We start from the raw sequence: 847,329 nt of genomic DNA, 5'->3' as shown, positions 1-847,329 counted from the left end.
AGTTGCCAATACTAGCGATCCTAGAACCAGCATGCCATATTCGAGCACTTTTCGCTGTGGACTGTTCATCTGGATTGCGGTTCGTCTTTTTCGTGCCACATGGTTCCACTCCTGACATTATCACGTAAGCAAAATCCGCACATACACTACCATGTTTTGGTCGAAAAGAAAACCCCTATTTCATTATCCCTCTTATGTAAGATTTACGCATCCCCCAGAAACATGCACACGCAAGCCATGAGCTGGATAAGATATGGAAAGAAAAAGTTGACTGCACACAAAATAAAAAGGATAATTATAATATAGTAATTATTATAATCTAAGAGCGGGGTGGCCTGTAATGAATCATCATATTGTCAGTGTCACACAACAAGTAAAGCATCTAGGAAAAAGATTAACCATCCAAAGAAGAGCCGTACTCCTTCTTATGCTTACCACTCAGAAATACTATACAGCCAAAGACGTTTACCATGCTTTAAAAAACGAGATGCCAAACATCACACTCTCAACCGTTTACACCAGCCTGCGCTTTTTCGTGAAAATGGGTATTCTCAAGGAGCATGTTCACCACGACTCCCCCAATCAATTTGAATGTGTGGTAACCATGGACGACATTCAGTTGCCAGAAGTCATTTGATTCCTATTCCTTTTCCTCAACGCAAAAAACTCCTGATGATTTCAGGAGTTTTTTTGTATGCCGTCAGCTATTAAAAATCAAAGTTATCCGGGTCTGGACCAACTCGGTGATTTTGGTTCAGCGCATGAATCATTTCCATGTCTTCTTTCGACAGTTCGAAATCAAATACGGATGCATTCTCGACGATTCGATGCTCCTTGGTCGACTTTGGAATGGTCACAACGCCATTTTGCAAATCCCAGCGAATAATGACTTGGGCAATGGACTTCCCGTATTTTTCCGAAATTCCTTTTAGTACTGAATTGTCCAATAGCTGTCCTTGCATAAGCGGAGACCATGCTTCAAATTGAATCCCTTGCTCCTTGCAGTAGGCACGCAGTTCATCTTGGGACAGGCGCGGATGGAATTCTACTTGGTTCACCATCGGCTTAATCTCAGCGTCTTTAAGCAGTTCCTCTAAATGATGCACGTGGAAATTGCTTACCCCGATAGCTTTTACCAACCCTTTTTTGTACAGCGTCTCCAATGCTCTCCATGCTTCTTTGAACTTTCCTTCCACTGGCCAGTGAATGAGGTACAAGTCCAGGTATTCCAACCCGAGTTTTTTCAGGCTCGTCTCATATGCTTCCAACGTGGACTCATACCCTAAATCCGCATTCCATACTTTCGAGGTAACAAAAAGATCTTCTCGAGTGATGCCCGCTTCCTGCAAACCTGCACGGATTCCACGGCCAACACCTTCTTCGTTGTTATAAATAGCGGCTGTGTCGATACTGCGGTAGCCGTGCTTGATTGCTGTTTTTACAGCTAGCTCGAGCTCCTGGCCTTCCTCTACTTTAAAAACACCCAGACCCACCCAAGGCATTTTTACTCCGTTGTACAGCGTAGTCGTATCTTGCAAATGTTTTGGCATAACTTGTCTCCTCCATCCATGTTCTCTATGTTAGTATGACTGTTTCCAGCCACCTAATGTGCTTCATGTCGTTTGACAAGTGTTATTATGAGATAGACTAACGAAAAGTAAAAGTACGCACTTTTTTGTGTGATAGGCACTAATAAGTACCTATCATTCAGGAGGAAATCAACAATGAAGAAGAAGTATAACATTTCAGTGGAAGCTACACTTGAGGTCATCGGCGGTAAATGGAAATGCGTTATTTTGTGTCACCTGACTCACGGAAAAAAACGTACAAGTGAGTTGAAACGACTAATGCCGGGGATTACGCAGAAGATGCTAACCCAGCAACTTAGAGAGCTTGAAGATGATGGCATCATCAACCGGATTATTTACAATCAAGTTCCGCCAAAAGTGGAGTATGAGCTCAGCGAGTACGGCTGGACCTTGAAAAGCATTCTCGATTCACTCTGCTTATGGGGCGAAAAGCATATCATTAAGGAATACGGCGACAAGTATGCTGTATTGGAAGAAAGTATCTTAAATCGATAATAGAACGGGAGTAGGTGAAGTGGCTTGGGAGCAATCGAAACGCCTGTCTTGCGTAAATTGGGGAGCTCAGACCTGATGCTTTCTCCTCTAGGCCTCGGCTGCTGGCAGTTCAGCAATGGACACGGAATGGTGGGGAAGTTTTGGCCTGTCATTGGACCTCACGATGTTTTAAAAATTGTGCAGACGAGTTTGCTTGGGGGCATAAACTGGTTTGATACTGCGGAAGTATACGGCAAAGGTCAATCAGAACAGATGCTGGCAAAAGCCTTAAACGACACCGGTCCACTAGCGGATTCCGCCCATATTGCGACGAAATGGTGGCCTGTCCTGCGCACCGCAAAAAGCATCGGGAACACAATTGACGAGCGCATTCGTCTGCTCGATAACCGCACCATCCATTTGCATCAAGTCCACCAGCCCTACTCCTTGTCTTCTGTTGCAAGCGAAATGAATGAAATGGCTAAGCTCGTCAAGCAAGGCAAGATTCAGAACGTGGGCGTCAGTAACTTTTCCGCCAAAAGTATGCGAGAAGCCGATCGCGTATTGCGCGAGCACGGTCTGCGTCTCATCTCCAATCAAGTGAAATACAGTCTGCTGGACAGAAGGATCGAACAAAACGGGATACTGGATACGGCAAAAGAGTTGGGCATTGCGATTATCGCCTATTCTCCGCTTGAGCAAGGGATTCTAAGCGGCAAGTTTCATAAAAATCCAGCCCTGGTCCAGTCCATTACAGGACCCCGAAAATGGACATCACCCTTTCGTTCCACCGGGCTAAAAAAGTCTCTGCCGCTCATCACCGTCCTGGAGGATCTGGCACGCAAATACGATTCATCCGCTACACAAATCGCCTTGAACTGGTTGATTCACGCTCATGGAGAAACGGTCTTTGCGATTCCAGGCGCGTCCAAAGTCCATCATGCTGAGGAAAATGTCAAAGCCATGCGCTTTTCTTTGACATCGTCTGAATTGCAAGAGATCGATGAAGCTTCCAAGCAAGTTTTAACCATCAACAAATGAAAAAGCTGCCGATCTAATCGACAGCCAAAATAGCGTAGTCATACACAGCTCTTCCCAGTAATCCTAGTGTGTTCAAAGCGGATTGAGCGGTTACATCTTTGGATAGGGCCGTAATGGAAAAGCAGCGATTGTTCGTATACAGCAAACCTACATCATGCTGTCTGCCAGTATCCCAACCCGATTTACACGGCAGTTCCCATGCAGGATAATGGGATTCTTCCTCATCTGGCAATTGGGACGGCAGACCATTACGGACTTGCTGCTTTTTCATAATGGCGATCATCTCTTTACAGGCACGCTCAGACAAATAACTGCCCATCGCCATTTGACCTAGCATACTCGCAACATCTCCAGCGGTTATCTTATTGTTTTCTGTGATGTCGAGTGGATAAATCATCAGCTTGCGTGAATAACAGCTTTGGCGCATTCCCAAATCGATCATGGTCTGGTCGATCTGCGCTTTTCCTATCAAATCAATCAGCATATTTGTCGCCGTATTGTCGCTCTGAATAATCATGAGGGTCACCAAGTCGCGAATCGTAAGCTTCAAACCTGGAGATAGCGCGTACAAAATCCCCGATCCCCCCACCAGATCCTCTTGGCGTAGGACAAGCTGATCCTCCAATCGAAAATGCCCTTGCTCACTTGCCGCGAAAACGGCTGCCATGATCGGCACTTTGATCACACTCTCCGCAATAAACAGCTCGTCTGGTACATGCTCAAAACGGGTTCCTTTAGCTGAGCCCTGTTCCTCCACAACGACGCCCCAAGTCCCCTCCGCTTGTCTGATAATGGCCGACAACCTTTTTTCCAGCTCCACAGCTTTTCTTCCCTTCTCCTGTTGGCTCATAGTTTCTTGCCGCCTTCTTTTTATCATACTATTCCGAAAACACATCACACAAGAGACGGTACCTGCTTACGGTTCGTTTATCCATCCTGAACTTGGAAATAATACGTAAGATAAACTTACGGACAAGGTGAGGCATCATGCAGAACTCCGATAAGATTGGCAGCCGTCAATTTGTCATCCTCGTAACATTCATCACCATAGGAGATTCTATCCTGATCTTACCTTCTGTACCTGCGACTGAAGCGAGTCACGATGGCTGGCTATCAGGATTGATCGGCATGGTACTGGGGCTAGCCATCGTATACTTGTTTTGTGTAGTCGCTCGCATCTACCCCGAACAAACGCTGATTGAAAAGAACAAGCACATATTTGGACGTTGGCTCGGCACGTTCTTTTCCCTCTTCTTTTTGGGAGCTATATTAATCAACGGCGCTGTCTATATACGGACGATCGGAGAATTCATGACCACGCACATCATGAAAGCAACACCCATCGATGCTGTCATGTTTTTACTCGTTGCCTGCGCAATATACGCTGTTCGATTAGGACTTGAAGCTTTTGCACGGACCAGCGAAATCTTTTTCCTCTGGTTTGTCTTTACGTTCGTTATGTTTTTTCTTTTGTTAAGCCCTCAGTTCCAATTCGAGAACCTTTTCCCCTTCTTGGAAAATGGCATAAAGCCCGTCATAAGAGGAGTATTTTCCGTGACCGCTTTTCCCTTTTCGGAGCTGGTTATTTTTCTCATGATTACCCCGCACCTCGATGCAAAACCAAAGCTCACATCTGCTTTTTTGCGAGGAGCGATATACGGTGGAGTTTGTCTGCTTGCCGTCATCTTCTTATCGCTTTTGGTGCTCGGCCCGGAATTGGTTTCCCGCGAGACCTTTCCGAGCTACTCCCTCGCCAAACGAGTCCATGTAGGAGAGTTCTTTCAAAGACAGGAAGCGATGATGGCTCTCATGTGGTTTGTCTCCATTTATTTCAAAGTCGTACTGTATATGTATGGTTTCTGTGTGGGTATAAAGCAGCTTCTCCATTTAAAGGAGCATCAGTCGCTCACCTTGCCCATTTGCATCTTATTTGTCGCCATCGCAATCATCATCGTTCCAAACGGAGCTTTTTTATACGAAACGTATACGTACTGGCCATTCTTTGATTTAACAAAAGGGTTCCTGTATCCGCTGATTCTCATCGTCGGTTACTGGATACGGAAGCGAATGAACAACAAGCCGGCTACCCTACAGAAGTAAGGTATCGGCTTGTTTTATACTTACTGTAGTTGTTTGATGGCTGCCACTCGCTCTGCATCGACGTATCGAAGAGGTTGTCCTTCTTCTCGTACTGCCGTTCCAAAATGAACCTCTTTGACACCCGTACGGTTCACGAGGTCTCCCACGTTAGCCAGCGACAATCCGCTTCCTGCCAAAATCGCGAGCTGCGTATTCTCTGTCAGCTTGACGAGCTGCTCGATGCAAGCAGCTCCCTCGATGGCGGTTTTTTTGCCCCCAGAAGTAAGAATGGTACGAACTTGGGGATATTTTAGGAGAATACGCGCTGCTTCCATTTGATCTACAGCATCATCAAAAGCACGATGGAACGTCACATTCAAAGCACCTGACTCACCAAGCAACAGCTCCAATCCCCGCTGATCGAGCGTATTTTCTGGAGTCAGCATGCCAATTACAACACCTGCTGCCCCAAGCTCACGGATGATACGTACATCCTGCCGCATGACCGCAAGTTCTTCTGCTGTATAGCAAAATGATTGGCTATGCGGTCGCACCATAACGTTTACCGGGATGGAAACCGCCTTGACCACTGCCTCAATCAATCCCCAGCTCGGAGTAATGCCTCCCTCCAAAATACCCGAGATGAGCTCCAACCTGTCAGCTCCGCCCTGCTCCGCACGTTTTGCATCCTCAACTGAAGTCGCAATCACTTCCACTAGCATGATACTTCGCCTCCGTTTTTAGCATTTGTTCAAGACAAAAACTGGTCGTTTCTCCCCGACCACCAACTGATTGTCATTTTTAATAGCTTTTGGCGCCAGCGCATGCAGTCGGTCGATGGTTTCCTGATTATCATACTGAATCTGCTCCAAGATCGACGCGATAATAAGCGGCCATACTAATTCAGAGCCATTCAGTACTTTAAGCGAGAAGCTGAGTCTCTCTTTTTTCAAAGCAAAGCCGTATACACCCATCGCTCCGCCTTTGGCGATTATATTTTCATCCATTAAGAGCGCTGTACAGATGAAGTTGTGACTGGCAATGATCTCGGGACTGCTCGTCATCCAGCCTGTCACTCTCTCTACTGCCTCACGTGTCTTGTGATCCTCGATCAGATCCGGACAAGCAAGCTTTAGATATGCGATCGCCAGGTTCTTGAGCGGCAGCGCAAAAACCGGGAAGCCACAGCCGTCGACGCTTAGCTGAACCTGCTCTTTTGGATAGCCAGCCAGGTTGGCAAACACCTCCAATGCCTCCTGTTGTGCTGGATGCTCTGCCTTGTAGTAATCATGAGTGGAATATCCTTGATCCTTCGACAACGCCAAGTACCCCAAATGCTTTCCCGCACAGTTATGAAAGAGCCTACGTTTTTCTATGCCTTGGGACAAGCAAGCAAGCTTCGGTTCCTCGTTGAGCGGATAAGTCGGGCAAGTAAGTAATTCATCTTCCTGAAAGCCGGTCTTTTGTAAAATCGACTCCAAGCCTTCCATATGATAAACTTCACCACGATGTGAGGCCGCAAAGAGTGCTGCTTCGCTGCTGTTCAGTCCGAATTTTTCATCAATTTTACGTTTGGCGATGGGAATGGCTTGAAAGGGCTTAGCTGCGGAGCGCAATAAGGTGATATGGTTCTCATCACCTGCCCGATAAGCCACCTCTTCTTTTTCATTCACGCCGCACACGATGCCGTTATGTACGTTCTCCAGAATGCCGCCGCGATATTCTTCCACTAAAGGGACATCTCTCATCAAAATCACCCGCTCCACTCCATGTTGATCGATTATGAAAAAAACACTAGCAGGAGCACCCTCCATCCGTCAATCTTTTTCCAAGCGATAATCCCCCCACTTCGGCGCTGATTGTTGTATAATGTCTCAAGGTGCCCATTTGGGTTCCACAAATAAGAAATCCGTGCATCTGCACGGGAGAGGTTCGCGAACTCCCTCTATAAAAAACTAAGCTTGATAACAGTACCTTTCTTTGGTATTGTTTTTGTTTTTTTGATGGAAAGTTCAAGAACTCTCTTTCTTCTAATTCAATTAAGAGGAGATGGAGAGCAATGAAAAAGGAAAAAGCCGTCGTTGTCTTTAGCGGAGGTCAGGACAGCACTACCTGCCTGTTTTGGGCGAAAGAGCAATTCGGCGAAGTAGAAACCCTCACGTTTGATTACGGGCAGCGACACAAGCTGGAGATCGAGTGCGCCCAGCAAATTGCCGCAGAACTCGGCGTCAAAAACTCCGTATTGGACATGAGCCTGTTAAACCAGCTCGCGCCCAATGCACTCACCCGCACAGACATTGACATTACCCAGGAAGAAGGCCAATTGCCATCCACGTTCGTCGACGGACGCAACTTGTTGTTCCTTTCCTTTGCGGGCGTTTTCGCCAAGCAACGAGGAGCACGTCACTTGGTTACCGGTGTATGCGAAACGGATTTTAGCGGTTATCCCGATTGCCGTGACGCCTTTATCAAATCACTCAATGTGACATTGAATTTGTCGATGGACTATCCGTTTGTGATTCACACGCCGCTCATGTGGCTGAACAAAGCACAAACGTGGAAGCTAGCGGACGATCTGGGTGCCTTCACCTATATTCGCGAAAATACCCTCACCTGCTATAACAGCATCAAAGGGGACGGCTGCGGCGAATGCCCTGCCTGCCACCTACGAAAAGCCGGACTGGACACTTATCTTTCCGAGAAAAATCAACCTGGAGAACAAGCCTGATGAGCGCCAACTTTGATTTTCGTATCGTCGATCGCATGCAGGCACTGGGTACCCATATTCAAAAATCACAGCTTCGCTACCATAACAAACGCGTTTTGGTAAGCAAGGAATTTACTTTTGACGCTGCACATCATCTGCACGCCTATGAAGGAAAGTGCAAAAACCTGCACGGCCATACGTACACGGTCGTCTTCGGCATCAGCGGCTTTCCGGACGAGATCGGACTCGTCATCGATTTTGGTGACATCAAGCAAATCTGGAAAGAGCACATCGAAATTTATTTGGATCATCGCTATCTGAATGAAATGCTTCCTCCGATGAATACCACTGCCGAAAACATGGTCGTGTGGATTTTCGAAGAAATGGAAAAGCAATTGCAGTCAGATGCTTACCGCGACCGTTACAACAGCGCTCGGGTGGAGTTCGTTCGCCTGTTCGAGACACCGACCAGCTATGCAGAGGCAAGACGGGAGTGGATGACGGAATGATCCCGGTCTTGGAAATATTCGGCCCTACGATTCAGGGCGAAGGAATGGTTATCGGACAAAAAACGATGTTTGTGCGAACTGCTGGCTGTGACTATCGTTGCAGCTGGTGTGACTCCGCTTTTACATGGGATGGATCTGCCCGCGATGAAATCCGGCAAATGTCACCTGAGGCGGTCTGGGAGGAGCTCACTCGCTTAGGCGGGGACCGTTTTTCTCATGTCACGATCTCCGGCGGAAATCCTGCGCTTTTGGCTGGCATCGGCGACTTAATCTCCCTGTTGAAGGAGCATGGCATTCGCACAGCAGTCGAAACACAAGGCAGCAAGTGGCAAACGTGGCTTCCACTGATTGACGACATTACGATTTCACCGAAGCCACCTAGTTCCGGGATGGAAACAGATTTTCAAGCACTTGATCGAATTGTACACGAGCTTTTGGAACAAAAACATCCAGGTCTTAGCCTGAAAGTGGTTGTTTTCGACGACGCCGACTTTGCCTATGCACGCACTATTCATCAGCGATTTCCAGAGGTACCTTTCTACTTGCAGCCCGGAAACTGTGATCTGACGGACGCTGATACGCCCCGGCTTCGAGATAAGCTTTTGGAGAGCTTTGAATGGCTGATCGATCAGGCGATGGCGACACCTGACATGAATGACGCGAAGGTTCTTCCCCAACTACATGCGCTTGTCTGGGGCAATAAACGAGGCGTTTAAACGATATTTTACTCTCATGGAAGAAAAGAGGACTGTACTCATATGGCACATCAACAAGAACGCGATTTATCCTCCCTCACTCTTTTGGGGAATCAAGGCACAACGTACAACTACTCCTATGACCCGAGCGTTTTGGAGTCTTTTGACAACAAGCATCCGTACCGTGATTATTTCGTAAAGTTCAACTGCCCGGAATTCACCAGTCTGTGTCCGATTACTGGCCAGCCAGACTTTGCGACGATCTATATCAGCTACATTCCTGACATCAAAATGGTAGAAAGCAAATCGCTCAAGCTGTACTTGTTCAGCTTCCGCAATCACGGCGATTTCCATGAGGATTGCGTGAACGTCATCATGAACGATTTGATCAAGCTGATGGACCCGCGCTACATCGAGGTATGGGGCAAGTTCACTCCGCGCGGCGGCATCTCGATCGATCCGTATTGCAACTACGGGAAACCGGGGACGAAGTACGAGGAGATGGCCAGCCATCGGATGATGAATCATGATATGTACCCGGAGAAAGTGGATAATCGGTAAGGGAATAGGCTGTGAGGACGGAAAAACCCTTATCTATTTATAAGGGTTTTTCTTTTGTAAAAAATCAGGTGATGTGTAAAAGAATGGTCCCTCCGTGGTATGATTTACATATAATCCCATTCACTTTAGGAGGGATGCTCTTTTGGATATTTCCCTTTACATATTTGTTGCCTTCGCTTTGGCTCAACTTGCGAATAGAATCTACACATACAGTCTCACTCAGTACAACTTGGATAGTTTTGGAATATCCATTATTGGTATGATCATGAGTTTTCAAATCAGAGAAGTATTTGTATATAACACTGTTATGATTTTATTCACGGTTTTGGCCATGACTTTCCTATGGGGTTATTTTCAAAGCCGCAAATATACGTAATCGATACGGGTACATGTCGATTTGAATCGGTATCGTGTTCCTCCTTTATGGTAACGATAAATTTTAGTTGATTGATAATAGGAGGAGATTCACACGACTGAGAAACATCGCATGTCCGTTAATGGCCTGCCTCCGAATGCGCATATTTCATTTCGTGAAAATGTGACGCAACCCGAACTACGTCAGGCCGCTGAGCGTTCTATTGCCACACTCATAACAAGCTTCGAAAAGAAAGTTGAACAAATGCTTGTCACTGATACATCGAAGGCGAAAGTACAGACAAGCGTCAATGCACAAGATGATCGATCTAGCCTACAGTCTATAGACCTGAACATTCCTGATACTGCCCACATTCGGACGCTGGCTATTGTCCCCCCTTTTGATTTCACATGGAGCTGGTTTCTCCCAGATGGAAGTCCTCCCACTTTCCAGAACCTCAATAACGAAACAGGTGAAGTCGGTTTAATCGCCAGATCAGGAGCTGTATCAGGAGTAGGTGGAATGGGTGCCCCAGGCTTCATAGCGGCACATGCGGGTTTTGGCATAATGCTCTCCACAGATCGCGAAGTGACCGCAACAGGATACGCCGCTCGACGTTTTGTGCCCAAGTGGCACCTGTCTAGCATTGAATCTACGGATAGTGTTATGGTTGAGGCAGGCACAGAGTTGACCGTACTGAAGGACGGGCAACTGGTCAACAGTGCGAGTGGGAAGCTGTTCAGCGAAAGTGTACATGGAAACGGTGGCGGTCGCTACGAATCATCCGGTTACGTTGATGTGACCAATCCACCAAGCATCAGCTTCGCAATGTCTCCCGGGCACCAGTACACCTTTAACGTTGGCATTTGGGTAGTCTCGAATAAATCGGGTAGCCAACACGCTTTTGCGGAATCATGGTTAAGTGGAGCAGTGCTCTCGATGAGCGTCGTACGACCCTTATTGTAAATAAGGGTTTTTTTCTTTTCCAATTGGAAATCAAGTTCGTAATCGTTGGTGTGATTCTACTCCTTCTGCTACGTTTTAGTGCGGAAGGAGGTGATTACTATGACCAAGCATCTGTATTTCTATGCAAGTTTCGAAGATGCAGCGCGACTCAATCTGGAGTTGATTCAGCTCGGCTACAGGAATTATTATCTGGAGCCACATGAACACCTGGTTGCTTTTGTTTTTGAACCAGTGACCGAAGTGAGTCAAGCGATCTTGAGACACTTGTTTCATGCAGATGGTCCATCGCACCTAGACAACTAGCTTTGCAGTACTGGTGCTCCTCATTTGAGGGGCATCTGTACCCCCATCTACACTGTCGTTCATCTTATGTTCATGTTCAACGATTACACTTACAAGCGTAGTCAAAAGAAATGAACAGGAGATGATCTTACGTGTTAGCAGCAGCCGTGATTTTTATAAATCTTGCTCTCATTGCCTATACGATTGGGGTATGGGGCGAAAAACGTTCAGGAAGGCTAAAGTCGAAACACCTTATCTTTTTTGGTTTGGGTTTAGTATTCGACACTATCGGAACAACGTTTATGAAATTGCTCGCAGACGGTTCCAGCTTAAATTTGCATGGCATTACCGGGTTGATCGCTTTGATCTTGATGTTTTTCCATACAGTGTGGGCCTGTGTTGTTCTATGGAAAAAGAATGAACATCAAATCAAGCAGTTCCATAAATTTAGCCTAATCGTATGGATTTTATGGCTTGTACCTTATTCTATTGGTGTGGCTTTAAGCTTTATGAAATAGGAATACTCTCCATTTCGCTCCGCACGCGAACAATCTACCCTTCCCTCAACCCTCTCAACTGATGAGAGGGTCATTTGCTTTTCTCACGGCTGTTCAACATATCGTCAACTTTGCCTACCATTCGACAATATCTCCTAAAGTAATCCGAACGATAATCGTATAAAATGTAATAAATTAGTATTTTTAGAAATATACAGCACTTGACTACGACTCGATGATCGTTTTCTAAACAACATTCACCATTTCAGAAAGGTTGATGCTCATGTTTAAAAAAGCGCTTCTTATCCTGTCATTAAGTTCAGTCGTCGTAGTACCCTCTCTAGCCACACAAGTCCAAGGGGCAGCTCTCCCTACACAGGAAAAGGCAACCCCCTACGCTTCCAATAAAACAATCAGAAACGCCACGTATGGTGAAGAAATCTGGGTGTCGCTTACCTCACCTATTCCAGCCGGATGGGTTATCGTTAGAACTTTAGGAACGCAGAACCTGATCAGGAATGTGAACGGTGCTTCTTATGGCACGGAGGTAGAGGTGCTGCTCGCTTCGCCTATCCCAACCGGATGGGTCATGGTTCGAGCCTTTCGAGGATCGAATGTAATCAAGAATATGAACGGTGCTTCTTATGGCACGGAGGTAGAGGTGATGCTCGCCTCGCCTATTCCAATCGGATGGGTCATGGTTCGAGCCTTTCGAGGATCGAATGTAATCAGAAATGTTGATGGTGCTTCGTACGGCACGGAGGTAGAAGTGATGCTCGCTTCGCCTATCCCAAAAGGATGGATCATGGTTCGAACCTATGGAGGATCGAATGTGATCAGAAATGTCAATGGTGCTCCTAACGGAACACAGATTGAGGTACTGCAAGCCTCGCCTGTTCCTGAAGGATGGATCATTATCAGTTCAGGTGGAAATTCGAAAGTGATCAGGAAAATTGGCTAAAACAAAGCGCACATGGCATGCATCTAGTCCGCAGGCTGACGTCGAAATGCAATCGGCATCAGCTTGCGGGCTTTTCTTTAATAAATTTCCATCAATCGTGGAATTATAAGGGAAGCAAACGTCCTAAGGAGGCCAATAATGAGCACGTTTTACGAGAAATATGGTGGGGAAGATACGGTCGCAAAAGTAGTAGACTACTTTTATGATTTAGTTTTAGCTGATGACACCGTGAACCACTTTTTCAAAAACACCGATATGGAAAAACAGCGTAAACACCAAACAAAGTTCATCAGCTATGCCCTCGGTGGTCCGAATCAATACACTGGACAGTCCATGGCAAAGGTTCACGAAGGGATGAATCTGCAACCCATTCATTTTGATGCCATCGTTAGGCATTTGCGTGATGCCCTGACTCACTTTGGTGTCAGCGAAGGGGATATTGCCGATGCTCTGAGCAAAGTAGAGTCACTACGGGATGATATTTTGTATAAATAACCGAGTATCAAAACGCCTGATGCAATGATTCAGGGAAAAGTGGATACGTTCCTCTCAGTGGCCCTTCGTTTTCGATTGGCCATTTTTAGTGTGTTCATACACATTTTGTAAAATCCTTCGCAACTCTATTTACTTCATTACGTATATGATAGGAGCAATATTTGAACAATGGAGGAAGTTTCGAAAATGGAAGATCAATATTTTGTTGGTTGGGGTACATTGGCCCTCATCAACGCTGGGCTAGCTCAAGGAAAAAATCGTAGCGGTCTTAACTGGTTTTTTCTCTCTTTATTCCTCGGTCCTATCGCAACGCTAATCATTGTAGTCTGGGAAAAATTGCCTGAGCAGAAAGACTTGTCACAGTGAGGTATGTTGATAAGGAGGCACGCATGATGCAAATCCGAAATGTACAAGAGCAAGACTACTTCAAAGTTATTACGGTCCTCAACGATTGGTGGGGTGGGCGACAAATGTCTGATATGTTACCCAAGCTGTTTTTTGTCCATTTCCAGTCGACGAGCTTTATTGTTGAAGAGAATGGAGAAGCCATCGCGTTCCTCATCGGCTTCTTGTCCCAAACGTTCCCTGGAGAAGCTTACATTCACTTCGTTGGGGTACATCCGGACAAACGAAAGGATGGATGGGGCCGCGAATTATACCACCATTTCTTTCAAGCCGTAAAACAAAAAGGATGCGATACGATTCGATGCATTACCTCTCCTGTTAATAAAGGCTCAATCTCCTTCCACATGAAGCTAGGTTTTGCGGTTGAAAAAGGAGATCAAATGGTGGATGGAATCGTTGTGACTTCTAATTATGATGGAAAAGGAAACGACCGGGTTTCGTTTGTTAAAAAGATTTAATCTTATTGAAACGTTTTGTCCTTTTAAACGTAATTACAGTTAAATTATCCCAAAAACAACAGGTGGTTCTCATGCTTAAAGCACTTGGTTTTGGCGCTGCTTTGCAGTTTCTCTGTATGATTATAGCAATAACGACTGGGAACATCGATCAAGCTGGCAATTATGCGGAGTACCTTGCATTTGGTCTCATTGCACTGGCTGGATTAATGGTTTATAACGCCCTTAGCGCCCCCTCAGCCTATTACAAAGAATATGAAGTGCAAGATTATAAAAGCAGATGGAAATGGACCTTTTATTTTCTGCTCGCCTCTATTCCCAGCGGCATTTTTGCTGTCATCTTTTTCAGCTTTTTTGCTTAATTCCTTTTGCTTCACAAGCCTCTCTATTCATTTACGTAACCAAGAAGCACCATTTCACGTACTAATCAATAGCCACACCAAAGTAATCTTTCACGTGGAAGGATGCGGTCTGATTTGAAAAATGTAAAAACAATATGGGGCTGGACGAAAACGTTGGGCATCTCCCTTTCACTCGCAATGTTAGTTAACATATTTGTCCTCCAACCGTTTAAGGTGAAAGGACAATCGATGGAGCCTACTTTGCAAAACGCCGAACGCATCTATGTGTCGAAATTGTCCCACACATTCTCTTATCTCCCTGAGTACAACGATATTGTCGTGGTCGACAGCCGTGTAGACCGGGATCGTACGTTAAAAGACGACATCCTTGAAAATCCTCTGCTCATGCTCGCCATGGGGAAAAGCGATGCTAAAACATTCTGGGTAAAACGAGTCATTGGCAAACCCGGCGATACTTTGGAGTTTAAGAACGAGAGCCTGTATCGGAATGGACAGCCGTTAAACGAGCCGTACATAAAAGAAAAGATGGTCGACGTACCTGATACCAAGATCGTCATACCAGAAAACCATGTGTTTGTGATGGGAGATAATCGTAACAATAGCGATGATAGTAGAGTCATTGGCGTAATTCCACTCGATCATATCATGGGAAAAAAACTGTTTTAATCAGACGAGAGCCTTTTCCACTGAGGAAGGCTCTTTTTCTTTTTGTTTCCTTTTTTCATCCGTTACCTCGTTATAAATCCAATCGTAATAATCCCACAAGTTTTAGAAATACTAAAAAAAGTTAATGTAAATAAAAATAGTAACCAGAAATATCTAAGGAAATTTCATGTTTCACTCGAGGGGACTACCATGATAACAAGAACATTCATACCAGACACAATCCATGCTCATCCGGGTCCAGTAACCGTACCTCCACAAGCAGAAGTCAAAATCCAAATCGATATAAAAGATCCAAGCTGGAAGATAAAAGAAGTTTTCTACACCACAGTCACTGGCAAAAAGTCTGTTTCCATTACCGATAAGGTTATCGTTTCTAGCATCAGTGGGATATTTGGGTTTTTAATACGCATACCAAGGATGCCACAATTATTGATAACATTGTAGCTACTTATGCCCAACTATTTGTGTAGCTTTTGTACATCCTGATTATCGCGCCTTCATATTGCTGGCGTTTTGCTTTGTCAGGTAATTTACATCTAGACGAATGTCCGTTTCGAAACGCCTGATAAACGCATTTATTAGTGATAAATGCATGCAAAGGGGCGTTTCTTGATGAGCTCTCAGCACTCTCACTCATTACGCTTTATTCGATTTGCCGATCGGCCGGGGCATTTTCATGGCTATGACACACTGACAAGCATTTCGGATCGTCATCGTCACCGAATACGTGGCAGAACGTCCCCCCCAGAAGGAATGAGAGATCGGCACGTCCATTACTACGAAGGTACGACTACGTTTAATGATGGACATGTGCATCACTACAGGGGATGGACGGGGCCGCCTATTCCACTGCCGGACGGAAGTCATTACCATGAGTTTTCAGGTCAAACCACTTATGATGACGGACACACTCATTACTACCGGGGTGTAACCAGCGAGGCCCTATCTTAAGCGAAAAAGGCTGTCCCTCTCCGGAACAGCCTCTCTACCGCTTCTTAATTTTCCAACACTGACGCCAACGGACAGTCCAATGTATACAGGTTGTGATACCTTGGGTTGTCCTGATACAACTGCTCATGTATCCCTCTCATCGAGATGACTCCCTGCTCCATAAAAATGACCTCGTCCATTTGCTCTACACCGCTCAAATGGTGAGTCACCCAAATCAATGTCTTCCCTTGCAAGACACGGAAGATCGTTGTCATCAGATCGCGTTCAGTCAATGGATCCAATCCTACCGTCGGTTCATCAAGGAGAACAATCGGCTTGTTTTGCAGCAAAATCCGGGCAAGAGCTATGCGCTGCCTTTCTCCGCCAGAGAAGCGCAGACCGGTTTCCTGCATCCGTGTTTGATAACCGTCCGGAAGGGATTCAATCAGCTGATCTAGACCGACTTGAGCTGTCACAGCACGCACTTCTTCATCGGACGCATCGGGTCGACCGAGCCTGATGTTATTGGCTACGGTTGTGTCAAACAAATACGGCTGCTGATTCAACACGGAAAACAAACAAGCAGAAGCCTCTTCTGACTGGACAGGCTGCCCATTTACTGTCACCTGACCTGCCTCCGGCTGTATGGCACCTCGAATCAAGTTCAGTATTGTCGATTTACCCGCTCCGCTGCGACCGAGCAACGCGATTTTACCACCTTGAGGCACCTCAAAAGACACATCCTGCACACTCCAACTGCTAGCTTGTGGGTAGCGAAAATGAACATGATCGAGCTTCAAGCTACCCCCAGCTTGATCTGCCACCTTTTCCTTCTGCGCTTCCCCAATGGATGGACGACTGCCCTCGATCTCACTAAGCCGCCCCAGAGACTCCTTGTATTCTGGCATTCGCACAACAGCGTCAGAAATACGGGCAAACGCATCCATCAACGGAAATGCGACCAGCCCAATCGCAGCAATCAACGTAGCAGGAATCTGATTGGCAGCGGCAAGTCCACCCGCCCAGATAACCAGTAAGACAATGGCTCCACCGATTGCACACTGCGCCATCCACTGGACTCGCCATTCTCCGCGTCGAATAGAGTTTTCGATCTGGGCAGCTGTCTTTTGCCGTCTTGTAAACAACTGAAGAAACTGCTGTGTACGACCACTGAGAATCCAGTCACTCATGCCAAAAACAGCATCAGTCAGCTCCCGATATGCTGCCTGCCTCTCCTGCTTGAACCGACGACTCTTGGCAATGGATGACCACAAAACTACTGCGGGTGCAACAAACAGTAGAAAACCACAGTACAACGCCATCAGCAGTGCGAACATCCCGTCCATTCTTCCCAGTGCCACAATACCTGCCCCGTAGAGGATGACCGCCGAGACGGCTGGCAGCACAAAGCGCAGATAGACATTCTGTAGTTGCTCGATGTCATCCGCTAGTACACCAAGTAGATCTCCCGTACGAAAACGAGTGCGAAGGAGCTGATCTTGCGGCTCGATGGCCTGGTACAAACGCACACGCATACGCGATAACACACGCAAAGCTGCATCGTGTCCAACCAAACGCTCCAGGTACTGAATGACTGCTTTGCTAAAGCCAAAAGCCCGGACAAGTACGATGGGAACATAGACCATTAAGACGTTTTCGGGCTTGAGTGCGGAGCGAGAAATCAGATAGCCGGACGTATAAAGCAAAGCACTCGCACATGCCACTGCCAAGGTTCCCAGCAAAGCCGCTGCTGCAAACTGCCAGAAAAACTGGCGAAAGTATGGAAGAAACCACCCTTGATTGCCTTCTCGCGCTTCCTTCATCCTTTCTCCCCCTTGGCACCAGCTGTCAACAACCGATAAAATACGCTTTTTTGTGCAACGAGCTGTTCATAGGTACCCGCTTCTACCAGTCGTCCTTGGTCGATTACCCAAATCCAATCCATGTCTCGCATCCAATGCAAACGATGTGTGGCCAAAAATACGCGCCTGTCCCCCAATACCGACAACATGGTCTGTTTGAGCTCCCATTCCGTTTCAATATCTAAGTGAGCGGTCGGCTCGTCGAGCAAAATCACTGGTCGGTTGCCAAGCAGCACACGTCCCAATGCAACCCGCTGTGCCTGTCCGCCGCTTAACGTACGACCCCCTTCGCCAATGATTTCGTCACAGCCATTTGGCAAGCTGTCCACCAGCTCTCCCAGACCAACATCACGAATCACCTGCTCCACCTGTTCCTGCTTCGCTTCCGGCTCATAGAAGCGAATGTTATCCGCCAACGATTGATTGAATAAATACGGATGCTGTGGAATGTAAGCGATTTGCCGCTGCCACTCCTGCTTCGCATCCCCCGTAATGGGTTGCCCATCTACTTGTATCATGCCAGCGTCGGGATCAGAAAAGCCGCCTAGCACTCCGAGGAGGGTTGATTTTCCAGCCCCGCTCGCCCCTACAATGCCCACTCTTCTCATGTTGCTGCCCAATTCCGCAGATACCTCACCCAGTACCTGTCTGCCATCCTCACCGACGACACGAATATCGGACAAAGTAATCATTCCATCCAATACACCTGTCAGAGACCTCTGGCTATCTGTTGCTTGTGGTTCTGCCTTATGTTCATCCGGAGCGCCACTATCGATAATCGTACGAATAGTCCCCAACGCTTCCTTACCATCCAATGAGGCGTGGTAGTCCGATCCCAGCATCCGTACTGGCAAAAAGTATTCTGGTGCAAGAATCAGGATGACCAATGCCGTTTCAAACCCAAAGTTTCCTTCAATCAGCCGCAACCCAAGACCAACCGCCACAAACGCAACCGACAGCATGCTGAAGAAGTCGAGTGCCAAAGAAGACAAGAAGGCCACGCGCAAAGTGCGCATCGTAGCAGATCGATATTGATCGCTCACTCTACCGACGGTCTCCCCATGGTCTTTGCTACGTCCCAAAAACCGGAGGGTCGCAAGCCCGCGAAGCGAATCGGTGAAATGATGGGATAGCATTCGATACGAGCGCCATTGTTTGTCTGCTTGTTTACGCGCCGCCAGACCGAGTACGATAAAAAAACCAATGAGGACAGGCATCGTTACCGTCAGGATCAGTCCAGAAATCACATCTTGCATGTAGACAAATGCCAGAAGCGGAAACGTAACAAAAACCATATCCAGCGTACGCGGAACAGACAACTCCAGGTAGGTACGTACACGATCTACACCTTCCAGGACAAGCGTAACAAGCTTTCCGCTTCCTTCACTGGCGGCAAAACGTGGACCACGCTCGAACAATCGGGATAGAACTCGCTCTTGCAAAGACTCACTAGAGGCTTCAGCAAAACGACCAGCGACTTTCTTTTGCAGCCAAACGATGCTATGACGAGCGGCTATCATGACCAAAAACAGTGCAAGCGGCTGATACGCCATCTGAAGCGCTTGACCTTCAAACAAGATCGCGATCGACTTCGCCAAAAGCAGTGCCTGACCGATAATCGCCGCACTTTGTAGGAGGGAAAGACCGGCTAGCAGCAGCATAACCGGTCGGATTCCTTGTAAGCGGAACAATTCCTTGTCCATTAGTACTCCAAATGATCCTTTTCAGTGACTCGCTTGTGGAAAACGAAGTAGCTCCAAGCCTGATAGGCTAGTACAAACGGTAAAAGCACTGCTGCAACAATGGTCATTGCTTTTAACGTGTATGGACTCGAAGCTGCATTATAAAGGGTCAAATCAAACGCGCTATCAATCGTGCTGACCATCACCCGTGGGAACAAACCGATAAACATCGAGACGAACGTCAACAGGATCATCGCACCTGTCATCCCGAAAGCCCATCCTTCCCTACCTTGTCTCAAGAAGTGACGAGCCAGTACAAAAGCCACAACACCTAAGAGTACGGCTGCTGTCAACAAAACACCCTGACGCTCAAACAGATCGGTTACCATGAATGTCCACCCTACAAGCACCGCCATGAGAACCGCTTGCATCGGCAACAGCTTTGCCGCCAGTACACGTGATTTTTCACGTAGCTCGCCTACAGTGCGCAATGATATGAAGTTCAGACCGTGCAGCAAGCATAGTCCTGTAACTGTCACTCCTGCCCACAAAGAGTAACCATTCACAATGTCAGAGAAGCCAGCAGTCATTTCCATATTCTGATCAATCGGCACACCCTTCACCAGACTGGCAAACACCATTCCGAACAACATCGGCGGTGCAAAGCTTCCAATCAGAATGGCTGCGTCCCACGTCTTTTTCCAAGCCTCGCCTTTCCCTTTGCCTCTAAATTCAAATGCTACCCCGCGTCCAATCAACGCAAGCAGAATCAGCGTAAGCACGAGATAATACCCGCTAAACATCGTGGAATACCACTCCGGAAACGCTGCAAACATCGCACCAGCGGCTGTAATCAGCCACACTTCATTGGCATCCCAGAACGGGCCAATCGTATTGATCAGAACCCGGGTTTGCAAATCATTTCGTGATAGCAGGCGCGTCGCCATGCCGACACCAAAGTCGAAGCCTTCGAGAAAGAAAAATCCGGTAAACAGAACGGCAATGAGTAGGAACCACAGTTCATTAAGCTCCATAACGTTCACTCCTTACACGGTCAAATGGATCCTGAAGCTGTAAATCCTCTACTTCCTCATGACTATCCATATCCGGTCCTTTTTTGGCCACACGAGCAAATAGATAAGCCAAGAGACATAGCAGGATGAGATAAATCGTCGTGAAGGCGATGAGAGAGAACCATACCTCTCCTGTGCTAATGCTTGGCGAAACCGAATCTTCAACACGCAGTAGCCCGAATACCGTCCACGGCTGACGACCTACCTCCGTCATGATCCACCCTGCTGAGTTTGCGATGAATGGCAACGAAATACCCGCAACCATCAACTGCATAAATCGCTTGTTTGGCTGTTCCAGCTTTTTGCGTAAAGCGAGGTATGCCCCGTACAAAGCCAGCAAAATCATTGCACTACCGCCCGCTACCATGATGCGGAAGCTCCAGAAGGTCGTCCGAACTGGTGGAATGTAGTTTCCAGGACCGTAGGTTTTCTCATACTCTGCCTGCAATTCCAACATGCCTGGTACAGAACCTGAAAGCGAGTTGTACGTCAGAACGCTAAGCAAGTAAGGAATCTTTATTTCAAAGCCGTTTTCTTGTTTTTCTGGATCAATCGTTGCAAAAACTGTCCAAGGAGCTGGGTCTGAGCTTGTTTCCCAGAGACCTTCACTCGCTGCCATTTTCATCGGTTGGGTAGCAACCAAATACTGTGCCTGACCATGACCGAATTGAGCAATAGCAAGCGAGGAAATCAATGCTACCACGATCGCAATTTTGAAAGATTGTACAAAGAATGTAACGTCTTGTTTTTTCAACAGTTTCCAAGCACTGATACCTGCTACCAAGAAGGCACCTGTCGCAAATGCCGCAAATACAGTATGCGGGAATTCATATAGTAATTGTCCATTGGTAAGGAGAGCAAAGAAATCGACCATCTCTGCACGTCCGTTATTGATAGCGAAGCCGACTGGCTGCTGCATGAACGAGTTGGCTGCCAAAATCCAAAGAGCCGAAAGAATCGTTCCGATGGATACGAGCCAAATACATGCGAGATGCACACCTTTGGACAAACGATCCCAACCAAACACCCAAAGTCCAATAAAAGTCGATTCGAGGAAGAATGCTAATAGGGCCTCAATCGCTAGCGGTGTCCCAAATACATCACCGACGAATCGTGAGAAATCAGACCAGTTCATCCCAAATTGGAACTCCTGCATAATCCCTGTCACGATCCCGACAGCAAAATTTATGAGCAAAAAGGTTCCCCAAAACTTGGCTATTTTTTTGTACAAGTCATTCTTTTTTACCACATACATCGTTTCCATAATGGCTACTAATAATGACAGCCCGATGGAAATCGGCACAAAAACAAAGTGAAAGATAGTTGTTATCGCAAATTGAAGTCGTCCCAAATCCACTATATCCATGTACAAGATCCCTTTCTATTCGCGCTTTGGCCTTTATGTACCGGAATTATACCAGTGGGGAAACCAGCATTTATGGCGACTTTGTGAAAAAAATCACAAATATATGTGAAAAAATTCACAATTGATTCTCTCTCTTGTAACCCCCTTTTCGCATTCATCTTCGTGAGAGAGTTCTTTGTTTTGTTTTACCCTGTATATTTCCGGTCATGTATAATTGTAGCAGGACTTTTGACCCTAGAGGGTGTCCGATTCGTTACATGATTTTTAACACTCTGTGACTGTTTAGGATTATCCTATCATTTGGGGTAGACTTATGCTTCTTTACTTATTTCACTTAAAATGTAATCTATTCATTCATATTGAAATTCATAGACGATTATGGCCGTAAAAAAAATGGACCCTTTTACGGGCCCATCTTTCCCCTATTCAGTCAACAAAGCCCCAGGCGATCACCGACCTCGAAAAGCAATCGAAGTCGGTCCTGCCTGGGTACGTGGTGAAGTAACAACCGCTTATTTTTTGGCGGATTTCGTTGACAAGGAATCGATGATGTTGCCGATAGTCGCAGCATCAAAGCTCTTCTCTGCCATCTGGTACAACTCGTACGTGAATCCTTCATGCTCCCAAATCACGATTCCGTTGGCGAAATGTACCTTTTTCCCGCCAATGGTTTCGATCTTGACACCCTCTGTCGTGCTGATGCCGTTTTCGCCACCGTTTGAAATCAACAAGGAAATAAACTCTTTCTCTTTTTTATACTGAACTTCTACCATACGCTCGCCTTGAACGACCGTGTTTACATAGGAATAATGCTCTGACAACCATGTCGGTGCGGGAAAATCCATTTTGCTAGCTGCGCGTGCTTCTTCCACTGTCATCTGAGGAGGGGCCTTGCGTTCTATAGGTATCTCGATTTCTTGGGTATTGGACTGTGTAGCAGGCAGTTCTTTATCATATTGGGTAATTTCCATGTTCCCGACCTGAAAGCGTGCCAAGATCGTCTGAAGCATTCCTTGGGCAAACGACGTAGTCGAGAATGCACCTAAAAGGCAAACAACAGCAACAGCACTAACTGTGGCAGCTTTCCATTTATTCATTTTCATATAAATCCCGTCCTTTTCATGTAGTTGTATGTTTCCTGATTCCAATTTGAATTTCAGCCGATTGTATATGTTGACTTTTGGAGTGGCGTCATCTAATTCCAGATCAGTAAGCAAGTCGGTGAGTTCACGAAAATCGTCTAGATCATGCTTACTCTTCATAACGGAAGCCTCCTTTTTGCAATTCCATCTGCAGCTTTTTCAAGCATCTGTAGAGCACGACGCCAATATTTGAACCACTGACACCAAGAAGTTCTGCGATTTCTGCGTTTTTAAGACCAGCCGCATATTTCATGGCGATGATATTGCGTTCCTTGTCACTCAGCTTCGCCAGTGCTTGAAATAAGGCTTGATGATTGTCGTCGCGGATCACGATATCCTCCGGTGACGACTTCGGCAAGACCAGATTCAGAATCGAATCCAATGAAAAGCTGATTCTTTTTTTCTGTGAGCGGAAGTAATCTGCCACTGCGTTTCGGGCGATCGCAAACAGCCAGACTTCAAAGTTTGATTTATCCGGTGAAAAGCTGCTATATTTTGAAATCACCATTTCAAACACATGGCTACATATTTCTTCTGCTGCGTAGTGATTGTTGATCCGATAGCAAATATATTTATAGACGCGCTTATAGTACGCACCATAAATTTCGGCAAACGTTTCGGTCGACATGTTTTCTGCGTGTCTAGCGTTTTCTTCGTTTTGGCAGATGCCTGTGTTTACTTGGGCAATCTCCAACTACTTCCCCTCCCTTCTTGTTATCATGAACAAATTGCGCAATTTGTCTGGTTTGTGGGCCTCACGATAGTTAATACGGAAAAAGTAGAATTGTATTAACAACCATTTTTAAAGAACATGTGGCGCGTAAAAATGCAGCTGGTCTTGGAGGTAAACAAATGACTGAAAAAAAGCAGGCTGTCAACGAATGACATCCTGCTTCTGGTTCATTTATTTAGCCCAGTGCAGTGGACGCGTGAACGAAGGTGGTAGCTTGGTGGTTGCATCGCCCTTCGCCGCGTTGAGCTGAACCTGCGTGAGAAACAACGTCTCCGTCAAATTCGCTCCGCTCACATCTGTATCGCGAAAATCTGCACCAATGAGGTCAGCTCCCCGCAAATCTGCTCCTCTCAAATCAGCAGCAATCAAATAAGCTCCGCGCAATTGAGCTCCTCGTAAATCAGCACCTTTGAGCTTGGCACCGATGAGATCAGCGCCTCGTCCATAGGCTTTTCCTTGCTTGCCCCCTTTGTACTTGGCAACCGCGTCCTTACGTACCCATTCACTTGTCTGCAACAATAGCTCGTTCACTTTTGCTCGATGAAGAGTGATGTCCAGCTTCAGGATATCCTCAGGACTGTGAACCGTCAGGCGCTGTGTCTCCTCCAACGCTTCCTTCAATGCAGGATGGAGGGACTGGGCAGCTTGCTTGGTTAACGCCTCCGTTATATACCAGAGCAGCTCATGAAGCTGCCACATGATCGGAAATACTTCGTACATTTGCTTCGCTGTTCCAGGTACTGCACGCCAATCTTGGCCGCCATAAGTGACTTGAGACACCTTTTGACCAGCTCCAAAACAATCGTAGACAGTACAACCGCGAAAGCCTATCCCTCTCAGCTTTGTGTGAACACCACACCGGAAGTCTGCCTGTAAATTACTACAGGACTTGCCTGCGTCTTTATTGATGGCAAAGTCAGAGGAAGCAGCAAAAGGCAATGCCACACAGCACAAGCCAAAGCAGCTTTCACAGTCACCTTGAAGATGACGGCGACTTTTATCGTCAGTTGATTGTATGTGTTCTTGATGTGTAGCCATAAATGATCCTCCTGGAAAAAAACACGATTCTCTCGCGTGTGGCGAAAAGAATCGTGCTACTTTTAATTGAAGGCGATTTGAGATTCGATCAGGTAATTCCCAAAGACATCGGCAAAGGCTTCTGCTGTATTATAGCCTTCTTCCAAGGTGTTGTTCGTACCACCGAATTCCAAAAGCAGGGCTCCCTCGGAAATGGACTGATTGTACACCCCGTTCCCTTGATTTGAACCTTTCAGGATAATCCCCCGCGACAAACCGGGATAAGAGGCTTCCAGACGGGCGTGCAGCTCTTCCGCCAGCTTTTTGTTCGCCAGATGGTTCGGATTCGCTGTTCCGATTACAAACAGCATCCGGGAATAGGTTTTGCCATTGATCGTGATCGCTACCTTGCTGCGTGGCTCATCACTGTCCCGATGAATATCGAAAATGTACTGCAAGTGCGGACTGGTTGCAGCCGCTGCCGCTACCGCCTTGTACGACTCGGAATAAGACATCGAGTAGGCTTTATTTTGTTCCCTCAATCTCTGAGCGAAATCGTCCTGGCTCGCCATTGCCGAAATGCCTCTTGTTTGCAACAGCTCGCCCAGCCGCTTCCCAACAAGCGTGATGTTGATCTCAGGATCATCTACCGAGCTCCCTTGTTGGTTCCGTGCAACATTTCGCCAAGACTCACGATTATGGGTGTGATAGATATACACTTTCTCGTTTCCAATCATCCCACTGTTGTACTCGTACGTTGCTCCTGTCGGTGGCAGAGTACCAGCTGGTTGAATCTTCTCTACGATCCACCCCGCGATGTAGGCGGTCGAATTGTCTGCCAGCCTGATGAGGTACCAGTCTCCTACTGTTTGCACAACCGGGAATACTTGTCCGGGTTGAACAGTTCCGATTATATCATGATCGGTTGTGGGACCGTTGCGGATGTTAGAATCAGGATTTTTGACGCGAATCTGTAGTCCTTGATTAGAGGGAGGCGTTGTTGTTGGCAAAGTCGCTGGTGCCCCCGGTGTTGAACCAAGCAGTGGCGGAGCCGTCCCAGTCTGTTCCATTGGTTTGAAGATATAGGCATAGGTCCCGTTAAAGTTAATGGTGTACCAACCATTTGCATATCCGTAATGATTGATTGTCATCCCGCCATGGATTTCACCAATGACGGTACCAAGAATATCTGGCTGTGCATAAACTTCATAGCCTTCGGTTAATACGATTGTCCCTTGCCCGAATTCACTCCCTGTATTGGATGGGAGTACATGAGGGGGCGGGGGTGGTGCTGGAATTGTTGTCGGGTCTGGGATTTGTGCTGGTACCTGGGCTGGTTTTGGTGCGGGGGCCGTTGTCTCCATCAAGAAACTAGCTTTCACCCAGCCGTTCTTTTGATCAGACAGCTTAATTTGTGCCCATTCCCCTTGCTTTCTCATTTGCAAAAACACACCGTTTTTGTCGATGATCTGCAAAATTTGTGCAGTGGCATTTGGTTCTGCCCGAACATTCAGCATGTCCACATTACTTTTGACATATTTGATCTGTGGAACTTCTATCATCTTCACATACTTATTATTGACCCATCCGGTATTGCCGTTCGGCAGCTTTACCTGAGTCCAATCTTTTTGCTGCTTGGTGATTGGCAACCGCGTCGCTTTTTTGAGTGTTGCGACGATCTGGGTAGTCGTACCTGGCTCGCTTCGAATATTTAACTGATCGACCGCCACGTCTACATGGGTGGCCGCTCGCGCAATGGACAGAGGCATCAGCAAAATCAAGAAGAAAACAGCTAGCAAGCTGATATTTACTCGTAAAAGCAAGTTCCTCGTTCCCCTCTGTTTTTTTCGTATTTTTGGAAAATCCAGCTAATAGAAAGAACTTCTCGATTCGTCCGCATATTCCTTCATGTTTTGACATCTTTTGCTCTCAAAACAGCAATATCGTCACGATCATTCTATCTCCTGAAAATAGTGACGTATTTGCTAGAAAAAAGTTACAGAAAAAAGGATGAAGCGAAAAGCTTCACCCTTTTTCTTTCGACTCTATTTCCTTCCTACCATTTCGCTGCCCAAGCTTCTATCTCCACTTTGAGCGAAGGGACTGCCAATGCTGGTACGTAAGACATGGTCATTGCTGGCGGTGTCCCCCCGTGGAACTTCTCCCACACCTGATTAAAATGCTTCCAATCCATTTCCTCGGTTGCCCAAATATTGATTTTGATGATATGGTCCGCAGTTACTGACTCACTTTCAAAATTACGCAGTATGTTCTGTAGCGTGTTTTCTACTTGTTCTTTCATATCTGTCGGCAACTCTCCGTGAAGGTACATTCCTACTTGTCCAGAAAGCACGAGCAAATCGGCTCCTTTTGGAACGACCGTGAGATGTGTATAGGGTCCCATAGGCGGAGCAACTGTACTAGGATTTTTGCGCTGAACCTTGGGCTTCACTTGATCGGTTTGTTCTTCTTTCACAATCGCCAGTGTTTGATGATCTTCCCACCGACCATTGATTTTCACGTTTTTCTTGGCAATCCCTTCCTTGTGGAAACCAGCTTTTAGCAGCACCTTGATCGAGCCTATATTATGCGGCATCACGCCTGCTTCCAAACGGTGAAGACCTAATGTCTCGAAGGCATAGTCAACGACGAGCTTTACGGCTTCGGTCATGTAGCCTTTTCCATTATGCTCTTTATCCAGGAAGTAGCCGATCCAGCAGCTTTGCAGATTCTCTCTTACGACCTCTGAAAGGATGACTTCCCCAATGATTTCATCCTGTCCTTTTTTCGCAATGACAAAGACGTACCCTCTGTCTTCTTCTTTTAAAGCCATCGAGCTCTTGATCCTGTCGATTTGTCCTTCCAGCGTGTAAAACGCCTCTTCTCTCGTCCCTGTGAAGTTTTGAAAGAAGTCTCTGTTTCTCACTTCAAGCGCCAAGAGGCTCTGTGCATCCGATTCCTGTACCAGTCTTACGCAAATGTTCTCTCCGTTTCCTTGCATACAATCCATCTCCCTTTTTCGAAATAAAAAAACACCACAGGACATCCTGCGGTGCTCAAAAAAGAAAACCACAGGAAGCGACCTGTGGCGTTTTTCCACTGTATCCTGATGAGTCCCACTACATCAAAGGATGGTCGCTATATCCGTTTTTGGACATACTTCTCCCGTGATTTAGCCAGATCAAAGAAAACAGCGGTGGAGTATCCAATTCCTTTTGGCAAAGACATTAATGATCTTTTTTTCATGTGGACACCCTCCTTTCCGCTGTTTTTACGCGCATACAATTTCGATATAGAGACGGTCGTAGCAACAACCGTTACATTATTATCCATAAACTACTCCACAAGTATAGCGGCAAATGACATACGTGGCAACAGCATTAATGTCTCTTTTTGCCGTTTCGCCAAAGCATAAACACATTCGCAATGGAGGTCAGTACAAGTAGACCCAACAGGATGTTTGTGACAATCAATGTGTTCGTCAAATGCTGAATGGGTGCATGAATAACGGATAAAACGCTCATCAGCTTGTTTGGAATATCATTAATCGAGGCAATAAGATTATTGAAATATTGCACATAGTCCCCCAAACCGAAAAACCTCCTCTCGCATACCTTATCCCGTCCATAGCCTTTGATAAAATTCGTCGTCTTACTCCACCGAAGAGGAATAGATCCATTTTTTTGTGGAACAATGAAAAGGAGAGAAGATTGTCATCATTCATAATCCGCTTGCAAGAAAGAAGGGAGCTACCTTTATGACGATTCAACGTTTTGTTCGGGAGTCGCGCACGTTCAAAGCAAGCCATGTGCTGCCCCCGGATACGAACAATCACAATACGCTGTTCGGCGGCAGGCTGATGGCGCATATCGACGATGTTGCTGCGATCTCTGCCATGAAGCATGCCCGTGGGCCAGTCGTGACCGCCTCCACAGATTCCGTCGACTTTTTGCAGCCGATCCGGGTGGACAATGAGGTTGCGCTAGAAGCGTTCGTCACATGGACGCATAACACGTCGATGGAGGTTTTTGTCAAAATTGTTGCGGAGGATTTGCTAACGGGCGTGCGATGCGTTTGTGCCACATCATTTCTCTCGTTTGTAGCGATTGGCGAGGATGGGCGGCCTACCCCTGTGCCCAAGATCGTGCCGGAGACGGAAGAGGAAGTATTCCTGCACAATGGTGCTGACGAGCGAGCTGCGGCACGTAAAATACGTCGCAAGGATAACAAGCATCTCGCGGATATGCTCGGAACGAGACGTCCCTGGGAGCCGTTATTGAACACCCCGTAACGCCAAAAAGTCCCCTTACCTTTTACAGGTAGGGGACTTTTTGCTGTAGCTTCATACCTTCAGCCAGCAGCTTTTTAGACAACGCACAAGCGATAGTGGAGAAAGTCATCCGGTATTTCCGACCCCATGCCATAGTGCTCGAATCCATTTTTCAACAACACTTTTTGCGAGGAGATGTTATCCGGTGTTGTTTTCGCACAGATCATTCTGACATTCAAGTGGGGAATATGCCCCTCTAAAAAGACCTTCAGTGCCTGCGAAGCTACGCCTTTACCAGCGGTATCTTCCCCGACTCGATAGCCGAGATGTCCGATTCCTTCGTCTTTCTCGATGTCTACCAAATTCATTCTTCCCAAGATGTCACCTTGGCTGTTTTTGATGAGGCCAAAAAACGAGATTCCTTGCGCCTGCTCGTCGAGCAAGGCTTGCAGACCTCGTAAAAAATGGTCATATTGGTAGTAAGCTTCTCCCCGACTGGGAACCGATTTTTCAAAAAAGGTGCGATTGCGCACTTCAAATTGAAATAGGCTGGCTGCATCTTGTATGCTTAATTTTTCGATAGTAATCATCATGAGTACGTATCCTTTCTTGAATCGAGGTGGAATTTTCATATGACTGTTGCTTATCTAGAAGAAGGTACCTTTATCGCCTTTATTGCCTTTACGATATTTTTCTTTGTCGCTTACAAGCTCGATCAGATTTCGTTTGTTTCGTTCATTGTCTCCTTGGCGGTCTCGGCTTGCGTTCACGCTGCCTTCTATGTGTTAATTGTAAAATATTGGCCATTTTTTTAATAGCACAAAAAAAGGCGCAGGATGAACATCCGCGCCTGTACGTTTATCTGCTCACAGCTTCGCTTCATAGGCCGCAAGCAATTTAGCCGCTTGCTTGTTGTACTGGTTGACCAAGCCTTGAATGGCTTTTTGCCACTCAGCTTGTGGGAGCGGGATTGATAGTTGATCTACTGGCTTTCCGTTAATGACAAGTGCTGTAGTGAGCATTTGCTGTTGTACTGGACTGAGCGTAGCCACCGTTAATACCTTTGGCTTGAGCACTTTCTTTCCTTTCAGGGAACGCATGAGCTCTGTCATCAAGATGTGCTGATACTCCGTGTACAAATCCATCGTCATGTAATAGCTCATTCCGCCTCTCTCCGGTACAATTCCCCGCTTCAGTGCCCATTCCATCACCTGTGGCGTCGTCATCGCTTGACTTGTTTTTCCTGTCGCCATGAAATAAGCCACTCGGAACATATCTTCGTCACTCATGACAGTACGTTTCTCATCGGCCTTGATGACTCCCGTGGACACCAGCTCAGTGACTACTGCCTGCTTGCCTACATCCTTCGGCAAATTCAAATAAAGCGCCAGATTGGTAAAAAACTTGCTCTCACTGTTTCCACCAGATGGCCAGCTATACGGTTTGTCGAAATCAATTAACTCAAGTGGACTTTTTCGCATCAAATCTGAGTAAGCAGAAAAAGAATCGAATGTTATCGGACGATAGGAGACCACTGGTTTTTTCGTCAGGAATCGAGTCGCAAACAGCTCTTGCCCACCCTGATCTAAATAGCCGAACTGGTCTTTTGTCGTGAACACATAAGGAGACTGACTACCAGCAGGGTTCCACAATTGCAGGAATACCTGTTCAACCGGCATAATCGTCTCGAACTTGGCACTTGTCAGCACCTTGCCATCCATAGACAGAAGTCCGCGCAATCCCGTCTTTTTATCCTCATAAACGATGGCACTCTGCTTTCGATTTGCTGCAATCAAAAACTTCAAAGACTGATAATCCCCCGTACTCAAGCGCAGTAGCTCTGATGAGTATACATCCCATCCGGTACTCGTTTGAACGAATAGCTTATCGAAATCGCCATCGGACAGACAATTTGTCACGCCTGTGAGCTTATTTACGAGCTGATTTCCTTCTGGTGACCATATATCCATGGTGCCGTCTTCACGTGCGGCTATCACGATCTTGTGATCCTGCAGCATTCTTTCCGTTACATCGCGATAAATATAATCGCTTACGACTTGAAGATGCCCGCCATCAGCCTTGATCATCGCCATACCGGCAGCCCCCGATCTCACACTCGTGGTGTATACGGAGTCAGCCACTTTGATCAAGTTGAGAGGCGGTCCGTCGTTGCCTGACTTCCACAACGCGACCTGGGTCTCCGTTGTCAACAGCTTGCCCTCTGGCGTATAAAGATCCGTCCAATCTTGATCCATTGCAACGATCAGCTTGCTATCGGAATCCATGTAGACAGATTGGTAGAGCTTGCTGATTGGTTGGTTCGTCTTGCGGTCCACGATCATAACGCCTTTTCCCGGCTGATACATGGTCGTCAAATCATCGGACAACGGATTTGGATTGACAGCTTCTATTTGTTTCCCTCCGATGCTGTATCGCAGCACCTTTCCATCCGGCTCCGTCACCAGCACCTCGCCCGTTACTTCCTCGTGGCGAATGATTCGATTCGCAACAGGAGACAGGAGCAAGCCTTCATCTTCAGAATAAAGCCCGATTTTGTTTCCGTCCTTGATGCTAAGCATGCTGTAGCTGCCCAATGTCACATACGAGTCGAACCAAAAATCAGGCTCCTTGACTTCTTTTCCCCAGCCAGGGAGGATTGCTTTTTTCCCGTCGCTACGGACGAGCAAGCGTGCCGCTGGCGGACCTTCTGCCCGCGGATACGCAAATGGGATGACCGTCTCTCCCCCGACTTGGAGGACGCCGTACAGATTCGTTTTCGGGTCCTGTCCCAGCACATAGCTACCATGCAAAAACTCGGCACCTTTTTTCAATGGATGTGACGTACCTTTGGACCTGGAATGATACGTGATGACATCTCCAGAAACCGTGTAATACACATCCAGATTGTTATGCTCGAACCCGACTTCTTTGTAAATGGGCTCTGCCAGCATCCGTCCGTCTTTCCACAGCCCTTGTCCCTTGGATCCGATCACCTGAAAGTATCCATTATTCCAAATATAAATCGCGTTGTATTTGGGCTCGAGAAAGTACTTTCCGTTGCGATCAATCAAGCCTTCTTTTCCACCGGATCGCACCTTGAGATACGCGGTGTCTGGACCGCCTTCATTTGGAATCAGCTCTGCTTTTGCGAGCGTAAACAACTTTTTCCCAGAAACAGGATCGTACATGATGAGCTCTTTCGGCGTGGTTGCGACAAAATAACGCTTTTTCTCCGCGTCTCTATTTTCCGTCTGATCAGGAGCAACTAATGGAACCATCGCGAGCTTGCCTGCAAATGGCGGAATCAGGACCTTTCCATTCGAATGGAGCAGCATAGATGATTTTCCCAGCAGCATGATCGCCGTTCCCTGCTCTTTGGACAAATCATACGAATGCGCCCCTGCAAACTTCATGGTCGACAGCTTGTTTGTCTTCAAATCGATATATTGGAACCAGCCGCCTTTTTGGACAATGGCGATATTTTGGGAATCGGGAATGTCGACGTTATCCCAGATCGCAGGAGTTATTTCTTTCCCCGTCCGTGCGTCGAGAATTCCTTTTTTACCGCTTTTTGTTACGATCATGCCAGTAGTAGCTAGTTGAAATTCATCATAAATAGCCTGTGTGACCAGCTTGCTACCGTCCGTAAAACCGATCTTGTAGTCTGTAACATACGGCTGAATCTGCGAAAACGTAGCCGCATGGACAGAAGAAGTCCACGCACTTGCCCCGAGTACGGCAGCGGTAACCAGACTGATGGTCTTCGTTTTTATGTTCATTGGTAATTAGCCTCCCTTGGCAAACATTCCCTTCTTTTGACGCTTCGTGGGGTGAAATAGTTTCGTTGCACTTTTTCAAACAACTGGAACCTTTTCTTTCCCTCCACTCGCTTTTAAGCGTGCTATAATTGTTCACACCGACACAGTATAATCATCGTATACGGATGGGAGTGCTTATAAGAGCACTTGGAAAGGATGTTCCCATGAATTTCTTTGCTGCCGCCTTGCAAAAGCCGGATGTAAGACGATTTGGGATTTTGGCGTTATTTTGTTTGTTGCTTTACTCCTTGGGAAGTATGCTGAACATGGTTTTGCTAACCTTTTTAGTTACCTATTTAATGAATCGGCTGCATCAATACCTCACACGTCTTATACACAAAGTCGTGCCGATCCATCCCAAGCTGATTCTCATTTTTCTCTATATGTTACTGACGTTCTTTCTCGTTGTCGGTGGGATGAAAGCCATTCCGGCGCTTATTCACCAAACCGGACAATTGTTCCATGTCATCGAGCAAGTGTACCACCAAAATCAGCACAATGAGTTTGCCCCCTATCTTATGTCTGTTGTAGGGAAGCTAGATATGAAGGGCATCGTTCAAGGCAGCCTTGATTTTCTCGCAGTGGTCAGAAACGTTGGGTTCAATGTCTTTCTAGCGATTATTCTGAGTCTGTTTTTCCTGCTCGGTAAAGACAATGTCGTTACGTTTACGGCTCAATTTCGCACGAGCAAATTATCCTGGCTGTACAACGAAATCGCCTACTTCAGCCAAAAATTCATCCTGACCTTTGGTAAAGTAATCGAAACACAGCTGTTGATCGCCTTATTCAATACGACCTTCACCGTTATCGGTCTATGGATCATGGGCTTTCCGAATCTATTGGGACTCGCCATCATGGTCTTCATACTGGGGCTCATTCCCGTTGCAGGTGTCGCCATTTCATTGATTCCGCTCAGTGCCATCGCTTTTAGCGTCGGTGGTATCGCAACCGTTGTTTATTTGCTCGTTTTTATCATGGTGATTCACGCGCTTGAGGCATATGTGTTGAATCCTCGCTTGATGGCAACGAAGACTCACTTGCCGATTTTCTACACGTTTGTCGTTCTGATCTTTTCCGAGCATTTCTTTGGAGTATGGGGACTGATTGTCGGGATTCCGTCCTTTGTTTTCTTGCTAGACATCTTAGAAGTGAAGAAAATGGAACAACCCCCTACCAAAAATAGATCCGTCCCAAAAGATGTACGAGATGTACAAGTCAACACGTGACGGATGGACAAAGAGAAGGAGCCCTTCGTGAAAAGGGCTCCTTTTTACTTCTACTTGCCTTCAAACCATTTGATCAAAGCTTGCGTACCGCTATCTGCCTCGCCGTTTGCTGCCAGTTCTTCATAGAGCGATTTGGAGAGCGCGAGTCCTGGTGTCATTAGCCCCATTTCCTCCGCTGCTTCCAATGCGATTCCCATGTCCTTGATAAAATGTTTGACGTAAAAGCCTGGTGCGAAGTTGCCCGCGATCATGCGCGGTGCCAGATTCGACAGCGACCAGCTGCCTGCGGCACCCGCTGCAATGCTCGTCAGCACTTTCTCTGGGTCCAGACCTGCTTTTTTCGCATATGCAATCGCTTCACACACACCGATCATGTTCGTGGCAATACAAATTTGGTTGCACATTTTGGTATGCTGACCTGCACCTGGTCCACCCTGCAAGACGACGTTTGTCCCCATGATCGTAAACACTGGCTCCATCGCATCAAATACTTCCTGATCGCCACCAACCATGATAGTCAGTCGAGCTTCGCGTGCCCCCACATCTCCACCGGAGACAGGCGCATCAAGGGAATGCAGCTCGTGCTTTTTGGCTTCCTCATAAATATGTTTCGCCAGCGACGGCTTCGATGTCGTCATATCGATCAAATAAGTGCCTGGCTTCGCATTTGCCACAATTCCGTCCGCGCCGAGATACACTTCCTCGACATCAGATGGGTAGCCGACCATTGTGATGATCACGTTTGCCTCTTTTGCCAGCTCACTGACATGTTCCTTCCAAATCGCACCTGCTGCCAGCAAATCTGCCGCTTTTTCCTTTGTACGCGTGTACACCAGCACTGTATATCCTGCTTGCAGAAAATGGTTTGCCATGCTTTTCCCCATGACACCCGTTCCTACAAATCCAATGATTCTTTCACTTACAGGCAAAGTCATGTGAACCACTCCTTCGTTTCTCTCTTTCCTATTATCTCGACAATTGTACTTCTCGAATCTATCCGAATATTCCTGCTACGCGTTTTCTGTGTTTTAATGGGAAAAAGGACATATGTCCTTTTTTTTCGCGCGCAAATGCCTTTTACTAAAGAGGGTATAACCTGCAAGCAAACTAGCAGGAGGCTTGATACATGAAAGAACTTCACGACCGCACACTTTTGCATACGCTGTTGCAAAATAGTTCCTTGCCCGATATTTTTGACGCCATTACTCTCCATGAAATGCGCCTGTATCAGGCTGAGAAGGGTGACATCATCTGTTCGAAGGGCGATCAGCTTCACCATATGTACTTCATTCTGAAGGGAAAAATCAAGATTTTCACGACGCTCCCTAACGGAAAATCTTTGTTGCTACGCTTTAACAATCCACTCGCGATTATCGGAGACGTCGAGTATGTCACACAATGCGAGGTCCGCAATACGGTTGAGTTTGTCCATCGAAGTCTCGTGGTCAGTCTCCCCTTCAAAGTTTTGCAGGAAAACTACCAGAACCACCCGCCTTTTTTGCAATTCATTCTACATAAAATCAGTCACAAGCTACATACATCATCGAACTCAACCAGCCTGAACCTGTTGTATCCCGTTGAAAATCGCTTTGCCAGCTATTTGCTCTCCACGCTGTCCAGCGATACGGGGTCGACCGCTTCCGAGGAGCTAAAGACGGCGAAGCTGACAGAGGTTGCCGAGCTGTTGGGTACCAGCTACCGACATTTGAACCGGGTCATCCGCAATCTTTGCGCAGCATCCGTGATCGAACGCAAAAAAAGCGCACTGATTATCAAGGATCGAGAAAAAATCAGCGAGCTTGCGAGCGGAAACATCTATGAGTAATCAACCATATAGGAGGTCATATTGTGCAAGGCATTCTCTTTTCGTTACTCGCTGGCGTTTTTATTTGTCTGCAAAGCGTGTTCAATGCGCAAGCCAGTACAAAGCTTGGACTGTGGCAAACCAATGCGATTGTTCACGCCGTAGGCTTTCTTGTATCGTTCGCGATCTTTCTCTACGTTCGTGATGGCGATTGGAAAAGCATCGGGGAAGTGAACAAGGTGTATTTGCTAGGAGGCGTTTTCGGAGCGATCATCGTTTTTAGTGTGATGAAAGGCATTACCGCCATCGGACCTGCTTACGCTGTATCGATTCTGCTCATCTCACAATTGCTCGTCGCTCTCCTCATTGATTCTCTCGGTCTGTTCGGTGTGCAAAAGGTTCCGATCACCTTGAACAAAATCATCGGAATCGGCATCATGATCGCAGGTGTAGTCGTTTTCAAACTCAAATAAAGGGGGAGGGCATTATCGCCCTCCCTACAGAATCAATTGCTCCGGATTCAGCCCCAGCAGAGCCTCATGCACAAACCTTCCATTTTTTCGAATCAGCACATCGTCAAACCAGATTTCGCCGCCACCGTATTCCGGACGCTGAATGCAGATCAGGTCCCAGTGAATCGCGCTGCGGTTGCCGTTATCCGCCTGATCATAGGCACGACCCGGTGTGAGATGGAAGCTGCCCGCGATTTTTTCATCAAACAAAGTATCGCCCATCGGGTGCAAAATGTACGGGTTAAACGCAATGGCGAATTCACCGATGTAGCGTGCACCTTCATCCGTGTCCAATATTTCCATGAGCTTGTCAGTATGGTTAGCGTACGCCTCGACAATCTTTCCTTCCCGAAAAGTAAACCGGACGTTTTCAAACGTCGTGCCTTTGAAAATGCTGGGCGTATTGTAGCTGATCGTCCCGTGAATCGAGTCGCGCACGGGAGAGGTATACACTTCGCCATCGGGAATGTTTCGTTTGCCTACCGCTGTCCGCGTCCCAATCCCTTTGATCGAAAACGTCAGGTCTGTCCCTGGTCCAACGATGCGCACCTTGTCCGTTTTGTCCATGAGGTCGTACAACGGCTGGCACGCTTCTGCCATTTTCCGATAATCGAGTGAACATACGTTGAAATAAAAATCTTCAAACGCTTCTGTCGTCATATTGGCCTTTTGGGCAAGGGCCGAGGTCGGGTAGTTAATGCGCAGTCCCGTAACTTGATTGTCGACATGATGGAAAATGGAATCATACGCTTCTGCGTACAGACGGTACTTCTCCTGCGGAACATCCTTCATCTCACTATCATTTGTCTCGCCATGAATTCCGATATAGCCTTGCATGCCAAACCACATGTCCTTTTCCCACTGAACTGTCTGGGCAAGCTGCTCTTCCGTTAGCCCTTTCAACCATTCCCGCTGGACCTTCGGCCGTACAAAGCGCAGGTGGGGATACGCTCCCTTCGCATACAGCCGCTTTACCAATTCCATTGCCAGCGGCTCTCCTTCATCCACGACCATGATCATAATATGCTGTTTGGCTTGCACATCCAGACTGTACGAAATCAAGTTGTCTGCTATTTTTCCTAGTCTTTCATCTCTCATCGCGCACGCGTCCTTTCCAGATTTTCATTGCTCTTCCAGCATAACGCGCGTTTGTCAGAGGAATATCATTGGAAAAATCGAGAAAAAAGAGGAGCCAACTAAAGTTAGGGCTCACGTAAAAAAGCCGAACTGACTCGCGAGCATAATGGCATGCGTCCGGTTTTTGGCACCGAGCTTGCTGAACAATTGGTTATTGTATCCTTTGACGGTACCAATCGATATTTGATATTGCAGTGCGATCTCCTGATTCGTATACCCCGCTTTGATCATGTGAAGCATCTCCAGCTCTCGTTTGGTCAAGGTCTCTATCAGTCCTTTTGGAGACAACAAAGCTTTGCTGTTTTCTCCCTGTATGCTCCTCCTGCGCAAGTGCGCCTTCACCCGTGAAATCAACAGATTGGGATCAAAGGGCTTGGTCACATAATCATCACCACCAAGATCCAGGCCAGCGATCATATCCTCCGTGTCATTTTTACAGCTCAAAAACAAGACAGGCACATGAATTCCACTCTGCCTCCATGTCTGACAAAGTTCTAGGCCCGATCCATCCGGCAACAAAATGTCAAGGAGGACCATATCCAATTGTTCACTCAGCATCATGGCCTGCGCTTGCCTCGTATCCTCTGCCTCTCGCACCTGAAAACCACTAGCCTGCAAATAGAGCCTGACCAATTCGCGAATGTTCTCATCATCTTCTACCAACAGGACTACCTCGTTGCTCATCTCACCTTCTCTCCTCCCTCTTCACTCTCTTCCTTCCAGCGGACTGGCAGCGAAAACCAGAAGAGGCTTCCCTCTCCCGCTTTACTCTGTACGCCGATTTTCCCGTGATGATTTTCGATAATTTCTTTGGAGATGGCCAGACCTAGCCCCACTCCTGCCGTCCGTAGCTTTCTAGATTCACTCCCCCGATAAAATCGATCAAACACAAAAGGAAGCGCCTCCTCCTGTATCCCTGCACCTGTATCTATTACCTTGATGGTTGCCTCGCCTGTCCCATCCAGAGCCAGCTCCCACTCTACCTGTAGCTTGATGACCCCGCCCGGTGCCGTATACGCTTGCGCATTTACAAGCAAATTGCTCATGACCTGCTCCAGGCGAATCGGATCAGCCACCAGCAAAAGCTTGCACTCCGTATCTGGCTCCTCCTGTGCTTCCCACACAAATTGCAGCTGTTTCTCCTGCATATCGAGTAAATGCTTCTCGTACAAGCCACGGAAAAATCCAACTGTTGACAATGGCTGAAAATGAAAGCGAAGCTGCCTCGACTCCATCTTGGACAACTCAAACAAATCCGTGATGATTCGATGCAAATAGATTGTTTTTTCATAGATGATCCCCAAGTATTTCGGATCATTCGGCTTGACCACACCGTCAATCATCGCCTTGATGAACCCTTGAATCGACGTGAGCGGCGTCCCCAGTTCATGCGAAATATTGGAGAGCAGCATGCGCCGTGACTCCTCCATCCTTTGCAGCTCCTGATTCTTGTCCGCGAGTGCCTGTGTCCGTTGCAGTACTTTTTGCTCCAACCATTCATTGGTCTGCGCAAGCTCTTCGGAAAGCTGCTCGACATGGGCAAAGGAACGGGCGAATACCATGGACAAATTCATCATTTGGGTGAGTAAAAAAACGAGCAAGCCGAACGGAATTGCATTTTCAAACGGAGACAGATGTGCGTAAAACAACACTTCATTGACAACTGCGGTAAAAAATACGAGGAGACCGATTCCATTTAAGACAGAGCCTGTCTGTTTTTGAACGATGGCCCGTCCATAAACGAATAGCATGTAGCCATAGTTAAGCAACAAATAGGCTTCTCCTACATAAATCCATTCTGTATAGATTCTAGCAGGGGTAAAAAGCACGAAGAGAATAAAGAGAAGCCCTGTCCAGACGCAGGCTCTCTGAATGAAACGATTGAATAATGCCCGATACTGCGAATGGACAAAACAAGCGAGCATGATCAGCGTGAGAAGAGAAGACATGTACTCCAGCTTGACCACCATCTCCCATGGGATCTGCGGAAACAAGCTAACAGCCATCGTCTCTCCCAAAAATAAAATGCGGACCGCGATCGCAATGCTGACTCCACAAAAATAGAGAGTCGAACTCTCTCTTTTGCGTGTCATATACAAACCGAAATGATAGATGCCCATGACTAACAAGGATGCAGCAATCATGCCACTGTAGATAATGTTGGCTTCACGCTTCCCCATGATTTGCTCAGCATGCCCCAACTCAATGGCTTCCCACAGGCCACCTTTTCGCTGGACAAAATTAGAGACGTGAATAACGAGCTCCACTTGTGGTTGATCTGGTTGAAACACGACGACCTTGGGATAATTTTTCGGGGTCATACTCGCTAAATCCTCACCGACTACACCGTTTTCGGCCATAGCCTTGCCGTTTATCCACAGTTTGTAGGCCGTTGCGACGCTGGGCATATAGAGTGCGAAGGGTCTTTCTGACTTTTGCTCATCCAGCTGAATGAGCAGTCGATACGTGGCGTATCCCTGATTGGATATATCCGTTCGATTCCCGGCCCCCTGCTTCCAAGATGAAGGTACTTGGATGTACTCTCGTACGGAAGCATTGGATTCAAAAGTACCTGGGGTGAGGAACTGCCGCCAGTAAAAACTCCATTCCCCATCCAGCCAAATCGTGTCGCCGTCTTCCCAATCCACGCCACGCAAATCTATCACGCCTCGTTTGGCCTGGGGTGGTTGTTCCACGGCATTAGCGAATGGCGTCACGGCGAGCATCCCGATCACCATGATAACGACAAGATTGCATAGACTTACAAACCACTTGCTCATGCAGGCACTCATCCTATTTGAAATATTCTAACGTTAGCATAGTATGAAATCGGTACAATCAAAACCCCTAAGTTCATGTCCTTCCAACTGTAGTGGTCGGGAGAAGCCCTGCCACATGTTTTCCAGTCGCCTGTATCCTCTCTTCGTTCGGGCGGTCTCCTCCCAAACATGTGACAGTGCTTTCGTACAGCTGTGGATGACTTCGCGCTACTACGGCATTTTGTAAGTTATTACAAAGAAGTTTTTGAGAGCATAGGACTGCATTCATCTCCTAAGATTTGCTTTCAAACAATAATGAGAAGCTGCGTAGAAGAAGCGAATTTCCAGTCCAAGCGCCTCTGGAGCCCGACCTAGCTTCGGAATAAATGGCGGGGAATTTCAGCTTCACTTATGGAATCCTTCCTCGAAACTTCTACGTTTTGAAGCGCTCCCGCCATTTATTCCGAAGCGGACAGTCTTGACCCCTTGCGGGGCGTAGGCCGAAGCGTAGACTGGAAATTCGCTTCTTCCCCCACTACAGCTCCTTCTAAAAATAAAAAGCGATGCTAATGCACCGCTTCTCCATGATTCACTTTCCTAACCGCTTATGCTGGACATCTTCCACACGCTGACTGATCCTAGCGAGCACAAAGGCGATGATGACCGAGAATATCACAATGCCGTAAAATCCGGCTCCGATCCCTATACCAATCCCTCCAGCGAAAAAGATCATGGCTGCGGAGGTCAGTCCTTTTACTTTCAAGCCGTCCTTCAAGATGACGCCTGCTCCCAAAAAGCCAAGACCTGTGACAATCTGTGCAGCCAAGCGCATCGGGTCCATCATCGTTCCATTGCCAGGCGCGCTGTATAGATTTGTGCTGTAAATAGAAACGAGTGTGATGAGCGTGCAGGCTACGGACACATACATGTACGTTTTCAGCCCGGCAGGCTTATTTCTATGCGAGCGATCCCACCCGATAAACAAACCGAGAATCGCGCTCACCACTACCCGCACATACATTTCCAAGTCATAGTGCACATACAACCATTGTAGAGTCTCCATCCTAGTCACCTTCTTATAGCGATAGAGACATGATATGTGCAGACTCGAAAAATAGACCGGCTTTTTCTAAACCTTACTCCCTTTCAATCTTCACTTCTGGCCCGACAAAGACTTCAAATAACCGTTCCCAAGGAAGCTTGATCTCCCTATTCGTTAATTCGACGATTTCACCTTCAAACGTATTCTTGCCTCGCTTCCCAATAACCAGCGATTGATTGGCAAAGTAGTTTTCGTACCATTCTTCCGTATGTGGTATCAGTGCATCTCTCACAAAATCATTGACTTCGTCGTAGTCATCTCCGAGATTCCACTCATTTCCTTTTAACTCTTTTACAAGGTCACGTGCTTCTGCCATCACTTCATTTCGGTAATGATGGTCATTTACAAACGATGACAAGAGCAGATTGATATGGGTTTCTGCCGCATCCACCGTTAAGGGCACACCGAACTGATTTCCTTTTTCCAGAAAGGCTGATCGTTGCAACGCCTGTCCCAACGCGCTTCCCATGTTATTTCCCGCCGTTCCCCATGCCGTGTAGGCGAAAAGTTCCGGCAGCTTTACTTCTTCTTGTAGTCGCTCGATCAGCTCAGGGTCAGCTTTGTTTGTAATCGTCACATCTGTAATGGCGACCTGCTTTCCTTCCTCCAGAAGATCATTGATTTCTTCGACGAACTCATCCAGATCTTCGCGTCTCTCTGCGTTGCTCTGTCCTTTTTTCTTCGGTGAATTGATCATTAACACGATATCTGCATCGTCTTCATCCCGAACTGGCTTGCCGCCTGCTGCGATGATATGCTTCTCGACATTTACATCAAAGGTCGTGTCTTCAAACGGCGCCGTCCACTCACTGCCGTCTATACCCGAATACTCGACTGCTACTTTTGGATGGATGCGCATTTCGTTCAAGGCGAATCGGCTCAACAAGACGGTTCCTACTTCGTCCGCTCCAGGAAAAATCGCCACACGATCCTCTACATCCAGCTCCTTTGCTTTTTTGACCAAGGTCTCCCGCTCTGCCCGGTGAAGACCATGGGGAGCAGCGTCATCCTGAGCCAGCACTAAATAATCAATGGTCCCATCCTCTACCCAATCAATCATCAAGGAGTTAATCTTGTGGTTACGCTCGCGGGCATTCAAGTAATCTTCCAGCACAGACTCAGGAATCTCCCTTTCCAACTGATCGAGTCGATCCTTTTTTTCTGTCATGCCGAGGTTGTGTACTTCATCGTATAAAATGGCCCATTCTCTGATTTGCTCATAGTACTTCAATGTTTCGGGATCAGTCGCCGTCACCGCCAGGCGTTGAATCGTATCGAAGACGTAGATCGGCTTTTTGGAATGTTTGTCTCTCAGTCTCTTAATGGCTTCGATATTCGATAGGGCATCTTCATAGGACTGTTGGTCGGTACGGGACGCAACTAGCCCGCCATATGCCAGCATGCTGACAGAAATGACCGAGCCGTCCACTTTACTTGCTTGTTTGATCAACCAATCGCCAATTTCTTCCCCATCGCCCGGAGTCATAAAGTGACCGAGCATGTCTTCATCCGGCAGAATCGCCTCCACCCCGCCTGCCCGTGCTGACATTTGTGGAAAATACGTGTTGACCGGACGATCATCGAGAGGGACAAGGGCGACTTTGGTAATTGGTTTTGGTGACGCTTTTTTCGCCGCAACTGTACTCGTCTGCGTAAATGGAACCATGCCTGTTACTAGTGCTGCCATAGCCAGTGTTGAAATGACAACGCGCAACTTTTTCATAGATCCAATCTCCTTTCAAAATGAAAAGGTTTAATCGAGGACGGCATTCGCTAGACGCAATTGTTCCTGTAATTTTGCCACGTGAATCAAACGCGGAATGGTCTTGTCGTGAAATGCGATGGCCGCTGCTGTACCTGCTGCTTGCCCTGTAGCCATACAACTCGGGGTAAGCCTGGTCGTAGCCAGCGCCTCATGTGTCGTAGAGATACAACGCCCCGCCGCAAGCAAGTTGTCAATGGACGGAGGGATCAGGCATCGATACGGAATGTCATAAGCGCCTTCTCCTTCAATATCTGCTGCCGCTACGCCTTTGCCAGAAGGATCGTGAATGTCAACCGGATAGCCGCTTCGTGCAATGACATCCGGAAAACGCCTGCCCGCGACCACGTCTTCAATCGTCAAGCTGTACTCCCCGACGATTCTGCGCGTCTCACGGATTCCAATTTGCGTTCCAACTGCGGAGACGGATGCTTTCGCAAAACCCGGAACTTTGTTTTTCAAAAATTCAGACATCAATAGCACTTGACGTCTCCCTTCTTCCTCCGCTTCCGTCAAATCCTCGACATCTGTTCCATCCAGCCCCTGCACCCGCGTGCAATTGATCAGAACTTCATCGCTTTCAGGCCCTGTGAAAAACAGAACTTGATCCCGATTAATCGGAACACCTGACATCTTCCAATGCGTATAAAAGCCTTGGACACCCGTCAGTGGAATGGACGGCAACTGCGCAAACGGCGTCTTGTTATAAAACTCGTCTGGATGATCAAGCATGTACTGCTTCACCTGCTCCAGATCGACGCCGCGCATGCGAAATTTCATGGTCATCGGCTGTGTCAGCCCATCTGCCTCTCGCCCTTTACTCGTCGGCGCTCCCGATAAATAAGCGATATCTGCATCTCCTGTCGCATCAACGAACACCTTGGCCTTGATCTCATACTTGCCTGATTTACTGGTGAGCGTAACAGAAGTAATCGCTGTCCCCTCTACCTTCACCTGATCGACAAAGCTATGGACAAACAGCTTGACGCCCGCTTCCTTGAGCATTTCCACAGCGACCAGCTTGTAAATTTCCGGATGATACGGCGTGACTGTGCTGACGAATCCTACCGTATCTTGCAAATGTCCAGGCGATCCCCCCTTTTCTTGCAAGCGGTCGACGATTTCCTGTGCAATTCCTTTGATGACTTGCTCGCCTTTCTCCGTATGAAACGTCATCCACGGATAAACGAGCGCAATCGTCGACATCCCTCCGAGAAAGCCGTAACGCTCGATCAGGATCGTTTTGGCTCCCAATCGTCCGCTGGCGAGAGCGGCACTGATTCCTGCCGGTCCCCCGCCTACCACGACTACATCTGCTTCCACTACTCGATCCATCTGCACTCACTCCTTGTTGAAAAAGTCGATATTTTGAACTCCCTTTACCCTTTAATCTTTAAGGCCCGTCATCGATACACCCTCGATAAACTGCTTTTGGGCGAAAAAGAACACGATCAAAAGCGGCAAGGTCGCCATAACGGACGCACTCATCAGATGATGCCAAGCTGTCCCTACTTCATCGGTAAACAAGGACAAAGCGAGCGGCAGCGTCATCAGCTCTCTGTCGTTGATGAAAATGAGCGGATCGTAAAACTCGTTCCAGCTCGTCAAAAACGTAAAAATCGTCAGCGTCGCGATGGCTGGCTTCGCTAGTGGTAGCATGATGCTCCAGTAAATCCGCCAACGCGAGCAGCCATCAATCATCGCCGCTTCCTCCAGTTCTTTCGGAATCCCGAGGAAAAACTGGCGCATGACGAACACTCCAAAAATTCCGCCTGCCCCAAAAATGGGAAGCACAATCAACGGCACATGCGTATTAATAAACCCAAGCATGCGCATGAACAAAAACATCGGAATCGACGTCACTTCATGCGGGATCATCATCGTTGACAGCAGCACTAGAAAGACGATATTGCGTCCACGAAACGGAATTCGGGCAAACGCATAGCCTGCAATCGATGAAAATAAAACCGTTCCAACCGTAACCAAAATCGCAATGTACAGGCTGTTCCAATAGAACAAATGAAACGGCGTATTCGCCAAAACCTCCGTGTAGTTCTCCAAGCGGATCGACGAAGGGATAAACTCTGGCGGAAAGACGAATATTTTGGCCGGCTCTTTTAACGATGTAGAAAGCATCCACAAAAAAGGCACCAGCATCAGTAGGGAGATCGCTCCTAACGCTACATAGTGACCGCCAATCCCCAATAACTTGCCCGCTTGTAATCCGTGGCGATTACTCTTCATGGAACACCCACCTTTTTCTAAACTGCCACTGCAAGAGCGTAAACACTAAAATGATAAAGAACAGCACAAAGGCAAGTGCAGACGCATAACCGAATTCAAAGTTTTTGAAGGCACGCTCCCATATGTAATAGACGAGCACCTTTGTACTGTTATCTGGCCCACCCTGGGTCATGACGTAAATTTGCCCAAACACCTTGAGCGAGCCGATGATCGTCAACAACGTAGTTAAAAAAACCGTCGGACTGATCATTGGGATCGTAATTTGAAACAATTGACGCGTCCGACTGGCTCCATCAATGCGCGCCGCCTCGTATAAGTGAACGGGCACCTGCTGTAAAGCAGCGATGAACAGCACCATGTTCAAGCCCACATTTTTCAGGACACTCGTCACGATCACCACTGGCATCGCCAGCTTTGGATTGTAAAGCCATGAAGGGCCTGTAATCCCGAACATCTGCAAGATTTGATTGATAAACCCTGTGTCTGTCGCAAACAAATACTTCCACACAATCGCCCAGACGATCAGCGATGTCATGACCGGCACAAAAATGGCTGTGCGGAAAATCCCGATCCCTGGCAGCTTGCGCACGAGCAGTAAGGCCAACCCCAGCGCCAACACGATATTCAGGGGGACGAGACCAGCAGAGAACGTAAAGGTATTGCCCACGACCGTCCAAAATTCGGCATCCTGAAAGATCGCTCTGTAATTTTCCAATCCAATAAATTCAGCTTCCCCTAGTAACGGCCAATCCGTAAAGCTCATGTACAGCGCGAGCAAAAGCGGACCAAGCAACAGCACCACAAACCCGATGGCCATCGGACTTATAAACAGCCATCCTGTCAGATTCGCTTCCCGGTTGAAGGATTTTTTCCTTGTGCCACTTGTTCTCTTGTCAGGAGAGAGCGGGACATTCAACTTGCTCTCCATACGATCCCTCCTTAGTTATCAATCGCGTTCCGCAATGCATGGATGGAACGGCGCATTTCATCCTCTGTCCCCCCGATCGCCATCGCTCCAGCTAACAGGACACGAACTCCCGTTTCCCGCAGAGCTTTCATATCCTCCGCCACAATTTTCCGCTGTGTCGGGACGATGATGGGGATGCCTGCCTTTTCTACGATGTACCGATAGGTGAGCAGGTCGGCAAACGTAAGCCTCGTGCCATACTCACTCCCCGGAATAATCGACGCCTCCAATGCGGTCATGGGAAAATGCTTCACGGCCTCCAATCGGTTCAAATCAAACTGATCATCGATGGCAAACGTACTCGCCACCCCTTCGATTTTCAAAAGGGACGCAGGCAAATGATGACCATAGATGGAGATGAAGTCGATTCCCAGCGAATCGAACTGTTTGATTTCCTCGGGATTGAGCTCCTCCATTGACCCGCCCGGAACAATGCCAATCGGCCCTGCGAACTGGCTGCGTATCGTTTGGAGAAAGTCCGTATGTTCAGCCAGAGGACCGAACCGGTTGCCACTGGCACGATGGTACACATTGATGTGCATCTTCAAGCCATCTGCACCTTCCTCCATCGCTGCTCTGGCCAAGGTCTCATCGTTTTGCGGGAGACTGACCATGAGCAAAAACGGCTTCTCTTCCAGTGCTTGTCGAAAACGATTCATCGTATCCTCCCTCTCAAGTCACAACGGCCTGTGTCCCAGACCGTTGTGGCGAGCTTACTTTTTCAAGATCGGATTTACTTTCTTTTCCAGCGACTTCACGATATCCGCAGGCTGTGCCGTTTGACCGAATAATTGATCAAAACCAGCCAGTATCGTCGTGTCGATTTTTTGCCAATCCACATGGCCTGGCTGCAGGTGTGCCTTAGGCATTTCATCGATAACCGCCTGCTTGATGTGTGCAGGGTCAGGGTTGCCTGGAACATTCAAAAACGGATCGGAATTCAGTACAGACAAGCGCGGCGGTACAAAGTAAGTCGAGGTCTCCTGGACACCCTGCTCACTCGCGAGGAACTTGAGGAATAGCTTGGTCTCCTCCAAATGCTTCGTTCCTTTGAAAATCGAATACCCTGCCTGACCGAGCATCGGTGCCGAGCCTTTTGAACCCGCTGGCATTGGAGCAATGTCCCACTTGAAGTCCTTGATCGTCCGTGCCTTCGAAACGTAGCTGTACACGTCAAAGAACATGCCAATTTTGCCTGATTCAAAGCTGACCTGCTCACCCGCCTTCGGATGCGACCCATCTGTAAACATCATCCGTTGGAGCATGCTGAGTGTCTCCACCCCGTATTGGTCATTCCACGTAAACTGATTCATTTCTTTGTTGAACGGGCCGCTGCCATTTGACCACGAATAGGAAGACAGGATGATCCACGTTTTCCAATCGCGGAAGAAGTTGGCCCCGTAGATTTTGCTCGCCCCGGTTCCGCTCGAGATCGCCTGAGCCGACTTTTCGAATTCCTCCCACGTCCATTTTCCTTCTTTCGCTAGGTCGTTCGGCGATTTCAAGCCTGCCTTCTCAAACAATTCTTTGTTGTAAAACATCACGGTAGGTGGGGTAGAAAACGGCAGTCCGTACAGTTTGTCGTCTTTTCGGAACAGCTCAAGCGTCGACGGAATAAAGTCGTCCAGCTTAAAAGCAGCATCGTTCTTTACATCCGAGACATCTTCCAATATTCCATTCTCCATAAACTGCGGCACCATTCGCTCAGACACCCAACCGATGTCAGGCAGCTCCTGACCAGCAGCGAGCACCGTCACCTTTTGCTGGTAATCGGGGAATGGCACAGATTCCAGCTTCACCTTGATGGTCGGGTTTTGTTGCGTGAATTTTTCAGAGAGCTTCGTATACAGGTCTAGGTGGGCTTGGTTGCCCCATGTCAAAAACGTAAGCTCGACTGCTTCTTTCTTGCCCGCTGGGGAGTCACCGGGAGTCGTCACGGTGTTGCTGCACCCAAATGTAAACGCTGTCAAAGCAGTAGACAATGCCAACAGGATTGCCTTTTTCATGGCGTACCTCCTTATCTGATTTCCCTGTCACCAGTATAAAATTGATCGAATAGTGAGATAAATCACGCGAGATTTAGATTTGGTATGAGATTTAAAGATCTTCACTGCCTACGAGATCTCGGTAGCTCCCGGGTGTCATCCCGACTTCCTTTTTAAATACCAGCATGAAATGCTTCGCGCTCTGATACCCTACTAAGCGGGCAATATCATACACCTTTAGGCTCGTCTCGTGTAAAAGCCGCTTGGCGCGGTTCATCCTCACCTGGGTGATGTAGTCGGAGACATTTTCCCCCGTCTCGGTCTTGAACAATTGACTCAAATAAATCGGATTCAAATGAACAGACTCCGCCAGCGTCTGGAGTCTCAAATCGCCGTCCAAATGATCATGAATGAATGCTTTTACCTTGCGAATGATTTGTCTTTCTTCTCTATGGCTGCCGTCGACGCTGTTTTCTTCTTCCCTGACTTTCTTTTTGCGATCCAGCGCTTGCCTGATTTTTGCGAGCGTGCTCACCAGCTCTAATCGATCAATGGGCTTCAAAAGATAGTCGGAGACTTTGTACTTCAACGCTTTCTGTGCATAGTGAAAATCACCATAGCCACTAATAATCACGATGGGCAGCTCCTCGTACATCTCCCGAATTTTCCCGATGAGCGCCAAGCCGTCGACTTCCCGCATGCGGATATCTGTCACAATCAAATCAGGTATTTCCGTGCGCATATACTGCAGGGCATCCTTTCCATTTTCCGCTTCTGCCATGACAGCAAAACCAGATGCTCCTTTTTCAATTAACGTTTTCAAGCCTTCCCGAATCATTCGTTCATCTTCCACAAGCAATACTTTGTACATCGCGTATTTCTCCCTTCTGAAAATCGAGCGGAATCTTCATCGTAATTTCCGTGCCTTGATCCGGTCTGCTCACAATCGTCAGCCCGTACTCTTCCCCGAACAATAAAGTCAGCCGCTGGGAAATGTTTCGCAATGCTGTCCCATTGTGTGCGTTTCCTGTCATCTCATGCTGCTGCATAGGCGTACGCAGACTTGCGAGCAGACGACTCAATGATTGCTCAGACATTCCCTTGCCATTGTCCCTCACGCTGATTTGCATTACACCCTCCTGACAAAGCGCCGTGAGCCATATCGTCCCTCCCTGTTCCTGACGCTCGATCCCGTGTGCAATTGCATTTTCAAGCAACGGCTGTAGCAGCAGCTTCGGAATACGCTGATCCGACAGGCTCTCTTCCACGTCCATATACACCTGAAGGCGCTCGCCCAGACGAATCTTTTGGATACGGACGTAGGATTCTAACGATACGAGCTCTTGCCTAAGCGTAACGTGCCCATCCTCTCGAACGACCGTATAGCGCATGAGTTTTCCGAGCGAAGAAACCATGTCAGACACATCGTAATTGCCCGAGCGGATCGCCATCATATTGATCGATTCGAGTGTGTTGTAAATAAAATGCGGATTGATCTGGCTCTGCAAGGCCGCCAGCTCCGCCTCCCGCTCACGCAAGCTGCTGAGATACACCTCATTGACAAGGCGGTTGATTTCCTCGACCATCTGATTAAATTGCTCGCTCAGCTTCCCGATCTCGTCTTGGGAATCGACAGGAACTCGTTCATGGAAGTTACCTCGCTTTACTTGCAGCATTTTTTCTTTCAATTGAACGAGCGGCTTGCTGAGTGAATAGGAAAAATAAATCGCGAGCCCGCCAGCGACGAGTAAAAACATCGCCGCAATCAGCATCGTAAAACTGCGCAAGCTATTGGATTCTGCGAGCAGGATATCGAGCGGAATCAGACTGATCACCACAAGCCCCGTCTCTCTCGATTGATGATCCACGAAGAGATATCGCTGACCCTGAATCATCATCTGATTCGCATTTCCACGATTGATCCCGTTAGTTTCTTGCAGCAAAGTACGATAGCCCGGTGAGCCTTCGCTCTCCCTCTTTTCATAAAACAGCTCGTTTCCCTCATTTACGATGATCAAGCTCCCATCCTGGGTAAAAGGCATATCGGACAAGATCTGGTCAAACATGTCCATTTTCATATCGATTTTAATGATTCCGAGCGGTACTTTCGTATATGGCTCTCGCAATAATCGAGCTACTGACACATAGCGCTCACCAGAGGCATCCAAATAATAGCCGGGCCGATGCTGTGGAATAATGACGGCTGCCCCCTGTTCCTTGATCACGCGCGAATACCATCCCTCTTCTGCCAAATCTCCCTTGCTCTTCATGACGGAAGGGTCCAGATTGGAAAAAATCATGCCATTCCCCGCGATGATTTGAATGCCTTTTACTTCCGGTCGGCTATAGGAAAGACTGGATATATACAGCGTCATCTTCTCCCTTTTTTCCATGGAGAGAAAAGAAGTAGCCGACGTATTTGTCTGAATTCCTTTTAAAATGGACAGGACTTCTGGATCGTAGAGCGGCATGAGTGATAAGCGCTTCATCTCCCGAATATTGCGCTCCAGGTTGCGATTGATCTGACCCACAATCTGCCCCGTGTATTCAGCCGTCCTCAATTCCGTTGAAGCCGAAAACTTGTTATACGTGATGATTCCCTGCAAACTTAGCGGGATTGCAATCAAACAGAGAAAAAGCGTGAGAATCTTCACCCGCAGTGTTCCTTGCAAAAAAAACGTCGAGACTTTCCTTTTCATGATGGCCCCTTTCAACTTGTTTGAATAATCAGTATTTTGTTCATCAAAAATCCGTCAGGTCAACATCCTGACGGTCTGTTCCTCAGTCTATTTCGATGCCCATGTAGAGACAATCGTAAAATGTATCCTCTATCAAAAATTCTCTCGTCACCGTACCGAATTCCTTGAAGCCTAGCTTTCTGTACAAGCGAATAGCAGAATCGTTGTCTGAACGGACTTTCAGATTGATTTTTCGTATCACCTTTGATTGCTTGGCCCATTCCAGCAGTGATTCCAGTAGAAGTCTCCCAATCCCTGATCCCCAAAACTCTTTCAAAACGCTAATCCCAAATTCACCTACATGCTGCGTTCTCGATCGGATACCCCCTCGAAAAGTCAGGTTCCCCACAATTCTCCCGTCCACTTCTGCAATTAAAAACAGTTGATTATGAGTTTCTAGACATCTTTTGATCAATTCTTGCGGTCCAAATGACAAATTATAAGAACCTCCCAGCATGGAAACTTTTCATACTATTTAAACAGAAAAACGGACGCCTGTTAACCGTCCGCTTGTAGCTTGTTCGACTATTCCAATGTTTTAAAGTAAAGGACGGTATCATGCAAGCTGCCATCAGCCGCTCGGGCAAACCCCGGAATGCGCCCTGCTTCTTGATAGCCCATCGACTGATACAACTGATTGGACGGATCGCCCGCTCGTGTATCCAAAACGAGGAGGCTGCGGTTTTCAGCAAGGGCCCTTGCCTCCGCCAACAGCATCAGTCCACGCCCAATGCCTTGACGCTGCGCTCTAGGATGAACCATCAGCTTGGCGATTTCTGCCCGATGCAATCCATTTGGACGACTCACCAGATGCAACTGGATGGCTCCGACGATGACATCTTCCTGTACAGCTACCCAAATTTTCACATGTTCATTGGGCACCGAAGTCCAATAGACGCGTGCTTCTTCCAGCTGCATAGGTGGTAAAAAACCAAGGGAAGCCCCATCCTCCACGACATCGACCAGCAACTGGGACAGCTGACGCAGTTCTTCCTCTGAAAACTCGATTCCTTCCCGATAACAAAGCGCTGACTTCATAAGAGCCCCTCCGTATTTGAAGAAGATTTTTTCTCCCTTCTTACACTATAACGGAGAAACCAAAACTATGTAAGATAATCTAACATCACTTGTTTAAGGTCGATATCCGTACATACTGAAAACAAACAGCAAGCATAGATAAATAATCGCTGCGGGTACAATGGTAAGAGCAATGAAAAACCGTTTCTTCACACTGTTAGCTTTTCGAAACAGCCAAAAGTAGATGAACAGCAGGATGAGAAAAAATGGGACAAAATAAAAGCCCAGCATGAATCCCACCCAATCCGAGTTGGTTTCCCAGAACTGCTCTGGAACGGGCACCCGATGATATTCACTATATATCTGTTCTTTACGAGAGATAAATAGGTAGGATAGCACGAGGTAGTAACCGAATATAACGAATTTCAGCCAAGGCTGGATCTGTCTCGCCGCGAGTGTTATGGAAAAGATGATCCCTACGATAAACCATAATGACAAGTATTCCATCTGGATCCCTCCTACGAAGGATTATAGGGATCAGTTCTGTTGGAGATAAGTACCAACTTTTTTTGGTACCTCACCCTAGCATGATTGCAAGAGTCGACAAAATTTGGAATCCTTCCTATAATAGACTTGTCAAACAACACGGTATGCGAGTATCTTTGCATATAGAAAGCTCACTACCTGTAGGAGATGGTCACGATAACGTACGCTCTTTCGTTTTTACTGTCGTTTTGTATCGTTATGGTGCTGATTCCGCCTCTGGCTAAATTGGCATTTCGCCTTGATTTTGTGGACAAGCCACGTAAAGACGTGGAAAGAAAAATTCACCGGGAGCCTATCCCATTGACAGCTAGCTACGCTATTTTTGTCGGCTTTGCTGCATCGTTTTTGCTCTTCTCGAAAGAATCGACCGGGCAAACGATCGCTGTTCTGTCAGGCTCACTACTGCTGCTTATTATTGGTACCATTGATGACTGGTACAAGACGCAAGGCAAGGATTTTTCCGCCCTGCCCAAGCTGATCGTCCAAGTATCAGCCGCCGTGATTGTCTACTTGTCGGGTATTACTTTTTCCGGCTTTTACAATCCATTGAGTGGCGAATACATATTGCTCCCGGAATGGTTGCAGTTCATCCTGACCATCCTGTGGATTTTCGGAGTAACGACGGTCATCAATTTTTCGGATGGCATGGATGGCTTGGCTGGAGGGCTTTCTGCGATCTCCGCAGGCACGCTCTTCGTAGTCGCTTTGGTAAAAGGACAAAGCACTTCTGCGATTATGGCGATCAGTCTGGTCGGTGTTGCCTTGGCTTATCTGCGGTACAACAAGCCGCCGGCCAAAATTTTCATGGGAGATGCAGGCGCGACCTTCCTCGGCTTTATCTTGGCGGTTATCGCGTTGGATGGTGCCTTTAAGCAAGCAACTGTTCTCTCCTTGTTCATTCCGATTTTAGCTCTCGGTGTGCCGATTTTCGATAATCTGTTTGTCGTGACTAAACGCTTCCTGCAAGGAAAGCCGATCTACCAAGCAGATGCCAGCCAGGTTCATTATCGCCTGCTGCGTTCTGGACTCAATCCAAAGCAGGTCGTCACCTTCCTGTGCTTGATCAGTGTTTGCTTTAGTCTGACGTCCATTATCCTGCTCCTGCTCGGAGTATAGGCTATCGGTCACAATGAAAAATGCCGCTCGGGTCTAATCCCTGCGGCATTTTTTTATAAGCGGATTACGCAAAGTCTCTCTTCGCTGTCGTGGTCGTCTGAAACGTCTGGAAGCCTGTCCGTTCGTACAATGCAATCGCAGGTTCGTTGTGAGTACCTGTGACGAGATAGGGCTTCAAGCCCTTTTCCAGCGTCCGGTTCACAAAAAAGTGGACAAGCTCTTTACCATAGCCTTTGCCTTGATGCATGGGATCTACGAACACATCGTAAACCTCGCCATGTCCTGTGATGATCAAGGACCCTACGAATACTCCCTCATGCTCGAACAAATAAATGTCCTCTCTCATCTCACCCAGCAGCCAGTTTTTCCATGCGTTCATCGTTTTCTCAGGATAATCCGCCAAACGGTATGGCTGAAGATCGATGCCTTTGCGCACCTCATAGTAAGCGTCACTCTGCGATTGGATGTACATATCCATATCGGACTCGGTGAATTTTCGTACGTCGAGTGTCGGCGCAGGCCCGATCTCTCCTGTGTATTTCATCAGATGATGTCCCCAGATAGAAGCGAAACCTCTCTTGGCAAAAAAATCAGCACCCTGCCCGTGGTCTACCCGATAGGTAGCCATGACTGACCTCGGCTTCTCCTCGTGCTGTTGCAGTTCCAGCCAAAGCTTATCGAACAGCCGGGAACCGACTCCTCGCTTTCGATGGTCTGGTCTTGTATAGACGTATATTTCTACTGTCCCGTCTTCGCCGGAGGAGTTCAAATCATATGTGCTACAGCCAATGATTTGATCATCTTCCTCCCAGATGTAAACCGTAGCTTCTTCCACGATATCAACAATCTCTTCGGTCCTCCAAAGCATGCCTTCGCCGATCATCGTCACGATTGTCTCTTTGTCAGTTGATTGTGCTTGTCGTATCATCTACGCACTCCTCCGTTCTCTCCCGTTAGCTCTGTTGGACGGTTGCTGCTTCTGCGGCTTTTTCCAACTTCTTGCGATGTTGCAAGCAAGCCTCGCATCTTCTACTTTTTCGCCCGAAAGCCGTGTAGTATTTGCTTTTTTTGCAGGATCGGCACGTAATGTACAACGAGCTCGACAAATTGTAGTTCTCTTCTGGCGTGTTTTCTTTCAACTGTACCGTCTTGTTGTATTTGATGAGCAAATGAGCTGTGTGGATGGCATCAACCAAGGCGGAGTGCAGCCTGCCCTCCTGGATGATTCCTGCCGTGTCGATCGCTTCTTTCAGACTCATCTGTTTGCGATCAGCCAAAAGCATGCTAATTGGCGGCTGGATGTCGTTGTAATTGCGCATCCAGTTGAAGTCCAAGCCAAACCGCGCACAATGCTCGATCATCAGACGCTTGTCGTCTTGCCCCCATGTGCACAGGTAGTATTCAGAATCGTTGCCGATCCACTTCATAAATTCTGCGAATGCCCGGCGAAACGGGATAAAGGTTGGCATGTTCTCTTTATCGAGACCGATGAATTTGCGCGTTCTCTCTGTAATTCTGCGCTCAATGGCTGGAAAGGTGTATCGCTGGAATGTGTCGACCTCCACGCCATTTTTTCCGGGTACGACTTTTGCCGCTCCGATCTCAATAATTTCCGGGATCTTGTCTCTCTGATAAGTCAGTGTCGTTTCAAGGTCAAAAACAATGATCTGCAAGCGTAATCACATCCTGTATGTATTGTCTCTATTATGGCTTGGATTGGGCATAGAAAGCAAAACAAAGACAAAAGCGGCTGCCTGATTGGCAACCACTTTGTTAAAATTCTTTTGCAGGAGGGACAGCGAATAGGATTTCTACTTTCGTCCCTACTCCTACTGTCGATTGGATATTGATCTTACCGCCCATTTCTTCGAGGAGCTTTTTGCATACCGACAGTCCAATCCCGGTCCCTTTTTCCTTCGTTATATAAAAAGGTTCGAATAAGTGCTTTTGGCGTTGCTCGGAAATCCCGCATCCATTATCCTCAATCGTCACACTTACAAATGATTGCATCGAAGAGGTTTCCGTATAAATGGTGACATATCCATTATGGGCTACCGCATCCATTGCATTCTTAATCAGATTCAGGCAAATTTGCTCCACATAGGAAGGAATCGCCCACACCTGAACATGCGGCTCTGCATAACCAAAGGACAACCGCACCTCTTTCTCCATCACGTAATGCTTCGCAAGCTCGTGCACACGCTCCATCAAGGGACGAAGCTCGACGATCTCATTTTGACTGTCCCCCGTTTCATTTTTGCGGGCAAGAATCAAAAAGCTCGTCACCAGATTATTCAAGGACTGCATCTCGTGCTGGCAAATTTGAATGTACTGTTCAAACATCTCCCACCCTCGGCTGCGACCATCGTGTTCTATCGTTTTTCGCATAAGCTGCAAAAACCCATTCACCGCTGTCAGGGGGTTGCGTATTTCATGTGCCATTCCCGCTGCCATCTGCTCAATGATCCCGATTTTTTGCCGATGCAAATGGCTGATCATTTGATCCTTGCAGGCCAAATATCCGCGCATCGCATGGTAGTAACGAATGTTTAATATCTCATGCAGGCGAGACAGTAGCGCATCTCTTATCTCGGCATCCGTACAGGAATGTCTCACACGCTCAAAGATAAGCTGGCGCAGATTGTATAACGTTTGCAGCAGTACTTCCTTTGAAATGTCTCCTTTTGCCCATGTCTCCCCCCAAATGTAGGACTCCACAGACAGTGCGTACAAATACTCGGCGTACTCTTTCTCTTCGGAAAACAATTGCTGCATGACATCCGTCAACATACCGGAAATTCCCATTCGCTGCTGCTGTTCATATTTTCGATAGTAATGGGAAATCGGTCCGCCAAACGAAAGCATGTCCGTCATATGCCCTTCCACGACATCTTCCATCGACAAGAGCAACGACGATAGCCATCTGTCTTTCGCCGCTATCCAATCCATCCTATTCGTCTCCCATTGTTCCTAGATTGCCCCTGCCTTTTTTTCCCATTCGAGAAGAACAATTCGCTAGCAACGGGTGGGTTCCCTTTTGGGGAAGAAAAAAAGGATAAGAACCCTCAGGATTCCTACCCTTGTTTCCCCTTTTAACTTGGCGATTTTGTGGTTTCTCTCGTCAACTGACGCAATCCGTAGCTCATCCTCACTATTTGCCCGTCTTCATCCCGGAAAAACTCAATCCAAGGGATGGAATCTCTTTTTTGGAAAACGAAGCTGTCCTTTTGTACCGGGATCAGTGGATACGAGTGACCATCCACCTCTAGGAATAGCTTGCCTTCGCTTTTGGCTATCGATGCGCTTACCCATTCCTGCGAAGAGTAGCGACCCTCGTACAGTGGCAGCTGCTCATCTGTGACCTCGTATGGATCATAGACATAGACCGGAGCTCCAGCCGGTCTTGCAAAATAACTGTTCAAAAAGCCGAGGACCAACTCTCGGACGCTCACGCCATCGAGATTGACCAGAATCACGCCCGTAATCCCTTGAACCGGAACCGAAAAAATGTGCGAGCTGATTCCCTTCAGCGATCCGCCATGCTCTACCAGTAAGCTATCTGGAAAGGCAGGCGAGACCATCAGACCATAGCCGTAGGAGCGGTGCCCGTCCACACGAGCAAAGGGAGTGAGCATCTCCCGGACACTATCGGCAGACAGAATCGATGTCGGGTTTCTCGTTGCCCCCAAACGAAAGACTTCCAAATAAGCGAGTAAATCATTCACAGTCGATTTGAGGAAACCGGCTGCTCGCATCGCTGGGGCATCGTGCCAGATGGGTGCTGCAATGATTTGGTTTTCGTCCTCGATTTTTTTGTTGGTATACAAAATCGTGACGTCATCCTTGTCAGCCAATTCATCCACGGAGAAAACGGTTCTGTCCATGTCCAGTGGCTGCAAAATATGTGTCGCAACGTAGTTTTCATACGTCTGGTTGCTGACCCGTTCAATGATCGCCCCCAAAAGCCCGTACGCATCGTTGTTGTAGCTAAAGGCACCCCCTGGCTCTGAGAGCGGCTTCCCTTCGAATCCAGCAATGGCTTCCATGACTTCTTCGTAAGTATCCAGATAAGGCACTGTTTTCAGTTCTTCCTCCGCCTTGGTGCCAATGACAGCAGGATCATTCTCCATACTCCGCCTCATTGCACCGTCTAAGTAAGGCATGGGCGCTATTCCAGGCGTATGTGTCATGAAGTGATGTATCGTCATGCGTGCAGTCAGCTCGTGGTCGCCCGCCCGAAATTCAGGCAAATATTTCACGACCGGATCGTGGACAGACAGCTTGCCTGCCTCCTGCAGCTGCATGATCGCAACGCAGGTAAATGATTTGGTGATGGATGCGATGCCAAAAACGGTGTCGAAGGAAAGTGGCAGTTGCTGCTCTCTGTCGCGAAAACCAAACGTCCCCTCGTACAAAAGCTCACCATCACGTGCAACAGCAATAGCGGCGCCCGGAGCCTTTGCCTCGTCCAGCAGCTGCTGTGCATACGCCTGGAACTGTTCCTTCCATGCCGTCATTTTCATCAACTCCCCATTGCTTGCTCATAAATCGCTTTTGCTACACGGGCGATGGTAAGCTCTGCGGCTTCTTTGTCAGTCACACCGCGTGATAGTGCCGTGATCGCAATCATTCCTTTTCCTTCGGGCAAATAAATGATGCCAGCATCATTGACGACTGCATTGACGGTCCCTGTCTTATGCGCGACCTTTGTTCCTTCTGGCAACAAGTACGGCAGACGGCTGTTGTAATGCTGACGTCGCATGATGTCCAGCATCAGCTCGCAGGAGGCTTCCGTGAGAATTTCTTTTCGCACAATCATGATAAGCAGGCGGTTTAGCTCGGCTGGTGTCGCTACGTTATTATCACGGGTAGGCATCGATACATCGTGGATCAATTCGTAATTGCCTGACTCTTCCCGTCGCATGAACTCATCGAACCCTGCTTCCGAAGGTGCAGGCTCATTCATACCTACACAGTGGTTGAGGAGCTCCCAGCAATTATGCCGCAAATGAATCTGCGAAAGCCCCAGCTCATGCATGTGCTCATTCACCTTGTCGATGCCGCCGATCAGTTCGATGATTTTGTCTGTCGCATAGTTATCGCTGACAATCGTCATCAGTGTCGCTAAGTCTTTGACTGTTAAGTCCGCTCCGGCATCCAGCTCTTGCAAAATGCCTGACCCCGGCACGCGATCCTCCCATTTCAGTGTCACACGCTGGTCGAGGCGGATTCGTCCTGCTTCCACTTCGCGCATCAAGGTGACCATGATCGGAATTTTGAATGCACTCGCCAGTTGAAACAACTCTTCATCCAGATGCCCTGCTGTCTCTCCTGTTTCCAGATGCACAGCTGCGATTCCAAAAATACCGGGTGCTTCCTTCAGCACGTTTTCTACTGCTTGCTGCCAAGTCATTAAAATTCCTCCCTCATCGCTCGCGAAACGGCCCACACATGGATTTTTGTGTCGGCCTTTTCTTTTCAGCGCTATTGTTCTTTGTATCCCCACTTGAAGTCGATGTAGCCCAATGGATCGACCGTGATGCCTTTTACCTTTTCATTTTGTACCCACGAATTGACGCTGGAGTACACACCTGTGACCGGCATTTCTTCCATCAAGATGCTCTCCGCTTCGACTAGATACTGATTGCGTTTGGCCTCATCTGGCTCGGCGTACGCCTTTTTCACCAGCTCTACGTACTTCTCGCTAAACCAGAAGGTAGAGTTATTGGAGCTGTACTTCTCCATCATCAACTCCAGGAAGTTGACGGAGTCGTTGTAATCTCCCGTCCAGCCTGTTCGGGAAATCATGTACTTCCCTTGCTCCTGATCGTCAAACATGACCTTCAATTCTTTGTTGATCAGCTTGACGTCCACACCGAGAGATTGTTTCCATTGAGCCTGCAATGCTTCGGCAATCTTCTTATTGAGGTCGGAGGTATTGTAAAGATAGGTGATTTCGGGCAGTTTAGTGATGCCCGTCTCCTTCATTCCTTCTGCCAATAACTGTTTCGCCGTCGCCACATCGTTATCCTTGAAATATCCTTCTGGCTTCAGGGTAGCGGAAAGTGGGACGAAGCCCATCAAGGGAGTCTGTCCGGCCTGACCAATATTTTCTGCGATGTCACTGCGGTTGATCGCGTAGGCAAACGCTTTGCGGATTTTGCTATTCGTAAATGGCGGCTTCTCTGTCTGGAACAAGAGATAGTAGTTGGTGGCACGTTGCATGGTTTGCAGCTTGCCTTCATCGCGCAACGGTCCAATGGCGTCCGCAGGTAGTCCGCTAATCGGGCCGCCAGCCCAATCCAGCTCGCCGCTATTGAACAGCTCCAGCTCGGTATTGGTATCTTCAATCATGGAAAACTCGATTTCGTTAAACTTCACGACATCTTTGTCCCAATAGTGCTCGTTTTTGGCCAGCTCAATCTTGTTTTTATGCTCCCAATTCACCAGCTTGAACGGCCCATTCGTCACGATGGACTCGGGCTTTTTCGCCCAATCGGGATTGGCTTCTACTACCTTTTGGTTGACCGGATAGTAGAAGGTCGCAAGTGTTAGGAAGTAAGGGGTAGGGTTTTCCAAGGTGACTTGCAGTGTCTTGTCATTGACGACTTTGATGCCGACATCCTCCGCTTTCGCCTTTCCTTCGAAAAAGGCGCGGGCATTTTTGATCGGATAGTACTTGTAGGCGGAGCCGCTGGCTGTCTTTGGATTGAGCACGCGCATCCAGCCGAATGCGAAGTCTTGAGCCGTAACCGGGTCGCCATTGCTCCACTTGCTGTCGCGCAATGTAAAGGTATACACCTTTTTGTCCTCCGATACTTGAATGTCGGCTGCAACGGAATTGGCTGGCTTGCCATCCTTGTCCAATCGAACGAGTCCGTCGTACAACGAACGGATGAAGGCACCAGAAATCACATCGTTGGACATGCCTGAATCAAGTGTTTCAGGCTCGGCGGCATTCATGTGCAACGTCTGCTCTGCCGCAGTCTGCACAGTTGCCTGCTGTGCTGGCGCTGGTTGCTGCTGGTTGTCTGGTGCGGTTTGAGTCGGCGTATTGCCGCTGCTACAGCCTGCAAATAGTCCCGTAAGCAAAACGAAGAGACTTGTCACGACAACTGGTCTTTTCATGCTGTACCCCCCTGTTTGAGTTGGATAACCGATTATTGAATAAATATTCTGCAAATTTTATGCCATTCGTGTTTTCGGTTGTTCTTTTGTTGGTTTTATTCAGTGCTGAATACTTTTACCCGAATCGGTCCGACAAGTTTCTACCAGTAGTCTCTGTCACGCAAAAAAGAAGTATTCATCCTTGAATACTTCTATTCATCCGCGCATATTTGGACTGTCCTCTCTAGCTTATCGCTGGTTCATACATGGCTACAGCATCACATGACCGTCGGCAAAATACGATCGGGACGTGCTTTTGCTTCGCCAGCTTCTTTATATTTTTGCTCAAGCTGTGACTCACAAAGTTAATAAAGACAAGAACAAGCTCCGTATCAGAAGGAATCGTCGCCTTCACATCGGATTTTTTGCGACCAGATACGTGATAGACATTCTGGAACCCTTTGTTCTGCAACAAGCTCTCGATTTCTGCTACTCGATCTCCTCCTACCACAAGAACGCCTGCCATAGTCCTTCCTCCTCTCTTTTTTCCACGCCTTTTCTTCTATTTTCCGGTGCGCGCTTGCGAAATCTTTGTCTCAGCCTTTTCCGCAGGGAGTCTGTATTTTTCCGTTCGTTCAATCTGAACGACCTGTGAATCGTGAACCACAATATGTATGGAGCCGTATTCCAGACCATCCAGTGCGCGCGCGATTTTCTCTAATAAGAGATCGTCTAGGGAAATCTCATTTTTTGCCATGGGAAGCCCCCTCCTGTTTCGTAAAATCAATTCATATTAATCATACCAATTTACTTTGTTTTTTGATCTGATAATACCTCTTGATCCCTTAACCGTCAATGTCAAACAGTTTGGGAATCAAGAGGCTTTTCTCACCTCATTTTCCCTCGATTGACGAAAGCCCCCTGCGCAACTAGACAGCTCGATTGTCTTTGTCCTCGCGGGAGCTTTCGGTCGACCGATCAGTTAATTATTTAAAAACCGATACGTTTACTATGATATGAAAATATTACCATATCATTCTGCTATCGGTCAATGCCCGGTGCAGTTCTTCATTCCCCCATTGATTCCCGTTACACCAAGTGACAGGCGACAAATCTGTCGGTGCTAACTTCGCGAAAAGCAGGCACTTCCTGTCGGCAAATGTCCTTCACAAACGGGCAGCGCGTGTGGAATTTGCACCCTGCCGGAGGATTCGCCGGACTTGGCATGTCTCCCTGCAAGACGATACGCTCCCGCTTTTTCTTCGGGATCGGAAGCGGTACAGAGGAGAGCAATGCTTTGGTGTACGGATGAAGCGGCTCCAAAAATAACTCATCCCGAGGTGCCAGCTCCAGCAATGACCCCAAATACATAACGCCGATCCTCGTGCACAGATGCTCCACGACGCTCAAATCATGCGAAATAAATAAGTACGTCAGCTTCCTTTGCTCCTGCAACTCTGCAAACAAATTGATGATTTGGGCTTGGATCGACACATCCAGAGCAGATACTGGCTCATCCGCGACGATAAAATCAGGGTTCATCATAATCGCCCGTGCGATACCGATCCGTTGACGCTGACCGCCCGAGAACTCATGCGGGTACCGATCGACATGATACGGTGCCAATCCACATAATGCCATGACCTCTAAGACTCTTTCCCTGACCTCTGCTTGTGGGAGCAGCCCGTGATCAAGCAGCGCTTCCCCCAGTGCTTCTCCGATTCGGACCCGCGGATTCAGCGAGCTGTACGGGTCTTGAAAAATATATTGCATCCGCGGGCGCAAAGCTCGGAGCTCTTGGCGATTCAAGGCGTGCACATCGATACCCTGGAAGCGGACTTCTCCCTCTGTCTTTTCCAAAAGGCGCAGGATGGTGCGACCTGTCGTGCTTTTTCCGCTTCCGGATTCACCAACCAGCCCGAACGTCTCCCCTTTTTGGATGGAAAAGCTGACGTCATCCACCGCTTTTACATGGCCGATCCTCCTGCCTAAAAGCCCTCCGGTAATCGGGTAGTATTTTTTCAATCGGCGCACTTCCAGCAAGTTATTGTCCACGGGCGATCTCCTCCTCATACAACCAGCACGCGACCTTTCTGCCTTCTCCCCCATCGCGCAGAGGCGGCTGCTTCACCCGGCAAATGTCCAAGCACTGATCGCAGCGGTCAAGAAAATAGCACGATTCACCGAGTGTCGTCGGATTCGGTACTTGACCAGGGATGGAATACAGCTTGGCTCTGCGTTGATTCAACACAGGCTTGGAGCGAAGTAAGCCTTGTGTATACGGATGCTTCGGCTCCTCGAACAGCTTGACAACAGGAGACACCTCTACCACTTTCCCTGCGTACATCACAACTACGTGATCGGCCATTTCCGCTACGACACCCAGATCATGCGTGATAAAAAGAATCGCAGTTTGGGCTTCCTCCTTGATTTTGCGCAGCAGATCGAGAATTTGCGCCTGAATGGTCACATCCAAAGCAGTCGTCGGCTCATCGGCGATCAGCAGGCGGGGATTGCAGGATATTGCGATGGCAATCATAATGCGTTGCAGCATACCCCCGCTCAATTCATGGGGGTACGATTTGGCGATTTCTTTTGCCCGCGGGATTCCGACTAGCTCGATCAACTCAACGGCTCGCGCTTGAGCTACTTTTTTGCTTAGACCTTGATGCTCCACGATCGGCTCCATGATCTGCTCACCGATGGTCAATACGGGATTGAGTGACGACATCGGCTCCTGAAAAATCATTGCCAGCTCATTGCCGCGGAGCTTTCGCATTTCTTCTTTGCTGACTTTTCGCAGATCACGGCCTGCAAACCATATCTCACCCGAAACGATACTGCCTACCGCCTCTGGGATTAGTCCCATCAATGACATGGCTGCCGCGCTTTTGCCGCAGCCCGACTCGCCTACGATGCATACTGTCTCGCCCTCATATACGCGCAGATCGAGGGCATCGACTGCTTTGACCACGCCTTGTTCGGACTTGAAGTAGGTGCTTAAATTTTGGATTTCGACTAAAGCACTCATGCTTGGCTCACCTGCCTTTTCGTGTATTTGAAGGAGCTGTAGTGGAGAGGGAGAAGTGATTTCCAGTCTACGCTTCGGCCTACGCCCCGCAAGGGGTATCACTGTCCGCTTCGGAATAAATGGCGGGAGCGCTTCAAACGTTGAAGTTTCGGGGAAGTAGTCCATAAGTGAAGCTGAAATTCCCCGCCATTTTTTCCGAAGCTAGGATGGGCTCCAGAGGCGCTTGGACTGGAAATCACTTCTCCCTACGCTGCTTCAGTATTCTCTTGAAAGTAGATTCATGATGGCGACAACACTTCAAGCCCACCATCAACGTCTCTGCTTCGGGTCCAAAGCATCTCGTAATCCATCCCCCAGCAGATTAATCGAGATAACGGTAGCAAAAATAGCTATACCCGGAGGAACCCACAGCCACGGTCTTTTCTGAAAATCGATCAGTGTGTTCGCCGCATCCATCATGTTGCCCCATGTGGGTGTTGGTGGGACGACTCCGAGGCCGAAGTACGATAATACAGATTCACTTAGGATCGCACCACCGACGTTCAAGGTGGCAACTACAATCAAGAGCGGTGTCAGATTGGGCAGCAAGTGGAAGAACAACTTGCGTCTGTCGCGCAGACCGAGTACTTCTGCTGCTTGCATGAATTCACTTTCACGCAGGGTGAGCATCTGGCTGCGGACCATTCGCGCCAAGCCGGGCCAGCCGATCAGGCTCAGCATGACCATGACGATGTAAATGCGGTAGTCGGTCGGGATTTTCCACTCGGAGAGGACTGCGCCCATAATAAACAAGAGCGGCAGACCGGGAATGGTCATGAGTACGTCTGCTACCCGCATGATCACTTGATCGACCCACCCACGGTAAAAGCCAGCCAGTGCCCCGAGAAGGGCGCCAATGGAAACGGAGAGCACCATGGAAGCAATGCCGACTGTCAGCGAGATTCGGCCAGCCTGCATCAACCGCGTCAAAATGTCTCTGCCCAAGCTGTCCGTCCCGAGCCAATGGGAGAAGCTTGGCGGCTTGTTGATCATGGCCGTATTAATCTTGCCGGATGCATACGGAGAAAAAAACGGACCGATGAAACATACCACTGCCATGACGAGTAAAAACACAAGTCCAACCATCGCCAGACGCTTCTTTTTCAATCGCAAAAACGCCTCGTGCCACAAGGAAGAACGTAACGCTACCTGCTCTGGTCTCGTCACCTCCGCTACTTCACTTACCGTTGATGCCATCGTTTTCCCTCCTATTTCAACCGAACCCGCGGGTCAGCCACTCTGTACAGCAAATCAGCAGATAAGTTTCCAATGACGGTGAGAATCGCCAGGAACATCGTAAAGCCCATCAAGAGCGGGTAGTCCCGTACAGAAAACGCCTGCATGTACAACTGTCCGACACCGGGCCAGTTAAAGATTTTTTCCGTGATGATCGCCCCACCGAACAATGCTGGCAGCTCAAAGCCTAGCAGTGTAATGGCGGGCAGGAGCGCATTCCGCAGCGCGTGCTTGTGCAGGACGACTTTTTCCTTCAGTCCTTTTGCCCGGGCTGTGCGCACGAAGTCTTGTTGAATAACCTCCAGCATGTTCGTGCGGAAATAGCGAGTCAGCGTCCCCACGCTCAGCAAAGTCAGCACCATCACAGGCAAAAACATGTGCTGAACCACGTCCCACGCATAGGCAAGCCCTGTTTCCTTGCTGCCGATCGTCATCATGCCCCCTGCGGGAAACAGCTTGGCATCAACGGCAAACAACTTGATAAACAGTAGTCCAACGAAAAAGACAGGCAGCGACATCGCAGCAAAAACACCGATCGTCACGAGCGCATCGAACCAGGAATGTTGCCTTGCAGCAGACAGAACTCCGATTGAGATTGCGATCAGCCACGTAAAAAAGGTGGAGGTAATCGCCAGCAAAAACGAATTCCAGATGTAATCGTTCAACAGCGACATCACCGGCTGCTGGTACTGCAGGGAATAACCAAAATCGCCTTGGAGGGCGTTTTTCATCCAGATGAAATACCGTTCGACGACAGGCTTATCCAGCCCGTACATCGCTTTTAGCTCCAGCTTTCGTTCGGCTGTCAGCTTGGGACTCGTATCGACGAAATCACCGGGCGTTAGGGCATACAGGAAAAAAATCAAAATGGATGCGCCGAAGAGCGTCAATGCCATGTAAAAGACCCTTTTCAGGAAGTAGGACGTCATCGTTGGCCTCCTTTCATGCTTGGGGAAAAAAAGAAAGCCCAGCCCCAGGGCCGGGCACAACATTCGTGAGTCAGTTACTCGAACTTGTTACTCCATTTTGATACTAGGCAGGCTGGTCGAAATGCCCGTGAACGGATTCGGTTCCAAGCCCTTGATCTTGCCGTTGTGCGCAGACAAAATTTTGCGGTAGCCGAGGAAGATGTATGGTGGGTCATCGCTCAGCTCTTTGTACAGGTCTTTGTAGATCGCTTTGCGCTTCTCAATGTCCAGCGTAGATAGACCTGCTTCCAACAATTCGTCTACTTTGGCATTGGAGTAGCCATTCGTTCCGGTAAATCCGCTCTTGCCCTTTTTCGTCGAGAAGGCATCTACACCGTCATCTGGATCGATCAGCATTGTGGTCGAGAACGAAGCGAGGTCGTGATCTCCTTTTTCCGTCCGTGCCAAAACGGCGTTGTAGTCCATCATTTCCGCTTCAAACTGGATGCCCAACTCTTTGTAGTTTTCTTTGGCAATCGGGATCAGAACCTCTCCCAGCTTTCCTTTTGTCGTGTAGTAATGCACGACTAGCTTCTGCCCGTCTTTTTCACGGATACCGTCCGCGCCCGGCTTCCAGCCCGCTTCCTCCAGGAGCTGCTTCGCCTTTTCCGGATTGTATGCGTACGGATTGACATCCTCCGTATAGGCCCACGAAACAGGACTGATCGGTACATTGGCGACTTGCGCGTATCCTTGGTAGGTCAAGTCCAAAATCTTTTGGCGATCCAGTCCGTAGATGAAGGCTTGGCGGACGCGCTTGTCTTTGAAAAATGGCTTGGAATGATTGAATTTGATGTACGAATAGGCACTGGATGTGTACAGATTGATATTCACGTATCCCAGCTCTTGCAGCTGCTCAATGTTATCCGAGTTGACGGTAAAGGAGTTGTAATCCATTTCCCCTGTCTGGATGAACTGCAAAGCGTCGCCCTCGGTCGTCTTGTAGATAAAATGTTCGACTTGCGGCTTGCCCGCATAATAGTGTTCGTTTGCGAGATAGCGGACTTCTTGTCCAGGAATGTACGCCTCGAATTTGTAAGGTCCAGCTCCCAATGGCTTGCCATGCAAGGTACGGAGATACTCCAGATTGCCTGGTTTGTACTCCTTGCCGTAGTACGCCTTGGAGAGCACCTGTCCGCCTAACAGGACGAGAGATTTGGCGTTCACTTTCTCCGTCGTGATCTGGATCGTCTGTGGATCAATCACCTTGATTCCTTCGATCGTGTTCGTTTTGCCTTCCTTGTATTCACGACCACCCTTGATACTTGCTATGAAAATGTCCGTTTCACCGTCGTACGTTTTGTCGTGCAGAATCGTCAGTGTAAAGGCTACATCCTCTGCCGTCAGAGGTGAACCATCACTGAATTTCAGATTCGGTCTCAGGTGGAACGTATACGTGAGCTGGTCAGGAGATACGTCCCATTTTTCCGCGAGCTTGGATACTGGCTTTCCTGTCGCATCGACATCCACCAGTGATTCGAAGATCGCTGAGGAGACGTTGCCATCGTAGCCGTTGTGGTAAAAAAACGGGTTAAACACGCCGCCTGGCTCCGTCAATCCCGCAATGAATGTATCGGTTCTTTTGGCTGCTGCTTCCGGCAGCTTGGATAAATCCGTAGCCAAATTGATGCCGTCTTTTATGTCTTGCACCTTGCTGGCAGCGGGTGCTGATGCTTCTGTCGACGGAGTTGCCGTTTGTGTCGAGGTAGCCGGCGCACTGCCTTCGGAGCTGCAACCTGTGACCAGTAGCGTCCCTAGCAACAAAGTTGAAATGATTTGCGAAAGCCTTTTTTTCATGGTGATCCTCCTTCATATCCACTCACATCAGTAAAACCAGCTCCTCCGGTGGTCCGGTCGGATCAAAAGATAATAACTAATAATTCTTACCTGTTTACTATGAATTAGATTATAGGTATCGTCACCGGATCGGTCAACAGTTTTTTCCAAACAAAAAAAACCCCGATTATTCGAGGCTCTCATCAGTGGCATGTCTTTTATACGGAATGCCTAGTTTTTCACACGCCTGCATCACGAATAGAGAATGTCGCTCGCGCATGGTTTTCTCAATACTTTTTTCCAATCCCCAATCAGATAGGTTCGAAGCTGGTCGCAGTGCGGCACACAAATCCCAGTTCGGAAGCTGGGTGTAATCGAGTGTCTTGCTGGCAGATTGGTAGTAAAGGGTAAAGTCATTCATGGCCTCCACTCCAAATGCCCACAAAATCTCCAGTCTGGCATTGCCGAGATCAGATAAGGGGTCGCCGATCGCAGCGTCCTCCCAATCGATGACAGCAGCCAGCTTCTCTTCCTTCCACATCGTATTTCCCGGCCAGAAATCGCCATGCAAAAGCGATGCTGCATTCGCTTGCGACAGTGGCCAAACGGACTCCAGCACTTCGCGAATGAGTCCCTCATCCAATGATTTGTCCAGGATCGTAGGTCTTTTGTGGAGCTTTTCCGTTATCGCTTCTTCTTGTTTTGGCAAATAAGTACCCGCCAGTCTAGAAGTGTCTACCGAATGGATGCGAGTCAGCACCTCAGCTGCTTGTTGCAAAAAGCTGGACAAGTCGGCTGGTGCAGTGACTGTCTGTCCTTCTATGAATTCGATGACAAGACACGGTGTGGGAAACATATCGCTGGATGCTTCGAGGTGATAAGGCGTTGGAGTCGGCAAGCCAGCGGACTTCAGTATTTGCAAAAGTTTGAATTCATCTGATGCGATCTGCGGATTTCGCTTGAGGTCAGCCTGACCGTGCTCGCGGACGACTACTTTTTTCTTTGTGCCGTCAGGGGTCTCTATTTCTAGCGCGGTGACCTGTGCAGAGATCCCTCCTTTTAGCTCCCATGCACGAAGGAGCTTGGCTGACGGATTCATGTTATGTATCAGGCGCGTCCATTTCTCATCCATTATTTTTTCCACCTTTATGCTTCACTGTCTGATTGTTTGTACAGCCCTATCTTCATCATATCCATGTACGATTCTAATTCCGCAAAAAAGGATTGGACATGTGCGAAGCCTTTATCGCTGGCTTCGTAGTTTGCGCGGACGTACTTTTGCGTCAATGCCTCTACAGCCGACAACAAAAAATGCAGCGCCTTCTGTGGATCGAATTGCACTTTGATCAATGACGTATCGACTTGATCCAGAAACAAGGGAAGATATCGGGCATTGAACTGTGTTTCTCTGTCTTCGATCTCAGCACGACATTCCTCGGGATAATCGAAAAAGGTCGCAACTGCCATTTGATAAATAGCTGGTTCCTCGGCAAAGAGGGACATTTTCGCTTGATTGACATGAAGAAATCGTGCAAAAAAATCTTGCGGCGCCGCTTCCATTCGCGCCTGTATATAGGCAAAAAAATGCTCGATACAAGCATCGACAATCGCCAGAAACAGTCCCTTTTTATTCCCGAAAATGTGGAACAGCATCCCCTTTGATACGCCTGCGTTCTGAACGATTTGATTGGTGGAGCCTCGTTCATAGCCTTTCGCGGAAAATTCAACAAGGGCCGCATCCAACAGCTTTCGCATGTTCGGCTCCAGCGTTTCGTCTTTCCAGATTCCTTTTATGTCCGTCACCTTCTCTCCGTTCTTCTTTGCCCTATCATAACGAATATTGACCAGGTGGTCAAAGTGGAGTTATACTTTCCTCGAAGACTTCATCATCCATATTCCACTACAAGGAAGTGATGCCTGATGACACTGACTTTGCCCGTATTGGCCCGTATCATCCTTGGATTGATTTTGCTTGGAGCAGGTGTGAATGGCTACATTGTCTTATTTGGATTCGAGCCTATCTTTCCAACTAGCCCTGCTGCCATGGAGCTTCTACAAGGGTATTTGCTCGTTCTGGTCAAAACCGTCGAAATCATCTGTGGATTGCTATTCCTAACTAACCGCTTCGTCCCACTGGCTCTAACCGCCACCGCTCCTCTTGCTGTCAACATCTTGACGTTCCACCTGTTTGTCGATCCCGACATGCTTGCTATGGGACTAATTGTTGCGATTTTGGAAGTGTATTTGTTGTGGAGCTATCGTCGTAGCTTTCGTCAGTTGATGACGATGTAGACATACTGCAAGATGGATGTCTTCCTGTTGTAGTGGTCGGGAGAAGCCCTGCCACATGTTTTCCAGTCGCCTGTATCCTCTCTTCGTTCGGGCGGTCTCCTTCCAAACATGTGACAGGACTTTCGTACAGCTGGGGAACCCTTCGAATCTTTAAGACGTTTTGTATGTTAACGCAAGGAAGCATCTGAAAGACAATTCAATTGAAACTAAGACATCTTAGAACCACTTTCAACAAATGAACGAAAAACTACGTAGGAAGAAGCGAATTTCCAGTCCAAGCGCCTCTGGAGCCCTACTTAGCGTAGGAAAAAATGGCGGGGAATTTCAGCTTCACTTATGAATGACCTTCTCGAAACTTCTACGTTTGAAGCGCTCCCGACATTTTTTCCGAAGCGGGCAGTGATACCCCATGCGGGGCGTAGGCCGAAGCGTAGACTGGAAATTCGCTTCTTCCCCCCACTACAGCAGCGTTTATTATAAAAAAAAGCCGGTACCAAGAGGTATACCAGCTTTTCAGCCTCAATCATCTTTTCGGTAAATGAATCTGCCACGATATTCCGTAACGATCTTGAACCCATCCGAACTTTTCACTGAACGGATATTGTCCAAGCGGCATAAGGACTTGTCCATCCGAGGAAAGCTGTCCAAAAACCCGGTCAACCTCTTCCTCTGTATCGCAGTCTACAAACAACGAAATCGCCGGAGTAAAGGCATGATAGTCACCGTTTGTATTGTCGATACACATGAAGGTCTGGTCTTTTAATGTAAAAGTAGCGTGAAGGACTTGCCCATTCTCGTGATGCATGACCTGCTTGATTTCTGAGCGATCAAAAATAGAAGTGTAAAGTTTCATCGCTTCTTCCGCTTGTCCATGGAACATGAAAAACGTAGTGATGGCTTGCACTGACAATCACTCCTTTTCGTGATGATATACGTCTCCATTCTGCCCATTCCTCAAGTATACATAACCACTAGATCCAATCGATGATCCGCGACTGACCCTCTTTTCTTTGCTTCTGCAAAAGTCCAGTAGCAGTCTCAGCTAACAGGGCGATCCCTCTCTCTATCTTATCTGCATCTGCTTGGATAATGCTAATTCGCAAGCCGTTTTCACGCGGGAAGGTAGGCAAATAGCTCTGGTTCGTGGACATGACCCGCACGTTTTTCTGGTGCAATGCAGCGATGATATCCTGGGCGTCCAGCTCTTCGGGAAGCAGCACTCTCGAAAAAATCCCGCCTGTTCCGATTTGTGCGTGAAGCTGCGGGGGAAGATAGCGCCGGCAACACTCTGCCAATGTCTCCATCCGCAGGCGATAACGTTCCCGAACAAGGGCAGCATGATGGTCGTACATCCCGCTATTCAAATACAGCTCCAAGGCCGCCTGAGATAAGACAGCCGTACTGGAATCGCACGATGCTTTAAACAACCGAAACGTTTCCATCACGGAAGGGGGCAGGACGACTGTCGCCAATCGAAGTCCGGGCAGCATGATCTTGGAAAAGCTTTTGACGTACAGGACTCGACCTGATTGATCGTAGCTGTAGATCGGGTCTGCCTTCAGACTGGTTTCCATGTCCGCCAGATAGTCATCCTCGACGATGTATACATCGTAGCGCTGAGCCAGCTTTGCGATTTGTTTCTTTTGCTCCGTTGTATAGCTTGTCCCCAACGGATTGTGAAACCGGGGAACCGTGTAGAAAAACTTGATTTGGTTGTTGCGAAAATGCCGCTCCAGCTCATCCATATCGATGCCTGCCGCAGTCCGCTGGATGCCCAGAACGGTAACTCCCAGTAGCTCGAGTGAACGCAGCATGCCGTGAAAGGTGGGCTGTTCGACTAGCACTGCACTCTTTCCATTTGGAAACGGCATCGAGGCGAGCAGATGCAGCGCTTGCTGAGCGCCGGAAACGACGCAAATTTGCGAAGGGGATGCAAATACTTGTGATTGGGCGAGATGGCTCTCCAATGCCCGTCGCAAGGAAAAAAAGCCCTGGGGGTCCGAATAAGAGAACAGCTGATCCTCATACAATTCAATCGCACGGTTTAGACAATGCTGGAAATCTTTGAATGGCATGACTTCTGAGTCAGGGCTGGCTGCTGTAAAGTCAATTCGCTCCTCTGGAAAACGCGCCCTTTGAAGAGGGCGAAGGACCGCGTAATAACCGCTTTTGGGAATGGAGTAAATCAGATGCTCCTTTTCCAGCTCTTGATACGCCCGTATCGCCGTATTCAAACTGCACGACCAACGCTCGGATGCAGTACGAATCGACGGCAGCTTCTCCCCTGGCTTGATTGTATGGGTGCGAAGCTGCTCTTTGATGCTGTCTTTCACCACTTCGTATTTATTCTTCATCCCGTTCACTCCCCCGTCATCTGTGTGGGTACAGATTCACTTTTCTCTCCTTTATGCGCCCTAGTCCCTTGAGTATAGTGAATCGTAAGCAAAGGAGTAAATACAAATACGGAGGGATACAGATGGAAGCAAGACACGCGACACTGCCTTACAAAATCAGTGATGAGAAAGCTTTACTCGATGTCGAACGCATCAGCGATTGGCTGTCGACAACGTATTGGGCGTCAGAACGCTCCAAAGAAATGATCATAAAAAGTATCGAAAATTCACTCTGTTTCGGCTTGTATGGTGAGGATGGACAGGCTGGGTTCGTCCGGGTCGTGAGTGATTACGCGACAATTTCCTGGGTGTGTGATGTCTTCGTCGACCCAAAGCATCGAGGTAAGGGATTGAGCAAATGGCTCATGGAGGCGATGGTGGAACATCCAGACATCCGTCATACGAGCATGATACTCGCTACTCGGGATGCTCATGGTTTATACGAACAGTATGGTTTCACACGAAGAGAAATGATGCGGCGACTCGTTATTGAGGCTTAGACTCGCTAACCTCGCCTTTTGCGTCAACGCTCGCCCCATAAGAAATGCGGTTGAGCTTGTCGATGATCCTCTTTGTGTTTTTCTCGTCCATCGGAGCAGGCTGACCGTTCGTGAGCTTCACCGGGATCACGCGGCTCTTGCTCCCGTCTTTTGAAAAAGTCAGTTGGACCATCATGGCTTCGCGACCTTTCGGATTGCGCGAGGTGGTAAACACAAAATTCCCTACGCTGTAGTAGATCGGCACCTTTTTATAAAACTCGACGCCCATAATCGAATGGCTGTGTGACCCGACAATGGCATCCACACCGCTGTCGATCAGCTTTTTCGCCATCTCACGCGCATATGGTTCTGGGTAATCCTTATATTCCCGATTCCAGTGCATGACTGCAATCGTTATGTCTGACTCCGCCACTGCCTTTTTTACATGGGACAGCATCGGCTCATAAGAGTAGGCATGTGCGAGACCTGGCTTGTTTTTTCGCGCATACCAACGCTCATTTGGAAGGACACGGCTAATCCCGATGACTGCCACGCGTTTCCCCTTGATCGTTTGGATGTAGGGAGCGAATGCTTCTCCTTCGTTTCTCCCCGCCCCCACGTAACCGATCTTCACCTTTTTCAGATGCTCCATCGTATCATAGAGCGCGTCCATTCCGTAATCTAGTGAATGATTATTCGCCAAGTTGACCACGTCGAAACCCGCGTTCACGAGCCCCTTCAACGACTCTGGCTTCGCACGATAGGTATATTCCTTTTTCTCTGGACGTCCCCGCGTACTGACTGGTGTCTCCAGATTGCCAATCGTCAGGTCTGCCTGCTTGAGAAAATCCGCTGTTTTTTGAAACGGATAATCTACGCCGTACCGCCCGATCTGATTCCCGACGCTCTTATCCAAAATCATATCCCCGACAAACGCTACTTGAATAGAATCCTGCTCCTGCACATCCCCTTCGCTGCTCGCCTGGACGGCGACCGATTCCGTTCCCATTGCAACACAGAGCATCGCAGCAGCTACCACATTTACGGCGTATTTCCATCGTCCAATCTTCATTCCTCTATCGCCCATCTCTCTTTTTTGCTTCCATTCTAGAAGGCGTGGGATGTGAAGCCTGTTGAAGCATGTCTGGCTTCCATGGAAATTTCTCGCCGAAAAGTGACGACCATGCAAAAGATGGCGGTTTAGGGCCTGCTTCTTTGGACAAAAGATTCTTTCTTTTTTCAAATGTCGATTTTTGCCGATACCAAGTATAATGGACAAATAAGATTCTAATACATAGGACGGTACAAACATGCTCCATCATTCCATTATGCTGAAAACCAAAACAGCAATGCCCGCCGTTCGGTCAAATAGCGTTCACAGGAGCCGACTGCTGCAAAAAATGGACGCTGGTCTGCAATGCCGACTGACCACGTTATACGCCCCAGCCGGTTATGGAAAAACGACCTTGCTCAGTCAATGGGCGCATCAGTACGGCGGTACCACTGTATGGCTCTCACTCGATGAGATGGATAATGACCTGATTCGCTTTTGGAGATACATCGTATTTACGCTATCTGCATCTGACTTCACAGAACTCTCCGAACGAATGGAACCAGCCATGAAGGCGACCAGTCATACCTCGATCTTTACCTTCATCGATTCCCTGCTCAATGAACTTGCTTCTACGACACAGCCCCTTGCTATCATTCTCGATGACTACCACGTGATCTCGGATGAGACGATTCACAACAGTCTCGCTTATTTTTTGGAATATGTCCCGAGCCACGTCCATTTGTACATCGCCAGTCGCAACACGTTGCCTTTTTCTACAGTCAAATGGAACGTACGTCATGAAGTATGTCACATTGAGTCGGGACAATTTCTTTTCAGTCATCAAGAGACGGACAGCTTTTACCGGCAGGTTCACGATTTACCTCTGACCGAAATGCAAATCGAGCAGCTGGTGAAAAGCACGGAGGGCTGGGTCGCCGGCTTGCAGCTCGCTGCCATTTCACTCGTGAATATGGAGAACTACGATCAATTTTTTGCCGGATTCACTGGCTCTCATCGCAATATTTCGGAGTATTTGTTTCATGAAGTGATCATGCGACTCCCAGAAGAGGAGCGCAGCTTCTTGCTCAAAACCTCTGTGCTGGTGAGAATGGACGCTCACGTGTGCCACGCTCTGACTGGCCTGCCCCAATGCCAACAAATGCTAACCAACTTGCACCGCCAAAACATTTTCTTAATCCCGCTGGATGATTACGGGACGTGGTATCGGTACCATCATTTGTTTGCCGATTTTTTGCGCAGTCAATTGGAGCAGACAGCTCCCGGAGAAGCACGTGAGCTGCACCGGCTAGCCAGTGAGAGCTATGCGGAGCGTGGAATGATGGACGAAGCGATCGATCATGCGATTGCCGCTGCCGATTACCCGTTGGCTGTAAGATTATTGGAGCAACATTCTCAGGTACTGCTCCAACGCGGCGAGTTTTCCAGCTTTCTCAGAACGCTGGACAGCATCCCTGATCACGCGAATTATTTTTCACCACTTTTTCGTCTGATCTATACGTTCCTCTTGGTTACCTGCGTTCAAATAGATAGGGCGGAGGTGGCCCTCACTGAATTGGAGCAAACGATTCCGTCCATAGAAGACTCAACAGAGCATCGTCAGTTTTTGAGCGGTCTGTTTTTTGTCCGAGCGAATTTGGTGTTCGCCACGATGGATTTTGATCGCTGGATCGCCAGTTCTTCACAGCTTAGCGGAGGGTTGCCTGAAAGTCCGTTGTTTTACCACTTTAATTACAACACGACAGAACCATTTATTCGGCGTACGAGATTCGGGTTAAAAGGCATACTGTCCGAGCAAACAGAGGTTGTAGGCAATCAGTTCTCTGACATACTCGAAGCAAATGGCTGGAAGGATTCCTTGATCAACTTGTATGTCGTTCAGGCATTAGCGGAGGGTTTTTATGAGGAAAACAGGCTGGAAGAGAGCCTTGATTATCTGCAGCGCGTTCGCTACGTTGCCCTGCACAAGCAAATTCCTGGCCTACTCGTCCCTTATGTCCTGACATCCGCCAAAATCAAGCTGGTAGAGGGGAATTTTGTCGCGGCCCGCAAAATCGTTTCGGAGACAGTAGAAATGCTCGCGAGCTGGGGTGCTTCGTATTGGTTCAGCCCGTTACAAGCCTTTCTCGCACACATCGCGATCCAGGAAGGCGACATCGCTTTGGCGAAAGTGGAGTTGTCCAAGCTTCCCCCTTCCATTCTGAATCAACCAAGCATCCAGAGAGAATTAGAGGTTTTGACCTATGTCCGTTTGCTGCTCGCCGAGCGGCAGGAACAGGAAGCCTTGCGTATTTTAGCGATCCTAAAGCCATCCAGCATTCGTGAGGAGCTATTGATCAGTCAGGTAGACATCGCCATTCTGCAAGCACTCGCCCACCAGCAGTGCGGTAACAAAAAAAGAAGCGCTGGCTTTCCTCCACGAAGCACTCTTGATTGGCGGAAACAACTGCTACGTCCGTAGCTTTCTGGACGAGGGAACGGCGATGTCACACCTCTTGCACGATTACCAACTACGATTGAGAAAACGATCCCAACAACCAGTTCCGTCCGTATCAGCTACGTATGTCAATCAACTGCTATCCCTTTTCCCTAAGAAAATGGAAAAAAGAAAAGCTCCTCTAATCGAGCCGTTAACTGGAAAGGAAATGATTATCCTTTCCATGCTGGCCGAAGGAGCATCTAACAAGAAGATTGCCGATGAGCTAGGGAATACGCTCGGGACAGTCAAGGTGTATTTGCATCGGATCTATGGCAAGCTCGGTGTCACCAATCGCACACAAGCTCTTTTGAAAGCTCAAGAAATTTCGCTGTTAGAAAATAGCCCTGTTGATTAACGGAACTTTTCAATATGTTCATTCAGAAAAGCGTCCAGCTTGCGAGGCTCTCTGCCGAGGACACGCCCTACATCGTCTGTCGGCTTTTCTGGGATCGCTACTGACATAGCTTGAATTTCAACGACATGACTAGCGAGCCACTCCGGCATGTTTCCGTACTCCATCAGATCATGTCGGAGTGCTTCGCTATCCTTGTTGATGTACGTGATATGGCGGTCGAGCAGCTCGGACAGCTTGCTCGCAATTTGCGGATAGCTGAAAACCTCAGAACCCGTCAGTGTGTATACACGACCTGCCTTTTCGGGATGGGTCAATACCTCTGCGGCAACATCGGCGATATCCCGGCAATCGATAAAATTGCATGCTGTTTCGCCCATCGTGCCGAAGAAAACATGTTGCGACTGGATCGTCGATGCGAAGCGGAGCAGATTTTGCATAAAGGCGTACGGTCGCAGCACGGTACTATTCATACCCGATTCTGATAAAGCGCTCTCGATTTCCTGGTGCCATCCCGCTACGGCGACTGGCGCCTTTTCGTCGTAGGCTGGACTGGATATTTTCACGATGTGCTGGATTCCAGCCTCAGCTGCTATGCGAATCATCGATGATTCCAGCTCAACCTGATTGGGACTGTTTGAAAGGGAAAGGAAGAGCTGATTCGCACCTGCAAACGCTCGGCGCAACGATTCAGGGTCAGAAGCTTCCACTGCTGCGACTTCCATCGTAGATGCTGCCCGATCTCCCATTAGCATCTGAAGTTTTTCCGGCGTTCTGCTCAATGCCCGCGTTGGGACACCAAGCTCTATCAATCGTTTCAAAAGTGCACTACCTATGGTTCCTGTTGCTCCCATGACTACGATCATTTTCTCTCTCCTCCGTAATTCCTATTTTGATAATCATGGTTGATGGCACTACGCCACCGCCATGTGATTAACGTGCTGGCGATTATCGCTGATAGTGGGAAGTCGATCCAGACACGACTTAGCCAAGCCAACGATTCACCGGGAGCAAAGATGACGAGTAACTCCGTTGTTAACCATGCTGCCAATAGACCAATCACTGCCATTGTCATCCCCATAACCGCTACCAACGCCAAATGAGGCGTACGGGTGACCCAGCGTTTATGTATACCATGACTCTGTAACCATCGCCCAAGGAGTGCGGCAATCAATGCGGATATTCCACCAATCGTGGTCAATGCCCCTATTTGCAGCCCTTTGTCAGCGCTGATCCATCCTCCTATGCTCGCCATGATCGCAGGAGACAAATAAGCCATGATGACTTCTCGCCATAAAACAAACGATTTTCGTTCGGAACGTGCCCTCTTGATTGGATAAACACCTTCCGATTTTGCAGGGTCATGCATGTTTTTCACCTCCTTTCTTCTTTCTAGAAAAATGATTAGGAACCTAACTATATGCGGATGAAAATGGGCTAGCTGCCTAGCCCGCTTTCCTGCTTACTATTCGTCTGTCAGTGCCGAGATGCCTTGTGTCACGCGGCCAAGCAGGTCGAGAAACACACTGCGCTCCTGAGTATTGAGCAATCCGACCATCGCTTCCAATCTCGCAAAGTGTTCAGGCGCCATTTCACGCAGCTTGCTAGTCCCGAGCTCCGTTAAAATGACTGATTTTTGCCTGCCATCTTTTGAACTCGCTCGTCGTGAAACAAGGCCATCGCGCTCCAGGATGTCGATCAGACCAGTAACAGTAGCACGTGTTACCCCCAGATGCTCTGCCAGTTGTGACGGCAGCACTTCCCCACCGTTATCTTCAAGGTCTGCCAATAACCGATATCGTCCCGTAGATAAGCCGAATCTGGCAAAATGTATTTCGGCCGCATGCCCAAGCTTGGCTCCTGCCTCCATCAGCCTGGCGGCGACGAGTACAGCTTGCGCATCAACATCGAGTCCATACCGATCAATCTGGCGCTGCGATTGAACAAGCGATGGGATCGCGTCTTCTTGTTTTCTTCCGCTTGAATGGTTTGTCATGGATATAGTATGGCACCTAACTATTTTCCTGTCAACACGTCTTCTCTATTTCGGTGCCATCCTGATTGCCCCATCCAGCCGGATCGTTTCTCCATTCAACATCGGATTGGTGATGATGCTGTTCACGAGCATCGCGTATTCTAGCGGATCACCCATGCGAGGAGGAAAAGGAACAGTCGCACCCAACGCCGTTTTTTCAGAGCGCGGGAGCTGATCGAACATCGGCGTGTCAAATAGCCCTGGAGCAATCGCCATCACGCGTATGCCATACGAAGCCAGGTCTCTTGCTAGCGGCAGCGTCATGCTTACGATTCCGCCCTTGGAGGCGCTGTAGGCAACCTGCCCCACCTGCCCTTCAAAAGCCGCCACCGATGCGGTATTGATGATGACACCTCGCTCCCCCTGTTGGTTCGGCTCGTTTCCTGCCATTTGCTCCACCGCCAACCGAATGACATTAAAAGTACCGATCAGATTGACTGAAATGACTTTGCTGAAGGATTCCAGTGAATGTGGACCGCTTCGCGACAGCGTTTTCTGTGCCAAACCGATCCCCGCACAGTTGACCACGGCGTGAATCGTACCAAATGTGCCAGCAGCCTGATCGATTGCCTCCCGCACACTCGCCTCACTCATGACATCCGTATGCACGAACAAAGCATTTTCGCGCCCCAGCTCATTCGCCAAAGTTTGCCCCTTCTCCACCGTCAAATCAAGAATGGCTACTTTTCCCCCGTGTTGAACTACATTCCTCACAGCGGCTTCTCCCAAACCGGAAGCACCACCCGTTACAATGGCAACCACTTCCCGCATATCCAAGCCATTCTCTCCCTTCCTCTACAATTGCATCCGCATTCAGAAAAAAGCTCTGCAAGTTGGATACCAATCGAGTCCCCTCTTGTGGCACATAGTTTTTACATGTGACAAGCAGTCTCGACCTTCTCAAATCCAGACAGGTATGAGACATCTGTGTCCGGGCAAAGGACAGTTGTGCTTATCCATCTCCAACATTTTAAGGGCTTGCTATTTACAATCCACCCCATTGCATTTTACTTACCGATAAGCAAATAGAAAGTAGAGAGTAAAGAACCCGGATGAAATTGTCTTCTACCAGAGTCATTGGTCTCGATTTTGCAATCCTCTACGCCATAGGCTTCTTCCTCTTTTCCATTGTACTCACACTTGTATGGAGACGTTGGTTCGAGAGGGGACCGTTGGAGAGCTTCATGAGAAAAATAAGTGGGTAACCATTCTGTGGGTTCATCCGTCTGCTATATAGGAGAATTTTGCTAATCATACATACACCAATTTCGAAGTAGTCAGACGAACTGGAGATGATCTCATGAGTCCTATGGTTTTTTTCAAAAAGGCTGTCCCCGCGAACGCGGAGCAACTCACCCAAATTGCCACTCGCTGCTTCGCAGAAGAAGTCCAAAAGTACGGAGAGGGACCTGCCGGACATGACCAGCCTGACCAGCACATTTTGTTCATGCAAAAGGCCCATTACTATACGATCTTGCTGGATGACCAGATCGTTGGCGGTTTTTGCCTCATTCCAGTCGATCATGAGCATTTGGAGCTGGGGATCATCTATGTCGATCCTGATAAGCAAAACTTGCGTATCGGAAGCCAAACCATGCAGTTCATGGAGGCCGCCTATCCACACATCAAGAAGTGGACGCTCGATACCGGCTATGAAGCCGTACGCAACCAGCACTTTTACGAGAAATGCGGTTACAAAAAGATCGGCGAGACTGAGCCGAACGTAGTGAGTGGTTTTTATAAATTCAGGTACGAAAAACGGATACCTAAATAGATAGATGGAAAAGGAGAACGGCTACAGGCCATTCTCCTTTTTTTCTTTCGTCGCCCCTATTTTCGAATACCCTTCTTGGTCGCCAATTCCAAGTAGTACGTCGTTTCTGCCTGTGTTTCCTTCGTAAATGCTTCACTGGCCGCATAGGCTGGCTCCACCTGGATTTCACTCAGCTTTTGCAAAAAGGCTGGGTCCTTTTCCATCTTGGCAATCGCTTCTTCCCATTTGCGAATAACCGACTCTGGCGTTCCTTTGGCAAAAGACACTCCCGTCCACCAGAAAACCGACAAGCCTTGAATCCCTTGCTCCTCCGCAGTAGGGATGTCAGGCAGGAACTGACTTCGCGTGTCACCGGATACGGCAAGGATTTTGACCTTGCCCGCTTGCAGCATCGGCATGATCTCCCCCACTGTATGCACCGCCAAAATCGCGTGCCCTCCAGCGACTTTTGGAACGGAATCGGAGGCGCCTTTTGTCACGATCATTCTCGTCTTGGCGAAGTCAGCTCCGATCGCATCCAACCACTCTGCTATCCCAAAAGCGGAAAAACCTGCTGGCCCTACAGAAGTCCATGTTAACTGCTCCGGATTTGCGCGCACCCACGTGGAGAATTCGGCGAAATCTTTCCAAGGCGCGTCGGCTTTTACTGCAAAAGCAAGCGTTCCTTTGCCAATCCTGGTCGTATAGACTTGATCCTCGTTTGTAATCGGCGGCGTTTTCATCCCAGCAGCGAGCATCGTCGTATTGGATACATTGACAGCAAGCGCTGTGTAACCATCGTTTTTGGCTTGTTTTAGAGCATACTCCGCTCCAACTGCCCCACCACCTCCCGCCTTGTTGACGACGACGATGGGCTGCCCCCATTCCTTGCTCAAATAATCAGCTGCTGCTCTGGCCACGAGATCGACTCCGCCCCCGGCAGAATACGGCACGATATACTCCACCTGCTTCGATGGATAGGCCGACTCGGTACCTTGATTTCCACATGCACTAACGGCTGCCGCCAAAAGCAACGACATCATGACAGCCGCCCATTGTTTATACCCTTTCAATGACTCTTCCTCCCTACGCGACATCTACTCCCCGGTCCCGCTCTTCTTTCAGCCGTTGCTGTGTCCGGCGGTTCAACATCATGGAGATGATCAAGAGTGCTCCTGCTGCCAGCAAGATGGTCAACGATAAAGGCCGAAACAAAACAATGCTGAGATCACCTGAGCCCATCGCCATCGTTTGAATGAAGGATTCTTCCAGAAGAGGTCCCAAAATGAAGCACAAAACCAGTGGAACAACTGGCCATTTATATTTGGAAAAAACATACCCAAGGCCGCCAAACAAAAACGCTACCCACACATCAAACATACTGTTCCGCACACTGTATGCCCCAATCGTGCAGAACATTAGGATGATCGGAGCCATGATGCCATATGGTACCCTCGTCAATTTGACCCACACCCATACCATCGGGAGGTTCAGCACGAGAAGCATCGCATTTCCCACGAACATCGAGGCGATGACAGTCCAGACAAAGCCCGCATTTTGTTCAAACAAAACAGGGCCTGGCGTCAATCCGTAGATCATCAAGCCTGCCAACAAAATCGCCAATGGCGGTGAAGAAGGAATCCCGAGCGAAAACAGCGGGATGAAGCCCGCACTGCTGGTCGCATTATTCGCTGCTTCTGGTGCCGCCACCCCTTCGATTGTTCCCTGACCGAACTTCTCGGGATGCTTCGATAGCTTTTTTTCCATATCGTACGCCAAAAACGACGTGATCGCAGCCGAACAGCCCGGCAGCAATCCAAGAAAAAAGCCGATAATCCCGCCCCTCAGCATAGGCCCGGCACTTACTCTCAAGTCTTCCTTTTTCGGGTAGACACTGCCTGGCTTGCCAATCAGGGTAGCTGTGCGTTTTTCATCAATTCCTTTGAGGACTTCCGTAATCGCAAACAACCCGATGATGATGCTAATCATGTCAAAACCGCCGACCAATGCAGGGACGCCGTAATCAAAGCGCGGCATGCCAGAGGATGGTCCCAGCCCAACTAGAGCGAGCGAATAGCCGAATGCCCCCATCAAAAACGATTTGACCAATGATCCTCCTGATAAACTGACCATCAGCGTGAGAGCCAGAATCATCAGCGCAAAATATTCAGGCGGTCCGAATTTTAACGCTTGATCTGCCAAAATGGGAGCGAAAAAAACGAGGCCGATTACCCCGAGTACCCCTGCACCAAACGAAGCCAGTGCGGATATCCCCAATGCCGGCCCACCTCTCCCTTTTTTCGCGAGCGGATAGCCATCCAGACATGTGGGGACTGACGATAGCTCCCCCGGGATATTGAGCAGAATCGCCGTCGTCGAGCCACCGTACATGGCACCGTAATAAATACCTGCCAGCATGATCATGCCTTGTGTCGGCTCCAGTACGGCTGTCACCGGAAGCAGAATCGCGATGGCAGAAGTGGGACCGAGACCGGGCAATACACCTACAAAGGTGCCAATAAGAGCGCCGAGTGCTGCCATGAGCAAATGCTCCGGGGTGAGAGCTGAAGCAAAACCAGCCAGTAATAGTTGGAACGTCTCGATGATCAGCACCTCCTAAAAATGCGTGCTCTAAAACAAATCTCCTCCAGGCAGTGTGATATGCAGCGAGTAGATGAACACCACATACAGACCCCCTGTCAAAAGGACGGAGTACACAATGGACGTGCGCCACCGATAGCTGCCGATCAGTATAAAAAATGCAAAGGAGACAAAGAGTGTAGCCATTGTGTAACCGATCGCGCCGAGCAGCCAGACATACAGTAACAGGAATAAAAAGCAAAACAGCAGGCGCAGCCTTTTTCCAGGAAGAAGCGGTCCAGGATTTGGCGAAGAGGCTTCCTCCGTCACACGGAATGATTGGATAAGCAGCACACCTCCGAGCATGAAAAACACTAAGCCAAGAATCGCAGGCAGCGTGTGATCCCCTACGAACAACGACGACGAAGATGCCTCCAGACGATAGGCCTCGAACGATATGCAGACTCCAAGGATCATACTTAGAAGGGCACCGATAAAATCTGGCTGATTATCCGGGCGTCTCATGTGTATCACCTCAGTAAAAAAGCTACCATCAGCCTATGGCACATGCGCCCATTGTGTGCGAAAGCAGAAAAAAACTACCATAGCCAGTCCGCACGGGACACAGCATATGGTAGTCAGCTAGATTTCGATTTCTATTTGGTCGATCAGACGAATAATGGCATGGGCAACTTTCGCTTCATACGTCTCATTGCTTTCGAACTCGCTCCAAAGCTCTTTGATATCGCCGTTCGAAACATCGTCTATTCGCAGTCCGCGAAAGGAGGAACCTGAGACGGAGGCGACATCGTGGATCATCAGCATTTTCAAAAGCTTCTCCATATTGGCCTGATTGCGGATCAAATGAGGCTCCATCCGCTTAACCACCATCCATAATTTTTGCGAATTGACCATCGTCGTCGTCACCATCTGCATCCGCTACCCCCATACCAATTATAACTATATATAACTAGTTATAATTAATTATAACGAATTACTCAAGTAAAAATGTTGTCTTCCGACTGTTGTGGTCAGTTTGGCAAGTAAAACAAATGCCCTCCAATTGGAGGGCATTGATCGTATTGTTCAGATGATTACCAAGGCTCCGGCCAACCATATTGTATAATCGAAGTTGTTTGCTTGGCTGGTTGTTCTACTAAAACTGGTAATGTAATGAAGGCGGTTAACATACACAAAGACAATATCCATTTCTTCATGACCTATACCTCCTGTTTGGTTCTATGATTACTTCCATTATACACGTTTACCAATTTATGGAGTATATCAAATGGAAGATTTTTTTTCTGTGACACATAGAATTCAAAAAGAACGCTAAGACTCTTATCTGCTTGTTTTATCTCATTGATTGCGCGATAGTGATTCACGCTTTCCACAAGACTCTCGATTCCTAAGTCTACTTCATTATTTTGAATGCAAAAGATGCCCTTCGTTCGAAAATACAGTCCCAATTGATTGTATTGATTCGGAGTAGTGAGACTCTTCGGCAAGATAGCTGCTTCTGCCAAAAATAGTTCTCGGATTTTCGCTTCTTCTCCTACCTGTATATAAATCTCCAACAAATCATTCGCGATCACAATCTTGTCATCTTGTGATTGCTGCGCAAGACATTCTTGTAATACCGGAATGGCCTTATCAAATTTCCCTGTCTTTCCGTATAGTTTCCCCCGAATATGTCTGGCATGTTTATGTACTTCGGGATAATCGAACATTTCGTATCTCTCCAGATAAAAATGTCCCAATGTGTAGTCTTCCAGCTCAAAATAGGAAATGATGATCGCAAGGATCGCTGCTGCTTTTTGCTCACTCTGACTATGGTCGATTTCAAGTCCTTGTTTACACAGATGAATACAATCTGAATAAAATCCAAGACGCAATGCATGGAAGGAAAATTTATAGTAGGTCAAAACTCGCTCATTGATATGCAGATAGGACGTGTAGTGTAATAGCTCCTTGCCCTCTACATAGGTTTGATCTAATTGGCTTAGATTTTCACGTCGAATCATATATCGTTGGAAAAGCGATCTTGCCAGGTACAGAGGAATTCCATGCTCACGTGAGTAGTCACAGATCACGTCATAAAGAGCCAAGCGCAGTTCTTCATTCCCTTCCGTTCCTGCCGTTTGATACAGATAGTCTAAAGAAAGAAATGTATTGCTTTTGGGACAATTTAGCAATTGCAAAGCTACTTTGTTGGTAAGAACCACATTCTTCTCTTGCATCACGGCCTCTAATAGAGTCCGAAGTGTCGCTTCGCGCTTAATTTTATGTAAATAGGGTACGATCGCTGTATAAAGTGGAATATCCAGTACTTTTGCCAGTTTCATTACATGCTGCATATTTGGTAAAGTAAACGCATCGGATTCTATCTTACTAATGGTTCCAGAAGCTACACCTGTTCTTTCTGATAACTCAGTCAGTGTTAAGTTTGCTCTATTTCGATATACTCGTAATATGCCCCCAAAGGTTTTTCCCTCTGAAATCACAGCAAATACACCCTCCTGATGATTCCTTTTTATGGATATGATAGCACAATAACCCACGAATGATATAATCGATTTGAATCATTTTTTAAATAGATTACACTTTTTTACTGATTTGGTGCTACTACCATTATGCAAAAAGCTTTTCTTAGCATGCAAGCGTTTGCTCAACAATAAGTGTTCTAGTAGAAATGGATCTCTCGCCCTCTTAGATTTACAATCAAAAAAGAAAAGCCGCGTAGGCTGAAGCGGAGACTGAAAATTCGCTTCTTCCCCCCACAACAGCTCCTTTCATAAAAAAAGCTGTAGCCAGGACCATGCTCCAGAAAAGCATAGCCCGACAACAGCTTCACATATCCCTCGACTACTCCATCGTCAAAACAACCCGACCATTAATTTGACCTTTTTCCAAACGCTCCAATACTTCGTTGATCTGATCAAGTGGCTGCGTCTCGATGATCGCACGAACCTTGCCACGTGCTGCAAAATCAAGTGCTTCTTGCATATCCTTGCGCGTCCCCACGATGGAGCCTTTCACCGTCACTCCATTCAACACCGTGTCAAAAATCGGGATGGGCAACTCTGCATTCGGCAAGCCAACAACGACTAGAGAACCACCGCGTCGAACGGATTTGTATGCTTGTTCAAATGCCTTCTTGGTGACTGCCACGCTGATCGCACCGTGGACACCGCCCACCTGCTCTTGAATAGCTTGTACCGGATCAACCTCACTGCCGTTTACTGTCACATCTGCCCCTAGTTCTTTTGCCAAGTCCAGCTTTTCCTTGTGAATATCGACTGCTACGACGTTGTAGCCCATCGCCTTGGCATATTGGAGAGCCACATGTCCCAAGCCGCCGATGCCGTAGATCGCAACCCATTCACCCGGCTTCACGTTTGCTACCTTCAATGCTTTATAAGTGGTTACCCCTGCGCACAGGATCGGCGCTGCTTCCACATCGCCCAGCTCATCAGGAATGCGTGCCACGTAAGCAGCAGGCGCTACGCAATATTCAGCATAGGCACCGTCAGCGGAATAGCCCCCGTTTAACTGTTGCATGCAAAGTGTCTCCCAGCCTGTCAGGCAGTAGTCGCATTCACCGCAAGCAGAGAATAACCACGGAACGCCTACACGATCACCAATTTTCAGCGAGGTAACACCTTCCCCCAGCATTTCGACAACACCTACACCCTCATGTCCAGGAATCAAAGGCAGCTTTGGCTTCACAGGCCAATCCCCGTGTGCCGCATGCAGGTCCGTATGGCAGACACCACACGTTTTGATTTTTACCAGAACCTCACCGTGTCCGACCTCTGGAATGGCGACTTCCTTTACTTCCAGCTTTTGATGGAACTCGTTGACTACTGCTGCTTTCATCTTGACCTTCCTCCTCTTTTTCCCCTTCAGGCATGTGCGTAAAGGGCAGGTGTTCTTCCCGCCTCCTACTAATTGCAAGCAGTATGCCAACAGGAAAGCGCCTAACCATTCAATCATTTAGCCGTTTTCTTTCTTCGAAGCAGCCGATATTGCGGCACATGAGCCGAAAAAACGGCCCGCTTGCCAACCTTTTGGCCGAAAAAGGGTATTCATCCTTGCCTGCTGTATTACTACGTAGTGGAAAAGGGGGCGAACGCATGCAAATATCCAAGTTCATGACGCCGGAAATCATTTTCGGGAACCAGTCTCTCGGCCAGGTAGGGGAAAGCTTGCGCCGATTGGGAGCTTCTCGCGTCTTTCTTGTCAGTGATCCTGGTGTCGCAAACGCAGGCTGGGTCGAGCGGATCATCTCTTACTTGCAGCAGCAAAAGCTCGACTACCATCTATGGACCAACGTGACAGCCAATCCGAAAGATTACGAAATTCATGCCGGGATTGCCGAATATCGTGCCAAGGAATGCAATGCGATTCTCGGTGTTGGCGGAGGTAGTGCGATCGATGCAGCCAAGGCAATCGCGCTGTTGGCTACCAACGAGGGCAGCATCGTCCAATACGAAGGCGTCGACAATATCCAGCATCCCCTTCCTCCCATGGTGATGGTACCGACGACAGCCGGCTCCGGTTCGGAGGTTTCGCAATTTTCCATCATTGTAGACAGTACACGCAAGGTGAAAATGGCGATCATCTCCAAGTCACTCATACCCGATATCGCCATCATCGACCCGCAAACCTTGATGACCAAAGACAAGCTGCTCACTGCCAATACAGGCATAGATGTGCTGACACATGCCATTGAATCGTATATTTCGCTCGCTGCAACGCCGCTTACCGAGGTGCATTCACTGCAAGCCATGCGTCTCATCGCCAAGCATTTGCGCCCATCTGTCGCCAGTCAATACAATACAGAGGCCAAGCAAGCGATGGCTATGGCGAGTCTTCAAGCAGGAATCGCTTTTTCCAACGCCATACTTGGTGCTGTGCATGCCATGTCCCATCAGCTCGGGGGATTCCTCGACGCTCCGCATGGCGAGGTGAATGCCATCCTGCTCCCCCACGTACTCGAGTACAACTACATCGCAGCACCGGAAAAATACAGGCTAATCGCAGAATGCCTCGGGGAAAACACGGCGGGCTTGAGCACACATGCCGCCTCTCGTCTCACACTCAAAGCGGTCAAGGAGCTGGTAAGCGATCTGGAGGTGCCCCAATCGTTGTCGGCCATCGGGCTGCATCCAGAGCAAATCGACCTGCTCAGTAGTCTCGCCGTACTGGACGTGTGCATGACGACCAATCCCCGTGACATGACCATCCACGATGTCGCGACGTTGTTTCGCCAAGCCTTGTAGGAGGTTCGTCATGCATACCAAACAAGAGATTTTGGAAAAATTGACCGGAATTCAATCCTCGCGAAAAAGCTATTACAGTGAGCTCGTCTATCTGATCGAGGAGATGAAAAAGAAAAACAAGCAGCTCGCCGTCATTAACCAGCTGACACAAATTCAGATCAGCGCAACCTGGCAACAAACAACCAGTTATATCGCCGCACAGCTCTCGCAAATTCTCGTATTCGAGCATTTTGCCCTGACCATCGTGAAGGGAGGCATGCTCTCCTCCTATCTCGCCAAGTGGACTGACGGGGATTGGCAATGCCATACGCTGACACAGACCGTTTCAGTGGAAGCCCCTGTGCTTACCGGGCAGGTTCATCTTACGCTTGCCGAAGTGCTGCCTGAGCATCACGCCACCTCTGTTCCGCTGCGCAGTCAATTGAATCAGACCTTTGGTTTTCTGACACTCTTACGCCAAACAAAGCAGCTAGTCGATCGGGACGAAGCCGAATTGATCCAGCTAGTCGCCAGCCATGTCGGTGTCGTCGTAGAAAATAGCCTGCTTTTTCAAGACGTGAATGAAAAGATCAAAATCGAAGCCCAACTGATTCAATCCGCAAAAATGGCGGCGATTGGCGAGATGGCTGCCGGCATTGCCCATGAGCTGAACAGTCCGCTCACGGCCATCCTCGGAAACTCTCAATTGCTCATGCGCGAGATGACAGATGCCCCAGAGGCTCCCTTGATGAAAGACATCTATCAATGCGGGGTGCGCTGCAAAAAGATCATTCAAAACTTGCTCACCTTCTCGCGGCAGGAAGAGTACTTGTTTTCCACCACCTCTATTGACGAGGTCGTAAAGGACGTACTCGGGCTGATTGGCTACCAGCTATCTGTTTCCGGCTTGACCATAACCCGGGAAATGTCCGAGCCTCCTCTGCTGTTTCATGGAAGCCGTCATCAGATCGAGCAAATTGTGATCAATCTCCTGTTAAATGCACGAGACGCTGTGGCAGGCAGGGAATCTCCACACATTGTCATCCGTTCCTTCCTCGTACAAGAGGAGAATAGCTCTTACGTAGGCTTATCCGTTTTCGATAACGGCACAGGCATTTGTGTAGAGCAGCTTTCGCAGATTTTTCAGCCCTTCTTCTCGACGAAGGAACGGACAAAAGGGACAGGTCTCGGGCTTTCCGTCAGTCTTGGAATTGCAGAAGCACACGGCGGGAAGCTGTTTGCTGAAAGCGTGGAGGGAGAGTACAGCAAGTTTACGATGCTTTTGCCACTGTTAGCTGACGAGGAGGACAACGATGGAGAAAAAACGGATTTTGATCGTGGATGATGAAACAGAAGTGACTACCTTTTTTACCTATTTCCTCAAGAAAAAAGACTGCGATATCGTCGTCGCCAATTCTGGCAAGGACGTGGAACGGCTGCTTCACTCGGATTCTACCGGCTTTCACGCTGCACTCGTGGACCTGAAGCTGCCAGATGCCGACGGATTGACGCTGCTCAAACAGATCAAGGCAGTATTTCCCACCTGCGAAGTCTTGATCATGACGGGCTTCAGCACGATTAAATCGGCTGTGACAGCGATGCAATGGGGCGCGCGCGATTACTTGGAGAAGCCGTTCGACGATCTGGACAGTCTGGAGCAGGTCATCGACGCGGTGCTCTCTTCTTCCAGCAAACACAGCGATCACCTATCCCAAGAAGCCGCCCAATATGGTATCGTGTATTCATCTGACAGTCCGATGGCCAATGTATGCGCAATTGCCAAAAAATTAGCAAAAAAGGCGATCCATGTGCTCATTGAAGGAGAAACGGGTACCGGCAAGGAGCTAATGGCCCGTTTTCTCCATGGAGCAAGCAATCGCGCCCAGCAGCCTTTTGTTGCTTTTAACTGCGGGGCAGTGCCGGAATCCTTGCTGGAAAGTGAGCTGTTCGGCTATGAAAAGGGCGCTTTTACCGGAGCGCTCAAATCCCGTAAAGGCTTGTTCGAGCTGGCACATAACGGAACGCTGTTTCTTGACGAGATCGGGGAGGCTCCCCCTTCCATCCAAGTGAAGCTCTTGCGTACGTTAGAAACAGGAGAGTTCATGCGCGTCGGTGGCGAGCAGATCGGTAAGAGCAATATTCGCTTTATTTCTGCCACCAACCGCGATCTGGAGCATGAAGTCGGGATGAATCGTTTCCGAAGTGACCTGTTGTATCGTCTGGAAGGGATCAAGCTGTCGATTCCTCCTCTTCGCGAACGAATTCAGGATATCCCCACAATCGCGCACTACTACTTGCAAAAGCGCAGTGGGGATCCCCGCGAAATCGACCAGGATGCCATCGAGCTCTTGCAGCGCTATGATTGGCCGGGCAATGTCCGCCAACTGATCAACGTTCTGAATCAAACCATCGCGTTGCACGAATGCGAACGACTGCGTGCCGAGCATTTGCCAGCGAATTTGCGGAACCGCATGGTACAGGTGCTTCCACCCACTGTTCCCAAACGGATAGAACAAGTCATCGATCACGAATGCGAGCGCTTTGTCGATACGATACTCCGCCTTGTCACCTCTATAGATGGGATAGACTTCGATTATTTGATCAAGCGGGTTAAACAGCTCGAAGGCGAGATCGGGCGAACGATTATCGAAAAGGGCTTGACCGAAACGAATGGAAACAGACAGCTTTTAAGCAAAAAATTAAACATCACCAAACGGACGATTCGCTACATTTTGAACGAAAAAGCATAACGTCTGCATTGGCGCATCTAGGAGGCATTCACGTCGTGGTACCCGAAAAACCTTTCTCGACCCTGAAAAAAATCCCTGCTGACTTCTCTCTATCTGCCGTTATTGTTGGACTCATCGCCACGATGGTCTCCTATGCAGGACCATTGCTGATCGTCTTTCAAGCTGCCAAGGGTGCCGGACTCAGCGATGCAGTCCTCGCCTCTTGGATTTGGGCTATCTCGATTGGGAGCGGCTTGACGTGCATTGTGCTCAGTATTTGGTTTCGCACCCCGATCATCACAGCATGGTCGACGCCGGGGGCCGTTCTGTTAGTCACCAGCTTGACGGTATACTCCTTTCCCGACGCGATTGGCGCTTATATTTTTTCGGCCGTGGTCATTACGCTCGTCGGTGTTTCCGGTTTGTTTTCCGTCTTGATGAAATACGTCCCGCAGTCGATTACGACCGCCATGCTCGCGGGGATTCTCCTGTCATTTGGCGTAGAAGTCTTTGTTTCCATGCAGCACCTGCCTGCATTGGCTCTGCCGATGATCTTTTGCTACCTGTTCGCCAAGCGCTGGTCTCCACGGTATGCTGTCGTTCTTACGCTTTTCGTCGGCTTGGGTGTCGCCTTTCTTTTGGGACGTTTGCAAATGGACAATGTCCAGATGTCCCTCGTCCAGCCCATCTTTACGATGCCGACGTTTTCTCTCGATGCGATCATCGGCTTGGGGATTCCATTGTGCATCGTCGCGCTTGCCTCTCAGAACGCCCCAGGAATTAGCGTCTTAAAAGCAGACGGGTACGATACACCTGCTGGACCGCTCGTAACAACTACTGGCATCGCTTCACTATTGCTCGCTCCTTTTGGTTCACCAGGCATCAATCTCGCGGCGATTACAGCTGCGATTTGCACGGGAAAAGAAGCTCATCCGGATCATACCAAGCGCTACATTGCCGGAATTGCCTGCGGCGGCTTTTACTTACTCTTCGGGATGTTTGGCGCTACAATGGCTTCGGTGTTCGCTGCCTTGCCCAAAGAATTGATCGCCGTCATTGCTGGCTTGGCTCTGTTTGCCTCGCTCAGTTCCAGCCTCGCACAGGCGATGAGCGAAGCGAAGGAACGGGAATGCGCCTTGGTTACGTTTCTCGTCACGATTTCCGGCATCTCCATTGGCGGAATCGGTGCTGCTTTCTGGGGCTTGATTGCGGGGGTCATCACCCATCTGATTTTGAATGGCAATGTGAAAAGCTGGCTTGTGAAAAAGAAGGATACGCAGCCGTTGGCATAGCTGCCTGAACGTGAGGAGAGTGTCCCGTGAAAAAATGGTTTGGTGTCATCACTCTTTCAGCTTTCCTTTTAGCAGTCGGCTCTGCTTGCACGACGAAGGAATCCACACACTCCTCGAGTGGTTTTGCGCTATCGAAAACTTTTTCATCCACAGAAGAAATCACCCAAGACGCCATGGTTATTTTGAAAGGTACCGTTCCAAAAGCATACAAAGAAGAAAAAACCGAATCCCTCGTATTCTATGTGTATGAAGTAGCCGTGGACAACGTGTTTCAAAACCTCACCGATCACCAGATTGAGGCAGGAGATACGATCAAGCTGTATCGCATCGTAGGTTATCAACCTGATAAAGATAAAGAGATCGCTCCGATTGCGGATCATAAGCAGACTGAAATTCCTGAAGGAGAGTATCTTCTGTTTCTCAACGGTGGTTATGATGAAGAAGTTGGTCAAGTGAGATGGTTTCCAAATACCCCCAATCAGTTATTTAAAGCGACCGGTGGGGACAGCGACACCGAGTATAAAAACGTGTTTGTGTCAGACGAGATTCCATCTATTACGGAAGATGATGTACTGGATGCAATCTAAGAAACGGCTCCTCGAATGAATCTGAGGAGCCGTTTTGTATGTTCCCTGAAACTAGCGGTAAAACCCTTGTTCCTCTGCGTAATTTCCCCAATGCGGGCGGCTACCGTCTCTATCCCTAAAAGGATACTCGTCCGACAAGCCCCATGTACTGACCGTCTTCCCTGTTTTTTCTGCGACAGCCGGGTCCGAAGCCAGCGCAACCACTGCTCGACCGATATACGTAGGTGTTTCCGACATGATGAAGTGCTTATCTTGTTGCACTGCCTCTCTCCACGTCTCTTCAGTCACGCCAAAAAGATCAAGCATCGCTTCTGAGCGTAGGAAGCCCGGTGTTAATGCCAACGCGGTAACCCCGTGGGGGCGCAGGTCCTCTGCCATCGACGCAGCTAGATGAATCGTCGAGATTTTTGCCAAGCTGTAGTACAGATTGCCGCGGTACCGATAGTCGATTCCGTCCGTAATCTCGATGATCAGCCCTTTTTTCTGTGCCACCATGAGTGGAACCGCATAATGACTGGTGATCATATGCGTACGAATGGCTCGCTCTTGCATCAAGAGGCCGTCTGCCAATGGCTGCTCCCAGAACGGCGTCCCCCAGTGAGTCAACGGATCTCCACCCCAGATGTCATTGACCAAAAGATCGAGCTGTCCATTTTGCTCCGCTTTTACTCGCTCAAAGAACGCTTTTACCTCTTCTTCCTGCGTATGATCGACTCGCACAGCGATCCCGATTCCGCCGCTTGCCGTCACGAGCTCTGCTGTCTCTTCGATCGTCTCCTGTCGCGCCATATCAGAGTGCTGACCACGCACCGTGCGTCCCGTCACATATACCGTCGCCCCTGCTTCTCCCAGACTGACCGCGATCCCCCGACCTGCTCCTCTTGTGCCGCCTGCTACCACCGCTACTTTGCCTTGTAATGGTTTCATTCGTAATGCCTCCTTATCGATTCATACATCAAGAATAACGAAGTAAATATGACAACCGCTGTCATATTCGTTAAGATACAATCAAAGTAATGTTGTTTTTACTTCTAGGAGGGCTTCTTATGCGGGCAGATCGACTTCTTACGATCTTGTTGCTCTTACAAAACCACGGTCGCATGACTTCCAAGCAATTAGCAGAAAGGCTGGAGGTGTCCGAGCGAACCGTTCATCGTGATATGGAAGCTTTGAGTGCGTCGGGCGTTCCCGTCTATGCGCTGCGCGGTGCAGATGGGGGCTGGGCTCTGGCAGAAGGGTATCGCAGTAATTTGACCGGAATGAAAATAGATGAGCTGCAATCACTTCTCGTAGCCTCCCCTGCTGCCTTGTTGAATGATCTCGGGCTGCATGAAAACTATGAAGCTGCTTTTCTCAAGCTGTTGTCCGCGCTGCCAAAAACCGTTCAGCAGGACGCCATCCACGTACGCCAGCTCCTTCATATCGATGGGGCTGGCTGGCATGAATCGACGGAGACGTTTCCGTTCTTGTCCATGGTTCAAGATGCCGTATGGCTTTCCTGCAAGCTGTTCATTCGTTACATGCGCGAGGATGTAGCCGTAGAGCGCATTGTCTGTCCGCTCGGGCTCGTCGCCAAGCGAAGCATTTGGTATTTGGTCGCCCAAGTGGACGAGGACATGCGGACGTACCGGATTTCACGACTGTTGGATGCACAGCTGTTAGATGATGGCTTCATCCGTCCAAGCGATTTCGACCTCGCTTCTTATTGGGAACAATCCACAATGGACTTCAAGTCCAGCCTCCCACGTTATCCTGCCCGGTTGCTAGTCAAAAAAGAGACGTTGCCTGCTGTAAAACAGGAGCGTTATATAAAAATAGCTTCCACCCAAGCCGCAACAGACGACTGGATGGAAGCAAAGGTTGAATTTCACACACTTGCATCAGCATGTTCGCTGGTGCTCAGCTTCGGCCCGCACATTCAAGTGTTGGAGCCACAAGAGCTGAAACGTGAGGTCGCAGAGCAGGCTCGCGCTATACTTCGCCTGTACGAGGGCCAGAATTAGCAAGCACCTTCGTTTCTCGTCCGCAAACGAGCAGGACGATGGCTCCCACGATCAGCACTGCGGTAAATACACTAAAAATGAATGTGTAGCTGTAATGATGTGACGAGTAGTAACCGACGAGATACGGCGCGATAATACTGCCAATTCTTCCGACACCGGATGCCATACCAGAACCGGTAGCGCGCAGGGGTGTCGGATAATTTTCCGGCGTATACGCGTACAAAGCACCCCAAGCACCCAGATTGAAGAAGGACAAGAAGGCTCCCGTCACCAACAGCTCCATGGTGCCACTGCTTTGTCCAAAAGCGAAGGCCATCACACCAGTCATGAACAAGAAGGTCGCCAGCGTCCATTTCCGTCCCCATTTTTCCACGAAATAGGCTGCCGCGAAATAGCCTGGTAGTTGGGCCAACGTCATGATCAGTACGTACTGGAAGCTTTTGATCATCGTAAAGCCTTTGTCGACCAAAACAGATGGCATCCATAAAAACATGCCGTAGTACGAGAACGCAATTGCAAACCAGACAACCCACAGCGTAATCGTCTCTGTCCGATGGGACGTTAACAGCGTTGCAATAGGAATGTTCTCGGCCTGCTTTTGAAACTGTGGAGATTCAGGAATGCTCCGCCGGGCAAACAAGGCGTACACGACAGGCAACGCCCCGATCATAACAGCCACGCGCCAGCCGTAGTCCGGAATGATGAAATACGATATGACGGCTGCCGCAATCCAACCGACTGCCCAAAAACTCTCCAACAGCACAACCGTACTTCCTCGCTTCTCCGGTGGCGCAAACTCGTTTACCAGCGTCGAGGCTACCGGCAGCTCGGCACCCAAGCCTAGTCCCATTAGGAAGCGGAATAGCAGCATGGTCGCAAAACCAGTTGCGAAAGCGCTCGCAAAGCTCGCCAAGCCAAACAAGACCAAGGTCAGCAAAAACACTGGCTTGCGGCCAACTCGGTCAGCCAAATAGCCACCTACAATCGCCCCAATCGCCATGCCGACGAGATTGCCCGTCCCTAGTAGCCCGGCCTCTTCCCCTGTCAAACCCCATTCCTGTCGTAATGCCACCATAATAAAAGATAAAAGTGCAACATCCATGGCATCGAACATCCAGCCAAAACCGGCTGCCCAAAAAACTTTTTTGTAAGGCTTTGACATTCTCGTTCCCTGCTTTCCTTTCTTTTGCGCATGATATTCGCGCCTAGTTATCATTTCGTTTTTTCGTCCAATATCCTGCTCGCAGAAAAAAGTTCGACTATTGTGATAGTAGGCTTTCCCAAGAAGCTCCATTCTAACCAAAGCATGACGAAAAGGCAGTCCGCTGATTCGTAAAGACCGCCATTTGAGACAAGGGACTATTGTTCTTATTGAGGAAGCCGCTGAATGAATCTGTTCATGAGCAAAGAAAGAGAAATCAAGATGGGAGGGTCGTCCGGATGAGGCACATGAAGTGTAACTTGCTGATGAGGGACGATCGTAGTTGGTGTGACAATGATTGGTTTCTTGGAACGTGTGCGCAATGTCTCGTACGGCAAGAGAAAATCCATCGCCTGCATGCCCCAGGCAACAGACGTCGCCATCAAGTAATACGTGCCCGGCTTGACATTGGTAAAACAAAAATTGCCTAGTGAGGGCAGCAATGTTCCGTATAGAGGAAGACCTTCTGGAATCGGCTTGGCAAACAATCCAATCAAAATGACGCCTTGAAAAGGCTCCGTGGACTCGATTGTTCCTGCAATGGTCATCGGTCGCTCGGGGGACGGATGTAACCGAGTCCACTCTGTCAACTGCTGCAAGGAAAGGAGACGGTCTTCCGCTAGTTGGGCGGTTTCTCTAAATTCGCTAGGCGATACCCCGACACGCTCCGTAAAACGGGTAGAGAACGTCCCCAGGCTCTGCTGGCCAATTTCCAGACCGATGTCGCGAACACTCATATTCGTCCTTAGCAGTAAATCCTTTGCCCTTTGGAGTCGCATGGTCGATACGTAATAAAGAGGCGGGAGACCGATTCTTTCTTTAAAAATCCGCGCAAAATGATACTGGCTATACGCAACATGATTCGCCAACCGGGAAAGCGGCAACGGCTCGTCTAAATGCCGATGTATATAAGCGATCACTTCGTCAATTTCAGTATACCTGTCCATCAATCGAGCCGCTCCCTCCTTCTTCTGCACAGCAAAATATAGAACGTTTGTTCTGAAATAAAATTTACCATATTTTTCTGACATATGGAAGAGGAATTTGCAGCACTTACGCTTTCGTTTTCTGCAAACGAATTTCGTTCAGAAACGCTTGCATCGTGTTCGTTACAAATGAATCTTTTCGGCGAATAAAGACGGTTGTTACCTCATGATAAGGCTCCGGGATGCGATGAATATGAACCGTTCCGCTCTCGACCAAGTGATGTACCGCCGACTTCGGCAAAATGGTAATGCCGATCCCCGCTGCCACGCCCCCGATAATTGTCTCAAACGTTCCGAATTCCATCACTTTTTTCGGAATCAAGCCCTCTACCTTCATCCAGGTCTCTAACCGTTCTCGATACCCACAGCCCTTTTTGTAGAGCAAAAGAGCTTTCCCTGTGATATCACTGGCAGTGAAGGAACTGTTTTTCGTTACCAACACCAGCTCCTCTTGAAAAACTTGCTCCTGCTCGATCAAAGGATGGCTGATCGGTCCACTCACGAACGCTCCATCCAGCGCGAGATCCAGTACTTTTTGCAGCAAATTCTCTGTCACACCTGCCTTAAGAGAGATATCCACATGCGGATACTGGCTGCAATACGAGGATAGCAACCTCGGAAGGGCATTGATCGTCTCGACCATCCCAACCTCCAGCACCCCGGACGGCTCGGAAGCCCGATGAAAGTACTTTTGCATTTCTTCGAACTTGGCGATGATCTCTCGCGAATATTCGAGCAGGCGCTTCCCTTCTGTATTCAAGGTCATGCCTCGCTTGTTGCGATAAAACAAAGGTGTCCCCAGCTCTTTTTCCAACAGCTTGATCCGCGCCGTCACATTCGACTGAACGTAGCTCAACTCGGCGGCGGTCTTGCTCACGCTGCCCAATGTGGCGACCATCTGGAATATTTTCAAATCATTGATCTCCACGTTTCTCTCCCTCATTTCATCTATCACTGAAAATGATACATAAAGTTATTATCAATCATTATACTAACATATTTCCATCCAGTATGATGTGGTAAGTCAGCATCATAGAGGAAGTTCAAAAAGAAATGTCTTTTTGAACACATATCAAAAGGGAGAAATCGCATAATGAATAAGCAACTACTTTTGGGGTCAATTTTCTGCATGGTCGCCAGTATGTCATGGGGGGCGATGTTTCCGGTGGCGCACATCGCACTGCAAGAGATCGATCCATTTTACTTCTCATTTCTTCGCTATTTTTTCGTAACAATCATTTTGTGCGGTTTGCTCTGGGCAAAAGAAGGCTTGTCTGCTTTTCGTTTTGAGGGGCGCGGGAAGTCTCTGCTGTTTTTTGGAACAATGGCGTTTACCGTCTACAATATGGGAGTATTTCTCGGGCAGGATTTGATGGGAGAGCCAGGCACGATTGCAGCGTCCATTATGGAAGTGCTCATGCCAATGATCTCGATTATACTTTTGTCCATTACCACTAGAAAGCTGCCGCCGTACTATACGTTGGCGACGATTCTCGTAGCTTTGGTCGGCGCTGTCCTTGTTATTACCAATGGCAATCTTACCTTCTTTACTACAGCGAGTGAGCATTTGCTTCCATTGTTCTTCATTTTCATCGGTGTCGTGGGTTGGGTCGTCTACTCGATCGGCGGCGGGCGTTTTAACACGTGGTCTACGCTTCGCTACTCCACGTTGACGTGTCTCTTGGGAACAGGAGTGAATTTCGTAATTGTCACGACTTCCTCCCTCTTTCAATGGCTTCCGGTTCCTACCGTCGAAACGGTGATGTCCATCAAGTACGAAATGGCGTTCATGGTTCTTTTACCTGGCTTTGTAGCTCTTTTGAGCTGGAATGCAGGCATCAAGCTGCTCACTCCGCTCAACGGCATTTTGTTTATCAACCTGGTTCCGATCACGACCTTTGCCATGATGGCGTTTCAAGGCTATGAGATCAGCCGTTACGAATTGTGCGGGACCTTGCTCGTGATCCTTGCCCTGATCGGGAACAACCATTTCCAAAGAAAGCAACTGCAATACCGTTCAGTCACAAAGCAACAACCGAGTGGAAGAAAAGTTCCTTCCATGTAGTCTAAAAAAAGTAAGGATAGAGATTCAGGAAACCCTGAATCTCTATCCTTTTTTCATATCGACGGTCGCCGCTACCCCTGCGTGACAAGCATACATTTTTAACAGAAGTGATCCGAATATTGTCTGACTAGTACCTTCGTCGTTTCAATCCAGAGCTTCCGGTGCAAAATCGTCGGACCCAATCTTCTTTCCATAAACCGCAGCATGGGCTCGTTGTCATGCTCGACAAAGCACATGCCAAAGGGAAACACTGGCTGCACCTGTGCAATGGTTTTCATCAACAGCGTAATTCCTCTTGCCTGCTTCTGATACTTTTCCTGGACGAACATCGTTTTGTACAAAAGCAGATTACCGGCCATTCTCTGTACGATCACCCAGCCAATGACTTTCCCTTGATAGCGCAAGCCTGTACTGTAATCGGGATCAAATTTTCCTTCTTCAAAAAACGGAGACAATTGCGGCGTGTACCATTGCCCTTCTCCCTGTTCAATTTCCAGTCGCTCTGCTGGTGTCAGGTCTTTCCATGAAAAGAGGGTAAAACCTACGGGGAGCGCCAGCCTCTCCACCCAATGGCATTCACCCAACCGCATCGAGCCGAGTGTGTACATATAGGTTTTTACCTTTGGCAACTGCCAGCCTTCCCTGATCGCAATTTTGGAGAGCCATGAAAAATCTTGTGCTTTGATGAAGCCAGCGAACTGACCATCGCTGATGCCTTGCTCTCTCATTTTTTGCTCAGCGTGCCACAGCAGCTTCATGCCCATTCCCCGCCGTTGATGCCCCTCTGCTACCACAAGCTCGATGATCTTGGCCTGTCCTTCGTTTACAGCGGATCGCCCCAACACGATGCCCGCAGGCTGATTGTTGTTAGAAGCCCCGAATCCCCAAACAGATGAGCCATTGATCTGGTCCAGCAACTCCAGGTGCTTGGGGTGCACTAACGATTTATACGCCCGCGCAGTGCTAGCAGTCAGTTCCTCTAGTTGCAATGTTCGTACCTCCTCGATGGACTTTGGCTTACTCATTGCTTGGGTTTTACAGGTGCTGTTGCGGTACCTTGTATAAGATTCCCAGCCTTATCCCTCATGAAGCCCGGTTCAAAGGAAACCTTGCTCTGTTCCGTGATGAGAGACCCGAACGTGGTATAGAAAGTATCTTGAAACGTAACGCGAATGGTGTTTCCTGACACCTGGAATTTTGCATACGCCGTTACTTCTCTCTTGTCGTCAAAATTCCCGGAAGGTGAGAATAACAACTGTAAATTAGGGTTCGGGTCATTGCGAAGTGGTTCTGACGCTGTCAATGTATAGGTTGTTCCCTCTTCAGTGACATCTGTAGACAATTGTGGGTTGGTAGCGTCAAAGCCGACACCAATCTCCTCTGTATCCAGCAAGTTTTCACCCCGATACAGCTTGAACACTGCATAAGAGTTGTCATCTTCTGCAACCGCTGGTTTGGCCTTAATCGTCACTCCATAATCTCCATGGGTCATTTCCAGTAAAGACTCGTCGACCTCGACGGTGATGTACTCCTTTTCATTGATCACAAAACGGTCTAACTGGTTGTCATAGTTGTACGAAAGAGGCTGGTTTTTTACAGATACCTCAAGATATTCGCTCAATGCCCTCTTGTCCATTGCTGGCTCCCATTTGTCGGCAATCGTAACTTGACGGGACTGAGTCGTTGCAATCGGCAGCTCGATCTTGGCATCTGGCAAACGATCTATGCGTGGGTTATTGAACAACATTTGTGCTTTTGCTACATAGGACATCCAGTGTGTTTTTTCTGGACTTTCCCTCAGAAGCTCGACCTTGGAATAGGCCGCATCGATCATTTCCAGCGTGACCTTGGGCCTCAGTTCGACCATATCATTCGTCGTATAAAGTCCCTCAACTGCTCGCTTTGCTTCCTCCAGCAGATTATCCCCTTGATCAAATAGCTCCTGCGCTCTTTGAATAGCCGCTAACAGGAATACCTTTGTCTCCGAGCCATCTTTTAGCCTATCTACCTTTGCCTTCGCTGCATCGATGGTGCTCTGTGTCACTTCTGGTTTTAGCGCTGCCTGGCTTTCATCGGTGAACAGGTCACGAACGGCTTTTTTTGCTTCGACTAACAGCAAGTCGTCATACTGCTCCTGTGCCTTCCTGATATCAGCAAGCAGACCCGGCTTTTCCGATACACGATTGTCCAGACCCTCGACCAGCTTCTTCGCATCATCGATCTGTTTCTGGGTCGTTCCTGCCCGTAGTTCTTCTTTCTTCCCATCCGTAAACAGCTCTTCGACTGCTCTCTTCGCTTTTAGCAGAGCCAGGATCGGCGGAGGATCGCTTGGGGGCGTAATCACAATGACGGGGTCTTTGAAACGGATGGAAAAACTGTCGCTCGTGACATCTTTCTGTGCGCGCTTGATGCTTCGCTTGTCGATCGTGAAGCTGACCTCTTTTACAGTGTCCGCGACTGCATGCTTTCTGGCCTGTCCCGTAAACAAAATGGTGAGCTCGTCGTCGCTCTCTTGTTTGACCTCAATATCCAGCCCTTCAGGCAGATTATGTACCTTGATATCATCGGCAGACAGTTCATCAAGGAACTTGCCGTTAGACAGCTTGAGCGTTTGTTTTGCCGTGATGCTGCCATCATTTGCTCCTGCTTCTTCTATCAACGTCTCGCTGACAGATAGCGCGGGCAAATCAGGCAGTTCCGCTCCATCTACGGCTATCTCAAAGACGGCTTCCGCATCGTCCATTTTTGCCGTAATTTCTACCAGACCTTCATTCTTGGCTGTTACCTTGCCCTCGATGTTGACAAAGGCAATTCGTCTATTGCTAGAGCTCCAGAGCAGCTCCCGTCCAGTAACCACGCGATCATTTTCATCAAATGCAACGGCGATCAGCGTTAGCGACTTATCCGTATTATCTTTGGTAGATAGCCGCGCATCCTCAGCGACTGCTACCAGCTCGATCCGCTCTGCTTTTGTCCCTCTTTCGGCAATCACGAATGGTTCAAATTCCTCTTCTTCGCCGTCATACTGTAAGCGCAGGGAAACCGTCTGTTCTTTTTTCGCTGCACGAATCGGTGAAAAACTGAGCAAAACTAGCTGTTCTTCCTCTAGCCAGACAAAGCTTTTGATTTTGATCCGAGTGGGATTTCGATCATCTATAGCGGCCGTCAAACGGAAGTCCTTTGCAACAGGTGCCTTGTCTGGAGCTGTCTCCAATCGATAGGCAATAAAGCCGTTGGTCGCTGTATGCCCCTCTGACTCTATCAAGGACTCCCATGACTGGTTCTCTTCTTCTACTACTTCCTCTGATACCTCTCGTACTTCCTTATCTGTTTGGTTTTCTGCTACTGACGGGCTGGCTGTCCCGATTGTCTGGATTTCTTTAATCGGATAGGAAACGGCTGCATAGACATTGCCGACAAAGGAAAGCAAAAAACCAGTGGAAACAACGGCGGTTAAGATTGTTTTGGCTTTTGGCTGCTGTTTGCCCATATGTAAATACCCCCTCTTTTTCTTCTGTATGACAAAATAATGCAAACTAATGCTATCAGAGGAGGAAATGAAAAAAACCTAACAAAAGTTAGGTTTTTGACGTACTTTTTTAGACGAGCAATAGATCGACAAAAGACGCTTGATCCAGCTTCCCGAAAAACTCTTGAAGATTGATATCGGCCAGTCGATCACTGATTGAGGCACGATCATACGGCGTATCTCGCAGCACTGCTTCCAGCTCCGCTACATCACGTACACCGAAGAAATCTCCGTATATTTTCGCTTCTTTCACTTTGCCTTTCTCAATATCAAGCTGAATCTCCACGGTGCCGATATCGAAACGTTTGGATTGACGATAGTTGCTTTTCGGAGATTTGCCGTAGTTCCACTCCCAAGTCTGGTAACGGGAACGGGAAAGCTCGTTAATGTTCTCCCAGTCCTTTTCAGTTAGCTTATATTCTTCGATCTCCCCTTCTCCAAAAATCGAACGGAGAATCGCCAGACGGAACTCTTCAATGGTCATCTTCGTCTCCAAAAACTCCGAGATGTTGGCGACACGGCTGCGAATAGATTTGATCCCTTTGGACTGGATCTTCTCTGCGTTTACCTTGAGAGCAGACACGACGTTTTCCATCTCCGAATCAAAAAGCAGCGTGCCGTGGCTGAACATGCGTCCTTTGGTCGAATACTGCGCGTTTCCAGAAATTTTTCGTTCCCCGACCTGTATGTCATTTCGTCCTGTCAGCTCTGCTTCTACCCCTAATGTTTTCAAGGCTTGTACCACAGGAGCCGTGAATTTGCGGAAATTGTGGAAGGACTCGCCGTCATCATTCGTAATAAAGCTGAAGTTGAGATTGCCCAGATCGTGATAAACAGCGCCGCCTCCAGACAGTCTGCGAACGACGTGGATATTGTTTTCCTCTACATAAGTTGCATTAATCTCTTCAATTGTGTTTTGGTTTTTCCCGATAATAATAGAAGGTTCATTAATATAAAACAGCAAGTAGTCGTCACTGTTAGGCAAATGCTTCAGGGCGTACTCCTCAATCGCCAAATTGATGCGTGGATCTGTAATCCCTTGATTATCGATGAATTTCATTAGATAGCCTCCATCCGTAAGCGTCCTATCTTCCTAATCATACCATTTCCTGCTGGTCTGTACTGCTTTCGAATCTGCTCATTTATGCAGCAACGATTACTTATCTTATTTTTTTTGTAGATTTTTTGAAAATCCTCTTTAAAAACGTTTTCATTTTGTCGATATAGGAACGTAAGTCTAGGGCAATCATCTTGGTGTTTTCTTTTCTAGATCAAATACTATGGACCAACGAGGTGTTCTTTATGAAAACAACCAAGTTCTCCCGTTCAAGCTCTCTTCGTACTAAGCTCGTCCTGTTATGTCTGCTACTATTGGCGATTCCTTCCCTTAACATTGGAATTCAGGGCTATTATTCTGCGAGCTACAGCTTGGACGACATGGGCAGCCGCATCTTAAAAAACAACGTGAACTTGACGATTGAAATGATTGATGTTCTCCAGAAACAGGTCGAAGCTGGCAAAATCAGCAAAGAAGATGCACAAGAGCAAGTAAAAATTCACATCCTCGGGCCTAAGCAATCTGATGGAACCCGCTCCATTAACAAAAATATCGATACTGGTGCCAGTGGATACATGTTCGTTCTGGATGAGAAAGGTGTCATGCTGGCCTCTCCTACAATCGAGGGGAAGAATCAGTGGGATGCAAAAGATCCTGACGGTATCTTTTTTACCCAAGAAATGATTAAGCGTGGCCAGGAAGGTGGCGGCTTTACATACTATCAGTGGTTGAAGCCAGCGGAGCCAGATATTCTCTATCCGAAAATCGCCTACTCCAAGCTAGACCCTCACTGGGGATGGATCGTAAGTGCAAGCAGCTACATGGAAGACTTCAATGCCCCTGCCGAAGAAGTACTGTCTGATTTGATGCTCGTGCTGGGAATCTTCTTGATCGTCGGATTCGTCGTCTCGTGGTACGCCTCTGGGTTCATTTCCAAGCCGATCTCCTTGGTTACCGAGCGTGTGAAAGAAATTGCTGGTGGTGATCTGTCCGGAAAAGACATCGTGATAAAAAACCGTGATGAAATTGGGCAATTGGTACATGACGTGACCCATATGACAGAGAATTTGCGCCAGCTCATCTCTCGCGTCCGCATCAGCTCTCTGCATGTTGCTTCTACCTCTGAGGAGCTGACGGCGAGTGCAGAACAGACGAGCAAGGCAACCGAGCAAATTGCCGTCACGATGCAAGAGATCGCCATCGGAGCAGAGGATCAGTCCAAAACGATCGATGGAACGGTTAAGACGATCAACGATATGTCCTCGAGTCTGCAACAAATTGCATCCAGTTCCGAACAAGTCTCTCTGACAGTCGATACAACGAACATGCTGGTCTCAAACGGCAATGAAGCGATTGTCGGTAGCATCGCTCAAATGAATTCCATCAACACTACTGTCCAAGAGCTGGCAGAATCAATCAAAATGCTTGGTCACCGCTCTTCAGAAATCAGCAAAATTATTGAGGTCATCACATCAATTGCCGAACAAACGAACCTGTTGGCGCTAAACGCTGCGATCGAAGCTGCCCGTGCTGGAGAGCATGGACGTGGATTTGCTGTCGTCGCCAATGAAGTACGTATCTTGGCCGAGCAATCAGCAAAATCTACTCAACAGATTAAAGACCTCATTAGCGCGATTCAAGTCGATACGAACAAAGCCGTATACGTGATGGAGACGACGACATCTGAGGTTTCGGCTGGAATCGAAGTCGTACATGAAGCCAGCAAGGCCTTCCAGGAAATTTTGTCTGGAACGACAGAAGTAGCACGTCAAATTCAGCAAGTTACCACAGCCACACATCACATGACAACCGGAGCAGAGCAAGCTGTCCATTCCATTGAAGCGATTGCCACCACTGCGGAGACAACGGCTTTCGGAACACAAAACATTTCTGCTGCCGCTGAACAACAATTAGCCTCTATGGAGGAAATTTCGTCCTCTGCTGCTTCCTTGTCAAAAATGGCGGACGAGCTGCATGAATCGATTCAGCAATTTAAGGTATAACGACGATAATCTCTCAAACGAAAAAGGCTGCCTTTGCTGGTCACCCCTGACCTCGCAAACGCAGCCTTTTCCTCTCCATATTAGCCTATTTAAGCCCGAGGCGATTGCTCCGCTTCCCACGTAATCGAAATCGTCGTCCCCTGCCCGACAGCTGTTTTCACTTCGATTGAACCACCAAACGCTTCCACTAATGCTTTTGTAATGACCATCCCAAGGCCAGAGCCTTCCGTGCGGGACTCGGTGTCTGTGCCACGATAATACCTCTCGAAAAGTCGATCTGCTGTTTCTTCATCCATCCCACTACCATTGTCGCTAAAAATGAGCATTGCTGTTGATGGCTCGACTGCCTGTACGCTGATGGACACAATCGTACCACTCTCGTTATGAATCAAGGCATTAGCTACCAGATTATCCACGATACGCTGAAACCATGGCTTGTAGACGAGCATGTAAACAGGTTCAGCAGAGGGGGTAAACCGGATGCAGCCTTCCGGGTACAAGGGATGTTTTGCTGCTTCGGTAATGGCTTCAGCGGTGAAAACATTCAGGTCAACGAGCTCGACTGTAGGGGCGCCTTGTCCGTTCCTCAATCGATACGTCAGCGCCAAATCGTTGATCAAGTCTTCCATATACGCTGACTTGTCCAAAATAATTTTGGCGAAAGTATGTACCTCTTCTGTCGTCCACGTATACTCAGCATTTCCTAACAGATGCGCGTACCCTTTGACAGAGGACAGTGGTGTTTTCAGATCATGGGAAACGCCTGCGATCCACTCATTTCTCAATTGCTCCGTTTCTTGGCGCAGCTTTTCATTGCGATAAAGCGTTTGCGACAAAGAATCCATCGAGTCAATCACATCTTGGTAGATACGGTATTTGCGCTTTCTCTTCCCTCGCTTGTCTTGGCTGAGCGGAACACCATCCGCATTGGCTGGCTCCTCGTACTTTCCTCCACGCAGAAAGGTCAGCCATCGTAAAACGTGAACAATCGGTGCACCAAATCGCTGTCCGAACAAGTAGGACACAATCCCGAAGACGAACATCGCCGACAAGAGCAACATGCCCATCCCGATGAAAAGGGCCTTACTTTCCGGTGTCAATAGCGGTTCTTCCCCGGGAGTCGTTCCTGGCAACGGATAACTGAGTACCCAGGTTTGGCCGCTTTTTTGATCATAATGCGATACGATTGTTGCTCCGTAGCGATCTGGGTATATCGAGCGTAGCGCCAGTTCTTCCACCGAGAAATCCTTAATCGCTTTTGCAGGCTTATTGAATGAAGCCAGCTCCGCTCCCTTCGGATCAAGGAGCTGTACCCAGCCCGCTTTACTCTTCAATTGATTTTGGACGCTTGGAGGAAGCATGATCTCGTTATTTTTACGATCAGCCTCCTTAATCATCTGCTGCAAGAAGTCGTCATCGCGGTTCGTCATTCCATACAGCAAGGTGTGTACTACGCCGTCTTTTTCCTGTATCCATAGCGATAGCTGATACGGAAACGGGCTTTTTCGGAGCCAATAAGCCGTTAATTGGCCAGGACCGTAGTAGCTGGGTACGTCAGGCGGGGTAAAGAAAGAGTCGGTGACATAACCCTTTTCATCAATTCGCTGAAGCCACCCTCCGCTTTCTCGCACCTCCTCGAGCAGCTTCGGGTCAAAACGGACATCCTCTCCCTCTACTTCAATGGTCTGGATCAGCCTCTGCAAGCCGACACTCTCAAATTGACGAGAGGACTGTACTTTTGACATTTCTTCAAGCGTCCAATATAACGTAAACCCGGCTAACACAAAAAGAATGAGGCCAACCAGCACCAACCACATGATCAGATGGAGCGCGATTCTACTCTTAATATTCATAAGGAAGGCCCTTTTTCACCATTTTGTACCCGAGTCCCCTGACGTTCACCAAAAACTCCGGTTGCGCTGGATCGGGCTCGATGCGCTCCCGAATCCGGTGGATATGTACCATGATGGTGTTGTCGTCACGTAAGCTATTCACGCCCCATACTCGTTCGTACAGCTCGCTTTTCGAAAATATCCGATTCGGATTTTTGCACAAAAATAGCAACAGTTGAAAAACAAGGGACGGACAAGGAATGACTTTCCCCTCCACACAGAGCTCCCCTGCTGCTTCATAGACTTGAAAACGCCCAAAATCATAGACCCCTTGAATGGGTGCTGTCGGTACGACCGGGTTCGGTTTGCGCGTACGGCGAAGCAATGCCTTGATGCGTGCGACGATTTCCATCGGATTAAACGGCTTCGTCACGTAATCATCTCCGCCAACGGCAAATCCAGTCAGCTTGTCAAAATCGGTATCTCTCGCACTCAAGAACAAAATCGGCGCATCCGTCAGACGGCGGATGAATGGACATGCTTCTATGCCGCTCATGTTCGGAAGCGTTACGTCCAGGACAATCAGGTCATAGCTTTTTCGTTCGCATGCACAGAGCGCCTCCTCGGACGTTTTCACCTTGTCGATCGAGTGGAATCCTTCTTTGTGCAGTACAGTCTCAAGCAATTGGAGAATGGCTTGCTCGTCGTCCACGAGAAGGATAGCTGCATCTTTCACGATCACTTCGCTCCTTTTGCGCTTTTGCGTTATCCTCCATTTTATCATGCGTAGTGTCAGCGCGCGTTCGCAACAACCTTAACGGAATCATAATTTTGCCGTGATCGATTTAAGCATCCTGTAAGGCAGCGTTTCATGTCCGATAAGAGTGGCTTTCTATAATAGAGCTAGCGCTAAGAAAAAGATAGGAGTGGCGACATGAAAAACGTATGGATTTCACTAGGGGTAGGAGCAATTCTTTTGACAGGATGTGCTGCGCAATCAGAAGCAACCGCAATCCCCTCTACTACTGAATCTCCCACAAAGAAAGAAGAAGGTGCAAAGACGATGACGGTTAAAACGGAATCTTTTGTGCAAGCTCTCCTTAACGGAAAAATAGAGGATGTATATGAGCAAACAAGCTCGTCATTCAAACAGCAGGTTTCAAAAGCACAGTTTGTAGAAGGGTATACTGCTTTTAGCTCGGGGGTGAAGTCGTGGAATCACCATTCCCACACGTCCGTAAACGGCAGTGATTATGACACCTGGGTGGATCAGGACGCCAAACGGGGCCTTGTCCTTACGACGGATGAAAAAGGGATCATTACCGGCGTTTTATTAAAGCCGTTGCAAAGCTACCCTGACACCGACAATGCTTTGACAAAGCTAGCGTATAGCGCACCGTTTGCAGGTGAGTGGTATGTGTTCTGGGGAGGTCAGAATGTCCTTTCAAACTATCACTACGAGGTGGAGGGCCAACGCTATGCATACGATCTGATTCAGGTCAAAAACGGATTATCCTACAAAGGTGATCCTGCGAAAAACGAGAGCTACTTCGCATTCGGGCAAGAAATACTCGCACCGCAGACAGGAACCGTCGTGCATGTCGTCAATGATATCAAGGATAATGTCCCTGTCGGAGCGATGAACGCGCAGCAGCCCGCTGGCAACGTCGTCATCCTCGATCATGGCAACGGAGAATTCAGCTACTTCGCCCATTTAAAGGAAGGCTCCGCCAAGGTGAAGGTTGGCGATCGTGTGGAGAAAGGGGATTTGCTTGGGGTATGTGGCAACTCTGGCAATTCCAGCGAGCCTCATCTGCATTATCAGGTTTCTGACGGTAAAGATTTGTTCACTAGTAAATCCCTTCGCGTACAGTGGGAGAACGGATTGAATCCGCGTCAAGGTGAAAGCATTACCTCGAAGTAAATCGTATAGCTGTTATACATCGGCAGCCCATCCTTTGGTCTTGTATCCAAAGAGATGGACTGCCGCTTTCTTTTAGAGGACAATATCATACTCCATTGTCTTCGCAGTCTGTTCTGCTACTTCCGCACCTACTAATCGTTTAATGATGTGAAAGGACATATTGATTCCCGCTGAGATCCCAGCAGATGTCACGATATTTCCTTCATCCACGAATTTTACTCCTTTTTGCACAATAACTTCTGGAAATTCCTTTTCCATTCGATCGAGACTGGCCCAATGGGTCGTTGCCTTTTTGCCCGATAATAAGCCTGCTTTTGCAAGTAAAAAAGCTCCTGTGCAGACAGAGGTCATCAGCTCCACCTGCTGCATTTGCTCACGAATCCATTTGATCACCTGCTCATTATGTACTTCTCGTTCCCTCGCACCTACCCCGCCAGGAATGATGAGAATATCAAAAACAGGCATATTGGCAAAGCTGTAATCAGGTTGAACCTTCAGACCATTCAGCGTCTGAATCATGCTCCCTTTTTCCGATACCGTTTCTACACGAAAAGGTATATGGCTGCCATTTTCCATAGACGTCACCGAGAATACTTCAAGCGGACCTGCAAAATCCAATACCTCCACATCGTCAAATAAAAAAATTCCTACTCGCCATTGCTTGCTCTCCATGTAGATCTCCCCCATTTCATGTTTGGATATATTTTACACCAGCTATATACGAACATCTCTAGTTTTTTTAGCTGTAAGATTCTGCTAGAGTCATTAATAGAAGAAAAAATAATGGAGGAGGTCCTCTGTCTGATGAGTACCAGCCCGAATATTATAGAGGTCGCGTCCCTCATAGGAGAACCATCTCGTGTCTCCATCCTGGTCAGCCTGATGAACGGCAAGGCACTCCCCGCCAGTGAACTCGCACGAACCGCAAAAGTCACCCCCCAAACGGCAAGCACGCATTTGGCAAAGCTGGTGGAAGGCGGTCTTTTGGTCAGCGAGTCGCACGGCCGACATCGCTACTATCGCCTAGCCAGCCCTGATGTCGCCCATGCCCTAGAATCATTAATGACGATCGCTGCTCCTAAGCCTGTCCGTTCCTTGCGCGAGTCCGACCAATTGCGAGCCATCCGGTATGCTCGCACCTGCTACGACCATCTCGCAGGCGAAGTGGGCGTTGCCCTGACGCAGAAATTGCTGGAATTGCAGTTGATTGAAGCATCCGGCCAAGACTACGTGCTCAGTGAAGCGGGGAAAACCAAGCTACAATCACTCGGCGTAGACCTTCAGGCTAAGCCGAAGAGCAGACGTCGTTTTGCCCGTCCGTGTTTGGATTGGAGCGAGCGCCGCCACCACTTGGCAGGCAGCCTCGGGGCCTCCCTCACCAACCGTTTTTTTGAGCTTGGCTGGATCGAGCGAGTGCCGGGCGGGAGAGCAGTCCGTGTCACGCCGTTAGGCAGCTCTGGATTTATGACCGAGTTCGGACTGCATGTAGATGAATGCAAAAAGCACAGCTAGCTACTCTGCCAGCTGTGCTTTTTCACTTACTTGCCTCCGTGGAGCAAACGTCCAGTTCACCAGGAAAATCCCTGCGAAAATCAACAATCCTCCCACATACACATGCCATTGCACTACCTCACCCAGCAACACCCAACCCGATAAAACACCGAAGAACGGAGCGAGGAACAAGAAAGCACTCGTCCTGCCCGGATCTCCATGATTCAACAAGTAAAACCACGTCGCAAACTGCACAATGGAAGCCATGATCGCGAGCCATAGGACGACGAACACAGCGGTCGGTGTCACAATCAGCTTCGGCGTTTCGAGCGTGAACCCCATAACGAGGAGAAGAATTCCTCCGAACAACATCTGATAGGCTGTCATCACCCACACATTGAAGCGGACTCCCCACTTTTTGACGAGAATCGTGGCCATTGACCACGCAAGGGCGGACCCGATACCAAACAGCGTTCCCGTCTCCCATTGCAGATGGAAGCCAAGCGTGATGAACACCCCAACCAGTCCAATCAGAACACCCATCCATTGCGTCAGCCGATAGGATATACCTAGAAACAACGTTCCCCATACGACCACGAGCAGTGGATTCATAAACGTCAGGATCGAGGATTCACCCGCTGTGATTGAACGCAGACTCAAAAAGATACACCCCATGACGGCGGCCGTCTGCAAAAATCCGATCAAACATAGCTTCCCCCAGTCACCCGCCGACTTCGGGAGCGGCTTTTTCCATACCCACGCGCCCATGATCAGTCCTGCCAACGTAAAACGCAGTCCTACCAGTAGCAATGGTGAAAAATAGGCCAATCCAATCTTTCCTACTGCAAAAGACGAGCCCATCAATGATGTCGTCACGACGACAAGTATGCCGAACAAAATTCGATTCATTACGTTGTTCCCCCGTTTCAGGCAAGCTACTTGTTTCTTCTTACATGTAGTGTACCTGACGGTTAGTTCGATGAGGGTCGAAGTGTGCAAATGGTTTACAGTCGGTACTTCTCCACCATTTTGATCCCGATTTGATTCAGCAAGACAGCGAGCACCTTCCAGACCGCTTGACGATAAAACGGCAAATGTTTGACATACACCGCTGTATATTCCGCTTCCCCCTCGGCTCCCCTGTCCGCTTTGAATGCGCCTACGCCCGCACTTTGATGGAGCAGGATGCCTTTGCTCTGTGCTTCTTGAACCAAGAGGCATGACAGCATCCGATACAGTCCGGTCTCTTTGGGGAGCGTCGTATCATAGCCGAATAGCGGCGTCGTCATCACACCATTTCGTTCAAAATAGCCAAGAATGCCGTCCAGTCGTCCGTCTTTTTCCAAGCCGATGAGGGTCAATGTCCTCTTTTGCATCGCCAGTTGGACGAACTCCACCGAAAACTGTGGATTATGCTGGGAGTATTTATCCAGATACAGCGCGTTATATAAAGCAACGATTCTCTCGACATGCTGTTCCCCCAGCTCCTCATGACGCAGGATACGATAGCCGGATTTGGCAAGCATTTTTCGATCGCGGTTGAGCGTATTGCGGACCCGCCACTTGCCCTGCGATGGCCAGTCGGGGTGAAAAAGGTAGACGTAGCGGCTGGGGACCATGAGATAGCCCTTCTCTACGAGTCCCTTGTGGACATCCGGATACAGCCTCCGACAAATAGAACGAAACGCGATGATATGATCAGGGAACTTTTGGATACCGATTTCCGTAAGGTCCTTCACTTCATCTGCACTCACATCATGATACAGATTCGTCGATAACAGCCAATTGTTGACGATGACCATTTGGTTGCATTGGCTTTTTTTCATCCAGCGTCCAAGCCCTGTCAGTACAGTCGACAATACCCGCCTCAGCACCACTGAATCGAGCATGCCTAGCTCTTCCTTCGCATACGTCACGTAATGGGTAAACACTGAACTGACATACGAATTGTCGTACTCGGTATCGTTCACCGTTACGGGCATGATCCGATCGCCTACACGGAGTGCATGCATCTGCGTTTGTACATTTTGCACATAGCGAGATGGATGTTCCGTCATCATGGGCAACAAATAGCTTTTGACGTAGTCGGCATCCTGCGCCTGTTCCCAAGGGATTTGCCCCGCCGAGGTCCCTTCATACCATTCAATTAAGTGCCTGCTCACCTTGAACAAACATCCTCTCTACCCGCCGCAATTTTTTCGTGCCGAGATTCAACTCGTACGGTGCAAACACAATCGCAGGCAATTGTCCTTGCTGATCGGCAATGACTCGCTCCAGGCCTTGGCGTACTCGCTCCTGCTCTTGCGTGGACGGTCCTTCCCCATCCTTCATGAGCAGTGCTACCTCAACTTGCTCGTAGCTTAGCTGCCGTACTGTATACTCTTCGACCGCATCAGACGAGGTAATGACGGCACGACGGATGAAATCAGGAAAGACCGATATCCATCGCGCTTCGTTTTCATGGCGAAAAACAAACAGATCATCTGCTCTGCCCTCAATCGATTCCAGCGCCATAAACACCGAGCCGCACGGACATGACGTACGCTTTTCCGTCAAAATGTCGTTCAATCGATAACGGATAATTGGCTGTGTCGTCCGGGAAAAGTCTGTGATGATCGGAAAGAATCGCTCCTTTTGCTCATCGAGATACTCCTTTTCCACCACCACGAGGTCTTCATTGACATGCAACGTCCCGTGTGAGCAGCTCACCGCAAGCAGCCCTTCTGTGCATTGATAAATTTGATGCACAATCTGCCCAAACACTTCTGCGATGTACGTTTGATCCAACGGGTCCAGCACTTCCGCCACCGAGATCACCTTGATAGGAGATATCCGCAATTTCCCTTGACGCTGAGCAGTCGCGAGCATTCTCAACATCGAGGCTGGTGCAACCAACACCGTCGGCTGATACTGATTCAGGTGATCAAGGTGCTGATCGAGCGGTATTTGCAAATCGAAGAACGAGAATTGAATGCGACGCCTGTTGACCGCCGTATACAGGTTGCTATTCGCTCGCAAGAAAAAAGCAATCCGCTGTGTCGACCATAGCTGACCAGGAAGTGCTTTCGCCAAAATCACCCCTGCCCATTTCGCCTGCTCCTGCGGTCCCACGAGAAAAAGCCCGCGATTGCCAGATGTCCCAGACGACAAGCCAACGGTCACGCCATTTAATTGGGGAGTGAAATCGCGTGTCGTTTCTGCTTTCAGTGCAATCGCAAATGCTTCTTCCTTCTTGATCCCGCATATATTCAGCTCGTCATAATGGTCCATCATGCTCTTTTTATCAATCGGCTCCATCTGTCTCCATTGTTCTGGTGTTCCCAATCTCTTTCGGTAAAAAGGAGAAGCTGGCAAAATGCGGGACAACATAGCTCTGACCTGCGCTTCTTGCCATTTTACGAGCTGCTCACGCGAGGAAAACCGACGGGCAAGCCACTTCGTTTTTACATACTGCTTCAAGAGCGTCATGATCTCCATGCGAACTCTCCTCTACTGGCCTGCCAAACTTCCCCGCAGTGTGTCGGCATGATTTTCATGTCGGGACGTTGGCGGGATAGCACATGCAGCTTGTGCAAATGCTCACGATACGCTTGTCGATCTGCCATGATCAACCTAGCCAACCGATGGGGCAACAGGTTGCCGCGATAGGCTTCACTCGACCAAGCGGCATCCGCGCACAAAAATACATCCCCACGATCCCGATCACGCAGGAACACACCAAACTGCCCGATTGCATGTCCGTTCAGATCGACGATGTACAGACTCTGATCCGCAAACAAATCGTAGCCTTCCGTGTATGGCGCGTAAGCATCAGGCAATGCCACCAGCCCTCCTCGATCAATGAATGTCACCCGTTCTTCGAAATCGTCAGGCATTAAATCAGGCAAGTACGCCTCCCTCAGCGCCGCCCAACCCGTCTTTCCCTTGATGTGGTTGTAGGCACTCTCGAAGCAGTATAGTCGCGCATGCGGAAAATCTCGCAGACCGCCAATATGATCCGCATGAAAATGAGAAATAAGAATGCCCGCTATGTCTGTCGTTTTGATTCCGCGTGCCGCGAGCTGCTCAGAAATACTCTCATGTGCCTCCGAGAATACGGGCGTTATTTTGCCGTACAGCGAATAAGGAAGCTTGCTCGTGGCTTCAAAAAAGCGCTGCGAATAGCCCGTATCAAAGAGCAGCATGCCGTGGACGGGGTGCTCGATAAGCCCAGCGATGGCGTGAAACGGAATGTTTTTCATCCGGCCGCCTTTTCGTGAAAACATCTCGAGCTGTTGGCAGTAGCCCGTGTCCATCAGCGTCAGTTTAACGTCCATCATGCGTCCTCCACCATTCTGTAAACGTCTCTATGCCTTGGGCAATGCTCACCCGCGGTTCATAGCCCAGATCGCGCTTCGCCTTTGAGATATCCAACGTTTGTGATTTGGCGAGCACGCCTACCGAGTAACGTGTCAGGACCGGCTCGCGATAACCCAAAACGGTCTTAGAGAGTGTCTCTAGCACCCAAGCTGCCGCATACGCCTTCCAATATGGCAGCTCGCGCGTTTTCAGCGGAACCCCCAAGCGACGAAACACATCTGACAACACCTCGATCATCGTCACTGGCTCTCCATTTGTAATGTTGTAAGCCTGTCCCAATGTGTGCGCTGGAGAATCCATGCACAAGATCAGCGCGTCCACGACATTTTCCACATAGGTCAAATCAATAATCGCCTTGCCTCCGTCGATCAGCGGAACGAATTTCTTTTCATTGGCGCGGATCAATCTGGGAAGGATTGCATTGTCCCCTGGGCCAAACAGGGCCCGAGGACGAATCGTTATCGTCGGAAGCCCTGCAAGAAACGCCTTGTCGACTTCCAGCTCCGCCTGATATTTGGTCTGTGCGTATGTATTGGCAAACAGTACGGGCATCGGCTCATCTTCGCGGATTCCCAACTTGTCGTCAAAAGCAAAATAAATACTCGGCGTCGATACATGGACCAGACGCCGGATGCCGTGTTGCTTGCAGCCCTCGATGACATGAATCGTTCCTGTCACATTCGTCTCGTACATGTCACGATACGTTCCCCATGGGGAGGAAAAAGCAGCCGCGTGATGCACGATGTCCTGATCGCGGCAAGCCTCCAACATGGCTTCTCTGTCTCTTAGGTCTGCCCGAAGGAATCGAATGCCTCGCTCCTGCAATTGTCGGCCGATTCGCTCGTCTCGTCCTTGCGCTGTTACCTCATAGCCCATTTCATGCAGTCGTGTAGCCAGCTTCTGTCCGAGAAACCCCGTCGCCCCTGTTACTAGAACTCGCTTGTTCATTTCTTCCTCACGTCCTTACGCCTCTTCTCCGTTCCATTCGATATCGCTCGTACTGCAAGCGATCATGCTTTTTCTCGTTCGAAAGCTCTGCCAAGCCAAATCTGCCAGCATGGAGAACTGATCAAAAAAAGGCCCCGGATCATCCCGCCGAAACAGTACATCCCTCGCAGAAAGCAGGTCGCTCACCCAACGCTTTGCCTTCTTGCCATTCGTCATGCCAGCAAGGCCGTATGTCAGCATCGCCATCCCAAGCATGCAAGCTTGTTTTCCAGCAGGAACAACGGTTTTTCCCCGATCCGAAAAATAAGCAGCCGCAGCCTCTTGCTGTCCCGCAAACAAATGCACACCACTTGTCAGGCGTGGATTACATTCGATCACGTATAACTCTCCCTGCTCATTCTCAATGAAATCAAATGCGATTTGTCCGCTAAACGTATGCCGTTGCACGAAGCGACTAACAAAGTCCCTTACCTGTGGATGGGCTGAATAGGCAAAGTGAATCGAGGCACCCTGCCCTGCTGTATGTGTTGTTTCATAATCGGCGTACAAGGTGAGCTGTCCATCACGAGCAACAGCGTAGCTGCACACCTGTTTCCCTTTTATAAACTGTTGGACTAACCATGGTTGCTTAACTGTCGGTTCGGGTAGCGTGGACTGCTCTACCGCAGAGGATGGGTCTGCCACGATCTGTACGTGAGCTGCGAAGCGAGAATAGACGGGCTTCAGCACAACTGGTGCCCTTGCTTGCAACATGGCCTCCCGCAATTGAGCCGGAGATTGTACCCGAACCGTCTGTGGAACCAGTGCTCCCACCTCGCGCGCCATTTCGGTAAAAAGCCATTTGTCGTGCAGCGAACGTAGTACCTCGATTCCTTCTACAAGCACTTCACCAAAGTCAAGCAAGCGATCCCGCCCGCGCGAGACGTAGAATATTTCCTCGCAAGTCGGGATCAAAAGATCGATGCGCTCACCCTGCATGATTTCGCACAGCTTTTCGATATAAGCATCGGGCTGCTGACGGGGAGGAGGCACTTGATAGGAACGCTCTACATAACGAGAGTGCTGGCATAAATGTCGCCGCGCACTCTCCGCTACAATGACCCGATGTCCCGCAGAACCCAGCAAGCGCGCCAGCTCTAACGTAGCTGGAGCTCGTCCTCCTGTCAGCAAGACTGATTGTTTAGTATTCAAGCACAATTCCCCCGAGTGACAAGCCGGCAGATGTGCCCAGCAGCATCAGGTGATCGCCTCGCTGTACCCGATTCTGCCTAATCGCTTCATGCAGCGCCATCGGGATCGAAGCTGCGATGACATTGCCGTGCTCTGCCAGAATGTTCACCATTTGCTGGTCGCTAAATCCGAGCTTACCTGCCATGATCCGCATCGCCATCCCACTGGCCTGATGAGGAACGACAGTACGAATTTGCTCCTTGGTTATGGAGGCTGAGGACAGCAAGCGATCCACAAATCCGGTAATCAACTGCGAGGTCAGGCGAAAAATTTTCCGTCCGTCCATATCAAATGCAAAGTCTGCTTCTCTTCCTTGCGCAAATTGGCTCGGGTGGATCAACGTACCGCCACCCCGTATTTCGGAATAATGTGCTCCTTCACTATATGTTTTCATACTTGAACCCAAGATGCGGGAGCTTTCTGTTTCTGGCGTCCTGCCGATGACAACAGCCGCAGCTCCATCTCCGAACAGCACGCAGCTCTCTTTTTGCTCCCAATTCAAACCTGCGGAGGATATCTCTGACGAAATGATCAAGACTCGCTCGTAAATACCAACCGCCATCTGGCACGACATCACATCAAGTGCAGTGACAAAGCTTAGGCATGTCGCATTTATATCAAAGCAAGGAATACCTGTTTTGCTTAGTTGAAGCTCTTCCTGAATCAAGGCAGCCGTGCATGGGATTTCCTGCTGCGCCGTCCCGCTTGCACATACGATACAATCGATATCGTGAAGGGAGAGGCCCGCCGCTTCCAAAGCACGCCTAGCAGCAATGGCTCCCATCTGTGCTGCCGTTTCGTTCGTCACAAAATGCCTGACGCTTACCCCGGATTTTTTCTCTACCCATCCAGCCGCAAGTCCCAGCTTTTCTTCTAGTTCTGCCGCTGTCACTCGCCGAGTGGGCATGTATTTCCCTGTTCCGAGGATTTTGATTTTTCTCTCCATGATCTGTGTCTCCCTTAGCTCGCATTACTCACACACTATTCGACATCTGCCCTATATTTTACATAAGTCTGTCGATTTATGGTAAACAGAATAAACACTTGGTACTAATTACCCAAGTGTTTACAGAATTTTTCGAGCGAGAAAGCCCACTCCTTTAGGTGTGGGATGATAGCGAGATTGGAACAGGCGTGCCTTTAGACACGTTAATGTTCCAACGTTTCTTGTGTTTTTGTTGCAGTGAATGATTTGAACTGATACAATCAGTATATGGATAATTATAGAAGAACGACCACTACCGTATCATTCATTAACTATCATTTTGTTTTTTGTCCTCGATACAGAAAAAAGATATTCCTCAAATTAGATGTAGAAATAAGGTTTAAGGAATTAGTTAAGGATGTTTGCGATGAATTGAAAATAGAGATTATCGCAATCGAAACAGACAAAGACCATACTCATCTTTTTTTAAACGCTTTGCCAACATTCAGTCCTGCTGATATTATGGCAAAAATCAAAGGGGTCACATCTAAAAAATTAAGAGAGGAGTTCAAACATCTAGCGCATTTGCCTTCTCTTTGGACACGTTCATATTTTGTAAGTACGGCAGGGAATGTTTCCAGCGAAACGATTAAAAGATATGTTGAACAGCAAAAGACAAGGGGGTGAACACATGCAAGTGTTAACCGTTAAGATTCGTATATTTCCTGCTCAACCAGATATTCTTCGTCATTTAGGAAAGGAATATATTCGTGTAGTCAATCTGCTCACGGAACAAGCTGCACAACTTAGTTCGTTTCCAAAGACAACGACTAAAAATGTTGAAACTATTCTACCATCAGCCGTCTGTAACCAATCCATACGTGATGCTAAGAGTGTTTTTCGTAAAAGTAAGAAACTTGGCGGTCGTCCGATTCTTAAGAAACCTGTATATTTCGTCAATAATCAAAACTACACGGTATCTGAAAATACAGTTGCTTTCCCTATCGTTGTAGATGGAAAGACGAAGAAAACGGCGTTTCGTGCGACGATGACTAGCCGAGACAGGGAATTGTTATGCAAAGGAAAATTTGGATTGATGCGTATCATTGAAAAGTCAGGGAAATGGTACGCTCAAATTTCCGTAGAAGTGCCTACAAGCGTAACAATCAACGAAAACATCATGGGTATAGATCTTGGTTTGAAAGTTCCTGCTGTTGCAGTAACTTCTACGGGCAAGACTTGTTTCTTTGGGAAAGGGAGACAGAACAAGTACATACGAAGAAAGCACCAACAGCGTAGACGCCAATTAGGTAAACTCAAAAAATTGTCTGCCATTCGGAAGTTAGGCAATAAAGAGCAACGTTGGATGAAAGATCAAAACCACAAGATCAGTCGTCAAATTGTCAATACAGCTATTCAGGAAGGTGTGTCAATCATCAAGCTTGAACGACTAGAGAATATTCGCAAGACGGCAAGAACAAACCGTAAAAACGCAAAGAACCTGCATAATTGGACTTTCTATCAACTTCAACAATGTATCTCCTACAAAGCAAATCTTGCTGGCATACAAGTTGTGGAGGTCAATCCCGCCTACACTTCTCAATCTTGTCCTGCCTGTAGAGAGAAGAACAAAGCGAAAGACAGAATGTACGAATGTTCATGCGGATTCCATGCGCATCGTGATCGGGTTGGAGCCATCAATATCATGCGTCAACCTGTGGCAGATGGTAACAGTCTGTCAGCCTAAGATGCTATACGCACTGTCTTAGGACGGGCTGATGAGACAGCCCTAAACTTGGGGGAACTACGGATAGCAGAAATGCACTTTCGACTACCACCCAAGAATCCCACTGATACCGAAGGTGTCAGCTTGCGGCTTTAGCCGTGGGAGTCTCAAGTATACCGCATTTTTTTGTTACGCAAGCTTTACCACAGGTTTCCACCTACTATAGTAAAAAGCGATAACCGACACCCCACACCGTCTCGATGTACTGGGGCTTAGCCGGATCACTTTCTATTTTTTCCCGCAGCTTGCTGATATGCACCGTCACCGTCGCAATATCCCCGTACGAGTCGAGACCCCAAATTTTTTCAAACAGCTCTGTTTTGCTAAATACCCAGTTGGGGTGGGTTACCAAAAAGAGCAGGAGGTCGTATTCCTTGGAAGTAAACGCTACTTCGTTTCCGTTAATGTAAACTCTCCTCGCCAGCTTATCGATGCGAATCCCACGAAGCCTGATCTCCTCTTTTGCCGTACGCGGTTTGGAATCGGAGACGAGACGGTCGTAACGGGCCAGATGGGCTTTGACCCTCGCTACCAGTTCTCCCAAGCTAAAAGGCTTGCTGATATGATCGTCGGCACCCAGACCCAGTCCACGGATCTTGTCAATGTCTTCCTTTTTAGCGGAAACGAGCAGGATCGGAATATTTTTGGCTTTCCGGACTTGCTTGCAGATTTCGAAGCCATCCACGATCGGGAGCATCAGGTCTAGAATCAGGAGGTCATACTCCTCTTGCAGTGCCTTTTGCAAGCCCGTATCGCCGGAAGTCGCGACATCGACCGAGTAGCCGTTTGCCTCCAAGTAATCCTTCTGCACCTCTGCGATCACCATATCATCTTCAATGATTAAAATGTGTTTCATTCCGTGTCAACCCCTGCTCTCTTGAGATCTGGCAAGGTAAAACAAATGCGGGTCCCGCGTCCGCTCTCACTCTCCGCCCATACTCGACCACCGTGCCCCTCCACAATTTGTTTGACGATGGCGAGTCCAAGACCACTGCCTCCCATGGCCAAATTACGTGAAGGATCCGCCCGATAAAAGCGATCAAAAATATGGGGCATTGCTTCTTTTTCAATCCCTGTCCCATTGTCGGATATCGCCACGATCACTTCACCTTCAGCTTTCTCCACTTCCAATCGGATCAGCTTCTCGTCCTTGTTCAAGTACTTCAGGCTATTGTCCACGATATTCATGAGCACGCGATGGAGTTTTTCCTGGTCAGCCATGACTGGAATCGGACTTTCATTATGCTCGTCATAACGAATAGGAACGCCGTTCATCCGCGGGTCTAGCCGCAGCTCCTCGGCAAACTGAGCCATATATGCTCGCATATCGACTTCTTCAAAGTGAAAGGGAAGCTTGTTCAAATCCAGTCTCGAGAATAAAAATAGCTCATCAATCAGACGATCCATCTGTTCCGATTTGATGGCAATCATCTTCATATATTTTTCCCGCTTCGCTTCCGTATCCGCAATTCCTTCCTGAACTGCTTCCACACAGGCTTTGATTCCTGTTATGGGTGTTTTTAGATCGTGCGAAATACTGGAAATCAGTTGTTTACGATTTTCCTCATACTGAAGCTGCAAGTGGATAGAATCATACAATCTGCCACGCATCTCTTCAAATGCTTCTCCCAGCTCTCCTAGTTCATCTTTGCGATGGAGTTGAACAGGATGCTCTAGATTGCCTTCTTTAATTTCGTTCGCTGCCTGCTTTAAGGCGTACAACGGTCGAATGATACTGCGCGAAACAAGAAACGTTAGTACACCGTTCGTCAGCGCCACAATCGTTAAAAGACTGAGAATCAATGCGATAAAAAAATAAATGCCTGTCTGCATAAATGGGAAAGAATTCGCAAGGAAGTAGAGCTTTCCTTTACTCTGATCAGCAAAAGTGAACTCGTACGTATCAAACGTGTAGCCGTCCTGTTTAAACTGCTGCCAGCTGTGCATACGCTCTTGATCCGGCTGATCCTGCAAATAGTCAGGCAAGTCAGCGCTATCAATAGACTGGGAGAAGAATAGTACTTTTTCGTCCTTTGTCAGTATCAATGCACCGCCAACTGCTTGTAGCTGCTCATCCGTCTCTGTCAGCATGTTCTGGTTCGTCAATTGTTCGGGAGCGTATTTGGCCATGAATGTGACACCAGCAAACAACTCGTCTCGTTTATTGAGCGTATCACGAAGGAACGGTTTGCCTGCTTCTCGTTCCCCCCAAAAGTAATTCGCCAATCCCGATGCCACCAATCCAAACAAAACAAGGGGGATAATAATCATGGCAATATAGGAAAGCAAAAGTCTTGTTTTGATCGACATGGTTCATCACCCCCTTGCAGTCATGGTTTACTCGGAATCGGAATGCTTCGTCCAGCCTGTTCTCCATTTGTTCTTCATATCCTCGCGGGAAACCTTCTCGACTTGCTTGCCAGTAAGATCAATGCGATCAGGTGTGGTCGTACCCAGATCGGACAAGCGGATATCCAAAGAAAGCTGGAGCTTGTGCTCTTTCCCAGACGCGTCCGTTCCTGAGAGGTACACCACAGCCGATTGCTGTTCGATCTGATTTTTTTCGTCGATCTTGGCGTTCAGCAAAACTTGGTCTACTTGAATTTGCAAACGAGGAAGTTGGACAGATAGATGGTTTTCAGAGGAAGACGCTTCTTGACTATGTTCGGCGAGCTTATCGTAGATAATAGGTCCGGCTACCTGGATAAATGCCGGAATTTGCTCTTCGGAGAGCTGAAGCGATGTACGCTTGCCTCCATCCGGTAGATTCTCAACGGTCGCGTTTTTTCCAAGATCGCCGAATACCGTAGCAAACAGCTTATGCATCATGGCCCCGCGATTGTTATCGACGTCATTTTCTGATTGGTGTCCTCTATCCATTTTTTCCATGACCCGATAAACGTTACTATCCCCTTTTTTAACCACAACTTGATCCTTTTCCAGAAAGGCTTGCATGCTTTTCTCGCCCAGCGTGTCTGTAAAAGTCGCATCTACATTTCCGATGTGCTGGTTATGATCGATCTTTGCGACTCCCTCCAGTGTGAGCAGCTTCGCTCCGTTGTCTGTGAGCGTTAACTGTGCGTGGGCGGTCATGTTCTTCGCTTCCTTCGTTTGATGCAGGGCTGATTCATATACGCCCATCGTCGTGCTATCCGCACTCGCAGATGCCCCGTATCCCCAAATCAATGCTCCTGTGATTCCAACCGACAAGCTGATACCCAACCATTTTTTTCGCATGTTGATCCCTCCTATTTTCATCGAAAGCAATCTTCATCGCTTCCTATACCAGTGATGATAAATAGAGGGTCTAAACACGCTCTAAATCAATTCTAAAAAAAGTGTAAAAACAATTCCATATGCTATATTGATAGAAGAAGAGATCAGTATGAACCTGAAGTGGAGGCATTATCGATGAGTATGCAAGAAGGCTATATTGACGTTCCTGGCGGAAGAGTATGGTACAGTCGTGTCGGAGAAGGGGAGAAAACGCCTCTGATCGTCCTTCACGGAGGACCTGGCAATACCCATGATCCGCTCAAATCAACGCTTCAAGTCCTAGGCAACGACAGACCCGTTATTTTCTACGATCAGCTAGGGTCAGGAAATTCCGATCGCCCGACTGATCTGACTCTTTGGAAAACCGAACGCTTTGTGGAAGAGCTGGCTTGCATCAGACAAGCCCTTGGCTTAAAAGAGGTTTACATCCTGGGGCACTCGTGGGGCACGATGCTGGCAGCAGCTTATTTGGTGGATGCCAAGCCGGAAGGGGTACAGAGCATCATCTTCTCCAGCCCATGCCTGAGCGCAGAGCGTTGGAAACAGGACGCAGATCGTTTAATCGAGCAATTGCCAGTGGATGTACAACAAACCATCGCCACACACGAGGAGCAGGGCACAACTGATTCACAAGAATACCAGGATGCCATGAAGGAATACTACAAGCGCCATGTGTGCCGCCTTGATCCAATGCCAACAGTCATGACAGAAAGCCGTCCAAAAGCGAACAAAGAAGTGTACATGACGATGTGGGGGCCGTCTGAATTTTGCCCGACAGGGAATCTCAAAACATTCGACTACACACCCAAGCTGCATCAAATAAACATCCCTTCCCTGTTCGTTTGTGGCCGTCATGATGAAGCGACGCCTGAATCGACAGGTTATTATCAGTCTCTGGTGCCAAACGCCGAGCTCCATGTCTTTGAAAACAGCTCACATGTCGGCTATCTGGAAGAGACAGACGAATACGTGCAAGTCATCCGCAGCTTTTTGCAAAAAGCAGATACGAAATAAAAACGCCGCAGCCTCGCCGGCTCCACCTACTATATTTTACCATTGTTTCTCTTAAGAGAAACAAGCAGGACCGAATCTCGCAAGCACGTCCTTTTGCAAGATTCGGTCCCTTCTTTTATACTCCTCTTCTTTTCTCTCGTCCGATCAAATACAAGAAATACGGAGCTCCAATGACAGCTGTCACGATGCCCACGGGAACCTCCATCGGCGGCAAAAGCCATCTGCCTAGCCCATCAGCGGCGACCATGAGCGTAGCACCGAGCAGAGCAGCGACCGGGAGAAGAAGTGCGTGCTTCCCACCTACCAATCGACGAGCGATATGCGGTGAGAGCAAACCCACGAACCCGATGGAACCGACAACCGCCACACATGCTCCAGCGAGTGCGACAGAGGTTACCAAAAGTACAACACGCAGTCTCGTCACATCCTCGCCCAAGCCTTCTGCTACATCATCTCCAAGAGACAGTACGTCGAGCCGGTACGCCAATAAATAAGCAATTGGTAAAAAGACGAGTATCCACGGAAGCACCGCCCATACGTGTTCCCATCCCCGTCCCCACAAGCTGCCTGCCATCCAGAGCAGTGCCGCATTGACATCACCCGGATTTTTGACCATCAGGTATTGGATGCCCGCCTGACAAATGACCCCGATCGCGATCCCTACCAGTGCTAGAGTAGCGGGCTGAACGCGTTTTCGCGCGGTATATACATACAAAATAGCAGCGACAACTGCCGCACCCCCAAATGCTGCCAACGGTAGCAAATAAGCCGGAGATTTGGGAAAAAGAAAAATGACGATGGCAGATGCTAGCCCCGCCCCTTTGGTGATGCCGATTACGTCAGGAGAGGCCAACGGATTGCGAATCATTCCTTGTAAAATAGCCCCGGATACCGCCAAACCTGCTCCAGCCAGCATGCCTAAGACAATGCGCGGCAAACGATACTCGCCAATAATAAAGCTGTGATTTTTCGTCCCCGTCCCAAAAAGTGACTCGACTACCTCACGCGGCGATATGGACACCGCCCCAGTCCCGATGCTGATAATAGCGGTGACGATGAGCAACAGCAGTAAGACAGGTGCAATACTTTGTCTGCGTGTCATGAAGCTCTCCTCTCCTTACCCACTAAATAGAGGAAAAAGGGAGCGCCCAGAAAAGCGGTCACGATGCCTACTGGTGACTCATACGGATACGCGATGAACCTGGCAAGAACGTCGGCATAGACCAACAGCAATGCGCCGAGCAGCGCTGTAATCGGGAGGTATAGCTGACTCTCTCTTCCTAGCAAAAGTCGGGTCACATGAGGCACCATTAATCCGATAAAGCCGATCGGACCAGCAACGGCAACAGCCGAGCCTGCGAGTACGATGACAATGATTCCACAAATCGTCCGTACCCGAAATACATGTTGTCCAAGATTTTTGGCCACATCCTCACCCATACGCATAATTCCGATGGAGCGAGCCATAAAAAAGGCAACTACGAGCCCCGCGATCGACCAAGGCAGCACACGGTTCACATCCGTCCAATCTGCTCCATCCAATGACCCCGCAAGCCAAAACAGGACTTGATCGGTAGAGTGCTGATGAAACAAGATGAATGCCTCTGTAATCGAAGCGAGGAACAGATGGACGGCTGTGCCAGCCAAAGCCAGCTTAACAGGAGTCATCCCCCCAGCCGCACCGAGATAGTACACCGCAAATCCACCTATGACCGCCCCACCAAAAGCGAGTGGCGCTAAAAATGGCACCGGAAGATTGGGCAAGAGTACCAAGGCAGCTACGACAGCCATCGATGCACCTGCGTTCACCCCAAACGTCTGTGGAGAAGCAAGCGGATTGCCTGTCATTGCTTGCATAATCGCACCAGCCACGCCGAGACCGGCCCCAATGATTACTGCCAATAGCGCTCTTGGAAGCCTGAGCGTCGTCACAATCAAGTGCTCCTGCGATGTAGAGGGGGCAAAAAGGGATTTTACGCCACTTACCAACCCCATGTCTGTCCAACCAACCGAGATACTGACGACTAAACCAAAAACGAGCAGGAGCATTCCTGCCGCAAAAACGATGCCCGCCTTTGAAGCTCCCTCCATAGGTACAACCTCCTCCCGCAAAAACGACGGGATCGATGTCAGCTATGACACCCATCCCGAAAAGTTTCCTCTTATTTGCCAGAAAGAAGCGATACTGCTTCCTCCGAACTTAACTCCGATCCGATCAAGCCTCGCGACAGCGCCCATTTATTGCGGGCTACTTCAAACACCTTGCCATTTTTTACGGCGTTGATGTTTTGCCACAGTGGATTCGTCTTCCATTCATCCACAATCGTCTTGTCACCTGTTTTCATCAAGAACAGTACGTCTGGATTTAGGGCAACCAGCTGCTCCAGATTGGTTTTTGGATACGCCTCTTCACTTTTTGCCGCATCCTCCAAGCCGAGGTATTCCATCAAGGAGCCCGCATAGGAAGCATTGGAGTGAGCGAAGAATCCGGTCGGGTTCACGACTGCTGGCAGTACCTTCAGTTTGGCATCTGTTTTTGGCAGCTTCGCTTTGATAGCTTCCATTTTCGCTTGATGCTCGTCTAGACGTTTTTTGCCTTCTTCTTTCATGCCTACTGCATCCGCGATTACAGCGTAATTGGCTAGCATATGCTCATAGTTCGCCTGGTGGTCATTCAGAACAATAGTAGGTGCAATTTGCTTCAATTTGTCGTATACAGCCTTGTGCTTGTTCAAATCTGCAATGATGAGATCAGGAGCAAGGGAACTGATCAGCTCCATGTTTGGTTCGTAACGAGAGCCGAGCGATGTATACGTTCCTACTTTTCCTTTCACCTCAGGAATGATCAGATTCGCATCATTGTCATCAGAGATTCCTACAGGAGCTACCCCCAATGTCGCCAAAGCATCTGCAAAGGAAAAGTCCATCACGACAATACGCGCAGGCTTGCCAACGATTTCCGTTTCCCCCAGCTCATGCTTGATCACTCGCTTTTCACTAGAAGCTGCTGGTGTAGACTCTGTATTGGTCGCAGCTGCTGGAGCTGTTCCCTGTGCATTTTGTGTCGCTGTACCGCAACCACTCAAAAAGACAGATACCATAAAAATAAGAAGAAAGCCGGGTAACAACAGTCTTGCTCTCATGATGAGAAAACCTCCTACCAAAATAAAACTCTATCGAAATTGAAAATCATTTTCAATAGAGATTATATCGATAGCCACTATACCATACCATGAAGAATCTTGCTCGATTTCATGAATTATCTTGTCTCATATGCGTCTTGACGTATTCCGATGGTGATAGGCCAACGACTTTTTTAAACATCTTGCTGAAGTAAAACTCATCGTTATAGCCTACGCTTTGTGCCACCTCACGCAATCGGCTCCCCGACAATCGGAGAAGCACCTTGGCCCGATTGATTCGAAGGCTTGTCATGTAATCGGAAAAGCTCACACCCTTTAACGTTTTGAACATGCGTGAATAATAGCTGGGACTGACATTCGCCTTTCCTGCCAACATCTCTAGCGTGAGATTGAGCATATAGTGCTGATCGACATACAGGATCGTTTCCTCGATGCTAGCCATCGTATTTTCGTTGCTCTCAATCGAAGAAAAATCTTTCACCAGGATGTACAGAATGCGCTCGAATAACAATCTCTGCCGAAATTGCTCTCTCTCCTCATTTGACGCATAGCTTCCATGTAGTTCCTCCATTAAATGCAATATCTGCGAATGGCTGCGTACACGGAAAGTCCCTTCCAGAGGAAAATTTTCTCCGCCCGGAACAAATACTCTCTCTTTCCCTGTTTCGTTTTGTTCGATCCAATAGGAGAATTCAATGAAAAAGATCTCCAGCTCTTTGTCTTGTTCCGTCCGCAAAGAAACGCTCGTCTTCGGCTTGTTAAAAAACACATCTCCTGCCTCAACTAACTGTCTCTTCCCGTTCTCTTCCATTGTTCCTTTTATATTTTTGACAAACCCGATTCGATGAGAATGAGTAGGTGAGAGGATCAGTGGTTCATTGTGACGGCAAATCTCAAGACTGACCGTGTCGAGGGAGTAGATCATCTGTTTTAACTGTCGATAGGCTTCATTTGCAATCAACGGTGCTTCCCCCTCTCATATGCCTTCTATTATAGCTTGTTTCCGTTATCTGACGCATTATTTGAGGGTAATGGTAAATTCAAGAAGGCTGCCCGAAGTAGATCCTCGACAGAACTACTTCGAACAGCCTATTTTTATCTCTTAAATCCGATATGCTTGTCATACACATCGTATACGGAACGTGAAATAATCGCAGCCGATCTTCCCCCATAACCACCCTCAGGAACGATTACGGCTACTGCCAGGACAGGATCGTCGACTGGGGCATACGAAATGCTCACACCATTCGTAATGCGGCGGTGCATTTTCCATCTTGTCTTTTTCTGTCCGGTCTTCTCATCTGTCACCGTCACCGGTACATAAATATCTTGCTCAGATGTTCCTGTCTTTGCAGCTACCTGGAACGGCATTCCCTCATACGCGCGGACTGCTGTTCCCCCTGGTTTCGTCACCAGCACCATGCCTTGCTCTAGAATGTCCCAATATTTATCTGGGTGAGGAAAGGTACTCATGGTTTTTGGCGTGTACGTTTTCACCAGTTTTCCTTCTGCGTCTGTGATCTTATCTACCATCTGCGGCTGCAAACGAACGCCTTTATTCGCTAATGTCGCCGCAAACTGTGCCAATTGCGTCGTCGTTGCCCGAACTTGCTGCCCGAAGGAAGCTTGCACCATCGCTGCTAATGGTCCATAGTTTTCATCCATCACCAAATAGTCTTCTTTGCCCTTGTTTTCATTCGGCAAATCTACGCCAGTCTGAACCCCTAACCCGAATGCGTGATAGTACGATTGCAGCACGGCCGCTGACTCTTTTCCTTTTCGGCGGGACAATTCCTCCCCGATTCTCGCCATGTACGTATTCGATGACTTTTGCAAGGAAATCGCAGGGGTAATCACGCCATGCGCTTTGGAGCTGTCGTTCTTAATCCGGTCTGTTCCACGTCCATAGTGATACACCCCTCCATCATTCCAACGATCGGAGGGAGAGATGATACCTTCCTGCAAACCAAGCAATACCGTAATCGGCTTGAGGACAGACCCTGATGGCACAATGGAACCCGGGTGCTTGTAGCCCTCCTGGATCGCCGCCTCGCCCGTTAATGGCCGCGTATCGTATGGCGCTTCCCGAATCGTACCATTCGTCACCACCAGCTTGATCTCGTCATACGTTTTTTGATCCGGCCCCTCAATCCATACGTTTGGATCGTATTCCGGATAACTGACCATCGCGACGACCTTACCTGTCTTGACCTCGACTGCCACGACGTACGCTCCCTTTGCAGCTCTCGCCTCAGGGATGGTTGCACGCATCTTCGGAAGAAACTCTCGGATCGAATCCCGGATATCTAGCTGGACCCGCTGATCAATGGTGAGATACACATGATTGCCTGGGACGGACGGAACTTCCTCCACTTGCTTTACAACTGTCTGATTTGCTGCGACCTCATACATCCGGTAACCATTGCTCCCGCGAAGCTCTTTTTCGTAAGATAGCTCAATTCCATCGAACCCAACTAACTGGTTCGGCAAATACCGCGTGCTCTCATCCTTGTAGGAGGCGAGCTTCACATTTTCAGCAATATGAAAGGACCGGACATATCCGACCGCCTGTACGGCGATTTGCTTGGGATCGTATTTCCTGATCGGTTTTGTCACCACTTCAATCCCCGGCAAATCGCCGCGATGCTCACCCAGCACTGCGATTTCTTTATCCGTTAAATCAACCTTCAGTTCTTTTTCCAAATAGCGCGGCAATTGTCGTGCCGCTTCCACATAATTGCCTTTCTCGTAGGCATAGCCGACATCCATCTTTTTTAACAGCGTGGCCTTGTCGACGCTCAGTATTTTCTCCAGCTTTTCCACCAGGTCAAAGTACGCTTTCTTCTCCATGATCTCTTGTTCACGGAAGACAGCGAGATGGGAAGGCCGACTTTCGGCAATGACATACCCGTTGCGGTCATAAATGTTTCCTCGCATAGCGGGAATGTAATCTTTTTTATACGATCTGTCTGCCAGCTCATTTGCATATTCGCTCCCTTGCTGGATTTGGAGTTGCGCTAATCTCAAAATGATTGCTACAAACATCAGAAAAACGACGATATAGACGATTTGCAGTCGTTTTAAACGATCATTTTTTGCTTCCTTCATACCTTACTCTCCCTATTCTTTCAGTACCTTCGTGAAAATCCGTTTGATACGTGCATCTAGTACATGACTGCCACCCCGACCACGGACATCTTCGATCATTATGGTAACCAGCAAACGCGGATCATCTACATTAAAAACGGCGTACCATCCGTTTTCCAACCCGATCTCGCCCTTTTTCTGTTTCAGCTCAGCTGTTCCAGTCTTGCCCGCCATGCGAATACCAGGCACCCGTGCTCCTCGTCCGGTGCCGCGCGGGTCTTCCATTACCTGTATCAAATGCTGCTTCACCGTGCTCGTTACATCAGAAGGTATGACATTCGTCTTCCAATACCCGCCTTTTTTGTCTTCCTGCAACAGTGATGGATAGACGATATTCCCGTCATTTGCAAAAGCGCTGTACACCAACGCGAGGTGAAGCGGCGTCATCGTTACCTCGCCCTGACCGTATCCAGAGTCTGCCAATTGAATCTCGTTTTTGAAACCGTCGTTATACAGCTTCGATTTTTCCAGTGGATATGGAATCGGGAGAGCTTCATGGAATCCAAACAACTCGCTCTTTTTCACGAATTGCTCCTCCCCCATGGAGAGCGCCGCTTTTGCAAAATAAATATTGTCGGAGTACACCAATGCTTTTTCCAAATTGACAGGTCCCCCGTAATCGCTGACCCGCGTTACCTCGTATCCACCCCAGGACGCATCCTTTTGCCAATGCAGTCCGCGGACGTGGATACTGTCCGTAGGGGTAATGGCTCCTGACGCAAGGCCAATCGCTGCCGTAATCGGCTTGAAGGTCGAGCCCGGCGCAAACCCGCGCGCGAATCGATTGAGAAGCGGCTTTTGCGGGTTTTCATTCATTTGCTTCCATTCTGTAGCCGACATCCCAAGCACAAACGCATTCGGATCAAAGGACGGAGAATTGACGAGGGCCAGTATTTCCCCGGTCTTTGGTGAGATCGCCGCAGCCGTGCCTGCTTCGCTTTTCAGCTCCTGGTAAATCGTCTGCTGTACTTCGGCATCTATGGTTAATGCCAGTGGCTGTCCATGCTTGGCGAAGCGTTCCGTCACGGTCTTTTTTTCCGTTCCATCTGCATCCGTAATGACGATACGCCCACCTGCACTTCCTCTTAGCTGTTCCTCAAAAATCTGTTCCAGTCCTGATTTGCCAATCACATCAGACGTTTTATAGCCCTGATCCTTTCGCTTCTCGTACTCTTCCTGACTGATCGCTCCTACATAGCCAACCAGATGAGCCGTAGCGGACTGATAGGGATAGTAGCGGACTTTCTTTTTGTGCAGTTTGAGCCCTTCTGTTTTTTCTAATTGTTTGATGCGTGTATCGTCCTGCGGCAGCGTGGCGATCCGGATAAACTTGGCCGACTTGCTTGTCGTAGCTTGGACCTTCGAGGTGAGGTCATCCATCGGAATTTGCAGAAGCTTGCTGACCTCCATTTTCCCGGTCTGTGAAGCCTGGCTCCATTCTCCCGGATTTATCCCGATGTCTATCACGACACGCTCTGTTGCCAATGGACGCCCTGCCCGATCCGTGATTTCACCTCGTCTGGGATACACTGTATTGGCTCTTACTTTGTCCCCTTCTTTCATTTCTGGAAAGATAAAAGAAGGATTCCAATGAATGTACCAGTCCTCCAAGTCGTTCTGCGTTTCTTTGACAAGCGTCGCTTTCCCCGTAAAGGAAATCGGTTCAATGAAAGTTTCCATCGTCAGCCGATAATGAAAGTTGATCTGCCCATCCTCACCTGGCATGACGTCGCCATTGTACATCGGCTCGACCACAATCGCTTTGGCCTCGATTCCACCGTAAATATTTTGGTAACGCGAAACGAATTCTTCTTTGCTGATGGTCTTTTTTGTATGTAAAGAAAGCTGCTCGTACATGCCAGAGAATTTCTGTTCTCCCCACTTTGTCGTATACGCGGTGAATGCTGCCTTTGCCCTCTCGCCATCCGACTGCGTGTTGTCCTTCCAAAAGTCCCAGAAAAGATAGAAAAACCCTGAAAGAACAACGACAAAAACCGTCCAAAATACTATCCATGTCTTTTTCACTAGTCATTCACCTTCCCTACCACACGATATTACAGTCGGATACCATAATATATGGGAAAAAGATGATAACAAGATGAGACTATTCTCATAGGACGATGATAAGTGTCAGATAGTTACATCAAATGCAAAAAACACAGGAAATTCATCCTGTGTCTATCGTACTGCCTACTATTCTTCCCACATGTAACCAAAGCGCGGGATCGTGGTGACGTTCTCTCCATATCTGCCTAGCCGCTTACGCAAGCGATAAACGAGAGCGTTGATCTCGGCTCGTCCAACATCCGGGACGCTGCTCTCCGCATTCAGCAACCGCTCCGGCCAGACGAGTACCATGATTTCATCATAGCTGACCGCCTGATTCGAACGTTGGTACAGAAGCATGAGCAAGTCCATATCTTTTCCGGTCAAATGGATTCTCGTGCCATCGAGACGTATTTCTCTGCGTTCCAGATTGATGACCAAGCCGGAAGTGGAGGTGGTTTCTTTTGGAATCGTCAAAGGGAATGAGAACTCCCGCGTCACATCCATCTCGCTACCCTCTGCGAAAAATATCATCTCTACCACGCCTTTAGCCAGCGTAATATGATCACCGTGATAAAGAAAATGCGGTGCTTGCTGTATCACCATTCCGTTCACTTCTGTCCCATGCTTGCTTTGCAAATCAGAAATCGTATATTGGTTATTGATTTTCCGTATCACTGCATGCCTTCTGGAAATATACGGACTGGAAAAAGCAATGTCTGGTTGTAATTGATTACCCCGTCTCCCAATCGTACACTCTTCCTTATGTAAAAACTGACGCTTCTGAAGCTGCTCGGGATCTCCTTTTTTAATCAATACATATATGCCATCGTCCAACATTCATCACCTCGAAAAGAGTTGGAGCTATCAGTATTTATTACATAACAAATTCCGCATAAGTCAACACTTTTTTGAACATATATTAATAGCAAAAAAGCCGCCAATTGTCCAGCCAACGAAAGTGACCGGTCGATTGACAGCTCTATATCATCGCTATCCACGAACGAATAGCGCTCGATTTTCTATGTTGATCGTCTTAGGAGCAGCGCTTGAGAGCAGCGAATTTTTTCGGTTCAATCGCGAGTAGATGACAATCGCCATTCGGGATAAACAGCTTGTAGGAAACTCCCTTCGGCACAACGATAAACTCTCCGGCTTCCACCCATATATTACGCTCGTGGTACATCAGCAGCAGTCTGCCATTGACGACAAACAGCAGTTCATCTTTCTGATCATTTTGTTGCCAAGGATACTCACCTTGCAGCTTCTCTAGCTTAATAGACGTATCATTCATCTCTCCGACAACCAGAGAGCCCCAGGAATCTTGCAAGCGTGATAAATGTTGTGCGACGTTCACCTTTTCCATGATGATCCTCTCCCCTTTGCATCTACGATAATATAATTCGCAGGAGAGAGACATAGTAGCGAAATGATAAATCATCTCATAAGACGATGATAAGATGCTGAAATTTCTGATTGAACAGAGGGGAGTGCCTTAAATTAATAAGAGAAGTCCCGAAACAGTACATCCAACTCCTTCTCGTCGTACATGTCACCGTCACTAATAAATTTTTCAATCTCCATCGTACCGTCCTCCATAATCTCGATCTCCCATCTTTGACCAGGGACAGCTACCTCGATCATGATGCTTTCGCTCCTTATTTTACTCAAGCGATAAAAGATATGTCGTTCCTCCAATTTGTTTAGCAAATCGTTCAACTCATTTAGCCGCTCCATAGGCTCACCTCGTATTCATTTCTCGCAAAATAAAAATGGGCAGTTGCCTTAACGGACTGCCCCTCAAATAGACTTCTTGTCTTTATCGTCTCACTACTCTGTCGTGCCAAACCGTTTGGCGTTTCTCGCGCGAGCACGCTCGATTTCGACTTCCCGATTGCGTGGCTCTGCATTCGTCACCAGCGAATCTAAGAGATTTTTCGCAACATCGGAGACCTCTTGGACAGCCCGGTGAAAAGCCTCTTCATTGGCCTTCGAAGGCGTGTTGAAGCCCGAGAGCTTTCGCACGAATTGCAGAGCTGCTGCTTCAATCTCATCTTCTGTCGCGGGTGGGTCGAAGTTGAACAAGGTTTTGATGTTTCGGCACATTGTTTACACCTTCTGTTCCCTTTTTTGTATCATTCTACTATACGTGATCGATGAATCGCTAGGTTGTGCTGTACAATGAACGTATTCGTGGATCATAGAAGTTACTTGCCTTTTGGTGCGATCGCTATTATGCCCATTCCATCCGCACTCGCATACAATACCCCATCAGGGCCTGTCCAAATGTGCGTATACGTAAACATCTTGTCATTTCGGATAACGATATAGCGTTCCTTGCCGTTAGGATCTAACGAGAAAATATTCCCACCCGTATCGGAAAAAAAGACATTCCCCTGCGCATCAGACACGAGTTCACTGGATAACGTTCCTGTTTGTCCCTTCGGACGATTGTAGCTCCAAAGCTTTTTGCCTGTGCGATCTACTTTCCATATCGTATAATCGTTGTATTCACGATAAAAATTCCCCTTGCCATCATGAGGAATACCGACTTTGTTGAGTGTAACAGCATCCACTGGTGCTTCTGCACGGTCTTTACCATCAGAAGCATGAATGAATGTCAGCCCTTTTTCTCCCAAGGTGTACACCATGCCATCTTCTGAAACGTATATTCTCCCCGGCTGAACGTTTTCCCGCAGCCACTTGATTTTCCCATTCTGATCGATAGCAGACAGCTTGTTGTCACTCTGTTCGACTAGCAATGTTTTAAGCGATTCGATCCAGGTCATCCCTATCACGCCATGTGATAGATAAGAATCAAAGTCATAGTTGACTACCTGATCGTTTGCCCAGACTAGATTCGCTTCCTGATCGACTGCCGCAACCCCTCTATCCGTCAGCATGAACATGGTCCCTTCTGCTGACACATCAAAGACCGTATCGTAGCTGTACATATGCGGTAGCTCCATTATCCAGCGATCCTTTCCAGCCTTGTCTACAGCAAGTATCCAGGCAGGCATGCCGTCTTTGAAATCGAACCAGTTATGGTCCAGTACGTACAGTGAGCCGTCTTTGCCTAACTTAAAGTCATGGGCCCAGTCAAGTCCAAGATCACTTTGCCAAATAACTTTTCCATTCGGATTCAGCGCATGGAGCACACCGTTTTCCGAAAGCAAATACATCGTACCCGTATCCTCATCGACGACCTCGGAGAAGTACTCTTGTCCCCCATCATAGCGCCATGCGATCTCGAATCGATCTGCTCCTCGCATCTTCAGCTTCTTCGGTACCCCATCTTCTAAGACTGTAATCGGCGTTGTTTGTTCACTGCTCATGCTCTGTGCGGCTGTGGCTGCCCCTATGGGAAATGCGAGACTAACACCCAGTGCCAAAGCGACAATCGTATGATGTATTTTCATAATAGCCCCCTTCCTTCCTATGTCGGCTACTCGCTTCCTTTTTGTTACAGGAAAAACGGATACCCCTTAGGCAAAGGTATCCGTTCCAGATTGTAAAATTAGCAAAATCTCCCCCGCTTCACTTCGGAAGGATTGAGTCCGTACTGCTTGCGAAACGCCTCAGAGAAATGACTGAAGTTGGAGAATCCCACGATGAGTGCAACCTCACTGACATTCAGATTGCCCTCCCGCAACAATCCAAGCGCTTTTTCCAATCGCTTTTCCCGCAAATAGGCAAAAACACTCGTCCCGAACTCTTCTTTGAAGCCGATCTTCAGCTTGTATTCATTGAGCTGTGCCATACGTGCCAGTTCGAGCAGAGAAGGCGGGGACTCCATATTTTCGAGTAGAATGTCACGGGCGTTGTGAATCTTTTCCCGATCACTCCGAGATAACTGTGACCTCGGTCGATTCTCTTCCCGCTCGAACAAAAACGTATCCAGCGCCGACGATACAATCTCCAGAATCTTGCCTTCCGTATGCAATCTCCGCAGCTTCAGATGAGAGGATGAAAAATCGTTCAACTGCTGGAGCATCCGAGCCATATTCGATTGCAACGGCATCCGAAACAGACGATAGGCCTGATTGCCAAGCAGCCCTTGAAACGAATACGCTGCTCCCACATCGCTTTCCGCCACCCAATCATTAAATTGCTCCACGGAAATACCGATCCCGACAGATCGATGAGGAACGTCCGCCCGGTACATAAAATGTGCATGAAAGTCTTTCATCAATTGAAGGGAGCAGCTCCCAGGCAAAAACTCGTGCTGACTTCCCGAAACAACGAACTCCCCACTCCCCTCCAAGCAAAAGCTGAGCTCAACCATGGCTGCCTGGGACTGTAAATCCATGACCCGGTTTTCCTGAAGGGAGTAGCTGGATTCGACCAGCTCCAATCCCGGTCGAGGAGTCAGTCTCCGAAAGTAACCATCATTATTCGTCAGTGTATACCGATTCGCTTCGGACACTATGCGATCACTTTTTGTTGAGGGCAATGCATTGATATAGCTATCGTATATGGAATGTACAGATGCTTGATCCATGACCTTCTCCCTGCCTAACCATATGTAGGATAATCTTGCAAATGATTCTTATTCTCATAATAGTTACACAGGCGACTATCTGCAACTACAAAAGCTGCCCCTCAGAGCAATGGGCAGCTTCTTTTTCCACGATACTATTTATACTCAAAAAAACATGGATAAGTATAGGCGAGAAATTCAAAGCCTTTTTTCTCCAAAATCGGTCGACTCATCGGACTCGCATCGACCATTAAAAGCGGATACCCACGCTCGTGCGCTACTTGTACCCGTATCGCTACAAGTGCCGTATAGTAGCCTTTATTCCGGTAAGCAGGTAACGTGGAGCCTCCCCACAGACTGCCAAAGGACGTCCCCTCATGCAGATACATCCACGCTGCGCTCACCGCCTGATCGCCACTGTATGCCGCATACACGAGAAAATTCTCTGGATCTTCGGCCAAATCCTTTTTCAATCTCGCAGCCAACTCCGGATTCGCACTGCCCCATACCAGCTCTTCCAACTGCATGATGTCATCGATCCCTGCCAGAGTGGTAATTTGGCGAATCTCGGGAGGAATGCTCCGACTGCGTATGTCCTCTGCTTGCGCCACATCCATGACCAACAGTGCTTCTTCCTCTCCTACTGTAAAACCATACGCCTGCAACCGTTCGAGCAGATTTGCGGGTTGGTCATAATCAAACAGCTTCCATTCAAAAGACTGTTGAATGCTTGAGAAATACTCAATTTCTCGTGCGATCAATTCCTCTGCATTTGCCTCAGACAGTCGGGAAAACAAGACTGTCCCTGGCTCATCAGAGAGAGAGACGTGGCGAACAATATGCTCAGTCTCTTCTCGTCGAACATGCGGATAGGTTACCTCCACTCTCATCTCTTGATCGTACAGTCGTAGTAACTCTTGTTTGCGCAAGTTTATTCCTCCTCATTAGTGCAAAATGTTCAGCAAAAACGTTAATGTACCTATACTGATAAGCGTCGTAACCAACACGCTGCTGGAGACGAATTGTGGTCGCATGTTGAATTGGATCGCATAGATCGCAGTCGTTGCGGCAGAAGGCATGGCTGCCAGAACGACCAACACCTTTTGCAGAAGCGGATCAATCGGGAAAAACAGACAGATGAGGTACGCCAAAAGTGGTGACGCCACCAACCGAATGACACTCGCAGCACTGAGTCCCTGCCACTCTAGCGCTTTGGTAGATACATTGGCGAGCTGCATGCCCAAGATGAGCATCACAACCGGAATCGCCGCCTGTGCAACGAGATCAATCGCCTGGTAATAGCTTTGCGGGATGACGATTTGCAGCTGTTGTAGCAAAATCGCGAGAACCACAGCGTAATTGGACGGCTGCTTGAAGATCGCCTTGATGGCCGTCCCCATCCCATTCCCGCCTCGGGAGGCAAAATACACGCCGAATACACCCATCATGATCGAGTGGAAAACCATGATTTGCACCGCATACGTAAAGCCAGCCTCTCCGAAGGCAAACAAAATAATCGGCGTCCCGTAGTTGCCACTGTTCATGAAGGCGGTCGCGAGCATCAGTGCGCTTTCCTGTTGTTTGTCGTATTTGAACAATCGTGCCGTCAACTGCGTGATCACAACGAGAGCAGCCAGCAAGAGCAGCGAAATCACAACGATATAAAATAATTGCAAGTCGAGCTGTGTTTTGTAAAAGGTACGAAAGACGAGCGCCGTCGACAAAATGTAAATCGCCAGGGAAGAGATCGGCTTCAAGTCCATTTTGAAAATGCGCTGCAAAATATATCCGCTAAGAAAAATGAGCAGGACAGGCAGGATGACTTCCACAAAAATCATGATTCTTCCCTCCTACCGTGCTGCTTCCATGAAGCTTTTGACCTCAGACAGTGTAGGCATGGCGGGAATGGCACCTGATCTCGTTGTCGTGAGCGCACCTGCGGAATTAGCAAAGCGCACCATGTCCTCTAACGTGGCTTGTGGGATATCCAGCATACTTTCCCCCGCCTCAAGAAGTTGATAGAGCAGCGCGCCCACAAACGCGTCTCCCGCTCCAGTCGTATCGATCGCGGTTACTGGAAATCCATCGACTGTACCGAAATGATTTTGTGTGCGGTAAAAACACCCCTCTTCCCCCAACGTGACAAAAACAGCTTGCAGATCATATTGCGCAAGCATCCACGCTGTCGCTTCCACAACATCCTCGCTCCCCATGAGAAAAGCCAGCTCTTCCTCTGACAGCTTGACGATATCAGCCTGCGCCATTCCTTTGAGAGCCATAGCCTTCGCTTCCTCCAGATCCCCCCATAAGGACGCTCGAATATTCGGGTCAAAGGAAAGGAGTCGCTTATGCTTTTTCGCGTACTCGACGGCTTTCCAGGTTGCTGATCTGGCTGGCTCATGCGTCAAGGACAACGTACCGAAATGAAAAATGTCTGCCTGTGCAATTAGCGCCTCGTTCACGTCTTGTTCCCGCAGCATCATGTCTGCACCCGGATTGCGGTAAAAGTGAAAAGAACGATCGCCTGTCTCATCGAGATGGACAAAAGCCAACGTCGTAGGCGCTTCCTCCGTGAGTACGAGCCCTTCTGTGCCAATATTCTGTCTGATCAAGGTCTGTTGCAAAAAACGCCCAAACACATCGTTTCCCACCGCACCGATAAAGGAAGTCCGCTTCCCAAAGCGCGACAGAGCGGCAAGTACATTGGCAGGCGCTCCTCCAGGGTTTTGCTCAAATGCAGCGCTGTCCGGCTTTTCCTTCTGCTGTACAGGTGTAAAATCAATCAATAACTCGCCACATGCAACCACTTCTATCATGTTGATTTCCCCCGATGACCGTGATAGTTCCAGTATGTCACAGGTTCTTTTTTTTGCCAATGAAAGCCAGCAGCTGTATGCGGATGTTTCCCTTTGGTAAAATCAAGAAACGAGGTGATTCGCTGTGAAAAGGAATGTAAAAGAAATGGCTAAAGATCCAGACATGATCTGTGATCTCTAGCCATTTCTTTTTAATAGATCGTCAAATCCCACGCACTTGCCATATGCTTGAGCAGTGCTACCCCAGCTACGCTATTTCCGTACTGGTCAATAGCAGGACCATACACACCGATTCCGCAGCCGCCAGCAAAAGGCAGCTCCCCAGAGCGCCCACGCGGAGGGACGGCAGCCATAATACCTCCTGACACGCCGCTTTTCGCTGGCACGCCCACAAAAGCAGCGAAATTACCGGAAGCGTTGTACATGCCGCATGTAACCATCAGTGCTTTGATTACGCGAGCCAGCTCTTTGCCGAAAAGCTGTTCCTTGCCTATCGGATCATACCCATCATGCGCTAGGATCAAGCCGATTTTCGCGATGTCCTCTGCCGTTACCTCCAGGGAGCATTGCCGGATGTACACATCCAAAGCATCCTCTACCGGACAAGCCAAAAAGCCAGTAGCTGCGAGATAGTAGGCGAGGGAACGATTGCGGTTAGCCGTTTGCCACTCGGAGTGATACACTTCCTCGTTGATCTGATGCTTGCGTCCTGTCATGCGCTCGACCATGTCTTGAAAGAAGCGAAATTTTTCCTGGACTCCGTTCCCCTGCAACAAGGAAGAAACCGTAATGGCTCCTGCATTGATCATCGGATTAAAAGGTCTTCCCGGCTTGTGCATTTCCAGCCGAACCATCGAATCAAATGCGTCTCCCGTAGGCTCTACATCCACCTGCTCCAATACATTCGCAATCCCGTGGTGCGTACATGCTGCGAGAAAGCTGATGACTTTGGAAATGCTTTGCAAGGTGAAAGGAGCATCGTAGTTGCCTCCCCTGCTGATTTGTCCATCTGGTCCCATCACACAAATCCCTAGCTGTGTTGGGTCAGCCTCTTTCAAAGCAGGGATATAAGCAGCGCATTTGCCCTTGCTGGACTCCCCGCGATATTGCTCGATCCATTGTTCCAAGCAGTCTGTTTCGATCGTTCTTGTTTGCTGCGCCACTTGACTAACCAACTTCCTTTTCACCCTCGATTTAAGCTTTTTGAGGTGGTTGAACATCGTCAGGAATGAGCGAGAAATATTCTTCTCCTTCCAAACGTTCCTGCAATTCGGCTTTTGCCTGTTCGATCAGCGCAGGGTTTTCCATTGCCTCGATCGCTGTAGCAGCCATGACTTTGCCTGCTTGCAGCATCCCTTTGTGTGCGATTGGCATGGCCCCTTGCGAGACGACCTGCCACGTATGGAAAGGCGTACCTAGTGCCCAGCATGTCGTCATGCATTGCATCGTCGGTACTTGCCAGCTGACATCTCCCACATCCGTAGACCCAGCAAGCGTAAACTCGTGCGTAGAAAGTGGTCCGATCACATCCGCAATCGCGTTGTCCTTCAGTTGCTTCGCTGTTTCACGATCCAAACCGAACAACGAAGCTCTCATATCCTCAGCTGTTAACGTTGCCTGAATTTGTTTGGCATATTGCTGATCTGCTTCATCGTACGTAGGCACGCCGACTTCAACCAGATTTTTGTGCATGAGCTTCGCTAATACCGTATTCGGCACGAGATCAGAAGCTGTACCTTCAAACACTGCTTCCATGGTGGTTCCCGTCATCAAGGCGGCTCCCCGTGCGATATTGTAGACTCTTTCATACAGTTCCTGCACTTGCTGCTTTTTCGGAGCGCGAATCAAGTATACGACCTCCGCAAACGGCTGGACAACGTTTGGCGAAATTCCGCCTGTATTCGTAATCGCGTAGTGAACCCGTGCTTCCGGAATCATATGCTCTCTCATATAGTTCACGCCTACGTTCATCAGTTCCACGGCATCCAAGGCACTGCGTCCCAAATGCGGAGCGGCGGCTGCATGCGCGCTTTTTCCTTGAAACTGAAAACGAACAGAGTAATTCGCAAGAGAACTGATGTTCATGATGCTTGGCGCTGTCGCAGGGTGCCAGGAGAGTGCAAAATCTACGTCAGCAAATACGCCGGCTCTTGCCAAATACGCTTTTCCAGAGCCCGCTTCTTCTGCTGGGCACCCATAGTAGCGAACTGTACCTTGAAAGCCTGTTTGCTCCATGTAATCCTTGATGCCAACCGCTGCTGCCAACGCTCCAGCACCTAAGAGATTATGTCCGCATCCATGCCCATGACCGTCAGTCACAATCGGATCATGGTTGATTGCGCCTTTTTTCTGGCTCAAGCCTGCCAGCGCATCATACTCGCCCAGGATGGCCACGACGGGCTTCCCGCTTCCGAAGCTGGCAACAAAGCCTGTACCCAGTCCAGCGATCCCTTTCTCCACTTCAAAGCCCTCTGCTACCAACGCTTGACACAAGTACTCGGCAGAGCGATGCTCCTCGAAGTAAATCTCTGGCGTTTCCCAAATTTTATCGCTAACGCGAATAAACGCGTCTCTTTTTTGTTCAATTAACGCAGAAATGATCTCGGTTCTGTTCATTTCATACGCTCCTTTCTCTAGTTGTTCAGGCGGATGCACTGTCGGTGTTTTGCTTCAACAGCTCGCCTTTTTCATAGTTCAATGATAGTAGTGCGCCAATGCAAATGACCGCGAAGCCGATCAGCATCCAGAACGCTGCATCAAATGAACCGTTAAACGCTTCTACGATAAAACCAATAGCCATTGGCGTGATAAAGCCAGCCAGCTGTCCACCTGTATTCACGATGCCCATCCCCGTTCCCGCTATGGCAGCCGGAAGATTTTTCAGGACAACAGACGGCAACAGAATGATCACAAAGGAAAGGAACAGTGACACAATCGCTTGGTACGTAATAAACATCGTCACGCTCGATGCAGTAAACATGAAGTACAAGAGGACCGCGACTACCACACAGGAGAAACTACCAATAATTTTTTCGCGACCTTTTGGCAGCTTGTCCAGTACATAGCCACTCACATAAATACCGACCAACGTAGCGAAGCCTGGGATCGTTTGCAGCCAGCCGAGTGAAATCATATCCAGTCCGCGTACCTTGCTCAAGTAAGTTGGCATCCAGGTTACGAGGCCCCAGTTTACTGCATAAATGCTAAAGTAAGCGATTAACAGACTCCAAAGCAGCGGTGTTTTAAACAGCATAGCCACTGAGGTTTTTGATTGATCGGAGCCAGTTGTATTTGTTGCAGATTCTGCTTGTGGAAGTTTAATATAACGCCAGAACAGGAAAGCAATGATGGCTCCAATAGCTCCAATGACGACGAACATCGTTCGCCAGCCCATGGTTTGAATCATCCAAACGGATAAAATCGGGGAGAAAAGTCCAACAATGGCACTAGAGGAGAGCATCACGGACATGGCTCGCGAGCGTTCCTTGACAGGAAAGATGGTAGCGATAATCTTCGAGCTGGCTGGTTGGAAGCCACCTTCGCCGATTCCGAACAGAAAACGGATGAGAATCATTGAAGCCATAGACCAAGCGGCTCCGGTCAGTCCCGTAAAAATAGACCACATGACAACAGAAACGATGAGTACTTTTCTGGAACCAAATCGGTCTGCCAGCCATCCTCCAGGCATTTGCATGAGTGCATAACCAGCAAAAAAGCTACTGAGCAATAATCCCGTGGATGATGCACTAAGCTGCAAGTCTTCTGTGATCGACAAAATGGCATAGTTCATGACGTATCGATCCAGGTTCCCTAATGCCCAGCCCAAAAACAGTAACGCTAAAATCCAGTTTCTCGTGCGTGCTGATACCATATGTGTGGATACCTCCTTCTAGATGCATTACTAAGCTAGTCTTTCATTTTGGCGAAAGCGCATTCATCTCGTTCGATGACTGACTATCCGCGCAACTATGGTCCAGCCTTCTTAATTACCGCATATATTGCGACATGTCGTTATATATACATTACGAAATGTTGAGACTATTGGCAACGGTTTTTTTTAACATTTCGATTTCTCTGCAATGAAAAAAGCACCCGTAACAGGGTGCTTACAAAAGTCGGTATCGTTTGATGGGTCTTCCTCGCGTTGATTGCGATTCCTCCCCTGAGCTTTCCGCCAGCTCAACGGCACACAAATCCGCGACGATTCGCTGTGCATTTCGCTCGCTCATTTGCAAATATTTGGCCAGGTCCTTTGTCGTGAAATCGGTCCAACCCATTTTTTGCAGCAAGGCATCGAGCTTTTTATAGCTTTTGACGCTGATGTTCCCCTTTTTCAGCTTTTCCAAAACCTCATCATCGTCGGCACGATACGAGTAGATGAGCTCCTCTTCCTGACCGACCCACTCCACGATCGTTCCGTCATCCTGAATCATGACAATATCTCGCGCTGCTTTTTCCTTCGATTGGCGCAGCGCACGATGGGCATTCATCTCAGCTGCAAAAGCCGTCTCTCCAAAACCGATTCCGACAGCGACCGTCGTATCTGCTTCCTTCGCCAAAAACTCTACTGTGTTTTGCAAGGTAGGAATCTCTCTGTGAATCGTCCCGCGCGTGCTGAAGATGACATATCGGCCATTCCCCTGCTCCAGAAGTGATCCGTCCACTTGCTCGCACAGCTTGATCAACGCTTGCTTTATACGCAGCTCCAAATATTGCAAATGATACGGGGTCTTTGCGCTTTCCTTGATTCTGTCAAATTGCTCGACCTCAATCATCTCGATCCCGATCTGTGTATCCTTGAAATACGACGTCCGCACTTTCTCGACAAACACGCGTACTGTTTGCTGGATTTCCATATGGCTGGGCGAGATCCAATAGGCTGGGATACCTGCTTCTACTAGTGCTTGATAAACGGTCGGATAGCAGGTCATGGCAGCGTCTGTCTTTTTCTCCTTCCATAGCGCAAGATGAAAATCTAGCAGCTCCTGCGGATCGATCGTAGCTTCGAACGTCTTCATATACATATCGCTCACAGAGATGTTGATCCTGTGCAGGGAATCTTCCATGAATTTGGTGGATAAAAGCATATCGATGCTGACGCGATCGATTAATTTCCGATGAGTGTAGACCATTTCCAGAAAGCCTTTATAGATGCTGGACTCCGTCGGGTAAATATGCTCCATCCGCGTGTCGTCATCCAATGCTTGCCGGGCAATTAAGTACGGAATCGGTCCGGAAAAAAGCCAATGATCTACGTACTGATCATTTTCCAAGACGATTTTTTCTGTCTCTTTTGTCTCTGTATACGGATACGGAACAAAATTCATTCCTTCCTCGAATTCCTTTGCAACCGCAAGAATCCTTTCTACCGATTGCTTGGGACCAACCACGCCGATTTTAAACATCCATCTATCAACCTCTGCGTTTCTATTTAGACGAGCCTTGCTTACGACCATTCTATACGTATTCACGCAAACAAATCCACCCTTCTCCAAACAAAATGGGCAGGACTACGCAAAACGAAAGAGAAATGTTGGGAGAATACTACGGGTTTCCATACCGAAAGGAGTCGTACGATGAATTTTAATCTGAAACAAGCGATTGAGGTTCTGGAGCGTACACCGCAAACATTGGAGTATTTTTTAGTGGGCTTATCGGATGGATGGTTGCAAAACAACGAAGGGGATACAACGTGGAATGCCACCGAAGTAATCGAGCACTTGATCCAGGCTGAAAAAACGAATTGGCTCCCACGGCTCGAAATGATTCTTCAGGATGGGGAAAACAAACCCTTTCCTCCTTTTGACCGTTTCGCTCACTTACACGAGGCTTCCGAAAGGTCGTTCGCACAAAAGCTCCAGGAATTCAAAACACTTCGAACAGAAAATCTCGTAAAACTACAAGCACTCGTAGAACTGGAAAAGAATCTCGAATTAACAGGGATACACCCTGCATTTGGCGTAGTCAAGGCACGAGAGCTGCTCTCTACATGGGTGGTTCACGATTTAACCCACATGGCGCAGATCGTACGGGTCTTGGCCAAGCGGTACACGGCGGATGTTGGACCTTGGCGGGAATATTTAGGTATCTTGAATAAATAACGTGGTTCTCCATATTGCTGACTTAAGAAAAAAGTGATACGATTTATGGTATAAGATTCCATAAAAGAGCTCTCGGAACTTCCCGGAGCCTGATTATTGATGAAGGGTGACCCTCGTGAATAATCAGGCTCCTTTATGTTTGTAATAGGGCTGCTCATCTAGCCTATTATGGAAAAGGGAGTGACGAGAGTGAACGAGATTTTTCGCAATCGCAATTTTCGCAAGCTGTTTCTTTCCAATTTGTTTTCAGGCTTTGGCCAGGGGATGACCATGATCGGGATATCTTGGTATTTGGTAGAATCCACAGGCTCAGCCAGCCTACTTGGTTCCACCATGCTTCTCTCCTCAATAATGACACTGCTCATCGGACCTTATTTTGGTACATTGATCGACCGCTTTTCCCGCAAGGCCATTCTACAGCTGGAACAGCTAGGAGGCTTCTCGGTTCTCGCTCTTGTAACAGCTTGGGGTTTTTGGGGGACTTATCAAGCGTGGATGATGGTACTCGTTTTTTTGGCGTCGATGTTCATGTTTCAGGTTCACGAACCTACACAGTCAGCCTTCATACAGGAAACCTTTGAGCAAAAGCACTACAATGTGATCAATTCTACCCTGGAAATTCAAAACCAGACTGCTTTGGTCCTCGCAGGAGCTTTCGCAGGTTTGCTATTGGGGAAATACGGACTACATATAGTGCTGATCCTTAACACTTTGACCTATCTGATCGCTTTTCTCTCCTTAACCGGAATCGATTATGTGTTTACACAAGAGAAACAAGTAGAAAAATCCCTCCAAACATCCTGGGTGTCACAATTTCAACAAAGCTGGGTCTATATCAAAGAAAAACGAGGATTTATCGTATTCGGAATTGCTGCGCTGATACCATTCCTCGCCGTTATGCTGACGAACCTGCTTAACCCTATCTTTGTTAGCCAAGTTTTGGGGGAAGATGTCGCGATCTATTCCATGGGAGAGGTTACGTATTCCATAGGCGCAGTCGTGGCGGGATTTCTTCTTACCTGGTTTCGTGGAAAAATCGGTCCTTTTCCTTATATGGTAGGGAATTTCATCTTGATGGCGATTGCTCTTGTAATGATCGTTGTGATCCCAATGGGCTCGGTTTTTGTGTTGCTCTCTGCGTTTATGGGCTGGTGCAATGTATCAACCAGACTGATCCGTCAGACCATCTATATGGAACTGCTACCTAATCGTTTTATGGGCAGGGTCCTGAGCTTCTTTCGGTCGATTGGTACATGCATGAGGCTGTTATTACTCGCTCTATTTACTCTCATGCTAGATTCAACCGGCGCATCAGTCGGTTACCTTGTATTGGCAGGTCTTTTAATAACGGCCACACTAGGAATCGTCTTTTCCATGCGTATGCTGATGCAGCAGGTAGACACCCCCGATGTTGTGGCAGACCAAGGCACTGTGAAGCACTAAGTCTGTCAGCTTTCCTATAAAAAGACAGCGGTAGCTATGGACGTGTACGTACATCCTAGACTACCGCTGCCTGCTACGCTATTTGGATGACAAAAACAACTGTGGAACCGTATATAGTGCCGGGGAACCACCCGTATGCAGGAACAATACGTGATCACTCTTGGTAAAATGCCCTTCGCGAATGAAGCCGATCAACCCTGCCATCGCCTTTCCGGAATAGACAGGATCTAGCAAAATCCCTTCTGTCCGAGCGATCAGCTGAACGGCTTCAATCATGCCATCCGTCGGAATCGCATAGCCTGGCCCGACAAATCTGTCGTCGCAAACCACAGCTTCTGCCCGTATGTCCCCTTGCAAACCGATCCGTGCAGCTGTACTGCGCAGCAACCCCATCACCTTTGCTTCTTGTGCAGCACGATCTCGGCTGACATTGATCCCGATTACTTTTGTGTTGGACTGGCGCGCCATAAAACCGGCAAGCAGACCGGCTTGCGTACCGCCACTTCCCGTTGCCGTCACGACATAATCGTACGGAGTCGTCGTTTCCCAAGCCTGCTGCTCGATTTCCTCCGCACACGCCATGTACCCCAAAGACCCGACTTCATTGGAGCCTCCTACCGGGATCAGATATGGTTTTCTGCCTTGTTTTCGCAGACTTTCTGCGAGCTCTTCCATAGCTGCAAGCAAATCTGCCTCTGCGGGAATGACCTCGATTTTTTCTGCTCCGAGCAAGTGGAACAACAGATGATTGCCACTCGCTTGCGGTTGGTACTCGCCCGTCTCAGGCGCGGACAGCACGAGCTGGCAGTGCAGACCTTCGCGAACTGCCGCCGCCAGAGTCAACCGGCAGTGATTGGATTGGACAGCTCCACATGTAATCAACGTGTCTGCCCCTTGCTCGATTGCCTCCGCCACTAAATACTCCAGCTTTCGCGTCTTGTTTCCCCCTGCTGTCAAGCCAAGCATGTCGTCTCGCTTGATAGAAATGCTCGGTCCGCCTAACTCCTTGGACAGTCGCTCCAGCCTTTCGATCGGTGTATGACCCTGCGTGTACTTTCTGCGATGGTAACGGATTTGGTTCATGCTTTTCTTCCCTTCTGCTTGGCGTTTGTTATGGGACGGAAAAATCTTTACGTTATGTGACTTTGTTACATGCAGCCAAAAAGTACTCCGGTACAATAAGTCTCATCAATCACAAACACCATAACCGGAGGGATAAGAATGAAAAACGTCGGTCGTTTTGATCAAATGTTTCGTATCGTTACTGGGTTAGCCTTTCTGTCCTTGTTCTTCTTTCTGGAAGGAGGCTACCAATACCTTTCGTTGATGGGCATTCCGCTCCTGTATACAGCCTTGACCAAACAATGCTTCTTCTATCGTATCTTTGGGATTAACTCTTGCCAACTTCCTTCGCAAAAATCGTAAGTTTCTCAATTGATCTTATCTCTTATGAATATCCAAACAGAAGCAACTGTAAAGAAGACAAAAGGATGGGGCGGCTGGTTAATCTGGCCGACCATTATTGTCGTTCTCAGCCCACTACCTTGCTTGCATCCTGTTCGCCATCCTCATGCTTGGGGCTATCCATGCCCATCTTTTTCGGGGGCTTTCCAATACGTCTTTTGTCCGTTACTGATCAAGATTGCCTGTTTCGGAACTTGCTTCATCACTAGGAAAAGATTCAGCATATCGACTGATGAAGCGATTGCGTTTATCAAAACCAAAAATTTAAACATGGTAGTGAACAGCCCCAATAAACCTAGAAGAAATGGTAACATAACCGAAAGGATAACGAATGGGGCGATGGTAATCAGTATGTATCTTGCTTTTGGAATCTTTTCTTCCGTTGCTACAAACCCTCCAAACAAGGTAAGCCCTATCCATGTTTTTTCTGATCTCATGAAATTGGGGATAAAAATCAAATGCAAGCATTCATGAAAAATAACCAAGGCAAGTAAGAAGAAAATCACACCGAAGTCAATGGATATGGATAGAGAGCCGGATGTCAGTCCAAATTCCTGAAAGGTTAATGGCGAAAAAATAAGGATGATCCCAATGGCGATGAGTGCATTGATCAGCATGAAAGGAATCGATAAAAGAGTGGCCATGCCCAAACTCTGTGGTTCATTCAGTGGAACCCATTCATTTTTCATCAACTCGACATGTACATTTTCATGATACTGGGGCAGTTTGGTTGTGATTCTCATAAAAAACCTCCTTCCTTTCTATTTAGACGTTCACCCTATGTATTCAGTTTCTTTGCGGGGAAGTAAATAAAAAATGCTATCTCCTGAGCTTCGGGACTGACCCCCGTTTCTAGGACAGGGATCAAAACACCTTACAAGTTTAAGCAGCCAGTCCTCGGAATTCAACCGGCGACTGGTTGTTTAGTTTCGTTTGAATACGAATTGAGTTATAGTAGGTAATATAATCTCGAATGGTTTGTACAACGATTGCCGTCGTTGTACTTGTAAGGCCTTCGAGATAGAACGTTTCTGACTTTAGCGTGGAATGAAACGATTCGATTGGGGCATTATCAGCGGGCATTATCAGCGGGCATTCCCTTGCGGGACATGCTCATGGTAATGCCTTTTCCTTTAACTGCTTCTTGGTAAGCTTGAGACGTGTATACGCTACCCTGATCACTATGTAGCATCATTCCTGGTCGATTAGGAAGTTGATTCAATGTATCTAAGACAAACGAAGTGTCTTGTTTATCTGCTATGGAGTAAGCAACAATCTCCCCGTTGTATAAATCTAAGATGCTTGATAAGTACAACATTTTCCCACCAAACGGCAAATATGTAATATCCGTCACTAACTTTTGCAACGGAGCTTCGGCATGAAATTGACGTTGTAGTAGATGCTCAGCTGATTGTGAAGGTTGTCCCGTTGGTTTACGTTTCTTGATGCGTACTCGACATTGCAGTTGTTCCGCTTGCATAATCCTCTGCACACGCTTGTGATTAATTAGCTGTTCATTCCGAAGGAGTGCCGTGATCTTTCGATAGCCATAGCGGAATTTATGTAGGGAACATAGCTCCCGAATCTTTTCAATTATGAGATCCTTCGGTTTCGTTTTAAACACCGACTTCCATCGATAATAGGTGGATCGGGCAATACCCAACCAAGCGCAAGCTTGAGTAATAGTTACTTCTCCTCTGATGGAGTCCATCCATTTGACCACGCTTTTAGGTGACACCTCCTTTCCAACTCCTTGTACTTTTTTAACACGTCCAGTTGTTGTTTCAAAAATCGATTTTCTGCTTTCACTTTCTCAAGCTCTGAAGTGTACTCAGGGCCTTTGCCAAAGCTATATTGTTTGCCAACAGGTTGTTCTAGTCGATGAAGTTCACCCTCTCGATACCACTTCATCCAGACCTTTAACTGAGTCACATTGCGGATTCCGAGTCTCTCCATAACCTCCTTCACTGGAACACCTGCCAACCTCATTTGAATCGCCTGCTTCTTAACTTCTACTGGGTAACTCACTCTAGTTGTCAATGCAAAAACACCTCCAAGATTGTCCCCATATCTTACGACATGGTTTAGTTCTCTTGAAGGTGTTTTGATTTGTCTCACTTTAAGGGGTCAGTCCCCTTCCTTGGAGACTAGCCTTTTTCTCATGGTCATTTATGCTTGCTGAAGCAAAAACTGCTTGCCATATTCCCCGTGATCCAAAATCGTCGGGTGCTCGATCTGAATCGTCGAATGGTCAATTCCGTACTTCGTTTGCAAAATGTGATTAATCGCCAGAATGACACAATACGGCTGGATGCCTTCACGAACGAACACATGCGCTGTCAGGGAGTAATGTTCCGTGGATACCGCCCACAGGTGCAGCTCATGAACATCCTCCACGCCCTCTACTTCACTGAGGTCCTGACGGATTTGCTCGAGATCAAACTGCTCTGGAACAGATTCCATCAACACGAGCAGCGACTCACGAATGATTTTGGCACCACCTGTAAAAATAATTCCCCCAATCACCATGCTGATCAACGGGTCGAACAAGTAGTAGCCTGTCATGTAAATGAGAATTGCTGACGTAATCACACCGACGGAGCTGAGCAAATCTCCAATAAAGTGCCACAACGCGCTTTTTACATTGAGGTTGTCTTCTTCCTTCATACTGCGGGAAAGTACGATGGTCAGCACGATGTTTACAACCAAACCGATGGATGCAATGGTCAGCATCAACTGCAAATCAACGTCTTGCGGATTGATCATCCGTTTGATCCCTTCAATCACAATCCCGATCGAAATTACAGCAAGAGCCAAGCCATTCAAGAACGAAGCAATAATTTCAAAACGGAGAAATCCGAACGTGTACTTCTTAGTCGGCTTACGTGTCGCCATATAAATAGCGGTCATACTCAACCCTAAAGCAAAGACGTCAGAAATCATATGGGCGGAGTCGGACAGGAGCGCGAGTGAATTGGACATCAAGCCTCCCACAACCTCCACGATCGTAAAAAACAACGTCAATAGGAGCGTAATCCACAATGTTTTCTTCGATGTTTGCTGTTCTTTCACATGATCAAGATGGTGAAAATCACCCTTTTTCATACGTATCACCTCTGTCCATTCAAATTATAGAAATTACAATATAAGAATTAATGTAATCATATCCTCTTTTCCGCCAATATTCAAATGAACATTTTATGGATCATACAAGTGATTTTCATTACCAGTTGTGTCGTACCAAGACAAAAAAAGCCTCATCCAAAAGGATTAGGCTGATCATTCCTGATTGTGATTCCCTTCCAAAATCCGTCGAATATTGCCCTTATACTGGGTGAGCAAACGGCTTGCGTCCTCTGCTGGCAACCCGGTCTTTTGCATCACGATCGCCAGTTTTGCGTCACCGTCTGCCTTGTGCAACAGTACGTCTGCCTCATCGGTAGAGACATTGGTCGCTTCTGCCACGATTTGTTTTGCCCGTTCCTTCAGTTTCTCATTGGTTACCTGCACATTGACCATCAAATTTTTGTACACTTTCCCCAACCGTACCATGCAGCCGGTTGTAATCATATTGAGAACCATCTTCTGCGCCGTCGCTGCTTTTAGGCGAGTCGATCCGGTCACCACCTCTGGCCCTACTACCACATTTATCGCTACATCCACACCTTGGCTGATTTGCGCCATCTGGTTGCAGGACAACGAAATGACTTTTGCCTGCTGCCTTCTTGCTTCCGCCAATGCTCCGATGACATAGGGTGTCCGACCACTCGCCGCAATTCCTACCACGGCATCCCCTGCCTTTACGCCATAGGCAATCACATCTTCTCTGCCGTTCTGCTCCACGTCTTCGGCTCCTTCGACTGCCCTGACGATAGCTTTTTCCCCGCCGGCTATGATTCCCTGCACCAATGAGGGGTCCGTCCCAAAGGTTGGGGGGCATTCAGCAGCATCGAGCAAGCCCAATCTCCCACTCGTTCCCGCTCCAAAGTAAAAGAGTCTTCCGCCGTTTTCCAGACATTCTGCGATCAAGTCAACGGCGGCTGCAATCGAAGCCAGCTCCTTTTCAACGGCAAACGCAACTGTTTTATCCTCTTCATTCATAATCTGGACAATCTCCATGGTAGAGAATTTATCCAGCTCTTCCGTATTCCAATTTCTTGTTTCTGTCGTTAAATCACGCAGGTGAAACTTCATCCAGTTACCTCCCACCCATCTACACTCATCTTCTCTTTCTACCCCACACCATGCTGCTTTTTCTCCGTTGGAAACAGGCTGACCGGAAGATGTCCAGCGGCCTTTCGTTCCCCGAACAAAATGTCTGCCACAAGCTCTATGGCATGGTACGTATGGTCGTAAACGGCGAGATACGCATCAACCTCTGGCATTACCAAGAGATCATACGGGTTTCGCAGAGCGACAGCCACGACCCTTTTCCCCTGTTGAATTAGCCGATTCAATAGCAGCGATTGGCCTTTAAAGATATGGGCATTGTACGTAAAAACGACGATTTGCTCCGTGGCTGACATCAGATTCGCCACCATCTCCTCTTCATCTTCTGTCGGGTTGAGCGTCGACATCATATGGTATTCAACTTCACGATATTTTCTCAATGGTGCGACCAAATCGCCTAAAGCTGCTTGCCCATCCTCTGCCAACGTAAGGTTAGCGATCCCCGGAAAAATCACACCGAGCGGTTGCGTGCTTCTCTGTAAAGGAAGCAGCTGATGTTCATTTTTCACCAAGGTTATGGCTTGAGCGAGCGCACTTCTCGCCATATCTGCATGCTGAATACGGTCAAAGGAAGGGCCTTTTGCTCGCAAGCAATGCTCCCAGGAAAGAAATCGTTTCTTTAATTGAAGCACGCGATTTACCGCTTCGTTGACCCGCTCATCTGACAGCTCCCCCGAATGAATGGCCGCAACGAGGCGATCATACGTTTTTTGCTGAACTTCATGCGTGTGGGAAACCAGCACAAGATCGATCCCAGCCTGCACACAACGCACCGCCGCTTCTGGAACCCCGATGGTACCCGCGATAGCGGCCATTTCCATACAATCCGTAATTGCGACCCCATCAAAACCGAGCGACTCACGCAAAATTCCCGTCACGATCTCTTTGGAATACGTAGCAGGAGAACCCGACTCATCCATACTAGGTAAACTGATGTGTCCAACCATCACCATGGGGACTCCTGCCGCGATACTGCGCTGGAATGGAACCAACTCAACCTGATCCAGTCGCGTCCGATCATGCCCAAGCACAGGAACGGCTTCATGAGAATCGATGCTCGTATCGCCATGACCGGGGAAGTGCTTGATAGAGGGAATGACACCACTCGCAAGCAGGCCTTGAATGGCGGCCTCACCAAACCGCGCCACCTGCTCTGGCGCTTCTCCAAAAGACCGCACCCCAATGACCGGATTGTCCGCATTGTTGTTCACATCGACCGTCGGGGCGAAATTGACTGAAATCCCTGCTGCACGTAGCTCCTCACCTGTTGCCTGGTAGATGCGCTTGGCTTGATCGAGATTGCCTGTCGCACCTAAAGCCATCGCTCCTGGAAAGCGCGTCGACCCTTTTTGTAGACGGGAGACCACGCCATTTTCCTGATCGGTCCCAATCAACAGCGGATAGGGATGACAAGACTCATACGCCCAGCTCTGAAGTTTCTGTACGCGCTGATAGGTCTCCTCCGGTGTCCCGATATTGCGGCTAAAAAGAATCACGTTGCCAATCTGTTTTTGTTTGATCCACGCTTCCATTTCTTCGGGAATATCCAACGTAGGGTACCCGATCATCAGCAGTTGCCCGACCTTTTGTTCCACTGTCATGTGTTCGGCTTGCATGGAATCCTCCTCCCTACCTATTTGCTCTTGTTAAGAGAATGCTTTGCCGTACTTCGCATACTGCTTCCAGCTGCGATACCCGAGCCTCGTATAAAAGTCGACCAGCGTCGTCCAATCGATGACAATGTTCGGAATACCGCGATTCCGCAACGCCACAATGCCCGCCTCCACAATCGCCAGTCCCAAGCCCCGTCCTCTATACTCCGCATCCACACCCAATGGACCGATGCCGCCCAGCCCATCTGCAAACAATGGTGCCCAGTATACGTTTTGGGCAACAAACGGAGAATCGGCATCATTGATCCGGCAAAAACCGACGATCTCACCGTGCAGCTCCACCACGACGAATTCGCGTCCGGTCCCTCCTCGGTGGAAATAGTGAATGGCTTCATACTCCCAGCGTCCGGGAAAGCATCGATGCAAGAAGGCTAAGAAGGCATCTTGGTCCTCCCTCGTCAACAGTCGAAAGCGGCCATCTGGTACCTCTGGCAATTCCAGCTCCGCTGGTTCGAGATACTGGCCTAACAGATCGTTCTCCAACCGATCCTCCGAGTGATACCCTTGTCTCTCAAACCACACTTTTACGTCCGCAGATTCATCGGGTATGCCCGGGAAATAATGATACGGATCGCGCCCCAGCAAGACCTTTTCCACCCCTTGCTCTCGCAACGCATTCTCAGCCCTTGCCAGCAATTCACGCCCGACCCCTTGCCCGCGATGTGCGGTAGACACGAGTAAGACCTGTATCCAGCCAATGCCTTTTCCCAATTGAATGTCGAGCTTTTCCTGCCAGCATTTGGCCACGACAAAACCGACAGGACGCTGCGTCACAGCATCTATCGCAATCCACGACCCAGCTTTGACTACATTCTGATCCTCGAAGCTGTTTTGCCGCATGAGCCCAGACCGCATGGGAAAGCGATCACCCAACTCCTGATTCCACAGCTCGCACAGAGCGTCCGCATATAAATCGTCCCAAGGTACGTATTGCATCGGATGCTAGCCTCCTTTACGCCCTATTTCAATCCAGAAGTTTTGGAGCCTTCCACAAAATATTTCTCCGCAAACAAGAACACGATCAAAATCGGGATCAAGCTGATTAAGGCCCCTGCTACCAGCAGTTGATCCTCTGTCTTGTACTGACCGCTCAAAGACAAAATCCCGATCGGCAGCGTAAAGTTCTCATCCGAAATGAGATAAATGACTGGCGCCAAAATCTCATTCCACTTCCCCATAAACGTAAAGACCGCCAGTGTTGCCAAGGAAGGCTTGCACATCGGCAAAAACACCCGCCAGTAAATCTGGAACGGATTGCAGCCATCCAGCTTTGCCGCTTCCTCATAATCCTTCGGGATATTTAAAAATGCTTGCCTCATTAAAAAAATGGCAAACGGCTGTCCGAGCCACTCCAATAGCCAAAGCGGAGCCAACGTATCGAGCAGTCCCAAATTTTTAAAGATAATAAACTGCGGGATAATCGTGACGATCCCCGGGATCATCATCGTTCCCAGCACGATCATGAACAGCGTGTCGCGGAAAGGAAAGCGCAGCCTGGCAAAAGCAAAGGCAATCATCGAGCTGGACAATAAGGCCCCGATAACCGAAAGAATCGCGACAATCAGACTATTGATCGTATAGCTGCTAAAATTCGCCTGTTCCCACACGGTTGTATAGTTGCTCCACTGTGCTGGATTTGGCAGCCATTCTGGCGGAAATTGCATGTACTGCTTGTAAGTTTTCAGCGAGTTAAACACAGTTGTCAAAAACGGAACCAGCATAATCAACGCACTCGCTATGACAAACAGGTATCCAAAGATTTTATTTAGAGGGAAACGCTTTTGCATGGCTACCTCCTTGCCTCTTAATCATAATGAACCCATTTCTTTTGCAGCTTGAATTGGATGAGCGTAATGGCAAGCAGGATGAGGAACAACACCCACGCGATAGCAGAGGCATAGCCCATTTTGAAAAAGCTAAATGCTTGGCGGAACATGAAGAGCATCAGGACGAGGCTGGCGTTGTTGGCACCACCTGTCGAGCCTGCCTCCGTAGAGGCCCCGGTCATGACAAAAATCTGCTCGAAGTTTTGGAAGGAGTAAATCGTGTTCAAGATGACGACCAGAAACGTCGTGCCGGAAATCATCGGGACCGTCACCCGCCAAAACTTTTGCCAAGCGTTTGCTCCATCAATCGAGGCTGCCTCGTACATATCAGAAGAAATTCCTTGCAGTCCAGCGAGAAAAATAATCATCATGTAGCCGACTGACTTCCAGATGGCGATGAGAACCAAGACCGGGATGACCCAGAATTCATCAATCAGCCAGTTTTGCGGAGCTAGCCCAAGTTTAGACAGAAAAGCATTGGCAAAACCGATCCGCTGGTTAAACACCGCATCCGCTACATACACGATCACCGTCCATGAGGAGATGACCGGCAAAAAGTGAACCATCCTGAAAAATTTCAAGCCCCTCAGCTTTTGATTCAGGGCCACCGCTAACAGCAACGCCAAAAATGTTTTGGCCGGAACGTACAGGATCGTAAAATAGACCGTATTCCATAACGCGCGATAAAACAGCGGGTCTTCAAACAGCTTTGCATAGTTGTCCAAGCCAGTCCATTTAGGCGGATTTAAAATATCGTAGTCCGAAAAACTGAAGTACAATGACGCGACCGATGTTCCCACAACGAATACGAGAAAGTGGATGAGATAAGGGGAGACCAGGAGCAGTCCCCATCTCCCCTCGCTATCCAACCATTTTCTCTTTTTCTCAGCAGGCTTCGCCTGTTGCTTGGTTTGCAGCTCTAACATGGTTGGCACACATCCTCACTGATTGATGACTACTGCTTCTTGAAGAAGTCATCCAGAACTTTTTGAATGCCTTCGTCTGTTTTCGTGATGAATTCATCCGTTCCGTATTTATCCATGAACAGTTCCGCCAGATTATCCGTGAACACCTTCACCCATTCGGTAAAGACAGCATTGGTATCAATCGTGCCCGCGAACTCCAAGGTGTCGAGGAAGACTTTTTTGTTTTCTGGCTTCGTGGCTGGGTTTAGGAACATCTCGGAATTCGCCACTGATTTTTTCACTGGAATGGCTTCCCCTACTTCTGTCCATTCTTTTTGTGCTTCATCTGATGTCGTCCAGTAGGTGATCCATTCTTTAGCGGCCTTGACCTTCTGCTCCTCTGCCTTTTTGTTGATGACCCATGAGTTGGCAATTACGGGTGCGAAGCGTTTGCCGTCCGGTCCTTTTGGCATAGGAGCGACATCGTAATTCAACCCTGCACCATTCATCGAGGTTGTTGCTGCGTAAATATCGATTTGCATCGCCACAGCCCCGCTCAAAAACGCTTTGAAGTTGCTTTGGAACGCCTTCAAATCAGCCGGATTCGGGAATAGCTTACGCTGCATACCGTCGACCATCCACTCGACCGCTTTTTTGTTCTCCGAGCTGTTGATAATCGATTTTTTCAACGTCGGGTCCAATACCCCGCCACCATACGCTTTCAAAATGTTAAATGCGCCGCGTGAGCTACCGAAAAACGCGAAACTGTACTGCTTCACTGATTTTTTGTCAAAAGCAGGATCGTCTGCATTTTTCCCGTTGGCATCGAGAGTCAGCTTGACGGAAGCCGCCTTCACATCATCCCAGGTCCAGTCAGCCGTAGGGTATGGTACGCCCGCTTTGTCGAACAAATCCTTGTTGTAGAAAAGGGCTCCGACTTGGATGCCCTGCGGCACTCCCCAATACTTCCCATCTGAGTCTTTGTTGAATTCCAGACCGTTGAGCTCCTCTTTATTGATTTCTTTCGTGACGTAGTCGGTGATGTCGAGAATCGCGCCGCGTTGGGCGTAGCCAAATACTTTTGTCCCGTCGCTCTGCCATAGATCAGGCGCATTCCCGGCCGCGATCTGAGTCGTCAGCTTTTGATAGAAGTCATCATAAGGAGCCGTCATTGTTTTAATTTTGATGTGTGGATGTGATTGTTCGAATTTTGCAATAATTTCTTCCATCTTTTTCTTCGTAGGTGGATCAGAGCTGTAGCCCATATACAATTCGACTTTGTCCCCCTGCTGTGTGGAGGACTGACTACTACATCCGGAAATAAGCAATGCCGCGGCTAAGCCTATCAAACCAAGTACTGAGAGAAACCTTCTCTTTTTCATGGAAAACCTCCCCAATTGCATGAAGTAAAAAACTTGCATAGCTAACGATATTTCCAAACGCCTAACGTACTACTAGCCACATGTGGGCACTTTGAAAATAAGCTCTTTACTGACTGATAAGGATAAAAGGATAAAGGCAGGATTTTGTGTATGCTAAGGAGGATTTGCTTATTTGTATTGCTCCCGAACAGCTTTACGCGTCTGGCGCAAGTACGCAGCAGAAACATCGTAATTTTTGGCAGCAACACCTCTAAACAAGATGTCGATCACATTGAGTTGTGCGATTCGTGAGGAAGTGGCGGCACTGCGTTCATCCGCTTCTGTTGAAAACGTGGTTAAGTGAATATCCACGCATTCCGCCAAGGAGTTTGTGCCGTATTTGGTAATGCCGATGGTCACAGCTCCAGATTTGTGGGCTTGTTTCATCGTGGTTATGATCTGTGAGGTTTCCCCCGAATTCGAGATACCGACTGCCACATCACCAGCCGTCAAGGTGACTGCCGAAGTAAGCTGCAAGTGGGAATCCGAATGGGCCGTGCACATTTTATTGATGCGCAAAAATTTATGTTGGGCATCCTGGGCAACCAATTGCGAAGCACCCACTCCGTAAAAATCAATTCGAGTGGCTCGGAACAGCTCACCAATCGCCTTCTCCACCGCTTCTGTATCCAAAATTTTGATCGTTTCTCGCAAAGAGAGGATGTTGTTGAGCGAAACCGATTCAATCAAAGTGTACATATCAGCATCGGGAAGAATCTCTTTGTATTCATCCTGAGCGGTAGACGATTGCAGATCACCGGCTATTCTGATTTTCAACTCCTGAAAACCATCTACACCGATACTTTTGCACATGCGTATGATGGCAGCTTGGCTAGATTCGCTTCTTTCCGCGAGTTCCTTGATGGAAAGACGAATCACCTCATCCGGATTGGCTAAAATGTAATGCGCCGCGTTTTGTTCAGAACGCTTGATATTGTGCAATGATTCGCGGATGCGCAGCAACCCGCCATTCAACACGATACCACCCCTTTCGTCCACAAATTTGTTAAGCGCTTACATTCAAGTGTGACTTTGGCAAATCATTACATATTTTGTATTATAGACACTTGAAATAAAATATCAATATGAATTGTCAGATTTGAAATAAAATTTCAAAACTATTTTTCGACACTTTCTCCCTTCCTTCGTCCTGTAATAAATTTTTCACAATTTTTACAGTTACTTATACGAATCTCTTTCCGTATTAATCCATGTACACCCAATTAACCAATAATGGGGATGATCCAAAATGACCAAGCGTAAGGCACTCGCATTCACCCTGATAGCGGCACTCCTTTTGCCAAACACACCTGTTCTGTTAAACGAAGCAGCAGCCTCTTCCTACAAAGCGAAAGCAACTGTAACTGCGACCAAGTTAGAAGAGCTTTCCATAAAAGATCTGAATCAAAAAGCAAAAGCGACTGTGAATCACGTCAAAGAAGTCATCCCTGACCTGAAGAACTATCACATCACCTCCATCTTAAAAGAGAACGTCGTCACCACTTCGGGTCCCATCGAACGTCTGGAAGTGATCCTGTCGAGCACACCAGAGGGTACTACCCCAGAGTTCGGAGTTGTCCATGTAAACGCAAGTACAGGAGAGCTGATCAGCGTCGACATCCAAAACGGACTCCCCTCTTCGAAAGAAGTTTTAGGTGATGAGAAAGCGATCAAGAAAGGCAAGGAGCATCTCAAACTTTTGTTTGGAAAGCAAGCAGAAAAATATAAGTTCTCACAGATCCACTCCTCTACTGTCCAGGATAACAAGACACAGATTCTCGTGACTTACACTTCCCCGGATCATTACATCAACGTGACCATGGATTGTGTAGGAAAATTAAAGGCTGTCAAAAAAGACATCTACCCCAAAGCAGAATTAGATGGCAACAATAAATAATATGGACCTTTTGTCCAACTAAAAAGAGACGGTTCTGCCGTCTCTTTTTTGATGCTACGAAACCAACCTTACAACCCTGTAATATTTCGTAAGGTAAATCAATTTCCCATTTCTCTCCTATCGATTACGATTCTCCTGTTACATGTAAAGGGGGATCACCAAAAATGAATGGCATGGAAATCAACATTCACTATTTTCGCTTGATTAATGACTTGGGGAAAGAGTATCCGGCTCTCAACTCCGTGGCTTTTTACGTAGCAGAATATACGGTGTTTATTTTGGCGTTGAGTGCTTTGGTGTATTGGTTTACGAGAAAACATGAGAATCGCATCATGGTCGTTTGTGCGACGTTTACGTTTGTCATCGCCGAGCTATTCGGGAAAGTAGCCGGAAGCTTACATGCGAATAATCAGCCATTCGCAGAGCTTGCGAACGTCAATCAATTGGTACAAAAAGCGGTCGACAATTCGTTTCCCAGCGACCATACGATCCTGTTTTTTTCCTTTTGCATGACCTACTGGCTTTTTAGAAAGACGACGGGGCCACTCTGGATGCTGCTTGCTGCTTGTGTCGGGCTTTCTCGCATTTTGGTAGGCGTTCATTATCCAGCAGATGTCATTGTGGGTGCCCTGATCAGCATTGGGTCTGCCTTGGCCGTCTATATGATCGTACCGAGATTGAGTTTTGTCCATACTCTACTTGCTTTCTATGAAAAAGGAGAGCAAGCGATCTTGCCTGCCAAATCGAAGACGAGAGACTTTTAAGTATGTCGAGCCGATCATATCCCTGGTAGGGCACAACATGGAAGGAAAATGACATGTATGTATGACATGACCTTTTCCCATTATGGAACCAACCATTTATGAGACAATCATCTTGATGAACTGAAGAATAAGAGGAACTCCATGCACAGGAATGTCACTCAGAATCAACACTCCCGGCTGGACAACATATAAATTGGGAGGTTGTAGCATTCCATTGATGAATAGATTCACAACCGAAACTTCATTCGGGTCCAGAATGCCGGATGTACTAAAGGGCATGACCGCATCACTGTTGGTATACCTGTTTTTGACTCCATCTGAAATTGCCGTATACTGATAGGTTTCTGTTCGTATTAAACCAGGCGTACATGGACATGGGGGACAGGGAGGACACGTTGGGGAGGGTTTTACTGGAAAAATTCCGGGGCAACCTAATGGCGGGACGATTTGCAGACACTTTCTCCTCACTGGGTATGACTGTGTGACATTGCGCCTCATAAAATCACTCGTCCTTTCTCGAAGTGCTTCGACCGTTCACTCCGATTTACACATATGAGTGAACCCCAGGCACATACCATCCACCTGGGGCCACCATCCTATTCACCTTAGTTAACGACAAACTCGACAACTATGGGTGTACCACCGTTTTCGGCATTTCCATCTGGAATCGTGATTGCTGTCGTTGAGATTGTGGAAGTATTACCTGCCTGAAGCACTCCATTGACGTAGAGATTGTAAAATGCAAACGTACTAGGAAATGCTGTCGCAGCAGCGCCAGTGTCAGTGGTAAATGCAGTTGCTGCAATGGCAAACGCAGCACCAGTACCAGTTCCAGCACTCATCGTGGACGTAAATCTCAATGAGGTTAGATACGATTTAATAATCGGCACTTAGAACACCCCCTCCTCTATTTATTCCCTACTAGTTAATGATTGGTTTCTTCCGATTGAAACCGACAAATGACAGTAGGAACATGCACATTTTCCCTCGAAAGAATATAATTGGAAAACAAAATCACCCCCCCACTTTTACCAGTAGGAGGGCGACATGATTTCTAATCTTGAAACAGTACTCGCAACTGCTCTTTCTCTGCGTCACTCAATACGTATTCTGCCATCGGGAACAGCACACTCTCTTCTTTAAAGAAATGTTCCAAGAGTATTTCTACTGACTTCAGCAAATGAGTGTGGACAGCTTCTATTTCAACTGGTTCAGACTTTTCCTTTTCTACGATTCGCATGAACGACATCAGGCTTTCATGAATAAGATCATGCTCTTCCTCCATGGCAGCAATCGGTCCCATCTCCCGTTCGATATAGTTAGCCATCAGGGGATACAGGTCTTCCTCCTCGCGTCTGGAGTGTCTCTCTAGTTCCGCCCGAAACGAGGATGCCAGCTCATGAAGCTCTGTTAAGCCTTTCTTTCTTTTAGTAGGTTCGGCAGTAGATTTCAGGTTATTTGCTAGATGTACGAGCTCATTCAACTGCTCAGCTAATGATAGGTGCTCGTCTTTCAATTTTTCCAGAGCTGGACACAGCTTCCTTCTCCCTTCAAACTCCTGCATCTTCCCCATACATCCTATAGGCGGTGGTCCCATTACAATCCCTCCATCTACTAGTGGGAGTTAGTTACCAAAAGAAATGCGATACGCTAGCTGTCCCCGATTGTCGCTAGCAACCATTTGAATACAGTCATCCTCTTGCGAAAAAACAACCGGTCCATTCTGGATGGGAATCGCAATAAACTGGCAAGGATTAAAATAGAGTCGCAGATGCTCCTCATCCTCCGTGATCTCCCATTTTGCCAGCTGCCTTTCCAAGAGAGACGGGCTGTGTGGTTCGGCATTATCCGCCAAATCTTGAATGAGTATCCCCATTTTTTTATCCACCAAGGCAGGGAGCTCTTGGTGAAGCTCGGCAATCGTTCGCTTACTAGGATTCATGGCAACTGATCACACTTCCTTCCCCGGATTATTTCCCTTGTTCTCTTCGATCTCGCTGGTCTTTTCTAAATACCATCCATGCCAGTGGGAACAACACCACCGTTGCACCGCTGAGCAATAGCACCTCCATATATCGCTGTGCAAAATACATATTGACTGTGTACTGGGTGCAAACAATGCTGGCGAACAAGATCAATGCTAATAGGATGACACCTCTATAGCTGCTCTTCATATCTCTTCACCCCTACAGCGTATACAGCTCCATCTTTCTCTTGAAGCACAATTTCCGGAAGTGGTCTTCTTGGGGGACCAGCGAGCGGATTACCTGTGGCGATATCAAATTTCCCATGATGGCAAGGACATAGCAGCTCTTTCTCATCTCGGTCCCAAAATACCGGACAACGCAGGTGGGTACATGCATTTTGATACGCCTTGTATTCCTTTTCCTTCACATATACGAACAACGCGCTGTCATGCTCTCCTGGATAAGCAAATTCAATCGCATCTCCGGGTTTTATATCGCTGAGATTCGCGATTTTTTGTGTGGGATACGACTTGCTGGATGAACTCATCAGCTCCTTGGCAGCTAATGCCCCCCATGGCAGTGTAGATGCCGCGAAAAGACCGGCTGCTCCTACCATTGTTTTCATAAAACTCCGTCGATCCAGACTACGCTCATTGGAACGATTAATGTTATGTGTATAATTGTCATCCTTCAACGGAATTTGGCGGGTTTTCTCGTTCTCCATAAGGTATTTCTCCCCTCTAGAATAGCTTCTGTTTGCCCTGCAGAATGCCAGGCAGGCTAATTTTCACATTGGTTTCGCCTTCCAGCACATCCGGGTCGTGGCTGGCAGTCCATTTGCCATTGGCCAAAGGAATCTGTGCCCGTTTTTCTTCCAGCTCTGCTTCCTCAATCCACTGCAAGGTGTTTGTCGGGCAAACCGAAGCGCACATCGGCGGGATTCCCTCTTTCGTACGGTCGTAGCATAGATCGCACTTGTACATGAGATTCTGTTCTTCATCAAATTTGGGAATCCCATAGGGGCACGCAATGGTACAATTTTGACAACCGATGCATTTCTCTACCAAGGCTGACAATACGGCCCCATTATCTGCGATTTGAATCGCCTGAGCAGGACAGCTGCGGGCACAAGCAGGATTGACACAATGGAAGCACATGAGAGGAATCGTTTGTCTGCTAATAAACGGGTCCACATCCAGTACGTAGTTTCGGTTTCGGTTGTCGTGACCTCCACACTGTGTACACGCCGCCAAGCAGCTTCGACAACCGATGCAATTATCCATTTCGATGTATAAGACTTGTTTACCCATGGCGAACTCCTCCATGCTTGTGCTTGATGATTTTCGCAGCGCACGCTTTAAATTCAGGCATTTTGCTGTAAGGGTCCAATGCCGGATTGGTCAGCAGATTGATAGACTCCGCTTTTCCCCAGTGGTACGGAACAAACACCGTATCCTCTCGAATGGCCTCGATAACTTTCACGCGGTACTGCGCCTCGCCTCTTCTCGTTTTCAAAGTGACCAGCTCATCGTGTTCAATGCCATAAAGAGTCGCTGTTTTTGGATGAACCTCTAGCAGAGGATCAGGATACATGTCCGTCAAAAACGGGATTCGTCTTGTCTGATTCCCGGACAAATAGTGGAACACAACTCGTCCCGTAGTTAGCCGCAAAGGATATTCTTCATCCGGCTCCTCCGCTGGCGGGCGATAAGGCAGCGCACATATTTTGGCTTTGCCATCCGGGTGATAAAATTTTTTATCCAGGAATAAATGGGGCTGCCCCTCGTCACCCTCCTCACGGCACGGCCAGAAAACACCATTGTTTTGATCAATTTTCTCGTAGGTGACCCCGTAGTAGTCAGCTATTCCGCCTTTGGAGACCTGACGTATTTCATTGAAAATATCCTGAGGAGACTTCAAGTGAGCAAAGAATTGTCCGCGCCCCATTCTTTTGGCGATTTCTACCTGAATCCACCAGTCAGGCTTGGATTCTTCGAACCAGTCCTGTGCCTGACGGTGACGAATGATACGACCTTCGAGGTTTGTAGTCGTTCCATCGTCCTCTGCCCAAGTCGTAACGGGAAGAACGACATCGGCGTATTCAGCTGATTCGGACAAGTAAAAGTCGCAGCAAACCATAAAATCCAGACTTTTTAGGGACTCCCGAACATGGTTTAGATTTGGCGCACTTACAACCGGATTGGAGCAGAGTAAGTATAAGCTACGGATTGTTTTATCCTTCATCAACTGGAACATCTCATAGGCAGAGACACCTTTCTGCGGCATCTCTTCCGCGGGGATGCCCCAGGCACATGCTATTTCACGCACATGTTCAGGATTGTCGAGCTTGCGGTAGCCAGGCAATTGATCGGCTTTTTGCCCGTGTTCCCGCCCCCCTTGACCGTTTCCTTGACCAGTAAGGGTTGCAACACCTGATTTTGGACGGCCAATCTTGCCTGTGACGAGCGACATGTTGGTATAGGCCGATACGTTGTCCGTCCCTTTCGCCTGTTGTTCCACACCACGGCAAAACATGACAATCGCATCGGGTGCCCTCCCGAAAATGTCGGCAGCCCGCACAATCTTCTCCACCGAAACCCCTGTTATTTCGCTGACATACTCCGGTGTGAAGGTAGCGACCACTTCTTTTGTTTCTTCAAAACCATTCGTATGATTTCGAATAAAGTCTTCATCAATATGTCCGTTCTTGATCAGGAGATGAACGATTCCGTTTGCCAGTGCCAAATCTGTACCGGGCCGCAGATCCAGGTGGATATCAGCTCGACGCGCCAAAGGTGTTTCCCTTGGATCGGCTACAATCAGATAACCACCTCGATTTTGCACTTCCCAAATACGAAACATGCTGGTTGGATGACACTCTGCCGCGTTTGAACCGGCCAAAAACAAGCAGTCTGTTTGATGAATATCCGTCCAGGGAATGGTAGAACCGCGATCAATCCCCAAGCTTCGATTCAATCCTGCCGCAGCGGAGGACATGCAGAAGCGACCATTGTAGTCGATATAGCGGGTTTGCAAGGCGACCCGCGCAAACTTACCCGTGAGATAGCATTTTTCGTTCGTCATGGAAACGCCAGAGTAAACAGACAAGGTATCTTTGCCATAGTTGTGTTGCAATTCCTTGAACTTGGAAATGATCAAGTCAAGTGCTTCCTCCCATGACGCTTCCCGAAATCCTTCCGCCGTGCCTTTTAATGATGCATCCGTTCGAATCAACGGCCGCTGTATCCGATCCGGATGGTTCACCTGCTGATAAGCCGTCACGCCTTTTGGACACATCTTGCCCAGATTGACAGGGAAATCGTACCGTGGCTCTACTCCGATAATCTTGTTCGTCGTTGTATCTACACGCAGATTCATCCCGCATTGCATACCGCAGTAGCAGCAGTGCGTGCTGACCAATTTCTCGTTCGGATGTATCTTGTTTTCAATTACTTTAAAAAATTTATCCTTTGGCATGTTGATTTGCCTCCCTGGCATTGATCTCGTGCGTAGGAACTCCTGTGAAACGGAACATCCGGTATTTTCTGCGGCACGGCAAGCAAAGTTCAGCCAAGTGGAATCCTTCTTCCATTTGAAAAGCCATTTCGTTTTTCCCCAGCACGTTGATTACATCTGCCGACTGTTCCACAGAAACAAACTCATTGCTGCACACTTTGCACTTTTTCATTTCCTGCTCGCCGTAGTGTTCGCGATAATTACGTGCAAACACACTCATGGGACGGAACGGTATGTGAGCCAGTTTTCCGAATGGCAGATAAATCAATGTCACAATCACTGCAAATTGATGAGTGACTGATATGACCGGGTGCCCAAAGCCCCCTAAGAACATGTTGCTTGCGGTTAACATCAAGCCTGTCACGCTGATAAACAGTAGCAGGTATAAAGGCAAAAAGTCGTAGACAAAGGATTGTTCAGCCCGTGCCTGCATGTTCTTGAATCTGCGATACAATGCCATGACTGCTCCGCCGATGACCATAAAAGCAGTAATGTTCAACGCGTTGTAAAAGAGAAAGGCAACCCAGCCATCCGCTTGTACGGTCAGAACATCCACACCCATGAACACGACCTGATAGAAACCATTGTCCGTCATCGTGAAATACATCCAGCCAAAAACTAACGGAAAGGTGACAAACGCGGCCAAGATGCATCCCCATCCCAGCAAAATGTGCTGTGTCCAGCGATACCATCCCCGATTCCAAATAAAGCGATAGATGGCCAGATGATCCACCGTTGTATTCGCCGTGCTTTTACGAAAGAGAAGTCGTAGCCCCTTTTTCAAAATGACATTTGTTGGCGGGCGATCTGCCCACGCAGAAAATCGGTAAAGGAAACCTCCAATAAAGACAAGAGTCCCCACCATATAGCCGTAAAGCGCCAAATCAATATGCGTGAAAAAACGTGTTCCCACGTAACTTAGGACGAACAAGCAAGCAATGATGATAAAAGCACGCTTCGCCACCTTGGAAGCAAATATATAGTTCATACAACACCCTCCCTGCTGCTGCTCATTTTTTCCTTTCGCTCGAGTCCATTGTAGCAATGGCTCGTAACCCAGGTTGTGATTTACCTCACACCACTGCCACAATCTAGGACGATTTTCTCTTCCCAAACCATCGATTTCGGATGATATAATGAGTTACCTTTGTATCCTTGTTGTAGGGAGGACCCACATGACCGGAAATGGCACAACATTTGTACAGCAGATTTCTTCCGATTTTGTGAATAGCCTTGAAACGTTTTCTGTTAGGAAAAAATTCGTTCCCGGAGCCGTTCTGTTTTTGGATGGTGAAAGAGCTGATCAGCTATTCTTAATTTCGTCAGGCCAAATTAAGCTCACTAAAAACACCAACGATGGAAAAGAACTGACACTGCAAGTATTTGGTGCAGGAGAGCTAGTCGGCGTCTCCGGGCTCTTCGAACAGGAATTGACGTACACCTCCACAGGCACCATGTTGATGGAGGGTGAGATATGGATCATTCCGCGACAAGAGTTGGAAAAAATGCTCATCAAAAACGGTCAATTTTGCGTAGACTTCCTGCGTTGGATGGGATTGATGAACAGGCGGATGCAGTCTAAATTTCGTGATTTGCTACTCAATGGCAAAATCGGTGCCTTGTATTCAACGCTAATCCGCATGAGTAACACGTATGGCAAGCCACACCCCGATGGAATCCTCATCGACCTTTCCCTTACCAATCGTGATTTGGCACAATTCATTGGTCTGACACGAGAAAGTGTCAACCGGATGCTTTCCGATCTAAAAAAACAGGACACCATCGATCTGCTTCCCCAGGGACATATCTTGATTAAGGACCTTGCCTATTTAAAAGAAGCGATTTTTTGTGATGACTGCCCTCCAGATATTTGCCAAATGTGAGCAACGTCTACATCCTTTCCTGCACGAAAAAAGTCCTGGACTCGTCCGTCCAAGACTTTTTTTCATAAGTGGTTCAAGCTTCTTTATCCATGTCTTTGCTCCGCGAGCTCGCTGAACATGCCAGCATAGTACTCGACGTCTCCTGCATCGTCCAGAATCGCGCTGATCGTTAACCATTGGAGGTACTGATCTCCATTCTTCCGGCGATTCCAGATCTCTCCTTGCCAGTAGCCATTCTTCTTAATCGAGTCCCACATCTTTTGATAGAAATCGGCACTCTGCCTGCCTGATTTTAAAATATTAGGGGACTTGCCAATCACCTCATTCATCTCATAACCGGTCACTTTCGTAAAAGCGTGGTTCGCACTTTTAATGACTCCTCGTGTATCGGTAATCAGTATCGCCTCTCCCGTCTTTTCCATAATGGTAGCGGCGAGCTGCAGCTTCTCTTGATAAAACATCCACATCACCAAGACCAAGCTTGCCAGTGCAAACTGAGATAACGCCATGAAACCGATCGCGTAATGCCCCGTCAGATTAAACAGCAGCGTTAAGATCAACGGCGGGAAAAAGCCTCCTAATCCCCCCATGGCAGATACGATCCCATTCACAATCCCCGCTTGTCGCGAGAAATACATCGGCACTAATTTGAACACGGCACCGTTACCGATACCGGCACATGCCGCTACTAACAAGCATCCTACCGTATACATCAAAATCGATGGCGAAAACGATAAGACAATACCAGACAAGGCAAGCCCTGCAAACACAATCATCAGTGCCTTGAAGGGATTCCACCTATCTCCTAGCCAGCCTCCCAATGGTCTCGCAAGTGTCGCCAAGAGAATGAACCCTGCTGTTCTCATACCTGCATCTACTTTATCCAGTTGGAAATGGCTCACTAAAAAATTCGGGAGATACACGGTGAAAGCGACGAAGCAACCAAACGTAATAAAGTAGAACAAACTGATTAACCATAGCTTTTCGTTTTTGTAGACACTCTTGATCTGCTGACCAAGAGGAGTCACTACCTTAGGTTCATTTTTATCCCCCAGTAAGAAGGTAAGCACAGCGAATCCTGCAAGCAGTAGCATAAACATCTGTACGGTATTGGCCCATCCCAATGATTTGGCCAGAACTGGTGCTGCAAAAGTGGTTATCGCTGTACCAATATTCCCCATACCGTAGATTCCGTTTATAGAACCATGCTTCTCTTTCGGATAGTATTTAGGAAGAGAAGTAACACCAACGGAAAACACCGCTCCGCCTATCCCCAAAAATAGCCCGCCGATTAACAAATCTGTATAAGTGGTCGCCTGGCTAATATAAAAAACAGGGGCTAGCAGCAAGAGAAAGCTTATGCTAAATAATATTCTCGCGCCAAATCGGTTACTCCAATATCCTACGGGGATTCTCAGCAACGATCCAAGCAAGACTGGAATCGCTGTCACCCACGCCACTTCGCTTGCACTCATAGGTACGGTTTCTTTGATAAAAGGCATGAGCGATGACAGAATGACCCATACCATGAAACCGACCGTAAGACTCAACGTCTGTAACGGCAACTGCCATTTTCGTACCATAAACAACACCCCTCACTTGGGAAATCTTCTTCATCCACTATGATAAGAGGCAAAGTTTGGTTTCGTTGTGATTTTAATCACAGCTCCTTCCGGGCAATCCGCTTATAATCAAAGCGAAATCTTGAATCGAAGGAGTGGATTATACATGTTTTGTTATCAATGTGAACAGACTCCATCAGGTGGTTGTAAGGTCATAGGCGTTTGCGGAAAGAATGAAGATCTTGCGAGTATTCAGGATACAATTATTTTTGCTTTAAAAGGAATTGCAGCTTATGCCACACATGCTCGACAACTGGGCTATATCGATCCTGAAGTGGATGGGATTACACAGGAAGCTCTCTATTTTACATTGACGAATGTGAATTTTAACTTAGACGAACATTTGCAAATGGCCATGAAAGTAGGCAAAGCCGCCATAAAAGTCATGGAGCTTTTGGATCGGGCTCATACGGATCATTTCGGAGTCCCGCAGCCAATCACAGTCTCGCAAAATAAAATCGAAGGAAAATGCATCGTTGTTACGGGGCACAATCTGTTTGCTCTCGAAGAGCTGCTAAAACAGACAGAAGGCAAAGGAATCAATGTGTATACGCATTCCGAAATGCTTCCTGCACATGGCTACCCCGCGCTGAAGAAATATCCTCATTTGAAAGGAAACATCGGGAAAGCATGGTACGATCAGCGTCAATTGTTCGAGAAATTTCCCGGCGCCATACTCGCTACAACAAACTGTGTAATGCCTATTCGAGGCAGCTACGCGGATCGTTTCTTTTCGTATGATATAACCGGTTTGGAAAATGTGGCAAAAATTGTAGAGAACGATTTTGCGCCGCTCATTGAAAAAGCATTGTCTCTTCCTGAGGTTTCTATCGAATCGGAACTGACATTGACGACCGGATATCATCACAAAACGGTCCTCGGCATCGCCCCTGAAATCATTCAGGCAGTCAAGGAAGGACAGATCAAACGCTTCTTCGTCATCGCTGGTTGTGACGCTCCTGGCAAGGGAGGCGAGTATTACCGTGAATTAGCTACGTCCTTACCGCCAGAAGCAGTCATTCTTACTACCTCCTGCGGAAAATTCCGTTTTAACGATGTAGATTTCGGCATCGTGCCAGGTACCAACATCCCAAGGTATATCGATTTGGGACAGTGCAATAACTCGGTTTCTACCATTACAATTGCGGCTGCATTAGCCGATGCCTTCGAGTGTGAAGTGAACGAGCTGCCGGTAAGTATCGTTCTTTCCTGGTTTGAACAAAAAGCGGTTGCCATCCTGCTCGGCCTGTTTAGCCTGGGTATACAAGATATACGGATCGGTCCAAAATTGCCTGAGTTCATTCAGCCCGGTGTTCTGGAAGTATTGCAAGACTTGTTCCATATTCAGTTGATTGGTGATGCCCAAGAAGATATGAAGCAAATGCTCGGAATCACGCAATAGGCCGTCACCAATCACAAAATGAGGCACCTTCTTATAACAGGAAGGTGCCTCATTCTACCTTTTTATAACCATTTTGCAAGCCATTCTGAAACAGCTTGGTGCTGCAAATTGATTGCTTCTCCACCAGGAACGCTTTCCCGGATACTTCCTCGTTGGATACCTACAGACGTTACGTTGACGAAAATACCGATCACGTCTCCATATTCATTGACGGCAGCTCCGCCGCTGTTGCCATTCTCCACAGGAACAGAGCAGTCAAATTCCCACGGTTGCATCTTGGTGCTTAACTGACACAACTCACCAGTCCTTACAATCCAGTCCGCATACTCCGCTTCGACAGTCAGTAGCTTTTGACCACTCACAAGTGAATCGGCGCTCAAAGGCAGGAACGGTAATTTTGCAGACGGTCGCCCAATTTTATACAGCGCCAGATCAACAGCATCTTTTCCTATTCCCGGGTGCTCCGCAACCAGAGTCGCATCTAACCAATCCCGCGCGTACGTTTTCACTCTGAAAGAGACTCTACCTTTGGATACGTGTTTTGCCGTCAGCAATAGGCCGCCTTTCAATAATACACCCGTACCGCCGAATCCAATGTCTATGTGAACCGAAGCAGCCTTTGCCAGCTTCTCGATTTCACTCCACGGCTTCGGTTGCTTGGTGGGTTTGGTAGGTTCTGGAGTTGGTTCAGGCTTCGGCTTTTCTGGCGTCTCGGGTTTGGGAACTGTTCCAGTCAATTTTTTCGCCATGTTTTGAATGAGCAATGCTACCAAGTCTCCACGGACAACTCCACCTTCATGAGCGTTTTGTACCCAGTATTCTGCTGATTGGATGACTGATTGGTTTTGTAATACTTTTAATGCCTCTTTTGTCTCTTTGTTCGCCTGTTTATTCACCGTTCATCCTCTTTTCATCACTCTATTTGTTCTATGATTACTTTACCAAATATTCCTATTGAAACAAAAAAAGAGACGGTTCTCCCGCCTCTTCTCTATTACTACCATTCTGTTTCCGTTTTGTGTTCAATTACGTGTATGACTTTTGGTTCAACTGCTTTCATCATTTGTTTCAGTAAATCATCGCTGATTGTTACTTTATTTTTTCCATCTTGAAGCTGTACTTCTGCCTGTGTTTTTGCAATCACATCAATGACTTGTTGTTTCGAGATATTTTTCGATGCTGCAATCTCTACAACAGATTTCCCTTTTGCTATTTCTTGTTTTAATTCTTCCGGGGTAATTTTCAGTAAAGAAAACAGTTTTTCATCATTTAAAAAGAAATCAGCAGTATAATCAGGCTTACCATCTCTAGAGAAAAAACCTTCTACTTTATTGCTTGACGGTACAGGAGCTACCGGAGAAAGACTAATTCTATTCCCTTGAACAAATACTTGGTAACCCTCTCCCTCTGATCCCTTCTTGATGTAATTCAAGATAAATGTTTTTTGATCTGGATTCTCCATTTGCTCCATGGCAACCTCGTACTCGTTGATGTTGCCATACACTTTATCAATGAGCTGATCTACCTTCCCCTTGATTTCCTGATCGGGCAAAGTAATGAGTGGTTTCTCCTTAGGCTCCCAATTCTCTTGAGTCAGGTCTTGAATCACATCCGTAATACCGTTTGTATGAAGGGTAATCTTTTTGCCTGTTCCTCCTTTTTCCTGCAGGACGATGCTTAGTTGGACCTTTTTGGTTGAATCATTGGGGTCCCCAAGGTAGCTAGCATCGATAATCTCAAACGATTTTGTTTCGGGAATTGCAGCATACAGCTTCTCAAGTGTTGCTTTTCCAACCTCATCCAACTTAACTTGTTCAGAAGTCATTGGTGCTCGAGTAAGCATGTCAATCACAACAGGGGCCGCAAATGCTGCGGTTGGAATCAAAATCGCAGCAGCAACTAATCCACCAATTAAACGTTTTTTCATCGTTATTTCGCTCCTTTTTCGTTGCAAATAGTGTGAATAGGATTGTTCTATACGTTTGGAAATGGCCGGCGGGCACTCCATCTTTTCTGCCTCTTCGTGCAGATGTTCATAGATTTTGCGTTCAATAGTCATTGATCTTTTCCATCCTTTCCAGAGGGAGATTCCCGAAGTCTTTTCGAAGCGCCTGGAGGCCAGCATGATATCTGGACTTGACTGTACCCAACGGAATATCGAGCAACGTCGCAATTTCCTCAAGAGTATAGTCGTGATAAAAGCGGAAGATAATCACTGTCCGTTGTTTGTCGGTCAGTTTTCGTATGGACTGGGATATCAGTTGATTCCTCCCATCCATCAACGCAGTATGTTCATCCCAATAAGACTCTTCCTGGGAGTAGGAACGGATGCGTTCAAAAATGCGGAATCTCCTCCAGCTCTTGACCCGAAATCTCTGCACTTGACGGATTACCAGGCCATGCAGCCAAAACTGGAAAGGACGGTTCGTATCGTAATTAGCAAGTGATGTCCACATTTGCATATAGATTTCATTCATGACATCTTCCCGATCTTGCTTATGATCCACTAGAAAGGAGACGGTCCGGTATACGTCCTGAAAGGTGGCATCATACATCGTATGAAATGCTTGTTCATCACCCTCTTTCATTTTTATAAGTAATTGATACATCTCTTCATTTTCCATTCAGAGGGCCCTCCTGAGTAAGCTTACACACTATATTGTCTCTCTTTCGGAAAAAGGTTCGGTCCTCTTCTAAATTTTTTTCAAATGTCTTAGGGTCTCTTGTCTGGCAATTGTACAGGGAGGTTCATAACCTATTTATGTCGAAACTTAAACTGTCACTTACCGCAAAGTAAGTTCGGAAAACTTCGAGTAGGAGCGTGTAAAATGAATGTAAAAGAAAAGCTGATATTTATTAAAGATAACGGCTACCAAGCCCCACCCGATACATTCCAATTCATACAAGAAATGATGAGTCACATTGGTTCTTTGGATGCCGAACTACGAGATGACCTCATTTATACAACCTTATCACATTGGATTCCTGACAATTCTCTAACTGCAAACGAACTGGAACAACTGATACCAATCATTCTAGATCAAAACCATTTGCTCTTTAGACTTGGTGAAACAAATACAGATTCTGTCTTTACCCGCTCTTTCTCCATGCTAGTCATACCGCTCCTTCTTATGAGACACAGAGAATCCCCCTTTCTCTCCCGCGAGAACATCCATGCGATCAAAGAGAAAGTTTTTTATAACGTACGAGAAGAGCGTGATTATCGAGGATATGATGAAGAAAAAGGCTGGGCTCATGCCATAGCCCATGCAGCAGATGCATTAGACGAATTAGCTCAATGTCCCGAACTGGATAAAAATGACCTCATCACCATCCTCGATTTGGTTTACGAAAAGATGACCATCACCGATCGCATTTACTCCGATGGGGAAGATGAGCGCATGGTAAAATCCATCATTCGTATTTTGAATAGAAAAATACTTAGCCAGGTTTATGTAGAGCAATGGATTCAAAGTTTTGGTGATATGGAGAAGAGTTCCGAATTTCTTCCTGCCTTTAAACAAAAAAATAATATAAAGAACTTTTTGAAAAGTCTGTACTTCCGAGTGAAATTTTACAAAGTAGATGCCGATCTCTGCCCAACCATTGAGCAGACATTATATAAAGTAGAAAAAGTATACTATTCGTGATATCGCGAATGAAACGAAATACAAAAACAAAAAAGAGGCGGTTCTCCCGCCTCTTCTTCACCATTTTCTCATCAAATATACTAATCATTTAATCCCTTTCCATCGAGAATTTGTTGCATACATTTTTCAACCCTTGACTCTCGCGTTTTGGCTTGTTTAGGTGCTGAAAAATGAAGAAGGTAGGCTCTTTGCCGTCCTGGAGTCAATGCTTCAAAAGCAGTTTTCAAGGCAGGGATTTCATTCAACTTATTTTGAAATTCTTCAGGAATGATGTATTCTTCATGCTTTTTAAAGCTCACTTCCACACCGGATTTTTCAACTTCAATGGCTTCCTGAATATAGGCCTTCAAAATAGATTCCATTTCCATGATTTCTTCCACATTGTTGAACCGGATCTGGCGGGCCGCCTGAACATTCTCCGTTTGTTGGATGAGAATCCCATTTGGATCCTTTAACAAGGCACCTTTTTGAAACAGTAGCGCACAATATTCTTTAAATCCATGTATTAAAACGATGTTTTTGTTCTCAAACGTGTAACAAGGATGCATCCACTTAAAATCTTCGGTCAGCTCACAGTCAAGAACAATACTTCTCAACTTCTCGTATTCTGCTTTCCACTTTTTCGCCTTGCTTAAAAATTCATCAACCTTAGGATTCGTTTTACTTGTTGTCATCAAGAAACACCTCTCATCTAGTTGGTGTCATGTCAATTTTTAGTTTTGACATTATGGTATTTGTATTATTCTATCATCATGTATTCAGGTTCCTTCTTTTAAAGAATAAGCTCTATCAGATTGAGAGGTGATTGATTTGGATATCAAATTCTATAGGAAATGGGCTTGCCAAAAAATGATCGAATCGTCACATAGCAATATGTGGGAAGGACATTGGGCGTGTGCGGTTATTGCCTTGACTGAACTCTTAGAAGAAAAACTTGTACCTGCCAAGTTGGAAGATTTGATTCGTAAAAATCTTGATAAAGTTGTGGAAGAACATGCAAACGAACAGCAGTATCGGGCAAACACAGAATACGAAGATTTTCCTGCTCAAATGATGAAACTGCTCGTCCAAAAGAGCCATACATGCCATGCGCTTGGTCATGACGCGATTTACACGTTCTATTTGCTGAGTATGCTCTCTCGTTCCCATATTCCAGCAACTGCCGAATTGTTTGATGCCATGGGGAAAATGGTTAGTAGTTTCGCAGCATCAGGTCCTGGTTTTGTTACTGTGAATGGAGAGAATATCGTCATTGATCCTGACGGCGTACCAAATACAGGTGTAAGATTACAGCTGACTCCAGAGACTTTGCTTGATTTACTCCATAACTTTCAGAGACCGCTGCAAATGGAGAAAGGCGATATGCAGTTGGGGCATATCCTTACGCATGGTCATGCTATTGTAGAAATGAAACAAGCTTATCGCCATTATGTACATGACAATCTCGATCCGTCCTTTTACACAAGAATCAACCTCTTGGCTTATGCTAATACACTTGAGGAAAATCGAGTTGTTGAATCCGATTCGATGGTTATGGAAGGCGAGTTGAATCCATTAGAACCTTCCTACTGGGAACAAGCATTAGTTGAAAGCAGGCATGGCCATTTTTATAAATACGCGTACAGTTATTTGAGACTTTGCCGAATATCGGGCCGCAGTCCATCCGATTTTCGATTGTTTCAACGTATTCTGTAAACGGATGATGTTACGGATACAAAAGTAATTTCAGGTGAATCTAACTACATGATTTCTACGGGTTTTGTCCAAAAGCATGAAGCTAAAGGACAAGAACCCGTTTTCTTTTTACTCAAAAGTACCATCATCTCCGCACGCGCCAAGTCATTGATCATGCAGTTGCGTAATATTATTGTGGCAGTGGGAAAACTAACGGGAAATGTCAGATAGGGGAATACACATGATATCAGAATTCAAGCGATTTTTACTCGGTAGACCTATGAAATCAAGTGAACTTGCCGGAGAAAAGTTAAATAAAGTAAAGGCTTTGGCGGTTCTTTCATCTGATGCTCTATCTTCTGTCGCTTACGGAACAGAACAGATTCTTCTCGTGTTAATTACTTTGGGTGCAGTAGCGATGTGGTACTCTATCCCCATCTCCATTGCGGTTGTTGGTCTTTTAACCATCCTCATTTTGTCTTACCGACAAACCATCTTTGCTTATTCAACTGGTGGTGGAGCCTACATTGTCGCAAAGGACAATTTAGGAACCACTACTGGACTGGTTGCAGGTGGATCTTTGCTTGTGGACTACATTTTAACGGTTGCTGTTAGTACGTCTGCTTCTACAGACGCTATTACTTCGGCATTTCCAGTGCTACATGATCATCGCGTTCTTATTGCTCTGTTCATGATTGCCATCGTAACGGTATTAAATTTACGTGGAATCACAGAATCGGCAACGATTTTAATGTATCCTGTTTATTTGTTTGTTGTCGCTATTCTCGTCTTAATTATTGGCGGCGGATATCAATGGATGGTTGGAAATGTGCAAGCTCATCCCCCACAATATGGGGCAGTTGTTCCAGGAATAACTTTATTCCTTCTACTGAGAGCATTTAGTTCAGGGTGTTCCGCGTTAACAGGGGTAGAAGCCGTATCCAATGCAATTCCCAACTTCAGGGACCCAGCACCGAAAAATGCAGCATTAACGCTTATCATGATGGGACTTATCCTGGGTGTTATGTTCATGGGCATTAGCCTGTTGGCTTATTTGTATGGTATTTCACCGAATCCAAAGGAAACAGTAGTATCTCAAATCGCTTCTGCTGTTTTTGGACGAGGAATCATGTATTACTCGATCCAAGCTGTTACAGCACTTATTTTATTTCTGGCCGCTAATACTGCTTTTGCAGCCTTTCCTTTACTCGCCTTTATGTTAGCCAAGGACAGATTTATGCCTAATATGTTCATGGTTCGAGGAGATCGTCTTGGGTTTTCAAACGGGATTATTTTCTTGGCTATTCTTTCAGCACTATTAGTGATTGCGTTTAAAGGAGAAACGGAAAACTTAATCCCTTTGTATGCGCTTGGTGTTTTTATACCGTTTACCTTGTCACAAGCAGGAATGATGAAACGCTGGATTTCCAAAAAGCCCCGAGGGTGGCTAGCACCTTTTGTTATTAATACTTTAGGAATGCTAACAACCCTCACCATTTGCCTGATCTTTTTCATTACAAAACTCTCGCAGGTATGGCCGATTTTTGTGTTCCTTCCTATCGTCATTTTTATCTTTAGGAAGATAAATCAGCATTATAGAGATTTGGCAAATGAGTTACGACTTGATATGGAAACAGACAAACCCGAACCAAAAGGGAGTGTCATCGTTATTCCTGTGGCTGGGATTTCTCAGGTGGTGAAAAGCACCATTAGTTATGCGCAATCCTTGTCGGACGACATTGTCGCTGTCTACGTCGGGTTCAATGATGAAGACATGAAAAAAATGGAGGAAAAATGGGAGCTCTGGAATCCCGGAGTACGTTTGATTGTCCTGCGTTCACATTATCGCAGTATCATAAGACCTTTGTTTAAGTTTATTGACACGGTTGAGTGGAAAAAGGCAGAGACGGATCATGTTACTGTCATGATTCCCCAGTTTATTACCAAGCACTGGTGGCATAACTTACTTCATAACCAGACGAGTTTATTAATCCGCGCGTATTTATTCGCCCGCCAAGATGTAAAAATTGCTACGGTTCCATACCGATTAAAGAAATGAAGCAGTAAATATTTCCCTATATACTTCCATCATTTTTGTTTACCTTGATCATCCTGACTGTTATTTAAATCCAGTATGAGACTAAAATTAGATTGAAAGACTACCCAATCATACACTTTTTTTACTCGAATGACTTCTGGCTGAATACTGTTGGAGACTCCAGAAGTAACGGTAACCACAAAGCTGCAGGAGGCCATATTTCCTGACTGATCCCTGGTTGTGCAGGTGAGCATCGTCATTCCTACAGGAAAGTCCATGGTAAAAGTTGCAACTGCAATTGGTGCAGGAGGGGAAAAGGACTGTGTGATCCCATGACAGGTAATAGAGGTTACACCACAAGTATCAGTGGCAGTGACTTCATACGTAACAGTAGCGGACGTTTGCCCGGGTAAAACAAGGACTGTGATGTCCTCAGGACAAGTGATGGTTGGAGGTTCGTCAATAACCGTGATGGTAAATGAACATACTTCCGTATTCCCAAATATATCTTGTGCCGTACAGGTGACAACAGTATCTCCCACTGGAAAAAGGGATCCTGAAGACGGAAAACAGGTAACGGTAACTCCAGGGCAAAGAGATACAGGTGTTGAATAGTTTACAATAGGGCAGGGTACTACCATGTCAGGTGGGCAGGTTGGTGGCTGCACGCATCCATTGAGCAAAACAGAAACATTGCTCGAATCCTCGTTTGCAGTAGCAATGTCAATTCTTCCGTCTCCATTAAAATCAGCCGCTGTAATACTGAAAGGACCTGCTCCTGTAGGGAACTGAAAGGGAGTCGAGAACCCGCCCGTTCCGTTGTTTATGAGAATAGAAACATTATCAGAACCTGCATTTGGGGTAGCCAAATCAATGACTCCATCACAATTAAAGTCAGCCGCTGTTATATCAAATGGAAATGCATCAGTGCCCAAGGTAAAGGGACTTCCTGCTGCTTCTGTAAAAGAACCGAATCCATCGTTTAGAAAGACGGTTACATTACTCGTAGCAATATTCCCGACAGCAATATCAATAGCCCCATCACCATTTAAGTCAGCAGCTACAAGGCTAATGGGGGATGATCCCCCTGGAAGTACAGAGAAACTCACTCCAGGAGTTTGGAACGTACCGTTCCCATTTCCTCTAAATATAGTTACATCATTCGTGTCTCGATTGGCAGTGGCCAGATCAAGTCTCCCATCTCCATTAAAGTCAGCCGCTACAATATCAAAAGGGGCCAAACCAGGATTAGTGTCAAATGGACTCCCTGGCGCCATGCTAAATACACCTGATCCATTATTCAACAAGACAGTAATGAAACTAGTTCCTGTAATTTGGCCTACATTTGCTATAGCTAAGTCCACACCGTTTACACCATCAAAGTCACCTGTAGCAATAGCAAAAGATTGCGAAACAGCAGGAAACACACCTGTACTATAAGCTACAGGTGCAGCAAAGGTGCCGTCCCCGTTATTCAAAAGGATAAAAACTCGGTCATTGGGAGTTTGATCCGTTACAGCCAAATCAATGAAGCCATCTCCATTAAAATCTGCTGCTGCAATTTGCCCTAATAAAGACCCAGGAAACAAAGTATTGAAGGGTATCGTTTGCGATACGGAAAACACGCCGGACCCATTGTTGACAAGAATAGAAACATCGTTGGACCCAATATCCACTACGGCCAAGTCTATGCGACCGTCTCTGTTAAAATCGGCAGAAGTAATGCTGGAAGGAGATGTTCCTCCCGTATTATATTCCACTGATGGCTGAAAAAATGGGCAGGCCAAATTGGATTCACCCTTTCTTACAGGAATACAGGCAGCCATTCCCTGATCGAAATGCTTCACTCCAAACACCAATAAAGGCTAATAAATGCACGTGGTGCATACTATGCAAATGCCTTTGATCATGATATGGCTGTTTAGGCATGAACGTGAATCCACTCTTCTTGTATGATCAATCCCAAGCAAACCCGTCTCCATAAAACAGGGACGGGTTTGCTATTTTTTGAACATAAATTGAACTTTTCAACTGATTGTTCCTTTGATTTGAATTTATTCCTTTTACTGTTTTGCTCAATTTAACGAACTGTAATATATTTCTATGTGGAATTATCCATATTTAACAGTTCAAGGAGGTTTTTATGAATTTTGTAAAGAGAAAATGGAAAGGTACTCGAAATGTTTTAGCACTGGTTTTAATGTTAGGCATTATTTTTTCTGGTACCAGTTTCGTGCAAGCGGCAGATAATGAGTATACAGAAAACGTAATTCCAGCTATGACTGGGGAAACTACACCTTCTGGTCATGCTTCTTCTACCTCCAAACTTAATGGTAGTTATTATCCATGGAAAGCGTTTGACGGTAATCCCAATACAGGTTGGTATGCTACTGTACTTCCTGGAGCACTAGAATATGAGTTTCCAACTCCTAAAAAAATCGAAAAATATTCCATTACTTATTGGAATATTAATACTGCACCAGCAAATTGGACTTTTGATGGCTGGGATGGTACACAATGGGTTGAACTCGATAAGCAAGTAAAAATAGTAAATTGGCATACTATCCCATCACAAAAGCAAGAATTCTCATTTAGTAACGATAACTCCTATATTAAGTACCGCCTCAACGTTACGGCATCTGTATTTGCCCAAGGTAACGCAAGCATGATTGCTGAACTGGCGATGTTTGAAAAGAACAATTCTGGCACCGATCCAGGTACTGATCCAGGTACTGATCCAGGTACTGATCCAGGTACTGATCCGGGTACTGATCCAGATCCAGAACCAACTGGGGACAACGCACTTCTTGTTATTAAAATGATCAGTGGACTTGAGAAAGAATTTGATTTAACTGCATCCGAAGTACAAGACTTCATCAACTGGTATAATGGCCGTGCAGACGGACGTGGCAAAGAAACATATATGTTCGATAAGGACTTTAACAAGGGGCCATTTACTTCACGCAAAGACTATGTGGCATTCAGCAAGATTCAATCCTTTGAAGTGATGGGATATACCAAATAACAAGACGAGGCACCTCCTGTAAAACAGGCAGGTGCCTCGCACTTTTTAAGACGCTGTTTATGCTGAAAGAATAAAGTCGACGAACATAATCCTGATCCTCCCCGGATTTCTCCGAAAGAGAGCCTGTATCATTTTATCGTGAGTTTTTATACCTTATTTGAGAGTCACTTGTACAGGAGAAGTCTTATAATTTGTATGTCCTATGCCTAATTCTCCATGATCATTATAACCCCAGCTCCATACAGTTCCATCAGATTTTACCCCAAGAGATACATTCGACCCTGCCGACAGGGATTCAAAATTAAATAAATTCTCAATTTCGATTGGAACTGCTGTTGAAGTCTTCATTCCATTTCCTAACTGACCAACTCCATTTGCCCCCCAAGCCCATACGGTTCCATCACTTTTTTTAGCAAAGCTGTGAGTCTGTCCAGCTTCGATGTAAGTGACATTCTCTAAGCCCTCGATTTGAACAGGTGCATACGAATTACCCACTACAGACGCTCCAAACAAATCTGAATTCTTACCCCAGCCCCATACAGTTCCGTCTTCTTTTAGGGCAAGCGAAAATTCATGTCCGGCCGATACGGCAACTACATTTGATAGTCCTTCAACCTGCAAAGGTACTCCTGTCATTTGTACGTCCTTACTCACACCAATTTGTCCAGTAGTATTCCTACCCCAGGTCCAAACTGTTCCGTCACTTTTCAAAGCCATTGAATGATACTTTCCTGATGAAATAGCAGAAATATCCGTTAGTGTCTCTACTTGAATAGGTGAATACGTCTTTGGAACTTCAGTATCTGGTACCCCAAGTACCCCACCAGCATTCTCCCCTAACGTCCATACAGTACCATCATTTTTTAAAGCGACGGAAAAATAGCCTCCAGCCTCAACCGTTTTCACATTTGTTAAATTTGGAACCTGGGTTGGTGACAGCACCGCTTTAATCTCTCTAGCACTCCCTAATTGTCCGCTTGCATTGTTTCCCCATCCCCAAACCGTTCCGTCATTTTTAACAGCTAATGAGTGCATGGAGTTACCTGCTGCAACAAATTTTACGTCATCAAGAATTTGAACAGGCGTTGTCTGCTTTTTGGTATCTGCAGTACCATCTCCGAGATGGCCCCACAGTGTATTATAACCTGTTGCCCAAAGTGTCCCATCAGGCTTCACAAAAAATGAATTGTTTTGATTAGTGCTAACTTGATACTTTCCATGAGGCTCTTCGCACGCACTTGCACCAGCCGATAATTTGAGAGTCACTTGTACAGGAGAAGTCTTATAATTTGTATGTCCAATGCCTAATTCTCCATGATCATTATAACCCCAGCTCCATACAGTTCCATCAGATTTTACTCCAAGAGATACATTCGATCCAGCCGACAGGGATTCAAAATTAAATAAATTCTCAATTTCGATAGGGACTGCCGTGGAAGTCTTCTGTCCATTCCCTAACTGACCTACTCCATTTTCCCCCCAGCCCCATACGGTTCCATCGCTTTTTTTAGCAAAGCTGTGAGTCTGTCCAGCTTCGATGTAAGTGACATTCTCTAAGCCCTCGATTTGAACAGGTGCATACGAATTACCCACTACAGACGCTCCAAACAAATCTGAATTCTTACCCCAGCCCCATACAGTTCCGTCTTCTTTTAGGGCAAGCGAAAATTCATGTCCGGCCGATACGGCAACTACATTTGATAGTCCTTCAACCTGCAAAGGTACTCCTGTCATTTGTACGTCCTTACTCACACCAATTTGTCCAGTAGTATTCCTACCCCAGGTCCAAACTGTTCCGTCACTTTTCAAAGCCATTGAATGATACTTTCCTGATGAAATAGCAGAAATATCCGTTAGTGTCTCTACTTGAATAGGTGAATACGTCTTTGGAACTTCAGTATCTGGTACCCCAAGTACCCCACCAGCATTCTCCCCTAACGTCCATACAGTACCATCATTTTTTAAAGCGACGGAAAAATAGCCTCCAGCCTCAACCGTTTTCACATTTGTTAAATTTGGAACCTGGGTTGGTGACAGCACCGCTTTAATCTCTCTAGCACTCCCTAATTGTCCGCTTGCATTGTTTCCCCATCCCCAAACTGTTCCGTCATTCTTAACAGCTAATGAGTGAATGGAGTTACCTGCTGCAACAAATTTTACGTCATCAAGAATTTGAACAGGCGTTGTCTGCTTTTTGGTATCTGCAGTACCATCTCCGAGATGGCCCCATTGTGTATTATAACCTGTTGCCCAAAGTGTCCCATCAGGCTTTACAAAAAATGAATTGTTTTGATTCGTGCTTACTTGATACTTTCCATGAGGCTCTTCGCACGCATTTGCACCAGCCGATAAAAAATTAGCCGTGAGCAGCAAGGTGATTGCACTTAAAACAGAAAACTTTTTCATAACTCTCTTCATGAAATACCTCCAAATCATAATATTTTTCACAAAATGAATATCGGCTTAAACAATATTTCTCATTAAACTTCTTTTAAAAAATTCAACTAAAATAAACAGAGTGGATATAGGAGCGCCACTTCATGCAAATCATCCGCAAAATGAGCTACACCCCTTGCTTTGGGTTGGAGGCTGGTTGTCCGTAGCACCCCAAGGACTTCGATCATTTTTTCAGCTACTTTCTGTCTATTTTATTTTTCACAGGGTTGTCCTCCTAGCTGTAGTTATGTTCTACCAACTTCTATTCCATGTTGAAATTTCTTCTGCTGCACAGATGGTAGAACTTTGTATTTGTTACTTTTTATTTTACTGATTATTTCTTTTCTCGCTGAAAACGCTGGAAGTGTAAACTTGTGTCACTAAGTGTAAGCCCATGAAAACAAAAAAAGAGACGGATAATCACCGCCTCTTTTCCCCAATCAATCCCAAGCAAACCTCTGCTCTTTCCAGGGATCTCCATACATATACTTGTGTAACCATTGATCACACCTGCTGGCCGCCCCTTATAGTCTGCAAGCCAGCCAAAGTCACCTTTTCTGTAGCCCGCGATCTGGACGTCTACATACGTATAATTAATGATCTTAATGAACGCTTATCAGCATGATAGCGCCCTTCTTTCAGCTTGGCGACTACACCCTCCATTTTCTTTTCACCAATCAGGTGAACCAGCCTCGTCCTCGAATCTAGTTCCGTGATCCGTCCCTACACTTTATCTAACATACCCCAAACTAGTCAGGTAAAAAAATGCCCTCCTCGGTCAGTCGTTGCTTCTAACCGTCGGTGTTATCGACTTTAACAGTCTACGAAAATGTTTAAAGTTTCAAAAATAGCGGAAAACAACAAGCATATCGTATTTTCATAAGAAAGGTGAGAGCAGATGTTCTTTCGAAATTTGAAGTTGTATTACAAAATCTTTACGCTTATTGTCCTAGCATTAATGATGTTGATCGCAGTCGGAGGGGTTGGGTACATTTCCACAAGAGATCTGGCCGAAAGCTCGGAAACGTTGTATAACGAAAACTTTTATGCTGTCGAGTCGATCAGCAAGATCCGCACCAATATGCAGACCAATGCCTCTTATTTTATGGAACTAATGGTTACCACAGACCAGAAAAGGAATAAAGAATTAATAGACAATATTGAACAAGTGAAAAATGATAATGCAAAAGTAATAGCCGATCTGGACAACATCGCTTTCGATCAGAAGAAAAGCGAGCTGTTCAAGAAATTCAAGGGATTGTATGACACTTACGTTACTGAACGAAATAAAACAATAGAACTTGCTACAACCAACAGGAACGCGGAAGCCTATCAGTATTACCTAACAAAAGTCCACGCTGTGCAGCAAGAGACCTTCGATGTGATGAAGGAATTCTCGGACTACATGACCGATGATACAAAGAAGGTCAATGCAGAAAACAAGCAAAATGCCGAAACTGAAGCTACTTTCATGCTTGTTGCTGTCATCGTGTTTGTTATTCTACTAGCGGTAATCGGTGTTGTCATTAGCAATATGATTACAAAACCGGTAAAAAAAATACAGGAACTGATGAGCCGGGCCCAAGCTGGCGACCTAACTGTATTCGGAGAATATCAATCCAGGGACGAAATTGGGACACTTACCAAAGATTTTAATCAAATGATCGCTGGACTGCGTACCGTTGTCAGCAAAATTAACGACAATGCCCTTTCCTTAGCAGGGAGCTCGGAAGAGTTGGCAGCTAGCGCGGAACAAACAGCGGAAGCCACTACTGTCATTACAACGGCGATTCAGGAAGTAGCCAATGGCGCGGAGCAACAGCTTCACGGGTCAGAGGAGAGTGCGCGATCCGTGGAAGAAATGGCAGTAGGCATCCAAAAAATTGCAGAATCAGCCTATACGGTTTCTGCCTCCTCCACAGAGGCTTCCGAGGAAGCGATACAAGGAAATACTTCGATTCGAGAAGCTGTCGAGCAGATGGACTCAATCAAGGAGGCTGTAGATACCTCAACCAATGTCATAAAATTCTTGGGTGAACGCTCTGAAGAGATTGTCAAAATCGTAGATGTGATTACCGGCATCGCCTCGCAGACCAATTTATTGGCGTTAAACGCAGCGATTGAAGCTGCCAGAGCGGGAGAGAATGGAAGAGGTTTTGCTGTTGTGGCTGATGAAGTAAGAAAGCTTGCTGAACAATCGGAGGAATCAGCAAAACAGATTGCACACTTGGTTCACGAGATTCAAAGCAATACGAACCATGCCGTAGGCACGATGAGTAAAGTAAACCAAAATGTTCAATCTGGGATCAGTGTCGTCCACGAGGCAGGTGAATCATTCCAGAAAATAGTAAACAAAATCCAGCACGTCACCGATCAAATTCAAGAGGTATCAGCTTTGGCAGAAGAGATGTCAGCCAGTTCCGAAGAGATCTCTGCTACTGTTTCTGAGTTTGAACGGATTTCCAAAGAAACAGCTGGGAGCTCACAGTTGGTTGCCGCTTCCTCTGAGGAGCAGTTGGCTACAATGGAGGAAATTTCAGCTTCAACCCAATCTCTAAATATATTGGCACAGGAGCTTCAGGAAATTACAGGTACATTTAAGGTAGCATAGCATAACGATATGAATGGAAATCCTCGCATCTGCACAGATAGCGAGGATTTTTCGATGCTGATCTATTTTTGATCTCACTCGTTTTTTTAAGACAAATTGTCAAGCCACGTGCGAAAAAGCTTACATAATGGCAAGGTAGTGGCCTGTCTTGCGATCAGCGGGACGTCACTCGCCTTGCTTTCCCCATATCTTCATTTTAGAAGGTGGTGCAAATTAAGCTAACAAATCAAGAAGTCATCGATATGGCACGTACTATGAAAGAAAACTGGTGAAGCCGTAGGTGGACCAGGACGCCGAGCAGCTTGTGAAATTAAATCCTTTAAAACAAAAAAAGAGGCGGGTAATCACCGCCTCTTTTCCCAAATCAATCCCAAGCAAACCTCTGCTCTTTCCAAGGATCTCCATACATATTGTACCCGTTTTTCTCCCAAAACCCTTGCTTGTCTTTCTCCATAAACTCAATCCCACGCACCCACTTGGCGCTTTTCCAGAAGTAGAGGTGCGGAAGGACAAAGCGCAGCGGCCAGCCGTGCTCAGGGGTCAAGTCTTCGCCGTTGTGTTTCGTAGCGAACAAATTGCCATTTTTCATAAAGTCGACAAGCGGAATGTTCACAGTCCATCCGTGCTCAGCGTGCAGCATGACGTACTTCGCTTCCGGCTTCACCTTTACCAGCTTCAGAACTTCCTCCACCGGAATACCTTCCCATTCATTGTCCAGCTTGCTCCAGCCTGTAACGCAGTGAATATCGTTAGTCGTGCCGCCTTTTGGCATAGCCATCATTTGCTCGTAGGTCAGCGTCACTTCTTCTTCGACGAGACCGAAAAGGCGAAAGCTCCACTCCGTAGACAGATCTGTATATTCGGGAACCTCTCCATAGTGCAGGACAGGAAAGCCTGTCGTCTGTTTTTGATTGGGTGGAATTCGATCGCGCTTAGTATCTGCCGCTGGGTTGATAAACATGTTGTTTCCACTCCCTCGATTGTCAGTCTCTTATTTTCCAACCCGCAAAAGGGCGTGATCTACCTTGATGCACATGTCCTGCACAACCTCGATACCTTGATCAGCAATCAATTGAGCCGCGTCTTCGTTGGCAATACCTTGTTGCATCCAGAACACTTTTGGCTTGTTCTGCATTTTCAATGCTTCCTGTGCAACAGGCAAGATGTCTTCACTGCGACGAAACACGTTGACGATGTCGACTGGCTGATCAATCTCAGTCAGGCTCCCCAATACTTTTTCACCCAAAACCGTTTCACCCGCGATGATAGGATTGACCGGGATGATCGTGTAACCCGCGTTCTGCATGGCTTGCGATACCATATAGCTGGTGCGGTCCGGCTTGTTAGACAGACCCACTACTGCGATCGTTTTTGCATCCTCCAGCAGTTGACGACGTGCTTCGTTGCTTGGATTTTGTGCCATGTGAAAACACTCCTTTTTTATATGGAAATGGGATATTGAATTATCTCTTATTCACTACGACTGGAAACAAACTCAACAATCGTACGTGTCATTGCTCCGGTACCGCCAGCTGGTTGCATGTCACCAGCACTTGCTGTGTACGCCGTACCCGCGATGTCCAGATGTACCCACGGTGTATCGCCAACGAATTCTTGCAGGAAAACACCGCCGATGATGCCGTGGCCATAACGTCCACCCGAGTTTTTCAAATCGGCAAAGCGACTCTTGTTCAGGCTGCGGTACTCATCGAAGGTAGGGAGCTGCCACAAGCGCTCACCCGCCACGTCTGCTGCTTTCATCAGTTCATCCAACAGTGCATTGTCGTTGGTCATGGCACCAGAGCAGAAATGACCGAGCGCGACCACGATACCACCTGTCAAGGTAGCAGCATCCACCAGGCAAGACACTCCTTGCTCTTTTGCATAGGTGATGCAATCAGCCAGTACGAGACGACCTTCTGCGTCTGTCGTAATGATCTCTACCGTTTTACCGCTCATGGTCGTGATGACATCCCCCGGACGGAATGCCGTTCCGGATGGCATATTTTCCACGGTACCGACGACAGCCAGTACGTTTACTTTTGGTTTAATTTGTCCCAGTGCCTCCAATGCGCCGATCATCGAAGCCGCTCCACCCATGTCCGACTTCATGTCTTCCATGCCTGCTACTGGCTTGATGGAGATCCCACCTGTATCAAATGTCACGCCTTTACCGATCAAGCCAATGACATCGTCCCACGTGTCTCTTCCTTGATATTTGACTACCACGACATAAGGCTCAAGCTCGCTGCCTTGTGCTACAGAAAGCACTCCGCCCATCCCCAGCTCTACCAGCTTCGCTTTTTCCATGACTTCCACAGTCATGCCATAGCGTTCTGCTACCTCGACCATCGCATTCTTCAATGCGCGTGGAGTCAAGTAGTTAGCTGGTTCATTAACGAGTGTGCGAGCCAGATTCGTCCCGGATACGAGCGCCGAACCACGTGCAACACCTGCCTGTACCAATGAAGCATCCGCATCTGCTGACAAAATTTGCACCGTCGCAATTGGATCAGACTCACGCTTTGCCTTTTGACGGTAGCCCTCGTAATTGTATTCGGCAAGTCCAAAGGCTTCCGTCACTGCCTGCGCCAGACGGTCAGCACTCAGATGCTCTGTTGTTGGCAAATCAATCACCACTGTTTTACCGTTGCCTTTACCCACAACCGTTTTGGCTGCACGTCCCCATGCATTGCGGGCTGCTACGAAATCAAATTTGCCTGGTTCGCCCATCCCTACGATCAACAGTTTTTTTGCAGCTACGTTGTTCATTCCGTGGACAACCGTAATTTCCTTTGCCTCACCCGTAATTTCCTTGTCCTGCTGCAAGCCACTCAGACTGCCTCCAAAAGCTTCGTCCAATTCCGGGTATACTTGCGAAATCTCCTCACCCTTCCATAGGGGGACAATCAGTTCATCACACGCGATATTCACAAGCTGTATGCGTTTTTCTACTGCTACTTTCATATACTCTTCCCTCTTTCTCTGTGGTAGGATACAATATGGGCACATTTGTTTAAAACGATGTGTCGACATATAAGCGCAAGGGTGGAAACGTCATGGCTTTTGCCTCTGTATAAGAAATGACATCCTTTTCCGGCAACAATTTCTCGCATTCATCTATGTAACGAAGAACTCTTGTTACGTCCAGTCCCCAATGAACTGGCTGGTAACGAGTCAAATACTTTCGTGCATTGCCTAACATCCAGCGAGCACCTTTTATATTGCCGTACTCTTGGTGATACAGTCCGACTGACAATTGCAGCAATCCTTGCAAAAACTTGTCTGACTTATCTTCCATCCAGATGTCTTCCAACAGATCGTGGCATTCGTAGTATTCGCCATCATTGAATTTATCAATGAACTGTAAATACTGCTCGGGATACCCCATGGATGCATGCCTCCGTTTCGAACCTTCCGTCTTCATGGTAACACAGATTGGCAATGACTTTACATCCAAACAAAAACTTCACGGATTAAGACAACGCCCTTCTGTTACAATAATCCTAGAGATAAGCGCACAGTAGAAAGGAATGGATTTTCCGTGGCGGATTTTTTTGAAAACTTCCCCTTATGGGCAGCACTGCTAGCCATAGGGATCGCCCAATTTATCAAAATTCCCCTCCATTTTTTTGCAACGAAAACGTGGCAATGGTCACTGCTCATGAGTACAGGCGGTATGCCCAGCTCCCACTCTTCTGCCGTGACAGCACTATCCACAGCCGTGGGACTGCGTGAAGGCTTTGGCAGCAACATGTTCGCTATTTCTGCCATTCTCGGTGTGATCGTGATGTTTGATGCCGCAGGTGTCCGCCGCCATGCCGGTATGCAAGCCGTTGTCTTAAATAAGCTGGTCGATGAATTCAATCACCTGTTAGAAGGCATGAAATCGTTAAAAGTACGCCCTAACCAGGAAAAAGCGAAAAAACTGAAAGAACTGCTCGGTCATCAACCGATCGAGGTATTGATCGGCGGTTGGTTAGGCGTCATGATTGCGTTATTGCTCCATCCGTTTTTTTAAAGGAGGGCTCCCATGCGCATTGTTTCCATCTGTCCCAGCAATACCGAAATCCTGTATTATTTAGGCCTGCATGAGCATGTCGTCGGTTTGGATGATCACTCTGACTGGCCGCAGGAGTGGCAGCATCTCCCCCGGGTTGGACCCGATTTGACAATCGATATGGATCTGGTCGCTGCCCTCCAACCGGATCTGGTCGTAGCATCGCTCTCTGTTCCTGGCATGGAGAAAAATATAGAGGCTCTGCGTGATAGAGACATTCCTCATATCGTGCTGAACCCTTCCCGGATCGCAGAAATCGCTCACGATATCCGACTCGTCGGTGAGGCGACAGGAACACAGAGGCAAGCCGAGCAGCTTGCAGTTGAATTTGACGAAACCATTGAAAGCATCCGCCAAAAGGCTGCAAAGTACGCTCAACGCCCGAAGCTGTACTGGGAATGGTGGCCGAATCCCATCTACACACCTGGTCAGGAAAACTGGTTGACCGATGTAAGTGAGATTGCGGGTGCCACCAATATTTTTGCAGATTATCCTGTCGCAAACGTCAAGGCTACGCGGGAAATGGTCATGGAACGCAATCCCGATCATATTTGTGTCGTCTGGTGCGGAATTGAACTGAAGCGAATCAAGCCTGACATGATCACAAACCGCCCAGAGTGGACGAACATGACCGCGATTCGAAACACTCAGGTCCATTTGTTGGAAGAAGGCCTATATTGCCGCCCTTCTCCTCGCATTTTGGAAGGACTGGAGAAGCTGGTTAATTTGATTCATACAAAATGACACAAAAAACGTTCAAAGCTTCTGCCTTGAACGTTTTTTTCTTTTTTCTATCATGCCACCGATGCGGCATCCATTCGTTTTCGTTCGTTGCTATTCAGTTTGTTGTTTGCCGCTGACGGGTTCCGCCATGGCTGCGATTCCTTTTTCATTCAAGCTATTCAGAAAAGCTTCCGTTACCTTGCCTTCGCCTTTTTTTACGATGTACACGTCCACTGATTTTTTCCCCCATTGCGAGAATACGTCCTGCTTGGTCTCGAAATACAGGTCAATCTTGTGGCCGCGAATCGCTCCACCCTTGTCAGCTACAACGCCATATCCATAACCGGGAATGTACAAAATGGTCCCCAGCGGGAAAACGCGCAGATCAGCTGCAATCGTGGAATAGTCGTCTCTACGTACTTTTACACCTGAATATGTAATGCCATAGGACGGGTGAGATGGATTTTTGCCCGTCGATTCGTAACCAGCATAGTAGCCAGTCGCTACTACACGTACTTTTGGATATTGATCGTGCAATACTTCCGCTTTATCAATCACTTGAGTAAGAGAACTGGCAGATACCGTCCGTTTTTTGACGATATGTTGCCCCTCTTTCGTTTCCTTGATTCCAAAAGTAGATGAGACACCGTGGTCTCCTACAACATTATAGCTGTATCCATCGCTTGCGAAGGCCGTCAAGACCAGGATGAACAGCGCGACGATACTTACGAACTGCTTTCCATTCATTTCTTGGTAAACCTCCTCTCGTTTCTAGTCATGTCCCGACGAGGAGGAAAGTATACACAAATTTTGGTTGATTACAGAAATATTCAGTCACTTGCACGTTTTTCCAATAAAATGACAAAAGAAAAACAGGCCCGAAATAAAGGCCTGCTTGTACTTGTTTTAAAACATCCGATATCCTTTTTTGCGAAGCGTTTGAATGGTCCAGCCACTCGCCACTGTACCTGCCATGCCGCAGCCCAGAATAAGCGAATCCCAAATTCCCGGAACGATTTGTTGATAGACAAGTGCACCTACGACTACACCAACGCTGATCACAACAGGAAACCATGTTGTTTTCAAAATCATGTTTAAAATAAACCCAATGCCAAAGCCTAGCACGGAGAACAGAACAATGGATACCATAAATTGCATCAAGTTCATCGACGAAAAAGACCTCCTGCCACCTTCTCCACCTTTTGCCACTTCCTCGGCAAATATAGGAAAGACGGGCTATTTTCGGTATTAAGTGTAGCAAAAAATCGAGGGATCGGTCAATAAGAGAAGCCCATCGTATGTGTTGCGTGCCTGACAGAAAAAACCGCCGATGCATTCGCTTCGACGGTTTTCTATGCGAGGTTCCTTAATCATTATTGATGAGAAGAAACAGCTTCCTTCTGAGCTTCCTGTGTACCTGCTCCGTCACAGTTAGGACAATTCTCCGAGCCCCCCAGGAGCAGTTGGAAATACCCTTGGCCATGGCAGTATGGGCACTGTTCTTGTTTTTGTCTCATGTTGAGCTCCCCTTTCGGTATACATGCGTGAGAATTAATTGCATGTATTTTCAGATTATTTTGATGTATCTAACTATATCAGAATCTCCCCTTGGTTCACAATGCAGTTCATCGCGAAAAAACCATAAAAAAACCGCAATGTAAGCGGAAACATTGCGGTTTATCTAGCTCTTTCGCAGGATTACTTAAAGATTTTATAGGAAGTGTATTGAAAAATGGGATCGATATCAAACGATTGACCTGTCATTCCCTGCTCCCGTTTGATATAGTCCGGCAATATGATTTTCAAATAAGTCGAGGACAGCGGGTCATGAAGCAGCTCCTGTATCGGCATAAATCTCGCCTCCGCGATCTCACCTTCCTGCGGGCGCGGTTCCCCACCTATGTAATCCATCCAAAAAACGACCATATTGTCACTAATAGACTCCCGGATGACGCCTGAACGGATTCCCGCTACTTGTCGCACGACTGCCTCGACACCCGTTTCTTCCAGCACCTCACGCACTGCTGCTTCATCTACAGTCTCGCCCTCCTGCACGAATCCCGCAGGAAATGACCATTGTCCTTTTAGTCCGCTGTACGTTTTTTTGACAACCAAAGCTTCTTGCCCGCGAATGACGATCCCGCAGGCGCCTAGCCAAACCTTCCCTTCGCGCATCCAGCTCTCTCCTTCCATATCCTAGCTAAACGAAACCCCCGGCTCTTCTTCGCCGGGGGTACCTATCAATCATCCTCGTCATCAAGGAGCCCATTATCGATCATGTATCGCAGATTTTCCCGATCCCTTTCGCGGCCCTTTTCCTTGAGCCGTTCGATGGCAGGCAGGATGAGAATATCTACTTCACGCTGTACATGCCATGCCAAATCGTGTCGCCCCTGTTCCTCCAGAAAAGCTCCCACTTCCATCAAGGCATTGTACCGATCCATCTCTTCGCGGACCATGAGCCCCCGGACTTGAATGCTCGCGTGACGCATCGTTTTACAGCTTTACTTTCTTCAAGGCGAGACCGACGCCGCCAATTTTGTACAAGTAGCGCAGGTCGCTCGCTTTTTTCATCATGGCTGCTGTGCTGCCGAACAGCTTTTTCGAACCAACTTGCCCGATGCCCTCACCTTTTCCAAGAGATGCCAGTGTCCCTTGCAAATGCGGGGTGAATTTTTGAGGCAGATCGCCACGAACCAATGCAGCCAGATTCTCACCCAACGTCTCGCCTTCCTGTACCGCAATTTGCGCAGTTGGCGGGTAAGGACGTCCTTCTTCGTTGAAGATCAATGCGCAATCTCCTACGACAAAAACATTCTCATGACCAGGCGCACGCAAGTATTCGTCTACCTTGACGCGACCGCGCATGACTTCGAAGCCTGCTTTTTCCACGATGCTGTTGCCGCGGACACCTGCTGCCCAAACCACCGTCTTCGATTTGATTTCTTCTCCGGTAGCCAACAGCACGCCATCCGGGGTGCACTGCTTGATCGGTGTTCCAATTTTGAACTCGATGCCTTTTCTCCCCAATACATCCATTGCGTATTGGATCAGCTCTGGATCAAAACCAGGTAATGCAGTTGGTGCTGCCTCAATGCAGTAGACTTTCACCAGTTCTGGATCGACATCGAATTCTCGGCACAGCTCTGGCAGACGATCGCCGAGCTCTCCACAAAACTCAATACCTGTAAAGCCAGCTCCACCCACAACAAACGTGAGGTAGTCCGTACGATCCGGCTCATTTTTAAATTTGGAGAACATGTATTCAATGTGCTCGCGAATATTGCGGACTGCATTGATGCTGCGAATGCTAAACGCATGCTCCTTGAGTCCCTCAATTCCGAACGTTTCTGGCTCGCTGCCCAATCCGATGACGAGATAGTCATACGACAGCACTTCGCCATTTTCGAGCGTGACGGTCTGCTCCTCTGACTGAATGGCTTGCACCGTTCCTTTGACAAAGTTGACTTTGTCCTTGTTCAAGATGCCATCCAGACTGACGCGGGCATGATCCGCAGGTGCTGTACCTGCAGCCGGCTCATGCAGCCAAGTCGTGATGTAGTGATAGTTGTGCTTGTTGACCAAGGTGATTTCTGCCTCATTGTAGTTGAGCTTTTTCTGTAGCTGCAACGTTGTGAGCAAACCACCGTATCCAGCGCCAAGAATCAGGATTTTGGGTGTACCCATCAGTATCCCTTCCAATCATGTATGATGTCATTGTTCATGGTAACTTAAGGAAGATTGTGCGATTTTTCACGTGGTCTGGTACAGATTAAGATGCCCCATTTCATGATCCGTGTAGTATCGGAATTATTGCCCTGTGATGCCACCCGAACCACTCTGTGAAAAAATGCACAAAGTCAGCCATAGAAAAATGTGACAATTTCTTTACAGTCATCCTCATCTTATCGGCAACCGATTGGATTTGCAAGGTTTTTTTGCCTATCATCTTTCGAATTTTCTCTCCTGTTTTTCTACTTGTATGGGTTATAATGGTTGAGGAGTTCGCTTACGATTAATTCGGAGGTGCTTTGGATTGAACTTTCTACAAAAGGACGAGCAAATCTACGACATTACGATCATTGGTGGCGGCCCTGCCGGGTTATTTACCGCTTTTTACGGCGGGATGAGGCAGGCCAGTGTAAAAATCATTGAGAGCATGCCCCAGTTAGGTGGGCAGTTATCCGCTCTTTATCCGGAGAAGTACATATATGATGTAGCCGGATTTCCAAAGGTTTTAGCACAAGATTTGATCAATAATCTGAAAGATCAGATTTCCCGCTTTCAGCAAACCGTTTGTCTGGAAGAAAAAGTGGAAAATGTCGTAAAAAAAGTAGACGATGTGTTTGAAATCACAACGGACAAAGGCACTCACTACTCCAAATCCGTAATCATCACTGCTGGGGTAGGAGCGTTCGAACCTCGCAGGCTGGAACACCCAGATGCCGTCAAATATGAAAAATCCAATCTGCACTATTTTGTTACCGATCTGAACTCCTTCAAGGGACAGCGTGTAGCTGTTATTGGCGGCGGTGATTCCGCTCTGGACTGGTCCCTCATGCTAGAACCTATCGCAAAAGAAGTACACCTCATCCATCGCAGAGACAAGTTCCGCGCACATGAACACAGCGTAGAAATGCTCATGTCCTCCAAAGTAAACGTCACAACACCATACGAAATTGCAGCTTTGCACGGTGAGGAGCGCATCGAAAAACTCACGCTGACCCATTGCACGACAAAAGAAGAAATCGATCTGGAAGTTGATGCAGTCATTGTCAACTTTGGCTTCATCTCCTCTCTCGGTCCGATCAAGAACTGGGGGCTGGAGCTCGAAAAAGGCTCCATCGTGGTCGATACCCGCATGGAATCAAACATTCCAGGCATTTTCGCAGCAGGCGACATCGCAACCTACCCTGGTAAGGTCAAGCTGATCGCTGTCGGATTTGGTGAAGCACCTACTGCTGTAAACAACGCGGTTTCCTACTTTAATCCGGATGCCAAATTGCAGCCTGGTCATTCTTCCAGCATGGACAACTTCAAATCGTAAAAATGTTTGGTCCCTGTTGTTGCCTCCGATGGCTGCGACAGGGATTTTTCATTCCATTGCATAACCGCTTTTGTTGGCGTGCACAGTAGAAGCAACAACGAGGAGGCGATTACACTTTGAATCATCTGTGCCCAGTTTGCAATGGCTTCACGCCGCTCCAACAAGCGTGTTCAACGTGCGGTCAAGCTCTGCAAGATGCAGGCCGTCTGTATGACTTTTATGGAAGCTACAGCCCGTACCGGGAGATAGACGATGCCAAGATGGACAATGGTTACATAGATCGTACACGCCACCACTGCATCCATACAGGCTGGTGTCCCTCCTGCCAAACCGAACAGATGGTCTTCCTGAATGAATGGACACCCGCTATGCTTGTAACAGATATGAAAAAGGACGCCTACCAGTAAGTCGGTCACGTCCTTTTTTGTTCGTAACGTTATTTTTTCTTCATGGCCAGCTTTTCCGCCATGCGAGAATTATTTGCTTGCATTTGTTCCAGCATTTGCTGGAGTGACTCCTTAATCTTGGCTGTTTCGCCAGATTCAATCGCCGAGTCAAAAGCTTCGTGTGTTTTTTTCATTTGCTCGATCCGAGCTTTTCGGGCGTCACGCTCTTCTTTTGGCCCCATGTTTTTGTCTTTCCAATCCTTGAACTGCTTTTCCATCTGTTCGTTGGTGATTTCGCCCTTTTTCACTTGTTCATTCAGCTTGTTGATCAGTTGTTTGCGTTCTTCACGCTTCGCTTGCCACTTCGGGTCGTCACTCAGCGCCTCGAACTCGCTCATTAACCGATCACGTTCTTTAAACGCTGCCTGCCATTTCACCACGCTATCTGGTGCATATTTTTCCGCTAGCAAGAGCATGTACATTTTTTGATGAACGCCTCTGTTTGAGCTGTGTCGCACCTTCATGTGCTTCTCCCCATGCTCATCATGGCTGTGAGTCGGCTTGATCACCTGGTCAACTGTTGCAGATACATCTTGGGCCAACGCAACACCTGGCATGGCGAGACCCATTACCAGCGCTGTTGTCATCATTCCTTGCTTCCACATCTTCATACTATTCACTCCTTCTGGTAGAAAACGTCTATGATTGATCCGTTAAAAAGGGCGCAACTCTTCTCTATCCAACCCCAATAGTTTTACAAGGCCCATTTGCTCGAGATCACTTTTTGTTTTTTCAGTGCCATACTGATAAATGAGTTGGTAGATGGCCCTCAGGTTGTCATCGTATTCGTCGTTGTCCCGATCCGGCATGTCAGACCATAGCGTATGCCCATGCATCCACATCATGAAATCCCCATGGACGCAGTTATTGAACAAATCTCGCATCATGCCTACTTGAACATCGGTCGCTTCGATCTCAAAATCATACGTGGCGGAACCTTTTTCATCGCGGATTTCTGCCACTGTCGTTCCTGCTTGCAAGGTCACGTAGTAGTGTTTCTTATCCAGAGTCACTCATCTCCTTTTTGGATCGCATCACCGACTTGAAAACTTTTCCTCCTTACCATGTGCAAAAATCGCGAAAACATGTATATGACAAGCAAAAAAGCCCTCCGTCATGGGAGGACCTTTGCCTGCTAGCTTCTCTCTTGTATGCTACGATCGATCTTCTTTCCGCAAATTATGCCCAGTGTTCTCTCCCGTTTTCGGAGGAGTACTGCGTGAGCCGGCGGATGCTTCTGTTGGGCGTTTGTCTTTATTGTTGTGCTTGGACATGTGGTTCCCTCCCTTACTCGATGAGTGGCTACCCATGTAGTATGCCCCCACCTGTGAAATGAAAAAACACCTTGACCCGCTATGCAGGCCAAAGTGCTTGTTTGTTGTTTTATTCCATTAAGAGAATCGAATTATTTCACGACTAATTTTGCTACCATTTTGCCATGATCCGGTCCACAAATCACGTTGCAAAAGATGGTGTACTCACCAGCTGTATCGATTTTCATCGTTTTGCTGCCATCTTTTTGGAGGTCTACATCCAGCCCTTGGATACCAATACCGTGAAAGCCTTCTGTCGACTTAAAGTTGAGCGTGAACTCTTCGCCAGCTTTTACTTCAAAGGTTTCTTGATTGAATTTCCAGTTACTAGCTTCGATATTCACTTGTGTGCCAGTAGTCGCTGCAGGAGCCGCTGCATCCGTGCTAGCAGCTTGATCCTTTCCTCCGCCGCATGCTGTAATCAACATTGCAGACAATGCAACTGAAGAAACCAACATACCCCACTTCTTGTTCACAATGACCCCTTCTTTCTTCTTTTTCTACACTTCCATCTTACTCGATGAAATCAATCCAAAATCTGGGATCGTGTGAACGAACAGTGACGAATTGAGGAACGATTGATGAACACGAGCGTTCATGATTGATTGATCGCGTATACCGTGATCTCTGCAAAGCAATTCAGCCGGATTGGCAGCCTAGAAGTACCAAGCCCGCGACTGATGCCAAATACGCCAACGGATTGATCCTCTTTTTGCCCGACATGAAAATGCTTATAGGCACCAACAGTACGGTTGAACAAGCGAACTTGTCCCCCGTGGGTGTGTCCGGTCAAGAGAAGGTCAGCTTTTAAACCCTCGTTGTGAATCAACGAGATAATATTGGGAGAGTGAGCCAAAAATATCGTCAAGTTCGCCTGCTGGATCTCTTTCCTAGGACGCCGTTCATTGCCGTAAATCGAATTATCGAAGCCGTATATCCAAATGCGACTGCCATCCTTTTCTATCACCGTACTCTCGTTTTCCAACACCGTCATTACCTGTTGCCAAGCCTCTTTTTGGGAATCGGAAACAGCAGCGGAATAGGCTTTTTTGCGAAATCTTCCTGCTTCTCTCTCGTAATTGCCAGGGACGAAGTATATCCCATCCTCGCTCTTTATTTTCGCTAGCTCATTCAACACACTCGTCAACTGCCCGCTGTCCTGTGTCAAATCTCCCGTCACTATCACCAAATCCGGATCGTGAACATTCACCAGTTTGTGCAACTCTCCATTCCAAAACCGTGTTCGTCCATGAGGATCGGAAAGATGAACCAATGTAAGTGGGGGTACAGAAGGGATCGTCAGCTTCACTGTCGACGTTTTGACATAAGTCGTATGGTAGGCAAGAAAGATTATTCCCACCAAGATATACAAAATAATCGTTGTCATCATTTTCGGAACAATCCTCTCTTTTCCCCGTCTTATGGTTTAGAGGAGTGGATCAGTGATGATTTTTAGGAACGCTCAAGGTATTCTTACATTTTTCTCGTTCGTGATTCTTTTCACCTTTTTCATCGAGCCTTTTCCTGCGTCGGCCTGTAGTTGTGCCAGACCTCCTGACCCTTTAACAGCAAAGGATCAGTCTACCGCTGTATTTACAGGCAAGGTACTCCAGGTAAATGAGCGAACAGACTGGCTACGTTGGCTTCCCTTTTGGGATAAACCAGAGCGGGGGGGCTTTGCTGTTATTTTCGAGGTACAGTCCACGTGGAAAGGAGTGGATCAGACACAAGTTCAGATCGTCACCAGCGGTCTTGGAGGTGCATGCGGCATCCCTTTTCAACCCGGTCAAGAATATCTTGTCTATGCGTCTTATTGGGAGCTAAATGAGCTAGAGACCAACATCTGTACACGAACAGCCATCAAGTCAGCTGCTGGAGAGGACTTGCAAGCGTTAGGTCCTGGTGCAATGCCTATCAGTTCCGCCAATCTAGTATGGAACGATTATCTATTTACAGGGACCGTGGTCATCATCCTAGTGGGAATCTTGTTCTATCTTTTCTTGTTCCAAACAAAACGGAGACGATAGATCACCTCGTCTCCGTCCCCTAATTTCATGGAAGATAAGCTTTCGCCCGATACTCCGAGAGATTAAAGGACTGCCAGCTATTGTCCTCATACAAAATCTCTTTCCGCTCCTGCAGCATCTCCATAAACCTCTCTTCTACCTTTTTATCCCTCACAAGCTCCATAACCACTGGTATCGCGTCATAAGACAGCTCGCTCAAATACTCGATGTCGATGTGGCCAGTCGCATGATAGCGCTGTACATTGTTTTTAGCAATGATGACGTCCATATTGATGTAATTCAGAATGACGTAACTCACTAGTGTCACAATCGCGTAATACTTGATCAGGGAGAAACGGTCGCGCCAAATTTTCAAGAGAGCAATGTTAAACAACACAAACAGAAATATCATGAAAACGTGAGCTAACAGCCGCGTATGTGTATACCCGTAAGCATCCTCATACAGCGAGAGGCGAAAATAGGCGGACACGAGCATGAAGCCCGTACAAATCGTCAACATACTCAGCAGAACTTGAATGATCCGGTAGAGCATTGGTTTTGCCCGTGATGCGAAATGCATCGTGCATAGGAGAATCAAGAAATTAATGACGGTGACCGTCACCAGCTCATTGAAGCCATTTCTAGCATACTCGGCGTACGTCAATTCATCTGGTAAAACTCGCTTCGCCCCGCTGAACAAATACGATATCTGAATGTATGTAAACGCTGTGTACACGATATTGATGATCGCCAGAATCGTTACAAGGATAACTCCGTCCCAAACGATCTTTTTGTCATCTCCGGGTACAGGCAATTCCACTACTTCTTCTCGTTTCCCGAAAAGAGAATACATGTAAGCAAACACAAGGATCGTAATGAGCCCGATTAGCATCATTCGAAAGATTGCTTCAAGTGAATCGACATCAATCACCCTTCGCGGTATTTGACCCAGAAAATGTCCAAACACACTATCCGCATTCGAGAGCAAGGAGAGTACAATCACCAATAGAGGCACCGAGATGCCGATTCCTATGAAAACCTTCTTCATCACCCCATACTTCTCCTGATTCACCCTACCCTTGATCCATTCCTTTGTCAGCTTAAATGGCAGGCGCGTATACTTCGGGGTGTAAAGGAGCAATGTCTCCATCATCTCCATGAAAAAGCCTGCCTCGTACCATTTCGCTTGATGACGCTTGGTGATCAGGATCGTTTGGATCACGAATAGAAACGGGATCAGTAACAGGTTGAACAGGTGAAAATGCGGATTGGAAAATAGAAAAAAGGTAAAGGCCAATAGAAAAATCGGAAGCGACCATATCCAGTCGAATACTTGCTTTCGGGAAAAGCGTAAATGAATGCGTTGCCTAGCCTGCCAAATAAAGAGACCGTACAAGCCGATTACGAACAATAGAAAAGAGATACCCAATCCTTTACTGTAAAACATCCAGTCAAACAGTAAGCCGCTCCCAAATGCCCCCAGCAATAGCCACTGCAAGCCTTTTTGTTCTTGTGTAACATCAGCCAACTTCTTCACTCCTTACTCATGCTTTTGCCTAAAAGTGAGCTAAGAGCAGTCTCCAAAAAGGAGCTGCTCTTGTAAATACGTGTGCATTTGGATAAATGTTACATTTACCGATAGATGTTCTCTATTTCAATTTCTCGGCAATCATCAGTAAATCTTTTTTCGTCAGAGCAGGATTCAAGGCATGCCGAAAAAAACCGTGTGCCGATCTTTTGCATCGCATCGATGATCAAACAAAAGTGGTCGATATCCCCCGCTCTGACCTCCTTTAGCGCTTGCTCCATTTCGTTATGATCCAAGCCCTCTCACCGCCGATTCGCACGTATAACAAACAAAGGCGTCATTTTGTGACACGATTTGGAAATTTTCATCCGAATACTCCCAACAAAAAAACCTCTTCAACTCATGCGAAATTTCCGCACAAGTCAAAGAGGTCTCTATTAGTATTATTCACCAAATACTAGCAAAAGGCCTTAGTCGTCACATTTCTCCGCTTTGCCTTCAGCGAGTGCCGTCTTAAACGAAGAGCCACACCCACAAGAAGCGACTGCATTCGGGTTCTCGATAGAGAAGCCTCCGCCCATCATCGATTCCTTGAAATCGATCTCTGTACCTTTAATGTATGGGTAGCTGTCCTTATCGACAATAATTTTCACACCGTTTTGCTCGAAGGTCTCGTCGCCTTCTTTTATCTCTTCGTCCCAGCCCATCCCGTAGGTAAAGCCGCTGCAACCACCTGTTCTGACACCTACCCGCAAAAACACATCGGGCTTGCCTTCTGCTGCCAGCATTTCTTTTACTTTCAGACTGGCGCGCTCTGTCAATGTAATCATGCTTCTTTCCCTCCTTCACAGGCTCATTATTCCTGCACTTGTTACAACCAGTATATTCAGTTTACTAAGAAACGCTTCTTCCCACAAGGTTCCCCTGCACTTTACGCGCTCATTCTCTCTTTACAAATAAAAAAGAAGGGTTTCCCCTTCCTATGCAAAATGTGCATTATTTTCCATTAGATAAAATCTATAAGCTTTCTTCCGGTTCCCTGCCTTAGACAGACTATGATCGATCTGGTTCAGTTCGTTGTGTAGTTGATCAATTTGTATACTGTATTCTAGGACATCTGGATGATCTAACCCAAACTCTAACCCCATATATACCATACGCTGTCGAAGGAGTTCGATTTTCTCGAGCAAAACGTCCCGCATTTGAAGCTCCTCCTAGTAATAGATCAGGCTTTCTTACTATATTTTACAAGAACAGCTAGAATTTCGCAAACAAAAATTACTTAATTTCCGAAAATATACCAAAAATACGACGGTAATTGTTATATTTTTACATACAAAACTTCCTTCTAGAGAGTTGGAGAACTTATGATATTGTTCGTACTTACCAAGAGGTTTATAATATAGGTGCTCTTGTTGTCCGAGATTTACTCTATTCCTAAGAGCCTTTCCACTCCCATGGAACGAATATCGATTGGGTACGACTGGATTAAAGCTCTTTCATCTAAGAACCATTGACTTTGAAAGGAAGTGTTTGGAATGGCGCTTGAAACGATTGCCATACAAGACAAATCTCTCGCCGGAATCGCAGAAAAAGTCATGCATGGCGAAAGACTTACCTTGGAAGACGGTGTCACCCTTTTTAATTCCAACGATCTTTTGACGATTGGACAATTGGCTAACGTTGTTAACTATCGCAAGAATCAGGATAACGTTTACTTTTTGCAAAATCTGTACATCAACCCAACGAACGTATGTGAAGCTCATTGCAGATTCTGTGGCTTCCGCCGCGATGAAGGGGATGAAGGTGCCTACACAATGAGCATGGAAGAGTTGCTTCATTATGTAGAAACTCGCTTCCATCCGGGTATCCGTGAATTCCATATCGTTGGCGGACATAACCAGCACAAGCCATTTGAATACTACCTCGACACCCTTCGTACCTTGAGAAAAGCGTACCCGGATGTGACGATTAAATCGTATACAGGTGCGGAGATTGAGTTCTTCTCCCGCATTTCCGGCCTATCCATCCGCGAGGTATTGCAAGAGCTGATGAAAGCTGGTCTCCAAAGCCTCACTGGCGGTGGCGCTGAGATTTTGACTGAGCGCTATCGTATGAAAATGAGCCCGGAAAAAGCAAGTACAGACATGTACCTGCAAGTACACCGCACGGCTCATGAGTTGGGCTTGAAAACACATACCACCATGCTGTACGGCTCCATCGAGACATTGGAAGAGCGCGTGATTCACATGCTCCGCCTGCGCGAGCTGCAAGATGACACAAACGGCTTCATGGTGTTCATTCCATTGGCTGTTCAACCGATCCAAGCAACAGCTGGTATCAAACGCCGCAACTCTGCCATTGATGATTTGAAAACAATGGCGATCAGCCGTCTGATGCTCGATAACTTCCAGCATGTCAAAGCATACTTCATCAACATCGGTACCCAGCTCACACAACTTTCTCTGCAAATGGGAATTTCCGATGCTCATGGAACCTTGATCGAGGAGCGCATCAGCCACTCAGCCGGTGCACTTACCCAGCAAGCTCTGACTGTAGATGAGTTGGTTTGGTTGATCAAAGGCGCAGGAAAACGCGCGCTGGAACGCGATACCTTCTACAACGTGATCAAAGAACATTAATCCATAAAAAAAGCTGATGCTCCAAATCAATTGGGCATCAGCTTTACTATTTTGATACGTGCACGGTTGATCATGCTCCCCAATGAACATCCTAAGAGAACAACTTACAGAGGAAAGTCTGCATTCAGCAGCTCTTCTTCCTCCCGTAATTTATTCTTGATTTTTACCAGTAATTCATCGGCTGTTGGAGCTTGTACCAATGTGCCGTTTACGAGCGCGAATGGCTCCATGTAGCATTCACCGCAATACCCCAGACAGCCGTACTCGAGTACGTCCACATCCAGATCAGGATCATTTTCCAATGCATCCACGACGGATTGCGTATAGGAGGAAACATTGCTCGCGCAAAATTCTACTAGTGGTTTCATCTATTGTCACCTACCGATTATTTCGACATCATCACGTACTTTATTGTACCGCGACTTTGATAAAAATCCAGCGGAGAAAACGGGAAAAAGATTCTGCTTGCATTTTTAGTGAAAGAGACTAAAAATAGAGTGGGTGCTGTAAAAAACGGACAGAAGAAAGGACTAGACCTTCTATGAAACGACTTGTGATCCTTGGAGGAGGATACGGGGGTCTTCGTATTATTGAGCGAGTCCTGTCCCCTGATTTACCAGATGACGTGTTTATAACCCTCGTAGACCGTATGCCGTTTCATGGCTTGAAAACAGAGTATTACGCTCTGGCGGCAGGTACTACACCGGAATCTCACCTGCGTGTTAATTTTCCAAACGATCCACGACTGACCGTCAAATACGGTGAAATTGCTGGCGTGGAATTGGACGAGCAGGTCGTCAATTTTGCTAACGGGGACACCCTCTCCTACGATTGGCTTGTAGTCGGATTGGGTTGTGAGGATCGTTACCATGATATCCCTGGTGCTGATCAATTTACATGTTCAATTCAAACCATGGGAGCTACTCGCAACACATACATGGCAATCAATAATGTGAACCCATACGGCACGGTTAGCGTTGTGGGCGGTGGTCTTTCCGGAGTGGAAATGGCTGCTGAACTGCGCGAAAGCCGTCCCGACCTGAATGTACGCATTATCGACCGCGGTCAAAACATTTTGAGCCCATTCCCGAAAAAGCTTCAGGAATATGCTTCTCAATGGTTCATTGAGCACGATGTACAGCTTGTTTCTATGGCGAATGTCACTAGCATCGAGCAAGGGATCGTGTACAACCACAACCAGCCTGTTGAAAGTGATGTTATTGTATGGACAGCAGGTATTCAAGCGAACAAAATCGTGCGCTCTCTGCCGATCGAAACAGATAACATCGGACGCGCCAAACTAAATCAGTATCATCAAATCCCATCCCATACGAACGTGTATGTGGTAGGTGACTGTGCAAGCACCATCATCGCGCCGAGCGCACAAACCGCTGAGATCCAAGGCGAGCAAGTTGCCTTGATGTTGAAAAAAGACATCAAAGGCGAGGAGTATCCAGCTTCATTGCCTGCTCTCAAGCACAAAGGCTTTCTCGGTTCCCTCGGCAAAAAGGAAGGCTTTGCTAGCATGGGGAAAATGTCTCTGGTCGGTCAGATGGCTCGTGTCATCAAGAGCGGTCAGCTATGGATGTACAAAAAGCATATGGGATAGTGCACAAGCCTGTTGGCCGGATGGTCTAACAGGTTTTCTTTTTGTATAACTTCCTATTTAACCAATTCAGGTCGGAAGCGCTGGGCCAGCAAACATGTAGCTCTCGCAGGATCAATTTCGCACACGAGCAGCTCCTCGGCGCCTGCTTTTGCCACACACAGCCGTTCCCCCGTAGGTGAGATCATTGTCGTCGTCACCTGTTGATTCGGAATCGCGTAGTTCACGCTGGCGAAGTAGATGTTGTTTTCCAAGCTTCGGCAAACCATTGCCCCGTTGTAAAAGTCGGGATTGCTCACTTCCCCTGTAAACATCGGATGGAAAACGATGCTCGCCCCGCGGCGTGCCGCCCACCGTACCGTCTCTGGATATCGCCATCCTTCGTGGCAGATGACAATGCCAAACGACACATCCTCTATCGTAAACAATTGGCGCCCTTCGCCCGGGACATAGTCAAAAAGATCCTCATCAGGATCGATCTGATTTTTGATTTGTAGCCCAAGATCTTCTCCCTGTTTTCCCACCACAAAGGCGACTAGATGATAGCCGCGCTCATCCTTCCATTCCATCGGTAAAATGACGGCGAGCTGGCGCTCCTTCGCCAGAGCACGAATCTCTTCCAAAGCTCTCTGTTGCACCTCATGATCGTATGCTTCCACTTCATAGCCTACACCGCGCAGCCCTGGAATCACCGATTCAGGAAAGCAAATCAGATCGCAATTATTTTCCGCAGCGTTGATCATCTGCTGCTTGATGATCGCGAGCCCCTCCTCCGCTGATTGAGGAAACATCGTCTGAGCCAAACCTATTTTCATGAGGGATACCTCTTTCTATGGAAAATTCGCTAGAAAAACACAAGGAAAAAACAGGAATTTTCAATATTATTCCATTATACAAAATAATTCTCCCAATGCAAAAAAACCGTCAAGATTAATCCTGACGGTTTCCTCATTTAGCTGGTTTATCGCTTTTGGACACGTAAAACAGGTACTTTTTTCGGTTCAAAGGTGTCTGCCAGTACCTTCTCTTGAATGACATTCAGCTTGAGTAGACTGGAGATTTTCCCTGTATCCGCCTTCGACATGAGGCGCCAAAGCGAAGGATCTGGCAAGGCGTTGTAAAGACGGTCATCGTTGTATTCTCGCCGCTCCTGGTAGGAGATCAGCAGCTTGTATTCGCCTTCCTCTACGCTGCCTGCTTCGCTGTAAGCTTCAATCAGTTTACTCCGCAGCTCGTTCAACTCTTCCTCTACCTGCTTTTGAATTTCCTTCAGCTCGTAGTAACGAGCAATCGGTTGGTCCATCCGCTTTTCCTCCTTTGGTTACCCCTGTACCCAAAATCCATATGAGAAAAAGTCGGTTGGTAGAACCATTCGCTGGCAACGAAAAACAGCCTCCTTTTTTCATTTCCGTCATGAAAAGGAGGCTGCGGATCAAGCTCTACAATTATTACTTTTCAATCATCGTGTTGATCGCTTCACCTGGGTGTTTTTTCAAGAAAGTAGAATATTCTACTTCCCATGGATTCCATTTGCCGTCACCTTGGTAGCCCCATACGGAGTTGATGCGGGAAACGGTATCTGTGTTGTTCATTCCTACAAGGCGTTGCTCACCTACCAGCTCAAATGTACCGTTCGCATCCATATCGACTGGAGTCAAAGAACCGAATGGATAAGAGAATACAGAAACAGCATCTTCTGTTGGCTGTACTTTGCCTGCTTTGTCATACAGCTTGGCAGCTACGTATACATCCTGGTTGGCACTTACGTCAAGCGTCAGTGGCTTATCCAGGTGGGAGCCTTTGCCCTCTACTTTAAAGCCATCTACAAATTTCCCCTCGTAACGGATTCCTTCGTTTTCCTTTTCACCAAAAATCACAGCTGGTTTGTTGTTTTCAAAGGTAGCGATTACGTGGCTGTAAACACCGCCGCTTCCGCCAGTCGCTGTTTTCACGAAGGCATCCGCAACATGATCACCCGTGAAGTCTACGAGAGTCAGCTCGCCTTCATAGCCGCCCAGCTCTTTGATATCCGTTTGGCTATAAGCGCCGGATTTTCCGTCTTTCACTACGATGTTCATAGTGGAGGAATTGATGTCATCCGCTTTTTCTTTTTCGCCAATCAGGTATACGATGTCATCCTTCTTATCGCCATTCACATCAGCTGTTTTTTGATCGATCACATAGGTGTTTTTCGCGAGCTTCAATTCCGCTGCGGCAGAAAACAACTTTCCTTTTTCAGAGTCTGCGTGAGCTACTTGTGTATTCATTGCAGAAAATCCAGCTACGCCTACAACTCCTGCAAGCAGCAAATATGTAACAGGCTTCATCCATTTTTTATTCATCGTTATGGCCTCCACTAGATGGTAAGTTATTGGTTACATTTACTACTATAGGACGAAGCCTGCTCTCGTTCGTTACAAAATGTTTACGAATGATATACAAATAGTAAACAGCACGTTACTTGACGTTATCCAGCACACTTTTGATAATGGCAGCCGAGTCTTGACGGATACTGAGGTTGTAGTGCTTTCTTACAGCTTGGTAGACGGCATTCAGATTTTTGCTGCTTTTGTTTTTACGATAGGCGGCAATCTCCTTGGAAAAATGAGGATGGTGAATTAGATCGCGGCTCCAGTCCCATGCCCGAGGCTTAAGGGCATCCTTACGTGCTTGATCGAGCATTTGGGGAAACTTCGGAATAAAGTACTGCCCGATTTTTCTACTAGCATTTTGGTATTCTTGGGTCTCTGTAATAGAGTAAACAGGATCATCATTATAGGGCTTTCCATTGACTGAAATGAGATCGCGCGGTTGTGTCGGCACCATGCCCGGTGCTAATTTCACCTGATAGTACTCCCAACCAGATTCAGTCTTTTTCCCGGGAAGAATGAGTTTCATAAAATGCTGCAGACGATCATACGCATGCTCCTGTGCGTATTTTTCCGGACCGGATTCCATGCTAAGCGGTGAATCAGGATAAATATAGCCTTCGCTATCTACTACATAACCCGGCAAGCCTACTTCAACTGCCCAGCGCACAGCGACATTCTCCGAATCCTTCAGATCAATTCCTCCGTGGTAAGGTCGAACGGTTCCGAACATCCGATACAGAACGGTCGCGACGAACTCCTTCGTTGCGATCCCATCGTCGATCTCATTTGGCATGACGTAACCGGCTTGAACAAGAGGCTGCAGGCGGGCATTCATATTGCTTTGGGCTCTGGTTTCTCGTAGAGCTCTCCCCTCATTTGAATAGGCGTCCGTATTCTTAATGCCTTGGTCTAGCTCATCCAGATTCATGTCAGCCGGATATGCTGGAGGTAGAGTACCGATAAAGTGATACAGATTCCAGAGAAATCCTTTTTTCGAGGATAAGAATTTCACGCGATAAGAGAAATTCATTTTGTGATACGATTCTTCCGTTTCCATGTCGATTATATAGTCATCGGATGAATAAGGGCGCAGTTGCAAAGACAATGGATGCGGATTACTAATAGAGACCATCTGTACATTCAAAAACAAGTATTTTTCCGGATTGGGCGGAAGTTTATATGTAATTCGGTAGCTCGCTGTGTTTGCTTCTGCAATATTTGTAGCAGATGGGGTAACAAGTATGGTGGATAAACAAAGGGAGCATGCTAGAACGCTAAACGCCATCTTTTTTCCAAACATAGAAAAGTCACCCTTTTTTCTTTCGATGCTAGTTAAACGCTTCTTGACCTTCAAAGTTGCGCTCAGACTGTTACTCTAAAAAGAAAAACGACCAGATATAGATCATCTGGTCGTTTTTTGAGCGATCTTATTCTGCCAAAGAAGCAATCGGCTGTACACCCATGCTCTCCAGCTTTTCATAGATATCTTTTAACTTCGGATTTCCCTCACCGACAATTTCCCCGGAAATTACGACAAGCGGATACCATAAATCTTCCTCGATAATGCGATTCGCCCAGCTTTTGTCATCGTCTGTCTGCGGCTGTTGAAAGTCGCTATAAACGATGCGGATGCTGTCACTCCCATATTTGCGAGAGAGTGCCGCCTCCAGCCACTCGGCTGTTTCCTTTGCAGATGGCAAATTGACGCAGCTTGCGCACAATTGCTCTGTTCCAAAAACCTTGATATCGACAGTCACTATATCCGCCCTCCCCGGGTCAGCAAGCTTAGGACAATGCTTGGTCCAGGTCCTCGATCAAGTCCTGAACATCTTCAATACCAACAGAGATGCGCACCAAGCCATCCGTAATGCCCAGTTCAGCACGGCGCTCCGCCGGGATAGAAGCATGTGTCATGCGTGCAGGTACGCTGATCAAGCTCTCCACCGCACCCAGCGATTCTGCTAGCGTGTAGTATTTTACCTTTGCCAACACTTCGTCAGCACGCTCTGCGCTGCCTACGTCGAAGGAAATCATGCCACCGAAGCCACGCGCTTGCTTTTGAATCAGCTCATGACCGGAATGGCTGGACAGACCAGGATAGATCACGCGTTTGATATCGCTGCGCTCAGACAGCCATTTTGCCAGCGTACGAGCATTGTGCTCATGCTCTTCCATCCGAATTCCCAGCGTCTTCATACCGCGCAGCAACAGCCAAGAATCTTGTGGTCCAAGCACACCGCCAATTGCATTTTGCACAAAATGGAGGTCTTCGCCCACTTGCGCATCTTTTGCTACAACCAGACCTGCTACCACGTCGCTGTGTCCGCCCAAATATTTCGTTGCGCTATGGAACACGATGTCAGCACCGAGATCCAGCGGATTTTGCCAGTAAGGTGTCATAAACGTGTTGTCTACTACGAGAAGAACGCCTTTTGCTTTCGCGATGCCTGCCAACGCGCTGATGTCACTTACTTTCAGCAGCGGGTTTGTCGGTGTTTCCATAATGATTGCTTTGGTTTCCGGGCGAATTGCCGCCTCTACTGCTGCCAGATCACTCGTATCTACATAGGTTGCTTCCAGACCCATACGGGAGAATACACGTGTAACGACGCGGTAAGTACCACCGTATACATCGTCACCTACCACGAGATGGTCGCCTTTGTTAAACATGGAGAGGATGGTAGAGAGTGCCGCCATACCCGAACCAAATGCAAAGCCGCGAGCGCCGCCTTCAATTTCTGCGATGTATGTTTCCAATGCGTGACGGGTCGGGTTCCCGGTACGGGAGTATTCAAAGCCCTTGTGAACACCAATGGCTTCCTGTTTATAAGTACTTACCTGGTAAATTGGAACGGATACGGCTCCTGTATGTGGATCTCCATCGATTCCGCCGTGGATCAGACGAGTTTTGATACGCATCTTAAATTCCCCCCTGGTAAATTTTCTTGCTTAGATAACGTTCGCTGCCGTCGGCAAACAGTGTAACGATATTCGTCCCTGGAGCTGCTTCTCTTGCTTCGCGGAGTGCCGCTGCCATGGCTGCACCTGAGGAGCTGCCTACGAGCAAGCCTTCCTTGGCTGCCAGCTGCTTGACCAGATCGAATGCTTCCACATCGAGAATCGTGTGAATGGCGTTGAAGTAGCTCGTATCCATGAACGGAGGCAAAAACTCCATGCCGATCCCTTCTGTTTTATGCGGGCCGGATTCTCCCCCATTCAAGATGGAACCTTCTGGCTCGACAATTACCGTTTTTACGTTTGGGTTTTGTTCCTTCAAGTAGCGAGCAGCACCCATGAAAGTACCGCCAGAACCCGCGCCTGCCACAAATACGTTTACTTGGCCGTCCATTTGACTCCAAATTTCCGGACCTGTTGTCTTGTAGTGTGCATCTGGATTCGCTGGGTTAGCAAATTGCTGTGGTACAAAAGCACCTGGAATCGATTCTGCGAGTTCTTTTGCCTTGGCGATTGCACCCTTAATCCCCAACTCTGTTGGTGTATTGACGACTTCTGCTCCAAGAGCACGCATCAGCTCTTGCTTTTCCTCGGAAAACTTCGCTGGTACGCAGAAGATGACTTTATAACCAGTTCCTACAGCGGCCAGCGCTACACCAATTCCTGTATTTCCTGCTGTCGGTTCGATAATGGTACCACCTGGGGCCAATTGGCCATTCTCCTCTGCGGCACGAATCAACTCCATGCCGAGTCTGTCTTTTACGCTGCCTCCTGGGTTAAAATACTCCAGCTTGGCGAACAAGCGGACACCTTCAGGGAGCTCAAATTGTGTAATTTCGACGATCGGCGTATTACCAATCAGTTCCTTCACATTGCGAAATACGTTCACGAAGATCTGACTCCTTATATTGAAGTACTTGCTTCTTTCTTTTTCATTATAACATGCAAAGATTACAAAAAGTCCATGCTACTAAACTTCGGTGTGTAAGTGGAATTTCAAAGTGTCAACAGGGCATGTAAGCCATGGATTTCTCACCATGGTATGATTATAATAAAGGAGAGGTTGGAAAGGAGTGAATGTAACATGGATATCATGGATCAAGTACAAGAAGTTCTCGATAAACTGCGTCCTTACCTGCAACGTGACGGCGGAGACGTACAACTCGTTGATGTAGAAGATGGCATCGTGAAGCTGCGCCTGATGGGTGCTTGCGGTAGCTGCCCTTCCTCTACCATCACCCTGAAAGCAGGAATCGAGCGTGCACTGGTGGAAGAAATCCCAGGCATCAAAGAAGTTCAACAAGTATTCTAATCCAGTCACATCGACCTGAAAGCAGCTACAGCAACCGCGTAGCTGCTTTTTTCATTTCTACTTTTCCCTTCCTTTTTCCAAAAAGGCAATGACACGCTTCCCGTATTCTTCAGGAACTAACGCATAGCTACGGACGTGCCCCGCTCGCGGTACGATCCAAATCTCAGAATCTTCGTCTTGGGTCAGCTCAAAGAGTCGTTCGCTGTTTACCAGTGGGATCGTCGTATCGCCTGTCCCGTGTATAAAAAGAATCGGTTTGTTCGCTTGCTGGACTGCCTGATATGGATTGACGTCTCGCGGGTTGGCTCCTAGCAAAACAGGACACAAGGTAAGAATGAGCCAGTTGAATGGAGCTCGTGGCAGGCCCGTCCACTGCGGCAAGTTCTCAGCCAAGTATTCACGCAAGGAATAGAACGGTGAATCTGCCACAATCGCTGTGATGCGTTCATCCACTCCGCCAACCATCAAGGAGGTTGCCGCCCCCATGGAAAATCCGACGAGGCCGAGTCTGTGCTCCGGCTTCTTCGCTGCTGCAAAATCGATGGCCCCAAGCAGGTCTTGCTGTTCCCGAAGACCAATCGTAGTCAGTGCTTTGCTGGACTCCCCCGCATTGCGAAAGTCGAACATCAATACATCAAAGCCGGCCTGAACCAGTCTTGCAGCCAGAGACAACGCTGGCAGATGTGGCTCTAATCTGTTTTGACTATATCCGTGAGCAAAGATCAGCGTTTTTCCATTCGAAACCCGCCCATTTTTTTTTGCCGACAAGTACCATCCAGCCAACGAAATCTTTGTTTCTCTGCTCGAAAAAACAACGGACTCCGCCTGTTCGATTCCAAAATCTCGGGGTTCCATGTGAATCGGTTTTCGTACAGGATGAGTCAAGCGCCAGGTTACGTGAAACGAAACGGCTACTGCTGCAATCAAGAGAAGCACGAGGAGTCCTGCAATCAAAACAAAGAACGTGTTCATACGGCAGTCAGTGGTCCCCTTCCACTTAGCACCGCTACGATATTAGCAGCAGCCAGCCTCGCCATCTCCGCCCTCGTTTGCACTGTTGCACTACCGATATGTGGCAATGCGACTACATTCGGCAGTTGCAAGAGCGGGTTATCCATCGGGACAGGCTCGACTGCAAAAACGTCCAAGCCAGCCGCCCAAATTTTTTTATCTACCAACGCTTGATACAGTGCAGACTCATCGACTGTCCCGCCACGAGAAACATTGATAAACACAGCGGTTTCTTTCATGAGCGAAAATTGTTTTTCCCCCATCAACATGCGTGTGTCCTCTGTCAGCGGTGTAAGCAGAACGACGTAATCGGACTCTTGCAGAAGCTCCGCTAAATCAGCATACCGTGCTCCTGTCTCTTGCTCAGCCTGCGGCTTGCGATTCCTGTTGTGATACAAGATCCGCATGCCAAATCCTTTGGCGCGTCTCGCCACCGCTTCCCCAATTCGTCCCATCCCAATAATCCCCAGAGTCGAACCATATACATTTTGTCCAGCCATGAGGGTCGGACTCCACGATGTCCATTCCCCCTGCAATAAAAATCGATTGGCTTCCGTCAATCGGCGGCCTGTTGCCATCAATAAAGCGAAAGCCAAATCGGCTGTAGACTCTGTCAGCACATCGGGCGTGTTGGTTACGATGACCTCGTGTCGTCTGCACGCTTCCAGATCAATATTGTCGTAACCGACCGCCATGTTCGCCACGATTCGGAGTCGTTTGGTACACGCCAAAAATTCCTCGTCCACTCGTTCTGTCAGCATGGTCAAGACGGCATCTACATGTTTAATCTTTTCCAGCAACAGCTCACGCGGAATCGGCGTATTTTTTGTCCATTGCTCGACCTGGGCTACTTTTTCAAGCATCGCGATCACTTCAGGATTGAGTTTCCTTGTAACGAAAACTTGTTGCTTGATCATCTTTTTTCCTCCACAACCAATCAATTTGTGGAATGGATACGTCATAACGCTGTGCAATGAATAGGGGGTACTTACGAAGTCCGTCTTCTATTTTCGCGAGCTCGTCTTCCAACTGCGTTTGCCATGCTTGGATGTTGACTTCCTGGCGCTCTTCTACCGGTAACTCCATATAGGTCTCCACGAGCTTCAAAAACCTGCCTGGGTAGAGCATGAGCGCAAAAATCACGGCATATTCATCTGGCTGCAGAGCAGAGACGCTGTTGTAGCCGTCGAAAAAGCTGGTCACAGCCTCTTCATTCCAGCCGCTTCGCTTTGTCTCGGCTTTGATCCACTGCCCCACATCACGAGTACGCATATCAAGAACCCAGTTCCATTCACCTGCCATTAGACGTACATCCTTCTCTTTCCATAGCATATACCCTTGATCAAAATTTTGGTAGGCTACTTTCCCGAGACCAGCTGTTTCCTTCACGACTTTATCGTATCCAGCATCCAACAAATATTGAACGGACAATTCCCCGAGTTGAGTAATGTACGTGAAGCAGGTCAACAAATATTCATCCATTGGCGCGAGCTCTACATTTTCCTCATCCATCTCATCCCGATACTCATTAAAATTCCGTAGCTTTTTGCGCCACGTGCTCGGCCAGTTGCCAAGAGAGCTAAAGGGGATAAACATCTTGTCAGATGAAAAATCACTCGTGGCCAGATGGAACTGTGCGAGTGACTGACCACTGGAATAATGTGGATTGTCTGGAGCCGCCTCTCGCACGCCTCTATATAAATAGTAAAGCTGCTCATCATCAACGATGTGAGCCTGCCCGCTTGTTGTATTCACCAGCTTTAACAAGCGAATGTTTTGCTGTTGACTCAAATGCTGTTTTACTTTCTCAATAAACTTGCTTTTGTATTTATATCCGGCTGGCGCCTCGAACATGTAGTAAAGGCCTCGATCCGTTTCCAGTACCTTGCTTGCCCCCGTCGTGCGATATCCCTGGAGTTCAAAACCGTACTTCTCCTGAAGAAGCTCTTTTTCTTCCATACAGTCGTTCACCCTCCTTGCAGACTGCTCTTCTGGCATTGTATGTCATTGGATCGGGATAGGTGCCTATCTGTATGCAGATACTAGATACATTCATGCCGACTTTCTGGGTGCTGAAAAGTCGGCTTTTTGAACACGCACGTTAAAAAGGAGGAACCACAAGCATGAGTGAGCATCCACTAAATAGCGAGAGTTGTCTGGACTTCGTTATTGAGCTTTTGAAAAAACGAGGAGTCAGTATGAACGACATTGCTGAAATCGTCATGTTCCTGCAGTCAAAATACATCCCGGACATCACCTTGAACATGTGTCTGGACAGTGTTGCTGCCGTCTTGAAAAAACGTGAGGTCCAAAACGCGTTGCTGACCGGAATTCAACTCGACATCCTCGCCGAACAAAAGCAGCTGCTGCCCCCGCTTCAGGCGATTATTGAATCAGACGAGCCTCTGTATGGCATAGACGAGGTACTCGCCCTCGCCATCGTCAACCTATACGGGAGCATTGGATTCACCAACTTCGGTTATGTAGACAAGCTGAAGCACGGCAAACTCGCCGATCTCAACGACAAGCGTTTTGGTGTCCATACTTTTTTGGACGATCTCGTCGGTGCGGTCGCAGCAGCCGCCTCCAGCCGTATTGCCCACCGCCAGAAGCAGCAGGAAGAATGCGCAGAATCATAGGGAGATTCGTTGCTGCCATTCAGGCAAGTCTTCCGCAATATGGGTAGGCGTAGCATGATGCTTGTCTGCTTCTTCGCGCGTGGAATAGCCTGTCAAAACGAGCAAGCTGTCCAAGCCGCTGTTGGCACCTGCCTCAATGTCCGTATATAAATTGTCCCCGACGATCAGCGTGTCAGCCGTAGCTGTACCAAGCTGATCTAGAGCGTAACGGACGATGATGGACTCCGGTTTGCCAATCACGATAGGTTTGGTCGCGGAGGCAACGGAGACGGCTGCCACCAGTGAACCATTGCCGGGGAACAGACCAGCATCAGTCGGCAAGGCTGCATCTGCATTTGTAGCGATAAAAGTTGCTCCTGCACGGATAGCGCGTGCGGCGATCGCCAGCTTTTCATACGTAAAGGCACGATCAATCCCAACGATGACATAAGCCGGATCTTCTTCTGTAATCACATAGCCTGCATCCGTCAGCTGATCATGCAAGCCCGCCTCTCCAATCACGTAAACGCATGTACCCGCTGGTGCTTGCTCTCGTAAATAGGTAGCGGTCGCCATGCTCGTGGTATACACGTCCTGAGCCTGTGCTTCTATGCCCATTGCTACCAGCCGTTCTGCGACGTGCTGTGCAGAGGCTGAAGAATTGTTGGTCAGGAATAAATACGGAATCTGATGTGTTTGTAAGTGGGTGATGAATGCTGCGGCTCCCGGAATCGCTTCTTTTCCCCGATAAATCGTTCCATCTAGATCAAGCAAGTAGCCTTTGTATTGTTTCACTTTGATCCATCTCCCATCTGTTGTCGTAAGCCGGTTGTACAAGCTCTTCCCTCTTAGTGTAAACCTTCGTCCTTTCTATCGCAAAAAAACAGGAAACGGCTTTCCACCGCTTCCTGCTTTTTGTCGAGTCGTCTCTTCTCTCATCGTCACGATTTTGTCAATCCCGTTATTTCTTGAATTTGACCATAATTGGCGTACCGGCTTCCAGGTTCATTTCCCCTTTATGACGGACATACACGATCTGGAATCCTGGAAATGTCGGTGGATTTTCGGGATCATAATCCCGCCAGTTTTTTTGCTTGCCAACTGCGTACTCCATGTATTGCGTCGCGTTGACAAGCACATTATTATCATCATCCGCCTGTACATCCGGCGGCAACTGCTCGATTTTTCCATAACGGATGCTGAGCTTCTTAATTACTTTGTCGTGTTGGTAGTCATACGCTTGGATGACGACATCATTACCGTACACTTGCAAGCGCAGTCCTTGCTTGAAAGCCCCTCCATCCGGCGTGACTTTTTCGCCCCCGTCTGGACCGGCTGACATCCATCCCGTTTCAATGCCGGCCGTGTTTACGACGGTAAAGCCGCGTTTGTCTCCGCCTTTGACTTTCTTTTTGCCTGCCCAGTCCGGCAGGTTCAGATCCCAATGGGTGTGGCTCGTGAAGAGAACGACTTGCGGATAGTCTTTCAAGATGTCAAGGAGCTTGTCCACATCCAGGTAATCGTTCGTGTATGGATTTTGTCTGGAGCCCGAGATACTGTCCGGGAGCACATGGTGGGAGAATACAAAAATGGGCTTATTCTTGTCCTTCTTGCTATAACGCTTCAGATTATCTTTCAGCCAATCCAGTTGCTCGTCGCTCATGTATACTTCATCCCACAATTTTGGATCGTGGTATTTCATGTATTTTTCTGTGCCGAGGAAGAGGAAGGGATATCCATCAATTTCTTTTTGGTGATAGACTTTGTCTTCTCCACTGAATTCGTAAAAGTTATCGAACAACTCTTCTTCCGTTGTGCCGTTTGGCCATGTACTTTGTGCAAGTGTTTGGGGATTCTTCCACTTCGGCACATAAAACTCATGATTGCCAATGCTGGACCACACATTTTCAGGGTGAGGATTTTTATCGAGCACATCTTGCACGGCTTGATATTCAAAATCGTAACCGCGAGGAGTAATATCACCGTTAATGATCAATGCTTTGGATTTTGGATTTTCCTCATTGATGTCTTGCAAAACGTGATCAAAATCTCGGAGGTCTCCTTGGATGTCACTGATCACGTCAAATGTCATCGTCATCTTTTTCTCGGGAGATTTGGTTTTTGCATGAGCGGAATCAACGACTGGCAGGATCCCACCCAACAAGATGGCAGAAGCAGCTATACTTGATACCATTTTTTTCATTTTCATTACGGATCTCTCCTCAACTGTTTTTCGTCACGACGCCCATCCGATTCACCAATATTATCCTGATATCATTCCACCTTTCTGTTGTTTTCTGTGTGTTTCGTTGTTTTTTTACACTATAAATAGTAAATGTCCAACATAAAGAAAACGTTAAAACAACATTAAGATTGCTAGAATGGAGCAAAAAGGTACTTAATGCCTGCCTGATTATAGAAAAAAAGGCACAGGACTCTAACCGAATCCTGTGCCTGGTAAATTTTGTAAACAAAGAAAAAATCCACCCAGCTCGAGTGGACTTTCGTTATGGCTAGCTTATTTCGCTTCCTTGATGTGAAACACGCATTTGTCTCCGCCTTTTGCCATGCATGTGGTTTGCTCGACATTGGCATTCAAAACCCGACGGAACAAGGAGAGCTCACAGCTGCACGCTTGGTTGAATTCACGAGCTACTTGCGAGATTGGGCAATTGAACTCCTGAATCCGATAGCCGTCTCCATTTTCGTCCTTTTCCCATTCCACCATGTAGCCTTTATCGTTTTGCAGCTCGGCCAGCTTGGCTACACGATTTTCCAAGTCACCTTGCATGTGGGAGCGATAAGTCTCCTCCAAGCGATTCTCGCGGCGTCTAAATAGCATCTCTATTTTGGACAAACCATCGATTTCCTTTATGTCTTGTAAAAAATCTAATGTCAAATGAGAATAATTGCGCGGGAACAGTTCGTCTGCTTCCTGCGACAATGAATAAACATTCGTTGGGCGTCCCATCGCTTGGCGAACAAGCGTAGACTTGATCAAATTATCTCTCTCCAGGGTGTTCAAATGACGTCGAACCGCCATTTCAGTAATCCCTAGCTCGACGGCCATGTCGCTGACAGGGAGTGAACCTTTGACTTTGAGCATGTGCAGGATTTGATCACGAGTGGACGTTCCTTCGTTTGTCATACGTATCACCGTCCTTTCTCCCTATTGTAGTGGATGAAGACGTTTTAGTAAACAAACGAAAGTCTTTTGTATAAAATATCCGCTACGTTGGTTATGGATTGAAAACACTTTTAAAACAGTTCTTTTTTCAGGAAAGCTCTCACCTGTGGCTCAAACTGACGAATAGTACCAGCAGCTTCTTCTACCAGGCTGTACATCTCATTGACCGGCACAGTTGTATAATCATTGACCAGGTGCTTGCGGAAATCAGTTACACGTGTCAGGATCAAAGCCTGTTCATCCGTGATAACTTGCTCATCCCGTAAAATTTCCACGATGTCGCTGTAGCTTCCTGGATCTCGCATAATGAATCCATCGATCAGTGCGTTTCCAACATCCACTATTCCTTCGATAGACAAGTGCAGGGCTCGCTCCATCGCTGCAACAGCTACTTCATCCGCCAAAACCGCTTCGGCTCCTCGTTCGCTGAGCTTGTCCAACAGATCAAGCATACGAGACATATGTTCCAATACTTGGTCGATTCGTTTTGTATTCACGTCGTACATATATTTCTCCTTACTTTCGCTTTTTTGATTTGCGTTTTGAGTAGTAAACGGTAAACACAAATGTTAGCACCAGGACGAGAAGCACCAATTCCCCTTCCTGCAAATAGGAATTGCTCACCGGTTTCACCTCTTTTCATCCCTCAGTATACCAAATTTGTACGACCTGTCACGAATCACGTATTACTTTATGTTACAATGATGGGGTGAATTTTTGCCGGCAAGCATAAGGGGAGGAACACACTGTGGAACGCGAATTGGCTCTGGAAATTGTGCGGGTAACGGAAATGGCTGCACTCGCCTCTTCTCACTGGATGGGACGCGGGAAAAAGAATGAAGCAGATGGAGCAGCGACCAGCGCCATGCGCGCCATGTTTGATACGATCAACATGAGGGGTACCGTCGTCATTGGCGAAGGTGAACTGGATGAGGCCCCCATGCTCTATATCGGTGAAAAGCTCGGCAACCCGGAAGCAGGTGGGCCTGAGGTAGATGTGGCGGTTGATCCGCTAGAAGGAACGACGATTGTCGCCAAGGGTCACAACAATGCCATGTCTGTTATCGCCATCGGTGACCGTGGAACACTGTTGCATGCACCAGACATGTACATGATGAAAATGGCTGTCGGCAAACGTGCTGCCGGACAAATCAACCTTTACGATCCCGTGGATAAAATGATAGAGGTTGTAGCAAAAGCAAATAACAAGCGCGTGCAAGATGTGACGGTCATTATTCAGGAACGCGACCGCCACCAAGCGATTATTGACGCCATTCGCGAAAAGGGTGCACGAGTGAAGCTTTTTGGAGATGGCGATGTGGGTGCTGCGATTGCTGCTTGTCTGCCCCATACAGGGATTGACCTGTTCTTGGGTATCGGTGGTGCGCCAGAGGGCGTGATCAGTGCCGCGGCGATCAAGTGCTTGGGTGGCGACATGCAAGCCCAGCTCAAGCCGCAAAACGACAGCGAGCGCGAGCGCTGCATCAAAATGGGACTAGACAATCCGGAGCAGCTCTTGACGCTGAACGATCTGGTCAAAGGGGACGACGCCATTTTCGCGGCAACAGGCGTCTCTGATGGAGAGCTGTTGCAAGGCGTGCGCTATCTCGGTGATGATATGGTGGAAACTCATTCGATCGTCATGCGTGCTAAAACCAAAACCATTCGCTTTGTCCGCGCTGTACACAATACCGAACACAAACCAAATCTTTTATGGAAGTAGAGGGACACCTATATGGCAAATGATTTGTTCTACTTGTACGACGAAGCTGAGGATACTCGAACGCGCTTTGTCAGCTTCACGGGTGAAGCTACACGTTTTGACCTCGCGATTACAACGACCAGCCGTTTTTATGGGAAGGCGATTGTCATCAACATTCAAAATGGACGCTCCGCTATTATTGGACATGATGATCTGGAAGAAGAAGGCTATCTGGAATTCGCGTTCAACTTGAACGAGCGTGAAGCAGAAGAATTGAAATCATTTTTGGAAGCAGCCATTTAATTCACCAAAGGAAGAGCGATTGTAGGCTCTTCCTTTTTTATTTGTATCCCCCGCCCAATTCCTTCTGGACAATGCTCCTTACAGGCGTATGCCTCGTATACTGCTACTGCACAGATGCACAGACAGATAACGAGAGGAGTGCGAATCGCATCATGCAATCTTATCCATACGACCAAAGCTCTTACGACCAAAACCAATACGATCAAACTCAATATGATCAAAACGAATACGATCAAAACCAATTTGTTCCTGCACAATATGACCAGCCACCTTATTACTCAGCAGACCAGGATTTTCAATACATTCCAGAAGATCAGGCTCATCCTGTCTTTTTCCGTAGAAGACGAGGTCCTGAGGTCGTTGTCGTCCCACAGCCATATCCTTGGTGGGGATGCAATACATGCTGGCCTGGCTATTGGCCCACATGGGGCTGGCCTGGTTGGGGTGGATCACCAGGTGGTTTTGGTGGACCAGGTGGTTTTGGTGGACCTGGTGGCTTTGGTGGACCCGGTGGCTTTGGTGGACCCGGTGGCTTTGGTGGACCCGGTGGCTTTGGTGGACTCGGTGGTTTGGGTGGACCCGGTGGTTTTGGTGGACCCGGTGGTTTTTAGATCGAAAAACGAAAAGAGCCCTGACATACAGGGCTCTCAGGCTGTCGAGAAACCCCCATCCTGATTTCCGCGGATTGGGCAGAAAAAATTTGACCTTCTAGAATCGCTCCTAACGCGTTTTACGAGGGTGGGGAGACATATTTGTACCCCCTAAATTCAAGCGAAAAGTCCCCTTTTTTTCGGAAGGGGACTTTCTCTACACTCTGAGAGCCCTGACATACAGGGCTCTTTTTTATGCTTCGGTTATTCTGATTCATTTTTAGGATTCACGCTTTGGTGTATTTGGTCCTGTTGGGACTTTATCGCGTTCGCGATTGGGTTTCAAATGATTAGGACGGCGCTCTCGTGAGTTGGAGTCCTTGCCGTTTTTATCGGGTCGATCCTTTTGAAACTTTGGCTTCTCCCCGCGTTCGTTTCTCCCTGCCCCATTGCGATCCGCGCCAGCATTGTTCTGGCGATCCTGTTTATTTTGACGCGGGTGATAGCGTCTGCGTTCTTTTCGTTCTACATAGGGCGAAGAGCCACCCTCTTCACGAGGAATGTCCTGACGAATATCAATAATAACATCAAAGGCAGCTTCGTCTTGCCCGCTTTGGTCGTCCCCGTTGCCAACGTTTGCTTTCACCTTGCGCAAAACGAAGTACGGACAACCAAAATTGCAGAACTCATGCAGGTACTCATCCAAAGCGGCGATCCGCTGCTCGAACGGTACTTTGCGATTAGCGTCAATATAAAACCCACGAAGACGAAGCTGACCATAGCCCCAGTCCCCTACAATATAATCGTACTTGTCGAGGATGTCGCTATAGCGCTCCTTGAACGCTTCAAGGTTCCAGCCGTCTCGATTTACTTCCATGACTTCATAAGTACCGGCTTGCGTGCGAATCAAACTCGCTTCCTCCTTACGCATGTATACTACGTCCATCTTATCATATTTCACGCAACATGAGCTAAATTTCCCACGATAACTGACCTGTGCCTTTGGACATTCTATCGTGTAGGGGGTGTTACCATTGAAAAAGACATGGTTGTATCCTGCAATTGCAGGTATTGTGCTCTTGGCTTCTGGTTGTGCAAATAATGCTGCGCCTAATTACACGCATCCGAATAGGACAATGACGAATCAAGCTGCGCCTTACACCAGAAACGTTGATGGAATGCACGTCCGTAACTACGACGGCATGGGATTGAACAACTTTGACTGGTTTAATGGCGACAACAACAACAACGGAGTACGTTCCAACAATTTTGGCGGTGGTCACGTCCGTAATGGAATGGGGCTCACCAACAACGATGGAATCAACAATGGCATGTTCCCAAATGGTACCTATCCACGAGCAAATGTCAACAACTACAACGCCTTCACGAGCGGTATGAGACCGTATAATGCCTTTACGGATCATAAAGCTGGGATGGGCACAATGGGTACTAACAACGCACCAGCAGGTATGAACCAGTCCATTTATCAAAATCAAAATCGTGCTTGGAACCGCGGTGGAGCAGGAGTCATGCAAACTGGAATGCCACGCATGGGCTATGCGCAGACTGACCGTCAGCATATGAAAACCGCCAGTGTAACAAACGTCTATGTAGACCGTGATGCATTGGCAAAAGCTGTAGGGAATGTCACTGCCAGTTGCCCTGGCGTTCAGCGTTCTACGGTCTTGGTAACGGATAAAGAAGTTTTTGTAGGTGTGCACACACAAGGAGCAGATGCGCACACAGCGAAAAAACAAGCAAAAATGAACGCCGAATCGGTTTCACCACGCTATTACAAAGTGTATGTTACCGATAATCCGAATGACATCCAAGAAATCGCTCGTGTAGCAAGCCGCTCCAGCAACGTGAGTACAGCGCGTACAGAAGATGCGAAAAGCATTGACACGCTCGTCAAGCGTATGGGGGGAACATCCCACAACGTGAAGGCAACTCACACAGGTACAACCAGTCGCTAAAGCCCTCTCCCCCATATAGTAAAAAACCCCCTCTTTTCCGCTCGTGTAGGGCGAGACTGAGGGGGTTACTTATTATTGCGCTTTCGGCATAGATTCTTTCGCAATCGTTTCCTTCGCGGCACTCGCCTGCTCGTGAGCATGATACGAGCTGCGTACTAATGGCCCTGATTCCACGTGACTAAAGCCACGATTCATGCCTTCATCCTTCAAGCGAGCAAATTCATCTGGATGGTAAAATTTTTCTACCTTCAAATGCTTCTTGGTTGGTTGCAAATACTGGCCAATCGTCATGATGTTGACGTCGACAGAACGCAGGTCATCCATCGTTTCGATGATTTCCTCCATCGTCTCGCCTACTCCAATCATCAGACTGGACTTCGTCGGAATGCTCGGCTGGAATTCCTTCGCCTTTTTCAACAATTCCAGCGTCCGATCGTACTTGGCTCTTGCCCGTACACGATCTGACATCCGACGAACCGCCTCAATGTTGTGGTTTAGTACGTCAGGCTTTGCGTCCATGACCACTTTTAACGCATCCCAGTTCCCCATAAAATCGGGAATCAATACTTCTACGGAGGCAAACGGCAGTCGACGACGAATCGCACGAATCGTATCGGCAAAAATCTGTGCGCCTCCATCTGCCAAATCATCACGAGCAACGGAAGTAACAACGACATGCTTCAAACGCATTTGTTCTGCTGCTTCTGCTACACGTTCTGGTTCAGCTGTATCCAGCTCCGTCGGTAGTCCAGTTTTTACTGCACAAAAACGACAGGCACGGGTACATATATCACCCAAAATCATGAAAGTTGCTGTACCGCTTGCCCAGCATTCATGAATGTTGGGGCATTTCGCTTCTTCACAAACGGTATGTAGCGTCTTCGTGCGCATGGTTTGCTTAAGCTCTTTAAAGCTGGCTAGTTCTGATCCTGAAACAAGGTTGATCTTGAGCCACTCCGGCTTGCGTTGCGTCATAGGGCTCACTCCTCATGTGACATCATGGTACAAGACAATAACAATCTCCATTATAGAGGTTGGATTTCAGAGGGGCAACCTCTTTCCTCCCCCGGAAACAATTACCCGATCCGATGCACGGCATGGCGGTTGTTCCCTTGACGAAGCAATGGCTCCAGCATGCGTAGCTCTCGTTCATGACAGGTGAAAAGAAACACTTGCTGCTCTTGTGCCAGCATCGCTATATATTCAAGTGTTCGGCGCAGGCGCTCTTCATCATAATGGACAAAATGATCATCAAAAAAGAGCGGCAATGGCTCCGACTGCTTGGCATGATGCACCAAAGCCAAACGCTGGGCAAGGTATAGCTGATCAATGGTTCCAGTGGAACATTGGTCCTGTTCGAGCACCATTTGCTTGGTGGGTTCCAGCAAACGGACGGCAAATCCGTCACGGGGATCGAGTCTGACATCCCGATACGCTCCCCCTGTAATATGCTCGATGATCTCCGAAGCCTGCTGGTTCACAGCAGGTGTGCTATCCCGCCGCCATTCCCCTACTGCCTCCTGCAACATTTCCCGAGCCAATTGAAGGGCATCTCGCTTATTTTGCAGCTGACGAAGTGCTGCCTGCGCTTCCTCAAGCTCATCCGTCGCGCGAGATAATGACAGGCTCTCATGAACCGCCATCTCCCCATTTCCTCTGGCCATTTGTTCCCGCAGCTCCTGCAGTCTCTCCTCAATCTCCACCATCTCGCTGCGCAATTTGCCTTGTTCGGTCTCAAGCGCGCTTTTCTCCTGATCAAGGAAGGTCCGAAGTGCCTCCCCCCAGCTTGCAGACAGATTGGCCTCCTGCTTCGTTTTAGCCATCTCTGATAAAAGCTGCTCAGATTGTTGCTTGCGTGTGCTTTTCAGTAGCACTTCCCGTCTTTCCAAAAATGTATCCCAATTACTCGCCCCCCATTTCTGAACGAGTGTGGCGAGTTCAGCATCGAGCGAAGCGATATCTTCTTGTACCCTTTGACTTTCCTGTACCGCATCATGATCTGCTGTCTGTTTGAGTTCGCCCGTACTCCCTTTTACTCGCAGTAAGAAAACTCCAAAACCGAACAGCAACAAAGCGGCCGTCACAGAAATTCCTCCCAGAACGGGATGTCCACTCACGAAACCGATTAACCCGAGAACAGACAGTATCCCTGCGCCGCCCCACATAAGTGCAGCTCCCCGCTTCCTTTTCGCCTGATTGCCTTGTCGGGTGCTTCGTGAGGCTGTACTTCGCGGACTTGTAGAAAGAGCCGATACAGCCAAGGTCGCCAAACGAATATGTAATGCCTCTCGTTGCTTGAGCAATTGTGCGCCTTTTTCATAATCGTGTTGTAAGGGTATGAGCTGGTCATCACTCTGTTGTACGGCTTCTCTCGGCATGTTTACTTGAGTGAAGCCACGTCTGGCCTCTTCGTGAATAGCCAACTCTGCCTCAGAGCGAGCTGTTTGCTCCCACCACGCCCAGTCTTGTTGACTGACAGGAGCATGGCTTCGTTGCCAGCGTTCCTGCAACGCTTTTACTTGTCCGGTTGAGTGCTCCAGACGCTGCTGTAATCGACTGCGCCGCATTTCTAATTGCTGACATTCTTCTGTGGCTTCCGCTATTTGCAGCGTCAGTTGGCTGATCGTTCGCCACGCTGCCTTTGCATTTTCCTTCTCCTGCTCTTTTTGCGCCACCTTCGTAGCGGCTTTTCCCAAAAGTGTATTTTCAGCCCGTTCTTTTTTGCCGATGACCGCAACCTCCCGATCCAGCTCCGCCAAAATTTGTTGGACAGCCGGATTGGCTTCTTCCGCAGTCGTAAAAGTCGGAATCAAATGCTCAGCCGCTTGAAGCGGTTCCCTCCTGATCCACGTCAAATCCGTAAATAAACTGCGTGTAAGGCCCGTATGCTTTTCGATAAAATTCCGTTCCTTGCGTCTATCTTCCAAATAAAGATCAGTCATTTCCGTCCATTCGGGGTCCAAAAAGAGGCGCGCCTCCTCCCGTTCCTTCGTCAACTGACGATGCAAGCGATAGGTTTTGCCCGCTAATTTGTACGTAATGATCGTTTCGTACGCACCACTCTGCCACGGACGATATTTTTCATATTCAGGCAAGTATCTCGCTGATTTGACGTAATCGCGCTTCATTCCATACAAGGCAGCGAAAATACCATGTAGGATCGTTGATTTTCCTGACTCATTGGGGGCATAAAACAGATTGATGCCTGGAGCAAAACGAAAGGTAGCATCCTGCCATTTTCCGAAGCCCCCCAGCACTAGCTCCTCAATTTTCATCGAATGGTCCCTCCAATCCGCGCCAAAGCCTCTTGCTTGGCTAACCTGACGATTTCTCGCTCGTCCTCATTTTGTGCACAAGACTCCGCCTCTGCCAGCTTAGAAAGCCATCTCCCCCAGACGCCACCCTCTGCGATCAGCTTGTCCTCATCGACATCAGGCCAGGTCCGGTCTGTCAGCTGCAGCACAAAAAAACGGGAAAATCGCTGTTGAAGGACGGACAAAGGAGGCTGAAAATGCGCAGCACGTTCCCCTGTCAGCGTGATGTACATCAGATCGGAATTCTTTTCCTCTGCGAGTTGCTGCTCCATCCGGTCAATGAGCTGCTCAGTGGTTTCGACTCCTTTTCCTTCGACTTCCAGCTTTCGAATTTTCCGTGACTGGACAGGAATCGCCGTGAGCTGCAATCTGCCATCATGCTCCAGCTCTCCATACAAAACATTTCGTTCTCCCGCTTCCTTGCTCTTCAGTCCTTCTGGAGAGCCTGGATAAGCTGCGAGCGGTTGTTTTTTGACGGGATGCATAAATTGCTCCGGCTTGTGAATGTGTCCCATCGCAACATAGTCCATGCCCGTCTGTACGAGCTGCTGCAAAGTAACAGGCGCATACGGATGATGCTCTTCATCTCCTGAATTGGAAAGCACACTGGCATGCAGAACCATCAGATGATGGGCATACCCTTCCAATTTGCCTGGAAACGTATCGAGAGGCGACTCGTACACATGTGGCTGCCCGAAGCCCCAGCCGTAGATCACGCACGACTTTTCGGGAAATTCATACACACCCCACTCCGGTGTAAACCAGTAGACGTTCCCCGGCCATTCCAATGTTTGATAAAACGAATCCGCTCGCCACGGATCGTGATTGCCAGGTGCGATCACGACAGGGGTTGGTGCGATGCTGGCAAAAAGATCACGTAAAAACATCGCAGTTGATCGTCTTCCCCCGTGGTATTCCAGCAAATCTCCGGCAATGAGCCAGAAGTCTGCTTCCTTTTCCCGAACGAGGTCACGGATTCTTTTCATCGTTTGACGAAAATCATCCTGACGCAGCTCGTAACGCTCCCCCAGCATTTGAAGCGGCGCATCCAGATGGACATCCGCTGTATGAATAAATGACAGCACGATCAATTCCACTCCTCACATGAAACAGACGAACATACTTTCCCTTTATGATACAGAGGAAAAGGCTGGATGAAAAGCATCTGTCAAAAACGAAAAAACTTCCGCCAGCAATGACGAAAGTTTGGAGGACCTGGTTTTTACTTGAGCAAATGGAGGAATTCACGCATGAAGCCTGGCAAGTCTGGCCATGCATGTCCGGAAACAAGATTGCCATCGACATGGAGCGTTTCTGTTTGGTAGATCGCTCCGCACGCTTCTACATCGGGTCTGCATGCCTGGTAAGCTGTGATTTCACGACCGGCTAAGTGCTCTCGAACAATGGTCAATACTTGAGAGCCATGGCAGATGGCTGCGACTGGCTTTTTCGTCTCGAAAAAGTGCGCCACAATCGGCTTCAAGTGCTCATTGAGCCTAATATGCTCAGGTGCCCGTCCACCCGGAATAATCAAGGCGTCAAACGCCTCAGGGTTAATGTCTGAGAATGCAACATGGGCGGGAAGCTGATAAGCTGGCTTTTCTGTGTATGTCTCACTGTGTGCTTCGAAATCATGGCAAACGGTGTGTAGGGTTTTCACGCTGGGTGCTGCAATGACCGTTTCATACCCTTCTTCCAAGCAGCGGTAATACGGATAGAAAACCTCCAGTGCTTCTACAGCATCACCTGTTACAATCAACACTTTTTTGCTCATCACACAGCCTCCTCTTGACGATTTTTAAGGAATACACTCCTCCTGATTTCAATTCTTTAGCTGTACGGTATGCTCCTGCCTCCTTTCCAGCAATTTTACAAAACTTTCCTCGACAACACCCAAAACGCTTTCCAAAAGTATCTTGGATAATCCACTCCAACTGGCAGAAACTACAACAAAAGACTACGAGGCTGGAGGGAGACGGCATGCGAGTTTTCCGCCTAATCATTCAGATCAGCTTGTGCGTGGTTGCAGCTATTTCACCACTAGAATCCGTCGCCGGAATTGCTCCGTCCGCCAATGAGCAAGACCCGGTTCTTCAAGAGCGCTTGCAAGTTTTTTTGCGCTTGGAATCGATGTACGGCATTCCGTGGAATTATTTAGCAGCCATTGATCAATACGAGCGAACCATGAAAATACGCCGGAAGAAGCAGGAGCAAGAAAACGTTTCACGGCTAACAGCCGTGGACATTCCAAGCGATCGTTGGGCAGGTGCATTCAATCCTGATGCAGAGGATACGAATCCGGTATCCATCCAATTTTTTAAAGGTATCGGGATGGATGGCAATGGCGATGGTGTCGCAGATCGTCACAACGATCTCGATGCACTCACTACCTTCATACACTACCTATCCCAATACGGCTTCTCCCACGAAGATTGGCAAATTGGTCTCTGGTCGTACTACCAGCGTGATCGGTCCGTGAAGACGATCAGACAGTTCGCGCAGGTGTATGGGAAGTATCAGCATCTGCACCTGGATGAACGTCATTTTCCTATCCCCGCGAGGTACGATTACAGCTACCGCAGTACATGGGGTGCGCCACGCGGCTGGGGTGGTCGTCGGATCCACGAGGGGACTGATATTTTTGCGAGTCACGGCACCCCTGTACTCAGCACAGCGTACGGAGTCATTGAGGTAATCGGCTGGAACAGGTTTGGCGGATGGCGAATCGGTATGCGTGACATGGGCAATGTGTACCATTACTTTGCACATCTGTCCTCGTTTAAAAAGGGATTGAAACCGGGTGACATCGTGGAGCCAGGAGAAGTGCTCGGATATATCGGCAGCTCTGGATATGGGAAGCCTGGCACCTCAGGCAAATTCCCTCCCCATTTGCACTACGGAATGTATCGGGAAACAGGTGGCTCAGATTGGTCATTTGATCCTTATCCGTATTTACGACGCTGGGAACGGCAAAAGAAGCGGCAATGAAGCCGCTTCTTTTTTATGGGCAGCTCTTTTCATTGACAGACATCATCCGTAAAAATACAATAAAATCAGAAAAACTGGACAGTCGTCCAAAAAAGAGGTGAGAAAGTGACTACCCAGAAAAAAGCCGAAGCAAAACGGACATTTTTGATTGAGCAAGCGACTGCTTGTCTGGCTGAAAAAGGGTATGCCCATGTTTCCTTGCGCGACATAGCCAAGGAATCTGGCGTCTCACTTGGCATTCTGCATTATTACTTTGCAAGCAAAGAAGAGCTTTTGCTCGCTGTAATCTCTAGCTACAAAGGACGCTTTATGGAGGAATTGGAACGCGAAGTGCTCGTAGCTCCATCTGGCGAATGGTCAGCTGCTCTAGCCCGTGTCTTGTGCCGAAGTCTACAAGAGGATCGGAAGCTGCATCGGCTCTGGTATGACTTGCAGGTACAGTCCATGTACGTTCCTGCGTTTGGTGAACAGGTAAAAGTCATTCGGTCCCGGCTGCATCAGCTCATCTCTCGTATGCTCGTACGATTGCAGCGCGAAGAACAATCCTCATTGACCATCGACGAAGACTCCGCAATCTCACTCATTTACTCTGCAATCGACGGATTCCTTTTTCAATTTTTGCTCGATGAGTTACAGAAGCCGGAAGAAGCGATTGCCCGTTTTGAACAGACCTTTGCCCATTTGATGCATACACTCTTCTCTTCTGAATCCTAATCTCCTGAATCGAGGTGAATCATGATGGCAGTCATGTCCATGAAAAATCCCGCCACTGGTGAGCTGCTTGGCTCTTTACAGGAAGCGACTCCAGAACAAGTAGAAGATGCGATGGCACGTGCGCGTCTTGCCTTTCCAGCTTGGTCCACTACAACGTTGGCCGAGCGTCTGGACTATTTGACACGGTTGCGGCACTATTTAGTCGATCACGGCGAAGAAATCGCCCGAAAAATTAGTGAGGCTACCGGAAAAGTTACATTGGAAGCATACATGACCGAAATTTTTGTCACTGTCGACACGATCCGTTTTTATGAAAAACATGCCTATTCGATGCTGGCCGATCAGCCGGTACCAACCTCTATCGTGCTGTGGCCGAAGAAATCGTATATCCACTACAAGCCAATGGGTGTCGTCGCGGTCATCTCTCCGTGGAATTATCCGTTTCAGCTCGCCATCATTCCCGTATTATCTGCCCTCGTAGCAGGCAATACCGTTATCTTAAAACCTTCCGAGGTGACTGCTTCTACCGGACTGCTCATGGAAGAGGTGTTTTCCGCTGTTTCTATGCCGGATGGAGTCGTGACCGTCCTGCATGGAGGACGCGAGGCTGGACAGGCGCTGGTAGCTGCTTGCCCAGATAAAATATTTTTCACAGGCTCTGTTGCGACAGGTAAAAAAATTATGGCGGCAGCATCGGAGCATTTGATCCCGGTAGAACTAGAGCTGGGCGGAAAAGACCCGATGATCGTTTTTGAAGACGCTCATCTGGAGCGGGCAGCAAATGGCGCGGTGTGGGGGGCTTTTACGAACTCCGGACAGGTATGTATGTCTGTCGAACGGCTTTTTGTCCATGAAAAGATCTATCCTGAATTTCTCAAGCTGGTTACCGAAAAGACAAAAGCATTGCGCCAAAGTTATCCGAATCAGGCCGAAGTCGGTTCGATGACGTCTTCCCAACAAATCGGCATTGTCCACGAGCATGTGAGCGAAGCACTGGCTGCGGGCGCGACAGCAGTCACCGGAGGACTCCCTTCCTCTGACAGCATGTATATCGCGCCGACCATTCTCACAAACGTGACATCTGACATGAAAATTATGCGGGAAGAGACCTTTGGTCCGGTATTGCCGATCATGACTTTTGCCACCGAAGAGGAGGCTGTCCGCCTGGCTAACAGCTCACCGTACGGGCTGAATGCCTCGGTATGGTCATCTGATAAAACAAAAGCGGATCGCGTAGCTCGTCAGCTCGAAAGCGGCAATGTGTGCATCAATGACGTCATTATCAGCTACGCCAATCCCCATCTTCCTTTTGGCGGGGTCAAACAGAGTGGCATCGGTCGTTATCGCGGACCTTCCGGATTGCAAGCCTTTACGCACAGCATCTCTGTCATCCATGATCCGGGCAAACGTAAGCGTGAGTTCAATTGGTATCCGTATACGAAAGATCAGGAGCTCACCTTTATTGGATTGACGAACCTCTTGTACGGCAAGCTCCAAAATGTAAATCGCCGGACTTTGAGTGCGATCTGGCGCGAATTCAAGCGTCTGTTCTAACCATACGGAATGCTATCGCTCCTTATTTCAGTGTGCCAAAACCGACGATATCCACATGAACCTTGACGTTGATTTTCGCTTTTTTATAAAGGGCGAGACCCGTTTCGCGTGTCCATTTGCCATAATATTTTTGGCGAATGCTCTCCTCGAGCTGCGCCGGGTCAACCCCTTGCTTTTGAAAACGTACCAGCATCTCCATGCTTTCCTTTTTGATCCGTTTCTCAAGCTCTTGAACTATGGTTCGAAATTGAGCCCGCTTCTCCAAATCCTTGCTGCCTGAATAGCCCACCAGCATCCCTCTTACCCGAAGCTCGATGTTGATGACAGGCTTTTTCAGGCTGCCTTTGCTTCTTACCTTCGTGTTTGCCCGCACAAAATCGAAGACGACCTTTTCCGATTGTTTTTTACCTGCCTTCGTCTCGTGCTGGAACTCGAAGCTCATACGGGGCAAGCGTTCTCTTCCCAGAAACCCTTGAACCAACTTCCCCTCTCGCTGTGAATACAATCCGATCATCTTGTCTACTCGAAAGAGAGCCACCTTGCTGATTTGAATCTCTCCGTCAATGTGGATGAGATAAGGAAGATTGGGGTCCATTGTGTTGCTGGTCATCATAAAAACATAATCGTGAATGGTCGCAAAAGACGAAAAGGCCGTTTCCACTCGCGGACGGAGCAAGTTGTTCAAGTACGTGTTGATTTCCGGCCTGTGGTTATAGGTTCCTTTGATGACATCTTTCGCTTTTCCTTTTACGACGGCAATGTATACATTTTCTCCTACAATCGGATTGCGATAGAGATCAAGGATGACTTTTCCGATCCCGACTTTACGGGCGTATTCTTCACTGAACAAAATCACACGCAATTGCGAGAGAGACATGGTCCTCTCTGCTTTTGTCGCGAGAGTCAGCATTGCCTCGCTCGTCATCGAGGCATGAGTCGAGTACACCTGTGTGGATTCCTTATTTTTGGAGGGAACTGGTACCGATACGGTGATATCGATCTTTTCACGATCCACATAATCGAAGCCCATAACCCCAATCATGGCCATGTCTTCCAGTGCTGGCCGTTCGAGTTCGCCCCCACAACCGCAAAGGCTGAGCATGAGGATAACCGTAACAATGAACCAGCTCGCCCTCTTCATGATACTCGCTCTCCTCTACCGAACCTCAAGGAATGAAGCAATAACAAAATAATCGGCCACAAGATCAATCCATAGGCCATATAAACAGAAACCTTGTCATAAATGTAGCGTTGTTTTTCTACAGATAATGGCCCCACAATGAATAGAAACGAAATGATTGTCGGTAAAAGCAGATGCCACAGCCGAGTCTTTTCTGCCATCTCTTCAAGGCCGGTACGGGCAACCCACAAGTATCCCGTGCTCGTACTGAGAATGAGGAAGACCCAAAGACCAATCCCGAGATTTTCGATCCGCTCCAAAAAAGACAGCTCTACAGCCTTAAACAAATTCAAAACGGGATAAATGAGATTGTCCATTTGCCATTCGGAAAAATAAGCTACACTTGTGATCAAGATCATGACGTACAACAAAACCACAATCCATACCCCAATCAACACATGCTTGTGTGCCTTGTTCTTCTCTTGGATATATGGGTAGAAAAACAGGACCAATTCATACCCAAGCATGCTCGCGTAAGAATTGTGCACCGTTTCGGCTATACTTCGCCAATCCGTATTAAAAAGAGGAAAAATATGCATCATTCCTCCCTTTTGAAATCCGTACTGCAAAAGAAAAATCATCCAGCCCGTAAAAAAGAACGTTAGCAGGCAAAAACGCGCGATCAATTTAATGCCGCCGTTTGTAATGTAGACCATGACCAATGTCAATCCAAGCAACGGCAGTGTGACTGTCTGATTGCTCAGCATGGAGGTTTGCACCAGCCTAACGTATCCTTCATTGGCGGTAGATACGTTTAGAATGGCGTAGACGATGATCAGGATATTGAAACAGCGTCCCAGCCATTTTCCCAACAGCTTTTCGTGAATCCGAAAAAGATTATCCTCTGGATAGCGACGGCACAAGGCCATCATCGGAATTAGCGTTAAGCTGACAATGCATCCCAGCAAAATCGGAGACCACCACAGATTGTAGCCCATTTTACTTGCATGATGAGCCAGTCCAAGTAAATTAACCCCCACCATCGTATTCATAATCAATCCGATTACCAGGATCGGATTCAGGCTGTGAATTCTCCCTCTATCCATCTCCCTAGTCCTCCCCAACTGGCCGGACATGCTTTTGCTTTGCCCGGGACATGCGGTTGCGATTGACGATAAACCTTAATGGTGCACGTACGAGACTATTCATCAAATCGGTCCATTGACGCGGAACCCCCGGAGCCATGTACGGCGTCCCGAGTGATGTCAAATTGAGCAAGTGTGCGAATAAAAACGCCAGTGCCAGTAGCTGGCCGTACATGCCCAATACACCTGCCATCAAGATGAAACCATAGCGAACGAGCCGAATCGCATTACTCATCAAAAAATTGGGTGGCACAAAAGAAAGCAGTGCCGATACGGAAACAAGGACGATCAAGATATTACTGGCTAACCCCGCTTGTACAGAGGCTGTCCCGATCACGATACCGCCAACGATACCGATTGTCTGTCCGATTTTAGTCGGCATGCGTATCCCCGCTTCCCGCAGGATCTCGATGACGAGCTCAATAATGAGCACCTCGATCACGGGCGGAAAAGGCACCCGACTGCGTGATTCAGACAAAATCGTCAGTAAAGCGGGGGGAAGCATTTCCGGATGATACGTCAAGACAGAGACGTAACTGGATGTGAGCATAATGGTGATAAATAAACCGAAAAAGCGAATCATCCGCAGCAAGCTTGCCGTTGACCATCGATTGTAAAAGTCTTCGGGGCTGCTAAACATCTCCAGAAAGGAAGTCGGGCAGATTGCGGCATCCGGGCTGCCATTCAGCATGATCACGATTCTACCGTCCAACAAAGCTGCTGTTGCATTGTCAGGCCGCCCCGTCAAGCCAAACTGCGGAAACGGAGAGTACGGCTTGTCCTCCAGCATTTGCTTCAATATAGGCATCCCGACAAATCCGTGGTAAATAACATTGTCGATCCTTTTTTTCACACGCTCCACATTTTCCGCGTTCGCGATATTGTCCAAATAAATCACAGCTACCTTGTTCTGCGCCTGGGTGCCAATCGTGTAGCTCGATACTTTCAGATGAGGCGTAGCGAGTCTTCTCCGAATCAAAGACAAATTGATCTCCAGCATTTCAACAAAGGAGTCTTGCGGTCCAAGGACGGTCGCCTCCGTCTCGGATTTCGTAATGGAACGATGCGCGACCTGAAATGTATTCACATGCAGAATGAGATCCCTTTCCAAGAAAAACAAGATGGTATGACCACGTAGCAAGTTACTCATCAACGTCTCCATATCGTCGAGAAGACATTCCTGTGAAAAAGGGAGCGCCTGCATCGGATCTTTACCATCAGAACGCTGTAACGGAAGAAAGACATTCTCATAAATCTGGGACACATCCACCAGCGTATCGAGAAAAAAAACGTGTACCTCTTCGTCATTCATCTTCAATGACAAGCTGCTGAGGTCATCCACGTTTTGCATACATTGTTTTACCATATCCGGTGTAATTTGTTCGATGCGCCGCTTTGCTTGTACGGCCTCTACTTGCGCTCTCCACCAATCAGTCGGTCTCACGCTAGATCCCCCCTTTATTCAGGAAAATCTTTCTTACTTTGACCTGTCCGTGGTGATTTTATCCAAAAAAATAGAAAACGGGAGCCGAAGCCCCCGTTGAAATATCTCGTTCTCCATATGAACTGATTAGGCGAACTGCTTAGATAAATTAGCCATTTCGATCGCTGCCGTTGCTGCTTCCCAGCCTTTGTTGCCTGCTTTTGTTCCCGCTCGCTCGATGGCTTGCTCGATATTGTCTGTCGTCAAAACACCAAAAATAACAGGTATCCCAGTCGAAAGAGATAGGGACGCAACTCCTTTTGCGGTCTCATTGCAGACGTAATCGAAGTGTGGAGTGGAGCCACGAATGACAGCTCCCAGTGTAACAACCGCATCATAGCGACCGGATTCCGCCATTTTTTTAGCAATCAACGGAATTTCAAATGCCCCTGGTACCCAAGCCACGTCTACCTGCTCATCTTCTACGCCATGACGCTTCAGGGCATCGAGCGCCCCTCCGACCAGCTTGCTTACGATCAATTCGTTAAAACGTCCTGCCACAATCCCTACACGCAAACCTGTTCCAACCAAATGTCCTTCAAAAGTTTTCATGCTCATTCCCTCTCCTTATCCGTGCAGATGAAGCAGGTGACCCAGCTTCTCTTGTTTTGTTGATAGGTACTGTTTGTTGTGCAGATGCTCCTGCATTTGAAGCGGCACCCGTTCTTCTACTGTTAATCCGTAACCGGTAAGCCCGCGGATTTTTCGTGGATTATTAGTCAAAAGCCGCATGCGTTGCACTCCTAAATCTCGCAAAATTTGCGCACCGATACCGTAATCTCGCAGATCAGCGGCGAATCCTAGCTTTTCATTGGCCTCAACCGTATCCAAGCCTTCCTCCTGCAACTTGTAGGCACGTAGCTTATTAATCAAGCCAATGCCTCTGCCCTCCTGGCGCATGTACAATAAAATGCCACGTCCGTTCGCTTCGATCTGTTCCAATGCAGCGTGTAGCTGTGGACCGCAGTCGCAGCGATGAGAGCCGAAAATATCTCCTGTCAAGCACTCCGAGTGCACGCGGATGAGAATGGGCTCATCCGGTCCGATCTCTCCCTTGATGAGAGCCACATGCTCTTTACCATCCAGCTCGTTCGTATAGGCCGCCATCCGAAAATCACCGTAGGCGGTCGGAAGCTGCACTTCGATTTCCCTTTTCACCATGGATTCCGTCCGCATCCGATACGCTATCAAGTCTGCGATCGTAATCAGCTTGAGATCAAAGCGGCGTGCGATCTCTTGCAATTGCGGCAGACGTGCCATGGAGCCATCCTCGTTCATAATTTCGCAAATGACTCCCGCCGGTATGCCCCCCGCCAAGCGAGCCAAATCAACTGCCGCCTCCGTATGTCCCGCTCTGCGCAATACACCGCCAGACTTCGCGATTAACGGAAAAATATGTCCCGGTCTACGGAAATCTTCTGCGGTCTTTTGATCATCCAGCATCGCCAAGACAGTCTGAGAGCGCTCATGAGCGGATATCCCTGTGTGTGTACTCCCTTCATCGATGGACACGGTAAAAGCCGTTCCTTGCTTGTCTGTATTGGACTTCACCATCGGATGGAGCTCCAAACGAGTTGCGTGCTCTTCTGTCACCGGTACGCAAACGAGTCCCCTTCCATGTGTAACCATGAAGTTGATCATTTCAGGCGTAGCCGCTTCGGCCATGCAGACAAAATCTCCTTCGTTTTCCCGATCCTCATCATCTACCACGATGACCGCCTTGCCCTGACGCAAATCTTCTAATGCTTCTTCTATGCGATGAAACATACTTTCTCCCTCCTTCTCACGCGAAGCCATTTTCCTGCAAAAAGGCTAGACTGAGCCCGCCAGATTTCTCTGTACCGCCATGGTTTTGATAACCTAACAAACGCTCTACATATTTGCCGATGACATCTGTTTCAAGATTCACCAAGTCCCCAGGTCGTCTGTCTGAAAGACTCGTATTCGCCAGCGTATGCGGAATGATTGAAACGGTAAAACCGTTATCGTTTACGTCCACCACGGTGAGACTGATGCCGTCTATGCAAATCGATCCACGGGCAATAACATACTTCAACAGCTGCGGTTTGGCCTCAATCCGAAACACGACAGCATTCGCATTCACCTCTCGTGAAGCAACCATTCCAGTCCCATCTACATGCCCGGAGACGATATGCCCGCCAAAACGGTCCCCCAGCCGCATCGCTCTCTCCAAATTCACTCGCTGTCCGCTGCGTAATTGCCGCAAGCTCGTCTTGTTCATCGTCTCTGGCATCACATCGACGCTAAACTGACGATTCGTATAAGAAGTAACCGTAAGGCAAATGCCATTGACCGAGATACTGTCCCCGAGCTTCACCCCTTCGAGTACCTGCTGTGCGCGGATGACCAGTCGACTCGCCTGCTCGTTCCCTTGAATCGATTCCAACACGCCCACTTCTTCGACCAGTCCCGTGAACATGCTCTCTCCTCCTCACTTGCTACGTCTGATCCTCCCATTGTGGGTACCCGATGATTTGTACATCACCTTTCCCGATCGGTGCGATCGTCACATTTGTCAGCTGTACCGCTTCTCCCATCGTCGCAAAGCCTTGACCACCGAACGGCGAGGGCGCGCCGCTTCCCCCGATCAGCTTTAGCGCGATATGGCTCACGACCTTTTGAATTGCTCTCGCCTGCAAAAAGGAGCCATTGACTTCCTGCCCGCCTTCCACAAGCAACGAGGTAATCCCCAGCTCTCCCAGCGTATCCAGCACCTTTTCCACGCGAATTGGCGCTTCCGTCGTGATGACCTTTACTCCTCTTACCGCAAGCAGCTTCTGCTTTTCCCTTGGTGCTGCATCTGTCGTAAAGATCCATGTCTTCGTATCTGCATTCTGGACGACACGGGCATCCAGCGGCGTCCGTAAATGACTGTCCAAAATCACGCGAACTGGCTGACTTCCAAAACACTGCTCTTCCTGGCGCGCCGTCAACAGTGGGTCATCAGCGAGAATCGTCCCAACCCCAACCAGGATCGCATCGTGCTGCCTGCGCAGTTCATGCACCTCTGCACGAGCCTCTGCTCCAGTAATCCACCGACTGTGTCCCGAGAACGAAGCGATTTTCCCGTCCAATGTGCTGGCCGTCTTTACCGTTACAAATGGACGTCTGGTCTGGATGTAATGGAAAAAGACTTCATTGAGCGCCTTCGCTTCCTCTTCTCTCACGCCCACCGCCACTTCCATCCCTGCTGCCCGCAGCATCTCCATTCCTCTTCCCGCCACTAGTGGATTCGGGTCGAGCGTCGCTACAACGACACGACTTACATCAGCTGCGATCAGCGCCTCTGCACACGGCGGTGTTTTCCCGTAGTGACTGCAAGGCTCCAGCGTCACGTACACGGTCGCGCCTTGCGCTTTTTCCCCAGCCATCCGCAGTGCGTGCACCTCAGCATGGGGCTCTCCTGCCCGCAGATGCGCTCCCATTCCCACGATGATTCCATCCTTCACAATCACAGCTCCGACCATGGGATTCGGGCTGGTTTGGCCTCTTGCCGATCGTGCCAGTTCCAGCGCCAGATCCATGTACTTGCTGTCCTGTTCCATACCGCACTCCTTTCTGTTCCATCATTCCAGCCAAGCACAACGCAAAAAGCCCTTGAAACCTCAGAACGTTTCAGGGCATAGGGAAAGAAGCCTTACCTCATCCGTTTTTCGAAAAAACAAATGAAGAAAGCACAAAATCTTCTTCCATCCGGACTGTACCGTCGGCTCTGGGTTTTCACCAGATCAGTCGCTGTAAGCGTGGTCAGCGAGTCGCGGGCTCAGACGTACGTACGTCATTACCGCCGGTCAGGAATTTCACCTTGCCCTGAAGATTGTCGCTATGAAGTTTTAACGAAAAACAAAAACGCCCATGAATATTATGCTCAGGGCGTTCAGAAAGAAGCCTTGTTTCTACCGTTTTTTGAAAAAACAGCGAAACAGGCCGTTCCAAATACCTTCTCCCATCCGGACTGTACCGTCGGCCTTGGATTTGCACCAAGTCAGTCGCTATCAACTGCTTACGATAGCGAGTCGCGGGCTCAGACGTGCGTTCGTCATTACCGCCGGTCGGGAATTGCACCCTACCCTGAAGGCTGGTATTCAGTTAGGCAAAGTATAGCACATTTTTCACTATTGTCTGTAATCATTTATTGGAGAAGTGCACTTACTCTTGCTCGCACTCTTCGAGGACCGTCAGGAGTTCTTTCAAATCATTTATGTACGCCTTTGGCACAACACCATTTTGCTCCATGTCCTGCTCATTCCCTTGATAGGCAATAAAAGCGACTTGTCCGTCGCAGGCCGCCTTACCATCGATCCACGAATCCCCGATCATCGCCCAAGCCGAAACAGGCCAATCTGGCTTGCGGCTGCGAATATAGTGAATGCCCGATGGAGATGGCTTCAAGGTCGTCATCTGCTCGCGGGCGACGATTTCGTCAAAGTAGGAGGCGATTCCCGTCTCGTTCAAAGCCTCCTCTGCAGCGGCATACGCGTTGTTGGTTAGGATATACAGCTGATAGCGGTTCTTTAACTCCTCTAGCACTTCTACCGCGTGCTGCTCCAATACAGCTCCATGCATCCCTTCCTTCTCGATCGCGGTTACCGCATCCCACATCGCTTGCTCCAGCTCTATCGTCATCTGCTCCGCTTTTCTCCCGATCTCAATGAGCTGCGATGCGGTATGCTTTTCCCACTCAAGTGTTGGAGAAACGATCCCATTGTCTGCCCATAGCTGAAAAATAGCCCGCTTCATCTCGGTAAAATTGATCCTGGATTGCAGCAAGGTGTTGTCCATATCGAAAATAATGCCTTTTTGAAAGGTTCTGCTCATTTTGTGCCTCCTTTTTTAACTACACGCCATGCTGGTTCAAGAGTTCACCCATGTGGGGGATACTTCCATTTTATCAAAAAGAGGACCATCCCTCAGTCATTTAATAACTTTTGGGACAGCCCTTTTTGGGTTAGGTATTGTGTTCCTATTGCTTCTTCTTGGCGCTGTCTACTTCATACGGTACATCCTTTGGAACTCCACCAGCTGGCCAGTCTTTTGCCTTTTTGGCAAAGTCTGGACGAGGCTTGGACAAAATATAGGCTGCTAGGTCCGCTGCTTCTTGATCTGTTAACGAGCCTTGCTTGATACCGCCCATTTCCCCTAGAGGCATATTGCGTTGAATGTAGCCAGCAGCTTTGGAAATTCGGGCCATACCTGCACCAATATTGAAGGAGTTATCCCCCCATAGCGCTGGTCCAGTGTTTGGTCCTGTTCCTGAACCATCAGCTGCATGGCATTGCAAACACGATTTTTGAAAGAGGGCTTCTCCATTTGCCACATTCGGTTGAGGTACGCTCTTCATATCGTTTTTCTCTATCCACGGGCGCTCTTTAATTCCTACTGGTACATCTGTTGAGATATATGTCAGATAGGCAACCATCGCTCTCATTTCATCGCTGTTGTAAGGCAATGGCTTTCCGTTCATGCTTCGTTGAAAACAACCATTGATGCGATCCTCAATGGTAATCACTTTGCCTGACCTTGGAATGTACTGGGGATAGACTGCGGTGACACCCGTTAAAGGGGAGGTCGCATCCATTCCGGCATTACCGTGACAGCTGGAGCAGGAGAGCTTATTCCCTGTGTATTCAGGGATCACTGTGCTCGTTTCATTCATTAACTTATGTCCATACTTAATCGATTCTCCCAATGGCCCTTCTGGCACCTTGTCCATACTAGGCGGGGTGTAGGAATCTAGATTGATCGCTCCAGCTGCCCCACTCGCTGTTTTATCTTTGGCCTCACTCGCTGTTGAGGTGGGTTGAGCTGTCGGCTGTGTAGCACAGCCTGCAAAGACCAGCATCGCCACTACCACCATAGACAGCTTCTTCCAGCCTGTCTTCTCTTTTTTTATCATAGGTCTCACTCCTCCATGTTGATCGTGCATTCACTACAGGAGAGTAGCAAGAGGCGTGCCATACGATAAAAGCAGGAAAACGAACGGCTTGACGCTTCCAAACAGTAAGAAAAAGAAAAGACCATGCCAAAATGTCATGGTCAGTACGCGACAAAATGTCACGGTCGCAGCTCGTACTCTTCGATTTTTCGATATAGGTTGCGTACGCTGATCCCTAGCTTCTCAGCTGTCTTGGTCTTGTTCCACTGCAAAACGTCCAGCACATGCTTGATATGTTCTCGCTCTACATTTTTCAGTAAAAATGCCTCTTCCTCCCCAATTTCTGCTGAAGAAAAGAGCTTCCTATCTGACGGGTTGTGAGGTACTGACTGTTCGTGTGGAAAGAGATCCTTGTCGTCAATTTCCTCTCCTTTTGCCAAAACGACAGCACGTTCGATCATATGAGCCAACTCTCGAACATTCCCCGGGAATGAGTAGGCCAAAAGAGCTGCCTGCGCTTTCACAGAAAGCGGTTTGACTGGATACTTACGCTTAAGTCGATTCAAAAAGAAAGCCGACAGTGGCAAAATGTCCTCTCTTCTCTGGGTGAGAGGTGGAATCGTTATATCCATGACATGCAGCCGGAAATAAAGATCGGATCGGAACGTTCCTTCTTCCACTTTCTTTTCCAGGTCGGCATTGGTAGCAGCAATGATACGAACATCCACCTTGTGCAGAATCGGGCTCCCTATTCGGCGAAATTCGCCGGTTTCCAAAAAACGGAGCAGCTTGACCTGCAAAGGAAAAGGCAAGTCCCCTACTTCATCCAAAAAGAGCGTCCCCAGGTGGGCAATCTCTACCAGTCCCTTTTTCTGTGCAGTTGCGCCTGTAAAGGCTCCCTTTTCGTGCCCGAACAGTTCACTTTCCAGCATCGTTTCAGGTATCGCCCCTAAATTGATCGGTACGAATGCCTCTGATGCTCTCTCACTACATTCATAAATGAGTCTCGCGATGACATCCTTCCCTGTTCCACTTTCCCCTTTTAAGAGAACGAGAAAGTCCGTACTGGCTACTCGCTCGACAGTAGCTAGGACCTCTTTTAGCTTCGGGCTTTCCGCAACGATTTGAAACGTCGTTTTCCCGTTTGTCGATAGAGCTTCCTTCAACTGTTGGTTTTCCTCGGTCAACAGCTGTTTTTCGACGGCCTTGGAAATCAAAACCTCCAATTCATTGAGGTTGTAAGGTTTTGTCAAATAATCATAAGCGCCGCGTTTCATCGCTTCGATTGCAGTTTCGATAGTTCCGTGTCCGGTCACAACAATGATTTGAATGGCAGGAGAGGTTTCCTTGCACCATTGCAGAAAAGAGAGACCGTCCATCCCGGGCATTTTCAAATCAAGCAGAATGACATGAATCGTTTCGCTGGTTACTAGTTGCTGTGCACTGATTCCGTCAGATGCTTCCAGCGTGGTATATCCTTTTCTCTTTAATCGACTGGTTAATAGATGGCGGAAATCTGCTTCGTCATCAACGATGAGTATACGTGTGTCAGCGTGCATCTTTTGTTCATTTCCCCTTTGCCGACGGCAGGATGACCGTAACAGTCGTGCCTTTGTTTGGCGTACTTTCGATCTCGATTTCTCCGCCTAAATTCGTCACAATCCCGTAGCAGACCGAAAGCCCGAGGCCAGTCCCTTTTCCAGGTGGCTTGGTTGTATAAAAGGGCTCCAAAACATGGGGCAAATCTGCTGCGGGTATACCGCATCCATCATCTCTGATCCACAGACGGAGTCGATCATTGGATGGAGAATCAGTTGCGATCTCAATATTTCCTCGCTCCGCGGTCGCGTACAGCGCATTGGTTAACAGATTGAGCACGATCTGCTGAAGTTGTCCAGGCGTAGCGAGAAGAAACGGAGCAGAGGCCAATAGAGACTGGCTTACCGTTACCTGTTTGACACGTATTTCATGGGACAGAAGAATGAGAATGTCTGATAACACTTGATGAATATCTACTTTTTCTACGGTAATTGGTGATTTCCCCGAAAAGTGCAGCAATCGGGTCGTGATTTCCTTGCAACGGTTAATTTGTTTGTCCATCGTGTCCAAGTATTGGGTAAGCTCTCCTGTATCCTGTAACTCTCGAATATCCTCGTCCACGAGACGGTCTCGCAAGTCTTGTCCATACAACGACAGAATACCTAGTGGATTATTGATTTCATGAGCGATGCCCGACGCCAAGAGTCCAATAGCAGCAAGCTTGTCTGCTTGTGCGATAGCCGCTTCTAGCTCTCGTTTCTCCGTGATGTCCTCGATGACCTCCAGAAAAGCAGACGATTCTTTCTCCGGATGCAGAGGGAAAACCTGATGTCGATAAGAACGGACACGTCCATCCTGATCAACTCTGGAGGAAATAAGGTCTGTCTGCTTTTGGTTTACCATTTGTCGCGTTCGGAGCATGCAACTACTGCATGAACTGAATTGCTGACCAATCGTCTGAAGGCAGTCTTTCCCCAGAAGATGAGCCGCATCCTGAAACCACGCCGACGCTGTTTGATTAATCCAGCGAATGCGAAAAGATTCATCTACGAGAATCAACCCCATCCCCATACCACTGACGACGAGATCAAGCCGTTTCTTTTCTTCGAGAAGCTGATTGGTCTTCATCTCCAGATTCTGTGCCATTTCATTGCAGGACGCTGCTAGCCTGCCAATTTCATCTGAGGTCGTCACTGGTATTCGTACGGATAAGTCGCCACCTGCGATTTTTTGCACAGCTGATTCGATCTTTTCCATTAATCGGCTAAACGAGACAGAGAATACAATGCTAATCCCCAGAACGATAAGTGCGATGAATAAGGTCGTAAAGAGCAGAGATTGTTCCAATTTTGAAAAGGCAGCAAACGCCGTTTGACTCGACTGCTCCAGCATAATGACCCAATGTGTGACAGAAGAGCGCATGGCATAGTTGACCATGACATCTCCATTGGAAGCTTGATACGTACGGATAACAGGCTTGTCAGTTCGATCTGGTAGTGTCCAGGAGGGAGGAACCGCTTGTTCATAATAGGTCAAAGAGCCATCAGAAGGCTTGCCCAGCATAAACGGATCGGCAAACACGTCGCTTTCCCCATCTGTGACGAATAAATAGGCCTCGTTTTCATATCGAGCTCGCAGTGTGACTTGTTCGAGCAACTGTTTTACATTGAGCTTTGCGTACATGCCGCCTTTTACACCGTTGGCAGATACATGAGGGATCGCTACAGTTACCAGCAGCTTCCCTTCTGCTGATCGGACAATGCTTCCGATGTATGTTTTTCCCGACTGGATGGTTGTAAGAAGTTGCTTGTCTCGCTCCCTCGGTGTGTCCAGCTTTTGATGTTTCCAGCGATTCAGCAAATACTGCGGCTCTCCATCCTGATTAAAAAGCGCGACTTCCTCCATGTAAGGAGAAGTTTTCAATAACGTATTCAGCAAAAAATAAGCATCCTCATCATTAGGGCGTTCATTGAGAAAACGTTGCTGAACCACTTGCATGGATTGGGACGTATGTAAAAAAAGCATGTCTAACTGCGCCAACGTATTTTCCACGTAGATCTGATTGGCTCTGTCTACCTCTTCTCGAACCTTCTCTTTACTGGTATGCAAATTGATATAGCCAAGAATCAGAAAAGGGATGATGGACATGCATAGCCCAAACAGGAGCATTTTTGTCTTTAGTCGATTGATGCGCGGTAGTCTGCTCCCCCTCATTTGTTCCTCACTCCATACCATTCTTGTGCCAGTGACCACTGTTGATCGGTTACGGTAATCGGAAGCTTGGACAGGGAAGTGGCATTGACAACTAACCGTACGTCATCCGGCCATTCGATTGACAGATCTGTAGGAGGGACTCCATCCAACACCCGAGCCACCATATGAGCAGCCTGCATGCCTTGTGCATGAAAAGAAACGCCGTAAGCGGCATACAAACCAGCCTTCACCTGCTCGGGATAAGAGCCCATGACAAACAATTGCTTATCGATCAAAAGAGGTAAACAATCGGTAATCGCGTCTTCCAGAACATAGCTAGGTAAAGGAAGCATGGCGTCGTATTCTCCTGGAGAGAGCGTACTGAGCAACTGCTCCAATTCTTTTGGGGAAGCAACCTGCTTCACGTGCAAGCGAACACCAAGCAAGGAAGCAGCTGATTCAGCTTCTACGATGGCTTGCTCTGTCGTAGGAGCATGAGAATCGGCAATGATCAGAATGCGCTTCGCATCAGGCAATAAACGAGTTGTCAGCTCCAATCTTTTCCCAATCACATTCATTTGGCCATTGCTGATTCCACACGTTACCGTCCCCTCGGTCTCAACAAGAGGTAGCTCGACCAATGAAGCGACACCAATAAAAACAACGGGAACCGTCGTTGACGCCTGTTGAATCAAAAAGGTCTCGTGCGCCCCTGTCGTGACGATTACATCCGGCTTTTTTGAAATCAAGCCCTGGACAAGAGAACGCTCCTCTTCTAGCGTCTGAACCTTATTCAAATAAACGGGCACATACTGAACGCGTGCTCCTTCACTGAGACCTAACGATTGCAATCCAGCCTTTAATCCAGCTACTTTATCTTTTCTATCCTCATTGGCAATCACAATTCCTATCGTGTAAAGATCGACGTCCTGTTTTTGCTGACTACTGGACCAATCGAGCAGAGTTCCTGCCACTAACAAGATGAGAAAGAGGATTTTCCTTTGTTTCTTCATAGGTATCACATCCATCTCTCATCATAGCGGCAAATGATTGCAGAAAATGTGAATAATTAACAAACCTTGGTCAATGAATACGGATTGATCCAAATAATATGTTTTTCATATTAATCATGATCATTTTATATATTATTCATATTTAATGATACTTGTTATAATCTGTTTAAATTTGGAAGGAGGAAGGACTTCATGAAATATCGGAGACTTGGCAAAAGCGGCTTGTCCGTGAGCGAAATTGCATTGGGAAACTGGATCACTCACGGTGCTCAAGTAGATGACACCACAGCACAAGCCTGCGTACATGCTGCATTGGATGCTGGAATCACCACGTTCGATACTGCTGATGTGTATTCGGAAACGAGAGCGGAAGCGATTTTGGGTGAGTCTTTAAAGGGGATTCGTCGTGAAAGTATTGAGTTGTGCACGAAGGTTTTTCATCCGACCGGTACCGGAAAAAACGATCGGGGTCTCTCCCGTAAACACATCATGGAAGCCTGCCACGCTTCCCTTCGCAGATTGCAAACGGATTACATTGACGTCTATTATGCACACCGTTTTGATCCAACTACATCGCTGGAAGAAACATTTTTGGCCTTTTCCGATTTGGTTCGGCAGGGAAAGATTCTCTATGTAGGGGTAAGTGAATGGACGGCAGAGCAAATAAAGCTGGGAGCTGCTTTGGCAAAGGAATATCGGGTTCCCTTCGTAGCCAGTCAACCTCAGTATTCCATGCTGTGGCGTGTGATTGAAGCCGAGGTCATACCAGCGTGCGAGCGTGAAGGAATCGGACAAATTGTCTGGTCACCACTGGCGCAAGGCATTCTTTCCGGAAAATATATACCCAACAAGCCAATACCCGAGGGCTCCCGAGCAGCTTCGACCGCCGGATCTCCCTTTTTCGATAAACTGGTCGGACAATGGTTGCAAAAAGAAGTTCTTCAGGTAATAGAGCGAATCAAGCCGATCGCACAAGAAGCTGGTTTGACGCTTCCGCAGCTTGCCGTTGCATGGGTTCTTCAAAACCAGCATGTATCCTCCGCTATTATTGGCGCCTCGAACCCCGAACAGATCAAAGAAAACGTCAAAGCTGCAGGAGTCAAGCTAGATACGCAGGTCATGCAGCAAATCAATCACCTATTAGCTGGCGTCGCAGAGTTTGACCCTAAGAAAACGGGCTAAGATGTCGTTTCTTCCATCACATCCAGAAAGTTTGCCAGAACAGGCTCGCTTCTATCTGTTTTCCAAGCGGCATAGAGTGGGACTTGCGGCGGCTCTTCGATAAAAGTTCGGAATACGACATCACTGCGTTGGAAAACAGCTACCGAAGAGGGAACAATGGAGATACCTATACCAGCAGCTACCAGATTCACAATCGTATACATTTGAACAGCTTCCTGCACGACGCGAGGCAAAAATCCATGTTGCCTGCAAAAGTTTAAAATGAGGTCATGAAAAGAAGTCCCCATCCGATGCGGAAACAAAATAAAGGGCTCGTCCGCTAATGCCTGTACAGAAAGAGCTGGCTGTATGGCAAGGGGATGATTCTTGGGCAGTACGGCGACAAGTGTTTCGTTGGTAAACAAGCGAGAAGTGATATGGATGGACGGTTCTGCCACCCGCAGGAAGCCAACATCAATTTTACCGTCCTGTAAAGCTTTCCGTTGTTCGGCAGATGTCATTTCTAATAGAGACAGCTCCACCTCGGGAAAACGCTCACGAAATCCCTTTATGACATTAACCAACATACCGCCCACTGCCGAATCTACAAATGCAATGGACAAATGTCCAATTTTCCCTTGACTTGCCTGTTTTGTTCTCGTAACGGCTCGTTCCAACTGGGAAACAATTCTTCTGGATTCATCCAAAAAAATCGCACCTGCTGCCGTAAGACGAACCTGTCTCTTGGTCCGCTCCAACAGCTTCACACCAAGTTCTTCCTCTAGGCTTTGAATTTGTTGAGTCAACGGTGGTTGCGTCATATTCAGTTTACTCGCAGCGCGATTGAAATGCAGTTCCTCTGCTACTGCAATAAAGTAGTGTAGTTTTTTCAAGTCCATAGACGCGATTTTCCTTCCTATAAGTGATCTCGTCAATTCATAGACCCAACCATTTTTGCTCGTTAATCGTATTCGTGTCAAACTTTCTCTTTTTCATGTTCCTTCACGACAAAAAGCGACAGCAGTGCGCTGTCGCTTTTTCTATTCAGTCATCATGGTGAGTTTGTCGGCGGCTCTTAGCGTTCGATGCCCATTTTCAGCGATGATCAATCAGTGAATGAGCGCAAATATATTCCCTCCGTAGTACAAATCCTTTGGAGGAGCTCAGTGTATGTATCATCATCCGAATACAAAGGTAACGAAAAATCAAAATTTGACCATACACAAATCTTCATATCTTCAAATATAAACACGGTAGAGACTTTCTCACGAAGCCCTAATTCAAGGAATAATTCAAAATCATGTAGATTATTTATTTTCATCCCCTTACTACCAGATGCTTTCAATTGTGAATGAATTTCTTTAACTCTTATTTTTTTATTCTCACTATCTAGAGCATCTGCTGCTATTTCCACGTTTACATTAGGTAATGTTGTTTCAATCCAAACTGAATTGTACGCCCAAAGTTTACGGAATACCTGTTTAAATTTCTCTTCTTCTCTTAGATAGGATTCAATTAGGGTAGGATTATCATTCGTCATATCAAAAAAGATATTTACCTGTTCAAAAACAGTTTGATTTTTTATTTGCAAGGGGAATCTATCCAGATTAAAACTTTTTTGCGGGAAACGTTCCGCCACTAGATGACTATGATCTAAGAGAGTCGTATCACACTCTATATCTTGTTCCATATCCTCTGAAGGAGACCATTTCTTTCCCCATATGCCCTCAACTATCTTAGTGATATTCATCAAATTTTCTCCTCAAGCTTATTTCCGAAGGATTTTACCTGTATCATCCAATGTAGCCTTTCGTTCACCTTTACTATCTCTAAGCTTCCATGCACTTCCACCATGAGGCTTATTACCCTTATCTTTTTGAATACTCCAACCGGTTTTTTCATTTTCTCTGGTTTTTCCATCTATTCTCTTATCAAACTGCCCTAAATCAACACCATCACCTTCATCATTTAAAAGCCTCTTAGGAATATCATAGTAGTATATTACTCCTTTTGCATAAAGATAGTTAAAAGCTTCTACGATTTCATCAGCCATCGCAGTAAATGAATCTTGAAATGCTTCTATTATTTCGTCAAACTTTGGCTCTATTTCATCCCAATAGTATCCGACAACTGCTCCAGCACCAACAGCAATTAGTACTCCAATAATATCTCCAATAGGTAATGGCCCATCAACTGCAGCTGCTGCTATACCCCCACCAACTGCCATAAACGAATAGTAGACTGGTCTAGGCAAATTTAATCTATCAAGTTTAGTAGATAGGATATCCAATGGATCGGCTTTTACTGCTGCTTTATTGGCGATTTTCTCCACTCTGTTTTTGGCTTTCTCAACTTTCCCTATCACTTTCTCATGATAATCTAATAAACTGGTATCACCAGCCTCACTTTGTTTAACCATAAAATCGACAAATTTTTGTTGAGCTTCAGGAGTAAGACTATTAAACACTTTTTTAGCAAGCTCTGCCTCAGATAGTCCTTCTGCAGCTTCCATACTTTTATCTAATTTATATAAAGATTCTATCACACCATTTCTTTCTACAGAGTTGCTTACATCATTCATCGCCATAGTTGGTGTCAATACATTGAATAGTAAAGCAGTGGTTAAAGAGGATGCTACTAAGATATGTTTTTTCTTTTGCATAAAATTTCTCCTTTTAGTACTCCGGCAAAAGGGGCAAAGCTGCATTAACTTGTTCGATTCCATATGCTAGGTACATTTAATAATTTTTCCAATTAAAGGTAACATAGTATATTTGTTGCATTTTGTCATTTCTTGCACAATCAAAAAATTTATATATTCAGATTTCTACAAAAACCCAAGAGTTGTCCTAGATTAGTGTTGACAATCCATACTGGGTGCACACAAAAAAAGCGACAGCAACGCGCTGCCGCTTTTTCCTATTCCGCGATTACGGAGTGCTGTTCGGTGTATCTCCAGGGATCCGCGGCACATCCGGCTTACCTTCCGAGTTGTTGTACAAATACGTCGGTACATCGCCAATAATCAAGGAATGAGTGATCGGGATTTTCGTCGTGACCGTCTGCTTCTCAGTCGCAAAAGGGATAACGATGCGCAGATCGACCTCCACGAAAATATATACCGTCGCCAGCACCATATTGATGCCTGCTTCCTTCAGCTCTGTCTCCAGCTTGGTCTTGACCGAGCCGATGGGCACGAAAGTCACTGGCAAATTCGGCCCCATTGATGCCAAAAAGGAGTTCCCGGTAGCCAAACCAAGCGGGATCGTACGGTCTACTTTTTCTTGCTCGAACTCTTGGAGCTTGTTCTGGACTCTCGCTGTTGTTTCGCCCACGATTCTCGCATATTCCTTGAAGTTGAACTGATACGCCTGAATCTGCCCCTCGTTGTTCTTCTCAATTTTGACAATCTGATTGAAGTCGACACCTTGTTGCGAAATCCGCTTGGTTACGGCATCTGTTATCGCTTCTTTCGCCAATTGCTCGGCTTTTTGCGTAGCCAGAATCAAGAGAGTAGGCTCCAATCGATTTTGCAAAAACACGAGTGTCTGTATCGTCAAAACAAAAAAGATAACCAACGCGATCAAAAACGCTTTCGTACGTGAAAGCGGGTTTCTCCAACGCCGACGGGGTCGAAATACGGCCAATCCCGACACCTCCCAACTGGTACATCCTATGGTTAGAAGGTGGAAAAAAGACTACGTGTATCGGGAGGCACTTTTCTATTTTTTAGGAGAAAAAACGAGATACAAGCCAAATCCGATCAGTCCTGCGACAAACATCAATTGGGCAAAGACCAGCATCCCAAATAAAGTGAAGGCACCCGCCAAGAACGGAGCCATGAGAAAACCAGCGAAGAACCCGCTTCGACTCAAGAGCCCCTGCACCCCCATCACCTTGCCGCGCAGCTCGTTTTGGGCTTGTTGCAAAAGTGTGCTCTCATAAACTTGTGCTGCGCCGGAAAATAGACCCGCGAAAATCAAGAGCAAAAGTACAAATACAGCATGGTTTGCCGCGAATGCCCCTACAATCCCCACGGAAAAAACAGCATAAGCGACGAGCATCCCGTTCACCAGCTTCACCCGCAATCGAGCTGCCACATAGGAGCCAATCAAGCCTCCGACACTCATTGCCGTCCACATTAATCCGTGCAGAGTAGCGTCACTACCACGCAATTGATCCGCTAAAAAAGGTAACCCGTAATTATACGCAGACGTACTCAACGATACGAGAAAAGCTAACAGGCTAATTGTCAGAAGCACGGGTGTATCCCGCAAGTAACGAAGAGTGACACGAAAGCTGCTCGCTGCTTTTGATGTAGCTAGCGCATTGTCCCCCTTCTCCTCCCAACGAAGTCTCGTCAGAATCCATGCGGAGAAAAGAAAGCTGGCGGCATCCAAAATGATCACAATTGTATAACCATAGTGATCTGTCAGCCATCCTCCCAGCATGAAGCCCATGATGCCTACCAATGATTCCAGCCTGACCTTTAATCCATTGACGTGAACCAGTTGCTCACTCCCAAATATTTGTGGCAAGGATGCCTGAAAGCTAATATGAAACAGCGTATACAGCATTCCATTGAGAAAAGCCGCTGCGATTAATACATACGGCGTCGGATAAAAAGCGATGGCCAAAATAGCAAGACCCGCCCCCAAGTCGCTTGCGATCATGGTGCGTCTTCTGTCCATTCGATCAGCCAATATACCTGCCAAGGGGCTAAACAGCATCCCTCCTAGTTGTCTTGCAACAAAAAAAGTGGTCATCCAATAAGCACTATATTCAAATGTAAAAATCAACGCGCTACACGCGATCAAATTCATCCGTGATCCCAAGGATGACAACGCATTGACATACAAATACCATTTCTTATTCATGTATATCCAAACCTCCCGATCATGACAGGTGGTTTGAATCAACGCCCCCCTCTAGTGGGTGCGTACACTGATTATGGCAGTTGACATGCGCATGCCTCCTCTTGAATGAAAATCAGAAAAAGCTTATGTTTCTCGAACCATTCTGAAGGGGGACGCTTCCCCAAATCGTCCTGTACGGCATTTGTTGCCGTACTTCCATAATAGGTGGTGAGTCAGCTGATTGTCGATAGCACAAAAAAGGACGCTTTTTCTCTAAAAGCGCCTTAAACTCAAGTAATCCTGTTGATTTACATTGTAATAATAATAGTAAATAATTCCCTTTTGGACGACTCAGTCTATCACTACTCTTGAAATTTGATCATATGGTGTAGGGAGTATGATTTTCGTTTGGGAGGTTATTTATGAATCTGGAACGTCTGGAACATGCATTTGGCTCCCTCGTTTCGCCTACTCCTGCCCAGCTTAGACACGCTCTCATTTCCCTGTCTCCCTGCATGGAACAACTCGGTCCATACATCCCGGAGCCGCTAAATTTGCCTTACGGACGCAAAGTATTATTCTCCACGCCACATGTAGAGGTTGTCTTGATCCATCTGCCAGCAGATCAGGAATCCATACCGCATAATCATGGTGACTCTTTTGGATGGGAATTAGTAGTCTCAGGCACGTTAACAAATACGATTTATGTCCAAACGAATATTGAAAATGAAGTTCAACGAGCACAAACCACTCATGTCAGCACGGGTGAATACTATTTTGTAGAACCTGGGGAAATTCACGCCATTCGCAACAATGGACAAAGTCCAGTTGTTTCCGTAAATGTTTACAGTCCTCCATTGCGTAATTGCCGCCAATATTGCTCCTTTGAACCGACAACGTAATACTGTTTTTTTACAGGTTTTCTGTTATTTCCGACAGCTCATCCGCAGAGCTGGCTACCTGTGCAACCGCTTGGTTCATATCTTCCATGACTTTGAAGAAGTTTTCCAGCTCCCGCTGAATCCGTGAGCTCTGTTCTTTACTGTCTGAGACAGCGCTCATGATTCCTTCAAAAAAGGCATTCGTCTCGTTTACTACCGCAGTGCTCGATTGGACCAGCGCTTGAATTTCAACCACGACAGACGAGAGGACCACTGTCTGTTGGTTCGTCTTTTCGATCAGCTCACGCACACCGAAAACCGACTTTTTGGTCTGTTCTGCCAGCTTGCGTACCTCATCGGCTACGACGGCAAATCCACGTCCCTGTTCGCCAGCACGCGCTGCTTCAATCGCAGCATTTAACGCCAAGAGATTTGTCTGCTCAGCAATTGCCGTCACGACCTCTACAATCCCTTGGATTTTTTCTGCGTTTGCCTCCATCGCGTTCATTTCTTCCGAGATTTGCTTGACACTGCTCTGAATCAAACACATTTGTTCCTGTTGCTTTTCCAGCTTTTCTTTGCCTTCACGGGACAGGTCTTGTGCTTTCGTGGAAAAGCCCGTGCCATTTTCAGCAAAACGAAGAACTTCTCTCGACTGTTCAGTCAATTGCACAACAGACGCGCTGTTTTCTTCTGAGACCGCTGCCAGCTCATGCGCAGAATTGGTCAGGAGGATTCGCAGCTCGTCCTTTTTGTCTTGTTCCACTTGCCGCGCCTTTTCATGCTCGTTTTCATATTCCTCCAGCACAATTTGCTGTTCGATGCTGAGAATCTTCGTGACTGCCTTGAGGGCTTGTACGAATTCGTCCTTGTCCGCAATGTTTTTTTGCAAGAGATCAATCAAGGAAACCATCATGTTTTGGAATGCACTCAAGTACCATTTTGGTTCCAAGCCAATTCGCATATGAATAACCGCAATTCTACTGCGCTGTTCAATGTAAGCGCTGTCGATGCGTCCGCTAAACATTTCGCAGATATGGCGGTTCAACGTTAATTTCAACCGTTCAATCGTGCTATTTTGGTTTACAATCTTCATTAAAATCGGTTCTTTTTCAATACTGGCATAAAAGTAGTCGACAATAGCGTCAATATTTTGAATGATAAGTGGCTGAAGTGCTTTCACAATGGTCAGTTCTTCTTCGGTCAGGTTGATCATTGCTAGTTGCTTTGCGAGGGTGCTTTTCCCTACAATATGCACTTCCCCCTTTTCCTTCACCCCCTGAAAAAAAGATTCACTTTTTCCTTTCCCTTTCAACCCAAAAAGGGTGGAAAACGGACATGTGCTCATAGCCTGAACTCCTTTTATCCGAGTACATATATCTCTGGAATATCCTTTCAATTATATACCCCTTTACAAACAGGTGTAAACCGCCCACCTTGTCCATGGGCGGTTGTATGAGCCTAGCTACGCCTACATTTCCGCTTTCCTCACAACTACCCGTTGCAGCTTCCAGCTTGTCTTGTCCCATTTCCAGTACGACTCCACATACGCGATCGTATCGGCGTTGGCAACACCACTGACTCTCTGTTCCCCTTTTAATTCACAGATGCCATCGCGGTTCTCATCGATGGGCATGAGTACGCTGAATGTGTTAGGTAGGACCTCTACTGGAGAAACCAGCTTCCCATTCTTGTATACACCATTTTCTTCATAGATTTTTTTGCGATCAGACAAATCGAGAACGACAGTCTCCCCCGTCTCCTTAATCGTCAATGGCACTTTGTAATGATCCTGATAGGAGCCCGAAATCGTCAAGGGCTGCGGAACTGGCAGAATCGCCGGCTTGTTGTCCTTGTCTGCGAACAAATAAAACTCAGACGTCCCTGCACTACCTCCAGTCGGTGCCTGAAGTAAAATTTGTTGCACACCCCCTCCGGTAAAATCACAGAAGAACATCTCCGGCTGATAAGCGCCATAAGGTGTTGTAAAAAAGGTTGTTTTTTTCGCAACGGGGTCTTGAACCATAATTTTCAAGTGTTCGAAGTAAGGACTGTCTGCCGCAAATCTCTTTCCTAGCAACGTAACGAGATCCGGTCGACCATCGCCTGTCACATCTTGCCGTTTGATCTGGATTTCCTCGAACACAGTCGGAGGCGGCTGTACCTCTCTCACCTCCAGGGCAAAAGCGGCTTGTCCCCACCCAGCGCCTGTCAACATCCATAAGATACAGCCGATCATACCTACCTTCTTGCTAGTCCTCATGTCGATACATCCACCTTTTCATCTGTTCAGGTTATCTGTAGTATGCAAAAAATGGCTTTGGTCAAACCGTCCTAAACGGTAAAATAAGAGAGAGGGATCGTAGAAAGTGAGGAACACTATAGCAATGAAACGTGCGGTATTATTTGGAGCGACTGGACTTGTCGGTCGTGCATTGCTACAGCTTCTCTTGGAAGATGACGCATATGGAAAAGTCATCGCTGTCGTCCGCAACGAGCTCCCTTTCACGCATCCTCGCTTGCAGACAGTCGTCATTGACTTTCGTCAGTTGGGAGATTGCCGACCGTTTTTAGAAGGAGCAGACATCTATTGCTGCTTGGGGACAACCATGAAAAAGGCTGGAAGTCGCGAAGCGTTTCGCAAAGTGGATTATCAGTGCGCGACAGGAACACCGTCGATCGGAAGAGCTCGGTGCGAAGCTATCACACTCACTCTCGTTTCTCTGGATCGGGCCGTTACGCGCCTATCAGCCTGTCACAGCAACAGATGTCGCAGGAGCCATGCATCACATCGCCTCTCTTGGACTGGCAGGTGCGCATAAATACGAATCAAGAGAATTACCACATCTAGCCGCAGCGGGAAAAAGGACAAGGTGACGTTCATACGTATAGGATGAAGGCTTTCATCGAGGAGGCGAACTTGCATGACGACTCCCAAGCAACAGCGTGCATCACAGGCTCCGCCTAGCCGCCGAGCACTTCGTTCTGCTTATGAATTGATTCTCACACAGATCTGGCCCCGTCTGCCCACCGAAACCGAATCCACTTGCAGGAGAATCAATCATGAAGATCAGACTCGTACAAAACGGAATCATCACTGAGATAGAAGACATCGAAGAGGCTGCTACTCCACCTGTGAACGGGTTTTACTGGATTCATGCCGCTCCATTCGATTTGGATATTTTACAGCCGCTGTTCGGACTGCATCATCTGGCTGTCGAGGACTGCATCGACGAGGAAGAACAGCGGCCCAAGCTGCAAAATTACGATGATCATTACTTTATGGTCATCAATGGCATTACCTTCCACAATCATGATATCTTCTTGCGCGAGATCAATATTTTTTTGGGCAGCAGCACCATTATCACCGTAACGAAGCAGGAGGCCCCCGAATTCACTACCATGCTGTCGATCATCCGGGAAAAAGAAGTCAATCGCCCCGATGCGTTTCTGTACTACTTGGTAGATCAAATTGTCGATCTTTATTTTGATGTGACCGAAAAAATTGAGGACCTGCTTGAAGATCTAGAAGAACAAATTTTGATGCACACGAAAAAATCCCATCTGGATCAAATTATCGGGCTGCGCAGTGAAATCTTGTACGCCCGTAAAATGCTCGTTCCCCAGCGGGATTTGATTGACGCCCTACATAAAAAAGAACTCCCGCTGATTCAACCTTATCTGCGGAAGTACTTTGGCGATATTGTAGAGGATGCCAGCAAAATTGTAGAGAGCTTTGAAGCTTTTCGCGAGCTCATCGGAAACTTGCGCGAAGCGTATCAAGCGGCGCTTGCCGGCAGAGCCAACGATATTATGCGTGTTTTTACCGCCCTGACGACGATTTTTATGCCGTTGACGATTGTGACGGGTATATACGGGATGAACTTTGATGTGATGCCCGAGCTGCGTTCACCCTACGGCTACTACATTGTGCTGGGATGCATGGCTACCATCGGCACGACGATGTTTATCATTTTCAAAAAGAAGGACTGGCTCTGATTATACCAAATCGCCACAGGCGATGATCATGAGCGTCAGCATTTTGGACAAGTCACACTCATAGGGATGCTCGATATCCCGACCTTCTTCATCCACCAGGACTCTGACGATCGGACGGCTCGGCATTCCTTTGTTCGAATCGACGACGACACCAGACATACCATTGTTCAGGCTGACGGTCAGACCAACAGGGTAGAGTGCAATCGTATTTCGCAAAGCCTCTACATACACATGGTCAAACAGTTTACCTGAACCGGAGTAGAGCACCTCCATCGCTTCGTGAGGGAGCATTCCTCGACGGTATACCCGATGCGACGTCAGGGCATCGAATACATCAGCCACTGCCATCAAGCGACCAAACGGATGAATCTCTTCTTTTTTCAGGTGCCGTGGATAACCGGAGCCATCCCAGCGCTCGTGATGCTGAAAAGCGCAGTGGGCTGCAAGCAAAGGGATGTCGTCTTGCCGACGCAGCATTTCAAAACCGATCTCCGTATGTCTTTTCATGATTTCATATTCTTCTTGTGTAAGGCGGCCCGGCTTTTTCAAAATGTTGTCTGGGATATGCACTTTTCCAATATCGTGGAGCATACCGCCAATACTAATCTCCAACACATCTTTTTCCGAACAGCCAGTATTTATGGCGAGAGCTGTGCTATACAAAGCAACGTTAAATGAGTGCGTGAATATGTAATTGTCGAAGGCGCAAGCATCTGCCAATAAATTCATGGCTGAATCACTGCTGTTTAATTCATCCGCAACGGTTTGCATGACATCCCGCAGCTTACGTCCCAAACCCTTGTCCGAAAAAAGCTGCTGCCATTTGTCCGGAACTTGATGAACGGTTCGGAATGTATCGTGAATCATGGACATTGCTTGTCTGCGAGTATTTTCGGAAATGACTGCCTCCACAATGATATCATCCGTGCGCTTGTCTTGGATGTAGAGACTGTTCACGTTTTTGTTTTTAAGTCGAGTTATCATTCGTTGGGTTAGCTCTACTCCGGCGCCAACGAGAATCGTTCCATTCTCTGTATAGATGGAACGAGCCAGTTTATCACCCGGCTGGCATTTTTGAATGGATTTCAGTCGCATTTCCTTTCCTTCGCCTTTCCTCAGGGTATCCCTATTATAGCGTGATTCGACTTGATTCTACATGAAATTTTTTCTAGATTTTCATTTCATGTCTACCGAGGAAAGACACTGGAGACGAGTTTGTCTGGAAGAATCCTTGTTTGAAAGGGAGATGATCGTATGTCACTTATTGAAAAAGAATTAACGCTGCCTCTTTCATTATGTGATCAGGATGGCCGCTTGCTTCCCGAAGCGATTGGCTGGTCCCGTTATCCGTTGCATGACTGCCAATTTAGCGGGCATTGGCTTCGCCGGAAAAAATGGAATTTTTGGTTTATCACCACGCCTGAATGTGCGATGTCGATTGCGATGGTCAATCTGGATTACGCTGGCATTGTCTTTGTCCATTTTATTGATCTAGCGACAGGGGAGACCGCGGACAGTGCCGTAACGGTTCCTTTTGGTGCAGGGATTCGACTGGGTGCCACCGTAGATGAGCCTTGCCATTTTGCCAGTCGTAAGCTCTCTGTCTCCTTTCAGCCAGGAGCCAGCGGAACGAGCGTAGAAGCGTCTGCCATTTGTCCCGGTAATAAAACTCTCTCGCTCGCCATCGTGATTGATCCGCCATCCGAGTCCTTAAATGTCGTGATTCCGTGGAGTGCGGAGCGCTTTCAGTTCACATCGAAGCAAACTGCCCGGCCTGTGCACGGCACCATCGCCTATAACGGGAAAACCTATTTACTCGATCGGCAGCATGCCTTTGCCAGTCTGGATTTTGGACGTGGAGTTTGGCCGTATCACACTCGTTGGAACTGGACGACCTGCTCTTTCCGTCACGCGGAGGGTGTCGCAGGCTTTAACTTTGGTAGAGGCTGGACGGACGGAACGGGTATGACAGAAAATGGCTTGATGATCGATGGTGTCCTCTACAAGCTGAGTGAACAAATTCGTTTTTCCTACGATCCTGACAACCGGATGCTCCCTTGGACGCTCGCGAGTGAAGAATCTTCTGCGGTACGCCTCACCTTTACGCCGCTCTTTGCTCGAATCGAGCACAAAAATTTTGCATTGGTGCGAACGACTCTGCATCAAGTAATCGGCCGTTATGACGGGACGCTCTCAACACCTGATGGAAAAACGATTGCGGTGCAATGCAAGATCGGAATCTGCGAAGAACAATCCGCCCGTTGGTAAACAAGGTCCGAGAAAACTAAAAAACCTTTGTCATGGGACAAAGGTTTTTTCTATAGGCAGACCATTTGTTGTTTACAGCATTTTCACGACAGCATCCCGACCAATCATGCCAGCAGTAATCCCCTTCTCCTCCGCTGTCGTCGTCACAGACTCCAGCGGCGCATCCAGCAATTCCTGTATGGTCTTGACCCCAACCGCACGACCGGCAAGAATTTCCCTTGCTGCTAACCTCTCGTTTAAGAGCCCCACATCCAGTGCTCCACACATGATGTAGCCATGATCGGTCGTTACAGCCAATAGCGTCGTCTTGGGCAAACGAACGGTGACAGCAATTGCCGTCCCCTCGGGAAAGTGGATTGGCACTACCTCGACCATCAAGATTCCTCCTTTTTCTCTCCTGTCTGTTAGCGTTACCATCCTATGACGCTCAGAAGAAAAATGTGAGGTCTCTACGAGGTGGTTCAAAAAGTTATCTTTTGATCACGATGTAGTCCTGCAAGATTGTTCGACATCGAAAATGGTGCTGAAAAGCTAACTTTTTGAACTTGATCTTATTTTAATGCATGACGCTTGTCGGAAAGTGCTCATCCTCCATCGCGACTTTTCGTTTCATGACTTCAATCATATACGTCGCGAGCATGTGAAACAGCTCTTCCTCGTCCATCTCTTCGACCAAGTCAAGCAAATCATCCCGAGACTGCTCTGCGAGAATGCCGACGACAACCGCTGTAATATCCTCTTCATCGCCATTAAAATGTCCTCTGTACAGCTCGTATACTTCATCAATGAAGCGCATCGCTCGTCTCCTCCCGTTTTTCGATAGCATTCCCGAAAAACCGGTCTCTACGATTGGTTTTTTGACGTAGACGATATCTTTTCCCAACGTGGACGAAACGCATTTTGCAGCATCTGTTGGTCCTTTAATGTGTTGGCGAGCACTTCACGCAGCATCTCGGGCAAGAAAAACGTAACCTCACTGCCGAGCAGCAAATCGGGAAACATGCGATTGTACATAAACATGTCGATCGTCCCGACTCGATACAGACGCTCACGATCAAGTGGTTGCCCGTTGACTTCAATCTGGATAATTTGCGGTTGGTCATCTTCACTGTAGCGGATGTGCAATCCGTCCACACACATCCAGCCTTCTATTTTGCCGCGAAAACCGTACCCTCGCAGCTCTCGATGAACCATTTCCGGTTGAATGGCTTGCTCCAGAACAGTGGTGAGCTGCGCGCCTGTAATCGTAACCGCGCAGGCATTGATCGGATGGGGCATACTGTGTAACAAATCGGCAAAAGACAAGCTGCCCCGTGGCAAATCAGCAAGCAACAGCCCTCCATTGGCCATGCCAATCTCAGCACCCGTCCATTTGCGAATACTTGCTGCAATGAAGGAACCATAGGCTGTCTCCTCCGTCCAGCCGATGTGCATGTCTTGCTCTAGTTGAACAATCGGCTGAAACAAACGATTCTCTGCCCATACTTTTTCACTCTCGATGAACTGGCTCAATGATTCGTCTGCCTGATACGGTTCTGTGTGAAAAAGCTCTGCGCGCACGTCTTTGATGCCATTATGAGTCCTATCCCAGACGAGCTCTACATGACCGACATACTCGCCAAATCGCCCCGCTTGTGTGATCAAGGTGCCTTCCAGGCGTTCTCCATGAGGCAGCGTCCGGTGAGAGTGTCCGCCCAAAATGATATCCAGCCCATCGACTTCCATTGCCAGCACACAATCTGTCTGATAGCCGAGATGCGAAAGCAAAATGACAACATCCACTGACGAGCGCAGCGCCGCAATCTGCTCACGCAAAATCGGGATCGGTTCCTTGATCTCCCATCCCATACTTTGATAGGAGGGGCCAAAGGGAATCGTCATTCCCAATATCGCCAGCCGCAGCTCGCCTACGGTATGAATGACGTATGGGACAGCCCAAGACGGGACAGAATTTGTTGTCGGTTCAAACAGATTGCCCGTAATGATCGTGAAGCGCGCATCTGTGTACAGTTCATTCAGCTTGTCTTTTGGGAGTGTGATGCCTTCGTTGTTTCCGATCGTCGCGTATTGAATCCCGCTTCTGTTCATGATCTCGACGTTTGTTTTCCCAAAACTCGCTTCTGAACGGATATCCATTCGATCCATATGGTCCCCAATATCGACCGTCAGCACATGCTCTCCCCTGCTCTCCCACTCTTCTCGGTGCATGCTCAGGCAGGTTGCAATTCGCGGCATCGTATCAAAATGGCTGTGCAAATCATTCGTGTGCAAAATATGTAAGGTACAGGTGTCAGCCACGACTTTCCCCTCCCTCTCGTCTCATTATCCAAAAATCGCTTCTCCGATCATTTGTATGGCAATTCCCAATATCAGAACACGCAAGAACAGCACGATGGTACGACCCTTCATTTTACTGGCAATAATCGCTCCGACCTTTCCACCCGCCCAAGCTCCTGGCGCGAGCATCGCTGCATACAGCCAATGTACGTTGTCGTGGAAGATATTCGTGATTGACCCAACCACCGCTGATAAAAAGATGACTAGCATGGACGTAGCCGTGGCAATGTGTGGCGGAAAGCGAAACAGAATCATCATGGCTGGAACCATCAGGATTCCGCCACCCACGCCAAATAGCGACGAGGTAATCCCTACAAAGAAGGCAATCGTAATTACGGACCATTTGCTATACCCGTACACATATTCATTTCCTTCGTTGTCGATGAAGTGGCGTTGGACTTCCCACTCGATGCTGCGTGGCTTGATTTTGTCTTTGACCATCAATACGACGAACATGCAGAGCTGAAACAAGCCAAACAGCAACGAAAATCCCTCTACTGCTAGTAATGTATTAAGATACACGCCCACAATAGCACCTGGTGCACTCCCGATAAAAAAGAGCAGGGCACTCTGCTTATCTACTTTGTTTTGCTTGAGATAAGAAAGAGAGGAAGAAAGGGCGGTTACTGCGATCACGATCAGCGAAGTCGCCGCTGCTACTTGCGGGTTCATCGATCCAGGCATGTACCAGTTCGCAAAATACAGCAGAGCGGGCACGAAAAAAATCCCACCACCCAGACCCGCGATACTGCCAATGACGCCAGCCACGACTCCGATGATGACAAACAAGATGGCAATTGCTACAAGCATGAACTCCCCTTCTTTCTTGCTACGTGGAGAACAGGTCCATCTGACGAGGATTCAGACCAGTAGGTGCAAGGCCAAGCATCTCCGAAAACTGCTTCGCATTTGCTGCTGCATCTCCTCCAGAGTTATTGTTGAACAAAATGCAGACTTCATCCGTTTCCCGTTCGAGCAGTCTGATGTGTTCAACCCACTCTGCAAGCTCTGTCTCATTGTATCGATATAAATAACGGACATCCCGCCAATTTTGTCCCTCTCCGGGATCTCTCCAGCCCGCTTTGTTTCGCCCATGAAAGCGGACCAACGCCAAGGATGGCTTCGTTACGGCAGGAACAATCGGGACCGAGCCTTTTCCGACTTGTGGTTCATCACATACGACATGTGTCGCTTCGATCTTGTGCAAGAAATCCAGCGTTCGCTCCGAATACCGTGATTCAAACCAGCTTTGATGGCGAAACTCCACCGCAAACGGATACGCCTGCATGGCTTGGCGACAAGCCGTCACATACTGGACATGCTCTCGGGTACAATCGAACCACGGCGGAAACTGAAACAGCAACGCTTTGAGCTTGTCAGCCTCCACGACCGGCTGAATGCTCTCTTCGAACTGACGAAACAACTCTCGTCTGCTTCCCGAAGCGTCCCCCCTTTGATGCCCCGTCATCCCTTGATGAGGCTTGACGATAAAACCAAATCGTTCAGGTGTATCCTTCACCCACGATTCGTAATTTCGCTGTGGTAAAATAGCGTAAAAAGAACTATCCACCTCTACAATTGGAAAGTGGCTGGCATATACGGACAGCTTGTCTCGATTGCGTACACCTTGTACGTACAATTCGTGCTGATCGCCCCAGCCGCAAACTCCCACTTGTATCGTAGTCATCGAATACTAACCTCCAAATCATGGCCGAATAGAGAAGAAGGATGGAAGCCGAATGAAAAATCATGCTTGGATGGGTGAACCCTTTGCGATTAAGGATAACAAAATATTCCTGACGAAAAAAGTAGCGAAACGCCTCCTGGCCGAAGCACAAGAGGCGTTTCCTTATGAGTATTCTGCTTTGCTCGCAGGTCGTGGAGCAACAATTACGGCCTGTGTGCCGATGCCCGTCTCATCCGACAAGCACGTGTTCGCTTGGAATGGGCAAACGTTTCTTCAAGCCTTGCAGCATATCCGCAAGCACAATCTTCAATGGTTGGGGGTCTTGCATACACACCCTCATACGCCGCCAATCCCTTCTGGACACGACATAGCTGGCTGGCATTATCCCACGCTCAGCTATTGGATTGTGGGACTCGCATCCGCACAACCAGAATGGTGCGTCTATCAATGGGTACAGGATGGAAATAAAGGCTCATTTAAAGCACGCGACTACACACTGACAGAAGTGGCTTGTGACGATGAGGAAACCGCTGGTTCTTCGGCTCCAAAAAACTCTTGATACAAAGCAATCACAGCACGATCTGCCTCTTCGGCTTTTACCCCGAACATCATGCTTACTTCCGATGACCCCTGATTGATCATTTCTAGATTGATTTTCGCAGCAGCCAACGCAGCAGTGGCTCTCGCTGTTGTCCCCACAGACTGGCGCATACCCTCCCCGACAATCATGACGAGTGCAAGACTATGCTGAACAGCGACATCATCAGCGAACAGCTCTTGGCGGATGCGTTCCACAATCCGCTGCTCCTTCTCTTCCGTGAGATCACGCTCTCGCAGAATGACAGAAATGTTATCAATTCCAGATGGAGTATGCTCGTACGAAAGCTCTTCCTCTTCCAGAATTTGCAGCAGCTTGCGGCCAAAACCAATTTCGCGATTCATCAAATACTTGCTGACGTAAATGCTGCAAAAGCCGCCGTCGCTTGCAATACCCGACACTCTGTTTGTAGCAGAACCTCTCTCGGCCACAATCATCGTACCAGGCGCAGACGGATTGTTCGTATTCTTGATGCATACGGGTATATCTGCTTGATACGCGGGAATCAACGCTTCCTCATGGAACACACTAAAACCGGAATAGGACAGCTCCCTCATTTCTCGGTACGTAATCTCTGTCACCTTTTTCGGATCGGCAATCAGATTCGGATTGACCACATACACAGAATCGACATCGGTAAAATTCTCGTAGACCTCTGCCTGAACCGCCGCACCCAAAATCGATCCCGTAATATCCGAGCCACCGCGCGAAAAAGTAACCAGATCACCAGCACGCGAATAGCCGAAGAAACCAGGAAAAATGACAATTCCCTCCCGTTCTCGCAATGTCGCCAATTTGGCATACGCTTCAGGGAGGATATGAGCATTACTTGCTTCATCCGTAACCAGCATTCCTGCATCCTTTGGATTGATGTAGGTTGCCACCTCGCCCAAGCTCTGCAAATAACGAGCGACAACTTTGGCGCATGTATCCTCTCCCGCAGCTTTGACCGCATCCATGAATCTTTCCTTGGACAAGCTCGCCTTGTTTGCGAGAACCTCCCCGAGCTCCGCTTCAATCGTTTGACCAATCTCGGCAGAAAGCCCGAGACCTGCCACAATTTCCTGATAGCGCAAGAATATTGCTTGTTTCGCTTCCTCTGTAGGCTCCCCAGCTAAAAATCGCTCAGCATATGCGATCAGCAAATCAGTAACCTTCGTGTCTTCCTTGTGCCGTTTCCCAGGTGCCGATACAACAATGAATCGTCTGTCCCGATCCGCCAAAACAATTTGGCATACTTTTTTTATTTGCTCGGCATTCGCCAGTGATGTTCCCCCAAATTTTGCTACCTTCATGATCGATTCCTCCATCTAACTCTCACGTCTTCTGCTTTTACTAGCTTAATTTATCCACACAAAAAGAACAAGTGTCTTTTCCACGAAGACACACAGAATAATCATCAAAATTTGTCGCATAGTAACGGGGAGTACATTATCATGTACAGCTACCTAGCAGGAAAGTCTCTGGTAACGAGGTGAACGAATGAAAAAGCACATCCTCTTTTTCCCACTTTTGCTTGCTGTCATTCTTGCTCCTTCTTTCAGCGAGACAGCCAATGCCATCCGGGAAAAAAATCGTGAGTATTACGAAACAAGAGGAGTTATCGTTTGGGAAGTGCCGACAGAGAGCAAGGTGATTGCCCTTACCTTTGACGATGGTCCTGATCAGGTATACACTCCTCAGATCGCAGCGCTGCTGAAGCAATATCAAGCGAAATCTACCTTTTTTGTCGTAGGCAATCGTGTGAGCCAGTACCCGGGAATCGTCAAATCTCTCGTGAATGATCAACATGAGATTGCCAATCACACTTTCAGTCATCCAGATATTCGAAAGCTGTCAGGGAATCGACTGTTAGAAGAGGTGCAAAAAACGCAGGAGACGATTTATTCGGCAACAGGGATTCGTCCCACCCTCTTTCGTCCTCCGGGAGGATATTATGACGAGAAAGTCGTCGATACAGCGAAGCAAGCCGGTTTTCTCGTGGTCATGTGGTCGTGGCATCAAGACACACGTGATTGGAGCGATCCCGGTGTAAAAAAAATCGTCAACAAGGTTTTGAACAACGCTCGTAATGGAGACATCGTGCTATTTCACGATTACGGAGGCAATCGCAGACAGACTGTACGAGCTCTCGAGCAAATATTGCCTGAACTGAAAAATAGAGGGTATAAATTCGTAACGGTCAGCGAATTGTTGAGAGGATATGGACGTGCGAAGCAGGTAGACTATCCTTGATTTTCTTCCATTGAAAAAGTGCCCCTCGTATAAAGGGGCACTTCTCCTCTGATTGATTTAATTATTTGTTTTCGTTCTCCAAAATAGAATCCGTCTCTACCTGAACTTTTACGGGTACAGGCTGTTGCTGTGTGGGTACGGTACCACCCTTTTGCATAAAGTCCGAGATCATCTTATTCATATCCAAACCGGACACGTCTTTTAACATCTCAGGCAGCTGGGCCATCAGCTTCGTAACATTCCCGCTCAGACGGTTAACGCCATCTCCCTGACCGCCTCCTGCATCCACGATCGTTACCTTGTCGATTGCCTTCATTGGCTCGGCAACTTTCTCAGCCAGCTCAGGGAGCATTTTCGCAATAATATCGAGCACAGCCGCATGACCGAATTTTTCAAATGCTTCAGCCAGCTTCTCTTTCCCTTCTGCCTCGGCTTCGAGCTTGAGGCGTGTGACTTCTGCCTCAGCGCTACCACGAGCTTTTTCGGCTTCGGCAATCGCCAAACCTTCCAGACGCTTCTGCTCGGCATTTGCTTTTGCTTCCGCTTCAATGCGGTACTTGATCGCGTCTGCTTCTCTCAGCTTCTTCGCTTTTTCTGCTTCTGCCGCCTGTTCCACAGAGTAGCGGTCGGCGTCGGCCTTTTTCTTCACTTCCGCATCATACTGCTTTTCGCGGCGAAGAATTTCTTTTTCCTCTAGCTCGATTTCCTTCTGCTTGCGAACGAGATCGACCTTCATCTCTTCTTCTGTAACCTGCTGCTTGGCGACAGCTTCTTGCAGTTTGTAGGCTTGGTCTGCGCTCGCCTTCGCTTTGTCCTGCTCTTGCTTAAACGCCGCTACCTTCAGTTCTTTTTCCTTTTCTGCTTCGGCAATGTTCGTTTCCTTCAGCAGCTCTGCCTTGCGTGCCTCTTCCTCTGCCTGCGCCTGCTTGATCCGCGCTTCTTTGTCCGCATCAGCCTGCGAGATAGTCGCATCGCGCTTCACTGCAGCGATTTGCGGGATTCCAAGGGCAGCTAGATAGCCGTTTTTGTCCCGGACATCCTTGATCGTGAAGCTGACAACGGACAACCCCATTTTCTTCAAATCCTTTGTCGCTACCGCTTGCACCTCTTGTGCGAATCGCTCACGGTTCTTGTAAATTTCCTCTACCGTCATACTGCCGAGGATTGCCCGCAAATAGCCTTCGAGTACTTCCTGTGCTTCTCCGCGCAGTGCCTCGTCACTCTTGCCCATAAATTGCTCAGATGCGGTCGCGATATCTTCAATTGAACCGCCTACCTTGATGATCGCTACGCCATCTGCCATGACAGGAACACCCTGCTCGGTATATACCTCTGGCGTCGATACGTCCAACTTGTGAGACAGAAGACTCAGAAAGTTTGCTTGTTGAAAAATAGGGAGGATAAATGCGCCGCCTCCGCGGACGATCTTCATTTTGCGTCCAGATTCGTCACTGAGTACGTTTTTCGAGCCAAGATAGCTACCCGTCACGATCATGGCTTCATCTGCACCTACTGTTTTGTAACGGGCCCAAAAGGCAATGCCCAAAACGAGAAAGACTGCGACGACAATACCTACTATCGTCAAAATGCCGGGATCTAACATCATTTCTCATCTCCTTCGCCAGATTCAGTGTAAAAGGGGATCACATACAAGACATGGTCACGCACCTCGACCACGACGACACGGGTTCCTTGCGGGATAATCCCTCCCTCAAGACTCGCCGCCATATGGTAAGTGGTTCCACTAATCATTGGCAGCAGCACTTCTCCCAGTCCTTCTGCAGGGATCGTCGTCCCGACTTCCCCCAGCTTTCCTCCTAGTTGACTCATGGAATAGCTCGTGGAATTTTCCGCATGGCTCATCGGCTTTACCCACAGGAAGTACGAGACAAGAGCCAAAGCGATGCCAATAACAGCAGCTAGCATCAACACGACAAGCGCACCAAGCGAAGTGTAACGAGATAGCAAATACCCCGCTCCGCCAAAGGCAGTCATGCCGCTGACCAACAAAATGGGCTGTGCAAAAGGCAGATGCAGATGTCCCAGCCAATCCGAGAGCGTATCGCCAAACAACAGCGAGATGACCGTGTAGATTAGACCAAGTACAAGGCAGACCATGTAGACGGTTTCAAGTACGCCCACGACTGTCCCCCCTTTCTAAAATTGCCTCTATAGTGCATACGAGTGAGATGGGAATTAGTTTCATAAATAAGGAAATAATCCCTTTTCTTATCGCTTTTTCTGCTGAAGGACTCTTTGGATGCGGCGAATTCCTTCTTCGATATTCGCCGGGCACTCCCACGAATAGGTCAGTCGCAGCCAGCCCGCTTCCGCTCCATAGACGCTGCCAGGAGTAAATACGACACCTTCTCTAATCGCATCATCCAGCAATTCCTTTTCGTCCCTGGGAGCAAGCAACCGACACCAAATATGATAGCTGCCACCTGGCTCATTCCATACGGCGTAATCGGAGAGATGATTGTGCATTGCGCGTACCATCGTTTGTTGCTGCTCCAATAAGTAACGAGACATTCGCTCCCGCTGATTGTTCCAGCTATCTCGTTCAACAAATTGCCGGGCGAATTGCTGGGAGACGCTGCTCGTTCCAAAGTCCATCTGCTGCTTGGCATCGGCTAGTCTTTCTACGACTGATCTTGGTCCTACCAGCCAGCCAATCCGCAAGCCTGGCGCAATCGTTTTCGAAAGGCTCCCGACATACAGAACAGCACCTGTCTTGTCGATGGCTTTGATCGGCTTGGGAGGTCTAGGGCTTCCAGCCAGTGTCAATGCACCGTAAGTGTCGTCCTCCACAAGTGGCAAGCGTAGCTCCTGGCAAATATCGAGCAACTGGGCTCGTCGTGCCTCGCTTAAAATCGTCCCGGTTGGATTATGATAGGTCGGGTTCGCGAAAACCATGCGAATGCGATGGTCCCGCTGCAAGGCGTAGACAGCCTCGGGTACAATACCATCCTCATCCATCGGCAAGCGAAATAAACGCAGGCCAGCTGAACTGAATAAGGGAAGAGAATACGAATAAGAGGGTCCCTCCATTGCGATTGCATCTCCAGGATTCAAGAGACATAGTGTAATGAGATGCAGTGCCTGCTGCGCTCCTGACGTCACCAAAATTTCGTCTGGAGAAGCGTGAATGCCGTAGTTTTCGTGCAAATGCACAGCTAGTGCCTCACGCAGACGCGGCTCCCCCTTTGGATGCGCGTAGCCCAGCTCAAGCTTGATCTCGTTCTCTTCCCCCGGTGTCGTTGGGATCAATGACGGGATCATCGTCGTTGCCAATTCTGCCTTTGCCAGATTAATGATCGAGGAATCGAAGCACGCATCCTGAATTCGTTTCGCGAGTGGATAGGCTGGCAAGAAGGCACCGCCATTCGTGTAGGTATACCAGTTTGGCATCTGTTTGACGCCCCACAGATCACGACTGACCCACGTACCGCTCCCTTGCCACGATTGTAAAATACCTTTTGCGCGCAATTCTTCATACGCTGCCGATACCGTCCCACGATTGACACCAAAGCGCCGTGCCAACACTCTTTCCGGCGGCAGAGATGTACCTGGGGGCAGCACTCCCAGCACAATCTGTCGTTCCAGCTCTTTGGCGATTTGCATATAGATCGGAACTCCCGCGTCTTTGTCCGGCTTCCATTCCATCCGATCCGTCCTCCACACTTGCTGTTTTCCTCACTTTCGACAAATTGGCTTACTGCTCCTGCTACCAATTGGCTCTACCTTTCATGATCGTTCGCCTCTAAGATGGAACAACAGAAACTTTTCGTCGATAAAGGATGGGATTCGGATGAGCGCACAGCTTCCTATCGAGAAGCAGGACGTACAAAAAGAGCAGTCATTCACTCTCGAGCAGCTGCATACAGAGAAAATGGGCTTGCTGTATGGCTTCATCGGGGTGCTTAGCTTCAGCTTGACCTTGCCTGTAACGAAGGTGGTTGTTACCGTGCTCTCTCCCCTCTCGGCAGGGTTGGGACGAGCGTTGATCGCAGCAGTACTGGCTGCTTTGGTGCTCCTAATCAAACGCGTACCGTTTCCTACCTGGCACGAGACCAAGAAACTGTTGCTCGTATCTGCTGGCGTAGTAGCGGGCTTCCCGTTTTTCTCGTCGTGGGCCATTGAGAGAGTTCCTGCTACCCACGGCGCAGTCATCATTGCACTATTGCCATTGGCTACGGCAGGCGCAGCGATATTTTTTTCAGGAGAGCGCCCCACCCGTAAGTATTGGATTTCTAGTGCGATCGCTTGTGTAACGATTATCGCCTACGCGATCAGTTCTGGCTTTTGTGCCCTCCAATGGGCGGATCTCGCCTTGCTCGGAGCGGTTATCAGTGCGGCGATCGGATACGCAGTTGGCGGTGAGCTCTCCAAGACGATGGGTGGTTGGCAGGTCATCAGTTGGTCATTGATCTTTGCCTTTCCTTTTCTCGTCGTTCCGCTGGCGGGTCCTCTGCTCACTGAATTAAAACAAGCCACTTGGCCTGTCTGGATCGGTTTTGGTTATATTAGCGTAATCAGTATGTTTCTCGGTTTTTTCGCCTGGTATCACGGCCTAGCTATCGGTGGCGTCTCCAAGGTCAGTCAAATTCAATACCTTCAACCCTTTTTATCGATCATCGCCGCTTGGCTGCTCCTGTCCGAGCCATTGACACTTGGTGCTGTTCTCTCAGCTGTCATTGTCGTGTTGGCTGTCGCAAAAGGAAGAACAGCTTCCGTTCAGCAAAAAGCGTAAGTAAAAAACACCGCTCCTCTTCACTAGGAAAAGGGCGGTGTCTCTTTTTTTATTCTGCTTGGCTCAGCATATTTCCCAAGTACATCGGTTGATAAGTGGGATCGGATAAGACTTGCTTGACTTGATCCGGGCGTGTTTTGTGGTCGTTCGGCAGTTGTTTCCACTCTTCTAGCGTGACCCAGCCAGCCCATTCGATTTCTTCATCGACGATACCACCTGGCGTAGGGGTTGTCTCTTCACCAACGAGCTTCGCCAGAACTCCCACTCCGACCGTATGCTTGCCGTTTCCTTCCTGATCGATCCGATCGTCTATCCAGATCAATCGCTCCATTTCCACGAGGAGTCCGGTCTCTTCCATCACTTCTCTTCTCGCCGCATCTGGAATCGCTTCTAAATATTCTACGATTCCCCCTGGCAGGTTGTAAAAGATGCCTCGTTGTGTCTGCTCACGGATGAGGAGGACTTTCCCTTCGTGTTCCACTACTACGGTGACTCTCAAGCGAATCGCTGACATTTCGCTCGCTCCCTTCTCAGATGGCAGGCGTACGCGTAACATTCAGGGAATCGACACCGGAGTGCGCTAACCATTCCTGTAATGCCATAAGTCCATATTGTTCCAAAAACTTTGCTTCAGAATCCGCGATTGCATGAAGCATCATGAACCTGATTACGTCCTTGCCGTTTGTATAATATTCAAGTCCAGCCTCTTCATAATAGGCAGGGGTCAGTACCATATGATTCAAAACCGATTTTTCCACGATTGTATCCCCGAGCGAAAAGATGCTCCCAGACTCCATGCGGGTCGTTTGACTCTCCCACTGACGAATTACCTGGGCCGCTACTCTTGCCAAATGCGTAATCATTCTTTGCTCAAACTGATAGGAATAGACGAGGTACTCCGTTGCCACCATCTTGTGCAACTCAAGCGTGGCATAGGTCCACCATCCTCGCTTGCGTGTAGCCGGATAGACGGCAATCAGGATATCCGCATACTCGGATTGATACAGCTCGCCTTGACTCCCAAAAAAGCGGTGGCAATGATCCATTAATTGCTTTACCACTATCATATGTGCAACCCCGCTCCAAAAAGTATGAAAACCTCTACGGCTGCCTGCTCATAGGAGAGCAATTGCATCTTTGTGAAATGGTTGTGCTCGCCCGAAAAAAGCATGCCAGGATTCGTAGGCATACTTCGTTGATGTTGGACAGCGTTATCTTGTATATACGAACATTTTATCATTGTGTGGAGTGAATGTACATGTTTCAACACGCATAAAAAAGCCCATACGATTCGATTATTGTTACCTTTTTCCATCCCCTCTCGTCTTGTTAATAGAAATTCCACTTTTTGGGAGGGATCAGGCACTTATGAAAAACAAGACAGCTTGTCTCGTCCTTTCTATTAGTCAAAGCGTATACGCCATTTTCTTATTGGCTTGGGTAATTTCTGTTTTATTTACCATTGTGCTTCTACCTGAAGATGAATATGATACTGGAGCGCCGGAGGTGTTCTATACGATCCTATCGTATCCGCTTGTACTACTTGCCTCAGTGATGGGCAGTTGGTACTACTATCACAAGTTGAAATTCAAAACGAGTTACGTACTCAACGCCATTCCTTTACTTTGGGTCATTCCGATGGCGGTATTTATGATCTTATTATGGGAATTTAGTTTGTCCTCGTAAAAACAGCCCTCCGGCGAATTATTGCCAGAGGGCTGATGCGTTTCTCCTAAAAAAGCAGGAGCACAAAAAAATACGTGTCTGAACGAATCAGACACGTATTTTCACGTTACAAAAACGATTATCCGATAGAGCCTTCCATCTCGAACTTAATTGTTTTTACGTTAAATACCTGTAAACACACATTAAAAAACCTTGATAAATCGGGCTTTTCTCTCCCTAAGCATCAATTACCGTTAATATCTTGTAGTACGAATGTGGGCAAATAATGGGCAAGTTATGGGCACATACACGGGCAACATCCACGGCCGTAAAAGGACTAGCTTGCGCTGCGTTCCTCAGTGAATTCGATGGGTACACAGTCAGTACCTTCTCTCAGCTCCGGCATTTATGTGTCGGGGCTTTTTACATCGGCCAAAAATCATCATGCTTCTTATCTCTATCATATTCACGCACAACACCAAGTATTTTCTTTTTTGTTGTGTTGCCCGGGTTGTAGTGCGGATCAGAACAAACTCGGGTAGCAGTGTCCTCACTTATATGCGTTTGTTCAACTAACCACCTCTGTGTTTTCCCTTTAGCATCCAGCCACTCACCCACTAGTGAGCGCGGTTTCCCTAAACCAAACATACCGATCACCTCAGTAGGCAGTTTGGACAAACCTTCTGAATATTAGTCCACACATCCGCAATTTTTGCGGAATATTGGACAAACCGTTGTGCATCACTTAGTAGCACAGCAGCACACAACGCTGCACAACACAACGGGAGGGATGTCCATGGCAACTGAAAGAAAGCCAGTATGTTTTAACCTTAACGATCCAGTCGAGCGAGAAATGTTTGAGCTGGCAAAGAGTATGAACTTTAGCGGATGGGTGAAAGAGAACTTGAAACCTCTTGCCCTGGATCGGATCGCCGTACGGGTTAAAAAAGGCGTAGGCACTCCAGTGCCTGTTCGAAAGGTGGCGAATATCGATGGGACGAAAGCGTAGATACTACCGCGAGGAACGGAGACGGCCTGAATACCTGGAGGCGGATGATTGGGATGACGACGAGGAAGACGATCCGGGCGACATCGATCGATCAGTCAGGAAAACGTCCTGGGGGCTTCTGGCCGTATTATCATTCGGCGTGCTCCTCTCCATTGCTCAAGCCTTGGACGTCCCAACTGGGCCAGCCGTATCGGGCGACTCCTATCGAGTCGTTTCGGTCAGTCGTGGACGTCTTCAAGCCGAAGAGATAGGCACAGGGCGGGTAGTAAACTTAGACGATCAGAACCTTGTCAGAGCTGCTCTTGATGGGACTATAAAGCGCGGTGATGTCATCCATCGGTAATGGCGATATGCAGCTCTACATATCCTCTGCTGCTTGCGTGGGGCACTCTCAGTGTGCAGTGTGCGGAATGATGTTTAATTTTCGGGCGATTTGGAATTGAGAACAGGAGGGAGACGCGTGGATATCGGGGAAACGCATGTGGAGCTGCCGCGAGTGTCATCGACTCATTCGCGGATAATGTACGGGAATCTCATTCAAATTGCTGACAACTTGGACTTTAGAAACCCCATATTTTTTGGGCGAGCGAAACGTAATAGGTCGCTTGGAAGTGCCCAGGCATTTGTGGTTGAGCTTGCCCTTGCTGACCAGGTGTTTCGGGAGAAACTGAAACGGTACATGATCGCCAGTGGAAAGCACTTCATATACACTTCTGATTACATGGACAGGTACTAATAAAACAACCCGTCTCCTTAAAACTGGGACGGGTTTTCTATTGCTTGTTTTAGCGCATGAAAAGTATGCCTCAAGGCACGGTTTCCTAAATTTCGAATAGGCCAAAGTCGATTGAACGTAGATTCAACAAGGCATTTCACTGTACTAATACCGACTCTTTTGAGTGAGTTTGCAGCTCGCGTAGAAAGTGGACTAGGATTATGTATAAAAATCGCCTCAATAGGCTGTTCTAAAAAAAGCATGTCGTCCTTGATTAATTTGATAATTGGTTCATCGGGTGAAGCGGCAGCAATATGATACAGGCTCTCTTTCTTGCGGGCATCCTCAATCAATTTTAGTGTTTCTACAGGCTGATCTCGCAGTATAGCCCAGGTGTCATCAATTGGTGTTGCTACGATTTTTCCGCTTTTACATAGTTCTCTGATCATTGTATTACTAAGCTCCCACAATTCGGATGCTTCGTTAACACCCATAATCGCAACAAACAATTTATTCACTTACTAGCCCCGCCCTTATGAAGATTTTGCCAATAATCATATCATAGAGAAAAAATAATCTATACTTGAATTTTCGTAATACTATCCATAGGTATCCACTGGCTATCTTCATCGGTCACAAGCTTAATTCTCCTGCCGTTCTGGTCAATCCACTTGACCACGCCCCACATCGTACATGTGGTTCCCAGCGTGCCTTTTACGGGTTTCCACCAAGAAACTGTGACAGGATAATCTTCCCGAGCTGCATCTCTCAAGACGTACTGGAACGATTCCATCTCATCTTGTTCAAGGATCGGCATGGATACGAGCTTGTCGTCTTCCTTCATTGAAAGATACAATTCGCGCTGTTCGGGAAGCACAAAACGCATTGAAAATGGATTTTCTAGTTTAGAAGCCATAGGAACCACTCCCACAATTAAATAAGAACACTTGTTCTGTATTATATTCGAGCAACATGCGAACGTGCAAATACTTATTCTGTAAAACTCAGACGAGTGGTACAATGTGGAAAAAAAGGACGGCGATCACGGATGAAATTCGGGATGAGGAAACCAAGCCTAAAAAAGAGAATAGCGGCACGGACCAGTCTGAAACGCCAGGTCGTCCAACGCGCAGGAGTGAAAATGCCCCAGGGATGGGGATGGATCCGCGATCCGAAAAAGTATGCATATAACAAGGCATACCAGAAAACGACATTCGACGTGTTCGCTTGGTTAAAAAAGCTGTTTAAATAGAAAAAGCCCTCCTCGGATCAGTCCAAAGGAAGGCTGCTTAATTACTGTTACTTATTGAATTTTTCTCTGAGCTGTTTGTAAATTTCATTATTCGGATCGCTACTCGGTGCCATTATGACCTTACCCTCTGCAAAAACGACCAATTGTTCTGTCTCGCTTCCGTCTCCCTTTTTACCGCGTAAGAGAACAATAACACCTTTTTCTTGCGCCACAGCATCCACTACTTCTGGTTCACTGATGACGTTTGATTTATCACTTTGCATGTTCATTGCCAAAGTCATAATCGGTTGAGCCTCTGGAAGTACGTTGTTTTGTATGAACGTCTTCTTTGCTTCTTCATCGTTCCCTTGAAGCATTACATTAACGTACTCGACTGCCAGTTTCTTTTCGGTGTCATGTGTACCCCCACCACAACCAGATAGCAGGAGGAGCGACGCTACACATGCAATTAGAAATTTTTTCACGAATGTTATCCTTCTTCCTTTTTTTCACAATAATACCACATAACAAAACATAAAAAAGCCCTCCCCCGTTTATCCGGAAGGAGGGCTGTTGCATTTAAAACGCTGCTAGAAGTATCTCAAGAGCCTGCTGGATCGCATGGGTTTGTTCATCTGTCAGTAACCCGTAGCCTGCTCCAACAATCGCAAGAACGCCACCGACGATCATCAAAATTCCCTGTTTCTTTTTGTTTGTTTGATCCATGAAACTCATCCTCTCAGTATTACTGTATTTGTACTTCCATCCCACTCAACCTGCAGACAAAGCGCGGCAGCCAGCTCACGAGCTGCTGCGTAAGATGCTCCTGCTTCGATAGTCACTGTCAACTGCTTGCCGTTGACTGTCACGGCCTTGTTGTCTGGGCACCATCCTGGTGTGACACCTACGGCCTCTGCTACCACTCGTACAGGCAGGGTAGAAACGCCGTCTTTGAGGTAGCCTTGGACTGGCAGCAGTGTTCCATTGATCTCGACGGACACTATATCCACAGGGCTATCAACAGGTTTTTTCTCCGGTTGTGAACAATCCTTCGCATAGAAATCATCGACGTACTTAACCGGATGAACGTGGTTTCCAAAGCCAAAACTCGGACCATTCTTCCGAACCTCAAAATGCAGGTGTTGTCCTGTAGATTTTCCTGTGTTACCTTGCCGTCCGATTACCTGACCACGATCAACGAACTGTCCAACTGAGACACAGTAATCTCTGAGGTGTGCGTACATATGTAGATGATTGTCATTGTCTTTAATGATTACCGTGTTTCCAAAACCGCCGACTCCAGTACCCGTTTGCCCCATGTTTGCATAAACAACAGTCCCTGCAACGAAAGCTTGAATATTCGCGTATGCTGGCTTTACAAGGTCAATTCCTGTGTGGAATTCTTGTTTTCCATTAAGAGGACTCTTTCTTGGACCGTAAGGGCTGGTGACACGATACTCTTTCATCAATGGAATCATAATCACTTGTACTCCTTTCGTGCAGCTCGCTCTGCTTTGGCTTTGATTTCAGATCCAACCAGCTTCTCAATAGATTTTGGCATCGGCCAGTTTGCTCGATGTGCGTTTGCAGTCAGGCTCGTCCAGGTGTGGTAAATCAGTCCGAATGTCACGCCGTAGAACAAGAAGCCTGGCGTTCCCATAACCTTATCCAGTAGGTTTGCTACTGCCGGCAGTGCAAGCAGAAATAGCGTCCGTGGGATTCGAGACAACCCATACTCGGACGAATACGTTTGGTCTTTTTTAGCTGCGGCAATCCCTGTCACCCAATCAAGGCCATTCATGACAAGAAGAACAACCAGGATGTCGGTACGACCAGTTCCATAGAAGTAATGAAATGCTGGTGCCAAAAAAGCTCCCATTGTTGCAGCTATGCCGTTTGCTGGAGTTACTACGTTATCTAGGCTTTGAATAAACCTCATCTGTCCATCCTCCTCACCCCCTAGGGGCAAAAGTAAAAGGAGCCGCCTATGCAGCTCCCCATGAAAAAACGCCCTCTCCATTTTGGAAAAGGCGCTCTATGCGCTTTTTTGTGGTTGTGTCATGATCTCCGTTTTTTCTGATTCCGTGATGTAGGTCTTGGCAACCGCTGTCGTCAATTCAGGTTCTCCCCAAGCGCCATGTTCCCATCTCATTTTGCAGTACGAATAGAGTTTGCTAGTCATTAGAATATCCTCCTTATTTGAGTAATAGCGCGTCAAGTGCATCCTGAGTTATTTTTAATTGTTCTTCCAGTTGTAAAATCTTTTTCGCCTGTTGTTCCTGCAATGTTAGTGGCCTATCTTGATATTCAAACCAAGTTTCTCCAGTAGTAGGATTCACAAACAATACAGGTACCTTTGTTTCGTCTGATAGACTAGGCGTTGGTAACGATTCAACCAATATCCCCTCTGCCCTCAATTCCTGTTCATTTTTCCCCAGTCCATCCTTTTCGTCAAAAGGTGCATAATGCGTGAATCCTACCGCGAATTTTGTTTCATTGACCTTCACAAAACTTCCAAGAAAAATCATTGTTCCAATCCCCCTTTTATTAAATCAGTAAGTATCCGGACGTTTCCCCAATCTTTCTCCCGCAATCGATCCAAAAGTAGTATTTTTTTGACTTGTTATGTGCAACACGGTTTACGTATCTAGCCTCGTAAGCAGCCATGTTTGACACAACCGTGATTTCCGTAATCCCCGTTGGAGTGGTTTGGGTGTTATCTAGCCTCATACACTTCAAATAAAATGATCCGGTGGTATTTAGATCGGTAAACAATAGGTTGTTATCTCCGTCAATCCCATTGATATATGTGATTTGTGACGCACCGGGGATGGTGTAACTATAAACCTTACTAAACGTATTCACATCCACCTTATGGATGGTTGATGATTGACGTATAAATATGGCACTTCCAGCGAAAACAACTTGAATTGCTCCGGCCCCAATAAGTGTAGACAATTCGGTTTGGGCAATGACCGCCCCTGTTGATTTATTTAGTCGATTAAGCTTCCAGTTTCCATCCACGAAAATCACATTGCCGCTTGAATCATACCCTGCTGATCCGGGAACTATGCCACCTGAAAGCGATCCATTTGTCCAATATTTGCTGCCAAAGCCATTAAACATGCCCAACCCTCGATCTGGTACGGCGATATCTCCTGATAGGTATATCAAAATCCTATTATCCGGAAGCACAGCCATACCATTAATGTAATCCGAATAGTATCCGGGTTTGTATTGTGAACCGTTTGGCGAATTCATGATCGGTTTATAGGAAATGGTGCTTCTGAAACTGTTCCAACCAACAAAAGTGCCATCTGAGAGCACGCCGCCATAATACGTTTGTCCTGCTGATGATCCATCTGGAAGCGTATATTTTGATGCCCACAACCGTTTTCCGTCTATTAAGCTGTACCTTTCGAGTGTGTCACCGTTGGTCATGTATGCATAATCCGCCCCTGTGTCCACCCATATTTCTTGAATACCTATCCTCAAGTCAAGTGGTTCAACCTTTGAAGGAGGGATGATTTGCCCTTTTCGGTACCCACTACCTAATACTTTGTGGTCAGACAAAACTTGTGTAATGTCCACAATTTTACCTCCTTATTAAATGACACTGGTAACGTCACCATCTGTATCGTAAGAGAGCTTCCATACTTTTGTTTCCGCTACCGTTGTACCGTCAGCTTTGTAGTAGGTCCAAGTGTCGGTCAGATAATTCCCATTAACGTCAGGGCTAGATAAAATGGAACGGAGAAACAAGGTATTATCTGATTCACGTCTGTATTCTACATGTGCAAACTTGCCATTTGCATCCTTGCCGCTCTTTGTGATTTTCAGCCTTGCGAGTTGATCCGCCACCAACTTACTGTTGGCATCGCGGGTAGGGATTTGATTTGCTCCAGCACCTACAGATTTACCGCCTAGTGTAGTTGCATCACCCGTGATGCTAAAAGCTCCTTTACCAGATCCGTCAAGGCGAGGAATCTTGTTTGCTCCACTCGTGGCCACGTCTGACTGCTTTACGAATTGCGTACTATCGATTACGCTGCGCCGATCCGTCGAAGTAATTACATTCGTCGCATTTGTGGAGAAGTACCACAACAGGCATTTTGCTTGAGCTGCAGCCTGGTCTGTCGAGCCTTTCACCTTCCCATCTATATCCAGATAGATGTATTGTCCTTGATTTGCATTCAGCTGAATATTGCCAGCGGCCGCGTCAAATTTGATACCTGACACGTAAGCAGATCCCGCTGTGTAGGAAGCAGTTAGTCCGCTATGTGTGAAAGATAATCCGGTGAGTACGCCACTCCCGATCACGCTTTTTGCTAGACTATCAACTTGCCCCTGCAGCTTTGCCAACTGCTCCTGGTTCACCAAACCAGAAGGCGTGATAGTCGCGTTGATTGAACTCGCATTCCCGACAATCACGATAATGTCAAACTGATTGTTTACAATCGTCGCCCCGCCCTCGGGAGGTAAATAGTCGGCAGCTGATGCCGTAGAAATGGCGTACAAGATCTCTCCAAGGTCAGGATCCTGGGCAAACAGCCCGATCTCTCTTACATAAAAGCCCTGCGTGATTCCTTGGTTCGTAATGTTTGTCCGTATGCGGCAAAGTCCTCCGCTCTCTGCTTCCACACTGTTGATAGCCAAAGTCTTTAGGGGATTGATCAGGTCATTCAAATTCTCCAAAGACTGCCCTTGCCCGAGCTGCCCGTCCCCTATCTTTGCTTTGGTGAACGTGAGCGTTGCCCCTGCTTCTGCTTTTGCCTGTAAGTCGCGCCCTTTTTTTGTCAAAATCATTCCTGTGTATTGGGCCACTTTATTTCACCTCCGGGTAAATTGTAGTTCTTGCCTCGGTTGAGAGTACGCCACCAAATGAATGTGTCGCCCTCAGATCCGGCATTTCAAACGCCACAGGGTAAATTTCTGTTTTGTGATATTCCGCAATAGCGCCGCCGTAAAATTGTCCAGCGTTGATCGTCCGTTTCACAGTTACGTTTTCTAGCCAAGCGCTGCGCCTCTTTGTGGCGTTGATGAGACGGACCAAGCGTGCCAAATCAGCGTTGGCTGCGAGAGTCTGTTCTGTCTCTACACGGAAATAACCTGGTTGACCACCATATTCAAACCACTCGGCTACTTTTGCCCCAGGAAACACGATCGACACCACTTGCTCCACGGCCCAGGGTGTCCCTTTACGTCGATGCCACAGGGACGCTTCACGCACTAGCTGTCTTTTCTGCTCAAGAGGCAAATCGGGTTCATAGAAATCAACATGAGCCTGCCAAGCTAGTAAATCAACAACTTCTTCTGGCTGTTCATCAAGTGTAGCCAGGAATGTAATCAAAGGAATTTGGGCTGAAATCTCCTGAAATGCTGGAGTCAATGCTTCGGCCAACGCTCTCGCATCTGAATCCTGTTTGAGGCTTTCAGGTAGGAGGTCAACAAGCGATACCGTGTAGATATCAGTCATCTTCAAGCCCTCCGTAATCGATCGCCACGGTATTTTCAACAGCAACCTGGTAGGGAGAAAGGGCTTTATAGGCTGGCAGCGTCACGGCCACCCTTTTCGCTCCGGCATTTTTTATCCGCGCAATCAATTCGGACGGATCAACGGAGCGTCCAAGCTTTGATTTTTGCCACTGCTTGTAATCGCTGAGTGCCTGCTGAACATTCGCCTGGATACTGGCTGCGGTGCTACTATTTCCCGTACTGATCCAGTAGGTCAAAGAAATGTCGTAGGACACAATCTCAGGGGCAAGCACTTGAACGTGGTCCGTAAGAGGACGTATTTTCCGGTCATTGCAAACACCATCAACCAGATCCAATATTTCCTGTCCAGGGACTCCTCCATCCTTTAGAAGTGGGCGGATCTCCACGACGCAAGGTGAAGGCGAGTCAACTGAAACATCAACAATTAATGGGCTGGCAGTTCGTGCCCAGTAACGGTATGCGCCATCTGGACCTGCAACCGAAAATCGTTCTGGAGCCTGGCGGATCCGATCAGCATAAGCGTCGTCTTCCTCCTCATCAGAGCCGCCTTCGCTCGTTGTCACGTTCTGGATTGATTGAACCCATCTAATGGGCTTAACCAACTGATTAATCTGTCCAGGTAGATAACCGTTCCCCTGCGAACCGGCAATTGTGCAAATCGCTTCAACATCGACTTGTGTTAGCCCAGCAGGGACAACGACCTGTTCAGTAGTGGCAAAGAAAACGTCGTCGCCAGCTGTACCCATGGTCCCTGCTGGGATTATTTCGTTTTTCTCCAGAGCCACAGAAAGTACAAAACGTAATGTTGTTACAGATGCCGTTGCTGGGAGTCTGGATGTATCGGTAGAAACGCCCTGATGATCGAGGAAATCACCGTTTGCATATGCAAGCAAATTCTGTTTGGCACTGTAGTTAATGTTGGACCTTTGTTGAACGGCCAGCAAAACAATCGATTGAATGAATTTCCGTCGTGGGTCGGCATCTGCTAGCTTAATATCAGTGAGTCCTTCATAGTTGGCAACGGCTTCCGCCTCGATCTCTTGAGCGGACTTCTTCGCAAACTCCACATCAGGAAGATTAAACCTCGTCATCAATTCTCACCCCCACTACTGGTTTTAGGGCTCCGTTTTGTGGATCCCCTCTCATGTCAATTCTCACCACCGTGGCACGTGGTTCAAACTCTTGAATGGCTGCCGTCATCCGGGCAATGTTTTTCGCACTTTGCATCTGGATCGGAGAATCTATGTCAGGATCCCATGCGAACGATCTATGCATAGGACACGAAAAAATAGCAGTGGACAAAATAAAAGCAACGTTCTGTAGAATCGCGTCTACTCCCGTTGCCCCGAAATTAATTCTTAAGCTGCCTGGCGTTACTTCGTAAACCAAGGCTTTCACCTCCTCATGTACTCCTCTATGGAAACATTTGCCTCCCCAGTGAGTAGCCTGCCTTGTCCGTCTAATACCTTCCAATTTTGCGTAACGGACTTAATGGTCCACTGATCCATCCCGAGAGGTGTGCCCCCAATGATCAGAGTCTCTGCTTTACCGGATCGACACCACTCCAGGAGACGGTCCATTTCTGCTTTCGGGTTCATCCCATGCTTCACATCGAACCGCATTGTAAAACTGATCTCATCCAATGACGGGCCCAGGAATTCGGATCTTGGTTTTTGACCAAAACGTTCATGTGCAACCCAACGACCAGATGCGGAACGCGTAAAATCAAAGAACGTCCGCATTTGCTCGTAAGAGACTTCGAAAATGATCTCGCCAAAACTTCCGAGCTGCCCCATCCTACGCACCTCCCTGCGGCGGATCGTCTATGGTGTGGTAGGAGCCTAAGACAAAACCGTCTGTTCCAGTAGCAGGAAATAGGCAGACAACCAGCTCCTTGGGCTTTACAGGCCACGCTTTTTTCATAACAGGCAGCTCTTTTGAAACGGTATTGGTCCGATTCGGAAAGGCAACCCTTGCAGAACCTGCAGCAGCGTTGACAGATGAGACAATTCCCACTTGTATCTCAATCCCCATTAGTACCCCTCCAGACAACGCCGTAGCTCCAAGCTAGTTTCATATCCGCTCTGTTGGCTATGAACGGCCTGCGTAACGATATACTTTCCGTCAAAAGCTCCAAACCTTTTTAGATTTACCGTGACACCTGCAACCATACGAGGATCCCCGACCATCGTAATCGTCACTTGTGTGGCCTCTTTATTTGCCTCTCGCAACTTCTTTTTGGCTAGAAGCTGCGCTTCTGCAATGGAAGAAACTCTTTCGTTGACGTTCAACGTTCGCCCTACTTTCGGGGCTTTTGCTGGGGTAAACGTAGCTGATATCGCCTTTTCGTCTTTTCCAGCAAAATAAGTCACTCTGCAAGCTTTGTATGTGCCAATGGACGTTGTTCTCCCCCTGAAAGATTTGAGCTCCGAAACCTTCCTCTCAAGAGTGGCAATGGGTGCTGCGTTCTCGTACTTCGCCTCATCGAATATCACCAGTTGTGTTCCGGCTACCTTTAAGCACAAACCCGCATCATTGCACAAGCGCATCAGAAACCCGATATCAGTCTCGTCAGTTTGTTCAATTCGGTCGTATTTCGGATTTTCTGGCGAGTCATACAAGAGCTTGAGTCCGGCTCCTTTTGCTTTCTCAGCAGCGATCACGGACAACTTTGTCTCTTCCCATGCTTTGTTTTTCTTCTCGCCTCTCAACGACGAGGATTCAGGCACGGAAATAGCTTTGATAGAAACAACCGATGGTGGGTAGCTCACCTCGATCTCATCGATTTCAAAGAAGCCCAGAGGCAGTTTTTCTATTTTCCCATCTAGATCCCAATTCTCTCGAAAAAGAGTGGCCTGCAAGGATGCGGATAAATCCGGGATCCAGCTGCCACTCCATCGTTGCTCGCTATCTTCTACTGTAAGCTGCAGATCGTCCGCCTGGCCGCTCAAGTTGTCTGTATAGCTCCAACTCAATAGGTGGGGCTTTAAATCAGTGGACAGGTCTGTCTTATTGTAAAAAACCTGTAATCTCGCATTGCGTGCTTTTGTCATGTCCCGCCCTCTCGCTTCCATGGTGGCAGATTATCCGGTGTCTGGGACAAGTCCACATCTGGGATCAACAGTTGAACGTTGGCAGTAAAAATGACCGTTTCTCTGTGGGCAGGATTCGCGTCTATCAGATCGGTCAGATAGTATTCACTGCCCAGTTGTTTAAACGCGATCAAGTCCCATGTATCTCCTTGGGTCGTCATATAAATTCTAGGCACCGAAAGACACCCTTTCATTCTGACGACGAACAGAACGCAGCTGATCCACCAACGTTCGATTGTTCTCTTCCAGAATCGGCCTGATGGCGTTCGAATCTCCGCCATTAATTTGAGGTGCATAGTTCAAATGAATAACCATTCCCCCACCACCTGTAAGACCCATCGACTTCCCTGCTTGCTTCCACAGGGAAACAGAACGTGGCGATCGATTCAGAGGGATAACTGCCTCCGGCCCAGCCTCTGCTACCATACCAATATGGGGCCTCGTTAAAATACCACCCTTGGCGTACGCTGGAATCTTTTCACCCATGTTTCTAGCTGCCTTGTTCTCCTGGATCTTGCGTGCCTGTATGGAGTAGTCGAGCTGAAATTCTTGAATCTGCGGAATGGAAGTGCCCGTTAAATTATTGATTCCATCGCTAATCCGGTTGACTGATTGAATAACGCCGTTGGCCATGCTTTTGAAGTAGTTGCTAATATTTATCCCGATGTCCATGGCACCCTGCTTCAATCTGTCCCAGTTGTTGTATAGGTTGATACCCGCTGAAATCAAAGCGCCAAAAGGACCAACCGCAAGCGCAAGAAGTGGATTTTTCTTCAACGTCTCCCACAATTGCATAGTTTTCGCCTTCACAGTGTCCCAGTTGTTGTACAAGTAAATACCTGCAGCCACCAATAGGCCAATCCCCGTAATAATGAGACCAATGGGATTCATCATCATAGTGAGATTTAGCAACCGTTGTGCAATGGTCATTCTACCCGTTGCTGTTGTGGCGATCGTCTGCGCTGCAGCTTGTCGGATAAAGATACCCGATAATCCATTACCGATTAGAGCAGTCTGGGCCCATGCCATTCGTAAGGCTAACCAAGCAATACGGCCTCCGATTAATGCACTGGTTGCCCCAACAATGACGGATGTTAATTGAGGGTGGGCCTGTGCGAATGTGCCGACCCAAGCTGCTCCACTTGCCACGCTCTGAATCATAGGAGCGAGCACTGGTAAAAACTGATTTCCAACCACTGCAGCAGTATCCTGTATCTGTCTCCCGAGTTGTGTCCAGGAAGGTGCCCCGTTCCTCGCTGCTGTAGACGCTTCAACTATTTTTTGTGTGGTTCCGTCCATGCCTTGCCCTGCATTCTCCATGATCTTCATGTTCAAGATGACTTTTTCCGTAAGGTCTTCCCATTGTGTACCGAACAAAGCGACACCAATTTGATTCCGTTTCACCGGATCTTCAATCTTTTTAAGTGCGTCAATTGTTTTGTTCCAGGCATTTACTCCGGAAGCCCCTCCACTGGCGATATCTTTTCCCATCTTTGCACTGTTCAGCCCCAGGGACTTGAAAGCATCTTCTGTAGACTTGCTACCATCTTTTGCGCGGATATTAAATTCTTTAGCAGCATCTGCAACTTTATCTAAGTTGAAAGCACCCGCTCTTTTTCCAGCCTCCAGGACACCATAAAATTGCTTGGCGGAATAACCCAAGGATTCAAACTGAGGCGAATACTCGTAAAGCGTGTCTATGAAGTCATCGGCATAATTCATTCCGTTCTGCAAGCCGTAAGTAATCATGTCCATGGCCTGTGTGTTGGACAAATTTTTGAAGTTGTTAGTTAGGTTGTACATTGACCTATTGATCTCCATGATCCCTGTTCCCCAATACTTCTCGGCGGAAAGGGCACCTTGCAAGATCGTTTGTTGTTGCTGAACAGTTTCGTTTTTTATGGTCTGCGACATGATTCCATATGCTTCTGTCGTAGCAGACATGCTTTCCCCTAATCCAGAGACGTATGCTCGACGTGTGATTTGAAAAGCCTGCTGTTGCTGCTGGGCAGTCAAAGCAGATTGCACTTGAATTCGACGCTGCGCTTCTTCATAGTCATTCGCTGCCATAACGGCACCAGCAATGGGAGCAGCCATAACGGCCGTCTCCCCTAATTTCCCAGCTGCATCGGTTCGATTGTCTATGTGTGTCTGCCTTCTGCTTTGTTGGTGTGACAATGCTTGGCGCGCCTGGTTTTGTCGCTCGATCGCTCTCGTTAGCCTTTCCTGGGCCGCTGTATACTGTTCGGTCGTAATGGCACCACTTCGATGCTCATTTTCCAGTCGTTTCAGCTCTCTTTTGAGCTCATCTGTTTCCTCAGAAAGACGTGCCATTTGGTAGGAGGCAGAAGAAAACGCCCCCCTGAACGACGTGGCAAGCTTCCCTGCAATGGCAAAGCTTATTTCGTGGATCCTACTAGCCATTTGCTCCTCCCTCCTCCTTCTCTTCCTCAGAAAGTTCCTGAAAATCGACTACCCATTTGGCAAATTCCGAAATGGGCATATCCATCCACACGGTTATCGGTGTGTAGTTACATCTAGACATTTTTAGGACGGTTTTTCGGAAGTCTCCAATTGCATGTTCATCGGTGAAGCCCAATCGTACAAAAAATTCTTCACCATATTTGTCACGAGGAGGAAGTCAGGGGCTGCCAAGCCCAAAATATCCTCTGGAATTTGACCAGAGACACGCGCAGCGATTACCGCTAGACCCTCGGAAGAAAAGAGTGGATCCGGGCTGATGTCGCCTCTCATGCGCGCTTGGCGTTCGGCGTGAACAAGGTCATTACCTTTCAAATCATCAAATTTCAGTTCGAGCTCGCTAATAGATTGACCGTCTTTTTCAATTGGCTTCCGTAACATTACTTTTTTACTCATAATGACCTCCTATAGTCCAAGAGCATTTCGTGTGCCTTGCATGTAATCCACACCATCTACAATGAAAATGTAGTTGAATCGGTCGAACTCAACCCTCGTTTCCCCATCGAATTGGAGTTTCAAATAGAAAATCTCCAGCTCAGCGGATCCGCCAGACGCTGCGCTTTTTTCAAATTTCCCGAGATCCACTTTTGTTGCTGGTCCTTGAACAACCAGACGTACTGCAGCATCTTTGTACTTGCCTGTTGCTGTGTCATACACCTGATTTGCACCTCGTAAATCGATACGGTGTGCCTCTGGACGGAGTAATTTCACTTGCTCATCTGTAAGGACCCGAAAATTCAGCGTCAGTTTCATACTTTGAAGATGGCCCATTGTGGGGGACTCGTATTCCCCGAGAATCCCCGCTGCTTTTACCGTTTCTGTCATCATGTCAAAAGATGGCAGGGTGACATCCGTCACCCCTAGCAATGCATTGGTTCCTCCCAGGTACGCCCTAAAATCCTTTAACCGTTCAGGCAATTTGTTCAATGCTGTTCACCTCCACTACGCTGCAAAGAGCGTTCTTAGATAGCTGACGTCATACTCAAGCGTGAATTCGATCGCTTGTCCAGGAACTGGCGACGCCCAGTACACATGAAACCGGATAATTCCTTGCAAGAGATCCGTTTCCGGATTTTCTTCTTTCAAAAATTCTACTCGGCCACCGAGCAGAGCTCCTCGGGCATTAAGTCCGTTCATCCAAATATTGACGCTATCCACTACTGTATCAATTAATCGTCGATTCGTCGGACTGTCTACGTTCTGCCAATACGTAAGAATCAAACTGTTGTTGAGCCAATTGGCCATACGCCGAACCGCAATAAACGCGTCTTTGACGTCTGTTACAGCAGGAAAAGCTGCCGTTTGGTTCCCCCACAGCTTGTATCCTCCTGTGAAGTTTAGAACAGTCACGATCCCTTGAGAATTAAGATAGTTGGCTTGAGTAATGTCCAACGAAACCTCGGACCCACTTTCATTAACCACTGCATTGGCTTGAATGCTCTTATTGGATGGGCTGACAAATGGGATATCGTCGTTAGCGGCATCTGTCTTGCATATAACACCTGCAGCTTGCGTGGAAAGATGGAAAGATAGATCCCCAAGCTTTACCTTTGGCCAGCAGACAATTTGCAATGGATCCGTAATGTTGTTGTCATTCTTCCAGACCGGGGCTTTTGTGTACAAATCAGCTCCAGCTGATGACGTGTCAATATCGACAATTGAAATCGCCTTAAAAACACCATTGATATTGCTAGATTTAGCTTTCATAACGGCTGCTACGACTGGATCCTGACTCCAACCCGGTGCGAGAATTTGACCTGGTACCAATCGGAAGGTAGGAAAGACTCGGCTAATTAATTCCATACCCGAGTAAGCTCCTGTCTGGCTATCAATCCCCCCGATGATATCGGCTTTCGTCACTTTCGATGGATCGAGGTGGTCATAGGAGATGACAAACTGTGTGGCCGTTCCAAGTGCCGTAATGACAAGCCTACCTTTATCGTCAAAAGCAGCAACATAATCAGTGCCCTTTTCGAGAGGCTGTCCTTCGGCTGTTGCTTTAACTACTAGCGTTTTTAGCAAAATTCCGTCTTGCTCGACCTTTGCCACCTTATTCGTTAATTGGATAGTCGCATTTGAAACGCTTGTTTTGTGCTTGGTAGGATCCAAGACATTGACAAAAACGACTGGTGAGACGTTAAACAGCTGATAATGCGAATAGATAAATTCGCAAAGGGTGTACTGCTCCCAATCGTCAGAATATCCCAATGCTTTCTCTGCTTCTCCATAGTTGTAGGCCAAAACTGGCTTATTTACGTACTCCTGTGTTTCTGATAGATGGATAGGCGCAGTTCCAAAAACTACTGGCAACCCCGCGCTCGCTTCCACAGGAGAAATGACAGAGGTAGGGACCTCTCCACCAGTTACGCCGTGTTTAAATGCCACTATCGAGCACCTCCTTTAACATACGCCTGTACTTCTTGGTACAAGGCATTTTCAGCTGAACCCTTAGTTTCGATTGCAAGTAATGTCGTTGAAAGAGCTTCAACAGGTACAAACAGCTTTTCCAAAGACGGGCACTTCTTCATATGTTCATCTAAGTGATTGGGGATTTCTCCGCGATACACTACAAATTGGCTGAGAATCCCGTTTGGAAGGTTGGGGCCACAGTAGATCAGCGATTTTGCTTCTTCGTTGTGCTCAACCTTTTTCCGTATTGCCATATCAAAGAAAACCTCCTTCTTCCTCCATTTGAGGAATAATCACGTTCAGGGTAAGAGATCCCCACCATTCAGGAAAAGGCTGCTCCTCCGGCATATCCGTCTCTATTGGTTTCTCAACACGAAAAGACTCGCCAAAGACCGGGCGAGCCAACAGTTCCTGTTTAATTCGTGTAAGGATGTTTAAAGGATCTCGCCAACCATCTTGTGCGTCCTGGCTATATGTTCCTACGATGATTTTGACTCTCGCAACTGCGCCGTCATTATCATCGTTATCCTTCAAAAACCGGACAATCACATATGGATAATCTGGTACTTCTTGTTTTTGTGCTGGTTTCTTTTCTGAGAGATACCCCGCAACCACTTGTGGTGCTTTCTTAATCCCAGGGATGTTCGTCTGCATTTCAAAATTCTCGGTTACTGACTGCAGATGCTCTACAAGTCGATCCAACATAATGGTCGGTGTCATCGATTCGCCTCCAGCAAACGGTTAATCTCATGATCCAGCCGTTGACCCATCGTTTCCTTGGCCTTCTCGTTAACCCAATCCGAGACACTTGGATTTCCAAGCATTTGCGGAACAGATGGACCATAAAACTGATCGATCGGCTTTCGATCTGTCCCTACCCGCTTGAACACTCCTACATGGCCACTTTGCATTTTAGCTACGAATGCAGACTTGATCGGGCCACCTTCGCCACGTTTCACGCGTGCGACGATCTTAAAGGCTTTACCATTTTTCCACCGCACATTAGCCGCTTTCTGAGGCTGTGGGCTTTTTGGAGACACACGAAAAGTAGTCAAAGCAATGACACTCCCTGACGAAACAATAGAGGCGCTTAGACTTGTAGGAGTGGCCTTGCGGAGCTTGAGTGTATCTGTTACGTCCTTGTGCCTGATGAAATAAGTTTCACGAACTTTCCGAGCTGCTGCCGTTCTCGCTGATTCTGTTGCCCGGTTAATAGCACGGGCCATAGCTGCAGGGGCAGCCCCTGGAATATGACGCAGCAATTTCTCCGCTTTCGCCATTTGCTCAGTAGTAAAATCGATCATGCTATGTTCGCTCCCAGAGTGATCTGGTAAATCCCAGCGGTTTCTGCAACATCCGTAACCAGATAAAGCTCTCCGTCTAGCGTCATCCTTTGTCCAATCCACGGTTTCTCGTCCAGGTCTTCACATTTGACGTACATGGTAAATTCAGAAAGCATGACACCGCTATGCGTTGCGTATGCACTCGCGCCGTTCATACTTTTTTCCTTTAAGGTGTCCGCATCGATGACGACTGTAATGTTCTTGCCTTCGATGTTGTGCATATCGCCGAATTCATCAGGATTCATGAAAACGGCGATATCTTGGGCCACAAGCTCTTTAAAGTTCAGCATTGTCGGCTCCCTCTTCCCTCTTGGCAAGCCAGATTTTGTATTGCTCAACTCGATTCTCTTCCTTCGGTCCTGGTTCAATGTTCAAGCGAGCCAAAAGCGCCTTTTGTTCATCGGCCTTTAGCTTGCTGAAATCTTCTGCCGTAGGATAATCGAGCTCTGGAACGTCTTTTGCAGTAGGAGAATCCTGTTCAATAGAGTCTTCATTCTCGGTGGAAACCTCCTCTGGTTGATCAGTTAAAAACCCGTTTTCTTTCAGCTGCTCGATCACATCTAGGGGGAGCTCGCCTTTTACGCTCTCCCCCGGCATAAACAACCGTCCGGCGAAATTTACTGGATTGACTACTATCATGGTGTCACCTTACCTGGGTTTTTATAGAGTCCACGGTAATCCAGAACAGTAACCCCGTAATCGAAATAGATTCGGAAGTCCATGCCCAGGCGATCAAACGGAATATCAGTTTCCAGGGTTGGCTCCTCTTGGCCTCGCAGGTACGTAACCTCTACCGTATCGGCAATGTTCTGATCAGCTGCAAGATACCAAGCGTCTGCGCTGTGTGCGTCCAGTTCTGCGTCCACAATCACCGTATAGGAATTGCGGAAGACGTTGGCCACGCCGCTGTTGTTGCTGCTCAGATCTGACTCGGAACGCATGAATTGCGCTGCATCGGTTTCCAACGCTGCTGGAACAAGCAAGAATTTCGGAGAAATGTTCAGCGTTGCAATACCTCGCTGGTCTTTTTGAGTCCGCATTTTCAAGCGTGCCTCGCTCATGGCGTCCTTACCAATAGGCCCGGCTGTCCCTAGGTTCTTATGATCCACATGGAAGAGTGTCTTGGCGTCGAAAATAGCAGGATTGGTGGCCAACATTTTATAGACGAGTTGGTTAATACCACGTTTTGCGGCCATGACATAAGCTGCTGGAACACGTGACAACATCGAGAGATCGTCATTGATAAACGCCTCGCGTGTGAAGCCCCAACGCTTGCTGTACGTGAGTACGGCTTTCGTTACCTTCTCGTCTTTCATTGCTGTGTCATACGGAATTGGATCATTTTGCGGCGTACGCTCCAAATTCCCTGCTTCGCTGATTCTGTAGTGTTCGGCAGCCTTGAAATCTGGATTTGAGCCCCGGCTCGTCCACAGTTGGAAAGTTGTTGGTGCTTCCTGATACACCTGGGATAGCGTTTTGTTGACTGCGTTAGACACAATACCTTGGAACGTAGTATCAGGACTCAGCGCACGCTTGAGTAGCTCCTCATCCCGTAACAAGTGGGCACCGGATTCTCCAGCTCGTTGCAAGCACTCGATTGCGACGTCGCGCAAACGCAAGCTGCGAAGTTCCATAGCACCCGCTGCAGGCTTCTCTACATAGCGACCTGCACGCATGAGCAAAGCGTCTGATGCTGCAGCGCGAAATTTATCCGCTTCTTCGGTTTGTACAACGACCGAGGTAGCCTGTGGTTGATTAGCACTGATTTGCTTCTGCAAAATTGCGTCTTTCACAGCTTGAACTGTCGCACCTGTACGGATAAATTCATCGCCCTCCATACCGAAGGTCCGGCAAAGCTGAGAAATCTCTGTTACACGAGCACGTTCTGCCTCTGCCGCCTGACGCTGTAGATCTTCTACATTTACTGCAGGTGGTGCTTGAGAAGCTGCCGAACGTGTTGCAGGATCTGGCGTAGGTGCTGCGCCTCCACCTGGCAACCCATTATCCGGGACCATGTATCCTTGTGCTTGCAAAGCCAATCGTTTCAAACCATGCATATTAAAATCCTCCTGTTCAAAAGTTCTTCCAACACCGACTGACGGATCTGCCGGAGTTGGCTCGATGCTAATTTCAAAAGGCTGCCACTTCAATGCGACGTAGGCCGGGCCTGTGTGACGGCCATTAGCAGATGATTTACCCGCTTTGACCTCTTCCCACGAGCTCACCGAATAGCCAACGGACACGCCTTTGATCATGCCCTTATTGACTTTCTGGAAAATCTTGTCGCTCTCTTCGTCATCGTCGAATTTTACGAGCGCCCGCGCTTTTCGCTGCGACTGATCGAGCCAAACCTTTTCGATAGAGCCGATCGGAAGCTTTCCATATCGAGCATCTCGGCCATGCGCAAACAACAAAACGCCAACTTCCTGGAGTCTCGCCAGGTCGATGGCGTCTAGATCATGGCTCAGGATTTCAGAGCCGAAATATCGTTCATAGGGTGCCTCTGAGCTGAAAGATAGCTCAACCGTTCGGTCATTCTCGTTAATCGTGGAACGGTCAAGCGTTAATGTTCGCGTAAGCAGGTTATTCGTCGGGCTGCTGTTTCTTGACAGCATCGTCGGAAGCATTACTTTCCCCACTAGCTACTCCTCCCGTCAATTCTTGAATCAATTTCATTTCTTCGATACGCTGCATTACGACATCACGCCAGTCCTCACCCCTTTCTGCACAAATTCGAGCGAGCGTATCTTGATTGGATTCCAACGCCACCTTATTGGCACTTACTTCTTTCATCGGGTCAATCCAGGTATTCCCCGGCGGAATCCATACGTGCGCTGTGTAGAGCTCCTTATTCTGCATGAAATCCTTGATATGCAATTGCCCTGTCAAAAACATCGTCTCCAAAAATAAGAGGTAGACCGGAGACATAACGGTTCCAATCATTGAACGTTGCATTCTCTTGTATGTTTTACGGTCTTCGATGAGTGCCTGTCGAGCACTAGAATAGTTCACGTTGCTCATGTCACGGGATATCGCTTCATAGCTCAACCCAATACCGGAACCACCCAACCGGATTAATGTACTGATGAAATCCTTAGTGTTTGATGCTTGGCCAGTTGGGATGACTGTCTGTACTTCATCACCGGGATTCAGCTCCCCGATCATACCGGGTGAAAGCGACATTCCGTCATAGCTTGAGCCCTTTCCTACGGTGCTCACTCCTCGGCCAATCGACCCTGCCGGGGTTCCTTTCTTGATGAATACTGACAGACAAGCTAGTACGCGCTCTTTTACGGATACTGCTTCGATAAACTGGTTGGCATCCTTGATCCGGGGGATCACAGTACGCAATCTAGATAGTTCACGCACTTGGCGTGGAGATGTTTTCCTGCGCCAAAAGATCACCTTGTCCGCTTCAATACGGATACTTTCACCATGGAGTTGCCGGATGCCGTCAAACTTCTTGAAGTGATAGGCAATAGGACGACCGTATTCATTAATTTCGATCCCATCAACAACACGTCTTCCTCCGAATGATGTGGTTATTGAATCTAACTCGTCCACTTCTCGTACCTGCAGTTTGAAAGGAAAACGCTTCTCATCTGTAAACACCTTAACTATGAGAATTCCGCCGTCAACAACATACCGACGAACGAGCATTTCTTGAATCTCTTCAAGTGATTGCGTCGCAGTAATGTCGCAGTTCTCGGCTTTACTGAATTCCTTCCACAGCTTTTCTATTCGCTGATTGATTTCTTCTGCTGCAGTAACTGATTTTGGAACCTTGGCTTGCAAGGTCATTCCTGTGCCTACCACATTACGCTCGAATGCATCGATAATGGACTCTGCTACATCACTGTTTCGTTCCAGATCCCGCGCACGACTTAGTATGAGATTCCTTTCGGTTCTCATTTTGTTTTCATCAGCAGTTGCGGCCGGATTCCAATTCATATTCAGTCGGCCACTCGATCCCGAGTCGTACAGGGCATCCATACCGGAACGCCATGCCTGGCGTTTGTATGCCCATTGTGGGCTGATTGCTGCAATGGTCCTTTCCAACCACTTCAAAGCGACTACCTCCCTTCGAAGACGGCAACTTTGAAGATTCCGCCGCCGTTTTCAAGCACATCGATTTCTCTTTCCAGCCGCTCTCTCTCTTTGTAGAGCAGCCCAAGGTCAGCCTTTTTAATCCTTCTGGATCCGATGCTGTACTCTTGAGCCCCGTTTTGAATCGCAAGAATTGCCTTGTTCAACTGCTCCAGCTGCTCGCGGAAACGAGCAAGTTTTTCTTCCGGTGTCATATCCACTTTTCACCTCCAACCCAGTTATTTGCAGATCGTTTTTCCTGCTGCTTAGATGCCAGATTTTCTTCTTTGATCGGCTCCTCATATGTCAAATATCGAATGCCAAGGCGATCAGCTGCAAAGGCTGCATAAACCTCAGTATCCAAATAGTGGTTATCCGCACCGGCCGTCTTTAGTTGCCAAACATCGATTGTTTTCCCGTTTCGTTTGATCTCGACCTTATGCTCGGCTGTTATTTGCTCAGCATATTCCCGATCGCACCCCTCATACACATACCATCCGCCTTGTTCATTCGGCTTGCGGGCGATTCGGTTTGAAATCAGATCCTTGTAATAGCCCCCGTCAATCAAATAAAGAGAAATGCCAAAAAGCCCTTTCTCTTCACGGTCGATCTTGGTCAACCGGAATTTTGCAGGGATTTCATTGCTTGCCCCTTTTATCGCAACAGCCCATTCGCTGTTTCTCACACAAAAATCGTATGTGTCATCTGGGTTCCAGCCGGAATCGATAGCGCAAAGACTTACACAATACTCAGATCCGTCCTTTGATCGATAAGGCGCATTCATTACGTCTTCGATTTCTGCCCAAGTCTCGCAGAATCCATGTCGGACGTTCCAACTGGTAATCTTCTCACCCCATGCCCTAACGGTGTAATAGAATCGGTCCCTTTGCACGTCTACCCCACCAGTGAGGAAAATAGTTCGATCAGGGACAACACCCTCTTCGTAACCGCTTGTCCGCTCCAGAACAGAGTCGCTGCTCAGCTTTACCTGTGTTTTTTCCCACGGCTCAGCCAACCAGCTGTTGATGAAGTTCATGAGGGTTTCCGGATCGCCCTTGCTGATCATAAATTCGTAAGCCACATCACCGAATCGCACCCAAGGACTGTAAATAGCATTTAGGTGAAAGGCGGTTTTAGTAGCCAATCGAGTAACCCCTGTAGAATCGCGCCACTCACCGTTGCGAAGCATCGTCGGTTTGTGCGCGTCACGAATTGCCCCTTTACACTTTTCGCACTCATAGTAGGCTGTCTGTCGAATCTGCTCAGCAGGCAACTCTTTATTGAACTTGATTCCACCCTTGAACTTGAACGTTTGGTAGTGGCCACAGTGCGGACAAGGGACGTAATATTGCAATTTCACATCCGCTTTCTCGTAAGCTTGCCAGATTGGACCGTTCTTTAGTGTTGGTGTTGAGGTCTGGACGATCTTCTTGTTGAATGCGAACGTTTTTGTCCGTTCACGGGCTAGGGAACGTGGATCGGCTTCTATTCCCGCATTTTTGGGGTACTTGTCCACTTCATCCATGAACAGAAATCGAATAGGACGGCTGGACAATGACGCCGGGCTGTTTGCACCCGAAATGACAACATACATCCCGTCGAATTGTAGCTCTAGGAGCTTACTTTCCTTCGCCTGAAACTTGGCAGCTAAGGCCGGGCTCAGTTGCATCATCGGTTGCAATCGGTTTTTTGAAGTGTATTCGGCCAGTTCAATCATTGGATAAACAACAAGTGCCGGGCTAGGGTCTTGAGCAACAATGAAGCCCAGCATATTATTCAATGTTTCCGTCCCGCCGACCTGTGTTGGCTTGACAAAAATAATCTCTTCGACGCGTGGGTCAGTAAAAGAATCCAGAATTCCACGTAAGTATGGTGTACGATCCGTTGACCACTGCCCTGGTTCAGATGATGTTTTTATATCCAAGATTCTGTACTTGTCCGCCCACTCTGAAACGGTAAGTTTTTCAGGGGGCTTCATCACTTGTAAAGCGTCCATAAGCCATTCTGAAAAGCTATTTTTTGGGCACATCGTACACACCTCTTACAGACAACTGCAACAGAACCACATTTGTCGCATCGGTGATATTCTGTTCGATGATACGCACCTGGTCAGGATCTACATATGGCGCAATCTCCATGGCAACCTTTCTGCTATAGCCCTGCATGGAACGCCGCAGTGTAACAAAAAAACGCTGGAGCTCGCTCACAACGTCATCCCGCTTAACATATTCACCATTTGCAATGGCATTTTTCAATGTGGCAGCTGCCGCCTGTTCCCGCTTCAACTCTGCTTCGTACCGGAGTTTCATTTGTGCATGTGACTCATCTTCGCCGCTTGCTTTGGCACCTTCGCGTTCAGCTCTCCAACGAATAACTTCACGCAAGTCAAACCAGCCTGTTTTCACCTTTGGCAAGCCTGCCTTTGTGTAGTTCTGGAGCGTATTTCGGTGGATATCTAGCACCTCACATATCGCTGTGGAACTAAGGCACAGTTTACCTTCAATCACTTTTACGGACTTGCTGATATCCATTCCGAGAACACCTCCTCCATGCATAACATGCACAATGAAATTTTTTAATTATACTCGGTCAGATTTCGGGCCTCGTTAGACCCGCATAGGGCCCACCCCGCCGGAAGGACCCGTGGCCTCCAAATTCACAAGCGCTTGGGAATATGGCCGAGCTGATGCATGTAAAAAGCCACCCAATACATCGGATGGCTTACACGTTTCGCTGTTCATATTTTTTCGATGTTATCATAGTAGCACGGAACGAGTGGCGCAGTAATAGCGTCTTTTTCTCACGCTTTTCTCACCCGAATAATTCGACACCATCTACGCCAAAGATCAGCACTGACAAGGTTTTGGCTGCCTCGTTAATGTTCCGATACACAGTGCTGACGTCTATTTTTTCGCATTCGGCTATTTCCTCGGCTGTCATTTTTTCTTCGGAAATGTACATGTTTTCGATAATTCGATAGCGTCGGAGGTCCTCTTGTTGTCCAGATGTTTCACACATTGCCTTATAGACACTCACCATTCTCTGGACGAACTTGACCATAACCATTGTTCGTTGCGTGCTTCTCTTGATGGATTCCAGCGCTAGCTCCTGTGTGTACAAGCTCTCCATAGCTTCGGCATAATCATGAGCGGTGACTTTTACCTTTTCATTCGCTCCTTCCACATGGCTTACGAATGATCTGAAATGCTTTAGCAGCAACTTCGTATTGCGTAGCCGATAATCCCGTTTCTCCTTCTGTTGCTTCTGTTTCTCTTTTTCTAAAAACTCTATCGCTGCCTTAACCGCAGTTTCCGCAGACAGCTTGGTTACTTCTTCTGCTAGTCTTTGATTCAAGCCGACCACCTCCACAATGATGCTTATTTCAACGGGCTTTTGATTCTTTCTTGATGAGGTTTGTGGTTCTCCACCCAGAGACGATCCGCTTTGAAGTAGTTTCCAAAATCATCTTGTTCCGGGAATCCTCCATGCGTGGCATCTCGTCTTACATGCTTGGTATTGCATGCTGGGCAATACACAGATAACTGTAATTCCTTCACAAACACTTTTGTTCGCTGGCTGCATTTACTGTTTTTGCAATAGATATATGTTTGATAACGTGGGATACCATCGACATAACGAACACCTGAGTTCTCCTTGGTAGGATCAATGAGTGATTCTTCTAGCGGGATATTCATATGAGGTTGGCTCTTCTTAGCGATAAGCGGATTATCCGATCCATCCACCCAGGCCGTCCCCTCCTTCACTTCCAATCCAAGAAGTGGTCCTAATTTTTCACCCAGAGACTGAGACAAAGTATGATCACCATTAATGAATGGCAGCTGACGCTTTCCCTTCACCTGCTTGTCTACTTCCTCTGGAGCTTCCAGTGTCTCAATGGGCATTGGGATACCTTTCGTTTCAACAACAGGCTCCTCTTTCTCTGGCACTCCTGGATCAGAAACAACTGGACCGAAACCCACGCTTTGTTGAATCGGCTTTGTGACTTCTGCCAGCTCATATCCCAAGAATCCAAAAAGCCCATGAATGATGTTCATTACTTGCATGTTATTGGCTTTGCTCAACTCAAGCTCCACGCGCTTTTGACCTTCGGCAACATACAGTTTTACACTCATCGGATAATCCTCCTATTTTCAAATGTAATGTTGTGTTAAATTGCTGGCAGAAGCTCCTGATTTTCGTAGATGTTGCCTTTTACGATTATTTCGAATTCATCCCACTCATATGAATCCAGCCACTCATCCTCTTCACGATCGATAAAAACATACCTGGCGTGTTCTTGGTCGTATGCTACTTCGAGATATACGGCTCCATCGTCATGCCCTGCCTCAATAATGTCCCCTTCGTAAATCTCCTGACCGTTCTTGTCATGTATGCCTGTAAATTGCTGTAGCTCAATAAACGCTTTCGGCATCACGCCGCTCCAAATCTGTCTTTCGAAATCAAACCATCCAAAGTCGCCATCGATTGTAATCATGAACTTAGTAAGGCTCAGTGGCTTTTGGTAGATCATCGTTTTATTCTGCTTGTCCCACACCCGAAACTTGATTTCGCGCACGCCTATCACTCCCTATTTAACAAATCGATTGTTGTGATAACTCAGTCTTTGTCGAATGTGAACTTTCGAGAAATATGTCCGTTATTAAGCCACGAATAATATGTCGGTAAAGCCCAAGAGAGAACCGTAATCAAGTCTGCTTCTTTCCAGTCTTCCTCAGTTAGATCAGGTCTTGCTTGTTTTAAGAAGTCAATCACTTCATCTTTGCTCAGATTCCGCATATCTGTTCCCCCCTTAACAAATCGTGTGATGAGTACCTAAAGCAGTTCCTTCAAAAGCTTCCGGATCAATTCGTTTACTTGCTGATCATTGGACTTTTCGCCATCATTTTGGATATACTGGGTGTTAGGTGAATTTATTTTTTGTGTCAGCTGAGTGAGGATCTCCCCGATCCCGTTCAGCTGTTTTTTTGTTTCTGCATGTTCAGCAGCCATTTCGTCCATTCTTGCCATGACCTGTTCCAGCGAAGTTTCTACAGGAACAGCTACTTGTTTTTCTTCTGCTCCAGATCCTCCCGCAATCCCCCAGTTTTCTTTCATCCGTTTCAATTGCGTCCAACTGGAGAGACCGTATTCCTTGCGAATATGCGAATCGAGTTTGCCTTGTTTGATCAATTTCAGGTATACATCCTTGGTCAAATCCTTCTTTGTTTTAGGAGCTGCACCCATCGTAGTCTTATCTCCCTTCATGAGACGTTCCATTTCCTCTGGAGAGAGCCGATAGGTTATAACCTCGCTCGGCTCCATAGCCTCTTCGTTATGTGGAAACCGGATATCACCACGGCGACTAGTTCGTCCAACAAATCTCGCTTTGCTTACCATGACTGAATCAGCACAAGCCTATTGCAACATTTTTGATGTTTTTTATTTTCCTAGACACGTTGACTTGGCTCATCCCTAGCTTTCGTCCAATCTCTTTTTGCGTGTACCCTTCCAAAGCAAGCATAGTGATGGCTGGCTCTTGACGGATCAACTCCGAGCACATCCATTTGGCTTCAACCTCTTCCTCTACTGAATCGTAGGTTGCAAGCAAATCCAGTAGTGAACCATCTTCTCCTTCGCTTTCCCAATCCATCGAAACTACTTCTCCCGTTCTCTTCACTGCCATTTCTAAACGGATAGTTTTTCTTAGCTCGTTTTCAATCCAGTGTCCTGCAAAGCTTGTGAATTTAAATCCCAATGTTGGATCAAACTTCTGCGCTGCTTTGACAAGCCCAATGCATCCGATTTGAAATAGGTCATCGTAGTCATAGCCTGCAGGTGGATAATACCTTTTAAGGATATGGTGGACGAACCGTAAGTGTTTTTGAACCAGTGTGTCAACATCGGTGCTCAATACAGCGTTCATCCCTTATGCCCCCTTCATGGCTTCTCTTGCCATATAGTAAAAATGGTGGTAGATATAGTTTCCGCTGAATTGTGGCGATAGAAATACAGTCGTAAATCCATAGCGTGCTTCAAAGGTTTTCAAGCTGCCGAGTAGTGCTTGTGGCGTGTATTTCGAAATGTAATCACCTTTGAGAATTTTCTCGTACCCGTCAGCGTCTTCCACGATCATGGTAAACGGCTGCCGCGCTCCCCGGATCAGCTCGTTTTCAAATCGGGTCCGATCTTTGATTGACTCAACCAACTCATTGACCGAATTTTTCCGCTCGATTAGCCCTGGGAGAAACAAGTCTCTCGGAATCCCGAGCTCGTCATTCTTGGGTAGCATCGCAGTATAATCCCCTGTTTTCAGGCCACGGTGCATGTATGGCACCTTTTTCTTATCGAAATACTCCAAAATGTGTCGGTTCTTTTGCTCCCTGGTATCCACAATCATGACCATTGTGTCCAGGAGAGCTTTGATTTCATTTTCCGCAAACCGGAAATGTAATGGACTCATGCTCTCACCTTCTTGAAAAAAGACATTGCCCTATCGAATAGTTCAACTGCAATTTTGTCAGTTTCTAGTGTTTCGTAATTAGCAATTGATTGCTGGGCATCTACCCACCCATTCACCGCAAGCTTTTGCAACCACCTGGTCACAAGCTCATATGAATGCTCATCGGTTGTCAGCCACTTATCAAGCTTGATTTCTGTGGTTTTGTCTTGATTCTCCATTAGCATGAAGGCAATAATTTTGTCATTCGTCTGCCGTAAAGCATGCTCTTTGTCTGAATAGGTTCCCATGAGGTACTTAACAATTCTCGCTTTATACGACCGAGCTAAGTCCATATCATGAGCTGGCACCTTGTCAGCATTCTCGACATATAAGTTACCGCCATCCATGACGATCGGAGAGCCAAGCTTTGCCATTTCATCGCAGATCAGTTTAGGGTGCATAAAGCTCACCTTCCTGCCATGGGTTAATAAGTTTTTTCGTTCGTTAACCCATAAAATCCAGTAATACCAAGGGTTTCAGCGTTTGGGTTAATGAAGGTTATCCATTTTGCTATTATCAGAGCTTTTATTGTTTTATTTGCTATGGAATGGAACAGGTAAATTCATTAACCCTCATTAACCCACTATCAAAAATCAATAGAATAGAAGACTTGTAAAACCAGTCGTATCAAGGGTTCCTAGAGTTTTTGTCGATTAATAGGAACGACTTTTTCTGGGTTAATGAACTGATTTTCGTTAACCCGTTCGTTAACCCCATCACCCACTAAATCCCAATTTTCTCTTTTTAAACCCAATTCTAGGAAGTAAACTTTGTTTTTTGCTCCGTTCCCCTTTTTATAACCACGGCTTTCAAGTGCTCGATAAAATGCTCTGTTCTTCAACTCGATTTCGCCATTTTTGAAACACCAATCTTTGTACTCTTCATATAAGGCTTTGGCTTCCACTCTGGCCAATGGATGAATCAAACATTTCTCATCGATAAAAGGCCCCAGAATATCCATGTCGTTTCGATACCCTTCCGTAGCAACTCGGATCGCCTCCGGTTCTCCAAGCCCTTCCTTTTGCCATCGAATGCAGCCCTCCACAGCCCAACGAAGTATTCCTGGCATTTCCTTTGCTAGCTTCTCCGGTAGCTTCTTATCCACTTTTTCTTTAGCAATGGTCACTTCGAATGGAATCAGCCGGATCCGTCTCCAAATCCCCTCGTCAGATCCCTTGATGATCGGTTTGTGATTTGTGGTGAAGAAAACTTTGAACTCTGGCGTAAATTCGAAAAATTCCTGCCGCATGAACCGCGCCGTCATCTTCTCGCCGCCAGTGATCTGTTTGACCAATGACTCCGAGAGCTGCTGCCCTTCTTCTGACTCCACAGCTGATACGAACCTCGCACCATCCAGGCGAGCAATATCGTTGTTGATCCCATTGTCGTTACGCTTTTTGATAAACGTGTCACTGTTCGTCTGTCGCCCGTAATCGCCAAGCAAGGTCTGAATCGTGTTGATAAATGTGGACTTCCCATTTCGCCCTGTACCGTATAGAAAAAACATGACTTGTTCTGAGATATCTCCAGTCAGCGTATACCCTACTGCCTTCTGGAGAAAATCGATGATCTCGTGGTTTACTTCGCCTTTATCGTTAACAAAAATGCTTTCTATGAACGCTTTCCAGCTTGGACATTCTGCCGTCTCTTCATAGGTCACATTGGACAACTTTGTCAGCAGCAGGTCCTTTGAGTGCGGCTGCAACTTGCCCGTTTTCAGGTCAATGACACCATTCTCACAGTTGAACAGGTAATTATGGCTATCCAGTTCGTGCTTGGAAACAGCCACCATCGGGCGTGTGTCCAAAATGCTGTTCATCCTTACAGATCGCTTTTCACAACGTTTTGCCCAGGCGTAGATTTGCTTTGCCAGTGCTTCATCTGAAATCTCTCGGCACTCTTGATACAGTGCCCTTAACGTCTTGGCCGCGATTGACTCGATCTCAAGCTTTTCATCTTGTCTCCAATACTTGCCATTCCAGATCAACCAGCCTAGTTCGTTGGAATATCGGAGGCGCTCGCCGTGATGATAAACCAGGCGTTCAGCATTTCCCAATTCAGAGAGACGAAAAAATGGTCTGTTCTTGCCCTGATATGAATTGCTCTCTTCATAACTGGACTCTTCCGTACCAATGAAAATCTCATACGGCTGCACAGCAACATGATCGCCAACAGTTGTTTGCGTGGAATCAATAGCATTATCGATGGTCATTTGGCCGTATGTACGACCATCAGACGAGTGACGCTTTTCCCATTTTTCCCGATACAGGCCAGACTCACGAAACATGCTATCCATCTGCTCGGGATCCTTATTGGTCCAAAATGCAAGATGATTACAGAGAGCCATGTCTGTTGCTGAATGATCTCCGTTAATCAGCTCGCCATGAAACATTGCTTGAATCGCATCGCCGTTCTTGCTGGAAAACATCCTCGTCCACAGTTCTGAGTTAGATCGATTCGATGGTTGAGACTCACTATGTCGCTTCTTTGAAATAGGTGACTCTACTTTGACCAAGTATCGATCAAACAGCTGCTGAATCTCGTTCGTTCTTTCCTCGATGGTATGATGCCAGAGACACTTTCCCGTAAAGGTGAAGTATCGGCCATGGCGGTAGACTTCAATTCCAAGCTGTGGATTCTTTTTACCAGTCCCGGCTACATCGTTGGGCAGTTCGCCTCGAACGATGATATGTAGACCCTTGCCCGATGGAGACAGCTCCGTATAACTTTCCATCAGGTCTACAATTTCTCTGGCGGTATCCGATAGTTCCCCGTCTTCCATGCACTTATCGATGTCTACACCGATGAACGGATCATTCTCAGAAAACATAAATCCGATTCCGTCATAACCATTTGGAAAGGTCTGGACGGCAGCATTAAAGCTAGACCATGTGGAAGGATCGTTTGACTTTGCAAGTTCTCCATTTGTCTGATACGGTACTTTTGTGGGCTTACCATCCCTACTTTCTGATCGCCAAACAATCCACTGAGGGGAATCCTGCAGCTCTTTCGGAATTCGATGAAGTTCATAATGCATGAGTCTATTCCCCTTTCAGTTGCAGGAAGGGAGTTTCACTCCCCCTTCCCTCCTTCGTGTGGATCAAAATGGCACATCACTGTCGGACAGTGGTTTACCTTCAATAACTGGAGCTGCTATTGACTCCATAAATCGTTTTACTTCCGGATATTTTTTGCCATTATGTGTTCTTTCACCAACGTAAACACGCACTGCTTTTCCTTTGAAGGTGTCCGCCCATTCTTTGAAATTGGCAAATTCCATGCCGTCAGGGAAACCAGCTGCTTTTGACGCTTGCTGAATCCTCCACATGGCATTCTCCGTGATGGTGAAATTATCATAGAGTAGCTTCTGTCCTTGGCAAGGCTGATCCACGTCAGAGCGGATTTCATAGTCAAAAACGATTCGGTTGTTTCCGCTATCTGTTGCGGGTTTCAACTCATAGTTGATTGGAACTACTTCGTACTCTCCTGGCTTGATAGGTTCGAAATCAGAACCTGCTCTGCTATGATCGATTTTAAAACCCATTTATCATCATCCTCCTAATATCTCCAAGGCTCGTTGAGCCATGGCCAAAGTGAATTGATCCAGTTTTCTTCCGGCCTTAAATTCCATTTGTTCGATTTGCTTCATAGCGTCAGGCTTATTTTTGAGGATTGTGTTGACCTTTTCGATTGCTTCTGTGCGTTGCTTCTCCTCTTCGGCCTTTACATCAATACCGAGCTCGAGCCATTTGTAAATATTCGTCCCATGTTCAGGTGTAAGCGCACCAACAAGCTCTACGAACATATTGGAATTGTCCTTTGTAGTAACTGCTTTATGGTCCTGATCGATTTGAAATACGATCATGAACTCATACTCCAGATCATCTTTTTGGATTGGCTTGAGTCCTAATTTGCGGATCTGCAAACGTCCAGTGTCATCCGGAACAGCTTGATAGTCCTGCTTGGTTCGCATGGTTCCGATAATATGAAGATCGTTTTCGGTCAGCGTCTGGACAAATTTTTTAATCACAGGCTTTAAGGGCTTCCAGTCTTGGAACCTGCCCCCGAGATCAATCTGCTTGTCCAAAATGCCGCCAATACCTTCCCAGGCATGAGAGAGGCTATCCACAATAACAACCTCACAACCAGCTTTTTTTAATGCCTCTATGGCTGCTTCGTAGCGCTCGGTTGAATACGGCGATTGCAAATCAATGTGGAAGAACTGCCCGATCTGAACGTCTTGGACGCTTGTCCCTACATACAGGAGAGCTCGCTTGTGTTCTGTGTCGACAACCCCGATTTTCTTCCACACGGACGCCTCATCCAGCTCTGGGTACGCTCCCCGCATCATCCCATAGGCAATAAAGAGAGAGGAAAGGGTTTTACCACTGCCAGAAGCTCCAATTACTGCAAGGCAGCCTTTTAGCTTTTCCCGAACAGCTAATGTCGGTGTGAACATAACGACTCCTCCCTACCGGATCCGAAGGCTACTCCCCTGATGAAGGGCAACGCCTGGAATTTCTTCCCCTTTTTTTAGCAACTCAGATATCATTGTCTTGTTTAAGGTTGGGGCTGTGTTCACCCAATAATTCGAAGGAATGATTGATTCATTCAACACTTGGACTGATGGGGCATTTTTCTGCAAGGAAACTGTAAAGATAGGCGTTTTAATGTGATTCAAACCAGCCTTGCCAAGCTGATCTTCAAGATAACGTTTCAGACCGTCACGCCGAATTTCCAATGTTCTTCGGCGATCAGCAAGACGCTTTTCTTCATTCCGAATCACTTCCATATAGCCATCGATGTTTTTCATCATCTTTACAATGTTTTCAGCTTTTACTTCAATTGCGTCCTTCAATGCTTCAAGTGCATCTGCCAAGCCTACAGAATGCGTTTCATCTTCTGTTATAACTTGTAAAATAGCAGCGTATTGATCTGCCATTTCATACAAATTCATAATCTACCCTCCCTTGATTTCTTGTGATTGAAACGCTATGCTTGAGCTACCAGATTCGTGTATAATGCTTTCCTGAGACTCCGTTGCAGCGGAGTCTTTTACTTTTTGATGCTGTTCCAATTGATACTCAATCTCTTCAACGGATTCTTCAATTACAGTCATGTCAGTAATCATTCCGTCTAATTTCTTGTAAAAATCAGCAAAAGCGTTGAGAATATCTGCTGGATTATTGAATCGGTGATCCAGCTCGTTTTTGAGGGACTCAAGCTCGTACTTTACGCCACTAATCTTTTCTTCCAAGGTCAAACACGTTCACCCCCTTTGCCTTTGTTCACGAGGCCGCCACCGTCCCAACCTCTACGGCAGCCGTACAGCTCCTCTGACTGATCCCGATGACCTCGCTATGTGATTGGAGGTTCGAACCTCCGTGCAACTGACAAACTCATACCAGCTGCACGCAGGGCCGAAGCCCACGTTGTACCCTATTCCTCCCCAGCAGTGATGGTTTTTGCTCCGATATTTGTAAGCATGCATTCACGTCTGCAGAAGATGTCACTACCGACTTTCCAAACTAAGTTGCCTTTGAAAATCTCCCCACCGCATTCATCGCAGTGGTCCACCACTTTGGCTTCTTGAGCATCTGGAATACTTACTACTGAGAATCGATCAAGGTTTAAAGGCATCCTTTACACACCAACTTCCCGCTTTTATGAGATTGAACGTCTTCAACACTTCCACACAAAACACAACCAGGCACATACTTCTGGAGAATGATTTGGTGATTGTTCACGAAGATCTCCATTGGGGTACCTTCCGGAATATCAAAGGTGTTGCGCAGCTCCTTTGGCAAAACAACTCGTCCTAAATGATCCATTTTTCTTACCACGCCCGTTGATTTCATGTCCTTAATCCCCCTGTATTTTCAGATAGATTCAAGCTCATACCGCTATTCCGATGATCGTGTCATAGAGCTTGTCCACCTCCCAGAAACTGTGGTAGGATAGGACTATTCAAATTGGTTTGTGTGTTGAATTGGTCACTGTTGCGAGCAGTGGCCTTTTCGTATTCTCTGGCAGCTGCCATTTCCTTTTCCAGCTCGTTCACTTCATTCACGATCCACCAATCCCATGACCCGTTAGCTGACTGATGTCTAAGATGTCTGTAGATGCGCCAAAGCTCTGCTATCCGGTCCATTGCAGAATCAAAGTCGTACCTCACAGCCTGTCACTTCCTTTCATTCAGATTAAGAACCAACAATCAATGCTTGGGTTGTTCAGATAACCACTGAGTTAAAAACTCTCTAGTCTCTCTAGCTGGGAAGTACCATTTAGTGCCTATTTTATGTTTGGGGAATCTGGGATCATAAAAGAACTGATTAAGAATAGTGGGCCAACACATCATGGTTCTGCGTAATAGCTCTTTCTTGTCCCAAAAAACTAATTCTGCATCGACTTCCTTGATCAATTCCGAAATCTTTTCATGGCACATATTTCTTACCTCTTGTTCATCTAAATCTATAGCCACTAACTTTTTCAAAATGTTCACTCCTTTCTTTAAGCATTAATTTGTCGATCCCATTTGGCCCGGTAGTAATCAAATAGCGCCTTCTTTTTGAGATACTTAATCCTATATTCCAAGGACTTTTCAAGGCGCCCAAGAGCAAGTGATAAAGATTTGAGAGTATCGGTAGCGTAGAATTTACAAAGATAGGCCGTCTCTTCTTCCGAGAATGGTTTCCCTTGATTAGGGTGAAAATCTGGATGTAACATCATACGGCCTTGCTCGTCATACTGCACTTCTAATAGCTTTTTTTGGCTCGTGTTTTTGGCGTTTTTTTTTAACCTTTTGTATTGTGCATACAACATCCTCGGTAAAAAAAATATCGCGTATATCACGATTGAAAAAGATGCAAATCTTAATCATCAATTTTCCGCCAGGGATAGCCCCATTCTCAATAGCGCTGATCCTGTCCCTTGTTGTTCCAAGGGCAATTGCTAGTTCTTCTTGAGATAGATCATACTCTGGACTTCTCCGTAAAATCCTGATGTTATTTTTCATAGGGGTATTCACCTCCCTAGTGTTGCTTACAGGCAACGAATTGTAGTGGACAAACAAACTTTTGTTGTATCTATACGTCGAATTGTATTGTACATCCAACATATCGTCAATAGCTTTTTATAAAAATTCACCACAAAGAACAAATGATCTCTTCCCATTTTGTCGTATATATACTACAATTTGTTGTGTGAACACAACACAAATGAGGTGTTACCCACTATGCAAAATGAACTAGGAAAAACTCTTGAAGCCTTGAGGAAAGCCAAAAAACTCTCCTTGAGAGCAGTTGCAGATATAACCGAATTAAATTTCTCTTACATTCGCGATTTAGAATTGAATGTAAATCGGAGTTCGAAAAAAACAGTAAAGCCAACTACTGACACTCTTCAAAAACTGGCAACCGCTTATGACTATCCATTAGAGAATCTATTAAAATTGGCTGGTCAGGTAGAAGTGGCAAATGCTTTCGAAAAAATTCTCAATGACCCAGACGTAAACGAAAAGAAAAAAGAAGCTGTTCGTATCCTGATGGAAATGGACGACAACGCCGAAAGCCTCGATCGGGTAATTGGAATATTGAATGCACTGAAATAAGAACGACCAATCTCAACGGGGAGACTGGTCGTTCTTTCTTTTATTTGGATTTTCTTTCGAAACGATGTCTTCGATATTTTGGAGAGCTTCGCCATGGTCCTCTTTCAATAGATTATGTAAAATCCCTACCAGTTCTGGAGTCCATTTTGTTGACTTAACTGTGATCACACTTTCTCCCCCTTGAATCGAACATAGGTTCTTATTTATTGTATGAGTATCTTGTACATTTTGCAACTGTTTCCAGTCCTAGAACAAAAAAATAGTGACAGGGACAACTCCCTACCACTATTTTATGACATTATTTCCAAAATTTCTGTAAAGCGATCAAAGAAATTTTAACAAACAACTGTTACCACTTTACATTTTACAGTCGTTATTTATCCGTTACCTTCTGGCGGACCATACACGATGACTGGCGGTTTCGTTGGAAACGGAGCGACAAGCCCGTTCCCCTCTGGTGGACCAGCTAACGCTGTGGACCCAGATGAGATAACCCCAATCAAAATTGCAGCAAAAGCACTAGTCAATACTTTCTTCATAGATGATGCCTCCTTTGTCGTGATAATTACATTTTAGCTGACAAAAATGCCTTATCGAGGACAAAGTTTTTCGTAAGCTCAAATTCATCTTTTAGATAGCTTACTTTCAATTCCCCCAGCATGTCAGAAACATCTTTGTGAAAAAAATCTCCTGTTTTTTGTGCGTGATACAGAACTTTGTTGCGAAACAGTAATAGCTTTTCTGCTTGGAAGAAAGACCATTCTTCTTTTTCTGCAAGTTGCAATAGTCTGTCACATTCGTCAATGAGCTTGTCCGCTTTGTCGAAATGCCCTAATCTGATTTCCATAAAAATGATGTCATTAAGCGAATGCACTTTTCTGATATCATTTTTACCCATTGTCTTAAATAATTCGTCCCAGAGCTCTTTAGCCTCATCAAAATTTTGATTCATGTAGTACATTCGTGCCATGCCTTGTTTTACTAATTTGTGCAGTTCAGACGCTTTTGGTGCCATCTCCAAACAAACCTTTGCATGTTCCAGTGCCTCATCGTAAAATGCAAGCTGCATACATATAAGCGAATGTCTGTGGTAGATGTGCGCTGTGTGCTGGTAAACTACCCCTGCCATTGCTTCTATCGCTCTATTAGACAGCCTATAGGCTTTATCGTGTTGACCTTTAATATAGAAAGCCGTAGCTTCCTGATAGAATAACTGCGATAAACGCCGATCATCTAACTTTATTTCTTGGGTGATCGCCTCCGTAATAGAAAGAAACGCATCGAAGTTTTTCCGTTTTTTCGAAATGTGATACAACTCGTCAAGCAAATCTAAGAATCCGTTGTGTTCAGGATCATAATTTATAAACGCCTGAGTTAGATATTGTATTTTTCGTCTACTCGTCTTTCCCTTCTCCTCGATGTCCCACAGGATTAAGCGAAAGAGATTTGTAATCACACCATGTAGATCCCCTTGACTAAACGATTCCCGCATAATCATTTGAATTACCCGAATAGCGAGCTTATAGTCATGTGGCTGAATTTTCATTGCTAGGTGAGATACTTCTTTCTTATCTTGCTGTATTAGCACATACCTCATGACCAATTCGCCACTTTGAAACAAATGGTATGCTTTTTCAACAAACGAAGCCTTGGGAACGTTTTGTCCCTTCTCCGTATTGACTATTGTTATCCTAGATACATCCAGGAGCTCTGCTAACTTCTCTTGGCTGACTCGTGCATCATTAATGCGTGCTTTTTCACGGAGCGTTTTTAAAGCAGCTCCAAACTCTTTTCTGTTTAACTCTTCAATTGAACCGCTCATCTTATCACTTCTCCCCTTTGAGAAGCAAAAGCCGTTCACCAAATATTGTAGATGGCAGGTTTTGTAAGAATTATTGATTCGTGCCACTTGTCCTATTTCTTTTTACCCTGTAGAATTATTTAAGCTAACGGAAAGTGGCTCCGGCCCGCCACCAAGGGTGCGTCTTGGTGGTAAAGAGTTTGCATAGCTACCAACTATGCAGACCCCGTTGGCTTTTTGCTTTATACAAGATTTCAATTATTTGTTAAAGAAAGTAAATTGCACTTTGTTAGTATAGCATTTTCCTTTAGAAAATTTTATTGCGTAGATAATTTTCTTAATCAGATTACGTCCAAATTGCTGCGTACTCCTCCACTCTCTTCTCTTCGATCCGCTTCATCGTTCCATAGAAACATTTTAGGAATCGATCAAGTTCCCACTCTTTTTTATCCCTCTTGTATTCGTGCTTGGTGTATTCCCATGCGTCAGCAGCAACTGGCAACACGTTTTCGTTACGAGTCCATCCTGAAACGTTTTTAAACATCACCACCTTTCCCCAGAACTGTTTGATTACTCTTCCACATGAAAATCCTTGTTGGATCAGCTTAGCAAATTCTTTCGGGATGTAAGAAGGAATTACAGAGCTGTCTTTCGCGAGGTGCGTTCCGTTTACGTTATTTTTCTTAGTTTCTTTTGGTCTTCTTGGAGTATTAAAAACCCCCGTATTAGCTTCCTGCTTGGGCGCCTCAACCTTTTGCGTATCAGGCTTTTTAGGCTTGTCCAACCCCGTCACCTCAACCCCGTCATTAAGGGGTAAAAAATAGTACATGTTCGCGCCCTGGAGCCCCGTTTTTCTGCTAGTTGTCACTCTTTTTATAATCCCTACCTTATCCAACTTTCTAATAGCCCTTTCCACGCTTGCCCGGCTTAATTTTGTTAAAGCCATAATTGTCTCGATTTTCAGATACGAAACTCCTAAAACTTTCATTGATCGTAGCCTTAATACATCCAGGACACTCATAGTTGATGGAGTAAGCTCATTTCTTAATTTTCGTACCCGTTCATTGATGGACTGTCTTAGTTGTTCCTTTGAAGCAAAATAACTAAACGGCTGCATTTCTAATAACATGCTCTTATCCATTCGGATATCTCCTTTATATCTATTAGATATCTAAAGTATATACATAGATACACAGTATTGCAATACTATATTAGATTGTTTATACTTTGGATAGGAGGTGAAGAATCATGTCATCAGAAACTACCAAGGCACTTATAACAATGCCCAAAGAGTTAAAAACGAAACTTGAAGAAGAAGCAAAAAATGAAAACAGAAGCTTGAGCAATTACATTGTTACATTGCTTCAAAAAAGGCACCAATAAAAAGACGCACCCAACCGGATGCGCTTTTTTTTAAATTCAAATTGAAATGGAGTATATTAAATGGCATCTTTCCGGAAACGTGGTCAGAACTGGGAATATCGGATAGTGTTTATTGATCGGCAAACTGGAAAACAAAAAGAAAAGTCTAAAGGAGGATTTCGAACCAAAAAGGAGGCACAACTCGCAGCAACTGAAGAGGAATCAAAGATCAATCATTTTGGTTTTGCTGAGAACGGAGGCGAACGGGTAGATAGCTTCTTCGACGATTGGTTGGAGATATATAAAAGGCCAAATTTGAAGCCGATCACCTATACTCTCCAGGAAAGGAATGTCCGACTTAACATCCTGCCTCGGTGGGGAAAATACCGACTGAAAGACATCACCCGAAATGAATACCAAAAATGGATCAACGAGTTACGAGGTCATTACAGCGAAGGCACAGTCAGACGGATACACAGCATATTCAGTACAGCTATGAATGATTCCGTCCACGAGTTTCGCGTTTTACGGGAAAATCCTGTTCAAAAGATCAAGATACCAAAGCAAGTAGACAAGTCAAGCAAGGTGGCTCACTTTACCCGAGAGCAGCTGGAAAGTTTTTTGGACTGTGTAAAAGCTCCAGTGAAAAATGCGAAATACCAACACTCCATCCAATACTATGCTTTTTTCACACTGCTCGCTCGTACCGGACTTCGGGTCGGCGAAGCACTTGCGCTGACCTGGGATGACATTGACTTTGATGCAAAAACATTAACGGTTAATAAGACTCTCGTCTATCCCTTGAATTCGCAGCCATACTTATCAACTCCGAAATCTAAAAGCAGTGAAAGAACTATCAAACTAGACGAAATCACAATAAAACAAATGAAACGTCATAGGATAAACCAAAAAGAGGTTTGCCTAATGTATAAAAACTACAAACCCACTAAAGACAATATTATTTTCCACCAACACGAGGGACGCTGGCTACGTACCAATGTGGTCCGTGATTACTTTAAAGAGATTTGTAAGCGAGCCGAACTTCCCGTTCTATCTCCTCACGCCCTCAGGCATACTCATGCCGTTCATTTACTTGAAGCTGGTGCAAATATAAAATACGTGTCCGAGCGACTTGGGCACGCAAGCGTGAAAGTCACAGCGGACACGTATCTACATGTTACGAAAAAGATTGAGGACGATGCTCTCGCACTATATGAGCGATACGTCCAAAAATAAATATGGGCAAATTATGGGCAAGCCCATTTCTGAAGCTCGGAAACCCTTGTGGCGCAAGGGTTAACCGATGCTACCTTCCATCTCGAACTTAATGAGACGATTCATCTCAACCGCATACTCCATCGGCAATTCTTTCGTGAATGGCTCGATGAAGCCCATTACGATCATTTCAGTTGCTTCTGCTTCAGACAGACCACGGCTCATCAGGTAGAAGAGTTGATCCTCAGATACCTTGGATACAGTCGCTTCGTGCTCAAGCGTGATGCTGTCATTCATGATCTCGTTGTACGGGATCGTGTCGGACGTGGACAGTTTATCCAAAATCAGCGTATCGCACTTGATGTTGGACTTGGAGCCTTCCGACTTGCGTCCAAACTGCGACAGACCACGGTAGGTTACTTTTCCGCCATCACGGGAAATCGACTTAGAAATGATCGTCGATGTGCAATCTGGCGCCAGGTGAATCATTTTCGCACCTGCGTCTTGGTGTTGTCCTTTTCCTGCTACTGCAATGGAAAGAACGGTACCTTTTGCGCGAGGTCCTTTCATGATAACAGCTGGGTATTTCATCGTCAGCTTGGAACCGATGTTACCATCGATCCATTCCATGTTCGCATCCGCGTATGCAACCGCACGTTTAGTAACGAGGTTGTATACGTTGTTGGACCAGTTTTGGATCGTGGTGTAACGGCAACGAGCGCGTTCTTTTACAATGATTTCTACGACAGCGGAGTGCAAGGAATCCGTGCTGTAGATTGGAGCTGTACAGCCCTCTACATAGTGAACGAAGGAATCTTCATCGGCGATGATCAGCGTACGCTCGAATTGACCCATGTTCTCCGAGTTAATACGGAAGTAGGCTTGCAGTGGAGTTTCTACTTTTACGCCTTTTGGTACGTAAATGAAGGAACCACCGGACCATACTGCCGAGTTCAATGCAGAAAACTTGTTGTCTGCTGGAGGAATCACTGTCGCGAAGTATTCCTTCACGATTTCTGGGTGCAGTTTTACTGCGGAATCCATGTCGCAGAAGAGAACGCCCAGTTTTTCCAGGTCTTCCTGCATGTTGTGGTATACAACCTCAGATTCATACTGAGCAGATACACCTGCGAGGAACTTTTGCTCTGCTTCTGGAATACCCAGCTTGTCAAAGGTTGCCTTGATTTCTTCTGGCACCTCATCCCAGCTACGGCCTTGCTTTTCAGAAGGCTTTACGTAGTAGGTGATGCTGTCAAAATCGAGGTCATCCAGATCGCCGCCCCATTTTGGCATCGGCATGCTGTTGAAGATGTCCAGCGATTTCAAGCGGAATTCCAGCATCCATGCTGGCTCATCCTTGATCTTCGAAATTTCTTCGACGATCTCGCGTGTCAAACCCTTTTTGGTACGGAATACTGAAACGTCTTTATCGTGGAAACCGTACTGATACTCCTGTATTTCTGGGCCTTTAACAGCCATCGTTGCTCACTCCTTCGTGTTCATGTCCCTTACCCATCATTATTCTTGCTCCGCCTGTTTGACACCTTGCTCCAATGCTTTCCAAGCCAATGTCGCGCACTTGATTCGCGCTGGGAACTTGGCTACGCCAGACAAGGCTTCGATATCACCAAGATCAATCGAGTCATCGATTTCTTTGCCTTGCATCATATCGGAGAATTTTTGCGACAGCTCCAGTGCTTCTGCTACTGGCTTGCCTCTGACAGCATCTGTCATCATGGATGCAGACGACATGCTGATCGAACAGCCTTCGCCAAGGAACTTCGCGTCCACCACTTTGCCGTCCTCCACTTTCAAGGAGAGCGAGATGCTGTCGCCACAGGTCGGGTTATTCAAATTCACAATGAGTCCGTCGGATTCTTCCAGCTTGCCGCGGTTGCGCGGTTTCTGGTAGTGATCCATAATGACGCGGCGGTATAAATCATCAAGAGAAGACATTGCCGAAATACTCCTTCGTCTTCTTCAAGCCCGCGATCAGCACATCTACTTCTTCTTCTGTGTTGTACAGGTAGAAGCTTGCCCGAGCGGTAGCCGTCACATTCAGCCAACGCATCAGCGGTTGTGCGCAGTGATGACCGGCACGAACTGCGATTCCGTAACTGTCCAGCACCGTCGCCAGGTCATGCGGATGTACTGTATCCAGGTTGAATGTAATTAAACAGCTGCGGTCCTGCTGTGGGCCGTAAATCTTCAATCCTTCGATCTCGCGCATTTGTTCCATCGCGTACTTGACGAGATGTTTTTCATGGCGCTCGATATTGTCCATTCCGATCTCTTCCAAAAAGTCAATCGCTGCTCCCAATCCGATAGCTCCTGCGATGATCGGAGTTCCTCCTTCAAATTTCCAAGGAAGCTCCTTCCACGTGGAATCGTACATATCCACATAATCGATCATTTCTCCGCCGAACTCCATCGGCTCCACACGCTCCAGCACCTCACGCTTGCCGTACAGAACACCTACGCCTGTCGGGCCTGCCATCTTGTGCGCTGAAAACGTATAAAAATCGCAATCCAAATCCTGGACGTCGATTTTCTTGTGTGGAGCACCCTGCGCTCCATCAACAAACAAAAGTGCGCCATGCTGATGAGCGATTTGGGCAATTTCCTTGATTGGGGTAGTATCCCCCAATACGTTGGAAACATGGTGAATCGCAACGAGTTTGGTATTGTCCGTAATTGTTTCCTTGACCGCTTCCAGAGTAACGGTACCGTCCTCTGCCAGCGGAATGAACTTGAAAGTCGCTCCGGTCGCCTTGGCTGCCTGCTGCCATGGAATGAAATTGGCGTGATGCTCCACCAAAGTGGTCACGATTTCATCTCCAGGCCCCAGGTACTTGCGAGCATAGCCATAAGCTACCGTATTACAAGCAGATGTCGTACCACGTGTAAAGACGATTTCTGCGGCTTCACGGGCGTTGATGAAGGCGCGAACTTTTTCACGCGCGCCCTCGTACCCATCTGTCGCTATGTTACCCAAGGTGTGCACGCCACGGTGCACATTGGAGTTATACTCCCTGTAGTATTTATCCATCGCCTCGATAACCTGAATCGGCTTTTGAGAGGTTGCACCATTATCCAAATAAACGAGCGGATGTCCGTTTACTTCTTGGTGTAGGATGGGAAAATATTTCCGAAGCTCCTTGGCGTTCATTAGCCTAACTTCCTTTCAAGCGCCTGACGGAGTCTGTTTTTCACTTCTTCTACTGGAATCTCAGCGACAACTGGCTCCAGGAAGCCGAGAATGATCAGACGTTCTGCGCCTTGACGGGAAATACCACGAGACATCAAGTAGAAGATAGACTCTTCACTAAAACGTCCTACCGAAGCTGCGTGACCCGCTTTAACGTCATCCTCGTCGATCAACAGGATCGGGTTGGCATCACCGCGAGATTTATCGCTCAGCATCAGGATGTTTTCCGCCTGTACGCCGTTTGCCTTTTCAGCGCCTTTTTCGATTTTCGTGATACCGTTTAGGATACTCACTGCTTCATCCGTCATAACAGCCTTGCTCACCATGTCAGACTCCGTGTGCGTGCCGATATGTTGAACTTGGGAAGTGAGGTTTTGACGTTGGGAACCAGTACCTACAGAAATGGATTTGGTCTCTGCGATCGAAGCAGTTCCCTTGAGGATGGTGGTGTTGTTGGCAACGGTATTGCCATCGTTCATCTCACCCAAAATCCATTCCATTTTTCCATCGCGATCAATGGTTGCACGACGGAAGCTGTAGTCGTGAACGTCTACAGACAGCGAACGTACAGAAGCTACTTGCACAGATGCGCCCGCGCCTACATATACTTCAACAACGCTGTTCGCAACCATGCTTTTGCCTTCGCCAGATACATATGTATCCACGTAGGTTACTTTGCTGTTCGCTTCTGCCACGATCAAAACATGTGGAGCCAACAGAGCATTGTCGCCTGCGATTTCATACACAGCTTGCAGGGGAACATCTACTTCCACGTTTTTCGGAACGTAGAGGAATACGCCACCATTCACTACTGCAGTATGCAGCGCAGTCAGCTTGTGCTCATCAAGTGCGATAACGTTCAGCAAATATTTTTGTACGAGATCGCCATGTGATTGCAGAGCATCAGCAAAAGTCGTGAAAATCACGCCTTGTGCCTTCAACTCATCGGATACTGCTTGAAAAACGGTAGAAGCATTTCTTTGTACCAACAGGTTTTTCACGCTGTCGACATCGATTTGTGCTTTTACCAAATCGCTGAGTTCATTCGCCGCTGCCACCTTCGCAGTGGTTTGGAACGGATCGAAATCAACGGTATTCCATTTATCAATCTTCGTTTTCTCCAAGGCAGGGAGCGCCAGCTCTCCCGCCGCCTTCAGTCCAGCGAGGCGCTTTTCCAGGAACCAGGCAGGCTCCTGATTAGCTTTGGAGTACTGGGTGATCGCCTCGGAATCGAAGCGTAGCTGTACATCCACACTCATTTCACTGCTGCCTCCTTCATCCTACACGTTGGCGTTTACGGTTTCGTCCTCGATGCCGAGCTCTTCCTTGATCCAGTCGTAGCCTTCTGCCTCCAGGCGTTCAGCCAGCTCAGGACCACCGGACTTCACGATACGACCTTGCATCATGACGTGTACGAAGTCAGGCTTTACATAGTTCAGCAAACGCTGGTAGTGCGTAATAATCAAGAATCCGCGGTCTGCGGAGCGCATTTCGTTTACACCAGCTGCAACGATTTTCAATGCGTCGATGTCCAAACCGGAGTCGATTTCATCCAAAATACAGATAGCTGGCTCCAAGAGCATCATTTGCAGAATCTCGTTACGCTTTTTCTCACCACCGGAGAAACCTTCGTTCAGGTAACGGTGGGAGAAAGACTCATCCATTTCCAGCGTGTTCATCTTTTTGTCCATCTCACGGATGAATTTCATCAGGGAGATTTCGTTTCCTTCGCCACGGCGCGCGTTGATCGCAGAACGCAGGAAGTCAGAGTTGGTTACACCGCTGATTTCGGACGGGTATTGCATCGCCAGGAACAGACCTGCACGTGCGCGCTCGTCTACTGCCATTTCCAATAAGTCTTCGTCATTGATCAGCACTTCGCCATCGGTTACCTCATATTTTGGGTGACCCATCAATGTGGATGCCAATGTCGATTTACCGGTACCATTTGGTCCCATGATCGCGTGCACTTCGCCGCCCTTGATCTCCAAATTCAGGCCTTTGAGGATCTCTTTGTCCTCGATCTTGGCGCGAAGGTTTTTTATTTGCAAATGCGGTACTGCTGTCATCTGAATTCCCTCCATACACGTCAAAAGTGAGTTGGTAAATTCTCAATCCATTCTCAATAACTATCTTATAATAAGAATAATTATAAATCAAGGAATGAAACATATCTGTATTTTTTATATCATTATATTTAGAAAGTCCGTTTTTGCGCATGAATCCTTCCTAAATATTGTTGCCTCCGCAGCATTTTTCCCTTTGGAACTTTGGGACATACGTTTCCGCCTAAACTCTAGGTATTTTTTACAAAAAACACCACTATATACCTAGAAAGGGATGGAGCATTTTGAAAAAGAGTACAAGAAACTCGCTATTGTCTTACTACTCGTAGGTGGCACCACAGTCTTCGCAAAAACGGGCACAGAGAAAATATCTGCTCGTTTCTCCAACATTAAATTGATAGTCAATGACCAGAAGCAATTGTCCAGCAGGCAAAAGACACCTTGCCGCTTCCTTGTGACCCTTCCGATGTAAAAGGCAGCTTGTACTATTGCTCACCAGTGAAAGAGGTCGTTTCCAAAGGTTATGTCAATCTGACAGGAATGAGTAATCAGGAGTTTCTCGTTATGTATCGCTATCACACTATTGAAGGGCTCCCTTGGGAAGCTTACCTGACTCTTCTCCGTCAGTCAAATGGAAAAGTTGTCCCAGCAATAGCTCGAAAGTATTCGATGGCAGCAAGTAACGGATGAGCTAAAAACCGACGGTCACAGGCTGACGGTTTTTTCTGTTTTCACGAAGAAAAAACGGATAGACCTAATCGTCTACCCGTTTCTTTCCTGTTCGATTACTTTACTTTAGGACCCGCATTCGCAATATCTGCTGCATTCGGGAATTTCTTCTCGAAGTTCTCAATGAAGCGTGCAGCCAGATCAGCCGCTTGCTTGTCGTAATCTTCCTTGTTTGCCCATGTATTGCGTGGTTGCAGAACTTCAGCAGGAACATTCGGGCAAGAAGTCGGTACTTGTACCCCGAAAATCTCGTCAGCTGCATAGTCTACTTTTTCCAGCTCACCGTTCAATGCTGCTGTTACCATCGCACGTGTGTAGGACAGCTTCATACGTTGCCCAACACCTACCGGGCCACCAGTCCAACCAGTGTTCACCAGGTATACTTGAACCTTGCGCTCGTCAATCTTCTTACCGAGCATTTCTGCATATACTACTGGATGCAGCGGCAAGAATGGAGATCCAAAGCAAGTAGAAAACTCTGTTTGCGGAGCGGTTACGCCACGCTCTGTACCTGCCATTTTGCTGGTGTAGCCAGACAGGAAGTGGTACATGGCTTGCTCTTTATTCAGCTTGGAAATTGGAGGCAATACACCGAACGAATCGGCTGTCAAAAAGACGATGACATTTGGTTGCACGCCTACGCCTGGAATCACAGCACCCGGAATTGCTTCCACTGGGTACGCAGCGCGTGTATTCTCTGTATATTTGGTGCTATCGTAGTCTGCTACACGAGTCGCTTCGTTTACGTCTACATTTTCAAGTACGGTACCGAACTGGATTGCTTTCCAGATTTGCGGTTCGCCTTCTTCAGACAGCTTGACGCATTTTGCATAGCAGCCGCCTTCGATATTGAACACGCCATTGTCAGACCAGCCGTGCTCATCGTCACCGATCAAGAAACGGTCCGGGTCAGCAGACAGCGTTGTTTTTCCTGTACCGGACAATCCGAAGAACAGGGCAACGTCTCCGTCTTTACCTACGTTCGCAGAGCAGTGCATCGGGAGTACGTTGCGCTCTGGAAGCAGCATGTTCATTACGCTGAAGATCGACTTTTTCATTTCGCCAGCATACTCAGTGCCACCGATCAACACTGTTTTTTGCTCAAAGCTCAAAACGATGAAAGTCTCGGAGTTCGTGCCGTGTACCGCAGGATTGGCCTTGAAATTAGGCGCATAGATAACCGTGAATTCTGATTCGTGCGCAGCCAGTTCTTCTTCGGACGGACGGATGAACAACTGACGTGCAAACAGGTTATGCCAAGCGAATTCGTTCACTACGCGGATCGGCAGACGATAGGTTGTATCTGCACCCGCAAAGCCATCGAAGACAAACAGTTCATCTTTTGATTGTAAGTATTGGAGCACGTCTTGTTGAAGTGCTTGGAATTTTTCAGTGCTGATTGGTTGGTTAACCGGACCCCAGTTGATTTTATCGTGTACGGAAGCTTCGTCCACCACAAATTTGTCCTTTGGCGAACGGCCGGTAAACTTCCCTGTTAGCGCATTGAGCGCCCCCTTATCGGTCAAAATCCCTTCGCCACGCTTCACTGCCATCTCAACAAGATTAGCTACAGGCAAGTTATGATACACTTTTGTAGCTCCAAGAATGTCAGTAAGCTTTTGAACCGTATTGGTTTCCATGTGTGAACGATCTCCTTCCCAAAATGTGTACCATTTATTGTGACTTTCTAATTGTCGCTCGATTTGTAATTAGTATATCACATTTAGCTAAATAAGCTACATAATTTTATAATCTCTTATGGAGAATGTGTGAATAACCCTCCTCATGCGTATTATTCCCCAACAGCAGTATTTTGTCCACAAACCAATCAGTCTATCGACTAGTCGGGAAGTACACAGAGACATTTTCCTCACAAAAAGAGCAACACCAAGAGTTTACTCTCTTAGTGTTGCTCTCACAAGGCATAAAGATTTACGTATTTTCAAACGTTTTCACGACTGTTTGACACAAAATCGCCACACCTTTTTCCAATGCAGAGCGTTCAAAATGCATTAGCGGATGATGCAGCCCTGGTACCAAATCACATCCAAGAGCCAGCATCGTTGCCTTGATATGAGGGCGCTCCACCGTATAGTAGTGGAAATCCTCCGCTCCCGGACTGACAGGCGCCGCTCTCAAATTCTCTTGACCGAGCACATCTACGATCGCCTGCTCCATAAATGCCTTCGCTTGATCATCGACCTCTGCCGCTACCATGCGCGACCCGGCCTCTACCTCTATACGTGCCTGAAATGACATCGCCACTCCGTCAATCATTTGACGAACACGATTCACCAGGTCATCCATCGCCTGATTCGTCTGTGCTCGCAGATCGAGGGCAAAACGCGCCTTGTCCGGAATAATGTTGTAGCTCTCTCCCCCGGCTTGCAGCATGGTCATTTTGACGGTGGCCGGTACCATTGGATTGATATGTACTTGACCGAGACCTGAAATAATCGCCCCCGCTACTTCAATCGCATTGATCCCGAGATGCGGTCTCGCTCCGTGCGCAGCGACTCCTGTGATTTCCCCGTAGAGAAACATGGCTGCTCCGTTGTAAATAGCGGGTCCCGCCGTTCCATGTGCCATCTCCTGAATCGGTCTTAAGTGAACACCGTACAAATAATCGATGTCATCGACGACACCCTTCTCCACCAGCTTCAATGCTCCCGTTCCTTTTTCTTCTGCTGGTTGGAACAAGATTTTTAACGTTCCCGGCGGTTGATATCCAGCGGCGACCAATGCTTCTACCGTTTCCACAATCAATGTCATATGGGCGTCATGACCACAGGAATGATTCGCGCGCCATTCACCGTTGACTTCTTGCCAGAGTGCATCGATATCTGTGCGCAAGCCAACAACTGGCTTCCCTTCGCCCCATTCCGCTACTAAACCTGTACAATCGTCAAAAGTCGTAACACGCAGTCCCAAGGCACGCATGCGCTCCGCCAAATAACGAGTTGTTTCTACTTCCTTCCAGCTAATCTCCGGATTCTCATGCAGATGACGGAATGTTTCGGCAATAGAATCTTTACGTGCGGCAACCGTCTGTTGCAACGACATAACAGTAGACATCAAAGCGCCTCCTCCAGAACCGTTTCTTCCTATTATATCACACTGCCCAATAGACAGTTCACCGACAGGTCAGTCGCAAAATGGCATCGAGCTTCAATTGGTCGCGCAATGGCCCTGCTATTTGCACCTTTTCTTTGGCTAGAACATAGACGAGCTCATCGCCGCCAAACAGCATGTGCATTTGTTTCTCCGCTCCCTTGATGATCAGATCGGCAGGCTGCTCTTCTGTCCATACATCCCAGGATGCAACGCCTTTTGCTATCGTCAATTGCCACTGTGAAGGTGAATCATCCACTACAATTCCGATCCTGCGCTCCCATCCTGCTGTTATGAATCGCAAGTGTGCTTTTCCTTGTAGTCGCTCACCCAGTTCAAAAAGCAGTCTGCCCATTCCGATCATCTACACGCCACCCCTCTCTTCCCATTTGGGTTCGTGGCCTGTCAGGTCGAATCCTTTGGCGAGGAATGAGAGTCACTGTCGGCTGTTGTCAGGGTAGTTATCTTTTTCTCGACATTGGTAGGAAGAGCTTTAGAGAAGCCTTTTGAGTCAGCATAGTGGAGGAGAAGAAAAAGCACAGTTCTCTTCGACGCTGACACGCCAGCATGGGGGGATTCACTGGTCGTCTCCACTTAAAAAAGGGGACCGTCGAGCCAAAGCCACCCTACGGGCGGAAGTTTCTCAAGGAAGAAGTGTTCGACAAGCGTGGTCCCCTTTTTTAAGTTCCGACTGGGGAGGCGTTGTCAAGGTCTGCGAGCCCTGTGCTTTTTCTTCTCACCCGCTTTGTTGGTTCATCGGTACCTTTTAAAACGTAATGAAGATCATCTACAACCTTTATTCCGCACCACAATAGAGAGATGGGAAAAAACAAAAAAGCATCCGCTTTACGCAGATGCTTTTCGCAAACACTACTCATCGAACTCGTCTTTATCGAGTCGCACCTCAAGGTGGTGACCATCGGGTGTCTCAAAATACAAATTATAGCTAGTAGGCTGTGTAATTGGGCCACGATAGCAAATATTCTCTGCCTCCAGCTTATCGACCAGATAGTCCAGCTCAGCTCGGCTTTGCACAGAGAAGGCGAGATGATCGACCTGCCCTACGCCGCCTTTCCCAGCTTCCCCGCCATGAGGATGAAGACCGATCCGTGTGTATGTGCCAATTTGAAAGTAGACAGGTGCTCCTTCCGTCATATTCTCTTCCGGGATAGGGACTTCCAAAATGTCCTTAAAAAAACGAGCTACCTTCACAACATCACTACAATTCAATGCGATGTGGTGAACGGCTTTCAAATGAAACATTCACACTGCCTCCCACGTCAACTCAGGTCATGCGCTCTTGTGCGACATTAGCTTTTCTTTTATTGTACTGCTTCAATCGCTCGCTTAACCGTCTTAAACGAATCATCAATGCTTCCCGCCAATCGTCATCCTGTAACTCCTTGGCGACCCCGAGCAGATCAAGTGAAATATCGATCTGCTGCTTTAATACTTCGGCGAAGCTGGCCGCTTCATCCGTCATGGTACAATTCTCAAACAACTCGGATGTATTGTCAACACTCACAAAGTCAGCAAAATCCACTTCTGGAGCCTGATCTCCCTGAGCATATTCTACTAAAATTTCGTATTCTCCCTCAATACCGGGATGAACCTCAATTCTGTCACATACAGGACAAAACATGATCGGGACATTGTGTACAACCGTTTTATAATGACGGACTGAGCCTACGGAACCTACCATTCCAGCACCACAACAAAAACTCATATAGTCTCCCTCCCTATTCGCCAAATGAAACGTCCATGTCCGTTTTTTGGTCGAAACTTTGTCTGTATCCGCATTGTAGCCTATATGCCCACTAACACTCCACCCGCAAATGCTACCAATAAATGAATCGAAGTAAGATTTGGTTTATCCATTTTACTCGATTTGCTTAGATTCATGCAACATTTTCTGACTAGTATGAATATTTCCCCTCATTTGCCTAAATCCATCATACAAGATAGTCTTAATCTATCCGATAATAAGGAATAATAATCATTTTAGCAAAAATTCAAAAGGAGAGCGGTTCCATGTTTCGTTTCAAAAGTCTTCGTGCTCGAACCCTGACCATTACCCTTCCCGTCATTATCTTGACTCTTTTGCTCGTCGTGGGCATCGGTTTCTGGTTCTCTGTCGACCAACTGGATCGGGAAATTGAGGACAAAATGAATTATCAACTAGATATGGTCGGCAGTAATGTGGAAAAGCAACTGGAATCCCATAGCAAGGTAACGCTGAGTATGGCTCGCTTTATTGAAATGGGTCCTGTTACAAATTCGCTAGAGCAGTTAAATTCCCTGCTGTCCAAAACTGTTCTCATTAATGATACGACGGTTGGAATGGGAATTTTCATGGAACCTTACGCTTTTGACCCGAACAAGAAACTCGTTGCTACTTACGGGGCAAAGACCGACGGCAAGGTGAACATTACAGATGAGTACAGCAGCGACTCCTATAACTATCCAAATCAAGACTGGTACAAAGTCGGTATCTCGACTAAGAAGGAAACCAATTATTCCGAGCCGTACTTTGACGAGGTTTCCAAGGTCTCCATGGTGACAGTAGTCGCTCCTTTTTATACGCCGGATAAAAAGCTTCTGGGTGTAGCCACAGACGATATTACACTCACTGACGTGGAAAAGCTCGTCTCCAGTACAAAAGTAGGCGAAACAGGCTGGGCCTTTTTGGTGGATCAAAAAGGGAGATACCTCGCTCATCCTCAATCAGACAAGCTGATGAATCATTCCGTTCAATCTGACGAAAATGCTTCCTTGGCAGCAATAGGTCCTTCTCTTCTAGAAGAGAAGTCAGGAATGAAGACGTTTAATGATGACAACGGCATCAATCGTGTTTATTTTCAAGAGTTGGGAGATACAAACTGGACAATCGCTCTCGTGATGCCAGAAAAAGAAATTGCCGATCCACTCTATGAATTGTTCTTTGAGCTTTGTATGGTGAGTCTGATCGGTCTGCTGATCATGGTTGCTGTCATTTATTACTTCAGCAAATACGTAACCAAACAAATCGAACGCGCCAACCAGCTGTCCCATGCCCTCTCCAATGGCGATTTTACCGCTTCTATGGATATTCAGACAGCAGATGAGATGGGGGTTATGGCAAATCGCTTCAACTCCATGACGTCAACCTTGCGCGAAACGCTGGGTCAAGTCAGCTTCAACGCTCAACAGGTTGCTGCTACGTCTGAGCAATTGATGGCAAGTGCGGAACAGACGAGCAAAGCAACCGAGCAGATTGCTCAATCCGTTCAAGAAATTGCCTACGGTACTGAGCAGCAAGTGGATGCGACCGTTCAAGGCTATGAGGTCATCAACGAGATTGCTGTACACATCGAAGCGATGGAAAAAGGCATTGAGGATGTAAATCACTCTACACAAGAAGCAAACCGCCAAGCCACAGATGGCAATCAGATGGCAGCCAAAACGGTCGAGCACATGGATGTGATCCATAGCCAGATGACCAAGACTTCTACCATTGTCAATACACTAGGCCAACGCTCCCAAGAGATTGGAGAAATGATCTCACTCATCACGACGATCGCCAATCAAACCAACCTGCTCGCTCTGAACGCCGCTATCGAAGCAGCTCGCGCCGGAGAACAAGGACGAGGCTTTGCCGTTGTAGCGGACGAGGTGCGCAAGCTGGCAGAACAGTCCAGCTCTGCCGCCGAGCAGGTCAGTCACATCGTCACGGTGATTCAGCAGGACACAGGCTCAGCGATTGCGGCAATGAATCATGGCTCTTCTATTTTGGGAGAAGGCATGACTCTCGTTCGCTCAACAGGAAATGCATTTGAGCAAATTACTGGCTCCACGTCGGGGTTGCTCGTCCGCATGAATGAAGTGACTACAGAAATGAGCAAGATCAGTCAGCAAATGCAGACGATTGTATCCGCCATTACGCATATTACACAAATCGCAGAACAATCAGCCGGCAACTCTCAAACGGTTGCGGCAGCAGCGGAAGAACAAACCGCTTCGATGGAGGAAATCTCTTCGGCTGCAACGATGCTGGCGAAAATGGCAGAAGAGCTTAATGATGCAGTACGAACATTCAAGTTGGAGTAGTTCGTCCATAAATAAAGAAAAGCCGGAGCATAAAAGCCCCGGCTTTTTTTGTTTCCTATTCTTTTACCATCGCTTCGTATTTGTCTGCATCCATCAGCTTGTCCAGCTCAGCTGTATCAGACAATTCGACGACGATCATCCATGCTTGCTCGTATGGCGAAGAGTTAACCAGTTCAGGAGCGTCTTCCAGTTCGCCATTTACTTCTACTACTTTACCAGTTACAGGAGCGTACAGTTCAGAAACGGTTTTTACCGATTCCACGCTGCCAAACGGCTCATCCTGTTGGATTGTCGCGCCTACCTCAGGCAACTCGACAAACACGATGTCACCCAGCTCTGATTGAGCAAAAGAAGTGATTCCGATGTACGCCTTGTTTCCTTCTACTCGCACCCACTCATGCTCTTCACTGTAACGTAGATTTTTCGGGAATTCCATCGTTTACATATCCTCCTATCGGGTACAATCCATTACACATACATAATTAGACGAACATTCTAGGATTCCTCTTCGATCCCCAAAATTCTGAACAAGCGTTTTTTTACCAGTTGGAGACCCTTCTCTCCTGCCTGAAAGTGACGTAACTGGAGAGCCTCGTCAAACAAGTAAAAAGCGGGGACGTATTCATTCTGGAATGCATCGACTGTCTTTCTATCATTATCGATTGCAATAGGGTGTGTCAAATGTTGTTCTGCAATCGCCTTCTTGATCATCTCGATGTCTGTATCTTTTTCCGAATGAGGCATATGAATTCCAATGACTTTCAAACCGTTAGCAGCGTATTGATCTCGCCATTCGTTTATGCTTGGCATCGATTCCTTGCACATGTAGCAACTGACGGACCAGATATGTACCAATACAGGACTTCCAGCCAAATCGGCTTTGGTTACTTGCCCGTTGATCCACTCCGTAATCCCAGAAAAGTCAGGCATTTCTTCGCGCAAACGCATGAAAGCTCATCCCCTCTTTTTTGACTTCAACTGCTACACACTTGTTTTCATGCGAAGAATCCCGGATTGATCGATGGCAGCCACAGCCTCTAACAGGATCTCTGGAGGTTGGACGAGAGCAATTCGTACATACCCTTCTCCTTCTTCGCCGAAGGCACTTCCCGGAACGACCACGACCCCGGCTTTCTCCAGTAAAGCGAAGGCAAACTCTCGTGACGTCCAGCCGTTCGGTACAGCTGCCCAGACGAACATGGTCGCCTTTGGAGATGGAATGTTCCATCCTGCTTTTGCCAATGCCCCCAGCAGCACATCACGCCGTTCTTGGTAAACGGGCGCGACTGTGTTTTTCCTCCCGGACTCCCGATCCCTTCGCAAAGCCTCAATGGCCATTTGCTGTACAGGCAAAAAGACACCGTAATCAATATTGGATTTTACAATTGCAAGCGGCTTGATGATGTCTGCATTCCCTACAACGTAAGCGATCCGGCAACCTGCCATGTTGAAGCTCTTGGAAAACGAATTAAATTCAATTCCCACTTCCTTCGCTCCTGGCACTTGCAAGAAGCTCGGCGCTTGGTAGCCGTCAAACACCATCTCCGAATAAGCCAAATCATGAACCACGATAATATCAAAACGCTTGGCAAAAGCCACAACCTCTTCAAAAAAGGCAAGGGTAGCAACCGCGGAAACCGGATTATTCGGATAGTTCAGAATCATGAACGTTGCACGAGCCGCTATCTCCTCTGGAATGTCTGACAGCTTTGGCAAAAATTCATTTTCTGCCCGCAGTGGCATCCGGTAAGGTACCGCTCCCGCCAAATGAACGCTTCCTTCGTAGATCGGATACCCAGGATCAGGTACGAGAACGATATCTCCAGGATCGGTCCATGCTAAAGCAAAGTGAGCCAAACCATCCTGGGACCCCATCAAGGAATGAACCTCCCCATCTGACGCTAGCTCCACCCCAAAACGATATTGATACCAGCGGGCGACCTCTTCTCGGAAGGTCTCCGTTCCATCGCTCAACGGATAGCGAAAAGCAGTTGGTTGCTGGATGGCATGGATTAACGTTTGCAGTAGCTTCTCGTCAGGCTGCTGATCAGGACTGCCAATGCTCAAGTCGTATACCGTTCTTGTTTTGGCAACTTCCCTTTTGCGAGCCTCCATCTCTGAAAAAATATCGGCGGAAAGATGGTTCAATCTTTTGGAAGGTTGGCGCATCATGCCTTCCCTCCCCAAGCCTTCTCCAGCTCTTCTTCTTTGAAACCAAGGGTTACGGTTTGATCGCTTGCGATAAGAGGCCGTTTGATCAGCTTGCCATTGGAAGCCAACAGCTCCAGCATTTCATCCTCTGACATCGTAGGAAGCTTGTCCTTCAAGCCCAGCTCGCGGTAATGGACACCGCTCACATTGAAAAACTTGCGTAAATCGAGTCCGCTTGTCTGCCATATTTGGCGCAGTTCTTCTTTGGACGGTGGTGCATCCACAATCGGAATTTCTTCGAAGCCAATATTTTGATCCGTGAGCCATTTTTTCGCTTTGCGGCATGTATCACATTTGTTGTATAGGTAGGCTTTCATCGTCATGATCATTTCCTCGCTTTTTCGTTTCTGACAAAAACGACAGCCGTCCCTGTCTTCTGGCTGTCGTCATACGTTTGCTTCTCCTGTGGAATCCGTTATTCGGTGCGCTCGCTCTTTGTATGATCTTCTTCATTCGTCTGGTCAGGATTTACCTGCCACATTTGCGAAAGCGGCGAGAAGGGCACCCCTAGTTGCTTGGCATTCTGGTCTTCCACAGCCTCAGCCAGTGTCCCGGTTAAAGGCATGGTGTACTCAATGTGCTCATCCATCTGCCCATCCTCCTTCACTTTTCCTAGTGTGAGGAGTTTGCACGTCATTATGCAGATGGTTTTGCCTTGATCTCAACTTGATAGCCAGCGTGCTTTCTCGTCTGGAATACACCATTTTCAAAAATCAAATACTGTGCTTTCACACCGATCAATCGCCCGCCGAGCTGTTCTTCTTTATCGAGCGTCTTAGAATTAATTTTATCCAACGACTCCAAGATCGGATAAGCAATATCTACCCATTCGTCCTCGCGATATTGGAATGCTTTAAACTGTTCAGGAAAATGACCGTACACTTCGTCACGCATGGCGAGCAAGTCGATTTCCTTCACATCTCCCTTGAGCATTTTGCGCCAGTTGGTCTTGTCTGGCAAAAACTGACTCAAGTGGAATTCAAGCTCCCCAGCCATCCGACGAGTGGGAAGCTCCGCAATCGGAATCGCGCGAATTGCGCCTTGATCCACCCAGCGTCTCAATTCATTATGCTTGCGAGTCAATCCTACCTTTATATCACTCGATACTGCCAGATAAACAAAATGAGGAATCATGCAATATCTCTCGCCAAAGCTCTCGTCCCGGCAAGTCCCCAATTCAAAATGACATTCATGCGGCTTGACGATGCACAAGTCATTTTCTGGCAGTTTGGTAAAACAGGGATAGCAATACCCGCTGTTAAACGTCTTGTTTGTTTTGCGGCCACAGGCAATGCAATTTTTTTCGCCTAAAAACGAAATCGTCAATTCACTGCCCAGCCATTCATTAAGCGGAAGGCGATCTTCACCGATATTCAAATAGTAGTCTACCGGCTTGTCCCCTCCATGGTACTCGTGTGTTAGTCCTTGCAAAATACCGCGGAGTTCCACCAAACTCTCTCCTCTCCTATGTACGGTTCTTCCATTTTAACATAACCGCCACCCACTCTGACCGCTGTTTTCTTTTGGTAGCATGTTTTCCCTAGCAGGAGGTGAACCTAATCACATCCCAGAAGAAGGAGGCGATTGTTCATGCGCAAATGCATACGGTACGCCTTGCTTTTCGCCTGCCTTCTTGGCTACGGCACCCTACCTGCTTTTGCTCAGCAAACACTGCCTTCGTATGAGCCGATCCACAGAATCGACACAGAGAAAAAGGTCGTCGCTCTCACTTTTGATGATGGGCCGGATGCTATCTATACGCCCAAAATTCTTGAAGTGCTGCATCAGTACAACGTTCGCGCTACGTTTTTTGTCCTTGGCTCCCAAGTGGACAAGCATCCAAAGGTCATGCAGTGGATTTACAAGGCTGGACATGAAATCGGCAACCACGGCTACCACCATTTTGATCTGAACAAGCTGACCGAGCATGAAGTGTACGAAGAAATCAAGCATGCAGAACGCTCCATTTTGAAGACGACCGGCATTTTGGCGCAATACTACCGTCCACCCTACGGCATCCTGACACATGACGTCATGAATGCGGTTCAATCCAGTGGCTACGACATCATTCACTGGTCGATTGATCCTCGTGATTGGTCTTTGGCACGTACGGCTAACGTCATTGCCAAAAGCGTCAAGAGCAATGTCTCCTCCGGGGATATCATCCTGTTTCATGATGGGGGTCTAAACCAACGGCAAACAGTCGCTGCACTCCGGGAGCTCATCACGGATTTGCGTTCGCAGGGCTATCGATTTGTCACGGTCAGTCAATTGTTGGATGCAGCAAAATAATACGGCACCAATGCCTCGTTTTCCTGAAGCGAAACGAAGCAACTGGTGCCCTTCTTTTTTACGCCAATACCTTGCCCAAGAACGAACGCAAGCGATCGTTAACGTTATTGCCAAAAACCTCACTGGGATGACCTTCTGCCATGATGATACCTTGATCCATAAAAATGATTCGGTCGCCCACTTCCTTAGCAAAATTCATTTCGTGCGTCACGATCACCATTGTCATGCCTTCTTTGGCTAAATTTTTGATGACGGCAAGCACCTCTCCTACCAGCTCCGGGTCTAGGGCAGAAGTCGGTTCATCAAACAGCATAACCTTTGGATTCATGGCGAGTGCTCTTGCAATTGCCACTCGCTGCATCTGCCCCCCAGACAGCCGCTCGGGATACACATCGGCCTTATCCTGAAGCCCTACCTTCTGCAAGAGAGCCAAGCCTTGCTTGCGGGCTTCTTCCTGGGACATTTTCTTCACTTTTACAGGAGCCAGCATGACGTTTTCCAGCACCGTTTTATGCGGAAAGAGATTAAAGCGCTGAAAGACCATCCCAACCTCTTCTCTGACTTTATTCATATCGGTCTTGGGGTCTGACAAATTATGTCCATTGATGACAATCTTTCCGCTGCTCATTTCCTCCAACTGATTCAAGCAACGTAAAAACGTGCTCTTGCCCGAGCCAGACGGACCAATGACGCAGACTACTTCCTTTTCTGCTACCTGAGTCGTAATGCCCTTCAACACTTTCAGATCGCCGTAGTTCTTCGTCAAATCCGACACCTGTATAATCATTTGTCTGTCCCCCTATTGCGATAAAACAAGCTTGTCGTTCTTGTTATTTCATTTTACCGCAATAGTCAAAAAATTGCATGAATTTACTGTTCAGCCTTTGGTTGCCAGCCTCGTAGCCGATCACGTCAATCCCATTTTTTCCAGTGCTCGTCCCATGCGTAACTCTGCCCTCGACGGCTCATGCTAAGTGTGAGGTGGTTTTCATGCATCGAAAAAAATGGGTCGCTCTCGTAATTGTACTGGTCGTTTTTCTATTAGGGCTTTTGGTGGAGGGTATTTACGGGACTTATACAGATCTCGTCGACCATCCTGGGTTTGCTTGGGAAGAAAATGTAGTATCGGGCTATGGCAACAGCAAAATTGTGCAGCTATTTGTGAACGGCGTTATTTCGGGGCAACAAAATAGCGCTGGGGTGCCTTCGATGACGGAGCTATTGACTGAACAGCTACGCCGAATTGAAGAGGATGAACTGGTGAAAGCCGTGGTCCTTCGTATTGATAGTCCAGGTGGAGAGGTCGTCGCTACCGATGAATTACACAGACGCTTGCTACGGCTCAAGCAAGTTCGCAATCTTCCCATTGTCGTCAGCATGGGTTCCACAGCAGCCTCAGGCGGCTATTACTTGGCCACAACAGGCGATGCGATTTTTGCCAATCCCAACACACTGACTGGCAGTCTCGGCGTGATTTTCAACCTGTTTAACTATAGTGAAGCTGCGAACAAACTGGGTGTACATCAATACGCGATCAAAAGCGGACGCTTCAAGGACATCGGCAGTCCATCCCGGCCACTAACGGACCCAGAACGGCACATTTTCCAAACACTCGTCAACGAAAGCTACAACAATTTCGTCGACGTCATCGTTAAAGGCCGCAACCTCTCCCGTCAACGCGTGCTGGAAATCGCTGACGGCCGTGTCTATTCCGGTGAGCAAGCAAAACGCCTGGGTCTCATCGATGAATTCGGCGATTTGGAGGAAGCGACTCGCTATGCCCTCTCTTTGTCTGGAGAAAAAGAAGCCATGGTCATACGCTATGCAGACCAGCTCTCCATCAGCAAGCTGTTATTCAGTATGAAGCAATACTGGTCGAATCCTGATCCGCTTGGTCTCAATCGAATATGGGACCGCCAAAGTTCACCTCGTCTACTGTATCAGTTCATGCCCTAAGCCTGTTAAAAAGGAAAGGAGTGACTTCTCATGAACCAGCTTCCCGACGATGAAAAAGCACATGATCCTGTATCCCATGAGCCCTATCCAGAAGCCCATCCACAGCATTCATATGCAGGCTTTTGGATTCGTGTCGTAGCATCGCTCCTTGATTCGATGTTCTTGATCGGGATTAGCTACCTCGTTTTCAATCCGTTACGGCGTGTTTTTTCCGTTCCTTACGCCTCTTTTCACTTCATCGATTTGGTAGAGGTGTTGTTTGATCTCCTCTATATGATCTTGCTGACCTGGTGGACCGGACAAACCTTGGGAAAGCTGATCACAGGCATCCGTGTCATCAGTGCCAGACAGGCGCGAGGCAATCTGACAGGCGGACAAGTATTATTACGAGAAGTCATCGGCAAATTCGTTGCTTCACTCATTTTCGGACTGGGCTATCTATGGGTTGCATGGCACCCACGTAAGCAAGGTTGGCATGATCTGATCGCCAAAACGTATGTCATCCGGGATCGTCGACCATAACCTCCGCTTTATTGCGGGGGTTTTATTTTTGCATCCTTGGTCCCTATTTTTGTAGCCGCTTCCTGCCGATACCATTACCAACAAGGCAGATCCTATCCCAACCGAGGAGGAAGATACATGCGTAAACAGAAAGTAACCAGCATCCTCGCCCTGAGCCTTTCGCTGGCTCTGCTCGGCCACGTTGCCCCTGTCCTTCCTGTTTCAGCTGCATCTGCTGTCCCTCAAGCAGCAGCCGTTAAAACGAATGACGTCTATAACCTTCAGCTAGGAATGAGCACAGCACAGGTAGAACAAACATTAGGCAAGCCTGCCCGGATCGATCCTAGTCATACGGGCGTGGAATGGTGGATTTACAATCAAGATTTGAACAACTATATTCAAGTCGGCCTGCAAAACGGCAAAGTCGTGACGTTGTTTACTAATGGAGCCAAGCTGAATCTGAATGGCATCACGATTGGATCTACTACAAAAGACCTACAAAATAGCTGGGGTGCACCGCAAGACACGCTGACGATCATCCCAAGTCTGCGTATCCAAAAAAATACCCTTACTCATCCGACCTATATCCAAAACAATCAGGCGATCACCTTCTCTATCGATCAACTGGGTGGAAATAAGGTCGCAGGGGTGCGCATCTCTACTCCTGAGCATTTTGCCACCATTGCGATTGGCTTGATGTATCCCATTTCCTATTCGAAATTACCGGAACTGCCGAAACTGACAGACGCACAGATGAAGCAGGCAGCGCTCGCATACGAGAAACAAAATTTGGACTTGCTCAACGTGGCAAGGCAACGTGCCAAGCTGCCTGTTATCACTTGGGATGAACAAGTTGCAGCAGTAGCCAGAGCACACAGCCAAGACATGGGCCAGAATAACTTTTTCAACCATACCTCCCCATCTACGGGAAGTCCGTTTGATCGTTTGAAGCAAGCCGGCATTCGTTACAGCTCAGCTGGTGAAAATATTGCCTACGGACAACTAGACGGGATCGAAGCCCACATGAGCTGGATGAACTCCGCAGGCCATCGTCAAAACTTGCTCAGTCCAAAATTCAAGCAACTCGGAGTCGGTATCGTTATGAAAGACGGCCGACCGTATTTCACGCAAAATTTTGTTACTCGCTAATACTACAGCAGCAAAAAGACACGCCGTCGTCAGTGGCGTGTCTTTTTTTGTGAACACAAGGGCAAAGCTATGGCTGCGAAGTTGCATTTGTAGTGGCAGGTGCAGGTGCAGACGGTGTCGGAGCCTGGCCGTCATCTGAGAAGAACGGGATGATTACCAGACTGAGCACGAAAAATAAGATCCAGGCAATGCCTCTTCTAAAAATGCACGGTGTCAGCATCGGGTAACCCCTTCCAATCATGCTGTTCTACTTACTATTCATACGCTTCCCTCCTTGATGCCCGTTTATGCTTTTTTGGGCAAAAAAAATAAAAGCTTCGCCAAAAGCTTGGCGAAGCTTATCCATCATTGTTTTTACCCCTGTTTTTGCAATGGCATCGAATACGTCTGTTCTTGGGTTGCTTTTTGTTTGAAAAACAGGCAAGCTGCCGCGAAAACAATGAGCAGCGATCCCATCAGCCAAAAGATCGTCCACGGCTCCCACACGTCCATCAACAGGCCATTCACATTCGGAGCCAAAATACTGGCGACACCAAAATTGACGCCCGCGATAATTCCTGCGGTAGGAACCATCGATGCTGGTAAAATATCTGCCGAAAAAGCCAATCCCAGCGAGTAAAAGGAACCGACTGCCGCTCCTGCTATGGCCAACAACAGCATCATCAGCCATACGTTTTCACCTGCAAACGGGAACAGGAAGAAGGCCAATCCCCCTACAAGGGCACACACGAGCATGACCTGCTTGCGTCCTATACGGTCACTCAATGCCCCCAGCGGCATCTGCAAGATAATACTTCCCACGACAAACGACGGAAGGATCAACGAAACCCATTCAACGGACAAGCCGGTACGCAAGGCATAAACGGGAAAACTGCCGTTGAGTGACGTCTCCATGAATCCGAACAAAAACGAAGGAATCAGCGCCAGCCAAGCAAGTCGCAAAACAAATGCATACTTGTTTTGCTTCTTTTCCGTTTGCTCGATCTGTGCAGGGAACTCATTTTTGATTCGGTATAATAAGAAGAAGGCAATCAGATACAGAACGAGCAAGCCCCCAAAAGGTACCCAAATCCCCAAATGCAGCACGCTTAAGCCTAATGGACCAATACTAAAGCCCACACCATATGCCAGACCGTAAATGGAAAGATCGCGCCCACGATTCTCGGGAGCTGCGATCTTAGTCACCCACATTTGGCTGGCGTAATGTAAACCGCTATCGCCCACACCCATCAGTAAACGTAATACGAACCAGACCGCCAAATGGCTAAACATCGGGATGAGCGCTGTTGCAATCGTCACCAACAGCAATCCCCATAATATTGTGGATCGGTATCCAATGCGCCGCAGTGGGATTTCCAAAAATGGATTGACCATGACCATCCCAATATACAAGGCAGCGGCGTTGAGTCCGTTCATCACGGATGAAACACCTTGTTTTTCCAATAAAACCGTCAGCATCGGGATCGTCAAGCCTTGGCTTAACCCCGCAATACCGACAACCAAAATCAACACCCAAAAGGTGTAACGTGACTGTGACATGGTGTTGTTTCTCCTTCCTAGCTCCCTACTAAGCACTCTCTACGGAAGCACTCCCCTGTTGAAGCTGATACATTTTTTGATAAAGACCATTTTGCGCCATGAGTTCATCATGTGTACCTCGCTCCATGATTTCTCCACGGGACAAAACAAGAATTTGGTCGGCGTGCTGAATCGTCGACAATCGATGTGCAATGATGAATGTCGTCCTACCTTTTGATAGTACATGCAACGCTTCCTGAATGGCTAGCTCTGTTTCACTGTCAATGCTTGCCGTTGCTTCGTCCAAGATCAGCATGGCAGGATCAGCAGCCAATGCCCGAGCAAAAGAGATCAGTTGGCGTTGGCCTGCGGATAGCGTCATGCCTCGCTCGACGACTGGTTCGTCATACCCACCCGGCAGCTTGGAAATGAATTCATCAGCACGTACAGCTTTTGCAGCCCGCTTCACTTCTTCATCCGTAATCGTATCCTTGTACATACGAATATTGAATCCAATGCTGCCCGTAAACAAGAATGGGTCCTGCAAAACGAGTCCGACATGACTGCGCAATGAATGCGTATCAATCTGTCTCATATCTTGCCCGTCGATCAAAATGCTCCCTTTCGTCACCGGATAGAACCCGAGCAGCAAATTCATCAAAGAGCTTTTTCCCGATCCGGTGTGTCCTACCAACGCAATCGTCTGACCAGGCTGCGCCGAAAAGGAGACGTTTTTCAAGACATAATCGTCACCTTGATAAGCAAAAGATACGTTATCAAAAACAACCTCTCCACGCGGGCGTTCGATTTGTGCACCCGTTTCTTTCTTCTCCGTGGTCTCATCCATAATTTCGAAGACGCGCCCCGCCGAAATAGTCGCCTGCTGCATTTGTGACAACCGATTCATGATCATGTTGATCGGTTCGAAAAAACGCCCCATGTAATCGACAAAAGCAAAAAGCGCACCGAAGGAAATCGCGCTGTGGAAGGAAGTCGAGCCGTAATACCAGACGATCAGGGTCAAGGAAACTTTCCAGATCAAATCTACCGCTGGGCGCAAAAGCAAGGATTCCAGATTGATCTCTTTCATCCGCACCTTGAAGTAGACCTCGTTTACATCAGCAAACTCTTTTTGTACGCCCTTCTCCCGACGAAATGCTTGCACGATCGTCATGTTCTGGATCATTTCATTAATCGTTGTGTTCATATCACCGAGCTTCGCGCGAATCACCGCATAGTAGCGAGAGCTGTACTTTTGATACACGTAGACTAACAGTACGAGCACTGGCACCGTCAAAAAGCAAAAGAGGGCGAGCTCAGGCTGCAAGATGTAGAGCGCGATCAAGATTCCAATCAAATAAAGAGCGTTCTGTACAAATGTGGCGAGCACACTTACATACAGCTCACGGATGGCTTCTGTATCATTGCTCACACGGGAGACGAGCGCACCTACTGGCGTTTTGTCAAAAAAGGCAACCGGGAGCTTTTGCAAATGGATAAACAGCTTCATCCGCATTTGCTGAATGATGCGCTGAGCGATCTTTTGCAGCCACAAAATCTGGACGTAGTTAAAACCAGCTGAGAGCAAGATCAGTGCTCCATAACCTACAGACAGCCAGACAATGGGCAGGACATCCCCTTGATACATCGCCTTAACTTCCTCTGCGGTCAGCCGAATCCCTGTGGAGGTCGTCTTTTGACCTGATTGATCCTTGGTTGTTACCTCGAAGCGTTCCCTGCCGTTTTCTGACGCAATCGGGGTAAATTGCTTCTCTGTGTTTGGATTCACCTTGCCGGAAACCAAGTAATAGGTCGTGCCTTCTGTCAGCACGGTTACTTCTTTTTGATTGATACTGTCCAAAGCAAGACCCGTCTTTGCTGCTACATCTTCACGAATATAGTTCGTACCGTTCAGTGAGGCGACTTGCCCCACTGCTTGTGGTGGCACTTCGTCTAGTTGATACCAAGGCTTCTGGATCGCCAGGATGTGATTATCAATCATGACCTTGGCTAAAAAAGGACCCGCCAACTCTGCACTCGTTCCCAGCAAGAGCAGGAACAGCGCGCCTAGTATTTGCTTTTGAAATGGTCTGGCGTACTCGGTCAAACGCCCCCATACATTTTCTTTGCTCATGAAACGTTTTCCCCCTCTCTCAACCAGCCACATCCTGTTCCATTTGCTGACGGCGGTACTGCTCTGCATACCAGCCGTTGTGCTGCATCAGCTCGTCATGTGTCCCCCGCTCGACGATCTGCCCCTCATCCAGCACAAGAATCAGTTGTGCGTGCTGGACGGCAGACAGACGATGAGCGGTAATAATCGTCGTTTTATCCGCGCGCTCCTGTCTCAGATGACGAAGAATACTCTCCTCAGTCCGCGCGTCCACAGCCGATAAAGAATCGTCGAGAATCAGGATACCCGCATCCATCAAAAGAGCGCGCGCAATGGAAACCCGCTGTTTTTGCCCCCCGGAAAGGGTGACCCCCTTCTCTCCAACCATGGTTTGCAATCCATCTCTGAATTGCGCCAGATCTCTCTTCATCTCCGCAAGCTCCAACGCATGCATCACGTCCTCGGTCGTCGCTTGTGGTTTCCCGAATGTAACATTTTCTGCAATCGTCCGTGAGAACAGCAAATGCTCCTGAGGCACATAGCCGATTTTTTCCCGTAGCGTATCGAAAGCGAGCCCTTCGATCGGGATGCCCCCGATAAACAGAGCTTGTTCCTTCATCTGATATTGATGCAATAAGGCACGGCACAACGTCGACTTGCCGCTTCCTGTCCGTCCAACAATCCCAAGCGTCTCTCCTTCGCCCAAACGAAACGAGATATCAATGAGTGCCGGCTTGTCAGTGCCCGGATACGTAAAGGAAAAATGGCGTGCTTCTACGGTATTAGCGATTTGGCTCGTGACCGGATTCGCTGCCTCCGTCACATCTGGCTGCTCCACCATTAGCTCTGTAAAACGCTTGTGGGAAGCACCACCGCGTTGCAATACATTGACCAGCCAACCAAAGGCGAACATCGGCCAAATTAAAAGTCCCAAGTATAAATTGAACGCAACCAAATTCCCTAAGGAGATAGCGCTAGTGAACACCAAATACGTCCCATAGCCCAGCCCGATCAAAAAGCTGAAGCCAATAATAATCGCGATTGTCGGCTCGAACAGGGCGTCGATCCGCGAAACGCTCACATTTCTCTCCAACGTTTTTTCACTGACTCGGCGATATGCCTCAATATCGGCCTTTTCCTGAACAAATGCTCTCAATACCCGAACGCCTGACACAGATTGTTGGACATGATCATTCATCTCTCCGAAGGCTTCCTGCGCCAAGTAAAAACGCTCATGCAGCAACTTTCCATAGTACGCCGTTGACCATGCCAAAAACGGCATCGGGATCAGTGCAGCCAGCGTCAGCTTCCAATCAATCGCAGTCACCATGACGCCCAGCGTTAACACGGTCATGAACAGCGCATCGACAAGCGTAAGCACCCCTGTACTAGCGGTTTGTTCAATGGCAGGAATGTCGTTGGTAGCGACGGCCATCAAATCCCCACTGCGCTTGCGATGAAAAAACGACGGGGTCATTCTCGTCAAATGGGCAAACAGTCGCTCGCGCAACGTCCTCTCCAGTATCAAGGCTCCCCCATTTAACAAGTACCGCCAGAGAAACCGCAATCCATACAAGCTAACACCCAATACGAGCAAGATGACCACTGTTTGCGTCAAGTCAGCGTCCGTCAGGGAACTGTTACGAATCGAATCCACCGTGTCCCCGATTAATTTCGGCGGCCAAAGCATGAGGACATCGATGATAAACAGCACAGAGATTCCAATGACGTACCGTTTCCAATAAGCACGGAAAAACCAAGATAATTGCCGAAGTGTCTGCATGTAAATCACCTCTATTTTTTAAACCTAACAGCACGACTAAAAAAGGGCTTGCGAATCACACGCAGCCCTCTTGATCTGTCTTCACCATCGTAATTTACAGAATTTTCATTGTCAATCGAAGCATACAGTTCAATCTACTATTTTTTATCGGTTTTCCAGTCAAGCCATTCCTCTTTTAGCAAGCTGTAAGTGGCATGATCCACGTAATGATTGTAAAGGAATTCATTCCGGCGTAGTATCCCCTCCAGTTGAAACCCTAATCGTTCCGGAATCGATCTGCTCTTGTAGTTTTCCGTAGCAGCCTGAATCGTTACTTTTTCCAAATCCCATGACCCGAAGATCAATACGTCCAAGTAGGTCGCCACTGCTTCCGTCATTAGGCCCTTACCCTGAAATTGCGCACCTAGCCAATAGCCAATGGACGTCTTTTTGTTGATCCAATCCACCGTATGCACGCCGACTGTACCAGCCAGACGTCCTTGGTACCAAATGCCGTAGTTGATACCGCGATTATCGTTGTACTGATGAATCGTCGCTTGGATGAATTGGCGCGAATCCTCTACCTTCTTCGTATAATTCAGCCACGGCAGCCATTCCATAAGATTCTCCCGGTTCGAATCCGTAAGCAAAAATAACTCCTCAGCATCGGCTAATTCTAATTGTTTCAAGTACGTATCTTCATTGATTGCTATCCGTTGAATCGTTTGCATACGAATCTCCCCTTTTCTTGGATATTTTACTGGAAAACGCCAAAATGAGCAAAAAGCGTCCGCCAGCAACAACAGGGCGAACGCTTATACATCATTCTTTTATTTTTTGCTATTGCCGATCTCTTCCGGCTTGAAAATACCTGTCTCCGTGACGATTGCTGTAATGTACTTCGCAGGCGTTACATCGAACGCAGGATTGTACACCTTGATATCGTCTGGAGCTACCTGTTTGCCCAAACCATGGGTAATTTCCTCGGCTGGACGCTCTTCAATCGGAATATCTGCGCCTGTCGGTGTCTCCAGATCAACAGAGGACAAGGGGGCTGCCACGTAAAAAGGAATGCCGTGAGCTTTTGCCAATACCGCTACCCCATACGTACCGATTTTGTTGGCGACATCGCCATTCGCTGCTACGCGGTCTGTACCCACGATGACAGCCTCTACTTTGCCTTGGGACATAACCATCGCCGCCATGTTGTCGCAGATGAGCGTCACATCAATTCCAGCTTGCTGCAATTCGAAGGCAGTAAGACGAGCGCCTTGCAGGACAGGACGGGTTTCGTCTGCGTACACCTTCAGATTCCAACCGCGTTCCTTTGCCAAATAAAACGGAGCGGTAGCCGTACCGTACGCTGCTGTAGCCAATGCCCCTGGATTACAGTGCGTGAGAATTCCCATACCGTCATGCAACAGAGTGAGCAAATGCTCTCCGATGGTCCGGCATACTTCAGCATCTTCCTTTTGAATCGTCAGTGCTTCATCGAGCACTGCTGCCTTCAATTCGGCAATCGAAGCTCCGCTTTCTGTTTCAACACGAGCTTTGATTCGATCCAACGCCCAGAACAGATTCACGGCTGTCGGACGGGAAGAGCCCAGATAGTCTGCCTGCTGGTTCAGTTCCTGCCAAAACTCGTCGTAGTTACTCGCTTCACTGCCACGAATGCCCAGGTAGAGCCCGTAAGCTGCTGCCATGCCAATCGCCGGTGCGCCACGCACTTCCAAGCGACGAATGGAACCCCATACTTGCTCGGAGGTAGTCAAGTTCAAATAGATTGTTTCTACTGGCAAACGCGTCTGGTCAAGCAAGACCAGTGCGTCATTCTCCCACTTAACAGGTGCCAATTGGGTGCTGGTTGTCATACTGTCGTTGCCTCCTGATAGTAACGTTCGGTCACAGTGCGTACGATGTCCGTGATATCTGTCGATTCGTCTATGCCGCCGCGACCGAGAATCAGCGCTTCTCCAATCGAGAGAGCCAGACGCTCTGCTTCTGCGCGAGTCTGGTCATCTTCAATGGCATTCAGGTCCGCTACGCCTGCCAAGCCGATGACACGGCGCAAGATTTTGCATCCGGCATAGCCTGCTGTATCCTGAATCAAGCGCTTCACGTAGCTTTGCCACAGCCCTTCGACATGGGCGCTGCGCTCTTTGGCGTGCTTGTGCCAGAGCTGAACAAATTGCGAAACGAATTCATTCCAGACATCCTCGACCGTTTCCAGTAAGTATTCGCGGTACGCTTCCCGTTCTCCTTGATCTTTTTGTAAACCGTGTTGTCCTGCGTAGTTGAGCAATAGATTGGCAATGACCGCCCCGATGTCAAAACCGATTGGGCCATAGTAAGCGAACTCTGGATCGATTGCTTTCAGGCTGTTTTCCGTGATAAAAATACTTCCGGTATGCAGGTCACCATGTAGCAGCGCTTCTGAGCGAGTAAGGAAATCGTATTTCAGCTTGGCGATTTCCAGCTTCAGCGGCCTGTTGTTCCAAATCGCCTCGACTTCCCGGCGAATCAACGGGTTGAAGTCGTTGGTAGGCGCATTTTCATACGGATCGGTAAAGACGAGGTCTTCTGTGATTTTGCATAATTCTGGATTTATGAATGTTCCGACTAGCGCTTTTTTATCGTACGGATGAGCGCCCAGATCGGATGTAAAGAACAAGGTTTGCGCGAGAAAACGACCAATTTGCTTCGCGAATAGCGGGTACCGCTTTCCTTCGATCAGACCTTTGCGCATGATGATATGGTCCCCGACGTTTTCCATGACAGTCAACGCAAGCTCCCCGTCGAAATGATACACCTGCGGCACCAGGTCTGGAACGTATTTGTGCTGAATGCGGAGTGCCTCGCTCTCGATGCGAGCCCGATCAATCGTAAGCGGCCAAGATTCTCCCACGACGCGGGCAAAAGGCAGCGCTTGTTTGACAATGACACTCTTACCGGATGCTGGCTCCTGAATGTCAAAAACCAGATTGAGGTTGCCATCCCCGATTTCGCGGCTGATCAGCTCTGCTCCTTCGCTAAAAAGACCCGGTATTCCTTTTACGTACTCCACTGCTTCCTGTTCAGTCAATGCGCGATATGCCATGATTCCAAAACTCCCCTCTACGTATTTTTTCTCTATCTCTATTTGTTTTGTTTGAGTACCTGGAGCAATAAAAAGACCTCTTTTCCCGAAGAAAAGAGGTCGTGTCGTCACGTGTAAGAACCGTGTTGATGTCCCCCTTATCTTCCAGACTACTTTTGTTTCTGCAGGAATTAGCACCGTGCATGTCGCCTGTCAATCAGTCGCTTTGTCGCGTCTGAATGGCGTCATGTCGGTTGCCGGGTATCATCGGGCCAGTCCCTCCACCTTCTCTGGATAAGGTATCCAAATCGTATTCGGTTTTTGATTTAGTTTGAATCATACAACCAACGCTTCCACGATGTCAACACCCTTTTGTGCAAAAATTCGCACCTTGCAATTAGTAGGTGTGATGAGTTCCCGATGCCGAAGGGGTATCCCAATTCCACCAGTCTACTTTGCCTAAAAACGCTGCTGTTATCGACTTTTCGGTCTTGAGCTTAAGCAGTTCTTTCGTAGGTCCGGTCAGGACAGCGCCATAGATTCGCACTCCGTTTTGTTGCATGTAGTTGTATCGTTCTGTAATTTGCGGGTCGCTACGAAATAACAAGGATCTGCCGATATCGCGAGTCAAACCTTCTTGCTCGGACAAATACTTCATTTCGTTCAGATAAGTCGCCATCCGCCTATCCCCTTCCCCGTTTACAAGAATAGGGCCACCATAATTCAGCTCCCTTTCTGCAAAACCCCATACTTTTCCCGGTCCTAACATCAATTGTCCCTCTTGACTCTCTTTGGTCTCGATCCCTGTGTCTACGGCAAACCAAACTGTATCTTGTCCCGAAGAGGAAACATGGCTCGAAACCAATTCATAGTACTCCTCGTACGTCAGAAAGCGATCAAAGGAAATCGCAAGCTGAGAAACCGTTCCCTCTGGTAGCTTCTCCATCGTCGTCCAGGCAGGTGAAGTGCGCGATTCCGTATCCACCATTTCCCCGTCTGTCGGATAACGGAAATACAGCTTCTGTTCCCTAACCCCATCCGGCCATTTCGGCCCAGCGTTTACTTTCCACAGCACATTTGTGCTTTCAAAGCGGCCAGCGTTCTTTTCTTCCGCTCCAACTCTTTCACGCAGCTCCATGCTGATATTGCCGTAAAACAATCCCACCTGCGAGCCACTCCCGCCTACACTAACACCTGGTTGAGTAAAATTAACCATCGACTTCGCAACGCGGAACAGATCTTCATGCATCAGTGACCCAACCCAGCCATTCAGAATCAGCAACACAACTCCGGCAAAAAAGGGAAGCACTATGGTGAATCCAGCGTTGCTCAACCGATTTTTCCATTTCCCCCGGCGAACAATGGCGCGCTGTTTTTCAGCCGACAGCGTTTCAGGCTGTTTTGTCTTCACGTTGCCCGCTCCCGTTTCTTCCCCCAGCAAAAGCCTCTCCAACCGCTGTGCGTATTCCTCGTCAGCGGCTATTTCCTCCTCGAATTGTTTTGAATCTTCTTCCGCCATTTCCCCACGCAAATAAGCAACCAGCCTTTGTTCGCGATTATTCTCATCCTTGTTCATCACAGGCTTTCCTCCCTCCACAACTGCCGCATCTTTTGTCGTCCACGAAACAAGGAACGCTTGACGTCTGCCAGCTCGATCCCGAGTACCTCTGCCATTTCCGCGTAGGAAAACTGCATGGCAGACAACAAAATGACCTGTCTCTGCTTTTCCGGAAGTTGCTCCAAATAGTCATGGGCCACTTCCCACAGCTCCTTGTTCACGACATGCTCTGCCGGATCAACCGCCGAATGATCACGTCGCTCTGGCAGGGCTTCCACATACGCAAACCGTTGTTTCGTCTTCTTGCGATAGCCGTCCACGAAAGCGTGATAGGCCACCTTGAATAGCCAAGGCCGTACTTTTTCCCCACGGTAGTCGTCCAAGGAAGAGAAGGCGCGACAAAAGGTTTCCTGTGTCAGATCCTCTGCCAGCCTTTCATCTCGTGTCAGCCGGAAAAGATAGCGGTAAATATCGTTTACATGCAGCTGGTACACATCCTCCAGACCTACTTTCCCAAGCCGTTCACACCCCTTCATCCCTTACCACGAAGGAATTGTCAAAAAGTTTCACCTTCATCTCATTTTTCTGATAACCTGCTGCACATTCTCTACAAAAACAAAGATTGACTCCTGAGAATGAACGTCATATCATGGGGGAAACGAATAACTCTTATCGCGAGCTGGCTGAGGGACTGGCCCTATGATGCCCGGCAACCGGCGCTATACCATGAATCGTACGTTGAAAATGCGTACCTTGGATAGCGAAACGGTGCTAATTCCAACGGATAAGAGTCGAGATAGAGCCTTTTTGGCTTGTCTCGGCTACTGACCCGAGAGATGAGAGGAGACGAGACGCTTTCATAGTCGACAACCGCTCCTCCCCACTCAATGGGGAGGCTTTTTTTAATCATTCAAGGAGGATGAGACGTACCATGAGTGAACAACGTATCCTCGTCACCTATCTCACACAAGCAAAAGACTTGAATAAGAAAGCGCAAGCCATTGCTGTCGGTATGACAGTCGGTTCCTGGACGGACCTGCCGCTTGCCAAGCAAGCTGAGCTAGCGCCGTATCTCGGTGAAGCCGTGAGCGCGACACCACTTGAAACACTGGAAAACGGAGAAACACGCGGTTTGATTACCGTCAGCTATCCGACCCGCAATTTTACAGCAGACATTCCATCCTTGTTGACCGGAATATTCGGCAAACTGTCGATGGATGGCAAAATCAAGCTCATCGACATCGTTTTCCCTGACTCATTCCTTCAGGCTTTTCCTGGACCGAAGTTCGGCATCGATGGTCTTCGCGAACGTTTAGGGGCACATAACCGTCCGCTCTTGATGAGCATTTTCAAATCGTGCCTAGGCCTTCCTTTTGACGACCTAAAAACGCAATTCCGGGCACAAGCCTTGGGCGGAGTCGATCTGGTGAAAGATGACGAAATCTTCTTTGCAGATGAGCGCGCTCCTTTTATCGAACGGATCAAAGCGTTCAAGCAGATCGCTCAGGAGACAGAAGCCGAAACAGGCAAGCCCGTCCTCTATGCAGCCAACCTGACTGGACCTGTGCATGAGCTGAACGAAAAAGCGAAACGTGCGGTAGATGCAGGTGCTGACTGCCTCTTGTTCAATGTACTGGCCTTTGGATTCGATGCCCTGCACCGTTTGGCAGCCGATCCTGATGTACACGTACCGATCATGGCGCATCCAGCATTGGCAGGCGCTTACTATCCATCACCTGACTACGGTATCGCCACCCCGCTTCTGCTCGGAACGTTGATGCGTGTAGCTGGGGCAGATTTGGTGCTCTTCCCATCTCCATATGGCAATGTCGCCTTGGACAAAACAGAAGCGTTGCAGCTCGCCAAGCATTTGACTGACCCACTGAATGGTGTACGCCGTTCCTTCCCGGTTCCGTCTGCCGGCATTCACCCAGGGTTGGTTCCACAGCTGTATCAAGACTTTGGTTTAGATCAAATCGTCAATGCAGGAGGCGGAATCCACGGTCATCCCGGTGGAGCAACCGCAGGAGCGAAAGCATTCGTTGCCGCAATTCATGCAGTCACCGCAGGCCGAACATTGGAAGAAGCTGCCGCGGAATCACAAGAGCTGGCGATCGCCTTGGAAAAGTGGGGTGGCGCACGATGAGCAAGAAGCTCGTCCTGTTCTGCGATTTCGACGGAACGATTACCGAAAAAGACAACATTGTAGCAATTGTCCGCAAGTTTGCTCCCCCTGAGTGGGAAGCCTTGACGGAGCAAATCCTTTCGCAAAAAATAAGCGTTCAAGAAGGGGTTGGCAAGCTGTTTCAACTCTTGCCCTCCTCCTTCCGCCAGGACATTATTGATTTTATTGTCCAAGAAGCGACGATTCGCCCGGGATTTGCTGAATTCGTGAGCTATTGCCGCGAAGAAGGCATCGAGCTGTTGATCACGAGTGGCGGCATCGACTTTTTCCTGGAGCCTATCCTGGCACCTTTCGATCTCACCGATGTGCCGATTTACTGCAATGGCAGTGATTTCAGCGGAGAGCGGATCACCATTACGTGGCCAAACGCTTGCGATGAACAGTGCACGAACGGCTGCGGCATGTGCAAGACGACGATTATCCGTCGTTACGATCCAGAGAACCATTTCCGTATCGTCATCGGCGACTCCATCACTGATTTGGCTGGAGCCAAAATCGCTGACTATGTGATTGCCCGTCACTTCCTCGCTGACAAGGCGGAAGAGCTGCAATTGCCGCATAGCAAGTTTGCTACGTTCCACGATGTGATTCGCATTTTACAGCACGTCCAACAGGAGGTCGTCTAATTCATGACTGCAACACTCGAACAACGTCTGGATGCCTTTCGCCGTCTGGATGACGCCAAGCTGACATTTGCCCGCCGGGACTGGTTTCCCGGCACTAGTGGCAATCTCTCGATTAAGATACAAAACGATCCCTTGCAATTTGCCGTAACGGCAAGCGGCAAAGACAAAACCAAGCTGTCCCCCGAAGATTATCTGGTCGTGGATCAAGACTCGCGTCCGGTGGATGAAACTACGCTCAAGCCTTCCGCGGAAACACTCATCCACGCCGTCGTCTACAAAACGTTCCCGAAGGCGGGTGCTTGCTTCCACGTCCATACCGTATGGAACAACCTCATTTCCGAGCTGTACTTTGGACAACGCGCTTTCTCCATTCAAGGACAAGAGCTGATCAAGGGACTCGGAATCTGGGAAGAAAACGCGCGCATTACTGTTCCGATTGTTGAGAACTTTGCCGATATTCCGACCTTGGCTACCGAAATTGAAAAAGTGATCACACCAGAAGTTCCCGGTGTACTCATCCGTAACCACGGTATCTACACGTGGGGCGGCAATGACTTCGAGGCCAAGCGCCACCTGGAAGCTTTTGAATTCCTATTCGAGTATCACGCCCGCTGGCTGCAATTGCGCCAAGCAGTCGTGTCCACTACAACCACCAATTAAGGAGGAATAAACGATGGCACAAATTCGTTTTCACGACAACAATGAGTACATCTCAGCACCCGAGGAAGTTGTCTCCTTCCTAGACACCCAAGAGATCATTTACGAAAAATGGGGCGTGGATCGCCTTGATCCGAAGCACCGTGATAACTACAGCCCGACAGACGAGGAAAAACAAGAGATTCTCGACACCTTCAAGCCGGAAATCGATGCGATCAGCCAACGTCGCGGTTACTTGACAGCGGACATTATCGTCCTCTCTGACAAAACCCCTAACCTTGACGAGCTGCTGGTGAAATTCAAGGGCGAGCATCACCACACAGACGATGAGTGCCGCTTCTGCGTCGATGGTCACGGCATTTTCGCCATCAAAGGCAAAGATGACCGCTACTTCGACGTCGAGCTGGAGCCAGGCGATCTGATCTCCGTACCACCGAACTACCGCCACTACTTCACCCTGATGGACGACCGCAAAATCAAAGCGATTCGCCTGTTCGTCACTCCTGCTGGCTGGGAAGCAATCTATTAATAACGAACCCCTTGGCATTTACTGATTGCCAGGGGGTTTTGTCTTTTACCCTTCACTTTATGACGCCATTTCCCTTAATCGATACGTTTGGCTTGACTTCAACTGTTGCATTGGAAAAAGCTTTCGTCCAATCATCCTCTACCTTTTTGTATTCCTTATATTCATAGGCACGCGCATAGAGACCAAACCCAAATGGGTCTACACCGATTTCCTGGCATTTCTTGATTAACTTCATGTAATCCTTCTGTAACTCGTCACTGATCATTCGCTCCATCTTTTTGTAGTCCTTTTTCATGTCGTACGGAAACATTCGCTCCGATACGGACACTCGCAAGTTGAAATGAACGTCAAAATGAAATCGACCGTTCTGATAGGTTGTTTTTACTTTTTTTTTGACTCCTTTGATAAAAAAACTGATCCTGTCTTTCACAATTTGATTGTGTGCGTTCGGCTCTTTAATCGGGATGGTGACGGACAGTTCCCCTTGTTTTTCATGGAGCAGCGTTTGCAAAAGAATGGTATCCCGCGGTTCTATCGAGCCTGCGTACGTTCCATTTTCTTTTAACAAAGCCGTCCCCATTACCTTGACCGCCTTCTTTTCTTTCTTCAACTCAGTCAGGGTAGACGTCATCCCTTTTTCATACATTTGCCGATGGAGCTCCTGCGCCCTCGTCTTTACCGTCAGATTTCTGCTATTGGCTGTGTCTATCAGCTTTGTTACATGAATAGACAGACGAGGCTTGTCCTTTGGTTTAAAATCAAACAACTCATTCACTGGACCATCATGTACAGCCATGCGGGCGTTGACACTGAACTTTGCATCCCGAAAAACGACATCCAGCAACCGAAACCAGTCCGGGTGAGCCAGCAGTTTTTTCCCCATTACAAGCACCTGAATTTTGCCTGGTTGGGTCAAGCCTGTCACTCGCTCATCAAAGCCCATTCTCGCCTCTCTAATCGTAGATGACCGGATACCGTATTGCTCAGATTTTTCCTTTGCTTCCCGACTGAACACAGGGCTTGAGATATAATAGAGAAGCTCGTTTTTTTCGTTCAAATCAATTCCGACCATCAGCGATAAAGTGGTATCCTCCAAATTGATCTGATCCTTGCATCCTGCCAACATGATTACCAGCAAGCTCCATAACAGAATCTGAGCAAATGCCCTCATGCTTTTTTCCCTCCTTCCGCTCGTTTCGATAGCCTGATCGGTCCCCAAGCCAGTAACGGAAGCGTATAAGCAAAGAACAATCCTGTATAGCTCCAAATTTGTGACGCTTTCTTCAGATCGATAAAGGATGGCGTATATAACCATACCGCCACTGGAACTAAAAGAAGGAACAGACGCAAATGCTTGCGGTGATCCTTCATGCCGAATAACTGACTGGATGAAAAGACACAAAAATAGATGTACGGCGATACAGTTGTTGACAATATAAACAAATAACTAGAGAGAAATAGAATATCGACACGTTCCAAAAAACGGAACTCGATGGCTTTCCATAGATTGAGCGTAGGCCATGTATACTCCGTGATTTCATCGGGGCTAAAATAAGCAAAGCAAACGATGATGACAGATATATACACAAGCATCGTCAATGTATTCGCAATGACAATGCCGAGAGACGCATATTGCTTTTTTTGCAAAAAAGGGTAGGCGAAATAACCAATTTCAAATCCAAGAAAAGAGAGTACCGTGGATTTGCTCGCTTCCCATATTGGATGCCAGCCATCCTTGATTACTGGCAGCAGGTTTAACCAATTCACTTCTCGATAAGCCGTCGTGAGAACAAAAGGTATCCAAAGTGTAAGATAGAACACGAGCTCGGCGTACCTTCCAATCGCGCGAACCCCTCCCTGGACAATAAGATAGGTCGGCAGAGCAAAAAGGAATACGACGACATAGGCCGGTGTCTGAGACAGGAGCCACACATTAATAATTCCCGTGGCATTTATCATCAAAACGAACGCCGCTATCCCGCAATAAATGGACATCAAAGCAATAGCGACACGACCGAGCCACTTGCCCAGGATCAATGGAAATATATCGATAATCGTCTTCTCCGGGTACTGCTTCATCATGTTCGTGATGACAAGACTGACTAGCGTTGCCCCAAGCCATCCAATCAAAAGCGATATCCATCCATCGGTGCTCGCCTTCTCCGCCAATTCTCTGGGAATCGTCAATACTCCGATCCCTACTTGTGCCCCATGAATGAGGAGAATGTACTGGAGGACGCTCAATTGGTTGTATGTATACTTTTTCATCACCCGTCCTCCCTTGGCCGATTATCCCCCTGCCTTTGCTCCTCAATCGTGTGGGCTGACAGGGGACGATCTTTCATTTTCCATAGTGGCAGGCGGATAAACAAATCTTTCCAATCTCCGAAACGCACAGGGGCAAGAGGGCTTCCATAAGGAACACCTAATGATTCCAGCGTAATTAAATGGCCAATCAGTGTCATTAATCCCACTATAATTCCAACGAACCCAAACATCGCAGCAAGTATCATCATCAAAAATCGAATTAGCCTAACTGCCGAGGCCATATCGTAGTTCGGGATAATAAAAGATGAGATCGCTGTAAATGCAACGACGATCACCATAATGTTGCTTACAATCCCCGCTTGTACGACCGCTTGACCGATCACGATACCCCCTACGATACCGACGGTTTGTCCGATAGGCGCTGGCAAGCGAATCCCCGATTCCCTGAGCATTTCCAGTGTGAGCTCCATAATGAATGCCTCTAACAAGGGAGGGAATGGAACCTTTTCGCGGGACTCTCCGACTGACAAAATCAAATCGAGTGGGATCACCTCATAATTGAAAGAAATCACCGCAATATAAATCGCGGGTAAAAAAGTAGCAATCAAGAATGCCAAGTAGCGAAGCAATCGGATGAACGTAGCGACAGGCCAGCGCGTACCGTAATCGTCAACATTTTGAAAAAAGGAAACGAAAGTAGCTGGTCCGATTAATACGCTTGGAGAGCGATCGACAACGACGACAATCTTCCCTTGCAAGATGTGAGAGGCGACTGTATCTGGCCGTTCTGAAGTCAAAAACTGAGGAAACAGAGAGTAAGGATTATCCTCGATATACTCCTCCAGTTCAGACGCATTGAGAATCGAGTCAACCTTGATGCTCTTGAGCCGATCTTCCAGTTCCTGTAATATTTCCGGATTCGCCACATCAGCCAAATAGATGATCGAAAGCTTTGAAAGGCCTCTTTCTCCTAACCACATTTCTTTTATTTTCATTTCACGGTTGGGAATATAGCGGCGAATGAGGGCAATGTTATGCGTGTCCGTTTCGACAAACCCTTGGTGTCCGCCCTTCAGCGCAGCCTCCAACTGCGGGTCTTCTATCGCCCGCTGCGGCCATCCATTCGTTTCGATCACAAGCACTTCTTTTCGACCCTCAATAAATAAAAGACTGCTCCCAAGCAAAATCTCGGTTTCTACTTTGCGAAAGTCGTAGGCAACCGATACCTTTCCGACAGATAACAGGTCAAAAATACTCGATTTCTCACCCGCTGGATGTGACAAAAGCGGACGAAGCACATTGTTATTAATCGAGTTTTTGTCAACCAAGCCATTCAAGTAGACGAGTGTAACCATGCCCTCTATATGCTGGCACGCAAAGGTTCGAATGACCAAATCGGGTGTCAGCGTGAAAATCGCATTCAGCTCCGCAAGGTTATCACTTAATCGTTCACTGATCTCCCGAACACGGATAGGCTCACTCGAGTGGCTCATCCTGTCTTTGACAGATGTCTTTTTTCTTCTCAGCCACCCTCTCATCGCCATCTCCTACAGCTCCCGCCCTCTTACGAAGTATGTTCCATTAGCGTTCGTGAGAGCTTCCCAAAATATGCATGCGACTTGGCACATTCTGCCGCTGAATCGAATAAATCCCAACGCCATGCAAATACTGTTGGGAGTACGAGATTACTTTGGCGGGGAAATCATGAAAAACGGATTATCTTTTACACAAATCGTCGTCATGCTGCTTTTAACCAACGGATTGATGAACCATGTCATCGTCATTCCGATGATGCTAGATTCGGCCAAAAGAGACTCCTGGATCTCGGTTTTGTTAGCTGGGCTGCTTTACTTGTTGTGGACTGGTTTACTCTATACGGTCTATAAAAAAACAGAGAATGAGCATCTGTTCCAGTGGATGAAAAAGACTTACGGCTTCCCTCTGTATTTCGTTTTGGCGCTACTGACATGTGTCTACTGCTTCGCAATCGCTACCATGACGATGACCGATACGATTACCTGGATCAATTTATCGTTTGCTCCAGAAACACCACTGGAGGTACATACGATTTTGTTTGCAGTCCTGTGTCTCGTAAATGCCATGTTTGGAATCCGCTCTATCGCTATTACCTCATCTGTTCTTTTGCCATTCGTCGTGCTTTTAGGATTTTTCGTCATGTCTACCAACTTTCCAAACAAGGATTACAGTCTTCTCCTCCCCATCATGGAAAATGGGATGCCCCCTGTTTTAAAGGGAATGATGTATGCGGGCACAGGCTTTGTCGAGCTGCTCCTCTTTTTATTTTTGAAACATCACCTTCAATCCAAAGTGCCGTACTATCAACTATTCATTTTGGCGTTTGTCATGATTGGCCTGACATTCGGCCCAACCTTAGGAGCGATCGTAGAATTCGGACCTGATAAAGCCGGAAAATTGCGCTATCCTGCCTATGAAGAATGGCGACTCGCCAATATTGGCCTGTATATCGAGCATCTCGATTTCCTGAGCATATACCAATGGTTTAGCGGTGCCTTTACGCGAATTTCTCTCTCGCTTTTGCTCATTGTAGAGATTCTGATGATTCCTTATGGGAAGAAACGGATTTGGTGGTTGATCGGGCTCTTTTTCTTCTCATCTGCCCTCTCCCTCTATCCGATAAGTGCGATTCAATATTACAGCCTTTTATCGAAACAGGTTATGCCTAGTCTTTTGGTATTGGCCCTGTCTATTTCCGTCGTTTTTGCTCTCTTGACAGCCTTCGCCCCTAGGAGGAAACAACATGAAGAATCGTAGGTTTGCCAAGGTCAAAGGGTATACGCCAGCATCAGCCGTTATAGAATTGCCCTCGATTTCTGTACAGGCGTTTCAAGATTTGTTTGAAAACTGCAATGACGTATGCGTAGATACACACACCCTGGTCCCAGGGCACTCTCCTACTCGCGTTCATTTTATCTACGCCGACTGCATTTGCGATTTAAATCACATCAGTGAGTACTTGATGCCACAGCTCATCCAGCTTTTTGTCAACGAAGACATTCTCGATGCAGAAGAGTTATTTGAGAAACGGCTCTTTTTCATGAATGAGCTGACGCAGCCGACGAATGTTGATTGGATATGCAGGCACGTTTTTTCCGGAAATTTGTTGCTAGTGTTTGAAGACTTTCAAGCAGTCTATTATGTGGAGACTGGCAATCCTCCTAGGCGCGAACCCGAGGAAACGAATACGGATGCATCAATTAGCGGCCCCCGAGATGGCTTTACAGAAGAAATTAATACGAATCTGGGACTCATCCGTAAACGGCTGCGGACGTATCAATTAAAATTCGTCCCGTATATCATCGGCAGCCACACGCATACCCGTGTTGGTTTGTTATATTTGCAGGACCAAATCGACCCGCAGTTGTTGAAGGAAATTCAAGACAGAATGAATTCGCTTGATAGCAAAGGCATCATTAGTGGTATGCAAGTAGAAGAAAGATTATCTCGCTCACCCTTTACTCTTTTGCCCGAGTTTCAATACACGGGAAGACCCGATTATGTGGTAAATGCCCTGTTAAAGGGACGATTTGCCGTTTTGGTTGATGGCTCTCCCATTTCGCTCATTGGTCCTGTTAACTTTTTCATGCTGCTAAACGCTGCTGAAGATAACAGCTCCTCTGTTTTTTCCGTCGCATTTGTTCGGATTCTGCGACTCGCCTGTGTCCTCATTGCCCTTTTTTTACCCGGCTTTTGGGTTGGACTCATTACGTATCATCAGGAACAGCTTCCCTATACACTCATTGCCACCATCGTCAAATCGAGACAAGGTGTTCCATTACCAGCTGCCTTGGAGGTTTTGCTCATGGTGCTCTTGTTTGATCTATTCAAGGAGGCTGGTTTGCGCCTTCCTCTGTCCATCGGTCAAACACTGTCTGTTGTAGGAGGCCTGATCGTCGGACAGGCAGCGATATCCGCTGGTTTGACCTCCACAGGCAGTCTTGTCATTGTCGCGCTTTCCGTAATGGCTACCTTTACGTTATCCAATCAGCATATCGTCTCGTCAGTCACACTGTTTCGGTTCGGGATATTGCTCTTATGCTCGCTTCTCGGGATGTTTGGCTTCATGATGTCGCTTCTGGCCATGGTTCTGTTCTTTTCCAACATGCGCTCCTTTGGCCTTTACTATTTGTCGCCGCTTGCGCCGACCTCTTGGCCTGACTTGTATAAAACGCTGTTCCGCACACCATGGCGTAAAGTGGAGAAAAGCCCTGAATTCCTGCATAATCCTGAAAAAAGGAAGGGCTCCTGACATGGCTCGCATCCGCGCAATAGCTGCCCTCCTCCTCCTTCCGCTCCTGCTAAGTGGCTGCTGGAACGCGCGAGAAATTGAGAATCTGCTTTATGTCAATGCGCTTGGGGTCGATTTTGTTGACAATAAATTCGAGGTGTACGCCCAAATATTGAGCTTCTCTACCATCGCCAAACAAGAAGCGGGAGGAGAACGGTCTACAAGCGGGGTGGCCATTGCAAAAGGAAGCGGCGATTCTTTTGTGAGCGCACTCTTTAGTCTCTATCCCGCAAATCAAGAGCAAATGACATGGAGTCATATACGCTCTCTGGTTCTCAGTGAACAAGTATTGAAATCCCCGCTTCTCGATCAGGTCATCGATGAGCTCGATCGGTTTTACGAATTTCGTTACACGATCTGGACATATGCAACCAAAGATCCACTGATGGATATTCTTACGCCCAAGCAAGTCTTCAAACAGCCTGTCATTTACTCGCAGTTGTCCAATCCACAGGATCTTCACAAGCAAAACTCGGTGATTTACCCGATGAAGCTGTTTCAATTTGTCAGCAAAAGAGATGAGCCGAACAAGGTCGTCTATTTGCCAATGCTCTCTATTAACAGAAAGACCTGGTCGGAGGACAACAAACCTTTACCCCAGCTTAAAACAACCGGTGCCTGCATGCTGCAAAACAAGGAGGTCAAGGGATGCTGGCCGCGCTCTGAGCTGCTCGGATTGCGCTGGTTAGACAAGCATACGAATCGATCATTACTGACTTTGAAGAAGGGCAAGCAGCCTCTCGCAAATCTCGTCCTGCAAAAACCAAAAGTAAAGATACAGCCGCTGCTGCGAGACAATCAGGTCACGTTTCAGATTGATGTAGAACTGCTCGGCTTCATACCGCAATACCATCACATCAGCCCTGTTCGGGAAATCGAAAAAGAAGCCGCGAAAAAAATCGAAGAGCAGATTCGGGGGCTATACGAAAAAGGACGGAAGCAGCAGATGGACACGCTCCAGCTCGGTCACACCCTTTATCGCAAATATCCGCAAGAATGGAAACGGATGCAGCAAAATGGGGCACTACCGCTTCAGCCGTCTTCTCTGGGGGCGGTGAACGTCAAAGTGACGATTTACGATGGCGGAATTTCGAAGGTGAAACAAGTTCGTTAAATGGAAAAGGAGCAAAGCCTGAACTTTGCTCCTTTTCCCGTTTACTATTTAGAGCTATACCACATATGCTCCCGCTTCGATAACACGATCCGCAATCGAACGTTTGAGTGCCACCGTATTGATCGGCGTGCGGCGGGTCAGCTTTTTCAGGATCGAGAGGCGTAGACGAAGCTCGTCGCCCTCTTCCATCGTTGCCAATGCTTCCTTCGCCCAGCCTTCGATACGGTCGAATGCCTCATGTACATACACAGCGGTCATTTCCAGCTTTTGCTGCTCGGCTTCGATGCCATGTGCCGCCATTGCTTTCTCGGTACGCTTCACGATGCTGTCCATTGCATACAGCTCGATCAGCATATCAGCCGCGAATGCCAAGAGCTCCTGTTCTTTGGACATCTCCTGTTGGTATTTCATCAACGCAGAACCAGCCACCATCAAAATGATTTTGCGCGTGATGTTGATCAGATGCTTCTCCATAGCTAAAGGTGCATCTTCAATCTCTTCTGGATAATAGCTCATCAGCTCTGCTTGCAGGCTGCCTGCTGCTTGCATGAGTGGCAGTTCGCCTTTCATCGCCTTTTTCACGAGCGTATCTGGGATGAGCATGCGGTTGATTTCGTTCGTTCCTTCGAAAATACGGTTAATCCGAGAGTCACGGTACATGTTCTCGATCTCATACTCGGACATAAAGCCGTATCCACCGTGGATTTGCACGCCTTCGTCCACGCAGTAATCCAAAACCTCAGTGGCAAATACTTTATTGATCGAGCATTCAATTGCATAATCCGCAATCGCCTTCGCAACCTCCGCGCCATCATCCGCTTTTTCACCCAAGCGAGTCAGCGCTGTATCGAACAGACCCACTGTCCGATAGACGGAGCTTTCAGCCGCATACGTTTTCACTGCCATGTTCGCCAGTTTGTTTTTGATTAAGGTAAAGTTGGCAATTGGCGTTTTGAACTGCTTACGCTCTTTTGCGTAGTTTGTCGCGAGTTCCACTGCTTTTTTCGCGGAGCCGACTGCGCCCACCGCGAGCTTGTAACGACCAACGTTCAAGATGTTGAACGCGATCACGTGACCTTTCCCAGACTCACCGAGCAGATTGTCTACCGGCACAGGTACATCTTGCAAAATGACCGTACGTGTCGAGGAGCATTTGATCCCCATCTTCTTCTCTTCCGGTCCAAACGAAACACCTGGGAATGTGCGCTCGACGATAAAGGCTGTAAATTTCTCGCCATCAATTTTCGCGTATACGATAAACACATCAGCAAAGCCAGCGTTTGTGATCCATTGCTTCTCTCCGTTGAGAATATAGTGCGTGCCATCTGCGGAGAGTGTCGCTGTCGTTTTCGCACCCAGCGCATCTGAGCCAGAGCCTGGCTCTGTCAGGCAGTAGGCAGCGATTCGTTTTCCAGACGCCAGATCAGGCAGGTAACGCTGTTTTTGTTCCTCGTTTCCAAAGTACACGATCGGCAGTGACCCGATACCGACATGGGCGCCGTAGCTGAGCGCAAAGCCGCGAGCCAGCGAGAACTTCTCTGTTACGAGTGCAGTGCTGACTTTATCCAGCCCCAGTCCCTCGTATTTCTCCGGAACATCTCCAGCCAACAGACCGAGCTCCCCTGCTTCCTTCAACAGACGAACCGAAATATCAAATTGGTGGTTTTCAAGCTCTTCCAGATGAGGACGAACTTCATTGTTGACGAAATCCTCCGTCGTCTTGGCAATCATCTTTTGCTCGTCGGTGTATTCTTCTGGCACGAATACATCATCAGCTGAACCTGCATCGATCAAAAAGCTTCCACCGCGGATCAAATCTTTTGTTTCTGCCATTACTATCCCTCTCCCTTATTTTAAAATTAGATCATCTCAAAAACGCCAGCTGCTCCCATTCCACCACCGATACACATCGTAACGACTCCATATTTTCCGCCTCTGCGCTTCATTTCGTTCAAAAGCTGGACGGTCAGCTTGGCACCACTGCAACCGAGCGGATGCCCTAATGCGATTGCCCCACCATTTACATTGACCTTTTCAGGATCGAGTCCCAGCTCGCGAATGACGGCAATCGATTGAGAAGCGAACGCTTCGTTTAACTCAAACAGATCGACATCCTCCAAGCTGATTCCCGCTAGCTTCAATGCTTTTGGAATCGCGACAACCGGACCAATCCCCATGACATCAGGGTCTACGCCGCCAACCGTAAAGGAACGGAACTTGGCAATCGGCTCGACACCCAGCTCGGCTGCTTTTTCGGCAGACATCACGAGAACTGCCGCCGCGCCGTCGCTCGTTTGCGAGGAGTTTCCTGCTGTTACGCTACCTTGCACATGAAAGACCGGCCTGAGCTTGGCGAGTGCCTCCATCGTCGTGTCCGAGCGCGCTCCTTCATCCTTGTCGAAAACACGTTCCTGGACGTGAACCTTGCCAGCTTCATCTACAAAATGCTGCTTGACTGTCAATGGTACGATTTCATCCTGGAATTTCCCTAAAGCAATCGCAGCCGTCGCACGCTGATGGCTTTGCAGAGCAAAAGCATCCTGATCCTCACGAGAAATGTTGTACCTCTTCGCTACTTCTTCTGCCGTATGACCCATGCTCATGTACGCTTCTGGCTTCGTTTCTACCAAAGTCGGATTGAGTGCGATTTTGTGACCGAGCATTGGCACCAGACTCATGCTCTCCACCCCGCCAGCGACAACTACATCGGAGCTACCGACCATGATCTGCTGAGCAGCGTAAGCAATCGTCTGCAAACCGGAGGAGCAAAAGCGATTGATCGTGATTCCCGATACATTTGTCGGCAATCCGGCACGCAGTCCGATCAGGCGAGCCATATTCATGCCTTGCTCAGCTTCCGGTACAGCCGTCCCCAGGATAATATCCTCGATATCAGCCGGATCGAGCTGTGGCACGCGGCGCAACAGGTCGCTTACAACTGCGGCTCCCATATCGACTGGGTGAAAATCCTTGAGACTTCCTTTTTTCGATTTACCGATAGCGGTACGGGCGCCCGCGACAATAACTGCTTCTCTCATCGTTATCCCTCCCTCTCCCTAGTTACGCAAAGGCTTGTTTTTGGTCAGCATGTGCTGCATCCGTTGCTGGCTTTTCGGTGTCTTGATCAGTTCGAGGAACGCTTGCTTTTCCAGCTCCAGAATGTAGCTTTCTGTCACTTCTGTACCCGCAGGCACGTTACCACCAGACATGACATAGGCAACTTTGCTTGCAATCAGCTCATCATGCTCGGAAATATATCCGCTTTTCTTCATGGCATAAATATTTTGGCGCAGGTTCGCATAACCCGTTTCTCCAATGACGCGAATTTTGCGTGGCGCTGGCGGCGTGTAGCCCTCTTTATCCATCGCAAGCACCAGCTGCTTCGCATCGTATAGCAGATGATCAGCATTCACGCTGATGCGGTCAGTCGGTCGCAAGTACCCCAGATTGATGGCTTCCTGACCACTCGTAGATACCTTTGCCATAGCAATGGCTTCAAACGCCTTCGCCACGAATGGGAAAGGATCAACTGGCATGCTGCCTCCCTCTGGAACGTTTTCCATTGCTCGGAACAGCATCTCCTTCGTTCCTCCGCCACCTGGCAGAAGCCCTACTCCCACCTCTACCAGTCCAAGGTACGTCTCTGCCGATACCTGTACACGATCCGCGAGATAGACCACCTCGACACCGCCACCCAGCGTCATGCCGAACGGTGCTGCGACGACTGGACGATGCATGTAGCGCAGAGCCCGTGCTGTTTTGTGGAAATTCGAGACGAGCATGTCGAGCTCCAGCCAATTCTCATCCTGTGCTTCCATCAACGCCATTGCGAGATTCATCCCGACGCAGAAGTTTTTGCCTTGATTACCGATGACCAGACCAGCGAAGTTCTTTTGCACTTCCTCTGCCGCCTGACTTGCCATGTTCAAGACATCCATCCCAAGTGCATTGTGCGGGGAGGTGAATTCCAGACATGCGACTCCATCGCCCAAATCGATCAAGGCAGCACCCGCATTTTTCTTGATCAGCTTGCCTTGCTCCTTAAGTGCTGCCAAGTTGATGTTTTCCTTGCTCTCTTCGACGTCTTTGTAGATGCCTCCGATGGAAAACACGCTGCGCTTCCCTTGTTCTTTTTGATAGAAGGAGGTTTTCCCACTCGCGAGCAGCTCCTCAACGAGTGCCGGAATCTTCTCGTTTTCCTCACGCATTTTTGCCACTGACTTTTCGAGACCGATGGCATCCCATGTTTCGAACGGCCCCATCTCCCAGCCGAAGCCCCACTTCATGGCCTGGTCAACAGAGACGATATCGTCTGCGATCTCATGAGCCTTTTCAGCAGAGTACAGCAGTACCTTTTTGAAAACACTCCAGACAAACTCACTGCCCTTGTCCTTGCCGTATACGAGCGCTCTCAACTTCTCAGGCAATGTCTTGGCTGTTTTGGCTGTTTCGAGGGAAGCGAACTTCGGCCTCACACTTGGTCGGTATTCCAGCGTGTCAACCGACAGTGCCATAATCTCTTTGCCTTTCTCCGTCTTCACCTGCTTGAAAAAGCCTTGACCAGCCTTTTGCCCGATCCATCTTTTCTCCACCATTTGCAGAACGAACTCCGGCACTTCAAAAACCGAGCGCTCCTGCTCATCCGTGCTTTTGTTCCTGACGTTACCCGCCACATGCACGTACGTATCAAGTCCGACGACATCGAGTGTGCGGAACGTAGCGCTCTTCGGACGGCCGATGACTGGTCCTGTCAACGCATCTACCTCATCTACCCCAAGCCCCAGTCGCACCATTTCGTGGATCGAAACCTGCAATCCATATGTACCGATGCGATTAGCGATGAAGTTAGGCGTATCCTTGCAAACGACCATTCCTTTTCCGAGCACGTGCTCACCAAAATGCTTCATGAAAGAGATGACTTGCGGGTCTGTATCTAGACCTGGGATCAGCTCCAACAGTTTCAAGTAGCGCGGTGGGTTAAAAAAGTGTGTGCCGAGGAAATGCTTGCGGAAGTCATCAGAGCGTCCCTCTGCCATTTCGTTGATAGAAACACCGGACGTATTGGAAGACACGATTGTCCCTGGCTTGCGATGCGCTTCTACCATAGCGAAGACGCTCTTCTTCACCTCGATGTTCTCGACAACTACCTCAATAATCCAATCGACCTCGCTCAAGCAAGAGAGATGGTCTTCGAAGTTACCAACTGTAATCAGGTCGATGTTCTTTTTATCGTAGAGCGGCGCCGGCTTCTCCTTCAAAAGTCGGTCACGGCCCGCTTGTGCTATCCGGTTTTTCACCACGCTATCAGACAAAGTAAGTCCTTTGTTACTCTCTTCTGCTGTCAATTCACGCGGCACGATGTCCAGTAAATAAGTGGGAATACCGACGTTGGCTAAATGTGCTGCGATCCCAGCGCCCATGACGCCTGAACCGAGAACTGCCGCCTTGCGAATTTTGCGTTCCATCTCCAAATCCTCCTTTTTAAAAACCTAGTCATGGCTTATTCATGGTCAAAAGAATGGCCTCGCAACAGTGAATACCCAATATTCAGACTAGCAGATCATTTTTAAAACTTCTACTTTCTCCATAGATATTCCTGTGTACATCAGCACATGTCTCCCGTTGAATGAATGCTCATTCAGTATGTGGGTTAAAAAATGACATCCCACGTTTTGGCTGTGTTACATGCCCGGAGATGCTACGCTCCCACCAACTGAATCACCGTTCAGTTTTTATTGTAATCGAAAATTCTGTCAGTTGCAATCGTCACTTCACGAAAGAAAAGAAAAGGGGCATCCAGTTGTCCAGTGCCCCATTTTCTGTCCTATTTTTGCGAGTAAATCAGCGTGGTGATCTTGCGTCCGTAAGCGTTGGACGCGTCTGCTTCCAATCGGTATTCAATCTGGAAGTCACCGTTTTTCGGGTCTAAATAATGAGCAATCACCCAGAGGGCTTTTGAAATGTTTTCGTCAGCCTTGACCGATACTTTTACTGGTCCGTTGTACGTGGGCACTTGTTCCAGCTTTGCCATGCTTTTGAGTGCATCATCTGTAAAGAGCACAGACAGCTGCTTCTGATTTTTGGTTTCGTACGCCAAATTCGCTGCTCGTAAATTCACCTGCGCGATGTGCTGCTGATTCGCAGGTGAACCACGGAACTGCGAAGCTGCATCCATCCGGTAATAATCAATCAGTCGATCCATCACAACGACATATTCTGCACGCGTCAGGATCTTATTCGGAGAAAAGGTCTTGTCCGTCAGAAACAGATTGAATTCCCGGATCGCCAGTGGGTACGGTGAATATGTATCCCGATAGAATCGGTCGCGCTTCCATTCGTAATGGCTGTTAAAGAAAGAGACTGTATCTTGTGGTTTAATGTTGGCTGTGCGGAATTTTTGTGGTGCCAGCATATGAAACAGCATCAAGCTGGCCTCTTCTCTCGTCAATGGCCACTGCATCCCGGCACTGGACATCCACCAGTCCGGATTTTCCTTCTCTTGCTTTTTCATCAGGTGCCCGGTTTCAGCCAAATATAGATAGTACAGCATCCGGTCTCCTGGATCAAACTTGCCCAGATCGTCCGTTTCGATTTTCATCATGGTCTTTAGATTGCTCAGCAGTTGATCTACTTCCCCCCGGAGTAGATAGCGTTGATCCAGGTTTGGCTTGCGTTGTGGCTTTTCAATCGGTCCATATACCGTCTCAAATACGCGATTCAACATAGCCAAAGCTTCGCCTCGAGTAACTGGCTTGTTTGGGTAAAAAGGCTGATATCCCTTCCTCTTTACGATGCCCAAATCCGCCATTTCGTTGATTTGCTCACGCGCCCAATGTCCCTGTATGTCCGTATACATACCAGGTGCAGCCGCATTCGCACTCCCTGAAAAAACGCTTTGCACCACTAGCAGTGCCAAGAGAAAAACGATAGCAAAACGCTTTACCATGACTTACGATAACTCCTCTCTTACCATGATCATTTCCTTACTCCCTTTTTTTGGAATTCGTCCCCAGTAGCATCCATTCCTGCCATATTGGTCTATTTTCCTGGGTCTGATCTCTCCCTTTCTTGTATCGGGATGAAAACGGGACTTTGTTATACTTTTTCAAAACAAATGAAAAAGAGCCGCACTTTGTAGTAGCGGCCCAATTATATCCTTTTTCTCTATACGCTGACTATCCTTCAATCTGCTCTAACCATCCTGGTCCCTTGGTCAGAAGCAACCGATATAAGAAAATGTTGATGAGAGTGAACAGGACAATAATCCCAAGAGTGGTCCCTAACATGGATATCCCAAGCGAAAAACTGGCGAGGACGACTAGGCCACCTGCCATAAGGCCTATTACCAGCGGGAAAGGGGGATTGAGATTTTGCTTGACGGCCTCTTGTTCGGAGCTCCAGCGCAGCTTAGGCAACTGTAAATCCACCATGATTCCGATCAGGTTGATAAAAATCAGCCCAGGAATTCCACACACGATGGCAAGTAAGAGAAAGGCAGGGGAAAGCTGTAAAAACCATACTCCCTCTGCAAGAAGCAGTAACATACTAACAGCACTTAGCACCAATCCTGGGAACAGCTTTGCCAACAGAATGTGTTGATAAGGCAAAGGCAATCACTATTACCATACCCGCTACAGAGCCCTTCTGCATGACAGTTTGAATGAATGAAATCATTTCCCCGCTGTCTATCAAAGCAAGGGCAAACAGGTTACCCCCTAGGAAAATCTTGGTAACAAAGCCCGACAGCTCATTTTCTTGTGTCAACAACATTTGCTGAATGACTGATTATTTCCGGGCATTCTTTTAGATATGAACGTATTTAATTCGATCTTGGAATGACGATAATTAGCTCAATTGGCTCTTTCGTCCACGTCCGATCATAGATGACCTCGCTGTCGAGTAGTCCGGAAAAGAATCGCAAAGGCACGATAAGGGTGGTGTTTTGAAATAGTCTTGGTTCGTTATTTAACACCCTGTCCTGATCCCCATTCAACGAATAATTAGGGTTTCCTACTGAGGTAAGTATCGATGTGTTCCCTTTCTTAACCAAAGCAGATTGAGTACGCTCCTCCCAGGTCACGGTAGCTCCGAGTGCTTCCGCTAGATCGCGTAACGGTACGTACATGGTGTCATAGTCATCCACAATATCTGAGTCTAGCCTCTGGTTATTGACGAATATTTCCTGACGATTAATTCGATGGGGCGTTGAGTGACCGTACTCCGTTTCCAACCTGAAGGAAATGTCTTTTATTTCTGGCAAAGGAACAGCAGGTCCTTCTAATGGGAGATCGAAGGATGCTTTGACAAATCGTCCTGGCTCCAATGTCAGTGATTCGTTAAGGACGGGATGCTTTTTGCTACTATCGTTTGTGTATATGACATCATAATAGGGTGGTTTCTCCCCCCAGCCTACAATCACAGAATCCCATTTGAAGTTAGTAGCAGTTGCATCACCTATGTTGAATACAGCAGCTTCCACATGCAGTTTGTTATCTCGATAGGAGGCAGAGAGCAGTTTCGTCTCGATATTAGCCTGTGGAATCGTCTGTCTTCCCAGGCTATAAGAGAGCTGATCACGAATATAAGCTCCATCTAGATGAGAGGCATCCGTAATGTCTTTTACGAGCTTGAATTGAAGATCTGCAACAAGACCCAGTTCACTATCACCTGCTAACACAAGATCTTTTTTGATAGTAGCTGGTGCCAGGCTGATTTTCTTTCCGCTTTTACTATAAAGATCGAGAGTCGCTACCAAATATTCAATTTCACTCGGGCTGGTATTTCCCCAGGAAACAGTGGCATATGCCAAAGGTGGATTTTTTGAATCATCCAACTCTATATGATCCAAGCGGAATTGGAGCGGGCCGGAATCACTAAAGTCATCTGCAAAAGCTTGCACGGGGACAAGGAGTAACAGAAAACACAACGAAAGAAAAAATAGAGAAATGCGAGAAGTTTTCATGAGCGTCATCACCATCCAGTAAGTAAGGTAGAAATGGAAAAAAATTCATTGCTATTATCATTCTAGTGTAAACAATATTTTTCACTTTGTCTGTAAAAAGAGAAGATTTCAAATAGCTGGAGGCTTATAGGGTGGTGATCAGCACGAATGAATAAAATAGCGTGGAAAAGCCTTGCAACAAATGCGCGAAAAGAGCTGATAGAGAAGGTCACAGCTAGCGCTTTTCGAATGGGAATCACCGAAGCAGGTGTGATCGAGGAAATAGCTTATACGTGGTTTCATCGCTTAATTGTGTTGAGATTTATGTAGGTAAACCAGTTCAGGTCGAATATTTTGCCTTGATCCGGACGTGTGATACCTGTGATCATTTTGATCGTGGTTGTCTTGCCAGCTCCATTTGGGCCGAGGAAGCCAAAAATTTCTCTCTTGGGCACTGTGAGATTCATTTGATCCACTACTTTTATGGTGCCGTTGTAGCTTTTCGTTACATTGACCACTTCTATCATCGCTGTTTCTCTCCTCTCCCCCGCCTTTTCCAACATTTTTTCCAATTTACTTCCACTTCATTTATTACGAGTAGTTCAAAGAAAAGTTCCGGGAAAAGAAAAAGAGCCGTCGGTTATCCCAACGGCCCTCATGATTAGTTTTGTGGTACAAAGCTGCCATCACGCAGCATAGTCAACTCGCCCATGATGAATGCTAAATCTTCGTTTCCGTCCAACTTGCCACTTTCTTCTAACGCTTCCAAACGACGCAGAAGCATGTTGGCAAAATCTTGAATCTGTACCGGCTGTGCCTCCATATCCGCATCATCCAAAACTTCAAAACTAGTCAAGGCTTCCAAGTGGGTTACAATACGGAAACCGCCGATTTCCCCCAGGAACTCTTGCTTGTTCATTTTTGATTTCTCCAATTTTTGCAGCATGGACAAAATATCATTCGCTACCACGCTCGGAAAAGCAACCTGGTAAAAGTTGCGATTTTTCGCTTCCTCGGTTTTGATAATCAAAACATCAATACCGTCCGGCTTTTTTGCTTTTTTGCCAAACCCAAACATATATTCCACCTCAATCGTTCGATCTGTCCAACTCTCTCCATGATAGACATAATCCGAGAGTCAGACAACCCCTATCCATATATTAACTGGGCTATTTGTCTTTTTTGACACACACGCTAACGTAAAACGACTGCTCCCAAGTGAGGTGCGCCATGAAAGTGAATTGGAAAAACTGGATGTTTATTCTCGCTCTCTCTTTGCTCGTCACAGGATGCGTGACGCAAGTAAAGCTGGAACAGGCAAAAACCAAGGCCAAAACGCAGAGTAAGCCTCCCCAGCAGTCTGCCATCCAAAAGCTTGGCGATAACAAAATGGATGTCGTCCTCTTTTTGAAGCAAGCCGAGCATCAGCTGGAAAATGTATATTATGCTGCTGCGGACAATGCGAAGGGCAAAACTGTGTTTGAGGATGGTCTCGTCTTTCGTGAATTGCCTAAGCGCTTCGACAGTAAAGACAAGATAACGGGTTACTTCGTTCGTTTTTGGAGCCGTCCACTGGCAGAAGCCATGTACGATAACATGACAACCAAGCTGGTAAAGGAAAAAGTATACGTAGCAATCCCCCGTGTCGACTATCCGACTTTGATCTCGGTACGAAACACGAATGTCCAAAAAAACAATGGAGAACTCAGTGTGACCGTGGAAGATGTAACCGATTCCTCCTTTGCTTCTGACCGCACACTGCGCTACCGACTCGTGCGTGATCAAAAGACCAAACGGTTCGAAATCAAATCACGGATGGGCACATATGGGAATGAACAATTTCAATAAGCCTCTTGACATTTCTTGCGGACCAAGCGAATAATAGTGAATTAATAAGCACATAGTGAGCGGCAATGACGGGGAATAGTAAAACCGCCCTTCAGGTCCAGAGAGCGAAATCCACCGGCTGAGAGGTTTCGTCCTTGAATCGGTTTGAACCCACCCCAGAGCATCCAGGGAAGACCTGGACAGGTTTCTTTCACCTGTTATCAAAGAAAGAGAGCCGGGCGTTTCTTGGCTGAAGTATGCCTTCAGTTCAAAACGTCAAATAAGGTGGTACCGCGTGAGGTTATCAAGCCCTTTCGTCCTTATCAAAGAGACGAGAGGGCTTTTTTGTATGCAAGAAGGGGGTTTTTCGCATGAAAAAGGGGAAGTTGCGTTTGGTAGTAAAGGTGGGGAGCAGTTCGATTGCAGCAGCTACAGGCGGTGTTGATCCGGCGAAAATGTCGCTGCTCGTCTCTGCTATCAGCCAATTGCGCGAAGCGGGTCATCAGGTTGTCTTAGTCTCCTCGGGAGCTGTCGCCAGCGGCTATCAAAGTCTCGGCTACCAGCAGCGACCGCGATCCTTGGCAGCCAAGCAAGCAGCGGCTGCCATCGGGCAAAGCTTGTTGATGCAAACCTATACGCAAATGTTCGGCGCCCATAACTTCAGCGTGGCGCAAATCTTGCTGACACGCGGTGACTTTTCACACAAGGAACGGTATCAGCACGCATTCTCCACGTTGTCACTGCTATTGGATAAAAATATTTTGCCAATCATCAACGAAAACGACACGGTATCCGTAGCGGAATTGACCTTCGGAGACAATGATATGCTTGGCGCACTCGTCGCTGGTCTCATTCATGCCGATTTGTACACAATCCTGACTGATACGAATGGCTTGTATGATAAAGACCCTCGTTATCATGCTGATGCCAAACACATGGGCTGGCTCGAATGTGTGACGGACGAAATCGAGGCACTTGCAGGCGGAGCTTCCCAACTGGGAACAGGTGGTATGCGCTCCAAGCTGATCGCAGCAAAAACCGCCCAATCATTAGGAATCCCGAGCTTTATCGGAAAATTGACGAATACCACTGATTTGGTGGATGTCCTTACTGGCAACGGGAATGGCACCTACGTCAACTATCATCCAGAAGCGCCTGCAACAAACGGCGTTCCTACACGCAAGCAATGGATTGCGCTTCACTCCCCTACCCGCGGAAAAATCACGGTTGATAGCGGTGCAGCGGAAGCGATTTTGGAAAACAGCAAAAGCTTGCTCTTGGCAGGTGTCCGCGATGTATCCGGCATGTTCGAGCAAGGTGAGGTTATCGAGGTTTACTGTGAGGGTATGTTGATCGGTCGCGGTATCAGCAGATTCACTGCCACACAGTTAAGTGATTTTCTTTCCCCTGATAACGTAACGCGACACAGCGGTACCGTTATACATCGAGATGAATGGACACCTGTCAGATAAACGAATCCATGTAGATAGAAAGATAGGAGTTGGAGAAACCATGGAAAGCTTGAAAGAAAAAGTGCATACACAAATAAGCCTGGCCAAACAGGCTTCTCGAAAAATGGCAATACTCTCTCGCAAAGAAAAAGACGAGGTGCTCGTCGCAATCGGCAACCAGCTGCTGGCTGATGAAGCCGTCATTCTCTCAGAAAACGCCAAGGACATCGCTCTCGCGGAAGCAGACGGTCAGCCTACCTCCTATCTGGATCGTCTCCTGTTGACGCCGGAGCGAATTGCACAGCTCGTGGATAGCCTGGCGCAGCTGGTATCTCTCGATGATCCGGTCGGGGAACGGATCGACTCGTGGACACGGCCAAACGGACTTTTCATCGAACAAATCCGCGTCCCTCTCGGTGTTATTGGAATGGTGTACGAAGCCAGACCGAACGTCACCGTTGACGCTGCAGCTATCGCCATCAAAACGGGCAATGCGATCGTCTTACGCGGCAGCCACAGCGCTGTTCACAGCAATCTCGCGTTGGTAACTAGCATTCGTCAAGCGCTCACTGCGACCGGACTTGACGCAGAAGCGGTGCAGTATTTGCCTTTTGCCGAACATGCCTCTGTCGATTACTTGTGCACCGCCAATGGTCTCGTCGATGTCATCATCCCTCGAGGTGGTGCAGGACTGATCCAGCGGGTTCTGCAAATCGCAAGCGTTCCTGTACTCGAAACAGGCGTCGGCAATTGCCACATTTATGTGGATGAAGCGGCTCAGTATGACATGGCTGAAAGCATCGTGATCAATGCCAAAACAAGTCGGCCAGCCGTATGCAATGCTGCCGAAACACTCCTCGTGCACCGCAGTTGGCCACAGGAAAATCAACGAGCCTTGCTCCAAAAGCTACTAGCGAAGGGCGTTGAGCTCCGTGCTTGTGAGCGTACGATAGAGCTGCATTCCGACCTCGCCGATCAATTGCACCATGCAACGGCACAAGACTGGGATGCGGAATACTCTGCGCTGATTCTGGCGGTGCGCACTGTCGATAGCCTGAGCGAGGCCATTGAACATATTACAGCGCATACTTCCGGCCATTCCGAGGCAATCGTAACGGAAGATGAAATCGCAGCCCGTCAGTTTTTGACTTCGATCGATGCCACAGCGGTTTATCATAACGCCTCTACCCGCTTTACAGATGGTGGAGAATTCGGCTTCGGTGCCGAGATCGGCATCAGTACGCAAAAGCTTCACGCTCGTGGGCCAATGGGCTTGCCAGCGCTCACTTCTTACAAGTATGTCGTACGCGGAAACGGCCAAATCCGATAGTCCAAAAGGAGGGAATCACCATGAGTAACCAAGCAACAGCGATTACAGAAGGACGGATCGGTTTTCTCGGTGCAGGCTCGATCGTGGAGGCTATGCTTTCCGGTATTGTAAAGAAAGGCTTACTCCCTTCTGAGCGTATTACCGTCTCCAATCGCAACAATATGGAGCGTTTGGAACAGTTGGCAAATGACTACGGGGTAACTGCTACTCAAGACAAATTTGAGGTAGTCCGCTCTTCCGATATTTTGATTTTGGCCATTAAGCCTAAGGATACTGCAGAGGCTTTGCATGATTTACGTGGGGTCGTTCGTTCCGACCAATTGATTATTTCAGTGGTCGCTGGCGTCTCTACCAGCTTGATCGGAGAGTGGCTCGGTGCAGAGTGTCCGATCATCCGCACGATGCCCAATACTTCGTCTGCCGTTGGTTTGTCTGCTACAGGACTGTGCGCGAATCCTTTTGTTCAGGAAGAGCACCGCGAGCTGGCTACCAAACTTTTCGAAGCAATTGGCACTGTATATGAAGTCGCCGAGGAAGAGTTGGACATCATTACTGGATTGTCTGGAAGCGGCCCTGCTTATATTTACTATTTGGTAGAAGCCATGATGGGGGCAGGTGCCACAGCGGGGCTAGATCGTGAAATGGCACGCCAATTAACGCTGCAAACCGTGATCGGCGCGGCACATATGCTGCTCGATACACGCGAAGAACCTTCTATTCTCCGCCAAAAAGTAACGAGTCCGGGTGGAACGACTCAGGCAGGACTGGAAGTATTGGAAGCCTATCAATTCCAGGAGGCCGTCACTGCAGCCATTCTGCGTGCTGCGGAAAGATCGCGGGAGATGGGGGCACAATACCAGTAAAGTCGTTTTGTCTCCCCTCCTTGTCATGTATAATAAAAAAGATCAAGCATAGTCGAGAAAAATGACGAAGGAGGTCCCATGGAAATTTACGCCTTGTACGGCACCAGTGGAACAGGAAAAAGCACCAGTGCATTAGAACTTGCTCACCGAATGAACATCGACGCCATTATTGATGATGGCATCCTGATTTACCAGGGACGCAAGGTGGCCGGAACCTCTGCCAAATATGAGAAAACAAAAATTCAGGCGGTAAAACGAGCTATTTTTCATTATAAGGAGCACGCTGAAGAAGTACGGCAAAGTCTTGGCGATATTCAACCAAGCCGACTACTCGTGTTAGGAACTTCGCAGCGGATGATTGGTCGTATCGTCGAAGCCTTGCATTTGCCTTTTCAGGTGGACTTCATCCCGATTGAATCCATCAAGCCTCCGCAGGAAATCGAGGCTGCCCGCTACGTGCGGGAAACAATGGGCAAGCACACGATACCGATTCCGCGTGTGGAGGTAGAAAAAGATTTCCTCCAGCGACTCATCTCTTCTGCCCAACAAATTTTCAGCTCGAAAAAAGAAGTCATTGGGGAAACAACCGTGGTTCATCCTCCGTTTTCAGGTGGACGCATCATGATTCATCCTCAGGTATTGCGAAAAATCGTGGAAGCGGCCTGCGACCAGTTTGATGAGGTCCATCATGTGGTCAAGATCGTCTCCAGCTTTGAGGATTTGCCTCGGTTTCAGGTTTCGATTGCTCTTCAACTGCCTTTCATGACAAATATTCCAGCACTTATCTATGCCCTTCAATCTACGTTGTACAAAGAAGCTCAATATTGTCTCAATATCGCTCCCGCTAGCATCGACATCGTCGTTTCTTCGCTGGAGCTAACCTGATCCGGTCCTTTGCGACCGGATTTTTTTTTGGCTGCAATCCTCAGGGGTTACATCCTGACTTGTTGCTCATCCTATACATGATTCCATCTGAAAGGAGCAACCCGATGCCATCCATCCTGTCTTCCAAGCCCTTTACACAAGCTCCGATTCCCGAACCGCCCAAGGTCATTACGACAAAGGACTTGAGCTATCTCAAGGATGCTTTGTCATGGGAACTGATCGCTTTCAAAAAGCTGCATGCTTTCGCACAGCAAGCCACTAATCCCCAGGTCAAGCAATGTCTGGAACAGCAAGGACAAATGCATCAGCGACACTACCAAAAACTGCTGAGTCACCTGCAAAACAACAACACCGCAGTGATGGCGACCATTCCGCAGACACAGACACAGTCCCAGCAACAGCAACCACAACATCAAATGCAATAAAGGAGGAATCGGGATGCCAAACCAAAACCAGATCGCCAATCCGCAATCCGGGCAGCTGCCACAAGTAAAAGGCCCGCAAATGAACGATCGTGACTACCTCAACGACTGTCTGGCTACGTGCAAGTATTTGACGGATAACTTTAACATCGCCGTTCGTGAAGCCAGCCACCAGCAGCTTTATGATGACATGGTACAAATTTTGAATGAAACCCATCAGTCAGCACGCGATGCTTTCAATCTCATGTTCCAAAAAGGATGGTATAAGCTGGAGGCTGCCGAACAGCAACAACTGCAGCAAGCATATCAGCAGTTTAGCGGGTACTCCACGCAGTTCCCTTATCATTGAAATAGCAGAAGACACCTGACCCAAGCAGGTGTCTTCTTTCCATTACCCTTTGCCACGCAGGAGCTGCGATAAGATAAATAGCGCCTTTTCCATGTCAGCTTCCTCCGCGTACACGTAGGACAAGCGAAGATGATGACTATCCGTCTGATCATAAACAAAGCCGGGATTTAACAGGACCCCTTTTGCCAATGCTTCCGTAAAAAGCTTGCGCATCGAAACCGCCTGATGCAGACGCAGCCAAATATAAAAACCGCCATGTGGAATACGCCAATCTGCCAGATCGCCAAACCAGCGAGTAAGCCATTCGCACATCCTGTCCCTTCTGTGTCGCAGTGCCGCTCTTAGCTGATCCAGATGCCGGGAATATCTCTTGCTTGTAAGCCATTCTGTCGCGACCCATTGGGAAATAGCACTCGCTCCGTAATCTGTCTGCATTTTCACATCCGCGAGGCGTTCAATGACAGGCTCAGGCCCTACAATCCAGCCAATCCGCAGCCCCGGACTGAGTGTTTTGGACAAGCTGCCCAAATACAAGACCAGCCCGCTCTGATCCCTCGCCTTCAACGGCAATGGCCCCGGTTCGTCTAACCACAATTCTCCATAAACATCGTCTTCCAACACAGGCAGTCTCTCCCGCTCACATGCCGCCAGCACTTGCTCCCTTCTATTCTCTGATAGGCTAATCCCCGTCGGATTGTGGTAAGCCGAAATCGTATAGAGTAGTGCCGCGTTATGCGCCTGTTTTTGTCTCGTTAGCCCTTGGGGAGTGATTCCTTCTGCATCCATCGGTACACCAACCAGACGCATTCCCGATGATTGAAACAAAGGCAGTGAGAATAAATACGAAGGCTGTTCGAGCAAGATGGCAGATCCACGGTGAAGGATACCAATCGATATCAACTGCAAGGCTTGAAGGGCCCCTGAAACGACCAAAATAGACGCCGGAGAAGCTTCGATCCCCCTGCTCCGCAAATGATTGCTGATCACCTGACGCAAAGGCAACAACCCTTTTGGCTCCGAATATCCGAGATGAGTCATTTTGCCCTGCAAGCTAGCCATGACCTCTTCCATCTCCGCAACAGGAATCAAGCCGGGCGACAGCTCACCTGTCCCCAGGCGAATGTACCTCGGGTCTGGCTCATAACGATTGATATCCTGAATCGTCTGCGAGTTGGGTAGATGCGCCCCTGCCTGAACGTAGCCCAGCCAATTCGGGGGAGGTGCAGTCGTCAGCAAGGACCAGGTGTTGTTGCTAACAACGGAGCCACTGCCTACTGTTGCTTCAATGAAGCCATCCGCTTTTAGCTCTTCCAACGCCGTCACCACCGTGCTGCGGTTTACATCAAAGGCTTGTGCTAACGCTCTTTGTGTTGGCAATTTACTATTGATCGGCCACTCACCGCCTGCAATTTTCCCCTTGATATAAGCCACGATCTGCGCGTAGATCGGTATGTCAGATGATTTGTCAGGCTTCCAGTCTATCGTCAACACAGGCACATTCCTCCTCATCTTATCATTGTACAAATTGGTTGGTTTGGATGCAAACCAATTGGCTGGAGACAACAGATTCACAACCGTGAATAATGACAGTAATGCAAATAGCCTTTGCATCCAGAGAGAAACGGGGAGGAAATGATCATGCTGGAAGCGATTTTGCACGGTTTTGTGCTTGCTTTTGGACTTATTTTACCGCTCGGTGCACAGAATGTTTTCGTTTTTAATCAGGGGGCCCTACAACCTACATTACTTCGCGCCATGCCCGTCGTACTGACTGCGGCACTCTGCGATACCCTGCTCATTTTATTGGCAGTATTGGGAGTCTCTTTGGTTGTATTGACAGTCACATGGCTAAAAACGGTTCTGTATGTCGTCGGCTTCTTCTTTTTGGTGTACATGGGATATTTAACGTGGCGTAGCCGTCCCAATACGGAGAATGGAGAGAAAGAATGCTTTTCGGCCAAAAAGCAAATCATGTTTGCTGCCTCTGTCTCTTTGTTGAACCCGCATGCGATTCTCGATACGATCGGCGTGATCGGCACCAGCTCACTCAGCTATACCGGAACAGAGAAATGGGGCTTTACGATTGCCTGCATCCTCGTATCCTGCCTCTGGTTTTTCGGCCTTTCCGTAGCTGGTCGTACGGCAGGACGATTGGATCGTTCTGGAAAATTACAGCGTGGCCTGAATATATTTTCAGCTGTGATTATGTGGGGAGTGGCCGTCTATATGGCAGCCCAATTACTCACGACGTAAAGAGTTAGTGAAAAAGTGCATAATCCCCACCTCCTCCACTCAAAATACTCCTATTCGGGTTTTCGAAGTGGAGGTTTGTTTTATGCTTTTTACCAAATCGGACGCACTCTTGGATGACTTGTATGAGATTGCGAAAAATGTGCATCAAACAGCGATCTATTTTAATGAATACAAGATTACTTCATTGGAGACTGTCAAAACCTTTTCTACAGAGATGAAGGAATACGAAACAAAAGGCGACAAGCTCATCCATGAAATCATCGTACAAATCAACAAGACATTTATTACCGCCATCGAGCGAGAGGACGTCCTGGACCTTGCCGTCAAGCTGGATGATGTGCTGGACGGATTGGAGTTTTGCGCTTCGAGGCTCTATATGTACGACATCATGGAAGCAGATGAAACGATGGTGCGTTTTGGGCAACTCATCGAAGAAGCTACCAAGCAAATTCTTCTCGCCATCGAGCTGCTTCAAAAGCAAAAGCTGTCTGATATGAAGGAGTACATCATCCGCATTAACGATTTGGAAAGCGATGGGGATGAATTGGTGCGGGAGAGCATCCGACAATTGTTCAAGACCTCGAGCGATCCGATTCACATTATGCAGCTCAAAGAGATTTACGAAGTGCTCGAAGATGTCATGGATCATTGCGAGGATGTCGCCGATGCGATGGAATCCGTGATCATGGGCAACTCTTAAACCAAGGAGACCTACTTTCATGCAGACGAGCCTTCCTCTTGTTATTGCGGTTATTATCCTGGCTGTTTCCTTTGACTTTATCAACGGATTTCATGATACAGCCAATGCCATTGCAACCACCGTATCCACCAAAGCTCTCCCGCCTAAAATTGCCATTGCTCTGGCAGCTATCATGAACTTTATCGGTGCCCTGACATTTACCGGGGTCGCCAAAACGATCGGTGGGGATATCGCCGATCCAGCCAAGCTGGAATTCGGAGTGCTTGTGGTCATGGCTGCTCTCCTGTCTGCGATCCTTTGGAATTTGATTACGTGGTGGTACGGTATCCCCAGCAGCTCGTCACACGCTCTCATCGGCTCACTCGTAGGGGCAGTCCTTGCTTCCGCCGGGAGCGCGCAAATCAACTGGGCTGGTTTTTTAAAAATCTTTCAAGCGCTGATTGTATCACCGGTTATCGCGCTGGTTGCCGCTTACCTCATGATGAATTTGGTTTATTTCATTTTCAGTCGGATCATGATTCCCCCTACCAAGGTCAACCGGGGATTTCGCCTCTTTCAGATTTTCACGGCGGCCCTGCAATCCTTTACACATGGAACGAATGACGCACAGAAGGCGATGGGTATTATCGTGTTTGCTCTCGTAGCCGCTGACCTGCATGCAGATACGAGCACGATTCCTTTCTGGGTGCAGTTCATTTGTGCGCTCGCGATGGGCTTGGGAACCTCTGTCGGAGGCTGGAAAATCATCAAGACGGTCGGGGGCAAAATTACCAAGATTGAACCAATCAATGGAGCCACGGCCGACCTCACCTCGTCCTCGATCATTTTTACCTTTACGCAGCTAGGATTGCCTGTCAGCTCTACCCATGTCATCTCTTCCGGGATCATGGGGGTCGGCGCAGCCAAACGGCTGAAGAGCGTCAATTGGGGCGTCGCCAAACGCATCGTGATCACCTGGTTTATTACGCTGCCGATCTCTGCCTTGCTCGCTGCGGCTACGTATTTGTTGCTACATATATTTATCTAACAGCAAAAGGGACGAGTAACAGGCTCGCCCCTTTTTTCTTTTATTTTAATTGAAAGCCAAAGTAAGACTCTCCGTTCTCTAAAAGCTGCTTTGCATTGCTATTCTCTTACTTTTTTACAAGCTTTTTCATACCCTCTTCAACAAATTGGTCATCTCGCAACTTGTCCTGCACACTTGTCTTCCACTTTTCTTTTGTCAACAGCGACGCCAAATCCTCACCGAAGAGACCTTGCATGACAACTCGTGTGGCAACAATCGTAGTATCTGAAAAACGGTATTCGATTGTTTGCAAATTGTCTACCAACGCAAAGGCTGACACGGAGTTATACAGCATCGCTTGCTTGAACAATTTCGCCTCGACATCGGTCGTCATGTCCTCGTAATGAATCTCAATCGTAAACTTCTCCGGACGGAGCTGAAAGGTGCGCTTGAGATGGCTCAACGGCAGATGATTGAACATGACCAGATTCGAAGTAGCGCCCATGTACTTGTTTTTGTATGGCAAAATGGATTCCAAATCGTGAGTCAGTGGGCTTTGCTGAGCTAATTGATATTGCTCGGATTGCGCTTCGTTCTCCGGGATAATGACGATCTGAATGACCATGAACAGGACAACCCCGATAAGAACCAAGGCAAGTATGATTTTATTTCGCAATGACGTCACCTTCCCCTGCATCGTATTTCAAAATAAGCCGCGGAATGGCATGGAGCCACAATGGTATAAGGATTGAGAGAAAAGGCAGCGCATATGATACGGCAACGTTAGCGAATTGATACGGTCCAGTAAGATTCACTGGCGTTGAAAACCATAGATTGCTGCCAAAATAGAGCGCAGTCGTAAAAACGAGTGTCCCGACAATATAAAGCGCCCACAGCATCCAGCCTGTTTTCCGCAGCAAACAGGCAGACCGTACATTCATACTGGTCAAATTTTGCGAGGAAGCCGGTCGGTTGATCCCCAGCAAAATCAAATAGACGATTCCGATAAGGATGCAAATCGCAAACAGACTATAGTTCAAAAAGATCCCCATGCCCCAAATTCGCAGAGGCATTGTCACAATCCAGGCAATGAGTACGTACAACAATCCGAGTTGCAACAACTCTTGTACAAGTAGAAATATGTATACCTGGCGGCGTTCTCCGACAATCGAATCAATCGAAGGGAGATTGGCTTTTGCTTTTTTCACCGCTTCATCCAGTGATAGCCCATCTGCAACCAAGTCGGCGACCTTTGCCTCCAGATTGCTCAATACTTCCCATTTGAGCTCCTCGATTTGCTTACTTCCTCTATATTTTTGAAACAATTGATCGACATAGTGCTGTAAACTCTCCATCACACTTCCTCCCGCCTTTCGATGAGCTGGTCAATCAATTCTTTGGCAACTTTCCAAGATGCCAGCGCTTTTTCGTACGCCTCTCTCCCTGCTTCTGTCACCTGATAATATTTGCGTCTGCCCCCCTGGCTCTCATCTCCCCAGTACGAAGCGATCAGCTTGTGTGACTCTAATCTTTTCAGACTGGTATACAAGGAAGGCTCTTTCAGTTCGTAACGCCCGCCGCTGTTTTTGAAAATGGCTTTGATAATTTCGTATCCGTAGTTATCGCCGTCACACAGGACACGGAGAATAATCGTATCGATATGACCGCGGATAATGTCACTGCTGATACTGCTGTCACTCATCTCGTTCACCTCGCAACTATAGCATAACACATATTACTATGTGTAACGAAGTAATATGTGTCGAATTGCTTTTTCACTGAATAAAAAAAGACCCCTCAAATAAAGTTGAGGTGGTCTTAAGCGGATCGACATCGGCTCATCGGGATTAGTAGGCTAGCCCTACACGAGACATTCCTCATGTAAGAGATCTAGTTATTGACCTCATCCGAATAGGAAAAAGGTGTTTATCCCCCTCACTCCGGGGACAGGATAATAGTAACTTCCCCATGCTATTGTCCTCGAAGGAGTTGAAAAGCAAAATGTCTCGTCACTGGTATCGGCAGCTTCGTTATCCAATCATCGCTCTGGCTGTGACATTAACGCTACTTTGGACACATCATCACCATCGCCTGCCCGCTTCGTACGCTGTCGCGACGCGGACACATACCGTTACGATTTCTAGCGCTGGCTTTTTGCCCAATCAATTGACTGCACATGAAGGAGAGCGAGTCTCGTTGATGATCGTCAACACCGATACGCGCCCTCACAATCTATCCATTCGTGATCTGAACCTTGCATCCACAGAATTGAAGCCGACCCAATCGACTCTTTTACAGTTTTCAGCAGCCAAACGCGGCCGGTTTCATTTCGTATCAGACGCACCTGGTTATCCGGAAACAGGCTTCCAAGGCATGCTCGTCATTGACTAGCCTGTACTTCTTCGTCTGGTGAGATTTGCTTCCACCGTCCGAATTTTATCATGAGCAGAGGAATGATCCCGATCGCGGTGATGATTCCAAAAAACAAATAAATGGCTAGCACCGAAAACGAATCTTTGATCCACCCTGCTACCAAATTACAAAACATCGCACCAAGCCCGCCTCCTACTGAAAAGAAGATGGCCAACGCCGTCACCTGAAGGGATGCGGGCGTATTTTCGCGCACAAATTGGGCTGCTGTCGCCAAATAAAAGCCTACTGAAATCCCCTGCACAAAGAACATAGCAATTACGGCAGTGGTACTCGGAGCTGAACTATACCAGAACCAGCGCATCGCGCAAAAAATTGCAGATAGCAAGAGCGTCAACTCCAGTCCCCATCTGCGGACAATATAACCCGCCAGCTTCATAAAAGGAGCCTCGCTGCCTGCAAACAACAAGAAGGCAAGACCGATTCCTGCTATGGTTCCTCCGATATCCTGATAAAACAGGGAAAACCAAATATTATTGGCGTTTACAGAGCCCATCATGCAAAACGATGAAATCAAAAACAGCGCAAATCGTGGAATACGCGCCAAATCCCTGATCCCCGCAAGCATACTGACACGAAACCGCGAAGCCTCTGTCACTTCTTCCGGAACCTTCTGAAGAAACAGAATGGCAAGCAGAAACGCCAAGCAAAACGAGTAAAAAAGAACATGTGGCCCCCACTGCTCGACGAGAAGACCTGTGATGAATGCCGCTAGTGCAAAGCCGATGGCTCCCCACAAACGAATGTCGCCGAACTGCATGCCATGTCCCTTGGCATAACCAAGAGCCAAGCTATCTGAGATGGGAACAACGGCACTTTGAAAAAACGACAGCAGTATGTAGAGCAAAAATACATAAACAAAGGTGGAAACACCCGTAAAGAGAAGTCCCACCAAGCCCGTGATGATCAATGTCAGAATCAGCACAGTTTTGCGAATTTGATAGCGATCACAGATCATACCCCACATCGGCTGTGCCACAATGGAAACAATCGGCGCGACTGCACTGATGAGACCGATTTGGGTCCCAGTTAGATGAATGGATTCGTAGTATTGCGTAATGAGCGGGGCAAAAGCACCAAACCCGTAGTAAATAAAAAGATAAAGGGCGCAAAGACTTACGTATCTGCCTTTTGCGCCCCCCAGTCCTATACCGGAAAGTGATTCTGGCATATAACTCTCCTATTTTGAGGTTAATTAACCGTGTAAGAAAACCTAACGCAGAGCATGCCTACATTATTTATTTTACCGTTGGCAATATTTTCGCCATGTTGACGGTCCGTTTTTTCTCCCATGTAGCCGGGTTGAACTCATCGAACTGCTCCAGGAAGGAGATGACTTCCTTCGTCAATGGAGTCGGCGTCGAAGCACCAGAAGTAACCGCCACATTTTTCTTTCCACGCAGCCATTCAAGGTCCAGCTCAGACAAATCAGCGATTCGATACGAGGGAACATTCGCGATTTCTTCCGAGACCTGTGCCAAACGATTGGAGTTGTTGCTGCGCGGATCGCCTACGACAATGCACAAATCTGCCTCTCCAACTTGCCCCGCTACAGCTTCCTGACGAACCTGTGTAGCGAGACAAATTTCATTATGCACTTCCACGCCTGGAAAACGCCGAAGAATGGCGTCCATCAGATGTTTGACATCCCATTGGCTCATCGTCGTCTGGTTCGTTACGATCAGCTTGTCTGTTGGCAGATCGAGCGCGTTCAGCTCTTCCAGCTTTTGAACCAGATGGACGTGATCCGGCGCAATCCCCATAGCGCCCTCTGGTTCTGGATGTCCTTTTTTCCCGATGTAGAGCACATGATAGCCTTCTGCTACTTTTTCACGGATCAAATCATGTGTCTTCGTTACATCCGGACAAGTCGCGTCGACGACGGTCAAGCCTTTATCGCGCGCTTTCTTGCGCACCTCAGGAGACACCCCATGAGCAGTGAAGATTACCGTTCCTTCATGGATCTGATCCAAGAGAGCCAGTCGATCCTCTCCATCCAATGTTTTTATCCCTTGTTTTTCAAACGCCTCGACGACGTGAGCATTGTGTACGATCATGCCCAAGATATGAATCGGGCGGGGCAAGTCAAAGTTTTGTGCTGTTCGCAGTGCCAAGACCATGGCATCCACTACACCGTAACAATATCCACGGGGGGAAATCTTGATGACTTCCATCTTTACCCCTCCTACTTTTTATAATGCGTGAGCGAAAGACATTTCACCCCGTATTATACCTTATTTGTCTCCTGCACGCTTCTGTTCGTAAACCTTCAGATTATTGTAGACAACTTTTAAAAGTGGCGTGGACAAGCCTTTTTGTTCCGCTCTCTCCAAGAGATAACCTTGAAGATGATCCGCTTCCACCGGAAGGCCTTTTTCCATATCACGCAGCATCGAAGATTTCGTTTGAGGACGCTGATTCTGGAAAGTCTCCATCTGCTTGTCGACGATATCCGGCTTGATTGGTGCCTCCAAAGCGTTCATGACAGATGTGATTTCCTCAGCGAGCTGACGTGTCAACTCTACGCCCCAAGCCGATTCTCGGATAGGTCCGACAGCGGAATTCATCAGCGTGGTAATACCGGAAAACGTCGCAATAAACAAGTATTTGTGCCAGGCTTCCCGTTGAATATTTGCGCTTGCACGCATCGTTCCATTGATCTTGGAAAAGGCTTGCTCGATTCGCTCTACACGCTCGCTTTTGCCGCCTTCCCACTCACCAAAAACCGTATCATGAATAGGACTTGTCTGCACGACATCTCCGTCAGCATTCAGCGTCGTCTCAATGAAACAAAGACCCCCAAGAACACGATCCCGGCCAAAACGATCCCACAGCAGCTCCATATGCGCAATTCCATTCAATAGCGGAATGACGACCGTGTCCTCGCCTACGTACGGAGCGATGGCATCGACGCTATCTTTCAGCGTGTAAGCTTTGTTGGACAAAAGCACAACATCAAAAGGTCCTGCTTCCTCCCCTGCTTGAATCAGTTGTGGCTGTTCCAAAAGCAAATCCCCATGAACGCTCTGAATGCGCAAGCCTCGCTCCTGCAGCTGTTTGTATCTACGTTCGCGCACAAGAAATGTTACATCTACTCCCGATTCAACCAGCCTGCCACCAAAATAACCGCCAATGCCCCCCGCTCCCAGTACGAGAACCTTCATCTATATCGCCTCCGCGTTTATAAGTCTTGGTTTGTCTACATTTTATTAGAAAGTAACCATTTTCTAAACCCCACAATATAATGTTAGAAAATCTGACAATTGACGTCAGGAAACCTCTTGACGAACAATGTGAATTGTCGATATAATTCGGAATATAGAAATCAAGAAAAAGCCGAACGTTGATAATGAATTCATAACTTTAATTCGTGAATGGAGTGAATCATATTGGATATGAAAACAGTCTTGTCCACAATTGACACAGAAAAAGTGGAATATGTAGATTTTCGCATCGTTGACCTGCTCGGCCGCCAACACCATGTCACAGTTCCTGCCTACGCGGTAGATGAGGGAACATTCCGCAATGGCGTTGCATTTGACGGCTCCAGTCTAATCGGCTACAAGTCCATTGAAGAAAGCGACATGGTAGCGATGCCCGATCCAGCAACGGCCTTCATCGATCCATTCGTAGAAGCCAAAACCATGAATATCATCTGCAACATCGTCAATCCAGACAACACCGTCTACACACGCGATCCTCGTGGCATTGCACTCAAGGCCGAAGCCTATCTGCAACAATCCGGCCTCGCTACCGCTGCTTATTTTGGTCCAGAATCCGAGTTCTTCCTCTTTGACAACGTACGCTATGCCTCTGGTCCGTCCGGCTCCTTCTTCCACATCGATTCAGAAGAAGCTTTCTGGAACACAGGAAAAGAAGGACAAAACCTCGGCTACAAAGTACGTAACAAGGGAGGATACTTCCCTGTTCAACCAACCGACTCCCAAATGGATATCCGCAATGAAATGTGCACGTTGATGACGAAATGCGGCATGTATGTGGAGCGCCATCACCATGAGGTGGCAACAGCCGGTCAAGGTGAGATTAATTTCCGCTTCGATACACTGACTCGTACAGCAGACAACTTATTGCTTTTCAAATACATCGTGCGCAACGTAGCAGCCAAACACGGCAAAACTGCTACCTTCATGCCAAAACCAATCGTTGGAGACAATGGATCTGGGATGCACGTTCACCAAAGCTTGTTTAATGGCGATACCCCGTTGTTCTATGAGCAAGGCGGTTACGCAAACCTAAGTGAGACTGCACTACACTACATTGGCGGTATTTTGCACCACGCCCCTGCACTGATCGCCTTGACGAACCCAAGTACCAACTCGTTCAAGCGTCTGGTTCCCGGCTACGAAGCACCCGTGAATTTGGTCTTCTCCAAAGGAAATCGTTCTGCTGCCGTTCGAATTCCGATTGCTGCCGTTACGCCAAAAGCGTCCCGCATTGAGTTCCGCACCCCGGACTCTACTGCTAACCCATACTTGGCTTTTGCTGCCATGCTGATGGCTGGCCTCGATGGTATCAAGCGCAAGCTCGACCCGCGTGAACTGGGCTTTGGCCCAATGGATAAAAACATCTACGACTTGTCCGATGCGGAAAAACACGAAATCAAGAGCGCTCCCGCCTCTCTCGCAGAAGCACTTGTCGCACTTGAACAAGACCATGACTTCTTGCTCGATGGAGATGTCTTCACAAAAGAAGTAATTGAAGGCTGGATTGCACAAAAACGCGGTGAGATTGAGCAAGTTGAGCGGACTGTGAATCCGAAAGAGTATGAACTGTATTACGACCTATAAGCAAAGAAACAGCCCTTCTCTGATGAGGAGGGCTTTCACATGCTCTCGAATAAAATGCTGTTTCCATTCACAAATTAAAGTTGTACTGTGAAAAAAACAGATGATCGGATGAACATTGACAATGGTGAACCGAACGATAACTCGCTTGCTCATTTGTTTTGCTGCAATTCTTCTCCTAACCGCAAGCTTTCCTGTTGAAATAGAAGTTGGTCAAAAAATCGTTTACGCCGAGCATTCGTTACCAATCATAAGCGACCAAGGGATTATTACGATTGAAGTTCATCCCAGAAAACACAAGTTAATTGTCAAAAAGCATGGAAAAACAGTAAAAACTTATCAGGTTGCTGTTGGTAATCCTTCTACACCTACACCAGTTGGAGAATACAAAATCATATCCAAAGGGAAAGATTGGGGACCCTCATTCGGTCCACGATGGTTAGGTTTAAACGTCCCTTGGGGAATTTATGGCATCCACGGCACAAACAAGCCACACTCCATCGGACAGCATTTGAGCCATGGTTGTATCCGTATGCGAAACAACGACGTCATCGAACTGTTCAAGATGATTCCACTCGGAACAAAAGTAACGATTTATGGTCATATATTGGGGGACCCGAGCCACGATCCTAGAGATTTAGCCGAAGGTGATGTTGGTGGAGATGTACAGCTCATCCAATCTCGATTGAAGAGCGCTGGTTATTATCACGGGGTATGCGATGGCAAGTTTCGTTCATCAACAACTGCTGCTCTAAAGAAATTTCAACGCGCTCGAAAATTAATACCAAACGGAGTCGTATCAAGCAAGGTTTATGAAGAGCTGGGATTAGTAGAATAAATCCTGACAAGGTTCTTGAATCGATTACATCATCCTTCTAAAGAAACTCCCAATTCCATTCGTTCCTTGGAAAGTTTTGAATACCTCGTTCGCGACTCGTACACCATTGACGATTGTGCCTATATCCAGGTTTAGATTAGAAAGCAGTGGTGGTCGAGGCTCTCTTCTCGCCCGACGGCCCGTTTTTGTCCACTCTTGATAATACCGCCCCAGAGATTCGGGGTTTTTCTGCAGCTTTCTGATCGAGACCTTATTTGATTTCAGCCAATCGGCAAATTCAGGAGTAAAGCCATTCATTTGTCTAGCCACTCTTCACTCTCACCTCGTTTCATAAATGAATAATGCAAAGGGAATGTATGTCCCTTTGCATTACTCTTTTGCTAAACCCATTTCCTAATCACAATCACATCCAACAATGACAAGCAAAACAAACAATACCAGGATCAGAGCAAAGTCATCAAAGCCATTAAAGATACCCATTCTGCCTCCTCCTTTCCTTAGACACAGTACTGTATGCGCATCGCGGACATTTTGCCTGTACCATGACCTACTAAGCAAAAAGGACGCAAGCATTTGCCTGCGCCCTTTTTCATCCTATTGCAATCCGATTTGCGATTTTACTTGCAGAATCCCGCCTCGGAAAGAGAAATTCGCATTTGCTCCAATCGTCCCTTCTCCCTCATACATGTAGACGATCGTGTGTCCTTCCTCTCCTGCTTTACCAACCTCAGCGAGCAGTTCGCCTTCCCCGCCCACTATTTTTTTTACTTCCTCAAAGCTCATCCCATTTTCAATCTGTTCAAATTCACTCTTCGTGATCTTTGCTTTCTCTGTCGCCGCAGGAGCAGTCGCTTCTGCGGCAGGTGTTGCTGAGGTAGCTGGCGCGGTTGCCTCAGGTACTGGAGCCGTACCAGTTGGTGTTGCTAGCGCAGGTGCTGCCGTATCCGTTGATTGCCCGGAGCTACATCCAGCCAACATGATGGCAAAAGCCACTATGAAAAATGCCATTTTTTTCAAGGGAATACCTCCTTTATTGAAGTGAATCTCCCCTACCATAATCCAAAATATGACTGTCAACAAGAATAATAGCCTGACAATTTTCGACAAAGACGAATGGTACACCTAAGACTTTTCAGGCATAAGAATGCAAAAAGAGCCTAGTTCAAGGCTCCCTTTGCGTTGCAATTACTCTTTTACATAAAGCTGATACATCTCAGTTTCTTCATCAGTTGCTTTTGCGATTCGAAAAGCTTCTTCCACGCTTTTCTTGTTTTGAATTACCTCGTAGAAAAAGCGCAGTGCGAACATCAGCGCAGAATTTCCGTCCGGGTAATCCTCTGGCCCGATATACGTCTGGCAACCACTGTCCAGAAAGGCCTTCGCTAATTCGGGATCACCAAGCGAGCATCCGTTACCTAACACGATTTTTCCATCCAGCTTGGCAAAACGTCTAACCGCGTCAGGACCAAAATCACCCTTTGGTTCTCCTTCCTCGTAAACGTCCTCACCTAGCTCTGGCATGATGAGGCTTCCCTCATCGCCATGGAAATTCAGAACGATCATATCAGTATTGGGATACAGGTCGCTGCCATTCAATACATCAATCAAATCGTTTGGTCGACCAATCCAGTACGTAAAGACTCGAGCTCCAAAATACTCAAGTGTACTTCGGATTGCTTGGGTATCCAGATCCGTGTCTGGACCGATTACTAAGGCAACATTCATTTCAGGTTTACTCATCGTGTTATTCCTCCATTTTGTTGTAAGTGGTTTTTATTTATAGGTAAACAAAACCATTTACATGGAGGGGGTCGGGCCAACTGGTGAATGGCAAGACGTTACTTCTTGATCATCATGGAATAGGTAAACTCCTCTTCAATTGGAAATTTTTAAAATTTAAAGCAGTATATCACTCAGAACCTATAATGTAAAGGTTTTCCATCTACCAAAAACCTACTTCTTGATTGGCTCTTCCGGCCACCCTGGACCACCAAAATCATAGGACATCGGTCCATTGCTCTTCTCGGACTGGAACTTACCTGTTCTAACATCCAAAAAGTCTATTCTTACCCGATTGTGTGTGCTAATGACCGTGATGATCATCACATTGCGAATTCTGTTGTCTTTTTCCAAACGCTCTACGAGAATATGCTGATCGTATGAGATAATTTCGGGCTCTGGTGGCTTCAAGTTGTATTTCTTTTCAAGTCTCTCGATTGTTTCCTTATCTATGCCTTCGATTTTTCTCTCGGGATCCTGCAGTCCATACTGTGAAACTAATGCTGCGTCTGTCTGGCCATCCTTTTTCAAAACATGCTCGTACCCTTTTGCTACGATATACACTTGGACATCGGGATGCTTTTCGAGATCTTCCACCATGAATCGCTCCACGAATGTATGTGCCTCGCGCTCGATCAGCTCATTCTGAATGACCGCCAAAGGCTCTCCCCAAGTACCAGAAGAACTAGTCACAAGCAGCAAGCAAAGAAGCCATGTCAAAGTTTATTCCACCTCCTGTTTTGCAGCGATTACGCAAACCCTTTTTTGATGTTGGTCTTCATGTCACGATACAGCTCTCCGTATGTAATCGCATGCTCGATATGCGAATAGGAAAGCACGGAATTGCCATCCTTACTCTCGCAGCAGGCAAAGAACAGACTTTCCATCAGATTGTGATTTTCGATGGAATTGGTAATGTGGACGCAATCTTCAATTGAATCATGAGCGTCATGCTTGTAAAAAAGAAATGTCCCTTCTTTGAACGCCCCTTTTTTGTTGACGTCTTTCCAAATGAGCATGCCCAAGGTAATAAAGAACCCTTCCTGGAATCGGATGACGCCTGTAATGACAGAATTAATCGTGGTCGGGATGATCGCAATCGAGTCATTGAGCTGATTGACGTATTCATACAACACTTTATTGGATTCTCGAAGATCAGCGATTGGTACATGAAGAAGCTGCTTGTCTCTTAATTTTTCTACGAGTTGCTGAACGCATAGCGTCTTATTCAAAGTTGAAATCACAACCTCATCACTTCTCCCATTGTAAGTAAGTGCCTTCTTTACGTTATTCGTGATGAATGGACATATCCCTACAAAATTCGCACAAATCTTCTTACCTTTTCTGCGAGAATCAAATTTCGTGACCGTGAATAATACTAGACCATTCCATGTAAAAAGCCCTTCACGCCTTTATGTGGCGAGAAGGGCTTTTTGGCGCAAATTTACGCCTTTCCTTTTAAATAATCATCTTTTAGCTTCTTTTCCTGCTCGTCTGTAGTCATATCTTTCTCCAATACTTGATACATCAGTTCATCCTTTACATGACGGGAGATTCCTTTTTCCTGATGATTCGGGACCGATGTGCTCGTGACAGAGTCTTGTTCCATACTGTGTACCTCCATGGCTTTTTGGGGTTAGCTTACCCGAAAGCGCCCACTCCATTCACCACACCCGCTGAACACTGAGCATTTTTCGCAGTTCGTCGACCGAACGTGGAATATTACCGCCAAGTTCCCGCTTCCACTGTTCAGGCAGTGCCTCCCACACATCAACAAGCAACGGCATACCCAGATGAAGACTCTCTAGCATGGTTCTATTTTCCAATGCCTCCTGCGGATCTCCCGCGAACACAAGCCTGCCTTTATCCATGATGCAGATCCACTCTGCCCATTCAAACGCAATATCCATATCGTGTGTCGCCATCAAAACAGTCGTTCCTTGCTGGTGAATGGCATCGAGCTCCCGCAGCAAATTTTTTGTCTGATAGCGATCCAGATACGCAGTAGGCTCGTCCAATAGCAAAAGCTCGGGCTCCATGACCATGACCCCCGCGAGTGCCAGACGTCGTTTTTGTCCCAGGCTCAAATGATGAATCGGAGCTTCTGCCAGCTCTCTCAACCCGAATGCATCCAGCACCTTTTCTACCTTAGCCCGGATTACGTCCACAGACAGCTTCTGATTGCATAAACCGTAGGATATATCTTCCGCGACCGTGCTTGCAATCAGCTGATGCTCGGGATCTTGAAAGACCAAGCCTACCTTTTGCGTCATCTCTTGCAGTGCGGCTCGTTTATAGACAAGCGGTTTCCCCTTCCACAGCACCTGTCCCTGCTGTGGCTCGATGATCCCGTTTCCATGCAAGAACAAGGTCGACTTCCCACAGCCATTTCGTCCCAAAAGGACACATTTTTTCCCCTCTGGAATCCATAAGGACAGCCCTGACAGGACGGGTTCCCGCCCTCCCGGATACGTGTACTGCAAATCGATGAACTCCAACAACCGTGATGTCATAACCACCAACCTCCTGTCCACCACTCAAGCAGTACCAGCAGCATACAGCCTGCGATTGACTCCCACTCATAGCGGCGCGAGCGAGCATGGGTATGGAACGCGAGCACCTGCATGCTCTCCCCGAAGCCTCTAGCCGCCATTCCTTTGTGCAAAGCTTCGTATTTGCGCATCGCTCTGACAAACAATTGCGCAACGAGAACCCCTGCATCTCGAAGCGTCGCGCGGAAACCGCGATGACCTCCCCGAGAACGTTGGGCAATCCAGAGCTGGTGAGAAATCGTTACCAACACAAAAATAAACCGATACATGATCATTAATAAGTCAGTCACAAGGACAGGCATACGAAGTCGGCGAAGCACCTGCAAGATTTCAGCAAACGGCACGGTAAACAAAATGAAAGCAAAGCAAGATAAGCTCGCCATGGTACGCCAAAATAAAATCCAAACTTTACCAAATGATGACATAGGCACATAGAGCACATACGAACCCAACTCCCATGCTGCCGCGACCTGGACGTGTACTTCTCCTGCTCTCGCCCCTTCTACCAATAGGGCAGGGAGCCCCGCCACGAAAAACGAGAGCGACACGATCATAAAGGCACAATAGATACGGACAGGAATACGGGCATACACCACTACCCATACCGTCATCCAAACAACGACGGCCATCTGCATCCATACATGTCCCACCAAGACGAGTAGTAACAATACACTCGCCAGCAATAACTTATGAGCTGGCGGCAGACGTTTTAGCCTGCTTTGATAAGAAAGTGAATCAAGCTGCAGACCGTTCATTTTTTCCGCTTATCCAACCGACCTTTGTACAAGCCTACAGCGTAGCCAACCACTCCCGCTCCCAACGCCGCCTGCACCGCAAACAATAGACTCTCCGTCTCTCCCCCTGGTGGTTCTATCAGCGGTTGAAACCACGGTTCGTAATTCGGAGCAATTTCCTTAATCGCTTCCTCCGCTACGCCGTCTGCGCCGCCAAATTCCGAATCCTGCACCAGCAACAGCGGGACAATCGCCAATACGATTACCCCCAAGAGTAAAAGCCAGTTCCATCCTTTTTTCACAGCGATTCCTCCCGTTTGAGCAAACGAAGCTGTGTAAGCTCTTTTGCGTTGTAAGATAACAACCAGTTCCAAACAAGGACAGTCAACAGACCTTCACTGATTGCGAGCGGTACTTGCGTGAATGCAAAAATTCCTGCAAATTTGGCAAACGAGGCCAACACTCCGCCAGATTCAGCTGGAAATGCGAGTGCCAGTTGAATCGAAGTCACCACATAGGTAGCGAGGTCAGCCAAAGCAGCCGCCGCAAAAACAGCCAGACGTTGGCTTCCGTTGACCTTCATGATCATCCGATAGATTCCGTATGCCACCAGTGGTCCTACTACAGCCATGGATACAGCATTTGCCCCTAGCGTAGTCAAACCTCCATGTGCCAAAAGCAAAGCTTGAAACAAGAGCACCATGCTCCCTAACACAGACATCGCAAAAGGCCCAAACATAATGGCGCCAAGCCCCGTTCCAGTCGGATGAGAGCTGCTGCCTGTAACCGAAGGTATTTTTAGTGCAGATAAAACAAACGCAAACGCTCCAGCAACGCCAATAAGGAGCTTCATTTCGGGATGTTCTTTTACAATCTTGTTAATCGAGCGAATTCCAAGCATAAAAAATGGCAAGAAGACAGCCCACCAAAATAAGGCCCAGGACAATGGCAAATACCCTTCCATGATGTGCATCGCATGTCCTGTCTCTGGTTCATTGAGCAAAAAATACAGGACAAAGCCCGCGATCATCAGACAAGTCGATACGAGACGATATCGATTCATGTTCATTCCTCCTTCACTGACTTTCGTTCTTTCCTACAAATAAAAAAATCCCATCCATCAATGGACGAGATGTGCACACAAAACAACAGACTGACTATACAGCCTCATTGCCTCGTATTCACCGCTCCTTTCCGCGAAGGTTCTGTGGTGTGGCTACTAGGTAGGTCTCCTGGCTTCCAGATCCATGCGCTCTTTGTCCTTCCCCATACGAAAATGAGTGGTTTCCTTCTCAAAGAGAGCTCCTTGGTTACAGTGGCGGGACCGCTCGGGACTTTCACCCGATTCCCTGTTACCCTTTATGCGTCACATAAAGGCACCTAACGCCGACAATATGCAATTGACAGACAATTCATGTTTGTCCCACATCATTATACCGGATCACTACATAAATCGGAAGAATATAAGCAAAAACGCATAAGCCAATGACCCACTACAAACGGAGCCATCGACCTATGCGTGCTTGTTCTATCTATTCTTTTGCGTCCACGCCAATTACTTCACTAATATGTTTAAAACCATCGCGCTGCATGAGCTTGAGCAGTTTTTTGTTGATTTGCTTGGCAATACCTGGGCCTTGATAAATCATCCCCGTATACACCTGAACGAGACTGGCTCCTGCTCGGATTTTCGCGTAGGCGTCTTCGCCGTTATAAATGCCTCCGACACCAATGATTGGTACCTTGTCTCCTACTTCTTGATAAATCTCCTTTACCCAAGCGGTGGAACGCTCCGTAAGAGGTCTTCCGCTCAAGCCACCAGCTTCCTCGGCAAATCGATGTCCGGAAACCGCCTCGCGTGACAGTGTCGTATTGGTAGCGATAATTCCGGATATGCCTTCTTCAACAGCAGCGTGAACAACATCGCGCATGTGCTCATCCGACATGTCTGGTGCTACTTTCAGCAATATCGGTTTTTTCTTGATGGCACGCGCTTCCATTTCAGTCGCCTTTTCCCTTACTGCACGCACCAAATGACGCAAGCTCTCTGTTTCCTGCAAGTCACGCAGATTCGGGGTATTCGGAGAGCTGATGTTAATGACGATATAGTGACCGTATGCATAGAGCATGTCCATACATTTGCTATAGTCGATGGCCGCCTCTTCATTCGGCGTTACTTTGTTTTTCCCAATGTTAATCCCAATCGGAACATCTGAGTATGCGTAACCGACCAAATGCTGGGAAGCTAAATACGCACCGTGATTGTTGAAGCCCATCCGGTTAATGACAGCTTGATGTTCCGGCAATCGGAACAAACGCGGCTTCGGATTGCCTGGCTGCCCCTGCGGCGTCAACGTCCCGATTTCCACAAACCCAAAACCAAGAGCACCCAACGCATGATAGACTTCTGCATTTTTATCAAAACCGGCTGCAAGTCCGACTGGATTCGGAAACGTCATTCCCCACAGCTTATTCTCCAACCGCTGGTCTTTTACCTGATAGATCATCTTCAGGATGCTTTTGCCTGGAGCAGAATCCTCCACTAGCCTTAAGGCACCAATTGTCTTTTCATGAATCTCTTCCGCATCTTGCTGGAATAGATATTTTCTTATGAGCTGATACATCGGCTGCACTCCTTACTCCGTTTCTACCTTTTTACCTCATAGTAGAATACCATACTTTTTCGGGAGGATGTAACCTTTATACCTGATACATATTTCCAAGCAAGCAGGCAAATCCTAACAACACCACCACGCACAGGGGGATAAGTCTTTCATGAAAGTGGACGGAAAAATCGGGATTGGTCAAGCCATTATGGTGATGATGCTGACGATCGGCATTACGAACCACGTAACCGTCATCCCCCTCGTACTTAGTAAAGCAGGCAGAGATGCTTGGTTGAGCGTGTTGCTTTCAGGTATCCCCTTTTCCTTCTGGGCGTATCTGCTGTTTGTAATTAATCGAAGTTTGGTTCAACAGTCTTTGTATGAGTGGATTTCACAACGATCAGGAAAAATCGTCAGCAATTTCTTGCTCGTTCCAATCATGATTTGCCTGTACCTAATGGCGCTAACGAATCTGATCGATACGCAAACTTGGACAACCGTAAACTACTTGCCTCGAACACCCGAGTGGGTGACCGCTTTAGCCTTGATGGGGCTATGTGTACTCGCTTCTATTGGAGGTATGACCTCCGTTGGAATCACAGCAGGCATCTTGCTCCCCATAGTCGTGTTGCTCGGATTTTTCGTTGCTTTTGGCAATATTCCCAAAAAGGATTATAGTCTTTTGCTCCCGCTTTTCCAGAACGGTTTTCGTCCGCTGTTACATGGGATGCTTTACGTTGGCGGCGGTTTCACCGAGATGTTTCTGCTCCTGTTGCTCCAGCATCACGTACGAAAGCCGTTTCGACTCGTACACTTTTTTGTCATGCTCGGTATCACGTTGCTGTTGACACTCAGCCCACTGACAGGGGCAATTGCAGAATTTGGACCTGTGGAGTCCGCTCGTCAACGTTTTCCTGCATTTGAACAATGGCGGCTACTCACGATCGGAAAAGACATCGAGAACATGGAGTTTTTCTCGATTTTCCAGTGGCTTTCTGGTGCTTTTATTCGAATAACGCTTTGCCTGATTCTTTTAGGAGATTTGATCACGATACGAACCCGAAAGCAACGCAAATTCATGATGCTGTTTTTCGGTGGAAGCATGATCGCCTTCACCAGCCTCCCTTACAGCGACATGCAATTCGTAGCCTTCTTATCGCGTGTATACTACCCACTTTACTTCGTCATCATGGTTGTTGTCTCACTCGCACTCATCCTGATATCCCTGCGCAAACCATCCAGACAGGAGGGGGCCCCTTATGACCCTTGAAGAGGAACTGCGGGAAAAATTCGCGCATTGTGCGGACGTCGTTTTTATGCGCACGGTCACATCTGAGGATCAGCCTGTATTGATGCTTTATTGCGAAGGACTTGCAGACGTTCGTCAATTACAAGATACGGCCTTGCCGCAATTGGAGCGATTCCTAGCTATTGGTGATTTGCGTTCGCTTCCCCTTTTCCCACTCTTCACGAACCCAGAGTTGTGGGTTGAGCGACTGTTTGCAGGAGATTTACTGATTTTTATTGGAGACTCTCCTCCGTTTGCCTGGGACATCTCCAATCGTCCAGAGCGCAATCCTGAAGAATCCAATACAGAGATTTCGATCAAAGGTCCTCGGGACGGCTTCGTCGAGGATCTCTCCACGAACGTTGCTCTCATTCGCAAGCGCATGCGAACGATTACTCTGGCCTATGAGCCTTTTATTCTCGGAACGCGCTCGCGCACAAGAATCGGTATGATGTATATCACAGATGGGGTATCTGAAGATCTGGTAGAGATGATGCGTGAGAGACTACACAAATGTACCTCAAAAAAAATTGTGAACAGCGCCATTCTGGAAAAGATACTGAGTGACAACACTCACTCCCTATTTCCATTGGTTGATTATACTGGACGCCCTGACTATGTCATTTACATGCTGCTGCAAGGTAAGGTCGTCGTATTGGTAGACGGCTCACCCTTGGCACTCGTGGCACCTGTAACCTTACTCGAACTAATCAAATCTCCTGAAGACGATCAGTACCCTGTTACCTATGTATGGCTGGAACGCATGCTGCGCCTGGGTGGATTTTGGATCGCAATCTTTCTTCCTGGCTTCTGGATTGCACTATCCGCCTATAATGTAGAGCAATATCCTTTTCAATTGCTCGCTACCGTTACACAAGGCCGAAAAGGGCTGCCGTTTTCCGCACCGATGGAGCTATTTCTCATCTTGTTTATCTTTGAATTTCTGCGTGAGGCAGGCGCCCGTTTGCCCAAAAACGTCGGGCAGACACTGGCATTAGTCGGCGCACTGATTATCGGGGATGCTTCCATTCGTGCAGGACTGACATCTCCCTCGATGCTATTTATCGGCTCCCTTACCGTCGTTGCATCCTTCACACTGGTCAATCAGTCATTAAGCGGCGCGGTAACAGTTGCTCGTTTCGCTGTTTTCTTCCTTTCTGCGATCATCGGCATGTACGGCTTTATCCTCGGGATGATTGCCATCGTGTACTACTTGTCCACCTTGACCTCCTTTGGCAGATCGTATATTTTGATGGGTTCATCCAACTCCTTGTCCACACTGTTCAATGTCTTGTTCAAATCCATGACCAGTTTTTTTCGGACAAGAACAGCTAAGGGTGGCGATAACAAATGAAGTGCATGCGGATTGCGTCGGCTATGCTGTTGTTGGCAACCACTCTTCTTAGCGGCTGTTGGGATCAGAAAGCCATTCAGGACCTTCGCTACTTATCTGCGATGGGCATTGATTACATCAACAATGAGTATGTTTTTTACGCCCAATCCACCGATCTGTCTACCGTCGCCAAGCAGGAATCATCAACTACCCTTCAAGCTCCACCTGCCACCATTTCGATCGGAAAAGGGAAAACGCTTCAGTCTGCCTTCGATAACCTGCAAAAAAACGCACAGGTACCTGTGTTTCTAGGCTTTGTATCCTCCATCGTATTTCATGAGCGCCTCTTGAAAAAGGGCGTTATCACCTCCCATGATATTATGAATCGATACGGTCTGATTCGTTACACCAAGTGGGTATTCGGAACGCGGGAGCCGATTGACAAAGTGTTAAGCTCCCATTCTTTGGTCGGATTTTCTCCATTGGACTCTCTCTTGCATCAGCCAAAGGATGTTTACGAGCAGCGTTCGTTTATCGAACCGATCCAATTTTATCGGTTTATCTCGAACTTTTGGGAGCCGTCAAACACCGTATTATTGCCAAACATCACACTTTACAAGCGTTCCTGGAAAGAAAATAACCGCTTCATCTCGCGCCTCTCCATCGATGGCATCCACGCCATTCATCGTGGACATTGGCAGGGTTACTTCCCCAATCGTGATTTAATGGGAATTCGGTGGATGAATAGTGACACGGAATTTGCTGGCCTCATTGTGCGACAAAACAACACTCCCAAAGCGACAATGCGCATTGAGCATGTTGAATTGGACATCACTCCGATTACCACTGGAGATCATCCTCGTTATCAGGTCAATGTCCGACTAAAGGGGTTCGTTCGTGAAATGATGAGTGCGGTTACGCCTGCTTTCGTACGAAAAAACTCCGAAGAACAGGTAGCCGAGCAAATTCGCGGGACGTTTCTAAAAGGAGTCAAAGCAGGGGTTGATCTGTATAGCTTGGAGGAAAATTTGTTTAAAAAAGACTACCAGGCTTGGCGTAAATACGAAATACGCAAACGCAATAAGCTCACACCTGATTCCCTGACCCAAATCCAGGTGCATATGTACTTAAGTGATTCCGGAAAAATGAAGATGGGTTCGGTCAAATACCCTGACCCGCTTGGGCCGAATGAATGAATAAAAAAACTGCTTGCCGTAAACTCGGACAAGCAGTTTCTTCTTTTATTTACGTTGAAGCTAGTTTTTCACCAGCAAAACTTCCTCGATAGAAGCATACGGCAGGTTATGCGCATCAGCTACAGCCTTGTAAGCTACTTTGCCGTCGATGACGTTTACGCCTTTTGCCAATGCTTTGTTGTCGCGAATCGCTTGTGCGTAGCCTTTGTTCGCCAATTGTACCGCGTAAGGAACGGTTACGTTGGTCAGGGCCAATGTAGATGTACGAGCGACTGCACCAGGCATGTTGGCTACCGCATAGTGAATCACACCGTGCTTTTCATAGGTTGGTTTGTCATGCGTAGTGATACGGTCAACTGTTTCAATCGATCCGCCTTGGTCAATCGCAACGTCTACGATCACAGAACCAGGTGACATGTCTTTTACCATATCTTCTGTTACCAGACGTGGAGCACGAGCACCCGGAATGAGTACAGCGCCTACCAGCAAATCTGCTTTTTTCACAGCGCTTGCGATGTTGAAGGAATTGGACATCAGCGTCTGAACGCGGCCTTGGAACAGGTCATCCAGTTGGCGCAGACGGTCTGCGTTTACATCGATGATCGTTACATTTGCACCCAATCCGAGCGCCATTTTCGCTGCGTTTGTCCCTACGATCCCGCCGCCGATTACGACTACCTCGCCTTTTGGTACGCCTGGTACGCCACCGAGCAGAACGCCTTTTCCACCATATTGCTTTTCCAAGAATTGCGCGCCGATTTGAACGGACATGCGGCCCGCTACTTCAGACATCGGCATCAACAGTGGCAGAGCGCCATTGTCGAGCTGGATGGTTTCGTAAGCGATTGCAATCACTTTTTTATCGATCAATTCACGAGTCAATTCAGGCTCTGGTGCGAGATGCAAATACGTGAACAGAATCAGACCCTCGCGGAAATATCCGTATTCAGCAGGGAGTGGTTCTTTTACTTTCATTACCATGTCAGACGCCCAAGCTTCTGCTGCTGTTTCTACGATCTCAGCGCCTACTGCCTTGTAATCTTCATTCGTAAAACCACTGCCTTGCCCTGCACTTGTTTCTACACGAACGGAATGTCCGTTTTGTACCAGAGCAGCTACACCTGCTGGGGTAATGGCTACGCGGTTCTCATTATTTTTAATTTCTTTTGGAATTCCAACGATCATGATAAGTATGTCCTCCTTGGAAACGCCAATTTCTTTGCGGTTACTATTATTGTACAGCGTATCCTAGGGCATACTCCTTGGAGATTCCTTTAATTTTAGCGTCTTTTCATTTGTGAAAATTCACAAACAAACTACTGTTCCCCATCTAATTTGGCTATTTTCAACTCTAAATATAAGGCAGCCCGCTGGTTCATATTGTCGAGATCGACACGCATGATCTCCTCAATTCGTCTCAGTCGATAGCTCAACGTATTAATGTGGATATGCAGGCGCTCTGCTGTCTTGTTGACCTTGCCAGCGGCATCCAAAAAAGTCTCCAATGTTGTCAAGAGCGTCGTCTGGTTGTCGCGATCGTACTGTCTGAGCTTTTCCAGCCGTTCATTCTGATAGCCCTGCTCCTCTTCCCACTGCTTCAGTTGTAGTAGATACCGGTAAATCCCAAGCTCGTGGTACCCGTGAATCCCCTCATTTTCCTGTGGAAACAGCTTCTTGATCTTGAGCGCATGCAGCGCTTCCCTGTAGCTTTTCACAATATCCGTGTAAGACTTGTAGTCTCTCCCGTACCCGGCAATCACCTGGCGTCCTTCCGTGACATGTGCTTCGAGCTTGCCAAGCGAGTCGGAAAGGAACTGTTCCACCTTGCGAATAAGCACGTCACTCTTGTCTTTTTTCGCATCGGACAGACCGATCAATAAGATGATTTGCGAGCCGTCGACAACCCAGAGCAGCTTGTCACGCATTAATAACGGATACAAGTACTGGTCCAGACGCGCTCCTGCCGCTTCAATAATACAAATGAGATAAGAGGTTGGAAGCTGCATCTGCAAGGTGTCCGCTTTTTGGCGAATGACAGCCTCACTGCTGTGATTCCCCAGCAACAGCTCCCACAGAAATTCCTTGCGTCGCTGCTCCTCCGCCTTGCGTTTTCCCTGCCGTTGGATGAGACGCGAAACAGCTACACGTGCTGCCTGACGAAGAATTTCATCATCTTCCCGGGTAATCGGTCGATTCACCTCTTGTGCCCAAATGTAACCGAGTACGTCGCTCCCTCTGCGAATGGCAATCGCCACACGCTTCCCCAAGCCGATTTCGTCCTTGGCTGGGATGTGTACGGGGTCGTCTTGCGTTAACAGCTCCTGGAATACGCCGTCCTTCCAAAGGCGCGTCAGCACTTTTTCCGGTACCCGTCGCCCCATGATGGTAGACCAGCGCGCTTCATCAGTGCTTTCTCCGTGTGAGCTGTAAGCAATCAGTTTATGATCGGCATCTTCGACCGTTATCGGATTTTGCAAAAGTTCTCCAATGACATCAGCTAATTCGTCGATATCAGCATGCTGATACTGTTGAAAATAGTTAGGCTCTACGGGCACACTTTCACCTCTTTACCGCTCTTTTCTACGCGTTCCTCTATTATAGTAGAAAACATGACTTCGCTAAACGCTCTCGGTCAATTAATAAGAAGCGCTCGGAATCATGTCGCTGTCATGCGAATTGACACAAAGGAATCTGGTGACCTCGCCTGTACGGTTCACCCAGTTGTGCGGTACGGATGAATCCATGTGAATGCTGTCGCCAGGGAACAAATCATGCTCCTCTTCCCCCAGCAAAAGAGTCAACACACCCTCGAGGACGTAAATAAACTCTTGACCCTTATGCACAAAAGGCGTGCCTTTTTCTCCACGCGGTGAAAGCGTAACGAGAATCGGTACCAGCGACGGATTCTCCAAATCACCGGACAGGTCCTCATACACAAAAGGCGCATGGAAAAGCCCAGATCGCTCTTTGCTCGCCCTGCGTACCTGCCCATTCCCTCCACTCGACTCACCCGAAAAGAAATAGCCTGGGCTCACTCCCAAGGCTTCCGAAATTTTTTTCAATGACTCCAGCGTGATGGAAGACTTCCCACGCTCTACTTGGGACAAAAAGCTGATCGACAGCTGTGTTTTTTCTGCAATTTGTTTGAGTGTCTTCTTCTTGCCGACACGAAGCGATTTGATTAATACACCAATGGTAGGTTCCATTTGCATACCTCGCCGTAAAAAGGATAGGTCTATCATAATCAATTTTTACTATTGCTTCAAATTATATCGCATTTTATAATCTTTATTATTATCAGATTTGTAATCGCTTTATTTTCAAAAATTGAAGTGATACTTCACTGTTAAATTGAAGTGACACTTCAATACCTGCCGACAAAGGAGGATTACCCGATGGCATTACAAACACAAGCGGGCGTTTCCAAAAAGGTTCAAAACAAAGCGTTGGTCGCGAGCCTGATTGGCAGCTCCATTGAGTGGTTTGACTTTTTCCTGTATGGAACCATGGCATCGCTCGTATTCAACAAGCTATTTTTTCCTTCTTCTGATCCAACTGTAGGCTTACTGCTCTCTTATCTCTCATTTGGTCTTCCCTTTTTCATCCGGCCATTGGGTGGCGTGATCTTCAGTCATATCGGGGACAAAATCGGTCGTAAAAAAACGCTGGTCTTGACGTTGTCGCTGATGGGAGGCGCTACCGTCTTGATCGGTTTGCTGCCTGATTACAATGCCATTGGCATCTGGGCTCCGATTCTTCTCGTCCTGATGCGTTTGATTCAAGGCTTGGGGATCGGCGGTGAATGGGGTGGTGCATTGCTTCTCGCCGTAGAGTACTCCGGCAAAGGCAGACGCGGCTTTTTTGGAAGTATCCCGCAAATGGGTGTAACGATCGGTATGCTGCTCGGTACGTTGGCTATTTCATTGATGAGTGCGCTTCCCGATGATCAATTCATGTCTTGGGGCTGGCGAATTCCGTTTTTGTTGAGTGCAGCACTTGTCTTTTTAGGACTCTGGATTCGCAATGGCATCGATGAAACGCCAGCTTTTCAAGAAGCAAAAAAGACGGGGAACATTGCGAAAGTTCCCATCGTAGATACATTTCGCTATCACTGGAAAGCTGTTCTGATTGCCGTCGGAGCCAAAGTGGTAGAAACGGCGCCGTTCTATATTTTCTCGACGTTTATTATTGCCTACGCGACGAACTACTTGGGCTACGACCGAATAACGGTACTCAATGCCGTGACGATCGCCACATTAGTGACAACCATCGCGATTCCGTACATGGGCATGCTGTCCGATAAGGTAGGCAGAAAGCCATTGTATATCGTGGGAACTATAGCGATGATGCTGTTTGCATTCCCTTACTTTTATATGCTGTCATTGAAATCAGCCCTTTGGCTTACCGTCGCTACAGTCATCGGACTCGGGATTCTCTGGGCTCCGGTCACAGCTGTATTGGGTACGATGTTTTCCGAGATTTTCAGTACGAATGTACGCTATACTGGGGTAACGGTTGGCTACCAGCTCGGTGCTGCTTTAGCGGGCGGTACTGCTCCGCTGATCGCTACTGCCTTGTTAAGCTCATTCAACTCGTGGGTGCCAATCGCTTTGTACATTGTCATTTCCGGGGTTATTTCTCTCATTGCGATTTCTGCTACGAAGGAAACAAAGGATTTGGATTTGGACGAATCCTGATGGAAAGGAAGAATGAGATGCTAGTATTAAGCCGTGAAAACATTGAACAAATCTATACGATGAAAGATTGCTTGGAAGATGTGGAACACGTCTTCCGTGAGCATATGCTAGGAAACGTCACCACCCCTGTTCGTACTGCTATTGACCATCCGAAATACGGAGCAACCAGTCTATACATGCCGTCCTATTTGGAAACGGACGAATACGTAGCGGTAAAAATCATCAGTATTTTCCCGGAGAATCACAAGCACGATATCAAAGCACTCCAAAGCGTGATCGTGTTGACCGAAGCAAAAACGGGACAGCATGTGGCGATGATGGACGCGAGCCTGTTGACGATTATGCGCACAGGTGCAAGCAGTGGCGTTGCAACCAAATACTTAGCAAAAGAAAATGCGCAAAGCTGTGCTGTGTTGGGATGCGGGGCACAATCCATCGGACAGATTCAAGCCGTCATGGAAGTCCGTCCGCTGACAACCATTTATCTCTATAACCGCACACGGGGGAAAGCGGACGAAATGAAACAAACACTACTCTCGCTCTACCCGGAGTGGCAAGGCGAAATCACGGTTATGGATGATGCCAATGAAGCGGTTGCGAATGCCGAAATCGTGATTTGCAGCACCAAGGCTACCAGTCCGTTGTTTGATGGAACACGCTTGCGTCCTGGTACGCATATCAATGCCATCGGTGCTTTTCTTCCCCATATGCAGGAGGTCGACTTGACTACTGTACAAAACAGCAAAGTCGTGGTCGATACACTCGAGGGAGCCCAGCACGAAGCTGGCGATTTGCTCATTCCGATTGAACGCGGCGAATGGAGCTTTGAACAAATGCACGCTGAGCTGGGAGACATTCTGATTGAGAAAAAGCCTGGCCGAGAAAACGATGAAGAAATCACGCTGTACAAATCCGTGGGTATTGCCTATTTGGACACAGCCGTTGCCAAAACGGTCTATGAACGTGCGAAAGCAAACGGCATTGGAACAGAAATCAGCTTGTAAATCTTGGCTTATAAAAAACAGCCGCCTTCCCACCCGGGCTTTGGCGGCTGTTTGCTTTTTCCTGTTTACAAAAGTCGTGCGATTGCATCGAGTATCTGCTCTTTTTGAAAAGGCTTCACGACGAAATCACTCGCTCCTGTTTTCATCGCTTCCAGCACCTTCTGCCGGTGCCCGACTGCCGAGCAGATCAAAATTTTGGCATCACGGTCAAATTCCAAGATGTGACGCATGGCTTCGATCCCGTGCATGTGCGGCATGGTAATATCCATGGTGACAATATCTGGCTTGAGCTCCTTGTACTTTTCAATTGCCTCCAAACCATTGCTCGCTTCTCCACAAACTTCATGTTGTTCGCCTAGCATATCCGTCAGCACCCTTCTCGTGAAGGCTGCGTCATCTACTATCAGCAATCGGGCCATGCAGTCTTATCCCCTCGCATCTCGCTTGCTATTCTACTTCCTACTTTTGCAGAAATCGCAAGCCTTGTCCACGAGAGAAAATGACTTCTTTTGTCGAATGTGGCGAACTCCGATCGGTTTTATGAAATAAAGCCGATTCGCTCGCTGCTCTCTTTCGAATCGCTGTCACTGGCGGGTTCAGCTGTCCCGCTCGACGCCAGAGGACTATCTGGTTTCGGGTGTGGAGTGGTCTCTCCAATCTCCGGTCGATCGACCTGTGTTACCTCATCAGGAATATGAATCTGGGGGATTTCCACCATATCGTTTTCCATCGCGTGTACGCCTCCCTTCTGTTCCCGCTGTGCAGGATGTTCTCCATACGATTAGCCTGTCCGTATCCCTTTTTTCCATGCACAACCTTCACAGAACCGATATAATAGGCATGACGTGTATTTATATTTTTAAGTGGATTATGCTTTTTTTCTATGGAGGAATCCCGCATGCCAAAGCTGCTGCCATTTCCCGTCTTATTTACCGGTTTGGTAGTCGGGCTGCTTCTGCTCATTACCAGTCAGTTCGTTACAAGCATGAAGCATCTCGATAAAGTCATAAATAAAAGCAGCCATTCTTCTGACAAAGTGCGTGTCGCCCTGTTGCTGGAGGGCCCCACTTATGATCAAGGCTGGAACAGCAGTGCACTGGAGAGTATGACAGAACTGCAAAAAAGATTTAACTTTTCACTCGAAATCGCTAATAATATAAAACCGGAGCAGATCACGAAGGTGGCTGAGAAATATGCAGCCAACGACTATGATCTCATACTCGGTCATGGCCTCATCTTCTCTGATCCTTTTACAGACGTGGCACTTCGATATCCGAAATCACACTTTGTTTCCTTTAACGGAGAGGCTCCGCATCCGAATCAGACGACGATTCGTTACGATATGAAGCCTGCTGGCAAGCTCGTCGGCATACTTGCGGCGAAGATGTCGAAATCGGATAAAGTTGGATACATCTTGGTAGACAAGCCCACAGAGCTCCTGCAATTAGAAGGCTTTATCGAGGGTGTGAAAAAGGCATCGCCCAACACGTCTATCGTCGTGGGAAAAGTTCCTGATTTCAATGATATTGAGGGAGCCATTCGCACGACTCGCGACATGATATCTCAAGGTGTGGATGTCATCTACACCACAGGCGACAGCTTCAATCTTGAAGTGATTACAGAAGCGCAGCGCGCAGGAGTATTCACCATCGGATACATTGCCGATCAGCGCTACATCGCTCCAGACTACGTGCTGGTCTCCATGATGCAGGATGTTCGTCAATGCTACCGCATCATCATGGAACAGTTTATTCAAGGGGATCTCCCGAATGGAAAAGTCATGTACGGACTTGCCGAAGGAGTCAACCATCTCAGTCAATTCGGTCACATGGTGCCAGCAAATGTACGTGAAGATTTAGAACGGGAATTGCAAAATCTCATTCCTTCCCGTGGCTCGTATGGAGGTTAATCAGCATGCCCCTTTTCAGCAATCTCGGATTTCAGAAAAAAATCATGCTCAGCTATCTCGTAATGATGCTTCTCATCGGTTGCGTAACGACCCTGTTCAGCTATCAAATGACAAAGGTCACCTCTGATGAAGTGTATTTGACGCAAAACCTCTTACCTCAAACGAGCGCCTTACTGGAAGTCAAAAACCAGATTTACACCAAGACATATGCGTTGAACATGTATACATTGACACGCAACGAGTCTTACCTGGATCAGTACTATACAAATCTGATCGATACCGCTCGTTTTTCCTCGCTTCCCAAAACCGAGGCGAACAGTGGCTTGTTTACCATTATTGAATCGATATCAAAACTGGACTTTATTTTTTTGAACAAAATAAATCCGTTGCTGCAAGCAGGGAATGTTCCCGCCGTCAGCTATGTCCTTTCCAATGAAGTACAGCCATTGCTCGACCGGTTGGAACGAGATCTGTCTTTTTCACTCAATCAGCTGGAGTATCAGACGAACAAAGAGTTTCAGAATTCGAATGAGAGCATCAAAGTCTCGTTGATCCTGACGTATTCGGTTTCCGTAGCCTCTATCTTGTTTGGGCTGTTCTGTACGTTTTACTTCCGAAATGAGCTGCTGCGCCCGATCCAGTCTCTGATGCAGCAAGCGCGTGAAGTATCGAAAGGAACATTCGGCCAACAAATCGTTTATACCCATCAAGATGAATTCCTTGAGTTGGCGCAAGAATTCAACAAAATGTCGAGTAGCATCGCCAATCTATTCGCACAAGATGAAAGGCAACGGCAAATTTTGACCGAAGAAAAAAATATCCGGGAGCAAATCTTAAACTCTCTGCCTGTTGGCATTATTACTCATTCGCATGCGACAGTCGGTCTTCATGTAAACCAGTTGGCACAGCATTTGGTCAAGCTCGACGATCACGGTTACCCCGTGTCCAAGGTTTCCTTTGAAGCACCCACACGCAATGAGCCGACTCCCTGGTTCGTCAATCGCAAAATGACCTTGTACAAAAAAGACGACACACCATTCATTGCCCTTGTCTCCTACATCCCATTGCACAATCATCACCACGATCAGGAAACCGGGTGGATGGTCGCCTTCTTGGACATTACGGAGCAAGAGCAAATTCAAGAGTACTTGAATCAATCCGAGAAGCTGGCCATGGTCGGTCAGCTGGCAGCGGGAGCCGCTCATGAAATTCGCAATCCGCTAACGGTCATCTACGGCTTTATCCAGCTATTGGAACAGCGTTTATCGAATCAAGAGCGCGATTTGTACTACTTGCCCTTGATCTTGCAGGAAATTGAACGGGTCAACCGCATTGTGACGGAGTTGTTGATGCTCTCCAAACCGTCCAAGCCCGATTATCGCGAGGTTCCGTTAGCCGGTGTCGTTCATTCGATTCTTCCCTTGATGAATGCCGAGGCTATGCTGCATGGGATTGAAATCGTAGACCGCTGTGATCCGAGCATTCGCATTCACGTCGATGTCGAGCAATTAAAGCAAATCCTGTTAAATTTAATGAAAAACAGCATTGAAGCCATGAAAGACGGCGGCGTTCTCTCCATTGAAAGCCGCCTGGACGATCAAGCTGTCCATATTCATGTCAGAGACACGGGAGAAGGCATTTCCCAAGAGTATCTGGTGCGTATATTCGATCCGTTCTTCTCCTTAAAAGAGGATGGAACAGGTCTGGGGCTGCCGATTTCCCGACGAATGGTTGAAAACCACGGTGGGGAGCTGCACGTGAACAGTAAGCTGGGGAAAGGAACGGAAATCATCATCACGCTACCGCTTACTCCAAAAGAAGATTAGGCTTGCGCATCCAGCCAAGCGAACATCTTGCGCGTATACATCTCTATATCTTCTCCGACAAACAGATGGCTGGCCCCTTGCGCCAGCCATTTTTCATACGGTTTGCCTGCTCGCGTCAACGCATCTGCCAATTTATGAGCATGCTCCACTCCCACATTCTCATCTTCCGTTCCATGTATGATCAGCACAGGGCAAGAAATCTCGTCCATCCGATACAAAGGCGTCCGATCGCGATAGGCATCCTCCTGCTTACGCGGGTGACCGATGATTCTGCGCAGCATCCTTCTCAGATCAACCCGCTCTTCATAGGTCAAAAACATGTCGCTGACGCCGCTCCATACGACGCAAGACAACACGCCCTTGCACTCCATTGCGGTAAACAAGGCCATGATGCCACCGCGTGAAAAGCCGTAGACGCTGATTCTCCCCTTATCCACCTTCTCTAGGTTGCCGAGCAATTCAAATGCAGCAAACACATCATGCCTGTCTGCCCCTCCGAATTCATCCCGGCCCTCTCCGCCTTCGTTGCCACGGTAATGAGGAGCGAGGACCACGTAGCCAAAGGCGGCCATTTGACTGATTCGCTCGGGTCTGACACGTCCCACTCCTTTTATCCCGCCTCGGCAATACAGGAGAGCTGGCACACGTGCTCCCTCCTGAAAATAGGCCTCTGGTACAGCCAAGGAAGCTTTTACCAGCAAGCCTTGACTGTAGTAGCTGACGGTATAGAGTCGCACTCCCGGATGGACTGTCTCCTCGGGTGTACATGCGACAAATGGTGAAGTATCTAGCTGCATCCTGCTCACGATTCCTCTCTCTGTGATCTCGTAATCGTATCTACAAGCGTCACCATCGAAGGTGATAGCCATTTCTTTTTATGATAAACAAGCTGAATGGAAAAAGGCGGCTTATCTGACTGAAACGGGACGGCTGTGAGCACCCCATCTGCTAGCTCTCTCTTGACCGCCATGAGCGGCAGCAAAGCTACACCCAAGCCACAGCGTACACACTGCTTGATCGCTTCCGGATTGCTGAACTGGCAGGCGATTCGCTGACTCATCCCAGCTTCTCCAAAGGCCTCCAGCAGCATGCCCCGATACGTACAGCCTTCTTCGGTCAATACAAGTGGCTCGCTGCCCAAATCATGGACAGTGAGTGCCGTTGCTGTTGTGAATCGATGTGCGAGTGGCATGACGATCACCAATTCTTCCTCACGAATAACGTGGGTGACTAACTCAGGGTCTGTACAAGGGCGATCGAAAATGATCCCGAAATCGAGATAACCATCTCTGATCTGTTGCACAATTTCTGCTTCCCCAGCCGTCCGCAATACTAAATCAACCTGAGGGTATTGCTGACAAAAAGCCTGCAAATACGGCGGCAGAAAGAACGCCGCCAATGTATCGATCGTTCCAATGGCAATCGGACCTGTCATCTGTTGCTTAATCACTTCTTTAGATTCCCCATACAGACGAATCAATTCCCGTGCATACGGCAGCAAGGCTTCACCTGCTTGCGTCAGTCGCAGCTTGCGTCCGTATCTTTCAAATAGCGGGGCTCCATACGACTGCTCCAGCTTTTGCATTTGTGCCGTTACCGTCGGTTGAGCATAGCCCAGTTCTTCTGCTGCCCGTGTAAAGCTCCCATATCGAGCTACTTCGCGAAAAGTATGTAAATAAACCAGCTCCATCCCGCTTCCTCCCATAGAAATCAGTAATGATCCTCATTAAATAGTATAGATAACTATGATGATTGCTTCAATGCTATGCTTTGTTCATAAACCATCACACGTAACGAGGAGGATTTTGATATGTCTCTTGTTTTGCAAACACCCGCCGCGTCATCTGAAGTAGCTCGCACTCATTTTCTCAACAAGCTTTCTATCGAGACAGATGTCGCTGATGTATGGAATGACATCCAAAACCGAGTGGAAGGCTTCTACATCCTGGATGCTCGCAGCGAGAAAGCGTATCGGGATGGTCACGTTCCCGGAGCTCTAAATCTCCCCCATTCGCTTATTTCCGCTGAAACGACGGCTGCTCTGGACCCGACCAAGCTCATGGTCGTCTACTGCTGGGGTCCCAACTGCAACGGTGCTGCAAAGGCCTGCGCGAAACTGGCCGCTCTCGGCTTTCGAGTAAAAGAGATGCTCGGCGGATTTGAATACTGGCAAAAAGAAGGAAATCCACTGGAACACTAGACGCAAAAAAGGACGGGAATCATCCCCGTCCTTTTTACGTTATCGCAAGGCTTAGTAGCCGCGTTTTGCGTTCTTTTTGTTGATTGTCGCAAGGTTCTCTTCGCTGTGCTTCATCCATTTTTTCATCTTGTCTTCGAAAGAAGCTCCGCTTTCTCGTTTTGCATTCCCTCCGCGGTCGCCTCCACGATATCCACCACCACGGCGTTCTTCACGTTCCGGACGCTCAGGCGCTGGGAGTGCTGCGCGAACCGAAAGCGAGATTTTACCTGCATCATCAATGGAGAGTACTTTTACCTTTACTTGTGCCCCCACGGTAAAGTGATCATTGATATCCTTAACAAAACCGTTTGCTACTTGGGAAATGTGGACCAGCCCCTGCTCCGTTTCGCTGACTGCTACGAACATCCCAAACGGTTTAATCGCTGTCACTTTTCCTTCGATGATGCTTCCCACTTGTACTGCCATCCAGTTTGCACTCCTTTTATTTTTTCAGAAAAATGGTGAGAACCTCAAACCAGAAGCCTCATTCTCTTAGTATAGCAGAGAAATTCCAATACTGAAAAGCCTATTCTTTCTAGGCACCTACTCCAAGCTAGTTATGCCCCAGTTCGAATGCATCCATTGCCATTACAAGTTCTTCATTTGTCGGGATTACCATGACTTTTACCGGAGAGTATTTCGTGCTGATAAATGTCTCACCTTTGCTGGTGCGGTTTACCTCACGATCCAGGTTTACCCCGGCAAATTCCAGACCAGAGCACACCAAATCACGCACGGCAGCACTATTCTCTCCGACACCTGCCGTAAAGATAATGCCGTCGACTCCATTCAGTCGAGCAAGGTACAGTCCCACATGCTTATGCAGAATAGTGGTAAACAATTCCAGCGCAAGCTTACTGCGGAGATGTCCATCTTCTGCTTTTTTCATAACGTCGCGCAAATCGTTGGATACACCCGATACGCCCATGAGACCGCTATTGTTATTCAGAATCTTAATAGCGCCAGCCGTGTCGGTCTTTTCAATTTCCTCAATATACGGGATGATACCTGGGTCAATGTTTCCGCTTCGCGTACCCATGGACAAACCAGCCAACGGCGTCATACCCATCGACGTATCATACGATTCACCATTTCGGATCGCCGTGATACTTACCCCGCTTCCGATGTGGCAGCTGATCAGACGAAGCTGCTCTTTCGGGCGACCCATCATTTCTGCTGCACGGCCCATGACATAGCGGTGAGACGTTCCATGGAAACCGTATTTGCGAATACCGTATTGCTCGTAGTATTCATAAGGCAGTGCGTACAAATAAGAAGATGGTGGCATGGTTTGGTGGAACGCTGTATCAAAAACAGCTACGTGAATCAAATCAGGAAACAGACTTTGAGCAACTTCAATCCCAGTCAGGTTAATGGGGTTATGAAGCGGGGCGAAACGGGACAGGTTACGAATTTCGTCTTTTACTTGGTCATTGACAATAACGGACTGCTTAAATGCTTCCCCGCCGTGGACAACACGATGGGAAACGATATCTATCGAATATTGTTTGAGGGATTCAAACACTCCCCGAATAGCATCTTCATATTGGTCACGCTGGATTTGCTCCAAATAATCATGCGCAATCAATGTTTTGGAAGGCATTTCATACAGCTTGTACTTCACCGAAGAACTTCCGCAGTTCAGTACAAGGACATTCTTTTTTTCTACCACGATCTACTCCACTCTCCAATCATTCAATCGCAGCCTTCTCTCCTCATAGGATGGATAGGCTCCCTACATTTTATAACGATATGCTCTTCGTGAATACAGGTAATTGAGAGCAATTATCAACAACATCGTGACAGATCCAGATGCATCGAGCAAAACATCCTGCACCATTCCAGTTCGATCCGGTGTAAACGTCTGGTGCCATTCATCCAAAACTGCCGTCATCACACTGCAAAAAGCGCTCCAGGGCAGTGCTTGCCCAAACGAGAGATGATGCGAAAATACGCGATACCAGCTATAAGCCAAGAGGGCAAAAACTGTAAAGTGTGTTCCTTTCCGTATCAAGAACTCGATAAAACCAGCCGCTCCCTTTTCTTCCAGGCTCACATCCTTGCCTCCGTAAGGAATCGATATGTCGCCTATACGGTCCTGTAAGCTCTGTTCATCCACGAGCTTGTCTATCGTTCCTCGCATGTCTTGCTTAGCGTATGGCTGCGAAGAAGAAATGAACAACCCAAGTAGAATGACAATCAAAAGCAAGTAATCCCATACTTTTCGATATCGACGCACGTGTTTGCTACCCCCTGCTTTCGATTCTCTTTCCTATCTTACCATGACGCATACCTGGTTAGTCGGTTACAGCTACGTGAACGATTGAAAAAGAAAAACGCCAACCTATTTTAGCGGTTGGCGTCATGTGTAGAAGAAGAAAGAGGCAGGAAGTCCTCTTGTACAGGCACATACCCCCGGGAATCGTAGTTCGAGTCTTCGGCTTGTCCTGTTTTTTGTGAGCGGGCTTGTTCCCGTTTTCTATCTTTGAAATCGCGGCGACGTACTTGGTTGTTTTCCCACCAAATCCGCAAATGACGAGAGAGGATCGGCAAGGACATCTCAGAATGGGCAGCCTGTCTTTGCACAGCTGCAAGTTGCATACCAGGAAGAAGTGCCATTGTGGCAAAAGCCCCCATTAGAATGCCAAACAACAATACGCTGGCAAAGGACGCAAACGAATCATTCCCATTACCCAAGCCCCCAGCTAGCGGAAGGCTGGCTAACGCGATCGCCAAATATATCCCCGCTTGATTGACCATGGTGCGTTTGGCCCCAAGCCTGATACCGACCCAAACCCGCTCCTGTTCGGCTTGGGCCTTGTACAGCTCATCCAACGCAAGAAGTGCCTGCAAAACGATGACGGCAATGGCAGCAACCATACCGTAGAAGCTCATAACGTTCATGGATCGATCCAACCACAGCAATCCCAGCGCAAAGCCTCCAGACAAGACTGGCAAGAGAACGAGGGCAAATAATCCATCGCGCGTTCTGCGCTGCAAAAGCAAGCTCATGATAAGTACGAGGGCAACCAGACTGCCAATCGTCAAGAAGCGGCTGCTCCAATCAACCTTGTTGAGCTTTTTCTCCTCCAATTTCTTCAGCTCATCGTCGTTATATACCGTGTAGCCTTCAGGTATCGTCACCTTTTCTTGCATGGAATAAGGAATGATGTAAGACCACAGCTCAATTCGACTAGGGTCTGAGACGGCACTGCTTACCTTGAAGACATACAGTCCGTCTTCCCGTTGATAAATGGGCGGTTCGCTGCCGATCGACCAATCTACCAGCTCAGATAATCGCACCGTACCTTGTGAGGTTCGAATCAAAATATTTTTCACTTGATCCGGATAGTCCATCCACCCGTCAGCGAATCGGACGTGGATAGGTACCTGACGCTCATTCCAATAGACACTGCCAGCTGTTTTTTCTCCCAAATAGCTCTCCAGTTGTCTCTTGATCTCCTCTTGCGTAATCCGGTAGCGTGCCAGCATCTCTTGTTTCGGACGAATGTCGATAAAGGTCCCCTCTGCACCTGGACCAATTCGTTCATCTGTTACCAGTTCTCGCCCCTCTTTATCTTTCGCACTCTGTTTTTCCATGAATGCCAATACTTCATTAGCAATGTTCTGCGTCGTTTGCAAGGATGGCCCCATGATCGTCAAGACGAGACGTGTTGCCTTGTCTTTATTAATGACCAGCGCAAACGGATCTGTCTGAGGAATATCTCGCAGCTCTTTGTCCAGTACTTTTTCCAGCTCCGAGACCGATTGCGTCCAGTCGTATTTGTCCACGAGTTTTAGTTGAAAGCTTAGATTTTCTTCGGAGGCAATCGTATAGACATCTCGGACTTCGTCAATGGCGAGCAAGCGCTCCTCAGCTATTTGTGCTGCCCGCATAGCCTCATCGATGCTGCTTCCCTGCACCATTGGCAAAGAAAGCGACTTGTCCCCATAATCAAGCTTGGCGTACGGATCTACAAGAATAAACGACTTGAGCAAAAAGACAAAGACAAGCGAGGCAACCAGTGTGATTCCATAAGGCAAATACCCTTGTTCCACCAGTCGTTCCCAGCGATCTTGAAAATAACTTGTCACTTTATTGGAAGCCCGTGGTGTATCCTCCTCTACTCGTTCGGAAGCTTCCAGCCACGTTCCTGTCAGTACTGGCGTGATAAATCCATAGATAAGAAGAAGAGCAAACGTCCCCAGCAAAAGAACTGGCCAAGCATCGTACAAGACAACCTTGTCTTCTGCCTTGAGGAAATCAGTGAAAACGACACCTGTCCAACAGGCTGCCACTACGACAACCGTGAGCAAAAACGGCTTCATCAGCCCCCACGCCACTTGCAAACAACGAACAACCGAGTACGAGGGCAATCGAGAAAACTGATGAAATAACGCATTGCCTGCTCCTGTGAACAATAGCGAAAACAATACGAGTGGTCCAAGCGTGGAGAGCGTCAATGGAATGCCCCAAAGCCACATGCCTCCAAGAACACTGCCGACCGCTAGAACGTTTGCCAAAAGCGCGAGTACAGCCCCTGACAATTGTTTTCGGGTCAGGTATAAAAAGAGCGAACAAAGGACAGCGGTTAGAACAGCCAGTGCCCCAAGCTGTCTCAATGCAGCGGTGATTGTCTGCGCGTCGTCACGAAACAAATCGAGGCGGTACTTGCCGCCTGAAGCCTGATTCAACTCGCCAACCGCTTCCTTTACTTGCTTGCTGATCACAGGCAATTGCCCGACATCTGCTGCGTACACATTGATTCCTAATGCAGGCGAGCCTCGATACATCCCGATTTGTTCGCCTTTGCTCCCGCGTCGATCACGAATGTCAGCCAACGTATTTAGTGGCACGTATCCTTTATCGGTGGAGATCAAGTGCTTACCCAGATCTTGCAGCCCTTCCGATTTACTCGTCCATTGAATAATGGTTCGATCCTTATCAGCTCCAACAGAGCCTACCTCTTTTCCAACCACATCTGTCGGCAGTTGCGACAGAACATCAGCAGGTGTGAGCCCGTAAGCGAGTAGCATGGACGGTCGGAAAATAATATCTACCTGCTCTTTCAAGGCTTGCTTGTCCATTTCGATGCGAGCAATTCCTGGCAAATTGATCAGTTTGTCGTAGACGGTATTTTGGGCAACGTCAGACAAGGTCTGCAAGTCCGTGCCGTACAGGACATAAAAGCCAATTTTGCTATCTGCCAGATTGCTTTGACTGACGCTCCACTCCTGCACTGGCAGCTGCTTCGTGATTTCTCCCAGCTTCTTTTCCAACCGTTCCTTGTAATCCGAACCGATTTGTTCCGATGTTTTTACAGTAATAACCGCCGACCCCGTCCGAGATTCGGAACCAATCGTGAGGACACTGCCCAATGAACGTACCGATTCCTCTACTTTTCTCGCGACAGATTCGTCTACTTCCGCAGAGGAGAGTTTGGGTGCTGAGAGACTGATTGTATATTCAGGCACAGACCGATCCGGAAACGTCTTGATATCAAGCCCGAACCAAGCTCCTACCGCAAGTAGACAGCAAATGACCGCCAGGATGCGGGCAAAGGAGGGGATAATCGATAAAAATGTCTTGTTATTCATCCGCCACCTTCACCGCCTCACCATCCACTACATACGACAAGCCTGCAGCAACAATCTGGTCACCAGGCACGAGGCCTTCCACTACCTCATAGAAGGTTCCTTGCAATGCCCCCACTTTGACAAACGTCTTTTCCACTGAATGTTCATTGATTTTCATGACGTAATATTCTTCATCAGAGACACCGATGCTGCTAACAGGAACGAGCGCAACATTTGACGCTGGCAGCGGATACTGACAAGTGACAGTCATGCCACCCTTCCACGCTACATTCTTGCCGTCTACGGTCACCTCGACTGGATAAGAACCCAAGCTGGTATCCATAACAGGTGAGACAAACGTCACTTTTCCTTCTACTTCACTGCCGTCCGGAGCTTTTACCTTTACCACTTTACCTGTCTGCCAATGGGCGACTTGCTCTCTTTCTACCTGCAGCTTAACAAGCCAAGAGCTCGTATCGACCATCCGAATGACTTCTGTCCCAGGGCCAGCTTGCTCTGACGCTGTCTTGGAGATCGCAGCTACCACACCTGTAAACGGAGCTTTGATCACCGCATCAGCCGCTTCCTGCTTCGCGCGGCTCAATTGAACATTGGCCTGCTGGATACTTGCATTCGCTTCTTCGATATCCAGTGGATCGGCGCCCTTCAGCAGGTTGTTGTACGCAACTTGCTCCTCTTCCAGACTCAACTCAGCCTGTCGAAGTACTGAGGTCAGCTTGTCTTTTTCATCTTTCGAGATGGCTCCATTCGCATACAGAATCTCCGCTTTGGAGAGCTCGTCGCGAGCTTTTTGCATCTGTTCTCTCGCTTTTTCTACCTGTAGCTTCTTGGTCTGCACCTCATGACTCTCCGGTCCCTTGGCGGCCTTTTCCCGCTTGATCGCAGCACTTGCTACTTGTCCTTGGGCTGCGTGAATTCCTTGCTGCAAGGCCGTTCCATCTAATGTCGCCAACGTCTGCCCTGCCTTGACAGCGGCACCTTTTTCAACGAGAATGCCTGAAATTTTGCCTGAGGCGCCAAACGATAATGCCAGCTCCTGACGCGGTGCCACTACACCTGCTACTTCCATCAGTCGCTCATCCTTACCATTCTCCACCGTATACGCACTTACCGTTTTCACCTTGATGACAGTTTCTTCTTTCGTTCGTTTCAGACTTGAAACATCCTCATTTAGCTTTTCGCACCCTACGAGCAACAGGACCACAACCGTGAGACTTATCCATTTATTCGTATTTTTCATTCCTGCAACCCCACATTTCCCCCTGAATCTTCCTATACTGACAAAGAAACGACGAATATTGACAAAATATATTTTACAGAAAAAAATGGTATAGTTGTACTACTTTTCTGTCATTTTACATTATTTTTTCTAATCCAAATGTCTCGTCACTTGTTTGTAACTCGTATCTAGTATGATAGAAGGGCAGGGAAACGGGGCATCTGCACCGACCCTATTGTTAGCGCTTACACAAATCCTTTATTTTTTCATGGTGGGAGTGATCGTCATGGCCAAAATTTACACTTCTTACACGGACATCGTGGCTGATATTCACGATGGAGCCACTTTATTAGTGGGCGGCTTCGGACTGGTAGGAATTCCAGAGAATCTGATTATCGCCCTGCGGGACAAAGCAGTGAAAAACTTGACAGTCGTCTCAAATAACTGTGGGGTAGATGATTGGGGACTCGGTCTCCTTTTACGCGAAAAGCAAATCAAAAAAATGGTCTCCTCTTATGTGGGAGAAAATAAGGAATTCGAACGTCAATTTCTGTCGGGTGAGCTCGAAGTCGAATTGACGCCACAAGGGACGCTGGCGGAGAGAATTCGTGCAGGCGGAGCTGGTATTCCAGCATTCTATACCCCAGCTGGAGTTGGCACACCTATCGCTGAAGGACGGGAAACGCGTGATTTCGCAGGGAAAGAGTACCTGCTTGAGTATGGCATCACGGGTGATTTCGCACTGATCAAAGCGTGGAAGGCTGACAAGATGGGCAATCTCGTCTTCCGCAAAACAGCCCAAAACTTCAATCCGATGATGGCAACAGCCGGAAAAATCACCATCGTCGAAGTGGAAGAAATCGTAGAGACAGGTGAACTGGACCCTGAGCATATTCACACACCAAGTGTCTATGTGCAACGTGTGATACAGGCACCTTCGTTCGAAAAACGCATCGAACGACGCACTATCCGCTCGTAAGTAGCAAAAGCGAGAACCGGATTACATTCAAGGGAGGAAAACACAGATGTCGCTTACACGTGAGCAAATCGCCACTCGTGCCGCCGAGGAAATAGAAGATGGCTTTTACGTAAACTTGGGGATTGGAATGCCCACGCTCGTCGCCAACTACATCTCGGAAGGAAAAACGGTTGTTCTACAATCGGAAAACGGCTTGCTTGGAATTGGCCCTTACCCGACAGAGGAAAACCTCGATCCTGATCTAATCAACGCCGGAAAAGAAACCGTTACGGCTATTCCAGGTGCGGCCTACTTCTCCAGTGCTGAATCGTTTGCGATGATTCGCGGCGGCCATATCGACCTCGCTATTTTGGGCGCGATGGAGGTTTCTGCTGCGGGTGATCTCGCAAACTGGATGATTCCTGGAAAAATGGTCAAGGGCATGGGTGGTGCCATGGATCTCGTCCACGGCGCGAAAAAAATCGTCGTCATCATGGATCATGTCAACAAGCATGGTGAGACAAAAATCTTGAATGAATGTGCTCTGCCACTTACCGGCAAGAAGGTTGTCAACCGTATCATTACGGACAGAGCTGTCATGGACGTCACACCAGATGGGCTCGTCCTCGTCGAAGTAGCAGAAGGCTATACAGCGGAAGATATCCAAGCCTGCACACAACCTACGCTAGTTATCTCTCCAGAACTGAAAACAATTGGGCTGTAACCTATTTTTCAGGTACAGAACCCCCGTTAGTAAATAGCCGACTTCATCGCAGCTGCGTGAAGTCGCTTTTTCTTTCCTTTTTTTGCTTAGTGTGGGCACACTTGCGCGGTCGCCTCCCTCTCACCTTTTCGTATATAATATGGATGATCCATCAAATTTCCCAGTATCTGAGAGGAAGAGATTCCATGTCAGGAACAGTCGGTTGCTTACTCATCCATGGATTTGCCGGAGACATCAACGACATACTCCCACTCGCCAAAAAGCTCCGCGAAGCTGGCTATCAGGTGGAATGCCCTACCTTGGAGGGACATGGGACTACTCGTCGACACATGGCAAAAAGCACCCGCCACGACTGGCTTCGCTCGGCAGAAGAAGGCTACAAGCGACTGTCCATGCGCGCTGACACCATCGTGGTTATCGGATTTTCCATGGGGGGACTGCTCGCCTTTCACTTGACGACGAAATACCCCGTCGCCCTGCTGATTACCATCAATACCCCTTATAAATATTGGGATGTCAAAGAGGCGATGCACTATTTGCGTGAGGATTTCTCTACCCACTCCAAACGCTACATACATGGCATCGGCAGAATCCCTATTAGCAGTATGCTGCAATTTCGCAGGCTATTGGCAGAAACGAAGCCGCTTTTGTCTCAAATTAAGACCCCTTACTTCCTGCTGCAAGCAAGGCGAGACGACACTGTACACGCCGTGAGCGCACAAATACTCGCAACCAGCGTAGACGAATCGGCCTCCCCGCAAATCACCTGGTACGAGCATTCGAACCATATGCTGCTGCACGGTCCGGACAAGGAGGCAGCCATTGCTTACGTCATGACAACTATTAAGAAGCGCTTTCCATCTTGATCAGCTTTGGTCGGCCCAACCATACAAGTCCGACCAGAAGCAAGATGATCGCTATTCCGGTGTACATTGGACCCAAACCAACCTGTTCATCCAGCCAGAAGGCTAAGAGCGGCCCCAGCGCTGCGCCCAGGTCACTTACAACTGAGTATTGTGTCATTACTGCTTGGCTGTTCGCCTGTTTTGCAGCTTCATCTGCCGCAAGGGTATCCATCACGGTCGTAATAATCGTTGCGGTCAGCTGGATGCCGAATAAAATCGCAAACCATAGAACAAGCGAAGACGCTGCCTGCAACGCGGCAAACAGAACGGAGGCGACTAGCAATGTCCCGATGAATAGATTCGTCCGGCCATGCCTGTCCGACAATTTGCCTACCAATGGGGCCGCCCACGGCTCCCACCCCCAGCGAATGCCTTGGATCACACTTGCAATCACCGCTGCCCCCAGCACGACTCCGCCAATCATGATAAGCGGTTCGCGTACTTCGATCACTCTGCTTAACGTGGAGGTAAACACCCCCTGGTACACCATCGTGACGAGCAATGCCGTCGTCAGCGTCAACAGTACCTGCGCCTGACTCCACAAGCGTTTTCCTGTATCCATCTGCTTCACGTCTGCCGGATGCTGACTGGTAAAGGAAGGACGTATATAGCGAAAAACAAGAATGAATGCAAACAAGGTAGGTACCACAAGTGCGATGGAGGCAACAGAAAGCCCGTACCAAGAGGCCAGCAGCGCTCCAACCAGCATGCCGCCAAGACTGCCCAATCGATACAGTCCGTTGTACAAGCCCATGAGCTGCCCACGATTATGCCCTTCGGAAACGGTCACGATTAAGGAAAACGCACCTAGTCTTAAAAATGTCCAAGCGACTCCCCACAAGCATCGCATCACAAGCCACAGCCAAAAGCCTTCCAAGCTGTACGAAAGTGTCGTCAGAAAGGCCAACACCACTGCCACAATCAAACCCGTGCGTCCGCCCGAGCGCTCATACCATTTTCCAACAAGGGGGCCGAGTGGTACACGGATGAAACGGTTCACCGCAAGCAATACCCCCACTTCCCACAGCGATGTTAACCCCGCCTCCTTCCAGAAAAGAGGAAGCACCACATACAGCATCGAATCTCCTATCATGCATAATGCTGTTATCAGTGCGACTGCCACGACTTGTGTCTTTCCGCTGACTTCTCTCATCTCCTGATCCTTCTCTCTACCCGTTTTCTGCCTTTCTGAGGTATACCTTACGCGCAATCACTCATCATATCTAATACATCTTTATCTATTACTCATAAACAAAAGTTATGAATCGAGGTACAGGATGAACTTACATGCACTCCGCATTTTCGTAGAAGTAGCGTCACGACGCAGTGTCACCGAAGCAGCAATCGCACTCTCGATCAGCCAGCCTGCTGTAAGTGCCCAAATCCGCAAGCTCGAAAATGAATTGGGAATTACTTTGCTCATCCCGGATGGCCGTGGTATTTCTCTTACCTATGAGGGGCGCTTTCTTTTTGAAAAAGCACGCCGCATTTACGACTGGGAACGCGAAATCGAATCACAGCTAACAGAAATCAAGCAAGGGAAGAAGGGACGGCTACGGATTGCTTCTACCTATCTCCCCTCCCATTATCTCGTGCCACAGTGGCTCGCTCAGTACAAGCGCGATTATGAAGGAGTCGATGTGGAAATTCGCACCCGTAATTCCATGCAGTCCATTGAACTGCTTCTTAGCTGTGAGGTCGATGTGGCCGTTATTCTCAAGGAATCGTGGGATGAGCTGCCTATCAAGCGGTATCATTTGATGGATGTACCCTATTGGTTTATTTTGCCAGCCCAGCATCCGCTTGCAGGCAAAGAGATTCGTATGGAGCAACTCGTGGAGGAACCATTTTTGTTGCGGGAGCAAGGCAGTTCTACCCGCGATTGGCTTTTTGCCCTCTGTCGCGAACATGGTGTGAAACGTCCACAGGTCGGTATTCAGTATCACGGTCTGGTCGAATCTATCCACTCCGTTCGCGCGGGATATGGGACGATGTTGGCTCCTGCTCTAGCCGTTAGGGAAATGGTAGAACAGGGTGAGGTCGGTCGTGTAACCGTGTCAGGGGTAGAGATCAAGCGTCCCTTGTATGTCTGCACGCGTGACGATGAGACAGACCAGCGGCCTGTTGTTGCTCAGTTTCTGGAGTTGATCAAGCGTGAGAGATCTTCGTGAGTGCAGCCTTCTTCCAGAAAACACGCAAAAAAAGAGGCTTTTCCTCAAAAGGAATAGCCTCTTCTTATACGCAATGCTTATGGGAACACAATCGTCTTGTTGCCGTACACCAGCACCCGATCCTCCAGATGCCAACGAACTGCACGTGCAAGCACCGTACGCTCCACCTGACGTCCCAGCTGCTTCAATGCCTCGACGTCTTCCTGATGCGATACACGTTGAACGTCTTGCTCGATGATTGGACCTGCGTCCAGCTCTTCCGTGACGTAATGCGCAGTCGCTCCGATCAGCTTCACTCCACGACGATACGCCTGCTCGTAAGGCTTCGCTCCCACAAAGGCTGGGAGGAAGGAATGGTGGATATTGATAATCCGCATCGCATAGTCCTCCAAAAAGCGCGGGGACAAAATCTGCATATAGCGAGCCAGAACGATCAGATCAACACCCTCCGCCGCTGCAATCTGCTCTTCTTCTGCCTGCGGCTTATTATCCTTCGTGACTGGAATGCAACGATACGGAATACCGAAGGACTCGACAGTCTCCTGCATGTCAGGATGGTTGCTGACAACAACCGCGATATCCGCGAACAGCTCCCCGGACTTCCAACGCCATAACAACTCTAATAGACAGTGATCTTCTTTGGAAACAAACAACGCGACCTTCTTACGCTTGTTTGCTTCGACCAAGGACCATTCCATGCCAAAGCTCTCGGCTACAGGGCTGAATGCTTCCTTGATCTCTTCACAGCGCTCGTCCAGATTAATGAGATCGAATTCAATGCGCATGAAGAACCGGCCTGTTTCCGGATCGGTCGTGTACTGGTCAGATTGAACAATGTTGGCTCCTTGTTGGAACAAGAAGTTCGACACCGCCGCGACGATACCCGCGCGGTCCGGGCAAGAAATCAGCATGCGCGCACGATCTTTGTTTTTCTCTCGATACGCGAGCCATTCTCTCTCTGATAACAATTGCATGGTTTACTCTCCTCCATAATAAAAAACAGCAAAAAGTTGTTTGCAATTATACCATTCCCTGAAGGGATTTCTATACCCAAATGGAGAGAAAAATGTTCACTTATCGATAAAAATTTTTAGATAGAGTGATTTCCAATCCCGTTTAGCAAAATATCTACGGTCAAGGCGATTTGCTCGTCATCGCTGAATTGCGTAAATTCATCGGTATCCAAAACTTGCCGGAACAAAACGAGCCCGATCATCGAGGACAGGATCGCCCGAAAGACAGCCTGTGTCGGGAGCGGACGCAATTCGCCTACCTCTACCTTTGCCTCGATCAGCTTATTTGCCATCTCCTTCACACCCGTAAAAACCGTAGCGATCAGTGCTTCTCTGATTTCGTCATGGAAAAAGGCTTCTTGCAACAAAATGCGAATATGCTTTTCATTCGCCAGCACCAGGTCGATCCGGTTTCGGTACAGCTCTGTCACGATTTGGGAGAATGTTTTTTTATTCTGCTCTTTGAAGATCTCACGGACATCCTTCAAGATAAACGGCGCCGCGAATTTGACCAATACAGGTGCTACGACAGCGAGTAAAATATCCTTTTTCGATTTGTAGTGGCGAAAAATCGTTCCCTCTGCCACTCCTGCTTCTTTGGCAATTTCAGAGGTTGAGCTGGCATGAAAGCCTTTTTCGGCGAATAGCTTCACTGATGCACGCAAAATATTGCGCTGCTTCTCCGTCATCTCACTCTCGTCTTTCAACTCTTCTACATATTGCAACAGGCCTTCTACAAATGTTGGCGGCTTGTTCATCCTTCTATTACGCTCCTCTTATTCGATCTTCTTGCGGAATCGCAGGATAGCGACGGTCAGGATCAAGAGACAAAAACTGCTCATTCCGACGACATCCTTCCAGAGCGCATCCATGTCCACGCCCTTTAAGAAAATTCCTCGCAAGATTTCCAGAAAATAGGTCAACGGGACGAGCCCGCCTAACCATTGTATCACGAGCGGCATCGAATCGCGCGGGAACATAAAGCCGGAAAGAAGCACGCTAGGCAGGATAAAGGCGAATGCCATTTGCATCGCTTGCAGCTGGGTCTTTGCCACCGTAGAAATGAAAATGCCCAAGAGAAGCGTCGTCACCAAAAACAAGACAGACAAAGTCACCAGAAGCGAAATACTACCTTTGACAGGGACCCCAAACCAATACGTTCCAACCAATAGCACCAGACAAAACGAAAAGAGACCTACGCCTACATATGGGGTAATTTTGCCGAGCATCAGCTCCAATGGGCGTATCGGAGTCACGATTAACTGCTCCATTGTTCCTCGCTCCTTTTCACGTACGAGGGAAAACGCCGTCAGAATCATCGTGACGTTTTGCATAATCAAGCCAATCAAACCGGGAATATTGAAGACAATACTCTCCATATTGGGGTTAAACAACACGCGTGTATCCAAGCCAAGTGGCTGTTCTAGCTCCCCCAAGCCTTGTTTTTGCAGCTTTATTTCCTGCAACGTGATCGCTCGATGTTGAACGATCAACTGAGCTTGAGAAGTGGCAGTCCGGGCGATATTCGGATCAGAACCATTAATGAGCATTTGCACGTCTACCGGCTCGTTGCGATCACGCTTGCGGGTGTAGTCTGGCCCGATAATGAGCGCGACATTTACGGAGCCATCGTCTAACATGGCTTCGATCTCCTCGTAGCCACTTACATGGGCTGCCACCTCGAATACACGCGTATTGACGAACTGATCCACCAGCTCTCGGCTGGCAGCAGAGGGGCTTTGATTCCAGACTGCCATCTGGATGTCATTCACGTCTGTATTGACAGCATATCCGAACAAAAACAACAGCATCAGCGGCATGACCAATGCAATCGCCAGACTTGGACGATCCCGCTTGATTTGGATGACTTCCTTCTTCACGACAGACCAGTAACGCTCCCAGACAAAATGCCTCATCGGACTCCCTCCTCCGCCGCCTGTCTGGCTTCCTCCTGCCTAACCAGATCGATGAAGACATCCTCCAGATGGCCTACTCCCATACGATCAATCAACTCTTGTGGAGTGCCTTCCGCAAGCAGATTGCCGAAAAAGATAAAGCCGATCCAATCGCATGTCTGCGCCTCATCCATGTAGTGTGTGGTCACCAGCACGGTGATCCCCTGTCTCGCCAGCTCATGAATAACGTCCCAAAAAATCCGGCGGGAAACAGGATCGACTCCTGCTGTCGGTTCGTCCAAAATCAACAGCTCCGGCTTGTGCAAAAGAGCGCAGGAGAGCGCGAGGCGTTGCTTCCATCCCCCTGACAGCGATCCCGCAAGCTGCTTTTCCCTGCCTGTCAGGCCTGCCATCTCAATCAGTTCCGCTTTCCGCTGCTTTCGTTCTACACTGTTTAATTGATAAACCCCGGCATAAAAATCTAGATTCTCTTCCACTGTCAAATCTTCATACAGGCTGAACTTTTGCGACATATATCCGATCCGTTGCTTAATTTCCTCGCTCTGTGTCATGACATCGAAGCCAAGAACCGTCCCCTTTCCCGTCGTCGGGGTCAACAAACCACAAAGCATCCGGATGGTGGTCGATTTCCCTGAGCCATTCGGGCCCAAAAAACCGTAAATCGAACCTCGCGGAACTGTCAGAGTCAAGCTGTTCACAGCTACTCGATCACCGAAACGCTTCGTCAACTGCTCGCATTGGACGGCGGCGTTCATTGACCTCCCTCCTCGTCTGTCAGCAGCACATCAGCAGGCATACCTGGTTTAATTTTGTCGAGTCCATCTGTGATGTGTATCGTAACAGCGAACACAAGCTTGGTGCGTTCATCCGGCGTCTGTACATTTTTCGGCGTGAACTCTGCTTTTTCCGAGATGCGACTGATCGTTCCCGTAAACGTCTCTTCAGGATAGGCATCCACCTTGATGCCAACCTCTTGCCCTTTTTTCACCCGATTCAATTGTGCTTCCGGGATGTACACGACGAGCTCAAGCTGATCTGGCTTCATCATCGTAAACAAGGTGGCGCCTGTTTTGGCTACTTCCCCCTGTTCGATAGAGGAGCGCAAGAGAGTACCATCGTCTGTTGCCGTAATCTGGGCCTTTTCCACCTGCAATAAGGCTTGATCCAGTTTCGCTTTCGCCTGCTGCTGGGTGGCGAGCAGTGCCCGAATCGCGTAATCGGTACTTCCTTCCTTCACCTGATCGAGATCCGCCTGCGCTCCGGCTTGCGCGGCTTGGGCTGTACCGATTTGGGCCGCAGCAGCAGCGATGTCTCCTTGTGCAGAACGGTACTGTGCCTGTGTCTGAGCTACTTGTGCCGCCCATTGATCTGCCTGCGTTTTTGCCTGGTTCACTGCTTCTTTTTGCGCATCGAGGTCTTTGGCAGAGATCGCTCCTTTTTCGAAGAGCGTTGTTGATTCCTCGAGTCTTTTTTGTTGATACAAAAGGGTCTGCTGCGCCCCCTGCCATTGCGATTCTGCCTGTGTCATCTGCTCAGCAGCACGTGCTTTTCCTGCTTCCGCCTGATTTTTTCTCGCGTGTGCCAGTTGGATATTCGCATTGGCCTGCTGGACGTTGGCAATGCTTCTTTGGATCGTCGTGTCGCGTGAACCTGCTCTCGCCTCTTCCAGCCTGGCTGTCGCTTGGTCCAGTGCTGCCTGCGCTTCTGCCACAGTAATTTGGTAGCTTCGTTTATCGATTTGGGCCAGCACTTGTCCTTTTTTTACTGCACTTCCCTCTTCTATCGTAACGTTTGTAACCAATCCGCCTACTTCAGCTACGATCGGCAGCTCGATGGCCTCGATTGTGCCGGACAGAGACGGATGATTTTCGGATGTCCAATTGCAGCCCGACAATGCCAGTAACAGTCCCCCGATACAAATAGAGCGAACAACTGGTTTCATAAACGCTTCCCCCTAGCTACATAATCGAGTGAGTAATCACTTTCTTTTATGATGAAAAAACAAGCCACAGAATCAGGCTCGAGAAGACCTTTTTAGATTAGCGAGTGATTACTCACTTTTACTTGTGAGTATATGCTCCTCTTTTACGAAATGCAATTCCTTTTTCTAAAAAGCGCAATTGAAAAGAAATCCTATCTGATTATTCATGCTATGATGAATACAAGCTAGACCACGTCCTTTGGCATCGGGTATCAGATACCATCGGGATGGAAAGGATTAGGAGCATCGGGTTTTTAACTACTATTTAGGGAGTGAAAAATGTCTATGATGATTAGCAAAGTCGGTCAAATCATGCTGTATGTCAATAACCAGGATCAAGCAGTGAACTTTTGGACCGAAAAACTAGGGTTCCGTGTTGTTTCAGAAGAGAAGAACGGTGAAATGAGATGGATTGAAATTGCTCCCGCTCAAGGCGCTGAAACAAGCATCGTTCTACACAATAAGGAATTTGTTGCGAAAATGTCGCCCGGAATGAATCTTGGCACTCCTTCGCTCCTGCTCTTTTCGGAAAATATCGAGGAATTGCGTAACGACCTCATGAATAAAAATGTGAAGGTTGGAGACATTGTTACGATGCCTTCGGGCCGCGTCTTTAACTTCGCAGACGATGAAGAAAATTACTTTGCTGTGCTGGAGAAAAAGTAAATACAAGGAGGCGGCTGACTTGAATGGTCGGCCGCCTTTTGTTTCACGCTTTTGTTTCATGCTTTTGTTTCATGCCTCTTTAATCGAACTTTAATTTGGACAGTGCGTCTTTCAACGCTGAGTTGATTCCTTCGTCCTGCTCCTTGTCTTGCCCCTTCAAATACTTGGATACTTCTTTCTTCGAAACCTTGCTGCCCTTTTCCTTGTCGCGACGCTCCTGGAAGGTCTTCAGTTTTTCCTTGTGCCCACACGCGCAGACAAAGGTTTGTCCTTCCCCTTCTCCGCGCAGCTCCAATCTTTTGTGGCATTTTGGACATCTGGCATTGGTCTGCTTGGCAATGCTTTTGCGATAGCCGCATTCCCGATCCTGGCACACCTGCATTTTGCCGCGCTTTCCATTTACCTCCAGCAAAAACTTATTGCACTCCGGGCACCTGCTTCTGGTCAGGTTGTCGTGCCGGAAAGTCTGATCGCTGTTCTTGATCTGTTGGACGACTTCTTTTGCGTACGATTTCATCTCTTCGATAAACGCTCGCTTGTTCAAGCTGCCCTTGGCGATGGCACCGAGCTTTTGCTCCCATTGAGCGGTCAAGGTCGGCGACTGCATTTCATCTGGGACGAGCTCTAGCAATTGCTTGGCTTTTGCGGTGACAAAAATATGCTTGCCGCGCTTCTCTAGCAAAAAGCTGTTGAACAGCTTCTCGATCACATCCGCGCGGGTTGCAACCGTACCAAGTCCGCCCGTTTCCCCAATCGTTTTGATCAAATCCTTGCTCTCGTTCGCCATGTATTTCGCCGGGTTTTCCATCGCTGTCAGCAGACTCGCTTCCGTAAATGGCTCTGGCGGCTTCGTCTCTCCCTTGGTCTGGGATACTGACTGGATGTGCAGACGATCTCCTTTTGCAAGTGTAGGCAGGATTTGTTCCTTTACGCCGTCCTTCGCGTCGTCTTCTTCTACATCGTGGTCATACGCCTCTCTCCAGCCTTGGGCGAGCACGGTTTTTCCTTTTGCCAGGAACGTTTCATTCCCGATTTTCGCCTGGATGGTCGTTTGCTCATATTCGAAGGCAGGCAGCAGAACGGCCAGGAAGCGCTTCACGATGAGGTCGAAAATCTTGCGTTCCTTATCGCTCAAATCACCGAGAAAAACAGCTTGCTCCGTCGGGATGATCGCATGGTGGTCCGATACTTTGCTGTCATCTACGAACGATTTGTTCGCTTTGATCGGCGCACGCAGGATTCTGGCCGCGAGGGGCGCATATGGCTTCATTTGGACAGCCTTGATACGATCCGGCAGCGTCTCGACGATATCAGCAGAGAGATAGCGAGAGTCCGTTCGTGGGTACGTCACTGCCTTGTGATGCTCATATAGCCCCTGCATGATGGACAGTGTCTGCTTTGGTGAGTAGCCAAACATCCGGTTGGCATCCCTTTGCAGCTCCGTCAAATCGTACAGCTGTGGAGCATACGTCTTTTTGTGTGCACGAGTAATCTCGATGACTTCTGCGTTTTTCTCCTGTTTGAGAGCGCCTATTAGCTGATCCGCTTTCTCCTTGGAAAACGTTTTGAAATCCTTCGTTTGCTGATCTTGCCATTGGAGCTGAATCGGACCTTGTGCCACCGCAGACAGCCCATAAAATGGCTTGGGCGTAAAGCGACGAATCTCCTCTTCTCGCGATGCTACAATGGCGAGTGTTGGCGTTTGGACACGACCGCATGAGAGCTGGGCGTTATGCTTGCACGTCAAAGCGCGGGTGGCATTGATTCCTACGAGCCAGTCAGCTTCTGCACGAGCAGCGGCGGAGGCAAACAAGTTTTCATAGTTTTTGCCGTCCTTCAGATTGCGGAAGCCTTCGCGGATCGCCTTATCTGTCACCGAGGAAATCCACAGACGCTTGATTGGTTTATTCACGTGAACCAGCTCGAGAATCCACCGGGCAACGAGCTCTCCTTCACGCCCTGCATCCGTCGCAATGACGATCTGCCCGACATCGTTGCGTCTCAATTGTTGTTTGACGACCTGGAATTGCCTGTTGCTTTCCTTGATCACGACCAAGCGCAATGGGGACGGCATAATCGGCAAATCCTCGATTCGCCACGAGCTGAATTGCTGCCCGTACGCTTCAGGATCAGCGAGAGTGACCAAATGCCCCAGCGCCCACGTTACAATATATTTATCTCCTTCAAAAAAGCCATTTCCTTTTTTGTGACACTGCAATACTTTGGCAATGTCGCGTCCAACCGAAGGCTTTTCTGCCAGTACAACTGTTTTACTCATGTACGACATCCTTTCAAACCAATTCAACTATCTGTATCCATTGTAAACAAAAAAGCAGGAAGAAGGGGCTTAGAAATATTTCGAGAAAAAAAGTTTTAGACTCTTAGGGTGATGAAACGCTAACGGGCAAGCTCACGCGATGTGTTGGAAAAAACTTCAAAGTGCTCCTTGACCATTACGTAACGTAACGGTTTATAGTGAAGTTACCGGTGAAACGCTAGCGATCAAGAAAGGGGCTGATCATGAAACGACATTGGAAAGTCGGAGAACTTGCGAAAATAGCGGGAATTACGATACGAACTTTACGTTTTTACGATCAGATAGGCTTGTTTTCGCCATCCGACTATTCGCCATCCGGATACAGACTCTACACCGAAAAGGACATTTCACGCCTACAGCAAATTTTGTCCTTAAAGGAGTTGGGTCTATCGCTGGAGCAGATTAAAGCCGTTATGGCCGGAGACCAACTCAGCCTGTCAGACATTGTTACCATTCAAATAGACAGCCTGAAAGAAAGTATCCGCATGCAGCAGAAACTCTTGCATGAGCTTGAGAATGTATCGAGTCGGATGCAAAGGAACGAACCGTTTACCGTTGAGCATTTCATGAACATCATACGGACGATGAGAATGAAGCATGAGAAATTTTTCGCCGAGAGAAAATCGAGTATGGATCGCCACCTCGACCGACTTGGTGAATATTTAGATGAGCATCCGGAAGAACCATGACAAGGAGGTTTCAACTGTGAGTGAAAGATCAGCCAAACATTCCACATTTGTCATCGAAAGGAACTATAAGCATTCCCCTGCCCATGTATTCGCTGCATGGGCGGGTCAAGCAGCCAAAGCTAGTTGGTTTCCTAAAGCCGACGAGTTCGACTTCCGCGTCGGCGGCCGCGAATTCAATCGCGGTGGTCCGCCTGGGGGACCCGTTTACACATTCGATGCCTGCTATCAGGAAATCGTTCAGAATAGGCGAATTGTATACTCATACACGCTGGACATGGAGGACAAGCGGATGTCTGTCTCCGTGACGACGGTGGAATTCGATTCCGTAGACGGCGGTACGCGCTTGATCTATACCGAGCAGGGCGTTTTTCTGGATGGTCTCGATACGCCTGAACAGCGTGAGCACGGAACAAAGGTGATGTTGGATCGGCTCGGAGAGGTTCTGGACGCCCAATGAAAGCTGTTGCGTTTGAATCGAGTAAACGAGCCGGTTTGAACGAATGGATTGGACTTGCCGTGCTTTCATTGCCTGCACTGCTCGTTACGATAGACTTGTCCGTCATGATTCTCGCACTTCCTCACATAAGCCTCTCTATCGGCGCTGACAGTACAGAACAGCTCTGGATCATGGACATATACGGCTTCATGCTCTCGGGGTTTCTGATCACGATGGGCTCGCTCGGAGATCGACTCGGCCGCCGAAAGCTGCTGATGTTCGGCGCAGCGGCATTCGGTTCGGCTTCGGTGTTGGCCGCTTACTCCAGCACCTCTGGCATGCTGATTGCAGCACGGGCGCTGCTCGGCATAGCCGGGGCGACGGTATCGCCTTCGTCCCTGGCTTTAATCAGCAATATGTTCCGTGATCATAAGCAGCGCTCCCTCGCCATAGGCATATGGTTTATGTGCTCGATGGGAGGCATGGCGCTTGGCCCAGTAGTCGGCGGGATGATGCTGGAGCATTTTTCATGGGGTTCGATTTTTCTACTCGGCGTTCCAGTCATGGCGCTGCTGTTGTTGACTGCATCCCATCTTCTGCCCGAATATCGGGATCCCGCACCTGGTCATTTGGATATGACTAGCGTCATGCTGTCGATGTGCACCATTCTACCGGCAATATACGGCCTAAAGGAAATCGCTAAGCAAGGTCTACAGATCTTGCCGCTCATTACCATCGCGGCTGGAGTTGTTTTCGGGATGTTATTCGTAAGACGGCAGCAACGGTTGGACAGTCCGCTAATGGATTTGCGCCTATTCGCAAACCCCTCCTTCAGCACAGCACTGGGCGGCTTGTTCGGTATCACTTTGACAGGCGCTTCCATGCTCTTCATCGCACAGCATCTTCAATTCGTGGAAGGACTATCGCCGCTTGCGGCAGCGATGTGCATGCTCCCGGGAGTGGTTGCGTCGATGGCAGGCATGCTGTTGTCGCCGATCATCGCTCGGCGGGTTCGACCGTCACTCCTTATCGGGGCAGGCCTTGCCGTCTCGGCGACTGGTTGTATTCTACTGTCCCAGGTAGGAGCGGGAACCGGACTCTCTACCCTGATCGTCGGTTATATCTTTTTTAATGTGGGAGTAGCCCCGTTTGCGAGCTTATCCAGCGATCTAATTATCGGCTCGGCCCCACCTGCGAAAGCGGGTTCGGCAGCGTCCTTGCTGCAAACGAGCGGTGAATTCGCATTCGCACTTGGTATCGCTGTATTAGGCAGCATCGGAACATACGTGTACCGCACTCAAATTGCCAGCTTCATACCGAGAGATGTTACGACGTTAACAGCCGCAGCCTCCCGCGAAAGTCTGGCTGGGGCAGTCTCGGCAGCTAAAGCATTACCCGAACCAATTGGTTCAACACTTCTTCATGGCGCCCAGAAAGCATTTACCGACGGCATGCATACTGTTGTGGCCGTTAGCGGCGGGCTCATGATCGCTATCGCCATACTCACCGTGATCAAGCTTCGGCATATCCCCCCCATCGGGCAGAAAACGCCAGGTGAGATGTAATGATCCGCGGCAGTCTAGGACTGAACTGCACCCCGTCAAGTAGACAGTACAAATAATAAAAATTTAGGCGGCCTTGGTCCTGAACTCCATCGGACTGAGGCCGTTTAGTTTTGCTTGTAATCGTTCGTTATTGTAAAAGTGGATATAGGCCTTAATATCTCTCTCAAGTTCCTCAAAAGTATGGTACGTGTGCAAATAGTACTTCTCACATTTGAGGGTCCCCCAAAAAGATTCCATTGGGCCGTTATCGATACATCGTCCCACACTGGACATGCTCTGGATTATGTTGTTGTCATCCAAAAGTTTCTTAAAGCCCAAGGAGGTGTATTGGTAGCCTCGGTCGCTATGAAGCATAGGGCTGCTTCCTGGTGCTGCCTGCAAGGCCCGTTTCAACGTCTGGAATACAAGTGGATTGTTATTGGAACGCCCTAATACATAGGCGACGATGGATTTATCATGAAGGTCGAGAATAGCGCTTAAATACGCTTTCTGGCCGTTACCGTACTTGAATTCCGTTACATCGGTGAGCCACTTTTCATTCGGTGCATCGGCATGGAATTTACGGTTTAGTAGGTTTTCCGCCACCTGTTGCGGCGTGGCGTTTGTGTACTTCTTTTTCTTTCTCCGGATAACAGACTGGATTCCCATTACCTTCATTAACCGTTCTACGCGCTTATGGTTAATGGTTTTTCTGGTTTGTTTTCGCATATGCAGGGTTAATTGACGGTATCCAAAGGTGTGCTCCACTTTCTCATAGATGGTCATCATCACCTGGGTAAACTTCTCATTCTCCATCTCTCGAGCACTGGGTTTGCGATTTAGCCACTTGTAATAGCTTGAGCGTGCAATTCCTGCAATTTTACATAGGAGTTGAACGCTAATTGACGCATCCTTTTGAAGCGCTTGGATGGCAAGGTAAATTGTTTCCTGCCGTGTCTGATTTAGCGTCGCCTTCTTTCTAGCTCCTCTAACTTTTTTAAGAATGCATTTTCCGCCCGAAGTCGCTCAATTTCGTACTCCATCTTCTTCATCTTGAGTTTCTGTTGATCGGCCTCTGTTAACTCCTCCGGAGTTTTCTTTCTCCCTCGGCCATCCTTTAGCGCATCCTGACCGCCATCTTCGAACTTCTTCACCCATTGGTATACTTGCTGGTAGGAGACCTGAAAATGTTCAGCTGTCTTTTGGTAATTATGTCCATGTGCCAAACAATACTGCACAATCTCAATCCGTTCTTGCCAAGTCGTAGAGCGACCCTTTGTCATAGCTTTTGCTTCCCCTTTATAGGCTTTTAAGCTGCTATGACCATTATACTTGTTGATCCAATTAAAAAGCTGTCTCGTGCTAGCAATCTTGTATTTATCGATGATCTGGTACTGAGACAATCCCCCCTCAAGGTAATCCTTTACCGCTCGGAGCTTAAGCTCAGCACTATAGCGTTGAAGATGCGTACGACGCTCTAACCCTTCATATCCATACATCTTGTACCGACGCTGCCATTTCATTAAAGTCGTCTTGTTAATCTCATATTTCTTCGCAGCTGCCAGGAAACCAATTTCCCCATTTGATACTTCTTCGAGAATGGCGAGTTTCTCGAAAGCATTATATTTACCTCTAGACACGAAAAAGCTCCCCTCACAATAGCAAGCTTTTTATTATTTCGCCTGTCTACCGTATGGGGAGCATATCAGACTTTATTTTCTTGTCCTAGGCTGCGGCTGTCTCTTTTATCAGGATCTGTCTCCTACCTGCTCCCCACGACAAATCTGCGCTATGGCTCCCGGCTGGTCAAAGTTTAACACGTGCAGCGGTAATTGGTGGTCTCTGGCCAAAATCATTGCGGCCTGATCCATGACACGCAAATCCCTTCTGACCACCTTTCAAACCTAGTCAAACATCCCTGTAACGATTGTAAACAAAAAAGCCGTAGGGTGGGGGAAATTGGATTCAGTAATGAATGAAAAAAGGCCGTCTCTGGAATAGAAACAACCCTTCTATCTTTACATTTCACCCTTGAATTTCACTCTTCACTGATTTCTTCTACTCAAACTCTGTTGAAATATCACCTAATTCTAGATCAATTGGTTCTGGTAGAGTTGGTTCTGGATTCTCAGGAATGGACCCTCCATTAGATGGGGTGCCTGTTGAAAACGCGGAAAAATATTTATAGCTTTCATTCCCTGATGTATCCTTAACTGCTCCTTGGACTACCGCTAAGTAGTACTCTGCATTATTTTTTAAAGGTGCATTCGGTTGGATCGTTACAGTATCATTATTGACGATAAAAGTTGCAGGAACCTCCGCAGCATTTTCATCCATTAATAGGAATTCGTTTGTTCCACTTTTCACTTTGCGATCATACTGAATTGTAATCACCGCATTTACATCCACTTTTGTTTCCTCTTCATACGGCTTTACATCGATTACTATAGGCGCTTCGTTGTTGCTGGTCACAAACTGAGATAAATACTTATCGATCGATTTAGTAGAATCAGTGGTACTTACACTTGCTCCTTTGTCGATCTCGATCGCATATTTCGTATTTGATTCCAAAGTCTTGTCAGGACGAATATAGATTGTGTTATTTTTAATCTCCAATTTTCCGCTGACTGGTGATTTTCCTTCAACCTTATAGAGAGATACTACCGTTGACGGATCATTGTCAAAAGCAATTGGCATCGAGAATGTTAGCGCAGGTTGAATGTTTGTAGGAACATCTGTCTGCGCAATAATAGGATTAGAAACTGTTACGAACACATCCCCAGGTTTTGGATAACTGATTAGGTTGTCGGAAATATACGTGCTATCGAGTTGGTATTCACTTTTAAATTGCGCGTCAATTCCCTCTAGCTGCTCATCATCAAGGAACTGATTCGGTACACCAAGCTCTTCTTGTTCCGATTTAGCTGATACGTTGTTGCTGTTTAGCGTTAGACTGAACATGAGTGTTACTGCGAGTAAGGCTTGAAATATACTCTTCATACTTCTCCTCCTAAATGGTTTGTTTGTTCATAAAAATCGTATTTTATTTTTTAGGCGTAACATACAGTTTTTTACACGAAATAAAAACATGGTTATTTTGGACTAGGATCTCTTTCATCCATCGTGACCTTCCTAAATTAGAAAACTCGGAGCAAGCTCTGGGCCTCCGTCTCCACTCTAAAAGCGGTACGTCGACAAAAAAAAGAACGAAAGCAACAACCGCCTTCGTTCTTTCATATGTTTAATGAAAAAAAATTCGGAAAGTCAAAGTCATCCCGTTTGCCCGCCAAAATATTTCGTAATAAAAGATCAGCGGTCTCGGAGGCAAACTGGTGATCCTCGCTCGTGATAACGCCTTTTTTCAATGCCTCATCGAGCTCATCCTGATCGAGCAGATATACTTCTCCTGTCGGCAGTACCACGATGTCGAGGTACAAATCGTCATACCAGATATGCCCGTTCTCATCCTTGCCATGTCCCCTACAAATATCGATATACCATTGCACGGTATTCCCTAACTCATCCATCATTTTCGTAACGGCATAAGCTTGACCATGGGGAAAATATTGCAAGTACACATATCCTCTATCGCCCACACACAGAGTTTTGTCCCCGACAGGCATGTAGGCAGGCTCACTTACTTCGTCCAGTGACAGGCGGACAGTGTACCCAGAGAAAGATAAAGATTCTACCCATTTTTGCTGGTAGCCCAATCGCTTTACACGTCTCCAACCAGGTCGATCTGCTCGTTTTCGCTTCATAGCCTGCTCTCCCTCGTCGTTTTGGTTGCTTTTACTCTACCATGAATTGGATTTCTTTGTCAGATAGCAAACAAAGACATGCTCACGAAGAACATGCCTAAACGGATTAACCTGCCATTTATGTTTGGGAGGAGTCGTCTTTTGTTGCCAATCGACTGTGTTTGCGCCCATATAGGAAATAGACGATCGCTCCGACCGACAGCCAACCGAGAAAACCGAACTTGGTCAGCGTAGGCAGGTTGAAAACGAGATATCCGCAAAAGAGAACCGAGAGCAAGGGAACAAGCGGAACAAATGGGACGCGAAAAGCCCGCGGTAATTGCGGATGAGTGCGGCGCAATACTACTAGCCCAATCGAGACCAAAATAAAAGCAAACAGCGTTCCGATGTTGGTGAGCTGGGCCAAGCTAGAGAGGGGCAATAATCCACCGAAGGTTGCTACCAATGCTGCCACGACGAGCGTGCTCTTTTGTGGAACCTGTGTGCGGGGATGTACGTGCGAGAAGAGCTCGGGGAGCAAGCCATCTCGACTCATTGCAAAAAACAACCGTGCCTGTCCATACATCATGACTAACAAAACTGTCGTGATCCCGACGATAGCTCCCAACGAAATGAAACCTGCTACCCAGTTCTGATTGACATAGGTGAGCGCAAACGCGACCGGATTTTTGACATTTAACAATTTGTACGGAACAATCCCTGTCAATGTCAGTGAGACTGCAATATACAAAATCGTGCAGACGAGTAAGGACGAGATGATCCCGATTGGCATGTCGCGCTGGGGATTGCGCACTTCTTCGGCCGCACTGGACACCGCATCAAATCCGATAAAAGCAAAAAACACCGTTGCGGCACCAGTCGCTACACCCGCAAAACCAAACGGCATGAATGGACTCCAGTTTTCCGGTTTGACATACATGACTCCAACGACGAGGAACAGGACAACTACCGCTATTTTTATCAACACCATGATGGTATTCAAGCTGGCTGACTCTCTCGTTCCCTTCATCAACAAAGCTGTAATGATGACAATGATGAGGACCGCAGGTAGATCGATGATCGTTCCTTTTGATGCATCAAACGCACTCGTGAGCGCATGCGGCAAGTAGATGTTAAACCCGGCTAGCAATCCCTGAGCATACCCCGACCATCCGCTTGCCACCGCAGCACAAGCCACTCCGTATTCGAGAATCAAGTCCCACCCGATCATCCACGCAACAAATTCGCCAAATGCCGCATAGCTGTATGTATAAGCGCTTCCCGACACCGGAACAGTCGAAGCAAATTCCGCATAGCAGAGCGCGGCAAACACACAGGCCAGTGCCGCAATAACAAAAGACAAAACAAGTGCCGGTCCAGCGTGCAAGGCTGCGGCAACGCCCGTTAACACAAAAATCCCTGTTCCCATGATCGCGCCGATGCCCAGCATCGTCAGGTCAAAAGCACCTAATGACTTTTTGAGAGAGCTCTCGTTTTTATCCACCTGCTCCAGCATTTGCGCAATTGACTTTTTCCTCAGCAATTGATTTTTCCATGACATCATGTGCGACCTCCCAAGCGGGTCATTCACTTCCAACCGTGATTGAAAACAGTTGGAGTATGATCCGTTTGGAGGAAAATTATGCATGTGTGCAGCATGGATCGGATTTTGTCAGGGCTACCTGCGTGTTAATCCGCGCCCAATGACATTGGCGGAAACAGGAGTAATCCCGAGCTCTCTTGCCCAAACAGACAACTGCCCCATGTGATGAATCTCGTGAGCGATGACATGGCGAAGCAGCTCCCCCTTCGTGTACACTTCATCATCCCAGGCGACCTTTACTGATTCGTTCTCCATCTCCGCTGACCAATTCTCGATGAAATCACGCAATTCTACGCGCCACGTATCCGATAGTTCTTTTACCTTTTCCAGCGTCTTGTACGCTTCGTATGCCACCTGAATATCCGGCTTTCCCTGCACGCCCCGAAGCCAGCTATACTCGACGTCAGCAATGTGAAACAAGGTATACAAAATCGTGCCAGCCCCACCTGTACGCTCGCGTAGCAATTCTTCTGGTGTAAGCTGCTTACACCATTCCATCCACTCGTCCCGTACTTGCCAGTTATACTGGAAAAACTTCTTCATTGCGTTCACCCTTTGTTTGATGATTATGTAGATTAGGAAAATTTTAACTCAGTATAGCACATACGTTCCCATTCCGTACAACCATTAGTGGTTGTCTTCTAAGCGTAGTGGTCGGGTGAAGCCCTGCCACATGTTTTCGTATAGCTTTGATCCTCTCTTCGTTCGGGCGGTCTCCTTCCAAACATGTGACAGTGCTTTCGTATAGCTTTGATCCTCTTCCCGCGTATACAACATAATGAGGGGCAGTTCAAAGTAGCTTCCTTGAATTCTTTTAACCAAAGCCGCGTAGGAAGAAGCGCATTTCCAGTCCAAGCGCCTCTGGAGCCCATCCTAGCTTGGAAATGAATGGCGGGGAATTTCAGCTTCACTTATGGAATACTCCATCGAAACTTCTACGTTTGAAGCGCTCCCGCCATACATTTCCAAGCGGACAGTCAATCTCCCCTTGCGGGGCGTAGGCCGAAGCGAAGACTGGAAATGCGCTTCTTCCCCCACCACAGCAGCTCTAATAAACAAAAAGACCGCCAGATCTATTACCCTGACGGTCCAACATACTAATCTATGATTTCATCCGAAAACGAAAGAGAGAATCCACCTGAGAGTAAATAAAGATAACTAGACACGTTCCCTTTTGGCTTGATGATCTGTTTGATCGCCCGGACGTATAGCCTGATCTGGCCTTCGTATCTTCTCTTCATCTCTTCGATGGCTACAGCAGTCGCCTCTTTTGCCATCCAATCTGTCTTGAAATCGATCAGGACGAGGCTTCCATCCTGCTCCTCCAACAGGCAATCAATGACTCCTTGGACGACAACCTGTTCGTCGCTCTCTTCACCTAACTCCGCTTCTACTTCATAAGCAGGAAGCACGAGGGTAAATGGCAGTTCACGATGCACGACCGCCGCCGACTTCATTCGCTGCCCCAAAGGATCAGCGAAGAATCTGGCGATCTGGGGAACATCTACTGCCTGTACCTGCTCGTCAGTCAAAAAGCGGTGAGCGGCGAGTGCTGTCACCTGCTCCCGAATATCCGCTTCATCCAGCGGACGCTTCAAATCGAGATGCTGGAACACTAAGTGCGTGATTGTCCCTTTTTCAGCTGCTGTCAGTCGATTGGATTTTTGCTCAGACAAAAACTTTGGCTTTTCCGTAATCGACGGCAGTGTGAGTGGCTGTCCGTCTTTGCTAACTTTGGCATGTCGCTTTAGTTCGCTGACACTCCATTTCGCAGCTACGCGTGGCGCAATTGGATGTGGGTCCTGCCACCCTAATCTCTTGTCGACAATCTCTCGCAAAGTGTCATCAGACGGTCGTTCCTCGATCGCCTCTCGTCTGGTCATGCGCTCCCACAGTGACACCTCGTCGTTGGTTGACTCTCCTTGGGCACGGAGCTCATCGACCTGATAGAAGTGAAACGACCAAACCGAATCATCCGGCACACTTCTGACTCTTACGACTTCACCTGAGCCTTGTTGCTCTGGATATGCCCGCAGCAATCCTGCACCAGGATGTCGCAGTATCGCACGCCCTACCCAGTCCAGGTATCCCTTTGCCTGAATCAAGTCTTCGTCACTAAGCCGCTCGCTGTCATCCTGTCTGCCCCAGTCCATCGCACTTTTTGCGAGATCCTTGGATGAACCGACAAGAATGAGCTTCTCGCGTGCACGCGTCAAAGCCACATAAAGCACACGCATTTCCTCTGCCAGCATATCCCGGCGCAGCTTTTGCCGGATGCCTAGCGCAGCCAGACTCGGATAGCGCAGCTGCATGGAGGGCTCAACAGCCATCGGGCCAAAGCCCAGATCTTTATGCAGCAAAAACTGGCTTTTCAAATCCATCGTATTAAACTGCTTGCCCATACCCGCCACAAAAACAACTGGGAACTCCAGCCCCTTACTTTTGTGGATCGTCATGATGCGTACGACATCCTCATTTTCTCCGATGGTTCGTGCTTCGCCCATATCATTGCCTGCTTCTTGCAGACGGTCGACAAAGCGCAAAAAGCGGAACAAACCACGATAGGAGCCAGCTTCGTATTGTCTCGCACGATCATAGAGCGCACGCAAGTTGGCCTGTCGCTGCTGACCGTTTTCCAAAGCCGCCACATAATCGAGATAGCCCGTCTCCCGGTACAGCATCGTCAGCAGCTCCGCTAAAGCACCTCTGCGAGCCTCTGTCCGCCATAGTTCCAATCGGACAAAAAACTGTCGCAGCCTTTTCTCCCACGGCTCTTGGGCCGGGCGTTCCTCTGCATATTGGAGTACGGCTTGGTGAAACGGCCCTGTCGTGTAATGAATGCGGATTTGAGCAAGTTGCTCCTCCCGCAAACCGACGATAGGAGACCGCAATACAGCTGCTAATGGAATGTCTTGGAGCGGGTTATCAATGACACGCAGCAAGGAGAGCATCGTTTCTACCTCAGTCGCCGCGAAATAACCCGCAGTCTGCTCCGCATACACAGGAATTCCTGCATCGTGCAGCTCCTCTTGCATCGTCTGCCCCCAGCCTGAGGTCGCACGAAGTAAAATAACGATATCTCGATAGGCCAGCGGGCGCATTCCTCCAGCCTTTTTATCGAAAACGAGCAGTGGTTCTTCTCCCTCGCCTGGCTCCATCCAGCGGCGAATACGGCTGGCGATTAAACGTGCTTCCAGCTGTGCTACACTCGCTTCCTCTACGGACTCTCCCTCGGGAATACCTGTTTCGCCCTCATCTGTCGCCTCTGCAACTACCGCCTGATCTTCTTCCGCTATCGCTGTATTCCGGTCGATCAGATGCATCTCTGCCTGCAAACGGTTCGGCTGTGCTTCAGGATAAGACGCACGGTTGATCAGCTCCGCCGATGGATCATAACCAATCTCACCTACCCCGTGAGACATGATCTGACGAAACAAAAAGTTAACGGCATCTACGACTTCCCTTCTACTGCGGAAGTTCGCCGCCAGATCGATACGCCGACCGATGCACGCTTCGTCAGCATCACCATCTTTTTGATAGGTCACATATTTTTCGAGAAACAGCTTCGGTTCTGCCAAGCGGAACCGATAAATACTCTGCTTCACATCTCCCACCATAAAGCGATTCGCTGGCTGACCATTCGCTCCGTCTCGGGAAACCATTTGCAAGATTGTCTCCTGCACGAGGTTGATATCCTGATATTCGTCTACCAGCACCTCCGCGAACTGTTCGCGCAATTGAGTGGAGATAGAAGAAGGAACAGTCTCCCCGTACTCATTCGTTTCGGTTAGAACGCGCAATGCAAGATGCTCCAAGTCGCCAAAGTCGACTAAGCCACGCGAGCGCTTCTCCAATTGAAATGCATCCGAAAATGCTGTCACCAGCCTAGCCAATGTCTGCATGTGAGGAGCAATCCGCTGCAAATCTGCTACGTACTGCTCGGCTCTCGTAGAAAAGTATTGCTCGATTTGCTCTGCCAGTTCCTTTTTCACGCTGTTTCGCAGGTCTTGCACCTGTTCCTTCACGAGCGGATCTGTGCCTTTCACTGGAGGCAGCTTGGCAAATACAACACCTCGAACCGCTTCAACAGTCGCTTCCCAGCCATCTCTGCAAGCCGCTCCGGCACGCTGCAGGGCAGCTGCTTCCGCCTCAAGCAAAGGCAAATAGCCAGCAGGCCCTTCCGGGGAGCCTGCCAATAGAACTGACCTGCGCATCTTAGCCGTCATTCCACCGAGTGCCAGCTCCATAGAACGCAGCACGCTTCTGGTCCACTCCAGCCCGTCCAGACCGTTTTTATTATGAACCACAAACTTTCCAGCCGCTTCCCCGAGCCATTGTTCTGGTGCTGGATGACTGCGCGAAAACTCATAGAGCCGGAGTAGTAGTATGGTAAGAGCATGATCGTCCTGACCATCCAGCATCACATCAGCTAATGCATGAAAATCCACGTCATTCTCATACCAGCTCTCCAGCTGTTCCTCCAAGACATCCTGCCGCAAAAGCTCCCCTTCCATCTGATCGGCAATGCGAAAATCAGGATCGAGTTCAATCAGATAGTAATACTGGCGCAAAATTCCCAAGCAAAACGAGTGAAGTGTCGTAATCGTCGCCCGCTGGAGCAGTGCCAGTTGTCGACGCAGGTGGGAAGAGTGCGGGTCATCTTTCAATGCCTTTCGCAAGGCATCGCCAATCCGGTGACGCATCTCAGCGGCTGCCGCATTGGTAAAGGTCACCACCAACAGCTGATCGACTCCAACCGGGTCCTTCTCGTCCATGATACGTCGGATAATCCGCTCAACCAGGACTGAGGTTTTCCCAGAGCCTGCCGCCGCTGCCACCAGGAGATTATTCCCGCGCTGGATAATCGCTTGCCATTGCTCGTCCGTCCATTGCTCAGGCTTGGCCTGCAATTGCTGATCCGCCATCGGTCATTCCTCCTTCTCCTGCCATCTGCTGCTCTGCCAGCATGCTCCATATTTGCTTGTTGTTCCACTTGGCAAGCTGTCGGTGCTCATTCCCGCCTGCATCTCCATCGAACTTGCATACTGGCTTGTACGAACAGTAATCGCAAGCGGTCATCGTCCCATTTGTGTACGGTTCGATCTGGATTTCCCCGTTGGTCATGCGCGTACTGATTTGCTTCACGGTATCGCGAACATAGGAGGTCAAGGCTTGGAACTGCTCGGTTGTTGCCACAGATGATCGCGACGAAAGCGTTCCGTCCTTTTTGATTTCAAATGGCACCAGCTCTGACGCACCTTGCTCTACATAGCCATCCATCATTCGTGCCAGCTCTGGGTCTGCGAGCATCAAGCCTTTCATACGCAAGCGCTTTGCCCGCTCCTTTGCCGCTTCGTCAGCCGTTAGCAAGCGTTTTGCCGTCACAAAAGGATCGGCTACCTGATAGTAGAAAACGCCTCCCATTTCGGCCTTTTTCCCTAGCCATTCCTCGGCATTTGCCACGACGACATCCAGATAGACGAGCAGTTGCAAGTTCAGGCCATTCCAAACATCGGAAAGAGACAGCTGCTTGGGACTCGACTTGTAGTCAATCACACGCAAATACGGGACCTCACTATCCAGTGATTGGTCAACGCGGTCAATCCGTCCGATTAGCTGAAGCTCCACGCCATTTTCAAGCGTTAAAGCCAATCCCGGCAAATCTGAATTCGGCCCAAACGAAACCTCCAGCCCTACTGGTGCAAAACGGCTGCGCTTCGCATGCTCCCCAAGGACATAAATCGCGCGGCCAACAGCTCGCTTCAGCTTGCCGGACAAATAACGATACCGGGCTGTCCGCGTCAAAATGCTGCTGCGAGTCGCTGGAACCAGTTCTTCTACAACCACGTTTGCAAGCTGCATGCTATTGTCTTCCGTCAGCTTGCTCCACTCCAGATTGTCTTCGTTCATTTTTTCAACGGCTCGCTTGAGTGAAGCGTGGAACAGCTCCCCCACATCGAAACGCTCCAGCTTGTACATCGTTCTCTCCGCCAATCTGAGACCGTGGGAAGAGAAATGCGAGAACGGACATGACTGGAACCGCTCCAGACGTGACACGCTCATTTTTAGTTGTTTGCCGTACAAGGTCGTGCTTGTTTCCAAGTCCAGCTCCTGCGGCCGATTAAAGTAGCGCAAGCCGGACAACAGCCACTGCTCCCGTTTGACATCGGGAGAAGCGCGAATATACCAGTCGTATACCTCCCACCAGAAGTCTGGCAGCTCACCCGTTTTCTTCATAGATCGCAATAGCGTCAAAAGATGGCGGAACACACGTCTCGGATGTCCCAGCAGGAATGCATCTATCTCGTGCTGCCCCGTCGGTTCGTTGTAAAACACCTGATGCGGGATATCCGGCAGCACTTCCCGGATGCGGGTAAACACGGAGGAGGGCAGCAGTGCCTTGCCCTCTTCATCCGCCAACGCACAGCTCAGGATCAGCCTCTCCGATGGTCTCGTCATCGCCTGGTACAGCAGGTAAGGCTCTGCCATCAACCGTTGCTTCGCACTCGGTGCCAGAGACATGCCCATTTCAGCCAGGCGCTCACGTTCCGCCTCATCCAGAATCCCTTCTTCTTTTGGACGCAACGGAATAATGCCCTCGTTTACGCCAAGCAAAAACAGAGCTTTGACATCCGGTTGACGGGAGCGCTCCATGGCCCCGATCAGCACCTGATCCAGTGCCGGGGGAACGAGTCCCAATTCAATCGTCTCCAGACCGCTGTCGAGCACACGGGCAAATGTCGCCAGGTCCATGCTCTCGTCGCCCATGACCTCCACGACCTGATCCATCAGCTCGATCAATCCCGTCCATACTTGTCCGTGCACCTGTGCCGCATCGAGATCACCGTCATTTTCTGCCTTTCGCTGCCAATGCTCCAGCCTGTTAGGCACATCCAGCGCGATCAGAAAGTTGTACAGAGCAAGGGTCATTTCCTGTACATTTTTGCCCGTTGCTTGCTTCATCTCTTTTTCAAAGGACAGGAGCGGCGCTGCGTATTTGCGTCTCAACTCATCGATTTTCGCGTCTTCCTCAGCACCAGCTTGCCCACGGAAATGCCACGCGGACTCTTCTGCCCATTGATAGCCAAAGACACCATGAGCCAGCACGTAGTTTTCGAGTCGGTCGATTTCCTTCCGGGCTGTATGCTCATCGGTAATATCCAGCAGGAGCAGGTCTGTTTTCAAGCAGCGGAATACAGCGTCGTATCGCCACCTTGTAACAATGACCTCCAATGCCGAGCGCACCAGCTCTACCAAGGGATGGTGCATGACGGAGCGCTTCTGGTCCAAGAAGTGCGGGATGCCGTATTCGGTAAACACAGCCGAAATCTCATCAGCGTACGTCCCAATTTCCCGAAGCAAAATCGCCATGTCCTTCCAGCGATACCCTTCTTCTCTCGACAGAGTCAGGAGCTTCAGCGCCACAGCCTCTACCTCTGCCCGCCTGTTCACTGCTGAGAGCATCGTCACTTCGTCCGCTCGTCCAGACTGATCCGGGAGCGGCGGGTCTCCCCATTGGAAATACATTTGTTCGACTTGACGCAGCCACGGACTGCTCTTGAATCGCTGTGCCTCGGTCAATAAAAGTGGCTTGGCGATTGATACACCCGATTCATGCGCCATCAGTGTCAAGGCTTGGTACGTTCGTAGCGTAGGGTGGAACAACCCCAGTTCATCCACAGAGGCGTCACGTTCATTCGGGTCAAGCGTCAGCGCAATCGTCACCTGCTTGGCGTGCTGCATCAACTGCTCGATCAAGCGCAGCTCTTGATTCGTAAACCCGGTAAAGCCATCGATAAATATTTCAGCCTGCTTGATGTACAGGGAATCACGCACCATCGTGGCCACTCGGTTCAGGATGTCGTCCGCATCACAATACCCCTCTGACAAGTAAGCCTCGTACGCATTCATAATCAAGCGAAGGTCATGTATTTTTTGATTGAGATTGGCTCCTCCCCACTCCAGATTCTCGGAATGGGAGAAGGATACCCCGTACGATTTGCACTCGCTAATCAAGCGACCGAGCTGAGAAGCAAACCCAGGCTGTGTCGCCGAGCGCCCGAATACGTTCAGCTCTTCTTTGTGTCTCTCCAAAAGCATACGCAAAACCATATGCTTACCCAGATCGTCAACAGGCACGGTAGTCAGATCGCCCAGCTCCTGCATGAGCCTGTGAGCCAATCGACCGAAGCTGAGCACTTGTGTCCCCATCACACCGCCTAGCTCTGGCAGTGTAGCGAGCGCATACTCTTCCTGAAAGCTGGCCTGTTCCGGCACGAGCAGAATCATAGGCGAACCCAACGGCTTTTCCCGCAGCCGGGCTTGCATCTGCCGATGAATCGATTCTGTCTTCCCCGTTCCTGCCCGTCCCAGTATAAATTGGACTGCCATGATTTTTCCCCTTCCCTACTCCATTTCCAGATGCAGCATGCTTCCTTTTCCCATCGGTTCTGCAGGTGTCACGACCAGACGACGCGGCATGCGCACACGTATTTCCGGGACGTGGCTAATGACCCCGATGGTGAAATCGTCCATGCGCAGTCGCTCAAGCGCATCCATAACGACTTCTAAAAGCTCCGGATCGAGTGTCCCAAAGCCTTCGTCCAAGAAGAAAAACTCCAGGCGCCCGCCACGCATTTGAATCTCCATCGACAGGGCAAGAGCCAGCGACAAGGAGGTCAGGAATGTTTCCCCACCAGACAATGTGCTTACTGGACGGCGCATTCCTCCAGCTCCCTCATCCCGCAAAACAAATTCGCCCTCGTCCCCGATCTCCAGCCCGTAACGGTTGGCGGTCATCCGCTTTAGGTGATAGGAAGCGTCTCTTGCGATTGTTACCAGTTTTTCCTCCGCAATGAACTGGACAAACGCCTTGGCTTCGAACAACTTTTTCAACTCTTCCAAGCGGCTCTGCTCATCCTGCTGCTGTACCATCTCTTTATGAAGCTCTTGCCATTTGTCATGATTTTTTTCCATGCGATCCACGTGCTCTTTAGCGACAGCGACTTGCTTTTGCGCCTCCTGGAAGGCTTGCTCCCATTGATCCCACGCCTCTTTTGCGGTGGTGAGCTCTTCCTGTGTAAACGAACGGCCTGCTACTGCTTGCTTCAGCCTTTCTTCCTCGTAACGAAGCTGCCCTGCGATTCGCGTGTAAGCCTCGACTTGTTCCTGTGCCTTTGGCAATTGCTCGCGCTCTGCGTACCGCTCCCGTACATACTCAACAGTACCGAGACCTGTTTCCTGCAAGCCCTTGTACAAGGTCTCGTGAGCTTCCGTGCGTTGCCGTGTGAGGATGGCTAGTGTCTCCGAATACTTGACCAGATTGTTTTGCACCGTTTCCCGCGCTTCGGCTGTTTCTTTGCGCTTTGTCTCTGCCAGCGTGACTGCCTGACGCAAACCGAGGAGAGAATCCTCTACCCGCATCAAACACTCCTGCGCAGTAAGTCCTCCTGTGCGCTCCAGCCATTGGGCATGCTTTTGTTCCCACATGCGCTTTCTATCTTCAAGCTTTTCCTTCAGAGCCGCTTCCCGTGATTTGCCCTCTACCTTACGCGACTTGGCGGCTTCTACCTGCATCGTCAGCTTTCCACGCAGTGTTTCTTTCTCTGATCGTACCTGCTGCAGTTCAGCCAAACGGCGATCTGATCTTCCGATTTCCTCGTACCGCTGTTCGATTTCCTCGATGGGAAGCTCATTACGCTTCTCGTCCAGCTCTTCTCTGGAGTGCTTTTCTTGCGTGAAAGCAGCGTCCATACGCGCTTTATTCTCATCGATTGCCTTCTGTGCCTGCTCGAGCAACAGCGTGCTCCGCTCCATCAAGCGTTTCTTTTCCGCTTCTTCCTCACGCAAGACCTCCAACTGCTGCTGCAATTGCTCACGCTCTGCTTTAAGTCGCTCTCTTTCCGCTTGCTTGGCGATCAGTTCTTTTTCCTCGCGCTGATAGACAGCGAGAAGCTCTTCAAAAGAATCCACGATCCAAGGCTGTTCGTAGCCGCGACACTCTGCCTTTATCGCTTCCAAGCGCGCTTCCAGCTGTTCCTGTTCAGCCTTTACGCTTGCTAGGCGCTCATCAAAAGCAGCAATCGCTCCCTTTGCTGCCAACCAAGCTTCCTTGGTCTTGCCTGCTTCTTGTTCAGCCGCACGCAAAGCCTCTTCTGAAGCTTTGATTCGGGCACGCAGGGCATCACCCTCCGTTCCCGCTTCAGACGCTTTTGTATCGTTCTGGTGGCCGTGTGGGTGGTGTTCGGAACCACATACCGGACACTCCTTGCCTTCCTCTAAACGTTCGCGCAAAAATCGCGCCATGTTTTCCTGCTGCCAGCGTTCCCATTCCTGGCGCAGCTCATCTCGTTGGGCCAGCTGACTCTTCACAAGTGCTTCGCTTGCCTCTACTGCCCGAGTCAGCTCTTGATTACGCTCATCCAGTTGCTTGCGCTCCTGGACGATGTGTTGAGACTTCTCCTGCCAGGATGAGAAAGCCTGCAATACTTCCCGCCACTGGCGACCTACCTGCTTCATGTCTGCCAGAACATTTCTTGCTTTCTCCCATTCTGCTTCGCTCATCAAAGCCGAGTCAGCTGGTGCTGCCAGCTCTTCTCTTTTTTGTGCCAAGCGATTCGCACACGCTTCCCAGCTGCGCTTGTGCTCATCGGCAGTATGGGTTGCCGCCTGAATGTGCTCCTGTACTGCGAGTTGTTCTTTTTCCAGCTCACGTACCTTGGCATGGTCCCGCTCCCACTGCTGCTTCGCTTCTCTGGCTGCTGCTATTTGTGCACGCCATTCAGGAGAGATGGTGACCTGCTTCATCTGTTCTTGCAGATCCGCCCACGCAAGCTCCCAGTTTTTTAAGTCGGCTTCATCCTTTTCCAGCTGTTGTTCTGTGTTAGTCAAGGCGACTGACACTTCATTCCACTCTCGCTCAAGACCTGTCCATTCTTCCCGGATCGCCTTTAGCTCCTCTTCCCACTCCTGCGCCTGTACCAGCCTACCCTTTTGCTGAATCAGTAACGGCTCCTGTTCAGCCAACTCGGCATGGACCTTCTGATACGCTTGCTCTGCCTCATCTACGGCCAAACGAGCACTCTCCTGCTGTTCGCGGCTGCGTTCCAATGCCGCACCGGTCGCATGCCATTCCTGATCCAAGCGCTCATATTGCTGGACTAATGGCCACAGTCGAATACTCGACTCCCATTCACGAATCTTCGCGGTTAGGGATGCCATTTCCGCTTCATTTGCTTCCTGCTGCTGTAGTTGCGCCTGGACTTGCATTAGCTCCTGATGCCACTGGTTAAGCTGTTCCAGCTCTTTAAGCTTCCCGGCCAGCTCCTGTTTTTGCTGGGTGAATTCCTGCTCTTTTTGCGCAGCTTCCTCCCACGTTTGTCTCGCCAGCTCCAAGGCTTCTGGACCTGCGTCACCCAGAGCTGCACTCGCCAGTTGCAAACGATGCATCTGTTCCTTGACCTGCTCCAAAGCATGCCGTACGCGCTCACTCAGCTTTTCCCCATAAATATGTAGGCGGAACATCCGTTGCAGCATCTCATTGCGCTCACTGCCCTTCAGCGTCAAGAAGCGGGAAAATTGACCCTGTGGCAAAACGACCGCCCGGGTAAAGTCCTGCAAAGTGAGACCAATCAGTGCCTCAATCGCGGCTGTCGCGGACGTGGCTTTGGACTCCAATACGACATCCGGCTCTCCGGTCAAGGCTCCCGACTGAATCAGCCTCACTTCCGGCTGTCGCTTGTTCCCCTTTTTATCCAGACCAAATTCTCGTTCCACTGTATATTGCTTGCGCTCTTCGCCAGTCCCCAGCTCAAAGGTAAAGGAAACGAAAACGCGCTGCTCCAGCTGGTTTAGCACTTCTTTCGGGTGGTTACCCCCGCCCAGCCGGACGACCTGCCCGTACAACGCTAGGGTGATCGCGTCCAAGATCGTCGATTTCCCGCTTCCAGTCGGGCCGAATATCCCAAACAATCCCGCCTGACATAGCATTTCGAAATCGACCTCTTGCATTTCTCGATAGCTGTGCATCCCTGCCAGCTTCAATCGTATCGGTCTCACTCTTCTTCCCCCTCTCCTCCGGTTTCTGCCAATAGACGCTGGAACAAGGCCACCAGCTGCTCATCCGGCTCTGCTCCCCGTCTCCGTTCATAGAAGCGCTTGAACAATTGATCGGACGTCAGCTCTGTCAGCTCGACCCGCTGTTCCTCTTCCTCCTCACGCTCTTCCCTCACGACAACACGCTGTATTTTCAAGAAATCATCCGAAAGCTTGCGGACACGCTGAAATTCTGCTGGGTCGATCACGCCAGATACATGCAGCTCCAAGTCAATCCACGCCCCTGCATCGCGTCCCTCTGCCAACCAGCGCTCGACTTGCTCGATTCCCTCCGTTGCTTTCCACCGTGCCAATGGCCGTGCGCTCGTCAAATAAATGATCTCCTCACGCACTTCTTGCCCTGGCTCCACCTCGACCAGTACGACTGCCTTGCTCTGACCCGCTTCAGAAAAGCTGTACGAAATCGGTGAGCCACTGTAACGCACCAACGGCTTGTCACTGAGCTTTTGCAGTCGATGGAGATGCCCGAGTGCCACATAATCAGCGTTCTTCGGAAAAGCCTGCGGCGATACAGTCAACGCTCCCCCAATTTGAATCGGTCGCTCGGAATCCGTTTCCTTACCGCCCATGACAAACAAGTGACTCGTGACCAGGTTAACCGTATCCTCGCGAAAATGAACAGACAGATCAGCAAGCAATTGTGCAATGCGCTCGGAAAAAGCAAGCTGCATCTGCTCCAGGGTAAAGCTTTCGCTTAATAGCTCCTTTAATCGCGATTCAGAAGGATAAGGCAAGGCCAAAATTACTGCATTCGCAGCGCAGCCGGGAATCTTCATTTCCAGCCAAGAAGGGCCTCCCTGCACAATTTGCACGCGATCAGAAGATGACTCCTGTGTCAGTAATGGTGCTTCCTTCGGCAAGCCCAACAAAACGATCCCGTGCTTTGTGGCAAGCGGCGCTGCTGCTCGCACCCGCTCAGGCTGGTCATGGTTCCCCGCGATCACGACAACACCTCGCCTGCCTTCCGAAGACAAGCGCTCCAATGCATCATAAAAAAGCTCTTCCGCCCAAGCAGGCGGATTGACCGAATCATACACATCCCCAGCAATGAGTACCAAATCTACTTCCCGCTCATCAGCTATGTGACAAAGCTCGTCCACAAATGCTGCTTGCTCAGTCCGGCGGTCCCGCCCTTCCAGCTGCCGCCCGAAATGCCAGTCGGCTGTATGTAATATCCGCATAACTCCTATCACTCTCCACGATCATGTGTTTGCTTTTCATTGTAACAAAAGACAGCGCTGTTCGCGGTTGAAATTTACTCCACTTCCCCGTAACTTTTGCTCCTGACCGCTCGTCTTCCAACTGAACAGATCGTCATCCCCGATTTCATCCCGGAAAGGAGCTCGTTACCGTTGCGTACTTCCCGCCTGCTAATCAGCTTAACAGCAGTACTTGCCGCCCCTTATCTCGTCCAAGCTGCCTCTGTGCCCCTTGCCTCCAAGGAGCCTACCACATCACAAGTGATGGAATGGATTAACAAGCAAGCCAAAGCTCCCATTGTTACCGACAACTTTGATTTTCAACTCGTCAATCTCGATGATGACCCGGAACCAGAAATTGTCGCCAAGCATAACGGTGGCGTACATATCGGTAACTTTTACATTTTGGATCAAAGGCCAGGTCGTACGTATGCCCTCATCGCGGAAGAGGAATGGAATCCACCGCGCCTGCAATTGGAGCATTGGGACTATACACGTGAAGTGAATTCCCCCTCGATTGATAAGAACGCGGAAGATGAACCGCGTCTACTCGCAGGAAAACGGGTTTTTGAAACAGTCCAGCATACTGGCGGATCAGGCGTATCGATCTACGAGGCGAATCTGTGGTATTTGGACAAAGGTCGTCTGGTCAAAGCATGGGAAGGACTGCTGCGGGAAACCGTTTCCGTGCCGGGTGGTCAACTTTTTCGAACTGTCGGCAGTTATCAAATCGTACATGATGACGAAGCAAAACCACTGCTCTACCACTGGCAAACGAAGCAGGAGCTAAACCCGGATACAGGTGAACTACTGCTGGGCAAGCCTGAGACTACTTTGCAAATGTATCGTTGGGACAATGGTGTTTTTGTTCCTTTGAATGCAGGAAAACCGCCAGGGCAATAGCCTGACGGTTCGTAATTCGCTGTCCTCTATCGGTTTAGGTGGGGACGAAGACCTGCCACATGTTCTCCAGTCGCCTTTTTCCTCTCTGCGTTCGGGCGGTCTCCTTCCGAACATGTGACAGGTCTTCCCAACAGCTGTGTATCTGATCCGATGCTTTTACATCATTGTGAAAGTATGACCAGGAGCTTCTTGAATTTACTCGCAAGATATTTAATAAAATGTCGCGTAGGAAGAAGTGCATTTCCAGTCCAAGCGCCTCTGGAGCCCTACCCAGCGCAGAAATGAATGGCAGGGAATTTCAGCTTCACTTATGAGATCCTTCCTCGAAACTTCAACGTTTGAAGCGCTCCTGCCATTCATTTCGGAGCGGACAGTGAATCCCCCTTGCAGGGCGTAGGCTGAAGCGTTGACTGGAAATGCGCTTCTTCCCCACCACTACAGCTATATAATAAAAAAGCTGCCCTCCACGAATCAGGAGCGCAGCTTTTCCTCTTATCTTCTCAGCTTTTCATTTGTCGGTGACTTCAACGTCTGCAAGCACATGTAGCAGATGATCCCGAACAAAATCGTGATAATCATGGAGTGAGTCAGCGTAGCGTACAGGTGAAGCTTGTAAATAATGACGAAGCCGCCGCTGAACACCTGCGCGATGCAAAGAATAAAGCTCAGGATACTTGCACCGTACAAGTCACGCCGTTTTTCCTTGAAATGACGTATGCAGTAAATCATTGTCCCCAACAACAAGAATCCCAACACCAACGCAGCGATTCTGTGGGCAAAATGAATACCGGTCTGTCCGTATAACTCTGGGATGACCTGTCCCTGACACAGCGGCCAGTCACTGCACGCCATACTTGAACCTGTATGTCTGACATACGCTCCGAGATAAACGACAGCGTACGTATAAATAGCGACGAACCACATCCAGTTGCGGAAGCCTTTTGAGACGGTCGTTTTCACCAAGCTTTGCGTTTTTTCTCGCTGATAAACGAACACACTCAACAAGAATACGCCTGAATAAGCAAGCAAAGAGAATCCGAAATGCAGAGCCAAAACAGATGAGGACTGTGGCCAAATAACGGCAGAAGCGCCGAGAATGGACTCCACTACGATGAAAAACAAACCAAAAATAGCGAGATTGCGAACTTCTTGGTTGCCTTTGTAATAGCGCCAGCAAAGTACAGAGAAAATCGCGACAACAATACCGGCAACACCTGTAATCAGGCGATGAGAATATTCAATAATGGATGCCAACGTATATTCTGGAACCCATTTACCGTTGCACAGCGGCCAGTCATTTCCACAGCCGAGTGCTGAATCTGTTTTTGTAACAAGCGAACCGGCTACCATCACGATAAACATGATCAAGGTAGCGAGAAAAGCTAACGGCTTTAGCCATTTTTCCATAGTAATTCACCCTGTTTCTTGTGAGGATCAAACAACACCTCGTTCTATGTCCTCTCTTACGATAATGAAACATCCCCTGCTAAGCAAGGGATGTTCCGTGAACATTTAGTGAGTGTTTCGTGTCAATAATAGTTGACCATGGTACTAATGACGATCGCTGCACAAAATACGGTCAAATAAAGGATGGAAAAGCCAAACAGTTTACGTGCCCAAACAAGATCATCCTTGGTTTTGAACCCTTGTAAAAGCAGAACCATATACACAATCCCCATCACGCCCATGACAAGCAAATACACATAGCCTAGGCTAGCATGGACAAACAGCAGCAAAGAAGCTGGGAACAATACCGAACCCCACAGCACCATTTGTCGCTTCGTCTCGGCAAAGCCTTTTACTACCGGTAGCATCGGCAGATTACCTGCACGGTATTCTTCTGTTTTCAGCATGGCCAGCGCCAAAAAATGGGGAGGCTGCCACAAAAACAAGACCAGGAACAACAGCCAAGCCGTCATGTCCATGGTGCCTGTTACCGCTACCCACCCAATCACCGGAGGAGCTGCACCTGAAATACCGCCAATCACCGTATTGAGAGTCGTCACTCGCTTCAGCGGCGTGTAAATCAGCACGTAAAAAATGTGACCGATTAATCCCCAAACCGCCGCCAAGGGATTCGCATATACAGCCAAAACGGTAACCCCTGCCAACAGTAGGCCAATCCCTAAGAGGATCGCGTTACGTGCAGAAATTCTTCCGGTCGCTACCGCACGATTTTGCGTCCGCTTCATTTTTTTGTCCAGATCACGGTCGTAGAAATTATTTAAAGCAGCACCCGACATAATGACCAAAGCGGTTCCCAGCATGGTGAATAGAGCCAGTTTCCAGTTCGGATAACCGTAGGACGCTAACCATAAAGCAGCAAAAGTGGTCATCAAGTTTGACAGGGTAATGCCAGGCTTCGTTAGTTGTACGTAATCCCCAAAGGTAGCTGGCCCTACCGGCTGTGTCTGCAAAGAAGCATCGGCATCAAGCGATTCCTGCACGGTCATTTGCTGGTCCACGTTTTGTACCTCCTGTTTCCTTCTATCTGAACATCCGAATCATGTCTGGATAAACTAACTACATTGTATCCAATGCCCAAAAAACTACGAAAACGATTACTTACCAAAAATTACATCCAGCACACCAGACGTCTCGCCACCTGGATAAACCCAGTACAGCAACAAATAAACCGCAGCTCCTGTAATCGAAGTGACAAACCACACAATGGACGTCCAAGGACCGATTTTACGATGCGAAGCATAGTTTTTCTTGTAAGCGTATCTGAGTGTAATCAGCCCCATCACACCACCGACTGTTGCCAGGATGATGTGGAAGAACAAGAATGTCTGATAGATTGGCTTAATGCTGTCTGGTCCGCCAAAATGCGTGTTTCCGATAAACACCGTTCTGGAGACATACGTGATAAAGAAGATCGTGGCACAGATCGCAGCCCATTTCATAATCTTCATATGCTTTTCTACTTGTTTTTTCGCAATGGCGTACCAGCCAATCGCAACGAGAATTCCGCTAATGACGATAAAAGCCGTACTTACCGTAGGCAATATGAGCCCCATTTTTTCACCTCATTCTACAAACGTTTCTGCTGTTCGCGCGTATTTAAAAAGTCGGCTTTTCAGCACCGAAAGATTGATCCATCGGCATGTCGTCCTGCTTCTCTGCCTTGTACCAATGGTAGAAGACATAGGCCAGCACACAGCCGTAAACAAGCTCCTGTACCAGCTTCATAATGATTCCGCCAAGACGCTGGTCGTTAAACGCGTCGAGACTCTCGAATAGCTGTGGAGCAGCTATATAAGTAGCGTACAGCGGTTCCGAGGCAAAAATAATCAGCGCACAGGCTGGCGTAATCAAGACACCGTTTGCAAAAACGTACGACAGCTTTTTCAATCCGGCCAGTTGTCTCTTGTTATCAGACAACGGACTCACAATTGGCCACCACATCGCAAATGCGGCAATCACGAGAATGACATGATAAAACGTCATCCACTCATGGTTGATCGCGACGGCATCAAAAATAAACGGAACATGGTAAAACGAAAACAGTGAGTTGAACAACAGCGCTGCCACTAACGGATGTGTCAAAGAATTTAGGATGAACTTCAGTGCTTTCGGACGGAAAATCTTGGCCAAAAGCCATTCAGGCATTGCCAGGAGCATAAGCGGTGGCAGGGCAAAGTACAAGATCGATTGTTGGAGCATGTGCAAACTAAACATGTAATGATGGCCGTAATAACTGATAGGGCTTCCTTGTGCGGCGTAAAACAACACGATTGCCAACACAAAAAGTAATCTTTGCTTGCCAGTCGCCGGTGTAGCGTTTTCAAAACGTTTATGCATAGGACCTGTTACGAGAAAGTAGACAGTAGTCACGAGCAACGACAAAAGCATCACATCCGGACTCCATAAATCCGAAAAGGTTGCTGATCCGGTAGCTGGTGACATCTCGTGCATTTGATGTTCATTTCCCATTTTTATATCCTCCCTTCCAAATGCAAAATCTTGGACGATACCACTCTCGCTGGGCGTCGTCATATGTACGTTTTGTGTCAATATGAAATACCAATTTTTATCTATTAAATGTTGCCCTTGATCCAATCTCCATTATACCGTTGATTCCCTTTTTCTTTGTAGACAAAAATGAACAAAGTGTTGAACAATACAATTCACAAAATTTACACAAAAAAAGCTCCTTATGATTGGAGTCAACATAGTGGAGGAGAAGAAAAAGCACAGTTCTCTTCGACTCTGACACGCCCGCAAGGGGGATTCACTGGCCGTCTCCACTTCAAAAAGGGGACCGTCGAGCCAAAGCCACCCTACGGGCGGAAGATTCTCAGGGAAGAAGTGTTCGACAAGCGGGTCCCCTTTTTGAAGTTCCGACTGGGTAGACGTTGTCAAGGTCTACGAGCCCTGTGCTTTTTCTTCTCACCAGCTTTATTGGTTCATCGTTACCTTGTAAAACCTTTCCTATATGAAAATAAAAAAGAGTCCAGATCTTGTCTGAACTCTTTTTCCTTTCTAATATTAAAGTCCAAAGGAAACGAACTTCGTCTCCAGGTACTCATCCATTCCGTAGCGGCCACCCTCACGGCCGATTCCGCTTTCCTTGAATCCGCCAAACGGCGCTTGCGTCTGCGTAGGAGATCCATCATTGATTCCAACGATTCCGTATTCGAGGAGCTCAGCCATACGGAAGCAACGCTGATTATCGCGGGTGTACACATAAGCAGCCAAGCCGTAACGTGTATCGTTTGCCATCTGTACGACATCCGCTTCCTCTGTAAAACGCACGAGTGGAACGACAGGACCGAACGTTTCCTCAAAAGAGATTTTCATATCCGATGTAACGCCAGCAAGCAAGGTCGGTTCGCAATAGAAGCCCTTCGCATAATCACCTTCAACCAAACGATTTCCGCCGTATACCACTTGCCCGCCTTTGTCCTTGGCGTCCTCGATATGCTCGAGCACCTTGTTCAAGGCACGCTCGTTCACCAGTGGACCGATCTCCGTCTCTTTCTGGCGTCCATCGCCTACCTTCGCACGCTTCAGACGCTCTACCAGCTTTTCTGTGAACGCATCTGCGACATCCTCGTGGACGTACAGACGGTTCGTGCAAATGCACATTTGACCGGAGTTGCGGAACTTGCTCTCAAACAGACCTTTTACGGCTGCATCCAGATCGGCATCCGGGAATACGATGAACGGTGCGTGACCGCCAAGCTCCATGCTGACGCGCTTCACTTGCTTTGCCGCGCCCTCCATCAGCAGCTTGCCGACACGAGTGGAGCCTGTAAATCCGATTTTGGAGAGCTTCGGATTGTCGATGAACTCCTTCCCAATCGATTCTGGATTTCCAATGACAAGGTTTACGACGCCTTTTGGAAATCCAGCCTGCTCAATCAGCTCAAACATGCGAATCGCAGACAGCGGCGTGCTTTCTGCTGGCTTTAATACCACCGTGCAGCCCGCAGCCAAAGCCGGAGCGATCTTACGTGCAACCATGTTCACTGGGAAGTTCCACGGGGTAATCGCCCCTACCACTCCTACTGGCTGACGCAGCACCATGATGCGCTTGTTCGCAACCGAGGATGGGATCGTTTCTCCGTTGACACGCTTGGCTTCTTCTGCGTACCAGACAAAGTTATCAGCGGCACCCAGCACTTCGCCTTTTGCCTCGCCCAAAGGCTTGCCCATTTCAGCAGAAATGATGCCCGCCAGTTCATCCCGATTGTTTTTCACCAGCTCGGACAAGTTGTACAAATATTTGGCGCGCTCGCGAGCAGTCAGTCGAGACCAGCTTGCAAATGCCTGATGAGCAGCGTCGATGGCCTTGTTGGCATCACGCCCATCGCCGAAGGTAACTGTTCCAACTGTTTCACCTGTAGCAGGATTCGTAATCTGAATGGACTCGCCACTCTCGGCAGTCACCCATTCTCCATTAATAAACATTTGCTTGTACTCTCCCATGACATTCGCTCCTCTCAATCTCTCTCAATAGATTGGTTTTAGGGCCTCAAACGGATTTTTGCAGTGCCGGCAATACAAAATACTTCGACAAGCAGCAGGGCCAAACAAATTTTCCATTTGTGTATACGGGGAATCACAGTAGGGACATGCCACTTCCCATGTATCTCCCGGTTTGAAGTCAAGCGGTGGCGGCGCGATGCCAAAGCTTTTCAGCTTATCGCGAGCATCCAAGGCGATACGATCAGATGTCCAGGCTGGATCATAGACGAACGCTACCTGAACCTGATTGATTCCTTCTGCCTCCACCAGCTTTTCTGTGATGTTCTTCTTCATGATCTCGAGTGCCGGACAGCCGACGAAGGTAGGGAGCACCTCGACGTGTACGACGTCTGCCTCGACGCGCACTTTGTGAATCATCCCCATCTCCACCATGCTGATCACCGGAATTTCGGGATCCGTTACTTGCTGCAGCAGTTCCCAGCATGTCGCTTCAAGCCCTTCATGCAGTTGCAGTTCTTCTTGCGCCATGAGAGAATCACTCCTTTTTACCAGCCTGCAGCCGGATCAATGCGATACACTTCAGACAAGGTAGCCAAAGCTTGCACCAGATCAGCAGTATGTTCACCGTGACGGCCGCGTTCTTGTGGCACTCCTGGCTCACCCGGCCAGTTGAGTCCTGCTTTTTCGAAAATGTCTTTGGTCAGTGTCAGCCATTTTTGTTTCAGTTGCTCTTCTTCTGCAATTAGGCCAAATTGAACGATATCGCCCTGGTTTTGTCCAAGATGAGGCAGCTCCCCGGCATCCTTCCAAACTTTTGCAATGGCTGCCTCCAGCTTCTGACGCGCATCAGCCGTACTGTTCGCCAATTGCTTCAACCAAACTTGCCAGTGCATCAGATGATAGCGATGCTCTGTCATCATTTTGCGACTGACCAGCGCAAGTGGTGCGTATGACGACTGCGTAAGAGCCTCCAAGCGAACCTGCTTGTATAAGCCGTACACATAGCTGCGAACAATCGCATAAGCCCAATCATAATGAGGATGATCGTTGTAATCGCCGTCACCGTTTTTACGCTCTACCAAGATCGCATTGGAAAACGCCTTCGCCTCACGCAGCTGTGCGAGATCGTCTGCTTTGCCTACCCCTAATTGCTCAAGCATTTCATAAAACATCACGGCATGGCCCATCATGTCCTGAGACATCGATGAAAAAGCCACGTCTTCTTCAATATGCGGAGCAAGCCCAAGCCATTCCGATCCGCGATATGCCAATATAAAATCGTCATCAGCAAGCTGGAACAACAGGTCGGTCAAGGCTTTTGCAAATGACGGGTTTTGTTTTGCTGCTTCCACTGTTTCTACATGTAAACGGTCGCCCATGATTGTATCCCTCCTGCTTAACTGCCGTTGCCTGCATGCTTCTGTTTTTCTTCGTACTGCTCGCGATGGTTACGCCATCTCGACTGCAAGTCGCCATATCCTCTGGTCTCCCGATAGCTCTTGTTGTCGAGTCTTTCTAGGAAAGGACGCTCCTCTGGCGGCAGTCCAAAAATGTCGTCGCGCTTGACTACCCACAAATTAAAACAAGGCTCGCGGCGCAGGAAGTTCTCCCTCGCCATGCTCAATGCGACTTCTTTATTGGGTGCCAACAAACTGAACTGTTGGACGAACGGAGCATTTACGCTTTTTTGGCTGAATACTTCGTATATGAAAAAGTTCTCGTTGCTCATCCACATTCACCTACCCTACTTGTCGGCCGTACGACATAATTGCGTCGCGCACCCATTTGGTTTCCTCATAAGACATTACCCGAAGATTCAGACGGTGAGCGGAGCGAGGTCCGTTTCCCTTGACGATTTGCTTGAACTCTTCCCAGTCAGGCTGTTGATAGACCCATTTGTCTTCTACATCGTCGAAGTGAATCGTATCGTCTGGAACTGTGAAGCCAAGGTGGAAAATTCGCGGCAAATACTTTTTCAGGAATACTTGGCGCAATTCCTCATTGGTCTGTGTACGAATCTTGTAGCGCATGTTGGCTTCTTGATTGCTCGTAATGTTGCCGTTTTCCGGCGGTCCGAAAAACATCAAGAGGGCAGGCCACCAACGATGAATGGCATCTTGCAGCATTTGACGCTGTTCATCGGTGCCTTCTGCCAACTCCAAGACGATGCTCTCCCCATGTTGGGCGTGGAACTTTTCCTCCGCACAGATCCGATGCAGAGCGCGGGCATACGGTGCATAAGATGTATCGAGGGACATCGATTGCGTAATGATAGCCGCTCCGTCAACCAGCCAACCAATCACACCAGCATCAGCCCAGGTAGGCGCTTCCATGTGGAATACATTGTGAAATTTCAGTCTTTTTGTAAACAAATCATTCATGATATCCTCGCGCGTCTTGCCCAATGGCTCAAGCAAGTCTTCTGCGACACGAAGCAGCAATTGACCATGCCCCATCTCGTCCTGGACCTTTGCCATAATTGCCAGCTTTCTGCGCAGTGTTGGCGCCTTTGGTACCCATTCTTTTTCCGGCAAGGCACCCATGATCTCACTGATGCCATGCATCGAAATCAGCTTGATCAACTGGTTGCGATAGTCGTCTGGCATCCAATCGTCTGCCTCTATTTTTTCCCCGCGATCGATTCTCGCTAAAAACGCTTCCAACTTTTCGTTTTCAGTCAGATCGGCATGTTCGAGCCTCATTTGCATGGAGAACGCCCTCCTTTTATCAGATATGCATTATGTTAAAATTATAATACGTTTTTATAACGCAATAATAACATATCGTCATACGTTTTTGCAATACGCTTACATAGGGACTCTCCTATTCTCCACGCCCAGTTATTTCTGCTGCCTTTTTCAATTGCTCGGTCATATGCCGCAGCTCTTGCATGACTGCATCCAGCTCCTGTATTCGCGTTGACTGCTGTACGCTGTGATTCATCGTCTTCTCCATTTCGCCCGTTACCGTCCCGACGAGTGCATTCATTTCATCTAACAGACTAAAAATACCCTTCGCTGAAGTAGCGGTTGTCTGGGAAAGCTGACGGATTTCCTCTGCGACCACGGAAAAGCCGCGACCAGCAGAACCTGCACGTGCCGCTTCGAGGACGGCATTCAATCCGAGTACATTGGAGCGCGTTGAGATATTGCGGATCAATTCGTTGATCTGGGTCGTTTCTGCAATTTTCAGTCCTAATTGACCCGCTGCATCACTCAGTGTGTGGCTAGCTTGTGCCAAATGGTCCGCGTCCTTTGCCAGACTTTCTGTGTGCTGAGCAATATTTTCCAGCGCGTCAGTCAAGTTTTGAGCCAAGCCGTGCAAGCGATCCTCTTGATCAGTCGTCACGCCTGTCGCCAAGCAACCGACTACTTGTCCATTTTCGACAAGTGGATAACCAACTGCGATATAAGGAATGCCGTAGAGCTCTTGGGAAATCTTCTTCACGACCCGCTTTCTCTCTTTTACAGCCGTCGCATTAATACTCCCCGGGCGCAATTCGTCTCCTACTCGAATTCCCAAGTTCAAGCCCTGTGCCGGATAATAGGCGAGAAACTTCTCTTTGTCAGTGACTCCTACCATACATTCGGACAAAAATGCCTTTTGTAAAATCGGTGCAACCATTAAGACGCTATTCAGCAATTGAGACATGCATGATCCTCCTACCCTTCTGATGAAAACAACGATTCCCCCCGCATTCTTCTTCAGTACGCGGAGGGAACGAACTTCTTTCACTTATTTAACGAGCTGGAATTTTCCATCCTTCACTTCAACCATGATCATACTATCTTCTGTCAGACCGTTATGATCATCAGCCGTGAACTTGAATTCTCCGGTTACCCCTACGTATTTCACCTTTTCCAATACTTCGCCCAGTTTGGATGTGTCGCCGCCTGCTTGCTTCAAGCCTTCCACGAGCAAATTCAAGCCGTCGTATCCGTATCCCGCGAAGCCGTCTGGCTGTGTATTGTAGGCAGCTTGATAGCCATCCACGAATTTTTTGATGATCGCAGATTGCGGATCGTCTGCCGCTACTTGTTCAGGAATGAGCAGTTTTCCAGCTACCATCAGGACACCCTCGCCTGCGTCTCCAATCAGTTCGAGGAATTTGCTGTTCGCAGAGCCATGGCTGCTAATGATCGGAATAGTGAGGTTCAGTTGCTTGGCTTCCTTCACAATCGTAGCGGGTCCAGGATTCGTACCTGCCACAATCAGCGCCTGCGCATCAGTCCCTTTGATCTTGGTCAATTGGGAGCTCATGGACGGATCTTTTGTGCCGTATTTTTCTTCCGCTACAATCGTGATTCCGTATTCAGGCGCATATTTTTGCAATTGCGTCGTCCAGCCACTTCCGTATGGATTGCTGTCATTGAGCGTAGCAATTTTTGTAATGCCTTTTTCCTTCAAATATTTAAAAATTCGCTTCGTTCCGTGTACGTCCGTGTGCGGTGTTTTGTAGATGCCTGCACGAACCGGATTGGTGATTTGGTCTGCCGCTGCCATCGAGATCAGCGGGAGCTTTTCTGCTGCGGCATATTCAGCCATCCCGAGAGACGGACCGCTGCCTGAGGAGCCTAGTACAGCTACGACTTTTTCTTTCGAAGCGAGCTTTTTGATTGCTTTTACCGCTTCCGTATTATCAGACTTGTCGTCTTCAAAAATGACTTTCACCGGTCGGCCATCCACACCGCCTGCACCGTTGATTTCTTTTACCAACAGCTCTACCGCCTGCTTCTCCGGTACGCCGAGCGGACTGTTCGGACCAGTCAGAGAGAAAATAGCGCCGACCTTGATAGGGTCCTTACTAGCGCCACCAGTGCCTGACTCTGCTGCTGGCGTAGCGCCGCCTCCACAGGCGCTCAAGAATACGAGCGAAGCGACTGCTGCTGGAAATAGCCAGTTTTTGAATGTTTGTTTTTTCATGGGTGTTCCCCCTCATGTATGTGGTTTATCTTTGTCAAACAGCTTCATGCGAGCTTCCCAAATAAGCAGATTGTACACGCGGGTCATTGCTAATCTCGTCTGCGTTCCCTTCCAGCATGACGGTGCCCGTACTGAGTACGTATGCCCGGTCGGAAATAGCGAGCGCTGCGCGAGCATTTTGCTCGACCAACAGCACCGTGGTGCCCCACTCTGAGCGAATCTCCTGCACAATCGTCAGGATTTCTTTGGCAATCAGTGGAGCCAATCCTAGAGAAGGCTCGTCCAACAAGAGAAGCTGCGGTCGAGACAAGAGCGCTCTGCCAATGGCGAGCATCTGCTGTTGCCCCCCAGAAAGCGTTCCCCCGAGCTGCCATTTCCGCTCTGCCAAAATGGGAAAACGTTCATACACCGTCTCCATTTCTTTGGCAATTTCCTTTTTGCTCGTCTTGGGTATCCGATGCGAAGCACCCAGCCACAAATTGTCCTCCACGGTCAGCGTCGAAAAAATTTGTCTGCGCTCTGGTACATGCGCCATGCCCCGGGGTACCACCAGCTCCGCAGGGACACGCGTAATATCCGCGTCACGAAACCAAATCTTCCCTTCCTTGTCGCCGTGCAAACCGCAGATACAGTTCAAAAGCGTCGTTTTGCCTGCCCCATTTGCGCCTAACAGGGAGACGATCTCCCCTTCGTTCACTTGTAGAGTAATACCGTGCAGCACTTCTACCGGACCATAGCGAGCCGTGATGTTGTCTACTGTAAGGACTGTCTTCCCCATCATGTTCCACCTCTTTCGCGCTTCATTCTGCACCCAGGTACGCCGCAATCACTCGTGGGTTCTCCTGAATCTCACGCGGGGTTCCTTCTGCGATTTTTGATCCTTGATCCAATACAACGATACGGTCCGCAATCGTCATGATCATGTCCATGTCATGCTCCACTAGCAAAATAGCCGTTCCGTTGTCGCGAATCTCGCAAAACATGCGGCTCATCTCCGCCGTCTCGGTATGATTCAGACCCGCAGCAGGCTCATCCAACAAGAGCAGCCGCGGCTTGGCTACCATCGCGCGGGCAATCTCCATCAGCCGCAGCTTCCCGTATGGCAAGCTCCCAGCCAGCGAGGACGCTACCTCTGCCAGCCCAACATTCTCTATCCACGTCTGTGCCTGCTCCTGCATCAGCTTCTCTTCCTTGCGGGACTTTGCCAGATTCATGCCGCAGGAAAAGAGACTCGCGCTTGTCTTGGTATGCATGCCGACCATCACGTTTTCCAAGACGGTCATATCGTCAAACGTTTGGAGGTTTTGAAAGGTTCGCGTGATGCCCATTCCGGCATATTCGTAGCCTTGCACACGCGTCAGCGGCTGGCTGCTAAAGCGAATCTCTCCTTCCGAAGGCGGGATCACACCCGACACCATGTTGAGCACGGTGCTTTTCCCAGCGCCATTCGGACCGATCAGCGCGAGAATCTCTCCTTCCCGCACCTGAAAATCTACTTGATTCACTGCCCGGACGCCGCCAAAATCACGAGAGAGCTTTTGCACATCCAAAAGTGTTGTCATGTTGCAGCCTTCCTTTCCACCTGCTGCTTTCGCTGTGCTTCGTCAGCCATGGCCTTCGCCTTTCTCGCCTGCCCTTTTTCGAAAGCAGCCCGGATGCGCGGAACCAATCCTTCTGGCATAAACATAATGAACAGCACGAGAATCGCACCGAATACAATCGTGTCCACATCCCCCTGCAAGCCCGGCACCACTTCACTCATGAGGACCAGCCCTTCACTGATAAAGCCAATCAGGATCGCCCCGATCAAAGCGCCCCAGATGCTTGTCATCCCGCCGATGACGACCATCGTGAGAAACTTAATCGACTCGTGCAATCCGAACGGCTGTGGATCGAGAATTCCCATGTAATGGGCGTACAAGCCGCCGGAAATACCAGCGAACATGCCACTTACTACAAAAGCATTCAGCTTGAACTTGCGGACATCAATTCCCATCGAGGTCGCGGCAATCTCACTTTTGTGAATCGCCCGAAACGCTCTGCCGACACGTGAATTCAAGAGATTAAGTGAGAAGAGCAGCACACAGGTGACGACTCCCCAAATCAGAAAGTACATGGATAACTCGCTTCCACCGAAGAAAGTCATCTGCGGAATGCTGATCATCCCGTTTGCTCCCCCGGTGACCGACTCCCATTCCGTAATCCCGATCTGGACGATGTAGCCAAATGCGAGTGTCGCCATCGCGAGGTAGTAGCCTTGCAGTCCCGCTATCGCCCGCCCGAGGATAAAAGCGAATAACCCTGGAACAATCGCAGCAGCTATGAGGCCGATAAATGGCGGCAGCCCGTACTTCGTCGTCAATACTGCCGACGTATAGGCGCCTATCCCCCAAAACGCTGCTTGTCCCAGCGAAATTTGTCCCGCCAGTCCCATCACTAGGCAGAGCCCGATGGTTACGATTGCTTGAAGACCGATAATAATGCCGACAGAACGATAGTATTCATCTGGCATAACGAATGGGAAAAGAATCATCAAAAACAGGTAGATTCCTATGCTTTTACCCCACTTATCGATGATCTGCTTCATCATAGCCCTCCTTTTCCAACGCTGCGTTCTCCAAAGATGCCAGATGGCTTAATTAACAGCATGCCGATCAACACTAGAAAGGCGATTGCGTCCTTCATACCGGAACTGATGTAGCCTGCCCCCAGCGATTCGACGATCCCGAGTAGAAATGCCGCTACAGCTGCACCCAATGGATTTCCCAGTCCGCCAAGAATAGCCGCGGAAAAGCCTTTGATCCCGAGAAGCACGCCAATATCGTAGGACGTTACGGAAAGCGGCGCGATCACGATTCCTGCAATCGCTCCAGTCGCTCCACTGATAGCGAAGGCCAGCATACTCATCTTTGTCGGGCTAATCCCCATCAGGCGAGCTGCCATCGGGTTGACCGAACAGGCGTTAATTTTTTTACCGAGAATCGTCTTGTCCATCAAGTACCAAAGTAGAAAAAGAATGATAAGAACAGCAGCCAAAATCCAGATACTTTGTTGTGCGATCATCACGCCGCCGATCGAGATCGGCTCATTGCTCGTAATCGGTTCGAGTGCAAACGCATCTTTTCCCCAAATAAAGCTGGCAATGCCTCGAATAAGTGTCGAAATCCCTATCGTCAAAATAATCAAACTAATTGGATTAGCTTTTTTTACGTAAGCGATTACATATTTCTGCATCAAAACTCCGATCAAAGTGACCATGAGGATCGCGAGCAATGCCGCCAACCCATACGGAAGATTCATACCTATCAAGGCGACTGTAACCATTCCGCCCAGCATCAAAAATTCACCCTGCGCCAGATTAATCACCTTGCTTACGTTGTAAATCGTGATGAAACCAACCGCTACGATCGCGTAAATCCCGCCACTGACGAGGCCATTTGCAACGTACTGCAGCAATTCCGTCATATTCGTGCTGTACCCCCTTTGATTCGCGTCCACCAAATTACACCCAAGTAAAACGCTTACATTTTAAATAATGGAAAAACGATTGATTGAAAAAGACCCTAGACGTGCTAGGGCCTTTCCTTCGCAGCTTTCGCCTATGCGGATGGCGCAGCTTCATACACGGTCTCGAAGAATCGTACTGCCCCTGGATTCAATAACTGGTAGTAATTTTGGAACAACTGATCCGCCTCTTTGCCCAACCACAGCTCTGGCAACAATTCCTGCGGCAAATCAGGATCGATGAACAAGAACTTGCGGTATTGGTGGACGAGCTTTGTCTTTTCCACGAAGCAATGGCTGTCTGGAACTTCTTCCCCATTGCTAAGTTTGGCAGAAAGCTGCTCGTATTCTTCTCGGTAGGCATCGATGAAGGCCTTGTATTTTTCATTGATTTCATCGATATCCCAGCATTTCTGTACGAGCTGTTTCGGATTGCTCCAGCCCATATGCTCTGATGTAAAAATCTCGACATACTCCGTAATCTCGTGTGCTTCCGTCAGGTCCTTTACGCGATCACTGAGGTTATTCGGGCTGATCCATGTGCTGGTCGTCAGCATCCCGAAGCCCATCCAGCCCAGCTCCTTGCGCAGTTGATCACGCAGCGCTCGACGCTCCTCTGGGATGTTGTAGCTGGCAATGCACCACTTGCCGTCCCACACATCTGTCTCGACCTTATAAATACGTGCCGCTGCCTCTTCCAGCCGCTTTTTGCCGCGCTCGGATACCGAGTAGAAGCTGCGGTTCCCTACTTTTCGCGATTCCAGCCAGCCTTGGCGAAGCATCCGGGAGATTGCTGCACGAACAGCTGGCTCCGACAGTCCGAATTCCCCCATCAGCTTGGTCAGACTACCAATCCAGATTTCGCTTCCATAATGGCGGACGTATTCACCGTAAATTGTAAAAAGCATGGATTGTGGCTTCACGTTTCTTCTACCCCCAAATCGATTCATACCTATTAGCTGTGTGAAATTGTACCATATTCTGTAGGAAGTGCGTGAATCGATCGAGAGTATATGACGATAAAATCGTATAACGTAATTTAAACGTAATTATAGTAAAACATCTTAAAAGAGTCAATTTATTCTGTCAAATTTGTTATTCCCCATTTACTTCCTGATTGATCTCTGCTTGCAAGTCCTCAAATCGACGCTTGATCTCGTCCTTTTTGAAGATGGCCTGGACGAACGTCCCGAGTCCTACACGATTACGCGTAGTGTCCGCCGTAACCTCGCACACTACGCGTTTTTCGGTAACCTGCACACAGGTAGCTCGGAACGTGACCTGCTGACCAATCACTGCTGGGCCGACATGCTTGATATCTACAGCAAATCCCGAGCCCTCTTCATCGGCTTCCAGGTACGGTAAAATAACGCGTCTTCCTGCCCACTCCATGTAATAAATCATGCTGACGGTCGACATCACGGGATGCACGACTTCGCCTTCAAAAACAGGCAGCATGTCCTTTGTCACTGTCACAGTAAACTCTTCCGTCGTACCCGGCTGCAGTCTATCTATCAAAAGTACCTGCCTCCCTATCTACCCAAGCTACACACGCTCGATAATCGTCGCAATGCCCTGTCCAACCCCAATGCACATCGCTGCCAACCCGTAACGGGCATCACGGCGCTCCATTTCATACAGAAGAGTAGTAAGGATGCGTGCTCCGCTACACCCGAGCGGATGGCCCAAAGCAATCGCTCCGCCATTTACGTTGACGAGATCAGGGTTGACCCCCAGCTCGCGTACGCTCGCTACTGCCTGCGCCGCAAAAGCTTCGTTGAATTCGAACAGATCAATCTGCGTAAGTGACAAGCCCGCTTGCTTCAGCACTTTACGTGTAGCAGGTACAGGTCCAATTCCCATCACGGAAGGATCTACACCAGCCACTGCGGATGCAACGATTCTTGCACGAGGCTTCAAGCCGGCTGCAAGAGCCGCTTCCTGTTCCATAATGAGCAGAGCGCAGGCTCCATCGTTTAGACCACTGGAGTTGCCTGCTGTGACGCTGCCATCTACTTGGAATGCTGGTTTCAGCTTTTGCAGCTGTTCGATAGTCGTCTCCGGACGTGCATGCTCATCGTGTTCAAACAGCGTGACCTCACCTTTGCGCCCTTTCAGCTCTACGGGAACGATCTCGGCATCCCACTTTCCTTTTGCCAAGGCATGTGCATAATTTTGCTGACTGCGCAAAGCAAACTCATCCTGCGCTTCGCGGCTAATGCCGTATTGCTCCGCTACCTTCTCTGCTGTTTCCCCCAAGCTGATCGGTGGATACATTTCTTTCATTTTTTCGTTAACCAATCGCCAGCCCAACGTCGTATCAACCAACTGCTGATTGCCGCGCTGAAAAGCCGTGCCAGGCTTCATCATCACCAGCGGAGAACGCGTCATGCTCTCTGTACCGCCCGCGATATAGACGTGACCTGCTCCGGCTTTGATTGCATTCGCGCTTTGGTTCACAGCCTCCAGACCTGAGCCGCACAGGCGATTCACAGTCACTCCCGGCACCTCGACAGGTAGTCCCGCCAACAGAAGTGACATACGCGCGACATTGCGGTTGTCCTCCCCAGCCTGATTGGCACAGCCCATGATAACATCATCTATCGTCTTCGGATCGATGGAGTTGCGTTCCAACAGCTTTTGAATCACCAATGCGCCCAGGTCATCCGGGCGCACTTCCTTCAACGCACCACCAATACGGCCGATTGGCGTGCGCACAGCATCTATGATGACTGGTGTACTCATTCTTCCACTCCTTCCCTGCACGAGGGCTTTTTTCTATAGCGCTTCTACTAACGTGGCCAATCCTTGGCCGCCGCCTATGCACAACGAAACGATTCCGTATTTCTTTTGGCGACGTCTCAGCTCAAAAAGAATCGTACCTGCCAGGCGGGCACCGCTCATTCCGAGTGGATGACCCAACGCGATTGCTCCACCGTTTACATTGGTTTTCAAAGGATCCAGTCCCAGCTCGCGCATGCAGGCGAGTGACTGAGAAGCAAAAGCTTCATTTAACTCAAACAGGTCGATTTGATCTACGGTCATGCTCGTTTCTGCGAGCAGCTTGCGAATCGCAGCGACCGGACCAATGCCCATAATGCGCGGATCAACACCAGCACTGACGAAATGAACAATGCGCCCCAAAGGAGCGACGCCTGTCTTTTGCAGCATTTCTTCATTCATCAAGAGCAAAGCCGCTGCGCCATCGTTGATACCGGAGGAGTTGCCTGCTGTGACGCTACCATCTTTTCGGAAGGCAGGTCGCAACTTGGACAATGACTCCACACTGGAATCCCTTCTTGGGAATTCATCCGTATCAAACAGCGTTTCTTCCCCTTTTTTCCCTTTTAACGTGATTGGAATGATCTCATCGCGGAACAGACCTGCATCTATCGCGTTGATAGCCCGAGACTGGCTCTCTGCTGCAAAACGATCCTGATCCTCGCGACTGATTCCGAATTGCTCCGCAACGTTTTCCGCTGTATCTCCCATGGTCAAATCTCCATAAAGCGAAACAGGAGCAGAACGTGGTCCGCCAAAAGACTCGATCAATGTCTGTCCGCCACGTTGATACGGCTGCTCGAATTTTTCCATGATGTACGGTGAACGAGTCAAATTCTCTACACCGCCAGCCAGAATGACCTGACTATGTCCCGCTTGGATGGACTGCGCAGCCAAATTGACTGCCTCTAGCCCGGATGCACACACCCGATTCACAGTCAGTCCAGGTATGGTGTCAGGAAGCCCTGCTTTCAACAAACCAACGCGTGCAATGTTAATAAACGGTCCGGCCGATATGACGTTACCCATGATGACCCCATCAACAATCTCACCGGATTGTCCTGCCTTCGCAAGCGCTCCATTCAAGACAATGGCTGTCAGGTCGTCGATGGGGGTGTTCTTCAGACTTCCGCCCAGCTTGCCGATTGGTGTACGTACTGCTGCTGCTACGTACACCTCCTTGTTAGTCAAGCTCATGCCTCTACACCCACTTTTTCTTCGTACGTGTAAAAGCCTTGCCCACTGCGTACGCCGACACGCCCTGCCAGCACCAGCTTTCGTAATAGCGGCGCTGTGCGATAACGCTCCTCGGCCAGATCGCGCTGCAAACCTCTCGATATCGCAAAAATCTCATCCAACCCGATGCGATCTGCCCATTCGAGAGGGCCGTATGGATAGTTGGTTCCTTTTTTCATCGCGATATCGATATCGGTAGCGGTTGCTGCTTTTTCCATCAGAGTAAAGGTAGCCTCGTTGATAATGAGTGTTAAAATGCGCGGGAACACGAGACCTACCTCGTCATTTACAGTTTCCGTCGCTTTTCCGAGCGATTGAAAGAAAACGTCCGTTGCTTGAATCGTATCCAGCTCCGTTTGCAGGGCAGGGGCAATCTCGATCAGCTCCCGTTCAACCAAGGGCACGAGCGTTCCAAATCCGCAAACGCGTTCAGGATGCTGTGTCCAGGACGCTACTTCTGTAGCTGTAATCGCGAGCGAAGTCGTGATGATCGGTACGTTTGGTGGCAATAGGTCATCCAGCTCGCGTACCTGCCTCTTTTTCGCCTGCATATCGACGCTATTCACTTCCACTGCCAATTCAACCAGCTCAGGTTCCGCCATCGCTTCTGCAAGCGTAAGCACCTGGTAGCCTCTTTCTACCATCAGATGATTCAACTCTGCGTACAGCGGGCTTGTGCCCACGAGCAATACAGCCTTATTTGTTGTAGTCATAGAAGCCTTCCCCCGTCTTTCTGCCCAGGCTGCCGGATTGAACCATTTGTTGCTGAATCCGGCTAGGCTTAAATCGTCCTTCATGGAAGAAGTCGGTATAGACCGATTTGGTGGTGGCAAAATTGATGTCGATGCCAATCATGTCTTGCAGCTCAAACGGTCCCATTTTGAATCCGCCAGCCAGCTTCATGATGCGGTCAATCTGCTCCACACCTGCCACATGATCACCTAGGATACGCAATGCTTCATTATAGTAAGGCCGCGCGATTCGATTGACGATAAAGCCAGGGGTGTCCGTCACCAGAACAGGCACCTTGCCCAACTCTTGCGCAAATCGATACGCCACCTCCACATTTTCCTCGCTCGATTTTTTCCCGCGAATAACCTCAACCAAGGGCATGACGGGTGCCGGATTGAAAAAATGAAATCCGAGAATGCGCTCGGGATGCGAAAGTCCTCCTGCAATCTCCGTAATCGAGATGGAGGAAGTATTCGTTAGTAAAAGGGCATCCTCTCTGCAAATCCCAGAAAGCTGGCTGAAAATGCTTTTTTTCAAATCGAGACGCTCTGGCACCGCTTCGATGACGATATCGCAGTCTGCCAACTGCTCCATTTCCGATACGAGATGGACTAGCTCTAAGGTCTCTGTCATTTCTTGTTCACTGATTTTGTTTTTCTCCACGTCTTTTGTCAGGATCGATTCCAAATAGACAAGCGCTTTGTCCAGCACCGCCTGATTTGCATCCAGCAGCATGACCTGATGTCCTTTGCGAGCACAGACAAGAGCGATTCCCGCTCCCATCGTTCCCGCCCCGATGACGCCTACTGTTTTCATACTCACTTGAGCATGCCTCCCTTCGCCTCTAACGGCCTGTAAAACGAGGCGCACGTTTTTCCATGAAAGCGGTGACCCCTTCCTTATGATCCTCTGTGCTGCCAGCCGCCTCTTGTGCAAAAGCTTCATATTCCAAGGTCTCTTCCAACCCCATCTCAAGCCCTTTGTACATCGTGCGCTTGATCAAACCAATTCCCTTCGTCGGCAGTGACGCCAGCTTGCGCGCATACACCAACGCATCCTCCATGAAGCTCTCCGCAGGGTACACTTGATTGACCAATCCAAATCGCAGTGCTTCCTCAGCGGATACCTTTTCCCCCATCATCGCCAGCTCCAACGCCTTGCCGATCCCAACGATGCGCGGCAAGAAGTAGCAACCTCCTGAATCGGGAACGAGCCCGATGTTAACAAAAGCATTGACGAAGGATGCCTTTTCCGATGCCAGGCGAATATCGCATGCCAGCGCAACACTCATACCTGCACCTGCTGCTACACCGTTTACCGCTGCGATGATCGGCTTCTCTGTTTTTTGAAACTGGAGGATCATTGGATTATAACGATCCCGCAAGAAACTACCGTAATCCACATCTCCTCCCCCAGAAACGTCACTGAGATCCTGCCCCGCATTGAACGCCCGCCCTGCTCCGGTAAGAACGATGCAACGCACATCCGCATCCTTCTGCGCTTGCTTCAACGCATCGGTGATTTCCTTGTTCATGACGGCTGTAAACGCATTGAATTTGTCCGGACGGTTCAAGGTCACTACTGCTACGCCTTCTGACACTTCATAAAGAATCGTTTCGTACATGGCCGCCTCCTAATTTCCCGTAAAACGGGGTTTGCGCTTCTCCAGAAAAGCTTGCATGCCTTCTTTTCGATCTTCGCTTGCCAAAAGAAGATAAAAGCTGTTTCGCTCGTAATCCATTCCCTCTTGAAGGGGGAGATCACCAGCTTTGTACACGGCTTTTTTGATGACCTGTACCGCGAGCGGCGGCTGCTGGGCGATTTGCTTCGCCAGCTTGAGCGCTTCCTGATAGTACGCCTCCACTGGAACTACCCGATTGACCAGTCCGTATTTCAACGCTTCTTTGGCCGAAATCGGTTCACCTGTGAGCAGCATCTCCAGTGCTTTTCGCTCACCTACCACATGCGTCAGACGCTGTGTACCACCAGCCCCAGGCATGACTCCCAGCTTGATTTCCGGTTGACCAATGACGGCTGTCTCCGAAGCGATCACAATATCGCAGTTCATCATTAATTCACAGCCACCACCGAGCACAAAGCCACTGACGGCACCAATAATCGGCTTGGAGATGAGTGAGATGCGATCCCAAACCGCGAACTGATTGCGCTTCATGATGTCGATGGCTGATGCTTCCGCCATTTCATTAATGTCGGCACCCGCTGCGAACGCCCTCGCGTTGCCAGTCAGGATGATCACCCGAATCCCCGGGTCACGGTCCATTTGCTCCAGCTGGTCAACCAATTCGTCGACGAGCTGCAAATTCAGTGCGTTTAGAATCTTCGGTCGATTCAACGTAATGATACCGACACCATCTTCACTGGCTACGCTAATATATTCATAGGCCATGAACTGTCACACCCTTTTTTACAGGAGCTGGTTTAAATAGCTGCCTGTGATTTGTTCCTGTTATCCACGACACGAATCGCTTTCCCTTCGCTGCGCGTCAAGGAATTCGGCGGTTGCACCCGCAACACCACGGACACGCCCAACGTATTTTTGATGTCATGGCAGATTTCTTTCACCAATGGCGAGAGAGCAGAGCTGTCATTTCCACTGATCTCATTTGCATATGCTGTTGTCAGCTCGCAGTGCACCTCAAAACGGTCGAGGGCACCATCGCGTTCAATGACGACCTGATAGTGTGGAGCCAATTGGTTGAACGTAAGCAGAACGGACTCAATCTCTGTCGGGAACACATTGACCCCGCGAATAATGAGCATGTCATCTACACGCCCTTTGATGCGCGACATCCGCATGGTTGTCCGTCCGCACTTACAGGGCTCAGGATTGAGGGAAGCGATATCACCCGTGCGATAGCGCACAACCGGGAATGCTTCTTTCGTCAGCGACGTGAATACGAGCTCACCTTCTTGTCCGTATGGGAGCACTTCTCCTGTATTCGGATCGATAATTTCTGCGTAGAAATGGTCTTCTGCGATATGCAGACCATCCTGCACCTCATGACATTCAATGGAAACACCTGGCCCCATCACTTCGCTCAGCCCGTAAATGTCTACGGCTTTAATGTCGAGCTCATGCTCCAGCTGTACGCGCATTTCTTCCGACCACGGTTCTGCACCAAAAATCCCGTATTTGACACTCGTCTCTCGTGGATCGATTCCTTGCTTTTTCATCTCTTCGACGATGTTGAGGACATAGGATGGCGTTGCTGCAATACCACGTGGCTTGAAGTCCTCGATCAACGTAATTTGACGGGAGGTATTACCACCGGATACTGGCACTGCGACTGCGCCCATGTGCTCGATGCCGTTGTGCAGACCCAAACCACCTGTAAAAAGACCGTAGCCATACGCGTTATGGAATATGTCTCCCGGCTCTCCGCCCGCACAGCAAATGGCGCGCGCCACGATCTCCGCCCAATTCTCCAGGTCTTTTTTGGTGTAGCCGACAACAGTCGGTTTTCCTTTTGTCCCGGATGAACCGTGAATGCGTGCTACTTCCTTCATTTCGACTGCAAACAGATTGAACGGGTAATTTTCTCGCAAATCTGTCTTTTTCATAAATGGAAGCTTCTTTATATCTTCCATCGATTGAATATCTTCTGGTTTTACACCAGCCTCATTGAATGCTTTTGTGTGGAAAGGGACGCGCTCGTATACGCGTTTGACCGTTTCTTTCAAGCGTGCCTGTTGCAGTTCCGTCATTTTCTCTCTTGGTAGCGTTTCCATTTCTGTATTAAAGATCATGTCGCTTCCCTCATTCCCTTGCTTTATGACTCGGTAGGAGTACTTGCTTGAAAATATTACTCACCCTTAAAAACTGGTTTTCGCTTTTCGCGGAAGGCTTCCAATGCTTCCAGACGATCTGTCGTGGGAATAATCACTTCATAGCACATGGTTTCGATATCTAGACCTGTCTGCAAATCAACACTGCTTCCGCGATCAATGGCTGATTTTGCCTGATAAACCGCCAGCGGAGCATTTGCCAAAATCTCGTTCGCCAACCCCATTGCCAGCTCACGCAGCTCCTCTGTATCTTTTGCAACAGCATTTACGAAACCGATTTGATACGCTTCCTGTGCTTGGATGCGTCGGGCAGTCAGGATCAGCTCTTTTGCCTTGGAAGGTCCGATCAAGCGAGACAACCGCTGCGTACCACCCGCCCCAGGAATGATGCCCAAGCTCACCTCTGTCAGACCCATTTTGGCATCTGCAACTGCATAGCGGAAATCACAGGCCAGCGCCAGCTCAAAACCCCCGCCAAAAGCAAATCCGTTAATCATGGCAATCGTCGGCTGCGGAAGCCTCTCCAACGCAGTAAATACATCGCGGATTTTGCGGACATTGCGGCGTACCTGCTGTTCCGTCAGTGTACGGCGCTCCTTCAAATCTGCCCCTGCACTAAATGCTCGCCCTTCTGCCTTCACGATGACCACGCGAATCTCTTTTGCATCCAGACGCACCTGCTCAATCAAGCTTCCCAGGCGCTCCAATGTATCGTAGTTCAGCGCATTCAGCTCATCTGGACGATTCAGCGTAATTAATCCTATATGTCCTTCACGTTCAAAGCGAACGCTCTCTTCCATCATCAACGTCCTCCTTGTGCAGGCGGGTTAACCCGCGCATACGTGCCGGTAGCAAAAGCCACAAGCTTGCCATCACAAGTCACGCGTGCTTCCATCACGATCAAGCTTTTTCCTTGTTTCAATACATGGGATTGTGCCTCGAGTACCTCACCGCGAGCAGGATGCAGGTATTGAATCTTGCTCTCCACCGTCACACATTGCTGTACACCATCCACATGAGGTGCTGCCCCATGCCCCATTGCCACATCGGCTAATGTCGCCGTAACGCCTCCGTGTACGACACCTTCGATGCTATTGAACAGCTCGGGGCGAATTTTCAGTGCTACCTTACAGCCCTGTTCATCTCGGTGCACAACTTCTATGCCCAGGTAGTGGTTGAATCGATTACGGATCTCCACTGACATCTTTGCCCCCTTTCTCGTATCGTCTTGAAACAGTGAAAGGAGCCTAAGCACGTGGCTTTTGGCATCCTTTCTCCGTTTTATTTTCGCTGTCAGTTATTCATTTTCGTCGATTTCGACGAAGTAATCACTTTTCCGATAAGCTAATGCATCCAGTGTCGCTACCAAGCCATGCTCCGTTTCTACGCGGATGCGATACCAGGCTGTGCGATTGTTTTTCTTCTCTTCTGTCGCTGTTGCCACCAAGCGATTCCCTTTCATGGCAGCAGCCAAAAATCCGATATTCATCGACAGTGCCACAGACGTTTTGCCATAGGAATTACAGGCCGCTGCAAAAACAAAGTCTGCCAGGGAGAAGATGATTGCGCCATGAGCAGTGCCGTGCGCATTCAGCATATGCTCGGCAACTGTGACTTCCGCAGTCGCCGTTCCTTCTCCCAGCTCAATCAGCTTGATGCCCAAAAATTGCGCAAATGGATCTTGCTTTAGCTTTTCACAAATCTCATCGTAATGCTTCTGATGGAGCGCTTGTTCGTCTATCAATCTTTTCGTGGTCATGATTAAACTACTTCTGCAAAATGCATGGACACAATTGGTCCAGCGAAGCCACGGAGGTCTTTTCCTGCTGCGCGACCTTCTGGGGATGACAACGCTTCCATCAAAGCTTCTTTTGATTCAAAGTACATTTCTGCCATCAGATGCAGGTCGGATTCTCCCATTGGTGTTCCGTAGATTTTGCTTACTTCCATTTTGATTAAGCCAGGCATTTTTTCTGCCAATGGGCCATGTACCTCGAAATAATGCTTGTCAAAAGCATCGATATCTTCGGGCTTGCGATAAATTGCTACCAATTTCACCATCATGATCCCTGCTTTCCTTAGATTATAGTTGCAGTGTGTGACGACTAATTCATATAACGTTATTTTAACGCATGTTAATATTTTTATTATATAAAGCCTTTGTGACAGGTGCAAGTATTTTTCAAAAAGCAAGAAAACTCTGCCGAATCGTTTTTCCTCCTTCTCTTCATGTTTATGACTGAGAAAAGGCTGACAGAATATGCTTCGATGGGAGTCTTCCAGCTTTTGTGTCGGGGGTAGCCCTGCCACGTGGGAAGAAGCGAATTTCCAGTCCAAGCGCCTCTGGAGCCCGACCTAGCTCCGGAAAAAATGGCGGGGAATTTCAGCTTCACTTATGAAAAACATCCTCGAAACTTCTACGTTTGAAGCGCTCCCGCCATTTTTTCCGGAGCGGACAGTGAATCTCCCCTTGCGGGGCGTAGGCCGAAGCGTAGACTGGAAATTCGCTTCTTCCCCTCCCACACAGCCACTCATAAAATCAAACGCAAAAAAAGAGGACAGACCCAATGTCTGTCCTCTTCTATTCGCTCCACTTCCTAGATCCAAACCCAGAAAATAAAGACGAAAATCGCCAACAGGATTACGAATAACCCTGCAAAAATACTGATACGTGCAAACTCATGACCTTTTTGATCCATGTGCATCCAAACATACAGTTGGAAGAACGCTTGAACGAAGGCCAAAGCAACGATGAATGGTACGGTAAAACCTGATGGAATTGCTTCATACGCCACTGCAATGAACGCCAGTGCAGTCAATACGAGAGATCCGATGAAAGCAACTAGGTGTCTTTTCGGACCCTCGTGTTTGACTTTCGGCTTGCGTACCTCTTCATTATGAGCTTGTGCTCCCATAGATTATCCCACCTTTCCACCGATCATACCCATGAGATATACCACGGTAAAGATGAATACCCATACAACGTCGATAAAGTGCCAGTACAGACATGCCAGATAGAACTTCGGTGCAGTTACTACCGTCAGGCCCTTTTTCGTCGCAGATACTTGCAAAAGAATGATCCAGCTAATCCCGAACGCTACGTGAGCTCCGTGGAATCCAACCAATGTGTAGAAGGCAGACGAGAATGCACTCGTTGACATTTTCAGTCCTTCATTCACATAGTGTACAAACTCGTAAATCTCCAAAGCAAGGAAGCCGAGACCGAGCAATACAGTGATGGTCAGCCAAAGCTGAATCTTCTTCAGGTCTTTCTTGTGCAGAGCCAGTGTAGCCATAACACTTGTCATCGAGCTGGTAAGCAAGAGAAGTGTTGCCACGGCAACGAGATTCATGTCAAACAACGATTGGGATGTTGGTCCGCCATTTGCCTGATCACGAAGAGCGATAAATGTTGCAAACAAGGAACCGAAGAGAACTGTCTCCCCACCGAGGAAGAGCCAGAAGCCAAGAACCTTATTCTTGCCTTCAAGGGTGGCTTTTTCCGGTTCGTCAGGCAATACTGCATGCGCGTGATGGTTAGCCATTAAGCCTTAACCCCTTTCTCTTCGAGTTCATCTTCATGAATGTGATACCCTGGATCGTCTTTCACAGAACGGGTAAACATGCAGCCCAGTGTTAAGAGCAATCCAATGACTACGACCACATAGTTGTGGTAGATAAAGCCATAGCCTGCCACGAACAATCCGAGAGACATCAGGAATGGCAAGAACGATGGCGATGGCATGTGAATGTCGCCAATAGGCTCCGCAGGCGTCATGCCTTTGTTACCAGCCATTTTCTCCACCCACAACGCATCCAAACCGCGAACGAGAGGCGTTTGAACGAAGTTGTACTCCGGCGGCGGCGAAGGAATCGCCCATTCGAGTGAACGTCCATCCCATGGATCTGCAGGAGCGCGTTTGGAGCTTTTCGCTGCAACGACTACGTTGATCAAGAATAGGATGGTACCGATCGTCATACCAAATGCACCAATCGTACTGATAAAGTTCCCCATATCCAGGTTCTGATCTTTGAGGTATGTAAAGACGCGACGCGGCATCCCCATCAGACCCAGGAAGTGTTGCGGGAAGAAGGTAAGGTGGAAACCAATGAAGAACGTCCAGAAGTTCCATTTACCGATTGTTTCGTTCAGCATTTTACCAAACATTTTCGGCCACCAGTAGTAAAGACCTGCGAAGAGACCGAATACGAGACCCCCTACGATAACGTAGTGGAAGTGAGCTACCACGAAATAACTGTCATGGTATTGGTAGTCAGCCGGCGGAACCGCAAGCATAACCCCTGTCATACCACCGATTGTAAATGTTGGGATAAATCCTACTGCAAACAGGTTTGCGGTAGGGAAGCGGATTTGGCCGCCCCACATAGTCAACAGCCAGTTAAAGATTTTGATACCTGTAGGAACAGCAATCAACATGGTTGCAAGTCCAAACAGCGTGTTGGCAATTGCGCCCAAACCTGTTGTGAACATGTGGTGAGCCCACACCATGAAGCCCAAGAAACCGATCAGCGCAGTTGCAAATACCATGGAGCTGTAACCAAACAGACGCTTTCTTGAGAATGTAGAAACCACTTCAGAAATGATACCGAATGCTGGGAGAATCAAAATGTATACTTCGGGGTGACCGAAGATCCAGAACAAGTGCTCCCAGATAACAACGTTACCACCTGCGTCAGGGTTGAAAAAGTTTCCGCCGAACAAACGGTCAAACATCAACAGAACCAAACCAACCGTAATCGCAGGGAATGCGAAGAGGATCAAACCGGATGTAATAAAGGACGACCAGGTGAACATTGGCATACGCATGAATGTCATACCTGGAGCACGCATGTTGATGATGGTAACCAAGAAGTTAATACCACCAATCAGCGTTCCTAGACCGGCAATTTGCAAACCGAGTACGTAGAAGTCTACGCCGATTCCACTGTATTGATTCAAAGCCAAAGTTGTATACGATGTCCAACCAGCATCAGGTGCGCCACCCAAGAACCAGCTTGTGTTCAGTAGCACTCCCCCGAAGAAGAATAGCCAGAATCCGAGTGCGTTAACAAACGGGAATGCTACGTCGCGTGCACCAATTTGAAGGGGAACAATCGCGTTCATCAAAGCAAAAATGATCGGCATAACCGCCAAGAAAATCATCGTAGTGCCGTGCATTGTAATTAATTCGTTAAAAGTCTTGGCACCAACTAATTCAATTTCTGGGTACATCAACTGCAAACGAATCAGCAGGGCTTCCAAACCACCGGCCAAGAAGAAAATTCCACCAGCAATCAAATACAGGATCGCAATCTTCTTATGGTCCACTGTCGTAAGATAATCCCACAGCCCCGAGCGATTTGGTGCATGAGAAGCATGTGCAGACACGGGTTTACCTCCTTTTTAAGCGTCACTGCCTATGACGATTGTCAATGCAATAAGTTTTATGAGGCTTTACTTTACTTTTTCTCGCTTACGCTCAATGTCTCCATGTACTCTACAAGCGCTTTCACTTGGTTTTCTTCGAGATTGAGGTTAGGCATTTTGTTGCCCGGCTTCATTTTTTGCGGATCTTTCAGCCACTCTGCAATGTTTTGAGGCGTATGTGCTTTGATACCTGCTACACGTTCGCGATCTGCAAAGTTCGTCAGGTTTGGACCCATCTTACCGCCTTTACCTGCCACAGCGTGACATCCCAAACAGCTCTTATCGAAGATTTGTTGACCTTCTGCAGCCAGTGGAGAAGTTGCCGTTACAGGTTCTTTTGCCTGAACGCCCTTCATGTTAGCTACCCAAGTGTCAAAATCTGCTTGTTCCTTTACTTCTACCTTGAAGTCCATCAAGGCATGGGACGCTCCACAGAGCTCCGCACATTTACCGTAGTAAATGCCTGTTTTGTCTGCTTGCAGCCACAATTTGTTTTCTTGCCCTGGGTTCGTATCGATTTTACCGCCCAATGCAGGAATCCAGAATGCGTGCTTAACATCAGACGCTGATAGTACGAATTGAACCTTTTTGCCAACTGGCAATACCAAGTCTTGAGCAGTCGCTACTCCAAGATCAGGATACTCGAATTCCCACCAGAATTGGTGAGCGGTAACCTTTACTTGAACTGCTTCCTCTTTTGGATACTCCTTGTGCAGTGCGAAACCGGTAGTAACAGTTGGAATCGCCATGATGATGAGGAGCAAGAATGGAATTACCGTCCAAAGAATTTCAAGTGCATGATTTCCTTCGACCTGCTTAGGAATGCCTTGCTGTCCGGGACGCTTACGATAACGGATAAGGACGTACGTAAAGATCGCCATAACGACAATGAAGACGCCGATCATGATAGCGGAGGACAGCTTCATCAGGTCAAACTGCATCGCAGCTACCGGACCAGAGGGCTTGAGCGCTGAGAGCTCATCTTTGCCGCACCCGGTTAACACTAGCGCCAGCAGAGCAAACAGGGAAAACTGACGCCAATACTGTTGCCAACCCTTCATACCAATGAACCCCTCTTTCTTCGTGTTGGTAACGTTCTAGCCACGCCTACAACTAGAAGTTTTCGAACTTTTCTATCTGCATTAAGAAATCGCATTCAATACTTTCCACAACTATAATGCCCAAACAGGAAAAGTATTAGCAGCTATTCCAAAAACAAACAGGAAAGTAAGGGGCAGTGTTGCACACTTCTACCCAAGCGTGGTAACCATTTAAGTATACATAAATTTTCCTTAATACAAAGGCTATTTGTTATGATTTTGTTAACAAATTTATGAACAAATTTGTGAACTTTGCAGTTAAATTATACCATATTACCCAATCTAAAGGAGAATTCCATGCAAAAAAGACCAATTGCACTAGTCACTGGTGCCTCAAGTGGCTTTGGTAAGCACGCATCAGTCGCTTTAGTCAAGGCTGGTTTTCAGGTAATTGCTGCTATGCGTGATCTAGCAAAAAGAGACCCTCTTGACAAATTAGCATGCTTGCACATAGATCCTGATCATCTGGAAGTCATTTCCCTTGATGTTACGCTTCCGGAACAAATTCAGGATGCGATCTCCTCCATCATTGCAAAGCATGGGCGTATTGATCTGTTGGTGAACAATGCCGGCTACGCGTTGGGTGGCTTTGCTGAGGAAGTTACTTCTGAGGAATGGCGCAAGCAGTTTGATGTAAATGTGTTCGGACTGATCGACGTCACTCGGGCAGTCTTGCCATATATGCGCCAGCAACAATCTGGACGAATTATTAACGTAAGCAGCATCAGTGGGCGATTTGGATTCCCCGGTCTCTCGCCGTATGCCGCATCCAAGCATGCAGTTGAAGGCTTCAGTGAATCGCTTCGTCTTGAAATGCTACCCTTTCACGTTCAAGTCGTCCTTGTTGAGCCCGGCTCCTTTCGTACAGCAATCTGGGAGAAAGGAATGCAAGACCAACCGCTTGATGAAGCCTCCCCTTACGCCACCCAAATGAAACAACTGATGCATCACGTAGAAGCGATCATAGAAAAGGCACCTGCACCCGACGCAGTCATCTCGACGATTGTCCATGCGGCCACCACTCCCAAGCCGCGATTCCGCTACCCGGTTGGCCGAGGCGTGGCGCTCACGATCGCCGCAAAAAATTGGCTTCCGTGGTCATGGATTGAGCGAATCGTGACAAAGCGATCGTGATGTTTTGTTTTATGCATAAAAGAACACACCCCTGTAAGGAGTGTGTTTGCACATTAAACACTATACACTTTCCGTTCGTCCTGTGCATATCAGCCAAACATGTTGGATATATTCCGCTACGCCAAAAAATATCGCAACAAAACCGGCCCCGATTGCAGCGATTTGAGCCGTCGGCAAAAATACAATGCTTCCATAAACGATCAAAAAGCCGATAATCAAGTCAAACATGGTCGTCAGCCAAAGACTCCCTGATGTAAGAATCGCCCTATCCAAAAAATATCCGGCGACTGCCAAGACAAATCCGACTCCGACAGACTGATATAGATTTGCGAAATTCACTTCTGGAAAGAGAGCATCTGCCAAAACGACCAACACCGGACTAACGAGCAGCTTCATCAAAAGACCGTCCACGTCTATTTACTCTCCTTTACTGGGGGTGTACTCAGTATGCCCCTTGTTTACTTCAGCCATGTCATGACTCCGTCGTATACCGGCTTGTAAACCATTTCCATCCAATAAACAGGATTGGGGACAACCCCTTTTTCCGCTCCTGCGTACAAGCCAACACTGATGACAAGCAACCCGAGAAAGACAGCGATCTCTTTGCGTTGCCGCTTCCGCATCAATCGGGGCAGCTCGTATGCACAAACGATGATGGATACAACGATGACAGCAAATGTCGACATGCAGACTCCCCCTGATCCTGTTACAAAATCACTTTTCATCAAAGGCATTATTGATGGTTCCTAAACGTCTGATTTTCACATCAGCTATGACATGTACAGGTAGCTTGGTAAATTCCTTTTCCCATTTGCTCGCTATCTTCTTCCATACCTTCGGGTATTTTCGATGGATCGCTTCTCCGAATCCATAGATGTCTAGGCCATTTTTCTTGGCATTGGCAATTGCTTTTGTCGCCAATGCTTCCATTGATTTTTCCGACTCTTTTTCCAGCTCCTTGATCGTATTCTTCTCTGTCAGATCTAGCTTGCATTGCACTTCCCCAATGTCATTTTCCAAACCGATGTGAACGATGATTTCAGGCGCACCATTTTTCATAGTAGCCTCGATTTTGGCGTCGGCGTGCATGACTTCCATCGTCAAGAGTCCTCCCCCCTTGCAAGGCATGCTTCCAACCGTGCTTTTTACTTTGCCCGTAATGTAACTATACGCTTTGCTGTCCGCTTCACTCAGCCAGGTGATCAGCTTATCCCCCCGGAAAGTAGCCAATGTCGTGTATTGAAGCAGGACAGGTGTATCTATTTCTTCAACATTTTTTCGTTCGTCTCCCTCACTTCCTGGCCCAGCCGTGCGGATACCTGTCAATACAGCTTGCTTTCCCTTGCTGGTAAAGTCGGTAATCAATTGATCCATCGTAACTGCTGCGGTAGGCGCCCATACTTTGGAAGATGTATCCAAAGAAGCAAACATTTCTGTGGAAGGAATTTGTTCAAGCGGTGTGATCACTTTCAAGATATTGCGGGCCGTTGTTCCTCTAGCTACGGCGATATAAAAATCAGTTCGAAACTCATGGTCGCGTGAGACAAAATCAGTGATTGGAGAGATCCCTTCCCTGGCCACCTCCTCGCCAAATATAAGCATCCTGGTGTGCGCCATATATATTTTACGCGGAGATACCGTAGTCATTTTACGCACAGCCTCAAAGATGGTCGGAGCGTTCATGGTAAAGAGCGTAACGGGCGCCCGTCCAGGCTTCCCTTTGTTGGCCGCGACCTCTGCCGGGTCTACAACTTGAACGGAAACTTGATAGCCTCCTTGCACTTTATCAATACCGATCCCGACAGCAATCGCCAAATCGTTTAGTTCTTTTCGATCCCAACAACCAGCTAGGATAATAACGAGCACGATGCAGAGAAGAACTTTTATCCCTTTCACTGGTGCCCACTCCTTTACATGCTGTGAAAAGCCGCTTACTTCTGGGGCGGTAATGGCTTTATCCCTTTAGATTGGCGACGCAAATTGTTTTTGGTAATCGATTCAGGCCGTTTGTCCAAGGCCCAGCGAGGCAAGCGAAGGATCGTGTCTCTTTGCTCTTTCAAGGAAAACGGGGCAAACGATTCCATATACGGTACGCCAAATGAGCGCAGACTGCATAAATGCAGCACTAACGCAAGCATCCCTACAATAACCCCGTATATGCCAAAAGAAGCAGCCAGAACCATCAGAGGAAAACGAAGAATCCTCACGGTAATCGACATGTTGCTCGCTGGGAAAATAAAGCTGGATATTGCGGTAATCGAGACCACAATAACCATCGCGGCCGAAACAATCCCCGCTTCCACCGCTGCTTGTCCGATGACCAATGTTCCCACGATGGAAATGGCTTGACCTACTGCACGCGGCATGCGGATTCCAGCCTCTCGCAATATCTCAAAAGCCACTTCCATCATGATCGCCTCAATAAAGGCTGGAAAGGGCACTCCTTCTCGCTGTGCCGCCAAGCTAATTAGCAACTGTGTCGGGAGCATCTCTTGATGGAAGGTCGTAATGGCGATATAGAGGGAGGGAGCAAGCAACGCGATTAAAAAGCAGGCAAACCGCAGCATGCGAATCAACGTACTAAAATCAAAGCGCTGATAGTAGTCTTCCGCTGAATGAAAAAACTCAACAAAAAGAGAGGGCACGGTCAAAACAAAGGGAGTCCCATCTACAAGAATCGCTACGCGTCCCTCTAATAGATTCGCGGCCACTACATCCGGGCGCTCCGAGTTAGCGATGGTGGGGAAAGGCGTGTAAGCTTCGTCCTGGATCAACTCCTCAATCATTCCGCTTTCCATAATGCCATCGATGCTGATTCGATCCAGTCTATTGCGTACTTCTTCTACAACCCCCTCTTCTACAATCCCTTTCATATACACAACCGCGACTTCTGTCTTGGTTTCCTCGCCAATTCTGTTCAATTCAAACCATAGCTTTTCACTGGAAATCCGTCTCCGCAGCAACGTAATATTCGTACGAAGTGTCTCCGTGAAGCTCTCCCGCGGTCCACGAATGACTGTTTGCGATGACGGCTCAGTGACTCCTCTATCCTTCCACTCCTGCAAACCAATATGAATTCCTTGCGAGCAGCCATCTATGAGAATGATGACACAGCCGGACAGCAACGCTGTAAACAAGGTGGGAAAGTCGAATAAATCCCCCATATCCCCAACGGTCAGGACCGATTCTTTTAAAAAGGGAACGAACTCCTCCTCGCGTATCCCTTCCCATTCCTTCAAACGCGCCTTGTATAAGAGACTATCGATTAATACGGCTTGTACCATATACGAATCAACCATGCCATCCGCATACAAGACAGCTGCCCGAACGGGTTCTAGGCTATTTAGGACTACCTCTCGAATCACAATGTCATTGCTGTATCCGAGCGATTCTTTAATATAGTGAACGTTGTCGTCTAAGCTGCAACCAATCTGAGCCATTCGGATTGCTCCTCACATCGGCAATTATGAACACAGTTTCTCCGATTGCTCCCATTACTAAACAAAACGTTCCTGTCCGTTTTCACAGAAAAAGACCTCGCACTCATTTAAGAGGACAAGGTCTTTTGGTATATGTTCTACACTATGGAGCAGGTGTTTGTACATCACCTGGCACAGGTGCATCGTCAAAGGACGGGTCGTGCCATTCTACTTTATGTTTTTCCTGAAGCGTATTTAACCAGGTACCGTAGTTCTGACTACGATTTTGGTCAGTCAGCATCAACTTGATCTGATCTTTGACTTTATCAAACTCAGGTGCTGGTGACCCCAGCTGTTCTTTATTTGTATCGTAGTAGGTTTTGATTTGCTCCTCGGTAACCGGGAATGCTTTATCCAACAACTTATCCCGTGTCATGAGCACGCTCAACTTATCCCGAAGCTGGGCCTCGGTCATTCCCATACTCTTCAAGTAGTTTTGGAATGCCTCAGGTGAACCTACCTGTTGTTTCATCGAATCAATCTCTTTATCCATATCTTCTTGCGTCACCGCGGCGTTTTGCGCCTTGGCTTCCTGCTTGATTAACGCTTCCGCAACAAGTTCATGTATCATTGTTTTTCCGTACATTTTCTTCATTTCACCGTAAAGCTGATTTTGTGTAATGGAGGTATCGCCAGCCGTTACCAATACAGGGTCATTGCCTTTTGCCCATGATTGATAAAAACCTAAAACAGCTAACCCCGTTAATAATATGGCAACCGAAAGCATGGAAAGATCAAACTTCTTCACTTGGATATCCTCTCTTTCTATAATCTGCCCTCCAAGTATAGAAAGAAGTTATGGTAGAAAAATGGAAAGCGTATTACACAACTTTTCCACATTCTAAACATATTATGCGCTACATAAAAAATCGGGTAAAAAAAGAGGAGAGAACGGAGGCGATGACAGGACCTAAAACTGCCCAAACCTGTAAAAAGCGTTCTTGTTTCCGGTCTTTTTCTACTTCCATAAACTGAGCGAGTGATTCTTTGTCCCGATTATCGTTATTTAGCAATTGCAAGATGATATCTTTGTCTTTTTCCGTTTTCTCTACTTTCATTTCAAACTCAGTCTGCAGTTTGTTCAACACTTGCAGTACATCATAACGCACATCCTCCATGCGTCCCAATCGGTGTTCAATTCGTTCCAACCATTTCGTGACTACTATCATTTGTCCCTCAAGCTGATCGATTCGTTCATCGAATTTGTCTAATTTTAAATAGATGCGTTGGATATGCTGATCTATATCTTTCTGATTTTCATACGGTCCCGCTGTCATAGATTCCACCTCCCCCGTCCGTCCTTTATGCTACTTGTTTATGTAGCGGAGAGGAGCCTTGCTTGTACGGTTATCCCTCTTTGTTCAGTCTCGTGTAAAAAAAGGCGGCAAACAAATGTATTTCCAAATCCTGAATTCAGCTAAAATAGATGGAAGACTATCTAGCATTTCTTTCAAATAAACGGGGACAAGACCGTTTATTCATAAAGGAGGATACCATGACAACCTTGTTGGAGGTAAAAGGGGTAACGGGCGGGTACTCTTACAACCACGCTGTAATCAAAGACGTCTCCTTTCACATACGCGAAAAAGAGATTGTAGCGCTAATCGGGCTGAATGGCGCAGGCAAAAGCACCACAATCAAGCATATTTTAGGTCTCTTGGAACCAATCGCAGGTGAAATCAGCATTGCGGGGAAAACCTTTCAATCAGACCCCGAAAACTATCGTTTGTCTTACGGGTATATCCCCGAGTCTCCCATTTATTACGAAGAGCTTACGCTGTGGGAGCACATCGAGTTAATGGCGATGAGCCATGGGCTGGACCAGGAAGTTTTTTATGAACGAGCACGTCCTCTCTTAAAAGAATTCCGCATGGAAGAAATGAAAGACCGATTTCCCCAGCAGTTTTCCAAAGGCATGAGACAAAAGCTCATGATCATGATGGCGTTGCTCGTACAACCGCCTCTGTACATCGTGGATGAACCGATCCTGGGTCTGGACCCTCTGGGGATTCGTTCTCTTCTCACGTGGTTGAACCGTTGCAAGGAGCAAGGGGCAGGCATTCTGATGTCCACACATATTTTGGCCACTGCCGAAAAGCATTGTGACCGATTCATCATTTTGCACAAAGGCGAGATTAGAGCCCAAGGAACGCTAGAGGAGCTTCGTCGTATTACAGGGCTCCCAGATAGCTCCTTGGACGACATATACTTGCATATCGTAGAGGATGACGGCCAGTGAAAATAGACGTAGATCAATTATTTCGCAAACGGTTCCATACCTTTTCAGTAGAATTTATTCGGTATGCCCAGTACATGGCCAATGGCGGCCTGATGTTCGTCGCGATCTTTTTGATGGGGTTGCTCGCCTTCTACTACCGCAGTATCATCGCCATGATCCCGCCTTGGTTCCCTTTGCCGTATGCCATGGCTCTCGTGATTGCTATTGTCGTTGTGAGAAGCCCCCTGCGCACGTTTTTGCTGGAAGCGGATTTGCTTTTTTTGACTCCGCACGAAGTAAGGCTGGATCACTATTTCCGGAAGGCGCTCGTCTACAATTTTGCTATTCAGAGCATGGTGGTGTTTATCGTCCTACTCCTGCTCATGCCTATGTATACAGAGGTCGTAGGTGCACAAGGCGTGCAGCTGTGGGTTTATTGGTGCATTCCCCTGCTCTTGAAGGGCTGGAATATTTACAGCAGTTGGACGTTCTTGCGTTTGCCTGATCAGAAGAAGATTGGATTCTATACGCTCGCTCGATTTGTCTTTTCGTACATCCTCCTCGCTTGGGTATTGAGTGAAGGACAATTCTTACGCGTGGGTATTCTCCCATTTGGTGCTCTGATCTGCGCTGCGCTCTTGATCTGGCTCCATTCGCAAATGTTGACCTATAAGAAAAAACATTCCATACAATGGTATCGCCTGCTGGTCATCGAAAGTGGCTTGCGTCACCGCTTTTATCAGTTCGTGAACAACTTCAGGGATGTCCCTGCCATGCAGCACCAGGTGAAGTCACGCTCATGGCTCATTACCCTGACGAAGCTGCTGCCTTACCGTCAATCAACAGCAGGACGTCATTTGTTTACCAAAAAATTTATTCGCTCTGGTGACTTTGCGGGCATTTATTTGAGACTCATCCTGCTGTCAGGCTTCGTCGTTCTCATATTGCCCAGTCCGTATGCAAAAGTCATTGCTGGCCTGCTCTTTCTCTTCATGACAGCCAGCCAAATCGGCAGCATCTGGCGCCACCAGCAAAAGCGCAGTGGTTATTCGATCTTTCCGATTCGGGATAGTCATATGAGACAGGCTTTTAGCTGGTTGCGTATGGTTCTGTTGGGGTTGCACGGTGTAGTGCTTGTGCTCATTGGGCTATTGTAGTTAAAGAATGCTTTTTATCAAAAGCCGCTTCTTCCCTCCACTATAGCCACAAAAAAAACAGCTCTTCTCGGCATCATCCTGCCAGTAGAAGCGCTGTTTTTTCATTTATAGATAAAGCAATTTGTCTACAATCGGAACGTGTCCACCTTGCTGCGCAGCTCCTGAATGCTGTCTGTCACCTGCTCCGTTTCAGACACGAACTGATCAACGTTTCCACTCACCTCATGCATCGTAGCAGATACTTCTTCGGTAGCCGCTGCTGTTTGTTCCGAGATGGCAGTAACCGTCAACACAGATTCATTCACCTTGTTCTGACCTTGCTTCATCGTCTCTACACTTGCTATGACATTCGAAAGCGACGTCTTCAACGTATGCGTCATGTCAGACAGAGCCGTAATACCTTGTGTAACGGAATCCAAACGCTCTGTACCCGCATTGTAGCGATCCAGCGTCGCATTTGTCTTTTCCGTAGCTTGTCTTACCTGATCTTGAATGTCTTTGATGCTCTCCTGAATGACGTGCGTTGCCGCACCCGTCTGTTCAGCCAGCTTGCGAACTTCTCCCGCTACCACCGCGAAGCCTCTGCCCGCTTCTCCAGCACGCGCACTCTCGATGGCTGCATTCAACGCCAACAGATTGGTTTGTCCGGCGATTTGCTGAATCGTTTCAATCACGTCGTTAATTCGGCTCGATTTTTCTTCGAGAATCTCCATTGTATTTTGCACTTCATGAAATTGTTTGTTCGTCTCTGTTCCATCTGCCAAAAACTCTTGCAATACTTTGTAGCTGCTCTCTCCGATATCGGACACCTGATTGGATACTGCATCCATCTCGTCAATCGCCGTATTCAATTCAGACAGCTCGCTCAAGAATTCTTGAACCGTTTGCACCGTCATCTCCATCGCAGTTGCTGTCTGCTCATTCCCTTGCGCAATCTCTTGGCTGGTAACCACGATATTTTTGTTTTGCTCGCGGACAGAGTTGGCACCTTCCCGAATGGAATTCGCCATGCTGTCGATATGCTCGGTTGTTTCTTTTACTCCGCCAATGATTTGACGCAGCTGTGTCGTCATCTCACCAAAAGCAACGACAATTCGGCCAATCTCATCTTTTTTGTTGGAAACAGAAATCTCTGTAGACGTGAGATCACCAGAAGCAATGCGCATAGACGCCTCTTGTACAACTTGCAGTGGACGCAACATCTTCTTGATCAAGAAGAATACAGCAACCAAAGCAATAATCGTTACGACAATCATAGCGATAATGATACGTGGCATGGTTTCATCCAAAACCTGATCATTAATCAGCTCCACTTTGTCTGCCGCAGTATCCACACCTAGCACCGCAATCACTTGACCAGATGGATCTTCAATCGGCGCGAATGCACTTAGGTAGTCCCCGAACACAGGGTCTTTGACGATTGGTGTACTGTTCGATCCGCCTTCTAGAGCAGGAGCAATATCAGCCATGCCAGTAGAGGTCGTCTCTTGACCGATTGTAGATGCTCCCTCTGCTCCTTTCGCCGTTCCATCCACCATAATCTTTACCTTTTCACCGTCTGTATGAAGAATATAAATATAAAGGGCACCTGTTTTTTCGGTGTACTCAAGCAACGTATTTCGGATAGTCCAATAGTCGTCGGTTTCTTGTGGCTGAGATATAAATTTCGCTATCTTCTCTGAGTCAAGCCCTTGGGAGATATGCAATGCTGTGTTGATGCTTGACCGCGAGAGTGTCTTTTCAACAGTAGCTACGCTGTTTTCGTAAATCATGATAATATTGATTGCCATCATGACGGCAATGATCACCGCTACAAGAGCAACGACCCGTGTTGCCAAGCTCTTACTCATCCTGTTTCACTTCTCCTTCGCCGGTTACGATATGTGTACTGCGAACCACCCACCTGGGAGCGGACGCATTGTTGCGGGAGGGTTTGCCTTTTCGTAAAAGGATCAGCATTGCTGTTCTCACACGGTGTTACTCGATAAAAAAAGCACCCAAAAAGGGTGCTTTTCCTAAACACTCCCTACCAGTCTTATCGACAATCGGTAGTGATTTAATTAGGACTTTTGTTGGGCAATCAGGAGAAATCGATGGGTAGGAATATCGATATACCCAACCGCTCCGATTTTCTGGTGCAGATCGAGCAAGGCATCGGCGTACTTTTCTACGGTAAAGTCGCGAATCTGCCATTCGATAGCCTTCAAGTAGTAAACAATGGCACCTATGTCATAGAAACGCGAAAAGCTCATTTCCTCTCTTTGCTCCACAATCGTAAGACCGGCTTCCTCCAGTTCGTTCACTGCATAGGCCAGATTCCAGTGTAGGTAGTCTGGCGGAATCGGAGCGCCCAGCAATCGATTCAGGTCGAGATTGTCTTGACCGCCTACTTGCTGGGTAACAAATGTGCCCCCTGGCTTCAACAGGCGCTTCATTTCAGAAGGCAAATAAGCTTCATGTCGATTGATAATCAAGTCGAGTGACTGATCTCCAAAAGGCAATATTTCTTCCCCGTCTACCGGAAACACACGAACACCTAAGGGCTCCAGATTGGCTTTTGCCACCGCTACATTCGGCGCATAGCCTTCTGTCGCATACGTCTCCACGGGGAACGGCGCAAGCGTAGAAAACAATTCTCCACCACCTGTTCCCATTTCCAGCATAGAGCGAATCCCAAGCATGTTCTTTTTCACGATATTGACGTAGTTCCAGCCAAGTGGTGCATCCTGCATCCTGCCTGTCGTAGTCAATCTGGCAAAATCCCACCCAGCGAATGGTGCCTCCACTTCCTCTTGAAAGCTTTTGATCCAATCCTTATTTTCCATCTCTGCTTCTCCTCTCGTTTATACCAGTCTGTTCGCCTTCAAACCAGACGAGGCAGGAGGAGCTCGAGCGCGTTGTTATGTTTGTACAAAATCAAAGGACATGAGAAAAAGTCCCCTTCCCAATATTCTGATAAGCCGAAAAATAATACCAAAATTGTAACGTATATCCTGTATATAGATCAAGTGCACTTCTCCGACTTAAGGCGGAGTGAAAATACTGCCTCGGTACGTTTGGTACTCAGCCGTTTCTCTATATCATTAGTATTGAACTAGTAAACAGGAGGAACTGATCATGGCTGATTTTGAAGTGCTTGCCGGGATTCATCAAGGATTGTTTCTGGTCCTTCTCATCGTCATGCTGGTCCCGACAATCATGGCAAACCAGCTCGTTTTCCGTCCAACGAAACGGGCTTTCATAAGCAGTGCTCGCATCACTTTATGTTTTTCATGGTCGGCCCTTTTTGTATTTGCGGGGCATTTGGTGATGACGTGGGTTTTGTTTGAATCCTTTGGTTGGCTTTACATAAAGGATACGTTGCTTGGCTTTTTACCTTTTATTTTTGTTCCATCGCTCTTTTGCCTTCTCTCTACTTTTCCACGATTGTGGGAGTTGACCGGGAAAGGCGGCAGAGAGTCAAGGCAGTCACAAGTAGATACGGACTATACCCGCATTTTGTTACAAGAGAAAAATGTTAGGTCTGCAAAAGCAAACTCGCCGGATCTAGACGACGCATTAGATGCAGAGTGGCGAGGAGACGCATCTTGCCCCGAATTGCTCGTTCCGCTGCAAGCAAGCGTCTTGGGCTGTCTGATTGCACTCTTCCTTCAAGTCTTTTTTCCGGCTGTTACGCTGGAACCGTCCATTTTGTTTCTCGCTTGGGGCGTATTATTAGCCGGGGTTTCCCTGCTCTGGATTCGGCAATCGTGGAAGCATCAATACCACTCCACTGCGGAGAATTGGGTAAAACCACGCCGCCTGCACCACTTTATCCGTTTTGCCGCGTTTTTCCTGATGACTGCTTTACTTGCGACGATCTGGGGAAATCAAGCGATGATAGCGAGTCGTCTTCCCGATCATTCACCTTTGGGAGGTCAGAATCAGGACGATCACGCTCTCCCCGATTTCGTTTTCCCTGTAAAGGCAAGTGCCCATTCGATGCCTTCCACAGGGAAACGTAGAAGTGTCGATGGACCAACAGAACTAAAACAAGAACCCCCTGATCGAACGTTTTCGCTGAACGCACAGAAAACAACTATCCGTCAAGCATCAGGAAAAACCGTAGAAGCATGGACCTTGAATGGACAATATCCCGGACCTGAGCTGCGTATGAAGCAAGGTGAGCTCGTCGAAATCATCCTTCTGAACAAGGATATTTCCGAAGGGTTAGACATCCACTGGCACGGCATGCAGACTCCCGCAAGCTATGATCGCATTGCAAAAGGAGAAAAATCTGTTTATCGTTTTCGCGCAGAACAAACAGGAACGTATTGGTATCATTCTCATCAGCAAATTCCTGAGCAAGTAGTGAACGGGCTGTTCGGCGCCCTTGTGATCGAGCCAGCCGAGGCTACGACTACAGGCGTACCTATTCGCGACATCGCCATGATTCATCACAAGGACGAAAAGGCAGGCGCAACGTTAAACGGCTCACATACACGAAAAATCGAAACGATTGCTCCTGGCACAACGGTTCGCCTTCGCTTTATAAACGCCGAAAATGCTCCTGTCACCTATTTGCTACAAGGAACTCCTTTTCAGGTAGTAGCGATTGACGGAACCGAGGTAAACGAACCGAATTTGATTGCCAATCAAGCCTTGCATCCGGGGGCAGGCGGTCGATACGACATTCAGTTTACGATGCCTAATCGTCCTGTGCTATTTGCTCCCGCTGCAAACCAGCATGACAAAGGGCTGCTCTTAAGTCCAGACGGGTCCGAAGATACTGTGCCCTTTTTAGATGCAGAGCTTTCTGTCTTTGACCCTGCACGTTATGGCAGTCCGATTGCGCTTCCTTTTGATCTCTCTTCCCATTTTGATCGGGAATATCAACTGCTCATTGATGGTCAGTACGGATTTTATGACGGTAAATTCGAGCGTTTGTCGACCGTAAATGGCGACTTGCTTCCCGAGACACGGATGATGATGGAAGAGGGTGATCTCATAAAGCTGACTTTCGTAAACCGCAGCTTCCAGGATCAATCGATGTATCTGCACGGTCATCACATGCTCATCTTGAGTCGGGATGGCAAAAAGGTTACAGGAAGTCCATGGTGGACGGACACTCTCCAGGTAGCGCCAGGTGAAACCTATGAAGTTGCTTTCCGCGCGAATAATCCTCGTGCATCAATGGAAGAGAGCCTAACTAAAGGTGAAACTGCTTTTGGTATAGCAATCCCGCTCGTGTATGAAGAGCATCTCTAAAAAGAAAACAGCAGTCCGTAGCGATTTTCGCCAGGCTGCTGTTTTCTTTTTATCTGTTACTGAGACTTTTTCCGGTTCTTCGCCGCCAATAGTCTGTTTAGTGTTTCGTCAGGCTGCGCCTGTGTTTGCTTCTCCTGCTTCTCTTTTGCCTGCTCGTTCTTGACTGCTGCTGGCTTCACCCGATTTCCAGCCGCCCCTACCGAATGAATAAGGGGAGCAGATACGACTTTCTGGTCATCTGTCCGCTCTTCGCGTGTCCGTCTTGTCGCAGAGCGCTTCTCGCCGAGGCGAGACAATACAGCCTGTTGTTCAGAATCAGCAGACGTGGACTTGCGCAATCTCCATAAACTAGATAGCCTTGCCCACCATTGATCCGGTAACTGCAGACGGCGAACGGCGATATCGATCGGCAGCAGCAAAACCGCCAACATCAGCAACCACTCACTGATTGACTGTGTGTCCCATTTATCAGGAAGCGTGCCGCCAAAAGCCTCTTCCGGTTTGGTGATCTGATTCCCTCCACCGGCACTTAGCCACTCTTGAAGTTCTTTCTCTCCATCGGCATGTATTCCGTATTCCGGTGAATAGGAGACGGTTAATCCTGTCGTTTGGCTCGCCATGACTCGACCTTGGTTTTTTTGTGAGATCTGAATCATGTAAGTGCCCGGATCAGCCGTCTCGAATGCGCCTTCCATGACGCCTGGCGCAACCGGCTTAAGCTTGATGACCTCTCGCTTCATCTCTTGATTGAGAACGACTGCCTCCATCTCTTGGGGCATGCTTCCACCAGCTGGCATCGTAACCCTCACATTGCCTTTTGCGCCGTTCACGCTCGTGGTCGTCTTCCAAGCGCCTTCTGTAATTTGTGGGAAAGACCATGCCACGATTTCATTCCACAGACGGCTGTTTCCTCCCCAAGCCACCCAGTCCGGTGACCACTTCCCTTCCAGATCACTCGTCCAGGCGACAGAACGCCCCAGACCGTACTGCCAGCGGGTGAGAATCGGATCATCGTCAGCACTCATCAAGGATGATTCTGCTGTTTGCTTTGGTGTCGTTGCTATATACGCACGCACCGGAGGCAATGTCTGCTTCAGCGTAGGCCAAGCTCCCACCCCTGTATAGCCTGGTACTTGGGGCTTCTCCACAATAAACGTGCGACTGGCTAATGCTGTTTCTTTACTGAAGATTTTCGGGATGGATTCGGCATCGTTGGCAAAGTAATATCTGCCTTTTCCTAACTCGGCAATCATCTCCAGCAGCGATCTGTCCGAATCATCACCCAGCGCCACTGTTGAAACGGTAATATTTTCAGCCGTCATTTGTTGTAGCAGGCCCTCGTAATCGTCGTCGAGCGCAGACTGCCCATCTGTGAGCAAGATAACGTGCTTACGCTGCGTGTTCATCGCCTTTACACGTTCGTAGCCCAGCTGTAAGGCAGGGAAAATATCGGTCCCACCATCGGCTTGGATTCTGCTGATCTGCTGTTGGATTTCATCCAGCTTCGTGACAGACTGTGGAGCTACGACATCCCATGGAGCATCGTCAAATGCGATCACTCCGATGTAATCCTGTGCATTCATCATGGTTGTCGCTCGAATCGCGGCTTCCCTAGCAAGTGCCATCTTATCCGCACCTCTGGCATCGGAGCTCATACTACCCGACTTGTCGATGACCAGCTGAAGTCCGAGCGAAGGGAGCTGTTCCTTCCCTTTTAAATCCATGTGAACAGGTAATGCCTCTTCGATTGGTGTCTGGAACCAGCCACCCATACCAAAGCTATCTTTACCGCCTGTCATGATCAAACCAATGCCCAAATCACGTACAGCGGTCCTCATGCGTTCCATATCCGCATCAGTCATGCTGGTAGCGGGCACATCTGCCAGTACGATGGAGGCAAATTGCTTGTAGCCCTCAAGCTCCTTTGGCAGCAGTGCGAGATCGCGCAGCTCCACCTTGATATTGCCCGCCTCCAGCGCTTGAATGAGGTTGCTAGCGGCACCTGGATGCCCTTCGGCTACGAGTACGACTGGTGCCCCGGCTACCTGTGTATAGGCTGTAGCCTGATTGTTCGCCGCTACAGTATCTTGTCGCGGCTCGATTTCCACACGATAGCGATGGAAACCTTGCTGCATCGCTTTTTGTGAAAAAACGAAGCGGTTGTTGCCCTTGCCGATCTGTACTGTTTGCTGGCCCGCCTCGCGATTGCCTTCATACAGGCGTAGGGTTGCCTCGGTCGCTATCGTACTCTCCACATCAACGGTAATGCCGTATTCCTCTCCCGCATACAGTCTTTGCGGTACCTGTACAGATGTAAGAACGACCTCATCCCCGTTTGGTTGCTGCAAGGAAACAGCCTCTACAGCGATTCCTCGCTCCCTCGCCAGTCTCGTCTGCCGTGCCGCATCTCCGTTTGTTTCCAGACCATCTGTCAGCAAGACGACTTTTCCTCTGGCATTGGTAGGGATCATGGCAGACGCCAATCGGATTCCTTCTGCCAAATTGGTTGCATTCCGGTTGACATCCACGCCCAGGGGCTGTACCTCTTGGCGTATCGTCAACGGTTGATCGACTGCTGCCTCTGCACCTACTGCAATGACAGCATACTTATCTGCTGCTTGCTTTTGCCCGATCGCCTCGCGCAAAAAAGAGAGAACACGCGGATCGTCCTTCATGGAAGCGGATCGATCTACAACAAACACAATCGTTTTCGCCTGAACAGGTGTCAGCAGCTGTGTCCCTGCCAACGCCAAAACGAGAAGGAGGAACAAGAGCGAGCGAATGGTTGCAATTGTCGCTTTTCTGCCGATTGGCATTTGCTGTTGATGTCGCCACCAGCTGATGATGACGTACGCAACGGGAAGCAATAGCAACAGGAATAGCGGCTGTATAAAGTTAATACCCACGCTGATACACCCTCCATTCCACCAATAACACCAAGAGAGCAAATGCCGCCAACCAATAGGTCAACTCCTTTGTTCCCAGTGCTCCTGTTGTGTCAGTCGCTGTTGCTTCCTCACTCTCCTTTTGTTCTTCGGTATTCTTCCGGGCAACGCTCACAGACTTTGGTGTAATATTCGATTCTTCCTCATTCATTTGGACAGTAAAATACGTACTTTTTGTCCCTGTATCTACCCCTTCGTCAAGACGATACAATCCGGTCAACTCCGGTAGCTGCATCGTTTTCGACGTGGCATTCTCCGTAAGAGACTGCTGGTGTCCATTCGGATACGTCAAGGTACGTGTCGTCGCTCCTGGTGAGAGTGGGATAGTCAAGACCTCTCCCGGATGTGCTGTGGGGATTGGGGCTGTTTGACCAGGTGACAGCCAGTTGACGACATTTTGCATGAAAATCGGAAATGCAGGACGCAGCGGAAAGTCCGATGCATGCAAATCAAATCCGATGATAACCATTCGTCGACCGTCTATGATTCCGGCTCTGACCAGATCGACATCGCCTGCACGTACCAATGGCTTCATGCCAGGCATCTCGTCCAATACGTATCCTTTGGCGACGTGCACATCCCGCCAATCTACATGCTTGAGCAGCGGGTCATCCAGGGAAACTGGCCTTGGCTGTTGATCCAGTTCTTTTTCTCCAGCAAGCGGCAACCACCCTGTTTTCTTGTTCGGAGCAATCAACAAAATGTTTCCTTTTGGTAGCTGGTCTGGCACGACTCCGTCAAAAACCCACAGATCACGCGCAGCCTCCGCAGCATCTGGTGCCTGCTGAATTGTTTCCACCTCAAGACTTCCGACTGTCTGCAATACTTGATGGAGGAAACGGTTCCCCTCTGGCGAATACAACGCTGCTTTTCCTTTCCCTGTAGCGAATGGAACACTCCACATGACATTATCCTGAGAAAGGCCGTCCTGCTCCGGTTCGATGACTGCACGATAAACGCTAGACACCGCCAGCTTCTGAAACGAAAATGTCTGAGAGCTACCTGCTCCAATCGCAAAAGAATCCGTATCCAGCAGCTTGTCTTGCTCATCAAAAACAGTGACTTTTCCTTTCGCAGGCATACTACCGTGATTGTCCACCCGCAGCAGTCCCTCTACCCCTTTTTCCGTAGGCTGAGTCACAAAAACACCGATTGCGGTATTCTCGCGGGTGCTCCCCATCTGTATGAACTGAAAACTCCCAGAAAAAGCAGGGACTGAGCCTCCATCCAGCTTGCGTTCCCCGCTTCCATCCCCCATCCAAACCACTCCACTGCCTGGCTCATTCTCTGCAATAGCTCCCGCTAATGACAAGGCTGCGATTTGATCGGATGTCCCAGAAAAAGGCGCAAGCTTTTCGATGGCTTGCAAGAGCGGCTCTTTATCTGCACTTTTGGAAACCAAAACATTCGGCTCACGCCCTGCCTCGATGAGGGTCATCGTCTGGCTGCTTCCCAGCTTCTCTACGAGTGCTTTTGCCTGTGAAACGGCTCGTTGCAGTCGCGTCTCGTTCCCTTCCTTCGCCATCATGCTCCCTGATGTATCCACGACCAAAATCGTATGGTCGGATGTGATTCCCTCAGTGGGCACGGCCGGTCGGATCAAAGCCAGCACGAGCAAGCAGGCTGCGAGCAATTGCAGTAGCAACAACAGGTTGCGCCGCAGCCTTTCCCACGGTTTCACTGCTTCCCAGTTTTGCATCGTGCGCTGCCACAGGAGTGTACTTGGTATGACACGATCCTCTACTTTTCGCTTGAGCAGGTAGAGGACGATGATGGCCGGGATAATCAGCGCAAACCACAAGTTGCCCAAACCCATCCACTGCATGTTGTCTCTCTCCTCTCTAGCGAATCAAGCCGGCCTGACGAAAGACATGGAAGACAATCGATTCCAGCGATTGTTCCGCCTCTACAGACACGAAGGCAATCCCTCTTCCATAAGCAAACGCGGACAGTTCTTGTTGATAATCTCGCAAGCTCTTGTGGTACTCTTCCATCAAAAGGCTGGTCAAGGATACTTCTTTTGCTTGCCCGGTCTCTGAATCGATCAACCGCAGCTCTCCCGCATACGTGGGCGCAAGTTCTTCTTTGGAAAGCACCTGAACCAGCGTGACCTCTTGTCTGGCCGCCTGCAAATACGCGATGCCTTCCGTATAGCCTGACTCGAACAAAAAGTCCGACAGCACAATGGATGTGCTAGCTTTGCCGCTGACAGCACCGGGCTGGCGCATTGCCGTTTGAATATCACCTGTTCCCCCTTCTTGCAGGGAAGATAAGAAGCTGAGCAAGCGATGCGCCTGGTTCTTTCCTTGCAGTCCGGTAAGTGCTGCCGTAATGCGGCTGTCAAATGCATAGACCGACACATGGTCGAGGTGGCACAGGGACAAATAGCCAAGGGCCGCGGCAATCTCGACTGCACGGGCCATTTTGTTCGGTTGCCCGTAGCTCATCGAACGACTGCAATCGATATACAAGTTCACATGAAGCTCTGTTTCATCCAAGTACTTTTTCAAAAACAGCTTGCCTGAACGAGCATACGCATTCCAATCGAGCTGCCGCAAATCATCGCCGGGAACATACGCCCGATAGTCTGCGAACTCCATGGAACTGCCCAGCTGTCTCGCCCTTCGCTTTCCTGCCTGGCTGCCGCTGACCGCTTTGCGACTAGCCATCTGCATTCGCTCCAGTCTGGCGAGCCATGACGGATCAAGCAGGTGTTGATTCATACCTTCTGCGTCCCCAGTTCGTTCAAAATATCCATAATGACGCGGTCTGGTCGGATGCCGTTCGCCTCTCCTTCAAAATTGAGGAAAATGCGGTGGCGCAACGCTGGCAGCGCAACTGCTGTCACGTCCTCGTACGCCAGATTGTATCGGCCAGCCAATAACGCACGTACCTTTGCCAAGGAGACAATCGACTGCACGCCACGCGGACCTGCGCCGTTGCGCACATATTTGTTCACCGAAGCAATCGCCTGTTCCCCCGGATGCGTCGCTAAAAGCAGCTTCACGGCGTAATCCAGTACCGCATCGGCAACTAGCACTTCACGCGCTGCCTGCTGAATCTCAGCAATTTGCTCAGCTGAAGCCACTTTTTCCACGGTGATCACCTGGCTCGTGGTTGTTTGCCGTACGATCATTTTCAGTTCTTCTTCCGTCGGATACGGCACGTCGATCTTCAATAAAAAACGGTCCATTTGCGCTTCTGGCAACGGGTATGTCCCTTCTTGCTCTAGCGGGTTCTGTGTCGCGAGAACGAAGAACGGCTCTGGCAGCGGACGAGTCACTCCCCCGGCTGAAACTGTTCGCTCCTGCATGGCCTCCAACAGGGCGCTTTGCGTCTTGGGCGTCGCCCGGTTGATCTCGTCAGCCAGCACAACATGAGCGAAGATCGGACCATGTTGGAATTGGAAAGACTGCTGTCCCTTCTCGTCGACCAACAGGATGTTCGTTCCAGTAATATCTGTCGGCATCAGGTCCGGTGTGAACTGAATCCGCTGAAACGACAGCTCGAAGGCTTGGGAAAGTGTCCGAACAAGCAGCGTTTTGCCCAATCCGGGTACGCCTTCCAAAAGCGCATGTCCACCTGCAAACACGGCCCACAGAAGTTGCTCGACCACCTCCTTTTGTCCTACCAATACCTTTCCAATTTCCTGCCTGACAAGCTCTACTCGCTGCAAGCAATCTTCTAGCGTTTGCTGCGCCATCGCCGTGTCTCCTTCCTGTTGTTGAATGATCTAAGGCTCTATTTTGCTGAAATAATCCTTCACGATCTCTTGATAATCGCCGGGAATACTGCCTTTTTCCATACTCTCACGGGCAAATTGCTCATACTGGCCGTACACTTCCTCATACGGCAGCGTTCCACCTGAGGAAACCTGTGTATTTCCGCTTTGCTGCGACTGCGAAGGTCCAGACCCAAGTTGACCTCCGACTGTATCAACAGGTCCGTTGTCTCCACCTATGCGATCTGTCGGGACGGTAACGAGCTCGTGTTTGCCTTTTCCTAACCCAGCCCCGCCACCTTGACCGCTTCCTTGACCGCCAGAGCCGTTGCCGTTGCCGTTTCCGTTGCCATTCCCTTGCCCCGAGCCATTATTTCCATTCCCAGGCTGGTTTGCCGGGTTCGCCCCTTGATTTGGGTTGGTACCTGTTCCCGGTGTTGCCGCAGTTGGTTGATTCCCGGGTGTCCCCGATGCTGGAGTCGCCTGTCCTGTTGCTGCCGTACCTGCCCCAGCTCCACTCGCTCCAGCATTTCCTGCTTGTGCGCCTGCACTAGCAAGCGTCATTTGCGACTGATTGAGCGAAGCAGCGGCATGTATAGCTGCGAGCATGGCTTGCTGAGATTGTTGGATGCCCGTCATGGCTTGCATCAAGCTGTTCTCGAGCGCAGTCATCGCTTGAGGCACTTGTCCTTGGGCTGTTTGCTGGGCTGCCTCCGCCAGTTGTTTGGCGATATCCTCCAGCTCCTTCGAGTCGGCAGACTCTGCCTCTTTTTTCAATTGCTCTGCTGCACTTGCGAATTCGCGGGCGATCTCTTCCCGCTCTTTTTGCGGCATGCTTTCCATGGCTTTTGCCATTTGGGCCAGGGCCTCAGTCATCGCTTGTCGATCTTTTGCTTCCATCGCGCCAGCCACGGCTTTTGTTCCTTCTTGATTACCCAAGCTGCGCTGGAGTGCTTGCAGCGCTTTTTCTTTACGCTGCTCTGTATCTCTGACCTTCTCCAATTGTTTTTCCGCAGCGCGCAGTGCATTTTGACGTTCTGCCTGGTCGTCTGCTTTCGCCAAAGCCTTTTTTGCCTGCTCCAGCATTTCCTCCAGCTGCTTTTTCTGCGCGTCGGTTAAGTCTGTATTCTTTTTCACGTCCTGCTTGATTGCCTCTACTTCTTCCTCGACCTGTGCGATTGCTTTCTTTTCCTCAGCCATCTGGGCCAGTCGCAAGTCTTGAGGATTCGGCCAAAGAAACAACACCAGGCACACCAATAGCAAGCTGCTTGTGACATACACCTTTATTTGGACCAGCGACCAGATGCGGACGCTCTCTACGATTTGTAGCAAATTTTTTCGCAGATGCTGTAGGGCGTCTTCCCTCTGCATACCCGCTACCATCGACTGATTCTCTTGATTCTCCCATGCTGTGACGACTCGCTGAGCCAAACCATTGCCGTCTGCCACTTGCGCACATTGGAGCCAGGTAGGGCGCATCCAAAGCGCACGCACCAGACCCGTGATGACAACAAGCACTGGCAGCACAACCGCGATCCATTGGTAAAACGGAATCGGCCAGATGCGGGCAAGGAGGAGGAGCACCAGACTCGCCCCCATTCCCCACAAACCATAGACCGTTAGCTGCTGTATCCATACACGCAAGCCCAGTTGCTTTCGAATAGGCGCAAGCAGTGGCTTCAGCTCATCGCTCGATTTAGAGGTAAACATGGCTTATTGCTCCTCTTTTACTTTGCGAAATCTCGGTTTCACTGGCTGAATGAGATAGATGGCGAGTAAAAGGCAGAACAGTGTAACGATCCCGAAAAACAGGCAGTAAACCGCAAACGGGTCCACATTCCCAATCCTGATCTGCGGCCCTTCTTCAAAAATGTTTAACATCGCTAACAATGGGTTGAAATTATGCAATAGATCTGGCCAGTCCGGCATGTTCGCGGATGACATGCCACCCGACCGGCGTTGGTACCGAATGAACTCTTTGATAATTTCCGCCAGTATGCTCGATCCAATCGCATATCCAAACACCACGGCATAAGTGACGACCGTAGCGATACCTGTCCGTTTGATCAGCGTGGACATGAGCACACCAATGCTGCCGATGCCGAACATCGTAATGACGTAAAAACCAAACACCTTAATCACTTGTGCAGGTGAAATTCCTCCATACAAAAAGACGATGGCATAGAGCGGGATGGTCGCAATGACCAGGAAGGTCATGAAGCTGAGCGACGCCAGCCATTTGCCTAATATCAATCGAGTGGCGCTGACATTCGTGGTCAACAGTACGCTCAATGTCTGGCGTTCGCGCTCACCAGAAATCACACCTGACGTTAGTCCCGGTACGACAAAGCAGATCATCCCGAGCTGAAACACAGACAGCATCATGAACAGCTCGCGAGTATCATTCGGGTTGTAGTAACTGCCGCCGTTTGTCATAAAGAAAATCAGCGTGAGCGTCATTGCGCCCAAAACGAGCAAATAGAGCAGGATGATCCACGGTGACCGATTGGTCCGCATCCGCATTTTCCATTCATTGAACAAGACAGGATTGCGAAATCGTCTCAAGTCGCTCATGAGCCCACCCCTTTCGTAATTTCCAAGAAGATTTCTTCCAAATCACCAACTGCCTCATTAAACGCGGCAACAGGATAGCCTGACACCGCAAGCTCCCGCAGCAGCTCAACCTGTTCTTCGTCATTGCCTGAAAAGCCCGCAACGACCCAGTTCCCTTCGCGTGTCACCCTGGTAATGCCGGGCATCTCACGCAAGCGCGTCATTGCTTCCTCAACCCGATCCAACAGGCGGATGCGCAATACCCGCTGTTCTTGCATTTTTGAGTAAATCTCATCGACTCGTCCAAAGGCAACCAGATTGCCTTCCTCCACAATCCCGATGACGTCGCACATCTCCGCTAGCTCAGGCAATATGTGCGAGCTAATGATAATCGTCTTGCCCATGTCCCGCAGTTCCTTCAAAATCTCCCGCAGCTCGATGCGTGCACGTGGGTCCAACCCAGAAGCTGGTTCGTCCAAAATGAGCACTTCCGGATTGTGAACCAGCGAGCGAGCCAATCCGAGTCGCTGCTTCATCCCCCGCGACAACGAGTCGACGTAGGCATCCCGCTTGTGGGTGAGATTTACCAGCTCTAATAGCTGCGGAATAATTTGTTTTCGCTCTGCTGCCGGAATATCGTAGTTCGCGCCGTAAAAATCGAGGTACTCTTCTGCTGTCAAATTGTCGTAGACACCAAAAAAGTCAGGCATGTAGCCGATCAGCTTGCGTACTTCCTTTGGATGCTTGGTCACTTCGTAGCCGCCTACGTATGCTTTCCCACTGGTCGGCTCTAATAAAGTCGCTAAAATGGACATCGTCGTCGATTTCCCTGCCCCGTTCGGACCGACGAAACCAAAAACGGTACCCTTGTCAATTTCGAGCGAAAGTCCTTTTAACGCTTCCATTTTGCCGTAGCGCTTGCGCAAATTTTGGATCTGGATCACTTCTTGCTCACCTTCCCTTCCACACTGACACTTGGAACCCCAATGTGGCGATCATCCTCAAACTGGTGGGCAAATTTGATGCGGACAATGCCGTCGCCCGAAACATAAGTAGTGGTCTTGTCACTTGTCATTACGTTGTTCATGAATGCTTTTTCAAATGGTTCGAAAGCTTTCGTCTTCCAGTTGTAAACCTCTTTTTCAAATGTCGTATTGTCCTCTGACCAGGTGTACAAATACAAATTGCTGATGGCAAGATCCTGTCCTTCCTGATTCAGATTGATGTCAAAGGTAATATCCCCAGCAGGAAGTCTAAAGCCATCTCCGTAGTCATCTACCGGAACTGAGCTGCCCGACATCGTCACATCAAACGATCCCGTCGGATAATAAATGTGTCCGTCCTTGGATGGATTCACTTGCAGTGTCGAAGTGACCATGGCAATGCTGCTGTTCTCTGTATTTTCGTTTGGTACGACAGCCTCAACAACTTGCTCATCGGTCCAGCCCACGAGTTTTACCACTTCAGACTGACCACCACGTCTGTCCATCATGTCGAGCATTTCCACGATGAGTTGCTCACGCGTTTGTCTGTCATAGCCATTCGATAGCATATGCTGCGGCAGTGCATTCCCCGTATTCATCCGATGTTGGTTCCGCCTTGCTTGATGTTGAGAGGCAAACGGCAAGTTCACTTCGATACTGCTGCCAGCCGCCAACTGCGGAAACTCTTGTACCGTTATACCTGTCGAGATCGTCACATCTCGCAGCGAGTACTTCGTATTGTTTGTCACAGTTCCTTTCAGTGCGCCATTCTCATACGACAGGTTCGATTCTATTTTCCCTACGTCCGGTAAGGATTGCTCCGTCGTAACCTTGCGCATCGACCAGAACTCTACATCTCGGAAATCAATATGGGTCTGATCTGGCTGGATGGAAATCCACGTTTTCGGAACTTGATCGATATAATTTCTTTCAATGACGGGCTGGGTCATGCCCTCTCCCTTTAAAGTTAAACGATAGTCGTCATTACTCGGTACGAATAATGCGGTTACGCTTATCGCATTCGCCTGTCCGTTGTTTTGCAGCTCAACATAACCTACCTGGTGCAGCTTTACACCCACACCGCGCTGAATGGCACCAATCGAGAAGATTCCGATTCCCGCCACCACCGAAAGGGCAGGCACGATCACCCACATGTAGCTTTGCTTGCGGCGTCTCCGCAAAATATAGAAAAGAACTGGCCCTACAACCAGGGCATAAATTCCGAAAAATACTGCGAACCAGCCAACCTCCGGAATTTTCAAGGATGGGACTCGATCAGCAGCATCCTGAAGCGGCCATGCGTTGTCGATCACGCTCCTATTTGAAGCGTTGATGAAAGAACCAAAAGCCTTTACTAATGTATCTGCCCAAAAGCGGCTGTTTCCTGCCCAGCTGGCTACTGGTTCCGCCGCCAAATCATAGGCGACGTACAATACTTTTCCGGCTCCCACGTTATGTACAGCCATCAACGGAATATTTCCTTCGCTGTACAGAACTTTCCCTGCCTTCAATGTCCCATTGCTTACAGTAAAGGGGGATGTTAATGCAATCGGGTTGGTCTTATCCACCTTTAAACTAGAAAGTGTCTGTACGCTCGTCACTCCTGTCACTTCTACTGGTGACAAGTCACCCAAAACGCCTCCGGATTTCTTGTACTGTGCTCCTCCGGCTAAAATCAGCATCCCGCCAGATTTCGTCCAATCCCGAATCGCTTTGATCTGCTGTTCATTCAATGAATCCAAAGCAAAATTGTTGATGACTAGCATATTAATCATCTGGAGCTGTGTACCTGTCACTGGCATATTGTCTGCCTTCATCGTCAAGAGCTGGACAGGGTTATGAATAGAGCCTTTCGGCAGTACACCAAGGAAATTAGCTGTGTCAGGATTTTCTGCCAACACGCCGATCATCAGCGTATCTTCACTGTATGAAAGGCCTGTTATCGGCGTTTGCGCGATCATCTTATTATTTTGCATCAAGGCCACAAAAGAACTGCTATGCAGCTCTGATCCAGGAACGAGAATCGTTACCTGCTTGGTCACTCCGCTTGCAATCGAAACCGGCTGATAATTGGCAACTGCAAAGCGACTGTCTCCCTGTTCCCCCGTGGCGACAAAAAGATCGCCTTCAATATCCGCCCCTCCATTTTTCACCGTGACGACAACGGGAACCATTCCCGTTTGCCTGTACTTTCCTTCAATTCCGACTGTTACTCCCAGCTGAATGTTTCCCTCTGCCAAGGCTGTCCCCGTTAAGCCTAAAGGAACACCTACTACCAACAGGAGGAACGCACAGAAGGCCAGGAGCCACCGCTTGCACTGCGCCGTTTTCATTCGTTCAAAACCTCCACGGACCATTCTTTTTTCTTCCTATCTTTTCATCTCATACAGTTATTGACGTTATTTCCAGACAAATAGCTACAATTTTTTTCAAAATGAAGTCGATTGGTCACCAAGTGCGAGAGGATTTTACACGGCTGTTGGAAAATCATTCAGGTAACATGACAGTCATGAACAAGGAAGAGTGTGGAATAAAAATGTCTACGTTTTCTTGGAATTTGCGAGATGATTTGCACGAATTTGATCTCGAGGAACCACAGGCAAGCCCAGGTGTATGGGGAGACCGCGAAGCGCTCTACCTGCAGGGGATGGGGGCTCCTGTTTTCCTGCGCCAGGCTGTCCCCTATTCATGCTTTCGACTGCAAGCGGAAGTAGCCATACCAAAGCAGGTAGGCTTTGTTGGACTCGTTTTTGGTGCACGAGATTCGCATAATTACGAGCTGGTTTACCTCGCCCCGGAAGAAATTCAGTATGATCCGATCATGAATGGGTCCATGACGTGGCAAATTTATAACGGCCCTCGCTATCAAAACCCGTTGTCTTACACAACTGGGGAATGGAAGACGCTTGCTGTGGAGGTTCAAGCAAAAGGGGCTGTCGTTTATTTGGGAGAAGATCCTGCGCCGCAGTTGGTCATTTCCAATCTACAGCACGGGGCGTCGCTTGGGAAAATCGGTTTCTGGAACTACTTGCCCGCATACATTCGCAATCTAACGGTAACAGAAATCACGCCGACCGATGTCATGCCTACCGAGACAGATCGGCAACAGCTCGCAGCGGAGGGTTATCTTACGGAATGGCTCATTTCAAAGCCCTACTTCACTCATGATCAATCTACAATCTTGACGGAATGGACAGATGCAGTAGTCGAAGAAAATGGGACACTCAATTTCAATCGGCTCTTCTCTGCAAAGCCTGGGATGAGTGTCCAAGCCAAAAGCACGATTACGGTTCCCTATGAGACTGTGACTCAACTCCATTTTGGCTTCAGCGATCATTTGCGACTTTGGGTCAATGAAGAGGAAGTGCATCAAGGCGTGTGGAGATGGAATCCCCCAGAAAGTGACGGACGAATTCGAAGCAAGCACACCAAAGTATCTGTTCGCCTGCACGCAGGGGTAAACACGATTCGGGCGGAGATCATGAATCAGGAGCTGTTTGGCTGGGGAATTTGTGTGAACGTCCAGCGTTAATCCATAGATTTATCTGTTATCAAAAAAGCTAAGCTCTCTCTTTCTTTCCGAGAGCTTAGCTTTTTTCGCTTCTTTAATGAATCTTAACAATCAGGTTCTACAGTATGGGAGAAAGGAGGCGGAACATCATGCAAGACGCTATCGTCTGGGGCCCGTTGATTATCAAGTACGAATGGATCGCAATCGCCCTTTCTGCACTGACAGCTTATATAGCCATGAAGTATTGGGTGAAGAACCAGATCGATGTAAGCAAGCCGATTATGGAGGATATATCCAATGTACTTTTCTGGGCTTTCTTGATTTGGAAGTTTAGTGTCATTCTTTTCAATCCCGTTAGTGTGCTGAACAATCCTTACTACCTACTTTATTTTTCAGGGGGCGAGCGAGGAATTTGGCTAGCTGCAATCGTCGTCCTTTGTTTCCTGTACATTCAATCCAAAAGGCGCGCCATCTCCTTTTGGTTGTATGCCGCAGTCATGGCGGTGGGCTTGTTTACCTATCAATTCGTCTATTCTCTGTTCCCACTTTTGTTCAACCATCCGCTGCAATCACGCCTGTATGATCTCAGCCAGCTTGTCCTTGCGATCGTACTGCTGATCTGGATATATCGCAAAAAAGAGAGCGTTGGGAACCCCCGTGATATCAATCAACTCATCCTTTGGTATAGCATGGGACAAATGTTTAACGGCTTTCTGAAAGGTCATTCTGTCGCGGTGTTTTTGGGTTTATCCAGTGAGCAGCTATTCTTTTTAGCCATTACCCTGTGCTGTTTGTTTTTTCAAAATCTCAGCAAAGAAAGAAGCTTGCAAGAATCGTAAGCATGGAGGATTTTTCAATGGATCAAATTTCAATCTTATTTGCTGTAGCGGCAGGAATGCTATCGTTTTTCTCCCCTTGTATTTTTCCGCTTTTGCCCGCTTATGTGGCCAATCTTACGGGTTCCTATGTGAGCGGCGACAAGATAAGTGTTTCCAAAAAAGTGCTGATGGTTCGTTCTCTCCTTTTCATCCTTGGCTTTACTGTAGTTTTCATGATGATGGGCGCCTCTGCCAGTATGATCGGACAATTTTTCGTTGCCAATCGAGGGGTATTAGAAAAGGTCGCAGGCTTGCTGATTATCCTATTCGGTCTACAGACAGCTGGGCTATTAAACCTACGTTTTCTCATGTTTCAAAAGCAATGGGAAATCAAAGGGCCCAAGAACGGATGGCATTCATTTGTAGTCGGTCTCGCTTTTGGGACAGGCTGGACACCTTGCGTGGGCCTCGCTTTATCTTCGATTCTGCTCTTGGCAGGGTCTGCTGAAACGATGTACAGTGGGATCTTTTTGCTGCTGTTTTATTCGCTCGGCTTAGGAGTGCCTTTTCTCTTGATTTCTTTACTGATTACAAGATCGTTAGGTGTCATGAAAAAAGTAAATAAATGGCTGCCACGGCTGTCTCTGATAAATGGTTGGATTTTGATTGTGATGGGCTTGCTGCTGTTTACGGGGCAATTACAGAAATTAAGTGCCTGGCTGGCGCAATTCGCTCCAGTGCTATAATGAAAGGATGATTTTCCATGAAGAAAAATATAATCGTGATTGTACTCCTGCTCGGATTGGTTGGATGGGGAGCTTACGATACCATACAGAAAAATGATGTCCGTGAAGCAAGACTATCGAGCAGTGAGCAAGCGACGACAGACTCTTCCCTGACTGTTGGGATTAACCAAGGCAACCTAGCGCCTGACTTCGAGCTAAATACTCTGGATGGAAAAAGTATCAAGCTTTCCGATTTGCGAGGAAAAAAGGTCATCGTGAATATGTGGGCAACCTGGTGTCCACCGTGTCGAGCAGAAATGCCGGACATGCAAAAATTTTACGAGAAATACAAAGATGAAAATGTCACGATTCTTGCTGTAAATATGACCACATCAGAGAAAAATGTAGACAGTATCCCCGCATTTTTAGATGAATTCGGGATTACATTCCCGGTCGTACTGGATGAACAAAATGAGGTAGCGGATATCTATCAAGTCGTAGCACTTCCTTCCAGCTATATCATTGATTCGAATGGCGTCATTCAGCAGAAAGTAATCGGTCCGATGAATTATGAGATGATGGAAAATATGGTTGCACAGACACGTTAGTGAGTCAGGAGGTATGCAAAATGGCAATCAAGGGGACCGGAATATTAGTAGTAGAGGATGACGTGAAGATTCGTAAACTCATTGTCCTGTACCTCGAAAAGGAAGGATATGAGGTATATGAAGCCGGAGACGGTGAGGAAGCCCTCGTTGCCTTTCGAAAATACGACCCTTGTCTTGTTATTCTGGACTTAATGCTCCCAAAAGTAAGTGGAGAAGAAGTTTGCAAAAGCATCCGGGCAGATTGGAAGGAAGAAATCCCTATCATCATGTTAACGGCAAAGGTCGAGGAACAAAGCCGGATTGAAGGCTTAAAATCAGGCGCAGATGATTATGTGACGAAGCCATTTAGCCCGGGTGAACTCGTTGCACGGGTAGAATCTATCTTGCGCAGAACGAACCAACGATGCAGCAAAATCACGTATCGGGGTTTAACGATAAAAGCATTACGCGGGGAAGTTCATTACCTAGGAGAGAGCCTTTCGCTAACACAGCACGAATTTCGCCTGTTGTATTTTTTGATGATGCACCCCAACCAAATACTGACCAGGGAACAGATCATTGATGAACTGTATCCCCACAATGAAAAGGTCGTGACGGAAAGAACGATTGATGTGCACATCGGCAAGCTGAGAGAAAAACTGAAGTGGGATGGTGACAGCGAACTCATTGAAACCATCCGGGGAATGGGGTATCGCTTTGTTGCTTATCAAAAATAATCCTGTTCGAATCAATATTTTATGGAAGCTTATTTTGATCAACGCAGCCGTGATTGGTATCGCGATCTGGCTCGCTGGCGTTACTGTGAAAGACTATGCCTGCCTGCTTTTTGCAAACTCCCCCTCTGTAAGTCCAGCAGAAAGTGCTGCATTTACGCAAACGATGCAGACATTTTTGATCAAAGCCAGCTTGGCAACCGCAGTGATTGCCGGGATTTTCCACTACTTTTTCGTCAAGAAGCTGCTTCAACCGCTCAAGAAATTAGGGAGTGCTACACGCCAAATGGCTCAAGGAGACATGCCAGATCCCCTCACCATTCGAGTTCGCGATGAAATCGGACAGTTGACGGCTGATTTTAATCAATTAAGCCTGAAATTGAAGCAAGTCGAAGAGCTACGAAAAAAAATGCTGGCTGATATTGCCCATGAACTGCGGACCCCATTAACCAATATTAACGGGTATTTGGAAGCGCTAAGCTCTGGAATTATTCAAGGCTCGGTCGAGCTGTTCCAATCCCTTCACGAAGAATCCATACGCATTACCCGTTTGGTAGAGCAGCTGCACCAATTAAATGTCTGGCAAGGAAAGAAAATATCGAACGACAATAAGAGCAGTGTACTCGCTATCGATAAGATTATGGAATCTTGTCTCGAGCATTTTTCTTTGGAGTTCAGGAACAAAGAAATTGCGATATCCTCCGATATAGAGGCAGCGCAAGTAATCGGAGATGAAGACGGGTTAAAACAAGTGTTGCATAATCTCCTGACGAATGCACTGCAATATGACGAGGGTGGCTGGGTGACTATTACAGGAAAGCACACTGAGTCTGCCTACCAGGTTACCGTCACGAATATCGGCCAGCCGATTCCGAAAGAAAAAGAATCTCTCATTTTCGAGAGATTCTATCGGTTAGATTCGTCCCGGAGCAGGGATACAGGTGGATCGGGATTAGGCTTATCTCTCGTAAAAGAAATTATCGAGCAACAGAATGGAAAAGTTGGGTTGCAGTCACAAGGGATGCAGCATTCCTTTTGGTTTACCATACCTTTGCAGCATCCCACATCAAATTGAACGATTTCCTATGCCATACCCTACATCCTGAAGCCTCGTCGGCTCAAACATATCGGCAATCGCCTGATGCACAAGAGGCGGGTGCTCCGCCAGTCGATGACACAAGTACAAGTACCACTCTGTCCCATATGTGAGGTACAAGCGCAATGGAACCCCATTTTCTCGCAAGGCATGAGCCAGCTCAGGGCGAACCCCGTATAACAGCTCGACCTCTACATTTGGTCGGTGCAAATAGTCTCGACGGGCTAGCTCGTCTACAATCGCTTGGTCATGGGTGGCGAGTGAGCATTCGCGCCCAGCTTGCACACACATGTCAGCCAGCTCCAGGTATCGTTCGTTCAACTCCACTGAACGCGCCAATGCGATTTCCTGGGGTTCCTTGAATGCGCCTTTGACCAAACGAATTTTCCCCGGAAGTCCGAGCACCCGTTTCACATCATCTAACGAGCGGTGCAAATGGGCTTGGATGGTAATGCCCACTTTTTCATGTCGCTGTGCCAAGCGCTCATACATGCTGATGATCGCCTCTGTTTTCGTCGATTCCTCCATGCTGATCATCAAATATTGTCCGCTATGCCTCGCCCGCTCCGCCAACTCTTCTACGTGAGCAAAAGCCAGCTCTTGATCCAGTAACAAGCCAAGATGGGACAGATCAAAGGAGATTCCGACTGGTGTATGTAGTTGGGAACACTCCGCAGTTAGCGCCAGAAATTCCCTCTGCGCTTCATGTACTACCTGCAAATCCAGCATATTTTCACCAATGTGTTCAACGGATAGACGGTAGCCCATTTTTTCCAAACGCTGGGCTATTTTCATTGCATCCGCACGCGTTTCGCCTGTCACATAACGTTTCGCAGCAGTCAAAAGCAACGGATATAGCAAGGGCGATGTTCTGACCGCTTCCTTGATTCGTTCATCACGGGCGATTGTACGCAAAATCTCTGCGGTTCTTCTCTCTTCTGGTGTCATCCTTCTCTCTCCTTTGGCAGTGGCATACCTCTTCTCTTCCATCACCCTACCATGGTACGCTTGTGTGGATTAGGTCCAGTTTCCCACTATTTCGAGAGGACCAGTTACGTAAGGAGGCTCACACGCCTTGCTCTGGATGACCATTGACCGAGAGAAACCCATTCCGTTAATCAGACAAATCTATTCTGAATTACGCACAAAGATTTTGAGTGGAGAACTGACAGCCGGCTTCAAGCTTCCTTCTACCCGCAAAGTAGCCAGTGAACTGCACCTCTCTCGCAATGTGGTGTTAGAGGCGTACGAGCAGCTATTAGCCGAGGGCTACATCGAGAGCAGACGTGGCTCTGGGTATTTTATTGCTTCGGGCATTTATTTGGAACAGCACGCCCGGTTGACAGAGACTGGGTTGTCAAAAGTGGATCAGCATTTCATCGAATCCGAGAGCAAGCTGATCGATTTTCGCTCCGGTGTTCCTGCTCTGGAGCACTTTCCACGCAACCTCTGGGGCAAAACCGTCCAGCGCGTTTGTCAGGAAGCGCCACTGTCAGTCTTTGGCTATAATCGTCCCGAGGGACGCACGGAGCTGCGCACGATTTTGTGTCGCTATTTGTATCGAACGCGCGGCGTGCAATGCGACCCCGAGCAAATCATTACGACATCCGGGGCAACTCAGGCGCTCACCCTGATTGCCAACGTGCTTCTGCGTCCTGATAGTCAAGTAGTCATCGAGGACCCGATCACGCACGATATCCAGAGTATTTTCACCAGGACAGGTGCTCGTTTACTGCCTGTCCCGACAGATGCTCACGGGATGGATATGGAACAGCTACCGTCATTATCTGACCATCGCCCCCGCTTCGTATTTGTCACGCCTTCTCATCAGTTCCCACTCGGCGGCACCATGCCCATCCAGCGAAGACTTCAACTCATTCGTTATGCACGGGAAGCTGACTGTTACATTGTCGAGGATGATTACGACAGCGAATTTCGCTATGAGACTGCTCCCATCAGTTCCATTCAGGGACTCGCCTCGGAGCGTGTCATCTACATCGGTTCCTTTAGCAAAATTCTTTCTCCCGGTCTGCGCCAGGGATACCTCGTCCTGCCAAAAGCATTGGTAGCTTCCTATCAGCAAGCGAAATGGCTATCCGATTTGCACGCCCCTTCGATTGATCAACTTGCCCTAGGAGTTTTTATCGAGGAGGGGCACCTAGAGAAATACGTGAATCGCGTAAAAAAGCTGTACAAAAAACGCCGACAATGCTTGATTGATGCTCTGCAACTGGCTTTTGGTGATGGTATGCGCATTTGGGGGGAAGCTGCTGGTCTGCACATCGTAGCTGCTTTTCCAACGGTTCGCTTCACGCCTGAAGTCCTGGCCGCACTGGAGCAAGCCGGAGTGCGTGTCTACCCGGTCGAGGAACACGCCATTGTCAAAGGCAATCATACGGATAAAATCATTCTTGGATACGGCAATACTACCGAGGAACAGATCGAAGAAGGTGTCAAGAGGATCAGGTGTATTATTGGCGATTAAGTGTCGCCTTCCTCTATTCCCCAAAGAAAGAGCCAAATCTCGCATACGTCTCAAGATTTGGCTCTAGTCTATTACTTATCTGTTAACGAAAGCGTCCGCAGCAGCCAGGAGGGCACCAACGACAGTGATCCGGGCATCTCCTTCTATGGTCAAACTCCCAACTCCGGAAAGGTCTATGCTCGCCTCTTCCTCTACCGTGGTCCCAGTCCCTTCCACGATCCCATCCTGGTGGCCGTTCCCGATCCCTTTGCCAAGGGTAATAAGAAGAATGTCCTTCCCGCGAAGAATACGATGATTGCCATTGAGAGCTTTGATAATTCACGCACTCGCCTTCTTTCCTCTTATTTTTGCTGACTATATGTGTATATGCACGGTGGCGTTCATCCGCATAGACTACTGACATCCCTATAAATAAAAGGGTATCTACCTATCAAAAAAACCGGTATTCCTACGAACAGGAATGACCGGCTTTTGACTACCCTGATATGCCATTATGATTTCGTCCACAGCTCTCTGCGAGAAGTGGTTACAGATGTCGCACCGGCAAGAATAGCGCGATCCACATCTTCCTTTGTACGAATAAATCCTCCAGCGATAACCGGAATGTTGGTTCGTACAGTGATTTCTTCGATCAGGTGGGGAATGATTCCTGGCAAAACCTCGACGTAATCCGGTTTGGTTCTCGCAAGCTGGGTAAGGCTGCTGTCTAATGCCATCGTATCAATGAGAAACAGTCGTTGGATGGAAATGAGCCCTTTTTTCTTGGCGGCAAGAACGGCACTGTTCCGTGTGGTGATGATTCCTTCGGGCTGTGCTTCTTGCGCAAGAAACTCCATCGCATATTCATCAGACTTCAAGCCGTCTATGAGATCAGCATGGATCAGCAGTTTTTTTCCGAACGCTCTGGCCCGTTTTCCCAGTGGCTTTACTTGCGCTACATGGGCATTCAGCAAAATAATGCGCTCGTAGCAGCTTTCCATGAGTTCATCAAATTCTTTCAATGTCCGGGCTGCAGGAAGTATGACTTGATTGATCTGGTTTGCCAATCACGAATCACCCCTATTGAAATGTTTTCGCTAGATGATATTCCTCTTCAAACGCTTTTATTTCATGTTCTTTCCTCTCATCCGACCATTGCAGCTCATGAGCGAGCTCTTCTCCCACCAATCGATACACGGGCTCCAGTGTATCCCTCTCGAAGAATAGTCTGCCACTGCGACGAATCAGAAAATCGCTCAAGGTCATGACCATTTCTTCCATTACAGCGTAGCGCAGTTCTGCTTTCAACAGTGCTTCGATCGGAGACACATTTTGAGCATTTTGTGTCAAAAACTCCTGGCACATTGTTACGATTTGCTCACTGTTGCTTCCATATTTTCCGACCAGAACGCGGATTTGTTCCTCGGTGATTCCCCATTGGCGAAGTCGCTCTGCCTGTGCTTTCACAAATACAGGAATCTTGGCTGCGGAGTCAAATTTTCCGCCAGCGAGGACGATTTTGTCTGTCCGACAAGCTTCAAATGTTCTGCCCTCTTCTTCGGTCAACTGCTTGGCCACCACATCCACAATGCGCTCGGCCATCTTGCGGAAGCCCGTCAATTTTCCACCTGCGATCGTAATCAGCCCGCTTTTGGAGTAAAAAATCTCATCCTTGCGAGACAATTCGGATGGGGACTTGCCATCTTCATGGATCAACGGTCTGAGTCCTGCCCAGCTGGAGCTGACATCCTGTTCCGTCAGCTTCACAGAAGGGAACATCTCGTTCGCGGCATTCAATACATACTGCATGTCTTCTCTCGTCACCGTTGGCCGCTCCAGCACACCTTTGTAATTCGTGTCAGTGGTACCGATATACGTACTGTTATTGCGTGGAATGGCAAACAGCATGCGCCCATCGGATACATCGAAATAAACGGCCTGCTTCAACGGCAGTCTGTTATATGGCACGACTAGATGGACACCTTTTGTCAGGTGGAGGCGCTTGCCATACAGGGAGTGGTCTTTTTCTCGAAGCTGATCCACCCAAGGACCTGCTGCATTGACGACTTTTTTGGCATGGAGGGAGTACTCCGTACCTGTAAGCAAATCCTTCGCGCGAATCCCGATGACTTTGCCGTTTTCATAAATAAAGCCAATGGCTTCCGTATAGTTCACGCAGAGCGCTCCATGCGAGCTTGCTGTTTTCATGACCTCAACCGTAAGCCTAGCATCATCTGTCCGATATTCAAAATAGAGCCCGCCGCCCTTGAGAATATCGCGGCGCAACAGCGGTTCTGCCTCCACGGTTTTCTGTTTGTTCAGCATGATGCGTCGTTCTTTTCTTTCGACTCCAGCCAACACATCGTAAACATATAAACCAATAGAGGTTGCCAGCTTGCCATAGGTACCATTTTTCACGATGGGCAAAATCATTTTTTCCGGGATGACGATATGTGGCGCATTGCGATACAAAATAGCTCGCTCCCGGCCTACTTCCCGCACCAGCTGCACATCGCCCTGCTTCAAATAGCGCAATCCTCCATGAACGAGCTTGGTAGAGCGACTGCTGGTACCCGCAGCGAAGTCCTGTTTTTCCACGAGTCCGACACTCAGACCTCTCGCGGCTGCGTCGAGGGCAATACCTGCTCCCGTCACCCCACCGCCAATTACCAAAAGATCGAGTTGTTTGTTTGCCATTTTATCCAGACAAGCCTGGCGTTGACTTGATGATAATGAATGTTGATCGTTCATCTTTCTTCTCATCCTCTCTAAAAGAAAAAGACAGCCAATATCCAAAAGAAGCAATGCAATGTCATTGCTCTTCTGATACTGGCTGTCTCCGTAGTCTCCACAGCATGATTAACTTATCTTTAACTTTAGACCTCTTTTACACAAAAATCAATGCCTAATCTTGTAACCCATCGTTGCCGTAACAGCTTGCTTCCAACCTGCGTACAACTCCTGGCGCACTTCCTCCGCCATATCTGGTGAGAAGGAGCGCTCCACCACTTTGTTATTCACAATATCTTCCTTGCTGCCCCAATACCCGACGGCAAGCCCTGCCAGGTAAGCTGCTCCCAGCGCAGTCGTTTCATTGACACGCGGACGCTCAACCTCTGTATTCAGGATGTCAGACTGGAACTGCATTAAAAAGTTATTCGCCACGGCTCCACCGTCCACCGCCAGCTTTTGCAGCCGGATGCCGGAATCAGCCTCCATCGCTTCAAGCACATCCCGCGTCTGATACGCCAGAGACTCCAGCGCAGCGCGAATCAAATGATTTTCCGTTGTTCCACGGGTCAAGCCAAAGATCGCACCTCTTGCTTCCATATCCCAATACGGTGCTCCCAGTCCAACAAAGGCTGGAACCATATAAACACCATCTGTGCTGTCAACAGAGAGTGCGTGTTTTTCCGAATCCGATGATTTTTCGATCAGCTTGAGTCCGTCACGCAACCATTGAATCGCCGCACCAGCCACAAAAATACTGCCTTCCAGGGCGTACTCTACCTTGCCATCCACTCCCCAGGCAATGGTCGTCAACAACCCGTTTTTGGATGCAACTGCCTTTTCTCCGGTATTCATCAGCATGAAGCAACCTGTTCCGTATGTGTTTTTGGCCTGCCCTTCTGCAAAGCACGCCTGCCCAAACAAAGCAGCCTGCTGGTCTCCAGCAATCCCGGCAATCGGAATCTGGAATTCGAAGAGCTTTTCGTCTGTGTAGCCGTACAATTCGCTGGAAGGACGGACAGCTGGCAGCATGGCTTTCGGGATTTGCAGCATGTTCAACAGCTCGTCGTCCCACTCCAAGGAATGAATATTAAACATCAACGTGCGCGAAGCATTGGAATAGTCGGTCACATGTACAAGGCCATTGGTCAGCTTCCAAATCAGCCACGTATCGATGGTTCCAAACAAGAGGTCGCCTTTCTCGGCTCTTTCCTGTGCTCCCTCCACATGATCAAGCAGCCATCTTACCTTTGTACCGGAAAAGTAAGCGTCAATCAACAAGCCTGTCTTTTCACGAACGGTTTGCTCATAGCCTTGCTCTTTCAACTGGTTGCAAATATCGATGGACTGTCTGCTTTGCCATACAATCGCATTGTGGATCGGCTTACCCGTGTGCTTATCCCATACCACGGTTGTTTCACGCTGATTGGTAATCCCGATCCCTGCAATTTCTTCCGGTTTCACATGATTCTCCAGTAAAACCGCTTTCAAAACCTCCAGCTGTGCTTCCCAGATTTCCTCGGCATTGTGCTCCACCCAACCTGGCTTCGGATAGATTTGCGTGAATTCCTTCTGGGCAACACCGATAATGGCACCTGATTTATCGAATAAAATAGCGCGAGAGCTCGTGGTTCCTTGATCGAGGGAAAGCATATATTTATTGTCCATGACAACTGTTCCTCCTTCACTCATATGGAATCGCCTTCATTTTTACCTTTATGTCTAGGAACGCGCACTTTCGGATGCGAGTCGCTCCTTGCTGCCGATTGATTTTTTGGTTGTCATTCCGACCACGATGGCAATCACCATGAAAGCCGCTAATGCTATTACACCTGTCAGCGAATGATCTGTAAACGTCCATTTGTAAAAAAACGCTCCACTTACTGCTCCAATGATAGGTCCAACAACAGGAATCCATGCATAGCGCCAGTTGGACTTTCCTTTGCCGTGGATGGGCAAGAGAGCATGAGCGAGACGAGGTCCCAGGTCACGAGCTGGATTGATCGCATAGCCAGTAGTACCACCAAGAGACAAACCGATTGCGACAATCAGGAAGCCGACGATAAACGGATTCAGTCCTTCTGCAAATTTATTCGCTCCAATCGCCAGTAGACCGAGCACCAAGAAAAACGTACCTAAAATTTCACTGAACAGATTTGCGACTGTATTGGGAATCGCGGGACCTGTTGCAAATACGCCCAATTTGGCTCCTGCATCATTCGTCTCACGCCAATGCGGGTAATAAAAGATCCAAACGAACGTCGCTCCCATAAACGCCCCAATCAGTTGAGCCGCTACGTAGCCCGGTACATGCTCCCACGGAAATTGACCGATGCTTGCCAGTGCAATCGTAAGTGCCGGATTCAAATGCGCTCCGCTAATGCTTCCTACTGCATACGCTCCGCACGCAACTGCCAGCCCCCAGCCCAGCGTAATCACAATCCAACCGCCGTTTTGGGAATACGCCTTTTTCAAGTTCTGTCCGGCGCAAACACCTGCCCCCAAAATGATCAAGATCATCGTCCCGATCAGTTCCCCTACATAAATAGACATGGCCCATCCTCCCCCTTTTTGGAAAAAACGTAAACCTATTCCCGTAAAGCGCTTACAATACGCTAACTCCTTCGTGGTTTGTTTGGAGAGAAAATAAAAAAGCTAATACTCGCAAAACAAGAGGCAATGCCCTCATTTTACAAATATTAGCTGATCTCCCAATCTCCACAGCACTATTAACTTAAGACCTACTATATAGCCACTGCTCAAAATTTGTCAAGAATCCCTTTCCTTCACTTTTGCCAGTTCTCGCATCAAGCCAGGTAAAAAGAATAACGGGTACATCAGCAGGTACAGGTTCGGAATCCACCAAGACCAATCGTAATCTGCCTTGAACGCCCAAAAAGCGATCGCCTGCAAACCCGAGCAGGATGTCAAAACGAGCGACAGCATGGCGAGCGGCTTCCAGATGTGTCGTCCTCTGCGATAGGCGTACAGACTGGCAAAGCCCGTGATGGAAATAAAAATATCCAATGGAAAAAAGGACAGGTTCCATGCGAGCAAATTGGGGTCGTAGTAATCCTGATACAGGTATTCCACAGGGAGAAGCTCCAAAAATGTAATGAGCCAGTATACGACAAAAGCCACATCGGTGACCCAAAAGAACACTAGCATTGCCCTTACATTTTTCTCACTCATTTCGCCTCAGCTACTCCTGTATCTTTCGAAGATTGCGCGTGAGAGGAGTCTCCCAGATTCAACAGCACACAACCCACGATGATCAGTCCGACAGCAATTACCTTTTTGACAGTGAAGGCATCCTTGAAGATCACCACACCAATGACCGCGATGATCGCTGTGCCAAGACCCGACCAGATGGCATAGGCAGTCCCGACCTCCATTTCCTTGAGCGCCAGGCTCAGCGATGAGAAGCACAAAATATAAAAGATAAACATCATCACACTGGGGACAGGCTTGCTCAGGCCGTCAGACAGCTTCATCGATGTTGTTCCAGCCACCTCTAGCAAAATGGCCATTAATAGATAGACCCAACTCATTATGTTCCTCCTACTTACTTGTTTGAAGACGAAGAATCTACGATGCCGCCTAGTAAAATATCGATGACCGCATCCAGCGCATCGCCAATCGTCACATGATGCTGGTTTGCTAACTGCTGATCAATCAGCTGGTTGAGCGTTCCGGTATACATCTGAATCAAGATCGGAAGCTGAATACGACGAAACACGCCCTCCTCTACCCCTTGCTCCAGAATGATCCGAACATGCTCCCACTCCTGTTGATTGAACTCGTCGATCCGCTTCCATTGCTCCGGATAGTAGCGCTTCAGCTCATACCACACGCGCAGGTCCGTTCGTGAGAAGTTGTTCGGGACCAGTGCGAGGAGCTGTCGCATCTTCTCTACCAAATCGAGGTCAGGATCTTGTAAAATCTGATCTTCCGCTTTACGCAAATCCTCGATGTTTTCTTCAATGACTTTGGTGATCAAGGCTTCTTTCGATGGAAAGCTCGCATACAACGTCTTGGTGCTAACGCCTGCGCGTCGAGCTAAATCGGACATGGTAAAACGGACGCCCTTGGTCTCAATCTCATGATAGGCGCATTGTAGGATTCGCTCCTGCATATTCTTGCTCCCCTCTCGAAAACAAGGAAAATATTTTGTTTTTCATATTTTCCAAAACGTACTTTTAGCATAACGGCGTACTCATGCCTTGTCAACAATCGCCAAACCACGCTTGGCTCAGTGCCTTGATACCGGGATCGATTTTTTCCAATGGAATGCCCGCGAAGCCGAGGAAAAACTCTTTTGGCAAGGGATTGGGTGGCACCAGCCATGTAAACGACGCGGACGAGGCTCTCACGCCTGCCTGAATCGCCAACTTTTTCAACTCCTCTTCGCTTCGCGCGCTGTGTACCCGCAGCAGGACATGAAAACCCGCATCAGCTCCGATGACAGTCGCTCTTTCGCCAAAATGCTTTTGCACAGCCAGTAGCAGTGCATCGTGCTTTTTACGATACAGCTTGCGCATTTTGCGAACATGCTTTTCGAAATATCCTTTTTCCATAAAGGCTTCCATCGTCCTTTGATGCAGTCGGGATGAGGATGGTTCCAGCAATGTCTCGCGCAGCAGGTTGTAATATGTATCCAGCAGAGATTCGGGCAAGACCATGTACCAAATGCCGATTGCTGGCGCCAACACCTGCGCAATGCTCCCCATATAGATAACATTCGCATGCGGGAGCAAACCCTGCATGGACGGAATCGGTCTGCCATGATAACGAAACTCTCCGTCGTAATCGTCTTCGATGATGTATCCTCCCACATTTTTGGCCCATTCGAGCAATTGCAGCCGCTTGGATATAGGCATGATCATCCCACGCGGGTATTGATGAGCCGAAGAAACGGCGGCCAACCCAACCCCTGACTCATATAGCTCACTGACACTAATTCCGTCCTCTGTCAGTGAGATCGGCACCACGTCGTATCCGTGCTGGCGAAACGTATTGGCAAATAGCAAATATCCCGGATTTTCTACGCCGATGCGTTGGAACTGCGGCTTTACCATCAAACAGATCAGGGACAGCAAACCAAACTGGTCCGCCCCAATCACCACTTGATTTGGTGAACAAGCGACACCCCGGTACCTGTGCAAGTAGCCAGCGATTTGCTTCCTGAGTCCAGCCTCCCCTTGCGGATCCCCATAAAAAAGATTCTCCTGCTGCTCTATATGAAGCGTCTCATTGTACAAACGACGCCAAATCATGGTTGGAAATAACGAAAAATCATTGCGGGAGAGATGAAAGTCATAGTCGTACTCTCGCTCGTCACGCACCATGGGCCGCTGGATGGTTTGTGTGCTCTCACCAGCACTCGGCTTCACTTCAGGATCAGGTAATTTCTCCACATAGTACCCACTGCGCGGTTTGCTTTGGATAAAACCTTCCGCAAGCAGTTGCTGGTATGCCATCTCCACGGGTGTTGTGCTTACGCCCAGCAAGTCAGCCAGCTTGCGAACGGACGGCAGCTTGCTACTCACCGCCAAGCGTCCTGCGACGATTTCCTTTTTCAAATATGCATAAAGCTGTACATATTGCGGCTCGTTGTCGTTTTCCTGCCAGTTTGGGGTCAAGAGCATCTCGATTCCCCCTCCATCTGTCCTTTTCATTTTTACAAAACTGCACATTTTCAAGTATACACTTGCTCGTTATCCTAAGAAAAAGAAGTTTTGAACGAACAGGAGGACAACGACTATGTCTATGACACAGGAGAATACACGTGCAGCGGTTCGCTTTTTGGAAGGAGAACGCGTCTTTTTGCGACCGATTGGCACAGAAGATACTGAATTACTCTACCGTTCCTTGTTCAACAAGGAAACGCGTATGCTGACTGGTACCCAAAAGCATTTCACGCGTGAGCAAATCCACCAGTACATCGAAAACAAAGGCCAGGACTCTTCCAGTATCCTCTTATTGATCTGCCTGTGTGAAAATGATCAGGTGATTGGCGACGTCCAGATTGGGGATATCGATCGGAATAATCGCAACGCCTTTATCCGAATTTCTATTGACCAAAATGCCCATCAAGGCAAAGGCTACGGAAGCGAAGCCCTCCTGCTGATGCTCGATTATGGTTTTGGCATCCTCAATCTGCACCGCATCGAACTTAACGTATTCGCCTTTAACGAACGCGCCATCCACACGTATGAAAAGCTCGGATTCCACCGTGAAGGCGTACAGCGCCAAGCCCTTTATTACAACCATGCCTATCACGACTCTATTCTCATGTCCATGCTGGCAGATGAGTATCGGGCGAAATATGTAAAATAACAAAGAGAAAATGCACCCGGGAATTTTCAAACCCAGGTGCATTTTTTTAATCTAGGTAAACGGCTTCATAAAGGAGTATAATAGAGGAAATGGTAAGAAAAACCACTTATAAACAATAGATCAGCGCAAGAAAGAGAGAGTGACATGAAGAGAAAACTCCTATTCACTATCAGCTTTTTCATCATCCTGAGTGTATTGACAGGGTTCCATCCCGCATCAGCCAACACCTTGCAACAGTCATTGCAAGCAAACCTTGTCCCTGTTTCAAAAATGGAGCTTCCTGCAAAAACCATCATCGGGTTTGGAGAAGCTACGCATGGCAACAAGCAATTCACTACGCTGAAGTTAGATATTTTTAAACATTTGGTAGAAAAACAAGGTTATCGCGTATTTGCCATCGAAGGTGATTTTGGCGGGGGACAAAAGGTCAATGAATACATTTTAGGAGGCAGCGGAACTGCACAGGATGCCGCAAAAGCCATCGGATTTACGATTTACCATACAGAAGAAATGACCGCCCTTCTCTCTTGGATACGCGCCTTTAATGAGCAGCGGGATGCCAAAGATCAAATTCATTTCTATGGCTTTGACATGCAACGCTATGATCATAACAAAAACGGGCTATTCTCCTATTTGAAAAAAGTTGATCCGACACTCGCATCCAAGTATGAGAAGCTACTTACGAATCTTAATGATAAGACGGTGTATGATCAAAAGATCGCCCTCGTACAGGAAGCGCTCTCCCACATAAAAAGCTTAATGGAGCAGATGAAACAAAACCAATCCGTTTACATCGCGAAAAGCTCTGAGAAAGAGTATGAGCTGGCTACTGCCTACGCAGAATCAATCAAGCAAAACGCTACACTGCGCGGAACAAATGCGAACTACAGCAACACCCGTGATCGCTACATGGCGGACAAAGTAATGTGGATTTTATCCTTTGAAAAGAAACAGTACGGTCGCAACAACCTGTTCATCGCCGGACATAATGGACACATTGAAAAGACCTCCACTTCCGCAGGAATGACAACCTGCATGGGCGCACATCTCGCAAAAGCATTGGGGGACCAATATTACGCAATCGGAAGTGAATTCTACGAAAGCACCTTCCTTGCGAATGACGCCACTACCAACGAGCGCAAAGCGTTTACGGTAAAAAATAGTGGCAATAATCGGCTAGCTGTTCTGTTTGCACAGACAGGGATGGCGGATGGATTCCTTGATTTTGCAAAGGCAAAGCATCATCAGGATTTTTACACCTATCTGAATAAAGCGCAGTCCATCAGTGCAATCGGTGATGTTTTTAGTGGCTGGTATGGAAAAATGGAGAAGCTGTATACGTTGCAGATGGTTCCAGCAAAAGCTTTTGATGCGATCATCTTCGTGCGAACGGCTACTCCTTCGGTTATGATTACGGATTAACGGGTGAGAACATTTGCCTGGCATAGAGAGAACGGCAGCCGATTAAACTGGCTGTCGTTTTTTGTGAGTATGGAGCTATCGATACCCTGAGTTTAATAACTTATGCTCCTCAATCGGTATCGAAGAGAAGCCTATGGTACACGTAGATATTCACCTATCTCGATCATTTCACATAAATTAGTTACCATTAATCAACATAAAATGTGCAAAATCTGAACGTTTAATCTCACCACCATCAATGGAAAGAGGACTATCTTCAATAACAACGGGCTCACTACCTGCCTGTAAGCAATGGAGGTATTTATATGATTAATTTCTATTCTTTTCAGGGGACCGTTACAATGATAAGTGATTTCACTACAGGGCAAGATGGTGAAGGGGAGGGTTGTTATAAATTAATATCTGTAGATTACGCTTTAGGAGCAGTAGTTAATTTCGTAGTATCACCTACAACTTACTTTGTAGACCATGTAATGGTGGCAATAGGTGATCGCGTAACTGGATATTATGATGGGAATGCGCCTGTTCCTTTTATTTACCCTCCACAATATCAAGCACTTGTCATGATAAAAAATAGCTCATTTCAGAATGTAAAAGTAGATTATTTTAATAGTCAGATGGTGAGTAGTGACGGGCAATTACAATTAAATATTTCTCCATATACCCAAATCGTGTTAACAAATGGGCAACCCTTTACTAAAACCCCCGTGAACCGAGATCTAATTGTTATCTATGGACCTGCCACAAAAAGCATCCCCGCCCAAACCATGCCATATAGAATAATCGTTTTTTGTGAGAAGTTATTCTAATTTGCTTTTTGCCATCTAACCTGCCCGTCAGTTGAGCACACCTGCTTAGTCGTACACTAGCAGCCTCTGCTCTGTTTATTAGAAAGTCCCCTTACAAGATAGTTGTAACTTCGACTGCTTCCCAAATATCACCTAGATGATTTCCAATAATCGTTCCGTATTTCAGCAAATCCGATTGTGTCTCGAATGTTTGATCATCTTTATAAAACTCGCATAAATGCCACCCATTATGACTATGGCTGATAGAATAATCTTTGCCCTTGTACCGAAAGTGTATTTCATGACCTATTTCCAGGTCCCTTTTTTACACCTCATTACCTGTTGAGCGATTAAGTCTAGTTTGCTTCAAATGAGAGGATTTCCATTTGTCTGAATGAAACCAGTGAGCCCGTTAGCGTAACCCCTGACTAAGTTCTACGATCTGATCCTTAACATTTCCATGACTGAATCCCCCGTGGTAACAAACCACTGAGGCAATGTCGAGGTCTACATACTTCTTTATAGAGAGACGAGCTGCATCCATATCCGGTGTGGACGGTTCATGGATTCCTGCGAGAATCCCGTTTACACTGTACATCGAATCCCCGGCAACAAGAGTCTTGCTTTTCGTTAAATAAAGGCTGATATGACCGAGAGTATGTCCAGGAGTATGGATGACACGAATCCCGCCGCAAAACAGCAGTTCCTGACCGTCACTCAAGGTATGGTCCACTCTGCCTTTCGGTGGATTCTTGAGTTGCCCGTCTTTTAAAAGCGGTATCTCCCCCTGAATATACGGCTTATCTAGTTCGTGTGCATAAACGTGAAGATGATCCTCGCACACCTGCAAAATCTCAGGAAGACTGCCGATATGATCCACATCTTGATGTGTCAAAATCACAGCTTTTAGCTTGTCGAGTGATACTCCTACCTTTTCCATCGCCACGCGTAAATCATCTATTTGTCCTGGGAATCCGGTGTCTATTAAAACAGCCATGTCTCGATCCCACAAAAGAACAGGGTGAATGATATTCCCATGAAAATCTAGATGAAGCATTTCTACTCCCTTTGAAATTTCCATCGTATCAGGCCTCCGTAAAAATCAGTTTTTACGTAAGGTAATATTATTATTTAAGTTTCTTTGTTGTCAACATCTGTAAACTAAAACTCCACTTTTACCGGCACTTTCTTATCGTGATAGTCACTCGTCTTGGGGCTTGATCCATATCTCGTTTGGGTTCCATCGCCAATTTGACCACTTTCATTTACTCCCCAAGACCAAACCGTCCCGTCTTTTTTGAGGGCGAGAACATGATGATAACCTGAAGAAATGGCTATCACATCCGTTAGCCCAGCGACTTTTGCGGGGATCATATTTTCCATGGTATTGGTACCAAGCCCTAGCCTTCCCTGTGTATTTCTCCCCCATGCCCAAACTGTGCCGTCTTTTTTTATAGCAAAGCTTTGCTCGTTTCCAACTGCAACGGAGACAACATCCGTCAATCCTTTGACCTGTACGGGGAGAAAGCGATTGGTCTTCGTACCATCGCCAAGCTGCCCATAGTTGTTATTTCCCCACGCCCAGACTGTACCGTCCTTCTTCACGGCTAGATTATGCAAACTAAAGCCTGCCGCAATGGCGGTCACATCCTCAAGTCCTTTTACTTTTGCCGGGAGCAGATTGTGATTTGCTGTGCCATTCCCCAATTGACCATGGCTTTCATGCCCCCATGACCAGACAGTCCCGTCCTCTTTCAGCGCAAGTGTCATTCTTTGGTGCTTGACGACCAAGGAGACATCTGGGGATGGGGAGATTCTTATTATGGACAAGTCGGAAACTGGGCGGATCTGGAAGGGGAGGGGGAAGAGTGGCATATTCTTCGTCCAGCGAAAGCGAAGCATCGTGTGGATGGGGCCGTTTCCCTTTCCGCGGGAATCAATTTTTCTGCTGCCTTGACCAAAGAAGGGGAAGTCTTCTTGTGGGGAAGCAATCACAATTTAGTTCTTGGCTTCTTACCGATAGAGCTTGAAACCAATCCGTCAGGACTTCGGACCACTTCCCTCATCACTCTTGCTCATCCGCCCAATCCAAAAATCCGGACAACAGGCTCTCTTCTTCCGCTTCATTTCCGCGAAGCTTTGCTTCTAACCGATCCATCCGCTTGTGATAAGCCTCTGCATCTGCCTTGGACCTGTTTCGCAACAGACTCCCGCGCTTCTTCCACTGCTCATACGCTTTCTTCGTATAATGCAAGGCCTTCTCCCAATCCTTCAATTGGTGCTCGTACAGCTTGGCAGCCTCAATATACACCTCTTCTGGGACATATCCGGTGGACTGAATGCACGACTCCCAAACGATTAGGGCTTGGTGCCAATCCTTTTGCTTTTTATACAGATGACCGATAGCGAGCTTGGCCCGGTTACTCCACGCATGCTCACTGTCTGCGACGAGACGATAGCCTGCCATAGCGGCATCCTGATCCCCAAGCGCGTCGTACCATCTGGCAATTTCGTAGCTTTCCTCGAGAGAGACCGTTACACTCCCTTGCCCTACCAATAGCCGAGTCATATGAATGTACATCGTGATCAGAGACAGGACGTCCGTCTCGTTATGCCGCAGCACGCCTTCGATAACATCAGGGTCTTGGGCATGCAAAAAGTCGAAATACCGCACCGGTGCCAAATAGCCAGGCAAATCATCCTCGCGAAAAACATCCAGCTTTTCCTGCTCGATGATACCTAATCGGCACGATTCCAGCTCCGCCTTCCACAGTCTCCTCGCCCCGTGCAAAAGGTCAAAATGACCAAAGGTAGGCAAAGCAGGCACTTGATCGCGCACCAATGTATGCCTCGTCCGCACCTGCGGCCAGTCAAAGGACTTTCCGTTAAAGGTCACCAGATGCGAGGACTTCTGTGCTTGCTCCAAAAACGATTGGTACAAGGTCACCTCTGCATGCGGGCCCGGGAGAAAATGCTGGCGCACCACGACGTGCTCCCCCTCGAAACGACTGTACCCCAAAAGAAAAATCGCATTTCCTGCCCCACCTGACAGCCCTGTCGTCTCCGTATCGAAAAACAGCAAGTCTTCTGGCTTCCTGCCCTTAGCGGACAGCGGATGCTCTCGACCAGCCCCTTCCCACATACGGATCGCCTCATGCAGCTCGGAAAAGGCGTAAGCGCCATGCTGCTGTTTGATCGGATAGCGAACCTCGCGAATCATGACGTACTCGTCATCCCAGATGTAAGGCGATGCCTGCATTTCCTTCCACTTGTCGGCAAAAGGTATCTGTAGCTCGGCGCTGCTATCCGCAAGTACAGCCTCCCTCGGCTCTTCCCCCGGCTCTTTCTGGAGAATAGGCCTTTCCGCTTTGACTGCTGGCGCTACCGCTTTGTCCGTTTCCAGCGAGAGATGTCCCTTCATCCGTTGCAGCTTGGATTTAAGAGACATAAGTACTTCCCCCTTGAGCGATTCGGAGCAAGGTCATGGCGAGCCCCTTGCTGCCGTCATCTGTCGCTCCCACACAAGACGGACAGCCTGACTCACACGGGCAAGAGACAATCATCCGCTCTGCCTGGGTCAAAATCGTCTCCATTTCCTTATACACTTGCTCGCTCAAGCCGATGCCGCCTGGATAACGGTCGTACAGAAAAATCGTCGGCTCCTGCGAATGAACCGCCTTTCGTTGCGGTATCACGTGCAGGTCCATCGGGTCGCACATGACAAACAGCGGAGCTACGTGCTGCAACACATGCGCCAAACCGACCAAGCCACGCTCCACATCCTCTGTCCCAATCTCGCCGAGCAACGCTTCGGAAAAACCGATCCACGCTGCATTTGTATGCAGCTCCTCTTCCGGCAAATGAATCGGTCCCGAGCCGATATTTTCATGCGTCTCGAACTTGATTTTCTTAAAGATCGTCGCCATCGCATTCACAGCCACTTCGCCATAAGCCAACGTGCTCTGTGCATGACGACGGGACTGATCCTGCTCTAATACTTTGAGCGAGACGGCCAAGTTGGCGTCCGTGTAATAATCGACTTGGACTTCCCGGACATACGCCTTCTTTTCCTCGTAGTCCAGCTTTTCCACCTGGAATTGCGTCCCTTGATGCAGGTAGATGGCCTCGTCATGCAAGAGCGTCATGGAGCTGAAACGGTCCATTTCCCCAATGACACGCTCATTTCCCCGTTCACTGATGTCGATGATCACGACATTTTCCTGGGAAGCTGACCGCAGACTGATGTTGTGGGCCGGGAATGAATCGTTCATCCAGAACCACTTGCCCCGCGAGTAATGAAGCACCTGCTCCTCGGTCAAGAACTCCAGAATTTCCACGATTTCCGCCCGCCCGAAGGTATCTCCCTCACGAAACGGCAGCTCATATGCCGCACATTTGAGATGATCCACCAAAATAATCAGGTTATCGGGATTGATCCGCGCTGTCTCAGGACTGCGGTCGAAAAAGTACTCTGGATTGGCGATCACATACTGATCCAACGGAGTGGAGCTACCGACCATAACGACGACGGATTCCCCCTGCCGTCTTCCCGCCCGTCCTGCCTGCTGCCATGTGCTTGCGACCGAGCCCGGATAGCCAGTAATGACACACGCCTGAAGCTGCCCGATATCTACTCCAAGCTCCAGCGCATTGGTGCTGACCACGCCCATGATGTCGCCATTACGCAAGCCGCGTTCGATCTCTCTACGCTGGCTCGGTAAATAGCCGCCGCGATATCCTTGGATCGTTTTCGGACCAAGCTTGCGGCGAATTAACTCCTGCAAATACGTCAGCAAAATCTCTACACGTACACGGCTTCTCGCAAACAAAATCGTCTGTATGCCATTGATCAAAAACTGCTCGGTAATGTCTCGCGCCTCCAATGTGGCACTGCGTCTAATATTGAGCTGCTTGTTGACCACAGGCGGATTGTAGAAAAGGAAATGCTTGATGCCAGACGGAGCACCATTGTTGTTGACCAGCTCTACCTCTTCTTCTGTCAGAGCTTCTGCCAATTGCTTTGGGTTGGCGATGGTAGCCGATGTGCAAATAAATTGCGGGTGGCTCCCATAAAAGGCGCAAATGCGCTTCAACCGCCGAATGACATTGGCGACATGACTGCCAAAAACGCCGCGATATGTATGCAACTCGTCAATCACGATGTATTTGAGATGCTCGAAAAAGGACACCCACTTGGTGTGATGAGGCAAAATGGCGGAGTGCAGCATGTCTGGGTTGGTGATGACGATATTTCCTGCTTTGCGTACCATCTGCCGAATATTTGCAGGCGTATCACCATCATATGTTTCGGATTTGATCGAAAGGCCCATTTCCGTAATCAGCTCGTGGAGTTCCGCCTTTTGATCCTGCGCCAAAGCCTTGGTTGGGAACAAGTAAAGAGCCCGCGCTTGCGTGTCCTCCGATAACGTCTGGAGAATCGGCAAATGATAGCACATGCTTTTGCCTGAAGCCGTGGGCGTAACCGCGACGATGTGCTTGCCTTCGCGCACATGGCGAAAAGACGTTTCTTGATGCGTGTATAAGGAGGGAATGCCCCTATTCGTCAGGGCATCTCGAATTCGTCCGTCCAGTTCATCTGGAAATGGAACGGACTTTGCTTCCCGAGCAGGAATGACCCTCCAATGCGCAATGTTATCGCGAAATCGTTCCTCTGTTTTTATGTGATCCAATATGGCTGCGATATTTTTTTTCACATTCATTTTCGTCACCTTCTTGCTTCCATTTTACGAATGGACGTTCGGCATGTAAACATGGAATAAAGATCCACTTTGATCGGTCTATGTGTAGTCGCGAGATAATTTATATTTTCCGGGAGGTAAATATAGGTAATTTCTATAAATTGTAATCGACATACTTCCTAATGACTATTTGGAGGTGATTACCTTTGATCTTAGAATTAGTAATTCTCCCTTTGATAATTGCTTTGCTCTTGCCAATCGCATTCGGTGTAAAAAAAATTACAATGCAAAATGATAAAATAATTGAACTCCTAGAAGAATTGAAAAAGCGTTGATCAGTTTAGATAGCCTATACGTATACAAAAAGCCACGAAAAGGAGATTCGTGGCTTTTTTGTCTTTTCATTATTCTGCTTCCTCAGTTATTCGCACCTTCTTGCTTGCTCCTTTCTTACGAATGTACGCTCGTTATGTAAACATGGAATAAAGATCCACTTTGAACAGATACTACTATCAACTCAAGTACGTAGAGGTATGTGCATGAAACAAGGTTCTTTGACTTTTTTTCAAGTTGTCTGTATGTTGATGCTCACCATTGGCCTAATGAACCATGTGATTGTCATCCCGATTTTATTAGATGCCGCAAAACGGGATTCATGGATATCGGTTATTTTAGCAGGTGTCCTCTTTCTTGTGTGGACCTGCCTTTTGTATTCAGCCATTGCCAAAACTCGTCAGCAGCATCTTTTTCTTTTGCTGAAAAAAGCATACCACCCTGTTGTTTCCTATATATTGGCAGGTATTGCCTGTGTCTATTTATTCATGATGTGTGCAATTACGATGAGAGATACCGTTACCTGGATACACGTCGCTTTTTCCCCCAAGATGCCCACTTTTTTCATTGCCCTTTTGCTAGCTGGCATTTGCTTGTGCAATGCATACTTGGGCATACGCTCTATCGCAAACACAGCGGTCCTTTTCCTGCCGCTTGTCATCTTTCTCGGTTTCTTCGTCATGTCTTCCAACTACGCGCATAAAAGCTATATGTTGTTGAAACCATTCCTGGAGTTCGGGATGCTTCCTGTGTGGAAAGGCATGGTCTTTGTCGGAGCTGGTTATATTGAACTGATCATCCTTCTGTTTATGCAACAGCATATTCGCTCCAAGTATTCGTTGCTGCCCCTCTTGATTCTTGCCATCGTGTTAATAGGACTGACCTTTGGACCTGTTACGGGGGCAATTGCCGAATTCGGCACTGGCGAGTCGGAGAAGCTGAGATATCCTGCTTACGAAGAATGGCGCTTGGTTAATATTGGCCGCTACATTGAACATATGGATTTCTTAAGTATTTACCAGTGGTTTTCAGGTGCTTTTATTCGCATGTCTTTGACGATCTTTCTCATCGTAGATATCTTTCGAATGGAAAACAAAGCGAAAAAACTGTTTGTCCTCATCCTGCTTTATTCCCTATTGATTGCCATTGCCGTTCTACCCTTCAGCGATAACGCGTTTCTGGACATGCTAACCGCCTATATCCTTCCAATTATGTTTTATACGATGTTGTTCTACTCGTTCATTATCATCGTGCTCGTACATTGGTCCAGTAGAAGGAGGGGTATGATCTATGAGGAGAGTCCGAGGGAATGATGTTTTCGTCCCTAACGAACATCCACCGTCCATCCCAAACGATCAGCCTTTAACCGAACAATATTTTCGGCAATTGTTTGCCTCTTGTGCAGATGTCATCATAGATTCGGTTCGTTTCCCCTCCGCAGAAGATCAGCAGAATTCCTCTGACGTTACCATCATTTATTCGGAGGGTCTATGCGATATCAAACAGATCAACCAATATGTGATTCCGAAGCTATCCCACATGTATCAAACGACTTCCCCGCTGAGTGCTTCAGGCCTTGAGCAATACAGTGAGTTATTTTTGAAAGTGATTCTCGACGATCGCAATCCGGACCTCATTGTCAAAAAAGTATTCGGAGGGGAACTCCTCCTCTTCTTTTCTTCGTTTAACAAGCTCTATTGGATGGAGCTCTCCAACCCGCCGCAGCGCACTCCGGAAGAGCCGACTACAGAGGTCTCTGTGAAAGGACCGCGAGATGGTTTTACCGAAGAGCCGCACATCAGTATCGGTTTAATCCGGAAAAGATTAAAAACCAATAGGTTAGCTGTAGAAGAGTACAGGCTAGGTGAAGAGACACAAACAAGAGTAAATTTGCTGTTCCTCAAAAATAAGATAAACCCGGAAACATTGGATGAAATCAGAACCAAGCTTGAACAACTGCAAGTAACAGCGATTATCAGCAATACGCAGCTCGAAGATATGCTAACAGGCGCCCGCATACCGTTGTTTCCTCTGTTTGAGTATACAGGCAGGCCTGATTTTGCAGTTAACGCGCTGTTGCATGGGAAATTTCTCATTTTTGTGGAAGGCTCCCCGATCGCCACGATCGCTCCTGTGACCTTGACTTTTTTATTTAATACACCGGAAGATATCTACTCATATTTTTGGTATAGCGCTTTTACCCGTTTAATGAGATTGTTCGGATTCCTAGTGGCCTTGTTTCTTCCTGGCTTCTGGATTGCCTTGATCACTTATCATCAGGATCAGCTTCCTTACACACTGGTGGCAACGCTTGTCCTATCCAGACAGGGCGTCCCCATTCCTGTCCCGTTGGAAGCCATCGTCATGCTGCTGTTGTTTGAATTATTTCGTGAAGCCGGTATACGTCTTCCCATGGCTTTTGGCCAAACTTTATCCGTGGTTGGCGGTCTGATCATCGGTCAAGCCGCCATCAGTGCAGGGTTAACAGCTCCCGGGATTCTCGTAATTGTGGCGATGTCCGTACTCTCCACCTTTTCGCTGGTCAATCAAGACCTCGTCGGTACGGTTAGCTTGCTAAGACTCATCATCTTGGTCATTTCTGGTATGGCTGGGCTGTTTGGCTTTTTCATCTCAGTGGGGATGATCGTGCTGTATCTGACCAATCTGCGATCATTTGGGGTTTATTATTTGGAGCCGCTCTCTCCCCCTATTTTTCAGGATTTGTGGAAAGTAATCTTTCGAATCCCTTGGGGAAAATGGTACAAGGTCCCTCACATGCTACAGAAAAACAGATCAAGCGAGGAGAATCAACAATAGTTATGCAAAAACTTCGCTGCTTTTTCACGACGATTTTGATCTGTTCCATGTTAAGCGGTTGTTGGGGCGCCAAAGAAATTGAGCATTTGATTTACGTCAATTCCATTGGAGTTGACTATGTGAAAGGGAAATTTGTGTTTTATACGCAAATCATTAGCTTCGGTAATATTGCCAAGCAAGAAGCAGGTGGACAACGACTTCCTCAATCCATTTCCATCGGTAAGGGAGAAGGGAAAACGCTGGATGAAGCGATATTCAATCTGTACCCGACCGCACAACAGCGACTTTCCTGGAGCCATATCAAAGCTATTGTCTTTTCCGAGGCTGCCCTGAAGCAGGATGTCGTCAATCAATTATTGGATGTCGTCGACCGTTACTACGAATTCCGCTATACAATCTGGACATTTGCTACGAAAGAACCCATCGAAGATATTTTTAACGCCAAGCCTATTTTGAATATCTCTGTCCTGTATTCCCAATTGAACGACCCGCAGGATATTTACAGACAAAGCTCAGTCGTCGCTCCTATGTATCTATACAAGTTTATCTGGAAGTGGAAAGAAAGTGGGCAGACCATGCAGTTGCCCGAAATGGGGATCAACAAAGTACAGTGGACCGAAGATAAAAAAAAGCATCCCAAACTGATCATGAGCGGCGTCTGCTTTTTGCAAAACAAGAAATTGAAACAATGCATGCCACGTGCAGACATCATGGGTCTGCGCTGGTTGGATAAAGATACGAAACGACCAGGAATTACGGTTTATCATGATGGCCACCCCATCGCAACACTTGTGATGGAAAAGATCAAACCGTCCATCACCCCCAAAGTGGAAAATGACAAAGTAACGTTTCAGCTCAAGGTAAGCACGAAGGCAAACATGCCCCAATTGGTAAAAGCCATTCCAGAAAAGAAACTACAAGAATATGCGGAGAAGAGCATTTCTGAGGAGATCATGCACACGTACCTTTTAGGACAAAAATCACAAATCGATGTTCTTCAATTGTCAGATGCTTTATATCGAGAGAATCCCAAGGCATGGCACAAGTTAACGAAAAATGGAGAGCTGTCTCTTCGTCCCGATACGATTTCCCGTCTGGACGTAGAGCTGGAGCTGTTCGGTGGAAACCTGTCCAAGATCTGGGAGCATTAAAACGAACTGGGACCAGTCTCTGATGACTGATCCCGGCTTTTTTTGTTTAGGAAAGCTGATTTAAATGACTATCCGGCGTTTCATTTCGTTGGATTCGCTGTATGTTTTCCACAAAAAATTGGTACCTTTTCTCGTGGAATTTGGTTCCGTCAGGCATGCCTGCTGTATGCGGCGTCAGCACGACATTTTTCAAAGCGCGCAGCTCACTGTCCACGCTGAGAGGCTCCACTGTGAATACATCGAGGCAGGCTCCGCCAATCCCATTGTTTTTCAATGCTTCGATCAAGTCCTCTTCACAAATGATCGGCCCTCTCGCTGTATTGACGAGAAGTGCATCGTTTTTCATTTTAGCTAAAAACTGCTTGTCCACTAGATGTCTTGTGGATTCGTTCAGAAAAATGTTCAGGGTAATCACGTCAGACTTGGCAATCAGTGTGTCCAGATCAACCAATTCGGCATCATCGCTCTGCCTGTTTGGATTGGTGTCGTACGCCAGCACCTTCATCCGGAAGGCTTTTGCCAGCTCCGCTACGCGAGAGCCGATGGCGCCAAAGCCGATGGTACCGATGGTTTTTCCTGCGAGCTCGCCACCGACGTAGACGAGCTTGGTCTCATCCTCCCGATTTTTCATCGCTTGATCGAGATAAGAGATGTTTTTGTAATACCCCAGAATGAGCGCCATAATATGCTCGGCTACTGCGTTTGCATTTACGCCAGCCGCGTTGCTCACCCAAATATTTTTCTTCGTGCATGCCTCAATATCCACGTTGTCAAAGCCCGCACCCGTCTGGACAAACTTCAAGTTGTGCGCTTTGTTCAGCAACTCTTCGTTTACTTGGATATGCTCGGGAATCAACACATTTGCTTCGCTGATAAATGACTCGATCTGCTCAGGCTCCACGATTTGGATGCGCCAATCCTGCGGAAACGCTTGTGTCACGCGTTGTTTGGAATAATCGGTAAAGTATCCCGTAATCAATACATTCACTTCTGCCACAGCCCCAGTCTTTTCGTTTATGCATTGGCCCATGCTTCGTAAAAAGCACGTTTTACATTGGCGATTACCAGCATAGGCGATTCATTCTCAAAGCGCCCCACCTCAAAGGTCATGACTGGCTTTCTAGTCGGTTTAGGGCTCTTGAAAAAACCAATGTCAGTGAGCGTCGTGATGAACGTCGTCAGCTCATTCACCCCAACCTCTGAATCCTCGACGTGAAACGGGAGGTGCTTATCCCCGAAATAGCTAGCTTGCTTGTCTTTCAAGTAACAGTTTCCGAGATGAATGTGTGTCAAATAATCTTTGGCCAGCCACAAGGATTTGTGCGGGTCTTCGCCCATAATCGGCAAATGGCTTTGATCCAGCAAGAGTCCAAAATTGTTGTACTCGCTGCGGATCACGTTTGCTACATGCACCGCCTCATGAGTAGGTCCGAGCAAATAGTTGCGGTCGACATGCCGATCCCCGATCTCCAAGGAAATGCACAGCTCGTACGTATCGGCTTTTTCTGTTGCGTACTTGCACAGCTCCATAGCTGAAGCAATAAACGCCTGGATGTTTTTCGGCTTATTTTCCTCGCCATGAAATTTACCCGTTACGATATGCATGATTTTTGCGTTCATTTCATAGCAGTGGTCGATCAGCATCTTGCCTGATTGGATAGACTTGTTGCGAACGACCGGGTCCAAGGAGCTGAGATCAATCTGCAATTCTCGGGCTGCATCTCCGCCGTTGAAAATAACCTCGACTCCGCTGTACGCCATATACTTTGCGGCGAGCTGCCTCGTCTCTTTGTCCGCGATATAGGAGACTTCTACCGCTGTGAAGAATGGGTCTTCCAGGATCGCAAGGAGACTCGGAAGCATTTGTTCAGGTCTGCTTTGTGAAAAAGGAAACAGCTTAGGCAAGACTATGCCGATACTCGCCATCTTCTCCACAGGGTAAATCATACGATTTTACCGGACAGAATCAGCTCTGGCAGCTCTTTTACCGTGTCGAGCACATGTGTATGATAGTACTTGCCCCATACCTCGATTGGGGTCGAGCCTTGCATCACGCCGATGACTGCTTTGCAGCCTGCGTTGTAGCCTTCAAGCATATCCGCTGGCGTATCGCCGAGCTTGATGACTTGTCTGACGTTTTGCACGTTCAAATATTCCATTGCCTTGAAAATCATGAACGGAGCCGGGCGTCCTTTGCCTTCTGGTACCATATCCAGGTCTACTGCGTAATCGATCAATCCGTCCTTCACCCATCCGAGCGACTCCATGATGACGCTGTTGATGTCTTTATGGAAGCCTGTCCCAGTCGCTACTTTGATGCCATTTTCTTGGCACCATTTCAGTATTTCGGTTGCGCCTTTGATTTCGCGGCAATTTTCCTGATAAAACGCAATCATGTATTCGGTATAGCGTTCGTACAGTTTGACAGCGTCCTCGAACGAAGAGTTGTCGATATCGATTTCAAAGTTTTTGAAGTCGATCCTATTTCCTTTTGTTCTCGCAATCAAATATTGATAGAGATGAATTTTGTTCGTTCCCATGTGCGTGCTGATTTCATCTGGTGTCACGTTTAATCCGTATTCCACAGCCGCTTTATGCAGACAATCTCTCACGGCGTTATCGTCCTCTACCAACGTTCCTGCCAGATCAAATACAGCCAATGCGATACCGTTTTTCATTTTTCCATCTCTCCTGTTCGCTATGTTTTATGATTTATTGCTTCAGTGCTTTGTCGAGTTCTTTTTGTGCCTTTTCCTTCGCCACTTTGAGCGCTTCTGCGGCAGGAATATTTTCGATCAGCACCTTGTCCTTCGCCAACTCAATTTCTGCATAAATTTTGCCGCCTGTCGGGTCTACAAAAGGAGCAATTCCGTTCGTTTTCGCTTGTTCCAAAGGTATTGAGAAGTACGGATTTTCTTTCAATTTGTTTTGGTAAATTTCTGTGTTCACGGCGCTGTCCCGAATCGGAATATAGCCTGTCTGTACGGCCCAGTACGCTGTTTTTTCTGCTTCCGAGAAGTACTTCACGAATTCCCACGCGCCCTCTTGCTGTTCTTTCGAGGATGCTTTGAACAGGTTGAACATGACAGAAATCGCGACAGGTCTAGGTGGTTGTCCATTGAAGCCTTTTTGCATGCCAGTTGCTACCTTGGTGAAATCCAGATCGCCCCCATCACCAGAAGAGCCTGTGTAACCTGCGGATTTTCCGTTCATCACGTTGTCGATGGTTTTGTACCACCATTCCCAGCCATTGCCGCCATAGACGGTATCCATGATTTTGTCCTCATGAATGTACTTGCGAATGCTGTCCCACGCATACACCCATTCCTCCGAGTCGATCGTAACAGTATTGCCGTCTTCGCTCACGATATCGCCGCCAGCAGAACGAGCATAGTCGATCATATGCTCCGTGTACCACATGATGGACCAGCCGTTGATTCCTTCTTTTTCTTTGATGAGCTTGGCTGCATCCGCCAATTGCTCGAAGCTCGTGAGCGCATTGTAGTCAATCTTGTATTTGTCAAAAATATCTTTACGGTAGTACATCATTTGTGTACTGACATAGGCAGGAACACCCAGCATCGCATCGTTGTACTTCCCTTGCTCTAGCAGCAGAACATCGTCCTTTTTATACTCCGGCTGATTGATTTGCTCATCCAACGGCAGCAATGCTTCGCTTTTCGCCAGCTTCATAAATTCCGGATACGCATTGATCGCCAAGGCTGGGGGCTTGCCTGCTGCCAGCGAGGCCTGGAGTGCCTGCAACGTCTCGCTGTAGTCACCTTGGACAATCGGAACGACTTCGTATTTTTCATTGCTGCTGTTGAAGTCCTGCACGATTTTTTGCATCGTCTCCCCGAGCTTGCCGCCGAGTCCGTAGTAGAACTCCAGCTTGATTTTCTCGTTCGGGCTGGATGGTGCATTTGCGTTGCTGTCAGACGCAGCATTGTTCGAACAACCGACGGCTCCGGTAAAAATAAGCGCAGAACTCAGGATGGAAAAAATGACGCTCTTGGTGTTTCGCTTCCGATTTTTCACAATGACTCCTCCCAGTAAATAGCTGTCTTGGTCTATTTGTTGACATACAGATTAGCCATGGAATGAATAATTCTTTTGCTTGCGATTGCGAGCAGGATCAGCATAGGTGCCAGTGAAATCGCACACGCTGCCATCGCCAGTGGGAAGTCCATCCCGTAGCCTGCCTGGCTCATAAACAATCGCCGCAATCCAATCGTGACGAACATGTTTTCCTCGGACTTGATCAAGAGCGAGGGCCACATATAGTTGTTGTAGCTGTAAATAAAAGTGATCAACACCAGCGAAGCAATCGCGTTTTTGCAATACGGGATATACACGGTGAAAATGAGTCGTAGATGCCCCGCCCCATCCAGCTTGGCAGCATGCACCACATCCTTTGGCACCTGCGCAAATGATTGCCTCAGGAAAAAGATGGCGAAGATGCTGATGAGCTCGCTGAGAATGTAACCGATGTGCGTATCTAGCAAATTCGCTTTGGACAGCAAAATAAAGGATGGAATGTACGTTACTGCAGATGGAAGCATGTACGTCGCCAAAATAAGCACGAAACAGTACCGAACCCATCTTTTCTGCGCCGTCGCGAAAACATATGCCGCAAAAATCGCGGTGAAAATTTGAAAAACGATGATGATCAGGCTGACAGAAATGCTGTTCCACAAATAAAGCAGCATCTTCGTTTCCGTAAATACGCGGATGTAATTCTCAAACTGAAAGCTGGAAGGCAGCAGGCTCCCGCTGTACACCTCGCTTTTGGGCTTGATCGAAATCAAGAACATCCAGAGAAACGGAAACACCATCAGCACGCTTAACAAAATTAACATTGCATAATTTATGCCTGTTTTTAATTTTGCCAAGGACAAAGCTCCCACCTCATTTGGTAAACAGTAGTTTGGACAAGAAGAAATTCACTGCGCTGATCAAGAGACACATGACCAAAAAAATCATCGCCAACGCTGATGCTGGTCCAGTTTCAAAATATTCAAAAGCGAGCACGTAGAAGTAGTACAAGATGGTCGAAGTCGCTCCTGAAGGTCCGCCCTGCGTCAAAATATAAATCTGATCATAGGCTTTGAGAGAATTCAGTGTAAAAAAGACGAACAGAAAAACAAGAATCGGTGAGATCGCAGGCAAGGTGATTCTGAATAATTTTCGTAATCCTCTCCCTCCATCCAAATCATTCGCTTTCTCTACTTCCGGGTCCAATTTTGCGAGAGCAGAGGAAAGTAGCAAGATACCCAGCCCCATGTACTGCCAGATGGTGACGATAATGACGACAATCATCGCTGTCGTTTGTCCACCCAGCCACTTCACTGGCTCCATACCGATACCTTTCAGGACATAATTGACAATCCCCGAATCGGTATCGAATATGCTGACCCATACCATGGACACGACCACAGTCGGCGTCATCCACGATGAAAATGCACTCGCGACAAAGAAATGGCGAAGCTTCTGTATTTTGTTTAACCGGATCGCTACGAACAGCCCGAAAAGAATCGGCGGAACGACTGTAAAAAAGGTAAACACCAACGTGTTCAGCAGCACCTTCCCAAAGAAAGCGTCGCTCATCAAGTTTTGGTAGTTTTCCAGCCCTACGTAGTCGTAGTCAGGTGAAATATAGTTCCAGTCGGTAAAACTGATTTGGAACGTTTTGATCATGGGGTAGATCCAAAAAATAACTAACGGAATCAGTGTCGGCAAAAGTAACCCCAGCGACCATGCGTTATCCTTGATCGTTTTGCTGATTGGTCTGCCCATTTACTCGTACTCCTTGAAGATGTCTTTGATCGGTTGCCCGTCACATGGATGAGCGATTCGGAACAACTGCGCCAGTGTGGGTGCAATGTTTTCGATGTTTGCTTCTTCCATCACTTTGCTTTTCGTAAACGCATCCCCTAAGCACAAGAGAAATCCATTCATCTCATCGACATTCGCGGGATGATACCCGTGTAGGCTTTTCATCTCCTTGTATTTCGGCTGTTCGGGAAACGCGATATCTTCGCCGCATACCGCATGCTTCAAATCGAGGATACCGAATGGCCTGCACGCTGAAGGAGTCTCCTCTGCTAGCTCATAGAAGTGATGCACTTCTGGCATCTGTTCAAAAAACGCCATGATTTCTTTGTTTTGCTGATGATCTAACGAGCTATAAAATAACAACGCCCCGCTGCCGTCCCCGACGAATCTGATTTGTTTGTTTCGAAAATGCTGCTTCCACTGGCTTTTAGCCAAAATCTCATTCGGATAAAAAAACGAGTGAATGTCGCTTTGACCATGATCCGAGAAAATGATCAGGTTGAATGGTTTTTGTGTCTTTTTCAACATTTGCTCGATTTGATCGAGATACGTAAGCAGCTCCTTTAGACACCGCATTGCCTCAGGCGAGTCTTTCCCATATTGGTGAGACAGCGCATCATAACCGATAAACCTTGCCGCGATAAAATCATAGGTTTCCGTTTTGATCGCCCGCATCGTTTCAGTCAGTGCGACATGATCGATTTCCTCTACGGAAACTTTTGACTTCAGCTTTTTTTTGCTGCCCGATTCCGTAATCAAATGGTGAATATACGGATTTCCGGACGTCATGGGCCAATGAATGCAACAGCTCGTCCCTGCCTGTCTCGCCAACGAATAAAAAATCGTCTGCTTATGAAGTGCTTCGTTACAAAGAATCTCGTGGTCGCCATACAACGCCACTCTTTCCATCGTTTCCGGGCGAGCTACGATATTATCAAAGACACCATGCTTACCCGGTTGGCTCCCAGTCATCGCTGCCGCATGTGCGGTAAATGTGACCGAGGGAAACGTCGTGATCAGTTTTTGGCAGAAGGAATAACCTTTTTCTATCCAGTGCTGCGCGTAAGGTTCAAAGCTTTGATAGCTGATGCCGTCTAGCGAGATGAGTACATTCATGGGCGGCACCTCAGATTCTTTTGCGTGAGCTTGTCAAATACATGGACATGGGCGGCATTAATCCCTACGTTCACCTTTTGACCCTTTGCATACGTCTGGGTAAAGCTTTTTTTCACGATGAAATTGCTCTCTTTATACTTCAGATGGACCAACACATCCGTTCCGATAATTTCCGTGAACAGTACCTCCATAGCGAGTGCATCGTCGCTGCTTTCGGTGAGAAAGCAATGCTCTGGTCTGACTCCCGCGACAATCTCAAGAGCTTGTTCCATCACGTCGAGCGAGAGATTGGTTTCCAGCAGCAGCCCGTCTACCTCCACATAGACCCGGCCATCTCGCTGAATCAGACTCGCTTCCATATAATTAATGGGGGGTGAGCTGATGAAATTGGCAACGAACATATCCACTGGGCAATCGATGATTTCCATCGGCGTTCCGATTTGTCGGAACTTGCCTTCCGCCATAATCGCGATTCGATCCCCTAAGGTAACCGCCTCCACCTGATCATGCGTCACGTAAATGAACGTTGAATTCAAGCGCTCGTGTAGCTTTTTGATCTCAATTCTCATTTCATTTCGCAGCTTGGTATCCAGATTGGACAACGGCTCGTCCATCAAAAAGACCTTTGGCTCCTTCACGATGGCCCGCCCGATTGCGACCCGCTGTTTTTGCCCACCAGACAATTGGCTGGGGAACCGTTTCAACAAATGATCAATTTGCAAAATATCCGCTGCTGCCTTGATGCGCTTCTCTCGCTCTGCTTTTTTGATCTTTTTAATTTTCAGGCCGTATGCCATGTTTTCGTATACGGTCATATGCGGATAAAGGGCATAGTTTTGAAAAACCATCGCAACTCCCCGATCCTTTGGCTCCACTTCATTAACACAAACATCGCCAATGTACACATCGCCTTGGGTGATCTCTTCAATCCCGGCAATCATTCTGAGCAGCGTAGATTTTCCACATCCGGACGGTCCCAATAACACCAGGAACTCTTTGTCTTTGATTGCCAGACTGATATCGTCCAGGGTGTATTTATCGTTGGTATATTGCTTGGACAATGACTTCAGCATAATACTCGACATGTTGAAAACCCCTTCATCATTCAATCTTTATTGGACAATTGTCATTTTTTCTTATACACACCAACAAACTCATTTTTGTTCAAAAATGTTTGTACATTCATCGTAATGCAGCATTGTTAACTGCGTATCAAAGCCCATTGTGTTCTTTGTAAACCAACGCACACGACGAAAAAAAGCAATCAGATCAACCTTTCCTTGATCCGATTGCTTTTCTTTATGAGAGTATTTGTATGTGTTTCTTATCTTGTATGAAGAATGGAGCATCTTTTTCGTAAAAGAAGTGTAAAAGTCAGTTAAAGAAATAAAGATGCGAGATGGTGCTCCAGCACTTTCGTAATCCATTCCCCATTGACACGCTGCGGCTCGAGATAGGCATGCAGTGCCAGACCATCGATGACGGCATAGAGCTTTTCTGCTTCCATCTCTTTGTCCAGCTCTTTGCGTAATAGATTCAGTTGATCAGCAGAGTCCAACAGCTTGCGGACGGCGGCATAGATCCCGTCGTGCTGTGCATCAAAGCCTTCTTTCTTGTGTCGGAAGTATACGGTAAAAGCAAACCACACTTCCATTTCGACCATCTTTTCTTGATTCGTAGGGAGAAGCTCCAGAAAGATTTTGGTGATTTTCTCTTTTGGCGCCCATTCATCATTAGCGTGGATTTCAGCAATTCGAGCGATTGCCCTCTCTTTTACGAGTTGCATGGCATACATCAGCAGTTCATCCTGTGTGGCGAAGTAATGTCGCAAAGCACCTAATGAAAGTCCTGCTTCTTTTGCTATGCCCCTTACCGTTGCCCCCTCCATTCCTTGCTCGACAATGACACGCCACGTTGCTTCTGCTATTTGTTCTCTTCTTTTCTCGTGATCGATTATTTTTGGCATAGTTGTATTTTAACAAGATTTGCAAGGGACAAGCAACTTTAGTAATACCATTGTATTATTTTAAGTTTGATGATAAGATTCTTTTTGTTAGTACAATTGTATTATAAAAGCTTCTCATACAGGAGAAGAAATTTCCGAAAAGGGGACCTATTATAGTGAATTTTGTTGCATGGATGATTGTCGCATGCGAAATCGCATTTTGGATGGTCATTGTACTTGGCCTTTTCACAAGGTACGTGCTCAAACAAAAAAAGGCCGGGCTTTTTCTTCTCGCCCTGACGCCTGTTGTTGATGTAGTTTTGCTCGTCGTTACGAGCGTGGATTTGTATCGTGGAGCTACCGCTACAATTCCTCATGCGCTGGCTGCCGTTTATATTGGGGTATCGCTTGCGTTTGGGAAAAGCATGATTCAATGGGCGGATGAAAAATTTCAGCAATACGTCACCAAGCAAGGTACGGCGAAGCCCAAGTTATACGGTATGGAGTACGCCAAGCATTACGCCAAAAGCTGGTTTAGACATCTCTACTCCTATGTAATTGGGGCGGCTCTCTTAGCGGGGACCATCTACTTTATCGATGATGCGGAGCGAACTGCTTCTTTATGGCATATTCTCCGGCTATGGACCGTTGTTCTGGGGATTGATCTGTTGATTACAGCCAGCTATTTTCTTTTTCCAAAGAAAGATAGTCGAAACACCGTCTCCAAAAATGATTAGTGAGAGGCTTCCTACTAGCTTTCGTCTTCGCTGTCATCCTCACCAAATGCAAGTTCAATGGGAATAAATTGAATCACCAGCTGGCAAATTTGATCGTTTTCATCCAACCCAAAATAGACAGGATAGGCTCCGTCTCCAAATCCCGTCTGAATCATCGGAATCGATAAATCGGTGCCTGGTATCGTCCAGTTTATATAATCTCCAGCGCTTCTTTGGTATTTTGGATGGTCTTTGTAACTTTGCGCAAAAACACTAGCAAAATATTCATCATAAATATTGCCCTCTGGATTCTCTTTTTTCCAGCTATCATAAAATTCCAGATAAGCATCCCTCGTTTTGACATCTACCACAGTAGCAAGGCCTGCATCCACATTAAACCCAAAATATTCGCCTTCCCCTAGATTTTCGAGATCCTCGTTTCCAATGAGGGCTTCCGTAAATTTTTGGGGAGTTTTATCTGTAAACTCCACCTTAACCGCTGCATACCTGTAGTGGTCTTCTTCAACGGTTACCACACAAACGGTTAAAGAGAAGGTTCCTGTAGGGACTTTTCGAAAATACGGGGCACTATCTTTCTCCAGATACACAAGTGGATCACGAACCATGATGTCCCCAGTGGGAATCGTGATTTCCCCCAAAGAAAGCAAGTTGATTGGTTTCCCACTGATCTCCGTTGATGTGAAATAGGTGTGTAAATCAACATGGGGCTCTAACATCTGTTTTTTTTGTTCATATCGTGCTAACCATTGCTCGTTTGGAATCTTATTCATCTTTATACCCATCCTAATATTGTCAATTTGTAAATCACTCCTAAAATTATACAAAATCACCCGTAGAAACGGTAGAACAACTCGGATGTTTGCATAACGGGCAAGCCGATGCATAGGCATGGTTAGTGGATGAAATACGACAAAGCCTATGCCTGTCCAAGGATGAAGGAGGTTGCCCCGAATGAATCCGCCAGACAAAGGGAATCAAATTCCTCAGCCAATGAGGAGTGACGGGACCGGATGGGTCGATCTCGGCCCACGGAACGTCATGCGTGATCGGCAAAATCCGAATATGCTAGTTCCTCCCGTCACAGATGCGGGCTTGCTGCCTAATCTGAAATTTTCCTTCTCAGATGCCTCGATGACATTAAATCATGGCGGTTGGTCCCGTGAAGTCACCATACGCGAGCTGCCAATCGCCACTACACTTGCGGGTGTAAACATGAGCCTGACGCCAGGTGGTGTGCGCGAGTTGCACTGGCATCAGCAGGCGGAATGGGCTTACATGCTGCTGGGTCGTGCACGAATTACGTCCGTTGACCAACGCGGACGGAATTTTATCGCGGATATCGGCAAAGGCGATCTGTGGTATTTCCCTCCCGGCATCCCCCACTCGATTCAGGGACTAGAGGAAGGCTGCGAGTTTTTGCTCGTTTTCGACGATGGGCATTTTTCCGATCTGAATACGCTATCGATCTCCGATTGGTTTGCTCATACGCCAACAGATGTGCTTTCTGCGAATTTTGGTGTGCCTGAACCTGCCTTTGCCGACATTCCTTGCAAGCAGGTGTACATTTATCAGGACGAGGTTCCGGGTTCCATTGATGCAGATGAAGTGGAATCTCCGTACGGAACCATCCCCCTCCCTTTTTCCCATCGCTTACTCGCCCAACGCCCCCTCATTACACCTGGAGGCAGTGTGCGCATTGTCGATTCCCGCAACTTTCCAATCTCCAAAACAATCGCGGTAGCACTCGTAGAGCTACGTCCCGGTGCCATGAGAGAGCTGCATTGGCATCCCAATAACGACGAGTGGCAATATTACATTTCAGGCCAAGCACGGATGACTGTTTTTATCGGAAACGGAAACGCCCGAACTTTTGACTACCAAGCAGGTGATGTTGGTTACGTTCCTTTTGCGACGGGGCATTATATCCAAAATACCGGGACGGAAACGGTGTGGTTTTTGGAAATGTTCAAGAGCGACCGCTTTGTCGATGTATCGCTGAATCAATGGATGGCGCTCACCCCGCATGAACTCGTCGCTTCCAACCTGTGTGTAGGTCCTGAACTATTAGATGCCTTGCGCAAGGATAAATGGCCCGTTGTCAAATATCCTGGATATGGCTATGTCCCGTGAATGCAAGAAAAGACCAGCCCGAATGGACTGGTCTGCTTTTATCCATGAATGGAAACTTGACTGGAGGCCGCATTGGCATCCTTCAGGTTGCGGTTTTTAACTCCTAGCGATAAGACGAAACAGATAAGCAAAATCAGACACGCTAGCGCATACGGATAGTTGATATCTATATCGAATAAAAACCCAGCTACAATAGGACCTGCAATATTACCAAGACTGGTAAAGGCTGAGTTAAGGCCAGCAACATAACCCTGTTGATCCTTTGCAAGCATCGACATCTGGGTACTGATGGCCGGTCGCAAAATATCGATCGCCAGAAATACGATAAAGGTAACGGCAAAAATCATCCAAAATCCGTGAACAAAAAGAGTCAGGACAATAAACAAACCAGCAAAGAGCAGACAGACCGAAATGACCCTTTTCTCGCCAAAGCGATTCATTATCCAGCTAAAGGCAGTAAGCTGAACCACTGCGCCTGCTATTGACCCGAATGTAATGATAAACGCGATATCTTTCGGCTCAAATCCAAACTTATGGTCGACAAACAATGAAAAGACCGTTTCAAAATTAGCCAGTCCGAAAGACATGACAAACACAATGATCAAACTGAAAAAATAAGGCTCTCGATAGGAGTACATTAACTGGGAAAGAAGACTGCTTCGTTGTTTTTCACTAGAAGAAGAGTCCGATAATGATTCTTCCGTAGGTTTCGATTCCTTGAGGATTAACAACGTGATGCATGCAGCAATCAGTCCCGCAATTCCTGCCGAATAAAAAGGTACGCGAATACCAAATTCAGCAATGTATCCTCCAATGCCTGGACCGATAATAAAACCAGTCGTAATGGCTGCCGTAATATACCCCATACCGGCCGCTCGTTCTTCATTCGTTGTAATATCTGCTGAGTAAGCCATTACGGCTGGCATAATCAGTGCGGCACTGATGCCGCCTAGCAACCTAGAAACAAACAGCAGGACTGGAGAATTCGCTATACCGAACAGCCCTTCTGAGATAGCAAACACGACCAAGCCGATCACAATGATCTTTTTTCTTCCGAATGAATCGGCCCATCGCCCGGCAATTGGGGAAAAAAGAAGCTGCGTCAGTGAAAAGGCTGCCACTAACAGGCCGATCGTCCCCCCGGTAATTCCCAAACTCTCCATGTACTTTGGCATAATCGGTATAACAAGCCCGATCCCCGTAAAGACAAGGAAAATATTGAACATCAGAATCAATAGGGCTCCCTGATTTTTTAATAATAAAGCCATTTACTATTCCTCCAATCCTTCACAAAACACTGAATATCTATTCTAGATAATCGCGTAAAAAAAGCTAGCGGGACGGTTTGACAATGCCAAATAAAAACACATCCATCGCTAACCGAAAAGTCGCCAGCGCTTCCTCTCGTTCCATTCGTCGCGAGTGTTGATTTAAACCAAACATCAGGCTGTCCAGGATAATGGCGACTCCGGTTACATTCGTCATTTCAAATTCGCCGTTATCGATCCCCTTCTGGAGCAACTGTTTATTAAAGTCGATATAACCTTGGATCATTTCGTTGATACGATCCTCCACATCCGAAGGCTTCTCCGACATGTCGAAAAATTCATCAGCAGCCTTGGTCAGCGGATGGTTCATAAAATCGGTCGCAAAATGTTCAGCCATTCCATACAATTTATCGATCGAGGTCGTGTAGAGCTGTTCCTTGGCCAGCCACTTCTCTTCCCATTCTCTGTTCCAAACTTCAATCAGATGTAAAAACAGCCCTTCCTTGCTCTTGAAATGATAATAAATGTTACCGCCGCTGTATCCAGTAGCTTTCACGATATCTTCTATTGATGTGGCCTTGTAGCCTTTTTGCATGAATAAAATTCTGGACGCATCCGCAATCTTCTTCTTTGTCTGCTCCGTTTGCTGCTTCTTTTTATTCAATGATCCTTCACCAACTTCCCATCCAGCAATACTGAACTTTCATTCAGTATTATAAGCGTTACAAACATCCTTGGCAAACCTTCTTATGCGATAAGAAAGAGCTATGAAGGGCATTTTGGTTTGAGTCAACAGAGTGGAGGAGAAGAAAAAGCACAGGTCTACGAGCTCTGTGCTTTTTCTTCTCACCAGCTTTATTAGTTCATTTGAGACCTTTTAAAACTTAGGATGATAATGACTTCCTATCTAAAGTATAGACCCACGAAATTTATACTTTCCAATAGTATAAAAAAGCTGACGTCAGTCTAAGACAGCAACAGACCGTACAAAGCCCCCGTAATCACAACCAGCCATGGTGCCAGCTTCCAGTGCTCCAGCATGATAAACAAAATAGCCGCTACCGCAAAATCCAGCGGCGCAAGAATGGTACTCGTCCAAATCGGATCGTACAGGGCTGCCAGTAAAATACCGACGACCGCTGCATTCACACCTACCAGCATTCCTTGGATTTTCGAATTTCTCCTCAAGGAATTCCAAAACGGCAATGCGCCGATGACGAGTAAAAAGGCCGGTAGAAAAATGGCAATCGTAGCCACTACTGCACCGACTCCTCCTGCAATCATTGTTCCCAAATAAGCAGCAAAGGTAAACAATGGACCCGGTACCGCTTGTGTAGCCCCGTAGCCGGTCAGAAACGACTCTTGCGTTACCCAGCCTGTCGGGATTACCTCCCTCTCCAGCAAAGGCAATACAACGTGACCTCCACCAAAAACAAGTGAGCCTGCACGGTAAAAGCTCTCAAACAGCGCTAGCAAGGAAAAGCCTGTGCTCTCTCGGAGGATCGGCAGCACTAGCAAAAGTCCGAAGAAAACGATCCAGCACGCAATGGCTAGTGCACGACTGATCGGCACACGAAATTCAGGGAGCTCCGAAACTTTTTGCTGCCGGAAGATAAGCACCCCTGCTATTCCTGCTAGAATCATGACTAAGACCTGGCTCCATGCAGAATGCCACAACAGCGTGATGGTAGCAGCGCTGATCGCCATCGTCACCCGCGTTCGATCCGGGGCCAGCTTTTGTCCCATCCCCCATACGGCATGAGCAACAATCGCGACAGCTACTAATTTTAGACCGTGAATCCAAGAAGCACTGCCACTGTCCACTCCTTGTAAAGTGAACGCAAATATCAGAAGCGCTAATACCGAAGGCAGAGTGAAGCCGATCCATGCAGCTACCCCTCCCCACAATCCGGCTCGCATGATTCCGATTCCGATCCCTACCTGGCTGCTTGCGGGACCAGGGAGGAACTGACAAAGCGCAACCAAATCCGCGTAGCTTTGCTCATCCATCCATTTTCTTCTTCGAATGTATTCGTTGTGAAAATAACCGAGATGCGCGATGGGACCACCGAATGAGGTCAATCCCAGCTTGGTAGAAACGAGAAAAACTTCACGCACAGCTTGCCATTTGCTTATTTTGTGCCCGGTTTCTTCTAAGAGATTATTCTTCACTTAGCTGTACACCTCTCCGCTTTCCGCTTCATCATACAAGCTATTTTATCGCTTTTCCTACCCTTTCATTGTAAAAAGATCATGAAGAAGGCTCCGCATCGATACGGAGCCTAAACCCTGCTATTCCATTCGAAATACTGGTCCTCTCGCCACGAACGGCAGATTGCTCCCCTTCGGCAGCATGATGGCATGACTACGAGTTACTTTGATCCGATCACATTCCCCATCGGTAATGATCAAAATCGGTCCGTCCTTTGGAAAATCGGTTGCTTTCTCTAGCATGTCGATGCCCGGCTGCAGGATCGTTCCCCCGCGTCCTTTTACTTTGACGCGCCCTGCAATGTCCTCGGGAGAAAGGTAGCCCGCATCATGCGCCTGCGCATCACAAAAGACCACGCGCGCATACGGAACATCTCGCGCTTCACTGTAGCTCGCGATCGCCCCCAATGCTTTGCCGAGCAGCTTGGTATCCATCGAGCCGGATGTATCAATCACGACGCCAAACGTGCGTGCCAGCTGATCCGTTTCCCGAAAGCTCCAGGCAGGACGGGCAATGTCAGGTGTCGAGGACTGTCTGCGGCTTGCCCTTGCATACGTGCGACTCTTTTCCAACGGGGGAAAATGCTCGTCAAACCAACGGGCAAGCTGAACATCCCACGGAATAGGCGGTTGCCCCAAGGCGCGAATCTCTTCTACTAACCCCGCAGGCAAAAGCCCTCGTCCTTTCTCCTGGTGGTAGATCAAGCCTTGCGACATCGCATTGCGATAAAAGTCATCCAGCGTCGTTCCCGGACCCCTATCCCAAAAACGCGGATCGTCTCCATCCAAAATATCGCCCATGCCGATTCCACGTAAGGTGTAGAGCTTGCGATACGTACGCATGTCCGTCACGATTCGATCGTAAATGGCCTCTGCCGACAGTCCCTTCAAGTCTGGATCGTACAGTCCGCCAATTTGCGGAAAACGTCCCACTCCGAGCTCCATCAGCCATTGATTAATCACGTAATCGCAGCTGACATTCCAGTAATACGGGTCGCGGCCTTGGCAGCGCTCATGGTGGCGAAGCCCTGCGTGCAATAGCTCGTGTGCCATCACAAATTTGCATTCCTCTTCATCCAAGCCCGCCGCAGGATTGATGAAGATTTCGTTGGATGTTACATCAATGGCTGCCACCGAGATTTGCAACCGTTGACAGATCTGTGAATCCTCGATAATCGTGAAATGACTCGCTAAGGAAGCCAGCAATGGATAATGATTGATGAACCAGCGCTTGGCCTTTTGTGCCTCGGACAGCTGGTTCTCTTCATTCCCGAGAGCATCGGAATAGCCGCCCGCTACGCTGACAGCACTTTGCACCGCCTGCGCCAGCCCGATCCCCAAGAGCCGCTCCCACTCCACATCTCGATTGTAGGTGTACCGGACGTATTTATCCGAGAAGAGCATATCTGCTTGTTTTTCCCCGCCCGTTCCAAACAGCTTCAAATGCTCCGGCACCCCATGCTCCACGAACCAGTCATACAGCTCCTCTTCGCTCTTTCCCGATTTATCCAGCTCAAAGGCCATTTCAGCAGGAGGCTTCCCCAGCTTCATGTCTCTCAAAAAACGCGTAATATAACAATCGCATGCGATGTTCCACAAAATCGGCTGCTCTTTTTCCACAAAATGTCCGAAGCCCAAATGCAGCAGCGCATGTGCGAGAACATAAATCCATTCCCCGACTTCCCCTCTGCGCTTCGGATGCGCGTACAAGCTGCCTTCCCGGGTCACGACTACCCAACCGTTATCCGGACAAATACTTCGCTCGGAACGAGTAAAGTGCGCTCGCGAGGACAGCGGACCAAACATCGGGTGATGACTCAAAAAATGGACGGCCTGTTCGTAGTTTTGCGTCGCCGGGTCGTTTTGAACTCCTCTGGCCATTGGCTATTTTCCCTTCCTGTCCATGGCCAGACGCGGTAAATCACGAATTACCTCTACAACGAACCAGTCTGGCAATCCGTCGCCATCCTCGTGCCGCGCCACCACCATCTGCGCCATTTCCAGAGAGATGGATGCGAGCTCCTTCAAGAGAGCTTTCGCTCGGTGTGCAAACCGTTTATGCTGCTCCCCCACGGAGGCTTTATCCGCTGGCAGTTCTTTTTTGATCTGCGAACGGAATGAATCAGCCAGAAAATACAGTACGTCCCGATCCTCTGGAGCCGTCGGAAAAGAAGCATCTCCCTCCAAAATACGGTTGAGCTGGTATTTGCCTTGAATGTTCTTGTGAAAAGCTCGAAATTGAGCAGCATGCTGGGGCGTCAAGCATCCGAAGGCCAGTACCCCCACCATCTCTGTCGTCAAGTTCTCACCGAATTCCTTCAGGGCATCAGAGAGCATGTGCCAGGAACGCGGAGTAGAAAACGGTTCCTCGCTCTTCGGTGGCTGCGACCACAAATAGTCCGGTCGCACCTCCAAAAATTGCAGCACGTAGGAATGGATGCCGTTGCTGTACGCCCAATTCATCCATTGTTCATACGAGACTAGCAATTGCACGTGGAACATCCGGTTGATCAGAGCAGACGACATCGGTTTGACAATCGCGCTATCCTGCGCGCGGTTTCCTGCCCCAATCACAATGGACCCTTCTGGCAGATGGTAATCCCCAATTCTCCGCTCATGAATCAGACTGTAAAACGCCTTTTGCACTTCTTGCGAGCATGCATTCAATTCGTCAAGAAACAAGCAGTACGGTTCTTCTCTCGCAATTTGCGCAGGTGGGCAAAATCTACTTTTCCCGTCTACGATCTGTGGGACACCAATAATATCCTCAGGTGCCAGCTGGCTACCCAATAACGATACGCAAGGCAGGCCCACCTGCTCGGCAAACGCCTCGACGAGAGACGACTTGCCGATTCCTGGTGCGCCCCAAATAAATACTGGACGAGCTACTGCAACGTTTAGCAGCACATCCATCAGTTGATTTTGCGTTACTTGAATTCCTAGATTCATTTCATAACCTCTCTTGTTTGATTGATTTTTGCAGCAATCTACCTCTTTCCATGATTGATTTCCATTGACTAGAGCGACCGTCACACCACAAATATTTCCTAATATTACAAGAAGATTGAATAAGGAGCAAGAAAGAAAGGCATCACATGGTAAACCGTACCTGAATAAAAACAACGAAACCGACCAATCCCCTTATGCACAGTATCGGAATAGGATGAGAAGACATGAAAAAAGGAGGACGTTTCATTTGTCACAAGCAAATATCCCTAACATTACCCCGCTCATTACCATCACACAAAGCCAAGTCGCAAACTTGCTACTGGCATCTATCGCATTGGAAGAGCTAGGGTTAAGCCATATCATTAATGCAGAGGCGGAAAAGTTTCAATATGTCCTTGGTACGCTTCCAGGATTAACAGGTCCCACTGCAACCATTAGTGATTTGCTGAACGTTAATGCTAGTGTAGTAAATACGCTCAGAGAGATAACAAAGAAAGAGATTCTGCTGTACAACAAGCTGAATTCCGTATTAACAGCATCATTTATCGCTAGTCTCACAGGACCAACGGGAGCCACTGGAGCGACTGGTCTACCAGGAGCCACCGGACTAGATGGAGGGGGAACAGGAACAACAGGGGCCACCGGTGTTACAGGTGTTACAGGTGTTACAGGTGTTACAGGTGTTACAGGTGTTACAGGTGTTACTGGAGCCATCGGGGTAACGGGGGCAACAGGTACTGTTTCCAGTGTATTCGGTAACTTCTGGCTATCCTCGGCTATCGATATTTCGCCAAATACGATCGTCCCACTTAATGTGTCGAATGCAGACAATTCACTTGGCTTTTTACTCGCTGGCGGGCAAGTGACCGTACCTGCAAGCGGCATCTATCTCATCAGCTATCGTGTTACTACTGCACAAGCAAGTGAAGCGTCTTTCATTATCAGAAGGAATGGCGCCAATATTACGGGCTCTGCCGGAACCTCAAGCAGTGCGGATAGTGCAGAGGATGGAAATGCATTCGGCATGGTTACCTCTTTCACCCGATTAGCAGCAGGAGACATCGTAGACATATTCCGTACGGGAGGTATCGCAGACCAGTTTTTGCAAAGCTTCGCAGACGGAACGACGACGATTACCGGCTTCCTCACTTTAGTGAAGATCGCCGACTAATCCAAACATAAATCATTACGCCACTCGGAGCCGCAGCTACGACTCGATCCTGGCTGTCGTTGCGAGTGAAGCCCTTGCTGTGGACAAGCCAACTCCTCCTCCTTATGTAACATTCCTTTTTTTACCACGTCACATAGGCAAAGGGGGAATCATTAAAGATGAGAAAAATCGTGAAAGCCAGTGGTATCACCCTATTGGTCGCATCCTTGATCGGATGCAGCTCGAGCGAGCAGTTCGCATCAAGTGGCGAAAGTGGAAACAAACCAGCAGCACCTGTTGCGCAAAGTCAAAACAATCAAGTAGCCTCCAGTCCAAGTCCTCCCAGCCAACTAGCTGATTACGCGCTGAAAAAATCGGTCGATCCCCTCCCCAATGACATGTACTTCAAAGATTACGGCACCAACCAATTTGTTTCTACGGCGAAGGACCGCCTGTCTACTTTTGCCGCTGATGTGGACACCGCCTCTTACACCATGATGCGCAATTTTATAAAAGACGGGAATCTCCCGCCAGCAGAAGCTGTTCGGGTGGAGGAATTCATCAACTTTTTCCCCACTTCGTATCCCGCGCCAACCAATCAAACATTTGCGATTCAGGCTGATAGTGGCCCCCTCTCCCTTTCAAAAAAATCTTCAAGTAGTGCGAATCGGGATCAAAGGAAAGGAATTACACGCCCAAGAGCGGAAGCCCGCTAATCTCGTCTTTGTCATTGACGTATCTGGCTCGATGAATCAAGAAAATCGTTTAGAGCTGGTGAAAAAGAGCTTACATGTTCTTGTCGATCAACTCCAACCTACAGATTCAGTAGGGATCGTCGTCTATGGATCAGAGGGACGCGTTCTTTTGCCTCCAACCTCTGCCGAAGACAAACAGGCGATTTTATCAGCCATCGATGAGCTGCAACCCGAAGGCTCCACTAATGCGGAAGAAGGTCTGGTCCTCGGTTATGAAATGGCGGCCCGTTCCTTCAAGCCTACTGCCATTAACAGGGTGATTTTATGCTCCGACGGGGTAGCCAATGTCGGAGAAACAGGGGCCGAGGGCATTTTGCGTTCGATCGAGGACTATGCGCGAAAAGACATTTACTTGAGCACTTTTGGCTTTGGGATGGGAAATTATAATGATGTCCTGATGGAGCAGCTGGCGAACAAAGGAGAAGGCAACTACGCCTACATTGATACGTTTTCCGAGGCGCGCCGCATTTTTACGGAATCATTGACAGGCACCCTCCAAACGATCGCTCGTGACGTAAAAATTCAGGTAGAATTCGACCCTAAGAAGGTAGACTCGTATCGCTTGATCGGTTATGAGAACCGCGATGTCCGCGACAAAGATTTTCGCAACGACAAGACAGATGCGGGCGAGATCGGCGCTGGACATAGTGTGACCGCTCTTTATGAAGTAAAGCTCGCTTCCCCTGCCCATACAGATCTCGGGACGGTTCGCGTGCGCTATCATCATGCCTCTTCCCAAAAAGTAGAGGAACTCTCCGAACCCGTGAAGGGGCAAAATACCTTGTCTCCTGATGTGACGTTCCTTGCTGCTGTAGCAGAGTACGGGGAAATATTGCGAGAGAGTCCGTATGCCGAAAGAAGCTCCCTTGGCGATGTACTCAAACTGGCGGAAGCCACAGCCACTGGAGAGGAACAACTCGAATTTGTCCGCTTGGTAAAAGATAGCATGGCGATCAGCAGGAACTAATGCTTGTTCCTAGGCTCTGGTGTCGCGCCTGTATCTCATCCAAATATAAACCATCATTCCAATCGCCGAACTGATTAGCAAAAATGTGATGCCGTAATGACGTATATAAACGACAACCTTGAGCCACTCTTTCTCAAGCGCCTGTCCCAACAGTAAAAAAGTGACACTCCAAAGAAATGCGCCTGCGTAAGCAAAAAAAGCAAATCGTCGAAACCCCATCGCGGAGACCCCTGCCAAATAGGCGGTAATATGACGGACGCCAGGCAAAAAATAGCCGATCAATAACAGGTATGGACCGTACTTGGCAAACAGCTTTTGGGTTGACTCTATTTTTTTCGGCGAAATATGCAAGTACGGTCCAACCTTCATCAGCAACGGCAGCCCCCACTTCCACGCGATGGCATAGCTGATCGTAATCCCTACTGCCGCTCCCAAAAAGGCGCTCAGCACTGTAAACGGCATGTGCAAAACACCACGGGAAACCGCATAGCCAGCGTATGTCATCAGTACCTCATCGGGTATGGGGAGCCCTACAACACCAAGTGTGAGCGAAAAAAAGATGCCGACATATCCATATTTCATCAAAAAAAGGTCCAAATGCTGCTCCACGGCTACCTCCAATAATGTTGTCCTACTTCATTGTATTCTCTCCCTATTCTTTGGCATTCTGGCTTTTTTACAAAAAATCAGGTCAGAGCATATGGTATCCTAAAAAAAGATCTTATTTCCTTTTTCAGGTGACGTCATGAACTATATGGAGCAAATAACATATGCCCTCTCTTTTATTGAGAAGCAGTTAACGGAAAAAGTCACACTCGATGAAGTGGCATCAGCCGCCGGATATTCCAAGTACCATTTTCAACGGTTGTTTTTTCACGTGACAGGAGAAACCGTCGGCCAATACATTTCGAAGAGACGCTTGACCGAGGCTGCCAAAGCACTGTTGCTAGAGCAAAAGAGCGTGACGGAGGTCGCCTTTACATACGGCTTTGATTCTCACGAAGCCTTTACTCGCGCCTTTACCAAACGCTTTGGCCTGCCTCCTTCTGCACTTAGGCGATCTGGAAAAATGCCTCGGTACACAATGCTGGAGCGTATCGAGCTATCATATTTAGAAAATATTCAGCTGCAATCGATTGAACCCGTCTATGTCCCTGCCCACGAAGAACTGAACCTGGTAGGCTACTCCTCCACTACCCGTTCGACAGCAGATATTGTCCATTGCTGGAACCAATTGGGTCAGAAAATCGAGGTGCAGAAGAACCAGAAGCGTTATGGCGTCATTCGCTACCCGGATGCTTTCGGGCTTTCGTTGAGCTTTGCCTATTTTGCTGGCATACACACTACGGAGCAGGTTGGCACAGAAGGTTTGGAATCACTCACGCTGCCTGCATCTGGTTATCTTGTTTTCCCTCACAAAGGATCGGTGCAAAATCTCAAACTGACGTATCAATACATATACGGGAGCTGGATGACACATGCATCCGCATCCGACCAGCTTTATGCCCGATACGATTTTGAATACTACGATCACCGCTTTCTCGGAAATGACCATCCTGATTCGCTTTGCTTCATTTATATACCCGTTCTAGCCCGAGAATAGTCGATAGCGGTTCGCATTTTCGATCAAGTTTTCCTCGTTTTCCTGTCGTACGCTAGACGTGTGAAAAGGAGTGAATCGAATGAAAGAACTGACCTATTTGACAGCAACGGAGATGGGCACTTGGATTCGCGAGCGGAAAATAAGCGCAGAGGAAGCTACCCGGCATATTTTTAAACGAATCGACTCCCTCAATGGCAAAGTGAATGCCATCGTCGCGTATGATGAAAAAGCTGCGATCGAAACCGCCAAACAAGCAGATAAAGAAATAGGGGAAGGCAACTATCGTGGGCCTCTTCACGGGGTACCAATCACAATCAAAGATTCTTTTGCCACAACAGGACTCGCCACGACTTCTGGTTTCCCACCTCTAAAAGGGTACATTCCACAACACGACGCAGCAGTCGTTAGCAGACTGAAGCAGGCAGGAGCCATCATCCTGGGCAAAACGAATGTCCCTCCTCTTCTGATGGACATGCAAACAGACAATGATATTTACGGCAGGACGAATAATCCGTGGAATCTGGAGAGAACAACAGGCGGAAGCAGCGGAGGATCGGCAGCCGCAGTTGCTGCCGGGCTTTCCTATTTGGATATTGGCAGTGACATTGGCGGATCGTTGCGTGTTCCGGCTCATTTCTGTGGCGTACTTAGCTTGAAGCCGACAGAAGGAGCCGTTCCGGCAAGAGGACACATGCCCGGCTTTGAAGGAATGTCTGATTTTACATCGTCTCGTCACTTGGCCTGCTATGGTCCTTTGGCCCGATCGATCGAGGATCTGGAAGTGGCGTTTTCCATCATCAGTGGTGGAAACGACAACGCTGGCCTGCCTCATGGACCACAAGTCTTGCCCCTGACCATCCAGAAACAGCCCCTACGCATTCGCTGGATGGAGGAGATGCCCGGCTACCCGACGAGTCGAGCCATTCGCGATCAGTTGCGTCGCTTTGTCAAAATGCTGGAGCAACAAGGCATGCGCGTAGAACAAGTGACGGCACCCCCCTTAGATGTACGCAAAACTTGGGAAACATGGGGAAAAATCATCGACGCGGAGTTAAACTCTACGACACCTCCACTCATTCGTGGTTTTGCTCATCTCCTAACGATGCCGATTTACCGCCAGCTTCCCACGGCTACCATGCTCATCCCGCTGACGTTCAAAAACTACATGCGTGTCTTAACCATTCGGGAGCAGCTCATTCGCGGCTTTGAGCAATTCATGGCAGACTGTGACTTGTTCTTGTGTCCGGTTAGCTGCACGACAGCTTTCCCACATATGGCAAAATCGAAAATGTGGGGCTACAAGCCGCTTTACAACAAACCGCTGTACGTAGACGAGAACCCGCAAAACTACTGGGCCGCTACGACTTTTTATACGAATCTGTTTAATGTAACCGGAAGTCCGGTCGTAACGATGCCGATTGGTTTTGATGTGCAAGGTCTTCCTATTGGCATACAGTGTGTGGGCAAGCGATGGCGTGATAGGGAATTGCTACAGGGAGCGTCGAAATTGTATGCGACCTGCCCAGAGTGGCGGGCGCCTGAAATTTCTGTGGAGCCGCATTGAGAATAAAATATTCCAGCCCAACTTGCATAAAGCCCCTTTCCTATGAAGAAAACTACCAGTGCGAACCCCATTTCTGGTAGTTAGGAGGGGCTTTATGCTTCTATTATTGAAAAAGCGCCTGACACTGATCGTTTCTATGCTTTGCATGACGCTTCACCTGTCCGGACTGTCCTTTGCAAAAGAGACAACAAACGTTCCATCTATCCAACAATCACATCTCTCCCAAACGAAGTCGTTTCTTCCATCGCAGGAGAGGCTTGCCTACTCGCTCGGTATTCAAGCATACATCTATGGCTATCCATTAGTGATGTCCGCCAAAACGATGGAAGCCATGGTCAAAAATCGGGCGCCAATCAACCAGTTTTATTATGCGGACACACTCGCTTCCCCAGCTTATCGGGATATCGTGACGCCGAACTCCGATACATTGTATATGAGCGCATGGCTGGATTTGTCAGAGACGCCAGTCCGCTTGACTGTCCCCGCTAATCCGCAAAACCGCTACTATACCGTGCAAATGCTGGATGCGTACACAAATACGTTTCGCAATGTCTCCAATCGTTCCACTAAACAGCAGGCCGGGCAATACATCATTGCAAGCCCACAATGGAAAGGGCCTACCCCTGCCCATATACCTGTGATCTACGCCCCTACGAATACCGTTTGGCTCATTGGACGTGTCGAGGTAAAGGGTGAAGCTGATTTGCCGCAGGCTGTCTCGTTTGAAAAACAAATCGCGATTGCCCCTGTCCACCCAAAATTGCAAACGGCACATGTTCCCGAAGCGCTTCCCCCTGATGTGTTGTCATCCCTTTCCTTTTTTCAAGTCATGACGAAATGGATCCAGAGCAATCCCCCTCCCGAATGTGATCGCGTCCTGCTCGATCAATTCGCTCAAGCCGGGATCGATGTCCAAAAAGGCTTTGATCCTTCCGCGCTCGGTCCAGCCAAGCTTGCAGGCCTACAGGGTGCCTTACAGGATGCTCCGTCCATCGTGCAAAATGGCTTTCCCGGCTACGCCTCCTTCCGTAATGGATGGGGCTCCTTTTCCCCCATTGGCACATATGGAAATCAGCTTCTCTCCCGTTCCTTTATCGCCTATTCCGGTATTGGAGCCAATGTACCGAGAGAGGAAGCCTATTATCGTGCATTGACAGATGGATTAGGAAAACCACTGACGGGAGCCAAAAGCTATACGCTGCATTTTACAAAAGAACAGCTTCCCAAGACGTCTGCATTCTGGTCGATCAACGTCTATGACAACCAACTGTTTTTAGCCAAAACAGCGACAGATCGCGCATCGGTTCGCAGCAATACAGGAACGCTAGCGTACAATCCAGATGGCTCCCTCGATCTGTATTTGCAACAGCAACCGCCCAAAGGCAAAGAAGGCAACTGGCTCCCGCTCCCTAAAGGCGAGTTCAATCTCGTTTTGCGGGTATTTGCACCGGAGCCTGCAACGCTGGACAAACAGCACGCTTGGCCGGCTGTCACGGAAAGCAACCCAATACCGTAACACAGCAAAAAGGCACCGCCCCATCGTGAGCGGTGCCTTCTGTATTGAGTCTGTTACTTCTTCAAATCTTCAATGGAGTTGATCTCCATATAGGCTGGAACAGCCAAGCCCAGCTTGGTTCCTTGCAGGTTCGGACCGAGATCCTCTACGTCTTTACCCAGCTTTTCCATGTAGTCTGCGTGCGTCGTTGGCAGCCAAGCTGCTACCATTCCGTCCACATCGCCGTTTGATACACCTACCCACATTGGGCCGGCTTCTACTTGGCTAAGCTCCACCTTGTATTTCAACTTTTGCTCCAGAACCGTCTTCACCACATTCGTGCTGGCGATTTCAGAATCCCACGCGACGTAGGCGAGCGTCAATTTTTTGCCTTCTGCAGGCTGGATGCCTTCTACCCACTTGTTGACGGTAGCCTCATTGTTTTTCACCCATTCGGCTGCTGCCTCTTCCGGCTTTTTGCCGCCCTCGATATCGAGCATCACTTTTTCCATGTCCGCAGGTGTCCACGAAAACTTATCGAGGAACGCATACGCACTTGGGTGCTCCTCCTTCAGTCCTTTGCGCACGATGGTATGAATTTGTTCATCCTTCCCGAAAGTGCCTTTCGGATCTTCGAGGTATTTCATCTCAAACTTGGAGAACATCCAGTGAGGTGTCCAGCCTGTCACGATAATCGGCTTTTTGTCTTTGTAGGCTTGTGTCAGAGCTGCCGTCATCGCTGCACTGGAGCCCTCCACCAGTTCCCAATCTTTCAGATCGTAGTCTTTCATGGCTTTTTCCGTCGCTTTCATCAGACCAGCGCCAGGATCGATTCCGATAATTTTATGATCCACTTGTGCCCCAACGCTATTCGGTGCAGACGTACCGGTATTGCCCTCGGCAGGCTGATTTCCCTGCGGTGTTCCCGCATTTGAACATCCTGCCATCACCATACTGAGTCCGAGTGCGACTGCCAGCCCTTTCAAGGCGCCTTTTTTCATTTTCATGAAAACCCCTCCTACGCGTTTTTTCTCTTTCCAACACTTTGCGTGAGACGATCCAGCAGAATCGCCAATATAACGATGGCCAGACCCGCCTCAAAACCTTCACCGATCTTAATCTGTGTTACGGCACGATACACGTCCGCCCCCAAGCCCTTCGCTCCAATCATGGAGGCAATCACGACCATGGACAGCGCGAGCATAATGCTCTGGTTAATCCCGGCCATCATTGTCGTCTTGGCAATCGGTAGCTGTACCTTCGTCAGCTTTTGCCAGTAGGTAGAACCGAACGCTTCAGAAGCCTCGATCAGATCGGCAGGAACTTGACGAATTCCCAGGTTGGTCAGACGGATCGTCGGTGGCATCGCAAAAATGACAGAAGCGATAACCCCCGGTACTTTACCGAGCCCAAAGAAAAAGATGGCAGGAATCAAGTACACAAACGCCGGCATCGTCTGCATGAAATCAAGCAGCGGTGTGACGACCTTTTGCACGGAATCATTCTTCGCGCACCAGATACCAACGGGAATCCCGATAATCACCGAGATCAACCCTGCCGTCAATACCAGCGCAAGTGTTTCCATTGAATGCTCCCAATAACCCAGATTCTGAATCAGAAGAAGTCCAATGAAGGTAAAAAGAGCAATTGCCACTTTGCCAGCACGATACGCCAGCAGCGTAAACAAAATGATCAGGACCCAAAACGGGATTCCTGTTAGAATCCACGAAAACAAGTCAACGGTTCCACCGATTACAGCTGATATGAAGTCGAACAAGAAGCCCAAATGCTCTTCCAGTCCATCTACAATCGTTTCTATCCAACTGTCGAGCGGCAGCTTCGGAAAAAGTTGGTTTTGACTCATGATGGATTCACCTGCCCCTCTTCAATCGTTGGCTCTGGAACTTGTTGATTTACTTTTCCTGCCAATCCACCCAAGACGGCTCCTTTTACAATCACGCCCAACAGACGATTTTGTTCTCCTGTAACCGCCACGGGAATATCTGAAAACGCGACAAGGTCAAACATCTCATTGAGAAGCGTCTGTGGTCCGACAGTTGGTACCTCAGTTCGCAGCACAGATTCCAGCGACTGTCCTGCTTCCTTTGCTCCGTTTACTGCGTCTGCCGTCAGCACACCCAGCAATGTTTTTCGTTTATCCACCACGTACAAACTGGAGACACCGCGCTCACGCATCATTTGCAATGCGACGCGAGGCCCTCTGTCCAGTGTGATCGTCTCTGCCCGCTTCATGACTTTTTCAGCGGACAACACCTTGGAACGATCCACATCCTCTACGAAGCGTTCTACGTATTCGTTTGCTGGATTGGTCATGATTTCTTCCGGCGAGCCGATCTGTACGATCGCTCCGTCTTTCATCAGAGCGATTCGATCCCCGATCTTCAATGCTTCGTCCAGATCATGCGTAATGAAAATAATGGTCTTCTGCATGGTGCTCTGCAATTCCAACAGCTCATCCTGCATGTCCTTGCGAATCAGCGGGTCCAAGGCACTGAATGCCTCATCCATCAACAGCACATCGGGTTCATTCGTGAGTGCACGGGCGAGGCCCACACGCTGCTGCATCCCGCCACTCAGCTGATCCGGGTAGCTTGCTTCCCAACCGCCAAGTCCGACGAGTGTGAGTGACTTTCTCGCTTTTGCCTCACGCTCGGCCTTTGGCATCCCTTGAATCTCCAGGCCGTACTCCGCATTTTCAAGTACTGTCCTGTGAGGGAACAAGGCGAACTTTTGAAATACCATTCCCAGCTTCTTTCTTCTTACATCCTGTAACTGCTCGGTGTTCATACTGACGATATCCGTACCGTCAATCAGGATTTTGCCTTCTGTTGGTTCAATCAACCGGTTCAACAATCGAACCAAGGTCGACTTCCCGCTTCCCGAAAGCCCCATGATGACGAATATCTCGCCTGCATGCACCTCAAAACTCGCTTGATTCACCCCAAGGGTAAGACCCGTTTCCTTCAAGATTTCTTGCTTGGTCTTCCCCTGCTTCACCTGGGACAATGCGCGTTGGGGTTGGCGTCCAAAGATTTTGGTCAAATTCTCTACTTTGATCTTGGGCATATGGTCACCTCCAACTTTTACGCCCGGCATCCGGACTGTTCTTTACCCTTACAATTGTAACCAGCCAAATTTTTTACCTCAAACTGGATGAGGCAGGATAATCGGGCATTTTCAGCGTTCAGAAAAAACTTTACGTACTTTACTTCCTGTATTCTCAGTTTATCACGTATATACTGTACAATATCTCCATTTACTTTTTGCTTTTGGAGACGTACAATTCTAGTCAGGTTACTATGACTAGAGGAGCTGCTTTTTTCAAAATGGATACCAATCAAGAAAAAATCCTCGAAAAAGCTCAGGAACGCGTGATTGAAACGCTAGCTCGCAACATGGATCTGTATGGAATTACCATGTCAACGGGACTGCTGTATGGCACATTGCTCTTTCAGGACAAGTCAATGACACTCGATGAGATGGGCGAAGCACTGGGCATGAGCAAAACCAGCATGAGCACTGGCGTCCGCACATTGATGGACTTAAATATGGTAGAAAAGATATGGAAAAAAGGGACACGGAAGGATCATTACGAGGTCAACCTGGATTGGTACCAGAACTTCATCGACCTCTTTTCCGTGAAGTGGCGACACGCCTGTGAACATAATGTACACGCCTTGAAAAAGTCGCTCCTTGAGCTTCGCGCTCTCCAGAAATCCGAGGAGCTTACGGAAGAAGTTAAGGAACAGGTTGACCTTAGTATCAAGCGCATTGAAAATGGGTTGGAATATTATCTGTGGCTATCCCGTTTGATCGACTCCTTCGAATCACATGATATCTTTCAGTTTGTACCGAAAAAGGAAAATGAATCATAAGAAGTTCGCAATCGAAAAAGACTCGTTCCTAACAATAGGAATGAGTCTTTTTTGTGGTACAATTATCCAGAGCGGATTCACGCTCTTCTATGATGAAAGGAGGGGTCAGTTATGAAAAAGGACATGAATCAACGTTCTTATAAAGCTGTGCGTGTACCAGACAACCAAAAAGGGGAACACCAACACTAACCCCCTTTCACCTAGGAGGAAATGGATTGATTCGAAAAACAGCTCTACTGATTATTGATGCGCAAGTGGGAATTATCGAGGGACAATTTGGGCCTGTTTATCAGCCGGCTACACTTGTCCAAACATTGAAAAAAGTAAGAGAAGATGCCTACAGCAAGGATATTCCTGTGCTATACGTTCAGGATGATGATGTCGGAGAAGTCGGTTCAGACGACAATGCCATCCACCCTGAGATCGCCCCTCTGCCATCAGAAACGGTGATTCGAAAACTAGCGACAGACTCGTTTCACGGAACAGACCTGCACGAAAAGTTACAATCACTCGGGATTAACCACCTCGTCATCATGGGCTGCAAAACCGAGTATTGTATCGACAGCGCCTGCCGCAAAGCGACGACACTCGGCTATGATGTGACGCTCGTCAAAGACGGGCACTCTACATCGGACAATCAGGTACTGTCAGCAGAACAAATCATCGCCCATCACAATACATGCTTGCATGGATTGGGGAATATTGAACCATTTATTTTGGTACGGGAATCAACGGAGGATGTCTTCGCCCCTACCCATGATACTTACCGCTAACGTTTTGCTGAACTTCTCGAAACCGTCTCTTCAGGCGGTTTCTTGTTTTGTCCTGCTTACGATTGGGCCTTGCTATATATGGAAGAAACGAATCTGCCTATCGAAGGAGAAACCATGTCTACTACTATAGCTGTACCAAGATTGGGCGTAGGAGCTGTCATCCTAAACGACAAGAATGAGCTTTTACTGGTTTTGCGAAACAGAGATCCAGAGAAGAATACGTGGAGCATTCCCGGGGGAAAAGTTGATCCCTATGAACAACTGGAGACGAGTGTCATCCGTGAGATCAAAGAAGAAGTCAATCTCGATGTCGAGGTAAAGGCCCTGCTATGCACCGCAGAAACCATCCGCCCGGAGAGTGCCGAGCATTGGGTTTCGGTCATTTACGAAGTCACGATCCTGAGTGGAGAAGCACGTAATTTAGAGGAAGGCGGGGCGATTGGAGACATGCGCTGGTTTTCACTCGATGCACTTCCGTCGAATCTAGCTTGCTTCGCCGTACCAGCTATCGAGCATTTGCAGAGCCGGAACCGTTCATGAAAAGAAAAACGGACAGTGCCCATGTGGCCTGTCCGTTTTTTGAAGAAGATTACTCTCCTTTTTGGATAATCTCTTGCACTCTCCCCACTTGTCCATCTGTCAAACGAACCTTGATTCCATGCGGATGTGTGCTGGAGTTCGTCAGGATATCCTTGACGATCCCACGGGTGCGCTTGCCAGTGCGTTGGTCCTGTTTCAATACAATCTCGACTTCAAGACCTGCTACGATATCTTTTCGGTTTTTTCCGTTCATTTTTCCCTTCTCCTTTTTTCGTTCTATGTCCCACCTGTGATATAATCGACAAACAAATCCATCTCACCGGAGGAATCCATGCTTACTTTTGAAGAAAAACTAGCGATTATTGAATCTTTTCCACAACTGACTCGGAATGACGTCTCCATGAAACGGGTTAATTTTCATTATGAGGAAAGCCTTCATGATAAAAAGACAGTGGTCTATCATCTGCATCCGAACGGCAACGGCTTTGTGTTTGCCGCGTTTTTGAAGGGCTACCAAAAAGACGACAAGGGCTATGTCAACATCCGTGATTTCTCGGCGGACGAGCTGCGCAAGGTAGTCGAAGCTTCAATCCAATCCCTCTCTGTGAAACGTGAACCAGCTCCGAAAGCTACTAATGAAGCTGAACAATTGGAGCAAACATGGGTCGACAAGCAAAACCGCACGCTCTTGCTGCAACAGGAAGACGCGCTGTGGAACGTATACCACGGGATGAACCTGGAAGCTTCCTTTGAATCGTACGTGGAAGCGGAGCAGTATCTGATTGAAGAAGGATTTTCCCTGCAACAATAAGCCCTTCCTTCTCCCTGCTACATGTACCATACCAAATTGTAGATGTTTTGATCAAACTGGCGCAAGCGAACGACTGCTTGCGCCATCCCAACACAGGGGGACGGTACGACATGATCAAGTACAGAGATACGCTTCTTACGAATATCCACAAACAGATTGAGACGTGGTACGACCAGGAGGTTCCCGTCTCTCATGATGATCTGTATCGCTTTCTCCATTCGTTAAAGGGGACAGCGGGGACGATTGGATTGACCGACTTGTCTGATCTGTCTCAGCTTCTCTTGGAACAAATGGACGACATGCCTGCCAAGAACTGGCCAACGAGTGAATGGCGAGCGTTTTTGCAAGAGCTGATCACCTTATGCTGCGAGAAGCGACCAGAACGGGAAGTTTTTATCGAGAACCCCACTCTTCACCGGGAATCCCCTTGTGAGCAACAGCCTTTGGTCCTCATCCTGGATGATGACGTCACCCTGCTTATGTATCTAAAAGAATATTTAGAAAAACGCAACTGGTCTGTCATCGCAACGGTCTATCCTCACAAGGCTCTCGACTATTTTCACGACATGAACCCTGACTGCTTCATTCTGGATTTGAACATCCCAGAAACAGACGGCTTCCAAGTGATGCAGACGATCAGTGAAAAAATAAAGAAACAATACGTGCCTACCACCATCATCAGCATCGATTGCGAACGGGAGACGCGTCTGAGTGCCTATCGTTTGGGGGCAGATGACGTCATGTGCAAACCGCTTGATATGGAAGAGCTGGTCGTACGCCTCGATCGCCAGCTTCGCCGCAAGCGCTGGATGAACAGCATCTTGTTTTTGGACGAGCTCACGGGTGCCAACAATCGCAACTCTTTTGTTGATACGTACCAACGGCTTCTTTCTGATGCCCAACGAACCAACACCCCCTTCTCACTGGCATTTTTAGATATCGATTTTTTCAAAGGGGTCAATGATACATACGGTCATCTGATTGGCGACGAGGTGCTGACTCGTTTTGCTGCTTTCATCGGGCAGAGCGCCGAAAAACATGATGTATTATTCCGGTACGGCGGAGAGGAATTTATCCTGCTGATGCCGCGTACGACTGTACAGACAGGAAAAATGCGCCTGGAGCAGATGCTCTCTGCTTTTTGTTCGCTTACGTTCGATGCTTCTGAAGGAACGTTTTCTTTGAGCTTTTCCGGTGGAGTCGTACAAGTAGATGATCCTCATAAACCGCATACGTATTGGGTAGAAGCTGCTGACACTGCTTTGTATGCTGCCAAAAATGCAGGGCGGCGCCGGATTGAAACCGCTCAAATTACAGAGACGCATGACTCCCCTAAGGTAAAACTGAAGGTCGCCATTATTGATGACGATCCGATGATTCGCGTGATGCTTGCCGATTCCATCCAAACCAGTTTTGACGGTTGGATACACGTCGACATCCAGACTTACGATGAAGGAGCAGCTTTCTTTGACTCCACCTGGCATCAGGGACACGGACCCTATCTCGTCATTTTAGACGGGATGATGCCACAGATGGATGGCCTCGAGGTTCTCCAGAAAATCCGGAATTTGCCGAATGCCAAGAAATATACGGTGATTATGCTAACAGGTCGTACTGAAGAGCAAGACATTGTCCGTGCCCTTCAGCTCGGTGCTGACGACTATATGACCAAGCCATTCCGTACACGCGAACTAGAGGCTCGTATCAAGCGACTGGTTAAGCGAATGTTGTAAGGAGGTAGTGAGATGGCAACGATTATGCTGGCCGAAGACGAAGCCGTGTTGCGCATGCTGATTGGCGACACGCTCGAAGACGAGGGACATGAGCTCGATATCGCTTGCGATGGAGAGGAAGCCCTGCAAAAAATCGGTCAAAATGAGTACGACTTGATCATTTTAGATTATATGATGCCCAAGCTGACAGGCTATGAAGTATTGCAGCAGCTCAAACAGATGGACGACAAAAAGGCAGTTAAGGTCCTGATCCTCTCGGCAAAAAGTCAACATGCCGAACAGGAGAAAATGCGTGCAGCTGGTGCCGATGACTTCATGCCGAAGCCCTTTAGCCCGATGGATCTTGTCCGGAAAGTGGAGGAAATGCTCGCATGACCGGGTGGTCGATTATCAGAAAAAGTATCACGCGTCGCTTCGTGGCGATGATGCTTCTCTTTCTGTCACTGTTAATTGCGGGCGCTGGCATCGTTCAATATTTGAATCACAGCGCACTCACCGAATATCAGACAGCATTACAAACTACCACGCAAAAACAAAATTTAGTCAGAGAAATCTCTGAGCATACGAGCCAGATCTTTTTTAGGGCCAGGGGTTATTACGCTTTTTTGAACCCATATGAGTACAATGAGCTATTTCTAGAGAAAGAGAAGCTGGAACAAGCTCTGGAAGCATTCAAAAAACTGCCGCTCAATCAAGAGGAACAAGTGCTTGTCGCTTCCATCGAGTCTTTCTTCACGAACTTTTTCACCAATGTGTTTCCGACAGCTTCGAATTATGCAAAGACCGGAGACTATGAATCCCTGCGAAAATTCTCGTCCAGTGGCTTGAATCAGACAGTGAACAACCTGCTTCAATATGCCGTGCGTTACGAGGATGAGCATGAACAGGTGTTGTACAAGAAAAACCAAACACTGTTCCAAGAGCTATCACAGCAAAGCACCTGGTTTCTCGTGTACGCGCTGATGGTACTCGTGATCATGGTGGTAGTCACCATTCAAACCACACGGGATATCGGTAGGCCGTTGGTTCGTTTATCCAAAGATGCCGAGCAATTTGCCAATGGCGGTACACCTCTTTTGCAGGATTTGAACAGGGTTGACGAAATCGGCAGGCTCTCCCGCTCCCTCGACTATTTGATCAGGCAAATTCAAGCCAAAGAAGAAGTTCTCATGGCTCAAAACGAAGAACTGCAAGCCCAGCAGGATGAACTGATGATGCAGCAAGAAGAGCTGCAAGAAGCGTTAGGTAAGATGGAGGAAAATGAACGGTATTTGGAAAAGAAAAACCGTTTCATCCTCTCTCTCGCGAATACATTGGATAAAAGCAAGCTGCTGTCCAGTATCATTCGCAATATTACTGAGGTCATGGATGCCGATAAAGGTGTCATCTTCATGCTGAACGTTGACAGGGATGCAGCTAGCTTTGGCGTTTCCCAGAACGTGCTGGAGCAACTGCGAAAAGGATTGGACGACGGTCCGTTCGTGCGAATCAAGGAAACGAGCCAGCCATATGTCCTGATCCGTGAAAGTACAGACGCTGAGCGCGGCTACACGGATGAAATCTCACGTGCTTCCGAGCTCTACCTTCCTGTATTGGATGCACATCAAACCATTGTGGCATGTATCATCCTCTCCCGTATCGATCGCAAATTCACGGATCAGGAGCTACAAGTCATCATCGGGCTAGCCAAGCAGATCTCCTTGGCGCTCGATAAGCTCGCGATGTTTGAAGAGACAGAGCGACAGCGCAAAATGACGCAGGATATGCTCGATTCTGTACAAGAAGGCATTCAGCTCGTTGATCTGAATGGAGAAACACTGCAGGTGAACCGGAATTTTTGTGAGTTATTGTGTTACGACCATCAGCTCGCTTCGCAAGGATTTGACTTGGAACAGTTCCTTTCCCATCTACAGAGTCGAACCTCAGAGACTGATCGGCTGATTCAGTATGTCAGAGCTGTCGTTTTAGACGAAGGTGCCGTTCCTTCAGGCGGTATTGTGTTTCAGATGACCGGACCGCAAGTACGCTATATTCAGCTCTATGCAGAGCCACTGTACCGGAACCAAGAGAAATGGAGTACCTTGCTCGTTTACCGTGATTTCACCAAGGAATACGAGATCGACCAAATGAAATCGGAATTCGTCAGTACGGTCAGCCATGAGCTGCGTACCCCTCTCGCCAGTGTGCTTGGCTTTGCGGAGCTGCTGTTAACGAAAGAACTCAAGCCCGAACGTCAACAGCGGTATATAGCGACCATTTATCAAGAAGCTAACCGCCTGACTGCGCTAATCAACGATTTCTTGGATTTGCAACGCATGGAATCCGGCAGACAGACGTACGAGCTAGAGAGCGTTGCGATTGATCAAGTGATCCGGGATATTTTCGGACTTCATCGAGTCCAGTCCCCTCTCCATCGATTTGAACTCGATTTGCAAACGGAGCAAACGGTTGTTTATGGAGACCAAGCCAAGTTGCGACAAGTATTTGTGAATCTGATCAGTAATGCCGTCAAATACTCCCCGCATGGTGGTCATGTCCGGGTGAGTTGTCGACAAGATGGCAATCGCTTGCTCGTGGAGGTCCAGGATGAAGGGCTAGGCATTCCTTCCGAAGCCATCCCTCACCTGTTTACCAAATTTTATCGCGTAGATAACTCGGATCGCCGTGAGATCGGCGGTACAGGATTGGGTCTCGCCATTGTTCAGGAGATCGTCCATATGCACCATGGAGAAGTTGCCGTTACGTCCGAATCGGGCAAGGGTAGTACATTTACGGTTACTCTTCCACTGACTGAGCATGCTTTGTCCCCTGGCTATCCAGCAGGAAGTGAGGAGGCAGTTTCTCCAACTGGTCAATGCACAGGAAACGTTGTGATCATCGAGGACGATTTGAACTTAACCGAGCTGTTGCGTGATGAGTTGACGAGCTCTGGATTCCGTGTCAATTCCTTCTCTACGGCGACTGAAGCAGTAGCAGCAATCGAGGAGCTTCGACCGGATGCTGTCGTACTTGACCTTATCTTGAAGGACGGCGAGAGTGGTTGGAAGGTCATTGAGGAAATACGGAAAAACCCGGATTTACGGACTATTCCGATCGTGATCTCCAGTGCTTTTGAGGAAAAGAAAAAAGCATTTGATCTGGGAGCAACTGGCTATCTGATCAAGCCTTATCATCCAGATACCTTGTCTAAAGCGATTTTGCTGGCCATCACGAATCAAGAAGCAACGGGACAAATCTTCATTCCCGATGAACAGTAAGGATATTAATGGACAGCAGAGGCTGCGGCTATGCAAGTGCGGCCTCTTTTTTTACCTTCTACCAAAGAAAATCTTGGTATATTCATGCGCTTTCCATCACACATTAATAGAGGTTACTTTGTGCACTTTTGCCCTGCAAAGGAGGAGTTCATGTGTATTTCTCAAAAAAAGCAGTCGTTCCAATCGAAGAAGAGGAAACAGATGTATGGACGTGCAGTAATGAGGGCTGTACGTGCTGGATGAGAGATAACTTTTCCTTTGATAAGAGCCCAAGCTGCCCCTTTTGCCATGCCCGTATGGTAAAAGACACGCGTATGCTACCGGTCCTAACCAATCACAGCAGCAAGCGGAACTCTTGAGCCCTTCTTTTCTTTTTTCTTGCGGGGATTCTTCCTCTTCTCTACAATAAATTCATGACGTACGAATGTTAGAGGAGTATGCCCATGAACCGAAAAGAGATGGAAGATCAAGTGATTCAAGCCTATCAGCGTGACGAGGGTATGATGATTCTCGTTTTTGCCCAATGGTGTGTGAATCACGGTCTAGATGCACGCGAATTATACCGCCGCGCTTATCCCGCTCAAGGGGAAAATACGTTACTCGCTCAAATGCTGGACAATACCGTTCCCAAAGAAGAAGCAGAGGATATTCCTGATGCGACTCTCCTTGGTGTATTGTCGCTGTTTGGCAATGACGATTTGGCGTTTGTGGTCAGTGAGACCATCGATGAAATGAAAAAGAATCCGAAATAATGTATGAAAGCCATACTCGTGCGAAAGCTACGCGCGCGGGTGTGGCTTTCTTTCTATTTTCCCTTTCCAAAAACTCCCCTCTCCTGTCCAAATACGATTCAAAGAAAACTTTATTATCATAAAAACCATTCACAGTTAATTGTTTGAGCGACAACGTCAGCCGACAAACGATGAAATGGAGAATATCGAAATGTATACAGATTCAAAAATCTTGAAATCTCTGTTTTACATCCAGCTCTTCTCAAGTTTTCTCGTTGTAGTCGGTCATTTCACGGCTTCTGCACTTTCTTTTACAGATCCGTTTTGGATCGTGGCCCTCAATCAGATCAGTCGCTACGGCACTGTCCTGTTGACGATCGCCACTGGTTATTTGACTGCTTATTCTTTTGAAGCCAAGAGCCCTACTGCTCGCGAGTTTTTTTCAGGGAAGCTTCTGTATATTTTTGTCCCCTATTTAGTATCTGGTGTCCTGTACCATTACTTGTTGAAAAAGGGGATGCCTCAAACTGCCCAGGACTTTACGAACATTGTTTTAGGCAAAACGGGTGACCATCTGTACTTTGTGTTTATGATTTGCCAGTATTACGTTTTTGCCTACCTGTTTCGCCGTGTGATCACCAAGCGCAACATTGTGTATGTCATTTGGATTCTGCTCGGTATTCAGTACGTGTACATCAACTTTATCCATCAGGGCTGGTTCGGGCTTACCACGCGTCATATGCTCCCGAGCTGGATTTTTACCCTGTACATGGGGCACGTGTTGTATTGGTACCGTGAATCGATTCTATCCTTTTTGCGAAACAACCGCTCCATCCTGACGCTGATGACGGGTGTTTCCACTGCGGCTGCGCTGTTTTTTGTTGTCTCAAACAAGCTGTATGTGGCTGTGCATTTGACTTTTGTCTTCGCCACGCTTCTGTCGTTTCTCGTGCTCATGGTCTTCTTTCTGGAACGCGTCGACCGTTTGCACATTAAGTTTCGAAAAGGGCTGACGTATTTTATTTTCTTGTTCCACTCTGCTTTTTTGATCATGTTCAAAGATTATCTGTTTGCGAAATACGGCGAGGTAGCTTGGCTGTTTGAAAACACGTGGTACTCGCTGCTGTATTTGCTCCTGATTATCGGGTGCAGTTGCCTGTTAGCGCTCATGCTGGTCTGGCTGGTAAACAAACTGGAGCGTATCTCCAAAACCATACGACAAACACGCAGGCCACTTCACGCTAGCAAATAAACAGCTTTTTCACAAAAAAATGACCTATTCATGGTGCACGTTAAAGAGCGTGCCTTCATGGATAGGTCGTTTTTTTGTGGCATTAGATATGATGACTCATCGACATCGAGCCACTTGTACATGTGTCGCAGGGCTTGAACTGCATGGAAAATTTCGTCTGCTGATCAGTAGACTCGCACGTAATCGTTCCTCCATGCCGCTCAATGATTTCTTTGCAGACGTATAAGCCAATTCCAGTACCGAGCTCCTTCGTCGTGAAAAACGGTTCAAAAATAACCGAGAGCAGATCAGGTGGAATGGGCGATCCATTGTTGGAAACGGTAATTAAGGACCTGTCAGGCGTTTGGGACACCTCGATGTCAATCTCCTTATCACCTGTTTTTTTATGTAACGCATCCAGCGCATTGGAAATGATGTTGATAAACACCTGCTTCATCTCATCCTTGTAGCCTTTTAGTTGAAAGGTAGGATCGATACTGCATTTGATATCCACATTCACGTCAACGATGTTCGGATAGAGGAAGGACAGAATCTCATCGAACAACTCCCAAACGCTAAAAACCTCCATTTGCTTATAGACCGCGCCCTTTTTCGAGACCAGCAAAAACTGCGAAATCCGGTAATTCAATTGCCGCAGCTCATTTTCAATAATCTCTACGTAAGGGAGATTCGGATAATCTTCTTTTAACAAACGAGAGAATCCCATAATGGAAGTAAGCGGATTTCGGAATTCATGGACGAAGCTAGATGCCATTTGCCCCAGAATCGTGAGCCTGTCTTTGTGAGAACGCTCGATAAATAGCTTCTTCTCTTCCAAATCGTTGTCTTTGAGATCGGTGTATTTGAAAACAGCGTGTACCAAAAAGACATCAAAGCATTCGTTTATTTTCAATAAGGCAGGCATTAAAGCGGCAGGCGTAAACGGACCTTTTTGGAGAAGATCGATAACCATTTCCCGGCCCATGCACACGTTGGAAACAAAATCACCAATGTTGGTCTCTGCCCGGTTTCGTTCATAGGCGACCTTGTAAGCCAATTCTTTAATATCCTCAAGAGTGATTTCCGAACGAAAATATTCAATAACCATACGATACAGTGCTCGCCCATTCAGATGGATCAATCCTTTGTATTGATCACTGTCCGAAACGGCAATTCCTCGCTTGAATTCTTTCACGATCGTTGCCTCGTGCTCGTCCAAATATACTGCCAAGTCATCCATCGGCATCTATCCCCACTCCGAATAATAGGCAAATCCCCTTCCAAGCTATTATACTATCATCACCGTTAATTAACTAAATATTTTTACTACTTTAATAAAAAAGAAATAGCAAGGGGAAAGGAGCTACTTGTCATCGTAGCTCCTTTTGCATACTACGTATTACTTATTTTTATAATCGTCAAGGTCGCTCCAGCCCCTGTCAGAAGGGTAGCCGTTCCCAATAATCCAAACAGTTGCAGCGTGATTGTGGCTCCCGCCGTGAGAGGGGCGATGACGGTATTATTGAACGATGAAAGTGATAAAGCTGGTGAGATGATAGTTGGAGTGTATGCCGTCCCATTTATCAAGATCCTCGAGCTAACCAGTAAGGCAGCTGTTGTATTGATGGAATACGAAATCAAGTAGTTACCTGCCGAAGGAACCGTAAATACCGTATTGGCGCCATTCACCGTAATGCCACCTGCTAACACCTGGTTGTTCGGTAGAGGGATATTCGTTCCTCCTAGGACTACGGATATGAGAGATCCCGAGGTGTTGGCCCCGAATGCGTTGATGTTGGTGAAGACTGTACCGGTGGCTCCGGTGGCTCCAGTCGTTCCGGTCTCTCCTGTTACTCCAGTTGTTCCAGTCTCTCCTGTTGTTCCGGTTGTTCCGGTTGTTCCGGTTGTTCCGGTCGCTCCTGTTGCTCCAGTCGTTCCGGTTGGTCCAGTTGATCCGATTGCTCCGGTCTCTCCCGAGGCTCCAGTTGGTCCTGTGGTTCCTGTGGTTCCTGTGGTTCCAGCTGTTCCAGTTGTTCCTGTTGTTCCTGTTGTTCCTGTTGTTCCTGTTGTTCCAGTCGTTCCGGTGGCTCCAGTCGATCCAGTCTCTCCTGTTACTCCAGTTGTTCCAGTTGTTCCAGTTGTTCCAGTCTCTCCTGTTGATCCCGTTGTTCCGGACTCTCCGGTCGCTCCTGTTGCTCCGGTCGTTCCTGTCGTTCCGGTGGTTCCGGTGGTTCCGGTGGTTCCGGTGGTTCCGGTTGCTCCGGTTGCTCCCGTCTCTCCAGTTACTCCGGTAATTCCCGTTGCTCCTGTTGTTCCGGTTGCTCCAGTTGTTCCGGTTGCTCCAGTTGTTCCAGTTGTTCCAGTTGATCCGGTTGATCCGGTTGATCCAGTCTCTCCTATTGCTCCGGTTAATCCTGTCGCTCCCGTGGTTCCGGTTGCTCCAGTGGCTCCGTTCTCTCCTGTTGTTCCTGTTGTTCCTGTTGTTCCTGTTGTTCCTGTTGTTCCTGTTGTTCCTGTTGTTCCAGTGACTCCCGTGGCTCCAGTGGTTCCGGTCTCTCCGGTTGATCCCGTCTCTCCGGTTAATCCGGTCTCTCCAGTCGATCCGGTTGTTCCGGTTGTTCCGGTTGTTCCTATTGTCCCCGTCTCTCCTGTTTTTCCCGTCTCTCCAGTTGCTCCCGTTGTTCCGGTCTCTCCAGTTTCTCCGGTGGCTCCGGTCTCTCCGGTGGCTCCGGTCTCTCCGGTCTCTCCCGCGGTTCCTGTGGCTCCAGTGGCTCCAGTGGTTCCGGTTGTTCCAGTCGTTCCAGTCGGTCCAGTCGGTCCAGTGGCTCCCGTCGTTCCAGTTGCTCCTGTCACCCCGGTTTCTCCGGTTTCTCCTGTTGCACCAGTCGCTCCCGTGGTTCCGGTTGATCCAGTCTCTCCTGTTGTTCCTGTGGCTCCGGTCTCGCCCGTTGATCCGGTTGATCCAGTCGCTCCGGTCTCTCCCGTTGTTCCAATGGCTCCGGTTGTTCCTGTGGCTCCAGTCGTTCCTGTGGCTCCAGTGGTTCCTGTCTCTCCAGTTGTTCCAGTTGTTCCAGTCGCTCCGGTGGCCCCAGTGGCTCCCGTTGATCCGGTGGCTCCAGTCGTTCCGGTTGATCCAGTCTCTCCTGTTGCTCCAGTCACTCCAGTGGCTCCAGTCTCTCCTGTGGCTCCAGTCTCTCCTGTGGCTCCAGTCTCTCCTGTGGCTCCAGTCTCTCCTGTGGCTCCTGTTGTTCCTGTTGTTCCTGTTGTTCCTGTTGTTCCTGTTGTTCCTGTTGTTCCTGTTGTTCCTGTTGTTCCTGTTGTTCCTGTTGTTCCTGTTGTTCCAGTCGCTCCTGCGGCTCCGGGTGCTCCAGTCGCACCCGTTGTTCCAGCCGCTCCTGTTGTTCCAGCCGCTCCTGTTGCTCCTCTCGCCCCAGCCGCTCCCGTTACTCCTCTCGCCCCAGTCGCTCCCGTTGGCCCAGTTGGCCCCGTAATCCACCCTACCGGGAATTTAGAAGCATCCAGCACAGCCTCTAGCTTATTTTGCAAAAGCATGTCTTGCTTTGTCGCTGCTTCGAGCATGTCCCGCGCACTCTTGTTTAACGCGAGCAAATCCGAAATGGTGGCCCCTGGTCCAGATAGCCCGGGAATTGTCCCGAGTGCATACTGAATTTTTTCAGCTTCCGCATTTAAAATATGACTAAGCCCCAACTCTTCCATGGCTAAAGAAGACAACATTAAATTGAGCGCTTCGTCACGCCCTAAATGAATGGTCGGGGTGATATTCGGTATATTTGGAAATGACATGATTCTCCTCCTCTTTGAAAAGGATGTTTCCCCTCCCTTATGAGTTGTTACACAAGAAACAGTGGACAAAAAGAATGGCACTTACAGACAACCATGAGAAAATAGAAGGAGAAAGGAAACCATTGCTCATTCATTAGAGGAATCAATACGAGGAGTAATCGTTATTGAAGTGCTTTACCATACCGTAAACAGGGTCTTAGTTTTCATCCATTCTCTTCCTCCAAAAAAGAAGCCATCCCCCTTACTCTAAAAAGGGATTCCAACAAACTGTCATGCAGCTCTTACCAGTAACGGATGGAGAATCTCCTTCTTTAATCAACGAGGATCGATTCTATTTTTGTAGAGAAGACCCGTGCAAATAACAACTTCCCCAATACAATACGGACAACCAAGAAGGAGTATAGCCATCTACTGTTCTACCGAATCCAGTTGCTCCAGTCCTGCAAAATAAGCTTCGTTGTACGTTACGCTTGGATGTGTCGGGTAATATAACTTTGCCATATCGTGGTGAATTTTAGCCTTTCGTTGATCCCCAATACGATCGTAGCAATAGCACAGCTGTATATGAGGCAGCCACGTCCATGCCGATTCATCTACCTTCCCCATGGAACCTTGTGGCCGCTCCAATAACGTCGCTTGCCGGTACCAGTAAATGGCCTTCAGGAAATCTTGCTTCTCCACAAAAAAAGCCCCCATCCTGCAGCAAATCTCCGCACGCGGAAGGTCAATCGCAAGTGTCCTGGTCAAAGATTGAATCTGTTTTTCAGGTTGTTTCAAGTGAGCGTAACACTCTGACTGCTTCTGACACGCCCATATTTGATCCTCGATCCATCCCAAGCCTCCTTCCAAAAACAACTGATACTGCTCAACCGCCTCTTCGTACCTCGCATGATCGAACAATTCATTTGCAAAATAAAATTGATCACGCGGATCAAATACCTCACCTTTTTCCTTGCGCTCTACATAAATTTGCAAATTGCGGTCTGTGTACGGCTTATTTTTTTGGTGAGTAATGGCGATTTCACTGTGCAGAGTTTCCCCCGCGACAGCCAAATACTCATGGACCACCCCATGCCAAACAAAGTTACACTTCCGTCTGACGAGGCGATTTCTTCGCAAATAGTGCACGGGCTTCCCTCGCTCATCTACCAGTAAATGGTACGGCATCGAGACACTGTCGTAATCAAAATTGTCAAAGGCCTTCAGTGCTCCAAATCGTTCCCGATCCACTTCCAAAAGCACATCATCCGCATCCAGCCAAAAAATGTACGTCATCTTGGCTTGCGCAAAAGCAAAGTTACGAGCTGCCGAAAAATCGTCCTCCCAGGTAAAATCAAACAATTCTGCACCATAGGTCAATGCAATTTCTTTGGTCCGATCTATCGACCCTGTGTCGACAATGATGATTTCATCCACCAAATCGTAGACCGTCGACAAGCATCGACCGAGTGATTCTTCCTCATCCCGAACGATCATGCACAAGCTAACCGTAAACATGCAGATCGCCCCCTCCCCAGAAAATCATTTTCTCAACATCCTATTTCCTTCCATCACCCTTTATGTATCCGTACTTTCATAACCATCTCCTCGCACGAATATGGTGTAACAATATGTTCTGACAACACCGAAAAGAAGGTGATCATCCAAATGGGCCCGCCTCTCCTTTCACTATGCATGATCGTCAAAGACGAAGCAGACCAGATCGAAGCATGTCTGTCCAGCGTGCATATGGTGGTAGACGAGATCATTGTTGTCGATACAGGATCAACCGATGGTACACAGGATATTTGTCGGAAGTACGGGGCGAAAGTTCTGGAGATTCCTTGGGAAAACAGCTTTGCGAAAGCGAGAAACGCCGGATTGCAGGTTGCCAAGGGAGAGTGGATTTTATGGCTGGATGCGGATGAAATCGTACAGGAAGAAAAACCAGAGGTGCTTCGTCAGGCTGTGAGTGCGAGCAAAGGCGACGCCTTTTTTATGAAAATGATCCATTACACAGGTTCTAAAAAGGAGCAGGCTTCACGCCATTCCGCCTTCCGTTCCGGACAAATCCGCTTATTTCGCAACAAAAAAGGGTTCCGATTTGTGCGAGACATACACGAAGTGCTTCAATGGCCAGCCTCCGCTTCGATGGATCTTGCCGTCCCGTTGCTACCTGTACATATTCACCATCTCGGATATATGGACGATGCCGTTCAACGAAAACAAAAAGCTTTGCGCAACTTGAGGTTCTTACGTCACGAAAGAAAGCAATCCAGACAAGACCCGTGGTCCGATTACCATCTCGCAAACGAATTTTTTCGCGCCAAACAATTAGAGCATGCCTTTACACTGGTGAATCAAGCAATGAAAGGCTTTTTGACCACCAAACAACCTCCCCCGTCTATTTGCTACAAGCTGAAATTCGATATTCTTTTCCAGCATGGCAGTATGCGCGGAGCATGGCCGGGTATTGCACGAGCTATTCAAATCTACCCCAATTACGTAGACCTTCATTTTTACAAAGGCGTTTTCCTGATGGAGCATGGTCTGTATGCCGAGGCGGTAAAAGCTTTCGAGTATTGCTTGGAGATCGGGGACAATCAGTGGGAGCATTTTAGTGAGCAAGGAATGGGGAGCTTTTACGCTTTTCACTTTTTGGGACGATGCATGGAGCGCATGGGCAAGACACATGAATCCCTTGTCTACGATTATACTGCGAGCTCCCTGCATGCTTCGTACTTCGCACAAAAGCGAGAGGTGGTGCTATGAGCGTGAAAACGAGCGTGCTAATCGGAAGTCCAATTTGTCAGAAACCAGATGTTCTCCGGATGTTTTTGTTTTCGTTAGAAAAGCTGTCGAGCACAAACTTGACGTTGCATTATTTGTTCGTAGATGACAATCACGATCCGCTTTCGAGCAAAATCCTTCAAAACTTTGCAGACAAACACATGGGACAGGTCGACATTATCCCCGCTGCTGGCAGCCTCCATCCTTACACATGCGATGACACGACCCATTACTGGAGCGACGTACTCGTATGGAAGGTCGCTGGATTCAAGGACGAAATGATCGCCCGCGCCAAACACTACGATTACGATGCCCTCTTCCTCATTGATTCGGATTTGCTTCTCCAGCCAGCTACTTTGGAAGTTTTGCTGGCCTCTGACAAACAGATCATATCTGAAATCTTCTGGACGAGCTGGACACCAGATACCGTCCCCGTCCCTCAGGTATGGCTCAAAGATGAATACACCCAATTCGAATGCGCACGCCATGAACAAATTTCCTTAGAAGAACAATACTTGCGGAAGTACGCTTTCTACGGACAACTCCGTGTCCCCGGCGTATATGAGGTAGGTGGTTTAGGGGCTTGCACCCTCATCCGCAGAAAAGCGCTGCAGGCTGGCGTCAGCTTTAAGCAAATTCCAAATCTGAGCTTTTGGGGCGAGGACCGTCATTTCTGCATTCGGGCGCAGGCTTTGGGTTTGTCCCTTTTTGTGGATACACACCATCCCGCTTTTCATCTCTATCGGGAGAGTGACTTTGCGGAAGCGCGAACCTGGATGAAGCAAATCTACGGCTCCGCTCCTTTACGCGTCAAAACCACTCGCCCTCCTGTGGTCAACAACACAATTCCCCTTGGAAACTAATCCATTATATGGTATATTGGTACCACGTCTATTTGGATGGAAAGGTACGGTAACTACGTATGCCAACAACTACTTTGTAATGGCCTAAAAAACTGGATAGCTTGCCTTCGGAAAACAAACTGTTTTTCGCACAGGTGAAGTCTGCCCTTTTTTCCCATTACAAAGGAACGTAACGAAATCTGTAGGTGTATATCCTAACGGAGGTTCGCTATGGGGAATCTCCGTTTTTTTGTGTCCAAAAACAGGCCTGCCCTACAGGACATCCAAATAGCAGGTGCGTTCCTTTCACTTTTTACACGAGGTGAAGGACCATGCATATCATCGAGCATACGTGGGTTTTACGTGAAAATCATGAAAATCAGCCAGTGCGGCGATATTGCAGCAATTGCGGGCGAATCGTTCTCTTTTTCGATACCAACATCCGCCGCCACAACGCTAACGGCAAAAACATATATCGCTTCGCTATCTATAAATGCGAGAAAAATCATACGTGGAACGAAAAGCTGGCCATCTACAAAGCCTTTACAGATCATCGGGAGGTGCCAGATACGGAGTTCAGTGAAGAAATCTCGCCACTATCTACTCTCCCCTTGCATGAATACCAGGAAAAGGGCGTTCGGGAAGTGACGATTCGGATTGAGCGCGCAGAGGTTCGCTTTCGCCTCGACAAGCTGCTGTCCGAACAAATAGAAGGCTGGAGTCGCAGCCAGATTGTCCGCAAGATCAAGGACGGGCAGATTCGACTGAATGAGCAGGAGACGAAGCCAAGTGCTGTCTTGAGTGCAGCGGATATCATTCAGATTAGGATTGAGTAAAAGTATGTATAGGAAAAGTCGCAGACAGGATCTGCGGCTTTTCTTTTATTTCTTCAATACGACCGCCTTTCTCGGCTCGTCCCACTCCACTTGCAATCCAAGTAAGGCGGCAAGCTCTCTTGTTTTCGCAAAAGTAGTTCCCTGGTCGTTTACATAGGAGACTTCCTGTCCGTTCACGGTCACTTTTTGCGTGGAAGGCTCCCATTCCACGGCTCCACCCACTGCCTCCGCAATCATTCGGATGGGTACATACGATACGTCATCGATTAGTTTGCCTGTGGAAGTGAGTGTCAGTTCAACTGCGCACTTATCCACATTAGGCTGTGGTTTTTGTGGATAAGCTGTGAGAAACCTGTGGACATCCTGTTGAAACTTTGCCCATGCGTTCTTCGCTGACATTTCCGTATATGTTTGCGCGGTCGTATTGACGACAAAAAAGGCTGGGCAGTTTTTCCCCGTAATGTCGTAATGACGCCACAGGTGCTCGGCTCCCCAGCCATGTCGTTTCAAGATATCCGCGGTCAGCGCCACTGTTTGCTCGTACATTTTCGCAAAACTTCCATCTGCATTGACGCACATTTCAATCCCAATCGTGCAGTTGTTCGGGTAGTTGCTCAATTTGGTCAAGGCGGCCTGTGAATAAGTTTTCGCCCCGACATGGTAGCCCATCTCGTCCTCGGGCAGACAGCGAATGATTTGTTTGTCGTCCACGATGTAGTGTGCGCTCGCGACTGTCGTTGGTTTGTTGAAGTAGTTGCGGTTTGCGGCGGCATTTGCACCGCTGCGCTCGTTGGCCGTCCAGTGGATGACGACACCTTTTGGGACGATTTTCTTTTTGGGGCGGGAATTTACGTTGGTCAGAAGCATCTCGGTGATTTTCATTGTTTACTAGGACTCCTTTCGTTTGGCTCGCTCAGCCTTTGCCTTGATTTCGGCGCTGACTAATTTCTCGACGGATTTGGGCATCGGCCAGCCTGCGCGGTGGGCATTGGCGGTCAGGCTTGTCCAGGTGTGGTAGATAAGGCCGAAGGTGACACCGTAGAATAAGAATCCTGGGGTGCCCATGACGCGGTCTAGGAGATTGGCTACGGCAGGTAGGGCCATGAGGAATAAGGTGCGTGGGATTCGGGACAGGCCGTAGTCGGAGGAGTAGGATTGGTCCTTTTTGGCGGCGGAGATGCCTGTGATCCAGTCGAGGACGATCATGAAGAAGAGGACGATGAGGATGTCTTGGCGGTTCGTGCCGTATAGATAGTGAAAGGCGGGCGACACGATGGCACCTGCTGTTGTCGCCCAGGCGTTTGCTGGGGTTGCGATGCTTTCTAGGCTGTGTAGGGATTTCATAAGTTCGTACCTCCTCGCCCCTTTTGGGGAACAAAAATAGCCCCGCTAGGTACGGGGCTGACGTAATTTCTCTGAGTATGAAGTATTAGTAGCTTTAAAAATCTTGGTTAGTAATTTGCTTGAATTCCTTTGGCGAGATTTCTCCAAAAGGATTGGATGTTGTTTTTACTGCTAGCCGCAGCTTTTCTGCTGTGACCCAATTCATGCTAAATGCCAACTCCCAAAATGCCATCAGTTAGCACCTCCTTTTAATTGAATGAGCTCAAGCTTAACTTGGGCTAGATGCTCGCCCATTGTTTGGATTAACGCATCCTTTTGGATGTTGCTAATTTTGAGTGTGGAAAGCTCCTGTCCCATTGTCATTACTGGATCTGTTTGTTGCTGCTTTCTAATCTCTGAAATAGACTCTTTATTTTGCATCTTCATTAATCGAACGCACCCCCATAACCATTTACAAGTACACGTTCCTTAGCTGTTCCTTTGTCGATTGTCACCCATAGATTAATAGCCCATTCGGGAGCTGTTTTATTCTTATTGGTGAACAAATAGCCTCGGTTGACCTTTACCGCATTTGTGCAGTCTTCCCATGTCGGCACATCATCTAAGTAGTTATTGCAGACTTTCACACTTTCAATTGACGAGCCTTCTGGCAAGTATCTTTCAAGTGTCACTAAGACACGTAATGGCATACCGTCCAAAGTGAAGTCTGCTTTAATATCTGGATTTCCGTACTCTAGCAAAAATTCTATATGAGTCTCTGTTCGGGTGAATGTGTAAATCCGTTCGGATGAGACTCCCGCGCTGTCCGTGGCAACGATCTTGATTTGATGCTGCATGTCCAAATCCAATCGAATCCAAGCGTCATGGCTAATTTCAACTGTGTATTGCTGTCCGGCTACGCCCGTAAATGACCTGATTTGCTTGCCGTTCAGATACTCGCTAAAAGTGAAAGTATTGCCCTCTGGATCGGTGGCTGAATAGTTCACGCTTGGAATTTGCATGAACGCGCCGAGGTCTTGATCTGTTCCGCTGATGACGGGAGCCATGTTGTATTTTACTGTGAAAAACCTAGCGCCTATGTCAGATGTTAGGTTATTTGTTGTATCTACGGCGTGCGTGTTCGCTACGTGCTTTTTGTTTTCAGCTAGTATCGGCGATACTGGCGTGTTTCCGTCGAACATTTGCTTGTTTTTGTATGTGAAAGTCTTGCTGAAATTGTATGGCGTGACACCGTCAGATACAAATGTACCAATCGGAACGTTTCCAGCGAAAAAGCTAGTGTTTACTACAATTACAGTGCCGGACATCTCACTCTTCGCTTGACCTGCGATTGTATAACTCATTCCTTCTATCAGTTCCAAGTTGTCGGCTGGGCTTGTCAGTGTTACTGTAGGTTGTTTTGCAACTTCCCACCTCCCAAAGAAAGAAAGCATTTGCGCGTTGTCATACGATCTCCTTCTTCTGTAAATGCTCGGAGGAACAGTGAACTTAGTCCTGAAACTTGCATCACGGAATGATGATGTGGCGTTAATGTACGATCCTTGCACATCGCTAGCTCGTACTGTAGACGATGGGAATGTGATAAACCCGTCGTTAGAGTAAGTGTGGTAAATGTATGACACGTTAATGATATAAACGTGAACTTTGTTGTCTGGAGCAACGGACATAGATGTATCCCAGCAAGCGCCCAAATCAACGTATGCGCTCCAAGTAGCTCCATTGTCAATAGAGCGTCTGTAAATCGCCTTAGATACATCGTTTATGGTTATGGCTCCAAATGTATGAACTTTTCCGTCAGGCGTCACGGCTACTTGCGGGTTGGTGACATTGCCAACACCAGCACTTATCGTCGGAATCGCGCTCCACATCGATGTGGACTTATTCAAAACGCGACCAGCGAAGTACACTAACCCTCCTGTAGATTCTCGGAATACAACGTACTCATAAGCTCCGTTAGGCGCTACGTCAATGGATACGTTGGAACAGTTAGAGTTAGATAGATTGTGGCTAGTGATGGCTCCGATGTACGTCACTCCTGTTATTTCACCAACGCTGTTCAACGTTACGTCATTCCTGAATACATTGAAGGAAGCTTGGTTAGTTGGAGTCTTAGAGGCGGATGCCACTAGTAATTTGTTGTTGGTCTTGTCGAACGCAACAGACAACCCTTGGGTGTCAACTACGGTTAATACCGTTGTAGCCGGCTTTGTTATCAGTGAGTTGGTCGTTAGCGTGGTTACGTCGAGAGCCACAGCAGAGATGGTCGTAGCGTTAGACGGGTACACGACATACAACATATTTTCGTTTGCAATTGCTGTAAGTCCCTTCAAAAACGATCCGTTTATATCTCCAGAAAGAATCCAAGTCTTGCCTTGATCTTTACTCAAAACAATAGACGCTTGAGTGGCAGAAGACGACCGGACTACATATCCCAACCAACCGTTAGCGAACCGCATCACAGGGACGGAAGCTGTAGACGAGAAACTTCCGCTTGCCACTTCTGTAGGAGCGTTTATGTCTCCGTTTTTTTGCTTTACGGAAAACGGAGCTGACTCAGCTACTGTAGACATTGAGTTTTTATCATCTATAGACATGACGCCGACTTTTGATACGTTAGTGTCAATCATAGGTTGACAGATGATGGAAGGGTTAGTTAAAGTCGTCGTGTCAAGATATTTCCACGCTCCTGTCTCTCCGTCTTGCTGGTATAATCTGTAGCTAACAGGGTCGCCGTTTGGATCGACTCCCGGAGAGTAGTTGATTTTAATTGTATCGCCGACTGTGTATTCGATCTTGTCCACAGTCACGTTAGATGGCGGTGTTGGAGGTTCGTTTTGCGTTGGTTCCAAGAAGATAACCCTAGCTTCACCAACACCTTGAGAACCGAAAGTGATTACAGAATAATTATCCTTGAACTTCAATTGACTGTACATATATCTGCCGTTAGACTCGAATGCCGCTCCTGAAAATGTCCTAGCGTTTAGTTGTTTTGTTGATAAGTTGTCTGGCGCGATACTCGCTGATACTGCGTTGGTTACAGTTGATGTGAATGCATAATTCTTTGTGGTGGAAGCAGACGTTGCTGGAGCTATCATCCTGAATACATTGCTATGATATGGTGTTCCAGCCGTTTCCTTTACAGCCTTAACGTTTCGCAACGTATCGATAGATAATCCCCAACCAGAAATGTTTGCACTACTGTTTGTAGATGTGAATATCGCCGCTGGTTCTGAAGCTGTTGCTCTTTTGTGATAATAACCAGTTCTCGCACTTCCTGTAACTGTTTCAGATATCTTTGTCCACCCGGAAGGAGCGACTAAACCAAAGTTGCTCACGTTGTTGATAACGGTAGCAATCATTAAATCTCCGGCTTTTGTACTCGCGTGAGGTTGCAGGGAAATGGATGAACTAGACGCCTCGAAAACAGAAACAGCACCTACGTTTTCTACTGCCTTTTTATCTCCCGTGGGAGCAACGTAGTCAATTGTCAGCTTCGGTCTTACTGATGTCGATGGAGCGTTGCTTGAATAAAACTCGATTCTGTCTCCGCTAACAATCTGACCACCAATTGTTTCAGAGACATATTTAAGGCGGAATCCGACCATCTTTAGTGTTCCGTCAGACCAACCGCGAACTATGTTGGTTACGTTTACGTTAATGGTGCTGTCTGCCAGAGGGTCTGTTTCGAACGTAACCTTAACGTTTGTTCCTGCTGGTTGGTTAGCCCATGTCACAGATTCTTGTTCCCACTCAGTCGCGACAGCCTCAACTTCGATTTTTTTATTTGCCGCGCTTTGGTAAGTATATCTAGAAAGGGTGAGTGTTGCGTTGGCGATAAGCGCGTCATTCGGCAAAAGACCAAGGTCAAAGTAAAGCAGACCTCTATACGCACTACCGTTGTTCAACGAAAGTCCTACAGGAATTTGCTGGGCGAGGTGATCCATTACTGTATTTGGTTGTGATTGATATACACAGTTATCGCGCAAAATCGAATTAGATGTATCTAGAGTGATTACAGGCATTGTTCTCCTCCTTAATTAATTCTTTCTAGCACGACTATCGTATGCCTCATGATCGTGTCTGATGGAACCGGGACATATGTGTTATTGGTGCTGGCTCTTCCGCAAATGTCCGTTCTTGCGCCCCATTCCCGTTTCTACCATCTAAACCTCCAACCGACTCTGAGCTTCGTTATAGTAGCCCCGAATCACCCTGATAAAGCTGATAGTAGACAGGTCATCGTTGAAATTGTTGTGTACGAATCCGTCCGGCAATGTAGATTCGATTGTATTCACGCGCACTTTCAGGTTCGAGACATCCGCTTTCAACACAGCCAGCTCCGCGTAAGCATCTGCAATCCCCTGCTCCCAACGGTTAATGTGGTATTCGGTAACCGGATCATCGTGTTTCCAGTCCGTTTTCGCTACATAGGACACTTACACCCCTCCTCTCACTTCGATAACAAAGGATAAATTTATGATCTGCGCCCCGTTCATTTCAATGTTTCCTGTCTTCTCAGCAACGACGGCTCCAGTTCTGGTCCTCAACTTTGCACTCGTGATTACTGGCACGCTAGCGACATGTTGGGCAGATACTTGTAATGTAATTCCGTCTTTTATGCCTGCAATCGGATGCGAAGCAATCTCCACAGCTTGTACAGGCACTGAAACTGAGCCGTTTATCAAAATGTCGCCGCCCGACACCCTAGCCAGCAAGTCATTCCGGACGGTTTGAAGATAGCTTGGCAAGATCATTTCACGACCTCCTCGTAACGCTTGATTGGTGTCATCCCTACACGAAATTCACTGACCTTGTGGTACTCCTTAATCCCAACCACTAAGACATCTCGCAGCACGATCTTCTCCGACACAACTGGTTCAAAAGCGACTCCATTACAATGAACTGGCCTGATTCTCTCAACAGCTTGAACTGCATTCTTTGTATCGAATCGATCCTCAATCGGGTAGACGTACCGAATCACCTTTTTGCCGTAATCCTCGACCATCTGGACATGCTTGAATGACGAGGAACTCAAACCAATTGCACGCAGCACGCTTGGGGTAAATCCAAGATACGACCAGTGTTTTTGCTGGATATTCTTTCGCCGTTCCTCCACGCTAAGCAATTGCTTTCTTCCGAAATAAATCCAATCCCAGACATCCAGCCCCCAGGTAGCTGACCATGGGCTAAACTGCTGTAAGATGTCCTCACGCTGCAAATTGAAAGCATCTACAACTGTCCCTGAGCCTTCAAAGTGATATTCCGCCACTTCATTCTCGTACCATTGCGGCGGCAGCATCCGCCGATAGCGTTCTGGAATCATGTTGTCACCGCCATGGTTAGGGTCGATACAGAGTCAGCAGGCACCGTCAAATTCAATTCCGCGCCGTTTAAGGTGTAGCCTGAGAAGTCTATTACACCATCCACGAAAAAGAGCGCTCCTATCTGCTGGTACACGATCTGAGAACGCCCTTTTAGGTAGGTTTTGATTTGCGTAGTAATTTGGTCTTTGACCTTCTCGAATTCCGCATCTGGTCGCAAAGCAAGTTTTACAGCGATAGTCACCGGATAAACGTTCGCTGGCAGTACCTGCAAGTCGTGCAAGGCCCTTCGTTTGTCTTCCAGTTTCGTCCGTACACTCGTAGCCAGTTCCTGCCCGGCAGGATTGCCTGTCAGGTCTGTGATATACACGTCGATAGATAGATCATGCCGCGTCTTCTCAATAGCAACGGCTCCTCCTACCCCATCTACATTTCGTGCCCACCGCTCGTAGTCTTGGCGTCTGCCGTCTCCCTCTTCTGTACGAGCTCGATCAATTAAGCGCTGCCGATATGCGTCGTCTGTCTCCGCCTCATTGCGAGATAAGCCGAAGAATACGCCTGTTGCATCTAAAAACTCTCCATCCGCCCAGGGGAGAAAACGCTGGAGAAAACCGTACTCAAATAACTGCTGCTGATCGCTGATTTCCTCTGCGATCGGATAGCCGAGGTCATAAAAGATTTCTCCCTCTTCCGTCGCTGGTGGCGTCTCTCCACGCTTTTGCGCTATCAATGCCATCCGATTTGCCATCCGCTGATAAATCTGATCCGGGGTTTCCCTGAGAATCGGCATTTCTGGTTTGTCTAACGTTGCCATGTATTCACCTCCGTCCTAGTTGTCCCTCTCGTGCCCTCAATTTCGAGCGAAAAAATGATCCGGTTGTTCTCAAACCGAATGTCTACCACTTCCGCACGCTCAACCTCACTGTGAGCCTCTAGCGCCTCTTGTGCTTGCGTCTTAATCGCTGGCAGCGAAATGCCCGAGCCCATCCTTCCTGTCTCGTATAGAAAGTCTACGCCGTATCTTTCCGAGTAAATCTCGTACCGGAAACGACGCGTATTCAGGATTTTCTTTGCTGTCTCTTCCAGGTACTCTGCATAGGTGGTCGTCCGCAAATAGCGACCATCTGGCCCTTGCTGCAATTGTTTTGTGGTCCAGTCGAATTTGTATGTCCACGGAATTGGGTTATCTGGAGATTGAACCAGTTGTGTTTCGTCTCCGTTCAGCTCTGGAAACATTACTCCACCACCCCAAGCAGGAGGTATTGCTCGTTGTTGCATCGCAACAGGGCTACTTTTTTGCCCACATCTTCTGGCTTTAACTGGGCAGAACGCAATGCCGACAACTCATACGGTTCCAAGGGTGTCGGGTCCTCGTCGAGCTTTACAGACAAGGGTGAGAGCGACAAAAGCTTGCCGAATTCCCCTTGCGTATTCTCGATGCCGTCCTGTGCGTGCCCTCGCAATTTTGCAATGACTGAATGCATCCCTTACGTCCTCCTTTCCAATTGGAGATCCATTGTGTATTGACCGCCTTGCCAGCGCGCTTGGCAACTGGTGACGATCCAATCCGTGATGGTTTTATTATCTTTTTCCATGATTTTGATGAGCCAGCCCGCACGTAACCTAGCGGCATTTTCATCCTCGTGCTTGACCGAAATGGAGCGTGTCTTGGGGATTTTGGACAACTCTGCGAGTTGCTTAGCTGCCAATCCAGCTACGTTTTTGTCTTCACCTGCATCGATGATTTTTTGCATGCGTCCGAGTTGTTTGACCAGATTATCGTTAGATTTCGTTGCACTACTTACCACTCGATCATCCCGGTAGCGTTCTGCTGTCACGACGGTGTATACATCCTCGATGCTCTCACCCGTTGAGCCGCTCGTGAGCAGGCTCGCTTTGAACATAGGGATGATACTGTTTTTCCCCTCGGGGAGTACCGTCAGCTTGTCACGCTGGTATTGCACGAAATAGCGGATGCCTGTCTTTTCATAAGCTTGCTCGGTCAGCGAACTAAAGAGAGACGTGTATGATTGGGATGAGATTCTCTCCTTAATCGTGAAACCAAAGGAAGGGCAGCTAAAATTGATACCTGCCGACTTGATGATTCGTGCAAGCTCTGTCCCTGCGTCTCCGTCCAGCTTGAGTCTGGAGATTTCGTTTTTTTGCAAATACCAGCCAAGCTCGTATGCTGTTGCGGATAAGTCGCCTGTCCGATCGTCGCGATCAAAGCGAACCAACGGGCCATGAAAAAGCTGCTGGGATTCTTTTAGCTCTGCACCTGCAAAGAGCATCAAAAAACCCGCCGATTGTAGCGGCGGGCCTTCCTTGATTCTCACATCGCAATTTTGCGCGATTTGTCCCCTGGCAGAGGACCAGGACAACTCGGTAACGGCTGGGGTCAGGTCATAGCGGGTCTGTTCTTTTCCGTAAATGACTTTCATTTCATCTGCCCTCCGTTACATTCTGTTTTCTCTTTCTAGCTTTTCGTTAATCTCTCTTTTCCTGTCTTCCAATCTTTTGCTGTCTATTCGTGGGGCCGCTTGCTGCTTTTGTGTCTTCTTTGCTACCTTCCCGCTCGTATTCGGACGAGCTGGCTGCTGTCGAGTGATGACCGCACCCGGGGATAGAAGCTGCGTCTGATTGCTCCACGTAATGAATTCATCTTTGACAAACAACGGTAGCTCAATCGAGCCGTGAAAATCGACGTTTTTTCCAAGAAATTTTCCGTCGCATGGCCCAATGAGCACATTCCAAGCCAGATCAAGTTCGTCAATAGTCAAAAGTGCTTCTGAACCCGTTAAGCGATCCAAGCCAGCAAGCCACTGTCTGGGACCTTGATAGCCCTGTACCTCGACGTAGGGAGCCGTACTGTCTCCGGGTAATACGAAGTCAAAGGAAATGGACTTTGGACGTCTGGAAGAGATGCGGTTGCCGGACAATAACGTGATTGATGTTGTACTCTCGATGTCGTTGCCATAGCCACGAAACTGGATTTCCGCAGGTGTAACCGGAAACGTCAGCCTATATTTTCCTTGTAGACGGATCATGTCGTTACCCCTCCCCTCGTCTCTAGTGCATCCAGCAGCGAGCGTTCGATGATGTCTTTGATGCGTTGGGCGACAGACGGGTCACTGAGCATCTTCAGCATGGTCGGTATATCCTGTAGCACGCCCTGTACGTGTAAAGGTATCGAAATTTGCGGAATGGTGATAGAGACAGGCTGCGATTTTACTGGATCGTTGCTTACAGGTGAGAGATTGGGAATAGGAGGACCAGCTGGTATTGGTGGTTGCATCGTTGCAGATTTTGCAGGAGTCTCGCCCTGCCACCACGACTTGATCCCGTCGTATAAGGCTCCACCCGCAAACGATCCTCCCATACCGCCAATCACCCCACCTACGACACCACCAATTGCTGTGCCAAGCCCAGGTAACACCGAACCAATAGCTGCTCCTGTAGCCGCTCCCGCTGCTGCCCCTCCCCAGCCACCAAGTGCTTCTGCTCCCACTTGTGCTGCAGTATCCAACTTGTTCTCTGAACCTGCAATAGCCGTGACGCCTAGTAAAGTTCCGAGAAGAGGCACCCTTCTGAGCCCTCCTTTGAGCATGCTTTTCCAGCCACCCTTGCTTGCGGCTTTGCCAGTCTCCGCTAGATTGCCGCCACTATCTGGTCCAGGTTGGTTACCTGCCGGAGACGTAGATGGGGCGCTGTTCTTGCTTTTTTCTTCTGTTTTGGCGGTTTCGCGTTGAGAACCACCAATAACAGTATCAGGTGTGTGCCCTGCTGTAGAAGCAGTTGGAGAAGCGTTTCGGCGCTTGCCGTCAGCTTTGGTCCCTTCTCCTAGCCCACCCCCAGTATCCGAACTAGGCTTATTGCCTCCTTGAGAGCTACCAGAAGCACCTTTTTTCTTAGATTTACTTTTAAAAGAAGGTCTCATTGTTGTCTTGCCATCACAACAACAGCAGCAGCCTTTGTTCCCACCTGCCCCCAAATTGCCTTTATTAGGGGCAAGCGATGAGTTCTCGTTGGAAGCAGATTTCTCTTTTTTTCTGCCGAAAAAATCTCGTGTTGTGGTCAATAGACCTTTCATGGACGTAACTGTACTGGCAAGCATGACACCAAGCGTAGAAAGTGCTGCAAAAGCACCGCCTACATAAACCGCAGCGAGCCTTGCCTCTGGGGACCAAGTGTTAAACCAGTTAAAGAATCCCGCGGTCACATTCGAAATCGTTACAGCTACTCCAGACAAATCACTAGCAATCTGTGTGACCGCGTCCATTGCTGCATTCTTCGCTGTGTTTTGCGCTTGCATCATCTTCATGAACTCATTCTTATTGACAGCGGCATCATAAGCCAACTGTGTCTCGGATGCATTCACTTTCGAACCAGTCGCACCTGTAGCAATTTTCTTTATTTCTTCCAAGCTGGACGATAACTGCACCCCGCCACTGCCTACTAAAGCCGTCATAATATCTTGTTGTTTAGTTGGATTTTTCGGATCGTTCTTCATCAACGATGTGGACATCAGTACTTTTGCTAAGGCAATGTTCTGAGCGTCTTTATCTCCGGTCGAGAGAGCTGTTGTTAACCTTTTCGCCTCTTCTTCGGCTCTGGTCTTTGCTTCTTCCACGCTCATACCTTGTTTCTTATATTCGGTCTGGAATTGGCTAGTCAATGCTCCTTTAGCGGTTAACTGCTTCAGCGCACCTTCGCGTAGAATACTAAATGACTTTGTATCATTCAAAACCTTCCCCATGGCCTCAAAACTCGTCGCCATTTGTTCAGGTGTTTTGAGGAAATTGCCCTTCTGAGCATTCAGTTCCGCCATCGCCTCTACGAACTTGAGGTTGACACTCGCCCCACCATTATTGCTCATATGCTGAAGTGCATTCGCTAGTTGTTCTGCATTTTGTGTTTGAGTAGATGCCCCCATCGCAGCCATCATCTTCACGGTGTCATCTGGAGCAAATTTGGTCGTAACATTGAGCAGTGCTGCTTGCTTGGCGTATTGTGCACCATTGTCAGCATTGGCCAGCTCACCTTTGGAAATAAGATCCATTGCCTTAGAAAGGCTCATGTATGGATTGAGCGTGGTCATTTGTTTTGCAGTCTCTTCAAATTCCCTGATTTTATCTTCGGATTTCCCGCTAGCAGCATATAACGCACGCTCTCTAGCGACTAACTTCGCTTCGTCTGTTACTGACGCCATACTAGCTCCCAAGGCTACCCCTGTAACCAAGCCTCCAAGCCCGACAAGTTCTTTTTTCACTTCGCCCAGCTTGCTCATCATGTCTTTGAACTCAATCTTCGGCTTCGCAGTCACCTTGTCCAGTTTCTGTGTTTCCTCACGCAGCTTTCGCATGTCCTGTTGCATCTGGGACATACCACCTGAGAACTCTCTTGCCATCTTTTGCATCTCTTTACTGGTTTCGCCCATGGCCTTCGTGAGCTTTTCGGTCTCCTTGACCATATTGCTCATTTCCTTGCGAGCCTCTTTTAATCTCGCTTTTTCAGTTGCCATTCTTTCACCCCCTGTCTCTCCTTACTGTCTCTCTCCACCCAGCAAAACCCGAAAAAAGCCGGGAGACCTACCCCCCAGCTCTTTCCTCGTCCTCTGCCTCAATCATCTGACAAGCAAAAATAAACAGCTTCTGCTTGTACAAATCGACTTCGTACTCGAGTAGATCCGACGGGCGGCCCCTGCCTTTTAAAAAGGCGCGGCAAATATGCCAGGCCTCGCCGTCAGATCGGATTAGTTTTTTGCTTCTTCAATGGCTTCTTCTTCCGTCTGGGTTGCATTGACTTCACGGACCGCATTGAGCAGCTTGGTGTAGCCATCTGGATTGTCGCGGAAAATTTTCTCGACGAGCTCGTACTTGGTGCCGACCTTGTACGCTTTCTTCAGCTCTTCCTGATTCCAAGGGAAATCGTGCTCGGTGGCTTTCACCAGACGGGCATCGTTGTACAGGAACCAATCCGTTTTCTCGCCTTTGTCAGCCATTCGCTCGCACTCGCGCAGCTCGGACAAATTCAGTTGACGAACCTTCCATTCGTCACCGTCGATGGTTACGGTGATTTCTTTTCGCGGAGCTTGTTCATTGGCTTTGGCCAAAAATTTCTCGAGTTTGTTTTTGTTCATATTCAAGCACTCTCCTATTCAGTGTAGGTTGGCAATTCATCGAGGTAGTCCGGCTTTTCGATGGACATCCCTTTCAGGTCATATGTCGCGTGATCGTTGCCGTCTGCTTTGGCTTCCCACAGCGTAATTTCGTCTGGGTTCAGAACGATGTTGGAGATGCGGACGCGTTCGGAGTTGCCCGCCTCCTTGTCCAGTGTCTCGCCGATCAGGAATGGGAGGACTGGGGTCTTGCCTTGAGTCAATTGATCGACGCAGTAGTATTTGAGCGCAGCGTTGGTTGCGGTAATTTTCAATGTCACTTCTACATGCCAGTCGTTGACGGTCTGGATTTTCCCTTTTTGCAGGCGGTTCGTGTCGCCGTACTCTACCTTGAGAACCATTTTTCCTTCCAAGGTACCGAAGATCGGGTCTCCGTTTTCATCGTAAATTTGGCAGTTCTTCAGTTTAATATCGCGTGCAATAGCCAATTACAGCACCTCCCAGTCAATGTCAAAGTATTCGATGGCATCAAGCGGTTTCGCAGACAAGAGGAAGCCACGGCGATCCCCGATGCCGTTCTTTTGATCCGTAAACGTCCAGCCAGTATCAATCGCGCCTTGCTGCTCGCGGACGGTCATGTACGCGTTGACGGCAGAGACAAATACCGCGCCGCCCAAATCGTTGTTAGCGAGCTTGCCTTTGTATTTCTTGCCGACTTGGCTGATGTCGTTGACGATCTGATCCAGCGTCATGCTGACACGGATTTTGCCGTAGTCCTCGCGCTCATGCGTACCCAGAACAGCCAGTGTATTGACGGCGCTCTCGATGATGTACACATCGCCGTCGCGGGTTGCGATCAGCGTACCAGAGCCGAGTGCACTCAAAATATCGGTGTGGCCCCAATCCTTGAGCGCTTTTTTCAACGGAACGACGACGGCTGTCAGCGATTCATGCGCAGGTGTCGCGGCGATCATACCCGCTACCCATGCGGCCCACTCCAGGCTGCCATATACTTTTCCGTTGTTGTGCTGACCAGCAATGGCACTATTGACGACAAAACGGGCATTTTGCGCCACAGAGCGCTCGATGTGCTTCGCCATGTTCTCGTCATCCGCCGCCTTGCCGCCGATCACCAGCGTGCTGAGCTTCTTATTTTGCATGCGACGATCGCTCATGAATTGCTTCGCTGCCGCTTGTACAGCCGCATCGTCAAAAGGCAGATACATCGTGTCAAAATCAGCACCGGACACAGCCATGAACAGCTTAGTCGAGTCAGCTGGGGCAAGCGCTACTGTGCCACTTTTCGCTCCTGTTAGCGCTGTTTCTGGCACAATTGTAACGACAGTCTCGCCCAGTTTTTTCACACGCACATAGTTGGATTGGCTCGTTTTCGCTGCCAGCTCATTCGCATCCGCAAACGAAAACTTCTCAGTTTGCAGCGGGCCTGTTACCTGGAGTTCTTTTTTACCTGGCTCGGACGTTGAGGACGCGATGGCAACCTTCAACTCGTTACCTACCAAACCTGGATACAGAGCCTCGACTCTGATCGCATCCGCTTGCTCATACGCTGCTTTTTGGGCTGTGCCATTCGTCATGCGGTATGCGAGAATTGTCGCGCCGCCTTCTGCTGCCAATTCTACGGTATCGACCTTGCCAAACGTCTGCGCTAGTCGCTCCTCAAAGCTCCCCAGCTTGACGAGCTCATCTGTCGCACCCCACTCTGCTTGGTACGGCACCAATACGACACCGCTCTTTGGTACTACACGTTCTTTTGCTTTTGCGATCAGTTCGACCGTTACACCCGGACGTTCACGTTGAATGGTCATGCTTACACCCCGCCTTTGTATTTGGTCAGTCGGCTCTTCACTTGTCCTTCTGCCAGTTCTTGATTATCTTCTTCAGAAAAAAGAGCACCTGCTACCTCGAACCGTTCGGCTCCAAGGTAAGCGGCGCTCTTGATCCACTCTTGTTTGGTTTGCACAAGCTCTGAGGCCTGTGCTTGTTGTTCTTTACGTGCCACTATGATCGGACCCCCTCTACATCAAATTCGTTGATTTTGTCTGTAACTGCTCTCTGTACCGCCACGTTGTAGGTGAACTGGAACGCGATTTCCGTCCGGTCCTTTTTATCCCGCCAAATACGCAAGGTGGAGCTGTCGATCTCGATGGACAATCCAGACGTCTTGCCTTGATAGCTAAATTGCCTTTGGCGAAGAAGCTCACGCAGCGGCTCAGCTGAAAGCGGCTGATAGACATCTGCTACCTTTGGATAGTGGAGGACGATGGCTGCTTCTGAGACCACCTGATAGGAAGTGAGGCTTCTTCCTTCTTCACGGACCCCTTGCGTCAAAAGAAACGCGATAGGCGGCTGAAATCGCTGCGCCATCCAGTCGTCCACATTCACAACAGTAGCCAGCTCTGGATACGCTTCATTTACTAGTTCAATGAGAACGGCTAGCTCACGATCCATCCAGCTTCCACCTCCCATACTTGCGGTATTCTCTTCTGTCTTCGTCACATGTCTCTTCCCCCCACTATTTCACTTCATTTGGCAAGGCATCCACGGCAAATGCCCGCCGAGCAAGGAGCAAGTAGCCTATAGCTTTAAACTCGCAACATCGTGTGGCGCCAATCGCCATTTTCCCTGCTCGCCGGACAGTTGAGTCGTCGGCGTACATAAAAAGCCACCCGACAGCTTCATCGGATGGCTCGTATCTCTCTTACTTGTTTCGCTTGACTCAAGTATAACCCATTCGGAGGAAAAACCGGGAAAATGACCCTATGTGTCAGGTAGTGTCAACCTTTGTCAGTCTCAACATGCTTGCGAAAATGAAAAGAAGCTGTCTTCATCAGACAGCTTCTCAGAGTGTTGAGAAAGTCCCCTTTCGCAAAAAAGGGGGCTTTTTGGGCCATTTTAGGGGGTACAAATATGTCTCCCCACCTTCGTAAAACGCCTTAGAAGCGAATCTAGAAGGTCAAAATTTTTCATCTAAATCCGAGAAATCCAGACTGGGGGTTTCTCGACAGCCTGAGAAGCTGTCTTCATCAGACAGCTTCTCGTCTATCGCGGGGTGCTTTGTTTCCATTATCCAGTCTGCTGTGCCTGGTCGCCATACATCGCCCATGCCATCTTCATCACGGCACTGCGCTTGATTTCATAATACCGCTGTCGGGACACACCGATTTCTTTGGCAATCAGATTGTTCTTATCGCCATCCAGCAAAGCTTCGACTACCAATCGCTCTTGCTCCCCCGGAATCGTCTCTACCGCTTGGTTGATTCGCTCGATTTTATCCTGCAAATTTTGCAGCCTCTTCCACTTTCGCTCCCTGCGCGCAACCTCCGCATGCGTCCTATCTCCGGTGGTGCCCTTTCCTTTTGGCATGCCTGAATCTAATCCGTACTGAGAGACCATTCCTTCCCCCGCCTCGCGCAAAAAACGCTGGATGCGTATGATCTCGATCTGCATGTAATTGTAGTCGCGGATTTCTTCCTCGGCTTTTTGTAGAAAATCTACGATGGGTGCTTGCTCACCCAAGCGGACGAAGCCTTCTTTTCTAGCGGATACTGTCTTTTGCTGCCCTTTTGCCTTTTGATCCCGCATGTACTTATCCCACTCCGGGCAAGAATCGATTTTTCCTACGTGTTTATCATGAACCTGGCAATGTGATTTCTTTCCCCAACACGTTGCCGGACACACCTCGCATACTGCTTCCATGAAAATATTTTTGCTGATCAAGGCATTATTCCCCCTCGGTCATATATATGAAGTCCGTATGATTGCTTAACGGTTTTCGTTGACTCTTGCGCCTTTTCTTACTCTTTGAGACAAACCGATCTGTCCGATAATGACTCCGATCAATAAGACTGCTGCTCCGATTAATGCTGCTTCTATCATTTCGTACGTATCTCCTTTGCATCGTCATTTTCTTGTATAATGAAAGGGGGCAAAGAGGATACTCACCAGTTGTATTCTTTGCCCCAAGCAATTAATGGGGATTCCGATCGTCAGTCGGAGTCTCCTTTTTTTGTTCCAGCTGCTCTTTCTTTTTCTCTTTGTTTGCCTTTAATTGCAGGTTGAACAGATTATTAATCCGAATCTGCAAATCTACCTGCTTAAACGTGACGATTAAAGCAAGGAAGCACACGACAACCGCGAGAACCTGAACGTAATCAATCGTCATCATAGCATCACTTCTCCACTGCGGATCGCTTCGAGCATCGCCGTTTTCATTTCTTGCATGCTCTCTTCACGAGGTAGTTTGATAAAGGAAGCAAGGTACTCCATGTCGGGAAGCAGAAAGTCGAGGATCGTCAGTACAGCCCGATTATCTCCTGACTGTGCTTTTTGGAGGGTCAGGCTGAACGAGTCAGCTTCTCGGCCAATTGGCGCAAATATTTGTTTTTGCATTTACTCACTCCTTGTCTGGTCATATTCAGTTTTTTGGCTACCTGTTCTTCTGTCATTCCTTGAATAACGACTTGCTTGATAATGATCCGAGCTTTTTCTGGGAGTTGCATCAACACCTCCTGAACATACAGGTCCGACAGGTTCTCCTCGATCTCTTCCGTTCCCCGCATCTCCTCTTTGATCACCGTCTCCCTGTACAAACGCTTCTTGGCGGCGTACTGCAATCGCCACGCAATTCTCTTGAGCACTTTTCTGCAATGCTCTTTCAACTGCTCATCTGTCATATGCTTCACCTTCTGTTTTTTTCGAACATCCAACCGCAAAACAGGAACACTTGTTCTCTTTGTAGTACAAGTATCTCATACTATGGTAATAAGTTCAAGTTCTTTCCACCAGATTTTTGGAGATGATTTTTCCGGTTGATCCACTGCATAACTTTCAAAGAAGACATCAAAAAACACGATCCCAAGTGGAGATCGTGCCTGTGTAGAAGTATAAAATTTTCCTTACACAACTGATGTCCCTACTCCACAAAAGTACATAATTCTCATACTTTTTGGGTTTATCTGCCCATCACGCAAGAAACATCTTAAATGAAAAAGGACCTTTTAAAAAATAAAAAAGCAAGCCCCTCTCGCATTCACAACAGAAGAGCTAGCTTGCTTTTCTATCTTTCGCACTCTTTTAATCCCAAATATTCGGACGTTCAACACCCATCGTGCGCATATAATCTAGCAGTTGACCGGTATGTACCGACTCATGATAGGCGATTCGCAACAACATATCTCCAAGCGTGCGGACATAGCCTACATCGGATCGATCGATGCGGACACTCTCTAAGTCGCCCTTGGACAACCCTTTAACAAAGCGGAGAAATTCTTCTCGATACGGCTTCGCAAAGGCCAAATCATCTTCTACGGTCGAAAAGTCTTTGGTTTCATACGGATTGGGGATAGTAGACAGAGCGGCGCTTCCCCGTTGGATCAAAATCTGGTGATACAAAAACTCACCCTCGATGACATGGCGAATCATTTCCCCGCACGTGAACGCTTTATCGTCAGGCTTCCAGTTCAGCATTTCTTTAGGAATTGCCTTCCAAACTTTGATGCTTCTACGTCTTACTTCCTCAAAATTTAAGATTAAGAGATCATTTTCGTTCATGCCATTCTCCCCTTTCCGTCAGCTCGTCCTAGATTTTTTGATAGAGATCACATGTCGCTACGTGATCATTGACCATACCGACTGCTTGCATAAAGGCGTAGCAAATGGTTGAACCGACAAACGTAAAACCGCGCTTTTTCAGGTCCTTGCTCAGCTTGTCGCTGATTTCGGTAGACGCAGGCACATCCTTCATTTCCTGAAAATGATTATGGATCGGCTTCCCGCCTACAAACGACCAAATATAGCTGCTAAAGGACCCAAACTCCTCCACAATCCGCAAATACGCGTGGGCGTTCTTCACGACGCCGCGAATCTTTAGCCTGTTTCGAACGATGCCTTCGTCTGTCAGCAATTGCTCGATCTTGGCTTCATCGTATTGAACGATTTTCTCTGCCTCGAAGTTATCAAACGCTCTTCGATAATTTTCCCGCTTCTTCAAGATCGTGTACCAGCTCAGCCCGGCTTGAGCTCCTTCCAAATTCAAATATTCAAAGAGCAAACGATCTACATAGACAGGAACTCCCCACTCGTGATCGTGATAATCCATATAGATAGGGTCCTGATTCACCCAGCCGCACCGATTCATGGCAAGAAACCTCCTCTACACAATACGAACATATATTCTTATATAAAGAATATACAATCATTGGCTATTCTGCAAGTTTTTCTTCACAAAAAAAGACCTCAACAATATGAGGTCTCCCTGCAATCAAGCTGTTAAAATAATTGGCTTCCCCTTCGTTATAACGATGGTGTGCTCGTATTGAGCTACATAACTCTTATCAGGCGTAATAAGCGCCCAACCGTCCCTGCCATCGTCCACATATTCCGTCCCCGTTGAAATAAATGTTTCAACCGCCAACACGAGACCTTCTGTGAGCAAGCGTCTATCCTTTTTGTCATAGTAATTCAAAATGTAAGCAGGCTCTTCATGCAAGCTTTTGCCGATGCCATGACCCGTAAGATTTTTGACGACTGTAAAGCCTTTTTTCCTGGCCTCTTGGTGAACAATGCGACCTATCTGGCTTAGCTTCGATCCCGCCTTCGCCGCATCCAATGCCTTATACAGCGACTCCTCGGCGCATTGGCATAAGGATTGCTTCTCAGCCTCGCCTTCCCCTACCACGATAGAAGCACCTGTATCGGCAAAATATCCATCCAGCTCTGCCGAGACATCAATATTGATGATATCGCCATTTTTCAGGACAGTATCATCAGGGATGCCATGCGCAACAATGTGATTGACACTGATGCATGTATGACCTGGAAAATCATAGGTGATATTCGGTGCAGACCGCGCTCCGTACTTTGCCAAGATCTCTCCACCAATCTGGTCGAGTTCTTTTGTAGTCACACCTGCTCGCACGGCCCTAATCATCGTCTCTCTTGCCTCTGCCACAATACTACCGATCCGTTTCAAGCACAGCAAATCATGTTCATTTTGAATCGACACGTGTCTCCCTCCTTTTCGCATATACCAGTATTTCCTTGACTCATTTCTTCATTTGAACATTTTTCTTCGCCAATCGCAACCGAAGCAAAAACAAAGAACCCCAGAAGCGTCCTCTGCGGCTCTTATCTTACGAAGCTATGCTGGATTCCATGCATACATTCCTTGTGCTGTTGTCGACTGCTTTTGAATAAACCCGATGGAGATTCGGTTAAATTCTTCCGGCTGATCGACATTGACGACATGACCGCAGTCAGCGACTAGACTCAACTGTGCAAATTGTCTTTTTTTCACACGCATCTGGACGAACGGCAAAAACATATGGTCTTCGTCTCCCATAATGAACAAGGTAGGGATGGGAGGCTCTTTATCAAAGAGGGTTCCTAGGAATCGATTAATGCCTTTTGTTAGCTTGAACCATCTCTTGAATTCTTTTTGACAAAGCTTTTTGGCTTCGTGGATAAACAAGGAGCGCGATTCTTTATGACGCTTACTCGGCATGATCACCCATGCAAACAGTCGATACAGCCACATGTACGGGATAAAATGTTTGACCATATTCCCCAGCGTGATCAGCACCTGTGATCGAACGTTTAAGTGCGTCACAGCTCCTGCCAACACCATAGAGCGCATTCTCTCCGGGGCCTGCTCCGAAATAATCTGCACAATGATCGTCCCCAAGGAAATCCCCACAAAATGGGTGGAAGCGATTTTTAAATGATCCAAAACCTCAATAATATCTCTGCTGACATCATCAAAGGTGTATGTTTTGAACAGCTTGCCTGGGACGTTCTTAGATTTTCCGTGACCACGCATATCTACTAGAAGAACATTGAAATTCTCTTTGTATGCCTTGAGTTGTTTACACCAAATCGATGAGCTGCCCCCTGCCCCATGGACAAAAGTCACCCATTCGCAATCTTCACCACGTATGTATGTCTTATAATGGATCACTAATATCCCCCCACCAGTATTATATAGGAGGGATGTCCCAGGTGAAAGGATTACCATAATATTGAAATTTTTGTGTACATAGAGGCATATCATTTCACCCCAGTCTCTCTACCAAAAACCAAACGACATTGGAAATGAGTAAAGACTGTCCGATTCCAAAACTGAACCCTGTGAAAAATCGCAGCATGTTATTGCTTGTTCGCCACTTCCAGTGTTGGGTAAAGCCATCAATCAGCATTGGAAATAAAAGGAATCCAATCAAATAGTAAGAGGTCTCGATATGCATCCCTGCAAAAACAGGCGCCAACAGGTATCCAGCTAGTATCGAAACACATCTGGCACATAGCGGCATTTTCTTACCACCGATATAAAAGGAACGATCTGATCGCCGATGGCAGGGAATCCACTGTGTATTGATCTTCATCCACTCCCTCAATCTGGCTTGCAATCGCAATCACAATCTGGTGCATCACAATCTGGACAATCGACTGGAAGATAGTTGCAATCTGGCGAACAATTTTTACGCTTTTTCCGGTTTGTTGAATAATAGAGAATCATGCTAATCAAAACAAGAAGGCCTAGTATAATCAAGACTCCTCCTGTTACATAATCCCCTTGATACAGAAATACGCCTCCCGCTATCCATGCGATCATGCAAAGCGTTAATCCAACAAAAAACAGATACATCCTCTCCCCTCTTTTCTTTCTACGTCAAAGAGTATCTGCAGTTTCACTGTGCGTTATGATCGGGGGTGAAATTGGTTTGTAATGGCGTCCAAATATTTATAACGCTCTCTCCCTGTGTATTTGAGCCCATAAACAGGGAACGGAACAGGAGCTTTGTCCCTTCTACCTATACTTCTGTTCTCAACTTGCACATACTCTAGCTCCACTTCCCGCAGGCTTAAGAAACTTTTCGCTGCTTCGCGAGTAGACACACAAGAGGCTGGATCGGGAATCTCCTTGTTTTTGCGTACATCATGCTTGTAAAAACCCGTTACCTGTCCTGTCCAAGGATTCACTTTTACGGAGTACATTCGGCTTGTTAGAACAATCCCTTGTCGGCGCTCATAGAAGTAATAGGTATTTCCGGTACCGCGTAAATAAAAAAGCTCAAAATAGTGAAGCTCATTAATTCCCTTCTCGATGTATTTCTCCAAAAAGCTCTTTGCAATTTGCAACGCATCGTACTCTGATAGCCGTGGCGTTTTATACTCCTTTTTTTGATTAACCGTAAAGGCAAGTAACTCGTTGGTCGTTCGATTGAGTGTAACGCATACAAAATCAGGATCATACATGGTTTCAGCGTCTTCATCTTCTGGTAATGGCCAGTAATAATGGATAGTAGGAGGCCAGTCAGGCTGTGAAGCAGCGTCAACGAATCTGAAATAACCACTCCTTGGATAAAAAGTTACTCCATCCTCATTCGGAGTCACGACTGTCGCTCTTTCAATCTCTGAGTGAGTTACATCTATTTGAAAATGTTCCTTCACCCACAACTCGATCTCCTGAATGTCTGCGAAAAAAATAGATTCCCCTTGGGCAAATACTGGAATGACCTCTGAGTGGTTTTCTAAAGTTTTTCTGCTCCCTATAACCGACTTTCCAATTTGTCCTGTCTCCGCATGAATGACGACGTACTCTAGTGGTGCCTCATCAGGGATATACTTGAGCCTCCCTTCCTCCTGTTCATCGAATGTGAGCATCATGTTTTTCTCCAATAAAGCAATGTACGCTTGTTCCGCCTCTTCCTTTGTTATCACTTCTGGCTTGGAAGGTTTATTTTTGCGATCAAAATCGTGATATCCGCGATAATAGATGCCTACAAAATTTCCCCACTCATCCAAAGCTATTCGCAGATGTACTCCTGATAGCGGAATCCCATGAAAAACATAACGATAATACAGCTCCCATTGTTTTTTCTCACGATACTCACTCAGGTTCGCTACATGGTCTCTCACCATCTCTTTCAGATGATCCCCGTATAATTTTTCCGCCACTTCTATCGCTCGCTCAGTTGCTGACTCGGCATCGATCCTCTCACCAAAAACAATCGACTCTTCGTATGTTCTATCCAAGTCGAACTCCATCACATATCCCGTTTCTTTGTCTATTTCCAGTTCTGTACGATCATGACCTATTTTTATCTCGCAAGTTCTCCATGCATCATCCGTTCTGATTTGCACAGGAGATATTTCACGCAAACCAGGAAACAAACCAAACCATCTCTCCATCGTCCCCCGAACCGCTTCTGTCGGATATGCAATCATCAATCTCCCTCCCGATCCCGAACGAAAAAACCGTCAATGCAGACACTGACGGCTTTCTCTATTTGAATACTAAATCTTAATCATCATCACCATCATCAAGATCATCGTCGTCGGTGTCATTGGTGTTCTTGTCATCACTTGAAGATTTATCGGCCGGAGCACTGCCATTTTTATCAACTGGTGTCAGATCATCATCGTCATCATCGGTAGAGCTATTGTCGATGGTCGTAGTCGAGAGCACTTTTCCGGTAATAGCATGTATGCGTACATCTACCGTTTTGGAGTCTTTTATCGTGATCACCCGATAGACTGCCCCACTCTTTGTCTCGATTAAATCAACATCATCGATCTTGCCGCCACTTGTTCTTTCTGTCGCAATCTGTTTCGCTTGCTGTTCGGTAATTTTGGTCTGTGGCTGCACTGGTGGTTTCGAGCTTTGATTCGGTTTCGGCTGCTGTGTTTGGGTTTGGGTTGTAGCTGGCTGTTGTTTACCTGGCGCAACCGTCCCCGTACCTACTGGCTTGGTGGCGTTGCCTGAAGCATCCTTCCCGCCGTTATTCGGTTGCGGCGCTGTACTGGCTGTCGGATTTGAACCCGGCTGCGTTGGATTCGCCGCCGTTTCGTTTGCCTTCGGCTGCGCAGTGGCTGCGACCAATGAGAGCTCCTTCAAATCAATAATTTCGCCCGTATATGCATTCACCATCACACTATATGTTCCGCGCTCATTGAGGAGTTGGAGATTGTAAATGCTGTTTTCTCCTACATCCGTCATGGAGATCGATTCAATCTTCCCCGGGTAGCGGGCCGTCACGATCTGTTTGACTTCCTCCGCTGACAATGACTGCAAATCCATGCTCGCGAAGATCCGTTGCATGCCAAATGCCGTAGTGACCAACAGAAAACTCGCCAGCAGCCCTATTTTCCATTTTTTATTCATACGTACCTCCTGCTATTTCTTAGCCTGCCCCGGCAAAAAAACGGTCACGAGCGTCCATTTCCCTTCTTCGCTATCCAGTGCAATATCGCCTTGATGGGCATCAACGATCTGTTTGGCAATGGAAAGACCTAATCCTACGCCCCCTGTTTCGCGGCTGCGGGCTTTGTCTACACGGAAGAAACGGTCAAAAACATGCTGCAAATCTTCTTTGGGAATCCCCATTCCGTAATCCTTCACCGAGAAATAAGGCCGGTCCCCTTGAAGCCCCACCCCAACCTCGATTTCATTGGAGCTGTATTTCATCGCATTGTCGAGTAAAACGACGAGCACTTGTTTTAGTTTTTGTTCATCGGCCATCACAGGAACCGACTCGTGGTTTGCGCCCAGTTGAAAGGACCTGCCATACGCATTGGTCAATTGTGTAATGGTCGTTTGGCACATCGGGATCAAGTCGATCTCTTTGACATCCAGATTCCATTCGGCGCTATTGTTTGCGAGAAGGAGCATTTGATTGGTCATATCCTTCATGCGCACGGCTTCCGAATAGATCGCCTCCACCGACTCTGCCAGAACCTCCGGCTTTTTCGTTCCCCAACGTTTCAACAGCTTCGCATAGCTTTCTACTACAGTCAGCGGCGTTTTCAATTCATGGGAAGCATCTGAGACAAACTGCTGCTGCTTCTCGAAGTTTTGCTGCAATAAATCCATCATTTTGTTAAAGGTACTTCCTAACGCGTGCAATTCATCCTTGGATGTGTGCTCAAGCGGTATTTTCTTAAAAATACTACGTGCTTGAATGTCTTCCATCGTTTGTATCATCGAGTTGACTGGTCGCAAAATCAGATTGCTCAACATGCGTCCTGCAAAAAAAGCAGGAATCAGCACGAACAGCGAAGCAAACAACAGAACGTTTTGCAGCAGGCTCAAATTTTCTTGCAAACCCGCAATACTTTCAATGACTTCTAACGTGACAATTTTCCCATTCGTCCAAATGATCGGGACCTTGACGTACGCGTATTTCGCTCCGTTGACATCGAAGACACCGTCACTCGCTTTTCTATCAAAGATGGGCTTCGGTGCCGGGATTGGCTGTGTGCTGTCTACTTCCTGCGTGACGATGGCTCGCGACTCTTGATCGATAATCCGGATCATCCCGTTCGACGGCAAATACGGCTGCAAGAGCGTAGCAGGGTCGAAACTTTCTACACCGATCTGATTGAGTCCACTCTGGATGTGCAGAACTTCTCGTTGTAGACGATCCAGCTCGCCGTCTGTTGTCACTTTGTAGAACATGAAGTAAATGAAGCTGTTTACCATGAGCAACATTAGCAAAAGTGCGACCGTAGAGAACAAATGAATTTTATTTTTGATTTTCATAATCTACCCCTTCAGCATATAACCAACGCCTCGTACTGTATGCAAAAGCGGGGTTTCATACCCTTGGTCCACCTTTTTACGCAAGTAACGGATATACACGTCAACGACATTTGTGTCTCCGAAATAATCAAATCCCCATACGTGTGTAAGAATCTGTTCACGATTCAGAACTTGGTTTTTATTCTGCATCAGATAAAGCAACAAATCGAATTCACGCGGCGTCAGCTCGATCTGACTGGAGCCTCTCGTCACTTCCCGTGATTTTTCATCCAGGCTTAAATCTGCTACCTCTACTTTGGAGCTGGCTTCCACTTTCCTCGTCATTTGGGACAAACGGAGGCAGGAACGGATGCGAGCCAGCAGTTCCTCGATTTCAAAAGGTTTCGTGATGTAGTCGTTCGCGCCTTGATCGAGTCCATTCACTTTGTCTACGACAGCATTTCTGGCCGTCAATAAAATGACTGGCGTCGCGGAGTCCTTTACCCGAATCCGGCGAAGCACTTCTATGCCTGACAAGCCTGGCAGCAGTACATCGAGCAAAATCAAGTTCCATCCACCTTGATTGTATTGTTCCAGCGCCTCAAGCCCTGTTTTGGCGATCTCGCTTTCGTATCCTTCGTATTCCAGCTCTAATTGAATCACACGAGCAATTTTCTCTTCATCTTCCACAATTAATATTCGCTCCGACATGTAATCCTCCTAAGCCTTGCATCCATTATCCAGATGAGTTTAGCAAATATTGGCTGTGGATCAAAGAGTAATCCGTACGAAAGATATAATTTTTTACTTATATTGATAACCCTACCCACTGCCAGTACGCATAATAAAAGACGACCATCAGGATCGCGTGGGCCGCACCTGCATACAAGCTCAACCGCAGCAAATCCTTAGGCAAAAAGGTCTCCTTGCCGCTTTCCTGGAACATGAGCAATGCTTTGGAGCTGACAGGGAAGGTCAGGCAGTAGTTCATACCGACGATTCCTAAGAACAACACAGTCACTTCATTCAATTCAAGGCTGCTCGCAAAGTAGAGAAGCGGTGGAACAAGAATAACGGCTCTCGTTGTATGCGATGTAATGTACAGATGGGAGGTCAGTGTCAGCAAAGTAATAACCCCAATGATCAGCAGCGACGATTCCCCTTCCAGCTGCTCGGTGATCGTGAACAGCTTCTTCATGATCCACTCTGCCGCGCCGCTGTCCAACAACGACTTTCCGAGGGCAATGGCTGCCCCTACAAACAGAATCAGGTTCCACGAGACAGACTGTACGCCATCCTTCCATTTCATGACGCCCACATTCGGCAGTGTCAAAAGAAAGGCGCCGACAACTGTCGTGGTTGCAATCTCGATTCCGTGAAACCGCTCTGTCAGCCAGAAAATGACCATCGCCCCGATCACAGCAACCGTATATTTTTCATTGCGGGACAAGGTAAGGGAGAGCTTTTTGCTCGCAAGTGGGCGCTGCATCTCTTCTTTAGTGAGAAACAGAGCCAGAACAATCCGGCAAGTAACGATGCTGGCCACTACCCCAAACGGCAGTCCCCACAACAGCCACTCTGCAAAGCTAATCCCTTCCCCATTGAACTCCTTCAGCATATCGAGTGCGATAAAATGGGAGCCCGCTCCGATCATGGTGGAGCTCGTCGATACTAAAATAATCGTCGGAATCAGGATCGCCATGGCTTTCGTGATTTGCTTGTTCCCGATTTCTGAGGTCAGCGAGTGGAAAACAGGCAGTAGCACCGCTGCGCGTCCAGAAGTAGACGGGATAAAGAAAGCGAGAAATTGAACGACGACCGTCAAGAGCCAAAACAAGCTTTTAACATTCTTTGCGCGGCTCACGACCAGATCTGTGAGTTTGCCTGCCAAGCCAGTCACTTGAAGAGCACCGCCGAGAATGAACGAGCCAATCATTAACCAAATGACATCGGAGGCGAGCGAGTCGAACAAAATTTCCTGGTCAGCCGTTCCTGTCACGACGAGGAGTAACACGGAGCCTATCGCCACATAGGCGGAGTTCAGCGAGGTGGTCGTCCACAGGATCACGGCGACACAGAAGCAGAACAAGCTCCATTTGGCTTCAAATGTCAGGGAAGACGGCAACATAAGCAGTAGTTCAGCGAACATAATCAGGACAATCGGAAGGACCCAGGCAGGTCTTTCCTTTGCAGCAGTCTGTGCAATCACGATACTTGCTCCTTCTCCATTAAACGATTTGCGAGCTGCAGGCCCACCATGATGGTTCGCATGGAGCTTTCCGAGCAATCGGTCAGCCATTTTTGCGCATGCATAAACGCTTCCTCCAACGTAGACGGCATCGGCAAAATACTCGTGTACGCATCAATTCCGTGCTCATAATTGAGTCTTGCACCTTTGCCAACAGTCCCCACCAAAGCCACCACTGGCAGGGCATGCTTTTTCGCCCGCTTCGCCACTTCCACTGGAATTTTTCCTCGTGGGGTTTGAAAATCAATGCTTCCTTCCGCCGTAAACACAAGGTCTGTCTCTTGAAGCATCCGATCCAAATCAATGTACTTCATGATAATGTCGTAGCGTGGATACAGATTCGCACCCGTCAGCGCATGCAGTCCGGCACCCAAGCCACCCGATGCACCACTACCCGGCATTTCTCTGACATCGCTACCGAAATCCCGCTCGATGATAGCCGCGAATTGTTCGAGTGCTTCTTCCAGCTCAACCACTTGCTCAGGTGTCGCTCCCTTTTGCGGGCCAAACACGCGAGCGACTCCGTTTTCCCCACACAGCTTGTTAAACCAGTTGCAAGCCACATCGATTTGCACCTGCTTGAGTCTTTTGTCCATGCCGGATACATCGATTTTCGTTACTTTTGCCAGCGAGATTCCGCCTTCAATACGGATTTCTTGACCGCTTGCATCCAAAAATTTCGCGCCAAGTGCTTGCGCCATGCCTGCCCCGCCATCGGAAGTACCGGAATCGCCGCAGCCTAGCAAAATACGATCTGCCCCCATGTCCAGCGCCGCTTTGATCAATTCACCGACGCCATGTGTCGTCGTTTTGCGCGGATCACGCAAGCTTCTTGGAACTAGTCGCAGTCCCGCTGCTGCCGCCATCTCAATCACAGCCGTTTGACCTGTCGTCTTTGATCCGAATATCCCGAAATGGGAAGGAACCTTTTCTCCTACAGGGCCAGTTACTTCCTTATCAATAATCGAGCCATTCGAAATTTTCACAATTGCTTTTGTAAAACCTTCTCCTCCATCTACCATCGGCAGTGTCTGTACTTGGGAGAGCGGGAGTACGCGCAGAATTCCTTCTTTCATGCATTCTGCTGCTTGCTCGGCATCTAAACTTTCCTTAAAGCCCGAAGGCACAACGAGTATACGCATAAAAACAACATCCCTTCTCTTTATTTGAATTTGCTTTCGCATTTGTCTCACTTGAGTAAGACCAATACTAAGCTTCAAAAAAGAGAAGGGAATAATAGGAAGATGAGAAATTGATGAGAGAAAAGTAAGAAGAACGTTACGTTTCTAAGCGTTTCGTTTTCTGCGCAGTTGATAATAGGTCACAGCCAAAGCGAGCGCCAATACCGTTCCTTTGATAATATCGTAAGCGTAGTACGGCAGATTGAGCATCGTCATGCCGTTGAGCAGCACCCCGATCAGGATGGCTCCCACAAATGTACCGAATACGTTTGGCTTTCCAGCGCCGAATACGGAGAAGCCTACGAAAGCAGCCGCTACTGCATCCATCAGCATGGAGCCACCACTACTCACCTGCCCGGTACCGATCCGCGCTGCCAAGAGCATCCCGCCCAAGCCCGCAAAAAGTGCGGAGAGCACATAAGCCAAGGTACGATAGCGATTCACAGGAATCCCCGACAGACGGGCAGCTTCCAAATTGCCACCTGTCATGTACAGCATCCGCCCCTGTCTCGTATAGGTCAAGTACACATGCGTGATCGCGACAAGTAAAAAGGTCAGGATAACCGGAACCGGTACGGAAAGAATTTCTCCTTGGCCCAGCCAGAGGAACCATTCCTGGAATTTTCCCGGTGCCTGTGAGCCGTCCTGCATCGGCATATTTGCGTAGATCGAGTAGCCTTGGGAATACGTCATATGAATGCCATTGACGATGTAGAGCATTGCTAGAGTAGCCAGCAAATCAGGAATGCGGATTTTCACGACCAAGAAGGCGTTGACCAACCCTACGAGCAAGCTGAGTACAATCGGAACAACTAGTGTCGTGAAGACTCCTTGTTCGTACCAAACCATCATGGAAGCAGAAACAACTGTGGTCAATGAAACCGTCGATCCTACAGACAAATCAAAGCCTCCGACAATCAGCGAGAACGTAACGCCAATCGCGACAAATGTCACAATCGAGATGGAGCGAAGAATGTCCGTCAAGTTGTCGTACGTGAAGAAATACGGGTTGGTCAAACTGAATAACAACATGACAATAACGATAACGGCAACCGTTCCGTATTTATAAATAAAATCAAATAAGCTAAACTTTTTATCTGCCACGTTACTCACCTCCGCTTGCGTAATACATAATCAGCTCTTGTGTTGCTTCCTCGCGACTCAATTCCTTCACGATCTTGCCCTCGAACATGACGAGAATCCGGTCTGCGATCCCGATGACTTCCTGAAACTCACAGGAGAAATACAGGACACCCTTTTTCTGCTCGGCGAGATTTCCGATCAGACGGTAAATATCGCTTTTCGCTCCGATATCCACCCCTTTTGTCGGCTCGTCAAACATAAAGAGGTGAGCGTTTGTATCCAGCCATTTGCCGATAGCGACTTTTTGCTGGTTTCCGCCGCTGAGGAAACCGACCAGCTGCTTGATATCGGCTGTTTTTACCCCAAGGCGCTGCACGAGCTCTCTTGCGTTGGCCGCTTCCGCCCCTCTTTTGATAAATCCGAGCCAGGACTTCTTTTTCAATGAGGCGACAGACAGATTGTTCTGCACGGACTCCTCTACGAAAATTCCTTCCTTGCGCCTTTCCTCCGGGACGAGTACGATCCCTGCATCGACGGCGTCTTTTGGCGAGCGCAGTTGGACACGTGTTCCATGCAATCGAATGGCACCAGCCTTTGCCTCATCTGCACCGAAGAGCAATCGGGCGAGCTCAGTCTTCCCTGCCCCAACCAGACCGACGACACCCACGATCTCTCCCTCGCGAACCTTCACGTCGACTCCGCGCACTTTGCCGCCAGCCACACCTGACGCCTCAAAAATCGTTTCGCCAATCGGCACTGCAAGCTTCGGGAACTCCTCATCGAAGCTTTTGCCCAGCATGTTCGCGATCACTTCGTCCATGTTGGTCTTCGCCGTGTCCGAAGTCACGACATGCTGTCCATCGCGCATGATGGTGATCCGATCGCAGATTTCAAAGATTTCCGGCAGGCGGTGGGAAATATAAATGATCCCGACTCCAGCTTTTTTCAACTGCGCAATGATTTGAAACAGCCGCTCGCTCTCCTTCGTGCTCAACGGCGCTGTCGGTTCATCGAAAATGACATACTTTGCTTTTTGAACGGTAGCCCGTGCAATCAAAATCAATTGCTTTTCCGACAGCGTACATTCTTCGACGAGCATCCTCACCGGAATGGAGAAGCCGAAGTTTTTTAAAATCTGCTCTGATTCGTTGTACAAGCTCTGCCAGTTGATCAGTCCCTTGGTTTTCGACTGGACGAGCTGGCCCGCCAATATGTTTTCGGCGACGCTCAAATACGGGATCAAGGCGGTGTCCACTTCCTGATAGACACATTGAATGCCCTGTGCTTTGGCGTCCTGCGGCGAGTTGATCGTCACGGCCTGTCCATCGATGGTGATCGTACCGCCATCTGCCTGGTACGCTCCCGTGAGAATTTTCATCAGGGTACTCTTTCCCGCACCATTGGCACCGAGGAGTGCGTGAACCTCTCCTGCGCGCACCTCAAAATCGACGGATCGCAGGGCAGGAACCCCAGAAAACTGCTTCGCCATCCCTTTCATCTGCAATGTGGACATTTTTCACACCTCCTGTTTACCTGCGTAATCCACCCTCTACCTCTATAAGGAAAAATCCCGTTGACGGATACAGATCAACGGGAAAAGCCAATTTGGTTCTTACTTGCCCCACTCTTGTACGTATTGGGACAGGTCGCCCATCGTTACTTTCTTATCCTTCGGCAGGTCTTCCTGTTTCACCAGCACTGGATTCAGCTTCACGTTGTCTGGCACTTGCTCGCCTTTGATTTTTTGGAACACGGTTTGAGCATGAATGCGTCCGATATTGGATGGATCTACTGCTGCCGTCGCTGCCCACGGAGAGTTTTCCACCTGGATCATTTGCAGATCCTCATCGCTCAAATCGATGGAGTATACTTTGATTTCCGTACGCCCTGCTTGCTGGATGGCACGTGTCGCCCCTTTGGCAAATTCATCCCAAGCCGCCCACACTGCTGTGATGTCGCCTTTGTTTGGATACTTTTTCAAGATCGCTTCCATCTGCGTTTGTGTATCGAGTGCCGTATTGTTGGTTGCAGATCCGAATGCCGCAATCTCTTTCAAGTCCGGGTATTTCTTCTGGAAAGCTTCATACGTCACTTGGCGTTTTTCCATAGGCGCAAAGCCAGCTACCCAGATTTTTACGATGTTGCCTTTGCCGTTTGTATCTGCTGCCAGCTTCTCCAGGCTCAGCTCTGCCAACTTGTTGTCATCCTGCGCCACAACTGGCACACCCGGAATGTTGATGTCTGTATCAAACAGGACGACCGGGATTTTTTTATCCACAGCCTTTTGCGTGCCCTGCTGCAACGCTTCTGCCGTACCATGGTCGATCAGAATACCATCAAACTTTTGGTTCACAGCCGCATCGAGGTTGGACGCCATTTTTGCCAGATCGGTATCTGCGTTGAATACGGTCAACTCGCCGCCGTTTTTCTCCACCTCTGTCTTCACGCCATTGATGTATTGTGCAGAGAATGTCCCAACGTTTTGACGCATGATCAATGCGATTCTCTTTGCCTTCTCTCCCGAAGCACCGCCGTTTGTGCTGCCGGTTCCCGTTGTTGCCCCGCTGCCGCATGCCGTCACAAGAACAGATGCTGCCAAAACAAGTGATGTGATCAGACCGAGTTTCTTTTTCATTGAGATGCTCCCCCTTTTTCTTTTTAAAACAGATAACAAGATTAAAAATTTTGTTTCCCCTCAATCGGTTGGGGTAGCCCTGGCACATGTCTTCCAGTCGCCTGTATCCTCTCTACGTTCGGGCGGTCTCCTTCCAGACATGTGCCAGGGCTAACGAAAAGCTGGTGTGTAGCAAGAGCCTTTACAACGTTTTGTGAGTGATTCACCGAAGCTTCTTTTGATTCCACTTTCAAAAAGGAAACAAAAGCTTCGTAGAAGAAGCGTATTTCCAGTCCAAGCGCCTCTGGAGCCCCACCCAGCGCAGGAAGAAATGGCGGGGAATTTCAGCTTCACTTATGAAATCCTTCCTGAACCTTCTACGTTTGAAGCGCTCCCGCCATTTCTTCCGGAGCGAACAGTCATCACTCACTGAGGGGCGGAGGCCGAAGCGTAGACTGGAAATGCGCTTCTTCCCCACGTTAGCTACGCAAAAAAACCTCTTTCACAGAGAAAGAGGACAAAAATCGACAAGATTCTCGCCTCTTATCTGTCAGGTATTCTACCTGTTGGAGTTAGCACCTTGGCTCGAAAGAACGTAATCTCTCGCGCTAGGTTGCCGGGCTTCATAGGGCCATTCCCTCAGCCTTCTCTTGATAAGAGTAGTTTCTATTTTCAAAACGTTTGTATAAGTATATACAGAATATAATCTGGCAATTACCTATCTGTCAACTAGGTTTACCGAAAGAATTTTCTTGATAAATATTCCAGTTTCTTCAGTAACAACAAGAGGGATTTTGTTGTGTCTTGTCGAATTATCGTAGATTGATACAAGCCTAGCAAATATTTGCGATGGGGATGCTACATGAGTCTATTAAAAGAAGTTATTCTTCAATGGTTTTTCGCCATTATCCCGTTTGTGTTTTTCAACATCTATTACCGTGACAAAATGAGGAACTACAGCCGTTCCTTTCTTGTCATCACCAGCTCAGCCTGCATGTTTCTCGCGATGACCTTCGCCCCGAGTGTCATGAATGGCATGTTTTTTGATATCCGACATGTCATCATTCTTTTCGGACTGGTTTATGGCGGAATCGAGATTGCCTTGCTCCTTCTTATTGAAGCCTTGGTTTATCGGTACTACTTAGGTGGCGAAGGAACATGGGTTGCCATGCTGATCCTTACAGTCAATTTTGTCTTGTCACTCTTTTTGTATCGACACTACAAAGCCAGTTATCGGAAAACACTGTATCTTTTTATGACGAGTGCGATTTTTTCTACGGTTGCTTTAGGGACTACTTATTACTTTTTTCCCACGTATGTAACTCAACACCTCGTTTACTACACCATAGTGATTCCTATTCAAAACTTTTTCGGCCTCTGGTTATTAATGTCGCTTTTCAGCAAATGTGTTTCGGATAAGGAGCTGTTTATCCGCCACGCGCAAAACGAAAAAATCCAGACGATGAGCCATGTTGCTGCATCGCTCGCACACGAGGTTCGCAATCCACTGACAGCTGTCAAGGGCTTCTTGAAATTAATACAGGAATGTCCGGAAAATTTGGCAAAAGTCGATCAATACATTCGCATCAGTCTCGATGAAATTCAACGGACAGAAGCCATTTTGACCGAATACCTTGCGATTTCGAAACCGCTCAAGGAACGGCATGAGATCATTAATGTGAGCGAGCATCTGCATGCCATCCGCGAAGTAATGCTCCCCTTTGCCAATATGCATAACGTGGAGCTTACGCTGCAAGACTTTGAGAGACCTGTGACCGTCAAGGCCAATCCAGACGAGTTCAAGCAAGTGTTGGTGAATTTCATCAAAAATGCCATCGAGGCGTGCTCGGATATTTCGGACGGAAAAGTCTCCCTGGACTTGCACATCGAGCGAAACAAAGCTCTGTTGGTCATCAAGGATAACGGTGTCGGCATGGATGCAGGACAGATCAGCCGACTTGGAACGATTTACTTTTCTACGAAAACAACTGGGACCGGTCTTGGATTGACGTATTCCTATCATGTCATTCATGCGATTGGCGGAACGGTCAATGTATCAAGCAAACCACGAGTAGGAACCAAGTTCACCATTATGCTCCCGTATAAGGCACAGTGACTTCATGCAGGTTTTGCAGAGGGACTGTGCCTTTTTCCATTCGATAGCTAATGATGTAACGGGGGTACTTGTGGTTCTTTTTCGTTTTTTAAGGAGAACTGCCATTCATTTTGGCGATTGATCGTTGCGAGAAAGACTTGTTCGGACGCGATCCCCTTTTTCTTCAATTCGTGCATAAGCCATTGCTCATCGCGGTTCCGGTATGATAGCACATCCGGATATAGCTTGCCTTCCACAATGACAGGCAACGACATTCCCGCCGAAGAAGTCTGGATGTTTAAATCTTGCTTCGTTACGACCTGCTGCTCTACTTTTTTGAGCACAGTCAACCGACAACTGCGATACGACCCGTTGCAAAATGCCCAACGTCAAAACCGCTACTGCAATCGAAATATGCCGGACATCTGGCTCTGCAATGTCAGCCCCTGCCACTGATCCCAAAGTAATAATGATGATAAAGTCAAAGACAGGCAGCTCCCCAATTGAGCGCTTGCCCATGAACAAAGTGACCAACAATAATAAAGGAATAATCGTACATACGCGCCCGATGACGAGCATGCTTTCTCCGAATCCTTCCACGTTTGCCCCTCCCCTCACGCTTTACTATGCAATTTCTGGGAAGGCATTATGCAAAACAAAACACCAGGAGTCTCCCCCTGGTGTGTCTCATTATTCGTATGGCAGCCATTCTCCCGTAATAGCATCTACATCCCCATTGCTCTTCAGTATCTCTGCCGAATAGACCAAGACTGGTTGCTCTTGAATCCTATTGTTTTCAAGCGGGAATAGATAGCGGGGACTGAGCCGTTTATGTTGGAGATAAACCTGCGCCGCCTCTTCCGCTGAAATCACCTTGGACGCATCTGGGAAGGCCTCCTGCTCATGCGGGAATGTCAACCTTGCCCCGATAATTTCTCCTGTCTGCCCGTCGAACGTGACCTTATAATACTGATCCCGTATCAACACGCCGTTTACTTCCCGGACAAAGTTCAGTTCAACCTGTCTGCCCATCACGTAAATTTGCTCCTGCATTCGAACAGACTTCACCCGCGTATCCAAATACGGCTCCAAAAACAAGATCGCACGCTCCTGCAATTCTGCGACGGTGAGTGTCGTATCACCTGCTTTCAGCTCAGGATAAGAAATCTTGAACGCTGTCGCCCGACTATCAACGGTAGTCAGCTGCATGATTCGCTGACCTTTTTTGGCAACGTATTCCCGTTCGTTGTCTCCCATCATATAAGCGGGCACATTGCTCCCCGTAAACGGATAGCCCTCTACCTTCTGATCGAAAAACTCCATGGCAGCCGCAGCCTCTTTTGCCGACGTAGCTATTGCCTTCTTGCCCCCTGGCTTGACGGCGATACTGTCGCTAAAGGACTCCCCTCCCCACAAGATGGTTTTCACTTCCTTGCCTGTCTGCGCGTCAAGATACCCGGAGAAGTTTTCTTCGTAGCGAAGGACGTAGTCCACATCCTTCTTTCCAACTCTCTGATACGTCAACTGCATGACTTCTGCAAGCCCACTCTCGGCTTTTTTCGGAGAAGGTAACTCATCTATGCCTTGAAACTGCCCGGTGTCCAGAGTAATTCCCGTTGTATCGCCTGAATTGATGTAGCCAATCTGCCCCACATCGTTCATGCCGATCACATAGGAATCCCCTTCTACCTGTACATCATTTACGTAGCGTTGCAATCGGACGGCGTCATGCGCAAGGGCATCTGCTCCCTCTTGCTTATCTACTTGTTCGAACCGATACTGCTCCATATTTTTGCCCAGGAACGATTCCATGAATGCCTTCGCCTGTTGCTCTGTTCTCTCCTTGGAAGACACTCCCTCGATTTTCTCTTGCCCTGGAATTTTCTCTGCATCGAATCCAAGCAAGACCCCGCTTTTGGCGTCTAGTTTCACTCTGGCATATAGTGACACTTCTGTTCGTTCCTTATTGCTGAACGTGCGAAAATCTATGTTGTATACCTCTCGGGGGGCTTTCGTTACAGAGACCGATTTTTCCGCTTCCCGAAATGGAGGATATTTCTCGTACAGCTTTTCCAGCGTTCTGATCGCCGCTTGGCTTAACTCGCTTTCTTTTATTTCTGTCGATAAGAAGGAGCGGGGAACCAATTGCGCTTGCGATTCAAAACGAGATTGTGTGAACAACTCCGGAGTTACACCCATCATCCATACTGCTGCTGCCACCGTTGCAGCGGAAACCGTCCATGTCGCCAGCTTGATGCCGACTCTATTCGGACGATTCATTTTTGCCCGCGCCCGTTGCACCAGCTTTGCTTCCAGCGCTTCTACGAATTCGCTCCTTGGCTCCGCATCCTTTGCCCGAGGAAGAGCCGCGAAGAATTGCTCATCATTTGGAGTATTCATTGGCCAACCCTCCTATCCAGTCGACATGCAAAACTTTTTTGAGCTCTTTTGTGGCCCGGTGAAAATCTACGCGAACCTTGGCTTCGCTGGTGCCAAGGATTTCTGCTGTTTCCCGGATACTGTAAGCCTTGATACCGCGTAAAATCAGTACATTCCGATGATGTGGCTTCATTTTCTGCATGGCCTGCTCAATTTCCAGCTGCTCTTCCTTGGAAGCCAGCTCCGCTTCCGGCCTCCCTAGAAGAGAAGGCAGCCCTTTTAACAATTCCATGCCAAAGAACGTTTGCACCCGCCTCTTCCGGTAATCATCGATGGCGACATGCTTGGCAATATGTAAAATCCACGTCTTCACACTGGAACGCTCCTCGTATCTGCCCAAGGCATCCAAGACCCGGATAAATACTTCTTGCGTCAAATCCTCCGCATGCTCGCGCTTCCCCGTGAAGTAGTAGAGATATTGATAGACATCCCGGTAGTGCTCGCGATAGATCGCTTTGATCCGCGACTCGTAATCAATTGTGTCCTGCACTGGAATTCCTCTCCCTGCTCCCTACTTAATGGATTGACCCGTAACTGCGTCAACCTTTCCGCCTCTTTCTTTCTGTTCATAAACAAGGACAGGTGTTGCCTGGTACCGTCCGTCGGTGGAAGGAAATACATAGCTCAGTGTAAGCGGATTGGCTGTCAGCAATGCTTGTACGGCTTGCTCGGGCCCTACGACATTGGAGGCATCATCATAGGATAATTCACCAGTAGCTTCTGGAAAACCGGCGGATACAATGTCTCCCGAATGCATGTCAACTTTTACCGAATAGGTCTGGCCCTCCACCCTAATACCTTGGTGTACAGGGAAAAATAGAAACGCTTGCTTGCCTTCTTCTTTGTTAATCATTTGTGGTACCAGCTCCGTTACTTCTGCGTGTACAAACGGTTGCAGAAACGCCACTGCTTTTTCCTCTGCAGTTGCCTCTGTAATCACCTTCTGCTTTGGTGGGTTTTCAAGTACATGAAAGTACGTTATCTGATCATTCATTGTCCTCACCAAGAACCTTTTGTTGCCAACCACGGCATCATACTCCTTCTCCCCTTCGAGAACTAGAGCACCTTTGGTCATTTTAAACGCAATTCCTTCTGGAACTGGAATAAAGGTAGAGAGTGCTGTGGCTATCTCCTCATTTGTCTTGGCGAAGACCCGCTGGTTTCCAGGTGTTACCGTGATTGGTTTGCCGTACTTATTTTTCCTGGTCCATCCGGACTCTACCTCGGCTCCTAATCGTGCATCCAAATAGCCTGTGAAAATTGGGCTGTAGACAGGGCGAAAGCCAGCGGTAATGTCCTTTGCTTTTTGCTCATAGCTGAGGTGCAGCAGGTCTTCTAAATGCTTGCCGATTTCATCGGGTTGCTTAACCCCTGACGGAGCGGCGAATTTGCTTGTGTCCATCTGCAATCCTGTTGCTTCGCCTGCGTTTATATAGTCCAGCTTTCCTGCGCCATTGATCGCCACTACGTACCCATCGTCTTTGACCGGAATCTGATTCACAACACGGACGAAGCGTACGTTTGCTATAGCCTCTGTGCCCTCACCATCAACTGTTACCTCTTCTATCCGGTATTGCTTGATGGCGTCACCGATGAAATCCTTCAGGATATTCTGTGCTTTTTCTTTTCCCATCGCTTCCATAGGCCGCGCAGTAGGTTTCTTTCCGGGAATATCCCTTGCAGAGAAGGACAGTAGTGCACCGCTGTTTACATCGATTCTGGCATCCGCATACAGGGATACCTTCGTCCGCTCCTTGTTGCTGAAGATGCGGAATTGGATGTGGATGACATCTCGCATCTGATTGTTTCGCGAAATGGTTTTTTCCGCGTTTTTCAATTCCGGGTAGTGTTTGCTCAGCTTGTCCACGGTTTTTTGGACTGCTTTGCTCAACTGGGGTTGCGTCAATGTGGCTGCCTCGGCTTGTACAGTTACTTGTGGTTGCGTAAACCACAATGGACTTGATAAGAGCAAAGCAGCAGCTCCTACTGTGATCATCAGCTTTTTGGTTGCATATGGTTTCATTTTGATTTTCCTCCTGGCTTCCTCTTTTTTACGTTCTTAGCCCAATAGTCGGAAGCAAAAGGGAAATGTTACAAGCAAATCAAAATTTTCGTAGAAACAAATGGATTTTTTCTCTGCAAGTTGTCAAAATGTAGTTATAATCAACTTTTTTACATAAGGTGAACATATGAAAAAATATCTAGAGGCGAGGTTTTCTTTTTTATACATTGGCGAAGCCTGTGGCGTAATTGGTTTTCTGATTCTCAGCTTCCCTATCGATTTTTTGTACCCGCAATGGAGGTTATTTTCCCTCTATTCTTTCTGGGCTTCGTTTTTTCTTTTGGAATTTCTTTTACTGCAAGGGAGCGTGTATTGGTATTTCAAATGGAAAGGATTGAAAAGGGAAAATCGATCGATCACTCCCCTCTGGCTTGTTCTTCAATTGAAGCACGTACAGAAGATAAACATTTTCGTGATTATTCTCGCACCTGTTCTGTTTATGATCGATGTCTGGAGATGGCAGTCTACTATGCCTGTAGCTGGTTTGACGATTGTCGGAGGTATCTATGCCTTGGGTGTTCTGGAATATATCAACTACTTCCATGTCCAACTCTCCTACGACAATCGCTCGGATCTCAAATATTTGATAAAGACAAAAAGGCTAAAGCAGGCTTGTATCAGAAAAGATTTTCAGCGATTGGATGAAGGTGGGGCTTAGTGCTTGGCCTTGAAGCAAGAAAAAACTCGATTTCCCGGACGGTTGGGAAGATCGAGTTTTTTCTTTATTTCGATTGATGATTAAAAAACATATCTGAAAATGATATCGATAGCCACACCTATTGTGAGAACCATCATTTTTTGAGAAAAGCTAAGCTTGGCTTCTTTACCATTTACCCATTTATAGGAAGTCTGCAATCCTAGTAGAATTATATAGCCGCCTACATAAGCAAAAATAATTCTGATTAGCTCTGTTGCAATAATCCAAGCCATTTTTCTAGCCCCTCCAGTTAATTCTTGTTGCACTCACCGTATTTCTTTGGGTAGCAGGATACGATCCATTTGATAGATAGTTATTAAATTTCCTCAACTCGAAATCTTCACGATAGGTTTCACCCTCAAAACTCACTATAACAAACCACTTTTGACAAATATCAAATGAGTTCAACACTAGTAAAGCCTCTAAATCTAATACTCCAACTGCAAATCTGTCAGCACTGCTATTTCGTATCATTGTTACCACGTATGTTGCAAGTGGTGTCTCAGGCTCTCCTGATATATACCACTGAAAAGTAACATTGGAATCTTGCTCGATTTTAGAGAGTCGAACTAAAATTTGGACAGTGCCATGAACCCCTGGAAAAAAGCGGCGTTGTGCATTAATGGGCTCATAACTATTTGTCGTATCCTCACAAACCACAATTGATTTTATCATATAACTTCTTACCTTACCTTCTTGCCTCTTCTCTTGAATATTAGTCACCTTTACCCCACAGTGCTTTTCCAATTTCGTATCGGACATTGCCTTCTATTGATCCTCTAATAGCGCCCAAGTGTCCACCAACCACAGCACCTGCTGTTCCTTTATACTTAGCTTCATTTACCTGTCCCATTCCGCCGACTGTTGAGCCAAATACAGCGCCCATTGCCATTCCTTGCGCAGTTTTTTCGGCTACTATTTTACCAACAGCTTTTGGATCGTTAGGGAACACCTCTTTCCCTTTTTCGATTGCCTTCTCCTTTACTTTCTCCGTCGCTTCCCTAACTGTTCGTTCTGCTCTCTCTTTAACTCGAGATACACTTTCTCGTACTCGTTCAATTGAAAATCCCACGATGTAAAAACCTCCCAAAATTTGATACAAATACATTTTTACATTATATGTATAAACGATGTCAATATAATTTTTATTTTTATTAATTTTTTAGTTATTTTATTTAGTATTATTAACAAAATCCACAAGGTGAAAAGAGCATAAAAAAAGGCCAGTCAAGCCTTTGACAGGCCGCCTAGCCGTTGCGAGGTTTTGTGAGCGACATCCTTTACCCGTTCAATCAAATACTGGAGTCGTTCCTCCTTCAAATCATACGTAACAATTCCAATGCTTAACGCGCCGATTACCTTTTGGGTGTAATCAATCACCGGTGCTGCGACGGACGCCGTATTTTCCGTCCGCTCCGCAAAGCTGACCGCATGACCAGCTGCTCTGATCTCCTGGAGCTTCTCCATAAAAACAGGTACCTGCTCTTCACCCACGAGCTGCACTACGGTTTGTCGTGCTTCTTCCACAGGCATATGTGCCAGCACGACTTTATTGGCCGCACCGATATGCATCGGAATCCGCAAGCCCAACTGGTCGTAGATGCGGATATTGTGCTGACTGTCTACACGATCGACAACAATGGATTCGAGTCCGCTAGGCTGACTGAAATAAACACTTTCGTTCACTTCTCTGGCAAGCTCCTCGATCATCGGCTTGATTACTTTGCGATAATCGATTCGATCAAGCACGCGCAAACCAAACTCCATCCATTTAATCCCCAACGTATATTGCTTGGTCGCAGCATCCTGCTCTACCAGTCCATGCTTCATCAACGTGTACAACAGTCGATAAATGGTGCTGACCGGGAGCTGGCATTCCTTCGCTAAATCATTGATCGTCCACCATTTTCTATGTTCATCCGACGAAAGTGCCGTTGCAATCGCCATCGCTCGATCAAACGATTGAATCACGGTCATCCCCCCTTTTCTATCTATCTTCTCATATGAAACTATGTTAAACCATTTGCTCTAATTTTGTGAATCGCAAAAAAACTCCAGGGAGGAATCACAGATTGACAGTCAGAAATCAGAATGTGTAAACTAATGGTGAACATTTCGAAATATGAATAATATTCTGCAATGTGGAAAAAGGGAGGCAACTATGTTCCAAGGCAGCCAATCCATGGTCAAAAAGATGAAAACCGTCATCATCAAGCATCCCCATCAAGCATTTATCAGTCAAGAACATCTCGATCAATCGTGGAAAACCTTCAATTATACAGACCGCCCTGACTGGGACCGCGCTCTGCATGAATACGCCAAATTCGAATCAATTTTGCGCGAGCATGTAGAAAACGTCCTGCACTTGCCACAATCTGATAAAACCGGACTGGATTCCATTTACGCCCATGACCCTGTGAAATTTACTTCTAAAGGGGCAATCATCCTCAAATCTGGCAAGGAGCTCCGTCAGGGTGAAGCCGAAGTATACAAAGCCTTTTTAGAAGAAAACAATATCCCGATCCTGGGACAGCTCACAGGCGATGCCTTGTCAGATGGCGGCGATCTCGTCTGGCTGGGTGAAAAAACGCTCGCGATCGGCCTTGGCTTCCGCACGAACGAAGTGGCTATCGCTCAAATTACAGAAATGGTCAAGGATTTCACGGATGAAATCATCGTCGTGCAGCTCCCGTATGATCGCGGTCCTGCGGAATGTCTGCATCTGATGTCGATTATCAGCATGGTCGATCATGATTTGGCAGTTGTTTACTCCAAGCTGATGCCAGTATTTTTCCGCCAACTGCTCATTGACAGAGGCATTCAGTTAATCGAGGTACCGGATCATGAGTACGATAATCTCGGCAGCAATGTTCTCGCTCTCGCGCCGCGTGTGTGCATGGTCGTGTCCGGCAACCCGATTACGAAGCAACGCCTTCTCGATGCAGGTGCGACTGTGTACGAGTATGAGGGCGAGGAGATTTCTTATAAGGGAACAGGTGGACCTACTTGCCTGACAAGCCCGGTGGAACGGATCTAGCCGTTAGATATACACGATAGAGCATCAAGACTGAACTGTACCTCCATCGTTAGATACCATGAACGATTGGCGGTGCAGTTTTTCTATGACCAAAAAGTTTCCTTAAGCAAAAACTTTGTTGCCAGGGAAAGAGTCTTATCTTAAACTAAAATCATGAAGATATCGAATACGTGCACTTTTTTTTACCTTCATTTTTGCCCTAAGCCAACAGTTTGTCCTTAATGAAAAAGGAGCGTGAACATCATGCCATCTATCAGCATTCCTTTGTCTGATGCCTTGATTGGTAGCCACATCTGTCTGGATCGTATTGACGTTCAGGGTATACTGCGCAGGCGATTGTTGGATCTCGGATTCGTCCCCGGCAACATCGTGGAAGTCATGCAAAAAAGTCCGCTAGGCGATCCCATTGCCTTTCGGGTAAATAACACAATCATCGCCCTGCGCAAAGAAGAAAGCTCCCTCATATTCGGGGAGTACGTGGGGAGTGAAGAAAAGTGACTTCCTACACGATTGCCTTGGCAGGAAACCCGAATACCGGTAAGAGTACATTATTCAACACATTGACTGGACTTCGCCAACATACGGGAAACTGGGCAGGAAAGACAGTCGTAATGGCTGAGGGAGAATTCTCTCGGGGAAATACGACTTTTCGGATCATCGATTTGCCAGGTACGTATTCCTTGTATTCCAACTCGACGGATGAAGAAGTGGCGAGAGATTACATTATCTTCGAGCAACCTGACGTCACCGTTGTGGTACTGGATGCAACTTCTTTGGAACGGAATCTCAATTTGGCCTTGCAGGTGTTGGAAATGACCCCCTACGTCGTCGTATGCGTCAATTTGATCGATGAAGCGAAAAAGCTTGGCATTCGTATTGATCTGGAAAAAATCTCGCAAAGATTAGGTGTTCCCTGTGTCGCCATTTCCGCCAGAAATCATATCGGGATCGAGAATTTGCTCGATCAGGTGGAGAAAGTAGCGAACGGAACAATCGTGCCCAATCCTGTACAGATAACCTACAGTGATCAGATTGAGTCCAAGTTGGCACAGTTGGAGCCGCTCATCGAGAAAACCTTGGGTAGTCGTTTTCCGACAAGATGGATCGCTCTGCGGTTGTTAGATGGTGATGAAAGTTTGTTGCGAACCTTGAGAGAGCGCATGCAAGATCCGGCTACAGCTGCAAGAAAGGAGCCTTTGACCCATGGACGAACCGTTTGCCACTAATCCGTCTGATTCCCTTGAGGCACTTCTTTCTGCGGCCCGGAGCTCAGTGGAAGGAAGTGCAATTCGAGACACGATTGTGAGTGACATTTATCGCACCAGTCGCAGTATTTGTAAGGAAGCGGTGACATACGAAGACAAGCAAAAGCTTTCTAGTGCATATAAGTTGGATAAAATTGTGACGTCCAAAATATGGGGCTACCCCATCATGCTGGCGATTTTAGGTGCGGTATTCTGGATCACGATCGCAGGTGCCAATGTTCCATCCGGAATGCTTGCCGACATGTTCGGTGTTGTCGAGGGTTATCTAACTGCTGGCTTTCAAGCTGTACATGCACCCGATTGGCTGCACGGGATTCTGGTTCTCGGATTCTTTCGCGGTACCTCATGGGTTGTCAGCGTCATGCTACCTCCGATGGCTATCTTTTTCCCAGTCTTTGCTCTGCTCGAGAACTTCGGATATTTGCCGCGTGTCGCTTTCAACATGGATCGTCTGTTTAAAAATGCAGGCGGACACGGCAAACAGGCATTGACCATGTCGATGGGGTTTGGCTGTAACGCAGCAGCCATCCTTTCCACCCGGATTATCGAATCTCCTCGGGAGCGAATGCTGGCGATTCTGACCAATAATTTCGTCCCGTGTAATGGTCGCTGGCCTACCTTGATCTTATTGGCGTCTCTTTTTATGGCGACCAGCACGACCAGCGGATGGCAATCTCTGATTACTGCTCTTATCGTCATGGGTATGGTACTTTTTGGAATCGTTATCACTCTTACGGTTTCCTGGACGTTATCCAAAACAGCCTTGCGCGGAGTACCGACACACTATACGCTGGAGCTGCCCCCGTACCGTCGTCCGCAGATTTGGAAAACGATCCTCATCGCAAGTAAAGATAAATCGTGGAGCGTGCTGAAAAGGGCCGTCATTGTTGCCGCCCCTGCCGGTATCATCACTTGGGTATTGGGCAATATCTTTGTCGGTGGAGATAGCATCCTCGCCCATATGGCTGCCTTTTTTGATCCGTTTGCACAAATCATTGGTCTCGATGGCTATATTCTCATGGCTTTTATTCTCGGCTTGCCCGCTAATGAAATCGTTCTGCCGATTCTTCTGATGGGGTATATGTCCTCCGGTGCCATGGTTGATCTGGAAGGGATCGACAATATCAAGGATGTCTTCTTGCAGCACGGGTGGACTTGGTTGACAGCACTCAATATGATGTTGTTCTCTTTGCTTCATTACCCTTGCGGCACTACCTTGTTCAATATTTACAAGGAAACGAAAAGTGTGAAATGGACGGTGCTTTCCGCACTCATTCCGCTAGCCATTGCGATCGGAGTAACATTCTTGACTGCCCAGGTGGCAAGAGCACTCGGTTGGGTGTAAAAAACAGCAAAAAGCCTTTGCACAATACCAGACCTCCTGGTTCGTGCAAAGGCTTTTTTTAATCCGTAATAGGTATCACGCCTTTTAGGGGAAATCGCTCAAACTCAAGTCCTCTCATCTCCAGCTGATACGTATCCTGTTTGGGTACCTCGAAAGTAAGTGAAACAGTCTCCAGGTTCTCTGCGATAATAAAATCCTTGCTATACTGACCTTCTACACGCAGATTAATCTCCTCTGGTCCTTCGTTCGGGATGACGATGAAAAGCTTGCCTTTGTCGTAATACACCTTTTCGATGTTCAGCTTATTCTTTTTGCCAAATGGAATGCTTTGCGGGTATTTGGCATTCCGATCCAGCATGATGTTTTCTCTAATGGACTTATTCGCAGATACCTCGTCGAATCGAAGCTCGAGTTTTTCCGGTACGTCTTCAAAGAAGAGAGATGGGAAAAACTGCATGGTATACTTGTCGCTGCCTTGAACCCTGTTAGCATCGCCATCTCGAACCTGCTCCAGATTCTCATTGATTCGGTCATCTATTGCCGGATATTCCTTTCCATTCCCATCTACCAGCTTCACATTCTCCAAGCGATACAGCTCGAATCCATCCTGCAAAGCAGCTTCCAGCTCCGCTTCCATCACAGTCGGAGAAGCTATGATCTGGTTTACTTTCAGCCTCGTCAACAGGCTGTCTGTTTCTAGCACAGCCTCTACTTCTTCATCCGGTTGGATTGCTTTTTCTGCTACAGTAACGGACCTTGGCAGAGGCAGCAACAGCTCGGCTACCACTTCATCAGCTTCTTTCTTGCGCATATCTACAATTTGCACAGGCAGTACGGGCTTCGTCTGATTCATGAACTCCCGCATTTTTTTCTCGTCAATTCGGTAATTCGGTGCGATGATAAGATAATGCACACCATCGATTAATTGAAAATCTTTCGGAGCATGACCTATTTCTTTCAGCTCCCCCAAATCTACACGAAGACTCCCATAAAGCATCTCGCTTCTTTTCGATTCGTCTGGAATTCGCGCAATCTCCTCCATTTTTTCACCGGAGATTAACAGCGTAAACGTAATCCGTCTGTGATCGACCATGGCATCCCTGATCTGATAAACAAAACCGTCCTTCTCCACTTTCACCTCAGGCAGAATCGGATAGCCGTTCTTCAAAGCATGCATGAAACCTTCATCTGGTGTTATCCATTCAAAGGATTCCTGTCCTTTCTCTGCCCCCGTCAGTCCCCACAAACTACCATCAAGCGGCTGAACAATCTGAAAGAAAAAAGTCGCAGCAACTGCCGCTCCGGCTGCCCAAGAGGTTACTTGCCAACGACGGCGACGCTTCTCACTCTGAATTTTCGTAAGTACTTCCTGCTCGAATTTTTCCAAATGAAAGGGATATTTCTCACGAACGGATTGCTTTGCTGATTGACTCCATTCTTTCCACATGCGATCGTCGCTCATCCTTTTACCTCCTTCGACATGGTCTCCTTCAATTGCTTCCTGGCTCGATGCAAACGCGTACGGACGACCTCTTGCGAAACCGCGAGAATGTCCGCAACTTCCGCAATCGACAGGTCTTCGTAATAATGCAGGAGGATAACCTGCCTGTACTTCGGTGCGAGGGATTGAATGTACGTGACGACCTCTTCCCGCTTCACCCGGTTTAAAATCTCTTCCTCTACCTGATTGTTTGCCTGCCGATCCATCAGGTCGCCCAGATGATCATCCATCGTCGGAAAAATGTTGCGGAACGACCACGACCGAAAATGCTTTTTGCTTTCATTCATCGCGATCTTGTAGAGCCAATGCTTGATCTGCCCGTCCCCGCGGAACTGATCGAGATGCCGATATGCTTGGATAAACACGTTTTGGGTAATATCGTCCGCCAACGCATGATTCTTTACCGTGAGACTCACCAGATGAAAAATCTTCTCCCCGTATTGCTGCATCAGCCATTTCAGTCTGGCTTCCCGTGTAACCTCCAGACTGGCTGGCATTGTTTCTGCTTCGTTCAACCCGTTCACCTCATCCGTTGATTGCTTGCTATTAGGTATGATCCGTCTCACGGCAAAAAGGTGACAGAAAATGCAAAAAGAAACCGCTGTGGTTTCCACAACGGCTACTTCGCTGTTTGTTCTTCCTTTTCCAAAAACCAAACCTTTTGGATCGCTCTACAAAACATGCTGCATCCAAATATTCGGCTCGATATATACCACTTCGTCCTTTTCCACGTCAACCTGCACGGGAACTAATGCGTCTGGAATGATGTACGATCCGGACTCCGGGAATTTCATCCCTGTCCAGCTTTCCCAATCCGTCAAGCTTCCTTTGATCAGCATGGATTCCGGCGCAACCTGCATGATCGTCGCTCCCAGTTTCCAATGCGTGCGCACCCACGGATCAAACGGAGCGTCATCGGTCGTTTTCCACTGAACATACTTATCCATGGGCGTGAGCGGGTACTTGTGCTTGAGCGATGGACGTACGGGTGCCACCAAGTGCACCAAGCCATTTTCCTTGGCGATATCCTTCATCGCCGTAACCATCTGCTCGCTGAGACCGTGTCCACGATAGTGGGGATCGATGGAGATGGAGAGTGCCGATATCGCGTTTGGCTGTTTTTCTTGGCGGTAGTCTTCAATCCCTTGCAGAAAGACATCATCCCACCCTTTTGGTAGCCCTTCCGAAGTGCCATCCCAATAAAATGGAATCGCATTTCCTACAGCGATCACCTTGTCAGCCTCGTCCGTCAGCATAAATTGATAAGGAGAGAACCAGTCATACAGATGACCATAATATTCGTTAGCCACTTCATCATTGAGCATGAAGGCAGACCAGCTTGCTTCGATTAGTGCATCAGCTTGATCGTTTAAATCCGATCTTTGTGCGAAAGTGTAGATGTTGTATGACATGCTTGGAATCCTCCTACGAACTCAGATGTCTAGCTTCCCATCTAATCCCTATTCGATTTTCTTCGACATTTTCCTCTTGCGGTGTGTCACACAATCGCTCCCTCTCTCGTTATATGGTCAAACTAAACGAGGAGCTGATTGGCATGAAAGAACAAACATGTGTGATTGTCGGAGGCGGGTACGCTGGTATCCACGCACTAAAAGCCGTTCGCGATACCTGCAAAGGACGCCCGATCCGCTTCATCTTAATCGATAGAGAGCCTCATCACCTTCGCAAAGTCCTGTTGTTCAAACCAGCTGCTGCCAAAACAGATATCTCAATTCCTCTAGAAAGCCTGTTTCCAGAGGGCGTCGAATTCGTCCAAGGTACAGTCACGTCGATCAAAGGGAAGGAGAAAAGCCTCTTATTCCGGAACAAAAACGGTCAAGAGCAGGCGTTGCCCTACGACATTCTCATCCTGGCAGTAGGAAGCGTCATTCGCCAACCGGAGTCAGAACAAGGCGGCATCGCTTTGACGGGCGTCAAGGCGGCCGAGTCGATTCGGGATAAGTGGCTTGCCAATATGCGCCAAGCCGTCCATGAAAAGCAGCCATCCGAACGTGAGCGATTGTTGACGATCGCCGTTGCGGGAGCGGGTATCAGCGGGATGGAGACCGCTGCGGAGCTGGCTTTCGCTATGCGTGAGGAAGCGAAGAACCTCGGCATCCATCCTGATGAAGTCAACGTCTATCTCATCAACGCACAAAATCGTTTGTTTTCGGAAGGCCCTGCCAAAATGGGGCGCAAGCTGGAGAGTGCACTCACAGATGGCGGCGTTACCATTCTGCATGGTCAAAAGGCATTTCATGAGCGGGACGGAATACTGACGCTAGCCAGTGGTCGCATGCTTGCTGTCGGGCTGTGCGTCTGGTCGCTCGGACTCTTGCCCAATCCCGCATTGCGCAGCATGGGCGTGCCACTGACCACACACGGACAGGTGGTCGTCGATGAATCCTATCGTGTAGCGGGAACGCCGGGGGTGTACAGTATTGGCGATTGTGCGCGCATCGTAGATCCAGCCAGCGGGCAAGCGGACACGATGACATGCAAGGAAGCCTCCGGGCAGGCGATACGTTTGGGCAAAATTGTGCTGGCTGACTTGGATGGAACCCCTGCCCCTGCACACAAAAGCTACATGGACATTTACTGCGTCGGACTCGGCCCTGAACGCGGAATGGTTTGGACGAGAAAATGGGGACTCGATATCATTTTGACAGGGAAATTGGGGTGGAAGCTTCGCCAGTTCACCTGGAATGTTGCCAGCATGATAAAATAGGAAAAAAATAGGGACGTACGAAGATACAAGAGGAAGTGACACAGCCATGGAGGCTCTGTACAAACAATATAAGGGGCTCATGTTCCGCCTCGCCTATCAGATGCTCGGCTCGGCCACGGATGCGGAGGATATCGTGCAGGACGTATTCGTGAAGGCCCATGATGTCTCGCTGGAACAGATGGACGAACCGAAGGCTTACCTGTGCAAAATGACCACAAACCGCTGCCTCGATTTGTTAAAATCTGCTCGCAAAAAACGGGAGCTGTATACTGGACCATGGCTACCAGAGCCCATCTCTACCCCTGATGCAAACAGCTATGATTCTGTCATTACCAAAGACTTGCTATCCTACGCGATGCTCGTCCTGTTGGAGCGGCTGTCTCCCCCAGAACGAGCGGTATTCGTCCTGCGAGAAGCCTTTGACTTCCAATATGACGAGATTGCCGAGCTGGTTGGAAAAACCGAAGCGAATTGCCGCAAGATTGTTAGTCGGGCAAAAAAGAAAATGGGGATTGACCCAGAGGAATCTCATCTCATCCCAGAAAAAGAGCTCGGCGAAGAATGGATCGGCCGTTTTCTGTCTGCGTTGGAGCACGGAAATGTCGAGACATTGCTCACTCTGCTTGCCACAGATGCGGTATTGCTCTCCGACGGCGGCGGCAAGGTCACCGCAGCTCTGCATCCGATCTTGTCTGGCGAACGCGTGGCTTCCTTCTTACTCGGCTTGATGCGCGGCTTCTCAAAGCGTTCAGATTTCTCCGTAGAGCTCGCACCTTTAAACAACCAGACCGGGTTTGTGATCAGACTGGACGGCAGAATCGACACCGTGGTGTTTTTTCATATCGAACACGGAGTTATTCACAACCTCTACTTTGTCAGAAATCCTGAAAAGTTAAGATTCGTAGAGTCGTAGTCGGCTCCTAGCGTAGCAAACAATCTCACAAAAATCTCACAAGAAAAACCCTCTTTCCTATTTTCGTGAAAGAGGGTTTGATTTCGCGTCATGCACGTTCTAAAAAAGTGTGGTCAAAATAAGTTTTGAAATTCGGATATAAAAAGATCAGTGATTCTTTCAATTCGTTGCGTTCTGTATTTTCTTCATCCATTTCAAACAAAATTTCATGGTCAATTTCATAGATTCCACACTTCTCTTCATCCGGGCTTTCTTGCAAATCGATACATCGTATTTTTCCGTACTCTGTATCCCATGAAAAAGGAAGGTAGCCTAACTTGCAAAGCAACGGGCTGTACATATCTTTAATACGATCGAATGGCTCATCAATCCCTTGTTCAGGAATGACGTCGAAATAATGATGATAAGCAGAAATGAAGGCTTTATACCACTCCGGAAATTTCAACCCAAATTCTTTTTCTAGCGAAGCCACATCCTCGTGACTTACGGTAGAAGGAACCAGCTTCCATCTGGACCACTCTTCATCGACATCAGCTACTTTCATGACATCAGGGACGTCTGGCCGCATCCATCTGCAAAAACCTTCCTCTGTCACTTGGTTATATCGGGCATAGTAAGCTTCAAAACCATTCTTGATATACTCTTTTATATCCATATGTAAGACCTCCTTTTTCCTTATATAAAGTCAGTTCCTCCATAATCGCTTCGTTTCTACGAGCACTTCACCCTGAAACTCCATTTTGTAAATATCAGGCTTGGACGTCGTCAATAAAAAATCCAAATCGTACTGACTGTCAAAGTACCCCATCATCAAAGTCATAACGGCACCATGCGTTCCGATTACAACTTTCTGCCCTCTATATTGCTCTAAAATTTTTCGCAACGTACTTACCACACGATTCCGACAAATTGCGATGGACTCTCCTCCAAGTAAAGAAAAGTCTGGCTCAGTAAACATCCTCTTTACTAATGGATACAATTCGCTATCAGCCATGATTTGATTGTTTCCGATAAAAACGAGTTCTCTCAGCTCTTCTAAAACGACGATCTCTTTCCCTACGGACTGGGCTAGTTCTTCTATGGTTGCCATTGCCCTTTGATACGGACTTGAAATGAACGCATCTATCCCCTCGTCTTTCAACAATTGAGTAATGATACAGGCATCTGACCAACCTTTTTCAGTCAGTCCTCGTGTTCTTTCGTCTCCTTCGGTTTTTGGTGATTCTCCGTGCCTGACCATGTAAATATAGGTTTTCATACATACCCTCCGTGAAAACTTTTATTTTCTGCCTACATCCTTCCTGAAAATATATTAACAACCCCCCCTTCCATTTTTCACTAGAAAGGGGGGCACTCTTAGATTTTGAAGCGATGCACGATCTCTTCCATCGTCTGCGTCAAGCCGACATTTCGCTCTGAAATAGCCGCGACCTGCTGATTGTTATCCGCAATAATGCGAGATTGCTCTGTGATCGCCTCCACACTGTGGGCACTTTTCTCCATCGAGTTCGTCACTTGCTCCACGACAGAAACCACACTGCTGATTGTAGAATTCAACTCTTCAAAAGACGCATTGAATTCTTCTAGCAACGTATGGAAACGATGCGCATCCAAATTGTACTTCTCCGATGTTTCCATCATGCTATCATAGTCAGGAATGACCCGCGTTTCGATAAAGTCCAAGACGCTCGACGAATGAGTCGCCAAATTGTCTACAGATTCGCCCGTGACCTGGATAATGCGTTGAATATCAATCACGACCTCAGACGATTGCGTCGCCAGTCTGCGTATCTCATCCGCTACGACAGAAAACCCTCTACCGCTGTCTCCCGCACGTGCAGCTTCAATCGCCGCATTCAATGCCAACAGATTCGTCTGCTCAGAGATTGTGAGTATCGCCTCTGCCAACAGGTTGATTTTTTCCATCGATTCCTTCGAGTCGGTGATCGCAATTTCCGTTTGTGCCTTCACATTCATATACAGCTCTGTCGTCATTTTATCTGCAGCCAATGCATGTTCCCGCAAAGCAGTTGCCCGCGAGCTGACATCCTGCGCGGTCGCAGCCGCTACTTCTGTTCTTTTCGTAATCGAGTGAATGACGGTCTCCATATCGTTCAAGGTCGCATTCATCTCTTCTGTGGCCGCCATCGTCTCCTGCATATGGGCGAGCAAGATGCCCGTAGCCTCCGCGGTTCCGCTGGACTGCTCGCTTACTTTGTTAGTAGCTTGCTTCGCGCTTTGCGCATTTTCAGCGACCGAGTGGGACACCGCTGCTAGCTTGCTCACAACCTCGCTCAATTGCTCACGCATGACAATGATCGACTGTGCTGTCAATCCAATCTCATCCTGCGTGCCCTGCTCGTTCACCGCCATTTTTTCCCGCAAATCAAATTGAGCCGTCTGCGTAATGATCTCCCTCATTTGATCAATTGGGCGGGTAATCCAGCGACTCAGCAAGAAGGATAGAAGCAACGCTCCTGCCACGGAACATACCAGCTTCCAGACAACGGACTCCAGATTGTCCGCCAGCTTCTGGTTCAGCTCCGTATTGTCATACACAATCTTGATGACACGTGATCGGCTGAGATCATTGGGATCTTTGCCTAGCTTGTACGGGACGAGGCGATAAGTGAGATCTTTCTCCTCTGTTTTTTCATGAAACTCTTTGATCTCTTGTGATTGGTATGCTTCCGTAAAAATCGGCAAGTGACTCTCGATCACCCGCAAGGCTTTCCCGTCGCTCCCTGTTCTCCCCAAAGCGTAGCCATCATGAGAAAAGACCAGAATGTCTTTTACCATGCCGTATTTCTCCGTGATCGCCTGCGACACAGCCAAGAAATTAAAGGTCTGGAAAAGAGCGCTGTCCTGCAAATTCACACTGACTTCAAACAGGTACTTCTGGTCAAATGTAGGGAGATAAGCGAACTTTTTGATTTGACCTGTATTGACGGAAACCTCCATGCCATCGGCAGAAAACTCTTTTCCATCGATCCGCTTTTTCAACAGCTCCGTAAATGCCCCGGCATTGCTGAAATCAAGCCCAATATCGGTTTTGACGCTGGAATGAACGACCTTGATATTTCGGTCAATGATGAAAATATCCATCCCATACTGCTCACGCAGGGCTACATAGTCCCACTTCTCCACCCCTGGATTTTGCCGATAATTATTCGTTAACACTTGCAGTGTTTGCTGCATGCGGGTTGCCATGTCTTTCTCAAAAACGCCGTATGCCATATCCACATTCTTCACTGCATTCGTGACATGATCCTCTACCAGCTGGTACTGTACCGCTTGGTCAGAAATAATATTCGCCTTGAACTGAGCATAGTCAATAATAGACAACACAATGGCTACCAGCATCGTAAATAAAGAAATCATCAAGGTAAGCTTAGTACGAAAAGACATCCACATTCGTTTCATAAGTCTGCTCCAAGAAGTTTTATTTTTTTAACATAACTTAACATAATTTACCACATCTTAACTTGTCAATCCTTTCATGAGTTTACTGTATTTTGGCAATATATACACTAGGATTTACCATTAACACCGTGCTTATAGTGTCAATGAACACCGTATGAACTTATGCCCAAAACCGCACTACACCACCATTTGTTATGTTAAAATCGGCTCGAACAAAGATGTTCAAAACGTATGTAGGAGGACACCCACATGCAAAATCGTCAAAACGAAATTATTATTCCTGAAAATCCTGTTTCACACTTCCTGTTCACCAGCACAAAATCGGCTGCGCTCTGGTTGATCATCAGACTGTATGTCGGCTATGCATGGATTACTGCGGGATGGAAAAAAGTCCAGTCCGATGCCTGGACCGGAGATGCGGCTGGCGGCGCGATTCAAGGGTTCGTAAAAGGCTCCTTAGCAAAAGCAGCCGAAGGAAAGGACGTAACGGGGTGGTACGCCTGGTTCCTGGAAAATATGGTATTGCCAAATGCCAAGGTGTTCGGCTTCCTCGTTGCTTGGGGTGAGGTACTCGTCGGACTCGGCTTGATCCTCGGATGCCTGACAGGGATCGCAGCGTTTTTCGGCGGCTTGATGAACGTCAGCTTTCTGTTCGCAGGAACGGTCAGCACCAACCCACTCCTTTTTGTTTTTGCCACTTGGCTCGTTCTGGCTTGGAAGGTTGCAGGCTGGTATGGTCTTGATCGCTGGGCGCTTTCTTATCTCGGAACACCTTGGACGAGAAAATCGCGCGATGGTGTTTTGCCGATGAACAAGTAATCCTTTTTTCCCTCCCTAATGACAAAGCCACCTTTTGCGGGTGGCTTTTGTTGTCCCTTCAGATCGATAGTTAATGAAGTAACGGACAAATTGTATGAATTTATTCCGAAAGGTAACCGTGATTTCCGATGAATATTTATACATTATGTTGAATGACTGACTGGTTGCTGTGCATTATTCTTTTGAGGAACTATAAATTTTCTTATTTTTCAAATAATTTAACAGGAGGACAGTATGAACAAGTGGCTACTAGGCATTTCTACTGCTGTTTTGTTGTTTAGTCTCTCAGTCGGCTGTAGCTCGAAGCCCGCCGACAATATCCAATCCCCTCCAGCGGAAACAACAGCTAAGCCTACTACTTCAGAGCCAATGGTCTTGCAATGGAGCATCACCGGGGAGCCGTCTACGATGGATGCCGGCATTGCAACAGATTCGACCTCGATGGACATGATCAATCTCAGCTTCGAAGGACTGACCAGCGTCGACCGTCAAGGACAGATGATCAACGCCATCGCGGAGAGCTACACGCATACTCCTGACTTCACTCATTTTACTTTTACCATTCGAAAGGACGCCAAATGGAGCAATGGCGATCCTGTTACCGCTCACGATTTTGAGTACGCCATCAAACGCAATCTCGACCCCAAAACCGCTTCCGGCTACGCGTATCAGCTCTTCTATATCAAAGGGGGCGAGGACTTTTACTCCGGAAAAGGCAAGCCAGAAGACGTCGGGGTAAAGGCAAAGGATGACTACACATTAGATTTCACCTTGTGCTCACCAACACCGTTCTTCCGCGAATTGACCTCATTCACTACCTACTACCCACTTCATAAAAAGACCATCGAGAGCAACCCCCAGTGGGCAACAGAAGCCAAAACGATTGTCGGCAATGGCCCGTTTATCATGGATACGTGGGAGCACAAATCCAAGCTCACCTTCAGCAAAAGTCCTACTTATTGGGACAGCGCCAACGTCAAGCTAGATCAGATCCATATTGTCATCATCGAGGATAACAACACCGCCCTGTCCATGTTTGAAAATGGCGATCTGGATTGGGGAGGCTACCCTTCCTTTGGCTTGTCACCGGATGCGGTTGGTCAGATCAAGGAAGAAGGCAAGCTGCTCGTCGCAGATAACCCCGGAACCAAAGCCGTCATCTTCAATACAGAGAAGCCCCCTTTTACCAACAAAAAGATTCGCCAGGCGTTTTCGTATTCTATCAACCGACAGCAATTGGTAGATAACATCCTACAGACCGGTGTTCCGCCCGCTTATGGCTGGGTTCCCGTCTCCATGGGGTTGAATCCGGACGGCTACTTTAAAGAGGATGTGGCGATGGCCAAGCAGCTTTTGGCGGAAGGCATGAAAGAACTCGGGCTGACTCAATTCCCTAAAGTCACGTACTACTACGACACCGGAGAAACGGACAAGAAGCTGGCTCAAGCACTCCAGGACGAGTGGAAGAAAACATTAGGAGTCGACATTGACATTCGCACCTCAGAATGGAAAGTGTTCAACGAGGATGTCCAAAATGGCAAGTACGACTTCGGCATCTGGCTATGGGGAGCCGATTTCAACGACCCGATCAATTTCCTCGAAATGTACAAGGACTTGGGTGGCAACAACGTCGTTCGCTTCGACAACAAGGAATACCGCGATCTGCTCAATAAGAGCTACTATGAGACCGACGAGCAAAAACGCAAGCAACTGATGTTTGACGCCGAAAAAATTCTCATGGAAGAAATGCCGCTGGCACCACTGCATTTCCGCGGCAACGCTTATGTGAAAAACGACAAGGTGAAGGACTTTGTAATCTTCCCTCTCGGCGGTTCCTACTTTAAATACGCGTATATTGAAAAATAATAGAGCGCGGGCATCCTCTCTGTGCGAAACAGATAGAGAGGATGCCCGCGCTTCAATCATAAATACCGAGCGATAATCCGAACTAACTTTGCAGGGAACTCATGTAAATTTGTAATATCCAAAAATCTTTCATTCCCATAGATTTCACTTATCACATCCTTGTCTTGACCGATTGCGGCTGCAAGAAATGTAACTCCTTTTCGTTCATATTCCTGTATGGTCTGTTTCATATCTGTAACAGCGTAACTTCCCGTATAGTCATCCATTGCTTTTGGTTGTCCGTCACTTATGCTAATCAACAGTTTTGTCTTTTGGGGGGAATCGGCTAATCGTTCCGCCATAATTCTAAGAGCCATGCCATCGCGATTATTACTTCTCGCATGAATTCTCATTAACCTAAAGCGATCATTGGCATCCGCTTTATCGAAGTCGGCATAGGCAAAGATCGACATTTGCTCCAATCTGGAAACATCCGCAGTATCGCCGTAGATCAAAATGGGGATATGACAAAGCTGACAATATTCATATACCGCGATCACTGCTCGTTTTGCTGCTTCTAATCTCCCGTAAGCTGACATAGATGCGGATTCATCAACCCTAAGACCAACCACAAGAGAAGGGGATTCCGTTGGAGGACGCTTCTTGGCAAAATACTTGTAATCCCTGTAAGCAACGCTGTCTGCTTGAAATTTGCTGCCATAGTAACGATTCCTCGCAAAGTCGGAAGATATCTCATGTTCCAGGTACGGAAGTGTCTTTCTGGCAATCTCTTGCACGATAGGCATGAGCCCCTGACAAAGCCGAACATATTCCTGTTGGTTTTCCTCATCGTAGTCTGGACGGTGAACAATGAGCTTTACTTTTTTATGAATCGAATCGGAAATGACCTCTCTTGCATCTCGATTCAGCTTTTTACGGAAATCACGTTCCTTTTGTTTCGCTTCCTCTGACATGAATTCAGGATTTGCCTGATGATACTTAGGAGAGCCATCTTCACCCAAACCTGAACGTTCCATATGGGTAGAATCCTCAGAGACACGGGAAGAGCTTTCGTCACTATCGGCAGATTTTTTCAATGCGATTCCCTTTTCCTCTCCATGGTTGTCTTTGCCAAAATCAGTGTCGTCTATATCTCCCCATGTCCTGATCTCTATGGCGTCGTCAGATTTTCGTTTTTTTTTAGTTCAATCTCGGCATCTTCCAAGCTGGCAAACAAACCATGATTTTTTAGTGCTTCTTCTAAAAGCTTTATTTCTTCCGAATCGGTGGTTATCTTGTAGATGACCTTATGATAAAGAGATTCTTTTGCGGAAGCTCCTCCGGCAATTGCATCTGCCCAGTAGAAAAAGGAACGCATTCCAGCCACGCCCTTGATCGCATTGGCCCGCGCTGTTCTGTCTAAAACCATAATCATGTCCGCTAAAATCCCCAACACCTTTCCATCTTGAAAACCGGTTTTGGCTATGACACGTTCTATCATGATTTCTTTGGTCGGCAGGTCCATCTTTTCCGTATGCTGAACCCTGTCGCGCAGCGCTTCGTTTAACGGTCTGGTTCCCGCATAACTGCGGTTTGTTGTGATAACTGCGATGAAGTCTGGGTGCCTGCGTATGATCTCGGTGGGAAGATTGATGCTGCCATCCAGCTCCAAGGCAGAGTTTAATGCCATTAACACCGCAGCATCACGAATAACGTTTGGTTCTTGGATTTCCAATAGATAACCCTTTTGATAGGCTCTGACGATCTCCGAAGGGTAAAATCGGTACTCAATCGCTTCGCCATCGGTGTTTTCCGCTGCTGCAAGCTTCAGTAATTGCTTCATCTTTAAAGCTGCCTGTTCCTGAGTAATCCCCAGTGCATCCATTAAAATTTCAGCTATGCTTTGAAACCCATCACTTTCATATAATGCTTTCCATACCGTTTGCTCGGCAGGCTCCATTTTCTCTAAACGTTCAGAAGAAATTACCGGCAAAATAGCGCCAATAATATCCGATTTATCCATATCAGCAAAACAAGTCACTTTCGTATACGGTAGCCCGAAATTAGCCGATAATGCTTTGGCTAGTTGTGTTTTACCAGAACCAGCGTCACCTTCTACTAATATATTGGCGATTTTCATTTCTCCGCGATGCCAGTTGCGTTTGATTTCTTTACTAATACGCTGTTCTTCTTCACTAACCTTATGAGTGGAAGGCTTTTTCCAAACAAGCTTTTTTTCTGCATCCGTCAGCTGTCTTTCGGGTGACAAATCATATGTTTCATTTTCAGCCATCACATTTCTCCTCCACTCATACTGCTGGTTTCTTCGCATCTTTGCTCTTTTTCTCAACAAGAAGAGGCAGCAGCAAAGCCGCACCGATCATAATCAAAACCCCGCTCACCACATATACCGCAACTAGGGAAAACGTCTCTTTTAAATAGCCGGATATAAACATGCCAATCACCATCATCCCCATAAAAACAGGCGTGATCGCACCAGATACTCGGCCAATAAATGCCCCTTCTGTGTTCCGTACAAGTAGCGTTTGGATTCCGCTTTGAATACAAGGGAAAAAGAAACCGCTGATCACTAATAGAACAATCATCAACCAAATCGTTGTGGTAACCCCTACTACCATCGTGCAAGCGGCAGAGACAAGCAAGCCTACCATGAGCAGCATCTGTGGCCTTACCTTTTTGGCTATCCCGATTATGATTGCTCCTCCTGCCAACATGGCTAACCCGTTGGTCATAACCAACCACTGCAAAAATTGTTTGTCCTGTCCCAAATTCTCGATGACAAGGAAGATCTGAAGCGGCTGTGTCAGACCTGACGCCAATCCGACAGCGAAGAAAGTCAGACAGAGAGTTCGTAAGGATTGATTGGACCCGATATAGCGCAGTCCGGCCTTCAATTCCTTTATGAAGCCGCCAGCATCGTCAGACTTCGGTTCCTCCACGTCACGGGGAAGCGTCGTTACTATAAGGGAAGACCCTAGGAACAGAACCGCTGTCAGAATCAGAGAGGCTGTAATTCCAAACTGGATGAAAATAAACGTGCCAATGACCGGACCTAAAACCGTAAAGACAGCGACAAGCGTTTGGGACATAGCCATTGCGCCCTGCAGTTGTTCAGCTGGCACATGACGCTTGTACAGCTTCATGGCCGAGGGTTGAGAAAATTGAGACAGGCTGGCGGAAATAAATGTTCCGATGAGAAGTGCCATCCATCCACCATTCATGAGTGCAAGCAGCACAGCCCCGACAGACAGGGCAGACAGCAGATCGCTCCAAACCATTGTCCGTTTCGGTCGCCATCGGTCAGCAAAGGTTCCGCCAATCAGGCCGAATAGAAAAATGGGGGCGAATTCCGCAACCGAAATCAGTGATATATAAACCGGATTATTATTCGTCAATTCGCTAACGAAAAGAAGAACGGCATAATTCCGGATCCAAATCCCCAAATGCAGCAGCACGCGGGAGAGGATAATCGTTCGAACATAAACATTGGAAAACATTTCAATACCCCATATCCTTTAATAGCTTTGATAATGTGCGCAGACGTTCGCCGATCATCTCATCGTCGTTACTCAGCCCTTGGCTGAACAGCTTAATGTCTTCATGAAGACTCTCATTGTCCGTACATATCGCCACGTTCATTGCATCCCCTTGCAGGGCAACCCGGTCGATGAGTGGCTCCTGCGGGTCATAATAATGCTCATATCTGTATGCGTCGCGAAAATGAGCCAAAGACCGACAAATCAGTATGGACATATCAAGAACACGATGGAGAGGCAGTTCCTCCGATTGTTTTGACCATTCTTCTCCCGTGTATCTCCATACCTTGGCAGATATATCGACCTTTCTTCTGGAGTTGCCCTCTGCCACTCCCAGAGAAAGTGCTTTCGCATCTGTATTCCTGGCTAATCGGCCATCAACGCGCTCATAGTTACCGGACACGACAACAGGCTTATGGTTCAAGTTAGTAGGTATTTTCATTTTTCTTCCCCTCTTTTCGTTTGATTATTGCTCTTTCTTTTTTTCCTGGTTGTATCCGCGCTCTCCGTACGGCTGGAGCTGGTCGAGCCATTTTTGTTCCAGTTTCTTCAGCGCATCTTTTTCATCAAAGAATCCGTCTTCCTTCTTTTTCAAAACCTCCAACCCTTCAAAGACGAATGCCTCTTCTCCGTACTCATTCCATTCCTGTTGAAGCTGCTTGTTTATATGCGAACCCATTTTGAGAGTAAACAGCTTTCCGTTCATCGTCTTGAGGTTGCGGGTGGCGCTGATCCAGACTTTTTGGTTTTCAGTGTTTTTGATCTGATACACCCCTGCCTGCGTTTCTGATTCTTTATACAGTTGTTTCAGTTCTTCTCGATTCATCGTTTCTCCCTCACTTTTCATGAAATAGATAAACAAAACATCTTTTTGTTTGTTATTTAATAAACATAATGATCCATCGTTTTATCTTTGTCAAGTGCACAAAAAAACACCGGAACATGTCCGGTGCTAATTTGGGTCGGGTTACAACGAGTACAAGGCCAATGAATCTCCAACAAACAATAGAGAGAAATGTCTACGCTTATGCTTGTTAGCGACTCCCCTTCTATAGCGTTTTCACCATATAATAGCGATCGTTTCCACTACCATATTCCGCAATCCGTCTCTCGATAACCGCAAAGCCTGCTTTTTGATAGAGTCCGACTGCTCCAGTATTATCAGGGCTTACGGTCAGGCAAATCTGACGAAACCCATCCTCACGCAGCTGCTCCAGCAATCGGTTCAAGAAAGAGAACCCATACCCCATCCCTTTACGATCTGCTCGGATGTAATACCCATACATGTAGCACTTGTCCGGCTGACGGAAATCCCTCAAAAGCTGGCATACTCCGACAGGATACTCCTCCTCCGCTTCCATGAAAAGTGCAACGCAGCCATGCCTCGCGAGTGGTACGAGCACCCATTCATCAATCGCTCCATGTACGCCAAAAGCCTCCTGCTCCATTGCCTTGATCATCTGAAGCTGGCTTTCTGTCAATGTCTCTACGATTTCTATGCGCGTATTTTGCATTCAGTCATCTCCCTATACGGGTTGCCGCTTCGCTCCGATGACCTGCTCTGACTTATCCGTTATGTCGGCAAGCACCGCTTCGTCTAGCTCTACACCTAGGCCTGGCTGATCTGTCACGACAATTTGGCTTCCGTGAATCATGAGCTCGGCTACATCCCGCGAAATGATCGTCGGTCCTGCCAATTCGTTGGAAATGATATTCTTTTTCGCAAGCGACAAATGTGCACCAGCCGCACTGCCAATCGAGGACTCCAGCATCGAACCGATCTGACACTCCATCCCGGCCATTTCCGCTTGATTCACCAATTTGAGAGCAGGATAAATCCCTCCACTTTTCATCAGTTTGATGTTTACTTTATCTGCAGCTTTCTTCGCGATGACTTCCCGCATTTCCTTCGTCCCGTGCAGTCCCTCGTCTACCATAATTGGAGTAGTCGTTTGCCTGCGAATATCCGCCAAAGCATCGAGATCATCTGCCAAGACAGGTTGCTCCATCCAATCAATGTGACAATCCTCGATCTGTTTCATAACTAGCAAGGAGTTCGCACGGTTCTCCCAACCTTGGTTGGCGTCCACCCGCAGCCCTACGTCAGGGCCAACTGCCTGCCGAACAGCCCGGATTCGCTGGATATCTGTCCGAAGATCAGCACCCACCTTTATTTTGATCGAGTCATACCCAGCTGCCACTGCTTGCTTAGCTTCAGCTGCCATGACCTCTGGCTCTAAAATACTTAACACATATGGGAAGGAAAGAGTCGTGTGATATTTTCCACCCAAGAAATGATAAACAGGTTGACCAGCCGCCTTGCCCATCAGATCATAGCAAGCGATATCGATGGCGGCTTTTGCTGCTGGGGCTCCCCAAACAGCCTGGTTCATCTTCTCATGGATTCTCTCGATATCAAACGGATTCTCACCGATCACAATAGGCGCCAGGTTATGAACGAGCATCGTATAAGTAGACTCCCACGTCTCTCCGGTGACATTTTGATCCGGTACCGCTTCGCCTAGTCCGACCAAGCCATTGTCTGTCTCCACTTTTACAATAATGGACGGCATATCCTCATATGAGGCATACGCGATAATAAATGGGCGTTTTAGCGGCAACCTTATGGCATGAACCTTTACAGACGTTATTTTCATACGCGACTCCCCTCCGTAGCTGCTACTCGTGGAATGATTCGATAATAGAGCGACATGGCTTTTACAGAGCCGTCTTCGCCTTTTACAAAGCCAACTGTCAGCTCACTTCCCTCTCTCTCGGTGATAAATTGATGCTCTCCAATTGGTCGCAATAGATAGTTCAGTTGTTTTCCACCAAACGCTTCCAACGTCTTATCTATCATCATCAGGACATCCTCTACCACATATACGATGATATCCATTCCTTCCCCACTAGCGTATCGACCGACATACTCTTCTAATTGGGAAAGAGGAACGCTATATGTCTCGAATTGATACTGTGGCGTATTCAATGGACGTCCTTCTACGGCATGGAGTGCTGTCAGTGTGGCTTTGTCGACAGGACTTCCGGTCAAATTGGCCAAAGCCATAGAGGTAATCCCCCGCTCCGGAACAATCGCTAAATGGGCCGCGACACCTTTGATCGCTCCACCGTGCTTGATCAAGGTACCTCCATAGTAGTCGGGTTGAATGGATAAGCCATAGCCGTAGTACCTGCTGTAGCTATTCTCGACATGCGGATAGATCATTTGTTTGACGCTCTCCTCGGATAAAATCCGTTCCTTACCCACACATCCGCCCGTACGGAATATTTCAGCGTAGTTTAACATGTCATGCACTGTTGAATTCAAATGCCCCGAAGCTGCTACGAGTAGCCCATCCTCCCAATTTGGATCAGGGTAAATCTCGGATACGCCATTGCTCTCTTTAAAATGATAGATGGTGGTGACATCCGGTAGGTGTGGCAGATCGCTCAGAAGAAAGGTACTGCTCTTCATGTCTGCTGGTTCCAAAATATGCTCTTTGACATACACGTCATACGACTTCCCACTCACTCTGGCTATGACCGCTCCCAGGAGAGAATAGCAATCATTCGAATAGCTGAACAATTCTCCTGGAGAGCCCACCAACTCATATTCCGCCAGGGCAAGAGCTTCCATCAGCTCTTCGAACGTATAGATCGGTTTCTGGTACTCCTTTTTCAAGTAACGGTGAATCGGGTTATCCTCTTCAGCCATGTCTTCGAGCATGGAGTTGCGGATCGCCAGGTGATCAATCGGCAGGGGCGGTATGCCCGTCGTGTGCGTCATAAAATGGTGGATCGTCATCCGCTCTGTTTTTTGACGATCCGGGGTACGAAACTCAGGGAGGTATTTGATCACTGGATCATGAACAGAGAGCTTTTTCGCTTCCTGTAGCTGCATGATCGCCATGCATGTAAAGGACTTCGTAACGGAGGCCAAACCCATCACGGTATCAGGAGTGATTTCGAGTTCCTTTTCACGATCCCGGTAGCCAAAGCTTTTGCGAAGCAGGCTCTGCCCATTCAAATTCACACCCATGACAAAGCCCGGAACTCTACCTTCCCTCATTTCTTTTTCAACCAGCTCTTCCCACTCTACTGACCAGCCTTGCTGTCTCATTTCTTCCACCTCTTTCGAATGTTGTCATGCCATGCCTTACTCGTTCACCCACATATCCTGAATAATCAAGGATGCTAATGGATTTGGCTTGACGCCTTGAATCCGGTTACTGACGACCACGAATGTTTTTGCGGAATAGAGTGGAATCCAATAGGCCTGTTCCACGATTCTTTTTTGAATATCTGCAAAAATCTTTTGGCGCTGCGCTTGATCTGTTGTTGTTCGTCCTTTATCTAGCAGGTTATCGAGCTGTTGATCACTGAGGCGAAAGAAATTCAATCCCCCGATCTGACTCGAATGCAGTAACAAGTTCAAAATATCTGGATCGACGCTGCCATGACCCGTTGAGAATAAATCGAACTCGCCCTTCAGTACCTGTTCATGAGCTGTCGCCGATTCATACTTTTGGATATGCAATTCGACACCAATCTCTTTGAACATGCTTTGCACCAGCTGATGCCCGGGATTTGTATTTTCGATGAGCATCTTCAGACTGAGCGTTTTCCCATCCTTTTCCCTTATCCCTTGCGCGTTCAGATTCCATCCTGCTTCATCCAGCAGTTGTCTGGCTTGCTCAGTATTGTACTTGTAGCCGTATTGCTCTACTGCCGCATCGTATCCGATCATCGTAGGCGGGATCGGTCCGTAGACAGGCACCCCCTCTCCTTGCAAATCCGCTATGATCAATGCATCTTTGTTGATCGCCAGGTTCAGTGCCTTTCTCACGCGGACATCCTGCAGGATTTCATTTTCCAGATTCATCCCAATAAAGTTCTCCGTAGGCTGCATCCCTTCCAACACCGTAAAATCTTTGTGATCCTTGTACTTCTTCGCGTCTTTCGGGGGTACAGTGGCAATATCAATCGTCCCACTGTCGAGAGCAGCCATCATGGTCTGGTCGTCTTGAATAAATTTCAGTACGAACTTGTCAGGTCTTACAGGTCCTTGATTCAGAGCAAAAGGAGCTACCCACTTATACTCGTCGTTTCGTACCAGTGTGATCGATTCGCCTGTTTTCCAGCTCTCGAATTTCCACGGACCTACCCCGACAGGATTGCGTCCCAGCTCATTTCCGTATTTGTTTCGTGCCTCTATGGAAATGGGTTGCTGGTAGCCGCTATATGATAAGTTAGAAAGTAACGAAGCGGAGGGCTCATCCAAATGAAAGATCAATGTGGAATCATCAGGAGCTGAAATGGATTTGATCGAAGATACATCCGGTCCTGTAACCGGTGAGGCTGTTTTTGGATCGAGTGCGCGTTCATAGCTTTGTTTAAAAACTTCCGCAGTGAGCGGTGTTCCATCATGAAACTTCACACCAGGACGTATCTTGAACGTCATGGTCTTGCCGTCGTCCGAGATCGTGTACGATTCAGCGAGATGCGGTTTCAACTCAAACGTAACGGGATCGAGGATCAGCAAAGCTCCCCCCAACATGCCCCCAATAAAATTCCCCGCTGGCATTGACGTCTTTTGCGGGTCCAGCGTATCAGGCTCCATTTGGTAGCCCATGGTGATCGTCCCTCCCTTTTTGGGCTGGGAGTTTTTTGCTGGTTGATTTGCTTGCTTCCCATCTGTAGCCGGAGTGGGAGCAGAGCTACAGCCAACGATGGAAAAGACGAGTACACCCATGAGTAAAACGCTGCATATTTGGCCCTTTAACCGTTCTGATAGCATGTCGCGACCTCCATTTTCGAGTCATTTCCATTCGAAGTCTGCTTACGTCGGTATATAGTCGCTAATTAGATAGGGTTGCTTCTTAGATGAGGATGTGGGGGTCCCGGATTACCTTCGCAAACGGAAAAACCGGGACAGGTTGATGTGACCTGAGGAGAATCATGGATGATTAAGGCGATACACAGCCCGAGGGCGTCCTTGCTGATACGGCTGTTCTTCTCCGACGACCTCTACGACCTGGTGCTCGATCAGTTTTTTCAAGGTTCTTTCTGAGCTTCGGCGACTGATCTGGAGGTACTCGGCTAAATCTGAAGCGGTGAAGCGGTTATCGCGGCGAAGCTTGACATACTGCATAATTTTCGTGATGGTAGCGACACTTGCGCCAGTCTTCTCCGCGATTTCCAGCACTTCCTTGTTCTCGCTCTTTAATTGGAACGTCTTCGATTCGGTATTCAACGGACCGATCACTTCTTTTTCATCCGTCACCAAATACGCACTGCTTTCATTTGTTTTCTGAGCATGATAAATCGCAATGCGCGCGTTGGCTTCGGCTTCTTTCGCGGTTAGGCCAAAACCAAACCCGATGGCAACCGTCACTTTGGCAAGCAGATCGACATTTCCCACTACTTGCATGATCTTCCCGTATTCAATCATTTGCTCGATGCTGCCTCTCGTGCCATAGATGATGAATTGATCCAGTCCCAATTGTTGAATGGAAGCGTCCGTCTCTTTGACGAGCTCCAGCAGCTCTTGCAGCAAAATGATCGTCGCATCCTGCCATTGTGTTTCTACTGGCGGACCATCATTTTGCTGGATCGCGGCAATTCCCACAGCTATCTGCGAATTTTTGCTAATTTTCAATTGACCATAAGCAACGGCTTGATGGACGGCATCGCGAATAGTTTTATCGGGACTGACGAGCGACGCAGAAGGAATGTTCATCTCACGCAATCGACTGTATACGTAGTCAACGCCAGTCAATGCAAAATGGCTCTGTTTCTGTTCCCAGTGCTCCTTGTGGAATTGAATAATCTCCTCCACGTCAAATCTCGTCCCGCCTTCTTCAATAATCTCACTGTAGTCTTTTACATACCAAGGCGTAGAAGTAATGCCCAATTCTTCCGCAACCTTCTCAATATACTCCGCTTTTGGCAAATCTATCGAGATGCAGTCCAGTCCTCCTGGTACGTTTAGCAAGGTATGAAACAACGAGAGGGAAATGGTATATTCATCGATCGGGATGTACACCGCAGGCAGCTTCTTTTGCTCTACCTTTTCCTTGGCAAAAAAATAAGGAAGTGGGCCAGCAAATAGCAGCACGTCGCAGTCATGGATTTGATCAAGCAACGCAGCGCTCTCTTTTGGGTTCTGGTATGTATACGAAGTCAGTTGAATGCAATCGATGGAATGGGTATGCTTCAAGATCCTTGGCAAAAATTCTTCCGAAGAGATTACCGCTATCGTAATGGTCAATGTTCCACTCCCTCATCTCTCTATGATTTCCACACGTCCTTAAACACGCGAATGAAGTTTTTGCCCAAAATACGCTCAATCGCTTCATCCTTGTACCCTCTTTTGGCAAGGGCACGTGCAAGCTCTGGAACCTTGGTATGTCCTTTTACGATATCAAACTCTTTGCGTCCTGCTTGGATAGGCATATCTGGAGAATCGTATTTCATAAATGGCTCGATAATGTCCAGACCCAGTCCGACGTGCTCAACCCCAACCAGCTTCACGATGTGATCGACGTGGTTGATCATGTGCTCGATATCAGCCTGATCGTCTGTGTCCGCTACGAACAGATTGACACCATTGATGCCGATTACGCCGTTGGTGAATGCGATCGCTCTGATTTGCTCATCCGTCAGATTGCGCATGGAGCTCGCTAATGTCCGGCAATTGGAATGGGAAGCGATGATGGGCTTTCGTGCTACCTCGATCAGATCCCAGAAGCCTTCGTCATTCAGATGACTGACATCAATGATGATGCCCATTGCTTCTGCCTCTTCGACGACGCGGATGCCGAACTCTGTGAGCCCGCCCTTGCGCCCTTCTCGTACCGGACTAAAATGACTGCCGTCTCCAACGAAATTCCGCCTGCTCCACACAAGTCCCATAAGGCGCACGCCCAGCTCGTAAAAAACACGGAGCATACTCAGATCATTATATAACGGCTCCGCGCCTTCCAGAGAGAGCACAAAACCAATTTTCCCCATTTGCTTCGCGGTCTCGATGTCACTCACGCTTTTGCAAACCATGATTTTCTCAGGCGATTCATCGGCCTCTGCGTGCAACGCGCTGATTTGTTGCAGTGCTTTTCTCAAGCCCATCTCCGGCAGGAATTTGTTGTCGATATAAATCGCTGCGACAACCGTCTGAACCCCACCCTCCACGAAATCAGGTAAGTAATCCGATTCTATTACTTTTCGCCTACCATGCTCGCGTTGAATAGCAACATCCAGCAAAAGGTCAAAATGCCCATCGATTACGTGTGTCATGCCTCATGCTCCCCCTGTTATTTCAGGTTTTCCGGGTTAAGTGGTGCAAGCTCCGGTAAAAGAAAACGTCCGTCTCTGCGAATCAAGTGGTCATCGAACCAAATCTCACCGCCACCGTACTCCGGGCGTTGAATCATGACCATGTCCCAATGGATGTTCGACTTGTTACCGTTGGATGCCTCGTCATAGCATCGTCCCGGGGTAAAGTGGAAGCTGCCGTCGATTTTTTCATCGAATAAAATATCCTGCATGGGCTCCCGAATGACCGGGTGAACCCCCAATGCAAACTCTCCAATGTACCGGGCACCTTCATCCGTGTCCAAAATGTTGTTCAAGCGCTCCGTATCATTGGCTGTGGCGTTAACGATCTTCCCGTCCACAAACTCCAGCCGTACCTTCTCAAAGGTAAAGCCTTGATAAGGCGAAGGCGTGTTAAATGTGATGACACCGTTCACCGAATCACGAACAGGGGCCGTAAATACTTCACCGTCTGGTATGTTGTAATGACCCGGACATGGAATCGCAGGAATGCCTTTGATCGAGAAGGTCAGCTCTGTGCCAGGTCCCGTGATTTTCACGCGGTCAGTTCGCTCCATCAGCTCCTTGAGCGGCTGCATGGCTTTTGCCATTTTGGCATAGTCCATTGTGCAAACATCGAAGTAAAACTGTTCGAACGCTTCTGTACTCTTATTCGCTAACTGCGCCATGGAAGGCGTCGGATAACGGAGATAGACCCATTTCTTTTTGAGACGCACGAGACTTACTTCTTTCAAAAAGGACGTAGCCAGCTTCATCTGCTCATCAGGGACATCAGACATTTCGTTGATGTTCAGCCCACCTTCGATGATGATGCACGCTTGCATTTTTTCCATTTGCTCTTTGTCCATCTCTGCCCCTAAACGGAATTGCTCCTCTGTTCCCGCTAGAAATAACTGACGGCTAATCGAGGATTCACGCAGGTTCACATAGGAATGTCCGCCTGCTCGCGAAACTGCTTTGACGAGCTCCTTAACCAGAGCGGCGTCCACCTCCATCGCATCGATCAGCACGTTATCTCCCGGCTGCACATTTGTAGAGTAATTTACCAGCACATTCGCCAGCTTCGTAAGACGTGGGTCCAACATCTATCTATCACTCCTATTCCCTTATTTTTCATAGAGATGACACGCAACCAGTCTGCCATCTGATTCTGTTAATGGAGGGGTTTCTGTCTTGCACACGTCCATGCACGCCCAACAGCGCGGGTGAAACTTGCAGCCCTGCGGCGGATTGGATGGAGACGGCAGATCCCCTGTTAAAATGATCCGCTCTTTTTTCTCGTCAGGATCAGTGATGGGAATGGCGGAGAGAAGCGACTGTGTGTAGGGATGCATTGGACGTTGAAACAGCTCTTCTTTTTTCGCCAGCTCAATCACTTCTCCCAAGTACATCACCGCTACTCGATCGGCGATATGCTCGACGACACTCAAATCATGCGAGATAAAAAGATACGTGAGCGAAAACTGCTCCTGCAAATCCTGAAGCAAATTGAGAATTTGCGATTGGATCGATACATCCAGAGCGGACACAGGCTCGTCAGCTATGATGAGCTTTGGCCTGAGCATCAAGGCGCGAGCGATCCCAATTCTTTGCCTTTGTCCTCCGGAAAACTCATGCGCGTATCGCGACAAATGACTTTTGTTCAAACCGACGATCTCCATCGTCTCTTCAATCAAGGCTGCTCGCTCGCGCTTTGGGATACCATGGGCAATCAATGGCTCTGACAAAATGTGCTGGATCGTCAGCTTTGGATTGAGGGTATCAAATGGATTTTGAAACACCATTTGCATATCACGCCGCAGCTTTTGCATGTCTGCCTTCTGTAAGCTGCGGATATTTTGACCCTCGAACACGATCTCGCCGTCTGTCGGCTCGATCAAGCGCAAAATGCATCTGCCCAGTGTTGACTTGCCACAGCCTGACTCCCCCACGATTCCCAACGTTTCACCTGCGTTGACAGTCACGTTCACTCCATGAACGGCATGCACGTAACCCGGCTGCTGGAACCACCCTTTGCGGACAAGGAACTTCTTATTCAGGTTCTTCACTTGCAAAAGAGGTGTCTTCATCCATTCACCGCCGTGCTTTCCCTGTTCTCTTGATACAGCCAACAACGGCACTCCGACTGTTGATCCACATCCAGCAACGGGGGATTTTGTTCCAAACAGACAGGCATCGCCTTCTCGCATCGCGGAGCAAAGCGGCATCCCTTCGGATAATTATCGGGGGTCGGCACACTTCCCGCGATACTGTGCAATCTCTTCTGGCCTTTGGCATTATGTGGCGTAGATTTGATCAAGCCCATAGTGTACGGATGCTTGGGGCTTCGAAGCAGTGTGCGAACATCAGCCGCTTCAATGACCTGCCCGGCATACATCACCAGTACCCGGTCACATGTCTCGGCGACGACGCCCAAATCATGTGTGATCATGATGAGCGACATGCCCAGCTCTCTTTGGATTTTTTTCATGACATCCAATATTTGCGCCTGGATCGTTACGTCTAGTGCAGTCGTCGGTTCGTCCGCTATCAATAGCTTTGGATGACAGGCAATCGCCATCGCGATCATCACACGCTGTCGCATCCCCCCGGACAGACGATGCGGGTATTCGTGATAGATTTCATTGGCACGTGAAATGCCTACCTGAGTCAACAGCTCGAGCACTCTTTCTCTCGATTGGACTCGGTTCATGCCCTCATGCTTTTCTAGTCCTTCGCTCAATTGCTTGCCGATGGTCAGTACGGGATTCAGCGAAGTCATCGGCTCCTGAAAAATCATTGCGATCTCTTTTCCTCTGATCTTCTGCATCTCTTTTTCGCTATAGTGCAAAAGATCAGCTCCGTTCAGTTGAATACGGCCTGCAATGCTTCCGTTTTTACTGAGCAAACGCATCATGGATAGAGAGGCAACGCTTTTTCCACATCCTGATTCTCCAACGATCCCGACCGATTCACCTCTTTTGACCTGTAAGCAAAGATTGTCCACCACCTTGAAAGCCCTTTCATTTTTTGAAAACGTGGTAGTCAATCCTGTCACTTCCAACACGTTCGTCACGTTACTCACTCCTTTTTCGGGAACGGAAGCTCGTCAACTATGATTTGGGATCAAAGATATCACGCAAAGCATCTCCGAGCAGATACACCGTAAAAACGACTGCCGTAATCGCAAGACCGGGAAAAGTAGCAAGCCACCAAGCTTCTCGCAAATAATTTTTCCCTTCGTTTAGCATCGTTCCCCACTCCGGTGTAGGAGGCTGGGCACCCAAACCGATAAAGCCCAGTGCCGAGGTTCCCAAAATGGCACTGCCAATAAACATGGTCGTATAGACGATCAGCACGTTGGAGATGTTCGGAATGAACTGGCGCGTAATGATCCACCAATTCGAGCTGCCGATGGAGCGGCTTGCTTCCACATAGCCGGATTGCTTGATCGAGAGTGCTGCACCACGAATCAGAATCGAAAAGGCCGGAATCGATGATATTCCTATCGCGATCATCGCATTTTCCTGACTCGGTCCGAGCACAGCTACGATTGCTAGTGCAAGCACAATACCGGGCAACGCCAGCATGATGTCCATGATTCTCATGATCAGATTGTCAACAATTCCTCCGAGGTAAGCACATGTCACACCAATCAGCGTTCCTGCTACAAACGTCATGACAGACGCCAGCACAGCTACGGTCAGTGTCACTCTTGTTCCGTACAGCATCCGGGAAAAAATATCGCGGCCAATCGCATCTGTCCCTAGCCAAAAGTCTTTCGACGGCCCTTGCATAAATGCTTCGTAGTACGTTTTCGTAGGATCATGCGGAGCAATCCACGGCCCGATGATTCCCAGCAAAACGATGCAGAGCATCATCAGAAAACTGTATTTCGCTTTCTTTTGCTGCATGATCTTCTCCCATAATTCCAAACGAGGCATGGACCATTGTTTGCTCCAGAACACGCTACACCCCCTCCTTCGCGGAGTAGTCAATGCGAGGATCGAGAAGCGCGTACAGAACGTCAATCAAAATGACAACGAGGACATACACAGCTCCAATAAACAACGTCGTTCCTTGAATCATCGGAAAATCCCGTGAGCTAATCGCTTGAATCGCCAACGTACCCACTCCCGGCCAGCCAAAAACCTGCTCGACAATCACAGCCCCACCCAGCAAGCCAGCCAGTTCTAGGCCAATAACAGCCACAATCGGAATCATCACATTGCGAAAAGCGTGCCGCAGCAGCACAATTCGTTCATTCATCCCTTTCGCACGTGCTGTTCGGATATAGTCATTGGACAAAACCTCCACCATGCCAGCACGAGTGAGTCGGCTGAGTGCGGTCGCCATCAATGTCCCCAAGGTAAACGCTGGAAGAACCATGTCTTTTAGCCCCGTTCCTCCCGCAATCGGAAACCAGCCCAAATGAACGGAGAACACAAGGATAACGAGCAAGCCTAACCAAAAGCCGGGTATGGACATCCCAAAGGTGGAAAAGGTCATGATCGCTCCGTCGATAGGTGTATCCTTGTATTTCGCCGCTAGGACACCCAGCCCGATACCGATCACAACTGCCACCACGAGGCTGCCTACTGCCATTTTTGCTGTCGCGGGAAAACGATCAGCAATTTCTGTGCTGACAGGCCGTCCCGTTTTCAGGGAAGTGCCGAGATCCCCTTTCAAAACGCCAGAAGCATAGTCGAGATACTGGACGACCAAAGGTTTGTTCAAGCCCAGTTCTCCGCGAAGCGACTCGATTTGTTCGACAGTCGCCCGCTGCCCCAGCATGATCCGCACAGGGTCACCGGGGATGAGGTGAATGAGAAGAAATGTAAAAACGGAGAGTCCAAACAGGACAATGATGCCCGACAATAGGCGCTTCACTATATATTGCTTCATGAGGTCTTCACCCAGATGTGAGAAACGGTATAAACTAGCCTCTTCCTGTTGCGTTCCTGCACTTTACTCTCCTCCCTTTTTCTTCACTAACGACACTTGTCGTTATAGTGTCGTTATTGGTTAAAAATAGTCTATTCCAAATTCACAGAAAGTTCAACTCGTTTTTTTCTTGCCCCATTTAAAAAGAGCATGGTCCCTTTCTACCATGCCCCTTCTGAAGAATCGCTCCGTCTTCATTCCTTACCCTGCCTCATCTGTAGCAATACGTTTGCCGTTAGCTGCGGGTGACTGATCGGAAAATGATGAGGAACGGAGAGCCTTTCGATCTCTACATCTGCTTTCATGAAAGCATCCTCTGTTCCTTTTGTCAGCTGATACGTTTTATCCTGTGTTCCCCATACGATCTGGGTTGGAAAAGGGAACGGCTGTGTTGGTACCGCCATTTGCCGGAATTCATTCATAAAATAGCGCAGCACGTCTGTATGCGTCTTGCTGATGCGCGGGGATTGCAGGAGCTTCCCTACCTTCTCTACATAACCCATTGGCATTTCTTCCGTGGACTGAAATACCCCTTGCTCAAGCAGTGCTTTTTCCATTTTGGTTGGCGTTAACTGCTTTTGCAAAAAACGCTGAAGAAGGGCTGGACTTTTTCCCAATCCCGCCAGCAGCAAAGAATACTTCGGCGCATGCAGGGGCGGCTGCAAAAGGTATAGCTTCTCGATTTTTTCCGGCACTCGCTTTGCTGCCTCCCACGCCAACAACCCGCCAAATGAATGTCCTGCAAGATGAACCGGAGACGGCAGTTGTCGCAATGCCTCTGCCACTGCCTCGATAAAGCCCTCGATCGGTTTTTCGTGATGGTGATAGGGCGATCTTCCAAACCCGGGCAAATCCAGCAACCATAGTGCCTGTTCACCCAGCTGTTCAGCGAGCGGGAGTAAATCGCTCATCTCACTGAACAGCCCGTGCACGAGGAGCCACGGAGTACCCGAGCCTTCTTTCTTGTACGCGGCCATGCCTGCGATTTGTTCTCGGTGAAAGTAAGGAGGGACTTTCTGATCCTTGACCGACAAACGATAGTCCAGATCGGCAATCACACTGGGAAGATACGCGGCTACGTCGTATGCCTTGATGCCTTTTTTCGTTTTCATTTGCTGAAAGGGAGCGAGTGAAAAGTCTTTGTTTACGATAAAATCCATCGAATTGGCAGGTACCCCGAGCAAGCGGCTGCCGCCGTTATGCAGGATTTTTTTCAAAACCGATACCGGGAAAGGAATGGCTGGTGGCTTCATTCGTAATTCTTTGGCCATCAACGAAATCAGCTCCGAAAAAGATGGCGTGGCGCTCCGCTCATTTAAGGCGTAATACGTTTGATGTTCGATGTGATTTGCCTCTACCATCCCCACAATGACCTCGGCCAAATCGTCGACGGCAAGCAAGGGCAGCCACCATTCCTTGCCACCGGGAAGAACAGGGAACTTACCACGCCGCATGGAGCTGATCACGAGCCCCAAGCCATCCGTTTGTTCTGTGTTCCCGGTGCTTCGCGGGCCTATGATCGTACTCGGATTCACCACGACCAGCGGCATTCCTTTTTGATACGCCTCTTGTCTGAGATATAGATCGGCCAGAAATTTGTATTTCTCGTAGCCCCCTGCCTCCCGGAAAAGATCGTTTGGCGCAAAAACATCCGTCAACAGCTTCCCGCTCTCATCGTCAAACGGACTCATGTAGCCGACGATATGAATCAGCTTTTGCAGACGCTGTTGTTTATGCAATGTGTTTGCTACTGCTGCGAGGTGACTTGCTCCTTGTAAAATCACGTCCCTGCCCACCGTTTCATCCATCGAAATATCCATCGGGACACCTGCATGGATGATGACAGTAGCGTGCAATACCTGCTCGTAATCGCTCGCCGATAATCCCAAGCCCTCCTCTCGCAAATCACCCCGCACGGCCTTGCAATAAGCCCTCTCTTTTGGAGTCATCTGCATCAGCAATTCATCCCACTTCTCAAGCGAACGAACCAGCGCCAGTACGGTATGACCAGCCCTCGCCAACTGCTTTGTTACCTCCTTGCCGATAAAACCAGTCGCGCCTGTTAGAAAAACAACAGCCATTGTTGCTTCCTCCTTCATGTTTTTAGTACTATTCAGTACTAATCTACTCCAAAAAAATCCTACACTTGAATCAAGTGTAGAAGTGTCTGACCAGCGTTTACGAGTATCTGTGCATGGCCTTGCGATTCAGCCATGAGCATCGCTCCTTCCACAATTGTCACGAGCAAGACTGCCGTTTGCGGAATCGAGATATTTTCCTTGAATTCTCCACGAGCGATTCCCTCCACGAGTAGCTTTTCCGCTAGATTCTGCCATTCGATCAGGAACTCGTTGATTCGCGCTTTGACTTCTGGTATTTGTGCCGACAGTAAGGAAAGAATCGGACAGCCTCCTACGCAGGAGCGCCCCTCCAGTTCCTCTGCGATGGTGGTAAAAATCAATTCCACCTGTGCGGAAACAGACAGATCTGTTCGTTGCAGGATGGCTTCCAATGCTCCTCTCAGCACGTTCATTCTGTAGCTGAGCACAGCTACGACGAGCTCTTCCTTGCTTTTGAAATGGTAATAAATGTTGGACTTGGAGACTCTGCTATGTGCTACGACGTCATCCATGCTGGTATTCATGAGTCCTTTTTGCAAAAACAAATCGGATGCAGTGACGATGACATGATCACGGTTCGAGGTTCGTTTCATGATTAGAACTATATAGTCCTAGTGAGTGATTGTCAATCGTTCGGGTGTAGTGGAGAAGAAAAAGCGCAGTTCTCTTCGACTCTGACACGCCAGCAGGGGGGAATTACTGTCCGTCTATACTTAAAAAAGGGGACCGTCGAGCCAAAGCCACCCTACGGGCGGAAGTATCTCGAAGAAGAAGTGTTCGACAAGCTGGTCCCCTTTTTTAAGTTCCGACTGGGTAGGCGTTGTCAAGGTCTACGAGCCCTGCGCTTTTTCTTCTCACCAGCTTTATTGGTTGACCGCTACCTTTTAAACTTCATATAAAAAGAAAAGGTTGATGCCGTCTGTCACGGCATCAACCTTCACCCTCACCCATTAACTGATCGCAAACCTGTTACATTTCGTTACGGCAGCAAGCAATGTAGCCGCAAGTTCATTCTTTTGGTTATCTCGTTCTCTTCTAAAATAGAGACAGCGCAAAAAGTTCTTGCTGTTCACTCGAGCGATGACCTGGGTACGACTTTTCGGCAGTTCTGCACAGCTTGCCAAGCCATTGATCCAGTCAGCGAGCTCCTGCTCTGGGAGCAAATCTTTATCTATCATCGTATCGACAATGCTTGCCAGACGTTCATCTTCTTCGTCATTGAAAATATGCTTTCTGTTATCCAACACGCCCTGGATCGCACGAAGGATGTCTCGCTGTACGGCTTCGTCGCTCTCTGGGCACTGCACTAGCTCTACGAATACGTCTGCCCCGTGTGCCGTACTGTGCGCCCAGCCTCCTTCTGACAAATAGCCGCGCAAATCCTTTTCCTCTTGAAAATAGCGGAGCATGGCATTCTTCACATGCTGGAAATCAGCGAGCTCCAAAAAAGGCTTCTGCCTGTGACGTCGCATGATCAAGGCAATCGGCAATGCAGAGAATGTCCTCGTAAATACAGATTGATCACCCTCGCTGCCGATCTGATAGAACAAATGCGTATCGTCCGTCAGTTCTCGGAGAAGGCTGCGCAATTGCGCCTCCGTCAGATGTTTCTCATCAAGAATCCAGTAATAAAATGCCGGGTAAATGAGATTATCACGCAGCTCCGGGTCAGGGTCCCCGATGTATTGCAGCAATAGCCCGACGAAATCCTGTAGTTGCTCCCCTTCACGAATCAGGTATTGTTCCTGCTCCAATCTTTGCAGGTCCAGTATGAGTTTTGTTCTCGTATCCCTCACGTTTTCATCCGCCTCAACATCATCAAAATTTCCTCGACCACGATATCCGGTTCATCATGATGAATATAATGCCCGCTGCGACCGGCAATTCTTTGCTTGCTTGATGTAGATAGCCGCCTGAAATCGGTTTGCAGATTTTGTTCGATTTTCAAAATTTCCTCGTTCGGCCATTTCTCGTCCCATATGTCCGGTAAGCCTCTCGTAATAATTGAGACAGGTATGTCGCTTTGCAGAAAATGGTCAACGATTTCTTGGTAGCTCCGTATCTTATCGATCTTCTCGCTGTTTCGCATCGGATTCTCGTAATATTCTCGATTGGCTGCGATCAGGTTATCAGGCAAAACCTTTTCATATGCGAGCTCCTTATATTCGGGAGCAGCGTCAACCAAAACCATCCCCGAAACAAGCTGCGGATATAGACTAGCAAACAGTCTAGCGACCAGACCGCCAAAAGAATGTCCGACCAAAATGTATGGCGACTCCACCCCTATCTCCTGCAGCAAATCATATAGCTCCTCTACCAGATCACGACAAGTTCGCGGTACGACTGCTGCCGCTGGGCTCCTGCCAATCCCCGCACGATCATAGGATAAAGTCGACGCTTCCTGCGAGATTCGATCTTGAACGATCTTCCATGTCTCACCGCTATCGCCCATTCCTGCTAAGAAGATGACGCACGGTGTCCCACTTTTTCGCGAATACAGCCTATGTATCCGTCGACACATGATCCCAGTCATCCTCCATGTAACGAACCAGCCAATTCAATGCTCTGTGTCTTTCAACAACTACTTCGTCATTCAAACCGCCTGCAACCGTGCGATTGTTGATGCGGGCATCCACGCATGCCCAATCATAGCGGTAGATTAAATCTGCTTGGTCGAGAATCTCTTGTTTGCTTCTCACAACTGCATTGCTATAGAAGGTGTCATAGTCACCTGCGCTTCTGAGAGCATCAATCGCAGTGCTCACATCACAAATCTCATCCGGGAATTCGAGCTCTTCTATATACCCGAGTGCCCACAGCAGTACCCAGTAGCATTCGTACATCCAAGCCATCTGAATCATATCGGTTCGGTCTGGCTGTGGATCATTCAAGAAATCTCTCTCTTTTTCCGTAAAAAATTCAGCAGCGCCAAACTGCTCAATAATTCCTTCGATGAACTCCCGCTCTTCCCTGATTTGCCCGTTTTCGGCGATCCCTCCGGCATATACCGCAATCAAGCACAGGGCAATCGCTCGCTGAACCATCTCGTCCTTGCTCCTGATAACAGCGTCCTCGTCCCCTACGATAACAGGAAGATGCGGGATGTACGGAATGCCTTGCTCCTGCAATAGCTTGATGCTCCGCTCCTTGCGCGCTTCTCCTGACTGGGAAGGCTGAATATGTCCATCGATCAGGTCTACGCTGACCGTCACTAGAAAATCGTCCACTTCCGATTCTCCTGCCGTATTGAGAATCAGCCTTCCTTGTTTATCGAGCATGTCTCCGGTAGGGAGAAAGACAATCCCGTGTACTTCTTCAGCGATCGCCATAATGGACGCAAACGTCTTCTGATCGATTTCCTTGCTCGCCACGATTCCTACCGCCACATTGAGCGCTGTAATTTGGTACAACAGCTTTTGCTGGACTTTCTCGTTGGCCGTTTCAATCTGTGCGAAGTAGCCGTACATCCCTTTTTTCATTTGGAGAAAGGCTTCTTGGTCATCGTCCTCACGCATAAGATTGAAGGTGATCTTGCTCTTGCTAAACCATTTTTTATCTGTCACGGTCACCGCTCGCTCGTCTGCGGATACCTCTACCAATTGATCACGAAAAGCCTCGACAATGGCAGCGACGACTTTCTCGCATTGTTGGATGGAGACATAGATGGTGCATTGATTCATCTGGCAACCTCCTTTGCTAAGCAAACATTTTCAAAGCACTGAATTTTGTAATCAATAGTCAATTATGGTATTCTAACCCTGTTTAATCAAGCCCAAATCTTTATAGTTATCGGCGAATCTATCACGATGATTGAAGGTGAAACCTATGAAAAACATCCTATTAGAGGAGTTCTCTCCGATTTGTCCGATTCAAGCTTTTGTCGAAGAGGATGAGAACGGCGTCTTTTTTTATTTGTGGGATTATCCCGGTGAGGAGCATGCTAGCATTCGCTCTTGTTGGGTAAGAAATTACGGACCCGCACCGGATTCGATCGATTTCGATGCCATGCAGGATGGTCAAGCTCCCATGCTTCCACGCGATTGCTGTGCTCATCCAGATGGAGCGGACAGGCTGGACCCGGAGCAGCTCTCGATCGTCTGGTTGGAGGAAGGCGATTCAGCGGCACTTTTGTATGGGGATGAGGTACTGTGTGTGATTCCCAGCTGGGCTGGCCCTTCCCCGGACGGCTCGCACTATCCTTCGTATGCGCGAGATTGCACCGGAGAATCTCATTTATGCTTTCCGCTGGGAACATCAGAAACGAACGCCATGTTTGCCCGCATCGAGGCTGCCCAGCATTTTTGGGCCGTCTGGGATGGCAACCCTTGGCCTGACATCCAGCAGCAGTTCATGGACGCGATTACCTCGACTCTCGGCCCAGTTAAACAGTATTACGGCATCGACGGCGGTCACTGGCCCCCGAAGGCATTGGTGACCATCGAAAAAGGCGACGTTACCTATGCGATGACCCTCGGGGTGTCCATATTGCGTCAGCCAAAAGTCGAGCAGTATACAGAAGAGCCAGAGCAATTACGCCGATTCGAGCTGGCCTTTGCCTGCGAAACTAAATGGCTCGCCCAAAACGAGCAGCAATTGCTGGCCTACATCAGCGGCCAAACCTCTCTGCCGTGGTCGTATATGACCTTCCTCGCGCAGGGTCACACCATTCCGTGCCAGGAAATCAGTCAGATCAACAGCCGCTTCTCCTCCATGCTGCTCGCAAAACCTGAGGATGCACCGAACATTCCACTTCCGCTCATAGCGGGAGATCCTGTGAATCTGTTATGGATGATTCCGATTACCGCAGAGGAACAGCAGTATGCAGAAATGAATGGTTCGGAGCAATTGATTCAGCGCTCCGCGGGAGATGGTGCGGATTGGATTTTTAACGGGGTAGCGAAATTTATGAAGGAAGCGTGATTTTGAAGACAGTTTTCGCGGAGTAAACTTTGCGGGGACTGTTTTTTTATTATCTACACCGTTGAAGAGATTTTTTAATTTTGTCGTTTACAACTTGCGAATCGACTTTTAAGTTGGTGTACAAAAGTTGAGTAAGAAGAAGCGCATTTCCAGTCCAAGCACCTCTGGAGCCCGCCCCAGCTTCGGAATAAATGGCGGAGCAATCCCCTTTGCAGGGCGTAGGCCGAAGCGTAGACTGGAAATGCGCTTCTTCCCCCACTACAGCTACTTAAAAGAGAAAAGACCACCCTATTCAGGTGGTTCCAATCACTACAAATCAAGCAGCTCCATTCTCTCCATCTCTTTCTTCCTCTTCGCCTTCATCGCCCTTCTGCCTTTCGACCAAGCCAAAGATAGAATCGCGATCCCACCAACTGCTACCAAGATCAACGTCAGTTCACTGCCATCTTTAAATAAACCAGTGACATAACCGTAGACCAGGTACACAAGAAAGATGCCTGGGAAGATTGCCCCCCAATAAGCGTGATTCAGTCTGCCGAGTAAATTTTGCATCCCCACAATACCGAGCCCAACCAAAAATTGAATCATCCCCGTACTCATCTGCTTTCATCTCTTTCTTGTTTGTATTTTTCAATAATGAGCTTGGCTACCTCCAAACTCATCCGTTCGTCAATGACCAGGTTTTTGATCATTTGCACGAACTCTACTTCCGCTTCCTTGCTATGTAATTCGATCTTTTTAATGATTCGGTCGAGCTTGGCCCGAACTGTTGGGTACGATACACCGTACTCATCAGCCATCCCCTTGAGAGAGCCCGAACTGATAATAAACTTCCTAATAAATTCGAGGGTCTCCTTATCCAGAGCTAACACCCAAGATGGAATTTCGTCGCGTTCCATGAATAGCATCGCCTCCTGTTTTTAATTATATTAATTAAAACTTTAATTTTATTCAAGCGTTTTTTGATAAAATGAAAATTAACCATAAAAATAGAGCATCCTCACCTGATGCTCCCTCTCTGGTCCTCATCCTTCTACTCAACCTTCGTTAATCGAATATCCATCCAATGTGCCCAGCTCTCATCATTGCCCAGCAATTCCCCCCGAGCAAATAAAAAGGTTATCAAATGCCGAACGAAACTCTCAGCAGATGATAACCTTTTTGGGTAGCGTATCACTGATTGAAATAGCTACCCTCACCATACATTATTGCCCAAATACATTGATTTCAGCTGCACTTGTCCATGGGTTATTGTTTACCTCGCTTAAGGCACGCAGTTTCATATAGCGACCTGTCTTGGCTGCAAAGCTGACTTCTTTCAACGTGGTATCATTTGCAAAGGTACCTGTGGCTACAGCTGTTCCCCAATTCACTCCATCACTACTGACGTAGAACTCATAGTTCTTGATCGTTCCGTTCACTTGACCATCTTGTCTTGGCAGGTAACTGAATTTGGAAAGGCTATACGTTGCACCCAAGTCAATTTGAATCTCGTGCGGCATTGGAGCTACGGGGCTCCATTTCGTGTGCCAAAACGTGCTGTTGTTTCCATCAAAGGCTTTCGGGGCTTCATTGTACAATTCATCGCTGTCTACATATTTTAGCGTCCAATTCGTTTTCGGAATCAGACTGGCTTCTCCTGCTGTAACTGCCACATTCATGGCGGAATTACTTGTGCTTGTCGTCGTAATCGTTACTCCCGATTTTTCTCCAGTGTAGGTATTACTGTTCGGATTGGTGTCTGGACTAAAGGAGGCAGCATGATTATTATTCGTGTAATAGAATGGGTCTTGGTATTCGCTCACGGATTGCTCTATGTCAATGAAAGGATGAGGATCATTCGTGTTATTATTCATGGATTCATCAATGTGCCAAACCGCGATGCCTCCAGAAACTGTTTGCAAGCTAGCATCATATCCAACTTTTTCGCGATTCTCAACTAAAAAATACGTATTATCCTTTAAAGGAACCTTTAAAACATTATAATTATTCGGGATGGCTTGTAGCGTAAAATTGTTAGCGGCATTTACTACAGTTGGTGTGACAAATCCTAATTTTCCTTTTGACCAGGCATCCATATGAGTGGGTGTAGTTCCAGGATCTTCCCCTTGGAGATTATTCCAGGTTCCATTTGCCATTATACTTAGACCACCCACATGATTATTAGCACCATAGAGATCTGGAAGGCCCAAGGAATGACCCAATTCATGAGCAGTGATACCCATTGTTGCCATATGACCAAATTGTTTTTCACCCTGCGTCGTATACATACCTGATACTGTAACACCATCATGATTTGTATTGGGAGCATACCACTGATGTGCCCAAATATTTGGCACTGCACCACCACTAGCCTCTTCATTACCAGCAAGAACAGTTACAATGTAGAAGCCGTCTTTGGAGTCGATGACTTGATCATTATTGGTATCAAAACTAGCAAAGTTCACCTCAGAATCCGCTTTATCCAGTGCATCTGTTATAACCGTCCTAATGTCTTTTCCCGATGTATCCGGATGAGCGTAATCTAATCTTACTTTCACAACTCCATCATTTTGCGTACCAAATATTTCGGCTGCTGGAGTGATCTGTGCTTTTCCATTACTCACTTCATTATAGTAATGCTTTACTGACTTTTGATTTGCAGAAAAGAATTTGTTGCTCCAATCGTTGGCGCTATATGCGATATCAACATCTGTAAACCCAATTAACAAAACAAGCAATTTTGGGGTTCCTGAAACTGGCGTGACACTTCCGTCAATATTTTCTGGCGATCCCGAAAATTCTTGTTGTAGCTCATTCATGAACTCCTGTTTTTTATTCGCTTGAGGATCGTACTCATTTATCCATTTCATCAAATTTTTCTCATTTACCGCTTCGGAAGGCTTTTCGTCAATTTTATATTTTATCCCCGTAGATTGCAGATCATCTGATGTAAGTTCAGCGTAATTCCAATATCCCTCCTGATCTTGTAAAAGTACATCGCCATCCTTTGTGCTTGCCCAATGGAACCATTCATCTCCATGCATCACAGCTTGAAACGATTCACCTGACGGTTGCTCCATTTTGACAACTCCATCGTATGCGGGTGCGGCAAAAACATCCGTTTGAATGTACAAAACACAAATCAAAGAAAAAACAGATGTGAACAGGTATTTAAAACTTCTTTGCATAAGTCTTCCTCCCGTTTTAGAAGTTGTTATCCGATAGGAATGGTTTCCTCTATAGATTCATGAAGATCGCCCCCCTTTCTTTGGCATGCGGAAAATTCTGTTGATAACTGCACCAGATTCATACATAGGATGAATCGACAGATCATCTTTACAGAACCACCAGAATACCCTTACCTACAATATTGGGAAATTTTGGTAACATGTTAACTTTTTCTATAAAACGGGGACTTTTTTATAATTAGCCAATAAAACGGAATGGATGGAACATGCTTTCGGCACACCATAAAAAAAATCCCGCCCCTCATGATGAGAAACGGGATCACCCAGAAATCGTGTCCACCGTATAAACCAGAAGTGGCGTTTGTTGCAACTTTCCGTCTACCCCATGTTTCACAGTTGTTCGTCCTATGTAATAGTCGGAAAAACCACCGGGAGGTTACAAAAAAGAAAAAACCACCCTTTCAGGTGGCGGTTTTCATGACCCGTGAGCAGTAGATAGAGACTCTTCTGGTGCCTCTGTTTGAAAATGATCTCCCCATTCTCGCAAATACTCAATGACAGGTCCCAAGCCTTGCCCTAGCTCGGTCAACTCGTACTCTACTTTTGGCGGAACGACCGGATACACTTCACGCTTGACGATTCCTGCTTCCTCCAACTCCCGCAATTGTTCTGCCAGCATTTTATGATTCACACCGATTATATTTTTCTTTAATTCTCCGTACCTTTTTTTCCCTTTGAACAGCTGACAAATGATTGATACCTTCCATCTTCCCGCAAAAACCGAGACGGCAAGCTCGATCGGGCAAGGATATTCCTTGCCATTTAATAGGTACCTCATCGCTGGTTTCTTCTTCATCCCACTCACTTCCCTTTTCGTAAGTATTAACCGAAAAAGTGCGTACTTACTTTTGTTTAGTGTATTCGGTATGCTCAGTTTTGTAAAACACTTTTAAAGGAGGGAGCTCATGTAAAAGTAAGTGCGGGTAGGCCCAGTCGACATCGCTTACGCAGTGGAGGGAAACGGTCCCGCTCTGCTATTGATCCACGCCAGCCCATTTTCTATCAACGGTTTCATAAACTTATTCGAAAGAAGGATGACATCATGCGTAAAGACCAAATCATAGAAGCCTATCAATTCAGACATGCCTGCAAGGAGTTTGATGCAGCTAAAAAAATTACGAATGAAGACTTTGATTTTATTATGGAGACTGCTCGCCTGTCACCTAGCTCCTTTGGTTTTGAACCATGGAACTTCCTCGTGCTACAAGATTCGACGCTTAGAGAGAAGCTGTTACCCGGCGCATGGGGTGCGCAAAAACAACTGCCGACCGCAAGCCATTTTGTCATCGTATTGGCTCGGACCAAACAAGAAATGGCCGCTGATTCCGAATATATCCAACATATGATGAAAGACACGCAGGACTTGCCAGAAAACGTCGTACAGCAAAAAGGCGCTGCTTACGATCACTTCCTGAAAAACGATTTCGCCCTGTTTGATGACGAGCGAGTCATGTTCGAATGGGCATCCAGACAGACCTACATCGCGCTTGGCAATATGATGACGTCTGCTGCGATGATCGGCATTGATTCCTGCCCCATTGAAGGCTTTGCAAAAGAAAAGGTTGAGGATATCCTTGCAGCGGAGGGGCTTCTCGACAGAGAACGCTTCGGCATCGCTTGCATGGTGGCTTTTGGCTATCGGAAAAATGAACCTCGTGCGAAAACCAGACAAGCGAAAGAAGAGATTATTCGTTTTATCGGATAAAACCAGCGATTGGCTGTACGTAAAAAGCATTCGAATTCCGAATGCTTTTTGACGTTTACTTACTCATCCGTATACTGAAAGCCTACGATACGACCTGCTTCATCCACAGAGATCGTGATTCCCTTGCCTGTAGCTGGACGGAACGTCACCTCTACTGTCACAAAGCCATACTCATAGTCTTCAAAAATGGCACCGCCACCGCCCTGCTCGACCTTTGCCTCTACTTTATACTGACTTGCTTGATCGCCCACCAGCTGTTTCAGAAAAGCAGCTGCTTTCTCTATTGCCACCTTCTCTACTGGGAGCTTTTTCGACACCCAATCTGGATTTTGGATCATTACTTTACTCCATTCGTTTGTACGGGTATCCATGATAACGAAAGCTTAGACAGTGTGTAGCGCCTCCTACAGGAAACGGATGCCGAACCCATTATTTTGTATCCCGGCGATACGTGGACGCCACATGAAGCTCATGATCTTGAGAAGGCGCTCTCCCTCTACGCACAAGACTATGAGAAGATGGCTTCCTCTCCCACTCTTCTTCCTTCGGTCAAAATCGAATCGGACAAGCTCTTCGAGGCTGGCTTGGACTTCAAGGAACAGATTCGGAAAAATAATCATTCGCTGTTTCTCTCTATCGTTAGGCCCGTTACCTTTTATTTGTCAGACTATCAAAAAACATTTCGCTTTTCCCTAGCAGATGGGTTGATCGAATCCCATGCGATCCACTCGATTGTGATATGAGGATGGAGTACACTGCGCATCAATGGTAGACTGCAAGCGTCAAAAGGTCGGAATGCCCGTTTCAAGCGCTTTGTCATGCTCGGGCATGTGGCACAGCTGAACAATTTCGGTGGGGTGGAACGGGGCGTTTGTCCGTTTTGCGGTAAATTATTTGGGAGAGAAGATTCGCAACCGCTATATTACGACACACAATATTTGAAAATAGGAAAATACACCCATTTTATCGTTGTATGAATGGGTGTATTTTGTCCTAGACCCCTTGAGTATGTAAGAGAGAAGAGTTAATGATAGAATATTCGCAATTAACCTCTTGTATTTCCAGTATTATGCACCCCATGATAGAATCGGTAAGGAAATTCCGTACATTTCCAATTATGTATAAAAAGGTGGATCTATTCAGATGAAAAAACTAGTATCCGTAGCTTTGTTGCTCTCCATGTTGGCTGTCTCTGCTTGTTCAAACAAGCCAGCTGATACTAAGCCAGCTGAGCAAAATGCAACACAAACCACAGAAGCCGCTAAACCAACTGAAACTCCAAAAACAGATTCTGCTACACCAGCGCCAGCTGCAACAACAAACGACAAGCTGGAAGCGAAAAAAGTTCTGAACGACAAAGTGGAAATCTTGATTCCAAAAGGCTTTACTGTCATGTCTGATGAGATGGCAAAAGAAAAATACCCAATGGAAAATCGTCCTTCCTTGATTTATACCGATGAAAAAGGTTCCATTAACATTGCGTTTAGTCATACAGAAACACCTATTCAAGACAGCCTTCTCAAAGACATGAAGGATCCGATGAAACAAGCGTTCTCCAACATGTACCAAGATGCAACCTGGTATCGCGATGAAGTAATCCAAATCAATGGGAAAAACGTTGGTGTGTTCGAACTGCTGACTCCTGCTGCTGATACGAAAATTTACAACCTCATTTTCTTTACAGAGCTCGACGGCAAAATGCTGATGACTACTTTCAATTGCACCGAGGCACAAATGGAAGAGTGGAAGCCGCTCGCACAAGAAATTTTGATGTCTTATAAAGTGCAATAAGGAAACAACGATTCCCCCTCATAAAGAGTAAAAGCACCCGCCAATGGGTGCTTTTTTAGCTTTTTCTTTTTGCTGCATCCAACTCTTTCTTCCAACGAAGCAGGGCCTCCCGAGAAGGATAAGGATTGGGAAACTGCAATGCTTGCTCGATGGATTGAAAAGCTTGAGCATGCATTCCTGCTTTTCTTTGCGCGTCCCCCAGGTAGTACCAATACCTCGCCGAATCGCTCTCTTCAAGGACAGACTCATAGTAGGCAACCATCTTCTGAAAATAATAGGGATAGACATCGGCTGCGATTACCAGACTTCCTGCGTCCCACCTATACACCTCTACTTGAAACGCTTTTCCGCTATCATGTAGCCACAGAGCAAGCTCAGCGTTGCCATCCATTCCATTAACCCCTGGCATGTCTTCCACCTCAACCCTGCTTGCTCGTGTCTCCTGATGGAGCATGTGCATAAATCCATTCGCCGACCACTGCAAAATATCTATGTTCGACCATACCCCGCCTATCTGCCACCCAATCAATAAGCTATTCATTTGGGCATCGACAATGGGAGCAGCCAATAATTCGGAAACCGTATAGCCTTGTCCTTTGAAATTGCCGATTGGATGCCAGCGATTCTCATCCTGCTTGGCGACCATGACGTACATTTCGCCCTGATTGCGATAAACACAGGCTATTTCCTGACGATTATCACCATCGAGATCAGCGATGATAACGGCTGGTTGATCGTGCGGCTTTGGCATGACCACTAGTTCTGCCGTAGGAGGTATCAAGCTCTTTATGACGCTCCAATGCTGCGTTCCGATTCGCTTCATATTGGTCTCACCCATCTTTCTAGTCTCACCAAAATATATGCTACTTTTTTCACCACATGCTCGCAGTATCCAAGATTGCACTCAATCACAAATATAAATAGACATTTTATAATATTATCTATTATAATCAAAACATTAATCAAGTGTGTTTGAGTTTCGTTTAAAGGAGGTATGTCATGAAGCAGTTTGAAAACAAAGTAGCGATCATTACCGGAGCGGCCAGCGGTATCGGTCGCGCATTGGCAACGCGCTGTGCTGAGGAGCAGATGAAGGTTGTTCTTGCCGATGTAGAAGTAGCGGCGCTCCAACGAGTAGAGCAGGAATTACAGGCAGCAGGAGCAACTGTCCTCGCCGTCGTAACGGACGTAAGCAAAGAAAAGGATATCCAGATGCTTGCACAGAAAACGCTAGACTCGTTCGGTGCTGTCCATCTATTGTTCAATAATGCAGGGGTTGGCGGAGGCTCGACAATCTGGCAAAGCACCCTTGCTGATTGGCAATGGGTCATGAATGTGAACTTGTGGGGTGCCATTCACGCTACACAAATTTTCGTACCCATGATGTTGAAGCAAGGGACTGAATGCCACATCGTGAACACCGCCTCTCTCGCTGGCCTAGAGTCCGGACCAGGGAATAGCATTTATCGTGTAAGCAAGCATGCGTTAGTCAGTCTGTCGGAAACCCTCTACCACGAATTGAAAATGATCCAATCCAAAATCGGTGTTTCCGTTTTATGCCCCGGCTTTGTTCAAACGCAAATATGTGACGCCCATCGCAATCGTCCAGCCGTGTACAGCAAACCAGGAGATATCGTGGAGCCATCACCGATGACCACCGCCATCGACCAGTTCATTCGTTCAGGTGTCGAGCAAGGAATTTCTCCAAAAGAAGTAGCTGATCACACCTTCCTGGCGATCAAGAGCAATCGCTTTTACATTCTGCCAGACCCCTCGTATAGAGAGACTGTGCGTCAGCGAATGGAAGATATTTTGAACCAGCATAACCCGACGTTCGTGATTCCCTCGCATATTTAACTCCGAACGAAAAATGCGATTCAAACAAAAAAGCCACGCTCTCAAAGGAACGTGGCTCTACTACTACCTATCTGTTAATTCTCGATCTCGTAAAGAAACCAAAATCACGAATCCAATCATCACCTCTGTAATGTTAAACGCTACCTGCTGACCATTCCATACTTGTGATTGCCACATAGCGAACCACTCTGCGCCCACAATCGCAAATCCGAAAAACCAGATGCAAAAAGCAACCATGTAAGCGATGTATGCGAATGTTTTCGAGTTATTGAACGTTTTTGCATCCTTCTTTGCATTACGCAGCATATTTCCTGCCGCGATCCAACCAAAAAGTGAGAATAGCCCTTCCGCAATGATGATTCCGATATAAGCAATGGTGTGAGCAGTAGGATCAGTAATCGCTCGCCACATAAGTGCGTTCCCCTCAAACGTGGTGTCCATGGACAGAACATGTTGGACAAATTGATAATTGGAATGGTAGTCCATAAGATTCCCTAAGAAAATGGATGTTCCAAATGCTGCGGATAATGCTACAACCAAAACCTTCAAATACCGTAGCGTCAAATTACTCAATGATGATCACGCCTCTTTTCCCTCGCTTTGTGTCTTTACTCATTCTCGATCGGATTGACACACCCTTTCTCTTTGTTAGAAAAATCTATCTATTTTTATCGCGAGTATTCATCACCACTAGATGGAAACCTAATCATACTCATTCGGAAATGGAACCATCCAATTCATGATTTTTTTACCCATCCATGTTCAACAGTTTGGAACGGTTTTGTCACATGTATTTTTCTTAACAATGTTATGATGAAATGGATTCCCCCATATAACAAACAATGAATATGTGCAAGGTTGTGATTATCATTTGGAAGCCTGATCGGTCGAGCAGTCAAACTCTATACCACCAAATAGCCGATGAGATTGAACGCAGAATTTCATATGGAGAGTTCCCCCCTGGGAGCCTGCTCCCTTCTGAGAGAAAACTGGCTGAGCAACTAGGAGTAAACCGAAGCACTGTTATTTTAGCGTACGAGGAACTTCGGGCATTAGGCATCATCGAGAGCAGAACAGGAAGCGGTACTCGTGTAAGTAAAAATAAATGGGAGGCAACTCCGAAGCATACACCCAACTGGCATCGATATGTAGAAGGTGGTCAATTCCTCCCGAATTTGTCTTATCTGCGGCGGATTAGAGAAGCCTTGCAAAAAGACAGCAGTCTAATCGACTTTGCGAGTGGGGAGTTGTCTTCTCAACTCTCTCCAGGTAAGGAAATCAGTACACTGATGAAGGAAAACCCCTTCACCGAATATTTGGGATACGACAATCCTCAAGGCTTTACGCCATTGCGTGAAGAGCTGGTCTCGTATTTGTCACGATACCGGAATGTGCAGACAACAGACTCTTCTATTCTGATCACGTCGGGTTCTCAACAATCTCTGTATTTGATCACCCAATGTCTGCTTGCACCCGGCGATGCAGTTGCCATCGAAGATCCCTCTTATTCTTACTCGTTGCCTATGTTTCAATCTGCTGGACTTCGCCTGTTCCGCCTTCCCGTCAGCCATAACGGAATTGATCCAGAAGATATTCGAGCCTTGTATAAAAAACATCGGATCAAGATGATCTTTATCAATCCCACTTTTCAAAACCCTACAGGAATTTGTCTGGATCCCACTCGGCGCACGCAGCTGTTGGATGTAGCAAGCGAACTCGGTCTGCCGATTGTAGAGGACGATCCTTTCAGTCTGACTTCCTATGACGGCAAGCCTCCACTGCCACTCAAATCATTGGATCAGCTTGGCTCCGTAGTCTACATTGGTTCCTTTTCCAAAATTGCTGCATCCGGTTTACGAGTCGGTTGGATGGTGGCGCCTCATTCCGTTGTCGAGCGTTTGGCAGATGCCCGCCAGCAGATGGATTTTGGCCTGAGCGTGGTACCACAAAAAATCGCAGCCCAGTTTTTGCATTCCGATAACTTCCTACCACATTTAGAGCGGTTACGTATGCATTTACAGTACAGAAGAGATTTGCTTGTGGAGGCACTGCAAAAAGAGTTGCCCAATGAGCTTTCGTTCACCATTCCCCAAGGCGGATTACACTTGTGGTGTAAAATTAACCCAGATGTGAACGACAACCAATTATTTGAAGAAGCCGTTCGCAGAGGCGTCGTTTTTGTGCCTGGCAGTGTGTATGGTTCAGACTCCGGCTACATTCGCTTTACCTTTGCGCGACCAAAAGAAGAGGAAATTACGCTTGGCGTCTCTAAATTTGCGGCTGCGTTGAAGGCTGTTTTGTCATAAAGATGGTGGTCCGCTAACAATTTCGGTCGGGGGAAGCCCTGCCACATGTTTTCCAGTCGCCTGTATCCTCTCTACGTTCGGGCGGTCTCCTTCCAAACATGTGACAGGACTTTCGTACAGTATTTGTTTATTTCAAGCTTTTAGAGCGTTTTTGCAGGTCAGAACAAGAAGCTTTGATCACTTTTTTTACTACTTGGATTCACCTATGAGTATTTTCTAAAGCTACGTAGGAAGAAGCGCATTTCCAGTCCAAGCGCCTCTGGAGCCCATCCCAGCTTCAGAACAAATGGCGGGGAATTTCAGCTTCACTTATGGAATACTTCATTGTAACTACTACGTTTGAAGCGCTCCCGCCATTTGTTCCGAAGCGGACAGTTTTAACCCCTTGCGGGGCGTAGGCCGAAGCGTAGACTGGAAATGCGCTTCTTCCCCCACCACAGCAGCTACAAAAAGGACCTCCACCGCTTTTATCAAGCAAATGGAGGTCTTTTTATACTATATAAGCTCTACTTCATCCACTTCACATTCTCTTTTTTCTCTTCATTCACCAACAACGTAAAAACATCCGGTCGCGAGTAATGTCCAACAACATCAAAATCGAATTGGCTATAAGCGATATCACGAATGTCCAGATCAGCGTAGAGAATCTCCTCCCGACCAAAAACAGGCTCGACGATATAGTCACCCAATGGCCCCACAATCGCACTTCCACCTCTGCTCATCTCGTCTGGAGAAGAAGCCAGATCGTCGTAGCAAGCCAAATCAGTTGGATACATATCTTTTGTTACGTACTGATTGCTCGATAAGACGAAGCATCTGCCTTCCAATGCGATATGGCGGATGGTAGCTTGCCATGCATCTCTCGCATCAGCTGTTGGCGCGATGTAGATTTGAACGCCTTTTGCATACATTGCTGCTCGCGCTAACGGCATATAATTCTCCCAACAAATCAGGGCCCCGATCTTACCGTAAGGAGTATCGAATACCGGCAAAGTACTTCCGTCCCCTTCGCCCCAAATCAATCGTTCGGATGCAGTCGGCTTCAGCTTGCGATGCACGCCAAGCAACTCACCATCTGGTCCGAAAAATAAGACGGAACAATATAAGGTGCCACCGCTATTTTCATTGTCTCTCTCGATCACACCAATGACGAGATACACACCAGCCTTGCGCGCTGCCTCCCCGAGCTTGTCTGTCTCTTCACTCGGGACGACAATCGAATTGTCCCAATAACGAAACCAGTCTTTACGCCCCTCAGGGGAACGACTGCCAACTTTTGCTCCAAATGTAAGTCCTCTCGGATACGCAGGGATAAAAGCTTCGGGAAAAACAACGATTTTCGCTCCTTTTTCGCCTGCTTCCAATGTCAGTGAAACCGCCTTTTCCGTACTTCCATCACGATCCATTATGACCGAAGCAGCTTGAACAACTGCTACTCGTACGTTATGTTGCTGAATTGACATGTTACATCCCCTCCCAAATAGAGAATCTGTCTTTCTTACCTATTATTCGGCGTACCCGACTGGCTCCCCTACTCCTGCAACGCTTTCATATCCTCGATAATTTGATTGTAAGGCACGTCCGTCATTCCTTCATAACGGTTAACCACTGTTCCCTTTTGATCAACCAAGTATAAAAACGTGTCGTGGATGATTTGATCGGAATTAGGGTCCTTTTCTATCGGAGTCTTGAATGACTTGAGAATAAACGTTTTGATCTCATCAAATCCATAGCCAGTCAATGCATGCCAATTGGAGAAGTCAGCATTGAATTTACCCAGATATGACTTCAATGCCTCTGGCGTATCTCTTCCTGGATCAACCGAGAAGGAAACAAACTCCACATCAACGCCCGCTTCTTTTGCTTTTTTCTGCAATTCAGCCATGTTTGCTGTCATCGTAGGACAAACGGTTCCACAATACGTAAAGACAAAGTTTGCAACCCATACCTTATTTTCTAGGTCTTTCGATGAAAAAGGCTTCCCTTCCTGGTCCGTATAAGCAAATTCATGAACCGGATAGTTGTAATCAAATCTTGCTGGACCACACGCAGTTACCAAAACCATCAGGATACTGAGCATGATCAACCAAGCTGTTTTTTTCATTGTACCGCCCCTCTCCTATTCTTTTTTCTCAGAGAGCCACTTCGCTAACTGGCCGATTTCTTCTGCGCTGAGTACATTTTCATAACCAGGCATGCCATTTGCTCCGACCGTAATTATTTCAACGAGTTTTTCCTCCGTCATTTTCGAGCCAACTTGCTGCAAGCCTGGACCCACCCTACCAGATAAATCGTTACCGTGGCAGCTCATGCAATTATTTTTGTATAGCTTCATCGCACTTTTATCTGCATCTGCAACTTCTGTTTGCTCTTCTGTTGCACCACTTCCGCATGCAGTTACGAGCAAGAACAGAGAACCGATCATTAGATACTTGATAGCTTTCATGGAATTCCCTACCCTTCCTACGGGAATGACTATCCCTTACAAAAAGGGACGGCCTGTCGTATCCACTACCATGCACACAAACACAATCATCAAATAATTAATCGAGATGAAAAAATTCGTCTTCGCCCATTTTTCCGTATTCTCCGACACAATCCCAATAATCGTATGCCCCATCCATACCATTCCGAATAGGAAGGAAACAGCGAAAAAGATAATCCCTACGTACCCCAACACATACATAATCGTTACCGTTGGCAATAGCAACACTACGTACGGAATCATTTGCAGCTTGGTCCGCTTGATCCCCTTCATTACTGGGAGAAGAGGAAATCCAGCCGCTGTATACTCGTCTACACGTCTAATGGCAAGCGACCAGAAATGAGCAGGCTGCCACAAGAAGAGCAACGCGAACAAAAGCCACGCTCCTGCGTCAATCTCATTCGTATAGGCACAATACCCCATCACAGGCGGCATTGCCCCGGACACTCCACCAATGGAGGTGCTCCAAGTGGACGTTCTTTTGAGCCACATGGTGTAAACGACTACGTATACGAACATCCCGAACAATCCGAGCCAACCTACTAACGCATTGACTTTATAAAATAGCACCAGTTCTCCCGCAAGACCGAGAACCAGGGCGTACAGCAGTACGCCCCCAGGTTTCAGTCGTCCAGTAGCAAGTGGCCGGTCTTTCGTACGGGTCATTTTTTGGTCAAGCTGCCAGTCCCAAATGTTATTTAACACGCAGGACGAAGCCATTGTGAGTGTGGTCCCGATCATCAGCCATAACAAGAGCATCCAATCCGGCTCCCACTTACTCGCTACCCAATACCCACCGAATGCTGCTACCAGATTTAGTTGAAGAATGCGGGGCTTAGTGAGCTGTATCCAATCTGCTAGCATCTCCTACCCCCGATTGAATTTACGTCATTATAGTGCGACCATGTTGTACATCATGATCCAGATGGAACCGATCACGATGAGGAATACGATAAACAACCCGAGTAAAAGCGACATCAAGTTGTAGCGTGGTTTATCCTCTTCTTTCAAATGCATGAAGAAGAATAACTGGACAATAAACTGGAACAGAGCCGCTACTAAATAGATGATGAGTCTCTTATCACTATCCAACCATCCGTTCTCTAGGGCCAAGATGGGAATGATTGTGAGTACAAGCGACAAGACGAAACCGATCACATACGATTTCAGGGAACCATGACCGCCATGTTGTTCTGTCGTGCCATGCACAGATTGCTTGCTCAATTAATTCACCCCCATCACATACACGATGGTGAAGACGAAAATCCAAACAACATCAAGGAAATGCCAGAACAAGCTGATGATGTTTACTTTTCGCTTGGTCACTGGGGTAATACCGCGCTTCGCGATTTGCATAATCAAGATGATCATCCATCCTAATCCGAGAGCCACGTGTAAGCCATGCGTTCCTACCAATGTGTAAAAGGCGGTCCAGAAAGCACTCGTGCTAATCGTTGCCCCTTCACTTACGAGGTGCATGAACTCGTTGATTTCCAGGAACAAGAAGGATGCTCCCAGAAACACAGTCACACCGAGCCAGTTCATCAATGCAAGACGATTACCCTTATTCATAGCGAGAATCGCAAGACCACTCGTAAAGCTACTGGTCAGCAAAATAAACGTACTCGCGTAAATACCATTCATCTGAAACAGATCTTTTGGACCTGGACCACCATCCGTGCTCCCTTGCAGTACGATATAAGTCGCAAACAAGGTAGCGAATAAGATAACATCCGTCATGAGGTAAATCCAAAAGGCAAACGTGCGCAATTCCTCTTGGTCTGGATGATGATCATGGTGTCCAGCATTCACATTAGCCATTACGTAATCACCCTTCCTGCTTCCGCCTCTGTACGTTTAATCTCTTCCACCGTGACGTAATAGTCCGTGTCGTAGTTAAACGAGTGAACAACCATACAACCAATCACACCGATAAATCCTGGTACAGCCATCCATAGCCAGTCAAAAATCAAACCGAATCCGACAAAGAACCAGAACATGGACATTACAATCGGAATACCGGAGTTTTTCGGCATATGAATCGGTTCTAGCTCTACTTTCGCTGGCTTTTCCAAGCCTTGCTCGATACGTAGCTTTCTTTCATGCCAATCATCTTGAGACGTTACCTGCGGCATTACGGCAAAGTTATAGAACGGAGCTGGAGAAGGAATCGACCACTCCAACGTACGAGCATTCCATGGGTCTCCTGTTGTATCTCTCTTCATATGTTTGATGCTGTGTGCAATGTCCCAAATTTGGACAAGGAATGCAGCACCCATGATTACGGCACCAATCGTCGATACCAGGTTCATTTCGAACCAGCCTTTGTCCCAGCCGTACGTGTAAAGACGACGTGTCATTCCCATCAAGCCCAATGCGTATTGCGGCATGAAGCACAGGTAGAACCCGATGTTCCACAGCCAGAAAGCCCAACGGCCAATACGCTCATTCAGCTTGAAGCCAAAAATCTTCGGCCACCAGTAATACAAGCCTGCGAAGAATCCAAATACGACACCCGCAATGATCACTTGGTGGAAGTGTGCAACGAGGAAGTAGCTGTTGTGATACTGGAAGTCAGCAGGTGCCACGGACAGAAGTACACCCGTCATCCCACCGATGACGAAGTTCGGGATAATCCCGACCGTCCACAGCATCGGCGTTTCAAACGTAATTTTTCCTCGGAACATCGTAAACAGCCAGTTAAACACTTTCACACCCGTCGGAATCGCAATTAACATCGTCGTGACGGCGAAGAAGGCATTGACGTCCGCACCGGAGCCCATTGTGAAGAAATGGTGCGCCCATACAAGGAACGAGAGAACGCTAATGATGATCATGGCGAACACCATGGATTTGTAACCAAACAGCTTTTTCCGTGAGAACGTCGCAACGATCTCGGAGAAAATCCCGAACGCTGGCAAAACGATAATGTAAACTTCCGGGTGACCCCACATCCAAATCAAGTTGATGTACATCATCGGATTACCGCCGCCATCCAAGGTGAAGAAGTGCCCACCCAAATAACGGTCAATAAACAGCAGTGCCAATGTAACAGTCAAGATTGGGAATGCGAAAACGATCGCGATACAACTCGACAAAACTGACCAGGAAAACATCGGCATCTTCATCAAAGTCATACCAGGAGCACGCACTTTCAAGATCGTGACGATAAAGTTAATCCCGGTCATCAAACTACCAATACCTGAGATCTGAATCCCCCAAATGTAGAAATCCTGACCTGGTCCCGGGTTAAAGGCTAGCTCCGAATACGGTGGGTAAGCCAGCCATCCTGCATCCGGGGAGCCCCCAATGACGAAGGACAAGTTAAACAGCATCGCCCCTGAGAAAAACAGCCAGAAGCTGAGCGCATTCAGAAACGGAAAGGCTACGTCACGTGCACCGAGTTGCAGCGGCACGATAACATTGAACAAACCAAACATAAGCGGCATCGCCATAAACAGAATCATAATGACGCCATGCGTCGTAAAAATCTGATTGTAGTGATCCCCACTCAAAAACTGCATCTCAGGCATGGCAAGCTGAGCCCGCATCAGGAGAGCATCTACCCCTCCTCGAAACAGCATGAGAACGGAAGCGAGAATGTACATGATACCGATCTTCTTGTGATCGACAGTTGTCAGCCATTCGCGCCAGAGCCATCCCCATTTTTTAAAGTAAGTCAGCACCGATACGATTGCGATCATACTGAGCACAATGCTGACGTCCGCACCGTAAATAAGTGGATCGCCTGTTACGAAAAATTCAGAGGCGAATTCTTTCACACTCTCCCACATCGTTGTCTCTCTCCTCCCTCTTTCAATTTCAACCGACTATTCTTTCACCCGCGCTGGCGGTTGCACTCTCGTAGATAAGCCGTGATTGTGTGAAGCAGCATACTTGGTCACAGTCATCTCGTACAATCCTTCAGGGAAAGCAGAGAAATAGCGCGCATCCGATGTTCCTTGTTTGGTCAGCTCTTTGTAACCATCCAGCGTCAGCTCAGGGGAAGTATTTTTCACCTGATTCACCCATTGATCAAAGTCTTCTTGGGAAGTCGCATTCGCTGTAAAGAACATCTTCGCAAATTCTTTTCCGGTAAAGTTCGCACCAGATCCCATGTACTCACCCTGCTCATCTGCTTGCAGGTAGAGAGTCATAGACATGCCGGACATAGCATAAATCTGACCACCAAGCTGTGGAATCCAGAATGAATTCATCGGAGCGTCAGATGTCACTTCGAATCGGACTGGCACATCCTCTGGGAACTGCACATAGTTCACAGTGGCAATGCCTTGTTCAGGATATTGGAATAGCCACTTCCAATCCAAATTCGTCACTTGAATCGTGATCGGTTTCTTCTCGGATTCCAACGGCTTGGATGGCTCCAACGAATACGTATACCGAACTGTCACGATCCCAATTAACGTAATAATGATGATGGGAATGCCCCACCAAATGATTTCCAGTTTCGTACTGTGTTCCCAATTAGGCGTGTACTTCGCCTTTCTTCCTTTTCTGTCACGGTATCGCCATACAATGACAAAAGTAAGAATTAGTACAGGAACAATCACAATTAACGTTAAAAGCGTGGATAAAATCATTAAGTCCTTTTGCTGTTCACCAATGGGTCCTTTCGGATCGAGCACGATATAGTTATCAGCGCAACCGGTCGTCAAGAACAGCAGGATGAACATGAACAAAAATGACATACAGCGTACTGTCTTGGACGTCTTCATGTCCTTGTCCTCATCTCCTATCACCATGCACAGGGTACTATTGAAACAAGTCTTACTCTAAAGCCCGACCAATAGAGTGTCACCAGCCAATGACAAAGTGGATCAACCAGCCATGTTCAAGAATCCGCTGCATTTTGGACACTTTTTGGACATAAAAAACCCTCCTCACGCAAGAAGGTCCTTATCTAGTCGAATGGAATTGGAAATCGATGGGTACCCTAAGATCACTTCCATCTCATTACTGATTAGGTGAAGCTACGTGATCAAAAAGTTTCGGAGAAAGCTATCCATCCATCAAATCAAACAAAATCAGGAACCACAAGAAACTCCCTTACAGGAGGATCTTCAAGCAAATGTGACCACCGTTCGGAGTCATTTTGGGTTCACGAGTGATCTAGCCGTCCGAACCATTTGGCTTGGGACAAATCAGTCACACCAAGCATCTTTGCTGTTCTTAAAAGGCATGTCGAATCAAGACGTCATGGATCGGGATGTCATTAGACCGCTGATGAATACCATTGGCGATCTCCACGAGGACATGATTGATCATATGATGAATGCTGTTCTGCATGTCTCGCTGGCGTGGAAGGAAAACACCCTTGAAAAAGTACTCGAGCAGCTTGCCCGCGGATATATCGTGCTTTTTATTCATAACCAAGCACAATGCATTATTATCGGAGCCAAATCACTTGGACAAAGAAGCGTGGAAGAGCCTGCCAAAGAAGCAGTCATTCGTGGGCCACGCGAAGGCTTTATTGAAACGATTGACACAAATCTCTCACTCATTCGCAAAAGATATCACAATCCCAATCTCCAAATTGAAACCTACTGGATCGGTACACAATCGAATACAAGGGTATGTCTCGCCTATGTCCGAGGAATTGTGAAGGAAGAATTGGTCGACGAGGTGAAAAAGCGTATATCCGCCATAAAAATGGATGCCATCTTGGACTCCGGCTATATTGAGCAATGGATCGAAGACGAGCCTTTTTCCATTTTCCCAACCATCTTCAACAGTGAGAAACCGGACATCCTGGTAGCCAAGATTTTAGAGGGGCGTGTCGCCATTTTGGTAGACGGCAGTCCGGTTGCCCTGATGGTACCAGCCACGTTTCAAGAGTTTTTTCAAAACCCGGAGGATTACTATTCCCGCCCTTTTTATGCTAGCTTTTTGCGCTTGCTTCGCTATGCAGCATTTTTTGTCTCAGCATTTCTCCCATCTCTCTATATATCTTTCGAAAATTTCCACAAGGACTTAGTCCCCCCCACGTTGTTGTTCAGTTTTATCAATGCCAGAGAAGGGGTTCCGTTCCCTTTGCCAATTGAGCTGCTTCTTATGGCGATCGTGTATGAATGGCTGCGTGAGGCTGGGGTCCGCATGCCTCGCCCCATCGGACAAGCTGTCAGCATCGTAGGAGCTTTAGTCATTGGTGAGGCCGCCGTTAGTGCGGGATTAGTTGGAGCGCCGACCGTTATTATCATTGCCGCGTCGGCCATCACTTCGTTTATTTTCCCAGCCATTTCTGATGTGGTAGTCATTCTGCGATTTGTCTCGATATTTGCCGCCTCGGTGCTTGGATTGTACGGCAATTTTCTCGTCTTTTATCTGGTTGCTATCTATTTGTGCGATCTCCGCTCGTTTGGGATGCCTTATCTTGCTCCTTTAGCTCCTTTGAAACTGCAAGATTGGAAGGACTTCTTTATTCGCCTTCCACTTTGGTTTATCAAACAAAGCTCTGGTGCTACCCCTTTCCCACTGAAGAAGAAAAAGGGAGAATGATTGATCATGAAGACGCTAACCGCTGTGATAGGCTTGCTGACTGTCATTTTAGGGGGTTGCTGGAATAACATCGAGCTCACTCAGACAAGATTTGTCACGGCAGTTGGAATCGACTTGAACGAGGAAGGCCGTTATGTCCTTACTGTGAACGTCATGAAGCCAAGCAGTGGAAAAACGGATGGAGGCACGGCGGAAAAAAGCGCGATTATCCAATCGACAGGCTATACCATGTTTGACGCGGCCCGAAATATGATCGAGTACTCGGGGTACAAGCTTAGCTATCATCAAATGCAATACGTAGCGATTGGCACGGACGCAGCCAAAAAGGATATCATCGGTCCCCTTGATTTATTTTTTCGCGATCAGGAATTATCCGGGCGTCACTGGGTCATTTATGTCGAAGGGAAAGCGGAAGCTCTCCTGCACACAAAAGGAAATACGAACGACATCCAGCCTCTGCAAATCAACGAAAAAATGCTAGCCAGTCGAGCCATTGGCAAATATCCACCCGTACGTTCGCTGGACCTTATGCGCATGATGGCGAGTAAAGAGAAAATAGGCTATCTGCCGATCAGTCATCCTATCCAATCGAAGAAAGAAAGCCGCGAAGCTGGAGCTGTCATTATCAAAGGCGGAAAAGCGATTGCTTCGATCAATGAGACACAGGCGCGCGGATTACTGTGGACAACGGGGAAAATAAAAAGCACGATTGTCATCGTTCCACTCAAGAAGCAGGGACAATACGCATCGATTGAGATTATAGGTTCCAAAACAAAAATCCGTCCCGTTCTCGAAAATAATCAGTTACATATCCAGGTGACTGTCCATCCACACGGATATATCGGAAGTCTTAATCATCCCATTCCAATGGACACAGAGACGTATAAATCATTGCAGACAAAAGTCAATCATGTCATTCGAGATGAGATCCATGAGGCTGTAGCAGTAGCGAAGAAAAACAAGGCCGATATTTTTGACTTTCATGAATATGTGCATCGCGCGTATCCACAAGTGTGGAAAACCTGGGAAGAACAATGGCCCGCTCACTTTTCAGAACTAGACGTAAAAGTGAATGTTCAGAGCAAGCTCCTCTTAAATGGACTTCTGGCAGAGCAACTTGGCGAAAAATAAGGAGTGGGATGGTTGGACGTCCGCATGATTTCAAGATTTCAGTGGGTCTCAATCCATGCATTAAGTCTCCCCATCATGGGACACGTCGCCCTAATCGAACCATTGATTCATACCGCTGGCAAAGACGGCTGGATATCTGCTCTGATCAGTATCCCCTCAGGCATTCTATTCGTCCTGCTGCTGAGCATTCTGCGAAGTAAACTTCAAAGCAACTCGTTACTGACGGGAACAGAAGAAAAAGCCGGTAGAGCACCAGCTATCATTTTATGTGTGATCTTACTCGCCTATTTTCTGTTTGCTTCTGCTACGACGATGCGGGGTCTGGAGGAGTTCATCAGTATAACCTTTTTGCCGGAGACGCCTCTCTGGGCAATCGGAACGAGCTTCATGCTTCTCATTTGGTTCAGTCTGCAAAGAAACATCGAATCCATCGCTAGAATGGCCGTCATCTTTTTTTTGATGACGATGATAACAGGACCGCTAGTTGGACTGACACTCATGCAAGAAAAAGATTATGCCCGCATTTTGCCGATCCTCGACAATGGATGGGGACCTGCTCTGGAGGGCTCGCTTTACTATGTGGCCTTGTGGGGGGAATTGATCTTAGTCCTCCTGCTTCAGACAAAATGGGTGGGAGTGCGTCATGACTTTAACGGTTTCTCTTTTCTTGTGTTATTTAACGTCTTTTTGGGCGCCTCGATGCTAATGGGTGCCATTGCTGTATTTGGGCTGCCTCTCTCGGAAAATTTGGACTGGCCGGTACAAAATACAGTCAGACAAATAAAATTGGGATTTATAAGCCGCGGGGACATTTATGGTTTATATACGATGACAGCAGGCTCTTTCATCCGAGTAGCGGTATTTTTGTACGCCATCTGTGAATGTCTTGCCTTTCTTCTTTCCACCACTTACAAAAAACTGAGCTTACCTGTCTGTTTGGTTACACTTTTCCTGTCTTTACTCGTGTTTTCCAATCATCAACAACTCTTGCAAGCCATTCACTCCTATTACAAGTATGGATACGTGCTCCTGCTGCTGCCGATTTTTTTACTGATTCTTTTCCGGATCAAAGGGGGAAAAACGGTAGAGAACCCTTAAGTAAGCAAAAGAAAAAGGCCACCCCAAGGCGGCCTTCCCTCCTATGATTCGCTACGGTTTAACGCAACGGCAATTTGTGCAGCGAGCTTTGCATTATTTTTCACTAGGGCAATGTTCGCCTCCAGGCTTTTTCCGCCTGTTCGTTCTTTTACATTCGCTAACATGAATGGCGTTACTTGCTTGCCAGTGATTCCTTGGTTTTTCGCATCATGCATCACTTGGAGAATAATTGCTTCGATTTCATCGTAAGGGATTGCATCCGCTTCGAGGATCGGATTGGCAATCACCGCTCCGCCCTTCAAGCCGAGTTTCCATTTAGCATCTAGCATCGCAGCTGCCTCTTCTGGCGTATCCATGCTTACAGACACATCGAATCCACTTTGGCGGGAGTAAAAAGCCGGGAACTCGGTTGTTTGATGGCCAACAACAGGTACTCCGAGCGTTTCTAAGTACTCCAGTGTTCTTCCAATATCCAAAATGGATTTGCAGCCCGCACACACGACTGCCACATTTGTCTCTGCCAGCTCCGTCAAATCAGCAGACACATCCCACGTCACTTCCCCTTCACGGTGAACACCGCCAATTCCACCTGTTGCAAACATGCGAATGCCTGCCAACTCAGCACCGATCATCGTCCCCGAAACGGTTGCCGCTCCTATTTTTTTCGAGGCTAAAATATACGGGATGTCCCGGCGGCTAACCTTGGCAACATTTTTGTTTGTCGCGAATTCTTCCAGCTCACTCGCACTCAAACCAATCTTGATTTGCCCATCCATAAAACCAATCGTTGCCGGAACAGCACCATGATTGCGAATAATTTGCTCTACGTCATTCGCCATTTCTACATTTTGCGGATAAGGCATTCCATGGGAGATAATCGTCGTTTCTAGTGCAACAATCGGTAATTGATGATCAAGTGCGTGTCTGACCTCTTCCGAAAAGCTGAGATATTGTTTCATAGAATTCTCCTCCAATACCTGATTGTTTGGTTATTCCTTGATGACACGTATGGTCTGTAGCGTGGGGTCTTCAAAGCCTTGTACGGGTAAACCTGCCTCTAAGTTTTTCTTCGTATAGATGAGGTTCTCTTCCGAAATGATCTCACCCGGGATAAAGATCGGAATACCTGGCGGATATACCATGACAAACTCCGCGATAATTCTTCCCACGGATTGTTCGACGGGAATCATCTCTGTCGGTGCGTAAAATGCATCACGCGGGGTGACAGCGAGCACCGGTATTTTCGGAAGCTGCATTTTCGGGCGGCTTTTTCTGTTTCCTTGATCCTCGGCCCCGGCAGCCAGCTCCTCCAAGGCATAGACAAGGATTTGCAAATCTTCTTTCGTATCGCTTGGGGTGATAATACAAACGATGTTGTACAGGTCAGATAGCTCTACCTCAATGTTATAGCGATCACGGAGCCATTTTTCAGCTTCATACCCTGTAATGCCGAGGTCTTTTACCGAGATGACCAGCTTGGTCGGATCATAAGCAAACGCTCCATTTGTCCCGATAATTTCTCTCCCAATGCAGTACAAATGATTAATTTTATTGATTTGTGCTCGTGCTTCGTTTGCCAGCTGAATCGTTTGATCCAATAGCGCTTTCCCGGATGTCACCAACCGCTTTCTCGCCACATCGAGCGAAGCAAGCAGTAAATAGGATGTGGACGTCGTGGTGAGCATGCTATAGATAGCTTGTACACGCTGAATCGAAACGAGATTTCCCTGAATGTTCAACAACGAACTCTGCGTCAGAGAGCCTCCTAATTTATGCATACTACTTGCTGCCATATCTGCACCAGCTTGCATCGCCGATAGTGGGAGCTTGGGGTGGAAGTGAACATGTGAGCCATGCGCTTCATCTACGAGTACAGGCACTCCTCTGGCATGCGCAATTTGAACGATACTCTTCAAGTCACCGGCAATTCCGAAATAGGTTGGATTGATGACTAGAACTGCCTTTGCATCGGGATGCTGTTCCAATGCTTTTTCCACAGCTTGTGGTGTGATTCCATGTGAGATCCCGAAAACAGGGTCTATTTCTGGATGTAAAAAGACAGGAGTAGCACCGGATAAAACAATTCCGCTCATGATAGATTTGTGTACATTCCGTGGCACGATGATCTTATCGCCGGGATTACATACCGCCATAATCATGGTCATAATGACTCCGCTCGTACCCTGAACAGAAAATATGGTGTGATCAGCGCCAAAGGCTTCAGCAGCCAATTCCTGCGCTTGTTTGATAATTCCTTTTGGTTGATGCAAATCATCTAATGGTTCAATGTTAATCAAATCGATGGAAAGTGCATTTTTTCCCATGAACCATCGAAATTCAGGATCCATCCCTTTCCCTTTCTTATGACCTGGTATATGGAATTGGATTGGATTCTTCTGGGCATGCTTTCTCAGCCCGTTAAAGAGCGGCGTTTGCCCTTGAATCAACATTTTTCCCACCTCACTATCCTTCCGTGTTGTTTGAATGAGTGATGTTTCTGGGCTGATTATAAGGTAAGCGGCTCCTTCCTTCATGATCCAATCTTGACTTTTATGAACCATCCAATTTGTGTCCTACTGTTCGAAACTAATAAAGTATTAGACTATTCAATCCTTCCATTCAAAAAGGCCAGTCAAAACACAAAATAAAGTGTTAGACTGGCCTGGTTTATTGAGCTATCGATACCCGTTAACGCCTTGTTCTAGAGTTAGAGCTGCGCAAGCAGTCTTCGGCGTATTTAAATAAATCAACAAAGCTTATGACTGAGACAAAATTCCTTTAACAAACAATGAGACACTGTACTTATAGAACTCTTCCCCGGTTACGAGTTGAGACTGATATTGCCGGTGAATCAGCTCGCTCATCTGAAATCCGTAGCACATCGAGAGAAAAGACATGGCGGCAAGACGTTCATCCTGTCTGGCTATAACTTTTTTCTTCTGCAGGCGCTCAAAATATTCAACCAGCAAGGAGTGCAGCTTCACTGGCGGATCGGCCAGCACTCTGTCCAATTCGGGAAGCATTCCTTTTTCGCGGATGCCAATCAAAATGATATCCGCATTTTTATGGAAAAACAAACGGTACTGCCGGCTTACATTCAGCAGATCGACTTCCGGATTATCGGTTGCGTCCTCTTTTAACAGTTTCTCAAATTGCGGGAAATCCGAATGGCTTTCAATAATGGCTTCCAATATGCCTTGCTTGCTTCCAAATTGCCGAAATATCGTAGATTCATTGACTTTAGCTTCCGTTGCAATGGCTTTGGTGCTTACTCCCCGATAGCCCTTCTTTTTGATGAGCCGTGTCGCGGCTTCAATGATTCTGTCTGAAGTATGCATTGTCTTTCTCCTTTTGCATATGTTAAACCTATTCTACTACAAGTTTTGCATATTCAGCAGGGTCGGGGTTCATCATTTTCATAAACGTTTATTTAAAGTAGGATCAATCCAATACATAGTGCTTGAATAATAGAAAAACATCTGAACATTCCGTAAGATGGTTGTGCGACCAATCCAACTGTGGGGAATGACAGATGCACAATCAGTATACCGAGATTAATTTCATTATAGTCGTTGAAATTAATTGTTCACTTCTTACTTGGAAATTCCTCTCCAAAAGACTGTCCAAGCCGACTCCAGCTTCTCGTTAATTCGCTCTGGACTTGAATCATAGAGTAACTCCAGCATCAAGGCATCAACAATCCCAGTAAATGCACTAGCCGGAATAGTGAATTACCATCGTTGTCGCTGGACGAACGCTGCCGTTGAGGGGCGAAACAATCGAATAAAAGCTTTTCAGCGTAGACACTATTTTACTCGAAACCGCGAACGTTACGTGCAAGGTCTTCTCGTAGAATGCAACTATGCGCATTATGGTTAAAATTGAATCAAGCACTACCTTTGGGATTGAGCCTTAAAGTAAATCGCTTCTTTTTTCCCAGCGGCTTGGTTCCGTAATCTTTACATGATCAGGCACCAATTGTGTGAGCGTGCCTAATTTACCGAATGTAATCTGGATTCGGTCAGAGGGCAACAGCCATTGTTCAGTCTCGATTGAGCAGCAATCCGGTATCGTCCCCATTCCTATAATCGTGCCTGGGAGCGGCGTGAAAACTTTGAGAACCTCCTCCATCACTTTTACAGGGTGTGCAGAATACTCGGATGTGCTTCCCTTCCAGTGCAGTCTCTCCCCGATACGTACATCCACATCCAGTCCCAGCGGGTTGTCGATTTCATCCGGCGTAACCAGAAATGGTCCTATTCCTTTGCTGCGATCAAAATCTTTGCAGCGCGTCGGTCCGGTCAGCGCCTGGAAATCCGGCCACTGCACATCGCGGACTGTACTGTCGTTAAAAATAACATAACCTGCAATACAATTCCCCTTCCCTGTAACAAAGGCCAGCTCCGGCTCGATATCCAGGTAGGAAGAGTACGAAGGCCAATGAATCGTATCCCCATCGCCAATTAATGCATTATGGTTACACTTGTAATAACTGAAAATTACTTTATTCGGGTCTTTCTGGAATTTTTCGGTAATTTTTTGTTTAAGCTCTTCTCTTTCCGGTCCTGTATATTCTCTTTGCAGCAGATTTACGCCAGCATTTCTTAGATGTCTTGGCGTCAGCCCGAAATCGATAAGCGCAGCCGGATTCGGAACCGGCGGCAGCAGTTTTACCGCTACAATCGGACAGATTTCATTTTCATTGAATTGGTGCGGCTGTTCGACAGCATATTGCATCAATTCCTTAGCGGCATCATAACTTGCTGGCAAATAATGAAGATAGCTGTCCATACTTTCAAGACTATCAAAGAATGTTCCCTGCTTTTTCATGATTGCAGCAAAAGACACAACAAATTCCTCGTTAACTACAAGCCCAAACAAAGGTTCATGGGATGTCTTGGTTTGAAAGGTTACTAGCTTCATGTTGCAGCGCCTCCATCCATGTAGTGTGTTGTTATTCTGTTACTATCGTAAAGCATGGAGTAAATGCACGCAAGCGCACGCTTGCATTTATATTTTCCATTCTCTATAATACAGACATAGTTCGTACGCCTTACCCCAAAAACATAGACGCAAAGGAGAATCTTCATGAAGTATGGACGTATTATCCAAAAACCTCGCGTTAAATTTTTTGAAGTCGCAGATGGCGTCTTCGCCGGTATTTCGCCGTATCGCGGCATCAGTTGGGCCAATGCCGGGTTCATCAACAAGGGTGAAGGGCTGGTGTATGACACGTTCTTCGATTTGTTCCATGCGCGGGAAATGCGGGAGGCTTTTACGGAAGTAAGCAACGGTGGCTCTCCCGCATATGTGGTGAACTCGCACTATAACAGCGACCATGCCTGGGGAAACAAAGTGTTTAAAGATTCTTGTATTATTATGCACAAGGAAGCGGCCAGAGAGCGTTTCACCGAAAATATCGCCTGGATGGACAGCGTCATCAGAAGAGGAAAGGATTCTCCGGAATCGACTTCGGGCGAGCGGTTTTTTGCAGCGGAATTTGAAGGATTCGACCTGGAAGGCGTAGAATGGGTGCTCCCGAATATTGAGATAAAGGACGATATCAACATCCGTCTTGGCGATACGGAAGTTATGATTTACAACGTAGCTCCGGCCCACTCTGACAGTGACTTGCTGCTGTGGATGCCAAAAGAAAAAGTGCTGTTCGCTGGCGATGTCGTGTTTAACGGTTGTACGGCATACAGCGAAGAGGGAACCCTCAATTGGGTTAAAGTGCTTGATCGCATTATTGATGAAATTAAACCCGAAATCGTTGTTCCAGGACATGGTGCCATCTGCGGCCTGGACTTCGTGAAGGAGCAGAGAGACTACCTCCTGAACCTGATCAGTGAGTTCAACAAGCATTACAATGACGAAATTGATTCCTTGTCCCTGACAAAGCAAATTGATATTTCCCGCTTCCTTCATTGGATTCAGCCAGAACGCTTGTATGTTACAGTGGATATCCTATTGAAAAGCAAACGAGGGTTACCACCCCTTCCAATTTGGAACGAGGTGCCTGCTAAGCTGGAAGACATGAAAGTTTTTTTGGCCGGAAAATATGGCGATCAGATCAAACAATGGGACCCTATGAGTGTTTGGCAAGAATAGCAATTTGAAGCTAGCGTACGAAAAACAAAAAACGGTCCTGTCGCAAATGATGCGAACAGCGGCCGTTTTTTGAATTGTTCCACGGAATTAAAATCGGCGCCTTAGAACCGACTATGTAGAAAAATGGAGATGGACTTATGACTTATTAGTAGAACTCTTCTAAAACGATATAACCGAATTTGATGTTTAGTGTATTTCTCTTCTTTATTGTGATTCCAAGACTTTTGGCGGTAGCCACCATCACTAAACTGTCCGTTAGTTGAATAACTGGCGCCAGTCTAACACTTTATTTTTCGGTCTAGTACTTTATTTTACAGTCTACAACTTTATTTGTACGGAACACCTACCTCGTAATTGGTCTGTTTCATCTTTCGCGAATTGGCTGGTTACACTGCTGGAGATTTCACTTACAGTGTTGCTACCATGAAGTTTTGGAGGCCATATAGATGAAAAAACTACCCACGACACAATCGCGAAAAACATTAGAAAAGATACAATCCTATCAACCTGGAATGCCGATTTGGGAGATTAAAAAAATGTACGGACTCTCTCATATCATTAAACTAGCCTCAAATGAAAATCCACTCGGCCCATCCCCAAAGATCATCCGCGCCATTCTCGGTGCGCTCCCGGAGCTGCATCGTTACCCGGATGCCAATACAACGACGCTGAAAGAGCACTTGGCTGATCATCTTGAGTTAAGTCCGGAGCATTTAATCGTCACGAATGGCGGTGACGAACTGATCAAGCTCATTTCCGAAACCTATTTGGAGCCTGAGGACGAAATCGTCGTGCCTTCTCCGACCTTTAGTGAATATGAATTCGGCGCACATCTCATGGAAGCTGTCATCAAAACGGTTCCGCTTGAGGCCGATTATGCATTCAATGTTTCCGCCATTTTGGCAGCCATCACGAATCGAACAAAGCTTGTCTACCTTTGTTCCCCAAACAACCCGACAGGCACCTATTTGTCTCGTCAGGACTTGACGGCATTGCTAGACCAACTGCCAGATGGGGTGCTTGTAGTACTCGACGCTGCTTACAGTCACTATGCAACGGCTGACGACTACACAACGGGAATTGAATTTGTCCGCCAAGGATACCCTGTTCTCGTCTTGCAAACCTTCTCGAAAATTTACGCGCTTGCCGGTATTCGAGTCGGATTTGGTGTCGCTCACCCTTCGGTGATCCAAAAAATCCTGAAAGTAAAAGAGCCGTTTAACGTCAATTCATTGGCACAAACAGCCGCCATTACCGCCCTTGCTGACGTGGAGCATTTTGAAATATCCCTCACGGAAAACACCAAAGGCCGTAAGCAGCTGTATGATGCATTCGCTGAAATGAATATCCCTTATACCGTGAGTATGTCTAATTTTATCTTGGCAAAATTGGGACCAAATGCGGGTAGGATTTATCAAGAGCTGCTGGAAAGAGGCATCATTTTGCGGTACGGAGACACTTGGGGGTTACCGGAGCATATTCGAATCAGTGTAGGTACGCTGGAAGAAAATCAAATCCTCATACAAAACCTCCGTGAGCTATTGCTTATCGTAGGAAAATGAAGAAAAAGCACTGGATAGAAAATGGCCGGTCGGGCTGTCGAGATAGTCGACAGCCATTTTTTGATTCCAGCAACAGGTTAAAACATGAAAAAGATAGCACTACACCTAGCAAAAGCAAGTTAGATGCAGGCTCTTGCTCGGGTTTCGCGGCCATGCCCTCCACAAATATCATTGATTTGGCTTGGCCGAAGATAGGCAAGGAAGAGCGTACGGCTCGGAATACCTGTTTTCTATGCGGATGTAAATAGAGATTTGCCCAGGGCTTGTAAGGATTGAGTCACATCGGGAACGATCATAGCAGGACTATCCATTCTTGTCCTTACTATGTTGACAAATCGCCCCACGGGACTTGTGACAAAATTAAATGATCGGTATTTGTCACATTGCTAAGAGTTCATCCGTCAGAATTTATATAGGCTTTTTTATTTTTGTGCGAGGGAGTTTAAATGATGAGCGAACAGGTTTGGTTGGCAAATATATTCGAATCACACCGAAAGCACCTTCAGGCAGTCGCTTATCGAATGCTTGGATCATTGAGCGAAGCGGAGGATGCGGTACAGGAGTCTTGGTTACGTCTTAGTCGTGTGGATGCAAGCGACATTGAGAACATGGGAGGATGGTTGACCACCGTTGTTTCACGGGTTTGTCTCGACATGTTACGCTCGCGAAAATCTAGGCGCGAAGAATCGATAGAAACTCAATTGCCCGATGCTTTCACAAGCCAAGAGAATATTATTGACCCCGAACAAGAAGCCATATTGGCTGATTCTGTCGGTATTGCATTGCTAGTCGTGCTTGGGAATTTGAACCCTGCGGAACGCATCACGTTTGTGCTGCACGATGTTTTCGCCATGCCCTTCAATGAGATTGCGCCTATTTTAGGTAAGTCAAAGGTCGCTACTAGGCAACTTGCGAGCAGGGCACGCCACCGTGTTCGCGGGGCGAAAGCAATGCAGGAAGTCGACCATGCTCTCCAACGCGACGTCGTTCAAGCTTTTCTTGCCGCAGCGCATGCTGGCGATTTCGATACTCTAGTAGCTGCGCTCGATCCGCACGTTATACTTCGTGACGATCGTCAAACAGGCTCTTCAAGAGTAACGCGAGGAGCGGTTGCTCTAGCGAAACAAGTTTCGGGACGTGCACAGAAAGCAGCACAACTAGCCCTTGTTAACGGAACAGTAGGAATCATTGTGGCTCCTCAAGGAAAATTGCTCTATGTACTCAAATTTACAATGAGTCACGGAAAGATTACGGAAGTCGACTTGATCTCCGATCCTGAGCGCATAAGTCATCTTGATCTGAAGACATTGAACACCGTTGAGCCACGGCATACAGATGATGTCGTCTAAAACCACATGAAAAGACCCCTTTTTTGCGAAAGGGGTCTTTCTCTACACGCTGACCGGATAGAAAATATCCGGTGTTTTTGCTTTTGCAAAGTGTTTACTAAGCTGGATTCTCCTTGTGTTTACCCGTCGCCAATACTATACTGAATGCAAATTCCCCAGTCATTTCCACACGAAAGGATGACTGAAATTTCATAACTTCACGAAAGCTTTCTCTCCATAGAAAGGTGGATCAGATGTCACTCAAACCTGAAGATTTACAAAGCTACATCGACTCCCCAGATAAACAGCAAAGACTATACAAGCGAACGCTCTGGATCGTTGTCATCTCACAAATTTTTGGCGGTGCAGGACTTGCGGCAGGTGTCACCGTAGGGGCTCTCCTCGCTCAGGATATGCTCGGTTCGGAAAGTCTCGCGGGCATCCCTTCCGCATTGCTCACGTTTGGCTCTGCTGTCGCTGCATTGCTGGTGGGTCGACTCTCTCAACGCTTTGGACGCCGTTTGGGTCTCGCTAGCGGCTTCTTAGCCGGAGGTATTGGCGCAATTGGGGTGGTTATCGCAGCCGTCGCAAACAGTATTGTCCTTCTGTTTGCTTCCTTAATTCTGTATGGGGCTGGCACCGCTACTAACCTACAGGCCCGCTATGCAGGCACAGACTTGGCAAAGCCTAAACAACGAGCGACTGCTGTAAGTATTGCCATGGTCTCCACTACTTTCGGGGCCGTTGCAGGACCAAACCTGGTGGAAGTCATGGGACGATTCGCTACATCCATCGGTGTCCCCGCACTGGCTGGTCCTTTTATCTTGGGGGCCGCAGCCTTTATCCTCGCTGGTCTCGTATTTTGGGTTTTGCTTCGACCGGACCCGTTCATCGTTTCGAAAGCAATCGCAAAAGCACAACAGGTGGATCAGAGCTCGCCGTCCTGTCTGAATGAGAATCAGCTTGCAAGCAACAACCGTGGAATCATCGTGGGAGCCACCGTTATGATTTTGACGCAGATCGTCATGGTGGCCATTATGACAATGACGCCTGTGCATATGAAGCACCACGGACATGGTCTCTCTGAAGTAGGCATCGTCATCGGTTTTCATATCGGTGCGATGTACCTCCCCTCTCTCTTGACGGGTGTACTCGTTGACAAGATCGGTCGCTCCACAATGGCATATGCTTCAGGTGTCATACTGCTTGCAGCCAGCATGACTGCTGCTTTCGCCCCAGCCGATTCGATGCCGCTACTCATCACCGCTCTTGTGCTGCTCGGACTGGGCTGGAATTTTGGATTAATTAGTGGCACAGCGCTCATCGTAGATGCAACGCAGCCCGCCACTCGTGCGAAAACGCAGGGAACGGTTGATGTATTGATTGCCTTGGCTGGTGCATCCGGTGGAGCCCTATCTGGTATGGTCGTCGCAAATGCCAGCTATGCAACACTTTCACTTGCCGGAGGCGCTTTATCGCTGTTGCTGGTCCCTGTCCTGATATGGTCCCACAGGAAGAGCAAACACAGTGTAGAGATCTCCCAAAACTAAAGCCACCCTTAGCAGGTGGCTTTTCTTCTATCCCAAGTATCCCGAAACAAAAAATAACACTGCCCACAGGCAGTGTCATTTTCCTCCAACCACTTTATTATCATGTCGCTCATTCGGACTATGCTCATCTACAATCTGTTTTAAGCTAGCGAAGCCAGGAGTAAATTTGCTGTTGGGAATCTTCTTCTTGGAAGAGAGATTTTTCGAGTAAACAGCAGTTTCGTTGCCTCTTTTCGCGAAGAACTCAGCTAATTTCATCGTATCCCACTCCTAACTAGCTCTCTTTAAGGTTTTGACCTTATTAACAAACTTGGTAACAAATCCTAATAGTAACATATACGTAGTCAACCGCTCGAACTCCTGCATATTTTCGGGAGTAAATGTGTCATTCTTGTAAACAGCGACCGCGAATCCAAGCCTGAACTTGCCGAAGTTTTTTACAATTGCAAATTGTTCAATATCCGTATTTTGAATACGTCCCTTTACTTGTTTATCGGCAATTCTGCAATCCTCTTGAAGCATGGAAGACAGTAATAGCGTACGTACTGTGTCAAAATCTTTCAACTCGGTTAAGTAAAACACTTCAAACTGCTTGTCATTATTCGTAGGTACGATCCAATAACAGCATAGCTCGTCCGGTTTCAATCCATAAATCGTCTTTACTTCCATTTCAAATGCCTTCATAAACGTGATCGCATTCGCATTAATAATAGCTGTTGATTGACCGCTGCCATCCAAACTGTAAATCGCATTAGCCAATTCTTTCTCACAATATTTCACTTCCATCTGGAACTCGATGTCGTTCCCTCTAATCTTGTCGCAGATGAACAAAACGATGAATACCATACCTGCCAAAATGGCGGAATACAAGATAGACAAGCCTAGAACAGAGCCTAATGACGCTAGTTTGTTTTCCTCATGTGGCGGTGCTAGGATAAGCAGCCATTCGATCGGTTGAAACATCCACTTATGTATGACTGCTATCAAATCTGGCAGCAAACCTTTTAACAATTCAAATACGAGCCATGAGACCAGAACGGACAAGATGCCAAGAACAGAAAAAACAATCTTTACATGGCTCTGCACGAGATTCTTTAGCACCTGTAAACCTCTCCTCCTGGTAAAGTTTTACATTATTTTAACATTATATTCAGATTCTACAAATAGGAAAAAACTACCTACATTTAGGTAGTTTTTTAGGCGTTTCTATCGTAATCGTACTGACTTTTTGATTCCCTATGTACTGTATCGTCTGCTGTACAATCTTGCTGTTTTCTTCGATTCTCTTTAGCGGTTTAAATGAACTCAACAATTGCATATTCCCCCTATCGGTATACTGGGTGTACTTCGTAACGGAATGCTCCCTTATTGGTCTGCCCATTTTTCACCTCTATCAAACACGAAATGATCATCATGCCCTTCATCCGTCTAGGTAATACCCCATACCTTATGCCGTTCTGATTTTGTTTATACCCCTCTTCTGGGTGCTGCTTTTCCACTGTTAGTGACGGTTTTGTTACAAACAATGTTGCTCCCATTGGCACAATAACCTTCCACAAACCTTGCCATAATAAAGGATAATCCAAACGAAAAGGAGTTAGTCAGAATGAATTCAGTGATATCGAAGAATGAAACCATTCTTTCCTATATCATTGCCATAGCGCTTATCTTGCTCATGGTAGCGGCTTCCGTCATACTCGATGATCCCGAAGTCATTCTACCTGAAATAGCAGCGATGGCGATTGGTATATGGGTATACCGAGAACCAGGATGGATCAGACAACCTTCTAAAATTTTTGTGGCTCCGTCGATTACGGCTGCAATCGGATTTGCTATAAATCAAGTAGACTTGCCGTACCTTGGAAAAGTCAGCATCACACTCGTACTCATGATGCTCTTTTTACGAATCATCCAATCGAATTTTGGACCATCCCTTGCCACTGGCTTATTACCTCTGGTCACGAATGCAGTTGAATGGTCTTTTATGATCTCCGTCGTCATGCTTTCCTTCATCATCATGCTTGGCGTTCTCGCCTTCAAACTGAATGGCGGCCTGGAGAAGAAAGTGAAGATACCGTATCAGTATATGCTCGTGTTCTTGATTTTGACTTTCGTATGGATCGGTTTTTGTTGGATGGCTGGTTACCCACAGTTAGCAGCAATTCCGCCCATACTCGTCGTTGTATATGAATCTCTTCACAAGCCGATGTTCAACGGCAAGATGGCCTTCAAGCTCGGACTGGTGTTAACCATATCGGCGACAGTCGGTACATTGCTCTACTTTGCGATTGATTCGTGGGTGATTGTCACGCTGCTCGACATGCTTTTGATGCTTGTTTTATTACGCATCGTCGGCATGCGTGTCCCAGCTGCATACGCATTTCCACTTCTTCCTTTTGTCTTTCCGGACGAAATGGTAGTCATGCTGCCCGTGAGTGCGCTCATCGCTTCTATATTCATGTTTGGCTCCGTGCTCATGTACAAGAAGTGGGAGAGAAAAAGAAGTCAGCTTCATGCCCCGAGAAATTAGCCCATAACAAAAGAGCCACCCGCCTTGGGGTGGCTCTTATCCTTACTTCGCCTTTGGGGTTACCTTTTCCACTTTGTTTTCGCCCATCTTCACTTTGAATAGTTCTCTTTTATCACGATCGGAAGCTTGATAGTCGTAAAAAAAGATAAAATCTCCCCCGATGTTTATTGCTTGACTGGAAATGCTACCTAATGGATACAGCGGGGTTGTCTTGCCGTCCGCCATATTCATTCTGCCTACCGTATGTGCGTCCTTTATTTCTGAGATGTAGTATAGATGCTTCCCAGCGACAATGATCGGATTTTCTGCTGGAGGCAACCCTTTCTTGACGAGAGCGGTTTTCCCATCCTTTAGTCCGATTTTATAAACATCGACGACGCCTTTATCGTTTACCCATTTTGTGTAGTAAATGAAATCACCAGACAGACCGATAAGGGTCATCTCTTTTTCTTTGCTTACTACCTTTTTCTGCGTACCATCCCGCTTCATTTTATATAATTGACGACTTTCATTGGTATAGAAAAGCCAATCCTGATAGAAATAAACTTCATCATACTGGTCAAGCAGCTTCTTCTGATTTTTGCCATTCGTGTCCATCCGGTACAAAGGACCGTAGCCGTCTGCGTAGTAGATGATATCCCCCACTACATACAATCTGTATACGTTATTGCGATCCCCTTCCGCAAGACTACCGCTTTTGATGACTGTTTTCGAACTGCCATCTGTCTTGATTTTCATGAGCTCCGTTACATCTTCATACGTACCATTGATATCGTAATTGGGCATCTCCAGCTGATAGATTTCTTTAAAAGGCTTATTGCGCGTATAGTAAATCCAGTCATCTACGACATTCAAATTATCAGCCCAATCACTGCTCAACTTTTGAAGGGAGCTTCCATCCTTTTTGATTTTGTATAAGCCATCGTTGTTATAAAAAATCCACTCTCCTTGAACGGCGACAAAGCTTCGGTCTGAATTGATATTGACAGGATCGCTACCCAACACATTTATTACTGGCTTTTTGGTTGGCTCAGTCGCCAATGTTTGTTGATTGCCAAAACCAAAGACCACCAGACATACTGCCATCGCAATGGTGATTATCCATTTCCCTTTATGTTGCACCATGCATCCCTCCCGTTCATAGCCTAATATAGCCACAGCGGAGATATCCCCCATTCCTATACAATCCGGCAACACTGATTTATATGTACCAAAACGAATTTGTTTTTACCTACCTTTATATGGATATTTAGGAAAAATTATTTATATAACAACACGAACACATTTGAACAATGGGACGAGTTCTATTTATGATTTTCAGGAGGGATAACCGTGTCACAAGCCAATTTGCCAAATATTACTCCGACCATAACACTCACGCGTGCCGACGCGATTAATTTGTTATTGTCCTCAATCGCTATAGAAGAGCTAGGGTTAGGACATATCATTAACGCGGAGAGGGAAAAGCTTCCGTTTATTCTGGGTACGCTTCCAGGAGTTACCATCCCGCCAGCAACGATCAGCGATCTTTTGAATGTCAATCAAAGTGTACAAGACACGATAAAAACCATCATGCAAAAGGAAAGCATCTTGCAAAGTAAACTTGATAGTATATTAAACACGCCTATTTCAATCGGACCAACTGGAGCTACGGGTTCTACTGGGGCCACTGGGACAGCCGGAACTACTGGGGCAGCTGGAGCCACTGGGGCAGCCGGAGTCACTGGTGCAACCGGAGCCACTGGGACAGCTGGAGCTACTGGGATAGCCGGAGCCACTGGTGCAACTGGAGCTACTGGGATAGCCGGAGCCACTGGTGCAACTGGAACTACTGGGATAGCTGGGACCACTGGGGCTACTGGAACAACCGGGGCTACTGGGACAGCAGGAGCCACTGGAACAACCGGAGCCACTGGGACAGCAGGAGCCACTGGCGCTACAGGACCACAACTGACCAATAGTGCGCATGTCTATAATTTGACTACGGTTATAACAACCGTTGCTAATCAGCCTGTCGCCCTCAGTAACAACGGCGTCATAACGGGAACCGATATTACCCATGTTGCAGGCTCACCTGATATCTTACTGGCAGGCGGCCATACTTACTTTGTCACTCATTCTGTCAATATGACGAACAACACACCTTCTGCCATGTTTCTCGCACTGAATGGAGTTCCTGTTCCAGGTTCTGGATATACGATTATTGCTGAAACACCCCTAGCCTTTACCTATTCCGCTATGATAACGACTCCTGTCGGGGCACTCAGTGTCCTTAACCTCGTGGCGGCAATCATCGGAACAGTCTTTTTTGCAGAACCGTTCCCTCCACAAACAGCCAATGTCAGTATTACCGTTATCGAGTTATTTTGAGAATAGAAGAAGCCACCCATCATGGGTGGCTCTTTCTCTCTCTATGCTAAAGGGAAATGACACGCAACCTGCCGATCCTGCCCAACCTCAATCAGCTCGGGAATCTCCTTGCTGCATCTCTCCTGCGCCATTGGACAACGAGGATGAAAACGACAACCTGACGGCGGATTGGCCGGAGATGGTACATCCCCTTGCAGGACGATCCGCTCTTGTCGCCGATGCGGAGTAGGCTTCGGAATCGCCGATAACAATGCCGCCGTATACGGATGCAGTGGCTGTGCAAACAAGTCATCCGTTCGTGCAATCTCCACCATTTTCCCCAAGTACATCACGCCTACCCGATCAGAAATATGGCGTACCACATTCAGACCATGCGCGATAAATAGATAGGTCAGCCCCATCTCTTTTTGTAATTTCATCATCAGGTTTAAAACCTGTGACTGTACGGACACATCCAGCGCAGAAACAGCTTCATCCGCCACAATAAACCGTGGCGAGAGTGCAATCGACCGCGCAATACCGATCCTTTGCCGCTGTCCGCCGGAAAACTCATGCGGATACCGATTTCGCCTCGAAGGATCGAGTCCCACCAGACTCATCAGCTCGACTACCCGCTCATCCATTTCCTTTGCAGATGCACGCAGATGAACCCGTAACGGCTCTCCAATAATATCGCTTACCAAAAATCGTGGATTCAATGAACCAAACGGGTCTTGAAAGATAATCTGCATATCCCGTCTCAGCTTCAAATTTTCTTGTCTATTCACCTGATGGATATTGGTTCCGTCAAACAGCACTTCTCCGCTCGTCGCCCCTTGCAAATTCAGCACAACACGCCCCAGCGTCGACTTCCCGCAGCCGGATTCTCCTACGAGCCCGAATGTCTCCCCTGGCCGAATTCCGAAAGAAACATCATCTACGGCTTTTACTTGACCGATGACACGGCTCAACAAGCCAGCCTTAATCGGAAAATACTTTTTGATTTGTTTTGCTTCGATCAAATATTCCTGGTTCATTGGCGTTTCACCTCTGCTTTGCTTCCAGCGACTGAATTGGCACGCTGATTTATTCTGAATTGATTGCTGACATCTTCATTCAACCAGCAAGCCACTTGTTGTCCCATAACAACCTCGCGCAAAATAGGTTCCTCTTTTCGGCATTTGTCAATCGCATGCGGACAACGCGGGTGAAAACGGCAGCCCGTCGGCAATTGGGTAATGCTCGGGATGGTGCCTTGGATCGTGTACAATTCTGCGCCGCGCTCCCCTTCAAATCCAGGAATGGACTGCAGCAACCCAATCGTGTAAGGATGCCGGGGCTCGTCAAATATCCGTTCGACCGTTCCTTCCTCCACAATCGTTCCTGCATACATCACCGCGATACGATCCGCCATCTCTGCTGCTACCCCCATGTCATGGGTGATCAGCAAAATCGACATACCCAATTCCTTTTGTAGCCGTCTGAGCAAATCCAAAATTTGCGCCTGAACCGTAACATCAAGAGCAGTAGTTGGCTCGTCTGCTATCAGCATTTCCGGGTTGCAGGCCAAGGCCATCGCGATGACAACACGCTGGCACATCCCTCCAGACATTTCGTGTGGGTACTGCTTCACTCGTACTTCCGGCGCCGGGATCCCAACCAGACGAAGCATCTCGATCGCTTTTTTAAACGCATCTTTCTGGTTCATATTTTGATGCAGCATCAAGCTCTCCGCAATTTGATCGCCTACTGTAAACACCGGATTGAGAGCCGACATCGGGTCTTGGAAGATCATCGCGATTTTGTTCCCGCGAATGTGCATCATTTCATCCAAGTCCTTTGCCGCCAGATCCTGACCGTGAAACATGACGTTCCCACTCTGAATAAATCCGCCCGCATAATCAATCAGTCGCATGACCGCAAGTGACGTCACACTCTTTCCACTGCCGGATTCCCCTACCAAGCATACCGTCTGTCCTTTACCAACGTTGATGCTCACTCGATCCGTGGCTTTGACCGTTCCGTCATCCGTAAAGAAGCAAGTGGTCAATTTTTTTATTTCGAGGATGTTGCGTTCCACTTGTTCAGCCTCCTTTTCGGGTTCTTCTTTTTCTTCCGTGGGTCGAATGCATCGCGAATGCCGTCTCCGACGAAGTTAACCGCTAGCACCACGAGCAAAATACAAAGACCAGGATAAAGTGCTTGCAAAGGATCGACCAGCATGAATTCCTGTGCCTTGCTCAGCATTAATCCCCAGCTTGTTTCAGGCGGTTGAATTCCCAAGCCTAAATAAGAGAGACCTGACTCTGACAGAATGGCCGAACCAACCATGAGGGTCGCGTACACAATGATGGGAGCCATTGCATTACGTATCAGATGACGCGTAATAATGCCCCAGTGCGAAACACCAATCGCCCTCGCTGCTTCCACATACTGCATTTCCCGTAGCTGCAAGAACTGCCCGCGCACCAGACGTGCCACACTTGTCCAGCTCGTCAGCGACAAAATCAGGATCATATAGACAAATTCCGCTCCGAAGAGAGCCAGAACCAGAATGTTAAAGAACAGACTCGGAATGGAGTTCATCACGTCAACGAGACGCATGAAGCAGGTATCAATCCAGCCACCGAAATAACCAGAAATTGCTCCAATCAGCGTCCCGATGACAACCGCAGCAAAAGCAACGCTGAAGCCGACCAGCATGGACACCCGGCTGCTATGAATGAGGCGGGACAAGATATCACGACCGAGCTCGTCTGTTCCGAGCACATGTCCTTCTGTTCCAGGAGGCAGGTTGGTAATCATAAAATCAATCTTTGCCGGATCATGCGGTGCAACCCAATCAGCAAACACAGCAATCCCAATAAAAAACAGGAGTACGATCAAGCCAGAAACGGCATATGGATTCCGCATGAATTTTTTGCCCGCGGTCGTCCAGAGTCCAGGAGGTTTTTGGCCAACAGGATTCGTCGGAAGTTGTCCACCCGGTCGTTTCGTTTCAACAACATTGTCATCTTGAAGCTGTACTTGACTCATGCTGCCCTGCCTCCTTTGCGTCCAAGCTGCACGCGTGGATCAACCAGTGCGTAGATTAAGTCGGCAAGCAGGTTTCCGATAATCACCATCAGTGAAATCAGCAACGTGATCGACATCAACACAGAATACTCACGGGCTACAGCCATTTCCACAAACAGACGCCCCATGCCTGGCCAGTTAAATACACTCTCTGTCAATGCTGCACCTGCTACCAGAGTCGGCAAATCCAATCCGATGATCGTCACGACAGGAATCAGTGCGTTCCGCAGAGCATGGCGGAAAATAACGCGTCTTTCCTTCATCCCTTTGGCACGTGCCGTCCGAATATAGTCTTGCTCCAATACCTCCAGCATACTGGCACGCGTATATTTGACATAGGCTGCGATGTTCACCAGTGTTAACACCGTAACAGGTAGAATCAAGTGCAAAATGAGGTCGCTTACTTGTCCCTCTTTCCCCATCGTGTACATGTCAGATAGTGGGAGCAGATTCAGCTGCATTGCGAAAAACTGCTGTAGCATAATCCCAAACCAGAAGGTCGGCATCGCGAATCCGAGATAGGCAACAATGGAGGCAATCTGGTCAGATAGGCCGTATTGTTTTGTGCTATTGTAGATTCCCCACGGGATGGCGATCAGCATGGAAAGCCCCCACGCTACAGACATGAGCACAAACGTATTCCAGACCGTCGGCCACAAAATATCACCAACAGGAACGTTATTTTTAAAGGTATGGCCCAAATCCCCCTGCAACAAATTTCCAACCCATTTCATGTATTGAATGTAGACTGGCTGATCCAACCCCATATTTTTCATCTGGATGAGTTGTGCTTCTGGGGACATTCCCGGTGAGAGCATGACTTTTAACGGTCCTCCCGGTGCTGCATGCATCAGTCCAAACGACACCACGGTGATCAAAAATAAGACAAGCACAGCTTGTAGTACGCGGCGTACCAAATATTCAGTCAATCCAGCATCCTCCTTTCGTTTGAAAGGGGAAGGGACATAAGGCTGCCCTCCCCCTTTTCCTATTGCTAACCGCTACTAGCCAAGCTTATTTTTTTGTATCGTCGATCCACCAGTTCAGGAAACCAAAGGTCTCCCCATATGGAATCATGGATACTGGTTTAAACTCATCCTTATATTTGACGCGAGAAGTCATGCCTCGTGGCGTTCCGTACTGATACATGAATACGTATGGCAGGTTCGTCGAGATTTCTTTTCCGACTTCTTTATAGATTGCTGCGCGCTCCTCTTGTTTAACCGTGGATACAGCTTTTTCCCAGAGCGCATCCAGCTTCGGATTGTCGTACCAGCCAGCGTTGTTGCCAGGCGGGAATGCCTTTTTCCCGAAAGTAGAAATGCCATCCGGATCTGGGTCAGACAATTGCCATCCGAGTAACAGAACCTGGAATTTACCAGGGTTGGCATACTGATCGACAAGAGCCGAGAAGTCTAATGCTTTTGGCTTCGCTTCAATTCCGATCTCTTTCAAGTTTTGCTGAATAACGACTGCTGCCTGTTCACGACGACTGTTCCCCGAGTTGAAAATGAATTCAAAGGAGAACCGATTGCCGTCTTTGGCAAGGATTCCATCTGACCCGGCTACCCATCCGTCTTCTTTCAGCAATTGTTTTGCTTTCTCTGCACTATATTCGTAATGGACTGCTGCATCGCCCGGGTCTGCCCATGTACCTGGCAGGAACGGTGCATCCATAATTTTTCCGGTTCCTTTCAAGATATTGTCGATAATACCTTGACGATTGATTGCGTGAGCGATGGCCTGACGCGTTTTTTGACCTTCAAACAACCCGTAGTTGTTCGGGAAGTTCTTCTTGTCGAAGTTGAAGGCAAAGTATTCATAGCTAGGACCTGGCTCCGTCGAGATGTTGATCGTTCCTTTCGCCTTTACCGCTTCGAGCTGCGTGACAGGAATGGAATCTACCAAATCAACGTCACCTTTCATCAGAGCCTGTACTTGTGTGTTTTGATCTGCATAGATTTTGTACACAACCTTTTGGATATGCGGCTTCTTTTCGCCCCAGTAATCTGGGTTAGCATCTAGCACATGGAATTCCTTTTGTTTCCACTCCGACCATTTGAATGGTCCGGAAGTTGGCGTCTTGGCTGGATCTTTTCCGTAAGAATGTGCTTGCAATTCTTTAAACGGTACGTCTTTCAGCACGTGAGCTGGTGCCAACTTTTGCATTAATCCAAAAGCAAACGGAGCGTACAATTGAGTCAATTTGATTTCTACGGTGTAATCATCCAGTTTTTTCATCTCTTTAACTTTGTCGTATTTCGTAATTTCTGGTGATCCAGTCTCAGGAGTTTTGATGGCATTAATGGTAAAAATCAAGTCGTCAGCCGTGATTGGCGTTCCATCCGACCATTTCGCATTATTCTTCATCTTGATTGTGTAGGTTAAGCCATCTTCACTTACTTTTGGCAGCTCAGCTGCAAGGGACCAAGGGTAAACCGCTAAATCAAAGGATGGGTTTCGATTATACAAATACGCCTGGGTGTACTCCATCACATCACCGGATGCCGTGTCATTTCCGAAAATCGGATTGATCGTGACGATGTCAGACGTCGTAGAATGCGTGAACGTTCCACCGTCTACTGGCTTCTCATCATCCGTACTGGTCGCCTGAGGAGCTACCTGCTCCACCGGTTTTTGTGTTGGTGCTGGTGTTCCTGACGAAGCATTGTTCCCGCTTGAGCAACCGACCAACAGTGCGCCGGTTAACGAGAGCAACGCCAACGGCTTCAACCAACCTTTCCCTTTTTTCAAATCAATTCCCCCTCTTTCACTTGTTTTCAAGCCTTTTCCATAATGGGTAATACATCCCAAGACTTGTCTTTTTAATATTAAATAATTTTCTGTTATTTGAAAATATTTTCCCTTTAAAATATTTGAAAAAATCGGATGATTTTATATTCTTTTATAAACCTTAATAACAAATCCCCCTTCTCATGAAGGGGGAGCGTACATGTCTGCTCTACACAGTTTGGAACTGCAACAGTTCACGTACGATGCTTAGCGCCTTGTCGATATCTGCTGTCTCAATACCGGAATGAGTTACTGCTCGAATTCTGCCGTGACCGAGCTCAGCTACGCGCAGCCCTTGTGCTTGCGCTGCTTCTATGAAGGTCTGCCACGTATGGACTGGGTGTTCAATCCGGAAGAACACAATATTGGTCTCTACATCATCCACATGAGTCACGATTCCTGGAATCTCCGCCAGACCCCGTGCCAAGCGAAGGGCGTTTGCGTGATCGACTGCCAATCGATCCGTCATTTGTTGCAAAGCAACCAGGCCTGGCGCTGCTATAATTCCTGCCTGGCGCATACCGCCACCCAGCATTTTGCGAAGACGATACACTTTCTGAATAAAGTCTTCTGATCCGACGACAAGGGAACCAATCGGTGCTGACAACCCTTTCGACAGACATATTTGCACGGAATCCGCATAACGCGCAATCTCAGCCACATCCACGTCAAGAGCAACTGCCGCATTGAACAAACGTGCACCGTCCATATGAACAGGCACAGCCTTTTCGTTCGCAAATGCGCGAACCTCTTCCAAATAAGACAGCGGTAGAACACGTCCCCCCATCCGGTTATGCGGGTTTTCCAAGCAGATCAAGGACGGCAATGCGAATTGTGGATCTTCTGGCTCCAACGGAAATACCCGCTCCATATCAGCAATGTCCAACCTTCCATCTGGCTGCGTCGGAATCGGTTCGTACATAATGCCGCCACACACAGCCGCGCCGCCCGCTTCATAGATGTAAATGTCGGTCTCATTGCCTACAATGACTTTGGAACCGCGAGGACAATGCGCCATTAAGGATGCCAGATTAGCCATCGTTCCACTCGGCATGAGAATGGCTGCCTCTTTGCCCAGCTTCTGGGCCGCTTCTTGCTCCAATTGGCGAACCGTAGGATCTTCCCCATACACATCGTCACCGAGTACCGCCTCTTGAATTGCATGCATCATCTGACTTGTCGGCAAAGTGAATGTATCGCTTCTCAATTCGATCAACGGTTTCATACCCCACTCTCCAATTGCTGACCTACTTGTACTTTCAGGCTGTCTTTCACCTGCTGGATCAGCTCAGCAGTCTCGCTGTAATGCTTGCCTTCCACGATGACATAGCCGAGACGATGCGAGAAATTTTGCGGAGGCTGGACGCTTTGACCGATTTTTGCATGAACGGCCACTTCAGCAATCCCTGGCAGGTTGCGAACGTTATCCATTCCATGTATCCCGCTAAAGGTTCCCTGACTCTCTGACACGAGAAAATGAATGCCTGCATAACGTTGCTCTTCGACGGTTTGAGACAATTCTGGCGCAAGTCCAGCCGCACACCGAATCTGTTGCAAAAGCAGATCAATCCCTGTTGAACGACGAACCAGCTCTGGAATCATTCCACCGGCAAGCCTTGCGTTGACCTCGATGACAACACAACCTGCTGGTGTCCACTTCACTTCTGTATGGGCAGCACCAAACTGGTAGTTCACCGCCGCTAACGCCCTTTCCACTGTTCGCTCGATCTCCTGCTCCTCTTCTGCCGACAGCGGTGCAGGGAAAATATGCCCTGCTTCCACGAAAAAGGGATATCCCGTTAACCGTTTCTGGGTAATGCCAATGACAAAGCATTGCCCTTGCCACGAGAACGTCTCCACGCTAAATTCAGGGCCCTCTACATACTGCTCCAGAAGAGCTGTTCGAGCTGTTTCCTGGCCGCGCGCATTGTACTTGATCGCAAGGATTTCCGCTGCTATTTGCTCCACTTCATCCCAGCTAAAGCACAGCCGTACGTTATTCGACCCACTATCGTCAGCAGGCTTTACCACGCAGGGCAGAGAAATGGAAGACCGCGCTTCCATTAACGCCTCCATAGAGCCTATCGCCACAAACTCAGGCTGAGACACTTGCTGACCCTGAAGCCTCTCGCGAAATATCGCTTTATTACGGCAGGCCTCAATTGCCTCCAGAGAATTTCCAGTCCAACCGAATTTCCGGGCCAGCTTGGCTACCGATTCGAGGTAATAGTCGCTTGTCGACATGATTCCGGCTATCTCTCTGCCTTCCTTAATCACTTGTGCTACACTGTCAGTCAGCTCCGCTTGAGAATTCGTATCTGTCACGACAACGTGACATTCCAACTCATTCAAACCGTGGTAACGTTCAGGCTTTTCTGTGAAAAATACGGGCTCGAACCCCAACTCGCGCGCCTTTTTAATAGCGAGCATACCTGTCCCCGTCGTATTTGCTTCAACGAATAGAAAGTGTTTGTTCATTCGGATACATCCCCATCAATTTGGAATAGGACCAGCTAGTCACGACTGTCTGTGGTTCCACACATTGTGGCGTGTCGCGCAGGTTCGTTTGCATCAGACCCTTGCTCTCTCGGTAGGAGTGGCTATAGATCGTATCGACATAACGATCCCCTCGATCCGGCAATATGGCCACGATATTGCAATCACTCCCGACTTGGCTCGCTAACCAGTTGGCTACGGCGTACACAGAACCCGAGCTGTTGCCAGCAAAAATATGCTCATTACGGGCCAACTGAAGCGTAGCCGCAAATGCCTCAGCATCGTTCAACCAATGCACTTCATCGATCATGGAAAAATCTACATTCTTGGCGATCAAACTGTTTCCCAAGCCACCTTGTAGACGCGTTGGCTGATCGGGCTGTCCGAATATCACACTCCCCGCTGCATCAACCGCCACGACGCGCAGCTCCTTATAATGACGTTTCAGTTCTCTGGCGGTCCCGGACAAGGAACCCCCACTGCCGACTGCACCAACAAGCACATCAATTCGTTCAAGGTCTTGCATCAACTCGGATGCCAGCGCAGCATATGCACGCGGATTTTCCGGATTATCGTATTGTCGAGGCCAGAACGCTCCTGGATACTCCCTCATTAATTCTTGGAGTCGTTCCAGTCTGGCGCTTTGCCACCCTTGTTTCCCCATCTGCGAAACCACGTGAACATGGCAGCCAAGCGAGGTCAACTTGGCATAGGTAATTGGGTCAATTCTCGGATCAGTCACGATGTGTACGTCGTGCCCCAACTGGCGCCCAACCAAGGCCAAACCGCAAGCCAACGTTCCTGACGAGCTTTCGATAATCGGCATGCCCTCCTGAAGTTCTCCTGACTGTATCGCTGCCAAGACCGATTGCTTGGCTACACGATCCTTCATGCCGAACGGATTCATTAACTCGAGCTTTGCAAATACGGAACCCACTGCCTTTTCATCAAGTCTCAGCTTGACCAGAGGAGTATCCCCGATTGTATCTGCCAACTGTTCATAGCGCATCGACGCTCACATCCTTCCCCTGCTTGCCAGAAAGCAACCTCTTCATTACCCTCTCCCGCCTTTCTTCAATCGCCTGCAATTGCCCTTGTCGATCTTGCCACTCCCGTTGTAGCTTCTCTGCATGCTCCCTCTGTGCTGTCAGCATCTGCTGTACTTCCTCGGGGTTCGTGGAGCCCATTGATTTCTTCACGTACAAGCCCCCCTGCACATCGAAGGAAGCAGCGAGGAGTGCAGCCGTATCTGGTACTTGAAAGCCTGCTTCCTCGCAAGCTTCATAGAGTAGCCGTGGATCTCCCGGCTCCGGCGATACACCGTGTTCCAGCGCGCTAACGATGTATCGGCCTGCGATTACCTGGGCTGTACGATACGGAATCTCACGCTCCAACGTCAGCAAATTCGCAAGAGTAAATCCTCCAAAGAAGTCCCGTTTACATATATGGAGCAAACGATCCTCATTGAATTGCAAATGATCGATAACCGCTTTTAACAGGCGCAGCAACGTTTTGGTTTGTTGAAACAACGTCAGAAGATGAGTGCCTGCCTCTTTGGACGTCTCTACCAAATTCGTGAAGGCTGTATTGCGCTGACCTAGCACCATATCCATATAAAATCCGGTTAGATGCGCACTCTTCCCCCGGATACGCTCCAGGATCGGGAAGTTTCTTTTCTGTGGCATGGCAGAAGATATTCCGGATAGCTCATCCGGCAATTGGAGGAAGTTCATTTCGCTGCTGCCCCATTGAATCAAATCCGTTGTAAATCGGGAGACCAATACTGAGAAGTTGGACAGCTCTCCTGCCATTCTCAAAACCCATTCCCGAGACGCGACCGCCGACAACGCACTCATTCGAGGCTGTCGGAACCCAAGCAGCTTGGACAACCGTTGACGGTCCCACGGCAGTTCTACCCCAGCCATGGCCCCTGCCCCAAGCGGGCACTGATTCATTTCGTCATAGATTTGTATCCATCGATTCATGGCTTGCAAAAATTCACCGTTAATAGAGGAAAGATAGAACCCAGGGGTAATGATTTGTGCAGATTGATAGTGAGTATATCCTGGCATGGGGACAGAACGATATTGATCAGCGCGTGTATGCATCGATTGAATAAGCTGTCCCAATTCCCCCATCGTCTCTAGCCATTGCGCACGACCAAACATCACTTGGGCGCACGCTTGAACATCATTGCGGCTGCGATCCATATGCCAACACGGTACCGGTCTCGGGAGCAAGCCTTCAATATAACGCTCAAGGGCAAAGGAGATATCAGACATATTCCGTCCGGGGTCAGGAGCTATTGTTTCTGGTGTAGCGGCCTGAAGTGCCTTTGCGATAAGCAAGGCGTCTTGTCGTGTAATCAAGCTCATTCTGACATATTCCAAAAGCATGGCGAATTCAATCTGAATATACCCAGGCAACAAATGATCGACTTCATATTTGAACTGTGGTTCCAATACTTCATCATGCAAGAGGCGGCTTGGTGTCGAAGCAATTCTGCCCGTTAATTTTACACTCATGCAAAAAATACACCTCGCTTCCGACTGAGTAACGATCCAACCAGGAATTGTACTAAAGAGAGATACCCCCTGATTTCTGTTCCGCATAATCGTAGTGATGTTCTTTTTTCATTCTCAAGTGTGGATTCATCAACATGAGAACCACAACGAGAAGTCCCGCTCCGCCAATAATTCCAAATATCGTAAATATGGAAACAAGACCTGTAGTCAGACCTACCAGGAAGACGGAGACTGGCATGGCGCACTGAACCATTACACTAATCAAGCTCGATGCTCTTCCCAAAACTTCTTTAGGCACCATCAAGGTGATCAACGTACTCATTTTGATATTGACGAATGCCGAGCCTATCCCATTCACGAAGACACATATGACTTGCCAAACAAGTGGAATGCCAAACGCAAACATTCCGATTCCGATACTGAACAGACTAATGCCACAGCAAATGTAAATAATCGCATCATATCGATTCAAATAATTAACACATAGAGACCCCAGCAAAATCCCGATAAAAAAGCTGATCTCGAGCATAGCCAATTCGGTAACATTGGTAACGACCAGAGGCAGCAAGATCGTTTCTGGAGCCGTCAAAAAATTGAGGATGGTAAAATAAATCATGCAGTTTCGCAAAAAATCATGCTTCGTAATCGCATGGATTCCATCCTTCAAATCCGTCATGATCATCTTGGCTGTAAACTCACTGACAGTAGATAGGACAAGCTCCTTCTCGTTAATCCATAAAATAATCAGTGCACCTAACAAATAGGTGACGACATTCAAAATAAAAGCATATTCCATTCCAAACGCGATCACCCCCGCTGCCAATGCAGGAGCCGCCAAACTGACAATCGTTTGAATCATCTGCGATAAACTTTGGGCTTGCGTCATATGTTGTTCGGGAACCAGCGTCCGTATCGCTACCGTGAGTGCTGGCCTAAAGAAGGCACTGACTGTAGTCAGCAAAACGGCAATGATGATCAGTGCAGCAGGATGTAGCATGTTAAACAAAAACAACAGGACGATGCATAAAATGAGCACAGCTCTCAATAAATGCGAAACGACCATGATCCTCTTTTTATTTCCTCGGTCAACAAAAACGCCCGCGAACAATCCGAATATGATCAATGGAATGGTCTCCGCTGCCAATAAAATCGACATTAACAAAGGACTTTCCGTCAAAACCTTCATTAGCCAAATAAGCGCTAATCGATACACTCCATCTCCCATATTCGAGACAAATTGCGAAAGGATTAAATAGCGATAACTTTTCAAGCTCAGCAACGCCCGAAAAGATACCTTTTCATTAACGCTTACTGGCTGTTCCATCTCGATAATCCACTCCCAATACGAACGGAATCAATTTTTGGGGGAAGATGACTTCCAAGTCTGCCAGAAGCCATCTCTTGGATCTGCTCCTCTACGTGTGGTACACATGCACTTCTTTATTCAATTCACTTAACCATCTGTACCCCAATTCCAGCTTTTGATAGAAGTCAGGTTCTTCTTTCAATAATAAAATACCGAGGCTGGTCCCACTGTGTGCAACAACAGTACCTAATCCTCCAATTTTCTCGTTGATCTCCATGACTTCCGGCAATAATTTTTTGGGCAGAATTTTTTGATTCAAGATCGCACTTCTGGACGACACGGCACCTATCGTGTGGACATCCCTTTCTCTGATCGCTTTCGTGATTTTTTGCAACAACAAGCTATACTCCAGCTTTTCTTCGTGGGTATAGGGCTTTGTTTGCTTATTGAACTCAACGGTATCAATGGTTCCTCCCTCATCAATACTTACAATGCATAATGCCGGCAGTTCCCCGATGTATTCTCGCAATCTGACTTCTTTATGGTAGTAAGAAACAGAACCCTCATACATAACGCCATCCGTCGGCTCAATACTCGACAAAAACCACTCTAGTAAGGAAGGCTCAATGTTTATATGGAAACAATCGCCAACCGCTCTGGAGGCAGCCACCAAATCTGCTGATGAGCTTGCCAAGCCTTTCCCAACCGGAAGTTCAGAGTTGATCTCTAAAATCCCACCTGGCGGCAATCCATAGTGCTGAATGATTTTTTCGACCAACCTTTTTGATTTTTGCTTGGAGTGTGGCACGATGACGATCTCCTGTAAGGTTGGAATCGAATAAAAAGTAGCGTAAGATGCATTTTTGATAGGCAAAGTCACCAGGAAATCCAGATTATTTTCCTCTAAAATCCCCTGCAGAAGTTCCCCAAAAGTACCGACAGATACACCGATTCCTACGTCATTCGTATTAGGAAAACGACTAATGGAACTAGTCTTTATCATGCTCATAGTGGCCCCCCGTTTACACGAATATGATTTGGTGCTGATTCCCCTATACAGCTTGACTACAGGGAAACACATGATTTACATGAGGATCGCTTCCGCAGGACGATAGCACTTCATGAAGTAATCAAAAAATTCAATTTTGTTGAATTGACTTTTATTTGTACTAACAAATACCCCCATTTGTTTTTCTGGCAGGAACCACATAAATGAGTTAAACCCGATGACCTCTCCTGCCTTCGCCAAAATATTCTCATGTACGTATTCTGGGTGGAATTTTACTGTAAATCCATACCCTGTATATGTTCCTTTTGGATGAGGGACTGATTTACTGGAGAACATTTTGTCTATCGAATCTGCTTCTAAAATGTTTTCTTTGCCATCAGCACCTCCACTTAAGAGAGCCAGCATGAATGTGGCGATATCGTGCCCCGTGGAGAGCATGCTGCCGTCTGGTGAAATAGCAGGGCTGAAATCGTACTTTTGCACGGCCTGATTTTCCAGATCATAGCCTGTGGCCATTTTCGCCTCTAATTCTGGTTGTAGTAGAAAACTGCTGTTTGTCATTTCGAGAGGCGCAAAGAAATGCTCACTTGCATAGCGATCAAAAGAAACTCCCGTAACTCTTTCCACAAGATAACCCGCCAGCATAAAGGCAAAATTCTCGTTCCCATATTGTTCGCCAGGTTTGTAAATAACGGTTGGCATATAGCGGTGAACATATTCTCGTAACGTTAGGGAGTCACGCCCGCCAAAATTATAGCTTTGATCATTTCCCGCGTCTGGCGAGTCAAACCCTGTTGTGTAGCTGAGTAAATGTTCTACCGTTAGTGGTCCTTCAACACTTCTCGGTATTTCAATATCGAGGTATTGCTGAACATCCTCGTTCCATCCAATCAGACCTTGCTCCACAAGCTTTATAATGGCAGCGACTGTTACGAGTTTGGAAATCGAACCTACCTTGACTATCGTTTCGTCTGCACTCATAGGCAATTTCTCTGATAGATTGGCGTAACCGTAAGCTTTCTTTACTTTCACTTGACCGTGTTGGACTACCACCGCAATTGCGCCAGGAATATCATTCATGGTAGAAGTGTCGAAAAATCCGTCTACCACTGCCTCGAAATCTACCCATTCTCCAGCGATTTCGTGGTCAGGATTGTTGTGCAATTTCATCATGCAGTGTTGGATGACTTCCCTTAGACTATCCTGGAGGCATGCAGTAAGTCGTTCGATGGTTTCCGTTTTATACTGTGCCTCGCTGTAAGCGACCATAAAGTGAAAGCTTCCATTCAACACCACGCACTCAATATCAATCTTGCATTCCCGGGACTGCTCCAGACTCATTGATTCTCCGCCTGAGAATGTGGACAATTGAATGTCGTCATCCTTTTCTTTTCGATCCATATCAAATTGTCCCAAATAATTAAAACTGACCTCAGGCTGTACATTCATGCTGGTGTTTGGCGATTTTGCAGACAAATATTTTAATACACCGTAGTGAATCCCTTTTTGCGGGATTTGTCGTACATCTTTTTTGATTTTAGGAATGATAGCTGACGGATTCATTTCGTTCCCGACGTCTACCATGACTGGATATTCACTCGTGAACCATCCCACTGTACGGTTAATGTTCAGATCTGGTAGAATCGATTCCCTGCCATGCCCTTCCATATTCAAGGTGACGCGATCGATATTTGCCCATTTTTTGAAGGCCATTCCAATAGCAGCCAACAGTAGTTCATCGATTTCCGTCTGATAGGCACGATTGGCTTGTTTTAGCAATTCCTCGGTTTGCTGCTGATCCATCGTGACCGTTTTCGTCCTGGTTGTTTTCCGAAGCGGTTTTTGCTCATCGTAATCCGTTGGCAACGATTCGGTGTCCCTCTCCTCGATGCGATTCCAATATTCACGCTCTTGCTCGAGCCTTTCGCTATTGGCATACTCGTTCAATTGTTGCGCCCATAATTGGAAGGAATCACTTTTTAAAGGCAAACGAATCTCTTCGTTACGGAGGAGCTGCCCATAAGCTGTTTTGAAATCGTCGATTAAAATGCGCCATGATACCCCGTCTACGACTAAATGGTGCACAGCTATAAGCAAGTGATCGCCATCCGAGCATTGGAATAACCCTACCCTCATTAATAGGCCATCAAAAATATTAAGCTTTGATTGTATTTCACTACATTTCAAGTCCATCGCTTGTTCGATCTCAGACCCATTCTTGGTTTGATAGTCCCAAATCTCCAGACGATACATGTCGCTAGTGTTGGCGCCTCGATTATATGCCTCATAGCCAGTCTTGGTTTGGCGGAAAATCATTCGCAGCGCATCATGGTGCTGTACGAGCTTATCGATGACTTTGCGAACCATCCCCTCGTCAAACCGCTCTTTGCGGTACAACACAAAAGATTGGTTATAGTGATGGAGATGCTGACTGTGTTCTTGCATCAACCAATGCTGTATCGGGGTCAGCGCTACAACGCCTTCAACATCCTTTTGGTCAATTTTCCTATTCATCGGTTTCAGTTTTGTACTTAGTTCTGTGATCGTTGGATATTTGAAAAGGTCCCGAATTTCCATCTTGTATCCTAAAGCTGCTAATTGCGAGGATACTTGGATGGATTTGATAGAATCGCCACCGAGCTCAAAGAAATGATCCATGATCCCAATCTTTTTCTCATGTAAAACGTCTTGCCACACAGCCACCAATATCTTCTCGGTGTCCGTTTTAGGCTCCACATATTCCATTTCACTCTGCAATACGATGTTGATATCCACTAGCGCTTTTCGATCGATCTTTCCATTCGGCGTTACTGGTATTTCATCTAGCTGAACAAAATGGGATGGGACCATAAATGCCGGTAACGACTTCCGCAACGACTCTCTCAATACGTTCGATTCCACAGCTTTTACAGCTACATAGAATGCAACTAGCCTTTTTTGACCGGATTCATCCGCTCTTGCGATAACGACCGCGTCGCGAATATCGCCCATTTTTCGTAATTCCGCTTCGATTTCTTCCAATTCGATTCGATTCCCACGTATTTTCACCTGATTATCCAATCGCCTTAAAAATTCAATATCTCCGCTGGGGAGCCATCGTGCCATATCTCCTGTCTTATACATGTTTTCGCCGATACAAAACGGATTGGGAACGAATTTTTCATTCGTCAAATCTGGCCGTTTGAAATATCCTTTTCCTACTCCCAAGCCTCCAATATACAGTTCTCCTGGGACACCCACAGGCTGTACATGAAGATTGGCGTCCAGAATATACATTTTCACCCCTGGCAAAGGCTTGCCAATCGGCAAAAATTTGTAATCTTGCTGGTCAACTTTTTCATAATAGGAGGAATCAACGGTAGCCTCCGTCACTCCATAGCTGTTTAAGATTCTCATTGTGCTTCCGTATCGATCGACAAGCTTGTGAAAGGCATGTAACGGGCATTGATCCGAGCCAAGAATCAATATTTTCAAGAAGTCTATGTTGAGCCCATTTTCATAGAGATAGTCCATGAAAGGAAGTACCAAGACGGGAGTCGATTCAAACAGATTAATTTCATGCTTTTCCATCAGGTGGTAAAGGCGCTCCAAATCCACTCTCACATCTTTTGGGCAAATAACCAGTTTCCCACCGTATAACAGACATCTCATATAATCACCAGTAAACACATCAAAAGAAAAACTTGCCCATTGCAAACTCCTGACGGGGAATTCATCCAGCTTGTACTCTTGTTTCCATGCCTGCGCAAGCGAATGAAGCTGTCGGTGTTCAATCATGACTCCCTTTGGCGTTCCCGTAGTGCCTGATGTGTAAATCACATAAGCAAGTTGATCAAACTGAACAGGTAACCCCAGATTCGTATTCTCCTGATGATAGGACTCAGCATCGTCAAGCATGATCATTTTTTTGTCAGCATTCACTTTATGGCGTACCGACTGATGCAGCAGCAAAACCTCTGCTCCCGAATGTTCCAGCATGTACCGTATACGCTCTTCCGGATAATCAGGGTCAATAGGGACGTAGGCTCCACCCGCTTTCACTATCGCCATTACGCCAACGATCATCTCTATGGACCGTTCTGCGATAATCCCCACCAATTGATTTGCACGGACGCCTTCAGCTACCAATGTCCGCGCCAGCTGATTCACCCGTTTATTCAGCTCCGAATAAGACAGTTCTTGCTCTTCAAAAGCGAGAGCAATTCGATCCGGGGTTCTCTCCGCTTGCTCCTCAAATAGCTCAATGATCGTTTTATGCTCATCCCCATTGGTAAAAGAAACTTCCTTATAGGCCGAGATCATTGCCTGTTTTTCTTCCACTGACAACAATTCGATATGCTTGAAATGAATATCGGGTTGATTGGCTACCTGTTCGATGATGTTGCCCAAGTATCTGAGCATCCGTTGAACCGTTTCTGGTTTAAATAAATCCGCGCGATATTCGACAGTCAAACCCGCTCCATTTTCTAAATCCATGCATACGAGCGATAAATCGAAATTCGTCATGGAATTATAGGATTCAACAGCTGTCATTTCCAAGCCGTTTATTTTATTTTCCTCTTCCGTTTTTTCGATATATTGGAACATAAAAGAAAAAATAGGATTGCGGCTAACATCTCTTTCCGGATTAATTTTTTCGACCAATTTATCGAATGGATACTCATGATGCATGTAAGACTCCAGGGCTTGCTGGCGCCAATCGTGCAACGCCTCGATGAAGGTATGCTCCTGATTGACTTCCAGTCGCAAAGGAAGTGTGTTAATGAAAAATCCAATGACCTGTTCAATATCCATGTGATTCCGGCCAGCCTCCGGAGTACCGATGATGATATCCTGTTGATTGGTCAGCTTGGACAGCCAAATGCCTATCGTTGATAAAATCACCATAAACATGGATGCATCATGTTGCTGCGCAATCTCTCTCATCCGGTTAAACGTTTTGTCCGGAATCTGATAAAATTCCATTGCCGAAAAATACGTTTGTACAGGCTGGCGCTGAAAATCTGTCGGCAAGTCCAATACGGGAATCTCTTTTTCGAATGTCTTCAGCCAATACGCTTCTGATTCTCCAAGCTCTCCATGATGAATCGAATGGTTTTGCCAGACTGCGTAATCCTTATACTGGATGCTCAATTCTGGCAATTCGGGCTCTATCCCTTGATGCAAGGATTCGTAGATGGTGCCCAAATCCTTCATCAATATCCCCCATGACCATTGATCACTGATCATGTGATGCATGTTCATTAACAATACGTATTTTTCTTCCGCAGCCTTGCATACCTTCACACGAAACAATGTATCCCTGTCAAAATCAAAGCTAGTTTCCGTTTCTTTTTGGATAATCAGATCAATTGCTTCTTGCTTCGATGCTTCGGACTCCTTGGAAAGATCGACAAATGCATAGGTGAAGTCAGTGCTCGGCAGTACCTGTTGAACGGGGAGTCCGTCTCTTAACAAGAATTTTGTTCGCAACACTTCATGTCTTTTCACCAGCAAGCCGAATGCCTGATACAAAATACGTTCCTTCAATGATCCCGTGATATGGTAGATCGTCGGCATATTATAAGCCGTGTTCTCAGGCTCTAGCTGCTGAATGAAAAATAGTCTCCTCTGCGCATGTGAAACCGGGTAATACGCTTGCTCTTCTGCCTTTGGAATCGTTGATCGATCATGTTGGGTATGGAGCTCTCCTGTGGATACCGCTTCCTCGGTATGAAACAGGGAGGATAATTCCCGAATGGTTCGATGCTCGAATAAGTCCTTGATGGTAACTTCTATGCCCATCTCTCTTTTCATGCGCAAGCGGACCTGAATGGTTTTCATGGAGTGCCCGCCAAGCTGGAAAAAGTCATCGTCGATCCCAATGTCCTCTATGTTTAGCACGGTACGCCAGATAGCTGCCAAGCTTCGTTCCAGATCATTGCGCGGAGCAACGAATGCTTCCGGCTTCTTTTGAATCACTTCTGTCTCTGGCAATGCTTTTTTGTCTATTTTTCCGTTGCGATTCAGTGGCATCGCATCCAGAATAACGATTCGTTCCGGAATCATATACTCCGGCAAGATCGTTCTGAGATAGGCTTGCAGCTCAGGTTCACTCTGCTGTTCATGCATGACCACATAGCAAACCATTCGGTTCTGCCCATTTTCATCCTCTCGCGCAATCGCTACACACTGTCTCACCAGCGTGTGACGTAAAAGAGCATTTTCTATCTCACCGAGCTCTATGCGATATCCGCGTACTTTTACCTGAAAATCAGCACGCGTAACAAATACGAGTCTCCCATTTGACAAATAGCGTCCCAAATCGCCTGTCTTATACAGCCGTTCTTTTCTATCCTGCAAAAGTGGATTTTCTGAATAGGCTAGCTCCGTGCGTTCAGCATCATGGAGATACCCCCGCCCTACGCCAGTGCCAGAAATGTAGATTTCCCCGACACAACCAACCGGAACGGGACGCATCCATTTGTCCAGCACATAGTGCTTCATATTGGCGATCGAGCTTCCCAAGGCCACATAAGGATAATCATCATGCACATACGAACGATCGATGATTTCATGCATCGTATCATCTGAGCACTCTGTAGCTCCATACGTGTTCACTACAATCACATCGGGATACAGGTCTTGCCACTTTTTGCACAGTGTTACTGGCAATCCCTCTCCGGTAGAAATCATGTATTGCAATTGAGGCAACGCATGCTGTTCAGGTGGAAGAGTCAGTGCAGCATTGTGCAATGCTTCTATCATCGCTGGTACCATCTGAATCACGGTGACACCGTCTCGATTCAAGGCTTGGAGCAATGCATCCGGATCAGTAGCTGTCTCGTTGTCGTAAATCACAAGCTTTCCCCCTGCCATCAAGGGAGCCAGGAATTGCCACACCGATATATCAAAGCAATGGGAAGCATTCTGCGCTACGACGCTGTCTTTATTCAGTCCAAGGACATCCATTTTGGCGTAAAGATGATTCAGCATGCCGCTATGCTCGATCATTGCCCCTTTTGGCATACCAGTGGAGCCTGAGGTAAAAAAGACGTTTGCCAAATCATCATGTGCTTGGATGATCTCTGGATTCGTTGTATCCGACGCTTGCAAAGAAGAGATATCCGGGCTTGACCCGTCCCCTTCATTCAGGCAAAACACGACTGGCTTGTGGTCCAAGTTGTCTGCCAAGGTCATGCTGCGCGCTTGGAAACGCGCCTCGGTCAGTAAGACCTTCGCCTTGCTGTTATCCAGAATCGTAAGGAGTCGTTGCTCGGGATGCGCTGTATCAAGCGGGACATAGGCCCCTCCTGCTTTCAGTACAGCCAGAATGCCAATCAGCATGTCGATGCTTCTCTCTGCAAATAGGCAAGCAAGATCATTTCGGCCAAATCCTTGTCTTCGGAGCCAATGCGCCAATCGGTTCGAATCCTCATTCAATTCCCGGTAGGTGATGGATTGCTTCCGGTCGATAGCAGCAACAGCGTCAGGATTGCGCTTGACCTGCTCTTCTATGATTTGCTGCGCAAATTGCTCCATGCTACGATTCGACTTCGCAAAATTACCCATCACCCTTGTCATGACCTCTTGTTCTTCATCCGTCACGATGTTCAGATCGCTGATGCGCCTGTCTGCCTCTGAGCAAATCTGCTCGAGCATATGGATGTAATGGGATTGCAGCCGTTCCAGATCGCTCTTGGAGGACGCATTCTCATGGAACAATTGAATCTTCATGAGCTGCCCGACCGTTACGACTATCTCCACTATTTGGAGGCCGCCGCGATAAAGCATGGCAGATTCCTGGTGATCTTCTGCGCCATTCCGTATCGTCAGTGTCGTTCCAAATATAGGATCAGCTTCTCGGACACCTGCATAGTTACGGACCATATCTAGTGTGGCCATTTCATGTTGCCGCAGTTGTTCCCAGCTTTCCTGAACTTCCTTTACGACATCACGCACTTTTTGATTCTCATGCACTGTCAGGAAGACAGGTAAGCTGTGAGCCAATGGCCCAATAATGGTATTCGCCTCTTTCCATGTTTCGGGTCTGCCAGAGACGGTAACACCAACAACCAGCTTGTCCTCGCCACTGTACATATTCTCCAAGAGGAGCCAAGCAGCCTGAAAGATTGCCTCTATGGATACCCGCTGCTCGAATACCATGCTTCCGATGGACGTGGTTAATGCTTCGGAAAGAACAGCGTTGCAACTGATCGGATGACTTACTTCCTTCTGTGCCCCTTGTACCGGATAAAACACAGTCTCGCTTTCATAGCCTTGGAATTGATCTGTCCAAAAGCTTTTGACTCTGGAGCCATCTTGGCTTGACTCCCAAGCAACGTACTCTTTGAATGAGGCCCGCTGGTCAACAGATGGCTGCGTACCCCGTACCCGTTTCAACCATTCCGCTACAAGAAGCTCGCGACTGGCATCGTCCATACATAATGCATGATGGGTCCAGATGAGGACGGATTGATTGGCGTCCATCTGCAAAATCGATACCCGGACTAACGGCCCCTCCTCATACGGAATGGGCTCCTGATGGGATGTAAGCGTAGAGAGATACACTTGCTCTTGCTGTTCAGGAGATAATTCCCGTACATCGTGCCAGTCAATGGGAATGGGGAGCTCCTTCAACACGACTTGTACATGTTTATTTTTGAGCTGGCGGAAAACCGTTCGCATCACTGGCGTCTGGCTGACTAATTCCTTCCACGTTTCTTCAACGCTTTCCAGTTCGAGACGGTGCTCGATGAGATAGCGCATGGTTGTCATCTTGTCAGGGCGTAATAATTGCTTTTGCACCATGGAAAGCTCTATGACTTCTAGTACATTCTCTTTTGTTAAATGCTTCAAGCCAGTGCACCCCTTTCGCTACAGAAATAATTGTTCAAAATCATCACTGGTTAGGAATTGGCTGTTTAGATGACTGACAATCTCGCGGATTCTTCGATGCGGCTCGGCTGTCACATTTTCCAACAAGTATTCATAGTGGGTGCAGATCCGTTGCACAGTCTCCCTCTTGAATACATTCGCACGATAGGTAATGGTGCCATTTATGTGGTCGTTAGATTCATGGATGCGGAATTGAAAATCAATCGTGGAGGGAAATTCGTTCTCATTCATTTCAAATAAGAGTTGAGGCTCGTGAGGTTTAGGAAAGGACACTTGATGATAATGGGCTTCTTTTAACTTGCTTTGGACTTGCAAAACCAAATCGCCAAGTAGTGGATTGCCTGACAGATCAGCTCGTAAAAGCAAGGCGCTTGGGACATCCTCGCTCTCGTCCCACCCCGCACGAAATGCCAAAGCCAAATCCTCCTTCTCGGTTTCTGCATACAAAAGTACGAGAAATGCGGTCACGAATATCGCATAGGAAGAGGTATCCCAAACTTCAACTAGTTGAGATATCCCCTTCTCCTGCAAGCATGCCCATTCAAACGTCTCTTGCTCGAACTTTATTGAGTCGGTAGAGAGCGGAATGTCGTCCTCCGGCAATATCTTGAGGGAAGGCAAATTGGTAAGACTTTTCATCCAATCGTTGGGCTGACCTGCATATACAGGGATGCTTTCGCGATCATTTTTCAAAAGATAAAGACTGGTGCGTTCAAAGTCGGCAACCCATTTGGCAATGGTTTCTTCATCCAAAATATCCGAATTGTATTCGAAGCCTGCCAATATATCATGATGGTTGTCCTTTTCAACGACCAAACATAAATCATACTGGGATACATCTTTGCCAATCGGATAGATGCTTACGGTAAGACCATTGCTATCAAAAGTATTTTGCGCATTGCCCAGCATAATGGCTGCGTCTTGCTTAATCGCTTTTTGATGGACGAAAGCCGTTGAAAAAAAGGAAGCATATTTTTTATCGCGCTCATATTGCAATTCAGCTGTAATCAAAGAGATTGGATAGTTTTGATACTGTGAACATAAAGACAATTCTTCATGAATCTGCTTGGCTAACTCACGTAGCGAGCTGTTTTTTGGAATTTTGATTCGCAGGGGAAGCATCACCATACACGGTCCCATGATCGTATGAAACTCTCTTTTTGGCCTGCCGTATCTCGGTACGCCAACAATGACGTCGTCTTGCCCAGCTATCCGATAAAGCAAAGCACTAAAAAGGGATAAATAAATGACATCCGTAGGATATTTGTTATGTTTGTGATAAGCAATCAACTCATCCCGGAGCTCGCGGGTAAACGTAAAGAATGATATCCCTCCTTTAAACGAAGGGGTACTCGGACGTTTTTTATCTGCCGGTACTTCTAACCTCTCAAGATTTCCGCCCAATTTCTTTTTCCAAAACACTCTCGCAGCTTCGCCTTCTTGGCTGGCTATGTACTTCTGTTCCCACTCCACAAAGTCCGCGTATTGGTGTATTTGAGGTTGCAACTCCTGATCATTGCCCGTTATCAGTAGTTGGTAGATCATCGTAAATTCATCGAGCGTGAGCGAGACACTCCACCCATCAAAGCAGATATGATGATACTTGAAACTTAAAATACTGCCGCTTTCTTTATCATCCAGCAATCTGCAACTGAATAACGGCCCCTCTTCCAGCGTAAAAGGCTTGTTGAACTCCTCATTGAAATATTCTCTAATCATCGTATCGTCCCAGGTAGCGGAAGACACATGTTCAAAATCCACTACGGGCTCGCTATATACTTTTTGGATGGGCTCGTCTTCCAAAACAAAAATGGAACGATAGATTTCGTGGCGTTTCACGATCTCGTAAAGAACACGGAGCGTAACCGATACATCCAATCTACTTTCGAATCGGAACAGATACTGCTCCTGATAATATGGACTCATTGGATAGACCAAATCGTGTAAATAGTAATCTTTTTGAGCTTCAGACAGAGGGATGGTTTTGATAAAAGTTTTATCCATCATTCGTAGTCACCCCGATACGCAACTGCGTAATGGTTGGGCATGCGGCTCTCACCAGCATGCCCCAACAGCCATAAACTAGTTAGCTGAACAGTTCATTGAAATCATATTCTTCCACCAAGTTTATTTGAGACAAGCGCTGCATTGGATTGTCAATCATTTGGCAGATGACATGCTTTAGCTGATCCAGTAACGTATCCATGGTATTCTCGCTGAATGCTTCCGTGTTGTAATGTGCCGTTAACGTCAGTTGGTCATGACGCGTGGACAAAAATAACATCATATCCAACTGATCATCTTGAACGAAGTGACTTCCTTCATATGCTTTGATAATCGTTTCGTCCAGAAAACGACGTAACGGACATTCCGTAAAGGTAATTACAGCTGATTCCGGCTGATTGTTCGATACGTGTTGTCCAATAAAAACAATGGAATACAAACTCTTCTTATCGCCTGTGGTAGCTAGTTGATCCTCTACGACCAAATTGTACGGATACTCTTGATTCTCGTACGCACCATATGCGGTTTCTCTTGTTCTGTTCAACATTTCCAATACAGTCGGATTGCCTGACAAATCTGTACGCATGGCGACCGGATTGATTAGCGGACCAATAATTCCTTCAAGGTCCGTCTGTGTACGACCAGATAAAGTCGATCCGACAGTAATGATGGTTTGATCTGTGAGGAGTGACAGCCAAATGTTGATCGCCGCAAGCAAGCTCGTATAGACAGTACCACCAGCCATTCGAGTCAATTCTAAAAGCGATTGTCCCGTCACTTGCTCGATTGGGAGCGATGCTACGTTTGAAATTCGATTGCCGTGAGTGAACGAATGTGTCTCTCGCGGTATGAACGGTGCCTCTACATTTTGTTGCAGCTGTTTTAACCAATAGTCCCGTTGGCGGTTCAGTTCTCCATTTTGCAATCGTGCTTGCTGCCACAAGGTGTAATCCATATAATCCAATGGTTTGGAAAACTCCTGTTGCACATCACTCTTTACTTGTTGATAAATGCCCCTCAGATCATTCATAAACACATCTAAGGACCAGCCATCAAATCCAATATGATGAGCACTCAAGATGAGGAAATGCTTCGTTGGTGTGACTCGGTACAAAGTCATCCGGAAGAAAGACTCTCGCGAAAAATCAAATGGCTTGTACAGAGCAGCTTGTAAATCCATTTTGATGCGCTGCTCGCCTTCCGTCACAGATAAGGAAGACAAATCTATAAACGCATTTTCCACCTCAAGGTCGTCATGCACTTTTTGATACAATTGCCCTTCGTTTTCTATAATCGTCGTGCGCATGATTCTGTGACGTTCAAACATGAGGCCCATAGACCTGTACATAGAATGACTGTCAACGGGACCAGCTACTTCAAAGAGGTAAACTCCTCCTACTGCTTCTTGGTCACTGAATTTTGCATGGAACCATTGTCTTCTTTGCCCGTGCGATACTTCGAATAAGGAGACATCTGTCTGATTTTCTACTCGCGATACTTCATGAATGCGGGTACTCGTTTCACTACCTTGCTTGATCTCAGATATACGAGCGGCAATCGCTTCAATGGTTGGAAACTCAAATATCGTGCGCAAAGGTATGTCCATCCCAAAAACGGTTCGCATGCGGGAAATGACTTGCGTAGCCAATAAGGAATGTCCACCCCTATCAAAGAATGAGTCCTTGATCGAAATCTGATCCACCTGCACTATATCGCACCAGATGGAGTGTATAAGCTCCTCAGGTATCGTGCGCGGCTCGATGATCGAGAAATCGCTTGGTTTCACATATGGTAATTCCAGTCTATTTCGGTCAATTTTTCCACTCGTAGTTTTAGGAATGCTGTCCAACTTCATGAAATAAGTTGGAATCATATAAGCAGGCAAATGCTCCTTCAGGAATGCCCGCCATTCGTTTACATCCCCGTCCCCTACGATATAAGCAGCCAATTCGGTAGCTGACCTGTCGTTTTTAACAGAAATAACGGCTACTTCACGAACAGACGGATGCCTACTTAATGTGGATTCAATATCACCCAATTCCACCCGCATGCCCCTAATCTTGATTTGATTATCTTGTCTGCCTACGAATTTAATGTTGCCCGAAGGCAGGAAGTACCCCTTGTCTCCCGTTCGATATATTCTTTCTCCTGGTACAAACGGATTCTCCATAAATACTTCTTGGGTTTTCTCGCTATTATGCAGATAGCCTCTGGCCAATCCAAGGCCCCCGATATAAAGGTCGCCAATGACGCCAATTGGGACAGCCTTCCTATTTTGGTCAAGAACATAGACTCTGTTGTTATCAATCGGCTTGCCTACACTCACACAATCCTTTTCCAGCACGTCCATTGGCGAGCATGTGTAAATGGTGGAGTCGATCGATACTTCTGTGGCCCCCCACGTATTATGGAGTTTGGCATTTAGCTTTTTAAAGAACTTGCCTACTGTTTCGGGTAATAACGCCTCACCACTGGAGATGACATTTTTTAATTTGTGCAATTTGGGTGCGTCCTCTGAAGTAAGGGTGTCCACAAACATATTGAGCATGCTCGGTACAAATTGAATGCACGCCACCTGATAGTGAATGGCAGCCTGGATAATCGCCTCAGGGTCCCGATGCAGCCATGGTTCCAAGAGTGATATCCGTCCCCCTACAGACAATGGCCAAAAAAACTCAACAGCTGCATCATCAAATGTTAAGGTAGTTTTTTGCAGAACTGACTCGCCCTGCTCCAAGCCATGTTGTCGCTGCATCCATAGCATGCGATTTACCCAACCATAATGGTGGTTTTCAACGCCTTTCGGATTTCCCGTCGATCCTGACGTGTAATAAATCGAGACCAAATCTGTCGGTTTTACGGTTTGCTCCGGCAATCCCTCCGGCATGCTCGCTATTTTTTCCCTTTCCGCTTGGGAATCTATACATCTAACATGAGTGGCTTGTCCAAACAGGTTCATGAACTCCGGCTCAGATATACAAATGTTGGTTTTGGAGCTTTCCAACAGTTTCGCCATCCTTGCTTGCGGCATTTCAGTATCCAAGGGGAGAAATGCTCCGCCAGCCTTTACGATGCCGAGAATCGATATGACAAGCTCTATGGAGCGATTCATACATATCCCGACAGGCGTATTGGGTCCAACCCCCAGCATAATCAGGTAGTGCGCCAACTGGTTAGAACGTCTATCCAGTTCTTGATAGGTCATTTTTTCACTACCATATTCAGCTGCTATGAGTTCTGGTGTCTTTTTTGCTTGTTCGATGAACAAATCATGCAGGCATGTATTCTCCGGAATGGCGACTGCTGTATCATTCCACTCCACGAGGATTTTGTGACGTTCTTTCTCGCTCAACAATTCTAACAAGGCCATCGGCACGTCCGGTGCGTTCACCAGCTCTTGCAACCAATTCGCGAAGTGGTCTGTCATTTTTTCAATCGTGGATGGATCAAATAGATCCGTGTTGTAGATCATGTTCATTACGAGACCGTCCTCAGACTCACCCATGGATAACTGAAGATCAAATTTCGCCACATTGATCTGAACCGGCATTTTTTCTAATTGCCCACTGGACGATTGATAGACTTCCGCTTTCATTTCTGCCCATGTGAACACCGTCTGAAATACCGGGGAGTAGCTCGTATTGCGTTCCAGTTGCAGCATTTCTACGATTTTTCCAAACGGGACATCCTGGTACTCCTGTGCCTGTAGAGCTTTTTCTTTTACTTGGGCAAGCAATTGCTTGAACGTTGGATTGTCTTGGAGGTTCGCCCGGTAGACGAGCGTATTTACGAAAAAGCCAATCAATCCTTCGATTTCCTTTACGTTTCGATTCGCTATGGGGCTGCCCACCAAAATATCGGTCTGTCCGGTATATCTGGATAAAAAGCCTTGGTAAGCGGCCAGCAGAGTCATAAATAAGGTCGTATTCTCTTGCCGACTGAGTGCTTTCAGCTTCTCAAGCAGTTCAGTTGCCAGCACCATCTTATGCATATTTCCGGCATAGGTTTGAATGCTTGGTCTTGGTCGATCGATTGGTAATTGCAAGACAGGAAGCTCCCCGGACAACTCGGCTTTCCAATAGTCCAGTTGTTGGCCCATCACTTCATCCGTCAGCCATTCGCGCTGCCATACCGAGAAATCAGCGTATTGAATCGGCAATTCTGCCAGCTCCGCACGTGCCCCGCTCTCTACTTCCTCGTAAAAGGCCAACCATTCTTCCGATAAGATATCCTCTGACCAGCCATCCGTAATGACATGATGTATGGTGCACAGCAAAAGGAACTGATCCGCCTCGACAACGATTAATTTGGCTTGAATCAAAGGTCCTCGCTGTAGATCAAACCTTTTGTCTGCTTCCTGCATGATAGTATCGTGGATTTGCTCTTCTTTTTCGGCGGCAGATCGATCGCGTAGATCAATCACTGGCAATATTCGATACACATGGGGTTCAATGACCTGGAAAGGTTGACCCCCTTCATTCAGAAACACAGTGCGCAAGATGTCATGGCGTTGAAGGAGCGCATTCCATCCCGTTTCCAGCGCCTGCACATTCCACTGCCCTGTTAAGCGCCACATGTGAGGAACGTTGTACGCCGTACTCTCTGGCTCCAATTGATGTAAAAACCATAGACGCTGCTGGGCATGCGATAACGGCAGCTTTTCTAGATGCGAGGCCTTCGCAATAGCTGGTGTCCGTTCTCTTTTTCCATCCCGGCCCAGCTCCATGATTTTGGCATCTAGGCTTGCGATCGTCGGGCATTCAAACAGGATGCGCAACGGGATAGACAATTGGAAGGCTTCCTGCAAGCGGGAAATGACCTGCGTCGCAAGCAACGAGTGTCCGCCCAAATCGAAAAAGGAATCGTGGATACTCAATCGTTCCGTTTCCGTTTTTAAAACTTCCCTCCAAATCGATGCGATCCTATTCTCTGTATCCGTGCGTGGTGCGACAAATTCATCCTTCATCGTGCGCATTTCTGGTAGCGGCAATGCTTGACGGTCCACCTTCCCGTTAGCTGTCAGTGGGAAAACGTCCATTTTCACAAAATAGGAAGGGACCATGAAAGACGGCAATTGTTCACTCGCATACCGTCTCCATTCATCGACATCCCCGTCTCCCGCGATATAAGCAATCAGACGTTTATCATCCGCTCCATATTCATGTACAAGGACGACGGCGTCTCTTACGCTCTCATGCTGGCTGAGGACAGCTACAATCTCACCGAGCTCGATTCGGTTCCCTCTTATTTTTACTTGATTATCTTTTCGCCCGATAAATTCGATTCCTCGCCCCGACACATATTTCACCAGATCGCCCGTCCTGTATAATCTCGCTTCAGGGTCTGAATGAAACGGGTGCGGAATAAATTTCTCTTGGTTCATCTCCGGTCGGTTCCAATATCCGAAAGCTAGTCCCTTGCCTCCCACGAACAATTCCCCCACGAGACCGTCAGGAACTACCTTTAACATTTCGCTTAAGATATACACCTCTGTATCATCGATCGGTCGACCGATCGGAATGGTGTGCTGGATTGCGCTCTTATTTTTTATAGGATAATAGCAAGTAAATGTCGTGTTTTCTGTCGGGCCATACCCGTTAATCACCAATGTATCTGGCAACATATCCAAGGCACGTTGCGCATGCTTGGCGGACACAATGTCGCCGCCAGCTAACAATTGACGCACCCCTTTTAAATCTTCAATCCGGTAATCGATCATTTGATGAAAAACGCCTGCGGTTAGCCATAACGTACTAATTTTTTCGTCACGTAACACCTGTCCCAACTCTTCAAGAGACAGACCATGAAATGGATAAATCACCAATTTCGCGCCATTTAGCAAGCTCCCCCATATTTCAAAGGTCGCCGCATCAAATGAAATTGACGCGAGTTGCAGCATGGTTTCATCCGGTGTGAGTGATACATATGAGGCGTGCTTCGTAAGTCGGATTACCCCTCGATGAGGAATGAGTACCCCTTTCGGATTTCCTGTCGAACCGGACGTATACATCAAATAGGCTAGGCTTTCCGAAGTCGTACTCTCGCCTAGATTTGCATCTGATTCCTTGTTGATCTCGCTAGCGTCCAGATCAGGACAAACGATTTTCAATCCGTCCGGCAGTCTGGACACCAAGCTTTCTTGTGTCAGTACAGTCGTAATGCTTGCATCTTGCAGCATATAAAGCAATCGTTGCTCAGGGTAGGCAGGGTCAAGCGGAACATAGGCACCGCCTGCCTTTAAAATTGCGACCATACTGATGATCATTTCAAACGAGCGATCCATGTACAAGCCTACTCTGCTATCTGCTCCAACCCCGCACGCTTTTAAATAATGCGCCAATTGATTTGCTCTGCTATTAAGCTCTCTATAGGACAGGCTAGTGCCTTTGTATACTAAAGCAGTGGCGTCAGGATGAAGCTCCACTTGTTCTTCAAATAATGTGGCGATGGAATCTTGCTTGGAGACTGTAGCCCCCTCATTTTTTCCAAAGTCACTACCAGTGTGATTCCATTCGAGTAAGAGTTTGTGACGTTCTTCCTCGGTCAACAATTCCAGCAAAGCAATCGGTATATCCGGTGCGTTTACAAGTTCTTGTAACCAATGCGCGAAGCGGTCTGTCATTTTTTCAATGGTGGATGGATCAAATAAATCCGTGTTGTAGATCATGTTCAACACGAGACCGTCTTCAGACTCACCCGTGGATAACTGAAGATCAAATTTTGCCACATTGATCTGAACTGGCATTTTCTCTAATTGTCCACTGGACGTGCGATAGACATCCGCTTCCATTTCAGCCCATGTGAACACCGTCTGAAATACCGGGGAGTAGCTCGTATTGCGTTCCACTTGCAACATCTCGACGATTTTTTCAAACGGAACATCTTGGTACTCCTGTGCCTGAAGAGCTTTTTCTTTTACTTGGGCAAGCAATTGCTTGAACGTTGGGTTATCTTGAAGATTCGCCCGATAGACGAGCGTATTGACGAAAAAGCCAATCAAACCTTCGATTTCCTTTACATTACGGTTCGCTATGGGGCTGCCTACTAAAATATCGTTTTGTCCGGTATATCTGGATAAAAAGCCTTGGTAAGCAGCCAGCAGAGTCATAAATAAGGTGGTATTCTCTTGTCGGCTGAACGCTTTCAGCTTCTCAAGCAATTCGGATGCCAGTACAATTTTATGCATACTTCCGGCATAGGTTTGAATGCTTGGTCTTGGTCGATCGATCGGCAATTGCAAGACAGGAAGCTCTCCGGACAACTCCGCTTTCCAATAATCGAGTTGTTGGCCCATCACCTCATCCGTCAGCCATTCGCGCTGCCATACGGCGAAATCAGCGTATTGAATCGGCAAATCTGGCAGCTCCGCACGAGTTCCACTCTCTACTTCCTCGTAAAAGGACAGCCATTCTTCCAATAAGATATCTTCAGACCAGCCATCCGTAATGACGTGATGCATCGTGCACAGCAAAAGGAACTGATCATCTTCAACGACGATGAATTTGACTTGAATCAAAGGTCCTCGCTGTAGATCAAACCTTTTGTCTGCTTCCTGTTCGATATAGTCGTGGATTTGCTCTTCTTTTTCGGCAGCAGGTCGATCGCGTAGATCGATCACTGGTAACGTTTGATACACATAGGGTTCAATGACCTGGAAAGGTTGACCCCCTTCATTCGAAAACACAGTGCGCAAGATGTCATGGCGTTGAAGGAGTGCATTCCAGCCCGTTTCCAGTGCACGCACATTCCACTGCCCTGTTAAACGCCACATGTGAGGAACGTTATAGGCCGTACTCTCCGGTTCCAGTTGATGTAAAAACCATAGACGCTGCTGAGCATGCGATAACGGCAGCTTATCTCGATGAGAGACTCTCGCAATAGCTGGTGTCCGTTCTCTTTTTCCATCCCGGCCCAGCTCCATGATTTTGACATCTAGGCTTGCGATCGTCGGGCATTCAAACAGGATGCGCAACGGGATAGACAGATGAAAGGCATCCTGCAAGCGGGATATGACCTGCGTCGCAAGCAGCGAGTGTCCGCCCAAATCGAAGAAGGAGTCATGGATGCTAAGACGCTCCACCTTTAAAATTTCATGCCAAATCTCTGCGATCCGATTCTCTGTATCCGTACGTGGTGCGACAAATTCATCCTTCATCGTGCGCATTTCTGGCAGCGGCAATGCTTGACGGTCTACCTTCCCGTTCGCTGTGAGCGGGAAAACGTCCATTTTCACAAAATAGGAAGGGACCATGAAAGGCGGCAATTGTTCACTCGCATACTGTTTCCATTCATCGACATCTCCGTCTCCCGCGATATAAGCGATCAGGCGTTTATCATCGGCTCCATATTCATGTACAAGGACGATGGCTTCTCTTACACTCTCATGCTGGTTGAGAATAGCTACGATCTCACCGAGCTCGATCCGGTTCCCTCTTATTTTCACTTGATTATCTTTTCGCCCGATAAATTCGATTCCTCGCCCCGGCACAAATTTCACCAAATCGCCTGTTCTGTACAATCTCGCTTCAGAGTCTGTCTGAAAGGGATGCGGAATAAATTTCTCTTGATTCAACTCCGGTCGATTCCAGTATCCGAAAGCTAGTCCCTTTCCCCCCACATATAATTCGCCCACAAGACCAACAGGAACGAGCTTTTGCTTATCGTTAAGGATAAAGACCTCCGTATCATTGATGGGTCGACCGATCGGAACAGAATGTTGAATCTCGCTCTTCTGTTTTATGTGATAAAAGCAAGTAAATGTCGTGTTTTCTGTCGGGCCATACCCATTAATCACCAGTGTATCTGGTAACATGTCTAAGGCGCGTTGCGCATGCTTGGCGGACACAATGTCGCCGCCCGTCAACAATTGACGCACTCCTCTTAAGTCTTCGATCCGGTAATCAATCATTTGATGAAAGACGCCTGCGGTTAGCCATAACGTACTGATTTCTTCTTCAAGCAGCACTTGACCCAGTTCGTCTAGAGACAGACCGTGAAATGGATAAATCACCAATTTCGCGCCATTTAGCAAGCTCCCCCATATTTCGAAGGTCGCCGCATCAAATGAGATTGAAGCGAGTTGCAGCATGGTTTCATCCGGTGTGAGTGATACATATGAGGCGTGCTTCGTAAGTCGAATCACCCCTCGTTGAGGGATAAGTACCCCTTTGGGATTTCCTGTCGAACCGGACGTATACATCAAATAGGCTAGGCTTTCCGAAGTCGTACTCTCGCCTAGATTTGCATCTGATTCCTTGTTGATCTTGCTAGCGTCTAGATCGGGACAAACGATTTTCAATCCGTCCGGCAGTCTGGGCACCAAGCTTTCTTGTGTCAGCACAATCGAAATGCTTGCATCTTGCAGCATATAGAGCAATCGTTGCTCAGGGTAGGCAGGGTCAAGCGGGACATAGGCCCCGCCTGCCTTTAAAATAGCGACCATACTGATGATCATTTCAAACGAGCGATCCATGTACAAGCCAACTCGACTCTCTGCTCCAACCCCGCACGATTTTAAATAATGCGCCAATCGATTCGCTCTGCTGTTAAGCTCCTTGTAGGTAAGGCTTGCATCTTTGTATACCAATGCAATGGCATCAGGATGAAGTTCCACTTGTTCTTCAAATAATGCGGTAATGGAATCTTGCATACAGCACCTCCTAATGATTACTCCACATTTCCAGCAGTTGTTTTTCTTCCTCTTCTGAAATCAGTCGCAAGCCTTCTATTGACTCCTCAGGATATGCCATCACTTGCTCGAGCCAATTCACAAAATGTCCGATCATTCGTTCTATACTGGACGGATTAAATAGGTCTGTGTTGTAGCCAAATGAAATCGTCAACGAATGCTCTGAATTGACTTCTATTGAAATCGACAAATCAAATTTAGCTACCTTGATGGTGCTTTTCACTGGCTCAATTTTTCGATTTGGCCATTGCTTTACGTTTCTCAGGTGAGTCTGCATCGTAAAAATCGTTTGGAAGACAGGGGAGTAGCTTGCATTTCGCTCTGGCTTGCGAGCCTCTACTATTTTTTCAAAGGGCACATCCTGATTTTCTTGCCCGCGCAACGTTTTTTCTTTGACTTGGGCGACCAATTGCCTAAAGCTTGGATTGTCTTCGACGTTCACTCTGTAAACCAGCGTGTTTACAAAGCACCCGATTAACCCTTCCATTTCTTTTCGCGTGCGATTCGCAACCGGGCTTCCTACTAAAATGTCTGTTTGTCCGGTATAGCGAGAGAGAAAGCCCTGATAGGCAGCCAGTAATGTCATGAACAAGGAAGCACCCTCTTGTTTGCTAAAAGCTTTTAGCTTTTTTAATAATGCAGGTGCCAAATCGATATGCTGCATGTCCCCTGCATACGTTTGAATCGCTGGCCGTGGACGGTCGAATGGCAACTGAAGCACCGTAAGCTCGTCTGCAAGTTCATTTTCCCAATACGCCACTTGCTCTTTCATCGTCTCATCCGATAGCCATTGTCTTTGCCACACAGCAAAGTCCCCGTATTGAATGGATAACGGTGGCAGATCGGCAGGCGTTCCGCTGACTGCTTCTTCATAAAATGCCATCCACTCGTCCAACAAGATATCCTCTGACCAGCCATCGAAAACAATATGATGTACGGTACAAAGAAGAACATACTCCGATTCATCCTGCTTAATCAGCTCGGCTTCAATCAACGGTCCTTGACTCAAGTCAAATACGCGATCAGCACTCCGTTGAATAGAATGCTGGACCTGCTTTTCTCTTTCATCCGCGGAGAGACTGCTTACATCCATGACAGGTAATGATCTTGGCTGATGCGGCTTAACGAGCTGTACAGGGACGCCATTTTGTTTTGCGAATACGCTACGAAGCATTTCGTGACGTTCAATCAATTGGTTAAATCCTGTTTCTAATCCGGCAACATCCCACGAACCGCTTAAGCGCCATACATATGGAATGTTATAGACGTTGCTTCCAGGCTCCAGTTGGTCAAAAAACCACAACCGGTGCTGCGCAAAAGATAACGGGATCGGTTCCGTTCTATCCACTTGCAGGAGCGCAGGCAATTGAACCATTTTCTCGCCTTGTCGCAATTCGGTTAGCCGCTTAGCCAAGCCTTCAATGGTCGGGCAATCAAAGATCGCTCGGAGAGGTAGATGTTGACCAAACACTTCTCGTATGCGCGATACAACCTGTGTTGCCAAAAGGGAATGTCCGCCCAATTCAAAGAACGAATCAAATACCCCAATTTGGTTTACTCGTAAAATTTTACTCCATATGAGTGCGAGCAATTCTTCCGTTGAGTTTCGCGGCGCTGTGTAGTGATGGCTTACAATGTGGATCTCAGGCAGTGGCAATGCTTTACGATCTAATTTGCCACTCGATGTGAGCGGCATTTCCCCCACCCGTACAAAATAAGAAGGAATCATATACGGCGGTAACTGTTTCTGTAAATGGCTTTTTAATGTCTCGACCTCTGATGCCCCACTGTAATAAGCAATTAATCGTTTATCCCCCGGCTCATATTCATGGGCAATGATTGCAACTTCTCCTGCCCCTTGCTGCTTCCTCATAACCGCTTCGATTTCACCTAATTCAATCCGATAACCGCGAATTTTCACTTGATTATCCATACGCCCGATATACTCAATATTGCCGTCTGGCATCCACCGCGCGTAGTCACCTGTCTTGTATAGCCTTTCAGATAGATTGCCAAAAGGATTCGGGACAAAACGTTCAGCTGTTAACTCGGGTTTTCCGATATACTCTCGTGCAAGACCAATACCCCCAATAACCAATTCTCCCATCACACCTATTGGTTGCAGATCCCCTTCCTTATTGAGGATGTAAGCTTGAATATTATCCATAGGCTTACCAATAGGGATTACCTTGCTATCGGCATGGCAATCATAGTAGGTCACTTCAATTGTCGTTTCCGTAGGACCATACAGATTGATAAGCGTCGTATGATTCCGTTGCCCGATTAATTGATGAAAACGTTGAACCTGATCCGTACTCAAAGCTTCCCCGGTCGTATAAACTCGCTGTAAAGTTTTGATTTCCTCTGCGCAATCCACGTTCTCCAAATGGTCTAAAAAGATGCTGAGCATAGATGGAACAAAATGAATATAAGTTACTTGGTACTGGGCAACCGTTTTGATAATAAGCTCCGGGTCTTTCTCTGCATGGGGAGCGAGGAAACATAGTTTGCTGCCAGTGAAAAACCATAGGACTAACTCCGTTACGGAAACATCAAAACAATAGGGAGTTTTTTGCATAATGGTGTCATACTCGCCCATAGGATAGCGATGGACCATCCAGTTCATCCGATTGACAACCGAGCAATGTTCGATCATGACTCCTTTTGGTGCTCCCGTCGAACCTGAGGTATAGATGACGTACGCCAAATTTTTCGAATGGGCAACGGACTCAAGATTATCGCATTCCACATCCTGATCCGGCCTATTCTCTTCAAATAACAGAACAGGTCCATTGAAACCGATCGCTGTCCTGAATTTCTCTTGCATGACGACGACCTTCGTATCGCTATCCCGGAGAATATAGGACAGTCTTTCTTTCGGAGCCACTGTGTCCATCGGCATATACGCTCCACCCGCTTTTAGAATGGCAAGAATACCAATCATCATGTCGGGAGAACGCTCACTCATTAATCCTACTAATGTATCCGGCTTCACTCCCATATTTCGCAATTTGCTTGCCAGGAAGTTTGCCCTGTTGTTTATTTGCCTGTAGGTCCATTGTTCATTGCCGAATACAACCGCCATTCGCTCTGGCGTCCGGGCAGCTTGCTCCTCGAATATTTGATGGAGCGTTTTCTGATCCTCAAACGCAACTTCCGTGTCATTCCACTCTTGAAGGATTTGGTTCTGCTCAGAAGCGTTCAGCATAGGCATGGAATGCAACGTCCGGTCACTGTGTGTAAGAACGCTTTTCAGCAATTCAATATAATGCGCGAACATGCGGCGCATAGTAGATTCGTCATACAAATCCGTATTGTATTCCCAGTCAAGGCTTATACTTCCGTATTCATCCTTTGTTAAAAGGGAAGAAGCGAGCTCCTCGTGATTCGTCACCACTACGTTGATATCAAATTTGGCGGATCCGTTGCTAATGCCTTCGGTGAGTTGAATATTCAGGTTGGATACAGGTAGATGAGTGACTTTTGCATCCTGGAAACTAAACATGACTTGGAATAGAGGGTTACGGCTTTGATCACGCTTCAGTTTTAAGGCATCGACTACTTGATCAAAAGGAATCTCTTGATTCTCGTACGCTTCCAAAGCTGACATCTTCACGTCTTGCAATACATCCTGGAACGTCATATTGTCGGTAAATTGCTGACGGATCACAATATTGTTCACAAACATTCCGATCAATTCTTCCGTGTCTTTCCAGCGCCGATTCGCGACACCCGAACCTACTATAATGTCTTCTTGATTGGAATAACGATGGAGCAAGGTTTGAAACGCAGCCATCATGACCATAAATAAGGTCGTGTTTGTTTTCATGCAGTAATCACGCAGTTGAAGATACAGTTCTTCCGGTATTAATTGGGTGAACATATTCCCGTGAAAGGTTTGATTTACTGGTCGTGGCCTGTCAGTGGGCAGTTCCAGAACCCCATTCGCCCCTTGCAATAGATTCTTCCAGTACGTTAACTGCTTGTTTTCCTTGCCGCGCTTAAACAACTCATTTTGCCATACGCAATAGTCTGCGAATTGAATCGGCAACTCAGCCAATGGAGATGGTTTATTTTCAAGATAGGCACTGTACAGCGTAAACAGCTCTTTTAAAAATTTGCGGAACGACCATCCATCATGAATCAGATGATGCTCCACAAACAGAATGACGGACTCCAACTCAGAAATCTTGTAAACAATCCAGCGGGCTAATGGCAGCTGCGCGATATCAATCGGATTTTTGATCTCCATTTGGATCAATCTATGGACTTCAGCGGCACGATCACTCTCAGGTAAGTGCGAAACATCCATGACAGGCAATTCCACATCGAATGGTTCATAGATCACTTGATACGGTTGCCCATTTTTCTCATGAAAAACGGTTCGGAATATTTCATGTCTGCGCACAATCTCTGTAAAACACTTATTGAGAATGGGGAGCTCCAGCATCCCACGCACTTTCATTGTGGCTTGAAAAATATAAGCCGAATTATTAGCGCTTAGCTGTTCTAAAAACCACACTCTTTCTTGCGAATAAGAAAGCGGCAATTCTCGATCTCGTGATACCCTCTTTATGGCAGGTAACGCATCTACTGCATTTACCTCATCTGCGGCAGTTACAATCGGCACGATGCTCCGAATCGTCGGATATGTAAACAGAGCAGACAACGGAATCTCTTTCTTGAAAAGAGCACGGATTCTGGCAATAACCTGAGTCCCCAACAGCGAATGTCCGCCTAATTCAAAGAAATTATCCTCGACGCCAATCTCATCGTATCCGAACAAATCCTTCCAAATGTCCAAGAGCTTCATTTCCCATTCTGTATCCGGTTTTACATATTCCGTCGAAACATGCGGGCGACTATTGCCTACCTCTGGCAGTGACTTACGATCAATTTTTCCGCTGGGAGTAAGCGGGAAAACATCCATTTTCACAAAATAGGCCGGAACCATGAACTCTGGAAGCTGAGCCTTCAGATAATCACGCCATTCTGTTACCGTTCCAGACCCTATCACATAAGCGATCAGCTTGTTATTTTCATAGGCGTCTTTTTTCGCGACAATGATTGCTTGTTCAACAGTCGAATGATTGCCTAGAGTGACTTCAATTTCCTCTAGCTCAATTCTGTACCCTCTCACTTTTACCTGGTTGTCATTCCGCCCGATATACTCCAAGTTTCCGTCGGCCAGGTATCGAACCAAATCTCCCGTTCGATACAACCGCGAGTCTGATCCCGCACAATACGGGTTGGAAATAAAGCGTTCCTTTGTCAATTCAGGACGGTTCAAGTAACCTCTTGCTACGCCTGATCCGCCGACATACAGCTCTCCGGCAACTCCGACAGGTTGAATTTGCAAATGCTCGTTCAACACGTATAACTGTGTATTGGCATTCGGTTTTCCAATGGGTATTTGCGTGTGTGTTTCATCTGGATGGCATTTGAAGCTGGCAACCTCGACTGTCGTCTCTGTCGGCCCATACGTGTTGTATAAGCTGGTACCATGAGGAATGGTCAATCGATCGATACTTTTCGTAACAACATGAGGCGGAAGCACTTCCCCTCCAACTGTGATGTATTTCAAGGAGGATAATGCAGAAGAAGAACCATAATTTTCTATACAATCCAAGACGGCTTTCAACATAGTCGGCACAAACTCAAGATGGGTAATTTTATGCATCTCGACTGCTTTCACAAGCAAGGCGGGGTCTTTCTCATCGCTGTTCGGGAGGATGTACAAGCTAGCACCTTTCAACATCCACCAAAAGAGTTCCCAAACAGACGCATCAAAGGAAACAGACGTTTTTTGCAAAAGCCTGTCCGTTTGTAAAAGCGGACTGCGACTCTCCAGCGTTTGAAGAAAATTCATAACGGAATGATGCTCAATCATTACGCCCTTCGGATTTCCTGTCGAGCCGGAGGTGTAGATGACATAAGCAAGATTGTGGCCGTTTACTTCCATTGCAGGAGGCTCCGTGCTTTCATTCGACAAAATTTTGCAATAATCCAACAATTTAACCACTTTTATTCCGTCAGGCACTTTCGTCGCGGACGCTTCATCCGCAATCACTACTTGTAAAGCTGCATCCTCCAAAATATAGTGGAGTCTTTGAACGGGATAAGCAGGATCGATCGGTACATAGGCGCCTCCTGCTTTCAACACACCCAATATGCTCACGATCATTTCAATGGAACGCTCTTGGCATATTCCCACCAGCACTTCACTCGTTACGCCAATCTTTCGGAGGTAATTCGCTAATTGATTTGAGCGGAGATCCAATTCCCTATAGGTCATCTTCTCTTGCTTAAAAACGAGCGCAATGGCATCGGGATTCCGATTGGCTTGGAAATCAAAGGCAGCCAAGATTGTGCCAGGAACATTCGTGGGTTCATCCTTCCTGCACCACTCGTCTACCAGTTCTCTCTCTTGGTTTTTGGATATCAGTCTTAATAAATCGATAGGAGTATCGACATTAGTAATTACTTGTTCGATCCAGTTATGGAAGTTCTCGATCATTCGTCGTATCGTTTGTTGTGTAAATAGGAAGGAATTATATGTAAATGTTATGCGCATTCCCTCAGCCTCTTCGACATCAACACGCAGCTCTACATTTTCTATTTGGGAATCGACAAAAAGTCTGTTATCCTCATCCCCAGCTTTTCTCGCTCTTAAAAAGGTATGAAATAATTTCGTAGTTTCGGAGCTATTGGCAAGCTTCTCCTCAATCCCATTCTCTCTGACTTCGTTCAATAGCTGCTTAAAATTCTTCGTTCCACCAACAATCACTCGACTTGCAAAAAAAGCAGAACTACCACCCGCTATCGCACCAATCCGAATGTCGTTTTGCCCCGTATATCTGTAAAGATAGCTATGGTATGCAGCCAAGAATAGCGTAAACATGTCGGTCTCTTCTTGCTCGCAAAGTAAACTCGCTTTCTCCCCTATCGTTTTTGACAGATCAATCAATTGCGTCTCTTCCACATAGCGAGCATTCTTATGTCTGGGGACATCAAACGGAAGCTGCAGTAATGGAGCCTCTCCTGCCAATTCTGAAAGCCAATGATTCACTTGATCTTCCATGGTCATGGTTATCCTCCCTTTTTGAGCTTGATAATGAAGGGGGAACCCTCTAAACTTATGAAGTTCCTCACCCGCTCTGCTTGATCAGACTTTTAAAATGGATATTGGTCGGTAAGCCTCCCCCTCCTTTACAAGTAGGCGTTGACTCATCGAATCGTCCACGATAAAGACTGGACACACGATTGGTTAAGGTGAATCAAATAGAAAAAGGGAAAAACAGAGGAATAGTTGACCAAACAAACATGTTGCTTTCAAATTTTATCGTGCATGTTCAAAGCGGCTACAAACGAGATGTGAAAGGGAAGGTAACTGAATCGAATTGCTATGAATTCGCGAAAAAAGTGGAGTAGTGTTTGAATACAGTTGCGTATGAAACACCTATGCAGGAAAGCCTTGTAATTGAATGGTGAATTGTTCTTTCGAATCGTGGAAAGGCAGCTTCAGATTCTACTAGGAAGAGGGGAATTTTTAGAACAATTACCTTTTATAAGCATAAAATGTAATAGATTACCATTTAAGGGCATTATACCATATCTGAATTTTATGTCAAATATTAGCATAGACATTGGTTTATCATAAAACAAAAATAGACATGTTTACCTTCTCGGGTTGGCTGGTGTAGAAATTGATCGATACCTGAGAAGGTTGAACATGTCTATTTTTCTTTGTAGAAATTTGCTTACTCGATACGTAAAATCATTAACTTTGAAAAAGGGTATACCCTCCTACTACTATCGAGACTGCAAATAAAATACCGAAGTACCACTTCGTAAATCGAAGACTGAACCACGAGCCTTCCCACCATAAGATCCCAAAAAAAATAGCGCCTACCATGATGCTAGTTGCAAAAGCAATGAGTGCATTTTCCATATTTCTTCACCTTTTAAACAGAATGGAAAAGAGGCTGCCCTCCACAGTAGATCGAACAGCCTCTTTTCATTTACCTGACCGTAATGTTAATCGTAATGGTCTCGCCGCCGTATTCCACAGTAATGGTTGTTTTACCAGATTCCAGTGCGGTCACGATACCATTTTCTACGGTCGCAATCTCAGGATCTTTCACTGTCCATTCAGCATCCTTGGTGACGATCTCCTCGTATCTATTTTCATAGACCGCATACAGGACGATCTCTTCAGTATTGTCTGCCTTCAAGCGCAGTGAAGAGCGCGATACTCGCAAGTTTTTCACTTTCTTTTCCTCTACGACGAGCACACGATTGGTTACCTTTTTACCGCCATATTTCGCAGTAATGACAGCCTTCCCTTCAGCCAGCGCTGTCACTTTTCCCTCTTTTGTTACTTCGATGATCTCTTCGTCGCTAGAGGACCAAGCTGCTTTCTCTGTCACCTCTTCGGTGTTCTTATCACTGAAGACGGCTGTCAGCGTTAGCTGCTTTTCATCATCGACTTCCAGCACCAAATCCTTGAAGGAAGTCGTCAACGAACGAATCGTTTTCTTAGAAACCGTCACCGGAATCTCCAGTGCCTCGCCCATATAGCGAACGGTAACGATGTCTTCTCCCTCTTCTTTTCCTGCCGTAATGCGGCCCTGCTTGACGGTAACCAACCCGTTTTCCGTGTCGTATTCCACATTTTTGTCTCTCGTGATGTCTTTGCGTTTTTTGCCTTCTACCTTATAGAGTCGTAAGGTCGCGGTTACTCTTGGCTTAATCCAGAAGGACGGTTCGTTTGTTTCCAACTGGAAGGTAGCTATTTCCTTAACAGTTACTTCCACCGAATCGGTTTTCTTCCCGTCCTCGGTCGTCACTGTAATCGTCACAGTTCCCGGAGCTACCGCTGTGATCTTGCCTTCCTCATCTACCTCGACGATTTCAGCGTCACTGCTTTCCCACTTGACTCGTTTGTTGGAGGCATTCGCTGGTTTTACAGTGGCACGAAGGCTTTCTGTATCGCCCACACGCAGCGTTAACTCCTCATCCTCTAACTCAACTCCGGTGACCGGCTCTCCTGTTGGCGGATTTGACACATATAACTCAATGGAATCATCCAGTTCGACCGTGTTTCCTGCCAGGTCGCGAAGCTGGATCAGAACTTTTTTCGTGCCATTGCCATACGTCAAGCTCCACGGTACCGTTCCCGTCACTTTTTCCCAGCTGCTCCACTTGCCTTGGTCATTGGAGATGCGCATCTCTACATCTCCCAAATTGTCCGTGGCAGTAACATGCAGTCTCACGCTGGTAGAGTTGGTTAGACGATCATCATTGTTGATGACGAACGTTCCCGTTGGTGCTGTCTTATCCAAAGTAAACGTGATCTTGGTTTCGTTTCCGGAAGCATCTACGACCCGCAGTTCATGCTTGCCTTCACTTGTTACCTGGTCACCACTTGCGAACGGAGCACTATTCAGCGTCGCGGTTCCTTCGTTGAATGTGATTGTCACGTCATCTTTGTAAATGCCCTTGTCCTCGACTCCTGTAACAACTGGCGAATCTGCATCCAGATCGATCGTATCGGAAACGGTTGTGATGTGCCCTGCCCTGTCTGTGATCTGCATCTCGACGGTCTTGGTTCCATCACCGGACTTCAACTGCCATGCTTTGGTCGCAGTTACTGCCTCCCAATCGCTCCAGTCGTTGTCACCATTTGCGAAGCGGATCTGTACAACGCTCGTACTGTCGTTCGCTGTGATGGCGAGCGTAACATCACGGGACTTAGTGTAATTGTCTCCGTTATTGATCGTGATGGATCCAGTCGGCGCCACCACATCGAGTTCAATCGTATCACTTAGCTTTGTGACGTTCCCCGCTTTATCCCGCAGCTTGACATAGACCGTTTTGGTTCCGTTTGTACTGCCATCAGCCAGCTTCCATGCTTTTGTCGCTGTGACTCGCTCCCACGTACCCGAATTGTCATCCGCGTTAGAGATTGCCATCTCGATGTCGTCTGAATTTCCTGACGCAGTGAGTTGCAGCGTAACATCTTCTGTTTTTGCAAATTCGGCTCCGTTATCGATGCTGAGCGTTCCAGTCGGTGGTGTTTTATCCAGCGTGAAACGAATCGTCGTGCGATTTTGTGCCTCGTCTGTTACGACTAGTTCATACGATCCTTCCGCACTGACAACAGAACCGCTCGTAAACGGATTGCCGTTCAGTAATGCTGTTCCCTCGTTGAAGGTAATCGTTACGTCGCTCGCATAGACACCATCCTGGGCGACTCCTGTGACGACTGGTCCAGTAGAATCCAGCGTGATTTGCTTTTGAAGGGCAATTTGGTTTCCGGCCGGATCTCTCAGCTCGAGATAGACCGTTTTGGTTCCATTCGCACTATTCAGATCCCATGGAATGTCGCCTTTTGATGGTGCCGCTTTCCAATCGCTCCACGTCAGGTTGTCATTGGACAAGCGCATTTCCACACCATGAGCATCAGCCGACTCCACACTCATTGTAACTTTGCTCGTGTTGGTATGCGACTGACCTTGATTGATCTCAAAAGCACCCGTAGGGTTGGTCATATCGAGTGTGATCTCATCGGTAAAGCTAGCAATATTCCCTGCTTTGTCCTTTACTTCCATGTAAACCGACTTGGTTCCGTCCCCAGTCGGCAAGGTCCACGCCTTTGTTGGAGTCAGCGCTTCCCAAGAAGTCCAATTGGCTGGATCACTCGTATCATGGGAAAAGCGCATCTCTAGATCATTGCTGAAATCGGTAACAGCAATTTGTAATGTGGTTGCAAGTGAATTGGTATAATTGGCGTCACCATTGATCTTGAGACTGCCTGACGGCTTTGTTTGATCAATCGAAAATGCAAGCAATGCTGTATTGCCCGCTTCATCCGTGACAATCAACGTATAAGCGCCATCCTCATTGACGATTTCTCCGTCAGCTATCGTCTTTCCGTTCAAGGTCGCCTTTCCTTCGTTGAAGCTGATCGTGACACTCTGATTGTACAGCTTGTTGTTCTCTACCCCTGTGACAGCAGGTGCAACCGTATCGAGTGTAATCGATGCCTGTAAATCATGGGGGTTGCCAGCTTCGTCGATCAACTGTAGATAGACCGTTTTCTGTCCATCCCCATTTGTTAGCTTCCAAGCCTTGGCGGTCGCCACATCCTCTAGCGCACTCCAGCTGATGTTATCGTTGGACAGCTTCATTTTCACCTTGCTGGAAACGTCAGTGGCATCGATTTGCAAAGTGACATCTTGGTTATTCGTATGGGTGGCTCCGTTATTGATCGCAAGAGTTCCAGTAGGCGCGGTTTTATCTAGGGTAAAGGTTACCGTAGTCGTATTCCCCGCTGTATCCGTCACTACCAGCGTATACCTGCCCTCCATACTCACCTTTGTGCCGCTGGCAAAAGGAGCACCATTCAATGTTGCTGTCCCATCATCGAAGACAGGTGTGACATCTGCCGTGTAGAAGCTGCCATTCGCAACCCCCGTCACAACAGGTGGCGTTTTGTCTAACTCGATGGTATCCGATGTCGTAAACAGATTCCCTGCACCATCACGGAACCTCGCGTAGACCGTTTTTTGTCCATCTCCACTAGCCAAGTTCCATTCCAGCTTGTTGTTGGCTGGGACAGGTATCCAACTGCCTGTAAAGTTGTTATCATTCGACAACATCAGTTCTACCGGGCCGTTCGCATCACTACCCTGAATGGTAAGCTCTACCTTTTCTGATGAAGTGGCTACGTTCCCATTATTGATCTCGATGGTCCCTGCCGGAGGTGTCGTATCCAGCACAATGCTATCCTGTGCTTGCAGAACAGTTCCTGTTCCATCTCGCAGCTCCATGAAGACCGTTTTGGTCCCTTCGCCTGTTGTGAGAGTCCACGTCACAGGTGTCACAAACGACTTCCATTCGCTCCAAGGACCACCTTCCACATTCGTCAAACGGTACTCGGGCTTGGCCGCGTCGGGATCATCATGGGTCATGGTGAGCGTCACATTTGCTGAATTCGTAATCGCAGCACCGCCATTGATGGTAACCGTCGCTGTCGTAAGTGGTTCATTTACATCTGTCACCTGGATGGTCATCGTCTTGGTAAAGAAATTGCCAGCCGAGTCTGTTGCGGTGATCGGTACATAGTAAGTCGACTTCGTTTCAAAATCAAATTTTTCCGTTGCCTTCAGTTGATTTCCCTCAATAGTAAATGGCACCGGATTGTTTAGAATGCTGAACGTAACAGTATCTCCTTGATCAGGATCTACTGCCGAAAGCGTACCAACTACCGCTCCTATTTGATTGTTTTCAGGAATCGAATGGGACGATAAGAGGATATCGGTTGGTGGAGTGTTAGCAGCATAAGTGATTTCTAGCTGAGAAGCGAAGCTGGGATTTATTTTGTCGTAAAAAACGATTTGAGGTTGATACAAAAGTGGTACTGGCGGCGCTGTTTGTCGTCCTCTTAAAACAAAGGTAGCCTTTTTGTCTGAAACATTGGTCTTAACAAAGCTGGTTACATCAAACGATTTCCACCCTGTGAAATTATCGGGAAGCATCTCATTTGCTATGATTCTTTCACTATGCATAGGTATCGTCAACGTAGAATCATCGTTCCAGCTGTCATCAGACGAGCCCCATAGATCAATAAAGGGCTTATCTCCACCTGTTATATCTACCTTATGCACATAAATTTTCAGGAAAGCAGACTCAATTTTCTTCTCACTTTTCACGCCGCTCAGGTCAAAACGCAGGGCAGCATTCGCAGCCCCATAATCCCCGCCAGAGTCTCGCGCATAGCCGACGATCAACGCGTTCTGAATCAATTCAAATTGCATTCCATCTGGATAGGCACCAGACGCATCCACGAACTTGTCCGCCTCTACTCGAATCACATCTGTAAGATCAGCTGCGTTCACTTTTTCTTGAATAAACACAGGTTGGACAATTGCAAATAGCAAAGTAAATACCAACAAACGAGCAATTATTCTTTTCATCAATAACACTGTCCTCCTTCCTTCTTCATTTGAATTCCCCCTACTGTCGACACACTCCCCTAGCAAAACATCTAGGTGAAACAAAAATATGGTAACAACAGTCTTTTGCAAAAAATACTAACTAAAGTTATGTCTTTTCGTGATTTATTTCTTCCCAACAAAAAACCCCACCGTAAACATGTGCCAAACAAAATAAAAAGAACCTCAAAAATGAGGTTCCAATTGATCGGACGTTATTTAAGGGTTAGCTCCTTCTCCCATGTCTTTTCATTGCCTTGCTCATTTTGAAAGACCAAAATCAATTTCCCCTTTTCCCCCTTCAACTCATCCTTGTAGTAGAAACTGGATAACGACATGCTACCACCGATGACAAAGCGATTCTCACCAGGGTTACCTTCCATGTCGTTTTTGATCGCTTGCTCTGTCGTGGTTACGATGTCAGTTTTCTCAGACTTCCACTGCATGCTAGCTAATGAATAGCCGGCAGGTCGCTGTTCGATAAAGAAATCGAAGCTATTTCCCTCGATGGGTTTCGGTTCCTGGTCGACCACGACGAGAATTTCTTTTTCCTGCTGTTCTGCGGCCATGTCTTGTGCAACGTTCTCCGGTTGTTTCTCCTTGTTTTCTTTGTTTTCCTGAGGAACTTGCGGCGACACTTGACCAGTCGATTCTTGAGGAAGCGGTGTGCCACAAGCACTAGTAACAAGTGATAGGACCAATACAGCCAGTAAGCTTTTCATATTATTCTTTTTCAGATTCATTGTCATTTCCACCTTTGTTTTCATTTTCAACTAACGTGAAGGAAAAAGCGACTCCATCCACGGTATTTTCCGCACCATAATCACTGCCATGTAGATCGAGGATATGTTTACAGATCGCCAATCCGAGACCCGTGCCGCCAGATTTCCGCCAGCGAGAGCTATCTACTCGATAAAATTGCTCCCATATCCGCGTTAGTTGATCGTCTGGGATGTGCGCTCCTTCATTTTCGATTCGAAACCGGATGCACTCCCGCTCGCGTGCCCCCGTAATCCGAATCTCACTTGATGGATTGGCGTGCCGGACTGCATTGCCGAGCAAATTCACGATCACTTGCTCGATACGTCTTGGATCTGCCCATACGTTTATCTCTTCAGGTAAGGCGATCCTTAGTCGTACCTGCTTGTTTGCCAGCTGTAGTTGAAAGGAAGCAGCTACACGATCTATTACTTCCGATACGGGAAACGATTGTCTACGAAGTAAAATGGCTTTGGCTTCGAATTTGGACAACTCCAGCATATCCATAATGAGCTCGTTCATCTTGTCGACTTCGCTTAAAATGACGTCCATGTATCGCTCCCGCTTTTCATGTGCGACATCATCTTTTAACCCTTCCGCAAAGCCCTTCACAATGCCAAGCGGGTTCTTGAGTTCATGAGAGATGTTTGCAATCAATTCTTTGCGAAGTTGCTCCATTTTTTCCTTATGCTCTAGATCCTCGCGAAGAGTGACGTTGGCACTCGTCAGGTCTTTTAATGTCTGATCCAGCTTGCCGGCTAACGTATTCAGATGGCGTGAGAGCTCACCGAATTCATCCTGAGAATGAATCGAAGCAAGTTCTGTGAAGTCCAGATTAGCCATGCGTGAAGCGGAATGACTCAGCGTAACTAATGGTTTCGTGATGATCTTCGAAAAGACAAAGGACAGTAGCAGTAAGATGACGAGGATGACTGGCGTCGCGTATAGGGAATAGCTGGTCAGCATACTTATTGCATCGCTCACAGGTTGCAGTGTCGTCACCGCTATCATGTACATCGCCTCGCTATGATAGGAGAACCGATGAATGACGATGGCATAGTTTACACCACTCCACGGATCAGTCCACTTCCGCTGGATGAATGATCCGCTTTTCATCTGTGTAATCTCTTCGGATTGCTGCGTCAGCCATGATCCGATTTGATCCTCTACGAGAGAATCCTGATAAAAAGGGTTATGTGCCCGCTGCTGACTAGGTAGCATGAGGTCAGAAATGACACCCGTAACCCGGGTTAGTCCTTTTTCGGATACATTTGTGGATGGACTTTGTCTTGCTATCTGTATCGGCTTCATGATCGTGTCGTTCTCATCCATAAAGATTCCGTCAACGGTAATCGTGTCTCCCGCATGGAGTCCTTCAGGGAGCTCGGTGCTCGTCATTTCTTTTAACGGTAAGGTAATCACTTGATTTTGATTTGCTACGTTTACTTTTAGAAAATAGGGATCAAGATTCATTTGCCTAAGCTGCTCGTTTGCGATCGCAAAGCTGGCATCTGTACGATTCATCAATGTTCCAACCAGCCTATCCAGCTTGTGCTTGCCTGGAGGGAGCTTGGCGTACTCATCTGGGAAAGATGCCATTGCTTGCGAGAGCTCGCTTACTTTCGCGTTTAAATAAAAGCGCTCAAAGAAAAACTTTTCCCCTATCAATATCAAAGCGTAGAGCAAAAAGACAAAAACAAAAGTGGCGGCAAATAATTTTGTCACAACGTTTAGTCGAAGGCGTTTCATCGTTTTGCCTCAAACTTATATCCAAAACGGATCATCGTCTGAATCAGATGCTGCTCTGTATCCAGCTTGGCACGCAGTTTTTTCACGTGGGTATCCACGGTGCGATGGTCGCCAAAGTAGTCCATCCCCCAAACCCCATTCAATATGCTATCTCGGGACAAGACCGTCCCTTCATGCTTGATGAAGAACAGAAGCAGCTCATACTCTTTTGGTGTCAATGAAATCGGGACGCCTGCAATCGTAACGGTGTGAGCGCGTTTGTTTACCGTCAATGCTCCAAACTGAGCGATATCATCTCCCCTCCCGATGCTCCCCTCTGCCCTTTTCATCAGAGCTTTGGCACGGGCCACTAATACTTTTGGACTAAACGGTTTGGTGACATATTCGTCCGCGCCAAGCTCGAAACCCATCAACTGGTCATCGTCGTCTACTCTTGCTGTAATGATCATGATGGGAATGTCGGATTGTTGGCGGATTTTTCTGCACACCGACCAGCCATCCATCTCGGGCATCATAATATCTAGTACAACTAAATCGACAGGGTGCAGAGCGAAAAGCTCCATCGCCATTTTACCGTGCTGTGCTTCGTACACTTCCCAAGCTTCTTTTTTAAAATAATCCGATACAAATTCACGTATGAGCTCGTCGTCCTCTACGAGTAACACTTTCCGTTTCATTTCCGCACTCCTTACTCGTGGTTGTGCATTTATTGCATAGATTACCAGTCTATCGTGAAATTTACGAATCCTTTTCTCACCGTCGCCATTCCTATGACCACCAACCTTGTTATTACAAGATGAGTATAGATGGCTGATGTGACCGTTGTGTGTACATGAGATGGATTTGCAAAGAAAACAAACACCCGAAAATAGCTGAGGCCACTGAAAACATGCAAAACAAGCCTTAGAATCGATTCTAGAGGCTCGTTTTGCTTTCGTTATTTTGTCTAATGGTCGATCTCACTTTCTCTTAATCTGACGATGGCTTGTGCCCGATTTTTCACCTGGAGCTTGCTAAAAATTTGATGCACATGCCCTTTTACCGTTCCCAGTGTGAGATGCAGCTTGTCCGCAATCTCCGAGTTGGATAACCCTTCACCGATCAGTGCCAGCACTTCCGACTCTCTTTCCGTCAATTTTTCCAATGCAGGGGATACCCGAATTTGAATATCGAGCGTAGGAAATTCCTTCTCTACACTTTTAAGCAGCATCGAAAGATAAGCCATCTCTTGCTTGGATACGTTTTTGCTTTTATAGAGCGAATAGAGCATTTTGGCAACGCCAGGGCCTTCATCCAAAAAAGTGCGTACATAGCCTTCTGGTGCGGCTAACGTCACCGCCATGCGCATACACGTCATCGCTTCATGATGCTGTTTTGGGATCATGTAAGCTTGGCTGAGCAGAAGAAAGGCTTCAATCCGACTCCCGAGCCGATCCTTTATTTCCGCCTCATGCTTTAAGCTGGTTAGTAGCATGATGGCTGCACTGTCGTTTTTTAAATAGATGTATACCCGGGCCAACGTCATTCGTTCAAATTCATGTCGGGAAGCGACAATATCGACATTCATTTTGGTGTAGAGCTCGGCCCATTTTTCTATTTCTTCCCGTCGATTTTCTTCGATCCATAATCGGACGCGGAATGTTTCTACAAAAGACATCCAATGGGGAGGCGCATCATGCTGGCGGCAGAGCGATGTGATTTCCTCCATGGCCAGCCACATCTCGTCGTTACGATGCTCTGCTTTTCTCCATCGGGCCAAAGTCAAATACACAGGGACCAATACGCCAAAATTCAAGGAGATGGTGCCTAACTGGATGGCTCGCGGTACGAAATATTTTAGCTGCTCAAAATCATTTTTCTCATAATAAAGCTCAGCCATCACGATGGAACCGTAGGCTAATATGCCAAGACCACTGTGCTTCCAGATCGCTCTTAATTTTGGATAGTATTCATTCACATTGGACAAATACCCGCTCAAGGCCACACGACTACGCAGCACGTACGGCTCATCTGAATTCAACTCTATGCCGACGATGAAGTAGCGGCTGAATTTTGGCTTCATTTGGACCGAATCTTCCATATATTTGAGGGAAAGGTCCACATTTCCCCGCATCACTTCGATATATCCCCGAAGCACACACATTTCTACTCGACAGTCGTCAAAGCTCCCATGATTGGTCCGTGTTGCTTCGTCAGCCAATTGAAGGAGGATTTCCGCCTGATCAATTTCGTTAGATACAGCATGCAGCCAAGCAAAAGCAATGCACAGCTCAGGGTTGCATTCCAACCAGGACTTCTCAAAGTATTTCATCCATCTGCGCAGTGTTATATTTTCGTACTGTTTCAACATCCACGGCGCATGTGCGACGATCAAACGGCTCGCCCGGGTCCAATCTTTTCCGAGAAACGCATGCTCAGTCGCCTCCATTATCCACCCGTGACTTTCAAACCAACAGCTTGCAGAGATATGTAGGGTAGGAAGCAGTTCGTTATATGTTTTCCTTACATGGGAAAGCAGAAGTTCTGCGAACAAATGGTGATAACGATACCACTCATTTACGCCATCCAGCGCGATGACAAATGAATTCGTTCTCTCGAGCATGCGAAGGATGTCGTGAGCGTCCGGCTCTCCGGTAACGGCTGCGCATAGATCTCCTGTCAGACGCGGCAGTATGGACGTTTTCAACAAAAACATCTGCACCTTTTCAGGCAAACGTTTCAATACTTCTTCCGTCAAATATTCTCCGACATACTTATCGTTACCGGAAAATTGATGAATGACCTTAGACGCTTCGGGCTTTCCTTGCATGGATAAGGCTGCTAACTGCAAACCAGCCACCCATCCCTCCGTTCGTTTGCTTAGCGAGCCTATGTCTTGTTCTGACAGACTCAGACCCAGTTGCTCATGGAATAAGCGTCGACACTCCTCCTCATTGAACCGAAGAGTGTCCGAGCCCAGTTGCTTCAACTGTTTCCGAACGCGTAGACGGTGAAGGGCAAAAGGAGGTTCCTCCCGCGTAATCAGGACGACATGCATATAGAAGGAAGCATGCTGGATCAGTGTCTGCAGTCCTTCATGAATGGAAGGCTCCTTAATGAGATGGTAATCGTCCAATACCAGATAAAAATCACGTTCAAACCCCGCAATTTCTTCGAGTAACACGGACATCAACTGCTCAGCAGAAGCCGTGTATTGTGGGTGGAGCACCGAGGAAGATTCTTTGCCCAAGTCTTCCTGAGCCCTATCAATTGCCCTAGCAAAATATCGCCAAAAGCGCACGGGATCATTATCTGATTCATCCAGGGAGATCCAACCGGTCGGTTTGCCGGAATTTTGCGTCCATTGACTGACTGCTGTCGTTTTACCGAAACCGGCTGGCGCGCACACGAGAATCAATCTTGCATCGCCCGCGTCATCGATTTCTTTCAATATCTGATGTCGAAGTAACAAGTCCGAACCATACTTCGGAACATGAAGCTTGGTTGCGATAAGTGGACTGTACGTTAATAAATCCATACGCATCTCCTGCCTAGAAGTAAAATGACATTCATGAAGGAAACATGGAAAGTAGCCTTGCTATCGATGACCTGAAGCGCAATGAGGTTGGCTAACGGGGAAAAAAGTCTATAAAAAGATAGGAAATATTGCTCAGATTAAAGATACAGCAAAGTGATCCCTGAGTGGGTATTTTTTTTATGAACGTTGCATCCAAACAGAGAAAAACCCGACCATTACAGATGTCGGGTTTACTTTGAGTCATCTAAGCATTCTGTTGATTCGTCTAGCTTCTATCGCGACTTTTTTACTGTACAGCCTTTTATCCTGTTTGAGTTGCAGCACCTTGGCACATTGGTGCGCCTTTCTCAAAACATTACTGCTATAGTTGTTTGTCGATTTTAACATCTGGTCGGCCCAGTGGTACGCTTCTCTAGCCAAAGACTCGTCGCTGTCCTTTGCCATCAAGCTGATATCCAACAAGGTCTCGCTCAAACTTCTTCCCAAACCGGCACTCCTCCAGGAGGAAAAGAGTTTGAGCTCTGACTCGCACTGCTTGACGCTGGCAAAAGCCTGAACCCAGTCCTGCTTGAGCAAATGAATTTCGGCCATTTTTAACCAAAGGAATACTTTGTCAAACGAATCTTCCTGTTCCGGGAGATCCTGTGTGAGATAGTGAAGTGCCTTGTCGTACTCTTCCAATTGTTTTGCCTGATGATACAGCAGAGAATAATTCTTTTTGTCAGAGCCCAGCTGCTCTTCTAGCTTTTCCAGTAATTTTCTTGCTTCTGCCATGTTACCGAAATCGCTTGCTCTGTCCATTAACGTAATCAAGGACTCATCCTCGCGATTGGCAGGGTAATTCCTCGCCTTGGATTGAAACCATCGCTCCATATGTTCAGCCGTATACATCGTTTCCAGCTCCTCTTTCTTATTCTGAAAGAAAGAGCTGATTCGGTACAGGTCGTTCTCTTCGATGTACGTGATCGCCTCTTCAATCCCCGCCGAAATGACATACTCGGTGTCAAAGCCATAGTAGGTATCAAAATTGCTTAATTTTGCCTGCTCAAACAGCGGGATATGATTAACATCCTTAAACTTCGCCAATAAATAAGCCACGATGTCCATGGATTCATGTAATCCCTGATAGGGATGGGACTTATGCATCTCAATCTCTTGGCTCATCAAATAGTGCAGGAACTCCTTGTCTGCTTCTGTCACAGTCTGATCGTATTGAAGCTGAACGATCAGCGCGTATCTTTTCAGCCCGTTCTCGTCATAACCGTATGCATCCTTACACTTGCTATAGGCAAAAGAGCCCCAGCGGTCTTTCGAATGTTTGATCACTGGCAATTGCTCGGGTATTTGGTGGATTTCCATATGTAATTCTCCTCTCCCTGGAATGGGACGGCAGCGCCTTACTCATCTTTTTCCATTCTAATCGTCTACAATTGACAATACAATTTTCAAAGTGGTTAAATGTAATATGTTTACATTTTTCAGGAGGTGCACAAAATTGGAGCAACAACCGCCATCACCATTGGTACCGACAGAGTTTTCTCCTCTTCCCCAGCAAGAACCACCAAAAAACATGGGAGATTTATCGAAATCGTACGACAGGGCAACGATTTTTTTCACGAGATGGGGAGCCCATGTTCTTGATCATATTCTTCTCGCTTGTTTTCTAATCGGATTGCTCTCACTTGGGGTTTCCATTGATAAAGACGCTAACGGTCTCTACTTCTTCATCCTAGCCGCCATTATCCTATGTTCTTATTATGTACTGTTAGAAGGACTTACCGGATATACGATCGGAAAATTTACGTTCCGCATCATTGCTGTCAATGCGGAAGGACGACCACCCGGGTTATGGAAATCATTTATTCGTTCCCTCATTCGTCTATTCGAAGCAAATGTATTTCTTATAGGCGGGTTGCCAGCCGGAATCAGTGTGTTGGCTTCCGACAAAAGACAACGGTTAGGCGATCTAGCAGCGAATACATACGTAGTTAAAGTGAAGGATCTGAACAACGTCAGCAAAAAGCAAACAACCGTACTCGCTGTTGTCTTCTCCATCGTAGCTGTTTTATCCATCATTGGTGTGATTTTTGGGATAGTCGATCTCGCATCAAGAACGCCTACCGAAGAAATTTTCTATAGCAAGGATAAAAAATTTCAAATAACAGCCCCTTCGGATTGGGGCAAGGATTCAGCCCTCCACGATGAAGCTGGTTTACAAATCTCCAATCGTTTTAGCGAAAAGTATGTATTGGTGCTGTCAGAATCGAAGCAGGATCTAGACAGTTCATTCACGCTTCAAGATTATGCCCAAGTCATTGAAGCAAACCTTCAAGAGGGTGTAGAAAATGTATCCGTAGATAAACAGATTCGTACGGTAGTCGACAACCAGGTGGCCATCCAATTCAATGCCAAAGGCGAAGTAGACGGCATTAAGGTCGCTTATATTGTGACATTGGTCGAAACGCCTACACATTTTCATCAAATCATGGCTTGGACAGAAGAAAAAAGGTTTGATTCCCTCAAGCAAGAGCTGCAAAAGGTCAGTGCAAGTTTTCGCGAGGTAAAATAGCGACTGCCTTCTCCTCGGAAAAACACTCCGTCGTTTCAATAAAAAATGAAAAGAGGAGCTCTTCTTAGGGCTCCTCTTCGCACTTCTCCGTTTTCATTCCACTCACATGCTATTTCTCTATCGGCTCTTTATCACTGGCCTTTTTGTTGGCTATTTGATTTCCCCACGGAGGTTCTGTTCTCATCAAGTGCCGTACAAAATAATCCCATTTTCTGCGAATAAAGTAAGGCTCCAAAGAAAAGCCGTGATGTCGGTTGGGCAATAGCAGCATGTCAAAATCTTTGTCCGCTTTAATCAGCGCATCCGCCATCCGAATCGTTTGGGAAGGATGCACATTTTCATCCATATCTCCGCTCACCAGTAAGAGCTTTCCTTTCAGATTGGCTGCCAGACGTGCATTGTCTTGATCCCTGTACAGGTCCGGATCATACAAACCTTGATAGCGTTCCGCCCATGCTGCAATATACAGCCGTTGATCATGATTACCACTCGTGGAAACCGCAGCCTTGTAAAACTCAGGAAATGAGAGCATGGCCCTTGTCGAAGCGTAGCCTCCCCCTGACGAGCCCCAAATGCCTACCCGATCAACATCCACATACGGGTAGCGCTCAGCCAATTGCCTTACCGCTGTCACATGGTCAAGCAAACCTCCTGCTTCCTCCAATTTTCCGTTTGAGATATCATGGAACCATTTGGAACGATAAGGTGTTCCCATACCATCTAGGATCAATACGATAAAGCCCAACTGCGCCAATGATTGTCCACCACCCAGCGGGTCATGGCTTCGACCGGGATCGAGCGCGAAAGCTTTCGGCGTATTGATGATCTGTGGTCCCCCGTAAATGTAATCGACGACCGGATACTTGCGTGAAGGATCAAACGGGAATGGACGCAGCATCACCCCATAAAGATCGGTCACACCGTCTCGTGCTTTAACGGTAATCCTCTCTGGAAATTGGTACCCCATCTCGAGCAGCATTTCCACATCAGCGTGCTCCAATTCGCGAATCAGGGTGCCATCTATCGAGCGGAGGACAGAAACAGGCGGCAAATCAACTCGCGAAAACGTATCGACGAAATACTTCATAGTGGGAGAAAACACAACATCATGTTCTGCATCTTCTGGCGTCAGCAACGATAGATCCGTTCCATCCAGGCGAACACGATACAGGTGTTGATAATAAGGATCGCGCCCCGCTTCTAGCCCCCCTCCAGTGATATACACCCATCCCTGCTGCTCGTCCACTGCCATCAATTTTCGTACCGTCCAGGAACCCGATGTGATCGCATTGCGAATTTCCCCCGTATTGCCATCGCAATGGTAGAGGTGGCTCCACCCATCACGCTCTGAGTGCCAGATGAACGAACCATCGGCCAATAACCGAATATTCGGATTAGACGCTCCGAGATTATGCAGGTCTTGGTTCAAAAACGTATCGCTTTCTTCCCGCAGTAGCGTGCAAACCTCACCGGAGCAAGGATCCGCTACGGAAAAATCGACAGAGCGGGCATCACGGGACATCCGGGCGAAATAAACCTGTTTACTGTCGGCTGACCATCCGGCCATTTGCATCCCCGGAGTGAGGGGTGATACTGGACATGCCAGTAAAGGCTCGCTTTCAATTTGGACTGTGGTTCGCCTTTCCAAATCACAGATGACCAGCTCTGCCAACGGTACGTGTGGATCACCAACCAGTGGATAACGGTACGAGTGCAGTACCGGTCTTATTTCTTCGCCCTTCGGAACCGATTGAATCAGATGCAAATTGCGCACCTTTCTTTGGTCAAGTCGATGGGTCAACAGCATCTTGGAATCAGGGGACCAAATGACCACTGGAGGGAGCTTCATGTTTGCCAATCGCTCCGCCACCGTCGAGAGTCGACATTCAGGTTGGGTTCCGTAATCATAGTAAGCCTTGCCGTCGCGGGTCAGCCTGATACGCTTTCCGGTTTCGAGTGACCGAACATACAAGTTATGATCATATACGAACGCCACCCATTTTCCATCTGGAGACGGCAGTTCATCCATCGACGGCTTATCAACATGATCTATGGGCTTGCAACTGTATTCCTGTAAATCACAGATCCAGACAGTACCGCCCACCTTAAACTGGAATGACGATCCATTCTCGGTAAACAAAAGTTCCCCAAGTGGCAATGTTTCTGCGCTATACGTTTCTCCTGCCCTTCTTGACAAACAGACGGCTAATCGTGCGTGATCGAATGCTGGCTGACTCGTATTCTTCTCAGCATCCACGATCACATATTGCCTACCAGTACCCTTTTCCAAACGGATTTCACGGATGTACCAGAAGCGATTTCCGCTGATCCAGTTTGGCCTGAGAAAAGCATTGAATACTGCGTCGTAATAATTGGCAGGATGCAAGCGTTGTGCCCTCTCATACTGTTCCCCTGTGACAACATTCTCCATCTGAATCCCCCTCTTTCAAAGTGAGATACAAGAATCATGTGCTTCACATTTCCGAACGAGAAATTTACTTAATTATCCATTTGTTACATGCATATGTCAAAAGCGAGATAATATATCTCCGAATTTACTTTTTTAGCACCGAACAAATGATTTTTTTTCAAAAAGAAAGAGGCGATCTCTCGCCTCTTCGCTCCTCACATAGATTACTCCACTTCCGCTATCATTGTTTGGTTCCTACCTGATCTCTTCGCCTTGTACATGGCCTCGTCAGCTACATGCATCAGATCTTCAGCCGAAACAGCATGGGAAGGATAGTGCGCAATGCCTTGTGACACGGTCAGCGGCTGCCCGATTGGATTTGTACTTGTTTCTAAGGTATGGCGTATTCGTTCGGCCACCTGATAGGCCTCTTCCAAGCCAGCATGGGAAACAAGGACAACAAATTCCTCACCGCCAAAACGACTGCTCACATCTTCTGGCCGAAGTGATGAAGAAATCATTTTTGCAAAATGTTTCAACACCTCATCTCCAGACTGATGACCATACGTGTCATTAATGGATTTAAATCGATCAAGGTCCATCATAATAAGAGAAAAGGGGATTTGCTCCATCATCCATTTTTGCATGGTTTCCTCGAGCGTTCTTCGGTTTGTTAGCCCTGTCAACGGATCTGTTCGCGCATCATGAGCCAACTGATCTGTCTGTTTTTTGATATCGTTTAATGTAAAGCGAATAGCTCGAGTTAACAGCTCAGCCTCTCGATTCCAATGTTGTTTACCTTCCGAGAACTCAACCTCTTCTCTACCTGCCTTGCTCACAAGATCGGCCAGGGATACGAAAGGTCTTGCTACTTTGCGCGCAAGTCCAATCACAACTAGCATTAATAGTAGAAAGGGAGGCAGTGTATACAACAAAACGCGTTGAATATCACGATTTACTTGTTCATAAACAACACTGATATTCGACACGACAACGACACCCCAGTCGTTCTCTGGAACCTTCACGTAGGCGGCCAATTCCGTCTGTCCCCTCAAGTTGACGATCTGTTCATAGCCACTTTGCCCTTGAGTGAGCTTGTACACGGCTGGATTGGCACTGATATCCTCTCCGATCCGACTTTCATCACGATGGAACAACAAATGACCGTTTGATCCTACGATGTAGAAAGATGAACCTAGCTCGTCCGTTGGGTTGCTCCCCAGGATCGTATTTAAAATGTTCTCTTCATGAAGATAAATCGTTCCCCCGATAAAACCACGGTAGATTCCGTCTTTATCAAAAATGGGTTCACTAATAAGCAAAATGAGACGATTCGAATGTGCAGTGATATAGGGTACAGAAATATAGGGCTTTTTTAATGCCAGTACCTTTTTCCCCACTTCCATTTTCAAATTTGTTCCTGCTGTACCAATTGATTCGGGAGACACACTTCGAACAAGCCCGGTTTCATCCACCACGATAATCGAATTAAAAAAGTTGTTTGTACCACGTATCAATTCAAGCTTCGAATGTATTTCATCTGCATCCATCGCGTGCATATCGGAAAAGATGCTCGCCGAATACTGTAAGCTACTCCGCATGGATTTTATCAAAGCGTCTATGGTGTGACTCATTTTGAGTGCACTTGTGTGATTTAAGGTCAACGTCGTGTGAATCAGTGCCTGTTTTTTGGATTGATAGAATGAGATAAGGAGAATGGTAACAGTCAGAACAACGGATAAAGAGACTAGTCCTGTTAATAGTGCCACCAGGCTAATCTTTTTCGAGTGGTTTGCTTTTTTTTGTAAGACAGGCATCGGATGCCCCCTTGTATTTAACATGAGAGATAATCAATAAATAAAAAATAGTCTAACACTTGATAATATTCGTTTCAAGTATATAAGGAAGTTCAAGTAGCCGACTCTTGGCTTGTGGACATAAAGAAGCCACCTTTGTCAGGTGGTCGTTTCGCATATGTATTTGGGGATTCCTCCTCTAGGAGACCCGAAAGCTTTGTCTTCTCATCCACATCGTTGCAACCCACTTTTCCCCATGGATCACTTGTGTCCCTGCATGCAAAGTGAACTCGTTTAATTCTTGATTGCTATAAAAATATTCAAAGTAGACAGCCATGCCTTTAGTAGGAAAAACAGATAAATGAAGCAAAGGGAACACCGTTTCTCCGCCTTGCTCCACATCATTCAAATACATCACAAGCGTACTAATGCGATTGTTGGTACTTGCTCGACTTGTTTCTGCAAAGAAATCATAATGGGGTTTGTATTCTTGGCCAGGGGTATATCGTAAAACTTGCAAGCCATCACCGTGCTCTATAGGAATGTTCATGATTTGAGAGATTCGCTTCTCGATTCTTGTAATCGTCTCCGTCTGCTCGCAGAACACCCCGCTGCTCGTCCGAATAGAATTGACTGAACGATCCTCCCCTATTTTTGAGCGTTGCAATCTTTCTCTGGAATGTTCGATTAGCTCATCGCATTCACTATCGCTAAGCACATTTCCTAACACGACAACCAGTGGTTCCTCATACTTAGCAAGGATTCGAATCTCTCGGTCTTCTGTCTTGATCCTATTCCCAGTATGATCAAATATCGTCCGTTCTTTCTCTGTCGTGTGCCCTATCATCGTTATGCACCCCATATATATGACATCCATAGCAAAAAATAGAATACCATAAAATCGGTAACTTCAATCAGTAAACTTTAGAAAAATAAAAATATTTTTAACTATCACTCGATGCTGATTGACTTATGAACAAAACCCGTCTCCTATATGGTAAGAGACGGGTTTGTAAAGCATCTTCTAAGTGGCATGTGTCTATGTGAAAAGTTAGATTCATGCCTCCTTCTGTTTTTGAACGTGATACGTATTCTTCCGGAATACACTGATCATGTATCCACATACCCCACCTATAAGAGAAGGCAGCAGCCAGCCCAAGCCTACGTCATACAGTGGAAGGAACTGAGTAAAATAATGATGGACAACACTGTTTTCGACTCCAGCAGCCTTTAAGCCATCAAACAGACTAATCAGAAAAGTGAAAAGTAAGCTTCCTTGATACACTTCTGGCCTGCCATTGAATGCTTTGTGCAGAAACGTCAAGAAGAGTAACGAGATCGCAATCGGGTACATGGTCATTAAAATTGGAAGGGAAACCTTAATGAGTTGCGTTAATCCAATATTGGCAACGAGTGTACTGAAAACAGACAAAATAACCGCGAATTTTTTGTAAGAAATCTTCGGAAACAATGAATGAAAAAAAGAAGAGCAGGCTGTAATAAGCCCTACACTTGTAGTCAAGCATGCCACTGTAATCATTAATCCCAATAAAACGGCACCATAAGAACCAAAGTAGTAATTCGAAACTTTCGCCAAAACTTCAGCGCCATTTTCTAAGTGGCCCAACTTTTCTACACTAGAGGCACCCATAAAGGAAAGCGCGGTATAGAAAAGAGCGAGAAGTAAACCGGCTATCATTGTTGCTTTTGCGCACGCAGCCAAAACTTGTTTTTTGGCAGTAACTCCTTTTTCTTTAATCGCATTCACGATGATCATTCCAAAAACAAAAGCTACAAGCGCATCCAATGTTAAATACCCTTCTTGAAAACCCTTGAAAAATACATCGGATGTGTAATCTTCTTGCGGGGCTTGAAGGGCTCCAATTGGATAAAGAATAGCCGTTACTGCAATAATTCCGATAAATGTTAATTTAATTGGAGTTAAGATTTTTCCGACTACATGGATAATTTTCATAGGATTGAGCGATAAGAAGCAGGCAATTGCGAAAAACAGGATGGTAAATAGAATCAGCGGTGCCGAACCTGCCTGTTCTGATAGAAAAGGCTTTACCCCAATATCAAACGATACATTGCCGGATCTAGGTATCGCAAAAAACGGACCGATTGCTAGATATAGAACAATCGTGAAAACAATTCCGAATACAGGATGCACACGACTGGCTAAGGAGCGTAAGTCTTCTTTTCCCGAATAAACAAAGGCTGTGATCGCTAACAAAGGTAACCCGACCCCTGTTACCAAAAAACCTGCATTGGCTATCCATACATTTGTTCCTGCTAATTGGCCAAGCATTGGCGGAAAAATTAAATTGCCCGCCCCAAAAAACAAAGCAAATAACATGAATCCTATCGTAACTACAAAAGAAACTGGTGCTTTCTGTGACACAACAATCCTCCTAATTTTTCTATATCTCTCATTCATAAATGTTCATTCAGATGGTTACTTAACCAACCTTCATTTATTCATTCTGATACTATACTCTAAATAAACATTCTTTTCAAACATACATAACTCAAAGTACCGCTCCCCTCGTAAGAGAAAGACACTCCAATCGCTATGAGCTCAATTACTCCAAGTTGCCGGATATCAAGCTTACACCCCTGATACAGTTTACTACAAGCACCCCTAGTGTCGCAGCAGGAAGTACCTTCCCTGGAATAAGCCACCATTAATCAAATTTATATATTTCAGAAAATATTTATTTTTCTTAACTTGAAATGAATTGTCAATTTTCCTTATAATTACAACTAAGCCTTTTGTTGATAGAAAGTGCACATAATTCCATTTGTATAGAAAGGAGGTGTGAACTCATGAAAAAGGTCGTAAAAGTAGCAGTAAACAAGAACAAACAAGTGCAAGAAATGAAAGCGCTGAAATGGCGTGTAGTTGTTGATCTGTGCTTGTAAGAGAGTCAAAAAAGCATACATGATCACCGTATATAAAAATTTTGGAAAGGACGGGATTTCTCATGAAAAAGGTAGTGAAAGCACAACTTTCTAATAATCAAAACGTTCAAGAAATGAAATTGCTTCCCCTTCCAATTTTAACAATTGCATGTCATAAGTAATTGATTGTTCAAGAGCACCTCGTGTGCTCTTGAATTTTTTCCAAGAAGTTCTCGCTTTCCAGGCAGTAAGCAAACATGACGGGATGGTGCAGTTTATGAATCAAGCGCATTTGTTGGAAAGATATCATCAGTTGAGAGAGCTTGCCGAGGACGCAGACGCATGGCTGGAATCAGAGATTGGTTCCGATCTTTGGGTGGATGGAATTAACGTATTTTTAACGGTATCACCAGAGGATTTTATTGAGGGACTTGAGAGATTCGAGGGTAATTACGGTTTTAAGAACCATGGAATTGTAAGCGATATACTTCAATTTCAACGATATTGTAAAGAAGCATCAGCGGATGGTGAATTTCCTTTATATCAGGCTTTAGCAGTTGGGATGACCTGGTTAAGCTTACAGCCTCAAATAAACGGCGGCTATTTCAACTTGCCTGTTCAAATTACCAATCACTCCATCGCTTTGTTGTTAAGCCCAACCTATTTAGCAGTTTGGGCACATAGTTACAATGAAGGGATTGGATTATACTTAGATTTACACTCGACGCTACCCACGTTATTCCGACCAGAACATGGACGGATCTATCAAAATGCAGGATCGTATTTGGAAGGAAGTCACATCAAGTTTCCTTTTCAAAATTACTTCCACGAAATTGCTCATATCCTATTCTTCCATGACGTCTATCAACGTGTACTGGGGAACGTAGACGAATGTAGAAGCTACTGGACACATATCGAAGCATGCATTTATGGACTTGAGGAGCAGGTGCTCGCTGAAATGATGGAAGTGCAACCGGATTTGCATGCCATCGATGATGGATTCGGAAGTAGTAGAGGATTCGAGGAGTTTATCTCTTATCGCTTTGGAATTCTCGGTGCTCGAGAGGATAGATCGATACCAAAAGACACGGTTCGAACGTACATCAAAAGAAACATGCAATTAGGCGAAGCGAATGAAAACATCCCTGATAATAGGGTAAAAGCGAGAATTCTTGCTAGTCATAAGCTAGATGAGGAACGATTAGAAGAGCTCGATACTTACTGCAAGTCATTTGCTACTGCATTGCAGGTACATAGCTTGTGGGGAATCAAAAGCTATCAACGGAACTCGATTCCAGCGTTTCGTGAAGTGGTAGAGTTACTCTCTCCTGATGCATACTGTCTGCAAAAACTCGAAGAATCTCTGCGACCAGATTCCTGGAGTACATTAGAAGATTTGTTATCGAAAAATCCTTTTGTTGAGATATGCTCTCAAACAAGAGAAAAAAATATTCAAGTATGGAACTGGCGTGATACCCTGTCTCGGTTGGCAGAAATGCGCGGATATTTGGCAAACGCCAATGAATCTGGTTATAGTGAGACCAATCAAGAGCTATATGGGATAGCAAAGCGTTTAGCTAGAGTAATTCACGAGGAGAAACAAAAAGAGAGCCCGGAAGAGCAGCATGAGAGCCAGTACGCGGACATAAAACGAGAAATTAGCGAAACATTAAACCGAATGCCTAACGTGGAAGTACGCGACCATTTGCACAATCTTCTCTCCAAACCCTATTACTTTGTGTTAGAGCCTAATTAATAGCTGATATGAGTCAAAGACCGGCGATATTTCCTATGTTGGTCTTTGTTTTTTTTGCAATGTATACATAAGCCGTTATGACGTTCAGATTTTATCCTTTTTTTAGAAATCGTTTAGGGTTTGTTTTGAACTTGCGTTTAGGATGGGGGTAAGACAAATTATTCAGATGGGAGCGGTTTTTGCATGCTTGAGATGAATGAGAAGACCCCCCTTCCCCCTCCTCGTGTGAAAATATCGAGGTACATGTTTATTGTCCTCGCATGGGTGTTTTTTGCTTTCATTATTGTTCAAGTATCACTGGCAGGTCTTGGGCTGTTCGTCAACGGAGAACATTGGGAAATGCATAGAACCTTGGCTCAATATTTTGCATGGATTCCAGTCGGCATGTTGGTTCTCTCTTTCCTTGGAAAGTTGCCCGTACATCTTCGTTGGATTTGTCTCAGATTATACCTAATGATCGTTGCGCAGTTCCTGACCGTTATTTATTCCTCTAACTTAGGAATCCTATCTGCACTTCACCCGGTTATTGCCTTGTTTCTCTTCTGGGGATCTCTCTCCACCGTAAAACATGCTCATATTCTAGGGGGGAAGAAGTCATGAAACTCCCTAAAATTTGGTGGGGATTATTTCTTGTATCTCTAGTGGTTATCCTTCCATTTATGTATCCCTATTTAACATTAGATCCTACAAACAGTCGAATAACGATTATTTCCGGCACTGTTCACTATCCGTTATTAGTTGCTCATATCGTTTCTGCTTTCATTGCTCTTCTCACTGGTTTTTTCCAATTTGTCGACCGCATTCGCCTGAAGAACCCAAGAATACATCGTTTTCTTGGGAGGGTTTATGTGTACTGTGTGTTTATCAGCGGACTACTCTCTTTAGGGAGTATCTTTTATGCAGAAAATTTCATGAAGGCAACAAGCTTCCTTGTCTTATCTTTGGCTTGGCTGTTCACTTGCTGGAAAGGATACCGTACCGCCATCAACAGGCAATATGAGGAACACCGAAAATGGATGATTCGCAGTTTTGGAATGACATTAGTTGCCATAAGCGCGCGACTTTTAGTGCCAGTATTACTCCTTCTCTACTATATTTTACACGGTTTTTCTCTTCCACATGGTATGGAAACCGTCATTGGAGAGGTATTGAATGTAAACATTTGGGCTGGTCTGATTCTTAATTTTGTTATAGTCGAGTGGGCTATATTGAAGAAATAGGCTTGCTTAGTCACGCCACATGGGCGATGGAGCTCTACCACTACGGTGATGTAGCCGCGAAGTTTATCCGATGTAATTTTTGCTAGTTCTTTCTCGGCTTCCGCCGCGTTGTCATGTAGATACGCATACAAAAAACGATAGTAAGGTTGTTTTGAATTGTTGATTTGACCGATTAAGTCTATAACACTTTATGTAAAAATATTGAAAAAACACCAAATGATTGAAGGTGCTTAATAAGACAAAAGCGAATCCTAACAGAAAATATTTCTTATGAGAGGGTGTTTTGTTCATGCTTAAAAAAAGTATGGTTTCTGCTTTAGGTCTACTAGTAGTGACAATGTCTTTATCCATTCCTACCAAGGCTACTGAACTCACTACATCTTCTCAGGAAACGTTACTTCAAAATAATTCAACCGACTCTCGTAAAGTATCAAGAATAACTAGTGTTAATTTTGGAGCTACAAGACAAATTTCAAAATCTACTCCGATTCCTCCAGATTGGGTCATTACAACAGTAATGAGTGACTACTACGTCATCCAATATGTAGGTGGAGCAAGGTTGGGTCAGACAGTACAGACTGCTAGAACGACCCCCATTCCAAAAGACTGGGTGATCACTCTTGCAACAAGTGATTTCTTTGTATGGACGTATGTAGGAGGAGCAAGCTTCGGACATACAATTCAGACCGCAAAAATAACCCAAGTTCCAGAAAACTGGGTGATTACTCTAGCAACTTCGGATTTTTATCAACTGATGTATGTAGGAGGAGCAAGCTTTGGACAGACCGTACAGACTGCAAAGTTCACTCGAATTCCAGCAAATTGGGTGATCACCCAAGCAACTTCGGATTACTTTGTATGGATGTATGTGGGAGGGGCTAGCATTGGAACGACCGTACAGACCGCAAAAATTACCCAAATTCCACCAGGCTGGGTCATTACAACTGCTACTTCAGACTTTTATATCCTTACTTATAGAGGATAGTGGTAGTTAGAGTAAACATGCATAATGACACCTACTCGTGAGAGCGGGTGTTTTTTCTCATCTGTCATTGCTATATTTACTGTCACCCTAGACTACATATTATCGTCGTTCATCTTCATTGACACGCCTCAAAATTGCCCAAAGTTTCTCAGCAGCCGCAGGAGAATTTTGGCTTGCCGAAACAAAAAAAGCGAGATACGCATCTGCGTACCTCGCTTTTGTCAGTGTATTATACGAACATGGCGTGCTGCTTATAGAAGGATTGTAAAAAACGTGCCGAAAGCGGCCGCTTTCCATAAAGTTTCTCGCAGAACGCATAAATCGTTTGTCTTGCGGCTTCGTCTTCGAGCATTGTCATATGTGTCGAGGCTTCAACGTCCATCACGTACGCCTGTGGGATCTGTCTAACCCATTCCTCCCAGTAAGGCAGATGGTCGAACGGAACTGCCCCTTCTTTTGCCGTTAAATAAGGTTCCCATGGTCCCATGAACACCCCACTCTGGTTTCGGAAGTAATAGCAGGTCACCTCATCAGGCCGAGGCAGAGGCAGAAGCTTATAGTCTATCAACCCGTAGCGCTGCTGCATGGAAAACTGACGCTCGAATTGCTTCTCCATCAACCGCTTAGGAATATCCAGTCCTCTATGCTCGGCTAGCTCGGTTAGACGTTCAAAGAATACATCGAATCCGTTGTCGCCATCAATCTCATCCCTATGGATGAGATGACCTTTCTCATCGGTCGAGGCAATGCCATGGGCGGCTGCCAACGCCATGTTAACGGTTTGCAGGGCTATAGAATTCTGATCGAGGGTCGTACTCTGGACTTCCGGGCTAAACATCGTATCCAGCATGACCAAAGACGATACGGTCTCACCCGCTTCCTGCAGCTGACGCGTCATTTCGTAGGCCAACATACCGCCGAGCGAATATCCGCCAAGCTCATAAGGGCCCTCCGGCTGAATCGCTTGGATGAGTCGGACATATTGTGAAGCAATAGCCACTATGCCCTCAGGTGCTTCATCGCCGGTATCACCGAACGATTGGATACCGTAGAACGGTCTTTTCGCATACGCGGCTAAAGAACGATATACTTCCACGCCTCCGGATGCGCCATGAATCCAAAATACCGGCCTTCCATCCGTAATAGGATTGAGCCGAATGATCTGCTGATTGAAGTTCTCCTCCAAAAAAGAGCCGTCAACATGAAGATCATCGATTTCCGGCGGGAAGTTCGCTTGCACCTTGTCGATCAAGTCTTGAATCGTTTCACAAGTCAACAGATCGGGGAGCTCCATCGATGGAGCAGCCACTTTCTGCAGTCCTGCAAGCAATTGCGTGAGATGAAGCGAACTCAATCCGTAATACATCAATCGCTTATCGGGTTGAATCTCTTTCGGCTTCATGCCAAGAAGTAGAGCGACGCTGTTTAAGACGATCGTCTTTGCATCATTCCCGTTCATGGCAAGCTGAGCCTTTTGTGCGCTCATCTCATCGTTCTTGCTCATCTCAGCTTCGGTCCGCTCTAAGCCCGCTTCCGGTTGGGATTCAAGCCAGCAACGCTGCTTGACGAACGGGTAAGTGAGCAATGGTACGATTCTCCCCTTTCTTCGGCTGCGATACAATTCCCTCCAGTCCATATCGCCGCCCTTTGACCAGTAGATGGCAAGCTTCTCGACATCATATTCATCCATCAAGTGCTTCATATACAGCCGGCCGTTCTTACCAGAAAGGAGCCTGAGCATATCATCCGGAGGTCCGCCCGCATTTCCTTCGTATAACCCGAAGCTCCCGGATAGCGGAACCGAACTGCCGGTATCATCAAGATAGTACGAGAGCGCTGCCATCAATTCTTCCCTGCTGCTAGCTGTTACAGCAAGGCGGAAGTCCGTGGATTCACGACCGACCTGCAGCGTATAGGCCAGATCGTCCAACGAAAGCTCCTCGTTCCGCTTCACATACTGACGTACATGGTACACGGCTTCCTTCAGACGTTCCCGGCTTTTGGCCGAGAGGATCAATAATTGATCTCCAGTTTCCTGTACAGACGGCTCTTCAGCAGGCGGCACATATTCCTCGACAATCAGATGAGCATTCGTACCGCCGGCACCAAAGGAGCTGATCGCCGCGCGAAGCGGGAATTTTCCGCCACGTGGCGCTTCATTTTCCGTCTGCTGCCAGTCCTCTAAACGCCGCTGAATACGGAAATTCGTTTCCTCAAGGCGTAAATTCGGATTCAAGGCTGTGTCCGAGCCGATTGTCGGAACAAGCTGCCTATGCTTTAACTGAAGAACGACTTTTGTTAATTGGGCGATGCCCGAGGCAGCTTCCCCATGCCCGATGTTGGATTTGACGGACCCAATCGGCAGAGCACGCTTCGTACCGGAATGGCTGCGGTACACCTTGTTCATCGCTGCTATTTCAACTGCATCGCCGATGGATGACCCGTTAGCCGCACACTCGATATAGCTGATCGACTCTGGTTTTATGTCGGCCTGGCGCATGCTATCTTCCATCAGTTGGGCTTGCGAATTCGGATTCGGCGCTCCGTAGCCGTTTGTCTGTCCGCCATGATTGACGGCGGTTGATTTAATCACCGCTAATATGGAATCACCATCCTCGATGGCTTTGACCAGCGGTTTTAATAGGACCGAACCGACTCCTTCCGATGGCAAATAACCGTCCCCGTCCGCGAAGCTTCTGCTTCCAGGATGACTGCCAGCCAAACGCGACATGCTTAAGCCGACATACTTTTGCGGATGAATCGAAAGATTGACACCGCCAGCGATCGCCAGCTCGCATTCACCCTTCCGCAAGCTTTCGCATGCCATATGGATCGCGACCGCCGAGGAAGAGCACATCGTATCGACAGCGATGCTCGGACCTTTGAGATTAAAGAAATGGGACACCCGGTTGGCGATGGAGCTATACGAGGACAGAGCAAGAAGCGGCTCCTTCGCCGGGTCCTTATTAAGCAAATGATAATGATTGTACATACAACCGGCATACACGCCGACTTTGCTGCCGTACTCATGCTCAAGCGTCTGGCTTGTATATCCCGCTTGCTCTAGCGTGTTCCATACGGACTCGAGAAACAGCCGCTCTTGCGGGTTTATATAAGACGCTTCCATGGGTGAGAGCTGGAAGAAGATCGGATCGAATTGATCGATATCTTTCAGAAACCCGCCCCATTGACAGTAGCTCTTGCCCGGCTTGCCTTTCTCAGGATCATAATACTTGCCGCTTTGCCAACGAACAGCGGGTATTTCTTCAATACAATCCTTCCCGCTCTTCAGATTGTCCCAGAACTGGTCTAAATCGTCCGCTCCCGGATAGCGGCCCGACAATCCGATGATCGCGATATCGGACGCAGGTTGACGCTCGGATATCTCCTCGCGGATCAGCGTCGCTGGCTTTAACACTGGTTTTGTCGCCGCTGGAGCCGGCGTAACGGATAAATGAGCAGCCGCTAAGACCGGTGAAGGTGCCTTTGTTATCACTTGCGTTAGCTCGGGCGCAAGCAGCCGACGAAGCTCAAGCTCATAATGACCGAGAAGATATTCACACAGCGCTTGTATATTTTCATACTCAAAGAACAAGGTTTTCGGCAGCGAGCCTAATTCGTTCTCAAGCTGTGCCGTAAGCTGCATCGCCATAATCGAGTCAATGCCAAACTTGCTGAAAGAAGTCTTGGTATCCATACGATGCAGCGGCATGCGTATATAGGATGACAGGGTCTCCCTTAAGTAGTGCATCGTTCTCTCATACAACTCGTCTGGTCCGAGCAGGTTATCTCTATCTGATTGCCACTCGGCCGCGGGAGCTTGCTGCGCTGTCGCCAACTCTTCCTTGAGCGGCGTTGTGCTCAAAGCCATGTTCGTCACCGCAACTTGGTGCTTCCCGCTTGCTAGCGCAGCGTAAAGCGCTTGAATGCCCTGCTGGCTCTGCATCGCTTTCATTCCCACGCGCTGCTCCATCATCGCTTCCGTTGCGGGATCGACGGTCATGCCGCCTTCCTGCCACAGCGGCCAATTCACCGAAAGCGTATGTCCTTGCCGCTGGCCAGCCGCTGCCAGCTCATTCCGATAAGCGGCGAAGGCATCCATAAACCCGTTTGCTGCCGCATAATCCGCCTGCCCATAGTTTCCGAGGCATCCGGAAAGCGAGGAAAACAGAATAAAGAAGTCGAGCTCCAGCCCGCTTGTTGCTTTGTCCAATGCTATGAGCCCATCCACTTTAGGTCCCAAGACAGCAATCAAATCGTCTGTTGTTTTATGGATCAGGAAGCTATCCTTCTTCATACCTGCAGCATGAAGGATGCCGTTCAATCGGCCATGTCGTGCTACAATTCCACTCATCAGTGCCGCCATGTCCGATTCCTTGCGAACATCTGCGGTATGATACTCCACGTGTGCACCTAATTCGCGAATCGTTTCCAATTGGGCCTGACGGTTACGGTCAAGCTCTGACCTTCCGGTTAGAATGATTGCCGCTTCACGGGATTTCCTAGCGATATCCTGTGCGAAGATCAATCCAAGTCCCCCGGCACCGCCCGTGATGAGGTAGACGCCTCTGTCCTTCCACGGCGCTTCCACCACAACGTCCGCCGTATTCAGGCCTTCGATTACCGCTTCATACCTCCGGCTTCCTTCATAGCGAATATGGCTGACCGATGGATGACGGCCGTCAATCTCTATAAAGGAAAGCAGTTGATCGGATGAGACGGTTGCATCAAATTCGATTAACTGGCACCATACATTCGGATTCTCCAGATGCGCCGTCTTCAACATACCGGCTAATCCGGCGTATAGCTGCTGCTCACCGGAAGCGGGGATCAGCAGCTGGATCAGTGTCTGACCGCCCAGCTTGTCCCTTAAGATCTTCTGAATGTCAACCATGAGCTGCTCCGCATAGCCGGCATACCGTTTCTCGATCACCGGCCCTTCTGCTTTCAGCACCTTGCACGCCGCCTCAGGGAACGCTCGGGCCAGCTGCCCGTTCATGCTTTGGTTTTCTTCCAGCAGATACATATACCGCCGGGTGATTGTGCACGCTTCGCTTCGGTCTTCATCATTTCGTTCGGCCCATGCCGGATTCCATAGAAGCGGAGCGTTTTCTTCCATAGCCATTGCCGCTTCCGATTCCTCTTCCAATTGACGCGAAGAGAGGCCTTGCAGCATCGCGCAGTGTTTTCCATATTCATCATAGATGTCGATATCAAGCTTTTGAATCGCTCCTGTTGTGGTGCTTCCGGAGCTTCTTCGAATCCATGCCCACATGACCGCTGTACTTGGACCCAAAATCACCAAACGGTCCAGTGCATAAGGAAGTCCCGGCCTTAATGCTGCTTCCGATCCGGTTCCTCCTTCCGAATCTACAGGTAATGCGGCCATTCCGATTGATGCTTGCAGCGCCGAATCGATCATGCCCGGATGAAGCACATAATGCTCCAGTGTGGACAAGGCGGAATCCGCAATTTCCAAACGGGCCAGCAGCTCGCCTTTACCGACCTGGATTCGGTCAATAGCACGATGGCCAGGTCCGTAATCCATGTCTAGCCGGCCAAGCATGTCATAACATTGGGCGCCGGTGATGAGTCCGACGTCACATCTAGCCTGATGTTCTTCGAGCAATTCGGTATGCGCCACTTGAACGGATTCGCTTAATGCCGCTGTTCCTTGACAGTGAACCGTTCTTCCCGCCGGATGACCCGATGCTTCCGTATAAATTTCGAAGAAGAAATCCGCTTCGGAATTACGCTGCAGATGAATGTTCACCGTGACGGAACGATCTTCCACGACGATTGGCTGTGCCCATCCGATATGCCGCAGCAAGACGGGGGACGTTGGCTGACCTGATTCTTTTTCGTATGCTTCCGTCACAGCCGCCCGCGCCATCTCCAGATAGGTGACGGCAGGTAGCACCTTTCGACCTCGAACTGAATGATCCGTCAAGAAAAACTCCGTCCCCGTCAGAACCGTTTGAAACAAAAGGCCTGAAGTGTCCTTCAACGAAGCGCGCTGAAGGTTCAGAGGCAAAGATTCGCTAGACGCTTTCATAGGTTTGCGTCTTTGTGGATCCTGCGGCGGATAGTCAGTATTCGAAACCCAGTAACGCTCTTTGGCAAACGGATATGTCGGAAGCGGAACACGCGAATAGGAGTCGCCGGCAAACAGCTGACTGTAATTCAGCGCATAGCCTTGAACATACAATTCGGCTGCCGTGGACAGATGCTCCAGATACAAGCCTGGATTCGTGCACGTTTGGCAGCTCTCGATCGCGGCATTGCCGAACCGCTTTAACGATTGCTGCTCGCGAACGTCGTTTTCCGCTAACTCGGATACGTACACCTGCGCCATTTTACCGCGCGATAGCCAGTTGGAGAGCAGCTGTTTTAACTCTTCAGCGTCTTTGACGATAAAGGCCAACCGGTGATTCATGTGACGGCGCCCAACCAGCAGTGTATAGCTGATGTTTCCCGCATCAATGCCAGGTACCCGCTGGCAATGCTCCAACAGCCTCTCGGCTTGCTGCTTCAGCTGTTCCCGGCTGCGGGCTGACAGCGTAATGAGATAAAACGGCCTCGATGCATGCATGCGCAAAGGAGCTGGAGCCTCCTCAATGACCATATGCGCATTGGTGCCGCTGAAGCCGAAGGAGCTGGTGGCTGCAATCCGCCTTGAACCCGATGGAACCGCCCAATCTTTAATCTCCGTATTGACATAGAACGGGCTGCTGGAAAACTTGATATGCGCATTGCCCGTCTCATAATGCAAGGAAGGCGGGATTTGCCGGTTTCGCAGCGACAGCAAAATTTTGAAAACGCCTGTGACACCTGCAGCTGCGGTTGTATGACCAATATTTGTTTTTATTGTGCCGATCGCGCAGAACTGCTTTTTATCCGTGTAATGGCTGAAGGCACTGTTCAATGCTTCGAACTCGATCGGATCGCCGAGACGGGTTCCGGTGCCATGCGCCTCCACCATTTGAATCTGCTCCGGATGAATGGCGAAACGCTCATAGACGGACTTTTCCAGCCGTTCCTGTGAATTGGCGCTTGGAGCGGTTATGCCGTTTGTCGTCCCGTCCTGGTTAATGCCCGAACCCTTAATAACCCCGTGGATATGATCGCCGTCGGCAATAGCATCCTTCAGCCGCTTCAGAACGACGACCCCGACCCCTTCGCCAGGCACGAAGCCGTCCGCCCGATTATCGAACGTGTGACATTTGCCCGAAGGAGACAGCATGCCGGCCCGGTTGGAATTGATATAAAACGTTGGCGTCGTTTGGATAAACACGCCCCCAGCCAGCGCCATCTCGGTCTCGCCGGTCCATAAGCCTTGGCAGGCAAGATGGATGGATACGAGCGAGCTGGAGCAGGCGGTATCCACCGTAACGGCAGGCCCCTGTAGATTTAAATAATAGGCGATTCTGGCTGGAATAATGGATGGAGCATTCCCCCACATCGCTTGCGGAGGCGAGTTGTCTCCGATATGGTGCACATAGTCGCCGATATTGTAGCCGACATACACGCCGCAGGCACGACCCTCTACGCTCTGGCCCGCATAACCCGAATCCTCCAGCGCCTTCCATGATTCCTCCAGGAACATGCGCTGCTGCGGATCCATATAGGTAGCCTCGAGTCCGGAAATATTAAAGAAGGACGGATCGAACTTATCGATCTCATCCAAGAAGCTGCCGTGATTGCAGTAAGGCATGCCTTTGGGTGCATACTTCGATAGATCCCACCGGGTAACTTCTTCAACAAGATCATGACCTTGAGCCAAATGGTCCCACAATTCATCCAGCGTGTTCGTTTTGGCAAAGCGGCCACTCATTCCGATTATGGCGATGGGTTCTTTAACTGCTGCTTCCGCAGCCCGAACGGATACAGCGGCCTCGGCCGGCTGCGCGGACGCCTTCGTTTGCAAGGATTCGAAATGGACAGCTTGCTCCTCCCTTTCAAGAGGAATTGAACCTTGCTCGTAAACGGCAGCGAGTCGGTCGCTAAATGCGGACACGACAGCCTCTTTATGCGCAGACAGCAAATAACCGGCCAGTTGATTGATCGAACTGTAGTCAAAAAGAATGGTCGTCTTCATCTCAATCTGCAAACGTTCGTTAAGCGTATTGACGATATGCACACCGGAAATGGAATCAAGCCCGTAGTCTGCGAAAGAGTCATCCATATCGAGCGATGATTCATCCAGCTTCAGCGTTTCCGCCAGCTGGGAGGCGATCAACGATTTGATTTCATCCTGGAGCATCTGCTCATTCAAGGCAAATAAGCTGTCTTCGCTTTCGCTTCTGGAATCCGCATGTGCTACATCATTCCGCTCTTTCGTCAATGTTGAAACGGATTGGGTTGCAGACTGCTGAGCGCTTATTCCTTTCCGCTGTTCCCATCTAGACTGTCTGATGATTCCATCGCTTTGCGCCGCAACGATTTGCTGTCCCAGGTCGTGATGATCCCGGGCTAGGAAGCCGATCGCACCGAAGCCCTCCCTCTCAAGCAGCTGCTGCCAGCTTTCGGGCGAGAGCGCCGGACTGCCCGGGATCCGAATGCCGGGATCGTCATACAGCCACCAGCCTTCCAGCAGTCCGAACGTAAGATGGGTAAATAGGGCGCCGCTGCTTATTTCATTTAAAAGCAGCCATCCTCCGGGCTTCAATGCCGCTTTGGCGTTGCGAACCGTCGTCCGCATGTTACGCGTAGCATGAAGGACGTTCGCGGCTATGACAAGATCATACTGACCGGCATCAACGCCTTGCTGCGCAAGAGCTTGCTCGACGTTGAACGTGCGATACGTCAGGAACGGATAGCTAGGTCCGTATTCCTTCTGCGCATGGAGCAGGAACATTTTGGATAGATCGGTATAGCAGTATTCCGCAATATGGGTCTTATAGAGAGCAAGCTTGGCAAGCACGCCCGCAGACGTACCGCCTGTGCCCGCGCCAATTTCCAGAATACGAATTTGCGCCTGCGGATTTTCCTGTACACGCTGTCTGACTACATGCAGGGCTGCCTCGGCCACTACATCGTTGAAATAATCTGCTACCGGATTGCTCTTGTAAATCCCCTCTACAAGTTCCATTGACGAGTTCGGAAAGAGCACGTCGGTCGCTGCGGATTTCCCTGTAAGGACGGTCGGCAAGGACTTCAGCGTTGTTTCTACCAATACGATTTGCGCTCTTGTTTTCTCGTCCTCCCGCCATTTAGCGGTATGCTGCCTCCACTGCTCCCATACCGTCCCGTGTTCGGTGCTTGCCGTGACTGACGTAACCGACAGAAGATGGCCGCTGCGGGACAGCAGCCCGAGCTCTACGAGAACAGTAACGCTCTGACTCAGCCATTCGGCATACAGCTCTTCGGCGATTCCTGAAACAGCCATTGCCTGTTTCAGATCGAACGTTCCGGAAGCGAATAACCCCGTTTGTCGAAGCTGCACGAACAACAGCCTGCCAAGAAGTGCGTTCATCTCATCCGTCTTCTCCGCGTTCTCACGCTTCAGCTGTCCGATATCGGGTCGCTCAGAGGCGGCAGGCAGGCTTCGGCCTGCTTCAGCTGACCGCTGCCCTGCAGCAAGAGCCGTAATTTCTTCTTTGGGATTCATGCTTTCGACGGGGATCGGCTTCGTCGTTTTCATGACAGCCAGCTGCAATTGCGACTGGTCAAGCACTCTCTCGATCGCCTGCATCGCTTCCTCCGGCTCGATCAGCCCGATTCCAAGCTCCTGCAGCATCCGGTATTGTTCCGTATCCTCGACCTTGTCGCTTGACCAAAATCCCCAGTTCAGAACTTTAACACTGCAAGACCACTGCTGTGCCAGCAAGTGCGCGAGAGCATCCTTAAAGACACAACCGGCCGCATAATGAGCCTGCTGTGGATTCTTAATGAAGCTAATGAGCGACGAGAAGAAAAGTACGAAATCCAGCCGTTCCTCGCGAAATACCTGCGCCATCCTGACGCTCACGTCAACTTTAGCGGAGAGCGCAGCTTGAAGAGCAACCTCATCCATTTCAGCCAAGCTATACTCGTTTAATACCATTGCCGAATGAACGACGCCGTTTACAGAGCCAAAGCGCTGCTTAATCTCGACATAAGCCTGCGAGAGCGAATGGATGTCCGATGCGTCTGCACTCCAATACCGAATCTCGGGACCACGATCTGAAAGACTGTGAATTTTGGTTCGAATGGCGTCATTCATCGGGCTGCGGCCAATCCATACGATTTGCGCTTGATAGGTACGAATCATATACTCCGACCATACCATGCCGATCCCGCCGGCGCCGCCGATGACGACATATACGCCTCCATTCTGGTACACCGGCGCCTTCGGAGCGGGAAGAACAGTTGGAATCAGCTGCATACGGTGCCACTCACGCCCTCTGTATACCGCAGCCCCGCCCTTCCGGTCTGCAGAGATCCGGAACATCTCGGCCACCGGCCATGTCGAATCCGACTCCAAGTCGATAAGACGAATCATCCAGTTTGGATATTCTTTAGCAAGCGAGCCGATCAGTCCGTGAACGCCTGCCTGTGCCGGTTTTATGATGTCTTTCTTGTATACCGCTTGGGCCTGGGTCGTGATGACCGTGAGACCGACGGGCCTTGAACCGTAGCCGGATTGCAACAGCGCTTGAATAAACCGGAAGCAGCTGAGCGTAGTCTGATTGTGAGCGGTAATCAGCGCATCGTCCAAGATACCGTCATTAGCAGCAGGATCACGAACTGCCCATATAAAATGTCCGATATCCTCAAAGCCGGAAATACTCCGCTTGATATCAGCCACGGATGCGTTTTCGTCATTACCCAAATTTACGGAACCCGGATATAGGGCTCGGATTTGCGCGAAACGTTCGTTGCAGAGACCAAATACAGCGATCCGTTCCGATACGGCAGGGAAATAGTCGCCTTCCGGCTCAACGGCGAACGTATCCCACACCGGAGTAAACTGCCGCAGCATATCCTGCGAACCGGCACCTGCGTCAGCTTCCACGATACGTTGGTTAGCGTCAATTACGGCTGAGCTTTCTCCCTGAGGCGAGATCGGACTTGCCGCTTTGGTTGTGCTTCCTGCTTGCTGTACCGCTGTTGGCAGGCTGTCCTGCGGTTTCGCCGCAATCGGCAGCCAGTATCGGTTTTTCGCAAAAGGATAGGTCGGAAGATGCATTTTTCTCGGTTTATCGGCACGGTAAAGCCGTCCCCATTCGATATCGCTGCCCTGAGCCCAAGACTGTGCGATTTCAGCCATGTTTCCTTCTGTGAACCAACGGTCGTCAGCTTTCGCCACTTCCGCCAGCACGCCGGACTTCTTCTTCAGCTGACCTCTCCAGCAGTTCGGAACAGAAGGTTTACCATCCGCATATGCTTTCAATTTCTCGGCCAGTTCCCGGATGCTGCTGACTAGAAAGACAACCCGCTCTTCCATTTCTTCGCGTCCGGTCTGAAGCGTATACGCAATGGACGACAAGCTCATCTCCTGAGATGCCCCGCCTTCCGCATGACGATTGCGATTCAGGATCAGATGCAGCGATTCGGCGGCATCAGAGATTGATCGAAGCTCGTACCAATCGATGCTGTCGGTCTCGATTTCATATTCCCGCAGCAGTTGATCCCGGACAGCAGACAGGTGAGCCGTCTCCATGCCGTATTCCGACCAGTCTTGATCGAAATCGATGTCTTGTTCTTCCACCTTCAGAACAGTTGAAACCATTCGCAGAATATTGGCTGCCAGCCCGCTCTGTGATTCCATTTCCTTAACGCTAGCCACGTATCCAGCCTCATCTGCAAGGAACCGCGCTAACCGATCCGCATACGCTTTCAAGCGATCTTCATTTTTGGCCGATAACGGCACAATGACGGCAGACGGCTCGCCGCTCGCGGAAGAAGCCTGCTGCGGCACCCATTCCTCTAGAATGACATGCGCATTTGAGCCGTAGGCGCCAAAGGAGCTGATCCCTGCCCTTCTCGGGTATACCGTTTCCTTTCCTGCTTCGATCAGCCGAGGCTGCTCCCATTGTTCTACCTGTCGCTGGATATAGAATGGCGATTGCTCAAAATCGATATATGGATTCGTTTCGCCGGAATGTAGCGACGGCACTAACGTTTTATGATGCATCTGTAGCGCAACCTTAATCAATCCGCAAACCCCGGCGGCGGACTCGCCGTGACCGACGTTGGATTTGACCGAACCGATAGCGCAATATTGACGGTCATCCGTATAGCGGGAATAAGCTTTAACCAGTCCTTGGATTTCGATGGGATCGCCGAGCGACGTGCCTGTGCCGTGCGCTTCCAGATAGCTGATCGTTCTCGGATGAATATTAGCCTTATTCAAGCAGTCTTCAATCAATTCAGCTTGCGAAACCGGACTGGGCACCGTAATGCCGCTAACCGTACCCACATGGTTGATTGAACTGCCTTTGATAACGGCATATATCTGATCGCCATCCTTGACGGCCGCGCTGAGCGGTTTTAGTACGACCGCGCCAATCCCTTCTCCGGATGTGAATCCGTCGCCGTCTTTACCGAACGTGCGGCAATAACCGTCGCTCGAATGCATGTTGGCCATGCCGAACGTTTTATATTTGCCAGGGTGAAGCGACAAGTTGACACCGCCCGCAATTGCAGCTTCACATTCTCCGCGCCGGATGCTCTCTACTGCCATGTGGACAGCTGTCAGCGATGCGGAGCACAGCGTATCGACTGCCAGACTGGGGCCATGGAAATTAAGCGAATAGGAAACCCGGTTCGCCACGTACGAGTAGCTCAAAGAAAGCGGGAATAGCACGCCTTGCGCCATAAGATCCGACCCAAGTAGCGCATAATCCTTATGCATAATACCGGCGAACACGCCGACAAGGTTCCGTTTGTTCGGTCCTCTTGGCGTTACGAGGCTGGACGGACGGTATCCAGCATCTTCAATGGCTTCCCAGCAGGTTTCAAGAAAAATCCGCTCCTGCGGGTCCATGAATTCCGCTTCGCGAGGCGATATGCGAAAGAACGGCGCATCAAAGCAATCCGGGTCATCAATGAAGCCGCCCCATCTGGAAACCCCTTTGCCCGAAGGAGACTTTAAGTCTTCAAACTGTTTCCAATCCCATCGTGAAGGGGGAATTTCGCTGATGCAGTCTTTGCCGTCCTTCAGATTTTGCCAAAACTCGCGGAGATCGTTTGCCTCTGGAAAACGGCCTGACATTCCGATGATTGCAATATCCTCTTCTTGCGATGTTGATGCCTCTGCGCGGCTGCTGGAATCTGCAGGTGTCATCCTGTTGTCCCGATGTTCTTCAAGCTGCAATCGGGAGGCATCGATTCCATCGCCCGGTGCCGGTGCGAAGCTTTCATCCGCGAATGCCGAAGCGTAGTGTTCGGCCAAGTAAACGGATAGGTCTGCAATCGTCGTATATTCAAAAAGCAGCGTAGGCGGAAGCGATACGCCTACCTTCGCTTCTATTCTCTTAACCATCTCCAGCAAGCCTGGGGAATCCAATCCCATCTCATAATAGCCCGCGTTCCGATCAATATCCGCTTCAGCCATATTCAAGCGCTCAGCCAAGATGCCGGCCAGAAAAACGGCCGCCTGAACGGCGGAAGTGCGCTCCCCGCTGAGAGCATGCCCCGCTTTGACTGGAGCCGGTGCCGGTACTGTGACGGACGGGTCATCTCCACCTCTGGAGACGGCAGATGAACCGATCCCGGATGCCGCCCTCACCAGCTTCACCGTGTAGTTTTTCATTTCTGCTACTTTGCGGCCCTTGCTGTCGAATAGCTCCAGCGTCATGCTGAGCAATTCGTTCTTTCGTTGAACACTGGAAGCGAGAACCTGTGTATAGCAGCGCTCTTGAATGAGCTGCTCCGCACGAAAGGATTCAATATATAAGGGCAGAAACAATTGCTGCTCTTCCCCGACATGCGTTCGCAGCAATATCGAGGCACCTGCACCGCTTGCATCTAACAAGACGGGATGAAACAGCACGGCTTCGGCGCTGTCGCGCGAATTGCGATCCAATGCAAGCTCGATGAGCACGCCTGTTGAGGTTTGGAAGGTTTGCCCTTCTGCTTTCATCATGCCGGTATGGATGAGGCCTAGCGCACGAAACTGCGCATAGACCTCATCTAGATCGACGGAAGCATCCGCCTGATTCATGGCTTGCCCGAGATTGATCGTCTTATCAAATGAAACGGGTTGAATCTTCCGCATTTGGGCATCGGCATATCGTTTCGCCTCCAGGCTGACCGCTCCATCCCGCGATTCGCGGCCTTCTACAACGATGCTCCAGCATCCCGCTTCCTTCTCTTCCACAACAATATCGATCAGCACCTCGTAATCGTGACCCACCGCCAAGGGATGATAAATCGATACATGGCAAAGCTCCAGCTCTCTCCAATCGTACCCGTTATCCCGAAATACTTGGTAGATCAGGTCGACATAAGCCGGACCGGGCAGCAGTTCCTGACCAAAGGCTTTATGGTTGCTCAGGATCGGATGATCGCTGCTTAATAAAAATTGTTCTTTCATGAAATAGTCCCCCTTGAATGCGCTACCCCTAAGCCCTATGGGGTTATTTGGGTTTAGTTCCGCCCCAGAATGATTTCGGACTGCTGACCTTCCGCTCTTCCGCTTTCATTTTCCATATATTCGTTCGGCTCTTAACTGTCTGCGAATCAGACGATGATACGCTGACCGGTTTTCCGCACTCCTGCCATTCTTCCGGCCAAGGCAGCGGCTTCCGTATGGCATCGCCTGAGCGCTCTTCCTGCCAAGATTCTATAACCGCATGAACATTGGTGCCTCCGTCGCCAAAACAGTTTATCGCCGCTGTTCGAACCGATTCACTCCAGTTCTTCGTTTCTCGGTGAAAGAAAAACGGGGACGCTTCCAAATCAAAGTGCTGCATCGGCAGCTCGCCCGATAAAAACGGTACAAACTGGTCATGATCGAGCATCAGCACAACCTTAATGAAGCTCGCAATCCCTTCGGCGCTTAGCGGGTGACCGATATTGGGCTTGATGGAGCCCAAGGCGATAGCGGCATTTCCACCGTTGCCATAAACCTGCTGGATCGTCTTAAGCTCCAACAGATCGGTTACTTCCGAGCCTGAGCCGTTCGTTTCGATATAAGAGACGTCAGACGGATTTCTGCCGCTCTTCTTTAAGGCAGCGAGCATGACGTCCTTTTGCGCCTGCATATTTGGAGCCGCCGGCCCCGCGGTTCTCCCATCGTTATTTACGGCGATTCCCTTGATAACGGCGTAGATGCGGTCTCCGTCAGCCAGCGCCTGCTTCACTGTTTTTAACAGGACAACGCCGGCGCCTTCACTGAGTACAACGCCATCAGCCCTGCCGTCAAAGACGTGAAATGTCGAGCTTTTGCTCAGAATGCCGCGCTGACCGAATAGTTTGTGCGAGAAGTCGCTGTTCAGCAGGCTGACCCCTCCCACCAATGCGGACACCGTATCCCCGCTCCGCAGGCTTTGAATGGCCATGCTCATCCCGGTCAAGGCAGAGGAACAGGCCGTATCGATCACCATGCTGGGACCCCTTAGGTCAAAGAAACGGGATATATTAGCAGCCAAGTAATTTTGGCCGACCGCGACGATCGGATTTCTCGTTTGAAAGAGCAGTTCCTCGCCCGGCCAATACTGGGTTCTGGCACCGATATAAACGCCAACGGCCTTTCCTTTTACGTCCGCACGGTTATACCCTGCGTCATGAAGCGCTTTTACACTTTCCTCCAAGATGAGTAGTGCCTGCGGGTCCATCGCTCTGGCATCCTCGTCCGGAATATGAAAAAACGACGGATCGGCATGGCGAAGCGCATCCAGCAGCCCTGCATAATAAAGCTGGTCGCTCCCCCATCGTTCCTTTGGAACCGGCCGTATCGCGCTTCGGCCTTCCGTGAGCAGCGACCAATAATGGGTCAAGTCCTTCGCTCCCGGAAATCGGCAGGACATCCCGACGACCGCTATACCCTCCTCGCCGATTCGTTCCTGATGAATCGACTGACGGGAGATCTCCGCTTCAGGCATGGAAGGAGCATCGCTAAAATCATGAATTGGCATTGACTGTTCATGCTCCTGGCACTCCTGGCCCCCCGACAGCAATTCCCGGGTCAGCGGCTCGCCGTATGAGGCCGTCAACCAATCTGCGAGCGACTGAATGGTCGTATGCTCGTAAAGCACCGATGGGTCGATATCCTTGCCTACGGTGCGGCTTATTGTCCGAATTAATTGCGCCAATATGATCGAGTCTGCACCATAATCCTGAATCGGTATGTGAAGCTCCAGCTTGGATCGCTCAAGCTTCAATTCCGCTGCAAATAAATCCAACAGCCATGAACGTACGGCTCCCGGCAGCGATGCTTGTGACTCCAAGCGCACTTCCGATGGGCCGGAAGCGGGATTCCGCGTAGTGAGGCTGCTTTCAAGCCGTCGCATAAGCAGACGCTCCGGCTGCCACTTGTCAGGTTGAACGACAGCAGGCAAAACGACCGCTCCCGGCGGCTTTGCAATTATATGATCGAGCAATCTCAGCCCTTCCCGGTCGGTCAGGCTGTGCATACCGGTGGCAAGGAAGGCGCCGCTTTGCACCTCGCCCATGCCCGATTCTTTCCAACTCGGCCACTGAATGCTGATAATGGGCCTTTGATTCGCATGAGCCTGCGCGAAATAATCCATAAACGAATTGGCCATCGCATAATCGCTTTGTCCCGCAGCCAGCGATGGAACAACCGCCGATACGGACGAGAATAGAGCAAAAAAGGCAAGCGGCTCATCCTTGAAACATTCCCATACGGACATTAAGCCTTCCACTTTCGGCTCCAATACCTGCCGTATTACAGAGGTTGGCTTGTGAACAAAAGCCGGATACTCCCGGTCGCCGACGCCCGCGCAGTGGATCACGCCTCCTGCCGGTCCCCATTCATCTCGAATATCAAGAAGCGCCTGCTTTAGTGCATCGGTATCCGTTAGCGGGATGGCGAGCGTCCGCACGTCAGCCCCTATCTTCTCCAATTCCTTGACCAAACGGATCTTATTCGCCATTGGTGAAGACCCGACCGCCTCGTATTCCCATGCTTCCCGGGGAGGCAGCGCTTCTCTACCGAGCAGGACAAGCCTTTTTACGCCCATGTTTTCAACGTAATGGCGTGCACACAATGCGCCTAGTCCCCGCGTTCCGCCGGTAATCCACAGCACATGCCCCTCCGGCCACGAAAACGGCTTGGCATTCTGTGCCGTCTCTTGCTCCCGCAGGCATGCGCGGAAACGCACGGCTTTGCGGTAACAAATTTCCGGCCACTGGCTGTTACCATGCAGTTCTGCAATCAATTGTTCCGCCCAGGCTTTATCAGTATCCGTAGCATCCAGATCGACATGACTGGAATGAATATTGGCGTATTCGCTTTGCAGCATACGGTATAGTCCGGCTCTGCAAGCTCCGGCTAATCGCACGTTATCGCTGCGGAATCGCTCAAGACCTTTCGTTACGCCAATCAATTTGATCCCTTTGCTTCGTCTTACATCTATTAGCCGCTGGAGCCAAGGCAATCCTTCCAGGTTCCGATCCGCTTCGCTGCTGCAGCCTAAAAGGTCAATGCAAGCATCGAAATCCATCTCCTCGACCTCTCCCGCTGTCATCTCATCGAGTTGGCGAGGATGAAGGACGACAGCGCCGGGAAGCCGGGATTTAAGCTCCATCGCAAGCTCGCGGGTTCCATCCTCAGTAATGATAGCGACTTTACCTGGCGGTTCACCTTCGACCGATGCCTGCTCTTCTATCCATTCTTTGCAGAGCAAACGTGTCGTATCGGGCTTAAGGGAGTCTGCGGAAGCACCGCTTGAGACCTCAAGCGGTTCTCCCGGCACCCAATAGTGGTCCCGAGAGAACGGATATACTGGCAAATGGATACGACTTTGCATCTCGTCCCCGAATAATAAATCCCCCTCCAGGCTATAGCCTTGGCAGTATAACTCGGCCAGCGCGATCAATGCTCCCCGGTATTCACTCGAAGCCTTGTCCATAGTTTGGATTTTATGAAGCCAATCGACCCTTTCCTGCTCCTTCGCCTTGTCGGCTTTAAACATCCGTTCTACTTGTCCGAACAAAATATGCGGGCCAGACCGCTTCTCAGCCGCAGCCAACCAGGCTTCTATCGCTTCCTCCTTGCTGGAGGCAACAATTACGCAGCGATTAGCAAACGACTGTCTGCCTTCGAGAAGCGTAAGGCAAATTTGTGATAATTCCACCGATGCAGGCTGGCTCGCCATGTAATGGCGCATATCGTCTATTTTCCGCAAAAGCGCATCCTCGCTCTTTGCTGAAAGGGGAAGCATATAATACGCTGTTTGACCGGAATAGCTGCTGTGCCGCTTCTCGTTGTAGCTCTGAAGGACGAAATGGGCGTTCGTACCGCTCATGCCGAACGCACTTACGGCACCGGTTAGCGGCGCGCCTGAGCTGGAACGCCATGGCCTCGGCTCGCGGTTCACATAGAACGGGCTCCCTTCAAATCGTATATAATCGTTTTCCTTATCCATATGAAGACTTGCAGGTATCGTCTCATGACGGAACGCCTGGACGAGATTAACGAGGCTGACTAGGCCTGAAGCTGCGAAGCTATGACCAAAATTAGTTTTGGGAGAGGTTAACGCGCATGTACTTTCGTTCAACGCTGCCCCTTTAAACGCTTCCTGAAGCGCGTGGATTTCGACAGGATCCCCCAGCTTTGTACCCGTTCCATGCGTAACGATATACTCGACCTGCTCCGGATTCACGCCGGCCTGCTCGTACACCGAACGGATGAGGCGGGCCTGCGCTGCCGCATTCGGCGCCGTAATTCCGTTCGTTTTGCCATCATAATTGATGCCGCTGCCGCGGATGACAGCATAAATCGGATCGCCATCTTTCTCCGCCAAAGACAATCTTTTCATCACGACGGCCACGACCGCCTCGCCCGGTACCATACCGTTCGCTCGGTTGTCAAAGGCATAGCATTTGCCGTCCGGCGAGAGCATGCCCGCTTCCCTCATCCCGTTCAAATACAACGGTGTCAGCATAAGGTTAACACCCGCGGCGATAGCCGTATCGCATTCGCGGTTGCGAAGGCTGACACATGCTTGATGGGCGGCGACCAACCCGGAGGAACATGCGGTATTGATCGACATAACAGGTCCGCTCAGGTTAAGGAAGTACGAAAGGCGAGATGCCAGAATCGCATTGTTCGTGGATGTCACGCTGCCTGCCCCTTTAGCGATAAACTGGTAGTCGCCATCCTCAGCTCCGACAAATACGCCGATATTTCCTTCCCGCAGCTGCTTGCTCCCGTATCCTGCATCCTCCAGCGCTCGCATCGACTCCTGCAATAACAGCCGCTGCCTTGGGTCCATCAGCTCCGCCTCGCGCGGAGAGATTTCGAAGAAGGCAGGATCGAACTCGCTGACGCCCGGCACCCATCCGCACGTCCAGCTCTCACCGTTCATGAGATTGCTTCGTACTTCCGGCATCGGCTGAACCACATCGCGGCCATCCCGCAGAATACGCCACATGTCTTCAACCGAACGAGCCTCAGGAAACCGTCCGCTCATGCCGATAATCGCAATGGGCTCCGGAAATGGATGGCTTTGTGTTTCAACCGCAGCGACGGGTTCTTCAACCGGTTTAGATGGCTCCGTATGAACGGATTCCAGAGCAGCCGCTTCCTGATGAAAATCCAGTCCATCATCAGGACGAAGCTCATATCTGTCCTTGTAAAACCCGGTCAGGTCGTCACGATGCTCCCGCAAGTAAAAATGGATAAGCTTCTCCACGGTCGGATAGGAGAAGAAGACGGCTGGCGTAAGATCAATGCGGTAATGCTTGGTCAGCGATGAAGCCAGCTCGGCAAAGCTGATAGAATTGAAGCCGAAATCGGAAAAATACTGTTCCTTGTCGATCCGGTCAATCGGGATCGCTACTATTCGACTGATGTGCGCCTTCAGGTCTTCCTCCAGCAGCTGCTCTACATTCGACTCAGCATGTTCTGCCCGCTTCGCGATTGATGTCAACGGCGCCGCCTTCACCGGCTTTACCGCTTCCTGTCCAGTTGCCGGCTCCAGACCTAGAGAGCGGCGGACGCTCTCCCGATTCCCAGCCATCACAAGATGATTGGGCTCGTCCTGTGCTAAGAGAAGCTCAAGCAGCGCGATCCCCTGCTCGGCTTCCAAGGCACGCTGGCCGCTTGCTTGAAGATACATTTTCGTCATAACCGGATCCCCGACACTCATGCCGCCATCCTTCCACAGCGGCCACTGAATGGAAACAATCGACCCGCCATGTCGTCGATCTCCCATGCGAACACGGGAAGCCCGCTCCGCGTAGGCGGTCATGAACCGGTTACCGACAGCGTAATCGCACGATCCGAAATCGCCCAGTACAGCGGATATAGAAGAGAAGTAAGCGACAAAATCAAGCTCGCGTTCTTCTTGAAGCAGCTCATCAAGCAGGAGCGTACCGGTAATCTTCGGTTGTATGACTTCGTGAAATTGCTCCGTTTTCTTCTCCAGAATGCTACGACCGCTTTCCATACCGGCTGCATGGATAACGCCGTTTATGCTTCCCGATAAAGCAGCCCGAGCTTCAACAAGTCCTTGCTTCATGGCGGCATAGTCACACACGTCCGCTTCGATCGCGAATACGGCGGCGCCTGCCGCTTCAAGCTTTTTCATCATCGATCTTTTGCGAGCATCAATGGATGACCGACCCGTCAGGATAAGCTTGGCCTGATACGTTTTGGCCAAATGCTCCGCAACGACCATGCCGATTCCGCCGAAGCCGCCTGTAATGAGATAAATGCCGCCCCGGCGGAATTTGGTCGCTTTCGGCTGAAGCCGGGTTTCGCGCACGGAACAAACATGCCGTTCTCCCATTGCATATAAAGAGCTTCGCATCTTGTCCTGTCCAAGCTCTGTCCACAACGACTCCCAAAGATTGCGGCCCGAACTGCGTTCCACCTGAAAACCGTCCGTAAAGAGATGAACAGACATCCGCACATCCTTCATAAGCGGGCCGATCGAACGCTCAAAGCCGATCCAAGACTCCGCATGGCAGCTTTCGATATCCGTGGAGCACACCGCCGCGGCCAGCAGCCTGATCGACGTAAGGCCAGAGGCATGCATCCCTTGGATGAGAGCGGTTAGTTCGTCCGTCATTTGCGCTGAAGGCACTGTCTCCAAAGGCCATAAAAACAGAATGGCTTCTACCGCCTCTGTCCGGTTGACGTCCGCCAGCACACGTTCGAAGCCGGATGAATCCCACTTATCTATGGAATGCGGCCATGTATTCAACGCTTCGCCCTCGTAACGTGACACAAAAACCAGCTTCGTCTTCGGACTTAAGTGGTTAACGGCTTCCGTCAGCTCTAGTTGACGGTGTGAATCCGAAAGGAAGCAAACGACCGTCCGCGGCTGTTCGCGCAGCACTTCCTTCCATTCAGCCGGCTGCCACGTTTCTTGAAACGTCATCACTTCAAAAGGGACCTTAACCGCATCCGGTTCAGAAGCAGCGAGCCAATAGCGTTCCTTAGCAAACGGATAAGTCGGCAGGCTCACCCTGCGCGGAGGTTTGCCGCCGTAGAGCTTCTGCCAATCGATTTCGAGCCCTTTCGTCCAAAGATCAAGCAACTTGCCGTACTTTCCCTTGGCAAACCAGGCATCAATCGCCGTCTGCATATCATCGTCCGCAGCCAGTGCTTGAAACGAATTTCTTCCCCGCTTAACCTGTCCGCGATAAATACCGGGGCCGGCGCCAAACATCCTGTACTGCTCCAGCTTTTCCTTTAGCTCCGCAATTGACGCTGCGGTGAAGGCTAAACGTTCCTCCATCGCCTGCCGGCCAATCTGAAGCGTAAACGCAATATTTGCAAGCTCCTCATTCCGCCATGCCTTTGCCCCGATGGCTTCGGCGAATTGGCGGACGTTCGCTTCCAGACGCTCCTCGTTCATCGCGGATAAAACGATGATTGAAGCGTGCTGTGCTAAATCCGGACGGTCTTCGGCCTTCTCTGTGAACTCTTGGACGACAAGATGGGCATTCGCTCCTCCGGCACCGAAGGAGGATATGCCGGCGATACGGGGATACGTGATCGTTTCCCCGTCCAAGGCAACGACGGGCCGTTTCCATTCCGTCAACCGCTGCTGCACCGCAAAAGGCGTCCGCTCGAAGGCGATATTCGGGTTCACTTCGTCCGCGTGCAAAGTCGGCGCAAGCTGTTCATGCTTCATTTGCATCAGCACCTTGGTCAGTCCCGCTATGCCGGCCGCGCTCTCACAGTGGCCGATATTCGATTTAACGGATCCGAGCGCACAATAGCCTTGTTCTCCGACCAGCGGCGAGAATGCTCGCGTCAGCCCCTCGACTTCAATCGGGTCACCGAGCGCCGTTCCAGTACCATGAGCTTCGATATAGCTGACGGCACCCGGATGTACGCCAGACCGCTTTAATGCGTCTTGGATCAACTGCGCTTGAGCGGAAGCGCTGGGTACCGTATAGCCGTTCGTCCGGCCGCCGGCATTCAGCATGCTTCCTTTTATGATGCCGTAAATATGATCGCCGTCCGCAATCGCCGCATGCAACGGCTTGAGGACAACCGCGCCTACACCCTCTCCATCGACGAATCCATCGGCTTGTGCACCGAAGGATTTGCATTGATCACCGGAGGAGAGCATGTTCATTGAAGTTAGCCTCTTGTAGTGGACGGGATCTACAATCAAATTAACGCCGCCTGCAATCGCGCATTCGCTGGTACCGGAATAGATACTCTCGAGCGCAAGGTGGATCGCAGTGAGCGAGGAGGAGCATGCCGTATCGACAGCCAGGCTCGGCCCCTGGAAATTCATAAGATAAGATAGCCGGTTCGCAATGGACCAGAAATTCGCCCCAGTCGAATAATTGCCGTTCATCACTCCGACAAAAACACCAACCTTACCGGAACGGCTTAGACGTTCCGGGGTATAACCGGCATCCTCTATACTCGCATAAGCGGTTTCCAAAAAAATCCGCTCTTGCGGATCCATTCCTTCGGCTTCCTTGGGCGCAATCTGAAAGAATAGCGGGTCGAATTTGTCGATATCATCCAGGAATCCGCCCCATTTGCTATAGACAGCGCCCTCCTTGCCCCGCTCTTCGTCGTAGTAGAGTCTCCAATCCCACCGGTCGGATGGGATTTCGGTAATGCAATTTGTTCCGTGTTTAAGGTTTTCCCAGAACTGTTCTACATTCCGTGCCCCCGGATAACGTCCGGACAAGCCGATGATCGCCACATCCTGTTTGCCTGCCGCTTCGCTCTGTGACATTTCGATGACCGCTTGCTGTTCGTTGATCGGCTCAAGGGCTGCCGGTTCACTATGACGATCTGGCGCTAGATTGCTATCGGGCACTTCTTGCGTATCTAAAATTGAGCTGCCTACTGCTTGTCTCTCCATTCCCGTGAAGCGAAGCATCTCCTCCGGATGGACTTGCAGCAAATAGTCGGCTAGCGCATTAATCGTTGAGTGCTCGAAAAATAGCGTACTGTTTATTTTGACGAAATAAGGCCGGAGTGCTTCCGTAAGCTGCACGACCAGAATCGAATCGATTCCGTATGTCTCTAGCGACACGTATGTTTCCATGCGCTGGTATGGAATTTTCAGCGTTTCGCTGATGAGCGCCTTCAGTCGTTCTCTGCCCGTCTCGCGGAGCAACTCCTGGCTTTGTTCATCCTTTTTGGCGGGCAGCGTTGTAGGAGCAATCGGCTTCTGCTCGGGTTGTTCTTCTTCAGCGTTATCCGATCTATCCTCTTGACTTCGTATCCGGATTACACCGTTGCTTTCGGCTACTATAATCTGCTGTCCAAGACCGTGTGAATGCTCAGCAGGGAAAAACACATCGGGGAAGCCCTCCTCCTCCAACAGCGAACGCCACGAATCGGGTGTCAAACCCGGTGATCCCGGCATCCGAAGCTCTTGATCCTCATACAGCCACCAGCCTTCAAGCAGACCGAACGTCAGGTGGATGAACAGATTGCTGCTGCTCATTTCATTGAGGAGCAGCAGACCGCTGCGCTTCAGGACCGTCTTGACGCTTTGGATCGTTGTCTTCATATTTCGAGTTGCATGCAGCACATTGGTTGCAATCGCAAGATCGAATGCGCCTTCCTCAAGGCCCTGCACCGCCGCCGGCTTCTGGGCATCATATAGACGATAGGTCAAAAACGGGTATTGCGGTCCGTACTCATGCTGGGCATGAAGCAAAAACGCTTGAGAAATATCCGTATAGCAGTATTCTGCAATATGCTCCTGCAGCGGTTTAAGTCCGGCCAGCACCCGTGCGCTTGTTCCGCCCGTTCCTGCGCCGATTTCCAAAATGCGCAAGCGGACAGCAGGATCTTCTTGAACCCGTTCCCTAATAAACGCAAGCGTAAGATCCGATACGATCTTATTGAAGTAATCCGCGATAGGATTGTTTTTGTAGACACCCTCGACAAGCGTCATCGATCCGTTCGGGAATATAATATCCGTAGCGGCCGTATTTCCGCACAGCACCTGCGGAAGTGCTCGGAGTGCAGCGTCGACAAGGATCATTTGCGCGCCGGAATCCGGGTGATGCCTCCACTGCTCCAAATGCCGATCCCAATGAGCCCAGACGTCTGCATGGTCTTCTTTCCGATTCGAATCGACGACGTATTCGCCGACAACCTCCGATATAAAGCCATAGCGAAGCAAATAATTGATGCTAGTCTCCAACCATCTGTCGTAAAGCCGAGATTGGCCCAGCAATCCGGCCAGCTCCTCCTTGGATTGCCGCTCTCGGTTAAAGAAGCCGGCAGCTTGCAGCTGCACCCAAAGAAGCTTGACCAGAAGCTCTTCTTCCAGGCGTTTCACATCCCGTATGCTCTCCACCATACCGTTCACCTGACCGCTCCTTTCGTCCATTACGATACACCCAGCTTCCCTCTTATATCTGCGATCCTATCCGCCAACTCTCTGAAGCTCCTGTGCCGGATGACCAGCTCCGGCGTTACATCTATTCCGAGCCGTTGATTGATCATTTCCGTGAGTAAACTCATCTTAACCGGATCAAGGCCGTATTCCGCTAATTCCGCGTCGGATTCTATGTCCTGTTCGTCGACCTTCAAGAGCATTGCTACTGCTTCCCTCACGAGAGACAGCACCTCTGCCCGCTGCTTCGCATCCGGGATGCTTCCCGTCTTTTCCTCTATAGGTCGTGCTGCAGACGAGAGGGCTTGAAAGGGAGCCGGAGCGAAGACGCTTCTGATCCTGCTGATGACTGATCCGAAGCGTTCAGGTAGAACCGTTATATGCTGGTCTGCGGCGGTTTCCTCTATATACAGCGGCTTGGTCGTTTTGACGAAGCACAGTTGATTCACCTTCCCGGCAAGCAGTCTTTCCACGACGTCCATGGCTTCGTCCGGCTCGACGGACCCCATTCCGATCCGGGCCATTTTCTCGCGGAGAGCCTCGTTTGAAACCGTCCCCACACTTCCCCAATACCCCCAATTGATCGTCTTGACGGCACAAGACCATTCGGAGGCGAGCTTCGCTGCGAAAGCGTCGCTAAAAGTACACCCGGCTGTGTAATTGCTCTGACCACGCGATTTCAGAAACGAATTAAAGGATGAAAAGAACAAAACAAAATCCAACTGTTCACGATCAAATACTTGAGCTGTTCTTACAGCTGTGCCGTTTTTGGCTGCATACCCCGCTTCAAACCGCTGCTCGTCCATTTTTGCCAAACTTTGATCGAGCAGGACGATCGCGGAGTGAACAATGCCATGAATACGCGTATACCGCGCCTTTATCGTCTCGTAGGCCTGTTGGAGCGATGCCAAATTTGCCGCATCCGCCCGGATATAGGATGGCGCAGGTCCAAGATCCCCTAACCGTGCGATCTTAGCCCGAATGGCTTCATCCATCTCTCTGCGGCCAATCCACACGATTTGTGCTTGATAGGTACGGATCATATACTCGGTCCATACCTCGCCAATGCCTCCGGCTCCCCCGATGACGACATAAACGCCGCCGTGCCGGTAAGCGGTACGCTCCATCGGCAAGCTTTTGACAGGAACCAACATCTGCTTGTACCAATCGCCTTTTCGGTAGCCCCATGCGTTTCCCTTGGCATCCCTTGGCAGCGATGGCAGAACGTCCAACGGCAGTTCGTCCTTCAGGCCTATATCTAACAGACAAACGCTCCAGTTCGGATATTCCTTCGCCATCGACCCGACCAAACCATGGACACCGGCATGTGCAAAGCCAGATGTTTCGCCTGCACGAATCGGCTGAGCCTCCACGGTGATGATGGACCAGTGCAAGGGCCTCGATCCGAAGCCGATTTCGAGCAGTGACTTTATTAGCCTAAAAAGCTGGAATACCCCATCCTTTTGTTCGCTGATAATACCTTCGTCCCGCACGGTTTGAATCGGATGAACCGGCGAAATCCATATAATATGCTTCAGATCGTTATAGTTGCTCAGCTTCTGAGCCATATCCTCAATCGAAGCTTCGTTTTCAAACGACAGCGGCTGAGCCGCGGGATACCTGTGGTTGATTTGGTTTATTTGCTCTGGCGTTCCGCCGATCACGATGTCGGCATCCGGAACATGCTGCAGGGCTGGCGCTTCGTTGAATGCGGCAAGTTCCCAGGTAGGAAGCAGCAACAATCCATCAGGTAATTGGTGAGAACCATCCGTCTCGGCTTGATGGGGGTTAAAGCTCCATTCCCCTGATTTCCCTGCACTCTTGGTTGCCAATCCCCGCATGGCCGCACAAACATGGCCTTCCTCGTCACACAAATCGATATCGAAGACGCGCAGCGAATCTCCCGAAGCTTCTGCTTTCCTTATGCGGGTGACCGCCCACATCTCTGAAGTACAAGGACGGTAGACCGTAAGCTCCTGAATCGCAAATGGCACATAGGGCCCGTTTGCACAAGCGTCGATTTGGCGTCCATGATTGTGCAGGGCGAAGCCGATCGTGGACTGAGCGGCAGCGTCGAGCAATACCGGATTGCATCCAATCCGCTGCGTCTCGTCACTCAAGGCGGCCGGCAAATGAATCTTAGCGATCGCACAATCTTCGCCGATTTCAATCGTCTTTACTGCTCTATAACCTGGACCATATGCAATTCCCATATTTTCGAAAGCGCCATAGCACGTTTCCGAATCCAGCTTTGCCACCGAGCATTGGGCGCGAATGGCCTGCACGTCCAGCTGAGGAGGGGCAGAAGCCGCATGAATAACAGCTGTCCCTTTGCTATAAATCGGGCCTTCATTCGCATCAGCCTTCGAAGGTCCTGCCAGAATACAAAATGAAACTTGGTTGTCACCCTCCTGCGTTAAGGAAACATGAAGGTGTCCGGCCGTCGCTTTCGCAATAAAAGGCCGCAGCCATACCACATTTTCCAGCGTAATGGCCTGTCCCTTATGCACGTAATCGGTCGCAAGCTCGACTGCAGCACGGGCCATCTCAAGGTAGGCCATTCCTGGCATGATAGACTGTCCGGAGACAACATGGTCTCGCAGCAGCGTCTCCTCATTTGTAAAAGAAGCGCTGAACCGGGTCTTCCCTAACACCGACGTATTTCTGTGCACAAGCGGATGAAGGCGCTCAGGCAAAATCTTCGTATGGAGCGGGTCCCGGTCCGAAGCCTTCGCTTCAAGCCAATACCGCTCCTTCGCAAACGGATAGGTCGGCATGTGGATGCGCTCCCCCCCGTTCACCAAAGGCAGCGCTTGTAAACCCTGCACCCACTTCGTTGCGGCATCGGCAAGCTTTACCGCTTGAGAGGAACTGGTCTCATGCTCCGATGGAAGTTCTTCGCCTGATGCGATCGCATTCCTTATCTGCCGTCTGTTTACTTTCCCAGAGAATACACAAGAAGAAGGCCTCCGCAGCAAATGGTCCTCCATTCCCTGCAGGAGCTCCTCCTTCGTGTTTGCCGTGAACGCCGCACGGACATCCATCTCTTCCCTCCCCGCTTGCAACGTCAACGCCACATCTGACAAACAAATGTCTGTTTCCCGCAGAAGAAAGGCTTTGAGGGATGCGACAGCGTCGTCCAGCCCATCTTCGGTCTTGGCCGATACCGGGAATAATAGCGGTTGATCCATAGGTGGGGCCGAATGTCCGGGCGATTCCGGATTGTATTCCTCAATGACCATATAGGCGTTCGTTCCGCTAAACCCGAAGGAGCTGACGGAGGCCCGTCGAATGCCGGATTCGATCTCCCACTTCTTCAAGGACGTGTTTACAAAGAAGGGGCTTCCATCAAGTCGGATATGCTCATTCAAGGAATCGAAATGAATGGTTGGCGGCAGCATACGGTGCTTCAGCGACTGTACGACCTTGATGACGCCCGATACGCCGGATGCCGCGAGCAAATGACCGATATTGCTCTTAATGGAACCGAGTGCGCAGTAGCCCTTTTTGTCCGTATATGCGGCGAACGATGCCGTAAGGGCTTCGACCTCGATCGGATCGCCGAGCTTTGTTCCTGTACCATGTGCTTCGACAAGCGAAATGGTTTCCGGGTTAATGCCGAATTTATCAAAGACGGATTTCTCCAGCTCTTCCTGTGAAGCGGCGCTGGGCGCTGTAATTCCGTTTGTCTTCCCGTCCTGATTAATACCCCAGCCGCGTATGACGGCATAAACCGGGTCTTTGTCGCGGACCGCATCGGACAGCCGCTTAAGCAGCAGCACGCCCGTTCCTTCCCCCGGAACGAATCCGTTCGCCCTGTTATCGAACGTATAGCAACGCCCATCCTTGGACAGCATCCCGGATTTGCTCGTCATAATATGCATGGCCGGTCCGCTCATGACATTAACGCCGCCGGCCAACGCCATGTCGCAATTGTCCAGGAGCAAGCTGCTGCAGGCCTCGGAAATCGCGACAAGCGAGGAGGAGCAAGCGGTGTCGATCGCCATGCAGGGACCCTTCAAATTCAGCAGGTAGGAGATGCGTGCGCTTAAAATGGAAACCGAGGTCCCCATCAGATTTTGCGCATGGAGCTCTTCTCCTCTCTCCATACGTCCGTAATCGCCGGTGCCGCATCCGGCAAAGACCCCGCAGCGGCTGCCAGACAAGTCGGACGGACGCAGTCCGGCATTCTCGATGCATGCCCAGCTGTTCGCCAGGAATAGCCGCTGCTGCGGATCCATGTATTCCGCTTCCACGGGCGATATTTGGAAAAATAACGGATCAAATTTGTCCGCATCCTCCAAGACGCCCATCCATTTCGAATACGTTTTGCCCGGCTTCTTCGGATCGGGATCGTAGTATCGCTCGAGAGACCAGCGTTCTGCAGGAATCTCGGATACGCAGTCTTCACCTTTGCAAATGTTGTCCCATAATTCGTCAATAGTAGCTGCCTTGGGGAATTGGCCTGACATCCCGATGATGGCAATGCCATCCAGATCAGGCGTTTTCCGGCTTTTCTCCTTGGGCATATCTTCCTGGCTACGGACGGCCGCTTGCGCACTGTGCAATTCAAAGGATTCCTGCCTCTGACTTTTCTGCCTTCGCATCCGCTCGATCAGCTCGTCGGTCCGGTCCGTCATGTCCTCCGCCATACGGCTTATGACGACTTTGCCGATATGCTTCCCACTGCTGACATATTCAAGCGCCTCTTGAATTCGCTGAAAGGGGTAAATCCTGGATACGATGGGTACGATTTTCTCCGTTTGAAGCAGGTCAACCATCACATGGAGCAATTCCTTGTTAAATCCCTTCTGGGCACTTAACCGCCGTAAATCAATGCTATGAATCGTTTGGTTATGTACAAGCCCGGAAAGATCCAGATTTCCGCTCGTCTTCAGCGCATGCACGGCCAGCTCCAGGTAGCGGCCAGAAGGGGCCAAACAATTCAAGCCCTTCTGAATCGCGTCCCCGGCCAGCATATTTAGCACAACATCAACCCCGCGGCCATTGGTTAAGGAGGCGATTTCCCGATCAAAGGGCGAGGCGCTGTAATCGATCGCCGCAGCAACGCCAAGCCTATCAAGCAGATCGAGCTTTTCGGCTTTGCTGCTCGTGCCGTAAATCTTGCAGCCTTTCAAATTCGCCAGCTGCAGGGCGATAAGGCCGCAGCCGCCTGTCGCCGTCTGAATGAGCACCTGCTCGCCGGGCGCAAGCTTCCCTGTCTCGAAAGCGAGATAGACTGTGGAGAAAACGACAGGCAGACTGCACCCATCTTCAAACGTTATGTTGGCAGGCTTCCGGACGGCATTAGCGGCGGCAACGTTCACTTCGCTGGCATGGCCGCCCAGCTGCTTGCCTGTAAGAGCGATGACCTCATCGCCGATCCGGAACTCCTCTACGCCTTTGCCGATGCGTGTGACGATTCCGGCTACTTCAAACCCCGGCACGAATGGATAGTCGGGCATCGTCGGGTATAGCCCGTTTACGCACATGATATCCGGAAAATTAACCGCCGACGCCATGACTTGTATCGTCATTTCACCAAAGCTGGGCTCCGATACAGACCATGGCCGCAAAGAAACCTCGCTGATGTGATGAACGTTTGACACGACCAGGCCGGCAGAATCCGATTTCGCTGACTGCCGGCTGTCGACTTTCAATCCCGCTTTCTCCGGTTCCGGACTGCGGGAATCGGCTTGGTCAGCTGGAGACGGGATTTTCAACCCTTCGGCAGCCTTCAGCGCCATAATTCGACGCTTGGCATCTTCAGAACTAACCTCCCCCGCTTGCAAAGCGCTAAGTATCTCTTGAATATTCACCCTCACACCCCCTGCCTGTTCGCTATTTGCCAAATAAGGATAGAATCTTGTCCCGAACTTCTGTCTGATGGAAGGTTAGCTCATGCATCGCGACTTCTTTCTCAATATAATTCGGGAGCTCGGCTCGCATCGTCTCAACCAGATGGTCCTTCAAAGTAACCAACGAAAGGCGCGGCTTTTCCGCGAGCTGCCGCGCCAGCTCCAGAGCATGGCTCATCACTTGATCCCGGGGAAGGACCGCGAAAGGCACGCCTCTCTTCTCCAGATCCGCCCCGCGGTAATTGCTACTGCTTAGCAGCATTTCATTGCCCAGGCTCAATCCCAGCTTTCGCGGCAAGATGTACGTTGCGCCCATTCCCGGTGTGAAGCCGTATTTCATGAAATTGGCCGTATAGACACTCTCACGGCTCATGACGACAAAATCGGCAAACATTCCGATCACAAACCCGCCTCCGATCGCATGGCCCTGCATAGCGGATATGACGGGAACCGGGCATTCCAACGCCAGGCTGTAAAAGTTGCTGTCCGTAAATTTCAATTGCCCTTCGAAAATGGCAAGCAAAGCTTCTTGCGTCCCGCCGGAAGCAAAATAAGTATCATACCCGGTCAAAATAACGGCTTTATACCGCTCTGTTTCCTTTACAGTTAGGAAAGCATGCGCCAAACCCTTTACCAGGTCGTCGGAGAACGTGTTTTTGTATACGCGGTCCTGCATTGTGATCAGTGCGATACCCGGCTCGATTTCACGTAGCTCTACAACCGGTTGCATTACACATCAACCTTCCCATGGAAATTGGCCTTTATTGACAAAATTATAGATAGCTGCGAGCGAATCCGGGTCGGCAAACATGGTTTGATTCGCAGCTATTGCCAGCTCCCTGCCTTCCCGGATTAAGGGCTGCAGCTCAATCATATAGCGTTTGTACTTCGCAATCCCTGCCTTCGGTAGACGCTTCAATCGAAGCAGATGACGGCGCAGCAGCGACTCGCTTTCCGGCTCCCAGGCATCGATCAACCCCCAGCGGAGTGCGGTTTCCGCATCGAAGGCCTGTGTCATTAGCGTCATATAATGCGCGCGCTGCATGCCCGTTTTTTGAATAAGAAACGGCATCACACAAGCCGGATACAGGCCGAACAGCAGCTCGGACAGGCTGAATTGGGCCGTCCCGTCCGCCAGAACGATATCGCTTGCGGCGATAAAGCCAAGCCCCCCGGCATTTGCCTTACCCTTGACATGAGAAAGAACGATGTACGGTCCGGTCCGCATTCTCATCCATAACGCATACAGAGGTTCAGGATTGCTTCGCATGGATCGGCCTTCTGCCATATGAGCGTGAATCTCCTGGAAATCTGCGCCCGTGCAGAATACATGAGGCAGACCTTCCAGCACGACAACCGTCACTTCTTTCTCGCATTGGTCCAGCACGCAGCCCAGTTCCTCTACAAGCTGGTCATTGATCGCGTTGTCCGCTTCGGGCCGGTGCAGTCTGATAAAGCATACGGTTCCCTGATATCGAACATGCAGCGTCTTAAACTCCATTACAGCCACCTGTAAATCCGATGGAAGTCCCGGATCTCTTCCAGGTAAAGCCGTTGCTCGCCCCGCACAGATGCGGGAATACCTTGCAAGTCGAGCTTCGCGTTACGAGTTCCAAACCGGATGCCGTGACCGCTTCTCAGCATCGCTTCATATTCGTCAAAGCCGAGCAGACGGCGCTCCTGCAGACGTTCGCTCAGCTTGAATTTACGCAGTGCCGCCTGGCTTTGACTTGTGGCGACACCGCTGTAAAATTCCGAGCAGCAGCCGGAGCCGTACGAATAACAGCCGATCCGCTTGGGCGTATCAAATGTCCCATGCTCAATTAGGCCTGCCAGTGACAGGAAAACGGTGCCGCCCATGATATTGCCGACACGCTGGCAAAATCGAATGCCGGGAAGGACACGCTGATTAAAGTCCGCGTCGATCTCCGGCGCTTTGGCCTTCGCGATTCTTCGCATCATCGTGCGATGCGCGCCCTTCACCATACCGCCGAAGGGAGTATGAAACGCTAAATATTGAAACGTATCCTTATAGTCGGCTTCAGGCACCCGCGATTTGTAGGCCATAAAGGTTTGTTCGCAGCAATCCAAATACGTGGACAGCGACAAATCGGAATTGCCTGCTTCACTGTCCGGCATCGGGCGGCACGTATCCATCACTTCATAACCGTAATAACCGCTCGCGCCCGTATCGATTTGGAAGACATACGGCGTATCGCTGACCAGAAGGGCAACAGCTCCGGCTCCCGCGCTTAGCTCTGCATAGGACCAGTCTTCGGTCAGCGAGCTCCCGCCCTTAGCCACGAAAAAACGGGATATGTCCGTGGCGATCACCAGCGCCTTGGCCCCCGGGGATGTACCGGAGAGAATAAATTGGACCGCGGCATGCAGGCCTGCTGTTCCCGAATAGCAGGCCTGCTTGATTTCGTACATCCGGCATCGGCGATTTAAGCCGAGATAATGATGGATATACGTGCTCATCGATTTGCCGAAATCGATGCCGGATTCCGTACAGGTAATCACCAGTTCGATCCGGTTCCGCTCTTCTTCAGACAGCGAATCCACGATCGGCTTCGCGGCATTGACACCGAACGTAATAGGGTCCTCGTAAGACAAGGCAACGGTTTTCTCGAGCATCATCAGATTCTCGAACCGGGCAGTATCCAATTGACGCCTTGCTGCAAGTTCCGGGACATCCAGAAAAGCACTGCCGCCAAAAACATTCATCGCTTCTATTCCAACTTGAGTCAAGCCCCATTCTCCTTTTCCGTTCGTTTTAAATCTTTTGCAAGATGACCGCTGTATTCATGCCGCCAAAGCCCATGCTGAGGCATAAAGCCCGAGAAATGGAGTACGGGACGAATTGTTCCTTCACCCAATTGAACGACTCGTCAACCGGAAGCTCCAGATTACGCGTCGGATGAAGGCGGGAGTTGCGCATTTGAAGCAATACCGCAATAATTTCCACGGCTCCTGCCGCACTAAGGCCATGGCCTGTTATGGATTTGGTCGCATTAATGTAGGCATGCGACAATCCGCTGTCTTTAAGCGCGCGCAGCTCCGTTTCATCACCGACCGGGGAGCCCGTTCCATGCGGATTGACGTAGTCGATGTCGGCGGCTGCAATGCCGGCCCGGAGAAGAGCTTCGCGGATCACGCGCATTTCTCCCTCGTAGGACGGATTCGGATTTCGGTTGCCGTCCATCGCGATCGCCGTAGCGGTAATGGCTGCATAAGGAAGAACCCCTCTCTTACCAGCACAAGACGCGCGCTCAATGACGACGGCAGCGCAGTTTTCCCCGTAGATGAAGCCGTCCCGGCCGCGGTCAAATGGCCGGCATGCCAGATCCGGTCTGTCGGCATATTGATCGGAGCCCATTGCGCCCAGATTGCGAAAGGCCGCAAGCTCCATATAGGAAAGGTCGGCCAATGCCCCGACTGCGATGCAAGCATCGACTTCCCCCGAGCTAACAGCTTGAACGGCTTGAGCGATAACAGCCTGACCGCTTGCGGATGCGCCTCCCAATGTAAACGCAAATCCGCGAATCCCAAACTGCTCCGTGCAAAGTCCGCATAAATCACTGTCCATGTACGTCATCGCATAAGTGGGCCTCAGAAACGAAGGACGTTCCGAATACGAGGTATAGGCTTGGAGAGCCTCCCGCTGCTGTAAGTTGGAACCTCCGATAATGAGGCCGATACGCTCTGGCTCAACCTGATCCAGAACTGCATCCTCCCAAGCCTCATGCATCGTTGCCATCGCAGCCTGCCCGGAGAAGGAAGCCGTTCGCAGCAGCCGTTTAGAAAGACGTTCCGGCATAACCAGCGATTCGATCTCCGCCCCCAGGAAAGCAGAGCTTCCTTTTTGGCGACCTGGACGGTTCAGCACAGAAAAGGCGTGCCGGCCGTCAAGGAGGGCTGCCGCGAAGGCCGCCTGTCCTTGACCAATGGCCGATGTGATGCCGATGCCTGAGATGACGATATCGTCCGGCCTACAGCTTACCCAAGAACCCATCGGCCAGTTCCCCTATGCTCGACATTCCAATAAACTGCGATCTTTGAGTCTGCAAAAGCGACAAATCCTCCATCACCATCGAAATTAGATCCGCGCGATCGACGGAGTTCAATCCGAGATCCGAAAGCCGGTCCTCCGGCCTCAGTTCCCGTCCCTCTAATTCGGGGACGATCTCATACAAATTTTTTATGATAACGGCTGTTATTTCTTGTCTGTTCAATTCCGTTCCTCCTCAAGGATAAGACGACTGACGTAATCGTTAGCCTCATGAATGTCCAGCCTACCGCTTTCTACTTGCTGTAAAATGTCATCCAGCATAAGCGGAGAATGTACGGTCTCCTGTTCCGGGGAAGCGCCTTGACCCCGGCTCAGCTCGGAACTCAGATAGGCCGCGAACTGTCTGATCGTCGAATAGTCATATATTTTCGTCGCCGTGATGCTCGTGCCGTATTGCTTATTAACCGCCTTGATCCATTCGACGCCGACAATCGAATCAACCCCGATGTCCACGAATTTGATTTCAGGATCAATCTCGTCAGGCTGCATAAACATGGCCTCCGCCATGCTCTGGACCAATTGTTCTTCCAGTACCTCCAAGGAAACACCGTTGTTTGGAGGGGGCGTTCTTTCTTCGGCAGAGTTCTCATGTTCGGCTGCCGTAAGTGCCGCCGTTTGTTTCGGCAACCGGCTTACGTGATCGTAATCGTGTTCTGCTTCTGCTTTTGCTTCCGTTTCGTTCCCAACCGAAGCGGCCTTCTCAGCGATTACGCCGTGCAAATAGGCGGCAAATTCGCTTAAAGTCGAGTAATCGTATATTTTTGTCGCCGTAATGGATACGTCATACTTCTTATTTACTGCTTTGATCCATTCCACGCCGATAATCGAGTCCACGCCGATTTCGATAAACTTTCTCTCTGGGTCCAATTCGGCACGTTCCATAAACATCGCATCGGCCAAGCTCTCGGCCAGCTGCTCTGTCAACACGTCGAGCGATATGCGCTGCTTCGATACCCCGTCGATCTTCTTCAATTTAATCGGCGGGAGCCGCAGCGAGTGTCCGCTTCCGTGATCGATTTGATCGGGAATGTTCGATAGTGGCATTAACGTAATTGTCTCCACTGCTTCCCGGTCCATCGTTCCAGCCTCATGAATTTGAACTTTTGGAGCTGGAGCAGATTCGCTTCCATATGTTCCTGCGGATTGATGTCCATTGCCGCTAATGTTATACCAGCATCTTTCTTCAGCGAACGGATAGGCGGGCAGACTAATGCGTGTCGGTGCCGTTTTGCCGTAGACCAGCCGCCAATCGAAATCAATACCGCTTACCCATAAAGACAGAAGCGGATCAAACTTCTCAGAAGCAAACCATCCCAGCCAGGTCGATTCATCCGGAGCTCCGGCCTGAAGCTCGGACAGTGCCGCGCCTGACTTCACCCTACCGAGGTGCAGCTTCTCCATTCGGCCGTTCTCGGCAATCGCCTGCAACCCGCGTTTTAGCTCCAGAACCGAAGAAACGGACATAGCCGCTCGTTCTTCCATCGCCTCACGACCCACCTGAAGGGTATAAGCCGCATCTGACAAGTTATCATCCGTAATCTGCCGCATCGCTATTGCATCCAGATAGCGAGAAGCCAATCGTTTCAATCCCTCTTTGTTCGGCGCAGACAAAACAATCGGAACGGTACTCCCGGCCTGATCGACCGAATGTACCGCTGCGGGCGGATTATATTCTTCCACGATTAAGTGAGCATTGGATCCTCCCGCACCGAACGAAGAAATGCCCGCTATGCGCGGCATTTCCTGCTTTTCTCCGCCTGCTTCGACGACGGGCCGCTTCCATTCCTCCAGCTTCTGCTGCACCCTAAACGGTGTATCCGGGAAGACGATATTCGGGTTCAGCTTCTCGGAATGAAGCGATGGCGCCAGCTCCCCGTATTTCAACTGCATCAGAACCTTCGTTAAGCCCGCAATTCCCGCTGCGCTCTCGCAGTGACCAATGTTGGATTTTACGGAACCGATCGCACAAGCGGATGTCGGAAGGGCACTCGTTTTCCATGCATCACTTAAACCTTTTATTTCGATGGGATCGCCAAGCGCCGTACCGGTCCCATGCGCTTCGATATAGCTGATCGCGGCCGGATCAATGCCCGACTTCCGGATCGCCCGCTCGATCACACTTGCCTGCGCTTTCGGATTCGGAACCGAGTAGCCGTTCGTCTTACCGCCATGGTTGACGGCTGAGCCTTTAATGACGCCGTAGATGCGGTCATTGTCGGCAATGGCCCGTGACAACGGCTTTAACAGAACGGCGCCGACGCCTTCGCTTGGCACGTAACCGTCGCCTCCCTCGCCGAAGCTCTCGCACCGGCCTTTGCTCGACGCGAATTTTCCTTGCGTAAGCGCCAAGTACTTATTCGGATGAATGGAAAGGTTTACACCCCCTGCTATAGCTGCATCGCATTCTCCCTCCCGCAGACTTTGGCAGGCCAAATGTATCGCGGAGAGTGAAGATGAGCACATCGTATCGATAGCCAGGCTCGGTCCATGGAAATTGCAAAAATACGAGACGCGGTTCGCAATCGACGAAGCGCTGCCCGACAGCGCCATCGGCCGGCCCCGAACCGTTTCTTCCGCACCATAAAGCTGATATTCCTCGTACATGACACCGACGTAAACGCCTACATTACCGCCAAGACCGGACGAATCGAGCTGCTGCAGGTCCTGCCTCGTGTATCCGGCATCCTGCAGCAGTTCGTACGTGCACTGTAGAAACAATCGCTCCTGAGGATCCATAAACGCCGCTTCTTTGCGCGAAATGTGAAAGAACAGCGGATCGAAGCGATCCACCCCTTCCAGGAAGCCTCCCCATTTGGAATAGGTTTTCCCCTGTTTATCAGGCTCTGCATCAAAGATTGCCTCATGATTCCAACGGTCTGCCGGGATTTCGGTGATGCTGTCGACGCCGTTCCGGATATTGTGCCAAAACGCCTCCACGTCTCTTGCTCCCGGATAGCGTCCGGCCACCCCGATAATCGCGATATCCTCCGGCCGCCATTCGGTTGTAGCACCTACCGATTCAACATCGTTATTGCCGGCTGGCGGTTCTACTTTCTCTACAGCATGGCTGTCATGACCCGAAAGCCCGGCGCGTTCAGGGATGGACGCTGCCGATTCGAACGAAGAACCGTCCTCCAAGCCCAAGACAGCAGGCAGACGGCCGAGGTGAGCACGCATCAAATAGCCGGCCAACTCCCTGATCGTCATATATTCAAAGAACAGCGTTTTGGACAACGTTCCGAATGATTGTTCCAGACTCGCTGTCAGCTGCATGATGGTCACTGAATCGACACCATATTTCTCGAATGGCGTATCCTCATGCATCCGCTGAATGGGCAGCTTAATTACCGCCGATACAAGCGATTTTAAGTACGCTATGGTCTTCTGCTCCAGCTCATCCTGAGGAAAGGCCAGAATGCCGTCAGCCTTTACAGGCTGCTGCACGACAGCTGCCGGCCGAGCTTGAGCCTGCGGTGGAGACTGGCTCCCAGCCGTCAAGGCAGCCCGCATACGGGAAGGATCTCCCGCTATCGTCAGGACATGGTCCGCTGCAGATACTGCTGCGGCATATAAAGCGTGCAACCCGTCGGCGGTTTCGAGCACAGACATCCCGGTCAGCCTGTTCATCATGGAGAGCGTTTCCTCATCGATTTGCATGCCGCCCTTCTCCCAGAGCGGCCAGGCGATCGAGCAGGCTTTGCCCTTGCGAAGTCCTGAAGCCGTAAGATCGTTCCGATGCGCTGCGAACGCGTCCATAAACCCATTGGCGGCTGCATAGTCGGCTTGACCGAAATTGCCCAGCGTTCCGGCAAGAGAGGAATAAAGCAGCATAAAGTCGAGCTCCATATGCCTCGTTGAACGGTCCAGATGAATAAGACCGGCCACTTTAGCGGCGAATACCCGATCGATGTCTATTTCCGTTTTTTTCAAGATGAAGCTGTCCGCTCGAGTGCCTGCGCAATGAATGATGCCGGACAAACCGCCATAACGAGCTTCTATCCGTTCGATTGTTTCTTGGATGGCGGAAGCGTCGCTGATGTCCAAGCTGCAGTACTCTGCATGGGCTCCCACCGCTTTCAATTCGTCAAGATGCTTCTGTATCTGTTCATCATGAGCGGAGCGCCCCGTTAGGATCAGGTTCGCACCACTAGTTCGCGCGGCGGCATCTCGCGCAGCGATCATCCCAAGCTTGCCGCAGCCGCCTGTGATCAGATACGTGCCGTTATGTTTCCAAGGTACCGGAACCCCGTTTTTGAGTCCCATTTCCACAAGCCTTTGAACATAACGATTGCCGACTTCATAACGAATGACGTCATCTTCCGGTTCAGACCCATTCTCTTCGATAATCCCGGCAATGACAGGGCCCGCCGAGTCCTTACCCAGTAAAATCGTCTGCCCGACGACACCGGGTTGTTCAAGAGCAGCGGTCTTCAGCATTCCGCTTAATCCAACCATGAGACGTTGATTGTCGTTATACGGGAGCACCAATTGAATCAGCGTCCTGCCTTCCGTACCATGAAGTGCGGATTGAAGCTGTTTCAACATCCGTTTGGCATAAAACGTATAACGCGACTCCAGCGTCATACTTTCCAGGCCGTCGCCCAATAGATGAACCTCAGCCCCGCCCCCCTGTTGCATGAGTTGATCCGCAAGCGAGCTGTCCGATCCGCCCAACAAGACGATACGCCTGGTATAAGTCACTGTGTTCTCCGTATAGCAAGGCTTCCGTTCCCATATCGGCTGGAACAAAAGCGTTTCCTTAGGGGTTGCAACAGGTTGATCACGAACCTCTTCACCGTCAATCCGTCTGGACGTCAATCCTCTCATCCGTACACAAACGATTCCACTGCTGTCGATAAGCTCGATATCCAGCTTGCGGATCGGGCTCTCCGGTAGAAGACCGCTGCTGAACTGGATCCATGCCCACATCTCTCCTGAACATGGGCCAAGGATGTCCAATTCCTCCAGCGCAAAAGGAACGATTGGGCTCACGGACTGCGGCTGCCCCTCCATTGCTTCCAGAACTTGACGGGGAAACAAGCCGATCGTTGCCTGGAAGACGGAATCAATCAAACTCGGATGAAGCACATAATCATGCGGCGTGCCGGCTGCTTCCGCCGGAACAAACACGTTCGCCAAAGCTTGATCGTTGCCGGTATAGATAATTCTGATCCCTCTGTTGCCGGGTCCATACAAAAGTCCGGCTGATTCGAATGCCCGATAGCATTGCTCTCCTGACAGCTTCGGCCCGCTGCATTGTGCTCTTATGACTTCAATATCCATAATTGGGCTCTCTTCGGGCTCCTGAAGCGATACCGTTGCCGTACAATACAAGACCTCATTCTCGTCTTCGCCCTGATTGGTAAAGACCTCGCATGCCAATTCTTCGTCTTCCTTACGGAGCCGAATATGCACCTCGGAGGATGCGTCGTTTATGACAAGCGGTTTTCTCCATACGATCTGATGAAGACGAGTGCCTGCCGAACTTAACAGCTTGCCGGCTGCAGCCTCAGCGGCTGCGCGAATCATTTCGAGGTAAGCGGCGCCCGGCATGATCTTATTCCCATGAACAACATGATCGCTCAGGAACTGCTCCTTACCGGTAAACAGCGAACTGAAACGCAGCTGCGACACGTCCGATGTATTCCGGTGCAGCAGCGGATGAAGAGGCTTCCCGCCCTCTCCTTCCCGAGCAAATATGCTGTCGGTTTCCGGTATCCAGTACCTCTCCTCCGCAAACGGATACGTTGGCAGGCTCATCCGGCGGGGAACCGTATCTTCGTAAAGCAGACGCCAATCGATGTTCAGTCCTTTCACCCACAGACCGAGGATCTTCCCGAATTTCCCTTTTCTCATCCATGCCTTAAACGTCTCCGATAAATCCTCGTCTGTCCGCCACATTTGCATCAGTTCATTAGTCTGGATGTGACCGCGGAAAACGTTGTCCCTTTCTTCGCGATCCGCTAAATAAGCAAGCAGCTTATTCTCCAGCTCTTCGATCGAACCGACGAGCATCGCCAGCCGTTCCTCCATCGCTTCCCGGCCCACTTGGAGGGTGTAGGCCAGATTCTCCAGGTTTGTGTGATCACAGCCTTGATCGCGTATGAAGGACAAGAGACGCTGCGCAACGAGCTGTAGACGCTCTTCGTCGCGCGCTGAAAGTACAATGATAGCCGGATCGTGCCTATGGTAAGTCTGCTTTTCGCCTGTCACATGCTCGTCTGAAATATATTCTTCGATGACGAGATGCCCGTTGGAGCCTCCCGCGCCAAAGGAAGAGAGTCCGGCGATTCTCGGAATTTCCCTTGCAGTCCCGTCTATGGTCAGAACAGGTCGGTTCCAGGCCTCCAGCGTCCGCTGTACCACAAAAGGTGATTGCTCGAAATCGATGTTCGGATTGAGCTCCTCCGCATGCAGAGAAGGCGCCAGTTGACCGTATTTCATCTGAAGCAATACCTTCGTCAAACCAGCAATGCCTGCTGCGCTTTCGCAATGACCGATGTTCGATTTGGCCGAGCCGATCGCACAAAAGCGATCATCTGCCGTATAGGCGCGGAAGGATTGGCTCAAGCCCGCGATTTCAATCGGATCGCCAAGCGAGGTGCCCGTGCCGTGCGCTTCGATATAGCTAATGGTTCGCGGATCAATACCGGCATCCTTGATTGCCTCGCCAATGACATCGGCCTGCGCAGCCGGACTGGGTACCGAATAGCCGTTTGTCTTGCCGCCATGGTTGATGGCCGTTCCCTTGATAATGCCATAAATGTGATCGCCGTCCGCAATTGCATCTTCGAGCGGTTTCAGCACAGCTGCACCTACCCCTTCGCCGGGTACGTAACCGTCGCCGTCTTTCCCGAAGCTTACACAGCGACCTTTGCTGGAAACGAATTTGCCTTGGGAAAGGAAAATGTATTTATTCGGGTGGACGGATACGTTGACGCCGCCGGCCACGGCAACACGGCTTTCCCCTTGCCGCAAGCTTTGGCAAGCCAGATGAATGGCTGTCAGCGACGAGGAACACATCGTGTCCACCGCCATGCTTGGTCCTTTGAAATCGCAGAAGTAAGAGACCCGGTTTGCGACAGACGAGGGATTACCGGATAGTGCGATTGGCTTCCCTCGGGCAGTCAACTCCGCGCCATATAGCTGATATTCCTCGTTCATGACGCCAACGAATACGCCAACCCGCTTCGTCTTCCCTTGCCCCTCGGCAGCGAGCGTTTCCCGTGTATATCCGGCGTCTTCGATCGATTCATAGACGCATTGCAGAAACAATCTTTCCTGCGGGTCCATGATCTCGGCTTCACGCGGCGATATATGAAAGAACATCGGATCGAAGCGGTCGACGCCCTCCACAAATCCGCCCCACTTCGTATACACTTTGCCCGGCTTGCTCTTATCCGGGTCATAGTAGACGCTGTGATCCCAGCGGTCGGGCGGAATTTCGCTGATGCAGTCCTGACCGTCACGAAGCTTCTCCCAAAATTGTTCAACATTTTTAGCGCCCGGATAACGGCCGGCTATACCGACGATCGCAATATCGTGTACACGACTTCCGTCCCGTGCTTCTGTCGGCCGCTTGGAGATCGGGCGTGCAGCTTTGCGGCCTGCTTTCTTTGGCTTCAGTAATACGGTAATAGGACTCATGGAATCTTCCGCCGCCATTTTAGCGCCAACTAACTCGGCCAAACGGAACCGATGATGTTCGATGAAAAAAGCCGCCAGTCGACCGATGTTCGGATATTCGAAAAACAATGTTTTCGACAGGGAACCGAAGGATGCTTCCAGCCGGCTGGTGATTTGCATCACCATGACGGAATCGAGGCCGTACGTTTCCATCGGAGCGTCCGGGTCCATCCGGCTGGCGGGCGTGCCGGCCACGGATGATATCAAATTCGTCAAATACGCGACCGCTTTCTCCTGAAGCGCATCGCTTTGATCCCAAGCGGACGGCTCTTTCATACTGCTTTCGAAAGCCTGCACCTTCCCTTCGTTTTGTGCCATCCGCATAAAGACGCGTAACGTTTCTTTCTCACCGTCGATAACGGTGATTTGCGATTTTCCAGCAGCCAAAGCCATGTAAAACGCTTGAATGCCCGTGCTGCTTGCCATTGCTCGCATGCCGCTCTTCTGCTTCAACAGCTTCGCCGTCTCGGCATGAACCTGCATGCCGCCTTCTTGCCACAGCGGCCAACAAATCGACAATGTGCGGCCATGCCGTTGTCCGGCTCCCGCTAACTCGTTACGGTAGGCAGCAAAACGATTCAGAAAAGCGTTGGCGGCCGCATAATCAGCCTGAGCGGGATTACCTATTACACCTGCTAAAGCCGAGAAAAGTAGGAAGAAATCCAACGGAATATGGCGAGTCGCATCATCCAGATGGACCGTTCCGGATACTTTTGGCCGAAGAACCTGCTGAAGTTCAACCGCGGACTTTTTCTTCAAATAAGCATCTTGAATAACACCGGCGCCGTGCAGGATCCCGTTCAATGTACCGTATTTGCGGCAAATCTCTTGGATCAGCGTTTCCACCGCCTCCAGGCTACCGACATCCGTTTGCCTGTATTCCACCGTCAGCCCTCGATTGGTTAATTGCTCTATCCGTTCGCGCTTGTTTTGGTCCAGCGCTGAACGTCCCGCAAGGATCACGGCAGCGCCACGGGTCCTTCGCGCAATTTCTTCCGCAAACAGCACGCCAAGTCCGCCTGTTCCCCCGGTTATGAGGTAAACGCCGCCATCCTTCCAAGGAACGACTGTAGACGACTCGGGAACCGTTCGCATCTCGCGCCAGCGCAGAATGCTCTGCTGCTCCCTATTCAATCGGATGTGGTGTAATTCTGGGTGCTTTGCGTACGCCGCTAGCAATTGGGCGAGGTGCTGCTCACTCGACTGAGCTTCAAGCTCGATCAGCTGGCCGGCTATTCTCGGCTCTTCCATGGCCGCTGTTTTGAGCATTCCCGACAACCCCGCAGCCAATTGCTGTTGATCGGTATGGCCGATAAGCAGCTGTATCATAGTGGAGCGGTTATCCTGCAGCACTTCCTGTACGATACTGAGCAGCTGTTCTGCATAAGCATGGTAACGCAGGTCGATCTTATCCTGATGTTCGGTCTGCAGGGCGATGCACCGGACGTCATCCCCCTGTCCTTCGATTTCCTTCAGAGCGAAGGCACAGTCTTCAGTAGCGACGACAATTCGGCGCTCATATCGGTGCACAGCTTCGTTTGTACCTATAGAGTCCTCCGCCGTTTCCCATATCGGCTCGAACAATAACACCCCCTCGTCCGAGTGTGTGTTGGCTTGTACCGAACGGGCAGCATACCCTTTGATCCGTACGCATAAACGGCCCTGAGCGTCAACCAAATCGATATCAATCTTCTTAATGCCGCCATGCATCCCCGAGTCGTGGCTGAATCGCAAATACGCCCACATCTCGGCATCCATGGCATGTACGATATCGAGCGTTTCAATAGCGAAAGGCAGAAGCGGGCTTAAACGAAGACTGCCATCCAATGGGCTTACGTTATTTTCTCCGAATACAAGACCGGCCATCGATTGGAGTGCGGCATCCAGCAGACCGGGATGCATCGTAAAAGGCTCCACGCTCCCTCGATCAGCAGGCATCGACAGCTTCACCAGCGCAGCCTGTTCTCCAATATGAAGCTGCTCGATGCCCTTGTGGGTGATGCCGTAATGAAAGCCGATCTGTGCAAACGCCTCGTAGCATGCTTCCGACGAAACCGTATGGCGGCATGCCGCTTGCGCCTCCCGCACATTCAGCCGCTCCTCCGGCGCGGCTGCCGTCCACCTTCCCGAACCTTGAAAATGAACAACCGCTTCTTCCCTGTCTTTATCCCCCGACAAGCTGTATACCTCGAACGTAATTTCCTCATTCTCTCCGGAAGCGAGCGCGATGTGAAGGACAACCGGTTCATCCCGCGCAATGAGGGGTTGTACCCATCCAACATGCTTCAGCTGCAGGATTCGTCCGTCGTCAGCAGCCGATTCAGTAGCAAGCCGTACGGCTGCATGAGCCATTTCCAAGTAAGCGGAGCCGGGAAAAATCTTCTGGCCGTTTAACACATGGTCCGTGAAGAAGGGCTCATCGCCCGTGAATACGGAGCTGTACCGCTGCTCCGTAAGCGTCGACGTATTGCGGTGCACCAGCGGATGAAGAACTTCCGATTGATGCCGTTCTTCCCGCTTCACCGACTCACTTACTCCCCTAAGCGGCACCCAAAATCTCTCCCGTGCAAAGGGATACACCGGCAATGAAATCCGTCTGTATTGACTGGCTGTAAACAGCTTGTCATACGCCAGCTCATAGCCTTGCTGATACAAGCGGGCAATCCTTTCTAACATCTCCGGCTTATCGAGCTCCGAATTACGCCATTCCATGATGCACACCAGACCCTCGTTCTTCTTGATCGCATCCTCCTGCCGTTCCCATTCGTGCACGACCGACGCAAAGAGGCCCGGCGCGCTCCCCTCAAGGAGCCAGCGGTTCAGCACAGCGACAAGGGCAGTCACATCCTCGATGATACAGGCCAGCCGATGCGGCAAATGCTTACGTCCGATCAGCAGTGTATAGCTCATATCCCCGATATCCGCTTCGGGATGCTTGCCGCAGTAAGCGATAAGCTGCTCCGCCTGCTGACGCAGCTGCGCGTCGGAATGCGCCGACAGCACCAGCAGATGACTGCGCGTTGGCCTTGGCTGACGATCTATCGTCGGCGCTTCCTGAAGGACCATGTGCACATTCGTCCCGCTGAAGCCGAATGAACTGATCGCCGCGAACCGGCTTTCACCCGGCTCAGCAGGCCATTCCTTGAGGCGGGTGTTGACGTAGAAGGGGCTTCCCTCCATTCGGATATTCGCATTGCCCTTCTGATAATGAAGGGATGGCGGAAGCTTTTTATATTTCAATGACAACATCAGCTTGATCAACCCCGCGATGCCCGCTGCAGCGATCGTATGGCCGATCGTTGTCTTGATAGAGCCAATCGCACAGTATTCCGTTTTGGTTGTGTAATGTCTAAATGCGCGCGTCAACGCCTCATGCTCGATGGGGTCGCCAAGCTTAGTACCGGTGCCGTGTGCTTCTACCAATTGAATGCGCCCGGGATCGATGCCGAATTGTTCATACACTTCGCGCTCGAGCTCTTCCTGTGCAGCGCCGCTCGGTGCCGTAATCCCGTTGGTCGTGCCGTCCTGGTTCATGCCCGATCCGGCAATGACACCGTAGATATGGTCGCCGTCGGCAATCGCATCGCTTAACCGTTTGAGAACAACCGCACCGACGCCCTCTCCCGGCACAAAACCGTCCGCCCGTTCATCAAACGTATAACAGCGCCCGGAAGCAGACAGCATGCCTGCCCGCTGTGCACTGTCGTGGAAAGTCGGGGTAGACTGAATGAACACACCCCCGGCCAAGCTCATATCTGTCTCACGCGCCCACAGTCCCTGACATGCAAGATGAACAGATACGAGTGAGCTGGAGCAGGCGGTATCGACTGCTATCGCCGGGCCTCTCAAGTTCAAATAATACGAAATTCGGGCAGCTACGATAGCACCGGCATTTCCCCACATCGCCTGCGCCGGGGGATTGTCGCCGAGCAGATGCATATAATCGCCGATATTGTACCCGACATAAACGCCGCACCGGCGGCCTTCCATTGCCGATCCGGCATAGCCGGCGTCCTCCAGCGCTTTCCAGGACTCCTCCAGAAACAACCGCTGCTGAGGATCCATGTAAACCGCTTCCGTTCCCGAAATATGAAAAAAGTACGGGTCGAACTCGTCATAATCATCAAGTAAGCTACCATAGCGAACGATATTGGAGTCCGACTGTTTCCATCGCGTGATTTCCCCGACCAAATCCGTTCCACTGGCCAAATGCTCCCATAATTCTTCCATGCTACGGGATTTGGCAAACCTTCCGCTTATGCCGATGATGGCAATCGGCTCCTTATGAGCCGGCCCTTGGGCTCGTGCATCCGCCTTCTGGAACGCAGGGGGCGATTCGACTTCGTTCGGCCTAACAGCCGCCTGCGGCGCTATGCGGTCCGCAGCTCCGAAAACCCGGGAAACGGCTTCGCCGTGCTCAGCCAGCAAATAGCCTGTAAACTGATTAATCGAGCTGTATGTAAACAGAACGGTCGTCGGCAGCTCCAGTCCAAGCTCCTCATTAACCAATTGGATTAAGTGAACGCTCGTAATGGAATCCAGCCCGTAATCGGCAAAAGCATGGTTCGGAGCGATCTGATCACGGTCAACCTTAAGTGCTGTCGAGATGTGCTTTCTAAGCATGAGCTTGACAGCTTGCACGTATCTGTCATTGTCCTGAGCAGTCCAATCCGCTTTCGGTTCCACTTTTCCGGTATCATCTGCCGTTGTGGAGACAATCATCGCCGCAGCGGTATCCATATTCGACCCAGTTCGTTTTGCTGACGATGTGCCGGATTTTCGTACAACGCCATCGCTCTGGCAAGCGATAATCTGCTGTCCCAAGTTCCGGGATGCCTGCGCCGGGAAATAAACCGACTGGAACCCCTCCTGCTCCAAAACTTTCGTCCAGGTCTCCGAAGTTAAGGCGGGCGAACCCGGAATGCGCAGCCAGTCGTCCTCATAGAGCCACCAGCCATCCAGAAGACCGAATGTCAGGTGAGCGAAGAGCGTATTGTTGCTCATCTCATTTAGCAGCAATAAACCATTTTTTTTCAGTGCAGATTTAACGGTGCGCAGCGTAAGCCGAATATTTTTTGTCGCATGCAGCACATTTGACGCGATGACCATATCGAATGTGCCTGACGAAATCCCCTGTTCCTCCAAGGGCTCTTCAACGTTCACGATCCGGCAGCTTAAATAGGGAACTGCCGGTCCGTATTGTTCTTGTGCACGGATAAGAAGTGCTTTCGATAAGTCGCTGTAAACGTACTCCGCGATCTGTACCCGATAAGGCTCCAGCTTGCGGAAGACCATCTCGCTCGTACCGCCCGTTCCCGCTCCCAGCTCAAGAATGCGCATCCGTTGCCCTTGACCCAGACTTTTTACATATGCGGCCGCTGTATTGGCCAACACCTCGTTAAAGTAATCCGATACCGGATTATATTTATAGATGCCTTCGACAAGCTCCATCGAGCCGTTTGGAAACAGAACGTCAGTGGCGGAGGTCCGGCCGGTCAATATCGCCGGAAGCGCCCGAAGCGCTGTTTCCAACAGGTTGACTTGGGCATGTAAATTAGGATTGTGCAGCCATTCCTTCTTGGCGGCCGCCCACTCTTCCCACACCTCGTTCAGATGAACAGGAGGAGCTGCTTTCGCAAGGCCCTGTCCTTGTGGCAGCCTGATATACCCCTGTTCGGTCAGCTGTGTCAGGCTCTCTTTAAGCCAGCTTCCATAGCGCGAATGCACCTTGGCCTTCAGAGCGTCCAAGTCAAACGGATGCTGTGTAAACTGTCCGAGTTCCCACAGCTGCCCCCACAGCAATTTATAGGTTAACGCGTTTAATTGATCCAAGACGAACAGGCCCCTTTCTTATGGCGTGATTTCCGATCGTCCGACAAAACGGGACACAGCTTGTGCCATCTGGTTCAACGTCGTCCAATCTGTGAAAGCCTGCATTTCCGCTTCCATCATGAAGCTTCTGTTAAGCTTGCTTAAAAGCTCGGCCAGCTGGACCGTATCCAATCCGTATTCCGCAAACTCAGCGTTCGGGTCGATTTCGTCGGGATGGACGTCCAGCAAACGGGACGTTTCCCCGATCAAATCATGCAAAATCAGTTCGGCTTGACCGTACGGCCCAACCGCTTGGCCTCGTTCTATGTTCATACCGGCAATGAGATCAGGAAGTGCCGGCAGCTCCACCATTGACCTGTAATCGCAGCTGAAGCCCGGGGTGTCGAACATGACGTCTATTAGCCTCTCCGAAGCAAAGCCTGCTTCCATGACACTCTTCGAGGCTTTAATAAATGCCATCTGCTCGATCGGACTTGCAAGCAGTGTCTCCAACGCCTCCATCGCATCGGAAGGCGTTATCGAACCGATGCCGTCACGCACCATTCTTGCCCGATAATCGTCCGAAGCGACAATGCCCGCACTTCCCCAGTAACCCCAATTCATTATCTTCATCGCACACGGCCAGTCACTGGCCAAACGGATCGCGAAGGCATCCTTAAACGTGCAGCCTGCTGCATAATTGCTTTGACCCGCTCTTCTGGCGAAGGACATCATGCCTGAGAAAAACAAAACAAAATCAAGTGGCTCTCTGCGGAATATTTGCGCTAGCCGTACACTGACGTCAATCTTGGCTCCAAGCCCTGCCCGGAAGTCGTCCTCCTGCATATTGGCGAGACTATGGTCTCGCAGGACGATTGCAGCATGAACGACACCATGAATGGCGCCGAAACGTGCTTTGATGACCTGATAAGCATGATCCAGCGCTTGGGCATCCGCTGCGTCCGCCTCTATATAGAATGGCTTTGGCCCCGTAGTGGACACCCGTTCGATTGACGCGCTGATCGACTCATCCTGCCTACGGCGTCCAAGCCAGACTATCTGGGCCTGATAGCGGCGGATCATGTACGCCGTCCAGACTTCACCTATACCCCCGGCCCCGCCAATAACGACGTAGACGCCGCCTTTCCGGTAACCGTTGTGCTGCATGCCGGAGGCGAGATTCACAGGAGCCAGCCTTTGACACAGCCATTCCCGTCCCCTTAAGCACCACGTGTTTCCTTCCTTATCCGGAGGAAGCGTCAACAGCGTTTCAATTGAAGTCTCCCAGCCGGGCTCCAAATCCAGTAAACGAATCTGCCAATGGGGATATTCTTTTGCAAGCGCACCTATCAGTCCATGCACACTCGCATGAACGGGATTTATCCTGTCCCCCGTGTATGCCCGCTGGGTTTGGAAGGTGAGGACATCGACACTCAGCCTTTTCCCGCCATATCCGGCGTGCAGCAACGCCTTGATCAAGCGGAATAGCAAAAGGACACCACCCTTTTGCTTGGCAAGGAGTGAATCGTCATGAAGCAAAAATTCGGAAGGCGGCGCAAGCCAAAATAAATGATCGATGACGCCGAATCGTGCCAGCACCATAGCGATCTGCTCGATATCATCCTCTTCACCCACGTTGACTGTAAAGGCGTTTGGATAATGAACCAAGAGAGCATCCCGGCTTTCAGCCGTTCCTCCGATGATCACAACGCTTCGGCTGTTCGCTCCGGGGTACGCAGGCCCGGATTCGACAGGCACAGCCTCCCAAACAGGTGTAAGCAAAACATGTTCAAACGCTTCCGGACGGTTCTGTGGTTCGCGGATAAAGCGCTGCTTCTCAGCTGCCAAGTCTGGACTAGCTTCAGCTTCCTTCCGTTTGCCGCTGCCCGGTAGCCAGTACATTTTGCGTTCAAAAGGATAACCCGGCAAACTCACACGCCTAGCTGGCTTGTTCTCATACATCCGGGTCCAGTCTACCTTCAGACCCTTCACCCATAATTGCCCAAGCCTGTCAACATTCCGGAGCTCGATCCAACGGCTTACACGGCTTGCAAGATCGTCTTCCGCTCCGATCGAGGCCAACTGCTCCTTATCCGATTTCGCATGGCCGCGGTATATCGAACCGTCATCCGACGTCTTATTCAAAAAATTTCGTAAGCGAAGGGATAACTCTTCCTTCGAAGCCGTGGTAAAAGCAAGCCTTTCATCCATCGCCTCGCGGCCGATCTGAAGCGTATAAGCGATTTCCGCCAATTCCGCATCCGCCAATGATCCGCTGTCCAAAGCCGAAAGCAGTCTCTCTGCCTGAATACGCAGCCGTTGCTCGTTGGCGGCCGACAGCAGAATAAGCATCTCTTCACTAGCGGATGTTTCTTTTCGAGCTTCACTCACAGGCGGAATATACTCCTCGAGCACAATATGCGCATTGGCGCCGCCTGCGCCAAAGGAAGAAATGCCCGCAATTCTCGGATACTCTTCCTCTTTGTCGTTCAGGCGAACGACGGGTCTATCCCAATCCGCCAGCTCCTGCTGGACCATAAAAGGCGTGTTTTTCATCGGAATATTCGGGTTTAGTGTACGCGCATGCAAGCTCGGTACGAGCTTCCGATGCTTCATTTGCAGCACGATTTTCGTTACGCCGGCCACACCTGCCGCCGCCTCAAGATGACCGATATTCGATTTGACCGAACCGATCGCGCAATATTGGTTATCCTGCGTATCTTGGCGGAACGCTTGCGTCAGCCCGGTAATTTCAATCGGATCACCCAGCTTGGTGCCCGTACCGTGCGCTTCGATATAGCTTACAGTTCTGCTGTGAATACCGGCTTTGTCGAGCGCTTGCCGGATCAGCTGTCCCTGGGCATTCGGATTTGGAACGGTGTAGCCATTTGTTTTGCCGCCATGATTCACGCTGGTGGCTCTGATCACGGCATGAATCCGGTCACCGTCGGCAATGGCTTGCGACAGCCGTTTCAGCAGCAAAACACCTACTCCTTCTCCAGGAACGAAGCCGCTGCCGCCGCTGCCGAAGCTTCTGCATTTGCCGTCGGTGGACAGCATCCCATGAGCACTAAGCTCGATATAATTAGACGGATGAAGATATAAGTTGACGCCTCCGGCGATTGCCAATTCGCATTCCCCGCGCAAAATATGCTCGCAAGCTTCATGAATAGCGGTTAACGAAGAGGAGCACATCGTATCGATTGGCATGCTCGGACCATTGAAGTCAAATAAGTACGAAACTCGATTGGCCACGGAGCTAAAAGACGTAAAGGGAAGCATGCGCTCTCCCTGTTTTCTGAACTCAGGCCCGTATAGATTAAACCCTGTTTTCGTTATTCCGGCGAAAACGCCGACTCGGCCGCCGTACTGCGAAGCCAGATGCTCTCTCGTGCAGCCAGCATCCTCAAGCGCATGCCAGCAGCTTTCGAGAAAGAGCCGTTCCTGAGGGTCCATGCAGGACGCCTCCAGCGGCGATATTTTAAAGAAGAGCGGATCAAAGCTTGTCGCATGCTCCAGAAATCCGCCCCACTTGCTATAGCTTTTCCCCTCGGCGACCGCAATCTCCGAATTGGGCTCATAGAAACCTTCGACCGGCCAACGACCCCCGGGAATTTCGGTTATGCAGTCCATGCCTGCGGCAAGATTTCGCCAAAACGCGTCCAAATCTTCGGCCTGCGGATATCTGCCGCTCATCCCGATAATCGCGATCGGTTCCTTCTCTGCCGGCTGACCACTCTTTCCTGCAATGCCGACCGATCTGCTGACCGTTTGATCACTTTCACCGATCGGCGACAACCGGGGCATCGCACCGGAAGACGAAGCTGCCGCCGCGTCATTTTTCTCCTGTGTATCTCTCTCGGCCAGTCCAATCCAATTGAGACATTGATGCGGATACGTTGCGCTCAAATAATCGGCTACGCCTCTTAGTGTCTTGAATTCGTAAAACAGCGTTTTGGAAAGCTCACCGAAGTCATTCGCGAGATTGCGGTTCAACTCGGTAATCATAATCGAATCGATGCCATACGTTTCCAACGGTTCATCTGGATCAATGCTGTCCGGATTGAGCCTCGTATAGCCCGAGAACAAATGAATCAGCCGTTTCAGGGTCCGCTTGTCCAAGTTTGGATCCAGACTGACTCCTTCGACAAGATCGGCCGAAGAGCGACTTCGGTCATTTTCTACAAAACGGGTTAGCTTAGCACCAGCACCGTAGAGTACCATGGCCCGGCTCCCTCCGCTTGCAAGCGCAGCGTAGAATGCACGGATGCCGATCGTTCCCGGCATCGCCGCCATCCCGGTCTCACGTTCCAATGCTTCCTCGGCTCCGGGTTCGAGCTGCATCCCGTTCGATCTCCAGAGCGGCCAGTTGATTGCGATCATTCCTGACCTGTTGTGGTCCGTCTGTTGTCTCCATGCGGTATAAGCATCCATAAAGCCATTCGCCGCCGCATAGTCTGCTTGGCCGGCATTGCCATATACACCTGCTACGGATGAGAAGACGGCAAACACGTCCAGCTTGATATCCTTGCTAGACCGATCCAAATGAACGAGTCCCTTCACCTTCGGACCGAGCACCTCGATAACCTGATCACGCGTTTTGCGGTACAAATATTCATCGCGGATGATACCTGCCGCATGTAGAATCCCATTCAAGCCGCCATATTGATTCCGAATTGCATCGATCAATGCAGCAACTTGACGTTCTTCGCTTAGATCAACTTGCCTATATTCAACCTTCGCGCCAAGAGCCGTCATCCGTTCGATTCGGTCGGATGCTTCGTCATTCAGCGTTGCCGATCTTCCGATTAGTATAAGAACAGGCAGGCTCACCTGCCTTGCGATTTCCTCAGCAAATAACAGGCCGAGTGCGCCCGCTCCGCCTGTTATTAAATAGATGCCGCGGTCTTTCCATGGCATTCGCACCTGCTCCTGCAGGATCGTCTCCTTCTTCCACGCGGAACGGTAACAGCGACCGTGCTGGGATTGGACAGCACTTGTGCTGCCGCCCCCCCAGGCACCTGCCTCGAGCGCACCGGCAATATCTCTCTTATCATTTTCCGACCATTCGAGACATTCTACCGTGAGCTTCGGATTTTCTGCACGTGCGGTTAACAGTAAGCTGTATAATCCGACAAACCATGGCGACTCCTCTTTATTTGCGATGAAAAGCTGCACAAGCGTTTCCCGGCCGGTGTGATTATGCAGAAGGCGCTGGAGGCGGTCGATGATTTGGAGTGTATAAGCCTCATACCGCTGCTCGATCGGCTGCTCTGAGAATTCAAGAACAAGCCATTCGGCTTTGCCTGTCATGCATTCTAATTTATCTGCGCGGACCTTGATCGACTCGCCAAATATGATCAATCGGTCCTGATTGAGCCCAGGGGAGTCCGATGGAAACTTTGCAGTTTCCTCTTCGGACGGCCGAAAAAGCAGCACGCCGTATTCATCATTTGCTTCGGATGGGGCGCTCTGCTTATACTTGTTCAACATTCGAAGGGCCTCTGGCTTGGACAGACGGCCCTCTTGGACTCCACTCAACACATCTTGCAAAAAATCTCTCATATTGACCTCCCGGTTAGAAGCCTGCTAAGACAAAGATGATAGGATTCGTTCCGCTTTCTGGACGGCGGTCTCCAACGTTATGGTTTCGTCGAGAAACTGATCTAAAAGATCACTGAAGCCGTCTTCATCCGTCTTCGCCTCTTTCCGTTGCTCCGCTTTCTTTACCCAATGGCTTTCTTTGGCAAAGGGGTATGTCGGCAATGGAATCCGCTGCTGCTCCCCTTCCAGGAACAGCTTGCGTAAGTCCAGCGGATAACCGTGAACAAACAGCTCGGCACAAGCCAGCAGATGCTCTCGTGCCAGGCCGTCGACATTGTCTCGGTATGCCTGGATGCTTTGATTTACTTCGTCGATCTGCCGCTCTTCTTCATCCCGCACCCCGACAGGCTGCAGCTCTGCTTGGACAACGTCTTGCGCATGGCCGTTATCCAACCATTCGCCAAGCCGTTCGAGTAGCTCATGCTGGGAGGCGGCGACGCATGCAAACCGGTGTTTCAAGTGCTTACGTCCTGCCAGCAGCGTAAAGCTGACCGCGGCGCAGTCCAACTGCGGGGAGTATCTGCAGTGCGCAGCCAGCCTTTCAATCTGTTGGCGCAGCTGTACCGCGGTCCGTCCCGACAGCACGAACAAGTATGCGGATCTCGCCTCCGGTCTGCGAACCGGCTGAGGAGCTTCCTCAAGAACAAGATGCGCATTCGTTCCACTGAATCCGAATGAGCTGATGGCCGCCATTCGTTTCGTTCCCGCGCCAAGTGTCCAATCCCTAAGCTCCGTATTGACGTAAAAGGGACTATTTTCGAAAGCAATGCTTGTGTTGCCCTTTTCAAAATGGAGGGAAGGCGGCAGTTTTTTGTGACGCAATGACAGAATCACTTTCAACAAGCCCGCAATGCCTGCGGCAGCAGCCGGATGGCCGAGATTCGATTTAATCGAACCGACCGCGCAATAGCGTTTATCGTCCGTGTAATGTCGGAACGCCCGGGTCAGCGCCTGAAACTCAATCGGATCTCCCAGCTTCGTTCCCGTTCCATGCGCCTCCACCAGCTGAATATGGCGCGGATTGATGCAGAAGGTATCATACACATGCCGCAGCAGGCGCTCCTGTGAATTCGCACTTGGTGCCGTAATGCCGTTTGTCGTGCCGTCCTGATTGATGCCGCTGCCGCGGATCACGCCATAAATATGATCGCCGTCGGCAAGCGCATCCTTCAAACGTTTGAGAACAATCGCACCAGCGCCTTCTCCAGGTACGAAGCCGTCGGCCCTTTCGTCAAAAGCATGGCATCGGCCGGTGGGAGAAAGCATACTGGCACGATTCGAGACGGTATAAAATTCAGGCGTTGATTGGATGAATACGCCGCCCGCGAGCGCCATGTCCGTTTCCCTTGTCCACAGGCTTTGACAGGCAAGATGAATCGCAACCAGCGAACTGGAGCAGGCTGTATCCACCGTTACCGCAGGCCCCTGCAGGTTCAGGTAATAAGCGATCCGTGCAGGTATGACGGATCCTGCATTGCCCCAGAACGCCTGAGCCGGCGCTTCGTCTCCAAACAATCTCGCGTAATCGCTGCCGCAGCTTCCGACATAGACGCCGCATCGCTGCGTATGTTCTCCCGGTCCCGCGTATCCAGCATCCTCCAGCGCTTTCCACGATTCCTCGAGAAAGATGCGCTGCTGAGGATCCATGTAATCGGCTTCCACGCCGGTGATGTTAAAGAAAAGCGGATCGAAGCAATCAATTGAGCTTAGAAAGCTTCCATGGCGGCAGCCTTTGACACCTTTCGAATCCGGGCCGCTTCCACGGAGTTCCCAGCGCGTCACTTCTTCTACCAGATCGGTCCCTGCCTCAAGATGTGACCATAGCTCCTTCACCGAATCCGAACGAGCAAAACGACCGCTTATCCCGACAATGGCCACCGGTTCTAAAGACGTTGGAACCTGCGGCATGCTTGCATTCTCCATAGCAGAAGAACTGGCTTCGGGTTCGGACAGGTAATCGCCTCCGGGTATACGCACCACAATCTTGCCGATATTTTTCCGGTTCTCCAACTGACGATAGGCTTCTTTAAAATCAGAGAGTGCGTAAACGCCGCCGATTGTCGGCCGTATGACCCCTTGCCTAATCAGAGCTGTCAACTCGTCCCAATAAGCTTGTATCGCAGCTGGTTGTTCGGCTGACAACGCTCTTAAGTCAACGGAATGGAACGCTCTGTTCTCGTTCAACAGCGACAAGTCGATGCTCCGCGCGGACTTCAGCGCGGTTAAGGCGAGCTCAATATACCGGCCTCCCGGCGCCAAACACCGGAATCCTTTCGACATCGCGTCCCCGGACAGTGTGTTCACAACGATCTGTACCCCTTGTCCGTCCGTAAGCCTCTTGAGCTCCTGCTCGAAATCGTCTTCCCTGTAATTGATAAGCTTTGAAACACCAATACCTGCAAGATAGTCCAATTTTTCTTTGGAGCCTGCGGTAGCGTATATTTCCGCGCCGTAATGACGGGCTAACTGTACGGCCATCAAGCCGATTCCTCCCGCCGCCGTCTGAACAAGGACCTTGTCGCCGGGTTTGACTGCCGCTTTGCGAAAAGCGTCCATCATCGTAAGGCCGACTGCCGGCAGCGAACAAGCTTCTTCGAAGGACAGAAAGTCAGGCTTTGGAAGAAGCGACTGCTCCGAGCATACGATGTAGGTCGATTGCGCGCCTATATTCTCCCCTCCGATCACAACCACTTGATCACCACGCCGGACGGAGGTCACCGCCTTACCGGTATCGATGACAACACCACTTGCCTCAAAGCCGGGCGTAAAAGGAAAAGGCGGCATCACTGGATACAGACCTTTGGCACAAAGCAGATCGCCAAAGTTCAATGAAAAGGCGCGTACCTCAACCAGCACATTATGCTCCGTCAGCGGCGGCACTGCCGATTGTTTCAATTGAAGCTCGTCGATACCGCCGGGGCGTTCAACGACTATATGATGGCGTACCCGCGGCTTCTGACTCTTTCCCGCCAGTTCGAAGGCAGCTACATCTTCTGCGGCTCGATACCCGTCCTCCGATGCTCCCGGCGCCGGGGCCCGTTCTTCAGCCATGACCTGCGGCGGGGATTGGGCTGCGTTTTTATCCTGCTGCCGGTACTTGCTCAGCAGTTCCTGCCGATGCTCGCGAAGCAGCCAATCGGACAGCCGCTCGACGCTGTTATAGTCAAAAATGATCGTCGTCTGCAGCTGCGTCTCGCAGTGCTCATTAATGATGTTAATGAGGTTGACCGCAATGATGGAATCGACGCCGTAATCCGAGAAGCTCCGATCGTCCTGGATTCGGCCTGCATCGATTTGCAGTGCATCCGCCACCGCTGTTCGAATAACGGTTTGGATAAACGAGCCGAGCGCCCGGTCCGAAACGTCACCAGCACCGTTTGTGCCGCTTGTGGACGGGCTGATCGGGAGCGGCTCCTGCCCCTGGAAATCCGACGGAACGCTCGCGCAACCGCTTAGGTACTGCCGGTACACGCCGTCGCTCTCCGCAGCAATGACAGCGGCGCCGAGAAAATGACCTTTCCGTGCCGGATAGAAGATGCTCCGGAAACCTTCCTCCGCCATAAGCCTCTGCCACATTTCCGTAGTTAGCACCGGACTGCCGGGAATGCGTACTTCGGCATCCTCATGCAACCACCAGCCTTCCAATAACCCGAAAGTAACGTGCATGAACAGGCGGTTTGCATGGATCTCATTGGTCAGTAATAACCCGCCCGGGCGCAGGGCTGCCTTTGCATGACGCAACGTACGGCTTATCCGTGCAGTGGCATGGAGCACATTTGTTGCTATGACAAGATCGAAGCTTCCTTCTTCAATCCCTTGCTCGGCAAGCGGACGTTCAATATCGACCATTTTGCAGGATAAGTAAGGAGCCTGCTCCCCATACGTCTGTTTTCCATGAATCAGAAACGCCTTTGATAAATCCGTGTAAAGGTAGTCGTCCATGTGGGATTGATACGGTTCTAAGCGCTTGAGTACAACCGCACTCGTCCCTCCCGTACCTGCTCCGATCTCCAGGATTCGTATCTTGGCCGACTTGTCCAGCGCCAAGCGTTCCTGCACATAAGCCACCGCCGTATCCGCAAGCGCTTCATTGAAAAAATCAGCCATCAGATTGTTTTTGTAAACAGATTCCACCAATCCGAAGGAACCGTTCGGGAAAATAACATCCGTTGCCGGTAATTCCCCGACCAAAATGCGCTGGAGGGCGTGCAACGTTTTTTCTGCCAACTCGGCTTGTGTATTCATATTGCCGTTGCTCTTCCATTCGCTTCTCGTCTGGTACCATTGACGCCACTCTCCATCCAGATCCAGAGAGCGTGTGTCCAATATGCGCAGCGTGCCGTCCTCGCGCCGAACATAGCCAGCACGTTCGAAGGCGGCTATGGTTTCTTGATGCCATCTGTAGTAGGCCGGCAGCATCCCGGACGCACCGTCTTCAACACTACTAAGCCAGCCGCTTTCTCTGTAGATCGCCCACATCAATTTGCAAATGGCAGCGTCCAGCAACGCCATGGGGTGCCCCATATCGGATTGTATACGGCCAAGTCGCGAATCATCTGCTTCCTGTATGCGGTTTTGAATTCCTGGAAGCAGTGAGCTGCGGTCAGCCTGCATGACTAGACGTTCATCATGCAGCATTCCTGCAAGCGGCACCGGCTTTGTCATCTTCAGCATCACCAGTTGGTCCAACGTTCCTACTAGCAGCGATTCCAACGCGGCCATTGCCTCGTCCGGTTCAATGGAAGCTACGCCAAGCGAGGCCATTTTCTTCCGGTACTCCTCCGAGGCAACGACGCCTACGCTTCCCCAATAACCCCAATTCATCACCTTAACCGGGAAGGGCAGCTCCTTGCCAAGCCGGTGGGCATAAGCATCCTTGAAGGTGCAGCCGGAAGCATAATTACTTTGACCGGCCGGTTTGGTATACGAATTAATGGAAGAAAAGAACAGCATAAAATCAAGCTGCTCAGCCGCGAATACTTGCGCCATCCGAGCGCTGATATCCACTTTCGCCGACAGCGCCGCGCGGAAGCGTACTTCATCCATATTTGCCAAGCTTTGATCCAGCAGGACGATAGCAGAATGGATGACGCCATGGATCGCGCCATAGCGTGACTTCACTTCGTCGACAGATCGCTGCAAAGACTGTTTGTCTTTGGCATCGGCCGAAATATACCACGGCTCTATCCCATAAGCCGCACCCAGTCGGTCAATCTTAAGCTGAATGGTTTCATCCAGCGATTTCCGGCCAATCCAAACAATTCGTCCTCTATATTGGCGGATCATATATTCGGTCCACGCCTCGCCGATCCCGCCTGCACCGCCGATGACGACATAAACACCGCCTTGACGGTAAAGGCTTTGTTTCGGTACGGCTGCGGCTACCGGAAGTATTTGTTGACGATACCATCGGTTATCCCGATAGGCCCATACGTGGCCTTCCGGGTCAGCAGGCAGACGGAACAATTGATCAAACGAAAGGCTGCCGCCTGCTTCCAAATCGGCAACCCGTATCGCCCATAGCGGATATTCCTTGGCGATCGCGCCGGCCAATCCGTGTACGCTGGCAGCGGAAGAACGCACGGCGTCATCGCGTTGGACCGAAACGGCTTGCTGGGTGATGAAGCTCAAGGCGATACGCTTGCTCCCATACCCCAGCGCCAATAAGGCCTTTACGAGTCGAAACAGATGAAGGACGCCCTTTTCCTGTTCTTCGATGGGAGCATCCGAAGCGGCAGCTCCGACCGGTTCCCGTGCCGCAATCCACAACAGATGCTCGAATTCGCCGCACGCCCTTAATTTGTGGGCCATCTCCTCGATCGTATCCGAAGCCTTCAGGATGATGCTCGACGCTACTGGCCACTCATGCTGATTTTCACGAACGACCGCGCTTTCGTCTTCCGCAATGATTACGGTTCGGTTCGGCGGCTGGACGCCGCTTGTTTCTACTTCCACCTCGTCCCAGACGTAAGTCAGCAAATCCGACAAGGTCTGGTCAGACTTCACGGAAGCATAATCCGTGTTCGACGAAATCGCGTTATCCGTCGTGTTCCGATCCGTCAAACGGGACGAAAATCCCTTTATTGCCACGCATACGGTCCCTTGTTCATCACACAGATCGATATCAAGCTTATGAATGTGGCCGTCTGCAGCCTCTCCGCGTGTTGGCCGCAGCCAAGCCCACATAACCGTTGTGCAGCGGTCAAACAGCTCAAGCTCATCGATTGCAAACGGGAGCTTCATCTTGTTCTCTTCCGTCCTGTCCATAAAGACAACCGCCGCTTGCAGGGCGGAATCCATCATGCTTGGGTGCATCGTGTAGCGATCCTTCGTGCTCTGGACGCTCGCGGGCAGCAAGAGCTTGGCGAGTACGCCCTCCGGCCCTGTGTAAACCTCGTCCAATCCTCTTTGCCCGGAACCATATTGAATACCCATTCGTTCAAATGCCTCGTAGCAGCTCTGAACGGAACGCTTCTGCGTCAGCGTAGTTTTCAACGCTTCAAGCAACACCACAGGTCGTTCCCGCATCTCGAAAAGTTCTCCTGCCCCTTGACAATGGAGAACGCTCTCTTTCTCGATTTGGCTCGTAACCCGGTAGCTGACGTCTCCGTTTTGTTCCCGCTTCACCCCGATCCGAACGTCCAGAGGCTTGGCAGCCACAATCATAGGCCGTGCCCAAACGACTCGTTTCAGACGGATCCCGAGACTGCTCTCCCGCTCGCCGCCCGCCATCATCCGAATCGCGGCTTGAGCCATCTCCAAATAGGCGACACCGGGCATAACCGGTTCGCCGTTCACGACGTGATCCCTGATGAAGAATTCCTCACCTGTAAAGGTCGAGCTGTATTTCATGTCCTGGAAATCCGATGTATTTCTTTGTACCAATGGGTGGAGTACGGCTTGCTTTGTCGCATCACTTTCCGTCTGCGCATCCGCATGCGGTTTGACTTCCGGCACCCAATACCGTTCATCGGCAAAAGGATAGGTAGGCAGCGGAATTTTGAAATTCCTTCCCTTCGCGAACAGCTCGTGATAATCAAGCTCATAACCTTGTACGTAAAGCTCGGCTATCGATGACAAACGTTCCATATAGTCTGAGGCGCCGTCCGCATGCTGCAACTCGCGAATACACTGGTTTCCATATCGTTTCAAAGCAAGCTGCTGCCGCGCTCCATTGGCGTCTAGCTCGGACTGGAATATCCGCGGCGTGGCCTCACTGCCGATCCACGAAGACAGCAAGGACGCTAATTCACGGGTATCACGGACGACAAGCGCCAGTCTGTGATGGAAGTGTTTCCGCCCTGTAAGCAGCGTAAAGCTTATACTGCCGCAATCGGCGCCAGCGTTGGCTAAACTGTAATCCAGGAGCTGTTTCGCTTGCCGGCGCAGCTGCTCCTGCGTACAAGCCGACAAGACGATCAGGAAGCCCTGCCGTTTGACGGACTTACGCTCGATTGCAGGGGCTTCTTCGACAACAAGATGCGCGTTCGTCCCGCTGAACCCGAACGAGCTGACGGCTGCGCGGCGCCTGCTTCCTGCTTCGGCCTCCCAGCTCCTCAGCTCGGTATTGACATAAAACGGACTTTCTTTAAAATCAATGCCGGGGTTGCCGTTACTAAAATGCAAGGACGGCGGCAACTGCTTATATTTGAGCGCCAACAGTACCTTGAGCAAGCTGGCAATACCCGCAGCGGCTGCGGCATGGCCCATATTGGTCTTGACGGAGCCGATGGCGCAGTACTCCCGCCGCTCTGTATAATGACGAAACGCATTCGTCAGAGCTTGATATTCGATCGGATCGCCCAATCGCGTGCCGGTTCCGTGTGCTTCGACCAGCTGTATACTTTCTGGATCAATACCGAATGAATCGTAAACATCCCGTTCGAGACGCTCCTGGGATAACGCGCTTGGAGCCGTAAGACCGTTCGTTGTACCGTCCTGGTTTATGCCTGAGCCTTTGATGACGCCATAGATGTAATCACCGTCAGCCTGGGCGTCACTGAGCCGCTTCAGAACGACAGTCCCCACGCCTTCACCGGGTACAAAGCCATCTGCCCGTTCATCGAAAGTGTGGCACCGTCCCGACGCGGACAGCATGCCCGCTTGATTGGCACTCTCATAAAAGCTTGGTGTCGACTGAATGAAAACACCGCCGGCCAGCGCCAATTCTGTTTCCCCGGACCTTAAGCTCTGGCAGGCCATGTGGACAGCAACAAGCGAGCTGGAGCATGCGGTGTCGATGGTTACCGCCGGTCCGTGCAAGTTAAGATAATAGGCGATTCGTGCAGGAATGACTGAACCGGCATTGCCCCAAAACGCCGGCGCCGGCGCCTGCTTGCCCAACAGTCGGGCATAGTCGCTTCCGCTGCTACCGACAAACACGCCGCATTTTCGCCCATCCATTCCCGCTCCGGCATAACCGGCATCTTCAAGCGCTTTCCACGCTTCCTCTAGAAATAAACGCTGTTGAGGATCCATATAATTCGCTTCGTAACCCGAAATATTAAAGAAAACCGGATCGAAACGGTCGATCGCATCAACATAGCTGCCTTTCGAACAGAAACTGTTTTTCCCTGCCTTGTATGGGCTAAGATCCCAGCGGCTTGCCTCCTCGATCAAATCGGTCCCGTTTGCCAGATTGGCCCAAAATTCCTCCAGCGTTTCCGACTTGGCAAACCTGCCGCTCATCCCGATCACGGCAATGGGCTCCGGCTCCCTGCCTTGTTCCCCGCTGTGCGGTGCTCTCGGCAGTTCCGCATTGTCCAACCGCTTGACTAAAGCCGCCGTTTCTTGATATCGATAAGGCTCTGTAACCGTAACGACGAGCTTGCCGATGGCCGTCCGATCCTCAATAGACCGGTACGCATCCGCCACCCGCTCAAACGGGATAACCCCATCAATGACAGGGCTTATCGTTCCTGCTTCGACAAGCGCAAGCATCTCTTCGACATAACCGCGCAGCTCAGCCGGATTCTCGTTAGCAAGCTTTCTTGAATTGATGCTATAAAAGGTCTGATTCTCATCAAGCGCTGATAAATCGATCGTCTTCGCGGTTTTGAGTGCCGTCATCGCCAGCTCGATATAACGGCCTCCCGGCGCCAGACAGTTGATTCCTTTCTGAATGGCGTCCCCGGGAAGCGTATTGATAATGACATCGATTCCATTACCGCCAGTCAGCCTGTCGATCTCTTCCTCGAAATCAGTCTCCCTGTAATTGATCCTATAGTTCACACCGAGCGTTTCCAAAAATTCAAGCTTGCGGTTGGACCCGGCTGTAACATATATTTCCGCACCATAATGACGCGCAAGCTGTACCGCGATAAGTCCTGTTCCGCTTGCCGCGGTATGGATGAGAATTTTCTCGCCTTTCTTGAGATCCGCTTTGCGGAAAGCGTTGATCATCGTCATGGCGGCTGCCGGAATGGTGCAAGCCTGCTCAAACGTGAGGTAATCCGGCTTCTTGAACAGCTGGTCTTCCCGGCATGTGATCATGGTGGAATGTCCGCCGAAAGAAGCCCCGAGCGCCACAATCACTTCATCGCCCGTGCGAACGGTCGATACGTCGGCACCGGAGGCTACAACAACCCCGCTTGCCTCAAAGCCCGGTGTGAACGGGTATGCAGGCATGGTCGGGTATAGACCCTTCAAGCAGAGAAGATCGCCGAAATTCAGCGCAAAGGCACGGACGGCGATGCGAACCTCATCGGATCTCATCTCCGGAACGCCGGATTGTGCAATCCGCAGCGAATCAACGCCCCCGGGCCGCTCGATCACGACATGGTGATACGTCGGCTCTTCCGCAGGAAGGGGAGCGCTCTGACGCTCACTGACTGCAGGCGCCGGGGATCCTGCCGGTTGCGATCGAAAGCGATTATTCAAAGCAGGCATGCTAAGGCCGCTTTGGACGGGCTGCTTTGCCGATGCCTGCAGGGCTCGTGCGCCCTCTTCCTCTCTGTCGGCAGCCGGTTCGCTCCGCTTGAGAAGAACGGTTATTTGATCCGTATGCTCCTTGATCAAAAACGCACATAACCGCTTCACGTTATTGTAATCAAACAGCACCGTTGTCTTGAGAATAAGGCCGAAGTGATGATTCAGACTGTTCACGAGACTGACTGCCACGATAGAATCTACGCCGTATTCGGAGAAGCTTTTCTCATCCTGAATACGCTTCTCGTCCATTTTCAAGGCTTGCGCGACATATTCCCGTATCGTCTTCTTGACATAATCTTCAATCCACTGTTCTTCCATATGTTCACCGCTTCGGTCCGTATTGGTTAGGTCATGAAGCCGCTCGTGCCGCTCTCCGGCCGCAAGCCGCTTAGGTTGATCTAATATGCCGTCGCTCAACGCGGCGATAATATGCTGGTCCCATGAAAGGCGTCCATCGGAAGGAATCATGATCCCGTGAAAGCCTGTCTGGGCAAGTAGGGTCTGCCAGACCGGCACATGCAGGCCCGGACATCCCGGAATTCGAAGCTCCGGATCTTCATAACGCCACCAGCCCTCCAGCAGACCGAATGTCACATGATTAAACACCGTGTTGCCGGTAAGCTCGTTTAACAGAAGCAGTCCGTTTGAGCACAGTGCGGATTTGACATGATACAGCGTCTTTTTCATATCGCGGGTCGCATGAAGCACATTGGCCGCAATCACGATATCGAAGCTGCCCTTCGCAATTCCCTGCCCTTCCAACGCTTGTTCAACATCGAACAAATGGAAGGAAAGGTACGGATATTCTTTGCCATACTTCTGTTCCGCATGGAGCAAGAACGACTTGGATACATCCGTGTAGCTATAATCGATGATATGCGCTTCATAAGGCTTCAGCCTCCGAAGCACCGCCTCGCTCGTTCCTCCGCTTCCGGCGCCAATTTCCAAAATCCGTATTTTCGCATTCGGATCAAGAGCAACCCGTTCATGCACGTAATCCGCCGCCGTATCCGCGAGCAGGTCGTTATAAAAGTCGGCTACGCGGTTATTTTTGTAAATGCCCTCCACCAACGCCGCGGACGAACCCGGGAACATGACATCCGTCGGCCTAACGCCATCGGAGAGAATCGGGGAAAGTGCGCGCATCGTCTCCTCCACAAGGGAAGCTTGTGCAGAGACATCGTCATGGTCCAGCCATTTGTTCTTGTTCGCTTCCCATTCCGCCCAGGCTTGCCCGAGAGTTACTGGCTCTTGAGCTGGGGCGTAAACGCCGGCTGCCTCCGGCATTAAATAGCCGCTGCGGACCAGCATTGCGACGCTTTCTTGAAACCATCTCCGATAGGAGCTCAGCAATTCCGTCTCCGAGGGTATGTAACCTCCGAAGGCTGATAAAGAGGCCACCCATCCTGTTTCGCAAAAATAAGCCCAAAGCATCCGGCACAGTGTGCGGTTCATATCGTTCATTTGATCGATTGCTTCCGACACTTTGGCTTTGTCCTGCGACGTCTCTTCATCGCCATCCAAAATTCGCGATACTCCTCCGGATCCGCTAAGATACTCCGCTATTGTATTGATCGTCATCGTCTTAAACGCGGGCAATTCGGATGGCCGTATTTCAAGCTGACAAGCTTCGAACAGCTGATGAGCCCATTCATTCAGCTTGATCGGGTCCATACCGTATTCCTCCATCTCGGCGTCCGGATCAATCTCGTCTTCCTTCACTCCTAAAATGGAAGCCGCAGCTTTTATCAAAACCGGCCGCAGCTGAATGGCTGTGCGGCTTTCAGCGGAACATGCCTGAAGCGCAAGTTCTCGTTTTGTGGTCAACGCCCGAGTTACCAGACCTGTCATTCGGATACAGACATGGCCTTGGTCATCACATAAGTCGATATCGAATGTGAGATCCCGGTCCTTACCATTGCCTTCCTCCGTGACGGTCCGGATATAAGCCCACATAGATGGCGTGCAGCCGCGGAACACCTCAAGTGACGTCAACGCAAACGGCATCGCAAGCGGTGCTTGCCCGTATTCTACTGCAGCCAAACCGATGCAAGCCTGCAAGGCGCCATCCATCATGCTAGGGTGCAGCACAAAGTCATCCCTTGTTTCCGCAATCAATGAAGGCATCGACAGTTGCGCAAGCAGCTGCCCGTCGCCGATATAAATCACGGATACCGAGCGATGCGAGGGACCGTAATGAATGCCCATCCCCTCGAACGCTTCGTAGCATTGCTCGGTCGATAACTGTCGTCGCGAGCATTGCTTCCGAATCTCATGGTAATCTAAAACGGGCGGCTCAGCCGCTTCTACGACCAGTACGGTTCCTTGACTGTGCACGTTCTCCCCAGCTTGTTCCTCCGGTGCCCCGGTATAAATCCGATAATCAATTGTCCCATTGTCGCTTGGCTTCATGGTGATATGGGCATGTACAGATTCATCGCCTGCAAGGATCGGCTGTGCCCATACCACCTGTTGCAATCGGACGGATACCTCCGGCAGCAGCTTGCCGATAGATAGGACAGCCGCTGCTCGGGCCATCTCCAAATAAGCGACTCCCGGAAGGATGCGCCTGCCTTCAACCTGGTGGTCCTCCAAATAAAATTCAGTTCCTTCAAACCGCGAGCTGAAGCGCTGTACGGTGAAATCCGACGTATTGCGGTGCAGCAGCGGATGAAGCGGATCAGCACCCGCTGCCGTTTGGGTGCTTCTCATATCCGGGATCCAGTATCTCTCCTTGGCGAACGGATACGTTGGGAGCGAGATCGGACGAGGCTTTAGCGCTTCGTATCGGCGATTCCAATCATAGACGCCGCCCTGAACCCACCGTTCGAGGACCTTCGATATTTCCTCGTGCTCGAGTATTTCGGGCTTGCTTCCCCTGCTGCCGGATCCAACACTTCCCTTGTACAGCAACGGAATTCCTTGGCGGCCATCCAAATAAGCGGAGAGCTTATAGTGAAGCTCCTCAACCGATTCAACGGCAATGGCCAACCGTTCTTCATGCTCATCCCTGCCGGTCTGCAGCGTATAAGCAATCTGCGCCAATTCCGCTTCGCTATTTTTCGATTTGCTCATCCACTCTACGAACTGGCGAACCTGCTCACGCAGCTGTTCTTCATTTTTGGCCGACCATATCAGCGCATAAGGAGTTCCTATTACCAGAGCGGCCGATGCTTCTTCCACATATTCTTCGATGACGACATGGGCATAGGAGCCGGAAAAGCCGAAGGAGCTGACACCCGCCCGTCTCGGAAGTCCGTCCCTTTTGTCCCAGTATTGATTCTCCCGGTTAATGTAAAGCGCCGAGTCTTCTAGTTGGATGTAAGGGTTTATTTGATTAAGCTTCGGCATTGCCGGTATTTCCCGATGTCTCATCTGTTGGATGACTTTGATGACGCCGGCGATTCCGGCAGCACCTTCCGTGTGGCCGATATTCGACTTCACGGAACCGACCGCGCAGAACTGCTTCTTGTCGGTGAAACGCTCAAACGCTTTCTTCAAGCTGCTTATTTCGATTGGGTCCCCGAGTGCCGTACCAGTGCCATGCGCTTCGATATAACCGATCGATTCCGGCTCAATCCCCGCGTCCTCCCAAGCTTTCGCAATGACATGTTCCTCACCCTCGATACTTGGTGCCGTAAGAGACGGCGTATGTCCTCCATGCAGCGCCGCTGAACCTTTTATGACGGCGTAGATGCGGTTGCCGTCTTTCTTCGCTTGCGACAGCGGTTTAAGCAGCATGCTGGCGATCGCCTCTCCCGGTACATATCCGTCGGCGGCTGCATCGAACGTATGGCAGCGGCCGGTGGGAGATAAGGCGCCGATACTGCTGAAATACCGGTAGTGCCAGGACGACAGCAGCAGATTGACACCGCCGACAAAGGCCATCTTACACTCCCCATTTTGCAAGGAACGGCAAGCCGTATGTAAAGCGAACAAAGACGAGGAGCACGCTGTATCTATCGCCATGCTCGGGCCTTTCAAATCAAAGATGAACGATACCCGATTGGCGACGACGGTCTGCGCATTGCCTGTCCCCATATGAGGATCGACGGGGAGATTCATTTCCGCGATTCGGTCTGCGTAATCATGAACACACACCCCGACAAATACTCCCGTGCTGCTTCCCCCTAACTGCTTCACAACGCCTGCATCCTCCGCGGTTGCGTAGACGCTTTGCAGCAGCAGACGGATTTGCGGATCCATCCATTCGGCTTCTCTTGGCGATATGTTAAAAAATTCCGCATCGAACTTATCGACGTCATCGATAAAGCTGCCCCATTTGCAATACGTCTTATCCTTGGCCCGGCGGTCTTCGTCGAACCAAGGCCGGAAATCCCAATGGTCGGGCGGAATCTCTTTGATCAGATCTTTCCGGGATACGATATTTTCCCAAAATGTTTCGATATCGGACGATTCTGCAAATAATGCGTCCATCCCGATGACCGCGATATCTTCATGGTCGACTTCGTTTCCTGCGATCTGGCCAACGGTCGACGAATGAGTCTTCGGCTTTGCTTCCGCAATCGGTGCAGATGTCGTTCCCAGCAACTTCTGGAAGGCCTCCCTATGCTTCTTGCCAAAATAGGACGCAAGCTCCTCCATGCTTGGGTACTCGAAGAACAAGGTCGGATAGAGCTCGGAGCCGATTTCCTGTCCAATAACGCCGGTAAGTGCAATAAGCTGGGCGGAGTTTAGACCAAGCTCCATTAAATTCGCCGTAATGCTGCAAGACTTTAACTGGCCATCGGTGACCGTCTCCACCTGACGCACCAAATAGCCGATGATGCGCTCTTCCAGAGTCTCGATTCCGCCATCAGCGGAATCATTCGTTGCAGTCTCTTCACGTGAGATTGCTGACAGACGGAGGCGCTTGATCGAACATTCCGTCAGCTCCGCCGCCACTATGCCGGTGTTTTCAATCAGCTCTGCATCGAAAACGATCATTTCGTCCGATTCTTTCAAGTGATGGATATGGATCCAGCATTGGTGCAATCGTTCGGTTTTATGGAAGAGCACATCCTTGACCGCAAACGGCAAATAACCGTCCCAACCGGTCGCCTTATTCAAAAGGGGGACGACCGAGAGAAACGCACTGTTCAAAAGCAGAGGATGAATACTCGATTCGGATTCCTCGGAAGCCGATTCACCGGTCAGTTCAGCCCGGACAAGAATATAGTCCTGCCCTTTGTATACACGCTGAATGGTTCTGAAGCTTGGCCCTAATTCAACGGTTCGATTGATCTCATAGATCCGATCCAACTGCTCGTACAGTTCGGCTGATGCCTGCAGCCCAGCCAGATCCAAAACCCGGTTGCTTGCCGGCCCTACAAGAAGCTCACCTTTAGCGGTGAGCTGTCTGTCCTCGGAGGAGAGGTCCCCATACACGGTCTCGAAGCCCGCGGCTTCATAGCTGTCCTTCTCGAGCTTCATCTCGACGATCACCGGCTGCGCAGGATCGACTTTTATAGGGCTGATGAAGGAAAGATTCCGAATTCGGCCGCAGCGTTCCCTCTCATAGAGGGCAAAATAAGCATCCATAGCCATTGAAGCATGAGCGACGCCTATGATAACGGGTTTGCCGCCGACTTTGTGGTCACGCAGAAGCGTCTCATCGTAATGATAGGTTCTCGTCCACCGGCGGTTGGCCGCTTCGAAAGCAGGCCGTTGCGGAATCTGGCTCGCAAGCCGCTGGACTTCCCGGACTTCCTGAAGCGCCTGCTCGACCTCCAGATTGCCGTTTTGTACCCGTTCAAGAAGACGTTCCAATTCTTCCTTTTTCATGTCCATCCTTACACCTCGATATCGAAAAAGTACTGCATAGCCTCGCTTTTGGACATTTCGCCGCGCGAAACTCTCTCCAAAATCACGCGCAGCTGGGCTTCCCCGCTTCCGTGGACGGAGGCTTCGCCATCATCCGTTCCATAATCGAATGCGTAATGGGGAAGATTCACTGTTCCCGTTGCAGGGTGATGCCTTAGACTTTCCAAATCTACGGATCTTCCTTGAACCCATTGAAGGGCAATCCGGAACAGCTCCCCAGCATGGTCCTGCCGTTGCGTGTTTACCGCATGTACAGATTTGCCCAGCCTGCAATTTGGCGAGATGAACATATCCGGGTCACGCACTTCTTCCCCTGCTCTCAACGCTTCCAGCTTCAGTATCAGATCATCAACAGAACGATAAATGATAGCCAAACGGTATTCCAAATCGTGGTTAATCCGAATGAGCGAGTCCGAAAGCGCTTCTGCCGGGAGAGTGCGTTCCTTTCTTAGCAGTCGTAGCATACGATCCGTATAGCTTCGTAGGCTATACTCGGTTTTGGCCGACCAAACGGCCAGATACTCTGACGGCGGGTCAATAGCCGCATCCGCCCCGGTTTTTGTCCGGATGAGCGGACCGATATACTCTTCAACTATAAGCACGGCATATGAACCGCCAGCACCGAACGAATTGATCATACTCCTGCGTGGGAGCGGGTTCCCATTTGACGGGTCAACCTTCTGTTCCCAGGGCTCGAATTTCTCCTGCAAGTAAAAAGGCGTGCCTTCCAGTTTAAGATTCGGATTGCGCACGTCAGCATGAATCGATGGAACGAGCATGCGGTATTTCAATTGCAGCAGCACTTTACTGAGCTGCGAGATGCCGGAAGCCGCTTCAAGATGCCCGATGTTGGATTTGACCGAGCCGATGGCACAATATTGCTGCTTGCCGGTAAATCGCGAGAAAGCGCTTCGTAAAGCCGCTACCTCGATGGAATCGCCCAGCGGCGAACCGTTAGCGGCGCACTCGACGTAGGTGATCGATTCGGGATCGACCCCCGAACGCTTGATTGCCGATTCCATGAGCTGTGCCTGCTGCTTCGGATCGGGGACACTATATTTTTGCCGGCCGCCGCCATGATTAACGCCGCTGTACGTGATGACCCCGAGGATCCGGTCTCCGTCACGTTCAGCCAGCGAAAGCGGTTTGAGCAGCACTGCCCCGACGCCTTCTCCGGGAACATAACCGTCACCGTCGCCGAACGATTTACTCTTGCCGCCGGTCGCGAGAAAATTGACCTGCTCCAGCGCCTCGTATTTGGACACGTCAAGCGTCAGGTTGACTCCGCCGGCAACAGCCATAGAACACCCGTTTTGCATTAGGCTTTCGCAAGCGAGATGTATCGCGGTAAGCGAACTGCTGCAGGCGGTATTAACCGTTAAGCTAGGACCTGTCAGGTTGAAGAAATGCGATGTCCGGTTTGCGATCTGCCAATCGGTCCGATTCGAATGAAGCGCCGCCTGCTCCAACGACGGCATCTGCCAGCCATATTGGCTGTACATCGTTCCGGCAAACACGCCGATACCGGCCTGCTCCCGGTTCTGCCAATGCTGTATCGCCGATTTGGAATAACCTGCGCTCTCGAACGTTTCCCAGACCGTCTCGAGGAAGAGCCGGGCTTCCGGGGGAAGATCCCGAGCTTCTTCGGCATCCATTTCGAACAACCGATGGTCGAAGCGATCGATCGCATCTAAAAACCCGCCGTAATACGGGGCCTTCTGTTCGGTTTCTTTGACCGACGACCCCCGAAGCAACGTTCGGCACCATCGGTCAGCAGGCGCTTCCGTGATGCAGTTCTCTCCCGACCTGAGCCGCTCCCACAGCTCCTCCAATTGATTGGCTTTCGGGTATCTGCCCGCTGCCCCGATTATGGCGATACCTTCCTGCTTCAAGGCATTCGAATTCACATCCTGCCGTTGCGTATCGACAAACGCTTCACGGACAGGGACCGAGCCTGAGGGCGGCGTTACGGAAATATGCTTGGCTGGAGGTTGCTCCATAACATCCGCCTGCCATGATTTTCGAATCTGTTCCGCATAATGATCGGCCAAATGAGCAGCTGCCTCACGGACAGTGTTATGTTCAAAAAGGAGCGTTTTGGGCAACTCTCCGGTCAGCTTCTCCAGCTCGCGGATCAGATCCAGCTGCATGATGGAATCCATGCCGTATTTATCGAATGCCGTATCGAGGTGAATATCGTCCGCAGGTATCCCGATAATACCGGCCAGCTTCTGTTTTACCCATACCGTTAATTCGTCCCGGAGCACCGCCCCATGATGATGAGCTTTAGGTTTCCTTGGACGGGTCGGACGGTTCACCAAACGGATGTAGGCCCTTAACCGTTCCGGATCGCCATGCATGGAAAGCAGTTGATCCCGGTCGGTGCCAAATGCCCGGTACAAAGCCTGCATACCGTTCATTGCCTTCATGGGAGCCATACCGATCCTGTCTCTTAGGCTCTGCTCCGTTTCGTGGGTAACTCGCATACCGCCATCCTGCCATAATGGCCAGTTGATGGAGAGCATTCTGCCTTTACGACCGCCGGCGGATGATTGACCGTTTCGATATGTAGCGTAGGCATCCATAAAGCCGTTCGCCGCAGCGTAATCGGCTTGTCCGTAATTGCCGAGCACAGCCGCTGCAGCGGAGAATACAAGTACCCAGTCGACTTCCAGCTCCCGGGTTGCATCATCCAAATGGACAACTCCCTTTACCTTCGCACCCATAACATCAGCAACCTGAGTCTTAGTTTTATGAACAAGAAGACTGTCTCTCAGCAAGCCTGCGGCATGAATGATTCCGTTCAGCCGACCGTACTTGGACCTGACGGCTTGGATGACGGCAACGGTCTGCTCCTTATCGGATACGTCCATCTGCATGTACTCCGCTTGTGCGCCTAACCTTCCTAACGCGGCAAGCTTCTCGTGGATCGCTGCACCGGCCTGCGTTCTTCCGGCAAGCACAAGCGTCGGAGAGGCGACTTTCCCTGCGATCTCCTGGGCAAGTGCGTAGCCCAGCCCGCCGGCACCGCCTGTAATGAAATAAACGCCCTCATGCTTCCACGGAATGTCCGCCGCCGAAGGGATCTCCTCTCGTTCAACCCAATGCTGAACCTGTCGAACGCCCTTGCGATAACGAATCATAAAGTCTTCCGGGCAGCTCTTGTTCTCGAGAAGCTTCCGAATTAAGTCCTCCGCTCGAACATTTTGTTCCAGCTCGATGTACTGCCCGATGAAACCGGGATACTCCAGACATGCCGTCCGAAGCAATCCGGTCAGACCCCGGAACAGCCAATCGCTTTCCGAACGGAACGAAGCAATCTGGATCAGCGACTCCCCGTGAACACCTTCCGAATGGATGGATTTGAGTTCTTCCATCATTTGAACGGCGTAGTTCTCGTAACGCTCCGTTATTTCCGCTGCACACCCTGCGCTAAAAGTCACATATCGGGTCATGCGGCCAGATTCCGATTGTACGAAGTTGACGATGGATTCATTCGGTTCGCATAGGAAGACGATATGCCGCGATGTCGTTTCGGAGTCGTCTTCACGGACGGCCTCCTTTTCTACCCATACCGGCTCCCACAAGAGTGTTTCATTTCCTTGTTCAGCTGCTACGTCTTCCAATTTGGGCTCCCGGAATGCTAGACCAATAAGCCGTGCACAAACGTTCCCTTGTTCATCGCACAAATCAATGTCGGTCTGCCGGGTCCGTTCATCGAACGGCGCATTCGCGCTCCGTCTTATATGGGCCCACATGTCCGATGTACAGCTCTTATAAACACGAAGCTCCTTAAGTGCAAAAGGAATGACCGATTTAATCCGGTCAAGAACGCTACTTCTGTCCGCGAGGTCCGCTGTAGCTACGACACCCGCCGCTTGAAGCGCTGCATCCAGCATGCCGGGATGAAGCCCGTAATGACTGGCCGTTTCCCGGGCGGCTTCCGGCAGCCGAAGCTTGACCAGCGATTGTTCCTCGCCGATATATAGGCGTTCGATGCATTGGAAGGTCGGACCGTAATGCATGCCGATCTGCCTGAAAGACGTATAACAATGCTGTGCATCCAGCATCGCCAAGCTGCACTTCTGCCGGATTGCGTCCAGGGTTACATTCTCCGCGCGAGAAAACGGTACGACCGCGGCTTTGCCTTGGTGGCAGCGTACCGCTTCGTCCTTGTCAGCAGCTGCTGCGGCATATACCTCATAGTCAATGGTACCGTTATCTCCGGTTTCCATATGAATTTCAAGCTCCGTATGCGGACCGTCCACGCTATAGGGCCGGGTCCAGAACAGATCCTTCAGCCTGATTTCATAGTCTCCGCTGCTTGATCCAAATGCCATCCCGACAGCAGCTCGGGCCATCTCCAGAAAGGCTACACCTGGTAATAACGATCGTCCCATAATGACGTGATCTGCCAGAAAAAACTCGCGGCCGGTGAACGTGGAGCGAAAGCCTGTTCCTTCAACTGCCGGTATTTTACGGTGAAGCAGCGGATGCAGGACGGCGCCCTCCGACGGTTTTGTCCGGACAGCTGGTCTTGCGGCGGATTCAGGCACCCAATAACGTTCCCGCGCAAACGGATAAACAGGAAGCGCCAGCCTGATGTAACGGCCATCCGCGAATAAACGATCGAATGACATCTCATAGCCTTGCGTATACAGCTCCAAAATCGACGCAATCCGTTCCAAATAGTTCATTCGCTCAGTTTCCCGCGCACACGCATCCATACAGGCATAGCCATAATGATCGCTCGGGAGCTCCTCTAGAGGCAGCTCGGCTCCGGGATCGGATTGAAACAGGTCTACGGCTTGCCCGTTCTCCAGCCATGCGGTCAACCGCTCCGCCAACTGTCCGGCGTTCTGCACGATGCAGGCGATCCTGTGAGGAAAGTGCTTTCGGCCCAGAAGAAGCGTAAAGCTTACATGTCCAAGATCGACATCCGGTTCGCCTTTGACGTACGCCATCATTTGTTCCGCTTGCCTGCGCAGTTGTCCGGCTGTCCGCGCCGACAGTGCGATGAGGTAGGCGGGCTTGTGCGTACGTGGCGGCGCCGTATCCGGAGCTTCCTCGATTACCATATGGGCGTTCGTTCCGCTAAATCCGAATGCGCTGATGGCAGCTCGTCGTTTCCCCCCTGCCTCAACCTCCCAATTCTTCAGCGATGTATTGATGTAAAATGGACTATCAGATGCCTCTATGTTTCCATTTATCGATTGAAAATGCAGCGAAGGAGGCAGCTTCCGATGCTTCATGGCCAGCAAAATTTTTAGCAATCCCGCAATTCCTGCTGCGGCTGTCGTATGTCCGATATTCGTTTTGATCGAACCCAATGCGCAATATCCGTTTTTGCTCGTATGCTGACGGAATGCCCGGCTGAGCGCTTGGTACTCGATCGGATCGCCCAACCGGGTTCCGGTCCCATGCGCCTCGACCAATTGGATGTCCGCCGGGTTAAGACCGAATGAATCATACACCTGACGCAGCAGCATTTCCTGAGACCTCGCGCTTGGTGCCGTTATCCCATTTGTTGTCCCGTCTTGATTCGTGGCGCTACCGCGGATGACACCATAGATGGAATCGCCGTCTTTCAGTGCATCCTGCAGCCGTTTCAACACGACGACACCTACACCCTCGCCCGGAACGAATCCGTTGGCACGGTCGTCGAATGTATAGCATCGCCCATCTGCGGAGAGCATTCCAGCCCGGGTTGCGCTAATATAAAAGCCTGGCGTAGGCTGAAGAAACACCCCTCCGGCAATGGCGGCCTCGGTCTCCCGGCTCCACAAGCTCTGACAAGCCAAATGGATAGCCACAAGCGAGCTGGAGCACGCGGTATCTACCGTTACTGCAGGACCCTGCAGATTGAGATAGTACGATAGACGTGCGGGAATAACGGACCCTGCGTTCCCCCACATCGCTTGTGCCGGAGGCCGATCCTCGATCAGCTCGGCGTAATAATTCATATTAAATCCGGCATAAATCCCGCAAGCTCGCCCATCCATTCCCTTTCCGGCATAACCGGCATGCTCCAGCGCCTTCCAGGTCTCTTCCAGAAAAAGCCTTTGCTGCGGGTCCATATAGGCAGCTTCCGTCGGGGAGATGTTAAAAAATAACGGGTCAAAAAGATCGAATCCTTCGATGAAGCTGCCGAAATTGCAGAAAGAATCGTTCTCCATATAAGAAGACAAGTCCCAACGCGTTACCTTCTCCACGAGGTCGTCGCCGTTTTCTAAGTGCTTCCACAATTCCTCGAGTGTATCTGATTTGGCAAATTTACCGCTCATGCCGATGATAGCGATAGGCTCTTTATAAAAGGCCTCTCCCAACTGGTCCGTATCATCGGAGGAAACGGTTTTCTTCTCTTGCTGCACGGGCGGCTTTCGATGGCCTGCCTCCTTATCAGAGGTCATGGAAGGTACGTTGCCAACTGTTGCTGCTTCTGCCCATTGAGCCGTAATAACCGGACCGAACGCACTCCACAAATAATCGGTCAATTTCCGGATCGAGCTGTAATCGAACAAAATCGTCGTGGGTAAGGCCGTCCCCAAGACGTTGTTGATCTGCTTAACGAATTGAACCCCGGTAATGGAATCCAAGCCGTAATCAGAGAACGATTCATCCGTATCGATGCGCTGTTTGTCGAGCTTTAGCGATACGGACAAGTTGTCCATTAATATACTCCGGATGCGGCGTTTAACTTGTCCTTCGTCCATTGCTTCATGTACAGAGACAGAGTCTTTCCCCGTCTTCTGCACCGTGATGGAAGCAGAACCGGCCGCTGCCTCCATCCCTGCAACATCAGCTTCGCTGATTCGCGATTGGCGAACGATACCGTCGCTTTGGGCAATAATGATCTGCTGCCCCAGCGCATGAGCTTCCTTGACGGGGAACAGCACGTGCTGAAAGCCTTCTTGACTCAGAACCCTTCTCCAGGCTTCCGGGTAAAGGCCTGGACAGCCCGGGATCCGAATCATTTGATCCTCATATAGCCACCACCCTTGCAGCAGACCGAATGTTAGATGGGCAAACAGCGAATTGACGCTGATCTCATTGATGAGCAGCAGACCGTTTTTTTTCAGCAGCGTCTTGGCGTTTCTGAGGGTTGACCGAATATTCGCCGTCGCGTGAAGCACATTTGACGCAAGCACAAGATCGTAGACACCTGTTTGAATTTGCTGCTCGGCGCAAGGCTTCTCGACATGATAGAGCTGGCAGGACAAGTATGGCGCCTTCGTTCTAAAGACGGCTTCAGCATGCTGAAGAAATCCCTGCGAAATGTCCGTATACTTATATTCCGCTATCCGGTCCTGATACGGCGTAAGCTTACGGATCACCATGGCGCTCGTCCCGCCTGTGCCCGCACCGATTTCCAGCAATCGAAACCGCGCATGCGGATTTTGTTTCAAACTTGCTTCGATATAGGCAACAACCGCATTAGCCATTCCCTCATTAAAGTAATCCGCAATCTCATTGTCTTTATAAATACCTTCAACCAATTCCATGGAAGAGTTAGGAAAAAGGACATCTGTAGCTGGCAGCTTGCCTGTTAAGATGTCCGGGAGCCGATGAAGCACCGCATCAAGCAAGGTGACCCGTGCGCGCAAGCTCGAATCTTCCAGCCAGGCCTGTTTGCGGTTATTCCACTCGCTCCATGCGGCTTCCAGCCCGTTGCTTCGATCATTAGCAAAATAAGCCGTATCCTTCATCCTCAGCCAGCCGTGTTCTGTCAGAACGGCCAGGGTGTGCTCAAACCAGCGCTCATATTTACCGTCTATTCCTGCTGCTGCCATTGATGCGGACGTAATAGAACTGGCTTCCGCAAATTCCCCCATGGTTCGAAGCTGCTGCCATAGCAGCCGGCATAGCAGCTCTTCCATTTCTCTCATACAGAAGCCTCCATCTCCGATTTTTTCCGAATCCGGTTGTTTATCCGATCTGCTCCGCAAGGAAGGCCTCCAACTGTCCAAGCGTTGCCTGTTGAAGGAGCGTATCGCTTGTCATAGCAAGCTTATAGTGGTCGGAGATCCACCGGGAAAATTCGGCCAGCTTAACAGGGTCGAATCCATACTCATAGAATGGGATGTCCGTTTCGATTTCTTCCGCTTGCACATTCAATATGCTTGCTGCCGCCCATAGCAGGGAATTTCCAATCCGGTCCGCAGACTCTCCCTCTCTAAGCAAGTCCGAAGCTTCAGCCTTCGGAACCGCTGGCAAACGAAGATGATTGACGATATGCTCGAAAGACAGGCTGTCCTCTTCCGGATAAGCTTCCAGCTCATCGGCGATCGACTGGCCAAACATTTCATTACCTGCCACCGTTTTCATCAGGGCAAGCTGATCGAAAGGTCCGGCAAGCAGCGATTCCAGCGCGTCCATCGCCTCGCCCGGTTCAATGGAGACAATACCTGCTTGCGCCATTCTCCGGCGGTAATGCTCTGACGACACAGCGCCCGTGCTGCCCCAATAGCCCCAGTTCATGATCTTCACGGCACATGGCCACTCCGTCGCCAGACGCTGCGCGAACGCATCCTTGAACGTGCATCCTGCCGCATAGTTGCTTTGCCCCTCCTGCTTCAGAAACGCGTTCATTGATGAGAAGAACAGGACAAAGTCCAGCTTTTCATGGCCGAATATTTGCGCCATTCGTACGCTCACGTCTGTCTTCGGGCGCAATCCCGCAGCGAACCGCTCCTCTTCCATGTTCGCCAGGCTTTGATCCAGCAGTACGATGGCCGAGTGGACCAGTCCGTGGATGCGTCCGTATCGGTTTATTATTTCTTCATACGCCCGCTCCAGCGCCTTCCCGTCAGTCGCATCCGCTTGGATATAGCGTGGAGCCGGTCCAAGCTCCGCCAGCCGATCGATCTTGGCCTGTATACCGGTATCCTTCCCCCGTCGCCCGATCCAAACGATGTTCGCCTGATAACGCCGAATCATATATTCGCTCCATACTTCTCCGATGCCACCCGTACCGCCGATGACTACATAGACGCCACCCTTCTTGTATACGGTACCTGCAGTCTTGGTCATACGCACCGGCATCAGTCTCTGCCGATACCATTCCCCGGACCGGTACGCCCATCCATCGCCCCGCGCATCCGGCGGGAGTGCGAACAGTTCCTCGAGCGGCCAGCCGTTATCCGTCTCCATGTCCGCTAGACAAACGGACCAGTTCGGATATTCCTTGGCCATTGAGCCGATTAACCCGTGGAGGCTTGCATGGGCAGGCTTAATCGCTTCGCCGCGGTAAACCTGGACGGTTCGAACCGTGATGATGCTCCACCGTAACGGCTTCATGCCATATCCAAGGGCCAACAAGGCTTTTAGGGTCCGAAACAGGATCAGTACCCCTTCACGCTGCGCCTCCAACATGGCCTCCGATTGCGCTGTTTCTATCGAATCATCCGGAGCAATCCAGATCAAATGCTCGATCGGACCGGACAGCTCCAGCTTCCGTGCCAATTCCGCCGTGTTCTCTCCCGCATGAAGCTGCACATCCGATGCATCCTCCACATGCCGCCTGATCTCCGCGACCCTTGCGGCCGTACCGCCAATAATAACTGTGCGGCCATTCGGCTTCCGATCAGCCGCGTTTCGTACTGTCGGTGGTGCAGGGTCCCACACCGGCACGAGCAATCCGCTATGTGCAAGCGGAGATCTAAATTCCTCAGCGGAAATAACCTTTGCCTTCTCATCAGGCTCAAGAGCGGGCTCAGAAGTATGTCGTTCTAAAGAGCGGAACGCCCCTGATTCATCCATAGACGATACCGACGGCAGCCAGTAACGCTCCTGTGCGAACGGATAGGTGGGCAGACTGACCCTCTCCGGCTTATCGCCTTCTTCATAGAGACTGCTCCAGTCGATATCCAGCCCTTTTACCCATAGATCCAGGAACTTCGCGTATTTACCTTTGGTCATCCAGGCCCCGACCGCTTTCATCATATCTTCGTCCGCCGCAATGAGCGCAACGGTTTCCCGGTTCTGTTTTACCGATCCTCTGTACAAATCCGGAATTCCTAGCTGCCCATCCACATATTGGATAAGCTTTGCCCGCAGCTCCTCGATCGTTCTTACGACGATGGCCATACGCTCTTCCATCGCTTCCCGACCTACCTGGAGTGTGTAAGACATGTTAATCAGGAAAGAATCGTCATTTTCAAGTTCTTTATTAACCGCCTGCAGCAGACGCTGAGCCCGTTCTTTTAATTGGTCTTCACTTCTCGCGGAGATCACGATCATGCATTCTCGCTGAGCTTTTGGCGCATGCACGGCACGCTTACGATCCGGAATATACTCGGCAACGATGAGATGAGCGTTCGCACCGCCGGCTCCGAATGACGAAAGGCCAGCCATTCTCGGCTGCTCCTCGATTTTCCCGTCAAGCACCATCGCCGGACGCTCCCACTCCCCTAGCTCCCGCTGAACCTGAAACGGCGTAGTAGCAAAATCGATATATGGGTTGGGCGTGTCGGCATGCAGCGACGGTACCAGCTTCCGGTGCTTGAGCTGCAGCAGCACCTTGGTCAGACCCGCTATGCCTGCGGCACTTTCGCAGTGACCGATATTCGATTTGACGGAGCCGATTGCACAATATTGCTTGTCCTCGGTATAAGCTTCAAACGCTTTAGAAAGCCCGGCAATTTCAATCGGATCCCCAAGAGATGTGCCCGTACCATGGGCCTCTACATAGCTGATCGACCTCGCGTCTATATCCGACTCCTTCAACGCGCGCGCAATTGCGGAAGCCTGCGCATTCGGATTCGGAACA

745 protein-coding genes, 7 pseudogenes, 7 riboswitches and 1 other annotated feature (2 of these 760 only partly in view) are annotated in these 847,329 nt (G+C 48.3%); of the genes and pseudogenes, 200 read left to right on the top strand and 552 right to left on the bottom strand.

What is annotated here, in order from left to right; all coding sequences use genetic code 11:
- Window positions 1–99, bottom strand: the 5' end (the start) of a protein-coding gene (locus tag HP399_RS07780) for a YitT family protein (protein WP_007727413.1). It extends 771 nt beyond the left edge of the window; 99 of the gene's 870 nt are visible here — the first part of the coding sequence; it begins with the start codon at window positions 97–99; its stop codon lies off the left edge, out of view.
- A 241-nt stretch (window positions 100–340) separates the two neighbouring features.
- On the opposite strand from HP399_RS07780, the gene HP399_RS07775 reads away from it, so the two are divergent.
- The gene (locus HP399_RS07775; protein ID WP_173620481.1) at window positions 341–637 is read left to right on the top strand and encodes a Fur family transcriptional regulator; all 297 of its coding nucleotides are present in this window, start codon (window positions 341–343) and stop codon (window positions 635–637) included.
- Window positions 638–707: 70 nt separating this feature from the next.
- Here HP399_RS07775 and HP399_RS07770 read toward each other — a convergent pair whose 3' ends face one another.
- On the bottom strand, window positions 708–1,550 hold the full coding sequence (locus HP399_RS07770) for an aldo/keto reductase (RefSeq protein WP_173620482.1): 843 nt from the start codon (window positions 1,548–1,550) through the stop codon (window positions 708–710).
- 174 nt (window positions 1,551–1,724) lie between these two features.
- On the opposite strand from HP399_RS07770, the gene HP399_RS07765 reads away from it, so the two are divergent.
- Window positions 1,725–2,084 (top strand): winged helix-turn-helix transcriptional regulator, encoded by a 360-nt coding sequence (locus HP399_RS07765; protein ID WP_007727418.1) that lies wholly within the window; start codon window positions 1,725–1,727, stop codon window positions 2,082–2,084.
- Between the two features lie 75 nt (window positions 2,085–2,159).
- On the top strand, window positions 2,160–3,104 hold the full coding sequence (locus tag HP399_RS07760; RefSeq protein WP_173620607.1) for an aldo/keto reductase: 945 nt from the start codon (window positions 2,160–2,162) through the stop codon (window positions 3,102–3,104).
- 13 nt (window positions 3,105–3,117) lie between these two features.
- Here HP399_RS07760 and HP399_RS07755 read toward each other — a convergent pair whose 3' ends face one another.
- Window positions 3,118–3,954: a serine hydrolase gene (locus HP399_RS07755; RefSeq protein ID WP_228088476.1), complete on the bottom strand. Its 837-nt coding sequence runs from the start codon at window positions 3,952–3,954 to the stop codon at window positions 3,118–3,120.
- A 137-nt stretch (window positions 3,955–4,091) separates the two neighbouring features.
- Between HP399_RS07755 and HP399_RS07750 the strand changes: the two genes are divergently transcribed.
- A complete protein-coding gene (locus HP399_RS07750) occupies window positions 4,092–5,204 on the top strand; it encodes a GerAB/ArcD/ProY family transporter (protein WP_173620483.1) in 1,113 nt (370 codons plus the stop codon).
- 20 nt (window positions 5,205–5,224) lie between these two features.
- On the opposite strand, the gene HP399_RS07745 is transcribed toward HP399_RS07750, so the two are convergent.
- Together HP399_RS07745 and HP399_RS07740 are read right to left on the bottom strand one after the other, a co-directional pair.
- On the bottom strand, window positions 5,225–5,905 hold the full coding sequence (locus tag HP399_RS07745) for a copper homeostasis protein CutC (RefSeq protein ID WP_173620484.1): 681 nt from the start codon (window positions 5,903–5,905) through the stop codon (window positions 5,225–5,227).
- A gap of 18 nt (window positions 5,906–5,923) precedes the next feature.
- Window positions 5,924–6,931 carry an asparaginase gene (locus tag HP399_RS07740; protein WP_173620609.1) on the bottom strand — a complete coding sequence of 336 codons (1,008 nt, stop codon included), beginning with the start codon at window positions 6,929–6,931 and terminating at the stop codon, window positions 5,924–5,926.
- 173 nt (window positions 6,932–7,104) lie between these two features.
- Window positions 7,105–7,148, top strand: a riboswitch (PreQ1 riboswitch).
- A 94-nt stretch (window positions 7,149–7,242) separates the two neighbouring features.
- Between HP399_RS07740 and queC the strand changes: the two genes are divergently transcribed.
- The 15 genes from queC to HP399_RS07665 all read left to right on the top strand — a co-directional run bounded on the left by queC (window position 7,243) and on the right by HP399_RS07665 (window position 16,050).
- On the top strand, window positions 7,243–7,911 hold the full coding sequence (gene queC / locus HP399_RS07735) for a 7-cyano-7-deazaguanine synthase QueC (RefSeq protein WP_173620485.1): 669 nt from the start codon (window positions 7,243–7,245) through the stop codon (window positions 7,909–7,911).
- Window positions 7,911–8,399 carry a 6-carboxytetrahydropterin synthase QueD gene (gene queD / locus HP399_RS07730; RefSeq protein ID WP_173620486.1) on the top strand — a complete coding sequence of 163 codons (489 nt, stop codon included), beginning with the start codon at window positions 7,911–7,913 and terminating at the stop codon, window positions 8,397–8,399. Before queC ends, queD begins: the two co-directional genes overlap by 1 nt.
- Entirely contained in the window at window positions 8,396–9,115 is a 720-nt protein-coding gene (gene queE / locus HP399_RS07725; RefSeq protein ID WP_173620487.1) for a 7-carboxy-7-deazaguanine synthase QueE, read from the top strand. The genes queD and queE overlap by 4 nt, the downstream gene beginning before the upstream one ends.
- A gap of 42 nt (window positions 9,116–9,157) precedes the next feature.
- A complete protein-coding gene (gene queF / locus HP399_RS07720; RefSeq protein ID WP_007729714.1) occupies window positions 9,158–9,655 on the top strand; it encodes a preQ(1) synthase in 498 nt (165 codons plus the stop codon).
- A 487-nt stretch (window positions 9,656–10,142) separates the two neighbouring features.
- Entirely contained in the window at window positions 10,143–10,976 is an 834-nt protein-coding gene (locus HP399_RS07715) for a hypothetical protein (RefSeq protein WP_173620488.1), read from the top strand.
- A gap of 99 nt (window positions 10,977–11,075) precedes the next feature.
- Window positions 11,076–11,279 carry a hypothetical protein gene (locus tag HP399_RS07710; protein ID WP_007729712.1) on the top strand — a complete coding sequence of 68 codons (204 nt, stop codon included), beginning with the start codon at window positions 11,076–11,078 and terminating at the stop codon, window positions 11,277–11,279.
- 131 nt (window positions 11,280–11,410) lie between these two features.
- Complete coding sequence (locus tag HP399_RS07705) at window positions 11,411–11,776, top strand: HsmA family protein (protein WP_173620489.1); 366 nt, start codon at window positions 11,411–11,413, stop codon at window positions 11,774–11,776.
- A gap of 262 nt (window positions 11,777–12,038) precedes the next feature.
- Entirely contained in the window at window positions 12,039–12,716 is a 678-nt protein-coding gene (locus HP399_RS07700) for a hypothetical protein (protein WP_173620490.1), read from the top strand.
- A gap of 138 nt (window positions 12,717–12,854) precedes the next feature.
- Window positions 12,855–13,211 carry a group I truncated hemoglobin gene (locus HP399_RS07695; protein WP_173620491.1) on the top strand — a complete coding sequence of 119 codons (357 nt, stop codon included), beginning with the start codon at window positions 12,855–12,857 and terminating at the stop codon, window positions 13,209–13,211.
- A gap of 186 nt (window positions 13,212–13,397) precedes the next feature.
- A complete protein-coding gene (locus HP399_RS07690; RefSeq protein ID WP_039961628.1) occupies window positions 13,398–13,577 on the top strand; it encodes a hypothetical protein in 180 nt (59 codons plus the stop codon).
- Between the two features lie 26 nt (window positions 13,578–13,603).
- Window positions 13,604–14,074 (top strand): GNAT family N-acetyltransferase, encoded by a 471-nt coding sequence (locus HP399_RS07685; protein ID WP_173620610.1) that lies wholly within the window; start codon window positions 13,604–13,606, stop codon window positions 14,072–14,074.
- A 71-nt stretch (window positions 14,075–14,145) separates the two neighbouring features.
- A complete protein-coding gene (locus HP399_RS07680) occupies window positions 14,146–14,433 on the top strand; it encodes a hypothetical protein (RefSeq protein ID WP_173620492.1) in 288 nt (95 codons plus the stop codon).
- Between the two features lie 102 nt (window positions 14,434–14,535).
- On the top strand, window positions 14,536–15,099 hold the full coding sequence (gene lepB / locus HP399_RS07675; RefSeq protein WP_173620493.1) for a signal peptidase I: 564 nt from the start codon (window positions 14,536–14,538) through the stop codon (window positions 15,097–15,099).
- Between the two features lie 189 nt (window positions 15,100–15,288).
- Window positions 15,289–15,543 (top strand): hypothetical protein, encoded by a 255-nt coding sequence (locus HP399_RS07670; RefSeq protein ID WP_173620494.1) that lies wholly within the window; start codon window positions 15,289–15,291, stop codon window positions 15,541–15,543.
- 168 nt (window positions 15,544–15,711) lie between these two features.
- The gene (locus HP399_RS07665) at window positions 15,712–16,050 is read left to right on the top strand and encodes a YmaF family protein (RefSeq protein WP_015892832.1); all 339 of its coding nucleotides are present in this window, start codon (window positions 15,712–15,714) and stop codon (window positions 16,048–16,050) included.
- Between the two features lie 44 nt (window positions 16,051–16,094).
- Here the strand turns inward: HP399_RS07665 and cydC are convergent, their stop codons facing one another.
- From cydC to HP399_RS07615, 10 genes are all read right to left on the bottom strand, one after another.
- A complete protein-coding gene (gene cydC, locus HP399_RS07660; protein ID WP_173620495.1) occupies window positions 16,095–17,852 on the bottom strand; it encodes a thiol reductant ABC exporter subunit CydC in 1,758 nt (585 codons plus the stop codon).
- The gene (gene cydD / locus HP399_RS07655; RefSeq protein WP_173620496.1) at window positions 17,849–19,594 is read right to left on the bottom strand and encodes a thiol reductant ABC exporter subunit CydD; all 1,746 of its coding nucleotides are present in this window, start codon (window positions 19,592–19,594) and stop codon (window positions 17,849–17,851) included. The genes cydC and cydD overlap by 4 nt, the downstream gene beginning before the upstream one ends.
- Entirely contained in the window at window positions 19,594–20,607 is a 1,014-nt protein-coding gene (gene cydB / locus HP399_RS07650; protein WP_173620497.1) for a cytochrome d ubiquinol oxidase subunit II, read from the bottom strand. The genes cydD and cydB overlap by 1 nt, the downstream gene beginning before the upstream one ends.
- Complete coding sequence (locus tag HP399_RS07645; protein ID WP_173620498.1) at window positions 20,597–22,012, bottom strand: cytochrome ubiquinol oxidase subunit I; 1,416 nt, start codon at window positions 22,010–22,012, stop codon at window positions 20,597–20,599. The genes cydB and HP399_RS07645 overlap by 11 nt, the downstream gene beginning before the upstream one ends.
- 512 nt (window positions 22,013–22,524) lie before the next feature.
- On the bottom strand, window positions 22,525–23,274 hold the full coding sequence (locus HP399_RS07640; RefSeq protein ID WP_173620499.1) for a hypothetical protein: 750 nt from the start codon (window positions 23,272–23,274) through the stop codon (window positions 22,525–22,527).
- Window positions 23,264–23,848, bottom strand: a complete 585-nt coding sequence (locus HP399_RS07635) for a sigma-70 family RNA polymerase sigma factor (protein ID WP_173620500.1) — start codon at window positions 23,846–23,848, stop codon at window positions 23,264–23,266. The genes HP399_RS07640 and HP399_RS07635 overlap by 11 nt, the downstream gene beginning before the upstream one ends.
- Before the next feature lie 210 nt (window positions 23,849–24,058).
- A complete protein-coding gene (locus HP399_RS07630) occupies window positions 24,059–24,925 on the bottom strand; it encodes a pentapeptide repeat-containing protein (RefSeq protein ID WP_173620501.1) in 867 nt (288 codons plus the stop codon).
- 62 nt (window positions 24,926–24,987) lie between these two features.
- Window positions 24,988–26,727 (bottom strand): stage II sporulation protein P, encoded by a 1,740-nt coding sequence (gene spoIIP / locus HP399_RS07625; protein WP_173620502.1) that lies wholly within the window; start codon window positions 26,725–26,727, stop codon window positions 24,988–24,990.
- Between the two features lie 233 nt (window positions 26,728–26,960).
- A complete protein-coding gene (locus tag HP399_RS07620) occupies window positions 26,961–27,905 on the bottom strand; it encodes a GNAT family N-acetyltransferase (protein ID WP_173620503.1) in 945 nt (314 codons plus the stop codon).
- Between the two features lie 379 nt (window positions 27,906–28,284).
- Window positions 28,285–28,494 carry a hypothetical protein gene (locus HP399_RS07615; RefSeq protein WP_056491323.1) on the bottom strand — a complete coding sequence of 70 codons (210 nt, stop codon included), beginning with the start codon at window positions 28,492–28,494 and terminating at the stop codon, window positions 28,285–28,287.
- A 167-nt stretch (window positions 28,495–28,661) separates the two neighbouring features.
- On the opposite strand from HP399_RS07615, the gene HP399_RS07610 reads away from it, so the two are divergent.
- Complete coding sequence (locus tag HP399_RS07610) at window positions 28,662–29,195, top strand: acyl-CoA thioesterase (RefSeq protein WP_007729671.1); 534 nt, start codon at window positions 28,662–28,664, stop codon at window positions 29,193–29,195.
- Between the two features lie 74 nt (window positions 29,196–29,269).
- On the opposite strand, the gene HP399_RS07605 is transcribed toward HP399_RS07610, so the two are convergent.
- Window positions 29,270–29,767, bottom strand: a complete 498-nt coding sequence (locus HP399_RS07605; protein ID WP_173620504.1) for a GNAT family N-acetyltransferase — start codon at window positions 29,765–29,767, stop codon at window positions 29,270–29,272.
- Window positions 29,768–29,806: 39 nt separating this feature from the next.
- Here HP399_RS07605 and HP399_RS07600 point away from each other — a divergent pair, with 39 nt between their 5' ends.
- Complete coding sequence (locus HP399_RS07600) at window positions 29,807–29,989, top strand: hypothetical protein (RefSeq protein ID WP_173620505.1); 183 nt, start codon at window positions 29,807–29,809, stop codon at window positions 29,987–29,989.
- A 51-nt stretch (window positions 29,990–30,040) separates the two neighbouring features.
- On the opposite strand, the gene HP399_RS07595 is transcribed toward HP399_RS07600, so the two are convergent.
- Complete coding sequence (locus HP399_RS07595) at window positions 30,041–32,953, bottom strand: WG repeat-containing protein (RefSeq protein ID WP_173620506.1); 2,913 nt, start codon at window positions 32,951–32,953, stop codon at window positions 30,041–30,043.
- Between the two features lie 203 nt (window positions 32,954–33,156).
- Between HP399_RS07595 and HP399_RS07590 the strand changes: the two genes are divergently transcribed.
- On the top strand, window positions 33,157–34,218 hold the full coding sequence (locus tag HP399_RS07590) for an AI-2E family transporter (RefSeq protein ID WP_173620507.1): 1,062 nt from the start codon (window positions 33,157–33,159) through the stop codon (window positions 34,216–34,218).
- A 50-nt stretch (window positions 34,219–34,268) separates the two neighbouring features.
- On the opposite strand, the gene HP399_RS07585 is transcribed toward HP399_RS07590, so the two are convergent.
- The gene (locus HP399_RS07585) at window positions 34,269–35,153 is read right to left on the bottom strand and encodes an NAD(P)-dependent oxidoreductase (RefSeq protein WP_173620508.1); all 885 of its coding nucleotides are present in this window, start codon (window positions 35,151–35,153) and stop codon (window positions 34,269–34,271) included.
- Between the two features lie 191 nt (window positions 35,154–35,344).
- Between HP399_RS07585 and HP399_RS07580 the strand changes: the two genes are divergently transcribed.
- Together HP399_RS07580 and HP399_RS07575 are read left to right on the top strand one after the other, a co-directional pair.
- Entirely contained in the window at window positions 35,345–36,043 is a 699-nt protein-coding gene (locus HP399_RS07580) for a cyclic nucleotide-binding domain-containing protein (RefSeq protein WP_173620509.1), read from the top strand.
- 23 nt (window positions 36,044–36,066) lie between these two features.
- Window positions 36,067–36,495, top strand: a complete 429-nt coding sequence (locus HP399_RS07575; RefSeq protein ID WP_007729656.1) for a DMT family transporter — start codon at window positions 36,067–36,069, stop codon at window positions 36,493–36,495.
- Window positions 36,496–36,519: 24 nt separating this feature from the next.
- Here the strand turns inward: HP399_RS07575 and HP399_RS07570 are convergent, their stop codons facing one another.
- The 15 genes from HP399_RS07570 to HP399_RS07500 all read right to left on the bottom strand — a co-directional run bounded on the left by HP399_RS07570 (window position 36,520) and on the right by HP399_RS07500 (window position 52,752).
- A complete protein-coding gene (locus HP399_RS07570) occupies window positions 36,520–37,632 on the bottom strand; it encodes an aminopeptidase (RefSeq protein WP_173620510.1) in 1,113 nt (370 codons plus the stop codon).
- Between the two features lie 111 nt (window positions 37,633–37,743).
- A complete protein-coding gene (locus tag HP399_RS07565; RefSeq protein ID WP_173620511.1) occupies window positions 37,744–38,355 on the bottom strand; it encodes a response regulator in 612 nt (203 codons plus the stop codon).
- Window positions 38,352–40,451, bottom strand: a complete 2,100-nt coding sequence (locus HP399_RS07560; protein ID WP_173620512.1) for a sensor histidine kinase — start codon at window positions 40,449–40,451, stop codon at window positions 38,352–38,354. The genes HP399_RS07565 and HP399_RS07560 overlap by 4 nt, the downstream gene beginning before the upstream one ends.
- A 568-nt stretch (window positions 40,452–41,019) precedes the next feature.
- Window positions 41,020–41,493 carry an MgtC/SapB family protein gene (locus HP399_RS07555; protein ID WP_173620513.1) on the bottom strand — a complete coding sequence of 158 codons (474 nt, stop codon included), beginning with the start codon at window positions 41,491–41,493 and terminating at the stop codon, window positions 41,020–41,022.
- A 73-nt stretch (window positions 41,494–41,566) separates the two neighbouring features.
- The gene (locus tag HP399_RS07550; protein ID WP_173620514.1) at window positions 41,567–43,255 is read right to left on the bottom strand and encodes a DUF4127 family protein; all 1,689 of its coding nucleotides are present in this window, start codon (window positions 43,253–43,255) and stop codon (window positions 41,567–41,569) included.
- Window positions 43,256–43,285: 30 nt separating this feature from the next.
- Window positions 43,286–44,629 carry an FAD-dependent oxidoreductase gene (locus tag HP399_RS07545; RefSeq protein WP_173620515.1) on the bottom strand — a complete coding sequence of 448 codons (1,344 nt, stop codon included), beginning with the start codon at window positions 44,627–44,629 and terminating at the stop codon, window positions 43,286–43,288.
- Between the two features lie 51 nt (window positions 44,630–44,680).
- Window positions 44,681–45,538: a carbohydrate ABC transporter permease gene (locus HP399_RS07540; RefSeq protein ID WP_064203104.1), complete on the bottom strand. Its 858-nt coding sequence runs from the start codon at window positions 45,536–45,538 to the stop codon at window positions 44,681–44,683.
- The gene (locus tag HP399_RS07535) at window positions 45,528–46,466 is read right to left on the bottom strand and encodes a carbohydrate ABC transporter permease (RefSeq protein ID WP_173620516.1); all 939 of its coding nucleotides are present in this window, start codon (window positions 46,464–46,466) and stop codon (window positions 45,528–45,530) included. Before HP399_RS07535 ends, HP399_RS07540 begins: the two co-directional genes overlap by 11 nt.
- A gap of 11 nt (window positions 46,467–46,477) precedes the next feature.
- The gene (locus HP399_RS07530) at window positions 46,478–47,164 is read right to left on the bottom strand and encodes a hypothetical protein (RefSeq protein ID WP_173620517.1); all 687 of its coding nucleotides are present in this window, start codon (window positions 47,162–47,164) and stop codon (window positions 46,478–46,480) included.
- 54 nt (window positions 47,165–47,218) lie between these two features.
- Entirely contained in the window at window positions 47,219–48,511 is a 1,293-nt protein-coding gene (locus HP399_RS07525; protein ID WP_173620518.1) for an ABC transporter substrate-binding protein, read from the bottom strand.
- Window positions 48,512–48,602: 91 nt separating this feature from the next.
- Window positions 48,603–49,361, bottom strand: a complete 759-nt coding sequence (locus HP399_RS07520; protein ID WP_173620519.1) for a response regulator transcription factor — start codon at window positions 49,359–49,361, stop codon at window positions 48,603–48,605.
- A complete protein-coding gene (locus HP399_RS07515; protein ID WP_173620520.1) occupies window positions 49,333–51,189 on the bottom strand; it encodes a cache domain-containing sensor histidine kinase in 1,857 nt (618 codons plus the stop codon). The genes HP399_RS07520 and HP399_RS07515 overlap by 29 nt, the downstream gene beginning before the upstream one ends.
- Window positions 51,190–51,271: 82 nt before the next feature.
- Window positions 51,272–51,664, bottom strand: coding sequence for a GNAT family N-acetyltransferase (locus tag HP399_RS07510; protein WP_173620521.1), 393 nt, complete (start codon window positions 51,662–51,664; stop codon window positions 51,272–51,274).
- Window positions 51,665–51,753: 89 nt separating this feature from the next.
- A complete protein-coding gene (locus HP399_RS07505) occupies window positions 51,754–52,266 on the bottom strand; it encodes a GNAT family N-acetyltransferase (protein ID WP_173620522.1) in 513 nt (170 codons plus the stop codon).
- Between the two features lie 93 nt (window positions 52,267–52,359).
- Window positions 52,360–52,752, bottom strand: coding sequence for a hypothetical protein (locus HP399_RS07500; RefSeq protein WP_173620523.1), 393 nt, complete (start codon window positions 52,750–52,752; stop codon window positions 52,360–52,362).
- 186 nt (window positions 52,753–52,938) lie between these two features.
- Between HP399_RS07500 and HP399_RS07495 the strand changes: the two genes are divergently transcribed.
- Window positions 52,939–53,907: an MraY family glycosyltransferase gene (locus HP399_RS07495; protein WP_007729630.1), complete on the top strand. Its 969-nt coding sequence runs from the start codon at window positions 52,939–52,941 to the stop codon at window positions 53,905–53,907.
- Window positions 53,908–53,971: 64 nt separating this feature from the next.
- On the opposite strand, the gene HP399_RS07490 is transcribed toward HP399_RS07495, so the two are convergent.
- The 15 genes from HP399_RS07490 to HP399_RS07420 form a co-directional block, all read right to left on the bottom strand.
- Window positions 53,972–54,835: a GNAT family N-acetyltransferase gene (locus tag HP399_RS07490; RefSeq protein WP_173620524.1), complete on the bottom strand. Its 864-nt coding sequence runs from the start codon at window positions 54,833–54,835 to the stop codon at window positions 53,972–53,974.
- A gap of 25 nt (window positions 54,836–54,860) precedes the next feature.
- A complete protein-coding gene (locus HP399_RS07485; protein WP_173620525.1) occupies window positions 54,861–55,580 on the bottom strand; it encodes a 3'-5' exonuclease in 720 nt (239 codons plus the stop codon).
- Window positions 55,581–55,680: 100 nt separating this feature from the next.
- Window positions 55,681–56,856, bottom strand: coding sequence for a sensor histidine kinase (locus tag HP399_RS07480; RefSeq protein ID WP_173620526.1), 1,176 nt, complete (start codon window positions 56,854–56,856; stop codon window positions 55,681–55,683).
- Between the two features lie 143 nt (window positions 56,857–56,999).
- Window positions 57,000–58,424, bottom strand: a complete 1,425-nt coding sequence (locus tag HP399_RS07475; protein ID WP_173620527.1) for a serine hydrolase — start codon at window positions 58,422–58,424, stop codon at window positions 57,000–57,002.
- Window positions 58,425–58,429: 5 nt separating this feature from the next.
- Window positions 58,430–59,320 (bottom strand): serine hydrolase, encoded by an 891-nt coding sequence (locus HP399_RS07470; protein ID WP_173620528.1) that lies wholly within the window; start codon window positions 59,318–59,320, stop codon window positions 58,430–58,432.
- 71 nt (window positions 59,321–59,391) lie between these two features.
- Complete coding sequence (locus tag HP399_RS07465; RefSeq protein ID WP_173620529.1) at window positions 59,392–61,035, bottom strand: peptide ABC transporter substrate-binding protein; 1,644 nt, start codon at window positions 61,033–61,035, stop codon at window positions 59,392–59,394.
- A 223-nt stretch (window positions 61,036–61,258) separates the two neighbouring features.
- Entirely contained in the window at window positions 61,259–61,540 is a 282-nt protein-coding gene (locus HP399_RS07460; protein ID WP_007729617.1) for a DUF2325 domain-containing protein, read from the bottom strand.
- A 36-nt stretch (window positions 61,541–61,576) separates the two neighbouring features.
- Window positions 61,577–61,771: a YezD family protein gene (locus HP399_RS07455; protein WP_173620530.1), complete on the bottom strand. Its 195-nt coding sequence runs from the start codon at window positions 61,769–61,771 to the stop codon at window positions 61,577–61,579.
- A gap of 332 nt (window positions 61,772–62,103) precedes the next feature.
- Window positions 62,104–63,069: an ABC transporter ATP-binding protein gene (locus HP399_RS07450; RefSeq protein WP_304502541.1), complete on the bottom strand. Its 966-nt coding sequence runs from the start codon at window positions 63,067–63,069 to the stop codon at window positions 62,104–62,106.
- Window positions 63,059–64,045, bottom strand: coding sequence for an ABC transporter ATP-binding protein (locus HP399_RS07445; RefSeq protein WP_173620532.1), 987 nt, complete (start codon window positions 64,043–64,045; stop codon window positions 63,059–63,061). The genes HP399_RS07450 and HP399_RS07445 overlap by 11 nt, the downstream gene beginning before the upstream one ends.
- Window positions 64,046–64,354: 309 nt before the next feature.
- Window positions 64,355–65,281 (bottom strand): oligopeptide ABC transporter permease, encoded by a 927-nt coding sequence (gene opp4C, locus HP399_RS07440; RefSeq protein WP_173620533.1) that lies wholly within the window; start codon window positions 65,279–65,281, stop codon window positions 64,355–64,357.
- Window positions 65,282–65,292: 11 nt separating this feature from the next.
- Entirely contained in the window at window positions 65,293–66,249 is a 957-nt protein-coding gene (locus HP399_RS07435; RefSeq protein WP_007729598.1) for an ABC transporter permease, read from the bottom strand.
- Between the two features lie 87 nt (window positions 66,250–66,336).
- Window positions 66,337–68,085: an ABC transporter substrate-binding protein gene (locus HP399_RS07430; protein ID WP_173620534.1), complete on the bottom strand. Its 1,749-nt coding sequence runs from the start codon at window positions 68,083–68,085 to the stop codon at window positions 66,337–66,339.
- A 166-nt stretch (window positions 68,086–68,251) separates the two neighbouring features.
- On the bottom strand, window positions 68,252–69,196 hold the full coding sequence (locus HP399_RS07425) for a phosphotransferase family protein (protein WP_173620535.1): 945 nt from the start codon (window positions 69,194–69,196) through the stop codon (window positions 68,252–68,254).
- A 14-nt stretch (window positions 69,197–69,210) separates the two neighbouring features.
- On the bottom strand, window positions 69,211–69,867 hold the full coding sequence (locus tag HP399_RS07420) for a TetR/AcrR family transcriptional regulator (RefSeq protein WP_173620536.1): 657 nt from the start codon (window positions 69,865–69,867) through the stop codon (window positions 69,211–69,213).
- 117 nt (window positions 69,868–69,984) lie between these two features.
- Between HP399_RS07420 and HP399_RS07415 the strand changes: the two genes are divergently transcribed.
- The gene (locus tag HP399_RS07415; protein ID WP_173620537.1) at window positions 69,985–70,356 is read left to right on the top strand and encodes a hypothetical protein; all 372 of its coding nucleotides are present in this window, start codon (window positions 69,985–69,987) and stop codon (window positions 70,354–70,356) included.
- A gap of 523 nt (window positions 70,357–70,879) precedes the next feature.
- On the opposite strand, the gene HP399_RS07410 is transcribed toward HP399_RS07415, so the two are convergent.
- Together HP399_RS07410 and HP399_RS07405 are read right to left on the bottom strand one after the other, a co-directional pair.
- Window positions 70,880–71,266 (bottom strand): VOC family protein, encoded by a 387-nt coding sequence (locus HP399_RS07410; protein WP_173620538.1) that lies wholly within the window; start codon window positions 71,264–71,266, stop codon window positions 70,880–70,882.
- A 61-nt stretch (window positions 71,267–71,327) separates the two neighbouring features.
- Window positions 71,328–72,710: an aminotransferase-like domain-containing protein gene (locus HP399_RS07405; protein WP_173620539.1), complete on the bottom strand. Its 1,383-nt coding sequence runs from the start codon at window positions 72,708–72,710 to the stop codon at window positions 71,328–71,330.
- 122 nt (window positions 72,711–72,832) lie between these two features.
- Here HP399_RS07405 and HP399_RS07400 point away from each other — a divergent pair, with 122 nt between their 5' ends.
- Window positions 72,833–73,249, top strand: a complete 417-nt coding sequence (locus tag HP399_RS07400) for a GNAT family N-acetyltransferase (RefSeq protein WP_173620540.1) — start codon at window positions 72,833–72,835, stop codon at window positions 73,247–73,249.
- Here the strand turns inward: HP399_RS07400 and HP399_RS07395 are convergent.
- On the bottom strand, window positions 73,236–74,300 hold the full coding sequence (locus tag HP399_RS07395) for a CapA family protein (protein ID WP_173620541.1): 1,065 nt from the start codon (window positions 74,298–74,300) through the stop codon (window positions 73,236–73,238). The two genes, HP399_RS07400 and HP399_RS07395, sit on opposite strands and share 14 nt — an antisense overlap.
- Window positions 74,301–74,538: 238 nt before the next feature.
- Between HP399_RS07395 and HP399_RS07390 the strand changes: the two genes are divergently transcribed.
- Both HP399_RS07390 and HP399_RS07385 read left to right on the top strand, forming a co-directional pair.
- Window positions 74,539–76,761, top strand: coding sequence for a winged helix-turn-helix domain-containing protein (locus HP399_RS07390; protein WP_228088475.1), 2,223 nt, complete (start codon window positions 74,539–74,541; stop codon window positions 76,759–76,761).
- 22 nt (window positions 76,762–76,783) lie between these two features.
- Window positions 76,784–77,134: a helix-turn-helix domain-containing protein gene (locus HP399_RS07385; protein WP_228088474.1), complete on the top strand. Its 351-nt coding sequence runs from the start codon at window positions 76,784–76,786 to the stop codon at window positions 77,132–77,134.
- Here HP399_RS07385 and HP399_RS07380 read toward each other — a convergent pair.
- The 4 genes from HP399_RS07380 to HP399_RS07365 all read right to left on the bottom strand — a co-directional run bounded on the left by HP399_RS07380 (window position 77,131) and on the right by HP399_RS07365 (window position 79,943).
- Window positions 77,131–77,997 (bottom strand): SDR family oxidoreductase, encoded by an 867-nt coding sequence (locus tag HP399_RS07380; RefSeq protein WP_173620542.1) that lies wholly within the window; start codon window positions 77,995–77,997, stop codon window positions 77,131–77,133. The genes HP399_RS07385 and HP399_RS07380 overlap by 4 nt on opposite strands.
- Window positions 77,994–78,500, bottom strand: a complete 507-nt coding sequence (locus HP399_RS07375) for a hypothetical protein (protein WP_173620543.1) — start codon at window positions 78,498–78,500, stop codon at window positions 77,994–77,996. The genes HP399_RS07380 and HP399_RS07375 overlap by 4 nt, the downstream gene beginning before the upstream one ends.
- 96 nt (window positions 78,501–78,596) lie before the next feature.
- Window positions 78,597–79,127: a MarR family winged helix-turn-helix transcriptional regulator gene (locus tag HP399_RS07370; RefSeq protein ID WP_173620544.1), complete on the bottom strand. Its 531-nt coding sequence runs from the start codon at window positions 79,125–79,127 to the stop codon at window positions 78,597–78,599.
- Window positions 79,128–79,172: 45 nt separating this feature from the next.
- Window positions 79,173–79,943 carry a 3-hydroxyacyl-CoA dehydrogenase gene (locus HP399_RS07365; protein WP_173620545.1) on the bottom strand — a complete coding sequence of 257 codons (771 nt, stop codon included), beginning with the start codon at window positions 79,941–79,943 and terminating at the stop codon, window positions 79,173–79,175.
- 275 nt (window positions 79,944–80,218) lie between these two features.
- Between HP399_RS07365 and HP399_RS07360 the strand changes: the two genes are divergently transcribed.
- Entirely contained in the window at window positions 80,219–80,371 is a 153-nt protein-coding gene (locus tag HP399_RS07360; protein WP_228088473.1) for a DUF418 domain-containing protein, read from the top strand.
- Window positions 80,372–80,466: 95 nt separating this feature from the next.
- Window positions 80,467–80,940: a GNAT family N-acetyltransferase gene (locus HP399_RS07355; protein WP_173620546.1), complete on the top strand. Its 474-nt coding sequence runs from the start codon at window positions 80,467–80,469 to the stop codon at window positions 80,938–80,940.
- Between the two features lie 56 nt (window positions 80,941–80,996).
- On the opposite strand, the gene HP399_RS07350 is transcribed toward HP399_RS07355, so the two are convergent.
- The 7 genes from HP399_RS07350 to adhP all read right to left on the bottom strand — a co-directional run bounded on the left by HP399_RS07350 (window position 80,997) and on the right by adhP (window position 87,378).
- The gene (locus HP399_RS07350; RefSeq protein ID WP_173620547.1) at window positions 80,997–82,016 is read right to left on the bottom strand and encodes a tripartite tricarboxylate transporter substrate binding protein; all 1,020 of its coding nucleotides are present in this window, start codon (window positions 82,014–82,016) and stop codon (window positions 80,997–80,999) included.
- The gene (locus HP399_RS07345; RefSeq protein WP_173620548.1) at window positions 82,006–83,532 is read right to left on the bottom strand and encodes a tripartite tricarboxylate transporter permease; all 1,527 of its coding nucleotides are present in this window, start codon (window positions 83,530–83,532) and stop codon (window positions 82,006–82,008) included. Before HP399_RS07345 ends, HP399_RS07350 begins: the two co-directional genes overlap by 11 nt.
- 18 nt (window positions 83,533–83,550) lie before the next feature.
- Window positions 83,551–84,024, bottom strand: a complete 474-nt coding sequence (locus HP399_RS07340; protein ID WP_173620549.1) for a tripartite tricarboxylate transporter TctB family protein — start codon at window positions 84,022–84,024, stop codon at window positions 83,551–83,553.
- A 117-nt stretch (window positions 84,025–84,141) separates the two neighbouring features.
- Entirely contained in the window at window positions 84,142–84,435 is a 294-nt protein-coding gene (locus tag HP399_RS07335; protein WP_173620550.1) for an HD domain-containing protein, read from the bottom strand.
- 158 nt (window positions 84,436–84,593) lie between these two features.
- The gene (locus tag HP399_RS30980; protein WP_255653922.1) at window positions 84,594–84,716 is read right to left on the bottom strand and encodes a hypothetical protein; all 123 of its coding nucleotides are present in this window, start codon (window positions 84,714–84,716) and stop codon (window positions 84,594–84,596) included.
- Window positions 84,717–84,719: 3 nt separating this feature from the next.
- On the bottom strand, window positions 84,720–86,003 hold the full coding sequence (locus HP399_RS07330) for a helix-turn-helix domain-containing protein (RefSeq protein WP_173620551.1): 1,284 nt from the start codon (window positions 86,001–86,003) through the stop codon (window positions 84,720–84,722).
- Window positions 86,004–86,364: 361 nt separating this feature from the next.
- Window positions 86,365–87,378, bottom strand: a complete 1,014-nt coding sequence (adhP, locus tag HP399_RS07325) for an alcohol dehydrogenase AdhP (protein ID WP_173620552.1) — start codon at window positions 87,376–87,378, stop codon at window positions 86,365–86,367.
- Window positions 87,379–87,635: 257 nt separating this feature from the next.
- On the opposite strand from adhP, the gene HP399_RS07320 reads away from it, so the two are divergent.
- Genes HP399_RS07320 through HP399_RS07300 form a run of 5 tightly spaced genes read left to right on the top strand, consistent with a single transcriptional unit; the run spans window position 87,636 to window position 93,371 of the window.
- Entirely contained in the window at window positions 87,636–88,784 is a 1,149-nt protein-coding gene (locus tag HP399_RS07320; RefSeq protein ID WP_173620553.1) for an iron-containing alcohol dehydrogenase, read from the top strand.
- 10 nt (window positions 88,785–88,794) lie between these two features.
- Window positions 88,795–90,108, top strand: coding sequence for a sensor histidine kinase (locus tag HP399_RS07315; RefSeq protein WP_173620554.1), 1,314 nt, complete (start codon window positions 88,795–88,797; stop codon window positions 90,106–90,108).
- Window positions 90,077–91,513 (top strand): sigma-54-dependent transcriptional regulator, encoded by a 1,437-nt coding sequence (locus HP399_RS07310; protein WP_173620555.1) that lies wholly within the window; start codon window positions 90,077–90,079, stop codon window positions 91,511–91,513. Before HP399_RS07315 ends, HP399_RS07310 begins: the two co-directional genes overlap by 32 nt.
- 35 nt (window positions 91,514–91,548) lie before the next feature.
- Window positions 91,549–92,784 carry a benzoate/H(+) symporter BenE family transporter gene (locus tag HP399_RS07305; protein ID WP_173620556.1) on the top strand — a complete coding sequence of 412 codons (1,236 nt, stop codon included), beginning with the start codon at window positions 91,549–91,551 and terminating at the stop codon, window positions 92,782–92,784.
- 26 nt (window positions 92,785–92,810) lie between these two features.
- Window positions 92,811–93,371 carry a hypothetical protein gene (locus tag HP399_RS07300; protein ID WP_173620557.1) on the top strand — a complete coding sequence of 187 codons (561 nt, stop codon included), beginning with the start codon at window positions 92,811–92,813 and terminating at the stop codon, window positions 93,369–93,371.
- Window positions 93,372–93,422: 51 nt separating this feature from the next.
- On the opposite strand, the gene HP399_RS07295 is transcribed toward HP399_RS07300, so the two are convergent.
- The gene (locus tag HP399_RS07295) at window positions 93,423–94,298 is read right to left on the bottom strand and encodes an SDR family oxidoreductase (protein ID WP_173620558.1); all 876 of its coding nucleotides are present in this window, start codon (window positions 94,296–94,298) and stop codon (window positions 93,423–93,425) included.
- A gap of 119 nt (window positions 94,299–94,417) precedes the next feature.
- On the opposite strand from HP399_RS07295, the gene HP399_RS07290 reads away from it, so the two are divergent.
- Window positions 94,418–95,374, top strand: a complete 957-nt coding sequence (locus HP399_RS07290; RefSeq protein ID WP_173620559.1) for a helix-turn-helix transcriptional regulator — start codon at window positions 94,418–94,420, stop codon at window positions 95,372–95,374.
- Here the strand turns inward: HP399_RS07290 and HP399_RS07285 are convergent.
- The 3 genes from HP399_RS07285 to HP399_RS07275 form a co-directional block, all read right to left on the bottom strand.
- Window positions 95,343–96,536, bottom strand: a complete 1,194-nt coding sequence (locus HP399_RS07285; RefSeq protein WP_173620560.1) for an MFS transporter — start codon at window positions 96,534–96,536, stop codon at window positions 95,343–95,345. The two genes, HP399_RS07290 and HP399_RS07285, sit on opposite strands and share 32 nt — an antisense overlap.
- A 206-nt stretch (window positions 96,537–96,742) precedes the next feature.
- A complete protein-coding gene (locus HP399_RS07280; RefSeq protein WP_173620561.1) occupies window positions 96,743–97,522 on the bottom strand; it encodes a helix-turn-helix domain-containing protein in 780 nt (259 codons plus the stop codon).
- A 106-nt stretch (window positions 97,523–97,628) separates the two neighbouring features.
- Window positions 97,629–98,489: a LysR family transcriptional regulator gene (locus HP399_RS07275; protein ID WP_173620562.1), complete on the bottom strand. Its 861-nt coding sequence runs from the start codon at window positions 98,487–98,489 to the stop codon at window positions 97,629–97,631.
- Between the two features lie 165 nt (window positions 98,490–98,654).
- Here HP399_RS07275 and HP399_RS07270 point away from each other — a divergent pair, with 165 nt between their 5' ends.
- Window positions 98,655–99,626: a DMT family transporter gene (locus HP399_RS07270; protein WP_173620563.1), complete on the top strand. Its 972-nt coding sequence runs from the start codon at window positions 98,655–98,657 to the stop codon at window positions 99,624–99,626.
- Between the two features lie 98 nt (window positions 99,627–99,724).
- Here the strand turns inward: HP399_RS07270 and HP399_RS07265 are convergent, their stop codons facing one another.
- From HP399_RS07265 to HP399_RS07255, 3 genes are all read right to left on the bottom strand, one after another.
- Window positions 99,725–100,615 (bottom strand): GNAT family N-acetyltransferase, encoded by an 891-nt coding sequence (locus HP399_RS07265; RefSeq protein WP_173620564.1) that lies wholly within the window; start codon window positions 100,613–100,615, stop codon window positions 99,725–99,727.
- Between the two features lie 32 nt (window positions 100,616–100,647).
- A complete protein-coding gene (locus HP399_RS07260) occupies window positions 100,648–103,116 on the bottom strand; it encodes a toxin Cry1Ac domain D-VI-related protein (protein WP_173620565.1) in 2,469 nt (822 codons plus the stop codon).
- Between the two features lie 109 nt (window positions 103,117–103,225).
- The gene (locus tag HP399_RS07255; protein WP_173620566.1) at window positions 103,226–104,215 is read right to left on the bottom strand and encodes a lipoate--protein ligase; all 990 of its coding nucleotides are present in this window, start codon (window positions 104,213–104,215) and stop codon (window positions 103,226–103,228) included.
- Window positions 104,216–104,457: 242 nt separating this feature from the next.
- Between HP399_RS07255 and HP399_RS07250 the strand changes: the two genes are divergently transcribed.
- On the top strand, window positions 104,458–106,215 hold the full coding sequence (locus HP399_RS07250) for a methyl-accepting chemotaxis protein (protein WP_173620567.1): 1,758 nt from the start codon (window positions 104,458–104,460) through the stop codon (window positions 106,213–106,215).
- An 89-nt stretch (window positions 106,216–106,304) separates the two neighbouring features.
- Here the strand turns inward: HP399_RS07250 and HP399_RS07245 are convergent, their stop codons facing one another.
- Window positions 106,305–108,068, bottom strand: a complete 1,764-nt coding sequence (locus tag HP399_RS07245) for a sensor histidine kinase (RefSeq protein ID WP_173620568.1) — start codon at window positions 108,066–108,068, stop codon at window positions 106,305–106,307.
- Window positions 108,058–108,783 carry a response regulator transcription factor gene (locus HP399_RS07240; protein WP_173620569.1) on the bottom strand — a complete coding sequence of 242 codons (726 nt, stop codon included), beginning with the start codon at window positions 108,781–108,783 and terminating at the stop codon, window positions 108,058–108,060. The genes HP399_RS07245 and HP399_RS07240 overlap by 11 nt, the downstream gene beginning before the upstream one ends.
- Before the next feature lie 198 nt (window positions 108,784–108,981).
- Between HP399_RS07240 and HP399_RS07235 the strand changes: the two genes are divergently transcribed.
- On the top strand, window positions 108,982–109,971 hold the full coding sequence (locus HP399_RS07235) for a M23 family metallopeptidase (protein ID WP_173620570.1): 990 nt from the start codon (window positions 108,982–108,984) through the stop codon (window positions 109,969–109,971).
- 72 nt (window positions 109,972–110,043) lie between these two features.
- On the opposite strand, the gene HP399_RS07230 is transcribed toward HP399_RS07235, so the two are convergent.
- Window positions 110,044–110,643: a DJ-1/PfpI family protein gene (locus tag HP399_RS07230; protein ID WP_173620571.1), complete on the bottom strand. Its 600-nt coding sequence runs from the start codon at window positions 110,641–110,643 to the stop codon at window positions 110,044–110,046.
- Between the two features lie 132 nt (window positions 110,644–110,775).
- Between HP399_RS07230 and HP399_RS07225 the strand changes: the two genes are divergently transcribed.
- Entirely contained in the window at window positions 110,776–111,483 is a 708-nt protein-coding gene (locus HP399_RS07225; RefSeq protein ID WP_173620572.1) for an ArsR/SmtB family transcription factor, read from the top strand.
- Here HP399_RS07225 and HP399_RS07220 read toward each other — a convergent pair whose 3' ends face one another.
- The 7 genes from HP399_RS07220 to HP399_RS07190 all read right to left on the bottom strand — a co-directional run bounded on the left by HP399_RS07220 (window position 111,484) and on the right by HP399_RS07190 (window position 118,945).
- Window positions 111,484–112,371 (bottom strand): DMT family transporter, encoded by an 888-nt coding sequence (locus tag HP399_RS07220; protein WP_173620573.1) that lies wholly within the window; start codon window positions 112,369–112,371, stop codon window positions 111,484–111,486.
- Window positions 112,372–112,466: 95 nt separating this feature from the next.
- A complete protein-coding gene (locus HP399_RS07215; RefSeq protein ID WP_173620574.1) occupies window positions 112,467–113,624 on the bottom strand; it encodes a GNAT family N-acetyltransferase in 1,158 nt (385 codons plus the stop codon).
- The gene (locus HP399_RS07210) at window positions 113,605–114,939 is read right to left on the bottom strand and encodes a F390 synthetase-related protein (protein WP_173620575.1); all 1,335 of its coding nucleotides are present in this window, start codon (window positions 114,937–114,939) and stop codon (window positions 113,605–113,607) included. The genes HP399_RS07215 and HP399_RS07210 overlap by 20 nt, the downstream gene beginning before the upstream one ends.
- Complete coding sequence (locus HP399_RS07205; protein ID WP_228088472.1) at window positions 114,927–115,781, bottom strand: MBL fold metallo-hydrolase; 855 nt, start codon at window positions 115,779–115,781, stop codon at window positions 114,927–114,929. The genes HP399_RS07210 and HP399_RS07205 overlap by 13 nt, the downstream gene beginning before the upstream one ends.
- Complete coding sequence (locus tag HP399_RS07200; RefSeq protein ID WP_173620576.1) at window positions 115,768–116,769, bottom strand: NAD-dependent epimerase/dehydratase family protein; 1,002 nt, start codon at window positions 116,767–116,769, stop codon at window positions 115,768–115,770. The genes HP399_RS07205 and HP399_RS07200 overlap by 14 nt, the downstream gene beginning before the upstream one ends.
- A 15-nt stretch (window positions 116,770–116,784) precedes the next feature.
- Window positions 116,785–117,960, bottom strand: coding sequence for an ATP-grasp domain-containing protein (locus HP399_RS07195; protein WP_173620577.1), 1,176 nt, complete (start codon window positions 117,958–117,960; stop codon window positions 116,785–116,787).
- Complete coding sequence (locus HP399_RS07190; protein ID WP_173620578.1) at window positions 117,950–118,945, bottom strand: beta-ketoacyl-ACP synthase III; 996 nt, start codon at window positions 118,943–118,945, stop codon at window positions 117,950–117,952. Before HP399_RS07190 ends, HP399_RS07195 begins: the two co-directional genes overlap by 11 nt.
- 267 nt (window positions 118,946–119,212) lie before the next feature.
- On the opposite strand from HP399_RS07190, the gene tnpA reads away from it, so the two are divergent.
- Window positions 119,213–119,611 (top strand): IS200/IS605 family transposase, encoded by a 399-nt coding sequence (tnpA, locus tag HP399_RS07185; RefSeq protein ID WP_173620579.1) that lies wholly within the window; start codon window positions 119,213–119,215, stop codon window positions 119,609–119,611.
- A 4-nt stretch (window positions 119,612–119,615) separates the two neighbouring features.
- Complete coding sequence (locus HP399_RS07180) at window positions 119,616–120,671, top strand: RNA-guided endonuclease InsQ/TnpB family protein (RefSeq protein ID WP_173620580.1); 1,056 nt, start codon at window positions 119,616–119,618, stop codon at window positions 120,669–120,671.
- Window positions 120,672–120,870: 199 nt separating this feature from the next.
- Here the strand turns inward: HP399_RS07180 and HP399_RS07175 are convergent, their stop codons facing one another.
- Genes HP399_RS07175 through HP399_RS07165 form a run of 3 tightly spaced genes read right to left on the bottom strand, consistent with a single transcriptional unit; the run spans window position 120,871 to window position 123,947 of the window.
- Window positions 120,871–121,566, bottom strand: a complete 696-nt coding sequence (locus HP399_RS07175; RefSeq protein ID WP_173620581.1) for a response regulator transcription factor — start codon at window positions 121,564–121,566, stop codon at window positions 120,871–120,873.
- Window positions 121,563–123,020: a sensor histidine kinase gene (locus HP399_RS07170; protein ID WP_173620582.1), complete on the bottom strand. Its 1,458-nt coding sequence runs from the start codon at window positions 123,018–123,020 to the stop codon at window positions 121,563–121,565. The genes HP399_RS07175 and HP399_RS07170 overlap by 4 nt, the downstream gene beginning before the upstream one ends.
- Window positions 123,021–123,047: 27 nt before the next feature.
- Window positions 123,048–123,947, bottom strand: coding sequence for a hypothetical protein (locus HP399_RS07165; RefSeq protein ID WP_173620583.1), 900 nt, complete (start codon window positions 123,945–123,947; stop codon window positions 123,048–123,050).
- A 174-nt stretch (window positions 123,948–124,121) separates the two neighbouring features.
- On the opposite strand from HP399_RS07165, the gene HP399_RS07160 reads away from it, so the two are divergent.
- The gene (locus tag HP399_RS07160) at window positions 124,122–125,000 is read left to right on the top strand and encodes a proline iminopeptidase-family hydrolase (protein ID WP_173620584.1); all 879 of its coding nucleotides are present in this window, start codon (window positions 124,122–124,124) and stop codon (window positions 124,998–125,000) included.
- A 115-nt stretch (window positions 125,001–125,115) separates the two neighbouring features.
- On the opposite strand, the gene HP399_RS07155 is transcribed toward HP399_RS07160, so the two are convergent.
- The 19 genes from HP399_RS07155 to HP399_RS07065 form a co-directional block, all read right to left on the bottom strand.
- On the bottom strand, window positions 125,116–126,102 hold the full coding sequence (locus tag HP399_RS07155; RefSeq protein ID WP_173620585.1) for a FecCD family ABC transporter permease: 987 nt from the start codon (window positions 126,100–126,102) through the stop codon (window positions 125,116–125,118).
- The gene (locus tag HP399_RS07150) at window positions 126,099–127,091 is read right to left on the bottom strand and encodes a FecCD family ABC transporter permease (protein WP_173620586.1); all 993 of its coding nucleotides are present in this window, start codon (window positions 127,089–127,091) and stop codon (window positions 126,099–126,101) included. The genes HP399_RS07155 and HP399_RS07150 overlap by 4 nt, the downstream gene beginning before the upstream one ends.
- A 71-nt stretch (window positions 127,092–127,162) precedes the next feature.
- Window positions 127,163–128,143: an ABC transporter substrate-binding protein gene (locus HP399_RS07145; RefSeq protein WP_173620587.1), complete on the bottom strand. Its 981-nt coding sequence runs from the start codon at window positions 128,141–128,143 to the stop codon at window positions 127,163–127,165.
- A 109-nt stretch (window positions 128,144–128,252) separates the two neighbouring features.
- Complete coding sequence (locus HP399_RS07140; protein ID WP_173620588.1) at window positions 128,253–129,104, bottom strand: AraC family transcriptional regulator; 852 nt, start codon at window positions 129,102–129,104, stop codon at window positions 128,253–128,255.
- A 134-nt stretch (window positions 129,105–129,238) separates the two neighbouring features.
- Window positions 129,239–131,251: a peptidoglycan D,D-transpeptidase FtsI family protein gene (locus tag HP399_RS07135; RefSeq protein ID WP_173620589.1), complete on the bottom strand. Its 2,013-nt coding sequence runs from the start codon at window positions 131,249–131,251 to the stop codon at window positions 129,239–129,241.
- A gap of 12 nt (window positions 131,252–131,263) precedes the next feature.
- Window positions 131,264–133,315, bottom strand: coding sequence for a penicillin-binding transpeptidase domain-containing protein (locus HP399_RS07130; protein ID WP_173620590.1), 2,052 nt, complete (start codon window positions 133,313–133,315; stop codon window positions 131,264–131,266).
- Between the two features lie 168 nt (window positions 133,316–133,483).
- Window positions 133,484–134,176 (bottom strand): FHA domain-containing protein, encoded by a 693-nt coding sequence (locus tag HP399_RS07125; RefSeq protein ID WP_173620591.1) that lies wholly within the window; start codon window positions 134,174–134,176, stop codon window positions 133,484–133,486.
- Between the two features lie 196 nt (window positions 134,177–134,372).
- A complete protein-coding gene (locus HP399_RS07120) occupies window positions 134,373–134,702 on the bottom strand; it encodes a cupin domain-containing protein (protein ID WP_173620592.1) in 330 nt (109 codons plus the stop codon).
- Window positions 134,703–134,836: 134 nt separating this feature from the next.
- Window positions 134,837–135,073 carry a hypothetical protein gene (locus tag HP399_RS07115; RefSeq protein WP_173620593.1) on the bottom strand — a complete coding sequence of 79 codons (237 nt, stop codon included), beginning with the start codon at window positions 135,071–135,073 and terminating at the stop codon, window positions 134,837–134,839.
- Window positions 135,074–135,166: 93 nt separating this feature from the next.
- A complete protein-coding gene (locus HP399_RS07110; RefSeq protein WP_173620594.1) occupies window positions 135,167–135,442 on the bottom strand; it encodes a DUF2277 domain-containing protein in 276 nt (91 codons plus the stop codon).
- Window positions 135,443–135,543: 101 nt separating this feature from the next.
- Window positions 135,544–136,755 carry an outer membrane protein assembly factor BamB family protein gene (locus tag HP399_RS07105; RefSeq protein WP_173620595.1) on the bottom strand — a complete coding sequence of 404 codons (1,212 nt, stop codon included), beginning with the start codon at window positions 136,753–136,755 and terminating at the stop codon, window positions 135,544–135,546.
- A 98-nt stretch (window positions 136,756–136,853) separates the two neighbouring features.
- Window positions 136,854–137,837: a helix-turn-helix transcriptional regulator gene (locus HP399_RS07100; protein ID WP_173620596.1), complete on the bottom strand. Its 984-nt coding sequence runs from the start codon at window positions 137,835–137,837 to the stop codon at window positions 136,854–136,856.
- A 134-nt stretch (window positions 137,838–137,971) separates the two neighbouring features.
- Window positions 137,972–138,745: a GNAT family N-acetyltransferase gene (locus HP399_RS07095; protein WP_173620597.1), complete on the bottom strand. Its 774-nt coding sequence runs from the start codon at window positions 138,743–138,745 to the stop codon at window positions 137,972–137,974.
- Between the two features lie 15 nt (window positions 138,746–138,760).
- Window positions 138,761–139,654, bottom strand: a complete 894-nt coding sequence (locus tag HP399_RS07090) for an AEC family transporter (RefSeq protein WP_173620598.1) — start codon at window positions 139,652–139,654, stop codon at window positions 138,761–138,763.
- Between the two features lie 12 nt (window positions 139,655–139,666).
- Entirely contained in the window at window positions 139,667–140,632 is a 966-nt protein-coding gene (locus HP399_RS07085) for a carbohydrate kinase family protein (protein ID WP_173620599.1), read from the bottom strand.
- 191 nt (window positions 140,633–140,823) lie between these two features.
- Window positions 140,824–141,807: a glutaminase gene (locus tag HP399_RS07080; protein WP_217367864.1), complete on the bottom strand. Its 984-nt coding sequence runs from the start codon at window positions 141,805–141,807 to the stop codon at window positions 140,824–140,826.
- A 19-nt stretch (window positions 141,808–141,826) separates the two neighbouring features.
- Window positions 141,827–143,248 (bottom strand): M20 family metallopeptidase, encoded by a 1,422-nt coding sequence (locus HP399_RS07075; RefSeq protein WP_173620600.1) that lies wholly within the window; start codon window positions 143,246–143,248, stop codon window positions 141,827–141,829.
- 25 nt (window positions 143,249–143,273) lie between these two features.
- The gene (locus HP399_RS07070; protein ID WP_173620601.1) at window positions 143,274–144,503 is read right to left on the bottom strand and encodes an MFS transporter; all 1,230 of its coding nucleotides are present in this window, start codon (window positions 144,501–144,503) and stop codon (window positions 143,274–143,276) included.
- A gap of 235 nt (window positions 144,504–144,738) precedes the next feature.
- Window positions 144,739–146,037, bottom strand: a complete 1,299-nt coding sequence (locus HP399_RS07065) for a hypothetical protein (protein WP_173620613.1) — start codon at window positions 146,035–146,037, stop codon at window positions 144,739–144,741.
- Between the two features lie 171 nt (window positions 146,038–146,208).
- Here HP399_RS07065 and HP399_RS07060 point away from each other — a divergent pair, with 171 nt between their 5' ends.
- Entirely contained in the window at window positions 146,209–146,733 is a 525-nt protein-coding gene (locus HP399_RS07060; RefSeq protein ID WP_173620602.1) for a DinB family protein, read from the top strand.
- Between the two features lie 189 nt (window positions 146,734–146,922).
- Complete coding sequence (locus HP399_RS07055; protein ID WP_173620603.1) at window positions 146,923–148,176, top strand: MFS transporter; 1,254 nt, start codon at window positions 146,923–146,925, stop codon at window positions 148,174–148,176.
- 78 nt (window positions 148,177–148,254) lie between these two features.
- Here the strand turns inward: HP399_RS07055 and HP399_RS07050 are convergent, their stop codons facing one another.
- The gene (locus tag HP399_RS07050; protein ID WP_173620604.1) at window positions 148,255–149,259 is read right to left on the bottom strand and encodes a D-cysteate sulfo-lyase; all 1,005 of its coding nucleotides are present in this window, start codon (window positions 149,257–149,259) and stop codon (window positions 148,255–148,257) included.
- A 138-nt stretch (window positions 149,260–149,397) separates the two neighbouring features.
- On the opposite strand from HP399_RS07050, the gene HP399_RS07045 reads away from it, so the two are divergent.
- The gene (locus HP399_RS07045) at window positions 149,398–149,601 is read left to right on the top strand and encodes a YgaP family membrane protein (RefSeq protein WP_173620605.1); all 204 of its coding nucleotides are present in this window, start codon (window positions 149,398–149,400) and stop codon (window positions 149,599–149,601) included.
- A gap of 155 nt (window positions 149,602–149,756) precedes the next feature.
- Here HP399_RS07045 and HP399_RS07040 read toward each other — a convergent pair whose 3' ends face one another.
- From HP399_RS07040 to HP399_RS06995, 10 genes and pseudogenes are all read right to left on the bottom strand, one after another.
- Window positions 149,757–150,383, bottom strand: coding sequence for a DUF3267 domain-containing protein (locus tag HP399_RS07040; protein ID WP_173620606.1), 627 nt, complete (start codon window positions 150,381–150,383; stop codon window positions 149,757–149,759).
- A gap of 139 nt (window positions 150,384–150,522) precedes the next feature.
- Window positions 150,523–151,680, bottom strand: a pseudogene (locus HP399_RS07035) (IS3 family transposase).
- 129 nt (window positions 151,681–151,809) lie between these two features.
- The gene (locus HP399_RS07030; protein WP_173616439.1) at window positions 151,810–152,745 is read right to left on the bottom strand and encodes a cation diffusion facilitator family transporter; all 936 of its coding nucleotides are present in this window, start codon (window positions 152,743–152,745) and stop codon (window positions 151,810–151,812) included.
- Between the two features lie 174 nt (window positions 152,746–152,919).
- A complete protein-coding gene (gene murQ / locus HP399_RS07025) occupies window positions 152,920–153,834 on the bottom strand; it encodes an N-acetylmuramic acid 6-phosphate etherase (protein ID WP_173616440.1) in 915 nt (304 codons plus the stop codon).
- Window positions 153,835–153,872: 38 nt separating this feature from the next.
- A complete protein-coding gene (locus HP399_RS07020; RefSeq protein ID WP_173616441.1) occupies window positions 153,873–155,486 on the bottom strand; it encodes a glycoside hydrolase family 3 protein in 1,614 nt (537 codons plus the stop codon).
- A gap of 30 nt (window positions 155,487–155,516) precedes the next feature.
- On the bottom strand, window positions 155,517–156,479 hold the full coding sequence (locus HP399_RS07015) for a GNAT family N-acetyltransferase (RefSeq protein ID WP_173616442.1): 963 nt from the start codon (window positions 156,477–156,479) through the stop codon (window positions 155,517–155,519).
- 23 nt (window positions 156,480–156,502) lie between these two features.
- Entirely contained in the window at window positions 156,503–157,330 is an 828-nt protein-coding gene (locus HP399_RS07010; protein ID WP_173616443.1) for a carbohydrate ABC transporter permease, read from the bottom strand.
- A gap of 17 nt (window positions 157,331–157,347) precedes the next feature.
- Window positions 157,348–158,295 carry a carbohydrate ABC transporter permease gene (locus HP399_RS07005; RefSeq protein ID WP_173616444.1) on the bottom strand — a complete coding sequence of 316 codons (948 nt, stop codon included), beginning with the start codon at window positions 158,293–158,295 and terminating at the stop codon, window positions 157,348–157,350.
- Between the two features lie 29 nt (window positions 158,296–158,324).
- Complete coding sequence (locus HP399_RS07000) at window positions 158,325–159,656, bottom strand: ABC transporter substrate-binding protein (protein WP_173616445.1); 1,332 nt, start codon at window positions 159,654–159,656, stop codon at window positions 158,325–158,327.
- A 168-nt stretch (window positions 159,657–159,824) separates the two neighbouring features.
- The gene (locus HP399_RS06995) at window positions 159,825–160,670 is read right to left on the bottom strand and encodes a MurR/RpiR family transcriptional regulator (RefSeq protein WP_173616978.1); all 846 of its coding nucleotides are present in this window, start codon (window positions 160,668–160,670) and stop codon (window positions 159,825–159,827) included.
- 274 nt (window positions 160,671–160,944) lie between these two features.
- On the opposite strand from HP399_RS06995, the gene HP399_RS06990 reads away from it, so the two are divergent.
- Both HP399_RS06990 and HP399_RS06985 read left to right on the top strand, forming a co-directional pair.
- On the top strand, window positions 160,945–161,592 hold the full coding sequence (locus HP399_RS06990) for a hypothetical protein (RefSeq protein WP_173616446.1): 648 nt from the start codon (window positions 160,945–160,947) through the stop codon (window positions 161,590–161,592).
- Window positions 161,593–161,756: 164 nt separating this feature from the next.
- Window positions 161,757–162,356, top strand: coding sequence for an undecaprenyl-diphosphatase (locus tag HP399_RS06985; RefSeq protein ID WP_173616447.1), 600 nt, complete (start codon window positions 161,757–161,759; stop codon window positions 162,354–162,356).
- A gap of 96 nt (window positions 162,357–162,452) precedes the next feature.
- On the opposite strand, the gene HP399_RS06980 is transcribed toward HP399_RS06985, so the two are convergent.
- The 9 genes from HP399_RS06980 to HP399_RS06940 all read right to left on the bottom strand — a co-directional run bounded on the left by HP399_RS06980 (window position 162,453) and on the right by HP399_RS06940 (window position 168,827).
- Entirely contained in the window at window positions 162,453–162,854 is a 402-nt protein-coding gene (locus HP399_RS06980) for a DUF4183 domain-containing protein (RefSeq protein WP_173616448.1), read from the bottom strand.
- A gap of 107 nt (window positions 162,855–162,961) precedes the next feature.
- Window positions 162,962–163,246 (bottom strand): DUF4183 domain-containing protein, encoded by a 285-nt coding sequence (locus tag HP399_RS06975; protein WP_173616449.1) that lies wholly within the window; start codon window positions 163,244–163,246, stop codon window positions 162,962–162,964.
- 164 nt (window positions 163,247–163,410) lie between these two features.
- On the bottom strand, window positions 163,411–163,953 hold the full coding sequence (locus HP399_RS06970; protein ID WP_173616450.1) for a hemerythrin domain-containing protein: 543 nt from the start codon (window positions 163,951–163,953) through the stop codon (window positions 163,411–163,413).
- Window positions 163,954–163,980: 27 nt separating this feature from the next.
- Window positions 163,981–164,298, bottom strand: a complete 318-nt coding sequence (locus tag HP399_RS06965) for a hypothetical protein (protein ID WP_173616451.1) — start codon at window positions 164,296–164,298, stop codon at window positions 163,981–163,983.
- A 28-nt stretch (window positions 164,299–164,326) separates the two neighbouring features.
- Window positions 164,327–164,530 (bottom strand): hypothetical protein, encoded by a 204-nt coding sequence (locus HP399_RS06960; RefSeq protein ID WP_137033053.1) that lies wholly within the window; start codon window positions 164,528–164,530, stop codon window positions 164,327–164,329.
- Window positions 164,514–165,047, bottom strand: coding sequence for a Rieske (2Fe-2S) protein (locus HP399_RS06955; protein WP_173616452.1), 534 nt, complete (start codon window positions 165,045–165,047; stop codon window positions 164,514–164,516). The genes HP399_RS06960 and HP399_RS06955 overlap by 17 nt, the downstream gene beginning before the upstream one ends.
- A 16-nt stretch (window positions 165,048–165,063) precedes the next feature.
- The gene (locus tag HP399_RS06950; RefSeq protein ID WP_088909171.1) at window positions 165,064–165,633 is read right to left on the bottom strand and encodes a 4Fe-4S dicluster domain-containing protein; all 570 of its coding nucleotides are present in this window, start codon (window positions 165,631–165,633) and stop codon (window positions 165,064–165,066) included.
- A complete protein-coding gene (locus HP399_RS06945; RefSeq protein WP_173616453.1) occupies window positions 165,626–167,800 on the bottom strand; it encodes a molybdopterin oxidoreductase family protein in 2,175 nt (724 codons plus the stop codon). The genes HP399_RS06950 and HP399_RS06945 overlap by 8 nt, the downstream gene beginning before the upstream one ends.
- Entirely contained in the window at window positions 167,787–168,827 is a 1,041-nt protein-coding gene (locus HP399_RS06940) for a hypothetical protein (RefSeq protein WP_173616454.1), read from the bottom strand. The genes HP399_RS06945 and HP399_RS06940 overlap by 14 nt, the downstream gene beginning before the upstream one ends.
- A 187-nt stretch (window positions 168,828–169,014) precedes the next feature.
- Between HP399_RS06940 and HP399_RS06935 the strand changes: the two genes are divergently transcribed.
- The gene (locus HP399_RS06935; RefSeq protein ID WP_173616455.1) at window positions 169,015–169,722 is read left to right on the top strand and encodes a Crp/Fnr family transcriptional regulator; all 708 of its coding nucleotides are present in this window, start codon (window positions 169,015–169,017) and stop codon (window positions 169,720–169,722) included.
- 83 nt (window positions 169,723–169,805) lie between these two features.
- On the opposite strand, the gene HP399_RS06930 is transcribed toward HP399_RS06935, so the two are convergent.
- Entirely contained in the window at window positions 169,806–171,305 is a 1,500-nt protein-coding gene (locus HP399_RS06930; protein ID WP_173616456.1) for a nitrate/nitrite transporter, read from the bottom strand.
- A gap of 145 nt (window positions 171,306–171,450) precedes the next feature.
- Here HP399_RS06930 and hcp point away from each other — a divergent pair, with 145 nt between their 5' ends.
- Window positions 171,451–172,746, top strand: coding sequence for a hydroxylamine reductase (gene hcp, locus HP399_RS06925; protein WP_173616457.1), 1,296 nt, complete (start codon window positions 171,451–171,453; stop codon window positions 172,744–172,746).
- A 62-nt stretch (window positions 172,747–172,808) separates the two neighbouring features.
- On the opposite strand, the gene HP399_RS06920 is transcribed toward hcp, so the two are convergent.
- From HP399_RS06920 to HP399_RS06910, 3 genes are all read right to left on the bottom strand, one after another.
- Window positions 172,809–173,642 carry a S1 family peptidase gene (locus HP399_RS06920; protein WP_173616458.1) on the bottom strand — a complete coding sequence of 278 codons (834 nt, stop codon included), beginning with the start codon at window positions 173,640–173,642 and terminating at the stop codon, window positions 172,809–172,811.
- 101 nt (window positions 173,643–173,743) lie between these two features.
- Window positions 173,744–174,805 carry a hypothetical protein gene (locus HP399_RS06915; RefSeq protein WP_173616459.1) on the bottom strand — a complete coding sequence of 354 codons (1,062 nt, stop codon included), beginning with the start codon at window positions 174,803–174,805 and terminating at the stop codon, window positions 173,744–173,746.
- Window positions 174,795–175,370 carry a sigma-70 family RNA polymerase sigma factor gene (locus tag HP399_RS06910; protein WP_173616460.1) on the bottom strand — a complete coding sequence of 192 codons (576 nt, stop codon included), beginning with the start codon at window positions 175,368–175,370 and terminating at the stop codon, window positions 174,795–174,797. The genes HP399_RS06915 and HP399_RS06910 overlap by 11 nt, the downstream gene beginning before the upstream one ends.
- 204 nt (window positions 175,371–175,574) lie before the next feature.
- On the opposite strand from HP399_RS06910, the gene HP399_RS06905 reads away from it, so the two are divergent.
- Entirely contained in the window at window positions 175,575–176,396 is an 822-nt protein-coding gene (locus tag HP399_RS06905) for a DUF2785 domain-containing protein (protein ID WP_173616461.1), read from the top strand.
- A gap of 80 nt (window positions 176,397–176,476) precedes the next feature.
- Here HP399_RS06905 and HP399_RS06900 read toward each other — a convergent pair whose 3' ends face one another.
- Window positions 176,477–177,070 carry a YdeI/OmpD-associated family protein gene (locus HP399_RS06900; protein ID WP_173616462.1) on the bottom strand — a complete coding sequence of 198 codons (594 nt, stop codon included), beginning with the start codon at window positions 177,068–177,070 and terminating at the stop codon, window positions 176,477–176,479.
- A gap of 136 nt (window positions 177,071–177,206) precedes the next feature.
- Between HP399_RS06900 and HP399_RS06895 the strand changes: the two genes are divergently transcribed.
- Genes HP399_RS06895 through HP399_RS06885 form a run of 3 tightly spaced genes read left to right on the top strand, consistent with a single transcriptional unit; the run spans window position 177,207 to window position 180,129 of the window.
- Window positions 177,207–178,091, top strand: coding sequence for a hypothetical protein (locus HP399_RS06895; protein ID WP_173616463.1), 885 nt, complete (start codon window positions 177,207–177,209; stop codon window positions 178,089–178,091).
- Window positions 178,092–178,139: 48 nt separating this feature from the next.
- Window positions 178,140–178,301 carry a hypothetical protein gene (locus HP399_RS06890; RefSeq protein ID WP_173616464.1) on the top strand — a complete coding sequence of 54 codons (162 nt, stop codon included), beginning with the start codon at window positions 178,140–178,142 and terminating at the stop codon, window positions 178,299–178,301.
- 10 nt (window positions 178,302–178,311) lie between these two features.
- On the top strand, window positions 178,312–180,129 hold the full coding sequence (locus HP399_RS06885) for an APC family permease (RefSeq protein ID WP_173616465.1): 1,818 nt from the start codon (window positions 178,312–178,314) through the stop codon (window positions 180,127–180,129).
- Between the two features lie 29 nt (window positions 180,130–180,158).
- Here the strand turns inward: HP399_RS06885 and HP399_RS06880 are convergent, their stop codons facing one another.
- Window positions 180,159–181,955: an FG-GAP-like repeat-containing protein gene (locus HP399_RS06880; protein ID WP_228088469.1), complete on the bottom strand. Its 1,797-nt coding sequence runs from the start codon at window positions 181,953–181,955 to the stop codon at window positions 180,159–180,161.
- 296 nt (window positions 181,956–182,251) lie between these two features.
- On the opposite strand from HP399_RS06880, the gene HP399_RS06875 reads away from it, so the two are divergent.
- Window positions 182,252–183,133, top strand: coding sequence for a discoidin domain-containing protein (locus tag HP399_RS06875; protein WP_228088468.1), 882 nt, complete (start codon window positions 182,252–182,254; stop codon window positions 183,131–183,133).
- Between the two features lie 153 nt (window positions 183,134–183,286).
- Here the strand turns inward: HP399_RS06875 and HP399_RS06870 are convergent, their stop codons facing one another.
- The gene (locus HP399_RS06870; RefSeq protein WP_228088467.1) at window positions 183,287–185,551 is read right to left on the bottom strand and encodes an RCC1 domain-containing protein; all 2,265 of its coding nucleotides are present in this window, start codon (window positions 185,549–185,551) and stop codon (window positions 183,287–183,289) included.
- A gap of 916 nt (window positions 185,552–186,467) precedes the next feature.
- Between HP399_RS06870 and HP399_RS06865 the strand changes: the two genes are divergently transcribed.
- Window positions 186,468–188,180 carry a methyl-accepting chemotaxis protein gene (locus HP399_RS06865; RefSeq protein ID WP_173616467.1) on the top strand — a complete coding sequence of 571 codons (1,713 nt, stop codon included), beginning with the start codon at window positions 186,468–186,470 and terminating at the stop codon, window positions 188,178–188,180.
- A 364-nt stretch (window positions 188,181–188,544) separates the two neighbouring features.
- Here HP399_RS06865 and HP399_RS06860 read toward each other — a convergent pair whose 3' ends face one another.
- From HP399_RS06860 to HP399_RS06845, 4 genes are read right to left on the bottom strand one after another with little or no spacing between them, the layout of a single operon-like run.
- Complete coding sequence (locus HP399_RS06860) at window positions 188,545–189,141, bottom strand: sulfite oxidase-like oxidoreductase (protein ID WP_173616468.1); 597 nt, start codon at window positions 189,139–189,141, stop codon at window positions 188,545–188,547.
- Between the two features lie 30 nt (window positions 189,142–189,171).
- Window positions 189,172–189,603 carry a CoA-binding protein gene (locus HP399_RS06855; protein WP_173616469.1) on the bottom strand — a complete coding sequence of 144 codons (432 nt, stop codon included), beginning with the start codon at window positions 189,601–189,603 and terminating at the stop codon, window positions 189,172–189,174.
- A 47-nt stretch (window positions 189,604–189,650) separates the two neighbouring features.
- The gene (locus HP399_RS06850) at window positions 189,651–191,147 is read right to left on the bottom strand and encodes a leucyl aminopeptidase (RefSeq protein ID WP_173616470.1); all 1,497 of its coding nucleotides are present in this window, start codon (window positions 191,145–191,147) and stop codon (window positions 189,651–189,653) included.
- A 49-nt stretch (window positions 191,148–191,196) separates the two neighbouring features.
- Window positions 191,197–191,571, bottom strand: a complete 375-nt coding sequence (locus HP399_RS06845) for a DUF309 domain-containing protein (RefSeq protein WP_173616471.1) — start codon at window positions 191,569–191,571, stop codon at window positions 191,197–191,199.
- A 153-nt stretch (window positions 191,572–191,724) separates the two neighbouring features.
- Between HP399_RS06845 and HP399_RS06840 the strand changes: the two genes are divergently transcribed.
- Window positions 191,725–192,201 (top strand): divergent PAP2 family protein, encoded by a 477-nt coding sequence (locus HP399_RS06840; protein WP_047074924.1) that lies wholly within the window; start codon window positions 191,725–191,727, stop codon window positions 192,199–192,201.
- A gap of 12 nt (window positions 192,202–192,213) precedes the next feature.
- Window positions 192,214–192,984 carry a cobalamin-binding protein gene (locus tag HP399_RS06835; protein ID WP_173616472.1) on the top strand — a complete coding sequence of 257 codons (771 nt, stop codon included), beginning with the start codon at window positions 192,214–192,216 and terminating at the stop codon, window positions 192,982–192,984.
- Window positions 192,985–193,074: 90 nt separating this feature from the next.
- Here HP399_RS06835 and HP399_RS06830 read toward each other — a convergent pair whose 3' ends face one another.
- From HP399_RS06830 to HP399_RS06805, 6 genes are all read right to left on the bottom strand, one after another.
- Window positions 193,075–193,710, bottom strand: a complete 636-nt coding sequence (locus HP399_RS06830; RefSeq protein WP_173616473.1) for a 3D domain-containing protein — start codon at window positions 193,708–193,710, stop codon at window positions 193,075–193,077.
- Window positions 193,711–193,869: 159 nt separating this feature from the next.
- Window positions 193,870–194,130 carry a YuiB family protein gene (locus HP399_RS06825; protein ID WP_007716738.1) on the bottom strand — a complete coding sequence of 87 codons (261 nt, stop codon included), beginning with the start codon at window positions 194,128–194,130 and terminating at the stop codon, window positions 193,870–193,872.
- Window positions 194,131–194,336: 206 nt separating this feature from the next.
- Complete coding sequence (locus HP399_RS06820) at window positions 194,337–194,501, bottom strand: YuiA family protein (protein WP_157966770.1); 165 nt, start codon at window positions 194,499–194,501, stop codon at window positions 194,337–194,339.
- A 160-nt stretch (window positions 194,502–194,661) separates the two neighbouring features.
- Window positions 194,662–195,138, bottom strand: coding sequence for an NUDIX domain-containing protein (locus HP399_RS06815; RefSeq protein WP_173616475.1), 477 nt, complete (start codon window positions 195,136–195,138; stop codon window positions 194,662–194,664).
- Window positions 195,139–195,203: 65 nt separating this feature from the next.
- On the bottom strand, window positions 195,204–195,455 hold the full coding sequence (locus HP399_RS06810) for a hypothetical protein (protein WP_173616476.1): 252 nt from the start codon (window positions 195,453–195,455) through the stop codon (window positions 195,204–195,206).
- Between the two features lie 4 nt (window positions 195,456–195,459).
- Window positions 195,460–196,650, bottom strand: a complete 1,191-nt coding sequence (locus HP399_RS06805; RefSeq protein WP_173616477.1) for an NAD(P)/FAD-dependent oxidoreductase — start codon at window positions 196,648–196,650, stop codon at window positions 195,460–195,462.
- Between the two features lie 349 nt (window positions 196,651–196,999).
- On the opposite strand from HP399_RS06805, the gene HP399_RS06800 reads away from it, so the two are divergent.
- Window positions 197,000–198,010: an NAD(P)/FAD-dependent oxidoreductase gene (locus HP399_RS06800; protein ID WP_173616478.1), complete on the top strand. Its 1,011-nt coding sequence runs from the start codon at window positions 197,000–197,002 to the stop codon at window positions 198,008–198,010.
- A gap of 116 nt (window positions 198,011–198,126) precedes the next feature.
- Entirely contained in the window at window positions 198,127–198,417 is a 291-nt protein-coding gene (locus tag HP399_RS06795) for a hypothetical protein (protein WP_173616479.1), read from the top strand.
- 29 nt (window positions 198,418–198,446) lie between these two features.
- Here HP399_RS06795 and HP399_RS06790 read toward each other — a convergent pair whose 3' ends face one another.
- The 4 genes from HP399_RS06790 to HP399_RS06775 form a co-directional block, all read right to left on the bottom strand.
- Window positions 198,447–199,067: a hypothetical protein gene (locus HP399_RS06790; protein WP_173616480.1), complete on the bottom strand. Its 621-nt coding sequence runs from the start codon at window positions 199,065–199,067 to the stop codon at window positions 198,447–198,449.
- Between the two features lie 42 nt (window positions 199,068–199,109).
- Window positions 199,110–199,469 carry a hypothetical protein gene (locus HP399_RS06785; RefSeq protein ID WP_007716752.1) on the bottom strand — a complete coding sequence of 120 codons (360 nt, stop codon included), beginning with the start codon at window positions 199,467–199,469 and terminating at the stop codon, window positions 199,110–199,112.
- Window positions 199,470–199,861: 392 nt separating this feature from the next.
- Complete coding sequence (locus tag HP399_RS06780) at window positions 199,862–200,245, bottom strand: cupredoxin domain-containing protein (protein WP_173616481.1); 384 nt, start codon at window positions 200,243–200,245, stop codon at window positions 199,862–199,864.
- Between the two features lie 119 nt (window positions 200,246–200,364).
- The gene (locus HP399_RS06775) at window positions 200,365–201,159 is read right to left on the bottom strand and encodes a metallophosphoesterase (protein WP_173616482.1); all 795 of its coding nucleotides are present in this window, start codon (window positions 201,157–201,159) and stop codon (window positions 200,365–200,367) included.
- 55 nt (window positions 201,160–201,214) lie between these two features.
- Here HP399_RS06775 and HP399_RS06770 point away from each other — a divergent pair, with 55 nt between their 5' ends.
- Window positions 201,215–201,796, top strand: a complete 582-nt coding sequence (locus HP399_RS06770) for a hypothetical protein (RefSeq protein ID WP_217367427.1) — start codon at window positions 201,215–201,217, stop codon at window positions 201,794–201,796.
- A 25-nt stretch (window positions 201,797–201,821) separates the two neighbouring features.
- Here HP399_RS06770 and HP399_RS06765 read toward each other — a convergent pair whose 3' ends face one another.
- The 3 genes from HP399_RS06765 to HP399_RS06755 form a co-directional block, all read right to left on the bottom strand.
- Window positions 201,822–203,312 (bottom strand): DUF4153 domain-containing protein, encoded by a 1,491-nt coding sequence (locus HP399_RS06765; protein WP_228088466.1) that lies wholly within the window; start codon window positions 203,310–203,312, stop codon window positions 201,822–201,824.
- A gap of 461 nt (window positions 203,313–203,773) precedes the next feature.
- A complete protein-coding gene (gene erpA, locus HP399_RS06760) occupies window positions 203,774–204,133 on the bottom strand; it encodes an iron-sulfur cluster insertion protein ErpA (protein ID WP_173616485.1) in 360 nt (119 codons plus the stop codon).
- A gap of 150 nt (window positions 204,134–204,283) precedes the next feature.
- Window positions 204,284–204,505, bottom strand: coding sequence for an aspartyl-phosphate phosphatase Spo0E family protein (locus HP399_RS06755; RefSeq protein ID WP_017251347.1), 222 nt, complete (start codon window positions 204,503–204,505; stop codon window positions 204,284–204,286).
- 336 nt (window positions 204,506–204,841) lie between these two features.
- Here HP399_RS06755 and mqnE point away from each other — a divergent pair, with 336 nt between their 5' ends.
- On the top strand, window positions 204,842–205,945 hold the full coding sequence (gene mqnE / locus HP399_RS06750) for an aminofutalosine synthase MqnE (protein WP_007716767.1): 1,104 nt from the start codon (window positions 204,842–204,844) through the stop codon (window positions 205,943–205,945).
- A 104-nt stretch (window positions 205,946–206,049) separates the two neighbouring features.
- Here the strand turns inward: mqnE and HP399_RS06745 are convergent, their stop codons facing one another.
- On the bottom strand, window positions 206,050–206,313 hold the full coding sequence (locus HP399_RS06745; RefSeq protein WP_173616486.1) for a DUF1450 domain-containing protein: 264 nt from the start codon (window positions 206,311–206,313) through the stop codon (window positions 206,050–206,052).
- Between the two features lie 173 nt (window positions 206,314–206,486).
- On the opposite strand from HP399_RS06745, the gene HP399_RS06740 reads away from it, so the two are divergent.
- On the top strand, window positions 206,487–207,554 hold the full coding sequence (locus tag HP399_RS06740; RefSeq protein WP_173616487.1) for an NAD(P)/FAD-dependent oxidoreductase: 1,068 nt from the start codon (window positions 206,487–206,489) through the stop codon (window positions 207,552–207,554).
- A gap of 53 nt (window positions 207,555–207,607) precedes the next feature.
- Here the strand turns inward: HP399_RS06740 and HP399_RS06735 are convergent, their stop codons facing one another.
- The 7 genes from HP399_RS06735 to cysK all read right to left on the bottom strand — a co-directional run bounded on the left by HP399_RS06735 (window position 207,608) and on the right by cysK (window position 213,767).
- Window positions 207,608–208,366 carry a carbon-nitrogen hydrolase family protein gene (locus HP399_RS06735; RefSeq protein WP_173616488.1) on the bottom strand — a complete coding sequence of 253 codons (759 nt, stop codon included), beginning with the start codon at window positions 208,364–208,366 and terminating at the stop codon, window positions 207,608–207,610.
- A gap of 146 nt (window positions 208,367–208,512) precedes the next feature.
- Entirely contained in the window at window positions 208,513–208,854 is a 342-nt protein-coding gene (locus tag HP399_RS06730) for a hypothetical protein (protein WP_173616489.1), read from the bottom strand.
- Between the two features lie 145 nt (window positions 208,855–208,999).
- Window positions 209,000–209,893 (bottom strand): hypothetical protein, encoded by an 894-nt coding sequence (locus tag HP399_RS06725; protein ID WP_173616490.1) that lies wholly within the window; start codon window positions 209,891–209,893, stop codon window positions 209,000–209,002.
- Window positions 209,894–210,008: 115 nt separating this feature from the next.
- Window positions 210,009–211,223 carry a hypothetical protein gene (locus HP399_RS06720; protein WP_228088465.1) on the bottom strand — a complete coding sequence of 405 codons (1,215 nt, stop codon included), beginning with the start codon at window positions 211,221–211,223 and terminating at the stop codon, window positions 210,009–210,011.
- A gap of 127 nt (window positions 211,224–211,350) precedes the next feature.
- Window positions 211,351–211,680, bottom strand: coding sequence for a YuzD family protein (locus HP399_RS06715; RefSeq protein WP_007715795.1), 330 nt, complete (start codon window positions 211,678–211,680; stop codon window positions 211,351–211,353).
- Window positions 211,681–211,708: 28 nt separating this feature from the next.
- Window positions 211,709–212,842: a bifunctional cystathionine gamma-lyase/homocysteine desulfhydrase gene (locus tag HP399_RS06710; RefSeq protein WP_015893022.1), complete on the bottom strand. Its 1,134-nt coding sequence runs from the start codon at window positions 212,840–212,842 to the stop codon at window positions 211,709–211,711.
- A 1-nt stretch (window position 212,843) separates the two neighbouring features.
- Window positions 212,844–213,767: a cysteine synthase A gene (gene cysK, locus HP399_RS06705; protein ID WP_007715789.1), complete on the bottom strand. Its 924-nt coding sequence runs from the start codon at window positions 213,765–213,767 to the stop codon at window positions 212,844–212,846.
- A gap of 195 nt (window positions 213,768–213,962) precedes the next feature.
- Here cysK and HP399_RS06700 point away from each other — a divergent pair, with 195 nt between their 5' ends.
- Window positions 213,963–214,190 carry a NifU family protein gene (locus HP399_RS06700; protein WP_007715787.1) on the top strand — a complete coding sequence of 76 codons (228 nt, stop codon included), beginning with the start codon at window positions 213,963–213,965 and terminating at the stop codon, window positions 214,188–214,190.
- Window positions 214,191–214,247: 57 nt separating this feature from the next.
- On the opposite strand, the gene HP399_RS06695 is transcribed toward HP399_RS06700, so the two are convergent.
- The 3 genes from HP399_RS06695 to HP399_RS06685 are packed head-to-tail and all read right to left on the bottom strand — an operon-like array spanning window position 214,248 to window position 217,160.
- The gene (locus HP399_RS06695) at window positions 214,248–215,162 is read right to left on the bottom strand and encodes an alpha/beta hydrolase (RefSeq protein WP_173616491.1); all 915 of its coding nucleotides are present in this window, start codon (window positions 215,160–215,162) and stop codon (window positions 214,248–214,250) included.
- Window positions 215,159–216,118, bottom strand: a complete 960-nt coding sequence (locus HP399_RS06690) for a 2-hydroxyacid dehydrogenase (RefSeq protein WP_173616492.1) — start codon at window positions 216,116–216,118, stop codon at window positions 215,159–215,161. The genes HP399_RS06695 and HP399_RS06690 overlap by 4 nt, the downstream gene beginning before the upstream one ends.
- On the bottom strand, window positions 216,075–217,160 hold the full coding sequence (locus tag HP399_RS06685) for a protein kinase family protein (protein WP_173616493.1): 1,086 nt from the start codon (window positions 217,158–217,160) through the stop codon (window positions 216,075–216,077). The genes HP399_RS06690 and HP399_RS06685 overlap by 44 nt, the downstream gene beginning before the upstream one ends.
- Before the next feature lie 164 nt (window positions 217,161–217,324).
- Here HP399_RS06685 and HP399_RS06680 point away from each other — a divergent pair, with 164 nt between their 5' ends.
- Entirely contained in the window at window positions 217,325–217,840 is a 516-nt protein-coding gene (locus tag HP399_RS06680) for a phosphatidylglycerophosphatase A family protein (RefSeq protein WP_173616494.1), read from the top strand.
- On the opposite strand, the gene HP399_RS06675 is transcribed toward HP399_RS06680, so the two are convergent.
- The 4 genes from HP399_RS06675 to HP399_RS06660 all read right to left on the bottom strand — a co-directional run bounded on the left by HP399_RS06675 (window position 217,835) and on the right by HP399_RS06660 (window position 221,512).
- Entirely contained in the window at window positions 217,835–218,614 is a 780-nt protein-coding gene (locus HP399_RS06675) for a TIGR01457 family HAD-type hydrolase (RefSeq protein ID WP_173616982.1), read from the bottom strand. The two genes, HP399_RS06680 and HP399_RS06675, sit on opposite strands and share 6 nt — an antisense overlap.
- Window positions 218,615–218,780: 166 nt before the next feature.
- Window positions 218,781–220,022: a DUF4073 domain-containing protein gene (locus HP399_RS06670; RefSeq protein WP_173616983.1), complete on the bottom strand. Its 1,242-nt coding sequence runs from the start codon at window positions 220,020–220,022 to the stop codon at window positions 218,781–218,783.
- A gap of 315 nt (window positions 220,023–220,337) precedes the next feature.
- Window positions 220,338–220,967, bottom strand: coding sequence for a helix-turn-helix transcriptional regulator (locus HP399_RS06665; protein ID WP_007715773.1), 630 nt, complete (start codon window positions 220,965–220,967; stop codon window positions 220,338–220,340).
- Window positions 220,968–221,077: 110 nt separating this feature from the next.
- Window positions 221,078–221,512 (bottom strand): DUF86 domain-containing protein, encoded by a 435-nt coding sequence (locus HP399_RS06660; protein WP_173616495.1) that lies wholly within the window; start codon window positions 221,510–221,512, stop codon window positions 221,078–221,080.
- A gap of 242 nt (window positions 221,513–221,754) precedes the next feature.
- Between HP399_RS06660 and glpX the strand changes: the two genes are divergently transcribed.
- The 3 genes from glpX to HP399_RS06645 all read left to right on the top strand — a co-directional run bounded on the left by glpX (window position 221,755) and on the right by HP399_RS06645 (window position 223,622).
- On the top strand, window positions 221,755–222,729 hold the full coding sequence (gene glpX / locus HP399_RS06655; RefSeq protein WP_173616496.1) for a class II fructose-bisphosphatase: 975 nt from the start codon (window positions 221,755–221,757) through the stop codon (window positions 222,727–222,729).
- 12 nt (window positions 222,730–222,741) lie between these two features.
- On the top strand, window positions 222,742–223,011 hold the full coding sequence (locus tag HP399_RS06650; protein ID WP_007715766.1) for a DUF3055 domain-containing protein: 270 nt from the start codon (window positions 222,742–222,744) through the stop codon (window positions 223,009–223,011).
- Between the two features lie 152 nt (window positions 223,012–223,163).
- Complete coding sequence (locus HP399_RS06645) at window positions 223,164–223,622, top strand: hypothetical protein (RefSeq protein ID WP_173616497.1); 459 nt, start codon at window positions 223,164–223,166, stop codon at window positions 223,620–223,622.
- 259 nt (window positions 223,623–223,881) lie between these two features.
- Here HP399_RS06645 and HP399_RS06640 read toward each other — a convergent pair whose 3' ends face one another.
- Window positions 223,882–224,547: a YutD family protein gene (locus HP399_RS06640; protein ID WP_173616498.1), complete on the bottom strand. Its 666-nt coding sequence runs from the start codon at window positions 224,545–224,547 to the stop codon at window positions 223,882–223,884.
- Window positions 224,548–224,626: 79 nt separating this feature from the next.
- Here HP399_RS06640 and HP399_RS06635 point away from each other — a divergent pair, with 79 nt between their 5' ends.
- On the top strand, window positions 224,627–225,577 hold the full coding sequence (locus HP399_RS06635) for a YhcN/YlaJ family sporulation lipoprotein (protein WP_173616499.1): 951 nt from the start codon (window positions 224,627–224,629) through the stop codon (window positions 225,575–225,577).
- Between the two features lie 72 nt (window positions 225,578–225,649).
- Here HP399_RS06635 and lipA read toward each other — a convergent pair whose 3' ends face one another.
- The 4 genes from lipA to HP399_RS06615 all read right to left on the bottom strand — a co-directional run bounded on the left by lipA (window position 225,650) and on the right by HP399_RS06615 (window position 230,665).
- Window positions 225,650–226,552: a lipoyl synthase gene (gene lipA, locus HP399_RS06630; RefSeq protein WP_015893038.1), complete on the bottom strand. Its 903-nt coding sequence runs from the start codon at window positions 226,550–226,552 to the stop codon at window positions 225,650–225,652.
- 101 nt (window positions 226,553–226,653) lie between these two features.
- Window positions 226,654–228,852: an ATP-binding protein gene (locus HP399_RS06625; protein ID WP_173616500.1), complete on the bottom strand. Its 2,199-nt coding sequence runs from the start codon at window positions 228,850–228,852 to the stop codon at window positions 226,654–226,656.
- Window positions 228,849–229,976: a metallophosphoesterase family protein gene (locus HP399_RS06620; protein WP_173616501.1), complete on the bottom strand. Its 1,128-nt coding sequence runs from the start codon at window positions 229,974–229,976 to the stop codon at window positions 228,849–228,851. Before HP399_RS06620 ends, HP399_RS06625 begins: the two co-directional genes overlap by 4 nt.
- A 137-nt stretch (window positions 229,977–230,113) precedes the next feature.
- Window positions 230,114–230,665, bottom strand: a complete 552-nt coding sequence (locus tag HP399_RS06615; RefSeq protein ID WP_106837030.1) for a DJ-1/PfpI family protein — start codon at window positions 230,663–230,665, stop codon at window positions 230,114–230,116.
- A gap of 206 nt (window positions 230,666–230,871) precedes the next feature.
- Here HP399_RS06615 and HP399_RS06610 point away from each other — a divergent pair, with 206 nt between their 5' ends.
- The 3 genes from HP399_RS06610 (at window position 230,872) to HP399_RS06600 (ending at window position 234,147) form a co-directional block, all read left to right on the top strand.
- Window positions 230,872–231,879: a M23 family metallopeptidase gene (locus HP399_RS06610; protein ID WP_173616502.1), complete on the top strand. Its 1,008-nt coding sequence runs from the start codon at window positions 230,872–230,874 to the stop codon at window positions 231,877–231,879.
- A gap of 105 nt (window positions 231,880–231,984) precedes the next feature.
- Window positions 231,985–232,593 carry a TetR/AcrR family transcriptional regulator gene (locus tag HP399_RS06605; RefSeq protein WP_173616503.1) on the top strand — a complete coding sequence of 203 codons (609 nt, stop codon included), beginning with the start codon at window positions 231,985–231,987 and terminating at the stop codon, window positions 232,591–232,593.
- 21 nt (window positions 232,594–232,614) lie between these two features.
- Window positions 232,615–234,147, top strand: a complete 1,533-nt coding sequence (locus HP399_RS06600; RefSeq protein ID WP_173616504.1) for an aldehyde dehydrogenase family protein — start codon at window positions 232,615–232,617, stop codon at window positions 234,145–234,147.
- Between the two features lie 22 nt (window positions 234,148–234,169).
- Here HP399_RS06600 and HP399_RS06595 read toward each other — a convergent pair whose 3' ends face one another.
- From HP399_RS06595 to HP399_RS06540, 12 genes are all read right to left on the bottom strand, one after another.
- A complete protein-coding gene (locus tag HP399_RS06595; RefSeq protein WP_173616505.1) occupies window positions 234,170–235,288 on the bottom strand; it encodes a Ger(x)C family spore germination protein in 1,119 nt (372 codons plus the stop codon).
- Window positions 235,285–236,373, bottom strand: coding sequence for a GerAB/ArcD/ProY family transporter (locus tag HP399_RS06590; protein ID WP_173616506.1), 1,089 nt, complete (start codon window positions 236,371–236,373; stop codon window positions 235,285–235,287). The genes HP399_RS06595 and HP399_RS06590 overlap by 4 nt, the downstream gene beginning before the upstream one ends.
- 4 nt (window positions 236,374–236,377) lie before the next feature.
- Window positions 236,378–237,856, bottom strand: a complete 1,479-nt coding sequence (locus HP399_RS06585; protein ID WP_173616507.1) for a spore germination protein — start codon at window positions 237,854–237,856, stop codon at window positions 236,378–236,380.
- A gap of 126 nt (window positions 237,857–237,982) precedes the next feature.
- Window positions 237,983–238,447, bottom strand: coding sequence for a 6,7-dimethyl-8-ribityllumazine synthase (gene ribE / locus HP399_RS06580; protein WP_039959874.1), 465 nt, complete (start codon window positions 238,445–238,447; stop codon window positions 237,983–237,985).
- 15 nt (window positions 238,448–238,462) lie between these two features.
- Window positions 238,463–239,662 (bottom strand): bifunctional 3,4-dihydroxy-2-butanone-4-phosphate synthase/GTP cyclohydrolase II, encoded by a 1,200-nt coding sequence (locus tag HP399_RS06575; protein WP_173616508.1) that lies wholly within the window; start codon window positions 239,660–239,662, stop codon window positions 238,463–238,465.
- Window positions 239,663–239,678: 16 nt separating this feature from the next.
- Window positions 239,679–240,335: a riboflavin synthase gene (locus HP399_RS06570; protein WP_173616509.1), complete on the bottom strand. Its 657-nt coding sequence runs from the start codon at window positions 240,333–240,335 to the stop codon at window positions 239,679–239,681.
- Between the two features lie 19 nt (window positions 240,336–240,354).
- On the bottom strand, window positions 240,355–241,461 hold the full coding sequence (gene ribD / locus HP399_RS06565) for a bifunctional diaminohydroxyphosphoribosylaminopyrimidine deaminase/5-amino-6-(5-phosphoribosylamino)uracil reductase RibD (RefSeq protein ID WP_173616510.1): 1,107 nt from the start codon (window positions 241,459–241,461) through the stop codon (window positions 240,355–240,357).
- A gap of 132 nt (window positions 241,462–241,593) precedes the next feature.
- A riboswitch (FMN riboswitch) is annotated at window positions 241,594–241,738 on the bottom strand.
- Between the two features lie 112 nt (window positions 241,739–241,850).
- A riboswitch (FMN riboswitch) is annotated at window positions 241,851–241,999 on the bottom strand.
- Between the two features lie 66 nt (window positions 242,000–242,065).
- Window positions 242,066–242,734 (bottom strand): HAD family hydrolase, encoded by a 669-nt coding sequence (locus tag HP399_RS06560; RefSeq protein ID WP_173616511.1) that lies wholly within the window; start codon window positions 242,732–242,734, stop codon window positions 242,066–242,068.
- A 145-nt stretch (window positions 242,735–242,879) separates the two neighbouring features.
- On the bottom strand, window positions 242,880–243,812 hold the full coding sequence (locus tag HP399_RS06555) for a c-type cytochrome (protein WP_173616512.1): 933 nt from the start codon (window positions 243,810–243,812) through the stop codon (window positions 242,880–242,882).
- Window positions 243,813–243,970: 158 nt separating this feature from the next.
- A complete protein-coding gene (locus HP399_RS06550; RefSeq protein ID WP_173616513.1) occupies window positions 243,971–245,350 on the bottom strand; it encodes a sigma-54-dependent transcriptional regulator in 1,380 nt (459 codons plus the stop codon).
- A gap of 7 nt (window positions 245,351–245,357) precedes the next feature.
- Window positions 245,358–247,544: an ATP-binding protein gene (locus HP399_RS06545; protein WP_173616514.1), complete on the bottom strand. Its 2,187-nt coding sequence runs from the start codon at window positions 247,542–247,544 to the stop codon at window positions 245,358–245,360.
- A complete protein-coding gene (locus tag HP399_RS06540) occupies window positions 247,541–248,536 on the bottom strand; it encodes an ABC transporter substrate-binding protein (protein WP_173616515.1) in 996 nt (331 codons plus the stop codon). The genes HP399_RS06545 and HP399_RS06540 overlap by 4 nt, the downstream gene beginning before the upstream one ends.
- Window positions 248,537–248,728: 192 nt before the next feature.
- Between HP399_RS06540 and HP399_RS06535 the strand changes: the two genes are divergently transcribed.
- Window positions 248,729–249,718 carry an aldo/keto reductase family protein gene (locus tag HP399_RS06535; RefSeq protein ID WP_173616516.1) on the top strand — a complete coding sequence of 330 codons (990 nt, stop codon included), beginning with the start codon at window positions 248,729–248,731 and terminating at the stop codon, window positions 249,716–249,718.
- Here the strand turns inward: HP399_RS06535 and HP399_RS06530 are convergent.
- The 5 genes from HP399_RS06530 to HP399_RS06510 all read right to left on the bottom strand — a co-directional run bounded on the left by HP399_RS06530 (window position 249,715) and on the right by HP399_RS06510 (window position 254,574).
- Window positions 249,715–250,596 (bottom strand): LysR family transcriptional regulator, encoded by an 882-nt coding sequence (locus HP399_RS06530; protein ID WP_173616517.1) that lies wholly within the window; start codon window positions 250,594–250,596, stop codon window positions 249,715–249,717. The two genes, HP399_RS06535 and HP399_RS06530, sit on opposite strands and share 4 nt — an antisense overlap.
- A 206-nt stretch (window positions 250,597–250,802) precedes the next feature.
- The gene (locus HP399_RS06525) at window positions 250,803–251,447 is read right to left on the bottom strand and encodes a hypothetical protein (protein ID WP_173616518.1); all 645 of its coding nucleotides are present in this window, start codon (window positions 251,445–251,447) and stop codon (window positions 250,803–250,805) included.
- 18 nt (window positions 251,448–251,465) lie between these two features.
- Window positions 251,466–252,359, bottom strand: coding sequence for a hypothetical protein (locus tag HP399_RS06520; RefSeq protein ID WP_173616519.1), 894 nt, complete (start codon window positions 252,357–252,359; stop codon window positions 251,466–251,468).
- 268 nt (window positions 252,360–252,627) lie between these two features.
- On the bottom strand, window positions 252,628–253,353 hold the full coding sequence (gene yunB, locus HP399_RS06515; RefSeq protein WP_173616520.1) for a sporulation protein YunB: 726 nt from the start codon (window positions 253,351–253,353) through the stop codon (window positions 252,628–252,630).
- A 66-nt stretch (window positions 253,354–253,419) separates the two neighbouring features.
- Window positions 253,420–254,574 carry an MFS transporter gene (locus HP399_RS06510; protein WP_173616521.1) on the bottom strand — a complete coding sequence of 385 codons (1,155 nt, stop codon included), beginning with the start codon at window positions 254,572–254,574 and terminating at the stop codon, window positions 253,420–253,422.
- 401 nt (window positions 254,575–254,975) lie between these two features.
- Between HP399_RS06510 and HP399_RS06505 the strand changes: the two genes are divergently transcribed.
- Window positions 254,976–255,455, top strand: a complete 480-nt coding sequence (locus HP399_RS06505) for a cysteine dioxygenase (protein WP_173616522.1) — start codon at window positions 254,976–254,978, stop codon at window positions 255,453–255,455.
- A gap of 10 nt (window positions 255,456–255,465) precedes the next feature.
- On the opposite strand, the gene HP399_RS06500 is transcribed toward HP399_RS06505, so the two are convergent.
- Entirely contained in the window at window positions 255,466–256,782 is a 1,317-nt protein-coding gene (locus HP399_RS06500) for a globin-coupled sensor protein (RefSeq protein WP_173616523.1), read from the bottom strand.
- A 123-nt stretch (window positions 256,783–256,905) separates the two neighbouring features.
- Window positions 256,906–257,697, bottom strand: a complete 792-nt coding sequence (locus HP399_RS06495) for a hypothetical protein (RefSeq protein ID WP_173616524.1) — start codon at window positions 257,695–257,697, stop codon at window positions 256,906–256,908.
- Window positions 257,698–257,821: 124 nt separating this feature from the next.
- Here HP399_RS06495 and HP399_RS06490 point away from each other — a divergent pair, with 124 nt between their 5' ends.
- Together HP399_RS06490 and corA are read left to right on the top strand one after the other, a co-directional pair.
- Window positions 257,822–258,256, top strand: coding sequence for an NAD(P)H-binding protein (locus HP399_RS06490; RefSeq protein WP_228088464.1), 435 nt, complete (start codon window positions 257,822–257,824; stop codon window positions 258,254–258,256).
- Between the two features lie 241 nt (window positions 258,257–258,497).
- The gene (gene corA / locus HP399_RS06485; RefSeq protein ID WP_173616525.1) at window positions 258,498–259,433 is read left to right on the top strand and encodes a magnesium/cobalt transporter CorA; all 936 of its coding nucleotides are present in this window, start codon (window positions 258,498–258,500) and stop codon (window positions 259,431–259,433) included.
- On the opposite strand, the gene HP399_RS06480 is transcribed toward corA, so the two are convergent.
- Window positions 259,434–260,528, bottom strand: a complete 1,095-nt coding sequence (locus HP399_RS06480) for an HD-GYP domain-containing protein (RefSeq protein WP_173616526.1) — start codon at window positions 260,526–260,528, stop codon at window positions 259,434–259,436.
- A 159-nt stretch (window positions 260,529–260,687) separates the two neighbouring features.
- Here HP399_RS06480 and HP399_RS06475 point away from each other — a divergent pair, with 159 nt between their 5' ends.
- Window positions 260,688–261,701: a DUF2804 domain-containing protein gene (locus HP399_RS06475; RefSeq protein WP_173616527.1), complete on the top strand. Its 1,014-nt coding sequence runs from the start codon at window positions 260,688–260,690 to the stop codon at window positions 261,699–261,701.
- 72 nt (window positions 261,702–261,773) lie between these two features.
- Here the strand turns inward: HP399_RS06475 and HP399_RS06470 are convergent, their stop codons facing one another.
- The 5 genes from HP399_RS06470 to HP399_RS06450 all read right to left on the bottom strand — a co-directional run bounded on the left by HP399_RS06470 (window position 261,774) and on the right by HP399_RS06450 (window position 265,725).
- The gene (locus HP399_RS06470) at window positions 261,774–262,076 is read right to left on the bottom strand and encodes a YunC family protein (protein WP_007715663.1); all 303 of its coding nucleotides are present in this window, start codon (window positions 262,074–262,076) and stop codon (window positions 261,774–261,776) included.
- Between the two features lie 181 nt (window positions 262,077–262,257).
- Window positions 262,258–262,497, bottom strand: coding sequence for a DUF6154 family protein (locus HP399_RS06465; RefSeq protein ID WP_007715645.1), 240 nt, complete (start codon window positions 262,495–262,497; stop codon window positions 262,258–262,260).
- A gap of 47 nt (window positions 262,498–262,544) precedes the next feature.
- Window positions 262,545–263,999, bottom strand: a complete 1,455-nt coding sequence (locus HP399_RS06460; protein WP_173616528.1) for a bifunctional metallophosphatase/5'-nucleotidase — start codon at window positions 263,997–263,999, stop codon at window positions 262,545–262,547.
- 24 nt (window positions 264,000–264,023) lie between these two features.
- Window positions 264,024–264,848, bottom strand: coding sequence for a sulfite exporter TauE/SafE family protein (locus tag HP399_RS06455; RefSeq protein ID WP_173616529.1), 825 nt, complete (start codon window positions 264,846–264,848; stop codon window positions 264,024–264,026).
- A 19-nt stretch (window positions 264,849–264,867) separates the two neighbouring features.
- The gene (locus HP399_RS06450; protein WP_173616530.1) at window positions 264,868–265,725 is read right to left on the bottom strand and encodes a DUF72 domain-containing protein; all 858 of its coding nucleotides are present in this window, start codon (window positions 265,723–265,725) and stop codon (window positions 264,868–264,870) included.
- Window positions 265,726–265,777: 52 nt separating this feature from the next.
- Between HP399_RS06450 and HP399_RS06445 the strand changes: the two genes are divergently transcribed.
- Window positions 265,778–266,284, top strand: coding sequence for a M67 family metallopeptidase (locus HP399_RS06445; RefSeq protein WP_173616531.1), 507 nt, complete (start codon window positions 265,778–265,780; stop codon window positions 266,282–266,284).
- Here the strand turns inward: HP399_RS06445 and HP399_RS06440 are convergent.
- Window positions 266,215–267,618, bottom strand: coding sequence for an aspartate kinase (locus HP399_RS06440; RefSeq protein ID WP_173616532.1), 1,404 nt, complete (start codon window positions 267,616–267,618; stop codon window positions 266,215–266,217). The two genes, HP399_RS06445 and HP399_RS06440, sit on opposite strands and share 70 nt — an antisense overlap.
- Window positions 267,619–267,805: 187 nt before the next feature.
- Between HP399_RS06440 and HP399_RS06435 the strand changes: the two genes are divergently transcribed.
- Window positions 267,806–268,558, top strand: coding sequence for a polysaccharide deacetylase family protein (locus tag HP399_RS06435; protein ID WP_173616533.1), 753 nt, complete (start codon window positions 267,806–267,808; stop codon window positions 268,556–268,558).
- 61 nt (window positions 268,559–268,619) lie between these two features.
- Here HP399_RS06435 and HP399_RS06430 read toward each other — a convergent pair whose 3' ends face one another.
- From HP399_RS06430 to HP399_RS06420, 3 genes are all read right to left on the bottom strand, one after another.
- Window positions 268,620–270,161, bottom strand: a complete 1,542-nt coding sequence (locus HP399_RS06430) for a flotillin lipid rafts scaffold protein FloT (RefSeq protein WP_173616984.1) — start codon at window positions 270,159–270,161, stop codon at window positions 268,620–268,622.
- Window positions 270,161–270,700 (bottom strand): NfeD family membrane protein, encoded by a 540-nt coding sequence (locus HP399_RS06425; RefSeq protein WP_173616534.1) that lies wholly within the window; start codon window positions 270,698–270,700, stop codon window positions 270,161–270,163. Before HP399_RS06425 ends, HP399_RS06430 begins: the two co-directional genes overlap by 1 nt.
- 87 nt (window positions 270,701–270,787) lie before the next feature.
- On the bottom strand, window positions 270,788–272,224 hold the full coding sequence (locus tag HP399_RS06420) for an aminotransferase-like domain-containing protein (protein WP_173616535.1): 1,437 nt from the start codon (window positions 272,222–272,224) through the stop codon (window positions 270,788–270,790).
- A gap of 145 nt (window positions 272,225–272,369) precedes the next feature.
- Between HP399_RS06420 and HP399_RS06415 the strand changes: the two genes are divergently transcribed.
- Window positions 272,370–273,311 (top strand): DMT family transporter, encoded by a 942-nt coding sequence (locus HP399_RS06415; protein ID WP_173616536.1) that lies wholly within the window; start codon window positions 272,370–272,372, stop codon window positions 273,309–273,311.
- A 49-nt stretch (window positions 273,312–273,360) separates the two neighbouring features.
- On the opposite strand, the gene HP399_RS06410 is transcribed toward HP399_RS06415, so the two are convergent.
- Together HP399_RS06410 and HP399_RS06405 are read right to left on the bottom strand one after the other, a co-directional pair.
- Complete coding sequence (locus HP399_RS06410; protein ID WP_228088463.1) at window positions 273,361–273,825, bottom strand: NUDIX domain-containing protein; 465 nt, start codon at window positions 273,823–273,825, stop codon at window positions 273,361–273,363.
- A gap of 16 nt (window positions 273,826–273,841) precedes the next feature.
- Window positions 273,842–274,378: a suppressor of fused domain protein gene (locus HP399_RS06405; RefSeq protein ID WP_173616538.1), complete on the bottom strand. Its 537-nt coding sequence runs from the start codon at window positions 274,376–274,378 to the stop codon at window positions 273,842–273,844.
- Window positions 274,379–274,679: 301 nt separating this feature from the next.
- Between HP399_RS06405 and HP399_RS06400 the strand changes: the two genes are divergently transcribed.
- On the top strand, window positions 274,680–274,997 hold the full coding sequence (locus HP399_RS06400; protein ID WP_173616539.1) for a hypothetical protein: 318 nt from the start codon (window positions 274,680–274,682) through the stop codon (window positions 274,995–274,997).
- Window positions 274,998–275,399: 402 nt separating this feature from the next.
- Here HP399_RS06400 and HP399_RS06395 read toward each other — a convergent pair whose 3' ends face one another.
- Window positions 275,400–275,624 (bottom strand): transcriptional regulator, encoded by a 225-nt coding sequence (locus tag HP399_RS06395; RefSeq protein ID WP_173616540.1) that lies wholly within the window; start codon window positions 275,622–275,624, stop codon window positions 275,400–275,402.
- 148 nt (window positions 275,625–275,772) lie between these two features.
- Between HP399_RS06395 and HP399_RS06390 the strand changes: the two genes are divergently transcribed.
- A complete protein-coding gene (locus HP399_RS06390) occupies window positions 275,773–275,985 on the top strand; it encodes a hypothetical protein (RefSeq protein ID WP_173616541.1) in 213 nt (70 codons plus the stop codon).
- 53 nt (window positions 275,986–276,038) lie between these two features.
- Window positions 276,039–276,236 carry a hypothetical protein gene (locus HP399_RS06385; protein WP_173616542.1) on the top strand — a complete coding sequence of 66 codons (198 nt, stop codon included), beginning with the start codon at window positions 276,039–276,041 and terminating at the stop codon, window positions 276,234–276,236.
- Window positions 276,237–276,738: 502 nt separating this feature from the next.
- On the opposite strand, the gene HP399_RS06380 is transcribed toward HP399_RS06385, so the two are convergent.
- Window positions 276,739–277,218 (bottom strand): DNA-directed RNA polymerase subunit alpha C-terminal domain-containing protein, encoded by a 480-nt coding sequence (locus HP399_RS06380; RefSeq protein WP_173616543.1) that lies wholly within the window; start codon window positions 277,216–277,218, stop codon window positions 276,739–276,741.
- A gap of 59 nt (window positions 277,219–277,277) precedes the next feature.
- Window positions 277,278–277,616, bottom strand: coding sequence for a YolD-like family protein (locus tag HP399_RS06375; protein ID WP_173616544.1), 339 nt, complete (start codon window positions 277,614–277,616; stop codon window positions 277,278–277,280).
- A gap of 132 nt (window positions 277,617–277,748) precedes the next feature.
- On the opposite strand from HP399_RS06375, the gene HP399_RS06370 reads away from it, so the two are divergent.
- Complete coding sequence (locus HP399_RS06370) at window positions 277,749–277,952, top strand: hypothetical protein (protein WP_228088462.1); 204 nt, start codon at window positions 277,749–277,751, stop codon at window positions 277,950–277,952.
- Between the two features lie 47 nt (window positions 277,953–277,999).
- On the opposite strand, the gene HP399_RS06365 is transcribed toward HP399_RS06370, so the two are convergent.
- From HP399_RS06365 to HP399_RS06135, 46 genes are all read right to left on the bottom strand, one after another.
- Entirely contained in the window at window positions 278,000–278,416 is a 417-nt protein-coding gene (locus HP399_RS06365; RefSeq protein WP_173616545.1) for a hypothetical protein, read from the bottom strand.
- Between the two features lie 94 nt (window positions 278,417–278,510).
- Window positions 278,511–278,657, bottom strand: coding sequence for a hypothetical protein (locus HP399_RS06360; RefSeq protein ID WP_173616546.1), 147 nt, complete (start codon window positions 278,655–278,657; stop codon window positions 278,511–278,513).
- A gap of 5 nt (window positions 278,658–278,662) precedes the next feature.
- The gene (locus HP399_RS31085) at window positions 278,663–279,409 is read right to left on the bottom strand and encodes a peptidoglycan DD-metalloendopeptidase family protein (RefSeq protein WP_304502540.1); all 747 of its coding nucleotides are present in this window, start codon (window positions 279,407–279,409) and stop codon (window positions 278,663–278,665) included.
- A gap of 2 nt (window positions 279,410–279,411) precedes the next feature.
- Window positions 279,412–279,870, bottom strand: a complete 459-nt coding sequence (locus tag HP399_RS06345) for a phage holin family protein (protein ID WP_173616547.1) — start codon at window positions 279,868–279,870, stop codon at window positions 279,412–279,414.
- Between the two features lie 96 nt (window positions 279,871–279,966).
- On the bottom strand, window positions 279,967–280,113 hold the full coding sequence (locus HP399_RS06340; protein ID WP_173616548.1) for a hypothetical protein: 147 nt from the start codon (window positions 280,111–280,113) through the stop codon (window positions 279,967–279,969).
- A 13-nt stretch (window positions 280,114–280,126) separates the two neighbouring features.
- Window positions 280,127–280,459, bottom strand: coding sequence for a hypothetical protein (locus HP399_RS06335; protein ID WP_173616549.1), 333 nt, complete (start codon window positions 280,457–280,459; stop codon window positions 280,127–280,129).
- Window positions 280,460–280,478: 19 nt separating this feature from the next.
- Window positions 280,479–281,522 (bottom strand): hypothetical protein, encoded by a 1,044-nt coding sequence (locus HP399_RS06330; protein WP_173616550.1) that lies wholly within the window; start codon window positions 281,520–281,522, stop codon window positions 280,479–280,481.
- 15 nt (window positions 281,523–281,537) lie between these two features.
- Window positions 281,538–282,755, bottom strand: coding sequence for a phage tail-collar fiber domain-containing protein (locus tag HP399_RS06325; RefSeq protein ID WP_173616551.1), 1,218 nt, complete (start codon window positions 282,753–282,755; stop codon window positions 281,538–281,540).
- Between the two features lies 1 nt (window position 282,756).
- Entirely contained in the window at window positions 282,757–283,407 is a 651-nt protein-coding gene (locus tag HP399_RS06320; RefSeq protein ID WP_173616552.1) for a phage tail protein I, read from the bottom strand.
- A complete protein-coding gene (locus tag HP399_RS06315) occupies window positions 283,400–284,518 on the bottom strand; it encodes a baseplate assembly protein (protein WP_173616553.1) in 1,119 nt (372 codons plus the stop codon). Before HP399_RS06315 ends, HP399_RS06320 begins: the two co-directional genes overlap by 8 nt.
- Complete coding sequence (locus HP399_RS06310) at window positions 284,505–284,816, bottom strand: GPW/gp25 family protein (protein WP_173616554.1); 312 nt, start codon at window positions 284,814–284,816, stop codon at window positions 284,505–284,507. The genes HP399_RS06315 and HP399_RS06310 overlap by 14 nt, the downstream gene beginning before the upstream one ends.
- 5 nt (window positions 284,817–284,821) lie before the next feature.
- Window positions 284,822–285,223, bottom strand: a complete 402-nt coding sequence (locus tag HP399_RS06305; RefSeq protein ID WP_173616555.1) for a phage tail protein — start codon at window positions 285,221–285,223, stop codon at window positions 284,822–284,824.
- Window position 285,224: 1 nt separating this feature from the next.
- Window positions 285,225–285,461, bottom strand: a complete 237-nt coding sequence (locus tag HP399_RS06300; RefSeq protein ID WP_173616556.1) for a hypothetical protein — start codon at window positions 285,459–285,461, stop codon at window positions 285,225–285,227.
- Window positions 285,461–286,480, bottom strand: coding sequence for a phage late control D family protein (locus HP399_RS06295; protein ID WP_173616557.1), 1,020 nt, complete (start codon window positions 286,478–286,480; stop codon window positions 285,461–285,463). Before HP399_RS06295 ends, HP399_RS06300 begins: the two co-directional genes overlap by 1 nt.
- Window positions 286,477–286,695, bottom strand: coding sequence for a tail protein X (locus tag HP399_RS06290; protein ID WP_228088461.1), 219 nt, complete (start codon window positions 286,693–286,695; stop codon window positions 286,477–286,479). The genes HP399_RS06295 and HP399_RS06290 overlap by 4 nt, the downstream gene beginning before the upstream one ends.
- On the bottom strand, window positions 286,688–288,943 hold the full coding sequence (locus HP399_RS06285) for a phage tail tape measure protein (RefSeq protein WP_173616559.1): 2,256 nt from the start codon (window positions 288,941–288,943) through the stop codon (window positions 286,688–286,690). The genes HP399_RS06290 and HP399_RS06285 overlap by 8 nt, the downstream gene beginning before the upstream one ends.
- 123 nt (window positions 288,944–289,066) lie before the next feature.
- Window positions 289,067–289,396, bottom strand: coding sequence for a phage tail assembly protein (locus HP399_RS06280; RefSeq protein ID WP_173616560.1), 330 nt, complete (start codon window positions 289,394–289,396; stop codon window positions 289,067–289,069).
- A 9-nt stretch (window positions 289,397–289,405) separates the two neighbouring features.
- Window positions 289,406–289,927: a phage major tail tube protein gene (locus HP399_RS06275; RefSeq protein WP_173616561.1), complete on the bottom strand. Its 522-nt coding sequence runs from the start codon at window positions 289,925–289,927 to the stop codon at window positions 289,406–289,408.
- Window positions 289,928–289,942: 15 nt separating this feature from the next.
- On the bottom strand, window positions 289,943–291,385 hold the full coding sequence (locus tag HP399_RS06270; protein WP_173616562.1) for a phage tail sheath family protein: 1,443 nt from the start codon (window positions 291,383–291,385) through the stop codon (window positions 289,943–289,945).
- A complete protein-coding gene (locus tag HP399_RS06265) occupies window positions 291,385–291,663 on the bottom strand; it encodes a hypothetical protein (RefSeq protein ID WP_173616563.1) in 279 nt (92 codons plus the stop codon). The genes HP399_RS06270 and HP399_RS06265 overlap by 1 nt, the downstream gene beginning before the upstream one ends.
- Window position 291,664: 1 nt before the next feature.
- Window positions 291,665–292,129: a hypothetical protein gene (locus HP399_RS06260; RefSeq protein WP_173616564.1), complete on the bottom strand. Its 465-nt coding sequence runs from the start codon at window positions 292,127–292,129 to the stop codon at window positions 291,665–291,667.
- Complete coding sequence (locus HP399_RS06255) at window positions 292,126–292,713, bottom strand: phage tail protein (RefSeq protein ID WP_173616565.1); 588 nt, start codon at window positions 292,711–292,713, stop codon at window positions 292,126–292,128. The genes HP399_RS06260 and HP399_RS06255 overlap by 4 nt, the downstream gene beginning before the upstream one ends.
- Complete coding sequence (locus tag HP399_RS06250; RefSeq protein ID WP_173616566.1) at window positions 292,710–293,042, bottom strand: hypothetical protein; 333 nt, start codon at window positions 293,040–293,042, stop codon at window positions 292,710–292,712. Before HP399_RS06250 ends, HP399_RS06255 begins: the two co-directional genes overlap by 4 nt.
- Window positions 293,029–293,391 (bottom strand): hypothetical protein, encoded by a 363-nt coding sequence (locus HP399_RS06245; RefSeq protein WP_173616567.1) that lies wholly within the window; start codon window positions 293,389–293,391, stop codon window positions 293,029–293,031. Before HP399_RS06245 ends, HP399_RS06250 begins: the two co-directional genes overlap by 14 nt.
- The gene (locus HP399_RS06240) at window positions 293,388–295,391 is read right to left on the bottom strand and encodes a prohead protease/major capsid protein fusion protein (RefSeq protein ID WP_228088460.1); all 2,004 of its coding nucleotides are present in this window, start codon (window positions 295,389–295,391) and stop codon (window positions 293,388–293,390) included. Before HP399_RS06240 ends, HP399_RS06245 begins: the two co-directional genes overlap by 4 nt.
- The gene (locus tag HP399_RS06235) at window positions 295,336–296,820 is read right to left on the bottom strand and encodes a phage portal protein (RefSeq protein WP_228088459.1); all 1,485 of its coding nucleotides are present in this window, start codon (window positions 296,818–296,820) and stop codon (window positions 295,336–295,338) included. The genes HP399_RS06240 and HP399_RS06235 overlap by 56 nt, the downstream gene beginning before the upstream one ends.
- Window positions 296,821–296,825: 5 nt before the next feature.
- Window positions 296,826–297,059, bottom strand: coding sequence for a DUF6148 family protein (locus tag HP399_RS06230; RefSeq protein WP_370642656.1), 234 nt, complete (start codon window positions 297,057–297,059; stop codon window positions 296,826–296,828).
- Window positions 297,050–298,867: a phage terminase large subunit family protein gene (locus HP399_RS06225; RefSeq protein WP_217367431.1), complete on the bottom strand. Its 1,818-nt coding sequence runs from the start codon at window positions 298,865–298,867 to the stop codon at window positions 297,050–297,052. Before HP399_RS06225 ends, HP399_RS06230 begins: the two co-directional genes overlap by 10 nt.
- The gene (locus HP399_RS06220; protein WP_228088458.1) at window positions 298,851–299,369 is read right to left on the bottom strand and encodes a hypothetical protein; all 519 of its coding nucleotides are present in this window, start codon (window positions 299,367–299,369) and stop codon (window positions 298,851–298,853) included. The genes HP399_RS06225 and HP399_RS06220 overlap by 17 nt, the downstream gene beginning before the upstream one ends.
- Window positions 299,370–299,649: 280 nt before the next feature.
- On the bottom strand, window positions 299,650–300,201 hold the full coding sequence (locus HP399_RS06215; RefSeq protein WP_228088545.1) for a hypothetical protein: 552 nt from the start codon (window positions 300,199–300,201) through the stop codon (window positions 299,650–299,652).
- A 14-nt stretch (window positions 300,202–300,215) separates the two neighbouring features.
- Entirely contained in the window at window positions 300,216–300,971 is a 756-nt protein-coding gene (locus HP399_RS06210) for a hypothetical protein (RefSeq protein ID WP_173616568.1), read from the bottom strand.
- Window positions 300,972–301,006: 35 nt separating this feature from the next.
- Window positions 301,007–301,414, bottom strand: a complete 408-nt coding sequence (locus tag HP399_RS06205; RefSeq protein WP_173616569.1) for a YopX family protein — start codon at window positions 301,412–301,414, stop codon at window positions 301,007–301,009.
- 41 nt (window positions 301,415–301,455) lie between these two features.
- Complete coding sequence (locus tag HP399_RS06200; protein WP_173616570.1) at window positions 301,456–301,635, bottom strand: hypothetical protein; 180 nt, start codon at window positions 301,633–301,635, stop codon at window positions 301,456–301,458.
- A gap of 36 nt (window positions 301,636–301,671) precedes the next feature.
- Window positions 301,672–302,160 (bottom strand): hypothetical protein, encoded by a 489-nt coding sequence (locus tag HP399_RS06195; protein ID WP_173616571.1) that lies wholly within the window; start codon window positions 302,158–302,160, stop codon window positions 301,672–301,674.
- 82 nt (window positions 302,161–302,242) lie between these two features.
- Complete coding sequence (locus HP399_RS06190; RefSeq protein ID WP_173616572.1) at window positions 302,243–302,761, bottom strand: sigma-70 family RNA polymerase sigma factor; 519 nt, start codon at window positions 302,759–302,761, stop codon at window positions 302,243–302,245.
- A gap of 3 nt (window positions 302,762–302,764) precedes the next feature.
- On the bottom strand, window positions 302,765–303,298 hold the full coding sequence (locus HP399_RS06185) for an ERCC4 domain-containing protein (RefSeq protein WP_173616573.1): 534 nt from the start codon (window positions 303,296–303,298) through the stop codon (window positions 302,765–302,767).
- Window positions 303,295–303,738, bottom strand: a complete 444-nt coding sequence (locus HP399_RS06180) for a hypothetical protein (RefSeq protein WP_173616574.1) — start codon at window positions 303,736–303,738, stop codon at window positions 303,295–303,297. The genes HP399_RS06185 and HP399_RS06180 overlap by 4 nt, the downstream gene beginning before the upstream one ends.
- A 236-nt stretch (window positions 303,739–303,974) precedes the next feature.
- A complete protein-coding gene (locus tag HP399_RS06175; RefSeq protein WP_173616575.1) occupies window positions 303,975–306,374 on the bottom strand; it encodes a phage/plasmid primase, P4 family in 2,400 nt (799 codons plus the stop codon).
- Between the two features lie 63 nt (window positions 306,375–306,437).
- A complete protein-coding gene (locus HP399_RS06170; protein WP_173616576.1) occupies window positions 306,438–306,881 on the bottom strand; it encodes a DUF669 domain-containing protein in 444 nt (147 codons plus the stop codon).
- A gap of 6 nt (window positions 306,882–306,887) precedes the next feature.
- Complete coding sequence (locus HP399_RS06165) at window positions 306,888–307,796, bottom strand: AAA family ATPase (RefSeq protein ID WP_173616577.1); 909 nt, start codon at window positions 307,794–307,796, stop codon at window positions 306,888–306,890.
- Window positions 307,797–307,808: 12 nt separating this feature from the next.
- On the bottom strand, window positions 307,809–308,294 hold the full coding sequence (locus HP399_RS06160; protein WP_173616578.1) for a siphovirus Gp157 family protein: 486 nt from the start codon (window positions 308,292–308,294) through the stop codon (window positions 307,809–307,811).
- Between the two features lie 3 nt (window positions 308,295–308,297).
- The gene (locus HP399_RS06155) at window positions 308,298–308,600 is read right to left on the bottom strand and encodes a hypothetical protein (RefSeq protein WP_173616579.1); all 303 of its coding nucleotides are present in this window, start codon (window positions 308,598–308,600) and stop codon (window positions 308,298–308,300) included.
- A 367-nt stretch (window positions 308,601–308,967) separates the two neighbouring features.
- Entirely contained in the window at window positions 308,968–309,195 is a 228-nt protein-coding gene (locus HP399_RS06150; protein WP_173616580.1) for an AbrB/MazE/SpoVT family DNA-binding domain-containing protein, read from the bottom strand.
- A 62-nt stretch (window positions 309,196–309,257) separates the two neighbouring features.
- The gene (locus tag HP399_RS06145) at window positions 309,258–309,512 is read right to left on the bottom strand and encodes a hypothetical protein (RefSeq protein ID WP_173616581.1); all 255 of its coding nucleotides are present in this window, start codon (window positions 309,510–309,512) and stop codon (window positions 309,258–309,260) included.
- 39 nt (window positions 309,513–309,551) lie between these two features.
- Window positions 309,552–309,782 carry a group-specific protein gene (locus tag HP399_RS06140; protein ID WP_173616992.1) on the bottom strand — a complete coding sequence of 77 codons (231 nt, stop codon included), beginning with the start codon at window positions 309,780–309,782 and terminating at the stop codon, window positions 309,552–309,554.
- Window positions 309,783–310,079: 297 nt separating this feature from the next.
- Window positions 310,080–310,352 (bottom strand): helix-turn-helix transcriptional regulator, encoded by a 273-nt coding sequence (locus HP399_RS06135; protein ID WP_173616582.1) that lies wholly within the window; start codon window positions 310,350–310,352, stop codon window positions 310,080–310,082.
- 219 nt (window positions 310,353–310,571) lie between these two features.
- On the opposite strand from HP399_RS06135, the gene HP399_RS06130 reads away from it, so the two are divergent.
- Window positions 310,572–310,946, top strand: coding sequence for a helix-turn-helix domain-containing protein (locus HP399_RS06130; protein ID WP_173616583.1), 375 nt, complete (start codon window positions 310,572–310,574; stop codon window positions 310,944–310,946).
- 377 nt (window positions 310,947–311,323) lie between these two features.
- On the opposite strand, the gene HP399_RS06125 is transcribed toward HP399_RS06130, so the two are convergent.
- The 3 genes from HP399_RS06125 to HP399_RS06115 all read right to left on the bottom strand — a co-directional run bounded on the left by HP399_RS06125 (window position 311,324) and on the right by HP399_RS06115 (window position 313,888).
- Window positions 311,324–311,485, bottom strand: a complete 162-nt coding sequence (locus HP399_RS06125; RefSeq protein WP_173616584.1) for a hypothetical protein — start codon at window positions 311,483–311,485, stop codon at window positions 311,324–311,326.
- A 26-nt stretch (window positions 311,486–311,511) separates the two neighbouring features.
- On the bottom strand, window positions 311,512–312,768 hold the full coding sequence (locus HP399_RS06120; protein ID WP_173616585.1) for a helix-turn-helix domain-containing protein: 1,257 nt from the start codon (window positions 312,766–312,768) through the stop codon (window positions 311,512–311,514).
- Between the two features lie 325 nt (window positions 312,769–313,093).
- A complete protein-coding gene (locus HP399_RS06115; protein WP_173616586.1) occupies window positions 313,094–313,888 on the bottom strand; it encodes a helix-turn-helix domain-containing protein in 795 nt (264 codons plus the stop codon).
- Window positions 313,889–313,995: 107 nt separating this feature from the next.
- Here HP399_RS06115 and HP399_RS30975 point away from each other — a divergent pair, with 107 nt between their 5' ends.
- Both HP399_RS30975 and HP399_RS06110 read left to right on the top strand, forming a co-directional pair.
- Entirely contained in the window at window positions 313,996–314,130 is a 135-nt protein-coding gene (locus HP399_RS30975; RefSeq protein WP_173616587.1) for a DNA-binding protein, read from the top strand.
- 60 nt (window positions 314,131–314,190) lie between these two features.
- Window positions 314,191–315,345, top strand: coding sequence for a site-specific integrase (locus HP399_RS06110; RefSeq protein WP_173616588.1), 1,155 nt, complete (start codon window positions 314,191–314,193; stop codon window positions 315,343–315,345).
- Between the two features lie 60 nt (window positions 315,346–315,405).
- Here HP399_RS06110 and sufB read toward each other — a convergent pair whose 3' ends face one another.
- From sufB to HP399_RS06060, 10 genes are all read right to left on the bottom strand, one after another.
- Window positions 315,406–316,803: a Fe-S cluster assembly protein SufB gene (gene sufB / locus HP399_RS06105; RefSeq protein ID WP_017251432.1), complete on the bottom strand. Its 1,398-nt coding sequence runs from the start codon at window positions 316,801–316,803 to the stop codon at window positions 315,406–315,408.
- Window positions 316,804–316,842: 39 nt separating this feature from the next.
- On the bottom strand, window positions 316,843–317,280 hold the full coding sequence (gene sufU / locus HP399_RS06100; protein WP_173616589.1) for a Fe-S cluster assembly sulfur transfer protein SufU: 438 nt from the start codon (window positions 317,278–317,280) through the stop codon (window positions 316,843–316,845).
- The gene (locus HP399_RS06095; protein WP_007726378.1) at window positions 317,267–318,493 is read right to left on the bottom strand and encodes a cysteine desulfurase; all 1,227 of its coding nucleotides are present in this window, start codon (window positions 318,491–318,493) and stop codon (window positions 317,267–317,269) included. Before HP399_RS06095 ends, sufU begins: the two co-directional genes overlap by 14 nt.
- A complete protein-coding gene (gene sufD, locus HP399_RS06090) occupies window positions 318,493–319,791 on the bottom strand; it encodes a Fe-S cluster assembly protein SufD (RefSeq protein WP_173616590.1) in 1,299 nt (432 codons plus the stop codon). Before sufD ends, HP399_RS06095 begins: the two co-directional genes overlap by 1 nt.
- A gap of 21 nt (window positions 319,792–319,812) precedes the next feature.
- Complete coding sequence (sufC, locus tag HP399_RS06085) at window positions 319,813–320,601, bottom strand: Fe-S cluster assembly ATPase SufC (protein ID WP_017251436.1); 789 nt, start codon at window positions 320,599–320,601, stop codon at window positions 319,813–319,815.
- Between the two features lie 782 nt (window positions 320,602–321,383).
- Window positions 321,384–322,967, bottom strand: a complete 1,584-nt coding sequence (gene pckA / locus HP399_RS06080) for a phosphoenolpyruvate carboxykinase (ATP) (RefSeq protein ID WP_173616592.1) — start codon at window positions 322,965–322,967, stop codon at window positions 321,384–321,386.
- Between the two features lie 292 nt (window positions 322,968–323,259).
- Window positions 323,260–324,402: a M20 peptidase aminoacylase family protein gene (locus HP399_RS06075; protein WP_173616593.1), complete on the bottom strand. Its 1,143-nt coding sequence runs from the start codon at window positions 324,400–324,402 to the stop codon at window positions 323,260–323,262.
- A 58-nt stretch (window positions 324,403–324,460) separates the two neighbouring features.
- Window positions 324,461–324,802 (bottom strand): SCP2 sterol-binding domain-containing protein, encoded by a 342-nt coding sequence (locus HP399_RS06070; RefSeq protein ID WP_007726372.1) that lies wholly within the window; start codon window positions 324,800–324,802, stop codon window positions 324,461–324,463.
- A 506-nt stretch (window positions 324,803–325,308) separates the two neighbouring features.
- Window positions 325,309–325,701: a VOC family protein gene (locus HP399_RS06065; RefSeq protein WP_007726371.1), complete on the bottom strand. Its 393-nt coding sequence runs from the start codon at window positions 325,699–325,701 to the stop codon at window positions 325,309–325,311.
- A 22-nt stretch (window positions 325,702–325,723) separates the two neighbouring features.
- Window positions 325,724–326,164: a hypothetical protein gene (locus tag HP399_RS06060; RefSeq protein WP_173616594.1), complete on the bottom strand. Its 441-nt coding sequence runs from the start codon at window positions 326,162–326,164 to the stop codon at window positions 325,724–325,726.
- Window positions 326,165–326,469: 305 nt separating this feature from the next.
- On the opposite strand from HP399_RS06060, the gene HP399_RS06055 reads away from it, so the two are divergent.
- On the top strand, window positions 326,470–328,524 hold the full coding sequence (locus HP399_RS06055) for a methyl-accepting chemotaxis protein (RefSeq protein ID WP_173616595.1): 2,055 nt from the start codon (window positions 326,470–326,472) through the stop codon (window positions 328,522–328,524).
- A gap of 55 nt (window positions 328,525–328,579) precedes the next feature.
- On the opposite strand, the gene gcvH is transcribed toward HP399_RS06055, so the two are convergent.
- The 6 genes from gcvH to HP399_RS06025 form a co-directional block, all read right to left on the bottom strand.
- Window positions 328,580–328,960, bottom strand: coding sequence for a glycine cleavage system protein GcvH (gcvH, locus tag HP399_RS06050; RefSeq protein WP_047073101.1), 381 nt, complete (start codon window positions 328,958–328,960; stop codon window positions 328,580–328,582).
- A 59-nt stretch (window positions 328,961–329,019) separates the two neighbouring features.
- Complete coding sequence (locus HP399_RS06045; RefSeq protein WP_173616596.1) at window positions 329,020–329,472, bottom strand: redoxin domain-containing protein; 453 nt, start codon at window positions 329,470–329,472, stop codon at window positions 329,020–329,022.
- Window positions 329,473–329,505: 33 nt separating this feature from the next.
- On the bottom strand, window positions 329,506–330,696 hold the full coding sequence (locus HP399_RS06040; protein ID WP_173616597.1) for an aminotransferase class I/II-fold pyridoxal phosphate-dependent enzyme: 1,191 nt from the start codon (window positions 330,694–330,696) through the stop codon (window positions 329,506–329,508).
- Window positions 330,693–331,058: an arsenate reductase family protein gene (locus tag HP399_RS06035; RefSeq protein WP_007726358.1), complete on the bottom strand. Its 366-nt coding sequence runs from the start codon at window positions 331,056–331,058 to the stop codon at window positions 330,693–330,695. The genes HP399_RS06040 and HP399_RS06035 overlap by 4 nt, the downstream gene beginning before the upstream one ends.
- A gap of 92 nt (window positions 331,059–331,150) precedes the next feature.
- A complete protein-coding gene (locus tag HP399_RS06030; RefSeq protein WP_173616599.1) occupies window positions 331,151–331,324 on the bottom strand; it encodes a hypothetical protein in 174 nt (57 codons plus the stop codon).
- A 47-nt stretch (window positions 331,325–331,371) separates the two neighbouring features.
- On the bottom strand, window positions 331,372–332,184 hold the full coding sequence (locus HP399_RS06025) for a DUF2797 domain-containing protein (protein ID WP_173616600.1): 813 nt from the start codon (window positions 332,182–332,184) through the stop codon (window positions 331,372–331,374).
- A gap of 141 nt (window positions 332,185–332,325) precedes the next feature.
- On the opposite strand from HP399_RS06025, the gene HP399_RS06020 reads away from it, so the two are divergent.
- On the top strand, window positions 332,326–333,027 hold the full coding sequence (locus HP399_RS06020; RefSeq protein WP_007726352.1) for a polysaccharide deacetylase family protein: 702 nt from the start codon (window positions 332,326–332,328) through the stop codon (window positions 333,025–333,027).
- A gap of 58 nt (window positions 333,028–333,085) precedes the next feature.
- Here the strand turns inward: HP399_RS06020 and HP399_RS06015 are convergent, their stop codons facing one another.
- Window positions 333,086–333,814 carry an amino acid ABC transporter ATP-binding protein gene (locus tag HP399_RS06015; protein WP_217367434.1) on the bottom strand — a complete coding sequence of 243 codons (729 nt, stop codon included), beginning with the start codon at window positions 333,812–333,814 and terminating at the stop codon, window positions 333,086–333,088.
- A gap of 203 nt (window positions 333,815–334,017) precedes the next feature.
- Here HP399_RS06015 and sppA point away from each other — a divergent pair, with 203 nt between their 5' ends.
- The 3 genes from sppA (at window position 334,018) to HP399_RS06000 (ending at window position 336,633) form a co-directional block, all read left to right on the top strand.
- Window positions 334,018–334,983, top strand: coding sequence for a signal peptide peptidase SppA (sppA, locus tag HP399_RS06010; protein WP_173616601.1), 966 nt, complete (start codon window positions 334,018–334,020; stop codon window positions 334,981–334,983).
- A 30-nt stretch (window positions 334,984–335,013) separates the two neighbouring features.
- Window positions 335,014–335,505 (top strand): RDD family protein, encoded by a 492-nt coding sequence (locus HP399_RS06005; RefSeq protein ID WP_173616602.1) that lies wholly within the window; start codon window positions 335,014–335,016, stop codon window positions 335,503–335,505.
- A gap of 117 nt (window positions 335,506–335,622) precedes the next feature.
- Entirely contained in the window at window positions 335,623–336,633 is a 1,011-nt protein-coding gene (locus tag HP399_RS06000) for a CAP domain-containing protein (RefSeq protein WP_228088457.1), read from the top strand.
- Between the two features lie 67 nt (window positions 336,634–336,700).
- On the opposite strand, the gene HP399_RS05995 is transcribed toward HP399_RS06000, so the two are convergent.
- From HP399_RS05995 to HP399_RS05955, 9 genes are all read right to left on the bottom strand, one after another.
- Entirely contained in the window at window positions 336,701–336,853 is a 153-nt protein-coding gene (locus HP399_RS05995; protein WP_017251452.1) for a hypothetical protein, read from the bottom strand.
- A 134-nt stretch (window positions 336,854–336,987) separates the two neighbouring features.
- Window positions 336,988–338,172: an MFS transporter gene (locus HP399_RS05990; RefSeq protein ID WP_173616604.1), complete on the bottom strand. Its 1,185-nt coding sequence runs from the start codon at window positions 338,170–338,172 to the stop codon at window positions 336,988–336,990.
- 28 nt (window positions 338,173–338,200) lie between these two features.
- Window positions 338,201–340,285 (bottom strand): ABC transporter ATP-binding protein, encoded by a 2,085-nt coding sequence (locus HP399_RS05985; RefSeq protein WP_173616605.1) that lies wholly within the window; start codon window positions 340,283–340,285, stop codon window positions 338,201–338,203.
- Between the two features lie 19 nt (window positions 340,286–340,304).
- On the bottom strand, window positions 340,305–342,047 hold the full coding sequence (locus HP399_RS05980; RefSeq protein ID WP_173616606.1) for an ABC transporter ATP-binding protein: 1,743 nt from the start codon (window positions 342,045–342,047) through the stop codon (window positions 340,305–340,307).
- Between the two features lie 137 nt (window positions 342,048–342,184).
- The gene (locus HP399_RS05975) at window positions 342,185–342,757 is read right to left on the bottom strand and encodes a GNAT family N-acetyltransferase (protein WP_173616607.1); all 573 of its coding nucleotides are present in this window, start codon (window positions 342,755–342,757) and stop codon (window positions 342,185–342,187) included.
- Window positions 342,758–342,856: 99 nt separating this feature from the next.
- Complete coding sequence (mtnA, locus tag HP399_RS05970) at window positions 342,857–343,897, bottom strand: S-methyl-5-thioribose-1-phosphate isomerase (RefSeq protein ID WP_173616608.1); 1,041 nt, start codon at window positions 343,895–343,897, stop codon at window positions 342,857–342,859.
- A complete protein-coding gene (gene mtnK, locus HP399_RS05965; protein WP_173616609.1) occupies window positions 343,894–345,123 on the bottom strand; it encodes an S-methyl-5-thioribose kinase in 1,230 nt (409 codons plus the stop codon). The genes mtnA and mtnK overlap by 4 nt, the downstream gene beginning before the upstream one ends.
- Before the next feature lie 134 nt (window positions 345,124–345,257).
- Window positions 345,258–345,403: riboswitch (SAM riboswitch) on the bottom strand.
- Between the two features lie 96 nt (window positions 345,404–345,499).
- Window positions 345,500–346,678 (bottom strand): anti-sigma factor, encoded by a 1,179-nt coding sequence (locus tag HP399_RS05960; RefSeq protein WP_173616610.1) that lies wholly within the window; start codon window positions 346,676–346,678, stop codon window positions 345,500–345,502.
- Window positions 346,678–347,196: a sigma-70 family RNA polymerase sigma factor gene (locus tag HP399_RS05955; protein ID WP_217367435.1), complete on the bottom strand. Its 519-nt coding sequence runs from the start codon at window positions 347,194–347,196 to the stop codon at window positions 346,678–346,680. Before HP399_RS05955 ends, HP399_RS05960 begins: the two co-directional genes overlap by 1 nt.
- A 130-nt stretch (window positions 347,197–347,326) precedes the next feature.
- A riboswitch (SAM riboswitch) is annotated at window positions 347,327–347,503 on the top strand.
- Between the two features lie 88 nt (window positions 347,504–347,591).
- On the opposite strand from HP399_RS05955, the gene HP399_RS05950 reads away from it, so the two are divergent.
- From HP399_RS05950 to HP399_RS05935, 4 genes are read left to right on the top strand one after another with little or no spacing between them, the layout of a single operon-like run.
- Entirely contained in the window at window positions 347,592–348,806 is a 1,215-nt protein-coding gene (locus HP399_RS05950; RefSeq protein WP_173616611.1) for a 2,3-diketo-5-methylthiopentyl-1-phosphate enolase, read from the top strand.
- The gene (locus HP399_RS05945) at window positions 348,803–349,471 is read left to right on the top strand and encodes a 2-hydroxy-3-keto-5-methylthiopentenyl-1-phosphate phosphatase (protein ID WP_173616612.1); all 669 of its coding nucleotides are present in this window, start codon (window positions 348,803–348,805) and stop codon (window positions 349,469–349,471) included. Before HP399_RS05950 ends, HP399_RS05945 begins: the two co-directional genes overlap by 4 nt.
- 3 nt (window positions 349,472–349,474) lie before the next feature.
- The gene (locus HP399_RS05940) at window positions 349,475–350,131 is read left to right on the top strand and encodes a methylthioribulose 1-phosphate dehydratase (RefSeq protein ID WP_173616613.1); all 657 of its coding nucleotides are present in this window, start codon (window positions 349,475–349,477) and stop codon (window positions 350,129–350,131) included.
- A 13-nt stretch (window positions 350,132–350,144) separates the two neighbouring features.
- Window positions 350,145–350,657 carry a 1,2-dihydroxy-3-keto-5-methylthiopentene dioxygenase gene (locus tag HP399_RS05935; RefSeq protein ID WP_017251464.1) on the top strand — a complete coding sequence of 171 codons (513 nt, stop codon included), beginning with the start codon at window positions 350,145–350,147 and terminating at the stop codon, window positions 350,655–350,657.
- 52 nt (window positions 350,658–350,709) lie between these two features.
- Here the strand turns inward: HP399_RS05935 and HP399_RS05930 are convergent, their stop codons facing one another.
- The 3 genes from HP399_RS05930 to HP399_RS05920 are packed head-to-tail and all read right to left on the bottom strand — an operon-like array spanning window position 350,710 to window position 354,469.
- Complete coding sequence (locus tag HP399_RS05930) at window positions 350,710–351,828, bottom strand: Ger(x)C family spore germination protein (RefSeq protein ID WP_173616614.1); 1,119 nt, start codon at window positions 351,826–351,828, stop codon at window positions 350,710–350,712.
- A complete protein-coding gene (locus HP399_RS05925; RefSeq protein WP_173616615.1) occupies window positions 351,825–352,925 on the bottom strand; it encodes a GerAB/ArcD/ProY family transporter in 1,101 nt (366 codons plus the stop codon). Before HP399_RS05925 ends, HP399_RS05930 begins: the two co-directional genes overlap by 4 nt.
- Window positions 352,925–354,469, bottom strand: a complete 1,545-nt coding sequence (locus HP399_RS05920) for a spore germination protein (RefSeq protein ID WP_173616616.1) — start codon at window positions 354,467–354,469, stop codon at window positions 352,925–352,927. Before HP399_RS05920 ends, HP399_RS05925 begins: the two co-directional genes overlap by 1 nt.
- A gap of 64 nt (window positions 354,470–354,533) precedes the next feature.
- On the opposite strand from HP399_RS05920, the gene HP399_RS05915 reads away from it, so the two are divergent.
- The 3 genes from HP399_RS05915 to HP399_RS05905 are packed head-to-tail and all read left to right on the top strand — an operon-like array spanning window position 354,534 to window position 358,366.
- On the top strand, window positions 354,534–355,718 hold the full coding sequence (locus HP399_RS05915; protein WP_228088456.1) for an endospore germination permease: 1,185 nt from the start codon (window positions 354,534–354,536) through the stop codon (window positions 355,716–355,718).
- Window positions 355,705–357,213 carry a spore germination protein gene (locus tag HP399_RS05910; RefSeq protein WP_173616617.1) on the top strand — a complete coding sequence of 503 codons (1,509 nt, stop codon included), beginning with the start codon at window positions 355,705–355,707 and terminating at the stop codon, window positions 357,211–357,213. The genes HP399_RS05915 and HP399_RS05910 overlap by 14 nt, the downstream gene beginning before the upstream one ends.
- A 1-nt stretch (window position 357,214) precedes the next feature.
- On the top strand, window positions 357,215–358,366 hold the full coding sequence (locus HP399_RS05905) for a Ger(x)C family spore germination protein (protein WP_173616618.1): 1,152 nt from the start codon (window positions 357,215–357,217) through the stop codon (window positions 358,364–358,366).
- A 54-nt stretch (window positions 358,367–358,420) separates the two neighbouring features.
- On the opposite strand, the gene HP399_RS05900 is transcribed toward HP399_RS05905, so the two are convergent.
- The 8 genes and pseudogenes from HP399_RS05900 to HP399_RS05865 all read right to left on the bottom strand — a co-directional run bounded on the left by HP399_RS05900 (window position 358,421) and on the right by HP399_RS05865 (window position 368,385).
- Window positions 358,421–360,199, bottom strand: a complete 1,779-nt coding sequence (locus HP399_RS05900) for an acyl-CoA dehydrogenase family protein (protein WP_173616619.1) — start codon at window positions 360,197–360,199, stop codon at window positions 358,421–358,423.
- Window positions 360,200–360,225: 26 nt separating this feature from the next.
- Window positions 360,226–361,404, bottom strand: a complete 1,179-nt coding sequence (locus HP399_RS05895) for an acetyl-CoA C-acetyltransferase (RefSeq protein ID WP_173616620.1) — start codon at window positions 361,402–361,404, stop codon at window positions 360,226–360,228.
- A gap of 18 nt (window positions 361,405–361,422) precedes the next feature.
- Window positions 361,423–363,831, bottom strand: coding sequence for a 3-hydroxyacyl-CoA dehydrogenase/enoyl-CoA hydratase family protein (locus HP399_RS05890; RefSeq protein WP_173616621.1), 2,409 nt, complete (start codon window positions 363,829–363,831; stop codon window positions 361,423–361,425).
- A gap of 359 nt (window positions 363,832–364,190) precedes the next feature.
- A complete protein-coding gene (locus HP399_RS05885) occupies window positions 364,191–365,312 on the bottom strand; it encodes an S-layer homology domain-containing protein (RefSeq protein ID WP_173616622.1) in 1,122 nt (373 codons plus the stop codon).
- Window positions 365,313–365,541: 229 nt separating this feature from the next.
- On the bottom strand, window positions 365,542–365,973 hold the full coding sequence (locus HP399_RS05880; protein ID WP_173616623.1) for a hypothetical protein: 432 nt from the start codon (window positions 365,971–365,973) through the stop codon (window positions 365,542–365,544).
- A gap of 212 nt (window positions 365,974–366,185) precedes the next feature.
- Window positions 366,186–367,199 (bottom strand): stalk domain-containing protein, encoded by a 1,014-nt coding sequence (locus HP399_RS05875; RefSeq protein WP_173616624.1) that lies wholly within the window; start codon window positions 367,197–367,199, stop codon window positions 366,186–366,188.
- 458 nt (window positions 367,200–367,657) lie between these two features.
- Window positions 367,658–367,834, bottom strand: a pseudogene (locus tag HP399_RS05870) (ATP-binding cassette domain-containing protein); the annotation flags it as partial.
- Window positions 367,835–367,968: 134 nt separating this feature from the next.
- Window positions 367,969–368,385 (bottom strand): hypothetical protein, encoded by a 417-nt coding sequence (locus HP399_RS05865; protein ID WP_173616625.1) that lies wholly within the window; start codon window positions 368,383–368,385, stop codon window positions 367,969–367,971.
- 152 nt (window positions 368,386–368,537) lie between these two features.
- On the opposite strand from HP399_RS05865, the gene HP399_RS05860 reads away from it, so the two are divergent.
- The 7 genes from HP399_RS05860 to HP399_RS05830 all read left to right on the top strand — a co-directional run bounded on the left by HP399_RS05860 (window position 368,538) and on the right by HP399_RS05830 (window position 374,434).
- On the top strand, window positions 368,538–369,155 hold the full coding sequence (locus HP399_RS05860; RefSeq protein WP_173616626.1) for a hypothetical protein: 618 nt from the start codon (window positions 368,538–368,540) through the stop codon (window positions 369,153–369,155).
- Between the two features lie 56 nt (window positions 369,156–369,211).
- Window positions 369,212–369,459, top strand: a binding site (T-box leader).
- A 46-nt stretch (window positions 369,460–369,505) separates the two neighbouring features.
- A complete protein-coding gene (gene proB / locus HP399_RS05855; RefSeq protein WP_173616627.1) occupies window positions 369,506–370,606 on the top strand; it encodes a glutamate 5-kinase in 1,101 nt (366 codons plus the stop codon).
- A 40-nt stretch (window positions 370,607–370,646) separates the two neighbouring features.
- A complete protein-coding gene (locus HP399_RS05850; RefSeq protein WP_173616628.1) occupies window positions 370,647–371,915 on the top strand; it encodes a glutamate-5-semialdehyde dehydrogenase in 1,269 nt (422 codons plus the stop codon).
- Window positions 371,916–371,935: 20 nt separating this feature from the next.
- Window positions 371,936–372,778, top strand: a complete 843-nt coding sequence (proC, locus tag HP399_RS05845; protein WP_173616629.1) for a pyrroline-5-carboxylate reductase — start codon at window positions 371,936–371,938, stop codon at window positions 372,776–372,778.
- A 78-nt stretch (window positions 372,779–372,856) separates the two neighbouring features.
- Window positions 372,857–373,663: a hypothetical protein gene (locus tag HP399_RS05840; protein WP_173616630.1), complete on the top strand. Its 807-nt coding sequence runs from the start codon at window positions 372,857–372,859 to the stop codon at window positions 373,661–373,663.
- A 104-nt stretch (window positions 373,664–373,767) separates the two neighbouring features.
- The gene (locus HP399_RS05835; RefSeq protein WP_173616631.1) at window positions 373,768–374,088 is read left to right on the top strand and encodes a ferritin-like domain-containing protein; all 321 of its coding nucleotides are present in this window, start codon (window positions 373,768–373,770) and stop codon (window positions 374,086–374,088) included.
- A gap of 13 nt (window positions 374,089–374,101) precedes the next feature.
- Window positions 374,102–374,434 (top strand): spore coat protein, encoded by a 333-nt coding sequence (locus HP399_RS05830; protein ID WP_007718473.1) that lies wholly within the window; start codon window positions 374,102–374,104, stop codon window positions 374,432–374,434.
- 42 nt (window positions 374,435–374,476) lie between these two features.
- Here HP399_RS05830 and HP399_RS05825 read toward each other — a convergent pair whose 3' ends face one another.
- Window positions 374,477–375,925: an aminotransferase-like domain-containing protein gene (locus HP399_RS05825; protein WP_173616632.1), complete on the bottom strand. Its 1,449-nt coding sequence runs from the start codon at window positions 375,923–375,925 to the stop codon at window positions 374,477–374,479.
- Between the two features lie 147 nt (window positions 375,926–376,072).
- On the opposite strand from HP399_RS05825, the gene HP399_RS05820 reads away from it, so the two are divergent.
- The 3 genes from HP399_RS05820 to HP399_RS05810 all read left to right on the top strand — a co-directional run bounded on the left by HP399_RS05820 (window position 376,073) and on the right by HP399_RS05810 (window position 378,414).
- Complete coding sequence (locus HP399_RS05820) at window positions 376,073–376,687, top strand: LysE/ArgO family amino acid transporter (protein WP_173616633.1); 615 nt, start codon at window positions 376,073–376,075, stop codon at window positions 376,685–376,687.
- A gap of 82 nt (window positions 376,688–376,769) precedes the next feature.
- Window positions 376,770–377,387 carry a DUF47 domain-containing protein gene (locus HP399_RS05815; protein WP_173616634.1) on the top strand — a complete coding sequence of 206 codons (618 nt, stop codon included), beginning with the start codon at window positions 376,770–376,772 and terminating at the stop codon, window positions 377,385–377,387.
- 19 nt (window positions 377,388–377,406) lie between these two features.
- Entirely contained in the window at window positions 377,407–378,414 is a 1,008-nt protein-coding gene (locus tag HP399_RS05810) for an inorganic phosphate transporter (RefSeq protein ID WP_173616635.1), read from the top strand.
- A 106-nt stretch (window positions 378,415–378,520) separates the two neighbouring features.
- Here the strand turns inward: HP399_RS05810 and HP399_RS05805 are convergent, their stop codons facing one another.
- Genes HP399_RS05805 through HP399_RS05795 form a run of 3 tightly spaced genes read right to left on the bottom strand, consistent with a single transcriptional unit; the run spans window position 378,521 to window position 380,095 of the window.
- Window positions 378,521–379,078, bottom strand: a complete 558-nt coding sequence (locus HP399_RS05805) for a DUF4825 domain-containing protein (RefSeq protein ID WP_173616636.1) — start codon at window positions 379,076–379,078, stop codon at window positions 378,521–378,523.
- Entirely contained in the window at window positions 379,059–379,748 is a 690-nt protein-coding gene (locus HP399_RS05800) for a permease prefix domain 1-containing protein (protein ID WP_173616637.1), read from the bottom strand. Before HP399_RS05800 ends, HP399_RS05805 begins: the two co-directional genes overlap by 20 nt.
- On the bottom strand, window positions 379,748–380,095 hold the full coding sequence (locus HP399_RS05795; RefSeq protein WP_017251491.1) for a PadR family transcriptional regulator: 348 nt from the start codon (window positions 380,093–380,095) through the stop codon (window positions 379,748–379,750). Before HP399_RS05795 ends, HP399_RS05800 begins: the two co-directional genes overlap by 1 nt.
- A gap of 299 nt (window positions 380,096–380,394) precedes the next feature.
- Between HP399_RS05795 and HP399_RS05790 the strand changes: the two genes are divergently transcribed.
- Window positions 380,395–380,784, top strand: a complete 390-nt coding sequence (locus HP399_RS05790) for a cupredoxin domain-containing protein (RefSeq protein WP_007718499.1) — start codon at window positions 380,395–380,397, stop codon at window positions 380,782–380,784.
- On the opposite strand, the gene HP399_RS05785 is transcribed toward HP399_RS05790, so the two are convergent.
- The 3 genes from HP399_RS05785 to HP399_RS05775 form a co-directional block, all read right to left on the bottom strand.
- Window positions 380,774–381,994 carry an MFS transporter gene (locus HP399_RS05785; protein ID WP_173616638.1) on the bottom strand — a complete coding sequence of 407 codons (1,221 nt, stop codon included), beginning with the start codon at window positions 381,992–381,994 and terminating at the stop codon, window positions 380,774–380,776. The two genes, HP399_RS05790 and HP399_RS05785, sit on opposite strands and share 11 nt — an antisense overlap.
- Window positions 381,995–382,061: 67 nt before the next feature.
- A complete protein-coding gene (locus tag HP399_RS05780) occupies window positions 382,062–382,997 on the bottom strand; it encodes a 4-hydroxy-3-methylbut-2-enyl diphosphate reductase (protein WP_173616639.1) in 936 nt (311 codons plus the stop codon).
- 60 nt (window positions 382,998–383,057) lie between these two features.
- Window positions 383,058–383,987, bottom strand: a complete 930-nt coding sequence (locus HP399_RS05775; RefSeq protein ID WP_173616640.1) for a ketopantoate reductase family protein — start codon at window positions 383,985–383,987, stop codon at window positions 383,058–383,060.
- 225 nt (window positions 383,988–384,212) lie between these two features.
- Between HP399_RS05775 and glnA the strand changes: the two genes are divergently transcribed.
- Window positions 384,213–385,631: a type I glutamate--ammonia ligase gene (gene glnA / locus HP399_RS05770; RefSeq protein WP_173616641.1), complete on the top strand. Its 1,419-nt coding sequence runs from the start codon at window positions 384,213–384,215 to the stop codon at window positions 385,629–385,631.
- Window positions 385,632–385,752: 121 nt separating this feature from the next.
- Complete coding sequence (locus HP399_RS05765; RefSeq protein WP_173616642.1) at window positions 385,753–386,466, top strand: L,D-transpeptidase family protein; 714 nt, start codon at window positions 385,753–385,755, stop codon at window positions 386,464–386,466.
- A gap of 24 nt (window positions 386,467–386,490) precedes the next feature.
- Here the strand turns inward: HP399_RS05765 and HP399_RS05760 are convergent, their stop codons facing one another.
- From HP399_RS05760 to HP399_RS05705, 12 genes are all read right to left on the bottom strand, one after another.
- Window positions 386,491–386,775 (bottom strand): hypothetical protein, encoded by a 285-nt coding sequence (locus tag HP399_RS05760; protein ID WP_228088455.1) that lies wholly within the window; start codon window positions 386,773–386,775, stop codon window positions 386,491–386,493.
- An 84-nt stretch (window positions 386,776–386,859) separates the two neighbouring features.
- Window positions 386,860–386,946: a YjcZ family sporulation protein gene (locus HP399_RS05755; RefSeq protein WP_173616997.1), complete on the bottom strand. Its 87-nt coding sequence runs from the start codon at window positions 386,944–386,946 to the stop codon at window positions 386,860–386,862.
- A 114-nt stretch (window positions 386,947–387,060) separates the two neighbouring features.
- On the bottom strand, window positions 387,061–387,474 hold the full coding sequence (locus HP399_RS05750; protein ID WP_228088543.1) for a hypothetical protein: 414 nt from the start codon (window positions 387,472–387,474) through the stop codon (window positions 387,061–387,063).
- A 177-nt stretch (window positions 387,475–387,651) separates the two neighbouring features.
- Window positions 387,652–388,206: a delta-aminolevulinic acid dehydratase gene (locus HP399_RS05745; protein ID WP_173616644.1), complete on the bottom strand. Its 555-nt coding sequence runs from the start codon at window positions 388,204–388,206 to the stop codon at window positions 387,652–387,654.
- 213 nt (window positions 388,207–388,419) lie between these two features.
- On the bottom strand, window positions 388,420–388,965 hold the full coding sequence (locus tag HP399_RS05740) for a hypothetical protein (RefSeq protein ID WP_137032719.1): 546 nt from the start codon (window positions 388,963–388,965) through the stop codon (window positions 388,420–388,422).
- A 29-nt stretch (window positions 388,966–388,994) separates the two neighbouring features.
- Window positions 388,995–389,489 carry a hypothetical protein gene (locus HP399_RS05735; protein ID WP_173616645.1) on the bottom strand — a complete coding sequence of 165 codons (495 nt, stop codon included), beginning with the start codon at window positions 389,487–389,489 and terminating at the stop codon, window positions 388,995–388,997.
- Between the two features lie 200 nt (window positions 389,490–389,689).
- Window positions 389,690–389,854, bottom strand: coding sequence for a hypothetical protein (locus tag HP399_RS05730; protein WP_173616646.1), 165 nt, complete (start codon window positions 389,852–389,854; stop codon window positions 389,690–389,692).
- Window positions 389,855–389,909: 55 nt separating this feature from the next.
- Window positions 389,910–390,758 carry an energy-coupling factor ABC transporter ATP-binding protein gene (locus tag HP399_RS05725; RefSeq protein WP_173616647.1) on the bottom strand — a complete coding sequence of 283 codons (849 nt, stop codon included), beginning with the start codon at window positions 390,756–390,758 and terminating at the stop codon, window positions 389,910–389,912.
- Complete coding sequence (gene cbiQ / locus HP399_RS05720; RefSeq protein WP_173616648.1) at window positions 390,755–391,552, bottom strand: cobalt ECF transporter T component CbiQ; 798 nt, start codon at window positions 391,550–391,552, stop codon at window positions 390,755–390,757. The genes HP399_RS05725 and cbiQ overlap by 4 nt, the downstream gene beginning before the upstream one ends.
- Window positions 391,549–391,833 (bottom strand): energy-coupling factor ABC transporter substrate-binding protein, encoded by a 285-nt coding sequence (locus HP399_RS05715; RefSeq protein WP_007718520.1) that lies wholly within the window; start codon window positions 391,831–391,833, stop codon window positions 391,549–391,551. Before HP399_RS05715 ends, cbiQ begins: the two co-directional genes overlap by 4 nt.
- On the bottom strand, window positions 391,830–392,594 hold the full coding sequence (locus HP399_RS05710) for an energy-coupling factor ABC transporter permease (protein WP_173616649.1): 765 nt from the start codon (window positions 392,592–392,594) through the stop codon (window positions 391,830–391,832). The genes HP399_RS05715 and HP399_RS05710 overlap by 4 nt, the downstream gene beginning before the upstream one ends.
- A gap of 141 nt (window positions 392,595–392,735) precedes the next feature.
- A riboswitch (cobalamin riboswitch) is annotated at window positions 392,736–392,930 on the bottom strand.
- A gap of 133 nt (window positions 392,931–393,063) precedes the next feature.
- Window positions 393,064–394,155 carry a quinone-dependent dihydroorotate dehydrogenase gene (locus HP399_RS05705; RefSeq protein ID WP_173616650.1) on the bottom strand — a complete coding sequence of 364 codons (1,092 nt, stop codon included), beginning with the start codon at window positions 394,153–394,155 and terminating at the stop codon, window positions 393,064–393,066.
- A 151-nt stretch (window positions 394,156–394,306) separates the two neighbouring features.
- Between HP399_RS05705 and HP399_RS05700 the strand changes: the two genes are divergently transcribed.
- Genes HP399_RS05700 through HP399_RS05690 form a run of 3 tightly spaced genes read left to right on the top strand, consistent with a single transcriptional unit; the run spans window position 394,307 to window position 397,954 of the window.
- Window positions 394,307–395,407 (top strand): GerAB/ArcD/ProY family transporter, encoded by a 1,101-nt coding sequence (locus tag HP399_RS05700; RefSeq protein WP_173616651.1) that lies wholly within the window; start codon window positions 394,307–394,309, stop codon window positions 395,405–395,407.
- Complete coding sequence (locus tag HP399_RS05695; RefSeq protein ID WP_173616652.1) at window positions 395,397–396,779, top strand: spore germination protein; 1,383 nt, start codon at window positions 395,397–395,399, stop codon at window positions 396,777–396,779. The genes HP399_RS05700 and HP399_RS05695 overlap by 11 nt, the downstream gene beginning before the upstream one ends.
- On the top strand, window positions 396,776–397,954 hold the full coding sequence (locus tag HP399_RS05690; protein ID WP_173616653.1) for a Ger(x)C family spore germination protein: 1,179 nt from the start codon (window positions 396,776–396,778) through the stop codon (window positions 397,952–397,954). The genes HP399_RS05695 and HP399_RS05690 overlap by 4 nt, the downstream gene beginning before the upstream one ends.
- A 60-nt stretch (window positions 397,955–398,014) precedes the next feature.
- On the opposite strand, the gene ald is transcribed toward HP399_RS05690, so the two are convergent.
- The 3 genes from ald to HP399_RS05675 all read right to left on the bottom strand — a co-directional run bounded on the left by ald (window position 398,015) and on the right by HP399_RS05675 (window position 401,160).
- Complete coding sequence (ald, locus tag HP399_RS05685) at window positions 398,015–399,139, bottom strand: alanine dehydrogenase (RefSeq protein WP_173616654.1); 1,125 nt, start codon at window positions 399,137–399,139, stop codon at window positions 398,015–398,017.
- Window positions 399,140–399,270: 131 nt separating this feature from the next.
- A complete protein-coding gene (locus HP399_RS05680; RefSeq protein ID WP_173616655.1) occupies window positions 399,271–400,509 on the bottom strand; it encodes a PucR family transcriptional regulator in 1,239 nt (412 codons plus the stop codon).
- An 81-nt stretch (window positions 400,510–400,590) separates the two neighbouring features.
- Window positions 400,591–401,160: a helix-turn-helix domain-containing protein gene (locus HP399_RS05675; RefSeq protein ID WP_173616656.1), complete on the bottom strand. Its 570-nt coding sequence runs from the start codon at window positions 401,158–401,160 to the stop codon at window positions 400,591–400,593.
- Window positions 401,161–401,349: 189 nt separating this feature from the next.
- Here HP399_RS05675 and HP399_RS05670 point away from each other — a divergent pair, with 189 nt between their 5' ends.
- Entirely contained in the window at window positions 401,350–402,651 is a 1,302-nt protein-coding gene (locus HP399_RS05670) for an MFS transporter (RefSeq protein WP_173616657.1), read from the top strand.
- A 17-nt stretch (window positions 402,652–402,668) separates the two neighbouring features.
- Window positions 402,669–403,655 carry an ornithine cyclodeaminase family protein gene (locus tag HP399_RS05665; protein WP_173616658.1) on the top strand — a complete coding sequence of 329 codons (987 nt, stop codon included), beginning with the start codon at window positions 402,669–402,671 and terminating at the stop codon, window positions 403,653–403,655.
- Between the two features lie 65 nt (window positions 403,656–403,720).
- On the opposite strand, the gene HP399_RS05660 is transcribed toward HP399_RS05665, so the two are convergent.
- Window positions 403,721–404,074, bottom strand: coding sequence for a response regulator (locus HP399_RS05660; RefSeq protein ID WP_173616659.1), 354 nt, complete (start codon window positions 404,072–404,074; stop codon window positions 403,721–403,723).
- A 119-nt stretch (window positions 404,075–404,193) separates the two neighbouring features.
- Window positions 404,194–404,385 carry a hypothetical protein gene (locus HP399_RS05655; protein WP_048034665.1) on the bottom strand — a complete coding sequence of 64 codons (192 nt, stop codon included), beginning with the start codon at window positions 404,383–404,385 and terminating at the stop codon, window positions 404,194–404,196.
- A 168-nt stretch (window positions 404,386–404,553) separates the two neighbouring features.
- Between HP399_RS05655 and HP399_RS05650 the strand changes: the two genes are divergently transcribed.
- Both HP399_RS05650 and HP399_RS05645 read left to right on the top strand, forming a co-directional pair.
- On the top strand, window positions 404,554–405,564 hold the full coding sequence (locus HP399_RS05650; protein WP_173616660.1) for a BMP family ABC transporter substrate-binding protein: 1,011 nt from the start codon (window positions 404,554–404,556) through the stop codon (window positions 405,562–405,564).
- Between the two features lie 5 nt (window positions 405,565–405,569).
- Entirely contained in the window at window positions 405,570–407,390 is a 1,821-nt protein-coding gene (locus HP399_RS05645; RefSeq protein WP_173616661.1) for a sensor histidine kinase, read from the top strand.
- Here HP399_RS05645 and HP399_RS05640 read toward each other — a convergent pair.
- Together HP399_RS05640 and HP399_RS05635 are read right to left on the bottom strand one after the other, a co-directional pair.
- Entirely contained in the window at window positions 407,387–408,187 is an 801-nt protein-coding gene (locus tag HP399_RS05640) for an alpha/beta hydrolase family protein (RefSeq protein ID WP_173616998.1), read from the bottom strand. The genes HP399_RS05645 and HP399_RS05640 overlap by 4 nt on opposite strands.
- Before the next feature lie 5 nt (window positions 408,188–408,192).
- Window positions 408,193–409,080: a LysR family transcriptional regulator gene (locus HP399_RS05635; RefSeq protein WP_173616662.1), complete on the bottom strand. Its 888-nt coding sequence runs from the start codon at window positions 409,078–409,080 to the stop codon at window positions 408,193–408,195.
- 120 nt (window positions 409,081–409,200) lie between these two features.
- On the opposite strand from HP399_RS05635, the gene HP399_RS05630 reads away from it, so the two are divergent.
- Entirely contained in the window at window positions 409,201–409,590 is a 390-nt protein-coding gene (locus HP399_RS05630) for a rhodanese-like domain-containing protein (RefSeq protein WP_173616663.1), read from the top strand.
- 51 nt (window positions 409,591–409,641) lie between these two features.
- Here the strand turns inward: HP399_RS05630 and HP399_RS05625 are convergent, their stop codons facing one another.
- From HP399_RS05625 to HP399_RS05605, 5 genes are all read right to left on the bottom strand, one after another.
- Window positions 409,642–410,055, bottom strand: coding sequence for a S1 RNA-binding domain-containing protein (locus tag HP399_RS05625; protein ID WP_007718541.1), 414 nt, complete (start codon window positions 410,053–410,055; stop codon window positions 409,642–409,644).
- A gap of 127 nt (window positions 410,056–410,182) precedes the next feature.
- Window positions 410,183–411,301, bottom strand: a complete 1,119-nt coding sequence (locus HP399_RS05620; protein ID WP_304502539.1) for an acetate/propionate family kinase — start codon at window positions 411,299–411,301, stop codon at window positions 410,183–410,185.
- Window positions 411,302–411,364: 63 nt separating this feature from the next.
- Window positions 411,365–411,868 (bottom strand): VanZ family protein, encoded by a 504-nt coding sequence (locus tag HP399_RS05615; protein WP_173616664.1) that lies wholly within the window; start codon window positions 411,866–411,868, stop codon window positions 411,365–411,367.
- 110 nt (window positions 411,869–411,978) lie between these two features.
- Window positions 411,979–415,227, bottom strand: coding sequence for an efflux RND transporter permease subunit (locus tag HP399_RS05610; protein WP_173616665.1), 3,249 nt, complete (start codon window positions 415,225–415,227; stop codon window positions 411,979–411,981).
- Window positions 415,220–416,467, bottom strand: a complete 1,248-nt coding sequence (locus HP399_RS05605) for an efflux RND transporter periplasmic adaptor subunit (RefSeq protein ID WP_173616666.1) — start codon at window positions 416,465–416,467, stop codon at window positions 415,220–415,222. Before HP399_RS05605 ends, HP399_RS05610 begins: the two co-directional genes overlap by 8 nt.
- 265 nt (window positions 416,468–416,732) lie before the next feature.
- Here HP399_RS05605 and HP399_RS05600 point away from each other — a divergent pair, with 265 nt between their 5' ends.
- The 3 genes from HP399_RS05600 (at window position 416,733) to HP399_RS05590 (ending at window position 418,994) form a co-directional block, all read left to right on the top strand.
- The gene (locus HP399_RS05600) at window positions 416,733–417,425 is read left to right on the top strand and encodes a CoA transferase subunit A (RefSeq protein ID WP_173616667.1); all 693 of its coding nucleotides are present in this window, start codon (window positions 416,733–416,735) and stop codon (window positions 417,423–417,425) included.
- A gap of 46 nt (window positions 417,426–417,471) precedes the next feature.
- Window positions 417,472–418,128, top strand: a complete 657-nt coding sequence (locus HP399_RS05595) for a CoA transferase subunit B (protein WP_173616668.1) — start codon at window positions 417,472–417,474, stop codon at window positions 418,126–418,128.
- A gap of 101 nt (window positions 418,129–418,229) precedes the next feature.
- A complete protein-coding gene (locus tag HP399_RS05590) occupies window positions 418,230–418,994 on the top strand; it encodes an alpha/beta hydrolase (RefSeq protein ID WP_173616669.1) in 765 nt (254 codons plus the stop codon).
- Here HP399_RS05590 and HP399_RS05585 read toward each other — a convergent pair.
- Window positions 418,972–420,186, bottom strand: a complete 1,215-nt coding sequence (locus tag HP399_RS05585; protein WP_173616670.1) for an MFS transporter — start codon at window positions 420,184–420,186, stop codon at window positions 418,972–418,974. The genes HP399_RS05590 and HP399_RS05585 overlap by 23 nt on opposite strands.
- A gap of 124 nt (window positions 420,187–420,310) precedes the next feature.
- On the opposite strand from HP399_RS05585, the gene HP399_RS05580 reads away from it, so the two are divergent.
- On the top strand, window positions 420,311–421,204 hold the full coding sequence (locus tag HP399_RS05580) for a LysR family transcriptional regulator (RefSeq protein ID WP_173616671.1): 894 nt from the start codon (window positions 420,311–420,313) through the stop codon (window positions 421,202–421,204).
- A 77-nt stretch (window positions 421,205–421,281) separates the two neighbouring features.
- Here HP399_RS05580 and purU read toward each other — a convergent pair whose 3' ends face one another.
- From purU to HP399_RS05555, 5 genes are all read right to left on the bottom strand, one after another.
- Complete coding sequence (gene purU / locus HP399_RS05575) at window positions 421,282–422,178, bottom strand: formyltetrahydrofolate deformylase (protein ID WP_048034680.1); 897 nt, start codon at window positions 422,176–422,178, stop codon at window positions 421,282–421,284.
- 116 nt (window positions 422,179–422,294) lie between these two features.
- On the bottom strand, window positions 422,295–422,975 hold the full coding sequence (locus HP399_RS05570; RefSeq protein WP_007728114.1) for a TetR/AcrR family transcriptional regulator: 681 nt from the start codon (window positions 422,973–422,975) through the stop codon (window positions 422,295–422,297).
- Window positions 422,976–422,993: 18 nt separating this feature from the next.
- A complete protein-coding gene (locus HP399_RS05565; protein WP_173616672.1) occupies window positions 422,994–424,133 on the bottom strand; it encodes an ABC transporter permease in 1,140 nt (379 codons plus the stop codon).
- Window positions 424,130–424,888, bottom strand: coding sequence for an ABC transporter ATP-binding protein (locus HP399_RS05560; RefSeq protein ID WP_173616673.1), 759 nt, complete (start codon window positions 424,886–424,888; stop codon window positions 424,130–424,132). The genes HP399_RS05565 and HP399_RS05560 overlap by 4 nt, the downstream gene beginning before the upstream one ends.
- A complete protein-coding gene (locus HP399_RS05555; protein ID WP_173616674.1) occupies window positions 424,885–426,075 on the bottom strand; it encodes an HlyD family secretion protein in 1,191 nt (396 codons plus the stop codon). Before HP399_RS05555 ends, HP399_RS05560 begins: the two co-directional genes overlap by 4 nt.
- A gap of 327 nt (window positions 426,076–426,402) precedes the next feature.
- Between HP399_RS05555 and HP399_RS05550 the strand changes: the two genes are divergently transcribed.
- Complete coding sequence (locus HP399_RS05550; protein WP_173617000.1) at window positions 426,403–426,780, top strand: VOC family protein; 378 nt, start codon at window positions 426,403–426,405, stop codon at window positions 426,778–426,780.
- A gap of 79 nt (window positions 426,781–426,859) precedes the next feature.
- On the opposite strand, the gene HP399_RS05545 is transcribed toward HP399_RS05550, so the two are convergent.
- The gene (locus tag HP399_RS05545; protein WP_173616675.1) at window positions 426,860–429,058 is read right to left on the bottom strand and encodes a DNA topoisomerase III; all 2,199 of its coding nucleotides are present in this window, start codon (window positions 429,056–429,058) and stop codon (window positions 426,860–426,862) included.
- Window positions 429,059–429,300: 242 nt separating this feature from the next.
- On the opposite strand from HP399_RS05545, the gene HP399_RS05540 reads away from it, so the two are divergent.
- From HP399_RS05540 to HP399_RS05530, 3 genes are read left to right on the top strand one after another with little or no spacing between them, the layout of a single operon-like run.
- Window positions 429,301–429,786: a MerR family transcriptional regulator gene (locus tag HP399_RS05540; protein ID WP_173616676.1), complete on the top strand. Its 486-nt coding sequence runs from the start codon at window positions 429,301–429,303 to the stop codon at window positions 429,784–429,786.
- A 16-nt stretch (window positions 429,787–429,802) separates the two neighbouring features.
- Entirely contained in the window at window positions 429,803–430,243 is a 441-nt protein-coding gene (locus HP399_RS05535; protein ID WP_173616677.1) for an SRPBCC family protein, read from the top strand.
- Window positions 430,240–431,787, top strand: a complete 1,548-nt coding sequence (locus HP399_RS05530) for an MFS transporter (protein ID WP_173616678.1) — start codon at window positions 430,240–430,242, stop codon at window positions 431,785–431,787. Before HP399_RS05535 ends, HP399_RS05530 begins: the two co-directional genes overlap by 4 nt.
- A 63-nt stretch (window positions 431,788–431,850) precedes the next feature.
- Here HP399_RS05530 and HP399_RS05525 read toward each other — a convergent pair whose 3' ends face one another.
- The 11 genes and pseudogenes from HP399_RS05525 to HP399_RS05475 all read right to left on the bottom strand — a co-directional run bounded on the left by HP399_RS05525 (window position 431,851) and on the right by HP399_RS05475 (window position 450,404).
- Window positions 431,851–432,771 (bottom strand): IS3 family transposase, encoded by a 921-nt coding sequence (locus HP399_RS05525; RefSeq protein WP_173617001.1) that lies wholly within the window; start codon window positions 432,769–432,771, stop codon window positions 431,851–431,853.
- Window positions 432,729–433,406, bottom strand: a complete 678-nt coding sequence (locus HP399_RS05520; protein WP_173616679.1) for a helix-turn-helix domain-containing protein — start codon at window positions 433,404–433,406, stop codon at window positions 432,729–432,731. Before HP399_RS05520 ends, HP399_RS05525 begins: the two co-directional genes overlap by 43 nt.
- Before the next feature lie 108 nt (window positions 433,407–433,514).
- A pseudogene (gene pyrH, locus HP399_RS05515) lies at window positions 433,515–433,661 on the bottom strand (UMP kinase); the annotation flags it as partial.
- A 163-nt stretch (window positions 433,662–433,824) separates the two neighbouring features.
- Window positions 433,825–434,766, bottom strand: coding sequence for an Ig-like domain-containing domain (locus HP399_RS05510; RefSeq protein WP_173616680.1), 942 nt, complete (start codon window positions 434,764–434,766; stop codon window positions 433,825–433,827).
- 233 nt (window positions 434,767–434,999) lie between these two features.
- Window positions 435,000–435,527, bottom strand: coding sequence for a ribonuclease FAU-1 family protein (locus HP399_RS05505; protein ID WP_173616681.1), 528 nt, complete (start codon window positions 435,525–435,527; stop codon window positions 435,000–435,002).
- Between the two features lie 118 nt (window positions 435,528–435,645).
- Window positions 435,646–437,067 carry a branched-chain amino acid transporter BcaP gene (locus HP399_RS05500; protein ID WP_304502544.1) on the bottom strand — a complete coding sequence of 474 codons (1,422 nt, stop codon included), beginning with the start codon at window positions 437,065–437,067 and terminating at the stop codon, window positions 435,646–435,648.
- A 117-nt stretch (window positions 437,068–437,184) separates the two neighbouring features.
- Window positions 437,185–437,652, bottom strand: a complete 468-nt coding sequence (locus HP399_RS05495) for a DinB family protein (RefSeq protein ID WP_173616682.1) — start codon at window positions 437,650–437,652, stop codon at window positions 437,185–437,187.
- 554 nt (window positions 437,653–438,206) lie between these two features.
- Window positions 438,207–442,034 carry a helicase-exonuclease AddAB subunit AddA gene (addA, locus tag HP399_RS05490; protein WP_173616683.1) on the bottom strand — a complete coding sequence of 1,276 codons (3,828 nt, stop codon included), beginning with the start codon at window positions 442,032–442,034 and terminating at the stop codon, window positions 438,207–438,209.
- A complete protein-coding gene (gene addB / locus HP399_RS05485) occupies window positions 442,003–445,500 on the bottom strand; it encodes a helicase-exonuclease AddAB subunit AddB (RefSeq protein ID WP_173616684.1) in 3,498 nt (1,165 codons plus the stop codon). Before addB ends, addA begins: the two co-directional genes overlap by 32 nt.
- 15 nt (window positions 445,501–445,515) lie before the next feature.
- On the bottom strand, window positions 445,516–449,166 hold the full coding sequence (locus HP399_RS05480; RefSeq protein ID WP_173616685.1) for an AAA family ATPase: 3,651 nt from the start codon (window positions 449,164–449,166) through the stop codon (window positions 445,516–445,518).
- Window positions 449,163–450,404, bottom strand: a complete 1,242-nt coding sequence (locus HP399_RS05475; protein WP_173616686.1) for an exonuclease SbcCD subunit D — start codon at window positions 450,402–450,404, stop codon at window positions 449,163–449,165. The genes HP399_RS05480 and HP399_RS05475 overlap by 4 nt, the downstream gene beginning before the upstream one ends.
- 171 nt (window positions 450,405–450,575) lie before the next feature.
- Here HP399_RS05475 and HP399_RS05470 point away from each other — a divergent pair, with 171 nt between their 5' ends.
- Window positions 450,576–451,325, top strand: coding sequence for a hypothetical protein (locus HP399_RS05470; RefSeq protein ID WP_173616687.1), 750 nt, complete (start codon window positions 450,576–450,578; stop codon window positions 451,323–451,325).
- Between the two features lie 492 nt (window positions 451,326–451,817).
- Here HP399_RS05470 and HP399_RS05465 read toward each other — a convergent pair whose 3' ends face one another.
- The 32 genes from HP399_RS05465 to coxB form a co-directional block, all read right to left on the bottom strand.
- Window positions 451,818–452,732 carry a COX15/CtaA family protein gene (locus HP399_RS05465; protein ID WP_173616688.1) on the bottom strand — a complete coding sequence of 305 codons (915 nt, stop codon included), beginning with the start codon at window positions 452,730–452,732 and terminating at the stop codon, window positions 451,818–451,820.
- Window positions 452,733–452,854: 122 nt separating this feature from the next.
- Window positions 452,855–453,790, bottom strand: coding sequence for a heme o synthase (cyoE, locus tag HP399_RS05460; RefSeq protein ID WP_173616689.1), 936 nt, complete (start codon window positions 453,788–453,790; stop codon window positions 452,855–452,857).
- A gap of 96 nt (window positions 453,791–453,886) precedes the next feature.
- On the bottom strand, window positions 453,887–454,345 hold the full coding sequence (locus HP399_RS05455) for a DUF420 domain-containing protein (RefSeq protein WP_173616690.1): 459 nt from the start codon (window positions 454,343–454,345) through the stop codon (window positions 453,887–453,889).
- A 43-nt stretch (window positions 454,346–454,388) separates the two neighbouring features.
- On the bottom strand, window positions 454,389–455,261 hold the full coding sequence (locus HP399_RS05450) for a cytochrome c oxidase assembly protein (RefSeq protein ID WP_007728157.1): 873 nt from the start codon (window positions 455,259–455,261) through the stop codon (window positions 454,389–454,391).
- Window positions 455,262–455,816: 555 nt separating this feature from the next.
- Entirely contained in the window at window positions 455,817–457,259 is a 1,443-nt protein-coding gene (locus HP399_RS05445; RefSeq protein ID WP_048034702.1) for an NAD-dependent succinate-semialdehyde dehydrogenase, read from the bottom strand.
- Between the two features lie 24 nt (window positions 457,260–457,283).
- Window positions 457,284–457,787 carry a 1,2-phenylacetyl-CoA epoxidase subunit PaaD gene (gene paaD, locus HP399_RS05440; RefSeq protein WP_106656177.1) on the bottom strand — a complete coding sequence of 168 codons (504 nt, stop codon included), beginning with the start codon at window positions 457,785–457,787 and terminating at the stop codon, window positions 457,284–457,286.
- A 17-nt stretch (window positions 457,788–457,804) separates the two neighbouring features.
- Entirely contained in the window at window positions 457,805–458,638 is an 834-nt protein-coding gene (gene paaC, locus HP399_RS05435; RefSeq protein WP_173616691.1) for a 1,2-phenylacetyl-CoA epoxidase subunit PaaC, read from the bottom strand.
- Window positions 458,639–458,655: 17 nt separating this feature from the next.
- Window positions 458,656–458,988 carry a 1,2-phenylacetyl-CoA epoxidase subunit PaaB gene (gene paaB, locus HP399_RS05430; RefSeq protein ID WP_173616692.1) on the bottom strand — a complete coding sequence of 111 codons (333 nt, stop codon included), beginning with the start codon at window positions 458,986–458,988 and terminating at the stop codon, window positions 458,656–458,658.
- A gap of 10 nt (window positions 458,989–458,998) precedes the next feature.
- A complete protein-coding gene (gene paaA, locus HP399_RS05425; RefSeq protein ID WP_173616693.1) occupies window positions 458,999–459,967 on the bottom strand; it encodes a 1,2-phenylacetyl-CoA epoxidase subunit PaaA in 969 nt (322 codons plus the stop codon).
- Between the two features lie 115 nt (window positions 459,968–460,082).
- A complete protein-coding gene (locus HP399_RS05420; protein ID WP_173616694.1) occupies window positions 460,083–460,910 on the bottom strand; it encodes a methyl-accepting chemotaxis protein in 828 nt (275 codons plus the stop codon).
- A gap of 84 nt (window positions 460,911–460,994) precedes the next feature.
- The gene (locus HP399_RS05415; protein ID WP_173616695.1) at window positions 460,995–462,182 is read right to left on the bottom strand and encodes an ABC transporter substrate-binding protein; all 1,188 of its coding nucleotides are present in this window, start codon (window positions 462,180–462,182) and stop codon (window positions 460,995–460,997) included.
- Window positions 462,183–462,216: 34 nt separating this feature from the next.
- Window positions 462,217–462,960: an ABC transporter ATP-binding protein gene (locus HP399_RS05410; RefSeq protein ID WP_173617003.1), complete on the bottom strand. Its 744-nt coding sequence runs from the start codon at window positions 462,958–462,960 to the stop codon at window positions 462,217–462,219.
- A 22-nt stretch (window positions 462,961–462,982) separates the two neighbouring features.
- The gene (locus HP399_RS05405) at window positions 462,983–463,744 is read right to left on the bottom strand and encodes an ABC transporter ATP-binding protein (protein ID WP_173616696.1); all 762 of its coding nucleotides are present in this window, start codon (window positions 463,742–463,744) and stop codon (window positions 462,983–462,985) included.
- Window positions 463,741–464,772 (bottom strand): branched-chain amino acid ABC transporter permease, encoded by a 1,032-nt coding sequence (locus HP399_RS05400; protein ID WP_228088454.1) that lies wholly within the window; start codon window positions 464,770–464,772, stop codon window positions 463,741–463,743. Before HP399_RS05400 ends, HP399_RS05405 begins: the two co-directional genes overlap by 4 nt.
- A complete protein-coding gene (locus HP399_RS05395; RefSeq protein WP_106656170.1) occupies window positions 464,769–465,647 on the bottom strand; it encodes a branched-chain amino acid ABC transporter permease in 879 nt (292 codons plus the stop codon). The genes HP399_RS05400 and HP399_RS05395 overlap by 4 nt, the downstream gene beginning before the upstream one ends.
- A 134-nt stretch (window positions 465,648–465,781) precedes the next feature.
- Window positions 465,782–466,609, bottom strand: a complete 828-nt coding sequence (paaX, locus tag HP399_RS05390; RefSeq protein WP_016741468.1) for a phenylacetic acid degradation operon negative regulatory protein PaaX — start codon at window positions 466,607–466,609, stop codon at window positions 465,782–465,784.
- A 172-nt stretch (window positions 466,610–466,781) separates the two neighbouring features.
- Window positions 466,782–467,204 carry a thioesterase family protein gene (locus HP399_RS05385; protein WP_173616697.1) on the bottom strand — a complete coding sequence of 141 codons (423 nt, stop codon included), beginning with the start codon at window positions 467,202–467,204 and terminating at the stop codon, window positions 466,782–466,784.
- Window positions 467,205–467,231: 27 nt separating this feature from the next.
- On the bottom strand, window positions 467,232–468,431 hold the full coding sequence (locus HP399_RS05380; RefSeq protein WP_173616698.1) for a thiolase family protein: 1,200 nt from the start codon (window positions 468,429–468,431) through the stop codon (window positions 467,232–467,234).
- Window positions 468,432–468,464: 33 nt separating this feature from the next.
- The gene (locus HP399_RS05375; protein ID WP_173616699.1) at window positions 468,465–469,664 is read right to left on the bottom strand and encodes a thiolase family protein; all 1,200 of its coding nucleotides are present in this window, start codon (window positions 469,662–469,664) and stop codon (window positions 468,465–468,467) included.
- On the bottom strand, window positions 469,661–470,416 hold the full coding sequence (locus HP399_RS05370; protein ID WP_173616700.1) for a 3-hydroxyacyl-CoA dehydrogenase family protein: 756 nt from the start codon (window positions 470,414–470,416) through the stop codon (window positions 469,661–469,663). Before HP399_RS05370 ends, HP399_RS05375 begins: the two co-directional genes overlap by 4 nt.
- Entirely contained in the window at window positions 470,400–471,257 is an 858-nt protein-coding gene (locus tag HP399_RS05365; protein WP_173616701.1) for a 3-hydroxyacyl-CoA dehydrogenase family protein, read from the bottom strand. Before HP399_RS05365 ends, HP399_RS05370 begins: the two co-directional genes overlap by 17 nt.
- Before the next feature lie 22 nt (window positions 471,258–471,279).
- A complete protein-coding gene (locus HP399_RS05360; protein WP_173616702.1) occupies window positions 471,280–472,059 on the bottom strand; it encodes an enoyl-CoA hydratase-related protein in 780 nt (259 codons plus the stop codon).
- Window positions 472,060–472,068: 9 nt separating this feature from the next.
- Window positions 472,069–472,842: an enoyl-CoA hydratase-related protein gene (locus HP399_RS05355; RefSeq protein WP_173616703.1), complete on the bottom strand. Its 774-nt coding sequence runs from the start codon at window positions 472,840–472,842 to the stop codon at window positions 472,069–472,071.
- Between the two features lie 32 nt (window positions 472,843–472,874).
- Entirely contained in the window at window positions 472,875–474,203 is a 1,329-nt protein-coding gene (gene paaK, locus HP399_RS05350; RefSeq protein WP_173616704.1) for a phenylacetate--CoA ligase PaaK, read from the bottom strand.
- Between the two features lie 56 nt (window positions 474,204–474,259).
- Window positions 474,260–475,045 (bottom strand): enoyl-CoA hydratase-related protein, encoded by a 786-nt coding sequence (locus HP399_RS05345; RefSeq protein WP_173616705.1) that lies wholly within the window; start codon window positions 475,043–475,045, stop codon window positions 474,260–474,262.
- Window positions 475,045–475,446, bottom strand: a complete 402-nt coding sequence (locus HP399_RS05340) for a PaaI family thioesterase (protein ID WP_016741459.1) — start codon at window positions 475,444–475,446, stop codon at window positions 475,045–475,047. The genes HP399_RS05345 and HP399_RS05340 overlap by 1 nt, the downstream gene beginning before the upstream one ends.
- A 93-nt stretch (window positions 475,447–475,539) precedes the next feature.
- Entirely contained in the window at window positions 475,540–476,001 is a 462-nt protein-coding gene (locus tag HP399_RS05335; protein ID WP_173616706.1) for a PaaI family thioesterase, read from the bottom strand.
- A gap of 2 nt (window positions 476,002–476,003) precedes the next feature.
- Complete coding sequence (locus HP399_RS05330; RefSeq protein ID WP_007723387.1) at window positions 476,004–476,303, bottom strand: EthD family reductase; 300 nt, start codon at window positions 476,301–476,303, stop codon at window positions 476,004–476,006.
- A gap of 536 nt (window positions 476,304–476,839) precedes the next feature.
- Window positions 476,840–477,157 (bottom strand): cytochrome C oxidase subunit IV family protein, encoded by a 318-nt coding sequence (locus tag HP399_RS05325; protein ID WP_007723383.1) that lies wholly within the window; start codon window positions 477,155–477,157, stop codon window positions 476,840–476,842.
- A gap of 3 nt (window positions 477,158–477,160) precedes the next feature.
- Window positions 477,161–477,787, bottom strand: coding sequence for a cytochrome c oxidase subunit 3 (locus HP399_RS05320; RefSeq protein ID WP_017251582.1), 627 nt, complete (start codon window positions 477,785–477,787; stop codon window positions 477,161–477,163).
- Entirely contained in the window at window positions 477,787–479,631 is a 1,845-nt protein-coding gene (gene ctaD, locus HP399_RS05315; RefSeq protein WP_173616707.1) for a cytochrome c oxidase subunit I, read from the bottom strand. The genes HP399_RS05320 and ctaD overlap by 1 nt, the downstream gene beginning before the upstream one ends.
- 71 nt (window positions 479,632–479,702) lie before the next feature.
- Window positions 479,703–480,731, bottom strand: coding sequence for a cytochrome c oxidase subunit II (coxB, locus tag HP399_RS05310; protein ID WP_144619237.1), 1,029 nt, complete (start codon window positions 480,729–480,731; stop codon window positions 479,703–479,705).
- Window positions 480,732–481,067: 336 nt separating this feature from the next.
- Here coxB and HP399_RS05305 point away from each other — a divergent pair, with 336 nt between their 5' ends.
- Window positions 481,068–481,904, top strand: coding sequence for an oxidoreductase (locus HP399_RS05305; protein ID WP_173616708.1), 837 nt, complete (start codon window positions 481,068–481,070; stop codon window positions 481,902–481,904).
- 60 nt (window positions 481,905–481,964) lie between these two features.
- On the opposite strand, the gene HP399_RS05300 is transcribed toward HP399_RS05305, so the two are convergent.
- The 6 genes from HP399_RS05300 to HP399_RS05275 form a co-directional block, all read right to left on the bottom strand.
- Window positions 481,965–482,315 carry a hypothetical protein gene (locus HP399_RS05300; protein ID WP_173616709.1) on the bottom strand — a complete coding sequence of 117 codons (351 nt, stop codon included), beginning with the start codon at window positions 482,313–482,315 and terminating at the stop codon, window positions 481,965–481,967.
- Between the two features lie 47 nt (window positions 482,316–482,362).
- On the bottom strand, window positions 482,363–482,590 hold the full coding sequence (locus HP399_RS05295; RefSeq protein ID WP_173616710.1) for a hypothetical protein: 228 nt from the start codon (window positions 482,588–482,590) through the stop codon (window positions 482,363–482,365).
- A gap of 28 nt (window positions 482,591–482,618) precedes the next feature.
- A complete protein-coding gene (locus tag HP399_RS05290) occupies window positions 482,619–483,800 on the bottom strand; it encodes a Ger(x)C family spore germination protein (RefSeq protein WP_173616711.1) in 1,182 nt (393 codons plus the stop codon).
- A 35-nt stretch (window positions 483,801–483,835) separates the two neighbouring features.
- Window positions 483,836–485,344 carry a spore germination protein gene (locus HP399_RS05285; protein ID WP_173616712.1) on the bottom strand — a complete coding sequence of 503 codons (1,509 nt, stop codon included), beginning with the start codon at window positions 485,342–485,344 and terminating at the stop codon, window positions 483,836–483,838.
- 142 nt (window positions 485,345–485,486) lie between these two features.
- Window positions 485,487–486,131, bottom strand: a complete 645-nt coding sequence (locus tag HP399_RS05280) for a SurA N-terminal domain-containing protein (RefSeq protein WP_173616713.1) — start codon at window positions 486,129–486,131, stop codon at window positions 485,487–485,489.
- Between the two features lie 109 nt (window positions 486,132–486,240).
- Complete coding sequence (locus tag HP399_RS05275; protein ID WP_173616714.1) at window positions 486,241–486,660, bottom strand: hypothetical protein; 420 nt, start codon at window positions 486,658–486,660, stop codon at window positions 486,241–486,243.
- A gap of 218 nt (window positions 486,661–486,878) precedes the next feature.
- On the opposite strand from HP399_RS05275, the gene HP399_RS05270 reads away from it, so the two are divergent.
- Window positions 486,879–487,622 carry an ABC transporter ATP-binding protein gene (locus HP399_RS05270; RefSeq protein ID WP_007723346.1) on the top strand — a complete coding sequence of 248 codons (744 nt, stop codon included), beginning with the start codon at window positions 486,879–486,881 and terminating at the stop codon, window positions 487,620–487,622.
- Complete coding sequence (locus tag HP399_RS05265; protein WP_173616715.1) at window positions 487,619–488,758, top strand: ABC transporter permease; 1,140 nt, start codon at window positions 487,619–487,621, stop codon at window positions 488,756–488,758. The genes HP399_RS05270 and HP399_RS05265 overlap by 4 nt, the downstream gene beginning before the upstream one ends.
- 125 nt (window positions 488,759–488,883) lie before the next feature.
- Here HP399_RS05265 and HP399_RS05260 read toward each other — a convergent pair whose 3' ends face one another.
- Both HP399_RS05260 and HP399_RS05255 read right to left on the bottom strand, forming a co-directional pair.
- On the bottom strand, window positions 488,884–490,608 hold the full coding sequence (locus tag HP399_RS05260; RefSeq protein WP_173616716.1) for a methyl-accepting chemotaxis protein: 1,725 nt from the start codon (window positions 490,606–490,608) through the stop codon (window positions 488,884–488,886).
- A gap of 210 nt (window positions 490,609–490,818) precedes the next feature.
- The gene (locus HP399_RS05255; RefSeq protein WP_173616717.1) at window positions 490,819–491,583 is read right to left on the bottom strand and encodes a class I SAM-dependent methyltransferase; all 765 of its coding nucleotides are present in this window, start codon (window positions 491,581–491,583) and stop codon (window positions 490,819–490,821) included.
- A gap of 292 nt (window positions 491,584–491,875) precedes the next feature.
- Between HP399_RS05255 and HP399_RS05250 the strand changes: the two genes are divergently transcribed.
- Window positions 491,876–494,005: a multicopper oxidase family protein gene (locus HP399_RS05250; RefSeq protein WP_173616718.1), complete on the top strand. Its 2,130-nt coding sequence runs from the start codon at window positions 491,876–491,878 to the stop codon at window positions 494,003–494,005.
- A gap of 56 nt (window positions 494,006–494,061) precedes the next feature.
- Here HP399_RS05250 and HP399_RS05245 read toward each other — a convergent pair whose 3' ends face one another.
- Genes HP399_RS05245 through HP399_RS05210 form a run of 8 tightly spaced genes read right to left on the bottom strand, consistent with a single transcriptional unit; the run spans window position 494,062 to window position 506,540 of the window.
- Window positions 494,062–496,911 (bottom strand): VWA domain-containing protein, encoded by a 2,850-nt coding sequence (locus tag HP399_RS05245; protein ID WP_173616719.1) that lies wholly within the window; start codon window positions 496,909–496,911, stop codon window positions 494,062–494,064.
- Window positions 496,901–498,775 carry a vWA domain-containing protein gene (locus HP399_RS05240; RefSeq protein ID WP_173616720.1) on the bottom strand — a complete coding sequence of 625 codons (1,875 nt, stop codon included), beginning with the start codon at window positions 498,773–498,775 and terminating at the stop codon, window positions 496,901–496,903. The genes HP399_RS05245 and HP399_RS05240 overlap by 11 nt, the downstream gene beginning before the upstream one ends.
- A 16-nt stretch (window positions 498,776–498,791) precedes the next feature.
- On the bottom strand, window positions 498,792–499,673 hold the full coding sequence (locus HP399_RS05235; RefSeq protein ID WP_173616721.1) for a DUF58 domain-containing protein: 882 nt from the start codon (window positions 499,671–499,673) through the stop codon (window positions 498,792–498,794).
- Window positions 499,670–500,653 (bottom strand): AAA family ATPase, encoded by a 984-nt coding sequence (locus HP399_RS05230; RefSeq protein ID WP_173616722.1) that lies wholly within the window; start codon window positions 500,651–500,653, stop codon window positions 499,670–499,672. Before HP399_RS05230 ends, HP399_RS05235 begins: the two co-directional genes overlap by 4 nt.
- Window positions 500,654–500,683: 30 nt before the next feature.
- Complete coding sequence (locus HP399_RS05225) at window positions 500,684–502,381, bottom strand: hypothetical protein (protein ID WP_173616723.1); 1,698 nt, start codon at window positions 502,379–502,381, stop codon at window positions 500,684–500,686.
- Window positions 502,382–502,384: 3 nt separating this feature from the next.
- Window positions 502,385–503,245, bottom strand: a complete 861-nt coding sequence (locus HP399_RS05220) for an ABC transporter permease (RefSeq protein WP_173616724.1) — start codon at window positions 503,243–503,245, stop codon at window positions 502,385–502,387.
- On the bottom strand, window positions 503,242–504,168 hold the full coding sequence (locus HP399_RS05215; RefSeq protein ID WP_173616725.1) for an ABC transporter ATP-binding protein: 927 nt from the start codon (window positions 504,166–504,168) through the stop codon (window positions 503,242–503,244). Before HP399_RS05215 ends, HP399_RS05220 begins: the two co-directional genes overlap by 4 nt.
- Window positions 504,165–506,540, bottom strand: coding sequence for a DUF7408 domain-containing protein (locus tag HP399_RS05210; protein WP_228088453.1), 2,376 nt, complete (start codon window positions 506,538–506,540; stop codon window positions 504,165–504,167). Before HP399_RS05210 ends, HP399_RS05215 begins: the two co-directional genes overlap by 4 nt.
- A gap of 203 nt (window positions 506,541–506,743) precedes the next feature.
- Between HP399_RS05210 and HP399_RS05205 the strand changes: the two genes are divergently transcribed.
- The 6 genes from HP399_RS05205 (at window position 506,744) to HP399_RS05180 (ending at window position 511,657) form a co-directional block, all read left to right on the top strand.
- Window positions 506,744–507,739, top strand: coding sequence for a hypothetical protein (locus tag HP399_RS05205; RefSeq protein ID WP_173616727.1), 996 nt, complete (start codon window positions 506,744–506,746; stop codon window positions 507,737–507,739).
- Between the two features lie 128 nt (window positions 507,740–507,867).
- Entirely contained in the window at window positions 507,868–508,557 is a 690-nt protein-coding gene (locus tag HP399_RS05200; RefSeq protein WP_173616728.1) for a prolipoprotein diacylglyceryl transferase, read from the top strand.
- A gap of 17 nt (window positions 508,558–508,574) precedes the next feature.
- Complete coding sequence (locus tag HP399_RS05195) at window positions 508,575–509,282, top strand: cytochrome c biogenesis CcdA family protein (protein ID WP_173616729.1); 708 nt, start codon at window positions 508,575–508,577, stop codon at window positions 509,280–509,282.
- Between the two features lie 17 nt (window positions 509,283–509,299).
- On the top strand, window positions 509,300–509,869 hold the full coding sequence (locus HP399_RS05190; RefSeq protein ID WP_173616730.1) for a peroxiredoxin family protein: 570 nt from the start codon (window positions 509,300–509,302) through the stop codon (window positions 509,867–509,869).
- 20 nt (window positions 509,870–509,889) lie between these two features.
- The gene (locus HP399_RS05185; protein WP_173616731.1) at window positions 509,890–510,585 is read left to right on the top strand and encodes a response regulator; all 696 of its coding nucleotides are present in this window, start codon (window positions 509,890–509,892) and stop codon (window positions 510,583–510,585) included.
- Window positions 510,536–511,657: a sensor histidine kinase gene (locus tag HP399_RS05180; RefSeq protein ID WP_173616732.1), complete on the top strand. Its 1,122-nt coding sequence runs from the start codon at window positions 510,536–510,538 to the stop codon at window positions 511,655–511,657. Before HP399_RS05185 ends, HP399_RS05180 begins: the two co-directional genes overlap by 50 nt.
- Here HP399_RS05180 and HP399_RS05175 read toward each other — a convergent pair.
- Window positions 511,649–512,626: a proline dehydrogenase family protein gene (locus tag HP399_RS05175; protein WP_173616733.1), complete on the bottom strand. Its 978-nt coding sequence runs from the start codon at window positions 512,624–512,626 to the stop codon at window positions 511,649–511,651. The two genes, HP399_RS05180 and HP399_RS05175, sit on opposite strands and share 9 nt — an antisense overlap.
- A gap of 127 nt (window positions 512,627–512,753) precedes the next feature.
- Here HP399_RS05175 and HP399_RS05170 point away from each other — a divergent pair, with 127 nt between their 5' ends.
- Window positions 512,754–514,163, top strand: a complete 1,410-nt coding sequence (locus tag HP399_RS05170; protein ID WP_173616734.1) for a MocR-like pyridoxine biosynthesis transcription factor PdxR — start codon at window positions 512,754–512,756, stop codon at window positions 514,161–514,163.
- Window positions 514,164–514,238: 75 nt separating this feature from the next.
- Here HP399_RS05170 and HP399_RS05165 read toward each other — a convergent pair whose 3' ends face one another.
- The 9 genes from HP399_RS05165 to HP399_RS05125 all read right to left on the bottom strand — a co-directional run bounded on the left by HP399_RS05165 (window position 514,239) and on the right by HP399_RS05125 (window position 522,520).
- On the bottom strand, window positions 514,239–514,379 hold the full coding sequence (locus HP399_RS05165) for a hypothetical protein (RefSeq protein ID WP_173616735.1): 141 nt from the start codon (window positions 514,377–514,379) through the stop codon (window positions 514,239–514,241).
- A gap of 275 nt (window positions 514,380–514,654) precedes the next feature.
- Entirely contained in the window at window positions 514,655–515,209 is a 555-nt protein-coding gene (locus HP399_RS05160) for a glycerol-3-phosphate responsive antiterminator (RefSeq protein WP_007718417.1), read from the bottom strand.
- Window positions 515,210–515,222: 13 nt separating this feature from the next.
- A complete protein-coding gene (locus HP399_RS05155; protein WP_173616736.1) occupies window positions 515,223–516,893 on the bottom strand; it encodes a glycerol-3-phosphate dehydrogenase/oxidase in 1,671 nt (556 codons plus the stop codon).
- A 147-nt stretch (window positions 516,894–517,040) separates the two neighbouring features.
- Window positions 517,041–518,540, bottom strand: coding sequence for a glycerol kinase GlpK (gene glpK, locus HP399_RS05150; RefSeq protein ID WP_173616737.1), 1,500 nt, complete (start codon window positions 518,538–518,540; stop codon window positions 517,041–517,043).
- A gap of 54 nt (window positions 518,541–518,594) precedes the next feature.
- A complete protein-coding gene (locus HP399_RS05145) occupies window positions 518,595–519,425 on the bottom strand; it encodes an MIP/aquaporin family protein (protein WP_173616738.1) in 831 nt (276 codons plus the stop codon).
- A gap of 216 nt (window positions 519,426–519,641) precedes the next feature.
- Window positions 519,642–520,064, bottom strand: a complete 423-nt coding sequence (locus HP399_RS05140; protein ID WP_173616739.1) for a YvaD family protein — start codon at window positions 520,062–520,064, stop codon at window positions 519,642–519,644.
- The gene (locus tag HP399_RS05135; protein WP_048034755.1) at window positions 520,061–520,423 is read right to left on the bottom strand and encodes a DMT family transporter; all 363 of its coding nucleotides are present in this window, start codon (window positions 520,421–520,423) and stop codon (window positions 520,061–520,063) included. Before HP399_RS05135 ends, HP399_RS05140 begins: the two co-directional genes overlap by 4 nt.
- Before the next feature lie 14 nt (window positions 520,424–520,437).
- The gene (locus tag HP399_RS05130; protein ID WP_173616740.1) at window positions 520,438–521,007 is read right to left on the bottom strand and encodes a TetR/AcrR family transcriptional regulator; all 570 of its coding nucleotides are present in this window, start codon (window positions 521,005–521,007) and stop codon (window positions 520,438–520,440) included.
- A 91-nt stretch (window positions 521,008–521,098) separates the two neighbouring features.
- On the bottom strand, window positions 521,099–522,520 hold the full coding sequence (locus HP399_RS05125; RefSeq protein WP_173616741.1) for a MocR-like pyridoxine biosynthesis transcription factor PdxR: 1,422 nt from the start codon (window positions 522,518–522,520) through the stop codon (window positions 521,099–521,101).
- Window positions 522,521–522,635: 115 nt separating this feature from the next.
- On the opposite strand from HP399_RS05125, the gene HP399_RS05120 reads away from it, so the two are divergent.
- The 3 genes from HP399_RS05120 (at window position 522,636) to HP399_RS05110 (ending at window position 525,442) form a co-directional block, all read left to right on the top strand.
- Window positions 522,636–523,211: a GNAT family N-acetyltransferase gene (locus HP399_RS05120; protein ID WP_173616742.1), complete on the top strand. Its 576-nt coding sequence runs from the start codon at window positions 522,636–522,638 to the stop codon at window positions 523,209–523,211.
- Between the two features lie 144 nt (window positions 523,212–523,355).
- A complete protein-coding gene (locus tag HP399_RS05115) occupies window positions 523,356–524,633 on the top strand; it encodes an erythromycin esterase family protein (RefSeq protein WP_173616743.1) in 1,278 nt (425 codons plus the stop codon).
- A 305-nt stretch (window positions 524,634–524,938) separates the two neighbouring features.
- Window positions 524,939–525,442, top strand: coding sequence for a hypothetical protein (locus HP399_RS05110; protein ID WP_173616744.1), 504 nt, complete (start codon window positions 524,939–524,941; stop codon window positions 525,440–525,442).
- Window positions 525,443–525,833: 391 nt separating this feature from the next.
- Here HP399_RS05110 and HP399_RS05105 read toward each other — a convergent pair whose 3' ends face one another.
- Together HP399_RS05105 and HP399_RS05100 are read right to left on the bottom strand one after the other, a co-directional pair.
- Window positions 525,834–526,502, bottom strand: coding sequence for an MBL fold metallo-hydrolase (locus tag HP399_RS05105; RefSeq protein WP_173616745.1), 669 nt, complete (start codon window positions 526,500–526,502; stop codon window positions 525,834–525,836).
- Between the two features lie 80 nt (window positions 526,503–526,582).
- On the bottom strand, window positions 526,583–527,212 hold the full coding sequence (locus HP399_RS05100; protein WP_173616746.1) for an RCC1-like domain-containing protein: 630 nt from the start codon (window positions 527,210–527,212) through the stop codon (window positions 526,583–526,585).
- On the opposite strand from HP399_RS05100, the pseudogene HP399_RS31115 reads away from it, so the two are divergent.
- Window positions 527,198–527,407: pseudogene (locus tag HP399_RS31115) on the top strand (hypothetical protein); the annotation flags it as partial. The gene HP399_RS05100 and the pseudogene HP399_RS31115 overlap by 15 nt on opposite strands.
- 79 nt (window positions 527,408–527,486) lie before the next feature.
- Here HP399_RS31115 and HP399_RS05095 read toward each other — a convergent pair.
- Complete coding sequence (locus HP399_RS05095; RefSeq protein ID WP_173616747.1) at window positions 527,487–528,869, bottom strand: ribonuclease H-like domain-containing protein; 1,383 nt, start codon at window positions 528,867–528,869, stop codon at window positions 527,487–527,489.
- Entirely contained in the window at window positions 528,859–531,141 is a 2,283-nt protein-coding gene (locus HP399_RS05090; RefSeq protein ID WP_173616748.1) for a DEAD/DEAH box helicase, read from the bottom strand. The genes HP399_RS05095 and HP399_RS05090 overlap by 11 nt, the downstream gene beginning before the upstream one ends.
- 518 nt (window positions 531,142–531,659) lie before the next feature.
- Here HP399_RS05090 and HP399_RS05085 point away from each other — a divergent pair.
- From HP399_RS05085 to HP399_RS05075, 3 genes are read left to right on the top strand one after another with little or no spacing between them, the layout of a single operon-like run.
- The gene (locus HP399_RS05085; RefSeq protein WP_173616749.1) at window positions 531,660–532,766 is read left to right on the top strand and encodes an endospore germination permease; all 1,107 of its coding nucleotides are present in this window, start codon (window positions 531,660–531,662) and stop codon (window positions 532,764–532,766) included.
- A complete protein-coding gene (locus tag HP399_RS05080) occupies window positions 532,744–534,270 on the top strand; it encodes a spore germination protein (protein ID WP_173616750.1) in 1,527 nt (508 codons plus the stop codon). Before HP399_RS05085 ends, HP399_RS05080 begins: the two co-directional genes overlap by 23 nt.
- Window positions 534,271–534,272: 2 nt before the next feature.
- Window positions 534,273–535,421 (top strand): Ger(x)C family spore germination protein, encoded by a 1,149-nt coding sequence (locus tag HP399_RS05075; protein ID WP_173616751.1) that lies wholly within the window; start codon window positions 534,273–534,275, stop codon window positions 535,419–535,421.
- A gap of 46 nt (window positions 535,422–535,467) precedes the next feature.
- Here HP399_RS05075 and HP399_RS05070 read toward each other — a convergent pair whose 3' ends face one another.
- The 9 genes from HP399_RS05070 to HP399_RS05030 all read right to left on the bottom strand — a co-directional run bounded on the left by HP399_RS05070 (window position 535,468) and on the right by HP399_RS05030 (window position 544,338).
- Entirely contained in the window at window positions 535,468–536,418 is a 951-nt protein-coding gene (locus HP399_RS05070; RefSeq protein ID WP_228088451.1) for an NAD(P)-dependent oxidoreductase, read from the bottom strand.
- Window positions 536,419–536,435: 17 nt separating this feature from the next.
- Window positions 536,436–537,284: a sugar phosphate isomerase/epimerase family protein gene (locus HP399_RS05065; protein ID WP_228088450.1), complete on the bottom strand. Its 849-nt coding sequence runs from the start codon at window positions 537,282–537,284 to the stop codon at window positions 536,436–536,438.
- A gap of 80 nt (window positions 537,285–537,364) precedes the next feature.
- On the bottom strand, window positions 537,365–538,099 hold the full coding sequence (locus HP399_RS05060) for an HAD hydrolase-like protein (protein WP_173616754.1): 735 nt from the start codon (window positions 538,097–538,099) through the stop codon (window positions 537,365–537,367).
- Window positions 538,100–538,133: 34 nt separating this feature from the next.
- On the bottom strand, window positions 538,134–539,459 hold the full coding sequence (locus tag HP399_RS05055) for an ABC transporter substrate-binding protein (protein ID WP_173616755.1): 1,326 nt from the start codon (window positions 539,457–539,459) through the stop codon (window positions 538,134–538,136).
- Window positions 539,460–539,491: 32 nt separating this feature from the next.
- Window positions 539,492–540,313, bottom strand: a complete 822-nt coding sequence (locus HP399_RS05050; RefSeq protein ID WP_228088449.1) for a carbohydrate ABC transporter permease — start codon at window positions 540,311–540,313, stop codon at window positions 539,492–539,494.
- 16 nt (window positions 540,314–540,329) lie between these two features.
- Window positions 540,330–541,217: a carbohydrate ABC transporter permease gene (locus tag HP399_RS05045; protein ID WP_173616757.1), complete on the bottom strand. Its 888-nt coding sequence runs from the start codon at window positions 541,215–541,217 to the stop codon at window positions 540,330–540,332.
- Window positions 541,218–542,372: an alkaline phosphatase family protein gene (locus HP399_RS05040; RefSeq protein ID WP_173616758.1), complete on the bottom strand. Its 1,155-nt coding sequence runs from the start codon at window positions 542,370–542,372 to the stop codon at window positions 541,218–541,220.
- Window positions 542,369–543,457 carry an ABC transporter ATP-binding protein gene (locus tag HP399_RS05035; RefSeq protein ID WP_173616759.1) on the bottom strand — a complete coding sequence of 363 codons (1,089 nt, stop codon included), beginning with the start codon at window positions 543,455–543,457 and terminating at the stop codon, window positions 542,369–542,371. Before HP399_RS05035 ends, HP399_RS05040 begins: the two co-directional genes overlap by 4 nt.
- 293 nt (window positions 543,458–543,750) lie before the next feature.
- Complete coding sequence (locus HP399_RS05030) at window positions 543,751–544,338, bottom strand: TetR/AcrR family transcriptional regulator (RefSeq protein ID WP_173616760.1); 588 nt, start codon at window positions 544,336–544,338, stop codon at window positions 543,751–543,753.
- Between the two features lie 155 nt (window positions 544,339–544,493).
- On the opposite strand from HP399_RS05030, the gene HP399_RS05025 reads away from it, so the two are divergent.
- On the top strand, window positions 544,494–545,054 hold the full coding sequence (locus HP399_RS05025) for a YEATS domain-containing protein (RefSeq protein ID WP_173616761.1): 561 nt from the start codon (window positions 544,494–544,496) through the stop codon (window positions 545,052–545,054).
- A gap of 14 nt (window positions 545,055–545,068) precedes the next feature.
- Here the strand turns inward: HP399_RS05025 and HP399_RS05020 are convergent, their stop codons facing one another.
- Window positions 545,069–545,824, bottom strand: a complete 756-nt coding sequence (locus HP399_RS05020) for a DUF4241 domain-containing protein (protein ID WP_173616762.1) — start codon at window positions 545,822–545,824, stop codon at window positions 545,069–545,071.
- Between the two features lie 181 nt (window positions 545,825–546,005).
- Between HP399_RS05020 and HP399_RS05015 the strand changes: the two genes are divergently transcribed.
- A complete protein-coding gene (locus HP399_RS05015) occupies window positions 546,006–547,184 on the top strand; it encodes an oxalate decarboxylase family bicupin (protein ID WP_173616763.1) in 1,179 nt (392 codons plus the stop codon).
- A 38-nt stretch (window positions 547,185–547,222) separates the two neighbouring features.
- Here HP399_RS05015 and HP399_RS05010 read toward each other — a convergent pair whose 3' ends face one another.
- The 5 genes from HP399_RS05010 to HP399_RS04990 form a co-directional block, all read right to left on the bottom strand.
- Window positions 547,223–548,452 (bottom strand): MFS transporter, encoded by a 1,230-nt coding sequence (locus HP399_RS05010; RefSeq protein ID WP_173616764.1) that lies wholly within the window; start codon window positions 548,450–548,452, stop codon window positions 547,223–547,225.
- 64 nt (window positions 548,453–548,516) lie between these two features.
- A complete protein-coding gene (locus HP399_RS05005) occupies window positions 548,517–549,116 on the bottom strand; it encodes a TetR/AcrR family transcriptional regulator (RefSeq protein WP_173616765.1) in 600 nt (199 codons plus the stop codon).
- A 302-nt stretch (window positions 549,117–549,418) separates the two neighbouring features.
- Window positions 549,419–550,624: a chromate transporter gene (locus HP399_RS05000; protein ID WP_173616766.1), complete on the bottom strand. Its 1,206-nt coding sequence runs from the start codon at window positions 550,622–550,624 to the stop codon at window positions 549,419–549,421.
- Window positions 550,625–550,744: 120 nt separating this feature from the next.
- On the bottom strand, window positions 550,745–552,544 hold the full coding sequence (locus HP399_RS04995; RefSeq protein ID WP_173616767.1) for a vWA domain-containing protein: 1,800 nt from the start codon (window positions 552,542–552,544) through the stop codon (window positions 550,745–550,747).
- Between the two features lie 3 nt (window positions 552,545–552,547).
- Window positions 552,548–553,612: an AAA family ATPase gene (locus tag HP399_RS04990; RefSeq protein ID WP_173616768.1), complete on the bottom strand. Its 1,065-nt coding sequence runs from the start codon at window positions 553,610–553,612 to the stop codon at window positions 552,548–552,550.
- 247 nt (window positions 553,613–553,859) lie between these two features.
- Here HP399_RS04990 and HP399_RS04985 point away from each other — a divergent pair, with 247 nt between their 5' ends.
- The 3 genes from HP399_RS04985 to HP399_RS04975 all read left to right on the top strand — a co-directional run bounded on the left by HP399_RS04985 (window position 553,860) and on the right by HP399_RS04975 (window position 556,484).
- Window positions 553,860–554,783, top strand: a complete 924-nt coding sequence (locus HP399_RS04985; protein WP_173616769.1) for an alpha-helical endospore appendage domain-containing protein — start codon at window positions 553,860–553,862, stop codon at window positions 554,781–554,783.
- Window positions 554,784–554,941: 158 nt separating this feature from the next.
- On the top strand, window positions 554,942–555,478 hold the full coding sequence (locus HP399_RS04980; RefSeq protein WP_228088448.1) for a VWA domain-containing protein: 537 nt from the start codon (window positions 554,942–554,944) through the stop codon (window positions 555,476–555,478).
- On the top strand, window positions 555,423–556,484 hold the full coding sequence (locus HP399_RS04975) for a vWA domain-containing protein (protein WP_228088447.1): 1,062 nt from the start codon (window positions 555,423–555,425) through the stop codon (window positions 556,482–556,484). The genes HP399_RS04980 and HP399_RS04975 overlap by 56 nt, the downstream gene beginning before the upstream one ends.
- Window positions 556,485–556,493: 9 nt before the next feature.
- Here HP399_RS04975 and HP399_RS04970 read toward each other — a convergent pair whose 3' ends face one another.
- Window positions 556,494–557,105, bottom strand: a complete 612-nt coding sequence (locus tag HP399_RS04970; RefSeq protein ID WP_173616770.1) for a DedA family protein — start codon at window positions 557,103–557,105, stop codon at window positions 556,494–556,496.
- A 133-nt stretch (window positions 557,106–557,238) separates the two neighbouring features.
- Here HP399_RS04970 and HP399_RS04965 point away from each other — a divergent pair, with 133 nt between their 5' ends.
- The 3 genes from HP399_RS04965 to HP399_RS04955 all read left to right on the top strand — a co-directional run bounded on the left by HP399_RS04965 (window position 557,239) and on the right by HP399_RS04955 (window position 561,167).
- On the top strand, window positions 557,239–558,087 hold the full coding sequence (locus HP399_RS04965; RefSeq protein WP_228088446.1) for a helix-turn-helix domain-containing protein: 849 nt from the start codon (window positions 557,239–557,241) through the stop codon (window positions 558,085–558,087).
- A 79-nt stretch (window positions 558,088–558,166) separates the two neighbouring features.
- Entirely contained in the window at window positions 558,167–559,651 is a 1,485-nt protein-coding gene (locus tag HP399_RS04960; RefSeq protein ID WP_173616772.1) for an amidase, read from the top strand.
- Between the two features lie 94 nt (window positions 559,652–559,745).
- The gene (locus HP399_RS04955; protein ID WP_173616773.1) at window positions 559,746–561,167 is read left to right on the top strand and encodes a DUF1254 domain-containing protein; all 1,422 of its coding nucleotides are present in this window, start codon (window positions 559,746–559,748) and stop codon (window positions 561,165–561,167) included.
- A 53-nt stretch (window positions 561,168–561,220) separates the two neighbouring features.
- Here HP399_RS04955 and HP399_RS04950 read toward each other — a convergent pair whose 3' ends face one another.
- Genes HP399_RS04950 through HP399_RS04940 form a run of 3 tightly spaced genes read right to left on the bottom strand, consistent with a single transcriptional unit; the run spans window position 561,221 to window position 564,233 of the window.
- A complete protein-coding gene (locus HP399_RS04950) occupies window positions 561,221–562,147 on the bottom strand; it encodes a glycine betaine ABC transporter substrate-binding protein (protein WP_173617005.1) in 927 nt (308 codons plus the stop codon).
- A 17-nt stretch (window positions 562,148–562,164) separates the two neighbouring features.
- Window positions 562,165–563,010 carry an ABC transporter permease gene (locus HP399_RS04945; protein WP_173616774.1) on the bottom strand — a complete coding sequence of 282 codons (846 nt, stop codon included), beginning with the start codon at window positions 563,008–563,010 and terminating at the stop codon, window positions 562,165–562,167.
- A complete protein-coding gene (locus HP399_RS04940) occupies window positions 563,007–564,233 on the bottom strand; it encodes a quaternary amine ABC transporter ATP-binding protein (RefSeq protein WP_173616775.1) in 1,227 nt (408 codons plus the stop codon). The genes HP399_RS04945 and HP399_RS04940 overlap by 4 nt, the downstream gene beginning before the upstream one ends.
- A 260-nt stretch (window positions 564,234–564,493) precedes the next feature.
- Here HP399_RS04940 and HP399_RS04935 point away from each other — a divergent pair, with 260 nt between their 5' ends.
- The 3 genes from HP399_RS04935 to HP399_RS04925 all read left to right on the top strand — a co-directional run bounded on the left by HP399_RS04935 (window position 564,494) and on the right by HP399_RS04925 (window position 566,355).
- Window positions 564,494–565,042, top strand: a complete 549-nt coding sequence (locus HP399_RS04935) for a GbsR/MarR family transcriptional regulator (protein WP_173616776.1) — start codon at window positions 564,494–564,496, stop codon at window positions 565,040–565,042.
- Between the two features lie 215 nt (window positions 565,043–565,257).
- Window positions 565,258–565,815, top strand: coding sequence for a cysteine hydrolase family protein (locus HP399_RS04930; RefSeq protein ID WP_173616777.1), 558 nt, complete (start codon window positions 565,258–565,260; stop codon window positions 565,813–565,815).
- 114 nt (window positions 565,816–565,929) lie between these two features.
- Entirely contained in the window at window positions 565,930–566,355 is a 426-nt protein-coding gene (locus tag HP399_RS04925; RefSeq protein ID WP_173616778.1) for an NUDIX domain-containing protein, read from the top strand.
- 49 nt (window positions 566,356–566,404) lie between these two features.
- Here the strand turns inward: HP399_RS04925 and HP399_RS04920 are convergent, their stop codons facing one another.
- On the bottom strand, window positions 566,405–566,608 hold the full coding sequence (locus HP399_RS04920; protein ID WP_173616779.1) for a YwbE family protein: 204 nt from the start codon (window positions 566,606–566,608) through the stop codon (window positions 566,405–566,407).
- 78 nt (window positions 566,609–566,686) lie between these two features.
- On the opposite strand from HP399_RS04920, the gene HP399_RS04915 reads away from it, so the two are divergent.
- The 7 genes from HP399_RS04915 to HP399_RS04885 all read left to right on the top strand — a co-directional run bounded on the left by HP399_RS04915 (window position 566,687) and on the right by HP399_RS04885 (window position 574,139).
- Window positions 566,687–567,166: a hypothetical protein gene (locus tag HP399_RS04915; protein WP_173616780.1), complete on the top strand. Its 480-nt coding sequence runs from the start codon at window positions 566,687–566,689 to the stop codon at window positions 567,164–567,166.
- Between the two features lie 110 nt (window positions 567,167–567,276).
- Window positions 567,277–568,899 carry a GGDEF domain-containing response regulator gene (locus HP399_RS04910; RefSeq protein WP_173616781.1) on the top strand — a complete coding sequence of 541 codons (1,623 nt, stop codon included), beginning with the start codon at window positions 567,277–567,279 and terminating at the stop codon, window positions 568,897–568,899.
- Between the two features lie 12 nt (window positions 568,900–568,911).
- Window positions 568,912–569,274, top strand: a complete 363-nt coding sequence (locus HP399_RS04905; protein WP_017251882.1) for a response regulator transcription factor — start codon at window positions 568,912–568,914, stop codon at window positions 569,272–569,274.
- The gene (locus tag HP399_RS04900) at window positions 569,271–572,156 is read left to right on the top strand and encodes an ATP-binding protein (protein ID WP_173616782.1); all 2,886 of its coding nucleotides are present in this window, start codon (window positions 569,271–569,273) and stop codon (window positions 572,154–572,156) included. The genes HP399_RS04905 and HP399_RS04900 overlap by 4 nt, the downstream gene beginning before the upstream one ends.
- A 152-nt stretch (window positions 572,157–572,308) precedes the next feature.
- Window positions 572,309–572,515 (top strand): cold-shock protein, encoded by a 207-nt coding sequence (locus HP399_RS04895; RefSeq protein ID WP_016741285.1) that lies wholly within the window; start codon window positions 572,309–572,311, stop codon window positions 572,513–572,515.
- Window positions 572,516–572,599: 84 nt separating this feature from the next.
- A complete protein-coding gene (locus HP399_RS04890) occupies window positions 572,600–572,908 on the top strand; it encodes a hypothetical protein (RefSeq protein ID WP_016741286.1) in 309 nt (102 codons plus the stop codon).
- Window positions 572,909–573,098: 190 nt separating this feature from the next.
- Window positions 573,099–574,139, top strand: coding sequence for an acyltransferase family protein (locus HP399_RS04885; RefSeq protein ID WP_173616783.1), 1,041 nt, complete (start codon window positions 573,099–573,101; stop codon window positions 574,137–574,139).
- Window positions 574,140–574,221: 82 nt separating this feature from the next.
- Here the strand turns inward: HP399_RS04885 and HP399_RS04880 are convergent, their stop codons facing one another.
- The 3 genes from HP399_RS04880 to HP399_RS04870 form a co-directional block, all read right to left on the bottom strand.
- On the bottom strand, window positions 574,222–575,364 hold the full coding sequence (locus HP399_RS04880; RefSeq protein ID WP_173616784.1) for a sensor histidine kinase: 1,143 nt from the start codon (window positions 575,362–575,364) through the stop codon (window positions 574,222–574,224).
- Between the two features lie 146 nt (window positions 575,365–575,510).
- A complete protein-coding gene (locus HP399_RS04875; RefSeq protein WP_173616785.1) occupies window positions 575,511–577,922 on the bottom strand; it encodes a BclA C-terminal domain-containing protein in 2,412 nt (803 codons plus the stop codon).
- A gap of 408 nt (window positions 577,923–578,330) precedes the next feature.
- Window positions 578,331–579,419, bottom strand: coding sequence for a glycosyltransferase family 2 protein (locus HP399_RS04870; protein WP_173616786.1), 1,089 nt, complete (start codon window positions 579,417–579,419; stop codon window positions 578,331–578,333).
- Window positions 579,420–579,569: 150 nt separating this feature from the next.
- On the opposite strand from HP399_RS04870, the gene HP399_RS04865 reads away from it, so the two are divergent.
- From HP399_RS04865 to HP399_RS04855, 3 genes are all read left to right on the top strand, one after another.
- A complete protein-coding gene (locus tag HP399_RS04865) occupies window positions 579,570–580,673 on the top strand; it encodes a glycosyltransferase family 2 protein (RefSeq protein ID WP_173616787.1) in 1,104 nt (367 codons plus the stop codon).
- Complete coding sequence (locus tag HP399_RS04860) at window positions 580,670–581,554, top strand: glycosyltransferase family 2 protein (RefSeq protein ID WP_173616788.1); 885 nt, start codon at window positions 580,670–580,672, stop codon at window positions 581,552–581,554. The genes HP399_RS04865 and HP399_RS04860 overlap by 4 nt, the downstream gene beginning before the upstream one ends.
- 311 nt (window positions 581,555–581,865) lie before the next feature.
- Window positions 581,866–582,369, top strand: a complete 504-nt coding sequence (locus tag HP399_RS04855) for a S4 domain-containing protein (RefSeq protein ID WP_173616789.1) — start codon at window positions 581,866–581,868, stop codon at window positions 582,367–582,369.
- A 45-nt stretch (window positions 582,370–582,414) separates the two neighbouring features.
- Here the strand turns inward: HP399_RS04855 and HP399_RS04850 are convergent, their stop codons facing one another.
- From HP399_RS04850 to HP399_RS04670, 37 genes are all read right to left on the bottom strand, one after another.
- A complete protein-coding gene (locus HP399_RS04850) occupies window positions 582,415–583,251 on the bottom strand; it encodes an N-acetylmuramoyl-L-alanine amidase (RefSeq protein ID WP_173616790.1) in 837 nt (278 codons plus the stop codon).
- A gap of 6 nt (window positions 583,252–583,257) precedes the next feature.
- Entirely contained in the window at window positions 583,258–583,713 is a 456-nt protein-coding gene (locus HP399_RS04845; protein ID WP_173616791.1) for a phage holin family protein, read from the bottom strand.
- Window positions 583,714–583,807: 94 nt separating this feature from the next.
- A complete protein-coding gene (locus tag HP399_RS04840) occupies window positions 583,808–583,945 on the bottom strand; it encodes an XkdX family protein (RefSeq protein WP_173616792.1) in 138 nt (45 codons plus the stop codon).
- Window positions 583,945–584,139 carry an XkdW family protein gene (locus HP399_RS04835; protein WP_173616793.1) on the bottom strand — a complete coding sequence of 65 codons (195 nt, stop codon included), beginning with the start codon at window positions 584,137–584,139 and terminating at the stop codon, window positions 583,945–583,947. Before HP399_RS04835 ends, HP399_RS04840 begins: the two co-directional genes overlap by 1 nt.
- On the bottom strand, window positions 584,139–587,735 hold the full coding sequence (locus tag HP399_RS04830) for a DNRLRE domain-containing protein (RefSeq protein ID WP_173616794.1): 3,597 nt from the start codon (window positions 587,733–587,735) through the stop codon (window positions 584,139–584,141). The genes HP399_RS04835 and HP399_RS04830 overlap by 1 nt, the downstream gene beginning before the upstream one ends.
- Before the next feature lie 141 nt (window positions 587,736–587,876).
- Entirely contained in the window at window positions 587,877–588,149 is a 273-nt protein-coding gene (locus HP399_RS04825) for a hypothetical protein (protein WP_173616795.1), read from the bottom strand.
- Window positions 588,150–588,467, bottom strand: a complete 318-nt coding sequence (locus HP399_RS04820) for a hypothetical protein (RefSeq protein WP_173616796.1) — start codon at window positions 588,465–588,467, stop codon at window positions 588,150–588,152. It lies immediately after the preceding gene.
- Entirely contained in the window at window positions 588,464–589,036 is a 573-nt protein-coding gene (locus tag HP399_RS04815) for a hypothetical protein (protein ID WP_173616797.1), read from the bottom strand. The genes HP399_RS04820 and HP399_RS04815 overlap by 4 nt, the downstream gene beginning before the upstream one ends.
- Window positions 589,033–589,848 carry a baseplate J/gp47 family protein gene (locus HP399_RS04810; protein WP_173616798.1) on the bottom strand — a complete coding sequence of 272 codons (816 nt, stop codon included), beginning with the start codon at window positions 589,846–589,848 and terminating at the stop codon, window positions 589,033–589,035. The genes HP399_RS04815 and HP399_RS04810 overlap by 4 nt, the downstream gene beginning before the upstream one ends.
- Window positions 589,836–590,270: a DUF2634 domain-containing protein gene (locus tag HP399_RS04805; RefSeq protein WP_173616799.1), complete on the bottom strand. Its 435-nt coding sequence runs from the start codon at window positions 590,268–590,270 to the stop codon at window positions 589,836–589,838. Before HP399_RS04805 ends, HP399_RS04810 begins: the two co-directional genes overlap by 13 nt.
- Window positions 590,270–590,518 (bottom strand): hypothetical protein, encoded by a 249-nt coding sequence (locus tag HP399_RS04800; RefSeq protein ID WP_007727547.1) that lies wholly within the window; start codon window positions 590,516–590,518, stop codon window positions 590,270–590,272. Before HP399_RS04800 ends, HP399_RS04805 begins: the two co-directional genes overlap by 1 nt.
- Window positions 590,519–590,521: 3 nt before the next feature.
- The gene (locus HP399_RS04795) at window positions 590,522–591,475 is read right to left on the bottom strand and encodes an XkdQ/YqbQ family protein (RefSeq protein WP_173616800.1); all 954 of its coding nucleotides are present in this window, start codon (window positions 591,473–591,475) and stop codon (window positions 590,522–590,524) included.
- Between the two features lie 15 nt (window positions 591,476–591,490).
- The gene (locus HP399_RS04790; RefSeq protein ID WP_173616801.1) at window positions 591,491–592,081 is read right to left on the bottom strand and encodes a hypothetical protein; all 591 of its coding nucleotides are present in this window, start codon (window positions 592,079–592,081) and stop codon (window positions 591,491–591,493) included.
- Window positions 592,078–594,555 (bottom strand): phage tail tape measure protein, encoded by a 2,478-nt coding sequence (locus HP399_RS04785; protein WP_228088445.1) that lies wholly within the window; start codon window positions 594,553–594,555, stop codon window positions 592,078–592,080. Before HP399_RS04785 ends, HP399_RS04790 begins: the two co-directional genes overlap by 4 nt.
- Before the next feature lie 231 nt (window positions 594,556–594,786).
- A complete protein-coding gene (locus tag HP399_RS04780; RefSeq protein ID WP_173616802.1) occupies window positions 594,787–595,173 on the bottom strand; it encodes a phage tail assembly chaperone in 387 nt (128 codons plus the stop codon).
- A gap of 14 nt (window positions 595,174–595,187) precedes the next feature.
- Complete coding sequence (locus HP399_RS04775; protein WP_007723453.1) at window positions 595,188–595,640, bottom strand: hypothetical protein; 453 nt, start codon at window positions 595,638–595,640, stop codon at window positions 595,188–595,190.
- Window positions 595,641–596,978, bottom strand: coding sequence for a phage tail sheath subtilisin-like domain-containing protein (locus HP399_RS04770; RefSeq protein ID WP_173616803.1), 1,338 nt, complete (start codon window positions 596,976–596,978; stop codon window positions 595,641–595,643).
- Window positions 596,979–596,980: 2 nt separating this feature from the next.
- Complete coding sequence (locus HP399_RS04765; RefSeq protein ID WP_173616804.1) at window positions 596,981–597,172, bottom strand: hypothetical protein; 192 nt, start codon at window positions 597,170–597,172, stop codon at window positions 596,981–596,983.
- Window positions 597,172–597,669: a hypothetical protein gene (locus HP399_RS04760; protein ID WP_228088444.1), complete on the bottom strand. Its 498-nt coding sequence runs from the start codon at window positions 597,667–597,669 to the stop codon at window positions 597,172–597,174. The genes HP399_RS04765 and HP399_RS04760 overlap by 1 nt, the downstream gene beginning before the upstream one ends.
- A gap of 567 nt (window positions 597,670–598,236) precedes the next feature.
- Window positions 598,237–598,890: a hypothetical protein gene (locus HP399_RS04755; RefSeq protein WP_173616805.1), complete on the bottom strand. Its 654-nt coding sequence runs from the start codon at window positions 598,888–598,890 to the stop codon at window positions 598,237–598,239.
- 250 nt (window positions 598,891–599,140) lie between these two features.
- Window positions 599,141–599,338, bottom strand: a complete 198-nt coding sequence (locus tag HP399_RS04750) for a hypothetical protein (RefSeq protein ID WP_017251814.1) — start codon at window positions 599,336–599,338, stop codon at window positions 599,141–599,143.
- Window positions 599,335–599,562 (bottom strand): hypothetical protein, encoded by a 228-nt coding sequence (locus HP399_RS04745; protein ID WP_017251813.1) that lies wholly within the window; start codon window positions 599,560–599,562, stop codon window positions 599,335–599,337. The genes HP399_RS04750 and HP399_RS04745 overlap by 4 nt, the downstream gene beginning before the upstream one ends.
- A complete protein-coding gene (locus HP399_RS04740; protein WP_173616806.1) occupies window positions 599,508–599,846 on the bottom strand; it encodes an RNA polymerase sigma factor in 339 nt (112 codons plus the stop codon). Before HP399_RS04740 ends, HP399_RS04745 begins: the two co-directional genes overlap by 55 nt.
- Window positions 599,847–600,246: 400 nt before the next feature.
- Window positions 600,247–600,723 carry a DinB family protein gene (locus HP399_RS04735; protein ID WP_173616807.1) on the bottom strand — a complete coding sequence of 159 codons (477 nt, stop codon included), beginning with the start codon at window positions 600,721–600,723 and terminating at the stop codon, window positions 600,247–600,249.
- 28 nt (window positions 600,724–600,751) lie between these two features.
- A complete protein-coding gene (locus tag HP399_RS04730) occupies window positions 600,752–601,309 on the bottom strand; it encodes a DNA-3-methyladenine glycosylase I (RefSeq protein WP_173616808.1) in 558 nt (185 codons plus the stop codon).
- Between the two features lie 123 nt (window positions 601,310–601,432).
- A complete protein-coding gene (map, locus tag HP399_RS04725; RefSeq protein WP_173616809.1) occupies window positions 601,433–602,176 on the bottom strand; it encodes a type I methionyl aminopeptidase in 744 nt (247 codons plus the stop codon).
- Window positions 602,177–602,311: 135 nt separating this feature from the next.
- Window positions 602,312–603,127, bottom strand: a complete 816-nt coding sequence (locus tag HP399_RS04720; RefSeq protein WP_173616810.1) for an alpha/beta fold hydrolase — start codon at window positions 603,125–603,127, stop codon at window positions 602,312–602,314.
- A 94-nt stretch (window positions 603,128–603,221) separates the two neighbouring features.
- A complete protein-coding gene (locus HP399_RS04715) occupies window positions 603,222–603,551 on the bottom strand; it encodes a DUF2085 domain-containing protein (RefSeq protein ID WP_173616811.1) in 330 nt (109 codons plus the stop codon).
- A 316-nt stretch (window positions 603,552–603,867) separates the two neighbouring features.
- Window positions 603,868–605,397 (bottom strand): YcdB/YcdC domain-containing protein, encoded by a 1,530-nt coding sequence (locus HP399_RS04710; RefSeq protein WP_173616812.1) that lies wholly within the window; start codon window positions 605,395–605,397, stop codon window positions 603,868–603,870.
- 76 nt (window positions 605,398–605,473) lie between these two features.
- Window positions 605,474–606,334 carry a PepSY domain-containing protein gene (locus HP399_RS04705; RefSeq protein WP_173616813.1) on the bottom strand — a complete coding sequence of 287 codons (861 nt, stop codon included), beginning with the start codon at window positions 606,332–606,334 and terminating at the stop codon, window positions 605,474–605,476.
- A 12-nt stretch (window positions 606,335–606,346) separates the two neighbouring features.
- Window positions 606,347–607,711, bottom strand: coding sequence for a HAMP domain-containing sensor histidine kinase (locus HP399_RS04700; protein WP_173616814.1), 1,365 nt, complete (start codon window positions 607,709–607,711; stop codon window positions 606,347–606,349).
- A 3-nt stretch (window positions 607,712–607,714) separates the two neighbouring features.
- Window positions 607,715–608,401 (bottom strand): response regulator transcription factor, encoded by a 687-nt coding sequence (locus HP399_RS04695; RefSeq protein WP_017251803.1) that lies wholly within the window; start codon window positions 608,399–608,401, stop codon window positions 607,715–607,717.
- A gap of 97 nt (window positions 608,402–608,498) precedes the next feature.
- Entirely contained in the window at window positions 608,499–609,839 is a 1,341-nt protein-coding gene (locus HP399_RS04690) for an SLC13 family permease (RefSeq protein ID WP_217367467.1), read from the bottom strand.
- A gap of 56 nt (window positions 609,840–609,895) precedes the next feature.
- A complete protein-coding gene (locus HP399_RS04685) occupies window positions 609,896–611,080 on the bottom strand; it encodes a glycerate kinase family protein (RefSeq protein WP_173616816.1) in 1,185 nt (394 codons plus the stop codon).
- 144 nt (window positions 611,081–611,224) lie between these two features.
- Complete coding sequence (locus tag HP399_RS04680) at window positions 611,225–612,223, bottom strand: ABC transporter permease (protein WP_173616817.1); 999 nt, start codon at window positions 612,221–612,223, stop codon at window positions 611,225–611,227.
- Window position 612,224: 1 nt separating this feature from the next.
- Window positions 612,225–613,715 carry a sugar ABC transporter ATP-binding protein gene (locus HP399_RS04675; RefSeq protein ID WP_173616818.1) on the bottom strand — a complete coding sequence of 497 codons (1,491 nt, stop codon included), beginning with the start codon at window positions 613,713–613,715 and terminating at the stop codon, window positions 612,225–612,227.
- Window positions 613,716–613,814: 99 nt separating this feature from the next.
- Window positions 613,815–614,837: a sugar ABC transporter substrate-binding protein gene (locus HP399_RS04670; protein WP_173616819.1), complete on the bottom strand. Its 1,023-nt coding sequence runs from the start codon at window positions 614,835–614,837 to the stop codon at window positions 613,815–613,817.
- Window positions 614,838–615,356: 519 nt separating this feature from the next.
- Window positions 615,357–615,476, bottom strand: a riboswitch (SAM riboswitch).
- A 202-nt stretch (window positions 615,477–615,678) separates the two neighbouring features.
- On the opposite strand from HP399_RS04670, the gene HP399_RS04665 reads away from it, so the two are divergent.
- Window positions 615,679–616,932 (top strand): ATP-binding protein, encoded by a 1,254-nt coding sequence (locus HP399_RS04665; RefSeq protein ID WP_173616820.1) that lies wholly within the window; start codon window positions 615,679–615,681, stop codon window positions 616,930–616,932.
- Between the two features lie 47 nt (window positions 616,933–616,979).
- Here HP399_RS04665 and HP399_RS04660 read toward each other — a convergent pair.
- The 4 genes and pseudogenes from HP399_RS04660 to HP399_RS04645 all read right to left on the bottom strand — a co-directional run bounded on the left by HP399_RS04660 (window position 616,980) and on the right by HP399_RS04645 (window position 621,373).
- Window positions 616,980–617,511: pseudogene (locus HP399_RS04660) on the bottom strand (YetF domain-containing protein).
- Between the two features lie 90 nt (window positions 617,512–617,601).
- Window positions 617,602–619,311, bottom strand: a complete 1,710-nt coding sequence (locus HP399_RS04655; RefSeq protein WP_173616822.1) for a hypothetical protein — start codon at window positions 619,309–619,311, stop codon at window positions 617,602–617,604.
- Window positions 619,295–619,840: an RNA polymerase sigma factor gene (locus HP399_RS04650; RefSeq protein ID WP_173616828.1), complete on the bottom strand. Its 546-nt coding sequence runs from the start codon at window positions 619,838–619,840 to the stop codon at window positions 619,295–619,297. Before HP399_RS04650 ends, HP399_RS04655 begins: the two co-directional genes overlap by 17 nt.
- 21 nt (window positions 619,841–619,861) lie before the next feature.
- Window positions 619,862–621,373, bottom strand: coding sequence for a hypothetical protein (locus HP399_RS04645; RefSeq protein WP_173616829.1), 1,512 nt, complete (start codon window positions 621,371–621,373; stop codon window positions 619,862–619,864).
- 166 nt (window positions 621,374–621,539) lie between these two features.
- On the opposite strand from HP399_RS04645, the gene HP399_RS04640 reads away from it, so the two are divergent.
- On the top strand, window positions 621,540–622,070 hold the full coding sequence (locus HP399_RS04640; RefSeq protein ID WP_173616830.1) for a general stress protein: 531 nt from the start codon (window positions 621,540–621,542) through the stop codon (window positions 622,068–622,070).
- 80 nt (window positions 622,071–622,150) lie between these two features.
- Here the strand turns inward: HP399_RS04640 and HP399_RS04635 are convergent, their stop codons facing one another.
- The 4 genes from HP399_RS04635 to HP399_RS04620 all read right to left on the bottom strand — a co-directional run bounded on the left by HP399_RS04635 (window position 622,151) and on the right by HP399_RS04620 (window position 624,080).
- Window positions 622,151–622,342 (bottom strand): hypothetical protein, encoded by a 192-nt coding sequence (locus HP399_RS04635; RefSeq protein ID WP_173616831.1) that lies wholly within the window; start codon window positions 622,340–622,342, stop codon window positions 622,151–622,153.
- A gap of 4 nt (window positions 622,343–622,346) precedes the next feature.
- The gene (locus tag HP399_RS04630; protein ID WP_228088443.1) at window positions 622,347–622,832 is read right to left on the bottom strand and encodes a hypothetical protein; all 486 of its coding nucleotides are present in this window, start codon (window positions 622,830–622,832) and stop codon (window positions 622,347–622,349) included.
- A complete protein-coding gene (locus tag HP399_RS04625) occupies window positions 622,825–623,181 on the bottom strand; it encodes a hypothetical protein (RefSeq protein WP_173616832.1) in 357 nt (118 codons plus the stop codon). The genes HP399_RS04630 and HP399_RS04625 overlap by 8 nt, the downstream gene beginning before the upstream one ends.
- A 155-nt stretch (window positions 623,182–623,336) precedes the next feature.
- Window positions 623,337–624,080: an IclR family transcriptional regulator gene (locus HP399_RS04620; RefSeq protein WP_173616833.1), complete on the bottom strand. Its 744-nt coding sequence runs from the start codon at window positions 624,078–624,080 to the stop codon at window positions 623,337–623,339.
- A gap of 190 nt (window positions 624,081–624,270) precedes the next feature.
- Here HP399_RS04620 and HP399_RS04615 point away from each other — a divergent pair, with 190 nt between their 5' ends.
- From HP399_RS04615 to HP399_RS04600, 4 genes are all read left to right on the top strand, one after another.
- The gene (locus HP399_RS04615; protein WP_173616835.1) at window positions 624,271–625,146 is read left to right on the top strand and encodes a dimethylarginine dimethylaminohydrolase family protein; all 876 of its coding nucleotides are present in this window, start codon (window positions 624,271–624,273) and stop codon (window positions 625,144–625,146) included.
- Window positions 625,147–625,389: 243 nt separating this feature from the next.
- Window positions 625,390–625,644 carry a FeoA family protein gene (locus HP399_RS04610; protein ID WP_048034840.1) on the top strand — a complete coding sequence of 85 codons (255 nt, stop codon included), beginning with the start codon at window positions 625,390–625,392 and terminating at the stop codon, window positions 625,642–625,644.
- Window positions 625,641–626,372 (top strand): FeoB small GTPase domain-containing protein, encoded by a 732-nt coding sequence (locus tag HP399_RS04605; protein ID WP_173616837.1) that lies wholly within the window; start codon window positions 625,641–625,643, stop codon window positions 626,370–626,372. The genes HP399_RS04610 and HP399_RS04605 overlap by 4 nt, the downstream gene beginning before the upstream one ends.
- A complete protein-coding gene (locus HP399_RS04600; RefSeq protein ID WP_173616838.1) occupies window positions 626,350–627,756 on the top strand; it encodes a ferrous iron transporter B in 1,407 nt (468 codons plus the stop codon). The genes HP399_RS04605 and HP399_RS04600 overlap by 23 nt, the downstream gene beginning before the upstream one ends.
- Before the next feature lie 58 nt (window positions 627,757–627,814).
- Here the strand turns inward: HP399_RS04600 and HP399_RS04595 are convergent, their stop codons facing one another.
- From HP399_RS04595 to HP399_RS04585, 3 genes are all read right to left on the bottom strand, one after another.
- Window positions 627,815–629,218, bottom strand: coding sequence for a hypothetical protein (locus tag HP399_RS04595; RefSeq protein ID WP_173616839.1), 1,404 nt, complete (start codon window positions 629,216–629,218; stop codon window positions 627,815–627,817).
- On the bottom strand, window positions 629,215–629,772 hold the full coding sequence (locus tag HP399_RS04590) for a sigma-70 family RNA polymerase sigma factor (RefSeq protein ID WP_173616840.1): 558 nt from the start codon (window positions 629,770–629,772) through the stop codon (window positions 629,215–629,217). Before HP399_RS04590 ends, HP399_RS04595 begins: the two co-directional genes overlap by 4 nt.
- Window positions 629,773–629,928: 156 nt before the next feature.
- Window positions 629,929–630,669: a GNAT family N-acetyltransferase gene (locus HP399_RS04585; protein ID WP_173616841.1), complete on the bottom strand. Its 741-nt coding sequence runs from the start codon at window positions 630,667–630,669 to the stop codon at window positions 629,929–629,931.
- A 143-nt stretch (window positions 630,670–630,812) separates the two neighbouring features.
- On the opposite strand from HP399_RS04585, the gene HP399_RS04580 reads away from it, so the two are divergent.
- Window positions 630,813–631,985, top strand: a complete 1,173-nt coding sequence (locus HP399_RS04580; protein WP_173616842.1) for an NAD(P)/FAD-dependent oxidoreductase — start codon at window positions 630,813–630,815, stop codon at window positions 631,983–631,985.
- 46 nt (window positions 631,986–632,031) lie between these two features.
- On the top strand, window positions 632,032–632,898 hold the full coding sequence (locus HP399_RS04575) for an RNA polymerase sigma-70 factor (protein ID WP_173616843.1): 867 nt from the start codon (window positions 632,032–632,034) through the stop codon (window positions 632,896–632,898).
- Between the two features lie 88 nt (window positions 632,899–632,986).
- Here HP399_RS04575 and HP399_RS04570 read toward each other — a convergent pair whose 3' ends face one another.
- From HP399_RS04570 to HP399_RS04560, 3 genes are all read right to left on the bottom strand, one after another.
- Window positions 632,987–633,553, bottom strand: a complete 567-nt coding sequence (locus tag HP399_RS04570) for an SMI1/KNR4 family protein (protein ID WP_173616844.1) — start codon at window positions 633,551–633,553, stop codon at window positions 632,987–632,989.
- Window positions 633,554–633,583: 30 nt separating this feature from the next.
- The gene (locus HP399_RS04565) at window positions 633,584–634,156 is read right to left on the bottom strand and encodes a histidine phosphatase family protein (protein ID WP_173616845.1); all 573 of its coding nucleotides are present in this window, start codon (window positions 634,154–634,156) and stop codon (window positions 633,584–633,586) included.
- A 98-nt stretch (window positions 634,157–634,254) separates the two neighbouring features.
- Complete coding sequence (locus HP399_RS04560) at window positions 634,255–636,321, bottom strand: methyl-accepting chemotaxis protein (protein WP_173616846.1); 2,067 nt, start codon at window positions 636,319–636,321, stop codon at window positions 634,255–634,257.
- Between the two features lie 249 nt (window positions 636,322–636,570).
- On the opposite strand from HP399_RS04560, the gene HP399_RS04555 reads away from it, so the two are divergent.
- Both HP399_RS04555 and HP399_RS04550 read left to right on the top strand, forming a co-directional pair.
- Entirely contained in the window at window positions 636,571–637,140 is a 570-nt protein-coding gene (locus HP399_RS04555; protein ID WP_173616847.1) for a DoxX family protein, read from the top strand.
- Window positions 637,141–637,374: 234 nt separating this feature from the next.
- Entirely contained in the window at window positions 637,375–639,006 is a 1,632-nt protein-coding gene (locus tag HP399_RS04550) for a peptide ABC transporter substrate-binding protein (protein ID WP_173616848.1), read from the top strand.
- A gap of 56 nt (window positions 639,007–639,062) precedes the next feature.
- Here HP399_RS04550 and HP399_RS04545 read toward each other — a convergent pair whose 3' ends face one another.
- The 21 genes from HP399_RS04545 to HP399_RS04445 all read right to left on the bottom strand — a co-directional run bounded on the left by HP399_RS04545 (window position 639,063) and on the right by HP399_RS04445 (window position 661,599).
- Complete coding sequence (locus HP399_RS04545) at window positions 639,063–640,082, bottom strand: vWA domain-containing protein (RefSeq protein ID WP_173616849.1); 1,020 nt, start codon at window positions 640,080–640,082, stop codon at window positions 639,063–639,065.
- A gap of 74 nt (window positions 640,083–640,156) precedes the next feature.
- Window positions 640,157–641,278, bottom strand: a complete 1,122-nt coding sequence (locus tag HP399_RS04540; RefSeq protein ID WP_173616850.1) for an AAA family ATPase — start codon at window positions 641,276–641,278, stop codon at window positions 640,157–640,159.
- Between the two features lie 16 nt (window positions 641,279–641,294).
- Window positions 641,295–642,503: an MFS transporter gene (locus tag HP399_RS04535; protein WP_173616851.1), complete on the bottom strand. Its 1,209-nt coding sequence runs from the start codon at window positions 642,501–642,503 to the stop codon at window positions 641,295–641,297.
- A gap of 1 nt (window position 642,504) precedes the next feature.
- A complete protein-coding gene (locus HP399_RS04530) occupies window positions 642,505–642,984 on the bottom strand; it encodes a DUF6530 family protein (protein ID WP_173616852.1) in 480 nt (159 codons plus the stop codon).
- Between the two features lie 24 nt (window positions 642,985–643,008).
- Window positions 643,009–643,368, bottom strand: coding sequence for a GIY-YIG nuclease family protein (locus HP399_RS04525; RefSeq protein ID WP_173616853.1), 360 nt, complete (start codon window positions 643,366–643,368; stop codon window positions 643,009–643,011).
- 223 nt (window positions 643,369–643,591) lie between these two features.
- Window positions 643,592–644,056: a GNAT family N-acetyltransferase gene (locus HP399_RS04520; RefSeq protein WP_173616854.1), complete on the bottom strand. Its 465-nt coding sequence runs from the start codon at window positions 644,054–644,056 to the stop codon at window positions 643,592–643,594.
- A gap of 12 nt (window positions 644,057–644,068) precedes the next feature.
- The gene (locus HP399_RS04515; protein WP_173616855.1) at window positions 644,069–645,199 is read right to left on the bottom strand and encodes a mandelate racemase/muconate lactonizing enzyme family protein; all 1,131 of its coding nucleotides are present in this window, start codon (window positions 645,197–645,199) and stop codon (window positions 644,069–644,071) included.
- Window positions 645,196–646,662 (bottom strand): serine hydrolase domain-containing protein, encoded by a 1,467-nt coding sequence (locus HP399_RS04510; protein WP_173616856.1) that lies wholly within the window; start codon window positions 646,660–646,662, stop codon window positions 645,196–645,198. Before HP399_RS04510 ends, HP399_RS04515 begins: the two co-directional genes overlap by 4 nt.
- A 36-nt stretch (window positions 646,663–646,698) precedes the next feature.
- The gene (locus HP399_RS04505; protein ID WP_173616857.1) at window positions 646,699–648,339 is read right to left on the bottom strand and encodes an ABC transporter substrate-binding protein; all 1,641 of its coding nucleotides are present in this window, start codon (window positions 648,337–648,339) and stop codon (window positions 646,699–646,701) included.
- A 159-nt stretch (window positions 648,340–648,498) separates the two neighbouring features.
- On the bottom strand, window positions 648,499–649,812 hold the full coding sequence (locus HP399_RS04500) for a helix-turn-helix domain-containing protein (protein ID WP_173616858.1): 1,314 nt from the start codon (window positions 649,810–649,812) through the stop codon (window positions 648,499–648,501).
- A 20-nt stretch (window positions 649,813–649,832) separates the two neighbouring features.
- Window positions 649,833–650,837 carry a dipeptidase gene (locus HP399_RS04495; protein ID WP_173616859.1) on the bottom strand — a complete coding sequence of 335 codons (1,005 nt, stop codon included), beginning with the start codon at window positions 650,835–650,837 and terminating at the stop codon, window positions 649,833–649,835.
- A gap of 17 nt (window positions 650,838–650,854) precedes the next feature.
- Entirely contained in the window at window positions 650,855–651,961 is a 1,107-nt protein-coding gene (locus HP399_RS04490) for an aminopeptidase (RefSeq protein WP_173616860.1), read from the bottom strand.
- Window positions 651,962–651,982: 21 nt separating this feature from the next.
- Window positions 651,983–652,945 carry an ABC transporter ATP-binding protein gene (locus HP399_RS04485; RefSeq protein WP_173617009.1) on the bottom strand — a complete coding sequence of 321 codons (963 nt, stop codon included), beginning with the start codon at window positions 652,943–652,945 and terminating at the stop codon, window positions 651,983–651,985.
- The gene (locus HP399_RS04480) at window positions 652,942–653,931 is read right to left on the bottom strand and encodes an ABC transporter ATP-binding protein (RefSeq protein WP_173616861.1); all 990 of its coding nucleotides are present in this window, start codon (window positions 653,929–653,931) and stop codon (window positions 652,942–652,944) included. The genes HP399_RS04485 and HP399_RS04480 overlap by 4 nt, the downstream gene beginning before the upstream one ends.
- Before the next feature lie 37 nt (window positions 653,932–653,968).
- Window positions 653,969–654,823, bottom strand: a complete 855-nt coding sequence (locus HP399_RS04475; protein ID WP_173616862.1) for an ABC transporter permease — start codon at window positions 654,821–654,823, stop codon at window positions 653,969–653,971.
- Between the two features lies 1 nt (window position 654,824).
- Complete coding sequence (nikB, locus tag HP399_RS04470) at window positions 654,825–655,760, bottom strand: nickel ABC transporter permease (protein WP_173616863.1); 936 nt, start codon at window positions 655,758–655,760, stop codon at window positions 654,825–654,827.
- 233 nt (window positions 655,761–655,993) lie between these two features.
- Complete coding sequence (locus HP399_RS04465; RefSeq protein ID WP_173616864.1) at window positions 655,994–657,880, bottom strand: alpha/beta fold hydrolase; 1,887 nt, start codon at window positions 657,878–657,880, stop codon at window positions 655,994–655,996.
- 59 nt (window positions 657,881–657,939) lie between these two features.
- Window positions 657,940–658,512 (bottom strand): TetR/AcrR family transcriptional regulator, encoded by a 573-nt coding sequence (locus HP399_RS04460; RefSeq protein ID WP_144619086.1) that lies wholly within the window; start codon window positions 658,510–658,512, stop codon window positions 657,940–657,942.
- Window positions 658,513–658,869: 357 nt separating this feature from the next.
- Window positions 658,870–659,715 carry a DUF2785 domain-containing protein gene (locus HP399_RS04455; RefSeq protein WP_173616865.1) on the bottom strand — a complete coding sequence of 282 codons (846 nt, stop codon included), beginning with the start codon at window positions 659,713–659,715 and terminating at the stop codon, window positions 658,870–658,872.
- Entirely contained in the window at window positions 659,712–660,440 is a 729-nt protein-coding gene (locus HP399_RS04450) for an alpha/beta fold hydrolase (RefSeq protein WP_173616866.1), read from the bottom strand. The genes HP399_RS04455 and HP399_RS04450 overlap by 4 nt, the downstream gene beginning before the upstream one ends.
- On the bottom strand, window positions 660,421–661,599 hold the full coding sequence (locus tag HP399_RS04445; protein WP_173616867.1) for a DUF4272 domain-containing protein: 1,179 nt from the start codon (window positions 661,597–661,599) through the stop codon (window positions 660,421–660,423). Before HP399_RS04445 ends, HP399_RS04450 begins: the two co-directional genes overlap by 20 nt.
- 145 nt (window positions 661,600–661,744) lie before the next feature.
- Between HP399_RS04445 and HP399_RS04440 the strand changes: the two genes are divergently transcribed.
- Complete coding sequence (locus tag HP399_RS04440) at window positions 661,745–662,839, top strand: suppressor of fused domain protein (protein WP_173616868.1); 1,095 nt, start codon at window positions 661,745–661,747, stop codon at window positions 662,837–662,839.
- Between the two features lie 309 nt (window positions 662,840–663,148).
- On the opposite strand, the gene HP399_RS04435 is transcribed toward HP399_RS04440, so the two are convergent.
- The 4 genes from HP399_RS04435 to HP399_RS04420 all read right to left on the bottom strand — a co-directional run bounded on the left by HP399_RS04435 (window position 663,149) and on the right by HP399_RS04420 (window position 666,865).
- Complete coding sequence (locus HP399_RS04435) at window positions 663,149–663,439, bottom strand: hypothetical protein (RefSeq protein WP_173616869.1); 291 nt, start codon at window positions 663,437–663,439, stop codon at window positions 663,149–663,151.
- The gene (locus tag HP399_RS04430) at window positions 663,436–663,738 is read right to left on the bottom strand and encodes a DUF2089 family protein (protein ID WP_007723913.1); all 303 of its coding nucleotides are present in this window, start codon (window positions 663,736–663,738) and stop codon (window positions 663,436–663,438) included. The genes HP399_RS04435 and HP399_RS04430 overlap by 4 nt, the downstream gene beginning before the upstream one ends.
- A gap of 306 nt (window positions 663,739–664,044) precedes the next feature.
- Entirely contained in the window at window positions 664,045–666,009 is a 1,965-nt protein-coding gene (locus HP399_RS04425; protein WP_173616870.1) for a M6 family metalloprotease domain-containing protein, read from the bottom strand.
- Between the two features lie 475 nt (window positions 666,010–666,484).
- Window positions 666,485–666,865 carry a winged helix-turn-helix transcriptional regulator gene (locus tag HP399_RS04420; protein ID WP_173616871.1) on the bottom strand — a complete coding sequence of 127 codons (381 nt, stop codon included), beginning with the start codon at window positions 666,863–666,865 and terminating at the stop codon, window positions 666,485–666,487.
- 246 nt (window positions 666,866–667,111) lie between these two features.
- On the opposite strand from HP399_RS04420, the gene HP399_RS04415 reads away from it, so the two are divergent.
- The gene (locus tag HP399_RS04415; protein WP_173616872.1) at window positions 667,112–667,774 is read left to right on the top strand and encodes an NAD(P)H-dependent oxidoreductase; all 663 of its coding nucleotides are present in this window, start codon (window positions 667,112–667,114) and stop codon (window positions 667,772–667,774) included.
- Between the two features lie 59 nt (window positions 667,775–667,833).
- Here HP399_RS04415 and HP399_RS04410 read toward each other — a convergent pair whose 3' ends face one another.
- The gene (locus HP399_RS04410) at window positions 667,834–668,112 is read right to left on the bottom strand and encodes a hypothetical protein (protein ID WP_173616873.1); all 279 of its coding nucleotides are present in this window, start codon (window positions 668,110–668,112) and stop codon (window positions 667,834–667,836) included.
- Between the two features lie 96 nt (window positions 668,113–668,208).
- Here HP399_RS04410 and HP399_RS04405 point away from each other — a divergent pair, with 96 nt between their 5' ends.
- Together HP399_RS04405 and HP399_RS04400 are read left to right on the top strand one after the other, a co-directional pair.
- Window positions 668,209–668,517: a hypothetical protein gene (locus tag HP399_RS04405; RefSeq protein WP_173616874.1), complete on the top strand. Its 309-nt coding sequence runs from the start codon at window positions 668,209–668,211 to the stop codon at window positions 668,515–668,517.
- Between the two features lie 400 nt (window positions 668,518–668,917).
- Entirely contained in the window at window positions 668,918–669,565 is a 648-nt protein-coding gene (locus HP399_RS04400; RefSeq protein ID WP_173616875.1) for a hypothetical protein, read from the top strand.
- A 55-nt stretch (window positions 669,566–669,620) separates the two neighbouring features.
- Here HP399_RS04400 and HP399_RS04395 read toward each other — a convergent pair whose 3' ends face one another.
- Window positions 669,621–670,403 carry a tetratricopeptide repeat protein gene (locus HP399_RS04395; RefSeq protein ID WP_173616876.1) on the bottom strand — a complete coding sequence of 261 codons (783 nt, stop codon included), beginning with the start codon at window positions 670,401–670,403 and terminating at the stop codon, window positions 669,621–669,623.
- A 161-nt stretch (window positions 670,404–670,564) separates the two neighbouring features.
- Here HP399_RS04395 and HP399_RS04390 point away from each other — a divergent pair, with 161 nt between their 5' ends.
- Complete coding sequence (locus tag HP399_RS04390) at window positions 670,565–671,422, top strand: SDR family NAD(P)-dependent oxidoreductase (protein ID WP_173616877.1); 858 nt, start codon at window positions 670,565–670,567, stop codon at window positions 671,420–671,422.
- 63 nt (window positions 671,423–671,485) lie between these two features.
- On the opposite strand, the gene HP399_RS04385 is transcribed toward HP399_RS04390, so the two are convergent.
- Window positions 671,486–671,971, bottom strand: coding sequence for a DUF2165 family protein (locus HP399_RS04385; protein WP_255654182.1), 486 nt, complete (start codon window positions 671,969–671,971; stop codon window positions 671,486–671,488).
- 293 nt (window positions 671,972–672,264) lie between these two features.
- On the opposite strand from HP399_RS04385, the gene HP399_RS04380 reads away from it, so the two are divergent.
- Entirely contained in the window at window positions 672,265–673,728 is a 1,464-nt protein-coding gene (locus HP399_RS04380) for a MocR-like pyridoxine biosynthesis transcription factor PdxR (RefSeq protein WP_173616879.1), read from the top strand.
- A 506-nt stretch (window positions 673,729–674,234) separates the two neighbouring features.
- Here the strand turns inward: HP399_RS04380 and HP399_RS04375 are convergent.
- From HP399_RS04375 to cyoA, 8 genes are all read right to left on the bottom strand, one after another.
- Window positions 674,235–675,191 (bottom strand): carbon-nitrogen hydrolase family protein, encoded by a 957-nt coding sequence (locus HP399_RS04375; RefSeq protein WP_173616880.1) that lies wholly within the window; start codon window positions 675,189–675,191, stop codon window positions 674,235–674,237.
- Between the two features lie 68 nt (window positions 675,192–675,259).
- A complete protein-coding gene (locus HP399_RS04370; protein ID WP_173616881.1) occupies window positions 675,260–675,832 on the bottom strand; it encodes an SCO family protein in 573 nt (190 codons plus the stop codon).
- Window positions 675,833–675,847: 15 nt separating this feature from the next.
- On the bottom strand, window positions 675,848–676,174 hold the full coding sequence (locus HP399_RS04365; protein ID WP_173616882.1) for a c-type cytochrome: 327 nt from the start codon (window positions 676,172–676,174) through the stop codon (window positions 675,848–675,850).
- Between the two features lie 36 nt (window positions 676,175–676,210).
- Complete coding sequence (gene cyoE / locus HP399_RS04360; protein ID WP_173616883.1) at window positions 676,211–677,077, bottom strand: heme o synthase; 867 nt, start codon at window positions 677,075–677,077, stop codon at window positions 676,211–676,213.
- Window positions 677,078–677,104: 27 nt separating this feature from the next.
- On the bottom strand, window positions 677,105–677,437 hold the full coding sequence (cyoD, locus tag HP399_RS04355) for a cytochrome o ubiquinol oxidase subunit IV (RefSeq protein WP_007723955.1): 333 nt from the start codon (window positions 677,435–677,437) through the stop codon (window positions 677,105–677,107).
- On the bottom strand, window positions 677,438–678,034 hold the full coding sequence (gene cyoC / locus HP399_RS04350; protein ID WP_173616884.1) for a cytochrome o ubiquinol oxidase subunit III: 597 nt from the start codon (window positions 678,032–678,034) through the stop codon (window positions 677,438–677,440).
- Window positions 678,034–680,007, bottom strand: a complete 1,974-nt coding sequence (locus tag HP399_RS04345; protein ID WP_173616885.1) for a cbb3-type cytochrome c oxidase subunit I — start codon at window positions 680,005–680,007, stop codon at window positions 678,034–678,036. The genes cyoC and HP399_RS04345 overlap by 1 nt, the downstream gene beginning before the upstream one ends.
- 36 nt (window positions 680,008–680,043) lie before the next feature.
- Window positions 680,044–680,949, bottom strand: a complete 906-nt coding sequence (gene cyoA, locus HP399_RS04340) for a ubiquinol oxidase subunit II (protein ID WP_173616886.1) — start codon at window positions 680,947–680,949, stop codon at window positions 680,044–680,046.
- A gap of 259 nt (window positions 680,950–681,208) precedes the next feature.
- Here cyoA and HP399_RS04335 point away from each other — a divergent pair, with 259 nt between their 5' ends.
- Genes HP399_RS04335 through HP399_RS04325 form a run of 3 tightly spaced genes read left to right on the top strand, consistent with a single transcriptional unit; the run spans window position 681,209 to window position 684,958 of the window.
- Window positions 681,209–682,729: a spore germination protein gene (locus HP399_RS04335; protein WP_173616887.1), complete on the top strand. Its 1,521-nt coding sequence runs from the start codon at window positions 681,209–681,211 to the stop codon at window positions 682,727–682,729.
- Between the two features lie 6 nt (window positions 682,730–682,735).
- Complete coding sequence (locus HP399_RS04330) at window positions 682,736–683,860, top strand: Ger(x)C family spore germination protein (protein WP_173616888.1); 1,125 nt, start codon at window positions 682,736–682,738, stop codon at window positions 683,858–683,860.
- A 12-nt stretch (window positions 683,861–683,872) separates the two neighbouring features.
- Window positions 683,873–684,958: a GerAB/ArcD/ProY family transporter gene (locus HP399_RS04325; RefSeq protein ID WP_173616889.1), complete on the top strand. Its 1,086-nt coding sequence runs from the start codon at window positions 683,873–683,875 to the stop codon at window positions 684,956–684,958.
- 41 nt (window positions 684,959–684,999) lie between these two features.
- Here HP399_RS04325 and HP399_RS04320 read toward each other — a convergent pair whose 3' ends face one another.
- The 3 genes from HP399_RS04320 to HP399_RS04310 form a co-directional block, all read right to left on the bottom strand.
- Window positions 685,000–685,917, bottom strand: coding sequence for a pseudouridine-5'-phosphate glycosidase (locus HP399_RS04320; protein WP_173616890.1), 918 nt, complete (start codon window positions 685,915–685,917; stop codon window positions 685,000–685,002).
- 30 nt (window positions 685,918–685,947) lie between these two features.
- Entirely contained in the window at window positions 685,948–687,405 is a 1,458-nt protein-coding gene (locus tag HP399_RS04315; protein WP_173617010.1) for an aminotransferase class I/II-fold pyridoxal phosphate-dependent enzyme, read from the bottom strand.
- A gap of 309 nt (window positions 687,406–687,714) precedes the next feature.
- Window positions 687,715–688,296, bottom strand: a complete 582-nt coding sequence (locus tag HP399_RS04310; RefSeq protein ID WP_173616891.1) for a TetR/AcrR family transcriptional regulator — start codon at window positions 688,294–688,296, stop codon at window positions 687,715–687,717.
- 388 nt (window positions 688,297–688,684) lie between these two features.
- On the opposite strand from HP399_RS04310, the gene HP399_RS04305 reads away from it, so the two are divergent.
- Entirely contained in the window at window positions 688,685–688,837 is a 153-nt protein-coding gene (locus HP399_RS04305; RefSeq protein WP_255653915.1) for a transposase, read from the top strand.
- 33 nt (window positions 688,838–688,870) lie between these two features.
- On the opposite strand, the gene HP399_RS04300 is transcribed toward HP399_RS04305, so the two are convergent.
- A complete protein-coding gene (locus HP399_RS04300) occupies window positions 688,871–689,881 on the bottom strand; it encodes a fumarylacetoacetate hydrolase family protein (RefSeq protein ID WP_173616892.1) in 1,011 nt (336 codons plus the stop codon).
- A 165-nt stretch (window positions 689,882–690,046) separates the two neighbouring features.
- Between HP399_RS04300 and HP399_RS04295 the strand changes: the two genes are divergently transcribed.
- The 4 genes from HP399_RS04295 (at window position 690,047) to HP399_RS04280 (ending at window position 695,509) form a co-directional block, all read left to right on the top strand.
- Entirely contained in the window at window positions 690,047–691,069 is a 1,023-nt protein-coding gene (locus tag HP399_RS04295; RefSeq protein WP_173616893.1) for an MBL fold metallo-hydrolase, read from the top strand.
- A gap of 446 nt (window positions 691,070–691,515) precedes the next feature.
- Window positions 691,516–692,631, top strand: a complete 1,116-nt coding sequence (gene hisC, locus HP399_RS04290) for a histidinol-phosphate transaminase (RefSeq protein ID WP_173616894.1) — start codon at window positions 691,516–691,518, stop codon at window positions 692,629–692,631.
- A gap of 449 nt (window positions 692,632–693,080) precedes the next feature.
- Window positions 693,081–693,980: a sigma-70 family RNA polymerase sigma factor gene (locus HP399_RS04285; RefSeq protein WP_173617011.1), complete on the top strand. Its 900-nt coding sequence runs from the start codon at window positions 693,081–693,083 to the stop codon at window positions 693,978–693,980.
- A 233-nt stretch (window positions 693,981–694,213) separates the two neighbouring features.
- Window positions 694,214–695,509 carry an MFS transporter gene (locus HP399_RS04280; RefSeq protein WP_173616895.1) on the top strand — a complete coding sequence of 432 codons (1,296 nt, stop codon included), beginning with the start codon at window positions 694,214–694,216 and terminating at the stop codon, window positions 695,507–695,509.
- Between the two features lie 75 nt (window positions 695,510–695,584).
- Here the strand turns inward: HP399_RS04280 and HP399_RS04275 are convergent, their stop codons facing one another.
- Together HP399_RS04275 and HP399_RS04270 are read right to left on the bottom strand one after the other, a co-directional pair.
- Window positions 695,585–695,767, bottom strand: a complete 183-nt coding sequence (locus HP399_RS04275) for a hypothetical protein (RefSeq protein WP_007723975.1) — start codon at window positions 695,765–695,767, stop codon at window positions 695,585–695,587.
- Between the two features lie 12 nt (window positions 695,768–695,779).
- The gene (locus HP399_RS04270; protein ID WP_173616896.1) at window positions 695,780–696,610 is read right to left on the bottom strand and encodes a hypothetical protein; all 831 of its coding nucleotides are present in this window, start codon (window positions 696,608–696,610) and stop codon (window positions 695,780–695,782) included.
- Between the two features lie 505 nt (window positions 696,611–697,115).
- On the opposite strand from HP399_RS04270, the gene HP399_RS04265 reads away from it, so the two are divergent.
- The gene (locus HP399_RS04265) at window positions 697,116–698,039 is read left to right on the top strand and encodes a hypothetical protein (protein ID WP_173616897.1); all 924 of its coding nucleotides are present in this window, start codon (window positions 697,116–697,118) and stop codon (window positions 698,037–698,039) included.
- Window positions 698,040–698,081: 42 nt separating this feature from the next.
- Here HP399_RS04265 and HP399_RS04260 read toward each other — a convergent pair whose 3' ends face one another.
- Window positions 698,082–699,164 carry a DUF5050 domain-containing protein gene (locus HP399_RS04260; protein ID WP_173616898.1) on the bottom strand — a complete coding sequence of 361 codons (1,083 nt, stop codon included), beginning with the start codon at window positions 699,162–699,164 and terminating at the stop codon, window positions 698,082–698,084.
- A gap of 207 nt (window positions 699,165–699,371) precedes the next feature.
- On the opposite strand from HP399_RS04260, the gene HP399_RS31080 reads away from it, so the two are divergent.
- Window positions 699,372–700,409: an alpha-helical endospore appendage domain-containing protein gene (locus HP399_RS31080; protein ID WP_228088441.1), complete on the top strand. Its 1,038-nt coding sequence runs from the start codon at window positions 699,372–699,374 to the stop codon at window positions 700,407–700,409.
- Between the two features lie 41 nt (window positions 700,410–700,450).
- Here HP399_RS31080 and HP399_RS04250 read toward each other — a convergent pair whose 3' ends face one another.
- The 21 genes from HP399_RS04250 to HP399_RS04145 all read right to left on the bottom strand — a co-directional run bounded on the left by HP399_RS04250 (window position 700,451) and on the right by HP399_RS04145 (window position 754,543).
- A complete protein-coding gene (locus HP399_RS04250; RefSeq protein WP_173616899.1) occupies window positions 700,451–701,425 on the bottom strand; it encodes an ABC transporter ATP-binding protein in 975 nt (324 codons plus the stop codon).
- A complete protein-coding gene (locus tag HP399_RS04245; RefSeq protein WP_173616900.1) occupies window positions 701,422–702,468 on the bottom strand; it encodes an ABC transporter ATP-binding protein in 1,047 nt (348 codons plus the stop codon). The genes HP399_RS04250 and HP399_RS04245 overlap by 4 nt, the downstream gene beginning before the upstream one ends.
- Entirely contained in the window at window positions 702,444–703,424 is a 981-nt protein-coding gene (locus tag HP399_RS04240; RefSeq protein WP_173616901.1) for an ABC transporter permease, read from the bottom strand. Before HP399_RS04240 ends, HP399_RS04245 begins: the two co-directional genes overlap by 25 nt.
- Entirely contained in the window at window positions 703,421–704,392 is a 972-nt protein-coding gene (locus HP399_RS04235; protein WP_173616902.1) for an ABC transporter permease, read from the bottom strand. Before HP399_RS04235 ends, HP399_RS04240 begins: the two co-directional genes overlap by 4 nt.
- An 85-nt stretch (window positions 704,393–704,477) precedes the next feature.
- Entirely contained in the window at window positions 704,478–706,217 is a 1,740-nt protein-coding gene (locus HP399_RS04230) for a peptide-binding protein (protein WP_173616903.1), read from the bottom strand.
- Window positions 706,218–706,425: 208 nt separating this feature from the next.
- Window positions 706,426–707,481 carry a low-specificity L-threonine aldolase gene (ltaE, locus tag HP399_RS04225; protein ID WP_173616904.1) on the bottom strand — a complete coding sequence of 352 codons (1,056 nt, stop codon included), beginning with the start codon at window positions 707,479–707,481 and terminating at the stop codon, window positions 706,426–706,428.
- The gene (locus HP399_RS04220) at window positions 707,478–708,734 is read right to left on the bottom strand and encodes an ATP-grasp domain-containing protein (RefSeq protein ID WP_173616905.1); all 1,257 of its coding nucleotides are present in this window, start codon (window positions 708,732–708,734) and stop codon (window positions 707,478–707,480) included. The genes ltaE and HP399_RS04220 overlap by 4 nt, the downstream gene beginning before the upstream one ends.
- Complete coding sequence (locus HP399_RS04215; protein ID WP_173616906.1) at window positions 708,709–709,761, bottom strand: PLP-dependent cysteine synthase family protein; 1,053 nt, start codon at window positions 709,759–709,761, stop codon at window positions 708,709–708,711. Before HP399_RS04215 ends, HP399_RS04220 begins: the two co-directional genes overlap by 26 nt.
- Window positions 709,751–711,277: an argininosuccinate lyase gene (locus tag HP399_RS04210; RefSeq protein ID WP_173616907.1), complete on the bottom strand. Its 1,527-nt coding sequence runs from the start codon at window positions 711,275–711,277 to the stop codon at window positions 709,751–709,753. The genes HP399_RS04215 and HP399_RS04210 overlap by 11 nt, the downstream gene beginning before the upstream one ends.
- A 52-nt stretch (window positions 711,278–711,329) precedes the next feature.
- Complete coding sequence (locus tag HP399_RS04205; protein WP_173616908.1) at window positions 711,330–712,601, bottom strand: MFS transporter; 1,272 nt, start codon at window positions 712,599–712,601, stop codon at window positions 711,330–711,332.
- Between the two features lie 91 nt (window positions 712,602–712,692).
- Entirely contained in the window at window positions 712,693–713,592 is a 900-nt protein-coding gene (locus tag HP399_RS04200) for a GHMP family kinase ATP-binding protein (protein WP_173616909.1), read from the bottom strand.
- Window positions 713,593–713,667: 75 nt separating this feature from the next.
- Window positions 713,668–722,430 carry a non-ribosomal peptide synthetase gene (locus HP399_RS04195; protein ID WP_173616910.1) on the bottom strand — a complete coding sequence of 2,921 codons (8,763 nt, stop codon included), beginning with the start codon at window positions 722,428–722,430 and terminating at the stop codon, window positions 713,668–713,670.
- 18 nt (window positions 722,431–722,448) lie between these two features.
- A complete protein-coding gene (locus tag HP399_RS04190; protein WP_173616911.1) occupies window positions 722,449–724,476 on the bottom strand; it encodes a condensation domain-containing protein in 2,028 nt (675 codons plus the stop codon).
- Window positions 724,477–724,555: 79 nt separating this feature from the next.
- Window positions 724,556–734,122, bottom strand: a complete 9,567-nt coding sequence (locus HP399_RS04185; protein WP_173616912.1) for a non-ribosomal peptide synthetase — start codon at window positions 734,120–734,122, stop codon at window positions 724,556–724,558.
- 10 nt (window positions 734,123–734,132) lie between these two features.
- Window positions 734,133–741,248 (bottom strand): amino acid adenylation domain-containing protein, encoded by a 7,116-nt coding sequence (locus HP399_RS04180; RefSeq protein WP_173616913.1) that lies wholly within the window; start codon window positions 741,246–741,248, stop codon window positions 734,133–734,135.
- 934 nt (window positions 741,249–742,182) lie between these two features.
- Entirely contained in the window at window positions 742,183–747,141 is a 4,959-nt protein-coding gene (locus HP399_RS04175; RefSeq protein ID WP_173616914.1) for an Ig-like domain-containing protein, read from the bottom strand.
- A gap of 233 nt (window positions 747,142–747,374) precedes the next feature.
- A complete protein-coding gene (locus HP399_RS04170; RefSeq protein WP_173616915.1) occupies window positions 747,375–747,902 on the bottom strand; it encodes a hypothetical protein in 528 nt (175 codons plus the stop codon).
- Window positions 747,883–749,667, bottom strand: a complete 1,785-nt coding sequence (locus tag HP399_RS04165) for a sensor histidine kinase (protein WP_173616916.1) — start codon at window positions 749,665–749,667, stop codon at window positions 747,883–747,885. Before HP399_RS04165 ends, HP399_RS04170 begins: the two co-directional genes overlap by 20 nt.
- Complete coding sequence (locus HP399_RS04160) at window positions 749,664–750,344, bottom strand: response regulator transcription factor (RefSeq protein WP_017251702.1); 681 nt, start codon at window positions 750,342–750,344, stop codon at window positions 749,664–749,666. Before HP399_RS04160 ends, HP399_RS04165 begins: the two co-directional genes overlap by 4 nt.
- 269 nt (window positions 750,345–750,613) lie before the next feature.
- Window positions 750,614–753,184, bottom strand: coding sequence for a winged helix-turn-helix domain-containing protein (locus HP399_RS31075; RefSeq protein ID WP_173616917.1), 2,571 nt, complete (start codon window positions 753,182–753,184; stop codon window positions 750,614–750,616).
- Between the two features lie 240 nt (window positions 753,185–753,424).
- Window positions 753,425–754,543: a hypothetical protein gene (locus HP399_RS04145; RefSeq protein WP_173616918.1), complete on the bottom strand. Its 1,119-nt coding sequence runs from the start codon at window positions 754,541–754,543 to the stop codon at window positions 753,425–753,427.
- Between the two features lie 136 nt (window positions 754,544–754,679).
- Between HP399_RS04145 and HP399_RS04140 the strand changes: the two genes are divergently transcribed.
- A complete protein-coding gene (locus HP399_RS04140) occupies window positions 754,680–755,753 on the top strand; it encodes an RDD family protein (RefSeq protein ID WP_173616919.1) in 1,074 nt (357 codons plus the stop codon).
- Between the two features lie 109 nt (window positions 755,754–755,862).
- On the opposite strand, the gene HP399_RS04135 is transcribed toward HP399_RS04140, so the two are convergent.
- The 4 genes from HP399_RS04135 to brnQ all read right to left on the bottom strand — a co-directional run bounded on the left by HP399_RS04135 (window position 755,863) and on the right by brnQ (window position 762,363).
- A complete protein-coding gene (locus tag HP399_RS04135) occupies window positions 755,863–758,184 on the bottom strand; it encodes a S9 family peptidase (protein ID WP_173616920.1) in 2,322 nt (773 codons plus the stop codon).
- A gap of 203 nt (window positions 758,185–758,387) precedes the next feature.
- Window positions 758,388–759,980 carry a sensor domain-containing diguanylate cyclase gene (locus HP399_RS04130; protein ID WP_173616921.1) on the bottom strand — a complete coding sequence of 531 codons (1,593 nt, stop codon included), beginning with the start codon at window positions 759,978–759,980 and terminating at the stop codon, window positions 758,388–758,390.
- Window positions 759,981–760,158: 178 nt separating this feature from the next.
- Window positions 760,159–760,806: a 2OG-Fe(II) oxygenase gene (locus tag HP399_RS04125; RefSeq protein WP_173616922.1), complete on the bottom strand. Its 648-nt coding sequence runs from the start codon at window positions 760,804–760,806 to the stop codon at window positions 760,159–760,161.
- Window positions 760,807–761,016: 210 nt separating this feature from the next.
- Window positions 761,017–762,363 carry a branched-chain amino acid transport system II carrier protein gene (brnQ, locus tag HP399_RS04120; RefSeq protein WP_173616923.1) on the bottom strand — a complete coding sequence of 449 codons (1,347 nt, stop codon included), beginning with the start codon at window positions 762,361–762,363 and terminating at the stop codon, window positions 761,017–761,019.
- A 777-nt stretch (window positions 762,364–763,140) separates the two neighbouring features.
- Between brnQ and HP399_RS04115 the strand changes: the two genes are divergently transcribed.
- From HP399_RS04115 to HP399_RS04100, 4 genes are all read left to right on the top strand, one after another.
- A complete protein-coding gene (locus HP399_RS04115) occupies window positions 763,141–764,619 on the top strand; it encodes a hypothetical protein (protein WP_228088439.1) in 1,479 nt (492 codons plus the stop codon).
- Between the two features lie 183 nt (window positions 764,620–764,802).
- Window positions 764,803–765,219, top strand: a complete 417-nt coding sequence (locus tag HP399_RS04110) for a DUF6220 domain-containing protein (RefSeq protein WP_173616925.1) — start codon at window positions 764,803–764,805, stop codon at window positions 765,217–765,219.
- Window positions 765,216–765,839 carry a DUF2306 domain-containing protein gene (locus HP399_RS04105; RefSeq protein WP_173616926.1) on the top strand — a complete coding sequence of 208 codons (624 nt, stop codon included), beginning with the start codon at window positions 765,216–765,218 and terminating at the stop codon, window positions 765,837–765,839. The genes HP399_RS04110 and HP399_RS04105 overlap by 4 nt, the downstream gene beginning before the upstream one ends.
- A 289-nt stretch (window positions 765,840–766,128) precedes the next feature.
- Window positions 766,129–766,824, top strand: coding sequence for a hypothetical protein (locus tag HP399_RS04100; RefSeq protein WP_173616927.1), 696 nt, complete (start codon window positions 766,129–766,131; stop codon window positions 766,822–766,824).
- A 229-nt stretch (window positions 766,825–767,053) separates the two neighbouring features.
- Here the strand turns inward: HP399_RS04100 and HP399_RS04095 are convergent, their stop codons facing one another.
- From HP399_RS04095 to HP399_RS04035, 14 genes and pseudogenes are all read right to left on the bottom strand, one after another.
- Window positions 767,054–781,345, bottom strand: coding sequence for an SDR family NAD(P)-dependent oxidoreductase (locus HP399_RS04095; protein WP_173616928.1), 14,292 nt, complete (start codon window positions 781,343–781,345; stop codon window positions 767,054–767,056).
- A gap of 43 nt (window positions 781,346–781,388) precedes the next feature.
- Complete coding sequence (locus HP399_RS04090) at window positions 781,389–791,771, bottom strand: SDR family NAD(P)-dependent oxidoreductase (RefSeq protein ID WP_173616929.1); 10,383 nt, start codon at window positions 791,769–791,771, stop codon at window positions 781,389–781,391.
- Window positions 791,771–792,034: pseudogene (locus HP399_RS31110) on the bottom strand (acyl carrier protein); the annotation flags it as partial. The gene HP399_RS04090 and the pseudogene HP399_RS31110, both read right to left, overlap by 1 nt.
- A gap of 285 nt (window positions 792,035–792,319) precedes the next feature.
- Window positions 792,320–797,314, bottom strand: a pseudogene (locus HP399_RS04085) (SDR family NAD(P)-dependent oxidoreductase); the annotation flags it as partial.
- A gap of 304 nt (window positions 797,315–797,618) precedes the next feature.
- A complete protein-coding gene (locus HP399_RS04080) occupies window positions 797,619–798,365 on the bottom strand; it encodes a polyketide synthase (RefSeq protein ID WP_173616931.1) in 747 nt (248 codons plus the stop codon).
- Between the two features lie 6 nt (window positions 798,366–798,371).
- A complete protein-coding gene (locus HP399_RS04075) occupies window positions 798,372–799,136 on the bottom strand; it encodes an enoyl-CoA hydratase/isomerase (RefSeq protein ID WP_173616932.1) in 765 nt (254 codons plus the stop codon).
- The gene (locus HP399_RS04070; RefSeq protein ID WP_173616933.1) at window positions 799,136–800,386 is read right to left on the bottom strand and encodes a hydroxymethylglutaryl-CoA synthase family protein; all 1,251 of its coding nucleotides are present in this window, start codon (window positions 800,384–800,386) and stop codon (window positions 799,136–799,138) included. Before HP399_RS04070 ends, HP399_RS04075 begins: the two co-directional genes overlap by 1 nt.
- A gap of 25 nt (window positions 800,387–800,411) precedes the next feature.
- Window positions 800,412–801,650, bottom strand: a complete 1,239-nt coding sequence (locus tag HP399_RS04065; RefSeq protein ID WP_173616934.1) for a beta-ketoacyl synthase N-terminal-like domain-containing protein — start codon at window positions 801,648–801,650, stop codon at window positions 800,412–800,414.
- Window positions 801,628–801,870 (bottom strand): acyl carrier protein, encoded by a 243-nt coding sequence (locus HP399_RS04060; protein WP_144619014.1) that lies wholly within the window; start codon window positions 801,868–801,870, stop codon window positions 801,628–801,630. The genes HP399_RS04065 and HP399_RS04060 overlap by 23 nt, the downstream gene beginning before the upstream one ends.
- Complete coding sequence (locus HP399_RS04055; protein ID WP_173616935.1) at window positions 801,867–815,225, bottom strand: SDR family NAD(P)-dependent oxidoreductase; 13,359 nt, start codon at window positions 815,223–815,225, stop codon at window positions 801,867–801,869. Before HP399_RS04055 ends, HP399_RS04060 begins: the two co-directional genes overlap by 4 nt.
- Window positions 815,226–815,243: 18 nt before the next feature.
- The gene (locus HP399_RS04050) at window positions 815,244–820,769 is read right to left on the bottom strand and encodes an SDR family NAD(P)-dependent oxidoreductase (protein ID WP_173616936.1); all 5,526 of its coding nucleotides are present in this window, start codon (window positions 820,767–820,769) and stop codon (window positions 815,244–815,246) included.
- Between the two features lie 24 nt (window positions 820,770–820,793).
- A complete protein-coding gene (locus HP399_RS04045) occupies window positions 820,794–836,522 on the bottom strand; it encodes an SDR family NAD(P)-dependent oxidoreductase (RefSeq protein ID WP_217367443.1) in 15,729 nt (5,242 codons plus the stop codon).
- Between the two features lie 8 nt (window positions 836,523–836,530).
- Entirely contained in the window at window positions 836,531–844,447 is a 7,917-nt protein-coding gene (locus HP399_RS04040; protein ID WP_173616937.1) for an SDR family NAD(P)-dependent oxidoreductase, read from the bottom strand.
- Between the two features lie 40 nt (window positions 844,448–844,487).
- A protein-coding gene (locus tag HP399_RS04035) for an SDR family NAD(P)-dependent oxidoreductase (RefSeq protein ID WP_173616938.1) crosses the window boundary here: on the bottom strand, window positions 844,488–847,329 show its end. The gene runs 6,890 nt beyond the window's last position; only the last 2,842 of its 9,732 coding nucleotides appear in the window; its start codon lies beyond the right edge, outside the window — the gene reads right to left on this strand; the stop codon is at window positions 844,488–844,490.

Source organism: Brevibacillus sp. DP1.3A, assembly GCF_013284245.2.
In the GTDB taxonomy this organism is placed as follows: Bacteria; Bacillota; Bacilli; order Brevibacillales; family Brevibacillaceae; genus Brevibacillus.
The sequence above is the reverse complement of the archived record's forward strand: the minus strand, read 5'-3'. Positions and strand labels throughout refer to the sequence as shown.

Bases quoted from the DNA above. Each gene is read 5' to 3' on its own strand.
- HP399_RS05455 (WP_173616690.1), bottom strand. From the start codon at position 454,345: ATGGGGCTCATATTGCCTACGGTAAGTACGGCTTTTATCGTCATTAGC.
- HP399_RS07225 (WP_173620572.1), top strand. From the start codon at position 110,776: ATGAGTACCAGCCCGAATATTATAGAGGTCGCGTCCCTCATAGGAGAA.
- HP399_RS07015 (WP_173616442.1), bottom strand. From the start codon at position 156,479: ATGCAATACGTACCTTGGGACGATTTATATGCGGACGCTCTGTGCGAG.
- HP399_RS07105 (WP_173620595.1), bottom strand. From the start codon at position 136,755: ATGAAAATACATCATACGATTGTCGCTTTGGCACTGGGTGTTAGTCTC.
- HP399_RS06805 (WP_173616477.1), bottom strand. From the start codon at position 196,650: ATGGGTACACCCAAAATCCTGATTCTTGGCGCTGGATACGGTGGTTTG.
- HP399_RS04110 (WP_173616925.1), top strand. From the start codon at position 764,803: ATGCTTGAGATGAATGAGAAGACCCCCCTTCCCCCTCCTCGTGTGAAA.
- HP399_RS04935 (WP_173616776.1), top strand. From the start codon at position 564,494: ATGGATACCAATCAAGAAAAAATCCTCGAAAAAGCTCAGGAACGCGTG.
- lipA (WP_015893038.1), bottom strand. From the start codon at position 226,552: ATGACGCAACGCAAGCCGGAGTGGCTCAAGATCAACCTTGTTTCAGGA.
- HP399_RS04560 (WP_173616846.1), bottom strand. From the start codon at position 636,321: ATGAAACGAATGTGGATGTCTTTTCGTACTAAGCTTACCTTGATGATT.
- HP399_RS06175 (WP_173616575.1), bottom strand. From the start codon at position 306,374: ATGCATTATGAACTTCATCGAATTCCGAAAGAGCTGCAGGATTCCCCT.
- HP399_RS06680 (WP_173616494.1), top strand. From the start codon at position 217,325: ATGAGTGAGCATCCACTAAATAGCGAGAGTTGTCTGGACTTCGTTATT.
- erpA (WP_173616485.1), bottom strand. From the start codon at position 204,133: ATGATTACATTGACAGAGCGCGCCAGTCTGAAAGTAAAAGAAATGCTG.
- paaK (WP_173616704.1), bottom strand. From the start codon at position 474,203: ATGATCTTTAATACAGAAATGGAAACGCTACCAAGAGAGAAAATGACG.
- HP399_RS04135 (WP_173616920.1), bottom strand. From the start codon at position 758,184: ATGGAGAATGTTGTCACAGGGGAACAGTATGAGAGGGCACAACGCTTG.
- HP399_RS04750 (WP_017251814.1), bottom strand. From the start codon at position 599,338: ATGATGACGATTGATTACGTTCAGGTTCTCGCGGTTGTCGTGTGCTTC.
- HP399_RS06595 (WP_173616505.1), bottom strand. From the start codon at position 235,288: ATGAAGAGGGCGAGCTGGTTCATTGTTACGGTTATCCTCATGCTCAGC.
- HP399_RS04810 (WP_173616798.1), bottom strand. From the start codon at position 589,848: ATGGCAACGTTAGACAAACCAGAAATGCCGATTCTCAGGGAAACCCCG.
- HP399_RS06665 (WP_007715773.1), bottom strand. From the start codon at position 220,967: ATGACAAACGAAGGAACGTCCACTCGTGATCAAATCCTGCACATGCTC.
- HP399_RS05830 (WP_007718473.1), top strand. From the start codon at position 374,102: ATGCCAAACCAAAACCAGATCGCCAATCCGCAATCCGGGCAGCTGCCA.
- HP399_RS05145 (WP_173616738.1), bottom strand. From the start codon at position 519,425: ATGTCTATTTATGTAGGGGAACTGATCGGGACGATGATCTTGATCATT.
- HP399_RS07605 (WP_173620504.1), bottom strand. From the start codon at position 29,767: ATGATGATTACTATCGAAAAATTAAGCATACAAGATGCAGCCAGCCTA.
- HP399_RS05835 (WP_173616631.1), top strand. From the start codon at position 373,768: ATGCCATCCATCCTGTCTTCCAAGCCCTTTACACAAGCTCCGATTCCC.
- HP399_RS04115 (WP_228088439.1), top strand. From the start codon at position 763,141: ATGAATCAAGCGCATTTGTTGGAAAGATATCATCAGTTGAGAGAGCTT.
- cydB (WP_173620497.1), bottom strand. From the start codon at position 20,607: ATGGAGCTTAATGAACTGTGGTTCCTACTCATTGCCGTTCTGTTTACC.
- HP399_RS05595 (WP_173616668.1), top strand. From the start codon at position 417,472: ATGTCGCTTACACGTGAGCAAATCGCCACTCGTGCCGCCGAGGAAATA.
- HP399_RS04785 (WP_228088445.1), bottom strand. From the start codon at position 594,555: ATGGCAACTGAAAAAGCGAGATTAAAAGAGGCTCGCAAGGAAATGAGC.
- HP399_RS05865 (WP_173616625.1), bottom strand. From the start codon at position 368,385: ATGTTTGGGTTTGGCAAAAAAGCAAAAAAGCCGGACGGTATTGATGTT.
- HP399_RS07560 (WP_173620512.1), bottom strand. From the start codon at position 40,451: ATGAGCAAGTGGTTTGTAAGTCTATGCAATCTTGTCGTTATCATGGTG.
- HP399_RS05570 (WP_007728114.1), bottom strand. From the start codon at position 422,975: ATGAACAAGCCGCCAACATTTGTAGAAGGCCTGTTGCAATATGTAGAA.
- HP399_RS07460 (WP_007729617.1), bottom strand. From the start codon at position 61,540: ATGGCAGGCGTTCTTGTGGTAGGAGGAGATCGAGTAGCAGAAATCGAG.
- HP399_RS05285 (WP_173616712.1), bottom strand. From the start codon at position 485,344: ATGGCTCAGATTGGTTGCAGCTTAGACGACAACGTTCACTATATTAAA.
- HP399_RS07230 (WP_173620571.1), bottom strand. From the start codon at position 110,643: ATGGAGAGCAAGCAATGGCGAGTAGGAATTTTTTTATTTGACGATGTG.
- HP399_RS06320 (WP_173616552.1), bottom strand. From the start codon at position 283,407: ATGACTGATATCTACACGGTATCGCTTGTTGACCTCCTACCTGAAAGC.
- HP399_RS05010 (WP_173616764.1), bottom strand. From the start codon at position 548,452: ATGGCTTTATTATTAAAAAATCAGGGAGCCCTATTGATTCTGATGTTC.
- HP399_RS07165 (WP_173620583.1), bottom strand. From the start codon at position 123,947: ATGCGAAAAAAATGGTTGGGTATCAGCTTGTCGGTTGGAATCACAGGA.
- HP399_RS04090 (WP_173616929.1), bottom strand. From the start codon at position 791,771: ATGGACGAAAGGAGCGGTCAGGTGAACGGTATGGTGGAGAGCATACGG.
- HP399_RS05980 (WP_173616606.1), bottom strand. From the start codon at position 342,047: ATGCAGACACTTCGGCAATTATCTTGGTTTTTCCGTGCTTATTGGAAA.
- HP399_RS04300 (WP_173616892.1), bottom strand. From the start codon at position 689,881: ATGAAGCTAGTAACCTTTCAAACCAAGACATCCCATGAACCTTTGTTT.
- HP399_RS07580 (WP_173620509.1), top strand. From the start codon at position 35,345: ATGAAAGAACTTCACGACCGCACACTTTTGCATACGCTGTTGCAAAAT.
- HP399_RS06095 (WP_007726378.1), bottom strand. From the start codon at position 318,493: ATGAACGCCAAGGAGCTTCGGAAATATTTTCCCATCCTACACCAAGAA.
- HP399_RS04885 (WP_173616783.1), top strand. From the start codon at position 573,099: ATGTATACAGATTCAAAAATCTTGAAATCTCTGTTTTACATCCAGCTC.
- HP399_RS04450 (WP_173616866.1), bottom strand. From the start codon at position 660,440: ATGTGTCGACGGATACATAGGCTGTATTCGCGAAAAAGTGGGACACCG.
- HP399_RS04515 (WP_173616855.1), bottom strand. From the start codon at position 645,199: ATGAAAATAACGTCTGTAAAGGTTCATGCCATAAGGTTGCCGCTAAAA.
- HP399_RS07370 (WP_173620544.1), bottom strand. From the start codon at position 79,127: ATGACAAACCATTCAAGCGGAAGAAAACAAGAAGACGCGATCCCATCG.
- HP399_RS06510 (WP_173616521.1), bottom strand. From the start codon at position 254,574: ATGAATAAGAAATGGTATTTGTATGTCAATGCGTTGTCATCCTTGGGA.
- HP399_RS04190 (WP_173616911.1), bottom strand. From the start codon at position 724,476: ATGATGGATAAAACTTTTATCAAAACCATCCCTCTGTCTGAAGCTCAA.
- HP399_RS06120 (WP_173616585.1), bottom strand. From the start codon at position 312,768: ATGAGCGGTTCAATTGAAGAGTTAAACAGAAAAGAGTTTGGAGCTGCT.
- ald (WP_173616654.1), bottom strand. From the start codon at position 399,139: ATGATCGTTGGAATTCCAAAAGAAATTAAAAATAATGAGAACCGCGTA.
- HP399_RS04105 (WP_173616926.1), top strand. From the start codon at position 765,216: ATGAAACTCCCTAAAATTTGGTGGGGATTATTTCTTGTATCTCTAGTG.
- HP399_RS04955 (WP_173616773.1), top strand. From the start codon at position 559,746: ATGCTTCTATTATTGAAAAAGCGCCTGACACTGATCGTTTCTATGCTT.
- HP399_RS06670 (WP_173616983.1), bottom strand. From the start codon at position 220,022: ATGAAAAAAATGGTATCAAGTATAGCTGCTTCTGCCATCTTGTTGGGT.
- HP399_RS06255 (WP_173616565.1), bottom strand. From the start codon at position 292,713: ATGATCGATTTTACTACTGAGCAAATGGCGAAAGCGGAGAAATTGCTG.
- HP399_RS04845 (WP_173616791.1), bottom strand. From the start codon at position 583,713: ATGAAATCCCTACACAGCCTAGAAAGCATCGCAACCCCAGCAAACGCC.
- HP399_RS06575 (WP_173616508.1), bottom strand. From the start codon at position 239,662: ATGTTTCATCGCATAGAAGAAGCATTAGAAGATTTGCGTCAGGGCAAG.
- HP399_RS05085 (WP_173616749.1), top strand. From the start codon at position 531,660: ATGAAACAAGGTTCTTTGACTTTTTTTCAAGTTGTCTGTATGTTGATG.
- HP399_RS06295 (WP_173616557.1), bottom strand. From the start codon at position 286,480: ATGACAAAAGCACGCAATGCGAGATTACAGGTTTTTTACAATAAGACA.
- HP399_RS06810 (WP_173616476.1), bottom strand. From the start codon at position 195,455: ATGCGTCACGCGAGCATTCAAGTCCGGGGGCTCATGGTCCGCGAAGAG.
- HP399_RS05640 (WP_173616998.1), bottom strand. From the start codon at position 408,187: ATGCAGCTAGATACTTCACCATTTGTCGCATGTACACCCGAGGAGACA.
- murQ (WP_173616440.1), bottom strand. From the start codon at position 153,834: ATGAAGTTTCACCTGCGTGATTTAACGACAGAAACAAGAAATTGGAAT.
- HP399_RS05500 (WP_304502544.1), bottom strand. From the start codon at position 437,067: ATGTCATGGAAAAATCAATTGCTGAGGAAAAAGTCAATTGCGCAAATG.
- addA (WP_173616683.1), bottom strand. From the start codon at position 442,034: ATGGCGGATCAGCAATTGCAGGCCAAGCCTGAGCAATGGACGGACGAG.
- HP399_RS07690 (WP_039961628.1), top strand. From the start codon at position 13,398: ATGGAAGATCAATATTTTGTTGGTTGGGGTACATTGGCCCTCATCAAC.
- HP399_RS05345 (WP_173616705.1), bottom strand. From the start codon at position 475,045: ATGATGGAAGAGAGCGTTCGCTTTGAACGTGAAGGACATATAGGATTA.
- hcp (WP_173616457.1), top strand. From the start codon at position 171,451: ATGTTTTGTTATCAATGTGAACAGACTCCATCAGGTGGTTGTAAGGTC.
- HP399_RS04925 (WP_173616778.1), top strand. From the start codon at position 565,930: ATGTCTACTACTATAGCTGTACCAAGATTGGGCGTAGGAGCTGTCATC.
- HP399_RS07110 (WP_173620594.1), bottom strand. From the start codon at position 135,442: ATGTGCCGAAACATCAAAACCTTGTTCAACTTCGACCCACCCGCGACA.
- HP399_RS06685 (WP_173616493.1), bottom strand. From the start codon at position 217,160: ATGGAAGAAAAAGAGCTTCTTCAGGAGAAGTACGGTTTTGAACTCCAG.
- HP399_RS07010 (WP_173616443.1), bottom strand. From the start codon at position 157,330: ATGCAAAAGCGTTTCCCTCTAAATAAAATCTTTGGATACCTGTTTGTC.
- HP399_RS06625 (WP_173616500.1), bottom strand. From the start codon at position 228,852: ATGAAAATTGAGGAGCTAGTGCTGGGGGGCTTCGGAAAATGGCAGGAT.
- paaB (WP_173616692.1), bottom strand. From the start codon at position 458,988: ATGAGCAACGAGAACTTTTTCATATACGAAGTATTCAGCCAAAAAAGC.
- HP399_RS06570 (WP_173616509.1), bottom strand. From the start codon at position 240,335: ATGTTCACGGGACTGGTCGAAGAAGTGGGCGTGTTGGAATCGATTCAA.
- HP399_RS06500 (WP_173616523.1), bottom strand. From the start codon at position 256,782: ATGAGCACATGTCCGTTTTCCACCCTTTTTGGGTTGAAAGGGAAAGGA.
- HP399_RS07400 (WP_173620540.1), top strand. From the start codon at position 72,833: ATGGAAGCAAGACACGCGACACTGCCTTACAAAATCAGTGATGAGAAA.
- HP399_RS04655 (WP_173616822.1), bottom strand. From the start codon at position 619,311: ATGAATACTCCAAATGATGAGCAATTCTTCGCGGCTCTTCCTCGGGCA.
- HP399_RS04080 (WP_173616931.1), bottom strand. From the start codon at position 798,365: ATGCAACCGGTTGTAGAGCTACGTGAAATCGAGCCGGGTATCGCACTG.
- HP399_RS04540 (WP_173616850.1), bottom strand. From the start codon at position 641,278: ATGGCTGAAAATGAAACATATGATTTGTCACCCGAAAGACAGCTGACG.
- HP399_RS07200 (WP_173620576.1), bottom strand. From the start codon at position 116,769: ATGAACAAGCGAGTTCTAGTAACAGGGGCGACGGGGTTTCTCGGACAG.
- HP399_RS04640 (WP_173616830.1), top strand. From the start codon at position 621,540: ATGAAAAAATATCTAGAGGCGAGGTTTTCTTTTTTATACATTGGCGAA.
- HP399_RS04175 (WP_173616914.1), bottom strand. From the start codon at position 747,141: ATGAAAAGAATAATTGCTCGTTTGTTGGTATTTACTTTGCTATTTGCA.
- cbiQ (WP_173616648.1), bottom strand. From the start codon at position 391,552: ATGAACGGTCTGCAGCTTGATTCACTTTCTTATCAAAGCAGGCTAAAA.
- HP399_RS07645 (WP_173620498.1), bottom strand. From the start codon at position 22,012: ATGGATATAGTGGATTTGGGACGACTTCAATTTGCGATAACAACTATC.
- HP399_RS04265 (WP_173616897.1), top strand. From the start codon at position 697,116: ATGAATTCAGTGATATCGAAGAATGAAACCATTCTTTCCTATATCATT.
- HP399_RS05775 (WP_173616640.1), bottom strand. From the start codon at position 383,987: ATGAAGGTTCTCGTACTGGGAGCGGGGGGCATTGGCGGTTATTTTGGT.
- HP399_RS05810 (WP_173616635.1), top strand. From the start codon at position 377,407: ATGCAGACGAGCCTTCCTCTTGTTATTGCGGTTATTATCCTGGCTGTT.
- sufU (WP_173616589.1), bottom strand. From the start codon at position 317,280: ATGTCTTCTCTTGATGATTTATACCGCCGCGTCATTATGGATCACTAC.
- HP399_RS07290 (WP_173620559.1), top strand. From the start codon at position 94,418: ATGCGGGCAGATCGACTTCTTACGATCTTGTTGCTCTTACAAAACCAC.
- HP399_RS07600 (WP_173620505.1), top strand. From the start codon at position 29,807: ATGACTGTTGCTTATCTAGAAGAAGGTACCTTTATCGCCTTTATTGCC.
- HP399_RS07695 (WP_173620491.1), top strand. From the start codon at position 12,855: ATGAGCACGTTTTACGAGAAATATGGTGGGGAAGATACGGTCGCAAAA.
- HP399_RS07235 (WP_173620570.1), top strand. From the start codon at position 108,982: ATGAAAAACGTATGGATTTCACTAGGGGTAGGAGCAATTCTTTTGACA.
- HP399_RS07260 (WP_173620565.1), bottom strand. From the start codon at position 103,116: ATGGGCAAACAGCAGCCAAAAGCCAAAACAATCTTAACCGCCGTTGTT.
- HP399_RS04435 (WP_173616869.1), bottom strand. From the start codon at position 663,439: ATGAGTACGGGGATGATTCAATTTTTGGTTGGGCTCGGTATTGTGGGG.
- HP399_RS06700 (WP_007715787.1), top strand. From the start codon at position 213,963: ATGGATATCATGGATCAAGTACAAGAAGTTCTCGATAAACTGCGTCCT.
- HP399_RS06490 (WP_228088464.1), top strand. From the start codon at position 257,822: ATGAAACGTGCGGTATTATTTGGAGCGACTGGACTTGTCGGTCGTGCA.
- HP399_RS04700 (WP_173616814.1), bottom strand. From the start codon at position 607,711: ATGAAAATCAAAAATAAAATTCATTTGTTCTCTACGGTCGCACTTTTG.
- HP399_RS05565 (WP_173616672.1), bottom strand. From the start codon at position 424,133: ATGAGGCATTTTGTCTGGGAGCGTTACTGGTCTGTCGTGAAGAAGGAA.
- HP399_RS04460 (WP_144619086.1), bottom strand. From the start codon at position 658,512: ATGAAACGAACCTCGAACCGTGATCATGTCATCGTCACTGCATCCGAT.
- cyoA (WP_173616886.1), bottom strand. From the start codon at position 680,949: ATGAAGACGTCCAAGACAGTACGCTGTATGTCATTTTTGTTCATGTTC.
- HP399_RS06535 (WP_173616516.1), top strand. From the start codon at position 248,729: ATGAAATATCGGAGACTTGGCAAAAGCGGCTTGTCCGTGAGCGAAATT.
- HP399_RS05450 (WP_007728157.1), bottom strand. From the start codon at position 455,261: ATGGGAAATGAACATCAAATGCACGAGATGTCACCAGCTACCGGATCA.
- HP399_RS07205 (WP_228088472.1), bottom strand. From the start codon at position 115,781: ATGATGGACGTTAAACTGACGCTGATGGACACGGGCTACTGCCAACAG.
- HP399_RS04185 (WP_173616912.1), bottom strand. From the start codon at position 734,122: ATGCAAGATTCCATTACCGCATTATTTGAAGAACAAGTGGAACTTCAT.
- HP399_RS05710 (WP_173616649.1), bottom strand. From the start codon at position 392,594: ATGAATCGATATCGTCTCGTATCGACTTGTCTGATGATCGCGGGCTTT.
- addB (WP_173616684.1), bottom strand. From the start codon at position 445,500: ATGGCAGTCCAATTTATACTGGGACGGGCAGGAACGGGGAAGACAGAA.
- HP399_RS06420 (WP_173616535.1), bottom strand. From the start codon at position 272,224: ATGGAATGGAAGCCGGACAAAGACGCGGGAGTTCCGATCTATATGCAA.
- HP399_RS06825 (WP_007716738.1), bottom strand. From the start codon at position 194,130: ATGAACTTGATGCAATTTATGGTATCCATTGTTCTGTTCTCCGTGCTA.
- HP399_RS06150 (WP_173616580.1), bottom strand. From the start codon at position 309,195: ATGAAATCAACGGGCGTGGTAAGAAAAATGGATCATTTAGGACGAGTT.
- HP399_RS04530 (WP_173616852.1), bottom strand. From the start codon at position 642,984: ATGAAAATACCTACTAACTTGAACCATAAGCCTGTTGTCGTGTCCGGT.
- HP399_RS04240 (WP_173616901.1), bottom strand. From the start codon at position 703,424: ATGAGTCAAGTACAGCTTCAAGATGACAATGTTGTTGAAACGAAACGA.
- HP399_RS07640 (WP_173620499.1), bottom strand. From the start codon at position 23,274: ATGAAGAGTAAGCATGATCTAGACGATTTTCGTGAACTCACCGACTTG.
- HP399_RS05270 (WP_007723346.1), top strand. From the start codon at position 486,879: ATGACAACCTTGTTGGAGGTAAAAGGGGTAACGGGCGGGTACTCTTAC.
- HP399_RS05700 (WP_173616651.1), top strand. From the start codon at position 394,307: ATGAAAGTGGACGGAAAAATCGGGATTGGTCAAGCCATTATGGTGATG.
- HP399_RS05240 (WP_173616720.1), bottom strand. From the start codon at position 498,775: ATGCAGTGGATGGGTTTGGGCAACTTGTGGTTTGCGCTGATTATCCCG.
- HP399_RS05210 (WP_228088453.1), bottom strand. From the start codon at position 506,540: ATGAAAACGGCGCAGTGCAAGCGGTGGCTCCTGGCCTTCTGTGCGTTC.
- HP399_RS04430 (WP_007723913.1), bottom strand. From the start codon at position 663,738: ATGGAACGCGACGAAATTCCATCTTGGGTGTTAGCTCTGGATAAGGAG.
- HP399_RS06830 (WP_173616473.1), bottom strand. From the start codon at position 193,710: ATGAATGGAAAGCAGTTCGTAAGTATCGTCGCGCTGTTCATCCTGGTC.
- HP399_RS07550 (WP_173620514.1), bottom strand. From the start codon at position 43,255: ATGAAAAAGTTGCGCGTTGTCATTTCAACACTGGCTATGGCAGCACTA.
- HP399_RS07295 (WP_173620558.1), bottom strand. From the start codon at position 94,298: ATGAAACCATTACAAGGCAAAGTAGCGGTGGTAGCAGGCGGCACAAGA.
- HP399_RS05795 (WP_017251491.1), bottom strand. From the start codon at position 380,095: ATGAGTGACAGCAGTATCAGCAGTGACATTATCCGCGGTCATATCGAT.
- HP399_RS05625 (WP_007718541.1), bottom strand. From the start codon at position 410,055: ATGGCAGTACAAGTGGGAAGCATCATCGAAGGAAAAGTGACAGCGATT.
- HP399_RS05945 (WP_173616612.1), top strand. From the start codon at position 348,803: ATGAGCAAGAAGCTCGTCCTGTTCTGCGATTTCGACGGAACGATTACC.
- HP399_RS06055 (WP_173616595.1), top strand. From the start codon at position 326,470: ATGTTTCGTTTCAAAAGTCTTCGTGCTCGAACCCTGACCATTACCCTT.
- HP399_RS05495 (WP_173616682.1), bottom strand. From the start codon at position 437,652: ATGAAGAAGTTTTTCCAGTATAACTGGCAAGTACGGGACGAGTGGATG.
- HP399_RS07030 (WP_173616439.1), bottom strand. From the start codon at position 152,745: ATGAAAAAGGGTGATTTTCACCATCTTGATCATGTGAAAGAACAGCAA.
- HP399_RS06005 (WP_173616602.1), top strand. From the start codon at position 335,014: ATGAACCAGCTTCCCGACGATGAAAAAGCACATGATCCTGTATCCCAT.
- HP399_RS04580 (WP_173616842.1), top strand. From the start codon at position 630,813: ATGAAAGAACAAACATGTGTGATTGTCGGAGGCGGGTACGCTGGTATC.
- HP399_RS05060 (WP_173616754.1), bottom strand. From the start codon at position 538,099: ATGAAAAACGGTATCGCATTGGCTGTATTTGATCTGGCAGGAACGTTG.
- HP399_RS06775 (WP_173616482.1), bottom strand. From the start codon at position 201,159: ATGATGACAACGATTATTTTGTATATCTTGGTGGGAATAATCTTTCTT.
- HP399_RS05665 (WP_173616658.1), top strand. From the start codon at position 402,669: ATGCTAGTATTAAGCCGTGAAAACATTGAACAAATCTATACGATGAAA.
- HP399_RS06415 (WP_173616536.1), top strand. From the start codon at position 272,370: ATGAGCGCACAGCTTCCTATCGAGAAGCAGGACGTACAAAAAGAGCAG.
- HP399_RS06130 (WP_173616583.1), top strand. From the start codon at position 310,572: ATGCAAAATGAACTAGGAAAAACTCTTGAAGCCTTGAGGAAAGCCAAA.
- HP399_RS07210 (WP_173620575.1), bottom strand. From the start codon at position 114,939: ATGGAGATCATGACGCTCTTGAAGCAGTATGTAAAAACGAAGTGGCTT.
- HP399_RS06400 (WP_173616539.1), top strand. From the start codon at position 274,680: ATGAAAAACAAGACAGCTTGTCTCGTCCTTTCTATTAGTCAAAGCGTA.
- HP399_RS04670 (WP_173616819.1), bottom strand. From the start codon at position 614,837: ATGAAAAAGAAACTCGGTCTGATCACATCACTTGTTTTGGCAGCATCT.
- HP399_RS04165 (WP_173616916.1), bottom strand. From the start codon at position 749,667: ATGAAACGCCTTCGACTAAACGTTGTGACAAAATTATTTGCCGCCACT.
- HP399_RS07760 (WP_173620607.1), top strand. From the start codon at position 2,160: ATGCTTTCTCCTCTAGGCCTCGGCTGCTGGCAGTTCAGCAATGGACAC.
- HP399_RS04600 (WP_173616838.1), top strand. From the start codon at position 626,350: ATGGACGAACCGTTTGCCACTAATCCGTCTGATTCCCTTGAGGCACTT.
- HP399_RS07125 (WP_173620591.1), bottom strand. From the start codon at position 134,176: ATGTTGGACGATGGCATATATGTATTGATTAAAAAAGGAGATCCCGAG.
- HP399_RS05340 (WP_016741459.1), bottom strand. From the start codon at position 475,446: ATGTCAGTGGAGATCCGTAATCGATTCAACCACTACCTGGGCATAGAA.
- HP399_RS07515 (WP_173620520.1), bottom strand. From the start codon at position 51,189: ATGAAAAGGAAAGTCTCGACGTTTTTTTTGCAAGGAACACTGCGGGTG.
- HP399_RS06970 (WP_173616450.1), bottom strand. From the start codon at position 163,953: ATGGGACCACCGCCTATAGGATGTATGGGGAAGATGCAGGAGTTTGAA.
- HP399_RS07060 (WP_173620602.1), top strand. From the start codon at position 146,209: ATGAATTTTAATCTGAAACAAGCGATTGAGGTTCTGGAGCGTACACCG.
- HP399_RS07155 (WP_173620585.1), bottom strand. From the start codon at position 126,102: ATGACACGCAGACAAAGTATTGCACCTGTCTTACTGCTGTTGCTCATC.
- HP399_RS04040 (WP_173616937.1), bottom strand. From the start codon at position 844,447: ATGAGAGAAATGGAAGAGCTGCTATGCCGGCTGCTATGGCAGCAGCTT.
- HP399_RS06885 (WP_173616465.1), top strand. From the start codon at position 178,312: ATGATATCAGAATTCAAGCGATTTTTACTCGGTAGACCTATGAAATCA.
- gcvH (WP_047073101.1), bottom strand. From the start codon at position 328,960: ATGGAATTCCCGAAAAATCTACGTTACAGTGAAGAGCATGAGTGGGTG.
- HP399_RS05995 (WP_017251452.1), bottom strand. From the start codon at position 336,853: ATGCTGACACCGTGCATTTTTAGAAGAGGCATTGCCTGGATCTTATTT.
- HP399_RS05635 (WP_173616662.1), bottom strand. From the start codon at position 409,080: ATGGAGCTGGTTTATTTACATACTTTTCGCGAAGTAGCTCGATATGGG.
- HP399_RS04860 (WP_173616788.1), top strand. From the start codon at position 580,670: ATGAGCGTGAAAACGAGCGTGCTAATCGGAAGTCCAATTTGTCAGAAA.
- HP399_RS07070 (WP_173620601.1), bottom strand. From the start codon at position 144,503: ATGGTATCAGCACGCACGAGAAACTGGATTTTAGCGTTACTGTTTTTG.
- HP399_RS31075 (WP_173616917.1), bottom strand. From the start codon at position 753,184: ATGGATTTATTAACGTACAGTCCACTTATCGCAACCAAGCTTCATGTT.
- HP399_RS05395 (WP_106656170.1), bottom strand. From the start codon at position 465,647: ATGACGGAATTGCTGCAGTACGTTGCAAATGGCCTCGTCAGTGGCGGG.
- HP399_RS06845 (WP_173616471.1), bottom strand. From the start codon at position 191,571: ATGGGGTATCCCGAGCAGTATTTACAGTTCATTGATAAATTCAATGAT.
- lepB (WP_173620493.1), top strand. From the start codon at position 14,536: ATGCGGTCTGATTTGAAAAATGTAAAAACAATATGGGGCTGGACGAAA.
- HP399_RS06720 (WP_228088465.1), bottom strand. From the start codon at position 211,223: ATGTTTGGAAAAAAGATGGCGTTTAGCGTTCTAGCATGCTCCCTTTGT.
- HP399_RS04525 (WP_173616853.1), bottom strand. From the start codon at position 643,368: ATGAATCGAGAAGAACTGAAACAACTGTATAAAGAATCAGAAACGCAG.
- queD (WP_173620486.1), top strand. From the start codon at position 7,911: ATGAGCGCCAACTTTGATTTTCGTATCGTCGATCGCATGCAGGCACTG.
- HP399_RS06905 (WP_173616461.1), top strand. From the start codon at position 175,575: ATGAATGTAAAAGAAAAGCTGATATTTATTAAAGATAACGGCTACCAA.
- HP399_RS05750 (WP_228088543.1), bottom strand. From the start codon at position 387,474: ATGGCATTTTTCATAGTGGCTTTTGCCATCATGTTGGCTGGATGTAGC.
- HP399_RS06640 (WP_173616498.1), bottom strand. From the start codon at position 224,547: ATGGACGTAGTATACATGCGTAAGGAGGAAGCGAGTTTGATTCGCACG.
- HP399_RS05900 (WP_173616619.1), bottom strand. From the start codon at position 360,199: ATGGCAGAAACAAAAGATTTGATCCGCGGTGGAAGCTTTTTGATCGAT.
- HP399_RS05780 (WP_173616639.1), bottom strand. From the start codon at position 382,997: ATGGAAGTCATCAAGATTTCCCCCCGTGGATATTGTTACGGTGTAGTG.
- HP399_RS06280 (WP_173616560.1), bottom strand. From the start codon at position 289,396: ATGAGTAAAAAAGTAATGTTACGGAAGCCAATTGAAAAAGACGGTCAA.
- HP399_RS05380 (WP_173616698.1), bottom strand. From the start codon at position 468,431: ATGAGTACACCAGTCATCATAGATGCTGTGCGCACGCCAATCGGCCGT.
- HP399_RS05905 (WP_173616618.1), top strand. From the start codon at position 357,215: ATGGCTCGCATCCGCGCAATAGCTGCCCTCCTCCTCCTTCCGCTCCTG.
- HP399_RS05630 (WP_173616663.1), top strand. From the start codon at position 409,201: ATGTCTCTTGTTTTGCAAACACCCGCCGCGTCATCTGAAGTAGCTCGC.
- HP399_RS06985 (WP_173616447.1), top strand. From the start codon at position 161,757: ATGAATGGCATGGAAATCAACATTCACTATTTTCGCTTGATTAATGAC.
- mqnE (WP_007716767.1), top strand. From the start codon at position 204,842: ATGGCGCTTGAAACGATTGCCATACAAGACAAATCTCTCGCCGGAATC.
- HP399_RS04280 (WP_173616895.1), top strand. From the start codon at position 694,214: ATGTCACTCAAACCTGAAGATTTACAAAGCTACATCGACTCCCCAGAT.
- HP399_RS07385 (WP_228088474.1), top strand. From the start codon at position 76,784: ATGTCACACCTCTTGCACGATTACCAACTACGATTGAGAAAACGATCC.
- HP399_RS04740 (WP_173616806.1), bottom strand. From the start codon at position 599,846: ATGACAGATGAGCAGTTGAAAGAGCATTGCAGAAAAGTGCTCAAGAGA.
- HP399_RS07245 (WP_173620568.1), bottom strand. From the start codon at position 108,068: ATGAATATTAAGAGTAGAATCGCGCTCCATCTGATCATGTGGTTGGTG.
- HP399_RS07740 (WP_173620609.1), bottom strand. From the start codon at position 6,931: ATGAGAGATGTCCCTTTAGTGGAAGAATATCGCGGCGGCATTCTGGAG.
- tnpA (WP_173620579.1), top strand. From the start codon at position 119,213: ATGGATAATTATAGAAGAACGACCACTACCGTATCATTCATTAACTAT.
- HP399_RS06710 (WP_015893022.1), bottom strand. From the start codon at position 212,842: ATGCGTATCAAAACTCGTCTGATCCACGGCGGAATCGATGGAGATCCA.
- HP399_RS07310 (WP_173620555.1), top strand. From the start codon at position 90,077: ATGGAGAAAAAACGGATTTTGATCGTGGATGATGAAACAGAAGTGACT.
- HP399_RS05015 (WP_173616763.1), top strand. From the start codon at position 546,006: ATGAATCCGCCAGACAAAGGGAATCAAATTCCTCAGCCAATGAGGAGT.
- HP399_RS05660 (WP_173616659.1), bottom strand. From the start codon at position 404,074: ATGGCCCGATTGCTGATAGTAGATGACGCAGCCTTCACGAGAAGGGTG.
- HP399_RS04900 (WP_173616782.1), top strand. From the start codon at position 569,271: ATGACCGGGTGGTCGATTATCAGAAAAAGTATCACGCGTCGCTTCGTG.
- HP399_RS04705 (WP_173616813.1), bottom strand. From the start codon at position 606,334: ATGAATAAAAAATGGAAAATAGGGCTGCTGGCGAGTTTTCTGTTGGTC.
- HP399_RS06520 (WP_173616519.1), bottom strand. From the start codon at position 252,359: ATGCAAAAGAAAAAACATATCTTAGTAGCATCCTCTTTAACCACTGCT.
- HP399_RS04445 (WP_173616867.1), bottom strand. From the start codon at position 661,599: ATGAATCAATGCACCATCTATGTCTCCATCCAACAATGCGAGAAAGTC.
- HP399_RS06110 (WP_173616588.1), top strand. From the start codon at position 314,191: ATGGCATCTTTCCGGAAACGTGGTCAGAACTGGGAATATCGGATAGTG.
- HP399_RS05415 (WP_173616695.1), bottom strand. From the start codon at position 462,182: ATGAAAAAACAAACATTCAAAAACTGGCTATTTCCAGCAGCAGTCGCT.
- HP399_RS07520 (WP_173620519.1), bottom strand. From the start codon at position 49,361: ATGTACAAAGTATTGCTTGTGGAAGATGAACGAATGATTCGGGAAGGC.
- sppA (WP_173616601.1), top strand. From the start codon at position 334,018: ATGCATCGAAAAAAATGGGTCGCTCTCGTAATTGTACTGGTCGTTTTT.
- sufC (WP_017251436.1), bottom strand. From the start codon at position 320,601: ATGACAGCAGTACCGCATTTGCAAATAAAAAACCTTCGCGCCAAGATC.
- HP399_RS07700 (WP_173620490.1), top strand. From the start codon at position 12,039: ATGTTTAAAAAAGCGCTTCTTATCCTGTCATTAAGTTCAGTCGTCGTA.
- HP399_RS05420 (WP_173616694.1), bottom strand. From the start codon at position 460,910: ATGTCTCAATTGCTGAATAGCGTCTTAATGGTTGCACCGATTTTACAA.
- queF (WP_007729714.1), top strand. From the start codon at position 9,158: ATGGCACATCAACAAGAACGCGATTTATCCTCCCTCACTCTTTTGGGG.
- HP399_RS06395 (WP_173616540.1), bottom strand. From the start codon at position 275,624: ATGTTTGGTTTAGGGAAACCGCGCTCACTAGTGGGTGAGTGGCTGGAT.
- HP399_RS07745 (WP_173620484.1), bottom strand. From the start codon at position 5,905: ATGCTAGTGGAAGTGATTGCGACTTCAGTTGAGGATGCAAAACGTGCG.
- HP399_RS07150 (WP_173620586.1), bottom strand. From the start codon at position 127,091: ATGGAGGGAGCTTCAAAGGCGGGCATCGTTTTTGCGGCAGGAATGCTC.
- HP399_RS06860 (WP_173616468.1), bottom strand. From the start codon at position 189,141: ATGTTTATCAACCCAGCGGCAGATACTAAGCGCGATCGAATTCCACCC.
- HP399_RS06745 (WP_173616486.1), bottom strand. From the start codon at position 206,313: ATGAAACCACTAGTAGAATTTTGCGCGAGCAATGTTTCCTCCTATACG.
- HP399_RS06890 (WP_173616464.1), top strand. From the start codon at position 178,140: ATGATTTCTACGGGTTTTGTCCAAAAGCATGAAGCTAAAGGACAAGAA.
- HP399_RS05185 (WP_173616731.1), top strand. From the start codon at position 509,890: ATGGCAATCAAGGGGACCGGAATATTAGTAGTAGAGGATGACGTGAAG.
- HP399_RS07555 (WP_173620513.1), bottom strand. From the start codon at position 41,493: ATGGAGACTCTACAATGGTTGTATGTGCACTATGACTTGGAAATGTAT.
- HP399_RS06045 (WP_173616596.1), bottom strand. From the start codon at position 329,472: ATGCGTTTGCGCGAAGAAATGCCTGACTTTTCTGGGATTACGGAGTGG.
- HP399_RS07500 (WP_173620523.1), bottom strand. From the start codon at position 52,752: ATGGAATACTTGTCATTATGGTTTATCGTAGGGATCATCTTTTCCATA.
- HP399_RS05230 (WP_173616722.1), bottom strand. From the start codon at position 500,653: ATGGCGCAGCAAACGCTAGAAGATTGCTTGCAGCGAGTAGAGCTTGTC.
- HP399_RS06915 (WP_173616459.1), bottom strand. From the start codon at position 174,805: ATGACTATTGAACGCAAAATCTATGAACATCTGCACGAAGAGGCAGAA.
- sufD (WP_173616590.1), bottom strand. From the start codon at position 319,791: ATGAGTGTGGATGTACAGCTACGCTTCGATTCCGAGGCGATCACCCAG.
- HP399_RS04075 (WP_173616932.1), bottom strand. From the start codon at position 799,136: ATGGAGTTTAAGACGCTGCATGTTCGATATCAGGGAACCGTATGCTTT.
- HP399_RS07590 (WP_173620507.1), top strand. From the start codon at position 33,157: ATGAATTTCTTTGCTGCCGCCTTGCAAAAGCCGGATGTAAGACGATTT.
- HP399_RS04910 (WP_173616781.1), top strand. From the start codon at position 567,277: ATGATCAAGTACAGAGATACGCTTCTTACGAATATCCACAAACAGATT.
- HP399_RS05405 (WP_173616696.1), bottom strand. From the start codon at position 463,744: ATGACAACACTTTTGGATGTGCAAAAGCTCTCTCGTGATTTTGGCGGC.
- HP399_RS06560 (WP_173616511.1), bottom strand. From the start codon at position 242,734: ATGAGCAGAACCTTTCAAAAAGGCATTATTTTCGATATGGACAACACC.
- HP399_RS05955 (WP_217367435.1), bottom strand. From the start codon at position 347,196: ATGAAGGGGTGTGAACGGCTTGGGAAAGTAGGTCTGGAGGATGTGTAC.
- HP399_RS04220 (WP_173616905.1), bottom strand. From the start codon at position 708,734: ATGAACAAACACTTTCTATTCGTTGAAGCAAATACGACGGGGACAGGT.
- HP399_RS05020 (WP_173616762.1), bottom strand. From the start codon at position 545,824: ATGAATAAGATTCCAAACGAGCAATGGTTAGCACGATATGAACAAAAA.
- HP399_RS06590 (WP_173616506.1), bottom strand. From the start codon at position 236,373: ATGGATAGAGGGAGAATTCACAGCCTGAATCCGATCCTGGTAATCGGA.
- nikB (WP_173616863.1), bottom strand. From the start codon at position 655,760: ATGAAGCAATATATAGTGAAGCGCCTATTGTCGGGCATCATTGTCCTG.
- HP399_RS04645 (WP_173616829.1), bottom strand. From the start codon at position 621,373: ATGAAACCATATGCAACCAAAAAGCTGATGATCACAGTAGGAGCTGCT.
- HP399_RS04555 (WP_173616847.1), top strand. From the start codon at position 636,571: ATGCAAAATCGTCAAAACGAAATTATTATTCCTGAAAATCCTGTTTCA.
- HP399_RS04210 (WP_173616907.1), bottom strand. From the start codon at position 711,277: ATGAGTGTAAAATTAACGGGCAGAATTGCTTCGACACCAAGCCGCCTC.
- HP399_RS06020 (WP_007726352.1), top strand. From the start codon at position 332,326: ATGCGCAAATGCATACGGTACGCCTTGCTTTTCGCCTGCCTTCTTGGC.
- corA (WP_173616525.1), top strand. From the start codon at position 258,498: ATGAAGATCAGACTCGTACAAAACGGAATCATCACTGAGATAGAAGAC.
- paaA (WP_173616693.1), bottom strand. From the start codon at position 459,967: ATGCAAATGAGGCTCGAACATGCCGATCTGACTGAAAACGAAAAGTTG.
- HP399_RS05260 (WP_173616716.1), bottom strand. From the start codon at position 490,608: ATGAGTAAGAGCTTGGCAACACGGGTCGTTGCTCTTGTAGCGGTGATC.
- HP399_RS06200 (WP_173616570.1), bottom strand. From the start codon at position 301,635: ATGCGGAATCTGAGCAAAGATGAAGTGATTGACTTCTTAAAACAAGCA.
- HP399_RS04065 (WP_173616934.1), bottom strand. From the start codon at position 801,650: ATGGGTTCTTGGGTAAGCTGTAGGCCGGACGATATCGTCATCTCAGGC.
- HP399_RS04865 (WP_173616787.1), top strand. From the start codon at position 579,570: ATGGGCCCGCCTCTCCTTTCACTATGCATGATCGTCAAAGACGAAGCA.
- HP399_RS06315 (WP_173616553.1), bottom strand. From the start codon at position 284,518: ATGACGAGGTTTAATCTTCCTGATGTGGAGTTTGCGAAGAAGTCCGCT.
- HP399_RS05035 (WP_173616759.1), bottom strand. From the start codon at position 543,457: ATGTCGAGTATTATGCTGAAGTCATTGTCCAAGCAATATACCAACGAT.
- pckA (WP_173616592.1), bottom strand. From the start codon at position 322,967: ATGGAAACCAATACGGTTCAAAAGCTTACTGACATTCTTGGAGCTACA.
- HP399_RS07475 (WP_173620527.1), bottom strand. From the start codon at position 58,424: ATGACGGCATGGAAGGAACAGTTCCAGGCGTATGCACAGCAGCTGCTG.
- HP399_RS04695 (WP_017251803.1), bottom strand. From the start codon at position 608,401: ATGTCGGAGCGAATATTAATTGTGGAAGATGAAGAGAAAATTGCTCGT.
- HP399_RS05465 (WP_173616688.1), bottom strand. From the start codon at position 452,732: ATGGAAAAATGGCTAAAGCCGTTAGCTTTTCTCGCTACCTTGATCATG.
- mtnA (WP_173616608.1), bottom strand. From the start codon at position 343,897: ATGACAACCAGCACCCAATTGGCACCTGTTAAGTGGGAGAATGACGCA.
- HP399_RS04365 (WP_173616882.1), bottom strand. From the start codon at position 676,174: ATGAAAGCTATCAAGTATCTAATGATCGGTTCTCTGTTCTTGCTCGTA.
- paaD (WP_106656177.1), bottom strand. From the start codon at position 457,787: ATGGCGCAAGAAGAACTGCAACTGCATGAAGGGCTTGAAGCGACATGC.
- HP399_RS04890 (WP_016741286.1), top strand. From the start codon at position 572,600: ATGAACCGAAAAGAGATGGAAGATCAAGTGATTCAAGCCTATCAGCGT.
- HP399_RS05610 (WP_173616665.1), bottom strand. From the start codon at position 415,227: ATGAATAACAAGACATTTTTATCGATTATCCCCTCCTTTGCCCGCATC.
- HP399_RS04965 (WP_228088446.1), top strand. From the start codon at position 557,239: ATGGAGCAAATAACATATGCCCTCTCTTTTATTGAGAAGCAGTTAACG.
- HP399_RS06075 (WP_173616593.1), bottom strand. From the start codon at position 324,402: ATGTCTACTGTTATGTCGTTGCAACAGACGGTTGCCGCACGTAAAGAT.
- HP399_RS06875 (WP_228088468.1), top strand. From the start codon at position 182,252: ATGAATTTTGTAAAGAGAAAATGGAAAGGTACTCGAAATGTTTTAGCA.
- HP399_RS05135 (WP_048034755.1), bottom strand. From the start codon at position 520,423: ATGAGTTGGGTCTATCTATTAATGGCCATTTTGCTAGAGGTGGCTGGA.
- HP399_RS06740 (WP_173616487.1), top strand. From the start codon at position 206,487: ATGAAACGACTTGTGATCCTTGGAGGAGGATACGGGGGTCTTCGTATT.
- proB (WP_173616627.1), top strand. From the start codon at position 369,506: ATGAAAAAGGGGAAGTTGCGTTTGGTAGTAAAGGTGGGGAGCAGTTCG.
- HP399_RS05190 (WP_173616730.1), top strand. From the start codon at position 509,300: ATGAAGAAAAATATAATCGTGATTGTACTCCTGCTCGGATTGGTTGGA.
- HP399_RS07595 (WP_173620506.1), bottom strand. From the start codon at position 32,953: ATGAACATAAAAACGAAGACCATCAGTCTGGTTACCGCTGCCGTACTC.
- HP399_RS07395 (WP_173620541.1), bottom strand. From the start codon at position 74,300: ATGAAGATTGGACGATGGAAATACGCCGTAAATGTGGTAGCTGCTGCG.
- HP399_RS06495 (WP_173616524.1), bottom strand. From the start codon at position 257,697: ATGAGGACTAGCAAGAAGGTAGGTATGATCGGCTGTATCTTATGGATG.
- HP399_RS04425 (WP_173616870.1), bottom strand. From the start codon at position 666,009: ATGCAAAGAAGTTTTAAATACCTGTTCACATCTGTTTTTTCTTTGATT.
- HP399_RS06530 (WP_173616517.1), bottom strand. From the start codon at position 250,596: ATGGACTTGAAAAAACTACACTACTTTATTGCAGTAGCAGAGGAACTG.
- HP399_RS05585 (WP_173616670.1), bottom strand. From the start codon at position 420,186: ATGAGAGAAGTCAGCGGAAAGACACAAGTCGTGGCAGTCGCACTGATA.
- HP399_RS05645 (WP_173616661.1), top strand. From the start codon at position 405,570: ATGCCCCTTTTCAGCAATCTCGGATTTCAGAAAAAAATCATGCTCAGC.
- HP399_RS07765 (WP_007727418.1), top strand. From the start codon at position 1,725: ATGAAGAAGAAGTATAACATTTCAGTGGAAGCTACACTTGAGGTCATC.
- HP399_RS07285 (WP_173620560.1), bottom strand. From the start codon at position 96,536: ATGTCAAAGCCTTACAAAAAAGTTTTTTGGGCAGCCGGTTTTGGCTGG.
- ltaE (WP_173616904.1), bottom strand. From the start codon at position 707,481: ATGAAACCGTTGATCGAATTGAGAAGCGATACATTCACTTTGCCGACA.
- HP399_RS07470 (WP_173620528.1), bottom strand. From the start codon at position 59,320: ATGACTTGGCAGCAAGCAGTAGAAAACGTGCTGAAGGAAGCACCCGGT.
- HP399_RS06000 (WP_228088457.1), top strand. From the start codon at position 335,623: ATGCGTAAACAGAAAGTAACCAGCATCCTCGCCCTGAGCCTTTCGCTG.
- HP399_RS05800 (WP_173616637.1), bottom strand. From the start codon at position 379,748: ATGGAGAGTTTACAGCACTATGTCGATCAATTGTTTCAAAAATATAGA.
- HP399_RS07220 (WP_173620573.1), bottom strand. From the start codon at position 112,371: ATGAATCGAATTTTGTTCGGCATACTTGTCGTCGTGACGACATCATTG.
- HP399_RS05915 (WP_228088456.1), top strand. From the start codon at position 354,534: ATGCATGCGACTTGGCACATTCTGCCGCTGAATCGAATAAATCCCAAC.
- HP399_RS04815 (WP_173616797.1), bottom strand. From the start codon at position 589,036: ATGATTCCAGAACGCTATCGGCGGATGCTGCCGCCGCAATGGTACGAG.
- HP399_RS05730 (WP_173616646.1), bottom strand. From the start codon at position 389,854: ATGGAACAAGACTCTGTCACGAGCACATCGGTCCCGAATCATCAGGAA.
- HP399_RS05765 (WP_173616642.1), top strand. From the start codon at position 385,753: ATGGTGAACCGAACGATAACTCGCTTGCTCATTTGTTTTGCTGCAATT.
- HP399_RS05195 (WP_173616729.1), top strand. From the start codon at position 508,575: ATGGATCAAATTTCAATCTTATTTGCTGTAGCGGCAGGAATGCTATCG.
- HP399_RS06660 (WP_173616495.1), bottom strand. From the start codon at position 221,512: ATGTACGACGTGAATACAAAACGAATCGACCAAGTATTGGAACATATG.
- HP399_RS04980 (WP_228088448.1), top strand. From the start codon at position 554,942: ATGAGAAAAATCGTGAAAGCCAGTGGTATCACCCTATTGGTCGCATCC.
- HP399_RS06815 (WP_173616475.1), bottom strand. From the start codon at position 195,138: ATGCGCGAAGGGAAGGTTTGGCTAGGCGCCTGCGGGATCGTCATTCGC.
- HP399_RS05790 (WP_007718499.1), top strand. From the start codon at position 380,395: ATGTCTCGTCACTGGTATCGGCAGCTTCGTTATCCAATCATCGCTCTG.
- HP399_RS05445 (WP_048034702.1), bottom strand. From the start codon at position 457,259: ATGGGAGAGTACAAGCAAATGTTTATTAATGGAGAATGGGTGACTGCC.
- HP399_RS06220 (WP_228088458.1), bottom strand. From the start codon at position 299,369: ATGGATATCAGCAAGTCCGTAAAAGTGATTGAAGGTAAACTGTGCCTT.
- coxB (WP_144619237.1), bottom strand. From the start codon at position 480,731: ATGAAGGGTTGGCAACAGTATTGGCGTCAGTTTTCCCTGTTTGCTCTG.
- HP399_RS06060 (WP_173616594.1), bottom strand. From the start codon at position 326,164: ATGAGTTTTTGTTGTGGTGCTGGAATGGTAGGTTCCGTAGGCTCAGTC.
- HP399_RS07430 (WP_173620534.1), bottom strand. From the start codon at position 68,085: ATGAAAAAAAGGCTTTCGCAAATCATTTCAACTTTGTTGCTAGGGACG.
- HP399_RS07570 (WP_173620510.1), bottom strand. From the start codon at position 37,632: ATGAGAGATGAAAGACTAGGAAAAATAGCAGACAACTTGATTTCGTAC.
- HP399_RS05925 (WP_173616615.1), bottom strand. From the start codon at position 352,925: ATGAAAAAGTATACATACAACCAATTGAGCGTCCTCCAGTACATTCTC.
- HP399_RS06180 (WP_173616574.1), bottom strand. From the start codon at position 303,738: ATGCACCCTAAACTGATCTGCGATGAAATGGCAAAGCTTGGCTCTCCG.
- HP399_RS04380 (WP_173616879.1), top strand. From the start codon at position 672,265: ATGAATATGTGCAAGGTTGTGATTATCATTTGGAAGCCTGATCGGTCG.
- HP399_RS04570 (WP_173616844.1), bottom strand. From the start codon at position 633,553: ATGGATATAAAAGAGTATATCAAGAATGGTTTTGAAGCTTACTATGCC.
- queC (WP_173620485.1), top strand. From the start codon at position 7,243: ATGAAAAAGGAAAAAGCCGTCGTTGTCTTTAGCGGAGGTCAGGACAGC.
- HP399_RS07750 (WP_173620483.1), top strand. From the start codon at position 4,092: ATGCAGAACTCCGATAAGATTGGCAGCCGTCAATTTGTCATCCTCGTA.
- HP399_RS04805 (WP_173616799.1), bottom strand. From the start codon at position 590,270: ATGTTTCCAGAGCTGAACGGAGACGAAACACAACTGGTTCAATCTCCA.
- HP399_RS05030 (WP_173616760.1), bottom strand. From the start codon at position 544,338: ATGCCAAAAATAATCGATCACGAGAAAAGAAGAGAACAAATAGCAGAA.
- HP399_RS04485 (WP_173617009.1), bottom strand. From the start codon at position 652,945: ATGAAGACACCTCTTTTGCAAGTGAAGAACCTGAATAAGAAGTTCCTT.
- HP399_RS06185 (WP_173616573.1), bottom strand. From the start codon at position 303,298: ATGAGTCCATTACATTTCCGGTTTGCGGAAAATGAAATCAAAGCTCTC.
- HP399_RS04905 (WP_017251882.1), top strand. From the start codon at position 568,912: ATGGCAACGATTATGCTGGCCGAAGACGAAGCCGTGTTGCGCATGCTG.
- HP399_RS05975 (WP_173616607.1), bottom strand. From the start codon at position 342,757: ATGCAAACGATTCAACGGATAGCAATCAATGAAGATACGTACTTGAAA.
- HP399_RS07445 (WP_173620532.1), bottom strand. From the start codon at position 64,045: ATGAGTGCTTTAGTCGAAATCCAAAATTTAAGCACCTACTTCAAGTCC.
- HP399_RS06835 (WP_173616472.1), top strand. From the start codon at position 192,214: ATGCGCATTGTTTCCATCTGTCCCAGCAATACCGAAATCCTGTATTAT.
- HP399_RS06735 (WP_173616488.1), bottom strand. From the start codon at position 208,366: ATGAAAATAGGTTTGGCTCAGACGATGTTTCCTCAATCAGCGGAGGAG.
- HP399_RS30975 (WP_173616587.1), top strand. From the start codon at position 313,996: ATGTCATCAGAAACTACCAAGGCACTTATAACAATGCCCAAAGAGTTA.
- HP399_RS07075 (WP_173620600.1), bottom strand. From the start codon at position 143,248: ATGAACAGAACCGAGATCATTTCTGCGTTAATTGAACAAAAAAGAGAC.
- HP399_RS07535 (WP_173620516.1), bottom strand. From the start codon at position 46,466: ATGGAGAGCAAGTTGAATGTCCCGCTCTCTCCTGACAAGAGAACAAGT.
- HP399_RS04960 (WP_173616772.1), top strand. From the start codon at position 558,167: ATGAAAGAACTGACCTATTTGACAGCAACGGAGATGGGCACTTGGATT.
- HP399_RS04345 (WP_173616885.1), bottom strand. From the start codon at position 680,007: ATGTGGGAGAGTGTGAAAGAATTCGCCTCTGAATTTTTCGTAACAGGC.
- HP399_RS05820 (WP_173616633.1), top strand. From the start codon at position 376,073: ATGCTGGAAGCGATTTTGCACGGTTTTGTGCTTGCTTTTGGACTTATT.
- HP399_RS07665 (WP_015892832.1), top strand. From the start codon at position 15,712: ATGAGCTCTCAGCACTCTCACTCATTACGCTTTATTCGATTTGCCGAT.
- HP399_RS06865 (WP_173616467.1), top strand. From the start codon at position 186,468: ATGTTCTTTCGAAATTTGAAGTTGTATTACAAAATCTTTACGCTTATT.
- HP399_RS07160 (WP_173620584.1), top strand. From the start codon at position 124,122: ATGAGTATGCAAGAAGGCTATATTGACGTTCCTGGCGGAAGAGTATGG.
- HP399_RS05555 (WP_173616674.1), bottom strand. From the start codon at position 426,075: ATGAAACCAGTTGTTCGCTCTATTTGTATCGGGGGACTGTTACTGGCA.
- HP399_RS04565 (WP_173616845.1), bottom strand. From the start codon at position 634,156: ATGAAAACCTATATTTACATGGTCAGGCACGGAGAATCACCAAAAACC.
- HP399_RS05815 (WP_173616634.1), top strand. From the start codon at position 376,770: ATGCTTTTTACCAAATCGGACGCACTCTTGGATGACTTGTATGAGATT.
- HP399_RS06650 (WP_007715766.1), top strand. From the start codon at position 222,742: ATGGCAAATGATTTGTTCTACTTGTACGACGAAGCTGAGGATACTCGA.
- HP399_RS04875 (WP_173616785.1), bottom strand. From the start codon at position 577,922: ATGTCATTTCCAAATATACCGAATATCACCCCGACCATTCATTTAGGG.
- HP399_RS06610 (WP_173616502.1), top strand. From the start codon at position 230,872: ATGCGAGTTTTCCGCCTAATCATTCAGATCAGCTTGTGCGTGGTTGCA.
- HP399_RS04945 (WP_173616774.1), bottom strand. From the start codon at position 563,010: ATGAGTCAAAACCAACTTTTTCCGAAGCTGCCGCTCGACAGTTGGATA.
- HP399_RS07135 (WP_173620589.1), bottom strand. From the start codon at position 131,251: ATGAAGGAAGCAAAAAATGATCGTTTAAAACGACTGCAAATCGTCTAT.
- HP399_RS05510 (WP_173616680.1), bottom strand. From the start codon at position 434,766: ATGAAGAGTATATTTCAAGCCTTACTCGCAGTAACACTCATGTTCAGT.
- HP399_RS04180 (WP_173616913.1), bottom strand. From the start codon at position 741,248: ATGACCATGGAAGATCAAGTGAATCATTGGCTTTCAGAATTGGCAGGA.
- HP399_RS06335 (WP_173616549.1), bottom strand. From the start codon at position 280,459: ATGATTTTTCTTGGAAGTTTTGTGAAGGTCAATGAAACAAAATTCGCG.
- HP399_RS06140 (WP_173616992.1), bottom strand. From the start codon at position 309,782: ATGTGCCATGAAAAGATTTCGGAATTGATCAAGGAAGTCGATGCAGAA.
- HP399_RS05605 (WP_173616666.1), bottom strand. From the start codon at position 416,467: ATGAAAAATACGAATAAATGGATAAGTCTCACGGTTGTGGTCCTGTTG.
- HP399_RS04550 (WP_173616848.1), top strand. From the start codon at position 637,375: ATGAACAAGTGGCTACTAGGCATTTCTACTGCTGTTTTGTTGTTTAGT.
- opp4C (WP_173620533.1), bottom strand. From the start codon at position 65,281: ATGGCATCAACGGTAAGTGAAGTAGCGGAGGTGACGAGACCAGAGCAG.
- HP399_RS07685 (WP_173620610.1), top strand. From the start codon at position 13,604: ATGCAAATCCGAAATGTACAAGAGCAAGACTACTTCAAAGTTATTACG.
- HP399_RS07530 (WP_173620517.1), bottom strand. From the start codon at position 47,164: ATGAATCGTTTTCGACAAGCACTGGAAGAGAAGCCGTTTTTGCTCATG.
- HP399_RS04440 (WP_173616868.1), top strand. From the start codon at position 661,745: ATGAAAAACATCCTATTAGAGGAGTTCTCTCCGATTTGTCCGATTCAA.
- HP399_RS06790 (WP_173616480.1), bottom strand. From the start codon at position 199,067: ATGAAGATGTGGAAGCAAGGAATGATGACAACAGCGCTGGTAATGGGT.
- HP399_RS06305 (WP_173616555.1), bottom strand. From the start codon at position 285,223: ATGGGGCAGCTCGGAAGTTTTGGCGAGATCATTTTCGAAGTCTCTTAC.
- HP399_RS04715 (WP_173616811.1), bottom strand. From the start codon at position 603,551: ATGAAGATCAATACACAGTGGATTCCCTGCCATCGGCGATCAGATCGT.
- HP399_RS06265 (WP_173616563.1), bottom strand. From the start codon at position 291,663: ATGGCAATACGGAAAAAGGTTGAGCACAACGAAGAAGCAAAATCGCTG.
- HP399_RS05335 (WP_173616706.1), bottom strand. From the start codon at position 476,001: ATGACCACGAAAAGATTGATAGACGAACAAGCGCTCCATCAGAAGCAT.
- HP399_RS07100 (WP_173620596.1), bottom strand. From the start codon at position 137,837: ATGGATCAAGCATCTGTACATTCCATATACGATAGCTATATCAATGCA.
- HP399_RS05935 (WP_017251464.1), top strand. From the start codon at position 350,145: ATGGCACAAATTCGTTTTCACGACAACAATGAGTACATCTCAGCACCC.
- HP399_RS05115 (WP_173616743.1), top strand. From the start codon at position 523,356: ATGAAGAGAAAACTCCTATTCACTATCAGCTTTTTCATCATCCTGAGT.
- HP399_RS06470 (WP_007715663.1), bottom strand. From the start codon at position 262,076: ATGGTCGAGGTAGTGCCAATCCACTTTCCCGAGGGGACGGCAATTGCT.
- HP399_RS07565 (WP_173620511.1), bottom strand. From the start codon at position 38,355: ATGAGCAACGAGGTAGTCCTGTTGGTAGAAGATGATGAGAACATTCGC.
- HP399_RS06030 (WP_173616599.1), bottom strand. From the start codon at position 331,324: ATGGATGAGCACATTGAGTACACCATGCCTTTAACCGGGACACTGGCT.
- HP399_RS05545 (WP_173616675.1), bottom strand. From the start codon at position 429,058: ATGAGTAAAACAGTTGTACTGGCAGAAAAGCCTTCGGTTGGACGCGAC.
- HP399_RS06300 (WP_173616556.1), bottom strand. From the start codon at position 285,461: ATGGGGATTGAGATACAAGTGGGAATTGTCTCATCTGTCAACGCTGCT.
- HP399_RS04790 (WP_173616801.1), bottom strand. From the start codon at position 592,081: ATGATCCGTCTACAAGGAAAATATAGGCTGACGTTTCCGGTTACACCT.
- HP399_RS04915 (WP_173616780.1), top strand. From the start codon at position 566,687: ATGCTTACTTTTGAAGAAAAACTAGCGATTATTGAATCTTTTCCACAA.
- HP399_RS07250 (WP_173620567.1), top strand. From the start codon at position 104,458: ATGAAAACAACCAAGTTCTCCCGTTCAAGCTCTCTTCGTACTAAGCTC.
- HP399_RS06340 (WP_173616548.1), bottom strand. From the start codon at position 280,113: ATGACTAGCAAACTCTATTCGTACTGCAAAATGAGATGGGAACATGGC.
- HP399_RS04510 (WP_173616856.1), bottom strand. From the start codon at position 646,662: ATGAGACAGCAAGGCTGGTCAGTAGAGTGGGAAGAGCTGGTTGAAAAA.
- HP399_RS31085 (WP_304502540.1), bottom strand. From the start codon at position 279,409: ATGATTCCATTGATGAAAGAGTATCGTGTCACCAGCCCTTACGGTCCA.
- HP399_RS05255 (WP_173616717.1), bottom strand. From the start codon at position 491,583: ATGGAAAATAAGGATTGGATCAAAAGCTTTCAAGAGGAAGTGGAGGCA.
- HP399_RS05250 (WP_173616718.1), top strand. From the start codon at position 491,876: ATGGCTGATTTTGAAGTGCTTGCCGGGATTCATCAAGGATTGTTTCTG.
- HP399_RS07390 (WP_228088475.1), top strand. From the start codon at position 74,539: ATGCTCCATCATTCCATTATGCTGAAAACCAAAACAGCAATGCCCGCC.
- HP399_RS05655 (WP_048034665.1), bottom strand. From the start codon at position 404,385: ATGGAAAACGATATGGTGGAAATCCCCCAGATTCATATTCCTGATGAG.
- HP399_RS05785 (WP_173616638.1), bottom strand. From the start codon at position 381,994: ATGCCAGAATCACTTTCCGGTATAGGACTGGGGGGCGCAAAAGGCAGA.
- cydC (WP_173620495.1), bottom strand. From the start codon at position 17,852: ATGAAGGAAGCGCGAGAAGGCAATCAAGGGTGGTTTCTTCCATACTTT.
- HP399_RS05650 (WP_173616660.1), top strand. From the start codon at position 404,554: ATGCCAAAGCTGCTGCCATTTCCCGTCTTATTTACCGGTTTGGTAGTC.
- HP399_RS07715 (WP_173620488.1), top strand. From the start codon at position 10,143: ATGTCCGTTAATGGCCTGCCTCCGAATGCGCATATTTCATTTCGTGAA.
- HP399_RS04420 (WP_173616871.1), bottom strand. From the start codon at position 666,865: ATGAAGAAGAAACCAGCGATGAGGTACCTATTAAATGGCAAGGAATAT.
- HP399_RS05105 (WP_173616745.1), bottom strand. From the start codon at position 526,502: ATGGAAATTTCAAAGGGAGTAGAAATGCTTCATCTAGATTTTCATGGG.
- HP399_RS06600 (WP_173616504.1), top strand. From the start codon at position 232,615: ATGATGGCAGTCATGTCCATGAAAAATCCCGCCACTGGTGAGCTGCTT.
- HP399_RS07170 (WP_173620582.1), bottom strand. From the start codon at position 123,020: ATGTCGATCAAAACAAGACTTTTGCTTTCCTATATTGCCATGATTATT.
- HP399_RS07630 (WP_173620501.1), bottom strand. From the start codon at position 24,925: ATGGCTACACATCAAGAACACATACAATCAACTGACGATAAAAGTCGC.
- HP399_RS07340 (WP_173620549.1), bottom strand. From the start codon at position 84,024: ATGAGACGCCCGGATAATCAGCCAGATTTTATCGGTGCCCTTCTAAGT.
- HP399_RS07680 (WP_173620492.1), top strand. From the start codon at position 14,146: ATGCTTAAAGCACTTGGTTTTGGCGCTGCTTTGCAGTTTCTCTGTATG.
- HP399_RS04275 (WP_007723975.1), bottom strand. From the start codon at position 695,767: ATGAAATTAGCTGAGTTCTTCGCGAAAAGAGGCAACGAAACTGCTGTT.
- HP399_RS06965 (WP_173616451.1), bottom strand. From the start codon at position 164,298: ATGAATCCTAGTAAGCGAACGATTGCCGAGCTTCACCAAGAGCTCCCT.
- HP399_RS04170 (WP_173616915.1), bottom strand. From the start codon at position 747,902: ATGAATCTGAAAAAGAATAATATGAAAAGCTTACTGGCTGTATTGGTC.
- HP399_RS06690 (WP_173616492.1), bottom strand. From the start codon at position 216,118: ATGATCAAGCAACAAGTTTTCGTTACAAGGAAACTCAATCCTGAAGTG.
- HP399_RS06525 (WP_173616518.1), bottom strand. From the start codon at position 251,447: ATGAATATCACTAAGATAGTTGAGGGCATATGGGGAAAGAAATGGTCT.
- purU (WP_048034680.1), bottom strand. From the start codon at position 422,178: ATGCAATTGTTATCAGAGAGAGAATGGCTCGCGTATCGAGAGAAAAAC.
- HP399_RS04465 (WP_173616864.1), bottom strand. From the start codon at position 657,880: ATGGCTGTTGTTTTTCTAACAGGCGCGACTGGTTTTATCGGCAAGGAG.
- HP399_RS05550 (WP_173617000.1), top strand. From the start codon at position 426,403: ATGATTAGCAAAGTCGGTCAAATCATGCTGTATGTCAATAACCAGGAT.
- HP399_RS05225 (WP_173616723.1), bottom strand. From the start codon at position 502,381: ATGTTTACCTCTAAATCGAGCGATGAGCTGAAGCCACTGCTTGCGCCT.
- HP399_RS04880 (WP_173616784.1), bottom strand. From the start codon at position 575,364: ATGCCGATGGATGACTTGGCAGTATATTTGGACGAGCACGAGGCAACG.
- HP399_RS04730 (WP_173616808.1), bottom strand. From the start codon at position 601,309: ATGAATCGGTGCGGCTGGGTGAATCAGGACCCTATCTATATGGATTAT.
- HP399_RS07180 (WP_173620580.1), top strand. From the start codon at position 119,616: ATGCAAGTGTTAACCGTTAAGATTCGTATATTTCCTGCTCAACCAGAT.
- HP399_RS05850 (WP_173616628.1), top strand. From the start codon at position 370,647: ATGGAAAGCTTGAAAGAAAAAGTGCATACACAAATAAGCCTGGCCAAA.
- HP399_RS04610 (WP_048034840.1), top strand. From the start codon at position 625,390: ATGCCATCTATCAGCATTCCTTTGTCTGATGCCTTGATTGGTAGCCAC.
- adhP (WP_173620552.1), bottom strand. From the start codon at position 87,378: ATGAAAGCAGCAGTAGTCAACGAGTTCCATCAAAAGCTGGAAGTAAAG.
- HP399_RS06945 (WP_173616453.1), bottom strand. From the start codon at position 167,800: ATGCCAAAGGATAAATTTTTTAAAGTAATTGAAAACAAGATACATCCG.
- HP399_RS07115 (WP_173620593.1), bottom strand. From the start codon at position 135,073: ATGGAGCGGCTAAATGAGTTGAACGATTTGCTAAACAAATTGGAGGAA.
- HP399_RS06545 (WP_173616514.1), bottom strand. From the start codon at position 247,544: ATGAGGGGGAGCAGACTACCGCGCATCAATCGACTAAAGACAAAAATG.
- HP399_RS05095 (WP_173616747.1), bottom strand. From the start codon at position 528,869: ATGTCTCTTAAATCCAAGCTGCAACGGATGAAGGGACATCTCTCGCTG.
- HP399_RS04495 (WP_173616859.1), bottom strand. From the start codon at position 650,837: ATGACACACGTAATCGATGGGCATTTTGACCTTTTGCTGGATGTTGCT.
- HP399_RS05110 (WP_173616744.1), top strand. From the start codon at position 524,939: ATGATTAATTTCTATTCTTTTCAGGGGACCGTTACAATGATAAGTGAT.
- HP399_RS04870 (WP_173616786.1), bottom strand. From the start codon at position 579,419: ATGTTTACGGTTAGCTTGTGCATGATCGTTCGGGATGAGGAAGAATCA.
- HP399_RS04205 (WP_173616908.1), bottom strand. From the start codon at position 712,601: ATGGAACAGCCAGTAAGCGTTAATGAAAAGGTATCTTTTCGGGCGTTG.
- HP399_RS06955 (WP_173616452.1), bottom strand. From the start codon at position 165,047: ATGGAGAACGAGAAAACCCGCCAAATTCCGTTGAAGGATGACAATTAT.
- HP399_RS06900 (WP_173616462.1), bottom strand. From the start codon at position 177,070: ATGACAACAAGTAAAACGAATCCTAAGGTTGATGAATTTTTAAGCAAG.
- HP399_RS04125 (WP_173616922.1), bottom strand. From the start codon at position 760,806: ATGATAGGGCACACGACAGAGAAAGAACGGACGATATTTGATCATACT.
- HP399_RS07505 (WP_173620522.1), bottom strand. From the start codon at position 52,266: ATGAAGTCAGCGCTTTGTTATCGGGAAGGAATCGAGTTTTCAGAGGAA.
- HP399_RS06730 (WP_173616489.1), bottom strand. From the start codon at position 208,854: ATGGACCAACCGATTGCTCGTTACTACGAGCTGAAGGAAATTCAAAAG.
- HP399_RS04410 (WP_173616873.1), bottom strand. From the start codon at position 668,112: ATGATCCAAAATCCAGATTGGGTGTCGAAAAAGCTCCCAGTAGAGAAG.
- HP399_RS07770 (WP_173620482.1), bottom strand. From the start codon at position 1,550: ATGCCAAAACATTTGCAAGATACGACTACGCTGTACAACGGAGTAAAA.
- HP399_RS06950 (WP_088909171.1), bottom strand. From the start codon at position 165,633: ATGGGTAAACAAGTCTTATACATCGAAATGGATAATTGCATCGGTTGT.
- HP399_RS05960 (WP_173616610.1), bottom strand. From the start codon at position 346,678: ATGAACAAGGATGAGAATAATCGCGAACAAAGGCTGGTTGCTTATTTG.
- HP399_RS04615 (WP_173616835.1), top strand. From the start codon at position 624,271: ATGTTCCAAGGCAGCCAATCCATGGTCAAAAAGATGAAAACCGTCATC.
- HP399_RS06465 (WP_007715645.1), bottom strand. From the start codon at position 262,497: ATGCGCTTCATTGATGAAGTATACGAGCTGTACAGAGGACATTTTAAT.
- HP399_RS06935 (WP_173616455.1), top strand. From the start codon at position 169,015: ATGACCGGAAATGGCACAACATTTGTACAGCAGATTTCTTCCGATTTT.
- HP399_RS06165 (WP_173616577.1), bottom strand. From the start codon at position 307,796: ATGTTCACACCGACATTAGCTGTTCGGGAAAAGCTAAAAGGCTGCCTT.
- HP399_RS06505 (WP_173616522.1), top strand. From the start codon at position 254,976: ATGAATCTGGAACGTCTGGAACATGCATTTGGCTCCCTCGTTTCGCCT.
- HP399_RS05295 (WP_173616710.1), bottom strand. From the start codon at position 482,590: ATGTCGACATTTGCTGTCATCGTTGTATCCATCATCGTTTGTGCATAC.
- cyoC (WP_173616884.1), bottom strand. From the start codon at position 678,034: ATGGCTAATGTGAATGCTGGACACCATGATCATCATCCAGACCAAGAG.
- HP399_RS04375 (WP_173616880.1), bottom strand. From the start codon at position 675,191: ATGTCAATTCAGCAACATAACGTACGAGTAGCAGTTGTTCAAGCTGCT.
- HP399_RS06285 (WP_173616559.1), bottom strand. From the start codon at position 288,943: ATGGCTAGTAGGATCCACGAAATAAGCTTTGCCATTGCAGGGAAGCTT.
- HP399_RS07380 (WP_173620542.1), bottom strand. From the start codon at position 77,997: ATGATCGTAGTCATGGGAGCAACAGGAACCATAGGTAGTGCACTTTTG.
- HP399_RS07145 (WP_173620587.1), bottom strand. From the start codon at position 128,143: ATGAGAGCAAGACTGTTGTTACCCGGCTTTCTTCTTATTTTTATGGTA.
- HP399_RS05120 (WP_173616742.1), top strand. From the start codon at position 522,636: ATGTCTATGACACAGGAGAATACACGTGCAGCGGTTCGCTTTTTGGAA.
- HP399_RS06960 (WP_137033053.1), bottom strand. From the start codon at position 164,530: ATGAAGAGCAGCTATAGAGGTGTCATCCTATTAGCATTGATCTTGTTC.
- proC (WP_173616629.1), top strand. From the start codon at position 371,936: ATGAGTAACCAAGCAACAGCGATTACAGAAGGACGGATCGGTTTTCTC.
- HP399_RS04100 (WP_173616927.1), top strand. From the start codon at position 766,129: ATGCTTAAAAAAAGTATGGTTTCTGCTTTAGGTCTACTAGTAGTGACA.
- HP399_RS05940 (WP_173616613.1), top strand. From the start codon at position 349,475: ATGACTGCAACACTCGAACAACGTCTGGATGCCTTTCGCCGTCTGGAT.
- HP399_RS05360 (WP_173616702.1), bottom strand. From the start codon at position 472,059: ATGTACGAAACGATTCTTTATGAAGTGTCAGAAGGCGTAGCAGTAGTG.
- HP399_RS05985 (WP_173616605.1), bottom strand. From the start codon at position 340,285: ATGAGCAAAGAAAATGTATGGGGGCGTTTGACCGAGTACGCCAGACCA.
- HP399_RS07620 (WP_173620503.1), bottom strand. From the start codon at position 27,905: ATGCAAGGAAACGGAGAGAACATTTGCGTAAGACTGGTACAGGAATCG.
- HP399_RS06455 (WP_173616529.1), bottom strand. From the start codon at position 264,848: ATGCTTGTAGCAATTGCCATCTTGTTTGTCATCATCGGAGTCGTGGCT.
- HP399_RS05040 (WP_173616758.1), bottom strand. From the start codon at position 542,372: ATGAATGTACTCATCTCGCTAGACGGCATCAGCTATCAAAGCTTTGAA.
- HP399_RS05075 (WP_173616751.1), top strand. From the start codon at position 534,273: ATGCAAAAACTTCGCTGCTTTTTCACGACGATTTTGATCTGTTCCATG.
- HP399_RS06695 (WP_173616491.1), bottom strand. From the start codon at position 215,162: ATGAACACGTTCTTTGTTTTGATTGCAGGACTCCTCGTGCTTCTCTTG.
- HP399_RS07040 (WP_173620606.1), bottom strand. From the start codon at position 150,383: ATGAGAATCACAACCAAACTGCCCCAGTATCATGAAAATGTACATGTC.
- cydD (WP_173620496.1), bottom strand. From the start codon at position 19,594: ATGGACAAGGAATTGTTCCGCTTACAAGGAATCCGACCGGTTATGCTG.
- HP399_RS05475 (WP_173616686.1), bottom strand. From the start codon at position 450,404: ATGCGGATATTACATACAGCCGACTGGCATTTCGGGCGGCAGCTGGAA.
- HP399_RS07120 (WP_173620592.1), bottom strand. From the start codon at position 134,702: ATGGAAAAGGTGAACGTCGCACAACATTTATCACGCTTGCAAGATTCC.
- HP399_RS06160 (WP_173616578.1), bottom strand. From the start codon at position 308,294: ATGAATTTGTATGAAATGGCAGATCAATACGCTGCTATTTTACAAGTT.
- HP399_RS04850 (WP_173616790.1), bottom strand. From the start codon at position 583,251: ATGAAAATCACCGAGATGCTTCTGACCAACGTAAATTCCCGCCCCAAA.
- HP399_RS06225 (WP_217367431.1), bottom strand. From the start codon at position 298,867: ATGTGCCCAAAAAATAGCTTTTCAGAATGGCTTATGGACGCTTTACAA.
- HP399_RS04635 (WP_173616831.1), bottom strand. From the start codon at position 622,342: ATGGCTTGGATTATTGCAACAGAGCTAATCAGAATTATTTTTGCTTAT.
- HP399_RS06035 (WP_007726358.1), bottom strand. From the start codon at position 331,058: ATGACGATGAAAGCCTACCTATACAACAAATGTGATACATGCCGCAAA.
- HP399_RS04940 (WP_173616775.1), bottom strand. From the start codon at position 564,233: ATGCCCAAGATCAAAGTAGAGAATTTGACCAAAATCTTTGGACGCCAA.
- sufB (WP_017251432.1), bottom strand. From the start codon at position 316,803: ATGGCTGTTAAAGGCCCAGAAATACAGGAGTATCAGTACGGTTTCCAC.
- HP399_RS07065 (WP_173620613.1), bottom strand. From the start codon at position 146,037: ATGTTTAAAATCGGCGTGGTTGGTCCCAAGCAATCGGTAGAAAGGATT.
- HP399_RS04685 (WP_173616816.1), bottom strand. From the start codon at position 611,080: ATGCGTATACTCGTTGTGCCTTCGGGCTTTAAGGAAAGTTTAGATGCC.
- HP399_RS04535 (WP_173616851.1), bottom strand. From the start codon at position 642,503: ATGTTTTCCAATGTTTATGTTCGAACGATTATCCTCTCCCGCGTGCTG.
- HP399_RS06770 (WP_217367427.1), top strand. From the start codon at position 201,215: ATGATTTTTAGGAACGCTCAAGGTATTCTTACATTTTTCTCGTTCGTG.
- HP399_RS04795 (WP_173616800.1), bottom strand. From the start codon at position 591,475: ATGAAAGTCATTTACGGAAAAGAACAGACCCGCTATGACCTGACCCCA.
- HP399_RS07585 (WP_173620508.1), bottom strand. From the start codon at position 35,153: ATGACTTTGCCTGTAAGTGAAAGAATCATTGGATTTGTAGGAACGGGT.
- HP399_RS05930 (WP_173616614.1), bottom strand. From the start codon at position 351,828: ATGAGGGCATTTGCTCAGATTCTGTTATGGAGCTTGCTGGTAATCATG.
- HP399_RS30980 (WP_255653922.1), bottom strand. From the start codon at position 84,716: ATGAAGAAATGGATATTGTCTTTGTGTATGTTAACCGCCTTCATTACA.
- HP399_RS04585 (WP_173616841.1), bottom strand. From the start codon at position 630,669: ATGTCATACAACATCTACACTTTCGCACAAAGATCGGATTTAAACGAT.
- HP399_RS07670 (WP_173620494.1), top strand. From the start codon at position 15,289: ATGATAACAAGAACATTCATACCAGACACAATCCATGCTCATCCGGGT.
- HP399_RS07490 (WP_173620524.1), bottom strand. From the start codon at position 54,835: ATGATACGACAAGCACAATCAACTGACAAAGAGACAATCGTGACGATG.
- HP399_RS04595 (WP_173616839.1), bottom strand. From the start codon at position 629,218: ATGAGCGACGATCGCATGTGGAAAGAATGGAGTCAATCAGCAAAGCAA.
- HP399_RS05080 (WP_173616750.1), top strand. From the start codon at position 532,744: ATGAGGAGAGTCCGAGGGAATGATGTTTTCGTCCCTAACGAACATCCA.
- HP399_RS07175 (WP_173620581.1), bottom strand. From the start codon at position 121,566: ATGAAACACATTTTAATCATTGAAGATGATATGGTGATCGCAGAGGTG.
- HP399_RS07000 (WP_173616445.1), bottom strand. From the start codon at position 159,656: ATGAAAAAGAGAAGGTTTCTCTCAGTACTTGGTTTGATAGGCTTAGCC.
- HP399_RS05950 (WP_173616611.1), top strand. From the start codon at position 347,592: ATGAGTGAACAACGTATCCTCGTCACCTATCTCACACAAGCAAAAGAC.
- HP399_RS04505 (WP_173616857.1), bottom strand. From the start codon at position 648,339: ATGCTATCAGAACGGTTAAAGGGCCAAATATGCAGCGTTTTACTCATG.
- HP399_RS05600 (WP_173616667.1), top strand. From the start codon at position 416,733: ATGGCCAAAATTTACACTTCTTACACGGACATCGTGGCTGATATTCAC.
- HP399_RS04130 (WP_173616921.1), bottom strand. From the start codon at position 759,980: ATGCCTGTCTTACAAAAAAAAGCAAACCACTCGAAAAAGATTAGCCTG.
- HP399_RS07255 (WP_173620566.1), bottom strand. From the start codon at position 104,215: ATGAAATTCATCGATAATCAAGGGATTACAGATCCACGCATCAATTTG.
- HP399_RS07270 (WP_173620563.1), top strand. From the start codon at position 98,655: ATGAATAAGCAACTACTTTTGGGGTCAATTTTCTGCATGGTCGCCAGT.
- HP399_RS06435 (WP_173616533.1), top strand. From the start codon at position 267,806: ATGAAAAAGCACATCCTCTTTTTCCCACTTTTGCTTGCTGTCATTCTT.
- HP399_RS07435 (WP_007729598.1), bottom strand. From the start codon at position 66,249: ATGACGTCCTACTTCCTGAAAAGGGTCTTTTACATGGCATTGACGCTC.
- HP399_RS04690 (WP_217367467.1), bottom strand. From the start codon at position 609,839: ATGTTCGCTGAACTACTGCTTATGTTGCCGTCTTCCCTGACATTTGAA.
- HP399_RS06850 (WP_173616470.1), bottom strand. From the start codon at position 191,147: ATGAAAGTAGCAGTAGAAAAACGCATACAGCTTGTGAATATCGCGTGT.
- HP399_RS06440 (WP_173616532.1), bottom strand. From the start codon at position 267,618: ATGAAGGTAGCAAAATTTGGGGGAACATCACTGGCGAATGCCGAGCAA.
- HP399_RS07415 (WP_173620537.1), top strand. From the start codon at position 69,985: ATGACACTGACTTTGCCCGTATTGGCCCGTATCATCCTTGGATTGATT.
- HP399_RS07005 (WP_173616444.1), bottom strand. From the start codon at position 158,295: ATGTTAGAGCTGCAAACCAAGCAACAGGCGAAGCCTGCTGAGAAAAAG.
- HP399_RS07280 (WP_173620561.1), bottom strand. From the start codon at position 97,522: ATGGACAGGTATACTGAAATTGACGAAGTGATCGCTTATATACATCGG.
- HP399_RS04490 (WP_173616860.1), bottom strand. From the start codon at position 651,961: ATGTTGGACCCACGTCTTACGAAGCTGGCGAATGTGCTGGTAAATTAC.
- HP399_RS05355 (WP_173616703.1), bottom strand. From the start codon at position 472,842: ATGGCCTATGAATATATTAGCGTAGCCAGTGAAGATGGTGTCGGTATC.
- HP399_RS05175 (WP_173616733.1), bottom strand. From the start codon at position 512,626: ATGACACCAGAAGAGAGAAGAACCGCAGAGATTTTGCGTACAATCGCC.
- HP399_RS06940 (WP_173616454.1), bottom strand. From the start codon at position 168,827: ATGAACTATATATTTGCTTCCAAGGTGGCGAAGCGTGCTTTTATCATC.
- HP399_RS05375 (WP_173616699.1), bottom strand. From the start codon at position 469,664: ATGAGCTTGACTAACAAGGAGGTGTACGTAGCAGCAGCAGTACGTACA.
- HP399_RS05090 (WP_173616748.1), bottom strand. From the start codon at position 531,141: ATGAATGTGAAAAAAAATATCGCAGCCATATTGGATCACATAAAAACA.
- HP399_RS05530 (WP_173616678.1), top strand. From the start codon at position 430,240: ATGAAAGCTGTTGCGTTTGAATCGAGTAAACGAGCCGGTTTGAACGAA.
- HP399_RS06540 (WP_173616515.1), bottom strand. From the start codon at position 248,536: ATGAAGAAACAAAGGAAAATCCTCTTTCTCATCTTGTTAGTGGCAGGA.
- HP399_RS07755 (WP_228088476.1), bottom strand. From the start codon at position 3,954: ATGAGCCAACAGGAGAAGGGAAGAAAAGCTGTGGAGCTGGAAAAAAGG.
- HP399_RS06645 (WP_173616497.1), top strand. From the start codon at position 223,164: ATGCAATCTTATCCATACGACCAAAGCTCTTACGACCAAAACCAATAC.
- HP399_RS05505 (WP_173616681.1), bottom strand. From the start codon at position 435,527: ATGAAGCGAAAACGAGCAGATCGACCTGGTTGGAGACGTGTAAAGCGA.
- HP399_RS05125 (WP_173616741.1), bottom strand. From the start codon at position 522,520: ATGCTCTTGACCCCAAACTGGCAGGAAAACGACAACGAGCCGCAATAT.
- HP399_RS04735 (WP_173616807.1), bottom strand. From the start codon at position 600,723: ATGAACGAAAATGATCTCTTAATCTTAAATTTTGAGGAAGTAAGACGT.
- HP399_RS04095 (WP_173616928.1), bottom strand. From the start codon at position 781,345: ATGAAAGAACAATTTTTATTAAGCAGCGATCATCCGATCCTGAGCAAC.
- HP399_RS07320 (WP_173620553.1), top strand. From the start codon at position 87,636: ATGCAAATATCCAAGTTCATGACGCCGGAAATCATTTTCGGGAACCAG.
- HP399_RS07085 (WP_173620599.1), bottom strand. From the start codon at position 140,632: ATGATAGAAGTGGTTGCATGTGGCGAGTTATTGATTGATTTTACACCT.
- HP399_RS05325 (WP_007723383.1), bottom strand. From the start codon at position 477,157: ATGGGAGCACAAGCTCATAATGAAGAGGTACGCAAGCCGAAAGTCAAA.
- HP399_RS05205 (WP_173616727.1), top strand. From the start codon at position 506,744: ATGTCTACGTTTTCTTGGAATTTGCGAGATGATTTGCACGAATTTGAT.
- HP399_RS04920 (WP_173616779.1), bottom strand. From the start codon at position 566,608: ATGAACGGAAAAAACCGAAAAGATATCGTAGCAGGTCTTGAAGTCGAG.
- HP399_RS04215 (WP_173616906.1), bottom strand. From the start codon at position 709,761: ATGCGCTATGAACAGTTGGCAGATACAATCGGGGATACTCCTCTGGTC.
- HP399_RS06065 (WP_007726371.1), bottom strand. From the start codon at position 325,701: ATGTTTCATTTGAAAGCCGTTCACCACATCGCATTGAATTGTAGTGAT.
- HP399_RS07425 (WP_173620535.1), bottom strand. From the start codon at position 69,196: ATGGATGAGAAATGGACGCGCCTGATACATAACATGAATCCGTCAGCC.
- HP399_RS04950 (WP_173617005.1), bottom strand. From the start codon at position 562,147: ATGAAAAAAGGCGCCTTGAAAGGGCTGGCAGTCGCACTCGGACTCAGT.
- HP399_RS06930 (WP_173616456.1), bottom strand. From the start codon at position 171,305: ATGGTACGAAAATGGCAGTTGCCGTTACAGACGTTGAGTCTTACGGTC.
- HP399_RS06990 (WP_173616446.1), top strand. From the start codon at position 160,945: ATGACCAAGCGTAAGGCACTCGCATTCACCCTGATAGCGGCACTCCTT.
- HP399_RS04050 (WP_173616936.1), bottom strand. From the start codon at position 820,769: ATGAGAGATTTTTTGCAAGATGTGTTGAGTGGAGTCCAAGAGGGCCGT.
- HP399_RS07710 (WP_007729712.1), top strand. From the start codon at position 11,076: ATGACCAAGCATCTGTATTTCTATGCAAGTTTCGAAGATGCAGCGCGA.
- HP399_RS07495 (WP_007729630.1), top strand. From the start codon at position 52,939: ATGGTCACGATAACGTACGCTCTTTCGTTTTTACTGTCGTTTTGTATC.
- HP399_RS05690 (WP_173616653.1), top strand. From the start codon at position 396,776: ATGAAGTGCATGCGGATTGCGTCGGCTATGCTGTTGTTGGCAACCACT.
- HP399_RS05705 (WP_173616650.1), bottom strand. From the start codon at position 394,155: ATGTATCAGCTCATAAGAAAATATCTATTCCAGCAAGATGCGGAAGAG.
- HP399_RS05155 (WP_173616736.1), bottom strand. From the start codon at position 516,893: ATGAACGATCAACATTCATTATCATCAAGTCAACGCCAGGCTTGTCTG.
- ribD (WP_173616510.1), bottom strand. From the start codon at position 241,461: ATGGAACAGGACAGCAAGTACATGGATCTGGCGCTGGAACTGGCACGA.
- HP399_RS07090 (WP_173620598.1), bottom strand. From the start codon at position 139,654: ATGATTTTTGTGGAAGTCATCCTGCCTGTCCTGCTCATTTTTCTTAGC.
- HP399_RS07545 (WP_173620515.1), bottom strand. From the start codon at position 44,629: ATGGATCGAGTAGTGGAAGCAGATGTAGTCGTGGTAGGCGGGGGACCG.
- ribE (WP_039959874.1), bottom strand. From the start codon at position 238,447: ATGAAAACTTTTGAAGGACATTTGGTTGGAACAGGTTTGCGTGTAGGG.
- HP399_RS04855 (WP_173616789.1), top strand. From the start codon at position 581,866: ATGCATATCATCGAGCATACGTGGGTTTTACGTGAAAATCATGAAAAT.
- HP399_RS05275 (WP_173616714.1), bottom strand. From the start codon at position 486,660: ATGACAGCGGGACCGTATGAAAATCAGAAAGATATAGATCAGCATATC.
- HP399_RS07315 (WP_173620554.1), top strand. From the start codon at position 88,795: ATGCATACCAAACAAGAGATTTTGGAAAAATTGACCGGAATTCAATCC.
- HP399_RS04835 (WP_173616793.1), bottom strand. From the start codon at position 584,139: ATGAAGATGCAAAATAAAGAGTCTATTTCAGAGATTAGAAAGCAGCAA.
- HP399_RS06360 (WP_173616546.1), bottom strand. From the start codon at position 278,657: ATGGATCAAACAAACAAAAAGAAACAGGGAATTTTGATGATCGTCGGT.
- HP399_RS07020 (WP_173616441.1), bottom strand. From the start codon at position 155,486: ATGCAAGCCGAACACATGACAGTGGAACAAAAGGTCGGGCAACTGCTG.
- HP399_RS04990 (WP_173616768.1), bottom strand. From the start codon at position 553,612: ATGAATCTAGGAATTCAAGTAACGCAAAATCAACTGATGGATGTGCTG.
- HP399_RS06475 (WP_173616527.1), top strand. From the start codon at position 260,688: ATGTCACTTATTGAAAAAGAATTAACGCTGCCTCTTTCATTATGTGAT.
- HP399_RS06385 (WP_173616542.1), top strand. From the start codon at position 276,039: ATGACGACGAGGAAGACGATCCGGGCGACATCGATCGATCAGTCAGGA.
- HP399_RS06210 (WP_173616568.1), bottom strand. From the start codon at position 300,971: ATGAGTGTAAAACTGTATGTTGCCGAAGGTCAAAAGCGCGTGGAGCTT.
- HP399_RS06855 (WP_173616469.1), bottom strand. From the start codon at position 189,603: ATGGCACAAAATCCAAGCAACGAAGCACGTCGTCAACTGCTGGAGGAT.
- HP399_RS04780 (WP_173616802.1), bottom strand. From the start codon at position 595,173: ATGAACAAAAACAAACTCGAGAAATTTTTGGCCAAAGCCAATGAACAA.
- HP399_RS06015 (WP_217367434.1), bottom strand. From the start codon at position 333,814: ATGATTATACAGGTGTCGGATTTGACGAAGAACTACGGCGATCTGAAA.
- HP399_RS04415 (WP_173616872.1), top strand. From the start codon at position 667,112: ATGCGTAAAGACCAAATCATAGAAGCCTATCAATTCAGACATGCCTGC.
- HP399_RS06195 (WP_173616571.1), bottom strand. From the start codon at position 302,160: ATGGAGCCGAGCGAGGTTATAACCTATCGGCTCTCTCCAGAGGAAATG.
- HP399_RS05840 (WP_173616630.1), top strand. From the start codon at position 372,857: ATGGAAATTTACGCCTTGTACGGCACCAGTGGAACAGGAAAAAGCACC.
- HP399_RS05370 (WP_173616700.1), bottom strand. From the start codon at position 470,416: ATGACTACAACAAATAAGGCTGTATTGCTCGTGGGCACAAGCCCGCTG.
- HP399_RS06980 (WP_173616448.1), bottom strand. From the start codon at position 162,854: ATGAGGCGCAATGTCACACAGTCATACCCAGTGAGGAGAAAGTGTCTG.
- HP399_RS04200 (WP_173616909.1), bottom strand. From the start codon at position 713,592: ATGAGCATGATAAAGACTAGTTCCATTAGTCGTTTTCCTAATACGAAT.
- HP399_RS06040 (WP_173616597.1), bottom strand. From the start codon at position 330,696: ATGATGCGCCAACCTTCCAAAAGATTGAACCATCTTTCCGCCGATATT.
- HP399_RS06550 (WP_173616513.1), bottom strand. From the start codon at position 245,350: ATGCACGCTGACACACGTATACTCATCGTTGATGACGAAGCAGATTTC.
- HP399_RS04395 (WP_173616876.1), bottom strand. From the start codon at position 670,403: ATGGGTGAGACCAATATGAAGCGAATCGGAACGCAGCATTGGAGCGTC.
- HP399_RS04250 (WP_173616899.1), bottom strand. From the start codon at position 701,425: ATGAACCAGGAATATTTGATCGAAGCAAAACAAATCAAAAAGTATTTT.
- HP399_RS05320 (WP_017251582.1), bottom strand. From the start codon at position 477,787: ATGGCTAACCATCACGCGCATGCAGTATTGCCTGACGAACCGGAAAAA.
- HP399_RS06555 (WP_173616512.1), bottom strand. From the start codon at position 243,812: ATGATAAAAAAAGAGAAGACAGGCTGGAAGAAGCTGTCTATGGTGGTA.
- HP399_RS04520 (WP_173616854.1), bottom strand. From the start codon at position 644,056: ATGCAAAATACGCGCATAGAAATCGTAGAGACATTGACAGAAAGCCAG.
- HP399_RS04045 (WP_217367443.1), bottom strand. From the start codon at position 836,522: ATGAAAAAGGAAGAATTGGAACGTCTTCTTGAACGGGTACAAAACGGC.
- HP399_RS06870 (WP_228088467.1), bottom strand. From the start codon at position 185,551: ATGAAGAGAGTTATGAAAAAGTTTTCTGTTTTAAGTGCAATCACCTTG.
- HP399_RS05140 (WP_173616739.1), bottom strand. From the start codon at position 520,064: ATGAGTGAGAAAAATGTAAGGGCAATGCTAGTGTTCTTTTGGGTCACC.
- HP399_RS07610 (WP_007729671.1), top strand. From the start codon at position 28,662: ATGACGATTCAACGTTTTGTTCGGGAGTCGCGCACGTTCAAAGCAAGC.
- HP399_RS06410 (WP_228088463.1), bottom strand. From the start codon at position 273,825: ATGTCAGCGATTCGCTTGAGAGTCACCGTAGTAGTGGAACACGAAGGG.
- HP399_RS06755 (WP_017251347.1), bottom strand. From the start codon at position 204,505: ATGCGGGACGTTTTGCTCGAGAAAATCGAACTCCTTCGACAGCGTATG.
- HP399_RS06480 (WP_173616526.1), bottom strand. From the start codon at position 260,528: ATGCGACTGAAATCCATTCAAAAATGCCAGCCGGGTGATAAACTGGCT.
- HP399_RS05200 (WP_173616728.1), top strand. From the start codon at position 507,868: ATGCAAGACGCTATCGTCTGGGGCCCGTTGATTATCAAGTACGAATGG.
- HP399_RS07050 (WP_173620604.1), bottom strand. From the start codon at position 149,259: ATGAACCAAATCCGTTACCATCGCAGAAAGTACACGCAGGGTCATACA.
- HP399_RS04145 (WP_173616918.1), bottom strand. From the start codon at position 754,543: ATGGAAATCCACCAAATACCCGAGCAATTGCCAGTGATCAAACATTCG.
- HP399_RS06170 (WP_173616576.1), bottom strand. From the start codon at position 306,881: ATGGGTTTTAAAATCGATCATAGCAGAGCAGGTTCTGATTTCGAACCT.
- HP399_RS06190 (WP_173616572.1), bottom strand. From the start codon at position 302,761: ATGAACGCTGTATTGAGCACCGATGTTGACACACTGGTTCAAAAACAC.
- HP399_RS04710 (WP_173616812.1), bottom strand. From the start codon at position 605,397: ATGATTGCATATCCGACAGAAGCGGTTCGGGGGACGATGGAGAGATGG.
- HP399_RS06260 (WP_173616564.1), bottom strand. From the start codon at position 292,129: ATGACACCGACCATTATGTTGGATCGACTTGTAGAGCATCTGCAGTCA.
- HP399_RS04840 (WP_173616792.1), bottom strand. From the start codon at position 583,945: ATGGCATTTTGGGAGTTGGCATTTAGCATGAATTGGGTCACAGCAGAA.
- cyoE (WP_173616883.1), bottom strand. From the start codon at position 677,077: ATGCTAGCAGATTGGATACAGCTCACTAAGCCCCGCATTCTTCAACTA.
- HP399_RS07540 (WP_064203104.1), bottom strand. From the start codon at position 45,538: ATGAAGAGTAATCGCCACGGATTACAAGCGGGCAAGTTATTGGGGATT.
- HP399_RS07355 (WP_173620546.1), top strand. From the start codon at position 80,467: ATGAGTCCTATGGTTTTTTTCAAAAAGGCTGTCCCCGCGAACGCGGAG.
- HP399_RS06375 (WP_173616544.1), bottom strand. From the start codon at position 277,616: ATGGCTTCTAAACTAGAAAATCCATTTTCAATGCGTTTTGTGCTTCCC.
- HP399_RS04330 (WP_173616888.1), top strand. From the start codon at position 682,736: ATGAAGACGCTAACCGCTGTGATAGGCTTGCTGACTGTCATTTTAGGG.
- HP399_RS05400 (WP_228088454.1), bottom strand. From the start codon at position 464,772: ATGATGAAGCAGATCATCGATAAGTGGGGTAAAAGCATAGGAATCTAC.
- hisC (WP_173616894.1), top strand. From the start codon at position 691,516: ATGAAAAAACTACCCACGACACAATCGCGAAAAACATTAGAAAAGATA.
- HP399_RS07405 (WP_173620539.1), bottom strand. From the start codon at position 72,710: ATGAAGAATAAATACGAAGTGGTGAAAGACAGCATCAAAGAGCAGCTT.
- HP399_RS04830 (WP_173616794.1), bottom strand. From the start codon at position 587,735: ATGCCTGTAATCACTCTAGATACATCTAATTCGATTTTGCGCGATAAC.
- HP399_RS06135 (WP_173616582.1), bottom strand. From the start codon at position 310,352: ATGAAAAATAACATCAGGATTTTACGGAGAAGTCCAGAGTATGATCTA.
- HP399_RS05920 (WP_173616616.1), bottom strand. From the start codon at position 354,469: ATGGCGATGAGAGGGTGGCTGAGAAGAAAAAAGACATCTGTCAAAGAC.
- HP399_RS06405 (WP_173616538.1), bottom strand. From the start codon at position 274,378: ATGATAGTGGTAAAGCAATTAATGGATCATTGCCACCGCTTTTTTGGG.
- HP399_RS04320 (WP_173616890.1), bottom strand. From the start codon at position 685,917: ATGAAACAATATCTCAGCTTTTCGGAAGAGGTCAGACACGCACTTGAT.
- HP399_RS05860 (WP_173616626.1), top strand. From the start codon at position 368,538: ATGAAAGTGAATTGGAAAAACTGGATGTTTATTCTCGCTCTCTCTTTG.
- HP399_RS04575 (WP_173616843.1), top strand. From the start codon at position 632,032: ATGGAGGCTCTGTACAAACAATATAAGGGGCTCATGTTCCGCCTCGCC.
- HP399_RS05410 (WP_173617003.1), bottom strand. From the start codon at position 462,960: ATGGGGAAGACAGTCCTTACAGTAGACAACATCACGGCTCGCTATGGT.
- HP399_RS04745 (WP_017251813.1), bottom strand. From the start codon at position 599,562: ATGCAAAAACAAATATTTGCGCCAATTGGCCGAGAAGCTGACTCGTTC.
- HP399_RS07190 (WP_173620578.1), bottom strand. From the start codon at position 118,945: ATGGAGAGAAAAATCAAAATCCTCGGAACAGGGAAATACATGCCCACT.
- HP399_RS07360 (WP_228088473.1), top strand. From the start codon at position 80,219: ATGAAATTGTCTTCTACCAGAGTCATTGGTCTCGATTTTGCAATCCTC.
- glpK (WP_173616737.1), bottom strand. From the start codon at position 518,540: ATGGACAATAAATATATGCTTTCCCTCGATCAAGGAACCACGAGCTCT.
- HP399_RS04295 (WP_173616893.1), top strand. From the start codon at position 690,047: ATGAAGTATGGACGTATTATCCAAAAACCTCGCGTTAAATTTTTTGAA.
- HP399_RS05330 (WP_007723387.1), bottom strand. From the start codon at position 476,303: ATGGTGAAATTGGTAGCAATTTATCGCAAGCCCGAAGATATCGATGCT.
- HP399_RS06390 (WP_173616541.1), top strand. From the start codon at position 275,773: ATGGCAACTGAAAGAAAGCCAGTATGTTTTAACCTTAACGATCCAGTC.
- HP399_RS07335 (WP_173620550.1), bottom strand. From the start codon at position 84,435: ATGCAGATGGTGACGACGACGATGGTCAATTCGCAAAAATTATGGATG.
- HP399_RS04160 (WP_017251702.1), bottom strand. From the start codon at position 750,344: ATGAAACGGAAAGTGTTACTCGTAGAGGACGACGAGCTCATACGTGAA.
- HP399_RS05540 (WP_173616676.1), top strand. From the start codon at position 429,301: ATGAAACGACATTGGAAAGTCGGAGAACTTGCGAAAATAGCGGGAATT.
- HP399_RS07045 (WP_173620605.1), top strand. From the start codon at position 149,398: ATGAAAAACGTCGGTCGTTTTGATCAAATGTTTCGTATCGTTACTGGG.
- HP399_RS07375 (WP_173620543.1), bottom strand. From the start codon at position 78,500: ATGCATGACCCTGCAAAATCGGAAGGTGTTTATCCAATCAAGAGGGCA.
- mtnK (WP_173616609.1), bottom strand. From the start codon at position 345,123: ATGGCATATCGCGCATTGACTGAACAGGAAGCAGTGGAGTACGTAAAA.
- HP399_RS05890 (WP_173616621.1), bottom strand. From the start codon at position 363,831: ATGGAACGCAAAATTCGCAAGGCGGCAGTTCTCGGTTCAGGCGTCATG.
- HP399_RS05220 (WP_173616724.1), bottom strand. From the start codon at position 503,245: ATGAGCGACTTGAGACGATTTCGCAATCCTGTCTTGTTCAATGAATGG.
- HP399_RS04800 (WP_007727547.1), bottom strand. From the start codon at position 590,518: ATGCATTCAGTCATTGCAAAATTGCGAGGGCACGCACAGGACGGCATC.
- HP399_RS06910 (WP_173616460.1), bottom strand. From the start codon at position 175,370: ATGGAAAATGAAGAGATGTATCAATTACTTATAAAAATGAAAGAGGGT.
- HP399_RS05885 (WP_173616622.1), bottom strand. From the start codon at position 365,312: ATGGTAAAGCGTTTTGCTATCGTTTTTCTCTTGGCACTGCTAGTGGTG.
- HP399_RS06725 (WP_173616490.1), bottom strand. From the start codon at position 209,893: ATGAATAAAAAATGGATGAAGCCTGTTACATATTTGCTGCTTGCAGGA.
- HP399_RS07775 (WP_173620481.1), top strand. From the start codon at position 341: ATGAATCATCATATTGTCAGTGTCACACAACAAGTAAAGCATCTAGGA.
- HP399_RS05695 (WP_173616652.1), top strand. From the start codon at position 395,397: ATGACCCTTGAAGAGGAACTGCGGGAAAAATTCGCGCATTGTGCGGAC.
- HP399_RS05910 (WP_173616617.1), top strand. From the start codon at position 355,705: ATGAAGAATCGTAGGTTTGCCAAGGTCAAAGGGTATACGCCAGCATCA.
- HP399_RS06345 (WP_173616547.1), bottom strand. From the start codon at position 279,870: ATGAGGTTTATTCAAAGCCTAGATAACGTAGTAACTCCAGCAAACGGC.
- HP399_RS04665 (WP_173616820.1), top strand. From the start codon at position 615,679: ATGAGTCTATTAAAAGAAGTTATTCTTCAATGGTTTTTCGCCATTATC.
- HP399_RS06115 (WP_173616586.1), bottom strand. From the start codon at position 313,888: ATGGATAAGAGCATGTTATTAGAAATGCAGCCGTTTAGTTATTTTGCT.
- HP399_RS05670 (WP_173616657.1), top strand. From the start codon at position 401,350: ATGGCATTACAAACACAAGCGGGCGTTTCCAAAAAGGTTCAAAACAAA.
- HP399_RS07480 (WP_173620526.1), bottom strand. From the start codon at position 56,856: ATGGATTGGATAGCGGCGAAAGACAGATGGCTATCGTCGTTGCTCTTG.
- HP399_RS04995 (WP_173616767.1), bottom strand. From the start codon at position 552,544: ATGGCCAGAGGAGTTCAAAACGACCCGGCGACGCAAAACTACGAACAG.
- HP399_RS04285 (WP_173617011.1), top strand. From the start codon at position 693,081: ATGAGCGAACAGGTTTGGTTGGCAAATATATTCGAATCACACCGAAAG.
- HP399_RS04390 (WP_173616877.1), top strand. From the start codon at position 670,565: ATGAAGCAGTTTGAAAACAAAGTAGCGATCATTACCGGAGCGGCCAGC.
- HP399_RS05045 (WP_173616757.1), bottom strand. From the start codon at position 541,217: ATGGGCAGACCAATCAGCAAAACGATCAAGGATAACGCATGGTCGCTG.
- HP399_RS05745 (WP_173616644.1), bottom strand. From the start codon at position 388,206: ATGAGTAAACCTGAAATGAATGTTGCCTTAGTAATCGGTCCAGACACG.
- HP399_RS05065 (WP_228088450.1), bottom strand. From the start codon at position 537,284: ATGCTTCCGAGTCTCCTTGCGATCCTGGAAGACCCATTCTTCACAGCG.
- HP399_RS05990 (WP_173616604.1), bottom strand. From the start codon at position 338,172: ATGTCACAGTCACGTTACACCTTTTGGGTGTTGATTTTGGTTGTCGGT.
- HP399_RS05560 (WP_173616673.1), bottom strand. From the start codon at position 424,888: ATGAACGCCGCCGTCCAATGCGAGCAGTTGACGAAGCGTTTCGGTGAT.
- HP399_RS06615 (WP_106837030.1), bottom strand. From the start codon at position 230,665: ATGAGCAAAAAAGTGTTGATTGTAACAGGTGATGCTGTAGAAGCACTG.
- HP399_RS05895 (WP_173616620.1), bottom strand. From the start codon at position 361,404: ATGAGAGAAGCAGTTATTGTCGCGGGCGCCCGTACCGCTATCGGTAAA.
- HP399_RS04260 (WP_173616898.1), bottom strand. From the start codon at position 699,164: ATGGTGCAACATAAAGGGAAATGGATAATCACCATTGCGATGGCAGTA.
- HP399_RS06450 (WP_173616530.1), bottom strand. From the start codon at position 265,725: ATGACTACGATACAAGTGGGAGTTTGCGGCTGGGGCGATCAGCACGAA.
- HP399_RS05130 (WP_173616740.1), bottom strand. From the start codon at position 521,007: ATGCAGGAGCGAATCCTACAATGCGCCTATCATGAGATTGAGACCAAG.
- HP399_RS07525 (WP_173620518.1), bottom strand. From the start codon at position 48,511: ATGAAAAAGGCAATCCTGTTGGCATTGTCTACTGCTTTGACAGCGTTT.
- HP399_RS05580 (WP_173616671.1), top strand. From the start codon at position 420,311: ATGAACTTACATGCACTCCGCATTTTCGTAGAAGTAGCGTCACGACGC.
- HP399_RS05235 (WP_173616721.1), bottom strand. From the start codon at position 499,673: ATGAATCAACACCTGCTTGATCCGTCATGGCTCGCCAGACTGGAGCGA.
- HP399_RS06250 (WP_173616566.1), bottom strand. From the start codon at position 293,042: ATGCTGAACTTTAAAGAGCTTGTGGCCCAAGATATCGCCGTTTTCATG.
- HP399_RS05725 (WP_173616647.1), bottom strand. From the start codon at position 390,758: ATGACATCACGGTTGTTGGAGTTCATCGATTTGCAGTACACGTATCCG.
- HP399_RS06430 (WP_173616984.1), bottom strand. From the start codon at position 270,161: ATGTTAGATCCCGGCATTTTGACGATAGTAGGTATTGTCGTCGCAGTC.
- HP399_RS06070 (WP_007726372.1), bottom strand. From the start codon at position 324,802: ATGATCGGAATGGGCAGACTGCTTTTTGAACTGGGTGAGCGACTACAA.
- HP399_RS04400 (WP_173616875.1), top strand. From the start codon at position 668,918: ATGAAAAAACTAGTATCCGTAGCTTTGTTGCTCTCCATGTTGGCTGTC.
- HP399_RS07455 (WP_173620530.1), bottom strand. From the start codon at position 61,771: ATGGCAAAAAATGAGATTTCCCTAGACGATCTCTTATTAGAGAAAATC.
- HP399_RS04820 (WP_173616796.1), bottom strand. From the start codon at position 588,467: ATGATCTTGCCAAGCTATCTTCAAACCGTCCGGAATGACTTGCTGGCT.
- HP399_RS04370 (WP_173616881.1), bottom strand. From the start codon at position 675,832: ATGAAAAAAACAGCTTGGTTGATCATGCTCAGTATCCTGATGGTTTTG.
- queE (WP_173620487.1), top strand. From the start codon at position 8,396: ATGATCCCGGTCTTGGAAATATTCGGCCCTACGATTCAGGGCGAAGGA.
- HP399_RS06245 (WP_173616567.1), bottom strand. From the start codon at position 293,391: ATGATAGTAGTCAATCCAGTAAATTTCGCCGGACGGTTGTTTATGCCG.
- HP399_RS04310 (WP_173616891.1), bottom strand. From the start codon at position 688,296: ATGCATACTTCAGACAGAATCATTGAAGCCGCGACACGGCTCATCAAA.
- HP399_RS04770 (WP_173616803.1), bottom strand. From the start codon at position 596,978: ATGACCATTCAACGTGAACGTCCGGGTGTAACGGTCGAACTGATCGCA.
- paaC (WP_173616691.1), bottom strand. From the start codon at position 458,638: ATGGGCGACCGTTTACATGTAGAAACAGTGGAAGCAGCAAAACAAAAC.
- HP399_RS04675 (WP_173616818.1), bottom strand. From the start codon at position 613,715: ATGTCCACATTGCAGATGAAAGGGATGGCGAAGCAGTTTTCTGGGGTT.
- HP399_RS06370 (WP_228088462.1), top strand. From the start codon at position 277,749: ATGAAATTCGGGATGAGGAAACCAAGCCTAAAAAAGAGAATAGCGGCA.
- HP399_RS05305 (WP_173616708.1), top strand. From the start codon at position 481,068: ATGCAAAAAAGACCAATTGCACTAGTCACTGGTGCCTCAAGTGGCTTT.
- HP399_RS05755 (WP_173616997.1), bottom strand. From the start codon at position 386,946: ATGGGTATCTTTAATGGCTTTGATGACTTTGCTCTGATCCTGGTATTG.
- HP399_RS07350 (WP_173620547.1), bottom strand. From the start codon at position 82,016: ATGTCGCGTAGGGAGGAAGAGTCATTGAAAGGGTATAAACAATGGGCG.
- HP399_RS06125 (WP_173616584.1), bottom strand. From the start codon at position 311,485: ATGAAGAAAGTATTGACTAGTGCTTTTGCTGCAATTTTGATTGGGGTT.
- HP399_RS07465 (WP_173620529.1), bottom strand. From the start codon at position 61,035: ATGAAAAGACCAGTTGTCGTGACAAGTCTCTTCGTTTTGCTTACGGGA.
- HP399_RS05675 (WP_173616656.1), bottom strand. From the start codon at position 401,160: ATGGAACCTACCATTGGTGTATTAATCAAATCGCTTCGTGTCGGCAAG.
- HP399_RS06445 (WP_173616531.1), top strand. From the start codon at position 265,778: ATGAAAAATCATGCTTGGATGGGTGAACCCTTTGCGATTAAGGATAAC.